872 protein-coding genes, 46 tRNA genes, 15 rRNA genes, 5 pseudogenes, 6 riboswitches and 3 other annotated features are annotated in these 922746 nt (G+C 42.0%); of the genes and pseudogenes, 685 read left to right on the plus strand and 253 right to left on the minus strand.

Features of this window, described 5'->3' with window-relative positions; all coding sequences use genetic code 11:
* The first annotated feature begins 25 nt into the window (after positions 1–25).
* The 124 genes and pseudogenes from ridA (at position 26) to MHB38_RS00925 (ending at position 103541) form a co-directional block, all read left to right on the plus strand.
* The gene (ridA, locus tag MHB38_RS00310) at positions 26–403 is read left to right on the plus strand and encodes a 2-iminobutanoate/2-iminopropanoate deaminase (protein WP_008341860.1); all 378 of its coding nucleotides are present in this window, start codon (positions 26–28) and stop codon (positions 401–403) included.
* A gap of 224 nt (positions 404–627) precedes the next feature.
* Positions 628–924 (plus strand): septation regulator SpoVG, encoded by a 297-nt coding sequence (gene spoVG / locus MHB38_RS00315; RefSeq protein ID WP_008357439.1) that lies wholly within the window; start codon positions 628–630, stop codon positions 922–924.
* A 198-nt stretch (positions 925–1122) separates the two neighbouring features.
* Positions 1123–2493 carry a bifunctional UDP-N-acetylglucosamine diphosphorylase/glucosamine-1-phosphate N-acetyltransferase GlmU gene (glmU, locus tag MHB38_RS00320; RefSeq protein ID WP_041091578.1) on the plus strand — a complete coding sequence of 457 codons (1371 nt, stop codon included), beginning with the start codon at positions 1123–1125 and terminating at the stop codon, positions 2491–2493.
* A gap of 22 nt (positions 2494–2515) precedes the next feature.
* Positions 2516–3469 carry a ribose-phosphate diphosphokinase gene (locus tag MHB38_RS00325; RefSeq protein ID WP_003217907.1) on the plus strand — a complete coding sequence of 318 codons (954 nt, stop codon included), beginning with the start codon at positions 2516–2518 and terminating at the stop codon, positions 3467–3469.
* A gap of 138 nt (positions 3470–3607) precedes the next feature.
* Positions 3608–4234, plus strand: a complete 627-nt coding sequence (locus MHB38_RS00330) for a 50S ribosomal protein L25/general stress protein Ctc (RefSeq protein ID WP_008341853.1) — start codon at positions 3608–3610, stop codon at positions 4232–4234.
* A 140-nt stretch (positions 4235–4374) separates the two neighbouring features.
* Positions 4375–4941 (plus strand): aminoacyl-tRNA hydrolase, encoded by a 567-nt coding sequence (pth, locus tag MHB38_RS00335; protein WP_008341851.1) that lies wholly within the window; start codon positions 4375–4377, stop codon positions 4939–4941.
* Between the two features lie 55 nt (positions 4942–4996).
* Positions 4997–5227: an anti-sigma-F factor Fin family protein gene (locus MHB38_RS00340; RefSeq protein WP_003217967.1), complete on the plus strand. Its 231-nt coding sequence runs from the start codon at positions 4997–4999 to the stop codon at positions 5225–5227.
* Between the two features lie 67 nt (positions 5228–5294).
* On the plus strand, positions 5295–8828 hold the full coding sequence (gene mfd, locus MHB38_RS00345) for a transcription-repair coupling factor (protein WP_008341846.1): 3534 nt from the start codon (positions 5295–5297) through the stop codon (positions 8826–8828).
* Positions 8829–8967: 139 nt separating this feature from the next.
* Positions 8968–9504 carry a stage V sporulation protein T gene (gene spoVT, locus MHB38_RS00350; RefSeq protein ID WP_007496196.1) on the plus strand — a complete coding sequence of 179 codons (537 nt, stop codon included), beginning with the start codon at positions 8968–8970 and terminating at the stop codon, positions 9502–9504.
* A gap of 204 nt (positions 9505–9708) precedes the next feature.
* The gene (locus MHB38_RS00355) at positions 9709–11313 is read left to right on the plus strand and encodes a putative polysaccharide biosynthesis protein (protein WP_135227188.1); all 1605 of its coding nucleotides are present in this window, start codon (positions 9709–9711) and stop codon (positions 11311–11313) included.
* Positions 11303–12787 (plus strand): nucleoside triphosphate pyrophosphohydrolase, encoded by a 1485-nt coding sequence (gene mazG / locus MHB38_RS00360; protein ID WP_135227189.1) that lies wholly within the window; start codon positions 11303–11305, stop codon positions 12785–12787. Before MHB38_RS00355 ends, mazG begins: the two co-directional genes overlap by 11 nt.
* Positions 12784–13044 carry an RNA-binding S4 domain-containing protein gene (locus tag MHB38_RS00365; protein WP_008341839.1) on the plus strand — a complete coding sequence of 87 codons (261 nt, stop codon included), beginning with the start codon at positions 12784–12786 and terminating at the stop codon, positions 13042–13044. Before mazG ends, MHB38_RS00365 begins: the two co-directional genes overlap by 4 nt.
* A 74-nt stretch (positions 13045–13118) precedes the next feature.
* On the plus strand, positions 13119–13427 hold the full coding sequence (gene yabP / locus MHB38_RS00370) for a sporulation protein YabP (protein WP_007496190.1): 309 nt from the start codon (positions 13119–13121) through the stop codon (positions 13425–13427).
* The gene (gene yabQ, locus MHB38_RS00375) at positions 13424–14062 is read left to right on the plus strand and encodes a spore cortex biosynthesis protein YabQ (protein WP_060780672.1); all 639 of its coding nucleotides are present in this window, start codon (positions 13424–13426) and stop codon (positions 14060–14062) included. The genes yabP and yabQ overlap by 4 nt, the downstream gene beginning before the upstream one ends.
* A gap of 18 nt (positions 14063–14080) precedes the next feature.
* Positions 14081–14455 (plus strand): FtsB family cell division protein, encoded by a 375-nt coding sequence (locus MHB38_RS00380; RefSeq protein WP_007496186.1) that lies wholly within the window; start codon positions 14081–14083, stop codon positions 14453–14455.
* Positions 14456–14537: 82 nt separating this feature from the next.
* Positions 14538–14936, plus strand: coding sequence for a S1 domain-containing RNA-binding protein (locus MHB38_RS00385; RefSeq protein WP_003217901.1), 399 nt, complete (start codon positions 14538–14540; stop codon positions 14934–14936).
* A 179-nt stretch (positions 14937–15115) separates the two neighbouring features.
* Positions 15116–15189: transfer RNA gene (locus tag MHB38_RS00390), tRNA-Met, on the plus strand.
* 25 nt (positions 15190–15214) lie between these two features.
* Positions 15215–15286: transfer RNA gene (locus MHB38_RS00395), tRNA-Glu, on the plus strand.
* A 202-nt stretch (positions 15287–15488) separates the two neighbouring features.
* Positions 15489–17972 carry a stage II sporulation protein E gene (gene spoIIE / locus MHB38_RS00400; protein ID WP_099496231.1) on the plus strand — a complete coding sequence of 828 codons (2484 nt, stop codon included), beginning with the start codon at positions 15489–15491 and terminating at the stop codon, positions 17970–17972.
* Positions 17973–18048: 76 nt separating this feature from the next.
* On the plus strand, positions 18049–18783 hold the full coding sequence (locus MHB38_RS00405; RefSeq protein WP_008341829.1) for a vWA domain-containing protein: 735 nt from the start codon (positions 18049–18051) through the stop codon (positions 18781–18783).
* Entirely contained in the window at positions 18767–19777 is a 1011-nt protein-coding gene (locus MHB38_RS00410; protein WP_056703768.1) for a protein kinase domain-containing protein, read from the plus strand. Before MHB38_RS00405 ends, MHB38_RS00410 begins: the two co-directional genes overlap by 17 nt.
* Positions 19778–19873: 96 nt before the next feature.
* Positions 19874–21296, plus strand: a pseudogene (gene tilS / locus MHB38_RS00415) (tRNA lysidine(34) synthetase TilS).
* Positions 21293–21832, plus strand: coding sequence for a hypoxanthine phosphoribosyltransferase (gene hpt / locus MHB38_RS00420; protein ID WP_007496175.1), 540 nt, complete (start codon positions 21293–21295; stop codon positions 21830–21832). The pseudogene tilS and the gene hpt overlap by 4 nt, the downstream one beginning before the upstream one ends.
* A gap of 95 nt (positions 21833–21927) precedes the next feature.
* The gene (ftsH, locus tag MHB38_RS00425; protein WP_007496173.1) at positions 21928–23832 is read left to right on the plus strand and encodes an ATP-dependent zinc metalloprotease FtsH; all 1905 of its coding nucleotides are present in this window, start codon (positions 21928–21930) and stop codon (positions 23830–23832) included.
* 163 nt (positions 23833–23995) lie between these two features.
* Positions 23996–24772: a type III pantothenate kinase gene (locus MHB38_RS00430; RefSeq protein WP_008341820.1), complete on the plus strand. Its 777-nt coding sequence runs from the start codon at positions 23996–23998 to the stop codon at positions 24770–24772.
* 15 nt (positions 24773–24787) lie between these two features.
* Positions 24788–25663, plus strand: a complete 876-nt coding sequence (hslO, locus tag MHB38_RS00435; RefSeq protein ID WP_007496169.1) for an Hsp33 family molecular chaperone HslO — start codon at positions 24788–24790, stop codon at positions 25661–25663.
* A 46-nt stretch (positions 25664–25709) separates the two neighbouring features.
* Positions 25710–26618, plus strand: coding sequence for a peptidyl-prolyl cis-trans isomerase (locus tag MHB38_RS00440; protein ID WP_202734067.1), 909 nt, complete (start codon positions 25710–25712; stop codon positions 26616–26618).
* A gap of 77 nt (positions 26619–26695) precedes the next feature.
* Entirely contained in the window at positions 26696–27619 is a 924-nt protein-coding gene (cysK, locus tag MHB38_RS00445) for a cysteine synthase A (RefSeq protein WP_008341814.1), read from the plus strand.
* A gap of 124 nt (positions 27620–27743) precedes the next feature.
* A complete protein-coding gene (locus MHB38_RS00450; RefSeq protein ID WP_341002032.1) occupies positions 27744–29162 on the plus strand; it encodes an anthranilate synthase component I family protein in 1419 nt (472 codons plus the stop codon).
* A gap of 13 nt (positions 29163–29175) precedes the next feature.
* The gene (gene pabA / locus MHB38_RS00455) at positions 29176–29769 is read left to right on the plus strand and encodes an aminodeoxychorismate/anthranilate synthase component II (RefSeq protein WP_202734063.1); all 594 of its coding nucleotides are present in this window, start codon (positions 29176–29178) and stop codon (positions 29767–29769) included.
* Positions 29766–30614: an aminodeoxychorismate lyase gene (gene pabC / locus MHB38_RS00460; RefSeq protein WP_202734061.1), complete on the plus strand. Its 849-nt coding sequence runs from the start codon at positions 29766–29768 to the stop codon at positions 30612–30614. The genes pabA and pabC overlap by 4 nt, the downstream gene beginning before the upstream one ends.
* A 9-nt stretch (positions 30615–30623) precedes the next feature.
* Positions 30624–31481: a dihydropteroate synthase gene (folP, locus tag MHB38_RS00465; RefSeq protein ID WP_008341807.1), complete on the plus strand. Its 858-nt coding sequence runs from the start codon at positions 30624–30626 to the stop codon at positions 31479–31481.
* Entirely contained in the window at positions 31474–31836 is a 363-nt protein-coding gene (gene folB / locus MHB38_RS00470) for a dihydroneopterin aldolase (protein ID WP_024719372.1), read from the plus strand. The genes folP and folB overlap by 8 nt, the downstream gene beginning before the upstream one ends.
* A complete protein-coding gene (gene folK, locus MHB38_RS00475; RefSeq protein ID WP_007496156.1) occupies positions 31833–32336 on the plus strand; it encodes a 2-amino-4-hydroxy-6-hydroxymethyldihydropteridine diphosphokinase in 504 nt (167 codons plus the stop codon). Before folB ends, folK begins: the two co-directional genes overlap by 4 nt.
* Positions 32288–32521, plus strand: a complete 234-nt coding sequence (locus MHB38_RS00480; protein WP_017366448.1) for a helix-turn-helix domain-containing protein — start codon at positions 32288–32290, stop codon at positions 32519–32521. The genes folK and MHB38_RS00480 overlap by 49 nt, the downstream gene beginning before the upstream one ends.
* The gene (dusB, locus tag MHB38_RS00485; RefSeq protein ID WP_035391540.1) at positions 32514–33515 is read left to right on the plus strand and encodes a tRNA dihydrouridine synthase DusB; all 1002 of its coding nucleotides are present in this window, start codon (positions 32514–32516) and stop codon (positions 33513–33515) included. Before MHB38_RS00480 ends, dusB begins: the two co-directional genes overlap by 8 nt.
* 90 nt (positions 33516–33605) lie before the next feature.
* The gene (gene lysS, locus MHB38_RS00490; protein ID WP_025206611.1) at positions 33606–35105 is read left to right on the plus strand and encodes a lysine--tRNA ligase; all 1500 of its coding nucleotides are present in this window, start codon (positions 33606–33608) and stop codon (positions 35103–35105) included.
* A 342-nt stretch (positions 35106–35447) separates the two neighbouring features.
* Positions 35448–36996 (plus strand): 16S ribosomal RNA (locus tag MHB38_RS00495).
* Positions 36997–37177: 181 nt separating this feature from the next.
* Positions 37178–40108, plus strand: a 23S ribosomal RNA gene (locus tag MHB38_RS00500).
* A 61-nt stretch (positions 40109–40169) separates the two neighbouring features.
* Positions 40170–40285 (plus strand): 5S ribosomal RNA (rrf, locus tag MHB38_RS00505).
* 782 nt (positions 40286–41067) lie between these two features.
* Positions 41068–41143, plus strand: a tRNA-Val gene (locus tag MHB38_RS00510).
* Between the two features lie 33 nt (positions 41144–41176).
* Positions 41177–41252 (plus strand) — tRNA-Thr (locus MHB38_RS00515).
* Positions 41253–41289: 37 nt separating this feature from the next.
* Positions 41290–41365, plus strand: a tRNA-Lys gene (locus tag MHB38_RS00520).
* 7 nt (positions 41366–41372) lie between these two features.
* Positions 41373–41455, plus strand: a tRNA-Leu gene (locus MHB38_RS00525).
* Between the two features lie 30 nt (positions 41456–41485).
* Positions 41486–41557, plus strand: a tRNA-Gly gene (locus MHB38_RS00530).
* A gap of 12 nt (positions 41558–41569) precedes the next feature.
* A tRNA-Leu gene (locus MHB38_RS00535) sits at positions 41570–41655 on the plus strand.
* 11 nt (positions 41656–41666) lie between these two features.
* Positions 41667–41743 (plus strand) — tRNA-Arg (locus MHB38_RS00540).
* Positions 41744–41750: 7 nt separating this feature from the next.
* Positions 41751–41827, plus strand: a tRNA-Pro gene (locus tag MHB38_RS00545).
* A gap of 8 nt (positions 41828–41835) precedes the next feature.
* A tRNA-Ala gene (locus tag MHB38_RS00550) sits at positions 41836–41911 on the plus strand.
* Between the two features lie 127 nt (positions 41912–42038).
* Positions 42039–43587: ribosomal RNA gene (locus tag MHB38_RS00555) — 16S ribosomal RNA — on the plus strand.
* A 181-nt stretch (positions 43588–43768) separates the two neighbouring features.
* Positions 43769–46699, plus strand: a 23S ribosomal RNA gene (locus tag MHB38_RS00560).
* Between the two features lie 61 nt (positions 46700–46760).
* Positions 46761–46876, plus strand: a 5S ribosomal RNA gene (rrf, locus tag MHB38_RS00565).
* Together the 16S, 23S and 5S rRNA genes with 9 tRNA genes alongside form the textbook arrangement of a ribosomal RNA operon.
* Before the next feature lie 177 nt (positions 46877–47053).
* The gene (locus tag MHB38_RS00570; protein ID WP_003217184.1) at positions 47054–47518 is read left to right on the plus strand and encodes a CtsR family transcriptional regulator; all 465 of its coding nucleotides are present in this window, start codon (positions 47054–47056) and stop codon (positions 47516–47518) included.
* Between the two features lie 14 nt (positions 47519–47532).
* Entirely contained in the window at positions 47533–48090 is a 558-nt protein-coding gene (locus MHB38_RS00575) for a UvrB/UvrC motif-containing protein (protein WP_007496258.1), read from the plus strand.
* A 4-nt stretch (positions 48091–48094) separates the two neighbouring features.
* On the plus strand, positions 48095–49186 hold the full coding sequence (locus MHB38_RS00580) for a protein arginine kinase (RefSeq protein WP_024718295.1): 1092 nt from the start codon (positions 48095–48097) through the stop codon (positions 49184–49186).
* Positions 49183–51618 (plus strand): ATP-dependent protease ATP-binding subunit ClpC, encoded by a 2436-nt coding sequence (gene clpC, locus MHB38_RS00585; protein WP_007496263.1) that lies wholly within the window; start codon positions 49183–49185, stop codon positions 51616–51618. Before MHB38_RS00580 ends, clpC begins: the two co-directional genes overlap by 4 nt.
* Before the next feature lie 93 nt (positions 51619–51711).
* A complete protein-coding gene (gene radA / locus MHB38_RS00590; RefSeq protein ID WP_017359160.1) occupies positions 51712–53091 on the plus strand; it encodes a DNA repair protein RadA in 1380 nt (459 codons plus the stop codon).
* A 2-nt stretch (positions 53092–53093) separates the two neighbouring features.
* The gene (gene disA, locus MHB38_RS00595) at positions 53094–54173 is read left to right on the plus strand and encodes a DNA integrity scanning diadenylate cyclase DisA (protein ID WP_007496267.1); all 1080 of its coding nucleotides are present in this window, start codon (positions 53094–53096) and stop codon (positions 54171–54173) included.
* A 153-nt stretch (positions 54174–54326) separates the two neighbouring features.
* The gene (locus MHB38_RS00600; RefSeq protein ID WP_003217214.1) at positions 54327–55427 is read left to right on the plus strand and encodes a PIN/TRAM domain-containing protein; all 1101 of its coding nucleotides are present in this window, start codon (positions 54327–54329) and stop codon (positions 55425–55427) included.
* A 13-nt stretch (positions 55428–55440) separates the two neighbouring features.
* A complete protein-coding gene (ispD, locus tag MHB38_RS00605) occupies positions 55441–56130 on the plus strand; it encodes a 2-C-methyl-D-erythritol 4-phosphate cytidylyltransferase (RefSeq protein WP_341002037.1) in 690 nt (229 codons plus the stop codon).
* A 3-nt stretch (positions 56131–56133) separates the two neighbouring features.
* Positions 56134–56610: a 2-C-methyl-D-erythritol 2,4-cyclodiphosphate synthase gene (gene ispF / locus MHB38_RS00610; protein WP_007496273.1), complete on the plus strand. Its 477-nt coding sequence runs from the start codon at positions 56134–56136 to the stop codon at positions 56608–56610.
* Between the two features lie 94 nt (positions 56611–56704).
* Positions 56705–58156, plus strand: coding sequence for a glutamate--tRNA ligase (gene gltX / locus MHB38_RS00615; protein WP_007496275.1), 1452 nt, complete (start codon positions 56705–56707; stop codon positions 58154–58156).
* Positions 58157–58386: a binding site (T-box leader), on the plus strand.
* Positions 58387–58467: 81 nt separating this feature from the next.
* Positions 58468–59121: a serine O-acetyltransferase gene (gene cysE / locus MHB38_RS00620; protein WP_017366453.1), complete on the plus strand. Its 654-nt coding sequence runs from the start codon at positions 58468–58470 to the stop codon at positions 59119–59121.
* On the plus strand, positions 59118–60518 hold the full coding sequence (gene cysS / locus MHB38_RS00625) for a cysteine--tRNA ligase (RefSeq protein WP_007496278.1): 1401 nt from the start codon (positions 59118–59120) through the stop codon (positions 60516–60518). Before cysE ends, cysS begins: the two co-directional genes overlap by 4 nt.
* A gap of 3 nt (positions 60519–60521) precedes the next feature.
* A complete protein-coding gene (locus tag MHB38_RS00630) occupies positions 60522–60953 on the plus strand; it encodes a Mini-ribonuclease 3 (protein WP_008345428.1) in 432 nt (143 codons plus the stop codon).
* The gene (gene rlmB, locus MHB38_RS00635; protein WP_017359163.1) at positions 60937–61686 is read left to right on the plus strand and encodes a 23S rRNA (guanosine(2251)-2'-O)-methyltransferase RlmB; all 750 of its coding nucleotides are present in this window, start codon (positions 60937–60939) and stop codon (positions 61684–61686) included. Before MHB38_RS00630 ends, rlmB begins: the two co-directional genes overlap by 17 nt.
* 2 nt (positions 61687–61688) lie before the next feature.
* Positions 61689–62201, plus strand: a complete 513-nt coding sequence (rae1, locus tag MHB38_RS00640; protein ID WP_007496285.1) for a ribosome-dependent mRNA decay endonuclease Rae1/YacP — start codon at positions 61689–61691, stop codon at positions 62199–62201.
* Positions 62202–62264: 63 nt separating this feature from the next.
* A complete protein-coding gene (gene sigH / locus MHB38_RS00645) occupies positions 62265–62921 on the plus strand; it encodes an RNA polymerase sporulation sigma factor SigH (protein WP_008345424.1) in 657 nt (218 codons plus the stop codon).
* Positions 62922–62997: 76 nt separating this feature from the next.
* Positions 62998–63147, plus strand: a complete 150-nt coding sequence (gene rpmG / locus MHB38_RS00650; protein WP_008356502.1) for a 50S ribosomal protein L33 — start codon at positions 62998–63000, stop codon at positions 63145–63147.
* Between the two features lie 34 nt (positions 63148–63181).
* Positions 63182–63358: a preprotein translocase subunit SecE gene (gene secE / locus MHB38_RS00655; protein ID WP_008345422.1), complete on the plus strand. Its 177-nt coding sequence runs from the start codon at positions 63182–63184 to the stop codon at positions 63356–63358.
* Positions 63359–63529: 171 nt separating this feature from the next.
* Positions 63530–64063 (plus strand): transcription termination/antitermination protein NusG, encoded by a 534-nt coding sequence (nusG, locus tag MHB38_RS00660; protein WP_003217197.1) that lies wholly within the window; start codon positions 63530–63532, stop codon positions 64061–64063.
* A 171-nt stretch (positions 64064–64234) separates the two neighbouring features.
* Entirely contained in the window at positions 64235–64660 is a 426-nt protein-coding gene (rplK, locus tag MHB38_RS00665) for a 50S ribosomal protein L11 (RefSeq protein ID WP_003216956.1), read from the plus strand.
* Between the two features lie 99 nt (positions 64661–64759).
* Entirely contained in the window at positions 64760–65458 is a 699-nt protein-coding gene (gene rplA, locus MHB38_RS00670) for a 50S ribosomal protein L1 (RefSeq protein WP_007496292.1), read from the plus strand.
* Positions 65459–65504: 46 nt separating this feature from the next.
* Positions 65505–65645, plus strand: a sequence feature (ribosomal protein L10 leader region).
* Between the two features lie 69 nt (positions 65646–65714).
* On the plus strand, positions 65715–66215 hold the full coding sequence (gene rplJ / locus MHB38_RS00675) for a 50S ribosomal protein L10 (protein WP_007496293.1): 501 nt from the start codon (positions 65715–65717) through the stop codon (positions 66213–66215).
* Between the two features lie 42 nt (positions 66216–66257).
* Positions 66258–66623, plus strand: coding sequence for a 50S ribosomal protein L7/L12 (rplL, locus tag MHB38_RS00680; protein WP_008345418.1), 366 nt, complete (start codon positions 66258–66260; stop codon positions 66621–66623).
* Positions 66624–66719: 96 nt separating this feature from the next.
* The gene (locus MHB38_RS00685; RefSeq protein WP_007496296.1) at positions 66720–67325 is read left to right on the plus strand and encodes a class I SAM-dependent methyltransferase; all 606 of its coding nucleotides are present in this window, start codon (positions 66720–66722) and stop codon (positions 67323–67325) included.
* A 255-nt stretch (positions 67326–67580) separates the two neighbouring features.
* Entirely contained in the window at positions 67581–71162 is a 3582-nt protein-coding gene (rpoB, locus tag MHB38_RS00690) for a DNA-directed RNA polymerase subunit beta (RefSeq protein WP_007496297.1), read from the plus strand.
* Between the two features lie 61 nt (positions 71163–71223).
* Complete coding sequence (gene rpoC / locus MHB38_RS00695) at positions 71224–74823, plus strand: DNA-directed RNA polymerase subunit beta' (protein ID WP_007496298.1); 3600 nt, start codon at positions 71224–71226, stop codon at positions 74821–74823.
* Between the two features lie 146 nt (positions 74824–74969).
* Positions 74970–75218 (plus strand): 50S ribosomal protein L7ae-like protein, encoded by a 249-nt coding sequence (locus tag MHB38_RS00700; protein ID WP_008345416.1) that lies wholly within the window; start codon positions 74970–74972, stop codon positions 75216–75218.
* A 113-nt stretch (positions 75219–75331) separates the two neighbouring features.
* Positions 75332–75751, plus strand: a complete 420-nt coding sequence (gene rpsL, locus MHB38_RS00705; protein ID WP_003216962.1) for a 30S ribosomal protein S12 — start codon at positions 75332–75334, stop codon at positions 75749–75751.
* A 121-nt stretch (positions 75752–75872) separates the two neighbouring features.
* Positions 75873–76343 (plus strand): 30S ribosomal protein S7, encoded by a 471-nt coding sequence (gene rpsG / locus MHB38_RS00710; RefSeq protein WP_003216884.1) that lies wholly within the window; start codon positions 75873–75875, stop codon positions 76341–76343.
* 54 nt (positions 76344–76397) lie between these two features.
* Positions 76398–78476: an elongation factor G gene (gene fusA / locus MHB38_RS00715; protein ID WP_007496301.1), complete on the plus strand. Its 2079-nt coding sequence runs from the start codon at positions 76398–76400 to the stop codon at positions 78474–78476.
* 117 nt (positions 78477–78593) lie between these two features.
* Positions 78594–79784, plus strand: coding sequence for an elongation factor Tu (tuf, locus tag MHB38_RS00720; protein WP_007496302.1), 1191 nt, complete (start codon positions 78594–78596; stop codon positions 79782–79784).
* Positions 79785–79892: 108 nt separating this feature from the next.
* Positions 79893–80852: an alpha/beta fold hydrolase gene (locus MHB38_RS00725; RefSeq protein ID WP_202734059.1), complete on the plus strand. Its 960-nt coding sequence runs from the start codon at positions 79893–79895 to the stop codon at positions 80850–80852.
* A 218-nt stretch (positions 80853–81070) separates the two neighbouring features.
* Positions 81071–81379: a 30S ribosomal protein S10 gene (gene rpsJ, locus MHB38_RS00730; protein WP_003156464.1), complete on the plus strand. Its 309-nt coding sequence runs from the start codon at positions 81071–81073 to the stop codon at positions 81377–81379.
* A 37-nt stretch (positions 81380–81416) separates the two neighbouring features.
* A complete protein-coding gene (rplC, locus tag MHB38_RS00735) occupies positions 81417–82046 on the plus strand; it encodes a 50S ribosomal protein L3 (RefSeq protein ID WP_007496311.1) in 630 nt (209 codons plus the stop codon).
* Between the two features lie 27 nt (positions 82047–82073).
* Positions 82074–82697, plus strand: a complete 624-nt coding sequence (gene rplD, locus MHB38_RS00740; protein ID WP_007496312.1) for a 50S ribosomal protein L4 — start codon at positions 82074–82076, stop codon at positions 82695–82697.
* Positions 82697–82984 carry a 50S ribosomal protein L23 gene (rplW, locus tag MHB38_RS00745; RefSeq protein ID WP_003217016.1) on the plus strand — a complete coding sequence of 96 codons (288 nt, stop codon included), beginning with the start codon at positions 82697–82699 and terminating at the stop codon, positions 82982–82984. Before rplD ends, rplW begins: the two co-directional genes overlap by 1 nt.
* A 28-nt stretch (positions 82985–83012) precedes the next feature.
* Positions 83013–83846 carry a 50S ribosomal protein L2 gene (gene rplB, locus MHB38_RS00750; protein ID WP_007496314.1) on the plus strand — a complete coding sequence of 278 codons (834 nt, stop codon included), beginning with the start codon at positions 83013–83015 and terminating at the stop codon, positions 83844–83846.
* Positions 83847–83903: 57 nt separating this feature from the next.
* Positions 83904–84182: a 30S ribosomal protein S19 gene (rpsS, locus tag MHB38_RS00755; protein ID WP_003216920.1), complete on the plus strand. Its 279-nt coding sequence runs from the start codon at positions 83904–83906 to the stop codon at positions 84180–84182.
* A gap of 17 nt (positions 84183–84199) precedes the next feature.
* Entirely contained in the window at positions 84200–84541 is a 342-nt protein-coding gene (rplV, locus tag MHB38_RS00760; RefSeq protein WP_007496316.1) for a 50S ribosomal protein L22, read from the plus strand.
* Positions 84542–84544: 3 nt separating this feature from the next.
* A complete protein-coding gene (gene rpsC / locus MHB38_RS00765; protein WP_003217241.1) occupies positions 84545–85201 on the plus strand; it encodes a 30S ribosomal protein S3 in 657 nt (218 codons plus the stop codon).
* 1 nt (position 85202) lies between these two features.
* Positions 85203–85637: a 50S ribosomal protein L16 gene (gene rplP, locus MHB38_RS00770; RefSeq protein WP_003225801.1), complete on the plus strand. Its 435-nt coding sequence runs from the start codon at positions 85203–85205 to the stop codon at positions 85635–85637.
* Positions 85627–85827, plus strand: a complete 201-nt coding sequence (rpmC, locus tag MHB38_RS00775; protein WP_003217155.1) for a 50S ribosomal protein L29 — start codon at positions 85627–85629, stop codon at positions 85825–85827. The genes rplP and rpmC overlap by 11 nt, the downstream gene beginning before the upstream one ends.
* Positions 85828–85852: 25 nt before the next feature.
* Complete coding sequence (gene rpsQ, locus MHB38_RS00780; RefSeq protein WP_003216906.1) at positions 85853–86116, plus strand: 30S ribosomal protein S17; 264 nt, start codon at positions 85853–85855, stop codon at positions 86114–86116.
* A 39-nt stretch (positions 86117–86155) separates the two neighbouring features.
* A complete protein-coding gene (gene rplN / locus MHB38_RS00785; RefSeq protein WP_003216882.1) occupies positions 86156–86524 on the plus strand; it encodes a 50S ribosomal protein L14 in 369 nt (122 codons plus the stop codon).
* Between the two features lie 35 nt (positions 86525–86559).
* Entirely contained in the window at positions 86560–86871 is a 312-nt protein-coding gene (gene rplX / locus MHB38_RS00790) for a 50S ribosomal protein L24 (RefSeq protein ID WP_007496325.1), read from the plus strand.
* 25 nt (positions 86872–86896) lie between these two features.
* Positions 86897–87436 carry a 50S ribosomal protein L5 gene (rplE, locus tag MHB38_RS00795; RefSeq protein ID WP_003217159.1) on the plus strand — a complete coding sequence of 180 codons (540 nt, stop codon included), beginning with the start codon at positions 86897–86899 and terminating at the stop codon, positions 87434–87436.
* A gap of 22 nt (positions 87437–87458) precedes the next feature.
* Complete coding sequence (rpsN, locus tag MHB38_RS00800; protein WP_008356542.1) at positions 87459–87644, plus strand: 30S ribosomal protein S14; 186 nt, start codon at positions 87459–87461, stop codon at positions 87642–87644.
* Between the two features lie 31 nt (positions 87645–87675).
* Positions 87676–88074, plus strand: coding sequence for a 30S ribosomal protein S8 (gene rpsH / locus MHB38_RS00805; protein ID WP_007496327.1), 399 nt, complete (start codon positions 87676–87678; stop codon positions 88072–88074).
* A gap of 31 nt (positions 88075–88105) precedes the next feature.
* Positions 88106–88642 carry a 50S ribosomal protein L6 gene (gene rplF / locus MHB38_RS00810; RefSeq protein ID WP_008345395.1) on the plus strand — a complete coding sequence of 179 codons (537 nt, stop codon included), beginning with the start codon at positions 88106–88108 and terminating at the stop codon, positions 88640–88642.
* 32 nt (positions 88643–88674) lie between these two features.
* Positions 88675–89037, plus strand: a complete 363-nt coding sequence (gene rplR / locus MHB38_RS00815) for a 50S ribosomal protein L18 (protein ID WP_003216951.1) — start codon at positions 88675–88677, stop codon at positions 89035–89037.
* 24 nt (positions 89038–89061) lie between these two features.
* Complete coding sequence (gene rpsE / locus MHB38_RS00820; RefSeq protein ID WP_007496332.1) at positions 89062–89562, plus strand: 30S ribosomal protein S5; 501 nt, start codon at positions 89062–89064, stop codon at positions 89560–89562.
* Between the two features lie 13 nt (positions 89563–89575).
* The gene (gene rpmD, locus MHB38_RS00825; protein ID WP_003217067.1) at positions 89576–89758 is read left to right on the plus strand and encodes a 50S ribosomal protein L30; all 183 of its coding nucleotides are present in this window, start codon (positions 89576–89578) and stop codon (positions 89756–89758) included.
* A 30-nt stretch (positions 89759–89788) separates the two neighbouring features.
* Complete coding sequence (gene rplO / locus MHB38_RS00830; RefSeq protein WP_003216888.1) at positions 89789–90229, plus strand: 50S ribosomal protein L15; 441 nt, start codon at positions 89789–89791, stop codon at positions 90227–90229.
* A gap of 1 nt (position 90230) precedes the next feature.
* On the plus strand, positions 90231–91523 hold the full coding sequence (secY, locus tag MHB38_RS00835; RefSeq protein WP_007496334.1) for a preprotein translocase subunit SecY: 1293 nt from the start codon (positions 90231–90233) through the stop codon (positions 91521–91523).
* 55 nt (positions 91524–91578) lie between these two features.
* Positions 91579–92232, plus strand: a complete 654-nt coding sequence (locus MHB38_RS00840) for an adenylate kinase (protein WP_007496336.1) — start codon at positions 91579–91581, stop codon at positions 92230–92232.
* Positions 92229–92975 carry a type I methionyl aminopeptidase gene (map, locus tag MHB38_RS00845; RefSeq protein ID WP_007496338.1) on the plus strand — a complete coding sequence of 249 codons (747 nt, stop codon included), beginning with the start codon at positions 92229–92231 and terminating at the stop codon, positions 92973–92975. Before MHB38_RS00840 ends, map (MHB38_RS00845) begins: the two co-directional genes overlap by 4 nt.
* A 310-nt stretch (positions 92976–93285) precedes the next feature.
* Positions 93286–93504, plus strand: coding sequence for a translation initiation factor IF-1 (gene infA / locus MHB38_RS00850; RefSeq protein ID WP_003217190.1), 219 nt, complete (start codon positions 93286–93288; stop codon positions 93502–93504).
* Positions 93505–93535: 31 nt separating this feature from the next.
* A complete protein-coding gene (rpmJ, locus tag MHB38_RS00855; RefSeq protein WP_003156543.1) occupies positions 93536–93649 on the plus strand; it encodes a 50S ribosomal protein L36 in 114 nt (37 codons plus the stop codon).
* Positions 93650–93670: 21 nt separating this feature from the next.
* Positions 93671–94036, plus strand: a complete 366-nt coding sequence (rpsM, locus tag MHB38_RS00860; RefSeq protein ID WP_003217023.1) for a 30S ribosomal protein S13 — start codon at positions 93671–93673, stop codon at positions 94034–94036.
* 20 nt (positions 94037–94056) lie between these two features.
* A complete protein-coding gene (gene rpsK, locus MHB38_RS00865; RefSeq protein WP_003217231.1) occupies positions 94057–94452 on the plus strand; it encodes a 30S ribosomal protein S11 in 396 nt (131 codons plus the stop codon).
* Positions 94453–94627: 175 nt separating this feature from the next.
* Entirely contained in the window at positions 94628–95572 is a 945-nt protein-coding gene (locus MHB38_RS00870) for a DNA-directed RNA polymerase subunit alpha (RefSeq protein WP_003217009.1), read from the plus strand.
* Between the two features lie 75 nt (positions 95573–95647).
* Entirely contained in the window at positions 95648–96010 is a 363-nt protein-coding gene (rplQ, locus tag MHB38_RS00875; protein ID WP_003216944.1) for a 50S ribosomal protein L17, read from the plus strand.
* A 124-nt stretch (positions 96011–96134) separates the two neighbouring features.
* Positions 96135–96977: an energy-coupling factor ABC transporter ATP-binding protein gene (locus MHB38_RS00880; RefSeq protein ID WP_008345218.1), complete on the plus strand. Its 843-nt coding sequence runs from the start codon at positions 96135–96137 to the stop codon at positions 96975–96977.
* Positions 96953–97822, plus strand: a complete 870-nt coding sequence (locus tag MHB38_RS00885) for an energy-coupling factor ABC transporter ATP-binding protein (RefSeq protein ID WP_052320839.1) — start codon at positions 96953–96955, stop codon at positions 97820–97822. The genes MHB38_RS00880 and MHB38_RS00885 overlap by 25 nt, the downstream gene beginning before the upstream one ends.
* Positions 97819–98616 carry an energy-coupling factor transporter transmembrane component T family protein gene (locus MHB38_RS00890; RefSeq protein WP_008345215.1) on the plus strand — a complete coding sequence of 266 codons (798 nt, stop codon included), beginning with the start codon at positions 97819–97821 and terminating at the stop codon, positions 98614–98616. The genes MHB38_RS00885 and MHB38_RS00890 overlap by 4 nt, the downstream gene beginning before the upstream one ends.
* 11 nt (positions 98617–98627) lie before the next feature.
* On the plus strand, positions 98628–99371 hold the full coding sequence (gene truA, locus MHB38_RS00895) for a tRNA pseudouridine(38-40) synthase TruA (RefSeq protein WP_046526523.1): 744 nt from the start codon (positions 98628–98630) through the stop codon (positions 99369–99371).
* A gap of 164 nt (positions 99372–99535) precedes the next feature.
* The gene (rplM, locus tag MHB38_RS00900; protein WP_003217042.1) at positions 99536–99973 is read left to right on the plus strand and encodes a 50S ribosomal protein L13; all 438 of its coding nucleotides are present in this window, start codon (positions 99536–99538) and stop codon (positions 99971–99973) included.
* Between the two features lie 20 nt (positions 99974–99993).
* Positions 99994–100386, plus strand: a complete 393-nt coding sequence (gene rpsI, locus MHB38_RS00905) for a 30S ribosomal protein S9 (protein ID WP_007496354.1) — start codon at positions 99994–99996, stop codon at positions 100384–100386.
* A gap of 176 nt (positions 100387–100562) precedes the next feature.
* A complete protein-coding gene (locus MHB38_RS00910; RefSeq protein WP_144716679.1) occupies positions 100563–101078 on the plus strand; it encodes a GNAT family N-acetyltransferase in 516 nt (171 codons plus the stop codon).
* Between the two features lie 97 nt (positions 101079–101175).
* Positions 101176–101922, plus strand: a complete 747-nt coding sequence (locus MHB38_RS00915) for an amidohydrolase family protein (protein ID WP_144716680.1) — start codon at positions 101176–101178, stop codon at positions 101920–101922.
* A 36-nt stretch (positions 101923–101958) separates the two neighbouring features.
* Positions 101959–102432: a GNAT family N-acetyltransferase gene (locus MHB38_RS00920; RefSeq protein WP_144716681.1), complete on the plus strand. Its 474-nt coding sequence runs from the start codon at positions 101959–101961 to the stop codon at positions 102430–102432.
* A gap of 110 nt (positions 102433–102542) precedes the next feature.
* Positions 102543–103541, plus strand: a complete 999-nt coding sequence (locus tag MHB38_RS00925) for a serine hydrolase (RefSeq protein ID WP_080995743.1) — start codon at positions 102543–102545, stop codon at positions 103539–103541.
* A 37-nt stretch (positions 103542–103578) separates the two neighbouring features.
* On the opposite strand, the gene MHB38_RS00930 is transcribed toward MHB38_RS00925, so the two are convergent.
* Positions 103579–104148: a DUF4825 domain-containing protein gene (locus MHB38_RS00930; protein ID WP_052320836.1), complete on the minus strand. Its 570-nt coding sequence runs from the start codon at positions 104146–104148 to the stop codon at positions 103579–103581.
* Between the two features lie 147 nt (positions 104149–104295).
* On the opposite strand from MHB38_RS00930, the gene MHB38_RS00935 reads away from it, so the two are divergent.
* From MHB38_RS00935 to MHB38_RS00945, 3 genes are all read left to right on the plus strand, one after another.
* Entirely contained in the window at positions 104296–104739 is a 444-nt protein-coding gene (locus tag MHB38_RS00935) for a YbaK family protein (protein ID WP_052320835.1), read from the plus strand.
* A gap of 58 nt (positions 104740–104797) precedes the next feature.
* Positions 104798–105511: an N-acetylmuramoyl-L-alanine amidase CwlD gene (gene cwlD / locus MHB38_RS00940; protein WP_046526520.1), complete on the plus strand. Its 714-nt coding sequence runs from the start codon at positions 104798–104800 to the stop codon at positions 105509–105511.
* 103 nt (positions 105512–105614) lie between these two features.
* Complete coding sequence (locus MHB38_RS00945; RefSeq protein WP_007496365.1) at positions 105615–106673, plus strand: Mrp/NBP35 family ATP-binding protein; 1059 nt, start codon at positions 105615–105617, stop codon at positions 106671–106673.
* A 38-nt stretch (positions 106674–106711) separates the two neighbouring features.
* Here MHB38_RS00945 and gerD read toward each other — a convergent pair whose 3' ends face one another.
* A complete protein-coding gene (gene gerD / locus MHB38_RS00950) occupies positions 106712–107290 on the minus strand; it encodes a spore germination lipoprotein GerD (protein WP_007496366.1) in 579 nt (192 codons plus the stop codon).
* Between the two features lie 90 nt (positions 107291–107380).
* On the opposite strand from gerD, the gene MHB38_RS00955 reads away from it, so the two are divergent.
* Positions 107381–107983: a KinB-signaling pathway activation protein gene (locus tag MHB38_RS00955; RefSeq protein WP_008345196.1), complete on the plus strand. Its 603-nt coding sequence runs from the start codon at positions 107381–107383 to the stop codon at positions 107981–107983.
* Here the strand turns inward: MHB38_RS00955 and pdaB are convergent.
* Positions 107976–108740, minus strand: a complete 765-nt coding sequence (gene pdaB, locus MHB38_RS00960; protein WP_017366469.1) for a polysaccharide deacetylase family sporulation protein PdaB — start codon at positions 108738–108740, stop codon at positions 107976–107978. The two genes, MHB38_RS00955 and pdaB, sit on opposite strands and share 8 nt — an antisense overlap.
* Positions 108741–109114: 374 nt before the next feature.
* On the opposite strand from pdaB, the gene MHB38_RS00965 reads away from it, so the two are divergent.
* From MHB38_RS00965 to MHB38_RS01005, 9 genes are all read left to right on the plus strand, one after another.
* A 16S ribosomal RNA gene (locus MHB38_RS00965) occupies positions 109115–110663 on the plus strand.
* A 181-nt stretch (positions 110664–110844) separates the two neighbouring features.
* Positions 110845–113775 (plus strand): 23S ribosomal RNA (locus MHB38_RS00970).
* A 61-nt stretch (positions 113776–113836) separates the two neighbouring features.
* Positions 113837–113952 (plus strand): 5S ribosomal RNA (rrf, locus tag MHB38_RS00975).
* Between the two features lie 43 nt (positions 113953–113995).
* Positions 113996–114070, plus strand: a tRNA-Asn gene (locus tag MHB38_RS00980).
* Position 114071: 1 nt separating this feature from the next.
* A tRNA-Thr gene (locus MHB38_RS00985) sits at positions 114072–114144 on the plus strand.
* A gap of 772 nt (positions 114145–114916) precedes the next feature.
* Positions 114917–115039: a hypothetical protein gene (locus MHB38_RS00990; RefSeq protein ID WP_265153615.1), complete on the plus strand. Its 123-nt coding sequence runs from the start codon at positions 114917–114919 to the stop codon at positions 115037–115039.
* 49 nt (positions 115040–115088) lie between these two features.
* Positions 115089–116054 carry a flagellin Hag gene (gene hag, locus MHB38_RS00995; protein ID WP_017358869.1) on the plus strand — a complete coding sequence of 322 codons (966 nt, stop codon included), beginning with the start codon at positions 115089–115091 and terminating at the stop codon, positions 116052–116054.
* Between the two features lie 330 nt (positions 116055–116384).
* Positions 116385–117824 carry a SulP family inorganic anion transporter gene (locus MHB38_RS01000; protein ID WP_060831999.1) on the plus strand — a complete coding sequence of 480 codons (1440 nt, stop codon included), beginning with the start codon at positions 116385–116387 and terminating at the stop codon, positions 117822–117824.
* A gap of 61 nt (positions 117825–117885) precedes the next feature.
* Complete coding sequence (locus MHB38_RS01005; RefSeq protein ID WP_025206624.1) at positions 117886–118851, plus strand: bile acid:sodium symporter family protein; 966 nt, start codon at positions 117886–117888, stop codon at positions 118849–118851.
* A 38-nt stretch (positions 118852–118889) separates the two neighbouring features.
* On the opposite strand, the gene MHB38_RS01010 is transcribed toward MHB38_RS01005, so the two are convergent.
* Genes MHB38_RS01010 through murQ form a run of 6 tightly spaced genes read right to left on the minus strand, consistent with a single transcriptional unit; the run spans position 118890 to position 126619 of the window.
* A complete protein-coding gene (locus MHB38_RS01010; RefSeq protein ID WP_445661579.1) occupies positions 118890–120098 on the minus strand; it encodes an exo-beta-N-acetylmuramidase NamZ family protein in 1209 nt (402 codons plus the stop codon).
* 50 nt (positions 120099–120148) lie between these two features.
* The gene (locus MHB38_RS01015; RefSeq protein WP_341002056.1) at positions 120149–122068 is read right to left on the minus strand and encodes a glycoside hydrolase family 3 protein; all 1920 of its coding nucleotides are present in this window, start codon (positions 122066–122068) and stop codon (positions 120149–120151) included.
* A gap of 13 nt (positions 122069–122081) precedes the next feature.
* Positions 122082–123437, minus strand: coding sequence for a penicillin binding protein PBP4B (gene pbp4b, locus MHB38_RS01020; RefSeq protein WP_135226942.1), 1356 nt, complete (start codon positions 123435–123437; stop codon positions 122082–122084).
* An 18-nt stretch (positions 123438–123455) separates the two neighbouring features.
* Positions 123456–124829: a PTS transporter subunit EIIC gene (locus MHB38_RS01025; RefSeq protein WP_116307329.1), complete on the minus strand. Its 1374-nt coding sequence runs from the start codon at positions 124827–124829 to the stop codon at positions 123456–123458.
* Positions 124826–125695, minus strand: coding sequence for a MurR/RpiR family transcriptional regulator (locus tag MHB38_RS01030; protein WP_007498558.1), 870 nt, complete (start codon positions 125693–125695; stop codon positions 124826–124828). The genes MHB38_RS01025 and MHB38_RS01030 overlap by 4 nt, the downstream gene beginning before the upstream one ends.
* Before the next feature lie 12 nt (positions 125696–125707).
* On the minus strand, positions 125708–126619 hold the full coding sequence (gene murQ / locus MHB38_RS01035; protein ID WP_007498556.1) for an N-acetylmuramic acid 6-phosphate etherase: 912 nt from the start codon (positions 126617–126619) through the stop codon (positions 125708–125710).
* A 220-nt stretch (positions 126620–126839) separates the two neighbouring features.
* On the opposite strand from murQ, the gene MHB38_RS01040 reads away from it, so the two are divergent.
* From MHB38_RS01040 to MHB38_RS01225, 38 genes are all read left to right on the plus strand, one after another.
* Positions 126840–126914 (plus strand) — tRNA-Glu (locus MHB38_RS01040).
* 6 nt (positions 126915–126920) lie between these two features.
* Positions 126921–126996, plus strand: a tRNA-Val gene (locus tag MHB38_RS01045).
* A 3-nt stretch (positions 126997–126999) separates the two neighbouring features.
* A tRNA-Thr gene (locus tag MHB38_RS01050) sits at positions 127000–127072 on the plus strand.
* Positions 127073–127100: 28 nt separating this feature from the next.
* A tRNA-Tyr gene (locus tag MHB38_RS01055) sits at positions 127101–127185 on the plus strand.
* A gap of 4 nt (positions 127186–127189) precedes the next feature.
* Positions 127190–127261: transfer RNA gene (locus tag MHB38_RS01060), tRNA-Gln, on the plus strand.
* 136 nt (positions 127262–127397) lie between these two features.
* The gene (gene rocF / locus MHB38_RS01065; RefSeq protein ID WP_048001374.1) at positions 127398–128309 is read left to right on the plus strand and encodes an arginase; all 912 of its coding nucleotides are present in this window, start codon (positions 127398–127400) and stop codon (positions 128307–128309) included.
* Between the two features lie 185 nt (positions 128310–128494).
* Positions 128495–129058, plus strand: coding sequence for an RNA polymerase sigma factor SigW (sigW, locus tag MHB38_RS01070; protein ID WP_007498553.1), 564 nt, complete (start codon positions 128495–128497; stop codon positions 129056–129058).
* A 14-nt stretch (positions 129059–129072) separates the two neighbouring features.
* Complete coding sequence (gene rsiW / locus MHB38_RS01075; protein WP_008344028.1) at positions 129073–129699, plus strand: anti-sigma-W factor RsiW; 627 nt, start codon at positions 129073–129075, stop codon at positions 129697–129699.
* A 204-nt stretch (positions 129700–129903) separates the two neighbouring features.
* On the plus strand, positions 129904–130725 hold the full coding sequence (gene cdaA / locus MHB38_RS01080; protein WP_008344027.1) for a diadenylate cyclase CdaA: 822 nt from the start codon (positions 129904–129906) through the stop codon (positions 130723–130725).
* Positions 130718–132124 carry a CdaR family protein gene (locus MHB38_RS01085; RefSeq protein WP_041091732.1) on the plus strand — a complete coding sequence of 469 codons (1407 nt, stop codon included), beginning with the start codon at positions 130718–130720 and terminating at the stop codon, positions 132122–132124. The genes cdaA and MHB38_RS01085 overlap by 8 nt, the downstream gene beginning before the upstream one ends.
* 25 nt (positions 132125–132149) lie before the next feature.
* Positions 132150–133496 (plus strand): phosphoglucosamine mutase, encoded by a 1347-nt coding sequence (glmM, locus tag MHB38_RS01090; protein ID WP_007498543.1) that lies wholly within the window; start codon positions 132150–132152, stop codon positions 133494–133496.
* A gap of 578 nt (positions 133497–134074) precedes the next feature.
* Complete coding sequence (glmS, locus tag MHB38_RS01095; RefSeq protein ID WP_008360582.1) at positions 134075–135877, plus strand: glutamine--fructose-6-phosphate transaminase (isomerizing); 1803 nt, start codon at positions 134075–134077, stop codon at positions 135875–135877.
* Positions 135878–135993: 116 nt separating this feature from the next.
* Positions 135994–136794, plus strand: a complete 801-nt coding sequence (locus MHB38_RS01100) for a hypothetical protein (protein WP_017366477.1) — start codon at positions 135994–135996, stop codon at positions 136792–136794.
* 530 nt (positions 136795–137324) lie between these two features.
* Positions 137325–137681, plus strand: a complete 357-nt coding sequence (locus MHB38_RS01105) for a DUF2200 domain-containing protein (protein WP_026050037.1) — start codon at positions 137325–137327, stop codon at positions 137679–137681.
* Positions 137682–137841: 160 nt separating this feature from the next.
* A complete protein-coding gene (locus tag MHB38_RS01110) occupies positions 137842–138033 on the plus strand; it encodes a PLD nuclease N-terminal domain-containing protein (RefSeq protein ID WP_003217265.1) in 192 nt (63 codons plus the stop codon).
* A 14-nt stretch (positions 138034–138047) separates the two neighbouring features.
* Positions 138048–138965, plus strand: a complete 918-nt coding sequence (locus MHB38_RS01115; protein ID WP_017366479.1) for an ABC transporter ATP-binding protein — start codon at positions 138048–138050, stop codon at positions 138963–138965.
* Entirely contained in the window at positions 138962–139726 is a 765-nt protein-coding gene (locus MHB38_RS01120; RefSeq protein WP_129548047.1) for an ABC transporter permease, read from the plus strand. The genes MHB38_RS01115 and MHB38_RS01120 overlap by 4 nt, the downstream gene beginning before the upstream one ends.
* A gap of 155 nt (positions 139727–139881) precedes the next feature.
* Positions 139882–140601 carry an ABC transporter ATP-binding protein gene (locus tag MHB38_RS01125; RefSeq protein WP_024719122.1) on the plus strand — a complete coding sequence of 240 codons (720 nt, stop codon included), beginning with the start codon at positions 139882–139884 and terminating at the stop codon, positions 140599–140601.
* Positions 140570–143035, plus strand: coding sequence for an FtsX-like permease family protein (locus tag MHB38_RS01130; RefSeq protein ID WP_202734057.1), 2466 nt, complete (start codon positions 140570–140572; stop codon positions 143033–143035). The genes MHB38_RS01125 and MHB38_RS01130 overlap by 32 nt, the downstream gene beginning before the upstream one ends.
* Positions 143036–143040: 5 nt before the next feature.
* Entirely contained in the window at positions 143041–143553 is a 513-nt protein-coding gene (locus MHB38_RS01135; RefSeq protein WP_007498534.1) for a PadR family transcriptional regulator, read from the plus strand.
* A gap of 126 nt (positions 143554–143679) precedes the next feature.
* A complete protein-coding gene (locus tag MHB38_RS01140) occupies positions 143680–144078 on the plus strand; it encodes a RidA family protein (RefSeq protein ID WP_202734056.1) in 399 nt (132 codons plus the stop codon).
* Between the two features lie 217 nt (positions 144079–144295).
* A complete protein-coding gene (locus MHB38_RS01145) occupies positions 144296–145018 on the plus strand; it encodes an ABC transporter ATP-binding protein (protein ID WP_008343917.1) in 723 nt (240 codons plus the stop codon).
* On the plus strand, positions 145011–146432 hold the full coding sequence (gene skfF, locus MHB38_RS01150) for a sporulation killing factor system integral membrane protein (RefSeq protein WP_019744075.1): 1422 nt from the start codon (positions 145011–145013) through the stop codon (positions 146430–146432). The genes MHB38_RS01145 and skfF overlap by 8 nt, the downstream gene beginning before the upstream one ends.
* 18 nt (positions 146433–146450) lie before the next feature.
* Entirely contained in the window at positions 146451–146966 is a 516-nt protein-coding gene (locus tag MHB38_RS01155; protein WP_008343915.1) for a HEAT repeat domain-containing protein, read from the plus strand.
* On the plus strand, positions 146966–147385 hold the full coding sequence (locus MHB38_RS01160) for a TlpA family protein disulfide reductase (protein WP_017366487.1): 420 nt from the start codon (positions 146966–146968) through the stop codon (positions 147383–147385). The genes MHB38_RS01155 and MHB38_RS01160 overlap by 1 nt, the downstream gene beginning before the upstream one ends.
* A 23-nt stretch (positions 147386–147408) precedes the next feature.
* Positions 147409–147600 (plus strand): hypothetical protein, encoded by a 192-nt coding sequence (locus MHB38_RS01165; RefSeq protein WP_017366488.1) that lies wholly within the window; start codon positions 147409–147411, stop codon positions 147598–147600.
* Between the two features lie 152 nt (positions 147601–147752).
* On the plus strand, positions 147753–148880 hold the full coding sequence (locus MHB38_RS01170) for a DUF418 domain-containing protein (RefSeq protein WP_202734055.1): 1128 nt from the start codon (positions 147753–147755) through the stop codon (positions 148878–148880).
* Between the two features lie 173 nt (positions 148881–149053).
* Positions 149054–149425, plus strand: a complete 372-nt coding sequence (locus tag MHB38_RS01175) for a GntR family transcriptional regulator (protein ID WP_017366490.1) — start codon at positions 149054–149056, stop codon at positions 149423–149425.
* 5 nt (positions 149426–149430) lie between these two features.
* Entirely contained in the window at positions 149431–150306 is an 876-nt protein-coding gene (locus MHB38_RS01180; RefSeq protein ID WP_065459709.1) for an ABC transporter ATP-binding protein, read from the plus strand.
* Positions 150290–150895 (plus strand): ABC-2 transporter permease, encoded by a 606-nt coding sequence (locus MHB38_RS01185; RefSeq protein ID WP_017358702.1) that lies wholly within the window; start codon positions 150290–150292, stop codon positions 150893–150895. The genes MHB38_RS01180 and MHB38_RS01185 overlap by 17 nt, the downstream gene beginning before the upstream one ends.
* A gap of 184 nt (positions 150896–151079) precedes the next feature.
* Positions 151080–151298: a helix-turn-helix transcriptional regulator gene (locus MHB38_RS01190; RefSeq protein ID WP_017358703.1), complete on the plus strand. Its 219-nt coding sequence runs from the start codon at positions 151080–151082 to the stop codon at positions 151296–151298.
* Complete coding sequence (locus MHB38_RS01195) at positions 151295–151594, plus strand: hypothetical protein (protein WP_017366494.1); 300 nt, start codon at positions 151295–151297, stop codon at positions 151592–151594. Before MHB38_RS01190 ends, MHB38_RS01195 begins: the two co-directional genes overlap by 4 nt.
* A 55-nt stretch (positions 151595–151649) precedes the next feature.
* Positions 151650–152594 (plus strand): alpha/beta fold hydrolase, encoded by a 945-nt coding sequence (locus MHB38_RS01200; RefSeq protein WP_202734054.1) that lies wholly within the window; start codon positions 151650–151652, stop codon positions 152592–152594.
* 93 nt (positions 152595–152687) lie between these two features.
* On the plus strand, positions 152688–153578 hold the full coding sequence (locus MHB38_RS01205; protein ID WP_202734053.1) for a helix-turn-helix domain-containing protein: 891 nt from the start codon (positions 152688–152690) through the stop codon (positions 153576–153578).
* 127 nt (positions 153579–153705) lie between these two features.
* A complete protein-coding gene (locus MHB38_RS01210; protein ID WP_046342507.1) occupies positions 153706–154338 on the plus strand; it encodes a TetR/AcrR family transcriptional regulator in 633 nt (210 codons plus the stop codon).
* A gap of 28 nt (positions 154339–154366) precedes the next feature.
* A complete protein-coding gene (locus MHB38_RS01215) occupies positions 154367–155038 on the plus strand; it encodes a bacitracin ABC transporter permease (protein ID WP_202734052.1) in 672 nt (223 codons plus the stop codon).
* 6 nt (positions 155039–155044) lie between these two features.
* Positions 155045–155824, plus strand: coding sequence for a DUF4097 family beta strand repeat-containing protein (locus tag MHB38_RS01220; RefSeq protein ID WP_231493302.1), 780 nt, complete (start codon positions 155045–155047; stop codon positions 155822–155824).
* A 219-nt stretch (positions 155825–156043) separates the two neighbouring features.
* Positions 156044–157432, plus strand: coding sequence for an amino acid permease (locus MHB38_RS01225; RefSeq protein WP_048002321.1), 1389 nt, complete (start codon positions 156044–156046; stop codon positions 157430–157432).
* Positions 157433–157472: 40 nt separating this feature from the next.
* Here MHB38_RS01225 and MHB38_RS01230 read toward each other — a convergent pair whose 3' ends face one another.
* The 5 genes from MHB38_RS01230 to fabF form a co-directional block, all read right to left on the minus strand.
* Positions 157473–158354 (minus strand): glycerophosphodiester phosphodiesterase, encoded by an 882-nt coding sequence (locus MHB38_RS01230; RefSeq protein WP_017366505.1) that lies wholly within the window; start codon positions 158352–158354, stop codon positions 157473–157475.
* Between the two features lie 92 nt (positions 158355–158446).
* Positions 158447–159781: a glycerol-3-phosphate transporter gene (gene glpT, locus MHB38_RS01235; RefSeq protein ID WP_202734051.1), complete on the minus strand. Its 1335-nt coding sequence runs from the start codon at positions 159779–159781 to the stop codon at positions 158447–158449.
* Between the two features lie 218 nt (positions 159782–159999).
* Positions 160000–160770, minus strand: coding sequence for a SurA N-terminal domain-containing protein (locus tag MHB38_RS01240; protein WP_017358711.1), 771 nt, complete (start codon positions 160768–160770; stop codon positions 160000–160002).
* Positions 160771–160922: 152 nt separating this feature from the next.
* Positions 160923–162986: a thioredoxin domain-containing protein gene (locus MHB38_RS01245; RefSeq protein WP_202734049.1), complete on the minus strand. Its 2064-nt coding sequence runs from the start codon at positions 162984–162986 to the stop codon at positions 160923–160925.
* Positions 162987–163143: 157 nt separating this feature from the next.
* A complete protein-coding gene (fabF, locus tag MHB38_RS01250; RefSeq protein ID WP_202734047.1) occupies positions 163144–164376 on the minus strand; it encodes a beta-ketoacyl-ACP synthase II in 1233 nt (410 codons plus the stop codon).
* 103 nt (positions 164377–164479) lie between these two features.
* On the opposite strand from fabF, the gene MHB38_RS01255 reads away from it, so the two are divergent.
* Positions 164480–165316: a helix-turn-helix transcriptional regulator gene (locus tag MHB38_RS01255; protein ID WP_025206654.1), complete on the plus strand. Its 837-nt coding sequence runs from the start codon at positions 164480–164482 to the stop codon at positions 165314–165316.
* A gap of 177 nt (positions 165317–165493) precedes the next feature.
* The gene (locus MHB38_RS01260) at positions 165494–165706 is read left to right on the plus strand and encodes a hypothetical protein (protein ID WP_234922817.1); all 213 of its coding nucleotides are present in this window, start codon (positions 165494–165496) and stop codon (positions 165704–165706) included.
* Positions 165707–165851: 145 nt separating this feature from the next.
* On the opposite strand, the gene MHB38_RS01265 is transcribed toward MHB38_RS01260, so the two are convergent.
* Positions 165852–166358, minus strand: coding sequence for a hypothetical protein (locus tag MHB38_RS01265; RefSeq protein ID WP_202734045.1), 507 nt, complete (start codon positions 166356–166358; stop codon positions 165852–165854).
* A 118-nt stretch (positions 166359–166476) separates the two neighbouring features.
* On the opposite strand from MHB38_RS01265, the gene MHB38_RS01270 reads away from it, so the two are divergent.
* The 10 genes from MHB38_RS01270 to MHB38_RS01315 all read left to right on the plus strand — a co-directional run bounded on the left by MHB38_RS01270 (position 166477) and on the right by MHB38_RS01315 (position 171997).
* Positions 166477–166791 (plus strand): ArsR/SmtB family transcription factor, encoded by a 315-nt coding sequence (locus MHB38_RS01270; protein ID WP_008343888.1) that lies wholly within the window; start codon positions 166477–166479, stop codon positions 166789–166791.
* Positions 166792–166874: 83 nt separating this feature from the next.
* Positions 166875–167303 (plus strand): DMT family transporter, encoded by a 429-nt coding sequence (locus MHB38_RS01275; protein WP_008343887.1) that lies wholly within the window; start codon positions 166875–166877, stop codon positions 167301–167303.
* Positions 167304–167316: 13 nt separating this feature from the next.
* Positions 167317–167781, plus strand: a complete 465-nt coding sequence (locus tag MHB38_RS01280) for a DMT family transporter (RefSeq protein ID WP_202734044.1) — start codon at positions 167317–167319, stop codon at positions 167779–167781.
* A 122-nt stretch (positions 167782–167903) separates the two neighbouring features.
* Positions 167904–168164, plus strand: a complete 261-nt coding sequence (locus MHB38_RS01285; protein ID WP_003217059.1) for a metal-sensitive transcriptional regulator — start codon at positions 167904–167906, stop codon at positions 168162–168164.
* Between the two features lie 125 nt (positions 168165–168289).
* A complete protein-coding gene (locus tag MHB38_RS01290; protein WP_148780777.1) occupies positions 168290–168772 on the plus strand; it encodes a DsrE/DsrF/DrsH-like family protein in 483 nt (160 codons plus the stop codon).
* A gap of 14 nt (positions 168773–168786) precedes the next feature.
* Positions 168787–169143: a rhodanese-like domain-containing protein gene (locus MHB38_RS01295; RefSeq protein ID WP_142153704.1), complete on the plus strand. Its 357-nt coding sequence runs from the start codon at positions 168787–168789 to the stop codon at positions 169141–169143.
* Positions 169144–169196: 53 nt separating this feature from the next.
* A complete protein-coding gene (locus MHB38_RS01300; protein WP_008343883.1) occupies positions 169197–169754 on the plus strand; it encodes a sulfurtransferase TusA family protein in 558 nt (185 codons plus the stop codon).
* Between the two features lie 15 nt (positions 169755–169769).
* Entirely contained in the window at positions 169770–170897 is a 1128-nt protein-coding gene (locus MHB38_RS01305) for an MBL fold metallo-hydrolase (RefSeq protein ID WP_202734042.1), read from the plus strand.
* Positions 170898–170931: 34 nt separating this feature from the next.
* On the plus strand, positions 170932–171162 hold the full coding sequence (locus MHB38_RS01310; RefSeq protein WP_341002091.1) for a sulfurtransferase TusA family protein: 231 nt from the start codon (positions 170932–170934) through the stop codon (positions 171160–171162).
* A 58-nt stretch (positions 171163–171220) separates the two neighbouring features.
* Positions 171221–171997 carry a sulfite exporter TauE/SafE family protein gene (locus MHB38_RS01315; RefSeq protein WP_017366514.1) on the plus strand — a complete coding sequence of 259 codons (777 nt, stop codon included), beginning with the start codon at positions 171221–171223 and terminating at the stop codon, positions 171995–171997.
* Positions 171998–172049: 52 nt separating this feature from the next.
* On the opposite strand, the gene MHB38_RS01320 is transcribed toward MHB38_RS01315, so the two are convergent.
* On the minus strand, positions 172050–172226 hold the full coding sequence (locus tag MHB38_RS01320; RefSeq protein WP_017358723.1) for a hypothetical protein: 177 nt from the start codon (positions 172224–172226) through the stop codon (positions 172050–172052).
* A gap of 175 nt (positions 172227–172401) precedes the next feature.
* Complete coding sequence (proS, locus tag MHB38_RS01325; protein WP_035703007.1) at positions 172402–173835, minus strand: proline--tRNA ligase; 1434 nt, start codon at positions 173833–173835, stop codon at positions 172402–172404.
* A gap of 400 nt (positions 173836–174235) precedes the next feature.
* Positions 174236–174335: riboswitch (purine riboswitch) on the plus strand.
* Positions 174336–174412: 77 nt separating this feature from the next.
* Between proS and MHB38_RS01330 the strand changes: the two genes are divergently transcribed.
* Positions 174413–175585: an MFS transporter gene (locus tag MHB38_RS01330; protein WP_017358727.1), complete on the plus strand. Its 1173-nt coding sequence runs from the start codon at positions 174413–174415 to the stop codon at positions 175583–175585.
* Between the two features lie 42 nt (positions 175586–175627).
* Here the strand turns inward: MHB38_RS01330 and MHB38_RS01335 are convergent, their stop codons facing one another.
* Together MHB38_RS01335 and MHB38_RS01340 are read right to left on the minus strand one after the other, a co-directional pair.
* Positions 175628–176005, minus strand: coding sequence for a hotdog domain-containing protein (locus MHB38_RS01335; protein ID WP_048002330.1), 378 nt, complete (start codon positions 176003–176005; stop codon positions 175628–175630).
* A gap of 137 nt (positions 176006–176142) precedes the next feature.
* Complete coding sequence (locus tag MHB38_RS01340; protein ID WP_050826876.1) at positions 176143–176910, minus strand: GNAT family N-acetyltransferase; 768 nt, start codon at positions 176908–176910, stop codon at positions 176143–176145.
* A gap of 207 nt (positions 176911–177117) precedes the next feature.
* On the opposite strand from MHB38_RS01340, the gene MHB38_RS01345 reads away from it, so the two are divergent.
* The 4 genes from MHB38_RS01345 (at position 177118) to MHB38_RS01360 (ending at position 179756) form a co-directional block, all read left to right on the plus strand.
* Entirely contained in the window at positions 177118–177576 is a 459-nt protein-coding gene (locus MHB38_RS01345) for a MarR family transcriptional regulator (protein ID WP_202734040.1), read from the plus strand.
* A 348-nt stretch (positions 177577–177924) separates the two neighbouring features.
* Positions 177925–178386: a DUF523 domain-containing protein gene (locus tag MHB38_RS01350; RefSeq protein WP_017358732.1), complete on the plus strand. Its 462-nt coding sequence runs from the start codon at positions 177925–177927 to the stop codon at positions 178384–178386.
* 29 nt (positions 178387–178415) lie between these two features.
* The gene (locus tag MHB38_RS01355) at positions 178416–178832 is read left to right on the plus strand and encodes a hypothetical protein (protein ID WP_017358733.1); all 417 of its coding nucleotides are present in this window, start codon (positions 178416–178418) and stop codon (positions 178830–178832) included.
* A 96-nt stretch (positions 178833–178928) separates the two neighbouring features.
* On the plus strand, positions 178929–179756 hold the full coding sequence (locus tag MHB38_RS01360; RefSeq protein WP_017358734.1) for an aldo/keto reductase: 828 nt from the start codon (positions 178929–178931) through the stop codon (positions 179754–179756).
* Positions 179757–179807: 51 nt separating this feature from the next.
* Here MHB38_RS01360 and MHB38_RS01365 read toward each other — a convergent pair whose 3' ends face one another.
* Positions 179808–180890, minus strand: a complete 1083-nt coding sequence (locus MHB38_RS01365; protein ID WP_341002102.1) for an iron-containing alcohol dehydrogenase family protein — start codon at positions 180888–180890, stop codon at positions 179808–179810.
* A 199-nt stretch (positions 180891–181089) separates the two neighbouring features.
* On the opposite strand from MHB38_RS01365, the gene trhO reads away from it, so the two are divergent.
* Together trhO and MHB38_RS01375 are read left to right on the plus strand one after the other, a co-directional pair.
* Positions 181090–182058, plus strand: coding sequence for an oxygen-dependent tRNA uridine(34) hydroxylase TrhO (gene trhO / locus MHB38_RS01370; RefSeq protein ID WP_202734037.1), 969 nt, complete (start codon positions 181090–181092; stop codon positions 182056–182058).
* A gap of 343 nt (positions 182059–182401) precedes the next feature.
* Positions 182402–184021, plus strand: coding sequence for an APC family permease (locus tag MHB38_RS01375; RefSeq protein ID WP_024719047.1), 1620 nt, complete (start codon positions 182402–182404; stop codon positions 184019–184021).
* Between the two features lie 34 nt (positions 184022–184055).
* On the opposite strand, the gene MHB38_RS01380 is transcribed toward MHB38_RS01375, so the two are convergent.
* A complete protein-coding gene (locus MHB38_RS01380) occupies positions 184056–184256 on the minus strand; it encodes a hypothetical protein (protein ID WP_008343859.1) in 201 nt (66 codons plus the stop codon).
* A 185-nt stretch (positions 184257–184441) separates the two neighbouring features.
* Between MHB38_RS01380 and licT the strand changes: the two genes are divergently transcribed.
* From licT to MHB38_RS01400, 4 genes are all read left to right on the plus strand, one after another.
* The gene (gene licT / locus MHB38_RS01385; protein WP_017358738.1) at positions 184442–185278 is read left to right on the plus strand and encodes a BglG family transcription antiterminator LicT; all 837 of its coding nucleotides are present in this window, start codon (positions 184442–184444) and stop codon (positions 185276–185278) included.
* Between the two features lie 236 nt (positions 185279–185514).
* Positions 185515–187374 (plus strand): beta-glucoside-specific PTS transporter subunit IIABC, encoded by a 1860-nt coding sequence (locus tag MHB38_RS01390; RefSeq protein ID WP_008343857.1) that lies wholly within the window; start codon positions 185515–185517, stop codon positions 187372–187374.
* 19 nt (positions 187375–187393) lie between these two features.
* On the plus strand, positions 187394–188815 hold the full coding sequence (locus MHB38_RS01395; RefSeq protein WP_099496273.1) for a glycoside hydrolase family 1 protein: 1422 nt from the start codon (positions 187394–187396) through the stop codon (positions 188813–188815).
* A gap of 182 nt (positions 188816–188997) precedes the next feature.
* Positions 188998–189735 (plus strand): hypothetical protein, encoded by a 738-nt coding sequence (locus tag MHB38_RS01400; RefSeq protein WP_035703028.1) that lies wholly within the window; start codon positions 188998–189000, stop codon positions 189733–189735.
* A gap of 7 nt (positions 189736–189742) precedes the next feature.
* Here MHB38_RS01400 and MHB38_RS01405 read toward each other — a convergent pair whose 3' ends face one another.
* Complete coding sequence (locus MHB38_RS01405) at positions 189743–190060, minus strand: hypothetical protein (RefSeq protein ID WP_035390595.1); 318 nt, start codon at positions 190058–190060, stop codon at positions 189743–189745.
* Between the two features lie 113 nt (positions 190061–190173).
* On the minus strand, positions 190174–190320 hold the full coding sequence (locus tag MHB38_RS01410) for a hypothetical protein (RefSeq protein WP_202734034.1): 147 nt from the start codon (positions 190318–190320) through the stop codon (positions 190174–190176).
* 139 nt (positions 190321–190459) lie between these two features.
* On the opposite strand from MHB38_RS01410, the gene arr reads away from it, so the two are divergent.
* The gene (arr, locus tag MHB38_RS01415; protein ID WP_017366526.1) at positions 190460–190876 is read left to right on the plus strand and encodes an NAD(+)--rifampin ADP-ribosyltransferase; all 417 of its coding nucleotides are present in this window, start codon (positions 190460–190462) and stop codon (positions 190874–190876) included.
* A gap of 61 nt (positions 190877–190937) precedes the next feature.
* On the opposite strand, the gene MHB38_RS01420 is transcribed toward arr, so the two are convergent.
* Genes MHB38_RS01420 through MHB38_RS01445 form a run of 6 tightly spaced genes read right to left on the minus strand, consistent with a single transcriptional unit; the run spans position 190938 to position 198427 of the window.
* A complete protein-coding gene (locus MHB38_RS01420) occupies positions 190938–192857 on the minus strand; it encodes a BglG family transcription antiterminator (protein WP_098681015.1) in 1920 nt (639 codons plus the stop codon).
* Positions 192854–193738, minus strand: a complete 885-nt coding sequence (locus MHB38_RS01425; RefSeq protein WP_341002111.1) for an ROK family protein — start codon at positions 193736–193738, stop codon at positions 192854–192856. Before MHB38_RS01425 ends, MHB38_RS01420 begins: the two co-directional genes overlap by 4 nt.
* A gap of 57 nt (positions 193739–193795) precedes the next feature.
* Complete coding sequence (gene mngB, locus MHB38_RS01430) at positions 193796–196459, minus strand: mannosylglycerate hydrolase (protein ID WP_341002113.1); 2664 nt, start codon at positions 196457–196459, stop codon at positions 193796–193798.
* Positions 196460–196487: 28 nt separating this feature from the next.
* Positions 196488–197606 (minus strand): PTS fructose transporter subunit IIC, encoded by a 1119-nt coding sequence (locus MHB38_RS01435; RefSeq protein ID WP_017358746.1) that lies wholly within the window; start codon positions 197604–197606, stop codon positions 196488–196490.
* Positions 197607–197642: 36 nt separating this feature from the next.
* Positions 197643–197972: a PTS fructose transporter subunit IIB gene (locus MHB38_RS01440; RefSeq protein ID WP_007498438.1), complete on the minus strand. Its 330-nt coding sequence runs from the start codon at positions 197970–197972 to the stop codon at positions 197643–197645.
* A complete protein-coding gene (locus MHB38_RS01445) occupies positions 197969–198427 on the minus strand; it encodes a PTS sugar transporter subunit IIA (RefSeq protein ID WP_255836196.1) in 459 nt (152 codons plus the stop codon). Before MHB38_RS01445 ends, MHB38_RS01440 begins: the two co-directional genes overlap by 4 nt.
* Before the next feature lie 242 nt (positions 198428–198669).
* Between MHB38_RS01445 and MHB38_RS01450 the strand changes: the two genes are divergently transcribed.
* Both MHB38_RS01450 and MHB38_RS01455 read left to right on the plus strand, forming a co-directional pair.
* Entirely contained in the window at positions 198670–201336 is a 2667-nt protein-coding gene (locus MHB38_RS01450; RefSeq protein WP_341002116.1) for a S8 family peptidase, read from the plus strand.
* 107 nt (positions 201337–201443) lie between these two features.
* The gene (locus MHB38_RS01455) at positions 201444–201926 is read left to right on the plus strand and encodes a hypothetical protein (RefSeq protein WP_341002118.1); all 483 of its coding nucleotides are present in this window, start codon (positions 201444–201446) and stop codon (positions 201924–201926) included.
* Between the two features lie 346 nt (positions 201927–202272).
* On the opposite strand, the gene MHB38_RS01460 is transcribed toward MHB38_RS01455, so the two are convergent.
* The 3 genes from MHB38_RS01460 to mmuM all read right to left on the minus strand — a co-directional run bounded on the left by MHB38_RS01460 (position 202273) and on the right by mmuM (position 205394).
* Positions 202273–202893 carry a hypothetical protein gene (locus MHB38_RS01460; RefSeq protein WP_041091191.1) on the minus strand — a complete coding sequence of 207 codons (621 nt, stop codon included), beginning with the start codon at positions 202891–202893 and terminating at the stop codon, positions 202273–202275.
* A 112-nt stretch (positions 202894–203005) separates the two neighbouring features.
* The gene (gene mmuP / locus MHB38_RS01465; protein WP_008342173.1) at positions 203006–204409 is read right to left on the minus strand and encodes an S-methylmethionine permease; all 1404 of its coding nucleotides are present in this window, start codon (positions 204407–204409) and stop codon (positions 203006–203008) included.
* Positions 204410–204455: 46 nt separating this feature from the next.
* A complete protein-coding gene (gene mmuM, locus MHB38_RS01470) occupies positions 204456–205394 on the minus strand; it encodes a homocysteine S-methyltransferase (protein ID WP_052320716.1) in 939 nt (312 codons plus the stop codon).
* A gap of 336 nt (positions 205395–205730) precedes the next feature.
* Between mmuM and MHB38_RS01475 the strand changes: the two genes are divergently transcribed.
* The 4 genes from MHB38_RS01475 to MHB38_RS01490 all read left to right on the plus strand — a co-directional run bounded on the left by MHB38_RS01475 (position 205731) and on the right by MHB38_RS01490 (position 208315).
* Positions 205731–206561 (plus strand): YitT family protein, encoded by an 831-nt coding sequence (locus MHB38_RS01475; RefSeq protein ID WP_025206673.1) that lies wholly within the window; start codon positions 205731–205733, stop codon positions 206559–206561.
* Between the two features lie 689 nt (positions 206562–207250).
* The gene (locus MHB38_RS01480; RefSeq protein WP_136944898.1) at positions 207251–207568 is read left to right on the plus strand and encodes a PadR family transcriptional regulator; all 318 of its coding nucleotides are present in this window, start codon (positions 207251–207253) and stop codon (positions 207566–207568) included.
* Positions 207561–208148 (plus strand): DUF1700 domain-containing protein, encoded by a 588-nt coding sequence (locus MHB38_RS01485; protein ID WP_283931208.1) that lies wholly within the window; start codon positions 207561–207563, stop codon positions 208146–208148. The genes MHB38_RS01480 and MHB38_RS01485 overlap by 8 nt, the downstream gene beginning before the upstream one ends.
* Entirely contained in the window at positions 208145–208315 is a 171-nt protein-coding gene (locus MHB38_RS01490) for a hypothetical protein (RefSeq protein WP_341002126.1), read from the plus strand. Before MHB38_RS01485 ends, MHB38_RS01490 begins: the two co-directional genes overlap by 4 nt.
* Positions 208316–208328: 13 nt before the next feature.
* Here the strand turns inward: MHB38_RS01490 and MHB38_RS01495 are convergent, their stop codons facing one another.
* Positions 208329–209546, minus strand: coding sequence for a multidrug effflux MFS transporter (locus MHB38_RS01495; protein ID WP_048001339.1), 1218 nt, complete (start codon positions 209544–209546; stop codon positions 208329–208331).
* A 211-nt stretch (positions 209547–209757) separates the two neighbouring features.
* On the opposite strand from MHB38_RS01495, the gene MHB38_RS01500 reads away from it, so the two are divergent.
* On the plus strand, positions 209758–210294 hold the full coding sequence (locus MHB38_RS01500) for a GNAT family N-acetyltransferase (protein WP_008342165.1): 537 nt from the start codon (positions 209758–209760) through the stop codon (positions 210292–210294).
* Positions 210295–210353: 59 nt separating this feature from the next.
* Here MHB38_RS01500 and MHB38_RS01505 read toward each other — a convergent pair whose 3' ends face one another.
* Positions 210354–210560 (minus strand): hypothetical protein, encoded by a 207-nt coding sequence (locus MHB38_RS01505; protein ID WP_008342164.1) that lies wholly within the window; start codon positions 210558–210560, stop codon positions 210354–210356.
* Positions 210561–210674: 114 nt separating this feature from the next.
* Here MHB38_RS01505 and MHB38_RS01510 point away from each other — a divergent pair, with 114 nt between their 5' ends.
* Entirely contained in the window at positions 210675–211211 is a 537-nt protein-coding gene (locus MHB38_RS01510; RefSeq protein ID WP_341002128.1) for a DUF402 domain-containing protein, read from the plus strand.
* Between the two features lie 37 nt (positions 211212–211248).
* Here MHB38_RS01510 and MHB38_RS01515 read toward each other — a convergent pair whose 3' ends face one another.
* Positions 211249–212862: a S8 family peptidase gene (locus MHB38_RS01515; protein WP_341002130.1), complete on the minus strand. Its 1614-nt coding sequence runs from the start codon at positions 212860–212862 to the stop codon at positions 211249–211251.
* A gap of 188 nt (positions 212863–213050) precedes the next feature.
* Between MHB38_RS01515 and MHB38_RS01520 the strand changes: the two genes are divergently transcribed.
* The 3 genes from MHB38_RS01520 (at position 213051) to MHB38_RS01530 (ending at position 216247) form a co-directional block, all read left to right on the plus strand.
* A complete protein-coding gene (locus tag MHB38_RS01520) occupies positions 213051–214535 on the plus strand; it encodes an amidase (RefSeq protein ID WP_341002133.1) in 1485 nt (494 codons plus the stop codon).
* Between the two features lie 45 nt (positions 214536–214580).
* On the plus strand, positions 214581–215144 hold the full coding sequence (locus tag MHB38_RS01525; protein ID WP_039963234.1) for a TetR/AcrR family transcriptional regulator: 564 nt from the start codon (positions 214581–214583) through the stop codon (positions 215142–215144).
* An 80-nt stretch (positions 215145–215224) separates the two neighbouring features.
* A complete protein-coding gene (locus MHB38_RS01530; RefSeq protein WP_098680970.1) occupies positions 215225–216247 on the plus strand; it encodes a quercetin 2,3-dioxygenase in 1023 nt (340 codons plus the stop codon).
* 276 nt (positions 216248–216523) lie between these two features.
* On the opposite strand, the gene MHB38_RS01535 is transcribed toward MHB38_RS01530, so the two are convergent.
* Positions 216524–216961 (minus strand): MarR family winged helix-turn-helix transcriptional regulator, encoded by a 438-nt coding sequence (locus tag MHB38_RS01535; protein WP_007498406.1) that lies wholly within the window; start codon positions 216959–216961, stop codon positions 216524–216526.
* A 262-nt stretch (positions 216962–217223) separates the two neighbouring features.
* Between MHB38_RS01535 and MHB38_RS01540 the strand changes: the two genes are divergently transcribed.
* From MHB38_RS01540 to MHB38_RS01555, 4 genes are all read left to right on the plus strand, one after another.
* Positions 217224–218732 (plus strand): class I adenylate-forming enzyme family protein, encoded by a 1509-nt coding sequence (locus MHB38_RS01540; protein ID WP_341002137.1) that lies wholly within the window; start codon positions 217224–217226, stop codon positions 218730–218732.
* A gap of 67 nt (positions 218733–218799) precedes the next feature.
* Positions 218800–220182 carry an amino acid permease gene (locus MHB38_RS01545; protein ID WP_019743569.1) on the plus strand — a complete coding sequence of 461 codons (1383 nt, stop codon included), beginning with the start codon at positions 218800–218802 and terminating at the stop codon, positions 220180–220182.
* 100 nt (positions 220183–220282) lie between these two features.
* Positions 220283–220648 carry a VOC family protein gene (locus MHB38_RS01550; RefSeq protein WP_008342155.1) on the plus strand — a complete coding sequence of 122 codons (366 nt, stop codon included), beginning with the start codon at positions 220283–220285 and terminating at the stop codon, positions 220646–220648.
* A 312-nt stretch (positions 220649–220960) separates the two neighbouring features.
* Entirely contained in the window at positions 220961–221821 is an 861-nt protein-coding gene (locus MHB38_RS01555; protein WP_206114171.1) for an alpha/beta fold hydrolase, read from the plus strand.
* A gap of 39 nt (positions 221822–221860) precedes the next feature.
* Here MHB38_RS01555 and MHB38_RS01560 read toward each other — a convergent pair whose 3' ends face one another.
* A complete protein-coding gene (locus MHB38_RS01560; protein WP_017358609.1) occupies positions 221861–223288 on the minus strand; it encodes an alanine/glycine:cation symporter family protein in 1428 nt (475 codons plus the stop codon).
* A 33-nt stretch (positions 223289–223321) separates the two neighbouring features.
* The gene (locus tag MHB38_RS01565) at positions 223322–224302 is read right to left on the minus strand and encodes a glutaminase (protein WP_017358608.1); all 981 of its coding nucleotides are present in this window, start codon (positions 224300–224302) and stop codon (positions 223322–223324) included.
* 516 nt (positions 224303–224818) lie between these two features.
* Between MHB38_RS01565 and MHB38_RS01570 the strand changes: the two genes are divergently transcribed.
* From MHB38_RS01570 to MHB38_RS01580, 3 genes are all read left to right on the plus strand, one after another.
* Positions 224819–226105 carry an ATP-binding protein gene (locus tag MHB38_RS01570; protein ID WP_017358607.1) on the plus strand — a complete coding sequence of 429 codons (1287 nt, stop codon included), beginning with the start codon at positions 224819–224821 and terminating at the stop codon, positions 226103–226105.
* A 4-nt stretch (positions 226106–226109) separates the two neighbouring features.
* Positions 226110–227048, plus strand: a complete 939-nt coding sequence (locus MHB38_RS01575) for a response regulator (RefSeq protein ID WP_060832041.1) — start codon at positions 226110–226112, stop codon at positions 227046–227048.
* Between the two features lie 193 nt (positions 227049–227241).
* Positions 227242–228333, plus strand: coding sequence for an SEC-C metal-binding domain-containing protein (locus tag MHB38_RS01580; protein ID WP_046342543.1), 1092 nt, complete (start codon positions 227242–227244; stop codon positions 228331–228333).
* A gap of 48 nt (positions 228334–228381) precedes the next feature.
* Here the strand turns inward: MHB38_RS01580 and MHB38_RS01585 are convergent, their stop codons facing one another.
* On the minus strand, positions 228382–229422 hold the full coding sequence (locus MHB38_RS01585) for a DUF4352 domain-containing protein (RefSeq protein ID WP_008342147.1): 1041 nt from the start codon (positions 229420–229422) through the stop codon (positions 228382–228384).
* A 466-nt stretch (positions 229423–229888) separates the two neighbouring features.
* Between MHB38_RS01585 and MHB38_RS01590 the strand changes: the two genes are divergently transcribed.
* The gene (locus tag MHB38_RS01590) at positions 229889–230818 is read left to right on the plus strand and encodes an aldo/keto reductase (RefSeq protein ID WP_050826894.1); all 930 of its coding nucleotides are present in this window, start codon (positions 229889–229891) and stop codon (positions 230816–230818) included.
* Positions 230819–230853: 35 nt separating this feature from the next.
* On the opposite strand, the gene MHB38_RS01595 is transcribed toward MHB38_RS01590, so the two are convergent.
* A complete protein-coding gene (locus tag MHB38_RS01595; RefSeq protein ID WP_235701417.1) occupies positions 230854–231648 on the minus strand; it encodes a sensor histidine kinase in 795 nt (264 codons plus the stop codon).
* Between the two features lie 182 nt (positions 231649–231830).
* A complete protein-coding gene (locus MHB38_RS01600) occupies positions 231831–232532 on the minus strand; it encodes a LytR/AlgR family response regulator transcription factor (protein ID WP_007498366.1) in 702 nt (233 codons plus the stop codon).
* Between the two features lie 160 nt (positions 232533–232692).
* Here MHB38_RS01600 and MHB38_RS01605 point away from each other — a divergent pair, with 160 nt between their 5' ends.
* Both MHB38_RS01605 and MHB38_RS01610 read left to right on the plus strand, forming a co-directional pair.
* Positions 232693–233433, plus strand: a complete 741-nt coding sequence (locus tag MHB38_RS01605) for an ATP-binding cassette domain-containing protein (protein ID WP_007498365.1) — start codon at positions 232693–232695, stop codon at positions 233431–233433.
* Positions 233433–234614: an ABC transporter permease gene (locus tag MHB38_RS01610; RefSeq protein WP_050826896.1), complete on the plus strand. Its 1182-nt coding sequence runs from the start codon at positions 233433–233435 to the stop codon at positions 234612–234614. Before MHB38_RS01605 ends, MHB38_RS01610 begins: the two co-directional genes overlap by 1 nt.
* A 319-nt stretch (positions 234615–234933) precedes the next feature.
* Here the strand turns inward: MHB38_RS01610 and MHB38_RS01615 are convergent, their stop codons facing one another.
* Both MHB38_RS01615 and MHB38_RS01620 read right to left on the minus strand, forming a co-directional pair.
* On the minus strand, positions 234934–235755 hold the full coding sequence (locus tag MHB38_RS01615; RefSeq protein ID WP_008359091.1) for a hypothetical protein: 822 nt from the start codon (positions 235753–235755) through the stop codon (positions 234934–234936).
* Positions 235756–236160: 405 nt separating this feature from the next.
* Positions 236161–237222 (minus strand): DUF4352 domain-containing protein, encoded by a 1062-nt coding sequence (locus MHB38_RS01620; protein ID WP_035390550.1) that lies wholly within the window; start codon positions 237220–237222, stop codon positions 236161–236163.
* A gap of 539 nt (positions 237223–237761) precedes the next feature.
* On the opposite strand from MHB38_RS01620, the gene MHB38_RS01625 reads away from it, so the two are divergent.
* Both MHB38_RS01625 and MHB38_RS01630 read left to right on the plus strand, forming a co-directional pair.
* Entirely contained in the window at positions 237762–238190 is a 429-nt protein-coding gene (locus MHB38_RS01625) for a cell wall hydrolase (protein WP_008342138.1), read from the plus strand.
* A 112-nt stretch (positions 238191–238302) separates the two neighbouring features.
* A complete protein-coding gene (locus MHB38_RS01630; protein WP_017366553.1) occupies positions 238303–239085 on the plus strand; it encodes a glucose 1-dehydrogenase in 783 nt (260 codons plus the stop codon).
* Between the two features lie 19 nt (positions 239086–239104).
* Here the strand turns inward: MHB38_RS01630 and MHB38_RS01635 are convergent, their stop codons facing one another.
* Positions 239105–240145 carry an acyltransferase family protein gene (locus MHB38_RS01635; RefSeq protein WP_017358596.1) on the minus strand — a complete coding sequence of 347 codons (1041 nt, stop codon included), beginning with the start codon at positions 240143–240145 and terminating at the stop codon, positions 239105–239107.
* A 213-nt stretch (positions 240146–240358) separates the two neighbouring features.
* Positions 240359–241351 carry an LLM class flavin-dependent oxidoreductase gene (locus MHB38_RS01640; RefSeq protein WP_202734015.1) on the minus strand — a complete coding sequence of 331 codons (993 nt, stop codon included), beginning with the start codon at positions 241349–241351 and terminating at the stop codon, positions 240359–240361.
* 417 nt (positions 241352–241768) lie between these two features.
* Here MHB38_RS01640 and MHB38_RS01645 point away from each other — a divergent pair, with 417 nt between their 5' ends.
* The 15 genes from MHB38_RS01645 (at position 241769) to MHB38_RS01715 (ending at position 256941) form a co-directional block, all read left to right on the plus strand.
* Complete coding sequence (locus MHB38_RS01645; RefSeq protein WP_008342134.1) at positions 241769–242371, plus strand: TerD family protein; 603 nt, start codon at positions 241769–241771, stop codon at positions 242369–242371.
* Between the two features lie 20 nt (positions 242372–242391).
* On the plus strand, positions 242392–242973 hold the full coding sequence (locus MHB38_RS01650; protein ID WP_008342133.1) for a TerD family protein: 582 nt from the start codon (positions 242392–242394) through the stop codon (positions 242971–242973).
* Between the two features lie 41 nt (positions 242974–243014).
* Entirely contained in the window at positions 243015–243593 is a 579-nt protein-coding gene (locus tag MHB38_RS01655) for a TerD family protein (RefSeq protein ID WP_007498343.1), read from the plus strand.
* Positions 243594–243733: 140 nt separating this feature from the next.
* Complete coding sequence (locus tag MHB38_RS01660; RefSeq protein WP_008342130.1) at positions 243734–244513, plus strand: TerC family protein; 780 nt, start codon at positions 243734–243736, stop codon at positions 244511–244513.
* A gap of 82 nt (positions 244514–244595) precedes the next feature.
* Positions 244596–245789 carry an HpcH/HpaI aldolase/citrate lyase family protein gene (locus MHB38_RS01665; RefSeq protein WP_341002155.1) on the plus strand — a complete coding sequence of 398 codons (1194 nt, stop codon included), beginning with the start codon at positions 244596–244598 and terminating at the stop codon, positions 245787–245789.
* Positions 245773–247104, plus strand: coding sequence for a phosphoribosyltransferase family protein (locus tag MHB38_RS01670; protein WP_098680981.1), 1332 nt, complete (start codon positions 245773–245775; stop codon positions 247102–247104). Before MHB38_RS01665 ends, MHB38_RS01670 begins: the two co-directional genes overlap by 17 nt.
* Entirely contained in the window at positions 247097–248206 is a 1110-nt protein-coding gene (locus MHB38_RS01675) for a cysteine protease StiP family protein (protein WP_024719003.1), read from the plus strand. Before MHB38_RS01670 ends, MHB38_RS01675 begins: the two co-directional genes overlap by 8 nt.
* Positions 248203–249018: an HAD family hydrolase gene (locus tag MHB38_RS01680; protein ID WP_050826903.1), complete on the plus strand. Its 816-nt coding sequence runs from the start codon at positions 248203–248205 to the stop codon at positions 249016–249018. The genes MHB38_RS01675 and MHB38_RS01680 overlap by 4 nt, the downstream gene beginning before the upstream one ends.
* Positions 249019–249088: 70 nt before the next feature.
* Positions 249089–250705 carry a YceG family protein gene (locus MHB38_RS01685; protein ID WP_035703101.1) on the plus strand — a complete coding sequence of 539 codons (1617 nt, stop codon included), beginning with the start codon at positions 249089–249091 and terminating at the stop codon, positions 250703–250705.
* Between the two features lie 14 nt (positions 250706–250719).
* A complete protein-coding gene (locus tag MHB38_RS01690; protein WP_025206695.1) occupies positions 250720–251814 on the plus strand; it encodes a toxic anion resistance protein in 1095 nt (364 codons plus the stop codon).
* A gap of 401 nt (positions 251815–252215) precedes the next feature.
* A complete protein-coding gene (gene opuAA, locus MHB38_RS01695) occupies positions 252216–253481 on the plus strand; it encodes a glycine/proline betaine ABC transporter ATP-binding protein OpuAA (protein WP_041091219.1) in 1266 nt (421 codons plus the stop codon).
* Between the two features lie 10 nt (positions 253482–253491).
* On the plus strand, positions 253492–254337 hold the full coding sequence (opuAB, locus tag MHB38_RS01700) for a glycine/proline betaine ABC transporter permease subunit OpuAB (protein WP_024718999.1): 846 nt from the start codon (positions 253492–253494) through the stop codon (positions 254335–254337).
* Positions 254337–255218 carry a glycine betaine ABC transporter substrate-binding protein gene (locus MHB38_RS01705; RefSeq protein WP_008342122.1) on the plus strand — a complete coding sequence of 294 codons (882 nt, stop codon included), beginning with the start codon at positions 254337–254339 and terminating at the stop codon, positions 255216–255218. Before opuAB ends, MHB38_RS01705 begins: the two co-directional genes overlap by 1 nt.
* Before the next feature lie 108 nt (positions 255219–255326).
* Entirely contained in the window at positions 255327–256133 is an 807-nt protein-coding gene (locus tag MHB38_RS01710) for an alpha/beta fold hydrolase (RefSeq protein ID WP_445661566.1), read from the plus strand.
* An 85-nt stretch (positions 256134–256218) separates the two neighbouring features.
* Positions 256219–256941: an SDR family NAD(P)-dependent oxidoreductase gene (locus tag MHB38_RS01715; RefSeq protein WP_007498314.1), complete on the plus strand. Its 723-nt coding sequence runs from the start codon at positions 256219–256221 to the stop codon at positions 256939–256941.
* Between the two features lie 47 nt (positions 256942–256988).
* On the opposite strand, the gene MHB38_RS01720 is transcribed toward MHB38_RS01715, so the two are convergent.
* Positions 256989–258116, minus strand: a complete 1128-nt coding sequence (locus tag MHB38_RS01720; RefSeq protein WP_025206698.1) for a M20 peptidase aminoacylase family protein — start codon at positions 258114–258116, stop codon at positions 256989–256991.
* Positions 258117–258269: 153 nt separating this feature from the next.
* Between MHB38_RS01720 and MHB38_RS01725 the strand changes: the two genes are divergently transcribed.
* From MHB38_RS01725 to MHB38_RS01735, 3 genes are all read left to right on the plus strand, one after another.
* Positions 258270–259700: a YfcC family protein gene (locus MHB38_RS01725; protein ID WP_007498311.1), complete on the plus strand. Its 1431-nt coding sequence runs from the start codon at positions 258270–258272 to the stop codon at positions 259698–259700.
* A 217-nt stretch (positions 259701–259917) separates the two neighbouring features.
* The gene (locus MHB38_RS01730; RefSeq protein WP_007498309.1) at positions 259918–260865 is read left to right on the plus strand and encodes an L-lactate dehydrogenase; all 948 of its coding nucleotides are present in this window, start codon (positions 259918–259920) and stop codon (positions 260863–260865) included.
* A 43-nt stretch (positions 260866–260908) separates the two neighbouring features.
* The gene (locus MHB38_RS01735; RefSeq protein WP_072367519.1) at positions 260909–262531 is read left to right on the plus strand and encodes an L-lactate permease; all 1623 of its coding nucleotides are present in this window, start codon (positions 260909–260911) and stop codon (positions 262529–262531) included.
* Between the two features lie 249 nt (positions 262532–262780).
* Here the strand turns inward: MHB38_RS01735 and MHB38_RS01740 are convergent, their stop codons facing one another.
* Entirely contained in the window at positions 262781–263770 is a 990-nt protein-coding gene (locus MHB38_RS01740; RefSeq protein ID WP_046342561.1) for a LacI family DNA-binding transcriptional regulator, read from the minus strand.
* A gap of 109 nt (positions 263771–263879) precedes the next feature.
* On the opposite strand from MHB38_RS01740, the gene MHB38_RS01745 reads away from it, so the two are divergent.
* The 7 genes from MHB38_RS01745 to MHB38_RS01780 all read left to right on the plus strand — a co-directional run bounded on the left by MHB38_RS01745 (position 263880) and on the right by MHB38_RS01780 (position 270859).
* On the plus strand, positions 263880–265205 hold the full coding sequence (locus MHB38_RS01745; protein WP_072367518.1) for a DegT/DnrJ/EryC1/StrS family aminotransferase: 1326 nt from the start codon (positions 263880–263882) through the stop codon (positions 265203–265205).
* Positions 265180–266046, plus strand: a complete 867-nt coding sequence (locus MHB38_RS01750) for an HAD-IIB family hydrolase (RefSeq protein WP_024718989.1) — start codon at positions 265180–265182, stop codon at positions 266044–266046. The genes MHB38_RS01745 and MHB38_RS01750 overlap by 26 nt, the downstream gene beginning before the upstream one ends.
* Positions 266043–267089 (plus strand): Gfo/Idh/MocA family protein, encoded by a 1047-nt coding sequence (locus tag MHB38_RS01755; RefSeq protein ID WP_007498302.1) that lies wholly within the window; start codon positions 266043–266045, stop codon positions 267087–267089. The genes MHB38_RS01750 and MHB38_RS01755 overlap by 4 nt, the downstream gene beginning before the upstream one ends.
* Positions 267090–267146: 57 nt before the next feature.
* On the plus strand, positions 267147–268334 hold the full coding sequence (locus tag MHB38_RS01760; protein WP_182489544.1) for an MFS transporter: 1188 nt from the start codon (positions 267147–267149) through the stop codon (positions 268332–268334).
* Positions 268335–268459: 125 nt separating this feature from the next.
* Complete coding sequence (locus tag MHB38_RS01765; protein WP_017366567.1) at positions 268460–269089, plus strand: LysE family translocator; 630 nt, start codon at positions 268460–268462, stop codon at positions 269087–269089.
* Between the two features lie 119 nt (positions 269090–269208).
* Complete coding sequence (locus tag MHB38_RS19535; RefSeq protein ID WP_412784024.1) at positions 269209–269415, plus strand: hypothetical protein; 207 nt, start codon at positions 269209–269211, stop codon at positions 269413–269415.
* Between the two features lie 685 nt (positions 269416–270100).
* Positions 270101–270859: a YqcI/YcgG family protein gene (locus MHB38_RS01780; protein WP_017358572.1), complete on the plus strand. Its 759-nt coding sequence runs from the start codon at positions 270101–270103 to the stop codon at positions 270857–270859.
* On the opposite strand, the gene MHB38_RS01785 is transcribed toward MHB38_RS01780, so the two are convergent.
* The gene (locus MHB38_RS01785; RefSeq protein ID WP_007498290.1) at positions 270854–272203 is read right to left on the minus strand and encodes an amino acid permease; all 1350 of its coding nucleotides are present in this window, start codon (positions 272201–272203) and stop codon (positions 270854–270856) included. The genes MHB38_RS01780 and MHB38_RS01785 overlap by 6 nt on opposite strands.
* Positions 272204–272285: 82 nt before the next feature.
* On the opposite strand from MHB38_RS01785, the gene MHB38_RS01790 reads away from it, so the two are divergent.
* The 9 genes from MHB38_RS01790 (at position 272286) to MHB38_RS01830 (ending at position 282143) form a co-directional block, all read left to right on the plus strand.
* On the plus strand, positions 272286–272882 hold the full coding sequence (locus MHB38_RS01790; RefSeq protein ID WP_024718981.1) for a DUF1989 domain-containing protein: 597 nt from the start codon (positions 272286–272288) through the stop codon (positions 272880–272882).
* A gap of 195 nt (positions 272883–273077) precedes the next feature.
* Positions 273078–273899: an ammonia-dependent NAD(+) synthetase gene (nadE, locus tag MHB38_RS01795; RefSeq protein WP_202734007.1), complete on the plus strand. Its 822-nt coding sequence runs from the start codon at positions 273078–273080 to the stop codon at positions 273897–273899.
* A gap of 325 nt (positions 273900–274224) precedes the next feature.
* Positions 274225–275082 carry a citryl-CoA lyase gene (locus MHB38_RS01800; RefSeq protein WP_081832182.1) on the plus strand — a complete coding sequence of 286 codons (858 nt, stop codon included), beginning with the start codon at positions 274225–274227 and terminating at the stop codon, positions 275080–275082.
* Entirely contained in the window at positions 275079–276512 is a 1434-nt protein-coding gene (locus tag MHB38_RS01805) for an aldehyde dehydrogenase family protein (RefSeq protein WP_341002172.1), read from the plus strand. The genes MHB38_RS01800 and MHB38_RS01805 overlap by 4 nt, the downstream gene beginning before the upstream one ends.
* A gap of 9 nt (positions 276513–276521) precedes the next feature.
* A complete protein-coding gene (aroD, locus tag MHB38_RS01810; RefSeq protein ID WP_341002174.1) occupies positions 276522–277295 on the plus strand; it encodes a type I 3-dehydroquinate dehydratase in 774 nt (257 codons plus the stop codon).
* A gap of 38 nt (positions 277296–277333) precedes the next feature.
* Positions 277334–279094, plus strand: coding sequence for a thiamine pyrophosphate-binding protein (locus MHB38_RS01815; RefSeq protein WP_060780740.1), 1761 nt, complete (start codon positions 277334–277336; stop codon positions 279092–279094).
* A gap of 23 nt (positions 279095–279117) precedes the next feature.
* On the plus strand, positions 279118–279498 hold the full coding sequence (locus tag MHB38_RS01820; RefSeq protein WP_008342095.1) for a cupin domain-containing protein: 381 nt from the start codon (positions 279118–279120) through the stop codon (positions 279496–279498).
* Between the two features lie 86 nt (positions 279499–279584).
* Complete coding sequence (locus tag MHB38_RS01825; RefSeq protein WP_035390514.1) at positions 279585–280787, plus strand: CaiB/BaiF CoA transferase family protein; 1203 nt, start codon at positions 279585–279587, stop codon at positions 280785–280787.
* A gap of 45 nt (positions 280788–280832) precedes the next feature.
* Positions 280833–282143 carry an MFS transporter gene (locus tag MHB38_RS01830; protein WP_025206713.1) on the plus strand — a complete coding sequence of 437 codons (1311 nt, stop codon included), beginning with the start codon at positions 280833–280835 and terminating at the stop codon, positions 282141–282143.
* A gap of 40 nt (positions 282144–282183) precedes the next feature.
* Here MHB38_RS01830 and MHB38_RS01835 read toward each other — a convergent pair whose 3' ends face one another.
* Positions 282184–283545, minus strand: a complete 1362-nt coding sequence (locus tag MHB38_RS01835; protein WP_048001311.1) for a hypothetical protein — start codon at positions 283543–283545, stop codon at positions 282184–282186.
* Between the two features lie 143 nt (positions 283546–283688).
* Here MHB38_RS01835 and MHB38_RS01840 point away from each other — a divergent pair, with 143 nt between their 5' ends.
* A complete protein-coding gene (locus tag MHB38_RS01840) occupies positions 283689–284462 on the plus strand; it encodes an IclR family transcriptional regulator (RefSeq protein ID WP_113747516.1) in 774 nt (257 codons plus the stop codon).
* A gap of 85 nt (positions 284463–284547) precedes the next feature.
* Complete coding sequence (locus MHB38_RS01845) at positions 284548–285105, plus strand: shikimate kinase (protein ID WP_007498270.1); 558 nt, start codon at positions 284548–284550, stop codon at positions 285103–285105.
* A gap of 38 nt (positions 285106–285143) precedes the next feature.
* Here the strand turns inward: MHB38_RS01845 and MHB38_RS01850 are convergent, their stop codons facing one another.
* Entirely contained in the window at positions 285144–285917 is a 774-nt protein-coding gene (locus tag MHB38_RS01850) for a class I SAM-dependent methyltransferase (protein ID WP_341002178.1), read from the minus strand.
* 117 nt (positions 285918–286034) lie between these two features.
* Here MHB38_RS01850 and MHB38_RS01855 point away from each other — a divergent pair, with 117 nt between their 5' ends.
* A complete protein-coding gene (locus MHB38_RS01855) occupies positions 286035–286940 on the plus strand; it encodes a LysR family transcriptional regulator (RefSeq protein WP_249670464.1) in 906 nt (301 codons plus the stop codon).
* Between the two features lie 195 nt (positions 286941–287135).
* Here MHB38_RS01855 and MHB38_RS01860 read toward each other — a convergent pair whose 3' ends face one another.
* A complete protein-coding gene (locus MHB38_RS01860; protein ID WP_182489526.1) occupies positions 287136–287921 on the minus strand; it encodes a carbon-nitrogen family hydrolase in 786 nt (261 codons plus the stop codon).
* A gap of 210 nt (positions 287922–288131) precedes the next feature.
* Between MHB38_RS01860 and MHB38_RS01865 the strand changes: the two genes are divergently transcribed.
* Complete coding sequence (locus tag MHB38_RS01865) at positions 288132–289094, plus strand: acetylxylan esterase (protein WP_182489524.1); 963 nt, start codon at positions 288132–288134, stop codon at positions 289092–289094.
* Positions 289095–289164: 70 nt separating this feature from the next.
* On the opposite strand, the gene MHB38_RS01870 is transcribed toward MHB38_RS01865, so the two are convergent.
* The gene (locus MHB38_RS01870) at positions 289165–289479 is read right to left on the minus strand and encodes a hypothetical protein (RefSeq protein ID WP_008342068.1); all 315 of its coding nucleotides are present in this window, start codon (positions 289477–289479) and stop codon (positions 289165–289167) included.
* 60 nt (positions 289480–289539) lie between these two features.
* Between MHB38_RS01870 and MHB38_RS01875 the strand changes: the two genes are divergently transcribed.
* The 5 genes from MHB38_RS01875 to MHB38_RS01895 all read left to right on the plus strand — a co-directional run bounded on the left by MHB38_RS01875 (position 289540) and on the right by MHB38_RS01895 (position 295779).
* Positions 289540–290343, plus strand: a complete 804-nt coding sequence (locus MHB38_RS01875) for a nucleotidyltransferase domain-containing protein (RefSeq protein ID WP_129548076.1) — start codon at positions 289540–289542, stop codon at positions 290341–290343.
* A gap of 161 nt (positions 290344–290504) precedes the next feature.
* Positions 290505–291422, plus strand: a complete 918-nt coding sequence (locus MHB38_RS01880) for a proline dehydrogenase family protein (protein WP_007498256.1) — start codon at positions 290505–290507, stop codon at positions 291420–291422.
* Positions 291423–291445: 23 nt separating this feature from the next.
* The gene (gene pruA / locus MHB38_RS01885) at positions 291446–292993 is read left to right on the plus strand and encodes an L-glutamate gamma-semialdehyde dehydrogenase (RefSeq protein WP_007498254.1); all 1548 of its coding nucleotides are present in this window, start codon (positions 291446–291448) and stop codon (positions 292991–292993) included.
* Positions 292994–293118: 125 nt separating this feature from the next.
* Positions 293119–294351 carry a PucR family transcriptional regulator gene (locus MHB38_RS01890; RefSeq protein ID WP_341002182.1) on the plus strand — a complete coding sequence of 411 codons (1233 nt, stop codon included), beginning with the start codon at positions 293119–293121 and terminating at the stop codon, positions 294349–294351.
* Between the two features lie 129 nt (positions 294352–294480).
* Positions 294481–295779: an arsenic transporter gene (locus tag MHB38_RS01895; RefSeq protein ID WP_008342056.1), complete on the plus strand. Its 1299-nt coding sequence runs from the start codon at positions 294481–294483 to the stop codon at positions 295777–295779.
* Between the two features lie 224 nt (positions 295780–296003).
* On the opposite strand, the gene MHB38_RS01900 is transcribed toward MHB38_RS01895, so the two are convergent.
* Both MHB38_RS01900 and MHB38_RS01905 read right to left on the minus strand, forming a co-directional pair.
* Complete coding sequence (locus MHB38_RS01900) at positions 296004–296681, minus strand: amino acid ABC transporter permease (protein WP_008347854.1); 678 nt, start codon at positions 296679–296681, stop codon at positions 296004–296006.
* Positions 296682–296693: 12 nt separating this feature from the next.
* On the minus strand, positions 296694–297509 hold the full coding sequence (locus tag MHB38_RS01905; RefSeq protein ID WP_370529221.1) for a transporter substrate-binding domain-containing protein: 816 nt from the start codon (positions 297507–297509) through the stop codon (positions 296694–296696).
* Positions 297510–297747: 238 nt separating this feature from the next.
* On the opposite strand from MHB38_RS01905, the gene MHB38_RS01910 reads away from it, so the two are divergent.
* Positions 297748–298077, plus strand: a complete 330-nt coding sequence (locus MHB38_RS01910) for a YckD family protein (protein ID WP_017366586.1) — start codon at positions 297748–297750, stop codon at positions 298075–298077.
* 46 nt (positions 298078–298123) lie between these two features.
* On the opposite strand, the gene MHB38_RS01915 is transcribed toward MHB38_RS01910, so the two are convergent.
* The gene (locus tag MHB38_RS01915) at positions 298124–298888 is read right to left on the minus strand and encodes an MBL fold metallo-hydrolase (protein ID WP_017366587.1); all 765 of its coding nucleotides are present in this window, start codon (positions 298886–298888) and stop codon (positions 298124–298126) included.
* 116 nt (positions 298889–299004) lie between these two features.
* Between MHB38_RS01915 and MHB38_RS01920 the strand changes: the two genes are divergently transcribed.
* Complete coding sequence (locus tag MHB38_RS01920) at positions 299005–299424, plus strand: Lrp/AsnC family transcriptional regulator (RefSeq protein WP_026050043.1); 420 nt, start codon at positions 299005–299007, stop codon at positions 299422–299424.
* A gap of 24 nt (positions 299425–299448) precedes the next feature.
* The gene (locus tag MHB38_RS01925) at positions 299449–300255 is read left to right on the plus strand and encodes an aminoglycoside N(3)-acetyltransferase (protein ID WP_202734000.1); all 807 of its coding nucleotides are present in this window, start codon (positions 299449–299451) and stop codon (positions 300253–300255) included.
* 1 nt (position 300256) lies between these two features.
* On the opposite strand, the gene MHB38_RS01930 is transcribed toward MHB38_RS01925, so the two are convergent.
* The 3 genes from MHB38_RS01930 to MHB38_RS01940 all read right to left on the minus strand — a co-directional run bounded on the left by MHB38_RS01930 (position 300257) and on the right by MHB38_RS01940 (position 303032).
* On the minus strand, positions 300257–300643 hold the full coding sequence (locus tag MHB38_RS01930) for a competence protein ComJ (protein WP_041091056.1): 387 nt from the start codon (positions 300641–300643) through the stop codon (positions 300257–300259).
* 136 nt (positions 300644–300779) lie between these two features.
* A complete protein-coding gene (locus tag MHB38_RS01935; RefSeq protein WP_035390503.1) occupies positions 300780–302477 on the minus strand; it encodes a methyl-accepting chemotaxis protein in 1698 nt (565 codons plus the stop codon).
* 126 nt (positions 302478–302603) lie between these two features.
* Positions 302604–303032 carry a NucA/NucB deoxyribonuclease domain-containing protein gene (locus MHB38_RS01940; protein WP_007498233.1) on the minus strand — a complete coding sequence of 143 codons (429 nt, stop codon included), beginning with the start codon at positions 303030–303032 and terminating at the stop codon, positions 302604–302606.
* 368 nt (positions 303033–303400) lie between these two features.
* Between MHB38_RS01940 and MHB38_RS01945 the strand changes: the two genes are divergently transcribed.
* The 12 genes from MHB38_RS01945 to MHB38_RS02000 all read left to right on the plus strand — a co-directional run bounded on the left by MHB38_RS01945 (position 303401) and on the right by MHB38_RS02000 (position 356370).
* Complete coding sequence (locus MHB38_RS01945; RefSeq protein WP_050826929.1) at positions 303401–305470, plus strand: hydantoinase/oxoprolinase family protein; 2070 nt, start codon at positions 303401–303403, stop codon at positions 305468–305470.
* Entirely contained in the window at positions 305460–307445 is a 1986-nt protein-coding gene (locus MHB38_RS01950; protein ID WP_035390499.1) for a hydantoinase B/oxoprolinase family protein, read from the plus strand. The genes MHB38_RS01945 and MHB38_RS01950 overlap by 11 nt, the downstream gene beginning before the upstream one ends.
* Positions 307442–308527: an ABC transporter substrate-binding protein gene (locus MHB38_RS01955; protein WP_008347834.1), complete on the plus strand. Its 1086-nt coding sequence runs from the start codon at positions 307442–307444 to the stop codon at positions 308525–308527. Before MHB38_RS01950 ends, MHB38_RS01955 begins: the two co-directional genes overlap by 4 nt.
* A gap of 8 nt (positions 308528–308535) precedes the next feature.
* Entirely contained in the window at positions 308536–309624 is a 1089-nt protein-coding gene (locus tag MHB38_RS01960) for an ABC transporter ATP-binding protein (RefSeq protein ID WP_202733999.1), read from the plus strand.
* Positions 309624–310493, plus strand: coding sequence for an ABC transporter permease (locus MHB38_RS01965; protein ID WP_008347830.1), 870 nt, complete (start codon positions 309624–309626; stop codon positions 310491–310493). Before MHB38_RS01960 ends, MHB38_RS01965 begins: the two co-directional genes overlap by 1 nt.
* Positions 310486–311289 carry an ABC transporter permease gene (locus tag MHB38_RS01970; protein WP_008347828.1) on the plus strand — a complete coding sequence of 268 codons (804 nt, stop codon included), beginning with the start codon at positions 310486–310488 and terminating at the stop codon, positions 311287–311289. The genes MHB38_RS01965 and MHB38_RS01970 overlap by 8 nt, the downstream gene beginning before the upstream one ends.
* A 368-nt stretch (positions 311290–311657) precedes the next feature.
* Positions 311658–311750, plus strand: a riboswitch (cyclic di-GMP riboswitch).
* A gap of 147 nt (positions 311751–311897) precedes the next feature.
* Positions 311898–322613, plus strand: a complete 10716-nt coding sequence (locus MHB38_RS01975) for a non-ribosomal peptide synthetase (protein WP_341002192.1) — start codon at positions 311898–311900, stop codon at positions 322611–322613.
* A gap of 19 nt (positions 322614–322632) precedes the next feature.
* Positions 322633–333327: a non-ribosomal peptide synthetase gene (locus MHB38_RS01980; protein WP_341002194.1), complete on the plus strand. Its 10695-nt coding sequence runs from the start codon at positions 322633–322635 to the stop codon at positions 333325–333327.
* 45 nt (positions 333328–333372) lie between these two features.
* Positions 333373–337206 (plus strand): non-ribosomal peptide synthetase, encoded by a 3834-nt coding sequence (locus MHB38_RS01985; RefSeq protein WP_341002196.1) that lies wholly within the window; start codon positions 333373–333375, stop codon positions 337204–337206.
* 62 nt (positions 337207–337268) lie between these two features.
* Entirely contained in the window at positions 337269–347411 is a 10143-nt protein-coding gene (locus MHB38_RS01990) for a non-ribosomal peptide synthetase (RefSeq protein WP_341002197.1), read from the plus strand.
* A 13-nt stretch (positions 347412–347424) separates the two neighbouring features.
* Positions 347425–355623: an amino acid adenylation domain-containing protein gene (locus tag MHB38_RS01995; RefSeq protein WP_341002198.1), complete on the plus strand. Its 8199-nt coding sequence runs from the start codon at positions 347425–347427 to the stop codon at positions 355621–355623.
* A gap of 6 nt (positions 355624–355629) precedes the next feature.
* Positions 355630–356370, plus strand: a complete 741-nt coding sequence (locus MHB38_RS02000) for a thioesterase II family protein (RefSeq protein ID WP_341002200.1) — start codon at positions 355630–355632, stop codon at positions 356368–356370.
* 79 nt (positions 356371–356449) lie between these two features.
* Here MHB38_RS02000 and MHB38_RS02005 read toward each other — a convergent pair whose 3' ends face one another.
* The 3 genes from MHB38_RS02005 to MHB38_RS02015 form a co-directional block, all read right to left on the minus strand.
* Positions 356450–357142 carry an ABC transporter ATP-binding protein gene (locus MHB38_RS02005; protein ID WP_017358539.1) on the minus strand — a complete coding sequence of 231 codons (693 nt, stop codon included), beginning with the start codon at positions 357140–357142 and terminating at the stop codon, positions 356450–356452.
* An 8-nt stretch (positions 357143–357150) separates the two neighbouring features.
* On the minus strand, positions 357151–358485 hold the full coding sequence (locus tag MHB38_RS02010) for a hypothetical protein (RefSeq protein WP_224559202.1): 1335 nt from the start codon (positions 358483–358485) through the stop codon (positions 357151–357153).
* A gap of 193 nt (positions 358486–358678) precedes the next feature.
* Positions 358679–359605 (minus strand): DMT family transporter, encoded by a 927-nt coding sequence (locus MHB38_RS02015; protein ID WP_341002205.1) that lies wholly within the window; start codon positions 359603–359605, stop codon positions 358679–358681.
* 131 nt (positions 359606–359736) lie between these two features.
* Here MHB38_RS02015 and MHB38_RS02020 point away from each other — a divergent pair, with 131 nt between their 5' ends.
* Positions 359737–361074, plus strand: a complete 1338-nt coding sequence (locus MHB38_RS02020) for an aminotransferase-like domain-containing protein (protein WP_025206733.1) — start codon at positions 359737–359739, stop codon at positions 361072–361074.
* Here MHB38_RS02020 and MHB38_RS02025 read toward each other — a convergent pair.
* Complete coding sequence (locus MHB38_RS02025; RefSeq protein WP_025206734.1) at positions 361061–361762, minus strand: 4'-phosphopantetheinyl transferase family protein; 702 nt, start codon at positions 361760–361762, stop codon at positions 361061–361063. The genes MHB38_RS02020 and MHB38_RS02025 overlap by 14 nt on opposite strands.
* A 143-nt stretch (positions 361763–361905) precedes the next feature.
* Here MHB38_RS02025 and MHB38_RS02030 point away from each other — a divergent pair, with 143 nt between their 5' ends.
* Positions 361906–362766 (plus strand): effector binding domain-containing protein, encoded by an 861-nt coding sequence (locus tag MHB38_RS02030; protein WP_048001287.1) that lies wholly within the window; start codon positions 361906–361908, stop codon positions 362764–362766.
* A gap of 25 nt (positions 362767–362791) precedes the next feature.
* Here MHB38_RS02030 and MHB38_RS02035 read toward each other — a convergent pair whose 3' ends face one another.
* From MHB38_RS02035 to tcyA, 5 genes are all read right to left on the minus strand, one after another.
* Positions 362792–363382: a hypothetical protein gene (locus MHB38_RS02035; protein WP_017358533.1), complete on the minus strand. Its 591-nt coding sequence runs from the start codon at positions 363380–363382 to the stop codon at positions 362792–362794.
* An 85-nt stretch (positions 363383–363467) separates the two neighbouring features.
* Complete coding sequence (locus tag MHB38_RS02040) at positions 363468–364112, minus strand: YczE/YyaS/YitT family protein (RefSeq protein ID WP_048001285.1); 645 nt, start codon at positions 364110–364112, stop codon at positions 363468–363470.
* Positions 364113–364254: 142 nt separating this feature from the next.
* The gene (locus tag MHB38_RS02045; RefSeq protein WP_007498183.1) at positions 364255–364998 is read right to left on the minus strand and encodes an amino acid ABC transporter ATP-binding protein; all 744 of its coding nucleotides are present in this window, start codon (positions 364996–364998) and stop codon (positions 364255–364257) included.
* Positions 364999–365011: 13 nt separating this feature from the next.
* Positions 365012–365704, minus strand: coding sequence for an amino acid ABC transporter permease (locus MHB38_RS02050; protein ID WP_035390475.1), 693 nt, complete (start codon positions 365702–365704; stop codon positions 365012–365014).
* A complete protein-coding gene (tcyA, locus tag MHB38_RS02055; RefSeq protein WP_007498178.1) occupies positions 365691–366506 on the minus strand; it encodes a cystine ABC transporter substrate-binding lipoprotein TcyA in 816 nt (271 codons plus the stop codon). The genes MHB38_RS02050 and tcyA overlap by 14 nt, the downstream gene beginning before the upstream one ends.
* Before the next feature lie 313 nt (positions 366507–366819).
* Here tcyA and MHB38_RS02060 point away from each other — a divergent pair, with 313 nt between their 5' ends.
* Complete coding sequence (locus tag MHB38_RS02060) at positions 366820–368253, plus strand: amino acid permease (protein WP_008347282.1); 1434 nt, start codon at positions 366820–366822, stop codon at positions 368251–368253.
* Positions 368254–368297: 44 nt separating this feature from the next.
* Here the strand turns inward: MHB38_RS02060 and MHB38_RS02065 are convergent, their stop codons facing one another.
* A complete protein-coding gene (locus MHB38_RS02065) occupies positions 368298–369791 on the minus strand; it encodes a peptide MFS transporter (RefSeq protein WP_156060968.1) in 1494 nt (497 codons plus the stop codon).
* Positions 369792–370054: 263 nt separating this feature from the next.
* Here MHB38_RS02065 and MHB38_RS02070 point away from each other — a divergent pair, with 263 nt between their 5' ends.
* The 10 genes from MHB38_RS02070 to MHB38_RS02115 all read left to right on the plus strand — a co-directional run bounded on the left by MHB38_RS02070 (position 370055) and on the right by MHB38_RS02115 (position 381196).
* Positions 370055–371839: a right-handed parallel beta-helix repeat-containing protein gene (locus MHB38_RS02070; RefSeq protein WP_341002211.1), complete on the plus strand. Its 1785-nt coding sequence runs from the start codon at positions 370055–370057 to the stop codon at positions 371837–371839.
* Between the two features lie 198 nt (positions 371840–372037).
* On the plus strand, positions 372038–373363 hold the full coding sequence (locus MHB38_RS02075) for an LLM class flavin-dependent oxidoreductase (protein ID WP_060832081.1): 1326 nt from the start codon (positions 372038–372040) through the stop codon (positions 373361–373363).
* 17 nt (positions 373364–373380) lie between these two features.
* Complete coding sequence (locus tag MHB38_RS02080) at positions 373381–373884, plus strand: GNAT family N-acetyltransferase (RefSeq protein ID WP_007498165.1); 504 nt, start codon at positions 373381–373383, stop codon at positions 373882–373884.
* Positions 373885–373906: 22 nt separating this feature from the next.
* Positions 373907–374701: an amino acid ABC transporter substrate-binding protein gene (locus MHB38_RS02085; protein ID WP_008347268.1), complete on the plus strand. Its 795-nt coding sequence runs from the start codon at positions 373907–373909 to the stop codon at positions 374699–374701.
* Between the two features lie 24 nt (positions 374702–374725).
* Positions 374726–375400: an amino acid ABC transporter permease gene (locus MHB38_RS02090; protein ID WP_007498163.1), complete on the plus strand. Its 675-nt coding sequence runs from the start codon at positions 374726–374728 to the stop codon at positions 375398–375400.
* A gap of 12 nt (positions 375401–375412) precedes the next feature.
* Positions 375413–376159 (plus strand): amino acid ABC transporter ATP-binding protein, encoded by a 747-nt coding sequence (locus tag MHB38_RS02095; RefSeq protein ID WP_008347264.1) that lies wholly within the window; start codon positions 375413–375415, stop codon positions 376157–376159.
* Positions 376160–376192: 33 nt separating this feature from the next.
* Positions 376193–377350, plus strand: coding sequence for an amidohydrolase (locus tag MHB38_RS02100; RefSeq protein WP_050826945.1), 1158 nt, complete (start codon positions 376193–376195; stop codon positions 377348–377350).
* Positions 377341–378675, plus strand: a complete 1335-nt coding sequence (locus MHB38_RS02105) for an MmgE/PrpD family protein (RefSeq protein WP_341002215.1) — start codon at positions 377341–377343, stop codon at positions 378673–378675. Before MHB38_RS02100 ends, MHB38_RS02105 begins: the two co-directional genes overlap by 10 nt.
* A gap of 408 nt (positions 378676–379083) precedes the next feature.
* The gene (locus tag MHB38_RS02110) at positions 379084–379779 is read left to right on the plus strand and encodes a response regulator transcription factor (protein ID WP_017358523.1); all 696 of its coding nucleotides are present in this window, start codon (positions 379084–379086) and stop codon (positions 379777–379779) included.
* Positions 379769–381196, plus strand: a complete 1428-nt coding sequence (locus MHB38_RS02115; RefSeq protein ID WP_007498154.1) for a sensor histidine kinase — start codon at positions 379769–379771, stop codon at positions 381194–381196. The genes MHB38_RS02110 and MHB38_RS02115 overlap by 11 nt, the downstream gene beginning before the upstream one ends.
* Positions 381197–381382: 186 nt before the next feature.
* Here the strand turns inward: MHB38_RS02115 and MHB38_RS02120 are convergent, their stop codons facing one another.
* The 5 genes from MHB38_RS02120 to MHB38_RS02140 all read right to left on the minus strand — a co-directional run bounded on the left by MHB38_RS02120 (position 381383) and on the right by MHB38_RS02140 (position 386761).
* A complete protein-coding gene (locus tag MHB38_RS02120) occupies positions 381383–382228 on the minus strand; it encodes a GAF domain-containing protein (RefSeq protein ID WP_025206746.1) in 846 nt (281 codons plus the stop codon).
* Between the two features lie 152 nt (positions 382229–382380).
* Positions 382381–383757 (minus strand): aspartate kinase, encoded by a 1377-nt coding sequence (locus MHB38_RS02125; RefSeq protein ID WP_341002218.1) that lies wholly within the window; start codon positions 383755–383757, stop codon positions 382381–382383.
* Positions 383758–383931: 174 nt separating this feature from the next.
* Positions 383932–385365: an MDR family MFS transporter gene (locus MHB38_RS02130; protein WP_017358520.1), complete on the minus strand. Its 1434-nt coding sequence runs from the start codon at positions 385363–385365 to the stop codon at positions 383932–383934.
* Between the two features lie 16 nt (positions 385366–385381).
* Positions 385382–386248, minus strand: coding sequence for a TetR/AcrR family transcriptional regulator (locus MHB38_RS02135; RefSeq protein ID WP_235701432.1), 867 nt, complete (start codon positions 386246–386248; stop codon positions 385382–385384).
* A 138-nt stretch (positions 386249–386386) separates the two neighbouring features.
* Positions 386387–386761 (minus strand): hypothetical protein, encoded by a 375-nt coding sequence (locus MHB38_RS02140; RefSeq protein ID WP_019743157.1) that lies wholly within the window; start codon positions 386759–386761, stop codon positions 386387–386389.
* 123 nt (positions 386762–386884) lie between these two features.
* Here MHB38_RS02140 and MHB38_RS02145 point away from each other — a divergent pair, with 123 nt between their 5' ends.
* On the plus strand, positions 386885–387196 hold the full coding sequence (locus MHB38_RS02145) for an ArsR/SmtB family transcription factor (RefSeq protein WP_338335177.1): 312 nt from the start codon (positions 386885–386887) through the stop codon (positions 387194–387196).
* An 81-nt stretch (positions 387197–387277) separates the two neighbouring features.
* On the opposite strand, the gene MHB38_RS02150 is transcribed toward MHB38_RS02145, so the two are convergent.
* Entirely contained in the window at positions 387278–387829 is a 552-nt protein-coding gene (locus MHB38_RS02150; RefSeq protein WP_341002220.1) for a DUF4865 family protein, read from the minus strand.
* Positions 387830–387928: 99 nt separating this feature from the next.
* Between MHB38_RS02150 and MHB38_RS02155 the strand changes: the two genes are divergently transcribed.
* Positions 387929–388660, plus strand: a complete 732-nt coding sequence (locus MHB38_RS02155) for a LysR family transcriptional regulator (protein ID WP_341002222.1) — start codon at positions 387929–387931, stop codon at positions 388658–388660.
* Positions 388661–388726: 66 nt separating this feature from the next.
* Here MHB38_RS02155 and gabR read toward each other — a convergent pair whose 3' ends face one another.
* Positions 388727–390151 (minus strand): MocR-like transcriptional regulator GabR, encoded by a 1425-nt coding sequence (gene gabR / locus MHB38_RS02160; protein WP_060780767.1) that lies wholly within the window; start codon positions 390149–390151, stop codon positions 388727–388729.
* 108 nt (positions 390152–390259) lie between these two features.
* On the opposite strand from gabR, the gene gabT reads away from it, so the two are divergent.
* The 3 genes from gabT to MHB38_RS02175 are packed head-to-tail and all read left to right on the plus strand — an operon-like array spanning position 390260 to position 394355.
* A complete protein-coding gene (gabT, locus tag MHB38_RS02165; RefSeq protein ID WP_212339300.1) occupies positions 390260–391576 on the plus strand; it encodes a 4-aminobutyrate--2-oxoglutarate transaminase in 1317 nt (438 codons plus the stop codon).
* Positions 391577–391597: 21 nt separating this feature from the next.
* Complete coding sequence (locus tag MHB38_RS02170; RefSeq protein WP_007498135.1) at positions 391598–392986, plus strand: APC family permease; 1389 nt, start codon at positions 391598–391600, stop codon at positions 392984–392986.
* Entirely contained in the window at positions 392961–394355 is a 1395-nt protein-coding gene (locus MHB38_RS02175; RefSeq protein ID WP_007498133.1) for an NAD-dependent succinate-semialdehyde dehydrogenase, read from the plus strand. Before MHB38_RS02170 ends, MHB38_RS02175 begins: the two co-directional genes overlap by 26 nt.
* Positions 394356–394603: 248 nt before the next feature.
* On the opposite strand, the gene MHB38_RS02180 is transcribed toward MHB38_RS02175, so the two are convergent.
* From MHB38_RS02180 to MHB38_RS02190, 3 genes are all read right to left on the minus strand, one after another.
* Positions 394604–395200: an NAD(P)H-dependent oxidoreductase gene (locus MHB38_RS02180; protein ID WP_341002224.1), complete on the minus strand. Its 597-nt coding sequence runs from the start codon at positions 395198–395200 to the stop codon at positions 394604–394606.
* Between the two features lie 130 nt (positions 395201–395330).
* Positions 395331–395945 carry a YcnI family copper-binding membrane protein gene (locus tag MHB38_RS02185; protein ID WP_341002225.1) on the minus strand — a complete coding sequence of 205 codons (615 nt, stop codon included), beginning with the start codon at positions 395943–395945 and terminating at the stop codon, positions 395331–395333.
* 16 nt (positions 395946–395961) lie between these two features.
* Positions 395962–397596, minus strand: a complete 1635-nt coding sequence (locus tag MHB38_RS02190) for a copper resistance CopC/CopD family protein (protein WP_046527415.1) — start codon at positions 397594–397596, stop codon at positions 395962–395964.
* Positions 397597–398101: 505 nt separating this feature from the next.
* Between MHB38_RS02190 and MHB38_RS02195 the strand changes: the two genes are divergently transcribed.
* The 4 genes from MHB38_RS02195 to MHB38_RS02210 all read left to right on the plus strand — a co-directional run bounded on the left by MHB38_RS02195 (position 398102) and on the right by MHB38_RS02210 (position 403242).
* A complete protein-coding gene (locus tag MHB38_RS02195; protein ID WP_046342665.1) occupies positions 398102–399544 on the plus strand; it encodes a PTS mannitol transporter subunit IICB in 1443 nt (480 codons plus the stop codon).
* A gap of 95 nt (positions 399545–399639) precedes the next feature.
* Entirely contained in the window at positions 399640–400074 is a 435-nt protein-coding gene (locus tag MHB38_RS02200; RefSeq protein ID WP_019743148.1) for a PTS sugar transporter subunit IIA, read from the plus strand.
* 1 nt (position 400075) lies between these two features.
* Positions 400076–401197, plus strand: coding sequence for a mannitol-1-phosphate 5-dehydrogenase (locus MHB38_RS02205; protein ID WP_144610453.1), 1122 nt, complete (start codon positions 400076–400078; stop codon positions 401195–401197).
* 296 nt (positions 401198–401493) lie between these two features.
* Entirely contained in the window at positions 401494–403242 is a 1749-nt protein-coding gene (locus tag MHB38_RS02210; protein ID WP_341002229.1) for a methyl-accepting chemotaxis protein, read from the plus strand.
* A gap of 45 nt (positions 403243–403287) precedes the next feature.
* On the opposite strand, the gene MHB38_RS02215 is transcribed toward MHB38_RS02210, so the two are convergent.
* Genes MHB38_RS02215 through MHB38_RS02225 form a run of 3 tightly spaced genes read right to left on the minus strand, consistent with a single transcriptional unit; the run spans position 403288 to position 405569 of the window.
* Entirely contained in the window at positions 403288–404154 is an 867-nt protein-coding gene (locus MHB38_RS02215; RefSeq protein ID WP_341002231.1) for an RnfABCDGE type electron transport complex subunit D, read from the minus strand.
* On the minus strand, positions 404112–405089 hold the full coding sequence (locus MHB38_RS02220) for an FAD:protein FMN transferase (protein WP_053070142.1): 978 nt from the start codon (positions 405087–405089) through the stop codon (positions 404112–404114). Before MHB38_RS02220 ends, MHB38_RS02215 begins: the two co-directional genes overlap by 43 nt.
* A gap of 15 nt (positions 405090–405104) precedes the next feature.
* Positions 405105–405569, minus strand: coding sequence for an FMN-binding protein (locus MHB38_RS02225; protein WP_007498114.1), 465 nt, complete (start codon positions 405567–405569; stop codon positions 405105–405107).
* 350 nt (positions 405570–405919) lie between these two features.
* Between MHB38_RS02225 and MHB38_RS02230 the strand changes: the two genes are divergently transcribed.
* Complete coding sequence (locus MHB38_RS02230; RefSeq protein WP_007498112.1) at positions 405920–406312, plus strand: RidA family protein; 393 nt, start codon at positions 405920–405922, stop codon at positions 406310–406312.
* Between the two features lie 243 nt (positions 406313–406555).
* Here the strand turns inward: MHB38_RS02230 and MHB38_RS02235 are convergent, their stop codons facing one another.
* The 3 genes from MHB38_RS02235 to MHB38_RS02245 are packed head-to-tail and all read right to left on the minus strand — an operon-like array spanning position 406556 to position 407526.
* On the minus strand, positions 406556–406798 hold the full coding sequence (locus tag MHB38_RS02235; RefSeq protein ID WP_017366627.1) for a DUF2651 family protein: 243 nt from the start codon (positions 406796–406798) through the stop codon (positions 406556–406558).
* A 31-nt stretch (positions 406799–406829) separates the two neighbouring features.
* Positions 406830–407123, minus strand: coding sequence for a DUF5316 family protein (locus tag MHB38_RS02240; protein WP_035703839.1), 294 nt, complete (start codon positions 407121–407123; stop codon positions 406830–406832).
* Positions 407124–407148: 25 nt separating this feature from the next.
* The gene (locus MHB38_RS02245; protein WP_341002234.1) at positions 407149–407526 is read right to left on the minus strand and encodes a VOC family protein; all 378 of its coding nucleotides are present in this window, start codon (positions 407524–407526) and stop codon (positions 407149–407151) included.
* 200 nt (positions 407527–407726) lie between these two features.
* Between MHB38_RS02245 and MHB38_RS02250 the strand changes: the two genes are divergently transcribed.
* The 8 genes from MHB38_RS02250 (at position 407727) to MHB38_RS02285 (ending at position 414386) form a co-directional block, all read left to right on the plus strand.
* Positions 407727–407978 carry an excalibur calcium-binding domain-containing protein gene (locus MHB38_RS02250; RefSeq protein ID WP_370539175.1) on the plus strand — a complete coding sequence of 84 codons (252 nt, stop codon included), beginning with the start codon at positions 407727–407729 and terminating at the stop codon, positions 407976–407978.
* A 103-nt stretch (positions 407979–408081) separates the two neighbouring features.
* Entirely contained in the window at positions 408082–408861 is a 780-nt protein-coding gene (locus MHB38_RS02255) for a Cof-type HAD-IIB family hydrolase (RefSeq protein WP_370539173.1), read from the plus strand.
* Between the two features lie 173 nt (positions 408862–409034).
* The gene (locus MHB38_RS02260; RefSeq protein ID WP_008347192.1) at positions 409035–409793 is read left to right on the plus strand and encodes a LamB/YcsF family protein; all 759 of its coding nucleotides are present in this window, start codon (positions 409035–409037) and stop codon (positions 409791–409793) included.
* Positions 409794–409817: 24 nt separating this feature from the next.
* The gene (locus tag MHB38_RS02265; RefSeq protein ID WP_008347191.1) at positions 409818–411035 is read left to right on the plus strand and encodes an NRAMP family divalent metal transporter; all 1218 of its coding nucleotides are present in this window, start codon (positions 409818–409820) and stop codon (positions 411033–411035) included.
* Positions 411036–411039: 4 nt separating this feature from the next.
* Positions 411040–411831 (plus strand): putative hydro-lyase, encoded by a 792-nt coding sequence (locus MHB38_RS02270; RefSeq protein WP_046527410.1) that lies wholly within the window; start codon positions 411040–411042, stop codon positions 411829–411831.
* Between the two features lie 19 nt (positions 411832–411850).
* Positions 411851–412597 carry a 5-oxoprolinase subunit PxpB gene (gene pxpB, locus MHB38_RS02275; RefSeq protein ID WP_048002386.1) on the plus strand — a complete coding sequence of 249 codons (747 nt, stop codon included), beginning with the start codon at positions 411851–411853 and terminating at the stop codon, positions 412595–412597.
* Complete coding sequence (locus MHB38_RS02280; RefSeq protein WP_182489482.1) at positions 412594–413598, plus strand: 5-oxoprolinase/urea amidolyase family protein; 1005 nt, start codon at positions 412594–412596, stop codon at positions 413596–413598. Before pxpB ends, MHB38_RS02280 begins: the two co-directional genes overlap by 4 nt.
* A gap of 14 nt (positions 413599–413612) precedes the next feature.
* Positions 413613–414386: an IclR family transcriptional regulator gene (locus MHB38_RS02285; RefSeq protein WP_007498093.1), complete on the plus strand. Its 774-nt coding sequence runs from the start codon at positions 413613–413615 to the stop codon at positions 414384–414386.
* Between the two features lie 34 nt (positions 414387–414420).
* On the opposite strand, the gene MHB38_RS02290 is transcribed toward MHB38_RS02285, so the two are convergent.
* Positions 414421–415056, minus strand: a complete 636-nt coding sequence (locus tag MHB38_RS02290) for an FMN-dependent NADH-azoreductase (protein ID WP_024720223.1) — start codon at positions 415054–415056, stop codon at positions 414421–414423.
* Between the two features lie 414 nt (positions 415057–415470).
* On the opposite strand from MHB38_RS02290, the gene MHB38_RS02295 reads away from it, so the two are divergent.
* The 3 genes from MHB38_RS02295 to MHB38_RS02305 all read left to right on the plus strand — a co-directional run bounded on the left by MHB38_RS02295 (position 415471) and on the right by MHB38_RS02305 (position 419482).
* Positions 415471–416103, plus strand: coding sequence for a GDSL-type esterase/lipase family protein (locus tag MHB38_RS02295; RefSeq protein WP_017358492.1), 633 nt, complete (start codon positions 415471–415473; stop codon positions 416101–416103).
* Between the two features lie 87 nt (positions 416104–416190).
* A complete protein-coding gene (locus MHB38_RS02300; protein WP_076822712.1) occupies positions 416191–417273 on the plus strand; it encodes a C45 family autoproteolytic acyltransferase/hydolase in 1083 nt (360 codons plus the stop codon).
* 121 nt (positions 417274–417394) lie between these two features.
* Positions 417395–419482, plus strand: coding sequence for a BglG family transcription antiterminator (locus MHB38_RS02305; RefSeq protein ID WP_341002242.1), 2088 nt, complete (start codon positions 417395–417397; stop codon positions 419480–419482).
* A gap of 15 nt (positions 419483–419497) precedes the next feature.
* On the opposite strand, the gene MHB38_RS02310 is transcribed toward MHB38_RS02305, so the two are convergent.
* Entirely contained in the window at positions 419498–420109 is a 612-nt protein-coding gene (locus MHB38_RS02310) for a class I SAM-dependent methyltransferase (protein WP_041091156.1), read from the minus strand.
* A 155-nt stretch (positions 420110–420264) separates the two neighbouring features.
* Here MHB38_RS02310 and MHB38_RS02315 point away from each other — a divergent pair, with 155 nt between their 5' ends.
* Both MHB38_RS02315 and MHB38_RS02320 read left to right on the plus strand, forming a co-directional pair.
* On the plus strand, positions 420265–421134 hold the full coding sequence (locus MHB38_RS02315) for an SDR family oxidoreductase (protein ID WP_146271696.1): 870 nt from the start codon (positions 420265–420267) through the stop codon (positions 421132–421134).
* A gap of 294 nt (positions 421135–421428) precedes the next feature.
* Positions 421429–421851, plus strand: coding sequence for a pyridoxamine 5'-phosphate oxidase family protein (locus tag MHB38_RS02320; protein ID WP_008347166.1), 423 nt, complete (start codon positions 421429–421431; stop codon positions 421849–421851).
* A 564-nt stretch (positions 421852–422415) separates the two neighbouring features.
* Here the strand turns inward: MHB38_RS02320 and MHB38_RS02325 are convergent.
* Both MHB38_RS02325 and MHB38_RS02330 read right to left on the minus strand, forming a co-directional pair.
* A complete protein-coding gene (locus MHB38_RS02325; RefSeq protein ID WP_041091160.1) occupies positions 422416–422598 on the minus strand; it encodes a hypothetical protein in 183 nt (60 codons plus the stop codon).
* 13 nt (positions 422599–422611) lie between these two features.
* Positions 422612–422830, minus strand: a complete 219-nt coding sequence (locus MHB38_RS02330) for a hypothetical protein (RefSeq protein ID WP_035703812.1) — start codon at positions 422828–422830, stop codon at positions 422612–422614.
* Between the two features lie 160 nt (positions 422831–422990).
* On the opposite strand from MHB38_RS02330, the gene MHB38_RS02335 reads away from it, so the two are divergent.
* Positions 422991–425240, plus strand: a complete 2250-nt coding sequence (locus tag MHB38_RS02335) for a hypothetical protein (RefSeq protein ID WP_230680571.1) — start codon at positions 422991–422993, stop codon at positions 425238–425240.
* A gap of 58 nt (positions 425241–425298) precedes the next feature.
* Here MHB38_RS02335 and MHB38_RS02340 read toward each other — a convergent pair whose 3' ends face one another.
* On the minus strand, positions 425299–425595 hold the full coding sequence (locus MHB38_RS02340; RefSeq protein WP_008347156.1) for a DUF3817 domain-containing protein: 297 nt from the start codon (positions 425593–425595) through the stop codon (positions 425299–425301).
* Between the two features lie 132 nt (positions 425596–425727).
* Positions 425728–426402, minus strand: coding sequence for a GntR family transcriptional regulator (locus MHB38_RS02345; RefSeq protein ID WP_341002247.1), 675 nt, complete (start codon positions 426400–426402; stop codon positions 425728–425730).
* Positions 426403–426556: 154 nt separating this feature from the next.
* Here MHB38_RS02345 and MHB38_RS02350 point away from each other — a divergent pair, with 154 nt between their 5' ends.
* From MHB38_RS02350 to MHB38_RS02425, 16 genes are all read left to right on the plus strand, one after another.
* Complete coding sequence (locus tag MHB38_RS02350) at positions 426557–427378, plus strand: AraC family ligand binding domain-containing protein (protein WP_046342692.1); 822 nt, start codon at positions 426557–426559, stop codon at positions 427376–427378.
* Complete coding sequence (locus tag MHB38_RS02355) at positions 427375–428307, plus strand: DMT family transporter (protein WP_341002249.1); 933 nt, start codon at positions 427375–427377, stop codon at positions 428305–428307. The genes MHB38_RS02350 and MHB38_RS02355 overlap by 4 nt, the downstream gene beginning before the upstream one ends.
* A 97-nt stretch (positions 428308–428404) precedes the next feature.
* A complete protein-coding gene (locus tag MHB38_RS02360; RefSeq protein WP_048002377.1) occupies positions 428405–429460 on the plus strand; it encodes a tartrate dehydrogenase in 1056 nt (351 codons plus the stop codon).
* A gap of 72 nt (positions 429461–429532) precedes the next feature.
* A complete protein-coding gene (locus MHB38_RS02365) occupies positions 429533–431719 on the plus strand; it encodes a DNA topoisomerase III (RefSeq protein WP_341002251.1) in 2187 nt (728 codons plus the stop codon).
* Positions 431720–431916: 197 nt separating this feature from the next.
* Positions 431917–432999 carry a glycosyl hydrolase family 8 gene (locus MHB38_RS02370; protein ID WP_144740422.1) on the plus strand — a complete coding sequence of 361 codons (1083 nt, stop codon included), beginning with the start codon at positions 431917–431919 and terminating at the stop codon, positions 432997–432999.
* Complete coding sequence (locus MHB38_RS02375; RefSeq protein WP_017358417.1) at positions 432980–433831, plus strand: GGDEF domain-containing protein; 852 nt, start codon at positions 432980–432982, stop codon at positions 433829–433831. The genes MHB38_RS02370 and MHB38_RS02375 overlap by 20 nt, the downstream gene beginning before the upstream one ends.
* Entirely contained in the window at positions 433821–435539 is a 1719-nt protein-coding gene (locus MHB38_RS02380) for a DUF2334 domain-containing protein (RefSeq protein WP_341002256.1), read from the plus strand. Before MHB38_RS02375 ends, MHB38_RS02380 begins: the two co-directional genes overlap by 11 nt.
* 37 nt (positions 435540–435576) lie before the next feature.
* The gene (locus tag MHB38_RS02385; RefSeq protein ID WP_220482513.1) at positions 435577–436800 is read left to right on the plus strand and encodes a glycosyltransferase family 2 protein; all 1224 of its coding nucleotides are present in this window, start codon (positions 435577–435579) and stop codon (positions 436798–436800) included.
* A 4-nt stretch (positions 436801–436804) separates the two neighbouring features.
* Complete coding sequence (locus tag MHB38_RS02390; protein WP_335357699.1) at positions 436805–438886, plus strand: cellulose biosynthesis cyclic di-GMP-binding regulatory protein BcsB; 2082 nt, start codon at positions 436805–436807, stop codon at positions 438884–438886.
* Positions 438887–438952: 66 nt separating this feature from the next.
* A riboswitch (cyclic di-AMP (ydaO/yuaA leader) is annotated at positions 438953–439100 on the plus strand.
* Between the two features lie 112 nt (positions 439101–439212).
* Positions 439213–441039 (plus strand): APC family permease, encoded by a 1827-nt coding sequence (locus tag MHB38_RS02395; RefSeq protein ID WP_035703793.1) that lies wholly within the window; start codon positions 439213–439215, stop codon positions 441037–441039.
* Between the two features lie 70 nt (positions 441040–441109).
* The gene (locus MHB38_RS02400) at positions 441110–442831 is read left to right on the plus strand and encodes a pyruvate oxidase (RefSeq protein ID WP_048001264.1); all 1722 of its coding nucleotides are present in this window, start codon (positions 441110–441112) and stop codon (positions 442829–442831) included.
* Between the two features lie 233 nt (positions 442832–443064).
* Positions 443065–444639 (plus strand): T7SS effector LXG polymorphic toxin, encoded by a 1575-nt coding sequence (locus MHB38_RS02405; RefSeq protein WP_445661568.1) that lies wholly within the window; start codon positions 443065–443067, stop codon positions 444637–444639.
* 20 nt (positions 444640–444659) lie between these two features.
* Entirely contained in the window at positions 444660–444995 is a 336-nt protein-coding gene (locus MHB38_RS02410; protein WP_017366649.1) for a hypothetical protein, read from the plus strand.
* A 176-nt stretch (positions 444996–445171) separates the two neighbouring features.
* Positions 445172–445354 carry a hypothetical protein gene (locus MHB38_RS02415; RefSeq protein WP_249670502.1) on the plus strand — a complete coding sequence of 61 codons (183 nt, stop codon included), beginning with the start codon at positions 445172–445174 and terminating at the stop codon, positions 445352–445354.
* A gap of 71 nt (positions 445355–445425) precedes the next feature.
* Positions 445426–445872, plus strand: coding sequence for a toxin-antitoxin system YwqK family antitoxin (locus MHB38_RS02420; protein WP_249670503.1), 447 nt, complete (start codon positions 445426–445428; stop codon positions 445870–445872).
* Between the two features lie 190 nt (positions 445873–446062).
* Positions 446063–446287 (plus strand): hypothetical protein, encoded by a 225-nt coding sequence (locus tag MHB38_RS02425; protein ID WP_046342716.1) that lies wholly within the window; start codon positions 446063–446065, stop codon positions 446285–446287.
* 39 nt (positions 446288–446326) lie between these two features.
* Here MHB38_RS02425 and MHB38_RS02430 read toward each other — a convergent pair whose 3' ends face one another.
* The 4 genes from MHB38_RS02430 to MHB38_RS02445 form a co-directional block, all read right to left on the minus strand.
* The gene (locus MHB38_RS02430; RefSeq protein ID WP_008346966.1) at positions 446327–446590 is read right to left on the minus strand and encodes a hypothetical protein; all 264 of its coding nucleotides are present in this window, start codon (positions 446588–446590) and stop codon (positions 446327–446329) included.
* Positions 446591–446689: 99 nt separating this feature from the next.
* Positions 446690–447259, minus strand: a complete 570-nt coding sequence (locus tag MHB38_RS02435; protein WP_008346964.1) for a GNAT family N-acetyltransferase — start codon at positions 447257–447259, stop codon at positions 446690–446692.
* 67 nt (positions 447260–447326) lie between these two features.
* Positions 447327–448604: an Nramp family divalent metal transporter gene (locus MHB38_RS02440; protein WP_341002266.1), complete on the minus strand. Its 1278-nt coding sequence runs from the start codon at positions 448602–448604 to the stop codon at positions 447327–447329.
* A 229-nt stretch (positions 448605–448833) separates the two neighbouring features.
* A complete protein-coding gene (locus tag MHB38_RS02445) occupies positions 448834–449094 on the minus strand; it encodes a GlsB/YeaQ/YmgE family stress response membrane protein (protein ID WP_003214275.1) in 261 nt (86 codons plus the stop codon).
* Between the two features lie 156 nt (positions 449095–449250).
* Here MHB38_RS02445 and MHB38_RS02450 point away from each other — a divergent pair, with 156 nt between their 5' ends.
* Complete coding sequence (locus MHB38_RS02450; protein ID WP_007496524.1) at positions 449251–450081, plus strand: EcsC family protein; 831 nt, start codon at positions 449251–449253, stop codon at positions 450079–450081.
* A gap of 25 nt (positions 450082–450106) precedes the next feature.
* Here the strand turns inward: MHB38_RS02450 and MHB38_RS02455 are convergent, their stop codons facing one another.
* Complete coding sequence (locus tag MHB38_RS02455) at positions 450107–451204, minus strand: TRAP transporter substrate-binding protein (protein ID WP_007496523.1); 1098 nt, start codon at positions 451202–451204, stop codon at positions 450107–450109.
* A gap of 67 nt (positions 451205–451271) precedes the next feature.
* Here MHB38_RS02455 and MHB38_RS02460 point away from each other — a divergent pair, with 67 nt between their 5' ends.
* The 8 genes from MHB38_RS02460 to MHB38_RS02495 all read left to right on the plus strand — a co-directional run bounded on the left by MHB38_RS02460 (position 451272) and on the right by MHB38_RS02495 (position 459964).
* Positions 451272–452891: an ATP-binding protein gene (locus MHB38_RS02460; protein WP_008346953.1), complete on the plus strand. Its 1620-nt coding sequence runs from the start codon at positions 451272–451274 to the stop codon at positions 452889–452891.
* On the plus strand, positions 452888–453571 hold the full coding sequence (locus MHB38_RS02465) for a response regulator (RefSeq protein ID WP_008346951.1): 684 nt from the start codon (positions 452888–452890) through the stop codon (positions 453569–453571). The genes MHB38_RS02460 and MHB38_RS02465 overlap by 4 nt, the downstream gene beginning before the upstream one ends.
* Before the next feature lie 124 nt (positions 453572–453695).
* Positions 453696–454964, plus strand: a complete 1269-nt coding sequence (gene dctP, locus MHB38_RS02470) for a C4-dicarboxylate transporter DctP (RefSeq protein ID WP_008346948.1) — start codon at positions 453696–453698, stop codon at positions 454962–454964.
* Positions 454965–455173: 209 nt separating this feature from the next.
* A complete protein-coding gene (locus MHB38_RS02475) occupies positions 455174–456196 on the plus strand; it encodes an AI-2E family transporter (protein WP_007496515.1) in 1023 nt (340 codons plus the stop codon).
* A gap of 63 nt (positions 456197–456259) precedes the next feature.
* Positions 456260–456394, plus strand: a riboswitch (cyclic di-AMP (ydaO/yuaA leader).
* Positions 456395–456471: 77 nt separating this feature from the next.
* Positions 456472–457713, plus strand: coding sequence for a dicarboxylate/amino acid:cation symporter (locus MHB38_RS02480; RefSeq protein ID WP_025206789.1), 1242 nt, complete (start codon positions 456472–456474; stop codon positions 457711–457713).
* A gap of 126 nt (positions 457714–457839) precedes the next feature.
* Positions 457840–458766, plus strand: coding sequence for an ABC transporter ATP-binding protein (locus tag MHB38_RS02485; protein ID WP_341002272.1), 927 nt, complete (start codon positions 457840–457842; stop codon positions 458764–458766).
* Positions 458744–459511, plus strand: a complete 768-nt coding sequence (locus MHB38_RS02490) for an ABC transporter permease (protein ID WP_341002274.1) — start codon at positions 458744–458746, stop codon at positions 459509–459511. Before MHB38_RS02485 ends, MHB38_RS02490 begins: the two co-directional genes overlap by 23 nt.
* Positions 459512–459628: 117 nt before the next feature.
* Entirely contained in the window at positions 459629–459964 is a 336-nt protein-coding gene (locus MHB38_RS02495) for a hypothetical protein (RefSeq protein WP_017366657.1), read from the plus strand.
* Between the two features lie 98 nt (positions 459965–460062).
* On the opposite strand, the gene fbpB is transcribed toward MHB38_RS02495, so the two are convergent.
* Both fbpB and MHB38_RS02505 read right to left on the minus strand, forming a co-directional pair.
* On the minus strand, positions 460063–460212 hold the full coding sequence (fbpB, locus tag MHB38_RS02500) for a Fur-regulated basic protein FbpB (protein WP_017366658.1): 150 nt from the start codon (positions 460210–460212) through the stop codon (positions 460063–460065).
* Positions 460213–460550: 338 nt separating this feature from the next.
* Complete coding sequence (locus tag MHB38_RS02505) at positions 460551–460871, minus strand: thioredoxin family protein (RefSeq protein WP_008346934.1); 321 nt, start codon at positions 460869–460871, stop codon at positions 460551–460553.
* Between the two features lie 184 nt (positions 460872–461055).
* On the opposite strand from MHB38_RS02505, the gene MHB38_RS02510 reads away from it, so the two are divergent.
* From MHB38_RS02510 to MHB38_RS02540, 7 genes are all read left to right on the plus strand, one after another.
* Entirely contained in the window at positions 461056–462138 is a 1083-nt protein-coding gene (locus MHB38_RS02510) for a D-alanine--D-alanine ligase (protein ID WP_142154081.1), read from the plus strand.
* 81 nt (positions 462139–462219) lie between these two features.
* Positions 462220–463584, plus strand: a complete 1365-nt coding sequence (locus tag MHB38_RS02515; RefSeq protein WP_341002275.1) for a UDP-N-acetylmuramoyl-tripeptide--D-alanyl-D-alanine ligase — start codon at positions 462220–462222, stop codon at positions 463582–463584.
* A 26-nt stretch (positions 463585–463610) separates the two neighbouring features.
* Complete coding sequence (locus MHB38_RS02520; protein WP_017366660.1) at positions 463611–464309, plus strand: alpha/beta hydrolase; 699 nt, start codon at positions 463611–463613, stop codon at positions 464307–464309.
* Between the two features lie 120 nt (positions 464310–464429).
* Complete coding sequence (locus tag MHB38_RS02525; RefSeq protein WP_017366661.1) at positions 464430–464768, plus strand: hypothetical protein; 339 nt, start codon at positions 464430–464432, stop codon at positions 464766–464768.
* Positions 464769–464934: 166 nt separating this feature from the next.
* Entirely contained in the window at positions 464935–466425 is a 1491-nt protein-coding gene (gene cshA / locus MHB38_RS02530; protein WP_017358400.1) for a degradosome RNA helicase CshA, read from the plus strand.
* 110 nt (positions 466426–466535) lie between these two features.
* A complete protein-coding gene (locus MHB38_RS02535; RefSeq protein WP_341002277.1) occupies positions 466536–467015 on the plus strand; it encodes a PH domain-containing protein in 480 nt (159 codons plus the stop codon).
* Positions 467005–468501: a PH domain-containing protein gene (locus MHB38_RS02540; RefSeq protein WP_341002280.1), complete on the plus strand. Its 1497-nt coding sequence runs from the start codon at positions 467005–467007 to the stop codon at positions 468499–468501. Before MHB38_RS02535 ends, MHB38_RS02540 begins: the two co-directional genes overlap by 11 nt.
* 55 nt (positions 468502–468556) lie before the next feature.
* Here the strand turns inward: MHB38_RS02540 and MHB38_RS02545 are convergent, their stop codons facing one another.
* Positions 468557–469162, minus strand: coding sequence for a rhomboid family intramembrane serine protease (locus tag MHB38_RS02545; protein WP_007496491.1), 606 nt, complete (start codon positions 469160–469162; stop codon positions 468557–468559).
* A gap of 94 nt (positions 469163–469256) precedes the next feature.
* Between MHB38_RS02545 and acpS the strand changes: the two genes are divergently transcribed.
* The 14 genes from acpS to MHB38_RS02615 all read left to right on the plus strand — a co-directional run bounded on the left by acpS (position 469257) and on the right by MHB38_RS02615 (position 480243).
* Complete coding sequence (gene acpS / locus MHB38_RS02550; RefSeq protein ID WP_017366663.1) at positions 469257–469622, plus strand: holo-ACP synthase; 366 nt, start codon at positions 469257–469259, stop codon at positions 469620–469622.
* Between the two features lie 160 nt (positions 469623–469782).
* The gene (locus MHB38_RS02555) at positions 469783–470799 is read left to right on the plus strand and encodes an outer membrane lipoprotein-sorting protein (RefSeq protein WP_007496489.1); all 1017 of its coding nucleotides are present in this window, start codon (positions 469783–469785) and stop codon (positions 470797–470799) included.
* 128 nt (positions 470800–470927) lie between these two features.
* The gene (gene alr, locus MHB38_RS02560) at positions 470928–472109 is read left to right on the plus strand and encodes an alanine racemase (RefSeq protein WP_046527091.1); all 1182 of its coding nucleotides are present in this window, start codon (positions 470928–470930) and stop codon (positions 472107–472109) included.
* Positions 472110–472402: 293 nt separating this feature from the next.
* Positions 472403–472684 (plus strand): hypothetical protein, encoded by a 282-nt coding sequence (locus MHB38_RS02565; protein ID WP_003214273.1) that lies wholly within the window; start codon positions 472403–472405, stop codon positions 472682–472684.
* A 4-nt stretch (positions 472685–472688) separates the two neighbouring features.
* Positions 472689–473039 (plus strand): type II toxin-antitoxin system endoribonuclease NdoA, encoded by a 351-nt coding sequence (ndoA, locus tag MHB38_RS02570; RefSeq protein WP_003214169.1) that lies wholly within the window; start codon positions 472689–472691, stop codon positions 473037–473039.
* A 115-nt stretch (positions 473040–473154) separates the two neighbouring features.
* Complete coding sequence (locus MHB38_RS02575) at positions 473155–473985, plus strand: RsbT co-antagonist protein RsbRA (protein ID WP_008346908.1); 831 nt, start codon at positions 473155–473157, stop codon at positions 473983–473985.
* 4 nt (positions 473986–473989) lie between these two features.
* Entirely contained in the window at positions 473990–474358 is a 369-nt protein-coding gene (rsbS, locus tag MHB38_RS02580; RefSeq protein WP_003214235.1) for an RsbT antagonist protein RsbS, read from the plus strand.
* A 2-nt stretch (positions 474359–474360) separates the two neighbouring features.
* Entirely contained in the window at positions 474361–474762 is a 402-nt protein-coding gene (locus tag MHB38_RS02585) for an anti-sigma regulatory factor (protein ID WP_019744214.1), read from the plus strand.
* A gap of 10 nt (positions 474763–474772) precedes the next feature.
* A complete protein-coding gene (locus MHB38_RS02590) occupies positions 474773–475780 on the plus strand; it encodes a PP2C family protein-serine/threonine phosphatase (protein WP_008346904.1) in 1008 nt (335 codons plus the stop codon).
* 59 nt (positions 475781–475839) lie between these two features.
* A complete protein-coding gene (locus MHB38_RS02595) occupies positions 475840–476169 on the plus strand; it encodes an anti-sigma factor antagonist (protein ID WP_008346902.1) in 330 nt (109 codons plus the stop codon).
* The gene (gene rsbW / locus MHB38_RS02600; protein WP_007496471.1) at positions 476166–476654 is read left to right on the plus strand and encodes an anti-sigma B factor RsbW; all 489 of its coding nucleotides are present in this window, start codon (positions 476166–476168) and stop codon (positions 476652–476654) included. Before MHB38_RS02595 ends, rsbW begins: the two co-directional genes overlap by 4 nt.
* A complete protein-coding gene (gene sigB / locus MHB38_RS02605) occupies positions 476620–477408 on the plus strand; it encodes an RNA polymerase sigma factor SigB (protein ID WP_025206796.1) in 789 nt (262 codons plus the stop codon). Before rsbW ends, sigB begins: the two co-directional genes overlap by 35 nt.
* A complete protein-coding gene (locus MHB38_RS02610; protein ID WP_008346897.1) occupies positions 477408–478007 on the plus strand; it encodes a PP2C family serine/threonine-protein phosphatase in 600 nt (199 codons plus the stop codon). The genes sigB and MHB38_RS02610 overlap by 1 nt, the downstream gene beginning before the upstream one ends.
* A gap of 76 nt (positions 478008–478083) precedes the next feature.
* The gene (locus MHB38_RS02615) at positions 478084–480243 is read left to right on the plus strand and encodes a Tex family protein (RefSeq protein ID WP_048001250.1); all 2160 of its coding nucleotides are present in this window, start codon (positions 478084–478086) and stop codon (positions 480241–480243) included.
* 19 nt (positions 480244–480262) lie between these two features.
* Here the strand turns inward: MHB38_RS02615 and cmpA are convergent, their stop codons facing one another.
* Positions 480263–480397, minus strand: coding sequence for a cortex morphogenetic protein CmpA (gene cmpA / locus MHB38_RS02620; protein WP_008346893.1), 135 nt, complete (start codon positions 480395–480397; stop codon positions 480263–480265).
* Positions 480398–480496: 99 nt separating this feature from the next.
* On the opposite strand from cmpA, the gene MHB38_RS02625 reads away from it, so the two are divergent.
* From MHB38_RS02625 to MHB38_RS02660, 8 genes are all read left to right on the plus strand, one after another.
* The gene (locus tag MHB38_RS02625) at positions 480497–480964 is read left to right on the plus strand and encodes a SprT family protein (protein WP_202734692.1); all 468 of its coding nucleotides are present in this window, start codon (positions 480497–480499) and stop codon (positions 480962–480964) included.
* Positions 480965–481081: 117 nt separating this feature from the next.
* A tRNA-Asn gene (locus tag MHB38_RS02630) sits at positions 481082–481156 on the plus strand.
* A gap of 4 nt (positions 481157–481160) precedes the next feature.
* Positions 481161–481251: transfer RNA gene (locus MHB38_RS02635), tRNA-Ser, on the plus strand.
* A 9-nt stretch (positions 481252–481260) separates the two neighbouring features.
* Positions 481261–481332, plus strand: a tRNA-Glu gene (locus MHB38_RS02640).
* A 25-nt stretch (positions 481333–481357) separates the two neighbouring features.
* A tRNA-Gln gene (locus MHB38_RS02645) sits at positions 481358–481432 on the plus strand.
* Between the two features lie 32 nt (positions 481433–481464).
* Positions 481465–481540: transfer RNA gene (locus MHB38_RS02650), tRNA-Lys, on the plus strand.
* Positions 481541–481547: 7 nt separating this feature from the next.
* Positions 481548–481630, plus strand: a tRNA-Leu gene (locus tag MHB38_RS02655).
* 48 nt (positions 481631–481678) lie between these two features.
* A tRNA-Leu gene (locus MHB38_RS02660) sits at positions 481679–481762 on the plus strand.
* Positions 481763–481885: 123 nt separating this feature from the next.
* On the opposite strand, the pseudogene MHB38_RS02665 reads toward MHB38_RS02660, so the two are convergent.
* A pseudogene (locus tag MHB38_RS02665) lies at positions 481886–482028 on the minus strand (tyrosine-type recombinase/integrase); the annotation flags it as partial.
* Positions 482029–482263: 235 nt separating this feature from the next.
* Here MHB38_RS02665 and MHB38_RS02670 point away from each other — a divergent pair.
* On the plus strand, positions 482264–482605 hold the full coding sequence (locus MHB38_RS02670) for a hypothetical protein (RefSeq protein WP_202734691.1): 342 nt from the start codon (positions 482264–482266) through the stop codon (positions 482603–482605).
* A gap of 59 nt (positions 482606–482664) precedes the next feature.
* On the opposite strand, the gene MHB38_RS02675 is transcribed toward MHB38_RS02670, so the two are convergent.
* The gene (locus tag MHB38_RS02675; protein WP_234922849.1) at positions 482665–483183 is read right to left on the minus strand and encodes an alcohol dehydrogenase catalytic domain-containing protein; all 519 of its coding nucleotides are present in this window, start codon (positions 483181–483183) and stop codon (positions 482665–482667) included.
* Positions 483184–483360: 177 nt separating this feature from the next.
* On the opposite strand from MHB38_RS02675, the gene MHB38_RS02680 reads away from it, so the two are divergent.
* The 4 genes from MHB38_RS02680 to MHB38_RS02695 all read left to right on the plus strand — a co-directional run bounded on the left by MHB38_RS02680 (position 483361) and on the right by MHB38_RS02695 (position 485760).
* Entirely contained in the window at positions 483361–483519 is a 159-nt protein-coding gene (locus MHB38_RS02680) for a winged helix-turn-helix transcriptional regulator (protein WP_234922848.1), read from the plus strand.
* Between the two features lie 105 nt (positions 483520–483624).
* A complete protein-coding gene (locus MHB38_RS02685) occupies positions 483625–484425 on the plus strand; it encodes an alpha/beta fold hydrolase (protein WP_202734690.1) in 801 nt (266 codons plus the stop codon).
* 393 nt (positions 484426–484818) lie between these two features.
* Positions 484819–485196 (plus strand): hypothetical protein, encoded by a 378-nt coding sequence (locus MHB38_RS02690; RefSeq protein ID WP_202734689.1) that lies wholly within the window; start codon positions 484819–484821, stop codon positions 485194–485196.
* A 360-nt stretch (positions 485197–485556) separates the two neighbouring features.
* Positions 485557–485760, plus strand: a complete 204-nt coding sequence (locus MHB38_RS02695; RefSeq protein ID WP_003214229.1) for a cold-shock protein — start codon at positions 485557–485559, stop codon at positions 485758–485760.
* A 277-nt stretch (positions 485761–486037) separates the two neighbouring features.
* On the opposite strand, the gene MHB38_RS02700 is transcribed toward MHB38_RS02695, so the two are convergent.
* The gene (locus MHB38_RS02700; RefSeq protein ID WP_202734688.1) at positions 486038–486499 is read right to left on the minus strand and encodes a CarD family transcriptional regulator; all 462 of its coding nucleotides are present in this window, start codon (positions 486497–486499) and stop codon (positions 486038–486040) included.
* Between the two features lie 250 nt (positions 486500–486749).
* Positions 486750–487799, minus strand: a complete 1050-nt coding sequence (locus MHB38_RS02705) for an NAD(P)-dependent alcohol dehydrogenase (protein WP_202734687.1) — start codon at positions 487797–487799, stop codon at positions 486750–486752.
* 223 nt (positions 487800–488022) lie between these two features.
* Between MHB38_RS02705 and MHB38_RS02710 the strand changes: the two genes are divergently transcribed.
* On the plus strand, positions 488023–488394 hold the full coding sequence (locus MHB38_RS02710; protein WP_202734686.1) for a MerR family transcriptional regulator: 372 nt from the start codon (positions 488023–488025) through the stop codon (positions 488392–488394).
* A 71-nt stretch (positions 488395–488465) separates the two neighbouring features.
* On the opposite strand, the gene bglS is transcribed toward MHB38_RS02710, so the two are convergent.
* Together bglS and MHB38_RS02720 are read right to left on the minus strand one after the other, a co-directional pair.
* Positions 488466–489197, minus strand: a complete 732-nt coding sequence (gene bglS / locus MHB38_RS02715; RefSeq protein ID WP_007496444.1) for a beta-glucanase — start codon at positions 489195–489197, stop codon at positions 488466–488468.
* A 244-nt stretch (positions 489198–489441) separates the two neighbouring features.
* On the minus strand, positions 489442–490152 hold the full coding sequence (locus MHB38_RS02720) for an alpha/beta fold hydrolase (protein WP_202734685.1): 711 nt from the start codon (positions 490150–490152) through the stop codon (positions 489442–489444).
* A gap of 214 nt (positions 490153–490366) precedes the next feature.
* On the opposite strand from MHB38_RS02720, the gene MHB38_RS02725 reads away from it, so the two are divergent.
* The 6 genes from MHB38_RS02725 to MHB38_RS02755 all read left to right on the plus strand — a co-directional run bounded on the left by MHB38_RS02725 (position 490367) and on the right by MHB38_RS02755 (position 496806).
* Entirely contained in the window at positions 490367–490939 is a 573-nt protein-coding gene (locus MHB38_RS02725; protein ID WP_202734684.1) for a TetR/AcrR family transcriptional regulator, read from the plus strand.
* 79 nt (positions 490940–491018) lie between these two features.
* Positions 491019–492458: a DHA2 family efflux MFS transporter permease subunit gene (locus tag MHB38_RS02730; protein ID WP_202734683.1), complete on the plus strand. Its 1440-nt coding sequence runs from the start codon at positions 491019–491021 to the stop codon at positions 492456–492458.
* Positions 492459–492648: 190 nt separating this feature from the next.
* Entirely contained in the window at positions 492649–493542 is an 894-nt protein-coding gene (locus MHB38_RS02735) for an alpha/beta hydrolase (RefSeq protein WP_007496440.1), read from the plus strand.
* Between the two features lie 147 nt (positions 493543–493689).
* Positions 493690–494067: an MmcQ/YjbR family DNA-binding protein gene (locus tag MHB38_RS02740; RefSeq protein WP_007496439.1), complete on the plus strand. Its 378-nt coding sequence runs from the start codon at positions 493690–493692 to the stop codon at positions 494065–494067.
* A 111-nt stretch (positions 494068–494178) separates the two neighbouring features.
* A complete protein-coding gene (locus MHB38_RS02745) occupies positions 494179–494940 on the plus strand; it encodes an SDR family NAD(P)-dependent oxidoreductase (protein WP_017366677.1) in 762 nt (253 codons plus the stop codon).
* Between the two features lie 717 nt (positions 494941–495657).
* Positions 495658–496806: a type II asparaginase gene (locus MHB38_RS02755; RefSeq protein ID WP_007496435.1), complete on the plus strand. Its 1149-nt coding sequence runs from the start codon at positions 495658–495660 to the stop codon at positions 496804–496806.
* Between the two features lie 35 nt (positions 496807–496841).
* On the opposite strand, the gene MHB38_RS02760 is transcribed toward MHB38_RS02755, so the two are convergent.
* From MHB38_RS02760 to MHB38_RS02770, 3 genes are all read right to left on the minus strand, one after another.
* On the minus strand, positions 496842–497735 hold the full coding sequence (locus MHB38_RS02760) for an alpha/beta fold hydrolase (protein ID WP_017366679.1): 894 nt from the start codon (positions 497733–497735) through the stop codon (positions 496842–496844).
* Positions 497736–497791: 56 nt separating this feature from the next.
* Entirely contained in the window at positions 497792–498244 is a 453-nt protein-coding gene (locus tag MHB38_RS02765) for a MarR family winged helix-turn-helix transcriptional regulator (RefSeq protein ID WP_007496431.1), read from the minus strand.
* A 102-nt stretch (positions 498245–498346) separates the two neighbouring features.
* Positions 498347–498532 carry a hypothetical protein gene (locus MHB38_RS02770; protein ID WP_024719177.1) on the minus strand — a complete coding sequence of 62 codons (186 nt, stop codon included), beginning with the start codon at positions 498530–498532 and terminating at the stop codon, positions 498347–498349.
* A 137-nt stretch (positions 498533–498669) separates the two neighbouring features.
* Here MHB38_RS02770 and MHB38_RS02775 point away from each other — a divergent pair, with 137 nt between their 5' ends.
* Complete coding sequence (locus tag MHB38_RS02775; RefSeq protein ID WP_017366681.1) at positions 498670–499275, plus strand: TetR/AcrR family transcriptional regulator; 606 nt, start codon at positions 498670–498672, stop codon at positions 499273–499275.
* Between the two features lie 31 nt (positions 499276–499306).
* Positions 499307–500509, plus strand: coding sequence for an MFS transporter (locus tag MHB38_RS02780; protein ID WP_025206810.1), 1203 nt, complete (start codon positions 499307–499309; stop codon positions 500507–500509).
* A 236-nt stretch (positions 500510–500745) separates the two neighbouring features.
* Here the strand turns inward: MHB38_RS02780 and MHB38_RS02785 are convergent, their stop codons facing one another.
* A complete protein-coding gene (locus MHB38_RS02785; RefSeq protein WP_007496425.1) occupies positions 500746–501162 on the minus strand; it encodes a hypothetical protein in 417 nt (138 codons plus the stop codon).
* Entirely contained in the window at positions 501159–501599 is a 441-nt protein-coding gene (locus tag MHB38_RS02790) for a LytTR family DNA-binding domain-containing protein (protein WP_046342767.1), read from the minus strand. The genes MHB38_RS02785 and MHB38_RS02790 overlap by 4 nt, the downstream gene beginning before the upstream one ends.
* Positions 501600–501760: 161 nt before the next feature.
* Here MHB38_RS02790 and MHB38_RS02795 point away from each other — a divergent pair, with 161 nt between their 5' ends.
* Entirely contained in the window at positions 501761–502549 is a 789-nt protein-coding gene (locus MHB38_RS02795; protein WP_202734709.1) for a GNAT family N-acetyltransferase, read from the plus strand.
* Here MHB38_RS02795 and MHB38_RS02800 read toward each other — a convergent pair.
* Entirely contained in the window at positions 502541–503014 is a 474-nt protein-coding gene (locus MHB38_RS02800) for a GNAT family N-acetyltransferase (protein WP_099496344.1), read from the minus strand. The genes MHB38_RS02795 and MHB38_RS02800 overlap by 9 nt on opposite strands.
* Positions 503015–503065: 51 nt before the next feature.
* Between MHB38_RS02800 and MHB38_RS02805 the strand changes: the two genes are divergently transcribed.
* Positions 503066–503335, plus strand: a complete 270-nt coding sequence (locus tag MHB38_RS02805) for a YesK-like family protein (protein ID WP_017366688.1) — start codon at positions 503066–503068, stop codon at positions 503333–503335.
* A gap of 12 nt (positions 503336–503347) precedes the next feature.
* Here the strand turns inward: MHB38_RS02805 and MHB38_RS02810 are convergent, their stop codons facing one another.
* The 3 genes from MHB38_RS02810 to MHB38_RS02820 form a co-directional block, all read right to left on the minus strand.
* Positions 503348–503872 carry a GNAT family N-acetyltransferase gene (locus tag MHB38_RS02810; RefSeq protein ID WP_017366689.1) on the minus strand — a complete coding sequence of 175 codons (525 nt, stop codon included), beginning with the start codon at positions 503870–503872 and terminating at the stop codon, positions 503348–503350.
* The gene (locus MHB38_RS02815) at positions 503869–504264 is read right to left on the minus strand and encodes a VOC family protein (RefSeq protein ID WP_008346708.1); all 396 of its coding nucleotides are present in this window, start codon (positions 504262–504264) and stop codon (positions 503869–503871) included. Before MHB38_RS02815 ends, MHB38_RS02810 begins: the two co-directional genes overlap by 4 nt.
* A gap of 68 nt (positions 504265–504332) precedes the next feature.
* Positions 504333–504956 carry a GNAT family N-acetyltransferase gene (locus MHB38_RS02820; RefSeq protein WP_019743583.1) on the minus strand — a complete coding sequence of 208 codons (624 nt, stop codon included), beginning with the start codon at positions 504954–504956 and terminating at the stop codon, positions 504333–504335.
* 149 nt (positions 504957–505105) lie between these two features.
* On the opposite strand from MHB38_RS02820, the gene MHB38_RS02825 reads away from it, so the two are divergent.
* From MHB38_RS02825 to MHB38_RS02850, 6 genes are all read left to right on the plus strand, one after another.
* Positions 505106–505669 (plus strand): TetR/AcrR family transcriptional regulator, encoded by a 564-nt coding sequence (locus tag MHB38_RS02825; protein WP_017366691.1) that lies wholly within the window; start codon positions 505106–505108, stop codon positions 505667–505669.
* A gap of 103 nt (positions 505670–505772) precedes the next feature.
* The gene (locus tag MHB38_RS02830; RefSeq protein WP_046344935.1) at positions 505773–506276 is read left to right on the plus strand and encodes a dihydrofolate reductase family protein; all 504 of its coding nucleotides are present in this window, start codon (positions 505773–505775) and stop codon (positions 506274–506276) included.
* 108 nt (positions 506277–506384) lie between these two features.
* Positions 506385–506858 carry a MarR family winged helix-turn-helix transcriptional regulator gene (locus MHB38_RS02835; protein ID WP_048002344.1) on the plus strand — a complete coding sequence of 158 codons (474 nt, stop codon included), beginning with the start codon at positions 506385–506387 and terminating at the stop codon, positions 506856–506858.
* Positions 506842–507465: a nitroreductase family protein gene (locus MHB38_RS02840; protein WP_008346699.1), complete on the plus strand. Its 624-nt coding sequence runs from the start codon at positions 506842–506844 to the stop codon at positions 507463–507465. The genes MHB38_RS02835 and MHB38_RS02840 overlap by 17 nt, the downstream gene beginning before the upstream one ends.
* Positions 507466–507482: 17 nt before the next feature.
* Positions 507483–508535 (plus strand): LLM class flavin-dependent oxidoreductase, encoded by a 1053-nt coding sequence (locus MHB38_RS02845; RefSeq protein WP_024719164.1) that lies wholly within the window; start codon positions 507483–507485, stop codon positions 508533–508535.
* A 349-nt stretch (positions 508536–508884) separates the two neighbouring features.
* Positions 508885–509178, plus strand: coding sequence for a hypothetical protein (locus MHB38_RS02850; protein WP_008346693.1), 294 nt, complete (start codon positions 508885–508887; stop codon positions 509176–509178).
* 43 nt (positions 509179–509221) lie between these two features.
* Here the strand turns inward: MHB38_RS02850 and MHB38_RS02855 are convergent, their stop codons facing one another.
* Positions 509222–509776 (minus strand): helix-turn-helix domain-containing protein, encoded by a 555-nt coding sequence (locus tag MHB38_RS02855; RefSeq protein WP_025206820.1) that lies wholly within the window; start codon positions 509774–509776, stop codon positions 509222–509224.
* Positions 509777–509890: 114 nt separating this feature from the next.
* Between MHB38_RS02855 and MHB38_RS02860 the strand changes: the two genes are divergently transcribed.
* Positions 509891–510478 carry a LysE family transporter gene (locus tag MHB38_RS02860; RefSeq protein ID WP_007496397.1) on the plus strand — a complete coding sequence of 196 codons (588 nt, stop codon included), beginning with the start codon at positions 509891–509893 and terminating at the stop codon, positions 510476–510478.
* A gap of 4 nt (positions 510479–510482) precedes the next feature.
* Here MHB38_RS02860 and MHB38_RS02865 read toward each other — a convergent pair whose 3' ends face one another.
* A complete protein-coding gene (locus tag MHB38_RS02865; protein ID WP_017358427.1) occupies positions 510483–511034 on the minus strand; it encodes a GNAT family N-acetyltransferase in 552 nt (183 codons plus the stop codon).
* A 126-nt stretch (positions 511035–511160) separates the two neighbouring features.
* Here MHB38_RS02865 and MHB38_RS02870 point away from each other — a divergent pair, with 126 nt between their 5' ends.
* Complete coding sequence (locus MHB38_RS02870; RefSeq protein WP_202734681.1) at positions 511161–511346, plus strand: CsbD family protein; 186 nt, start codon at positions 511161–511163, stop codon at positions 511344–511346.
* A 153-nt stretch (positions 511347–511499) separates the two neighbouring features.
* Positions 511500–512162 carry an O-methyltransferase gene (locus tag MHB38_RS02875; RefSeq protein ID WP_202734680.1) on the plus strand — a complete coding sequence of 221 codons (663 nt, stop codon included), beginning with the start codon at positions 511500–511502 and terminating at the stop codon, positions 512160–512162.
* Positions 512163–512197: 35 nt separating this feature from the next.
* Here MHB38_RS02875 and MHB38_RS02880 read toward each other — a convergent pair whose 3' ends face one another.
* Entirely contained in the window at positions 512198–512518 is a 321-nt protein-coding gene (locus tag MHB38_RS02880) for an AzlD domain-containing protein (protein ID WP_202734679.1), read from the minus strand.
* The gene (locus MHB38_RS02885) at positions 512515–513240 is read right to left on the minus strand and encodes an AzlC family ABC transporter permease (protein ID WP_007496390.1); all 726 of its coding nucleotides are present in this window, start codon (positions 513238–513240) and stop codon (positions 512515–512517) included. Before MHB38_RS02885 ends, MHB38_RS02880 begins: the two co-directional genes overlap by 4 nt.
* A 295-nt stretch (positions 513241–513535) precedes the next feature.
* Between MHB38_RS02885 and MHB38_RS02890 the strand changes: the two genes are divergently transcribed.
* Both MHB38_RS02890 and MHB38_RS02895 read left to right on the plus strand, forming a co-directional pair.
* Complete coding sequence (locus MHB38_RS02890) at positions 513536–514411, plus strand: DMT family transporter (RefSeq protein ID WP_017358425.1); 876 nt, start codon at positions 513536–513538, stop codon at positions 514409–514411.
* A 79-nt stretch (positions 514412–514490) separates the two neighbouring features.
* Positions 514491–515510 (plus strand): S66 family peptidase, encoded by a 1020-nt coding sequence (locus MHB38_RS02895; protein ID WP_025206826.1) that lies wholly within the window; start codon positions 514491–514493, stop codon positions 515508–515510.
* Between the two features lie 38 nt (positions 515511–515548).
* Here MHB38_RS02895 and gltP read toward each other — a convergent pair whose 3' ends face one another.
* The gene (gltP, locus tag MHB38_RS02900) at positions 515549–516799 is read right to left on the minus strand and encodes a glutamate-aspartate/proton symporter GltP (RefSeq protein ID WP_024719154.1); all 1251 of its coding nucleotides are present in this window, start codon (positions 516797–516799) and stop codon (positions 515549–515551) included.
* A 369-nt stretch (positions 516800–517168) separates the two neighbouring features.
* On the opposite strand from gltP, the gene MHB38_RS02905 reads away from it, so the two are divergent.
* The 12 genes from MHB38_RS02905 (at position 517169) to tsaD (ending at position 526463) form a co-directional block, all read left to right on the plus strand.
* Positions 517169–517245 (plus strand) — tRNA-Arg (locus MHB38_RS02905).
* 15 nt (positions 517246–517260) lie between these two features.
* Positions 517261–517334: transfer RNA gene (locus MHB38_RS02910), tRNA-Gly, on the plus strand.
* A 179-nt stretch (positions 517335–517513) separates the two neighbouring features.
* Positions 517514–519062 (plus strand): 16S ribosomal RNA (locus MHB38_RS02915).
* Positions 519063–519245: 183 nt separating this feature from the next.
* A 23S ribosomal RNA gene (locus MHB38_RS02920) occupies positions 519246–522176 on the plus strand.
* A 61-nt stretch (positions 522177–522237) separates the two neighbouring features.
* Positions 522238–522353 (plus strand): 5S ribosomal RNA (gene rrf / locus MHB38_RS02925).
* A 17-nt stretch (positions 522354–522370) separates the two neighbouring features.
* Positions 522371–522447: transfer RNA gene (locus MHB38_RS02930), tRNA-Met, on the plus strand.
* Between the two features lie 49 nt (positions 522448–522496).
* Positions 522497–522573 (plus strand) — tRNA-Asp (locus MHB38_RS02935).
* A 278-nt stretch (positions 522574–522851) separates the two neighbouring features.
* Positions 522852–523829, plus strand: a complete 978-nt coding sequence (thiL, locus tag MHB38_RS02940; protein WP_035703481.1) for a thiamine-phosphate kinase — start codon at positions 522852–522854, stop codon at positions 523827–523829.
* A 12-nt stretch (positions 523830–523841) separates the two neighbouring features.
* Entirely contained in the window at positions 523842–524318 is a 477-nt protein-coding gene (tsaE, locus tag MHB38_RS02945) for a tRNA (adenosine(37)-N6)-threonylcarbamoyltransferase complex ATPase subunit type 1 TsaE (RefSeq protein ID WP_007496038.1), read from the plus strand.
* A complete protein-coding gene (gene tsaB / locus MHB38_RS02950; protein WP_007496036.1) occupies positions 524299–524988 on the plus strand; it encodes a tRNA (adenosine(37)-N6)-threonylcarbamoyltransferase complex dimerization subunit type 1 TsaB in 690 nt (229 codons plus the stop codon). The genes tsaE and tsaB overlap by 20 nt, the downstream gene beginning before the upstream one ends.
* A gap of 25 nt (positions 524989–525013) precedes the next feature.
* The gene (rimI, locus tag MHB38_RS02955; protein ID WP_008344382.1) at positions 525014–525442 is read left to right on the plus strand and encodes a ribosomal protein S18-alanine N-acetyltransferase; all 429 of its coding nucleotides are present in this window, start codon (positions 525014–525016) and stop codon (positions 525440–525442) included.
* Positions 525435–526463 carry a tRNA (adenosine(37)-N6)-threonylcarbamoyltransferase complex transferase subunit TsaD gene (tsaD, locus tag MHB38_RS02960; RefSeq protein ID WP_144610721.1) on the plus strand — a complete coding sequence of 343 codons (1029 nt, stop codon included), beginning with the start codon at positions 525435–525437 and terminating at the stop codon, positions 526461–526463. The genes rimI and tsaD overlap by 8 nt, the downstream gene beginning before the upstream one ends.
* A gap of 456 nt (positions 526464–526919) precedes the next feature.
* Here the strand turns inward: tsaD and MHB38_RS02965 are convergent, their stop codons facing one another.
* Positions 526920–528842 carry an ABC-F family ATP-binding cassette domain-containing protein gene (locus MHB38_RS02965; protein WP_045034401.1) on the minus strand — a complete coding sequence of 641 codons (1923 nt, stop codon included), beginning with the start codon at positions 528840–528842 and terminating at the stop codon, positions 526920–526922.
* Between the two features lie 138 nt (positions 528843–528980).
* Between MHB38_RS02965 and moaC the strand changes: the two genes are divergently transcribed.
* Genes moaC through tatC form a run of 4 tightly spaced genes read left to right on the plus strand, consistent with a single transcriptional unit; the run spans position 528981 to position 531119 of the window.
* Complete coding sequence (gene moaC / locus MHB38_RS02970; protein WP_026050052.1) at positions 528981–529472, plus strand: cyclic pyranopterin monophosphate synthase MoaC; 492 nt, start codon at positions 528981–528983, stop codon at positions 529470–529472.
* A 15-nt stretch (positions 529473–529487) separates the two neighbouring features.
* A complete protein-coding gene (locus MHB38_RS02975) occupies positions 529488–530141 on the plus strand; it encodes a redox-sensing transcriptional repressor Rex (protein ID WP_008355687.1) in 654 nt (217 codons plus the stop codon).
* A gap of 27 nt (positions 530142–530168) precedes the next feature.
* On the plus strand, positions 530169–530348 hold the full coding sequence (locus MHB38_RS02980) for a twin-arginine translocase TatA/TatE family subunit (protein ID WP_008344374.1): 180 nt from the start codon (positions 530169–530171) through the stop codon (positions 530346–530348).
* A 6-nt stretch (positions 530349–530354) separates the two neighbouring features.
* Positions 530355–531119 carry a twin-arginine translocase subunit TatC gene (gene tatC / locus MHB38_RS02985; protein ID WP_090756407.1) on the plus strand — a complete coding sequence of 255 codons (765 nt, stop codon included), beginning with the start codon at positions 530355–530357 and terminating at the stop codon, positions 531117–531119.
* 39 nt (positions 531120–531158) lie between these two features.
* On the opposite strand, the gene MHB38_RS02990 is transcribed toward tatC, so the two are convergent.
* The 3 genes from MHB38_RS02990 to MHB38_RS03000 are packed head-to-tail and all read right to left on the minus strand — an operon-like array spanning position 531159 to position 532768.
* Positions 531159–531785: an NUDIX hydrolase gene (locus MHB38_RS02990; RefSeq protein ID WP_008344370.1), complete on the minus strand. Its 627-nt coding sequence runs from the start codon at positions 531783–531785 to the stop codon at positions 531159–531161.
* 57 nt (positions 531786–531842) lie between these two features.
* Positions 531843–532037 (minus strand): YdiK family protein, encoded by a 195-nt coding sequence (locus MHB38_RS02995; protein ID WP_017366710.1) that lies wholly within the window; start codon positions 532035–532037, stop codon positions 531843–531845.
* Positions 532034–532768, minus strand: coding sequence for a CPBP family intramembrane glutamic endopeptidase (locus MHB38_RS03000; RefSeq protein ID WP_008344365.1), 735 nt, complete (start codon positions 532766–532768; stop codon positions 532034–532036). Before MHB38_RS03000 ends, MHB38_RS02995 begins: the two co-directional genes overlap by 4 nt.
* A gap of 229 nt (positions 532769–532997) precedes the next feature.
* Between MHB38_RS03000 and groES the strand changes: the two genes are divergently transcribed.
* The 4 genes from groES to MHB38_RS03020 all read left to right on the plus strand — a co-directional run bounded on the left by groES (position 532998) and on the right by MHB38_RS03020 (position 536439).
* Positions 532998–533282 (plus strand): co-chaperone GroES, encoded by a 285-nt coding sequence (gene groES / locus MHB38_RS03005; RefSeq protein ID WP_003214120.1) that lies wholly within the window; start codon positions 532998–533000, stop codon positions 533280–533282.
* 56 nt (positions 533283–533338) lie between these two features.
* Positions 533339–534973, plus strand: a complete 1635-nt coding sequence (gene groL, locus MHB38_RS03010) for a chaperonin GroEL (RefSeq protein WP_007496015.1) — start codon at positions 533339–533341, stop codon at positions 534971–534973.
* Positions 534974–535352: 379 nt separating this feature from the next.
* Positions 535353–535805 carry a MarR family winged helix-turn-helix transcriptional regulator gene (locus MHB38_RS03015; protein ID WP_341002329.1) on the plus strand — a complete coding sequence of 151 codons (453 nt, stop codon included), beginning with the start codon at positions 535353–535355 and terminating at the stop codon, positions 535803–535805.
* Positions 535806–535827: 22 nt separating this feature from the next.
* On the plus strand, positions 535828–536439 hold the full coding sequence (locus tag MHB38_RS03020) for an FMN-binding negative transcriptional regulator (RefSeq protein WP_254506418.1): 612 nt from the start codon (positions 535828–535830) through the stop codon (positions 536437–536439).
* A 35-nt stretch (positions 536440–536474) separates the two neighbouring features.
* Here the strand turns inward: MHB38_RS03020 and MHB38_RS03025 are convergent, their stop codons facing one another.
* Positions 536475–537353, minus strand: coding sequence for a D-alanyl-D-alanine carboxypeptidase family protein (locus tag MHB38_RS03025; protein WP_216099561.1), 879 nt, complete (start codon positions 537351–537353; stop codon positions 536475–536477).
* A 205-nt stretch (positions 537354–537558) separates the two neighbouring features.
* On the opposite strand from MHB38_RS03025, the gene MHB38_RS03030 reads away from it, so the two are divergent.
* On the plus strand, positions 537559–537984 hold the full coding sequence (locus tag MHB38_RS03030; protein ID WP_341002334.1) for a hypothetical protein: 426 nt from the start codon (positions 537559–537561) through the stop codon (positions 537982–537984).
* A gap of 45 nt (positions 537985–538029) precedes the next feature.
* On the opposite strand, the gene MHB38_RS03035 is transcribed toward MHB38_RS03030, so the two are convergent.
* The 3 genes from MHB38_RS03035 to MHB38_RS03045 form a co-directional block, all read right to left on the minus strand.
* The gene (locus MHB38_RS03035) at positions 538030–538380 is read right to left on the minus strand and encodes a DUF4064 domain-containing protein (protein WP_008344359.1); all 351 of its coding nucleotides are present in this window, start codon (positions 538378–538380) and stop codon (positions 538030–538032) included.
* A 138-nt stretch (positions 538381–538518) separates the two neighbouring features.
* Entirely contained in the window at positions 538519–538986 is a 468-nt protein-coding gene (locus tag MHB38_RS03040) for a hypothetical protein (protein ID WP_048002791.1), read from the minus strand.
* Between the two features lie 124 nt (positions 538987–539110).
* Positions 539111–539785: a hypothetical protein gene (locus tag MHB38_RS03045; RefSeq protein WP_116307530.1), complete on the minus strand. Its 675-nt coding sequence runs from the start codon at positions 539783–539785 to the stop codon at positions 539111–539113.
* Positions 539786–539995: 210 nt separating this feature from the next.
* Here MHB38_RS03045 and MHB38_RS03050 point away from each other — a divergent pair, with 210 nt between their 5' ends.
* Both MHB38_RS03050 and MHB38_RS03055 read left to right on the plus strand, forming a co-directional pair.
* The gene (locus MHB38_RS03050; protein ID WP_003213878.1) at positions 539996–540364 is read left to right on the plus strand and encodes an RlpA-like double-psi beta-barrel domain-containing protein; all 369 of its coding nucleotides are present in this window, start codon (positions 539996–539998) and stop codon (positions 540362–540364) included.
* Positions 540365–540437: 73 nt separating this feature from the next.
* Positions 540438–541487, plus strand: a complete 1050-nt coding sequence (locus MHB38_RS03055) for a TolB family protein (protein WP_326115339.1) — start codon at positions 540438–540440, stop codon at positions 541485–541487.
* 217 nt (positions 541488–541704) lie between these two features.
* Here the strand turns inward: MHB38_RS03055 and MHB38_RS03060 are convergent, their stop codons facing one another.
* From MHB38_RS03060 to gabP, 3 genes are all read right to left on the minus strand, one after another.
* Positions 541705–542079 carry a carboxymuconolactone decarboxylase family protein gene (locus tag MHB38_RS03060; RefSeq protein ID WP_045034410.1) on the minus strand — a complete coding sequence of 125 codons (375 nt, stop codon included), beginning with the start codon at positions 542077–542079 and terminating at the stop codon, positions 541705–541707.
* Positions 542080–542345: 266 nt separating this feature from the next.
* Positions 542346–543875 carry a multicopper oxidase domain-containing protein gene (locus tag MHB38_RS03065; RefSeq protein WP_182489573.1) on the minus strand — a complete coding sequence of 510 codons (1530 nt, stop codon included), beginning with the start codon at positions 543873–543875 and terminating at the stop codon, positions 542346–542348.
* Positions 543876–543971: 96 nt separating this feature from the next.
* Positions 543972–545360, minus strand: a complete 1389-nt coding sequence (gene gabP, locus MHB38_RS03070; protein WP_341002355.1) for a GABA permease — start codon at positions 545358–545360, stop codon at positions 543972–543974.
* Positions 545361–545842: 482 nt separating this feature from the next.
* Between gabP and MHB38_RS03075 the strand changes: the two genes are divergently transcribed.
* From MHB38_RS03075 to MHB38_RS03140, 14 genes are all read left to right on the plus strand, one after another.
* Entirely contained in the window at positions 545843–546742 is a 900-nt protein-coding gene (locus MHB38_RS03075) for a cation diffusion facilitator family transporter (RefSeq protein WP_008344349.1), read from the plus strand.
* A 102-nt stretch (positions 546743–546844) separates the two neighbouring features.
* Positions 546845–547807, plus strand: a complete 963-nt coding sequence (locus MHB38_RS03080) for an AAA family ATPase (protein ID WP_341002358.1) — start codon at positions 546845–546847, stop codon at positions 547805–547807.
* The gene (locus MHB38_RS03085) at positions 547804–548994 is read left to right on the plus strand and encodes a DUF58 domain-containing protein (protein WP_341002364.1); all 1191 of its coding nucleotides are present in this window, start codon (positions 547804–547806) and stop codon (positions 548992–548994) included. The genes MHB38_RS03080 and MHB38_RS03085 overlap by 4 nt, the downstream gene beginning before the upstream one ends.
* A 9-nt stretch (positions 548995–549003) precedes the next feature.
* The gene (locus MHB38_RS03090) at positions 549004–551211 is read left to right on the plus strand and encodes a transglutaminase TgpA family protein (protein ID WP_341002367.1); all 2208 of its coding nucleotides are present in this window, start codon (positions 549004–549006) and stop codon (positions 551209–551211) included.
* Positions 551212–551395: 184 nt separating this feature from the next.
* Positions 551396–552937 (plus strand): glutamine-hydrolyzing GMP synthase, encoded by a 1542-nt coding sequence (gene guaA, locus MHB38_RS03095; protein WP_017359841.1) that lies wholly within the window; start codon positions 551396–551398, stop codon positions 552935–552937.
* Positions 552938–553144: 207 nt separating this feature from the next.
* Positions 553145–553330 (plus strand): hypothetical protein, encoded by a 186-nt coding sequence (locus MHB38_RS03100; protein ID WP_056705768.1) that lies wholly within the window; start codon positions 553145–553147, stop codon positions 553328–553330.
* A gap of 144 nt (positions 553331–553474) precedes the next feature.
* A complete protein-coding gene (locus tag MHB38_RS03105; RefSeq protein WP_056705764.1) occupies positions 553475–553678 on the plus strand; it encodes a hypothetical protein in 204 nt (67 codons plus the stop codon).
* Between the two features lie 195 nt (positions 553679–553873).
* The gene (locus MHB38_RS03110; protein WP_341002371.1) at positions 553874–554236 is read left to right on the plus strand and encodes a hypothetical protein; all 363 of its coding nucleotides are present in this window, start codon (positions 553874–553876) and stop codon (positions 554234–554236) included.
* A 17-nt stretch (positions 554237–554253) separates the two neighbouring features.
* The gene (locus tag MHB38_RS03115) at positions 554254–555642 is read left to right on the plus strand and encodes an FtsK/SpoIIIE domain-containing protein (protein ID WP_235562258.1); all 1389 of its coding nucleotides are present in this window, start codon (positions 554254–554256) and stop codon (positions 555640–555642) included.
* Positions 555643–555941: 299 nt separating this feature from the next.
* The gene (locus tag MHB38_RS03120) at positions 555942–556448 is read left to right on the plus strand and encodes a hypothetical protein (RefSeq protein WP_034320420.1); all 507 of its coding nucleotides are present in this window, start codon (positions 555942–555944) and stop codon (positions 556446–556448) included.
* Positions 556426–557457 (plus strand): replication initiation factor domain-containing protein, encoded by a 1032-nt coding sequence (locus tag MHB38_RS03125; RefSeq protein ID WP_135226958.1) that lies wholly within the window; start codon positions 556426–556428, stop codon positions 557455–557457. Before MHB38_RS03120 ends, MHB38_RS03125 begins: the two co-directional genes overlap by 23 nt.
* 20 nt (positions 557458–557477) lie before the next feature.
* Positions 557478–557681: a DUF3173 domain-containing protein gene (locus MHB38_RS03130; RefSeq protein WP_056705756.1), complete on the plus strand. Its 204-nt coding sequence runs from the start codon at positions 557478–557480 to the stop codon at positions 557679–557681.
* Positions 557681–558931 carry a tyrosine-type recombinase/integrase gene (locus tag MHB38_RS03135; RefSeq protein WP_341002379.1) on the plus strand — a complete coding sequence of 417 codons (1251 nt, stop codon included), beginning with the start codon at positions 557681–557683 and terminating at the stop codon, positions 558929–558931. The genes MHB38_RS03130 and MHB38_RS03135 overlap by 1 nt, the downstream gene beginning before the upstream one ends.
* 58 nt (positions 558932–558989) lie before the next feature.
* Complete coding sequence (locus MHB38_RS03140; RefSeq protein WP_341002381.1) at positions 558990–559580, plus strand: hypothetical protein; 591 nt, start codon at positions 558990–558992, stop codon at positions 559578–559580.
* Between the two features lie 300 nt (positions 559581–559880).
* Here the strand turns inward: MHB38_RS03140 and MHB38_RS03145 are convergent, their stop codons facing one another.
* From MHB38_RS03145 to MHB38_RS03165, 5 genes are all read right to left on the minus strand, one after another.
* Entirely contained in the window at positions 559881–560918 is a 1038-nt protein-coding gene (locus MHB38_RS03145) for a PIN domain-containing protein (RefSeq protein ID WP_341002383.1), read from the minus strand.
* A 425-nt stretch (positions 560919–561343) separates the two neighbouring features.
* Complete coding sequence (locus tag MHB38_RS03150) at positions 561344–561829, minus strand: YbaK/EbsC family protein (RefSeq protein WP_052320940.1); 486 nt, start codon at positions 561827–561829, stop codon at positions 561344–561346.
* Positions 561811–562920 carry a helix-turn-helix domain-containing protein gene (locus tag MHB38_RS03155; RefSeq protein ID WP_135226961.1) on the minus strand — a complete coding sequence of 370 codons (1110 nt, stop codon included), beginning with the start codon at positions 562918–562920 and terminating at the stop codon, positions 561811–561813. Before MHB38_RS03155 ends, MHB38_RS03150 begins: the two co-directional genes overlap by 19 nt.
* Entirely contained in the window at positions 562921–564582 is a 1662-nt protein-coding gene (locus MHB38_RS03160; RefSeq protein WP_135226962.1) for a 2-isopropylmalate synthase, read from the minus strand. It lies immediately after the preceding gene.
* A gap of 55 nt (positions 564583–564637) precedes the next feature.
* Positions 564638–564902: a binding site (T-box leader), on the minus strand.
* A 347-nt stretch (positions 564903–565249) separates the two neighbouring features.
* Positions 565250–566017: a helix-turn-helix domain-containing protein gene (locus MHB38_RS03165; RefSeq protein WP_225310541.1), complete on the minus strand. Its 768-nt coding sequence runs from the start codon at positions 566015–566017 to the stop codon at positions 565250–565252.
* Positions 566018–566118: 101 nt separating this feature from the next.
* Here MHB38_RS03165 and MHB38_RS03170 point away from each other — a divergent pair.
* The 4 genes and pseudogenes from MHB38_RS03170 to MHB38_RS03185 all read left to right on the plus strand — a co-directional run.
* Positions 566119–566391: pseudogene (locus tag MHB38_RS03170) on the plus strand (GMP synthase (glutamine-hydrolyzing)); the annotation flags it as partial.
* Between the two features lie 235 nt (positions 566392–566626).
* Positions 566627–567643, plus strand: a complete 1017-nt coding sequence (locus MHB38_RS03175) for an SIR2 family protein (protein WP_205687773.1) — start codon at positions 566627–566629, stop codon at positions 567641–567643.
* Positions 567630–569513, plus strand: coding sequence for an ATP-binding protein (locus MHB38_RS03180; RefSeq protein WP_135226963.1), 1884 nt, complete (start codon positions 567630–567632; stop codon positions 569511–569513). The genes MHB38_RS03175 and MHB38_RS03180 overlap by 14 nt, the downstream gene beginning before the upstream one ends.
* 285 nt (positions 569514–569798) lie before the next feature.
* On the plus strand, positions 569799–570389 hold the full coding sequence (locus MHB38_RS03185) for a DUF6037 family protein (RefSeq protein WP_135226964.1): 591 nt from the start codon (positions 569799–569801) through the stop codon (positions 570387–570389).
* A 563-nt stretch (positions 570390–570952) separates the two neighbouring features.
* On the opposite strand, the gene MHB38_RS03190 is transcribed toward MHB38_RS03185, so the two are convergent.
* From MHB38_RS03190 to MHB38_RS03205, 4 genes are all read right to left on the minus strand, one after another.
* Entirely contained in the window at positions 570953–571708 is a 756-nt protein-coding gene (locus MHB38_RS03190; RefSeq protein ID WP_052321114.1) for a CPBP family intramembrane glutamic endopeptidase, read from the minus strand.
* Between the two features lie 94 nt (positions 571709–571802).
* A complete protein-coding gene (locus tag MHB38_RS03195; protein ID WP_008344327.1) occupies positions 571803–572213 on the minus strand; it encodes a hypothetical protein in 411 nt (136 codons plus the stop codon).
* Positions 572214–572218: 5 nt separating this feature from the next.
* Positions 572219–572671, minus strand: a complete 453-nt coding sequence (locus MHB38_RS03200) for a LytTR family DNA-binding domain-containing protein (RefSeq protein ID WP_035391468.1) — start codon at positions 572669–572671, stop codon at positions 572219–572221.
* A gap of 15 nt (positions 572672–572686) precedes the next feature.
* Positions 572687–573262 (minus strand): GNAT family N-acetyltransferase, encoded by a 576-nt coding sequence (locus MHB38_RS03205; RefSeq protein ID WP_079919688.1) that lies wholly within the window; start codon positions 573260–573262, stop codon positions 572687–572689.
* A 134-nt stretch (positions 573263–573396) separates the two neighbouring features.
* Between MHB38_RS03205 and MHB38_RS03210 the strand changes: the two genes are divergently transcribed.
* Positions 573397–573966 carry a hypothetical protein gene (locus MHB38_RS03210; protein ID WP_052320602.1) on the plus strand — a complete coding sequence of 190 codons (570 nt, stop codon included), beginning with the start codon at positions 573397–573399 and terminating at the stop codon, positions 573964–573966.
* Between the two features lie 44 nt (positions 573967–574010).
* Here the strand turns inward: MHB38_RS03210 and MHB38_RS03215 are convergent, their stop codons facing one another.
* Entirely contained in the window at positions 574011–574184 is a 174-nt protein-coding gene (locus tag MHB38_RS03215) for a hypothetical protein (RefSeq protein ID WP_025206852.1), read from the minus strand.
* 179 nt (positions 574185–574363) lie between these two features.
* Here MHB38_RS03215 and MHB38_RS03220 point away from each other — a divergent pair, with 179 nt between their 5' ends.
* Positions 574364–574909: a sigma-70 family RNA polymerase sigma factor gene (locus MHB38_RS03220; protein ID WP_025206853.1), complete on the plus strand. Its 546-nt coding sequence runs from the start codon at positions 574364–574366 to the stop codon at positions 574907–574909.
* Positions 574878–576308, plus strand: a complete 1431-nt coding sequence (locus MHB38_RS03225; protein WP_341002400.1) for a DUF4179 domain-containing protein — start codon at positions 574878–574880, stop codon at positions 576306–576308. The genes MHB38_RS03220 and MHB38_RS03225 overlap by 32 nt, the downstream gene beginning before the upstream one ends.
* 18 nt (positions 576309–576326) lie before the next feature.
* On the opposite strand, the gene MHB38_RS03230 is transcribed toward MHB38_RS03225, so the two are convergent.
* Complete coding sequence (locus MHB38_RS03230; protein WP_341002402.1) at positions 576327–577514, minus strand: MFS transporter; 1188 nt, start codon at positions 577512–577514, stop codon at positions 576327–576329.
* 100 nt (positions 577515–577614) lie between these two features.
* Between MHB38_RS03230 and MHB38_RS03235 the strand changes: the two genes are divergently transcribed.
* From MHB38_RS03235 to ablB, 21 genes are all read left to right on the plus strand, one after another.
* Entirely contained in the window at positions 577615–578493 is an 879-nt protein-coding gene (locus MHB38_RS03235) for a LysR family transcriptional regulator (RefSeq protein WP_017359827.1), read from the plus strand.
* A gap of 126 nt (positions 578494–578619) precedes the next feature.
* Positions 578620–578721: riboswitch (purine riboswitch) on the plus strand.
* Between the two features lie 145 nt (positions 578722–578866).
* Positions 578867–580192 carry an NCS2 family permease gene (locus MHB38_RS03240; protein ID WP_024719393.1) on the plus strand — a complete coding sequence of 442 codons (1326 nt, stop codon included), beginning with the start codon at positions 578867–578869 and terminating at the stop codon, positions 580190–580192.
* Positions 580193–580398: 206 nt separating this feature from the next.
* On the plus strand, positions 580399–580560 hold the full coding sequence (locus MHB38_RS03245) for a hypothetical protein (RefSeq protein WP_008344307.1): 162 nt from the start codon (positions 580399–580401) through the stop codon (positions 580558–580560).
* A gap of 18 nt (positions 580561–580578) precedes the next feature.
* Positions 580579–580761 carry a YezD family protein gene (locus MHB38_RS03250; RefSeq protein ID WP_008344304.1) on the plus strand — a complete coding sequence of 61 codons (183 nt, stop codon included), beginning with the start codon at positions 580579–580581 and terminating at the stop codon, positions 580759–580761.
* A gap of 217 nt (positions 580762–580978) precedes the next feature.
* Positions 580979–581776 (plus strand): hypothetical protein, encoded by a 798-nt coding sequence (locus MHB38_RS03255; RefSeq protein WP_341002403.1) that lies wholly within the window; start codon positions 580979–580981, stop codon positions 581774–581776.
* Positions 581777–582081: 305 nt separating this feature from the next.
* Positions 582082–582636, plus strand: coding sequence for a DUF2179 domain-containing protein (locus MHB38_RS03260; RefSeq protein ID WP_008344300.1), 555 nt, complete (start codon positions 582082–582084; stop codon positions 582634–582636).
* Positions 582633–582833: an NETI motif-containing protein gene (locus MHB38_RS03265; RefSeq protein WP_341002404.1), complete on the plus strand. Its 201-nt coding sequence runs from the start codon at positions 582633–582635 to the stop codon at positions 582831–582833. The genes MHB38_RS03260 and MHB38_RS03265 overlap by 4 nt, the downstream gene beginning before the upstream one ends.
* A 79-nt stretch (positions 582834–582912) precedes the next feature.
* Positions 582913–583014: riboswitch (purine riboswitch) on the plus strand.
* Between the two features lie 169 nt (positions 583015–583183).
* Positions 583184–583672: a 5-(carboxyamino)imidazole ribonucleotide mutase gene (purE, locus tag MHB38_RS03270; RefSeq protein WP_017359824.1), complete on the plus strand. Its 489-nt coding sequence runs from the start codon at positions 583184–583186 to the stop codon at positions 583670–583672.
* Entirely contained in the window at positions 583665–584807 is a 1143-nt protein-coding gene (purK, locus tag MHB38_RS03275; protein WP_335372847.1) for a 5-(carboxyamino)imidazole ribonucleotide synthase, read from the plus strand. Before purE ends, purK begins: the two co-directional genes overlap by 8 nt.
* Complete coding sequence (gene purB / locus MHB38_RS03280) at positions 584804–586099, plus strand: adenylosuccinate lyase (protein WP_008344295.1); 1296 nt, start codon at positions 584804–584806, stop codon at positions 586097–586099. The genes purK and purB overlap by 4 nt, the downstream gene beginning before the upstream one ends.
* 72 nt (positions 586100–586171) lie before the next feature.
* Positions 586172–586894, plus strand: a complete 723-nt coding sequence (gene purC, locus MHB38_RS03285) for a phosphoribosylaminoimidazolesuccinocarboxamide synthase (protein ID WP_007496901.1) — start codon at positions 586172–586174, stop codon at positions 586892–586894.
* Positions 586887–587141, plus strand: coding sequence for a phosphoribosylformylglycinamidine synthase subunit PurS (gene purS / locus MHB38_RS03290; RefSeq protein ID WP_003214349.1), 255 nt, complete (start codon positions 586887–586889; stop codon positions 587139–587141). The genes purC and purS overlap by 8 nt, the downstream gene beginning before the upstream one ends.
* Complete coding sequence (gene purQ / locus MHB38_RS03295; RefSeq protein WP_008344292.1) at positions 587138–587821, plus strand: phosphoribosylformylglycinamidine synthase subunit PurQ; 684 nt, start codon at positions 587138–587140, stop codon at positions 587819–587821. The genes purS and purQ overlap by 4 nt, the downstream gene beginning before the upstream one ends.
* Positions 587805–590036 carry a phosphoribosylformylglycinamidine synthase subunit PurL gene (purL, locus tag MHB38_RS03300; protein ID WP_202734671.1) on the plus strand — a complete coding sequence of 744 codons (2232 nt, stop codon included), beginning with the start codon at positions 587805–587807 and terminating at the stop codon, positions 590034–590036. The genes purQ and purL overlap by 17 nt, the downstream gene beginning before the upstream one ends.
* Complete coding sequence (gene purF, locus MHB38_RS03305; RefSeq protein ID WP_008344290.1) at positions 590012–591442, plus strand: amidophosphoribosyltransferase; 1431 nt, start codon at positions 590012–590014, stop codon at positions 591440–591442. The genes purL and purF overlap by 25 nt, the downstream gene beginning before the upstream one ends.
* 96 nt (positions 591443–591538) lie before the next feature.
* Positions 591539–592579, plus strand: coding sequence for a phosphoribosylformylglycinamidine cyclo-ligase (purM, locus tag MHB38_RS03310; RefSeq protein WP_113747737.1), 1041 nt, complete (start codon positions 591539–591541; stop codon positions 592577–592579).
* On the plus strand, positions 592576–593145 hold the full coding sequence (gene purN / locus MHB38_RS03315) for a phosphoribosylglycinamide formyltransferase (RefSeq protein WP_008344288.1): 570 nt from the start codon (positions 592576–592578) through the stop codon (positions 593143–593145). Before purM ends, purN begins: the two co-directional genes overlap by 4 nt.
* A 15-nt stretch (positions 593146–593160) precedes the next feature.
* On the plus strand, positions 593161–594699 hold the full coding sequence (gene purH, locus MHB38_RS03320) for a bifunctional phosphoribosylaminoimidazolecarboxamide formyltransferase/IMP cyclohydrolase (protein ID WP_008344287.1): 1539 nt from the start codon (positions 593161–593163) through the stop codon (positions 594697–594699).
* A gap of 12 nt (positions 594700–594711) precedes the next feature.
* Positions 594712–595986, plus strand: a complete 1275-nt coding sequence (purD, locus tag MHB38_RS03325; RefSeq protein ID WP_019743755.1) for a phosphoribosylamine--glycine ligase — start codon at positions 594712–594714, stop codon at positions 595984–595986.
* 120 nt (positions 595987–596106) lie between these two features.
* Positions 596107–596298, plus strand: a complete 192-nt coding sequence (locus MHB38_RS03330) for a hypothetical protein (RefSeq protein WP_017359816.1) — start codon at positions 596107–596109, stop codon at positions 596296–596298.
* Positions 596299–596317: 19 nt separating this feature from the next.
* Entirely contained in the window at positions 596318–597163 is an 846-nt protein-coding gene (gene ablB, locus MHB38_RS03335; RefSeq protein WP_071167947.1) for a putative beta-lysine N-acetyltransferase, read from the plus strand.
* Here ablB and MHB38_RS03340 read toward each other — a convergent pair.
* Entirely contained in the window at positions 597158–598816 is a 1659-nt protein-coding gene (locus MHB38_RS03340) for a PucR family transcriptional regulator (protein ID WP_035703544.1), read from the minus strand. The two genes, ablB and MHB38_RS03340, sit on opposite strands and share 6 nt — an antisense overlap.
* Before the next feature lie 191 nt (positions 598817–599007).
* Between MHB38_RS03340 and MHB38_RS03345 the strand changes: the two genes are divergently transcribed.
* The 4 genes from MHB38_RS03345 to MHB38_RS03360 are packed head-to-tail and all read left to right on the plus strand — an operon-like array spanning position 599008 to position 602992.
* Positions 599008–600372 carry an aspartate aminotransferase family protein gene (locus MHB38_RS03345; RefSeq protein WP_079920042.1) on the plus strand — a complete coding sequence of 455 codons (1365 nt, stop codon included), beginning with the start codon at positions 599008–599010 and terminating at the stop codon, positions 600370–600372.
* Between the two features lie 12 nt (positions 600373–600384).
* Positions 600385–601071: a CoA transferase subunit A gene (locus tag MHB38_RS03350; protein WP_079920040.1), complete on the plus strand. Its 687-nt coding sequence runs from the start codon at positions 600385–600387 to the stop codon at positions 601069–601071.
* On the plus strand, positions 601047–601712 hold the full coding sequence (locus tag MHB38_RS03355) for a 3-oxoacid CoA-transferase subunit B (protein WP_008344276.1): 666 nt from the start codon (positions 601047–601049) through the stop codon (positions 601710–601712). The genes MHB38_RS03350 and MHB38_RS03355 overlap by 25 nt, the downstream gene beginning before the upstream one ends.
* Positions 601713–601726: 14 nt before the next feature.
* Entirely contained in the window at positions 601727–602992 is a 1266-nt protein-coding gene (locus MHB38_RS03360; protein WP_146271551.1) for a peptidase, read from the plus strand.
* A 25-nt stretch (positions 602993–603017) separates the two neighbouring features.
* On the opposite strand, the gene MHB38_RS03365 is transcribed toward MHB38_RS03360, so the two are convergent.
* On the minus strand, positions 603018–603239 hold the full coding sequence (locus MHB38_RS03365) for a YgaP family membrane protein (RefSeq protein ID WP_008344274.1): 222 nt from the start codon (positions 603237–603239) through the stop codon (positions 603018–603020).
* A 125-nt stretch (positions 603240–603364) separates the two neighbouring features.
* On the opposite strand from MHB38_RS03365, the gene MHB38_RS03370 reads away from it, so the two are divergent.
* Together MHB38_RS03370 and MHB38_RS03375 are read left to right on the plus strand one after the other, a co-directional pair.
* Entirely contained in the window at positions 603365–605107 is a 1743-nt protein-coding gene (locus MHB38_RS03370) for an adenine deaminase C-terminal domain-containing protein (protein WP_202734668.1), read from the plus strand.
* Positions 605108–605638: 531 nt separating this feature from the next.
* Complete coding sequence (locus tag MHB38_RS03375; protein WP_007496879.1) at positions 605639–605953, plus strand: YerC/YecD family TrpR-related protein; 315 nt, start codon at positions 605639–605641, stop codon at positions 605951–605953.
* Between the two features lie 80 nt (positions 605954–606033).
* Here the strand turns inward: MHB38_RS03375 and MHB38_RS03380 are convergent, their stop codons facing one another.
* Complete coding sequence (locus tag MHB38_RS03380; protein WP_035391438.1) at positions 606034–606549, minus strand: DUF3916 domain-containing protein; 516 nt, start codon at positions 606547–606549, stop codon at positions 606034–606036.
* A 93-nt stretch (positions 606550–606642) separates the two neighbouring features.
* Positions 606643–608223, minus strand: coding sequence for an FMN-binding glutamate synthase family protein (locus MHB38_RS03385; protein ID WP_144716641.1), 1581 nt, complete (start codon positions 608221–608223; stop codon positions 606643–606645).
* A gap of 139 nt (positions 608224–608362) precedes the next feature.
* Between MHB38_RS03385 and MHB38_RS03390 the strand changes: the two genes are divergently transcribed.
* Positions 608363–608593: a hypothetical protein gene (locus MHB38_RS03390; RefSeq protein ID WP_019743748.1), complete on the plus strand. Its 231-nt coding sequence runs from the start codon at positions 608363–608365 to the stop codon at positions 608591–608593.
* Between the two features lie 19 nt (positions 608594–608612).
* On the opposite strand, the gene MHB38_RS03395 is transcribed toward MHB38_RS03390, so the two are convergent.
* Positions 608613–608996, minus strand: a complete 384-nt coding sequence (locus tag MHB38_RS03395) for a DUF2283 domain-containing protein (protein WP_234922845.1) — start codon at positions 608994–608996, stop codon at positions 608613–608615.
* A gap of 252 nt (positions 608997–609248) precedes the next feature.
* Here MHB38_RS03395 and MHB38_RS03400 point away from each other — a divergent pair, with 252 nt between their 5' ends.
* The 5 genes from MHB38_RS03400 to MHB38_RS03420 all read left to right on the plus strand — a co-directional run bounded on the left by MHB38_RS03400 (position 609249) and on the right by MHB38_RS03420 (position 616843).
* Positions 609249–609941 (plus strand): heptaprenylglyceryl phosphate synthase, encoded by a 693-nt coding sequence (locus MHB38_RS03400; RefSeq protein WP_331833274.1) that lies wholly within the window; start codon positions 609249–609251, stop codon positions 609939–609941.
* Between the two features lie 57 nt (positions 609942–609998).
* Positions 609999–612221 carry a DNA helicase PcrA gene (gene pcrA / locus MHB38_RS03405; protein ID WP_017366764.1) on the plus strand — a complete coding sequence of 741 codons (2223 nt, stop codon included), beginning with the start codon at positions 609999–610001 and terminating at the stop codon, positions 612219–612221.
* 44 nt (positions 612222–612265) lie between these two features.
* Entirely contained in the window at positions 612266–614272 is a 2007-nt protein-coding gene (ligA, locus tag MHB38_RS03410; RefSeq protein WP_007496867.1) for an NAD-dependent DNA ligase LigA, read from the plus strand.
* A 15-nt stretch (positions 614273–614287) separates the two neighbouring features.
* Positions 614288–615475, plus strand: a complete 1188-nt coding sequence (locus MHB38_RS03415; RefSeq protein ID WP_008344253.1) for a CamS family sex pheromone protein — start codon at positions 614288–614290, stop codon at positions 615473–615475.
* A gap of 360 nt (positions 615476–615835) precedes the next feature.
* On the plus strand, positions 615836–616843 hold the full coding sequence (locus tag MHB38_RS03420; protein WP_281215919.1) for a phosphotransferase enzyme family protein: 1008 nt from the start codon (positions 615836–615838) through the stop codon (positions 616841–616843).
* Positions 616844–616887: 44 nt separating this feature from the next.
* On the opposite strand, the gene MHB38_RS03425 is transcribed toward MHB38_RS03420, so the two are convergent.
* Both MHB38_RS03425 and putP read right to left on the minus strand, forming a co-directional pair.
* Positions 616888–617580, minus strand: a complete 693-nt coding sequence (locus tag MHB38_RS03425) for an MgtC/SapB family protein (protein ID WP_008344247.1) — start codon at positions 617578–617580, stop codon at positions 616888–616890.
* Between the two features lie 168 nt (positions 617581–617748).
* Positions 617749–619230, minus strand: a complete 1482-nt coding sequence (gene putP / locus MHB38_RS03430) for a sodium/proline symporter PutP (RefSeq protein ID WP_017359800.1) — start codon at positions 619228–619230, stop codon at positions 617749–617751.
* A gap of 423 nt (positions 619231–619653) precedes the next feature.
* Between putP and gatC the strand changes: the two genes are divergently transcribed.
* From gatC to gatB, 3 genes are read left to right on the plus strand one after another with little or no spacing between them, the layout of a single operon-like run.
* Positions 619654–619944, plus strand: a complete 291-nt coding sequence (gene gatC / locus MHB38_RS03435; protein WP_003213898.1) for an Asp-tRNA(Asn)/Glu-tRNA(Gln) amidotransferase subunit GatC — start codon at positions 619654–619656, stop codon at positions 619942–619944.
* Positions 619945–619958: 14 nt separating this feature from the next.
* Positions 619959–621416 carry an Asp-tRNA(Asn)/Glu-tRNA(Gln) amidotransferase subunit GatA gene (gene gatA, locus MHB38_RS03440; protein WP_341002420.1) on the plus strand — a complete coding sequence of 486 codons (1458 nt, stop codon included), beginning with the start codon at positions 619959–619961 and terminating at the stop codon, positions 621414–621416.
* Between the two features lie 13 nt (positions 621417–621429).
* Positions 621430–622860: an Asp-tRNA(Asn)/Glu-tRNA(Gln) amidotransferase subunit GatB gene (gene gatB / locus MHB38_RS03445; protein WP_007496855.1), complete on the plus strand. Its 1431-nt coding sequence runs from the start codon at positions 621430–621432 to the stop codon at positions 622858–622860.
* A gap of 182 nt (positions 622861–623042) precedes the next feature.
* Here gatB and MHB38_RS03450 read toward each other — a convergent pair whose 3' ends face one another.
* Positions 623043–623888 carry a TetR/AcrR family transcriptional regulator gene (locus MHB38_RS03450; protein ID WP_241511788.1) on the minus strand — a complete coding sequence of 282 codons (846 nt, stop codon included), beginning with the start codon at positions 623886–623888 and terminating at the stop codon, positions 623043–623045.
* A 131-nt stretch (positions 623889–624019) separates the two neighbouring features.
* Here MHB38_RS03450 and MHB38_RS03455 point away from each other — a divergent pair, with 131 nt between their 5' ends.
* Complete coding sequence (locus tag MHB38_RS03455) at positions 624020–627247, plus strand: efflux RND transporter permease subunit (RefSeq protein ID WP_341002425.1); 3228 nt, start codon at positions 624020–624022, stop codon at positions 627245–627247.
* 228 nt (positions 627248–627475) lie between these two features.
* Here the strand turns inward: MHB38_RS03455 and MHB38_RS03460 are convergent, their stop codons facing one another.
* On the minus strand, positions 627476–628429 hold the full coding sequence (locus tag MHB38_RS03460) for a nucleoside hydrolase (protein ID WP_046342880.1): 954 nt from the start codon (positions 628427–628429) through the stop codon (positions 627476–627478).
* Between the two features lie 181 nt (positions 628430–628610).
* Between MHB38_RS03460 and MHB38_RS03465 the strand changes: the two genes are divergently transcribed.
* Together MHB38_RS03465 and rlmD (MHB38_RS03470) are read left to right on the plus strand one after the other, a co-directional pair.
* Positions 628611–629519 carry a diacylglycerol kinase gene (locus MHB38_RS03465; protein WP_007496845.1) on the plus strand — a complete coding sequence of 303 codons (909 nt, stop codon included), beginning with the start codon at positions 628611–628613 and terminating at the stop codon, positions 629517–629519.
* Between the two features lie 61 nt (positions 629520–629580).
* On the plus strand, positions 629581–630954 hold the full coding sequence (gene rlmD, locus MHB38_RS03470) for a 23S rRNA (uracil(1939)-C(5))-methyltransferase RlmD (protein WP_048002048.1): 1374 nt from the start codon (positions 629581–629583) through the stop codon (positions 630952–630954).
* Positions 630955–631252: 298 nt separating this feature from the next.
* On the opposite strand, the gene MHB38_RS03475 is transcribed toward rlmD (MHB38_RS03470), so the two are convergent.
* Both MHB38_RS03475 and MHB38_RS03480 read right to left on the minus strand, forming a co-directional pair.
* Positions 631253–631588, minus strand: coding sequence for a hypothetical protein (locus MHB38_RS03475; RefSeq protein ID WP_035703576.1), 336 nt, complete (start codon positions 631586–631588; stop codon positions 631253–631255).
* 25 nt (positions 631589–631613) lie between these two features.
* Positions 631614–633155, minus strand: a complete 1542-nt coding sequence (locus MHB38_RS03480; protein ID WP_035703579.1) for a T7SS effector LXG polymorphic toxin — start codon at positions 633153–633155, stop codon at positions 631614–631616.
* A gap of 542 nt (positions 633156–633697) precedes the next feature.
* Between MHB38_RS03480 and MHB38_RS03485 the strand changes: the two genes are divergently transcribed.
* Positions 633698–634672 (plus strand): tRNA dihydrouridine synthase, encoded by a 975-nt coding sequence (locus MHB38_RS03485; protein ID WP_035703581.1) that lies wholly within the window; start codon positions 633698–633700, stop codon positions 634670–634672.
* 106 nt (positions 634673–634778) lie between these two features.
* Positions 634779–635633: an SMI1/KNR4 family protein gene (locus MHB38_RS03490; RefSeq protein ID WP_202734666.1), complete on the plus strand. Its 855-nt coding sequence runs from the start codon at positions 634779–634781 to the stop codon at positions 635631–635633.
* A 55-nt stretch (positions 635634–635688) separates the two neighbouring features.
* Here MHB38_RS03490 and MHB38_RS03495 read toward each other — a convergent pair whose 3' ends face one another.
* Complete coding sequence (locus MHB38_RS03495; RefSeq protein WP_007496834.1) at positions 635689–636060, minus strand: hypothetical protein; 372 nt, start codon at positions 636058–636060, stop codon at positions 635689–635691.
* Between the two features lie 181 nt (positions 636061–636241).
* Between MHB38_RS03495 and MHB38_RS03500 the strand changes: the two genes are divergently transcribed.
* Both MHB38_RS03500 and MHB38_RS03505 read left to right on the plus strand, forming a co-directional pair.
* Complete coding sequence (locus MHB38_RS03500) at positions 636242–636679, plus strand: Rrf2 family transcriptional regulator (RefSeq protein ID WP_017366776.1); 438 nt, start codon at positions 636242–636244, stop codon at positions 636677–636679.
* 65 nt (positions 636680–636744) lie between these two features.
* Positions 636745–637659 carry an NAD(P)/FAD-dependent oxidoreductase gene (locus MHB38_RS03505; RefSeq protein ID WP_341002433.1) on the plus strand — a complete coding sequence of 305 codons (915 nt, stop codon included), beginning with the start codon at positions 636745–636747 and terminating at the stop codon, positions 637657–637659.
* Positions 637660–637669: 10 nt separating this feature from the next.
* On the opposite strand, the gene MHB38_RS03510 is transcribed toward MHB38_RS03505, so the two are convergent.
* Positions 637670–637870 carry a hypothetical protein gene (locus MHB38_RS03510; protein WP_025206887.1) on the minus strand — a complete coding sequence of 67 codons (201 nt, stop codon included), beginning with the start codon at positions 637868–637870 and terminating at the stop codon, positions 637670–637672.
* 113 nt (positions 637871–637983) lie between these two features.
* Between MHB38_RS03510 and MHB38_RS03515 the strand changes: the two genes are divergently transcribed.
* Positions 637984–638631, plus strand: coding sequence for a DUF3885 domain-containing protein (locus tag MHB38_RS03515; protein ID WP_234922844.1), 648 nt, complete (start codon positions 637984–637986; stop codon positions 638629–638631).
* 34 nt (positions 638632–638665) lie between these two features.
* Here MHB38_RS03515 and MHB38_RS03520 read toward each other — a convergent pair whose 3' ends face one another.
* Complete coding sequence (locus tag MHB38_RS03520) at positions 638666–639994, minus strand: 6-phospho-beta-glucosidase (protein ID WP_341002435.1); 1329 nt, start codon at positions 639992–639994, stop codon at positions 638666–638668.
* Between the two features lie 204 nt (positions 639995–640198).
* Here MHB38_RS03520 and MHB38_RS03525 point away from each other — a divergent pair, with 204 nt between their 5' ends.
* Complete coding sequence (locus MHB38_RS03525) at positions 640199–640930, plus strand: MurR/RpiR family transcriptional regulator (RefSeq protein WP_138825325.1); 732 nt, start codon at positions 640199–640201, stop codon at positions 640928–640930.
* 13 nt (positions 640931–640943) lie between these two features.
* Here MHB38_RS03525 and MHB38_RS03530 read toward each other — a convergent pair whose 3' ends face one another.
* The gene (locus tag MHB38_RS03530; protein WP_341002440.1) at positions 640944–642146 is read right to left on the minus strand and encodes an MFS transporter; all 1203 of its coding nucleotides are present in this window, start codon (positions 642144–642146) and stop codon (positions 640944–640946) included.
* Positions 642147–642292: 146 nt separating this feature from the next.
* Here MHB38_RS03530 and MHB38_RS03535 point away from each other — a divergent pair, with 146 nt between their 5' ends.
* Positions 642293–642772, plus strand: a complete 480-nt coding sequence (locus MHB38_RS03535; protein ID WP_135226984.1) for an aminoacyl-tRNA deacylase — start codon at positions 642293–642295, stop codon at positions 642770–642772.
* A 32-nt stretch (positions 642773–642804) separates the two neighbouring features.
* On the opposite strand, the gene MHB38_RS03540 is transcribed toward MHB38_RS03535, so the two are convergent.
* Positions 642805–643713 carry a LysR family transcriptional regulator gene (locus tag MHB38_RS03540; RefSeq protein ID WP_019743938.1) on the minus strand — a complete coding sequence of 303 codons (909 nt, stop codon included), beginning with the start codon at positions 643711–643713 and terminating at the stop codon, positions 642805–642807.
* A gap of 102 nt (positions 643714–643815) precedes the next feature.
* Here MHB38_RS03540 and MHB38_RS03545 point away from each other — a divergent pair, with 102 nt between their 5' ends.
* Positions 643816–645015, plus strand: coding sequence for an MFS transporter (locus MHB38_RS03545; RefSeq protein ID WP_135226985.1), 1200 nt, complete (start codon positions 643816–643818; stop codon positions 645013–645015).
* 63 nt (positions 645016–645078) lie between these two features.
* Here MHB38_RS03545 and MHB38_RS03550 read toward each other — a convergent pair whose 3' ends face one another.
* Positions 645079–646158, minus strand: coding sequence for a DUF3900 domain-containing protein (locus MHB38_RS03550; RefSeq protein WP_019743936.1), 1080 nt, complete (start codon positions 646156–646158; stop codon positions 645079–645081).
* A 200-nt stretch (positions 646159–646358) separates the two neighbouring features.
* Positions 646359–646508 (minus strand): DUF1540 domain-containing protein, encoded by a 150-nt coding sequence (locus MHB38_RS03555; protein WP_008344201.1) that lies wholly within the window; start codon positions 646506–646508, stop codon positions 646359–646361.
* Positions 646509–646862: 354 nt separating this feature from the next.
* On the opposite strand from MHB38_RS03555, the gene rfbF reads away from it, so the two are divergent.
* The 5 genes from rfbF to MHB38_RS03580 are packed head-to-tail and all read left to right on the plus strand — an operon-like array spanning position 646863 to position 651644.
* A complete protein-coding gene (gene rfbF, locus MHB38_RS03560; RefSeq protein ID WP_017360424.1) occupies positions 646863–647627 on the plus strand; it encodes a glucose-1-phosphate cytidylyltransferase in 765 nt (254 codons plus the stop codon).
* Positions 647628–647631: 4 nt separating this feature from the next.
* Entirely contained in the window at positions 647632–648603 is a 972-nt protein-coding gene (locus tag MHB38_RS03565; protein WP_025092661.1) for a GDP-mannose 4,6-dehydratase, read from the plus strand.
* A 12-nt stretch (positions 648604–648615) separates the two neighbouring features.
* Positions 648616–649527, plus strand: coding sequence for a putative nucleotide-diphospho-sugar transferase (locus MHB38_RS03570; protein ID WP_076822813.1), 912 nt, complete (start codon positions 648616–648618; stop codon positions 649525–649527).
* The gene (locus MHB38_RS03575) at positions 649524–650714 is read left to right on the plus strand and encodes a glycosyltransferase family 2 protein (RefSeq protein ID WP_076822815.1); all 1191 of its coding nucleotides are present in this window, start codon (positions 649524–649526) and stop codon (positions 650712–650714) included. Before MHB38_RS03570 ends, MHB38_RS03575 begins: the two co-directional genes overlap by 4 nt.
* Positions 650715–651644 carry a putative nucleotide-diphospho-sugar transferase gene (locus tag MHB38_RS03580; RefSeq protein WP_019743932.1) on the plus strand — a complete coding sequence of 310 codons (930 nt, stop codon included), beginning with the start codon at positions 650715–650717 and terminating at the stop codon, positions 651642–651644.
* Between the two features lie 35 nt (positions 651645–651679).
* On the opposite strand, the gene MHB38_RS03585 is transcribed toward MHB38_RS03580, so the two are convergent.
* Together MHB38_RS03585 and pbp4 are read right to left on the minus strand one after the other, a co-directional pair.
* Complete coding sequence (locus MHB38_RS03585) at positions 651680–652918, minus strand: MFS transporter (RefSeq protein WP_144610649.1); 1239 nt, start codon at positions 652916–652918, stop codon at positions 651680–651682.
* Between the two features lie 144 nt (positions 652919–653062).
* The gene (gene pbp4 / locus MHB38_RS03590; RefSeq protein WP_135226987.1) at positions 653063–655102 is read right to left on the minus strand and encodes a penicillin-binding protein PBP4(5); all 2040 of its coding nucleotides are present in this window, start codon (positions 655100–655102) and stop codon (positions 653063–653065) included.
* Between the two features lie 232 nt (positions 655103–655334).
* Between pbp4 and MHB38_RS03595 the strand changes: the two genes are divergently transcribed.
* The gene (locus MHB38_RS03595; RefSeq protein ID WP_202734661.1) at positions 655335–656765 is read left to right on the plus strand and encodes an SLC13 family permease; all 1431 of its coding nucleotides are present in this window, start codon (positions 655335–655337) and stop codon (positions 656763–656765) included.
* On the opposite strand, the gene MHB38_RS03600 is transcribed toward MHB38_RS03595, so the two are convergent.
* Positions 656697–657101, minus strand: coding sequence for a hypothetical protein (locus MHB38_RS03600; RefSeq protein WP_056705609.1), 405 nt, complete (start codon positions 657099–657101; stop codon positions 656697–656699). The genes MHB38_RS03595 and MHB38_RS03600 overlap by 69 nt on opposite strands.
* 91 nt (positions 657102–657192) lie before the next feature.
* Between MHB38_RS03600 and MHB38_RS03605 the strand changes: the two genes are divergently transcribed.
* Positions 657193–657420 (plus strand): hypothetical protein, encoded by a 228-nt coding sequence (locus MHB38_RS03605; protein WP_017360415.1) that lies wholly within the window; start codon positions 657193–657195, stop codon positions 657418–657420.
* Here the strand turns inward: MHB38_RS03605 and MHB38_RS03610 are convergent.
* A complete protein-coding gene (locus tag MHB38_RS03610; RefSeq protein ID WP_008344182.1) occupies positions 657401–657880 on the minus strand; it encodes an Hsp20/alpha crystallin family protein in 480 nt (159 codons plus the stop codon). The genes MHB38_RS03605 and MHB38_RS03610 overlap by 20 nt on opposite strands.
* A gap of 65 nt (positions 657881–657945) precedes the next feature.
* On the opposite strand from MHB38_RS03610, the gene MHB38_RS03615 reads away from it, so the two are divergent.
* Both MHB38_RS03615 and MHB38_RS03620 read left to right on the plus strand, forming a co-directional pair.
* Positions 657946–658203 carry a hypothetical protein gene (locus tag MHB38_RS03615; protein ID WP_008344180.1) on the plus strand — a complete coding sequence of 86 codons (258 nt, stop codon included), beginning with the start codon at positions 657946–657948 and terminating at the stop codon, positions 658201–658203.
* A gap of 6 nt (positions 658204–658209) precedes the next feature.
* Positions 658210–658443, plus strand: coding sequence for a hypothetical protein (locus MHB38_RS03620; RefSeq protein WP_008344178.1), 234 nt, complete (start codon positions 658210–658212; stop codon positions 658441–658443).
* Between the two features lie 36 nt (positions 658444–658479).
* Here the strand turns inward: MHB38_RS03620 and MHB38_RS03625 are convergent, their stop codons facing one another.
* Complete coding sequence (locus tag MHB38_RS03625) at positions 658480–659871, minus strand: amino acid permease (protein ID WP_008344176.1); 1392 nt, start codon at positions 659869–659871, stop codon at positions 658480–658482.
* A gap of 178 nt (positions 659872–660049) precedes the next feature.
* The gene (locus MHB38_RS03630) at positions 660050–661123 is read right to left on the minus strand and encodes a tetratricopeptide repeat-containing glycosyltransferase family 2 protein (RefSeq protein ID WP_191219208.1); all 1074 of its coding nucleotides are present in this window, start codon (positions 661121–661123) and stop codon (positions 660050–660052) included.
* Between the two features lie 133 nt (positions 661124–661256).
* On the opposite strand from MHB38_RS03630, the gene MHB38_RS03635 reads away from it, so the two are divergent.
* Complete coding sequence (locus tag MHB38_RS03635; RefSeq protein ID WP_025206900.1) at positions 661257–663149, plus strand: ABC-F family ATP-binding cassette domain-containing protein; 1893 nt, start codon at positions 661257–661259, stop codon at positions 663147–663149.
* 28 nt (positions 663150–663177) lie between these two features.
* On the opposite strand, the gene folE2 is transcribed toward MHB38_RS03635, so the two are convergent.
* Positions 663178–664074 (minus strand): GTP cyclohydrolase FolE2, encoded by an 897-nt coding sequence (gene folE2, locus MHB38_RS03640; protein WP_191219209.1) that lies wholly within the window; start codon positions 664072–664074, stop codon positions 663178–663180.
* A 143-nt stretch (positions 664075–664217) separates the two neighbouring features.
* Here folE2 and MHB38_RS03645 point away from each other — a divergent pair, with 143 nt between their 5' ends.
* Together MHB38_RS03645 and MHB38_RS03650 are read left to right on the plus strand one after the other, a co-directional pair.
* Entirely contained in the window at positions 664218–664643 is a 426-nt protein-coding gene (locus tag MHB38_RS03645) for a MerR family transcriptional regulator (RefSeq protein WP_017366797.1), read from the plus strand.
* Positions 664644–664902: 259 nt separating this feature from the next.
* On the plus strand, positions 664903–666093 hold the full coding sequence (locus MHB38_RS03650; protein ID WP_341002449.1) for an MFS transporter: 1191 nt from the start codon (positions 664903–664905) through the stop codon (positions 666091–666093).
* Positions 666094–666139: 46 nt separating this feature from the next.
* Here MHB38_RS03650 and MHB38_RS03655 read toward each other — a convergent pair whose 3' ends face one another.
* Positions 666140–667693, minus strand: coding sequence for an ABC-F family ATP-binding cassette domain-containing protein (locus MHB38_RS03655; RefSeq protein WP_007496783.1), 1554 nt, complete (start codon positions 667691–667693; stop codon positions 666140–666142).
* 152 nt (positions 667694–667845) lie between these two features.
* Here MHB38_RS03655 and MHB38_RS03660 point away from each other — a divergent pair, with 152 nt between their 5' ends.
* Positions 667846–668988, plus strand: coding sequence for a DEAD/DEAH box helicase (locus tag MHB38_RS03660; RefSeq protein WP_017360408.1), 1143 nt, complete (start codon positions 667846–667848; stop codon positions 668986–668988).
* Between the two features lie 37 nt (positions 668989–669025).
* On the opposite strand, the gene MHB38_RS03665 is transcribed toward MHB38_RS03660, so the two are convergent.
* The gene (locus MHB38_RS03665) at positions 669026–670030 is read right to left on the minus strand and encodes an NADP-dependent oxidoreductase (protein WP_017360407.1); all 1005 of its coding nucleotides are present in this window, start codon (positions 670028–670030) and stop codon (positions 669026–669028) included.
* Between the two features lie 121 nt (positions 670031–670151).
* On the minus strand, positions 670152–670529 hold the full coding sequence (locus MHB38_RS03670; RefSeq protein WP_017366799.1) for a YfmB family protein: 378 nt from the start codon (positions 670527–670529) through the stop codon (positions 670152–670154).
* A gap of 222 nt (positions 670530–670751) precedes the next feature.
* Here MHB38_RS03670 and MHB38_RS03675 point away from each other — a divergent pair, with 222 nt between their 5' ends.
* From MHB38_RS03675 to MHB38_RS03730, 12 genes are all read left to right on the plus strand, one after another.
* Complete coding sequence (locus MHB38_RS03675; RefSeq protein WP_017360406.1) at positions 670752–671099, plus strand: general stress protein; 348 nt, start codon at positions 670752–670754, stop codon at positions 671097–671099.
* Between the two features lie 1132 nt (positions 671100–672231).
* Positions 672232–672888, plus strand: coding sequence for a class I SAM-dependent methyltransferase (locus tag MHB38_RS03680; RefSeq protein WP_007496773.1), 657 nt, complete (start codon positions 672232–672234; stop codon positions 672886–672888).
* A 516-nt stretch (positions 672889–673404) separates the two neighbouring features.
* The gene (locus MHB38_RS03685; protein WP_017360404.1) at positions 673405–674130 is read left to right on the plus strand and encodes a GTP cyclohydrolase II; all 726 of its coding nucleotides are present in this window, start codon (positions 673405–673407) and stop codon (positions 674128–674130) included.
* A gap of 32 nt (positions 674131–674162) precedes the next feature.
* Positions 674163–674966: a formylglycine-generating enzyme family protein gene (locus MHB38_RS03690; protein WP_017360403.1), complete on the plus strand. Its 804-nt coding sequence runs from the start codon at positions 674163–674165 to the stop codon at positions 674964–674966.
* A 4-nt stretch (positions 674967–674970) separates the two neighbouring features.
* On the plus strand, positions 674971–676728 hold the full coding sequence (locus MHB38_RS03695; RefSeq protein ID WP_202734657.1) for a WD40 repeat domain-containing protein: 1758 nt from the start codon (positions 674971–674973) through the stop codon (positions 676726–676728).
* Between the two features lie 281 nt (positions 676729–677009).
* Positions 677010–678092, plus strand: coding sequence for a bifunctional diaminohydroxyphosphoribosylaminopyrimidine deaminase/5-amino-6-(5-phosphoribosylamino)uracil reductase RibD (ribD, locus tag MHB38_RS03700; protein ID WP_052321097.1), 1083 nt, complete (start codon positions 677010–677012; stop codon positions 678090–678092).
* Positions 678093–678208: 116 nt separating this feature from the next.
* Positions 678209–680893 carry an exosporium glycoprotein BclB-related protein gene (locus MHB38_RS03705; RefSeq protein WP_341002455.1) on the plus strand — a complete coding sequence of 895 codons (2685 nt, stop codon included), beginning with the start codon at positions 678209–678211 and terminating at the stop codon, positions 680891–680893.
* A 141-nt stretch (positions 680894–681034) separates the two neighbouring features.
* Positions 681035–682630: a sensor histidine kinase gene (locus MHB38_RS03710; protein ID WP_052321027.1), complete on the plus strand. Its 1596-nt coding sequence runs from the start codon at positions 681035–681037 to the stop codon at positions 682628–682630.
* A 3-nt stretch (positions 682631–682633) separates the two neighbouring features.
* Positions 682634–683332 (plus strand): response regulator, encoded by a 699-nt coding sequence (locus MHB38_RS03715; RefSeq protein ID WP_017366803.1) that lies wholly within the window; start codon positions 682634–682636, stop codon positions 683330–683332.
* A gap of 2 nt (positions 683333–683334) precedes the next feature.
* Entirely contained in the window at positions 683335–684312 is a 978-nt protein-coding gene (locus tag MHB38_RS03720; protein ID WP_144716678.1) for a tripartite tricarboxylate transporter substrate-binding protein, read from the plus strand.
* A 191-nt stretch (positions 684313–684503) separates the two neighbouring features.
* Positions 684504–685802 (plus strand): citrate:proton symporter, encoded by a 1299-nt coding sequence (locus MHB38_RS03725; protein ID WP_017366804.1) that lies wholly within the window; start codon positions 684504–684506, stop codon positions 685800–685802.
* Positions 685803–685983: 181 nt separating this feature from the next.
* The gene (locus tag MHB38_RS03730) at positions 685984–687615 is read left to right on the plus strand and encodes a M14 family metallopeptidase (RefSeq protein WP_341002460.1); all 1632 of its coding nucleotides are present in this window, start codon (positions 685984–685986) and stop codon (positions 687613–687615) included.
* Positions 687616–687687: 72 nt separating this feature from the next.
* On the opposite strand, the gene MHB38_RS03735 is transcribed toward MHB38_RS03730, so the two are convergent.
* On the minus strand, positions 687688–688173 hold the full coding sequence (locus MHB38_RS03735) for a phenolic acid decarboxylase (protein WP_008341777.1): 486 nt from the start codon (positions 688171–688173) through the stop codon (positions 687688–687690).
* Between the two features lie 113 nt (positions 688174–688286).
* On the opposite strand from MHB38_RS03735, the gene MHB38_RS03740 reads away from it, so the two are divergent.
* From MHB38_RS03740 to MHB38_RS03750, 3 genes are all read left to right on the plus strand, one after another.
* Positions 688287–688844: a PadR family transcriptional regulator gene (locus MHB38_RS03740; protein WP_041506617.1), complete on the plus strand. Its 558-nt coding sequence runs from the start codon at positions 688287–688289 to the stop codon at positions 688842–688844.
* A gap of 104 nt (positions 688845–688948) precedes the next feature.
* The gene (locus MHB38_RS03745) at positions 688949–690055 is read left to right on the plus strand and encodes a nitric oxide synthase oxygenase (RefSeq protein WP_202734654.1); all 1107 of its coding nucleotides are present in this window, start codon (positions 688949–688951) and stop codon (positions 690053–690055) included.
* Positions 690056–690155: 100 nt separating this feature from the next.
* Positions 690156–690581, plus strand: a complete 426-nt coding sequence (locus MHB38_RS03750; protein WP_144716676.1) for a hypothetical protein — start codon at positions 690156–690158, stop codon at positions 690579–690581.
* 14 nt (positions 690582–690595) lie between these two features.
* Here the strand turns inward: MHB38_RS03750 and MHB38_RS03755 are convergent, their stop codons facing one another.
* Complete coding sequence (locus MHB38_RS03755) at positions 690596–690868, minus strand: acylphosphatase (RefSeq protein ID WP_035391366.1); 273 nt, start codon at positions 690866–690868, stop codon at positions 690596–690598.
* A gap of 122 nt (positions 690869–690990) precedes the next feature.
* Here MHB38_RS03755 and MHB38_RS03760 point away from each other — a divergent pair, with 122 nt between their 5' ends.
* Positions 690991–691641, plus strand: coding sequence for an MOSC domain-containing protein (locus MHB38_RS03760; protein WP_046342941.1), 651 nt, complete (start codon positions 690991–690993; stop codon positions 691639–691641).
* A 41-nt stretch (positions 691642–691682) separates the two neighbouring features.
* Here the strand turns inward: MHB38_RS03760 and MHB38_RS03765 are convergent, their stop codons facing one another.
* The 3 genes from MHB38_RS03765 to map (MHB38_RS03775) form a co-directional block, all read right to left on the minus strand.
* A complete protein-coding gene (locus MHB38_RS03765; protein ID WP_008341771.1) occupies positions 691683–691820 on the minus strand; it encodes a YflJ family protein in 138 nt (45 codons plus the stop codon).
* A 134-nt stretch (positions 691821–691954) separates the two neighbouring features.
* Positions 691955–692116 (minus strand): hypothetical protein, encoded by a 162-nt coding sequence (locus MHB38_RS03770; RefSeq protein ID WP_008341770.1) that lies wholly within the window; start codon positions 692114–692116, stop codon positions 691955–691957.
* A gap of 262 nt (positions 692117–692378) precedes the next feature.
* Complete coding sequence (gene map, locus MHB38_RS03775) at positions 692379–693128, minus strand: type I methionyl aminopeptidase (RefSeq protein ID WP_008341769.1); 750 nt, start codon at positions 693126–693128, stop codon at positions 692379–692381.
* A gap of 190 nt (positions 693129–693318) precedes the next feature.
* Between map (MHB38_RS03775) and nagE the strand changes: the two genes are divergently transcribed.
* Positions 693319–694683, plus strand: a complete 1365-nt coding sequence (gene nagE / locus MHB38_RS03780; RefSeq protein WP_202734653.1) for an N-acetylglucosamine-specific PTS transporter subunit IIBC — start codon at positions 693319–693321, stop codon at positions 694681–694683.
* 18 nt (positions 694684–694701) lie between these two features.
* On the opposite strand, the gene MHB38_RS03785 is transcribed toward nagE, so the two are convergent.
* Positions 694702–695460, minus strand: coding sequence for a DUF817 domain-containing protein (locus MHB38_RS03785; protein WP_017366813.1), 759 nt, complete (start codon positions 695458–695460; stop codon positions 694702–694704).
* 194 nt (positions 695461–695654) lie between these two features.
* Between MHB38_RS03785 and MHB38_RS03790 the strand changes: the two genes are divergently transcribed.
* Positions 695655–696158, plus strand: a complete 504-nt coding sequence (locus MHB38_RS03790) for a DoxX family protein (protein WP_017366814.1) — start codon at positions 695655–695657, stop codon at positions 696156–696158.
* 42 nt (positions 696159–696200) lie between these two features.
* Here the strand turns inward: MHB38_RS03790 and MHB38_RS03795 are convergent, their stop codons facing one another.
* Entirely contained in the window at positions 696201–696788 is a 588-nt protein-coding gene (locus tag MHB38_RS03795; RefSeq protein ID WP_017366815.1) for a YjgB family protein, read from the minus strand.
* Positions 696789–696890: 102 nt separating this feature from the next.
* Entirely contained in the window at positions 696891–698870 is a 1980-nt protein-coding gene (locus MHB38_RS03800; RefSeq protein ID WP_202734652.1) for an LTA synthase family protein, read from the minus strand.
* Positions 698871–699448: 578 nt separating this feature from the next.
* Between MHB38_RS03800 and MHB38_RS03805 the strand changes: the two genes are divergently transcribed.
* The 7 genes from MHB38_RS03805 (at position 699449) to MHB38_RS03835 (ending at position 707878) form a co-directional block, all read left to right on the plus strand.
* On the plus strand, positions 699449–701107 hold the full coding sequence (locus MHB38_RS03805) for a pyridoxal phosphate-dependent decarboxylase family protein (protein ID WP_041090684.1): 1659 nt from the start codon (positions 699449–699451) through the stop codon (positions 701105–701107).
* Positions 701108–701138: 31 nt separating this feature from the next.
* On the plus strand, positions 701139–702863 hold the full coding sequence (locus MHB38_RS03810; protein ID WP_341002467.1) for a methyl-accepting chemotaxis protein: 1725 nt from the start codon (positions 701139–701141) through the stop codon (positions 702861–702863).
* Between the two features lie 81 nt (positions 702864–702944).
* Positions 702945–703331 carry a DnaJ family domain-containing protein gene (locus MHB38_RS03815; RefSeq protein WP_057078330.1) on the plus strand — a complete coding sequence of 129 codons (387 nt, stop codon included), beginning with the start codon at positions 702945–702947 and terminating at the stop codon, positions 703329–703331.
* A gap of 162 nt (positions 703332–703493) precedes the next feature.
* Positions 703494–704927: a PTS system trehalose-specific EIIBC component gene (gene treP, locus MHB38_RS03820; RefSeq protein WP_341002469.1), complete on the plus strand. Its 1434-nt coding sequence runs from the start codon at positions 703494–703496 to the stop codon at positions 704925–704927.
* Positions 704928–704942: 15 nt separating this feature from the next.
* Complete coding sequence (gene treC, locus MHB38_RS03825) at positions 704943–706643, plus strand: alpha,alpha-phosphotrehalase (protein WP_341002471.1); 1701 nt, start codon at positions 704943–704945, stop codon at positions 706641–706643.
* A gap of 19 nt (positions 706644–706662) precedes the next feature.
* Positions 706663–707379, plus strand: a complete 717-nt coding sequence (gene treR, locus MHB38_RS03830; RefSeq protein WP_007496585.1) for a trehalose operon repressor — start codon at positions 706663–706665, stop codon at positions 707377–707379.
* A 64-nt stretch (positions 707380–707443) separates the two neighbouring features.
* Entirely contained in the window at positions 707444–707878 is a 435-nt protein-coding gene (locus tag MHB38_RS03835) for a hypothetical protein (RefSeq protein ID WP_058214344.1), read from the plus strand.
* Between the two features lie 248 nt (positions 707879–708126).
* On the opposite strand, the gene MHB38_RS03840 is transcribed toward MHB38_RS03835, so the two are convergent.
* Positions 708127–712407 (minus strand): multifunctional 2',3'-cyclic-nucleotide 2'-phosphodiesterase/3'-nucleotidase/5'-nucleotidase, encoded by a 4281-nt coding sequence (locus MHB38_RS03840; RefSeq protein WP_341002473.1) that lies wholly within the window; start codon positions 712405–712407, stop codon positions 708127–708129.
* 254 nt (positions 712408–712661) lie between these two features.
* Between MHB38_RS03840 and MHB38_RS03845 the strand changes: the two genes are divergently transcribed.
* A complete protein-coding gene (locus tag MHB38_RS03845; protein WP_007496591.1) occupies positions 712662–713180 on the plus strand; it encodes a type 1 glutamine amidotransferase domain-containing protein in 519 nt (172 codons plus the stop codon).
* 107 nt (positions 713181–713287) lie between these two features.
* Here MHB38_RS03845 and MHB38_RS03850 read toward each other — a convergent pair whose 3' ends face one another.
* Positions 713288–713503, minus strand: a complete 216-nt coding sequence (locus MHB38_RS03850) for a DUF1128 domain-containing protein (RefSeq protein WP_008341757.1) — start codon at positions 713501–713503, stop codon at positions 713288–713290.
* A gap of 75 nt (positions 713504–713578) precedes the next feature.
* Positions 713579–714934, minus strand: coding sequence for an alanine/glycine:cation symporter family protein (locus MHB38_RS03855; protein ID WP_007496593.1), 1356 nt, complete (start codon positions 714932–714934; stop codon positions 713579–713581).
* A 174-nt stretch (positions 714935–715108) separates the two neighbouring features.
* Between MHB38_RS03855 and MHB38_RS03860 the strand changes: the two genes are divergently transcribed.
* Genes MHB38_RS03860 through MHB38_RS03870 form a run of 3 tightly spaced genes read left to right on the plus strand, consistent with a single transcriptional unit; the run spans position 715109 to position 716769 of the window.
* Positions 715109–715579: a low molecular weight protein-tyrosine-phosphatase gene (locus MHB38_RS03860; RefSeq protein ID WP_202734648.1), complete on the plus strand. Its 471-nt coding sequence runs from the start codon at positions 715109–715111 to the stop codon at positions 715577–715579.
* Between the two features lie 20 nt (positions 715580–715599).
* On the plus strand, positions 715600–715932 hold the full coding sequence (locus MHB38_RS03865) for a hypothetical protein (protein WP_046527356.1): 333 nt from the start codon (positions 715600–715602) through the stop codon (positions 715930–715932).
* 18 nt (positions 715933–715950) lie between these two features.
* Positions 715951–716769: a YihY/virulence factor BrkB family protein gene (locus tag MHB38_RS03870; RefSeq protein ID WP_046527357.1), complete on the plus strand. Its 819-nt coding sequence runs from the start codon at positions 715951–715953 to the stop codon at positions 716767–716769.
* Between the two features lie 207 nt (positions 716770–716976).
* On the opposite strand, the gene MHB38_RS03875 is transcribed toward MHB38_RS03870, so the two are convergent.
* Positions 716977–718158, minus strand: coding sequence for an MFS transporter (locus tag MHB38_RS03875; protein ID WP_025206930.1), 1182 nt, complete (start codon positions 718156–718158; stop codon positions 716977–716979).
* 75 nt (positions 718159–718233) lie between these two features.
* On the opposite strand from MHB38_RS03875, the gene MHB38_RS03880 reads away from it, so the two are divergent.
* The 3 genes from MHB38_RS03880 (at position 718234) to MHB38_RS03890 (ending at position 720594) form a co-directional block, all read left to right on the plus strand.
* Entirely contained in the window at positions 718234–718611 is a 378-nt protein-coding gene (locus tag MHB38_RS03880; protein WP_025206931.1) for an OsmC family protein, read from the plus strand.
* 65 nt (positions 718612–718676) lie between these two features.
* Entirely contained in the window at positions 718677–719744 is a 1068-nt protein-coding gene (gene cax / locus MHB38_RS03885) for a calcium/proton exchanger (protein ID WP_008341748.1), read from the plus strand.
* A 67-nt stretch (positions 719745–719811) separates the two neighbouring features.
* Positions 719812–720594: a YfkD famly protein gene (locus MHB38_RS03890; protein WP_017358796.1), complete on the plus strand. Its 783-nt coding sequence runs from the start codon at positions 719812–719814 to the stop codon at positions 720592–720594.
* 374 nt (positions 720595–720968) lie between these two features.
* Here the strand turns inward: MHB38_RS03890 and MHB38_RS03895 are convergent, their stop codons facing one another.
* From MHB38_RS03895 to yfkAB, 4 genes are all read right to left on the minus strand, one after another.
* Positions 720969–721688, minus strand: coding sequence for a YebC/PmpR family DNA-binding transcriptional regulator (locus MHB38_RS03895; RefSeq protein ID WP_007496614.1), 720 nt, complete (start codon positions 721686–721688; stop codon positions 720969–720971).
* A 132-nt stretch (positions 721689–721820) separates the two neighbouring features.
* Positions 721821–722222 (minus strand): nuclear transport factor 2 family protein, encoded by a 402-nt coding sequence (locus MHB38_RS03900; protein WP_017358797.1) that lies wholly within the window; start codon positions 722220–722222, stop codon positions 721821–721823.
* 100 nt (positions 722223–722322) lie between these two features.
* Entirely contained in the window at positions 722323–723159 is an 837-nt protein-coding gene (locus tag MHB38_RS03905; protein ID WP_046527360.1) for a mechanosensitive ion channel family protein, read from the minus strand.
* 7 nt (positions 723160–723166) lie between these two features.
* Complete coding sequence (gene yfkAB, locus MHB38_RS03910; RefSeq protein ID WP_017358799.1) at positions 723167–724288, minus strand: radical SAM/CxCxxxxC motif protein YfkAB; 1122 nt, start codon at positions 724286–724288, stop codon at positions 723167–723169.
* Positions 724289–724435: 147 nt separating this feature from the next.
* Here yfkAB and MHB38_RS03915 point away from each other — a divergent pair, with 147 nt between their 5' ends.
* On the plus strand, positions 724436–724627 hold the full coding sequence (locus MHB38_RS03915; protein ID WP_003218031.1) for an SE1561 family protein: 192 nt from the start codon (positions 724436–724438) through the stop codon (positions 724625–724627).
* Between the two features lie 102 nt (positions 724628–724729).
* Positions 724730–725521 (plus strand): delta-lactam-biosynthetic de-N-acetylase, encoded by a 792-nt coding sequence (gene pdaA / locus MHB38_RS03920; RefSeq protein ID WP_024720249.1) that lies wholly within the window; start codon positions 724730–724732, stop codon positions 725519–725521.
* A 233-nt stretch (positions 725522–725754) separates the two neighbouring features.
* Here the strand turns inward: pdaA and MHB38_RS03925 are convergent, their stop codons facing one another.
* From MHB38_RS03925 to MHB38_RS03935, 3 genes are all read right to left on the minus strand, one after another.
* Positions 725755–726249 carry a DUF2716 domain-containing protein gene (locus MHB38_RS03925; protein ID WP_144626188.1) on the minus strand — a complete coding sequence of 165 codons (495 nt, stop codon included), beginning with the start codon at positions 726247–726249 and terminating at the stop codon, positions 725755–725757.
* Positions 726250–726282: 33 nt separating this feature from the next.
* A complete protein-coding gene (gene corA / locus MHB38_RS03930; RefSeq protein WP_007496624.1) occupies positions 726283–727242 on the minus strand; it encodes a magnesium/cobalt transporter CorA in 960 nt (319 codons plus the stop codon).
* A gap of 131 nt (positions 727243–727373) precedes the next feature.
* Positions 727374–727886: a hypothetical protein gene (locus tag MHB38_RS03935; RefSeq protein WP_008341732.1), complete on the minus strand. Its 513-nt coding sequence runs from the start codon at positions 727884–727886 to the stop codon at positions 727374–727376.
* Positions 727887–728319: 433 nt separating this feature from the next.
* Between MHB38_RS03935 and MHB38_RS03940 the strand changes: the two genes are divergently transcribed.
* The 11 genes from MHB38_RS03940 to MHB38_RS03990 all read left to right on the plus strand — a co-directional run bounded on the left by MHB38_RS03940 (position 728320) and on the right by MHB38_RS03990 (position 738963).
* On the plus strand, positions 728320–729189 hold the full coding sequence (locus MHB38_RS03940; RefSeq protein WP_113747776.1) for a DNA-3-methyladenine glycosylase family protein: 870 nt from the start codon (positions 728320–728322) through the stop codon (positions 729187–729189).
* A gap of 102 nt (positions 729190–729291) precedes the next feature.
* The gene (gene rlmD / locus MHB38_RS03945; RefSeq protein WP_420481323.1) at positions 729292–730677 is read left to right on the plus strand and encodes a 23S rRNA (uracil(1939)-C(5))-methyltransferase RlmD; all 1386 of its coding nucleotides are present in this window, start codon (positions 729292–729294) and stop codon (positions 730675–730677) included.
* Positions 730678–731118: 441 nt separating this feature from the next.
* Complete coding sequence (locus tag MHB38_RS03950; RefSeq protein ID WP_026050056.1) at positions 731119–731880, plus strand: methyltransferase domain-containing protein; 762 nt, start codon at positions 731119–731121, stop codon at positions 731878–731880.
* 146 nt (positions 731881–732026) lie between these two features.
* A complete protein-coding gene (locus MHB38_RS03955) occupies positions 732027–732437 on the plus strand; it encodes a DUF6508 domain-containing protein (protein WP_017366840.1) in 411 nt (136 codons plus the stop codon).
* Positions 732438–732469: 32 nt separating this feature from the next.
* A complete protein-coding gene (locus tag MHB38_RS03960) occupies positions 732470–732802 on the plus strand; it encodes a hypothetical protein (RefSeq protein WP_341002485.1) in 333 nt (110 codons plus the stop codon).
* 330 nt (positions 732803–733132) lie between these two features.
* Positions 733133–733960: a MerR family transcriptional regulator gene (locus tag MHB38_RS03965; RefSeq protein WP_046342959.1), complete on the plus strand. Its 828-nt coding sequence runs from the start codon at positions 733133–733135 to the stop codon at positions 733958–733960.
* Between the two features lie 26 nt (positions 733961–733986).
* Positions 733987–735174: an MFS transporter gene (locus MHB38_RS03970; RefSeq protein ID WP_046342960.1), complete on the plus strand. Its 1188-nt coding sequence runs from the start codon at positions 733987–733989 to the stop codon at positions 735172–735174.
* Between the two features lie 190 nt (positions 735175–735364).
* Positions 735365–736195, plus strand: coding sequence for a DNA alkylation repair protein (locus MHB38_RS03975; protein ID WP_202734646.1), 831 nt, complete (start codon positions 735365–735367; stop codon positions 736193–736195).
* Positions 736196–736434: 239 nt separating this feature from the next.
* On the plus strand, positions 736435–737004 hold the full coding sequence (locus MHB38_RS03980; RefSeq protein WP_017366845.1) for a hypothetical protein: 570 nt from the start codon (positions 736435–736437) through the stop codon (positions 737002–737004).
* Between the two features lie 31 nt (positions 737005–737035).
* On the plus strand, positions 737036–738310 hold the full coding sequence (locus MHB38_RS03985; protein ID WP_017366846.1) for a hypothetical protein: 1275 nt from the start codon (positions 737036–737038) through the stop codon (positions 738308–738310).
* A gap of 371 nt (positions 738311–738681) precedes the next feature.
* On the plus strand, positions 738682–738963 hold the full coding sequence (locus tag MHB38_RS03990; RefSeq protein WP_017366847.1) for a hypothetical protein: 282 nt from the start codon (positions 738682–738684) through the stop codon (positions 738961–738963).
* A 55-nt stretch (positions 738964–739018) separates the two neighbouring features.
* On the opposite strand, the gene MHB38_RS03995 is transcribed toward MHB38_RS03990, so the two are convergent.
* A complete protein-coding gene (locus MHB38_RS03995; protein ID WP_202734645.1) occupies positions 739019–740527 on the minus strand; it encodes a helix-turn-helix domain-containing protein in 1509 nt (502 codons plus the stop codon).
* Between the two features lie 700 nt (positions 740528–741227).
* On the opposite strand from MHB38_RS03995, the gene MHB38_RS04000 reads away from it, so the two are divergent.
* The 4 genes from MHB38_RS04000 to MHB38_RS04015 all read left to right on the plus strand — a co-directional run bounded on the left by MHB38_RS04000 (position 741228) and on the right by MHB38_RS04015 (position 749525).
* Positions 741228–747386, plus strand: coding sequence for a SpaA isopeptide-forming pilin-related protein (locus MHB38_RS04000; protein WP_341002491.1), 6159 nt, complete (start codon positions 741228–741230; stop codon positions 747384–747386).
* 126 nt (positions 747387–747512) lie between these two features.
* On the plus strand, positions 747513–748010 hold the full coding sequence (locus MHB38_RS04005; RefSeq protein ID WP_234922842.1) for a class D sortase: 498 nt from the start codon (positions 747513–747515) through the stop codon (positions 748008–748010).
* On the plus strand, positions 748003–748329 hold the full coding sequence (locus MHB38_RS04010) for a hypothetical protein (RefSeq protein ID WP_202734643.1): 327 nt from the start codon (positions 748003–748005) through the stop codon (positions 748327–748329). Before MHB38_RS04005 ends, MHB38_RS04010 begins: the two co-directional genes overlap by 8 nt.
* A 383-nt stretch (positions 748330–748712) precedes the next feature.
* Complete coding sequence (locus MHB38_RS04015; RefSeq protein ID WP_336738248.1) at positions 748713–749525, plus strand: leucine-rich repeat domain-containing protein; 813 nt, start codon at positions 748713–748715, stop codon at positions 749523–749525.
* Positions 749526–749565: 40 nt separating this feature from the next.
* Here MHB38_RS04015 and MHB38_RS04020 read toward each other — a convergent pair whose 3' ends face one another.
* The 3 genes from MHB38_RS04020 to MHB38_RS04030 all read right to left on the minus strand — a co-directional run bounded on the left by MHB38_RS04020 (position 749566) and on the right by MHB38_RS04030 (position 750884).
* Positions 749566–749880 (minus strand): DMT family transporter, encoded by a 315-nt coding sequence (locus tag MHB38_RS04020; protein WP_007496650.1) that lies wholly within the window; start codon positions 749878–749880, stop codon positions 749566–749568.
* Positions 749881–750225: a DMT family transporter gene (locus MHB38_RS04025; protein ID WP_003217798.1), complete on the minus strand. Its 345-nt coding sequence runs from the start codon at positions 750223–750225 to the stop codon at positions 749881–749883.
* Between the two features lie 80 nt (positions 750226–750305).
* Positions 750306–750884: a TetR family transcriptional regulator gene (locus MHB38_RS04030; protein ID WP_129548443.1), complete on the minus strand. Its 579-nt coding sequence runs from the start codon at positions 750882–750884 to the stop codon at positions 750306–750308.
* A 174-nt stretch (positions 750885–751058) separates the two neighbouring features.
* On the opposite strand from MHB38_RS04030, the gene MHB38_RS04035 reads away from it, so the two are divergent.
* The 7 genes from MHB38_RS04035 (at position 751059) to MHB38_RS04065 (ending at position 758651) form a co-directional block, all read left to right on the plus strand.
* A complete protein-coding gene (locus MHB38_RS04035; protein WP_202734641.1) occupies positions 751059–751607 on the plus strand; it encodes a VanZ family protein in 549 nt (182 codons plus the stop codon).
* The gene (locus tag MHB38_RS04040; protein ID WP_202734640.1) at positions 751604–752068 is read left to right on the plus strand and encodes a DUF6884 domain-containing protein; all 465 of its coding nucleotides are present in this window, start codon (positions 751604–751606) and stop codon (positions 752066–752068) included. The genes MHB38_RS04035 and MHB38_RS04040 overlap by 4 nt, the downstream gene beginning before the upstream one ends.
* Before the next feature lie 150 nt (positions 752069–752218).
* Complete coding sequence (locus MHB38_RS04045; protein ID WP_008341695.1) at positions 752219–752848, plus strand: rhamnogalacturonan acetylesterase; 630 nt, start codon at positions 752219–752221, stop codon at positions 752846–752848.
* Positions 752849–753164: 316 nt separating this feature from the next.
* Positions 753165–754205, plus strand: coding sequence for an NAD(P)/FAD-dependent oxidoreductase (locus MHB38_RS04050; RefSeq protein ID WP_202734639.1), 1041 nt, complete (start codon positions 753165–753167; stop codon positions 754203–754205).
* A gap of 75 nt (positions 754206–754280) precedes the next feature.
* A complete protein-coding gene (locus MHB38_RS04055; protein WP_202734638.1) occupies positions 754281–755885 on the plus strand; it encodes a helix-turn-helix domain-containing protein in 1605 nt (534 codons plus the stop codon).
* Positions 755886–755996: 111 nt separating this feature from the next.
* Positions 755997–756923, plus strand: coding sequence for an ABC transporter substrate-binding protein (locus MHB38_RS04060; RefSeq protein ID WP_202734637.1), 927 nt, complete (start codon positions 755997–755999; stop codon positions 756921–756923).
* A gap of 12 nt (positions 756924–756935) precedes the next feature.
* Positions 756936–758651, plus strand: coding sequence for an ABC transporter ATP-binding protein (locus MHB38_RS04065; protein WP_202734636.1), 1716 nt, complete (start codon positions 756936–756938; stop codon positions 758649–758651).
* Between the two features lie 251 nt (positions 758652–758902).
* Here the strand turns inward: MHB38_RS04065 and MHB38_RS04070 are convergent, their stop codons facing one another.
* On the minus strand, positions 758903–759229 hold the full coding sequence (locus MHB38_RS04070; protein ID WP_008341684.1) for a YnfA family protein: 327 nt from the start codon (positions 759227–759229) through the stop codon (positions 758903–758905).
* Positions 759230–759583: 354 nt separating this feature from the next.
* Between MHB38_RS04070 and MHB38_RS04075 the strand changes: the two genes are divergently transcribed.
* The 6 genes and pseudogenes from MHB38_RS04075 (at position 759584) to MHB38_RS04100 (ending at position 763416) form a co-directional block, all read left to right on the plus strand.
* Positions 759584–760150, plus strand: coding sequence for an RNA polymerase sigma factor (locus tag MHB38_RS04075; RefSeq protein WP_008341682.1), 567 nt, complete (start codon positions 759584–759586; stop codon positions 760148–760150).
* Positions 760147–760905, plus strand: coding sequence for an anti-sigma factor (locus tag MHB38_RS04080; protein WP_202734635.1), 759 nt, complete (start codon positions 760147–760149; stop codon positions 760903–760905). The genes MHB38_RS04075 and MHB38_RS04080 overlap by 4 nt, the downstream gene beginning before the upstream one ends.
* Positions 760906–761004: 99 nt before the next feature.
* On the plus strand, positions 761005–761502 hold the full coding sequence (locus tag MHB38_RS04085) for a hypothetical protein (RefSeq protein ID WP_202734634.1): 498 nt from the start codon (positions 761005–761007) through the stop codon (positions 761500–761502).
* A gap of 89 nt (positions 761503–761591) precedes the next feature.
* Positions 761592–762599, plus strand: coding sequence for a zinc-binding alcohol dehydrogenase family protein (locus tag MHB38_RS04090; RefSeq protein WP_341002505.1), 1008 nt, complete (start codon positions 761592–761594; stop codon positions 762597–762599).
* A 13-nt stretch (positions 762600–762612) separates the two neighbouring features.
* Positions 762613–763140: pseudogene (locus tag MHB38_RS04095) on the plus strand (YfiT family bacillithiol transferase).
* A 12-nt stretch (positions 763141–763152) separates the two neighbouring features.
* Positions 763153–763416 carry a hypothetical protein gene (locus MHB38_RS04100; RefSeq protein ID WP_035391285.1) on the plus strand — a complete coding sequence of 88 codons (264 nt, stop codon included), beginning with the start codon at positions 763153–763155 and terminating at the stop codon, positions 763414–763416.
* A 38-nt stretch (positions 763417–763454) separates the two neighbouring features.
* On the opposite strand, the gene MHB38_RS04105 is transcribed toward MHB38_RS04100, so the two are convergent.
* Complete coding sequence (locus MHB38_RS04105) at positions 763455–763934, minus strand: MarR family transcriptional regulator (RefSeq protein WP_008341672.1); 480 nt, start codon at positions 763932–763934, stop codon at positions 763455–763457.
* Between the two features lie 168 nt (positions 763935–764102).
* Here MHB38_RS04105 and mprF point away from each other — a divergent pair, with 168 nt between their 5' ends.
* From mprF to MHB38_RS04120, 3 genes are all read left to right on the plus strand, one after another.
* Positions 764103–766673 carry a bifunctional lysylphosphatidylglycerol flippase/synthetase MprF gene (gene mprF / locus MHB38_RS04110; protein ID WP_041090743.1) on the plus strand — a complete coding sequence of 857 codons (2571 nt, stop codon included), beginning with the start codon at positions 764103–764105 and terminating at the stop codon, positions 766671–766673.
* 93 nt (positions 766674–766766) lie between these two features.
* Entirely contained in the window at positions 766767–767315 is a 549-nt protein-coding gene (locus tag MHB38_RS04115; RefSeq protein ID WP_008341670.1) for a thioredoxin family protein, read from the plus strand.
* Positions 767316–767653: 338 nt separating this feature from the next.
* The gene (locus tag MHB38_RS04120; protein WP_007496690.1) at positions 767654–768121 is read left to right on the plus strand and encodes a thiol-disulfide oxidoreductase DCC family protein; all 468 of its coding nucleotides are present in this window, start codon (positions 767654–767656) and stop codon (positions 768119–768121) included.
* A gap of 35 nt (positions 768122–768156) precedes the next feature.
* Here the strand turns inward: MHB38_RS04120 and MHB38_RS04125 are convergent, their stop codons facing one another.
* Positions 768157–769413: a transcriptional regulator gene (locus MHB38_RS04125; RefSeq protein ID WP_008341668.1), complete on the minus strand. Its 1257-nt coding sequence runs from the start codon at positions 769411–769413 to the stop codon at positions 768157–768159.
* A gap of 270 nt (positions 769414–769683) precedes the next feature.
* Here MHB38_RS04125 and MHB38_RS04130 point away from each other — a divergent pair, with 270 nt between their 5' ends.
* Positions 769684–770271, plus strand: a complete 588-nt coding sequence (locus MHB38_RS04130) for a nitroreductase family protein (RefSeq protein ID WP_234891336.1) — start codon at positions 769684–769686, stop codon at positions 770269–770271.
* Between the two features lie 34 nt (positions 770272–770305).
* Here the strand turns inward: MHB38_RS04130 and MHB38_RS04135 are convergent, their stop codons facing one another.
* The 3 genes from MHB38_RS04135 to MHB38_RS04145 form a co-directional block, all read right to left on the minus strand.
* Positions 770306–770461, minus strand: coding sequence for a YfhD family protein (locus MHB38_RS04135; RefSeq protein WP_048002109.1), 156 nt, complete (start codon positions 770459–770461; stop codon positions 770306–770308).
* 61 nt (positions 770462–770522) lie between these two features.
* Positions 770523–770633: a YfhE family protein gene (locus MHB38_RS04140; protein ID WP_017358836.1), complete on the minus strand. Its 111-nt coding sequence runs from the start codon at positions 770631–770633 to the stop codon at positions 770523–770525.
* Positions 770634–770685: 52 nt separating this feature from the next.
* Positions 770686–771585, minus strand: a complete 900-nt coding sequence (locus tag MHB38_RS04145; RefSeq protein WP_202734630.1) for a TIGR01777 family oxidoreductase — start codon at positions 771583–771585, stop codon at positions 770686–770688.
* Positions 771586–771680: 95 nt separating this feature from the next.
* Here MHB38_RS04145 and recX point away from each other — a divergent pair, with 95 nt between their 5' ends.
* Positions 771681–772472, plus strand: coding sequence for a recombination regulator RecX (recX, locus tag MHB38_RS04150; protein ID WP_017358838.1), 792 nt, complete (start codon positions 771681–771683; stop codon positions 772470–772472).
* Positions 772473–772475: 3 nt separating this feature from the next.
* Positions 772476–772790, plus strand: coding sequence for a YfhH family protein (locus MHB38_RS04155; RefSeq protein WP_008341991.1), 315 nt, complete (start codon positions 772476–772478; stop codon positions 772788–772790).
* 226 nt (positions 772791–773016) lie between these two features.
* Here the strand turns inward: MHB38_RS04155 and MHB38_RS04160 are convergent, their stop codons facing one another.
* A complete protein-coding gene (locus MHB38_RS04160) occupies positions 773017–773190 on the minus strand; it encodes a YpzG family protein (protein ID WP_003217811.1) in 174 nt (57 codons plus the stop codon).
* A gap of 25 nt (positions 773191–773215) precedes the next feature.
* A complete protein-coding gene (locus MHB38_RS04165; RefSeq protein ID WP_003217849.1) occupies positions 773216–773365 on the minus strand; it encodes a small, acid-soluble spore protein K in 150 nt (49 codons plus the stop codon).
* A 116-nt stretch (positions 773366–773481) separates the two neighbouring features.
* Between MHB38_RS04165 and MHB38_RS04170 the strand changes: the two genes are divergently transcribed.
* The 3 genes from MHB38_RS04170 to MHB38_RS04180 all read left to right on the plus strand — a co-directional run bounded on the left by MHB38_RS04170 (position 773482) and on the right by MHB38_RS04180 (position 777721).
* On the plus strand, positions 773482–773754 hold the full coding sequence (locus MHB38_RS04170) for a YfhJ family protein (protein WP_017366871.1): 273 nt from the start codon (positions 773482–773484) through the stop codon (positions 773752–773754).
* Positions 773755–774055: 301 nt separating this feature from the next.
* Positions 774056–775039 (plus strand): glycosyltransferase family 2 protein, encoded by a 984-nt coding sequence (locus tag MHB38_RS04175; RefSeq protein ID WP_017366872.1) that lies wholly within the window; start codon positions 774056–774058, stop codon positions 775037–775039.
* 87 nt (positions 775040–775126) lie between these two features.
* A complete protein-coding gene (locus MHB38_RS04180; RefSeq protein WP_202734629.1) occupies positions 775127–777721 on the plus strand; it encodes a YfhO family protein in 2595 nt (864 codons plus the stop codon).
* 22 nt (positions 777722–777743) lie between these two features.
* On the opposite strand, the gene MHB38_RS04185 is transcribed toward MHB38_RS04180, so the two are convergent.
* Complete coding sequence (locus tag MHB38_RS04185; RefSeq protein WP_202734628.1) at positions 777744–778877, minus strand: FAD-dependent oxidoreductase; 1134 nt, start codon at positions 778875–778877, stop codon at positions 777744–777746.
* Between the two features lie 206 nt (positions 778878–779083).
* Here MHB38_RS04185 and MHB38_RS04190 point away from each other — a divergent pair, with 206 nt between their 5' ends.
* Positions 779084–779551 (plus strand): DinB family protein, encoded by a 468-nt coding sequence (locus MHB38_RS04190; protein ID WP_202734627.1) that lies wholly within the window; start codon positions 779084–779086, stop codon positions 779549–779551.
* Positions 779552–779555: 4 nt separating this feature from the next.
* Here MHB38_RS04190 and MHB38_RS04195 read toward each other — a convergent pair whose 3' ends face one another.
* The 3 genes from MHB38_RS04195 to MHB38_RS04205 all read right to left on the minus strand — a co-directional run bounded on the left by MHB38_RS04195 (position 779556) and on the right by MHB38_RS04205 (position 781468).
* Positions 779556–779978 (minus strand): regulatory YrvL family protein, encoded by a 423-nt coding sequence (locus MHB38_RS04195; protein ID WP_202734626.1) that lies wholly within the window; start codon positions 779976–779978, stop codon positions 779556–779558.
* 67 nt (positions 779979–780045) lie between these two features.
* Positions 780046–781209 carry an oxalate decarboxylase family bicupin gene (locus MHB38_RS04200; RefSeq protein WP_035391265.1) on the minus strand — a complete coding sequence of 388 codons (1164 nt, stop codon included), beginning with the start codon at positions 781207–781209 and terminating at the stop codon, positions 780046–780048.
* Positions 781210–781303: 94 nt separating this feature from the next.
* Positions 781304–781468 carry a YvrJ family protein gene (locus MHB38_RS04205; protein ID WP_073204399.1) on the minus strand — a complete coding sequence of 55 codons (165 nt, stop codon included), beginning with the start codon at positions 781466–781468 and terminating at the stop codon, positions 781304–781306.
* A gap of 166 nt (positions 781469–781634) precedes the next feature.
* Between MHB38_RS04205 and MHB38_RS04210 the strand changes: the two genes are divergently transcribed.
* Both MHB38_RS04210 and rsoA read left to right on the plus strand, forming a co-directional pair.
* A complete protein-coding gene (locus MHB38_RS04210) occupies positions 781635–782237 on the plus strand; it encodes a sigma-70 family RNA polymerase sigma factor (RefSeq protein WP_057078299.1) in 603 nt (200 codons plus the stop codon).
* Positions 782185–782406 (plus strand): sigma-O factor regulator RsoA, encoded by a 222-nt coding sequence (gene rsoA / locus MHB38_RS04215; RefSeq protein WP_202734625.1) that lies wholly within the window; start codon positions 782185–782187, stop codon positions 782404–782406. Before MHB38_RS04210 ends, rsoA begins: the two co-directional genes overlap by 53 nt.
* A gap of 27 nt (positions 782407–782433) precedes the next feature.
* Here rsoA and MHB38_RS04220 read toward each other — a convergent pair whose 3' ends face one another.
* On the minus strand, positions 782434–783414 hold the full coding sequence (locus MHB38_RS04220; RefSeq protein ID WP_008341965.1) for a metal-dependent hydrolase: 981 nt from the start codon (positions 783412–783414) through the stop codon (positions 782434–782436).
* A gap of 191 nt (positions 783415–783605) precedes the next feature.
* On the opposite strand from MHB38_RS04220, the gene mutY reads away from it, so the two are divergent.
* Complete coding sequence (mutY, locus tag MHB38_RS04225; RefSeq protein WP_202734624.1) at positions 783606–784706, plus strand: A/G-specific adenine glycosylase; 1101 nt, start codon at positions 783606–783608, stop codon at positions 784704–784706.
* Here mutY and MHB38_RS04230 read toward each other — a convergent pair.
* Positions 784693–784917, minus strand: coding sequence for a hypothetical protein (locus MHB38_RS04230; protein WP_008341962.1), 225 nt, complete (start codon positions 784915–784917; stop codon positions 784693–784695). The two genes, mutY and MHB38_RS04230, sit on opposite strands and share 14 nt — an antisense overlap.
* Before the next feature lie 81 nt (positions 784918–784998).
* On the opposite strand from MHB38_RS04230, the gene fabL reads away from it, so the two are divergent.
* The 10 genes and pseudogenes from fabL to MHB38_RS04280 all read left to right on the plus strand — a co-directional run bounded on the left by fabL (position 784999) and on the right by MHB38_RS04280 (position 794547).
* Positions 784999–785751 (plus strand): enoyl-[acyl-carrier-protein] reductase FabL, encoded by a 753-nt coding sequence (fabL, locus tag MHB38_RS04235; RefSeq protein WP_007496726.1) that lies wholly within the window; start codon positions 784999–785001, stop codon positions 785749–785751.
* A gap of 75 nt (positions 785752–785826) precedes the next feature.
* A pseudogene (locus MHB38_RS04240) lies at positions 785827–785976 on the plus strand (gamma-type small acid-soluble spore protein); the annotation flags it as partial.
* A 174-nt stretch (positions 785977–786150) separates the two neighbouring features.
* Positions 786151–786411 carry a YgaB family protein gene (locus tag MHB38_RS04245; RefSeq protein WP_039167929.1) on the plus strand — a complete coding sequence of 87 codons (261 nt, stop codon included), beginning with the start codon at positions 786151–786153 and terminating at the stop codon, positions 786409–786411.
* 147 nt (positions 786412–786558) lie between these two features.
* The gene (gene ntdP, locus MHB38_RS04250; protein ID WP_008341956.1) at positions 786559–787089 is read left to right on the plus strand and encodes a nucleoside tri-diphosphate phosphatase; all 531 of its coding nucleotides are present in this window, start codon (positions 786559–786561) and stop codon (positions 787087–787089) included.
* A gap of 95 nt (positions 787090–787184) precedes the next feature.
* Positions 787185–788927: an ABC transporter ATP-binding protein gene (locus MHB38_RS04255; RefSeq protein ID WP_008341950.1), complete on the plus strand. Its 1743-nt coding sequence runs from the start codon at positions 787185–787187 to the stop codon at positions 788925–788927.
* A 112-nt stretch (positions 788928–789039) separates the two neighbouring features.
* The gene (locus MHB38_RS04260; protein ID WP_060832194.1) at positions 789040–790062 is read left to right on the plus strand and encodes an ABC transporter ATP-binding protein; all 1023 of its coding nucleotides are present in this window, start codon (positions 789040–789042) and stop codon (positions 790060–790062) included.
* The gene (locus MHB38_RS04265; protein ID WP_202734623.1) at positions 790031–791008 is read left to right on the plus strand and encodes an ABC transporter ATP-binding protein; all 978 of its coding nucleotides are present in this window, start codon (positions 790031–790033) and stop codon (positions 791006–791008) included. Before MHB38_RS04260 ends, MHB38_RS04265 begins: the two co-directional genes overlap by 32 nt.
* Positions 790983–792569 (plus strand): ABC transporter substrate-binding protein, encoded by a 1587-nt coding sequence (locus tag MHB38_RS04270; protein WP_202734622.1) that lies wholly within the window; start codon positions 790983–790985, stop codon positions 792567–792569. The genes MHB38_RS04265 and MHB38_RS04270 overlap by 26 nt, the downstream gene beginning before the upstream one ends.
* Before the next feature lie 61 nt (positions 792570–792630).
* On the plus strand, positions 792631–793632 hold the full coding sequence (locus tag MHB38_RS04275) for an ABC transporter permease (protein ID WP_146271680.1): 1002 nt from the start codon (positions 792631–792633) through the stop codon (positions 793630–793632).
* Between the two features lie 18 nt (positions 793633–793650).
* Positions 793651–794547, plus strand: a complete 897-nt coding sequence (locus MHB38_RS04280; RefSeq protein WP_007496739.1) for an ABC transporter permease — start codon at positions 793651–793653, stop codon at positions 794545–794547.
* Positions 794548–794774: 227 nt separating this feature from the next.
* Here the strand turns inward: MHB38_RS04280 and MHB38_RS04285 are convergent, their stop codons facing one another.
* Together MHB38_RS04285 and MHB38_RS04290 are read right to left on the minus strand one after the other, a co-directional pair.
* Positions 794775–795848, minus strand: coding sequence for an FUSC family protein (locus MHB38_RS04285; protein ID WP_025206980.1), 1074 nt, complete (start codon positions 795846–795848; stop codon positions 794775–794777).
* A gap of 247 nt (positions 795849–796095) precedes the next feature.
* Positions 796096–797391: a glutamate-1-semialdehyde 2,1-aminomutase gene (locus MHB38_RS04290; protein ID WP_212339188.1), complete on the minus strand. Its 1296-nt coding sequence runs from the start codon at positions 797389–797391 to the stop codon at positions 796096–796098.
* Between the two features lie 129 nt (positions 797392–797520).
* Between MHB38_RS04290 and bcp the strand changes: the two genes are divergently transcribed.
* Both bcp and perR read left to right on the plus strand, forming a co-directional pair.
* Complete coding sequence (gene bcp / locus MHB38_RS04295; RefSeq protein ID WP_144626208.1) at positions 797521–797988, plus strand: thioredoxin-dependent thiol peroxidase; 468 nt, start codon at positions 797521–797523, stop codon at positions 797986–797988.
* A 159-nt stretch (positions 797989–798147) separates the two neighbouring features.
* Entirely contained in the window at positions 798148–798585 is a 438-nt protein-coding gene (perR, locus tag MHB38_RS04300; RefSeq protein WP_003217782.1) for a peroxide-responsive transcriptional repressor PerR, read from the plus strand.
* 35 nt (positions 798586–798620) lie between these two features.
* Here the strand turns inward: perR and MHB38_RS04305 are convergent, their stop codons facing one another.
* Positions 798621–798968 (minus strand): YgzB family protein, encoded by a 348-nt coding sequence (locus MHB38_RS04305; RefSeq protein ID WP_007496750.1) that lies wholly within the window; start codon positions 798966–798968, stop codon positions 798621–798623.
* A 189-nt stretch (positions 798969–799157) separates the two neighbouring features.
* On the opposite strand from MHB38_RS04305, the gene MHB38_RS04310 reads away from it, so the two are divergent.
* From MHB38_RS04310 to MHB38_RS04430, 25 genes are all read left to right on the plus strand, one after another.
* Positions 799158–800036, plus strand: coding sequence for a nucleotidyltransferase-like protein (locus tag MHB38_RS04310; protein WP_079919190.1), 879 nt, complete (start codon positions 799158–799160; stop codon positions 800034–800036).
* A gap of 318 nt (positions 800037–800354) precedes the next feature.
* Positions 800355–801903, plus strand: a 16S ribosomal RNA gene (locus MHB38_RS04315).
* Between the two features lie 183 nt (positions 801904–802086).
* A 23S ribosomal RNA gene (locus MHB38_RS04320) occupies positions 802087–805017 on the plus strand.
* 110 nt (positions 805018–805127) lie between these two features.
* A 5S ribosomal RNA gene (rrf, locus tag MHB38_RS04325) occupies positions 805128–805243 on the plus strand.
* A gap of 9 nt (positions 805244–805252) precedes the next feature.
* Positions 805253–805327 (plus strand) — tRNA-Asn (locus MHB38_RS04330).
* 4 nt (positions 805328–805331) lie between these two features.
* Positions 805332–805422, plus strand: a tRNA-Ser gene (locus MHB38_RS04335).
* A 17-nt stretch (positions 805423–805439) separates the two neighbouring features.
* Positions 805440–805514: transfer RNA gene (locus MHB38_RS04340), tRNA-Glu, on the plus strand.
* A 32-nt stretch (positions 805515–805546) separates the two neighbouring features.
* Positions 805547–805622, plus strand: a tRNA-Val gene (locus tag MHB38_RS04345).
* Between the two features lie 15 nt (positions 805623–805637).
* Positions 805638–805714: transfer RNA gene (locus MHB38_RS04350), tRNA-Met, on the plus strand.
* A 14-nt stretch (positions 805715–805728) separates the two neighbouring features.
* Positions 805729–805805, plus strand: a tRNA-Asp gene (locus tag MHB38_RS04355).
* A gap of 19 nt (positions 805806–805824) precedes the next feature.
* A tRNA-Phe gene (locus MHB38_RS04360) sits at positions 805825–805900 on the plus strand.
* 6 nt (positions 805901–805906) lie between these two features.
* Positions 805907–805979: transfer RNA gene (locus MHB38_RS04365), tRNA-Thr, on the plus strand.
* Between the two features lie 15 nt (positions 805980–805994).
* A tRNA-Tyr gene (locus tag MHB38_RS04370) sits at positions 805995–806079 on the plus strand.
* 13 nt (positions 806080–806092) lie between these two features.
* Positions 806093–806166: transfer RNA gene (locus MHB38_RS04375), tRNA-Trp, on the plus strand.
* A 24-nt stretch (positions 806167–806190) separates the two neighbouring features.
* A tRNA-His gene (locus MHB38_RS04380) sits at positions 806191–806266 on the plus strand.
* A gap of 9 nt (positions 806267–806275) precedes the next feature.
* A tRNA-Gln gene (locus MHB38_RS04385) sits at positions 806276–806347 on the plus strand.
* A gap of 7 nt (positions 806348–806354) precedes the next feature.
* Positions 806355–806429 (plus strand) — tRNA-Gly (locus tag MHB38_RS04390).
* Between the two features lie 5 nt (positions 806430–806434).
* Positions 806435–806505, plus strand: a tRNA-Cys gene (locus MHB38_RS04395).
* Positions 806506–806519: 14 nt separating this feature from the next.
* A tRNA-Leu gene (locus tag MHB38_RS04400) sits at positions 806520–806608 on the plus strand.
* A gap of 38 nt (positions 806609–806646) precedes the next feature.
* Positions 806647–806728: transfer RNA gene (locus MHB38_RS04405), tRNA-Leu, on the plus strand.
* A 158-nt stretch (positions 806729–806886) separates the two neighbouring features.
* Positions 806887–807357, plus strand: coding sequence for a GNAT family N-acetyltransferase (locus MHB38_RS04410; protein WP_039962725.1), 471 nt, complete (start codon positions 806887–806889; stop codon positions 807355–807357).
* A 27-nt stretch (positions 807358–807384) separates the two neighbouring features.
* The gene (locus tag MHB38_RS04415; protein WP_019743954.1) at positions 807385–807666 is read left to right on the plus strand and encodes a transglutaminase-like domain-containing protein; all 282 of its coding nucleotides are present in this window, start codon (positions 807385–807387) and stop codon (positions 807664–807666) included.
* 362 nt (positions 807667–808028) lie between these two features.
* Positions 808029–808454, plus strand: a complete 426-nt coding sequence (locus tag MHB38_RS04420) for a hypothetical protein (protein WP_017360396.1) — start codon at positions 808029–808031, stop codon at positions 808452–808454.
* Positions 808455–808870: 416 nt separating this feature from the next.
* Complete coding sequence (locus tag MHB38_RS04425; RefSeq protein WP_138825426.1) at positions 808871–809665, plus strand: phosphotransferase; 795 nt, start codon at positions 808871–808873, stop codon at positions 809663–809665.
* Between the two features lie 119 nt (positions 809666–809784).
* Entirely contained in the window at positions 809785–810489 is a 705-nt protein-coding gene (locus MHB38_RS04430; RefSeq protein WP_138825428.1) for a hypothetical protein, read from the plus strand.
* Positions 810490–810531: 42 nt separating this feature from the next.
* On the opposite strand, the gene MHB38_RS04435 is transcribed toward MHB38_RS04430, so the two are convergent.
* The 5 genes from MHB38_RS04435 to MHB38_RS04455 form a co-directional block, all read right to left on the minus strand.
* The gene (locus MHB38_RS04435; RefSeq protein ID WP_202734619.1) at positions 810532–811077 is read right to left on the minus strand and encodes a histidine phosphatase family protein; all 546 of its coding nucleotides are present in this window, start codon (positions 811075–811077) and stop codon (positions 810532–810534) included.
* 71 nt (positions 811078–811148) lie between these two features.
* A complete protein-coding gene (locus tag MHB38_RS04440) occupies positions 811149–811340 on the minus strand; it encodes a hypothetical protein (RefSeq protein WP_017360392.1) in 192 nt (63 codons plus the stop codon).
* A 220-nt stretch (positions 811341–811560) separates the two neighbouring features.
* On the minus strand, positions 811561–811713 hold the full coding sequence (locus MHB38_RS04445; RefSeq protein WP_017366892.1) for a hypothetical protein: 153 nt from the start codon (positions 811711–811713) through the stop codon (positions 811561–811563).
* A gap of 64 nt (positions 811714–811777) precedes the next feature.
* Complete coding sequence (locus tag MHB38_RS04450) at positions 811778–812467, minus strand: DUF1963 domain-containing protein (RefSeq protein ID WP_138825432.1); 690 nt, start codon at positions 812465–812467, stop codon at positions 811778–811780.
* Positions 812468–812485: 18 nt separating this feature from the next.
* Positions 812486–813289, minus strand: a complete 804-nt coding sequence (locus tag MHB38_RS04455) for a DUF2262 domain-containing protein (RefSeq protein ID WP_017366894.1) — start codon at positions 813287–813289, stop codon at positions 812486–812488.
* A gap of 534 nt (positions 813290–813823) precedes the next feature.
* Here MHB38_RS04455 and MHB38_RS04460 point away from each other — a divergent pair.
* Together MHB38_RS04460 and lepB are read left to right on the plus strand one after the other, a co-directional pair.
* The gene (locus MHB38_RS04460; protein WP_007497007.1) at positions 813824–815767 is read left to right on the plus strand and encodes an LTA synthase family protein; all 1944 of its coding nucleotides are present in this window, start codon (positions 813824–813826) and stop codon (positions 815765–815767) included.
* A 156-nt stretch (positions 815768–815923) separates the two neighbouring features.
* On the plus strand, positions 815924–816490 hold the full coding sequence (lepB, locus tag MHB38_RS04465) for a signal peptidase I (RefSeq protein WP_017360387.1): 567 nt from the start codon (positions 815924–815926) through the stop codon (positions 816488–816490).
* A gap of 42 nt (positions 816491–816532) precedes the next feature.
* Here lepB and MHB38_RS04470 read toward each other — a convergent pair whose 3' ends face one another.
* Positions 816533–817825, minus strand: coding sequence for a homocysteine synthase (locus tag MHB38_RS04470; protein ID WP_008349114.1), 1293 nt, complete (start codon positions 817823–817825; stop codon positions 816533–816535).
* A gap of 265 nt (positions 817826–818090) precedes the next feature.
* Between MHB38_RS04470 and MHB38_RS04475 the strand changes: the two genes are divergently transcribed.
* The 12 genes from MHB38_RS04475 (at position 818091) to MHB38_RS04530 (ending at position 827333) form a co-directional block, all read left to right on the plus strand.
* Positions 818091–818246: an FbpB family small basic protein gene (locus MHB38_RS04475; RefSeq protein ID WP_008349111.1), complete on the plus strand. Its 156-nt coding sequence runs from the start codon at positions 818091–818093 to the stop codon at positions 818244–818246.
* 162 nt (positions 818247–818408) lie between these two features.
* Positions 818409–819176, plus strand: coding sequence for an ABC transporter ATP-binding protein (locus MHB38_RS04480; RefSeq protein WP_202734618.1), 768 nt, complete (start codon positions 818409–818411; stop codon positions 819174–819176).
* Between the two features lie 14 nt (positions 819177–819190).
* On the plus strand, positions 819191–820180 hold the full coding sequence (locus MHB38_RS04485; protein ID WP_017366896.1) for an aliphatic sulfonate ABC transporter substrate-binding protein: 990 nt from the start codon (positions 819191–819193) through the stop codon (positions 820178–820180).
* A gap of 44 nt (positions 820181–820224) precedes the next feature.
* A complete protein-coding gene (locus MHB38_RS04490) occupies positions 820225–821013 on the plus strand; it encodes an ABC transporter permease (RefSeq protein WP_234922857.1) in 789 nt (262 codons plus the stop codon).
* Between the two features lie 14 nt (positions 821014–821027).
* The gene (gene ssuD, locus MHB38_RS04495; protein ID WP_202734616.1) at positions 821028–822170 is read left to right on the plus strand and encodes an FMNH2-dependent alkanesulfonate monooxygenase; all 1143 of its coding nucleotides are present in this window, start codon (positions 821028–821030) and stop codon (positions 822168–822170) included.
* Between the two features lie 541 nt (positions 822171–822711).
* Entirely contained in the window at positions 822712–822924 is a 213-nt protein-coding gene (locus MHB38_RS04500; protein ID WP_003211695.1) for a hypothetical protein, read from the plus strand.
* Between the two features lie 115 nt (positions 822925–823039).
* A complete protein-coding gene (locus MHB38_RS04505; protein ID WP_008349096.1) occupies positions 823040–823786 on the plus strand; it encodes an ABC transporter ATP-binding protein in 747 nt (248 codons plus the stop codon).
* Positions 823764–825230, plus strand: a complete 1467-nt coding sequence (locus MHB38_RS04510) for a hypothetical protein (RefSeq protein WP_202734615.1) — start codon at positions 823764–823766, stop codon at positions 825228–825230. Before MHB38_RS04505 ends, MHB38_RS04510 begins: the two co-directional genes overlap by 23 nt.
* Positions 825214–826119, plus strand: coding sequence for a PqqD family protein (locus MHB38_RS04515; RefSeq protein WP_008349091.1), 906 nt, complete (start codon positions 825214–825216; stop codon positions 826117–826119). Before MHB38_RS04510 ends, MHB38_RS04515 begins: the two co-directional genes overlap by 17 nt.
* Positions 826116–826397: a hypothetical protein gene (locus tag MHB38_RS04520; RefSeq protein WP_035392600.1), complete on the plus strand. Its 282-nt coding sequence runs from the start codon at positions 826116–826118 to the stop codon at positions 826395–826397. Before MHB38_RS04515 ends, MHB38_RS04520 begins: the two co-directional genes overlap by 4 nt.
* A 78-nt stretch (positions 826398–826475) precedes the next feature.
* Complete coding sequence (locus tag MHB38_RS04525; protein WP_081114732.1) at positions 826476–827132, plus strand: hypothetical protein; 657 nt, start codon at positions 826476–826478, stop codon at positions 827130–827132.
* 127 nt (positions 827133–827259) lie between these two features.
* Positions 827260–827333 (plus strand) — tRNA-Gly (locus MHB38_RS04530).
* A 96-nt stretch (positions 827334–827429) separates the two neighbouring features.
* Here the strand turns inward: MHB38_RS04530 and MHB38_RS04535 are convergent.
* A complete protein-coding gene (locus MHB38_RS04535; protein ID WP_017366901.1) occupies positions 827430–828026 on the minus strand; it encodes a hypothetical protein in 597 nt (198 codons plus the stop codon).
* An 83-nt stretch (positions 828027–828109) separates the two neighbouring features.
* Between MHB38_RS04535 and queG the strand changes: the two genes are divergently transcribed.
* The 9 genes from queG to MHB38_RS04580 all read left to right on the plus strand — a co-directional run bounded on the left by queG (position 828110) and on the right by MHB38_RS04580 (position 837951).
* A complete protein-coding gene (gene queG / locus MHB38_RS04540) occupies positions 828110–829258 on the plus strand; it encodes a tRNA epoxyqueuosine(34) reductase QueG (protein ID WP_026050065.1) in 1149 nt (382 codons plus the stop codon).
* 61 nt (positions 829259–829319) lie between these two features.
* Entirely contained in the window at positions 829320–830222 is a 903-nt protein-coding gene (locus MHB38_RS04545) for an amidase domain-containing protein (protein WP_008349082.1), read from the plus strand.
* A gap of 43 nt (positions 830223–830265) precedes the next feature.
* Positions 830266–830739, plus strand: a complete 474-nt coding sequence (gene trmL, locus MHB38_RS04550) for a tRNA (uridine(34)/cytosine(34)/5-carboxymethylaminomethyluridine(34)-2'-O)-methyltransferase TrmL (RefSeq protein ID WP_003211950.1) — start codon at positions 830266–830268, stop codon at positions 830737–830739.
* A 442-nt stretch (positions 830740–831181) separates the two neighbouring features.
* Complete coding sequence (locus MHB38_RS04555) at positions 831182–833077, plus strand: PrkA family serine protein kinase (protein WP_017360374.1); 1896 nt, start codon at positions 831182–831184, stop codon at positions 833075–833077.
* Positions 833078–833217: 140 nt separating this feature from the next.
* Complete coding sequence (gene yhbH / locus MHB38_RS04560; RefSeq protein ID WP_007497035.1) at positions 833218–834381, plus strand: sporulation protein YhbH; 1164 nt, start codon at positions 833218–833220, stop codon at positions 834379–834381.
* A gap of 363 nt (positions 834382–834744) precedes the next feature.
* Positions 834745–835377, plus strand: a complete 633-nt coding sequence (locus MHB38_RS04565; protein WP_007497037.1) for an HlyD family efflux transporter periplasmic adaptor subunit — start codon at positions 834745–834747, stop codon at positions 835375–835377.
* Between the two features lie 39 nt (positions 835378–835416).
* Entirely contained in the window at positions 835417–837036 is a 1620-nt protein-coding gene (locus tag MHB38_RS04570) for a DHA2 family efflux MFS transporter permease subunit (RefSeq protein ID WP_048003249.1), read from the plus strand.
* Positions 837037–837053: 17 nt separating this feature from the next.
* Positions 837054–837578 carry an NAD(P)H-dependent oxidoreductase gene (locus tag MHB38_RS04575; protein ID WP_008358701.1) on the plus strand — a complete coding sequence of 175 codons (525 nt, stop codon included), beginning with the start codon at positions 837054–837056 and terminating at the stop codon, positions 837576–837578.
* 13 nt (positions 837579–837591) lie between these two features.
* Positions 837592–837951, plus strand: a complete 360-nt coding sequence (locus MHB38_RS04580; protein WP_017360371.1) for a hypothetical protein — start codon at positions 837592–837594, stop codon at positions 837949–837951.
* Between the two features lie 111 nt (positions 837952–838062).
* On the opposite strand, the gene cspB is transcribed toward MHB38_RS04580, so the two are convergent.
* Together cspB and MHB38_RS04590 are read right to left on the minus strand one after the other, a co-directional pair.
* Entirely contained in the window at positions 838063–838263 is a 201-nt protein-coding gene (gene cspB / locus MHB38_RS04585) for a cold shock-like protein CspB (protein WP_008349061.1), read from the minus strand.
* Positions 838264–838474: 211 nt separating this feature from the next.
* Positions 838475–839566, minus strand: coding sequence for a GGDEF domain-containing protein (locus tag MHB38_RS04590; protein WP_008349059.1), 1092 nt, complete (start codon positions 839564–839566; stop codon positions 838475–838477).
* Between the two features lie 94 nt (positions 839567–839660).
* Here MHB38_RS04590 and MHB38_RS04595 point away from each other — a divergent pair, with 94 nt between their 5' ends.
* Entirely contained in the window at positions 839661–840041 is a 381-nt protein-coding gene (locus MHB38_RS04595) for a hypothetical protein (protein ID WP_008349057.1), read from the plus strand.
* A 34-nt stretch (positions 840042–840075) separates the two neighbouring features.
* Here the strand turns inward: MHB38_RS04595 and MHB38_RS04600 are convergent, their stop codons facing one another.
* Positions 840076–840492, minus strand: coding sequence for a hypothetical protein (locus tag MHB38_RS04600; RefSeq protein WP_025206997.1), 417 nt, complete (start codon positions 840490–840492; stop codon positions 840076–840078).
* A gap of 153 nt (positions 840493–840645) precedes the next feature.
* Between MHB38_RS04600 and MHB38_RS04605 the strand changes: the two genes are divergently transcribed.
* Positions 840646–841152 (plus strand): YhcN/YlaJ family sporulation lipoprotein, encoded by a 507-nt coding sequence (locus MHB38_RS04605; RefSeq protein WP_008349054.1) that lies wholly within the window; start codon positions 840646–840648, stop codon positions 841150–841152.
* A gap of 156 nt (positions 841153–841308) precedes the next feature.
* Positions 841309–842184 (plus strand): hypothetical protein, encoded by an 876-nt coding sequence (locus tag MHB38_RS04610; RefSeq protein WP_025206998.1) that lies wholly within the window; start codon positions 841309–841311, stop codon positions 842182–842184.
* 29 nt (positions 842185–842213) lie between these two features.
* Here the strand turns inward: MHB38_RS04610 and MHB38_RS04615 are convergent, their stop codons facing one another.
* The gene (locus MHB38_RS04615) at positions 842214–842858 is read right to left on the minus strand and encodes a spore coat protein (RefSeq protein ID WP_057079769.1); all 645 of its coding nucleotides are present in this window, start codon (positions 842856–842858) and stop codon (positions 842214–842216) included.
* 145 nt (positions 842859–843003) lie between these two features.
* On the opposite strand from MHB38_RS04615, the gene MHB38_RS04620 reads away from it, so the two are divergent.
* The 3 genes from MHB38_RS04620 (at position 843004) to MHB38_RS04630 (ending at position 849954) form a co-directional block, all read left to right on the plus strand.
* Positions 843004–846366 (plus strand): CheR family methyltransferase, encoded by a 3363-nt coding sequence (locus MHB38_RS04620; protein WP_341002569.1) that lies wholly within the window; start codon positions 843004–843006, stop codon positions 846364–846366.
* A gap of 82 nt (positions 846367–846448) precedes the next feature.
* Positions 846449–849355: a 5'-nucleotidase C-terminal domain-containing protein gene (locus MHB38_RS04625; RefSeq protein WP_341002571.1), complete on the plus strand. Its 2907-nt coding sequence runs from the start codon at positions 846449–846451 to the stop codon at positions 849353–849355.
* A gap of 32 nt (positions 849356–849387) precedes the next feature.
* The gene (locus tag MHB38_RS04630; protein WP_341002572.1) at positions 849388–849954 is read left to right on the plus strand and encodes a class D sortase; all 567 of its coding nucleotides are present in this window, start codon (positions 849388–849390) and stop codon (positions 849952–849954) included.
* Positions 849955–849988: 34 nt separating this feature from the next.
* Here the strand turns inward: MHB38_RS04630 and MHB38_RS04635 are convergent, their stop codons facing one another.
* Complete coding sequence (locus MHB38_RS04635) at positions 849989–850891, minus strand: RluA family pseudouridine synthase (protein ID WP_108611627.1); 903 nt, start codon at positions 850889–850891, stop codon at positions 849989–849991.
* Positions 850892–850999: 108 nt separating this feature from the next.
* Here MHB38_RS04635 and MHB38_RS04640 point away from each other — a divergent pair, with 108 nt between their 5' ends.
* The 3 genes from MHB38_RS04640 (at position 851000) to MHB38_RS04650 (ending at position 853867) form a co-directional block, all read left to right on the plus strand.
* The gene (locus MHB38_RS04640; RefSeq protein ID WP_108611628.1) at positions 851000–851341 is read left to right on the plus strand and encodes a DUF5365 family protein; all 342 of its coding nucleotides are present in this window, start codon (positions 851000–851002) and stop codon (positions 851339–851341) included.
* 307 nt (positions 851342–851648) lie between these two features.
* Entirely contained in the window at positions 851649–852314 is a 666-nt protein-coding gene (locus MHB38_RS04645) for an HAD family hydrolase (protein WP_341002577.1), read from the plus strand.
* Positions 852315–852328: 14 nt separating this feature from the next.
* Positions 852329–853867, plus strand: a complete 1539-nt coding sequence (locus tag MHB38_RS04650; RefSeq protein WP_025207005.1) for a bifunctional GNAT family N-acetyltransferase/carbon-nitrogen hydrolase family protein — start codon at positions 852329–852331, stop codon at positions 853865–853867.
* 45 nt (positions 853868–853912) lie between these two features.
* On the opposite strand, the gene MHB38_RS04655 is transcribed toward MHB38_RS04650, so the two are convergent.
* A complete protein-coding gene (locus tag MHB38_RS04655) occupies positions 853913–854329 on the minus strand; it encodes a hypothetical protein (RefSeq protein ID WP_007497062.1) in 417 nt (138 codons plus the stop codon).
* Between the two features lie 166 nt (positions 854330–854495).
* Here MHB38_RS04655 and MHB38_RS04660 point away from each other — a divergent pair, with 166 nt between their 5' ends.
* From MHB38_RS04660 to MHB38_RS04710, 11 genes are all read left to right on the plus strand, one after another.
* A complete protein-coding gene (locus tag MHB38_RS04660; RefSeq protein WP_008349030.1) occupies positions 854496–854912 on the plus strand; it encodes a VOC family protein in 417 nt (138 codons plus the stop codon).
* Between the two features lie 82 nt (positions 854913–854994).
* Positions 854995–855912 (plus strand): AEC family transporter, encoded by a 918-nt coding sequence (locus MHB38_RS04665; RefSeq protein WP_007497064.1) that lies wholly within the window; start codon positions 854995–854997, stop codon positions 855910–855912.
* A gap of 28 nt (positions 855913–855940) precedes the next feature.
* Positions 855941–857533, plus strand: a complete 1593-nt coding sequence (locus tag MHB38_RS04670) for a PucR family transcriptional regulator (RefSeq protein ID WP_341002580.1) — start codon at positions 855941–855943, stop codon at positions 857531–857533.
* Between the two features lie 241 nt (positions 857534–857774).
* Positions 857775–859112 (plus strand): aspartate aminotransferase family protein, encoded by a 1338-nt coding sequence (locus tag MHB38_RS04675; RefSeq protein WP_341002582.1) that lies wholly within the window; start codon positions 857775–857777, stop codon positions 859110–859112.
* A 326-nt stretch (positions 859113–859438) separates the two neighbouring features.
* Entirely contained in the window at positions 859439–859996 is a 558-nt protein-coding gene (locus tag MHB38_RS04680) for a glycerol-3-phosphate responsive antiterminator (RefSeq protein ID WP_017360356.1), read from the plus strand.
* 215 nt (positions 859997–860211) lie between these two features.
* Positions 860212–861027, plus strand: coding sequence for an MIP/aquaporin family protein (locus MHB38_RS04685; protein WP_008349011.1), 816 nt, complete (start codon positions 860212–860214; stop codon positions 861025–861027).
* 15 nt (positions 861028–861042) lie between these two features.
* The gene (glpK, locus tag MHB38_RS04690; protein WP_007497075.1) at positions 861043–862539 is read left to right on the plus strand and encodes a glycerol kinase GlpK; all 1497 of its coding nucleotides are present in this window, start codon (positions 861043–861045) and stop codon (positions 862537–862539) included.
* Positions 862540–862678: 139 nt separating this feature from the next.
* Complete coding sequence (gene glpD / locus MHB38_RS04695; protein ID WP_017360355.1) at positions 862679–864340, plus strand: glycerol-3-phosphate dehydrogenase; 1662 nt, start codon at positions 862679–862681, stop codon at positions 864338–864340.
* Between the two features lie 144 nt (positions 864341–864484).
* Positions 864485–866230 carry a phospho-sugar mutase gene (locus MHB38_RS04700; protein ID WP_041091804.1) on the plus strand — a complete coding sequence of 582 codons (1746 nt, stop codon included), beginning with the start codon at positions 864485–864487 and terminating at the stop codon, positions 866228–866230.
* A gap of 151 nt (positions 866231–866381) precedes the next feature.
* Positions 866382–867527, plus strand: a complete 1146-nt coding sequence (locus MHB38_RS04705) for a GAF domain-containing sensor histidine kinase (protein ID WP_048001775.1) — start codon at positions 866382–866384, stop codon at positions 867525–867527.
* Complete coding sequence (locus MHB38_RS04710) at positions 867524–868174, plus strand: response regulator (protein WP_048001774.1); 651 nt, start codon at positions 867524–867526, stop codon at positions 868172–868174. Before MHB38_RS04705 ends, MHB38_RS04710 begins: the two co-directional genes overlap by 4 nt.
* Before the next feature lie 157 nt (positions 868175–868331).
* Here the strand turns inward: MHB38_RS04710 and MHB38_RS04715 are convergent, their stop codons facing one another.
* The gene (locus MHB38_RS04715) at positions 868332–868580 is read right to left on the minus strand and encodes a YhdB family protein (RefSeq protein ID WP_008349000.1); all 249 of its coding nucleotides are present in this window, start codon (positions 868578–868580) and stop codon (positions 868332–868334) included.
* 191 nt (positions 868581–868771) lie between these two features.
* Here MHB38_RS04715 and MHB38_RS04720 point away from each other — a divergent pair, with 191 nt between their 5' ends.
* Positions 868772–869092, plus strand: a complete 321-nt coding sequence (locus MHB38_RS04720; RefSeq protein ID WP_375803965.1) for a YqzG/YhdC family protein — start codon at positions 868772–868774, stop codon at positions 869090–869092.
* Between the two features lie 45 nt (positions 869093–869137).
* Here the strand turns inward: MHB38_RS04720 and MHB38_RS04725 are convergent, their stop codons facing one another.
* Both MHB38_RS04725 and MHB38_RS04730 read right to left on the minus strand, forming a co-directional pair.
* Positions 869138–870613 (minus strand): catalase, encoded by a 1476-nt coding sequence (locus MHB38_RS04725; RefSeq protein ID WP_035703421.1) that lies wholly within the window; start codon positions 870611–870613, stop codon positions 869138–869140.
* Positions 870614–870773: 160 nt separating this feature from the next.
* Positions 870774–871205, minus strand: coding sequence for an Rrf2 family transcriptional regulator (locus MHB38_RS04730; protein ID WP_035392563.1), 432 nt, complete (start codon positions 871203–871205; stop codon positions 870774–870776).
* Positions 871206–871388: 183 nt separating this feature from the next.
* On the opposite strand from MHB38_RS04730, the gene MHB38_RS04735 reads away from it, so the two are divergent.
* Positions 871389–872588, plus strand: a complete 1200-nt coding sequence (locus MHB38_RS04735; RefSeq protein ID WP_035392561.1) for a globin domain-containing protein — start codon at positions 871389–871391, stop codon at positions 872586–872588.
* Positions 872589–872655: 67 nt separating this feature from the next.
* Positions 872656–874080 (plus strand): SpoVR family protein, encoded by a 1425-nt coding sequence (locus MHB38_RS04740; protein WP_374998525.1) that lies wholly within the window; start codon positions 872656–872658, stop codon positions 874078–874080.
* A 52-nt stretch (positions 874081–874132) separates the two neighbouring features.
* Here MHB38_RS04740 and MHB38_RS04745 read toward each other — a convergent pair whose 3' ends face one another.
* The gene (locus MHB38_RS04745) at positions 874133–875497 is read right to left on the minus strand and encodes an alkaline phosphatase (protein ID WP_017366922.1); all 1365 of its coding nucleotides are present in this window, start codon (positions 875495–875497) and stop codon (positions 874133–874135) included.
* A 354-nt stretch (positions 875498–875851) separates the two neighbouring features.
* Between MHB38_RS04745 and MHB38_RS04750 the strand changes: the two genes are divergently transcribed.
* Both MHB38_RS04750 and MHB38_RS04755 read left to right on the plus strand, forming a co-directional pair.
* Complete coding sequence (locus MHB38_RS04750; protein WP_008348987.1) at positions 875852–876682, plus strand: C40 family peptidase; 831 nt, start codon at positions 875852–875854, stop codon at positions 876680–876682.
* Between the two features lie 456 nt (positions 876683–877138).
* A complete protein-coding gene (locus MHB38_RS04755) occupies positions 877139–878539 on the plus strand; it encodes an amino acid permease (protein WP_017360346.1) in 1401 nt (466 codons plus the stop codon).
* 44 nt (positions 878540–878583) lie between these two features.
* On the opposite strand, the gene MHB38_RS04760 is transcribed toward MHB38_RS04755, so the two are convergent.
* Genes MHB38_RS04760 through MHB38_RS04770 form a run of 3 tightly spaced genes read right to left on the minus strand, consistent with a single transcriptional unit; the run spans position 878584 to position 880404 of the window.
* Positions 878584–878874, minus strand: coding sequence for a hypothetical protein (locus MHB38_RS04760; protein ID WP_008348984.1), 291 nt, complete (start codon positions 878872–878874; stop codon positions 878584–878586).
* Positions 878862–879920 (minus strand): anti-sigma factor, encoded by a 1059-nt coding sequence (locus tag MHB38_RS04765; protein WP_024719964.1) that lies wholly within the window; start codon positions 879918–879920, stop codon positions 878862–878864. Before MHB38_RS04765 ends, MHB38_RS04760 begins: the two co-directional genes overlap by 13 nt.
* A complete protein-coding gene (locus MHB38_RS04770) occupies positions 879913–880404 on the minus strand; it encodes a sigma-70 family RNA polymerase sigma factor (protein ID WP_008348979.1) in 492 nt (163 codons plus the stop codon). The genes MHB38_RS04765 and MHB38_RS04770 overlap by 8 nt, the downstream gene beginning before the upstream one ends.
* 385 nt (positions 880405–880789) lie before the next feature.
* Between MHB38_RS04770 and MHB38_RS04775 the strand changes: the two genes are divergently transcribed.
* The gene (locus tag MHB38_RS04775; RefSeq protein ID WP_017360344.1) at positions 880790–881392 is read left to right on the plus strand and encodes a lysophospholipid acyltransferase family protein; all 603 of its coding nucleotides are present in this window, start codon (positions 880790–880792) and stop codon (positions 881390–881392) included.
* Between the two features lie 39 nt (positions 881393–881431).
* On the opposite strand, the gene MHB38_RS04780 is transcribed toward MHB38_RS04775, so the two are convergent.
* Both MHB38_RS04780 and MHB38_RS04785 read right to left on the minus strand, forming a co-directional pair.
* A complete protein-coding gene (locus MHB38_RS04780) occupies positions 881432–882763 on the minus strand; it encodes a hemolysin family protein (RefSeq protein WP_007497105.1) in 1332 nt (443 codons plus the stop codon).
* Between the two features lie 58 nt (positions 882764–882821).
* Positions 882822–883262, minus strand: coding sequence for a MerR family transcriptional regulator (locus MHB38_RS04785; protein ID WP_076821966.1), 441 nt, complete (start codon positions 883260–883262; stop codon positions 882822–882824).
* Positions 883263–883597: 335 nt separating this feature from the next.
* Between MHB38_RS04785 and MHB38_RS04790 the strand changes: the two genes are divergently transcribed.
* Both MHB38_RS04790 and MHB38_RS04795 read left to right on the plus strand, forming a co-directional pair.
* The gene (locus MHB38_RS04790; protein WP_025207018.1) at positions 883598–884980 is read left to right on the plus strand and encodes a hemolysin family protein; all 1383 of its coding nucleotides are present in this window, start codon (positions 883598–883600) and stop codon (positions 884978–884980) included.
* Positions 884981–885069: 89 nt separating this feature from the next.
* Positions 885070–885462, plus strand: coding sequence for a hypothetical protein (locus MHB38_RS04795; RefSeq protein ID WP_017360342.1), 393 nt, complete (start codon positions 885070–885072; stop codon positions 885460–885462).
* Here MHB38_RS04795 and MHB38_RS04800 read toward each other — a convergent pair.
* The 3 genes from MHB38_RS04800 to MHB38_RS04810 are packed head-to-tail and all read right to left on the minus strand — an operon-like array spanning position 885459 to position 886942.
* Positions 885459–885824 carry a CrcB family protein gene (locus tag MHB38_RS04800; protein WP_046527367.1) on the minus strand — a complete coding sequence of 122 codons (366 nt, stop codon included), beginning with the start codon at positions 885822–885824 and terminating at the stop codon, positions 885459–885461. The genes MHB38_RS04795 and MHB38_RS04800 overlap by 4 nt on opposite strands.
* On the minus strand, positions 885825–886226 hold the full coding sequence (gene crcB / locus MHB38_RS04805; RefSeq protein WP_017366925.1) for a fluoride efflux transporter CrcB: 402 nt from the start codon (positions 886224–886226) through the stop codon (positions 885825–885827).
* Entirely contained in the window at positions 886226–886942 is a 717-nt protein-coding gene (locus MHB38_RS04810) for a glycerophosphodiester phosphodiesterase (protein WP_025207021.1), read from the minus strand. The genes crcB and MHB38_RS04810 overlap by 1 nt, the downstream gene beginning before the upstream one ends.
* Positions 886943–887247: 305 nt before the next feature.
* Between MHB38_RS04810 and MHB38_RS04815 the strand changes: the two genes are divergently transcribed.
* The 3 genes from MHB38_RS04815 (at position 887248) to MHB38_RS04825 (ending at position 889363) form a co-directional block, all read left to right on the plus strand.
* A complete protein-coding gene (locus MHB38_RS04815; protein ID WP_017360338.1) occupies positions 887248–887349 on the plus strand; it encodes a YhdX family protein in 102 nt (33 codons plus the stop codon).
* Between the two features lie 164 nt (positions 887350–887513).
* Positions 887514–888602 carry a mechanosensitive ion channel family protein gene (locus MHB38_RS04820; RefSeq protein WP_007497114.1) on the plus strand — a complete coding sequence of 363 codons (1089 nt, stop codon included), beginning with the start codon at positions 887514–887516 and terminating at the stop codon, positions 888600–888602.
* Between the two features lie 29 nt (positions 888603–888631).
* Complete coding sequence (locus MHB38_RS04825; protein ID WP_026050067.1) at positions 888632–889363, plus strand: NAD-dependent protein deacylase; 732 nt, start codon at positions 888632–888634, stop codon at positions 889361–889363.
* A 38-nt stretch (positions 889364–889401) separates the two neighbouring features.
* Here the strand turns inward: MHB38_RS04825 and MHB38_RS04830 are convergent, their stop codons facing one another.
* Complete coding sequence (locus MHB38_RS04830) at positions 889402–890256, minus strand: polysaccharide deacetylase family protein (protein ID WP_008348955.1); 855 nt, start codon at positions 890254–890256, stop codon at positions 889402–889404.
* Positions 890257–890551: 295 nt separating this feature from the next.
* Between MHB38_RS04830 and dat the strand changes: the two genes are divergently transcribed.
* Entirely contained in the window at positions 890552–891406 is an 855-nt protein-coding gene (gene dat / locus MHB38_RS04835; protein WP_008348952.1) for a D-amino-acid transaminase, read from the plus strand.
* A gap of 210 nt (positions 891407–891616) precedes the next feature.
* On the opposite strand, the gene MHB38_RS04840 is transcribed toward dat, so the two are convergent.
* Positions 891617–892123, minus strand: coding sequence for a universal stress protein (locus tag MHB38_RS04840; RefSeq protein ID WP_017366927.1), 507 nt, complete (start codon positions 892121–892123; stop codon positions 891617–891619).
* 559 nt (positions 892124–892682) lie between these two features.
* Here MHB38_RS04840 and MHB38_RS04845 point away from each other — a divergent pair.
* The gene (locus MHB38_RS04845) at positions 892683–894440 is read left to right on the plus strand and encodes an ABC transporter ATP-binding protein (RefSeq protein WP_017366928.1); all 1758 of its coding nucleotides are present in this window, start codon (positions 892683–892685) and stop codon (positions 894438–894440) included.
* On the plus strand, positions 894437–896452 hold the full coding sequence (locus MHB38_RS04850) for an ABC transporter ATP-binding protein (RefSeq protein ID WP_202734600.1): 2016 nt from the start codon (positions 894437–894439) through the stop codon (positions 896450–896452). The genes MHB38_RS04845 and MHB38_RS04850 overlap by 4 nt, the downstream gene beginning before the upstream one ends.
* Positions 896453–896578: 126 nt before the next feature.
* On the opposite strand, the gene MHB38_RS04855 is transcribed toward MHB38_RS04850, so the two are convergent.
* The 7 genes from MHB38_RS04855 to MHB38_RS04885 form a co-directional block, all read right to left on the minus strand.
* Entirely contained in the window at positions 896579–897196 is a 618-nt protein-coding gene (locus MHB38_RS04855; RefSeq protein WP_008348943.1) for an NAD(P)-dependent oxidoreductase, read from the minus strand.
* Positions 897197–897480: 284 nt separating this feature from the next.
* The gene (locus tag MHB38_RS04860) at positions 897481–897684 is read right to left on the minus strand and encodes an alpha/beta-type small acid-soluble spore protein (protein ID WP_008348940.1); all 204 of its coding nucleotides are present in this window, start codon (positions 897682–897684) and stop codon (positions 897481–897483) included.
* A 226-nt stretch (positions 897685–897910) separates the two neighbouring features.
* Complete coding sequence (locus MHB38_RS04865; protein ID WP_024719977.1) at positions 897911–899017, minus strand: ABC transporter ATP-binding protein; 1107 nt, start codon at positions 899015–899017, stop codon at positions 897911–897913.
* 138 nt (positions 899018–899155) lie between these two features.
* Entirely contained in the window at positions 899156–900031 is an 876-nt protein-coding gene (locus MHB38_RS04870; RefSeq protein ID WP_098681048.1) for a helix-turn-helix domain-containing protein, read from the minus strand.
* 20 nt (positions 900032–900051) lie between these two features.
* Positions 900052–900261, minus strand: coding sequence for a YheE family protein (locus MHB38_RS04875; RefSeq protein ID WP_008348933.1), 210 nt, complete (start codon positions 900259–900261; stop codon positions 900052–900054).
* Positions 900262–900406: 145 nt separating this feature from the next.
* Positions 900407–901765 (minus strand): YheC/YheD family endospore coat-associated protein, encoded by a 1359-nt coding sequence (locus tag MHB38_RS04880; RefSeq protein ID WP_058213969.1) that lies wholly within the window; start codon positions 901763–901765, stop codon positions 900407–900409.
* Complete coding sequence (locus tag MHB38_RS04885; protein WP_058213970.1) at positions 901722–902828, minus strand: YheC/YheD family protein; 1107 nt, start codon at positions 902826–902828, stop codon at positions 901722–901724. The genes MHB38_RS04880 and MHB38_RS04885 overlap by 44 nt, the downstream gene beginning before the upstream one ends.
* Before the next feature lie 214 nt (positions 902829–903042).
* Here MHB38_RS04885 and MHB38_RS04890 point away from each other — a divergent pair, with 214 nt between their 5' ends.
* The 5 genes from MHB38_RS04890 to MHB38_RS04910 all read left to right on the plus strand — a co-directional run bounded on the left by MHB38_RS04890 (position 903043) and on the right by MHB38_RS04910 (position 908930).
* Positions 903043–904176, plus strand: a complete 1134-nt coding sequence (locus tag MHB38_RS04890; protein WP_017366934.1) for a DUF445 domain-containing protein — start codon at positions 903043–903045, stop codon at positions 904174–904176.
* Between the two features lie 122 nt (positions 904177–904298).
* Positions 904299–904655 (plus strand): YlbF family regulator, encoded by a 357-nt coding sequence (locus MHB38_RS04895; RefSeq protein WP_007497132.1) that lies wholly within the window; start codon positions 904299–904301, stop codon positions 904653–904655.
* A 445-nt stretch (positions 904656–905100) separates the two neighbouring features.
* Positions 905101–905967 carry a Cof-type HAD-IIB family hydrolase gene (locus MHB38_RS04900; protein WP_008348923.1) on the plus strand — a complete coding sequence of 289 codons (867 nt, stop codon included), beginning with the start codon at positions 905101–905103 and terminating at the stop codon, positions 905965–905967.
* A 113-nt stretch (positions 905968–906080) separates the two neighbouring features.
* A complete protein-coding gene (locus MHB38_RS04905; RefSeq protein ID WP_035392528.1) occupies positions 906081–907580 on the plus strand; it encodes a coproporphyrinogen III oxidase in 1500 nt (499 codons plus the stop codon).
* Positions 907581–907655: 75 nt separating this feature from the next.
* Complete coding sequence (locus MHB38_RS04910; RefSeq protein WP_202734599.1) at positions 907656–908930, plus strand: lysine N(6)-hydroxylase/L-ornithine N(5)-oxygenase family protein; 1275 nt, start codon at positions 907656–907658, stop codon at positions 908928–908930.
* Between the two features lie 36 nt (positions 908931–908966).
* Here MHB38_RS04910 and MHB38_RS04915 read toward each other — a convergent pair whose 3' ends face one another.
* The 3 genes from MHB38_RS04915 to MHB38_RS04925 all read right to left on the minus strand — a co-directional run bounded on the left by MHB38_RS04915 (position 908967) and on the right by MHB38_RS04925 (position 911082).
* The gene (locus MHB38_RS04915; protein WP_048001733.1) at positions 908967–910190 is read right to left on the minus strand and encodes a cation:proton antiporter; all 1224 of its coding nucleotides are present in this window, start codon (positions 910188–910190) and stop codon (positions 908967–908969) included.
* 3 nt (positions 910191–910193) lie between these two features.
* Positions 910194–910691 carry a cation:proton antiporter regulatory subunit gene (locus MHB38_RS04920; protein ID WP_017366937.1) on the minus strand — a complete coding sequence of 166 codons (498 nt, stop codon included), beginning with the start codon at positions 910689–910691 and terminating at the stop codon, positions 910194–910196.
* A gap of 64 nt (positions 910692–910755) precedes the next feature.
* Positions 910756–911082 carry a hypothetical protein gene (locus MHB38_RS04925; protein ID WP_025207030.1) on the minus strand — a complete coding sequence of 109 codons (327 nt, stop codon included), beginning with the start codon at positions 911080–911082 and terminating at the stop codon, positions 910756–910758.
* Positions 911083–911267: 185 nt separating this feature from the next.
* Here MHB38_RS04925 and MHB38_RS04930 point away from each other — a divergent pair, with 185 nt between their 5' ends.
* Positions 911268–912032, plus strand: coding sequence for an enoyl-CoA hydratase (locus MHB38_RS04930; RefSeq protein ID WP_231493322.1), 765 nt, complete (start codon positions 911268–911270; stop codon positions 912030–912032).
* Between the two features lie 35 nt (positions 912033–912067).
* On the opposite strand, the gene MHB38_RS04935 is transcribed toward MHB38_RS04930, so the two are convergent.
* Positions 912068–912256, minus strand: a complete 189-nt coding sequence (locus MHB38_RS04935) for a YhzD family protein (RefSeq protein WP_008348907.1) — start codon at positions 912254–912256, stop codon at positions 912068–912070.
* Positions 912257–912429: 173 nt separating this feature from the next.
* Between MHB38_RS04935 and MHB38_RS04940 the strand changes: the two genes are divergently transcribed.
* From MHB38_RS04940 to MHB38_RS04955, 4 genes are all read left to right on the plus strand, one after another.
* Positions 912430–913644 (plus strand): metallophosphoesterase family protein, encoded by a 1215-nt coding sequence (locus MHB38_RS04940; RefSeq protein WP_076821956.1) that lies wholly within the window; start codon positions 912430–912432, stop codon positions 913642–913644.
* Positions 913645–913660: 16 nt separating this feature from the next.
* Entirely contained in the window at positions 913661–916447 is a 2787-nt protein-coding gene (locus MHB38_RS04945) for an ATP-binding protein (protein WP_341002624.1), read from the plus strand.
* Between the two features lie 62 nt (positions 916448–916509).
* A complete protein-coding gene (yhaM, locus tag MHB38_RS04950) occupies positions 916510–917463 on the plus strand; it encodes a 3'-5' exoribonuclease YhaM (RefSeq protein ID WP_007497151.1) in 954 nt (317 codons plus the stop codon).
* A 108-nt stretch (positions 917464–917571) separates the two neighbouring features.
* Complete coding sequence (locus tag MHB38_RS04955; RefSeq protein ID WP_017360318.1) at positions 917572–917802, plus strand: sporulation YhaL family protein; 231 nt, start codon at positions 917572–917574, stop codon at positions 917800–917802.
* A gap of 55 nt (positions 917803–917857) precedes the next feature.
* Here the strand turns inward: MHB38_RS04955 and MHB38_RS04960 are convergent, their stop codons facing one another.
* Positions 917858–918733 (minus strand): peptidylprolyl isomerase, encoded by an 876-nt coding sequence (locus MHB38_RS04960; RefSeq protein ID WP_007497153.1) that lies wholly within the window; start codon positions 918731–918733, stop codon positions 917858–917860.
* A 161-nt stretch (positions 918734–918894) separates the two neighbouring features.
* Between MHB38_RS04960 and MHB38_RS04965 the strand changes: the two genes are divergently transcribed.
* Together MHB38_RS04965 and MHB38_RS04970 are read left to right on the plus strand one after the other, a co-directional pair.
* Positions 918895–918981, plus strand: coding sequence for a YjcZ family sporulation protein (locus tag MHB38_RS04965; RefSeq protein WP_008361129.1), 87 nt, complete (start codon positions 918895–918897; stop codon positions 918979–918981).
* Between the two features lie 145 nt (positions 918982–919126).
* Positions 919127–919216, plus strand: coding sequence for a YjcZ family sporulation protein (locus MHB38_RS04970; protein ID WP_017360317.1), 90 nt, complete (start codon positions 919127–919129; stop codon positions 919214–919216).
* Positions 919217–919269: 53 nt separating this feature from the next.
* On the opposite strand, the gene MHB38_RS04975 is transcribed toward MHB38_RS04970, so the two are convergent.
* Entirely contained in the window at positions 919270–919455 is a 186-nt protein-coding gene (locus tag MHB38_RS04975) for a hypothetical protein (RefSeq protein WP_072368131.1), read from the minus strand.
* A gap of 82 nt (positions 919456–919537) precedes the next feature.
* On the minus strand, positions 919538–920056 hold the full coding sequence (locus MHB38_RS04980; RefSeq protein WP_007497155.1) for a DUF3267 domain-containing protein: 519 nt from the start codon (positions 920054–920056) through the stop codon (positions 919538–919540).
* A 234-nt stretch (positions 920057–920290) separates the two neighbouring features.
* Here MHB38_RS04980 and MHB38_RS04985 point away from each other — a divergent pair, with 234 nt between their 5' ends.
* On the plus strand, positions 920291–920635 hold the full coding sequence (locus MHB38_RS04985) for a YhaI family protein (protein WP_202734597.1): 345 nt from the start codon (positions 920291–920293) through the stop codon (positions 920633–920635).
* On the opposite strand, the gene MHB38_RS04990 is transcribed toward MHB38_RS04985, so the two are convergent.
* Positions 920613–921227: an HTH-type transcriptional regulator Hpr gene (locus MHB38_RS04990; protein ID WP_008348891.1), complete on the minus strand. Its 615-nt coding sequence runs from the start codon at positions 921225–921227 to the stop codon at positions 920613–920615. The two genes, MHB38_RS04985 and MHB38_RS04990, sit on opposite strands and share 23 nt — an antisense overlap.
* 187 nt (positions 921228–921414) lie before the next feature.
* A complete protein-coding gene (locus tag MHB38_RS04995; RefSeq protein ID WP_202734596.1) occupies positions 921415–921771 on the minus strand; it encodes a YtxH domain-containing protein in 357 nt (118 codons plus the stop codon).
* Between the two features lie 128 nt (positions 921772–921899).
* Between MHB38_RS04995 and MHB38_RS05000 the strand changes: the two genes are divergently transcribed.
* Complete coding sequence (locus tag MHB38_RS05000; protein ID WP_202734595.1) at positions 921900–922091, plus strand: hypothetical protein; 192 nt, start codon at positions 921900–921902, stop codon at positions 922089–922091.
* Between the two features lie 47 nt (positions 922092–922138).
* Here MHB38_RS05000 and MHB38_RS05005 read toward each other — a convergent pair whose 3' ends face one another.
* Positions 922139–922657, minus strand: coding sequence for a tryptophan transporter (locus MHB38_RS05005; RefSeq protein ID WP_202734594.1), 519 nt, complete (start codon positions 922655–922657; stop codon positions 922139–922141).
* Positions 922658–922746 lie beyond the last annotated feature (89 nt).

Below are 922746 nucleotides of genomic sequence, written 5' to 3' on the forward strand. Positions count from 1 at the left end.
ATGTATTTGAATGGGAGAGATTGATATGACAAAAGTTGTTCAAACCAAAAACGCGCCAGCAGCCATTGGACCTTACTCTCAAGGGATTATCGTCAATAACATGTTTTACAGCTCAGGGCAGATTCCGTTAACGCCAGCTGGAGATTTTGTGAATGGAGATATTAAAGAACAAACACATCAAGTGTTTCATAATCTTAAAGCCGTCCTTGAAGCAGCGGGTGCTTCCTTTGAAACAGTCGTGAAAGCAACGGTTTTCATTAAAGATATGGAACAATTCGCTGAAGTGAATGAAGTGTATGGTGAATACTTCCATACACATAAGCCAGCTCGTTCATGTGTAGAAGTAGCCAGACTTCCAAAAGATGCACTTGTAGAAATTGAAGTTGTGGCATTAGTGAAATAAACAGGCCATCTCTTTGGAGACCGTTTGGTTTCATTATATGTATGAAAAGGCATCGTCATGATGTCTTTTTTCACGCAACCGATGTAAGCGTCGTCATTAAAATGACAAAAAATGTATAAATATCCCGATATTTCAAAAAAAGTTTAAAAAAAGAGCAGGAGAATCACCACAATCGTTGAATACCTAATTAATGCTTTTATATTGGGAAAAGGTGGTGAACTACTGTGGAAGTTACTGACGTAAGATTACGCCGCGTGAATACCGATGGTCGCATGAGGGCGATTGCATCCATCACGCTGGACCACGAATTTGTTGTTCATGATATTCGTGTGATTGATGGAAACAATGGCTTGTTTGTTGCAATGCCTAGCAAACGTACGCCTGATGGAGAGTTTCGCGACATTGCACATCCAATTAATTCAAGCACTCGGGGTAAAATCCAAGATGCTGTTTTAAATGAGTATCATCGCTTAGGCGAAGAGGAAGAGACAATTGAATATGAAGAAGCTGGAGCTTCTTAAAGATATGTGAACCTAAAAAGACAGCTTTAAGAGAAAATGAATGTTTTCTTTTAAATGCTGTCTTTTTTGCGTTTTTTCTCTTGTTCCTTATGTCTCCCGTTCATTAGAAAATTAATGCACTTCCTCTTGTATCCTTGAAATCAGTCCTTATTTAGGATATATTTTTCTATGGATAATAGGGATATTGGAGGCCAATCAATGGATAAGCGGTTCGCAGTGATTTTAGCAGCGGGAAAAGGAACAAGAATGAAGTCAAAGTTATACAAAGTACTTCATCCAGTTTGCGGAAAGCCAATGGTCGAGCATGTGGCAGATCAAGCGTTAAAGCTATCTTTAGCCAAGCTTGTGACGATTGTCGGTCATGGAGCAGAGGACGTCAAGAAGCAGCTTGGGGACAGAAGTGAATATGCACTTCAAGAAGAACAGCTGGGAACAGCACATGCCGTCAAACAAGCCAAATCGTTCCTCGCGCAGGAAAAGGGAACAACCATTGTCATTTGTGGAGATACACCATTATTGACAGCGGAAACAATGGAAGCCATGTTAAGCGAGCATCAAAAACAACAAGCGAAAGTGACGATTTTGACAGCACACGCGGATGATCCAACAGGTTATGGACGTATTATTCGTGATGAAACAGGTGCTGTAGTAAAAATCGTCGAGCATAAAGATGCAAATGATGCTGAACGTCAAGTAAATGAAATTAATACTGGAACCTATTGCTTTTCAAATGAAGATCTCTTCCGTGTGATTGAGCAAGTGTCAAATGAAAATGCACAAGGTGAATACTATTTGCCAGATGTCATTGAAATTCTAAAGAATGAAGGACAGACGGTTGCAGCGTATCAAACACCGCATTTTGAAGAAACACTTGGAGTCAATGATCGTATCGCTCTATCACAAGCAGAGCAATTCATGAAGCGACGTATTAATCATCAGCATATGAAGAATGGTGTAACCTTGATTGATCCTGAGAACACGTATATCTCGCCAGATGCAGTCATCGGTGAAGATACAATGATTTATCCTGGGACGGTCATCAAAGGGAATGTAAAGATTGGTGCAGATGCCACAATCGGTCCGAACACTGAAATTGTTGATAGCGTAATTGGAGATCGGACAGTCATTAAGCAGTCTGTTGTCTGCGATAGTGAAGTTGGGGTAGATGTGACAATTGGACCGTTTGCTCATATTCGCCCGTTGTCGAAAATTGGCGATGAAGTGAAGATCGGGAATTTTGTCGAAATCAAGAAAACAGTTTTCGGTGACCGAAGCAAAGCGTCGCATCTAAGTTATATTGGAGATGCAGAGGTCGGAACGGATGTAAACCTTGGTTGTGGATCCATTACAGTTAATTATGATGGGAAGAATAAATTCTTAACGAAGATTGAAGATGGCGCATTTATTGGCTGCAATTCAAATCTCGTTGCACCAGTCACTGTCGGAAAAGGGGCATATGTTGCAGCCGGTTCAACGGTTACAGAAGATGTACCGCAGGATGCATTGTCTATTGCTAGAGCAAGACAAGTCAATAAAGAAGATTATGTGAAAAATATTCATAAAAAATAATCCAAATACCCGGAGGTTTACCATGTCTAATCGTTATGCTGATGCGAATTTAAAGATATTCTCTTTGAATTCAAACCCTGAACTTGCCAAAGAAATTGCCGATCGTATCGGAGTTGATGTAGGAAAGAGCTCTGTTAAACGTTTTAGTGACGGTGAAGTCCAAATCAATATTGAAGAAAGTATCCGCGGCTGTGATTGTTATGTTATTCAATCTACTAGTGCGCCAGTCAATGAGCACATTATGGAGCTACTCATTATGGTAGATGCACTAAAACGCGCTTCTGCGAAAACGGTCAATATTGTCATCCCTTATTACGGATATGCACGTCAAGATCGTAAGGCGAAACCTCGTGAGCCAATCACAGCGAAGCTTTTTGCGAACTTACTTGAAACAGCAGGTGCTACACGTGTCATTGCACTTGATCTTCATGCGCCGCAAATCCAAGGTTTCTTTGATATTCCAATCGATAACTTAATGGCTGTGCCAATTTTAACAAACTATTTCGAACAGAAAAACTTGAATGATATCGTTGTTGTGTCTCCTGACCACGGTGGTGTTACGCGTGCGCGCAAAATGGCGGACCGCCTGAAAGCACCAATCGCCATTATCGACAAACGTCGTCCGAAGCCGAACGTGGCTGAAGTGATGAACATCATTGGGAACATTGAAGGCAAAACGGCGATTCTCATCGATGATATCATTGATACAGCTGGTACGATTACACTTGCTGCAAATGCACTTGTGGAAAATGGAGCGGCTGAAGTCTATGCTTGTTGTACTCACCCAGTATTGTCTGGACCAGCAGTAGAACGTATTACAAACTCTAAAATTAAAGAATTAGTTGTGACAAACAGTATTCACTTAACAGATGACAAGAAAGTTGGAAAATTCATTCCGCTTTCAGTTGGGCCTTTGCTTGCAGAAGCCATCATTCGTGTACATGAAGAAGAATCTGTGAGCTACCTTTTCAGCTAATTTTCTGATTGAAAAAGGCCCTAGGCATCAGCTTGGGGTCTTTTTGCTGTGATAAATGAAAGCCAAACATGTTTAAAATGATTCAGTTATGGGTATTTATGAAAGTAGTGACAAAAAAGAAATAGGATGGTGCTGAATATGGCAACTTTAAAAGCAAATAAAAGAACTGATTTCAAACGTTCCACACTGCAAAAAATCCGTCATTCAGGACACGTTCCTGGTGTCATATACGGAAAAAATACAGACAATCTGGCTGTTTCATTAGACAGCATTGATTTATTAAAGACATTACGTGATGAAGGAAAAAATACAATCATCACATTAGACGTTGGCGGTGAAACAAAATCTGTGATGGTGACAGAACTGCAAACAGATCCGTTGAAAAATGAGCTTGTCCACGCTGATTTCCAAGTGGTCGACTTACAGCGAGAAATTGACGCAGATGTACCTGTACAACTCATTGGCGAATCCAAAGGGGTAAAGGATGGCGGTGTGCTTCAGCAGCCACTATTTGAGCTATCCATTACAGCGAAACCAAAGGATATCCCGCAAAATATTGAAGCTGATATTACAAACTTAGAAGTAAATGACGTACTAACAGTTGGTGATCTGTCTGTTCAGTCTACGTATCAAATTAATAATGATCCAGAAGAAGTTGTTGCTTCGATCTTACCGCCTCAGCAATCAGAGGTTCCAGAGCCAGATAGTGAAGAGGAAACGCAAGAGCCTGAGGCCATTAAAGAAAAAGATGATAGCGAAGAATAACTGGTCAATTAGAGACGTAACCCTCCCGCGGTTACGTCTTTTGTGCTAGAATGAAAAGAATTCATATGTTTTGCATGAGGCAATCACATTGGCTCATTTTTTAGGCGTGTGCATGTGCGACAAAGGAGGTTATTGGTTTCATGATTGCGTTCGTTGGATTGGGTAATCCAGGAAAAGAATATGAAAAAACAAGACATAACGTCGGGTTTATGACAATAGATGAACTATCAAAAAAATGGGACATCCCATTAAATCAATCAAAATTCCATGGACAATATGGAACTGGGTTTGTTTCGGGGCAAAAGGTTCTACTTGTGAAGCCTCTTACATATATGAACTTATCAGGGGAATGTGTGCGTCCGCTGATGGATTACTATGAAATTCCCCTTGAACATTTGAAGGTCATCTATGATGATCTTGATTTGCCAACGGGCCGGATTCGTTTGCGTACAAAAGGAAGTGCAGGCGGACATAACGGAATCAAATCGTTGATTCAGCATTTAGGTTCACCTGAGTTTGACCGATTCCGTATCGGTATTGGCCGTCCACAAAACGGCATGAAGGTCGTCGATTACGTACTAGGACGCTTCTCAGAGGAAGAACAGCCTGATATCTCATCTGCTATTCAAGCATCCGTTGAAGCTTGTGAAGCGGCTTTAACAAAGCCTTTTTTAGAAGTGATGAATGATTTTAACAAGAAGGTATAAGAATGATAAGCAAAGCACATACTGATCATAAAATCTCAGCATGGGAGGATCACGTATGGCTTTGCACTATTACTGCCGGCACTGTGGTGTAAAGGTTGGCAGTCTAGATGAATCCGCTGTCCAAAGTGAAGCACTTGGATTTCATCACTTAACAAATGAGGAAAGAAACGATATGATTTCTTATAGGGAAAATGGTGATTTACATGTACAAACCATTTGTGAGGATTGCCAAGAGGCGCTCGAAAGAAATCCTGATTACCATCAGTATCATACCTTTATTCAATAAAAAGCTTTGGTGTAGATAATAGACCAAAGCGTTTTTCTGTTTTAAACAAGCAGGGAGGAGGAGCCAAATGAAAAATATACAATCATTTATCAAACAAAGTGATGATTTTCAGTCCATTTTCAATGGGCTAAAGGAAGGTTTAAAAGAACAACTGCTCGCCGGACTATCAGGCTCCGTCAGATCTTTATTTACAGCCGCCATATCAGACGAATTAAAGCGGCCGATGTTTATTGTGACACACAACTTATATCAAGCGCAGAAGGTCACAGATGATCTAGCAAGTGTGATGCCAGATCGCTCGGTCCTTCTTTATCCTGTCAATGAACTCATTGCATCTGAAATTGCTGTGGCAAGCCCTGAGCTTAGAGCGCAGCGTCTTGATGTATTGAATCGTCTCGCGAATGGAGAAAATCCGATTGTCGTGACCCCAGCAGCTGCAGTGCGTAGAATGCTTCCTCCTGTTGAGCTCTGGAAGGAGAGTCAGATCCATTTAAAGGTTGGTGAAGAAATTGATTTGGAGGCGTTTTCAAAACAACTCGTGCAAATCGGTTATGACCGGACGTCCATGGTCGCTGCGCCCGGAGACTTTAGTGTGCGCGGAGGAATCATTGACATTTATGCGTTAACGGAAGACCACCCGATCCGTATTGAGCTGTTTGATACAGAAGTGGATTCTATTCGGTCCTTCCACTCTGACACGCAGCGTTCATTGGAAACACTTCAAGAAATCAAGATTGGCCCGGCGAAAGAGCTGATTGTAAGAGGGCCTGAACGAGTGAGAGCGATTGAACAGCTTGACGAAGGTCTTGCCAGCAGCTTAAAGAAATTCAACTCGGATAAACAAAAAGAACTGCTCCATCAGAATATTTCTGCTGATCGTGAGAAGCTGCTAGAAGGTATTGTGACACAAGAAATGACGAAGTATCTGTCCTATTTCTATGAAAAGCCTGCTAGTTTGCTAGATTATACATCGCAGGATACGATTATCATTCTAGATGAAATCAGCAGAATTCAGGAGATGGAAGAACAGCTTGAACAGGAAGAAGCAGATTGGACAATTAGTCTGCTGGAAGAAGGGAATATCCTGCATGATCTAGCCCTTTCCTTCCCATTTCAAGAGCTGTTCAATCAGCAATCGAGATCGATTCTGTACTATTCCTTATTTTTGAGACATGTTCAGCAGACCAATCCGCAAAATATCGTCAATGTATCTAGTAAGCAAATGCAGAATTTCCACGGGCAGATGAATGTGCTTGCAAGTGAAATTGAACGCTACAAAAAGCAGAATTATACGGTTGTCTTTTTAGGTGCGGATGAAGAGCGGACAGAGAAGTTGTCATCTGTCTTGCATGATTATGACATTGAAGCAGCTCTTGCTAAACCTGATGCTGAGCTTGTCAGCGGGCAAGTATATATTTTACAAGGTGAGCTTCAAACCGGTTTTGAACTACCTTTATCCAAAATTGCTGTCATTACAGAGGGTGAACTTTTCAAGAAACGTGTGAAGAAGCAGGCACGTAAGCAAAAGCTGACAAACGCAGAGCGAATCAAAAGCTATTCAGAGCTGCAGGTGGGCGATTATGTGGTGCACATTAACCACGGGATCGGTAAGTATTTAGGAATTGAAACGCTTGAAATTGGCGGCATTCATAAAGATTATTTAAATATTCATTATCAAGGAAGCGATAAGCTTTATGTCCCTGTTGAACAAATTGATCAGGTGCAGAAGTATGTAGGGTCAGAAGGAAAAGAACCAAAGCTATACAAACTAGGCGGTAGCGACTGGAAGCGCGTGAAGAAAAAAGTAGAATCATCTGTGCAGGACATTGCAGATGATCTGATTAAGCTGTACGCAGAACGTGAAGCAAGCAAAGGGTATGCCTTCTCGCCTGACCATGAGATGCAGCGCCAGTTTGAATCTGCATTCCCTTACCAAGAAACAGATGATCAAATTCGCTCGATTCATGAAATCAAGCAAGACATGGAGCGGGAGCGCCCGATGGATCGTCTGCTTTGTGGAGATGTGGGCTATGGAAAAACAGAGGTGGCGATTCGAGCGGCCTTCAAAGCCATTGCTGACGGGAAACAGGTGGCACTGCTTGTACCAACAACGATCTTAGCGCAGCAGCATTTTGACACGATTATGGACAGATTCCAAGACTATCCTGTTAAAATCGCTCAGCTTAGCCGCTTCCGTACACGAAAAGAAACAACAGAAACCTTAAAAGGGCTGAAAAACGGAACCATTGATATGGTCATTGGGACGCATCGTCTTCTTTCAAAAGACATTGTGTACAAGGATTTAGGACTGTTAATTATCGATGAAGAGCAGCGCTTTGGTGTGACGCATAAAGAGAAAATTAAGCAAATGAAAGCCAATATTGATGTGCTGACGTTAACGGCAACGCCAATTCCTCGTACGCTTCATATGTCGATGCTTGGCGTACGTGACTTATCTGTTATTGAAACGCCACCTGAGAACCGTTTCCCAGTTCAAACCTATGTTGTCGAGTACAATGGTGCGTTAGTTAGAGAAGCTATTGAGCGAGAATTGGCAAGAGGCGGTCAAGTGTACTTCCTTTATAACCGAGTGGAGGATATTGAACGAAAAGCAGATGAAATCTCGATGCTTGTTCCAGACGCAAAAGTAAGCTACGCACACGGGAAAATGAGTGAGAACGAGCTGGAATCCGTGATGATTAATTTCCTAGAAGGTGAATCGGATGTACTCGTCAGTACAACCATTATCGAAACGGGCGTAGACATACCAAATGTGAACACGCTCATTGTTCATGATGCTGATAAAATGGGGCTTTCGCAGCTGTACCAGTTAAGAGGACGAGTTGGGCGCTCGAATCGTGTGGCCTATGCTTATTTCACTTATCGAAAAGATAAAGTGCTTTCTGAAGTAGCTGAGAAAAGACTTCAAGCCATTAAAGAATTCACTGAGCTTGGGTCAGGCTTTAAAATTGCGATGCGTGATTTAACAATTCGAGGAGCAGGGAACTTACTTGGTGCACAGCAGCATGGATTTATTGATTCTGTTGGATTCGACCTTTACTCTCAAATGCTGAAAGAAGCCATTGAAGAAAGAAGAGGCGATACGACTGCTCAAGAAAAATTTGAGCCGGAAATTGATCTCCAAATTGATGCCTACATTCCAGATAGCTATATTTCTGATGGCAAACAAAAGATCGAGATGTATAAACAGTTTAGAGCGATTGGATCAATAGAAGAGCGGAAAGAGCTTCAAGATGAAATGATTGACCGATTCGGAGAATATCCGCAAGAAGTGGCTGATTTGTTCACGATTGCGACGATGAAGGTGTACGCTGTGCAGGAACGTGTCGAGTTGATCAAGATGGAGAAAGGCATTGTTAGACTCACTCTCGATGAAAAAGCAAGCAGCGACATCGATGGTCAAAAATTATTTGAGCTTGGCAGTCAATATGGACGTGATATCGGTCTTGGCATGGAAGGCAGCAAGCTGATTATTTCTGTCCAAACAAAAGGCAAGAAAACGGAGGAGTGGCTTGAAGTCATTCTTCGTATGCTTCGAGGTCTTCAAGATGTGAAAAAAGAAACCATTCCATCTTCATAAAATTTTGTTGGTCTCTCGTGTATATTACGTTTGATGTGACGGATACTAATCTCAGGGTCAAGTGGTGAATGTTGCATAAAGTGGACGCTTTTGTTCCATTCACCCAACACATCATCAAACGAAAGAGAGGCAGCAGTGAATGAAAGCAACTGGAATTGTACGCCGCATCGATGATCTAGGTAGAGTGGTTATACCGAAGGAGATTCGCAGAACATTGCGCATCCGGGAAGGAGATCCACTTGAGATTTTTGTCGACCGCGATGGAGAAGTCATTTTGAAGAAGTATTCACCGATTAGTGAGCTAGGAGACTTTGCGAAGGAATATGCTGATGCATTATTCGACAGTTTGGGTCATTCTATCCTCATCTGTGATCGTGATACGTATATTGCTGTATCCGGTAGTTCAAAAAAAGAGTATTTAAACAAATCCATTAGTGATTTACTTGAACGAACAATGGATCAGCGTAATTCTGTATTAGAGGACAGCAAGAAAGAAATTCAGCTTGTGGATGGTATTGATGATGATGTATCAGCTTATACCATTGCACCTATTGTTGCAAACGGAGATCCAATTGGCGCCGTCGTCTTATTTTCTAAAGAGCGTTCAATGGGAGAAGTGGAGCATAAAGCGGCAGAAACGGCAGCTGGCTTCTTAGCCCGTCAAATGGAACATTAGGTCTAATAAATCTATATCATTTTGATAAAACGAAAGAATGCCGATGAAATCATCTGATTTTGTCGGCGTTTTTTATATGGGATGAAACAAAACAATGAATGTATCGTCTACTCCTTAGAAAGAAACGGCTTGCCAGTCACGTATGATATAATGAGTGCGTTTAAATGCAGGTATATTTTTTGATTGAACATAAAGGAGTCATCCATGAAAAATGCTGTAAATCAGCCGCATTGGCTTTTCCAAGGTGCGGTGATTTTAACCATCGCAGGCTTGTTATCAAAGGTACTGAGTGCCGTATATCGTGTCCCTTTTCAAAATATCGTAGGAGACACAGGTTTTTATATTTATCAGCAGGTCTATCCCTTTCTTGGCATTGCGATCATGCTCGGCACCACTGGTTTTCCTGTGATGGTGTCCAAGCTCCTGAGCGAGCATGGTGAGGAGAATCGCCGAATCATTACAAAGGTATCCTTGGTGTATATCACTTTGCTGAGCTTGGCCTTATTTCTTTGTTTATACATAGGAGCAGGCACAATTGCGAATCTCATGGCGGACAGTCAATTAATGCTGCTCATCCAGATGAGTTCGTTTGTGTTTTTGTTTCTGCCGCTTACCGTGATGCTGAGGGGTGTTTTTCAGAGTGATGGGCTGATGCTCCCCACTGCGGTCTCTCAATTGGCTGAGCAGCTCATCAGAGTAGGCGTCCTGCTTGTTTTATCTTTCTATTTTGTGAGACATGGCTATTCGCTTTATGAAACAGGAGCGGGTGCGGTGTTCTCTTCTATAGCTGGAAGTGCGGCTTCACTCATTTTGCTTCTTTTCCTTTGGCTGACCTATCGGAAGCGGTCGTCAGCGAGCAAGACATTAAAACAGGCTACACTGCGGAAAAAAGATGTGCTGAAGAGTTTGGTGCTGTATACATTGACAATTTGTGTGAGTGGATTGCTGATCCTATGGATGCAAATGATCGATGCTTTTCACCTGTATGCGCTGCTGCGCAGTGAGGGACTGAGTGAAGCAGATGCAAAGGCGGCAAAAGGCGTGTATGACCGAGGTCAGCCGTTCTTGCAGCTCGGGACGGTGTTTGCAATTAGTATCGGGACGTCTCTTGTTCCGTTTTTGTCGTCGGCCTTAAGAAAAGGGCAGCATAAAGCAATTCGTGAAAAAGTACGTACATCGTTTAAGGCAACATCGGTGCTGGGGATTGGTTCAGCTGTCGGTCTTATATGTATTTTATCGTCTGTGAACATCATGCTTTTTCGTAATGACTTAGGGACAGATGCGCTGCAAATATTTTGCATATCCATTGCCTTTACATCAATGGCGATTACGCAAACCGCTTTACTTCAGGGTCTGGGACATACCGTGTACCCGGCTATTGTGGTCCTGATCAGTGTACTGGTGAAATGGGGTCTGACGCTGGCTCTTGTCCCGTTATTCGGCATTTATGGAGCCGCATGGTCGACTGTTTGTGGGTTTCTCGCCGCCGCTGCGCTCAATGCGGTGTATTTGAAGCATAAAGGGTGGATTTCAATAAGAGAGCTATTCCCAGTGAAAATTCTTTTATCAGCAGCATTCATGGCTGTCGTTTTAATTGGATATCAGGCATTGTTTTCTTGGGTCATTCCCTTTGAGAAACGTCCGTTTTCTGTTTTAGAGAGCCTGACTTCAGTTTTTATTGGTGGTTTCGCCTTTTTATATAGTATTCTTAAGCTAGACGTATTTACGGAAGAGGAATGGAGACTCATTCCATTAGGAGAAAAGATTTTATATTTTAAACAGATGAGAGGGAATCGAAATGGCAGGTAAGATTACAGTCGTTGGTCTTGGGGCAGGCGACATGGATCAGCTAACGCTCGGTGTATATAAGCAGCTGAAGCAGGCGAAAGAAGTATACATGAGAACGCAGGATCATCCACTCACCGCAGAATTGATGCAGGAGGTCCCGTCTCTGACCTTTTTTGATGAGATTTATGAAAAGCATGATCAGTTTGATGCAGTGTATGAGGAAATCACAGACATTCTCTTCCGAGAGGCTGAGGAGAAAGATATTGTGTATGCAGTACCAGGTCACCCGTTTGTGGCGGAAAAGACAGTGCAGCTTCTTGTTTCACAACAGAAGAAGCGCGGGGTTGAGGTGTACGTGGCTGGTGGACAAAGCTTTTTGGATGCGACGTTTAATTCCTTACAGATTGACCCAATCGAAGGGCTTCAATTCGTTGACGCAGCGGATATGAGAGCGGATGATCTGAAGTTGACCCAGCATGTGCTGATCTGTCAGGTATATGATCAGATGACAGCCTCGAATGTGAAGCTGACCCTCATGGAAAAGCTACCTGACGATTATGAAGTCTTTATCGTAACGGCAGCTGGAAGCAGTCAGGAGCAGATTACAGGTGTTCCTTTATTTGAACTTGATCGAGATGTGTCGATAAATAACTTAACGAGTGTTTATGTACCTCCCATTCAAGATGAAAAGCTGCTCTATCAGCAATTTGACACTTTCCGCGAAGTCATTCGTACATTAAGAGGTCCTGGCGGCTGTCCTTGGGATCAAAAACAAACGAATGAGTCGCTCAAACCATATTTAATTGAAGAATGTTATGAGCTGCTGGAAGCCATAGATGAAGACGATCCAGATCATATGGTTGAAGAACTCGGAGATGTACTGCTGCAAGTTTTACTCCATGCCCAAATTGGTGAAGATGATGGTTATTTCTCAATGGATGACGTCATCCAGCATGTCACAGAAAAAATGATTCGACGACATCCGCATGTGTTTGGTGATACGGATGTGTCTGAAGCATCAGATGTCGTCGCCAACTGGGAAAAAATCAAGCAGCAGGAAAAACCGGAGCGTGCAGCTTCTATTTTGCAATCCATTCCAACGACTCTTCCAGCTTTAACAAAAGCCTATAAGCTCCAAAAGAAAGCAGCAAAAGTGGGCTTCGACTGGACAGAAGTAGAGGATATTTGGAACAAATACGAAGAAGAAAAGCAGGAATTCCTTGTGGAAGTGGCAGATAAGACGGATGAAGGTGCAACAAAGCAGATGAAGGATGAATTTGGGGATCTTTTGTTTGTTCTCGTCAACATTGGTAGATTTTATCATCTAGAGCCTGAAACCGCCCTCTCTTCTGCAAACACAAAATTCATGCGGCGCTTTCAGCATATTGAACAAAAAGCAAAGGACATAGGGCGTTCACTAGAGGACTTGACCCTAGAAGAAATGGACGATCTGTGGAACGATGCCAAACGCATAGAAAGAGGTGAACTTACATGAGACTAGATAAATTCTTAAAAGTGTCTCGTTTAATAAAAAGAAGAACATTGGCAAAAGAAGTAGCTGATCAAGGAAGAATTTCCATTAATGGCACGCAGGCGAAAGCCAGCTCTGACGTGAAAGAAGGGGACGAGCTTCAAATTCGCTTTGGCCAAAAGCTTGTGACTGTTCAAGTCAACGAGTTAAAAGACACAACGAAAAAAGAAGAAGCTGCTGGCATGTATACCGTGCTAAAAGAAGAAAAAACAGCAGAATAGGGCTTGTTCTAAATGTCCCGCCTGTCACATACAATGCAGTAACAATGCAAGTATGAGATATGGGGGATGTATAAATGAATCAATATTATAATCAACCTCAAGGCACGAAGTTGTCATCAGAAGCCGAGCATCATGTCACAATGCGCAACAGAAAGCATTTAGATATTACTGGGGTCAAACAAGTCGAGAGCTTTGATAATGAAGAATTTCTGCTTGAGACTGTCATGGGAGTCCTTGCCATTCGCGGAGAAAATTTGCAAATGAAAAACTTAGATGTAGAAAAGGGCGTTGTGTCCATTAAAGGGCGTGTCTTTGACTTAATCTATGTAGATGAGCAGCACGGGGAGAAAGCTAAAGGATTTTTTAGCAAGCTGTTTAAATGACACTGACGGTCCAGTTTTATACGATGCTTTCGATGGCGGCGATGGGCATCTGGCTGGGCGCATCGCTGGATACGTACAAGCTGTTTGTGAACCGGGAAAAAACAGCAAAATGGCTGCTGGTCATTCACGACCTCCTTTTTTGGGTGGTGCAGGGTCTGTTGTTCTTTTATGTCCTGCTGCTAACCAATGAGGGAGAATTCAGACTTTATATTTTTCTAGCTGTTGCTTTAGGTTTCTCGATGTACCAGGCATTGATGAAACAGCTGTATATGAACATCCTCAAGTTTGTGATGAGGTGTATTTATCAGACTGTTCTCTTCCTGAAAAGGCTGATCATGTCGATGGTTTTCCAGCCCATTCGCTGGATCGTCGGTTTGATCATAAGTGTTCTTCTGTTCTTGTTCCACTCGCTCTTACGCCTTGTTCGTTTTGCGTTTCGACTCGTGTGGAAGGTGCTGTATATTGTTTGTTATCCGCTTATTTGGTTACTCAATGTGACCATTATTCATCGAATTCCCGAAAAATGGCGAACATCAATGAGGTTGTTTTTCTCAAAAGGAGCAGGAATTTTACAAGGGATCAAGAAATTATCTCGTACCATGAAAACGAAATGGAAACAATTCTGGACAAAGTAAGAGAGGAGGCCTTCATCCTTGAACGAGAGAAAAAGAAATATCGCACAAATTCAAAATGATTATCAAAAACAAATGGAACAGCAAGCGCAGCGCCTAAAACGCAAACGCCGGGGACTCCTTAGAAGGCTTACCGTGTTTGGAGTCATTGTGCTCATGTTTGCTGTTTTGGTAACAAGTGCCCTCTGGTCGCAATCGTCTGCATTGAAAGAAAAAGAAGAGAAGAAGGTTGCGCTTGAAAAAGAATTGAAGCAATTACAAACAAAGCAGGAAGATATTTCTGATGAAATCAAAAAGCTGAAAAGCAAAGAATACGTACTCGAACTGGCACGACGGGACTATTATATGTCTAAAAAAGGCGAAAAAATCTTTGATGTGGGCAATAAGAGCGATTAGCCTTGTTGACACTTAAAATTCAGTTTATGTATAATTGAACAAATGAGATTTTTTTATAAGTCTAAGGAGGAGCACTTTTTTTATGTCGATTGAAGTTGGCAGCAAGTTACAAGGGAAAGTTACGGGCATTACAAATTTTGGAGCTTTTGTGGAGTTGCCAGGCGGTTCAACTGGTCTCGTTCATATCAGTGAGGTAGCCGATAACTATGTAAAAGATATTAATGAGCATTTAAAAGTCGGTGAACAAGTTGAAGTGAAAGTGATTAACGTTGAAAAAGACGGTAAAATCGGCTTGTCCATTAAAAAAGCAAAAGATCGTCCTCAACAACAACAATCAAGACCGAGCAGAAATGATTTCCGTCCGAAGGAATCGTTTGAGCAAAAAATGAACAAATTCTTAAAAGATAGCGAAGATCGCTTAACATCTTTAAAACGTAACACGGAATCAAAACGTGGGGGGCGCGGAGCAAGAAGAGGTTAACTTGTTGCTGCTTTCTATATATTTTTCACAACAAAGCATCTGCTGTTTAGCGGGTGCTTTTTTTTAATACAAATTCAACGTTTTTTGTGCATTTGCCATTTAATTTAAAACTTTCTATTGACGGACAAGCGAATCCTTTGTATTATAGTTCTTGTGCTTCTTAGCGCATTTTACATTATGGCGGTGTAGCTCAGCTGGCTAGAGCGTACGGTTCATACCCGTGAGGTCGGGGGTTCGATCCCCTCCGCCGCTATCCTTTTAAAAAGAACGATAAGCAAGGCCCGTTGGTCAAGCGGTTAAGACACCGCCCTTTCACGGCGGTAACACGGGTTCGAATCCCGTACGGGTCATCTTCAAAACAGCTTTCTATAGGAAAGCTGTTTTTTGTGCTTTCGTAAAATTCTGATGAAAGACATCGACTTTCAAGAAAGTATGCATCTTTGGCAAATAAAGCGTCGAACGTTTTATGGAAACGACAACTTCTTTTGACAAAATTTCTTTTTCACCTTCGCTATAATGACAAGCAACGAATATCAGGTGGGGGATGAAAAGATGGAAAAACTAGAAAGAAGAACTGATTTAACGGGAGCCGGGTTTGAAAGAATCAGTGCAGGGTTAAAAAAGATGAAAAACCTGTTTCTTCATCATACGCATTCTCTTTTTTTCTATAAAGGGTTTATTTATGTTGTTCTGGGCTTTTTATTGGGACGAGCCTTTATCTTATCTGAAATTATGCCGTTTGCATTGCCTTTCTTTGGGTCCATGCTGCTCATTAAAAGGGATAAAGCGATGCTTGCTTGTCTTGCTTTACTCGCTGGAGCGATGACGATATCACCTCAAAATGCATTATTCGTGTTTGCGTCATTGATCGTGTTCCTCCTCATGTCAAAGGTCGTTTCATTTATCATCAAAGACCCGGTGAAAACATTACCGGTTGTGATTGTGCTCTCAATGCTGATAACCAGGGGAGCTTTTGTATACCTCGAGCAGGGTGCGGTTCAAAGCTATGACTATGTGATGGCAGGGGTTGAAGCTGGACTTGCCTTCATTTTGACACTGATTTTTCTTCAAAGTTTGCCGATTTTTACAGTCAGGAAAATCAAACACTCCTTAAAGGTTGAAGAAATTATTTGCTTTATGATATTAATCGCTTCAGTTTTAACAGGTCTGGCTGGGATCACATTTCAAGGAATGCAGGCAGAGCATATTTTGTCACGATATGTAGTGCTGAGCTTTGCCTTTATTGGAGGAGCGAGTATTGGTTGTACCGTGGGTGTTGTAACTGGATTAATTCTTGGTCTCGCCAACATTGGCAACCTTTATCAGATGAGTCTGCTTGCCTTTTCGGGCTTATTAGGCGGATTACTAAAAGAGGGGAAAAAAGCAGGAGCCGCCATCGGCTTGATTGTGGGTTCTTTACTAATCTCCCTCTACGGTGAAGGGTCAGCAGGGCTAATGACAACGCTATATGAATCACTCATCGCAGTTGCACTGTTTTTGCTCACACCACAGTCAGTAACGTCCAAGGTGGCAAAATATATTCCTGGTACGGTAGAGCATGTACAGGAACAGCAGCAATATGCCAGAAAAGTACGAGACGTGACAGCAAAAAAGGTAGATCAATTCTCTAATGTATTTCATGCGCTGTCTGAGAGTTTTGCGACATTTTACGAATCCATTCCTGAGGAAAAGAAGCAGGAAGAGGATGTAGATCTTTTTTTAAGTACGATCACAGAACGTTCCTGTCAAACGTGCTATAAGAAAAATAAATGCTGGGTGCAGAACTTTGATACAACCTATGAACTCATGAAACAAGTTATGCATGAATCTGATGAAAAAACGTACGAGCATAACCGGAAGTTGAAAAAGAAATTCAGTCAGCACTGCTCAAAATCAAAGCATGTAGAAGAATTGATTGAAGAGGAGATAGCTTACTATAAAGCAAATCAGACCTTAAAGAAAAAGGTCCAAGACAGCAGGCGCCTTGTGGCCGAACAACTGATGGGTGTCTCACAAGTCATGGAGGATTTTTCCCGGGAAATAAAACGAGAAAGAGAGCAGCATTTTATTCAGGAAGAGCAGATGATAGAAGCACTTCAGAACTTTGGAATTGAAATTCAGCAAGTTGAAATTTATAGCTTAGAACAGGGAAATGTTGATATAGAGATGAGAATTCCCTATTGCCAAGGTCATGGGGAATGCGAAAAAATCATCGCTCCAATGCTCTCGGATATTTTAGAAGAACAAGTTTTAGTCAAAGCAGAGCAGTGTGCGGAGCATCCAACAGGTTATTGTCATGTTGTATTCGGTTCTGCAAAATCGTATCGAGTGTCTACAGGTGTAGCACATGCAGCGAAAGGCGGAGGATTAGTATCTGGAGACAGCTACAGCATGATGGAGCTGGGTGCAGGTAAATATGCCGCAGCTATTAGTGATGGGATGGGAAATGGAGCAAGAGCCCATTTTGAAAGCAATGAAACGATCAAGCTGTTAGAAAAAATTTTGGCGTCTGGTATTGATGAAAAAGTAGCGATTAAAACAATTAATAGCATTTTATCTTTACGGACAACAGATGAAATCTATTCCACATTAGACTTATCCATCATTGATTTACAGGATGCGAGCTGTAAGTTCCTCAAGATTGGCTCCACCCCAAGTTTTATTAAACGTGGTGATCAAGTGATGAAGGTACAGGCCAGCAACTTGCCTATTGGCATTATTGATGAATTTGAAGTAGAAGTGGTGAGTGAACAGATGAAGGCAGGAGATCTCCTTATCATGATGAGCGACGGTATCTTTGAAGGACCAAAGCATATCGAAAATCATGATTTGTGGGTCAAACGAAAAATGAAGAGCTTTAAAACAGAAGATCCGCAAGAGATTGCTGATTTATTAATGGAGGAGGTCATTCGCACAAGAGCAGGTCAAATCGATGACGATATGACGGTTGTCGTCATTAGGCTCGACCACAATACACCAAAATGGGCATCCATTCCGACCGGTACATTCTATCTCCAGAAACAAGAGATTTCTTGAAATATCGTATAATATGAATTTCTTCTGGCGATGATGGGGATATAAGCATTCAGTTACAATCCCAGGAGGAATGAAGATGCGAAAAGGTCACGTAAACCAAATCTTACTGATTACAGATGGCTGCTCAAATCATGGGGAAGACCCACTTGCGATTGCCGCATTGGCAAAGGAGCAAGGGATCACAGTCAATGTCATTGGCATTATGGAAGAGAACAGACACGATCATGAAGCGATGAAAGAAGTAGAGGGGATTGCTCTAGCAGGCGGAGGCATTCATCAGGTTGTCTACGTTCAGCAATTGTCTCAAACCGTACAAATGGTGACAAAAAAGGCGATGACGCAAACGTTACAAGGTGTTGTGAATAAAGAATTGCAGCAAATTCTTGGCAAAGATACTGAAATTGAAGAACTTCCCCCAGATAAGCGTGGAGAAGTGATGGAAGTTGTGGACGAGCTCGGTGAGACGGTTCATCTTCAAGTGCTTGTGCTTGTGGATACAAGTGCAAGTATGAAACCGAAGTTGCCAACGGTCAAAGAAGCGCTCATCGATCTCTCTATTAGTCTAAATTCGAGAATTGGTGAAAATCAGTTTGGGATGTGTGTATTTCCCGGGAAAAACTCAGATGCAGAAATTGTGTTGAACTGGACGCCACGGTTCGATTCGTTATCATCGATTTTCCCGAAGCTGACAACAGGAGGAATTACACCGACAGGACCAGCAATTCGAGAAGCACTCCAGCATTTCAAATCAGTTCGTTCACGAAAAGGGCTGCTTGAAGCGAAGGAAGAACATGATGAATTCGGCTTCTAACATCCCATTAGGTACAATGATAAAGGGAAAGTGGCATCACCAACATTACCGCATTGTAAAAGAGCTGGGAAAAGGGGCGAACGGTGTGGTTTATCTGGCCGAATCGCCAAAGGGACAAGTGGCCCTTAAAGTGAGTGATGACAGTATGCTCATTGCATCTGAAGTCAATGTATTAAAATCCTTTTCAAAGGCTCCTGTGAAAACCATGGGGCCTTCTTTTTATGATATGGATGATGCTCTTTATCCTGGAATGTCAGAGAAACGGTCGTTTTATGTCATGGAGTATGTCAGAGGACCATTGCTGCTTGAATTTGTGAAACAAAAAGGCGATGAATGGATCGTCGTTCTCATGATTCAACTGTTGTCTAACCTTGCTCACTTACATAAGGAAGGCTGGATCTTCGGTGACTTGAAGCCTGATAATCTCATCGTTTCAGGCCCCCCAGCTACGATTCGATGTATTGATGTTGGAGGAACAACGAAGGCAGGAAGGGCGATTAAGGAATACACCGAGTTTTTTGACCGCGGCTACTGGGGCTTCGGTACAAGAAAAGCAGAACCTTCTTATGATCTATTTGCCTTAAGTATGGTCATGGTGAACTGTGCCTATAAAAAAGAATTTAAAAAAGGGGCAGAACCAGAAAAGCAGCTTTATCGGGCGATTGAAGGACATCCTTTATTAAAGCGATATGAGAGGGTGTTAAAAGCGGCTCTCCAAGGCAAATATCAATCAGCGGCAGACATGAAAAGCGCGATGCTGAAAGAAGGACAATTGCTTGCTTCAAGAAAATCACGACAAAAGAAGCCATCACAGCAAAATAGGCAAAAGTCAGCTGTTCCTCAACATCAACAGACCGTACCTTCACGATCAAGAGTTGCTGCTGCGAAAAGAACATCAGTACGCAAAAAATCAGGCGGGCTTTTTGAAACCATTCTCATCTTATGCAGTGTGCTCGCTCTTTACTGTGCTTATGTGGTTTTATTCCTATTATAGAGCTGTAAAAAAGCAGGCTTCTTCTTTGCTTGGAGCTAATGAAAGTGATAGGATATGTATATCTTTAAATTACCTGCTCTTTGTGAGGAGGAAGTTGTGAATAGAATTGAATCTTTTTTGAAAAAACATGATGTTTTCCTTGAAAATACGACAGTCATTGTCGGGGTTTCTGGCGGACCAGATTCTATGCTCTTGCTGCATGAACTAAACAAACGTCGAAAAGGTTCCTTTCAGCTGATTGCAGCCCATGTAGATCACATGTTCAGAGGAGAAGAATCCTTTGCTGATTTGGCATTTGTTGAAGCGTACTGTAAAGAGCGTGAGATCCTTTTTGAATCGGCTCGTATACAGGTCACCCAATATGCAAAAGAAAACCGCTTAAACAAACAGGCAGCTGCAAGAGAGTGCAGATATGCTTTCTTTCGTCAATTGATGGAACAATACAACGCTCAATTTATAGCGCTTGCACATCATGGAGACGATCAAGTAGAAACAATGGTGATGAGGCTGACAAGAGGGACTGTTGGAATAGGACTCGCAGGTATGCAAGCAAAGCGCCCTTTTCAAGAAGGGTGGCTGATTCGTCCGCTGATTGGATATTCTAAGGATGATGTACTCACTGCTTGCGAAAAAGAACAAGTTCCTTATGTCATTGATCAAAGCAATCACACCGATGACTACTTGAGAAACCGGATCAGAAGACACGTTCTTCCCGTGTTAAAAGAAGAGGCACCTCATGTGCATGAAAGCTTTCAGTTTGTAAGTGACATGCTGACTGAGGATGAGCAGTACTTGCAGGCATTAACAAAGGATCAAATGCATCAAGTCATTACGAATCAAACGCCTAAGCAAATTGAGATCAAAACGAAGCCTTTGCTTGACCTGCCTTTGCCTTTACAAAGAAGAGGCATTCAACTAATATTAAACTATCTTTATGAAAACACTCAATCAGCGTTTTCAAACCAGCAAATTCTAGGGACTTTGGACTGGTTATCTCATACTGATCAACCGTCTGGATCATTAGATTTGCCAAAAGGTTTACAAGCTGTCAAATCTTATGATCACTGTATGTTTACCTTTGAACGATCGCTTGTCATAGATCAGTCATATACTCATCATTTAAAAGGTGAGCTTGGCGAGGAACTTTTTCTCCCGAATGGACAGTCTATCTTGGTATCAAATCATGTTCCGAAGGATGCACGGAACGGAAACCATTTTTTCTTGCTTCAAAAAGATCATGTTCGTCTTCCTTTGATCATTCGCTCACGAAAAAACGGTGATCGAATCAAACTTAAAGGGATGAATGGATCAAAAAAGGTGAAAGATATATTTATTGATAAAAAAGTGCCTCTTGCAGAAAGAGACAGCTGGCCGATCGTCACTGACTCGGATCATCAAATCATCTGGATCCCAGGTCTGAAAAAATCCATTTTTGAAGAAATTGATATGACAAACAGCGATCTCATTGTATTACAATATAGACAGCACGAAAATTTGTAGGGGGCAAGCAAAAGCATGAAACAAGATATTGAAAAGATTTTGATCTCAGAAGAAGAGATCCAGCTAAAAGTGAAGGAACTGGGTGCAACATTAACCAGCGATTATGATGGTAAATTTCCCCTGGCTATTGGTGTTTTGAAAGGGGCTCTTCCATTCATGGCAGACCTGATCAAACACATTGATACATATTTAGAGCTTGATTTTATGGATGTATCTAGCTACGGAAAGTCTACCGTATCTTCTGGAGAAGTGAAGATCATCAAAGATCTAGATACTTCTGTTGAAGGAAGAGATATTCTAATTATGGAAGATATCATCGACAGTGGGTTAACTTTGAGTTATCTGGTAGAGCTTTTCCGATACCGTAAAGCAAACTCCATTAAAATTGTGACATTGCTTGATAAACCAAGCGGCCGCAAAGCAGACATCAAAGCAGATTATGTTGGGTTTGAAGTACCAGATGCATTTGTTGTTGGCTATGGATTGGATTTTGCCGAACGTTACCGAAACCTCCCGTATATTGGAGTGTTAAAACCATCTGTTTACGAAGGCTAATGAGCACACGTTTACATGAGGTTATTGGTTGTGTTGGAATGATTTTCTATGATACTATTGAACATAGTTGTGCTTACTGTGGGAGGAGGTAAGGAATGAATCGGGTTTTTCGTAATACGATTTTTTATATACTTATTTTATTACTTGTGATAGGGGTTGTCAGTTGGTTAGGATCCCCTAATCAAAAGCCTGAGAACATGTCTTACAGCAAATTTTCGCAAAATTTAAGTGCGGGAAAAGTGGAGAGTATCTCCATCCAGCCTGTAAGAGGGGTTTATGAAATTCGTGGTCAATTAGATGGCGCGAAGAAAGATGAATACTTCATTACCCACGTTCCAGACGGTCAAGGAGTTGACCAAATTTACAGTGCACTGAAGAATACAGATGTAAAAGTAGAACCAGCACCTGAAACAAATGGATGGCTGCAAGTTCTGACAACCATCATTCCATTCATCATCATCTTTATCCTGTTCTTCTTCTTATTGAACCAAGCTCAAGGCGGTGGAAGCCGTGTCATGAACTTTGGTAAGAGTAAGGCGAAGCTTTACACAGAAGAGAAGAAACGTGTGAAATTTAAAGATGTTGCCGGTGCGGATGAAGAAAAACAAGAGCTCGTAGAAGTGGTTGAATTCTTAAAAGATCCACGTAAATTTGCGGAGCTTGGCGCAAGAATCCCTAAAGGGGTTTTACTAGTAGGACCTCCAGGTACAGGTAAAACATTGCTTGCGAGAGCATCTGCAGGAGAAGCAGGCGTTCCTTTCTTCAGCATCAGTGGTTCTGACTTCGTCGAGATGTTCGTCGGTGTCGGTGCATCACGTGTACGTGATTTGTTTGAAAATGCGAAAAAGAATGCACCTTGCTTAATCTTTATTGATGAGATTGATGCAGTGGGTCGTCAGCGTGGAGCAGGTCTTGGCGGTGGTCATGATGAGCGTGAACAAACGCTTAACCAGCTTCTTGTTGAAATGGATGGTTTTAGTGCCAACGAAGGGATTATCATCATTGCTGCAACGAACCGTGCAGATATCCTAGATCCTGCATTGCTGCGTCCGGGACGTTTTGACCGTCAAATTACGGTTGACCGCCCAGATGTCATTGGCCGTGAAGAAGTACTGAAGGTTCATGCGAAAAACAAACCGCTTGATGATACAGTCAACCTGAAAGCCATTGCAAGCAGAACACCAGGGTTCTCTGGAGCAGATCTTGAGAACTTACTAAACGAAGCAGCACTTGTTGCTGCCCGTCAAAACAAAAAGAAAATTGATATGCGTGATATCGACGAAGCAACTGACCGTGTCATTGCTGGACCGGCTAAGAAAAGCCGTGTCATTTCTAAGAAAGAACGCAATATCGTGGCGTACCACGAAGCAGGTCATACCGTCATTGGACTTGTCCTTGACGAAGCTGACATGGTGCATAAAGTAACGATCGTTCCTCGTGGTCAGGCAGGCGGATATGCGGTCATGCTTCCAAGAGAAGACCGTTATTTCCAAACGAAGCCAGAGCTTCTTGATAAAATCGTCGGCTTGCTCGGCGGTCGTGTTGCAGAGGAAATTACGTTTGGTGAAGTAAGTACAGGCGCTCACAACGACTTCCAGCGTGCAACAGGCATTGCAAGAAGAATGGTCACAGAGTTCGGTATGTCTGATAAACTTGGTCCTCTACAATTCGGTCAAGCACAAGGAGGTCAAGTATTCCTTGGCCGTGATTTCAACAACGAGCCGAATTATAGTGAAGCGATCGCTTACGAAATTGACCAAGAAGTTCAGCGCTTCATCAAAGAAAGCTACGAACGTGCGAAACAAATTCTCACTGAGAATAAAGATAAGCTAGAAATCATCGCACAAGCTCTTCTAGAAGTGGAAACATTAGATGCTGAACAAATTAAATCTCTTTACGATACTGGAAAGCTTCCAGAGCGTGTATACGCAGATGACGAAGAGAAAAACGATGATGTGAAAGTGAACATCAAGAAAAAAGAAGAAGACGAGGAGATTTAATCTCCTTCTATAAAAAGCTGTCGGGCTCACCGGCAGCTTTTTTTATTTCGATTCATGAATGGATCGGTTTCGAATTGTTTACAAATGGAACTCAATTCGTGTATGGTATGATAGAAAGTCGAAAAATGCTCTTTTTGAGACACTATTCAAAGTGGTGATGAAGTTGTTACTGGTGATAGATGTAGGAAACACAAATACCGTTTTAGGTGTTTATCATAATGGCGATTTGAACTACCATTGGAGGATTGAAACAAGCCGTCATAAAACAGAAGATGAATTTGGTATGGCAATCCGATCCTTATTTGACTATGTAGGGCTGATGTTTGACCAGATAGAAGGGATTATTATTTCTTCTGTTGTCCCGCCAATGATGTTTGCTCTGGAAAGAATGTGCGAAAAGTATTTTCACATTACTCCTCAAATCGTTGGGCCTGGCATGAAGACTGGATTAAACATTATGTGTGACAATCCAAAGGAAGTCGGCGCTGATCGAATTGTGAACGCAGTGGCGGCCATTCACCTGTATGGGGCACCTCTCATTGTGGTAGACTTTGGAACAGCCACAACCTACTGCTATATCAATGAACAAAAACAATACATGGGTGGCGCAATTGCACCGGGTATTACCATCTCAACAGAGGCTTTATATACAAGAGCGGCTAAGCTGCCAAGGATTGAAATTGTTCGTCCAGATCATATCGTAGGGAAAAACACGATCAGTGCGATGCAATCAGGTATCCTGTATGGATATGTTGGTCAAGTCGAGGGAATAGTGAAACGGATGAAGCAGCAAGCCAAACAAACACCGAAAGTCATTGCAACAGGCGGTTTGTCTACATTGATTGGAAATGAATCAGACTGTATTGATATTGTCGATCCGTTCCTCACATTAAAAGGACTCCAATTAATTTATGAACGCAATCGTGTCGGTGTATTATAGGAGGGTTTAATCAAAATGGATTATTTAGTTAAAGCGTTAGCATATGACGGGAAAGTCCGTGCGTATGCTGCGAACACAACAGATACAATCAACGAAGCGCAGAGAAGACACCATACGTGGCCAACTGCTTCAGCTGCAATCGGTAGAACCATGACAGCGACTGTCATGATGGGAGCCATGCTGAAAGGCGAGAATAAATTAACTGTCAAAATTGAAGGCGGCGGGCCGATCGGAGCCATCATTGCGGATGGAAACGCAAAAGGTCAGGTGCGCGGATATGTCTCAAACCCACAAGTTCACTTTGATTTAAATGAACATGGGAAGCTGGACGTTAGACGTGCTGTTGGAACATCTGGAACGTTAAGTGTTGTCAAAGATATCGGACTGAAAGACCATTTTACAGGGCAAACGGAAATTGTCTCAGGTGAAATTGGAGATGACTTTACTTATTACCTGGTCTCCTCTGAACAAGTGCCATCCTCTGTAGGTGTGGGTGTTCTTGTCAATCCAGACAACTCGATCCTTGCAGCAGGCGGTTTCATCATTCAATTGCTGCCTGGAACAGAAGATGCAGTCATCGAAAGACTCGAAAAGAGATTATCAACCATTGAACCGATCTCTAAACTGATTGAAAAAGGGATGACTCCTGAAGAAATTTTAGAAGAAGTGCTCGGTGAAAAACCTCAAATTTTAGAAACTGTACCTGTCGAATTTTCTTGTAACTGCTCAAAAGAACGGTTTGCCAACGGTATTATCAGCCTAGGGAAAGCCGAAATTGAGGATATGATTGAACAAGACGGACAAGCAGAAGCTCAATGCCATTTTTGTAACGAAACGTATGTATTTACAAAAGAAGAGCTAGAAGAGCTACGTGAAGAAATAACCCGCTAAGCTCTAAGCAGCGGGTTTTCTTTTTAGAATGGAAAGGAGACGAAAGATGAGACTGAAAGCAAGAGTGGTATGGACATTTATCCTCGTTCTGCTCATGATTAATGCCATTGTCATTGCATATGTATTAACAAAGTCACAAATGTCGCAGGCTTCTTCAAATGGGAAGAGCGGTGAAGAAATTGCTTCTATTGGGAAAGAGAAAGTCACACGTCAAGAATGGTTGAAGAAAATGGAAGACCGCTACGGAAAGGCAACACTTGAACAAATGATCAATCAGAAGGTAGTCAATCAGCTTGCGAAAGAAAACAAGCTGGAGGTATCTTCAAAAGAGATCAATCGTGAGCTGCTGATGCTGAAAGCGGTATCTAATAATTTCTACGAAGACGGTCATACAAGTGAAAAGGAATGGAAAGAGCAGATTCGTTATCAAATTTTATTGGAACAGCTTCTAACGAGAGATGCGGTCGTTTCTGAAAAAGAAGCCAAATCCTTTTATGAAAAAAACAAAGACTTGTATCAATATGATGACTCATACCGAATTCGCCACATTGTTGTGAAAACAAAAGACGAGGCACAAAGTGTATTAAAAGATTTAAAGGGCGGATCTAGTTTCGAAGCTGTAGCAGCGGAACGATCCATCGACCGATATACCTCTCCTTACGGCGGAGATCTTGGATTTGTCACAGAAGAACAAGAAAGCATCCCAGCCCTATACATACAAGAAGCCCAAAAGCTTCAGCCAGATGAATGGACGAAAGAGCCGATCGAGATCAAAAACGGTTATGCCATCATACAATTAAAAGAAAAATTAAATGGCCGCTCCTTCTCTTATGAAGAAGTCAAAGATCAGATCAAAAGGCAGATCGCCATGGAAGATCTGGGTGAAAAGGCGAATGTCAAAACCCTGTGGAAAGAAGCAAAAGTCACATGGTTTTACGATGGAGAGCAGGACTAAAAGCATTGACAAAATTTTTCGAAATTGATAATTTAATATTAATACAATAAAATTACTCGGAGATAGAGGTGTTAGTGATGGCTCGTATTGCAAATTCAGTTTTTGAACTAATAGGAAATACACCAGTCGTTAAATTAAACCGTTTAGTAGATGAAGACAGTGCGGATGTCTACTTGAAACTTGAATATATGAACCCAGGCAGCAGTGTAAAAGATCGTATTGCGTTAGCGATGATCGAAGATGCTGAAGCAAAAGGTACATTAAAAGCTGGTGACACACTCATTGAGCCAACAAGTGGAAACACAGGAATCGGTCTTGCGATGGTCGCGGCTGCAAAAGGAATCAATGCGATTTTAGTTATGCCGGATACAATGAGTCAGGAGCGCCGCAACCTTTTACGCGCTTACGGTGCAGAACTTGTATTAACACCGGGTGCAGAAGGAATGAAAGGTGCCATCAAAAAAGCAGAAGAATTAGCAGAAGAGCACGGATACTTCATGCCTCAGCAGTTCAGCAATGAAGCCAATGCTGAGATTCACCGCCGCACGACAGGGAAAGAGATTCTTGAACAATTCGACGGCGACCTTGATGCATTTATTGCAGGAGTTGGTACTGGCGGTACGATTACAGGTGCTGGTGAAGTCCTGAAAGAAGCCATTCCATCTATTCAGCTCTATGCGGTAGAACCAACAGATTCTCCTGTACTATCAGGCGGGAAACCAGGTCCGCATAAAATTCAAGGCATCGGAGCAGGGTTTGTTCCATCTATCTTGAACACAGAAGTATATGACGGCATTATCCAAGTGAAAAACGAAGATGCATTTGAGCTTGCAAGAAAGGCAGCGAAAGAAGAAGGAATCCTTGGTGGTATATCTTCAGGAGCAGCCATTTATGCAGCGCTTCAAACAGCGAAGAAGCTTGGTAAAGGGAAAAAGGTTCTAGCGATTATTCCAAGTAACGGTGAGCGTTACCTTAGTACGCCGCTTTATCAATTTGATTAAACAATACACCCCAGCATTTGCTGGGGTTTTTTCATGAATTCTGAAGATGGAAAGCAAATACTATTTTCTAATTAAAATGGATTGCATTACAATAAGATTAATGAAAATAAAAAAGGATGATTACATGACACAACGTAGGCCGATGGGCATCAAAATTCCTTTTACGAAAGATGCATTCTTGAAACGCTACGAACAATTAACGGCTCATGAATCACATCACGTCCTTCTTGAAAGTGCACGTGGCGGAGATTACAGTATTGCCGGCATTCATCCGATCGCTAAAGCGAAAGGGAAGGACGGGATGATCACCATCCATTATCAGAATGAGGTGTTGTTCAAAGAGGGAGATCCTTTCAGGGCATTTGCTGATTGGTTTCAAACCCTGCAAACCGAAACGAACGATGAATATCCTGACTTCCAAGGTGGAGCGATTGGATTTTTAAGCTATGATTACGCAAGATATATCGAGCATTTTAAAATGCTGTCCATCGATGATTTGAAGACGCCCGACTTGTATTTCCTCGTATTCAATGATGTCGCTGTCTTTGATCATAAAGAAGACGTCCTCTGGCTGATGACTCATACAGAAGGAGACGAACCTGTCAGTGAAGTTCATCAAAGACTCGAAGAATTAAAGCAAAGCTGGACAAGCACATCAGAAGAATCAGCACATTCACCTGTCAACGTGTCTTCTTCGGAATGTGTACCTGCTGCACCTTTTACTGAAGAAGCTTTCGGGGTAGCTGTAGAAACGATTAAACAATATATCGCCAGCGGTGACGTGTTCCAAGTGAACCTATCCATTAGACAAGATGAACAGCTTCATACCCACCCATATCATTTATACAAAACATTACGTCACGTGAATCCATCTCCATATATGTCATATCTGCACACGCCAGATTTCCAAATTGTCTGTGGATCTCCAGAGCTGCTTATTAAGAAAAAAGGCATTCAGCTCGAAACAAGACCGATCGCTGGCACAAGATCAAGAGGCAAGGATGATGCGGAAGATCAAGCGCTGGCAAAAGAACTCATTGAAGATGAAAAAGAACGCGCAGAACATGTGATGCTCGTTGATCTTGAGCGGAATGATCTTGGACGAGTGTCTACTTATGGCTCAGTCAAGGTGAACGAATTTATGGCCATTGAGAAATATTCACACGTGATGCACATTGTATCAAATGTCCAAGGGGAGCTGCGTGATGATTGTGATGCAGTAGATGTCATGAGAGCTGTATTCCCAGGTGGAACGATTACAGGTGCGCCAAAAGTGAGAACAATGGAAATCATAGAAGAACTTGAGCCGACAAGGCGTGGGCTTTATACTGGATCTATAGGCTGGTTTGGATTCAATCAAGATATGCACTTTAATATCGTCATTCGTACGGCTTATTGTACAGGGGGCAGAGCCTTCATGCAGTCAGGTGCAGGCATTGTCATCGATTCTGTACCAAAGCACGAATACAAAGAATCGATTAAAAAAGCCTATGCAGTGAAAAAAGCATTACAGTTGAGCAAAGAAGAGACTATTTTGAGTTAGAGGTGAGCAGAGTATGATATTAATGATTGATAATTACGATTCATTTACGTACAACCTGGTCCAGTATTTAGGTGAGCTTGGGGAAGAACTGATTGTAAAACGAAACGATCAAGTCACTATTCAAGAAATCGAAGAGCTCAAGCCAGACTTTCTGATGATTTCTCCAGGACCTTGCAGTCCGGATGAAGCAGGAATTAGTATGGAAGCGATCAAACATTTTGCTGGGAAGATTCCGATCTTCGGTGTCTGTTTAGGTCATCAATCCATTGCACAAGTATTTGGTGGAGATGTCATTCGTGCGGAGCGGTTAATGCATGGGAAAACATCAGAGATTGAACATGACGGCAAAGGTGTCTTCATGGGACTACAAAATCCGCTCGTCGCCACGAGATATCATTCATTAATTGTTAAAGACGAGACGCTGCCGGAGTGCTTTGTCAGAACAGCGAGAACAAAGGAAGGCGAACTCATGGCCATTCGCCATAAAGAACTTCCGATTGAAAGTGTTCAATTCCATCCAGAATCGATTATGACGTCCTTCGGTAAAGAAATGCTCAGAAATTTCATTGAAACCTATCGTAAAAAGGGGAATGAAGTAAACGCATGATCATTTACCTGAACGGTCAGTATATAGAGGAGAAAGACGCGACTCTTTCTCCTTTTGATCATGGTTTTCTATATGGCATCGGTGTATTCGAAACATTTACCTCTCTGGCAGGACAAGTCTTCTTGTTAGACTGGCATCTTGAAAGGCTCAATCAATCATTGCGTGACCTTTGCATCGAATCCACAATAGAGAAACCATTTGTACTCGACATCATTCATACATTAATAAATCAAAACCTAATAACGGGCGGTCATGCGAGGATCCGCTTCAATGTTTCTGCGGGCAGAGGCAATGGATTTTCTGCAGACCCTTATGAGGAGCCTGTTGTTTTTGTGATGATCTCCCCATTCCGGCCCGAATCAATAGTAGATGAAAAACAGGGAATCATTCTTGATACAAGAAGAAACACACCGGAAGGTCCAAGACGGCTCAAGTCGCATCATTACATGAACAACCTGCTGGCGAAAAGAGAAATAGGGAACGATCCGTCGGTAGAAGGGATCTTTTTAACGAAAGAAGACGATGTGGCAGAAGGAATTACGTCAAATCTATTTTGGCGAAAAAAAGATGTGATCTATACACCTTCACTTGATACCGGCATTTTAAACGGGGTTACCCGTCGATATTGTATCGAAACGCTGCAAGCTTTGGGAATCCCACTAATAGAAGGAAGATATCCACTCTCGCACTTGCTCTCAGCTGATGAGGCGTGGATGACCAATTCGGTTCAGGGAATTGTGCCTTTTAAAAATATCGGAGACACCGTCCTGCAAAACCACAACCGAACGATTTCGACCAAGCTGAGAACAGAATATACAAAAGCACGTCTAGAACATAAAGAGTAGGTGGACACAATGACACAACAATTGATAAAACAGCCTAAAATCATACAAGCCAAGCACCATACCCTTAGTTATGAAGAAAAGACATTGGTCATGGGCATTTTAAATGTCACACCGGACTCTTTTTCAGATGGAGGAAAATTCAATCAAATGGATAAAGCGCTGGCTCATGCAGCGCAGCTCATAGAAGATGGGGCGCATATTATTGATATTGGCGGTGAATCGACTCGGCCGGGGGCGGCACTTGTCTCAGAGCAAGAGGAGCTTTCAAGGGTCATTCCTGTCATTGAGAAGATCACAAAAGAATTGGACATACCTATTTCTATTGATACGTATAAAGCCCCTGTCGCAGATGAGGCAGTGAAAGCAGGAGCCTCAATCATTAATGATGTATGGGGGGCGAAAGCTGATCCTCAAATGGCGCATGTGGCAGCGAAGCACAACGTGCCAATCATCTTAATGCACAATCGACCAGAGCGGAATTACACCCATCTGATTTCAGATATGATTGCAGATCTGAAAGAAAGTGTTCAAATTGTAAAACAAGCGGGTGTCCGTGATGACATGATTATATTAGACCCTGGTGTAGGATTTGCGAAAAATAAAACTGACAACCTCATGGTCATGAATGAACTTGAACATTTTTGCCACCTTGGGTATCCGCTGCTGCTAGCAACATCCCGCAAACGATTCATCGGTGCAGTTTTAGATCTGCCGCCTGAAGAACGTACTGAAGGAACGGGTGCGACGGTCTGTCTTGGGATTCAAAAGGGCAGCGCAATGGTCCGAGTGCACGATGTAAAAGAAATCGCAAGAATGGCAAAAATGATGGATGCCATGCTGAATAAAGGAGGCGCTTATCATCGATAAAGTATATGTAAACGGAATGGAATTTTACGGCTATCACGGTGTATTTGCAGAAGAGAATAAACTAGGCCAGCGCTTTCGTGTGGACCTAACAGCTTCACTTGATTTAAGTAAGGCAGGACAAACGGATGACCTAAATGAGACCATCAACTATGCTGAGCTCTACAACATCTGCAAAAATATTGTAGAAGGGGACCCAGTGAACCTCGTTGAAACGCTGACAGAAAGAATTGCAAACCAAGTGTTAAAGGACTTTCCGACAGTTCAAGAATGTACAGTAAAAGTAATCAAACCAGATCCGCCAATTCCAGGACACTATCAGTCCGTTGCTATTGAAATGACGAGATCACGCGCATGAACAATACAGCATATATCGCTTTAGGTTCAAACATAGGAAAAAAGGAAACCTACTTAAAAGAAGCTGTCAAAAAACTTCACGAACATCCAGGTGTTCAAGTTGAATCCATTTCATCTATATATGAGACAACACCTGTAGGCTACGAGAATCAGGATGACTTCTTGAACATGGCTGTGAAGATTTCCACCTCGCTTCGTCCTGAAGAACTTCTATCACTGACTCAGAACATTGAGCAGGAGTTGGGCAGAACAAGAGAAGTGAGGTGGGGTCCACGGACAGCTGACCTTGACATTTTACTTTATAATCGTGAAAATATTGAAACAGAACAACTTGTAGTGCCGCATCCTAGAATGTACGAACGTTTATTCGTTCTTGTTCCGATGAGTGAGATTTGCCCAGAAATCGGCGAAGCCCAGATAAACGCCGTAACAGACCAAGAAGGTGTAAGCATATGGAAAAAGACATGTGGGGTAGAAGAATTCGTGCATACCGAAAGCTAAAAGGGTATACTCAGGAAGGGTTCGCCAAAAGACTGGGCATCTCTGTCTCTGTCTTAGGGGAAATTGAGCGAGGCAATCGATTACCAACAAACCAAATGGTTGGTCAAATAGCAGATGCTTTAAATATAACGGTGGAAGAACTTTCACCAATACTTGAAGAGGAAAGGAGGGGACTAGATGTTTAAAATCGGAGATATTGAAATTAAAAACAAAGTAGTGCTCGCACCAATGGCTGGTGTGTGTAACTCTGCTTTCAGACTCACTGTGAAAGAGTTTGGAGCGGGCTTAGTCTGCGCTGAAATGGTCAGTGACAAAGCGATCTTGATTAATAATGCCAGAACGATGGGCATGCTGTACATTGATGAACGTGAAAAACCGTTGAGCCTTCAGATATTTGGGGGAGAAAAGGACACGCTCGTGGAAGCGGCCAAGTTTGTAGACCAGAATACAACGGCGGACATTATTGATATTAATATGGGATGTCCTGTACCAAAGATCACGAAATGTGACGCAGGAGCGAAATGGCTGCTGGATCCAAACAAGATTTACGAAATGGTATCCGCAGTCGTAGATGCTGTAGATAAACCTGTTACGGTGAAAATGAGAATGGGCTGGGACGAAGACCATATCTTCGCTATCGACAATGCCCGTGCTGTTGAACGAGCAGGTGGACAAGCGGTTGCGCTTCACGGACGGACACGTGTGCAGATGTACGAAGGAACAGCGAATTGGGATATTATAAAAGAGGTCAAACAATCTGTTTCCATTCCAGTCATCGGCAATGGAGATGTCAAAACCCCTCAGGATGCAAAACGTATGCTTGATGAAACGGGTGCAGATGCTGTCATGATCGGAAGAGCCGCACTAGGAAACCCGTGGATGATTTACCGGACGGTTCATTATTTAGAAACGGGTGAACTAAAAGAAGAGCCTAATGTGCGTGAGAAAATGTCTGTGTGCAAACTTCACTTAGACAGACTCATAGACCTGAAAGGCGAGCATGTGGCTGTCAGAGAAATGAGAAAACATGCAGCATGGTACTTAAAAGGTGTCCGAGGCAATGCAGATGTAAGAAACCAAATCAATCAAAGTGAAACGAGAGCGGAGCTTGTAAAAGTTCTAGATGACTTTACGATCGAAGCCGAGGCAAAAGAGCTTCAAAGAATAAAAGTAGGATAAGACTATCTTTCTTTTTGTAGCTCACTGCTAGTGCACGTACTGGCAGTTTTTCTGCTTTTCTCTGCAAAATACATTATTGGAGTGATATAAATGAGTAATGAAGGGCTTAATAACGAAGAATTAAATGATCAATTCCAAGTAAGACGTGACAAAATGAATAAAATGAGAGAAGAGGGTATCGATCCATTCGGTGAACGATATGACCGTTCTCATCAATCTGCACAAATTATTGCTGAATATGACGAGTTTTCAAAAGAAGACTTAGAAGAAAAAGCAGCTCAAGTAACAATTGCTGGCCGTATGATGACAAAGCGTGGAAAAGGGAAAGCTGGCTTTGCACACATTCAAGACTTAGAAGGACAAATTCAAATCTATGTACGTAAAGATAGTGTAGGAGAAGAAGCTTACGAATTATTCAAAAGCTCAGACCTAGGCGATATTATTGGTGTGACGGGAACCGTATTTAAAACGAATGTAGGAGAACTTTCAATTAAAGCGACTAGCTTTGAGGTTCTTACAAAAGCACTTCGCCCGCTCCCTGATAAATATCACGGACTAAAAGATGTAGAACAACGCTATCGTCAGCGTTACCTTGACTTGATTGTCAATCCAGAAAGTAAGCAGACGTTCATCATGCGAAGCAAAATCATTCAATCAATGAGAAGATACTTAGATTCAAAAGGATACCTAGAAGTTGAAACACCAACAATGCATAGCATCCCTGGTGGTGCATCAGCTCGTCCTTTCATTACTCATCACAATGCACTTGATATGCCGCTTTATATGCGTATTGCGATCGAGCTGCATTTAAAACGTCTAATTGTCGGTGGTCTAGAGAAAGTATACGAGATTGGTCGCGTATTCCGTAATGAAGGAGTCTCAACTCGTCATAACCCGGAATTTACTATGATTGAGCTGTATGAAGCATATGCAGACTATAAAGACATCATGAACCTAACGGAAAACTTGATTGCTCATATTGCTCAAGAGGTACTAGGAACAACAACGATTCAATATGGAGAAGATGAAATTGATCTAAAACCTGAATGGAAGAGACTCCATATGGTTGAAGCAGTCAAAGAAGCGACAGGTGTAGACTTCTGGCAAGAGATGTCTGTAGAAGAAGCAAAACAGCATGCTGCTGATCACGGTGTTGAAATCACAAAAAACATGACAGTAGGTCATATTATCAATGAGTTCTTCGAGCAAAAAGTAGAAGAAACACTGGTTCAGCCTACTTTTATTTACGGGCACCCAGTCGAGATTTCTCCATTAGCTAAGAAAAATCCTGAAGACCCGCGCTTCACGGACCGCTTTGAGCTATTCATCGTGCGCCGCGAGCATGCAAATGCATTCACCGAGCTGAATGATCCAATCGACCAAAGAGAACGCTTTGAAGCTCAATTAAAAGAACGTGAAGAAGGAAATGACGAAGCGCATCTCATGGATGACGATTTTGTTGAAGCATTAGAATATGGCATGCCGCCAACAGGCGGACTAGGAATCGGTATCGACCGATTAATCATGCTGCTAACAAATTCTCCATCAATCAGAGATGTACTGCTTTTCCCGCAAATGAGAAACCGTTAATACATCAACAAAAGCGCCATTTGATCTGTGGCGCTTTTTATTTTTCATAAAATGAAACTTTTTTTTAAAAAACTATTGCAAGAAAAGAATCCAGATGGTATATTATTATTCGTTGCCGCAAAACAGCAACGAGGTTGAAAAAAGAAAATGAAAAAAGTTCTTGACTTCAACCGAAGAAAAATGTTAAGATATTAAAGTCGCTTACGAGCGATAACGAAGATGATCTTTGAAAACTAAACAAGACAAAACGTACCTGTTAATTCGAGTTTTTATAAAAAAATCCTATGATACATCATAGGTAGTCAGTCAAACTGGCGAAAAGCAAAACTTTGGTTTTGTACTTTTTCGGAGAGTTTGATCCTGGCTCAGGACGAACGCTGGCGGCGTGCCTAATACATGCAAGTCGAGCGGACAGAAGGGAGCTTGCTCCCGGATGTTAGCGGCGGACGGGTGAGTAACACGTGGGTAACCTGCCTGTAAGACTGGGATAACTCCGGGAAACCGGAGCTAATACCGGATAGTTCCTTGAACCGCATGGTTCAAGGATGAAAGACGGTTTCGGCTGTCACTTACAGATGGACCCGCGGCGCATTAGCTAGTTGGTGAGGTAACGGCTCACCAAGGCGACGATGCGTAGCCGACCTGAGAGGGTGATCGGCCACACTGGGACTGAGACACGGCCCAGACTCCTACGGGAGGCAGCAGTAGGGAATCTTCCGCAATGGACGAAAGTCTGACGGAGCAACGCCGCGTGAGTGATGAAGGTTTTCGGATCGTAAAGCTCTGTTGTTAGGGAAGAACAAGTGCAAGAGTAACTGCTTGCACCTTGACGGTACCTAACCAGAAAGCCACGGCTAACTACGTGCCAGCAGCCGCGGTAATACGTAGGTGGCAAGCGTTGTCCGGAATTATTGGGCGTAAAGGGCTCGCAGGCGGTTTCTTAAGTCTGATGTGAAAGCCCCCGGCTCAACCGGGGAGGGTCATTGGAAACTGGGAAACTTGAGTGCAGAAGAGGAGAGTGGAATTCCACGTGTAGCGGTGAAATGCGTAGAGATGTGGAGGAACACCAGTGGCGAAGGCGACTCTCTGGTCTGTAACTGACGCTGAGGAGCGAAAGCGTGGGGAGCGAACAGGATTAGATACCCTGGTAGTCCACGCCGTAAACGATGAGTGCTAAGTGTTAGGGGGTTTCCGCCCCTTAGTGCTGCAGCTAACGCATTAAGCACTCCGCCTGGGGAGTACGGTCGCAAGACTGAAACTCAAAGGAATTGACGGGGGCCCGCACAAGCGGTGGAGCATGTGGTTTAATTCGAAGCAACGCGAAGAACCTTACCAGGTCTTGACATCCTCTGACAACCCTAGAGATAGGGCTTTCCCTTCGGGGACAGAGTGACAGGTGGTGCATGGTTGTCGTCAGCTCGTGTCGTGAGATGTTGGGTTAAGTCCCGCAACGAGCGCAACCCTTGATCTTAGTTGCCAGCATTCAGTTGGGCACTCTAAGGTGACTGCCGGTGACAAACCGGAGGAAGGTGGGGATGACGTCAAATCATCATGCCCCTTATGACCTGGGCTACACACGTGCTACAATGGACAGAACAAAGGGCTGCGAGACCGCAAGGTTTAGCCAATCCCACAAATCTGTTCTCAGTTCGGATCGCAGTCTGCAACTCGACTGCGTGAAGCTGGAATCGCTAGTAATCGCGGATCAGCATGCCGCGGTGAATACGTTCCCGGGCCTTGTACACACCGCCCGTCACACCACGAGAGTTTGCAACACCCGAAGTCGGTGAGGTAACCTTTATGGAGCCAGCCGCCGAAGGTGGGGCAGATGATTGGGGTGAAGTCGTAACAAGGTAGCCGTATCGGAAGGTGCGGCTGGATCACCTCCTTTCTAAGGATATATGGAGCAGCGTGCGTTTTCGTCTTGTTTAGTTTTGAAGGATCATTCCTTCAAACATGTCTCTAGCGAGACAGGATTGTTCTTTGAAAACTAGATAACAATAAGTAATACATTCACATTGAATGCAATGCAAAGTTCATCACACATAGTGATTCTTTCTAAAGTAAGAAATGGTTAAGTTAGAAAGGGCGCACGGTGGATGCCTTGGCACTAGGAGCCGATGAAGGACGGGACGAACACCGATATGCTTCGGGGAGCTGTAAGCAAGCTTTGATCCGGAGATTTCCGAATGGGGAAACCCACTGCTCGTAATGGAGTAGTATCCATACTTGAATACATAGAGTATGAGAAGGCATACCCGGGGAACTGAAACATCTAAGTACCCGGAGGAAGAGAAAGCAAATGCGATTCCCTGAGTAGCGGCGAGCGAAACGGGAACAGCCCAAACCAAGAGGCTTGCCTCTTGGGGTTGTAGGACACTCTATACGGAGTTACAAAGGAACGATATAAGCGAAGAGGTCTGGAAAGGCCCGCCAAAGAAGGTAACAGCCCTGTAACTGAAATGTTGTTCTCTCCAGAGTGGATCCTGAGTACGGCGGAACACGTGAAATTCCGTCGGAATCCGGGAGGACCATCTCCCAAGGCTAAATACTCCCTAGTGACCGATAGTGAACCAGTACCGTGAGGGAAAGGTGAAAAGCACCCCGGAAGGGGAGTGAAATAGATCCTGAAACCGTGTGCCTACAAGTAGTCAGAGCCCGTTAACGGGTGATGGCGTGCCTTTTGTAGAATGAACCGGCGAGTTACGATCCCGTGCAAGGTTAAGCAGAAGATGCGGAGCCGCAGCGAAAGCGAGTCTGAATAGGGCGCATGAGTACGTGGTCGTAGACCCGAAACCAGGTGATCTACCCATGTCCAGGGTGAAGTTCAGGTAACACTGAATGGAGGCCCGAACCCACGCACGTTGAAAAGTGCGGGGATGAGGTGTGGGTAGGGGTGAAATGCCAATCGAACCTGGAGATAGCTGGTTCTCTCCGAAATAGCTTTAGGGCTAGCCTCAAGGTAAGAGTCTCGGAGGTAGAGCACTGATTGGACTAGGGGCCCCTACCGGGTTACCGAATTCAGTCAAACTCCGAATGCCGATGACTTATCCTTGGGAGTCAGACTGCGAGTGATAAGATCCGTAGTCGAAAGGGAAACAGCCCAGACCGCCAGCTAAGGTCCCAAAGTATACGTTAAGTGGAAAAGGATGTGGAGTTGCTTAGACAACCAGGATGTTGGCTTAGAAGCAGCCACCATTTAAAGAGTGCGTAATAGCTCACTGGTCGAGTGACTCTGCGCCGAAAATGTACCGGGGCTAAACGTATCACCGAAGCTGCGGACTGTTCTTACGAACAGTGGTAGGAGAGCGTTCTAAGTGCAGTGAAGTCAGACCGGAAGGACTGGTGGAGCGCTTAGAAGTGAGAATGCCGGTATGAGTAGCGAAAGACGGGTGAGAATCCCGTCCACCGAATGCCTAAGGTTTCCTGAGGAAGGCTCGTCCGCTCAGGGTTAGTCGGGACCTAAGCCGAGGCCGAAAGGCGTAGGCGATGGACAACAGGTTGATATTCCTGTACCACCTCCTCACCATTTGAGCAATGGGGGGACGCAGGAGGATAGGGTAAGCGCGGTATTGGATATCCGCGTCCAAGCAGTTAGGCTGGGAAATAGGCAAATCCGTTTCCCGTGAAGGCTGAGCTGTGATGGCGAGCGAAATTTAGTAGCGAAGTTCCTGATTCCACACTGCCAAGAAAAGCCTCTAGCGAGGTGAGAGGTGCCCGTACCGCAAACCGACACAGGTAGGCGAGGAGAGAATCCTAAGGTGATCGAGAGAACTCTCGTTAAGGAACTCGGCAAAATGACCCCGTAACTTCGGGAGAAGGGGTGCTTCTTAGGGTGTTAAAGCCCCGAGAAGCCGCAGTGAATAGGCCCAGGCGACTGTTTAGCAAAAACACAGGTCTCTGCGAAGCCGTAAGGCGAAGTATAGGGGCTGACGCCTGCCCGGTGCTGGAAGGTTAAGAGGAGCGCTTAGCGTAAGCGAAGGTGCGAATTGAAGCCCCAGTAAACGGCGGCCGTAACTATAACGGTCCTAAGGTAGCGAAATTCCTTGTCGGGTAAGTTCCGACCCGCACGAAAGGCGCAACGATCTGGGCACTGTCTCAACGAGAGACTCGGTGAAATTATAGTACCTGTGAAGATGCAGGTTACCCGCGACAGGACGGAAAGACCCCGTGGAGCTTTACTGCAGCCTGATATTGAATGTTGGTACAGCTTGTACAGGATAGGTAGGAGCCTTGGAAACCGGAGCGCTAGCTTCGGTGGAGGCATCGGTGGGATACTACCCTGGCTGTATTGACCTTCTAACCCGCTGCCCTTATCGGGCAGGGAGACAGTGTCAGGTGGGCAGTTTGACTGGGGCGGTCGCCTCCTAAAATGTAACGGAGGCGCCCAAAGGTTCCCTCAGAATGGTTGGAAATCATTCGCAGAGTGTAAAGGCACAAGGGAGCTTGACTGCGAGACCTACAAGTCGAGCAGGGACGAAAGTCGGGCTTAGTGATCCGGTGGTTCCGCATGGAAGGGCCATCGCTCAACGGATAAAAGCTACCCCGGGGATAACAGGCTTATCTCCCCCAAGAGTCCACATCGACGGGGAGGTTTGGCACCTCGATGTCGGCTCATCGCATCCTGGGGCTGTAGTCGGTCCCAAGGGTTGGGCTGTTCGCCCATTAAAGCGGTACGCGAGCTGGGTTCAGAACGTCGTGAGACAGTTCGGTCCCTATCCGTCGCGGGCGCAGGAAATTTGAGAGGAGCTGTCCTTAGTACGAGAGGACCGGGATGGACGCACCGCTGGTGTACCAGTTGTTCTGCCAAGGGCATCGCTGGGTAGCTATGTGCGGACGGGATAAGTGCTGAAAGCATCTAAGCATGAAGCCCCCCTCAAGATGAGATTTCCCATTCCGCAAGGAAGTAAGATCCCTGAAAGATGATCAGGTTGATAGGTCTGAGGTGGAAGCGTGGTGACACGTGGAGCTGACAGATACTAATAGATCGAGGACTTAACCTATATTCTAATGTGAAAAATGAACATTGTTATCTAGTTTTGAGAGAACATTCTCTCCATCAGGTTTGGTGGCGATAGCGAAGAGGTCACACCCGTTCCCATACCGAACACGGAAGTTAAGCTCTTCAGCGCCGATGGTAGTTGGGGGTTTCCCCCTGTGAGAGTAGGACGCCGCCAAGCTTTTCAAAGGATCAGTTCCAATCGGAACTGGTCTTTTTTGTGTTTTAATAAATGATATATCTATCTATATTGAAAATAGTGGTCTTTCACTACATTCTCAATAACTCATTCATTTCATCCCCTTCACTGGAATTCTAGACATTCTATAAAATTCTTATCATCCAATCTCGTCGCTCGCTCATCTTGCTAAGAGTCAACATCGAAAGAGTAAACATGTCTAAAAAGGATCTTCTCCTCTGGCAACCATATGTAGCGAACTGCGCTTGCTGCTAGATCATTGAAACCTACATAAGAGAGCAAAGGGCATCTTGGTTTGCTAATGAGAGAGGGGAGGAAGATTTGAGTTAAGCACCACAATGTTTGATGAGGTAAGGGAACACTGAGACGAATTTTTGGAAAATGACCAGGATCAATTTAATATAAAGCAAATATACAAAATGGTTTCTCGGAAAAATAAAATAATAAAAAAATTCGTTTCTATATGCACGTTATCTGAGGATTTAAGGAATAAAACAAACATTTTTCAGCTTTAAAAGAGCTGTTTTTACATTGAAAAAGCGCTATTAATGCCCTTTTTAACAAAAAAACATAAAAAAATGAAAAAAAGACTTTTAAAATGAAGAGACAAGTGGTAAACTTCTTTAGGTGCCTTAACGAAAAGATGTGAAAAAATAGCTTTAAAATAAATTCAAAAATTATTTTAAAAAAGTCTTTACAAACAATATCTTATCGTTATATAATACTATTTGTCAGATCGAGAGACATTCGAAACGACATAATATGGAGGATTAGCTCAGCTGGGAGAGCATCTGCCTTACAAGCAGAGGGTCGGCGGTTCGAGCCCGTCATCCTCCACCATATTTATTCTTACATAATGTTAGGATAGATAAAGCCGGTGTAGCTCAACTGGTAGAGCAACTGACTTGTAATCAGTAGGTTGGGGGTTCAAGTCCTCTTGCCGGCACCACTTTCATATGGTAAGATAGACAAGTCGCTTTAAAAGCGAGCCATTAGCTCAGTTGGTAGAGCATCTGACTTTTAATCAGAGGGTCGAAGGTTCGAGTCCTTCATGGCTCACCATTTTTATGCGGGTGTGGCGGAATTGGCAGACGCGCTAGACTTAGGATCTAGTGTCTTTATGACGTGGGGGTTCAAGTCCCTTCACCCGCATTGCCAAACAACATAAAGAAATCCTGTAATGCGGAAGTAGTTCAGTGGTAGAACACCACCTTGCCAAGGTGGGGGTCGCGGGTTCGAATCCCGTCTTCCGCTTATACCATCCACGCCGGGGTGGTGGAATTGGCAGACACACAGGACTTAAAATCCTGCGGTAGGTGACTACCGTGCCGGTTCAAGTCCGGCCCTCGGCATTATAAAATAAGCGCCCGTAGCTCAATTGGATAGAGCGTTTGACTACGGATCAAAAGGTTAGGGGTTCGACTCCTCTCGGGCGCGCCATTAAGATCGGGAAGTAGCTCAGCTTGGTAGAGCACTTGGTTTGGGACCAAGGGGTCGCAGGTTCGAATCCTGTCTTCCCGACCATCTTTTATGGGGCCTTAGCTCAGCTGGGAGAGCGCCTGCCTTGCACGCAGGAGGTCAGCGGTTCGATCCCGCTAGGCTCCACCAATATGATCTTTGAAAACTAAACAAGACAAAACGTACCTGTTAATTCGAGTTTTTATAAAAAAATCCTATGATACTTCATAGGTAGTCAGTCAAACGCTGACGAAAAACAAAACTTCGGTTTTGTAATTTTTCGGAGAGTTTGATCCTGGCTCAGGACGAACGCTGGCGGCGTGCCTAATACATGCAAGTCGAGCGGACAGAAGGGAGCTTGCTCCCGGATGTTAGCGGCGGACGGGTGAGTAACACGTGGGTAACCTGCCTGTAAGACTGGGATAACTCCGGGAAACCGGAGCTAATACCGGATAGTTCCTTGAACCGCATGGTTCAAGGATGAAAGACGGTTTCGGCTGTCACTTACAGATGGACCCGCGGCGCATTAGCTAGTTGGTGAGGTAACGGCTCACCAAGGCGACGATGCGTAGCCGACCTGAGAGGGTGATCGGCCACACTGGGACTGAGACACGGCCCAGACTCCTACGGGAGGCAGCAGTAGGGAATCTTCCGCAATGGACGAAAGTCTGACGGAGCAACGCCGCGTGAGTGATGAAGGTTTTCGGATCGTAAAGCTCTGTTGTTAGGGAAGAACAAGTGCAAGAGTAACTGCTTGCACCTTGACGGTACCTAACCAGAAAGCCACGGCTAACTACGTGCCAGCAGCCGCGGTAATACGTAGGTGGCAAGCGTTGTCCGGAATTATTGGGCGTAAAGGGCTCGCAGGCGGTTTCTTAAGTCTGATGTGAAAGCCCCCGGCTCAACCGGGGAGGGTCATTGGAAACTGGGAAACTTGAGTGCAGAAGAGGAGAGTGGAATTCCACGTGTAGCGGTGAAATGCGTAGAGATGTGGAGGAACACCAGTGGCGAAGGCGACTCTCTGGTCTGTAACTGACGCTGAGGAGCGAAAGCGTGGGGAGCGAACAGGATTAGATACCCTGGTAGTCCACGCCGTAAACGATGAGTGCTAAGTGTTAGGGGGTTTCCGCCCCTTAGTGCTGCAGCTAACGCATTAAGCACTCCGCCTGGGGAGTACGGTCGCAAGACTGAAACTCAAAGGAATTGACGGGGGCCCGCACAAGCGGTGGAGCATGTGGTTTAATTCGAAGCAACGCGAAGAACCTTACCAGGTCTTGACATCCTCTGACAACCCTAGAGATAGGGCTTTCCCTTCGGGGACAGAGTGACAGGTGGTGCATGGTTGTCGTCAGCTCGTGTCGTGAGATGTTGGGTTAAGTCCCGCAACGAGCGCAACCCTTGATCTTAGTTGCCAGCATTCAGTTGGGCACTCTAAGGTGACTGCCGGTGACAAACCGGAGGAAGGTGGGGATGACGTCAAATCATCATGCCCCTTATGACCTGGGCTACACACGTGCTACAATGGACAGAACAAAGGGCTGCGAGACCGCAAGGTTTAGCCAATCCCACAAATCTGTTCTCAGTTCGGATCGCAGTCTGCAACTCGACTGCGTGAAGCTGGAATCGCTAGTAATCGCGGATCAGCATGCCGCGGTGAATACGTTCCCGGGCCTTGTACACACCGCCCGTCACACCACGAGAGTTTGCAACACCCGAAGTCGGTGAGGTAACCTTTATGGAGCCAGCCGCCGAAGGTGGGGCAGATGATTGGGGTGAAGTCGTAACAAGGTAGCCGTATCGGAAGGTGCGGCTGGATCACCTCCTTTCTAAGGATATATGGAGCAGCGTGCGTTTTCGTCTTGTTTAGTTTTGAAGGATCATTCCTTCAAACATGTCTCTAGCGAGACAGGATTGTTCTTTGAAAACTAGATAACAATAAGTAATACATTCACATTGAATGCAATGCAAAGTTCATCACACATAGTGATTCTTTCTAAAGTAAGAAATGGTTAAGTTAGAAAGGGCGCACGGTGGATGCCTTGGCACTAGGAGCCGATGAAGGACGGGACGAACACCGATATGCTTCGGGGAGCTGTAAGCAAGCTTTGATCCGGAGATTTCCGAATGGGGAAACCCACTGCTCGTAATGGAGTAGTATCCATACTTGAATACATAGAGTATGAGAAGGCATACCCGGGGAACTGAAACATCTAAGTACCCGGAGGAAGAGAAAGCAAATGCGATTCCCTGAGTAGCGGCGAGCGAAACGGGAACAGCCCAAACCAAGAGGCTTGCCTCTTGGGGTTGTAGGACACTCTATACGGAGTTACAAAGGAACGATATAAGCGAAGAGGTCTGGAAAGGCCCGCCAAAGAAGGTAACAGCCCTGTAACTGAAATGTTGTTCTCTCCAGAGTGGATCCTGAGTACGGCGGAACACGTGAAATTCCGTCGGAATCCGGGAGGACCATCTCCCAAGGCTAAATACTCCCTAGTGACCGATAGTGAACCAGTACCGTGAGGGAAAGGTGAAAAGCACCCCGGAAGGGGAGTGAAATAGATCCTGAAACCGTGTGCCTACAAGTAGTCAGAGCCCGTTAACGGGTGATGGCGTGCCTTTTGTAGAATGAACCGGCGAGTTACGATCCCGTGCAAGGTTAAGCAGAAGATGCGGAGCCGCAGCGAAAGCGAGTCTGAATAGGGCGCATGAGTACGTGGTCGTAGACCCGAAACCAGGTGATCTACCCATGTCCAGGGTGAAGTTCAGGTAACACTGAATGGAGGCCCGAACCCACGCACGTTGAAAAGTGCGGGGATGAGGTGTGGGTAGGGGTGAAATGCCAATCGAACCTGGAGATAGCTGGTTCTCTCCGAAATAGCTTTAGGGCTAGCCTCAAGGTAAGAGTCTCGGAGGTAGAGCACTGATTGGACTAGGGGCCCCTACCGGGTTACCGAATTCAGTCAAACTCCGAATGCCGATGACTTATCCTTGGGAGTCAGACTGCGAGTGATAAGATCCGTAGTCGAAAGGGAAACAGCCCAGACCGCCAGCTAAGGTCCCAAAGTATACGTTAAGTGGAAAAGGATGTGGAGTTGCTTAGACAACCAGGATGTTGGCTTAGAAGCAGCCACCATTTAAAGAGTGCGTAATAGCTCACTGGTCGAGTGACTCTGCGCCGAAAATGTACCGGGGCTAAACGTATCACCGAAGCTGCGGACTGTTCTTACGAACAGTGGTAGGAGAGCGTTCTAAGTGCAGTGAAGTCAGACCGGAAGGACTGGTGGAGCGCTTAGAAGTGAGAATGCCGGTATGAGTAGCGAAAGACGGGTGAGAATCCCGTCCACCGAATGCCTAAGGTTTCCTGAGGAAGGCTCGTCCGCTCAGGGTTAGTCGGGACCTAAGCCGAGGCCGAAAGGCGTAGGCGATGGACAACAGGTTGATATTCCTGTACCACCTCCTCACCATTTGAGCAATGGGGGGACGCAGGAGGATAGGGTAAGCGCGGTATTGGATATCCGCGTCCAAGCAGTTAGGCTGGGAAATAGGCAAATCCGTTTCCCGTGAAGGCTGAGCTGTGATGGCGAGCGAAATTTAGTAGCGAAGTTCCTGATTCCACACTGCCAAGAAAAGCCTCTAGCGAGGTGAGAGGTGCCCGTACCGCAAACCGACACAGGTAGGCGAGGAGAGAATCCTAAGGTGATCGAGAGAACTCTCGTTAAGGAACTCGGCAAAATGACCCCGTAACTTCGGGAGAAGGGGTGCTTCTTAGGGTGTTAAAGCCCCGAGAAGCCGCAGTGAATAGGCCCAGGCGACTGTTTAGCAAAAACACAGGTCTCTGCGAAGCCGTAAGGCGAAGTATAGGGGCTGACGCCTGCCCGGTGCTGGAAGGTTAAGAGGAGCGCTTAGCGTAAGCGAAGGTGCGAATTGAAGCCCCAGTAAACGGCGGCCGTAACTATAACGGTCCTAAGGTAGCGAAATTCCTTGTCGGGTAAGTTCCGACCCGCACGAAAGGCGCAACGATCTGGGCACTGTCTCAACGAGAGACTCGGTGAAATTATAGTACCTGTGAAGATGCAGGTTACCCGCGACAGGACGGAAAGACCCCGTGGAGCTTTACTGCAGCCTGATATTGAATGTTGGTACAGCTTGTACAGGATAGGTAGGAGCCTTGGAAACCGGAGCGCTAGCTTCGGTGGAGGCATCGGTGGGATACTACCCTGGCTGTATTGACCTTCTAACCCGCTGCCCTTATCGGGCAGGGAGACAGTGTCAGGTGGGCAGTTTGACTGGGGCGGTCGCCTCCTAAAATGTAACGGAGGCGCCCAAAGGTTCCCTCAGAATGGTTGGAAATCATTCGCAGAGTGTAAAGGCACAAGGGAGCTTGACTGCGAGACCTACAAGTCGAGCAGGGACGAAAGTCGGGCTTAGTGATCCGGTGGTTCCGCATGGAAGGGCCATCGCTCAACGGATAAAAGCTACCCCGGGGATAACAGGCTTATCTCCCCCAAGAGTCCACATCGACGGGGAGGTTTGGCACCTCGATGTCGGCTCATCGCATCCTGGGGCTGTAGTCGGTCCCAAGGGTTGGGCTGTTCGCCCATTAAAGCGGTACGCGAGCTGGGTTCAGAACGTCGTGAGACAGTTCGGTCCCTATCCGTCGCGGGCGCAGGAAATTTGAGAGGAGCTGTCCTTAGTACGAGAGGACCGGGATGGACGCACCGCTGGTGTACCAGTTGTTCTGCCAAGGGCATCGCTGGGTAGCTATGTGCGGACGGGATAAGTGCTGAAAGCATCTAAGCATGAAGCCCCCCTCAAGATGAGATTTCCCATTCCGCAAGGAAGTAAGATCCCTGAAAGATGATCAGGTTGATAGGTCTGAGGTGGAAGCGTGGTGACACGTGGAGCTGACAGATACTAATAGATCGAGGACTTAACCTATATTCTAATGTGAAAAATGAACATTGTTATCTAGTTTTGAGAGAACATTCTCTCCATCAGGTTTGGTGGCGATAGCGAAGAGGTCACACCCGTTCCCATACCGAACACGGAAGTTAAGCTCTTCAGCGCCGATGGTAGTTGGGGGTTTCCCCCTGTGAGAGTAGGACGCCGCCAAGCTTTTCAAAGGATCAGTTCCAATCGGAACTGGTCTTTTTTGTGTTTTTGGGACGTTTGGCACCAGATAAATGTGGAAATAATATTGTTAGTTGAGCGATTATCTTGAAAAATCGATCGAAAAAATTTATAGTAAGATTAAAGTCAAATATAGTCAAAGTCAATGGAGGAGGAGGCGGAGTGGCACAAAATATTTCTGATATCATCGAGCAGTATTTGAAGGAAGTCTTGGATCAGAATGGTCGAGAAATATTAGAAATTAAACGCAATGAAATTGCAGATAAGTTTCAATGCGTACCTTCACAAATTAACTATGTTATCAATACACGCTTTACGAGCGAAAGAGGTTATATCGTCGAAAGTAAGCGTGGCGGCGGTGGCTATATCCGTATCATTAAAGTCAAAATGAATGATGAAGTCGATTTATTGAACAACATTATTTCCCAAATATATCATCGTTTATCACAGGCTGCATCTGATCATATCATCATGCGTCTTGTTGAGAACAACATTTTATCCGAAAGAGAAGCAAAGATGATGATTAGTGTCATGGACCGTTCTGTTTTACACATTGATTTACCTGAACGAGATGAACTGAGAGCTCGGATGATGAAAGCGATGTTAAATGCTTTGAAATTAAAGTAAAGCGGGTGAAAAGATTGATTTGTCAAGAATGCAATGAGAGACCAGCCACTTTTCACTTTACGAAAGTAATAAATGGAGAAAAACAAGAAATGCACATATGTGAACAATGTGCAAAAGAAAACAGTGATTCATATGCTATGAGTGGAAACCAAGGTTTCTCGATTCACAACTTATTATCAGGCTTATTGAATATTGATCCTAGCTTTACCACAAGTGCGAATAAAGGATCATCTATTTTTCAAGAGGCAAGAGAAGTGGATCAATGTCCTAAGTGTGGCTTAACTTTTCAGCAATTCAGGAAAACAGGCCGTTTTGGCTGTGCAGAATGTTATCGAACCTTTGATCAGTATTTAAATCCTGTTTTAAGGAAAGTCCATAGTGGAAATACAGTCCATAATGGAAAAGTCCCTAAACGGATTGCTGGCAGTCTGCATGTTCGCCGGAAACTTGAGTTAATGCAGCAAGAACTGAAGCAGCTGATTGAACAGGAAGAGTTTGAAAAAGCAGCGGAAGTTCGAGATCAAATTCGTGCGTTAGAGCATGAGCAATCTCAGCAGAGGGAGGGAGATTAACGACATGTCGCTCCAGCATTTTATTCAAGACGCATTAAGTCAATGGATGAAACAGAAAGGACCAGAAAGTGACATTGTTCTAAGCAGTCGTATTCGACTGGCACGCAATCTAGAGCATGTTCGTTTCCCAACTCAGTTTTCTCAAGAGGAGGCTGAAGCTGTTCTTCAGCAATTCGAGCAAAAGTTTGCGAGCCAGGAAGTGAAGGACATTGGAAACTTTGTTCTGATTCGAATGAATGAAACGCAGCCTTTGGCTAAAAGGGTACTTGTTGAAAAGCATTTGATTAGCCCCAATTTAGCAGAATCAAGATTTGGCGGCTGTTTGCTTTCAGAAAATGAAGAAATCAGTGTCATGCTGAATGAGGAAGACCATATTCGTATTCAATGCTTGTTCCCAGGATTTCAGCTGGCTAATGCACTAAAAGCAGCTAACCAAATAGATGACTGGATTGAAGAGCAAGTGGATTATGCGTTTTCTGAAAAGCGAGGATACTTAACGAGCTGTCCGACCAATGTAGGTACAGGTATTAGGGCTTCAGTCATGATGCACTTACCAGCATTAGCCCTGACAAGACAAATGAATCGCATTATTCCTGCAATTAATCAATTAGGTCTTGTGGTCAGAGGAATTTATGGTGAGGGTAGCGAAGCAATAGGAAACATCTTTCAAATTTCAAATCAAATGACACTGGGTCAATCAGAAGAAGATATTGTAGATGACTTGAATAGTGTGACGGCGCAGCTCATTGAACAAGAGCGATCTGCACGTAAGGCATTATATCAGACGTCTAAAATTGAACTTGAAGACAGAGTGTACCGTTCCTTGGGGATTTTGGCTAATTGTCGCATGATTGAATCTAAGGAAACGGCTAAGTGTTTGTCAGATGTGCGACTTGGAATTGATTTAGGTATCATTAAGGGGCTTTCAAGTAATATACTGAATGAACTCATGATTTTGACACAGCCTGGCTTCCTTCAGCAATATTCAGGAGGAGCCTTGGAACCAAATGAAAGAGATATAAAACGAGCAGCAATTATTAGAGAAAGGCTGCGCTTAGAAATGCATAGGAATGGACAGGAGGATGAAACGATATGATGTTTGGAAGATTCACTGAAAGAGCTCAAAAGGTATTAGCACTTGCACAAGAAGAAGCCATTCGCCTAGGCCATAAGAACATCGGAACAGAGCATATTTTACTTGGTCTTGTACGTGAAGGTGAGGGCATCGCCGCAAAAGCATTAGAAGCACTGGGCCTTGTTTCAGATAAAATCCAAAAAGAAGTCGAGAGCTTGATTGGAAGAGGGCAAGAGGTGTCTCAAGCTATTCCTCATTACACACCTAGAGCGAAGAAGGTTACGGAGCTTTCTATGGATGAAGCGAGAAAGCTTGGTCATTCCTATGTAGGGACAGAACATATTCTTTTAGGTCTTATTCGTGAGGGAGAGGGGGTAGCTGCCCGTGTCTTAAATAACCTCGGAGTAAGCTTAAATAAAGCACGCCAGCAAGTATTGCAGCTTCTAGGCAGCAATGAAACGGGTGCATCTGCGGCAGGATCTAATAGCAATGCCAATACACCAACTTTAGATAGCTTGGCAAGAGACTTAACGGCTATTGCGAAAGAGGACAGCTTGGACCCTGTGATTGGCCGTAGCAAAGAAATTCAGCGTGTCATTGAGGTCCTAAGTAGAAGAACAAAGAATAACCCTGTCTTGATTGGAGAGCCTGGTGTTGGTAAAACAGCGATCGCAGAAGGCCTCGCACAGCAAATTATTCACAACGAAGTGCCTGAAATTTTGCGTGATAAACGAGTCATGACACTTGATATGGGAACCGTTGTAGCGGGAACGAAATATCGTGGTGAATTCGAGGATCGTTTGAAAAAAGTCATGGACGAAATCCGTCAGGCTGGAAATATCATTCTCTTCATTGATGAGCTTCATACACTGATTGGTGCAGGAGGAGCAGAGGGTGCGATTGATGCCTCTAATATTCTAAAACCATCTTTAGCACGTGGTGAGCTTCAATGTATCGGGGCAACAACGTTAGATGAGTACCGTAAATATATTGAAAAAGATGCTGCACTTGAACGTCGATTCCAGCCAATTCAAGTGGACCAGCCATCTGTTGATGAAAGTATTCAAATTTTAAGAGGGCTTAGAGACCGTTATGAAGCACATCACCGTGTGTCTATTACAGATGAAGCCATTGAGGCGGCCGTAAAACTTTCTGATCGTTATATCTCCGATCGTTTCCTTCCAGATAAGGCGATCGACTTAATTGATGAGGCGGGTTCAAAAGTTCGCTTACGTTCTTTCACAACACCGCCTAATCTAAAGGAACTTGAGCAAAAGCTGGATGAAGTACGCAAGGAAAAGGATGCAGCTGTTCAAAGTCAAGAATTTGAAAAAGCCGCTTCTCTTCGTGATACGGAGCAACGTTTGCGTGAAAAGGTAGAAGTGACGAAGAAATCTTGGAAAGAAAAGCAGGGACAAGAGAATTCAGAGGTTTCTGTTGATGATATCGCAATGGTTGTTTCTAGCTGGACGGGAGTACCTGTTTCAAAAATTGCTCAAACAGAAACAGATAAGCTCCTGAACATGGAACAATTGCTCCACTCTCGCGTCATTGGACAGGATGAAGCAGTTGTTGCTGTTGCAAAAGCTGTAAGACGTGCCCGTGCTGGACTAAAAGATCCGAAACGTCCGATTGGCTCCTTTATTTTCTTAGGGCCAACAGGTGTTGGTAAGACTGAGCTTGCAAGAGCACTCGCCGAGTCTATCTTCGGTGATGAAGAAGCGATGATTCGTATTGATATGTCTGAGTACATGGAAAAACACTCGACTTCAAGACTTGTTGGATCACCTCCAGGCTATGTGGGTTATGATGAGGGCGGTCAGCTGACTGAAAAGGTGAGAAGAAAGCCGTATTCTGTTGTGCTTCTAGATGAGATTGAAAAGGCGCACCCTGATGTGTTTAACATCTTACTTCAAGTGTTAGAAGATGGTCGTCTCACTGATTCTAAAGGTCGTACTGTTGACTTTAGAAATACGATTTTGATTATGACTTCAAACGTTGGAGCTAGTGAGCTGAAGCGCAATAAATATGTTGGCTTTAACGTGCAGGATGAAAGTCAAAATTACAAAGATATGAAAGGCAAAGTAATGGGTGAGCTGAAACGTGCGTTTAGACCGGAGTTCATCAACCGTATTGATGAAATCATTGTCTTCCACTCACTCGAAAAGAAACATCTAAAAGAGATTGTGTCTCTCATGTCTGATCAATTGACAAAACGACTAAAAGAGCAGGACCTTTCAATTGAATTGACGGAAGCAGCAAAAGCCAAGATTGCCGACGAAGGTGTAGATCTTGAGTATGGTGCTCGTCCGTTAAGAAGAGCGATTCAAAAGCACGTCGAGGATCGACTTTCTGAGGAATTGCTGAAAGGCAATATTGAAAAGGGCCAACATATCGTATTAGATGTAGAAGATGGAGAAATTGTCGTAAAAGCAACGGCTGCTACGAACTAATATAGTAAGAAAAAAGTGTGAGGCATACCAGTAAGTTGGATGCCTCCCTTTACTTATTTTCTGACCAGTATAAGGAGTTGTATTCTTCAATCTATGGCTAAGTCAAAATCAAAATTTATATGCCAATCATGCGGTTATGAGTCAGCCAAATGGATGGGGAAATGTCCCGGCTGCGGCACTTGGAACAGTATGACAGAAGAGGTCGTTCGTAAAGAGCCGGCAAATCGTCGAAGTGCGTTTAATCATTCTGTTCAAACCATTCAAAAACCTTCACCTATATCTGCAATTGAAACATCCGAAGAACCCCGAATTAAAACGAATTTAGAAGAATTTAACCGAGTATTAGGAAGTGGAATTGTCAAAGGTTCACTCGTTCTTATTGGCGGTGATCCAGGGATTGGGAAGTCCACACTATTATTACAAGTTTCAGCACAGCTATCAGATCAAAATCAGAATGTGTTGTACATATCTGGTGAGGAATCAATCAAACAAACGAAGCTTAGGGCAGACCGTCTCGGTATTGAAAGTGCCTCTTTACATGTTTTGGCTGAAACCGATATGGAGTATATAACGTCTGCTATACAAGAGATGAAACCCGCTTTTGTTGTGGTCGATTCAATTCAAACCGTTTATCAAAGCGATATCACGTCAGCTCCTGGATCTGTTTCTCAGGTGAGGGAATGCACTGCCCAGCTGATGAAAATTGCCAAGACGAATGGTATTCCTATTTTTATCGTTGGTCACGTGACGAAGGAGGGCTCGATTGCTGGGCCGCGCCTTTTAGAGCATATGGTAGATACAGTTCTTTATTTTGAAGGGGAGCGCCATCATACGTTTCGTATTTTACGGGCAGTGAAAAACCGTTTTGGTTCAACGAATGAATTAGGAATTTTTGAAATGAGAGAGGAAGGGCTCACAGAGGTATTAAACCCATCAGAAATCTTCTTAGAAGAGCGGTCAGCAGGTGTATCTGGATCGTGTGTTGTTGCCTCAATGGAAGGAACAAGACCTGTTCTAGTGGAGATACAAGCACTTATTTCACCGACGAGCTTTGGGAATCCACGGAGAATGGCTACTGGCCTTGATCATAACCGAGTGTCATTGCTTATGGCCGTTTTAGAAAAACGGGTAGGGCTGCTACTGCAAAACCAAGATGCCTACTTAAAGGTCGCAGGTGGTGTGAAACTTGATGAACCAGCGATAGACTTGGCTATTGCCGTTAGTATTGCATCAAGTTTTAAAGATGCAGCGCCGCATCAAGCAGATTGCTTTATAGGAGAAGTGGGTCTGACGGGAGAAGTCAGAAGAGTATCAAGAATTGAACAGCGTGTGCAGGAAGCTGCTAAACTAGGATTTAAGCGAATGTTTATTCCTCAGGCGAATATAGATGGATGGAAAAAACCGAGAGGGATTGAGTTAGTCGGTGTAGAAAATGTAGCAGAGGCACTTCGTATTTCACTAGGGGGATCATAGAAATGGAAAAAGAGAAAAAAGGAGCGAGAGAAGTCGATCTCTTAGATATTGTCCAGTTTGTGGCACCGGGGACACCCCTGCGGGCAGGGATTGAAAACGTCCTAAGAGCCAATACTGGAGGGCTCATTGTTGTTGGTTATAACGATAAAGTGAAAAGTGTGGTAGATGGAGGATTTCATATTAATTCTGCTTTCTCCCCAGCACATTTATATGAATTGGCGAAGATGGATGGGGCGATTATTTTAAGTGACTCTGGTCAAAAAATCTTGTATGCGAATACACAGCTCATGCCGGATGCAACCATTCATTCATCAGAAACAGGCATGAGACACCGAACAGCTGAACGTGTAGCAAAGCAGACAGGTTGCTTAATCATTGCCATTTCTGAACGTCGGAACGTCATTACCTTATACCAAGGGAATCGACGATATACGCTGAAAGATATTGGTTTTATTTTGACGAAGGCCAACCAAGCGATACAAACACTTGAGAAATATAAAACCATTTTAGATCACGCCATTTCTGCGTTGAGCGCCTTAGAATTTGAAGAGCTTGTGACCTTTGGTGATGTATTATCCGTGCTACATCGTTATGAAATGGTACTTAGAATCAAAAATGAAATCAATATGTATATCAAAGAGCTTGGGACAGAAGGACACTTGATCCGTCTGCAAGTCAATGAGCTGATTACAGATATGGAGCAGGAAGCGGCGTTATTTATTAAAGATTACGTGAAAGAAAAGATCAAAGATCCATATGTGCTACTGAAACAGCTCCAAGATATGTCGAGTTTTGAGCTTTTAGATGACTCCATTTTGTACAAGTTACTTGGCTATCCAGCATCTACAAATATTGACGAATATGTGTACACTAGAGGATACAGATTACTTCATAAAATCCCTAGACTGCCTATGCCAATCGTTGAAAACGTGGTCGAAGCATTTGGTGTGCTAGATCGAATTATGGAAGCAGATGTACAAGATTTGGATGAAGTAGAAGGAATTGGAGAAGTAAGAGCGAAAAAGATAAAAAAAGGATTAAAAAGACTGCAAGAAAAACATTATATCGACCGTCAGCTATAAAAAGAGAAATTTTTCTTAAATACGGTTAAAAATGGATGGATATGGGTATATTAATGATGGTTTTGTTTTCTGTTCATGATGATAGGAAACTTAAGCATATATCAATGTCAGATGAAGGTGGATTGACAGATGAAAAATAAAGGAGGTGAAGGTATGTTAAAAAGAATCGTTCAGGCGTTTTTTATCATTTTCGGTGCAGTTGTAGGGATTTTTATCATTCCAGAGTTATTTCTGCTGTTAAATGTGAAGGACATACCTTTCATAACAAATGCTTACTCTTCAGCACTAATAGGAGCCGCTGTGTTCTTTATCATTGGTAAATGGTGCACAGGCTATGTGGTTAATTGGGTGAAATGGATCGAGGATTCTCTATTGAAGGCGCCTCTTCCTGATCTTATATCTGGAAGTTTCGGTTTAGTATTTGGACTTATTCTAGCATATCTTATTGTAAACGTGATCCCGCTAAACAATATCCCATATCATATTTTTGGTACCATTATTCCGATTTTCCTGGCTTTCTTTTTAGGATACCTTGGATTTCAGGTAGGGTTTAAGAAGAAGGATGAAATGATGGGGCTGTTCTCTCGATCTGCAAAGGTCACAAAGAAAAAAGGAGCAGCTGATGATGAACCTGAAATAGAAGATAAAAAGCTGAAAATTTTAGACACAAGTGTTATCATTGATGGAAGAATCGCAGATATTTGTCAAACTGGATTCCTAGAAGGTGTGATGGTCATTCCTCAATTTGTACTTGAGGAATTACAGCATATTGCCGACTCTTCTGATGTATTAAAGAGAAATAGAGGCCGAAGAGGTCTTGATATTTTAAATCGTATCCAAAAAGAACTGGATATTAAAGTTGAAATTTACGAAGGTGACTTTGAAGATATTCAAGAGGTTGACAGCAAGCTTGTGAAACTCGCTAAGTTAACTTCAGGTGTTGTTGTGACAAATGATTTTAATTTAAATAAAGTATGCGAACTTCAAAAAGTAGCAGTGTTAAACATCAATGATCTAGCCAATGCAGTCAAACCGGTTGTACTGCCTGGGGAAGAAATGAAGGTACAGGTCATCAAAGATGGGAAAGAGCATAACCAAGGTGTTGCTTACTTAGATGACGGTACGATGATTGTGGTCGAAGAAGGACGCAATTATATTGGAAAAGACATTGATGTGCTCGTCACGAGTGTGCTGCAAACTGCTGCTGGAAGAATGATTTTTGCGAAGCCAAAACTTCTGGAGAAGGCGCTCTAAAGGGAGAACGAACATGTATTATGAAGTAGTTATTCCGGCTGCGGGGCAGGGGAAGCGAATGAAGGCCGGCCGCAATAAACTTTTTATTGAATTGAAAAGAATGCCGGTCATCATCCACACACTGAAGGTGTTTGACGCTCATTCACAATGCAGACGCATGATCTTAGCGATCAATGAAGAAGAGCGTCGTGACTTTGAAAGGCTACTGAAGGTACACGCTTTTCAAACGCCTGTTTCACTTGTCACTGGCGGTGAAGAACGGCAGCAAAGTGTATACGAAGGATTGAAGGCTGTGCAAGATGCGGACATCGTGCTTGTTCATGATGGCGCAAGGCCTTTTATTAAGCATACACAGATTGACTTGCTCGTTAAAGCAGCGATTGAAAAAGGCTCCGCAGTCGTAGCGGTACCAGTGAAAGACACAATCAAACGCGTTCAAGAAGGCAAAGTGGAACAAACCATTGAACGTCAGAGCTTGTGGGCAGTCCAGACCCCACAAGCTTTTCGTCATTCTATTTTAAAAGAAGCGCATGAACATGCGGAGCGGACAGGCTTTCTTGGAACAGATGACGCCAGTCTTGTGGAACAATTACACGGTGAGAGTGTGTATATTGTCCAAGGAGAATATACCAATATTAAACTGACAACACCGGATGATTTATTGGTTGCCAAGGCAATTATGGATGCGGAAAGAGGGTACTAGAACATGTTTAGAATAGGACAAGGTTTTGATGTACATCAATTAACAGAGGGAAGACCTCTTATTATTGGCGGTGTGACGATCCCTTATGAAAAGGGTCTACTTGGGCATTCAGATGCGGATGTACTGCTTCATACTGTGGCGGATGCCTGCCTAGGTGCGATTGCAGAAGGAGATATCGGCAGACATTTCCCAGACACGGATCCGGAGTTTAAAGATGCAGACTCTTTTAAATTACTTCAGCACGTGTGGGCGCTTGTAAAAGAAAAAGGCTATACACTGGTGAATATCGATTGCACGATCATGGCGCAAAAACCAAAGATGGCACCATACATTCAGCCAATGTGTGAGAAAATCGCAGAAGCCCTTGAGGCAGATGTCACACAGGTGAATGTCAAAGCAACAACGACAGAGAAACTTGGATTTACAGGAAGAGGCGAAGGAATTGCCTCTCAAGCAACCGTACTTCTTCAGAAAAAGTAAAATCCGTTTTGATGAGAATGGGTTTTGATGATAAAATACGTTTATAAAAAATTGGTGTCAGACAACATGATGCAGATGAAAGGAAGTTAAACTCATGGGAAATGAAGTGCGTGTTCGTTATGCACCGAGTCCAACTGGTCATTTACATATTGGGAATGCTAGAACGGCTCTTTTCAACTATTTGTTCGCACGCAGCCAAGGCGGCAAATTTATTATTCGAATCGAGGATACGGATCAAAAGCGTAATGTAGAAGGCGGAGAAGAAAGCCAGCTTCGCCATTTGCAGTGGCTCGGGATTGATTGGGACGAGAGCATTGATAAAGATGGGGGCTACGGTCCTTACAGACAATCAGAGCGTAATGATATTTACAAAAAATATTATGACGAGCTGCTAGAGAAAGACTTGGCGTATAAGTGCTATTGTACGGCTGAAGAACTAGAAGAAGAGCGTGAAGCACAAATTGCCCGCAGTGAAATGCCTCGATACTCTGGTAAATGCAGTCATTTATCAAAAGAAGAAGAGGACAAGCTGATTGCTGAAGGAAGAGAGCCAAGCATCCGCTTCCGAGTGCCTAAAGGAGAAATCATCAAATTTGACGATATGGTCAAAGGCGAGATTTCATTTGAAACAGACGGCATCGGTGACTTTGTTATTGTGAAGAAAGATGGTACACCAACGTATAACTTCGCTGTAGCGGTGGATGATCATTTGATGAAAATGACTCACATTCTTCGTGGTGAGGATCACATCTCGAATACACCTAAACAAATTATGGTCTTCAATGCATTTGGCTGGGATGTTCCGCTGTTCGGACATATGACGCTGATTGTAAACGAGAACCGCAAGAAATTAAGCAAACGTGATGAATCAATTATCCAGTTCATCGAACAGTATAAGAACTTGGGCTATTTACCAGAAGCTTTGTTTAACTTCATTGCACTACTTGGGTGGTCTCCAGTTGGCGAAGAGGAACTATTTACAAAAGAGCAGTTCATCGATATTTTCGATGTCAATCGACTTTCTAAGTCACCAGCTCTCTTCGATATGCATAAACTAAAATGGGTGAATAACCAATACGTAAAAGCACTTGATCTTGATCAAGTTGTGGCACTTACACTTCCACATCTTCAAAAGGCAGGCAAGGTAAGCGAGCAGCTGACAGAAGAAGAAAACACGTGGGTGCGCAAACTCATTTCTCTATACCACGAGCAATTGAGCTACGGAGCAGAAATTGTTGAGTTAACAGAGTTGTTCTTTAAGGAACAAATTGAGTATAATCAAGAGGCAAAGGAAGTTCTTGCAGAAGAGCAAGTACCAGAAGTGATGGCTTCGTTTGCAGGTCAGCTTGAACGTCTTGAGTCTTTCACACCTGATGAAATCAAAGCTGCCATTAAAGCGGTACAAAAAGAAACAGGGCATAAAGGTAAGAAACTATTCATGCCAATTCGTGTGGCTGTCACTGGACAAACGCATGGCCCAGAGCTTCCGCAAAGTATTGAACTACTAGGTAAAGAGACGGTATTAAACCGCATTAAACAAATATAAGGAAAATCGTTGCGAGGGAGAAGTACAATGTTATCGTCCATCACAGAAAGAGTCTTCACCGGCTGAAAGAGACTTATGGGCAGACGTTGGAAATGCACCCTCAAGACCCTTGAGGAACACGTATGTTAGTATGCAAGGGCGGTACCCTCCGTTATGGGATGAAGTTGAGAAGGCTGCGAAATGAGGGCTTTCTAAACAGAGTGGAACCGCGTTTTCAAAACGTCTCTGTCATATGGCAGAGGCGTTTTTTATTTGTCCAAAAAAGAGAGCAAGTCCTAAGAGAGATTGATGGGGAAGAACGGGGGGAGCATGTGTTTTTCAAAATGCTGAAAGAAGATATTGATACTGTGTTTGATCAAGATCCTGCTGCTAGAAGCTATCTTGAAGTAGTGCTAACCTATTCAGGGCTTCATGCGATTTGGGCTCATCGTGTTGCGCATGCATTTTACAAGCGTAAGCTGTATTTTCTTGCGCGGATCATTTCTCAGGTCAGCCGGTTTTTCACAGGGGTTGAGATTCACCCAGCAGCAACCATCGGCCGGCGGTTCTTTATTGATCACGGCATGGGCGTCGTGATTGGGGAAACATGTGAAATTGGCGATAACGTCACTGTTTTCCAAGGCGTGACATTAGGGGGAACAGGGAAAGAAAAGGGAAAGCGGCATCCAACTATTTTGGACGATGCGCTGATTGCGACTGGTGCTAAGGTGCTCGGTTCTATTACCGTAGGAAAAGGGTCCAAGATTGGTGCGGGGTCTGTTGTGTTAAAAGACGTACCAGACCATTCTACTGTTGTAGGTATACCTGGGCGAGTGGTCGTTCAAAATGGAAAGAAAATCAATCGTGATCTCAATCATCAAGATTTGCCAGATCCAGTTTCTGATCGTTTCAAAGAATTGGAGCGAGAAATGGAAAAGCTAAAACGTGAGCTGGCTTCATTGAGCAGAAAGGAAGAACAATCATGACAATCAATATTTATAATACATTGACACGTAAGAAGGAAGAGTTTGTCCCACTTGAACCAGGAAAGGTCAAGATGTATGTGTGCGGACCAACCGTGTATAACTACATTCACATCGGGAATGCAAGACCTGCCATTGTATATGACACGGTACGTAAGTATTTAGAATATAGCGGCTATGATGTGAATTTCGTATCCAACTTTACTGATGTGGATGATAAACTCATCAAAGCAGCAAATGAATTAGGCGAAGATGTCCCAACGATTGCTGATCGATTTATCCAAGCATACTTTGAGGACGTCAGTGCATTAGGCTGCAAAAAAGCAGACCTTCACCCGCGAGTGACAGAAAATATGGATGATATCATTGCGTTTATCGCCACATTGATTGAAAAAGGCTACGCCTATGAAGCAGATGGTGACGTGTATTACAGCACACGCTCATTTGAAGGCTACGGAAAACTGTCTCACCAATCGATTGATGAATTAAAGACAGGTGCCCGTATTCGTGTAGGTGAAAAGAAAAGGGATGCACTCGACTTTGCATTATGGAAGGCCGCAAAGGATCAGGAGATTTCTTGGGATAGCCCGTGGGGCGAAGGGCGTCCAGGCTGGCACATCGAGTGCTCTGCGATGGTCAAAAAATATTTAGGCGATACGATTGACATTCATGCTGGCGGACAGGATTTAACGTTCCCTCACCACGAGAATGAGATTGCTCAATCTGAGGCTTTGACAGGAAAACCTTTTGCGAAGTATTGGATGCATAACGGGTATATTAATATTGAGAATGAAAAAATGTCAAAATCACTTGGGAACTTTGTGCTCGTACATGACATTATTAAAGAACAAGATCCAGATGTGCTTCGTTTCTTTATGCTGTCGGTTCACTATCGTCATCCAATCAATTACTCCATTGACTTATTGGAAAGTACAAAGAGTGCATTTAACAGACTCAAAACATCTTATTCAAATCTACATCATCGCCTTGAGAGCAGTACCAATTTAACAGAGGATAACACGGAATGGCTGACAAAGATTGAAGAGCAGCGAGCGACATTTATTTCTGAAATGAATGATGACTTCAATACGGCAAATGCCATTTCTGTTTTATTTGAACTAGCGAAACAAGCGAATTACTATATGGAAAATGATCATACTTCCGAGGAAGTGATCAAGGCATTTATTGGCTTGTTCCAAGAAATCACATCCGTCCTCGGCTTCTCACTAGCAGAAAAGCACACGCTTGACGAAGAGGTAGAAGCATTAATTGAGAAGCGGAATGAAGCTAGAAGGAATCGTGACTTCGCATTGTCTGATCAAATTCGTGACCAGTTAAAGAGCATGAATATTGTATTGGAGGACACTCCTCAAGGTACGCGCTGGAAAAGAGGAGAATAGGTCATGTTGAATTTTGAAAAGCTGAAAGACGGAAAACAGTTGAACGGACTTGCGCTTGCTTATATGGGTGATGCCATTTTTGAAGTATACGTGAGGCATCACCTCCTCCAAACGGGGGCGACCAAACCAAATGAGCTTCATAAACGTGCAAGTAAGATCGTTTCAGCTAAATCTCAGGCCGCTATTTTATTTGAGCTTCAGCAGAAGGGCTTTTTCACAGAAGCGGAAGAAGCGGTGCTGAAAAGAGGAAGAAATGCAAAATCAGGCACAGTGCCTAAAAACACAGACGTTCAAACGTATCGTTATAGTACAGCGTTTGAAGCGCTCATGGGTTATTTATTTATCGAGAAGCAGGACGAACGCTTAGAAGAGTTGATTAGTCAGGCGATTGAAATCGGAACGTCAGGGAGGAAGACAAATGAGTCAGCAACATGATTATGTGATTGGGAAAAATGCAGTGATTGAAACACTGAAGTCAGATCGGGAGTTATACAAGCTCTGGATGGCAGAAAACACTGTAAAAGGACAAGCCCAGCAGGTCATTGAACTCGCGAAAAAGCAAAATATCACCATTCAGTATGTTCCGAGGAAAAAGCTTGATCAGATGGTAACAGGTCAGCACCAGGGAATCGTTGCACAAGTAGCAGCATATGAATATGCAGAATTGGACGATCTGTATCAAATTGCTGAAAAGCGGAATGAACAACCATTTTTCATCATCTTAGATGAAATTGAAGATCCGCACAATTTAGGGTCGATCATGCGTACGGCCGATGCTGTTGGTGCACATGGAATCGTCATTCCAAAACGACGAGCGGTAGGCTTGACGACAACTGTTGCGAAAGCATCTACTGGAGCCATTGAACATATCCCGGTCGCAAAAGTAACCAATCTTTCCAGAGCTCTTGATGAAATGAAAGAAAGAGGAATCTGGGTCGCAGGAACAGATGCATCTGCGAAGCAGGACTACAGACAATTTGACGGCACGATGCCTCTCGCTCTTGTCATCGGCAGTGAAGGAAAAGGAATTGGCCGATTGATTAAGGAAAAATGTGATTTCTTGATTAAATTGCCAATGGCCGGGAAGGTCACTTCATTAAATGCATCAGTTGCCGCTAGTCTATTGATGTATGAAGTGTATCGAAAACGTTATCCGTTAGGAGAATAGAGATGGACATCCTCTTAGTCGATGGATACAACATGATAGGTGCATGGCCTCGTTTGCAGCACTTAAAAGAAAACAGCTTTGAAGAAGCCAGAGACGTGCTGATTCAACATTTAGCAGAATATCAAGCATATACAGGGTATCGAGTCATTGTCGTATTCGATGCCCATATGGTCAAAGGAATCGAAAAGAAGCGGACAAACCACCGAGTAGAGGTCATCTTTACAAGAGAAAATGAAACGGCTGATGAGCGGATTGAAAAACTGGCACAAGACTTGAATAACATTCGGACGCAAATTCATGTGGCGACCTCTGATTATACAGAACAATGGGCAATTTTTGGACAGGGTGCACTTCGTAAGTCAGCACGAGAGCTCTTAAGAGAGATAGAAGTGATTGAACGAAAGATTGAAACACGTGTCAAAAAGATTACTTCTGATAAACCAGCATCCAAAATTGAATTGTCAGAAGATGTATTGAAAACGTTTGAAAAATGGCGGCGGGGAAACTTGGAATAGCTTGACGATATTTCAACCATTATTGTATAATATTTCTATCTAGGTGCGGTCGGGGGGATCGAAGTGAATCTAAACAACAGCAAGGGTAAGTCCATCAGAGAGCAATTTTGCCAGTTGGAAGATGAACAAGTCATTGAAAGGGTTCATGTCGGAGATAGTGATGCGCTAGATTATTTAATAACGAAATACCGCAATTTTGTACGTGCGAAAGCAAGATCTTATTTCTTGATTGGAGCGGATCGAGAGGACATTGTCCAAGAGGGGATGATCGGACTTTATAAGTCTATCCGCGATTTCAGAGAGGACAAGCTTACTTCATTTAAGGCTTTTGCAGAATTATGTATTACCCGCCAAATTATCACCGCAATTAAAACAGCTACTCGCCAAAAACATATCCCGTTAAATTCCTATGTATCATTAGACAAGCCGATATACGATGAAGAATCGGACAGAACATTATTGGACGTCATTTCCGGTGCTAAAGCGCTTAACCCAGAAGATTTAATCATTAGCAAAGAAGAATTTGATGATATTGAAATGAAAATGGGTGAATTACTAAGCGAGCTGGAAAGAAAGGTACTTGTGCTTTATCTTGATGGTAGGTCCTATCAGGAGATTTCTGAAGATTTAAACCGTCATGTGAAATCAATTGATAACGCACTCCAAAGAGTAAAGAGAAAATTAGAGAAATATTTAGAGCTGCGCGAGATCAGTCTCTAATCAAACCTATATTGACAGCTTTTTCGACACTGTGATAAGGTACTAAGGAAATGATGTCGAGAAAATAGGTGTAAATATGAGGAAAAAGATTACTCTAGCCTGTAAAGACTGCGGAAGCCGCAATTATACGACAATGAAAAGTGTTGCTTCAGCAGCTGAAAGATTAGAAGTTAAGAAATATTGCAAGACTTGTAATTCACATAAAACACATTTAGAAACGAAGTAGGATTTGCGTTCTTTAATCTGTGGAGGTCTTTTACATGCGTATTATCAGTTTCTTAAAAAGTGTCGGGAAAGAAATGAAAAAGGTCAGCTGGCCAAAGAAAAACGAAATGGTCCGCTACACGATCACTGTTATTTTAACAGTCGTATTTTTTGCCATCTTTTTCTCTTTTCTTGATATAGGAATCTCACAATTAATCGAATTAATTCATTAATACTTGAATAATGGTCTGCTGAACGTGCTATAATAGATCATAATATGACTTGCCAAAAAACCCGTTTTACGGGTTTTTTCAATTGCTTGAAAATATTTACCGGTACTCGAGATTCGTCAAATAGACATTACGAAATGTGGGGAGGGAAGGACTAAATAGTCCTGAACGAAAATGGAAAAGAATTGGTATGTTGTGCATACGTACTCTGGCTATGAAAACAAAGTGAAAGCAAACTTGGAAAAGCGTGTTGAATCAATGGGCATGCAGGATAAAATTTTCCGCGTTGTTGTACCAGAAGAAGAAGAAACGGACATTAAAAACGGTAAGAAAAAAGTAGTGAAAAAGAAAGTATTCCCTGGATATGTGCTAGTAGAAATCGTCATGACTGACGATTCTTGGTATGTCGTTCGTAATACACCAGGTGTGACAGGATTCGTTGGATCAGCTGGATCAGGCTCTAAGCCGACAGCGTTATTACCTGGCGAAGCAGAAACCATTCTGAAGAGAATGGGACTTGAAGAGCGCAAGACAGAAATCGACTTTGAACTAAAAGAAACAGTCAAGGTCATCGATGGACCATTTGCTAACTTCACAGGCTCTATCGAAGAGATTGATTATGATAAAAGCAAAGTCAAAGTATTCGTTAATATGTTTGGTAGAGAAACTCCTGTGGAACTTGAGTTCACACAGATCGATAAATTGTAATTTAAAAGAGCTTGAAATGAGTGTATAGAAGTGGTAATATAGCAAAGGTACGTCTTGAGTTCGCTCAAGATCGCTAGCTAGTTATTTCGTCATTCATATAAAGAATGAAGTTGTTGAGTGGGAGGGGGATTCCCCTATTACCACATCACGGACTTTAAGGAGGTGTGTCTCGTGGCTAAAAAAGTAGTTAAAGTTGTTAAATTGCAAATTCCTGCTGGAAAAGCTAACCCAGCTCCACCAGTTGGACCTGCACTAGGTCAAGCCGGTGTTAATATCATGGGATTCTGTAAGGAGTTTAACGCTCGTACAGCTGACCAAGCTGGTCTTATCATTCCTGTTGAAATTTCGGTTTTTGAAGACCGTTCATTTACATTTATTACTAAAACTCCACCTGCTGCAGTTTTACTTAAAAAAGCAGCTGGTATTGAGTCTGGTTCTGGTGAACCTAACCGTAATAAAGTGGCAACTGTTAAGCGTGATAAAGTACGCGAAATCGCGGAAACAAAAATGCCTGACTTAAACGCTGCTAGCGTTGAATCAGCTATGCGCATGGTTGAAGGTACTGCACGCAGTATGGGTATTGTCATCGAAGATTAATTTTTTGTCTTGTTGGGTTGCGAGTTTGGTTTTGACAAGTTCGCAACCCTTATTCGTGGGAGGTTATTCCGCTAAAACCACATAAGGAGGATTTTTATAATGGCTAAAAAAGGTAAAAAGTATGTAGAAGCTGCTAAGCTAATCGAACGTACTAAAGCGTATGATGTAGCTGAAGCTGTTTCTCTTACAAAAAAAGCAAATACAGCGAAATTTGATGCGACTGTAGAAGTTGCTTTTCGTTTGGGCGTAGACCCTCGTAAAAACGATCAACAAATCCGCGGTGCAGTTGTACTTCCTAACGGAACTGGTAAAACTCAACGCGTTCTTGTGTTCGCTAAAGGCGAAAAAGCAAAAGAAGCAGAAGCTGCTGGAGCAGACTACGTTGGAGATTCTGATTACATCACTAAAATCCAACAAGGCTGGTTCGAATTCGATGTAATCGTTGCGACACCTGACATGATGGGTGAAGTTGGTAAGATCGGTCGTGTACTTGGACCAAAAGGTCTTATGCCAAACCCTAAAACAGGAACTGTAACTTTCGAAGTAGAAAAAGCAATCAATGAAATCAAAGCTGGTAAAGTAGAATACCGCGTTGATAAAGCTGGTAACATCCACGCGCCAATCGGAAAGGTTTCTTTCGAGGACGAAAAGCTTGTTGAGAACTTTGCAACAATCTATGACACAATCCTTAAAGCAAAACCTGCAGCGGCTAAAGGTGTATACGTGAAAAACGTTTCTGTTACATCTACTATGGGCCCTGGCGTGAAAGTGGATCCATCTTCTTTCTCTGCAAAATAATTCTTGACTTGTCACAACCGTTTTGATAATATCAAAATGTTGTAAAATAGAATAATCATTTATACCGTAGACAGCAGGGGCCTTATGGCTTAATTAACCCGCCGAGGTGTATATGTCACAGTCTTACGTTAACGTATGCTTGTATATACAGCCTCCATGTCTTAATGGAGGCTTTTTATATGGAGAACCGTTCGTTAGGAACGTGATGGCCTGATCGGTATAAGTGTTACACAAAGAATGTACAGGAGGTGTAACCATGAGCAATGCAATCGATACTAAAAAAGTTGTCGTTGATGAAATTACTTCTAAATTTAAAGACAGTTTGTCTACTGTAATCGTAGATTACCGCGGTCTTTCAGTTTCTGAAGTGACTGAACTTCGTAAACAACTTCGTGATGCTGGCGTAGAATTCAAAGTTTACAAAAACACTTTGACTCGCCGTGCAGTTGAACAAGTTGAACTAACGGGTTTAAACGATTTCTTAACAGGTCCAAACGCTATCGCATTCAGTAACGAAGATGTTATCGCACCTGCGAAAATCATCAACGAATTTGCGAAAAGCCACGAAGCTTTAGAAATCAAAGCTGGTGTTATCGAAGGAAACGTAGCGACTGTAGAAGAAGTGAAGGCTCTTGCGGAACTTCCGTCTCGCGAAGGCTTACTATCTATGTTGCTTAGCGTTCTTCAAGCTCCAGTTCGTAACCTTGCTCTTGCTACTAAAGCAGTTGCAGATCAAAAAGAAGAACAAGGCGCTTAATGCGTACTTGACGTAAATAACTTAAAAATGGAGGAATTACAAATGGCTTTAAATATCGAAGAAATCATTGCTTCAGTTAAAGAAGCAACTGTACTTGAGTTAAACGACTTAGTAAAAGCAATCGAAGAAGAATTTGGCGTAACTGCTGCTGCTCCTGTAGCTGTAGCTGCTGGTGGCGGTGCTGCTGCTGAAGAAAAAACTGATTTTGATCTAGTACTTGCTGGTGCTGGAGACCAAAAAATCAAAGTTATCAAAGTGGTTCGTGAAATCACTGGTCTTGGCTTGAAAGAAGCTAAAGAACTTGTTGACAACACTCCAAAACCACTTAAAGAAGGTATTGCTAAAGAAGAAGCTGAAGAACTTAAAGCTAAGCTTGAAGAAGTTGGCGCTTCTGTAGAAGTTAAGTAATCTTCGCCTAATCTTTTGGGAAAGCTCGCTTTTACTGGCGGGCTTTTTCTTTTCTTATCTCCTGAAACGATTGAATCCAGAGGAGGTCCATTCACCATGAGTGACCACTATTATACGGAAAAGCCATCAGTGAAAAGCAATAAACAGACATGGGACTTCACCTTGAGAAACCGTAGCTTTACTTTTACAAGTGACAGTGGAGTGTTTTCTAAGAAAGAAGTCGACTATGGTTCGAGGCTTTTAATTGAAGCTTTTGAAGAACCTGACTTGGATGGCGACGTCTTAGATGTCGGTTGCGGTTATGGACCGATCGGCTTATCGTTAGCAAACGAAATGACAGGCCGCACCATTCATATGATTGATGTGAACGAAAGAGCAGTCGAACTTTCAAAGGAAAACGCTAAGCATAATCGCATTGATAATGTCCGCATCTATCAAAGTGATTTGTTCTCGAATGTTCATTCATCAGCTGCTTTTGCCTCTATACTGACCAATCCCCCAATACGGGCAGGGAAGAAAGTAGTACATGCGATCTTTGAAAAAAGTGCTGATCATTTATTGCCGGAAGGTGAGTTGTGGGTGGTTATTCAGAAAAAACAAGGTGGACCATCTGCGATTGAGAAATTAGAACAGCTTTTTGGAGAAGTGACGGTCGTTATGAAAAAAAAGGGCTACTATATTATCAAAGCTAAAAAAGTTTGACGCAGTTTCCTAGCTGTGTTAACATTATAAAATGCCAATGTGTATATTTTGCTTGATAGGCTTAAAAAACAACTATTTTGTATAAATTATGCATACTTGGGAAAACTAATAAAATCGGTATTTGTTTTTGGATGTGGTTTTCTTATTTTAGAAACCCTTTTTTCTTTTGTCTTGTAAAAGTATTTCTTTACTGACATTTGAAAGACAGAAATACTTTTTACACATATAATACGCATGATTTGAGGGGTGAATCAGTTGACAGGTCAACTAGTTCAGTATGGACGACACCGCCAGCGCAGAAGCTACGCACGCATAAGCGAAGTGTTAGAATTACCAAATCTCATTGAAATTCAAACCTCTTCTTATCAGTGGTTTCTTGATGAGGGTCTTAGAGAGATGTTTCAAGATATATCCCCAATTGAGGATTTTACTGGTAACCTTTCTCTTGAATTCATTGATTACAGCCTAGGGGATCCTAAGTATCCTGTAGCAGAATCAAAAGAACGTGATGTAACTTACTCTGCTCCACTAAGAGTAAAAGTTCGTTTAATTAACAAAGAAACTGGAGAAGTAAAAGACCAAGATGTGTTTATGGGTGATTTCCCAATCATGACAGACACAGGTACTTTTATCATTAATGGTGCGGAACGTGTAATCGTTTCTCAGTTAGTACGTTCTCCGAGTGTATATTTCAGTGGTAAAGTAGACAAAAACGGTAAAAAAGGTTTTACTGCGACTGTCATTCCAAACCGTGGCGCATGGTTAGAATACGAAACTGATGCGAAGGATGTAGTCTATGTACGCATCGATCGCACACGTAAGTTGCCGGTTACGGTTCTTTTGCGTGCTCTCGGCTTCAGCTCTGATCAAGAGATTCTTGACCTCATTGGCGAGAATGAATACTTACGCAACACGTTGGAAAAAGACAATACAGAGAATGCTGATAAAGCACTTCTCGAAATCTACGAGCGTCTTCGTCCCGGAGAGCCGCCAACTGTTGAAAATGCGAAAAGCTTGCTAGACTCTCGCTTCTTTGATCCGAAGAGATATGACTTAGCAAATGTTGGACGCTACAAGATTAATAAGAAGCTTCATATTAAAAATAGACTATTCAATCAAAAATTGGCTGAAACGCTAGTTGATCCTGAAACAGGTGAAATCCTAGCAGAAAAAGGTCAAATTTTAGATAGAAGAGTGCTTGATAAAGTTCTTCCATACTTAGAAAACGGCATCGGATTTAGAAAGCTTTATCCAAACGGTGGCGTAGTAGAGGATGAAGTAGAACTTCAATCTATCAAGATTTATGCACCAACTGATCAAGAAGGCGAGCAAGTGATCAACGTGATTGGTAATGCATATGTAGAGGAAGCTGTGAAGAACATCACGCCTTCTGACATCATTGCTTCAATCAGTTACTTCTTTAACCTACTTCATGGAGTAGGTGACACAGATGATATCGATCACCTTGGTAACCGTCGTCTGCGTTCTGTAGGTGAACTTCTGCAAAACCAATTCCGTATTGGTTTAAGCAGAATGGAGCGTGTTGTTCGTGAAAGAATGTCGATTCAAGACACGAACACGATCACACCTCAGCAGCTGATCAACATCCGTCCTGTGATCGCTTCTATCAAAGAGTTCTTTGGTAGCTCTCAGCTTTCTCAGTTCATGGATCAAACAAACCCGCTTGCTGAATTGACACACAAACGTCGTCTATCAGCGCTTGGACCGGGTGGTTTGACACGTGAGCGTGCAGGAATGGAAGTTCGTGACGTTCACTATTCTCACTATGGTCGTATGTGTCCGATTGAAACACCAGAGGGTCCAAACATTGGTTTGATCAACTCTCTATCTTCATTTGCGAAAGTGAATCGCTTCGGATTTATCGAAACACCTTACCGTCGGGTTGATCCTGAAACAGGTAAAGTGACGCCGAGAATCGATTACCTAACAGCTGATGAAGAGGATAACTACGTAGTAGCACAAGCGAACGCTATATTAGGTGAAGATGGTTCGTTTATTGATGATAATATCATTGCTCGTTTCAGAGGGGAAAACACCGTTGTTCCTCGAAACCGCGTTGACTACATGGACGTTTCGCCGAAGCAGGTTGTTTCTGCAGCGACAGCATGTATCCCATTCTTAGAAAACGATGACTCTAACCGTGCTCTAATGGGAGCAAACATGCAACGTCAGGCTGTGCCTTTGATGCAGCCGGAATCACCGATTGTTGGTACAGGTATGGAGTATGTATCAGGTAAAGACTCTGGTGCTGCTGTGATCTGCCGTTACCCAGGTGTTGTAGAACGTGTTGAAGCGAAGAATATTTGGGTTCGCCGTTATGAAGACGTTGACGGACAACAAGTCAAAGGAAACCTAGACAAATACAGCTTGCTGAAATTTGTCCGTTCTAACCAAGGGACTTGCTACAACCAGCGTCCTATCGTAAGTGTTGGAGATGAAGTCGTCAAAGGAGAAATCCTTGCAGACGGTCCTTCTATGGAAAAAGGTGAATTGGCTCTAGGACGTAACGTCATGGTCGGCTTCATGACTTGGGACGGTTACAACTATGAGGATGCGATCATTATGAGTGAGCGCCTTGTAAAAGATGACGTCTACACTTCTATTCATATTGAAGAATATGAATCAGAAGCTCGTGATACAAAGCTTGGACCAGAAGAAATTACGCGTGATATTCCAAACGTTGGGGAAGATGCTTTACGCAACCTTGACGAGCGTGGAATCATCCGTATTGGTGCAGAAGTAAAAGACGGAGACCTTCTTGTCGGGAAAGTAACGCCTAAAGGTGTAACAGAACTAACAGCTGAAGAACGTCTATTACATGCAATCTTCGGTGAAAAGGCTCGTGAAGTACGTGATACGTCTCTACGTGTACCACACGGCGGCGGCGGAATCATCCACGATGTCAAAGTCTTTAACCGTGAAGATGGAGATGAATTACCACCAGGTGTTAACCAGTTAGTCCGTGTATACATCGTTCAGAAGCGTAAAATTTCTGAAGGTGACAAAATGGCCGGACGACATGGTAACAAAGGGGTTATCTCCAAAATCCTTCCAGAAGAAGATATGCCGTATCTTCCAGATGGAACACCGATTGATATCATGTTAAACCCTCTAGGGGTGCCATCTCGTATGAATATCGGTCAGGTACTTGAGCTTCATATGGGTATGGCTGCACGTTACCTAGGCATCCACATTGCGTCACCAGTATTTGATGGTGCTCGTGAGGAAGATGTTTGGGAAACGCTTGAAGAAGCAGGTATGTCCCGTGATGCGAAAACAGTCCTTTATGATGGTCGAACTGGTGAACCATTCGACAACCGTGTATCTGTTGGAATCATGTATATGATCAAACTGGCTCACATGGTTGACGATAAACTTCACGCACGTTCAACTGGACCATACTCACTTGTTACGCAGCAGCCACTGGGCGGTAAAGCACAGTTTGGTGGACAGCGTTTCGGAGAGATGGAAGTATGGGCACTTGAAGCTTACGGTGCAGCATATACACTTCAAGAAATCTTAACTGTAAAATCGGATGACGTTGTGGGTCGTGTGAAAACATACGAAGCGATCGTCAAAGGGGATAACGTACCTGAACCAGGTGTCCCTGAATCATTCAAAGTATTAATTAAAGAACTTCAAAGTTTAGGTATGGATGTGAAAATCCTATCTGGCGATGAAGAAGAGATAGAAATGAGAGATTTAGAAGACGATGAGGAAACGAAGAAAGCAGACGGATTAGCGTTATCTAATGACGAGGATGCTGCAGACCTCGCACCTGTCGATCTTGAACGTGACGCAGTCACAAAAGAATAGCAGAAACGATTAGAGCAAGTGACTAGGGTATAACCCGAAGATTAAAAGGGAGGTAGGCCCCTTGCTAGATGTGAACAATTTTGAGTATATGAACATCGGTCTCGCATCACCTGATAAAATCCGTTCTTGGTCTTTTGGTGAAGTGAAAAAGCCTGAAACGATTAACTATCGTACACTGAAACCGGAAAAAGATGGTCTCTTTTGTGAACGTATCTTCGGACCGCAAAAAGACTGGGAATGTCATTGTGGAAAGTATAAACGCGTTCGTTATAAGGGTGTTGTATGTGACCGTTGTGGTGTAGAAGTAACACGGGCAAAAGTCCGTCGTGAGAGAATGGGGCATATCGAACTGGCTGCCCCAGTTTCCCACATTTGGTATTTCAAAGGTATCCCAAGCCGTATGGGTCTTGTTCTAGATATGTCACCACGTGCGTTAGAAGAAGTGATTTACTTCGCTTCTTACGTCGTGACTGATCCGGGCAACACACCGCTTGAGAAGAAACAACTTCTTTCTGAGAAAGAATTCCGTGCTTATTTAGATAAATACGGTAACACCTTCCAAGCAGCTATGGGTGCAGAAGCAATTAACAAACTTCTTCAAGATATCGATCTTGTGAAAGAAGTAGATACACTCAAAGAAGAGCTAAAAACAGCTCAAGGACAGCGTCGTACACGTGCGATCAAACGCCTTGAAGTGTTGGAAGCTTTCCGTAACTCAGGAAACAAACCGTCTTGGATGATCCTTGATGTACTTCCGGTGATTCCACCAGAATTACGTCCAATGGTTCAGCTTGATGGCGGACGTTTTGCTACTTCTGACTTGAACGACCTTTATCGTCGTGTCATCAACCGTAACAACCGTCTGAAACGTTTATTAGATCTTGGCGCGCCAAGCATCATCGTTCAGAACGAGAAGCGTATGCTTCAAGAAGCTGTCGATGCCTTGATTGATAATGGACGTAGAGGCCGACCAGTAACAGGACCAGGAAATAGACCATTGAAATCTCTTTCTCACATGCTGAAAGGGAAACAAGGGCGTTTCCGTCAAAACTTGCTTGGTAAACGTGTTGACTATTCTGGACGTTCCGTTATCGTCGTTGGACCACATTTGAAAATGTATCAGTGTGGACTTCCGAAAGAAATGGCTCTTGAACTATTCAAACCATTCGTGATGAAGGAGCTTGTTGAAAAAGGATTAGCTCACAACATTAAGAGCGCGAAACGTAAGATTGAGCGCGTGCAGCCGGAAGTTTGGGATGTTTTAGAATCAGTGATTCGTGAGCATCCAGTCTTACTAAACCGTGCACCAACTCTTCACAGACTTGGTATTCAAGCGTTTGAACCTACACTTGTGGAAGGACGCGCAATTCGTCTGCATCCACTTGTATGTACTGCCTACAACGCTGACTTTGATGGTGACCAAATGGCGGTTCACGTACCATTATCTGCTGAAGCTCAAGCTGAAGCTCGTATCTTAATGCTTGCTGCTCAAAACATTTTGAACCCGAAAGATGGAAAACCTGTTGTTACGCCATCTCAGGATATGGTGCTAGGTAACTACTACCTTACACTTGAGCGTAAAGGTGCTATCGGAGAAGGTATGGTATTCAAAGATACGAACGAAGCCCTTCTAGCTTATCAAAATGGGTATGTGCATCTTCATACACGTGTAGCTGTTGCAGCTAACTCGTTGAAGAATGTGACATTCACTGATGAACAGCGTTCTAAATTGTTGATTACAACAGTTGGAAAACTAATCTTTAACGAAATCTTACCGGAATCATTCCCTTACATGAATGAGCCGACAAAGAGCAATATTGAAGAAAAAACGCCTGACCGCTTCTTCCTTGAAAAAGGTGAAGATGTCAAAGCTGCGATCGAGAAACAAGAAATCAATGCGCCGTTCAAAAAAGGTATTTTAGGTAAAATCATTGCGGAAATCTTTAAGAGATTCCATATCACTGAGACATCTAAAATGCTTGACCGCATGAAAAATCTTGGTTTCAAATACTCTACTAAAGCGGGTATTACGGTTGGGGTGTCTGATATCGTCGTATTGGATGATAAACAGAAGATCCTCGAAGAAGCGCAAGCAAAAGTAGATAACGTCATGAAGCAATTCAGACGTGGTTTGATTACTGAAGAAGAGCGTTATGAGAGAGTCATTTCGATCTGGAGTTCTTCTAAAGATGTCATCCAAGGTAAACTGATGAAGTCCCTTGATGAAGTCAACCCTATCTACATGATGAGTGACTCTGGAGCGCGTGGTAACGCATCTAACTTCACTCAGCTGGCTGGTATGCGTGGTCTGATGGCCAACCCGGCTGGACGTATCATTGAACTTCCGATTAAATCTAGTTTCCGTGAAGGTTTAACAGTATTGGAATACTTTATTTCCACTCACGGAGCGCGTAAAGGTCTTGCCGATACAGCTCTTAAAACAGCTGACTCAGGTTACCTCACGCGTCGTCTCGTTGACGTTGCGCAGGATGTTATCATCCGTGAAACAGATTGCGGTACAGACCGTGGAATCTTGGCGAAGTCCATTAAAGAAGGAAATGAAATTATTGAGAAACTTGAAGAACGTCTGATTGGACGTTTTGCAAGAAAACCAATTGTTCATCCTGAAACGGGCGAAGTCATTGTTGGCGAAAACGAACTAATTGATGAAGATAAAGCACTTGAAGTAGTTGAAGCAGGAATCGAGGAAGTATGGATCCGTTCTGCATTTACATGTAACACGCCTCATGGTGTATGTAAACGATGCTACGGCCGTAACCTTGCAACTGGTACTGACGTTGAAGTCGGTGAAGCAGTTGGAATCATCGCTGCACAATCGATCGGTGAGCCAGGAACACAGCTTACAATGCGTACGTTCCACACCGGTGGGGTAGCAGGAGACGATATCACTCAAGGTTTACCTCGTATCCAAGAGTTATTTGAAGCGCGTAATCCGAAAGGGCAGGCAACCATTTCTGAAATTGATGGTGTCGTTGCTGAAATTAACGATGTTCGTGACAAGCAACAGGAAATTGTGGTTCAAGGCGAAGTTGAAACTCGCTCTTACACAGCTCCTTACAATGCACGTCTGAAAGTTGTTGAAGGTGACAAAGTCACTCGTGGTCAAGTACTGACAGAAGGTTCAATCGATCCGAAAGAACTTCTTAAAGTGACTGATATGACAGCTGTTCAAGAATATCTGCTTCATGAAGTACAAAAAGTATACCGTATGCAAGGGGTAGAAATCGGAGATAAGCACGTAGAAGTAATGGTTCGCCAAATGCTTCGTAAAGTGCGTGTCGCTGATGCAGGGGATACAGATGTATTACCAGGCACACTTCTTGATGTACACCAATTCACAGAAGCGAACAAAAAAGTACTATTCGAAGGCAAACGTCCTGCAACAGGCCGTCCAGTTCTTCTTGGTATTACAAAAGCATCGCTTGAAACAGACTCATTCTTGTCTGCAGCATCCTTCCAAGAAACGACTCGTGTCCTAACAGATGCGGCGATCAAAGGAAAACGTGATGAACTGCTTGGCTTGAAAGAGAATGTCATCATCGGTAAACTTGTTCCTGCTGGAACTGGAATGCCAAACTACCGTAAAGTTAAGCCGGTTTCACAAGTGCAGCCGTCTGACGATATGGTTCCTGTAGAGTAATCTTTCTCTTAAGATTTCTATAAAAATCATCAAAAAATGGTGAAGGATGTCAAGATAATCTGTCAAACGATATTGACATCCTTCTGCCATGATGATAATATAACCAAGGTGCTCAAAATAAAACCTGTTACTTTGGAGGATATTCGATGTCTTATGATAAAGTATCACAGGCTCAATCCATTATTATTGGTACGAAGCAAACAGTAAAAGCTCTGAAACGAGATTCAGTGAAGGAAATCGTCGTAGCGAAAGATGCTGATCCTGCTTTAACCGCTAGTGTAATGAAACTAGCGCAAGAGAAGGGTGTAGACATTTTAGTGGTAGATTCCATGAAAAAGCTCGGCAAGGCCTGCGGAATTGAAGTTGGGGCAGCAGCTGTTGCCATTATGTTATAGCGTACTTGTTTTGTTTTTGCATGCTTAAAATGCAAAAGCATTGTTTTTTGCCTTTTGATGAACCACCTGGGTATGTGGGTTATAAAAAAAGTAATGAAGGGAGGAATAACAACATGCCTACAATTAATCAGCTAATACGCAAAGGACGCGTGAGTAAAGTTGAAAACTCAAAGTCTCCTGCACTTAACAAAGGATACAACAGTTTCAAAAAAGAGCACACTAACGTAACATCTCCACAGAAGCGCGGGGTTTGTACTCGTGTCGGTACAATGACACCGAAAAAACCAAACTCAGCACTACGTAAATATGCTCGTGTACGTTTGTCTAACCTGATTGAGGTAACAGCTTACATTCCTGGTATCGGACATAACCTACAAGAGCACAGTGTAGTACTTATCCGTGGCGGACGTGTAAAAGACTTACCGGGTGTACGTTACCACATCGTTCGTGGTGCGCTTGATACTGCCGGAGTTGACGGTCGTATGCAAGGACGTTCTAAATACGGAACAAAACGCCCTAAACAAAGCAAATAATATAAACAAACATAAGGGTTTTTAGAAGTTGAGTTCAGTTCAGTGGAGTCAGGCAGCTGACAATGAAATTGAGATGAAAGACAGATAGAAATCCTTTTAAAAGAGAAGGGAGGCTATTCAGATGCCACGTAAAGGTCCTGTAGCAAAAAGAGACGTTTTGCCAGATCCAATTTACAATTCTAAACTTGTATCTCGTTTGATCAACAAAATGATGATCGACGGTAAAAGAGGAAAGTCACAAACTATTCTCTACAAGTCATTTGATATCATCAAAGAACGTACTGGTAATGAAGCGATGGAGGTTTTCGAACAAGCCTTGAAAAACATCATGCCAGTTCTTGAAGTTAAAGCACGTCGTGTAGGTGGAGCTAACTACCAAGTTCCTGTAGAAGTTCGCCCAGACCGTCGTACGACTTTAGGTCTTCGCTGGTTAGTAAACTACGCTCGTCTTCGTGGAGAAAAAACGATGGAAGAGCGTCTTGCTAACGAAATCCTTGACGCAGCTAACAACACTGGTGCTGCTGTTAAGAAACGTGAAGATACACACAAAATGGCAGAAGCGAACAAAGCATTCGCTCACTACCGCTGGTAGGATTTATACCAAACTAAAAAAACTATTCCCTAATAAGGAAGGAGAAATTACCCAATGGCAAGAGAGTTCTCCTTAGACAAAACTCGTAATATTGGTATCATGGCTCACATCGATGCCGGTAAAACGACAACGACTGAGCGTATCTTGTACTACACTGGTCGTATCCATAAAATTGGTGAAACTCACGAAGGAGCTTCACAAATGGACTGGATGGAGCAGGAGCAAGAACGTGGTATTACAATCACTTCTGCTGCTACTACAGCACAATGGAAAGGTTACCGTGTAAACATCATTGATACACCAGGACACGTAGACTTCACTGTTGAAGTTGAACGTTCTTTGCGTGTACTTGATGGTGCGGTTGCTGTTCTTGATGCACAATCAGGTGTAGAGCCTCAAACTGAAACAGTTTGGCGCCAAGCAACAACTTACGGAGTACCTCGTATCGTATTCGTTAACAAAATGGATAAAACCGGTGCGGACTTCCTTTACTCTGTAAGCACATTAAGAGATCGTCTTCAAGCGAACGCTCATGCAATTCAATTGCCGATCGGCGCTGAAGATCAATTCGAAGGAATCATCGACCTTGTAGAAAACGTAGCATACTTCTACGAAGATGACCTTGGAACTCGCTCTGATGCACAAGAAATCCCTGCTGAGTATAAAGACAAAGCTGAAGAGCTTCGCAGCAGCTTAATTGAAGCTGTCGCTGAGCTTGATGAAGAGCTTATGGAAAAATACCTTGAGGGTGAAGAAATCACAATTCCTGAATTGAAAGCTGCAATCCGTAAAGGAACTTTGAATGTTGAATTCTACCCAGTTCTTGTTGGATCTGCTTTCAAAAACAAAGGTGTTCAGCTTGTACTTGACGCTGTGCTTGACTACCTTCCTGCACCAACTGATGTTGCTGCAATCAAAGGTACATTGCCAGATACAAATGAAGAGGTTGTACGTGAGTCTACTGATGACGCACCATTCGCAGCTCTTGCATTTAAAGTTATGACTGACCCTTATGTTGGGAAACTAACTTTCTTCCGCGTATACTCTGGAACACTTGATTCTGGTTCTTACGTGAAGAACTCTTCTAAGAACAAGCGTGAGCGTGTTGGACGTATCCTTCAAATGCACGCAAACAGCCGTGAAGAAATCTCTACTGTATATGCAGGGGATATCGCAGCAGCTGTTGGTCTTAAAGATACATCTACTGGTGATACTCTTTGTGACGAGAAAAATCTTGTTATCCTTGAGTCTATGGAATTCCCAGAGCCAGTTATCGATGTAGCAATCGAGCCTAAATCTAAGGCTGACCAAGATAAAATGGGTATCGCTTTAGCTAAACTAGCTGAAGAGGATCCAACATTCCGTACACAAACAAACACTGAAACTGGTCAAACGATCATCTCTGGTATGGGTGAGCTTCACCTTGATATCATTGTTGACCGTATGAAGCGTGAGTTCAAGGTTGAAGCTAACGTAGGAGCTCCTCAAGTTGCGTACCGTGAAACATTCCGTTCTAGTGCAAAAGTTGAAGGTAAATTCGTACGTCAGTCTGGTGGACGCGGTCAGTTCGGACACGTTTGGATCGAATTCGAACCAAACGAAGAAGGCGCAGGCTTCGAATTCACAAATGCAATCGTCGGTGGGGTTGTTCCACGTGAATACATTCCAGCAATTCAAGCAGGTCTTGAAGATTCACTAGAAAATGGTGTATTAGCTGGATTCCCATTAATCGACATCAAAGCAAAATTATTCGATGGATCTTACCACGATGTTGACTCTAACGAAATGGCGTTTAAAATTGCTGCATCTATGGCATTGAAAAATGCTGTCAGCAAATGTAACCCAGTTCTACTTGAGCCAATGATGAAAGTAGAAGTCGTTATCCCAGAAGAATACATGGGAGACATCATGGGTGATATCACATCTCGTCGTGGACGTGTAGAAGGTATGGAAGCTCGCGGTAACGCTCAAGTTGTTCGCGCTATGGTTCCACTTTCTGAAATGTTCGGATATGCAACTGCACTCCGTTCTAACACACAAGGACGCGGTACTTTCACTATGCACATGGATCACTACGAAGAAGTGCCTAAGAGCATCAGTGAAGAAATCATCAAAAAAAATAAAGGTGAATAATTGATTTTGCCTTTAAACTAAAGTATAACTACTATTGAAGATCAGAAAGTGGGAGGTAACTCTTCACTTTCTATCACTCATACCAAATACAATGAACCTTTAAGGAGGATTTTTAGAATGGCTAAAGAAAAATTCGACCGTTCCAAATCGCATGCTAACATTGGTACAATTGGACACGTTGACCATGGTAAAACAACTCTAACTGCTGCTATCTCAACAGTTCTTCATAAGAAATCTGGTAAAGGTACAGCTATGGCTTATGACCAAATCGATGGTGCTCCAGAAGAGCGCGAGCGTGGAATCACAATCTCAACTGCACACGTTGAGTATGAAACTGAAACTCGTCACTATGCACACGTAGACTGCCCAGGACACGCTGACTATGTTAAAAACATGATCACTGGTGCTGCTCAAATGGACGGCGCGATCTTAGTAGTATCTGCTGCTGATGGTCCAATGCCACAAACACGTGAGCACATCCTACTTTCTCGTAACGTAGGTGTTCCTTACATCGTAGTATTCCTTAACAAATGTGACATGGTTGACGATGAAGAGTTACTTGAACTTGTTGAAATGGAAGTTCGTGACCTTCTTTCTGACTATGACTTCCCTGGTGACGATGTACCAGTTATCAAAGGTTCTGCTCTTAAAGCTCTTGAAGGTGATGCTGATTACGAAGCAAAAATCTTCGAACTTATGGATGCGGTTGATGAGTACATCCCAACTCCAGAGCGTGACACTGAGAAGCCATTCATGATGCCAGTTGAGGACGTATTCTCAATCACTGGTCGTGGAACAGTTGCTACTGGTCGTGTTGAGCGTGGACAAGTTAAAGTCGGTGACGAAGTTGAAATCATCGGTCTTCAAGAAGAAAACGGTAAAACAACTGTTACAGGTGTTGAAATGTTCCGTAAACTTCTTGACTATGCTGAAGCTGGTGACAACATCGGTGCACTACTTCGTGGTGTATCTCGTGAAGATATCCAACGTGGTCAAGTACTTGCTAAACCAGGTACAATCACTCCACATAGCCGTTTCAAAGCTGAAGTTTATGTACTTTCTAAAGAAGAGGGTGGACGTCATACTCCATTCTTCACTAACTACCGTCCGCAGTTCTACTTCCGTACAACTGACGTAACTGGTATCGTACATCTTCCAGAAGGTACTGAAATGGTAATGCCTGGCGATAACACTGAGATGGAAGTTGAACTTATCTCTACTATCGCTATCGAAGAAGGAACTCGTTTCTCTATCCGTGAGGGTGGACGTACTGTAGGTTCTGGCGTCGTTTCTACTATCATTAAGTAATAACAGTTAAAAGAGACTCCTTGCAAAAGGGTCTCTTTTTTTGCTTTTCCAGTGCATAACGGCTACTATAAGCTATAGAATCTAAATGGAACCGAGAGGATCACTGGAATGGCGAAGACAATGTTGAAAAAGTGGCTGATTGGCGGGCTTGATCAATGGATTATGATAAAAGAAGATCAAGCGAAAAAAATAAAACCTGTTTTATTATTTTTACACGGTGGCCCAGGCTCAGCTCAAATGAGTTATATCGATTCCTTTCATAAGGAACTTGATCAAGACTTCACTGTTGTTCATTGGGACCAGCGTGGTGCAGGACTGTCTTATCAAAAAAACATTCCTGAGTCTTCTATGACCATTGGGCAATTCATAGAGGATACGATTGAGCTTACAGAAAAACTACTTTCCTATACTGATCAAGCGAAAATATACATTGCAGGTTATTCATGGGGATCATTAATCGCCATACAAGCTGTACATAAACGCCCAGATTTGTATCATGCCTATTATGGAATTAGTCAGGTGGTTGATGTATTAAAAGAGGATATTGTATCGTACGAACTTCTTCTAAAAAAATATCAAGGCAAGCATTTCTTCACTAGATGTCTAAGATTGCTGACACCACCCCCTTGGAAACGCACCTCTGCTCATGCTTTATTCTCACTATATAAAGAGTTCGCAAAAGTAGGGCTCACGCATAGGTGGAAGCCCATTTTTCAAATGCTGTATGCATTTCTCGTTAGTAAGCATTATCAGCTAAAAGATAAGTGGAAATTCCTTATGGGACAGAAGTATAGCCAGGATTTGCTGTGGGACGAGCTGATGAACGAAAGCATTCAATACCGAGTTTCTTCTATATTAATACCCTGCTACTTTATCATCGGGGAACATGACATGATTACACCAGCTGCTGTATCAAAACCATATGTTGATCAACTTACAGCACCAATAAAAGAGTGGTTTACTTTTAAAAAATCTGCGCATTCTCCGCATATTGAAGAGCCAGAAGAATTTATTCGTATCGTCAGGAAGACAGCTACACATCATCTTCAGGGAAAGCTTGATTTATAGGCTGAACCCCTGTATAATATGAAAAGTGTGCAAATCATAAATTTATCCGATTTATTATTGCAACACGCAGGCCAATTTGGTACAATAGTGCATGTTGGTCTTTGACTGCGATGAAGTGAGAGGTTGCTGACACACCCGGCCGCTTTGCCATGGCAAGGTGATCAGGTTTTTCTCACGGAGAACTGTCTAACGTAAGTAGGCGAAAAGGAGGGAAAATAATGGCAAAACAAAAAATTCGTATTCGTTTAAAAGCATATGATCATAGAATTCTTGATCAATCTGCTGAGAAGATTGTTGAAACGGCTAAGCGTTCTGGTGCTAGTGTATCTGGTCCAATTCCGCTTCCAACTGAAAAATCAGTTTACACAATCCTTCGTGCGGTGCATAAGTACAAAGATTCTCGTGAGCAATTCGAGATGCGTACTCACAAACGTCTAATCGACATCGTGAATCCAACTCCGCAAACAGTTGATGCACTTATGCGTTTAGATTTACCATCCGGTGTAGATATCGAAATCAAACTTTAATTCAAATAGAAAACACATATTATAGGAGGTGTGACGAATGACCAAAGGAATCTTAGGTAGAAAAATTGGTATGACGCAAGTATTCGCAGAAAACGGTGATCTTATCCCTGTAACTGTTGTTGAGGCTGCTGCTAACGTTGTTCTTCAGAAGAAGACTACTGACACGGATGGCTATGAAGCAATCCAAATCGGTTTTGACGACAAACGTGAGAAGCTTTCTAACAAACCAGAGAAAGGCCACGTTGCTAAAGCGGAAACTGCTCCTAAGCGCTTCGTAAAAGAATTACGCGGTGTGGAGTTAGATGCGTATGAAGTTGGTCAGGAAGTCAAAGTTGATATTTTCGCAAATGGAGATATCGTAGATGTAACAGGAACATCAAAAGGTAAAGGATTCCAAGGGGCTATCAAACGCCACGGACAATCACGCGGACCAATGACTCACGGTTCACGTTACCACCGTCGTCCTGGTTCAATGGGACCTGTTGATCCAAACCGAGTATTCAAAGGTAAACTTCTTCCAGGACGTATGGGCGGAGAGCAAATCACTGTCCAAAATCTTGAGATCGTTAAAGTTGATGCAGAACGCAATCTTCTTTTGATCAAAGGTAACGTACCAGGAGCTAAAAAATCTCTAGTAACTGTAAAGAGTGCAGTTAAAACTAAATAACTCTCTTAGGAAAGGAGGAAACAAGTCATGCCAAAAGTAGCATTATTTAACCAAAACGGTTCTACTAACGGTGAAATCGAATTAAACGCTTCTGTGTTTGGAATTGAGCCAAACGAAAGCGTAGTATTCGATGCTATTCTTATGCAAAGAGCTTCCTTACGTCAAGGAACTCACAAAGTAAAAACTCGTTCTGAAGTACGTGGCGGAGGTCGTAAACCTTGGAGACAGAAGGGTACAGGTCGTGCTCGTCAAGGTTCTATCCGTTCACCACAATGGCGCGGAGGCGGTATCGTATTCGGTCCAACACCACGCAGCTATTCTTATAAATTACCTAAAAAAGTTCGCCGCTTGGCTATCAAGTCAGTATTGTCTTCTAAAGTAATCGACAACAACATCATCGTTCTTGAAGATCTTACTCTTGATGCAGTGAAAACGAAAGAATTCGCAGGCATCCTTAAAGGGTTATCTGTTGAGAAGAAAGCGTTGATCGTCACTGCGGATGCAAACGAAACAGTTGCTTTATCTGCTCGTAACATCCCTGGAGTAACAGTTGTTGAAGCTAACGGTATCAACGTTCTTGACGTTGTCAACCACGACAAACTTCTGATCACTAAAGCAGCGGTTGAAAAAGTAGAGGAGGGACTTGCATAATGAAAGATCCTCGTGATGTTCTAAAGCGCCCTATCATTACTGAACGTTCTGCTGATCTAATGACAGAGAAGAAGTACACGTTCGAAGTTGATGTCAGAGCTAACAAGACAGAAGTGAAAGACGCTGTTGAAGAAATCTTTGGAGTGAAAGTTGAGAAAGTCAACGTTCAAAACTACAAAGGTAAATCAAAACGCGTTGGACGCTACACTGGTATGACTAGCCGTCGCAGAAAAGCGATCGTGAAATTAACTGCTGACAGCAAAGAAATCGAAATTTTTGAAGCGTAAATCTTAAAAAGAAGGAGGGAAATTCAAAATGGCGATTAAAAAGTATAAACCAACCAGTAATGGTCGTCGTGGCATGACTACTTCAGATTTTGCTGAAATCACGACTGACAAACCAGAAAAATCGTTGCTTGCACCGCTTCATAGAAAAGGCGGACGTAACAACCAAGGTAGATTGACTGTTCGTCATCAAGGTGGCGGTCATAAACGTCAATACCGTATCATCGACTTTAAGCGTGATAAAGACGGTATACCTGGACGCGTTGCTACAATCGAGTATGATCCAAACCGTTCAGCGAACATCGCTCTTGTAAACTATGCAGATGGTGAGAAACGTTACATTCTTGCTCCGAAAGGAATCCAAGTTGGTACTGAAGTTACTTCTGGACCAGAAGCTGACATCAAACCAGGTAATGCTCTTCCACTTATCAACATCCCAGTTGGTACAGTTGTGCATAACATTGAATTAAAACCAGGTAAAGGTGGACAATTAGTTCGTTCTGCTGGTACTTCTGCTCAAGTTCTAGGTAAAGAAGGTAAATACGTTCTTGTACGATTGAACTCTGGTGAAGTACGCATGATCCTTTCTGCTTGCCGTGCGACTATCGGTCAAGTTGGAAACGAACAACACGAACTAATCAACATCGGTAAAGCTGGACGTTCTCGCTGGAAAGGCGTACGCCCAACAGTTCGTGGTTCTGTAATGAACCCTAACGATCACCCACACGGCGGTGGTGAAGGACGCGCTCCAATCGGACGTAAATCACCAATGTCTCCATGGGGTAAACCGACTCTTGGATTCAAGACTCGTAAGAAAACCAACAAGTCTGATAAATTCATTGTACGTCGTCGTAAAAACAAGTAACGGGGTTGTCTACGGTTCATTTAGGACCGTAGTTCAATCACGAAGGGAGGTTCCACAATGGCTCGCAGCTTAAAAAAAGGACCATTTGTTGATGATCATTTGATGGCTAAAGTCGAGAAATTGAATGAAACTGACAAAAAGCAAGTCGTAAAAACTTGGTCTCGTCGTTCTACAATTTTCCCACAATTCATCGGTCACACAATCGCTGTCTATGACGGACGCAAACATGTACCTGTTTTCATTTCTGAAGATATGGTAGGTCACAAATTGGGCGAATTCGCACCAAGCCGTACTTACAAAGGTCATGCTAGTGACGATAAAAAAACAAGACGCTAATGAGAGGAGGCTTTTAAATGCAAGCTAAAGCTGTCGCAAGAACAGTCCGTATTGCTCCTCGTAAAGCACGTCTAGTAATGGACCTGATCCGAGGTAAGCAAGTAGGAGAAGCAGTTTCTATCTTAAACCTTACACCTAAGGCTGCTTCACCAATTATTGAAAAAGTATTAAAATCTGCTATCGCAAATGCTGAGCACAACTACGAGTTGGACGCTAACAGCCTAGTGATTACTCAAGCATTCGTTGACGAAGGTCCAACACTTAAGAGATTCCGTCCACGTGCTATGGGTCGTGCGAGCGCAATTAACAAACGTACTAGCCACATTACAATCGTTGTATCAGAAAAGAAGGAGGGATAATCCGTGGGTCAAAAGGTAAATCCAGTAGGTCTTCGTATTGGCGTCATTCGTGATTGGGAATCTAAATGGTTCGCAGGAAAAGATTACGCTGACTTCTTACATGAAGACTTGAAAATCCGTGAATTCATCAGCAAGCGTTTGTCTGACGCGTCTGTTTCTAAAGTAGAAATCGAACGTGCTGCAAACCGCGTAAATATCACAATCCACACGGCTAAACCAGGTATGGTAATTGGTAAAGGCGGATCTGAAGTTGAAGCACTTCGTAAAGCTCTTAACAGCCTAACTGGCAAACGTGTACACATCAACATTCTTGAAATCAAGAGAGCAGATCTTGATGCTCAGCTAGTTGCTGAAAACATCGCTCGTCAACTTGAAAATCGTATTTCATTCCGTCGTGCACAAAAACAAACAATCCAACGCACAATGCGTGCTGGAGCACAAGGAATCAAAACAATGGTTTCTGGTCGTCTTGGCGGTGCAGATATTGCTCGTTCTGAATATTACAGTGAAGGTACTGTTCCATTGCACACACTTCGTGCTGACATCGACTATGCTACTGCTGAAGCTGATACTACTTATGGTAAGCTTGGCGTAAAAGTATGGATCTATCGTGGAGAAGTCCTTCCAACTAAGAAGAATACTGCGGAAGGAGGAAAATAATATGTTATTGCCAAAACGCGTGAAGTATCGCAGAGAACATCGTGGAAAAATGCGTGGTCGTGCAAAAGGCGGTACTGAAGTACATTTCGGTGAGTTCGGTATCCAAGCTCTTGAAGCTTCTTGGATCACTAACCGTCAAATCGAAGCTGCTCGTATTGCTATGACTCGTTACATGAAACGTGGCGGTAAAGTTTGGATCAAAATTTTCCCTTCTAAGCCATACACAGCTAAACCTCTAGAGGTCCGCATGGGTTCCGGTAAAGGTGCTCCAGAAGGCTGGGTAGCTGTAGTAAAACCGGGCAAAGTTTTATTTGAAATTTCTGGTGTGTCTGAAGAAGTTGCTCGTGAAGCTCTTCGTCTTGCATCTCACAAATTGCCAATTAAAACGAAGTTCGTAAAACGTGAAGAAATTGGTGGTGAATCAAATGAAAGCTAATGAAATTCGTGACCTTACCACTGCTGAAATTGAACAAAAAGTAAAGTCTCTTAAAGAAGAACTTTTCAATCTTCGTTTCCAATTAGCGACTGGGCAGCTTGAAAACACTGCTCGCATTCGTGAAGTGCGTAAATCAATCGCACGCATGAAAACTGTGATTCGTCAAAGAGAAATCGCTGCTAATAAATAATAATTAGAGGGGAGGCCCCGCAAACATGAGCGAACGTAACCAACGTAAAGTGTATCAAGGTCGTGTTGTTTCTGACAAAATGGATAAAACCATCACTGTTGTAGTTGAAACATACAAAAAGCATTCACTTTATGGCAAACGTGTAAGATACTCTAAAAAGTTCAAAGCACATGATGAAAACAACCAAGCAAAAATCGGAGACATCGTAAAGGTCATGGAAACTCGTCCATTATCTGCGACTAAACGCTTTCGTCTAGTTGAAGTTGTCGAAGAAGCTGTTATTATCTAATAAAGTTCGGATTTCTTTTTCCGAAGGGAGGTAACATTAATGATTCAACAGGAGACTCGTTTAAAAGTAGCTGACAACTCTGGCGCACGCGAAGTACTAACGATTAAAGTTCTTGGTGGCTCTGGACGTAAAACGGCTAACATCGGTGATGTCATTGTTTGTACGGTTAAACAAGCAACACCAGGAGGCGTTGTCAAAAAAGGTGAAGTTGTGAAAGCAGTTATCGTTCGTACTAAGAGCGGAGCTCGCAGAAACGATGGATCTTACATCAGTTTTGATGAAAATGCATGTGTCATCATCCGTGACGACAAGAGCCCACGTGGAACTCGTATCTTCGGACCAGTAGCACGTGAACTTCGTGAAAATAACTATATGAAAATTGTTTCTTTAGCACCAGAAGTACTTTAATGAATACAATCCGCGACTCAAGGAGGTGCGATTAAATGCATGTTAAAAAGGGCGATAAAGTAGTGGTTATCTCTGGTAAAGATAAAGGTAAACAAGGTGTCATCCTTGCTGCTTTCCCTAAAAAGGACCGTGTTTTAGTAGAAGGTATTAACCTTGTGAAAAAACACTCTAAACCAACCCAAGCTAACCCTCAAGGCGGAATTTCTGAACAAGAAGCGCCGATCCACGTATCAAACGTAATGCCGCTTGATCCTAAAACGGGTGAAGTGACACGTATTGGATATAAAGTTGAGGACGGAAAGAAAGTCCGTGTAGCGAAAAAATCTGGGCAAGTTCTAGATAAATAGTAAATAAGGAAGGGAGGTCTTTCTCATGAACCGCCTTAAAGAAAAGTATGTAAAAGAAATTACACCTGCATTAGTTTCTAAGTTTGAATACAAATCAGTAATGCAAGTGCCAAAAATCGAAAAAATCGTGATCAACATGGGTGTTGGTGACGCCGTTCAAAACGCTAAAGCAATCGATACTGCTGTTGAAGAATTAACGTTTATCGCTGGTCAAAAACCTGTCGTTACTCGTGCGAAGAAGTCTATTGCTGGATTCCGTCTACGTGAAGGAATGCCAATCGGTGCGAAAGTAACACTTCGCGGAGAGCGCATGTACGATTTCCTTGATAAACTTATTTCTGTATCTTTACCACGTGTACGTGACTTCCGCGGGATTTCTAAGAAATCTTTCGACGGTCGTGGAAACTACACGCTTGGTATTAAAGAACAGTTAATCTTCCCAGAAATTGATTACGATAAAGTAACAAAAGTCCGCGGTATGGATATCGTTATCGTTACGACTGCCAACACGGACGAAGAAGCACGTGAGTTATTAACTCAAGTAGGTATGCCGTTCCAGAAATAATCAATGAAAGGGAGGCGAAATCGTGGCTAAAAAGTCTATGATTGCGAAACAACAACGCAAACAAAAGTTTAAAGTTCAAGAGTATACGCGCTGCGAACGTTGTGGACGTCCACATTCAGTAATTCGCAAGTTTAAACTTTGCCGTATTTGTTTCCGCGAACTTGCATATAAAGGACAAATTCCTGGCGTTAAAAAAGCCAGCTGGTAATCCCCATAAATGGGAAGGAGGTTATTAAATAATGGTTATGACAGATCCGATTGCAGATTTGCTGACTCGTATTCGCAATGCGAACATGGTACGTCATGAGAAGCTAGAAGTACCGGCTTCAAAAATCAAAAGAGAAATTGCTGAAATCTTAAAGCGTGAAGGTTTTATCCGTGACGTTGAGTACGTCGAAGACAGCAAACAAGGAATTATCCGTTTGTTCCTTAAATACGGCCAAAACAACGAACGTGTTATCACTGGTCTTAAAAGAATCAGTAAACCTGGTTTACGCGTATATGCGAAATCAAATGAAGTACCACGTGTACTTAACGGACTTGGAATCGCAATTATTTCTACATCACAAGGTGTTTTATCGGACAAAGAAGCCCGTGCTAAACAAGCTGGTGGAGAAGTACTTGCTTACGTATGGTAAAAAAAGTTTAAGATGAATGGAGGTGCTTGGTATGTCTCGTATAGGTAAAAAGCTAATCGAGATCCCTTCAGGAGTAACTGTGACAAACAACGATAACACAGTGACAGTAAAGGGACCAAAAGGTGAACTAACTCGTGCATTTCACCCTGATATGGAAATTAAAATTGAGGACAACGTCTTAACTGTAAGCCGTCCGTCTGAAAATAAAGAACACCGTGCATTACATGGTACAACACGTAGCTTAATTGCAAACATGGTTGAAGGTGTATCTAAAGGTTTCGAAAGAGGTTTAGAACTAATCGGTGTCGGTTACCGTGCAGCTAAATCTGGAAACAAACTTGTTCTTAACGTTGGATACTCTCACCCAGTTGAAATCGTTCCTGAGGCTGGAGTTGAAGTAGAAGTTCCATCTCAAACGAAAGTAATCGTTAAAGGTATCGATAAAGAGCGTGTAGGAGCTCTAGCTTCTAACATCCGCGCTGTCCGTGCTCCAGAGCCTTACAAAGGTAAAGGAATTCGTTACGAAGGTGAATTCGTTCGCCGTAAAGAAGGAAAAACTGGTAAGTAAGATCGCTTAATGTGAAGAAAGGAGTGACTCGGATGATTACGAAAACTAGCAAAAACGCTACTCGTCTTAAAAGACACGCTCGTGTTCGTGCGAAACTTTCAGGTACTGCTGAAAGACCTCGCCTTAACGTTTTCCGTTCTAACAAGAACATCTACGCTCAAGTAATTGATGATGTTAACGGTGTAACACTTGTAAGTGCTTCTACTCTTGATAAAGAGTTAAAGATCGAGAATAGTTCTGACGCTGCAGCTGCTACTAAAGTTGGCGAACTTGTTGCAAAACGTGCTGTTGAAAAAGGCATCTCTAACGTGGTATTTGACCGCGGAGGATACTTATATCATGGACGTGTAAAAGCTCTAGCTGAAGCTGCTCGTGAGGCTGGACTTAAATTTTAATAAAAGAAGGAGGGACACATCCGAATGAGTCGTATTGACCCAAGCAAATTAGAGTTAGAAGAACGCTTAGTTACGGTTAACCGGGTAGCGAAAGTTGTTAAAGGTGGACGTCGTTTCCGTTTTGCAGCTTTAGTTGTTGTCGGTGACAAAAACGGTCATGTAGGATTCGGTACTGGTAAAGCGCAAGAAGTACCAGAAGCGATCCGCAAAGCTGTTGAAGACGCGAAAAAGAATTTAATTGAAGTACCAATGGTTGGAACTACAATTCCACATGAAATCATCGGTCGATTCGGTGCAGGAAACGTTCTATTGAAGCCTGCTTCAGAAGGTACAGGAGTTATCGCTGGAGGCCCAGTGCGTGCGGTACTTGAGCTTGCTGGTCTAGCTGATATCCTTTCTAAATCTCTAGGTTCTAATACACCGATCAACATGATCCGCGCAACACTTCAAGGTTTAAGTGAACTTAAACGTGCTGAAGATGTAGCGAAGCTTCGTGGAAAATCTGTAGAAGACCTGTTAGGATAAGGAGGGAACAATAATGGCAAATAAATTAGAAATTACCCTCAAACGCAGTGTAATCGGTCGCCCAGAAGATCAGCGTGTCACTGTTCGTACTCTTGGTCTAAAGAAAACAAACCAAACAGTCGTACATGAAGACAATGCAGCGATCCGCGGCATGATTAACAAGGTGTCTCATTTAGTTTCTGTTAAAGAACAATAAAACATTTTTAATCGATAAGGAGGTGCCCAAATGAAACTTCATGAATTGAAGCCTTCAGAAGGTTCACGTAAAGTACGCAACCGTGTTGGTCGTGGTATTGGATCAGGTAACGGTAAAACTTCTGGTAAAGGTCATAAAGGTCAAAACGCTCGTTCTGGCGGCGGTGTACGCCCTGGATTCGAAGGTGGTCAAATGCCTTTATTCCAACGCCTTCCAAAACGTGGTTTTACAAACATCAACCGTAAAGATTACGCGGTAATCAACTTAGACAGATTAAACAGTTTTGACGAAGGAACGGAAGTCACTCCTGAACTTCTTCTAGAGACTGGTGCAATAAGCAAGTTAAAAGCAGGAGTAAAAATTCTTGGCAACGGTAAATTAGAAAAAAAATTAACTGTAAAAGCCAATAAATTCTCTGCTTCTGCTAAAGAAGCGATTGAAGCTGCTGGCGGTACAGCCGAGGTGATCTAACTTGTTTAAGACAATCTCCAATTTTATGCGTGTGAAAGATATACGGAATAAGATTATATTTACACTTTTAATGTTAGTCGTCTTTCGTATAGGTGCTTTCATCCCTGTGCCTAATGTGAACGCCGAAGTTCTCCAGGCACAGGATCAAATGAGTGTTTTCGGAATCCTCAACACGTTTGGGGGCGGGGCACTTTTCCAATTCTCCATTCTTGCAATGGGGATTATGCCGTATATCACTGCTTCGATCATCATCCAGCTCTTGCAGATGGATGTTGTACCGAAGTTTACTGAGTGGTCAAAGCAAGGAGAGGTTGGCCGCCGAAAATTAGCACAATTCACAAGGTATTTTACAATTGTTCTAGGATTTATCCAGGCGTTAGGAATGTCATATGGATTTAACAATATGGCAGGAGGCATGCTGATTGAAAACCCAGGTGTTTCAACGTATCTCTTAATTGCGGTCGTACTCACTGCGGGAACAGCATTTTTAATGTGGCTGGGAGAGCAGATTACTGCTCACGGTGTTGGTAACGGTATTTCGATTATTATCTTTGCCGGTATCATCGCAGGTATCCCTCAAACATTAAAGCAAGTGTACGCTCAGCAATTTGTAGGTGGAGATGGACAGCTGTTCATGCAAATCCTGAAAATTGCCCTTATTGTGATTGCTATTCTTGTCATTGTTATCGGTGTTATTTACATTCAAATGGCAGTGAGAAAGATTGCGATTCAATATTCAAAAGGAACTGGCCGTGCACAAATGTCTGCTAGTCAAGCAACGCACCTTCCATTGAAAGTGAATCCAGCAGGGGTGATTCCAGTCATCTTTGCCGTTTCGTTCATTATTACTCCGCAGACGATCGCATCGTTCTTCGGAACAAATAATGTGACAACCTGGATAACTAACAACTTTGACTATACTAAGCCAATCGGTATGACGATTTATGTAGCACTGATTGTTGCTTTCACATATTTTTATGCCTTTGTCCAAGTAAACCCTGAACAAATGGCTGAAAATCTGCAAAAGCAGGGTGGCTATATCCCGGGAGTTCGTCCAGGGAAAATGACTCAAGATAGAATTACGAGCATTTTGTACCGACTCACGTTTGTGGGCGCCATTTTCTTAGCCGTGATTTCAATACTTCCTATCTTTTTCATTCAATTCGCTGGATTACCTTCCGCTGCACAAATTGGCGGCACAAGTCTTCTCATTGTTGTAGGTGTTGCACTTGAAACAATGAAACAGCTTGAAAGCCAATTAGTGAAACGAAACTACCGTGGATTTATGAAATAAAACAGAGGGCTGGGCTCCTGCCCAACCTCTCTAAGTAAGGAAGGGGAAATCCGAAATGAACTTAGTCTTAATGGGGCTTCCGGGTGCTGGTAAAGGCACTCAGGCAGAACGAATTGTTGATGATTATGGGATCCCTCATATCTCAACAGGAGATATGTTCCGTGCTGCTATGAAAGAGGAGACACAACTTGGACTCGAAGCAAAATCCTTTATCGATAAAGGAGAGCTTGTTCCTGATGAGGTCACAATCGGTATTGTTAGAGAAAGACTTGGCAAGAATGATTGTGAACAAGGTTTTCTTCTGGACGGATTTCCGCGAACTGTCGCTCAGGCTGAAGCTTTAGAAGACATTCTAAAGGACCTTGGCAGAACGATTGATTATGTCATTAATATTAAAGTCGATAAAGATGCTTTGATGGAGCGTCTGACTGGCCGAAGAATTTGCAAAGATTGCGGAGCAACATATCATTTAGTATTTAATCCACCTGCGAAAGAAAATGTTTGTGACAAGTGTGGAGGCGAGCTTTATCAACGTGCAGATGATAATGCAGAAACCGTTTCGACAAGACTTGAAGTGAACTTAAAGCAGACTGAACCTTTACTGAATTTCTATTCAGAAAAAGGATATCTTGCAAACATTGATGGTGCGAAGCACATTAACGATGTTTACGCTGATATCAAGGACCTGCTTGGGGGATTAAATAAATGATTATCTGTAAAACTCCTCGCGAGCTTGAGATTATGAGAGAAGCTGGACGCATTGTCGCACTGACTCATGAAGAGCTGAAGAAACACATAAAACCAGGTATTTCGACAAAAGAATTGGATCAAATTGCCGAACGTTTTATTACAAAGCAGGGTGCAATCCCATCTTTTAAAGGGTATAATGGTTTTCGCGGGAGCATTTGCGTTTCGGTGAATGAAGAACTCGTTCACGGTATTCCTGGTAAACGGGTTTTACGTGATGGAGACATCATTAGTATCGATATCGGCGCAAAGTTAAATGGCTATCATGGTGACTCTGCTTGGACTTATCCAGTTGGGGTAATCAGTGATGAGGACCGCAAACTACTGGAAGTCACAGAGGAATCTCTATATAAGGGCTTACAGGAAGCAAAGCCAGGTGAACGTCTGTCAAACATTTCCCATGCCATACAAACGTATGTTGAAGGTGAGAATTTCTCAGTTGTTAGAGAATATGTTGGACATGGGGTCGGACAGGATCTTCATGAGGACCCTCAAATTCCTCATTATGGTCCGCCGAACAAAGGCCCACGGCTCAAACCTGGAATGGTGTTGGCCATCGAACCGATGGTGAACGCAGGCAGCCGATATGTGAAAACACTGGCTGATAACTGGACGGTTGTAACGGTTGATGGGAAAAAGTGTGCTCACTTTGAGCATACGATTGCGATTACAGATACAGGTTTTGATATACTGACTAAGATTTAGGTCTTCACTGAAGCCTTTCAGGCCCAAATCGGGCAGGTTGTCTGTATAGTCCAAGGAAAGAACAAGATCAGTATACAGTTGTCATCGGCGTGTTCGATGGCTGCCATGTACTAATCGCAGACGGAGAAAAGCGTAAATTCATTCTCCTAAGAAAAAATATCAATCATTTAACCTTTTATGATTGCGTATCTCCGGAAGTTCAGAACAGTATATTCAAAACAGGTCGGGTGATAGATGGACAATTGAGAACATCTCATTTGGACATTTATCAGAGAGCAAGTTACTGATTTGAAGAAGGGAGAACACTTGAATGGCGAAAGACGATGTAATTGAAGTGGAAGGTACTGTAGCAGAAACTTTGCCAAATGCAATGTTCAAAGTTGAACTAGAGAATGGTCATACAGTTTTGGCTCATGTATCAGGAAAAATCCGTATGCACTTCATTCGCATTTTACCTGGAGACAAAGTTACGGTAGAATTATCTCCATATGACTTAACTCGTGGTAGAATTACGTACCGTTACAAATAAAGCAACTCCGGAAGAAGGAGGTTGGAAACACATGAAAGTGAGACCATCTGTTAAACCTATCTGTGAAAAATGTAAAGTGATTCGCAGAAAAGGAAAAGTAATGGTGATCTGTGAAAACCCAAAACATAAACAAAAACAAGGCTAATAACAAGGAGGTGCCCAAATCATGGCTCGTATTGCTGGTGTAGATATTCCACGTGATAAGCGTGTTGTCATTTCTTTAACATATGTTTTTGGAATTGGTCGTACGACGGCTCAACAAGTCCTTAAAGAAGCAGGTGTTTCTGAAGACACTCGCGTTCGCGATCTAACTGAAGACGAACTAGGTAAAATCCGTGATATCATTGACAAACTTAAAGTAGAAGGTGACCTTCGTCGTGAAGTTTCACTTAACATTAAGCGTCTAATTGAAATCGGAAGCTACCGCGGAATCCGTCATCGTAGAGGACTTCCTGTTCGTGGACAAAACACAAAAAACAACGCGCGCACTCGTAAAGGTCCGCGTCGTACTGTAGCTAACAAGAAAAAATAAGTAAAGGAGGTAGTTAAAGAATGGCTGCTGCTCGTAAACAAAATACGCGTAAACGTCGCGTGAAAAAGAATATTGAAGCTGGAATCGCTCATATCCGTTCCACTTTCAACAACACGATTGTAACGATTACTGATGTTCATGGAAACGCAATTTCTTGGTCAAGTGCTGGTGCATTAGGATTCAGAGGTTCTCGTAAATCTACTCCTTTCGCTGCACAAATGGCTGCTGAAACTGCTGCTAAAGGTTCTATCGAACATGGTCTTAAAACACTTGAAGTAACTGTTAAAGGTCCTGGTTCTGGTCGTGAAGCTGCAATTCGTGCGCTTCAAGCTGCAGGTCTTGAAGTTACTGCAATCAGAGACGTAACTCCAGTTCCTCATAACGGATGCCGTCCACCAAAACGTCGCCGCGTGTAATTTGTTTGTATAGATTTTGTGTCCCTGTCAATAATGGGTTATGATACAGTTATTTATGAGACGAATACACGACTCGTTGCCTGAGCACATACGGGACTAAACAATGAGGAATTTCGGATGGAATCTCATATGATTCTATTCGAGGTTTCGACGTTTTGAAGGAGGGTTTTATTAGATGATCGAAATTGAAAAACCAAAAATCGAAACGGTTGAAATCAGCGACGATGCCAAGTATGGCAAGTTTGTCGTAGAGCCACTTGAGCGTGGATATGGTACCACTTTAGGGAACTCCCTTCGTCGTATCCTTTTATCCTCACTTCCTGGTGCAGCTGTAACATCGATCCAGATAGATGGTGTCTTACACGAATTCTCAACGATCGAAGGCGTGGTTGAAGATGTTACAACGATTATCTTAAACATTAAAAAGCTTGCACTCAAAATCTACTCTGAAGAAGAGAAGACGCTTGAAATTGATGTACAAGATGAAGGAACTGTAACAGCTGCTGATATTACACACGACAGCGATATTGAAATCTTAAATCCAGATCTTCACATCGCAACTCTTGGCAAAAATGCGAGCTTCCGTGTTCGTTTGACTGCACAAAGAGGTCGCGGGTATAATCCTGCTGATGCAAACAAAAGAGACGATCAGCCTATCGGCGTGATTCCGATCGACTCAATCTATACACCTGTATCTCGTGTAACTTATCAAGTGGAGAACACCCGTGTTGGGCAAATCACAAACTATGATAAATTAACACTAGATGTATGGACTGATGGAAGCACAGGACCGAAAGAAGCGATCGCTCTAGGTTCTAAGATTTTAACTGAACACCTAAATATTTTCGTTGGGTTAACTGACGAAGCTCAGCATGCAGAAATCATGGTTGAAAAAGAAGAAGACCAAAAAGAAAAAGTGCTTGAAATGACAATTGAAGAGCTTGATCTTTCTGTTCGTTCTTACAACTGTTTGAAGCGTGCGGGTATTAACACTGTTCAAGAGCTTGCTAACAAGACAGAAGAGGATATGATGAAAGTTCGTAACCTTGGACGTAAATCTCTTGAAGAAGTGAAAGCGAAACTAGAAGAACTTGGACTGGGTCTTCGTAAAGACGATTGACTAGTTTCATTGTGAACTAGGATTTTCGTGTGTTTTTTATTCATACAGCATCTCTAATTAAGGAGGGGACATCACATGGCATACAGAAAGCTAGGACGCACTAGTGCACAACGTAAAGCAATGCTTCGTGACCTAACGACTGATTTGATCATCAACGAACGCATCGAAACAACTGAAACACGTGCGAAAGAACTTCGCTCTGTAGTTGAAAAAATGATCACTCTTGGCAAACGCGGAGATCTTCATGCTCGCCGTCAAGCTGCAGCTTACATTCGTAACGAAGTAGCTAACGCTGAAACAAACCAAGATGCACTTCAAAAATTATTCGCTGACGTTGCAACTCGCTACGAAGATCGCCAAGGTGGATACACTCGTATCATGAAGCTTGGACCTCGTCGCGGCGATGGCGCACCAATGGCTGTCATTGAATTAGTTTAATCACATATCGTGTATCTAAGAAAGGGCGGGACAGTTCATAACTGGATCTATGCCCTTTTTTAGATACTACGGCTTTTTAGCAACAGGCAAAGTAGAGGTTGAGCTGAGAGGAGGTCCGGTAGAGATGGAGAAGACATTAATTGACGTAAAAGACATTGTATTTCGTTATCACAAAGATGCGGACAAGCCCGCTTTAGACCAAGTGTCATTGCATGTGAATCAAAATGAATGGCTTGCCATTGTTGGCCACAACGGTTCAGGTAAATCCACACTTGCCCGTGTACTGAATGGGCTCATTTTACCGGATGCAGGAACGGTCAAGGTTGGTGAGATTGAGCTGAAAGAAGAAAGTGTTTGGGATATTCGCAAAAAGGTCGGCATGGTCTTTCAAAACCCAGACAACCAATTTGTTGGCTCAACGGTTCGTGATGATGTGGCTTTTGGTTTAGAAAATAACGGGGTTGAGCGGGAATTGATGATAGAGCGTGTAGATTGGGCTGTCAAACAGGTCAATATGCAGGAGTTTCTTGATCAAGAGCCGCACCATCTATCAGGCGGGCAAAAGCAGAGAGTAGCGATCGCTGGTGTACTTGCCGCAAGCCCTGACATCATGATCTTGGATGAAGCAACATCAATGCTTGATCCGATTGGCCGTGAAGAAGTGTTAGAAACCGTCAGACTGCTGAAGGAACAAGGAACGGTCACGGTCATTTCCATCACACATGATTTAGACGAGGCTGCGAAGGCAGACCGCGTTATTGTGATGAATGGCGGGAAGAAATTTGCCGAGGGAACACCAGAGGAAGTATTTGAACTAGATGAACAGCTGGTTCAGATTGGACTTGATCTGCCATTTTCCTACCGGTTGAGTAAGCAATTGAAGCAGCAAGGTGTGCCGCTTGCAAATGCCCATTTGACACAAGAAGGATTGGTGAAAGAGCTATGGACATTACGATCAAAGAATTAGAGCATCGTTATCAAATGAAAACGCCGTTTGAGCGTCTCGCTTTGTATGATGTCAATGCTTCCATCAAAGAAGGCAGCTATGTTGCTGTCATTGGTCATACGGGTTCTGGCAAGTCGACATTGCTGCAACATTTAAATGGACTGCTCAAACCAACAAAAGGGAGCATTGCGCTTGGAGATACGGTCTTACAAGCCAATAAGAAGCAGAAGGAACTGAAATCTCTTCGCAAAAAGGTAGGTATCGTGTTTCAGTTTCCTGAACATCAGCTCTTTGAGGAGACGATTCTGAAGGATATCTGTTTTGGTCCGATGAACTTCGGCGTTCCAAAAGAAAAGGCAGAAGCCAAGGCTAAAGAGATGCTGAAGCTTGTAGGCCTTCCTGAATCCTTGTTATCTCGATCACCCTTTGAATTAAGCGGTGGTCAAATGAGACGTGTGGCGATTGCAGGTGTACTAGCGATGGAGCCAGAAGTGCTTGTGCTTGACGAGCCGACTGCGGGATTAGATCCACGCGGACGTAAAGAAATCATGGACATGTTCTATGAGCTTCATCAAAAAGCCAACCTGACGACGATCCTTGTGACACACAGTATGGAAGATGCCGCTCATTATGCGGATCAAATGATTGTGATGCACAAAGGAACAGTGAAGGCGACAGGTACGCCGAGGGAGCTATTTGCCAATCGTACCGACATGTCTTCTTTCGGACTGGACCTCCCGGAAACGATAAAATTCCAGCAGGCTGTCGAAGAAAAGCTTGGGATGACGTTTCCGAGACCGCTTCTGACCATGGATGAAATGGCAGAAGCCTTAACAGCTTTATATCAGGGGGACACGACATCATGATGGATAGTATGATTATCGGCAAATATGTGCCGGGTACATCTTTTGTCCATCGTCTTGATCCAAGGACAAAGCTGTTATCAATTTTCTTTTTTGTCTTTATTGTCTTTTTTGCGAATAACTACATCACTTACGGGCTTTTAGGTGTCTTCACTATTCTTGTGGTGATGGTGTCTCAGGTGCCGCTGTACTTTATTCTCAAAGGAATGAAACCCATCCTTTGGATTGTTCTGTTTACCTTTATTCTGCATATCTTCATGACAAAGGATGGCGCTTTGCTCTTTCACTTTGGTTTTCTGAATATTTATGAAGAAGGTCTAAAACAGGGGATTTTCATTTCACTCCGTTTTGTCTATCTCATCATGATGACAACACTTCTTACGTTGACCACAACACCTATTGAAGTGACAGACGGTATGGAGAAGTTGCTGCATCCTTTCCGTAAAATCAAGCTGCCTGTTCATGAGCTTGCTCTTATGATGTCTATCTCTCTTCGATTTATTCCGACTTTACTCGAAGAAACAGACAAAATCATGAAAGCCCAAATGGCAAGAGGTGTTGATTTTACAAGCGGACCCGTGAAAGATCGTTTAAAAGCGATTGTTCCATTGCTTGTCCCGCTTTTCGTCAGTGCGTTTAAGCGTGCGGAGGAATTGGCGACCGCTATGGAAGCGAGAGGCTACCGCGGGGGAGAAGGGCGTACGAAATACCGTCAGCTTGTCTGGGGCATGAAAGACACGTTCACGTTGCTTTTATTCATCCTGTTAACAGCACTCCTTGTGCTGCTTAGAAATTAGGTGATGCCTAGATGAAAGTAAAATGTACCGTATCATACGATGGGACACATTTTAAAGGGTATCAAGTGCAACCAGGACAGCGAACCATTCAGACGGAGATTGAATCTGCCCTTGCTAGAATGCATAAACAAGACGAACTGATTCCGATTGTGGCTTCTGGCCGGACAGACAGTGGTGTTCATGCAAAGGGGCAGGTCATCCATTTCGACACCCCGCTTGCCATCCCGATGGAAAGATGGCCTTTTGCCCTTAATAGTCTCCTGCCTGATGACATCAGGGTTCTAAAGGCTGAGAAAGTGAATGAATCGTTTCATGCACGTTTTAGTGTCGTTTCGAAGGAGTACCGTTATAGGGTCTCAACGGAAACGCACCAAAATGTGTTTACGAGACAGTATGCCTGTCACTATCCTTACCCGTTGGATGTCGACAAAATGAGAGAAGCTGCTGGGCACCTCATTGGCACACACGATTTCACAAGCTTTTGTGCGGCCAATACAGAGGTTCAAGACAAGGTGAGGGAGATTTACGCCCTTGAGTGGAAAAACGTCTCAGACGGGCTTGAAATGCGTGTGAGAGGGAATGGCTTTTTATACAACATGGTGCGAATTATAGCAGGCACGTTACTTGAAATTGGTTCTGGTAAATTTCACCCTGAGGAGATAAAAGCCATGCTTGCCGCCCGAAATCGCGAAGCGGCAGGCAAGACTGCGCCCAGTCACGGACTGTATTTATGGGAAGTTTTCTATGACAACTAAACCAGGTGTAACATGTTCTTGACACAGGAAGCAGAAAGTTATAAGATATCATATGGTATGTATTTCAACCCCACAAATAAGCCCCGGAAGACTTATCTGTGTTTTGAAATAGAACGTAGCATTTGATTCAGGAAAATTCATTGATTTATTTAGGAGGGAAACTCATGCGTACAACACCAATGGCGAACGCAAGCACAATTGAGCGCAAATGGCTAGTGGTTGATGCGGCAGGTAAGACTCTAGGTCGTCTTTCTACTGAAGTAGCATCACTTTTGCGCGGTAAGCACAAACCAACTTATACACCACACGTTGACACAGGTGATCACGTGATCATCATCAATGCTGAGAAAATTGAATTAACAGGTAAGAAATTGACGGACAAAATTTACTACCGTCATACGATGCACCCAGGTGGTTTGAAACAAAGAACTGCTCTTGAGATGCGTACAAACTACCCTGAAAAAATGTTGGAGCTTGCTATCAAAGGTATGCTTCCAAAGGGTCCACTAGGTCGTCAAATGTTCAAAAAATTAAATGTGTACCGTGGTTCTGAGCATCCACATCAAGCACAACAACCTGAAGTTTACGAACTTCGCGGTTAATTATAAGGGAGGTTAACAATTTGGCACAGGTTCAATATTACGGTACAGGTCGTCGTAAAAGTTCTGTAGCGCGCGTTCGCTTAGTTCCAGGTGAAGGCCGTATCGTCGTTAATAATCGTGAAATTACTGAATACATTCCATTCGCTGCTTTAATCGAAGACGTGAAACAGCCTTTGAACATCACAGAAACAGCTAACAGCTACGATGTTCTTGTAAATGTTCACGGTGGTGGATTCTCTGGTCAAGCTGGAGCAATTCGTCACGGTATCTCTCGTGCTCTTCTAGAAGTAGATCCTGAGTACCGTACACCACTTAAACGTGCTGGACTTCTTACTCGTGACTCTCGTATGAAAGAGCGTAAGAAATACGGTCTTAAAGGCGCACGTCGCGCACCTCAGTTCTCAAAACGTTAATCAATTTTATATTGTATGGACGTTTTACAAAGGTTTGTACAGACAAACCCTATATGAAAAGCATCAGCATCTTGCTGGTGCTTTTTTATTTGTGTTTTTTTCTGTCTGGAAACATATAAAATAGGGTCATAGTTAGGTTTCTGTTTAAAAAATGATGTTAAAGGGGGATGGCATTTATGAATCTAACAACAGAAAGATGTCTCATTCGACCATTTACTGAGGATGATTGGCAGAATGTCTATGCATATACATCTGATCCGGTGGTGATGAAGTATATGCCAGAAGGTGTTTTTTCTAAAGAAGAGGCGCAGGAATTTGTCAAAAATAATCGTCTTAAGACGGGCAAGAATTTTGCTGTGCTATTAAAAGAAGATCATACATGCATCGGGCATATCGTGTTTCATCCTTACTTTGGTGAGCACACATATGAAATTGGCTGGGTCTTCAATTCTGCATATCAAAACAAAGGCTATGCATCAGAAGCTGCATTTGCTGTCCTACATCATGGTTTTCACACAATGAATTTACATCGAATCATTGCCACTTGTCAGCCTGAAAATGTGCCATCGTGGAGAGTGATGGAGAAAATGGGGATGAGGAGAGAGGGATATTTTAAAAAATGTATACCACAAGGAAATGAGTGGTGGGATGAGTTTTATTATGCCATCTTACGAGAGGAATGGAAAACTTGATAAGTTTTCATGATATGAAGTAATTCGTCATTCCAAATATCCCTTGGCTTTCTCTATTGATATAATCAGGTCAAATAAGCAGAAGAGGGGCGCGGGCATGAGGATCTTTGATGCACATTTTCATATCATTGATTTTGATTTTCCCATTCAAGAAAACCAAGGATATACACCGCCGAGTTATGTGGTGAATGATTATAGGAGAGAGACGGCTGATTTGGGGATTGTAGGTGGAGCAATTGTATCAGGGTCATTTCAGGGCTTTGATCAAGGCTATTTGTTGAAAGCACTAGATGAAATGGGACCGGCTTTTTGCGGTGTGACTCAATTACCTTTTACCGCAGCCGATGATGAGATTGTTCAACTGAATCAACAAGGGGTAAAGGCTTTACGTTTTAATGTGAAGCGGGGTGGTTCGGAAGATATTTCAAAGCTCGACTATTTTGCGAGAAGGGTGTATGAGCTGGCTGGGTGGCATAGTGAGATTTACATAGACGCTAAGCATCTCCCTGACATCTCATCAACGCTTGAACAGCTGCCGGCCGTTTCGATTGATCATTTAGGTTTATCGGAAGAAGGCTTGCCGCATTTGCTCAAGCTGGTTGAAAAAGGGGTTCGTGTGAAAGCAACAGGCTTTGGACGTGTAGATTTAAAGGTTGAACAGGCATTGACGTCTATTTATCAAGCGAATCCTGATGCACTGATGTTTGGTACAGACCTGCCCTCTACAAGGGCAAAACGGCCATTTGAATACGGTGATATTGAATTGATTCAACGGATGTTTGATGAGGAAGCGGTGGATAGAATTTTATATGAGAACGCTATTAATTGGTATTTTGGCAAATGAATAAAGGTTTCCATTCCGTGATAGGAGGTGTGTTCATTGAATCTGAATCAATTGACATTTAGAGAAGCCGTCCAAGGAGACCTCGACAACATCGTTTTTATGCTTTCAGGTGACAAATTAGGCCAAAAGAGAGAACGCTACACTCGTCCATTATTAGAAAGCTACCTCAATGCCTTTCATTCGATCGAAGCGGATCCCAATAATGAATTAATCGTCGCTTGTGATCGGGAAGAGGTAGTCGGTGTTCTCCAATTAACAATGATTCCATTTCTAACGTATCAAGGTGGATGGAGAGCTTCAATAGAAGGAGTTCGTACAGCCATGACTCATAGAGGAAGAGGAATTGGCACATTGTTGATAAAATGGGCTATTCAACGCGCAAATGACCGTGGGTGTCATATGATTCAGTTGACAACTGACAAACAGAGGCCAGAAGCACGCTGTTTTTATGAAAAGTTGGGATTTGAAGCTACGCATGATGGGATGAAACTGCATCTTCTTCGTAAATAAACACACCAAGAAGCAAAGGTATTCACAACCCTTTGCTTTTTTGTGCCTTTGTTTCAAATATTTGTTATATTGGAGACGAGAATCTATAGTGGTTTGGAAAGGAGAAACATTTGAAGAAAACAAAAGAGGATCTTTTGACATTTGTCAGGAAAAACAAAAAGAACGTATCAGTAACAATTATTGAAAATGAAGATGTGGTATTAGAATGGAATGGTAATCAAAAAACACCACTTGCAAGTACGATGAAATTAATGGTTTTGTTTCATTTTGTTAAAGCTGTATCCAGCGGTGACATCAAGCTAAATGAAAAAGTGGCATTGTCTGATATAGAGCGGTTTTATATTGATAGAACCGATGGCGGTGCTCACACATACTGGCTAGAGGTCAACGATTTTTCTGAGCATGCAACTTTATTAGATGTTGCCAAAGGGATGATGCAATTCAGTTCGAATGCTTGTACTGATTATTTGATTGACCTGCTGGGCTTAGAGAAGATCAATAATCAGATGAAACAAGCAGGTCTTACAGAACATGATGAACTCATGCCGCTGACACCCAAGGTGTTGTGGCCAGCCTATGTATCTGATCATGAGCAGGATGCATTAAAGCAAATAAGCGATGTAACTGATGAACAATACAAATCTCTGATGATTGAGATTTTGAATATCATGAAAAATGACCCAGAGCATAAAAAGGCGTTAGAAGAAAAATTGATGAAAAAGAACTTGTTAAGCTTGCGTATTCAATCATTACTGACGCAAAAGATGACAAGGTCTACAACGAATCAATATGCACATTTTATGAAACGTCTACAGGATGAGCTGTTAACAACAGAAGAAAAGGGTCTTTTTAGCCAAATTGTGCTGGGAGAAACATTGAAGACGGAAACAGATCAATATATTTGGTATAAAGGCGGAGCGACGTTGTTTGTTTTCACAGCTGCTTTATATCGAAAAACGGATACATCAACTATATCAATTTCTCTATTCATCAATGACCTGAAAGCGGAGAATTCTCACTGGATGGGGGAAGTGTTCGATGAATTTATACTTACCGTAGTAGCAGATCAAAACTTTCGACAACGATTGATTCAAGCTTTTACTACATAATTATCAAAAAACAGAGGGTGACGCCCCTCTGTTCTTATTATTTCTTGATGGGAAACGCTTTGTATACATCTTGACGTTTCTCTTTTGACTTCACAACTCCATCAACCAGTTCCTTTTGCCAAAGCGCTGTATCGTCTTTGTACACTTTAAAAGAGTGAGGCAGCTTTTTTTCTAGCTGTTTTCTTTTAAACGTGACGGATGGCTCGTCTTTAGCGTTCATCTTGAGTGTCACTTGCTCCACGTTATCGATAAGAATAAAAAGTGCCAATGCATTATATAAGTAGTTTTTTTCAATGGTATCCTTCTTATCAAACCAAAATGCATCAAATTGTTCTTCTGTATCATTGGTATTTTCTTTCACGCCGTATGTCACTTTTAGCGCTTTTTCATCTACGATTTCATACTCGCGAATCACGTTACCTGGAAGATCTGATAAAATAGCGCCGACTGCTCCATTGTCTCCAATATAAGAATTTTTGTGTTTGGAAAGCTGTTTTAATGATATGTCTTCTATTTCTTTTATGTCGCTCTTTTGCTCGGTTGCTTGACTGCCGCATCCAGATAAGACGACTGTTAGTAGCAACAGGATATACATCCACTTCTTCATGAATTTTGCCCCTTTTCTATTCTTTCTATATATAAATGTTCATTTTATCACAATTTTCCAATCCGTTAGCGCATTGATTTCCATTTACTGAACTGCATGTTTTGTTCAAACCAACGAACAATACAAAGAAAAAAAGGAGTTCAGTCCATGGCAGAAGTTCTTTCATTTTATCAATTGAAAACAAAACGAGATGTCACGCTTGAAAAGAAGCTGTTGCGTACATTGTCTCTTCAACAGGTGACGGTCGCTTCCGAGAAATTCACGAGGAAGCTGTTCCCATTTGCAGATGATCCAGCTGGGATTATGAGTGATGGCTGTATTGATTTCGCCATTGAGGCTTTTTTAGCAGGTGGGAGATACGGTGAGTCGAGTAAGTATGGTGAATCATTCGATGATATAAAAAAGCGGTCAGTTCATGAAGAAGATGAGCTGGTTGAGGAGCTAGCAGGGTGTTTGCAATCGTGGGGGAATATGTTCCGAATGGAGCGTAAGATGTCGTGTCTGTATCCATTTGCGAAGGAATTTTTAAGCATATGGTGGCAGGAAGGCTTTCGGGAATCAGAAAAAAGGCATAAGCTTCGACTGCACTAAGCATATTTCCAGCCCTTGTCCCATATCTATAAAATAATGGTGTATGGGAGGGACAGGGATGAAAAGAAAGCTGAAATGGACAGGGTTTTTAATCGGGTTTATTGTCCTCTTATTCTTATTCAGATTTCAGTTTCTAAATGATGATTCGTGGAAATCGTGGAACTTGCCTTTGAGCGGCAAGATCATCTATTTAGATCCGGGTCACGGCGGTCCAGATGGCGGTGCTGTTGGCGGCGAGTTGCTCGAAAAAGAGATTGCACTGGATGTGTCCATGAAGATAAGAGACTATTTGCAGGAGCAGGGAGCGCTTGTTCTCATGACCCGGGAAGATGACTCTGATTTATCATCAAAGAATACAAAGAGTTATGCCCGAAAGAAAGCGGAGGATTTGAGAAACCGTGTGAAAGTCATCAATGAGTCTGAAGCAGATCTCTATTTAAGTATTCATTTAAATGCGATCCCATCGAACAAATGGAGCGGGGCACAGACGTTCTTTTACGGAAAGTATGAAGAGAATGAAAAAGCAGCGAAGTTCATTCAAGATGAATTGCGCAACAACCTTGAAAACACAGATCGCAAGGCGAAGCGAATCAATGGGATTTATTTAATGCAAAATGTCACGAAGCCAGGAGCGCTTGTCGAAATCGGATTTTTATCGAATCCAAAAGAGGCTGGTCAGCTGGCGACTCCTAAATATCAGGATCAAATTGCTGCTTCGATTTATAAAGGCATTCTCAGATATTTAACAGAGCAAAAAGAGCCGCCTGAATAAGGGGCTTTTTCCTGTTTATCGCAGGCAAAGAGGACAGACATTGTAAGGATATGTATGATATACTTGGATTGTAAACGAATTCAATAAAGGGTGAGGTTCTGCTATGATCGGACAAGATGATGTGAGAAAACTAGTTGGGAAGATGGACGAACCTTTCCTTCATATACCGCTTGGTGAGCTGGATGCCATCAAGGAAATCAGCCTAAAGCCTGAAAAAGAACATGTGAGCTTAAAAGTGGCGATTGCCAAGACAGGCACTGCTGAGCAGATGAAGCTGCAGCAAGACATCGTACAAGCTTTAAAAGCAGCGGGCGCGAACACTGTAGGACTTCGTTTTGAAGAACTGCCTCAAGAAACGCTTGAAAAGTTTATGCCGTCCCAGGATGAGGAAGAAAATTTGCTCAACTCTAAAAATCCGCCTGTGTTCTTAGCGATTGCGAGTGGAAAAGGCGGCGTTGGGAAATCAACTGTTTCCGTTAACCTGGCTGTGGCACTGGCTCGTCTAGGGAAAAAAGTGGGACTGATCGATGCTGATATTTACGGCTTTAGCGTACCGGATATGATGGGAATCACCGTCAGACCGACAGTTAAAGGGGAAAAGATTATTCCTGTGGAACGCTTTGGCGTCAAAGTGATTTCAATGGGCTTTTTTGTTGAAGAAAACGCACCGGTCATTTGGAGAGGACCGATGCTTGGTAAAATGCTAAATAACTTCTTCCACGAAGTAGAGTGGGGAGAATTAGATTACTTACTATTAGACCTTCCGCCTGGAACAGGTGATGTAGCACTTGATATTCATACGATGCTTCCGAGCTGTAAAGAAATCATTGTGACGACACCGCATCCAACAGCGGCTTTCGTTGCTGCTAGAGCAGGCGCAATGGCACTGCAAACAGATCACGAGGTGCTAGGGGTCGTTGAGAATATGAGTTACTATGAAAGCAAAAAAACAGGTGAGAAGGAATATGTCTTTGGAAAAGGCGGCGGGGACAAGCTGGCGGAGGAGCTGCGTGTATCAGTTCTTGGTCAAATCCCTTTAAGACAGCCTGATTGGAATGAGGACGATTTTGCACCTTCTGTCTATGATGCGAGTCATCCGACAGGGGAAGTGTATCAACACATTGCCAATAAAGTCATTGAACAATTAGCAGTAAAAGCATAATGAAATCCCGAGTGGACCTTGTGCCACTCGGGTGATGTTTAACTGCCGCTTCCTTGTGAACCGGAATCATTGCTGCTTTCAGAGACTGCTTTTTTTAGCTCATCTTCGAATTTCTTCTTATAGAGAGGGCTGCTTAATGTTTCTGTGATGACTTTCTCTAAGTGCTTTCTGAACTCTTTGCTTTTGACCAGTTCACCGTATTTCTTTTCCATTTCAGGATCCTTGAGAATATCCATCATCATCTGTTGATAGTCAGGGTCCTTCATCAATTGTTTTAACATCTTTTCATGCTGTTGCTGCATGGATTTTGCGAAAGTCTCGGCAAATTTAGAATCCTCAAAGACCTTCTTCCAGAACTCTTTGCCTTTATCAGAAGTTAGTGTTTTCTCTATTGTTTTTTTCACAGTTTGTTCATCCATTACCAAAGCTTCATTCATTGCCTCGTCATTTAATAACTGTTGAATGGCCTTTTTACCGTCATCTGTTTTCAAAATATCGACGACCATTTTTTTCGTTTCGTCATAGTCCATATTAGATGAGGATTGGGTTTTGGGAGCACAAGCTGTTAGAGATAAAAGAAGAAAACAGCTCATTATACGCAAGATGCCTTTTGACATACTGTGGCTCCTTTCGTTACATGTCTTACTTTTAATATGAATGTTTCACGTGAATTTATACATAACAAAAATAGGGGTTGGGTCAATTCAATGAAAAGTCGGGATTTAGTTCGTTTTTTCTTCTCTGTGCTGGCTGTTGGAGCGGTCATTACAAGCGTGGTAGGTTTTGCGCTGGAGTGGGGGAAATATCAGAAGCTGTTTGTATCGTTTGAGATTTTAGAGATTGCGTCTGTGTTATTTTGGTTTATTGGTGTGGGGATGATCTTTAGTGTAATCAGTCAGATGGGGTTTGTTGTCTTTTTGACAGTGCACCGGTTTGCGCTGGAGATTTTCAGGTCGCATTCTTTATGGAATACCATTCAGTTATTCCTTGTGATTTTCGTGCTGTTTGATTTAGCTTATTTGCGGTTTTTGTTTTTCGGGGAGAATGAATCATTTCTTCCATACTTGTGGCTGCCTGTTTTTATCGGTGTGTTTGCATTGATCGTGTCTTATTTTAAACAGCAGCAGTCCTCTAAGAAAACATTTATTTCTGCAATGTTTCTCATGGTCGTCATCACGTCGTTAGAATGGTTTCCGGCGCTTAGAGTCAATGAAGAGGACTGGCTATATTTAATGCTATTTCCGCTATTAGGTTGTAATGCGTTTCAGTTATTAGCTATGCCGCGGTTTTCAAAAGCAAAAGCTACTTAACCTCAGTTGACTTTGTTTTTGTATTAGAGATAAGCTCGCCAACCGTGACGTTTCTTAAATTTTTGTCTTTTAAGTGTTTTAAAATGGCTGGTAAGGCTTGAGCGGTTTGGGTGGCTGAATCTGAGGCGTGAAGGAGAATAATGTCTCCGCTTTTCATTCGATCATTTACATTATGAACAATCTGGTCGACGCCCGGGTTCAGCCAATCTTGAGAATTGATGCTGTAATGGACAACGGTATAGCCATACTGTGTTGCAATTTTCAATACCGTTTCATTAAATTGCCCAGTTGGCGGTCTTAATAATTGAATGTCTTCCAGTCCAAGCTTTTGAAATGTATTTTGTGCACGGACAAGATCACGCTTAATTTCGTTTTCTTCAAGCTGGCTATAATTTTTATATGCATAGCCAAGGCTGCCAATTTGATGGCCGTCCTCTTTAATCCTTTTCACAATATCTGGGTGACGCTCAGCCCAAGAAGCAGACAGAAAGAAAGTGGCGTTCTTTATATCGTACTCTCGGAGGACATTTAAAATAGGAACAGCCTTCTCATCTCCCCAGCCAATATTAAACGTAAGGGATGCGTGTTTTGATGAGGTCTCTCCTTTATAAATTGCTCGGGGTCCTTGTTCTGTCTTAAATACCGACAGCGGCGGTGCCTTTTGTACATAAAAAAAGGTTGCAGCTGCAAGGGCTGCTACAAGAATAATGACTACTTGCTTCAGCCGTTTAATAGGCAACACATATAATCGACTCAATTCAAACACTCCTGCCTTGTCCAAGATTGTTACTTGATTGTATGCAGGACAAGGGTTTAACATGCACAATAAAACTATTTTAAAAAAAGTTCTGAAAAGGCGTTGACCAACAGAATGTTTTCGTGATATATTATTAATCGTCGCTGACACACAGTGACAAACACAAACGCTTCGGGAAATAAACTTGAAAAAAGTTATTGACATAAGATGAAGCGAAATGTTATATTATTAAAGTCGCTAAGAACGGCGAAGATGATCTTTGAAAACTAAACAAGACAAAATGTACCTGTTAATTCGAGTTTTTATAAAAAAATCCTATGATACATCATAGGTAGTCAGTCAAACTGGCGAAAAACAAAACTTCGGTTTTGTACTTTTCGGAGAGTTTGATCCTGGCTCAGGACGAACGCTGGCGGCGTGCCTAATACATGCAAGTCGAGCGGACAGAAGGGAGCTTGCTCCCGGATGTTAGCGGCGGACGGGTGAGTAACACGTGGGTAACCTGCCTGTAAGACTGGGATAACTCCGGGAAACCGGAGCTAATACCGGATAGTTCCTTGAACCGCATGGTTCAAGGATGAAAGACGGTTTCGGCTGTCACTTACAGATGGACCCGCGGCGCATTAGCTAGTTGGTGAGGTAACGGCTCACCAAGGCGACGATGCGTAGCCGACCTGAGAGGGTGATCGGCCACACTGGGACTGAGACACGGCCCAGACTCCTACGGGAGGCAGCAGTAGGGAATCTTCCGCAATGGACGAAAGTCTGACGGAGCAACGCCGCGTGAGTGATGAAGGTTTTCGGATCGTAAAGCTCTGTTGTTAGGGAAGAACAAGTGCAAGAGTAACTGCTTGCACCTTGACGGTACCTAACCAGAAAGCCACGGCTAACTACGTGCCAGCAGCCGCGGTAATACGTAGGTGGCAAGCGTTGTCCGGAATTATTGGGCGTAAAGGGCTCGCAGGCGGTTTCTTAAGTCTGATGTGAAAGCCCCCGGCTCAACCGGGGAGGGTCATTGGAAACTGGGAAACTTGAGTGCAGAAGAGGAGAGTGGAATTCCACGTGTAGCGGTGAAATGCGTAGAGATGTGGAGGAACACCAGTGGCGAAGGCGACTCTCTGGTCTGTAACTGACGCTGAGGAGCGAAAGCGTGGGGAGCGAACAGGATTAGATACCCTGGTAGTCCACGCCGTAAACGATGAGTGCTAAGTGTTAGGGGGTTTCCGCCCCTTAGTGCTGCAGCTAACGCATTAAGCACTCCGCCTGGGGAGTACGGTCGCAAGACTGAAACTCAAAGGAATTGACGGGGGCCCGCACAAGCGGTGGAGCATGTGGTTTAATTCGAAGCAACGCGAAGAACCTTACCAGGTCTTGACATCCTCTGACAACCCTAGAGATAGGGCTTTCCCTTCGGGGACAGAGTGACAGGTGGTGCATGGTTGTCGTCAGCTCGTGTCGTGAGATGTTGGGTTAAGTCCCGCAACGAGCGCAACCCTTGATCTTAGTTGCCAGCATTCAGTTGGGCACTCTAAGGTGACTGCCGGTGACAAACCGGAGGAAGGTGGGGATGACGTCAAATCATCATGCCCCTTATGACCTGGGCTACACACGTGCTACAATGGACAGAACAAAGGGCTGCGAGACCGCAAGGTTTAGCCAATCCCACAAATCTGTTCTCAGTTCGGATCGCAGTCTGCAACTCGACTGCGTGAAGCTGGAATCGCTAGTAATCGCGGATCAGCATGCCGCGGTGAATACGTTCCCGGGCCTTGTACACACCGCCCGTCACACCACGAGAGTTTGCAACACCCGAAGTCGGTGAGGTAACCTTTATGGAGCCAGCCGCCGAAGGTGGGGCAGATGATTGGGGTGAAGTCGTAACAAGGTAGCCGTATCGGAAGGTGCGGCTGGATCACCTCCTTTCTAAGGATATATGGAGCAGCGTGCGTTTTCGTCTTGTTTAGTTTTGAAGGATCATTCCTTCAAACATGTCTCTAGCGAGACAGGATTGTTCTTTGAAAACTAGATAACAATAAGTAATACATTCACATTGAATGCAATGCAAAGTTCATCACACATAGTGATTCTTTCTAAAGTAAGAAATGGTTAAGTTAGAAAGGGCGCACGGTGGATGCCTTGGCACTAGGAGCCGATGAAGGACGGGACGAACACCGATATGCTTCGGGGAGCTGTAAGCAAGCTTTGATCCGGAGATTTCCGAATGGGGAAACCCACTGCTCGTAATGGAGTAGTATCCATACTTGAATACATAGAGTATGAGAAGGCATACCCGGGGAACTGAAACATCTAAGTACCCGGAGGAAGAGAAAGCAAATGCGATTCCCTGAGTAGCGGCGAGCGAAACGGGAACAGCCCAAACCAAGAGGCTTGCCTCTTGGGGTTGTAGGACACTCTATACGGAGTTACAAAGGAACGATATAAGCGAAGAGGTCTGGAAAGGCCCGCCAAAGAAGGTAACAGCCCTGTAACTGAAATGTTGTTCTCTCCAGAGTGGATCCTGAGTACGGCGGAACACGTGAAATTCCGTCGGAATCCGGGAGGACCATCTCCCAAGGCTAAATACTCCCTAGTGACCGATAGTGAACCAGTACCGTGAGGGAAAGGTGAAAAGCACCCCGGAAGGGGAGTGAAATAGATCCTGAAACCGTGTGCCTACAAGTAGTCAGAGCCCGTTAACGGGTGATGGCGTGCCTTTTGTAGAATGAACCGGCGAGTTACGATCCCGTGCAAGGTTAAGCAGAAGATGCGGAGCCGCAGCGAAAGCGAGTCTGAATAGGGCGCATGAGTACGTGGTCGTAGACCCGAAACCAGGTGATCTACCCATGTCCAGGGTGAAGTTCAGGTAACACTGAATGGAGGCCCGAACCCACGCACGTTGAAAAGTGCGGGGATGAGGTGTGGGTAGGGGTGAAATGCCAATCGAACCTGGAGATAGCTGGTTCTCTCCGAAATAGCTTTAGGGCTAGCCTCAAGGTAAGAGTCTCGGAGGTAGAGCACTGATTGGACTAGGGGCCCCTACCGGGTTACCGAATTCAGTCAAACTCCGAATGCCGATGACTTATCCTTGGGAGTCAGACTGCGAGTGATAAGATCCGTAGTCGAAAGGGAAACAGCCCAGACCGCCAGCTAAGGTCCCAAAGTATACGTTAAGTGGAAAAGGATGTGGAGTTGCTTAGACAACCAGGATGTTGGCTTAGAAGCAGCCACCATTTAAAGAGTGCGTAATAGCTCACTGGTCGAGTGACTCTGCGCCGAAAATGTACCGGGGCTAAACGTATCACCGAAGCTGCGGACTGTTCTTACGAACAGTGGTAGGAGAGCGTTCTAAGTGCAGTGAAGTCAGACCGGAAGGACTGGTGGAGCGCTTAGAAGTGAGAATGCCGGTATGAGTAGCGAAAGACGGGTGAGAATCCCGTCCACCGAATGCCTAAGGTTTCCTGAGGAAGGCTCGTCCGCTCAGGGTTAGTCGGGACCTAAGCCGAGGCCGAAAGGCGTAGGCGATGGACAACAGGTTGATATTCCTGTACCACCTCCTCACCATTTGAGCAATGGGGGGACGCAGGAGGATAGGGTAAGCGCGGTATTGGATATCCGCGTCCAAGCAGTTAGGCTGGGAAATAGGCAAATCCGTTTCCCGTGAAGGCTGAGCTGTGATGGCGAGCGAAATTTAGTAGCGAAGTTCCTGATTCCACACTGCCAAGAAAAGCCTCTAGCGAGGTGAGAGGTGCCCGTACCGCAAACCGACACAGGTAGGCGAGGAGAGAATCCTAAGGTGATCGAGAGAACTCTCGTTAAGGAACTCGGCAAAATGACCCCGTAACTTCGGGAGAAGGGGTGCTTCTTAGGGTGTTAAAGCCCCGAGAAGCCGCAGTGAATAGGCCCAGGCGACTGTTTAGCAAAAACACAGGTCTCTGCGAAGCCGTAAGGCGAAGTATAGGGGCTGACGCCTGCCCGGTGCTGGAAGGTTAAGAGGAGCGCTTAGCGTAAGCGAAGGTGCGAATTGAAGCCCCAGTAAACGGCGGCCGTAACTATAACGGTCCTAAGGTAGCGAAATTCCTTGTCGGGTAAGTTCCGACCCGCACGAAAGGCGCAACGATCTGGGCACTGTCTCAACGAGAGACTCGGTGAAATTATAGTACCTGTGAAGATGCAGGTTACCCGCGACAGGACGGAAAGACCCCGTGGAGCTTTACTGCAGCCTGATATTGAATGTTGGTACAGCTTGTACAGGATAGGTAGGAGCCTTGGAAACCGGAGCGCTAGCTTCGGTGGAGGCATCGGTGGGATACTACCCTGGCTGTATTGACCTTCTAACCCGCTGCCCTTATCGGGCAGGGAGACAGTGTCAGGTGGGCAGTTTGACTGGGGCGGTCGCCTCCTAAAATGTAACGGAGGCGCCCAAAGGTTCCCTCAGAATGGTTGGAAATCATTCGCAGAGTGTAAAGGCACAAGGGAGCTTGACTGCGAGACCTACAAGTCGAGCAGGGACGAAAGTCGGGCTTAGTGATCCGGTGGTTCCGCATGGAAGGGCCATCGCTCAACGGATAAAAGCTACCCCGGGGATAACAGGCTTATCTCCCCCAAGAGTCCACATCGACGGGGAGGTTTGGCACCTCGATGTCGGCTCATCGCATCCTGGGGCTGTAGTCGGTCCCAAGGGTTGGGCTGTTCGCCCATTAAAGCGGTACGCGAGCTGGGTTCAGAACGTCGTGAGACAGTTCGGTCCCTATCCGTCGCGGGCGCAGGAAATTTGAGAGGAGCTGTCCTTAGTACGAGAGGACCGGGATGGACGCACCGCTGGTGTACCAGTTGTTCTGCCAAGGGCATCGCTGGGTAGCTATGTGCGGACGGGATAAGTGCTGAAAGCATCTAAGCATGAAGCCCCCCTCAAGATGAGATTTCCCATTCCGCAAGGAAGTAAGATCCCTGAAAGATGATCAGGTTGATAGGTCTGAGGTGGAAGCGTGGTGACACGTGGAGCTGACAGATACTAATAGATCGAGGACTTAACCTATATTCTAATGTGAAAAATGAACATTGTTATCTAGTTTTGAGAGAACATTCTCTCCATCAGGTTTGGTGGCGATAGCGAAGAGGTCACACCCGTTCCCATACCGAACACGGAAGTTAAGCTCTTCAGCGCCGATGGTAGTTGGGGGTTTCCCCCTGTGAGAGTAGGACGCCGCCAAGCTTTTTGTTTATATCCTTCCAATGGAAGAAGTTACTTTATCCATTCCGCAGTAGCTCAGTGGTAGAGCTATCGGCTGTTAACCGATCGGTCGTAGGTTCGAGTCCTACCTGCGGAGCCATGCTTCCATAGCTCAGTAGGTAGAGCACTTCCATGGTAAGGAAGAGGTCAGCGGTTCGAGCCCGCTTGGAAGCTTTCCTCTAAATATTGTTCTGACAAGGTTTCTCGATGATGAGAAGGCTTTTTTTTATGTCTTTTTTAATTGCTGGGGGACGCAATGGGGACGCATTATCGAATTTGCAATAAGTTTGATATAGCTTCTGCATAACCTAAACGATGATAGACAGATTTGATATTAAACCCAGATATTTTGCCGATTTGATTTATTAGCATAGTAGCATGAGTGTGACGCATATCATGCAAATGAATTTTCTTATATCGTGCTTTTTTGCGAATCGCTCCCACTATTTATTTAAATATAAAAAGGTAGTTGAGAACGTACAATGCTAATTCGTCTAGTTGATGACAGAGCAAGGCATTCCATTGGTCAACGTTGTGCCACATAAAAGATGGAACGGTTCGAAGATAAAAGCAGCTCTTCAAAAAGCATTGAAAAAGTGAAAAAGGTAAAGCCTCTGATCATAGAGAACAGGGGCTTTTTTGATGTTATTTTTCAACGTTCTTTTTTTGAAGTGAATCCTTATCTCAAAATCCTTTTTCTTTTCTCTGTTACTTTATCGAGTGATTCTAGGTATATGAAAAAGTATTGTTTCCACACAATTTTACACTAATTATGTTTCTCCTCCTGAAAACGTAGTTGATAGAATTTCATTTTCCTTTTATGCATTTTAAATGTGTCGAATTTGTGAAATAAACAATTTCCACAAACTAAAATATGTGGTAGGTCTGTCTATAGTAGGTAACACAATACTCTTTGTTATGGTGAGCATTAATAGAAGGAGATTTCATGATTATTGCCATAACTGGTGTTGCAGATAGTAGTAAAGTTAGAGAGCCAAAAGGTGATCTGTATGACTACTATACACATGCCTTAGAAATCGGAAATTCTAAGGAAGAGCTTCTCATCTAAATGGACTTTGTAGACAAGCTCGAAAAAAATTACATGGAGGTAATAGGAAATGAGAATTAACCACAATATCGCGGCACTTAACACATTAAACCGTTTGTCTGCAAACAACGGTGCGAGCCAAAAGAACATGGAGAAACTTTCTTCTGGTCTTAAAATCAACCGTGCAGGAGATGACGCAGCAGGTCTTGCAATCTCTGAAAAAATGCGTGGACAAATTCGCGGATTAGAAATGGCTTCAAAAAACGCACAGGACGGTATCTCTCTTATCCAAACAGCTGAGGGGGCATTGACTGAAACTCACTCAATCCTTCAACGTGTTCGTGAATTAGTCGTTCAAGCTGGAAATACTGGTACACAGGATAAAGAGTCTGACCTTCAATCTATCCAAGATGAAATTAAAGCTTTACAAGAAGAAGTAGATGGAATTTCAAATCGTACAGAGTTTAACGGTAAAAAATTATTAGATGGTTCGTTTAAAGGAACCCCAGGAACACCAGCAATTCCGCCGACAGATCCAGATGATCCAGATACAGGTACACCTGCAGTTCCAGCAAGTGGTAATGCTTTAGTGTTCCAAATCGGTGCTAATGCAACTCAACAAATCTCAGTTCATATTGATAAAATGAGTACAGATGCATTGGGAGTGAAAGGTGCTAATGGAATTGTAGCGAATCAAGCGATTAAAGACATCGATGTAAGAAAGTTTGCTGATAATGCAGCAGATGCTACTGATGTTGGTTTTGATACTCAACTAAGTATTGTTGATGCAGCTATTAACCAAGTATCTGCTCAACGTGGAAAACTTGGTGCAGTACAAAACCGTCTAGAGCACACGATTAACAACTTGGGTGCATCTGCTGAAAACTTAACTGCTGCTGAGTCTCGTATTCGTGACGTTGACATGGCGAAAGAAATGAGTGAGTTCACAAAGAACAACATTCTTTCTCAAGCGTCTCAAGCTATGCTTGCACAAGCGAATCAACAGCCGCAAAACGTACTTCAATTATTACGTTAATCAACCAAAAGCCCCTTTTATATAGGGGCTTTTGTTGTTTGTTTTAAATGTTGGACATGCTCAGTGACAAATAGACTCATGAATGGAATAAATCGATTGGTAAGTAAGCTTTGTATCAATTTTCTACACATTCCTTCTTTTTGTGCTTGATTCCTTAGTTCCTTTCTTATATTCTTACTAAAGTGATGATTATCCTCTCTAACAAAAGACTCTGTACGTTCCTCTTTTTCCCCGAAATTGAATGGTTATTGTTTGTTCCTTTCTGTATCTCCGGGTTTTATTCGCCTTCTTTTTCCTTGTACGGTATGTATATAAAAAGGAGTAGATGGTTTGAAAGATTTATTTGTAAAGCAAGAATGGTTTGGATATGTGCGTCAGGATGTGCTGGCGGGTATTTTAGTGGCCTTGGCTTTGATTCCTGAAGCGATTGCGTTTTCGATTATTGCGGGCGTTGATCCTAAGGTCGGTTTGTATGCTTCGTTTTGTATCGCGATTGTGATTTCGTTTGTTGGTGGACGGCCAGGTATGATCTCTGCCGCTACTGGTGCTATGGCGCTGGTCATGGTCAATTTAATTGCAGATCATGGATTGCAGTATTTGTTCGCAGCTACGATTTTAACAGGCTTGATTCAAATTGTGTTTGGAGTGTGCCGAGTGTCTCGTCTGATGAAATTTATTCCGAGGTCTGTGATGGTTGGTTTTGTCAATGCGTTGGCAATTATGATCTTCATGGCACAGCTGCCGCATTTCGTTGGGGAATCCATGGCTATGTATATCATGACAGGTGGCGCTTTGTTCATCATTTATGTATTACCGATGGTCATCAAAGTTGTTCCCTCTCCACTTATTGCAATTATTGTGATGACGATGATCGCTGTATTTGGGCATATTGATGTCAGAACGGTTGGGGACATGGGAGAGCTTCCTAGCTCTTTGCCAACTTTTCTTATTCCCAATGTACCGTTTAGCTGGGAAACACTTGCTATCATTTTTCCTTATTCCTTAGCACTTGCGATGGTTGGTTTACTTGAATCTTTATTAACAGCACAAATTGTAGATGATATGACGGAAACGTCTAGTCGTAAAAATAAGGAAGCGAGAGGCCAAGGAATTGCCAATGTGGTGGCAGGATTTTTTGGCGGTATGGCTGGCTGTGCGATGATTGGTCAATCTGTGATTAATACAAAGGCAGGGGGACGAGGCAGGCTTTCTACCTTTGTTGCTGGTGCATTTTTAATGGTATTGATTTTTGTTTTGGGTGATGTAGTCGTTCAAATTCCAATGGCTGCTCTTGTGGCTGTCATGATCATGGTTTCTATTGGTACCTTTGATTGGAGTTCATTCCAGCAGCTGAAAAAGAACCCAAAAACAGATTCTCTTGTGATGCTTGTCACGGTCGTGACGGTGGTGTTCACTCATGATTTATCCAAGGGTGTTTTTGCAGGGGTGCTGCTTAGTGCCGTATTCTTTGTGGCTAAAATATCAAAACTCCATATTACCTCTACAGAAAGCCAAGCTGGTACATGGGTTTATCGAATTAAGGGTCAAATTTTCTTTGCTTCCGTGACTGAATTGATTCAAGCCTTCCATCATGGAAACGACCTGAACACGGTTGTGATTGATTTGTCTGAAGCGCGTATATGGGACGAATCAGGTGTGGCCGCAATTGAACGTGTGAAGGAAAAATATCGTACAGCTGGTGTAGAGGTGGACGTAGTTGGAATGGATACGTCGAGTCAAAAACTTATGAAACAAGTGATCGGATCTTAAAAAGACTTTTCTGTTTGTTACAATAGAACAAGGAAGAAAGTGAAGGATGGAGGTGGCCGGCATGCTTGTCCGTTTGAATCAGGTGCTCGGCCGGATGATGCCGCTCATTACGCCTGTCAGTGTGCTACTTGGTGTATTATTGGCGGCGTATTTAAAAGATTTCACCTTTTTGGTGCCTTGGGTGTTTGCTGTGATGACATTTTCAGGGAGCTTGTCATCTACTTTTTCAGCTTTAAAACATACGGTGATGCATCCATTGCCTTTGATTTTATCGTTTATGATTTTGCATGTGCTGATGCCCCTTTATGCATGGTCGGCGGGGCATTTGATATTTGCGGGTGATTCTATGACGATCACCGGTTTGACGCTTGCGATGGTGATTCCGACAGGTGTGTCTAGTTTAATATGGGCAGCAATGTATAAAGGAAATGTGGGGTTAACGTTATCTATCATATTAATTGATACATTGCTTTCGCCATTGATTGTGCCAGTAAGCTTGTCAATCTTCGTTGGTACACAGGTCCATATGGACATGGTGGCGATCATGAAAGGACTATTCGGTATGGTGGTGTTGCCCTCTATTTTAGGGATGCTCGTTCGTCAGTATGCAAAGCCATCGGTGACAAAAGCAATAAGTCAGACCTTGGCTCCTTTTTCAAAATTAGGCTTGTTTGTTGTCGTATCGATTAACAGTTCTGTTGTCGCCCCATATTTGCGTGAACTGGATGCTGCATTTTTTAGCAAAGCAGCGACTGTCTTTTTCATTGCGATGAGTGGGTATGCGTTTGCGTGGTTGATTGGAAAGGCGATGAAATGTACCCAAGGAGAAATTGTGGCGATTGTGTATACGGGCGGTATGCGGAACATTAGCGCGGGTGCTGTGCTTGCCATTAGCTTTTTCCCGCCTGCTGTTGCTGTTCCTGTTGTGATTGGCATGCTGTTTCAGCAAGTGCTTGCAGCCTTGTTTGGCTTTTTACTTCATCGTTTCGAGCTGAAAGTACCTGCTGTGACTAAGTCTTTATCATGAAAAAACCTCCAACCTTTAAGGTGGAGGCTTTTTTGCGATTAATAGATGAGGTATTTTTTTCGTTTCTTTTCGAACGTTTTCAGGTCATGGTGGTATTGTTTCATGATGTGTTTGATGGAAGTGCCTTTATTGATTTCTTCTTTGATCCAGCTATTCCCGATGAGTTTATCAAAGCTACCTGTTTGTAGGAATTGAAAGTCATTAGGATACAAGTCATGTATTGCTTTGATGATAGATAGACCTGTTTTGACTGCTTCGAATGATTTTCGGTCTGTGACATAAAGCTGTACCCCGTGAGACAAAGTCCCGGCATGTTTTGAAAAGGTAGGGGTAAATGAGACAGGTCTAAATTGAACGCCTTTTAGTTTTAACCCATTTAAATGATCTGCTAGCTCATTGCTATTGATATATGGAGCGCCAATGAGTTCGAACGGTTTTGTTGTTCCTCTGCCTTCAGAAACGTTTGTGCCTTCGATTAATCCTGTTGCTGGGTAAACAAAGGTACTATCAACGGTCGGCATGTTAGGTGAAGGGAGGACGAAAGGCAGCTTCGTGTCATCGAACGTCATGGATCGTTTCCAATGTTTCATTTTGATCACTTTTACATCAGCGTTGATATGAAACTCTTTGTTAAACATGTATGCAAGTTCTCCAGTTGTCATCCCATGTCTTAATGGGATGGGATAGAGACCTACAAATGAGGCGTGTTCTGGCTCTAATACGGGTCCTTCTACTTTTAGTCCGCCTATTGGGTTTGGACGATCTAAGACAACAAATGGAATGTTGTTTTCCTTAGCCGCTTCCATTGCATACGCCATCGTGTAAATATAGGTGTAATAACGAGCACCAACGTCTTGAATATCAAATAGCAGGACATCTACATTTTTGAGCATTTCAGGAGTTGGCTTTCTTGTTTTTCCATAAAGAGAGTAAACAGGCAGGCCTGTTTTTTCGTCAGTATACGATTCGACGCCTTCTCCTGCTTGTGCATCACCACGGACGCCATGTTCAGGTCCATACAAGGCAGTCAGTTTAATATCGGGGTGTTCAAATAGCAGATCGACACTGCTTTTCATGTTTGCATCAATGCCTGTAGGATTCGTAATAAGCCCTACTTTTTTCCCTTTAAGCCAAGAGAGGTTACTTGAGAGTAATGTTTCGATACCTGTTTTGACTGTTGCTTTTTTTCCTTTTGTATCTGTTCGTTCTGAATTTGCGGGGGAGGCGGCGGTCAATGTGCTGATCATGAGAATGCTAGCGAGTATCAAGCTTGCTGTCTTTTTCAAGAGAATCCCTCCTATTTGATCTGTTTGCCTTTTAAATTGAGTCCATAGCCAAATGGATAAAGGGTTTGATTAGGATGAGTGACTGAAGGGATAGCGACGGGTAATTTTCCTTTAGGTGAGGCCGCTCCAAAAATCACTTCTAGTCCCGCAGGAATATTCGGTTGATTGAATTGTCCATTTGAGTAGCCTTTAAAACCGTACACAGCTAGTAAGGCGTCGGCTTCCTCGAAATTTGCAGCATCATATGGGTTTCTAAGACTCATGATGACCAATTTTTTGTTTTGTGCTGCTGCTTCTTTCATGACAGCACGAGGGAAGGCCGTTGCCCATTTTTTCGGATCCTGTACACCGTCATCAATGACGCCATCATTCACAGCCGGGTCATTTTGGACAACGTAAGAGCCGGTAATGACATAGTCAGCATCTTGAATGAGTTTGGCTGTTTCTTTTGAGAAACTCTTATCTGCAAATGCGTACGATTGGACACGCACAGGTTTGATCTTTTTTTGTTTGTTTAGTGATTCAATTGTGACGGACATTGCTTTTGTTTGATCTTCGTACGGTGCCATGAGCAAGATTTTGTCATTCTTTTTAGGCTTAAAAGGCAAGGTTTTGTCGTTGTTTTTAAGTAGAGTGATTCCTTCACGTGCCATTTTTTGTTCTGCTTTTCGGTGCGACTTTTGACCAACGAGCTGAGTGGCTTTTTTGATTTTCTTCTCAAGGCTTACTGATTTGTTGGCGGAAATGATGCCGCGTTTAATCTTTAATTGAAGGATTTTTTCGACAGATTGATTGATCTGAGATATCGGAATTTCTTTTGCGAGAACTGCTCTTTTTAAAGCATTGAACACATTCTCTAGGTTTTTTTCTGTCTTTAAGGATGTGACAGGTGCTGGCATGAGGGCAATGTCGACGCCTGCTTTAATAGCCATTACCACAGCTTCTTCCTGTCCGAAGTTATCTGCAATCGCTTTCATATTGAGGGCGTCTGTTACAACCACTCCTTGAAAGCCCATGTCTTCTTTTAATAAGTTTGTGATGACTTTTTTTGATAAGGTTGCTGGAACCATAATGTCCTCGCCATCTTTTTTACTTTTATACGTTGTGTCATCAATGGCTGGGAATTGAACATGAGCGGTCATGACCATATCTGCCCCTGCGTTGATTGCTTGTTGAAATGGATACAGCTCCACCTTTTTAAGACGATCTAGATCATGTTCTACAAGCGGAAGACCGTAGTGACTATCAACAGCTGTATCACCATGTCCCGGGAAATGCTTTAATGTGGAAATGGTCTTTTCCTTTTGAAGTCCTTTCATGGTTTGAAGACCAAGTCGCGTGACTAGTGCAGGGTCAGAGCTAAAGGAACGGACACCAATGACGGGGTTATTCGGGTTATTATTCACATCAAGAACAGGAGAGAAGTTTGTATTGATACCTAGAGCGTTTAATTCTTTGCCGATGATTTTTCCTGTGTCATATGCATTTTTCTTACTTCTAGAGGCACCAATCGACATATTTCCTGGGAAATGTGTTCCCTTTTGTAGTCTTGTGACGATTCCGCCTTCTTGATCAATGGAAATGAGTAAAGGAATGTTGGATGATGCTTGTTGAAATTCATGTGTGAGTTTGACGGTTTGTTTCGTATCAACGACATTTTCTGCAAATAAGATGACACCGCCTAAATGATATTTCTCTACAAGGTGAGAGACTTCTTTATTCATTTTTGTGAAGCCTGTAGGAGCGGATTCACCTTCTGCTTGCCAATTGCGAAAGTCTGGCATGAGCATTTGGCCAATTTTTTCATCCAAGGACATGTCCTGAACCATTTGTTTGGCAGTTGGGAGAGGGGCGGAGCTCACCTTTTCCGTTGGAATGGAAGAGGTGAGCAGGGCCAAAACGAGTGCAGCGGGGAACAGAGCTTTTAACATCGAATTCCTCCTTTTACTTAAAAGATTCGTAGATTGCAGTCATGATGCTTCCATAAGTACCAGTTGGGAAAAGGTCACCTTCAAATTGATTTGGGTTGACTTCAGGTGAAACGACGGGTGAATGCTTTTTATTTGTCAGCAAGACGACGCCTAGATTGTGTTTTGGATCAATCAATGTCATCGTTCCGGTCCAGCCTGTGTGTCCATAGGCTTCTTTACTTGCGTATTTTCCAAACATCCATTCCATGTCAGTATTGCCGTTTTTCCGCCAGCCTAGCCCGTAAGTTGGGTTCGTGTCTGATGATTCCGTAAAGAGATCGATAGAAGCTTGGTCAAAGATGGTTGTTTTCCCATAGCCTCCTTTATTGAGCATCAGCTGAAGCAGTACGGCCATATCTGATGTATTAGAGAAAAGTCCAGCATGTCCGGAGACACCTGCCATTGAGTAATAGGCTTTCTCATCGTGGACTTCACCTAGCAAGGTATACCTGCGAATGTTTTCAAAATCAATGACGCCGTCGCGTGTATTGCCTAGACGCTCGGTTGCTGCAAAATGCTTTGGCTTGAATCCCTTTTTCAGCGGATTGAACATGGTATGTTTTAGACCAAGCGGTCGATAAATCGTCGACTCTACATATTGATCAAGTGGCATACCGGTTTTTTTCTCAATGATCATGCCTAACAGCATGTAATCAATATCACTATAAATATGCTGAGTGCCTGGCTTGTATTGCAGAGGCACCTTTGGCAGCCATTTCATGGTTGTTTGTCTATCTTGAGAGAAAAAAGAGCCCGCTTGCTCTTTGCTATAAAATAAAACACTTGAAGGCAGTCCGGCAGAATGGGTGAGAAGATCCTTGACTCGAAGCTGATCTTTGCCGGTTACCTTTGCATCTGGTTCATCTTGAAAGTCAGGCAGGATGGTTTGTATTTTTTCATTTACATCTAGTTTTTGTTCATATACTAGCTTTTGCAGGGCATAGTTGGTGGCATACATTTTTGTATTGGATGCCAAATCGAACAGTGTGTTCTTTTTCATTTTCTTATAGAATTTGAGTTCGGTTGTCCCTTTATATTTTTGTCTGTAGCCATAGGCTTTTTGATGGACGATCTGACCATCCTTGATAATGATGAGTGCTGCCCCTGGAAATCCTGCTTTGATATCGTTTTGAATCATGTGACCAACCTTCCTAAGCTGCCTAGAAGAAAAACCTACTTGTTCCGGTCGTTTTGCTTTTTTTAAGACGGGATATTCTTCAGGTGCTGTTTTAGACAAAGACGATACAGGATGGGAGCTAGTTGCAAATGTTTGTACTGGTAACCCAAGGAGCATGAACAGACTTGTGATGATGAGAAAATATTTCTTCAAGAGCTAGACCTCCTATTGCTAATTTTCCTCGAATTCAACAGCCATATCATCATGAAATCCAAATAAGTATGTGAAGATAAATCCAGCGACATATGCAATAAAGAGTCCTATTAAGTAAAGTAGCATTTGATGTGTGTGAACGATAAAGGTTAATGGGAGACCTGATACCCCGATTGCTTTAGTGGCGATTTGGAAATAGGCTTGAAATGCTCCGCCGATTCCAGCGCCGAGACAAGCAGTGAGGAAGGGTCTTCCGAGCGGGAGTGTGACACCGAAAATGAGCGGTTCTCCAATTCCAAGCATTCCTGAAGGAAGTCCGCCTGCAATGGCTCTTTTCAGCTTTTTCTTTTTTGTTTTCATATAAATGGCAAAGGCAGCACCGACCTGTCCTGCGCCTCCCATAGCGAGGATTGGCAGAAGCGGGTCATCTCCAATTGAATTAATCAGTTCCATATGAATAGGTGTTAGGCCTTGGTGAAGTCCAGTGACAACAAGAGGAAGGAAGGTCGCACCAAGAACAAATCCGGCAAAAATACCGCCAATGTTTAATAGATAAGTAAGTCCAGAGGTGATGGCATCAGATATAAATCCGCCGACTGGCATGAAGATAACGTACGTGAAAATGCCTGTAATGAGTAGTGTGATGGTTGGTGTGACGATGATATCGAGTGATTGCGGGACGAAGCGTCTGATCCGGGTTTCAACAAGTGCCATAAAAATAGCTGCAAGAAGAACACCGATAAGTCCGCCTCTGCCTGGTAGAATATTAGTGCCAAATAACATAATATCAGCGGCAGCTGGGTTAATGATGAGAATACCTGCTAATGCGCCTAATGCAGGAGAGCCACCAAATTCTTTTGCGGCGTTTGTTCCGACTAATATACCGAGATAAGCAAACAAGCCTGAGCCTATAACGGTTAGGATAATCGCAGCTTGAGATTTTTCATCGAGCCAGCCTGCTTGCACGATCGCTTTTGTAATACCCGTAATAAGACCCGATGCAACGAGTGCTGGAATAATGGGAATGAAAATGCTGGCGATCCGCCGTAAGAACAGCTTGAATGGTGTGCGGTTCTTTTGTGAAATGGCTTGTTTGTTTTTCTGTGCTTCGTTGTTTAAGTCATATGAACCTGAGGCATTGAGCAGCTGTTCAAACGCACTTGATACTTGGTTGACAACACCTGTGCCTAAAATGATTTGCAGTGTTTCCGCTTCGACGACGCCAATGACGCCATCGAGTTCTTTGATCGCGGTGGTTTGCACTTTTTCACGATCAATGGGTGTAATTCGGAGACGTGTCATACAATGTGTGTGGGAAGAGATGTTTTCAGAACCACCACAGAGTGAAAGGATTTCTTTCGCCAACTGCTGATATTTTTTTTGATGACTCATGTTGAATCCCCCTTTGTTTTTCGTTTCATGGAGCGGATGGCATGCCTTGTTTTGTCAATATATTGTGCTGTCTGTTCATATTGACGGGAGGCTAAACTGAGGAACAAGACATCGATTAAATAGAGCTGTGCCATTCTAGAGGAAGTGGCAGCACTGCGAAAAGGTGCTTCATTGGAACCGGACGTTGATAGATGGACATCACACAATGCAGAAACGCTTGTATGCCCTGGATGCGTTAAAGCAATGGTTTTTACTTCATTTTCTTTGGCGAGCTGAAGGGCTTGGATGATGTCTAACGTTTCTCCAGAAAAGGATATACCGAACACAATGTCATTCTTTCCAGCATTTGCGATGACCGTAGATGCGATGTGCATGTCAGTAAAGGCTGTAGCTGCATAATTGATTCTGAGAAATTTCTGCTGGGCATCAGCTGCGACGATGCCAGATGCACCCACACCGATAAAATGGATTTGGTTTGCATTCAGTAGCAGTTGAACAGCTTTTTCTAAAGCTTCTACATTTAAAATAGAGGCTGTATCTTTGATCGATTGAATGGTGTTTCCTGCTGTCTTTTGAATAATGGATTGAAGTGGTTCATCTTGTTCGATATCCCGGTAGCCTTGTTTATCAGTGTGCATTAAGTCTCCAGCGATCCGCATTTTCAAATCGTGATAGCCATCCAGCCCGAGAGACTTACAGAGGCGGATGACGGCAGAGCTGCTTGCACCGGCAGCCTGACTGATTTCATGCACTGTGCTTTTAATGACTTTGTCAGGATGGGCAAGGATATAGTCTGCAATGATTTTTTCAGATTGGGGAAGCTTTGATTTCATTGTGTGTAGTAGGGTGAGTCCGCCTGCTGACATGAGTTTCCTCCTTTAAGATTGATGACGTAAGATGGCTTTGTCGATGTGACCATCTGCTTTGTTGAGCAGGTCTTTGGCTGTCTTTTTATCTGTTTTGGTTTGGAGCATGACGATGGCTGTTTTAACTTCTAAATCGGCTGCTTCAAGTGCTTTTACGGCTTGTTCGTAGGAAGCATTGGTCACATGCTGAATGATGGTGATGGCGCGTTCTTTTAGTTTATGATTGCTAACTTTTACATCTACCATCAGGTTTTCATATACTTTGCCTTGTCTGATCATGACAGAGGTGGAAAGCATATTTAAAATCATTTTATGAGCGGATGCGGCTTTCATTCGTGTTGACCCAGTGATGGCTTCTGGTCCTACGACGACTTCAATGGCGCAGTCTGCTAGTTCGCTAATCTCTGCTTGTTCATTGCAGCTGAGGGCTACTGTTTTTGCTCCAATGGTTCTAGCATAGTTTAAAGCGCCAATGATATAGGGGGTTCTGCCGCTCGCCGCGATGCCGACAACCGTATCTTTTGATGTCAGGTGGATGTGTTCTAAATCTTTTTGACCAGCTTCTTCACTGTCTTCCACATCTTCTGCTGCATGTGAAAAGGCAGAGTCGCCACCGGCCATGATGCCTACGATGACATCAGGTGAAATGCTATAGGTAGGTGGACATTCGACCGCATCCATTACCCCAATTCTGCCGCTTGTTCCAGCGCCTAGATAAATGAGTCTGCCTCCATTCGAGATGGATTCAAAGGCAAAGTCACTTGCTGTCTTTACGTCTGGAAGGACACGGTTGACGGCTTGAGCGACCTTCATATCTTCCTCATTTATCATTTGGAGCATTTCTAGCGGGCTTGCTTGTGAAATTCCCATGGTGTTAGGGTTTCTTGATTCTGTTGTCAAAGAACGCAGTTGAGATGGCTGCATGTGACATACCTCCTTATTTCTTCATTTTCAGTATATTGAGTATGATATGAAATTTCAATATTATATTTAAATACTGAAATTATATTTCAGTCGAAATGTTGTGCTGATGAGGGTTGAATAGTTAGAAAATAAAAAAAATAAAAATCCCCTTTACAAAAGGGGGACAACCTGTATATAATAACTTTTGTCAGCTTCACGGAAACAGTAAACTTGACAAACTGGCCCGTTGGTCAAGCGGTTAAGACACCGCCCTTTCACGGCGGTAACACGGGTTCGAATCCCGTACGGGTCACCATCATGTGGAGGATTAGCTCAGCTGGGAGAGCATCTGCCTTACAAGCAGAGGGTCGGCGGTTCGAGCCCGTCATCCTCCACCATATGCCGGTGTAGCTCAACTGGTAGAGCAACTGACTTGTAATCAGTAGGTTGGGGGTTCAAGTCCTCTTGCCGGCACTGTTTTTCTTTTATCAATTCCATATGTGGAGGGGTAGCGAAGTGGCTAAACGCGGCGGACTGTAAATCCGCTCCCTCCGGGTTCGGCGGTTCGAATCCGCCCCCCTCCACCATTTTTGGGCTATAGCCAAGCGGTAAGGCAACGGACTTTGACTCCGTCATGCGTTGGTTCGAATCCAGCTAGCCCAGTTAAGACACCTTTTTCAAAAAGGTGTCTTTTTTTATTTTGACGATTGGAATGTATAACTATTCAAAATATTGTTGAGTTGAGTCAAAAGGTACCGAGAAAGTAAAATATAAGCATGAACGGAAAGGGGATGTACATATGGGAGATCAAAAGAAGGTCACGATTGTCGGGGTGCCAATGGATCTCGGTCAAATGAGAAGGGGCGTCGATATGGGGCCGAGTGCCATTCGCTGTGCTGGTGTAAAAGAAAAATTGGAATCGCTTTCATTTGATGTCGAGGATTTAGGGGATATTCCTGTTGAGCAAAGGGATGATGAGAAAGGTCTCTATACAAGTGAAAAACTGAAAAACTTAACGGAGAATGCTGGCGCAAACCAGCTTCTTGCTGAAAAGGTTAGCAGTATTGTGCAGTCCGGTTCGTTTCCGCTGATTTTAGGCGGGGATCATAGCATTGCAATTGGTACACTAGCCGGTGTAGCTAAGCATTATGAAAATTTGGGTGTCATTTGGTATGATGCACACGGTGATTTAAATACAGAGGAAACCTCTCCTTCTGGGAATATTCATGGGATGCCACTTGCTGTCAGTCTCGGTCTTGGGCATGCTGATCTAACGAATATTGGCGGTTATGCGCCAAAAGTAAAGCCTGAGAATGTGATCTTGATTGGTGCTCGTTCTTTAGATGAAGGAGAGCGGGCATTGATTAGAGAAAAAGGCATTAAAGTGTATACGATGCATGAAATTGATCGATTAGGGATGACGAGAGTAATGGAGGAAGCCATTGCGTATTTAAAAGAAAGAACAGATGGTGTTCATTTGTCGCTTGATTTAGACGGCCTTGATCCAGCGGAGTGCCCTGGCGTGGGAACGCCGGTTGCTGGCGGCATCAGTTATAGAGAGAGTCATCTAGCAATGGAGCTTTTAGAGGAAGCAGGGATTTTGACTTCTGCTGAGTTTGTTGAGGTGAATCCGGTATTAGATGAGAAAAATAAAACAGCAGAAGCGGCAGTTGCATTAATTGGTTCTTTAATGGGTGAAAAGCTATTATAGAGCGGGACTTGTTCCCGTTCTTTTTTTAATTTTGGGGAAATTTAAGGATATGTTAAGGTTTTTACCGGCTGATAAGCGTAACATGCTGTCAAAAATTTGTTACACTATTTTTTAGAGGAGAATGAAACCTTTTGGAACGAGGTTCGTATACATAAAGACCGGTGAAGGCAGAGGTTGAATATACTATGGAAACAATGATTAAAAAGAGAATTAAACAAGTGAAAAAAGGCGACCAGAACGCATTTGCAGACATCGTAGACCTGTATAAAGACAAAATTTATCAGCTGTGCTATCGTATGCTTGGGAATGCACATGAAGCAGAAGATATTGCGCAGGAGGCGTTTATTCGTGCCTATGTGAATATTGAGAGCTTTGATGTGAATCGTAAGTTTTCCACGTGGCTGTACCGCATTGCAACCAACCTGACCATCGACCGTATTCGTAAAAAAAAGCCGGATTATTATTTAGATGCAGAGGTGGCAGGGACAGAAGGACTGAATATGTATTCTCAAATTGCGGCTGACGGCATTTTGCCAGAGGACGAGGTGGTGTCGCTTGAATTATCGAGCACCATTCAGCAAAAAATTTTAAGATTACCCGATAAATATCGCTCGGTCATCGTATTAAAGTATATTGATGAACTCTCGTTAAAAGAAATTAGTGAGATTCTGAATATACCAGTTGGTACGGTGAAAACGAGAATACACAGGGGTAGAGAGGCTCTCCGGAAACAGTTGAGAGACCTTTGAGTGAGGTGATTTTGATGAGCTGTCAGGAAAAAATCGTCCTGCTTATGCATCAGTATTTAGACGGGGACATTGAGCCCGAAGATGAAAAAGAATTAAAGAGCCATCTGCAATCGTGTGAGGAATGCCGTACTCATTTTCAACAAATTGAGAAATCCATCGCGCTCGTGCAGAGTACATCTCATATAGAAGCACCATCTGATTTCACTGCAAAGGTGATGGCAGGTCTTCCAAAGGAGAAAAAGCGTGTGTCGATTCAAAGATGGATCAAAGCTCATCCGCTAATGGTCGCCGCTGCCCTCTTTGTCATATTGATGGGAGGCAGTCTGTTTACTAGCTGGAATACGGATCATAATTTCAGTGTGTCAAAGCAGCCGAATCTCGTGGTTGAAAATGATACAGTGACGGTACCTAAAGGGGAAACCGTCAAAGGTGACGTCACTGTGAAAAATGGCAAGCTGATTGTAGAAGGCAAGGTTGATGGAAACGTAACAGTCGTCAATGGAGAACAGCTGACTGCTTCTGCCGGACAAGTCACTGGTCAAATCAATGAAATTAATGAAGTGTTTGATTGGGTTTGGTACAAAATGAAGTCTACAGCACAAGACGTGATGCGGGTCATTGGACCAGAGGAGCAAAAGTAAATCAAACAGTTTGAGAGCAGTCTCTAAGGGGACTGCTCTTTTTCTATTGATGGACAAACTTGAATGCCAGCCAGATATGGCAACTATTTTCCTTGCTGAAACAAAATGTGGTATAATAGCCACGCTATGTACTTACACATAGGCTCTTTTTTTATAAAAAATGAATCGAACGAAGAATAACTGAAAATTCTGGAGGACGAGGAAATGGCTTTAGGGGATATTCCTTTTTTGCAGTACCTCGGTAATGCTGTTGATATTCTCGTTGTTTGGTATGTGATATATAAATTAATGATGGTCATCCGCGGAACAAAAGCGGTTCAGCTTTTAAAGGGAATTGTCGTCATTGTTCTCGTCAGGATGGGGAGTGCGTATCTCGGTCTTAACACACTTCAATGGCTGATGGATCAAGCGATTACGTGGGGGTTCCTTGCGATCATTATTATTTTTCAGCCAGAGCTAAGGAGAGCGCTTGAGCAGCTTGGGCGCGGCCGTTTCTTCTCTAGAAGCGGAACACCTGTAGAGGAACAGCAGCAGAAAACGATCGAGGCAATTACAAAAGCAATTAACTATATGGCAAAACGAAGAATAGGCGCGCTGTTAACGATTGAGCGCGATACTGGGATGAATGATTACATAGAGACCGGAATTCCTTTAAATGCAAAGGTCAGTTCTGAGCTGCTGATTAATATCTTCATTCCGAATACACCGCTTCATGACGGCGCTGTGATTATGAAGCGTGATGAGATTGCAGCTGCAGCGTGTTATTTACCGCTGTCTGAAAGTCCTTTTATCTCTAAGGAGCTCGGTACACGTCACCGCGCGGCAGTTGGTATTAGTGAAGTAACGGACAGTTTAACCGTCATTGTCTCCGAGGAGACAGGCGGCATTAGTGTCGCAAGAAATGGTGATCTCCATCGAGAATTGACAGAAGAAGCGCTTGAAGAAATGCTGATTGCTGAGTTTAGTAAGAACAGCAAAGATGCTTCCTCGACCAAATGGTATTGGAGGGGCAAGAAAAATGGATAAGATTTTGAATAATCGCTGGGCCGTTAAGTTTCTTGCATTGGTCTTCGCTTTATTGCTGTATGGTGCAGTTAATTCAGCGCAAGCGCCCACGCCGAAAAAAATCGGTGAATCCTTTTTCCCAACATCGACAACAGACGAAGCAACCTTAACGGACATTCCTGTTAAAGCATATTATGACGACGAAAAGTATGTTGTCACCGGTGTGCCGCAGACAGTCAATGTCACGATTAAAGGATCAACTAGTGCTGTGAAAACAGCAAGACAAACGAAAAATTTTGAAATTTACGCAGATATGCAAAACCTGACGACAGGTACACATAAAGTCGAATTGAAGGCAAGAGATGTATCGAAAGGAATCACGTTAACGATTAATCCGTCTGTGACGACTGTGACGATACAAGAAAAAACGACAGCTGAATTCCCTGTTGAAACTGAATTTTATAATCAAAATAAAATCAAAGACGGCTATTCACCAGAGCAGCCTATTGTGAATCCGAAAAATGTCACGGTTACTGGCTCAAAAGACGTGATCGACAAAATTTCTGTCATTAAAGCATTTGTGAACTTAGAGGATGTCGATCAGCAAATTGAGAAAGAAGCGAAGCTCACTGTGTATGATAGCAGTGGGAATGAGCTACCAGTCGAAGTGAGTCCGTCTGTGGTAGATATTACGGTCCCGATTACGAGTCCAAGCAAGAAAGTTCCGTTTAAGATTGAGCGGACGGGCAGCTTGCCAGATGGGATCAGTATCTCAAGCATCGAGACAAGCCCAAGTGAGGTGACAGTCTACGGTTCTCAAAAGGTGCTGGATGCACTTGATTTTATTGACGGCGTTAAGCTCGACCTAAGCAAGATTAAAGATGATACAGAGATTGATGCCGACATTCCACTGCCAGATGGTGTGAAAAAGGTATCGCCTGAAACTGTTAAGATCAAAGTGAAGGTTGCAACAGCTGAAGAAAAAAAGATCGATAATGTCCCAATTTCTGTCGTGGGTCTGAGCAAGGATCTTAGCTCTGAATTTCTGAGTCCGTCTTCTGGGCGTCTCACACTAACAGCAAAAGGTTCAAAGAGTGCAATCGATAAACTAAAGGCTTCAGATATTGAAGCCTATATCAATGTCGGGGACTTAAACGAAGGAACACATGAGGTCAAAGTACAAGTGAATGGCCCTCAAAATGTGACGTGGACATTATCTAGATCGAAGGTCAAAGTGAAACTGACTTCTACTGATACAGAAGATCAGCCGGCTTCTACGAATGATCGGAAAGATCAATCATCCGATGATGATCAGGAAGAGAAGAGTCAAAAGGAATCAACACAAGATAAAGCAAAAAAAGAATCAAGTCAAAGACAGCGGGTCAAAGAAGATAACAAAGAGGACGCAGCGTCCTCTTGAATGGTAAAAAAGGAGCGATTGAAACATGGGCAAGTACTTTGGAACTGATGGTGTAAGGGGTGTGGCTAATAGCGAATTAACGCCAGAGCTCGCATTTAAAATTGGGAGATTTGGCGGCTATGTGCTCACGAAGGATAAAGAACGTCCAAAGGTACTCGTTGGACGAGACACGCGTGTATCTGGTCATATGTTAGAAGGAGCACTCGTAGCAGGCTTACTTTCAATTGGGGCTGAAGTCATGCGTTTAGGTGTGATCTCAACACCTGGTGTGTCTTATTTAACAAAGGCAATGGATGCAGAAGCAGGTGTCATGATTTCAGCTTCGCATAACCCAGTTCAAGACAACGGAATTAAATTTTTCGGCGGTGATGGTTTTAAACTGTCAGATGAACAGGAAAATGAAATTGAGCAGCTAATGGATCAGCCAGTTGATGAATTGCCACGTCCAGTGGGAGCCGATCTTGGAACTGTGAATGACTACTTTGAAGGCGGTCAGAAGTACTTGCAATTCTTGAAGCAGACAGCGGACGAGGATTTCACAGGCATTCACGTAGCGCTTGATTGTGCACATGGTGCAACATCTTCTCTTGCAACACATTTATTTGCAGATTTAGATGCAGATGTGTCAACAATGGGAACATCACCAAACGGATTGAATATCAACGATGGCGTAGGTTCTACTCATCCAGAGGCACTTTCTGCTTTTGTGAAAGAAAAAGGAGCCGATATTGGTCTTGCGTTTGATGGCGACGGCGACCGCTTAATTGCAGTCGATGAAAAAGGTGATATTGTAGACGGCGATCAAATTATGTACATATGCGCACGTTATCTAAAGGGTGAAGGCCGATTGAAGGATGACACGGTCGTGTCAACGGTCATGAGTAACCTTGGTTTCTATAAAGCGCTTGAGAAGCAAGGCATTAAGAGCATTCAAACCGCTGTTGGTGACCGCTATGTGGTCGAGGCGATGAAAAAGGATGGCTATAATGTCGGAGGCGAGCAGTCAGGCCACTTGATTTTCCTTGATTACAATACGACAGGTGATGGTATGCTTTCTGCGATCATGCTGGTGAATACACTAAAAGCAACAGGGAAAACATTATCAGAGCTTGCAGCTGAAATGGAGAAATTTCCGCAGCTTCTAGTGAATGTGAAGGTATCTGATAAATATAAAGTGGAAGAAAATGAAAAAGTAAAAGCTGTGATCCAAGAGGTTGAAAAAGAGATGAACGGTGACGGACGCATCCTTGTTCGTCCATCAGGAACAGAACCGCTTGTACGTGTCATGGCAGAGGCGAAAACAAAAGAGCTATGTGATGAATACGTGGCTCGTATTACGGCTGTTGTCAAAGAAGAAATGGGTATTGAGTAATTGATCAAAGCAAATCGCAAAGTAGCGGTTTGCTTTTTTTTTCGAATAAACGTCATAAGAGGAAAGTTCTATACGAATCATATAAGCGAGGGCAATTTGCTGCTTGCTTTCATACATAAGAGAGCACATCAAAGGTAGAACGTGACAAGCCTCATCGCATATAGTGTAGGGAGGTCTCACTTTCTCACATGAAAGGGATCACCCGCTAAATTGTGATTGACGGAGGTCAGACCTTATAGTACAATCATCCTTGTGTTACTGGATTTTTATTCTAGCAGGAAAGGCAGGGTAGATGTTCAGCCACTCTTATAATTATAGCGCCCGAACTAAGCGATCGAACGACAGATGCTTAGTTGACGAGGATGGAGGTTATCGAATTTTTCGGCGGATGCCTCCCGGCTGATCAAATATAGAGATCACAGCCGTAAGTGTTTCTTTAAAGCAAAGAGGTGACTCTTTGTACAAAGGGAATACACATGATCTCCCAAATTAAACATGTAGAGAGGGACGAAGAAATGTCCCTTCTATTTTAGTAGGCTTTCTTTGTCCCTTTCACATGATCGGGAGGAAGAATATTTATGTGTGGAATCGTAGGTTATATTGGTCAGAATGATGCGAAGGAAATCTTATTAAAAGGTTTAGAGAAGCTTGAGTACCGTGGGTATGACTCAGCAGGTATCGCTGTGGCAAACGAAGAAGGCGTGCATGTGTTCAAAGAAAAAGGACGTATCGCTGAGCTTCGTGAAGTCGTTGATGCAAACGTGGCATCTTCAGCAGGAATTGGACATACACGCTGGGCAACACACGGTGTACCAAGCCATCTAAATGCGCATCCGCATCAAAGTGCTTCTGGCCGTTTTACGCTTGTTCATAACGGTGTCATCGAGAACTATGTACAATTGACACGCGAATATTTACAAGACGTCACACTAAAAAGCGACACAGATACAGAGGTTGTTGTTCAAGTCATCGAACAATTTGTGAATAGAGGTCTTGATACAGAGGAAGCTTTCCGTCAAACGCTTCTTCAACTAAAAGGCTCTTACGCAATTGCCCTTTTCGATAACGAAAATAAAGAAACAATCTATGTGGCGAAAAACAAAAGCCCATTATTGGTTGGTTTCGGCGAAGATTTCAACGTTGTGGCTTCTGACGCAATGGCGATGCTTCAAGTAACAAACGAATATGCGGAATTAATGGATAAAGAAATGGTCATTGTCACAAAAGACGAGGTTATCATCAAAAACCTTGACGGTGATATCATGACACGTCCTTCTTATATCGCTGAGCTGGATGCAAGCGACATTGAGAAAGGCACATATCCTCACTACATGTTAAAAGAAACGGATGAGCAGCCGCTTGTTATGCGCAAAATCATCCAAGAATATCAAGACGAAAACGGCAAGTTGTCAGTCGCTGGCGATATCGCAAGCGCAGTAGCAGAAGCAGACCGCATTTACATCGTGGCTTGTGGAACGAGCTACCATGCTGGACTTGTTGGTAAACAATACATTGAAGACTGGGCGAAAGTACCTGTAGAAGTCCATGTAGCAAGTGAATTCTCTTACAACATGCCGCTTCTATCGAAAAAGCCATTGTTCATCTTCCTTTCTCAATCTGGAGAGACTGCGGACAGCCGTGCTGTACTTGTTCAAGTCAAAGAGCTTGGTCATAAAGCATTAACGATCACAAACGTACCAGGATCTACGCTTTCTCGTGAAGCAGACTTCACATTGCTTCTTCATGCAGGACCAGAAATCGCAGTGGCTTCAACAAAGGCTTACACAGCGCAAATCGCTGTTCTTGCGATCCTTGCATCCGTTGCAGCTGAATTAAATGGTCAATCTCTTGACTTCGACCTTGTGAAAGAGCTTGGAATTGTAGCAAACGCAATGGAAGCCCTTGTCGATCAAAAGGATGAAATGGAACAAATCGCTCGTGATTTCTTCACAGTGACACGTAACGCATTCTTTATCGGAAGAGGACTTGATTACTATGTGTGCCTTGAAGGTTCACTCAAACTAAAAGAGATCTCTTACATCCAAGCAGAAGGATTTGCTGGCGGAGAACTGAAACACGGCACCATTGCTTTAATTGAAGAAGGCACACCGGTCATTGCCCTTGCAACGCAAGAGCACGTAAACCTCAGCATTCGCGGTAACGTCAAAGAAGTCGTTGCACGCGGCGCAAACCCATGTGTCATCTCACTAAAAGGCCTAGAAGACGAAGGCGACCGTTTCGTCCTTCCAGCTGTACACCCAGCACTTGCACCACTTGCATCTGTTGTCCCATTACAGCTAATCGCTTACTACGCAGCCCTTCACCGCGGGTGTGATGTGGATAAACCACGTAACCTTGCGAAGAGTGTGACGGTGGAGTAGGTTTCAATAAAATCGGAGTTCGAATAGTAAAGTTGTTTAAATATGGAATTTTGGCACCCGTTCGCTTATAATTAAAATAAGAGAGCGGGTGTTTTTTTTATTTTAGGAGGAAAATAATGGTTAATACTAGACAAAGATTGAATAAGAGAAGAAAAACTTTAAATGAAATTCAAAATCTAGTTAATAATGCTGCTAACTTACTAATAATACATTATTCTTGCGAAAGTTTTTATCATATTAAAGACGGACGCACTCCTAGAATAACGTCAATTGCAGTTCGTTATTTTCATACAGGTCAAACAGAAACTTTTTCTATTCATAAAGTAGCTGAAAAAAAAGGATTTTTAGCAGAAATTGAAGCGAGGTATGACGAGTTAGAAAAGGTAATGTTAACTGAATTTTATAAGTTCATAAAAACTCATCTGAATTACAATTGGGTTCATTGGAACATGAGAGATATTAATTATGGCTTTCAAGCTATAGATCATAGATTTAGTGTATTGGGTGGTAAGCCAATTTCAATACCAGATTCTCAAAAGTTTGATTTAGCAAGAAAACTAGTTGATATTTATGCAGATTATGCCGATCATCCGAGGTTAGAAAAATTAATAGATTTAAACAATATAACTAAAAAAGATTTTTTAACGGGCGCAGAAGAAGCGAAAGCTTTTGAAGAATTAAAGTATGTTGAGTTACATCGTTCAACGCTTAGGAAAGTAGATATTTTTCATGCCATACTTGAAAGAGTTATTGATAAGAGTTTGAAAACTAAAAGTAAATGGCATCATATTTATGGATTTACACCACAAGGAATATTCGAGTCTATAAAAGATCATTGGATATTTGCGCTAATTTCTATAGGAGTAGGTGCAGCGTTATCAGCAGTATTTGGTATTGTGTTTCTAGAATTTTTGTAAAGGTAGGTAATCTACATGAAAAACGTCAAACAGTGGAACTAAAAACAAAAATCTCTAGTTGTATTAAAAAAGTTGAGGGCAAGGTGAACTTGCTCTTTACAAGTCCTTGTTAACAATTCAAGATGCACTTTCTCGAGGACGTGTGCATCGTTTCGGTGTTTGAAAGCATCGAGTGAACACATTTATTTTCGTATTTAATAAGAAATTTTCAACTAGTATTTCAGTAGAAAGTATTAATAAACGACATTAAGCTTTCAAAAAAGATGAAGGAAATAAAAAGGTATATATGATTGTTTATAGATAGAGCATAAAAGGACTTGTAAATTTTATGACTGTGAACAGCGTAGGTTAAGAAATTTAGGTAGAACGTCTATTTTAGAGCTTTAAAAAGAGCTAATCATGCTATCTCCTTCAAATGTTTAATACTGAGACTGCACCAAAATAAAAGGAATAGACATTTTATATAGTGGGAGTAGAAACTTTTGAAGACCTGGCAATATCAATATGTAACGAAAGAAGAGAGCAGATACATGACCAAACCTAAAATCTACACAATGAGCTTCGCAAAAGTCTATCCTCTCTATATCGCAAAGGCAGAGAGAAAGGGTCGAACGAAGGCTGAGGTTGATACGATTATTTGTTGGTTAACGGGGTACAGTCCAGAAGAGCTACAGGAACAGATAGATAAACAGATAGACATTGAAACCTTCTTTGCTGAGGCTCCTGAGCTTCATCCTTCCCGCAGTTTAATTAAAGGAGTCATCTGTGGTGTAAGGGTAGAGGACATTGAGGAAGAAACCATGAAAAATATTCGGTATCTAGATAAGCTGATTGATGAGTTAGCCAAGGGAAAGAAAATGGAAAAGATTTTGCGAGATTCGTCATGAACATCACAATCAAGCCCAGTGAATAACCTTCACTGGGCTTTTTTATATTTATAGACCATTCGACCAATAAAAATAAAATCCATTTGAACGAATTCTCTCTTCATGTCGTCAAAAGAAGTAATACCAAAACAAATTGACGTTTGAAAAGGGAGTGCCGTGTATGGATATGAAGATGATTTTACCTCTTATTTTGCTACAAGCGATTTTAATGGTGATTGGTTTGTTTGATTTGTTGAAAAGAGATCCGTCGAGAATCAGGGGAGAAGTGAAGTGGGTTTGGGCTTTGGTGATTGTGTTTGTGGCGAGTGCCGGTCCTATTGCGTATTTCATTTTTGGTCGTAAACAATCTTAGTAGGGGGGATTCGCTTGAATATGTTGGAGTGTCAAGGCCTGACGAAATCGTATGGACGGCATGAAGTGTTAAAAGATGTCTCGTTTTCTGTTGGGGAGGTTGGATGTGTTGGCTTTTTAGGAGCCAATGGAGCGGGGAAGACAACGACGATCCGGATTTTGACGGGGCTTGCTCGTCCTACGTCTGGCGTTGTGAAGGTGGCAGGTTTTGATGTCACAAAGGACATGGATCAAATCAGTCAGGTGATTGGGTACTGTCCGCAGCATCCTGCATTTTATCAGGATATGACGGGGCAGGAATGGATGCATTGGGTTGGCGGATTATTTCATTTAGAGAAACACACCATTCGTTCCAAAACAGAGGAGCTGTTGAAGCTTTGCCGTGTGTATGAGGCGAAGGATCGCGTTATTGGCAGCTATAGTGGAGGCATGAAGCAGAGGCTTGCCATTGCACAGGCGCTGATCAATAGCCCACAGGTTCTGATCCTAGATGAACCTGTGTCGGCACTTGATCCTATGGGGAGAAAAGACATCCTGACTTTGATTGAGCGTCTAAAGCATGAGATGCTGATCTTTATGTCGACCCATATTTTAGATGACATTGAACGTGTGGCTGATCATATTATCATGATCAACAGCGGCAAAATTGAGATGTCCTCTTCAATGAAACAGATCAAAGAAGACTATATCCAGCCCGTGATTGAATTTCAATTAGAACAACAGAATACGAAACTAGTGGCTTTGTTAAAAGAACGGGATTGGGTGGAGGAATGTATTGAGACAGGAGGCACTTATCAGGTGCGAGTCAACAATCAACATACGGCATTGAAGGAGCTGCCGGGTCTCATCACTGAAACTGGCGGTGTTCTTATCCAATATCGATTATCTAAGCTGACGCTTGAAGATATTTTCATGAAGGTTGTGACGGCATGATGATGTTGAAAAAGGAATTTAGGGAGTTATTCACTAGTTATAAAATCTTATTTGTGCCGATCATTTTTACGATTTTAATGATTACACAGCCTATTACGCTCAAAATGCTGCCGGATCTTTTATCGAATTCGGCTAATTTACCTGAAGGGTCTACATTTTATATACCAGAGCCTAGTGCTGGAGAGGCTTTAGCCAGTGCTTTGAGTAAATTTGATTCGCTTGGCGTGTTTATCCTCATTATGATCGTGATGGGGACAATTGCTGGAGAGCGTGCCTCTGGGGTGACGGCGATGATTATGGTGAAACCGATCAGTCGAATGAGTTATTATGCCTCAAAAATATGTGCCTATGCCTGTTTAACTTTGTTTAGTTTGGTAGTGGCGGTGCTTGCTTCCGTTTATTATGTGGACATCCAATTTGGGCATGTAGATTGGGGCAATGTGTTAAAAGGAACGCTTTTGTATTATCCAAACCTACTGCTCATTGTGGTGTCGACCATTTGTGCATCGGCGTTCTTTAAGCGCTCAGTGACTGCGGGCGGCGTTTCCCTTTTGCTCAACCTCATCCTGTTTACCGTTCCTTCGTTTTATGAGGATATATTAGGGAAGTTTGCACCTAAAGGCGTCACAAGTGCGGCTGAGGAGATGATTCATAGAGGGACTTATTCGGATCAGGCACTTACAAGCTTTCTAGGTGTATCGGTATTGATTGGTTTCTTTTTTCTCATCGGATGGTTTCTTTTTAGAAAACAAGAATTATAGCATGGTGTACCCTTTGGATATGAAAATCCAGAGGGTTTTTTATGTATTTAGTAAGTAATAAATAAGATATAAATACATATTATCATGATTTAAATGTTGAAATAATATATACTTAGTATATAATTACCCCGTAAAGGGATGGGAGGAGTTTGCAGATGATTCAGATCAAGCATGTGAAGAAGGAGTTCATTCAAGGCCAGGAGCGGACTGAGGTGCTGAGGGGCGTTGATTTGACGGTAGAAGAAGGGGAGTTTGTAGCGGTGATGGGACCGAGTGGTTCTGGAAAAAGTACATTACTTCAGTTGTTAGGCGGGCTTGATCTGCCTACTGATGGAGAGATTTTGATAGATGAGCATCAGTTGAGTGAGATGAATGAGAAAGAGAGAACGATTTTTCGCAGAAAACAGATTGGGTTTGTGTTTCAAAATTATCAGCTGCTGCCTACATTAACTGTCGAAGAAAATGTGGCGTTTCCGCTGCATGCAGATGGACGTTTAACAAAGGAGAATCAACAGACGGTTGTAGAGCTGTTAGAGGCTGTGGGCTTGAATGGGCTTGGGCGGAAACGGGCTAGTTTGCTGAGCGGCGGGCAGCAGCAGCGTGTAGCGATTGCAAGAGCTTTAGTCAATCAGCCGTCAGTGCTGTTAGCAGATGAGCCAACGGGGAACTTGGACCGACATAGAGCGGAGGATATTTTGGCGTTAATGTGCAAGTTCAATCGAGAAAGCAAGCAGACGATTATTATGGTGACGCATGATATTTTCGCAGCGGGGTTTGCGGATCGAATCATCCTTTTTAAAGACGGTGTTATTGATCAAGTGATTTCTAGAAAGGATGATGATTATGCTCAGTATGTGGCGAATTTCATGGCGTAACATGATTCAGCATAAAAAGCGGTTCGCCATTTCTGTCTTAGGCATCATGGTGGGAATTGCTTTTGTCACGTCGATGCTCATTGCCGATCGAACGACAAATGATGTGTTTCATTACTATGAGCAAATGTATGTCGCTGATGCAGATTATTGGGTGTTGAGTGATGATCATACGTATGATGAGGAACAGATCTCCTCCATTTTAAAACATCCTGATGTGACAGGATCATTATTAGCGCTGGATAAACAGACGTTTTTTGAGGTAGAAGGTGATCACTCTCTTAACCAACGGGCGGTGCGCATTACCGGGGTGCAAGATCAAACGAGCTCTTTACTGAAGCTGCCTGTGATTGAAGGGCGTTTGGATAATCAGGGGTTGGTCATACCAGATGTTGTGGCGAAGCTGCTGAATAAAAAAGTGGGAGATACCATTCGTTTTTCTGATTTGGGCGAAGCGAAGGTATCTGCCATTGTGGAATATACACAGCTGCTTTCAAGTCCGAGTGACTGGAAGAGTGCAGAATCATCGAGCTTTCGTGTGATGGCGCCGCTTGATTTATTGAGAGACTGGACGGGACTCGATCATCAGCTTTCCTATATGAGATTTCAGACGAATGATGGCGGAGAGCAGCTCTTTCAATCTTTACAGAAAGAGTTCAAGGATGCCGATGTTTTTGTCCAGCCTGTGGTGGCGGATGACCGGCAAAGTAATGACATTGGCGGGTTGTACACGTTCTTTTACCTCATCGCAGGGCTGTCGATGTTTATGAGCGGTTTTATCGTGTTTAATATGATTTATACGAGTGTGATGGAACGGAAAAAGGAATTTGCGATTATGAAGAGCTTTGGTTATACGCAGGGCTCTGTTTTTAAGCTGATGTTGATTGAGGTTTTGATCTTGGCTTGTATTGGAACCGTCATTGGGGTGCCGATTGGCGTTTGGCTTGGGGATGTGTTCATGCAAACACTGCTTGGTGTGTTTGCTTTTGATATGGTGTATTCGTTAGATTGGCAAGTGCCTGTTGTAATAGCAGTGATCGTTGGTATTGTGTTCCCTGTGCTGTTTTCGTTATTTCCGATCTATCATGCAGGGAAAACGTCTGTGCTGCTGACTTTAAAATCCACCACCCAAACTTCTGCACCGAAGAAACAATCGGTCATTAGAGCGGCGATAGGGATAGGCTTGCTTTCATTTGTATGGGTGGATCATCCGGCTGCTTATCTTGCCATTTTAGCCAGCATGGTTCTGTTATTCCCATTTTTCCTGCTCTTTTTGAACCGGTTGTTGGCGCCTCTTTTGAAGTTTGTCTTTGGTTACCCGGGTCATCTATCCTCGCAGCATGTCACGCAGCAACTGAATCGAAATGCTAATACGGCGGCGATTCTAGCTGTTGGGATTGCTGTGATCTTGCTTTTAAGTGCGGTCATTGAATCGGCTCCAGATGGCTACGAAAAAGAGATTCGTCAAACGTATGGAGGCGATCTCAGGGTTACTTCTGAAGCGCCATGGACGAAAGCGGATCAAGAAAAGCTGTCATCCTATAAGGCTGTTGAGCGGGTGGAACCGATGATGGAAGCGGCTCCTTTGACATGGGAAACGGCCCATGGAGAGAAAAGACAATTTTCTATCATCGGTGTGGATGAGAAAGGACCTTCTTTTATAGAAGGTGACAATAAAGGCGATTTGTATCAACGATTATCAGAAACGCCTTCTATCGTGTTAGGAGAGCGTGCGTTTGATGAATGGGGTGGGCGTATTGGAGAGAGTGTGTATCTCAATGCACCTTCTGGCCGGCAACAGTTACAAGTCATTGATGTGGTCAAAACTTCTCATCATTCTGGTTATGTGGCATTTGTCGATCAGACATTTTTACAAGAGGATTTAGGGTGGGCGCAGCCCCTTGATATCCTGCTTACGTTAAAAGACAAAGGTGCCGGTGAGTCTTTACGAGATCAGCTATGGGAAGACTTTGGACAGCGGCTTTCAAAGGTGAAAACAGTAGAGGATGAGATTGAATCAACGACATCGGCTTTCACTGGTATGAACGAGTTAATTTCTATGATGCTCATTTTCATTATGGGGCTCGCGAGCATTGGAACAGCCAATACACTGCTGATGAACACGCTTGAACGAACATCTGAGATTGGCACCATGCGGGCGCTGGGGCTGACAAAGCAGCAGGTGAGAAAAATGATCGTCGGAGAAGGTGTGCTCATTGGGTTAACAGGTGTGATTGGCGGCATTTTATTTGGTGTGATTCTTCTATATATTTCAAGCCAATCTGATTGGCTGGGTGGATTTGTTTCATTCCAATTGCCGTTTGTGCATCTAATGCTGGCAGTGATCGCAGGAATTGCACTCAGTTTAGCGGCTTCATGGATTTCTAGTGCGACAGCGAGTAAAATAGAGATGATATCATCTCTCAAAGAAGGTTAAATCATATGTCAGTGAAATACGGAATTTTAACATCGCTCTGTCAGCAGCAACATCATGGATATGAATTAAAGCTAGAGCTGGAATCATTGCTCGGAATAAAAGGAAAAATCAACCCTGGTCAAATCTACACGACGCTTGATCGGTTAATTCGTGATCAATTGGTGACAGCAGTGGGAATAGATGACCAAGATCGAAAGCTGTACGACGTGACGGAAGAAGGCAGACAAGAGCTGGAATCATGGCTGTTGGCACCTGTTCCATATCATGCTGCAAAGGATGATTTTCACTTTAAATGGGGCTGTGCACGGAAAATCAGATTTCATCAAGAAAAAGAAATGCTTCAGCAGCAGAAAGCCGTCATCATGAAAGATGTGATGGAACTCACGAAGCTGAAAACGGAATGTCTTGTGCAAGGTGATGAGAGTCGGTACTTATTGATTTCTGGCACGCTGCTTCATTTAGAGGCGGATTTGAATTGGATTCATCAAATTGAGCATCGGAGCGGGTCATCATTTTAGAGAGGTCTTTCTTTTGAAGAAAGGTCTTTTTTTTGGCTTCGTTCGGAGCATATGCAGATAGGATGGGAAGAAAGTTTGGTATGATAGGTGGAAATTGATTGTATTTTCAGAAAAGGGGTTTGATCAATGAAAACATCACGTAATCCTGAGACCATTCATGCGCCAGTTGCACCGTACATCCATCAAATAGAGACAACAGGGCCGCAGCGGTGGTTAACCTTATCAGGGCAAGTGGGGATGGAAGTCGATGGAACCATCCCAGCGAGCCCGATGGAGCAGCTCGAACTAGCGTTAGAGAATGTGAAACGCAATGTAGAAGCGGCAGATATGAAAGTAGAAGATATAACGAAGCTTGTGTTTTATTTGGTAGGTGAGTTTGATGCTGAGAATAGAAAACGAATCATGGGTCAGTTTTTAGGAGATCACCTGCCTTGTATGACGATGATTTATGTGGTGGCTTTGGCTTCACCTGCTTTAAAGGTCGAGGTGGATGCATGGGCTTGTCGGGATATGGATTCGGTTTGAATTGGTTTATTTAATAGATAAAAGTTTGGGATGATTGATGCCCAATCTTTTTTGTTTTGTTATCTTTTAGTATTTTAAATGATTATAATTCTCTTACCCTTTTATACCTAATATGTTAATATTGTGGTAAATGATAAGTGGGTCTAATTACATTTACATTCCATCGTAAAAACACCATAGATCAGCATACATCACTCTAATAAAAGGGAGAGATTTGATGCCATTCATGGAGGTTCAGAATGTAAGCAAACGATATAGCAATGGTGATGGGATAGAGGGTCTTTCATTTTCCGTTGAAGCAGGGGAGGTTGTGGCGCTGCTTGGGCCTAATGGTGCGGGGAAGACGACAACCATTCGATGTTTAACAGGTCTCTATCAACCTGATCAAGGGGAAATACTCATAGAGGGATTTCCTCCTGGTCATTCCCATGTCCAAAAACAAGTAGCTCTTATTCCAGATCAGCCATATTTGTACCCAGATTTAACGGTTGCTGAACATGTTCAATTCCGTGCAAGAGGCTATCATAAAGGTTTAAAACAGATCAAAGAAAAGGTATTTGAGGCGTTGAAAGAAGTACATATCGAAATGAAGATGAACGAATTGTGCGGAAGGCTTTCAAGAGGTCAAAAACAGCGTGTCGTCTTAGCAGGGGCCATTGTGCAAGATGCCTCCCTTTTTATTTTAGATGAGCCGACTGTTGGGTTAGACATCCCTTCTAAACAATGGCTGTCAGATTGGCTGATACAGAAGAGCCTTCAAGGTGGTTCGGTTCTTGTGTCCACTCATAGTCTAGAGTTTGTTCTTGATACGGCTAGTAGGGTGATATTAATTCGAGACGGTGCCATCATGAAAAGTATCGCTGTTCCTAAGCGGCAGGAAGAACAAATGAAGTGGCGGGCAGAAGTCATTCAACTTCTAGGGGAGTGGTCTAGTGAATAACACGCTTTCCCTTTTATGGATGAAATCCCAAAGGCGCTTGATCAGTAAAAATCAAGAAAAGAAAATGCCCTTTTTGATCTTGCTGCTTATGATTGCTGCCATTGGTTTTCAGCTGAGCGCAGTCTCAAGTATGGGCGATTGGAATGCGAGTACAGCTGGATGGTTCATTGTCGTTTTATTTGTTCTTTATACTGGCTTTGGTTTGTTTTCGAATCGATTGCCTAGTCAGATGAACGATATCATGTGGTTGTATGGAAGTGGTGCTTCCTTATGGACGGTTGTGATGAGTGTATGGGTATATCACATTTTTTGGCGATGTGCTCTTCTCATTGTTTCTGCTGTGATGGCTGATATCCTCCTTCTTTGTTTAACGAAGCAGTACTTTTTTCTACTTGGTAAATCACTCCTGTTAACAGCGCTGTTATGTATGATCGAAACATGGATGATTGCGGTATCTTGTGCAAGAACCATTCAAGTATATAAGCGAGTGCTCTTCATTGGTTTTATACTGATGTTTGGTTGTCTTTCATTGCTTATTATGAATCAATTGATATTGAAACAGTCGTCAATGATGGAGATATCTGCTTCTTTTATGTATCAAGTCGGACGCATGATAGTGGAGTTTTCATTCATTTCTGTATTGATATTACTTGGAATGATGATTTTATCTTTCATGATGATGTACAGGTCGAGTCATCGTATAGAGATGATGGAGTCGTTAGTCAAAGAGGCGGCATTTTGGGAGGAATTTGAGGGGAAACAGGTTCATGTAAATCCAATAAGTCCAAAGAAAAGCAAGACGTGGTGGGGGCTTTCATCATTAACGGGCATCTGGGCTTTCCTTTGGCTAGAAATATTGATGATCAAAAAGTATGCTACCTTCCATCTGTTATCTACCATGCTGTTGATCGGTACTTATTATGTCGTCAGTTCTTATTTTTCAAATTGGTTGACTCTATTCTTTCTGGTCATTGGTGCATCTGTCCTTCTCAGTTCATATTACGCGGGGATTGTAAGACACGGGCAAACGGGATTGCTGTATCTTTTTCCGGGTGCTTTATATCAAAAAATTCTTCTATTGGAAGTGTTTCAAACCTTTTGGTTGTATGGTGTCTACTTGATTTCTCTTATCTTGTTAGAGATTCATGATGTATTGTATTGGGCCATTTATGGGGTAGGGGTTTATATTTGGTTTTTGACCATACGGCTCTTTGCCTTTACGCAGCCTTTGAGACGAGAAGCGAGTCTTTCTTTGGGCATCTATTATCGATCATTGCTCATCGGATCTGTCATAAGTGCTGCGGTCATCATTGGGATTCATCTGTTCACTGAGGGCTGGTTTACAACGATGACATGTGTATTTGCTGGATGTGTATGTTATGTGATTTGTTATCGATGCCGTGGGACTCATTAAAAAGAGGAGTTGATTGTCATGAAACCAGAAGATAAGCTATCCCAATCGGTTCAACGTTTAGTCAATACGAATGAAGTAACAATCGTTCAAGCCATGGGGGAATTAAGGAAATCAGGAAAAGAGGCAGTGCCAGTGCTTGTTGAAGCCTTAAAAGAAGAGGGTTCTTTGCGGAATATTGCAGCAGCGGTTCTTGGTGAATTTGGAGCAGATGCAGGGGATGCAGCAGAAGCTCTTGCTAAACTGTTAGAAAGTGAAGAAGAGGAGACAAGAATGGCGGCTGCGATCTCACTCATGAGAATTGGTCAGCCTAGTTTGCCATTTCTTCTGTCTTTGGCAAAGCGTTATGAGGGTCCTACTTGTTTTTGGGCATCGTGGTGTATCTCTTGGATTGACCCATCAAAAATCGAAAAAAATATGTACGAGTGCCTAAAACAGGAACAAGAGAATCCATCAGGAAATGTGGCCCCTTTTGCCGCAGAAGAGGCACTAGGAAAAATCATCGCTTTTCAATTAAAAGAAAAGGGGGATGAGTAGTGGAAACGCAAATACTTAAATGGCCTGAGCACCTTCCTTGGATTCATTCTTCACATCAGCGGTGTTTACCTGAAGGGCATACTCAGCTTCTTTATTTTTGGTCAGTTAACTGTCCGCATTGTGAAGAATTAACCGACCACATTCTACATAGTGTGGATCAGTTGAGTATCCATTTAACCTGTGTCCATGTTCCATATACGGAAGAAGAAAAATCGATAGAGGTTGTTTCGAAATATGCGGAGGAAAAGAATCTCATTGCTCCCATTGTGTTGGATCAAGATTATGAGATTGTCACAAAATATAAAATTCAAGGATTACCAAGTTTTTGCCTCATAGATAAAGAGGGACAATTAATTGATCGGAAAATGGGAGATACCGGCTGGGAAAAAATATTAAAAAAACTAGAAAAACGATCATAATTAGAGTTATGGAGGAGAGCGTTTTGTTTCAATCAAACCAAGAATTAAAAAAAACGGTGGTCTTTTATGCAGGTGTGGGAGCTGTTTTGCTGATTCTCATGATGTTGACATGGCTGCCGGTTTCTGCAGACTGGGAGTTGCCGTTGATTTTGTTTGGATTGGGGATTTTGTTTTATGTGAAGCGTGTGCTTTGGAAGGATGAAAAGAGTCATTAATCATAAGTAGGTTACCTAGAATATAAATTCTAGGTTTTTTTATTAAATTTACCTTAAAACATGATTTTTCACATGGGGATGAGATCCAATTTTTTAAAAGTGTGGTAGGATAAATATGCTTTATTTTTATATTTTCCGAAGGAGCTGTCGTGTTGAAGGGATCTAGGGTTGAGTTTATTGATAGTTTACGTGGTTTTAGTTTATTAGGTATTTTGATTGTGAATATGCTTAATTTTCAATATGATTATGATTTTGAGAAGATGTTTGATCCGAGCATATGGGGACAGGAGTTTGGGGTATATGTGACGGAGATCTTGTTCCAGGGGTCATTTTATCCGATTTTCTCCTTTTTGTTTGGGTATTCTTTTATCAAACTGATTGAATCTACAAAGGCCAAGGGGCTGAATACGAATGCCATCGTCGTTCGCCGCGGCTTTAGTCTTATTGTGCTTGGGATGCTGCATTACATATTCATTTGGAATGGTGATATTCTCTTATATTATGGAGCATGTACGTTTTTCTTGATGATGTTTTTGAGCAGCCGGATCAAAACAATGCTGATTTGGTCAGGTGTGTTAGGTGCTTTGTCATTAGTGGTTTTACCATATCTGATGACCTTTGTTTATGGAAATGATGATTTGTTAACGGATGTGTATGCGAAGGGTGCATACGGTGATATTTTATTGAGCCGGGTGACGATTGAAGACGATATGATGATTGTGACCATTATTATGGCGATCGTGACCATTACGTTGATGCCGATCTTAGGTTTTCTATTCGGTACGATCATGGTGGGGCCATTTGCACTGCTTGGCATGGCCATTGGGAAAAAAGGTCATCTGACAGAAGAAGATCGAGGAATGGCGTATCGTAAAGGCTGGATCTGGATGATTTTGATCGGGCTCGCTTTAAAATGTGCGACGTTTATTGATGCCCCTTGGAGTGAAATGGTGATGACGTTAGGAGCCTATGTCCTGACGATCGGTTATATTCAAGCTTTTATTGTCTTTTACTATTCAAAGGTTGCACAAGGATTGAAACGTCTGCTTGCAGGACTGGGCCGATTGTCTTTATCAAACTATTTGGCTCAATCTATTATTTGTACAACGATTTTCTATTCTTACGGACTTGGTTTATTTGGACAAATGGGCTCAATGTTTGGATTGCTGCTTGCTGTCGGACTTTACACAGCACAGCTCTTCATCAGCTATCTCTATTTGAAAAAATGGAGAAGAGGGCCTGTAGAATGGCTTATGGGAAAATGGGTATATTGGAGATAAATTGATTTGTTGAGGAACCGCATGGCTGAAGAGCTGTGCGGTTTTTTAGTTGGATCGCATTCAAAAAAGTTCATAAAAGGAGTTGAATATTTTTTCAGTGTGTATATAATGTATATATAGTGTATATACAATGTTTCATTGCGAATACCAGTACAGAAAAAAGAGGTTTTTATATGCAAATTACGATTTCTAACCATTCTAAGGAGCCTATCTATGAGCAAATTACGACGCAAATCAAATCGTTGATCTTAACGGGTGAGCTGGCAGAAGGTGCAGCCCTGCCGTCTATCCGAAAGCTGGCGAAGGATTTACAAATCAGCGTCATCACAACAAAACGTGCATATGAAGAGTTAGAGAAGGCAGGATTTATTTATTCGATTGTCGGTAAGGGATCATTTGTTGCCGAGCAAAACCTAGAGGTCATGAGAGAGAAAAAATTGAAGGTGATTGAGGAACAGCTTGGAGCGGTTGTTACAAACGGCAAGGAATTAGGCTTATCTTTTGATGAATTGCAGCAGTTATTAAAGTTCTTGTATGAGGAGTGAGATGAGTGGAGCATGTGATTGAATTCAAAGGAGTATCAAAACGGTTCAAAGACTTTTCTGTGCAGAATCTTGATTTACAGGTCAAAAAGGGCTTTGTTACTGGGTTTATTGGAGAAAATGGAGCCGGTAAGTCGACCACGATTAAAATGATCATGAATTTGTTAAAACCAGATTCTGGTGAGGTTAAAATTTTTGGATTAGATTATCGCACCCATGAAAAAGAGATTAAGGAACGAATTGGCTTTGTTTACGATGCTAACGTTTTTTTCCCAGGATTGAATTTAAAAGACATCAAACGAATTGTGGCACCTGCCTATAAACGCTGGGATGATAGACTATTTTATCAATATATTGAACAGTTTGGTCTGCCGCTGAATAAAGCGATTAAAACATTTTCAAAAGGGATGCAGATGAAGGCATCGCTTGCGATTGCGCTGTCGCATCATGCAGAGCTGATTATCATGGATGAACCAACTGCTGGTTTAGATCCGGTATTTAGAAGAGAGCTGCTCAGTACGTTACAAGAATTGATGATTGATGGGAATCGAACGATTTTTTTCTCAACACATATGACGACTGATTTAGATCGCATCGCGGATTATATTGCGTTTATACAAAATGGAAGATTGGTCTTTCAACAGTCGATTCATGAGGTGGCGGAGAATTATGCGCTGGTGAAGGGGAGCCTGGATTTGCTGGATCGAGACACAGAAAAGGCGTTTATCCATATTCAGCGTACGGCAGCCGGATTTGAAGCATTAACAGATCGGATTGATGAGGTGAAACTTATTTTTGGGGATGCTGTTGTGATTGAACCGGCGTCGCTTGAGGATATCATGTTTTATTTGAAAGGCGGGGTTGCGCATGTTTCATTTAATTAAGCGTGATGTGATTTTGCAAAAGAAGCAGTTACTTATTTTTATTCCGTTTATCTTATTTTTCATTTTCATGGATGTCCATCCAGTATTAACGTTTCTAGTCGCTAGTGTCTTCATTCCATTTAACACATATGCTTATGATGAGAAGGCAGAAACGAATATTCTATTAAATTCCTTGCCCTATACACGTAAAGAAATTATCGCATCACGTTATCTTGGCGCCATTTTTTATATGAGTATTGCAATCGTGCTGACAAGTGCTGCATTATTTGTGTTTGGGAAGCTGTTTTCGCTATCTGATATTGCGATTGGCAGCGGGCTATTTTTATTGTTTGCGGCGTGCACATTTCCATTGTTTTATATCTTAAAGCCTGGCTATATCACAACGGCAGTGATTATTGGCTTTATCATTTTATCTGCTATGGGGCCACCTGTTGTGATCTATTTAGCAGAGCAATTCAGTGGGATCACTGATTTTATCATGAATTTATCGATCCCTATTGTATATACGGGGTCAACTGTACTGATTATGCTCATCTACTTGCTATCTTGGGGACTTTCTACTGCGATTTACCAGAGGAAAGTGTTTTAAATCAGATGATCACATCATTTATAGAGAATCATTCATTTTGAGGTAGGCCTTTCAAAATGGATGATTCTTTTTTGCATCCGGTGAAATTGACATCCAGTAGAAAACAGGTTATTGTTATTTAACATAATGTTAATTATTTTTAACATTATGTTAAATAAAACATCCTTTAAGAAAGGAATCTGAAATGGAAATTAAAAATAGAATGAAAGTATTACGGGCAGAAAAAGACTGGACACAAAAGGATTTGGCAGAGAAGTTAGGTGTGACTCGTCAAACTGTGGCAGCGATTGAAAATGGTAAATATTCTTTGTCTTTAAAACTAGCATTTCAAATTGCGAGAACATTTGAAGTTGATTTATATGACGTTTTTCAAGAGGTCGACAAGGAGGAACAACAGCGATGATGACAACGATCATACTTTATTCTCTGATTATCCTTTCTATCTTAAGTACGGTCTTTCAATTTAAGAAAAGCCGTGAATATAAACAGGATGAACGGGGTCAATTTATTTTAGCGAAAGCTGGAAGTTTTTCAATTGTAGGTGTGGCATTAGCCTATATATTGGTGGCTGTCATTCAAGCTTTTGTTCATGAATTATCATCTCCAACGGAATGGTTTTATATAGCGATTACGTTTATGTATGTATCAAGTGTTTGCGCAAATACCATTGGCATTATCTATTGTGAAAGAAAATACTAATCTTTCATCTGCGGATGCAAGCTAGGGTACTTCATCATGAAGGGAAGAAAAAATATTGAAAAAATTACTGAAAATAATGCTGATTGCTCTATGTACCATTCTGACTGTCTTGGTTGTATTTGTGGCCAGTGTTTATGTTGTGAATCTAATTAGTAAGGAAAGAGAACAGGGGAAAATAGAAGCTTATGGGCAAAAGGTCTTGGTGGATGGGAAGCAGATGAATGTGCTCATTCAAGGCGATGGGAAAGAAACGATTGTCCTTCTCCCAGGCTATGGAACTGCTTCACCCGTGCTTGATTTTAAACCGTTAGTCAAGGAGTTATCGCCATATTATAGAGTCGTTGTGATTGAACCGTTTGGTTATGGTTTAAGTGACGACACAGATAAAGTAAGGACAAGTCAAAACATTGTGGATGAGATTCATGAATGTTTGCAAAAACTCAACATTAAAAAATATACGCTGATGGGTCATTCGATTGCTGGCATTTATGGATTAGAATATGTGAATCAATATGAAAAAGAAGTCCAAGCCTTTGTTGGCATTGATACGAGTGTTCCTAAACAGGAAACGGATGAATTGCCAGTCTCCAGCTTACAGTTGCTTCATCAATCCGGCTTTTACAGATTGATAGTGAAAGTGAATCCAGATCAACTGGTGATGCCTAAAGTAGATGATCAAACGAAAGCTCAGATTAAAATGCTGACTTTCCGAAATTTTTTGGATGAAAGCCAAGCTAGTGAGGCAGAAAACTTTAGAAACAATTTTAAAAACGCTCAACGTCTACATTTCCCTAAGAAGCTCCCTGTTGCTTTCTATCTAGCGGATCAAACGGAGAAAGAAACACCAAACTGGAAACCAATGCATGAAGAGCTGCTGAAACATGTAGACCACGGAAAAATCGTTACTTTCAAAGGCGGCCATTATTTGCATCATACGAAATCAAAAGAAATCGCAGATGATGTGAGGGAGTTTCTATCGAACAACGAGCGCTCACGTTAGCGTTTTTCCTCCTCAGCTGGACAGATGAAACATCGCAATTTTGATCAAAACGAGTGAACTGATTTGTTTTATGATCAAGAAGAGGTGAGGGAGATGATGTATAGTCGGGTGACGCAAGAGGTGATTTCTTATTTGGAGTCGCATTTGATGGATGAACTGTCGCTGAGACAGGTGCCTGAGAGAGTAGGATATTCACATTTTCATTTGCTGCGTGTGTTTAAACGAGAAACCGGGCTGTCGATGGGGGAATATGTGCGGAAACGAAGATTAGCTACGGCTGCACAGCTTCTTTTGTATACGGATCAGGGGATTTTAGACATCGCTTTTTCGTTACAATTCCAATCGCAGGAAGCCTTTACGCGTGCTTTTAAGCATCTGTATTCCTTACCTCCCGGAATGTACAGGTCCATGATGAGAGACATGCAAATGAAAAAGGAGGAAGATTCGATGACATTACATGAAGCAGTACCTGGCTGGGGTTTGAGTGGTTCACATCCGCATATGTATGAGATGGGTGTTGATACAGCAGAATTTCATACGGGTAAGCAATCAGGTGTTTTATCATCTAAAGAAGGCGTACAAGATGGACAGTTTGCGACAATGATGCAGGGGTTTCAAGCAAAAGAGTATGCAGGCAAGCGATTGAAGCTTTCTGCTTTCTTGAAAACAGAGAATGTATCTTCAGCAGGAATTTGGATGCGGGTAGATGACGGAAAGGGTGATACGGTGCAGTTTGATAATATGCAGAATCGACCTGTGACAGATTCTACGGAATGGAATCAATATGCGATCGTATTAGATGTTCCTACGCGCAGTGAATCCATTCATTTTGGAGTGCTACTCAGCGGACATGGAACAGTCTGGGCTGACGGTTTTCGATTTGAGGAAGTGGATGAGAAAACACCTACAACGAATATGGAGGAGGCCTCGGCTTTGCCAGATGTGCCGATGAATTTGCATTTTGAGCTTGAGGAGACCGTGTGAGCGGTCTTTTTTTTGTATACAAATCTGCATGAACCGTTTATAATGAAAAATATAAATAAACATACCGACGGTCGGTATGTAAAAGGAGGCGTTTGAACTGGCGCGAAATAAGTATCCAGAAAAGACGATGCAGCAAATTTTGGACGTGTCGACAAAGTTGTTTCAGGAAAAGGGATTTGAAAAGACAAGTTTGCAAGATATTATCCATGAATTGAATATGTCTAAAGGGGCTATTTATCATCATTTTAAATCGAAGGATGAAATATTACGCGGCGTGATGGATCGGCAGTTTCGTTACGCAACCGAGAAGCTTGAGGAGTTAATTGAGCATACGGAAGCAGCTCATGCGAAAGAGAAGCTCCAGCTGATCCTAGAGCAGCTTGTGGCAGACCCGCAGTCTCATTCGATTGATGGGATCTTGGTTGATCAGATGAAAAATCCGCAATTTGTGATTGAAGGCATGAAGACAGGTGTCAATCAGGATGCTTTGAGAATCAAACAGTTAATCATTGAAGGGATTGAGGATGGTTCGATGGAAACTAAGTTTCCTGGTGAAGTGGCAGAAGTATTTTTGCTTCTTGTGAATATATGGTTGAATCCCACATTGTTTGTACGCAATCATGAAGAAACGGTCCAGCGTTTGTGTTTTTTAAAGCAGATGATGAAGGGGCTTGGCGTGGATATTGTGAGTGATCTATTTATTCAAAAGGTGACAGCGCACTATGCTGAAATTGGCGGGTATGATCTGCCCGAAAGATAAAGAATGCCAACTGATAGGAGGATGACGTATGATTCATTTTATGAAGGTTGAGCTAAGAAAAGGCCACATGAAGCAGTATATTCAAGCTAGTTTCATCGCGAGTATTGTGCTGCTAGTATTCATCTATTTTATTGCGTTTGCTGCAAAAATTGAACGCGAACCGGGTTTTCAGCAATATACGAATATTTATTTGTTAACGAGTACAGTATGGATGATCTTTTTTTCTATCATCACAGCTATGCTGTATTGGCGTGTAGGCAAGATGGTTTATCAGGAACGCACATCCAATTCAGTGAGATTCCTTTCTCATATGATATGGATGGTGTGCCTTTCAACGTTTGCGATGATGTGTAGTATCATTCCTTCGTTTGTTGTGTTTAGTGTGACTGAATTGTTTTTCCCTATTGTTCACGATACGCTGACGGCAGGTTCTCTGTTTCAATTGATGAAAACATTCTTTATGTTGATTGTTTGTGTTCAAGCGATTGGCATGATGGCGATGAGAATAGGGTTGAGCAAGAAATCTGTTTTGATGACCGTCCTGACTGCCATTGTTTTATGTGCTGTTTTAGGAAATGTATCGCTCGCCATTTATGGCAATGATCAAATGAACCTCATCCTGTCAGGAGTGATGATTGCAGCAATCCTCATTGTGATCTTGGAATTGTGGAGCCGCATCGGCCGGCTGCAAACGAGGTAATTCATGATGGGAAAAGGGTGGAGACATGTGAAGCATACGGTTCAAATTGAAGAAGCAATAACGGAACTTTCGTTAAACTGGCTGGTGGGAGATGTTCGCCTTTATCACCATGATCATCCTTATTTATTGATGAAGCAGACCACCAATCATGTATTCCCCCATCGGTATTTACTGCATCATCAAGTGCAGGAAGGCAGGCTAGTCATTCAAGATAAAAGAAAACGAGCGATCAGCTTGGGGCTTCATCTTCATCAAACGAATTTGGAGATTTACCTCCCTCAGGCACAGTTACAGTCCTTGTCTATTCATTGTAAAGGAGCAAATCTATTCTTGGATGGACTGAAGGTGAAGGAGGCTGACTGCCAATTGATTTCTGGAAAGTCCATGTTCACGGGAGAAATCAAGCATCTGCGCTTGCAGACAGTGGGTGGACTTATCTCTAGTCAACAGCTCAACACGCAGACATTGAGCCTGCGTACTACTTCGTCAAAAGTGGAGATGGTAGGTGCTTTTTCAGATATTGATCTGAATTTAATAGGCAGAAGGGTACAGATACATTCAAAGGCCATGTTGCATTCGCTCAAATCGACGTCAACTGGATCATCTGTCAAAGTGGCAATTCCGGAAAATGATGGATTTATTTGTTATGTGAAGAAAAGATCAGGTACTTTTCACAATGACTTTCCTTGTGTTGATGATCAGGATAGAATGGTTTATAAAAATGGAGGGAAAAGCTTTGAGGTCGATATAAGGGGAGGTTCTTTTCTATTAAGTGATGGTCATTGAAGCGATGATGATCCTCTGATTCGATATATCAATATAAAATAATTTGAATATCTTTTTATGTCAGAATATTTTGTTAATAGTGTTTTCCTCAAAAAAACAATTGTTTTTTAAGGGTAGATTTATTATGATAATATACATCGAAAGATTGAAGATTTTGAATCAGAATGAAAATTCTGATTTTTTATTTTTTATGTTGTTTGTTGATGAGGGGGAATAGAAGTGGCTCAAAAGGAATTAAAGAGAGGGTTAAGTGCTCGTCATATTCAAATGATCGCGCTTGGCGGCACAATTGGTGTTGGCTTATTTATGGGGTCAGCTAAAGCCATTCAATGGACAGGTCCATCGGTTCTTCTAGCGTACGCAGTGTGTGGTATTTTTATCTTTTTTATTATGCGTGCGATGGGAGAAATGTTGTATCTTGAACCGAGTACGGGATCGTTTGCTACATTTGGGCATCAATATATTCATCCGCTTGCGGGGTATATGACAGCTTGGAGTAACTGGTTCCAGTGGGTCATTGTTGGAATGTCTGAGATTATCGCCGTAGGCGCTTATATGAAATATTGGTTCCCTGATTTACCAGCGTGGATTCCGGGATTAATCGCCATGATCATTTTAGGTGCGGCCAACTTAATTTCGGTTAAGTCATTCGGTGAGTTTGAATTCTGGTTTGCGATGATCAAGATTGTGACGATTATTTTAATGATCATTGCAGGTTTAGGCATTATTTTCTTTGGGTTTGGCAATGGTGGAACAGCGATTGGTTTGTCTAACCTTTGGGCGCATGGCGGATTCTTTACAGGTGGATTTAGCGGTTTCTTGTTTGCATTGTCCCTAGTGATTGCTGCCTATCAAGGGGTAGAGCTTATTGGGATTACTGCAGGTGAGGCGCAAAATCCGCAAAAGACGCTGACAAATGCCATCAAAAGCATCATCTGGCGTATTTTGATTTTCTATATCGGTGCGATCTTTGTCATCGTGACGGTGTATCCGTGGGATCAGCTGAATACGCTCGGCAGTCCATTTGTGGCGACGTTTGCGAAAATTGGAATTACGGCAGCAGCAGGTATTATTAACTTTGTTGTTATTACAGCAGCGATGTCCGGCTGTAATAGTGGAATCTTCAGTGCGGGACGTATGCTTTATACATTAGGTGTGAATGGACAGGCACCTGCTTTCTTCACAAAAATTTCGAAGAATGGTGTACCGTATTTTGGGACATTTGCTGTGCTGATTGGTTTAGCGGTTGGGGTGGTCTTAAATTATGTTTCGCCGCCAAACATTTTCGTTTATGTGTATAGTGCCAGTGTCCTTCCTGGTATGGTGCCTTGGTTTGTCATTTTGATTAGTCATATTGGCTTCAGAAAAGCGAAGGGGGCAGCGCTTGATCAGCATCCATTCAAGATGCCGCTAGCACCAGTTTCTAATTATCTTACGATTGGCTTTTTATTGATGGTTCTTGTGTTTATGCTCATTAATCAGGATACGCGTATTTCTCTTATTGTGGGGATTGTTTTCTTGATTGTTGTAGCGCTTAGCTTCTTCATCTTTGGAATTGGTAAACGAAAACCGATTGAAACAGCTTCTTCTGATCAAACGGTGAAATAATCAAAAGCCTTGCGGAGTGGACCGGCAAGGCTTTTGTCGTTTACAGAGAAGCTTTGACACGCTGAAAGACATCTGGAAAGTTGGTGAAAAGACCGGTGACGCCGTATTGCAGAAGACGTGTCATGTCTGCTTCGCTGTTTACCGTATATGGGTGAAGGAGGAGTCCATGGCTTCTGACCTGCTGGACATTTTCAAGTGTCAACGCTCTAAAATTCGGTCCGATCCCCACTGCATACGATTTGATGAAGTCGAGCTGATCATCTGTAATAGACGTCATTTGCGCTCTATCTAATAGCTGTACTTTTGGAAGCCGAGGGGCGAGTTTCTGCAATTTTAATAGACTTTCTTGGCTGAAAGATTGGATGATGACCTGCCCTTTTCTCGTATGTTTTCCAAGAAGATGATGTTTCTTTAAGACGGCCAATAGTTTTTCTTCCATTTGCGGATAGATGTCTGGTTTTTTGGTTTCAATATAATAATTTTCTCGTTTACCGAAGTAGCGTAATACCTCATCTAATGTGAGGACTTGTTGTCCAATAAAGTGGGCATTTTGTTTGTCGGGGTTGGCTTCGTTAAACCATGCACCGGCATCGAGCTGTTTGATTTCGGCAAGTGTGAGGTCTTTGACCCAGCCTGTTCCGTTTGTCGTCCGGTCAACTGTTTCATCGTGCATGACGATAAGGTGTCCATCCTTTGTCATTTGAAGGTCAAGTTCGAGGTAATCTGCATTCATCTTTGTGGCGAGCTTGTAGGAAGCCAGGGTATGCTCTGGGGCATACCCTGATGCTCCGCGGTGTGCAACGGTTAAAATGCGATCTGGAGATAAAAGATGTTCATGTGCCGATATGGTGGTCGGCACCCAACCAAAAGACAGTAAAGCAAAAGAGAGTAACACGAAAGCAAGTAATCTACTTTTCTTCATATTTTATCCTCCTTTTACGGTAACTGCCTCTATCATAAGAAATAGATGTAAAGGGCATGTTGGGCGGAGATGAATCTTTTATGTGATTTTCATTAAGCTTGCTCTACGCGTTTTCCTGTATTCCATGTCATGGCGAGGAACACAATCGCAAGGATACAAGAACCAACTAGTAAAATGAAACCTCCTGTCCAGTCATAGTGATCGACGACGACACCCATCATGGCATTAGCAAAAGCAGAGCCACCAATATACCCAAAGAATCCTGTCAGCCCGGCAGCAGTGCCAGCGGCTTTTTTCGGAGCGAGATCAATGGCTTGCAGTCCAATGAGCATGACGGGTCCGTAAATTAAAAACCCGATGCTGATGAGGGCAATATTATCAACCATTGGATTGCCGGCAGGGTTTAACCAGTACACGAGAACCGCAATTAACACGCCAATCATAAAGAGGACGCCTGCTGGTGCGCGGCGGCTTCTAAAGAAGCGGTCACTAATCCACCCGCACAATAATGTACCAGGGATGCCTGCATATTCATAAAGGAAATAAGACCAGCGTGAATGCTCTGGTGAGAATCCTTTTGCTTCTGTTAAATAGGTAGGTGCCCAGTCTACGACCCCGTAACGGACAAAGTACACAAAGACGTTGGCAATGGCAATATACCAAAGGAATTTATTGTTGAGTACATATTTAAATAAAATCTCTTTTACGGTTAATTCTTTTTCTTGATCTTCATATTGTAGTGCCGGATAGTCATTTCGGTATTCTTCAATTGGCGGAAGACCAGCGGATTGCGGGGTGTCCCGTACGAGAAGAATGATGACGAAGGAGACGATAATGGCGATGATGGCAGGGAAGAAAAAGATACTTTTCCACGTCGCAAACAAAACAATTCCTAATGTAATAAGCGGTGCAAGAATTCCTCCACCGATATTGTGAGCGACGTTCCAAATCGACATTTTTGTTCCACGTTCACTCACCGAAAACCAATGTGCCATCGTTCGTCCGCATGGCGGCCACCCCATTCCTTGAAACCAGCCGTTTAAGAACATGAATAAAAACATGATCCATACACTGGATGTCACCCATGGAAATGAGACAAATAGAATATTGATAAGAGCTGATAGAAAGAGTCCAGCGGCTAAAAAGTATCTTGGGTTACACCGGTCTGAGATCATCCCCATAATGAATTTACTAAAGCCATAAGCGATTGAAACAGCCGCCAGTACAAAGCCTAATTCACTTTTTGTGAACCCCTCTTCCTGTAAATAAGGGATGGCAAATGCGAAATTTTTGCGCAGCAAATAGTAGCCCGCATATCCGATGAAGATCCCCAAAAAGACTTGCAGACGCAGCCGTTTATAGGTTTCGTCTGTTTTGGCATCATCGAGCCTGTCGATATGCGGAGCGGGTTTAAACCATTTGAACATAAACATCCTCCTCTTGTAGATATGACTGAAACAAAAGTACGAGGTCTGTCTTTGATCTTGTACTTTTTCAGAGACAAAAGAATTGATAACGCTTTCTTTTGTACTCCCATCATATCGGATGGAGTAGATGTTTATGATGAGGCTTTTGTCATTATTTTGGAAAAACAGTTCATGAAGTGATGAAAAAAATCCGCACAATGGCGGATTTTTAATAGTGGTTAAATCGATACATCAATTTTTGCAGATTTCTTTAGTTGATCAATTTCTTTTTGTACTTCTTTTTGCTTTTCTTGAGATTCTAACTGCTTCTTGATTTGTGATTTGACGTCTTTGAAATCAGGTGCTTTTTGTTTTTGTTTTTTCATTTGTTCGGCGTATTGGTCATAGTACGCTTTGACGTCTTTTTCAGACACAGAGGCTGATTTAATTTCTTTGTCGACATATTGGCTGTATTTGATGCTGTCGGCAATATCACTTTTCAGCTGATCCATTGTCAGTCCGCTCTTTTTGAGTGCTTCTTCAAATTGAGCATTGTCTTTAAATTGTTTCTTTTCTTCTTTTAGCTGTTTATCGACTTGTTTGTCAGAGGCTTTATAGCCCTTCTTCTCAGCATCTTGCAGGATGAGCTCTTGACCTACTAGCGCATCAATGGTTTGCTTTTTGACAGCTTTTGCGCCTTCTTTAGATGTTGGGTCTTGTCCTGACTGCTGAAGCTGACCTTGAATGGTCGATAAGGCGCTATTGTATTCACTTCCTGTGATTTTATCTTTGTTGACGGTCGCAACGACCTTTTGATCATCAATTTTTTGTGCGTCTAATTTCTTTTGCATCTCTTCCATTTGCTTTTGCTGCTCTTTTTGGTCAGCCTGTGTTGTTTCCTTGCTGTTGGCTGAATCGTTTTGCTTATCCTGTTTCGCATCGTTTGATGAGCAGGCTGCAAGCCCCACTGATAACAGACAAGCAATGAGTGTATATGATACTTTTTTCAATTATTTTCTCTCCCTTCGGTATGAGAACATCTAGTGCGCATTCTAACCGTTTTAGAGGAAAAATAAAACCGTACAGACGAATTGTTAGCGGATTGACATTTTTTTTATCTGTTTGTCCTCATTTTGTCTTCTCATAGTCATCATATGACAGCTCAAATTTGAAATAATTGTTCCATCGCTTCGTCGAGATTGGTGATCGGCTGGCGGCAACTGTAGTTCTCACAAATATAGACTGTCGTACTGTCGTTGATCGTTTTGTAATCTTTTGCAAAAGGTGCGAGCCTTGCTAATTCTTGCCCTGTTTCGGCAGTTAAAATGAGATCAAATGGCATGAATCGTTTTTGCAATGCTTGTAGAAGCTGTTCTTTTTGCGGGTCGCCCTTTTTCCCAAGAATAATGATTTCTCGTTTTGCGGCATATTGGCTCAATAGTCCTTGTAAAAAGGCGGTATGTCCGCTTGGATAGGAAGAGACATCTACGTAAAAGGCGCTGAACATCTTCTCTAGTGTTTCGATCCAGTCTTGACGTCCGATCATTCTGCTTAGTTTCAGAAGCTGTTGGAGTGCAGTGCTGTTACCAGACGGCATGGCCCCGTCGTATACTTCTTTTTCACGAACGATAAGCGTTTCTGCATCTGAGCCTGAGAAGAAAAAGCCCCCGATTTGCTCATCCCAAAATAGTTCAAACATATTTTCACCAACGGCTCTGGCTTTTGTCAGCCAATCTAGGTCAAAGGTCGCTTCGTATAAAGACATATACGCTGTGAGCATGTGCGCATAATCCTCGATAAAGCCTAGATGCTTTACGTCCCCTTCCCTGTAGCGGACCATGAGCCGTTCCTGCTGGACGAGGTGTGTTTCTAGAAAAGATATTGCCTGTTTTGCCATGCGTATGGCTTCTTCTTCATGAAAGACACTCCCTGCTTTGGCAAGTGCGGAGATCATCAGCGCATTCCACGATGTGAGTACCTTGTCATCGATCAGCGGTGCAGGTCGCTGCTGTCTTACAGTGAGTAAGATGTTTCGAGCGAATTGCAGTTTAGAATAAAGGGTTTGGTCGTCGATTGAATATGCTGCCTTGATGTCATCAAATGAGGTGGAAATGGTATGAGGGATGTTCTGTCCTTCAAAATTTCCTTCCTCTGTGATGTGGTAGACCGCACAAAATAAAGTGCCGAGGTCATCGCCTAAATGGGTCATGATCTCCTTTTTTGTCCAAACGTAATATTGCCCTTCCTTTCCTTCTGAATCGGCATCGATTGCCGAATAAAAAGAGCCGTCACGATTCATCATGTCTCGTTTGATAAATTGAATGAGGCCTTGGACAAGCTTTTCGTACTCAGGGTGTTGAGTGATTTGATAGGCTTCGGTGTAGGCATCTATCAGCAAGGCGTTATCATACAGCATCTTTTCGAAATGCGGCACAAGCCATTTTTCATCGGTTGAATATCGAGTAAATCCAGAACCAATATGATCATAAATACCGCCGTTTGCCATGCCGTTTAACGTTTTTGTGACAGCATATAACGCATTTTCTTGCCCTGTCCATTCAAAATAGCGCATGAGAAACGTGAGCATATGAGGCGCAGGAAATTTAGGCGCAGAACCGAAGCCGCCATACAGTGTATCAAAGCTGCTCATGAGCTGATAATAGGCTTTGTGAATCGACTCCTGAGTGAGCGTATTTTCTGTCTGCCCTGCTGCCTTGATCCGTAAATTATTTGTTGCCTTTTCTGCCAATGATTCAATATGATCACGATCGTTGTGATACGCATCCAGCAATTGCGTCAGTGCTTCAATGAAGCCGGGACGGCCGTAAGCACTTCTTTTTGGAAAGTATGTCCCCGCATAAAAAGGCTTTTGATCAGGCGTGACAAACACGTTGAGCGGCCAGCCTCCTTGCCCCGTCATCATCTGACAAACGGACATATACATCGAGTCAATGTCTGGACGCTCCTCACGATCGACCTTGATTGAAATGAAATGCTCGTTTAGGATGTCAGCGACTTGTTGATCTTCAAAGCTTTCGTGTGCCATGACGTGGCACCAGTGGCAAGTGGCATAGCCGATGCTGACAAGCACCGGTTTATTTTCACGTTTCGCTTTGTCGAATGCTTCTTGCCCCCACGGGTACCAGTGAACTGGGTTGTGGGCGTGTTGAAGGAGGTAGGGTGATTTTTCCGTGATGAGTGGGTTGGGTGTTTGGTTGTTTGGCATGGGTCACCTGCTCTTTCAATTTTTTAAGTATTTTCTTTTCTCCATTTAATATATCAGATTGCTGAGGCTCGTCATCATTTATCTGTGAGGTATTCCCATCATAAAAAAACAAGGGTCATAAACCCTTGTCATTTCAGTATTTCACCTTTTTCCTACTTCAATCGTAATGTTTTAACAAGATGGCTGAATTATGTCCTCCAAAACCAAAAGAATTGGATAGCCCATATTTCAATGGAAGCTGTCTCGCTTCCAATACAACATCTAAGTTACAATCTGGATCTTGCTTCTCTACATTAATAGTTGGCGGAATCAATCCTCGTCTCAAACTTTCCACTAAAGCAATCGCTTCTACTCCGCCAGCAGCACCAAACATGTGCCCAGTCATTGATTTGTTTGCCGTTGTTGGAATTTCACCTGAACGATCACCAAATAATTTCTTAATCGCTAGAACTTCTGAACGATCACCTACTTGTGTACTTGTTGCATGAGCACTAATAACATCGATTTCACTTGTTGATATATCTGCACTTCTCAATGCTTTCTTCATGGCTAAGTAGGCACCCCTACCTTCTGGGTGTGAAGCGACCATATGATGTGCATCTGAACTAGCCCCGTATCCCACTACTTCACATAATATCGGCGCATCTCTAAGAATTGCGTTGTCTAATGATTCTAATACTAAGATACCTGCGCCTTCACTCATCACAAAGCCATCTCTATCTGTATCGAATGGGCGGCTGGCTCGACTTGGGTCCTGGTTTCTAGTAGATAGTGCATGTGCGTTTCCAAAGCTAGCCAAAGATATCTGATTGACGGCAGCTTCTGCTCCACCGGCAAATATAATATCTGCTTCATCATTTCGGATCGCATTGAAAGCTTCACCAATAGAGGTGTTCCCGATAGAGCAAGCTGTGACCGGTGACAATGATGGCCCTTGTGCGCCTAATTTGATGCTGACTTGGGCCGCAGCTGCATTTGAAATCATCATGGGGACAAGGCTAGGGCTTACTCTCGATGGACCTCGTTTATCTAATACATTCACCTGATCAACAAGCGATTGTATGCCCCCAATTCCTGATCCAACATATACGCCTAAACGTTCAAGATCTACTTGATCTAACTGTAATTGTGAATGTTCTAATGCTTGTTCGGCCGCTGCTAAGGCAAACTGACTAAAACGATCTAATCGTTTTGCTTCTTTTCTCCCTAATATTTCATCTGCATCGAAATCACGAACGATTCCAGCTATTTTTGTTTTATAATCAGTCGTATCAAAAGAATCAATGAGAGATATTCCCGATTGTCCTTGAACTAGTTGATTCCAAAAGCTATCTATATCATTTCCTAGTGGAGAAATAACTCCCATTCCAGTAATGACAACTCTTTTCATGATCATTCCCTCCTTGTTTTTATTAACTTTAGCCATTGTGTTATCCTATTACAAGTTGTTGTTTATCCTAGTATAATGAATAATATTTTAAAAGGAGACCTTAATGAAACCTGAAACAAGACTTCAAGCATTATCAGAATTTCTAAAGAACCAACGTTCAAAAATCACGCCTCAAATGGTTGGTTTACCTGTAGGAACCCGCCGAAGAACACCAGGACTCAGAAGAGAAGAAGTGGCTCAACTAGCCGGTGTGAGTCTTACTTGGTATACTTGGTTAGAGCAAGGCAGAGATATAAAAGTATCTACTTCGGTATTAGATGCGATTTCTAGTGCATTACAATTAAACAACGATGAAAGGAGATATTTGTACGCTTTAGCGTTAGAGGAAGGTGTGAAACAATCCTATATCATTGAGAATGAGAAGGAAATCAGTCCGGCTTTAGTGAAAATTCTGCAGGAACTTCGTTATTGTCCAACGATTATATCTGATAGAAGAAGTCAGATTGTTGGGTGGAATCAAGCAGCAGCTAATGTATTTTTGGACTTTGAACAAATCATCCCGGCAGAAAGAAATATCATCCGCTTACTATTCGCAAGAAAGGAATTTAAAAGTTTAGCCGTGAATTGGGAGCATTTTGTAAGAGGATATATCGCCATATTTAGAACGTATTATGGACAGTATGTGGCGGATGACTGGTATGAGCAATTTATAGAAGAAATGGAGCAGGCATATCCTGAGTTTCGTAAAATATGGAATGAAAATGAGATCAGCTATGCACCTGAAGTATTAATTGAATTTCGTCATGCTAAGGCAGGTAAAATGTTGTTTAATCTCACTTCATTACAAGTGTATGGGGATACTGATTTAAGATGCAGTGTCTATACACCCGTTGAGGATACTGAAACGGAGCTTAAGTTAAAACGTTTAATTGAAGGCTAGCTATTGTTTGGAGAGATGAGGTATCCTTCCATGTTCAGAAAGTAAATAAATTAGGTATTTATGATAGAAATTATTTTTTTACTTCTTAAAACTTAATTATGACATTTAGCTTCTTTGGGTATCGATGCCGTCTATTCGCTTATCTAATACAAAATAATGAGAACGGACAGAGATAAAATGGATTATGTTTATCAGAAAAAGGAAAAGAAAAACGGTAATTGTGTCATTTCCGTTAGAGATAGATGGGAGAACTCAATTATTGAATTTGAAAAAAAGCAACATCATAATATAGATATAGTGGTTAATTACCGTAATGATAAGACTACGAAGTATTCAATACCAATAGACATTTTTGAAAAAGTTTACGACGATCTGCAAAGAGGTAATTGAGGGGATTTTGGTTCCTTCAACTACCTCCGTGTTACATTTATATTCGCTTTTCTATTCATAACTTCAATTGATCTTTGCTTAACCAAGGTTACGCTTCTACAATCTCTAATAACACAGCATTTTGATGTAACTTGTCAATTCTCCTCTACCTCTTCACTAGTACATATTGTAAGTTTTCTAATTCAAACATATCAATCAGTTCATCGATCCCTTTAAAATCGATATGTTTTCCAAACCGTTTTTTGCTTAGGTCAATTTCTACATCCAATTGATCGTCCTTTTCTTTCATTTCGAGTTCATTTAGACAAGAATAGATTTCGATGGTTTCTCCTTTTGACAGCTCTTTTTCAATGAATTTAAAAAGTGCACGAAGAGAATGAATGATGTCTAATTCATAAACAAAAGGGTGCGTGAATTTGTCTCTTACCTCTTCATAGACGGGATCTAGATAATCAATGTGAATGCCTTCGAAATCCTCTTCTGTTTCAAATACTTCTATCAAAAGATCTTCTTTTTGATAGATTTTGGGCTTTTTTTGTTTTTTATCAAACATGCTGATATTGAGTTCAGAGAATGGTTTATAGGTAGGATTTTGACCAATGGTACCAAGCGGCAGTTCTTTGTTTGATCCAATATAATGCTGTAAAGTCATGGGTTACCCTCTTTCCTTGAAATATTCCTTATAGCGTTGATTATTTCCTTTTTACCAATTTAGAGGTGAATATGCAATGGCTTGACATATCGGTATTTCTAGATATACAATGTCTGCCATGGAACCTATTGATGTGTTTAAGGCATTATCGAATGAAACAAGGTTGAATATTTTAAAGTGGCTTAAGGAACCAGAGAAGCATTTTCCTAAGCAAGGCGCTCATTTACCGAAGGAGGTTAGTTATAAGGGGGGCGTTTGTGTTGGGGATATTCAAGAAAAGGCGCAAATTTCTCAATCAACGGTCTCTAGCTACTTACATTTGATGCAAAAGGCTGGTCTGCTCGAATCGGTACGGCATGGGCAATGGACATACTATAGACGAAATGAAGAATTTATCCAACAGATCGGACAATATATGAAAACAGAGATCTAAAGGATGTGTGATTTCTGTTTTTTTCTATTCTATATATCTGTTTATCTAGATATATAAATATATGAATTGAAGGAGATTTGATGATGCGTTTGATTTTTTATGTACTTGCGCTATTAGCGGGTGCGGCACTTAGTTTTGAAGGAGCCATCTATGCGGAACTTGGGAAGTCGATCGGACAGTTAGAAACGAGTTTTTATAACTTTTTTGTCGGTTCAATTATTATGGGTTTATTGTGGCTCTTTTTTGGCAAAGGTGACCTTTCCTATACGTTGAAGGCACCGAAATGGTCACTGCTTGGCGGAGCGATGGGGGTTGTGTATTTAACGTCTATTGTGGTGAGTGTTCCATTTGTTGGTGTGGGGGTAACGATGGTTGCTGTCATTATTGGTCAGCTGCTGATGAGTATGGTGATTGAGCATTTTGGCTGGCTTGGGAGTCAGAGAACGAGAGTAAACAAAGAGAAGGTATTTGCGGTCATTTCGATGATCATTGCCCTTATTCTTATTCATTAGGAGGAATGTCGATATGGCATTATTGTTAATTTTATTTACTTTCATCGGAGGCATTACGTTAAGTGCGCAATCTTCCATAAACGGTACGTTTAGCAGGAGAGCGGGTACGATTGAAACGACCTTTTTGACCTTTTTAACGGGTACGATGTTTTTGACCATTCTGATTTTATTCTTTGGGAGCGGCCATCTGTTGAATCTCTTGCATGCACCAAAGTGGCAGTTGAGTGCGGCTTTTCTTGGAACGGCTTATTTAATCCTGACAGTGATCGCTGTTCCGAAAATCGGTGTCATTGCTGCGAATATTGCGGGGATTGCTGGTCAGCTTGTCATTGGAATGGTCATTGATCATTTTGGCTGGTTCCATAGCCTAATGATTTCACTTGATCTCAAACGCATATTGGCATTGTTCTTTATGCTGATCGCTCTTTATTTTATTTACAAAGGAAATAAGCGCTCTAGAGAGGAAGCGAGTGCTTAAAGAGAACAGGCTGCTGTGACATTTGCTCTCAGCAGCTCTTTTATACTGATTCATCATGTTTGACTAAATACCTATCAGGGTATACTATCTGATCATAGGGAAAAGAGAAAGGAGTGTTAAACGTGGAGTATAATCAGCAGATGAAGAATCGTCTTCGCCGGATTGAAGGGCAGATTAAAGGGGTTCTTGCGATGATGGAGCAGGGAAAGGATTGCCGCGAGGTGGTGACGCAGCTGTCTGCATCTCGTAATGCGATTGATCGGGCAATGGGTGTGATTGTGAGTACAAACCTTGAACAATGTGTCCGTGAAAGTCTTGAGCAGGGCAAGGATACAGAGGGGCTTGTCAAAGAAGCGGTTGAGCTCTTGGTGAAAAGCCGGTAAGAAATTCCTCAGCCTTTGGAGGTTGACGAATTTTTTTACTTGTTATAATATACCCTTACCGGTATGTGTATATATTTTTTGTTTTCAATATACCCCCACGGGTAATTTATATAAGGAGGATCATGATGGAGGAACAGAAAAAACGAACAACAATTGTTTTATTTAGTGGAGATTATGATAAAGCGATGGCCGCTTATATTATTGCAAATGGCGCAGCAGCTTATGATCACGAGGTGACTATTTTTCATACTTTTTGGGGGCTGAATGCCTTGCGTAAGGAAGAGATGGTGCCACTGAAGAAGGGATTTTTAGAAAAAATGTTTGGTAAAATGATGCCGCGTGGCGCTGATCGAATGGGGCTGTCAAAGATGAATTTTGCAGGAATGGGACCGAAGATGATTAAGCATGTGATCAACAAACACAATGCCATGACCCTGCCGCAGCTCATTGATATGGCGAAGGAACAAGACATCAACCTCGTGGCATGTACGATGACGATGGATCTTTTAGGGCTACAGGAGAACGAGTTACTAGCAGACATTCAATATGCAGGTGTGGCAGCGTATTTAGCAGAGGCAGAAATCGGGAATGTGAACTTATTTATCTAGGGAGGTGTTCATACATGATTCAAACGCTTTTGCTCATCATTGTGATCGCTTTGCTTGTGAGCCGTTTTCTTCCTGTACGGGGTGTGAAACAAATGGACGCAGCTCATCTGAAACCTAAATTGCATAGTCGGCATCAACAGCTGATAGACGTGCGATCACCTTTAGAGTTTCAAACAAATCATATAAAAGGATTTCAAAATATCCCCTTACCACAGTTAAGGAATCGAGCGCATGAGCTTGAGAAAGACAAAGAAATTTATGTGATCTGCCAAAGCGGGATGAGAAGTATGCAGGCGGCTAAATTATTAAAAAAACAGGGATTTACCCACATTACGAATATCAAGGGTGGCATGAATGCTTGGCGATTATAGGTATAAATAGGTTTTAAAATATACCCCCACCCCTATAAAAAGGAGGAAAAACAATGCAGCAACCAACAGCAATTCTAGATGCAAAAGGATTGGCATGCCCAATGCCCATTGTCAAAACGAAAAAACAAATGAATGAGCTCTTGCCAGGAGATGTGCTTGAAGTGCAAGCAACTGACAAAGGGTCTACAGCGGATTTAGCAGCTTGGTCAAAAAGCGCCGGTCATGAATTTTTAGGAACAAAAGTAGAAGGACAGGTGCTTCATCATTTGATTCGTAAAGGCGGAGCGAAACAGGAAGAGCAGTCAATGATTTCGGAAATGTCGTTGAACATGTTTCAACAGAAGGTAAAAGAAGATCAGTCATTGTTTATTTTAGATGTACGAGAGCCAGATGAATATGAAGCGGGCCATATTCCAGGAGCTGTTCACATTCCTCTTGGCGAGGTGGAACAACGTGCTGAAGAATTGAACCGAGAGACGCTCATTTACCTCATCTGTCATTCAGGCAGAAGAAGTGAATTAGCCGCTCAAAAGTTAAAAGAAAAAGGATTTCATCAATTGATCAATGTAGTGCCAGGCATGAACAGCTGGACAGGAGAGATTGAAAAATAGGAGCTGAATGAACCAATGACTGTAAAAGCAATGACAGCAGAACAGTTAACAAAAAAGATCATCAACAAAGAGCCGATCTTTTTGTTGGATGTACGAAACGAATCAGATGTGCAGGACTGGAAAATTGAAGGGAAAGCCGTTGAATATTTAAATGTGCCTTACTTTGAGCTTCTTGATGGCGTAGAGGATATGGTGGAGAACATACCGGATGACCTAGATGTACTGGTCGTTTGTGCGAAAGAGGGCTCTTCTATTATGGTGGCAGAGATGCTGTCAGAGGCAGGCAGAACGGTCCATTATTTGCAAGGCGGCATGAAGGCATGGAGTGAGCATTTAGAGCCAGTGAAGATCGGTGATTTAACTGGCGGAGGAGAGTTGTACCAATTTGTGCGAATGGGCAAGGGATGCTTGTCGTATATGATCATGTCGAATGGAGAAGCTGCGATTATTGATGCAGCTAGAATGACGGAGGTCTATACGCAATTTGCTAAAAAGCATCATGTCACAGTGACGCATGTGTTTGATACGCACCTTCATGCGGACCATATATCTGGCGGGAAAAAGCTGGCTGAACAGACTGGGGCCACCTACTGGCTACCGCCAAAAGACGCCGAAGAGGTGACATTTGCGTACAATCACCTTGAAGAAGGTCAGCGTGTGACGATTGGAGCGGCGGATATTGATATTCACGCCCTTTATTCACCAGGCCATACGATTGGTTCAACCTCTTTTATCGTAGACGACCGTTATCTCCTTTCAGGTGATATTTTGTTCATTGATTCGATCGGACGACCTGATCTAGCCGGTATGGCGGAGGACTGGGTAGGTGATTTGAGGGAAACCCTTTATACGCGATATACGGCGCTTTCGGCAGAATTGATTGTGCTACCTGCACATTTTATGATCGTGGAGGAGCTTAATGAAGACGGGAGCGTTTGGAAGGAGCTGGGCGCTTTGTTCGAAGAAAATCACGGGCTGAACATTGAAGATGAAGACGTATTTAGACAAATGGTCACGCAGGATCTTCCTGCACAGCCAAACGCTTATCAAGACATTCGGTCTACCAATATGGGGAAGCTGCATCCAGACGAGGAAGCGCAGCGAGACATGGAAATTGGTCCAAACCGTTGTGCGATTCGATAATGTTCAATAAAATAAAGAAGCGAGGGATGATCAGATGACATCAGATCACATTTTAGACGTAACCGGGCTTGCATGCCCAATGCCGATTATTCGGACGAAGAAAAAAATGAACGACTTGGCTGAAGGCCAAGTATTAGAAATACATGCAACAGATAAAGGGGCCAAAGCTGATTTGACTGCATGGGCTAAGTCAAGCGGACATGAATTGATCATGCAGACGGATGAAGGGCATGTGCTGAAGTTCTGGGTGAGAAAAGGGTCCTAAAGGGGAGAGGGGTATCTATGAGGGAACCCCTTTTCCTTTTGCAAAGGAGGAGACCAGCGTGGATTTTGCATTTTTCATTACTTTATTTATCATCGGATTTATTGGTTCCTTCTTATCAGGAATGGTCGGAATAGGAGGATCGGTGATCAACTATCCCATGCTGCTTTATATCCCACCTCTTGTCGGAGTGATGGCATTATCGGCTCACGAGGTTTCAGGGATTGGTGCCATTCAAGTACTGTTTTCGACACTCGGCGGTGTGCTGGCGTATCGAAAAAGCGGATTTTTACATCGTCCATTGATTTTATATATGGGGAGCAGTATATTGGCAGGGAGTTTATTAGGCAGCTATTTATCACATTTCCTTCCAGAGAAAGGCATCAATGTAGTCTATGGTCTGCTTGCCATTGTCGCTGTCATTTTAATGCTTGTTCCGAAAAAAGGTCAGCGGGCAGAAGCAGATGGAGAGGTGACCTTTCATAAAGGATTGGCGGCTGGTATTGCCTTTGTGATCGGAAGTGTATCCGGTGTATTAGGTGCAGGCGGTGCCTTTATTTTAGTGCCGGTGATGCTATCGATTCTCAAAATCCCTGTGCGGATGACGATTGCCTCGTCTCTGGCCATTACGTTTCTCTCTGCGATCGGCGCATCGGCTGGGAAAGTGCTGACTGGTCAAGTCATGTTCATGCCTGCGCTTGTCTTAATGGCAGCCAGTTTGATTGCTGCGCCGATTGGGGCGAAGATTGGTCAGAAGATCAATGCCGTTTATTTGCAATGGGCACTTGCCGTGATGATTACAGCTACAGCAATTAAAATCTGGCTGGATTTATTATAAAAAAAAGACCAACAACTGAGAGCAAGGGCTCTTTTCCATGTGTTGGTCCTTTTTATTTCATATCATCGTGCTCGATATACGTTTCAAGTGCAGGGTGGTACTCTTTTTGATAATGAAGATTGGGGCATGTTTTCACGACTTTGCCTTGCAAGGCATTGGACTTCGAGACATCTAATGCTGTTTTACATTTTGGACAACGTTCGTTAAATATTGAGAGCCAGCGCTTCATAGATCACCACTCCAGTTAAAGTCTTAAAAACCGATTATATTAATATGAATTATAGGGGATTGTGTGAAGGAGGTCAATGGATATTTGGCTCTTTTTAACAAAAAAGAAGCATCGTATAAGATGCTTCAGTGTATAGACAAACCCCTGCATTATTTGTAAAAAATTTGAAATATGATTAGTAGGCTTTTGCCCAGAACACCATATCAGAAGCTGGTTTCCCGCAGCAGACACATGTGTCAGAAACGGATTCTTGTTCAAACGGGATACAGCGTGATGTCGCCCCTGTTCTCTCTTTGATGTCGTTTTCACAGTCTTCATCGCCGCACCACATGGCTTTGATCAACCTGTTTTCTTCGGCAAGAAGCTGCTCGATGTCTTCGATTGTGTGGGCGTTTGATGTTTTTTCATGTAATCGTTCTTTTGCTTTTTCGTACATCGTCTGCTGAATGTCTTCAAGCGTGGACGTGATGGTTTGTTCAAGTGCATCTAATGTGACGGCTTGCTTTTCACCAGTGTCTCGTCTTGCGAGCATCACCTGACCTTTTTCCATATCCTTTGGTCCTACTTCTACGCGTAATGGGATGCCCTGCATTTCGCATTCGTTGAATTTCCAGCCAGGCTGTTTATCACTTGCATCGATGTCAGCGCGTGCGATGCGGGCGAGTCTATCCTTTAATTCATAGGCATGATCGAGGACACCTTCTTTATGGGAAGCAATTGGCACAACACGTACTTGGGTTGGCGCAATGTTTGGCGGCAGGACAAGTCCTCTGTCATCGCCATGCACCATGATCATAGCGCCAATAATTCTTGTGGTGAAGCCCCATGATGTTTGCTGGACATGCTCTAATTTTCCTTCTCGATTTAAAAATTCAATGCCAAACGCCTTGGCAAATCCGTTGCCGAAGAAGTGAGAAGTGGCGGTTTGCAGGGCTTTTCCATCATGCATCAAGCTTTCAACCGTATAGGTGAAGCGGGCGCCAGCGAATTTTTCTTTCTCTGTTTTCCTGCCTTTAATGACAGGGATCGCTAGAAGCTCTTCACAAATAGACGCATAGATATGAAGCATTCTTTCTGTTTCTTCAATCGCTTCTTGCTCAGTCTCGTGACAAGTGTGCCCTTCCTGCCAGAGGAATTCAAGGGTTCTAAGGAATGGACGTGTTGTCTTTTCCCAGCGGACGACATTGGCCCATTGGTTATATAGCTTCGGTAAATCACGATAGGAATGAATGATGTTTTTATAATGCTCGGCGAACAGCACCTCGGATGTTGGTCTGACGCAGAGTCTTTCCTGTAATTCCGAATCACCGCCATGTGTCACCCATGCCACTTCAGGAGCAAAGCCTTCGATATGATCTTTTTCCTGCTGGAGAAGGCTTTCTGGGATAAAGAGCGGCATATAGACATTCTCGTGACCCGTTTCTTTGATTTGACGATCAAGTTCGTCGCGAATATTCTCCCAAATTTTAAAACCGTATGGCTGAATGATCATACTGCCTCTAACGCTTGAATAATCGACGAGACGCGCCTTTGTGACAACATCTGTATACCACTGGGCAAAGTCGTCTTCCATGCTTGTAATTTTCTCAACAAATTGTTTCTTTGACATCGTCTTTTTCCTCCTTTTAAAAAAACAAAAAAGCTGTGCTTTAAGTTAGGGACCATTCCTGGTGGTACCACCCTAATTTAAAGCACAGCTTTACACTCGATCATGATAACGGTATGAACCGCTGTATGAAACAGAACTAAATCGGCAGGTTCACTTGAAGATGTCAGTAGGAACTTCTCAGCACCGTTCCCTCTCTGGTAAAGATCGATTCAAGCTACTATTCCAGATCTACGTTGATTCTTGTTCGTTGATTTTTCATCAGTTTACCTGTAAATGGGGGAGAAAGCAAGTTGGTCCGCAAGTTCATTTCATGCCCTTCTGAGGTCGTTTATGTTGCTGAGCCATTGGCAGACACTTTCTGTTTTTGCAGCTTGCACGTTATGGAAGGCTATGCTAATATATTTGAAGAAAAAAATAGACTTGTATAACCTCAATAATATGGTTTGAGGGTTTCTACCAGGATCCGATAAATCCTGATTACAAAAGCGCGCTTTCCTTTTTTGTAATCAGGGTTTTTTTGTTTGTCTGCACCCTGTATCAAAAGTGAAAGCCATGATATAGAGAAGGGATGTTAGACATGAACTGGAGAGTTTATTTATTAGCTGTTTCTACTTTTGCGGTTGGATTAGTTGAGCTTGTGGTCGGGGGCATTCTGCCAAGTTTAGCAGAGGATCTCAATGTGTCTCTTGCGACAGCTGGGCAGCTGATCACGGTATTTGCGATTGTGTATGCTATTTCAGCACCGGTGCTACTGACCGTCACAGCCAAAATCGAACGAAAGCGTCTTTATTTAATCGCATTATTGGTCTTTACATTAGGCAATGTATTCACATATTTTAGTTCCACCTTTGCCCTTGTCATGATCTCTAGGGTCTTGATTGCCATGAGTACAGCGCTTGTTGTGGTACTATCATTGACGATTACCGCCAAGCTGGTGGAACCAGCGCATCGAGCGAAAGCATTAGGTCTGATTTTTATTGGGATTAGCTCATCACTTGTTCTCGGTGTACCGATCGGTATTTTTATTACAGAGAGCTTTGGCTGGAGAGTGATGTTTTTAGGAATCAGTATTCTGTCAGCCATATCTATGGTACTCATTTATTTTCTATTGGAGAAAATGCCTGTTGAAAAAGTCACGCCGCTTAAAGAACAAATTCGTTCTTTAGGGCATCCGAAAATTTTCAGTGCACATTTGATTAGTTTGTTCATGCTTGCTGGTCATTATATGCTGTATTCTTATTTCACGCCATTTTTGATGGAAGTTCTGCATATGACTCCGTTTTGGATTAGTATTTGTTATTTGGTCTTCGGACTTGCGTCGATTGGCGGGAATGGGTTTGGCGGCTGGCTGAGTGACAAACTAGGATCAGGAAAAGCCATTTTGCTTGTGACCATGGCGTTTGCCATTGTGATGTTTATCCTTCCTTATACAGCGGGAGTGTTTATGCTCTTTATGGTGATGGTTGTCCTATGGGGTGCTCTTAGCTGGGCACTGACACCTGCTTTGCAGAGCTATTTGATTCAAACAGACCCTGTGACGTCTGATATTCAGCAGAGTTTGAATACATCCGCTTTGCAAATTGGGATTTCCATTGGATCAGCCGTGGGCGGTGTCATGTTTACAATGACCGGTTCATCTGTTGATTTGGCTAAATTCGGCGCTGTTTTTGTGCTGATTGCCTTTAGCTGTGCAGTGATTTCATTAAAGAGGCCGCCGCTTTATATGGATCGTCAGCATCACGCTGAATAGAAGAGAATAAGATCGTTTAGCTGCCTCATCATAGGCAGCTTTTTATTTTTTGAAAACCACACCTTCGCTTTTACCAGTAATGACTTCTTCTCCATGCTGATTGATATAACGGGAAAAAAGGTAGACTCGATGGTATTTTTCAAGGGGTTCTACCTTGGTGACGGCCATCTGACAGGTAATGGTGTCACCTGTATAAACAGGGCGTATGAAGGTACATGTCATCTCTTGACCGATAAAATGAAACTGCCCGCCAAGTTTCGTGGCTAGACTTGCTGTGAGAAAGCCGTGTACCATGAGCCTGCCTTGATCATCTAGCTCGGTATGATGTTTGCCAAGATCACCTGTCATCTCGCCAAATTGGATTACATCTTCATGCGTATAGGTTTTGCTTGTTTGAAATTGATCGCCTGGTCGAACCATCTGTTCTTCAGCTCCTTTTTTTAAATGTACCAAAGGAGTGAATGAATGTACATTCATTTTTGTGATGAGATGTTAGAGGCAAAGAAGAGACAGGATGCCTTTCTTTGCCCTTGATAGGTCAGGAAAAATGTCATCTTCTATTCAAAAATAACCATTTCTCCAATTGGATGAAATCCGGCACGCTGATAGATATGTTTGCCGTCATTTGAGGCTTGTAACATCACACACTTTTGTTTGTTATCTGTCTGGGTCAGAAGGTAATGAAACATGTCACTGCCAAGTCCTCTTCCGCGGTGTTCTGCCTTTGTGATGACATCATAAATACCGTAGCTGTCTGTTGTTTCAATCAATAAGCCCGTTGTGACCGGTTTGTTGTGTTCATATCCAACGAACATGCGTGTACTCGGGTGTAATCGTTCAATCGAAAAGCGCTGGAAATAGCTGTTTAAAGAGATTGCCTCAGGTGATCCTTCGAAAAGTTCGATAAATAAATGTTGATAATCGAGAAAAGTTTGATCGTCAGTCACTTCCTTGATCGTAAGCGATTGAGAGGTCCTTTGATCGATGTCGTTTGTATGTTCAAACATCATGATTGTATTGCGTTCCACTTCTTGAAGCCCATATTTCTGCATGATATTCGACCAATCGGGATGGAGCAGGCTTTGAGTGATCCATGTGCTGAATGTTAGCTGCTGTTGCTGCATTTGTTCGATGGCAGCTTCCACTTTTTGTTGATCTTGTATGTGCGCTGAAATGGGTAATAACAAATTGAACGTGTCAGTTGATATATGCGTGTTTGATAGAACGAAATCCTCCGTTGATAGGAACGATCCGTTGACAACAGAAGAAAACAAATTTATTTTTTCTTCTAACTGGCGAATGGCCATTTGCTGCTCTGTTTTCATTCTCTCACCTTCTTTTTTTGATTGAGGGTTACCTATCATAAATGATAGCAAAGAAAAGGAAATTGTGCCGTCTCTTGTAATCTAGTAAAAAAGTTCTTTTATTTATCAGGTCTGATGACCCATTCTTTTCCTCATCCCCACATTTCTTTTGACTCCTTTATTGATTATTAGTACCATTTTATTAACCAGTTAAGAGTGGAGGTTCAGATGGAAACAAAAGAGCAGATTGTCTTAAAAGCGATTCAAGATTTGATTATGCATAGGGAAAAGAAACGGAACGATCCAACAGATCCACTGATTACCACGACTGATACACTCAAGCAAGATTGGACACTTACACAGCTTCATATTTTATCTATGATTCAAGCAAACCCTAACGAATCCAATAATACATTTCTTTCACAACAACTAAAACTATCAAAACCAGCTATTACAAAAGCTGTGAAAAAGCTCATCGAAAAAGGCATGGTCGACTATCGCCACCGGCAAGGTGACAAGAAATCCGTCTATTATTCACTCACAGAGGAAGGCACACAGCTTGCGGCACTGCATGATGAGCTTCATGAACAGGCAGTCTCCTCCTATTTAGAATTCCTCCATGAATTTAATGAAGACGAACTACAGGTTATTGAGCGCTTCTTAAAGGCTTGGAAGGAAAAGATATAAAAAACGAACCGAAAGCTTTCTATAAACTAGATGCTTTCGGTTTTTTTATGGTAAAATTAACATATATTGACGTTGTTCGTGATGATGATTGAGGGAGGGTGCCGTGTTGGTGAAAGAGATGATGGAAAATTTTAAGAAGTATGTTTTTATCATGCCGTTCGTCGGATTGTTTGTCAGCTTGCTATTATTTGTTTATTTTTTTGGGATGACAGGAGTTGAAGGGTCCATGTGGGCGGCTGTTTTGTATTGTGCTCTGCCCTTTCTGATGTACACGATACTCTGTTTGCCTTTATGGATTTATTTTAAAGTCAGCAAAAAACGTTCAATACAAAGAAATGAGGAACATACATGATCGTTGTCAGTGCTTGTCTTGCGGGATTAAAGGTCCGTTATAATGGCAGCCATCGATTAGATCAACTTATCGAGGAGCTTGTGCAGGAAGGAAAGGCGGTAACAGTTTGCCCTGAGCTGCTTGGTGGTTTCTCTACACCAAGACCTCCCGCAGAAATTATTGGTGGAGATGGTCATGATGTCTTACGAGGGCAGGCTTCTGTTGTTGATGTTCATGGAACAGATGTGACAGAGATGTATGTAAAAGGTGCACAAGACACGCTTAAGCAGGTTCAGACTCTTGGCGCAACATCCGTCGTGTTAAAAGAGTACAGCCCTTCTTGCGGAAGCCGGATGATCTATCGGGGAGAGTTTAACGGGAAGACAAAGGCTGGGGACGGTGTGACGTCTGCCTTGCTGAAACAGCATGGGATTCAAGTATTCTCTGAGGAGGATGATTGGACCTCGCTGTTTGTATAGGGATGGCGTGAATTGAAGGAGGAGTTAGGTTGAAGAAGTGGATCATTGGTTTAGTAGTCGTTATTTTCATCGGAATAGGTCTTTATTTTATGATCAATGCCAAAACATATGCTTTTGATGATGTGGTCTCGATTGATAAAGATAAAGTGACTTCCATTCAAATTGAGCATGATGATGAGCGCGTTGTGGTGGATAAGAAAGAGGATATTCAAAAGCTGCTGAAGAAATTTTCGGGTATTCAATTAAAGAAGTTAACTGGATCTAAAAAAGAAACAAAAGAATCTTATTGGATCAGAGTGTACGAGAACCAAAAGCAAATGTATGGTCTGATTTTTTATGACCAAAGCTTTTTAGATACGTATGATGGTTCTAAAACAAAAAATCGAATCAGTGAATACCAAATTGTTGATGCAAATCAAGTCGATATGGGACAATACATCAAATAAGATCATTCAGTCTATGAATGGTCTATTTTCATGCATGATCTTTCGCACATTCGGGTATAGTGCATGGTAAGCAAAAATGAAGCGGAGGTTTGTTTGATGAGTGGATTAACAGATACAGTCACATTAGCAAACGGAGTGAAAATGCCGAAGCTTGGCTTTGGTGTATGGCAAGTAAAAGATGGGGATGAGGCTGTAAATGCAGTCAAAGACGCACTTGAAGCGGGCTATCGCAGTATAGATACAGCAGCGGCCTATCAAAATGAAGAAGGTGTTGGCAAAGCCATTCAGCAATCAGGCATCTCTCGCGATGAGCTGTTCATTACGACAAAAGTCTGGAATAGTGATCAAGGGTATGAGTCAACGCTTGAAGCCTTTGAAACGAGTATGAACAAACTAGGTCTGGATGTATTGGATCTTTATTTAATCCATTGGCCGGTTGAAGGCAAATATAAAGAAACGTGGAAGGCGCTAGAAAAGCTTTATAAGGATGGCCGTGTGAAAGCCATTGGCGTGTGTAACTTCCATCAGCACCATTTAGAAGATTTATTAGAAGAGGCAGAAGTGGTGCCAATGGTCAATCAAATTGAGCTGCATCCGAAGCTGACGCAAGAGCCTTTACGTGACTACTGCAAGGCAAAAGGCATTCATGTAGAAGCATGGTCGCCATTAGGCAGCGGGAAACTTCTTAATCATCCGGTGCTTCAAGATATTGCGAAAAAGCATGAGAAGTCAGTGGCGCAAGTCATTCTTCGCTGGGACTTGCAGCATGGCATTATCACCATTCCGAAATCGGTGACGAAGAGCCGAATCATCGAAAACACAAACGTATTTGATTTCGAGTTGTCCGCCCATGAAATGAGTGTCATTGATCAGCTCAATGAAGATGAGCGCACGGGTCCAGACCCAGATAACTTCGATTTTTAATAGAAAGAAAGCACGGGCGGGATGCCTGTGCTTTTTTATTTGCCCCTATGTTCAGACCGTCTTTTGGGGCTGATAGGTCTCAATGATTTGAATGGCGTCGACAATTTGCTCTTTCGTATAGTCTCCAATCAAACAAAAGGTTTCATCTTTACGTGCAGCATGGTTTGCCACTGTATGTGCTGCTTCCTCTAGCTGAGCTGTGATGCCAAGATCACGCATCGTTCTAGGTAATCCGAGTGTTTGATAGAGCTCAAGTAATTCTTCTACTTCCGTCATACGGTTTTCTGCGGCAAGCTGGACGAGAATGCCATAGGCCACTTTTTGTCCATGTAACACATGATGTGTTTCATCAATAAATGTTAATCCATTATGAACAGCATGGGCTCCTGCCATTCTGCCATAACGTCCTCCATAGCCGCCGACTGTTCCGGCTAACGTAATGATCGTATCTGTTACATCTGCAAAGGCTTGAGAAAGCTGACCTGTTTTTAAGCTGCTAACGGCTTCTTCACTATGAGTCAGAAGAATGTCACGAACGTACACTGCCTGCTTTAATGCAGCATGTACCATGAGCGGCAAGGTGCCTTTTGTGTTACGAATAATGGCTTCCGCTTCATACCATTTTGCCAGTGTATCCCCAATTCCGCTTTGTAGATAGGAAAGAGGAGATGAAAGCAAAAAAGTATGATCAATTAACGTGAGATAGCTGGACCGCTTATGATAGTCGACCCTCATGAAATTTCCCCTGTCATCATAAATGACGCTGAGCGGTGTAGAAGCCGCACATGTCCCAGGAATCGTCGGCACCATGATCACTTCAATTTGGAGAGCGTCGGCAACAGACTTTGCTGTATCTAAAATCGTGCCACCACCGATCCCGATGATCACGTCTGAACTCTTGAGTTCTTCCGCAATTCGTATGATCGCATTTGGTGAACTGTAACCTTTATGCTGAACAATAGGCCACTCGGATGGAAGCTTTGTGTACTGTGAAAAGGCTTGATATGAGTCATATCCTGTCACTATAGCAGGTGAGTGAAAAGGAGATGCAAGTGACTCGAGTTCGTGATAAATTCCTTTTTGAGAAATAAACTGGTTAGGACCGCTTCTGACGATCTCTTCTGGCTGGATCAATGATTTATGCTCCTTTACGAAATCATATAGTTCTTAAATCATCTCATTTTACAGAAAGTTCTGTCAAATAATCAGGCAATATGAGACCATAGACCCTTCCGTTTTATGGAATTGAACTGCTGACATTGCCTTAAGGTATGTATTTCCTGTATGATATAAAATGGTATGTTTTGATTAAATTTAAGAGGTGTTTATATATATGGAAAAACAATATCGTGTATTACTTTACTATCAATATGTCCCCATTGAGGATCCAGAAACATTTACAGCAGAGCATCTAGCATTCTGTAAGGAACTTGGTTTGTTAGGTCGTATTCTTGTTTCATCTGAAGGCATAAACGGAACCATTTCTGGTACCATTGAGCAAACGGACAAGTACATGCAAGCATTGAAAGAAGATCCACGCTTTGCGTCCATGCCAATTAAAATTGACGAAGCAGATGGTCATGCGTTTAAGAAAATGCACGTCCGTCATCGAAATGAATTGGTGAATTTAAGTCTTGAAGATGATGTGAATCCGCTAGAATTAACGGGGAAACATCTCAGCCCAGTTGAATTTTACGAGCAAATGCAATCACCTGATACGGTCGTGATTGATGCACGTAATGATTATGAGTTTGATGTCGGTCACTTCAGAGGTGCTGTGCGCCCTGACATTGAGACATTCCGTGAATTGCCTGAGTGGATTCGTGACAACAAAGAGATTCTTGAAGGGAAAAAAATTCTGACGTATTGCACAGGCGGCGTACGCTGTGAGAAATTCTCAGGATGGTTAAAGCGTGAAGGCTTTGAAGATGTATCCCAGCTTGACGGTGGAATTGTCACGTACGGAAAAGACCCGGAAGTTCAAGGAAAGCTATGGGACGGTCAATGTTATGTGTTTGATAACCGCCTAACGGTTCCAGTCAATCAAACAGAGCACGTCGTGGTAGGAAAAGATTTCTTCACTGGCGAACCTTGCGAGCGTTATGTGAACTGCGCGAACCCTGCATGTAACCGCAAAATGATTGCAACAGAAGAAAGCGAGCATAAATATATGCGCAGCTGCAGCCATGAATGCCGCACAAGCGAACGTAACCTTTATGTGAAACAGCACAATTTATCTGAAGAAGAAGTTCAAGAAAGACTAGCTGTCATTGAAAAAGAACAAGCAATCTCACAAGGATAAGAGGGTTTCCCTTTTATCCTTTTTTCTTTGAATGATACGAGTTCAGAGGGAAGAGGAAGTCATTTCCTCTTTCTTTTTTGTTTTGTTTTTTTCAAAATAAGGGTAAAGGTAGTTAATCAGTCTAATAGATTGAACAGTTGAAAAAGCGCTTTCTTTTGAAATAAGCATGTTCGACTATTTCAGAAAATGGAGAATTGAGAGATAATATAACAGGCAAAAAAATGAACAAAGATAAAAGTTCAGATCAGAAAGTATTTGCCAATGGAATGAAAGGTGAGCTGCTATAAAAGAAAGGCGCTTGCTCGACACATGCTCTGTATTTTAATCGAAAGGTGTTATGAACATGAATCATTTGCATCGTAGGATGGGAACTTTCGCTTTAATGATGGTAGGTCTTGGCTCAATCATTGGTTCAGGATGGCTCTTTGGTGCGTGGCGGGCTGCTCAAATCGCCGGCCCTGCTGCTATCTTGTCATGGTTGATCGGGATGGTTGTTATTTTATTTATCGCATTGTCTTATAGTGAACTCGGGTCGATGTTTCCAGAGGCAGGCGGAATGGTCAAATATACGCAATATTCACACGGCTCTTTTATTGGATTTATCGCCGCTTGGGCAAACTGGATTGCGATTGTCTCAGTGATTCCTGTTGAGGCAGTGGCTTCCGTTCAATACATGAGCTCATGGCCTTGGGAGTGGGCAAAGTGGACAAGCCATTTGGTCACAAAAGGGGTTTTGACGACCGAGGGGCTCATGGTGGCAAGTGTGCTGCTGGTGATTTATTTTCTGCTCAATTATTGGACAGTTGGGTTGTTTTCAAAGGCGAATACATTCATTACGGTTTTTAAAATCGTCATTCCAGGATTAACAATTGGTGCGCTCTTATTCGTAGGTTTTCATAGTGAGAATTTTACTTCTGGAACAAGTATTGCGCCGAACGGCTGGGCGAGTGTGCTGACAGCTGTCGCAACATCAGGGATTGTGTTTGCTTTTAATGGCTTTCAAAGCCCGATTAATATGGCAGGAGAAGCGAAAAATCCAGGGCGTTCGATTCCAATCGCCATTGTTGGATCGATTTTGATTGCAACGGTCATTTATGTGCTGCTGCAAATCGCTTTTATTGGCGCTGTCGATCCATCAATGATTGTGAATGGCTGGGGGCATTTGAATTTCAACTCGCCATTTGCTGACCTTGCCATTGCGCTAGGAATCAACTGGCTTGTCCTTATTTTATATGCAGATGCGTTCGTTTCTCCTTCTGGAACAGGGATTACGTATACGGCGACGACGTCTCGTATGATTTATGGGATGGAAAAAAACAAGTACATGCCGAGTGTACTTGGTCGTCTGCACCCAATTTATGGTGTGCCTCGTCCAGCGATGTTTTTTAACTTAGGCGTATCGTTTATCTTTCTGTTTTTGTTTAGAGGATGGGGGGTTCTCGCTGAAATTATTTCTGTGGCGACCCTGATTTCCTATTTGACAGGACCTGTGACAGTGATGACGCTGAGAAAGACGGGAACAGATTTATATCGTCCATTGCGGATTAAAGGGCTCAGCATCATTGCCCCGCTTGGTTTTGTCTTTGCATCATTGACACTGTACTGGGCGAGATGGCCGCTGACGGGTCAGGTGCTGTTCATTATTCTCATCGGTCTGCCAATCTATTTTTACTATCAAGCAAAAGCGAAGTGGAAGGGCTTTGGCCGTCACTTTAAAGCAGGTGCTTGGATGGTTGTGTATCTTCTTGTGATGATGACGATTTCCTGTCTCGGCAGTGATAAATTTGGCGGTTATAACGTCATTCATTATGGCTGGGATATGGCGCTCATTGCAGTTGTGGCGTTGTTATTTTATATGTGGGCACTCAAAAGTGGATTTGAAACAGAGTTTTTAGAAGATGCGAAAAAAATTAATGATGAACTGCGTGCTTCTCAGAAAGAAGCCGCCTCATCTAAGGAATAACGGAAGGGCTGCCTGAATACTGAGGGCAGCCTTTTTATTTGGATGGATGATCCATGACATGCTGCTTTAGCCAAGTGGTAACGCCGTGTAGAACGGTGGCTGTCACAAGACAGATAAGCGCATATCTCCATAGCTGATCTAAGCCTTGTCCACTAAGCCAAAAAACAATACCTAGAATAAAGAGAGTCAGAATGAACATGAATAAAAAAGATGCTGACCAGAAAAAAGCCTTCATCGAAGGTCACCTCCTCGGGGTATTGTATGCAGGCCGAGGGAGGATCAGACCAGCAAGAAAGAAGGGAAAATATCGTGAAATCTATTTCAAAAGTCAGATAAAAACGCCAAGTGATTTGACAGTTGTGTTAAGATGAGAGCATATTTTGAGTGTAGATGGCTGGTTATAGACGGAGGTGTTTGGAGATGCAGATTCAAAAGGTTCTAAACAATAATGTCATTAGTGTGATAGATGAACAAGGAAAAGAAATCGTCGTCATGGGCAGAGGCATCGCTTTTCAAAGACGTCCCGGAGACCCGGTGGACGAGGCGTTAATTGATAAAGTGTTCCGCCTAGAGGATCATTCCGTACATGAGCGAATGAAAATGCTGCTTCAAGAGGTTCCGTATGATGTCGTCAAGGTGACCGAGGAAATGATCCAATACGCACATACAAAGCTGAACCGAAGATTAAACGAAAGTCTGCATGTATCGCTGGCAGACCATATTCATTACGCCATCGAACGATTAAAGAAAAACCACTTGATTGAGAATTCACTGATTTGGGAGATTAAACGTTTATACAAAGATGAGTTTCTCGTGGCGAAGGAATGCCTTGAGATGATTGAAGATCGTCTTCATATTGAACTGCCTGAAGATGAAGCGGGCTTTATTGCCATGCATATTATTAATGCAGAGCTCAATGAAGACATGAATACAACAGTCAATATCACGAAAGAAGTGAATGCCATACTGACCATTGTGAAATATCATCTGAACATGGAATTTGATGAAGACTCGCTCAACTTTTATCGTTTTCTCACACATTTACGCTTTTTCGTACAGCGTCTCATCAACGAAACGTTACTCGTCAGTGAAGATCAAGATTTATATCAGCTGATTAAAGTAAAATATCCGAAGGCGTACGATTGCGCAAAGAAAATCGCGGAATATGTGTATCAAACGTATCATCGCGACCTGACATCAGAGGAGATGCTCTATCTATCGATTCATTTGAATCGACTCATCAAACGAGAAAAATAAAGATAGAATTTTAAAAGAAAGCGTTGACATCATAAAAAGTGAGTGGTACTATTTGCTCATAAACATAAAAGAATACGGTTTCACAATGATCGTCTTAGAGGATTGTGACTGTTCGGCAGGCAAAACCTAAACGTTCACTGAAAAAGCGCAATAGCAAGTTGCGACTATTTTTGGTGCCCGTTTAGGTTTTTATTTTGCCTAAAAACGTATTTTTTTGAAAAAAAGGGGGTTTTTGTATGAGTCATCGTCAATTAGCAGAAGACATTATCAAACATATCGGGACAGAGAAAAATGTTCATTCATTGGTTCACTGTGCCACAAGACTTCGCTTCACATTAAATGACAGATCAAAAGCAGATAAAGCGGCCATTGAAAAATTAAATGGTGTGGTGACTGTCATGGAAAGCGGCGGCCAGTTTCAGGTGGTCATTGGCAACACCGTACCAGAGGTATATCGAGAGATTGGGGAGTTTACGAATCTATTAGAGGATTCCACTTCTTCATCTGCTAGATCAAGTGAAGAAAGTACAAGTCTTTTTGGAAAATTCGTCGACATTGTTTCTGGAATTTTCACACCGCTTCTAGGTGTCATGGCGGGTGCCGGTATTTTAAAAGGACTTCTAGGCATCTGTATCAATGCAAAATGGTTATCTCCTGAAGATACGTCGTATCAAATTTTATTTGCCGCATCAGACAGCTTGTTCTACTTCCTGCCGCTGCTGCTCGCATTCACTTCTGCTAGGAAGTTTAAAGCGAATCCATTTGTCGCTGTGACGATTGCAGGTGCACTGATCTACCCGACTATTCAAGAGCTCACAAAAGGCGGCGGAGATGTGTCGTTCTTCGGCATTCCGGTTGTCTTAATGTCTTATACATCAACGGTTATCCCGATTATTTTGGCAGTGTTTGTGATGGGATATATCGAACGTTTCTTTAACAAAGTCATTCATGAAAGTGTGAAAAACTTTATTACACCACTGATTTTACTGGTCACGGTCGTTCCACTGACACTGATCGTATTTGGACCATTTGGTGTGTATGCAGGGAACGGAATTGCAGCCGTCCTGCTGAAAGTATTCTCCTTTAGCCCTACACTTGCCGGTGCTTTAATTGCGATGGCATGGCAGGTTCTTGTCATCTTCGGTATCCATTGGGGGCTTGTGCCAGTCATTTTAAATAATATTGCGGTTCATGGAAAAGATCATATTAAGCCGGCTACTGCGCCAGCTGTATTTTCACAAGCCGGTGCTTCAATAGGTGTTATGCTGAAAACAAAGAACAAAAAGCTGAAATCATTAGCTGGATCGACAGCGGTTTCTGCTGTATTTGGAATTACAGAGCCTGCTGTATACGGAGTCACACTTCGTTTGAAAAAACCATTTATTGCAGCGGTTATCTCTGCCGGTGTCGGTGGTGCCATTATCGGTTATTCACAAAGTATTGCGATCGCGTCAGGTCTTCCGAGTTTACTGACACTTCCGATCTTCTATGGTCAAGGATTTACAGGGTTCTTAATCGGAATTTCCGTTTCATTTGTCCTTTCAATCGTCTTAACCTATTTGATTGGATTCAAAGATCCTGTGGATGAAGAAGATGCTCCTGCAGCTAGTTCTGCACCAGCATCTGAAAATGAACATGGTGTCAAAGCAGCTCATGTGAAAAGTCCTTTATCTGGCGAAGTCATCAAGCTAGAAGAGGTGCAGGATAAAGCCTTCTCATCTGGCGCATTAGGTAAGGGTGCAGCCATTATTCCATCAGAAGGCAAGCTGTTTGCACCAGTAACTGGAGTCGTGACAACGGTATTTCCAACAGGACATGCATACGGTCTCACCTCTGAAAGTGGAGCAGAAGTACTCATTCATATTGGACTGGATACTGTACAACTTGGGGGCCGACATTTTACGCCGAAGGTTGAGCAGGGCCAAACGATTACAGAAGGTGAACTGCTTGCGGAGTTTGATATTGAGGCCATTCAAGCAGCAGGACTGTCTGTCACAACACCTGTGATTATTACCAATTCCGGTGAATTTAGCGATATCATTGAGACAGAAGAAAAACAAGTGACACCAGGACAATCATTTTTACACTTAGTTTAAGAAAAGGGAGGACATAATCATGAGATATTCAACACTAGCACCATTTCCAAAAGACTTTTTCTGGGGCGGATCGACTTCCGCCTATCAAGTAGAAGGTGCGTGGAACGAGGATGGCAAGGGACCTTCAGTCATTGATATGAGAGAAAGCTATCCTGAGGGAACAACTGATTTTAAGGTAGCCAGCGATCACTATCATCGATATAAAGAAGACGTGAAGATGTTTGCAGAAATGGGCTTGAAGGCTTATCGTTTCTCTATTGCATGGACACGTATCATTCCAGATGGAGATGGGGAGATCAATCAAAAGGGAATTGACTTCTACCATTCTCTCATTGATGAATTGCGACGCTATGACATTGAACCAATTGTGACGATGTATCACTTTGATTTACCTCATGCGCTTCAAGTGAAAGGCGGCTGGTCAAATCGTTCAACAGTCGATGCGTTTGAACGTTATGCGGAGGTTTTGTTCCAAGAGTATGGTGAGAAGGTAAAATATTGGCTGACCATTAATGAACAAAACATGATGATCTTACATGGATCAGCTCTAGGTACACTGGATCCAAATTTAGAAAATCCGAAAAAAGAACTATATCAGCAGAACCACCATATGCTTGTGGCACAGGCGAAAGCCATGACGCTTTGTCATCGTTTGCTGCCTGAGGCGAAAATCGGACCAGCGCCAAACATCGCCCTTATTTACCCGGCATCTCCAAAACCTGAGGATGTCATTGCTGCGGCCAATTACAATGCGATCCGCAACTGGCTGTATCTTGATATGGCGGTATTCGGTCGTTATAACAACCTTGCATGGGCATACATGAAGGAAAAAGACATTCTTCCTGTGATTGAAGAGGGAGATATGGATATTTTGAAAAGTGCAAAACCAGACTTCATTGCCTTTAACTACTACACATCTCAAACGGTTGAAGCGAGTAAAGGAGATGGCAATGATGAATTTGCCCGCGGTGGAGATCAGCATTTAAAATCTGGTGAAGATGGCGTCTACAAAGGCGGGAACAACCCGTTCTTAAGTAAAAATGCATTTGGCTGGGAGATTGACCCTACCGGTTTCCGATCAACGATGCGTGAGATTTACGATCGCTATCAGCTGCCTCTTATTATTACGGAAAACGGGCTAGGCGCTTTTGACAAGTTAGAAACGGATGGATCGATTCAGGATGATTATCGAATTGATTATTTAGAAAAACATATTGAACAAATCAAATGGGCGATCACTGACGGTGTAGAGGTATTCGGGTACTGCCCGTGGTCAGCCATCGACTTAATCAGTACACACCAAGGCTGCTCAAAACGCTACGGTTTTATCTACGTCAATCGTGACGAATTTGATCTGAAAGACCTGAAGAGAATTCGGAAAAAGAGCTCTTATTGGTATGAAACATTGATCGAGCAAAATGGAGAGAACATCGGGAAGTAACAGAAAAAAGCCAGTCACCTTATTAGCGGGTGACTGGCTTTTTTGTTCGTTCACTTTATCTACTTGTGTCATTTGTCTACCATAGAAGTTTCCTTAAATCTATCTTAAATCCATTGATACACTCATTTTGATTTGATAACCTTGATTTTGGAATTTAATACAAAAGGAGGAATATAATCAAAATGTTCAAAAAAACACTTTTAACCCTAATTACCCTAGCTCTTGTCATATCAATATGGACTCCATTTTCATCAGAAGCATCAGCAGAAACACACTCTATCAATTCACAAGAGTTAAAAGCATTAGTAACACCGACGGTTCTACAAAATGAACAAGCTAACAAAGAATTAGACGAACTTGAAAAGAAAATGGGGGAATACATAGAAAACCTTCCATTTACAGAAAAAGAATTTGAAAACATGACAGAGTCAGAACAAAATAAAGTGATCGATCAATATTTCAACAATGAAGAATTTTTAGCTTTAGAAAACCGAATGAAACAACTTGACTCCAAAAGTAATCAGAGTGAAATAACAACACAAGCACTACCAGTATTCTTCATACCTATCGCAATGACCGTAGGAAGAGTTGCTTTAATGGCTATCAGATCAAAAGGCGCAAGAACTGCACTTAAATATCTAAAAAATCGGATAAAAGGATTTGGTAAAAATTACAAAATTAAATGGGATGTAAGAAATGATAAAGGACAACTTAGAAGTTTAGTTGTCGTCCTACACAAAGGAAAGAAAAGAACAACAAGAGTATTTGCTGTAGACAATGGAAAAATCCCTTTAATACCAAAAACCTCAACTTGGTATTGGCATTTTCATGTAGCTCCAAAAGATAAAATACACCATGCTCTCAGAGCATCAGTACCAAAGAAATACAAAGCAAGTCCAGGAGAAACAATATTACACTAAAAAACCCCTAATTTTTAGGGGTTTTTTTCTCTTCATGACTTGTAACTATATCAACTGGATGTATCAAGTTTTCATCATCATTATCCTCATCAGTGTAAGGCATAATAAGTGAATCCAATTCTTCTTTATCATCAACTAAAGCAACGTAAGTTGTATAATCCTCTAAATCTGATGGAAACAATTCAGCTTGACCAACATTACTTTTTAATGCTTGGTCAATAGCACTCTTTAATTCTATTAAACCCTCACGATTACCAATAATATAAGAATCCATATGCCAACTTTTTTGAGCATATATATGACAAATCTTATCTCTATCTTTCATTATCTCATTACACCCTTCCTGAAGAATTTAATTGATTATGTGCCAACACGCCAACCAGATAAAACATCAAAACGTCTCTTTGGCTACTTTATCCTCATCTTCTTCAATCCTGATCAGATATCCTTCAATACGCTATTTCCAAAACTGCCACCAAAATTTCTTCCTTCCTTTTCCTCCTGCTCCGTTGCTGCAATTAATTTTTTAGTTTCTTTATCTCTTTCAAGAAGACTGCTTTGTATGTATTCTTGCTGTTTTTTCAACTTGCTGGATTTTACAAATCACACCTTACTCTCTACTATCATTATACCCCGAATTTAATCTCATTTATAGACTGTTTTCCGCCCGCATCAGCCCGTATACTGTTATACGCAAGTCAAAAACGATAAGGGATGTGGCTGTATGAATGACAAGAAAGATGTTTTAGATCCTGGGCCGTTTTTTCATGGGACGAAAGCAGAATTGAAGATTGGGGACCTGCTTGAACCGTTGCATTTATCCAATTATCAGGATAAACAATCGAACCACATCTATTTTACTGGAACATTAAACGCAGCCAAATGGGGAGCTGAATTAGCTCGATCTGATTCCAAAGAGAGAATTTATGTTGTAGAACCGACAGGCGAGTTTGAAGATGATCCGAATTTGACGGATCAAAGGTTTCCGGGGAACCCGACCCGTTCTTACCGGTCGACATCTCCCTTGAAAATAGTCGCAGAATTAGGTGCGTGGGAAAGACATTCCGATGAAGAAATCAATCATATGCTGACGTCGTTAAAAAAGTTAAGGGAAGAAGGAAAAAATGTCATATACGATTGATTCGTATGTAAGGAATAGATGAATAAAAGGCCGTCCGATTTCACTTGGGCGGCCTTTAGTGCTATTGAAACAGGACATGCATCAGCTCATCAAATGTCTTTGCATGTGTCAAGGAGTGAAGGCGGTCAGGGCTGTCTAACAAATCGACAGCTTGTTCAAAAAATTGATTCATGCAGGCAGCGTCATCTTTCTGAATGGCTAACAAGAAAATCAGAGATACTTGATCTCCCTGCCAATCAATTGGCTGTTTCAATCGTGCAATTGCCACGCAGGAGGTGCCTTCATTTGTGATGAGCGGGTGAGGCATCGCAATCCCCTTGCCAAGATAAGTTGATGACATTTGCTCCCGCTCCAGCACGGAGGAACGAAAAGAAGATGAAACAAGCTGATGCGCCTCCAGCCGGCTGCAAAGCGTATCTAATACCTCTTCTTTGCTTGAAAGGTTCACATCCAACAAGGTCAATCGTTCTTGGAAAAAAGCCATCAGCTCCTGCGAAGGGGAACCGTGTCCGTTTAACAGGTGAATGACCTCACTCACACGCTGGACATCATGATGTTCAAAAAAAGCATTCACTTGAATGATTGGTTTCCCTTTTGGTGCGAGAGGTACGGTTGTAATAATCACATCACATGGCAAAGTCGTGCTAAAAGCGTAATCCTGATAAGAATAAAGCTCAACAATCTCAAGCTCATGTTGAAAGGCCGCCTTCAATTTAATTTCAAGCAGCCGTGCTGTTCCTAGTCCAGACCCGCATACAATAATGGCCCTCTTTTTTTGCGAGGTGTCAAGATGACTTCTTTCAAATGAAGCAGCAATATGTAAGGCAACATATGCCGCTTCATCTTCATTTGGCGTCCGCACCAGCTGTAAGGCATTGAGTCCGCTGACGGCCAAATCAAACGGATAAGGGTAAGATGTTTTGATCTCATGCAAAAGCGGATTTTGTAAAGACACGCCGTATTGAATTCGATTTAATAATGGCTTCATATGCAGCATCAAATCTTGACGCAGGATATCGTCATCTACAAAACGATGACCGCTTGTTTTTTCAATGTGCTGGAGAAATCGTGTCACCGCCTGACGTACTTCTTCTGTCGTTTGGTGCTCATCGATTTCTTTCCACGTTTGATTCGCTAAGAGATGCATCACCAAGTAATCTGTTTCATCCTCTGATAAGGTGACGTGAAACGTGTCGCTTATTTGATGAGTGATCTTTTGAGCGATTCTTGTTAACACTGGCGGTCTTTGTGTGTGAGTGGTACTGGCGGGTATCCGCTGTTTTTTTTGCGTTTGCTGAATGGCAATCGCTAAGTGAATCACTAAATTCTTTAGGGCAATATCTTTAATGAGCAGTGATTCTTGATATAGATTTGTCAGCACAATGGATCGAATGGTTTCAAGTGAAATGTCAGGAAAATGAAGCTGTTCCCGCTCAGTTATATGAGATAGGGCGGGTTCTTCTTCAAGCAGTAAGTCTGCGTAGCACGTCCTTTTTTGCAATTCGTCTCCGTCTACTTTTAAGCCAAATCCAGGCTTTGAGACAAGGGTCATACCGTAACGGGCTAACAGCTCCCGTCCTTTTTTTAAATCACTGCTGACCGTCATACGGCTGATGAACAATTCTTCTGCTAATTGATCAATTTTTAAGTAGTCTGATTGAAGCAATAGTTTTCTCATCATAAATCGTATGCGCTCTTCTGGCATGACGGGTACGAGAGAGCGGGCAGGAAGCTTTTGCTGATGAAGCCAAAGCAGGAAAGCGTCTTGGTCACTTGTTAAGAGTGTATACCCTTTCCCGCGTATGGTCTTGATCATGGCTCCAGCTTGCGTTAACAGCTCGTTTGCTTCTTTGATTAAATTGCGGATGGAGCGGTCAGATAAGCGAAAAGAGGCAGTGAGCTCCTCCAGCTTCACGAACCCTTTCGTTTCAAATAGCCGCTGAATGAGCTGGTAGGTTCGAGTATCTGCCGTCATCATCATTGCGCCGCTCCTTGTTCCTTTAAGGCATCAGCTCCAAGGGCGAGGGCTCCCATTAAACCAGATAATCCGTCAAAGGAAGGCTTTGTGACGATTTCATTTAATGGCTTTGGTAATTGTAAATAATCATGAAGCCGCTTGTCTGTTTCTTCAAGGATGAGCGGCAGCAAAGCCGGTTGTTTCATGACACCTCCACCCAAAATAATGCGTTCTGGTGAAAGGGTGAGTAATAAATTTGCGGTCATTTGCCCGAGATAATAAGCTTGAAGTGACCAGGCAGGATGCTCCTCTGGCAGCATTTGTGCCAATGTATGATAGCGGCCTTCTATGGCAGGTCCAGATGCTAGTCCCTCTAAACAATCATGGTGGATCGGGCAGCAGCCCCCATAGGTGTCATGAGGGTGGCGCTGAACGGTGATATGTCCCATTTCTGGATGAAGCAGTCCGTGAATGAGGCGGTTTTCAATATAGGCACCGCCGCCGATTCCCGTCCCAACCGTGATGTAGACCAAGGAATTTGGTCTGTCTGTGTCAGTTGAAAAACGAGCTTCACCGAGCGCCGCACAGTTCACATCCGTATCAAGCTTCATAGGGAGACCGAGTGCTTGTTTTAAGGTTGAGAGTAATGGAAATTGGCGCCAAGCTGTTTTGGGTGTTTCGAGAATCGTTCCATAGCTGGGGCTGTGCTCTTTTACATCGACAGGTCCGAATGCGCCTATGCCAATCGCATCGACTGGATGCTCTGTAAAGTATTCGATCACTTGCCGGCATGTTTCTTCTGGGTTCCCTGTTGCAAAGGAAGTCATATGTTCAATCGTTCCATCTATTGTTCCGTAGCCGCAGACAAATTTTGTACCGCCTGCTTCGATGCCTCCAATTCGCATGATCAATGCCCTCCATTAAAGAGAGGCGGAATCCAAATGGATCCCGCCCCTACATGTTCATTTTTTCTTTACAATGTAGGTTTGTACCTGACAAGGTGTGAGCGGTTCAATGTGTAATGATCCATGTTGTGCTTTCAGTATATGTCCTTCAGGTGTTTCGCCTAAATTCGCTGTTTCTCCATGTTGTAGAGATGAACTATTGATTGAAGCGGCTGTTTGACGTGTTAAATATGGATTGAAGAGACGAATGACAATGCCTGTTCCATGCTCTTCCTTTTTCAAAGCGCTTAGAACGGCCCCGTCTGTTTCAATGTCAAGCAGGCTATAAGTAGATTGTAAGTCTTCTTTTTCATCTCGGAAAGAGAAAATTAAACGACCGTTTAAAAAGTCTGCCCGCTCGTAGCACTGAACCGGGGTTGTGTAACGTTTAGCAAGCAGAGCCAAGTGTCCTTCACTCACCGCTTCTTGGCTATAGTGCATGCCAAAGGAGAATGATAGCGATCCTTGAAGCTGGGCATCAGGTGTTTCCACGATTTTTTCTCCAGAAGCCCGGCCGGGACGGTAAAGAAGGTTTTCTTTCCCCATTTTTCCGAAACAGCGGAAGAGTGTGTAAGCAATGGTTGTGTAGCCCGCACCTGTGATTTGGTATTCTCTGACGCAGTCCGTCAAAAGAGAGACACCATATGCTTCATCGCGAAGTGCAACAAATGATTGCATGGGTTCAATGGTAATCGGTTTTTCTTCCCAATGTTCATTGTTCCACCATTCTAGTTCTTGCGTCAGCTCCGTTGGACGTTCGATGGTGCCAAACTGTTGATCGCTGAGTGATACGTTTGATGCAATACCTGTATCAAAGAGTACCCGAAGACGGTGGTCTAGCGCATGGTTGTCCACATTCACATGAAAACGGATGACCGCTTCATCTTTATTTAAAGCCACCTTCGCTGTGATCGGGAGGGAAGTCGTCCCCTTTTGCTCCGAGCGTTCCTCTAAATCATATGGGACAGTCAATTGAAGCTTGATGGTGAGCTCTTCCTGTAAACTGCTTTTAGATACGGTAATGTCTGCTGATGAGATATCTTTAGATGATACATAAAGATCCTCACGCGGTGGTGAATAGTTATAAGAATCCCCATCATCTCCGTTGTCTTCAAAGATCATTTGCTCAGAGAACGTTCGTCCAGTCTGTTTATCCGTAATTTCTAATGACCCATTGTCATTTGCTGCAATGCGGTAAAACGTATTTTCAATGACACGACCTTCTGTTTTTTCCAAAATGGATTCACTAGATTCATCGAAAACTATGCTAACTTGTGTATAACCAACGGATGGCAAGTCGACTGCTTCAATGAGTAAAACAGCTTTCCATACTTGCTTTGGCATGTAAACCTCTTTGCTTGGGTTAAGTGAAATCTGCTGTGCTAAGACATAATCTGTCACATCGGTTTTGCTTTTGACTGTGTAGTGAAGAGTTCGTCCATCAACGTCTTTTAGCGTAAATGGACGTTCTGTGATAAAGGTTTCGACTTCAATGACTTCAGAGCGTTTTGAAGGCAGTGTATTAAATAAAGTGAACGTGATTTCTTGCTCAGTTTGCAGCCGGATGGCGATGAGACGCATGTGTAAGTCCACAAGATTCTCGGCGATTTCCTTTGCCTGTTTATAGCGGAAGAAGACATCTTGATTCGTCGTATCACTGTTACAGCCGCCAATGCTATCATGCGCTGCATTTTCAAACATGAGGTACCAAATATCACGCACCGTGTCATGCGGATAGTCATGTCCGAGTGAATAGCTGATTGTAAGGATCGGCTCCATCACATTGACAAGATAGTTTTCAATTCGGTTGTTTAAGATTTTCAAATCTGCTCTTGTTGAAAAAATAGACTTATGAATTCGCATATGCTTGGCATGAATGAGCTCTCCTTCTAATGTCTCAAAAGAAGTCCGCTCTTTTTTCACTGCTGCAATGTAGTCTTCTAAACTGCTGATTTGATAGTGGTGCTCGTCTATTTCATTGGCTTTTTCTAATAAGTCAGGCAGGTTTTTACGAATAGGCGCTTGGTCAAAGCCATTTGGGAAATAGACATTCTTTGTCGTGGCTTTTGCTTGCAGCGCCCCGATTTTTTCAGAAAGAAAGGCTTGCAGGTCTTCATCCTTCTCAGGAATATTTCCTCCGTAGTAGTAGCCAAATGGCAGATTCACTGCAAACACTTCACTGCCATCAGCCCCGCGCCAATTAAATTCTGTGTGATTCGTCATATGATCAGAAACGCCGCGCCAAAAGGCTGTGTCGACAATACCAAAGCCTTGATAAATTTGAGGCATTTGTGCAGATTGACCGAAGGAATCAGGGACATAACCGACCTTCATGACATGTCCGAACTGCTGACAGCGCTCAATCCCATATTGCAGGTTTCGTACAATCGATTCCGCAGAAATCACGAGCTGATCCGTTTGTGTATACCACGGACCGATGATGAGGCGTTTTGCTGTGACGAGCTGTTTAATTCGATCCTCATCCTCTGGTCGCCATTTCAAGTAATCATCTAGCAAGGATGCTTGTGCATCGAGCATGAAGTAATGGAATCGTTCATCTGTTTCGAGGGTGTCCAATATGTCCATTACGCTTTTCATTAAATAGATACGGGAACGGGAGGTGGTAAAATACCATTCCCGGTCCCAGTGAGTATGTGGAATCACATGTACATTGACAGTCATTGTGTAACGACACCTTTCTTTGTTCAAATTATCCTTCTAGCACAAGGTCAAAATCATCTTCTTCTTTCTGCTTCTGATCATGTTCTGGCTTTTGGGGTTCTTTTTTCTCAGAGAAGTTCACAAGCAGGTTGGCGCCAATTCCAATAACAAGTGCGCCAGTTAGCGCGCCGATTAAATACGCCCACCAGTTTCCTACTGAGAAGAATCCGTATAGTCCGCCAATTGGCGGCATGATGTCATGGACACCTAATAAGGCAGCGACCCCGCTTCCAGCAGCACAAGCGACGACATTCAGCGGAATCAATTTCAAAGGATTGACGAGTGTAAAGGGAATGGCTCCTTCTGTAATCCCGATAATCCCCATCACAAGACCGCCTCGTCCGGCTTCTCTAAACGTAGGAGAGAAGTTGCGTTTTCGAATCAATGTCGCAAGCCCGTATCCAAGCGGAGGAATGACAATCGCGATATTGACGAGAATGGCAGGAAGATAGACACCTGATAGGAAGAGCGCGTTACCAGCCATCCAAGCTGATTTATTCACTGGGCCGCCAAGATCGAAGCCAATCATGGCACCTAGAATGAGAGCAAGTGCGAGTGTACTTGTTCCATCTGCGACCATGCCTTTGATCCATTCAATTAATGCGGTGTTCAAAGCCCCTAATGGACCGCCTAGCAGAACGGACATGAGAAGTCCGGTTAAGCCAACAGTAATGAGCGGTAAGATGAGCAGAGGGACGAGTCCAGCTGCGGAGCCTTGAATTTGAATTTTTCTTTTCACAAAGAGAGCGACATATCCGGCAAAGAAACCTGCAATGACGGCACCGATAAAACCAGCATTTGTTGAGCTGGCAAGAGCTCCACCGATAAAGCCGGCCGCAAGACCAGATTTATCCGCAATCGAATAGGCAATAAAGCCAGCGAGCAGTACGTTCATTAAGCCAATGCCTGTCCAGCCAACCTGTTCCATCAAATAGGCACCATGTAAAATGCCGCCTGCATCTTTATAGGCGTTTAAATCTGATACACCAAAACCTAACCCGACTAGTTTGGCTAAACCAACGATAAGTGAAGCTCCGATGATCACCGGAAGAATATAAGAAATACCGGTCATGAGGTGGCCTTCAATGACTTTTAATTTTGCTTTCATTCTGCTTTGCTCCTTTCTATATGGCATTGCTCCTGTTTATTGGGATTCAGATTTTTTCTTTTCAACCAGCGCAACGGCTTTTGTGATGATTTGCTCGGCATTTTTTAAGGCGCGCCCGATTTCGACACGTACAGTAGGAATACCTGAGAAGCGTTCAGCGTCGTTAATATGCTGATTGGAGGCGATGATGCAAAGGTCTGCCTGCTTGGCTTCCTCTGCTGTAATGCCATTCACCTGTCCCATAATTCCTTGTTGTTCGATTTTAATCTCGTGTCCAAGCTGTTTACCCGCATTCTCTAATGCCTTTGCTGCCATTGGTGTATGAGCTAACCCTGCTGGGCATGAAGTGACACCGACAATTTTCATTGTGTAATCCCCTCTTTCAATTGTTGTTCAATGACTTCGTAATAATAGTCTGCTGTTTGACCGGGTTGAATCTTTTCGATGAAAGCAGGCTCCATTAAACTTGTGGCAATGCCAGACAGTAATTTGAGGTGTGTGACATTGGCCTCTTCAAGTGGAACGAGCAGTGTAAATAAATAGCTTGTTGGCAAATCGTCGAAGCTTCCCCATTCAATGGGTTGTTCAAGTTCTAAAAAGAGAAGTGAAGCCGTTTGAACAGCAGAGCTTTTTGTATGAGGAATCGCAAAACCTTGCTGAAGTCCTGTTGAGACTTCGTCTTCGCGTTTCAACAAATCTGTTAATAACCCTGACTGATTGTTTGTAATGTGAAGGTCTTCAGCTTTCTCGGAAATGTATTGTAAAATCTCATTCTTTGATCGACCGTTTACTTGTGTAAAAACATGATCTTTTTGGAACAAGCTGATCCCTTCTCTCTTGTTTGTTAAGCGCTTACAATTTGATTGTAATGTACTTTTCGACATGGTTAAATAGCATCATTTTCCGTTTGAAATGGCAAAAAGTTTATGAAGCGAACAGACTAGTCATCTGAATATCTCAAATCCTAGCTTAAAACGAGTTTAATTATGTCAAAAATAGATTCTACTAAAAAGGATTCTGTGATATTCTTCCAAGGTATTGTAAAAGATAAGGGGGTCTTTTCATGTTTAAAAAGCAGGTCAAATCCTGTGTGGTTGTACTCATGGCCATCATTCTATGTATGGCTGCATTACCTGGGTACGAGGCATCAGCAGTTAGTAAAGGCACAAGTGTCAATGAAGCCATTGGGTTGAAAGATGGTGAAGTCATCTCAGGTACATTACAGAATGAAAAAGAAGAGTCATGGTACCAAATCACGCCATCTGCAGATGATGTGGCAAAACATACACATATGCAAATTGCTGTCAAAAGCAAACAAGTGTTATCTGTATCGGTCTACCCAAGTAAGGATAGAGCGATAAAGGATGACACTTATTCGAGATATCGTGTGGACACAGCAAGTGGAGAGACAGAAATCAACTTCCCGCATGCATGGTCAGGTCCTTACTATGTCAAAGTTCTGTATTTAGGTTCAGAGGAAGATAGCCGTGATGAGGAAGAGGATGCAGCATATACAATCGGGTATAAAGGTGCGAATCTTCCGCCATCTGAACCGATTTTCCCTGAAGAAGAAGAGCCAACGATCATCATTATTGAGAAAAAGCATGGACGTGAAATTCTTCAATCCATTCGTACGATCGAAGACAAACGATTCAATGAAACAGCCGATGGTCAGAAGCTGACACGTCTGCTACAAAAAACAAAGCCGTTTCTCAAATCTAAACTCATCAACAATCAAAAAAAGCAGCAAACGGTGTACAATCATTTGCTGACATTAAAATCATTGCTGAATGACGTAGAGAAAAATGGTGCATTCAGCGGTCATATCGTCACAGAGAAAGAGCAACAGGCGATCCGTTCCCTTTTTGATATGCTCAAAGAGGCAAGTCCAGCCTATTTAAAAAAGGAATTAGAAGCAGTGGGGCAAAAAGTAGGAATCGATCAGCTTGAAGGAAAATCGATCGGTTATGTGTTAGAGAAACAAAAGCTTGTTCCAGAAGAAAAGGTCAACACAAACAAAATCATCTTTAAATTAAAGGATGGACAAACGCTTCAATCCGCAAAAAAGAAAATGAAAAGCTACGGAATTCAAGAAAACCGTGTGACATCTCAATCAGTAAATCCTTTATTTAAAGGAATGTATGTTTATGATGTACCGGCAGGGAAAGAATCAGCAGGCAAAACGCTTAAAGCAGGCAAAGCTGTGATCAAAAGCACGGCGAGAAAGCTTTCTAGTATGCCGAATGTTGAATTTGCAGAGCCTGTACAAACGTATCGTGCGCTTAGCAATGACGCGCAGTATGGTTACCAGTGGCCGCTGAAAAACAGTGCGCAGAACAGTGGGAAAAAAGGCGCTGATGTGAAGTTTGAACAAATGAATACATTGATTGGTACAAGCAAAATGAAGCAAACGTTAATCGCTGTTGTGGATACAGGTGTCGACAGCCGTTTGTCCGATTTAAGCGGAACGGTTCGCACAGACTTAGGTGCTAATCTGATTGGCCGTAATAAAGATGCAATTGATGACAATGGCCACGGTACCCATGTGGCAGGTATCATTGCAGCAAAAGCCGACAATCATTACTCCATGGCAGGGCTGAATCAACATACAGGTATCATCCCAGTCAAAGTACTGGATGCGTATGGAAATGGAGATACAGAGCATATTGCTCTTGGCATTAAACATGCAGTGGACAAAGGTGCAAAGGTCATCAACATGAGCCTTGGCGGCTACTACAGCAAGGTCATTGAATATGCGATGAACTATGCTGCACAAAAAAATGTATTAGTGGTAGTGGCGAGCGGAAACGATGGCATTCCAGAAATGGGTTATCCTGCGACTTCCAAGTACGCCATGGCAGTTGGTGCAAGCAATCGCATGGATATTGCCGCTGAATTCTCAAGCTATGGGAAAGGATTAAGCATGTCTGCACCAGGGTCTGATATTCCAAGCTTAATGCCTGATGGGAATGTTTCATACCTAAGCGGGACATCAATGGCTACACCGTATGTTGCAGCAGCAGCAGGATTACTGTTTTCTAAAAATCCAACCCTGAAACCAAATCAAGTGAGAAATATTTTACAAAATACAGCGGATGATATTTCATTTAAAGCTGTTGATGGAACAGATGACATTTTCTATGATGAAAATGACGAGCCTGTTGTTGATCCGAAAATTCCGGGTATCGATTGGATGACAGGACATGGCAGACTCAATGCTTTTGCCGCATTAAGTGCTGTTGAATTAAACGCATCAGTTAACAAAGTAGAAGATCAGCATCAAAAGGTGACAGGAAAGGCGAAAGCCGGCGCTGCCATTTCTGTGTATAGAGGCAAAACCCTGCTTGGAAAAGGCACGGCAAGCAAAAAGGGAACCTTTAGTGTGAAGATCAAGCATCAAAACAAAAATAAAGTGCTTCACATCAAGATATCAAAAGGAAAGGCTGCGACTTCGCTCAAAACGGTCGTGAAAAAGGGCAAAGCACCAGCTAAGCCAAAGGTGAATCGAGTAACAGTGAAAAGTAAAACGGTCAAAGGAACTGCGGGTGCAGGCTTGACAATCAAGGTGAAGAACAAATCAAAGAAAGTCATTCAAACGGTCAAAACCAATAGCAAAGGCGCATTTACGGCTAAAATCAAGCCGCAAAAAGCCAAAACCGTCTTGTATGTGACGGCTTCAGATGTGAGAAAAAGAGAAAGTAAAGCAGTGAAAGTTGTTGTGAAAAAATAGTTTTGCAGCTTCCCTTTTGAATAAAAAGGGAAGTTTTTGTTTTTTACTGGAAAAATGACAATAACTGTCGATAGTAATATAGTAGGAAAAAAAAGGAGGATTTATCGATGAAAAAAATCATGTTTGCTTTCTTTCTATCATTGCTTCTCGTTTTCCCAAGCTTTGCATATGCAGAGGAAACAGGAGCAGTACCAGCATCCGTACAAGTAACAGGCGTCACAGCAGCAGACGGTGGTATGGTTAATTACGGTTCTGGCAGTAAATATCGTGTAGGTTCATATTATCCAGCTACTTTTAAAGGAACATTAAAGGACACAAGTGGTCAACTCATGGCGAATCAGCCAATTCAGCTTTATTTTGAAGCAGCAATCAAATCATATGCTCAAACAGCGACAGGTACAACAGACGAGAATGGACAATTTTCACTAACGATTCAAGTTCCTGCAGGTGCAGGCTACCGTACATACAATAATGCAGGCTGGTCTACACATTACTACGATATCGTTCCAGTGACTTTTACTTCAAACGACATCACGCTATCTTCAAATGTGACAAGTGTGTACCATTTGGCATATACATCACGTTACTAATCTGCTAGAAGAGGCGACTTGGCGAAATTCCTGTCGTTTTCATAGAAAAAAAGGATGTCAGCTAGTGACATCCTTTTCTTTTTGTTAGCAAACCTGCTGGGCGGCAACCGAAAGAGTCGATAAACAAACACTCATGAGCCGTTTCTCCCAGATTCGATCGAGCATTGAGCTTTACATCTTGAGCTTTGATGGATAAGACCTTTGAATACTTGAGCTTTCAGCTTTGAACGTTCAGCTTTGAGCTTTTATCATGGATCATCCTAAGATGATCATCAAATGAGGAGGGAATGACCTTTCCCTCGGAGGTGTTTAGTCCTATCGATTTTCGGCTCACTAACAAAATCGACTAGTCGATCTGTATTTTTGTCAAGGTATTGCTTTCTGACAAGGAGAAATCCACTTCCATTTGGAAATCTTCAATCTCTTTCGAAAGCTGTTCAATCTTCACTCGAAGACGAAGAGGGTCAATGATCGCCGCCTCATTTTCAGCTAGGAATGACTTGACGATCTCTTGGTTGGCAGCGGCTTGTGTTTTCCCGTCTTTCCCAAATAGTGTTTCTAAATGCTGATCCAGTCTCTTTTTCACATCTTCATTGATTTGTTCTGACCGGTCAACGAGCTCTGTGTAGACCTTTTTTAATTTTCGTAAATAACGAATATCGTAATCTATGGATGTCTTGCGTTCAATGGCTTCTGCTACGGTCATGCTAACACCCGCCACCTCAATCGTTGTCGTAGCATTCGACACAACGATGGCTGATTTAATGGCATTTCGGCGTTTGATTAATGCTTGAATCGATTGGTCATCTGCTTTTGCCTTTTTTTCTACTTCTTCTTGATTTTGAAATCCGTTCTGTATATGTTTCCCGATGATCAAACCACCGAGTACGGCTTCATCAATCGTTCGGTTGATTCTTTTATCTAACATTTTCAGTTCACTTAATGCTCTTGTAATGGTCATTTCCATATTAACGACAGCTCCCTTGATTCATCCTGAAAATCATAGATTCCTATCATATACCAAAATGTCTTTGTTTTGCTAGTGATATCCTTTTTTGGGACAAACAAAAACCCTGGTGCTATACACCAGGGTTTTCTCGTTTTTTCTGAATCCATGTTGTCACGTAATAGGCAGCGTAGCAAAGTGCGATAAAAGGGATACCGCAGATGAGAGCGATGCGCTGATTTGGATCAAAAGCAATGCCGATCACAGATGCAAGGCATAGGAGGAAGGCAGCAATCGGAACCACCGGATAGAGCGGGGTTCGGAAAGATAAATCATGAAGCTGTCCGCCATCCTGTAAGAATTTTTTGCGAAACATGAACTGTGAAGCTGCAATTCCCATCCATACAACAACAACGGCGAGTCCAGAGATTGAAACAAGAACCAGATACACTGTTTCAGGTGCGATGACACTCGATAGCAAAGAGAGAATGCCCCCAATCATACTCAAAATGAGTGCATTCAAAGGAATTCCCTTTGACGTCAATTTTGCCAGCTTTTTAGGTAATGTTCGTTCTTCAGAAAGGGACCATAGCATGCGAGATGAGGCGTATAGCCCTGAGTTTGCCGCAGATAAAATCGCTGTCAGAATGACAAAATTCATGAAATCTGCCGCATAAGGAATACCGATGCGGTCAAATACCACAACGAAAGGACTTTTGATCACCCCGGCTTCTTCTACTGGAATTAAGCCGGCTAAGACCACGATCGTTCCGACAAAAAACAGGACAAGGCGCAGCACAGTCGTGCGAATCGCCCGTGGAATGGTCTCATCTGGATTGACACTTTCGCCCGCAGCAATCCCAATCAGCTCAGTACCCGAAAAAGCAAAATTAACAGCCAGCATGGTCATTAATATCGGTAAAAAGCCGTTTGGGAAGAGACCCCCATCTCCAGTGAAGTTAGAGAAGAACGGAGCGGCCTCACCACCTTTTAGTGGAATCAATCCAAACATCGCGGCTCCGCCAAGGATAATAAAGAGAATAATAGCCATGACTTTAATGCTAGAAAACCAAAATTCCGATTCTGCAAAAAACTTGACTGTAAAAGCATTGAGTAAAAAGATGAGAAGCGCAAAAACACCGCTCCACATCCAAACCGATGTGTCCGGGAACCAGCGCTGCATTAAAAGACCTGCCGCTGTAAATTCTGAACCAAGTGCCACGGTCCATGTCAACCAATAAAGCCAAGCCACTGTATAGCCAGTGCCGGGCCCAATGTATTTTGTTGCATATGTGTGAAAAGCGCCTGTAACCGGCATTGCGACAGACAGTTCACCTAAACAGAGCATCACGAGGTACACAATTAATGCCCCAACCAGATAAGCCAAAATCGTTCCCGCAGGTCCGGCCTGATTGATCGTATATCCTGAGCTTAAAAAGAGTCCTGTGCCAATCACGCCACCTAAAGAAAGCATGAACAGGTGACGGCTTGTCATTTTTCGTTGATATTGTTGTGACTGATCTTTTGCTTGTTCCATGTCTTCCCGCCCTTTTGCTTAGAAGTATGTGTGTTGAGTCATGATGCTACGATGTTGCCTGTTTTAAGATATCGGTAATATCCTCTGGTGTCGTCCGGCAGCAGCCGCCGATGATTTGTGCGCCGTCTTTATACCATTGCTGCGCACATTCACCAAATGTATGGTGAGACGTATCGCCGCTCCAAACCTTTTCTTCAGGGTCATATAATTCCCCTGAGTTCGGATACACGACAATCGGTTTGCTTGTCCCTTTTTTCATCTCCTGAATGAGAGAAGACATATATTGCGGCGGTGTACAGTTTACGCCAACAGCAGCGATCTGCTCATATGGTTCGAGTGCTTGTACACAGTCTCTCAGCAGATCCCCTTCACTAATATGCTTACCATCCTTTGCGCTAAACGTGATCCACGCATACACACCGCTGAACTCATCCTGCAGCAGTTTAGCGATAGCGATTGCTTCAATGAGACAAGGGATGGTTTCACAAGCGAGAATATCAGCACCAGCCTCTACCAATGCTTGAATTCTTGGTCTGTGAAAATCAATGAGCGCCTGCTCTGTGAGTCCGTAATTTCCCTTATATTCTGAACCGTCAGACAAATAAGCGCCGAAGGGCCCCACAGATCCAGCGACAAATGGTTTTGCCCGCTCTTTATGTTGTGTCTCATCCTGCCAAAACTGCTCGCATGCTTCTTTTGCTAACGTGACAGATCGTTTCATTAATTCGATGGCTTCTTCTTTTGTATAGCCTTTTTCAGCAAAGCCATCAATTGTCGTTTGGTAGCTGGCTGTTGTTGCACAGTCAGCACCTGCTTGGAAGTAGTCCAAGTGTACTTGCTGAATCAATTCTGGCTGTTCAATGAGGATTTTGGCTGACCATAAACTGTCGTTTAAATCACAGCCCTTTCGTTCAAGCTCTGTTGCAAGTGCACCATCTAAAATCAAAGGTGTGTGAGCCTGTAAACGGCTTTGAATAGGATTCATATAAATCAAACAGCCTCCTTTGTCGATCGGAAATAATGGATATGATATGAGGCAGTAGTTTAAATGACTAAAGTGTTTTTGTCAAGGAGAGGAATAAGCATCACATGACGGGAAAACCCTGATAACATGCGGGTTTGAGTGCATAAACATACAGTTGAAATAATAGAAAACCAAGTCATTGACAGCCTCTAAAAAGAGATATATATTATGGAAAGGTTCATTTCAGAAAGCTTCATCAAAAGGCGCCGTCTTTTGATTTTTATTTTGTCCAACGACTGTCTTCTTTCGTGCAGAAAGAGGGTTTTTTATATGCTTAAAAAAGGAGGAAAGAAGAAATTGAAAAAATGTGTAAAAGATATTGCAATGATTCTCGTTGGTTCTTTTTTATTTGCTGCAGCTGTGAACATGTTTGTCATTCCACTTGAGTTTGGTGAAGGTGGCGTAACGGGGCTGTCCATCATTTTCTACTATATGTTTGAGATTGCGCCATGGCTGACAAACCTTGTGTTGAATGCGATTTTATTACTTGTGGGGTATAAATACTTGGACAAGAAGACCACGATCTACACAGTGGTAGCTGTCGCAAGTAACTCTCTATTTTTACATTTGACCACTACATGGGTGGTGAATGTCCATGAATTGATCATTGGTTCTATTTTCGCAGGGATCATCATTGGTATTGGCATTGGTCTTGTTTTAAGAGCGGGCGGTACAACAGCGGGATCTGCCATTCTTGGCCGAATTGCGAATAAGTATCTAGACTGGAACGTGAGCTACGCCATCTTGTTCTTTGATCTGATCGTTGTTTTTGCTTCTTACTTTATTATTGGTGCGGAAAAATTAATGTTTACGATTGTGATGCTGTATGTGGCGACTAAGGTGATGGATTTCGTCATAGAAGGGCTTAACACGAAAAAAGCAGTGACGATTATTTCTTCATGCAAAGATGATATTGCCGAAGAAATCAATCATACCTTGGATCGAGGCGTGACCATTTTAAACGGTCGCGGTCATTATTCGAAGGAATCGAAGGAAATTCTCTATGCGGTCATTCAAAAACAGGAGCTTATGCGTTTAAAGAAAATCATTAAGAAAATTGATCGAGACGCATTCGTTGTTGTCCATGACGTGCGTGATGTGTTTGGAGAAGGATTTGTGAATATATAAAAAGTAAAAAAAGACACCTCCACTATAAAGTGGCGGTGTCTTTTCATATGTTGAGTGATCTTATGTTTAAGGGACTATTTTTTCAAGGTATCATCTTTCTTCTCGTTACTTTTCAGAACGAAAAAACGTATACACTCAGCAATGGCGGCTCCCACCACAAACAGGATGATGGGTGTAATGGTAAAAGGTTGTTTGAAGATGAACAAATACACGATATAACATAAAGTTAATGTAATAACTAACGTGAGGTAATTACTCCACATTTTTTTCAAGGTCATCAGCTCCTCGTTTTTTAAGGTTTACCATTATTCGGTATTGGTTGGGTTGAAAAGAACTAGCCACTTTCAGCCGTTCTCATCACTTTAATTCGAGTTGAGTGTTCGTAAAACTTAGTATGAAGTTCATAAGGATAAGCCATTGTGAATAAACTTCTTAATTCCATAAAATTCAGCTTATCCCTTTAAAATAAAGAGATTAAATGAGTTGTTTCCTATGATATTCGTTCCTGTGTATGTTTGTTGTCTACAATAGACACACGCTAGATTTATCTTGATCAGGTGAAGCCTTGAAGAAAGAGAAACTTCCTGTATGAATATTTATAGGGACGTTGAGAGTGAAAAGTTGCAAAAGATACCTCTTGTCACATTATACTATGTATTGTATAGTATAAATAGTTAGGAGTTGTAAACATGAATGCACAACTAAAAAAAGGATTACTGGAATTCTGTGTACTGGCGGTATTAAAGAAAGGCGATTCCTATGGTTATCAAATGATTAAAGATATGTCCCATTGTATTGAGATTTCAGAATCGACATTATATCCGATATTAAAGCGGTTAGAGCAAAACAATTATGTGGAGACCTATTCACAGGAACATAACAGTCGATTAAGAAAATACTACCGGATGACAAAAAGCGGCCGGGAGCATATGGCGCAGTTCTTAGCGGAATGGGATCAAGTGATGGCGATTTACGACTTTATTTCTGGAGGACAGAGCAATGAATAAAAAAGAATTTTTAGCCAGCTTGGAGAAGCACCTGCATCGTTTGGGCGAAAAAGAAAGTGGTCGGTTCATCGAGTATTACGATGAAATGATCGAGGATTATCAGGAAGATGGCTACAGTGAACAGGAAGCAGTTCATCAAGTCGGTCAGCCTGCCATTATTGCTGAAGGGATTCTGAAGGAACAAGGAATCAAAACCATTCAGGTGCCGACGTTTGGAGAAAAAGCCACAAGACTCTCCATCCTCATTTTAGGCTTTCCGTTATGGGGCAGTATTCTAGCAACAGTCTTCCTGCTGTTTCTTTCTGTGTATATGGTGATTTGGTGCATTCCACTCGTGACAGGTACAATGACGCTAGTTGGTCTGCTCGGCGGTTTTTGGAGCATCATTGGTTCACCGTTTATTTTTCAAGACGGTTTGCATGTGGTGGTGACGCAGATCGGAGTTGGTATTCTTCTATTAGGTGTCGGATTATTAAGTGGCATAGCCACGGCGTATTTGACTAAGCTATTTGTGCAAGGGACTGTTCAAACCACTAAGGCATTCATGGGAATGTTTAAAAAGAAGGTTGTGAGAGTATGAACGTGAATGATTTAAAAAAGCAATGCATCAAATGGGGGATCATCTTCACCGTTGCCGGAGGAATTGTCATGGCAATTGGTTTTGGACTTTCAGGCTTTGACCTAGATACATATCAAAATAATGACCAGTACAATGTGTTTCGCACGATCAATTGGAGCAAGCCATAAATGAAAGACCCGTTTATGCGGGTCTTTTTTTCGCTCTGGCAACAAAGAAAAAATAACAGCAGAGTGCGCCAAGGTCACAGAGCATAATAATCAGCCCCATTGGAAAGGCTGTTTGGCTTCCAGCTAAGCCGACAAGGGGTGTCATGCATGCGCCAAGAAGCATTTGTGCCACACCGATGAGGGCAGCGGCACTTCCAGCATGTGCACCGTGATGCTGCATCGCAAGAGAAGGAGCAGACGTGCCGACAATCCCAACGCTTGAGACCACAAAAAAGAGCGGGATGAGGATGCCATAAAGCCCTGCATCAATAGAGATCATCACACACAAGGTGACTCCCCCTAAAGCAGCTGTCAGCAGCCCGATGCGAAGGACTTTCTCCTCACCAATTTTCGCAGCAACGCGGGCAAATACTTGTCCGGCTGTGATGATGCCAAGACTATTCACCGCAAAGGCAGCACTGAAGCCTTGCGGAGAAAGGTTGAAAATCTCCTGCAATACAAACGGTGATCCAGAGATATACGCAAACATGGCGGCGAAGACAAGTCCTTGTGAGAGAGCATATCCGACAAAGAGTCGATCGCTCGCTAGAATTTTCATCGCACCTAGGATCTGTTTGAAGCCCCCAGTCTGTCTGCGTTCCACAGGTAAGCTTTCTTTCAATGAAAACATCGATCTTAGGAGCATGAGCGCCCCGAGGATTCCTAGCAGAACAAACACACCCTGCCACGTCGTGAACCGTAACATTTGTCCGCCCACGATCGGTGCCGCTGCTGGAGCCACTCCGTTGACTAGCATGAGCAAAGCAAAGAATTTCGTCATTTCTGAGCCTTCATAATGATCTCTCACGATGGCTCGTGCAATAACAATGCCTGCTGAACCAGCAAGTCCTTGAATCAGCCTTAAAAGAATGAATGTCCAAATTGATGTGACCACTGTACATAAAAGAGAGGCCGCAATAAAAATGATCAATCCAATCATGAGCGGCTTTCTTCTGCCGACTGTATCACTGATTGGACCTGCAATGAGCTGTCCAAGCGCAAGTCCAATCAAACAAGCCATGAGACTTAACTGAGACAGCGCCGTGCTTGCTTCAAAGTCACGGGCGATATTAGGTAAAGCAGGTAAATACATATCCATTGCCAGTGGTGCAAGGGCTGTTAAAGAGCCAAGAAGCGCGGCAAGGAGGAATCGATTTTTTTTCGATTCTTGGGGATAAGATAAAGAATTCATATGATGCCACTCCTCGTATATGTCCTCAAATCAGCATAATGAATCAAGCTTTCCATTTCAATCAAAATTTTCAAAGAAGTTTTCGTGCAAAATCATTGATCTTTCGAAGGAGACTCTTTACATTGAATGAGTAGAGAAAAGAATCAGATCATCGGCATGCAGTGATTGCATGATACGTATATCCATTCATAGACAAACAGGAGGTGCTGGCATGGAGCAGCAAGAGTTGATCATTCGTCAAGCGGTGAGTGAAGATCATGAGGCGATCACACATGTGCTGATCAAATCATACGCACAGTATGAGCCTCAATTTACAGAGGAAGGCTGGCAAAATTATTCTGCAGCACTGCGGGCGGCTGTAGATAACCCAAACATGGAGTTGATGCTTGTGGCCGAGCTTGAGGGCAAGGTCGTGGGGACCCTTCAAATGTTCCGATCATCAGAACAAGCATATGACAAGCCGGAGATGGGCATTACTTCAGCGATTGTCCGGTTTTTAGGGGTAGATCCTGATGTGAGAGGAAAAGGCATTGCAGAGTCATTGTTGCGTAAAAGTATAGAACTGACGCAATCGTGGGGCGAGAACGTCCTGTATCTTCATACATCGGATAAAATGCAGGCCGCCATTCGTTTATATGAAAGAATGGGCTTTGAACGGGCACTTGATAAAGAATTTGTGAATCAAAATGGGACGCATGTGAAGAGCTATCAGTATGTGATCAAAAAAGAACAGCCGGCTGGCTCATAATATACACCGAATAAGAAGAGGAAGAGTATGTCCTGCATGGACGGGACTCTTCCTTTTTCTCATGACACCCATACGTTCAGTGCCATATATGAAAAGCACCAAGAGATTAACCCGAACATGACAAAGAATTTCAACACATGTTCATAAGGGGTTAGCTTTCGATCTCTTTTCGTTTTCACAAGCCGCCAGTAAAGGGCATAACCACAAAAAACCAAGATGATTTGTCCGAGTTCTGCTACGGTTTCGATGATTGTGATTCCGTTCATTTGTTTTCATCTCACCATATGTCTTCCATAGGCAGCAGCAGTGAACCTTTATTTCTTCAAAAGAAAGCAGTGTATACTAGAATAAGAAGTAGATGTAGAAGGGGTTGTGACCGATTGTTTCCGCTATATGCAAATTCTTGGGATGACGTAATCGAGAGAAAAATCAAATACGATGATCAGGTTGTGGAACATACGTGTCAGCTGTTAGACGCACAGGAGCAGCAAGTCGTGTTGTTTCATAAAATTCAAGAACCATTTACAATGGTTGCTGGTGATGGCACTGTCACGATTCCAAAAGGGAGTTATACGACCGCCTATTATTGGACGGACCGGCCTTACAATGTCTATTTTTGGCGAGATGATCAAGGCAATGAACTTGGCTCTTATGTGAATATCGTCAGACATACATGGTTTGAAGAACGGGCGGTTGTTTTTGAAGATTTATTGATTGATCTACTCGTTCTTCCGAATGGTGATTTCTTTGTTTTGGATGAAGATGAACTGCCGGAGAGTTTAGCTTCCTTTGAGCAGGGCTCGGTTCATCGAACACTCCGTGATGTCATCCATTCGATAGCGCACATCCTCGATCAAGTGAGGCTGGATGCGAAAGGGAAATATCATCACACCCTGTTTCAGAAGATGTTGAAATAGAAAAAACGATTCCTTGCTGAAAGGAATCGTTTTTTTATCAAACCTTGATCCGGTTTAGTCGTTTTTGTAAATCAGTTTTTGTTTTAGATGCTTTTAGTTGTTTGACCGCACTTTGAGCGGTTGCTTTTGTTTTCTTTGTTCGTTTGGCTTCGGCTTTTTTGACTTTTTGTTTGGCATCTGTCACTTTCTTTTGATAGTCGACTTGTTTTTTGACTTTGTCGAGCCGGTTTTGCAGGCTTGTTTTTTCTTTGCCTTTGGATAGCTTTTTAATGGCCGTTTGGGCACTTTTAATCGAGCCTTGGGTTTTACTTTTTTCAGCTGATTTGACCTTCGCTCGTGCGTCACGAATATCAATGGCTGTTTGGACTTTTTTGACTCGGTCAGTGAGTGCGGTTTTTTGCTTGCTGGCAGTGAGTCTGCCAATTTTCGTTTTGGCTTGATCAACATCTGTCTGTTTTTTAGATGTTTCGGCTGTCTTGACTGCGCTTGTCGCAGCCTTTAAAAAGGTTGACTGCGGCACATATTGCACGCGGCCATAGCCGAATTGTGAATCTTTTCCTTTTGCGCCGAGATCGACTGTATAGCTGCGCAATAAAGTGCGGAGCTGAACATTTGTTTTCTTAGGATGTAGCTGTTTTAACAGCGCCAGCATCCCTGTGACATGCGGTGCCGCTTGTGATGTACCCGTGGCATACCAATATTCATTTTTCAAATAGGTACTGATGACGTTCTCGCCGGGAGCGGAAAATTCAATTCCTTTCCCCGTATTAGAGATGGAGGCGAGTTTGTCTTTGTCAGTCGTTGCGGAAACAGCAATGACGCTATTGTATGCGGCAGGATAGCTAATCCCATTCTTCTTTCCATCATTTCCACTTGCAGCAACGACCAGCAGTCCTTTTTTGTATGCTTCATCAACTGCTGAACGTAAAATCGGAATGTTATCTTCAAAAGCTAGACTTAGGTTGATGATGTCCATCTTATTGCTAATCGCCCAATCAATGCCTCGGAGCAGACTGTATAAGTCGCCCTCTCCTTTTTTATCTAATACTTTTACAGCATACAGCTTCACACCAGAAGCGACGCCGACCGTACCGTAATCATTATTGAGCGCCCCAATTGTACCGGCGACATGTGTTCCATGTCCTTCATCATCTTTGTAAGAAGACGTGTAATCGACGAATGATTTACCGCCGGCTACCTTTAAATCTTCATGTGGGAAAATACCAGTATCGAGAACGGCTACTTTCACATTTTTCCCTGTCACGCCTTCTTTGATTGCTTGCTTTACATTGAGCTTCTGCAAGTTATAAGATTTTTGTACCAAAGCATCCTGACCAGTAGCAGCAGCCGTTTTTTTTACGGTAGTAGCAGCGAGTTTGACCCTAACGTTTTTTGAAACATAAGCGATGTTCGGGTCTTTTTTAAGTGAGGTGACAGCTTGCTCATCTGCTGTCACTGCTACAGCTGGAAGATGTATGTATTGAGCGTTCACTTTTTCACTTTCTTGAATAGCCGTCTGTTTTCCTTTTTGATTTTTATAGACGATGATGACATCTGTTTCTTTTGGTGGTGCAGCTGCCTGCGAATGGAAGGGCAAAGCAGTTGTCAAAGCAAGAAGAAACGCGATGACCACGACGATTTTCTTTTTCAAGGCAATGGCTCCTTGCATATGAGGTGACCTCCGTCTTTTTTTCTTTATTATATCGGAGAAATAAGATGGATGGTTAGAAGAATCATAGTCTGGAAAGAAAGTTTTTTTCACACGTATCCCGAAATTGAATTTCATAGAATTCTAGTAGACAATAGAGAGATCATAATATGAGAAAGAAGGACATGCCGATGAATGTAAAAGAGTATATGACGTATGATGCGACGGGACTGGCGTCACTTGTGCAGAAAAAGCAGGTCACGCCCAAAGAGCTTGTACAAGCTGCATTTACTAGATTGGAAGAAGTGAATCCAGTACTAAATGCGGTGATTCAGACAAGGCGAGATCAAGTGTTCAAAGACATGAAGTCACTAGATGCGGATCAGCCGTTTGCTGGTGTTCCGTTTGTGTTGAAAAATATATCGCAGGGGCTGGAACATGAACCTTTGACGGCGGGTGCTTTGCTGTTAAAGGATGTAAAGGCGCAAACAGATTCCCACTTTGTCCGTCGATTGAAGCAGGCTGGGCTCCTCATGATCGGTCATACGAACACACCTGAATTCGGATTGCGAAATGTGACAGAACCCTTTTTATATGGTCCGACGAGAAACCCTTGGAATGCTGACTATTCTCCGGGCGGTTCAAGCGGCGGGACGGCAGCAGCTGTGGCAAGCGGCATCGTACCGGCGGGTGGAGCGAGTGATGGCGGAGGGTCTATTCGGATTCCGGCATCCTTTACTGGTTTATTTGGACTCAAGCCAACAAGGGGGAGAACACCGGTCGGCCCGGGTGCAGGAAGGCAGTGGCAAGGAGCTTCCATTGACTTTACGCTCACAAAAACAGTTCGAGACAGTGCAGCCCTGCTTGATTTGCTTCAAGTCATTCAGCCAGAGGCTGCGTTCCAAACGCCATTATATGACGGTAGCTATCAGGAGGATTTAGTGAAACGAACCTCTTCGATGCGAATTGCTTACAGTGTAGACTCTCCAGTAGGCACGAAGGTGAGTGAGGAAGCAAAGCAGGCAGTCTTGAACACAGTGAAATGGCTGAGTGAACAAGGGCATCAAATAGAGGAAGCGAAGCCGGACATTGATGGTGTCCATCTGATGCAGCAATATTATGTCATGAACAGCGGTGAAATGTCTGCCTTATTTACCTCTCTGGCTCGTTCATTCGGGCGTCCGGTGAAGCCTGAGGAGACAGATATTGTGGCATGGGTACTGGCGGAAGCAGGAAAAAATGTGACAGCTGCTGCTTATACAGAAAGTCTTGATGCATGGGATATGGCCGCTGCAAAAATGGTCGCATTTCATCAAACCTACGATCTATATGTGACCCCAGCTACTGCCTATTCGGCTCCAAAGGTTGGCGAGCTGATGCATAACGATCAAGAAATGGCTGCATTGTTACGTGTGTCATCCCTTTCAATGCAAGCACAGCAGGATCTGATTTATGAAATGTTCCTCAAGAGTTTGACCTACACACCATTTACACAGTTGGCTAACCTAACCGGCCAGCCATCTATGAGTGTGCCAGTTCATCTCACAGAAGCAGGCATGCCTTTAGGCGTACAGGTGACAGCACCGAAAGGAAAAGAGGACTGGCTGCTCAGACTGGCGTCAGAAATAGAATCATCCTCATTATGGAAAGGAACGCATCCATTACTGAATCAATAATACAATGGCATCGACGTTGGTCTATGGAGGAAAGGAGTGTCACACGTGAGTACGAAGGACAAAATCATTCAAACGGCCGCACTTCTTTTACGTAAACAGGGGTATCATGCGACAGGGTTGAATCAAATCATTCGAGAGAGCGGCACGCCGAAAGGATCTCTTTATTATTACTTTCCAAATGGAAAAGAAGAGCTAGCCATAGCAGCCGTTGAATATATTAGTCAAAGGGTCATCGATCAAATTGAAGCAAGCTTTGCCTATTCTGATGACCCATATGTCGCCGTCGATCATTTTATGACAAATATTATTCGGGGTTTTATGGAGCAAGAAAGTGAAAGAGGGATACCGATTGTCTTACTGGCGGCTGAGTCAAAACCTGAACATACAAAACTTCATGCTGCATGCAAACAAGAAATGATCCGCTGGCAAGAGCTTGTCAAAGAAAAGCTGATGAATAGCGGATATGATGAAATAAAAGCGGATGAGCGGGCATCTCTCCTTCATTCAATGGTCATCGGCGGATTATCAATGACTACTGCATTAAAGCAAACGACACCTTTAGAGCACGTAAAATGTTACCTTAGACACTTATTTATGCGAGAAGAGTAAAATCTCTCGCATATTGCCTATCTATTATATCAATTGGTCTATATAATAAAGATAGTCAATTAGTCATGAGGAGTGATGGGATGTCGGAGCAACCACAATCGATCAAGCAATCCGAAGATACCTCTTTTTATACCGTGTCCGGTTCGGGGGAGCTGTATGGTTTGGAAAATCAGCTTGTACATGTGTTGGCAGAAGCAAATCAAACAAATCAACTGTTTGAGCTTGTCTTAATCACAGGTGGGAAAGGTGCTTACTTTCCGCTGCATTGTCATGAGACGCTATTTGAAACCATCTTTGTGCTGGAAGGGAAGCTGGAAGTGATACTGGACGGTAAAAAGTATATGGTGACGGCCTGCGATTATATTCATATTCCGCCCAAAACAATTCATGGCTATAGAATGCATAGTCACAAAACAAGGTTTATTTCTTATACACTGGGCGGGCAAATGACAGATGTCTATCAGCAAATCGGAAAGAGGCTGTTGCAGAATGAATGGCCGATGACTGATCACCCATTTGATGCAGACAGCTTTCATCAGGCTGAAAAAGAAAGCGATATCATGTTGATGCACGGCATTAGGGAGCTATCCAATACAACCAAGCCAGCTGTTTTGTTTCATAGTCAGCTCCCGCGCGCAGTGCAGCCATATGTGCTGGAGGCTGGTGAAGGAAAGCAATACATGGTCGAAGGTCAGCTTCATGAGCTGATTGCGACAACGGAAACAACAGGAGATGGATTTAGTTATTTTGTGATTGAAGGGACAAAGGGAAAAGGGTTACGTTCGCATTATCATGAAATGCATACAGAAGCACTTTATTGTGTTGAAGGCAGAATAAATCTTCAGTTAAACGGAGAAAATATTTGCTTGATGCCGGGGGATTTTGCCTATATTCCTCCGAATACCGTTCACTCGTATGAATTCGTGTCTCATTCAAATAAAATGTTGGTTTTGCTGCTACCTGGCTATATTGAGCAAGTGTTTGAACAATTTGAAGAAGCACAAAGTCCAGGAATGTGCCCTTATTTTATACAGGAAGGGAACATGATGGAGGGTGGGGAGACCTCTACTCAGTATGATTTGGTGTTTGTCGAAGATAAATAGCTGTGTAACGCGTTACACAGATTTGAATAAACAGCCTGTCGAATCAATCGGCGGGTTATTTTATTTCCCTTATGGAACAGCATCCCTATTTACATGCATGAACCCTCGCATTCGGTTCAGTCCTGCGTGCTGGTGCTCATTAATGTCACATTCACTCCGCGCCAGTACGCGTCCTTCCTAGACTGCAAAGGTTTTCTATCACGCTAAAAGAAAACAAAGGGCTAAAATAAAGTTCATTTTAGCCCTTTGTCAAAAATCTGAGGCTTAGGATAATTCCTAAGCCTTTAATGTGCGCTCGTCCATCATTTTTTCGATTAATTCAAAAAATGTTTTTTTATCTTCTTCTGATAGGTGATTGAACAGTTGATTGACAAGCAGCTGACGATTGTCGATCATTTGTCTGGCGATTTGTTCACCTGATTCAGAGAGTGTAATCCATACCGTACGGCGGTCATTGTTATTTCTAGAGCGGATAATCAGCCCTTCATCTTCTAAGTGATTGAGAGCGGTTGTTGTTGCGGAGGGAGATAATGAAACTTCCTGCAGAATATTTTTCACAGTACATGATTGATGGCGGTAGATGATGCGTAAAATAAACCCTTTTACATTCGTGACGTTTTTCGGGATATTCTCTTCATCTATTCGTTTCGTCGCCTTTAAATACTTTGTCAGTGCATGGTCTAACAAACTTGCCTCTAGCTCGAAATGTTGCATTCTCCATACCTCTTTTCCTATTGCATTCGCATTTTCCGATCAATTACTAGGTCTATCTTATCATAATAAGCATCATCATTTAAACCAAAATGGAAGACGGCTATAAAATTACCTATATTATCAATTAATAAAAGGAACAATTCCAAAATGAAATGATTTTACTTTCACCTCTTTTTATTTTAGAATGTGAATGAGATAAAATCTGCCAATCCAATTCACTGGAAATTGGCTATTGGACATCAAACGTTTGGAGATGAAGATATTGAATACTTTACAGGCATTACTAAACGACAGAATGGAACGCTCTTCACAAATTGAAGCGGTAACTGGCGGAGGTGTGTCTTATACATTTGAAGAATATGCAAAACGCATTGATCAGCTGGCACATTACTTACACCGTAAAGGAATTCGAAAAGGTGACCGGGTGTGCTTTATTTGTCAAAACCATCATCACTTTTCTACGATTATGCTGGCAGCCATTAAAGCAGGTGCAGTCGCCGTACCGCTTAGCTGGCAGCTTACCTCTTTTGAGCTAGAAGGTATCTTGAAAAAAGCAGAGCCAAAGGCTTTATTTTTTGACCGTGAATTCCGTGACATCATTGCGGCAGTGAATGTGTCTTTAGAAGATTGTCTCATGGTGGAATCTGGTGTCAATGCGAAAACAACACAGCTGTTTGAAGACATATTGGCGTCTAATGATGGAAGTGATCTTGCTGAAGAGGTATCAGAAGAGGATTTGGCCATGATTTTATTCACTTCAGGTACAACAGGCAATCCAAAAGGTTGTATGGTCGGACATGGGCGAATCTATCAATTTTTAACAAGACAAGGGAACCGAGGATTTGATCTGAAAGGAAAACGATACTTGGCAAGTCATCCGCTGTATCATATGAGTTCAATTAATCACCTGATTGCAGCTGCAATTGAAGGGTATACGTTAGTCTTCTTACATGATGCAACGCCGAAACGCATTTTAGAAACAATTGAGAAAGAAAGAATTACGTTTATGATGGCTTTCCCATCAGCTTACACGTACATGCTAGAAGAAATGAAGCGCGGTTCTTACGATCTCTCATCTTTTGAAATTGCAATTTCTGGCGGTACGAAGGTACCGGTACGCTTAATTAAAGATTACAAAGAAGTAGGCATTCAGATGATGCATGGCTATGGAAGTACGGAAGCGTGGGTTGTGAGTGCGTGGCATCCAGCGATGGGCGAGGATAAAATGGGCTCTGCTGGTAAAGTGGATCCGGATGTAGAAGTCAAAATCGTGCATCCTGAGACAGAGGAGGCGGTGCCAGCTGGAGAAATTGGCGAGGTCGTCATGAGAAGCCCATTTTATTTCTTAGGCTACTATCATCAACCTGAAGCGACAGAGAAAGTGCTCAAAGATGGCTGGTTCCATATGGGGGATGCAGGCTATCTGGATGAAGACGGTTTTCTTTACATCACAGGGAGATACAAAGATGTGATTCTATACGGTGGGGATAATATTTATCCTGACCAAGTGGAAGAGGTCATTGATCAAATTCCAGGTGTAATTGAATCTGCTGTCATTGGGGTACCAGATGACTTATATGGTGAAGTACCAAGTGCGTATATCGTAAAAGACGAATCTGTCGATTTCTGCGAAGAAGATGTGTTGAATTACTGCAAGGAACGTTTAGCAGATTACAAAGTGCCTTCCATTCATTTCACGCAGGATCTGCCAAAAAATAAACTTGGTAAAATCATGAAGAAAGATTTACGTGAATTGGTTGTGAATGCGTAGGACCTATTCTGCTATAATGAAATTTGAATGATTTTTTTGTTTTTCTAACGTTTTGGAGGGAAAGGGTTTGCGACATATACTTCGTAAGAAACACATTCACGATTTGTTAGAACAGAGCAGACAGCAAAAGGTAAAGAAAACACTGGGCGGGCTCGATCTCACGCTCCTTGGCATAGGGGCTGTGATTGGGACGGGGGTCATGGTGTTAACCGGAATTACAGCAGCTAAGGATGCAGGACCGGCTGTTATTTTCTCCTTTGCGATCGCAGCGATTGTGTGCAGTTTAGCAGCACTTTGTTATGCAGAAATGGCTTCCGCGCTGCCTGTGTTCGGCAGTGCGTACATTTATTCATATACCACAATGGGTGAACTCGTAGGTCATCTCATGGGATGGACGTTATTATCTGTTTATATGCTGACTGCTTCAGCTGTAGCGAGTGGCTGGTCGAGTTATTTTAACAGCCTGCTGGAGGGGTTTGGAATCTCAATTCCACATCAATTTTTAGCTGGTCCAGAACAAGGCGGATATATGAATTTGCCAGCAATTATCATTGCTTTACTCATTGCGTGGATCCTATCTAGAGGAACGAAAGAAAGTAAAAAATTCAATAATATCATGGTGTTTGTGAAACTTGGCATTATTGTTCTTTTCATTGTAGTAGGTGGTTTTTATGTAGAGCCAGCCAATTGGCAGCCGTTCATGCCGTTTGGTACGGAAGGGATTATTGCTGGAGCCGCTGCTGTGTTTTTTGCCTTTTTAGGATTCGATGCCATTTCGGCTTCTGCAGAAGAGGTGAAAAATCCACAGCGGAACCTGCCAATTGGCATTATTGGTTCATTGCTCATTTGTACGATCATTTATATTGTCGTTTGTTTGGTCATGACAGGCATGGTGCACTATACGAAGTTGAATGTGACAGAGGCAATGTCTTATGTACTGCAAAGTGTCCATCAACATAGCGTGGCTGGTATTATTTCTGTCGGTGCTGTGATTGGATTGATGGCTGTGATTTTCGCCAATAATTATGCGGCAACTCGAATTGCTTTTGCGATGGGGCGGGACGGGCTTTTGCCTAAAGTGTTTTCAAAAACAAACAAAAGTGATACACCTGTTGCAAGTATATGGGTGATTGGCGGAATGACAGCTGTTATTTCAGGGTTTATTGATTTGAAGGATCTGTCCAACCTAGCCAATATCGGTGCATTATTAACGTTTGCGATGGTGAGTTTATCCGTACTCATTTTGAGAAAGACACATAAACAGCTGGAAAGGGGATTCCGGGTTCCGTTTGTACCGGTTTTGCCAATTATCTCGATGGGCTGTTGTGTGTTTCTGATGCTCAATTTACCAGGCCGGACATGGCTGTACTTCGGGGTTTGGCTGATTATCGGTGTCGTCATGTACGCAGCGTATTCTAACAAACACAGTGAATTAGCGAAATCTGCTTAAGAAAAAGGTGCAAATCCGTTGACGATTTGTGCCTTTTTTCATACGATTTGGGATAAGCTATATAAGAGATAATGAACGGAACAAGAGGAGGATGAGGGAAATGATCAGCGTTAGTCCTTATATTGTCGTAGAAGATGTCAAAGAATCTCTTCAATATTATCAAGGAATTTTTGGCGGAGATATTCGTATCTTAAATGAACATCAAGACCGTGTATTGCATGCTGAGCTGCACCTTGGAGAATCACTGCTCCACTTTTCAGATACATTTGGTCGCACACCAAAACCGGAGAATCTTCGATTGATCATGCAGTTTGACAATGAGGAAGAGTTAAAGGCTGTATACGAGGCGCTTGAAGCTGATGGAGATGTCCTTGTAGAATTACAGGATACGTTCTTTGGCGCACTTCATGGACAAGTACAAGATCGGAAGAATGGTCTGATATGGGTGCTGAATTATATGAAATAAATAAAGACCTTCACTCTTGTGAAGGTTTCAGCGTGTAGACAAACCCTCGCATTCGGTGTCAGTCCTGCGTGCTGGTGCTCACGAATGTGAAATTCGCTCCGCGCCAGTACTCGTCCTTCCTAGACTTCAAAGGTTTTCTATCACGCTGAAAAGAAGACAAAGGGCTAAAATCAAGTTCATTTTAGCCCTTTGTCAACAATCTGAGACCTTCACCCTTGTGAAGGTTTTTTTGTGAGTGTTTTTATTTTCTGAAAAATGGAAAATATGCTATGTTGGAAGAATGATAAGACATGGGGAAAGGGTGGAAAAGGAATGGATCAAATTGAGTTTCAATATATTCAAACAAACGGCATAAAGCTCCATACAGCAATGGCTGGTCCTGAAGATGGCCCACTGCTGGTTCTGCTGCATGGATTTCCTGAGTTTTGGTATGGTTGGAAAAATCAAATCCGCCCCCTGGCTGAGGCAGGGTATCGTGTCGTTGTTCCTGATCAAAGGGGATACCATCTGAGTGACAAACCAGAAGGAGTCGAATCATACGTCTTAGACAAATTAAGAGATGATATCGTGGGATTAATTAAGGCGCTGAGCCCAAATCAAAAGGCTATTGTCGGCGGACATGATTGGGGCGGAGCTGTTGCTTGGCATCTTGCTTCAACCCGTTCTCAATATGTAGAAAAATTAATCATCGTCAACATGCCGCATCCTCGTGTGATGATGAAGGTCCTTCCGTTTTATCCGCCGCAGTGGAAGAAGAGCTCTTATATCGCATTCTTTCAGCTTCCAAATGTACCAGAGGCAGCCCTTCAAGAAAATCACTTTCAAAGACTGGATGAAGCCATTGGACTATCTGCTAGACCTCATTTGTTTACAAAAGAAGATGTCTCAAGCTATAAGTTGGCATGGACGCAGCCTGGAGCCATTACGTCCATGTTGAATTGGTATAGAGCGATTAAAAAAGGCGGCTTTGAAAAACCGATTTCCAAACGAATTCTCGTGCCTGTCCGAATGATTTGGGGAATGGAGGACAAGTTTCTAAGCAGAAAGCTCGCAAAAGAAACGATCAAAATTTGCCCAAATGGACAGCTGATTTTTGTCGATGATGCCACCCATTGGATCAATCATGAAAAGCCAGATGTCGTGAATAAGCTCATACTCGAATTTTTAACATAAAGAAATAAGCTCTGATCATATGACCAGAGCTTATTTGTTTTATCCGATTTGATTCTTTTTCAAGGAAACAGGTTCGTCGTCCCAGCATTCAATCTCTTCATTGTTTGGAACAGCGTTTTTATAGAAAACAGGATCTTTGCCTTCTTTTTTCTGTCTCATGTAATCCTTCAGTGCTGCAAAGGCGACTTTGGACAACATGGTAATGGCAATGAGGTTGACGATGACCATGAGACCCATGAATAAGTCGGCTAGACCCCAAACGAGAGGAACAGTCGCAACAGCTCCGAAAAGAACCATGCCAATGACAGCCACACGATAGATGTTGAGCCAAATTTTATTCGCTCCCAAGAACTCAATGTTCGTTTCACCATAGTAATAGTTACCAATTAACGTACTAAAAGCGAATAAGAAAATCATGATCGCCAGGAATCCAGAAGCCCAAGGCCCAATGTGCTGGCTTAATGAAGCCTGAGTTAGCTCAATTCCTTCCAGATTGGTTGTTTTATACGCATCAGAGAACAGAACAAGAAAGGCTGTGCTTGTACAAATAATTAACGTATCTGTTAACACACCAAATGCTTGGATTAATCCTTGTTTGACGGGGTGGCTCGTGACAGCAGTTGCTGCTGCGTTAGGGGCACTACCCATACCGGCTTCGTTTGAGAAGAGACCGCGTTTAATCCCTTGTAACAATGCTCCACCTAATGTACCGCCGGCAAACTGTTCAAATCCGAAAGCGTGCTTCACAATCGTACTGATGACACCTGGTAGTTCAGTGATATTTGTGATAATCACAAAGAAAGCAATCCCGATGTAAGCAACGGCAAGAAAAACGACAATATATTCAGATGCTTTTGCAATCGCTTTGATCCCTTTGAAAATAATGAACGCAAAAATAACAGCCATAACGATTCCGACAGTTAAACGATCTAGGCCAAAAGAGTTTTTAAAAGCGACGGTGATTGTATTTGATTGCACGGCGTTAAAGACAATCCCAAAAGAGATCGTGATCAGGATGGCAAATAAAATCCCCATCCAGCGCTTATTTAATCCTTTTTCCATGTAATAAGCAGGTCCACCGCGGAATCCTGTTTTATCTTTTACTTTATACACCTGAGCTAGTGTACTTTCAACAAAGCTTGAAGCAGAACCGATAATCGCTACGATCCACATCCAGAAGATTGCGCCAGGTCCACCGATCGCAATAGCGATGGCAATCCCTGTGATATTCCCTGTTCCGACACGTGCTGCCATACTGATGGCAAATGCTTGGAACGGTGAGATTCCCTCTTTTTCTTTTCTTCCTTCTTTTAGAACACGCAGCATTTCTTTCAGCATTCTGACTTGCAGGAAGCGTGATCTATATGTGAAGTAGACCCCTACTCCAAGTAACAGAGCAATGATTAGATAAGTCCAAATAAAATCATTTGTAGTTGTTAAATAAGATAGCAAAGCTTTTTCGTTCATAACATCACCTCTTCGATTTCATCACTGTTCTCTTTAAAAAATACTGAGATCCCACTCTTTGGCGAGTTTCTTCAGCATCATGACACCGGTAATACTATTTCCACAATCGTCAATGGCAGGACCATAAATGCCGATACCGCAGCCTGTCTGAAATGGGAATTCTCTTCTTGCGCTTGGCGGAACGCAAGCCATGATTCCTCCAGACACACCACTTTTGGCTGGAACGCCTACGAAAGCAGCAAAATTACCAGACGCATTGTACATGCCGCATGTCAGCATCAATGCCTTTGTTAGTCTTGCGATATCTTTTGGGATGACTTGGACTTGTTTAAAGGGATGGTAGCCATCACTTGAAATAATCAGTCCAATCAAGGCGATGTCCTCTGTTGTAACCTCAATGGAACATTGCTTTAAATACACTTCTAACGTGTCCTCGACATCTGATTCTAAGTAATTGGTTTCTTTTAAATAATAAGCAAGTGCCCGGTTGCGGTGTGCAGTTGCCCATTCTGATTGATAAACTTCTTCATTAACAGAAGGACGCTTACCTATTAAGTTTTCGATTAAATCGAAAATATATGCTAGCTTTTCTGTAGAAGTCTTTCCAGGAAGGATGGAGGATACGGTAATAGCTCCAGCATTAATCATTGGATTAAAGGGCTTCCCTGGTTTATGCATCTCAAGGCGGTAGATGGAATTAAATGCATCACCAGTTGGCTCTACATCTACCCGATCCAAGACGTACGGAACGCCTCTTCCTAAACAGGCAGCTATAAAGCTGATGACTTTTGAGATACTTTGCAGGGTAAAGGGAACGTCCCAATCACCAAAACGTACAGATGATCCATCTGGGCCTATCACGCTGATACCAAGTTGAGAGGAATTTACTTTTCCGAGTGCTGGAATGTAGCCAGCGTTCTGCCCGTTTTTGTAATACGGACGTATTTCTTCTGCCCATTGATCAACAGAAGACTGGCATGCGTGTTGTGTATTATTAGAAATTGCTGTTTTCATACGATTCCTCCAATCAAAAATCAAAAAGTACCCTATTGAATTGGCGGATGACAAAAAATGCGATCAAATAGGCACGAAAACATGTTACACATCTTCAAAGAACTTGTCATGCGCTGCTTGTACCACTCCTTTACACCTAAATATATGTTCAAATGAAGGCTTTGGCGGCGAAACAACAAAAAGGGTTTTTAGTGAAAATTCAGAAAACGCTTACATATAGTTTCACTAAAATTGTTCATTCAATTTATCTTGGAAACTACACAATCTGACGAAAATCTACAGAAAAACTTACAAATAAAAATCAGTCCGTATGCAATTGTCTAAACAATTCCCATTATTGTAGACAATCTCCAAATGTAGAATAGCTGAAAGGTCACCATGCCTTCTCGGAGAATAGTCATAAAAAATGATTTTGAAGAGAGAAGAAGCCGTGAAAATAATTTTTTTGCTCATTGTGAAGCAAAGAGTCTCCTTGTATACTGTGGCTATGTAAACAGGGGAAGGGATGTCAGTCATTTGAGTTTAAACCAGCTTGTCAAAAAAGACGCATTTATTTTGATTTTTATGATCGTCATTGTGCCGCTTGCGGGAGAGCTGAAGTTTTATCCTGTGAATGAAACATTTCGTATTAGTTTTGGGGCACCTGCGTTTTTCTTTTGCTTATTACTTTTAAGAAAATCAAGACCATTGCTGCCAGGTTTTTTAACAGGCGCAGCCATTGTCCTATTTCGGGTAGGTTTAGATCTTATTCAGCAAAAAGCTGATCTGGCTCTGTCATTTTATCAGCAGTTTCCGAGCTTCTTTTTTTACTTTACTTATGCTTTTCTTTTCTTTGTTGTCCGTACAGGACGTTTTAAGCAGCGTTCCATTTTTATTGGGCTGATCGGACTGATGATTGAACTGCTTGCTGATTTTGTTGAGCTGTTTGTACAATTTTTAGTGTTTGATACAACCATGACTTTCTCAAAGCTGAGTGATATGATCCTCATTGCATTTGCTCACAGCTTCGTGGTCATCAGCTTTTTTAATATGATGAGGCTGTATGAGGCACAATCAAGAGAGAAACAAATCATGAAGCAAAATGAGCATATGATGATGGTCATTTCAAATTTATATGAGGAAACAGTTCATTTAAAGAAAACGTTAAATCATACAGAGCACATAACGCAAGAATCCTATCGGCTCTATCGTCTGCTGAATGAACATGAGGCAGGAAAGAAAGTGAGTCAGGAGCTGCTCAAGCTTGCAGGGGAAATACATGAAGTCAAAAAGGACAATCAGCGTATTTACGCTGGGCTTTCAAAGCTAATTTCCAAGGAGAATATGCAAGATTATATGAGGGCAGAGGATCTTGTTCAAATCGTGATTCGCATTCAAGAGAAATATGCGCTATCTCTCGGGAAGAACATTTCCTTTACATCTGATATAAAAGGCATTCACTTGCATGAGTATCATGTGTTCATTTTCTTATCGCTGATTAATAATTTAATGGCAAATGCAGTTGAAGCAATCAAGGATGATGGAGCCATCTCACTCGTATTAAAAGGGAGTCATGATAAAATAGAGATTCGGGTTGAGGATGATGGACCGGGTATTCCTGAGAAATTGAGAGAGATTGTATTTGATCCTGGATATACCTCAAAATTTGATGCATATGGAACACCGTCAACTGGGATTGGCTTATCCTATGTGAGAGAGCTGGTTCAAGAGCTGGACGGTCAAATCCAGATTGAGCAAAAAGAAACGAAAGGAACAGCTTTTCAGCTTGTCCTTCCGATAAAAAATTTAATACAGAGAGGGTGAGTGTATGCGATTTTTCATTGCAGATGATGATCGTGCAATACGCTCGATTTTAGGTCAGATCATTGAGGATGAGGATCTAGGAGAGGTCGTGGATGAAGCTGATGACGGCATAGGATTAGAAGCGCATTCATTGAACCTGAAAAAAGTAGACATCCTTCTGATTGATCTTTTAATGCCAGCTAGAGACGGCATTCAAACCATACGTCATATTCACCCTGAATTCAAAGGAAAGGTCATCATGATATCTCAAGTAGAAGCAAAAGAGATGATGGCAGAAGCCTATGAACTTGGAATTGAATATTATATTCATAAACCCGTCAATCGAATTGAGATTGTCAGTGTCATTCGAAAGGTCATGGAGCGGATCAAGCTCGAAAAATCAATTTACGATATTCAAGCTTCTCTTCGGCATGTGCTGCCATTAGAGCCAGTGCTTTCTCATGAGACAGGTACTGGATCAAAGCGAAGAACGATGAAAGAGGCAGGGGAATTCCTCCTATCTGAATTAGGAATTGTCGGAGAGAGTGGCTCTAAGGATTTACTAGAGATCTTGATCTACTTACATGAAACGCAGACAGCCAATTCTCATGAGGTGAATTTTCCGCCATTAAAGCAGCTATTTATCAAAACGGCGGAACGAAAGCTTGGTCGTGGTGCGTCGGATGTGGAAGTAATGCGGGAAGTGAAAGCAGCAGAGCAGCGAATTAGACGAGCCATCCATCATTCCTTAAATCATTTCGCATCACTTGGGCTCACAGATTTTTCAAATCCTAAATTTGAGCACTATGCGTCGAAGTTTTTTGATTTCACTGATGTCAGCCAAAGAATGAAAGAAATGCAGAAGACTTCTTCATCTGCAGGGTCAACAGGCAGAGTCAATACGAAAAAGTTCGTGCAAATCTTTTATTTTGAAGCAAAGCAGCTATTCGAAGGGATGAGCTGAGGGAAATCTATTGGAATGATTGGAGAAAATAAACAGAGACAGAGTGCTTTTGACTATGAGCCGCCTTGCTCTTTTAGACGTCTTTGTTATTTATCTGATCATTCTGATTTTTCTTTTTTCTTGAAAATAAAACTCTCCTGTGCAATCGTTTGTTAAAATAGTGAGGTTAGACTAGAATGTCGGAGGTTTTATTTTGGGAAAAATTAAACGAAATGCGCTCTGCCCATGCGGAAGCGGAAAAAAATATAAACATTGCTGTGGTCAAAAGTCAGGCGGAGAACAAACGTCTGAGCTTGTGTTTAAGGAAGCTGTACAAGTTCAAAAGGATTTAATGAATTATGCGTTCTCTAAGCATCAGAGAGCGATCAATCAATTCATTAATGAGTTTTCTTTCCTAGCAGATATGGATAAAGAAACGCAACAAATCTCAGTCTTTCATTTGAGTGTATGGGGCATTTTCTTCCGCCCATTAACAGATAAGAAAGAGACCATCTTCCAAGAATTCCTGACAAAAAAAGCAGAAGATATTACCCGTCCTAAAACAAGACAAGTGGTTGAATCTTGGACAGACATGGAGCCATCTTTGCTTTTATTAAATGAAAAAACGGACGAGTCTCTTTACTTTGAGAATATGGTGACAGCTGAGAAGGTTGAAGTTGATGTGAAGCCGGATCAAACTGTGCTGCCAGAGAAAGGTAGTCTTGTTCTAGGTTTCCCTGTTCAGTTTGAAGAAAAAGCAGAGTTTTTCATTCAATATACGATGTTTGCGAAAGAGTTTACTGATACGCTTCTTCTTCAAGTTCGCCAGCTCGTTGAAGCACATGAGGCAAACGGAGGAGCACATAGTACATTTATGAGAGAAGTCTTCCCTGAAGTGCTGAAGTGTATGTTTGCGAAGCAAGAAGTTGAAGAAACAGAAGCGCCTGCTCAAACAGAAGGAAGTACAGTAGGACTATCAGCAGATCGGATGGACTGGGCTAGTGATGTTCAGCTGGAAACAGCCAAGCTGATTGAAGACGGGATGAAAGAGCACGGTGACCAAAGCCTGACAGATGGCGCTTTAACGGTTTGGAAAGCTTACTGTGATCAGAAAGCACCTGTGATCCGTAAAGCGGCGTCATTTGCTGCGGGAATCGAATATTATATTCATTCACTTGCAAGTGATGCCCCGCTTTCTCAAGCACAAGTTGCTAAAAAGTATGGCATTAGTGCGTCCACTGTATCGAGCCGATTTAAAGACATTGAAAAAGCGGTCAAAGAAGAGCAAGAGACGACTGTATCATAGCATGAAAAAAGACGCGGCACCTTTCAAGGAGTCAGCGTCTTTTTTTCATCATCTTGTTTTAATAAAACCACTCATGTATTGCTCTGTATTATAATCATTGAGGTCAATTTTCCACTGACCATCTCCGTTACGTTTCATTTTCACTTCATACTCAGCAGGGCTTGAGACTGGAGGAAGCTTTTCAAACTCAGATGCGTACATATTCAAGCTTTTCTTATACAATTCTTCTTTCGAACGGATTTTGCCGTTGTAAAACTCATCTCTTTGTTTGTCTAGTTTGTCTTTTAAGTTAGAAGCATCAATACCGGTTACTTGAGCGACAACCTTCGCTTCGTCATCTGAGATGGTTTTCACACTTGTTTCCACTTTCGCTTTATCCTTCATTGTATTTTGCATGCGTTTGTACATGGATAAAATATCGCGGTCACTGACTTCGTTTCCATATATGCCCGCACTTCTCTTAAAGTCTTTCACGAACATTTCGTGATATTTATTAACGACATCTGATTGATTGTCACCTGTTAATTCTGAGAATTGATCATTCTTTTTGTCAAAAACAATGAGATCTGTATAAGCAGATAGCGCTTTTGCTGGGTTATCTAGCTTTTTCGCTGTATCTAGTATCTTTTCGCCGTCTAGTTCAATTTCGATCGAATCGCTGTTTTTCTTGATGCTATCTTGGTACACGAACTGATATTTTTTACCTTTATCTACTAGGAAATAAAGCGCTCCTGATAGTGATTTCCCTTTGTTCAATGACCCAAGATCAAGGCGGTCTTTACTGCCGTAGAATTTTAAATCAGAGACTTTGGCATCGTCCTGATAAAGGGTGAAATCAGAGTTATATAGTGAAAGGGCTTTATCACCTTTGTTGGTGATCGTCAGGTTGACTTTTAACACCAATTCATTGTCTCGCAAGGTAGTTGTTGAGTCTTCTGGTAACGTATATTCGTAGCTATTCACTTTTACCTCTGCTGTTTTTGTTGATTTTTGGTCAGCCTTTGTTGATTTTGCTGAGCTCTGGCAGGCTGCAGAGATGATCATCACGAATGAAATCATGAGGAGTGCACTTATTTTTTTAAGATTCACAGTTGATGCTCCTTTGCTTTTCTTTCGTCATTTTCTTCCCGTTATCTGACTGAGAAAAAAGAAACAGATAGAATGGTATATTCGGGTGTTAAAGGGGAAAATATCCTAATGACGATTTGCACTATTCATTCTATCGAATTTCATTCGTGATGAGGAATAGGTTTTAGTCCCTATCTTTGATAGATTTTTACACAAATACCTATAAAAAACGGAATTTAATAAGTAGAATATACTAGTTAATAAGAATTAATTTATCTATTTATCATGGGTTTTAAATGTTTTTTGTATAAAATTCTTGAAGTGGAGGTAGTTTTCATTTCAAAAGATGTGTTAGAATTCACATCGCAAAACTTTTTTCTTTCAAAGCGTCCACCTCCAGATTGATTTTCAGAGAGCAGAATACTTGAATGTTGAAAATGATTCATGGGAAAATAAGGATGATTAAGCAGATAAGGGAGATGAGCTTTTGAAAAAAGTAACGCTTGGACGAACTGATTTACAGGTGAATCCGATAGGGCTTGGAACAAATGCAGTAGGTGGCCATAATTTATTCCCGAATCTGAGTGAAGATGCAGGGCGGGAGCTAGTAGAAACAGCTCTTGATCATGGTGTCAATTTCTTAGATTCTGCTTTTATTTATGGGCTGGGCCGTTCAGAAGAATTGATTGGTGAGATCATTGCCAAAAGAGGCGGCAGAGACGAACTTGTTCTTGCGACAAAAGGGGCTCATAAAGAGGTAAACGGGCAAATTGAACTGGATAATAGCCGAGATTTCTTAAGACAGCAGGTCGAAGACAGCCTGAAGAGGCTCCAAACCGATTATATTGATTTGTACTATATGCATTTCCCAGATGGCCGCACGCCGCTGGATGAAGTGGCAGGTACTTTAAAGGAATTGAAGGATGAGGGGAAAATCCGGGCAATTGGGGCATCAAACCTTGATTTTGAACAGCTTCAAACCTTTAATCGAGATGGATACTTAGACGTGCTTCAATCAGAGTATTCTCTGCTAAAACGTCAGGCAGAACAAGACCTTCTCCCATACTGCGTGGAGCATGGGATTTCCTTTATCCCTTATTTTCCATTGGCGTCAGGCCTGTTGACCGGGAAGTTTACAAAGGATGCGACATTTGATGATATTCGAGCAAAGGACCCGCTTTTCCAAGGCGATGCTTTCCTTCAAAACCTCGAAAAAGTAGACAAGCTGAAGGCCATTGCGCAATCAAAACATGCCGAAACAGCTCATGTAGCGCTGGCGTGGCTATTGGCGCAGGAGGGCATTGATGCCATAATTCCTGGTGCAAAACGAGCCGAGCAAGTCTTACAAAACTTGAAAACAAACGATGTTCAGTTAACAAAAGAAGAAATCAACGAAATCGATCAGATCTTTTCATAATATAAAAAATAAGGTGCCAAGCAGCACCTTATTTTTTATGCCATTGTGAGAGGAATCTTGATCACGAGCCTCAGGTTTGGAGAACGATACGTAAAATCAAGCGTGCCGTCTGCCTTTTCAACAAGCTGATGAATGATATAAGTACCCATACCTTGATGATCACCGCCTTTTGTCGAGCGGCCAAACGTTTTGAACAGATGATCTAATACGTGTTTTTCCATTCCCTTCGTACTGTTTTCACAATGAATCAAAAAGAGCCCGCTCCGTATGGAAGTCATGACCGAGATGCTTCCTTCGTTCCCAGCTTGCTTCGCTTCAATGGCGGCATCTAATGCGTTATCAAGCAGGTTGCCAGTAAAACTCACCTGATCCGCTTTAGAAAAAGGAAGAGAAGAAAAGGGTGCTTGAAGATCTAGTGAAAGGGCAATCTCCTCTTTTTCAGCCCGCTGGAAAAAGGAATGAAGGGTGGAGGCCAAATAAGCATTTTCCCCTTTGATCCAAGGGAAATGTTTCACGTATTGCTGAATCAAATCTTTGATCTCATGCTCGTCATTCGATGCGGAAAAGGCATTTAAATGTCTAGCTGTTTCATGGTGTTTACTTCGCAGCTCAAGCAGCAAGTCATTGGTTCTCGACTCAGCATGAATCAGCTCTTGAAGCCGTCCATTTAATCGTTGCTCCGTTTGCATCATCTTGATGGAAAGGAGATCGGCTGTCAAAATGATGATGACAGTTAAAAGATGGCTTAGTCCATTTCCGTGCGTGAGAAAAAGTGAAATGCCTGAGCAGGTAATGAGCACAAAAGCGCCTAATATCATGTAACCACTCATAACTAGCCAAAACCTTTTGTAAATGAAAAAGGTGTAAAGGCACAAGATGCAAAAGGTCAGAAGCCACACCATGCTTGATGACAAAGGCAGAACAGCGTTAGCAGCAGCATGAACTGCAAGACCCAGCCAGATGAGCGTATATATGCGAAATCCAAGATAGAAAGCGTTCACGTTCGTTCTCCTTAAAAGTAGTATTTCTTAAAATATTCTAATTGCTGCTTCGTCATCATGGCTTTTTTATCAGTCCCTTCAAAAGACACGATAAATGAATTTTTGGCATACGCCGAAAAGTTCTTGATGTAATGAATATTGATGATAAACGAGCGGTGGGAGCGGATAAAGTCTTTCTCAGCTAAATCACCTTTTAACTCGTTGAGAGTTTGGTATGTTTGAATATCTCCTGTTGTTGTGACAATGGTCGTCGACCTGCCAGTACGTTCAACAAAGATGACATCCTTTTTTTGCAGTACATGGATATCTGATTGCTGCTTGATGAGAAGCCGTCCGTGAATGCTTTTCTCCTGCTTGGTGGACATGTAGCGCTCTAAGGATTTGGCGATTCGATCAGCTTGATAAGGCTTCATAATATAATCATGGACATTCAAATCAAAGGCATGGACAGCATACCCACTGTTTCCTGTCACAAATACAACATCTACATTCAGTGCATGAGAGTGAATAAGGTCTGCTAATTCATAGCCTGACATGCCAGGCATCTCAATGTCTGCAAACAATAGATCAATGTCGCCCTGTTTGACCTTCTCATATGCATCCTCCGCTGACTGCGTCACAAAAACGATGTCAACGGCATCCATTCTGCCGACAATGGCATGCAGCTTTTCTAAATCCACTCGGTAATCATCGACAAGACCTACTTTTATCATAAAAATCACCTATGACTCTTCTTATTATTTGTCTATTTTACCATTTGTTTTTTAAAATGGATCATTTCAAGACAGAAAAAGGACGTTTCGCGACATTTTTATGTCAGACAGGCGGTATTTTTTCTATCATAGACGTAGATAGTCGAAAGGGGCGAATCAAATGATTACTCTCAGCGATTGTAGTTGCTGGTTTACAGATAAGAAAAAAGTCGTAAAGGCGATGAAACATATGACGTTCTCCGTGAAGGAAGGAGAAGTCGTCGGCATTTTAGGAGAAAATGGTGCGGGGAAAACCACATTATTACGCGCCGTTGCGACATTATTGGAGCCTACTCATGGAACAGTCAATGTTGCAGGCTTTGATACAGTCAAAGAAGCAACTGAAGTGAAGAAGCGAATTGGGGTCTTATTTGGCGGCGAGACGGGACTTTATGACCGTTTGACGGCTCGTGAAAACCTTGAATACTTTGGGAAATTATATGGCTTAGATCAGCATGAAATCAAAGCAAGAATTGAGGATTTGGCAAAGCGATTCGGGATGAGGCAGTACATGGATCGCAAGGTAAAAGGATTTTCAAGAGGGATGAAGCAAAAGGTGGCGATTGCCAGAACATTGATTCATGACCCTGACATTATTTTGTTTGACGAACCGACAACAGGTTTAGATATCACATCGAGTAATATTTTTAGAGAGTTTATTCATCAGTTGAAACAGCAAAATAAAACGATTCTATTTTCAAGCCACATCATGGAAGAAGTCAGCCTGCTTTGTGACAGTGTCATGATGATACATCAAGGGGAGCTCGTGTACAAAGGAACGCTTCCAGAATTATATGCACAGGAACAAAGTGAAGACTTGAATTACATCTTTATGTCGAAGCTCGCAAGGGGGAATGCATAATGTGGAAAACCGTCTTTTTAAAAGAAATGACAGATTCGCTCAGAGACAGAAAAACGCTGCTCTTAACAGTGTTGATCCCTCTTTTGACGATGCTCGGACTCGTGTTTTTCTACGAAAGCATGATCGCTGATCCAGGCGATAAAACGTATACAGTCGCAATCAATGAAAAGCTTCCGTCCGATATGAATGACATGATCAAAGAAGTGAAAAACCTGAAACTTGAAACATTTGATGACCCGCAACAAGCCGTTAAAGACGGTGAGGCAAATGCTTATCTAGAAATGCCAAAAGATGCAGGCGATATGCTTCAGCATCAAACATCGTTTGCCATTAAAGTCCATGGGTATCCAACAGATGATGATTCCGTGATTGCGGTTCAAATGCTGCAATCATTGCTTGAACAATATCAAAACCAAGTCGTAGAAAAGCGTTTGGCACAGGATCAGATCAAATCGTCAGTGATCCATCCATTTGAGGTACAATCGGTTGATGTGCAAGAAGGAGAGGACGGGGATGGAGAAAACGGGGTGACCACCATGCTGCTGTCGATTCTCCTTCCAATGATTTTAGTGACGTCCGTGATCTCAGGTGCTTTGCCAGCTGCGCTTGATATCGTAGCAGGTGAAAAGGATAGAAAGTCAATTGAAGCTTTATTCCTGACACCGGCCAGCAGACTTCAGCTTTTAATTGGAAAATGGCTAGCTGTTTCTATGTTTGGTATATTAAGTGGCATTGTGGCGATTGGCATGCTGCTGCTCTCTACATTGCTCTTTACAGAAAAGCTGAAACAAGCGCTGAACTTCGGAGATCAAGTGTGGAGCATCATCGGTGTTATGTTTGCGGCATTAATTATTTTCTCATTCATGGTATCCATGATTGAACTGCTGCTCAGTGTCGTTTCAAGCTCAGTGAAAGAAGCACAATCGTACATGTCCATGATCATTACACTAGGTGTGATTCCGATGTTTTTCACCATGAGAGCAGGCGCTATGCAGCTAGATACGTATTACTTTGCGATCCCATTCCTTAATATTCACGCACTATGCAAGCAATTGATGTTTGGCATCGTTGACCCAATGTCGATTGGCCTGACGCTCGGCTCCTCGGCGCTGACAGTGATGATCTTGTTTGTCATCGTGAGAAGTTTGTTTATGAAAGAGAAATGGATGCTGGCGAAATAAATAAACGCCCTCTTTTAGAAGAGGGCGTTTATTAAATTGTTTATGGAGAAAAGATATTAAATTTGTAAACCAACAACTGAAAGTAAGTAAATATCATACAATCTTTTCTACTAAAAATGGTTTAAAACTCAGTTATCAGACCTTTGTTTTTTATCAAATATTTTGGAAATAAACCAATAAATAATAAAGGTAATAGGCAAAGCAAGAAAATAAAAAATATTTTTGGGTACATACATATTATAGAAATAATAAAATATTGTAATTACACATGCAAAGACAATGTATTTCACTATATTTTTCATATAATAATAGACTCCTCTTAATATATATCAACCCAACCATTATTAGGCCGTTTATCTCGTTTATCTAACTGTTTAGCAATTTGAGTACCAATGTCTAAATAATTTAAAGCGAAAGCTACAGAAACGCCAACTGCTGTTGCTAGGTGTTTTGCACCCCATGCTTTTAGTTTACTTGTAACTGTTCGGGTAAATATTTTCTGAGCTTCTTTCTTTCCTTTACTGATAATAAATGATTGAATAGCTCCTACTCCCCCTCCCACTGCTATTCCAATAGCAGTGTTTATTATAGCACCTGTTACCCTTACAGATAAACCAATCTTCCAAGCTGCCTGAGTCTCTTTAATTCCAATCATATCACTAAAAGTATTTTTTATTGTAGCAAATTGATTATCACTAAAGTCATTTTGATTATTATCTAAAGACTCCATTTCTTTTTCTAATTCAGATTGTACACCAGTCAAATCTTGATATGTTTCAGAATTTTCATCAAAGAAATCTACTATTGCTTCTTTAAATAATTCTTTTTCGTCAACACCGGATAATTCTGTTTGTTCGTCTACTATTTGATAAAATAATTTTTTTTCTTTATTTGTCATTTCATTTATAGAAGGTAGATTCATAACTTCTTCTTCGAGATCAAAACTTTTGGATAGAACGCTATCATCTAATTTTACAGTAGTGTCTATCCCTTCTACAGTCTCAGAAGCTAAGACCCCTTCTAAAACAGGATCTTTAACTTGATTAGGTTCTGCGAAACTAGTCAAAGGTGATAAAGCGCTAAGAGTAAAAACGAATACAGTTAAAATTGTGGCTCTCTTCAACATAAATTTAATTTTCATATTTTTAATATCACTCCTTTAATTGGTAATTAATTTTAACATATTGATAAAATAAAAAAGTTTAAATTTACCTTAAATATGATTCATAAGGTCATATAATAGCTGTTTTTATATTGAAAACATGTTAAATTTAATAATTTACCATTAAAGAATAATTTAAATTTAAATGTAATTAATTTAATAATATTTTTTGGTGATGTGAAATACATATATAGTGTTTTTATAAAATTAGTGAAGTCCAAAATAAGAATGTATACTATCAAACGAAACGCTTCCTACGTAAAGATATATAAAGCTAAGGAAACCTTGTCTACCATACGAGAATATTTTACATATAGAGAGTTCAGCATACTGTCGTGACAGATAAATATTCATAAAAAACCCCCGGGAACCGGGGGTTTTTCTTTAGTTCTTGATGAACTTTTCAACCAATGAGCTTGTTTTGTAGTCGTTCAAATCAAGTTTCCATTGGTCGATATCGTTTTTCTTCATGTTCACTTCTACTGTTTCTTCAGAAGATGATGGTCCTAATTTTTTAAATTCATCTGGATAGATAGAAAGTAGATATTTCTGTGCATCATCATAAGATGCTGTACGGTTTTTGCTGTAGAATTCAGTTGCTTTTTCTTTTAAACGATCGACAAGCGGGCTTGCATCAATTGGTGTAAGTGTCACAGTCACGACAGCTTTATCACCGCTGATTGATTTTGTTTTCGTTGATACTTTTGATTTTTCAGCTAATGTTTCTTTCACAGCTTTTAGAAGCTTATCAAGGTTTTCGTCTTTTGCTGAGCTAGATGAAATACCAGAAGAAGAAATATAGCCTTGTTTGAATGATTTATCAAATTCGTTTACGACAGTTGATTTGTTATCACCTGTTAGTTTTTCGAAATCGTCATTTTTCTTACCAAAAATCATGACATCAATATAAGAAGAAAGGGCTTTTGCAGACGCTTGAAGTGTATCTGCCTTTTTCATCAAGTCTTTTCCTTTAATATCGAATTCTAGTGTTTTGTCATCTTTTTTCGATCCAGAACCAGGCTCTGTGTAGACAAGTTGATAGTCTTTTTCTTTATCAACTACATAGAAAAGACCACCTTTTGATACTTTACCTGCATTTAGAGAGCTTGAAGATAATACTTCGTTGTAGTCATCAGGAGAGATGGTAGACACCTGAGCGTCATCTTGGTAAAGCGTAAAGTTGCTTTTATCCACATTCAATGGTTCTTTGCTGATGTTTTTTACAGATACATTCACTTTTAGGACATATTGATCATCCTGAACAGATGTATCGTATTGAGGTGGTAAAGTGTACTCAGCACTTTCTACTTTTACTTCAGCTGCATCAAGGGATTTTTTTGTATCGCTTTCTTTCGCAGCAGTTTTGTCTTTTCCACCACTACAAGCAGCAGCGACAACAGTTACACACAAAATCAGAAGAAACAGGGATAATTTCTTTTTAAACATGAGATGTTTTCCTCCTCGGGTTTTATGGTGAATTTCATTGGAAAGCTTTAGTTCATATCGTTCTTTTTGCACAAAAAGAAAAATACTGTATGTTTTTTACTGTAGAATGAAGCGAAAGTACTGTCAATACCTCAGTGCGTTCGAAAGGTTCATCCACTTCAAGTAGTAAAAATGACACTATGTTGAGAGGAGAAATGTGTATTTTATTGTTTGAAATCTCCTGTAAAAACTCAACATTTTATATTTTAAGGTTTTGAGTCGGATTATTGAATAGGTTCAAATGACTGTTTTTGAAGAAGATGTAGCAAATAGAAGGATTTTTATGACTTGTAAATGAGTCGTTAGTAATGAATATTTTTTCCTGTGATGTGTATGATCACTAGGTTTGTGTGTTGTTGACATAGAGACACTTGTCCAGCGAAATGTTGAGGTATTTAGACAGGCTCTCGACACGGAATGTGTCTTTTCCCTTCAAAATGGCAGTCATCTACACAGAAACCCTACATAAAATAAAAGAGAAATGAATGGGAGGTGGATGTATGGCAGTGGTAAGAGCGACAAGCTCTGATATTGATTTAATGGCCAGACTGCTGAGAGCCGAAGCGGAAGGTGAAGGGAAACAAGGGATGCTGCTTGTAGGAAATGTAGGCATCAATCGTTTGCGTGCCAACTGTTCTGACTTTAAAGGGCTGCGTACGATTCCACAAATGATTTATCAGGAGCATGCGTTTGAGGCGGTCACGCATGGCTATTTTTATCAGCGAGCACGAGAAAGTGAAAAGACACTTGCACGGAGGAACATTAATGGTGAACGATTTTGGCCTGCGAAATTCAGTCTTTGGTATTTTAAACCGCCTGGAAATTGTCCATCCACTTGGTACAATCAGCCGTTTGTGGCAAGGTATAAGTCACATTGCTTTTACCAGCCCACAGCTGAAACATGTGAGAATGTTTATAACACCTTTTAGTTTGATGAACAGCACAATCCTTTGTATTCAAGAGGATTGTGTTTTTCTTTTTTTCAAAATGGGTAACCATTGTGTATCAACAAGATGAAGCACGTGATTGGAGGAAATGAGAATGTATCAAGACTTAAAAGGGAAAACAGCCATTGTGACAGGTTCTTCTAAAGGCATAGGACAAGCCATCGCATTGAGGTTTGGACAAGAACAAATGAACGTGGTTGTGAATTATAAAGGTGATGAAGAGGGTGCTGAAGAAACAGTACAAGCCATCCAGCAGCATGGAGGTAGGGCGGTGAAAGTACACGCAGATGTCTCCAAAGAGGAAGGAATTCAGGCGTTAATGGATGCCGCGCTGGAGAATTTTAACGCACTAGACGTGTTCGTCAATAATTCGGGATTTAATGGTGAAGAAGCAATGCCGCATGAAATGACGCTGGAACAATGGCAAAAGGTCATTGATGTGAATATCACAGGCTCATTTTTAGGAGCAAAGGCAGCGATTGCCTATATGATGGAACATGATGTGAAAGGATCCATCTTGAATATATCCAGTGTCCATCAAGAGATCCCGCGTCCGTTTAATGTTCATTACTCTACTTCTAAAGGAGGAATGAATATGATGACGAAGACGCTGGCTCTTGATTATGCCGAAGCGGGTATTCGGGTCAATGCGATTGCACCAGGTACAATGGCAACGGAATCAAATGACGACCTTCAAGATGAACAAAAAAAACAAAAGCAGCTTGAGAAAATTCCAATGAGAACGTTTGGCGATCCGAAAGAGATTGGGTCCGCCGCTGCATTTCTCGTATCGAAAGAAGCGGCCTATATTACAGGTACTACATTATTTGTTGATGGAGGAATGACGCTTTATCCTTCTCAATTAAATGATGAATAATAGAAAAACATCCGCCCCATTAGCCGGCGGATGTTTTTTCTTTGTAGCGGTGTGCTGACTTTGCTGGTTTGCCGAGCAGCATAGGATACTTGCTCAAGAAAGAGATACATGGCACCATGAGCAGCAATGTACCGATCGTATAAAAGAGCGTCCAAGAAAGCTGCGCTGTATCAGAGATATTGATGCCTAGTCCGTAATAAACAAATGCCTTCATGATATCGATACCGGCAAATTGCAGGACGAGAATCACAATGGAATGACGTCCGAGATACGTCAATATCGTGGACGTTTTCAATTTGAAGCTTAAATAAATAACAGCAGCTGAACCGAGCAGTGCACAAGCATAAAAAATGAATAGATCCCCATAGTCATTGACCCGCATATCAATTCGTGAATTAAAGCTTTGCATATATGCAGTCAGTACAAGCAGACCTGTACATAACAGAAGGGTAGGATCTGTTTTTAATTCCACAAACCATTGTTTTGCTAAAAATCCGATTGAATAAAACACAACAGCCGTTAACGCAACGTTGGCATTCCAAGGGAGACTCTGGTTTAACAATAGCGTGGAAGCATATCCGGCTCCGCCACAAAGGACGGTCAGTAAAATCAATACAGCTGGTTTTCCTTTTGTCAGACGATGCATCAAGAAAAACAACATTTCCACTAAAAAGAGCGTCGTTAAAAACCAGATGGCTGGGTTATGCGTCAGTCTTGCTTCATCGGCATTTGAAATGAAAATCCCTGTAAAAGGAACGAATGGATCAATATCTGTTTGCCCCTTAAAGGCGAAAAATCGGGTCACCGTGAACCAGAAAACGTACGTAATAATGGAGAAATAGAGATAAGGTAAGAGCAAGCTTTTTGCTTTTTTCTGTATAAATGACATAGCAGGTTGTGAGGATGATCGAAACATCATACCTGATAGTAAAAAGAAGAGTGGCATATGAAAAGAATATATAAATTGCTTGAATGAATCAGGAATGGGTACATGTGCCATAACGACGAGCAGAATGCCGATTCCTTTAGCCGCATCCACCCAGTCGAGTCGCTTATTCAAGGCCAGTCATCTCCTTCCTTCTCAGCATTGTAAACCGTTACTTCATATGTACCTCTACTATATAAAAGGTACACCTACCATGCGTTTACAGTTCGCTAACGATTAGAAGACACATTTGCGATCAGATGACAGAAGGCAGCTTTTTGACATCTCGATGTTACATTTCCCATTTTTTATAACAATGTAAAAAAAGAAGCCAATGAAAGATTGGCTTCAAAATAGTTCTGCGATTCGTTCAAAGGAACGCTGTTTTTCCATTGGATTAAATGAATTGTTTAATATCATGATCTCGTCCGTTTGATAGCGGTCCATTAAGATTTGCAGCTGTTCTTTCACTGTTTGCTTTGAGCCAACAATCATTCGCTGGCGGTTTTGTAACACTTTTTTCTTTTCTTGCTCAGTGTAATGATAGTTCTCTGCTTCTTCTATAGAAGGAACGCGACTGTCCAGCCCTTTTTCAACCCGAAGTAGCCATAAATCTGTACTGGTGGCAATGCGGCTTGCTTCCTCGTCTGTGTCTGCGCAGATCACAAAGACAGCAAACATAGACTGAGGCTGACGTGAGAAAACGGATGGAGAAAAGTGTGACCGATACGCTTCAAAAGCTTGCCGGCCTCGTGCAGGATGAATAAAATGTCCGAAAATATAGTTGATTCCAAGTGATGCCGCCTGGATGGCACTGTTTTCCCCGAGTCCAAGCAACCAGACTGGCGGATAAGAATCAACGAGCGGAGCCGCTTTCACTCCTGCATGCCGATGACCAGAAGGCAGGCTGTCAGATAAGTAAAAAAGAAGGTCCTCCAGCTGGCGGTCAAATTGAGATAGTTCTTTCTTCACGCCGTCTGTCAATGCGAGTCTCGTCCGTTCAATTCCGCCTGGGGATTTACCAACCCCGATCTCAATCCGCCCAGGGTAAAGGGCTTCAAGCTGGCGGGTGACTTCTGCTACTTTAAAAGGGCTGTACTGCGGGAGTAAAATCCCCCCAGAGCCTGTGCGCAATGTCGATGTGTGTGAAGCAATATGTGCCATTAATATTTCAGGCGCTGTACTCGCGAGTCCTCTCGTGCTGTGGTGTTCAGCAAACCAATACCGCTCATACCCCAGTGTTTCCGCAAGCTTGGCCAGCTCTGTCGTATGAACCAATGTTTCTTGTGCGGTCTGACCTTTAGGGATGGAGACTTGATCTAATATATGAAGTGATGGCATCATCAACACCCTTTCATCAATACGTTGAATTCTATTCATAAGTATAAAGAAAGACATGAACGGAAGGAAATGAAAGGGTTTATCACAGCTATGTATGTGAATTTTCTATATCAACATATGAAGTGGAGGCGAGCTCTGTTTTTAAGCGAGAGGCTGTGTAACGGGAACATTCGACAATGTTTCACATGAAACACTTCTTTTACGACATGAATCATTTTTGTCATGGATCTTTCTTTAAAAAAATATCATCATATTGAAACCTCTTTTATACATAGATCGTATATACTAGTAAATAGAAAAAAGAGTAAGAGGCTCCAATGTCATTTCATGAATTTTGTCGAATTTTCATGTATGATGATTTTAAAAGGGTCCATCGCTTAATAAATAGATTTTTATTATGCTGGAGGAGTGATTGATTTGGCGATTACATTAGAAAAAGGTCAACGTATTGATTTAACAAAAGGAAAAGCAGGACTAACCAATATTCTAGTTGGACTTGGCTGGGACCCTGTATCACAAGGCGGCGGTTTTTTAGGTAAGCTGTTTGGCGGAGGCGGCGGTGCTGATATTGATTGTGACGCTTCAGTGCTGATGCTGAAAAATGATAAGTTTGTTGAAAATAAAGATCTGATTTACTTTGGTAACTTGAAAAGCAAATGCGGCAGTGTTGAACATACAGGTGACAACCTGACAGGTGAAGGAGACGGAGATGATGAACAAGTCCTCGTCAACTTAAGCAAGGTACCAGGCAATGTGAATAAATTGGTGTTCGTTGTGAACATTTATGATGCACTTAGAAGAAACCAACACTTTGGTATGATTCAAAATGCTTACATCCGAATTGTTGACCGTTCAAACAATCAAGAATTAGTGAAATATAATTTGAAAGATGAATATGCAGGTAAAACATCATTAATCGTTGGAGAGCTTTATCGCCACGAGAATGAGTGGAAGTTTGTAGCTGTAGGAAATGGTACAAACGATGCGAAGCTTGCCGATATTACGAGAAACTACATTTAATTAGAAGGGAGAGGTTCCTAGTGGGAATTTCTTTAGCGAAAGGTCAAAAAATTGATTTAACAAAAACGAATCCAGGTTTAACAAAAGTAGTCGTAGGTCTTGGCTGGGATGTAAACAAGTATGATGGCGGACATGACTTTGATCTAGACGCAAGCGTATTCCTGTTAGATGCAGCAGGGAAAGCAAACTCTCCATCTGACTTTGTCTTCTACAATCAAACAACTGGCGGTGGCGGAAGTATCGTACATACAGGCGATAACCGTACAGGTGAAGGAGACGGAGATGACGAGCAGGTCAATGTTGATCTTTCAACTGTACCAGCAAGTATTGAGAAAATCTCCTTCGTCATTACAATCCATGATGCAGAAGCACGCAGCCAAAACTTTGGACAGGTGTCTAACGCTTACGTCCGTATTTTAAATGCGGCATCAAATGAAGAGCTCATTCGCTATGATTTGGCAGAAGACTTTTCAATTGAAACAGCGATTATTGTAGGTGAATTATACCGTCATGGCGGAGAGTGGAAATTCTCAGCTGTTGGATCAGGCTATCAAGGCGGACTTGCCCGCATTGCAACAGACTTCGGCTTAGATATCGGGTAACGCCCGTTTTCATATTTTCAGGAGATAGGAGAGATACGAATATGGCGATTCAGCTTTCAAAAGGACAACGTGTCGATTTAACGAAAACCAATCCAGGGCTGACAAAAGTGATGATCGGACTTGGCTGGGATACGAATAAATATTCAGGCGGAGCCGAATTTGATTTGGACGCTTCGGCTTTCTTAGTAGATGCAAACAATCGTTGTCAACAAGACACAGACTTCGTGTTCTATAATAATCTGCAGCATCCAAGCGGTAGTGTTACTCATACCGGTGATAACCGTACGGGTGAAGGAGATGGAGATGACGAGCAAATTCTCGTTGATTTCTCGAAAATTCCTGCTAACATTGATCGTATCGGAATTACAGTGACGATTCATGATGCAGAGGCACGTAGCCAGAATTTTGGACAAGTCTCTAATGCATTTGTTCGTGTTGTAAATGAAGAGGGCGGGGAAGAATTGATTCGTTTTGATTTAGGGGAGGACTTCTCAATTGAAACAGCTGTCGTCGTATGCGAACTATACAGACACGGCAGCGATTGGAAGTTTAACGCAATCGGAAGCGGATTCTCTGGCGGACTTGCTGCTCTTTGTCAAAATTATGGGTTAGAAGTGTAAAGAGAAGAAACAACTTCATTCAAGAGGCGCTGCCAATGACTCATATGAGGGTATTTTCCAAAGTGAGAAAGAAACAGCGATCAAGAATAACAGCAGGCGAAAGCCTGCTGATGCTTCTACACTTATAGGAGGAAAACCAGTTGGACATTTTGAAACATATGTTGGACACGTATGCCTCGTTTTTTGATTGGCATATGTGGGCAGAGGTATTAACAGACCCTGTCTCTTGGGGGCTTATTGGGACCCTTGTCGTGCTTGAAGGTTTGTTGTCAGCGGATAACGCACTTGTATTAGCTGTTATGGTGAAACATTTACCTGAAAAGCAGCGTAAAAAGGCATTAACCTACGGATTAATTGGCGCTTATTTCTTCCGTTTTCTATTCATTGGCGTAGGGATGCTGCTTATTAAGTTTTGGTGGATTAAGGTTCTAGGCGCTGCATACTTGGCTTGGCTGGTCATTAAGCACTTCTGGTTAGGTGACGGAGATGACGAAGCGAAGGAATTGAAAAAAGAAGGCTGGATGATTCGTGTATTTGGCGTCTTCTGGGCAACTGTTATTTCTGTAGAAATTATGGACCTTGCCTTCTCGGTAGATAGTATTCTTGCTGCATTCGCTGTATCTGAGGAAGTATGGATTCTTCTTTTAGGTGGAATGCTTGGAATTCTCATGATGCGTACAGTGGCACAATTATTCCTTGTGCTCATCGACCGTATACCAGAGCTTGAGAATACGGCATTTATTCTCATTGGAATTATTGCCATCAAAATGGGCTTAAGTGCTGCTCATATTGAAATCCCGCATCTCGCATTCTTTGCGATTATTATCCTAGCGTTTATCGGAACGTTTATTGTTCATAAAATCAATAAGAAGAAGCATCAAGGTGTAACAAACGAAGCTGCGGCTTCAAAAGAAGAATAGGACGATCAAAAAGGAATGGAGTTGACTAGCGGCTCCATCCTTTTTTGAATCATCAAGTCATTACAACAGGAGGTGGCACTGCATGCGATATTTTCGTTTTTTATCAGAGACGAGGCAGCACGATATTTTTTTTAAGCGGCCGGCGGCAGTTCATTCATTGACGCCAAGGCATGTACTTGCGCATGCATTAGGTGCTACTTTGTATATGCCTGCGACAAGACAGGATGTAGCAGACATGCTGCTTTCGCAGAAATATGAAGCGCTTTGCTCTGTTGTGTTTTGCTTGGAGGACGCCATTGGTGATCAGGAAGTGGACATGGCTGAACAGAATATAGTGGCACAATTGACCTGCCTTTCTGAGACAATTCATCAATCTCCAGAAATGGCTGAGCATTTGCCGCTTTTATTTATTCGGGTTCGTTCGCCCAAACAGCTGCTCAAAATGGCAGATTTGCTCGGTTCCTCTCTTCATTTACTGACTGGTTTTGTGTTTCCAAAGTGCTCCGTTCACAATGCAAAGGAATATGTAGACAGTTTGAAACGAGCTTCAGCACAAACTCAGAAAACACTATACGGAATGCCCATTTTAGAAACACCAGATTTATTAGAAAAAGAAACGAGATATCAGGTGTTGTCTGAGTTAAAGCAGATCATGCTGAATGATGAGGAATATATTTTGAATATTCGCATTGGGGCAACGGATCTGTGTGGATTGTACGGCATTCGCCGTGATCGCGAGACCACCATTTATGAGATCAGAGTCATTGCTGAGTTGATCACAGATATCATCAATTATTTTGGTCGTTCATTTGTGATATCAGGAGCTGTATGGGAGCATTTTGGACCGGCACGAAAAGAACAAAATCCATTCATCCGTGCAATTTCTAAGAGTGGTGAGTCTTTATCATCTGAGCTCGATCATATGCAAGGTCTGCTCAAAGAGACAAGGCTGGATGTGGTAAACGGTATTCATGGCAAGACAGTCATCCATCCAACGCATCTCAAGCCAGTTCAAAGCATGTACGTTGTCACAAAGGAAGAGTACATGGATGCATTAAGTATTTTAGAGCATGCAGATGGTACAGTCGGCGTGTTGAAGAGTAACTTCTCTAATAAAATGAACGAAACGAAGCCGCACTATCGCTGGGCGGAAAACATTTTAATGAAGTCAGACATTTACGGGGTGTTTCATGAAAATAGAAGCTATATCGACATACTCACAGAATCAGAAGCCGCATACGCTGAACATCTTGGAACATATGGAGGTGGAGCTTAACCTCAAAGAGGGTACGCTTCAGCTTGAAAAAGAACATCTTTTTGACATGGCGGCACGGGTGAACAAAAAGAGAGCCTTTTTATTTGTTAGCAAGGTGCTCGGGAAACATATGCCTGTTCACCCGTTGAAACCACTCCTCGTCTCAGGTCTTTTAGCAATGGCTTATGCAAAAGAACAAACAGGCAAGACGCCCCCGCATCAAGACGATGTAGTAGAAGCACTAAAAACGAATGATCATGTTAAGTTAACTGAAGCCTATGCTGCGCTCAAAAAAGAGAAGCTTTCGGCGGTAAACGAGCCGATTGTGATCGGCTTTGCTGAAACGGCAACTGCGCTTGGTCATGGTGTGTATGACGTCATAGAAGGAGCATCTTACATTCATACGACACGTGAACAGCTGTTGGATCTTGATCCTTCACTCGTATTTGAAGAGGAACATTCTCATGCGACAGATCAGCTTTGCTACGCAGACGACGCCTTACTTCGTACGGATCGCCCGATTGTGCTAGTAGATGATGAGGTCACGACAGGCCGGACAAATATGAATATTATTCGGGATCTGCACGCAAAGCACCCTAGATCCTCTTATACGATTCTATCCATTTTGGATTGGAGAACAGAGGAGCACGAGGAAGCGATGCTTCAGCTTCAAGAGGAGCTAGGGGTAAATATCACATCATTATCTTTATTAAAAGGGCAGATGATGTTTCGGGGGACAACACTGGATGAGCCTGCTTATTCGTATGAAATTGCTGCGCAAGAGAAAAGACCTGAACTCTCTTTTCATTCTCTTCAATCCTTCTTTAAGCAAGTGCCATATTCACTTTCCCATGCAGTCAATCCGGCGGGGCATTCGCCGTATATCCATGAAACAGGTCGTTTCGGTTTAAGCGCAGCGGACACGGACGCCATTGATCAAGCAGCTGCTGAGGCTGGGCTGAAGCTTCAGCGAGAACGAAAAGGAAAACAGACACTCTGCTTAGGGACAGGAGAATTGATGTATGTGCCGATGAGACTTGCAGCTCATATGGGCGAAGGTGTCCTTTTTCATTCGACGACAAGAAGTCCGATTCATCCGGTTGAAAAGGAAGGGTACGCCGTTCAAAACGGATTCGCATTTTTGAGTCCAGAGGATGCCCGCATTCAGCACTATGTGTACAATATCCCTAAAGATCAGTACGATGATGTCTTTTTGTTTTTTGAGAAAAAGGTGTCTCAAGAAGCTTTGATGCCGCTGATCCACTTATTTGCTGAGCGGCATGTGAAGCATGTGCATATTGTGACTTTATCAGATGAGGTGAAGGTGAATGGCTAACGTGTATACAAAGATGGGAAGCTATCCAGAGCAGGACGTAACCTTCTTACTCAAGGATTTATCGTCGATTGAGATGGAGAAAAGTACAGAAGAGCGGGAGCGCTCTATTCAGAGCGGTGCCCATTACTCAGAAATGCTGCCAATTGAATATAAGCCGACGGCATCTTATATGGACTTATTCTATCAATCTCTTGAAGAAAGTAAGCAAAAGGTAGCGGAAGCCGTAGCGGTTGTCGCAGAACAAATTGTGAAAAAGCGAGGTTTTCAAACCGTTCTGTGCAGCTTGGCACGGGCTGGGACACCAATCGGGGTGCTCATTAAACGGTATATCAGAAAGACGTATGGTCTCGATTTGCCGCATTATAGCATCTCTATTATTCGTGACCGTGGAATAGATGAAAATGCGCTACATTATATCCTCAAAGAACATCCAGGTTTTGAGATTGCCTTTATTGACGGCTGGACCGGAAAGGGTGCTATTTCCAAAGAGCTTCAAAAAGCGGTGCTTGATTTTGAACAGAAATATGGAATTCGTCTTTCGAGTGAGCTAGCTGTGCTTGCTGATCCTGGTTATTGTACGAGTGTTTACGGAACGAGAGAGGATTTCCTCATTCCAAGTGCCTGCTTGAATTCAACGGTCTCTGGTCTAGTTAGTCGAACGGTGCTAAACAACCGCTGGATCCATGCCGATGATTTCCATGGGGCCAAGTATTATGAAGAGCTCATTGATGAGGATGTCTCTAATCTGTACGTGAATACAATTGAAGAAGCATTTTCTGAACTTAATGCAAATGTACAAGAGAAAGCAGAGACCCTGCTCGCACAAGGAACGCCTCCTGACTGGCGGGGGATGACATCCATTGAAGCAATTGGTCAGGAGTTCAAAATAGACAATACACATTTGATTAAGCCGGGCGTCGGTGAGACGACCCGTGTGCTGCTCAGAAGAGTCCCTTGGAAAATACTCATTCAGCCTGGATCTCGGGAAAAGCTCAAGCACATTTTACTACTCGCAGAGGACAGAGGCGTGCCCGTCATTGAATATGCCAACATGTCCTACACATGCTGCGGGCTCATCCGCCCGTTGGAGCAATCGTCATGAAGAACATCGCATTTGCCAGTGATTTAGACCGGACACTGATATACTCACATCGAATGCTTGAGCAGTATGCATACAAGGGAGCATACGAATTAATTGAGGTGCTGGACGACCGGCCGCTTTCCTATATGTCTATTGAAACGAAAGCCTCCTTACAGGCAATTCATCAAGCAGGCTGGTTTATCCCAGTGACGACAAGAACGACAGCACAATTTGAACGAATCACTCTCTTTCAGCAAGAGATCAAACCAGAGTATGCCGTCACGACAAACGGCGGCTGTATCCTTCATCACGGTAAGCCGCTTGAGGAGTGGCAGGCGATTGTAGATGAGAGACTGCAAGAGTGTATGCCGGTGAGAGATATGCTGCGGGCGATCTCTGAACTTCCGGTTGCCGCTTGGGTGAAACGTACTCGAACAGCTGAGGGAAGATTTCTTTATTTAATTATGAAAGACGAGTTTCTTTCTCATATTCCGCTCGCTGAATTAAGGCTGTGGGGTGAGGAGAGAGGCTGGCAAGTTTCCCTTCAGGGTCGAAAGCTGTATTTTATTCCAAAGCCGCTCAATAAGTGGGCTGCTGTTGCTTTTCTAAAAGAAAGGCTACAACTTGAATATGTATATGGTGCGGGCGACTCCTTGTTAGATGCTGATCTCATACGTCAAGCGGATAAAGGCTTCGCTCCGAGTCATGGTGAAGTCTTAGATGTTGATCTATCGCTTGAACCGACGACAGCCTCTGGCATGGCGGCGGCAGACGAAATCGCCGCTTCTGTCGCAAAGAAGATGAACACAGCAAAAAAGCCTTCGATTCGATAGCAGAAGTAGAAGGCTGAATGATATGATAGTAGTAGCTTTCGAGAAAATATAGGAGAAAGGAAGGAGCGGCGTGAGTTATAAAGAAATCAATGTAACCCAGACACGGGCGAAACAGGAAGCTTGGAAAAACCTGCTGAAAAAGCCGCTCCCTGAACGAGACGGCTACGTCAAGGACGAGCACACCTTATCCTTGCCGCGTCTCGCCGCCCGTGTCCTTGGAACTCCGCATGATGCAACCGATTATTTTATTTATTTACATGAATTATACGAAACTGACGGCATGCATATTTTAAGTGAAACCCTCAACCGGCATATTGAGCCGGAGCACTTTCAAGCGCTCCAGCGGATTCATATGATCAATCAGGAAGAAAAGGGATTGTCCGTGAATCGATTTGTGGCTTTCTTAGACGGTGAACAGCTCATTGTCCGTCATCCAAACCCAGTGATGAACCGGCATATCCGCCTTTCGCTAATCCAGGTGTTTGAACATTTCAAGCAGCTGCATGAAGGGGGATTCCAGCATCCTGATTTCCGCCGCGTGCTGCTAGATGTGGTGAAGTTTTCAAATAATCATCTAGGACCATGGCTGAAGGAAGGCAATTTGGAAGAAAAAATGCCAGCTGTCATTTGGTATGGAGAGGCGAATAAAAGTCAGCTTTATTTTCTTTACTATGTCATGCTGATTGGCTGTGATGTGGTGCTGTTTCATCCAGAAGGCAAGGATCAATTTCGTGAATTAGATCCAGAAGAAAAGCTGACTTTTATTGATCAGTATCCAGGGACGTCAAAGCTTGAACCGTTCCCTACTGAAAAGCCTGAGAGGAAATCAACGGTGGCGTACCGTTCGACAAGAGAGCTTGAAGAGGTACTTCACACAGAAGATTCCATGCTGTATAAGCCATGGCAATTCAGAGATCATACCCCTCATTCTATTACGCTAAAGACAACGTATGATGAGCTATTTTTAATTGCGAAGGAACGGTCGTTTATCCGCCCGAATTTCAAAGCAGACCGTGACACCATACAGATTCCGAATCTTTTTGCGAAGATGATGGGGGTGACGAGAGACAAGCGAGAATATTGGGACCGTATCCACACGCTAATGGAGGGGAAAGAAACGAAAACGATTCGTCATTTCCCTTTCACACAAGAAGTGTCTTCGAATTATCAATTTCATTATCAGCATGCACTCTCTAAAGCAGGAGAGGTTGACCCTGATTTGTTAATGAAAAGCAATGTGTGGCAGTTCTCGCATTTATATGAGGGCACGCAGCGTGCGATCGCAGAGGCCATTTCTCGCATTTGTCAGCATCCGAAGCTGTTAAAAGAAGGCCATGAGACTGAATTAGATGTGCGTATTTATTTATTCAAGCAGCTTCTGCATATGAACCAAGATGTAATTGAACTCATTCAAACCTTTGATTATGCCCAGACTGTACCGAAAGTGATTTTATACCATACGGAATATAATGGTGAGCTGACTCGTTCTGATGCGGCTGCCCTGATTTTCCTAAATGAAATGGGTGTGGATCTCTTCGTGTATCATCCCGCCGGCTATCAGTGTATAGAGCGGTATATAGACGATCAATTATTTGATACACATTGGCTTGATGAAATGGTCATGAACCAAGAGTTTAAAGAGCCGTCTATTGTGAGAAAGTTATTTCAATCCATTAAAAACCGATAAGGAGATCAAAGCTTATGACAAATACAAACGGAAATGACATCATTTCAATTGATAAAGAGGAAATCACGATTGAAAAGGCAGACGATATTCGCGTTCAGCTGCGCAATGAACCAGAAGTCCAAAACATTGCGAGACAGATTGATGCCAAAAATCAGCTTGAACTGCTTGAATACGGAAAACAGCCGGCTGTCGAAATCTCTAAGTTTTCTGACCGTATTCTCTCTATGATGCGTTCAACAAGTGTCACAGACTCAGGAACGATGCTTACACAGCTTGGAAAAATTATGGATCGTTTTGATAAAAATGATTTTGACGAGCCTAAGGGTGGTTTGTTATCAAAAATCTTTAAACGCGGCGGCAGCATGATCGAAAAGATTTTCAGCAAATATCAAACGCTCGGTGCAGAAATTGAAAAAATCAATGTGGAAATCAGTAAATACAAAGATGAAATGACCAAATCGACGGTTACGCTTGAAGAAATGTATGAGCATAACATTCAATACTATATGGAGCTTGAAAAGTATGTCGTCGCAGGGCAAATGAAGATCGAAGAATTAAAACAATTGGTTCCTTCTTATGAAGAAAAAGCGGCGGGGGGAAACCAGCTGGCACAAATGGAGTTGGATACGCTTCGTAATGGGATTCAAGCGCTTGAAGAGCGTGTATATGATCTTGATATGGCACGGATGGTGGCACTTCAAACGGCACCGCAAATCCGTTTGCTACAGCGTGGTAATACGAAATTAATCGGGAAAATTAACTCTGCCTTCATCATTACGATTCCAATTTTCAAAAATGGAATTATTCAAGCGGTGACAGTGAAGAGACAAAAGCTTGTGGCTGATTCCATGAGTGAACTGGACAGAAGAACGAATGAAATGCTGAAACGAAATGCTGAAAATATCTCAAGTCAAAGTGTTGAGATTGCTAAATTATCAGGTCGTCCAAGCATCGACATTGAAACGATCGAATCATCCTTTAATACGATTGTACAAGGGATGAAAGAGACGAAGCAGATTGAAGAAGAAAACAAACGATTACGTGAGGACGGAACAAAACGTATGCTTGAGCTTCAAGATAATATTAAGAAAGCTGCCCTAGAGTCCTAAAAAAACAGGCTGTCTGTAACGAAAGTTGCAGGCAGTTTTTTTCATGAATTTGATTAAAATTTGAGGAAAAAGGTTTTTATGTGACCTTTTTCGGGTAAATCCTGTTCAGGGGCATGGTTCACCCATGAAAGAAAAAGTCCGCTATCACAAGGATTCGACTTATTTTTTAGCACAATAAGGAATTTCCAGTAAAATATTGTCTGATGAGAGAAAATACCCCGTAAAATATGTAGTTTATGAAGCATTCTATAGGATTTACGAGTAATACGGCGTATAAACTGTAATCACCAGACCTCTATATGGAATTCATACATATTGTACGGAAATAAGCGAATTCTAAAGATTGTTCGCATCATAACGCTTATGTTACGGTTATAAAGATGCTAATTTGGAGGGAAAAAATGAATTCTGAAGAGAGAAAGATCAAAATCAAGATAAATAATGTATCTAAAATTTTCGGTAAAAATGCTAAAAAAGCATCTCAAATGCTTGAAAAAGGGAAGACAAAAAGAGAAATCCTAAAAGAGACCGGCGCAACAGTTGGTGTCAATCGAGCAAATTTTGATGTGTATGACGGCGAGATATTTGTCATCATGGGGCTATCAGGGAGCGGAAAGTCCACACTTGTGCGGCTGCTAAATAGGTTAATCGAACCAACCTCCGGCGAAATTTATATTGATGGGGATATGATAACAAATATGTCAAAGGATCAATTGCGTGAAGTTAGACGGAAAAAGATCAGCATGGTCTTCCAAAACTTCGCATTGTTCCCGCATCGTACCATTCTGGAGAATACAGAATATGGGCTTGAATTGCAAGGTGTAGAGAAAGAACAGCGCCGCTCTAAAGCGCTTGAATCTTTAAAGCTTGTTGGACTTGAAGGTTTTGAAGAGCAGTACCCAAATCAATTAAGTGGCGGTATGCAGCAGCGTGTTGGATTGGCACGTGCACTAGCTAATGACCCTGATATTTTGTTAATGGATGAAGCATTCAGCGCACTAGATCCATTAATTCGTAAAGACATGCAGGATGAATTGCTTGAGCTTCATACGTCTGTAGGAAAAACAATTATTTTCATCACGCATGATTTAGATGAAGCGCTTCGTATTGGCGACCGCATTGTCCTCATGAAAGACGGGAATATCGTTCAAATCGGAACACCAGAAGAAATTCTGATGAACCCATCGAACGAGTATGTTGAACGTTTCGTTGAAGATGTAGACCTTTCTAAAGTATTAACCGCTGGTCATATTATGAAACGTGCAGAAACAGTTCAGATTGATAAAGGGGCACGTGTTGCGCTCACGCTCATGAAGAACCTTGGTATTTCGTCTATCTATGCAGTAGATAAGAAAAAGCATTTATTAGGTGTTATTTCTGCACAAGCAGCGAAAAAAGCGGCAGAAACGGGTGCGTCGCTAGAAACTGTTCTTGATAAAGAATTTACGACAGTATTGGAATCAACGTATTTAACAGAGATCTTTGACGCGGTGTCTGATGCGAACATTCCAATTGCCGTTGTAGATGAGAAAAACAGAATGAAGGGTATTGTGGTCAGAGGTGCATTGATTGGTGCATTATCAGGTAATGATGAATATATCAACATGTCTTCTAACGAGCTAGAGGAAATTAAAGCACAAGAGCCTTCTGCACAGGAGGTAGAATAAGATGTTTAGTATGAGTGATTTACCTAGAATTCCGTTCGCGGATTATATCGATCAATTTGTTGACTGGTTAACATTAACCTTTGGTGGTTTTTTTGATGGCATCACAAATGGATTAGCTGGAACAGTAAATGGTATTGTAGCTGCACTTGGCGTCATTCCATCCATTATTTTAACGCTTATCTTTGCCGGCATTGCTTGGTGGATCAGTACAAGAGGAGTTGCTCTTTTCACACTTATTGGATTCTTACTGATCGACTATTTAGGCTACTGGCAGCCAATGCTGCAAACACTTGCGCTCGTTCTGACAGCTGTGGTCATTTCTATCGTGATCGGGGTTCCGATCGGTATTTGGGCATCACAGAAGGAAACGGTGCGTAAAATTGTCACACCTATTTTAGACTTAATGCAGACAATGCCTGCATTCGTATACCTTTTACCAGCGATCTTCTTCTTTAATATTGGAGTTGTTCCTGGGGTTGTGGCATCGGTTATTTTCTCTATGCCGCCAACGATTCGTATGACCATTCTTGGGATTAAACAAGTACCATCTGATTTAATTGAAGCAACAGAAGCTTTTGGTTCAACGACATTCCAGCGTTTGTTCAAAGTTCAGCTTCCACTTGCTACAAAAACCATCTTAGCTGGGATTAACCAAAGTATCATGCTTGCTCTATCCATGGTCGTCATTGCGGCAATGGTTGGTGCACCAGGACTTGGTTCGGAAGTATATAGTGCAGTAACGCAGCTGAAAACAGGGATTGGTTTTGAAGCTGGTATTGCCATTGTTATCGTAGCGATCACACTAGATCGTATTACACAAAACATTAAAACGAAAAAAACCAGGGGGAATGCTTAATGTGGAAAAAGTCTCTCTACATTGGGATGACCGCCCTGCTCGTCTTTTTACTAGCGGCTTGTGGTGCACAATCAGATTCAAATGCAAGTGCAGCGCAGCAGGTCAATAAAACGATTATCGGGATTGATCCGGGTTCAGGTATTATGGCCTTAACCGATCAAGCGAAAAAGGATTACGGTTTAGAGGATTGGACGGTTGTATCTGCCTCAAGTGCAGCGATGACAGCGACATTGAAGAAATCGTATGACCGTAAAAAACCGATTATCATCACTGGCTGGAATCCTCACTGGATGTTTTCCCGCTACGATTTGAAATATTTAGATGATCCGAAAAAATCATATGGTGACGAAGAAGAAATTCACACCATTTCTCGTAAAGGATTTGCGAAGGATCAGCCGGAAGCAGCCAAAATGCTCAGTCAGTTTAAATGGTCTCAAGATGACATGGGTGAAGTGATGCTTGATATTCAGGATGGCGTCAAACCAAAGGATGCTGCTGTTAAATATGTGAAAAAGCATAAAGATCAAGTAGCGAAATGGACAAAAGGCGTGAAAAAGTCAAACGGTGACAAAATCAATCTTGCCTACGTTGCGTGGGATAGTGAGATTGCAAGTACCAATGTGGCCGCAGAGGTATTGCGTGAACTTGGCTTTAAAGTGACCTTGACTCAGGTTGAAGCGGGTCCAATGTGGACAGCAATTGCAACCGGAAGTGCTGATGCATCATTATCTGCATGGCTTCCAAATACGCATAAAACGTATGCAGCGAAGTTTAAAGGAAAATATGATGATCTCGGTACAAGTATGAAGGGTCTTCGCATGGGTCTCGTTGTTCCGACTTATATGAAAAACGTCAACTCGATCGAAGATTTGAAAAAATAGCCAATTGTATAACAGTTCCCTTATAATAGAAGGGAGCATATGGAAAAAGCAGTCTGCTCAAAAAGCGACTGCTTTTTCTTATATATAAGGATGGTGGATGAGTTGTCGATGGTGGAAAAACCAATGATGATTTTCCTGCACGGTGGAGGCGTAAGCAGCTGGATGTGGCAGGAGCATATGGAAATATTCAAGGAAACGTATGAATGCTATACCCCTGATTTTATCGGTCACGGGACAAGAGCAAATGAAAAGTCGTTTTCCATGCGAGAAAGTGCTCTTGAAATCATTTCATGGATAAAGGAGCATGCACATGGTCGTACAGTCATTCTAATTGGCTTCTCTCTAGGTGCACAGGTAGCCGTTGATGTGTTATCGAGAGAGCCAGACATCGCAGACATCGCCATCATCAATAGCGCCCTTGTGTTGCCATTACCATGGCTCTATTTGATGGTAAGGCCCATTTTACCTCTTACATATCCGTTATTAAAGAAAGATTGGTTCATCCAGCTGCAAGCAGAAAAGATGGGACTTCCAAACGATGTACTGGATCATTATGCAGCGGATTCCAAACAATTGCAGAAGAAGACGCTGCTTACGATGTTTCAAGAAAATCTTCATTACAAGCTCCCTGAGACGTTTCAACAAGCGAAGGCACGGATTCTTGTGACAGTGGGAGAAAAGGAAAAGGGCATTATGACTAGGTCAGCAGAGAAAATCACGAATGCACACCCGAATGCAGCCGGGTTCATCGTTCCTGACATTGGACATACGTTTACTTTTGAAAAGAAAGAACTTTTTGTCGACATGATCAAAAGCTTTATAGAAGCGCGTGCGTTACCAGCGGAATTAAAGGAAATAAGGAAGCTAGGCCATTTAGAAAGTGAAGATGAGCATAAAAGGGGCGGGCATGTATAAGACATTGTATGATATAGGTATAAAACGCTTACAGATGAATGGGTGTATGGATGGAAGCTCGTAAGTGAGCCATGAAGGAGGAAGCATGAGTAAAAACTATATCATATTTGGTGCGAGTCAAGGATTAGGGGATGCCTTTGTAAAAGGTCTTCCTTCAAGTGGAGATACAGTATGGATTGTGTCACGAAGTGAACCAAGCAGTTTGAACATAGACGATGGGGTGCGTAGAATCTGGCTGAAGATCGATTTATCAAGCCAAACCCATATCCCTTTTATGCTCGAAGCATTGAAGGATCAGACAATTGATGTACTCATTTATAACGTAGGTTTATGGGAGAAACGCGGCTTTGAAGATGATTATTCTTTCGATCATGATCAACCGGAGGATATCGCTCATTTAATCAATGTGAACGTTACCTCAACGATTACCTACATTCAAGCTCTGCTTCCGCACGTAAGGACATCTGAGAATGGAAAGATCATCGTCATTGGTTCTACTGCGGGACTTGACCATACGAATTTGCCTCAGGTTTCTTTTGTTGCTTCTAAATTTGGGCTTCGTGGTATTGTGAACGCACTAAGAGAGCACGTAAGGAAAGATAAAATATCCGTTACCTGTATCAATCCGGGAGAGCTGGCGGCAGAAGTTCCATACGAAGATGGCGCTGAAAAAGCCATTGCTCTGTATGATGAAACGAGAATACCTGTACAAGATATTGTCGAGCTGGCGAGATGTGTCATTCATCTATCCAGGGTGTCCTGTGTGAAAGAGATCAATGTACCGGCAATGACAGATGTGAATGCGTAAAATAAAGGAGACCACCCGCTTCAGGAAAGACGGGTGGTTTTTTTATTTTACGATGAATGCTGCTGAAGCGTTTTGTATACAGCTTTCGTCAAAATCTCAATGCCGGTAAAAATCGCAGAGCGATCGAATGTCATATAAGGGTGATGAAGCCCAGGTTTTAAATCACAGCCTAAACCGAGCATCGTCGATTTAATATGAGGAAGCTTTGCTGCATAAAAATGAAAGTCCTCTCCGCCTGTCGTCACGATCGGTGGATCGAGCTGTTCTTTGCCTAGCACTTGCTCTATGGCATGTGACATGATCTCCACAGCTTCTTCATTTAATGTCGCAGCTGGAAGACGATGATCAGTTGAAAGTGTGATAGAGGCGCCAAAAGCATCCGCTACAGAATGGCATGCTCTTTCAATTTCCTTTTCTAATTCATCCATCACTTCGTTTGTCTGTGCCCGAACGTCGAGTGTAAAAGAGGCCTTGCCAGGTATGATGTTTGAGCTGCCGCCGCCTGCATTTAAATTGGTCATTTTCACAGAATGGGCGACTCGTGGATCGACATGGATATGCGCCAGTCTCTGCACAAGCGTAGATGCAACTTCGATGACGTTGACCCCAAGGTGCGGGCGTGCACCGTGAGCTTCCTCCCCTAGAATGGTCCCGACGTAATGATTACTTGATCCGTGCAAAATGGCAGGAGCGCAGCGTCCGTTTAAGGTTTCTTGAATTGGGCGCACATGCACCCCGTATAAATAATCGACGTCAGCTAACACACCTTTTTCGATCATCTTTAAAGCGCCGCCGCCTCTTTCTTCGGCAGGCTGAAAAATGAATCGGATCGTGCCACTCGGAAGTTCTTTTTCTTTCAATGCCATGAATGTCCCAAGTGCCATCGTCATATGAGCATCGTGTCCGCATGAATGGTTGGCTTGAAATACGCCATCTACTTCCTGCCACAATGCGTCAATATCGGCTCTCACAGCAACCACTGGTGCGCCTTCCCCAATTTCACCGATTACCCCTGTACAGTCTTCAAATGTTCTCGTTTTACAGCCTAATTTCTTTAATAGAGCTTCAATATAAGCTGTCGTATTTGTCTCTTCCCAGCTGATTTCTGGATGGGCGTGCAGATGTTCAAAGATGTCTGTTACGGTTTGTTTCATCTCGTTTGTCAAAGTTGTCATGAGAAGCCTCCTTGCTGACAGATAATCTGCCAAAACATTCTTTTAGTGAAATAATATTGATCTTAAATATCATCAGTGTTTATAATATAACACATCATTTGATTATTCAGAAAATTAAGTGAAATTCCGATCGGGACAAAGGGGTTTTGACAGATGAAAACAGCGACAGTATCAGCACCTGAGAAACAAAAAAGAAAACTTCAGATGCCGGATGCATATGTACTCTTATTTATGATTGCTTTAATTTGTACGATCGCAACGTATTTTGTACCAGCCGGTGAATTTGATCGGAAAACGTCAGGAGAGATCACAACAGCTGTTCCTGGCAGTTATCACCGTATTGATCAATCACCAGTTAGTCCGGTTGGTTTTTTTACAGCGATTCAAGAAGGGATGGTTGGTTCATCCTCTATTATTTTTCTGATTCTTTTTACTGGTGGAACCATTGCAATTTTGGAAAAGACAGGTGCCATTAACGGGATGATTCACAATGTCATCAGCCGGTTCCAAACGAAACAGCTATTGTTTATTTGTATTGTTGGCGGATTGTTTTCTGTACTTGGGACGACCGGAATTGTGGTGAACTCAGTCATTGGCTTTATTCCTATTGGGATCATTGTGGCACGTTCTTTAAAGTGGGATGCAGTGGCGGGAGCGGCGGTTATTTACATCGGCTGTTATGCAGGTTTTAACGCAACCATTTTGTCTCCATCTCCATTAGGTTTATCACAAACGATTGCAGAATTGCCGATTTTTTCTGGTATTGGGCTGCGTGTCATCATTTATCTTTGTTTTCTCCTATCTAGTATTGTGTACATCTATTTATATACAAAACGCTTGAAAAATAAAGAAAAGGGAAGCTTGCTTGGTGACGAGTGGTTTCCAGCTAAAGGGCTAGGAGGAGCTGATGCGGAATCTGTGGACAAGCCTGAATTCACCGGCAGACATAAGCTGATTTTAGCGGTGTGTGGTTTGTCGCTTGGGGGTTTTTTGTATGGTGCGCTTCAGCTTGGCTGGACCGATAAGGAAATGGCTGGTGTGTTTATTTTCATGGCAATTGCTGCTGGCCTGCTTGGCGGATTAGCTGCCAATGATATTGCAAAAACGTTTATTGTCGGCTGTCAAAGCCTTGTATACGGCGCACTCATTGTCGGCATGGCACGCTGCATTTCAGTCATTTTGGAAAATGGCAAGCTGCTTGATACTGTGGTGAATGGGCTTGCGAGTATGCTGACAGGGTTTAGTCCAATCGCTGGTGCGATCGGCATGTATATCGCCAGTGCGCTCCTTCACTTTTTGATTTCATCAGGATCAGGAGAAGCGGTTGTCTTTATACCGATTCTTGCGCCGCTTGCTGATTTAATGGGTATCACGAGACAAGTAGCGGTAGAAGCAGTGATGCTCGGTGAAGGGGTGGTCAACTGCGTGAATCCGACTTCAGGTGTGTTGATGGCTGTCTTGGCTGCAAGTGGGATTCCATACGTGAAATGGCTGCGTTTTATGGTGCCGCTTGCGCTCATTTGGTTCGTCATCGGCCTTGTCTTTATTTGTATCGGTGTCATGATCAATTGGGGACCTTATTAAATAAGAGAGAAGCCACCAAAGAGTGTTTGGTGGCTTTTTTCTTATGAGAACATGTATGGGGACAGCGGTTTAAAACCACAATATGAGTGTTCACAAAATGGCTACATTATTTTTTTGAGCAATCCCCTTGCAAAAGTTTGTGAAGTGTTGCACAATAAGAATGTGAAATACTTCACATAAGAAAAACAACCTAGTTTTACTCAGGAGGATGAGATAAATGACAAACGAAAAAGTAAACAAAGTAGCACTTATTGGAGCAGGTTTTGTCGGCAGCAGTTATGCCTTTACATTAATAAATCAAGCAATCACAGATGAATTGGTAGTCATCGATTTGAATCAAGATAAAGCAATGGGTGACGTCATGGATTTAAACCACGGGAAAGCATTCGCCCCGCATCCTGTGAATACTTGGTATGGAGATTATGAGGATTGTCAGGATGCTGACATTGTATGTATCTGCGCTGGCGCAAACCAAAAGCCAGGTGAAACGAGACTTGATCTTGTTGAGAAAAATTTAAATATATTTAAAGGCATTGTAGACAATGTGATGAAAAGCGGATTCGATGGTATTTTCTTAGTTGCTACGAACCCAGTTGATATTTTGACATATGCGACTTGGAAATTCAGCGGACTACCAAAAGAACGAGTGATTGGCAGTGGAACAACGCTTGATACGGCAAGATTCAGATACATGCTTAGTGAGTACTTTGAAGCAGCGGCGCACAATGTGCATGCGTACATCATTGGAGAGCATGGAGATACAGAGCTTGCTGTTTGGAGCCATGCGAATATCGGAAGTGTACCGATCACAGAATTAATGAAGAGAAATGACCAATACAAACAAGAAGATTTAGACGACATCATGGAGAATGTCCGTCATGCTGCTTACCAAATCATTGAGAAAAAAGGAGCGACTTATTACGGCGTAGCGATGAGTTTAGCCCGTATTACTAGAGCCATTTTACACAATGAAAACAGCATTTTGACTGTCAGCACTTATTTAGATGGGGAATACGGAGCAGAAGATGTCTACATTGGTGTACCTGCCCTCGTGAACCGAAATGGTGCAACAGAAGTGATGGAGCTCGCACTGAACGACACAGAAAAAGAAAAATTCGCACATAGTGTGAATGTGTTAAAAGAAATTTTAGCTCCTCATTTTTAATCAATCAAAGGCAACCTATCTGAGCAGAAAAGGATGAATCACTATGTGGCAGCAAATATATGATCCGTTTGGTAATGAGTTCGTCAGTGCATTGGTGGCCATGCTTCCAATCTTGTTTTTCCTACTTGCATTGACTGTATTTAAGTTAAAAGGGGTATTAGCCGCTTGTTTTACCTTGATCGTCAGTTTTGTAACAGCTGTTTTCTTCTTTCATATGCCAATTGAAAAAGCATTATCTGCTGTGGTGCTCGGTGTATCTAATGGGCTGTGGCCGATTGGATATATCGTCATCATGGCCGTATGGCTCTATAAAATTGCTGTGAAGTCTGGAAAGTTTGATGTCATTCGTTCTAGTATTGCAGGAATTTCTCAAGATCAACGGTTACAGCTCTTATTAATTGGTTTTAGTTTTAACGCATTTTTAGAGGGAGCCGCTGGATTCGGTGTACCGATTGCGATTAGTGCCGCTCTTTTAACAGAGCTTGGGTTTAAACCACTAAAAGCCGCCATGCTCTGCTTGATTGCAAATGCTGCGTCTGGCGCTTTTGGTGCAGTAGGTATCCCGGTTATTACAGGGGCGCAAATGGGAAATATGACGCCGCTTGAGCTGTCTCAAACCCTTGTGTACACCATTCCGTTTATTTCTTTCTGTATCCCGTTTCTGCTGATTCTCATTGTAGACGGCTTTAAAGGGATCAAAGAAACGCTTCCAGCCTTGCTTGTTGTGAGTGGAAGCTACGCGATTCTGCAGGCTGTTACAATGGTCACCATGGGTCCTGAGCTTGCCAATATTATTTCAGCTTTAGCGAGTATGGGAATTCTGGCACTATTTCTTCGAAAATGGCAGCCAAAACACATTTACCGTGAAGAAGGCGCGCCGGCCATTGAACAAAAACAAACGTTTAGCGGAGTTGAGGTGCTGAAGGCTTGGTCTCCGTTTTATATCTTAACGGCTGTCATTACAGTATGGAGTCTGCCTGCATTTAAAGCATTGTTTGCCGAGGGAGGCCCGCTTAATTGGACAACCATTTTAGTGAAAATGCCGTTTCTGCATCAGCAAATTGTGAAATTACCGCCAATTGCTCAAACAGAAACACCGATTGATGCGATCTTTAAAATTGATGTTATTAGTGCAACAGGTACCGCCATTCTAATTGCGGTGATGCTGACAGGGTTGTTCAGCAGACATATTACATTAAAAGAAGGGGCTGCCTGCTTAAATGCAGCGGTCAAAGAGCTTTGGGTCCCTGTTCTTACGATTTGTTTTGTCATGGGCTTTGCCAACTTGGCGAACTTTGCAGGCCTAAGTTCTGCTATCGGACTAGCACTTGCTAAAACAGGCGATTTATTCCCGCTTGTCAGCCCAGTGCTTGGCTGGATCGGCGTGTTTATTACGGGATCTGTTGTGAGTAACAATGCCTTATTTGGTAACCTTCAAGCAGTCACCGCTTCTCAAATCGGCTCTCAGGCAGGTTTGTTAATCGGGGCAAATACGACCGGTGGTGTAATGGCGAAATTAATTTCTCCACAATCTATCGCTATTGCAACAGCAGCTGTTGGAGAAACAGGTAAAGAATCTGAGCTCTTCCAAAAAACAGTGAAGTACAGCTTCATTTTGCTCGGCATCGTATGTATATGGACATTCATTCTTGCTCAATTTATATAGGTTGATCGATTGATTGAAAAATGAAAGACTGAGAGATTTCTCAGTCTTCAGATTGTTAACAAAGGGCTAAAATGTACTTTTTTTAGCCCTTTGTCTTCTTTTCAGCGTGAAAGAAAACCTTTTCAGTCTAGGAAGGACGAGCACTGGAGCGGAGCGAATTCGGCATTCGTGAGCACCAGAGCGCAGGACTGACAAAGAATGCGAGGGTTTGTCTACACGCTGAGACTGAGAGATTTCTCAGTCTTTTTTTTATGTAGATTCTCGTGTGACAAGCCGAGTAGGTAGCTGAATATGTTCACGTTGTAATGGTTTTTGATCTTGCAACAGCTGAATCATTTGTTTGACAGACTGCTGGCCAAGCTCGACGATAGGGATGTCGATGGTCGTGATCGTTGGAGCTGTCACCTCGCAAATGTCTTGATTGTCATAACCGATCACCGCTAAATCTTTAGGAATGTCATATCCATATGAAATGGCTTGTTTAATGAGGCCTGCTGCCACTTGATCATTGCCGGTGAAAATCGCATCCGGCGCATCCGGCATCCTGTGGATTAAGTCCATTAAACGAAAGCCGTCCTCAATGGTAAAAGCCTCGCCGAACAGCCAATCTTCTTTAAGCGGCAAACCGTGATCAGAAAGCGCATCAAGATAGCCTTGCTTTCTTTGTTTTTGCGCTTCACTGCTTTCTGTATCAAAGCAAAATCCAATGGATGTACGCCCTGATTGAATCAAGTAGTCAACCGCTTTATAAGCAGCTTCCCGCTCATCATATCCGATAATCGGAATGTCTGCTGTTTGATGATACTCATTTGCCATGACGATCGGGCCGTTTGATAAAAATGGCTCGATTGTTTCCCACTTATTTTCTAACGCCCCCAATATGACACCATCTACTTCTTTTCTTTTTAATAATTGAAGCCCTTCAAGTTCTACTGATTCTTGATAAAACGTTTGGAGCACGATGGCTTTATACCCTTGATCCAGTGCTTCCTTTGAAATGCCTTTAATCAATTGTGCAAAAAAAGGATGGTCCACAGCTGGAACAGACACAGCAATGGTTTTTGTCTGATGTGACCGAAGGGTGCGGGCTGCTGAGCTTGGTGTATACTCCATTTCCTTCATCACCTGTAAAATGTGCTGGCGCTTTTCTTCTGATACATATGGATGGTTGTTCAGCACCCGAGAAACAGTGGTCGTTGAAACCCCGCAGCGTTTGGCAATTTCATAAATTGTACACATATTAACAAATCCTTTACACAAAGTTATTGTTCTGAAATCGATAACATCATTTACAATGTGAAACAAGTTAAATATTAACAAATGGAATTGATTAATTGGAGGGAATGGAATGCAAATATTGACGAAGATATCAGGTAAAAGCAAGGATTATCTACCGTTGCTGGATATGATCAATCAAGGTGTTCAAGTAAAGGCTGATTCAGTTGAAAAGAATCTAGCGAATGATAAGCTTGCTGCGTTCCTTGAGCAAGATATTGCGCGTACGGGTTTGGAAAAAATTCTCTTCCATTATAAACAAAATAAGGAAAAAAAGATACCGTTCCTGCCGGTCGATAAACTGATTTCGGAGGATGAGATCGATGATATTATGCAGGTGCTGAAAGAAGTATTAAGTTCAGGCCGTTTTACATCAGGCCCTTATATTCCAAAGTTTGAAAAGACGCTCGCAGCGTACTTAGGGAAAAAATATGTCATTGCCACATCAAGTGGAACAGATGCCTTGATGATCAGTTTAATATCAGCAGGCGTCCATCCTGGAGATGAGGTCATCCTACCTGCTAACAGCTTTGCTGCAACAGAAAATGCAGTGCTTGCGATTGGTGCGGTTCCAGTCTATGCCGATATTGATCCAGACACCTACTGCCTAGCGGCGAATGAAATAGAAAAGCATATCACAGATAAGACAGTATGTATTCTCCCGGTTCATTTGTATGGAAAGCAAGCGGATATGAAGGCCATTTCGACGATTGCGAAACGGCATGGTCTATCGATCATTGAGGATGGCTGTCAGGCGATTGGCAGCAGCGGGCTTGGGGCATTTGGGGATGGACTTGTTCTCAGCTTTAATCCTTACAAAAACCTTGGAGTTTGCGGGAAGGCAGGAGCCATCGCAACAAATGATGAAGCCCTAGCAGAAAAATGCATGGAAATCAGCTATCACGGTTTTGAACCAGGAAAGAAAAACGTGAAGCGCAGTGACTATGGCTTTAATTCTAAGATTGATAACTTACAGGCCGCAATCGGGCTAGAACGAATGAAATATTTAGGTTTACAAAACTTTAAACGTTTTTACTTGGCAAAGAGATACATAGATCAGCTGAAAACGCTGGAAGATGAAGGCTATATAAAGCTTCCGAAGCTGACAGACGATCATGTATGGCATCTATTCCCGATCAGAGTGGTGAAGGGAAGCCGAGATGAGCTGGCAGAGAAATTACTGGAAATGGGCATAGAAACAGACGTCTATTACCCAATCTTATCGCATCAGCATCAAACGAATCTTGTTTCTCAAAAGTATAGACAAACGGAACTACCACATACGGAAAAAGCCGTACAGCAATTACTCCACTTGCCGCTTTACCCAGGAATGCCGCTGCAAGATCAGGAGAAAGTCATCGAGGGGGTCCATCATGTTATCAAATCTTCCATTCAATAAAAAGCTTGTGCATCAACCGCAACATCCGCAGTGGATCGTCTTCTGTGATTTCGATGAGACCTATTATTCTCACGGAATGACCGAGGAGCAGAGAGAGGATGTAAAACGGCTGGAAGCTTTTGTGGCAGAAAAGAGCGAAGCCGGACAGCTCATGCTGGGCTGGGTGACGGGAAGCAGCCTCGATTCTGTTACGAGCAAAATGGAGAAAGGTGGTTTCTATCAATTCCCGCATTTTATTGCGTCGAATTTAGGAACTGAAATCGTGTATACATCAGATGGGAAATTTGGACAGCCGGATGCAGAATGGATGAAACGGCTTGATGCACAGGGCTTTTCGGACGAAAAAATTGAAGATATTCTGCAAGCCGTACGTGAAAAGGGGATCACCCTTAGGCCGCAAACGCAGCTAGGCAGCTCTGGGTATAAAAAGAATTTCTATTATCAGGAGCAGGATGAACGAACAGATCTCCATCATCTATCGTTCATCCAAACACTTGCGAAGGAGCGGGGTGTGGCGGTGAACATCAACAAATGCAACCCACTTGCGGGTGACCCTGCGGATTGCTATGACGTTGATTTTTTACCAGTGGGAACAGGTAAGGATGAAATCGTTCGGTTTATGCTGAATCAATATAACCTGTCAAAAGATAAGGGTTTTGCTTTTGGTGATAGTGGGAATGATCTGCGGATGCTTCAATCCGTCACGCACGGCTTTCTTGTCCAAAATGCAACAGCCGAAGCCAAACGGCACCATCATCAAATTTGTCATCATGGGTATGCAAAAGGAATCTATGAAACATTGAAAACAGTGATGTATAAACATGAGGAGGCACATTCATGAAGAAAATTGGAATTGTTGGAGCAGGGAATATTGCAAAAGCACATGCTAGAGCATTATCAACGATCAAAGGTGCAGAATTATCTGGGGTCTATGACTTGCACGAATCCGTCGCACAAGGATTTATTAAACAGTACGGCGGACGGGTGTATGCCAGTATCGAAACACTAGCGGATGCATCAGATGGATTGATCATTGCTTCCCCTAACTTCTGTCACAAGGACCATGCCCTTCAGGCACTTAGAGCGGGACAGCCGATTTTATGCGAAAAACCGATGGCTGTATCGTTAAAAGAAGCGAAGGAAATGGTGGAGACAGCCAAACAGTTCCAGGTTCAAGCCAGTATGGGCTTTAACTATCGCTATTTATCCTTTGTGAATATTTTGAAGAACTTGATCGCCAATGGTGAATTAGGACGCGTTTTGACAGTACGGACACATTTTAAGAAAAATAGTGCCCTTAGAAGAAAGACATTTTCGTGGAGAGACAGCGGCGAAAGTCTGCGTACAAGTGGTGCATTAGGAGATTTAGGGATTCATTTGATTGATATGCTGTGGTACTTATTTGGCAGTGAAATGAAAAAAGAATCCCTTAATACGAAGATGCTGACACATGTAAAGGAAAAAGAAGAGAAAAAGGTACAGGTTGATGACCATACCGAAATTTTTGGACAAATGGAGAATCAAGTGTTCTTTCATTTGGTGACGTCCAAAAGTACGCAGCCCGAGGAATGTGGATTTAGTGTAGAAGTGGTGGGGCATGACAAGGTTTTTAAATACCATACAAACATGAAAAACGAATATGAGATCAGTGATGGTTTGTGTGTAGAGCGTCATCAAATGCCGCAAACATTGCTGACAGATCCGCCGAATGAATTTTATGGATGGTCTGATACATTCCGTGATCAGCTGATGCATTGGGTAAATACAAACTCATATCCATCTCATATGAAGGTAGCTGATTTTGAAGATGGTTATCGCGCGCAGGCTGCGCTGAATACATGCTTCGAGAGGGAAGAGGCTGTCGTCTCTGCCCGTGCATATTAATGAAGAGGTGGAGCGGAGGATATCATAACTCCGCTCCTTTTTAGAGGAAGTGAAAAGATGAAAAAGGTGTTTTATTTTGGCTGTATCTTTTATTTTTTTATTGGGACCATTCATGTGTTTTTTGGCAGTTTAACGCCTTATTTGCTGTCTAGTTATGATAAGGGTCCTGGGGAATTATCTTCTTTAATCTTCTTTCAGTTTATTGGCTTTTTGACAGGCGTTCTTTTGTCGCCCATTCTTGTGAGGAAAAAAGGCTATGGCACTGTTCTGACGATGGGATTGCTGCTGATGATCGGAGCGCTTCTTCTTGGCCTTTTAGTGCCGGGCTGGACGATTCTTGTGGTGGCAGGTTTTTTCCTTGGGAGCGGTGCAGGCAGTCTTGAGACGACGGCCGGGGCGTATGTCATTTCAATGGCAAACAGTGCAAAGCGAATCAGCATCATGGAGGTCTTTTTTGGATTAGGTGCATTATTATTTCCTCTATTGATTCTGTTGACTGTGACAGAGGAAACGTGGCATTATGTGTTTTTATTTCAAGTCGGTGCACTGACTTTTTTCCTTATGCTGTGGCTTACTTTTATGAATAAACTCCCTCAAGGACAGATGGCAGCTCCTTCTCAAGACATGAAGAAACCATCTTTGCTGTTTGATCGAGGGAATCGAATGATTGTGGTGCTTATGATCTGTTTTGCGTTTTTCTACGCAGGAATTGAAACGAACTTTGCGAACTTTTTACCGTCGATCATGCTGGAAAAAGGGGGAGACAACTGGGGTCTTTTTGCGGTCTCTACTTTTTGGACAGCGATCGTCATTGGCAGAACTGTCATTGCGAGAAAAGCCGATCAGCTGCATCCGCTACGTTTTTTAAAACTAAGTGCAGCACTTATGATTGTGCTGCTCGCCGTATTTGCTCTAGCCACCCACATCGCTGCGCAGCTGATTCTTATCTTTTTCATCGGTCTGTGCGCAGCTGGCATGTTCCCCATTGCCTTGACGGCTTCTGCATTAATGATTGAAAATGCCATCGACGAGGCAACGAGTTATTTTATTGCCGCAGCTAGTTTAGGTGGAGCCTGTTTGTCCTTTTTGATTGGGTTTAGCCTTGAGTGGGCAGGTGCGGCAAGCGCCGTCTTTGTTTTCGCCTTTTTAGCTGTTCTCCTTTTTTCGGCTGCCATTCAAATGAATCGATCTCGGAAAAAAGAGACCGTACCCGCACAGCCACCGGCGATGAAAGCCGATCGATAAGCAGCTGATCTGGTGGCTCCTCCTTTTGTATAGCTTATCTTCAGAAAAGGTGACGAAGGACTTGTACTAAAACAACGAAAGCGTGAATAACATGTACAAGTCAGCATCAAAAGGAGGACGTCTATGTGGCGGTGTTTTTTGGTTATATCTTTTTAGGGTTGTCACTTTCAGCGCCTGTTGGGCCAGTCAATGCAGCCCAAATCGACAGAGGGATTAAAAGTGGATTTTGGCACGCTTGGATTTTTGGTGTGGGGGCTATGGCTGCGGATATTGTCTATATGATCCTCATCTATTTTGGTGTCGCCCAGCTTTTGACTGCACCTCTTGTAAAAACCTTTTTGTGGCTGTTCGGCTTTTTCGTTCTGACCTATACCGGTATTGAAAGCCTTCGTAAAATCAATTTGCAGGAAAGCCCAAAGAAGGACGGAGGAAACACGTCGATCGGGCATTCGTTCATGACGGGATTTTTCATTTCCCTTTCCAATCCGCTTAGTATATTATTTTGGCTTGGGATCTATGGCAGTATTTTAGCCAATACGATTGAAAAGTACGGGGCATCTCAAATGCTGATGTACAGCATCGCTATTTTCATCGGCATGCTCTTATGGGATTTCTGTATGGCGTTGCTCGCCAGTACGTTTAGACGATATTTAAATGAACGGATTTTGCACGGCTTATCCGTTCTGGCAGGTCTCTCTTTACTCGGCTTCGGTGCTTACTTTGGATATCAAGGGATCATGGCGCTCATTGGATAGAATGGTTGATAAGAAAAAGGGCTAAAATCTAAATCATTTTAGCCCTTTTTCATATTTTACAATAATAGGACACTCTTCAATAATGATGGAAGATACATAAAATTGAAGGAGTTTTTGCCATGCGTATGTTCCTGCCAGTATTCAACTATGTGTGTATGCTGATGTTGTCTGTGATCACAGCGACATTCGTTTATACCATGTTGTTTGCCCCACCTGAATCCAGATTCAGTTATGTAGAGGTCACCAGTCTTTTTATTTTGATCGCTTATGTCCTATTTGCTGCACCTATCCAAATGGTTTTACACCGTCATCCTGAGAAGTTTTGACGCCGTGATTTATTGGTTTATTTTATCGGGGCGTGGGTGGTTTGTTCGGCGCTTGCTTTATGGATTGATTATGGTGTTGTCGTCTTTATTAGCTACAAAGTTTATCTATTTAGCTTTTGCGCGGCCTTTATTTATTGGCTGCTTGATTCAGTCTTTTTAAAGAAGAAGAATCAATCATAAAGGTTTTTCCCGTTTTTTCTCCTGAACATGAACGTGTATGACCTTCGAGAATCCGCTTGATACAAAAGCAAGAGCCGTCATTAGAAGGACCCAGTATAGATTGCTAAGGTCAAATCCAGTATAAACGAAGATGAAAATCATCGAGATCACAGACGTTAATATGAGGACAGGCCATATCCGTTTAAATAGCAGATAACCAACAAATCCCCAAAGGAAAGCCATCACTGGTAGTGTAAATAAGATCAGATACATCGGATGGAGAAAAAGAAGACGCATGTCATTCACCCATTTCTTTTATGATGACCGACTCTATTAGATAGAGGCGGCTAAATGATGATATGCAGAAGCATACTCATACATGATTAGATAAATGGAAGTGAATTCCTGCTTCATCCGGCAAATCAACCACCCTGTGAATGTCCAGTGAAAGTCGTTGAAGGACAGTCACCACAGCTTTTTCCTCCTCATAGGCTATGGAGAAGACGCTAAAACGAGGTGGAAGAAAATGGCCCAGCTGTATGCAAAAAGTTGCCTTGATCAAAATCTACGATCACTAGATGAATGGAAGCAGGATGCTTTCACACAGTTTGGAAAAATGGTCGGGGATGAGGCAGATACATTTCCGTGTGTACCAGGCAGACAAGGATTTTTTCTCGATCATTTGCGTTATGGATTTGTCGGTGATCCGCGGGGAGAAGAGGCCGTGAATGAATTAGCAGAGCTTTTAAGGGAATACCAAAGCTGCTCTAGGGAAACCGGTCAATATGCTTCTTTCATTTGCTTTTTTGAAACACCGCAGGATATGAAGGAGTATTCGCTCGAAGAGTATGAGGAGCAGTTTTGGTCGATGGTTCAGCAATTACATCAAAAGGATGAAATGAAATGGCCAGAGGAAATTCCATCAGATCCTGAAAATCATGAATGGGAATTTTGTTTTCATGGAGAGCCTTATTTTATTTTATGCGCGACACCAGCGCATAAGCTAAGAAAAAGCCGTCATTTTCCTTATGTGATGTGGGCCTTTCAACCAAGGTGGGTGTTTGAAAAGATGAACGGTTCCACCACATTTGGTCAAAAAATGAGTAAACTCGTTCGGAAGAGGCTGAAGGCGTATGATCAAGTTGATGTACATCCAGCATTAAAATGGTATGGGGATCAGAAAAATTTAGAATGGAAACAATATTTTCTCTCAGATGATGAGGCGGAGAAACCAGCCTCCGCCAAATGTCCATTTACTGCTTTAAAAAACATGATGAAATTATGATGCGGCCTGATCCTGTTTCCACTTTTTTCTCATAAAGAGTACCATGATGCCAATTACAGCAATGATTCCAAGGCTAATAAAAAAGCCAGGTCGTCCGCTTGCCTCTGTCAGAGTACCTGAAACAGCTGCACCAATTAAGATCAGGGCAAGAACCATTTCGCACGTTTGGCGAGTGGATGGCTTTGACAGTTTTTTGCTTGAAAGCAGAATAAACACCCATGTGTACAAAAGAGTTAAACCGGCTGCCGTTGTGAGATGCTCGTAAATGTGTTTGGACAAAAAGAGTGCCAGCAAAATCGAGACAATCAACCCTGCAGCAGTTAAAAGAATTGAAGACCATCTGACATGAGATGGTTCTTTTTGTTTAAAACAAGCAGGTGCATCCTGATGCTCCGACATCGTGCCAAGCAGTGTCGTGACTGCATAGAGGGAGGCAACCAATGTGGAAAACCCGGCAATAATGAAAATGCCATTAAAGATATGAAGGAAAATCGATAAATGAAATGGTTCTAGTGATGTAATAAATGGACTGCTATTCTCGTTAAAGGCTGTCACCGGCACAAGCAAAAGCGCAAGTCCGATGGAGACGATATAAATGACAGCAAGAATGATCAGCATCACACGTCCAGATTTTGCGGCGTCTTTCGGGTCTTTTAAATGAACCGCCATCAGCCCCATGACTTCAATTCCCCCGAAAGCATAAAACGCATAAATCAGCCCATTCCATAGACCGAGTGGGCCGAGCGGCATCCATTCATGGTCTTTATTTGGCAGGTGGAGGGTGGGCCTATGCTCTGTGAGAATGCCGCATAAAACAAGAACGGCAAGGACGACAAACAATAGGATCGCCCCGGTCTTCAGCACGGCAAGGACATTTTCCGTCTTTTGAAAAGAAGAAAGCCCAATGATAATCACAAGCAGGGCAAGAGCGGAATAAATCGCTGAAAATACCCAAAGTGGAATGGATGGAAACCAGTGACGAGTAAAAAGAGAAATCGCCGTCAGCTGACTCCCTGTGATGAGCATTTCTGAAAACCAATACACCCAGCCATTACTAAATCCCGCCCAGCGCCCATAGGCTTTTCGGGCATAGGAACAAAATGATCCCTTATCTGGGTTTTCGGCTGTCATCGCAGCCAGGTGTTTAAAGACGAGATATGTGCCGACTGCCGCAAGTAAAAATGAAATGCAGACGGAGTAACCGGACTTTGTAATGGCGATGCTGGAACCAAGGAAGAAACCAGTGCCGATTGTACAGCCGACTCCGATAAGAGAAAGCTGCCACCAAGATAAAGATTGTTCTTCTTTCAATGCATGTGCAACACCTTTCTGATTCAATAGCATTAGCTTGTGACCGTCTCTTTTTTTTATACATGATCAAGAGGACGTTTTGGGCATACTGTCAACATGGAAAGGAGTGCATGTGATGAACGGAGAATACGTGATTTTACCAAAGGATGGATTTGGCTTTCGGTTAGGAAAAGGACAATGTATGCGAGTGGTTGATGTCGAAGGGCAGCAAGTAGCAGACGTGATGGCCTATCATGAAAAGGATTTTTATGAAAAATTTGATCAAGGCGCTACAATGGATAGCCTGTTCTCTTCCAAGGTGAAAAAGGGAGATCAGCTTTATTCTAATTTATATAAACCAATGTTTACGGTCATCGAAGATACAGTCGAATGTCATGATTTATATATGCCTGCGTGCCGGCAAGAAATGTATCAGCTCTTATACGGCAGGACGCACCTAGAGGTCATGCATACATGCTACGATAATCTCAGAACGGCTTTTGAGCCATTCGGGATTCCAAAGGAGGATATGTATTATCCTTTTAATGCGTTTATGAATACAGTCATTGATGAGAAAGGAAAACTGTCTGTCGAGCTACCAAAATCGCTCCCTGGTGATTACATTCGTCTGCGTGCAGAAATGGATCTCATCGTCGCGGTGTCTGCATGTCCTGCCGACATTGGAAAATGCAATGGCTCAAGCTGTACATCCATTCGGGTGGAGATTGATTGAAAAGGAAAGACCAGTCAAAGAGACTTGGTCTATTTCGTTTGTGAATGTTTGATCATTTATGAAAAAGGGGAACGTCTAAAAAATATCTTTTTTCAAAACATGATATAATAAAGTGGCTAAAATCGTAGGTAAATCAATTGAAATGGAAGTAAAACCTGTTCTCTTCATGTAGAGGATGCTTAGGAGGAAAAGTGTATGAGTTTGCAGAAAAAAATCAGCCAAGAGTTGCATGTGCAGCCCTCAATTGACCCAAAGCAGGAGATCGAAAAACGGGTTGGATTTTTAAAGGCTTACTTGAAAAAGACCGGTGCAAAAGGATTCGTTCTCGGTATTAGCGGCGGACAGGATTCAACGCTTGCCGGCCGTCTCGCTCAGCTCGCTGTAAGTGAGCTTCGTCAAGAAGGAAAAGAGGATGCTGTCTTTTTTGCAGTCCGTCTTCCGCATGGCACGCAGCAAGATGAAGACGATGCGCAGCTGGCTCTATCATTTATTCAGCCGGACAAGTCTTGGAAATATGATATCGCGCCTGCCGTGAGGGCATTCAGTGAACAATATCAAAAGGAAACAGGCGGTGCGCTGTCTGATTTTAATAAAGGGAACGTCAAAGCACGTATGAGAATGATCGCACAGTATGCCGTCGGTGGACAGGAAGGCTTACTTGTCATTGGAACGGATCATGCAGCTGAAGCTGTGACTGGGTTCTTCACGAAGTATGGTGATGGCGGTGCAGATGTTCTTCCGCTTACAGGTCTGACGAAACGCCAAGGACGGTTGCTGCTTGAGACCCTTCAGGCGCCGGAGCGATTATACTTAAAGAAACCGACAGCCGATCTGCTGGATGACAAGCCTCAGCAAACGGATGAAACAGAACTTGGTATTACGTACAATGAAATTGATGATTACTTAGAAGGAAAACCAGTTTCAGATCAAGCAGCAGAAGCGATTGAAAAACGCTATGTTCAATCAGAACATAAACGTCAAGTACCAGCTTCTATGTTTGATGACTGGTGGAAATAAAATAAGTGACCTCTCCAGAAGATGGAGGGGTCTTTTTATGTCAAATTTTCAGCTGAATTTGACAGAATGAATCGAAAATGGTTCATTAATTAGTAGAACGATATACATAAGTCTGTTTGACTAAATAAAGGATGAATTGAAGAATAAGTGGTGAAATAATTAGTTCGATTCACTTAATTTCTCATCAAAAGACAGTATTTTCAGAAAAAATGATTGACGATAAAAACGAATGCGCTTACAATGAAAACACATTCCAAAAAGTGAAATTGAATTCCACTAGACGGAATAAAAGGAGTCGTTCATCTCCAAATAAGTGGCTAAAGGAATGATTCACACAATGAAAAATCGAAGTGCACTGGAAATATACAAAGAAGGAGGCGCTTGGTGGGAGACTGAGATTAGTCATATTCAAAAAAATTCAATTGAACTTCGGGGCTATCCAATTGAAGAGCTTATTGGTCAATTATCGTATCCACAAATGCTTTATCTACTGCTTGTTGGTGAATTACTAGATGATTCGAAGGCAGCTCTTTTTGAAAGTGTTCTTGTCGCAGGTGCGGATCATGGGCCAAGAGCACCGTCTATTGCAGCGGCAAGAATGGCGGTTACGTGCGGCATTTCGTTTAATTCTTCTGTTGCAACAGGGGTGAATCTATTAGGTGATATTCATGGCGGAGCCGGAGAAAAGGCGATGCGTATGTTATACGAAGCCAAAGCAGCCTACGATGAACACAAGGATATCAAGTCTGCTGCAAAGCAAGTATGTCAGACATGGTTAGCTCGCAAGGAAAAAATTCCGGGAATCGGTCATCAGCTGCATGATGATGATCCTAGAGTGAGACGGCTGTATGAGCTGAGTCAAACATATGTGCAGCAAGGTGATATCAGCGGAACGTACTTACGGTTAGCTGAGGCGATTAGACATGAACTAGAACAATTAAAAGGGAAAAAAATCACGATGAACATAGATGGTGTATCTGCTGCGATCCAATGTGAATTAAACATTCCAGCTGAAGCGGCAAAAGGCATCTTTTCCTTATCCAGAGGAATGGGCATCGTGGCGCATGCATATGAAGAGCTGACAAAAGGTGCCCTAGTGAAAGGTCCTTGTCCGAATGAAGAAAGACTTGTTCGTTATGCGGGGGTCGGGACGCGTCACTTGAAGGAGGGTGAGAAAATTTGAGTGAATTGAAAGCGTTGTCATATATAAATGGCGAATGGCTGGATGCAAACCATGGCAAAGAAGATATCATCAATCCATACTCTGGGGAAAGCATCGGTACATCCTATCTTGCATCCTCAGAAGATATTGAACAAGCGCTTTCTATTGCGCAGCAAGCTAAAAAACAAATAGCGGCAATATCAGCATTAGAACGCTCAACGCTTCTAACAAAGGCAGCCGCCTTATTGGAAGAACAAAAAGAGCATTTTGCAAAACTCATTTCTTTAGAATTAGGCAAACCGCTTAAAAATACAAGAGATGAAGTCTCACGATCAATTGAAACGCTGGCGCAGTCAGCCGAAGAAGCCAATCGATTAATCGGTGAGACCATTCCTGGCAATGTATCTTCCCGTGGACAGAGAGCAATGGCGATGACATTTAAAGTGCCGGTTGGGGTTGTGCTGGCAATTACGCCTTTTAATGCGCCTCTCAACTTAATTTGTCACAAAATCGGTCCAGCTTTTGCGGCAGGGAATGCCATTATTTTAAAACCAGCACCGCAAACATCAGCTGTTGCCACAGCGTTTGTTAAGCTCCTGCTTGAAGCAGGGTTTCCAGAAAAGAGCCTGCAGCTTGTGATTGGAGGAGTAGACGCCGGCAGACAGTTAGTCACTGATGAAAGAACCAATCTTGTTTCTTTTACTGGCGGTGCGGTGGGCGGAGAACATATTTCAAACTCTGCTGGATTAAAAAAGGTACTGCTGGAACTCGGAGGAAATGGAGCGACGATTGTTCATCATGATGCAGATATCGAGCAAGCCGCATCTCTTTGTGCCAAAACGGGCTTTAGCAACTCTGGTCAAAGCTGTATTTCTGTTCAAAGAATTTATGTCCACAAGCAAATTTTGTCGACATTTACTGAGACACTTAAACAAAAAGTAGAACAGCTCGTCGTTAGAGATCCGCTGTCTAGTGAAAGTGATATCGGCTGTATGGTTGATGTACAAGCAGCAAAACGTGTGGAGGCATGGATACAAGAGGCAGAGAAAATGGGTGCCGAGCTTCTATCTGGAGGACAACGAAATGGCGCAAGCATCACACCGGCTATTTTGCTAAACCCGCCAAAACAAGCCAAGGTCGTCTGTGAAGAAGTGTTCGGTCCAGTTGTCAGCATTCTCCCATATGAGGAGCTGGATGAGGCAATCAAAGAAGCAAACGATAGTCGATATGGTTTGCAGGCAGGCGTCTTTACGAATCAGCTGGATGTTGCGTTACACGCAGCAAAAGAGCTTGAAACTGGCGGCGTAGTCATCAATGGGACATCGAATTTCAGACTAGATCACTGGCCATATGGCGGGATTAAACGAAGCGGTATTGGAAGGGAAGGCCCGCGTTTCGCCATCGAGGAGATGACCGAAACCAAAATGGTTGTGCTGCCAAATGGGCTATAAAGGGGGCAGATGGATGTGAATGTCTTTCAGCAAAAGGTAAAGAGTGCGCAGACAGGCGGTCAGCCGATGATTTGTACGCCGCTCATTGGACAAACAAAGGAAGAATTGTTTCTTGAAGTTGAGGTGTTAGCTGATAAAAAGCCTGATGTGATAGAGTGGCGAGCAGATTTTTTCAATCACCTCAATGACAAGGAACAAGTCATCACCACCCTGAAAGGGATGATTGAAAAGGCAGGTAGCATCCCATTTCTATTCACCATTCGTTCTGAAAAAGAGGGCGGCGAACGCATCTCACTCTCAGAGGATGAAAAAGTTTCCCTGCTTGTCGAGCTTTGTGCCACTCAGCTTGTGGCTGCCGTTGATTTTGAATTAATGCATGATGTCTCGCATATCCAGCAAGTCAGTCAGGCGGCTAAGAGAAACGGGGTCATCTTGATTGTGTCGTACCACGATTTCCAGCGTACCCCTGCGGCGGATCGGCTCGTGGAGCTATTCACCCATGCAGAATCGGTTGGCGCCGATATCGCAAAGATCGCCGTCATGCCGCATTCCTATGAGGATGCATTGACACTGCTTTCTGCGACGGGCAAGGCGAACAAGCATCTGTCCATCCCCGTTATTTCGATGGCGATGGGGGAATATGGCGCCTTCACAAGAATGGTAGGTGGACTCTTTGGGTCTATCATGACCTTTGCTGTAGGGAAAGAAAGCTCGGCACCTGGACAAGTTGCGATACAGGATTTGAATACCGTTCTATCGATTGTGTTTTCAAAGAATCAGTGAGTAGCAGATTCATAGCTGCACCGTGAGAGGAGAGAAACATGAAGAAGAATATATCTACACAGGTCATTCAGTATTTAGAAAATCGAGGAGTTGAGCATATCTTCGGTCTGTGCGGTCATACGAATATTGCTTTTTTATCAGCGCTAGAAAAAAGCCGTATTCAATTTGTGAATGTCAGACATGAACAGATAGCTGCGCATGCAGCAGACGGTTATGCACGAGCGAAAAAACAGACGGCTGTTGTGCTCAGTCATTTAGGTCCTGGACTCACCAATGCGGCAACAGGCGTAGCGAATGCCGCACTCGATTCCATTCCAATGGTTGTCATTGCAGGAGATGTTCCAAGTCATTACTACGGAAAGCACCCACACCAAGAAATCAATCTTCATTCCGATGCTTCTCAATACGAAATTTATCGCCCGTTTGTGAAAAGAGCATGGCGAGTCGACATTCCAGAATTATTTCCAGAAATTCTATCAAAAGCGTTTCAGTTAGCTGAAAGCGGCCGCCCTGGGCCAGTCCTGATTTCAGTTCCGATGGATGTGTTCTCAAAAGACTTAGATGTGTCGTTATTTGAACAAATCGCTCATCATACACACACCGTCGAAAAACCATCTATTGATGATCAAACAGCGAATCGGATAATAGATCGATTGCTGCAGGCAGACAAACCGCTTTTATATGTAGGGGGAGGCATTTTACTAGCCGATGCCGCAGAAGAGTTAAAGGCATTTTCTGACCATTTGAGTATCCCTGTTGCCCATTCTTTGATGGGGAAAGGGGCGATGCCAGATGATCATCCAATGACCCTTGGCATGACAGGGTTTTGGGGGACGAAATTTATTAATGATCAGTGTAAAGCAGCGGACTATATATTGGCTTTAGGCACCCGTTTTGCTGAAGCGGATGCGAGTTCGTGGGAATCGGAGTATACGTTCAATTTCCAATCAACCAAGCTCATCCATATTGACATTGATCCGAATGAAATTGGCCGAAATTATCCTGTGGAAATTGGAGCAGTAGCAGATCTCAAACAGGCACTGACCGTACTCAATCGTGTGGCGAAAGAGAGGCTGCCAGAAGGTCTGGATCGCCCTGAATTGAAAAAGGACATTGCGGCATATCGTGAGGAATTTCAGAAGAGCAATTTGACGAATATTCAAGACGAGTCTTTCCCAATGAAACCACAACGTATTTTGCAGGAAGTGCGCGAAGTATTGCCGCCAGATGCCTTCATTACAACCGATGTTGGCTGGAATAAAAATGGGGTCGGACAGCAATTTCCTGTATACACGCCAGGCACTATTTTAACCCCAGGTGGTTTTGCGACGATGGGATTTGGCGCTCCTGCTGCACTTGGAGCAAAGATTGCCCAACCTGACCGTGTCGTTGTATCACTTGTTGGGGACGGCGGTTTCGGTCAAAATCCATCTGTTCTCGCAACAGCCATGGAAGAAAACATTCCTGTCGTGTGGATTGTGATGAACAATAGTGCGTTTGGGACGATCGCCGGCTTGCAAATGGCACACTATGAAACGACTTACGGCACTGTTTTTAGAAAAGATGGAGAAAGCTATTCGCCTGATTTTGCAGCCATTGCAAGAGGTTATGGGATGAAGGGGATCAAAATTACGGCTGCTTCTGAATTCAAAGAAGCTTTGGCTGAAGCAATCGCTTCTCAGGAGCCATGTGTCATTGATGTAGCGATGAAAAATGATCCTGTGCCTACTGATGGACATTGGAACATTAATGATATTTATTCACCAAATACAAAACGTTCACATGTCAGTGTGAACTAAACATGACTAGGGAGGAATCAACAATGAAAATTAAAGTATTAAATCCATTTCAAGACGGTCATCCATTATGGTTAGGTTTAGATCATCCAGAAGAGAAAATGATTCGGAAAGTGTTTCAAACGATCACACCAGATACCGTAGGGTCAGAGCATATGATGGCAGGTCTCACTATTTTTGAGCCGGGCGAAGCAAGCTCGGTACACAATCACCCGGGTTCAGAGGAATTTGATTATGTGATTAAAGGGTCTGGCGAAGTCATTTGCGATGGAGAAAGACAATCATTTAAACAAAATGACTTTATGTTTATTCCAGATGGTGTCTCACATCAGCATGTGAACACAGGGGACGAACCTTTATGGCTGATTTGGCTCTATACACCGCAAGGGCAGCTTCCGAAGGACTAAAAAACCTTGCACGAGAGAAAGAAGAAAAGGGGCTAAAATAGAAAGCATTTTAGCCCTTTATCAATTGAACGAAAGGGAGTCAAGCAATGAATAAGAATACACCGCTTGAAGGAATCAAAATATTAGATGTTTCTACAATGATTGCTGCACCATACGGCGCGGTGCTTCTAGGGGATTTCGGTGCAGAGGTCATTAAAGTCGAGATTCCCGGAAAAGGGGATACACTGCGGCATGTTGGCCCTTTTGCAGATGGTGAACCTTTGAGATGGTCAGGGCTTTCAAGGAATAAGAAATCTCTTACACTCGATTTGCACAAAGAAGAAGCAAAAGACATTTTTAAAAAGCTTGCAGCGCAGGTTGATGTGATCATTGAAAATTTTCGTCCAGGAACACTTGAAAAATGGGACGTTGGGTACGATGTATTAAAAGAAATCAACCCTCGTTTAATTATGATTCGTGTTTCGGGTTATGGGCAAACCGGTCCGTTTAAGGACAAGGCGGGATTTGGTACACCTGCGACGGCGTTTAGCGGCTTTACATATATTCAAGGGTTTCCAGATCGGCATCCAGTCAGCCCTTCCTTTTCCCTTACGGATTATATCGCAGGAATCTATGTGGCGTTTGCCACTGTGACAGCGATGTATTACCGTGACACACATTCAGAAGGAACTGGGCAAATGGTGGATTTGGCTCTCTATGAATCTGTGTTCCGCATGTTAGAATTTTTGGTTGCTGAATATGACAAGCTAGGAAAGGTGCGTGAGCGTTCACCAGGGTTAAGCGGTCATTCAAGCCCTGCCGGCACCTATGAGACAAAGGACGGGCATTATTTGGTTCTTGTGACGAGTACAGATTCGACCTTTAATCGATTGGCAGAGGCGATGAATCGCTTAGATTTACTTGAGAACGAGAAATTCTCTGTGAATGCAGCCAGGCTGAAGCATAACGATGAAATGGATGCGATCGTCTCGCAGTGGATTGCGTCCAAAACAAGAGATGACGTCCTAGACATTCTAGATACACATGGTGTGCCTGTGAGTCCGATTCTAAGCATTCGGGATATCTTTGAGCATCCGCAATTTAAAGCACGAGAAAATATTGTCGAGGTGCATCACCCGCGACTTGGAAAAGTGAAGGTGCCTGGGATCATTCCGAAGTTTGAAAAAACCCCCGGTAGTATCCGCCATATTGCGCCTGATTTAGGTGAACATAATTATGAAATTTTAACGAAAATGCTTGGCTTCACAGAAGAAGAGTGTAAACAGTTAGAAGAAAAAGGGGTCATTTAAGACACTCAACCGATCCGCACGCTGCGGAAACAAAGGAGGATGGTTATGAAAGTGCATTCAGAACTGAAGGGGAACGACTTGCGGCCTGCTTATGCGAAACCAACAAAAGCTCGTTTCGGCATCTTGATTCTGTTGTTTTTTATTACCGCTATTAACTATATTGATCGAGCCAGTGTATCCATTGTTGCACCTGCGATTCAGTCTTCATTGCAATTAAACCCTGCCTTATTAGGCCTCATCTTTTCAGCATTTAGCTGGACCTATACAGCCATGCAGATCCCTGGCGGCTTTATTCTTGATAAGTTTGGATCAAAGGTAACGTATGGAATATCACTTGTGACTTGGTCTATTTTCACCGGTTTACAGGCGTTTGCGAACAGCTTTGCCTTCTTATTTGGCTGCCGTTTGTTTATCGGAATTACAGAATCTCCCGCATTTCCTGCGAATAACCGCATTGTGACCACATGGTTTCCAAGGCGGGAACGCGCATTTGCAACAGGGGTTTATACCGCTGGAGAGTATGTGGGGCTTGCATTTGCGACACCTCTTCTTTTTTGGATCATGACAACTTTCGATTGGAGAACCGTCTTTATCACTGCTGGTGCGCTCGGTATTATATTTGCTTTCTTTTGGTACAAGTATTATCACGAACCGAAAGAGCATCCGAAGATCAATGAAGATGAGTTAGAATTGATCCGTCAAGGCGAAGGGCTGACAGTGGCATCACAGGAGAAACTGAAATGGGCAGACTTTGCCGCACTTTTAAAATATCGTAAATTGATTGGACTCTATATTGGTCAATTTTCTGTTGCGTCTACCCTCTTTTTCTTTTTAACATGGTTTCCGACCTATTTAGCAGAGGCGAAAAATATGGCCTTTCTCAAAGTGGGTTTTGCGGCATCCCTGCCATACATCGCTGCATTCTTTGGGGTGCTGTTTGGAGGCTATGTGTCTGACTGGTTGCTTAAAAAGGGTGTATCGGTCAATGTAGCGAGAAAGCTGCCGGTTGTGGTCGGTCTGCTTCTGACAAGTACCATTGTTTTAGCGAATTTTACAACGAATATCCCGCTTGTGCTGACCATTTTATCCATCGCTTCCTTTGCACAAGGACTGTCTAATATCTCCTGGACCATGCTGTCTGAGGTGGCACCACGAGAAATGGTCGGTCTGGCTGGCGGAGTATTTAACTTTTTTGCTAACTTATCCGGCATCATCACCCCGCTGATTATCGGATTCATCGTATCGGCGACAGGCTCTTACAACGGCGGTATTTTATTCGTCAGCCTAGTGGCATTAGGCGGAGCGTTGTCGTATATCTTTATTGTAGGTAAGATTGAACGGATTCAATTAAAATAATAGAGAGCAAGAAAAAGAGAACTCATAGGGTTCTCTTTTTCTATGAATAAAAGATGACGGTGATGATCGTTGCACATGCGATCCCCATGCTGATATAAAAACCAGCAAACCAGATATTCCATCGAGTGATTCGGTAAGGATTGACCTTCATCAAATCGGCTAATAGGGAGACAGATACATTATATGGGCTAAACATGACCGTTGAGGTTCCAGCGATAATGAGCATGATTGCGATGGGAAGGGCAGGCAATTCATGAATGACAGGTGCCATCAAGCTCACTAAGAGAGCAAGCGAAACAAGCGGATGAAAACCGCAAAGAGCGGTGATGAGAAAATACAGCCCGATGACCCCATAAACCCAAATGGCATGATCTGATATACTGACGATAAATGCTTGAATCGGCTGCAGGCTGTTTGTGACAAGCAGCATATCGACAAAGAAGCCCGCGCTTAAAAATAGACACATATAATTGGAGAGCTGACGGGTTCGTTCTTTCCAATGGGGAATAGAGACGGCTACATATTGTTTTCGTTTTTTGATGATAGACGAGAATAATAGAGCGAAAGGAATAATCGTCAGCACAACAGCGAACAGATAACCTTTTCCAATCCAGGCGTCAACAAGCGAAACGACAGTCATAAAACTGAGCAGCATGAAAGCAAGCTGAAGGGTTTTTCTCTTGATGCGATGAGGGTTGGAGTGAGCTTCTGCCGGCTGGATGATATGCGGCAATCGTTTGCTTTGACGAGAAAACAGCAACCAATCCGCCAACAGCACAAGCACCATTAAACAAAACGTAACGGGTGCAATCTGATAATATTTCAATTTGGTTGCATCAATGGTGACACTCACCAGTACTTCGACAGGACTCCAGCTAAGACATAGCGCATATGACCTTAAAAGATTGCGCGTATAAAGGTGCTGTTTGACTTGTTCCTGAAGGGCGTTCAGCGACGGTTTCAAGGATGTATATAATAAGGGAATCGTTGCGATATTTAAAAACATGCCAAGAACATGAGTGACAAATGAACTCTTGCGATAAAGCTGATTTGTACTCGTTGTATGTAAAGTAAGCAGTTTATTTAATTGAGTATCGAAATGTCCAACATGTATGAGAGAATGAATAAATGGCAACATGAAAAATAAAGAGAGCAAGCCTAGCATGGAATGAAAATGAAGAAAAAGCGTATGCAAAGGCTGTTCTGACCAGAAAAATAACACCAATCCAATCAATAGAAACATAGCACCCGTTTTCAAATAAAGCCCACTTGCCTTCTTAAAGGAAATGGTGAGCGAAGCAGCCGCCAGCAGACCAACCAAATAGGAGAGAATGGGAGCAGGGAATAGTTGATGAACGATGTATAAGCTAATAAGAAGTGTGAAAATGAGCAGGTAGATCATGATATCTCCTCCATCAAAACATCTATTGGTTTTATTCCGTACAGTGGAATTTGTTTTCTTTTAGTGGAACATTTAAAATGGATTATAGCAAAATTGGTCAATCATGTCGATAAGAAATCAAAGGGGAAAAGGAGAAAGTGAACATGGCTGATAAGAAGTCAAAAGAAGAATCAGGATTGCGTACCGTTCAGCGCGCTTTGGATATTCTTTCTTGCTTTAGCGAAGAACGTCAAGAGTTGACGCTAACGGACATTTCAAAAGAGATGAACTTAGCAATGTCTACCACAACGAGACTGCTCAAGGCACTTGAAATGAATCATTTTGTGGAAAAGAACCAAGAGACAATGAAGTACCGGCTCGGTCAAAGACTTTATCTTCTCGGTTATATTGCTGGGAAGTCCATCAAATTGAGGGAACTGGCAAAACCGCTCATGTACACACTTCGTGATGAAACAAAGGAAACCGTCAACCTGTATGTGCTCGATCACAAAAGCAGGGTATGTATTGAACAAGCCGAAGGGCTGCAATCGATTCGGCATCTTGTGAAAATCGGTGAGAAGTTGCCGTTATACGCTGGTGCTGGTGGAAAGGTGCTGCTTGCTTTCCAAACCGAAGAGTTTCAACAGCAAGTTTTCGCATCTGAGGCTGATCACATGACGATGGAGGAATGGCAAAAAGAATGTCGTCATATTCTTGAAACGCATACCGCTTGCAGTATTGATGAACGGGAAGTCGGATCGGCGGCAGTGGCGGCACCGATCTTTAACATTCATGGGGAAGTGCAGGCATGTTTATCCATATCTGGACCGACCCAACGATTTACTGAAGATGTCATCCCTCAGCTGCAGCAAAAAGTGAAAGAGCATGCCGAGAAGCTCTCCGAACAGCTCGGTTACGTCGTCAAACACAATTTTTAAGAATGCCTATCTTTTCTCAGTCCATTTATCATATAATAGAAACATTATGTAGCATTCCTTGTCGTAAGGAGGACGTGTCACGAACATGAAAAACAATAGAGAGATTCCTGTGAGACAGCGAAATATTGTCCTCATTGGCTTTATGGGCGTTGGGAAAACAACCATTGGGCAGCTGGTTGCCAAAAAGTTATATAGAGATTTTATTGATGTTGATCAGGAGATTGAGAAAAAGTACAACATGACGATTCCAGAAATGTTTCAGCAAAAAGGAGAAGCGTTCTTCAGACAGGCTGAAAAGGACTATATCGTCGATTTATGTGAACATACTCAGCTAAAGATCGTGTCTCTTGGAGGCGGTGCGTTTAAACAGGAAGAAATCAAACGATCTTGCTTAAAGCATTGTACGGTTCTTTTCCTTGACCTATCTTGGGAGAATTGGAAGCAGCGGCTGGATATTTTAATTGAAAACCGTCCTGTTCTTCATAACCGCACGCTTGACGAGATGAAAGAGCTGTTTGAAGAGCGCCGGGAAATTTATTCCCTCCATAACTCAAGAGTGGAAACAGATCATCTAGAAGCTGAAGAAGTCGCCAATTATATTGTCGACACACTCAAGCTCGGCTGGGATTTATATTCTAAATAAAAAGTCTACCGCTTTAGGGTAGACTTTTTTCTATAGAATCAGTGTTTGATCCCTTGAAGCAGTGCGGCTTTTAGGCAAAAGGATGTTGGCTGACGATGTTCGTCGAATTGTTGTTGAAACAGCTGTTTCGTTTCATCGTCTGCAGCATGAAGGTGGGCAACGATTTCCTTTTGAACATTTTCTGGTGTACGTCCACGTATGATCCAGTCCTGATAATCAATATGCAGATCCCAGTAACGGATATCTTCTTTCGTCAGATGGTTGTCAGCGAAAAGCTCTTTCCATTCTGATAACGAGCTTTCTCGCACATGGGAGGGATCTCTCAGTCTATTTAAATGATTAATAAAGTCATCCTGTGCTTGGTTTTCAGGTGCATAATGATCCACAAGTAGAAATTTGCCGCCTTTCTTTAAGACTCGGCTGATTTCAGACATGGCTGCCGGGAGATGTGGGAAGTGATGAGCAGCAAATCGGCATGTGACGAGATCAAATGATGCATCAGAAAAGGGCAATGCGTCTGCGGATGCCTGCTCAAACGTAATGTGGTTCAGCTGGCGCTCATCCGCAAGTGCTGTAGCAACCTCGATCATTTTGTGTGTGACATCAATCCCGATTCCTTTAGAGATGACGTCTGAAAAGGAAAAAATGGTATGACCTGCCGCGCAGCCGATATCAAGTAGATGCTCATCGCCCTTTGGCTTCGCCGCCGTTTTCATCCATTCAAGCTCTTTTCCAGCTGCAAAGATGGGTGAATCTCGGTAGTTCTCTGCATTTTGTGAGAATTGTTTCTCGGCTTTCGAATATGGATTCATTTCTTTACCCCCTTTTGTTGTTTCTTTATCGTAGGGTTCTTCCCGTGATTTGTCTAAGACATAAAAGATATGATATGAATAGTTAAAACCTATGAGGTGAGAGAAGTGGATATACGAATGATGGAATATGTCATGGAAGTGTACCGGCAGCAAAGCTTTACAAAAGCAGCGGAAAAACTTCACATTGCACAGCCCTCATTAAGTCAGCAAATTAAAAAACTTGAGGAAGAATTAGATACTCCCCTGTTTATTCGGAAGTATGGACAAGTCACTCCTACACCTCAGGGAAACCGATTGATCAAAAGAGCAGAAACCATTTTGAAGGAACGAGATGATTTATTGCGTGAGATGGGGGAAGCTGCTTATGAGGTGGGGAAAGAACTGATGATCGGTGCGCCAGCTGTTACAGGGGGATATGTCCTGCCAAGTTTATTAAAAACCTATTGTCAAACGTATCCGCATGTTCACGTTCATTTGATAGAAGAATCGCCTCGTGAGCTAGAAAGACGTTTACTCACTGGGAAACTGGATCTGGCGATTCTTTCTTTGCCTGTCGAGCATGAATCATTGAAAACAAAACAAATGCTGACCGAGCCGCTTCTTCTCGCCATTCCGCAAACGGCTCAACCGTGGTTGACAGATGAACTGAATGAAATCATCAATCAAGCGGATCAAGAAGGGTCTGTCCCGTTTCGTCTTCTGGAAGATGCCCCATTTATTATGCTGAAAGAGGGATATGGCTTTCGGCAAGTGGTCACGGAACTGTGCCGTCATCATGGTTTTCGGCCGAGGATTGCATTTGAAACGAGTCATATTCAAACAGCTCAGGCATTGGTTGAAAATGAGCTAGGGGTGACAGTGGTGCCGAAAATGGTGGCACAAGAGGAAAGGAAAGCAGTCACTTATTTACACATTGATTCATGCCCAACCCGCACACTTGTGTTTGCATATGTGGAAGAAAGATATTTAACGAAAGCCGCTCAAGCCTTCATGGACCTTCAACAGAATCAAGGAAAAGCTTAAACAAACGTTTAATCAAACGTAAAAAGCAGGGGGCCCCTGCTTTTACCTTTTTTCAGCGTGATAGAAAACCTTTGCAGTTTAGGAAGGACGAGTACCGACGCGGAGCGAATTTGACATTCGTGAGCACCGGCACGCAGGACTGACACCGAATGCGAGGGTTTGTCTACACGCTGAAAGCAGGGAGCCCCCTGCTTTCTAATATAAATCCAGCCGCTGATCTGTCATGACGGGGATTTGTTGTCTCACTTCATCTACGAGCTGAAGATCAATGTTTGCATAATAAATGTCTTCTTCATCATTTGTCTCAAGCAGAATGCGTCCGAGCGGGTCAATCACCATGGAGTGACCAGGGAATTCAGTGTCTCTGCTTGTGCCCGTCCGGTTCACCGCAATCACAAATGACTGATTCTCAATGGCTCTTGCGATGAGCAGACTGCGCCAATGGTCCACTCTTGCTGACGGCCATTGAGCGGTATTGATAAGCACCTTCGCCCCTTTGTTCACGAGCGTCCTAGAAAGCTGAGGGAAGCGGAGGTCATAGCAGATCATGGTGCCAATCTTGACATCTTCATCATAGTTAAATAAACCAAGCTGATGACCGGCGGTTAAATAGTTGTGTTCATCCATTAAGCGGAATAAATGAATTTTATCATAATCTAACAAAAGCTCACCTTGACGGTCAAACACATACATTGTGTTGGTGATATCTTCATTTGTTGTCCGTTTATTCAAGACACTTCCAGCGATGAGATACACTTGGTGCTGACGAGCAAAGGAAGAGAAGAGTTGTTTTGTCCGCTCACCATCTGCATCGGCAAGCTCATCCGCTTGTTCCAGTGCATAGCCGGTATTCCACATTTCAGGTAGAATAATCAAATCAGGCTGTTGACGGATGGCTTCTTCTAAAAACGCTTCTGCTTTCTGAAAGTTTACATCAGGTTCTCCTATTTGTACGTCCATTTGAATCAGGGCGATGTTCATGTCTGTCTTCCTCCTTTATTCGTTTCATGCAATGGATGGTTCGGGTGATATTGCCTGAAGTATCTAGTCTTCAAGCCAGTTTCTTTATCATAAAGCTTTCCGTCATCTTTGCCAATAGAAATGTCAGAAGGTTTTGTTAAATGACTTTCTCAATCAAGAAATGAGTGGTATGATACTCATAACTAATAAAACAAAGGGGAATAGTATGATATGCAATTGTTCGATTTATCACTAGAAGAGCTAAAAAAATATAAACCAAAGAAAACAGCACGTCCTGATTTCTCAGACTTTTGGAAGAAATCGCTCGAAGAACTGCACCAAGTGGAGGCAGAGCCAACACTTGAATCTTATGACTATCCAGTGAAAGGCGTCAAGGTGTACCGCCTGACGTATCAAAGCTTTGGACATTCTAAAATTGAAGGCTTTTATGCTGTGCCTGATCAAACTGGTCCGCATCCAGCGCTCGTTCGTTTTCATGGCTATAATGCCAGCTATGACGGCGGCATTCACGACATCGTCAACTGGGCGCTGCATGGCTATGCGACGTTTGGAATGCTTGTCCGTGGTCAAGGTGGCAGTGAAGACACATTAGTGACGCCAGGCGGGCATGCATTAGGGTGGATGACAAAAGGCATTTTATCGAAGGATACGTACTATTATCGAGGCGTTTATCTAGATGCTGTTCGTGCACTCGAAGTCATTCAGTCTTTCCCCGAAGTAGATGAACACCGTATCGGCGTGATCGGTGGAAGTCAGGGGGGTGCGTTAGCGATTGCGGCCGCAGCCCTTTCAGATATTCCAAAAGTCGTTGTGGCAGACTATCCTTACTTATCAAATTTTGAGCGTGCGGTTGATGTAGCCTTGGAGCAGCCTTATTTAGAAATCAATTCATACTTTCGAAGAAACAGTGATCCGAAAGTGGAGGAAAAGGCATTTGAGACATTAAGCTATTTTGATTTAATCAATTTAGCCGGCTGGGTGAAACAGCCAACATTGATGGCGATCGGTCTGATTGATCAAGTGACACCGCCATCCACCGTGTTTGCGGCATACAATCATTTAGAAACAGATAAAGAGCTGAAAGTGTACCGATATTTTGGGCACGAGTTTATTCCTGCTTTTCAAACAGAGAAGCTGTCCTTTTTACAAAAGCATTTGCTTCTATCAACATAAGAGCATGACAAAGAGCTAAAATGACATTCATTTTAGCTCTTTGTCTTTTTCAGCTATTGGAGCGATCAGCTTAATAACTGGTGTTCTGTCTTGTTTTTTCATCAGGTACTAATGCTGTAACGATCAGGGCAAGGGCTGTGATGATGTGAAGGATGAATCCGAGAATCGGAATCCATGCCAGGCAGGATGTGACAATGCCAATGATACTTCCGATCATTGGTCCCTGGTCTCGCTTCGATAAGACGAGTGTGATAATATGCAGAATAAGCATGACCATGAGCGGTGAATAGCCATTGCTGATAACGAATAGACCTCCGATCACAGGGATAGCAAGGCAAGCTTCAAAAATCCCAGTGATCCATTTCATAATGCGAGATATAGACATCAGATCCAACTCCTTTTTCATATATGTCTTATTCGTATTTTCCCAAAAGGTGAAGAAGTCATGCAGAATTCTATAGAAAGAGTTGATGGACACTTGAGAGAAAGAATTAAGGAAGAGCTGAAAATCATCGAAGAAACGTATGACGTCAAGATTTGTCTCGCCGTTGAATCGGGCAGCAGGGCATGGGGATTTCCCTCGACCGATAGTGATTATGATGTTCGCTTTTTATACGTTCCCCAGAAAGAATGGTATTGGGCGATGGAAGAGCATCGTGATGTCATTGAACGGCCAATTGAAGACATGCTTGATATCAGCGGCTGGGAGCTGCGAAAGGCGTTGCGTTTATTCAATAAATCGAATCCATCCATTATGGAATGGCTGTCTTCTGACATCGTTTATGCTGAATCCTTCTCTCTAGCCAAGAGGCTGAGAGAATTAAAGGATCGAGCGTTTTACCCTGCGGCTTTGATGTATCATTACCTCAATATGGCGAAGCGGAATGAAAGCCGGCATTTACGAGGAGAGCAGGTGCGAATCAAGAAGTATTTCTATGTGCTTCGTCCGCTGCTTGCCTGCCAGTGGATTGAACGTTACCGGACGGTTCCACCCATGGACTTTCATGAATTACTCAAGGAGCTAGTGGAGGAAGGCCCGCTGTTAGCAGAAATTCACGAACTGCTCAAACGTAAAATGGACGGAGAAGAAATGGATTTAGAGGACCGCCTTGTACATGTCCATCCATTTATCGACAAAGAGCTGGCTCGTTTTGATGAATTGGTGAAAAGCTACAATCAGCCGAAGGACAATCTCACTGAAGAATTAAATAAGCTTTTGCAGTCTACCCTTGATGAGGTGTGGGCGTAAGCGTGAAAGAGCCAGCCGGTTAGCGGCAGGCTCTTTTTTATCTCTTATTGTGATAAAACCACAAAAAAAGTCAGAATTTTTGTCATCTTCAAATATTGTAGCGGACAGCTCATGAGCCTTACAATAAAGACATAGCTTACAAAGAGTGGGAGGTGCCCTTTATGGAGTCGGTCACAAGAAATTTCTTCTTGTTTTTGTCAAAAAGCAGTCTCTTGAACCATATTGCTCGTAATTGGGGAAGTGCTGTTGCATCAAAGAAAATCATCGGTGGGAAGGATTTTGAGAGCGCTATCCCTGTCATCAAACGATTAAACGATCAAGGTATGGCCGTAACGGTTGATCACCTTGGTGAGTTTGTCACAAAGGCAGAGATTGCAAATGAGCGGACGAATGAGTGTATTCAAACCATTCAGCGAATTGCAGAGGCGGGACTCAATTCCCACGTCTCACTTAAAATGACATCGCTTGGCTTAGATATTGACGATGATCTCGTGTATCGCAATATGAAAAGCATTTTAGATACGGCAGAGAAACACCGTATTATGGTGACAATTGATATGGAGGATGAACAGCGCTGTCAAAAAACGCTGGACATTTTTAAAGAAATGAAATCTCAATATGAGTATGTCAGTACGGTTTTGCAGGCGTATTTGTACAGAACAGAACAAGATCTTGATGACCTAAATGAGTTGCAGCCATTTTTAAGACTTGTAAAGGGTGCCTATAAGGAATCTGCCGAAGTGGCGTATCCAAACAAAAAAGACGTCGATCAGAATTACAAGAAGCTGATCGAAAAGCAGTTACTCTCAGGGAATTATACAGCCATTGCGACACATGACGATCAAATGATCGAATTTACGAAACATATTGTGAAAAAACACAATATACAGACAGATCAGTTCGAATTTCAAATGCTGTATGGCATGAGATCAGAAACGCAGCAAGCACTCGTGAAGGAAGGCTATCAAATGAGGGTCTACACCCCGTATGGACGAGAGTGGTATGGCTACTACATGAGACGTCTTGCAGAACGACCGGCAAACATTGCATTTGCTTTAAAAGGGATGACGAGAAAATAATTTGAAACGGGAGCGTGACAAAGATGACAACACCTTACAAGCATGAACCATTCACGGATTTTAGCCAGGAAGAAAATCGCCAAGCGTTTGAACAAGCATTAGCCAAAGTAACAGAATCACTTGGGCAAACCTATCCGCTTGTGATTAATGGAGAAAGAATCGAAACAACAGACAAGATTGTCTCGATCAATCCAGCGAAGAAGGAAGAAGTCGTGGGTACCGTATCAAAAGCTGGGAAAGAAGAGGCAGAGCAAGCGATTCAAGCTGCGGCAAAAGCGTTTGAAACATGGCGCTACACGTCTCCAGAAGAAAGAGCCGGCGTCTTATTCCGCGCTGCGGCAAGCATTCGCCGTAAAAAGCATGAGTATTCAGCCCTTCTCGTAAAAGAAGCAGGGAAGCCTTGGAATGAAGCGGATGCAGATACAGCAGAAGCCATTGACTTCCTAGAGTATTATGCCCGTCAAATGCTAGAGCTTGCGAAAGGCAAACCGGTGAACAGCCGCGAAGGGGAACGCAATCAATATGTGTACACACCAACTGGCGTGACGCTTGTCATTCCACCATGGAACTTCTTGTTTGCGATCATGGCAGGAACAACCGTTGCACCAATCGTCACAGGGAATACAGTCGTATTAAAGCCAGCAAGTGCGACGCCTGTCATTGCTGCCCGCTTTGTAGAAGAACTGGAGCAAGCAGGTCTTCCGAAAGGTGTTGTCAACTTCGTGCCAGGTAGCGGAGCAGAAGTAGGAGATTACTTAGTAGATCATCCGAAAACAAGCCTTATTACATTCACTGGATCAAGAGAAGTGGGCACACGTATTTTTGAACGTGCGGCAAAAGTACAGCCAGGACAACAGCATTTAAAGCGTGTCATTGCTGAAATGGGCGGTAAAGATACAGTCGTTGTAGATGAAGATGCAGATGTCGAATTAGCCGCTAACGCCATTTTCACATCAGCCTTCGGATTCTCAGGTCAAAAATGTTCGGCTGGATCTCGGGCAGTCGTCCACGAGAAACTGTATGACCAAGTCGTTGAGCGAGTGAAAGAAATCACAGAAACGAAAACAACAGCGAATCCGTTATCAGCTGATGTGTACATGGGACCTGTCATTGATCAAGCTTCCTTTGACAAGATCACGGAATATATCGAAATTGGCAAGCAAGAAGGCCGTCTAGTCACTGGCGGAACAAGTGATGATTCAGAAGGGTACTTCATTCATCCAACCGTGTTTGCAGATCTAGAGCCAACATCTCGTTTAATGCAAGAAGAAATCTTTGGACCTGTCCTAGCTTTCTCAAAAGTCTCAAGCTTTGATGAGGCGCTTGAAGTAGCCAACAACACAGAATACGGGTTAACCGGTGCGGTCATTACTAATAATCGTGATCACATCAACCGTGCGAAGCAGGAGTTCCATGTCGGGAACCTTTACTTTAACCGTAACTGTACGGGAGCGATTGTGGGATACCACCCATTTGGCGGCTTTAAAATGTCAGGAACTGATTCAAAAGCAGGCGGACCAGATTATCTTGCTCTGCACATGCAGGCCAAAACGATCAGCGAAATGTTTTAATATGGAAAAGCATGAACTCGTGCAGGCGAGTTCATGCTTTTTTTACCTGTCTACGACTTGTTTCTATACAAATATGACTGGAAAGAAGTATGATAAATGTATCACTTATTCAGGGAGCAATCGGGATGGAAGAGATATTAGAAAAGCTTCATACATTTTTTGATGTCGATAAATTAATTGCATTTATTAGTGGGTATTTAAAAAAACCAGTCATTTTAGAAAGTACTGAATGTCAGCTGCTTGCTTATAATTCTTACAGCATCCAGCAGTTCGACCCAGTCAATCAGCAAACCATTTTCTCAAAGGAATGTCCGGGAGCTGTGGTGGATTGGTTAAAAAAAACAGGGGTCATTGAGCAGCTATATACAGATTCAAATCCTTTTTATGTGAATGGTCATGAGGAGCTCGGGTTTAATCGACGAGTGGCTGTGAGCGCCAAGCACAAACAAGAGGTTGTCGGCTTTATTTGGGTGCAGGACATTGAAGATTCTCTCTCTCAAGAGGAGCTGCAATTTTTACACGAGGCATCGTTTCAGGTTGGAAAAGTTATTTATAAAAATAAGAAACAGTTGGAGAAAAAGGAAGGCAAAATTGAAGAGTTCTTCAAAAAGGTCATGGATGATCATTTTTATACAGAAGAAGAGCTGAAATGGGAAGCTGAGAATTTAAGCATTCCACTGCCAGCTGTCTTTACTGTGATGGTTGTTCATGCCGCCGATAACAAAAGTGAGACGGCAGAAGATGTGAAGGATATGATCAGAACCTATTTACAGCTAGAAGACAAGGTCAATCACGTCTACTCTGTGCAAGCAGACATCGTTGTTATATTAGGCAGTTTGTCAGATCGCCACTCACCAAAAGCGACCGCAGCGGATGTCATCGCCCATCTTCAATCGAAAACGCATACACACCCATCTCCTTTATATATTGGGATGGGAAGAGAATATCGAGATGTCATGAAAATGAGCACAAGTCGATTTGAAGCGATAGAAGTCGTGAAAGCAGTGAAGATTGTCGGCGGACAGGAATTGATTCCATACGATTACGAGCATTTGGGGGTCTTCCGGTTCTTAGACTCGATTTACAGTCACCAAAAAAAGAAAAACGACTTCAATCCAGATTTGTTGCGCCTAAAGGAAAAAGACCGTGACAGCCAAACATCATTTTTAAAAACCTTAGAGGTCTACTTATTGAATAATTGCAAGCTAAAACCAGCTGCAGAGCAGTTGTTTATTCATCAAAATACACTAAACTATCGAATGAAACAAATTTTTGAAATGACGTCTATTGATTTAAGTCATTTTAGCCAGCGATGTCAGTTATTTATTGAATTGATGCTGATGAAAAAAGATCAATAGACGTGGACTCCGCAGGTGCAAAGGCTGACCTGCGGATTTTTATGCGAGATGATAAAATGGCATACAATTGCCTTATTTCGTTGTATGATAGATAAAGATTTTATAAGGAAAGTGAAAGGAGGGCCACCTTTGGGATCAGTCACCTTGGCCATTTTGATTTTCATCATGACCCTCGTCCTTGTCATTTGGCAGCCAGGACGTTTAACCATTGGATGGTCAGCATGCGGGGGAGCGATTCTTGCGCTTGCTTTTGGGGTCGTTCATTTGGGCGATGTATGGGAAGTTACCCAAATTGTTTGGAACGCCACCTTTGCATTTATTGGAATTATCATCATTTCATTGATTTTAGATGAGATTGGTTTTTTTGAATGGGCGGCACTTCATATGGCAAAAGCCGCAAGAGGGAACGGGGTCCGCATGTTTATTTATTTAACATTGCTCGGCGCTGTGGTAGCAGCTTTTTTTGCCAACGATGGAGCGGCACTTATCTTAACCCCGATCGTTTTATCTGTGGTCAGAGCGCTGAAGCTGGATGAGCGTATGATCCTGCCATTTGTCATGGCAAGCGGCTTTATTGCAGATACGACGTCTTTGCCATTTGTCATTAGTAACTTGGTCAATATCGTTTCAGCTGATTATTTTCATATTGGCTTTCTTGAATATACAGCAAACATGTTCGTCCCAAACCTTGTATCGCTTGGCGCTAGTATGCTTGTGTTGTATGTGTTTTATCGGAAACTCATACCGAAAACGTACGATGTTTCGCAGGCGAAGGAACCAGCTTCGGCCATTCGTGATCTGCGCATGTTCCGGTTATCTTGGTATGTGTTAGGATGCTTGCTTGTTGGATATTTTGCTGGGGAATTGGCAGGCATTCCGGTGTCAATCATTGTAGGAGGCATTGCCATTGCTTTCTTATGGCTGGCGAAACGGAGTCCACAAGTGGCGACAAAACGAGTCGTCAAAGAAGCACCGTGGTCGATTGTGTTTTTCTCTATCGGCATGTATGTCGTGGTGTATGGGCTGAAAAATGTCGGCCTGACAGAAATTTTAGCGGCATGGATTGAACAGGGGGCGTCACACGGTTTACTTGCGGGAACGATGTTTATGGGGGTTCTGGCAGCCGTGTTATCCTCTGTCATGAACAACCTCCCAACCGTTTTAATTGATGCGATTGCCATCGGTCACACAGATACAGCAGGTGTGATGAGAGATGCACTGATTTATGCCAACGTCATCGGCTCAAACCTTGGTCCGAAAATGACCCCAATCGGTTCATTGGCGACATTGCTGTGGCTTCATGTCTTGAAGAAAAAAGGTGTGCATATTTCTTGGGGGGCATACATGAAAGCTGGAATCATTCTAACCATACCGACGCTGATCATCACGTTATTGGGGTTGTATGTGTGGTTATGGTTGATACATTAAAAAGCAGATCCAATGGATCTCAGCGCATAGACAAACCCTCGCATTCTTTGTCAGTCCTGCGTGCTGGTGCTCACGAATGTCAAATTCGCTCCGTGCCAGTACTCGTCCTTCCTAGACTGCAAAGGTTTTCTATCACGCTGAAAAGAAAACAAAGGGCTAAAATCAAGTTCATTTTAGCCCTTTGTTAACAATCTGAGCAGATCCCATGGATCTGTTTTTTGTTGTTATAGATATTTTGCATAGCGTTTTTCCAAAAAGTCTTGGAGCAATGAGACCACACTGCATATGCCCCAGTAAATCAAGGCAACCAATATATACATGGTCATATAATCGAATTCTCTTCCGCCCACAATTTTTGCTTGCTGGAAGAGTTCTGGCACAGTAATCATTGCCGCTAGTGAGGAAGCTTTGATTAAATCAAGCATGACGTTGGTCAGGGGCGGCAGTGCAATGCGAACGGATTGAGGCAAAATGACTCCGCGCATCGTTTGCCAATAGCTGAGACCAAGTGATTTGGCGGCTTCCACTTGACCACTTGGAACAGAGGAGAGAGCCGCCCGGTTAATTTCGGCAATGTATGCAGCACTATTGAAGCTGAATCCAATAATAGCAGCAGTGACAGCTGTAAATTCAATGCCGATGTAAGGGAATCCGAAATAAAGGATAAACAAAATGACCAGAATGGGAACCCCTCGCATGAATGAAATATACAGCCGTGCAGGCAGCCGAAGGAACCACGTATTTGCCATTCGAGCAAGGGCAATAAAAAAGCCAAGAATCGTACCAAAAAACATGCTCACAAAAGAAATGAGCAGCGTCAGCCAGATGCCTTTCATCACAAACGGAAATGACGCTTTTGCCAGTGCAGGATTAAAGATATATTCTAAATGAATATCTCCCACGGCTGCGGCTCCTTATTTAGAAATGTCGACATCTTCGACATCAACATCAATTTTCTTTGAGACGTCAGCATGATTAAAGAATTTCTCCGAAATCTTTTTCATGGTTCCGTCTTTTTTCATCTCTTTTAATACACGATTTAATTCTTTTTGAAGCTCTGTATTGTCTTTTTTCATCACAAACCCTTGTTCATTCGGCATGTATTTTAAGTCTGGATGGATCGTAATATTTAGCTTAGGGAATGCAGCAAGCGCCAGTGTTTGCAAGTAGTAGTCATTTAAAATGACATCTGTACGGCCGTTTGCAACATCCTTTAAATATTGCTCGTTTGTGGCATTATCATAGATGACTTCTTTTGCACCATACTTACGGGCAACATCCATATAAATGGTCGTTGCAGCACCTGCTGCTTTCTTTCCTTTTAAATCCTTTAGCGTTTTAATACCTGACAGATCATCTTTTCTGACGATAGCGGTTCCATATGAGTATTTATAAGGTGTTGAAAAGGCGAACTTATCTTTCCTGTCATCTGTGATGTCGATATCGTTTGCAGCGGCATCCACCTGACCTGAATTAATGGCACTGAGCATACCGTCATAACCCATTTCTTTAAATTCTACTTTTACGTCAAGGCGCTTAAATGCTTCTTTGACGACTTCCACTTCATAGCCAGTCAATTGATCCTTGCCGTTCGATGTATCATGGTAAGACGTAGGATACAAGGTGCCTGAAGTAGCGACCACGATTTTCCCTTTCTTTTGAATCTGATCCCACTTTGATTCTCCAGACTGAGATGAGCCTGATTGATTGCAAGCAGACATGACAAGCATGAGAGCAGACACAACAAGCAGCACCCATATAGGTTTTCTATGATAAAAACGACTCATTTAAGAATCCTCCTCTATTTTTTATACAAAACAAAACATAGCACGCTTTTTCAGTTAGGACAACGTTTTCAGATGAAAAGCGAAAAAGTAAGAATATTATGTGCAATTTGATGGGGTGAATAATGTATAAAAAAGGAAAGAGTGCGCAAATTAAAATCGAATAAAGGAGGGAACGACAGAGATGAAAAAAACAAGTGGTTTGATCATACTAACGATGGTGCTATTATTTGGTTTTCAGGTGAATACGGCTCATGGAGAAACACCCCAAATGGAAAAGCGCCCCGTCACGCATCAAGTAAAATTAACGACAGAGCAACAAAAACAAATTGAAGTACTTGAACAGCAAATTTTGTCTAAACGAAAAGAAGTGATCGAAAAATACGTTCAGTATGGTGTGTTAACGAAGGAACAAGGCACGCACATCACAAAACGAATGGATGAACATTACAATCACTTAAAAAATAACGGGTTTGTTCCATTACTAAAAAAACCACAGCACCATCGACCATAAGTTTAAGAAAACCGGCAGCAAGGTGCCGGTTTTTATTGTTTATGTGTTAAAAGGTCAGCGTCTCACCATCTTGAGGGACAAAAATGGCCTGATCTGCATGATTCTCTTGAATGTAAGATTTTAATGCGGCTCTTGTTAATAAACAATGATTCACGGCTTCAAGGTGACAGGCGATGATTTGAGCTTGTGGTTGAGTATGGTGAATGTCTACAATCTCTTCCTTTGTCATCGTAATTGGATCTCCCTCTAAAAATTGGGCAGCCCCACTATTGACCACAATAATATCTGGCTGACATGTATTCACAACCTCTTTCGGCTCATCACACCAAATGGTATCTCCTGCAATATAAAGAGTAGGCTCATCAGGATGAGAGAAAACAAAACCGCTCACTTGTCCCATCCGTTTAGCGGTTTCTCCTGTCCCGTGCTGCCCGCCAGTTCGTTTGATATGAACACCGCAAACATCCATTTCATCTTCAATGCATGTAACATGCTGAAATCCAGCTTCTTTTACTTCCGTGCGATCTTTCTCTGATTGAGTATAGATCGGCAAAGTTTGAGCTAATCTCTTTTTTGCCTCGTCGTCAAAGTGATCTACATGTAAATGAGTGAGCAGGACAGCATCCGGCTGTAATATCTTGTCCAAATCAATGTTTGCAGGCAGCTCAACAATTGGATTGTTTGCATGTTGATTGGCAGTATGCGGGAACGGTGGATAGGTTCCTTTTGCTGCTAAAAAGGGATCGATTAAAAATGTTGACGGACCATATTGAAGGTATAAAGTAGCATTACGAATGAGTGTTATTTTCATTAGAAAGGCCTCCTTTTTTTCTCATTAAGTTTACAGTATATTAAAAGAGCCTCATGTGACAGAGGATCATGAAAGTCTTTCAGCGGAACGACTTGATTTTTGAAAGAGGTGAGCCAATGCTAGACAAAACAGATATGGATATATTAAAAGAACTCTCAAAGAATAGTCGATTGACGATGAAAGCACTTGGTGAAAAAGTCCATTTAACCGGTCAAGCTGCTAAAAATAGAGTTTTAAAGCTTGAAGAAGAGGGGATTATTGAAGCCTATACCATTTCAATTAACTGGCGGACACAGCAGAACATCCAAACATTTTTGCAGCTCTTTACCCGAAGTCATGATCATGAACCGCTTTTATCGTTTCTCCATCAAAAGGAAGAAATCAAAAACCTGTTTAAAATTAGTGGAGAGGGCTGTTATATGGCTGAAGGACATTTCTCCAGTCATGATGAGCTTGATCAATTTTTAACGGAGCTAACAAAGCATGCAAATTATAAATTGTCTATCGCTGTGAAACGTCTCACTCATCAAGAATAGATGAGGCGCAGGAGGAAATAAACGATGAAAAAATTAATCGAACATCAGGTTGAGCCGATCACAAAGGAAAGAATCAAAGCGGATTTGGTTCAACTCGGTGTGAGGAAGGGCATGACCTTATGTGTCCACTCATCCTTGTCATCTATTGGCTGGGTGAATGGAGGAGCTATAGCCGTTATACAAGCTATGATGGATATTTTAACAGATGAAGGAACACTGATTATGCCGGCACAAACATTAGAGCTGTCTGATCCTGCTGATTGGATCAATCCGCCTGTTCCTTATTCTTGGTGGAAACCGATCAAAGACACGATGCCTGCATTTGATCCGGCTTACACAGCTCCAACAGCAATGGGAAAGGTAGCGGAGACCTTTTGGAAATACCCAGGCGTAGAAAGAAGCAATCATCCTCATTTCTCATTCACCGCCTGGGGGAAAAGGAAACATGAAGTGTTGAACCACCATGCGCTTCCTTATGGTTTAGGAGAAAATTCACCTCTTGGACGTATGTACGATCTTGATGCAAAAGTGCTGCTAATTGGCACGTCATTCGAGAGTGTTACAGCTTTTCACTTAGCTGAATATCGAATCTCACAGCAAGACCTCATGACACGAGGGGCCCCCATTTTAGAGGATGGTTGGAGGGTGTGGAAAGAGTATCAAGATATCATCACAAGAGAAGAACTATTTGAACAGATTGGTCGTGACTTTTTACAATCAGAATGTAGTTATAACCACAGTCAAATCGGGCTAGCCAATTCGTATTTATTGCCGATGAGAGAATCAGTCGATTTTGCAGAAAAATGGCTTGAGCAGTACGACCAGGCGTGATCTAAGCAGTCTGAAAATCAAAATAATAGAGATCTTGATCAGGGTGCTCAGATATATAGCAGGTGAGCTGATAGTCTCCTTTTGGAATGGAGAAAGACAGTACCTGTGCCATGACACTTGTCAGATAAACCTGATCACTTGAATGAGTAAATGGCACTGTGATGACTCTATCAACGGATGATGGAGGCTCATGGCTGTTTAATGTCACGATAATAGAAGCCTTTCCGTTATTGATACCTTCAAAAGAAATACCTCGATCCCCAGTTGCGAATCCTTGAAGAATATCGTCATCTGTCCAATCAATCACAGGTGGCGTCGTGCTTCCAGTGTATACGGTGATTTGGTGATAGGAGATAGATAGGGGATACGTTTGATTTAAATCATTCATATAGATAACTCCTTTATTCATAAAATTTGTCCAGCTCGCGATCATGTTGAAAAGTGAATGTTTGAAAGTAAGATAATTGAAGAGAATGTTAGGCAGCAAGACGATTGTCGCCGTCTTGCGCTACTGTTTGAGGGATCTAGATGTGAAATTGTGAAACCATTTCTTTTAGGTCTCCTGCTAAATGGGCAAGAGCCTCTGATGAAGCTGTTACTTCTTCCATTGCTGCAAATTGTTCTTCTGTTAAACCTGCTACTTGTTGTGAATGTTCACTCGTCAGTTTAACGCCTTCTGTGATAGAGGCAAAGGTTTGCTTCGCATCATTTGTATAAGCTGCGATTTTTTGGGATGCATCTGATAAATGTTTAATGCCATCTGCCATTTCCTTCATTGACTGCTGAATGTCAATAAATGATTCCTCTGTATGAGAAATAAGAACAGCCCCTTGAGTCGCTTCCTCTCGTACTCGTTTAATGGCACTCGTCGAATGATTCATCTCTTTTTGTATTTCGGAAATGAGATGTGAAATCATGTTGGATGATGTTTGCGATTCTTCTGCGAGCTTCCTCACTTCGTCTGCCACAACGGCAAAACCTTTTCCATGTTCACCTGCGCGTGCTGCCTCAATGGCCGCATTAAGAGCAAGTAGATTTGTTTGGTTAGCGATATCTGTAATCACTTTGGAAATCTGATCAATCTCGGCTGAACGTGTTTCTAGCGCTTGAATTGCTGTACCGTTCTCTTCAATTGATTTTGCAATAGATGTCATTTGTGAATTGACTTCACCGATATTTTGTACACCTTTTTGGGCCATTTCTTGTGCGGATTGGCTTCTTGTTGCCATTTGTCCCGCATTTTCAGTGATGTTTACTAGCTCGTTAGATACTTGTCTCATCGTGTGCTCACTAGCTGTCATTTGGGCTGATTGCTGTTCAGACGATTGAGCGACTTCTTGAATGGTATGGGTAATTTTTTCTGATGCTGCACTCGTTTCTTCTGCGCTAGCTGACAGCTCCTCAGAAGAGGTGGCTACTAATTCAGATGTTTTGATCACATTTAAGATGGTTTGATTTAATTTCTCACGCATCTTATTAAAGTGACCTGCCAGCTCAGAAAGTTCATCGCCTGTGTGATCTGTCACGTTGATGGTTAAATTTCCTTCGCCCGCACTCTTAATAGCAGATGCCATATGTTTGAGACGTGTCTGAATCCGCTTTGTGAAAATAGAAATAATGATAACAGAAACAATTAAACTTAACAGTAGGACCGTGACAAATTGAATAAAGAAAGACTGAAGCATTTGTGAAATCATGCTTTGATTTGCACCGGTATAGAAAATACCAATCGTTTCCCCTGTATCATTTTTGATGGGCATATAAGCCGTTTGGTAGTCTTTCCCGGCAACATTGGCTGTTCCGTAATAATTCTCGCCTTTATCCAAAACAGCGGCCTTTACTTCAGGTGAGACTTCGGTTCCTACAGCTCGTTTCCCGTTTAACATGACATTTGTGGCAACACGGGTATTTCCTTGGAAAATCGTGATTGTATCACCAGTATATTCGGCTAATTGATCAACCAATGTGTCATGGTTATTGATTTGAGTATTTCCTTTGTAAAGCTTGCCATCTTTTATCTGCCACGAGCCAGCAACCTTTTCAGTTAGATAAGCGTATCCTAGCTTTAGATCGCCTTTTGCTTTTTCGGTGGCCATTTGCTTAATGTTCTCTGTCATTTCGCGGTTCACTACATAACCAACCACTGCTGAAAATACGATGAGGACACTTAAAAAGATCAGCATTATTTTGGCGCCAAGCCTCAGTTTTCCTTTTTTCTTCATGCTTTTTACTCCTTTAGGTATAAGGTAGGGTATCCCTCCTTAAAGATTATCGGCATGAAAAAAATGTTTGATATACGTGAATGCACTTACACAGAAATTTTTGTTATGAAAAAAGGAAAGATCGTGCTACTCGATAATAAATTGGATTCTTGTGCCATCAGGATCATCTGATAATTGATGACTTACCCAAGAGCCTGCCCCCCTATTATCCGAAGGACGTACATATTTGACAGAAGCCCCTGCTCCACCTTCTTTACACATCGCCATTGGCCATTCATCACGATCATAACCACGCTTTGTTGGAATGCCATGAAGTGATTTGTCTCTTTGCTCATCACTATTTTTTCGATCAATGGTGCAAATGGAAGAATGACCTTCGTCAATAGCTTCTTCTATGTGCTTCGCGGTTTCTGGATATCGATCTGATGGAAAGTGAATGGTTTTGTCATAAGAAGAGTTTGTCGTCTCTTGTTTATGTTGCCCTAGTTGGACATAGCCTGTCGCTATACCAATGACAATCAATAAAAGCAAGAGAATGGTTTTAAGAAGTTTCATAGATGCTAGCTCTCTTTCTCTTTAGCGTATTTTGTAAACAGAAGTATAGCAGAATTACTTACCAATTTCTCCTCGTTTTGAAAAAACGTCTTTTAAAGTTCGAAAAACGTTTTTTACCTGTTTATGCTCTTTTCCTATTTGAACAAAAATCACAAAAATTTTAATTTTGCTGCTCATATTACAATTCTGCTTATGTAAAATGGCTTTATCACAGGTTTTTAGGCTAATTTCAAGATTTTAACACACAGAAATTTCAAAAAAATAAAATTGACTAGACCGATATGCTTTAATAATATGGAGTCAAATATCAAAAAATGTCGTAATTTATCAAAATATGATTCCATTTACATTGCAGGAGGGAAGTACAAATGGCGGATGTCTCTTATCGGCTCGGAATAGACATAGGTGGAACATTTACTGATTTATCGCTGATGAATGAAGCAACAGGGGAGCTAACTGAACTCAAGACACCTACAGTGACAGATGACCCAGCTCAAGGAATAATCAATGGGCTAAAACTTCTAAAAGAAAGAGGTGTCGATTTATCCAAAATCCAATATCTCGTACACGGCATGACAATCGGTCTTAATACATTATTGCAGAGAAAGGGAGCAGATTTAGCCCTTTTTGTAACGGAAGGTTTTCAAGACATTTTGTCATTACAGCGTTTACGTCTACCCATTCCTTATGACTTCAATTCTCAATTGCCAGAACCATTGATACCACGAAAACATGTATATCCAATCTCTGAAAGGCTCATACACGATGGTTCGATCAAAAAACCTCTCCAACTGCAGCAATTAGATGATGCTGTCCAGCAGGTCATGTCTAAAAAACTAGCAGGCATTGTCATTTCTTTTTTACATAGTTATCAGAATCCAGTTCATGAATTACAAGCTAAAGCCTATATTCATCACCATTACCCACAATTAGAAGTCCTGACGTCTTCTGAATTATGGCCACAAATGAGGGAATATGAGCGGACAGTGATGTCTGTTGTCAATTTGTACATTCAACCAAAGGTCAAACAATATTTACAAACATTGAAAAGCCGCTTGAAAGAAGAAGGTGTACCAATTTCTCCATACATTACCCAATCAAATGGTGGTTTAATGGATGCAGAAAGTGCAGCCACTTCACCCGTTAAAACACTTTTTTCTGGCCCGGCAGCTGGTGTAATTGGTGCGGCGAGAATTGCAACTTCTGCAAATGAACCCAATTTAATTACGTTTGATGTTGGTGGCACAAGTGCAGATATCTCGATCATTCAAAATGGGCAGCCTACAATGGCTCAATCAAATCAGCTTTCAGGATTTCCGATCATTCTTCCATCTGTTGCAATGTATTCGATAGGGGCTGGCGGAGGTTCTGTTGCATGGCTTGATCAAGGCGGGCTTCTTAAAGCAGGACCGGAATCAGTTGGCTCGCAGCCTGGACCTGCTTCGTATGGAAGGGGAAAAAAAGCTGCTTTAACCGATGCATTTCTCATATGCGGTTACCTCAATCAAGAACGGTTTGCCGGAGGACATTTACAATTGCAGCGGTCTGCAGCGGAAATAGCCTTTCAGCCAATTGCTGATCAGCTTCATAAAACGGTCGAACAGGCGGCTGACCAGTTGATTCAAGTGGCTGTTGCCAATATGTACACAGAACTAAGCAATGTCATGGAGCAGCAAGGGTTTGATCCTAGAGATTTTAGTTTGCTAGCATTTGGCGGGGCAGGACCTGTTGTCGCGAATTTCCTTGCGAGAGAAATTCATGCGAAAAATGTGGTCGTCCCTCCAAGTCCAGGAACATTATGTGCGCTAGGTGCACTTACAGCCGATTTTATCCATGATGCTGTGTTGTCTAAGAAAATCTGCTTACAAGACTATACGATGGACGAATTAAAACAAGATTATGAAATGCTTTCACGCAAAGCAACGGATTGGTTCAGCCAGCAAAACATTCAACATATCAAACAAACGTCCATTTTGTTATTAGCAGATGCCCGCTATCAAGGGCAGGCATTTGAGATTGAATTGCCATTATCGGTGGATTGGCTAAAGCAGGAACAAGACGTCTATCACCTGATTGAAGCTTTCCACAACCTGCATGAGCGTCAATATGGCCATAGAGATGATCAGGCGAACATTGAATTTACTCATTTGCGAGTTCGGGTTATAGGTGAAACACCTCCACTGCCTTTCTCTCCTGTTGATGAAAGCAGCGGACAGCCTTTAATACCACAATCATACAGACGAATCTTTATAGAAGAAAAAGAGTACGAAGCATCTGTTTACAATCGGAGTAATTTGTCATTAGGTGCTGTTGTGAAAGGACCTGCCATCATTGAGCAAGATGATACGACAACATTGATTTTGCCAAAATGGGCAGGCAGCATAGACCATTCAGGAAACTTGGTGATTTCAAGGGAGGCGGCTTTACATGGGAACTGATCCAGCAAAGCTTGAGATGATGAGGAGTTATTTTAATGCGATTGCATCAGGCATGGGACATGTCATTGAGCGGACATCCTTTACAACATTCGTAAAAGAATCGGCGGATTTTGCTACAGCATTAGCCACGCCTTCTGGAGATTTCTTTGTTTACCCAAAAACAGTCGGTGTCACGATCTTTTTAGGGCTGAGTCTCAAAAAAGCGATTGAAGAAAGCGGACCGATGCAGCCGGGTGACATTATCATCACAAATGATCCTTATACGACAAACGGTTTAGCGACTCATTTGCCAGATGTCCATATCATCAAACCCATTTTTATAGAAGATGAAATTGTCAGCTATGCCTGGTCTTTTGTTCATGTAAGTGATGTGGGAGGTCTTGTCCCTTCAAGCATTTCTCCAACTGCAACAGATGTTCATCAGGAAGGATTAAGAATTCCACCAGTGAAAATCTATGAAGGTGGAAAAGAGAATCAGGTTGTTCGTACCTTTTTAAGAGCTAATAGCCGGGCGAGTCATTTAAATGATGGCGATATTAATGCGATGATTGCCGCTGTTAATACAGCAGAAATCAGACTAAAAGAAATGATCGAGAAATTCGGAAAAAACGAAGTGAAGCAAGGAATGATTGATCTGCTGAAGCAAGCAGAGGATCGCGCAGGAAAAGTCATTGAAGCCATCCCTGATGGAACGAGTGAATTCGCTGATTACTTGGATGATGATATGATTTCGGACGTGCCGATCCGATTAAAGATCAAGCTGACGGTCAAAGGGAAACAGCTGACACTGGACTTCTCTGAGTGTGACCCGCAAGTTAAGACAGCTTTTAATCTTGTCACCAATGGTCAAAAGCACTCCTTTTTATATCAAGGGTTGATCAATTACATTATTAGTAAAGATCCTTTTATTCCGATTAATGGTGGGATTACGTATCCGATAGACGTGATTTCACCTAAAGGAACGCTTGTCCATCCAGAATATCCGGCTTCTGTCGGTATTCGGCATTCCATTACAATGAGACTGTATAATGTCGTGCTAGGTGCTATTGGTAAGCTGTTGCCTGAAGCAGTGCCGGCGGCAGGTGCAGGTCAATCCGCTATCGTCGTTCTCTCTGTTCCTGATGATCAAACAGGAGGCAGAAAAATGTCTGTGGTCGAACCGTTAGGCGGAGGCGGCGGTGCTCAAAAAGGGACTGATGGAGTCGATGGAATTGATCATTCGTCAGGATTTTTAAAAAATACACCCATTGAGAGCTTGGAACAGCATATTGATATTCATGTACACCGATATGAACTGCTACCGAACACAGGTGGAGCAGGGGAACATAGAGGGGGACATGCGATTGGTTTAGAATTTGAAATGATCAAGCCAGAATCGATGGTGACGGCACGAGGAATGGAACGAATGAAGTTTCAACCTTGGGGGTTAATGGGCGGACGTGCAGGAGCAATTGGTGAGGTGAAATTGACCAAACCAAATGGGGAGACACAAAACCAGCCGAAAATTGATGTCATGCGTCTTGAAAAAGGCGATATTGTTCAATTGGTTTCACCAAGTGGAGGAGGATGGGGGAATCCATTTGCTAGAACGAAAGAAAAAGTCCTTCATGAAGTGGAAGCAGGGCTATTAAGTGAAGAAAGAGCACTTCAGCAATATGGCGTCAAAGTCTATCGAGATCATAATGAATGGAAAATTGATGACGAACAGACGAGCAGGCTTCGTGAAAAGATGAATGATGCTGATGCTGTCGCTTGGGATTTTGGAAAACAAAGAGCAGCTTATGAGAAAGTGTGGACAGACGAAGCCAGCAGTGAGCTTGCTGTGCAGCTTCGTTCATACCCAGCAAATGAGCGTACGCACTATAAACATGCGGTTCATTCTCATTTTAGTCATAGACAAGAACCGTTAACAAAGATGGATATTATTCAAGCACTTCATCAGTTGAATCAACAAAAAGGGGGAAACGAATTATGAAAAGAAGATTAATGACCATATTTGCAGGTGTCCTATCCATCATGATACTGCTGTCTGCATGCGGTGGAAATGGGCAGGACCAAAGTAAACAGCAGCAGACTGTGATCGTTGGTGTCTACGGAGGGGATTGGGAAAAGAATATTAAGCCAATCCTCGAAAAGTTTGAAAAGGATACAGGCATTAAAGTACAAACGGTCTCTGGGGCAGATTCTGAATGGTTTACAAAATTAAAAGCATCTAATGGTAAAAATCCACCGTATGATTTGCTTATTTTACAGCCTGATACGATTCAAAGAGGTATTGCGGCAAACGTTCTTGCGCCTATTGATGAAGATCAAGCACCGAATGTGAAAAAGCTTTATCGTTCTGTTCAAAAGAAACTCACTGTTGATGGAAAACAATATGCAGCAGGCTTTAGTATGGGACAGCTTGGAATTGCTTATAGAAAAGATCTTGTCAAACAGGAGCCAAACAGCTGGACAGATTTATGGAGCGATCAGCTGAAAGGGAAAGTGGCGATTTCTTCCCCAACTTATTCAGCGGGCTTACAATTTTTCTCTGCACTTGTCCATGCTCAAGGAGGGACAGAATCAAATCCTAAGGATATTGATAAAGCATTTAAAAGCCTAGCACAATTAAAAGGGCGTGTAGCTGCTTTTCCTGATAACCCAGGGTCTATTCAAACGCTGTTAGAACGTGGTGACGTGACGGCAGTTCCATATTGGGATGGCCGAGCATTTGCACTTGAAGAAGAAGGGATGGATATTGGATTCTCATATCCGAAAGAAGGCGCTGTGGCAGCAGTTGCGAGCTGGGCGTTAACAAAGGGAAGTCAGCATGAGGAAGCGGCTTATAAGCTATTAAACTACCTTAGCGGGAAAGAAGCTCAAGAAGCCTTCTCAGAAAAATCTTACTATGGCATGTCGAATTCTGATGTGAAATACGGAGACAAAATTAAGGGGAAAGTGAAGGTTGGCGAAAATTATTATAGCAAGCTGACTTGGGTAGATTACGAAACAGCGACCTCGGAGCTCGGTCAATGGACAAATCGATGGAATGAAGTATTAGGCGGAGGAAAATAGGTGATCGCATGAGTGGAATCAATTTAGAACATATCAGCCAGCATTTTGGCGAGCAGATTGCTCTTGATGATGTCAGTCTTACGGTAAAAGAGGGAGAGTTTTTCTCCCTTCTTGGCCCTAGTGGCTGCGGAAAATCAACTTTACTCAATATCATTGGCGGTTTTTTAGAACCGACAAAAGGAGTCGTCTATATTGGTGATCATGATGTGACGACTTTACCTCCTTATCAAAGGAAAACGGGGATGGTCTTTCAAAGCTATGCACTTTTCCCACATCTCACCGTATTTGATAATGTTGCATATGGGTTGAAGGTTCAAAAGAAAAAGAAGGCGGAAATCAAGCAAAAGGTGATGGAGAGTTTGTCTCTTGTTCAATTAGAGTCATTTGCCAAACGTATGCCGCACCAATTAAGTGGTGGTCAGCAGCAACGGGTCGCAATTGCACGTGCACTTGCTATCCAGCCTGCCGTTCTCCTTCTGGATGAACCACTTAGTAACCTAGATGCAAAGCTAAGAAAAAATATGCAGACGGAGCTGCGAAATATTCAACGGAATGTCGGAATTACGACTATTCTTGTGACGCATGATCAGGAGGAAGCCTTAAGTCTTTCCGACCGAATTGGGATATTAGGTGAGGGGAAAATTCAGCAGATTGGGACACCTTTAGAAGTATATCGTCAGCCAAATAATCGTTTTGTTGCTGAATTTATCGGACAGGTCAATCTATTTGAAGCGAAGTATGATGAAGTTACTTCCACATACACTGTTCCACATTTCATTCAATCAAACGGGAAGCAAGTTCAGCTAAAAGCCGCATTTAAAGAGAAGAGCGAGAAGCATTTACTCATGCTGCGTCCTGAGAGAATCAAGTTATCTTCTGGCGGGGAGGAAGTTCAGCCAAATCATGTCACAGGCGTGTTGGCAGATGTCAGTTATATTGGGCACTCTTTACGTTTGGTCGTTGGGCTTAATCAAGGTGAAATCATTGTCCATGCATCAGACGCAGCGTTTCCCGAGCTGCCTCAAGTTGGAGAAACTGTGCATATTCATTGGCAACCTGAAGATATTGTGTTCTTAGATTCGAAGGTGCATACGTGATGAGAATCAAAAAAAAGAATCAGCGCTTTCATTGGTTTATGCTGCTGCCAGCTTGTTTGTTTCTAGTTGTATTCCTTCTTGCTCCGCTTGTGATGATGTTTGTCCTCAGTTTTCGTGATGTGGATTCGATGATGAATACGTTACAATCCTATAGTTTGTCTCAATATTTACATGTATTTACGACAGATGCATATGTGAAAGCAATTGGAAGTACTGTGTGGGTGGCCTTACAGACAACGGTGATTTGTTTATTGATGGCATATCCAGCAGCTTATGTGCTAGTGAAAGCACCTCACCCAAGATTGCGGGCTTTTTTCTATATCTTACTTGTATCGCCGCTTTTGACGAGTGTCGTCATTCGGACATTTGCATGGATCGTTCTTCTTTCGCAAAATGGCTTGATCAATGGCATGCTGATCGATTTACATCTGATTGAGAAACCGTTATCGATGCTGTGGAATATGAATGCGGTCATTATTGCTTATGTTCAAGTGATGCTGCCTTTTGCAGTGCTGCCTATTGCAACGAGCTTAACTGATATGGACCGTCACTTAAGACCGGCTTCTATGAGTCTTGGTGCTGGTCGTATTCGGACATTTTTTCATGTGACCTTGCCGCTTACGATTCCAGGCATGATCACCGGAGCAATTATTGTCTTCTCACTTGCAGCAGGAAGTTATATTACTCCTCTATTAGTCGGCGGACGGATGCAGCCGCTCTTGCCACTGTCCATTTATCAGCAGGTCATGCAGGTGTATAATTTGCCTCTTGCCGCTGCGATGTCCTTTACTTTATTGATTTGTGTGCTAGCGGTCGTCAGTCTATTAAGCTATCTATTGAAGCGTTGGGAGGCGAGGATGCATGCGTAAAAAATCAATAAGTGACCGTTTGCTTTCGGTTCTGATATGGACCGCAGGCTCACTCGTTTATCTCTTTTTAACCGTACCTGTTCTTGTCATTGTTCTTTCTGCTTTTAGTCCGAATGCTTTTCCTGAATTCCCGCCGACTTCGTTTTCCGTTCGCTGGTTTCATGAGGTCGTGTCGAATCCAGAATGGATGGAATCTTTGCGTATCAGCGTGATTCTGTTATTGATTGTGACGCCGCTTACTGTTCTTTTAGGAACGATGGCTTCTTATGCTTTAGCAAGGCTTTCCTTTAAGGGAAAGGAAGCTGTTCAAGCCTTTATTTTGTCACCTCTTATGATTCCTCAGGTGGTATTAGGGATTGCGATGCTGTATTTGTTTACGGCTATGGGCTTTACAGGGTCTTTGTGGGCATTAGTCATTGGGCATGTCATCATTGGTTTTCCTTATGTGGTACGAACCGTGGGTGTCAGTGTTTCAAATCTTGATCCACGTCTTGAGCTAGCTTCCATGAATCTTGGTGCAGGGCCCATACGTACTTTCTTTCGTGTGACACTGCCCTTGATCAAGCCTGGCATTATCGCAGGTGGGGTGTTTTCTGCTGTGACATCATTTGGTGAAATCTCGATTAGTTTGTTCGTTTCTTCACCTCAAACCATTACGATTCCCGTGAGGACGTTTAATTACATTGAGCAAACTTTTGATCCGAGTGTCAATGCGATATCTGTCATATTTATTATCATTTCTATCATTGCGTTGCTCATTATTGAGAAAACGATTGGTCTGTCTAAGGTGATGTAAATATAATGAAGAAACAAGGAGCTGTCATTTGAAATGACAGCTCTTTTTGTATTGTTTTTTATGGTAAAAATATTCAAAGTTTTATGGAATGTAGTTCTTAAGGTTTAAGAAAATGCGAGGCGTGATAGGAGACCTCTCTCCTACATTTTCGGTCATATTTGAAAAATTTAAGGAAAAACATGAAATTTTTGCGGTAATTGGTCATTTATTTTCGGTGGAACGCAACTATTATTAGTTATTTTCGGTAAATATCGTAAATTATGATGTGATCCCTTCGGCATAACGCATGAATCTTTACACCCATTTTTCGGTGAAAAAAACAATAATTTCATATAAAGTGGACGTAAATAGAAAATATCTAAAAGAAAAGAAGAAAAAGGCAAATCTATGGAAACATAGAGACGCAAAGCCATGTCCTAAGGTAAAAGTTGCTTTTTTACTATGGTCGGCAGGTTACCGAATCAAAATGGGAGTCCCTCCGTTTTATTCGGGGTGGGCTCCTTTTTTGTTATTCCGTCTATTTTAATGAAATAGACTTGGTTCTTTTGATATAGAGGGTGCAGGGTATCACAGTTGGTGGAGAAAACATAGAAGAGCGGAGGATGAGAATGAGTACAGTTTATTACCCCTTAACACATGCGCAAAAGCGAGTATTCTACACGGAAAGATTTTATCCAGGCACAAGTATTTCTAATTTGGGTGGGTTTGCCAAGTTAAGATCGGTATCAGGTCTAAATCCTTCTTTGATCGTGGATGTGCTTCAAGCGTACATTCGTGAAACTGATTCTCTTCGTTTAAGGCTAGTGTATCAACATGAGCAGGAGGAGCCCGTTCAATATATCAAGCCATATGAAAAACAGCCGATTCGTTTGGTGAAAGGCTGGAGTGAAAAGGAAGTCAGGGCGTGGGCGAACGAGGAGATTCGTGAGCCGATGGAACTGATTGATCGTTCCTTAATTGAATTTACGGTCTTTCAAATCAGTGATCAAGAGTGCTGGCTGTTCTGTAAAGCACATCATATTGTGGCTGATGGTATTTCAATTATCTTGATGGGAAACCGAATCATTGATCTATACCATGACATGCTGCAGGGGACAGACATCTCCCCAATTGAAGACATTTCCTTCGTTGATCACATCATGAGTGAGCAAACGTATGAATCTTCTAAACGTTTTCAGAAAGACCAAGCTTTTTGGAACGAGCAATTTGCCAATATTCCAGATTTCGCTTCTTTAACACCGCATAAAGGTTACGAGATGAGCTTACATGCGGAGAGATTTTCAGGGGATATTTCTGATTCTTTAAAGGAGAAGCTTCGAGTTTTTTGTGAAGAAGAGAAAGTCAGTATGCTTTCTATGTTTATGTCCGCTGTCTATATTTACTTGCACCGATTTAGCGGCATGGAGGATGTGGTCCTTGGAACTTTTATGGGCAATCGGACAAATGCAAAGGAAAAAAAGATGATTGGGATGTTTGTGTCGACCATTCCGATGCGCGCATCTGTGCAAGGATCCCTCACATTTCTTGATTTCGTGAAGCAAGTCATGGCGGATCAGATGAAGATCTTGCGTCATCAAAAATATCCTTACAATGTGCTCATGAATGATTTAAGGGAAAGAGATGGATTTACAGGACGCCTGTTTGATATTTCTTTAGAGTATCAGGTCATGCAGTGGCAGAGAAAAGAGAATCTTTCGTTCATTACGGAGCCGATTTTTAGTGGAAGCGGGATGAATGATATATCGATTCATGTGAAGGACCGCTGGGATACAGATACATTGACCATTGATTTGGATTACCGTACAGATCTATTTAGTGAAGACGATATGAGTAAGCTGTTTGATCGATTGATCATTTTGCTGGAGGAGGCAGTCTCTCAGCCAGATCAGCTGATTGGGGCTCTCTCTTTACTGCCAGCAGATGAACAAAAGCAGTTGCTTCAATTATCTAAGGGAGAAGCATTTGATTTACCAGGAGCGAAATCAGTTCACCACTTATTTGATGAGGTAGCTAAAACGTATTCAGAACGGGCAGCTGTGGTAGCGGAAAATGGAACGTTCACTTATGGAGAGCTGTATCAAAAAGCGGACAAACTGGCACGATTTTTACAGATGAAAGGTGTCTCGCGTGATGTACCAGTTGCCGTTTTAATGGAACGGACGGCAGATGCGATGGCTGCCATTTTTGGGATATTAAAAGCTGGCGGTGCATATGTACCGATCGATCCGGCATTACCTGAGGAACGCATTCAATTTATTGTAGAAGATTCTGGTGCTTCTATCGTTTTAACAGAAGAATCGTTTGTTCAGCGATATTCATCCATTGCGGAAAAAATGATTGTCCAGCAGCATATGGAATTAGAAGATCGTCCGCTGCCTGAGCTGATCGATCAGACGACATCACAGGATTTGGCTTATCTCATTTATACATCGGGTACGACTGGAAAGCCGAAGGGAGTGATGATCGAGCATCTTCAGCTGCATCATTTGGTTCATGCCCTGCATCACGAAGTGTATGAGGGGGCAAATCAGCTTCAAGTGGCGCTTCTTGCACCGTTCCATTTCGATGCATCTGTTAAACAAATTTTTGCTGCTCTTTTATTTGGACATACGCTTCATATTGTGCCAAGAGAAACGACACGAAACGGTGTACAGCTAGCGGCTTATTACAAAGAACATCAAATTAAGGCAACAGATGGAACGCCAGCACATGTGCAGCTTTTACTTGCAGCTGATTTGGATGGGCTTGCACTGACTCATATGCTGATTGGGGGAGAAGCACTCCCTGCGAAAGCAGCGCAGGCGCTGATTGAAGCTGTGCGTGTCAGCCAGCCCGATTTTGCCTTGTGGAATGTGTATGGTCCGACAGAAACGTGTGTGGATGCGGCGGTTCACCGTCTAGATCTCAGTGAGCTGCAGAAGTCACCAGAACAGCGCTATGTGTCAATTGGAAAGCCACTGGGCCATCACCGGATTTATATTTTAAATGAACATGAACAACTACAGGTGCAGGGAGCTGTGGGAGAACTATGCATTGCGGGAATAGGAGTTGGACGGGGCTATGTGAATCAGCCTGAATTAACGGAGAAGGCATTCAGACCAGATCCATTTTTCCCTGAAGACCGGATGTATCGCACAGGTGATGTAGTGAGATGGCTTCCAGACGGCACAATTGATTACCTTGGAAGAATAGATGACCAAGTAAAAATAAGAGGTTACCGCATCGAAACAGGTGAAATTGAGGCGGTCATGGAGCAGGTAGACGGAGTCGATCAGGCTGTTGTCCTTGTCGTGGATGAACCGGACGGTGGAAAGGCTTTAAGTGCTTACTATCAAGCACGACAAGAATTTCTTTCCGTGGACACCCTGCAAGCCGCTATCAAACATCAGTTGCCAGCTTATATGATGCCGCTTTATTTCAAGCAGCTTGAGGCATTTCCACTGACAGTGAGTGGGAAAGTCGACCGGCGTGCGCTTGCTGTATTAAAAGGAGACAAGGCTGTCAGTGCTGTTTATGTAGCGCCTAGAAACGATGTAGAAACGAAGCTTGTTCGTTTGTGGGAAGACGTTCTTCATCAAGAGAACATAGGTGTGTACGACTCATTCTTTGACCTAGGCGGGCATTCACTCAAAGCGATGAAAGTTCTTACACTCGTTCAGCGGGCTTTTCAAGTGGAGGTCCCTTTATCTGTTTTATTTGAACAGCAAACGATTTCAGCACTTGCTGTTTATATTGAACAAGCGGAAAAGTCTTCACAAGTGGTCATACCGAAAGCACCGACTGCCGCCGATTATCCACTGTCACCAGCGCAGCAGCGTGTTTATATGGTGACTCAGCTGGAGCAGAGCATCGCCTATCATATGCCTGCCGTTGTGAAATTAAGAGGAACGCTGCAACGAGAGAAGTTGGAGGGAGCTTTTGAAAAACTGATCGCACGTCATGATATGCTGCGAACTTCTTTTCATACAGTCAAAGGAGTCCCTCGTCAGCGGGTAGCTTCATCCGTCCCATTTCAAATAGAACAGCTGACAGGCAGCACGATGGAAGAGAACATGCGTCAATTTGTCAGACCTTTTCATCTTGAGCAGGCTCCGCTTTTGCGTGTTGGGCTACAGTCTTTACATGATCAGGAGCATCTTCTCTATTTCGATATGCATCATCTGATTTCAGATGGTCTTTCAATTGATTTGATGCTGCGTGAGCTGTCTGACGCATATGAGGGATTAGTGAAAGCGCCATTGAAGCTTCAATATCAAGATTATGCTGTTTGGCAAGAACAACAGGCAGAGCAAGGCGATCAAATAGATGAAGCATTCTGGCTGAAAGAATTTTCAGGAGATATCCCTGCTTTGCAGCTTCTAACTGATTATCAGCGTCCGGCTGTCCAGTCTTTCACTGGAGACCGCGTTCTCAGAAACATAGATGAGACGTTAACAGGCCGTTTGCAGGAGCTTGCAGCGAATCATCATACGACGCTGTATACCGTGTTGCTTTCTGCTTACTATACATTGCTTGCGAAATACACAGGTCAAAAGGAGTTTGTTGTGGGGACACCGACAGCAGGACGGGTGCATGCAGATTTGAATGACATGATCGGCATGTTTGTCCAAACACTTGCTTTACGTTCAGAGGTAGATCCGAACGGTTCAATGACGCAGTTGATTGAGCAAGTAAAGGAAAAGACGATGAGGGCGTTTGAGCATCAGCAATATCCATTCGAGCGGCTGCTTGAAAAGCTAAATGTGCAAAGAGATTTTAGCCGCCATCCATTATTTGATACGGCCTTTACTCTAACGCCAGATCATTCAACAGCCCAGCATATTGGAGAGATGAAAGTCGAAGTTGAGGAAACCAATTTCCATATTGCAAAGTTTGATCTCACACTTCAAGCGATGGAGTCAAGTCATGGTCTTTCCTTCGTCCTCGATTATAGTACGGCGTTATTTAAACGAAGTACAGCCGAGCAGCTGCTCAAGCATTATGTTTATCTTCTGGAGCAGATGGTCGAAGTGCCGGAGCAAGCGATTCAATCATACCGCTTACTGTCTGAACAAGAGGCAGAGGCTCAATTGAAGATGTGGAACCCGTTACCTACGCCTTATCCTGTGGAAGAAACCATTGTGACGCAATTTGAATCGCAAGTAGAGCAGCACGGTCATCAGCCTGCTTTGCAATATAAAGACGTGGTTCTTTCTTATCAAGAGCTGAATCACAGAGCGAACCAGCTGGCTCATTATTTACGTGAACATGGTTTTGAAAAAGGGATGACAGCGGCTTTATTCTTTGAACGTTCCAATGAGATGGTGTTGTCGGTTTTAGCTGTGCTAAAGGCTGGCGGTGTCTATGTGCCAATCGATCCTGACTTCCCTGATGAGCGCATCAAGCACTTTTTGACAGATAGTGGTGCACAGTTTGTCCTGACCCATCAGGTGCTGCGTCATCGTTCTGTGCTTACTGCGTTTGAAGGGAAAATCATAGAAACAGAAGATCAAGCCGTTGATCAGCAGTCAGAGAGCAATCCAGTTGTATGTGTTTCGCCTTTGGACTTGGCGAATTTAACCTATACATCTGGTACGACAGGCAAACCTAAAGGGAACATGGTGACGCATCGGAACATTTTGAGAACAGTGAAGCAGTCGAATTATCTTACCATTCATCATGAAGACACGGTGATGAGCCTTTCAAACTATGTATTTGATGCATTTATGTTTGATGTGTTTGGCGCTTTATTGAACGGAGCGAAACTCATTGTTTTGCCAAAGGATCACATTTTAAATATGAATGAGCTTTCTGGCGCGATTGAGAAGGAAAAAGTCAGTATTTTAATGATCACGACCGCTCTATTTCACTTGCTGATTGATATGAAAAAAGGCAGCCTGAAAAACGTCAGAAAAGTGCTGTTTGGCGGGGAACGTGCTTCTGTGCCGCATGTTGTGGCAGCGCTTGAAACGGTTGGAGAAGACAAACTCATTCATATGTATGGACCTTCTGAAAGCACGATTTTCACAACGTATTATCCGGTGAATCACATTGAAGAACAAGCACTGTCAATTCCGATCGGAAAGCCGGTGAGTCAAACGGCTGTTTATATTGTCGATGAGTTTGGACATGTGCAGCCGCCGGGAGTAGCTGGAGAGCTTTGTGTCGCAGGTGACGGACTGGTCAAGGGGTATTATCGCCAGCCAGAATTAACGAGCGAAAAGTTTGTTGAAAATCCTTTCCGACCTGGTGAAGTCATGTACAAAACGGGCGATCTCGCACGATGGCTGTCAAATGGAGATATTGAATTCATTGGGCGAATAGATCATCAAGTCAAGATTCGAGGTCAGCGTATCGAGCTTGGCGAAATTGAACACCAGCTATTGCAGCATCCGCAAGTGAAGGAAGCTGTTGTCATTGCGATATCAAATGATACATTGTGTGCATATTTCACAGCAGAAGGTGCTGTTTCACTGTCGGATTTACGTGAGCAAGCAGGACGAGAACTCCCTGTTTATATGATGCCAGCTTTCTTCATGCAATTAGACGAGCTGCCACTAACGGGGAATGGCAAGGTAGACAGACGGGCATTACCGGTACCTGATGTAAGTGAGCAGGCGGCAAATGAATACGTCCCACCTCAATCAGATACAGAGCGTATATTGGCACATATTTGGCAGGAAGTTCTTGAAGTTCCGAAAATCGGCAGACATGATCATTTCTTTGAATGCGGAGGTCATTCACTGCGCGGCATGAAAATGTTGAACAGGCTCTATGAAGAGATGCATGTGGAATGTACGTTGAAAACATTATTTGAATCACCCACTTTAGAGGCGTTTGCCCATGCGGTGGATCAAACAGATCGAACTGAAATCAGACGAGTGGAAAAAGCGGAAGAAGCGGCTGTTTTTCCTGTGACATCTGCTCAGAAAAGATTATTTGTTCTGCAAAAAATGACAGATGCCGAGCAGAGCTATCATATGCCAGCTGCTTTAAAGCTTGAAGGTGTATTTGATGAAAAACGATTTAAAAAAGCCATTGACCAGCTTGTTCATCGCCATGAAGCATTCCGTACGAGTTTTGACTTCGTTCAGGGTGAACCTGTTCAACGAATTGAAACGAATGTTTCTGTGAACATTGAAAACATCGAAGGGGAAGGCCGAGACATTCAGCAATTAATGAATGATTTTATTCGTCCATTTGATGTAGAAAAAGCGCCGCTGCTCAGAGTGGGGCTTGTGTCTGAATCGGAGAGTGTTCATTATCTGTTGATTGATATGCACCACATCATTTCAGATGGTGCGTCTGTCGGTATTTTAATTGATGAGCTATCGATCTTGTATCGAGGAGACGAACTTGATGAATTGCCTATTCAATATAAGGATTATGCGGTCTGGTCAAACAGTGAAGAATCTCTTGTACAAAAAGAGGCTGAAGCGGCGTTTTGGTTGGAACAATTACAAGGAGAACTGCCTGTTTTGGCGTTGCCTGAGGATCTTCCGAGACCAAAGGTTCAGACGTTTGAAGGGGGCCGCGTCGAATTTTCTATAGACGGTGCGCTTAAATCGCAATTGGATGAGCTGGTTAGATCACTCAACAGTACAACGTATACAGTACTGCTTGCTTGCTACAGTACGCTTTTAAGCAAACTTTCGAGACAAGAAGACATCATGATCGGTTCTCCAGTGGTGGGCAGAACCCATCCTGATATTCAATCAGTCATCGGCATGTTTGTGAATACGCTGGCACTCAGAACAAAACCAGAAGGACACCAGACATTTTCTCAATTTGCGTCAACAGTTCATGAGCTTGTGTTAGCGGCAAATGAACATCAACTTTACCCATTTGAAGAATTGGTGGACCAAGTGCAAACGGTTCGCGACACAAGCCGCCATCCAATCTTTGATGTGGTGTTCTCGATGGAAAATGCAGATATTCGTGACCTGTCGATGGATGGACTTGATATCATTCCCCAGCCGTTCAATGAGAACATAGCGAAATTTGACTTAACCTTAACTGGAAACGAATCTGACGATCAAATCGAGCTTGTGTTTGATTATAATTCTTCTATCTTTGAACGGTCGTCGATTGAGAAGTGGAAGGAGTATTTCCTTTACTTGATCGAACAAATGGTGTCAGCACCAGATCAATTATTAGATCAGATGCAATTATTATCACCAGCGCAGCAGCAAAAACTGCTTGATGAATGGTCAGGCCCTATCCTAAATGTCCCGACAGATCAAACGGTTCATGCATTGATTGAGGCGAAGTCACAGGAAGTACCTCATCAAAAAGCCGCATCCTTCTGCGGCACAAGCTGGACGTATGAAGAACTGAACAACCGGGCGAATACAGTCGCCGCAAGACTCATTTCCAGCGGCACAAAACCGGGAGACCGCATCGGCATTCTCACGCGTCCATCGCTCGAGATGACAGCCGCTGTTCTCGGTGTGCTCAAGGCAGGTGCGGCATTCGTGCCAATTGATGCCGATTATCCAGCGCAGCGCATTGCCTACATGTTGGAAGATGGCAGGGCAGAGGTCCTTCTGATTCAGAAAGGGCTCACTGCACCACCTTCTTTCACAGGTCATACCCTCTCAATAGAAGAGGCGGTAGAAGGAGAAGCGCACGAGATTCAGGTTCCTATCAAACCAACGGATCTCGCCTATATGATTTACACATCTGGAACGACTGGACAGCCGAAGGGTGTCATGGTCGAGCACCAGTCCCTTGTCAATCTCGCCTACTGGCACAATGATGCCTTCCAGGTGACGAAACAAGACCGAACCGCCAAATATGCCGGCTTTGGCTTTGATGCCTCCATTTGGGAGATGTTCCCGACGTGGATGGCCGGCGCAGAGCTCCATATCATCGACGAAGCGATTCGCCTCGATATGATCAAGCTCAATTCGTATTTTAATCACGAAGGCATCACCATTGCATTCCTGCCAACACAGCTATGTGAGCAGTTTATGTCGATGGACAATCATTCTCTCCGTTACTTACTGACAGGCGGGGACAAGCTAAAACAGGTGAAGCCCGTTCCATACAAACTCGTCAATAACTACGGCCCAACAGAAAATACGGTCGTGGCGACAAGCGGGATCATTGATCCAGATCAAGGCACGCTTCCTATCGGAACAGCGATTGCCAATACTCGTTTTTACATTATGGGTTCGTTATATGACCTCTCGCCGCAAGGCGTACCGGGTGAGCTCGTGATTGCGGGGAAAGGACTGGCAAGAGGCTACTGGAATCTCCCAGAGGAAACGGACAAACGGTTTGTCCCAGATCCGTTTTATCCAGGAGAGCGTATGTACCGTACAGGCGACTTGGTGAAATGGACCGAGGATGGCGAGCTGATTTATCTCGGTAGAAAAGACCATCAAGTGAACATCCGCGGCTTCCGGATTGAGCTGTCAGAAATTGAAGCACAGCTCCTTACGCTAAATGAAGTGAAAGAAGCCGTCGTGACAACGGCCAAAGACGCAAGTGATCAAGACGCTCTTGTCGCTTACGTCATCACAGATAAAGAAACGGGCACTTTGGAAGAAAGCTTAAAGCGCACCTTGCCAGAATATATGGTGCCATCATGGATCATCGTGCTAGACCAACTGCCGATGACGGCAAATGGAAAAGTGGATCTCAAAGCACTGCCAGCACCTGATATGGAAGCGAATCAAACAGCATACGAAGCGCCAAGAGATGAAGTGGAGGCACTGCTTTGCGGCATTTGGGAAGATGTGCTTGGCGTCAGCCAAGTCGGTATTCACGATCATTTCTTCTTCCTTGGCGGAGATTCGATTAAAGGCATCCAAATGGCCAGCAGACTCACGCAAGAAGGCTGGAAGCTCGATATGAAACTACTTTTCCAATACCCAACGATTGCGGAGCTTCGCCCATATATCGAAGAAGCGGACCTTCTCACAGCCGATCAATCACCTGTGGAAGGAGAGGTCATTTTAACACCAATTCAGCGCTGGTTCTTTGAACGGAACTTCAGCAGCCAGCATCATTGGAATCAGTCCGTTATGCTCCATGCGGCAAATGGTTTGGATGAAGCGCTTGTCAAGCAAGTGCTCGAGCAGATGATGACCCATCATGATGCTTTGCGATTGGTTTATCCGATAGAAGAAGGACGCATCATCCAGCGTCATCGTGGAGTAGACGAAAACGATGTAGCGGTGGACGTGATAGAAGTACAAGGAGAACGATCACAGCAAATCGAGCACGTAGAAAAGCTGGCAAATGAAGTGCAGGCGAGTATTTCTTTAACAGAGGGACCGTTAGTCAAACCTGCGATTTTCCGTACGGATCATGGAGATCACTTATTGCTCGTTGTACATCACCTTGTCATTGATGGTGTGTCATGGCGTATTTTCCTTGAAGACTTCATGGCTCTTTATGAGCAGGCGAAGCGTGGGGAAGAGCTGACACTTCCTGAAAAAACACATTCATTCCAAGCATATGCCCAGAAGTTGACGGAATATGCAGTGTCAGATGAGCTGCTGGCAGAAAGGGACTATTGGAAAAAGGTACTTGGGCATTTAACTGCACCTCTGCAAAAGGATCATGTTACAGAGGATCAAAGAATGCTGCATACAAAAACCATTCGCTTTACGCTGTCTGAGGAAGAAACACGCAGTCTACTGACAGAAGTACATGAGGCGTACCATACGGAAATCAATGACATTTTGCTAACCGCTTTAGGATTGACCCTGAAAGAGTGGACAGGAGAAGACAGACACTTTATTCACCTTGAAGGACATGGAAGGGAAGACATCCTTCCGGCGGTCAATGTGTCGCGGACCATCGGCTGGTTTACGAGCATGTATCCTGTGCTACTTGATTTGTCGCATGCGGAGGATCTTTCGTATCAAATCAAGCTTTTGAAAGAAGAGCTCAGACACATTCCGAACAAGGGAATCGGCTATGGCGTTTTAAAATACTTAACGCCTGACAAAATGAAGGACGGTCTCGCATTTGATGTCACGCCAGATATCAGCTTTAACTATCTTGGTCAGTTTGATGAACAGATTGGCGGGGGTGAACTAAGTCGATCCACTTGGCAGGCAGGTCAATCATTAAGTCCAGAATCAGAGAAACCTCATGCATTAGATATTGTTGGTTTCGTAGAACAGGGCATGTTCCATATGACGATGTCATATCACCAGCTTGAATTCGAAGAGCAAACGATGGAACAGTTTAAGGACCTTTTAAAAAAGAACGTGAAGGCAATCATCTCACATTGTGTATCACAAGATGAAGCGCAAATTACACCTAGTGATGTAGGAGACGATGACCTGACCATGGATGAACTTGAAAAGCTAATGGATATATTTTAAGCAAACGAAGAGGTGGACTATGAGCAAACAGAAGATTCAAAAGGTATATCCTTTAACACCAATGCAAGAAGGCATGTTATATCATGCCATGCTAGACCCTAATTCGTCCTCTTATTTCACACAGCTAGAGCTTGGAATAAGAGGGGAGTTTGATCTCGATCTTTTTGAAAAAAGTCTCAATGAGCTCATCGGCACATATGACATTCTCCGTACAGCCTTTGTCTATCAGCAATTACAGAAGCCTCGTCAGGTTGTACTGGCAGAGCGCAATCTAGATGTGTATAGAAAGAATCTATCTCACCTGAATCATCAGGAACAGCAAAAGGTACTAGATCAATATAAAAAGCAAGTGAGAAAGCAAGGCTTCCATTTAACGAATGATTTGTTATTGAAGGTCGCTGTTTTTCAACTGAATGAAACAAACTGGCATCTCATTTGGAGCAACCATCACATCATCATGGATGGTTGGTCCATGGGAGTTTTGATGAAAAAATTGTTTCATTACTACGAATCTTATCGGAACGGCAAAACGCCGGATCGCTCACAAGGAAAACCTTATGCAGATTATATCCAGTGGCTTGGCAAGCAAAATCAACAAGCAGCGGAAGGCTATTGGAAGGATCGCTTAGACGGTGCGGTTCAGCATCAAGGGCTTTTGCAGCAAAAAGAAGCGAACGGGCAATATGACCATCAGGAATGGACGTTCACATGGGATGCTGAAATGGTCAGCAGCATTCAAGAGATCGCAAGGAATTGCCAAGTGACAGCACCAAATCTATTCCAGGCTGTTTGGTCGGTTCTTTTAGGGACTTACCATGCGGCACATGATGTCACTTTCGGAACAGTCGTATCTGGAAGGCCGCCAAGTGTGGCTGGGATAGAACAGATGGCAGGGCTTTTTATCAATACAATACCGGTCAGGGTAGAAATGAATCAGGAAGACACCTTCAAACAGCTGTTTCAAAAAGTTCAGCAGCATGCGCTGGAAGCGGAAAACTATGATTTTATGCCGCTTTATGACATTCAGCAACAGGCAGCTGCAGGAGGACAACTCTTCGATCACTTGGTCGGGTTTGAGAACTATCCTTTAGATCAAGAGCTATCTGGTGACACCATGTCGGAACGTCTAGGGTTTTCCATTGATGTAAAAGACGGATTTGAACAAACGAATTTCGATCTAAATGTCCTTGTATATCCAGGTGAAACATGGACATTGAAAATCAAATACAATGCGGTGGCTTTTGAAGAAGAGGTCATTGAAAAAATATCGAAACACCTGACCAACCTCATGAAGCAGATCATCGAAAATCCGGAAGTTCGCCTTCATGACGTGATGTGTATCACCGAAGAAGAAAAACAGCAGATTGAAACATGGAACAAGACAGAACGAGATTATCCAAAGCATCTGTCTATTCCTGAGCTTCTGAAAGAACGCATTCAAACGCAGCCAGACCAGCTGGCGTTAGTCGAAGGAGAGCGGGCATTCACCTATGAAGAACTCGGCCAAGAAATCTATCGTGTGGCGGGTCATTTGGTTGACAGCGGAGTGAAACAAGAAGATGCCGTCGCAGTGTATATGAATCGATCTGCTGAAGCAGTGATCGCCATTTTAGCGGTTCTTCAAGCAGGGGCTGCTTATGTACCAATTGATCCAGCCCAGCCAGAGGATAGAATCCGCTTTATGCTTGAAGACAGCGGTGCATCCGTTTTGCTCTATGCGGACAGCCAGCCGCCAGTTCATGAAAGCATCCAAGCCGTTCATGTGTCGGACATATCGAATCAGTCAAACGGACCTTTCGAAGTCGAGACCTCTCCTTCGCAATTGGCGTATATCATGTACACGTCGGGGTCAACCGGTCAGCCAAAAGGTGTTCAAATTGAGCATCAACATATTGTCAGATTGGCATGTTCACAGGAGACACTGGGCTTGAACAAGTCGGATCGTATGGCACATACAGGAGCAGTCAGCTTTGATGCCATTACTTTTGAAATTTTCACCACACTGCTGAACGGTGCAACGCTTTATCCTGTTGACCGTGACACGTTATTGGACATCAACCGGTTTGAACGCTTTATCCAAACGAATCAAATCTCGTCGCTCTTTTTAACGACAGGTTTGTTTAATCAACTCGCTCAGCAGCGACCGCATATGTTTAAAGGATTGTCCAAATTGATCACAGGCGGTGATGTGATCAATGTGAAAAGTGCAGAGCTTGTGAAGAAACATCATCCATCACTTGTTTTACTGAATGCGTATGGCCCCACAGAAAACACCACCATCTCGACCATTTATGAGGTGAGAGGGGATGAAACGGGCACGATTCCAATTGGTCAGCCGATCAATCATTCGTCCGCTTACATTTTAGATGACAATCAAAGACTTCAGCCAATTGGTGCGCCAGGAGAGCTGTATGTCGGCGGTGACGGTGTCTCAAGAGGATATCTCCATCGTCCAGAATTAACAAAGCAAGTATTTATCGCTGATCCTTTCAAGGCAGAAGGGCGTTTATATCGAACAGGAGATTTGGCTAGGTACGGTTCAAATGGTCAAATCGAATTCCTCGGACGGACAGATGATCAAGTGAAAATCCGTGGTTTCCGTATTGAGCTCGGTGAAATTGAAACGATTCTTCAACAAGAGCAGGGGATCGATGATGCGGTTGTGCTCATCCATGCGTCTCCTTCAGAGGAAAAAGAAATGACCGCTTACTATACGGGAACGATCACGGAAGAAGAAGTGCGGGCTTTATTTCATCAAGCACTGCCAGCATATATGGTACCTCATCACGTCATGAAGCTAGATGCTTTTCCGCTTACCGCAAACGGAAAGGTCGATCGAAAAGCTTTACCAACGCCTGACGAAGCTGATCGTGAAGAAATCAGGATCATTCCACCTGAAACTGAGACGGAAAAGGCGCTTGCTCAAATTTGGGAGGAACTGCTTGGGAAAGCGGTGGGAATAGATGAGCATTTCTTCATGACTGGCGGACATTCACTCAAAGCAATGATGATGTCAGCCAAAATCCAAGAAGTGTTCCAAAAGGAAGTTCCGATTCAAGTGATATTCGAAAAGCCAACGGTTCGATCGCTTGCGTCATACATTGACCAGGACGGTCAAGAAGAACAAGGACATCCGATCTTACCCGCAGCGAAGGCGGAGGACTATCCAGTGTCACCAGCTCAGCGGCGCTTATACATTTTACAAACACTTGAACCTAAGAGTACAAACTATCATATTCCGATCGTCTTAACGCTTGAAGGTACGCTCGATCATCAGCGGCTCACCTCAGCATTTGATGAATTGATTCAAACGCATGAAATTTTAAGAACGAGTTTTCATATGAAAGGCGAGCACATCGTCCAAAGGGTACATGAACGAGCGGCATTTGACCTCCCTGTCCATGATGTAAAGGAAGAAGAGGCTGAGGCATTTCTTGCTGAACGTCAGGCGCCGTTTGATTTGACAGCCGCTCCCCTCCTGCGGGCACAGCTGCTCAAAGTGAGTGACGACCGTCATCTTTTAGTTCTGGAAGCACATCACCTGATTACAGATGGCAGTTCCATGAAGACGTTCATTCAGGATTTGGCGAAAGCCTATGATGGAGAGGCACTTGCAGAAAGAGCCATTCATTATAAAGATTACGCTGTCTGGCAGTTAAGTGAAGAAGAAACAGAGAAACAGCGTGTGCATGAAGCGTATTGGCTGAAGCAATTCGAAGGAGATGTACCGGTTTTAGATTTGCCGACAGACTACCCGCGTCCAGTGGAACGTGATTTTTCTGGAGAACGAGTGATGTTTGGCTGTGATCAAGCGACAACTCAGCGTATTCATGAGCTGCTCAAGAAAACAGATACGACGCTGTACATGTTCTTGTTATCTGCATTTCAAGTGCTGCTCGCATCCTACAGCGGACAGGAAGATATCATTGTCGGATCTCCTGTTGCGGGACGAACACATCCAGATATTCAGGACATGCCGGGGATGTTCATCAATACCATTGCGATGCTCGGGAAACCGGAACAAACAAAGTCATTTTTACAGCTGCTTGAAGAAATAAAAGAAACGAGTGTAGATGCTTTTGCACATCAAAGCTATCCGCTCGAAGAGTTAATCGCGCGTCTACCGCTTGATCGTGATACAACCCGAAGCCCGCTCTTTAGTGTTTCGTTTAATATGCAGAACATGGATGTTCCTGCACTAAAGCTCGGCGATCTGAACATTTCGCCTTATGCAATGCAGCACCGATCCGTCAAATTTGATCTGTCTCTAGAAGCATTTGAACGTGAGGGAGAAATAAAACTAAGCCTAGACTATGCAACGGCATTATTTAAAGAGGAAACCATCCGCCGGTTCGGAACACATCTTCTTGCGATTATTCGTGAGGCGGTCCAGCATCCGAATGAACAAATTGGCTTGTTCAACCTCTTGGATCAGCATGAGCAAATGGAGCGGCTGGAGAAAAGGGATGGAGAACAAACAGGTCAACATGAGCCGTACCATGTGCAATTTTCACGTCAAGCCATGGAAACGCCTGATGCCATTGCGGTGATGGATGGTGAAAGGAAGCTGACCTACCGTGAACTAGATCACATGTCCAATGCTCTTTGCAGTGAGCTGAAGATGCAAGGCGTAGAGAAAGAAAGCACAGTCGCACTTATTCTTGATCGATCTGTCTATGTCGTTGTCTCGATGCTAGGTGTAATGAAAGCAGGCGGTGCATTTGTCCCAATTGATCCAGCTTTTCCTGCGGAACGTATTCGTTACACATTAAAAGATTCAGGGGCAAAAGTCATCGTGGCAAATGAGTCTCTTGGCGATTCGTATCAGCATCTCAAGTCGATTCAGGTCGTACATGTGGAGAAAGCCGTCCAACGAAACGATTCTCTAGACCTGCCAGACGTATCGGTTGATCAACTGGCTTATGTGATTTACACATCTGGAACAACAGGGAAGCCAAAAGGTGTACAGCTCACGCATCGTAATCTATCACACTACGTCAATTGGTTGACACATGAAGTGACTTTACAAGAATGCGATCGAACGGCACTCCTGTCTTCTTATGCATACGATCTTGGTTACACAAGCATTTTCCCGGTTCTAAAAGCAGGCGGGACACTCTATATTCCTCGTGAAGACGTGTATACAGACCCTGTACGTCTCATGCGTTTTATTGATGAACAAGAGCTGACTTATATCAAAATGACACCATCCTTATTTCATATGATGGCAGATTCAAAGGGATATACATTTGACGCTTTACGGCTTGTGGTATTGGGAGGAGAACCGATTGTCTCTGAAGATGTTGAGACATTTATGAAGCAGCATCCATGCGTGGCAGTGATGAACCATTACGGTCCGACAGAAACAACGATTGGTACAGTGAGCAAGCTAATGACACCGCATGAACTGGACGCTTTAAAGGAGCGTTCTATCATCGGAAAGCCTATTGCTCATACAAGAGCGCTCGTATGCAATCGCGAGCAGCGCCTTGTTCCTTATGGCGCACCGGGTGAGCTCTACATTTCAGGTGATGGTGTTTCAAAAGGTTATTTGAATCAGCCTGAATTAACAGCAGAGCGTTTTCTTGAAAATCCTTATTTCCCTCAAGAGCGGATGTATCGAACGGGAGATTTGGTCAGACAGCATGCAAATGGGGAGATTGAATTCCTTGGAAGAGTAGACGATCAAGTGAAAATTCGCGGTTATCGAATTGAGAAACAAGAAATTGAGCATGCCGCACGTGCCCTTTCAACCATTCAAAAAGTGTATGTCAAAGTGATCAACACATCTCGTTTACCGGAGCTGGCGTTATATTATACAGCACCTGATCACATTGGAACGTTGACATTTAGAGAAAAGCTTTCAGAGACACTGCCGGATTACATGATTCCTACTTATTTTGTCAAAGTGGATCATATGCCGCTGACGCAAAACGGAAAAGTAGATGCAAAATCTCTGCCGCTTCCTCATGAGGCACATATGAACCGCACGGCACATGCAGCACCAGAAACGGCGCTTGAGCAGACGCTTTGTGATATGTGGTCAGATGTTCTTGGAATTGAGGAAGTTGGCATTGATGACCATTTCTTTGAAGTAGGCGGGCATTCTCTGAAAGGCATGGTGCTCATTTCGAAAATCCAAGCCAAACTGAATCAGCATGTACCACTCAAGGTTCTTTTTGAAAAGCCAACGATACGGGCGATAGCTGCCTATTTGGAAGAAGCTGATGCTTCGCTCGTCACATCCATTCAGCCAGCGGAAAAGCAAGATTTCTATCCAGTCTCTTCCGCACAAAAGCGAATGTACGTATTACAGCAGTTGCATCCAGAATCCGTCACCTACCATATGCCAGCCGTTTTCATGATGGAAGGAAACCTTGATCTGAAGCAGCTAGAAGGAGCGATTCAAGCTTTAATTGATAGACATGAGTCATTGCGGACAGCCTTTGTTGAAATTGACGGCAGTCCCGTCCAAAAAATTTATCGCCGTGTGCCGTTTACGTTACAGATGGTTGAAGTAGAAAGCGATCAGGTACAATCCGTCGTAGACAACTTCATGACACCATTCTCATTACATCAAGCACCTCTAATGAGAGCGAAAGTGGCAAAGCTGTCTGATGACAAATATGTATTCATGATGGATATGCACCATATCATCGCAGACGGAGTGACACGCAGTCTACTTATTCAAGAATTAGCGGAATTGTATGAGCATAAGACGTTACCGCCAGTTCAGTTGCACTACAAGGATTATGCGGTATGGCAGCAAGAGGAAGAGCAGCAAGCAGCACTTGAAAAACAGCGGCAGTATTGGCTGGAGCAATATGCACAGCCGCCAGAAGACTTAGCACTTCCGCTTGATTTCCCGCGGCCTAGTGTGCAGTCATTTGCAGGAGACCGGGTGGATAGATGGCTGTCTGCTGAAAAGGCGCAGCATGTCAAAGCGCTCATGGCTGAAAAAAATGTGAGTTTGAACATGGTGATGCAAACGGCCTTTGCCATTCTCCTTCATAAATTGACTGGGCAGCATGACATCGTCATAGGGGCTGTAACGGCTGGACGTACACATGCGTCAATCGAACGGATTCCGGGCATGTTTGTGAATACACTGGCCCTTCGACATGACGTTCAGATAGAAGAAACTGCAGAGCATCTGCTAGAAAAAATAAAAGATCACAATCTATCAGCTTATGAACATCAAGGATTCCCGTTTGAGGATTTGGTCGCGCAGTTAGACCTTCCGAAAGACACGAGCCGCAACCCGTTGTTTAGTGTCATGATGACAACGGATGAGCGTGATCTGACGTTACCGAATTTGAATGGACTTACGCTTTCACACAGACAGCAAGAAGCCGTTCAGGCAAAGTTTGATTTAACGCTCGGCATCTTTGAGGAACAAGATCAAGTGGGCTTGCGCTTTGAATATGCAGCGGCACTATTTAAAAAGAGTACCATTCAGCGATGGAGTCAATATGTTGAGCGAATCATAGACGAAATGCTTGCGAAATTGAATCAGCCGATCTCAACCATCTCCATCTTAACCAAAGAAGAAGAGCGACATCTGCTTGATGTATGGTCAGGCCCTATCCTAAATGTCCCGACAGATCAAACGGTTCATGCATTGATTGAGACGAAGTCGCAAGAAGTATCTCATCAAAAAGCCGCTGCCTTCTGCGGCACAAGCTGGACGTATGAAGAACTGAACAACCGGGCGAATACAGTCGCCGCAAGACTCATTTCCAGCGGCACAAAACCGGGAGACCGCATCGGCATTCTCACGCGTCCATCGCTCGAGATGACAGCCGCTGTTCTTGGGGTTCTCAAGGCAGGTGCGGCATTTGTGCCGATTGATGCCGATTATCCAGCGCAGCGCATTGCCTACATGTTGGAAGATTGCGGGGCAGAGGTCCTTCTGATTCAGAAAGGGCTCACTGCACCACCTTCATTCACAGGTCATCCCCTCTTCATAGAAGAGGCAGTAGAAGGAGAAGCACACGAGATTCAGGTTCCTGTCAAACCAACGGATCTCGCCTATATGATTTACACATCTGGAACGACTGGACAGCCGAAGGGTGTCATGGTCGAGCACCAGTCTCTTGTCAATCTTGCTTTTTGGCACAATGATGCTTTCCAGGTGACGAAACAAGACCGAACCGCCAAATATGCCGGCTTTGGCTTTGATGCCTCCATTTGGGAGATGTTCCCGACGTGGATCGCCGGCGCAGAGCTCCATATCATCGACGAAGCGATTCGCCTCGATATGATCAAGCTCAATTCGTATTTTAATCACGAAGGCATCACCATTGCATTCCTGCCAACACAGCTATGTGAGCAGTTTATGTCGATGGACAATCATTCTCTCCGTTACTTACTGACAGGCGGGGACAAGCTGAAACAGGTGAAGCCCGTTCCATACAAACTCGTCAATAACTACGGCCCAACAGAAAATACGGTCGTGGCGACAAGCGGGATCATTGATCCAGATCAAGGCACGCTTCCTATCGGAACAGCGATTGCCAATACTCGTTTTTACATTATGGGTTCGTTATATGACCTCTCGCCGCAAGGCGTACCGGGTGAGCTCGTGATTGCAGGGAAAGGACTGGCAAGAGGCTACTGGAATCTACCAGAGGAAACGGACAAACGGTTTGTCCCAGATCCATTTTATCCAGGAGAGCGCATGTACCGTACAGGTGACTTGGTGAAGTGGACAGAGAATGGCGAACTGATCTATCTCGGCAGAAAAGACCATCAAGTGAGCATCCGCGGATTCCGGATTGAGCTGTCAGAAATTGAAGCGCAGCTCCTTGCGCTGGATTTAGTCCAAGAAGCCGTCGTGACAACGGTCAAAGACGCAAGTGATCAAGACGCTCTTGTCGCTTACGTCATCACAGATAAAGAAACGGATACGTTGAAAGAAAACTTAAAGCGCATCTTGCCAGAATATATGGTGCCATCATGGATCATCAAGCTAGACCAACTGCCGATGACGGTAAATGGCAAAGTGGATCTCAAAGCACTGCCAGCACCTGATATGGAAGCGAATCAAACAGCATACGAAGCGCCAAGAGATGAAGTGGAAGCACTGCTTTGCGGCATTTGGGAAGATGTGCTTGGCGTCAGCCAAGTTGGTATTCACGACCAATTCTTCTTCCTTGGCGGAGATTCGATTAAAGGCATCCAAATGGCCAGCAGACTCACGCAAGAGGGCTGGAAGCTCGATATGAAACTGCTTTTCCAATATCCAACGATTGCGGAGCTCCGCCCATATATCGAAGAAGCGGACCTTCTCACAGCTGATCAGTCAGTTGTGGAAGGAGAGGTCATTTTAACACCGATTCAGCGCTGGTTCTTTGAACGGAACTTTGATCACCAGCACCACTGGAATCTCTCAATGATGCTTCATGCACCAAAAGGGTTTGACTTGGCTGTCACAGAACAAGTTCTGCAAAAACTGCTCTCACATCATGATGCACTGCGCATGGTGTTCAGACAGGAGCATGATGACATGCTGCAATACAATCAGCGGGAGTTGACAGAACCATTTTCAATTATTTCTTGTGATGTTTCAAAAGCGCAAGATGTGAAACAGGCGATTTCCACATACGCCAATGAGTATCAGCGTCAACTGAATCTTGAAAAGGGTCCATTGATGAAAGTGATTTGTTTCCATACAGAAAACGGTGATCACTTACTCATCATCACACATCATCTTGTGATTGACGGCGTTTCTTGCCGGATTTTACTAGAAGACTTTATGTCTCTTTATCATCAGGCAGAAAAAGGAGAAACGATGGTTCTGCCGCCAAAAACGCACTCTTTCAAAGAATGGGCAGAAGCGATTGAACGATATGCGCAGTCACAGCTGCTAAAAAACCAGAAGGAGTATTGGGCAGCGATTGAAAATAGACCGTTTACGACTTTACCTGTTGACCATGAAGTAAAAGAAAGAAAAGTTGCGGATACGAAAGCTGTCAAAATGCAGCTGACAGAAGCAGAAACTGAGCATCTGTTAACGAATATCCATCTTCCGTACACAACAGAAATGAATGACATTCTTCTATGTGCGCTCGGGCTGGCCGTTCAGGAATGGACAGGACAATCTCATGTACATGTACAGCTTGAAGGTCATGGAAGAGAGGACATTTTATCAGGATTAGATATATCCCGTACAGTTGGCTGGTTTACGAGCATGTATCCAGTCGTTCTTGAAGCGAAACCGAATCAGACCATTGCAGATGCTATCAAAGGAACGAAAGAGATGCTGCGGCGTGTACCGAATAAAGGGATTGGTTACGGTATTTTAAGATACATGACACCATCCGAACCGTCAGTCAAACACGTGCAGCCTGAAATCAGCTTGAACTATCTGGGGCAGATTGATCAGGAAGTGACGACAGAACTCTTTGGGCCCTCAACCTATGATATGGGCCGTCAAGCAAGCCCTGAATCAGAAGCTGTTTATAAGCTGAACCTCAGCGGTCTTGTTCAGCACAATCAATTCATTCTGTCGTGCTCATATTGTGCAAGTGAGTATGAAGAACAAACGATACAGCAGTTCATCGCATTGTTGAAGGAGAAAATCAGATCCATCATCACCCATTGCTTAGCGCATCAAGAGCGAGAATTTACACCAAGTGACTTCTCGGCTGCAGACCTTGAAATGGATGAAATGGACGATATCTTTGACATGCTTGAGGAGAAATTGACCTAACACCACTAGATCAGTCATGAAAAAGGGGAAGGAGGAATGAAATAGATGAGTCAATTTAAAAGGGATCAAGTTCAAGATATGTACTATCTGTCACCGATGCAAGAAGGAATGCTGTTTCATACCCTCCATCATCAAGAAAAAGGCTTTTATGTAGAACAAATGGATATGAACGTGAAGGGCACACTTCGGCATGATTTGCTTGAGAAAAGCATGAATATCATTGTGGAACGGTACGATATTTTTCGTACCGTGTTCCTCCACGAAAAAGTGAAGCGTCCTGTCCAAGTTGTATTAAAAAATCGACCTTTCCAGCTTGATGTTGTGGACATACAGGATCTTTCTGAAAGTGAACAGCTTGAACGTATTGATCGTTTTAAACAAAAGGATCAGCTGAGAGGATTTGATCTCTCGAAGGATCTGCTCATGCGGGCCTCTGTTTTTCAAACGGGTCCTTCAAGCTATCGCTGGATATGGAGCTATCACCATATCCTTCTAGATGGCTGGTGTTTTGGCCTAGTTGTGCAGGAATTGTTTGCGATTTATCATGCACTTTTGCATGACATCCCTTATAGGCTGGAGCCAGTCAAGCCATATAAAGAATATATTCAATGGCTGGAAAAACAAGATAAACAAGCCTCACTTGAATATTGGACGCAATCTTTGGCTGGTTTTGAGGGGCAGTCGACTTTTAAAGAACAGCGAAAGCAAACAAATGAGCATGAATTAGGCGAAATCGAATGGGCCATGAGTAAAGAAGAAACTGCTGCTTTATCAGAGTTAGCCTTGCAGCAGAATGCCACGTTAAGCAGTGCGCTTCAATCGGCTTGGTCCATTTTACTAAGCAGGTATCAGCGCTCAAACGATGTGTTGTTTGGAACGGTTGTGTCAGGACGTCCGGCAGATTTAGCTGGTGTGGACCGGATGGTGGGGTTGTTCATCAATGTCATTCCAAGACGAATTCAGCTGACAGACCAAATGACGTTCCGTTCTCTATTATCAGAGACGCAGCAGCAGTCTTTAGCGGCTGAACCGCACCAATATATCCCGATTTATGATATTCAGGCTAAGGCAGGTCAGCAGCAGCTCATTGATCATATTGTGGTGTTTGAGAATGTCCCTGCTGCAAAGAAAGACGAGCAGGAGTCACTGCTTGGCTTTACAGTAGAAGACATGAATGTCTATGAGAAATCGAACTATGATCTCAATTTACTGGCGTCGCCCGGGGAACAATTGCAGCTGAAGCTGGCCTTTAATCAGCGTGCATTTGATCCTGCATTTGTCCATAAATTAAAGGATCAGCTGACCCTTTTGATCAAAGGGGCCATCAAACATCCAGATCAGTTAGTTCATATACTGACACTTGTGACAAAGCAGGAAAAACAGCGAATGTTAGAGGAATGGAATGCACCTGAGCTGGAGCATGATCAGCTTTATTTGACAAAGTGGTTTGAGCATAATGTTCGAAAACAGCCGAATGCAGTGGCATTATCAGCAGGTGATCACACGATGACATATGCGGAGCTGAACGAACAAGCCAATCGACTGGCAAGGCATTTGCAAAAAAATGGGGTGGGTCATCAAACGGTGACCGCCATTTTAGCAGAGCGGACACCTGAACTCATTGTCAGCTTACTCGCTGTCTTAAAAGCAGGTGCCACCTATGTGCCGATTGATCCAGATTATCCAGAAAGCCGTATCCAATATATGCTGAAAGACAGCGGAGCGACGCATCTTCTGACTCATTCATCCTTTATCAGTCAGACGAGGTCATTCGCATTTGATGGCACGTATCTTTTTGCAGATGATCAAGAAATTTTACTGATGAGCTCAGAGAATCTGCCACTTGAAGCTGGTTTAGATGATACGGCATACATCATGTATACATCTGGAACAACCGGACAGCCAAAAGGCATCATGACGACCCATTCCAATATTGCCCGGGTGGTCAAAAATACGAATTATTTAACCATTTTAGAAACAGATACATTGCTGTCGTTATCAAATAGCGTATTTGATGGCTTTACATTTGATGTATATGGTGCGCTTTTAAACGGAGCAAAGCTTGTCCTGCCGCAAAAAGAAACCATTTTAGATATGGGGAAGCTCACTGAGCTGATAAAAGGAGAGCATATTTCTGTCATGTTTGTTCCAACCGCTTTATTCCATCTTCTCGTCGATGAAGGAACAGACTGGATGCGCGGTGTGCGTAAGGTGCTGTTTGGGGGAGAGAGGGCATCGGTTCAGCATGTGAGAAAAGCCTTTGATGTGATGGGAAAAGGCAGATTGTTGAATGTATACGGACCAACCGAATCAACGGTTTTTGCCACATATTATCCTATAGATGAAGCGATCCCTTTAGAGGCACGTTCTATTCCAATTGGGAAGCCGCTCAACCAGACGGGCGCTTATATATTGAGTGAGCACAGACAGCTTCAGCCGATTGGAATGGTTGGAGAGCTTTGTCTGAGCGGCAAAGGACTGGCAAAAGGGTATTTGAATCGTCCTGATCTGACAAAACAAGTCTTTATCGCCCATCCATTCGCTGCGGGTGAGCGCCTGTATCGCACTGGGGATTTAGCTTACTTTCGAGAAGACGGTCTGATTGAGTATGCAGGCAGAGTTGATGATCAGGTGAAAATTCGAGGACACCGAATTGAACTGACAGAAATTGAAGCCAACCTTCTCATGCATCAAGGTGTAAAACAAGCTGTACTCCTAGCGGATCATGATGAAACCAATCATACAAGGCTGCTTGCCTATATCACGTGTGATGATGCATGGAAAGGGAAACTCGATGACATCAAATCAAGGCTGAAAGAGCGTCTTCCAGCTTATATGCTGCCTCATGAGCTGATTGAACTGGAGAACCTCCCACTTACGCCAAACGGGAAGGTTGATAAACGCCAGCTACCAAAACCAGAGGCACCGCAAGGAAACCGCCGTGTGAAACTGCCCGCAAATGAAGTGGAACAAAAGCTGCTGGTAATGTGGCGGGAAGTACTTGAACGAGAGGATATTAGCACAGATGACCATTTCTTTGAGCTTGGCGGACATTCTTTAAAAGCGATGTCTCTTTTGTCCAAAGTATCAAAAGAGTTTGAGGTTCAGGTGCCGATCCATTTGTTGTTTGAGACCCCGACGATTGAAGCACTTAGTCATTATATTCAGCATCAGGACGGGGAAACCGCTGGCTATCTTGTATTCAATGAATCTCAAACATCAACAGTCTTTGCTCTTCCGCCATTACCAGGCTACGGCTTTATCTATCAGGAAGCAGCAAAAACGCTTGATGATGTTCGGCTAGTCGCTTTTGATTTTATTGAAACGAATAACCGAATGGCGCAGTACGTTCAGCATATTCAGCACCTTCAGCCAAAAGGGCAGCTGACGTTGATGGGGTACTCAGGCGGATGTTACCTCGCCTTTGAGCTTGTTCAAGCGCTTGAACAAGGAGGGCGGACAGTCGAGAAGGTCATCATGATCGATTCCTATAAGAAAATTGGAGAAAGTGATTTAGAAGGACGATCCATTGATGATGATATTGAAGCGATTGTTCATCAAACGAAACAAAGCGAACTTGCTCAAGGGGAGATCGTTCAAGAAGCGCTTGCCCAAAAGACGCGCGCCTACTATGAAACGTTTGTTAAGGGGGTGAATCAAGGCAAAATACAGGCAGATATTACGTTCATCCAATCTGAAGAACAAATAGCGATCCCGGACTGGATGGAAGAGTGGACACAGGCAACAGCCGGATCTTTTACCCAATACCAAGGCTATGGCCAGCATGCTGATATGTTCAAACAGAAAGAATGTGCAGCTCAAAATGCAAAGCTGATCAAACATATTGTCAATCAAACAAATAGAGAACGAGTCTTGTAAACTTTAGATTAGGCAGGATGCAGCCTTGCAGTCCTGCCTAACAAAAAAGGAAAGGAACTCATATGAAACCATCAACCATTAACCAAACGAGTAGACATGAATCAATGGATGCGATTTTACAAGATGTAAAGACAACCATTTTACAAACCAACGAAATCGAACGCTTCGCTGTTTTTTCACGTGAAAAAACCATTCGACCGCGGCCGTATCACCTCTCTCATTTATTTCTCGACAAGCACATTGAGCAGGAGGCCGCAGCGGAAGCGATACAGACGCAAACGGCTGTACCTGCTTTGGCCGATATGCCGCCCGCTCTTTCCTATGGAGGGGATCTCGACGTCACACAAGGCGCACAGACCTTACAGGACGTCTTAACAGAGGCTGCAAAAACGACAAATGGGCTTACGTATATCGTGAATAGCAAGAACGAACTCACACAATCTTATGCGCAGTTACAAGGAGACGCCGAGAGGGTTCTGACTGGTTTAAGGGCACTGGGGCTTAAGGCAGGCGATCCTGTTTTCTTTCAATTCTCATCGAATCATGCCATGGTCACTGCCTTTTGGGCATGTGTATTAGGCGGATTTGTTCCAACGCTTGTGTCGGCTGCCCCAACCTATCGGGAGATGAATGCTGCAGTGAAGAAGCTTCATCATGCTTGGAAGCTGCTCGAGCATCCGCTCATCCTAACAGATGACTCACTGATCGAGGAGGTGCAAGGGTTAGCCTTACTGTGGCATACAGACCAAATACGTGTCGCAGCAGTTGAGCCGATGCTGACATTAGAAAGAGATACAGCCGCTCACCCTGTCGCGCCGGATGATTCCGTCTTCTTTATCTTAACGTCTGGAAGTACAGGGATGCCAAAGTGTGTAGAGCATTCCCATAGAAGTGTGCTGGCGAACGTCAAAGGAACAGTGGCAGCAAATCAATTTACACAAGAGGATGTCTCGTTAGACTGGATGCCTTTAGATCATATTGGTGGCATCGTGATGTTCCACCTTGTCAATGTGTACACAGGCTGCGAGCAGATTCGGGCAAGAACAGATGACTTTATCGCTCAGCCGCTGCGGTGGCTTGACTGGATGGACCGCTACCGTGCAACGAAGACGTGGGCACCTAACTTTGCATTTGCGATGATCAATGATTATGAGAAAGAGATTTCATCAGGATCTTGGGATCTGTCGGCGATGACCTGCATGATCAATGGGGCAGAGGCGGTCGTGCCAAAAACCATCCACCGATTTCTACACCTGCTTGCTCCGCACGGCTTAAAGGGAGATGTGATCAGACCGGCTTTTGGCATGTCTGAAATCTCATCAGCGGTTGTGTTTTCCTTTGCGATTGAGCGTGGAGATGAAAACAGCGGGGTTCTGACTTTTGAGGAAACGTCGCTGACAGAGCAGCTAAGACCAGCAGAAGCACGTGAGACAGGAACCGTCAGCTTTACAGAGTTGGGCAAACCGATTCCAGGTATCACGATACGCATCGTCAATCATCAGCATGAGCTTCTTCCAGAAGATCATATTGGCCGTGTGCAAATAAAAGGTCCAACCACCATGAAGGGCTATTACCGGAATGACGAAGCGAATCAAGAAGTATTTCAAGCGGATGGCTGGTTTCACACGGGTGATTTAGGTTTCCTGCACGAAGGAAGGCTGACACTAACCGGTAGAGAAAAAGACATGATTATCATCAACGGGAAAAACTATCACAACTATGAAATTGAAGCCATAGCAGAGGAAGTACCGGGAGTAGAAACGAGCTTTGTGGCTGCTTGTTCCGTCCGAATGGAGGCTTCTGCATCCGATGAACTGATTCTCTTTTTTACACCGAAGCTGTATGAGCCAGCTTATATTATGAGGGCAAGTCAGCACATTAAATCCCATATTGCAACAAAAATGGGCTTGTCTGCATCTCGAATCATTCCTGTCCAGAAGCATGCATTTCCCAAAACAAGCTCTGGAAAAATAGAAAGGGCACAGCTCAAGACAAGATGGCAAGAAGGCGAATTTGATGAAATGATCATGGAAATGGACATGAGACTTGAAAATGAACATACCTTGCCTGATTGGAGTTATCAAAAGAAGTGGATACCTGCTCCACTTGATGTAGCTGACAAGCAGATCATAGGGGACGTTGTGATCTTTGCAGATCCATTAGGACTGGCAGATCAATTGAAATCTTTTGCAAACAGTGAACAAACATACATTACGGTTGAACCGGGTCAAGCGTTCAAACAACTCACACACACTCACTTCATCATCCACCCGAATCGGCCGTCTGACTACGAACAACTCTTTGAGACGCTCCGTTCGTATGGCGTTTCGGTGAAACACATCATTCACCTTTGGAACTATACAAACCAAGAAGACAAGCTTTATGTGGACAAGGCAAAACAAGCGCAGAAAACGGGCAGCATGAGTGCATTATTTTTAACAAAAGCCATTTCCGTCTATGAGGAGCAGGTGGCTATCACTTTTGTCTCAGCCCATGCGATGAATGTGCCGGAGGATCACATCCACGATGTAGAAAAAGCAACGACAGCCGGACTGATGACAGCAGTTCAGCATGAATGGCCGTTTATCAAGGTGCAATGTCTTGATTTTTCTCTAGCAGAATCGGTATCTAGTCATTCCCATGCAATGGCGATGATGGCAGAACTCACACATGACCAAGACTGTCATGTCGCTGCTTATCGTCAAGGTGTTCGTTATATTCCCTTTTTAGCACCTCTTCATTTGGAAAAGGAACAGAAAAGGAAAGAGCCGCCATTTGAATCATCTGGGCTTTATGTCATAACAGGCGGGCTAGGCGGAATTGGACGTTTAGTCAGTGAACACCTACTGACATCTTATCAAGCACATCTCGTGCTGCTTGGAAGAAAAGAGAGAGAGGCACTTTCTAGTGACCAGCAAGAGACATTGTCTTTGCTAGAAAAGCAGGCAAAATTGCATGGCGGCAAGGTTCTTTATGAGAAAGCAGACATCACGGCTGAAAAAGAGGTAGAAGCGATCATCTCTAGACATGAGGTCGCTGGAAATCGAAGGCTGGATGGCATCATTCATTTCGCAGGTATTATTCAAGAAGAACTGCTTGCTGATATGACATCTGTGTCTCTGAATGACATGTACGAAGCGAAGGTATATGGAACGATTGCGCTTCATGAAGCTGCCTCCAAACGCAGGAATGTTTTATTTCTTTCCAGCTCGTCAGCCCGAACGCTAAAGGGCGGTATGACTGTCGGCGCCTATTGCGCTGCCAATGAGTTCGTGGAACAGTTTGCTCATTATCAGAAGCTGACATCTACAGTGAAGCCATATTGCTTTAGTTTCAGCATGTGGGACGAGATTGGCATGAGTGAAGGCTCCATGATAAAAGGCATGTTAAAAGAAAGAGGTTATCTTCCAATTTCAAAGCAGGCAGGCTTCCAAACGATGCTCGCATGTCTGATGACAGATGCTCCGCTCATTTATACGGGATTGGATCGATCGAAGAAAGAGATTCACGAGATGGTCCATGCGGATGCGGAGATGCAAACAGAGCAGACCTTTTACGTCTTTTTCAAAACTGATCAAACAAAGGCGGTTGAAGAGCGGCTGTATCAATCGATTCATACATGTTTACAGTCCCGTCTATCTGGTGAATATGCCGTGCATTTGTTTCCTGAGGAATATTGGAAAGAAACAGAAGATGGATCGCCAGACGAGGCATATTTTCATGAATTAATAGAGGAAAGCGGAATGGATTCAGACAACAGAGCACCTCACACAGAAACGGAGAAACTGCTCGCACACATTTGGTCAGAGCTGCTCAATGTCTCGGATGTCAGCTGCGGCGATCATTTCTTTCTGCTAGGAGGTCATTCGCTGAAGGCGACGCAAATGCTGTCTGCGGTTAGGCAAAAAACAGGGTTTGACGTGCCGCTTGCTGTGTTGTTTGAACATACGAGACTCGGAGAATTAGCAGACTGGATCGATTCAAATGCCAAAGCAGATGAAGTGATTCCGATGAGAAAAATGGAGAAGGGTCAGGAAATTCCGATGTCTTATGCCCAGCAAAGACAGTGGTTCCTCTATCAATTAGAGCCGGATCTGCCATTTTACAATAATACGATTTCGTTTCGGATGAATGGGCCTTTAGATATCAAGGTGCTTCAGGAAAGTCTGCATCATATGGTGGAAAGACATGAATCGCTCAGAACGTCCTTTACGATGAGCGGGGATGAACCGGTACAGGTCATTCATGAACAGATTGCCCTTCCAGAGCTTGAGGTGATGGACCTTTCAGGCATAGCGTCACAGGAAGAGAAAGAACAAAAAGCGGCTGAATGGGCGAAAGAAGAGGCATCCACACCTTTTCAATTAGAACACGAAGCGCTCTTTCGAGTGAAGCTGATTCGACTTTCACCCGCAGAGCATATCTTGCTGATGTCCATTCACCACATCGTGTCAGATGGCTGGTCGATCGGCATTGTTGCAAGAGAATTATCCGAGTGGTATACAGCGGCGATCGAAGGGCGGGAGCCTCACTTGCCGGCACTGCCAATTCAATATGCGGATTACGCACTGTGGCAGAAGGAGTATTTGACAGGAGAACCACTAGGTAAGCAGCTTGCCTATTGGAAGGAGCAATTTGCGGCACCTGTTGAAGATTTGGTATTGCCGTATGATCATCCGCGGCCGGCTGTTCAATCCTACAAAGGGAAGACGAAAACATATCAGCTGTCGAAGTCACTGTCTAAAAAGATTGCGGCGCTATCCAAGAAAACAGACAGCACACTGTATATGACCTTGCTGTCGGCTTTCTCTACTCTATTACATCGATTGTCTTCACAGGACGAGTTTGTCATTGGCTCGGTCATTGCTGGGAGAAATCGAACGGAAATGGAGCATTTAATCGGATTTTTCGTGAATACATTGGCGCTTCGGATCGACCATAGCGGGAATCCAGCCTTTACGGAATTATTAGAGCGAGTGAAGGAGACAACCGTCGGTGCTTTTGCACATCAGGATGTGCCGTTTGAGATGGTGGTCGATGAATTGAATATTGTGCGTGATGCCAGTAAGCAGCCGCTGTTTCAGGTCATGTTTGTTCTGCAAAACTTACCGCTTGAAGCTTCTCCAATGGGAGAGGCGACGTCGGTTTTGGCCATTGAAGATAATGATACAGCGAAATTTGATCTCTCCCTGTTTGTGTTTGAAGGAGCTGAAGGTCTTCAGTTAAAACTTGAGTATCATGCGGATTTGTTTTCTGATGACACGATGGAGCGATTCCTCGCATACTACGAGCACCTGCTTGAAGGAATTTGTGAAAATCCAGCGCAGCCGATCAGACAAGTGAATTTCCTGCCAGAGAAAGAAAAGCATCAATTGCTCTATGAATGGAGCGGAAAGACTGATCAACCAAAAGGTCCGCTACTCATGACGGAACGATTTGAAGCGCAAGTGAAAAAGACACCTCATGCAGTGGCGCTTGAGTTTCAAGGAGATGAGTGGACGTACCGGGAGTTACACGAGAAAGTCGATCGTCTAGCAGCCTATTTGCAGCAGCGAGGCGTGACGCCGCATGAACCAGTTGGACTGCTCATCGACAGATCGCCTGAAATGATTCTTGGGGTGCTGGCCATTGTGAAAGCAGGCGGGGCTTATGTGCCAATTGATCCTGAATATCCAGATGCCCGCATTGATTATATGCTGAGAGATACAGGTATTCAGCTTTTACTGACAAAAAATGAATGGCTGAAAAAAGTATCCATCAATCAAACGGAACTCATTTGTCTTGATCAAGGGTATGAAGAATTTTTACCAGAAGCAGAAGTCATGCCCGCTGCACTAAGACCTGATGGACTTGCTTATATCAATTACACATCGGGGTCAACTGGACAGCCAAAAGGAGTACTGATCCCGCATCAAGCGGTCGTCCGGCTTGTGTGTGAAACAGACTATGTCACCCTTAATGAACAAACGCGCATTTTACAAATCGCCAGCTTCTCTTTTGATGCTTTTACGTATGAAATATGGGGAGCCCTTTTAAACGGGGGAAGGCTCATACTGACGGATCGAAATACCATTTTATCAATGGATACATTAGCGGAAGCACTAAAAACTTATCAGATTACAACAGGGTTCCTGACTGTGCCGCTGTTCAACCGTTTAACAGAAGAACATCCAGAAGCTTTATCTGGACTTCATGCATTATTGATCGGCGGAGATGCCTTATCAGCCGCTCATATCCGAAAAGCACTACCGTATTTGCCTGAAGGGCTTTTAAATGGATATGGACCAACAGAGAATACGACGTTCTCCTGCGTGCATCACATTCGAGCACTAGAAGAAGATCAGGCGACGGTCCCGATTGGACAGCCTATTGCTTATTCACAAGCTTATGTATTAGATGACCAAATGCAGCCAGTTCCGCAAGGCGTCATCGGCGAAATTTACGTTGGCGGCACAGGGCTGGCACTTGGTTACCTTGGAGATGAAGAAAAAACAGCATCATCATTTATCCCGCATCCTTTCCAAGAAGGAGCGCGTTTATATAAAACAGGCGATATGGGCCGTTGGCTGTCAAATGGCATCATTGACTGCCTTGGAAGAATCGATCATCAAGTGAAAATTCGTGGACACCGCGTGGAATGTGGAGAAATTGAAGCCGCTATGCTGACATTTGATGATATCACAGAATGTGCCGTTATCCCGCATCAGCATGAGAGTGGTCATAAGCGATTGATCGGTTATTTTGTCCAAAAAGGCGGCATGACTTCGCAAGACATTCGCCAAAACTTAAAAGACATCCTGCCAGATTATATGGTGCCAAGCCTATTAATAGAGCTGGATGAATTACCGCTCACGCCAAATGGAAAGGTAGACCAAAAGCGTCTTCCGCCGCCAGAGTGGAGACAAGAAGAAGTAGAAACAGCCATTGATAGAGCAGCTACTGAGGAAGAACGTGTGTTAGAAAAAGTGTGGTCTCAGCTGCTAGGCGCTCCTTCTATTGGCGTCCATGATAACTACTTTGAGCTTGGCGGAGATTCCATTATTGTCATACAAATGGTGGCACGCTTAGCACAGGAAGGCTACGTCATCCAGCCGAGAGATGTATTTGAAAAACAGACCATCTCACAACTCGCACAAGCGATGAGAAAGGCAGAGGTCTCTACGGTCTATGATCAATCACCTGTGACAGGAGAGGTTCGTCTTCTCCCGATTCAATCATGGTTCTTTGAGCAATCGATGACCAATCAAGATTATTGGAATCTATCGGCGCATATTGAAATGAAGCGATCTGTTCCACATGAACAGTTAACACAGGTTCTTTCAAAACTGGTCGATCATCACGATATGCTGAGAGCTATATATACAAAAGAGGCAGATGGCACATGGATTCAAACCATTCGTGAGCCTGGTGTCACACCTTGTGTCACATTCTTTGATGTGACGGATGTGTCTCAAGAGGAAGCACGGGAACAAATCCGCTTGGAGACAAGTGCCTGTCAAGGAACATTGTCATTACAGCGCGGAGAAGTGATCAAAGCGATTCTTTTCCATACAGGTGAAGACACGTCTGAGCTCTTTATTGCTGCACACCATCTCGTCATGGATGGCATATCATGGCGCATGATACAAGAAGATGTACTAAATGGATTGAAACAGCTTGCTACGGGGCAGGACATCATATTTGCGAAAAAAACCGCCTCCTATAAGCAGTGGGCAGATGCCTTATATGAATATGCACAAACAGATCAATTACAAGCGCAGGCCTCTTTTTGGCAAAAAATCAAGGATCAAGAGGAAGAAGGTTCTCCTTTCCAACTGCCTGCGCTTTCTAATATAGAAGAACATGCAGAGATCCTGTCGGTTCAGCTCACAAAGGAACAAACAGATATGTTACTTAGACAGGCCTCACAAGCATACCGAACAGAGATTAACGATTTACTGTTATCAGGCCTCACGCAAGCCATTGGAAAGCCAATGCTCATCACGTTAGAAGGGCATGGACGCGAGGATTTATTTGAACAGATGGATTTGTCACGGACAGTCGGCTGGTTTACAAGCTCTTATCCTATTTTTATTCCTTTTATTCAAACCGATGTTGCAAGACAAATCAAAGACGTCAAAGAAACCTTACGAGCTGTGCCGCAAAAGGGAATCGGCTACGGTTTGCTTCAATATATGACAGAATCTCGTTTACTCAAAACGGTAACGCCGCAGATGAGCTTTAATTACCTTGGTCAGTTAGATCAGGCAGATGGCGAAGCCAAGCTTTATATAGCAGACGAACGAAATGGACATGTTCACGATCCGAAAGCAGAAAGACAGCATTTGATCGATGTGTATGGATATGTGACAGATGGTCAGTTGCAGATGAACTTTATGATCAATCGTGAACTGCTGCAAGATCAAGAGGTGCGGTTGTTACCTGAGCGTTTTAAAGAAAAAATGGAGATCATCTTGACGCATTGTGTTGAAACGAGCGGCGGCTTTACACCATCTGATTTTCCGATGGTTCAGCTCACGCAAAAGCAATTAGATGAACTTCCAGACAATGTAGTCGATGTGTATCCACTGTCTCCAATGCAGCAAGGAATGCTGTTTCATGCACTGCTAGATCAAGATTCACAAGCTTATTTTGGTCAGGTGCATATGACGCTCCAAGGCTTAACAAACGGCGATGCCTATGAACAAGCTTGGAATCTTCTTGTAGAACGACATTCGATTTTGAGAACAAAATTCGCTTGGGAAGGGCTGAAGGAGCCTGTTCAGTTCATTCAATCAGAAGGAAGCATCCATCTCACTCAGCACGATGTGCGCCACCTGAGTGACGAGGAGCAAGAAGAGACAATCGAACACTTTTTAATATCTGATCGTTCAAAGGATTTCCATTTAGACCATATAGATGAACCGCTAATTCGGATTGCTTTATTCCGTTGTGATGAGGAAAGATGCACGTTTGTCTTTAGTTTTCATCACATTTTAATCGATGGCTGGAGTTTGTTCAGCTTTATTCAGGAATCCTTTGCGCTGTATCGCTCTCTTGTGGACGAACGAGAGATCAGTCTTTCTACAGTCCGTCCATATAAAGATTTTATCGAATGGCTGCAAAAGCAGGATCAAGAGAAGGCGCAAGAATTCTGGCAGCGTTATATGTCAGGCGTAGAGGAAGCGACACCGCTTCCAGGAGACGGCGAAGAACATGCTTTAGACCAAGAAGTAAGCATGGCGCAGTCCAGCGTCAAATTGACGCCAGAGATGCAGCAGAAGCTGGAGAAGATGACTGGCAAGCAGAAGATCACGATGAGCACACTGATTCAATCAGCGTGGGGACTGCTCTTGCACCTTCATTCGGGCGCAGAGGATGTCATATTTGGGGTGACCGTATCTGGCCGGCCAGCCGACTTACCAGAAGTGGAAAGCATGACAGGGCTCTTTATTAACACATTGCCGCTTCGTCTTTCGATCCATTCGGACTGGACGATTGCGCGATTGCTCGCCTATACACAGGAAACCGTTTTTCAGATGAGAGAATACGAGTATACCGTACTACCTGATATTCAGCAGATGACGGAAATTCCAAATGGAGAGGCATTGTTTCACAGCATTGTCGTGTTTGAAAACTATCCGATTGAGTCCATTGAGCCGTATGGCGTACGCATTTTAGACATCGCCAGTCATGAAGAAACAAATTATGACTTAACCCTTGTCGCAGTGCCGGGAGATACACTGGAGCTTCGGATCACATACAACTTACATCAATATACAGAAAAGCAAATACAAACGCTGATGCAGCAGCTGATTCACACACTTGAAGCCATGACAGAACAAGTGGATACGCCGCTATCTTCCTTCACCATTGTGACAAATGAGGAAAAAGAGCGGATGATCAGTGATTGGGCGAAAAACGCACATGTCAGCGTGCTATACCCAGACCAAGAAGAAGTCTATGCAGGCGTACATGATCCTGCCTATGAAACGGAAATATATGTCCTGAATGAAGAACATCAGCTCATGCCGGTTGGATTTCCTGGAGATATTTTTATCGGCGCAAAAGAGATCAAAGCACTTTTTGGAGAGCTAGCCGATTGGATGGAGGCGCATAAAATTCCGCATCCATTCAAACATCAAACAGGCGAATACCTTTATCCGACAGGGGATGTCGGCGTTTGGACGGAAGAAAGCAAGATTCAGATTTTGGATTGGATGTAGGAGGAGAAGAAGAATGCTAGTTAGTAGACGAAAAGGAAATGCAGCAAATCATATTGTCAGGATCAATGGAAAACGAATCGATCTCAAAGCATTAGAGAAAGTCTTCATGCTTCACTTTCCACTAAAGGAATGTGCGCTCATCCCGAAGAAAAATCAAGAAGGAGGCCTATCGCTTGTGCTTTTTGCACAGGCGAAGGACCCTTCGCTGACAAGAGAGGATTTGATGAAAGGCCCGCTTCATCCTGATGAAGTGCCAGCCGCACTCGTCCTCGTCCCTTCCTTGCCGCGAAAAGAAAGTGGAGCGGTCGATACCGAGGCGCTGCTTGCCATTGATGTACTAGATGAAGAGGAACGAAGAAAGATAGAAGAGCGCACGAAAGCCATAGATGGAGTAGAGGAAGCAGCTGTTTTGATAGAGAGTCAGACAGAAAAACAAACACCTTATCATTTAGATGACCTCTTCCCGGATAGACAGCGTACAAATGGAAACGAATCGTTTTCAAAAGATGAAGTCAGCCAAACCATACAATCCTCCGTACAAGAAAAACCACCAGCTCTTGTTTATGGAGGTGATGTGATCAGAAAACCAGGTACACCAGTCACATTGACAGAGGTACTGATCCGAGCCGCCTTTATGTCACCAAATCGCGGAGTCACGTATCTCAAAGAAGGCGGTCATGAGGTGATCCAGACTTACCCGGAATTGCTCACAGGAGCGGAACGTGTCCTATCTGGATTAAGGGCAGCCGGACTTTCAAACGGCGATCAAGTGCTGCTTCAATTGAAAGACCATCAAGATTTTATCACGGTATTCTGGGGCTGTATTCTCGGTGGAATCATTCCAACCCCAGTCTCTGTACCGCCTGTGTATGATGAAATGAATCAAGGCGTGAACAAGCTCAAGGGCGTGTTTCAGCTGCAAAATGAGCCATTCATTATTACAAACGAAGCGAGTGCTGAGGACATTGCAGGGCTACGTAAAACGTTTGAATCAAAAGCGATTCCGATTTTAACAATCGAAACATTACTTGCCTGTGATCCAGATGAACAGCATTATGAACCAGAGCCGGATGAGCCTGTGCTTCAGCTGCTGTCCTCAGGAAGTACGGGTGTGCCAAAGTGTATCCGGCACAACCATCAAAGCATTTTATCTAGAATCATTTCCTTTGAGCAGGCAAATGGTTTCACGCATGAGGATGTATCAATGAACTGGATGCCGCTTGATCATGTAGGGGGCATTGTCATGTTTCATGTCCATGATGTGTACCTCGGCTGCCAGCAAATTAGTCCATCCATTGACCAATTTATCGAACGTCCGATGGTGTGGCTGGATTGGGTAGAAAGATACGGTGTCACAAGGACGTGGGCGCCAAACTTTGCCTTTGCGATGATGAATGAATATGAAGACGACATTCGCAAAGGGAGCTGGGATCTCTCCACCTTGACTTATATCATGAACGCCGCCGAAGCAGTTGTTCCTAAAGTGACGCAGCGTTTCATGCACATCATGGGTGAGCATGGGTTAAGCCGCCATGCGATGGTGCCGGCTTATGGCATGTCAGAAACATCATCAGCCATTGTCCAGTCAAAAGAATTCATGCGTCATGATGATCAGGGTGGACAATTGACCATTGATCAGACCTCATTAACAAGTGAGATTCAATATGTGACGCACGATCATCCGCACAAGATGACTTTTACAGAAGTCGGTGCACCAATCCCTTCTGTATGGATTCGGATTGTAGACGAGCATCACCAAGTGCTGCCAGAAGATCAAGTCGGCCGCTTGCAGGTGAAGAGTCCAACGATTATGATGGGCTACTATCAAAATGAGGAAGCGAATGAAGAAGTATTTGCAGAAAACGGCTGGTTTCATACAGGAGATTTAGGATTTATTCATGAAGGGCGCCTAGTCCTCACAGGGCGGGAAAAGGACATCATCGTCATCAACGGAGCGAACTATTTGAATTACGAAATTGAAGCCGTTGTGGAAGAGGTTGAGGGGGTTGAAGTCACCTTTGCCGCTGCGTATGGCATTTACAATCCCGAATCAAGTAATGACACACTCGCCGTCTTTTTTGTCACGCAGAAGGATTCGATAGAGGATCAAATCACAATGATTCAGCAGATTAGAGAGAGCATCATTCGCAAAATGGGAATCGAACCTGACCATATCATTCCGGTGAAAAAAGACCAATTTCCGAAAACAGAAAGCGGAAAAATCCAACGTGCTCAACTAGGTGCGGCACTGAAAGATGGGGTGTTTCATGACATTGAACGTGCACTTGATCTTGCTTCGGAAAATGAACAAACCCTCCCAGATTGGTTCTTTAAACGTATTTGGGTAAAAGAGAATATCGGTCCATCTCAGCCGGTATCCACTGATCATGTACTCGTATTTGAGGATGAAAAAGGGCTTTATCCATCGCTTTATGCCCAATTTGAACAAATGAACCTGCCTTATGTTTCTGTGAAAAAGGGTTATGAATTTTTACGCCTGTCAAAAGGGATGTATCAGATGAACCCTCGAATCAAAGGGGATTACGTCAGGCTTGTGGCGGCGCTTGAAGCCGATGAATTAAAAATTGACCGTATGCTCCACTTGTGGAATGTGTCAGACAAGGAGATGATTGCGAGCCCTGCGCAGTTCAAAGAACTGAATGCAAGCACTAGCCAATCCATTTTGTATTTGTATCAAGCATTGAGACAAGAAAATAAAGAGCCGATGCGTCTCGTTGTTGTCACAAAAGGTGGTCAATTGGTAAAACCGCAAGATGAGCTTCATGTGGAGAAAACGTCTCTTGCCGGATTATTAAAAACCATCCCGCAAGAATGGGAAGGGGCAGAAGTGTCTCACCTTGATATTGAAGCGGAGAATGTGGAACAGGATGCCAAGCATATTGCGGACGAACTAGGTGCGATTCATTTGAAAGCAGAAGTGTCTTACCGGCATGGCCAGCGCCTCGTACCAAAGCTGGAAAAAGTGAATATGATGACGGCACCTCAGACAGAAGGGTTTTTAGAATATGAAGGCTTGTACTTGCTGACTGGCGGGCTTGGCGGTATTGGATTTGAACTGTCTAAGCAAATGCTCCAATTTGGCTTGAAGCTCGTGTTAATTGGACGGACATCCCTTGAAGAAGACAGAGAAAAAGAGGCGTCATTCTCACAGCTTAAAGGTCTGGGAGACGTCCTTTATGTACAAGCCGATGTGACGAATTTATGTGACGTCGAGCAGGCGATTTATGAAGCAGAAAAGCATTTCGGACAGTCGATCCGAGGAGCGCTTCATTTAGCCGGTGCTGGCAATGTATCTGAGCACTTTCAGCATGTGGATACGTACACATTGGCTCATACAACAGAAGAAGATTTCGTCAAAGAACTTTCAGGGAAGGCAGATGGCGCTTGGGTGCTGCAAGAAGCCTTCAAGCATGACCCGTCAGTTCCACTCGTCTTTTTTGGATCAGTGAATGGCTATTTTGGCGGCACAACATTTGGTGCATATTCTGCTGCAAACAGCTTTTTAGATGGACTCGCACATGCCCTTACCTATCATGAGGGAAGAAGAGCGATTTCCTTGAATTTCAGCATGTGGGATAATCTTGGTTTGTCTCAGGGACATACTGGGGCCGCGCTAACCGTTCGCAAGGGCTTTCAATTGATTGGAAAAAAACAAGGACTCCATTCATTATGTCTAGGTGTTCGGCTGAATGAAGCGCATCTATTTATCGGCCTAGATGGGGCGAATCAAGAAATCGCTGAACATCTTCAACCAGCACCAATACCATTTTTTGAAAAGAAACTGTACTATACGGTGCAATCAGGCAAAGAAGTGGATGCTGACAAGATCACAGACATCATAGAGGGGAACTGGGACATCAGGCAAGTGGAAGATATACCGAAAAAACAAGATGGCTCTATTGATCACGAAGCCCTCAAACAGTTCCATCACAAACACGCACAGCCGTTTGAAAAGCAATTGCCAGAAACGAAGACAGAGCAGGTGCTTGCGGCCATATGGGAGGATATTTTAGAAGTCGATCGTGTGTACAAAGAGGATCAATTCTTTGACCTTGGTGGACATTCATTAAAGGCCACTCAAACGATTTCTCGTATTAATCATGAGTTTTCAATAAAGGCACCGCTAAAAATCTTATTTGAAAGCAAGAATCTGGCACACTTGGCACAAATGGTCGATGACATCAATGGAGCACCAGCCATTCAGGAAGCCAGCATTCCAAAGCTGGAAAAACGAACAAGCTATGAGCTGTCACATGCTCAAAAGCGAATTTGGTTCTTATCTACATTAGAAAAGAGCCATCATTACAATATATTAGGTGCTTGGAAACTGATGGGCCAAGTACACATCCAAACGTTAACAAAGGCGATCGGTCTCTTAACAAAACGTCATGAAGCACTTCGCGCAACATTTCAAACCATTGGCGGCAAGCCGGTTCAAGTCATCCGTGAAGATCTTCCGCCATCAGTAACCGTTGCGAATTTCTCATTATTTAATGAAAAAACAAGAGCGAGAAGATTGGAACAGCTGATTCAGCAAGAGGCGAACCGCATCTATGACTTAGAACGGGGACCGCTTGCACAGTGGACAATTGTTGATATGGGGAAAGAGGAATATTACTTGCTTTGTGCGCAGCATCATATCATTTCCGATGCATGGTCGCTCAGCCTGCTTATTCAAGAATTAGAAGTCGTGTATGGTGCGCTATTATCAGAGAAAACGCCTGAGCTACCTGTACTTGAGATTGAATGGACCGATTATGTTCATTGGGAGAATGAGCAATTAAAGAACCACCATGAGGCTCAGAGCTATTGGCTAGAAACGTTACAAGGAGAGTTGCCGGTATTAGAGCTCCCGTTTGACCGTCCTCGTCCGCCGGTTCAAACATTTAATGGGGCTACAGAGCAAATCGTGATAGATGAACCGCTTGTTCGTCGTTTAAATGCCTTGTCGAGGCAGCAAGGGACAACACTATTTATGACGATGTTGTCAGCCTATTATGTCCTGCTTCACAAGTTGTCTGGACAAACAGATGTCATTGTTGGATCGCCGATCGCTGGGCGTGATGTCGAACAATCAGAGAAGCTCGTCGGCATGTTTGTCAATACATTGGCGCTGAGACAGGACGTTTCAAAAGCCGATACCTTTACCGATTTACTGGCAAAGGTGAAAGAAATGACGTTAAAAGCCTTTGAGCATCAGCATTATCCATTCGACAAGCTTGTGGATGACCTTTCAATGGATAGAGACCTAAGTCGTTCACCGATCTTCCAAGTCGCCATGGGGTATGTCACTGATTCGCTGGATATCAACCTAAAAGGACTGACATCGGAACAAGTGATGGTCCATCATACCGTCTCTAAATTTGATCTCACCTTGCATGTATTTGAGCAGGAGGACAAGCTGTCTATCCATGTGGAATATAATACGGATTTATTTGAGCAAGAAACGATCCACCGTATGATGAATTATTATCTCAATTTGTTAGATGGCATGACGGCTCAGCCTGAACGGACATTCGCTGACTTTTGCGTCATGGACAAAACAGAACAGAATGCCATGATCATAGGGAAAAATCAAACTGACACGCCTTATCCAAAGCGTACGCTGCAAGAATTATTTGAAGAACAAGTGCAGCGTGATCCGTACCGGATTGCTGTATCTTATATGGAAGAGCATATGACGTATCAAGATTTAGACGAGAAGGCGACAAATCTGGCTGCCTATTTACAGTCAAAGGGCGTTGGACCCGGTTCACTTGTCCCGATGCTGTTTGATCGTTCGTTTGACATGATGGTCTCAGTTCTAGGGATCGTCAAGTCGGGTGCTGCTTATGTACCGATGTCACCTGAGTATCCAGATGCCCGCATCGGTCTGATCGTTCGCGATACACAAAGCGATATCATTTTAACCCAGTCGCATCTGATCAATCGTTTAGACGATCTGAGCGGCACAAAGATTGAAATGGACAAGCCGTTACCAGAAACAGGCGCAGTGTATCAAAGGGAAAAATCGATTGTAGGAGAAGACCAGCTTGCCTATGTGAACTACACTTCAGGTTCAACAGGCACACCAAAAGGCGTGATGCTTCCTCATGCAGGAGTGGTCCGCTTAGTGAAAGAAACAAACTATATTGAGCTTGGTTCAGAAGATAAAATGCTTCAGCTGTCTAACTATGCATTTGATGCCTTTACCTTTGAATTATGGGGAATGTTGCTAAGTGGCGGTCAGCTGGTTCTGATCCCGAAATATGCTGCGCTGAATATGGACGAATTAACTCGTTTAATCAAAACGCATCAAGTCACAGCCAACTGTTTGCCAACTGCATTATTCAACCGGCTGATTGAGCATGATCCAAAAAGTGTGGCTGGATACCGTACATTACTCGTTGGCGGAGAAGCCATGTCTAGTGAGCATGCACGAAAGGCATTGCCACATATGAAGGGTGTGCTGATCAATGCTTACGGTCCAACAGAAAACACAACATTAGCGACCACTTATCAAGTCACACACGTACCGGAGGATGCAAGATCAGTGCCAATCGGTGTGCCAGTCGCCAACTCAACGGTTGTCATACTAGATGATCATCTCAATCCAGTACCAACAGGCGTCAAAGGAGAAATCTATATCGGCGGAACAGGGCTGGCAAAAGGATATTTGCATGACCCAGAGCGCACGAAGGAGAGGTTTATTGACAATCCATTCCCGGCATTAAAAGGGGACAAACTGTATCGTTCCGGTGACCTAGGGAAATGGCGGTCTGATGGCAGTATTGAATACCTTGGCCGAAAAGACAACTTGGTCAAAATTAGAGGCTACCGAATTGAATGTGGAGAAATTGAGACAGCCCTGCTCAAACATCCACAAGTAAAAGAATGTACCGTCATTGCTAAAACGTACGGCAGCTCAAAACGGCTGGCAGCCTACCTTGTCACAGATGGGGGAGAGCCTGTTCCCGGATGGAAAGCATTTTTACAGGAAAGCCTGCCAGGCTATATGATTCCAAGTTACTTTATCGTACTTGACGCAATTCCCGTCACAACGAATGGGAAGGTCGATCAAAAAGCTTTGCCGGAGCCGACAGACGCAGTCTCATCCTCACATGAAGACGATCAACCGGCAACAGAAACACAGCAGCTGATTGTGACAGCTTTCAGTGAAGTGCTTGGTGTCAAACGAGTAGGAATTCATGATTCATTCTTTGATTTAGGTGGAGATTCCATTATGAGTATTCAAGCCGTTGCCAAATTAAAAGAAAAAGGTGTCCGTGTTGATCCGAAATGGATTTTTATGCACCCAGCGCCAGCACAGTTAGCGGCATATTTGGACACAGTACCAGAAATAGGCGAGCCTGTCGAAAGAGCGCCGAAAGACTATGTAATCGAGTTGAAAAAAGGGGATCCGGCTGAACCGAGAATTTTCTTTGCACCGCCTGCTGGTGGAACGGTGATGGGGTATATCGATGTGGCCAAGCTCATGACACATGAAGGAGCTGTTTACGCCTTGCAGTCTCCAGGCTTATATGAGGATGAAGAACCACAATTCCTTCATTATACAGAGCTTGTCACCATTTTTATTGAAGCCATTGAGACATTCTATCGACCAGGCATTGATTATTTGGCAGGGCATTCTATGGGCGGACATCTTGCTTACGGAATGAATCAGAGACTCTGTCATGCAGGAAAAGCGCCAAAAGGATTGATCATTTTAGATACGGTTCCGGTATTAAGAGATGAGGCAGATCAAGCGCTTCATGCCGATATGAACGAAGAAGAAGTGAAAATGCTCGCCCTCGTCCTAGGTATGGGGAACCTCGTCGGCATCAAACCAGAAGCATTACAAGGGCTCAGTTTCCAAGAAGTGAAGCAGAAAATCCTCAAAGAAGCAGAAAAGGATGAAGTCGTTCATCAATTTATGAATGATCACTATTTAGATAAATACTTGCAAATGCAGACTCATAATACCATCATGTCACAAGCCATTGAATTAGAAAAAGACCCATTCTCTGTGCCGTTTTATATTATACAAAGCAGCGATCACGCCACAGATTTCCAGAAGAAATTTGCCGATTGGGAAGCTTACACGAGAGAAACGTGCTCGTATTATCAAATAAAAGGCGACCATGTGACCATGATGAAAAGACCGCAGGCAGATCAACTTGCGCAGATTCTTGAAACGATCGTAAAGGGGTAAGGACGTATGAACCAATTATTTAAAACCTTTGAAAAAAAATCAGATCTCATTCAGCTTATTTGTTTTCCTTTTGCAGGCGGATATTCCGCCTCTTACCGTCCGCTCTTTGAACAGCTGAAGGACACGGCCGAAGTGACAGCAGCAGAGCCTCCGGGTCATGGAACGAACCTCATGCCGCTTGAAACAAGCATTGACCGGCTGGCTGAATTGTATAAAGAAGGACTGACAGGCAAATTAAACCGTCCATTTATTTTGTTCGGACATTCCATGGGCGGACTTGTGGTGTACAGGCTGACTCAGCTGCTAGAAAAGGAAGGCATCGATCCGGTAGCAGTTGTCATTTCTGCCATTCAGCCGCCGCAAACAAAAAGACAAAGATTGACCCATTTATCGAATGAAGCATTTGTTCAGCATATCGCTGAAATGGGCGGGATTCCAAAAGAATTGTTAGAGAACAAGCCAATGATGGATTACTTTACACCATCCTTACGTGCCGACTATCAAGCATTAGAATCCTTCCAGCACACAGACAAAACAATCATTAAATCACCCGTTTATTTATTGAACGGAAAGCAAGATAAGAAATGCATGGAAGACGCAGACGGCTGGCTAACATGGGCAAACGCCATCGAACGTACTGATTTCGAAGGAGGGCACATGTATATCAACACACACCTCGAGCAGTTCGCAGAACATATGAGGCATGTCATTGAGCAGACAACAAAAAGGCAATTCATCAGCCAATAAAAGAAAACAACGGCCCCGTCAAACGAGGGCCGTTGTTTTCTATAGCTGAATACCATTTTAAACGTAGAGAAACTGCTATTTAGGATAACATTTCAAAGAATCTTTTTTCAAGCTGACCTTCATCAAATGTTTCTTCGGAAGGTTTTTTTTCTGAATGAACGATTTGTCCTTCATTTATAAAAAGGATCTCGTCACATAAGTTAGCGGCAAATTGAAGGATGTGCGTAGAAAGAATGATCGTTTTATTTTGAGCCTTAAATTCTCTTAGATGTCTTTTCATAAGAGTCATATTTGCTGGGTCTAGACCGGTAAATGGTTCATCTAATAAGATTATAGCTGGATTGTGTAAGGTGGTTAATATAAAAGAAATCCTCTGCCTCATCCCTCGGGATAGAGAAGAAGAGCGAATATGGGCTTGTTTTTCAAGCCCATATTTCTCTAATAAATGTTGAATCTGTTTTGTATTTAACGGTTGCTCAACTAACATGGATTGATATTTAATCAATTCGAAGCATGTTAAGTTTTCAAAAAGTGTTGGATCATCTTCCATGTAACCGACAGTTGAAAAACCATTTTCTATATCTTTTTGTATGATTAATTCACCTTTATCTGGTGAGATCAATCCCGCGATTATTTCAAGAATGGTTGTTTTTCCAGCGCCATTTTTGCCTAATAATCCAACAATTGAGCCTTGATGAAAATGTAATTCATGAATTGATATTTTGAAGTTTGACTCTGTATATTCCTTGATTAGATCATGAATTGAAAGCATACAATCCCTCACTCGAATAATGTTTTAACTGATTTGCAGTTTTTGTTAATCGTTTTATCCCAAAATAAAAACATGATGACGATGATGATCACTGTACAAACAATCATGATCGTATTTGCCGCAATAAAAGAGGCTAGGTTATATGAGGACATAACGGATAAGCCTAAAATGAAACTGAAGCAAAGGTTTAATGTTAATTTGCTCAGTGTGCTAGGAACTTGATACACATACTCCCATTTAAAATAAGGAAATAGAACAGTAGAACCAACTGTGCATACGCCTATTAAAACGCTACTAACTAACAAAGTAAATATCACATAAAAGGGGTGATCTACATTTATTGTAAAAGTAGAAAAGATAGTATATACAGTACAAAAAAACATATGTAATAAAACGGATAATATCAACTTAGAGTTTATTTTGTTCTTTATAAAGTGAGGTAACCTATGTTTTAAAGGAATAATGGGACCATCAACATCAAAAGAGACATAAGATTGAAGGGCGTTAGAAATAAAAATCATAGGGAACATAACACTAAAAATAAACAAAAAATCATTTTCTATATTCATTGTTTCGATTTGGTTTGTATGAACACCATACAGAATGAGAGTAAATAGACCACCAGATATTGAGAATATAAATAGTAAAACCGACCATTGTATTGGAGGGTTTCTCAAAAGAAGGGTGATTTCAAAAAATAAAATATGATCGAAAGATCTTGATGTTGTGTTTTGATGATGTCTATCCTTCTCATCTGAATGGAAGATAGGCGTATATCTAAGGTTCTTTTTCCAATTGATTAACAAAATAAGACTAGTAAGAAAGATCAAAGCAACAAGCGTAAGCACCAATTGGTTAGAAAAAGGAATAGAAAATAATTCGAATTTAAAAACAAAAAACATCCAAGAAGCAATGATCCCAGTGGTGATGTATTGAATCATGGGTGTGATTGAAAAGAATCTAGGTCTAGTAAGAAGTAATAATAAGTTCAATCTAAGTAAATATCCGAATAATAACGAGCTAATGCCTAAGGCTCCAAGAATAAAAGAATGATACAAAGCATGTGTGTTTAAAATCATGCAGAAAGAACCTAAAAAAAAGCATATAAAACCAATCATGACACCGAAAAATTTACTCATATCTTTCCCAAAAATATATTGATCCATATTCAATTTCAAGATGGCCATTTGTTTTTTATCTGAAGAAAATAAGATTCGCATAAGACTTTTATCAAGGTGAATCGTTGTTAAAAAAATGAAAAATGAGATGTAGATGATTGATACGTTTTTGACAAAAAACGCAAGCAGTCCACCTAGGAAGAGTGGTGCTAGTATGTAGTTCATCGCAAATAACACATATAAATAAGGTCTGTTACGTTGATAGTCTCTTAACTCGTTGAGGATCAATATCTTTGTAAATACTATAAATATATGCACTCATAACACGTCCATTTTAGTTTGTATAATAAGGAAAGGTTCTCTCTCCTTATTATACAAAAAAATACAAGACAATAAATGGTTTTGTTGTTAGTTTTGTCTAGTTCTTCTGTGTTGAATTCCCCTTCCTCACCACATTCCCGCCAATCACTCCGCCAATGACGAGCACAGCTCCGATGAGGTGAACCATATCAATCGTTTCATGTAAAATAAGCACGCCAGCGGCAATGGTAATGAAAGCAGAAAGATTGTTAAAGATACTCACCTTTGCTGCTTCAAGGTTGGAAAGAGCATAGTTTGATAAATACGCTGTGAGCAGTGATGAGAGAATGCCTAAAAACAGCATAGACCATACAAAGGATGGCTGCGTAAACGGACTGAAAAACTGCGGTAGTGTAGCATGTACCGAGTGCCGAATGAGAGCAGCAGCATTAAAGAAGACAAATCCAAAGAATGTCATCACGAAAGTCAGTTCAATGACATGGAATCGCCGTGTCATCACTCTGGCAAATACGCTATAGGCACTGGATGATAAGGCTGAAAGTAAGATCAGCACATAACCAATGAGATGAGAATGTTTCACATCAATTCCCTTCACCACAAAGAGGAGCATCACCCCGGACACAGAAAGAATGGTAAACAGCACCTGAATCGAGGTAGGACGTTCCTTTAAACACCATGCTGCAAGCACCATTGTCAAAATAGGGATGGTCGCCTGAATAATGCCGGCCTCTGATGAAGAGGTAAACATCAGCCCCCACACTTGAAATGCAAAAAACAACACAGGATAAAGCAAGGAAAATGGCACAATGTAAATGAGATCACGCCATTGAATGGAAAAACGGTACTTTTTTCGTAAAAATGGAAATAACAAAAGAGCCGCTGCAAAAGAAACAGTAAATCGGTGTGCCAATACATCAATTGGATTCGCTGATGCTAAAGCCACTTTGACAAACAAGAATGAAAAACCAATTATACAGGCGTATGCGATCGAAGCAGCATACGCTTTTTGTTTTGACATATCCATCAGATTTCTCCTTACACGAGCATGCATGCTTCAGTTGAATTGACCGGTTCTGTCTTTTTATCGTAAACGGATCAAGTAAAGTGTACAATAAGAGTTATTGATATCTGTACCGGTACAAGGAGGGTAGTGCTGTGAGGAAATATGATCACCTTGTGTTGAATATAAAAAACAAAATCGAGAGCGGTGAATACAATGCTGGAATGAAAATCCCATCCATTCGTCACTTAGCGGCTCAATATGCTGTGAGCAAAAGCACTGTCATAAAAGCACTAGATACATTAGAGCGTGAACACTTGCTGTACTCTGTAGAAAGAAGTGGCTATTTTGTCGTGAAAACCAATCAGTCAGCCGTTAAGAAGGGCAGCACATGGATTGATTTTGCTTCCTCTGCGCCTGATCCCATTGTGTTTCCGTATGTCGATTTTCAGCACTGCATCAATCAAGCGATTGATCTGTATCAAAATGATTTATTTATCTATGGCACCACCAATGGATTACCATCTTTACTGCCAATCATTTCAAAGCGTTTAACGGATTATCAAGTGTTTGCCTCTCCAGAACAGATCGTCATGACTTCTGGTATTCAGCTGGCTTTATCGATTTTAAGCACCATCCCGTTTCCAAATGGAAAACAGACCATATTGGTCGAACAGCCAGGCTATCACCTATTCCTCCAATACTTAGAGAAAAACCAGCTGCCTGTCCGGGGGATTCAGCGGACGAAAAAAGGACTCGATCTTCAGGAATTGGAGCGTATCTTCCGGGAGGAGGATATTCGCTTTTTCTATACGATGCCAAGATTTCAAAACCCGCTTGGAACGAGTCTGTCGAAACAAGAAAAAATAGCGATTGCAGCCCTTGCCGAAGCATATGATGTCTACATCGTTGAAGACGATTATTTGGCTGATTTAGAATTCGATACAAAAAGAGACCCGATCTATTCATATGATCAGGCGGGGAAGGTCATTTATTTAAAAAGCTTCTCAAAAATCATTTTTCCAGGGCTTAGAACAGGTGCTGTCGTCTTACCAAACGAGCTGATTGGCCCCTTCAGTGAACATAAACGGCTGATTGATATCGACAGCTCGATGCTGTCGCAGGCTGCTTTAGAAATATATTTGAAAAGCGGGATGTTTGAGCGTCATAGAGAAAGGATGCAGGCGACCTATAGAGCTCGATCCAAACAACTTGTGGCCTGTTTGAAAAATGATCAAGGCGCTTATGCGCTGGGAGAAGAGGAGCCAGCTACCCATACTCACGTTCGTGTCGACCGGTCCATTCCGATGAATCAGCTTATTCAGCAGCTAAAAAAGGCTTCTGTGATGGTTCAGCCGATTGACCGCCATTTTATTTCTACTTATCAAAAGGAGCCTATACTTCAGCTGAACATTTGGCATGTAAAAGAAGAGGAAATCGCACGAGGCGTCGATTTGCTAAAGTCATCACTTCAACAAATCACACGTTATTAAGGCGAGACAGCATATTCTCACAAGTGAGTATCTCGACGTGCTCAGCCGCAGCGGGTTTTCTTGTACAAACTGCCATTTGGTAGGCAGGATTAAGTGAATATGTTTGGACAACGCAAGGGGCTTCGTGATCAGGTAATCTCAAAGTAGCCTGTCCATCCTCTGACAAGCGAGCGGTAAAGGATGAAAGACCATAGGATATTCCCTTCCCTGTCAGCTTGATAAAAGCCTCCTTCATGGACCATAAATGAAAGAAATAGGCTTCCTGCCGTTCTGCCGGCTGTGAGAGTAAATCTTGATATTCGTCAGCTGAAAAAAATCGTTTGGCAATGGCTAAATCAATCGGTTTAATCTCTTCAATATCAATGCCAACAGGCGCATCATCTACTGCGCCCACGACCCAATCACCAGAGTGAGAAAGATTAAAATGAAAAGAAGGAATTTGCCGGACAACAGGCTTTCCATTCCCTTCTGTTTCAAAAATGATCTGTTCCATAGGCAGTGCGTACATCTCATGAATGATGTGACGAATCAGTACCTCACCTAAAAGCGTTCTTCTTGCATCGATCAAAAAACGAAAGCGCTCAGCGGCGGCGCGTTTTTCAAGTGACACAAAAGGCTTCAGCTGTTCTATTTGTTTTCGTGCATTTTTATCATCTAAAGGTTGTAATTGAATAGCGAAAATCTTCATAACGGACCTCAATTTTTTACATTTATTGTACCATTGGATGAACACATGCAAAAGAGAAACAGACATCCTGTTCAATGAAAGCACAAAATGACAGGAAGGTGCGGGCGGTTCTCGATATAGTGGAAAAGGAAGGAGAGGGAAAAATGATTCACTTGATCATGGATAGTATCAATTATATGGAAGAGAGGCTGGATCAGCCTTTGCAGATCGAAGAAGTGGCAGAGGCCGCCTGTATGTCTAAATTTCATTATCAGCGGCTATTCCATATGCTGACGGGAATTGCAGTAGCAGAATATATTCGCAAAAGACGATTAACCCTTGCGGCAGAAGAATTCATGACCAAGCAAGTGAAAGTCATTGATGCGGCGGTGAAGTATGGCTATGAAACCCCAGAGTCGTTTGCGAAAGCCTTCAAGCGGCATCACGGATATACACCGGCAGCAGTGAAAACAGGCGAGTATACAGTGAAAGCCTACCCCCGTCTCTCCTTCGAACTTCAAATAAAAGGAGTCGAACCGATGCATTATCGAATTGTGGAAAAGGATTCATTTTTAATCATGGGCAGAAGACTAAAGACAACAACAAAGAATAGCCAAAACAAACAGGATATTCCCGCCTTTTGGAAGCGTGTCAATCAAGAAGGATGGACGGATTCACTGGCTCATGCAGCTGGAGAACTCGGATATATCGGTGTATGTGCGCATTTTGATGAAACGCTTGAAACATTTGACTATATCATTGGAATTGAGCAAGGTGAGGAAGAACCAGATTCGACCATGACAGTCGAACAGATTCCGGCCAGTACGTGGGCTGTATTTCAGGCAAAAGGGCCTGTCGAAACCGCTGTGCATTCAACATGGACACGTATTTTCACAGAATGGTTTCCTGCCTCAGGATATGAGCATGCTGGGGGAATGGAGATGGAAACGTATCCTTTAGATGGAGAGATAAATTCTCCAGATCATGTGACATTGATTTGGATTCCAATCCGTAAACAATCATAAAAAAGGCAGCGTATCTCGCTGCTTTTTATCCTTGTGTGAGGACGTGAACACCGTTTGGATCGGTCGTATTCATCCCATGAGAATCTATCATCTTCACTTCAAGTAAAGAGAGACGTTCTCCCTTTTTCCAATGAATAGGTTGTGTCAAACCGTCCAGCAACTGATCGACCGTAGGTGTATGAGTCAAATCAGGTACTGCGATCGTCATCTCGGCAATTGCTTCTTCACCAGTTTCAATCACATCTGTCCGCCGCTGCAATTCAAGCCTTAAGCGCATCGGTGTAGAAAGAAACGTTCTTCGCTCCCCAGTCTGGATTGCCCAGTTTCTCTTTTGCGCTTGTACCAGCAGCTGATCATATTCATCATCAGTCACTAGAAAGCCGATGTGATCAAAAAGGACTTTTTTACTATAACCAAATGTGATATTGATCTGTCCCTTTCTCATCTCAATGATTCGGAAAGAGGGCTTCTTCTCTCTAAAATCATCCCATGTCTGCGGAGGGGGAAAGGAACCTTCCTTTGCGAAACGTCCCTTTACTTCAAAGCCTAATGAGGTGTACGCCTTCTCTGTCTCCTCAACAAATGGTGTCCAGTAATGATAATGGAAAAGCTGCATCAGAGGATCATCTCCTGTTTTAAGAATATTGCGTCTATTTAGTTTAGCACAAAACAAGCCATTCATTTAGTAGAATGGCTTGTTCTTATCGGGTAAGGGTCTGAACAGGTTTCTCCGCTGTTTTTGTAATGAGCAGTTGCAAGAGCCGTGTCGATTGTGGCAATGAAAAGCGAAGGACGAGTCCGGTAAAGATGGCCGTCAGAATCGTTCCAATGCCAATCGGGCCGCCGAGCATCCATGCAAATAGGAGCACGGTTAACTCAATACCATTTCGAACCCACTGCACGTTCAGCCCCGTTTTTGCTGAGATGAGCAACATTAATGAATCCCTTGGCCCAGCGCCAAGGTTGGCTGAGACATAAATGCCAACGCCATACCCAGACACAATCACGCCCGTAATAAACACATATAAAGCAGGTAAATACCCATGTGGTGCAGGTAATACTGCATTAAAGAAATCAATAAACACGCCGATCAGCACCATATTGAGCAGGGCGCCGATCTTTGGAAAAGATTTCGTGAAAACAGATGTCAGTGTCACAATCAGTGCACCAATAATGATCGACCATTGTCCAATGGTTAAACCAAAATGCTGAAACAGTCCATAATGAAAAGCGTCCCACGGACCAATGCCAAGGATCTTTCCCTTCACTGTCAGCGATAGTCCAAAAGCAAGTACAACCAATCCAACAAAATAAAAAAACCAACGTAAAAGATGTTCCCGCTTCAAAAGCTTTCCCTTCTTTCTTAAACACTCGATTTCAATCGTAACATACTCGCACGCCCCTTTAAATGGCTTTGCTTAATGTAATCGCTTACTTTGAAAGAGGTAAAAAAAGGCTGTTCTCACATGATGAGAACAGCCTTTTTGATCACACTGGATTCAAAATCCGGTTTAAGAATTGTTTTGTTCGTTCTTCCTTTGGTCGTTTGAAGATTTCTTCCGGAGGACCTTGTTCGACGATGACGCCGCCATCAATAAAAATCACTTCGTCCGCCACTTCTTGGGCAAACTTGATTTCATGTGTGACAACCGCCATCGTCCAGCCTTCTTTCGCTAAATCCTTCATGACCTTTAAGACTTCCCCGACAAGCTCAGGATCAAGCGCAGAGGTTGGTTCATCAAAAAGCATAAGCTCTGGCTGAATGGCAAGTGCACGGGCAATGCCGACACGCTGCTTTTGACCGCCTGACAGCTGGAAGGGATACAAATCTTTTTTATCCTCAAGTCCTACCTTTTGCAGAAGCTGAATCGCTTCTTTTCGCACCGCTTCTTTCGGACGGCGCTGGACTTGGACTGGACCTTCCATCACATTCTCAAGAACAGTGCGATGTGGGAACAGATGATAATCTTGAAACACCATGCCTGACTTCCGGCGAAGCTTGAGCAAATCAGCTTGTTTATTTTTTTTAGAAAAATCAATCGAGAAATCATCGAAGGTAAAGGAGCCGGCATTTGGAATTTCAAGTGCATTTAAACAGCGAAGCATCGTTGTTTTTCCTGAACCTGATGGACCAAGAATCGCCACAACCTGTCCTTTGTTGATCGTAAAATCAATCGACTTTAAAATCTCATTTTCACCAAAGGATTTGTTTAAGCCTTTGACTGTTAGCATGTCCGTTCCCTCCTTACCTTGCGACATATCGATCAAGTCGTTTTTCAATTTGGTGTTGAACGAGCGATAGAATGAAGCAGAATACCCAATAGATCAGGGCTGCTTCCATATAAATAAATAAAATTTGATCCAAGTTCGCCGCAGCAATTTCCTGTGATTTACGGAACATCTCTGCCACGAGGATTTGGGAGGCAAGCGATGTATCTTTCACCAAACTAATGAATGAATTAGACAGCGGCGGAATCGATACACGCACTGCCTGCGGTAAAATCACGCGGATGAGCGTTTTGCGATGGGTCATCCCAATTGAATAACCAGCTTCCCATTGTCCTTTAGGAACAGACAGGACGGATGCACGGATAATCTCTGACGCATACGCACCTACGTTTAATGAAAAAGCAATAATGGCACTTGGATATGGATCCAGTGTGATATTAAATGTCGGAAAGAAATAGAAAATAATAAACAATTGCACAAAAAGCGGCGTTCCGCGAACGGCCGACACATAGATGGAGAAAATCCATCTGAGGGCTTTGATTTTAGACATTCTAGCAAGAGCTGTCACAAGCGCGATAAAAAGACCAATAATGAAGGCAATGATGGCAAGGGGGATTGTATAATAAATCCCCTGCATCACCATTGGCCAAAAAGATTGCTGAAGAAGATCCCAAGGAATGACGACTCCTAGGGTATTACTTTGTAACATCTTCACCAAACCATTTCTTAGAAATCTTAGCGAGTGTACCGTCTTTCTTCATTTCTTTTAATGCGCCATTCACTTTGTCAACGACTTCGCCGCTGCCTTTTCTGAAGGCAAAATACGTTTCTTGTGGATCTCCTGTTTCAAATGCAACTTTTAGGTTTTTGTTACCGCTTGTTTTCAAGTAATTCAAGACAGCTAATTTATCATTGAACGTCAAATCAGCACGCCCTTGCTGAATCAATTGAATGGATTGTGCAAGACCTTCAACCCCTTCAATTTTAGCGCCAGCATCTGTAGCTAATTTGTTATAGTTACTTGTTAATGATTGTGCTGCTTTTTTGCCTTTCACATCAGAAAGTTTCTTGATGTCATTGTTATCTGATTTTGTCACAACAATGGCTTGAGACGTTGTGTACTTATCAGAGAAATCATATTGATTTTCACGTCCAGTTTTACCAACTTGGTTCGCTACCACATCAAAACGTTTAGAATTCAGACCAGCAAACATGCTGTCCCATTGTGTTTCTTTGAATTCTGGTTTTAAGTCAAGACGTTTTGCGACTTCTGTGATGACCTCGACATCATAGCCAGTTAATTTATCTGTTTTTTTGTCATGGAAGGTGAAAGGAGCATATGTACCTTCTGTACCGATGGTTAATACGCCTTTATCCTGAATGGATTTCCAAAGATCACCTGATTCCTTAGACCCAGATTGTTTATTTGCGCTGTCGTTTGCAGCTGATCCGCATGCCGTGATCAATGCAACACAAGCGCCTAAAATAATGGCAAAGAACATTTTTTTCATTTTATTCCCCACTTTTCTTGTTGGTATTTACAACATATGATCTTACAGAGAAGCAACCTAAAAGTAAAGCATTTGAAACTAGCTTGAGCGAATCTCACCAACTTTATGCCCGCAACCCATTTCTTTCAAACCTAAAAAGTCATTCATCTTATTTGTGCGAACATTACTAAAATAAAGACTTTGAGACAGTGACCATAGAAGGAAGCATATTTATTATAAAAGATGTATAATTAGTAGGTTGTTTTGAAAATGGAATAATCACATGGAGACATGTTTTGATAACAGAACATCTTAGAAGAAGGAGGGCATCATTGTGGATGTTGGACAAAATCAGCCCGAACAATTGAAAAGGGCGATGACCTCCCGCCATTTATTTATGATTTCTCTTGGCGGTGTCATTGGGACAGGCTTTTTCCTTGGAACGGGCTATACGATTGGACAAGCAGGGCCAGTTGGAGCTGTTCTTTCCTATATTGTGGGCGGATTGATTATGTATTTAACCATGCTGTGTTTGGGAGAGCTGTCAGTCGCGCTTCCTGTGTCGGGTTCGTTTCATACGTATGCGACGAAATTTGTGAGTCCTGCAGCAGGATTTGCTGTTGGCTGGATTTATTGGCTTGGCTGGGCAGCCACCGTGGCGCTGGAATTTTTATCAGCAGGGCAGCTGATGAGACGCTGGCTTCCACAAGTGGATGTGTGGATTTGGTGTCTCATATTTGGGCTGTGTTTGTTCTTATTAAATGCCAGGTCAGCGAAAGCGTTCGGGGAGTCGGAGTTTTTCTTTTCAACCATTAAGATTGTTGCCATCTTACTATTTATTGGCGTAGGCGGAGCGGCGATGTTTGGTTTTATTCAAACGACGAGCGGGGAACCAGCTCCTTACTTTAGTCATTTTGTGAGTGACGGTCTGTTTCCGAATGGCTTGCTCGCAGTAGTCGTCACGATGATCACGGTGAATTTTTCGTTTCAAGGAACGGAGCTGATCGGGATTGCGGCAGGAGAAAGTGAAAATCCAGAGAAAACCGTGCCTCGATCGATTCATCAGACGGTTTGGCGCACACTTGTCTTTTTCGTTTTATCTATTTTTGTCTTAGCGGGTATGGTGCCTTGGAAAGAAGCGAGTGTGCTGCAAAGCCCATTTGTCACTGTGTTTGAGAGAACGGGCATTCCTTATGCGGCAGATATCATGAACTTTGTCATTATCATTGCTTTATTATCTGTGGCGAACTCTGGCCTATATGCCTCTACGAGAATGCTGTACTCTTTGTCGAAGGAAGGAATGGCAGGCAAGGCGTTTAGACGAGTCAATCAGCGGGGCATCCCGATGAATGCCTTACTGCTCACTTTCCTGTTTACAGGTATTTCGTTATTATCAGGATTCTTTGCAGAGAAAACCGTTTTTGCTTGGATCGTGTCTATTGCAGGCATGAGTGCCCAAACCGGCTGGATTACGATTACATTATCACAGCTGCTTTTCCGCAGAAGATATTTGAAAGCAGGCGGAAAGCTGGAAAACCTAAAATTTAAAACCCCTCTTTATCCGGTACTGCCGATCATTGCGATCACGCTGAACTCGATTGTGCTAATCAGTCTTGCCTTTGATGCCGAGCAGCGGATTGGGCTGTATGTCGGCGTACCGCTCATGATCATTGGATATGTTGTCTATCACCGCTATGTGAAAAAACATCAGGTGAAAAGTGAACCGCTCCAGTTGCAAATTCACGGAGATGATGAGATTCGGTTTTAATTCAAAAAAAGAAGCCTTCCCATTGAGGAGGCTTCTTTTTCAATTTAATGCACGCCTTTCATCGCTTTCTTAATCACCGGTGTAAGCAGAAGCATAGCGCCACATAAAACAATAGCGAGCATGCCGATGATCCCGAAATAGACGGTTTCTGGTACTTTATCAAACAGTTTGACCACTTGTGCATTGATCGCCTGTGCCATTGCATTTGAAAGGAACCAAAGGCTCATCGTTTGCGCTGAGAAGGCAGCAGGTGCCAGTTTTGTTGTCGCTGACAGCCCAACTGGTGATAAGCAAAGTTCTCCGATGACGACAAGGAAGAAGCTGAGAACGAGCCATAATGGACTAACAAGTGTATTCGGTCCAGACATGTAAGCAGGAATGATCATGATGATAAAGGATAATCCTGCGAACAGAAGCCCAAGTGAAAATTTAATCGGGGTAGACGGCTGTTTCTTACCGAGTCTGACCCATAACCAAGCAAATACTGGTGACAGGAGCACAATAAAGATTGGGTTCAATGATTGGAACCAAGAAGAGGCTAATGTCATGCCAAGGAAATTCAAGTTTGTTCGCTGATCTGCATATGTGGCTAAAATATTTGAGCCTTGTTCTTGAATGGCCCAGAACATCACCGCAGCTAGAAACAATGGAATATAAGCGAGTACCCTCGACTGCTCCACTGCACTCGTTTTTTGACTAAAATACATCACAATAAAATAAACAATTGGAATCAGCACACCAAGGACACTGACAAACCAAGTGAATAGATTAATCGTGAGCGCTCCTGTTTGAATGCCGATGACAGCAAAAACAGCAAGTACAATCACGATCAATGTACCGAAAATTTTGAAGTTCTTGCGTTCAGTAGCTGATAGTGGATTTGTGACATAAGTGCCGGCAAGTCCAAGATTCGGCTTTTTCGTGATGACAAACGTAATCAGTCCAACAAGCATACCAACGGCAGCGAGTGAGAAACCAAGGTGGAAATTCACTTTTTGACCGAGTGTTCCGACAATTAATGGGGCAATAAAACCACCCATATTGATCCCCATATAGAAAATACTGAATCCAGAATCCCTGCGAGGGTCTGTTTTTGTATACAGGTCACCGACTATGTTTGATACGTTCGGCTTTAGGAGACCTGTCCCAATAATAATCAGCCCCATACTAATAAAGAGCGCTGTTGCACCGCTAGGTAGTGCCAAAATGACATGACCAAGCATAATGAATACCCCGCCATAAAAGACCGTACTGGACGAACCAAATACTCGGTCGGCAAGCCATCCGCCAATAATGCCTGACATATAGACAAGCGCACCATAGACAGACATGATCGAATTAGCGGTTGTCTGGTCGAAGCCAAGACCGCCTTTTGTCACCTCTGTGTACATATAATAAATAAGCAGTGCACGCATGCCATAATAAGAAAAACGCTCCCAAAATTCAGTGAAAAACAGTGTGTAAAGTCCTTTAGGATGTCCAAAAAACCCTTTTTGAGGAACACTTTTAACAATTTTATCGTGGTCAATTGTAGACATGGCATAGATCCTTTCTTAAAAAAAGAGATATGAGAAAAATGATATTCTTGTATAGTTCTTGTGTCAATATAAAACTATTCTAAAACAGGAAAATGTTAGTTCAATAGGCGTAAAGACTCAAAAAAATGAAAAATTCGCTCAAGTGAAAATCATCGGAAAGTTATTCCAGAAGAATTTATATAAAATTTGAAATATCGTACAAGCAAACCTTTTCCACATGCATAGGATGACAAGAGGACATGTGTAAAAAGGAGGGGTTTTCATTGGGGGATGTAAATGAATCTGATCTGAAGAAACCCATTGTCAATGTATTAGACTTTGGCGTGATTGCTGACGGGAAAACGGACTGTACAGCGAAACTGAACGAATGCCTGGAATGGACAAAAGCACAGGGCTACTCCCACGTCTGGCTGCCGAGTGGAACGTATCTAATAGATGCGGTGTACAGGGGGGATCAATTTTTTCCTTTTCGTCATGCCGGCATACGAGTGCCAAGTCATATTTGTATTGAGATGGCATCAGATGCCGTTATCAAAGTGAAACCAAATGATTCGTGGGGATATGCAGCCTTTTATATAGGAGAGGTAGAGCATGTGACCATTCGGGGCGGGCGGATTGAAGGCGACCGTGATGAGCATGTGTACAAGGCACTCCCGCCAGAAAGAAAAACACATGAATGGGGCTTCGGGGTGTGTATTGAAGGTGCTTCCCATGTGAATATCGATCGTGTTCAAATCAACAATTGTACGGGAGACGGCATCATTGTCAGTCCGCACGGTTTATTGACCCATATCGAATCGTACTCGCCTGCTTCGTCTATTCATATTTCTGGCTGCACCATCACTGATTCAAGGCGAAACAATATGTCTATTACAGGCTGTGATGGTGTCATTGTGGAAGACTGTTTGCTTGAAAGGGCAGGGGTAAACGGGGTCGAGCCAAAAATGGGCATTGATATTGAAGGATACGGAGAAAATGCGACCAACTTGGAGGAACCGCTGAATATTCAAATTCGAAACAACATAGTCAGAGGCGGCGCAGCCAGCTCTATCTATAATTTCAACGGCTATGGTGTGATCATTGAAGGCAATCAAACGGACAGCAGTATCTCCTATGGCTTCGCCACTGAAATGATCATTGCGAATAATTTGATTCGTGCAGTGGGAGGGGGCGTGACAAAAGCAGGGATTACGAGCTTAGGCGTGCCGCTTGATCAATCGGAAAACAATGTGATCATTATTGGCAATATGATTGAAGGATTTGAAAAGGGTATTGATGTGAGGGGAGACAGCGTGCACATCACAGGTAATAAAATCAGTCTTTTTGAAGATGCGGCTGTGTCTGTCTATATGGCCAATCGTATTTTAATAGAAGGAAACCATATTGAGTCAGGGACAAACACACGGCTTAGAAGTACATCGCTGCGTATTTATCAATCAGACAGCATTGTCTTTTCAAACAATACCGTCTACTCTGTCATCGATGCGGCGATGGTCAGAGGAACGAATATCTTAATTCAGTATAATCAATTCAAGGAATTCAGCCGAGGGATATGGGTGCAGGAGGGAGAAGCGGGGATCAACGGCAATCACTTTATTCAAGAAGGACATTCACAGCTCGCATCTTCGTATACAATCAGCGTGACAGGAAATGCAAAGGCTTTCATATGGCAGAATCGTTTTAAGCACTATCAAAACTATGCCGTCTACAGCAATACGACCGCTCCTTTAGAGATTAAAGACAATTCCTTTGAAGAAACGTCCTTATATGTGGTGATGTACATTAAAAATGGCTCACCCCAAATTGGTGATAACCGCTTTTATTTAAATCGTTCAATCGGACAGCCGACTGCCGTTTTTCTTGATGAGGTTGTCTCAGCACGTGTGCTGCGGAATAACATCATTAATCTCTCTCCTCAAAAAGCGATTGCCGTCCGCACCATATCTTCCACTCATTCGGTGATTGCCCATAATGTACTAGAGCGCAGTCAATTGATGACACACTCCACGGACCGGCTCATCGGAAATATTGAAATTGATCCACCGTAAACGCCTGTAAATCCCTTTTTTTGGAGGTTCAGAAGGCGGTTGACAATCATGTAAAAAGGGCATATAGTAATAATTATTTTTCATTTTTCGCAACATTTGCCCTTTTTTTATGGATAAAACCGATTAATTCAATCAGAAAAATGTATCTTGTAAAATAATCACTTGATACAAGGAAGATATAGAAAGGATGAAGAACAAGTGTCACAGCCGAAACGGAAGCTCAAGCTAGGCGTATTCATCGCGGGAACTGGACATCATGTCGCCTCTTGGAGACATCCGAAAGCAGTACCAGACGCAGCCATGAATCTTGATTACTTTAAACAATTAGCGAAAAAGGCCGAGGAAGGGAAGCTGGATTTGCTCTTTTTAGCCGACAGCTTATCAATTAATCATACATCTCATCCGAATGTATTAACGAGATTTGAACCGCTCACCCTGCTTTCTTCGATTGCAGAGTCTACCTCAACAATTGGTTTAGCAGCAACAGCATCAACTACATACAGTGAGCCATTCCATATTGCGAGACAGTTTGCCTCACTCGATCATTTATCAGGCGGACGAGCAGCATGGAATGTGGTCACATCTTCTATTGAAGAAACAGCGAAAAATTTTAGCGGAGAAGAGCATTTAGCACACCACAAACGATACGAACGAGCTGAAGAATTCGTCGATGTCGTCAAAGGTCTGTGGGATTCTTGGGAAGAGGACGCACTTGTAAGAAACCAAGAAACGGGAGAATTCTTTGAGTCTAGTAAGCTTCATGAGCTGCAGCACAAAGGTGAATTCTTCTCCGTACGGGGTCCGCTTAATGTATCACGCACCCCTCAAGGACAGCCAGTGATCATTCAAGCAGGGTCTTCTGAAGATGGTCAAAAGCTTGCGGCTAAAACGGCTGAGCTTATTTTTACGGCACAAAACGATCTCGACAAAGCGAAGGAATTTTACCAAAGCTTGAAGGGAAAAGTAGAGGCTGCTGGGCGAGCTAGAGAGGATGTCAGCATCATGCCGGGCATCTTCCCAATCATTGCCGATACTGTCGAAGAAGCAAAAGCGAAGTATGAAGAATTACAAGAGCTGATTGTTCCAGAGATCGGCCTTAGCATTTTACAAAACTACTTAGGGGGTATTGATCTTTCGCAGTATCCACTAGACGGACCGCTTCCAGAGATTGATCCAAGCGCGTCAAATGCCGTGAAAAGCCGTTTTGACCTTGTGATGAATATGGCGAGAAAGGACAACCTGACCATTCGCCAGCTCTACCAATCTGTTGCAGGGTCCCGTGGGCACCATATCTTCATTGGAACACCAGAGCAGCTAGCAGATGTGATGGAGACATGGCTCGTTGAGGAAGCAGCCGATGGTTTTAACGTGATGCCGCCATTATTGCCAGAAGGACTTGATGCCTTCGTAGACCGCGTCGTTCCGATCCTTCAGGAAAGAGGCCTGTTCAAAACAGAATACACAGGACAAACTTTACGAGAAAATCTCGGATTAAAACAGCCAAAAAATCGCTACACGACATAAAGGTGAGGTGACTAACGTTGGGATATACGTTTCGTCTGGCAACTGAGGATGATATAGAAGCGTTGCTTGAACTGACAACAAGAGCCTATGAGCCGATTCGTGAGCTCGGCATCCAGTTCCAAGCAGCACATGCAGATATCGCCCTCGTTCAGAAAAATGTACAAAAGAATCTTTGCTATGTAATGGAAGAAAACGGAGAGCTTCTCTCCACCTTATCACTCCGTATGCCTTGGGGAGAACAGCCAGGACCATTCGGCGTTCCGCATATATGGTGGTTTGCTTCAGAACCAGCGGCAAAAAAAGGCACAGGCTCAGCCTTGCTTGAGTGGGTTGAAACGGAAGTGCTAAGGGACACACTAAAGGTACCATATGTCTCTCTTGGGACAGCTGATAAGCATCCGTGGCTCATGGACATGTATGAGCGTAAAGGCTATGTCAGAGCAGGTGAAAAGGATCTAGGCAAAGGCCATATCACCATTTATTTTAAAAAACAATTACGATCAGATATTACACAACCATAAGAGGAAAGAAGGGTGTACGAACATGAAAAACAAAAAGTGGCTAGTTGTTTTATTTGCGGCAATGCTTGCGGTGTTAGCGGCATGCGGCGGGGGCAATCAGAGTGAAGGAAAAGATGAGAAAGTGCTTAAAGTGGGCGCTACAGGCCAAAGCTATCCATTTGCTTATAAAGAAAACGGCAAACTAGTAGGATTTGATGTCGAGGTCACAGAAGCCATTGCGAAAAAGCTAGGCTACAAACTAGACTGGCAGCTGAGTGAATTCAGCGGACTCATGGGCCAGCTGACATCTGGTAAGCTGGATACTGTATCAAACCAAGTTGCGATTACAGATGAGCGTAAACAAACGTTCAATTTTACAGATACGTATGCATACGCAGGAACACAAATCATTGTGAAGAAGGACAACAAGGACATTAAAGGACTTGACGACTTAAAAGGAAAAACGGTGGCGGCTGTTCTTGGCTCAAACCATGCCAAAAACCTAGAGAGCAAAGACCCAGACAAGAAAATCAACATCAAAACATATGAAACACAAGACGGTGTCTTAAATGAAGTTGCAAATGGCCGTGTAGATGCTTACGTCAACGGACGCAGTGTCTTGTTAGCTCAAATTGAAAAAACAGGACTTCCACTCAAAATCGTCGGCAACCCAATCGTATATGAAGAAGTCGGCTACCCATTTGCCAAAGATGAAAAGCACGACAAGTTAAGAGAAGAATTCAATAAAGCGATCAAAGAATTAAGAGAAGACGGAACACTGAAGAAATTGTCTGAGAAATATTTCAAAGACGATGTCACAGTGCCGATTAAAAAATAACAACAGCGGCGGTGAAAAGCAGACATGAATCACATTGATTGGCAGTATATGGTGACGGTTTTTCCAACCTTGATTCAATACTTGCCGATAACGATCTTCATGGCGATTGTCTCCATGGTATTTGCCATTATCATTGGTGTGGTATTCGCGCTTATAACGAAAAACCGGATACCTGTCTTATACCAATTTGCCAAGCTGTATATTTCTTTTTTCAGAGCGGTTCCAACTTTGGTTCAGCTCTTTCTCATTTATTTTGGTCTTCCGCAGCTATTCCCTGCGATGACCTCAATGGATGCCTTAACAGCGGTCATTATCGGTTTAAGTATTAAAAACTCAGCGTACTTAGCAGAAATTTTTAGAGCGGCTCTTAATTCAGTGGATGAAGGGCAGCTTGAGGCCTGTTTATCTGTCGGCATGACAAGATGGCAGTCTTACGTCAGAATTATTTTCCCGCAGGCCGTCAGAAATGCCATTCCAGCGACGGGGAATACCTTTATTGGTCTTTTAAAAGAAACATCGCTTGCCTTTACCATTGGGGTGGCAGAAATGTTTGCGCAAGGGAAAATGATTGCATCGGCCAACTATAAGTACTTTGAAACGTATTTAGCGGTTGGCATTGTGTATTGGGTGCTCACCATCATTTATAGTTTCCTGCAAGACCTATTTGAACGAAAAATCAGCAAACCTTACCGGAATTAAGGAGGTGTGGACATGATCAAGCTCACCAATTTGAAAAAATCATTCGGCGACCTTGTCGTCTTAGACGGAATTAATCTTGACGTGCAAAAAGGGCAGGTTGTGGCCATTATCGGACCTTCTGGCTCCGGTAAATCAACATTGCTGCGCTGTCTAAATCTATTAGAAACGCCAGATGAAGGTACGATTGAAATTGGCGATGCGAAGCTGAATGCGTCTAAATATACACGTAAAGAAGCCCATCACCTGCGTCAGCAAACGGCCATGGTGTTTCAAAACTATAATTTATTCAAAAACAAAACAGCCCTGCAAAACATTACAGAGTCACTGCTTGTGACGAAAAAAATGACAAAACAGCAGGCAAATGAGATCGGCATGGAGCTATTGAAACAAGTAGGGCTAGAACAAAAAGCTGACAGCTACCCGGTCACACTATCCGGTGGTCAGCAGCAGCGAATCGGGATTGCCCGAGCCTTAGCGGTTGATCCACATGCGATTCTGCTAGATGAACCAACATCAGCACTAGATCCAGAGCTTGTCTCAGGTGTGCTTCAAGTGATTAAATCCATTGCCATTCAAGAAACGACGATGATCATCGTGACACATGAAATGGCGTTTGCAAGAGAAGTAGCAGATCATGTGATTTTTATGGCAGATGGTCATATCATTGAGCAGGGAACGCCAACCGAACTATTTGACGAAACGAAGAATGAACGAACAAAACGATTTATCCAAAAAGAAGCAGCGGCTGAAGAAGCATAAGCTGCTTTTTACTCTTTAGAGGGGTGAGTATCAGTGAAATCATTAGGAAATCAAGCTTTAAACAAACGTTTAATTAACATACGCCGAGCGCTTCATGAGCATCCAGAGCTGGCATTTGAAGAATATGAAACGACCAAAAAACTACGAGGCTGGTTACAAGAGGAAGGGATCACAGTACTCAATTTCCCAGATCTTCAAACAGGAGTCGTTTGTGAAATCAAAGGAGAACAAGAGGGACCAACGATTGCTCTGAGAGCCGATATTGACGCACTTCCGATTGAAGAAGCATCTGGCGAACCATTTTCTTCAAAGATACAAGGGAAAATGCACGCATGCGGCCATGATTTCCATACCGCTTCGATTTTTGGTGCGGCCGTCCTATTAAACGAACGGAAACATGAGCTCAAGGGAACAGTCCGCATTTTGTTCCAGCCGGCTGAGGAAGTGGCGCAAGGAGCGAAACACGTCATAGAGGCAGGCGTCTTAAATGGAGTGGATGCGATATTTGGTATGCACAATAAACCTAACCTGCCAGTTGGCACCATCGGGATAAGAGAAAAAGCATTAATGGCGAGCGTCGATCGCTTTGAAATTGACATTCAAGGAACGGGTGGTCATGCTGGAATTCCAAATCACACAATTGATCCGATTGCCATCAGCGGTCAGATCACAAGCGCCCTACAGCAAATTGTCAGCCGCCGCATTAGTTCTTTGCATCATGCGGTTGTCAGCATCACACGTATTCAAGGCGGCACATCATGGAATGTGATACCTGATCGCGTCGAGATGGAAGGGACCGTTCGGACGTTTGAATCTGAAGTGAGAGCGATGATTCCAGATCTCATGAAACAAATCGTGAGCGGTATCGCAGAAGGGTTTGGCGCAAAGGCAGATGTGAAATGGCATCCGTATTTGCCTTCTGTGATGAATGACGAGCGTTTGACAAAGGTTGTGGAAGAAACGGCAGGAGCACTTGATCTCGCAGTAGTAGAGGCAGAGCAGTCACCAGGCGGAGAAGACTTTGCCCTTTACCAAGAACGCATTCCAGGCTTTTTTGTCTGGATGGGGACAAGCGGTACCGAGGAATGGCATCACCCTGCCTTTACGTTAAATGAAGAGGCACTCCCTGTTGCCGCTGCTTTCTTCTCCGAGCTTGCGGTTCGGGCGTTGGAGTCAAGAACATGGAACTAACGAAACAGCTCGCAGAGGAAGTGCTCTCTGCTGATCCGTTGCAAGATCAACAGGCCATTCAAATGGCTCGAAACGGTCTATTAGACGCTGCGGCAGCAGCGCTTGCTGCAAAAGAGGATGAAGGGATTCAGAAGCTCATGGCGCTGGTGGAACAAGAAGGCGGCGCGGCTCAAATTCCCGTCATTGGACAAGGGAAGAAGGTCAGCCGCCAAGCAGCAGCCATGCTAAATGGCTACCTGATTCACGCCCTTGATTATGATGATGTGCATTCTGATGTGAGAGGACACCCAAGTGCGGTGATCATTCCGGCCTTGCTTTCCCAGCTGACCAACGGGGAGGCATACGGTGATCGATTTCTAGCAGCCTACATTACTGGTGTCGAAGTGATGGCAAGGCTAGGTGAATCCATCGGCAAGTCGCATTATGAGCGGGGCTGGCATAATACCGGAACTCTCGGAGCCATTGCAGCGGTCTGTGCGATTGGTTATTTGAAACAAGTTTCACAGAAAGAGCTGGCGAAAGCGATCGGCTTTGCTGGTGCGCAATCAGCTGGAATGCGAAAGCAGTTTGGGACTGATATGAAACCATTGCAAGCTGGCCTCGCCGCTCAAACCGCCGTATGGTCCATGGATTTAGCTTGTTCAGGTTTTGGCGGGAGTGAATCGCTTCTAGATGGGGAGCTGGGCTTCTTTTCTCTCTATGGGGATCAGAAACTAGCGGAAAGACGTTTGCTAGAGGACTATGGCACTGCGTGGCGTATCGTGTCGCCAGGTCTATGGTTTAAAGTGTATCCGTTCTGTTCAGCGGCGCATCATGCAGCCGATGCGATCGAGTCATTAGTACAAGAACACTCTTCCTTACAGGGGAAGATCGAACAGGTCGACGTCATGTTTCCGCCTGGCGGAGATGCCGCACTCACGGAGCGGACACCTTTGACGGGAGAAGAGGGACGATTTAGTGTCGAGTATGTCATCGCACTAGCAGTGTTTGGACAACCTTTATCACTGGATGCTTTTACGAAAAAAACCATTTCACCAGAGCTGCGGGCATGGATGAAGCGGGTAAATAGAGTGTATGATCAAACGACACAACCCCATCCAGACGCAGTGCCAAAAGGACGATTTACGATTGTAAAGCTCAACTTATCTGACGGTACCACCATCAGCAAACGGGTCGATATCCCTCGGGGAGCACCAGGCTGTGCGTTATCGACAGAAGACATCATACAAAAATTAAGCAGCGTCACCAGCACATCACAGGCAAAGCAGCTTTTACAGGCGGTTGAAGAGGGGAATGACACTGCTTACTTGCAACTGCTGGCATGACAAGGAAAAGGGCTCATCAATCAGATGAGCTCAGCGTGTAGACAAACCCTCGCATTCGCCCGCAGTCCTGCGTGCTGGTGCTCACGAATGTCAAATTCGCTCCGCGCCAGTACTCGTCCTTCCTAGACTGCAAAGGTTTTCTATCACGCTGAAAAGAAGACAAAGGGCTAAAATCAAGTTCATTTTAGCCCTTTGTCAACAATTTGGGCTCATCAATCAGATGAGCTTTTTTTCATAACAAAAATCAATGCGGCTCACCTCGACACCCAGCTCCATCAAAAAGTATGAATAAAAGATGACCAAAGCATGATAAGTTCATGAAATCGTATCAATCCAATTGAGATTTGAGAAGGAACATGTAAAATAAAGCTACATAAAGAAAAACAAAGGCAACAGCGGAGGCTGATGATGAAAATATTAATGATTGAAGATAACCAGAGTGTTTGTACAATGACGGATATGTTTTTTCAACGAGAAGGATTTCAAGCGGAATTCGTCCATGATGGATTAGAAGGATTGAATCGATTTAAGCAAGAGGAGGATTGGGATCTGCTCATCTTAGATGTCATGCTTCCTTCAATGGATGGTCTGACCATTTGTCAAAAAGTACGCCAGATCAGTGATGTTCCGATTATTATGCTGACAGCAAAGGAAACGGAATCTGATCAGGTGCTGGGATTCGATCTTGGGGCAGATGATTATGTGACAAAACCCTTTAGTCCGCTCACCTTAATGGCAAGAATCAAAGCAGTGAAACGACGTTTTGCTCAAACAACATCTACTCAAGAAGGAGCGAAAGAGGGTGAACGGCTAGAGACCGAACATTTTCAGTTAGATAAAAAAACGAGAGAAGTGTTTCTAGAGGGGAAACGGATCGAAAATTTAACACCAAAGGAATACGATTTGCTGTGCTTTTTTATACAGCATCCTCGGCAAGTATTTTCACGAGAACAATTGCTTGAGCAAATTTGGGGATACCAATTTTATGGTGATGAACGAACGGTTGATGTTCATATTAAACGATTGCGCCAAAAAATCGGAGACGGGCCTAAGCCCTTTCTGTATACGGTATGGGGCGTAGGGTATAAGTTCGATGAAGATTAAATATTTTTACCAGTTGCTGATTAGTCACCTTGGGTTATTGCTCATTGCCATCATTATTATCAGCACCTTGATGTCTCATTTTGTGAAAGATATTGCTTATCAAAATAGGGTAGACGAAATGAGTTCGTATGGGAATGAAATTTTGGAGAATTTTAAACAATTGTCGAAAGCCGAGATGAACTTCCGTTTGCGTCCATTTGAAGACATTCTCTCGACGAGACAAATCCGTTTTTTCGTCTTTGATGAAAAAGGGACTGTGCTATCTCAGCAGCAAGAGATGCCGCCGCATGAAGCGTTACTCACAAAAGATTTGTGGGCCAAGCTCGCAAAAGGAGAAGAAATTATTGTCAAGCGAAGTGATTCACGCCGGCTTGATCAAGAAGCATCACTTGTGGCACTTCCTGTCATGGAAGACGGAAAGCTGAAGGGCGGGGTGGTGCTCATAGCTCCTATTCAAGGAGCAGAAGAGCTGATTGCTCAAATGAATCGGTATTTATATATCATCGTGTTTGTGGCATTGACGATTACCTTTATTCTCAGTCTGTTTCTGTCGAAGTTCCATGTGAATCGTATCAAAAAACTGAGAGAGGCAACTGAGAAAATTGCGCATGGTGACTACAACATTCATCTTGAAAACAAACACCTTGATGAAATTGGCACACTAGGTGAGGATTTTAATATGATGGCGAATCGTCTTCAACGGTCAAGAGAGGAAATTGACCGGCTCGAAAAGCGTAGGCGACAATTCATTGCGGATGTGTCTCACGAATTGAAAACACCGCTGACGACCATTCGAGGATTGGTCGAATGGCTGAATACTGCGGATGTGCCGGCAGAAGAGAAAGAGAAATGCTATGCGCTCATCACTGATGAAACAAAACGAATGCTTCGTCTCGTCAATGAAAATATGGATTATGAGAAAATCAGGTCGAATCAAATCACCCTTCAAAAATTTCACTATCCACTCATTGATACGTTTGAAGTGATTAAGGAGCAGCTGAGCCGAATGGCTGAAGAGAAAAACAATCAGCTCATGGTAGAGGTTCACCCTGAACAAAAGGTATACGCAGATTATGACCGGCTCATTCAAATCCTCGTCAACATCACAAAGAACGCCATTCAATTTACAGAAGGCGGCCGTATTTCTTTGAGAGGGAAAGAAGAGAATGGGGAAACGATCATTGAAGTAGAAGACACGGGAATCGGCATTGCACCTGAAGAAGTCAAACACATTTGGGAACGTTTTTATAAAGCGGATATTTCGAGAACGAATACACCATATGGAGAATACGGACTTGGCCTGTCGATTGTCAAGCAGCTTGTGGACTTGCACGACGGACAGATTGATTTAAAAAGCGAAAAACATAAGGGAACAACATTTATCATTCGTTTACCGCTACCACAGGAAAAGGGCTAAGCTCCGTTTAGCCTCAGCGTGTAGACAAACCCTCGCATTCGGTGTCAGTCCTGCGTGCCGGTGCTCACGAATGTGAAATTCGCTCCGCGCCGGTACTCGTCTTTCCTAGGGCTGCAAAGGTTTTCTATCACGCTGAAAAGAAGAAAAGGGCTAAACTCGGTTTAGCCCTTTTTGGTGTATCATCACTTATTCTGTTTTGGAGAACGTTAGGCCGATATGAGCAAGTGCCTGCGGTAAATCCTTACGAATGGTGATGTCTTTAAATGAAATATTCGATTGAATCGCATTTAGCGCAAGGTCTTGCTTTATTCCTGTTAAAACAGCTGAAATGCCTAAAAGTCTTAACGTTTGCGCATAGCTGACCAAGTATTGAATGCTTTGTTCATTGAGTCGTTTTGTCCCTGAAACATCAATGACCAAATGAGAGAGCGACAGCCTGTAGCTTTCCTGTAAAATGGTTTCTAAAATATGCTGCGCACGTGTCTCTTCGATATCACCAAGAAGAGGGAGCACGGCGACACCGTCAACAACAGGTACGATCGGTACAGATAATTGCTGAATCTGCCGATTGGCCTGGTCGAGTTCTAAGACGTAACTCAACAAAGATGCCATCGTTTCAAACATATGAACATGCTCTTCTGTAAATTGCTGCGGCCTTAGATCAAGTCCACAAATGGTTCCATAGTTCGTACCATCAGTAAAATCGATGGGAACCCCAATAAATGATCCGCCTTGCAGCTGTTTCGTGACGTCTAAGTTTTTCGAACGCTCGTCCAAGCGGATATCAGGGATCAACAGCGTATCGCGATGATCGACCGCCAGCTTGCAAAATGTCTTCTCGTAAGGATTTTCTTCCCCTTCTTCAAGAAGCTGCTCGTCTTGATTTAGCACTTTCACAATCTGATTGGTGTTTTGATCATTTTTAGCAATAAACAGTGTATTCACATGAATGAATTGACTCATCATGTTTAAAATACTTGTAGAAGCATCATGAAAATTGCGAAACTGTTTTAATAGTTGTTGACGAGGCATGGATTAGGACTCCTTGTAGCTCCGATCAATGGCCGGAACAATAGTTGATTTGTCTCTATCATACAAAATCAAACGAGAAATAGATATACTTTAATGCGCAAATCGTGCGAGATCAAAAAGACTGCCGATCCGGAGATCTGACAGTCTGCTGATTAAATGGAGACAGGCACCGTGGACATAGAGAAAAATTCCTCATATAAGGCTTGAACGGCTTCTTTTTCTTGAGCCGCTTTGACGCCAAACATCATGCTCACCTCTGAAGAGCCTTGGTTGATCATTTCAATATTCACTTTGGCTTTTGACAGCGCTTTTGCCGCTCTTGCTGTTGTACCAACATTATGACGCATCGCTTCTCCTACAACCATAATAAGCGAGAGGTTCCGCTCTAAAACCACTTCATCTGCATCAAGTACAAGCTTTAATCGGTCTAAAAGCTCTTGTTCAATCTGCTGCTCCTCCAGCTGATCCTGTCTTAAAATAATGTTCATATCATCAATGCCAGAAGGCACGTGTTCATACGTAAGTCCATATTCCTCTAACGTTTGCAACACCTTACGTCCAAAGCCCACTTCTCGGTTCATCAAATACTTGGAGATATAAATACTGCAAAATCCATTGTCTGACGCGATTCCCACAACAGGGCCATTCGTATGATCCCGTTGATTTACAATTTTCGTGCCTTTGGCCGTTGGATTATTGGTGTTCTTAATCTGAACAGGAATGCCTGCCCGAAAGGCTGGAATAAGTGCTTCATCATGAAATACAGAAAAACCCGCATAGGACAATTCACGCATTTCACGGTACGTCAGCTCTGTGATTTCCTTTGGTTCATGAACGATTGTTGGATTGACGGCATAGACTGCATCCACATCCGTAAAGTTTTCATACACATCTGCCTTCAGTCCGTTTGCCAAAATGGAACCGGTAATGTCTGATCCACTGCGGGAAAAAGTGACGATATCACCCGCTAGACTAAAACCGAAAAAGCCAGGGAACACAATGATGCCAGAGCGTTCTCTTAATTTGTACAAATGATCATACGATTCTGGAAGGACTTGCGCTTGACCAGGCTCGTCGCTGACAAATAGACCGGCTTCTTTTGGATTCACATAGTGGGCTTCGACGCCTTGATGCTGAAAGTAGGCTGCAATCAGCTTTGCGTTATTATCTTCACCGCTTGCTTTAATCGCATCAAGATAACGCTCAGGGTGAGAAGAATCAGCCTGTAATAACGTGTTTACATCTTGCCGGATGGTGTCAATAATGTCATGACCTAACCCCAGCTCATCCGCAATCGAGGCATATCGCTCGATGACAGCTTCTTGTAAATCGTGTGCTTCACCTAAACGTAAATATTGTTCACCGCAGCTAATTAATAGATCGGTGACCTTCGTATCCGTTGAATGCCGTTTTCCTGGTGCGGAAACAACGACTGCTTTTCGAGCTGGATCTGCTGTGACAATGTCAAATACCTTTTGCAGCTGCTTGCCAGAAGCAAGAGAACTGCCACCAAATTTAACGACCTTCAATGCATACATCTCCTATAGTAAAAATTTTCTCACAAATTGAATAGTTTCTATTATCAACTCTTTTCTTCAAATTATCAAGGTTTTTCTTCTCTGAATGAACAAATGTATTTTTGAGAAGGACGTTATGTGTGGATAGATGAAAAAAGAGCCGGCGATATGCCGAGCTCTTTGTCTTTATGAAGAAGAGGACGAAGAAGATAACTCCTGCTTCATCACTTTGTTTTTACGTTTTTCTTTTAAGAAGAACGAGAGCACGAGTCCAATGACCGCAATAGCACCAGACACGATAAATGACGTATTCATGCCATGAACGGCTGACTTCATTGGATCGGATAATGCTGCATTGGCAGCAGAGCTGCTCATAATGGAGACAAGCACAGCCGTCCCGATAGAGCCGCCCATTTGTCTCATCGTATTATTCATTGCTGTCCCGTGCGGAATCAAATGCGGTGGTAACGAGTTAATACCGGCTGTTGTCAGCGGCATCATGATCATCCCAACCCCGATTAAGCGAAGTGTGTAGGCCACTGTAATGAGGGCAATCGATGAATCAAGGTTCAGCATCATAAATGGCAGGGAAGTGACAGCTAGTATCGTAAACCCGCCTAGAGCCAGCCCTTTACCGCCTACTTTGTCAAAAATTCGTCCGATAATCGGTGATAGGAATCCCATAAAGAGAGCCCCTGGCAATAAGATCAGCCCTGTATCAAGGGCAGATAACCCTCTGACATTCTGCGTATAGAGCGGCAGAATCGTCTCTGTTCCAATCAGTAAAGCAAAGACGAGCATACCGAGGAAGGTCGTTAAGCTAAAGATCGCAAACTTAAAGACGCCAAACTCAAGCATCGGTCTTTTCAAATTCGACTGACGCAGGATAAAGAAGAACAAGCTCACAGCACCGACAATGAGTGAAATCAGAACGGTAGCACTCGTCCAGCCATACGTTCCGACACTTGAAAATCCGTACAGCAGTCCGCCAAATCCGAAGGAAGACAGGATCACCGATAAGACATCGATACGAGTGTCTCTTTGCTGTGTGACATTTTTCATTAAGAAGAAAGCAAGAATGAGATCAATAATACCGATTGGAAGAACAATATAGAATAAGAACTTCCAGCTAAAGGAATCGACAATCCAGCCGCCAAGTGTTGGTCCAAGCGCCGGTGCGAATGAAATCACTAGTCCGACCATACCCATGGCTTGCCCGCGTTTTTCTTTTGGGAAAATGGTTAAAAAGATCGTTTGCATGAGCGGCATCAAAATCCCTGCGCCAGCTGCCTGCACGATACGTGCTGCAAGTAGCACTGGGAAATTCGTGGCGAACGAAGCAAGAATGGTACCTGCTGTAAAAATGCTAAGAGCCGTTAAGACTAAGGAACGGCTTGAAAATTTCTCAATTAAAAAGGCCGTAATTGGGATGAGAATCCCGTTTGTCAGCATAAAGGCTGTGGTCAGCCATTGACCTTTACTGACATCAATATTGAACTCTTCCATGATATGTGGGATCGCTGGGATGAGAAGCGTTTGGTTTAAGATCGCAACGAACGCCCCAACGAGGAAAATCCCAACAATCACAGACCGGTTATACGATGTTGTTGATTGGTTCATATTATCCCTTCTTTATCTATAAAATAATGCTTTTCAGCTGTGACACGTTTTGTGATAAAACGCTGTGTTTGCCTAAATAATCAAGCAATGAGCTGATTAAAAAGGTTCTCGGTTGGTCCTTTGACAGTTCTTGACTCAGCAGTTCAAACGCAGAGAGGAGATCGTCCTTTTCTTCTCCATTTGAGAGTGTGTGAAGCTCTTGTTTCATCTTTGTTAAGTACGAGATGACAAGCTTTTCTTCATCATATTCTTCCTGTGTGGAAAGCAAATAAGAGTCCATCAGCTGATCTGTTAGCACAGGCTTAATGGAGCAAGGCTTTATTGATACACGGTCCATTACACCGATGATCATTTCGGCGGCATTTTCTAATTGGATGTTCTTGTGCTCAATCGCCAACATCAAGATGAATTCTCTCATTAATCCGTTGAGGACAATCACAAGATCCCACACATAAGGCGCAACAGATTCACCATATGTGCTTAAAATGATGTCTCTGTGCCGCTGCATGATAATGGAGCGTGTCTCACGTAAATGCTTAATGACGATGGGCGAATGCTGTGAAAAAGCTTCAAAGGACAGCATATTCAAAAATTTATGATTCTCTTTAAACTCTTCAAGCTCAAGCTTAATTTTTTTTGTGAATTTTTCCTTTTTGGACAGCGTCGTTTCGGAATGAATGATCTGAGAAATCTCTCTCATTTTGCGCTGATTGTATTTAATCAGTTCCAATAGAAGAGCTTCCTTTGAATCAAACAGTTTATAAATAGACGCTTTTGATATTTTACAGGCATCAGCAATTGACTGCATGGAGACACTCATATAGCCTTTTTGAGAAAATAATTTCTTCGATACCCGCAAAATCTCTTCTTGCTTTTCGTTCATCTTCATAAGTCCTTTCCGAATCGGCAAAACCATATGGTCACAATGGAAACCGAGTGGTCACTTTTGCTATGATAACAAAACCAATGGCACATGACAAGAAAATGAACTTAAAAAAATACCTGCCCCAATGACAGGTATTTATCCTTCCGCATGTGCGGCATATATGTGGATTTGTCCGTTACGTTCGATGATCAAAAGGTCTTTCCGCTCCTTGACAGAGTAAATAGGTGTTCCTTTTTTCAACCGAGAAGCTGTTCCATGTTCAAAATGTTTGGCAGCTGTTTTCTGAATGACACCTACTTGCTGGTGTTTTGTTACATTTAATGATTTTGTCCAATCTATGTTTGTTTCATAGATCGTTTCTTCCCATTGAAATAAATCTGCCTGTGGATCGAGAGTTAATAACTCTTCTGCACTAGGTGGTTTTGACTCAAATTGCTGAACAGATTGGCAGGCGCATAAGCTCGTTGCCAATAAGAGCATGAATAAGCAAGTCCATATTGTCCGTGTCAAATAATGTTCTTCCCTTCAAAATAGTGTCTATGAGTCATAGTCGTTTCCATAGGTTGTCGCGTTACAATGTCATAGGCGAGTAACGAGATTGTATGTTAGAACAAAATACGATACATTTATCGTATGAATAATCCAAACCATCCAACCCAAGAAAACATGAGACTCATTTCTGTGCTGCAAGCATTGGCTGACCCTGTTCGGCTGGAGATTGTCCGCTGCTTAGCAGAAGCGGGTGAGAGAACATGCGGTACGTATCATATGAACATTGCCAAATCCACGCTGTCGCATCACTTTAAAGTACTAAGAGAAGCAGGCATCGTGAAAGTGAGAATTGACGGGAAGCACCGTTACTACTCTCTCAGAAAGGACGACATTGATACCGCTTTTCCAAGCCTCTTGTCATCCGTATTAGCTGTAGACAAGGAGCGGTGGTAAGAGAATCTTGCATCAACAAATGACAAATCCCCAAGGCATTGTAACCTTGGGGATTTGTGATGCGTCTCGTGTAAAACGGAATTAGGCCATTGAATGATCCATAGACAGATGGACAATGTCATAAATGTGAATCTGCTGCTCTATATTCTCTGGTAATGAGTCCATAAAAGAATATTTGACGCATTTCCATTTATCGGGGTTATATACGATGACTTCACCCTTATTGTCGTTAAAATGGGAAAAGTGATGGGCGATATCTAGGTTTTCAAGGCAATCAGTAGGGTGAATCGTCACATACTCTTCAAGAACGAATTTGCTAAGATGAAAGTCATTTGTTAAATGAACGGAATACGTGATGCCAATATTGATTTGTTTCCAGCCAAAAGAACGTAAAATATGATCAAATGACCCCTTAAATACAAAATCCGTCATGCCCTCAGATTGTTTCCAAATATACAATGGGCAATAGCCATTGTGTAAACTTCTATGTTTGTCTTTTTCAGTGATCAAATAAGCTTTAAATAATAAATCCTGATATCCATCTGTTTTCCATCCATTGTTTCGTACTCTTTTTCTAACGATATTCATATCATAATCCGCAGGCAGATCCACATGATATTGCATGGCATGCATTGAAACACTCCCTTTCAATAGCCATCATAATCGACTTCAAACCAGTTGAATAATACATATTTGTGTTATTGTTATCACAAAAAGTGATAGGTGATCATGATGAATATAAATGATTTGATTATTTTTATAGAGGTGTATCAAAAAGAATCGATTAATCAAGCGGCTAAAGCTTTAGGGTATGCGCAATCCAATATTTCTCAAAGAATCAAAGCGCTTGAAACTTTATATGATGCAACATTTTTTATCCGGCATCATCATGGAATCAGTTCAACAGGACAGGGGGATTTATTTTATCAATACGCTCAAAAAATCGTAAAAGAAACGAAGTCCATTCAACAAAAATTGACTTCAAAGAAAAAGAACGTTTTATGCTCTGAACTTCTATTTAACGTTTTATACGAGCAACGAGTTTTAGAGGATATTCAAGCAACTGATTTTATCATTGCTTCATCAAGTACGATCAACAAAAAGTTAACAGAGGATGTGTATGATCAAATTATTTCTTTTAATCAAATGGAAAAAGCGGAATATCAATTAAAAGAGGTAAAGAGCTTGGCATTGAACGTGTATGGAAAATCTAAAGAAATATACGATGATGATATTTCATTGGTCGTGAATCGTGATCAGATTTGCCCATTAAGACATGAGGCAAGACGTATGCTGGGTGATCGAACCCTATTTGAGTTAGATTCGTTTGAAGGAATGATCAAAATCGTTGAACAGGGAGATGGTATTGCGTTACTTCCAACCAACTTAAAAAGCATTCAAACACTCGTGAAATTGCTAGAAAAAAATATTCACATCAACTATTACGTTTATGAAAGAATGTGATCGTAACACTCCTCTGTCGGTTTAGTCTCGTCAAAGGAGCGCCACGATTCATCTACATGAGCTGTTTCATTTCCCATAAATCGAGTCATACAGGCGTTTCACCGCTGGCTTAATATCCTCTGGCCGCATGTGCGAAAAGCCGAGGACGAGCGGGACAAAGCCTTCTTTGTGACCAGGCACATGCTCATCAAGGGTAAAACGGTCCATCCCGTACATTTTCAGCTTTCGGTCTTTGGCGCGTTGTAAAATCTCATGCTGCGTCCGATCTGAGCGGAATTCTGCGATAAAATGCAGCCCTGCATTTTCCCCGATAATCCGTACATTGTCACGAAAGACAGTGTCGAGTTCTCCAATGAGCTGTTTTCGTTTTTCCTCATATAGCCCATTCATTCTTTTAATATGCCGCTGATAGGCGCCATCTTTTATAAAATAAAGAAGGGTGTATTGTGTAAAAAGATTGGCTGTTTGGATGAAAAAGTGCTGTTCTTCCTTATAGCGTCTTAATAAATGTTGCGGTAGCACCATGTAGCTGATCCTCAAGCCGGGCAGCAATGATTTCGAAAAGGTCCCCATATAAATGACTTTGTCATAGCGGTCAAGGCTCTGCAGCGCCGGTATGCTGTCTGTGCCGTACTTAAATTCACTGTCATAATCGTCCTCAATGATATAGCGATCTGGCTGATCAGCTGCCCAGTTTAATAGCTGTATCCGCCTAGAAATCGGCATGATCACCCCTGTTGGGAACTGATGAGAAGGCGTAATGATCAAGACATTTGGCTCTTTCTTCTGAATATCGCTCATCCGCACCCCTTTTTGATCAATGCCAATCGTTTCAATCCGGTGATGATTGTTTTTCAGCATTTGATACAGTCTGCGGTAGCCGGGGTTTTCTAATCCATATATTTGATCAGCTGGAAGGATGCTAGATAACGAATGAATGAGCGACTGTGTACCTGCACTTAAAATGAGCTGTTCAGGGTAGCATTTGACCCCTCGTGCAAGTCCAATCAGCCGGGCAATTGTTTCCCGCAGCTCATAGACGCCTTGTGGGTGCGGCAGCTCACCAAAGGCTTCTTGGTGGAGATGAATCGCTTTTTGCTCACTTTTCAGCCAACTTTTAAAAGGAAAATTGGCTGTATCAACAGAAATATGAGAAAAGGAATACCAGTCATCTCGCTCAATCGGATTCTCTTTTAAATCTGCTGGAAGGGAAGAGGGTTTCAGTTGACCTGATTCATGAAATGTTTCCAGTGATTCCACAAAAAAGCCTTTCCGTTCAACTGAATATAAATATCCCTCGGCAAGCAGCTGCTGATAGGCGCCATTCACTGAATTGACGCTGACGTTTAAAGTATCTGCTAACTCTCGTTTAGACGGTAATTGATCGTGTGGCTGCAGGTTGCGGTTTAAAATTTCCTCTTTAATTTTTGTATAAATTTGATGATAAATAAATCCGTTTTCCCCTGTTTGATCTAGTTGAATTGTCAGCATCTCGTCATTCCATCCTCTCTGGTACCATGAAAAAAATGATATTGGTACTTTCTATCATACCAAAAAATATTCAGAATAATAAAAAAGACATAAAGGGGATGGGTGACAATGAGTCAAACGACAACAAACCGTTTTTCAACAGAGGAATGGCAAGGGAAAAGAGATCAATACGTCGCAAGAGGCGTAAGTAATGGCAACCGTCATCTTGCAGCGAAAGGGAAGGGAGCCGAGCTTTTCGATATTGATGGCAATCGTTTTATCGATTTTGCAGGCGCCATCGGTACATTAAATGTAGGACACTCCCATCCAAAGGTTGTGGAAGCAGTCAAAGCACAGGCAGATAGCCTGATTCATCCAGGATTTAATGTCATGATGTACGCATCCTATATCGAATTGGCAGAAAAACTATGCCACCTCACACCAGGCGACCACGACAAAAAAGCCATTTTCTTAAATTCAGGTGCCGAAGCGGTTGAAAACGCAGTGAAAATTGCCCGTAAATATACGAAAAGACAAGCGGTTGTCTCATTTACAAGAGGCTTCCACGGAAGAACGAATATGACGATGAGCATGACAAGCAAGGTCAAGCCTTATAAATTTGGATTCGGACCATTTGCGTCAGAGGTTTATCAAGCGCCGTATCCTTATTACTATCAAAAACCTGAAGGATTAAGCGATGCAGCCTACGACGAATACATCATCGATCAGTTCAATCAATTCTTTGTCGCAACCGTTGCACCAGAAACAGTCGCTTGTGTGGTGATGGAGCCAGTCCAAGGGGAGGGCGGATTCATTGTACCATCGAAGCGTTTTGTCCAGCATGTCGCTTCATTCTGTCAGCAACATGGAATCGTATTCGTGGCAGATGAGATCCAAACAGGATTCGCAAGAACAGGGAAATACTTTGCGATTGAACACTACGATGTGGTGCCAGACTTAATCACTGTGTCAAAATCACTTGCAGCTGGCCTGCCGCTGAGCGGTGTTGTTGGCAGAAAAGAATTACTTGATGCAGCGGACCCAGGGGAGCTAGGAGGAACGTATGCTGGCAGTCCATTAGGCTGTGTGGCGGCTTTGGCTGTACTTGATATTATTGAAACAGAACAACTGAATGAACGATCTGAACACATTGGACAAGTCATTGAGGACAAAGCGAATGAGTGGAGAAGTCAGTATTCATTCATCGGGGAAGTCCGGCGATTAGGGGCAATGGCGGCCATTGAAATTGTGGAAGATCAAAAAACGCGTACACCAGATAAGAAGACAGCCGCAGCGATTGCAGCCTATGCAAACAAGCACGGACTACTCTTATTAACGGCAGGGATCAATGGGAATATTATTCGCTTTTTAACACCACTTGTCATCACAGATGAGCTGCTGCAAGAAGGACTAGGGATTATCGAAGACGCCTTCACAGCACGCTAAACAACAAAGGGGGATGGTTGTATGCAAAAACAACAAATGGCTAAAACCATGTCGCAGTCAGACGTACTGTTTTTATCCATTGGTGCAATGCTTGGCTGGGGCTGGGTTGTACTTTCGGGAGATTGGATTTTAACAGCTGGATTTTTAGGAAGTGTGATTGCCTTTGTCATAGGGGGCATTCTCGTCATCTTTATTGGACTAACGTATGCAGAGCTTTCCTCTGCAATTCCAGAAACAGGCGGAGGACTCGTCTTTGTCCAGCGGGCATTTGGGATCAAATCAGCGTTTGTCTCCGCATGGGGCGTATTGTTCGGTTATGTGTCGGTGATTACGTTTGAAGCGGTCGCACTTCCGACAGTCATTGACTATGTCATTCCAACACAGCATGTTGGTTTCCTATGGAATATAGGAGGATGGGATGTTTACTTTACATGGGTATTGATTGGATCTGGCGGTGCGCTGTTTTTAACAGCTCTCAACTACATTGGCGCAAAACCTGCTGCCATTTTTCAATCGGTGTTCACAGTGGCCATTATCCTGACAGGTTTTCTTCTATTAGGCGGAGCTACATTTAATGGAGATTTTGCAAACCTTGAGCCGATGTTTCAAGGCGGGGTTGGCGGTCTGATGGCTGTGTTAGTGATGATTCCCTTTTTATTTGTTGGGTTTGATGTCATCCCGCAGGTAGCGGCGGAGATTAACGCACCGAAGAAGATCATCGGGAGAATTTTGATTATCTCCATTGTGAGTGCGGTTGTATTTTATCTACTCATTGTCTTTGGAGTAGCGGCAGGATTGTCAAAAGGTCAGCTTGAGGCTTCATCACTGGCAACAGCAGATGCCATGGTACAGCTTCTTGGTCATCAGGCGTTTGGGACTGTGCTTGTCATTGGTGGTGTAGCAGGCATTGTGACGAGCTGGAATGCATTTATCATTGGTGCAAGCCGTATCCTCTATGCAATGGCGGAAAGAGGCATGATTTCCAAATGGTTTGCGTATATTCATCCGAAGTATAAAACACCGACAAATGCCATTTTGTTCTTAGGTGCATTGGCCTTTTTTGCACCATTACTAGGCCGACCTGCCCTCGTGTGGATTGTCAATGCAGGCGGTGTGGGCATCATCGTTGGGTATTTGATTGTGTCCATTGCCTTTATGAAACTTCGCAAGACAGAACCTGAACTTGAGCGTCCATACCGCATTAAATATTGGCGGACGACCGGCGTTTTTGCCATTGGACTCAGTCTCCTTTTTCTATCATTTTATTTTCCTGGGATGCCGGCTTCCTTATCATGGCCAGCTGAATGGATTTTACTTTTAGGTTGGGCACTCATTGGGTATATACTATATGTAATGAATCCAAGAACGAAGGAGAAGGTAGAGCATGACAAACGAACTCAAAGTGTATAATCCTGCAACCGGAGAAGAAATTGCCTCAGTTGCTCAGCATACAAAAGAACAGATTGAAGATGCGATCACTCGCTCACACAAAGCATTCAAAACATGGGCAAAAACGTCGGCCCATGAACGTGCAAATATCATTCGCAAATGGTTTGATCTCATGATCGAGCATAAAGAAAGGCTCGCAAAAATCATCACAGAAGAAAACGGGAAGCCGTATCAAGAAGCATTAGGGGAAATCGTCTATGCCGCTGGATATATTGAGTGGTACGCAGAGGAAGCAAAGCGGATTTACGGCAGAACGATCCCGTCTCATACGACAAACAAACGCCTATTTGTCACAAAACAGCCAGTCGGTCCTGTTGCGGCGATTACACCATGGAATTTCCCTGCGGCGATGATTACAAGGAAGGCTGCACCAGCGCTTGCGGCGGGCTGTACGTTTATCGTGAAACCTGCTGAAGACACGCCGCTTACGGCCATTGAGCTTGTGAAATTAGGCCATGAAGCCGGAATTCCAGAGGATGCCTTGCAATGGGTGATTGGAGATGGAAAAGAAGTGGGGGAAATCTTCACAGATAGTCCATTGATCCGCAAGATCACGTTTACTGGCTCAACACCAGTTGGAAAACATCTCATCAAAAACAGTGCGAGCACAGTGAAACACGTTTCTATGGAACTTGGCGGTCATGCCCCGCTGATCGTAGATAAGGACGCCAACCTTGAATTGGCTGTGAAACAAGCAGTGGCATCTAAATTCCGTAATGCAGGTCAGACGTGTGTTTGTGCCAATCGATTAATTGTCCATGAAGAAATTCATGAAGCATTTGCGCAAAGTTTCAGCAAAGAAGTGGAAAAGCTGAAAGTAGGAAATGGGTTTGAGGAAGGCACGTCCATCGGACCGATTATCAATAAGCGAGGCTTCGATAAAATTGTCGACCAAATTCAAGATGCCGTGGATAAAGGGGCGAAAGTTCTTGTCGGCGGCGATACACATTTTGACGATGAGAAGTCATATTATTTTGTTCAGCCGACGGTGCTAACTCATGTCGATCCTTCAATGAACATTATGCATGAAGAGACGTTTGGTCCAGTTGCACCCATTACGACATTTAGCACATTAGATGAAGCCATTGAATTAGCGAACGATACACCTTTTGGACTTGCGGCTTATTTCTTTACAGAGAATTACCGCAATGGTCTCTATATATCTGAGAATCTAGATTACGGGATTATTGGCTGGAATGACGGCGGACCATCCGCTGTGCAGGCACCTTTCGGCGGTATGAAAGAGAGCGGTATTGGCCGTGAAGGTGGCATCGAAGGCATCGAGCCTTATTTAGAAACGAAGTATGTGTCAATTGGTTTAGACGAATAACATGTGAAAAAGACTGTCCGAGAAGCCTCGGTAGTCTCAGCGTGTAGACAAACCCTCGCATTCTTTGTCAGTCCTGCGTGCTGGTGCTCACGAATGTCAAATTCGCTCCGCGCCAGTACTCGTCCTTCCTAGACTGCAAAGGTTTTCTATCACGCTGAAAAGGAAGACAAAGGGCTAAAATCAAGTTCATTTTAGCCCTTTATCAACAATCTGTGACTGTCCGAGAAGCTTCGGCAGTCTTTTTTATGTTAAACAGCCGGTGGGAAAAGTTGATCCACCGTTTCTTTTGTTTCTCTGAGAATCTCGTGGATGTCGTCTGCAGATGCTTGTTCCATGCTGCTGAACAAGAGCCGTTCGACTGGCTGAACGCCGATCAGATCGAAGGCGGCTGTATCTGTCGTCATGTGATGGCTGGGGGTGATGATCATATTTGAATTAAGAAAGGTCCTCGGTGCATCATGCGTATTAATAATGACCCCTTTTTTGTCTCGAAGCAGATTTTTCACCACTCCGTTTTCATTGATCTCATACGCAAACCCCTCTGAAAAAACGCGCTCTACATAACCCTTTAGCATCGCCGGCAAGCCTGTCCACCATATTGGAAAGATAAACGTGAGGACATCAGCTTGTTGAATCAGCTTCTGCTCTCTTTGAACCGGTGCCGGCACATGTCCGTTTCTCATGGCAACCTTTTCTGCTGTTGTCAGCTCTGGCGGAAAGCCAATGCTATACACATCACGAACCGTCACATCATGACCATTGTTCAAAAGAGTGCTTACAACAAGATCTAATAGGGTTTGATTTAAGCTTTGCTGGGGATGAGCAAATATGATTAGATGGTTCATCTCATAGCCTCCTAGGTGGTCATGTGTCTCATTATGGCATGCACGAGTATCCTATTCAATCCTATATTGGAAATGATAGGTTGGGAAAATAAAAAGCGACCGCTTGAAAAAACGATCGCTCATGTAAGGCTTATTTCTTTCTAAAAGCAAGTCCAAGTGCAATTAATGCCACAACTAAGGCTGCAATGGACAGACCAAGAACAAGTGGTGAAGAAGAAGAAGAGGCTGTTTCAGATGCCTTTTCTTCTTTTGGTTTTTCTTGACCATGTGAATCCGTTACGGTATTAGACGCAACAATATTTGTGATCGAATGAGGCTTGTCAGCGTCCTTGTCGCCAGTCCATTCAACTACTGTTCCATTCTTGTAATATTGATACGCATCCCATGCCGCTTCGCCGGCTTTTTCAGGGTTTTTTGCGACAAACACGAATTGCTGGAACTGGCCAGCAAGGACACCATCGCCAGTTGCTTCCCAAGTGACTCTTGTGACTTTTCCGTTTTTCTCTTCAGTTGTTGTTTTCCAGCCAGGCACTGGCTCGTATTGCTGGAATTCTACGCCTTTAGGCATCGTGATGACAACCTTTGTTGTCGGACTGTCGCTTTCAGAAGGTACTTTTAACGTATAGGTTTCCCAAGCATTCGTTGCAGATGTATCAGGTTTGACTGTCACGTGTGCACTCACAGGAATCGCCAGTAAAAATGAAGCGAGAAGCATTGGTAATAAAGCTTTAACGTATTTTTTCATATGATATGAACTCCTTTTAGTTTCTTCTAATGAATGTCGTATCGATGTTGTCAAAAGAACCAGTTAATGCATGAATCTCAATTTTCCAAGTGCCTTTTTCATTTAGTAAGAGGTTTTCAGCCGAGAAGTGTCCATTCTTTAATCGTTTCAGCTGAAATTCGTTTGGCGTTTCATCACCGAACAAGGAGACTTTGTGGATCTTAGCTGTCACTGATTGAATGTCTGTGATCGTTTGTCCATCCTTCTTCGTAAATGCCACCTCGAACGTGTTTTTACCTGGAGCATTCGGGGTAATGCTCAAAGACACAAGGTCACGATGCTCCACCTGATTGGCTCCAAAGAATGGCTCTGGTGCAGGCGGCGGAGGACTTGGGATATTGGTGAATACGGCTGTTAATAGTAAAATAGCGATCCCAATGATCCACTCTGCTCGTAAAGATACGTTTCGTTTCTGCTTCTTTTCCCATCTCAGCATCAAATAATGGACGAGCCCAAGAAGACCCATGATGATAAATAAACCAAGTTTGATTAAGAAGGTGCGTCCATAAGCTGATTGGAAAAGGGCATCAAATGATTGCAGAATAAAAATCGCATTCACAAACCCAGAAAACACAATCAGTCCAACTGAGAGCAGTGCCCACGGATGAAAAGCTGTCAGGGTGCTGCGTATGAGCGGCTGATCTTCATTCGGCAGTTTCTTCATCAAAAGAAGGACAATGGCTGTTAAGCCGCCGACCCAAATAGATGCAGAAATGAGATGAATGAAGTCAAGTGACGTTGTCAGTATTTTATTATCTGTTGCGGCTGGATGACCGATTTGTGCTTTTAGCCATAGGAGCACAGTGAAAATGAGCAGTGGAAACAGCCATACCCGGAAGGAAGTGAAGTTTCCTTTTTTCATCGCCACAATCGTCCAGATCGACAGTAGAACAAATGACGCCATTAGCATCATCCACAGACTCCCGCCCGAAGTCGACGCAATGGTTTCTTGTAAAAGTGATGGTTGAAATGCCCCTAAAAAGGACACGTCTGCCGCTGACTTAGTTTGAATCGGCAGCTGGAACAAGAGTGCTCCGCCCATCATGATCAATGAAACAGTTAAGAGTCGCTTCATTCGCCGAGCTAAAACGTCGGTTATGGCCGCTTTAAACCATAGAAGCCCAAATAAAATGGTTCCAAGAAATAAGCTAAATGACGTATACAGAAAGGCTTTGTCAATGGTTGAAGCCATATCGATGGATTCACTTGATTGTCCTTGATCTAATTGATCAAATCCTCCATCCGCTTTTCCGATACTAAACGGAATCATGCCAGACACAGAGTGCCCATCGGCTGATACCGCATTCCACTGAATGGTGTAAATGCCTTTTGGTAAATTCTTTTTTAAAGCTGCTTCCATGATCTTTTGCTCTTTGATGACCGTATCTCCTTGATCCACACGATCCCCTTTTGCATTGAACACCTTAATGGCATGAAATCCACTTTCGATCCCTTCACTAAAGGTGATCGAGACTGCAGGAGGCTGCTGATCCAGCTCTTCATTTGCTACTGGATTTGAGCTCACCACATATGCATGAGCAAATGCTTCTTTTGGAATGAAAAATGAGAACATGAAGAGAAGTAGCAGAAGCCACTTACGATATTTCAACAATGTGAATAACCGCCTTTCTACCTATGAAAATGTCTCATGTATCAGAAAGAAAGCGGCAGTAAACTGTGAGTCACAGAAAAACCGCTCTTTCTATTGTATCGCCCACTCTAAAAGGTAAACGAAACAAATAGCAAGATGGTTCACTTTTTCTGTGTCATGTCTTGTCTGCGCAGACGTTTCTTGAATGTTTGATCAATATAAGCCTATTCGATTTAAGTAGAGGAAACAAGAAGTGACCATTTGAAAGTTGTGAAATTCCAATGAATTTTGCGCCAAAACAACAGTAGATTCAACTTTTACCCCGCTATCATCTATGGTATGCCGAGAGGTGTCACATCATTTTTCAATTTTGTCACACACTAAGTGACAAAGTGACATTTAGTTTCAATTGAAGGGAAAGTGAAAGCGTTTTACGATAGGTATAAGGGCTTCACTGACTCTTGTTCTTATATCTTTTGACCTATAAAGCCCGAAATAAAGGGAGAGAAGAAAGGGGTTTTCACAGATGCAGGAAAAAAGCGGATTCCGCGTGAAAGTACAGCGCTTTGGAAGCTATTTAAGCGGCATGATTATGCCGAATATTGGTGCATTTATTGCATGGGGACTGATTACAGCTTTGTTCATTCCAAGTGGTTATCTTCCGAATGAGCAATTAGCTACACTCGTTGGACCGATGATTAACTACTTACTGCCGCTCTTAATTGGTTACACAGGCGGTAAACTCGTCTATGACCATCGAGGCGGAGTGCTCGGTGCTACAGCTACGATTGGGGTCATTGTTGGCTCAGACATTCCAATGTTTTTAGGTGCCATGATCATGGGGCCGCTGGGCGGTTATCTTATTAAGAAAATCGACCAGCTGTTCAAAGACCGAATCAAATCTGGCTTTGAAATGCTTGTGAATAACTTTACGGCAGGTATCCTCGGTGCCATTCTTGTTGCCATTGCATTCTATGCTATCGGCCCAGTGGTACTAGGTCTGAATAAAGCCCTTGCGGCAGGTGTAGATATCATTGTCAATGCTCATTTACTACCGCTGGCAAGTATCTTCATTGAACCTGCAAAAGTATTATTCTTAAACAACGCGATTAACCAAGGTATTTTAGGGCCGTTAGGGGTCGAGCAAGCAGCGAAGACAGGGCAGTCTGTTCTGTTCTTGCTTGAAACAAACCCAGGGCCAGGTTTAGGTGTTCTTCTTGCGTATATGTTCTTTGGAAGAGGAAATGCGAAACAGTCTGCACCAGGTGCCATTGTCATTCAGTTCTTAGGAGGAATCCATGAAATTTACTTCCCGTACATCTTAATGAAACCAAAACTTATTTTGGCTGTCATTGCAGGGGGAGCAAGTGGTGTCCTGACGTTCACATTATTAAATGCAGGATTAAAAGCTGTGCCGTCACCAGGAAGTATTATTGCGCTTATGCTGATGTCTCCAAAAGGCGGTCACCTTGCCGTTTTAGCAGGTGTTGTCGTAGCAGCTATCGTATCGTTCCTTGTCGCATCGGTCATTTTGAAAGCATCTAAAGAAGTTGACGAAGATTTAACAGCAGCAACAGAAAAGATGCAGGACATGAAAGGCAAGAAAAGTGCAGCAGCCGCTGCTCTTACAGCACAAAATGAAAATGCTGAAGCTAATGAGCAAGCAGCATCTCCAAGTGATGTCAATCCAGATGAAGTGAATAAAATCATCTTTGCCTGCGATGCAGGGATGGGTTCAAGTGCAATGGGTGCGTCCATTCTGAAAAACAAAGTGAAAAAGGCAGAGCTTGATATCGATGTGACAAACACATCGATCAGCAACATCCCAGATGATGCTGATGTGGTCTTTACTCATAAAGATTTAACAGACAGAGCCAAGGCAAAGCTGCCAGGCGCTGTGCATATCTCAGTGGATAATTTCTTAAACAGCCCGAAATATGATGAGCTAATTGAGAAATTGAAAAAATAACATGACGAAACGGGTTGAGTCCAATTTTTCCTAATTGAACTCCCCGTTTTGGTTGTTTTCCTGATTTTTATTCTAAAAAAGGTGTGTGATCATGTATGAAACAAGTACTTTCTAAAGACAATATTTTTCTAAACGAACAAGCAGGTTCTAAAGAAGAAGCCATCAAAAAAGCAGGCGAAGTCCTCGTAGCAAACGGCTACGTCACAAGTGATTATGTCGACAAAATGTTTGAAAGAGAAGAGATCTCTTCTACATTTATGGGGAACGGCATTGCAATCCCTCATGGAACAGAGGATGCGAAAGCGGCTGTCCTTCATTCAGGGATTTCGATTATCCAAATTCCAGATGGTGTTGAATATGGTGAAGGAAATGTGGCGAAAGTCGTCTTTGGGATTGCTGGAAAAAACAACGAGCATCTTGATATTCTGTCTCAAATTGCGATTGTCTGTTCAGAAGAAGAAAATGTAGAACGGATCATTCATGCAAAGGATCAGGATGAACTGATCGCCATCTTTAATGAGGTGAACTAATATGAAGGCACTTCATTTTGGAGCAGGGAATATCGGCAGAGGGTTTATCGGATCTTTGTTAAAGGCATCAGGCTTTGAGCTTGTCTTTACCGATGTGAATGAAGCGGTCATCCATGAGCTGAATGAAAGAGGAGAATACACGGTTGAACTCGCAGCACCAGGGCAGAAGCAAGAAGTAGTCGGGCCAGTATCAGCGATCAATTCTTCGCAAAACCCAGCGGCATTAACAGAGGCCGTTGCCACAGCCAATTTGATTACAACAGCTGTTGGACCAGCCGTATTGAAGATCATTGCCTCATCGATTGCTGAAGGATTAAAACAAAAAAAGCCGGACCATATCATCAACATCGTGGCATGTGAAAATATGATTGGGGGAAGTGCTCATTTAAAAGAAGCGGTGTTCTCTCATTTAACAGCAGATGAGCAAGCAGCGATATCACAAACCGTTGGCTTTCCGAACGCTGCGGTTGATCGCATTGTTCCGATTCAGCACCATGAGGACATTCTCAAAGTGTCGGTTGAACCATTTTTCGAGTGGGTCATTGATGAGACGGGCTTTATTGGAGATGTTCCGCAAATTGACGGAGCGACCTTTGTCCAAGATTTGACGCCGTATATTGAACGGAAGCTCTTCACCGTCAATACAGGACATGCACTAGCGGCTTATGTCGGGTATCAGCAAGGCGTAAAAACCATTAAAGAAGCTGTTGATACACCAGACATTCGTCAGGTTGTCGAAGGTGCCCTTCATGAAACGGGCAGTTATTTAATTGACGCGTATGGCTTCCGAAAAGAAGAACATGATGCGTATATTCAAAAAATCATCAAGCGATTTGAAAATGCTTTTATTTCCGATGAAGTGACTCGTGTCGCACGCTCTCCTCTTAGAAAGCTGGGAGCAGATGACCGTTTAATCGGTCCAGCGAAAAAGATCAAGCAGCCAGTGTACTTAATCAAAGGGATCGCTGCCGCTTTGGCTTACGACTTTGCAGAAGACGAAGAAGCGGTTCGCTTGCAGGCATTAAGGAAAGAAAAAGGCATTGAAGGTGTGCTTCAAGAGGTATGTGGACTCAAACCTGAAGACGATCTCTATCAAGACATCCTCAAAGAAACCGAGCGATAATCAAAAAACCCCTTTCTAACGTGAAAGGGATTTTCAGCGTATAGACAAACCCTCGCATTCGGTGTCAGTCCTGTGTGCCGGTGCTCACGAATCTCTCATTCGCTCCGCTCCCATACTCGTCCTTCCTAGTCTGCAAAGGTTTTCTATCACGCTGAAAAGAAGACAAAGGGCTAAAATCAATTTTAGCCCTTTGTCAACAATCTGAGATCCCTTTCTAACGTGAAAGGGATTTTTTCTATGACTTTTTTAATACTTTCCCCTGCATGACGATATATGTAGTAAGGGGGAATTAGAACATGAAAAAGAAAGCGTTTGCTTCAAGGAGTGTCTTTTTTCAATTGATGTCAGCCATTATCGTTATTACAATTTTAACAGGCGGACTTGTAGGAACAACGGGGTATTTTTTAGCGAAAAATGTCTTAATTGATGCAGGGAAAGCAGATTTAAAACACATCGTAAATGGAGCGATGGCCACTCTTGAACAATTGAACGACCGTGTGGAGAACAAAGAACTGACGCTTGAACAGGCGCAGGAACAAGCTCGTATTTACTTGAGCGGGCCGAAGAATGACAACGGGAAAGGGTATCAATTTCAAAAATCAGATTTCATCTATAAAAATAAAGGCTACCTTGTCGCATATGGAGCCGATTATTCATCACAGGTTCATCCGGTTAACGACATCGGCGTCATCCCAGATAACACGACAAATCGTCAAAAAATGGTCGCTGGCGCCACAGCAAAAGGCGAGGATGCACACTATATCACCTATATGGATAAAGACGATGCCACGGGGGAAGAAAAGCAAAAACTCGCTTATATGAACCAGTTTACACCGTGGAATTGGAGTATAGGAATCGCTGTATTTCAGGATGAATTTTATAAAGAACTAGAGCAGATGAAGCTCTATATTATTCTCATTACAGCAGGTGTCGCTCTTTTAAGTATGGGTGTCTTTTATTTGGCAGCCCGAGGAAAAGTAAGACTGCTCAAGCAAGTCACGGCTGCTTCAAAAGAAATTGCGGCGGGCAATCTTGAACGCACCAGCTTAAAAGAAACCTCGGATGAAATTGGGCAGTTGGCAAAAGGTTTTAATCATATGTCAGGAGAGCTTAGAGCACTTGTGAGCGGTTTGCAGGAAACGAGCAGCCAGCTCGTCGAATCTGCGACAGATCTATCCGCCATCTCTGAAGAAACATCCGCTAGCAGTGAAGAAATTGGCCGAGCGATTGGAGACATCTCAACAGGGACCCTTCATCAGGCATCAGACCTTGAGGTAGCCAATCAACAAATGACTCAGTTCAATCAATCCATTGAAAACGTCAAAGAACAAAGCGACCAGATCAAACGAATTTCAGACCAGTCGAACCAATCTTCCGAGCAGGGTCAGCAAATTGTCCAGCAATTAAAACAATCAAATGAGCAATCCATTCAGGCATCTCAAGGCATTCGATCAGGGATTGAGCAGTTAAGTACAAAAGTACAAGATATTTCTCAAATCACAGATACCATTGAAAGCATTTCAAATGAAACGAACTTACTGGCCCTGAATGCGAGCATTGAAGCAGCTCGTGCAGGAGAGCATGGCAAAGGATTCTCGGTTGTGGCGAGTGAAGTGCGGAATTTAGCTGAACAGACAAAGCAATCAGCCGTTCAAATCCAGCAGATGATTCAAGGCATTAAAGAAGAAACGACGGCTACAGCTGGCATGATGTCCAAAACAATGGATCGTTTTGCCGAGCTTGATGAAGCGGTTCATGCAACAGAACAAGAATTCAATTCCATCTCTACATTGATTTCACAAACCATCGTTGAAACGAATGCGATGGCAAAAGAGCTGAACACATTACTGGAACAAAACGACCTCATCACAAAAGCGATGCATGGTGCAGCCCATATTTCTCAAGAAAATGCCGCAGCGATTGAAGAAATCACTGCATCTACAGACGAACAAGTCACCGCCATCTCCAATGTGGCGAAGGCAGCAGAAAGGCTCAATGAGCTAAGCATGCGATTGAATCAAGATATTGCACGTTATCGTTTATAAGGTATGGTCAAACGGACGTCGAAAAGTCGATGTCCGTTTTTTTATTTAGACGACTTTCGTCCTTTTTGCCCGTCGCTTTTGATTTGTTTGGTACGTTCGATAGGCTTTCCAAGCATTGGCACATAAAAGCCCTGTGAGTAAGTAAGATAAGCTATTAAATAAATAGAAGTCCACACATGAAACGACAGCACAGAGGATACCAAAGATGATTTGATCACGATTCTTTGCTGGTGAAGTAGGTGGATCAGTCAACATAAAGAATGCAAGGAACAAGACAGCATTTAAGTAGGGCGTCATAAAAGCAGATGAAGCATCCGTTAAGCCAATGAATCCCAATATGAGGTGAATGAGTCCGTATGCGGCTAGAAAGGCGAAAACTTGCGGGAACTTTTGTACGCGGCTTGTCACCAAATAACCGCCGACCACCACTAGGATTATAGTCCACCAAGGTAGAAGAGACATACCGCCCCACCAGCTTTGATTGGAAGAAAATAAAATGACTGAGAGCCATAAACCAAACGCAGCTGGATTCAAAATCGGCTTCTTTTGATAAGTGATGACATGCTTAGATAAAATGGCCGCTGCAGCTGTGAAAGCAGATACAGCAAAAGAAGTGGCTGGACTGAGAACAATGCCAATAATCAGCCCTGTGAGCAGAGCTCCATCAGGGAATGTGTGTTTATGACGTTTCCGAATCACTCTTGTAATAAAAGTGTCAAGAATCAGTGCTGTCCCGATGCTGGTGGCAACTGTAGTGAGACCACTAAGAAATCCAGTGTGCAGACTGCCGGCGGCTAGAAGAACCAAAAGAATGGCGATGACATACCGTTTCGGCGTCCGAATGTAGGTTTTTAGTGAAGGCGATGATTTCAAAAATGTTTGGTCTGTGGTTGGTGCTGGCTGTAATTCCATGATGGAACCTCCTTCATCTCCGGTGTTAGGGTCATATCAGCATCTTGATCCACCATCACGGCAGGTATTTCATGTTCGGCTAAAAAAGAATAACCTCCTTCTCTACCTAATAAAAAAGCAGCTGTAGAGAGACTATCTGCGAGCATACCGAGTGGTGCAATGACGGTACAGCTTAACAAACTTTGTTCAGACTGTTTCGTTTGAGGGAGAATCAAATGGTGCGTATGAGGATCATTACGGCTGATCCGTTCATAGCTTCCAGATGTACAAATCGCACAATTAGTCGTTTGAATGATCGAGATGTTGGTCTGTTTGTGAATGGGATGCCGAATCCCAATTGTCCACTCTTCTTGTTGTTCGTTAAATCCAGATACCAACACATCCCCACCAGCATTCATCATAAAGCCTTCCCATGCTTCAAGCTCTTTTGCGGCAAGATCGCACGCAAATCCCTTTGCAATAGAACCAAAATCCAAAATCAGCGGTTTGTTCAAATAAATCGTCCGATTCGTCTCGTTTAACTGGACGTCACGGTAATGAACAGCTGTATGTGGTACGTCATCTGATGAAAAAGTTTGTCCTGTCGTATATAAACGATCGAATCCTTTTTGTTCCATGACTTTCCCGATGGTTGGATCATACTTTCCATTTGTTAATTCAGCTAACTCTAACGCATAGGCTGTTAAATCGAAAAGCATTTCACTGACTAATACCTCTTGCTTGGAGCGATTGGCTAACTTCATGACTTCCGAATCAGAGCGGAAACGGCTAAACCGATGTTCGATATCGTAAAAAATGGAAAAAGCGCGATTGATGTCTTCTAAAACAGCTCGTCGATCTTCTTCATAGGCAACCACTTGAATATTGATAACAGTTCCCATAGCCAGCATGGATTTTTGATAAGTTATCAGTTTTTGTTGTCCTAACCATTTCATCATAGTGTCTCCTCTCTATGCCTTTGCCTGCTCTAAAGCCTGAGCAACGGCTGTTTCAAAATCCTGAGTACTTAATGTTGCACCGCTCACCGTATCTACATCAGCACTTTGTCTGATAACCACTTCATTAGGTAATGATGAAATGGAGCTTTGCCCGTATCTAGTGTTATCACTCGTAATCTCGACAGAAGTGATATTTCCTTGTTTGATGGTAACAGATACACTGATAGAGCCAATCTCATTTGATCCAGTACCAGAAAAAGTACCATCCTTGAGTTCAGTTTCTGAAGTGGTATCTTCTGTTTGAGTGGCGGTAGTATCTGATGTGAGAGATGTATCGTTTGAAGAAGCGTCTGCTTGTGTATTTGATTGTGCTGTTTGAACGGCTTGAGCGTGATGGGTAGTTGCATAACCAGTGATGTATAAGCTGCTGATGGCTGCGGTGCAAAGACTAATCATTTTCTTATTTATTTTTGCCATGATGTATCCTACCTCCTATTACGATCTACTATATAGAAGAAATTTGAACAAACCATGAACAAGAAAAGAACGATTTTAGATAATGGGTATGAAGAATCAAAATATTGCACGTTATCGTTTATCATTTATTTTTGACTGTGGTTCATTTATCAGGTAGGATGAAATAAATCTAAACCTTGCTCACGCAATCAAAAAGGGGTGTTTCGGCCATGAAAAAGAAAATATTGATGTTCTTACCTTGTGGCTACGGATACTCCACTGCTGTTTTCTTTTAGGATAGACAAAAATTGGTGAAGTCTGTCTACAGGAGGAAAAACACGCAGAAAAATCATAGTGAGTCAGGGATTTACATGGAAAAAATCACGAGAAAAAACCCAGAAAGTATGCCGAAACCCGTTGGCAACTACAGTCATATCACAAGGGTGCCAAAGGGTGCGGGGTTATTTGTGACATCAGGTCAAGTAGGGACAGGAGCGGATGGACAGATCCCATCAAGCTTAAACGACCAAGTCACCAATACGTTTGAAAATATAAAGAGAATCCTTGCATCAGAAGGATTGAATGAAGAACACGTCATCAAAGTCAATATTTGGGCAACAGAAGAAATTGATTGGGATCATCTATATCCACAGTGGGATGCAATCTTCAAAACGGCATATCCATCAATGACCGTTGCCTATGTGACTGCATTAGGGTGGCCAGAGCTGAAAATCGAAATAGAGCTATGGTGTGCGGATATTTAATCAAAAAAAGAACAGTGCAAACTGTTCTTTCAGCGAGTAGCCAAACCCTCGCATTCTTTGTCAGTCCTGCGTGCTGGTGCTCACGAATGTCAAATTCGCTCCGCTCCAGTACTCGTCCTTCCTAGACTGCAAAGGTTTTCTATCACGCTGAAAAGAAGACAAAGGGCTAAAATAAAGAATCATTTTAGCCCTTTGTCAACAATCTGAAAGAACAGTGCAAACTGTTCTTTTTTTGATGAGTATTTATGAAACAGCTTTGAATCGCTTTGTAATGAATGCACCGAGAAATGCACAGACTGTGTAGACGATGACCCAAATGAGAAAGGTTTTATTTCCACCAATAGAGGTGAACATCAGAATCACACTCGCTACCAGCACAATCAAGGTGGGAAACCAAATGTTCTTTAAAAACAATGTGCCGAAAATACCAATCAGCACAGAGATCACGGGTAAACCAAATACAACGAATAAGACAAAAACAGCCATATTAATTACTCCTTTGAACCAAATCAACTATTTACATAAAAACATATAACAGTGCTGCACCCATATGCGGAAGAGCAAAGATGATGAAAAGAAACGCCGTATCAAGACGAAACATCCGGTGTTCTTTTGTTTCAGAGTGATAGGCCGCTCGTGCCTCTTCCCCGTTGGTCCATGCACCCATAAGAAATCCAGATGCAACGAACGCAATAATAGAGATTCCACCACTGACGAATCCAATCCATTCATGGTGCTGTAATATGAGCGCCGCACTGCAAATCACCAGCATGGAGCAAACACCAGCAAAAAAAGCATGTTTCTTTCTCATTACGCTTCACTCCTTCGGACAGCTATTAGGAGACCGCATCACATATTTCAATGAAATGTCCATCAGGATCAGACACATAACTGACCGTTTGTCCCCACGGCTTCTTGGCAGGTTCCTTGATGACAGGTACTCCTTTTTCCTTCAAGGACGCAATGGTTTCATTCACATCATCCACAACAAAGCCAATCTCAAACGTTTGTGATGAGCTGACTGCCTCTGAAACAGGCAGCCCAAGTGACTCTTTCACATCTTGGCGTGAATTAATCGATAAGGTCACTTCTCCTGTATCAAACTCAACATAGGATTCAACTCTCAATTTAATCGGGAAACCGAGGATATGATGGTAGAACTGAATACTTGCTTCAACATCGTTTACATATAGAATGGTATATTTCATTTTCATATGGAAAGCTCCTCTCTTCATATACGTGTCAAAACCGGAAAGGTTTCCCACTCATTTTAACATATAGGTCATAAGAATTATTAAATTCCAAAAAAACCAATATTTTCACCTCAATCGTCTTGAAAAACAAAATGTGGTGACATATGATAAAAATGTAAAATGAGAAAAAATAGGGGGGAACTTACATGTTGAAAAAAATCATGGTGGCTGTCATATCATTCGGTCTTTTACTTAGCTTTACACAAGTTGACACTCACACAGCGGATGCAAAGACAGTCAAGTACAAAAACTGCAAAGCACTCAACAAAGTGTATAAAGGCGGCGTGGCAAAAAGCAAAAATACGAAAAACAAAGGTGGAAAAACGAAGTACAAGCCTTATGTATCAAAAGCACTTTACTTAAAAAATAAACACCTTGACCGTGATAAAGACGGCATCGCATGTGAACGTTAAGAAGAAGAAAAAAGACCTGTCACAAGGTCTTTTTTCTTTGGGATCAAACTCGTCCCTTTGTGCCATCTTCATCTTTATATTAAAATAAAGATAGATTCAAAAAATGATACAAAGTGGGGTACTCAATTTGTCAACACAAGCTGATAAGAAAGACATCCGATTGATTGCCATTGATATGGATGGCACGCTGCTAAACAGTGAGCACGTCATTCCTGAGGAAAATAAACAAGCCATTAAAGAAGCAGAAGCCAAAGGGGTCCATGTGGTGATTAGCACAGGACGTACGCTGATGACATGCCGAGAGCTGGTCGAGCCGCTAAAACTCTCTTCCTATCTTGTCACAGCGAATGGAAGTGAAATTTGGGATTCAAACTTCCAGTTGATTGAACGGGAACTGCTGCATCCCGATCACGTTCAGATGATGTGGGATCTAAAAAACAGATACGAAACCGATTACTGGGCATCTACTGTGGATAAAGTGTGGAGAGGAGAATTCCCAGAACGCATTCATGACCACGAATGGTTGAAATTCGGTTTTGATATTCATGACGATGCTGTTCGTGAGGAAGTCCTCCATACATTGAAAACAAATGGACAGCTAGAAATCACGAATTCCAGCCCAACCAATATCGAAGTCAATGCAGCAGGCATTAACAAAGCGGCAGCTCTTGCAAAAGTTGCAGAACGCATTGGCTGTACAATGGACAACGTCATGTCACTTGGCGACAGTCTGAATGATATGGCGATGATTCAAGAAGCCGGATTAGGCATCGCAATGGGCAATGCACAAGAAGTTGTGAAAGAAGCGGCTGATTGGATTACGGCTCCTAATACAGAACACGGGGTAGCAAAAGCCATCCAGCATTGGGTGCTGTCTAAATAAACGAGTAGAAAAAGTGAGAGGACATGACCTCTCACTTTTTTTGTTTTCTACTAGTTCTATTGTTATATTTTCTGACAATTTCATGTGCAGTCTATCCAAAGTTGGTATAATCAATATAAATTCGAATATTCGGACTTTATATTCCGTAATTCGGAACGACAAGGAGGGGTTCTATGTATCAAGTGGATATTAACTGTGATTTGGGAGAAAGTTTTGGTCAATACACCATCGGTTCAGATGAACAAATTCTTGAATATGTTACCTCAGCCAATATTGCATGCGGTTTTCATGCGGGAGATCCAACTGTGATGAGAAAGACGGTTAAAATGGCACTGGATAAAGGGGTTCAAATTGGTGCACATCCAGGTCTGCAAGATTTAGTCGGTTTTGGCAGACGTCCAATCGCGATCTCAGCAGAGGAAGCCTATGATCTTGTGATCTATCAAATTGGTGCACTATCAGCCTTTCTGAAAGCAGAAGGCGGTACGATGCAGCACGTCAAACCACACGGCGCCCTTTACAACATGGCGGCTAAAAATACTGAATTATCTGAATCAATTGCGAAGGCTGTGTATGATATTGATCCTAACCTTGTGTTATTTGCGCTGTCAGGCAGTGAACTTGCGTCAGCAGGGGAAAGAATCGGTCTTCAAGTGGCACATGAAGTTTTTTCTGATCGCACGTATCAACCAGACGGGACACTGACATCCCGCCGTGAACCTCATGCACTTATTGAAGAGGATGAAAGGGCAGTTCAGCAGGTCATCCGTATGGTAAGAGAGGGGAAAGTGCGGACAGTGCAAGGGGAAGATGTTCAGCTCAAAGCAGATACGGTGTGCATCCACGGGGATGGCAGTCACGCGCTTCAATTTGCAAAAACCATTACAGCGAAGCTAAAAGAAGCCACTATTCAACTCAAGGCCTTTCGATAAATCGTCATCAAAGGGGGAAACAGCATGAAAAGAGAGAAAGCCAAACAGATGAAAGCTCCAAAAGGGAACCGTTCTATGCTGATGGGCGCAGCCTTTTTAATGGCAACGTCCGCCATTGGACCGGGATTTTTAACACAAACAACGGTGTTCACACAGCAGCTCGCAGCTAGCTTTGGGTTTGTCATCTTGATTTCTATTTTGCTAGACATTTTTGCGCAAACAAATGTATGGCGTATCATTGCCGTCTCGGAAAAAAGAGGACAGGACATTGCCAATATGGTTCTGCCGGGGCTCGGATATGTGTTAGCCTGTTTGATTGTCATTGGGGGTCTTGCCTTTAATATTGGAAATATCGCTGGTGCGGGTCTCGGTTTTCAGGTCATATTCGGCGTCGATCCCCGCATAGGGGCTGGGGTCAGTGCAGTCATTGCGATTCTCATTTTTGTCATCAAAGAGGCAGGAAAAGCGATGGACCGATTCACACAAATCGCTGGTTTTGTCATGATTGGTCTGATGCTGTATGTGGCTATTTCCACAGCACCGCCAGTTGGAGAAGCGGTCATGAGAACTTTCGTGCCAGAGAAAATTGACATGTTATCGATTGTCACACTTGTCGGCGGAACGGTTGGCGGCTATATCGTTTTTGCTGGTGGTCATCGTCTGCTGGATGCTGGCATTAAGGGGAAGGATGCATTGCCGCAAGTGACGAAAAGTTCCATTTTCGGTATTTTGATCACATCCGTGATGCGTGTGGCTTTATTTTTAGCCGTTCTAGGAGTTGTCTCAAAAGGCTTACAGATTGATCCGTCGAACCCGCCTGCGTCTGTTTTTCAATTAGCATCTGGAAATGTTGGATATAAAATGTTCGGGATTATTATGTGGGCTGCCGCCATTACCTCAGTCATTGGAGCAGCATACACCTCCGTTTCCTTCTTTAAAACCTTCTCACCAAAAATCGAGAAAAATCAACGAGGCATTATCGTTGGATTCATTGCGCTCTCGACCATTTGTTTTATCACGATTGGAAGACCTGTGAACATATTGATTCTGGTTGGGGCCATCAATGCATTGATCTTGCCGCTTGCACTCGGAACATTGCTGATTGCTGCCTATAAAAAAGAAATTGTCGGTGATTATCGCCATCCATTCTTTTTGACAGCAACAGGTGCGTTTGTTGTTGTCATCATGGCAATCATGGGCGGATATACCATCATGAATGAAATTCCAAAACTGTGGAGCTGATCACATGAAAGCATATCAAACCTATAAGCCGTCACAAATAAGGGAATTGATTCGTAAGCAGAAGATCACAGAACCAACGGCTGGCTTTGCTGAGGGATTTGCGCAAGCCAACTTAATGATCGTCAAAAAAGAGCTGGCCTTCGATTTTCTTTTATTTTGTCAGCGGAATCCGGCTTCGTGCCCTTTGCTTGATGTGCTCGACCCAGGTGATCCAGTGCCAAGGCGTTCAGCACCTGATGCGGATATTCGAACGGATTTCCCTAAATATCGTGTTTACAAAAAAGGGGTTCTTCAAGAAGAGGTAACAGATATTTCTTCCTATTGGGAGGATGATATGGTGGGCTTTCTCATCGGATGCAGCTTTACGTTTGAGCATGCACTGATGCTGAATGACATTCCTGTCCGCCATATTGAAGACGGTCATAATGTCCCAATGTATCAAACGAACATTCCATGTGAAAGGGCAGGTGTATTCCATGGTCCGATGGTTGTCAGTATGAGGCCGATCCCAGCGCATCAAGTCACAAGAAGTGTTCAGGTGACATCTAGATTCCCATCGGTACATGGCGGTCCTATCCATATAGGTGATCCAGCTGTGATTGGCATTGAACATGTAGATCAACCAGACTTTGGAGAACCATCTGTGATCAAAGAAGGGGAAGTCCCGGTGTTTTGGGCATGTGGTGTGACGCCGCAAGCCATTGTCATGCACACTAAGCCAGACATTGCGATCACCCATGCACCCGGTCATATGTTTATCACAGATGTAAGAGATCAAAAGCTCGGTGTCCTGTAGAAAGAGAGGTGTCATAAGAGTGGCATTTTCAACGATAAAAGATACGATCAAGTTCCACCCGCTAGGAGACGCAGCCATTGTCATTCAAGCCGGGACTGACATAAGTGAAGACATTCATGAGCGTGTGAAGCAGCTGTTTTCATGTATTGAACAGCATCCATTTGACGGATATGTGGAAGCTGTTCAAGCCTTTACAAACGTGACCGTCTTTTATGAGCCCTATAAGGTGTATCAATCTGCTCAGCTTAAGCAACGTGCAATCTCTCCGTATGAATGGGTCAAAGACTATATTGAAAACCTCCTTGAAGACAACTGGCAGGAGGGGAATCAGGCAAAGCGCCGGATCGTCGACATTCCTGTATGTTATGGAGGAGAGCTCGGTCCTGACTTAGAAGAAGTCGCCCGTATCAATGGTTTGACGCCTGAAGAAGTTGTACGTATTCACACATCCGGGACGTATCTTGTCTATATGATTGGGTTTGCTCCTGGGTTCCCGTTTTTAGGCGGACTTTCTGAAAAAATTGCAGCTCCGCGTAGAGAAACACCAAGAATGTCGATTCCGAAAGGGTCTGTGGGTATTGCGGGGAAGCAGACAGGGGTTTATCCGATATCTACACCCGGAGGCTGGCAGCTCATTGGACAAACCCCTTTGTCCTTATTTCGGCCGAATGCTGAGAGACCTAGTCTACTAAAGGCAGGGGACGAGGTTCGATTTGTTCAACTGTCTGAAAAGGAATTTTTCAGCATGAAGGAGGAAGATCGTTGAGTATGCATGTCATCAAGCCAGGAATGTTCACCACCATTCAAGATAAAGGCAGAATAGGCTATCAGAAGTACGGTGTGTTAACGAGCGGTGGCATGGACCCGCTCTCGCTCCGAATCGCCAACATCCTCACCGGGAATCAAGAAAACGAAGCGGTGCTGGAAATCACATTAATGGGGCCCGGTCCAGTGTTGACATGTCAGAAGGATCAGCTGATCGCCGTGACCGGTGCTGATGTGGAGGTTGAGATTGACGGGGAACAAGTGCCTCTATGGAAACCGCTCTTCATTCGAGCAGGAAGCACGATCACCTTTGGCCCTTGTAAGAGGGGATGCCGCTCCTACCTCGCTGTAGCCGGTGGATTTGATGTTGAGCCGGTGATGAAAAGTAAAAGTACGTACGTCAGAGCGAAGATAGGCGGGGTTGAAGGGCGTCCGCTAGAAAAAGGAGACGTCCTGCCGATTGGAGAACCGTCATCATTGGCGAAGAGCCTCGTTCACATGTTAAAAAGCAAAGGGGAACGTGCGCCAGACTGGACAGTCAATCATGCGCATTTTTTGCCTCTCGGGAAATCACCAGTCATTCGAGTGCTGGCAGGCAGACATCTATCTCATTTTCAGGAAGAATCGCAGCAAGCTTTTTTCGAACGGTCTTATCAGGTCACTCCCCAATCTGATCGTATGGGATGCAGATTGAAAGGGGAACCGATACGTTTAAAGCAAAAGCTTGAATTGATTTCAGAAGCGGTTGCTTTTGGCTCTATTCAAATTCCTCCTGACGGCCAGCCGATTATTCTGCTCGCAGATCGCCAAACGACAGGTGGATATCCCCGTATTGGTGAGGTGGCAACAGTCGATTTGCCGTTCATTGCGCAGGCGATGCCTGGAGCGAATCTCACGTTTCAACAAATTGACCGCCAAGAAGCAGAGCAAGCCTTATTCACACAAGAAGCAGAAATGAAGGACCTGACGGCAAGATTAAAACTCGAAGCATTTTCGTTTTAGAAAAGGTGAGAAACATGCAGAACACAAATAAAACCGTTGTGAAATCAATGGAGATATTACGGCTTTTTATCACTCACGAACAATTAACGTTAAATGACATGATTGAGCTCTCGAGCATGCCCAAAACATCTGTACACCGAATGGCCAACTCGTTAGCCGATATGGGGTTATTAGAAAAGCATCCTTCAGGTGTTTACCGATTAGGATTGATGTTCCTTGAATACGGTCAGCTTGTCGCCGACCGCCTCGATATCCGTAGAATTGCAAGGCCCTTTATGGAAAACTTGCGTGATGAGGTAGGTGAGGCTGTTCAGCTCATTATTCGTGAAGGAGATGAAGCCATTTATGTGGAGAAAATGGAAGGAACGCAGCCTGTCCGGCTCTATACCGCTGTCGGAAGAAGATCCCCATTATATGCGGGAGCTTGTGCGAGAAGTATTCTTTCCTTTTTGCCAGAGGAAGAGAGACTTGCCTATATTGATTCGGTAGAGCTCGGGAAAATCGGGATCGGAACCATTACTGATAAAGATGTCCTGCGAAACATGATCGAAGAATCAAACAGGCGCGGATATACGTTAAGCTATTCAGAGCTTGAAAACTATACTGCGGCTATTGGAGCGCCCATTTTCAATCATCACGGAGAAGTGGCAGCAGGCATTAGTATTGCGGGGTTTGAGGCAGGCTATCAAAAGGAACGGCTTCCTTATCTAATTGAGCAGGTCAAAAAAGCGGCCAGCGGCATTTCAAAAGAATTAGGTTTTGCATCTGAACAAATAAAAAGCCAATGACCGTTAAGATCATTGGCTTTTTGCGTGTTCATGATTAGAAAGTTTTACCTAAAGCTTTTGCACGTTCGATCGCATCTGCTTTAATTTGTTCTGCTTTTGCAGGCTCAGCATTGTGACCTTCAACAATAAGACCTTCGAAAGAAGGAATACCGAAGAAGTTTGCAATTGTTCCAAGGTAACGGTGACCTGCTTCTAGTTCAGCAGCAGGACCTTCAGTGTAATATCCGCCACGTGCTTGAATGTGTAGCGCTTTTTTGTCTGTTAGTAATCCAACAGGACCTTGCTCAGTGTATTTGAATGTCTTACCAGCTACAGCAACAGAGTCGATGTATGCTTTAAGAACTGGTGGGAATGAGAAGTTCCAAAGTGGTGAAACAAATACGTATTTGTCAGCAGAAACGAATTGATCGCTTAATTCGTTTAGGCGAGCAACTTTCGCTTGCTCTTCAGCTGAAAGTGTATCGAAGCCAGCACCAGATTGAAGCTTGCCCCATCCAGCGAATACATCTGCATCAATGTGAGGAATGTTTTCTTTGTACAAATCGATATGTACAACCTCGTCACTTGGATTTGCTTCCTTATAAGATTCGATAAATGCTTTAGCAGTAGCCATACTGTAAGAAACTGTTTCATCATGCGGATGTGCAGTGATGTATAAAACTTTTGCCATGTTTATTCAATCCTTCCTGTTTCAATGATTTTTTTAGCGTACCCCAAAGATACACTGAATATGTGGCATCTTTAATCATATTGGAATGCTATGAAAAAGATGTAACAAGCACAGTTACATAAAAACTGATATTTTCATTGTAATCACTATATAGTTTGAAGTCAAGGTATAAAGTCTTGAAATCAAGATAAAAAGTTTGTAAATTTTTCTGAAACGCTTCAAAGCTGCGATTTAAGCAAAAAAACCCTACTCCCATTGAACAAAAAATGGATCGATATCGCAAGTAAAGTGTTTGTAAATGCGCCCATCCTGCGCTTTTGAAAAAAAGGTGGATGCCTTTAAGCCATCTGCTACAAGCATTTGCTCTTCTTTTTCGTATATATAAGAGAAGGCAGGAGAGAGTGAGGGATAAGAGTGGGACGATCCTATGTTGCGATTGGAGATTCCTTAACGGTTGGGGTGGGGGCACGTTTATTTGGCGGCGGTTTTACGGAGCGATATGCGGCGAAGCTTGAAAAGAAGCTGCATATACCGGTGAAACTGTCCGTATTTGCGAAATCAGGGTTAACAACGGAAGAGATCTTGCAGCTTTTTCAGCGGTCTGATGTAAGACGGGCGATTGCTCATGCTGACATCATCACCATCACAGGCTGCGGGAATGATCTTGTTCAAGCTGTTCTGCAGTATGAAAAAGGGGAAGATGAAAAGACACTGCTGCAAGCGTCTATGCATTGTCAGGCGAATTTTAGCAAAATGGTTCAAGAAATCGCTCTGATAAAAAGAGGGCAGCATCATCCATACTGCGTATATTTATTGAATTTATATAATCCTTTTCCTGAGATTCCGATCGCCGAGAGATGGCTGAAGCAATACAACCATCACCTTCGCCAGCTTGCTGCGAATCCACATGTAGAAGTGGTGGATATTTACGGTGTATTTGAAGGTCATCAAAGCGCATACTTATCGATTGATCAATTTCATCCGAACCACAAAGGATATGAAGCAATGGCAGAAGCGCTGTTTCAACAATCCGCTAAGCAACTGTGATCCCGCGGGATTGCAGTTTTTTTCATTCTTTTAAATGAAGGGCTGTTTCGATATGATAAAAGAAACAAAGACAAAAGAGGTGTATGCATGCAGGAGATGAGCGCGTATTTTCATGAATTGAAAGGAACAGCTTATGAGATAGGAAAGCAGCAGGCTGTCTGGCTGAAGGAGCACCCTTTGCTTAAAAAACAATACATTCAATCAGAACCGTTATTAAAAGAGGCTGTGAAGGAAACGAAGCAGCTGATTCGACCGTTTCTTCCTCAGTTAGAGGAAGAACTCACGGGATTTTGTGATGAAATGCAAATGGATGAAAGCAATTTGACCTTTTTCTATTCTTCGCATCTTCAGCCAGGTTGTTCCCATTGTGTGATGCAGGGAAATGAGGCTGCCAATCAACAAACGGTGATGCTTCGCAACTATGATTTTTCTCCGCTGTTTGATGATATGCGTCTTGTATCTACACATGTGAAGGGCTCAGCAGTCCATACAGGCTCATCATTAATCTTATTTGGTCGATCGGATGGGATGAATGAACATGGTCTATCGGTGACATTTTCTGCATGCGGTCCGCCTATTGGCAACGAACCAGGCTTAAAGCCGCCGGCTGTTGCTGGCTTGCAAGTATATCATGTTATTCGTGCTGTGCTAGAGTCCTGTAAAACGGTGGAGGATGCCGTCCGTTTGGTACAGGAAATGCCCGTCGCGTCTAATGTTCATCTAATGCTTGCTGACCGGCAGGGAGAGGCGGCTGTGATTGAAATGATTGATGGGCAAAAAAAGGTGAGAAGGCCGGAGCGTGGATTTATTGCGGCTACGAACCATCCGCTCGCTGATCACACGGCAAAAGGGTTGACGAAACATCATTCTGTTGTCAGGTACGACATGTTAATTCAAGCTTTAGAAGAACAGCCGTCAAGCGAGTCTCTTACGGAACTATTTCAGGCAGAATACCCTGCTGGTCTGACTGTGCACAATTATGAAGAGCTGTTTGGGACGATGCGAACCGTCATGTTTCGGCCGGAGGAAGGGACGATGGAGTATTGCTTTGGCTCTCCCGTCTATAATCCTACCTATTCATTAAAGGTCGGGGGCGCACTGCCATTTCATGAACAAACGATTCAATTTCATCAAAAGGATTATGGACCTTCCTTTTGGAGAAACGTGTGAGTCTTTCATTTTGTCACAACCTGTGTGCCAAATTTAGATCAACTTCAGGTTGCATCGATCAGTGAAAGCGTTTTATATTAAAGTGTGACAATAGACCTATTTAAGCAGAAGGAGGCATTTCATGTACATAACGGCACGAGAACAGAAAGTGATCAAATATATGATTCAGCAAAATCGTTATGTCACCATTCGTGAGATCGCCGATTCTGTTCAAGTAAGTACAAGAACCATTCATAGAGAACTTAAATCCATTAAACCTATTTTAAAGAATTACAACCTATCACTTGATAAACAGCCGGGGAAGGGCTTGAAGGCGGTCGGTGAACAGGAAGACAAACAGCGGCTTCTGTCTCATATTTCAAATGAAGACCAAATTGAATATAGTTCTGATGAACGGAAGCTCTTAATCCTGTGTGCCCTACTTGAAGCAAAAGAACCGGTGAAATTATATACACTTGCAGCCGACTTGCAGGTCACAAATGCGACCATCAGTTACGACTTAGATGAACTGACGGACTGGATCGCTCCTTACGGTTTACTGCTTATCCGCAAGCGTGGGTACGGTATTGAATTAAAAGGACCGGAGGAAGCCAAACGAAAAATTGTCGGGAACCTGATCGTTGACCGTCTCGACATTCAATTATTTCTCGAAACGATTGAGATGAATATTAAACATCGAACGAAAGCGACTGAAAAGGTATTTGGGGTAGTCAGTCGAGGACAGTTGCTCAAGGTAGAAAGGCTTCTCTTTCATTTGAAAAACAGACTCTCTCTCTCGTTGTCAGATAGTGCCTATATTGCACTTGTCGTTCACTTAACCTATGCCATTGAACGCATTCAAATCGGTGAAACCATTCGGATGGAAGAGGATGAATTGCTTGAATTAAAGCGGACGAAGGAATTTGAATCTTCACTTAGAATCGCACGAGCATTAGAACGCATGTTTAATGTAGAGATTCCTGAAGCTGAAGTTGGATACATGACCATCCATTTGCGCAGTGCAAATCGAAGCTTTACGGCAGAATACCGCATTGATGAGATTGAGTTAGATATCGCGCTGAGAACGAAAAAACTCATTGACTTTATTTCTCATAAAACAGGCTATCATTTAAATGAAAACGATTCATTGTATGAGGGACTCGTGTCTCATCTTGAACCAGCTATGAACCGATTAAAAGAAAAGATGCGGATTTACAATCCGCTCACACAACAAATAAAAAAAGACTACTTCTTGCTGTTCATGGCGATTGAAGAAGGTGTGGAGCGCTTCTTTCCTGAGATCGAATTTCCAGAGGATGAAATTGCCTTTATCGTGCTTCATTTTGGTTCGGTGCTTGAAATTAAAAAAGAAGAAACCAAGATTCATGCATTGGTCGTTTGCTCAAGCGGCATCGGTTCGTCCAAAATGCTCGCATCACGATTGAAAAAAGAATTGCCTGAGATCGCCAAATTCGATCTATCTTCCTTAATGGAGTTAAAGGAAATCGACGCTGCGAGCTATGACATGATCGTATCAACCGTTCCGATCCCATATGAGCATATTGATTACATTATGGTCAGCCCGCTCTTAAACGAGGATGACGCAGTGCGGGTCAAGTCACATATTAAACGAAAAATTCCTTATCTGATTGAGAAAAAAAGAGCACAGGAATCTGCAAAAGAATCGGTGGAGGAAACGGTTGATATGATAGGGATGGCAGAGCAAATCACGAATTATATGTCAGTGATTCGCAGCATCTTGTCCCATTTTACAATCGAAAAAAAGAAGACGACGGAGCAGCATGAGTCAACAATGAGAGCGCTGATGCGTCAGGTTGAAAGTCAAGGCTATTTAGAACGTGCAGACGAAGTGACAGCCGGTTTACTTGAGCGTGAGCAGCAAGGTGGTTTAGGCATTCCAGGAACCGAGTTTGCTCTTTTTCACTTAAAGCATGATCTCATTAAGAAACCGGTCTTTCATATCTATGATCTTGATGAGGCATACGAGATCAAAAGCATGGATGGCGGGCAGCAGCTCATGTCCAGAATGCTCCTCATGCTGGCGCCGCTAGAGCTTGGCAAAGAAGGGTCTGAAATGTTTAGCCTGATCAGTTCATCCATCATTGAAAGTGAAGAAAGCATGGCGCTTTATGGACAAGGAACAAAGGAAGAGATTGAACAGAAATTACATCAACTTTTTTATCAATTTGTCAAAGAGGCAAAATGGTAAGAAAAAGCCGAGAGCTTATTCGCTTCTCGGCTTTTTTGCTGTGACACAGACAGCGAGGGTGGGACGAATCTCCTCATATTCAACAGAAAACTGATCAAATCCAGCAAATTCTAAGTCATTGAGGATGCTTTCGCCCATTTCTTTTGTTCGATTGGCGTCCGCTCCTTTTTCTCTTGGTTGCATCACAATGACGAGTGTTCCGCCCGGTTTCAAGGTGTGATAAAGGTTGAGTGCGCCAGCCTTTGGGTCATCCCAAATCGTATAATTGTTAACAGAAAGTACTTTGTCATACTGATCTGCCGGGAGGCGCGTTTTTTCAATTTTCCCGACATACAGCCGGACCTGCTTCTCTTTGGATCGTTTCTTTATACGCGAATGCGCCTGTTCCTTCATAGTTGAAGAAGCATCTAGTCCATCAATGTGAAGATCGTCATAATGCTTGAGCATATGTTTGATGCTATAGCCGGGGCCGTAGCCTATTTCCAAAATGTTTTCACCATCTGATAAATCTAAATGCTGGATCGCCCATTGATTCAGTGCCTTATTTTCATTTGCCATAATAAAACCTGCGATGCTTCCGAGCCAGCCTTTTGGTCTGCTAAAGGTTTTAGAAATGGTTGATAGCATGTGATAACGCTCCTTTTTTATGTGTATGTAACCGATTTTTCCCATCCTGAAACCTGTCAGTTTTCAAAACGCATTGATGACGCATAGGGATGTTTGAGTAAAAAAATGAAGTGGTAATGAAAGGATACATCAACAAATCAAGGAGGAGCTTACACATGGATTTACGTGAATACTTAACAAATGGCATTCCGCGCCAAACGCAGGATCAGCAGCCGGGCAGTGAAAGAGAAATGAATCCTGCGCCGATCTATGAGAATGAATCGTATAAAGGGTCTGGTAAGCTAAAAGGAAAAGTAGCGCTGATTACAGGTGGAGACAGCGGAATTGGACGTGCCGTTTCTGTTGCGTATGCCAAAGAAGGAGCTCATGTCGCGATCGTATACTTAAATGAACATGAGGATGCAGAAGATACGCAAAAACGTGTAGAACAGGAGGGCGTTAAATGTTTAACGATTGCAGGGGATGTCGGGGACGAAGCCTTTTGCGAGAAAGCGGTAGAAAAGACAGTTGAAGCCTTTGGGAAGCTGGACATATTAGTCAATAATGCGGCCGAACAGCATCCGAAAGAACGTATTCAAGATATTTCTAGTGAACAGCTTCACCAAACCTTTAGAACCAATTTCTATTCTTATTTTTATTTTACGAAGAAGGCACTCGATTACTTAAAACCGGGAAGTTCCATTATTAATACAACATCTATTAACCCGTATCGAGGCAACAAAGTGCTCATTGATTATACGGCGACAAAAGGGGCCATCAACGGCTTTACTCGTTCTATGGCACAGTCGCTTGTGAAAGATGGTATTCGGGTAAACGGTGTAGCGCCCGGCCCAATTTGGACGCCGCTCATTCCATCTACATTTGATGAAGACAGTGTCGAAAGCTTCGGGGCCGAGACGCCAATGGGAAGACCAGGACAGCCTGTGGAGCATGTAGGCTGCTATGTACTGCTTGCTTCGGACGAATCGTCTTATATGACGGGACAGACACTTCACGTCAACGGCGGTTCCTTTATGAATACATGATCAATAAACACGCCGCCCAGCTTTGATTGGGCGGTGTATTTAGTATTTCTTCCGATTCTTCTGTACAGATGAGACAGACCATATGATAATGCCCACAACAACCGCTGCAATAACAAGTGAACTCAAATGGAACATCGTTTCATGATGCATGTTCAACTTCCCCTTTCAATGTGTCCGTTTTTTATAGCATCAGCTAGAAGATGTCTTTTTATGAAAAACACATTTCTTTGTTTAATGAATGGATTGTCGTGGAAACCTAAGAGTACGGATGACATTTTGAAGGAGTGAAGATACATGTCACAAGAAGAGTTAAAGCAAAAGGTAATGAACTTATTAGACGAACAAAAAGTTGGAACATTGGCGACTGTTGAACAAGATAAGCCGCATACCCGCTATATGACTTTTTTTCATGAAGGGCTGACATTATATACACCAACAAGCAAAGAAACACATAAAGCTGATGAGATTGAAAAAAATCCGAATGTTCATATTCTCATTGGTTATTCAGGTGAAGGATTTGGGGACACATATGCAGAAATTGCAGGTAAAGCCACATTAACTGATGATCCAGAACTGATCGACCGCCTTTGGTCTGATGAGATGGAGAAATGGTTTAAAGGAAAAGATGATCCAAACCTAGTGATCCTTAAGATTGACCCAACCTCCATTCGTTATATGAACGAAGGAAACCGGACACCAGCAGAATTATCACTTTAACACTTGCGTAAGTTGGGGGAACGTGTTATAGTTTTATATTAAGTGTTGAAATAGCAAATAAATAAAGAAAGTAAACTTTCTTTTTTCTATGACATAATGAGAAGCAATAGAGCTTCTACTTGATAAGAACGAGACGCTGTCAAAGCGAACAAACTTATTCTTTTCCTTCTGCAACCGCCCCCTATAAAAGCGGAAGAATGGAAAAAAGACGTTTTGATTTACAATTCACACTGGCACGGCTTCGGAGCCGTAAGGACGAATGAGAGGTAGGGCTTTCGTTGTCTTGTTATCCAGAACTTCCATGGCGTTTACTTTCAAACGTAGGTTCACTCGGAACACATATGACACACTGATATGATCGAATCTTAATTCATACACTCCGTGACGGAGATTAAACATTGATTATTTATTTGCATGAAAAGAGTAAGAAACGGGCTGCCATCTATTTGGCAGCCTTTTTAGGTTAAAAGCGGATACCATCCGCATGACATCCCCTTCAAAAAGATTCGCCGTCAACAATAGAACAACGAACACTCATCGACAGAAAGAGGAAATGCTTCATCATCACTCCCTTCGCCCTTTCTTCTGATACCTCCAAATCCGGCCAATAAAAAAGAACATCACCGTAAACAAAATAGAGAAGATCAACATGTCCAGCAGTGTCACGCCTCTATCTGGATGCACAACCCCAAACCAAACCCATTGAAGAACAAAAGAGATAGCAAAATAAAAGATGGATTCTTTCATGAAATTCTCCTTTTCACTTGTTTTTTTGACTGTTTAGCCACACCATCCAGATGAAAAAGGAACAAATGGCGCATGCGAGCAAAGTGACAGGCGGCAAGGTGTACCAGCTAGTCAGCCCCTTTACAAAGCACATATAAAAAAAGAAAATGGTCATAGATACGAGCACCCCTTGCTTGAACCAACGGGGAACACGCAGCCAAGCCGCTAGAATGATCGATGATAGCTTATCCATTGAGATAACATCCTTTTTTTGAATCTGATTGGATTTTATCGTAAACAATCAAATATGTAAAATATGGATTTAGAAAGTTGGAATGGTATTCTTCTAGCATGAAACATTCTCGCTGCACTGACGTATAAGAAAAAGGAACTCCATGAAAGGAAGCGATCAAGTGAAAAGAATACCAGTGATTTTCCTCAGGTATATTGTCTTCTTTATTCCAGCAATCATTCTTAGTATTTTGGTGTGGAACCATTACCAAGATGATTTATCCGCAGGGAAAGCGACGCAATATGACGTCAAACAAATATTTACATTCGATGAAGGGAAACGAGTGGTGAGTGCTGTATCAAAAAACCAGCAGCTCCATTTTGCAATGTATGATCCTCAATCAGGAAAAAGAATCAGTGAATGGATAACGGAAAGCGATACGTTTAATGAAATGCTGCCATCTATTCAAGGGAACCATCTCTTACTTGCTTTAAAAAATAAAGACGATCAGCTGTTGATCGAAAAACTGTCTCCAAGCGGAGCAAAGAAAGAACTCGTCAAGCAAAACTTACAGATTCCCTCATTTTTAAAAACGAATACATATCAATGGAATGGACGTCTCGTGTTTACAGGAGAAATGGAAGGCGCTGCTGCGGTCCTCGGTGAGCTAAAGAATGGTCAGTTTCATGTCCACAATCTCAGCGAGCTGAAGCTGCCAGCAAGACCTGTTTCCATCGATGTCGTCATGAATTCTTTTAGAGGGCAGACCCCATTCCCTATGTTTGAATTGACTTTGAAAAATGACCAGAAGGCGTATGTCAGCGGAATCTCAAACGAGAAGCATCAGCTTGGGGTCTATGTCTCCAAAAGTGCAGAACCGTTTAGCCTCATTGAAGATAAAGTCGTGCAGCAACTGAAAAAAACGATCGGATCATCACAAAACGTTGCTGTCGCTGTCGAATCCAACTATCCAAAAAGACCAAGGAAAGTGGATGCAGAGGGAAGGCTTGGGGAAGTCGTCCCAACACCAAAACCGATGTACCAAACCTTTATCTACCAGCTGAATGAAGAAGAAGTTCTTCTTTTAGGCTCTACAGCAAAGGACGAAGCACAAGGCAAGCTAACTGGTTATATTTATAATCATCGCACGAATAAGGCGACGTCTGCCAGCAAGCTGTCTCAGTCGTTGTCATATGAAACTTTACAAAAAGAAGATCTCTCTTTTCATAAAAATGTGAAGAGCAATTGGCTCTATTATTCACTTGGCAACCAATTAACGGGGGCATTTGAGGCGAAAAGCAAACAGCTAAAGGAATTTCCTTTGCAAAAGGTCATCTCAATCGAAAATGCCAGTCCAGCCCACCAAACGTCTGTTGACACCTTTATGCAATATGTCATGAAGGGCGGACCACTTATTCTCAACTGGGCGATATGGCTCTTTATCCCACTGTTGTTATTTGTGCTAGCGATCTTCCTGCCACCGATTTTGAGGCTTGTGAGAAAGAACAAGATAAAAGACAGTGTCACATTAGAAGCCAATATTGTATCAGTCAAAGAAACGGGTACCTACATCAACGAAAAGCCGCTGGTCAACATGCAACTTCAATTTCAATATGATGGGAAAAATATCGAAAAGGCGGTTAAAACGGTTGTATCCTATACTCAGATACCGCAACCGGGTCAGCGTATCGCCATTCTCTACAATCCGAAAAAGAAAAAAGCGATGCTCTTAAAAGAAGGTGACTTCTCGCAGCCAAGCGAGCCAAAGTTCATCAAAGGCGCTATTTTAAGAAACATAGAATCATATGGAACCGTAGGACGAGGCACCGTCTTATCACTTACATTTGAAGCAGATCAGAAAAGGTATACCATTCCGATGATTCAAGCCGCTGGTTTTGAATTTAGAACAGGAGAAAAAGCCGATCTCGTCGACATCAGTGGTCAGCTGAAAATGGCAGCCTATGGGCATGAAGTGCGGAATCGTTCGGGGAAAGACGTGACATTGACAGGAACGATCCAACGGGTGAAGCAATATCCAGTCACAATTCATGATCAGAAGCCTATTATGCTGGATGTGACGGTTTCTAGCGGAGATCAATCCATCACAAAAACGGTCAGCCAATTCATCCCTGATCATATGGAGGTCGCGCCAGGAACTCAAATCACGATGCAGACAAAACAAGAAGAGCTGGATAAAGAAATCAGTCTTATGCAAGAGAAACAAGGAAGTGCAAAAGTGACCCATGTCACATTTTCCGGTGTCATCGGCAACCAGCCGTTAGCGATCATTCAGATTGAGAGAGAAGGCGTGATGTATGAAGTGAAACAGCCAATCGATCCGATCACTAGCGTCTTGCCAGGTGATGAATTATGGGTGGCATATCACGAAATGACACGTCAAGCAGCCATTGTGAAATATGCATCGATTTAAAAAATACGTCAGCGTGTAGAAAAAGGGCTAAAACGAATGTCGTTTTAGCCCTTTTTGATTAAGCTTTTGTATCATACTGGCGAAGCACCTTGTCATAGGCGAAGTTGCCGAAAGGAATGAATGCCGCAAAGAATCCGGCGATGGACCATTTCAAATGCCAGCGAACTTTAAAGGTCACATATGCCAAAATGAGCATATAGATCACAAACAATGCGCCATGAAGAGAGCCCACAATGGTGACCGCCATCGGAATATCCGCAAAATATTTTAGAGGCATGGCAATTAAAAGAAGGGTTAAAAGAGACATACCCTCAATAAAACCCGCCTGTCTCAGACGGCTGATACTTGTATGCATATACAAATCCTCCTGTATAAAAGCTAGTTTCTCATCTTCTAATATAAACGAAAGATCGCCTGAACATGCGATAATCTACGAAAAATTCAAAATATGTTCAACGAATGCTTAAAAAATGGGAAATGACACGCGTTACTTTTCGGTTGTTTCAGAGAGTACTTGCTTTAAATGCGCCACATCATGTATGAGGTGGTCTGTCATCGCCTGAACGGCTGCCGCAGCCCGGCGTTCTTTTATTTGAGTGAAAATGGCCGTATGCTCTTTTTGAATCGTCTCGGCCCGAGGCCCGCCGCTAAAATGAAAGATGCGGCAATAATGAATGAGCGCATTCACGTGATTTAATTGTTTAGATAAACGGTGATTGTGACTGGCTTGTATGATTGTTTGATGAAACGCTTCGTGTAACTGAACGATATCCTGAGATGGCAGCTGCTGTTTGATCGCTTCGTCTGCCTTCGTGAGCACCTGTTCAATGTCATCTATTTCTCTATCTGTGGCTTCTTTGCAGGCAAGCTTAACGGCAAGCGTTTCTAAAGCCATTCGGACTTGATAGAGTTCCTCGACATCCCGCTCTGTTAACGTATAGACGGAATAGCCTGATCGATGATCCGCGATTAAAAGCTCGTCTTTTTCTAACAGCCTCATCGCCTCTCTGACCGGTGATCGGCTTACGCCAAATTGTTTGGCAAGCTGTGTTTCATTGATGCGCTCTCCTGGCTGAAACTGGCCATCAAAAATCATTTGCTTCAGCTGTTCATAAAATTGCATGTGATACGGTGCTGGTCTTTCCATCTCGAATGAATTCATCCCATCATTCCCTCTTTTGTACATCATCTTTTGTCTCATGTTATCCAAGTTCTTCCCTCTAGGCAAGCCTGCATCGAAAAGTCAATATCGTACAATCCAAGAGAAAAAGGGTGTGCTACACTAATGATCAGCTCAGTGAAAAGAGGGGATCGACATGAGAATACTAGAGGAACGAACAGTCCATTTTGACCAGGACTTGCAAATAGAGGCGTATCGCTTTCATGCCATCATCAAAAAGTTCCCAAAACATTTTCATCCATACTATGTGATTGGATTTATTGAAGGCGGTCAAAGACGAATGTTCTGCCAAAATCAAGAATACATCATTGAAAAAGGAGATATCCTTCTTTTCAATCCGTACGATAACCACGCATGTGAACAATTTGATCACATGCCGCTAGATTATCGCAGCTTAAATATTGAACCAGAGGTGCTGGAGAAGGTCTTTCAGCACAAGCCGCATTTTAAAGCCCCTGTGGTTTCACAAAGTGAACTAGCAAAGCAATTATATGATCTTCATCAAATGATCACAGAAGAAGCTCCTGCTTTGAATAAACAGGAAGCCTTTTACTTTTTGATGAAGCAGTTGATCGAAACCTATTCTGATACACCAGAGGAAAAAGCATCAGCAGCCAATGCCAATGAACAAAAAGTCCAAGACGTACAGCAATATATTGAAACACATCTCACGGAAAATATATCGTTAGATGACTTAGGTGAGCTTGTGTCCATGAACAAATATTCATTGCTGCGTGCTTTTACAAAGTTCAGAGGAATTACGCCGTATCGTTATTTACAGACAATCAGGGTGAACTATGCGAAGGAACTTCTCGCCCAAGGAATGAAGCCAATAGATGTAGCTGCTGCCGCTGGATTTTCTGATCAAAGTCATTTGACTCATTTCTTTTCGGAATTTATTGGGCTTACGCCAGGGCAGTATCAGCAAATTTTTGCAAAGCAGGTAACAGCAAAATGAAAAATAAACAGCTTCTTGGTCATCTAGCAGCCATGCTCACCATTTTTTTATGGGGATCTACCTTTATATCAACCAAAATATTATTAACGGCTTTTTCTCCAACAGAGATTTTATTTTTTCGTTTTTTCCTTGGGTACCTTGCCCTGATGATCATTTATCCAGTCACCATGAAGGTGCAGTATAGAAAGCATGAAGGGATGTTTGCGCTCGCAGGGTTATGCGGTGTGGTCTTATACTATTTTTTAGAAAATGTTGCACTTACCTATACGTTCGCTTCGAATGCAGGTGTTATCAGCTCCGTTGTCCCATTCTTCTCTTTTCTATTGTCTTATTTTTTATTAAAAGATGAGCCGCTACATAGCCGGTTTTTTATCGGTTTTTTCATTGCGATGACGGGAATTGTGCTGATTAGCTTGAACGGGATGACGACATTCCAATTGAATCCACTCGGCGATGCTTTAGCATTTATGGCTACCATTGTCTGGGCATTTTATTCCATTTTATCGAAAATGATCAATCAATATGGCTACCATATTATTCAGGTGACAAGACGTGTCTTCTTTTACGGGCTTTTATGGATGATTCCACTGATCTGGCATTTTAAGATTCGTTTAGACTTGGAGCGGTTGACGAATCCATCGTTTGCCTTCCACTTGCTGTTTTTAGGCGTCTTTGCATCTGCTATTTGTTTTCTGACATGGAGCTTTTCCGTGAAGACGATCGGTGTGGTGAAATCGAGTATCTACATTTATGGCGTTCCAATCATCACGATGGTCATTTCAATGATCGTTCTCCATGAGAGATTGACCTTCATGTCACTGCTCGGAACAGCTCTGACTTTAGGAGGATTGCTTCTTTCAGATAAAAAAGGAGCAGGTAGAAAAAAACAGCCAGTCCCATTACAGTTGCAGAACAAAAAGGCGCTTTGATCAAAAAGCGTCTTTTTGTTTATTGAAAGAACATGAACTCTTTAGTAAACTCAACTTAATCGGTCGACGGTCGACCATTCATAAGGGGGAGAATACAATGAAACACTTTTCGATTGCGACGATACCTGGTGATGGGGTAGGAAAAGAAGTTGTACCAGAAGCAGTACGTGTTTTGAAAGCGATATCAGAGGTGCATGGCGGTCTGACTTTTTCTTTTCAGGATTTTCCGTGGAGCTGCGAATACTATTTAGAGCATGGCGAGATGATGCCAAAGGATGGATTGGAACAATTGAAAGCCTTTGACAGTATTTTCTTAGGGGCTGTCGGTGATGCCAACTTAGTGCCTGATCATATCTCGCTTTGGGGACTGCTCATAAAAATTAGACGGGAATTTGAACAGGTGATTAACGTTAGACCTGCAAAACAGCTGAGCGGCATCCGTTCTCCGCTTGCTCAGCCAAAAGATTTCGATCTACTAGTTGTAAGAGAAAATGGAGAAGGCGAATATAGTGAAATTGGGGGCCGGATTTATCAAGGGGAGGATCAGCTTGCGATTCAAAATGCCGTCTTCTCTAGAAAAGGGACAGAACGTGCGATTCGTTTTGCTTTTCAATTAGCAGAAAAGAGACGAAACCATGTAACAAGTGCAACAAAGTCAAACGGCATCGTGCATACCATGCCATTTTGGGATGAAGTGTTTCAAGACGTCTCAAAGGACTACCCTAATGTGGCGGCAGATTCTCAGCACATTGATGCGCTCTCAGCCTTCTTTGTCACAAGACCAGAGAAATTCGATGTGATTGTTGCCAGCAATTTATTTGGTGACATTTTGACGGATCTTGGTGCCGCTATCATGGGTAGTATTGGTGTCGCACCAGCAGCCAATATCAATGTAAATGGCAAATATCCATCCATGTTTGAGCCAGTACATGGATCAGCACCAGATATCGCTGGAAAAGGGATCGCAAACCCTATCGGACAAATCTGGACCGCTAAACTCATGCTTGATCATTTCGGAGAGGAAGAATTAGGCACACACCTTCTCGATACGATTGAATCTGTCACAGCAGACGGCTTTTTAACGGCAGACATCGGCGGAGCTTATCAAACACAAGAGGTCACAAACGAAATCATTAAACGCTTGAAGAAATAATCCGTCATTAGAACCACATCTCCACGTCTGCTATAATAAAAGGATGGATAGAAGAAAGAGATGTGAAATCTAGTGTCAAAAACAGTTGTATTAGCAGAGAAACCTTCGGTAGGACGTGACCTTGCACGTGTGCTGAAGTGTCATAAAAAAGGAAATGGTTTCTTAGAAGGAGATCAATACATTGTCACGTGGGCGCTTGGCCACTTGGTGACACTGGCTGATCCAGAAGGCTACGGGAAAGAATTTCAATCCTGGCGCCTAGAGGATTTACCAATTATTCCAGAACCACTCAAGCTTGTCGTGATGAAAAAGACAGGGAAACAGTACCAAGCGGTCAAAGCGCAGCTGGCGAGAAAAGATGTAAAAGACATTGTCATCGCAACAGATGCTGGACGTGAAGGGGAGCTTGTTGCAAGGTGGATTCTTGAAAAAGCCCATGTGAAAAAGCCTCTAAAACGTCTATGGATTTCGTCTGTTACAGACAAAGCCATTCAAGAAGGGTTCAAACGATTAAAAGACGGCAGAGAGTATGATAACCTGTATCGCTCGGCGGTTGCGCGTGCAGAGGCCGACTGGATTGTAGGGATCAACGCAACAAGAGCGCTGACAACGAAGTTCAATGCGCAGTTATCCTGTGGACGTGTGCAAACGCCAACGATTGCTATGATCGCCAAGCGAGAGGAAGACATTCAGCAATTCCAGCCGAAGCTGTTCTTTGGGCTGACTGCACAAGTAGATGGACTGACGCTGACTTGGCAGGATGCAAAGACAAAACAAAACCGTACATTCCAAGAGGATGTAGTGAAGGAGCGCTTGGCAGCCTGTAAAGGAAAACCTGCAGTGATTGATGCACTGAAAAAAACAGCGAAAAAATCCTTTGCTCCAGGATTGTATGACCTGACAGAATTGCAGCGTGATGCCCATAAACGCTACGGTTTTTCAGCAAAAGAAACACTGTCTACACTTCAGCGCCTGTATGAGCAGCATAAGCTCGTCACATATCCTCGTACAGATTCACGTTTTATTTCGGCAGATATCGTTCCCACATTAAAAGATCGACTCAAAGGAATGAACGTTAGACCTTACGCGCAGCATGTGAATCGTATTTTACAATCAGGCATTAAAGCACATAAAGGTTTTGTCAACGATGCCAAAGTGTCAGATCACCATGCGATCATTCCAACCGAGGAAGAGCTGTATCCAGGTGCATTAAGTGATAAAGAGCGTAAATTATATGACCTGATTGCCAAGCGATTCCTCGCTGTACTGATGACCCCTTTTGAATATGAGGAAACAACAGTGATCGCCAAGATCGGCAGTGAGACATTCACAGCGAAAGGAAAAATTGTGCAATCAGCCGGTTGGAAAGCCGTGTACGATGATTCCTATGAAGACGAGGAATCAGCCGAAGCAGATCAGCACTTGCCGGCATTAACAGAGAGGCAGTCACTTGACGTACGCCAATTAAAAGAGACAAAAGGCGAAACGAAACCTCCTGCTCGTTTTAACGAAGCGACCCTTTTATCTGCCATGGAGAACCCGTCTGCATTTATGGAGAACAAGGAAAAAGACTTAGTGAAAACCCTTGGTGAAACGGGTGGATTGGGGACAGTGGCAACTCGAGCTGATATCATTGAGAAACTGTTTAACAGCTTCTTAATTGAGAAAAAAGGCAAAGACATCTTCATCACATCGAAAGGGAAGCAGCTGCTTTCTTTAGTACCTGAAGATTTAAAGTCACCTGCGTTAACAGCGGAATGGGAACAAAAGCTTTCTAAAATTGCGAAAGGCCAATTGAAAGCTTCTCAATTCATGAGTGAAATGAAGTCATATGCAAAACAAGCCGTATCTGAAATCAAACAAACGAACCAAACCTTTAAGCATGACAACATGACAGGCACACATTGCCCTGACTGCGGAAAACTCATGTTAAAAGTGAACGGGAAAAACGGCACCATGCTTGTTTGTCAGGATAGAGAATGCGGACATCGAAAAAATGTGGCAAAGAAAACAAATGCACGCTGCCCGAACTGTCATAAAAAGCTTGAGCTGCGCGGGGAAGGCGATGGCAAAATATTTGCCTGTGTTTGTGGTCATAGAGAGAAACTGTCTGTTTTCGAAAAACGCAAATCACAATCCAATCAAAAACGAGCCAGTAAGCACGATGTGTCTAAATATATGAAGAAACAAAAGAAAGTGGAAGAACCAATCAATAACGCACTTGCAGAACAATTGAAGAAACTAAAATTAGATCAATAGTTGTGTAAAAACCCATGTGAATTCGCATGGGTTTTTTGTTTGTTCGAGTATTTTGGCATGTTGTTTTTCTGTAAATGGGAATATGTAAGCGAAAAGACTCGTAATTTGGTATAAAATATTTATTTTCATTTAAACAGAAACGCTCTATAATAAATCGTTAGATGCTTAGAGAGAACAAGGATTGAAAGGGGACACGAATGGATACACCCATACATCGTACAGCTATCGCTATACTCATTGTCATTCTACTAGGCGGATGTACCTGGAAACAGCAGCAACATACAGCTCAACCAGAACCTGCAAAGCCAGTATTGTCAGGAGAGTACTTTATGACTCACCACTTAATGACAGACCAAGGCATGATTCGGACCTCGCTTGCGGAGCAGCCTACTTACTTATCAGAATCGCTCGGACTTTGGATGGATTATCTTGTTAGAAAAAAAGATCAAACATCTTTTGATCAACAGGTAGACGTCCTGCGCACTCAATTCTTACTGGAACATGATCTTCTTAGCTGGCAAATCGAATCTCATCAAAAAAGCAAAGTCAATGCTTTAGTTGATGACTTACGTGTAGTAACAGCACTTCAAAAAGCAGATCAATTGTGGCAGAAGTCAGTGTATCAAACCACAGCCAAAAAAATCGCAAAAGCGTTAAAAGACAAAAACATGTTCAAGGGTATGTTGACCGACTACTATGATGCATCGACAAAGCAAACTTCACACACAATCACACTTTCATATCTTGACCCAAAAGCAATCAAAGAACTAGTATCCCTCCACCTATTCACAGAACAAATGATGAACAACCAATTGGCCATTCTAAAAAATGCACCGAGACAAAAAGGATTTTTTCCAAAATCCTATGACATAGCGAAGAAAGTCTACTCATTTGATCAGGAAATCAACTTGATCGACCAGCTTTATACGGCTCTTTATGCCGAACGTGCACAGGTTGATACAAAAGTCATCATGAAATGGCTGAAAACCAACTTCCAAAAGGAAGGAAAACTGTATGGACGATATAAACTGAGCACATTACAGCCAGCAGTGACGTATGAATCGCCTTCAGTCTATGCACTGGTGATCTTCTATGCACTCAAACAAGGAGAAGATGATTTTGCAAAAGACATCTATCACCGAATGAAAGAGCTGCAAATCCAAGATCCTCTCAAGCCTTATTACGGAGGCTATATGAACGAAAAAGATACACACTCATTTGATAATTTATTGCCTCTAATTGCAGAAAGGGAGCTTCTAAATGAAAAGGTTATTCAGTAACACCTATCGCACGTATTATACGGTGCTCCTCACGTTTGCGGGACTCATTTTATTTATGGGCTACTTGAATGGACGTGATGCGGAGAGTGTCATGATCATCACACTCACATTTGTCGTGATAGGATGCGGCATTTTATTTGGTATTTTGCCAGCATTGGTTTTTACTTTGTTGATTTTGTTCTTTATAGGAAGCGGGATGTTCTTTACAGAGCTTGGTCACACAAATTCCCTCTTTTCTCATCAAACCTTGCAAGATGTCGTGATATGGGGCGTGGCGCTTCTCTTTTTTGCTATTTCTGCTGGAAACGTACATGAGCGAATAAAAACGATGCGTCACACCATTGACCAACAAAAGAGGGCCATCAAACAATTTGTAGCGATTGACTCAACCACAGGATTTGACAATGCAGAGCGGATGAGACTCGAGTTGTCTGAGGAAATGAAACGAGCAGAACGATACAAACAGCCATTCGTCTTTATCCTTCTTCATATGCACTACTCAGCTGAATTCAAAACATTATATGGAGAAAAAGAAATGCAGCATCTTTTCCAGCAACTCAGTATGAAGATACGCGAAAGTGTGAGAGAAACGGATAAGAAATTTCGATTATCCGAAGAACGAATCGGGCTGCTGCTCACTCACACACCTGCAGAAAACGTCTCGATCGTTCTTGAAAAGCTAAAGGATAAACTGCAAACGCATGTCCTGCTAAATGGTCGTGAAGTGACCTTAACCTTTCATGTCTGTCATTTAACAAGCAGCTCGGACTATCGGACACCAGAGCAATTTTTAGAAGAACTAGAAAACGAGATGATGATGAATGAACTTTAATGTTTTGACGAAATGTTGTTTGTTAATCGTTCTTTTCTCTATGCTTTCGATCAAAGACAATTCATCAGCCGGTGCACTTGAGAAAGAGTCCAGGACCCTCATCGTCTATTCCACACAATCGGGTGAGGCAACGCCAACTGTTCATATGCTTGATGTACTTGTGGGGCATTTTTCCACACGAACAACCATTTTATCTGATGAACAAATCACTGAAAAGAACCTCAATAACTTTCAGCAAGTTATCTATATAGGTGAAGAAAAGAAAACGTTGAAAGCACAAACCGTACGTCTCATAAACGAATCAAAACGCTTAATTGCAATAGGACACAATGCGGAACAGCTTCGCCCATTCTCCAAGCTTACTTTTCACAAACAAGATCACATCAGTCAAATCAAAGATACTGATGATCAAGAATACCGTCAGCTAGAGAGAGGAATCACAGCTCAGACGGTTCAAGGGACAGATCTGCAACGTACATTCTTATTGAAGAAAAATCAAGCTGAGCAGCCATTTGTGATTCAAACAAAAGAAGGTGCGGCATATATCGGAATGCTAAATATCCTTCAGCACGACAAGCTGCTTGCAGAGGTGCTTGAAAGTCTTCTCCTGCCGGCTTCTAGTCAGACGAAGACAAAGTACTTACAAATTGGGGAGATTAACCCCGTCACGGATGAGAAGAAGTTACTTGAACTTGGACGATACGTAACAGCTCGCCATATCCCTTTTCTGCTGGCGGTGACCCCTATATGGATTGATCCAGCAACAGGGGATGAAGTGACGCTCAGTGACCGGCCTAAACTTGTCCACGTGTTAACACAATTGCAAAGCAATGGAGCTAGTGTCGTTCTTCATGGGTTTAGCCGTACGTATCGAACGGAGGAGTCGGGGAAAGGCTTTGAATTCTGGGATGTAAAGTACGATCAGCCCGTTACGTCAAATGAACCAGAGAAAGCTGATCAACAGCTGAACAAAAGCTTTTTTCCAAATGAAAAAGATTTTAATGCGTATATCAAATCCAATCAACATCAAGAAGCCATCTATACAGAAGAAAAGCTGACAAAAGGCATTGAACTGCTCGCGCAGCAGGGGTTATATCCGCTTGCATTTGAAGTGCCAAATGACGCCATTTCCCTGCAAGGCTATGAAGTGATTTCCCGCCATATGTCCAGTCTATTTGGACAGGTGCAGCTCTCAGACCGTACATGGAAATCAAGTAGTGAATCACCATTTTTGTCGACACCCGCCATGCTTCATGGCATGACTTTATATCCTGAACAGTCTATAGATACAGCGTCTGACCAAGAAGGTGCAAACATACTGACAGAGCAAACAATTCAATCCATGCAGCATATCCAATCCGCCGCCATTGGGCTGTCCTATGATGTGGAAGCGGGGATAGATGGGCTGCAAGATGTAATCACACAAATGGATGCGATCCCTTCTAGTGAATGGCTAGATTTAAAGAAAACAAAACAGACTGTTGAAACCCCGCATGTCCAGATCAAAACAACAGGAAATGGACATATTCAAATAGAGCAATCCAATATAGCTGAACCAAAAACACACAAACGAAGCGGGATGGAAAATATGCTTCGAATACTCACAATGGTGGTTCTGCTCTTTATTGTGGCATTTGCTTTTTACACATTGTATTTAAGGCTGACGATGAAAAAACGGATCTTTAAGGAGAGAAAATCAGGTGGCTGATATCTTATTTTACCTATCATTAATACTGATTTGGATCATGCTCCTATATCATATGTTTCTGATGCAGGGAGGCTTTCAGCACTATTTAACTTACGAAAAAGTGCTGCCTAAATGGACGAAACAAGGGAAAGATCTGCCGACCGTCAGCATTCTCATTCCAGCACATAATGAAGAAGTAGTCATTCGGCAGACGCTAAAAGCTATGGTCCAGTTATCCTATCCCAAACACCTTCTTGAAATCATTGTGATTAATGACAATTCCTCTGATCGTACAGGGGAGATTGTGCAATCATTTAGTGAGCAATACGATCATGTTCATATGATTGAAACAAAACCACCATTTGCAGGGAAGGGGAAATCTACTGCACTGAATGAAGGCTTGAAGGCTTCGACAGGAGACGTTATTTGTGTATACGATGCAGATAATATGCCTGAAAAGAAAGCCGTCTACCATTTGGTTCTTGGATTATTGAATGATCCTAAAGCAGGTGCTGTTGTCGGGAAATTCAGGGTCATCAATGCAGCCAAAAACCTCCTGACAAAATTCATTAACATAGAAACGATCTGCTTCCAGTGGATGGCGCAAGGCGGGAGATGGAAATGGTTTGGCATTGCGACGATACCAGGCACCAACTTTGCGATCCGCCGGCACATTTTAGAAGAGCTTGGCGGCTGGGATGTCCATGCACTAGCTGAAGACACTGAATTAACAATTCGTGTGTATAATCTGGGCTATGTGATTCGGTTCTTTCCTGCTGCGATTACATGGGAACAAGAGCCTGAAACATGGAAAGTCTGGTGGCGGCAGAGAACACGCTGGGCTAGAGGCAACCAATATGTTGTGCTCAAATTTTTAAGACAGTTTATGAAATTAAAACGAAAACGAATGATTTTCGATTTATTTTATTTTTTCTTTACGTATTTCCTATTTTTCTTTGGTGTACTGCTCTCCAATGGCATTTTTATTGTAAACTTATTCGTTGATCTTCACTTATCTGTGGGAGCTGTGGCACTCATCCTATGGGGGTTAGCCTTCTTCCTCTTTTTAACAGAAGTGATGATTACGTTAAGCATAGAGAAAACAGAGCTGACCAAACAAAACATTCTCATTGTCGTTCTCATGTACTTTACCTATTCCCAAGTATGGATTGCGCTTGTTGTGTACTCCTTATGTGTAGAGGCGAAAAGCCGATTATTGAAACAAGAAGTGAAATGGTACAAAACCGAGCGTTACAATCAACAACAAAAGAAAAGCGGGTGACATATTGAAATCGTTAAAATGGTTGATTTATATATTAGGATTATCCTTAGCGATCCAGCCTTTTTTCATGGCAGGTCAAGCAATGGCGCAATCCAACCGAGTTCAAGTCAAAGATGAGTGGATTCATTCTTCAAAAGAAAATAAAACAAAAACGCAGCATCTATCAGAAGACGTAGTGACCTTATATGGACAAGAAGACCGCACTGAATTTACCTATCAAGTGGATCAGGAAAAAACAGAGTCAAGCACATTGACGTTCAATATAGAGGCTTCACCATTATTGATTTCACCTTCCTCATTCACTGTTATGATTGATGGAGAGATCGAAAAGACCATCCCTGTATCAGGGAAAAACCAGAAGAAGTCGATTCAAGTCAAGTTGAACAAAGCACAATTGAAAAAAGGTACTCATCGCATTCAGGTCACATTTTATGGTGTTTTAAAAGAAGGCGTGTGTATCAACCAAGAGACACCTGCCAATTGGCTAAAAGTGTATCCTGAAAGTGAACTTACATTCAAAGGAATCAAGACGAAAGATTTCACATTAGATAGCTTTCCATCACCTTTTATTCAAACAGGTGATCAGAAAGAACAGACAGACATTGTCATTCCTAATTCACCGGATGCAGCTGAATTAGAAGCAGCTATCAAAGTATACCGTACGTTGAAAAACAAAGATCGCCAAAAAGAGATCAAACTTATCCAAGAAAAGGACATCAAGCAAGTGGCTCACCCAACGATTGCTGTGGGAGCTATAGGAAGCTGGGATGGACGGATGAAAACGATTGAACAAGCTGCAGGAATTAAAACGAAAAGCAGTCATCTTACGTTAGCGATGAGAACTTTGACAGCAAAGAAAACAGAACAGCCCATTCTATTTGTGACAGCGGAAAAGCCTGTGACAATCGCTGGAAAAATCAATGTTCTAACTCAGTCAGAATTAACGGATCAACTGACTGGAACAGACCTAGTGCTTCAAAAGGCTGCAGCTCAAACGTCTAAACCATCTCACAAGATTCGTTTGAAAGATTTTGGCGGAGATGATGTCACGGTTGGGACCAACAAGACGGCATCCGACCACTACTATTATCCGAAAGCGCTACTGGCTAACCAAAAATCAGGTGCAAAGCTCAATCTTTCATTCAAAAAATCTGATACAGCAGCAAGCAAAACAGAACGGTTAACTGTTATGATCAATGACGAACCGCACGACGTACCATTAACAAAACTAGGCAGCAAAGATGCGAATGGATTCTATCATGTCTCGATTCCAGTAGATTCAAAGATACTTCAAAAAAATGAATATATTGATTTGCAATTTGTCACAAGTGGTTTTAAAAACATGGAATCTTGCAGACATACGGATGAAGAAGGCTGGATATTCATTGACAAAAATAGCTCTTTACAAATACCAGAAGGAACAACGAGTGAAAAGCCAGATTTAGCCGCATGGCCGCTCCCGTTCACTTCGAAAAATACATTGATCATCATACCAGATCAAATCAAACGTGAAACAATCAATCAAATGGCCATGTTGACGGAATCCTTTAGTCAGCCAGAAGTAGCTCAATATCATTTAATAAAAGCTTCTCAAGTGACAAATGAACAATTGAAAAATCACCCTCTCATTTTCATCGGAGGCATTCAGACGTTCTCTCTTCTGAAAGAAAAAGCAGCCGATCTCATTGTTCCGGTGAAAAAGGATCAGTATGATGTATCTTCTTTCGGCATGATCAATGAAACAACGGCTCGAATTGTGTGGACGCAGCCATCTGTTTGGAATAAAGAACAGACAATGACAGTCTTTTCAGGAATGACTGCAGCTGAAGCTAACGTGTCAAATGAAGTAATGCAATTTCTTCAAACAAATACAGAAAAAGCAACAGTTGCAATAGAGAGTAAAAACAAAGGCGTGTTTACTAATCATCAATCCGTCAGCAGCACATCGAACAGTCTGAAAACAAGTGAAAAACAAAGCAGCAGCGAGTCTTGGATTTACTTTGTGTGTATCGCTGCACTCATCCTTTTTGTGCTTGTGATGATTGTCTATTTCGTACGAAAAAACCGTAAAAAGACTGAGTTCTAAACGATCAAAAGACCTTGAAAAAATCTCTTTACTTTGGTGTCAAACGGGAGTATGATCTCTTTTATAAAAGACCAATCGCTGAATCATTTCGATGAGCGGGGGAACCAATTGTGGTGGTATAAAACACCACGTGGGGTGAATCCTTTTAAGGTAGGGCAAAATCTCATGCGCCCGAATCCGTCAGCTAACCTCGTAAGCGTTAAAGAGAGCAAAGACCAACCTGTGATCTAAACAATAGGCACAGGGGCATTCTATTGCCTCTGTGTCTTTTTGGCGATCCAAATTTTGTAACTCAAATCGTTTGACACTAAAGGAGCGGGCAACACATGTACAGTTTGATGAAGCGTATTTTAATTGGTAAACCATTAAAATCACAGGCAGCAGGAGAACAAAAACTATCAAAAATCAAAGCTTTGGCATTATTGTCATCAGATGCATTGTCGTCAGTCGCATACGGTACAGAACAAATCTTGATTGTACTATCAGTTGTTAGTGCGGCAGCGTTTTGGTACTCACTCCCGATTGCAGGTTGTGTATTAATTCTTTTAATGGCGTTAATTCTATCTTACCGCCAGATTATTTATGCTTATCCAGAAGGCGGCGGGGCGTATGTCGTCTCCAGCAGAAACTTAGGTGAAAAACCAGGGTTGGTTGCTGGTGGATCATTACTCGTCGATTACATTTTAACCGTAGCAGTGAGCATTTCTGCTGGGACCGACGCGATCACATCGGCTTTTCCAGCTCTATATCCATATCATGTCATGATCTCAATTGTATTAGTCCTAGTGATTATGGTGTTAAACCTTCGTGGACTGACAGAGTCGGCATCTATTTTGGCTTATCCTGTGTACCTATTTGTCTTTTCGTTGCTCATTTTAATTGGGGTGGGCGGGTTTAAACTATTAACTGGGCAAGTGCCGCCAGCACCTGAACATACAGCATTTGGCACACATGTATCAGGCATCACGTTATTTCTTTTATTAAAGGCATTTTCGTCTGGCTGTTCTGCTTTAACTGGTGTTGAAGCGATTTCTAATACAATTCCATCCTTTAAAAAACCAGCTGCACAAAATGCAGCGAGAACTTTATTGATGATGGGGGGATTACTGGCCGTTCTATTTGTAGGAGTGACATTGCTTGCGTTTGGTTTTGGCATCTCGCCAAAGCCAGAAGAAACGGTTGTGTCACAGATTGCATCAGACACATTTGGACGGACGTTTTTCTACTATGTCATTCAGGCTGTCACAGCTTTAATTTTAATATTAGCGGCAAACACAGGCTTTTCAGCTTTTCCATTATTGGCTGTTAACTTAGCAAAAGATAAATATATGCCGCGTATGTTTACAGTGAGAGGAGATCGGCTCGGTTATTCCAATGGTATTATCTTTTTAGGTGTAGCTTCTATGCTGCTTATTTGGTTATTTGATGGGAAAACGGAACACCTCATTCCACTTTATGCTGTCGGTGTGTTTATTCCATTTACCTTGTCTCAGACAGGTATGTGTGTAAAGTGGATTCGTGAAAAACCACAGGGGTGGAAAGTGAAAATGCCTATCAATATCGTAGGAGCACTTATTTCATTTACGGTTTTCATGATTCTCATTTTGACCAAGTTCCATCTTGTATGGCCAGTATTTGTTTTCATGCCAATTGTTCTATTTATTTTTTATTCTATTAAGAAACATTATCTGTCTGTTGGAGAACAATTACGTTTATTGAATGAAACCGAGCCTGTCGAAATCAAAGGAAATGTGGTCATCGTCCCAATAGCAGGTGTCACACGTGTCGTCGAACAATCTGTGCAATATGCAAAATCCTTATCAGACCAGGTCATAGCGGTTCATGTATCGTTTGATAAAGAGAAAGACAAGAAAATTGAAGCTGATTGGGAAAAGCTGAATAGTGATGTGCGTCTGGTGATTTTACATTCGTCTTATCGAAGTCTCATTCACCCGCTTGATAAATTTCTTGAAACGATTGAAGCGAAAGCAAATGCACATCAATATAGAGTGATGGTGCTCGTCCCTCAATTTATTCCGAAAAAAAGATGGCACACCATTTTGCATAATCAATCTGCTTTCTTATTAAGATTCCGTTTATTATGGAAACGGGATATTGTTGTCGCCACTCTTCCATATCACTTTAAAAAGTAACAAGAGCAAGTTGAAACGTTTGATCAAAAGGGTGCGGTGGTATGGAGTAAGAAAAAAGGAGTTTTCTCACATGCCGCAAAGAACCGCAGGAAAAGAAGTAACAGCGCTACTGGAAGAGTGGGGCGTGAAACATATTTATGGAATGCCCGGCGACAGTATTAACGAATTAATCGAAGAACTAAGGCATGAATCAAGCAAAATTCAATTTATACAAACAAGACATGAAGAAGTGGCAGCACTTTCAGCAGCAGCTGATGCGAAACTAACAGGCAAACTTGGAGTTTGTTTATCAATTGCTGGGCCAGGTGCTGTCCACTTATTAAATGGACTATACGATGCAAAAGCGGACGGTGCACCTGTATTAGCGATAGCAGGGCAGGTTGCCTCAACTGAAGTAGGTAGAGATGCATTTCAAGAAATCAAATTAGAGCGGATGTTTGACGATGTTGCTGTCTTTAATCAGCAAGTACAGACAGCAGAAGCTCTGCCTGACTTATTGAATCAAGCCATCAAAGCTGCTTATACCCATAAAGGGGTGGCGGTTCTCACTGTCTCAGATGATTTATTTTCTCAGAAAATTAAGCGGAGTCCCGTTTATACATCACCTCTTTATGTAGAGGGAGATGTGCGGCCGAAGAAAGATCAACTGCTAAAGGCTGCTCAACTCATTAACAATGCGAAGAAGCCAGTCATCTTAGCAGGAAAAGGATTAAGAAATGCAAAAGAAGAACTTCTTTCGTTTGCAGAAAAGGCAGCTGCACCGATCGTCATTACACTTCCTGCAAAAGGTGTTGTTCCAGACAGGCATCCATACTTTTTAGGGAACCTAGGTCAGATCGGGACGAAGCCTGCATATGAAGCGATGGAAGAGTGCGATTTATTAATCATGCTTGGAACCTCCTTCCCATATAGGGATTACTTACCGGAAGACACACCTGCCATTCAATTGGATATCAAACCGGATCAGATCGGTAAAAGATATCCGGTAGAAGTGGGGATTGTAAGTGACAGTAAGACTGGTCTTCATGAACTAACCTCTTATATTGAATATAAAGAGCAGCGCGGTTTCCTTGAAGCTTGCACAGAGCATATGATGAAGTGGCGAGAAGAAATGGATAAGGAAAAATCTATTGCCACATCACCGCTTAAACCGCAGCAAGTCATCGCTAGATTAGAAGAAGCGGTCGATGATGATGCTATTCTTTCAGTTGATGTCGGTAATGTGACGGTATGGATGGCACGTCATTTCCAAATGAAGCAGCAGGATTTCATTATTTCCAGCTGGCTTGCCACAATGGGCTGTGGTTTACCTGGCGCAATATCAGCTAAATTAAACGAACCAAACCGCCAAGCCATTGCTGTCTGTGGTGACGGAGGCTTCACAATGGTGATGCAAGATTTTGTAACGGCGGTAAAATATAAACTGCCAATTGTCGTTGTGATCTTAAACAACAACAACCTTGGTATGATTGAATATGAACAACAGGTAAAAGGCAACATCAACTATGGTATAGAGCTGGAAGATATTGATTTTGCAAAATTTGCAGAAGCATGCGGTGGTAAAGGAATCTCGGTGTCATCACATGAAGAACTAGCACCAGCCTTTGATCAAGCACTTCAAGCTGAGAAACCTGTGATCATTGATGTTGCGGTGACCAATGAACCACCGTTACCTGGTAAAATCACTTACACACAAGCAGCGGGCTTTAGTAAATATTTATTGAAAAAATTTTTTGAAAAAGGTGAGCTGGATATCCCTCCACTCAAGAAAAGCCTTAAACGCTTTTTCTAAACAGCAGGTAGTCGGTCTTCTAATTAGAAGACTGACTTTTTTTGTTGAATAGGTAAAATCATTTCAATTATCACTTGTTTTCTGCTGTATAAAAATATACAGACTGGATTTTTTGCAACTTAAAGCCTATTTTTCCAATTCAGTGAGAAAGGTAAAATAGACTTTATGATCAATAATGGAGGGAGTGGCTTAATCTGGGCAAGATACTTGATGCAAAAGCACTAACCAGTGCCATGGATACAAGGGCAAAACACTATCAGGAACTCCGTGAAGAAATGGTTGATTTAAAAAAAGCGCTACAGGGCGTGGCGAATCTAGGTGATGACTTTACTGGAAAAGGTGCCGATAACATTAAAAGCTTCTACAAAGAACTCGCTGGAAATGTGGACATGTTTATTAGCTTCATTGATAAACAAAAAGCCTTTCATGAAGGTGTTTCTGGGACACTTGATGATACAAATTTTGGCGGCGACACCTTTGTAGAAGAACACTTTTTAGACAACGCTGTACATATGGGAATCAAAAATGCCAAAAGCATCGTGAAGGATCAAAAAAAGGCACTCAAAACGATTTTTCAAGATATTGATGACCTCATTTCTCTGGAGGTATTTGATAGTAAAACCTTTGACGAAAAGATTGCAGATGCGGAAGATGAACGCAAGAAAACGGTTAAAGATTTAATAGAACTTGATCAAAATCTAAAAGATGAATATGCTTTGTCAGAGACTGAGGAGAAGGCTACAATGGCATTGTACGCAGAAATGATCAATGCCACAAATGACGGAAAATCCATTTCGCCTATGAATTTTGACAAGAAAGCGTATCAAAATAGCGAAATCTACAAGGCAAAAAGCGATATTGAGAAGCAAACTTCTGAATATCTGAAAATCAAAAAAGATCAAGAAGAAGCCCGCGAGATCGCAAAGGAACAAGAAGCGCTCGCCAACCGTCCTTGGTATGAAAAAGCCCTTGATTACGGTGGGAATATCGTTAATGAACTGACAGGCGTGAACGATGCAAAACGTGCCGCAACAGGTGTCGATCCGATCACAGGTGAAGAACTCACCGCAGGACAGCGAGTCGCCGCAGGTGGCATGGCAGCAGCAGGCTACATCCCGATTGTCGGCTGGGCGGGCCGTATTTTCAAAGGCGGAAAAGCCGTCTATAAAACGACTCAAGCCACGTCCGCCGCAGTCAGAGCAGTCGACATTTACAAGACATCACAAATATCCTTTGACGCCCTGAAAACATCACAAAAAGGCTTATATGGCCTCACCGCAACAAACGGCTTCAGCGAAGCGATTACGGGTCGAGACATGTTTGGAAATAAAGTCTCGAAAGAACAGCAAGAAGCCAGTATGAATGCGGCTCTGGGGATGCTTTTGCCGTTTGGGGCGAAAGGGTTTCATGGGAAGATGGGGATTAAGGGTGCTGAAAAATATAATACCCATACGATGAAACACATTTATCATGGTGAAATTAATAAAAGAGGAAAAGCAGTTGGTTATCATCATGAAAGTATGCAAGGTGGTAAGATTATTCCAGGAAGTGAAAGTTTACCTGATAAAAACGGTATTTATAGAGCTAAAGTTGAAATTGAAGGAGTTGAAAAAGTAGCTAAATCAAGTTTCTTTCCTAAGGAATGGAACCGCATTGATGTGTTAAAAGCTATCGATGAAGCTTACCAAAATAAACAACAGATAGGTCCTAATAAATTTAAAGGTATAACATCATCAGGAATTAAAATAGAAATGTATTTGAAAAAAGATGGATCAATAGCTACAGCATATCCATTATATAAAAAATAATATGAAGGTGATTAACTTATATGAGATATCCATATGAATTTAAGGAAGACCAATTTGGTGATTTAGCAATCATACTACCCGAAGAAATAAGTATTTTCTCAGATTTTATACAAGATATTTCATCGATAGAAGAAGTGGATGAATATATAGGATATATTCAAAATGTTATAGATGGAGTATATGAGAAATTTGAAATTACATTGAATGCTACCAGTGTAAATATTAAAAAAGATGAGACAGTAGTTGAACATCATTATAGGATTGAAGAACCTCTTGAAAATAAAATTGAAACGAAGGAATTCATAGAATTGTTGTTAATTTGGAGAGAGAAAATACCGGAAATATTCGAAGATTAAACATCATTGTCGAGACTGAAAAATAAAAAGCACTTTATTGTTATTCAAGGCAAAAAGTGCTTTTTGTTATGAAAAAGCACTCGATTTATGGGAAATAATTTTAGATGACTCCGTGGAGACAGCTTACTACCATTAATAAAGAATGCTGTGTATATGCCTTGAAAGGAGACATGATGATGTTAAGAGTAACAGAATATAAAGACATTCAGCATATAAATATTGAAAATGATCTTTATACACCGATTAATATAGAGTTCGGTAGTTGGAATATATCAAAAGAGCCAACGATATATTGGAAAACTGAAGATTTTAAGAAATTCCTAATTAAAATAGGCATAATGAAGGGTCTCTGTGCTTAAAGCAAACAGTATATTTTATCAGAACGCTCTAAAATAATAAATATGAAAGTTATAAAATGAAAGGAGTTTACATGATGGATGATATTCTGACAAAAAAAATAATTACAGAAAGTGGTACGGAGTTTGAAAAATCTCTAGAATATGGAGGACCCTACGAGCTAGCAATTGTAGAATTTACTAAAGAAGGAGAAGAAAAACTTTTTACAGGACTAGCCTATGATTTATATGAAAATGGAAATATTGAAAGTTATTTCTATGCAGAGCAAGGTGTTAAGCAGGGAAAGTATGTTGAATTTTACTCAAATGGAAATGTGAAAAAAATAGGTAATATGAATAAAAGTGCTGCAGACGGATATCAAGTCGAGTTTTTTGAAAATGGAAATAAAAAGTATGAATCTGAATATATAGCTGGTCGGAAAATGACTTATATAAAGTACGATGAAAACGGAAGTATTGTAGAGCAAAAAACAGAGCCTGATGAATCTGATTTAAAATACGTCGAAAAATTCAATGGTTAATAAGGAAAAATAAATTCGAATAATGATTGAAATAATTGGAGTAATATTAATCTGTCTCAAAATAAAGAGAAGGCTTATATATAAAATGTGATAAAATTTATTAATCTTGACTACTGATCCCTGTAAGATATGCAGATATCGAGACACGCATTATTCGAAATGAGCTATTAACAAAAAAGGGGAATAAACCATGCTATGGATTTTCACACAAAACGAACAAAGTTTCGTTAATGTTCACGAAGTCACAGTAACCGGTAAAAAGATTGAAGGGTCTATTGCTGGCAGTGATTCTTGGGTCAAGACGCTCGGCAAGTATGACTCAAATGATCGAGCGTCAGAGATCCTTCAAGACATTGTGAAAGTAATTGAAAAAAACCCAAATGGTACGATGACCTATCGAATGCCTCAGCAGTAAAAAAGAAACCACCTTTCCATCGCGAAAAGGTGGTTTTGTTTATGAAGGTGTTTTGGTAAAGGCTAAAAATAACGGGATGCCTGTGCCGACAAGTGTAGTGGCGAATAGGAACATACCGCAAATGAATAGAAAATGACTGGCTGAAAAGACGAGTGCCAGAATGAGAAATACGATGCTGAGTCCTGCCATGCTATAGGATGGGACAAAGCGGCGTTTGTATGTGGCTTTCTTTGTTAGGAATGAGAAGAAAATGCCAAATAATAAAGGGACAATCCATAAGTAAAATAAAATAATAAGAGACATACATCATACCTCGATTTTTTCCTTCTATTTTATCAGATGCCAATCACAACGGATACTACAAAGCTTCACTTTGTAAAATAGTTCATGCAATCGACACAATTAAGTGGGCTGATTGATCGAATTCGTTTTTTGTTTCATATACTCAGGCTGTAAAAGTGCGTACACACAGTGATCGGCAAAGTGGTCGCCCAGCCATTCACATTGTCTTAAAATGCCTTCAAGTGAAAAAGATAAACGCTCTGCGATGCGTCTGCTTTTTTGATTATCAACAGCGGCTCTTATTTCAATGCGATGCAGACCGCACTCTTCAAATAAATAGTGAATGACCGCTTTGCATGCTTTTGTCATGATGCCTTTTCCTTGATAGCCTTCCCCGAGCCAATAGCCAATGGAAACCGTCCGATTAATCCAATGAATTTGGTGGGTGCCAATGATGCCAACGAGTTCTCCATGTGACCAGATTCCAGCCTGAAAACCATTGTTTTGCAAAGCTTGCTGCATGGCACCTTGAATAAACGCCATGCTGTCTTCTTCTGTCTGCGTCGAATCGACCCATAGCATCCATTCACGTAAGTGCTCTCTTGAGCGTTGGATGAGCAGATACAGACTTCTCGCGTCTCTTGGTTCAAGCAGCCGCATGGATAGATCTTGATCCTGATAAAAAAACATGTGATCACATCCTCTCAAGGGAAATTCTACCACAACCCGATATAAAAGACAGCATGATCACTGTCTTTTACATAAACGTATCCATAATTAAAAACAGATTAAGTGCGACAACAAGAGCTGCTATCACCCAAGATATTCCTGTCACCCAGCGAGCATTCGTCAAATTGCCCATAATTCGTTTTTTACTTGTAAACAAAATGAGCGGAATTAAAGCAAACGCAATGCCAAATGATAAGACCACTTGACTCATCACAAGCGCAGAAGTCGGATTGACCCCAGATGCAATGATCGCAATAGGGGGAATGATGGTAATTAGCCGGCGAACATACAGCGGGATTCGGTACTGAATAAAACCTTGCATAATAATATCGCCTGACAGTGTACCGACAGAAGAACTGGAAAGTCCGGCTACAAGCAGACCTACACCAAATAAGATCGCTGATACAGGACCTGCGAGAGTTCCAAAATGCTGAAATGCTACATCTAAATCCTCAACAAAAAGACCATTTTTAAAAAATAAAGCCGCTGCTACAATCAACATGCTGGCATTGATAGCGCCAGCAACTACCATCGCAATGAGGATGTCTAAAAACTCAAAACGAAAAATCAGCTTTTTCTCTTTTTCCGTTCTGCCGACAACTCTTCTTTGCGTTAAGGCTGAATGGAGATAGATCGCATGCGGCATCACCGTAGCGCCTAAAATACCAGCGGCAAGCAGTACGCTGTCTGTCCCTTCAAACCTTGGAATGAACAGTCCACCGGCGACACTTGCAAGATCAGGTTTGGCGACAAAGGTTTGTACAGCGAAAGCAATCACGACAACAAACAGCATGCCGGTAATTCCTGCTTCTAACGCTCGATAACCTCGTCTTTGGAGCTCTAAAATGGCAAAAGAACCGATCGCTGCAATAATCGATGCTTTAAGCAGCGGGATACGAAAGAGTAAGTATAAACCAAGGGCAGCCCCGATAAATTCGGCTAAATCTGTGGCGATAATGACGAGTTCGCCCTGAATCCATAAACCAATCGAGACTGGTTTTGGAAACTCTTCTCGAGCAATTTCAGGTAAATTTTTCCCTGTTGCGATTCCAAGCTTTGCAGACAAAGACTGGATGAGTAAGGCCATGAGATTGGATATGAGAATGACCCATAACAGAAGGTAGCCATATTTCGAACCAGCCGCAATGTTGGTCGCAAAGTTTCCTGGATCAATATAGGCAATGGCTGCGATAAAAGCAGGCCCGAGAAAAGGAAGGAGCCTTCTAAATCCTTTCACCTTTCCTTCAAGTGCACGCTCCGCTGCCACTGACATGTGGGCTTGTGCCTCGATGTATTTGTTTGTCATATGTCATCACCTAGATTCTACAAAGTTTTGCTTTGGCACAAAAAGTTTCCTCGATGCAATTTTTAATCATCATATGCCCATCTTCATGAAAAGTCAACTATCTGAACTAATAGGTTTGTTTATCATATGTAAGTGAAAAAAATAGATACCTTGTCAATCAACACATAAAAAACACCGCCTCTAATCTTAGGCGGTGCATCCTCTGCTTCCTCTTCTTTTGTATCGTTTTTTAAGAAACCCTTGATCCAACGCTGCGGAAGATCAGGCTTAAAATAATGACAAAAATGGCTGCTCCTAAGATCGCTGGAATGATCGCAAATCCTGCCAGACTAGGACCCCACGTTCCAAGTAATCCATGACCAATCCAAGCACCTGCAAGCCCGGCAATCATTGAACCGATCCAGCCTCCTGGTACACTGCCTCCAGCGAGTGCACTCCCAATGAGACCAATGACAATCGCCACAACTAATGAAATTAGAAATCCTAACATGTTGATCACTCCTCTTTTGTTTGTTTACTAAGCAATAACCGTTTTAAAAGAGATTAAAACCTTTCGGAACCGCTTCAATGTTCGATACGTATGATGGACAAGGATTGTGTATAATAACAGACATATACTTGAACGGCATCTAAGGAGGCAAATCGCATGGAGGAAAGAGAGTGGTTAAAAGCACAATTAAAAGAGATTGAAAAGTGGGAGAAAGACCAGCAAAAGGTATGGTTTTGGGAGAAACTTAGCCGGCTTCCATTTCAAATGCTGGACAAGCTGACCCCTGCCTTTATTCAAAAGAAAATCGGTGTGTTATTAGATGAGATGGGGCACTATATTCAATCAGGCGGTGTCTATTTGACGTCAGAGAAAGGCATTATTCATCAATTTCAAAAGAAATGTGCCGATGAATCGATTCAGCGTATTGAAGATATTGAGGCGGCTCCGATCGAGGTCATGGATGCCATTAGTGATCAGATGGGGAAAAACCGAACAAACCTCGCCACTGTGCAAGGTGCGACAACAGGTGTCGGAGGTATGTTTACATTAGCGGCAGATATTCCAGCTGTCCTCGGTCTCTCTTTAAAAACATTACAGGATATCGCCGTCACCTATGGCTATGATCCGAAAAATAAAGAAGAACGAGTCTTTATCATTAAATGTTTACAGTTGAATTCTGCTGACGTTGTTGGGAAAAAATCAATATTAAAAGAGCTGAAGAGCTATCATGCATCAGAAGGGAAGCACGAAAACATGATCTCTCAAATTCAAGGATGGCGTGAGGTCGTATATAACTACCGTGATTCGTTTGGCTGGAAGAAGCTGTTTCAACTTGTCCCAATTGCGGGGATTTTGTTTGGTGCAGCGTCCAACCGCTCACAGTTAAAAGGAATTGCCGAAACAGGCATCATGCAATATCGAAAGCGCAGAATATTATCAAGATTAGAGGAGCTCGCTCAGCAAGAACAGCGTGACTCCGGCGCATAAAAAAATCCCTCTCTCAAGGGATTTTTTATTTGGTCTCAGCATCTTCTTCAAACGCTTGAATCGGAGAATATTCATAGCGTGCCCGGAGCTCGCGGATTTGTTTGATCAAGGTGGAACCTATGATCCTTTCTGCTTCATCATATAAAGGATCGAGCGCCTTCATCCATTTTTGCCGCTCTGCTGGTGTTAATTCGTGTATCGCAATTGGAGATTCGCGTTTAATATCCTCCAGCTGATCCTTGTTCATCTGTTCGGCATGTTTTTCGTTCCATGCCGTTGTTTCTTCCATCGCTTCGAGTAAAATTCGTTTCGTCTCAGGTGTCTGACGATCAAAAAAGGATTGATCCGTTAAGACGACATACCCTAAATACCCGTGATTACTGATCGTCATATAGTCTTGTATATGATAGAATTTTTTTGAATAAATATTTGAAATTGTATTTTCTTCACCGTCTACTTTTTTTGTTTCTAGCAGCTGAAACGTTGAATTAAACGATTCCTGATAGGGTTTTGCGCCAAGAAGCTTGAATTGCTTTTCAATCATGTCACTCTGCATAATACGGAGAGATTGGTTTTTTAAATCGCCTGGCTGCTTGATAGGGCCTTTATTTGAAGTGATTTGCTTAAAGCCATTTGTCCAATAGGCCATTCCCTTTAGTCCGTCTTTTTGCAGTGTGCCGAACAGTCTCTGTCCAATCGCACCATGTAACCCTTCTTGGACAGCATCGTAGTTAGAAAAGGCAAAGGGCAGATCAAGTGCCAGCCATTCAGGGGACAGCATGCCGAGCTTTGACGTAGACGGAGCAATAAATTGAACTTGATTCTCTTTTAGTGCATTAATTTCTTCGATATCAGAATAAAGACTCCCGTTTGAAAAGATTTGAATGCTGATCCTGCCATCGGATTTTTCGTGAACAAGCTCAGCAAATTTCTTTGCAGCCAGCCCTTTTGGGGTATTATCTGCGACAACATGGCTGAATTTGAACACAAGCTGATCCTTCAGCCCTGTCTGTTCATCGTCGAAGGTCGTCGCTGATTTAGGCATCATATGATAAAAGCCAAAGTATAAAGCGGTTACAAAACCGATGATGAGTAATAGCGTATAGGCGAGTAAATTCTTCATGCGTCAGATCCCCCTTATGTCAAGGATACTTGACAGAGGAAGAATTCGTAAAGATACAGGTGAAAAAATGATGAGAAATCGACTGAAATTACAACAATTATCTATTAGATGGAAGCTCACCATCCTCACATATTTCGTTGTCATTTTTGCCCTTTTAATTGGAGGAATTGTTCTGGTCGGGGGAATTCAGCAAACAGAGGAACGAGAACTTCGAAAAAGGCTCATGAACACGGCAAGAACAGTGGCTGAGATGAATGAGGTAAAGCAGGCATTGGATGATCAGACAAAGGAGCGTGCGCGGTTACAGCATGCCATTGAAGAGATTCGGATTATCCAAGATGCTGACTACATTGTTGTCATGGATATGGATCACGTGCGATTGACACATCCAGTGAAAACAAGGATTGGCCAGCGCTCTGAGGGGACAGATGAAGAACCTGCCTTTGCAGAGCATATCTATTTCTCAGAAGCACAGGGAGAGCTTGGCACAGCCATTAGAGCCTTTTATCCAGTAAAGGATGAAAAATTTAACCAAACAGGGGTTGTACTAGTCGGAAGAACATTGCCGAGTATGGCAGATATATTAGGAGAAATGAAGCAGGATATCCTCATGATCCTTCTGCTCACGCTCAGCTTCGGGCTTGTCGGTTCATTTTTGCTCGCCCGTCATATTAAACAGCAAATGTTTAAGCTGGAGCCGCATGAGATTGTCAGAATGCTAGAGGAACGCACCGCTACTTTTCATTCAATTAATGAAGGGGTCATTGCCATTGATAACCAGCACATGATCACCATTTTTAATGAAAAAGCAAAGCAAATTTTCAGCGTGACAGGTGATGTAGTGGGCCGAAATATTTGGGATGTGCTGTCAGATACAAGGCTTCCAGAAATCATTGACCGCGCAGAACCCGTCTACAATGAAGAAATTCATATGAGCGGAAAGCGGATCATGAGCAGCCGAATTCCAATTGTGATGAAAAAGAAAATCATCGGAGCGGTTGCGATTTTTCAGGACCGGACAGAGGCGGCCAAATTGGCGGAGGAATTAACCGGGGTGAAGAACTTCGTTGATGGCCTGCGGGTGCAAAATCATGAACATATGAATAAGCTTCATACAATTGCGGGATTAATTCAGCTGGGGAAAGCCGATCAAGCGCTCGATTTAGCGTTTCAAACGACCGAAGAGCAGGAGCATGTGACGGACTTTCTCCACCGTGTGATACAGCATGATGCAGTTGCAGGTTTATTGATGAGCAAGATAAGAAGGGGCAAGGAGTTAGGCATAAAGGTTGAAGTAGATGAAAATAGCAGTCTGCGCGATTTCCCAGAGCTGCTGGATCAGCATGATATGACGAAGCTACTTGGCAACCTGATCGAGAACGCCTTTGCCGCGTATGATACTGTAGAAAGAGACACAAAACTTATTTCCATTAGTATTGATCAAACAGAGGATGTCCTCGCGATCTTAATTGAAGATTATGGATCTGGAATAGAAGAGGACATGATTCCTCATATTTTCGACAAAGGCTTTACTCACGGTAAAGAAGGCGGAACAGGCTACGGGCTGTATATTGTAAAAACGATTATCGACAAAGGAATGGGAAATGTAGAAGTCACATCAAGCATCGGCATTGGTACCACCTTCTCAATCGAATTCCCAATGACAATAGAGGAGAGAGACAGATGACTCAGATTAAGGTGCTATTAATTGAAGATGACCCGATGGTGCAAGAAGTCAATAAAGAGTTCATTAAGAGTGTCCCTGGCTTTCAAGTTGCGGCTGTAGCAGGAAATGGCGAGCAGGGCATCCAGCTGATCAAAGACATTCGCCCAGATCTTGTGGTGCTCGATGTGTATATGCCTAAAAAAGATGGCGTCAAAACACTGCAAGACATCAGAAAGCAAAAGATGCAGGTGGATGTGATTGTGATTTCGGCAGCAAAGGACAAAGAGACGATCGGCACCATGCTTCAAAATGGTGCCCGAGATTATATCATTAAGCCATTTAAGTTTGAACGGATGAAAGAATCTCTTGAAAGCTATAAAGCGTTCAAATCAAAAATTCGTACCGCAGCAGAATTTTCTCAAGAGATGCTCGATGATATCATACGAAAGCCTGCTGTTAAGCTTGAAGAGACGTGGCTTCCTAAGGGGCTGAATGTGCATACGATGAATGAAATTAAAGCCTATATGCGTCTGCAAGAAGGAGCGCAGTCTGCAGAGGAAGTTGCCAATGCACTTGGGATTGCACGTGTCACAGCACGCCGTTATTTAGACTTCCTTGTAAAAGAAGGCGAGCTGAAATTAGATATGCAATATGGCGGGGTCGGACGCCCTGTGAATAAATATATCGTACATTCTGACTAAGAGACCAAAAAGACCAAAATGTACGATATGTCCATAAGCTTCACAGCCTTTGATGAAATCGCTATCATTTATCTACAGATAACAGTTAAGCGTTTACATCAAAGGGTGAGGGAGTTGATTTTTTATGAAGAGGCTATTGAAGAACCTGACATTTCAGGTCGTTGCAGCTGTCATTATCGGGATCATTGTTGGGATGGTTTGGCCAAACGTCGGGAAAGAAATGAAGCCGCTTGGTGACACATTTATTAATGCAGTGAAAATGGTCATTGCACCCATTATTTTCTTAACCATTGTTCTTGGAATTGCCAAGATGGGGGATATGAAAAAGGTTGGAAAAGTTGGGGGAAAAGCTTTTATCTATTTTGAAGTTGTGACGACGCTTGCGCTTGTCATCGGACTGTTTGTGGTCAATATCATGAAGCCAGGAGCGGGTCTTGACTATAGTAAGCTTGAAAAAGGGGATGTCTCGCAATATACCCAAAATGGGGGACAGGGTATCGACTGGATGGAGTTTGTCACACACATTGTGCCATCTAACATGGTAGATGCCTTTGCAAAGGGAGATATTTTACAGGTCTTATTCTTCTCTATTTTATTCGGTGTTGCGCTCGCTGCACTTGGCGAGAAGGGGAAAGGCATCATCGAATGGCTTGATAAGCTGTCGCTTGTCTTCTTTAAAATCATTGGTTACATTATGCGTGCCGCGCCATTAGGGGCATTTGGAGCAATGGCTTATACAATCGGACACTTCGGTTTAGCTTCAATTAAACCACTGGCTAGTCTGATGCTTTCCGTTTATATGACGATGTTCCTGTTTATTTTCGTCGTGCTGAACATCATTTGTAAAATGTATGGCTTCAGCCTGTTCGGTTACCTCCGTTTTATCAAAGATGAAATTTTAATTGTTCTTGGCACAAGTTCTTCGGAATCTGTCTTGCCAAGAATGATGGATAAAATGGAACGCTACGGGTGCTCTAAGTCGGTTGTTGGGCTTGTCATTCCGACAGGCTATTCCTTTAACTTAGATGGTACTTCAATCTACTTGTCCATGGCCGTGGTCTTCTTAGCGCAAGTGTTTGGGGTGGACCTATCCATCGGACAGCAAATCACGATTATCCTTGTTCTGATGCTCACATCAAAAGGAGCAGCTGGAGTCACAGGAAGCGGATTTATCGTGCTGGCTTCTACACTTGCTGCACTTCAGGTTATCCCGCTAGAAGGTCTTGCACTGCTATTAGGGGTCGACCGTTTCATGAGTGAAGGAAGAGCGATTACGAACCTGATTGGAAATGGAATTGCTACAATTGTTGTAGCGAAAAGTGAAGGGGAATTTGACGAAGCGAAGAGTAAAACAGCGCTACAGGAAATGCGAAATATCAAGCAGGCTGTTTAGTATAAAAACAACCAAAAACCGAAACCTTATGTTCTACATGGGGTTCGGTTTTTTCTTGTGTAAAAAAGAAAAAACATAAAAGCTTGATTAATTTAGGACGAATCGTAAGACCTCATTGACCTTTTGTTATATAATTTACAGAAAGATCCGATATAATGAATATGAGATCCAACGAAAAATAGACTTTAGTCCTGGCAGGTGTGTAACGTATGGCGGCATTTTTTAAATTGTTCGAAAAACCTGGTGTCAAGAGGTTTTCAGTATTTGTAGTATTAGCCACAGCATTATATCTATTAAGAGGAATGATGAATTTAATCCTCCTGACCTTCATTTTCACTTTTTTAATGAACCGGTTAGAAGAGGTCATAAGAGGCTTTTTAAATCGCTTCCTGAAAATAGGACAGAAATCAGTCATCACCATTTTGTACATCCTTCTGGCTGGTGGATTGACGTTTGGCGGCTTTGTGTTTGTGCCCATCATTGCTAAACAGGTGGAACAGTTATTTCATTTAGGGAAAAAGATTGCAGATCATCCACAAGATTTACCCTTCTTTGACGTCGTCACCAATGTGTTCGGAGATTTCAAAATATCTTCTTTCTTCGAGAAAGGGTTTAATTTCCTCTATACATACTTAACAGATTTCAGCACGTTCAGTATCCAGGTCATTATGTCCTTAATATTAAGCATGTTCTTCCTGTTCGAAAAGGAACGCCTCATTCAATTCATGAATAAGTTCAAAACGAGTAAAATCTCCGTGTTCTATCATGAAATTGCCTTCTTTGGACGCAAGTTTTCCAGAACATTTGGTAAGGTACTTGAAGCACAGTTCATCATTGCAACAGTTAACTGTGTCTTAACGACAATTGCGCTTGGCATTATGGGCTTCCCGCAATTATTTGGATTAGCGGTCATGGTCTTCTTGTTAGGTTTAATTCCGGTAGCGGGTGTGGTCATCTCCCTCGTTCCACTCAGCATCATTGCGTATACACTTGGAGGCGGAATGTACGTCCTATATATTGTGCTGGTGATCGTGATCATCCATGCCATTGAAGCCTACTTCTTAAATCCGAAGCTCATGTCAGCTAAAACAGAGCTCCCTATTTTCTTCACGTTTATTGTCCTGATTTTCTCTGAACACTATATTGGCATTTGGGGACTGATTATCGGCATCCCAATCTTTGTGTTTATCTTAGATATCTTGGAGGTCACGAATAAGGAAGAAAGTAATTAAAAAGTTCATATGAACCTGTTTACAATTTTCTAAAAATAAGGTATAAATAGTATGAAAATATCATATTACCACACGCTTAATCCTTCTAAAGGAATGGGGGACCCAAGTTTTTGGGGTGAATTTTTCTTATTTTAAGAAAAAAGGACATCTCTTCGTCCTAACCCGTCAGCTAACCTCATCAGCGTGAAGAGAGTAGACAGTGGTACACGTATGGACACGCAGGCCCACGAGAAGACTCTCTCGTGGGCCTTTTTGACGAGGAAGGGGAGATTTTATTGAAGCTTGCGACGAAAATTATTATTGCTTTAATTGTAGGTGCAATCACAGGACTACTGCTCAACATTTTTGCTCCAAACGTATTCAAAGTGTTAGACCCTTATTTATTTACACCTCTAGGTCAAATCTTCTTAAACCTGATTAAAATGTTAGTTGTACCGATTGTCTTCTTTTCGATCACACTTGGTGTAGCAGGCCTTGGCGATCCGAAAAAACTTGGCAGAATCGGCGTAAAAACCATTACTTACTTTCTACTCACTACGACTTTTGCCATCATTATTGGCATTTCATTGGCCTTACTTATTAAGCCAGGCGCATTTGGCAATTTTGATACGAAAGCGGCAGAATACTCCGCTGAGGAAGCCCCATCAATGGCAGACACACTACTCAATATTATTCCAACCAATCCAGTCCAATCTCTAGTTGAAGGAAATATGCTTCAAATTATCGTCTTCTGTGTATTTTTAGGTCTTGGCATTGCCTTGCTCGGTAAAAAAACAGAAGGTTTGCTGAAGCTGTTTGAACAAGGAAATGAATTAATGATGTATCTTGTCGGTGTTGTGATGAAATTCGCACCGTACGGGACATTCGGTTTGATCGCAACGGCGATTGGCAGTCAGGGGCTCGATGCCATGAAAGCCATGGGACTTTACTTCTCAGTCGTCTTAATTGCGCTGATCTTGCATTTCTTCCTGACCTATGGGTCAACCGTTGCCCTATTAGCTAAACGAAACCCAATGGCATTCTTCAAAGGATTTTCTCCAGCGATGGTTGTGGCATTTAGTACATCAAGCAGTAACGCAGTACTGCCAGTATCAATGGAAACAGCTCAAAAGCGTTTGAAGGTGCCAGAACCTATTTCAAGCTTTGTGCAGCCGCTAGGTGCGACCATTAATATGGATGGTACAGCGATCATGCAAGGGGTTGCGACTATTTTTATCGCACAAGTGTATGGAGTTGAATTAACCCTTGTTCAAATGCTGACAGTTGTCTTAACAGCAGTACTAGCAAGTATTGGCACAGCAGGTGTCCCAGGGGTAGGGCTCATCATGCTAGCCATGGTTTTAAATTCCGTGAATCTTCCTGTTGAGGGCATTGCGCTGATCCTTGGCATAGACCGCTTATTAGACATGGCAAGAACCGTGGTCAATATTACAGGTGACGCAGCATGTGCGGTGATTGTTTCTGAAACCGAGAAGAAGCATGAGAAGGAAGCACCAACACCTAATTTATCACTGTAACAACAAGAAGGGCTGACTGGATCAGCCCTTTTTTTCGTGGAACGGCTTGTCTAGCGTGATATACTTTTTACAGGATGAGCGGCCGTAACTGCCGCCATAGGTTTTACATCAGAAGGAGGAACCACTTTGCAGTCTGCTGTTTTACACATAGAGAACGTCGATAAACAAATTGGTCGGCATCAAATTTTGCAACATATTTCGATAGACATTAGGCAAGGGGAAATTGTCGGTTTACTTGGACCAAATGGGTCTGGAAAAACGACCTTGATTCGATTGATCGTTGGCTTGATGAAAAAAAACAACGGCCGGATCATCATAAATGGATATTCTCAAGATGATGATCATCAAAAGGCGATGTCATCTGTTGGGGCGATCATAGAAAATCCGGAATTTTATTCATATTTAACAGGTTTTGAAAACCTTGAGCTGTATGCGTCTATGCATGATGGAGTTTCAGAAGAGCGCATTCTTGAAGTGGTAAAAAGAGTTCGTCTGGAGCACGCCATTCATCAGAAGGTCAAAACGTATTCACTAGGGATGAAACAAAGGCTTGGGATTGCACAAGCCATTTTGCATAAGCCCAATTTGCTCATTTTAGATGAACCAACAAATGGGCTTGATCCCGCAGGAATGAAGGAGTTTCGAGAGCACTTGCAACTGCTTGTACAAGAAGAAGGTGTCTCTGTGTTATTTGCTACACATCTTTTGCATGAAGTAGAAGAGCTTTGTGACCGTATGATCATCATCCAAAAAGGACAGATCAAAGCCAATACAAACCTTCGCGACATGGAAGGGAAAGAGCAGGTACTGATGAATATTCAGCCAGTAGAAAAGGCAATTTCATGGCTAGATACGCAAGGATATACATATGAACAAAGGGATCAACATGTGCTGGTTCAACTGAATAAAGACCGTGTGCCGGAGCTGAATAAACAGCTTGTCTTAGCAGAATTTGATGTACTTGAAATGACGCCTCAAAAACAATCAATTGAAGAGGCCTTTATGAAATGGACGGAAGGCGGGACGACAGATGTTTCAACTCATCAAGAATGAACATAAAAAAATCACGAGACAAAAGATCACATTCATTGCACTTGGACTGATTGTTGTCTTTCAATTGACGATGGCTCTAGCATTGAAACGAGTCATTTCCGGGCTTGGCGGGCAAGATACAGTCGCGAACTATTTTGCTTATTCCACGAATGTTGTATTTATTTTACAAGTGTTCGCTGTCGTGATTGGCGCCACATTGATCTCAACAGAGTTTCAAAAAAGAACCATCAAGTTCTTGTTGATCCGGCCGAAGACAAGGCTTCATATTTTCTTGGCAAAATACATCACTCTTGTGCTGATGGTCCTTTACCTGTTTGTTTTTTATTATGTGTTCGCTTTTCTTTTTGGCCTTATTTTCTTTGGTACTGATTTTGATGAAAGCACTGGGCGGTTATTTCTGCACACATTTGCTGTGATTGGATCACAGTGGGTGGAAGTGGTCATGATGGCAAGCTTTGCTTTTCTGTGCTCAAGTTTGTTTAGAAACAGTCTGATTGCACTTGTGACTTCATTTTTCGTCTTATACGCGGCGAAATCACTAGTGTCGATCATGTCTCTGTTAGAAAATCAGTGGGGGAAGATTCTACTTTTCGCTAATACGGACTTCACACAATACAGTTTTCAAGGTCCGCCGCTCTTTCAGGGCATGAGCCCTCTGTTTTCGCTATTCATTGTAGGGGCGCATTTTGTTTTCTTTGTTGGTGCTGCTTGGCTCCTTTTTTGGAAGCGTGATGTAAATGTGTAAAAATTGTGTCAAATAACAAGAAAAATTCGTGACATCTTTGTGAAAACGAATCTGTATTTCACGATATCCGGCTGATTTTGTCTTATAATAAGACAGAGTCATGGAGGTGGCACTATCGTGAAAAATTTTATTACGGCTTTACCCATTTTGTTGCTGTTGTCGTTTTCGTTTGTGTCTTTTGCCTTCCAGTTTGATCATCTTGTTTATTTCAGACTAGCGCTAGGGATCTTTTCATTAGCGGGTCTTTTCTTTCTGTATACACTTAAAAGAAACATGAAATGGTTCATGGTCTATTTATATGCGAGCTGGATCGTTCTTGCTGCCGTTACGACATTTGAAGAACCCGTGTTTTCACAATTCTTCTTCGGTGGTTTAACGATGACAATGGGTTATCTAACATATATGCTCATCTATTTAGGAATGAAGCAAGACCGTGTAGCGAAATCACATTAAAACAAAAGCCGATAAAATCGAAGAATAGATTTTATCGGCTTTTTCTTTTCTTCAGGCAAATAAAAAAGCAGCCACCTGTTTGACTGCTCTTCTTGTGTTTATGATTCACGTCCAGCAGCGGCAAGCTGCTTCTGGTGCTTTTTGTCGATGGTTGCGTATATACTTTCCATCATCTTAGGGTCTCGCATGATCGCTTCCTTGTTTTCTTCAATCAATTGCTGATACGTTTTGATTTTCTTCTTAGACATGTAACTCAACGCTCCTTTGGTAGAATGGACTCTATAAGATTTCACATAGATGAAATTGATAATCATTTTCAATTAGCAACTCCATTATACAAAGCAGAATGTCATAAGTAAAGATTCAATTCAGAAAATTCACGTAACCGACATATTCCCATCCATATCGACGATGAATTCTTTCCCAGGAAATAATCCGCTGTCAAACCTTGTCATGAAATCAGATCAAACATTCCTGCCGATGTTGAAACGTTTTAGCCGCACATCTCGTCTTATGAAGAGATTTGATTTAAAAGGATATAAAAAAGACACCAGCATGAGTTGGCTGATGTCTCCATTTAAATGAGTTATGAAACGTGTTCTTGAAGAAACTCTGTTACTTCTTCAGGTGATTTAGCGTTGGCACTGTGTAAATGACCTGTTTTTTCGCCATTTTTGAAAATTAACAGGCTAGGAATTCCCATGACCTGATACGTTTCTGCTAACTCAGGAAAGTCGTCTTTGTTTATTTCAAACCATTCATTCTGAGCATAAGCCTCTAAAATGTCTGGAATGAACATGTCCATTCTAGTGCAATCAGGGCACCATGTCGCAAAGAATTTAACGATGACCTCTTTGTCTGATTGAATGATTTCGTTGAATTGTTCAGTGCTTGTAATTTTTTTCAATTTGTCACAACTCCTTTTCAATGTCATTTTAATATAAAATAAAGGCGAATGACATACAAATGCTCGGGGGGCGCTTACAACCTTTACAAATCATTTCAATTCCGTAACAACAAAAATTAATTAGAGCATTTTTGCTTGAAAGTGATAAGATAGTAAAGATGAATTTTAGTGGGGGGAGTATCCATTGAAAATAAGTTTAGGATTGGTTTACGGCGGAAAGTCAGCCGAACATAATGTATCACTGCAAACAGCCCTTGCAGTTACGAAAGCACTTAACACTGAGAAGTTCGATATACATCCGATTTATATTACAGAAGAGGGCGAATGGCTAAGAGGAGAAAAACTCACTGAACCAGTATCAAACGTCAAAATGCTTCAATTTGAACAAAATGCAAAGACGTTTTTACCAACTTCTTTAAATGAAAGCATGTTTCCACAGCCTGCATCAGCTGATGAAAAGATTGATGTTGTCTTTCCATTGCTGCATGGGCCAAATGGTGAAGATGGGACCATGCAAGGGTTACTTGAACTATTGAATATCCCATATGTCGGTAACGGCGTTCTCGCGTCTGCTGCGGGTATGGATAAAGTCATGATGAAAGATGTGTTTGCTCAAGCTGGGCTTGCGCAGGCAAAGCATCTTTCCTTCAATAAAAAGGATTATGAGAAAGCCATATCAGACAGCCTAGAACAGGTAGAAGCAGTACTCGGGTATCCTTGTTTTGTGAAACCTGCCAACATGGGATCAAGTGTCGGAATTAGTAAATGCCGCAGCAAAGAAGAGCTTCAAACAGCATTTGAATTGGCTTTCCAATATGATCGTCGTGTTGTTGTGGAAGAAGGCGTTGTAGGACGAGAAATCGAAATTGGTGTATTAGGAAATGACGAGCCGAAATGCTCAGTCGTTGGTGAGATTGCACCTAAAACAGATTTTTATGACTATAAAGCAAAATATGAAGATGGCGATACAGATTTGATCATTCCTGCGAGTGTGTCAGAGGAAGAGTACAAGACGATTCACGATATGGCGATCAAGGCATTTAAAGCCATTGATGGATCTGGCCTCGTACGTGCAGATTTCTTCCTAACAGAAGAAGGCGAAGTGCTGATCAATGAAGTGAATACTATGCCAGGATTCACACCTTTTAGTATGTTCCCGCTTCTTTGGAAACATACTGGTGTAGAGTATCCTGAGCTGATTGAGAAGCTGGTGTCACTTGCAATTGAACGCCATCAAGAAAAACAAACCATTAAAACCACTTTTTAATGTAAGAAGCAAGCAGACACTATCCTACAGGTAGTGTCTCTTTTCCTTCAAACGTGAAATGAGAAAGAGAGGCGAAAAAACATGATCAAACGTACAGTGAAACAAGTCGCCCAAATGGCTGGTGGCACATTATCGAATGAAGCTTTTGGCGAAGAACAGATACACGGAGTGACAACAGATACACGAAAAGTATCAAAAGGCGCACTATTTATCCCGCTTATCGGGGAACATTTTAACGGTCACACTTTTGCTTCAAAAGCAGTGGAGCTTGGAGCGGCAGCGGTTCTTTGGAATGAAACAGAAGCGAACCCACCATCTGGTGTACCTGTCATTCTTGTAGAGGATACTTTGACAGCACTCCAACAGCTTGCGAAATCATACTTAAAAGAGGAAAACCCTCAAGTTGTCGGTATTACTGGAAGTAATGGCAAAACAACGACGAAAGACATGATCCATTCTGTCCTACAAACGACATACAGAGTCCATAAAACAGATGGCAACTTTAATAATCATATTGGACTTCCACTGACCATCCTTGCAATGCCAGAAGGAACAGAGATTGCTGTATTAGAGATGGGCATGAGTGCAAAAGGAGAAATCGAATTTTTATCTAATCTCGCTGAACCTGATGCAGCTGTCATCACCAATATTGGAGAATCTCATATGCAGGATCTAGGATCAAGAGAAGCCATTGCAGATGCAAAATGTGAGATCACAAAAGGGTTAAAAGAGGATGGGACTTTTTATTATTTAGGAGACGAGCCTTTACTCCGCCAAAGAGCAAATGCCCTTGCACGTAGCGTAAAAACATTTGGGGAATCAGAGGACTGTGATATCAAGGTGATTCACATCCACCAACTCGCTGAAGGCACTGAATTTCAAGTGGAGGGATATGCTCAAGGGTTTCTCATTCCTGTATTAGGGAAACACAATGTAAAGAATGCTCTTGCAGCTATTGCAATCGGCCAGCATTTCGGTCTGAATGAAAGGCAAATTGCCCAAGGGCTAATGCAAACGAAATTGACAGGCATGCGTTTAGAACTGTTTAAAACAGATAAGGGCATCACGGTTATCAACGATGCGTATAATGCGAGTCCTACGTCGATGAAGGCAGCGATTGATCTTGTAGGAGATATGGATGGCTTTGCTAACCGCATACTCGTTCTCGGAGATATGCTGGAGATGGGCAGTGAAGAAGAAACCTATCATTTTGAAGTAGGGGAGTACATCAAGCCTGAGTTTATTGATCATGTTTTAACGTTTGGCCGTCTTGGCGCATTCATTGCTGAAGGAGCAAAGAAAGCATTTGGAGACGACCGTGTATCTTCTTATATGGACAAAGAAGAACTGAAGAAAAAACTAGCGGATGTGGCAGGACCTGACGATGTCGTTCTTGTCAAAGCTTCCCGTGGCATGAGATTGGAAGACGTGATTACTGCACTATAAATCAGATCGGCAAAGAAGGTGACAGGGTGATTGGCTGTCTATGTATACACGGTTTTACTGGTGCCCCGTATGAAGTAGAGCCGCTTGCGGAATATTTAAAGCAGACGACAGATTGGACGGTACAATCTGTCACGCTTCCGGGGCATGGGGAGGAACTTCAGCTCAAAGGCATTCTCTATCAGGAGTGGATTGCCACCGCTGAATTAGAACTCTTATCCCTTTACCGAACATGTGACACCATTTATTTGGTCGGCTTTTCTATGGGCGGGATGATTGCCTCATATTTAGCAGCGAAGTATCCAGTGGCCCGTCTTGTTCTGTTAAGTGCTGCTGCTAAATATGTTAACCCAAAACAAATGATTCAAGACACAAGGCAGATGGTGAAGGAATCCTTGTCTGGTTTGATTGATACGAACCCATTGTATGATCGATATCGTCATAAGCTGAAGAGTACACCGCTATCAGCTGCTGTAGAATTTATGAAATTGGTGAAGCAAACGAAAGGTTCTCTTGAAAAGCTTCATCTACCTGTCTTGATCGTTCAAGGTGAAAGCGATGGGATCGTCCCCGCTTCTAGTGCAGAATTCATTTATCATAAAATCCCGTCCCGTCAGAAAGAAATGTTCTATTTACCGGATTGTAAACATCACGTTTGTCATGAGCCTTGTGCACAGCAATTGTTTGAGAAAGTCGAACAATTTCTAAAAAAACAATTTAATCTATAGAAAAGCTGAAATGTGGCTAAACTAATATAAATTGAATCCCACTTGTTAAAATTTGCATCATTTTTGTCGAATGAGTGACAGGCCTATGTTACAATAGGTAAGAAAAGGTGGTCGATTCGGTTGTTTCAATATGACGGAAAAACCTTTGTCCCGCAGTCTAATTCGAGCAATGGGGAAGTATCGGAAGGAACCATATTTCAATATCGTCAGGACGGGAATATTTTAACGGGCACATATCAAGGCGGCAGTATTCAATCTGGCGTACTTGTAGGAACTGTGAATAAAGACGGAGCACTTCATTTTAGATATCATCATGTAAGTAAGGATGGCAGCATGAGAAGCGGTTCATGTCATTCCACCCCTAAGCAGCTGGATAACGGGAAAATCCAACTGTTTGAAAAGTGGAAATGGATGGACGGAGATCAAAGTGAAGGTGAATCAGTCATTGTCGAGCAGTAGATATATCCATTTCTGTCTTGTTGAAAAACAAATAGTGTAATGGTAAGATATAATGTAGGGTAATTCGGGCTTTGTATATAATGGACCTGTCCTTTCATACAAAGGGCAGTTTTTAATGATCATTCACGAGATTACTGAAACAGCAATTAGAAGGAGTTTGAATAAATTGACTATAACGTTTCAAGATTTTCAATTAAGCGAAAGTCTCATGAAAGCTATTAACCGCATGGGATTTGAAGAAGCAACACCGATTCAAGCAGAAACGATTCCTCTCGGTCTTCAGAATAAAGATGTCATCGGACAAGCACAAACAGGAACAGGAAAAACTGCAGCATTTGGTATTCCTCTTGTAGAAAAAATCGATCCAGCGTCTCCTAACATCCAAGCGATCATCATTGCGCCAACAAGAGAATTAGCGATTCAAGTATCTGAAGAGCTATACAAAATCGGCCAAGACAAGCGTGCACGTGTACTTCCAATTTACGGTGGACAAGATATCGGCCGTCAAATCCGTTCGCTCAAGAAAAATCCTCATATCATTGTAGGAACTCCAGGACGTTTACTTGATCACATTAATCGTCGCACAATGCGTCTTCAAAATGTTGAAACAGTCGTGCTTGATGAAGCAGACGAAATGCTCAACATGGGTTTCATCGAAGACATTGAAGCGATCCTTTCAAATGTACCAAGTGAACACCAAACACTTTTATTCTCTGCGACAATGCCTGCACCAATTAAGCGTATTGCAGAGCGTTTCATGACAAACCCAGAACATGTAAAAGTAAAAGCGAAAGAAATGACTGTATCTAACATCCAGCAGTTCTACTTGGATATTCACGAGCGTAAGAAGTTCGATACATTGACTCGTCTTCTTGACATTCAATCACCAGAGCTTTCAATTGTTTTCGGCCGTACAAAGCGCCGCGTTGACGAATTGACTGAAGCATTAAACCTTAGAGGTTATACAGCTGAAGGAATTCATGGTGACTTGACTCAGGCGAAACGTATGGTTGCGCTTCGTAAATTTAAAGAAGGTTCAATCGATGTGCTTGTCGCAACAGACGTTGCAGCACGTGGACTTGATATCTCAGGTGTTACACATGTGTATAACTTCGACGTACCACAAGATCCAGAAAGCTATGTACACCGTATTGGACGTACAGGCCGTGCTGGACGTACAGGTATGGCGATGACATTCATCACACCACGTGAAAAAGATATGCTTCGTGCGATTGAGCAAACGACTAAGCGTAAAATGGATCGTATGAAAGAACCAACTCTAGACGAGGCAATTGAAGGACAACAACAAGTCACAGTTGACCGTCTACGCACAATCATTAGTGAAAACAACTTGAACTTCTACATGACAGCAGCTGCTGAATTGTTAGAAGATCATGATTCTGTTACAGTGGTTGCGGCTGCCATCAAAATGATGACAAAAGAGCCGGATGCAACGCCTGTTCGTTTGACAGATGAAGCACCAATGATTTCAAAACGCAATCGTAACAACCGCAGCTCTTCTAAACGCAGAGACGGCGGCGGTGGTGGCGGCTATCGCGGAAAAAGCCGTTCATCTTACGGTGATAAAAAGCGTTCTTCAAATGACCGCAATCGTTCTTCTAACGATCGTCGTCAAAAGAAATCTTATAACAACTAATTCAAAAGCGAATCCTTTGCAGGGTTCGCTTTTTTTAACAGGCCTAATGAAACTTTTTAGGCTTTCTTTCGTAATATATTGATAGAAAAGTAAGAGAATGGGGGAAGAATGTGAGAAAACAGCCGCAACGTCAAATCAGCTTAAATGGATTAAAAGTATGGCGTCTTCAAAATGGAATTATCTCATTGATTTTCTTATTCATCATCATTGGGGTATTAGTTGCTAGTTATTATTTTCAATGGCCATATTGGATTGGAGCCATCCTCATCGGTTTGTGGATTTTACAGGTCATTTTCGGAATCTGGCTCATACCGAAAATCCGCCATCACATCTGGCGCTACGAAGTATTTGAGAACGAAATCGAAATACAGCACGGACTGATTCGTGTCACACGTGTCATTGTGCCAATGGTACGTGTTCAGCATGTGGATACATCTCAAGGACCGCTTTTAAGGCGCTACCGGTTGGCATCTGTTCAAATTTCTACTGCTGCGACAGTGCATGATATTCCGGCACTGGAATTAGAAGAGGCAGATGAGCTTCGCGATTACATATCTCGATTAGCAAGGGTGACGGAAGATGATGTCTGAACCAAAACGTGTACATCCAATCTCGATGTTCATTGATTTTATATCAGATGCTGTATCCATGATCAAAAACTTCATTATCCCTTTTTTCGTGCTTATTTTTGTGAACTCGAATTCAAGTATTCGTTTTTATGCGTTCATCATTCTTGGTGTGCTTCTTTTATGGAAAGCTGTTTCAACCGTTTTAGCATGGAGACGATTCACCTACCGAATGGAAGACGATGAATTTCGAGTAGAATCAGGTGTCATCACCAAAAAGAAAAAATATATTTCGTTAGAACGAATTCAAACAGTGAATACAAGTGAAGGTATCTTCCAGCGGATCTTTGGTTTAGTTCGGGTTCAAATCGAAACAGCTGGCGGAACAGACGGCCCGGAAGTGAGTCTGACGGCGATTACAAAAGCAGAAGCGGAACAATTAAAGCAATCGATTTTCAACCGGAAGAAAAGCTTGCAACAAGAAGAAATGAATGATGAAAATTTAGATCTCCCTGATCCTCTGACAGCGCAACAGCCTGTAGAAAAAGAAATCAGTGTTTCCTACCGAATGGGTATACCAGAGCTGCTTTTGGCTGCGACCACTTCAAGCGGAATCGGCGTCATTATTTCTGGGTGTCTCGCCATTTACACACAAATAGATGAAATTCTGCCTTTGGACGGCTTCGTCAAGCAATTCTCTTTTTTAAGTCATGCGAGTGTTGAGATTTATGCGATTCTCATATTTATTGCCGTATTGATTGCGTGGATTCTTAGTGTTGGGGTAACAGCCCTTCAATATGCGAATTTTACCGCAAAACGAAAAGGGAAAGACATCATCATCACAAGAGGACTCATCGAAAGGCATCAAATGACCATTCCGCTTGCGAGAATTCAAGCAGTGAAAATCAAAGAAAATATTCTGCGTGAACCATTTGGTTTTGCGACGGTCATGCTTGTCAGCGCAGGAGGTTCCATTACAGAAAAAGAGACCTCTTCTGTCTTATTTCCACTCATACGGAAGAAAAAGATCAATGAATTGTTAACGCAATTTACAGATCAATATCAGCTGGCATCAGAAAGTGAATTGAAAAAAGTGCCGAAGCGTTCACTAAAACGTTATCTGATATCTTACGGATTTGTTCCATTACTTGTAGGTATAATCCTTTCTGTACGTTTTCCACCATGGGGGTATTTGGCGCTGATTCCATTACCATTTGCCTTGTTTTTTGGGTATTTAGCCTATAAACAATCAGGATATGTGATCAAAGATCAACTGATTCAATTAACGACAAGAGGTATCGGCAAGACCACCGGAATTGTTTTAAGAAAACGAATGCAAAACTATACGATGACCCAATCCTATTTTCAAAAGAAAGGGCGGGTGGCAAGTATTCACACCTTTGTGAAGTCCTCTGCCTTGCTTGATTCCTTTGGTGTGCATCACCTTGAAGAGGAAGATGCTGAACGTGTATGCGATTGGTATTCCTATGAAACGAATCAATCAACTTAAACAAAAAATGTCGATCAGCTCCCGTTAAACGGAGTGATCGACATTTTTTATGAGCTTAATAGCGTCGTTTTTTTGAATGGAAGAATAGAGTGATCGGTGCTAGGATCATGCCGCCTATCAATCCAAATAAGTGGGCCATGATGTTGATGTTCGAGTTGACGAACGTCATAATAACAGAGACGCCGAGAATCGTTAAGATCACCTGAGAATTACCACGGTCCATCATATGCGGTTTAAATAGGACAAGATAAAGATAGACGCCAAATAAACCAAATATCGCACCAGAAGCCCCGACATGTACGTACTCTAAAGGCTCCACCCAATAGGTTCCGAGATTGCCAATGAATCCAGCACCCAGATAAATCACAAGAAATCGAACCTTTCCAAGCAAATACTCAAGTGCTGGAGCGAATAGGAAGAGCGACATGGAATTGAACAGAATATGTGTCAGACTTCCGTGAAGAAAAATAGGCGTTAAAAGCCGCCACCATTCTCCTGCTGCAACACCATAATTAAAACCAACGAGATGGTCCTGCCCAAGCTGGATCATTGGAATAGGGATCGCAAATAAAAGCCATAGGCCGATTTGCAAAGCAAGGATCGCTGTTACGATTGGATACGATCTAATAAATTGTTGAAAGCTCTCCGTTCGAATAAACATAACAAACCCCTTTTGACTAGATAATGGTAAGTTTATAGTAACACGTTTATGAAGCGAACATCCAAATTAGTACGAGTATCATAGGAGGTACCTCATGATTAAAGGAATCGGTATGGATATTGTAGAGATCGGCCGGCTGTCACGAGTTCTTAGCAGGCAGCCCCGTTTACCAGAAAGAATTTTGACTTTACGTGAACAAGAAGTCTTTCGCACACTAAGTGAAAAGAGACAGCTGGAGTTTCTGGCAGGGCGTTTTGCGGCGAAGGAAGCATTCGCAAAAGCATACGGTACGGGAATTGGTCAGTATGTAAGCTTTCACGACATCGAGATACAAAAAGATGCAAACGGAAAACCTCTCATCAAAAGTGAGAAAACAAAAGAAGACTACGTTCATGTATCCATTACACACACAAAAGAATATGCTGCAGCACAAGTTTTAATTGAAAGGTTGTCAAGCTAGTCTGCATATTGTTTGTCCCCCCTTCATATATTGGGTAGTGCGATAAGGAAGGGCGAGTTGCTAACAGGCTTTGATGGTTCGCGGTACGCAGTTAACTCTTGAGGCGTACTGTTAAAGTCAAACAAGCGGTTTCTTCCTTTTAACACAATTAACGAAGGGGTTGAAAAGGGTGAGAAAAAGCTTTGTTTTGCTTGTAACGGGGATCCTTTTTGTATTGATTCTCTCCGCATGCGGTCAAAAATCTCAACAAGATATCGTTGGAGATTTAAACAAAAAGGCAGAGGAAATGACATCATACAAAGCCAAAGCAAAAATGACCATTGAGACAGGAAATGATCCGCAGGAATACCATGTGGAAATTTGGTACAAGAAGCCGGAGCTTTACCGTGTCTATTTAGAAAATCCGAAGAAGGATCAGAGTCAAGTCATTTTAAGAAATGGCAATGGTGTATTTGTGCTGACACCTTCATTAAACAAAAGCTTCCGCTTCCATAGTGATTGGCCGAACAACAGCAGTCAGGTGTATTTATTTGAATCACTTGTGAAAGACATTAAAAATGACAGTGCAGCTCAGTTCAAAGCAAAAGAGTCGAAGTACGTTTTTGAAACAAAAACCAACTATCAGCACAACCAAATGCTGCCGACCCAAGAGATTACCTTTCATAAAAAAACAATGGCGCCTGCTAGTGTGAAAGTACTGGATAGCGATAAAAAGCCAATGGTGAAAGTAGAATTCTCTCACTTTGAATTCAACAAATCCTTTGACAAAGACGCCTTTGATGAGAAGAAAAATATGACACTTTCTCAAATGGATGTTGCCACAAGCGCAGATCCATCTGACAGCTTTGCTGTGAAAACGCCTGTGGATATGCCAGAGGGCGTGAAGAAAATGGAAGAGAAAGAAATGACAACAGATGCTGGAAAGCGGTATGTGATGACGTATGGCGGAAAGAAATCCTTCACGCTCATTCAGGAAAAAGCGCGGGTAGCAGAAGCGTCTACGCCTGTGACGATGAATGGCGAGCCAGTCGATCTTGGCATGACAGTGGGTGTTCTGACAGACAAATCTCTTTCTTGGACATCTGATGGAGTTGACTACTTGATTTCTTCAAGTGATCTATCGAAAGAAGAGCTCTTGATGGTTGCAAAGAGTGTAGAAGGCCAGTCAGCGAAATAGGCGAGATGTTTAACATAACAACAAATCAGCCCTGTGCAGGGGCTGATTTTCTTTGAGTTGTTTCACATTATTCTGGATTTTTAGTATCATAATGAAGTATTGAATCATTCAATAGGGAAGTGTGATGAATGGACACAAATGCCTTTTATAGAGACACATGGGCAGAAATTGATTTAACAGCAATCAAGCATAATGTTTCACATATGAAAGACCATATTGGTCAAAGCGTCCAACTAATGGCTGTTGTGAAAGCCAATGCATATGGACATGGAGATATAGAAGTGGCAAGAGCTGCCCTCGAAGCAGGAGCAGACCTGTTAGCCGTCGCTTTTTTAGATGAAGCCATTTCTTTAAGAAATAAAGGTGTAAAAGCACCTATTCTTGTGCTCGGCGCAGTACCGTCAGAGTATGTCAAAGTCGCCGTTAGATACAACGTTATCATGACTGCTTACTCGATCGATTGGCTAAGAGAAGTCGTCAAAGTGATGAAAGGGCAGATGGGACAACCCATTCGTTTCCACTTGAAAATCGACAGCGGCATGAATCGGTTAGGTGTGAAAACAATCGAGCAGGTGAGCGAAGTAAAAGAGCTTGTCCACGATCATTCTTTTTTACAGCTGGAAGGAGTATTTACTCACTTTGCCACAGCGGATGAAAAAGATGAAAACTACTTCGGTATGCAGGTTGATACGTTTAAAACATTGCTTCAACCGCTTCATACGGACAAACTGCTCATTCATTGTGCCAACAGTGCAGCCGGTCTAAGGTTTAAAGACACTTTATTTAATATGGTTCGTTTTGGCATCAGTATGTACGGGCTGTCACCGTCGGAAGAAATCAAAGATGAATTGCCGTTTCAACTGGAAGAAGCATTATCTCTTCATACAAAACTTGCACATGTAAAGCCCATTCAAAAGGGTGAGAGCGTGAGCTATGGTGCCACTTATACAGCGAATCAAGATACATGGATTGGTACGATTCCAATCGGGTATGCAGACGGCTGGATCAGGAAGCTTGCCGGAACAGAAGTGCTCGTTGGCGGAAAACGCCGAAAGATTGCTGGAAGGGTATGTATGGATCAATTCATGATTGATTTGAAAAAGGATATTCCGGCAGGTGAGCCAGTCGTGCTCATCGGGACACAAGGCGAAGACAAGATATCTGTCGATGAAATAGCCAAGCGGCTTGAAACCATTAACTACGAAGTCACTTGTTCTGTTGGCTACCGCGTTCCAAGAGTCTATATAGAGGACGGCAAAAGGGTTCATGTACGTAATCCGCTGCTTCAAGGCGGGCCAAGCTTTTTATAAACAGCATCCACGGGAACGATGTTCAAACTGACATCGTTCTCTTTTATTCAACAAAGGCAGAATAAACATTCTCCCTTTTTTAGAGATTTTGGAAATACCGTATGATTTTCGGAAAAAAGCGTATAATGGGAAAGAGGAACTCCATTATCATCTTGATTTACGGGTGGCGAGCCGCTTCATGTTCTAATAAGAAATCATGAAAAAACAGCTTTGCTTGTGCATTGAATAATGGTATGATTAGTCTTGGAATGGATCGAAACGGTATCCGTAAGTTTTGTGGAGGTGTATGTTTTTTGTCTGAATCCAGCGCAACAAACGAAATGAAGATTCGACTGCCGGAGGCTTTAATGTCTGAAATCGAACGAGTAGCAGAGCAGGATAAGGTAACAAGAAATGAATTGATCTACCGAGCGACAAAAACGTATATTCGTGAACGTAATATTCGACAAAATCGTGAATCGATGAGACGCGGCTACATGGAGATGGCGAAAATTAATCTGAATATCTCTTCAGAGGCACAATACGCAGAATTTGAGGCTGAGAATACAGTTGAGCGATTAGTCAGCGGGGGTTAAACATTTGATTGTTAAACGCGGTGATGTTTACTTTGCTGATTTATCTCCTGTTGTTGGCTCCGAGCAGGGCGGGGTTCGCCCGGTATTGGTGATTCAAAATGACATTGGAAATCGCTTCAGCCCGACTGCTATCGTTGCAGCCATAACAGCCCAAATACAAAAAGCGAAATTACCGACTCACGTCGAAATTAATGCAAAGCGCTACGGCTTTGAACGAGATTCTGTCATTCTTTTGGAACAGATTCGTACGATCGATAAACAAAGATTGACAGATAAAATCACACATCTTGATGATGAGATGATGGAGAAGGTTGATGAAGCCTTACAAGTTAGTTTGGCTCTTATTGATTTTTAATATGGTGGTACTTGGTTGCTCTATTGGGAGCAACTTTTTTTGTGTTCAATTTTTTTTAACGTTATAATGAAGAAAGACTAAAAGAAGTGCTTTTTATGTACGCAGGGGGTAAAACATGTCGAATCATATCGTGTTAGCATTCGCAAGAGAGCATCAAAAGGAATTAGAAAAAGAGTGGACGGACATTTTTAAACGACTCGGTGAAGAAGAAACGGACATGATGCTGAACGACAAAATGTATGAAACCATCTGTTCGGAATATGTTCAGCTCATTATTGCCTCTCTTTCTGAGGGATATGCCGAAGATTTTGAAGAAAAAATGCAAACTTTTGCTTTAAAAATTGTTCAAATGGGTATATCACTTAAGTTACTGGCAAATGGTCTAACAGAAATCCGTACTCATTTATATCAAAAAATGAACAACGACAAAGATACAGCAGAAGAGAGCAATGACCTCATCTGGCAAATTGATCGATTCATCACACCGATTCATAATGAAATTTTGAATCAATATTCCATCTCATGGGAAAAAACCGTGAACCTTCAAAAAATCGCGCTGCAGGAACTGTCTGCCCCGCTGATCCCAGTATTTGAGCATATCACCGTCATGCCGCTTGTTGGAACAATTGATACAGAACGTGCGAAAAAAATTATGGAGAATTTACTGAATGGTGTCGTAAAGCATCGTTCACAGGTTGTCTTGATCGATATCACGGGTGTTCCTGTTGTTGATACGATGGTTGCGCACCACATCATTCAAGCGTCCGAGGCTGTGAGATTAGTAGGTGCGAAATGTTTGCTGGTCGGTATTCGCCCCGAAATTGCTCAAACGATCGTTAACCTCGGAATTGATTTATCTCAGGTTACAACAAAGAATACCCTTCAAAAAGGAATTCAAACTGCTTTGGAAATGACAAATCGAAAAATTGTTTCATTGGAGGGATAACCTAGTGAGAAATCACCCGAAGATTCCAATCTTAAAACTATATAACTGTCTTCTGATTTCGATTCAGTGGGAGCTTGATGACCAAACAGCTCTTCATTTTCAAGAAGACTTGCTGAATAAAATTCATGAAACAGGAGCAAACGGTGTTGTCATCGATCTAACGTCTGTCGATATGATTGATTCATTTATCGCCAAGGTATTAGGTGATGTCATTACCATGTCTAAGCTCATGGGGGCAAAAGTTGTATTAACAGGAATACAGCCGGCAGTTGCTGTGACGCTCATTGAACTTGGCATTTCGCTGGAAGAAATTCAGACAGCACTAGATCTTGAACAAGGGCTTGAGACACTGAAGCGGGAATTGGGGGAATAGATATGAAAGACCAATCCTGTGTAAAAATATTGACGGAATGGGACATAGTCGCAGCAAGACAATTGGGGCGCAATGTTGCAAAAGAACTTGGTTTTGGAACAGTTGACCAAGCAAGAATTACGACGGCCATTTCAGAATTAGCTCGTAACATCTATTTATACGCTGGTAAAGGTCAGATTTGTATAGAAGAAGTAATGGAGCGCGGAAAGCGTGGACTCAAAGTCATCGCAGCCGATGAGGGGCCTGGTATTACGGATATACGCAAAGTGATGGAAGATGGATTCTCAACATCAGGCGGACTCGGAGCAGGTCTTCCGGGAGTCAGAAGGCTGATGGATGATTTCACATTAGATTCTGCACCAGAACAAGGAACTGAGATACAAGCTGTCAAGTGGCTTCGCTAGGAGGGAAACCATGGATTTTAAGGAGGTAATGGAGCAGCGGTATCATCAGCTGCTCAGTCGTTATATCAGTGATTTAACTGAAACATCGCTTTATCAAGCTCAAAAATTTAGCCGAAAAACCATTGAGCATCAAATACCTCCTGAAGAAATAGTGAGTGTTCACCGAAAAGTGATTCAGGAGCTTTACCCTGATTTGCCGGAAGATGTCTTTCATTCACTAGACTTCTTAATTGAAGTGATGATTGGATATGGCCTTGCCTACCAGGAGCATTTAACACTAAGAGGCATCCAGCAAGAAATTAAGTCGGAAATTGAAATTGCTGCAAATGTTCAGCAAACCCTTCTGGAAACGAAAATTCCAGAAGGAGACACATTTGATATCGGAGCCATCAGTGTGCCGGCAAAACAGATGAGTGGGGATTATTACCATTTCGTAACAGATCACGATACAATCAATATCGCGATTGCAGACGTCATTGGGAAAGGAATTCCAGCTGCGCTCTGTATGTCGATGATTAAGTATGCGATGGATTCCTTGCCAGAGTCAGGCAGCGGCCCAACGAAAGTGCTCAAAACCCTTAATCGTGTGGTCGAGCAAAACGTAGACCCAAGCATGTTTATCACCATGTTTTATGGCAGCTATAATAAAGAAACACATGAATTTAAGTACGCATCGGCTGGACATGAGCCGGGCTTTTTCTATTGCAAAAAAGAGAATCAATTTTACGATTTAGATGCAAAGGGTCTTGTTCTTGGAATCGCACCAGACTTTGATTACAGGGAATATGAGCAACATTTGGACGTAGGAGATATGGTGATCTTATTTTCAGATGGGGTCACCGAATCCAAGTCAGAGGACGGCTTCTTAGAGCGCGAAGATATCAAAGCGCTCATAGCAGAGCATCTTTCCTATTCAGCGCAGGAAATGGTCGACGCTATCTATGCAAGCTTACTCAAATTACAAGATTTTCAGCTTCACGATGACTTTACTTTACTTGTCCTTAAAAGAAAGGTTTAGAAAGTGAATATGCGGGTATATAAAACTTTAGGAAACAAGAATTTCGAGGTGAATGCATAATGAATATGTCTGTAAAAGAGCATCAAATAGATCATAAGACGAAAATTAGTGTCAGCGGAGAAATCGATGTGTACTCTGCTCCTGAGCTGAGAGAAACCCTTATGCCCAAAGCAGAGAAAGGAGAGCATCTTGACATTTGTCTGAAAGATGTTACTTACATGGATAGTACAGGTTTAGGTGTGTTTGTTGGGCTGTTCAAAGCGGCTCAAAAAGCAGGAGGATCATTAAAGCTTGAGAACTTGTCGGATCGGCTTGTCAGATTGTTTGAAATCACTGGACTAAAGGACATCATTGACATTTCTGCAAAGTCAGAGGGTGGGGTACAATGAACGAATCAGTAGATCTAATCGAGATGAAAATACCGGCGAAACCAGAATACGTAGGCATCATTCGTCTGACTCTTTCAGGCGTTGCAAGCCGAATGGGCTATGCCTACGAAGAGATTGAGGACTTGAAAATTGCCGTCAGTGAGGCATGTACTAATGCAGTTCAGCATGCCTATAAAGGTGCAGATGGCGAAGATGGAGAGGTAGCGGTTCGCTTTCTTGTCTATGAAGATCGTCTAGAAATCATTGTCGCTGATAAAGGCGGTAGCTTTGACTTTAAGCAAAAGCAGGAAGACCTAGGGCCGTACACATCTGCTCATACGGTGGATCAATTGGCAGAAGGAGGTCTTGGTTTATACTTAATGCAAACATTGATGGATGAAGTCGAGGTGCAAGCAAACTCCGGAGTTACCGTGGCGATGACAAAGTTTTTAAACAGGGAGCGAGTTGACCATGACACAACCATCCAAAACTATGAAACTAACTAAAGATGAAGTGGATCGCCTCATTCAAAGCTATCAATCCAACCATGACGAGCAGGCGCAGCTAACACTAGTTGAGTGTTATACAAATCTTGTGGATATGCTCGCGAAGAAATACTCCAAAGGAAAAAGCTTTCATGAGGATTTAAGACAAGTTGGAATGATTGGTCTACTCGGCGCAATTAAGCGTTATGATCCACTTGTCGGTAAATCATTTGAGGCATTTGCCATTCCAACCATTATCGGGGAAATCAAACGCTTTTTACGTGATAAAACATGGAGTGTCCATGTACCAAGACGAATTAAAGAGCTTGGACCAAGAATCAAGATGGCAGTTGATCACCTGACAACGGAAACGCAAAAGTCACCTAAAGTACAAGAAATCGCAGAATATCTAGATGTAACAGAAGAAGAAGTTCTTGAAACAATGGAGATGGGCAAAAGCTATCAAGCGCTGTCTGTTGACCAAGGCGTAGAGGCTGATTCTGAAGGAAGCACTGTGACGATTTTAGACGTCGTCGGCTCACAAGAAGAAGGGTACGAACGTGTAAACCAAAAAATGATGCTTGAAAGTGTGCTTCACGTTCTGACAGATAGAGAAAAAGAAATTATCAATCTCACGTATTTGCAAAATAAAAGCCAGAAAGAAACAGGCGATTTACTCGGCATATCTCAAATGCATGTATCAAGGCTGCAGCGGAAGGCAGTTAAAAAGCTACGAGATGCATTGTCAGAAGATGCGTCTATGGAGCTAGGGTAATGAAGCAGATCGAACAGCATGAGCATGTAAACGCCATTATCTATCAATCGAACAAAGAAGGAAAATCATGCTGCGGGGACAGTTTTTTTATTAAAGCAGATGATGAAGAACTAATTTGTGCTGTAGCAGACGGATTAGGCAGCGGCCAGTTCGCCAATGAATCATCTTCTTTAGTCAGCGAAATTGTCGAAGAATATGGACATGAGGATGTAACAACCCTCATTGATAGATGCAATCAGGCCATGAAAAATAAACGTGGGGCCACTGTAGCCATATTAAAGGTGAATTTTTCCCAGCAGCAGTTTACCTATTGTTCGGTTGGCAATATTCGATTTATCTTGAATGCACCTTCTGGCGACTATATTTATCCACTTCCGACATCAGGATATCTATCAGGTAAACCTAGAAAATACAAAACATACACCTATTCCTACGAAAAAGGATCGACATTCATTATGTATTCCGACGGACTGAATGTGCCAAACATGCGAATGTGTTTAAAGCATAGCCATTCAGTTGCAGACATCGCCAAACAACTTGAAACATACACACAAGACAAGAAAGACGATCTCACCTATGTACTTGGTCAGCTTACATGAAATAGCTGACCTTTTTTCTGTTTTGCCGGTTTTTTTGATACACTAAAAGAGAAGACACAGTGAGAGGATGCAAAGTATGAAGACATCTGACTTTTTATTGAAACAAATTGCGACAGAATTAAAGCTTTCAACAAAACAAATTGGAAGTGTGATCCAGCTATTAGAGGATGGCAATACCGTCCCGTTTATTGCACGTTACCGGAAAGAACAGACAGGCTCGCTAGACGAGGTGCAAATTCAAACCATTTCGGAACGCTATACATATATCCAAAATGTGACGAATCGAAAAGAAGAAGTGATTCGCTTAATCGCTGAACAAGACAAATTAACAGATGAATTAAAACAGAAGATCGAACAGGCGCATAAGCTGCAAGAGGTCGAAGATTTATATCGACCATTTAAACAAAAGCGTAAAACAAAGGCAAATGTAGCCAAAGCAAAAGGACTTGAGCCGCTGGCGGAGTATTTACTGCAGCTGCCAAACGATGAGATCAAAAAGAAAGCATCGGCTTTTATTAATGAAGAAAAAGAAGTCACAACCGCAGAAGAAGCACTAGAGGGCGCCCAGCACATCATTGCTGAACAGCTTGCGGATGATCCTGATATGCGGAAATGGATTCGCAGTGAGACGTACCAAAAGGGAAGTCTTGTCACATCAGGAAAAGACGTTGAAAACGACGAGAAAAACGTCTATGAAATGTATTACGACTATCAAGAGCCGATTAAAAAAATTGTGCCTCATCGTGTACTTGCGGTCAACCGAGGCGAGAAAGAAGGGATTTTGAAAGCAGCCATCGAACCACCTGCTGAAAATATTCGTTTCTACCTCGATAAACAAGTCTTAAAAGGCAAGCAAACGACGGCGAGACCTTACATTGAAGCGGCCATTGATGATGCATATAAGCGCTTGATTCAGCCATCAATTGAACGAGAAATACGAAAAGAGCTGACAGAAAAAGCAGAGGAACAAGCCATTCATATTTTCGCTGAAAACTTAAGAAAGCTCCTACTTCAACCGCCGATGAAAGGGAAACGTGTACTTGGGGTAGACCCTGCGTTTCGGACAGGCTGTAAATTAGCCGTTGTTGACGATACAGGAAAAGTCCATCATATTGGCGTCATTTATCCGCATCCGCCTGTACAAAAAAAAGCGGAAGCCAAACAAAAAGTGAAAGAAATCGTTCAATCATCGAACATTGAAGTCATTGCGATCGGAAACGGAACAGCCTCAAGAGAGACCGAACAATTCATCGCAGACTTGATCCAAGAGCTGGACCAGCCAGTTTCATATTTGATCGTGAATGAAGCAGGGGCAAGTGTATACTCTGCATCTGCGCTGGCAAGAGAAGAGTTTCCAGACTTGCAAGTGGAAGAAAGAAGTGCCATTTCCATCGCCAGAAGGTTGCAGGACCCATTAGCAGAGCTTGTCAAAATAGATCCAAAATCTGTCGGTGTAGGACAATACCAGCACGATGTGAGTCAAAAGCAATTAAACAGCTCGTTAACCTTTGTGGTAGAAACGGTTGTTAACCAAGTCGGTGTGAACGTTAATACAGCCTCACAGGCGCTGCTGCAATATGTGTCAGGTCTTTCAAAAGCCGTCGCAGGAAACATCGTCAAGCGCCGTGAAGAGATTGGGAGATTCACAAGCAGAAAAGAGCTGAAGGATATCCCGAGGCTTGGTGCAAAGACTTATGAGCAGTGTATCGGCTTCCTGCGCATCACAGATGGACAAGATCCGCTTGACCGCACGGGTATTCACCCTGAAAGCTATAAAGAAACAAAACAGTTCTTACGCATGATCAACATGACGCCAGACGATCTTGGAACAGAACAGTTAAAAGAGAAAATTGCAGAGGTGAAGCTGGACGAAGCAGCAGAACAGCTTGAAATTGGTTCAATCACCCTTCAAGATATCATTGATCAGCTCACAAGACCTGAGCGTGATCCGCGCGATGAAGTACCAAAGCCGCTTTTAAAAACAGATGTATTGAAATTAGAAGACTTGAAGCAAGGGATGGAGCTACAAGGAACGGTGAGAAACGTCGTAGACTTCGGCGCATTCGTTGATATTGGCGTCAAGCAGGATGGACTTGTCCACATTTCCAAGCTAAGCAATCGCTTTGTGAAACATCCGCTCGACGTGGTATCAGTTGGTGACATTGTGACCGTATGGGTAGACTCCGTTGACCAGGCAAAAGGCCGGGTCGCTCTATCGATGCTAAAACCAGAGTAAACAAAAAACGAGGCGCACCTTAGGATGGGGTGTGCCTTGATGTGACTGAATGTTTTTTTCTATAGAAGTACCAGCATTGATTGAGCAATTTGATTTGATAATGATTTTTCTCATAAAATGCTTTCTGCATCTGATTTTTCAGCCAGTTGGGCATCGCCCATTCCTCCTTTGATCAAAACAGTGGGTGTACCTTCAATGTATGCAAAGGGGAAATTGTCCCGTTCGAGGTTTTTATAGAAAGGAACGATCTTGATTGAACGAAAGAGAGTTACAGCAGTTAACAGAAGACATTTCAGAGCAGTTCTTTGGTAAGGCGTTTCGTCATCAAGCGGTTTTCAACCCCCGTTTAAAAACGACAGGCGGGAGATATTTACTTACAACACACCATATTGAGCTAAATCGCCGATATCTTGAGGAGCATGGCAGAAACGAATTGATCGGTATCATTAAGCATGAACTATGTCATTATCACCTGCACCTTGAAGGGAAGGGCTATCAGCATCGGGACAGGGATTTTCGTGAACTCTTGCAGCAAGTAGGAGCCCCGCGCTTTTGTACCCCGCTGAAGACCGTTCAAAAGAAAAAAAGAGTGGTGACGCTTCATTATTATGTGTGCACAGGATGCGGAAGACGTTATACGAGGAAGCGCCGATTTGACACCACGCGATATGTCTGCGGGATTTGTCATGGGAAGTTAAAAAAGGAAGGGGAAAAGGCTTGACTGTTATATTAGTATATGTTAAATTATAAAAGCCGTCGCAAATGGAGCAGGAATGAAACGTTTAAAAATTCTTGACACATTTTTCTGGCATAGATATAATGAAACATGTCTTATTATTCCGCAGTAGCTCAGTGGTAGAGCTATCGGCTGTTAACCGATCGGTCGTAGGTTCGAGTCCTACCTGCGGAGCCATAATGGAGAAGTACTCAAGTGGCTGAAGAGGCGCCCCTGCTAAGGGTGTAGGTCGCGCAAGCGGCGCGAGGGTTCAAATCCCTCCTTCTCCGCCATTATGATATGGCCCGTTGGTCAAGCGGTTAAGACACCGCCCTTTCACGGCGGTAACACGGGTTCGAATCCCGTACGGGTCATGTTTTATTTTTTATGTTGATTCGTTGGGCTATAGCCAAGCGGTAAGGCAACGGACTTTGACTCCGTCATGCGTTGGTTCGAATCCAGCTAGCCCAGCCATTTTTTTATATATGTTTTTCTGCATAGCAGATGAGCCATTAGCTCAGTTGGTAGAGCATCTGACTTTTAATCAGAGGGTCGAAGGTTCGAGTCCTTCATGGCTCACCATTGTCACGCGGGTGTGGCGGAATTGGCAGACGCGCTAGACTTAGGATCTAGTGTCTTTATGACGTGGGGGTTCAAGTCCCTTCACCCGCATTGTTTTTTCAAACAGTGCACTTATGAATATATGAGCACATCATACACGCGGTCGTGGCGGAATGGCAGACGCGCTAGGTTGAGGGCCTAGTGGGTGAATAACCCGTGGAGGTTCAAGTCCTCTCGGCCGCATCAATGATACCAAGGGTTGTAGACCTTTGGTATTTTTATTTTATATAACTTCTAAATAAATCTGTCCAAAATCTGTCCACTCACCTTAAGTAAGTGGACTTTTTTTGTTAGAGATCAATATTTTTATATAATGTCGTCCAATTTTTCAGCCATAGCCTTTTGTTTGTTAGGAAATAAGTGACCATATACATCTATTGTTGTCCGAATAGATGCGTGTCCTAGTCTTCTTTGTTTGTATGATATTCTTTTCCTTGATCAATTAATATTTCAAAACTTCGCTTTTAATGTTCCGTTAATCAGTACAAGTTTTTTAGTATGGTAGTTTATTTTTCATCATGCTTACCGAAAGATTTTTCATAGGAAAATACGCACGCATGATATTTTCTAACAAGTTTATAAGTTGAAAAGCCTTGATATTTTTAGTAAAAATAACCTTTTATACAAATTATATTCATGTTATAATATATTTTGATCAAAAACCAAATTTTAGGTGGGATTATTATGAATAAACTTAACAAGGGTTTAATTGTTTCAGTATTATCTATCTCTTCATTAGCTTTTCCAACTTTAACAAACCAAGCATCTGCCCAAGAACCTACAAATGTACAGTATAATGTACAACCTGCTAATAAACTCGCTATGGATTACCACATGCGAACGAATCGAAATATTACATTGCTAAACGGCTTCTCAAGATGGGAAATCATCCATGGCAACGATATTATTAGCATTAATTCTAGTGGAGTTGTATCTTCTCATTCTAAAACTGGCGTAGCATTGGTTTATGCCTATGATAAAAACGATAAGCGTCTCATTTATAAGATTACGGTACACAGTTCATAATTTTGTTTAGAAGGAGTGTTTATTCAACTCCTTTTAACCTTTTTTAATTACATAGATTTTTAGAAGTTGATCTCAATGCTGCCGAATCCTCCACTTGCACCACGTACAAGTAACTTTTCGCCTTTTCTAAGGTTCGCTTTGTATTTTAAGGCAATAATTGCAGTAGCACCTACGCCAGGCAATGCCGCGGCTTGTATGAGATCAATCTTTATAGGAGTTTTAGATATTTTCTCAGGTGATATAGCTACATATTCAGCAGCACTACCAATTTGGTTCCTTAAATTAATAGGGGGAACCCCCCATACATTATCACCTAATTGATAACTTTTTACGTTTGACCCTACTTCAACAACCTCTCCAGAAAAATCTGCTCCTGTCCCTTTAGGGAATTGATTACCCGTTAATCGTTTTAACTTACCTGATCGAAACAGTGTATCCATAGAGTTTACACTCGACCCATGTACACGAATGAGTACTTCTCCAGATTCTATAACTGGTCTTGATATAAAATCTTCAAAAAGAACATTCGGTGATCCATAATTAGTGTATTGTGCAGCGCGCATCTTTTCATTTTTCATTTACTCACTCCATCTCCTTAAAAAGTAATGACTTGAAGGGTTTTTATAATCAATTTGGCTCTCTAATACATGGATGACACGGTTTACATATTTGATTATAATAAATGGAATTGATTTAACAAGTACGCAATATAAACTGCTTAAGGAAGGAAAAACTGACTAAGGGGTGGATAAAATATGACTGAAAGTGAGCTGAATAAAGCGATAGCTCCAGCGAGTTATGCATTAAATATATTAGCGGGAAAATGGAATTTAAAAATCTTAGCTGTACTATGTAGTTACAATGAGATTCGATATAATGAGTTAAAGCGTAAAGTGTATGGAATTACAGCATAGCATAGCTTCCTAACAAAGATTTTATTCACTTTAAGCTATGATGAAGAAAAACAACAAAAAATCTTGAGATGACTAGGGAAGCGCTAGAAAAGGGGATGCAAATACATGTCAATTTACCATAAAGTCATTGGAGAAGGATTTCCGATCGTGATATTGCATGGTTGGACACTTGACCATCAAGTGATGTTACATGCATTGGAACCGGTATTTGAAAAACAAAGCGGTTGGAAGAGAATATACATAGACTTACCGGGGATGGGACGTTCCGAGGCGCATCCATCTATTCAGAACTCTGATGATATGTTAGAAGCGGTATTGCGTCTTTTGGATGAGATGATCCCTGATGAACAGTTTATTGTTTGCGGTTATTCATATGGAGGATATATAGCTAGAGGTATCGTTCATTCACGCCGGGAAAACATTCGTGGGTTGCTGCTGATAGCGCCAATGACTATACCCGAATTTGATAAAAGAGTTGTTCCAGAGAAGACCGTTCTGAAAAGTGACAGTCACTTGATTTCACAACTGTCTTCAGAAGAGGCGGATGAATTTTGCTCCATGGCCGTTGTGCAAGGAAAGATGGAATGGGAAAGATTCCGCGATGAAATTTACCTTCCTTCTAAACAAACAAATCATGAATTCATCAATAACATTCTTCAAAATGGATATGGCTTTACCTTCGATATTTCTTCTGAATTTCAGTATCCTACGCTCATTATGACAGGGCGTCGGGACAATGTCGTCGGATATCAAGATGCGTGGCGGTTGATCGAAGACTATCCAAGGGCCACTTTTGCAGTGCTTGATATGGCTGGCCACAACCTGCAGATTGAACAACCCGATGTGTTTCATTCATTAGTCCATAACTGGTTAAATAGACTTGAGCCGGAAAATGCAAAAAAATAGATTAGATCTTGTGCAAAATTTGTGTAAATCGGAGTCGGTGCTGAATAACCCATGGAGGTATAAGTCCTCTCGATCACCTCTAAAAGTACCAAGGGTAGTGTACCTTTGGTATTTTTTGTGCCCTTTTATTAGAAAAAGATCACAAGACACATCGATTGTATGCTGGGTGGAAACGTGCCCGGTCGATTTTAATATTAAGTTTCTCTTTTGAATGAAAGACTCACTTCGAATTATCTTAGCTGTGAAATTTTAATTACTATCCTCTAGAGAATAGTTGTCAGTCATAATGGGGTTGTTTTTCAATCATCTTTTATATTATTAAATAAAGGTTATAATGAGATAATTTGATAAAAAGTAATTTAGTCTCATAAGATCAACCAAAGGAGTTATAACATGATAAAAAGGTTTTCTCTAGTTTTACTTACTCTCATGATGTCTATAGTTGTTTTGCTAGTGGCAGCCAAAAATTCCCCTGGGGGTAATGTCATTTCATTTGATCAGCCTCACATCTTAATAATATCAATTGGAATAATGGTATGCTTATTCATTCCTCCGTTAGTGATGTCCTTTTTCAGTCACTTGATTGTGAGAACTATATCTAGTGTATATCAATGTTTTATTGTTCTATCTTTTCTGGGGCTCATTCCAATAGGATTTCTTATTCCAGATTTTTTAACAATTGTTGTTTCTGTTGCAGGAACTTTAGCCAGCGTAGCTAGTCTTATAGTTACTTTAAGAATTGATAGGAATAGAGATTCTAACCTTAACTAAAATAAAAATGACATCAATTTTCTAATAGTAAAGTAATGTTTCTTAATCTTTATTTTTAAATAAAACTGACAGATGTCTGAAAAAAGGTTTGCGTTATGAACTTATTTATTCCATTCATGATTGAACGCCCATTTTGAAGAAAAAATATTTTAAAGTCAGAGAAGAACAAAATTGAACATGGTCGTTGATTTTACTCTTTTAAATCCTAAATTGCAATAATTTCCGATTCATGTTACAATAAGAATAATTATTTTTGTTCGGCGTAAAGGATAGCATGAAGAAAGACTTTTCGTCTTGAGGGTACTTTGGGCAAGGATAGTATAATACATTGTGTGGTAAACGCACGAGGAGGCAACAATCATGGAACAAGGTACAGTAAAATGGTTTAACGCAGAAAAAGGTTTTGGATTTATCGAACGTGAAGAAGGCGACGATGTATTCGTACATTTCTCAGCTATCCAAGGTGACGGATTTAAATCTTTAGACGAAGGTCAAAAAGTAACTTTTGACGTAGAGCAAGGTTCTCGTGGAGCTCAAGCTGCTAACGTTCAAAAAACTGCTTAATCTTCATTTTTAAAACAGGTTCTCTGTAGAGAGCCTGTTTTTTTGTGTTTTCATTTATTTCTGCAATAAAAAACCCTACTCAACGTACAAGTAGGGAGATGTTACAAGGTAATCGTAAAAAAATTCATGCTTCAAAGGTTTATCAACAGTATAGCATATTGGATTTACAATATGCGGAATTTGCCTAAATAAATTCTTTTTTCTTTACTGGTCGAAGATAGAGGGATTTGTTCGTAGAGAAAATGTATTCAAAAAATGGGGAAGCAGGTAGACAATATTAGCAGAAACTCTTGATTTGTTTTTCAGTGATTCCTTTGATGACTTCTAGCTCACTAAGCAAATAACCATGAGCATCGTCAAGCATTTTCTTTTCGCTTGCATTCAGTTTTTTTTCTTTCTTCATCCGCATGAGATCACGTACCACTTCAGCGCCTTCTAGTATGTGGCCCGTTTTTATTTTGTCTGTGTTGATTTTATATCTCTCTTTCCATGGCAATAACTTATCTGATGTTCCATTTTGGAAAGTGTGTATGATGTTCTTTAAGGCAAGTATATCTGTAACTGGTCTTATCTTTGACCTTGACATCTTCCTTGTAGGAATCATCACTTTCATACGGCTAACGGCCATCTTAATGACATAATACGATTGTTTTTCATCAGAGAATTCTTTTTCTTCTATGGCTTCAATTATACCTGCTCCGTGCATTGGATAAACAATATTATCACCAATTTGAAACATATCATCCGCCTCCATATCATGTATCTACTTTAAGGGTACCACATTTAGAGGTAAAATAATCAAATTTTTAATAATAACATGTTTATTTATTTTCTGTCAATAAATTTGGTTCTAAAAAAGTGAGATTTTTTCATGAAAATTTCGGGTGGTTTTTGATCATATCCTCAAGAATCCTTGCTACAAGAAAAACAGAATATCCATCATTAAAAAAAGACCAGACATTGAGCTGGTCTTTCCAAATAGAATCCGATCATAATGTTGAAATATCAATCACAAATCGATAACGCACATCACTATTTAGCACACGTTCATATGCTTCATCGACTTGGTTTGCGTTGATCACTTCAATTTGTGGTGCGATCTTGTGAGCAGCTGCGAAATCGAGCATTTCTTGTGTTTCTTGGATGCCACCAACGAGTGAGCCGGCGATGCTGCGACGCCCCGTAATTAATGAAAACACATGGAAGTTGTCTGGCTTTGGTGGTGCACCGACGTTCACTAATGTTCCGTCAACACGAAGTAAGGACAAATAGGCATCCACGTTGATATTGGCAGAGACGGTATTGAGAATGAGATCATATTGACCGGCTAGTGTCTTAAACGTATCAGGGTCACTTGTAGCAAAATAGTCACTTGCACCAAATGATAGTGCCACTTCTTTTTTATTCAAAGAGCGGCTTAATACTGTCACTTCAGCGCCAAGTGCGCGTGCAAATTGAATGGCGACATGACCTAGACCGCCCATTCCGACAATCGCCACTTTTTTGCCAGGCCCAGCCTTCCAGTGTTTTAACGGAGAATACGTTGTGATGCCGGCACAGAGAAGAGGGCTGGCGACATCGAGGGAGAGCTGGTCAGGAATATTGACAACAAATCGTTCTGTCACAACAATTTTCTGACTGTAGCCGCCGTAAGTTGGTTCTCCATCATAATCGAGGTTATTATAAGTTTGAACGACTCCTTTCTTGCAATATTGCTCATCTCCATTTTGGCAATATTCACATGTACCGCAAGAATCGACAAAACAACCGACGCCTACACGATCACCAATGTTGAATTTCGTGACAGCATCCCCTACAGCTGAAACAACTCCAGTAATCTCATGACCCGGAACCATTGGGAAAATACCGCCGCCCCATTCATCAAAGGCACTGTGGATATCTGAATGACAGATCCCGCTAAACTGAATATCAATTAAAATATCATGTGGACGAAGTGCTCTTCGTTCAATGGTTGTCCGTTCAAAGTTTGCTTTTGCATGGGAAACACTTAAAACGTTTGATTGGTGCGTCTGACACATTCTTGATCATCCTTTCAAAAGTAAGATTCGGTCCTTCCTCTATACTGTACGTCTTAAAGTGAACTTTAAGTCAACATAGAACCTTCAGATCGCTTGAATTCAGGCTATAGTATCAGGCTTGAATCAAGATTTGAGCCAAAAGTATCTTGTCTTCTCGATTAAAATGGAGATGATGGGAAAAGGGAGATCGTCAAGTAAGAGAAAGAAGAGAAGGGTGAAAACAATGAAAATAGCACAAGCCGCCAAGCAGCTCGATTTATCTACTGCTACGCTCAGGTATTATGAGAATATAGGTTTAATTAGACCGATCAGGCGTGATGAAAATGGTGTTCGTGATTATACAGAAGAAGATATTCAATGGATAGAATTTATTAAATGTATGAGAAATGCGGGTCTGTCAATTGATGCTCTTAGAGAATATACGGCTTTATTTATCGAGGGAGAGGATCGTACATTGTCCTCAAGGAAGCGTATTTTGGTCAATGAGAGAGAAAGACTCGTAGACAAACAAAAGGAAATCGAAGAAACGATTAAACGGTTAGATTACAAGATTGAAAGTATTAAGATATTATCCACAGTTACGAACAAAAACTAGTTCATCAATTAAAAACGAGCTCTATTTAAATGAAGAAAAACCTGTGACTTGTCACAGGTTTTGTGATGTGGTTATCTTTTTGTGTAACGTACCCAATTGTAATGAGCGTAAAGTGGAGTAACACCGTTGTAGGAGCCGAGCCATTCATCGACACCTGCACCATTCCATAAGTTCATCATAATCTTTCCTGGTGTTTGAGGGATTTGAGTAGTAGCCGTATGTTTTAATTGACCGTCCACATACCATTTAATCGAGTTAGGCTGCCAGTCGAACGCATATGTGTGATAAGAGTTTGCTGCATCAAAACCAAGGTTGACGATTTTTTCATGATTTCCGACACCATTGGTATAATAGTTGAATTGTACCTTCGTGGTATCTTTTCCGAGAAACTCAATGTCAATCTCATCCCAAGGTGTACCATCCGTCGGTCCAGTATAAGTAAAGAACGAAGATACGATCCCAACATTTTTGGCTGGTTTCATGCTGACTTCATAAAGTCCATAGCCATATGTTTGAACGGAGCGGTTTTCCCCACAGTCAAACTTATTATACGAAGGACTAGTGAGCGATAATCGCATTTCCCCTAACGACGTCATGGAGACATTGTTTGCGCGCCACGTACAGTTAAACATATTTCCGTTCGAGTACCCATCAGCTTTTTGCCATAACCCGGTATTGTAATTGTTAAAGGGTTCATAGAATGATCCACCAGTTTGTGCCGAGGCACCAGCTGTAAATGTGGACAAGCTCAAGCATAACCCAGCGACAAGCAGCATCAGCATCCGTTTTACACGATAAGACATATAAGCATTCTCCTCTCCTTTTTGGAAGCGCTTTCTTAATTGATCATACATGATTCTTGTAAAATGGAAAATCGGTCTAATTTCTGATATTAAGCAGTTGAGTTTGATAGAATCTTCTCTTATTTCATGGGAATTGAGGTATCAATAGAAAAGGATCAAAAACGCCAGTAGTGATGATTGGGTTTTTCATCCTTTACATATGTTTTCTCTTTTTCATCCCAAAATATTTATCTTATGCTGTTTACTATCTTTCTGTAACTGCGATATCTAATAAACAGTCCACAAGCTCTTTTTTTCTAGAATAGAAAGGGAAATGATCGGCATCAAGGGTATAGATGCGCTCAAAAGGTTTAGTGGCATACATTTGTCTTTGCAAGTCAATCGGAATGGAGCGATCATTTGTTGTTTCAATATAGACACTGGGCACTCTTCCAAATCTTTCATTGGTTAATGAAACTTGATCTTCAAAAGGCTGAACAGGCTGTGGACGTATTTTCTTTTTAAACAATTGCAGATCTTCCTCCGAACTTTCGTTGAGCATATCCTTCGCAATGAATTCTTCCATTAATGTGATGGTCTGATTCTTTTCGTCAAACGTTGCTTTAGGACCGCCTGATGCGATATCACTAATAGCTTGTCCGTTTTCAGGAACAAATGCACAGACATATACTAGTTTTTTGATCTTGTCTGGAATGTTCTCAGCTACTTGTGAGATCACCATCCCGCTCATACTGTGTCCAACTAAAATGACGGGTTCGTCTATTTTTTCAATCGTTGTGACGACTTTGTTTACATAGCTCTCTAATGATACGTCCTGTGGAGGCGTGGCGTCTTCGCCACTGCCAGGTAAATCAATTGCTATCACTGTATGACCTTTCTGTTGAAGAGAAGGTTTTATTTGGTCCCAGCACCAGCTTCCTTGGAATGCACCATGAACGAATAGGAATGTATTCAATCCAATCACCTCTATCACTTTTTGTAACCATTATAGTTACAACAGGTGTATCAGTCAAATGATAGTAAAAATCGCCAGAAAAGAATGATTGACAAAGCGGACAGTTGTCCGTAAGATAATACCGGGACAATTGTCCTAAATGAAACCTAAAGAGCCTTGAATCAAAACATACAAATAGATGTGATGTGGATGAAGCTAGAGAAGGTGAGGTAGCATGGAAAAGGATATTGGAAAGGAAATTGAAGAGGTCGCTTTCTCTTTGTTTCAAGAGTTTGGTGTAGAGAATGTCAGCATGCATAAAATCGCAAAAACAGCTGGTGTTGGTCAAGGGACCCTTTACCGCCGCTATGCAAATAAAAGTGATTTGTGTCTCTCTATTCTTGGTGAGAGATTTGAACAGCTGATCCCTGCTTTGCATCTTTACTTAAATAAAATAAGTGATCAGCCGGTTCAAGATCGTTTGCAATATGTTCTCGAGGAGATCCATCTCATCGTTGGTCATCACTTAGACTGGATTCGGATGCTGACGATCTCTGGAAATTTAGAGCAGACAAGTAAGGTGTATGATTCTCATTACAGTCAATCACTCAAACAAATCATTCGTGATTTGCTCGAGGAAGCGAAAGTAAAAGGAGAAGCGAACATACAAGACATTGAGTTGACGACATTATGTATGTCCTCTCCAATGACGCCTGAACTCATGTTTTATATTCATGAATCCGGCTACTCAATTGAAAAAATTGCACAATTCGCTGCGGAAAGACAGGTTTTGTCTGTCTTTTCCTAGACATTGAAGTGGCTCATTTCTGTCCAGCCTAACTACTTATGGTTTATCAAAATTGAAAAAGAAAAGGAGCCAACTTAATATGAACAAACAGCAAACAGCAGCTTCCGACATTCGAACGCTGCCCATTATTATTTCATTTATCACAGCTGGATTTATTGGACTGTTTAGTGAAACGGCACTCAACATGGCGCTGAGAAGTTTAACATTAGATTTTGGTATTGAAGCAACGACTGCTCAGTGGCTTACAACCGGCTATTTATTAACACTAGGGATTCTTGTTCCAATTTCAGGCCTCATTCTTCAATGGTTTACAACAAGACAGCTTTTCATCACCTCACTGGTCTTTTCGATCATCGGTACATTTATTGCGGCCGTTGCACCTGTCTTCAGTATTTTAATGGTGGCACGTGTGGTGCAGGCAGTAGGAACAGCCTTGCTTCTTCCATTGATGTTTAATACGATTTTGGTCATCATTCCACCTCATAAAAGAGGTAGATCAATGGGGATTATCGGTCTTGTCATTATGTTTGCCCCAGCAGTGGGTCCAACGGTCTCTGGTCTCATTCTTAAATCGTTAACGTGGCATTGGATTTTTTGGATTTCGCTTCCGTTATTGGTTGCTGCACTCGTATTTGGGTATATTTTTATGCAAAATATTACGGAACCCACAAGACCGAAAATCGATATTTTATCGATTGTGCTATCAACCATCGGTTTCGGTGGAATTGTGTATGGCTTTAGCAGTGCTGGTGAAGGCGGCGGCTGGAGCAGTATGCATGTGATTGTGGCGATTGTTGTAGGTGTCATTGGCATTCTTGTGTTCTCCCTAAGACAGTTAAACATGAAAGAACCGATGTTGAATTTAAGCCCATTTAAATATCCAATGTTTGTGATCGGGTTACTTCTGATTTTAGTGTGTATGATGGTGATGCTGTCTGCTATGATGATTTTGCCATTATATCTGCAAACGTCCTTGGCACTGTCTACATTTACAGCCGGTTTAATGCTATTGCCAGGTGGAATTATCAATGGACTGCTATCGCCAATCATGGGTGGGCTTTTTGATAAATTTGGGCCGAAATGGCTTGTCATCCCAGGTCTTGTCATCGTTGCAGCGACCATGTTTGGCTTCACGAACTTAAGTATGAATACGTCAATCGGTTATATCGTGACGCTTCATATTACGTTAATGGTTGGGATTGCGATGATCATGATGCCTGCCCAAACAAACGGTTTGAATCAGCTGCCGCCAGAGCTATATCCGCACGGTACAGCGATTATGAATACATTGCAGCAAGTGTCAGGAGCGATTGGGACTGCGGTTGGTATCTCGATCCTTTCATCAGGAGCGCGCAGCTTTATGGAAAATGTGGCTGAACCCGCAAATCCAGTCAATAAGCTACTCGCCTTTACAAATGGCGTCCAGCATGCCTTTATCTTTGCTGTCATTATGACAGTGATTGGCTTGGTGATTGCTTTCTTTATTAAACGAGTGAAAGTCGAACAACAAGTATCATAATATATGAAAAGCACTGAGGACTTAGCGCCACAGTGCTTTTTTTATTTATTCATAGGGGTGAATGTTTGTTTCAAAGGAGCTAAAAATGGGGAGATAGATAAAAAGCAACGACTCTCTGACGACATTGAAGGAAAAGACGAAATTCGTAACGAATGGATAGAGATAAAAGAATAAGATAGGAGCTGAGATCATGAACTTAGACGAACAAATCAAAATGGCTGAGTCATTACGTCAACCAGCTGAAGATTCATTAGCTGGTCAATCAGAATTAAAGCCAGTCCACCCTCCTGAAGTGAACAAAATGGAATATGATATCCCAACTGGTGCTGGTGAAACAAAGGTGTGGGTATTTAAACCTGTGAAAACATTGAAACAACCCCTTCCTGTTTTCGTGAATTTGCATGGGGGCGGTTTTATACTTGGAAGTGCTGAAATGGATAATCACTGGTGTCCGGTCATAGCAGATCGTGCGGAGTGTATCGTCGTCAATGTGGAGTATCAGCTGGCACCGGAGCACCCTTTCCCGGCCGCTCTTCATGAATGCTACGATGTGATGAAATGGTTATATGAACATCCTGAAGAACTACAAATAGACCCAAATCGATTAGCCATTGGTGGACATAGTGCAGGTGGGAATTTGGCAACAGCGGTTTGTTTGCTTGATATCCAAAAAGGGAACAAACTTCCGATTGTCTATCAAGTGCTTGACTATCCGCCGCTTGATTTAGCTACTGATCCAGCACAAAAGCCAGCGTTTGAAGAAGCAATTCCAGTTGAATTGGCGAGACTGTTTAATGCCTTCTACCTGCAAGGTCAAGACCCGCACAATCCGCTCGTTTCTCCGGTCTTTGCAGAGAGAGAAGTGTTAGCACAAATGCCCCCAGCTCTTGTTATCACAGCTGAGAAGGATTCACTAGCTGAAGAAGCTGAGCATTATGCGGACAAGTTAAAAGAAGCAGGGGTAGATGTCACATACAAACAATTTAAAGGAGTCCCTCATGCGTTCACTCATGCCGGAGACTTAGAGATAGCTGAAGAGGCTTGGCATCTGATGAGCGATCAGCTTAAGAAGGCGTTTGAATAAGAAATATTCGGATATCAGTAAAAAGCACAGACTTTTTTTCTGTGCTTTTTTTGTTCTTGCTGACGTCTTGAAAAGAAGTGTAGATACAACAATCACAGCAGTCGATATAATAGAAAGATAGAAGACATCTAAAAAGGAGCTAATAGAATGAAAAAAGAGACACTACAGGCATTTTGTCTTTCTTTACAAGGAGCAACCCACGACTATCAACCTGAGTGGCAGGCAGATCGTTATCATATAGGTGGAAAGATGTTCGCCATGATGGGGGGAGACGTCGATCGCAAGCCAGTCATCACTTTAAAATGTGATCCGCAACGCGCTGAAGAATTAAGAGAAATGCATGAAGGAATTATTCCCGGCTATTACATGAATAAGACGCATTGGAATTCTATTTATCTTGATGCAGATATTCCATCTTCATTTGTCGAAGAGCTAATTGAACATTCCTATCAACTGGTTTTTCACAAATTAACAAAAAAAGCTCAGCAGGCTATTCTCCAACATGATTCAAAAGAAACCAATTAAAAGCTGAACGTTCAGTTGTTCATGTCTCTTTGAATCTCTTCAAAATTGACTAGAGTCACATGCTCTCGCTATACTTTAAACAGCTAGAAGATACGAATAGGGGGATATACAATGGGCTATACAGTCATTACAGGAGCAAGTTCAGGTATTGGATATGAAACGGCTTTGGCCTTTGCAGCAAGAGGAAAAAATCTGATCTTAGCTGCACGCCGGCTTGATAAACTCCAAGAACTGAAAGAAAAGATTCTAGAAACATATCCCGATATTCAAGTGAAAATCCAGTCTGTTGATTTAACAGACAGAGAGCAAGTGTATTCTTTCTATGAGTCATTAGCTGGTGATGAGCTGGATACGTTCATTAATAATGCTGGGTTTGGCCATTTTGGTTCAATAGGAGAGCAGGATGTGAAAAAAATCGGGGACATGCTTCATCTCAATATTGAAGCGTTAACAATTTTATCCACTCTGTTTGTCCGTGATTATGAGCAAAAAGAGGGGACACAGCTAATCAATATCTCTTCAAGAGCGGGTTATACCGTCGTCGGAAATGCTGTCACTTATTCAGCCACGAAATTTTATGTGAGCGCCTTTACTGAAGGACTGGCCCTAGAATTGAAAGAAAAAGGAGCCAAATTACAGGCAAAAGTATTAGCGCCTGCTGCGACAGAATCGGAATTTGCAAAGCGTTCATTAGATGTCGATCAATTCGAATATGAAGGCACTATCAAGAAATATCACACATCAAAAGAAATGGCAGCGTGCTTGCTTGAGCTTTACGACAGTTCAAAAACAGTTGGTATCGTTGATGGGAAGACATTTGATTTTGAATTGAAGGACCCCATCTTTTCACACGCTGGCACAAGCATGAAATAAAAAGTTCCAATCAATGAGGATAGATTCTCTTAGTGATCAGCAGGTCACCGAGCCGAAAGATGTCTTGGATAATGTGGAGCACTGTCAACACATACTAGAATAGATAAAAACACCTACACATTAGGTGTTTTTTTTATGCTTCTTTGATGAATGAAAGAATCGCAGGTCCAGTAAATGAGACTGCTGACAATCATGATCGGAAGGGATGTGGAGCTCTCAATTCCATCCATAACAAAAAGCATGACAATCATTGCTATCAGTAAGTAAGCCGCTAAATAAAGAGGATGAAAAGCCTTGGGCTGTAAAGAAAACAACAACTGTAAAGGTACCGCAAAGATGAAATAATAAACAAAAAAGATGGGAGTGTAAAGCATCATAAACGCAGGCTCGCCCTGAATCGGTGGATACAAACATACGAACAAGCTGAGTAAAATGGAACTGAAGAATAGTGTGAGTAGAATTTTGTAAAATGGTTGAACGGAACGCACTGTATGTACTCCTTTTTTGTAAGATTTCCTATATTTTATCATAAATGGGTTGAGAACGATTTCTGAAGTCAATTTAGGTATTATGGTATAAATAAATTTTGATAATAGTGTCCTTTTTCCTTTATTTGGTTCTGTGACTTTCACCTCATGCTGATGAATGAAGGAATGGTATAAAGTAAACCCTATAGACAGATAATTATTCATCACATTTAAGAAAAGAGATGATCTTATGAACGTAACAAAATGGTTTGGTGCTGCCCTTCTTTCTGTTTCACTATTGGTGACCGCAGCTTGTGCGAACGATAGCACTCAAGAGAATAATCAAAGTAATCAAGAAAGCACTACCAGTGAAACAAAAGAAAAAAACACGGCTGTTGAGACAGGGAATAAATCTTTATCCAATATTAAGGTGCTGGCAACAGGCGGAACGATTGCCGGTAGTTCAGACAGCAATACAGATACGACTGGATATAAATCTGGTGCACTTGGAATCGATAAAGTCATTGCTTCCGTACCACAGCTGAAGGATATTGCAAATGTCACGGGTGAGCAAGTAGCGAACGTCGGCAGTGAAAATGTGGATAACGCTCTGCTTTTAAAATTAGCGAAACGAGTCAATCAGCTTTTAAATGATGATCAAGTGGATGGCATTGTGGTGACACATGGTACAGATACATTAGAAGAAACGGCCTATTTTTTACATTTGGTTGTAAAAAGTGATAAGCCAGTGGTGGTTGTGGGTTCCATGAGGCCGGCATCTGCCATTAGTGCGGATGGCCCGCTTAACCTGTATCATGCAGTGAAAATTGCTTCGACAAAAGAAGCCAAAGGCAAAGGTGTAATGGTGACATTAAATGACCGAATTGCCTCTGCTCGTTTTATTACGAAGACAAATACCACCACAACCGATTCGTTCAAGTCTCTTGAGCAAGGGTACATTGGAGAAGTGGCGGGTGAAGTTGTCTCTTTTTATAACGAACCGACAAGAAAACATACAGCTGACAGTGAATTCGATATTTCAAAGCTAAAAGAACTGCCGCAAGTGGATATCTTATACGGCTATCAAAATGATCAAAAGTATGTGTATGATGCTGCGGTTAAAGCAGGAGCGAAAGGCATTGTCGTTGCCGCCGCAGGAAATGGAACGATGTCAACAGAAGCGATCAATGGGGCAACAGATGCTGTGAAAAAAGACGTGGTGATTGTGAGGTCAAGCCGTGCAGGAAATGGCATTGTCACACATGAAAAAATGGATGATGAACATCATTTTGTCTCATCGGATTCATTAAATCCACAAAAAGCACGCATTCTACTCATGCTGGCTCTGACGAAAACAAAAGATCCAGATAAAATTCAATCCTATTACGAGCAGTATTAAAAAGAAAAAGACCCGACGTATCATTGGGTCTTTTTTTATATGTGTACCTGATGTTCAGCCCGTTTTTTTAAAGAGAGTAAAATGTCTCTCCAAACATCATCTATATCAGTAAGAAAATGTCCTGCTTGCTCGATATAGTGCGTTTTGGCGTTTGGAATGTTGGGAGCAATGCTTTCTATCTCTGCAAAAGGGGCCATCTGATCCTCTTTTCCATGCCAGACATCCACAGGGATTTGTATATCTTTCATATCGAATGCCCATGACCGTGAGAGTAAATCTGGTTCATGAATACATTCATCAACCGATTGACGAGTAGCTTCGTATAAATGCCGCATCATCAGCTCCAGTTGCTCATCGGTTTGAAGAAATTGCCGATCCGATGGATGTAAATGTTTGTTCCCTTTTTTCGTTAGTTTCTTGAATTTCTCTGGTTTCTTTTCAATGAGTTTTTTCTGAGCGCGATAACTTGCCTTTAAGAGCCAAGGCATTCTTTTACTGAGGAAAAAGGCAATCTTGTTCTCCTTTAGCATACTTTTAGGCGGTTTACCATCCTGAAATGGGGTGGTACTTGAGACGAGAGCAGCTGAAAGAATGCGGTCTGGCAATTGATAGGCACAACCAGCAGCGAATGCCCCGCCTCCAGAGACACCAATCACTGAAAAATGGGAGATGTCAAGATGATCGGCCACTTCCTGTACGTCTTTTGCCCAGTCTAAAATAGTGCGGTTCGGTTGCGGATCAGATAAACCAAAACCAGGTCTGTCTAAAGAAATAAGACGAATGCCAAGCTCTTTTGAGATTGGATCATCATCTAAAAACATCACTCTCGATCCAGGTGTCCCATGAAAAAAGAATACTGGGAATCCTTCAAGATCACCGTATTGAGACAAACCAATATGACGTCCATCTTGCAAATGAATCCTGTCCATTTGATCATCCCTTTCATCGTTTATCTAACTTACATATTCATGCATGAAACGCCAGGTTAAGGCGTTTCTTTCGCAATTTGATAGATTTTTTCGTAAAGCGATAATAATGTTTTTAGATCTTCTTTTGAAAGCTGGGCATAGTATTTTTGAATAAGATGCAGCTGAATTTTTTCAATATCTTTATGATAGTCATGGCCCTTTTGAGCAAAATCAACAATGATTTCTCTACGGTTATGTGGATTAATCTCTCTTTTCACATATCCAAGCTGCTCAAGCTTTGATATGAGCTGGCTAGCGGCACTAGATGAAATGGAGAAATAATCAGCCAGTTCATTGATTGTTCTCGTCTTCGACCGCAGCAATTCAAGGGTCAGTTCTTGTTTGCTTGTTAAATCTGCATACTCATTTTTTAAGAATCGTTGATACTCTTCTACATAGATAGAACCTAGTGCATTTGAGTACTCAATGATTTTTTTGCTGTAATGAATGATATCCTCATCCAATGACATCACCTCTTTTCTCCTATATTATATGCGATCTTAATATTTAAGTGAAGTTAAATGTTAAGAAAAATTAAATAAAAGGAGGATAGACTACTGAGAAAATGACCTCTACCTCCACTTTCTCATCAACAACGGACAAAGAATACTTCCTGTTATCCCTAAGCATTCATAAAACATAGTTGGTTTGATTTTGAACATGTAGTAGGCTAAGGTGGCAATGAATAGATCATAAAAGAAAAACAAGTATACGTCCTTTTTGGTGATGGCATAAATGATCGTTTTGTTTGTTTTCACTGAGATTCACTCCTTAAGAAGTCGATGACTTTTTCATTGTATTATGGGCGATCTCCATTTATAATAAAAAAATAAACCAACTGGTCGGTTTTATTTGTCCATGTGAAGAAAAGCAAGGTAGAAGGGATTGTTCATAGATGACAAGTGCACAGAGCGGGGCTGGAAAAAGTGAAAAGACGAAGCAGAAAATTGTCACCGCTTCACGTGATTTATTTGCGAAAAAAGGATATTCGGAAACTTCCGTGCGAGATATTCTAGAGGCAGCTGAGATAAGTAAAGGCAACCTTTATCATCATTTTAAAGGAAAAGAGTTTTTGTTCCTTCATATTATGGAAGAGGATCATCGATTCATGATGGAGACGTGGCATGAAGAGAAACAAACGCTGCACCGGGCCATTGATAAGCTCGCAGGGTTTGCAGAGCTACTTAGTCAAATGGGGATTAACTATCCTTTAATGAGAGCAAGTGAAGAATTCTGTGCCAGTGCATTTACATCAGATGAAGTCATGGAGCGGCTGAACAAGATTGATGTAGACTTTGATGATGTGATGAGAGACATCCTGCTTGAAGGAAACGAAGATGGCAGCTGGTCGATTCAGCATGTTGAATCAAAAGTGAAAATATTACTTTCTGTATTTTATGGATTAGACGTGTTATATAAAAATGACACGATGCAGCAGAAAAAGGAATTACAAAAAGAGGCGATCTCATTGTTTATTCACGGAACCAACCATCATGAGTAACAAGTGAGTCAGTAAAGGGGAAACAAACATCATGCAAAAACCGATTCGTGAGCAAAAAGCCGTACTTGTTATTTTATTAAGTAATATATTTATTGCGTTTTTAGGTATCGGTCTGATTATACCTGTCATGCCGCTCTTTATGAATGTCATGCATTTAACGGGCAGTACGATGGGATATCTTGTGGCGGCGTTTGCCGTTGCACAGCTTATCGCATCACCTATTGCGGGAAGATGGGTAGACCGATACGGAAGAAAGATCATGATTGTGTCAGGCCTTTTTCTATTTGCGTTATCAGAACTCGTTTTTGGCTTAGGAACACACGTATATGTTCTGTATTTTGCAAGGGTTCTTGGCGGTATTAGTGCAGCATTTATCATGCCGGCTGTCACTGCCTATGTCGCTGATATCACAACCGTTCAAGAAAGATCAAAGGCAATGGGGTATGTATCCGCTGCTATTAGTACCGGCTTTATCATCGGCCCGGGAATTGGTGGATTTATTGCAGAATATGGCGTTCGCCTGCCGTTTTTCTTTGCAGCAGGGATTGCATTTATTGCTGTGATTTCGTCTATGTTTATGCTGAAGGAACCATTAACAAAAGAAGAGCGAGAGAAACAAATGGATCAAGTGAAGGAATCGACCTTCTTTAAAGACTTGAAAAAATCGATTCATCCAAGCTATCTCATCGCCTTCATCATTGTGTTTGTGCTGGCGTTTGGACTATCTGCATATGAAACGGTCTTTAGCTTGTTTACAAATCACAAGTTTGGATTTGGTCCGAAGGATATTGCGATTATCATTACCGTCAGTTCAATTGTAGCCGTCATCATCCAAGTCCTTGTGTTTGGTAAAATGGTGAATGCGCTTGGGGAGAAACGAGTTATTCAACTATGCTTGATTGTTGGAGCAGTTCTCGCTTTTGTTTCCACAGTCGTGTCAGGTTTTATGGTTGTGCTGATCGTGACGTGTGTGATTTTCCTTGCGTTCGATTTATTGCGCCCTGCACTCACGACCTTCTTATCAAAAATCGCTGGCAATCAGCAAGGATTTGTCGCAGGGATGAACTCTACCTACACAAGCCTTGGTACGATTTTTGGCCCGGCACTTGGCGGCATATTATTCGATCAAAATATTCATTTCCCATTCCTGTTTGCAGGTGTTGTCTTATTTCTTGGATTGGGCTTAACCCTTATTTGGAAGGGGAAGGCGACAGAAGAGGCATCAGGAGAATAATAGAAAAGAGACCTTTCAAATAAGGTCTCTTCAGCGTGTAGACAAACCCTCGCATTCGTTGTCAGTCCTGCGTGCTGGTGCTCACGAATGTCAAATTCGCTCCGCGCCAGTACTCGTCCTTCCTAGGGCTGCAAAGGTTTTCTATCACGCTGAAAAGAAGACAAAGGGCTAAAATCAAGTTCATTTTAGCCCTTTGTCAACAATCTGAAGAGACCTTTCAAATAAGGTCTCTTTTTTTAAGGCTGCGGCTTCAGGTGATTCAGTGCCTGCGCCAGTTTTTGATTTTGTTGCTTTTTGTAAAATAGAAAGGCGATGATATGGCCTACTAATGTGAGAAAGGCAATACCGATAAAATAAGGCATGATCCATTCGAGCAGTGTAGTCGAATATAAAGCGACCGCTCCTACTTGAAACCCTAAATTGACGACAGTGGAGATGAGAATGTTGATGGGTGCTGGGAAGGTAAAGTAATTCCATAGTAAAGGATACATGACCCCAAAGACGATGCCTGCCAAAGTCCCGATGGCAATGATGTGCCACACGTAATGAAAAGAGATAGAGGATGACCATTGAGTGATGGACAGGATGAGTGTCAGCCATACGATAGAGACAAAAGCTGTTTGCATAAATTGATGTTTTAGTTCCTTGATCATTTGAATCGCTCCTTTATATATTTGGCGTAATGACGACTGACGGTGTAGCTGTTTTTCGAGATGGTTTCGACCTCTAAGCGAGCGTACGTACCAGCGACAAAGCTGTCGACTTGCGCTAAATTGAGAATGACTGCATTGTTGATACGATAGAAATGTTCACGCTCTAACGACTTCAGATCCTTCAGCCGTTTACTGAGAAAATACGTCGTACCTTGAGTCGTGATCACCTTTGACAGATGTCCAAGCGCAGAGATCGCTTCAATTTGTTCTAATGGTAAAAGAGACTGCCGATCATTTTTTGGATCTTTGACCGTTAGAGATGTACTAGTCTCCAGCATTGATGCCATCTTTTGTAAACGTTCTTGATTATGTGGATGGCTGATGACGTCTACTTCCGTAACATCCTTTTCTTGATTCCAGAAAAAACGAAATTTCATTCATAAACCTCCTCTCACAATGAGCATAGCAATAGATGAAAGCGAATGCGATTGAATGTTGCCTTGATGCAGAAGAGTTTTTTTTGTTGCAAAGATTCACCGCGTGTATGCGGCTTTCCTTTATAATGAAAAGATACTCGTTCGTGAATGGAGGAATGATGTTGTATCTTGTAGATCAACAAAGGACAGGAGCGGTAAAAGAGGAAATTCGGCGGATTGATCCTGCCTATCCAGTGTTCGTAGATGCGATACTCGATGGGGTGATACAAGGAGATTTATATGTGGATCACCGAGATCACCCGTGTGTCTATTTTGTAGGGACAACAACCGGCATTTATTATGTCGCAGGCAGGACAGAAGCAGCACTCTCATTATGTTCAACGTTCATTGTGGATGTTTATAAAAAGCAGAAAAGAGAGAACGGACGTTTCACTTTGTTTTCAGCAAATCCAGCATCAGATGAGATGATGAAAAAATGCTTCGGTTCCCAACTGAATGAAATGAAAAGACATGCGTATTCTTATGACTTGACCTCTCCTGATCTGATTGTGCCTGATCAAGATGAAATGATTAAACGCACGAATGAACAAGTCATTGCCGCTAGCAAAGTATTCCCATCCAGCTATTATGAAGCATATTGGGGAGGAGTAGATCACTTTTTATCTAATGGCGTCGGAGTTGCCATCTTAAATGGTGAAGAAGTGGTCAGTGAATGTATCTCTATTTTTTCAAGTGAAAAACGTGTGGAAATCGATATTTGGACAGATGAAGCCTGCCGTGGAAAAGGGTTGGCTTTGTTAGCAGCTCAGCAAATGATCAGCATCTGTGTTGAAAAAGGGAAGACACCGCATTGGGATTGCGATGTCCATCACGCAACCTCGGCCAAATTGGCAGAGAAGCTAGGTTTTCAGTGGACAAAGACGTATCGCTTATTTTATGCCTCACGCTGAAAAGGTTTTGAGATACCAAGCATCCATGGCAGAATGCTCTGAGCCTTCAATTGGTGCAGGAAGAAGAGAGAAGTCATACTGTTGATAAAGACCAGTAGCAGCTGTTAATTCACTGCGGGTTTCTAAATAACAAGCATCGTAGTATGTAGCAGCATATTGCAGGGCCGTATCCATCAGTTTCTTGCCCGCACCTTTGCCTTGTGCTTTTGGGCTTAAATAAAGCTTTTGCAGCTCACAAATGCCATCTGTGAAAGGGGCAATGCCAACGCCACCAACAATTTCACCATGTTCTTCGGCAATCCAATAGGCTGCATGAGTCAATGATTGATAGTATTCGAAAAGCTGATCAAGGTGCGGGTCTGTGTAGGCTGTACCTTCAATCGCAAGATTCGCTGATTCTAATGACTGGCGGATAATGGCCGCGATAAAAGGATTGTCCTGCTTTTGAATCGGTCTAATATTCATTGGAAAAACCTCCGTTGTCATAGGATAAAAAAGAAAAGGAGTTGATGCGATATGTTCTGGCTGCAAACCGCTATTTTTACTGTCATTGTGCTCTGTCTCTCGTGGTGGGCGGGAAAAAGACGTAGGCATCGCCATGCCAGGCTGATTGTCCCGATATGTATCACTATGTTTGGATTGCTCTTATTGATCGGCAGTTTCTTCATTGGCAGATGGGAAGGGATGGCGCTCAGCATATCAAGCGTCTCTATCGTTCTCTCTTCTATCATTTGTTTGATCATCGTTACAGGGCTTCATTTGTTAAAAAAAGATGACCCTTCGTAGGCTGGGACATCTTTATGATTTGATTCTATCGTATTCCTCACGAAGGATGCCCATCATGATGACATCCGAATAAGCACCGTTGAAATAGAGCGCTTGACGTCTTTTTCCTTCATATTGAAATCCGGCTTTCTCATAGCTTCGAAAGGCTCGTGGGTTATGGGAAAAAACTTCAAGCTCAAGCCGATTGAGTTCTAACGTCTCAAAGGCAAATGTTTGAACCATCCGAACAGCCTCAGTGCCATACCCTTTGTGAAAATGCTCTGGACCATGCAGCGCAATGCGGAAACTTGCCGTATGGTTCATCGGATCAATATCCACAATCGCCGCATCCCCGATCATTTCTTTCGTGTCTAGCAGACAAATAGCAAAGTCTCGTCTACTGTCATCCTGCAGAAAACGGGTATAGGCTGAACGAATTTCTTCTAGTGTGAACGTTTTTCGTGTGCCAGTCATATAAAGTGTTTCTGCATGCTGGCATCCTCTATGAATACCAGGATAATCTTGCTCTTCAATCGGTCTCAAAAATAATCGAGTCATGATGGATCAGCCTCCTCTATATATCGGGAGATTTCAATTAAGTTCATATCAGGATCACGGATATAAATGGATTCAATCGGACCTAATGCACCAGAACGTCTGACCGGACCTTCTTCAATTGGAACAACCTGCTTTCGAAGATGAAGCAATAAACTGTCTATATCTAAATCGGTGATAAAACACAAGTCAGCAGATCCAGGCTGGGGATGAGCAGCTTTTGGTTCAAATTCATGACCCGCTTCATGAAGGTTGATCTTTTGTAAGCCAAAACGAAGGGCTTTACGGCCTTCTCCAAAAGTTTCTTCCTTCATTCCTAATACGTTTGTATAAAAGCGAATGGTTTCCTCCATATGTTGAACAGTCAACACGATATGATCAAGTCGTCGTATCATCAGTCTCTCCTCCAAGTATGATCATTGTTTGAACTGCTTCTATTATATCATCCCTTGAAGAAGATACCTTATTTGATCACGGTTTTATAACTCCAGCTTTCTAGGGACATGTCATCTCCGTGCAGTACTCTCTCATCAAACTCCGTCCACCCATTTTTTCGATAGAAATGACGATTGGCCTCGTTGTGTGTAATCAGTGTGAACAGTCCGCCGCCTTGCCGGGCGATAAAGGGGAAAAGACATTGCTTTAACATACGGCTTCCAAGTTTTTTTCCTTGTTGGTCTTTTGCAACGACAAGAGCTTCTAAATACCAGTAAGGTTTCTTTAAGGAAGAACACGCTTTTTTTGCCTCCTTTAACATACGGAACACATGCTGAATCGCCGATAAGCCACCAGTAAAGAGCAGCTTTAACCCACCTGACAACACATAATCCATGAGTCCTGGCTCAGGAAGACGCGGATGCTTTAACAAGGCGGCAGACACAATTTTCTCGTTCTCAACCCCGACCAAACAGATTTGATGCTGAAAATATACCTTTGTGTTGACCAAATGCAGCTGACGAGCGAAAGCAGAACGCTTGGTCACCTTTTCGCATAATAAATCAAAAAATGAATAGTTCTGAAACGAATCATCTAACAACGCTGCCACTTGAGGCAGTTCATCCTCTCTGGCAAGTCTGAAATGAAGCATATGATGGTCCTCCTTTTTTGAACAGATATAGATTATTGGACATGTGTCTATTATAATAAGAGGAAAACAAACCGAACATCGGCAATGAATGATCTCGTGTTCATAAATAGACAGGTAAAGCCATATTGTTCAAAAACGGAGGGTGTTTCATGAAGGACAGACGAACAATCAAAACCAAAAAGGCGATACGGGAAAGCTTTCTTGAGCTTTTAATGGAAAAAGATGTTCAACAAATTACAGTATCAGAGCTATCTAGAAGAGCGGATTTAGGAAGAGGGACCTTTTATTTGCACTATCAAGATGTGTTTGATTTGCATGAACAGCTTGAGAAGGAACTATTCGATCAGCTTGGCGGACTATACGATGAATCGTTTCCTAGTCAGGACCCGCTTGATATGCTGTCCTTTTTAAACAAAACAACTGAGTATTTAAAAGAAAAACAATTCATGATGACGTTATTTGTCAAACCGAATAGCCCAACGACGAATCAATTTAAAGCGTTTTTTAAAGAAAAAATCATGAAAGAGTGGCAGCTTGATCAGCGTCAGATTACGGAGCGTGAACAGATTGAGGCCTCTTTTGTCGTATCTGGTGCTGTTGGTGTACTGGAAGAATGGATTCATGAAGGCATGACAATCGAAGCGGCGAAGCTTGCGCACATATTGTACGAGCTTCTCATGAAGGTAGAACAAGAATCGCAAGAAACGAATTGATCATATATCATTTTTCTATTCATTCTGTTAAAATGGGAATATACGTTCTTATTTGAGGCGGGGAGTGGTGAGATTGAAAAGGAAATTACTATTTTATGGGGCAATGAGCATTGATGGATATTTAGCAAGGGATGATCACCGTTTAGATTGGCTCATAGGCACAGAGGGCGAAGAGGATACGAGATATGAGGAATTTTATGCAACAGTCGATACGCTGATCATGGGACGGAACACATACGAACAGGTTCTCAAACTTTCACCTGATGAGTTTCCTTATGAAGACAAGACGTGTTATATCGTTTCTCGCACTTTACAAGACAGTCATACAGGAACCCACATCGTTCGTGAAGATGTTCTCTCGTTTATCAAAAATTTAAAAAATGAAAAAGGCCAGCATATCTGGATAGTAGGAGGCGGGGAACTGCTTCAAGCATTATTAAAAGAAAAATTAGTCGATGAGCTGTATCTCCAAATCGCACCTGTCATGATTGGAAAAGGAATCCCTCTTTTCCCTCCAACTGAACAGGAATCTAGATTTTCATTACAACAAGTGAATCAATACAAACAAATTGCTGAAATGCATTTTGTGTTAAAAGAAGACCACTAAGTCACAGGGGTCTTTTTTTAATCAAACAAACACGTTGACAAGAAAATATCCTAGTGTTAGGATAAATTTATCCTAGTTTTAGGATTTATTGAAAAAGGAGTAGTTGCCATGGTGCAGCAAGATCAAGAATTAGACTTAAGGCTTTTCCGAGTGTGGATGAAAGCCTATCATGCCCTTTTTGCAAATATCCAAAAAGACATTGAACGTTATGATATCGGATTTGAAAACTTTCAAATTCTTGAATTACTGTATAGTAAGGGACCACATCCCGTTCAAAAAATTAGTGAGATTTTATCCATTCCAAGTGGGAGCATCACCTATGTGGTCAACAAATTAGAAAAACAAGAATTAGTCAAAAGACAATGTGCACCTTCTGATAAACGTGTATTCCATGTATTACTGACAGATAAAGGGAAGCAGCTATTTGACGATATTTTTCCAAAACATACAGATGTCATATCACAAAATCTGTCCTTTATCGAAACAGAGGAAAAAGAGCAGCTCATTGAATGGTTGAAAAAAATCGGTTTAGGTGCAAAACAACTTCACGAAAAGGGGAAACAAGATGACACGCAGTTTTGATACATTGGTACGTGAAAGACGATCAGCATCAAATTTTTTGCCGAATATCTCGATTTCGAGAGAAGAGCTTAATAGTATCTTTGAAGAAGTGAAGCTGGCACCTTCAGCCTTTAATTTACAGCATACGCAATATGTCGTCGTCCAATCAGAAGCGCTTAAAGAGCAAGTAAGAGATGCTGCATTTGGACAATATAAGGTGCATTCCGCTTCAGCAGCGATCATTGTGCTCGGCGATCCGAAAGCTTATGAGCAAGCAGGAAACATTTATGAAGGCCTAAAAATGCTCGGCATCTTAAATGCGCAACAATATGAGGAAATGGTCAGAGAGACGATGAGTTTTTATGTGCAGAGAGGATCAGACTTTCAGAAAGAAGAGGCGATTCGAAATGCTTCATTATCTGCCATGCTATTTATGCTTGCCGCCAAAAACAAGGGATGGGATACTTGCCCAATGATCGGCTTTGACCCCGAAGCAATGAAAAAGGTGTTAAACATCGAATCAGATTTGGTTCCTGTATTAATGATCACGCTCGGAAAAGAAAAAGTAGAGAGCAGACAAGCGAGAGGCTACCGCAAGCCGGTCTCTGAATTTGTGACATATTTATAAGATAGGGGGTTCCATTCATGGAACTAGGAATTAGTACATTTGTAGAAACAACACCTGATTTTCAAACAGGAAAAACAGTCAGCCACGCACAGCGCATTCGTGAAGTAGTAGAAGAAATTATTTTAGCAGATCAAGTGGGTCTCGACGTTTTTGGTGTAGGAGAGCATCATCGTGAAGATTTCGCCGCATCAAATCCAGCAGTCGTATTAGCAGCTGCGGCAACGCAAACAAAGAATATTCGTCTGACAAGTGCCGTAACTGTTCTTTCATCGGCAGATCCTGTTCGTGTGTTTCAAGATTTTGCGACATTAGATGGCCTTTCTAACGGGCGTGCAGAGATCATGGCTGGCCGTGGATCATTTATTGAATCGTTCCCGCTTTTTGGCTATGACTTAGATGATTATGAAGAATTATTTGAAGAAAAACTAGATTTACTGTTGAAATTACAACAGTCAGAGCGTGTGACGTGGAGCGGTAAGCATCGTCCTTCCATTCAGGATGTCGGCGTATACCCAAGACCTGTTCAAGATCCGCTTCCGATCTGGATTGGCAGTGGAGGAAACAGAGAATCTGTCGTACGTGCTGGATTATTAGGATTACCACTTGTCCTTGCCATTATTGGCGGCAGCCCTAGACAGTTCGCACCGCTCGTGCAGCTCTACAAGCAAGCTGCGATTCACGCTGGACATGACCCTGAGAAATTAACGGTGGCATCCCATTCACATGGATTTGTTGCGGAGGAAACAGAATTGGCAGCAGATCAATTCTTCCCTTCTACACAGCATGTCATGAATACATTAGCAAGAGAACGAGGCTGGGGACCTTATACCCGTTCTACATTCGATGCAGCAAGAACATTAGAAGGTGCATTGTATGTAGGAGATCCAGATGCCGTGGCAGAGAAAGTGATACATCTGCGAAAAAATGTAGGCATTACGCGCTTCATGCTGCACGTACCGGTCGGTTCGATGCCGCATGATCAAGTGCTGAAAGCTATTGAGTTATTTGGAAAAGAAGTGGCTCCTAAAGTAAGAGAAGAGGTTGCCCGCTGGGAAGCCGAACAAGCATAACAAAAAAGTCGATCAAGTGAATAGGCTTGATCGACTTTTTCTTATGCTTAAGGATCAATAACACATGGTTTCACTGTAGGGCATGAAGCAGCAGAAGCAAATGGTGTGGCCGTCAAGGTGAAGAGGAAAACAAGTTGAAAACAGATAAGCCATTTTTTCATGAAATCACCTCCGTTATCAATTGTTTCACTAGAACGAGGTGAGGATAAAAGCATAGAAGTATGTAACACCCTCTATCCAGCATAAGACAATCATATCATAATTTTCAAAAAAATGAAAAAATAACTTACGAAAGTTCTAAATTATGGTATGGTTAATATGTTCAACAAAAAAAGGGAGGGATTTTTGTATGAAAAAGGTCATAACTTCTGTTTTGGTTGGAGCAATTGTTTTAACGGGTGCGGGTGTCACCGCTGTCCCGGTAGAAGCGAAGGGGAAAGTAAACAGTGAAGTTACGGTACAAGCAAGTCGAACCGTCTCGGAAACGAGAACATATACGACGTCAAACATCCCATCAAGTATTACATATGCAAAGGATGGATGGGTCGGTATTCTCTATCAATCGTCAATTGAAGAGTTAGGTTTAGGAAAATATAGAGTTACCTTTACTGGAACGGTTGTACGCGATCCAGGATTTAATTAAATAAAATGTAAAGCTGACAGGTGGACAAGCCTGTCAGCTTTTTTTAATGGGGATAATAAAGAATCATTTGCATCCGTACCATCTGTTCTCCTGATTGTTTATACTCATGGGCACGGTCAGCTTTAAACCGAATCGAGTCGCCAGCTTGTAATGTGTATTGCTCATCACCGATTGATAAATCAAGTGCTCCCTCAAATACGGTAATCAATTCCTCTGTACCGCCGATATGTTCTTCCGCACTTAACGACCCATGAGGATCAATTTCTACCTGATAGACTTCAAATTTTCTCAGGTCATCAAATGGGAACGTCGTATATACCCGATACCTTCCCTCGTCCTCTGTTAAAACTTGTCCTTCTTCTTTTCGCACAAACTTAATCTCAGGCTGCGGTGCGTATATGAGTTCACTAAAAGACACCTTCAACCCATTGGCGATTTTCCACAGAGTGGTGATGGTTGGTGTGGATTCTCCTCTTTCGATTTGCCCAATCATCGTTTTACTCACACTTGTTACCTCAGCCATCTTTTCTAGGCTTAATTTCTTTTGCTCTCTTAACAGTTTGACATTTCTAGCAATAATCGATTGTACATCCTCCATCAAAAAAACTCCTTTCTGGATTTACTTTATAACGACTGAATAGTACAATAAAACGTAATATATACACAATAAAGACTTTTAAGTCTAAATAACGTATGAGAAGGAGGTAACAGTTTGATTGTTTCCATGTTGATTTATGCTTTTGTTACCAGCTTTACCCCTGGACCGAATAATATCATGGCGATGGTCTTTACGAATAAATATGGGGTCAAGCAAACATTTCGATTTTGTTTAGGGGTTGGGATCGGATTTTTGGTCATTTTATGTTTGAGCGGTTTTTTCAATATGATTCTTTATCAAGTCATGCCGAAAATCGGCTGGGTCATGGCTTTCATCGGAGCCGGTTACATGATCTATTTAGCTGTCAAAATCATGAGAAGTAAAGGCGGAGATGACGAAACACTAGACCGCTATAATCATTTTATCCCGGGGATGCTGCTGCAATTTATTAATCCGAAAGCCATCTTGTATGGGTTAACCGTCATTTCCACTTTTGTTCTGCCGTATGGACAGTCCAATATGCAATACATGTTGTTGACGTTGATTCTCGCCATCATTGGTTTTTTAGGCACATTTAGCTGGAGTTTATTTGGCTCTGTATTCAAGCGTTTTTTGACTCTTTATCAGCGGCCGTTCCAGTTCGTCATGGGGCTGCTGCTTATGTATAGTGCGATTTCGATGATCTGGAGTTATGTCATGTAAGCGGTCAGGAGACTGGCCGCTGCCTGCCCATCACAACCGTATCATAATACATGCCGTCCGCCAGCCGTTTATCTTTTTTTAACAAGCCTTCAATCTCAAAGCCATAGTGTTCATATAAACGAATGGCTTTTTGATTGGTTTCCATTACTTGAAGTGACATCTTTTGAATGCCTTGCTGATCTGCCCAGTCGATCGATGCAGCTAAAAGTTCTTTCCCGATGTGATAGCCCCAAGCGGCCTTCTGTACGGCGACGCCAAACGTTACTTTGTGAGCAGAGCGCTTAAGAGAATGCCCTTCGCATCTTGAAAAACCGACAATGTCTCCTTCAATATCTGCAACTAAAAAGAGATGACGGCATTCCTTGGAATCCTCTTGAATCAACGCCTCGAACCCTTTCTCATCAATAAAAGCTTCACCCGGTTCACGATCTAAATATTCGGTTTCACCATCGATTTTCAGTCTGAGAGCTGATAACTGTTTGGCATCTGCTAATGCAGCAGAGCGAATACGATAAGTCACACCACGTACAGTGAACATACTTTCAGAAATGATCATTGAACAAACCACCAACCTTTCATTCCATTATGTCTATCATACCTGAAACGCGCACACAGCACACTCAGATGTTTTGTCATGTGCAAAAAGGCTAAATAAACAGTATCAAACGTGGAGGTGGAACAAATGAGTGAACAAAATGGACATATGGATAAAGCGAAAGGAAAAACAAATCAAGTCAAAGGTCAAGTGAAAGAAAAACTTGGCGAAGCGACAAATCATGAAAACCTGAAAGCAGAAGGAAAGAAAGATCAAGTAAAAGGAAAGCTTCAAGATAAAAAAGGTGACGTGAAAAATAAGCTGAATCAGTAGTTTGCACATACTTACAGGTACTTGCCCCATGTATCCATCATCCCATTCCTTTCATCAATAAAATGAATAGGTGTGTGAAAAGAATTGATTATAAATTCTCGCTTCCGTCATGTAGACTTTAAATAGAAGACATGAACAAGGGAGATGGATGACTTGGAGCAAGTATGGGGGAAAGTTGACGAGTATATCAAAGACAAATTGATGGCTAAAGATGACGTATTGGAGCAAACTCTTATCAAGAATAAGCAAGCCGGATTACCAGAAATAGATGTGTCGCCGGCCCAAGGAAAACTGCTTTATTTGTTAGCAAAAACCAAGGGTGCAAAGCGCATTTTAGAAATCGGTACACTTGGCGGTTATAGTACCATTTGGCTTGCCCGTGCACTTGAAGAAGATGGAGAACTTTTGACATTAGAGGCTGTCAGTCATCATGCAGAAACAGCACAGCAAAACATAGACAGAGCAGGCTTAGCAGAACGTGTCACCATTTTACAAGGAAAAGCGTTAGATACTTTATCTCAGTTAAAAGAGCAGGATACGCTCCCGTTCGATTTGATTTTCATTGATGCAGACAAACCAAACAACCCGCAATATTTGAAGTGGGCGTTACATTTCTCAAAAAAGGGAACACTCATTATTGCAGACAATGTGGTCAGAAATGGAGCAGTTCTTCATGCCTCTGATCAAGATGAGCGAGTGAAGGGAACGCGTGAATTTTTCGATTTACTCAAACAAGAGTCGAGAATTGAAGCAACCGCTATTCAAACTGTTGGCGAAAAAGGCTATGACGGCTTTATATACGGTATCGTAAAATGAAAAAAGCTTAACCGCATCCGGTTAAGCTTTTTCTATTAGAAAAACCATCTAGCTGTGCCCATCAGCATGACGCCTACTAGAACGGTGAGGGACAAGCTTTTTGTCCAAACAGCGATTAACACAGTTGGAACCAAGACAGCAAGGTACATCCAGTGAATGGTGACGCCTGCTGTAGTATGTATGAATAGATGCTCTGCAATCAAAGCAGTAAATATACAAATGGGGATAAATGATAACCATTTGAGCACCACTTCGGGCATCTGGATACTCCTTACAAATAAAAATGGAACGACTCTTGGGATGATGGTCACAATCATACAGCCAATAATGAGCCATAACATAAAACTACTAATCATTTATCTGTCACCACCCCAATAGTGGCAACAAGCACAGTTGCCAACAAAACAGCCACGTGTGAAGGAACAAAATGAAGCAGCACAAACATCGCAACAAACATATATAAAACAAGTGATAAGCGATGGGTGAGCTTATTTTTTGGCACCGTCTGTAAAGAAAGAATGAGCAGCGCAGCAAACATCGCGGATAGGGCAAAATCAAGACCAAGCGCCTCTGGATTTGAAATCCAGTGTCCGAATATTCCGCCAAGTGTACACGCAGCAATCCAGCATAAATAAGCTGTAATGTTCAGTCCATGCATCCATCTGTTATTCAATTTTCCTTGCTGTGCTAATTTATTCATCGCTACGCCAAAGGATTCATCAGTAAGCAGAAGACCAAACCCGATGTTCTGCTTTACAGAGTAGCGTGTAAAATGGGGGGCAAGCGTAAGGCTGAGTAACAAATGCCGTAAATTGACAATGAACGTGGTGAAAATAATAGCGGAAAGAGGGCTTCCTGTCACAAGTAATGCACAGATGATAAACTGTGAAGCGCCAGCATAAATAAAGATAGATAACAGCGCGATTTCCCATATACTTAACTGCGAACTAATGCCAACAATTCCAAAGGCAAACCCAATGCTCATATAACCAAGCAAGGTTGGCACACAATCTTTTATTCCCTCAAGAAACGGTTCGTTTCCGGCAGTGGGAATGTGTTTCCTAGCTTCAACATCCAAATACCTCTACTCCTTTTCTGTGTAAACATCAATTGTTTTACTTACTATAAGAAAACGAATTCATCATGTCAATCCTATTGAACTTCTATTATATGAAGAAACATGGCGATAAAAAGGATTGAAGTGAACCAGATTTTGTTATAAAGTAATCAGAAAATAAACACAATTGGGGTGACTGATATGCAATGGAAGCCTTTATTTGAACATGATGTACCAAATCACCTCCGTCCATAACGGAGAGTGATCTCCGTTTGTGGATATCGCAGTGAATATATCCAGTAACGGAGGGGAAAAAATGAATGGAAAATATATAGGAGCCCTCTACTTAGCGTTAGCTGCTAGTATTTGGGGCGGTATGTATGTAGTGGTCAAAGTAACAGTTGCGGTTGTCCCGCCACTTGAGCTCGTCTGGATGAGATATGCAGTAGCTGGAGTCGTTCTTGTGTTCACGATTTGGCGTTTGGGCTACTCTTTTCGGTTAGACAAAAAGGATATCCCGCTGATTGTGTCGATTGGATTGATTGGCAACTTTCTCTCGATCGTGACCCAAGAAATTGGCACAATGTATACGTCTGCACAAATGGGTGCCGTCATCACATCTGCCACACCTGCTTTTATGGTGCTTTTCGCTTTCTTTCTATTAAAAGAATCTTTCACAATGAGAAAGTGTGTCTCCATTCTGCTTGCTACAGTAGGTGTGCTGACGATGATTGGGCCTGTCGCTGTTCAAACGGATGAGTTTGTTGGCGGTCTTTCACTGGTTATTGCTGCATTAACATGGGCGCTCATGTCTGTTCTTTTGAAACGAGTTCCAGGAAAGTATCCTCAAGTAGTGACGACAACATATGCGATCATTGTGGCTTTTATCGTATTAACACCACCTGTCTTGTTTCGTTTGCCTCATCTTGATGTGCATCAAATGGCAAGACCGGAAATATGGGGTGGCATTCTGTATCTAGGTATCATCTCAACGGCCCTTGCTTTCTTTTTGTGGAATAGAGGGCTTCAACTGATGGACGCTTCAAGCGGTGGTCTGTTTTTCTTCTTTCAACCAATCGTTGGTACGGTCCTTGGATGGCTGCTTCTAGGTGAAGAGATGGGCTTACGTTCGTTTGTTGGGATTTTGTGTATTTTCGCAGGTGTATATACTGTCCTGCGTCAGAGAGAGTAAGACGAGATTCCCCTTGGAGAAGGGGAATTTTCTTTACAATGAATAGATGAGAGATTCATAGAAGGTGGAGGTGAGCAGGATGATCCAGTATCCATTTTTGCAAAAAGGACAAACGATTGGGGTGACAGCACCGTCCTCAGGTGTGCAACCCTCTTTGCATGAGATGTTTCAACTGTCTTGCGATCGGATGAAAAAAAGAGGCTATGAAGTCATATGTGGAGAGACAGTATGGCAGCAGGAAAAAGCGAAATCAGCCCCTGCAATCAAGCGAGCAAATGAGTTACAGCGGATGATGACTTGTCATGAGATTGACCACATCATCCCGCCATGGGGCGGACAGCTGCTTATTGAAGTGTTAGAGCATCTTGATTTCTCAGTGATGCAAAAAAAGTGGATTCTTGGTTATTCAGATACAAGTCTCCTTCTATTAGCTTTGACATTAAACACAGGCATTGCGACAGCGCATGGACCGAACCTTGTGGATCTTCAGGGGGAAGAGCTTGATCAGGTGACTTCTATGTGGGAACAAATACTTTCCACTCCAGAGAAAAAGGACGTTACTCAATTTTCTTCTGATATGTATCAAAAGGAATGGCAGTATGACCATCCAAGCATTCATGTCTTTCATTTAACCGAACCAACCGCATGGCGTACTGTTGATCACTTAGAGACGACGATGAAGGGAAGACTGATGGGTGGCTGTATTGATGTGATCCGGCACTTAGCTGGCACGCCTTTTGGAGATGTCAAAGCTTTTCAAGAAACATACCTGAAAGGTGAACCCATTCTATGGTATTTTGAAAACTGTGAATTAAATGCTGCGAGCATGAAGAGGTCTCTTGTTCAATTAAAACTAGCAGGCTGGTTTGATCATTGCTCTGGCATCATGTTTGGCAGGAGTGCAGTGGACACTCCTGTGGAAGGATATGAATATACGGATCTATATGAAGAATTGCATAAGGAATTACAAATACCGATTGTTTACGATATTGATTGTGGACACGTACCGCCTCAAATGACCCTCATTAACGGAGCATATGCGGAGGTGCAGTTGCAACAAGAAGGTAAAGCCGTGCTGAAGCAGACATTTTTGCCATGAAAAAAGGAAAGGGCGCCCCCTTTCCTTCATAAAAAACATTACATTCCTTTTGTTTCTTCACCTGCTTTTGGAACTTCCCATGCAGACTCTCGGAATACTTTTTCCCATTTAGAGACGACAATACAGGCAACCGCATGTCCAGGAACATTCACGCCTGTTCGAGCCATATCCATAATCCGATCAACCCCGGCGATAATAGCGACACCTTCTGCTGGCAGACCTACTGCATGAGCTGTTGCCAAAAGAACGACAAGCGAGCCAGACGGGACAGCCGCAATGCCTTTACTTGTTAAAACAAGGACAAGCATCATGAGGAGCTGCTGTGATAAACTCATATCGACACCAAACGCTTGTGCAAGAAACACACAGGAAACCGATAAATATAAACTTGAACCATCGCAATTAAGAGAAAGACCTGACGGGATGACGAAGGAAACGATTCTTTTTGGACAGCCGTATTTCTCCATCCGTGACATGAGCTGTGGAAGAACAGTTTCTGTACTTGTAGTAGAAAAGGCCACTAAAAACAAATCCCAAATCATTTTCAACACTTCGAAGTAGTTAAAACGGAAGATCAGTGCGACAAGAGGGAACAAAACAAATAGAATAATAAACAATCCTAAGAAGACAGTGCCAACAAGTTTCATCATAGGAATGAGTAAAACAATGCCGTATTGTCCGACAGAAGCTGCCATTAATGCTAAAACTCCAATAGGAGCTGTCACCATGACCATTTGTGTGAGCTTAAACATAATTTGTGCTACTGATTCAAAGAAGGTAAGGACAGGAGCGGAAGCTTTCCCAATGCCGCTTGCGGCTACACCGAATAAAATAGCGAAGAAAATCACTGCTAGTAAATCATTTTGAGCCATGACATCGATAATATTGGTTGGAATGATGTCTAAAACCATCTGTTTAAAATCGACGACCTTTTGAGTATAACCATCGAGTTCCCCAATATCTTTCTTAGCTAATTGAGAGAAATCGAGTCCAACGCCTGGCTTTAACACGTTGGCCAATAAAAGTCCGATTCCAAGAACGATGGTCGTAATGACTTCAAACCAAATGATTGTCTTTAATCCGAGACTGCCCATTTTCTTCATTCCACCGCTGCCAGCTGCGCCGATGACAATCGTAGAGAAAACAATAGGGACTACAATCATTTTAATCAATCGGATAAAGCCATCCCCAATGGGCCGCAGTGCCATTCCGAAATCAGGGAAGAAGTGGCCGATAAGAGCTCCTATCACCAAAGCGATCATGATTTGAAAAGCGACAAACTTTTTCATCATCTCCTACCTCCTTTAAATGCATGGAAAATATTAAGAATTTTCCAATAAATAAAAATTCTAGGTGACCATGTTTTGTCCTCCTTTGGATTTAGAAAGATTTTATTTAAGAATCATTAGAATTATGAAGAAAGAAATGAAAATAGGGCGATTGAAACTCTATTTATCTAACAAAAGAGCACTTCTTAAAAAACATGAAACTTTTTTAGAAAAATGTATTGACCCTTTTGCGTGATTCATGGTATATTTTTATTCGTCGCTGATGACGCATCTGAAACACTGATGCTCAGACAGATACGATAAACAAACTTCAAAAAGATGTTGACTTAATAAAAACGATATGTTAAGATAATTAAGTCGCCTGATTAAGCGCCCGTAGCTCAATTGGATAGAGCGTTTGACTACGGATCAAAAGGTTAGGGGTTCGACTCCTCTCGGGCGCGCCAATAACATTCAACCACGCGGGTGTAGTTTAGTGGTAAAACCTCAGCCTTCCAAGCTGATGTCGTGAGTTCGATTCTCATCACCCGCTCCATTTTAAAAGATGATCTTTGAAAACTAAACAAGACAAAACGTACCTGTTAATTCGAGTTTTTATAAAAAAATCCTATGATACATCATAGGTAGTCAGTCAAACGCTGACGAGGCAGGAAATGATCACATGCTAAGTTCGCTACATCGTGTAGCAACGCATGTGTGATATGCATCCTGCATACCTCGGAGAGTTTGATCCTGGCTCAGGACGAACGCTGGCGGCGTGCCTAATACATGCAAGTCGAGCGGACAGAAGGGAGCTTGCTCCCGGATGTTAGCGGCGGACGGGTGAGTAACACGTGGGTAACCTGCCTGTAAGACTGGGATAACTCCGGGAAACCGGAGCTAATACCGGATAGTTCCTTGAACCGCATGGTTCAAGGATGAAAGACGGTTTCGGCTGTCACTTACAGATGGACCCGCGGCGCATTAGCTAGTTGGTGAGGTAACGGCTCACCAAGGCGACGATGCGTAGCCGACCTGAGAGGGTGATCGGCCACACTGGGACTGAGACACGGCCCAGACTCCTACGGGAGGCAGCAGTAGGGAATCTTCCGCAATGGACGAAAGTCTGACGGAGCAACGCCGCGTGAGTGATGAAGGTTTTCGGATCGTAAAGCTCTGTTGTTAGGGAAGAACAAGTGCAAGAGTAACTGCTTGCACCTTGACGGTACCTAACCAGAAAGCCACGGCTAACTACGTGCCAGCAGCCGCGGTAATACGTAGGTGGCAAGCGTTGTCCGGAATTATTGGGCGTAAAGGGCTCGCAGGCGGTTTCTTAAGTCTGATGTGAAAGCCCCCGGCTCAACCGGGGAGGGTCATTGGAAACTGGGAAACTTGAGTGCAGAAGAGGAGAGTGGAATTCCACGTGTAGCGGTGAAATGCGTAGAGATGTGGAGGAACACCAGTGGCGAAGGCGACTCTCTGGTCTGTAACTGACGCTGAGGAGCGAAAGCGTGGGGAGCGAACAGGATTAGATACCCTGGTAGTCCACGCCGTAAACGATGAGTGCTAAGTGTTAGGGGGTTTCCGCCCCTTAGTGCTGCAGCTAACGCATTAAGCACTCCGCCTGGGGAGTACGGTCGCAAGACTGAAACTCAAAGGAATTGACGGGGGCCCGCACAAGCGGTGGAGCATGTGGTTTAATTCGAAGCAACGCGAAGAACCTTACCAGGTCTTGACATCCTCTGACAACCCTAGAGATAGGGCTTTCCCTTCGGGGACAGAGTGACAGGTGGTGCATGGTTGTCGTCAGCTCGTGTCGTGAGATGTTGGGTTAAGTCCCGCAACGAGCGCAACCCTTGATCTTAGTTGCCAGCATTCAGTTGGGCACTCTAAGGTGACTGCCGGTGACAAACCGGAGGAAGGTGGGGATGACGTCAAATCATCATGCCCCTTATGACCTGGGCTACACACGTGCTACAATGGACAGAACAAAGGGCTGCGAGACCGCAAGGTTTAGCCAATCCCACAAATCTGTTCTCAGTTCGGATCGCAGTCTGCAACTCGACTGCGTGAAGCTGGAATCGCTAGTAATCGCGGATCAGCATGCCGCGGTGAATACGTTCCCGGGCCTTGTACACACCGCCCGTCACACCACGAGAGTTTGCAACACCCGAAGTCGGTGAGGTAACCTTTATGGAGCCAGCCGCCGAAGGTGGGGCAGATGATTGGGGTGAAGTCGTAACAAGGTAGCCGTATCGGAAGGTGCGGCTGGATCACCTCCTTTCTAAGGATATATGGAGCAGCGTACGTTTTTCGTCTTGTTTAGTTTTGAAGGATCATTCCTTCAAAACATGTCTCTAGCGAGACAGGATTGTTCTTTGAAAACTAGATAACAATAAGTAATACATTCACATTGAATGCAATGCAAAGTTCATCACACATAGTGATTCTTTCTAAAGTAAGAAATGGTTAAGTTAGAAAGGGCGCACGGTGGATGCCTTGGCACTAGGAGCCGATGAAGGACGGGACGAACACCGATATGCTTCGGGGAGCTGTAAGCAAGCTTTGATCCGGAGATTTCCGAATGGGGAAACCCACTGCTCGTAATGGAGTAGTATCCATACTTGAATACATAGAGTATGAGAAGGCATACCCGGGGAACTGAAACATCTAAGTACCCGGAGGAAGAGAAAGCAAATGCGATTCCCTGAGTAGCGGCGAGCGAAACGGGAACAGCCCAAACCAAGAGGCTTGCCTCTTGGGGTTGTAGGACACTCTATACGGAGTTACAAAGGAACGATATAAGCGAAGAGGTCTGGAAAGGCCCGCCAAAGAAGGTAACAGCCCTGTAACTGAAATGTTGTTCTCTCCAGAGTGGATCCTGAGTACGGCGGAACACGTGAAATTCCGTCGGAATCCGGGAGGACCATCTCCCAAGGCTAAATACTCCCTAGTGACCGATAGTGAACCAGTACCGTGAGGGAAAGGTGAAAAGCACCCCGGAAGGGGAGTGAAATAGATCCTGAAACCGTGTGCCTACAAGTAGTCAGAGCCCGTTAACGGGTGATGGCGTGCCTTTTGTAGAATGAACCGGCGAGTTACGATCCCGTGCAAGGTTAAGCAGAAGATGCGGAGCCGCAGCGAAAGCGAGTCTGAATAGGGCGCATGAGTACGTGGTCGTAGACCCGAAACCAGGTGATCTACCCATGTCCAGGGTGAAGTTCAGGTAACACTGAATGGAGGCCCGAACCCACGCACGTTGAAAAGTGCGGGGATGAGGTGTGGGTAGGGGTGAAATGCCAATCGAACCTGGAGATAGCTGGTTCTCTCCGAAATAGCTTTAGGGCTAGCCTCAAGGTAAGAGTCTCGGAGGTAGAGCACTGATTGGACTAGGGGCCCCTACCGGGTTACCGAATTCAGTCAAACTCCGAATGCCGATGACTTATCCTTGGGAGTCAGACTGCGAGTGATAAGATCCGTAGTCGAAAGGGAAACAGCCCAGACCGCCAGCTAAGGTCCCAAAGTATACGTTAAGTGGAAAAGGATGTGGAGTTGCTTAGACAACCAGGATGTTGGCTTAGAAGCAGCCACCATTTAAAGAGTGCGTAATAGCTCACTGGTCGAGTGACTCTGCGCCGAAAATGTACCGGGGCTAAACGTATCACCGAAGCTGCGGACTGTTCTTACGAACAGTGGTAGGAGAGCGTTCTAAGTGCAGTGAAGTCAGACCGGAAGGACTGGTGGAGCGCTTAGAAGTGAGAATGCCGGTATGAGTAGCGAAAGACGGGTGAGAATCCCGTCCACCGAATGCCTAAGGTTTCCTGAGGAAGGCTCGTCCGCTCAGGGTTAGTCGGGACCTAAGCCGAGGCCGAAAGGCGTAGGCGATGGACAACAGGTTGATATTCCTGTACCACCTCCTCACCATTTGAGCAATGGGGGGACGCAGGAGGATAGGGTAAGCGCGGTATTGGATATCCGCGTCCAAGCAGTTAGGCTGGGAAATAGGCAAATCCGTTTCCCGTGAAGGCTGAGCTGTGATGGCGAGCGAAATTTAGTAGCGAAGTTCCTGATTCCACACTGCCAAGAAAAGCCTCTAGCGAGGTGAGAGGTGCCCGTACCGCAAACCGACACAGGTAGGCGAGGAGAGAATCCTAAGGTGATCGAGAGAACTCTCGTTAAGGAACTCGGCAAAATGACCCCGTAACTTCGGGAGAAGGGGTGCTTCTTAGGGTGTTAAAGCCCCGAGAAGCCGCAGTGAATAGGCCCAGGCGACTGTTTAGCAAAAACACAGGTCTCTGCGAAGCCGTAAGGCGAAGTATAGGGGCTGACGCCTGCCCGGTGCTGGAAGGTTAAGAGGAGCGCTTAGCGTAAGCGAAGGTGCGAATTGAAGCCCCAGTAAACGGCGGCCGTAACTATAACGGTCCTAAGGTAGCGAAATTCCTTGTCGGGTAAGTTCCGACCCGCACGAAAGGCGCAACGATCTGGGCACTGTCTCAACGAGAGACTCGGTGAAATTATAGTACCTGTGAAGATGCAGGTTACCCGCGACAGGACGGAAAGACCCCGTGGAGCTTTACTGCAGCCTGATATTGAATGTTGGTACAGCTTGTACAGGATAGGTAGGAGCCTTGGAAACCGGAGCGCTAGCTTCGGTGGAGGCATCGGTGGGATACTACCCTGGCTGTATTGACCTTCTAACCCGCTGCCCTTATCGGGCAGGGAGACAGTGTCAGGTGGGCAGTTTGACTGGGGCGGTCGCCTCCTAAAATGTAACGGAGGCGCCCAAAGGTTCCCTCAGAATGGTTGGAAATCATTCGCAGAGTGTAAAGGCACAAGGGAGCTTGACTGCGAGACCTACAAGTCGAGCAGGGACGAAAGTCGGGCTTAGTGATCCGGTGGTTCCGCATGGAAGGGCCATCGCTCAACGGATAAAAGCTACCCCGGGGATAACAGGCTTATCTCCCCCAAGAGTCCACATCGACGGGGAGGTTTGGCACCTCGATGTCGGCTCATCGCATCCTGGGGCTGTAGTCGGTCCCAAGGGTTGGGCTGTTCGCCCATTAAAGCGGTACGCGAGCTGGGTTCAGAACGTCGTGAGACAGTTCGGTCCCTATCCGTCGCGGGCGCAGGAAATTTGAGAGGAGCTGTCCTTAGTACGAGAGGACCGGGATGGACGCACCGCTGGTGTACCAGTTGTTCTGCCAAGGGCATCGCTGGGTAGCTATGTGCGGACGGGATAAGTGCTGAAAGCATCTAAGCATGAAGCCCCCCTCAAGATGAGATTTCCCATTCCGCAAGGAAGTAAGATCCCTGAAAGATGATCAGGTTGATAGGTCTGAGGTGGAAGCGTGGTGACACGTGGAGCTGACAGATACTAATAGATCGAGGACTTAACCTATATTCTAATGTGAAAAATGAACATTGTTATCTAGTTTTGAGAGAACATTCTCTCCATCAGGTTTGGTGGCGATAGCGAAGAGGTCACACCCGTTCCCATACCGAACACGGAAGTTAAGCTCTTCAGCGCCGATGGTAGTTGGGGGTTTCCCCCTGTGAGAGTAGGACGCCGCCAAGCTTGTTATTTTATATCGTCGCGGGGTGGAGCAGTTCGGTAGCTCGTCGGGCTCATAACCCGAAGGTCGCAGGTTCAAATCCTGCCCCCGCAACCAAATTATTTTACCTATTAAGTAGCGAGTGCTCATTGAGTACAGCCAAAATGGTCCGGTAGTTCAGTTGGTTAGAATGCCTGCCTGTCACGCAGGAGGTCGCGGGTTCGAGTCCCGTCCGGACCGCCATTTTTATGACTTGTAAACGAAAACGTATAGTTTCGTTTTTTTTTATGTCTTTTTCTTTCAATAAGTATCCTAGATGCAATGAAACTCCTTGTGTTTGGCTACACTAAATGTGATAAGAAAAGATCATGACTTCAATAAACAACGCCTGGTTTTTTTATACCAGGCTTTCTTTATATCGTTTTTAGTTGGAACCGAGGCTCATATTCGCTACACTAATACTAACTGTGTCTGACATCATGTTTGCTCAATCAGTTGATTGTATGAAGGGGCTGTCTTTTATGGATGAATTTGATCTTATTCGCCGAATTACACCAAAAGAAACGCATCAGCGTTCTTTGGTCATGGGCATCGGTGATGATGCTAGTGTTTATCAACCTCATTCACATTGTGAAGAGGTCGTTTGTGTTGATACAATGGTAGAGCATGTCCATTTTCGATTTGATTTTTCCACACCCTTTGAGGTTGGATTTAAAGCGCTGGCAGTGAATATCAGTGATATTGCAGCCATGGGAGGAACCCCTAAGTATTATCTTGTATCAATTGCGATCCCGCCTCATGGGGATGAAGCAATTGTTGCAGCTTTTTACGAGGGAATGAAAGCATTGGCTGACAGATATCATATGGATTTAATCGGTGGAGATACAGTAGCCACCCGCAGTGACTTTGTCATCACAGTAACGGTCATTGGTGAGATTCCAAAGGGAACAGCCTGTTACCGTCATAGTGCTCAGACAGGAGACGTTGTCTTTGTCACAGGTGAACTAGGTTCATCAGCTGCTGGGCTATCCCTTTTAATGAATGAAGTAAATGCTGCACATTCGATTGACACTGCTTTTTTTCTAGAGCGACACAAAATGCCGCAGCCGCATATTGCTGCTGGCCTTATTTGTTCAAGCTTCCCCCGGGTGACCTTGAATGATGTAAGTGACGGATTAGCGAGTGAGTTAAACGAAATAGCGGAAGCGAGTCGTGTGACTATTGAAATTGAAGCTGATCAGCTCCCAAAACATCCACATCTACCGTTGTTACATAAAGAATGGCTTGAATGGGTCTTGTTCGGTGGAGAGGATTTTGTCTTAACTGGTACGATCCCTGAAACGGATTGGAAGCGATTTGAGACGCAATGTAAAAAAGAACACATTCAGGTCACGCGTATTGGACAAGTCAAAGATGATCGAGCGTCCAGCGTTATTTTAAAAGACCATGATCAACAAACAATTTTAATGAAAAAAGGATATAATCATTTTAAGAAATGAGGTGACTCCACCATGAAGTTAACGTGGACAACAAAAGGTGCGGATGAGACGAAACGAATTGCTGCTGCCTTGGCTACACTTGTGATGCCCGGCGATGTCTTAACATTAGAAGGAGACTTAGGCGCAGGTAAAACGACTTTTTCAAAAGGTTTTGCAGAAGGCTTAGGTATTACCCGTATCGTCAACAGCCCTACTTTTACAATTATTAAAGAATATACGGATGGCAGACTGCCACTTTATCATATGGATGTGTATCGTATGGAAGATGCGGAAGAAGATATTGGACTGGGCGAATATTTTGAGGGGGAAGGTGTATGTTTGGTTGAATGGGCACATCTCATTGAACCTCAATTGCCTTCATCGTATTTAAAAATTGAAATGCTGAGAACAGAACGTGAAGAAGAACGTCATCTTACGTTTTATGCAAAAGGGGAGCGCTATGAGGCCCTTTGTAAGGAGATGAAAGACATTGACCATACTGGCAATTGATACGTCAAACCATACACTCGGAATAGCTCTTGTCCGTGATGACACTGTGGTTGGGGAAAGTATTACGTACTTAAAGAAGAATCATTCAGTCCGTGCAATGCCGACAGTTGAAGCACTGATGAAAGAATGCGGCGTAGCACCGAACGAATTAAGCAAAATTGTTGTAGCCAAAGGACCCGGCTCTTACACTGGCGTTAGAATCGGTGTGACCATTGCAAAAACACTTGCTTGGACGCTGTCTATTCCGATAGCTGCTGTTTCAAGTTTAGAAACGCTGGCGGCAAATGCTCGATATTTTGATGGAATGATTTCTCCTATATTTGATGCAAGAAGAGGACAAGTTTATACAGGGTTATATACATTTGAAGGTGGAAAGATAAAAGAAGTGAAACCAGATCAAAATATCCTGCTCACTGATTGGCTTCAAGAGCTGAAAAAGGAAGGGAACCCTGTTTTATTTCTTGGACATGATGTGCATCTTCATCAAGAGAATGTTCTCTCCATACTTGGAGAAACTGCTGTGATCGCAGACGAGGCATTTCACAACCCAAGACCTTCAGTGCTCGCATTTTTAGGGGCAGACCGCCCTGCTGAAGATGTCCATCAGCTTGTTCCTAATTATATTCGTTTGGCAGAAGCGGAAGTGAAATGGCTTGAAGGACAAAAATAATCTCAACACAGTAGAGATGCGAAGAATGACAGTAGAGGACATCCCAGAGGTATATACGATTGAAGTGCATTCGTTTACAGCGCCTTGGAAGAAAGAGTCGTTTGTCTATGAAATTCTCCATAACCAATACAGCCATTATTTCCTCATTGAAGAAGATGGTCAGCCTGTTGGATATTGCGGCGTTTGGATTGTCATGGATGATGCACAAATTACGAATATTGCGATTCTCCCTGAGCACCGGGGAAAAGGATACGGGGAAGCGCTGCTTCGATATGTCATGGAATTTTGCAAAGAAAAAAAGACAGATCATCTTTCACTAGAAGTGCGGGTATCAAATACGCCAGCACAATCCCTTTATGAAAAGCTAGGTTTTAAACCAGCTTCTATTCGAAAGAATTATTATACGGATAACGGGGAAGATGCATTAGTCATGTGGGTGAAGATAAATGAGTGAAAAAAAAGATCGATTCATATTAGGTATAGAAACAAGCTGTGACGAAACAGCTGCGTCCATTGTGAAAAATGGGAAAGAGATCGTAGCGAATGTTGTCGCCTCACAAATAGAAAGCCATAAACGATTTGGCGGCGTGGTACCAGAAATCGCTTCAAGGCATCATGTGGAACAAATGACGATCGTATTAGAAGAAGTCATGACGCAGGCCAATATGACCTTTCAGGATTTAGACGCCATTGCTGTGACAGAAGGACCGGGCTTAGTTGGTGCACTTTTGATAGGTGTTAATGCAGCCAAAGCATTGAGTTTTGCACATCAGATTCCGCTTGTTGGTGTTCATCATATTGCTGGACACATTTATGCGAACCAGCTTGTTGATGAACTTGTGTTTCCTTGTTTAGCTCTAGTCGTCTCTGGCGGGCATACTGAGCTTGTCTTGATGAAAGAGCATGGGTCTTTTGAGGTCATTGGTGAAACGTTGGATGATGCGGCTGGAGAAGCGTATGACAAAGTAGCTCGGACGATGGGTCTGCCATATCCAGGGGGGCCTCATATTGATCGATTGGCACATGAAGGGGAGCCAACGATTAAGCTTCCTCGAGCGTGGCTTGAAGAAGGATCCTATCATTTTAGCTTCAGCGGTTTAAAATCAGCGGTTATCAACACACTACACAATGCGTCTCAAAAGGGTGAAACCATTGCGCCAGAGGATTTGGCTGCAAGTTTCCAAGAAAGCGTGATTGAGGTGCTGGTTGGAAAGACCTTAAAAGCGGCTGAAGCGTATGGCGTGAAACAAGTCGTTCTAGCTGGCGGGGTTGCTGCCAATAAAGGTCTTAGAGAAGCCCTTACTTCAGCATTTGCGAAGCTACCTGAAGTGAATGTCATGATTCCGCCATTGTCTCTTTGTACAGACAATGCAGCCATGATTGCTGCTGCGGGAACCATTGCATTTGAAAAGGGAATAAGAGGCGACATGGCAATGAACGGTCAACCTGGACTGCCGCTTGTCTCCTATGAATAAGAACTCCTGTGGATACAGGAGTTTCAGCGTGTAGACAAACCCTCGCATTCTTTGTCAGTCCTGCGTGCTGGTGCTCACGAATCTGAAATTCGCTCCGCGCCACTACTCGTCCTTCCTAGACTGCAATCACGCTGAAAAGAAGACAAAGGGCTAAAATAAAGTTCATTTTAGCCCTTTGTCAACAATTTGGAACTCCTGTGGATATACAGGAGTTTTTTCTATTGAAATGAAAGCGATTTATTCACATGTAAACGTTATATATCCACAATTGTTAGAAAATTCGTTTTAAAATGAAGAGAATGTGTATAAATGTGATCTTTTATGTGGATATGTGATTAAAATGCTGTGGATAAAGTGGATAACTTTAAAATATTTAAGAATAATCAAGAGATTATTGTGGGTATCATTGTGGATAAAGATTCTCGCCTTAAAAAAGAGCACCCGTTAGGGCACTCTTTATGCATCTGATAGATCTTCCCATTCCGCAAAAAGTGATTCCATCTCTTGATTGAGCGCATCATTTTCTGTTTGAATGGCTTGTACTTTCTCGTGATCTTGGAAAATAGCAGGATCACATAGAAGCTCTTCGTTTTCACCGAGCTTGTCTTCTATGACAGCAATACGCTCTTCAATTTCTTCAATTCGGCGCTGCTTTTGTCTTTCTTTCTTTTTAAGTTCTTTCTCTTCTGCATAGGAAAGTTTTGCTGTTTCTACTGGTTTTTCTGCTTGTTTTTTATGCGTCTCCTGAGTTTGGAGTGCTTCAAGCTCTAATTGTTCGTTTTTCTTTTCAAGATAATAGTCGTAGTCACCGAGGTATTCTTTTGTTTCATTTGGTGAAAGCTCAAGTACTTTTGTTGCCAAGCGATTGATAAAGTAACGGTCATGCGAAACAAACAAGATGGTGCCTGGATAATCAATTAGTGCATTCTCTAATATTTCCTTACTGTCTAAATCAAGATGGTTCGTCGGTTCATCGAGAATGAGGAAATTGGCTTTTTGGAGCATCAGCTTTGCCAGTGCAAGTCGTGCTTTTTCTCCACCACTTAAAGCATGTACAGGCTTTAAGACGTCATCACCTGAAAAAAGGAAGTTTCCTAAACAAGTCCGAATGTCTTTTTCAGTCATATGGGGATAATCATCCCAAAGTTCATTTAACACTTTCTTGGAGGATGTCAGCTTGGCTTGTTCCTGATCATAGTAGCCAATCGTCACATGAGAACCAAAGCTGATCTCGCCTTTTACTGGTTTTAACGTATCCGTTAAGGTTTTTAAAAGAGTTGATTTCCCGATACCGTTAGGACCGATGAGTGCCACGCTATCTTCACGTTTAATATGAAAAGAGAGTGAGGAGAGGAGCGGCGTTTTTTTATCGTAACTAATATCGAGATCATGCACCTTCAGCACGTCATTTCCGCTTTGCCTCATAATATCGAAATGGAAGTTTGCGGATTTTTCATCTCCTAACGGTTTATCTAAACGATCCATCCGTTCCAGCTGTTTCCGCCTGCTTTGAGCACGCTTTGTGGTGGAGGCTCTTGCTAAGTTGCGATCCACGAAATCTTGAAGCTTCGAAATTTCTTCTTGCTGTTTTTCATACAGCTTCATATCACGCTCTAGCTGCTCAGCTTTTTGGTCAAGATACTTACTATAGTTCCCTGCGAACTTTTTCATCGCTGTTCTTGACACTTCATATACATGGTTCACGACTTTGTCTAAGAAGTATCGATCATGGGAAACGATGAGGATGGCTCCTGTATAATTTTGCAAATACTGCTCAAGCCATGATAAGGTATCAATATCTAGATGGTTGGTTGGCTCATCCAAAATCAAGAGTTCTGGTTTCATCAATAATAGCTTTCCAAGCGCTAGACGGGTTTTCTGACCGCCGCTTAAGGATTGGACGGTTGTATGATCTTCAAAATGACTAAAGCCGAGTCCGTGTAAAATGGAGCGGACATCCGCTTCATATTGGTAGCCGCCTTGATCTTTAAATGCTTGCTGCAGCCTGTCATAGGTTTTCATTAGAGAATCTAATTCTGTTCCTGTGGAAGAAGCCATTTTCTCTTCTATGGTTCTCATCTCTTGTTCCATTTCTTTTAAATGATCGAAAACGGATAGGAGTTCGTCTTTTAGCGTACGTGTAGACGTCACATCTGTATGCTGTGCGAGATATCCAATGGATAGGTCTTTCGGTTTGATGATCTCACCTTGTTCGTAAGACATTTGACCGGCAATGATTTTTAAAAGCGTGGATTTTCCTGCACCGTTACGACCGACAATGGCAATACGATCCCTCGCTTTGACTTCCAATTTTATATTCGTTAAAACGGTATCAGCGCCAAACGATTTGGACAGCTGATTCACTTGTAGAATCATCATGTAACTTCACCTCTGCTATAATATGTTAAGTGTAGCGTATCAGCAGTAAACCGGCAAATCTTACATACGGCTGCGATGGTCAAATGAAAGACAGATAGGAAAAAATAGTGTATGATTTGAGTGAGGGAGCGTTGAAAGATGAGTCAATTTAGCCACTTTAACGAACAAGGAAGAGCAAAGATGGTCGACATTAGTGACAAATCGTCTACAGTGAGAACTGCCGTTGCTGTTTCAAGCGTTCGTATGATAAAAGAAGTATTTCATCAAATACAAAAGCATGACATTGGAAAAGGGGATGTACTATCTGTCGCACAGGTAGCTGGCATTATGGCAGCAAAGCAAACGTCCAGCATCATTCCAATGTGTCATCCGCTTGCATTAAAAGGTGTCGATATCTCCTTTGATTGGGAGGAAGACGGAAATGCGTACATTCTGAACATACAAGTACAGGTGAAAACAAAAGGAAGTACGGGTGTGGAGATGGAAGCGCTCACTTCTGCCTCAGTATGTGCACTGACCGTTTATGACATGTGCAAAGCAATAGACAAAGGGATGATCATCGGCCCGACCTATCTAGTAGAAAAAACAGGCGGGAAAAACGGTGATTTTCACAGAGCATCTGATATTTAAGTTGGAGGATCTTATATGAATATAGACCAGTCAAAAATTCCACAAGCGACAGCCAAACGTTTGCCGCTTTACTACCGTTTTTTAAAAAATCTGCATGCATCAGGAAAACAAAGGGTGTCATCGGCAGAGCTTAGTGATGCAGTCAAAGTGGATTCTGCCACCATTCGCCGAGATTTTTCTTACTTTGGTGCACTTGGGAAGAAAGGGTATGGCTATAACGTCGATTACCTCTTGACCTTCTTTAGAAAGACCCTTGACCAAGATGAAATGACGAATGTTATGCTCATCGGTGTCGGGAACTTAGGGACTGCTTTTTTACATTATAATTTCATTAAAAATAATAATACAAAAATTTCAATGGCTTTTGACGTCAATGAGAGTAAAATAGGAAGTGAGATAGGCGGCGTGCCTGTCTATGATTTGGATAAGCTTGAAGAGCATGTGCAAGAGGTAGGAGATATTCCTGTTGCGATTTTGACAGTGCCTGCCGTAGCAGCTCAATCCATTACAGATCGTTTGATTGCCCTTGGCATCAAAGGAATCCTTAACTTTACGCCGGCTCGATTGAATGTGCCGGAACACATTCGAATTCATCATATAGATTTGGCGGTTGAACTTCAGTCTCTTGTGTATTTCTTAAAGCATTATTCTGTTACACAGGAGGACTGACGAAAAGGGGTAAAGGGGGTGGAGCAAATGGGTCCGATCGGTCCTGGAAGTTTGGTTCTGATTGCGGTTGTTGCGCTCATTATTTTTGGGCCGAAAAAGCTTCCTGAATTAGGAAGAGCAGCAGGAGATACATTACGTGAATTCAAAAATGCCACAAAAGGTTTAGCTGATGATCAGGAAGAAAAAAAGAAAAAAGAAGATCAGTAGAATAGGATGAGCTTCATGAATGTCAAAGATATGCCGCTTATGGAGCATATTGTGGAACTGCGAAAACGTTTAGTGATCATTGCGATGTTTTTTGTCACCTTTATGGTGGCAGGTTTTTTTCTCGCTAAGCCGGTCATTGTGTATTTACAAAATACCGATGAAGCGGCTACACTGACATTGAACGCATTTAAGCTCACAGATCCACTGTACGTGTTTATGCAGTTCGCTTTTGTCATTGCTCTTGTTTTGACGTGTCCCGTAATTTTATATCAGCTTTGGGCGTTTGTGAGTCCTGGCTTATATGAAAAAGAAAGAAAGGTGACACTTGCTTATATTCCGATTGCACTGCTTTTATTTTTGAGCGGTGTGGCTTTCTCTTATTTTATTTTGTTTCCGTTTGTCGTCGACTTTATGATGCGGATGTCAAATGATTTACATGTGGAGCAAGTGATTGGGATTCATGAGTATTTTACATTTCTGATGCAGTTAACACTTCCATTTGGCTTTTTGTTTCAGATGCCTGTCGTGTTGATGTTTCTCACTAGACTTGGCATCATTACACCGATGTTTTTATCGAAAATACGGAAGTATGCCTATTTTGTCCTCCTTGTCATTGCCGCACTTATTACACCGCCAGAGCTCGTTTCTCACCTCATGGTTACCTTGCCAATGCTCGTTTTGTATGAAGTGAGTATTGTCATTTCAAGAGTGACCTATCGCAAAATGCAGCAAACAGAGACAGAGGAGAAAGAAAATGATGTTGTCTCATAAAAAAGCATCGTGATCCAAATAGGGATCACGATGCTTTTTCTATTGCGAAAGAAATTGATTGATTGCTTGAAAGAGATGCTCATAATACGCAGGTTCATGCGGGACAAAATCATGTACACGGACCTCTCTCTTTTCCTCACATCGCTTGCCGTCTGCATCCACTTCAAAGCCCTCGATGTTCATTTTTTCGCATTCTCTACTTAAAAGCTGCTGTGCATCCATCAGCCTTGCTCTATAAAGTCCAGCAACTTCTTCTTTCTGTAGATGGACATCCATGTGCTCTTTTTGATCCATATAAAGATACACATGGCAAAACTCACGATCGGTAAACGATGGCATATGGATTTCATCTTTAATGACACCAGCAAAGGTAAGGTTCTCAAACGAGATGGAGAGACCAAGCTCTTCTTCGACTTCTCTGATGCCATCAGAAGGCTGTTCATCTGCGAGAAGGTGGCCTGCTGCTGTGATATCAAATAGAGAAGGGAAATCCTTTTTGGAGGGACTCCTCAGCTGAAAATAGAGAAACACTGTGTCATCTTCCTTTTTTAAAAGCCAGAAATGAAAGGTTTCATGCCAAAGGCCCTCAGCATGGATATCAGATCGAGCGGCTGTACCAATCGTTTCATGCTGATTGTTCATGATGTTCAGTTTTTCGTGTTCCATGAAAACATGACCTCCATAAAAAAACCATTTTCCAAACGGCGGAAAATGGTTTCTGCTTTATTTTTGCTGTTGTTTTTTCATTTTGACAGAAAAAGCAAACATTTTTAACGCGATATTAATATTATAGGCCGCAAACACCATCAGCAAAATGCTGTAAAATGACCACATGTCACCTGGATTTTGAATGGCCATATAGGTGAACGCCACACCTACGGCAAAATAAATAATGCCCCATACGACAGGGTTTCTCATGAGAAAAAGCCTCCAATAATCATTTGCATTGTTTGAGATTGTTCTTCAATCATTTTTCTTACTGGCTCAATCTGCACAAGGATAACGAGCGAATTCATCAGCATATGAGCACCGATTGGCACAATGATTCGTTTTGTTTTCGCATATAAAAAGGCAAAGGTAAAGCCCATTGCGGTATAGAGCAAGATATGTGGGAAATCATTGTGTACAGCAGCAAAAACCACTGAACTGACAAGTGCGCCAATGAAAAAATTCGTTTTTTCATAAACCACACCAAAAATGATTTTTCGAAAAATGATTTCTTCTAATATCGGTCCAATCAGAGCGATGACGATTACAAGCCATGGAACTGCATCCATAATGGCTAAAATATTTTGAGTATTTTCGGATTCTCGGCTAATGCCAAATGCATATTGTTCAATCGCCCCCGCAATGGATTGTGCAAAGAGGGAAAGAAAGAAACCGCCAATGATCCAAGCGATTGCCGCGCCGACTGAAGCCGGTGCTTCATTTCGAAGTGAAGCTTTTGGCACAGTCCGAAGAATGAGCAGAATAATGATTAATCCGATACAGAAGCTAATGATTGTCCATGTTCCTGACAATTTAGAGAGCTCTGCTTGTGTCATCGGTGTCTGAATGTAACCTAACCACTTCATGATGAACACATACGGAAACGCAGAAACCTGCACCAATATATACGTTAAGATGATGTACCAATATTGTTTTTTCAAGTAACGAAAACCCCTTTACTAAAAGAACTAGATTTATTGTAACACAAGTCTTCTTTTTCGTTGAAAAGGAAAGAATCGGTGATAAAAAAAGATCATGAAAGCGTAAAAATTTTTAAAGGTTTTTACTTGAAATTACAGAAGACATTCTTTATTATAATAAATGTGTTAGCACTCGCTAGTGATGAGTGCTAAAAAAGACTACATATAAAAATTGAGGAGGTTGTTTCTTATGTTAAAGCCATTAGGCGATCGCGTAATCATTGAACTCGTTGAATCTGAGGAAAAAACCGCTAGCGGTATTGTCTTACCGGATTCTGCAAAAGAAAAACCGCAAGAAGGTAAAATTGTTGCAGCAGGTTCAGGTCGTGTACTTGAAAGTGGTGAGCGCGTTGCGTTAGAAGTAAACACAGGCGACCGCATTATCTTCTCAAAATATGCAGGCACTGAAGTGAAATATGAAGGAAAAGAATATTTAATCCTTCGTGAAAGCGACATTTTAGCTGTTATTGGTTAATCAAATAAACAAAGATTGAGATATATTTCTAAAAAGACTGAGGAGGTTTCGTTATTATGGCAAAAGATATTAAGTTCAGTGAAGAAGCACGTCGTGCGATGTTACGTGGTGTAGATGCACTTGCAGATGCTGTAAAAGTAACTTTAGGACCTAAAGGACGTAACGTGGTTCTTGAGAAAAAATTCGGTTCTCCACTTATCACAAATGATGGTGTAACGATTGCAAAAGAAATCGAATTAGAAGATGCATTTGAAAACATGGGTGCAAAACTTGTGGCTGAAGTTGCAAGTAAAACAAACGATGTAGCTGGTGACGGTACTACTACTGCAACGGTTCTAGCTCAAGCGATGATCCGTGAAGGTCTTAAAAACGTAACAGCTGGTGCAAACCCTGTTGGTGTTCGTAAAGGAATCGAAGAAGCAGTAAAAGTAGCACTTGAAGGCTTGCATGAGATTTCTAAACCAATCGAAGGTAAAGAATCAATTGCTCAAGTTGCGTCTATTTCTGCAGCAGATGAAGAAGTCGGTAGCCTCATTGCTGAAGCGATGGAGCGTGTAGGAAACGACGGCGTCATCACAATTGAAGAATCTAAAGGTTTCACAACTGAGCTTGAAGTGGTTGAAGGAATGCAGTTTGACCGTGGTTATGCTTCACCATACATGGTAACTGATTCTGATAAGATGGAAGCGGTTCTTGAAAATCCTTACATCTTAATCACTGATAAAAAGATCACAAACATTCAAGAAATCCTTCCTGTACTTGAGCAAGTCGTACAACAAGGAAAACCATTATTGATCATTGCTGAAGATGTAGAAGGCGAAGCACTTGCAACACTTGTTGTGAACAAACTTCGTGGAACATTCAACGCAGTGGCAGTAAAAGCACCTGGATTCGGTGACCGTCGTAAAGCAATGCTTGAAGACATCTCTGTTCTAACAGGCGGGGAACTCATCACTGAAGACCTAGGACTTGACCTGAAATCAACTGAAATTGGTCAGCTTGGCCGTGCGTCTAAAGTGGTTGTCACAAAAGAAAACACAACGATCGTAGAAGGATCAGGAGATTCTGCTCAAATCGCAGCACGCGTGAACCAAATTCGTGCGCAAGTAGAAGAAACAACTTCTGAATTCGATAAAGAAAAATTACAAGAACGTCTTGCAAAACTAGCTGGCGGCGTTGCTGTCATCAAAGTTGGTGCTGCAACTGAAACAGAACTAAAAGAACGTAAACTACGCATCGAGGATGCACTGAACTCAACTCGTGCAGCAGTTGAAGAAGGTATCGTATCCGGTGGTGGTACAGCACTTGTGAATGTATACAACAAAGTCGCTTCCATCGAAGCTGATGGTGACGTTCAAACAGGTGTGAACATCGTTCTACGTTCTCTTGAAGAGCCAATTCGTCAAATTGCTCACAACGCAGGTCTTGAAGGATCAGTCATCGTTGAGCGCTTGAAAAACGAAGAAATTGGCGTAGGCTTCAACGCAGCAACAAACGAATGGGTAAACATGATTGAAAAAGGAATCGTTGACCCAACAAAAGTCACTCGCTCTGCACTTCAAAACGCAGCTTCTGTAGCAGCTATGCTTCTTACAACTGAAGCAGTCGTAGCTGACAAACCAGAAGAAGGCGGCTCAGGCGGCGGAATGCCGGATATGGGCGGCATGGGCGGAATGGGTGGAATGATGTAACACCCCCGATAACCCCTTGAAATATAGGGGTTTTTGTTTTGTCTATTTTTTGGTTAAGAGCGTTAAATGAATTGAAACTTTCACCGCTTTACATCCGTTAACTAAAGAGACAGTGATTTTTTGGTTTTATCTAACATAAAGAGATGAGATGATTTTAAAAAGAAAAGCGGTGATCATATGGGCTTTACGACTTGGGTGGCGATTATTGTTGCACTGGCTGTCGTGTTTGGATTGTTTGGATCGAAGAGGCGTGATAAATAGAGAAAGAGTTGAAAACCCACTTTCAATTAAGAAGTGGTTTTTTGTTGCAAATACAACATTAATCAATTATACTAACTTTAGTTATTTGTTGTAAATGCAATAAAAGGAGTCGAGGTACATGAAAGAAATTTTGCGGGAGATCGGCGTGATTGCTCGCGCGCTTGATTCGATTAGTAACATTGAATTTAAAGAGTACGATTTAACGAAGGGGCAGTATTTGTATCTTGTGCGTATTTGTGAGGAGCCGGGCATCATTCAGGAAAAGTTGGCGGAAATGATTAAGGTGGATCGAACAACGGCTGCCCGGGCTATTAAAAAATTAGAGCTGCATGAATTTATTGAGAAGAAAGATGACTCAGCGAATAAAAAAATTAAAAAGCTGTTTCCAACTGAGAAAGGGAAAGTCGTCTATCCAATGATCAAACGAGAACATGATCATTCAAATCGGGTAGCGCTGGAAGGGTTTTCTGAAGAGGAAGCGGAACAGATTTATCAGTATCTTTTGAGGGTGCGAAAGAATATCGAAAAAGATTGGGAAGATGTGAAAAAAGGCAAAAAGAGAAGCTACTAATTAAATAAGGGGGGAAGGGAACATGCATATACCATCATTTTTTCAAGTGAAAGATATGGAGAAAATCAAATCATTGATTCAATCACATTCATTTGCTACAGTTGTGACGACAACGAATGAAAAGCCCATTGCGACCCATATTCCAGTGAGTTTTCATCAAATTGGCGATTCGTATGTGGTCTCAGGGCATATGGCGATTGGGAATCCTCAGTGGAAAACGTTTGAAGAAAATGAGAAGGTGCTCGTCATTTTTCAAGGGCCGCATGCTTACATATCCTCTTCATGGTATGAGAAAGAAGCCGTACCGACGTGGAATTATCAAGCTGTACATGTATATGGAAAGGCTGCACTGCTCGAAAAATCAGAACTGGTCAAGGAATTAACAGCGATGCTGGAGACATATGAAAGTCATAGAGATCAGCCAGTGCTGTGGGATACGTTGTCTGAGGAACTGCTAGAGAAACAAATGAAAGGGATTGTGGGCTTCAAAATCATCATTGATGAAGTTCAAGCTGCTTTTAAGTTAAGCCAAAATCGCCATGAAAGAGATTATGCTCGTATTATTGAACAGCTTGAAGCAGAGGGTGAAGTGGAAATGGCGGCTGCGATGAAAAAGAGAGAAGAGAATATATGAAAAGAGCACTCTGAAGAAAAAGAGTGCTTTTGTTGTTATCCTTTTATGTTCAAATATTCTTCAAGGGTTTTGCCGCTCTTTTTCACTTTTTTCGCATTTTTTGATCCGAGGTATCTGAGGTGCCATGGTTCATATTGATAGCCTGTCACTTTTTCTTTACCTTTCGGATAGCGGGTGATAAAGCCAAATTCATGGGCGTGTTTGGCCAGCCATTTCGCTTCTTTCGTATTGGCAAAAGAATCTTCAGCCCAATGTTTTGAATTGGCACCGCCGATATCAAAAGCAAGGCCGGTTTGATGTTCGGAATAGCCTGGTCTTGCGCTAAATCGATCTGCTTGTTTTGTGCCATGAGAGGCGACGTAATTGTTGTACAAGACACGCTGGCGGTCGTATGAACGGAAGGTGCTAAAAGCGGTGAGTCGGATGTTTGCTTTTTTGGCTTTCGCGATCATAGCGTTTACTGCTTTTCTCGCTTGTTTGTTTTCTCCGGGATTGTATGAAGACGGGAGTCTATGTTTCTTATTCACAACCAATATCCCTTTTACATACGTACCTGGCGTTTTAGTGGAAGGAGCAGCATATGAAGCTGGTGAGCTTTTGCCTGCTTTTTTGATATATTGAGAGCTGACGTAACCCGTTTTTCCTTTATACTTTGTTTGAATCCATGAACCATTCTTTTTAAGATAAGGAATCCTTTTCCCTTTTGGAATGGTCAATATCACTGAATATTTTGTTCCAGGTCCCTTGCGAAGATGAACATTCGCTGTTGTCACGTATTTCGGTGTAGCTGCTTTTGCGACTGGTGTCGCATAAGTCATGTGTAAAAAGGGCAGCTGGACAGGAAAGATTCCAAGCCCAAGTACGAGAACCACACTGACAATAATTCCTTTGATCCACGGGTGTTTCATCTTCATTTCTCTCATCCCTTTCAATCTACTAACATACATATATTGAGATAGATTGAAATAAAGTGCAATGGTTTTTTTATGCCAATTGAGATTGAATCATATCATTAGGTTCTTTTTTTTGTTTAAAATTACATAAAAAATCCACTATTTCCATAAAAAATTAGCTGAATTCCTTATAATAAAAGTATCTGAGAACGGGGAGTGAGTCGAGATGGACCAATACGTACTGCAAATGGATCAAGACAGATCAGAGAATGAATTCGCGGTTCTTAATATATCTTCTAAAGAGATTGGTGCTCTATCAAAGGGAGCAGCGGAGCAGATTTTACAAACGGGAGATACGGACCGTATTCATCAGCTGATGTACGTTTCGATTGAAAAGAAAGAAGATTTGAATTGGCTGATCCAATGTGTTGGGGAGGCGCTAAAGAATGAAGTTGGTGATGACGTTGCACTAGAAGTAGCTGATTTGCTCTATTTCTTTGTCATTCCGTATTATGGGAAGTATATGTTGAAAGATCGTCATTTGTATGAGTATATCGATCATTTGCTGGTACGATTAGCATCTAGAACTCACTCGGATATTGACACACTGATTGATATCATAAGAGAAGATTTAAATGAAAATATACAATGAAAAAAGCTTGTAGAGCGACCCTCTACAAGCTTTTTTATATCAACTTTATTCAGCTGGAACTGTTTTTACAGGCTCTTTTCTAAACACACCCATGCATCCTGCGATGAGGATTAATACAGCTGGAAGGATAAAGAACATAGAAATAGAAATAATACCACCAACAGCAGATACTAATAATAAAATCCCGCCAAGCTTTGCTTTTTTCTTCACGATAACAGATGCCACAATCGCAAGAATAGAGAAAAGCATTGCTGCCCAGCCTAATCCTGTGATTTGACTCGTACCTGATTCACTAAATGCGGCATCGAGTCCTCCAAAGGCAATGGCAAACATTGCACCAAAAAACCCAAAAATACCTCCAATTAAGCCTAAAACAAATTCCGTTGTTCTTTTCATAATACTTTCCTCCGATATGTAAATAAGAATTATTGGTACTTAAGAACCAACACAATCTTACTCATCGGCATTCTTTTCACAATGTTAATAGTTTTGTTAAAAAAAACAAGAAAATCCATAAAGGATTTTCTTGTCCAATTACTGGGCTCTCTCCCAGGTAATCTTTGTTTCATTTGTTGTTTTCTTTCCTTTTGCCAGTACTTTTCCGTTTTCCTGTTTCACGGTAATGTTTAGGTCATAAAAGGAGTAGAGGGCACCGAGGCTGTCATTTTCCGGTTTATGCAGGTTGTTTTCCTTTTCAGTGGATGCACCAATAGCTAGTGTTTTGGCAAAGTTCAAACCAATGACTTCAGCGTAATCACTATTGGTCTCAGATGAAGATGTCACGTTTAAGGAAATGACTTTTTTCTTTTGATCAACGGTGATCGCTGTGTCTTTTACGAGCTTAGACTGCTCCATGACCTCTTTCGTTTCATTTTGAATGCGTTGATTAATCGTTGGAAGTGCCGTAGATTCTGTTTTTTCTTCTTTTGCCGTATTTGAGCAAGCTGCTAGGATAGAGAAGGTTGCAACAAGACTCATGAAAACAAGTAGACTTTTTCTCACGTTCTTTCTCCTTTGTTCTTCAAAGTATGTATGCTTATGTTACCACGAATCGATGTTTTGATTAAAAGAGAAGTGTTGATAAGCTGTGAACAATCAAAAGCACCCAAAGTTGGGTGCTCGTGTTTTATTGTGCTGAAAGGGTTGTACTAAGTGGGATAGACGAAATGACCGTGAATTTTGGAGCCGGAGCACCAGATTCTAGATTTTTGCGTAAAAGAGATGATTTGACGGTGCCGTCCCATTTTTTATAGACACTTCCAGATGTATTTGCACGGAGCTGTACATTAGAGAAACTTGCTTGCGAGTAGCTGTTTGTTCCATTATCTTGTACGCCGTGTACCATTTTGACGACATCGAGGTCTTTCAGACGACTAGGGTTGAAAACAGGCTGTTTATAACGCAGTTTCCCGTTGACGTATAGTGACACTGTGCCATCACCATTGTTGATGAGCTTTAAGTTGACACGATCGCCATCCTTTATGCTCTTATCATATTCACTGTTCCAATATTGACTGCCGCCTTGCGAGCCGCTGCCAAGAAAGACCTTATAGCCGGAAGACGTTTTTGAAATACCGCTCTCTACAACGGCAGAACCGAGACCAAGATACCAGTCGGCATAGCCATTTTTAATGGTGGCTGTTTTTGGCAGCACAATATCAGCCGAGATACCTGACCATTTGGCTTCATCCGTTTGTGTCACGATGGCGCCGTGACGAGGACCAGCCGCAGAGGCAGGAATACTTGAAAGCATCAAAACGAAGATCAAACTTACACTCAAAACGATGAACCACTTTTTCATGAAAATTCCTCCTTATATTTGATTCATTTCTATTATATAAAACGAAAGGGAGGGATCTACTGACAATGTTCTGGCTGTTTTTGGTGAAATTTATGAACAAAATCGGTCATTAAGTGGTCAACTTGTATTCGAATTGTAATGTGACTGTAAAATAACTGGGTGCATCTTCATGTATAATAGGGTCAGAAACCAAATACGGAGGATTTTTTAATGAATAAAAAGCTTATCGCGACAATCGTAACAGTAGCTAGTTTATTTTTAGCGTTTAGTTTCTCACATGGAGCAAGTGCAAAAAAAGTAAGCGGCAATATTACATGGTATAATGGTGTCGGTAAAAAAGGCGCAGATGGAAAAAAACTCGGTCATTGGGATGCAGCAACGAAAATGGGATTTGACGTACCGAAAAAAGGTACAAAACTAAGAGTGACAACAAAAGCGAAACCACATAAAGTGATTACAGTATATAAATATGATGTAGGTAGAATGCCAAACGCAGTATTAGACGTAAGTCCGAAAGCATTCAAAGCACTTGGGTATAAAACAAGTAAAGGTGTCGTCAAAGGGCATTACACTTATTAATACATAGGCATGCAAAGAAGCGGGAAAAGTTCATTTTCTGGCTTCTTTTCTTGTGGAGAGGGTCTGAAAGTCAATGAAAAAATCAACATGGTGGATCATCACAGTAATTGGAGTCGTAGTGATTGCGGCCGTCATCTTCTTCATGATGAAGCCGGGGCAAGAGGCAAAACATGCAGGAAAAGTGAAAACAAATCAAGATGCAAAAGACGAATTGCTTGTTTCATTTACGGATCAAAAGTTAAACAATACTTATTACTTGCATGACAAGGCGCTTCATACAGAGAAACTGACAGCATATCCTTCAATTGCTTATGATCAGGCGAAGCAGCTTTTATATTACACGTATACAGATGAAGACACACAAAAAGTAAGTATACGGGAATTGAATGTGAAAACGGATAAAGAAAAAACGCTCTTTACGAGTGACGATTCAATCGACAGTATGAGACTTTCTGGTGACGGAAAACAGTTATATCTAAGGTATAACAAGGATTCAGGTGAGCAATTTTATGTAGCGTCTTTTGATTTGAAAACACAGAAAGTGAAAGTGTTATATCCAAAAAAAAGTGATGATGATACGGTGAGTTCTTTTGCTTATGATCCAGCATCAAATCTGTTGGCCATTCAGCATTATTCGTTAAAAGAGGATTATAAAAAGACGGATGAGGCAAATGAAAAAGGAATGGATCCTGAACCAACGACCATGAAGATTACCCTTCAAACAGGTGAGAAGGGAAAGCGAATTGCACGTATTTCTCAAACCATCAATGATATTTCTTTTTCACCAGATCATAAAAAACTCATTTATACAGAAGTGAAGGTTCGAAATGAAAAAGAAGTATCATCTATTAAGGTGATGGATGTAGATACAGGAAAAACAAAGACACTCGTTAAAAACAGCCAAGATGTGCGTATTTTAAGTGCTGCCCAGCCGCAATTTTCTGCGGATGGTACATCTGTTTATTTCTTAGGTGTTGCAAAGAACGCAAAGGAATTAAAGGATGACACAGGACGAAAGGCGAAGGTCAGAACCATTTTTGAATATGATATTAAGAAGAAAACAGTAGAAACCGCTTGGGAGAAAGAAGGCGGGATTGTTAACAATTTCACTGTCAATCGGTAAAAGGTGCGCGTTCAGTTATTTTATATAACTGGACGTTTTTTTATTTTGTCATGGGATGTGTCGGTGAAAAATGCGGTTTGTGAAATGAACATCACTTTTTAAGCAAGGAAATGAGTGGTATTTTGATATTTTGCTACTGTGACAGAATCAGCGTAAGAGAGTAAAGTAAGTGGAAATAAAAAAACGAGAGGACAGAAGACTTCTCGTTTTCTCTTATTTATTTATTGTTTTCATCTAGTAAGTTTTGAAAAATAAACAAGGCATTAATGGAATGAGGGAATCCTGCAACCTTTGTACAGTGCTTAATGATCTCCATAATCTCTATAACAGAGAGCCCGATATGTAATGCTTGTACAAAATGAGCTTTTAACTCTTCATCACAATCACCTTTTGCAATGAGAGCCGATAATGTGCTGATGGTCTTCTGTTTTTCATCTAATATGAAGTGATTGAATTCTTTTTGTTCACCGAGTTCAATTGTTAGTTGTTCAATGTTTGATCGAATGCTCTCGTTTTCATGAATTGAAAGCTTCTCCCTGTTACCTGCCACTGTTTCTTGCTTGACCTGGCAAGTCTCTTTTTCTTCATTCAAATTGAACTCCTCCGTTTTTTATGACGATTTTCTATTTGTTCGTGCTTGGTTTCTTAAGTGCCTTTTGATAGAGGTAATGGGTATATAGTAGTATTATCGGTTTACTTCGTCAACTTTTTAAGTGTGGAATGTTCAAAAAAATGCCATTCATGCGATACATTGTTCGTTTTTCTCATGGAGATTGAAAAGAAAATAGAGGGCTAATATATAGAAGCTGTTAGCCCTTTTTATATTACGCAATTAAGAGAGAGGAGGTTTCATATTTACTAAATGATATCCATCGGCCGCATCATGTCATAATCTTCGTGTTCTAAAATGTGACAATGCCACACATATCGTCCGCTATATGGGACAAACCGAGCGATGATGCGAATGACTTCACCAGCATGCGCCTGAATTGTATCCTTGTAGCCTTGTTCATGCAAAGGAGGCGCTTCATTTGGTCCCGTGTACACGATTTCACCTGTTGATTGATAGATGTCTGTATCGAATGGTCTTCTATCAATCACCCGAAATTGAACAAGATGTAAATGAATAGGGTGTGTACCCCTTGTTGGGTTGACAATGTTCCATACCTCTACACTACCAAGTCGAGGATTTTCCGTGACAGGATCATTCCAAAACCGGTTATCTAGTAATAAAATCGGGCGCCCATATTTATCTTGTGTGCCAGTAAGCGTTAGCGTCCGCTCGTTATCAGCTCGGCTCGGCCGGAGCGGTGGCAGTGGTTTGAAGATCGGACGTAATGTTTTAGCTGCTCTTCCTTTGAGCGGACGAGTGACTTTAAATTGCATAATGTTCGCATCTGTTTCTGGATTGACATCCTGACCGCAGCCTGCCGAATTTTTTAAAACAATCGTTTTGTTTTCGTAAGCTGAGAAGTCGATGATGACATCAAAACGTTCAGCAGGTGCAATGCTAAAAGATTGGTGATGAACAGGTCTTGGCAAAAAGCCGCCATCAGATCCAATTTGTAAGATTGTGGCGTCGTTATCTAGATGAAGCTCGTAAGTTCTTGTATTGGACGCGTTTAAGATACGAAAACGATATTTTCGAGGCTCTACTTCTAAATACGGCCATACTTTTCCATTGACTAAAATCGTTTCCCCGCAAAAAAATGGCACGATGGAGGGATCTGGAAGGTCACTATCTTCTGGTGTGTTATTTGGTCTACTTGGGTAAAACAGTGCGCCATCCTCCTGGAATGTCCGGTCCATGATCATTAAAGGGATATCATATTCATCTTTCGGTAATTCGAGTGATTTTTCAAACGCATCTGAGATCAAATAAAAGCCAGCCAATCCGGCGTATACATTTAATCGTGTCAATGCCATGGCATGATCGTGATACCACAATGTGCATGCTTGCTGGTGATTAGGGTATTCGTAAACCTCTCGTTCAAAGAAGGGGCCGGTCGCTTCAAAGTCTCGCGAAAACCAAGCCTCCGGATAACCGTCACTGCTTGCAGGTGTCACGCCCCCATGCAGGTGAACGACTGTTTTGACTTCGGGTTCATCATGATGTCCAGCGTGAATGGTATGATCGACAGGCAGGAAGTGTTTCAGCGGCAATTTGTTCATCCATTTCACTTTGACCTTTTCATTTCGATTCGCTTTAATGGTTGGACCCGGCAAACTGCCATTATAGGTCCATAGCTTGGTTGGGGGCAGATCTCTATGAACTTTTAGGAACACCTCCTCCATAGCGATTTCATAATACGTTTGTCTTGGGTTTTTTTTGACGGGCTCTGCGACTTCTGGAATTGGCAGCTCGTCAACAAACTTTTCTAGGTTCATGTTGACTAATCCTCACTTAAAATCAATTTGATACATTATAAGTGCGGACATCTAAATAGGTGAATAAAATAAAAAACCCGCTTTTCAGCGGGAGAATTAAGGGTGTTTATTTTCAAGCGCTGCACTTGCAGGCACTTTTTTATTCGGTTTAAAGATGAAGTAGGCGGCTAGTACACCGATGGTAATGATGCTTGTCAGTATGAGCTGAGGTCTCATCGATTCGATAAACAGCATAGAGGCCAAGATGGCGCAGATGACCAAAATGGTAAAGTACGTAAGGTATGGGAACAGCCACATTTTGATTTTGAGTTGTTCTGGATTTTCTTTTTCAATTTTACGACGCATTCTTAATTGTGAAACGGCAATGACCAAGTAGACAAGAAGTGCAATGGCACCAGAGGCATTGACTAGAAATAGAAAGATGGTTTCAGGGTAAAAGTAGTTCATCATGACGGCAATATAGGAAAAGAAGGTACCTGCGACTGTCGCTGCTACAGGGACACCGCGTTTGCTGGTTTTCATAAAACGTTTTGGTGCTTCGCCTCTTTCAGCTAATGAATAAAGCATTCTGGACGTTGTGTATAGGCCGGAGTTTAAACAAGAAAGAACGGCTGTTAAAACAATGACGTTCATGACTTGAGCGGCTGATGGGACACCGATGTATTCTAATACTGCAACGAACGGGCTTGTTAAAATATTCGCTGAATTCCATGGGAGTAACGTGACAACGACGGCGATCGACCCAACGTAGAACACAATAATACGCCATACAACTGAACGGGTAGCTGTTGTCACAGATTTGACAGGGTCTGCTGATTCACCTGCGGCAATTGCCACAATCTCGGTTCCCATGAAGGAAAAGATGACAACGACAATCCCGAGGAGCACAGAGCCGAACCCGTTTGGAAGGAAACCGCCATTCCCCGTTAAATTGGCAAGACCTGCAGTATGATGACCGCCAAAACCAAAGATAAATGCAAAACCAATGAGTAGGAATAGAATAATGCTGACGACTTTAATCAATGAAAACCAATATTCAAATTCGCCAAAAGATTTAACAGAAAAGATATTTGTCAAAGTTAAGAGGATTGTGAGGATAAGACTTGTGAGCCAAACAGGTGCATCTCCATACCAATATTGAATAATGGCAGCACCGGCAATGGCTTCGATGGCGATGACGATGACCCAGAAGAACCAGTAAAGCCAGCCGATTGTAAACCCGGCCCACGGGCCGATGGCGTCGCTCGCATATTGTGAGAAAGAGCCGCTTGTCGGATAGGCACATGCCATTTCTCCAAGCATTCTCATAATAAAGATGACCAGAAGTCCGGCAAATGAATAGGAAAGAATCGATCCAGGCCCTGCAGAATGAATGACAGCACCACTACCAACAAATAGCCCTGCCCCAATGACCCCGGCAATGGAGATCATTGAAATATGTCTTGTCTTAAGGTTTTTTTGAAGACCGTTTGTCATGTTGGACATTTCTTTACCTCCAAACATTTCTCTTTTATTCAAGAGTTTGTTTTTAGAATATTTTAAATTTTATCATACTGAATTGTCATTCAGCATTGGACAGGTTATCAAACTGACATTTCAAACCTCTTAACATGATGTTAAAAAGTATAAAGGATTTGAGAGATTATGTTCCCTCATTTTCCTCTGCCCATTCTTAAAAATAGCATAAGAAGGAAGAAAGAAAAGTTGTGTTTTAAAATAAAACTATTCTGACAATTATATAGTAGAGTGATTTTGTTCTTTTTCATTTTTCGGGGTGGTTTTGAAAAACGTTGATGGGAGTAGGTCTTGAGGTCAATTGACCTTATAAAAATAAGTTTGCTTAGGTCAACACATTTCTATGTATCCTATTTTGCTGATTCAAGCGAATCATGTTGCTGTAGACCCACACGGGCTTGGCTTTGTAAGATAAATATAGAAAAGTAATGTGTGAGGAGGCGCTGTTCGGTATGGAGCGCTACAACGAATTAAGACAAGGTGAAACAGGTGCTTGGGTCAGCATTATAGCCTATGTGATCTTATCTGCTGTCAAACTGATCATTGGGTATGTGTTTCATTCAGAAGCCCTTTCCGCAGATGGCTTGAATAATACGACAGATATCATTGCTTCGCTTGCCGTATTAATTGGGTTGCGTATTTCTCAGAAGCCACCTGATGAGGATCATCCATACGGTCATTTTAGAGCTGAAAATATTGCGTCACTTGTGGCTTCCTTTATTATGATGCTTGTCGGGCTTCAGGTTTTGCTGAGCGCAGGCCAGTCGCTTTTCTCATCAGAGCATCAAACGCCTGATATGATTGCAGCTTGGACGGCAGCAGGAAGTGCTGTTGTGATGTATGGCGTGTATATGTATAACCGTAAACTGTCTAAACGAATTAATAGCCAGGCGCTATATGCCGCAGCGGCTGATAATAAATCAGATGCTTATGTGAGTATCGGGACGTTTGTCGGAATTATCGCCTCTCAATTTCAGCTGGCGTGGGTTGATACGCTTGCTGCGTTTGTGATTGGCTTAATTATCTGTAAAACGGCGTGGGAGATTTTCCGAGATGCGTCTCATTCGTTAACGGACGGTTTTCATATAAAAGATATGTCTAAATATAAAGAGACGATTGAAGCGACACCAGGAGTGGGCGATTTGAAAGACATTAAAGCTCGTTATCTTGGAAGCACCGTCCATGTGGATGTGGTCGTTGAAGTAGAACCGCATTTAAACATCGCAGAAAGCCATGATATTGCAGATGAAATTGAACGCAGAATGAAGCAGGAACATGATATTCTACACTCTCATGTTCATATGGAACCAGCAAGTGAGCCTAAAGAGGAGCAGAAGTCTTTTCCGTCGTGAGAAGGCTTCTTTTTTCTACGTGTTGATGTTTCATGCAAATGCGTGTTGTATGGTAAAGTTAGACTATATGAAAATTGACGGAAACGTGATAGGAGGATCAGGATGGCATTTGATGAACCGATGCATTCAGATTTACAAAAAATCGTAGATAACATCAATAAAGTGATGGTAGGGAAAAAAGATATTGCGATATTAAGCCTTGTTGCGATTTTGGCGAAGGGGCATGTGCTATTAGAGGATGTGCCTGGCGTTGGGAAGACCATGATGGTTCGTGCTCTGGCAAAATCCATTGGGTGTGAGTTTAAGCGAATCCAATTTACGCCTGACCTTTTGCCTTCAGATGTAACAGGTGTGTCGATTTATAATAAAAAGACAAACGAGTTTGAATTTAGACAAGGACCGATTATGGGGCAGATTATTTTGGCTGATGAAATCAACCGAACCTCTCCTAAAACACAATCAGCCCTTCTTGAAGCGATGGAAGAAGGCAGTGTGACAGTGGACGGAGAAACGATGCCGCTGGCAGATCCTTTCTTTGTGATGGCAACGCAAAATCCAGTGGAGTATGAGGGAACCTATCCACTTCCAGAAGCGCAAATGGATCGCTTCTTATTTAAGCTGCAGATGGGGTATCCAACCATGCTGGAGGAGCTTGAGGTGCTGAATTTGCAGGAGAAGCAAACGCCAATTGACACGCTTCAGGCAGTCATGACAAAAGATCATATCCATGCTTTGCAGCAAGCGGTTCAGACCGTACATGTGGATGCATCGATTAAAGAATATATTGTCGAAATCGTCCAAGCGACGCGAAATCATTCGTCTGTCTATTTAGGCGTGAGCCCAAGGGGTTCAATTGCATTGATGAAAGCGGCTCAGGCGTATGCGCTGTTGAACAGGCGGGATTATGTGATTCCTGATGATGTACAGTATTTGGCGCCTTACACATTGCCGCATCGCATGATTTTGACATCAGAAGCAACGTATGAAGGGAAGAAGGCGGAGACACTGTTGCGACAGATGATTGAGCATATTGGCGTACCAGTTCAAAAGTCGATGACTCAATGAAGTCACGTGACCGTTTCGCTTTTTCACTATGGTTACGGGTGTTTATGCTCCTTCTTCTCACGGCAACAGCCTTTTGCTATGCCATGTTTCAGGGCGGCTTTGTGAGCTGGTTCCTTTTCTATGCATTTTTACCATATGCTTTGTATGCTTTGTTGTTTGCCCTTGTTCCACTTCGTGCAACAGCCAAAAGGACATTACAGTATACCCGCTTAAAGGCAGGGGATGTGCTGTCTGTTGACCTTGAAATCAAGCGGACGAATTTATTTCCGTACGTGTACGCCATACTTGAGGATGACCCGCCGGATACCTTCCATTTACAGGAACAGATTGAAATGAAGCGAATGATCTTTCCATGGTTTCGGAAAACGTGGCGATTTTCGTATCAATTCAATGACATTGTGCGGGGAGAGCATCAATTGACGGCAATTAGAATCAAAACGGGTGATATGTTTGGGTTTGTTGAAAAAGAAGTGATTCTTCCACTAGAGAAAAAATTGCTTGTGTATCCGAAAATGTTGGATATTCCTGTTGAATCTGCTGCATCGGTGAATGAAAATGGAGGCAAAGCGGTGCACTCTTGGTTAAATGAACCGACAAATGTGACGACAGGTGTGCGTGAATACCAGCAAGGAGACCGTTTCGCTTGGGTGGACTGGAAGACAACAGCTAGAAGAGGTCAGCTCATGACGAAGGAATTTGAACAGAATCAGACAAAGGATCTGGTGGTGTTTGCTGATTTTACAGATGAAGCCGCTTTTGAAACGATTGTGTCTATGGCCGCATCGGTTCTGCAAACGGCTGTGAAAAAAGGGGTGCCAGTAGGTCTTGTCCCGCTTGGGGATCAGCACTTATTTCGAGTGGATCAAGGAGAGTGGCATTTACAGGACATGCTCTACTATTTAACAAAGGTGCAGTATCAGCCGTCTCGTTTACCTGATTATCAATCATTAACAGCGAGTGAGCACCAGCAGACAGGAAAGTATGTGGTGACAGGTCATCTGCAAGAAGAGCTTGTTGCCATTTTACTTGGGAATCGAAACAGAAAGAACATCACCGTTCTTTTAGTGAAGAGAGCCGTTGATCGATTGACGGCAAAAGAAAAACAGCTTGTGGACCGGCTTAAAGCTTCTGGGATACACACGACCCTTTTATTTGAGGACCGGCTGCACGAAAGAACTGTGAGGTGACAAACATTTATGCTGCATATGCATCAGCGGCAAAGCCGTTTTGAGTTGTTCATCTATTATGCTGTCGCATTTCTGCTGCTTTGGGAGTGGCTTCGTCCGCTTCAAGATTTTACAGAGACGAGTCATACGTCTTATTTCATCATTTTTATAGGGCTTACGTGTTTGTTTACGTTCTTTCGATTGAAGTGGTATGTGACGTTTCCTATTTGTGCTGGATTGATCTTGCTCGCATTATACTTGATTTTTTATCAATCAGAGCCAAGTTATCTGCCTGCGCTGTTTGCTGATATTCAAGATAATATTTCTTTGATGAGCATGGGCATGTGGAGTGACATGTATCCGTCTTTCCGCACATTGTTGTTTTATATTTTGCTTTGGCTACTTGTTTATTTGCTTCATTATTGGGTTGTGTATCAGCAGCGTATCTTTTTCTTTTTACTGATGACGATTGTATATGTCACGATTCTTGATACGTTTACGCCTTATGATGCGACTTTTGCGATCATTCGAATTATGGTATTTGGCTTTTGTTTACTTGGCCTGCTCTATTTCGACCGGCTTCGTTCGGCTGAAGGTGTGCGGGTGTCACAGAAAGCGCGTCTCAATTGGTTCTTACCCATGCTGGCGCTTGTCCTTGTATCAGCATCACTCGGTGCTTCTTTGCCAAAATCTGATCCAAAATGGCCTGACCCTGTTCCGTTTTTTAAAGCGGTCACGAATCAAGATGGTTCTGCCGGGCAGAATAAGGTGGGATATAGTGCGGATGATTCGTCGCTTGGGGGACCGTTTAGTGAGGATCGTACACCGGTATTTAAATGGAGCGGAAAAGAGCCGTCTTATTTTCGTGTAGAAACAAAAAGTATTTACACGGGGAAAGGCTGGGAGGATGCTTCAAATGATACGAAACCTACTCGGTTAAAAGGGAATGAAGTGCCGAATCGGTGGTTTACCAATCGCGTGAAAACAGAGGAGCATGAAACGAGAGTCGATATGGAATCAAATTATCGATTTAATCATGCTGTTTATCCGATTGGTACGGTTATGCTGACGCCAATGGAAAACATTCCACTGCAAATGATGGGCAAAACGGAGAAAATTGTCCCGTCTACTCAAAACCCGCCCAAAAATTTAGGGAACTATCGAGTCAGCTTCTTATCACCTACATTTATCCTAGAGGACTTACAGCGAATCAAAGTGCCAACCAAGAAGCAAGTGAATCAGCAGGTCGGACGTGAATACTTGCAGCTCCCATCCTCGCTGCCAGAGCGTGTGAAAACATTGGCGAACAGCTTAACGGAAACGAAGGATAATATGTATGATAAAGCAAAAGCGATCGAGGATTATTTAGGATCTGCGAAGTTTTCATATGAAACCCAAAATGTCGCTGTGCCTGGGCGTAACGAAGACTATGTGGATCAGTTCTTATTTGACACAATGATTGGCTATTGTGATAACTTTTCAACCTCGATGATTGTCATGCTTCGCTCGATTGGAATTCCGGCGAGATGGGTGAAAGGGTACACGTCAGGTCAATTATATGAAACACAGATGGATGGAAACAATGTGTATGAAGTGACCAATAACAATGCCCATTCATGGGTAGAGGTGTATTTTCCAAACCGTGGTTGGGTGACTTTTGAACCGACAAAAGGGTTCACGAACCCAGAGACATTTACGAATGAAACCACGGCTAACAACGACCAAGCAGATGATCAAGAGGATGAAAAAGATCAGCCCGCATCTGATCAACAAGAAAACGAGCAGACACAGCAGCCGCAGCAACAAGAACCAGAACAGGCGGCAAAACAAGAGGAACAAGCTGCTAAAGCAAAGCCAAGTATGGTTCATGTTGGTTCAATCTTGGGTTACGCAGCAGGTGTGCTTGTCCTTCTTGGCTTCATAGGCTGGATGCTTTACCGGTTCAGAGCAAGATGGCTGCCAATCTTTATTGTGAGAAAGGTAAAACGTCTGCCAGATGAGGAAGCTTTTTTCTACGCATATGCTGCTCTATTAAAGCAGCTAAGGCGCAGAGGGATCGAGAAAAAGCCAGGCATGACGCTAAGAGAATTTGCTTCTTTGATCGATGACAAGGAAAGGAATCATCACATGTCTGAACTAACGCAGTTCTATGAGCGGGCGCTCTACAGGCGAGAAGATGCGTCGGCGCTTTGGCAGCAGTCGGTGAAGTTATGGGAAAATTTAATAAACAGGAGATAGTCTTGACCACGTACCTTCCTGTTGTTAGAATAGGTGAATATTAAAACCTTCTAAAATACATGAAATTGAAGCGTTCGGATGTGAGTCTGGGCGCTTCAAAAGCGTGATTTACACTGAGAGAGGTTTTCTCCTCTCATTTTTTCTGTGCGTTTATAAAAACTATATTGGACATAGAGGTGACACCATGACAAATTTAGTAAATGAAATGATTTTGGTTCTCGATTTCGGTAGTCAGTACAATCAGCTGATCACTCGCCGTATTCGTGAATTTGGTGTGTACAGTGAGCTTCATCCGCACACTTTAACTGCTGAAGAAATTAAAGAAATGGCGCCGAAAGGAATCATCCTTTCTGGTGGACCAAACAGTGTATATGATGAAGGATCTTTCCGCTGTGACGAAAAGATTTTTGATCTAGGCATTCCGGTTCTAGGCATTTGCTACGGCATGCAGCTGATGACTCACTATTTAGGTGGGAAAGTAGAAGCGGCAAGCCAGCGTGAATATGGAAAAGCAGACATTCATATTAACGGAACACCTGCTCTATTCAAAGACCTTCCAACGGATCAAGTCGTTTGGATGAGCCATGGTGACCTTGTCGTTGAAGTACCAGAAGGCTTTACAGTTGATGCAACAAGTGCACATTGTCCAAACTCAGCGATGAGCTTAGCTGAGAAGAATTTCTATGGCGTTCAGTTCCACCCAGAGGTACGTCACTCTGAGTACGGAAATGATCTATTGAAGAACTTTGTCTTCGGCGTATGTGAGTGCGATGGCAAATGGTCAATGGAGAACTTCATTGAAATCGAAATGCAGAAAATCCGTGAAACAGTAGGCGACAAACAAGTACTGTGCGCACTAAGCGGCGGTGTAGATTCATCTGTTGTAGCGGTATTGATTCACAAAGCAATTGGCGATCAGCTGACATGTATTTTCGTTGACCACGGCCTTCTTCGCAAAGGCGAAGCAGAAGGGGTTATGAAAACATTTAGCGAAGGTTTCAACATGAACGTGATTAAAGTAGATGCAAAAGATCGTTTCTTAAACAAGCTAAAAGGTGTGTCTGATCCTGAGCAAAAACGTAAAATCATCGGTAACGAATTTATTTATGTATTCGATGACGAAGCGGACAAGCTAAAAGGAATCGACTACTTAGCGCAAGGAACACTTTACACAGACATTATTGAGAGCGGAACAGCAACGGCACAAACAATCAAATCTCACCACAACGTAGGCGGTCTTCCAGAAGACATGCAGTTCGAATTGATTGAGCCACTCAATACGCTATTCAAGGATGAAGTCCGTGCCTTAGGTTCAGAGCTCGGCATTCCTGATGACATCGTCTGGAGACAGCCATTCCCAGGTCCGGGACTAGGTATCCGTGTATTAGGTGAAATTTCTGAAGAAAAACTAGAAATCGTTCGTGAATCTGATGCGATTCTACGCGAAGAAATTGCCAACTTCGGGCTTGAGCGCGACATCTGGCAGTACTTCACGGTTCTCCCAGACATCCGCAGCGTAGGTGTCATGGGTGACGCAAGAACATACGACTACACAATCGGTATCCGTGCTGTTACATCTATTGACGGTATGACAAGTGACTGGGCAAGAATCCCTTGGGATGTACTTGAAAAGATCTCGACTCGTATCGTGAATGAAGTGAAGCATATTAACCGTGTGGTGTATGATATTACGAGTAAGCCTCCTGCTACGATTGAGTGGGAGTAATAATTAAGAATGATATAAATTGATTAAGCCTATTTTACAGTGTTTATCGTGGATCAAATGCTGTGAAATAGGCTTGTTTTTATATGATTCCCCACCGAATAACCCCCCAAAAGCTCTTTTTTAGAAATCTGTTTTTATGATATTGTAAGTGTTTGACGTCATGACAGTATCATGCTATTGTAAACGTAAAAATGGGAGGTCTTTTAAATGGCAAGTACAAAGTTTTCTTTCTACCTTAATCAAAAAGGAGAAGATAGCTTAAATAAAGTCCAAAAATTAATTACAGAAAAGGAAAATAGAGTAACGAAAGCGTGGATTATTAATACTGCGATTATAAAGTACTATGAAGAAATAAAAAAACAATATCATAACAAAGATGATGCTACAGAATAGTAAGCAGAAGAATTTTAAAAGGAAAAAGATTATGGATAACATAGTCTTTTTTATTTTTCTCTTGACGTCATGACGTTGTCCATATATTATCTACATATATACAATGTCATGACGTTTTGATTTGATTGTGAGGGGGGTGAAGTGATGGAGAAAAGAGAAAAATCTATACGTCTGATGAATAAGAGAATAGAAAAATTAAATTATCTGATGAAGCAACTTGCCAATTTATCGACATCTCATTATTCATATACAGAAGATGAATTAGATTATATGATTTCAACAATCAAGCAAAAGAATTCATATGCTGTAGGGTGCTTAGAACGTAGGAAAGAACTAATTAAAGAATAAAGTAAGAAATGTTGTGCAATAAACTGAGGTAAATAATTTAAATGTTATTACTTATAGTGAAACGCAAACAGAGAGAGTTATTGATTTTTGAAGTATCCTTCTTCATAGATAATTATGAGGAAAAGGAAATAACATACTTGCAATGGAGAGCACTAATTAAAGCTTCTCCATTGCAAAATTTGGAGAAGAAAATAAATGAAAAATATAATCAAAGTGGTAAACAAATTTATCTTTGAGACAGCTATAATTCTCCTACCCTTTACGATTGTGTATTTGTTATTGGGGAATTGGCTGTCAGGTATTACGGATTTTGGTAGAACTTATGTGTTTTCATCTGATGTAACTAACCTTCGTGAAGTTTATGGGACAGGAGTAAAATATGGCTGGATAGAGTTTGATACCTTTGGTCAAGATTTTAAAAATTACAGTTTTAATGTTTCCTATGTATTTTGGGGCGGATTAGTATCTGCAATTCTTCTAGTTTTGATTGGCAAGTTAATTCATGTGGTCCTTGTAAAATTATTAGTGAACCGAGTAAATATAAAAAATAGAACTTGAAAGGGCGTTAGTAATCTGTGAAGCTAGAGGCACTAAAGAATATCCTTAGTAGAAGGCAGAGTGAATGGCATCATGTTGTTTTTCCGCGCAGGAAAATGAATTTATTTAAATATCTCCTTGGAGTATTCATATTTGTGCTGACAGCTTTTTGTGGAATGGTGTCTAATGCTATTCCTCCACTAATAATTAATATTCCTGTGGTGTATCGTTCTGTCAGTTTTAATGGTTTCGTTAATCTAATCATCATCACTTTTTGGACGGTATCCATTTATAAAAGTATAAGGCTCTACTTTAACTTTGTTAAGAATCCTAAATCATGGATTGCGAACAATTTAGCTTATATGATTGATACTTTGAAATTATATGACGAGGAATACTTTGAATCTATTAAAAACGATAAAGTTGTTAGGGAAAAGCGAATTGTCAGAGTAATTCGCATTCAATATAGGGAAACAAGTAGGCATGTGGTCGTAAGGATTTTACGTGATGGTGACAGGTTTACTAAAGAAGCCACGAAACTAGGGGAGAATTTAGAAGCTGCTTTAGGCTTGGAACTAGACTCTACCAATAAGTCGGTAGATTATGCTGAATATGTATTTTTAAAGCATAAAGATGAACGTATAGATTTAAATTCTACTGTAACTAACGTAAATGATTCAGATGAAATCAAAATAACGGGCAACATATCTTATGAGCTTCATAAGGTCCCCCATTCTCTTATTGTAGGAGGTACTGGATCGGGCAAGTCATTCTTTATATTAGGTAAGATTGTTAATTATTTGAAGTTGACTCCGCAAGCTGATTTACGAATTATAGACCCTAAAAAAGCTGATTTGAGTCTGTTTAGATTTATTACTGGATTTGAAAATAAAGTTGCAACAGATGCCAACCAAATATGTCGAATTCTTAGAGAAACTGTCGAATTGATGGAACGAAGATATACGGAGTATTTTAATGACATATCAGCTTTCGGAAAAACGTATCGAGACTTTAATTTGCCTGTCGTTATTGTGATATTTGATGAATTTTCAGCTTTTATGCATTCAGTGGATAAGAAAATTGCTAAAGAAGCATTAGATTATGTATTTACTCTAGTAATGAAAGGTAGACAAGCTGGAGTAATGATCGAGATCCTTATGCAACGTCCATCCGCAGATGATCTACCTACAAATATAAGGGCACAAATGGGGTTTAAAGCTGGGTTAGGTGCTATGGATTCCATTGGCTATAATATGATATTTGATACGAAAGACGTTGAATATAAGACTGTCACAGAAAAAGGTGGAGGTTACATACAACTAGATGGCAAACACACTTCTCCAGTTTATTTCGAAACGCCGTATATAGACAAAGATTTTGATTTTATAGCAGAAATAGAAAAACTAATGATTCAGAGAGCAAATTAAGTGTTTAATGCTATTCTTGTCAAACAGCTACAGCCAACATTGACCGTCAATTTTTGTGAAGGTTTGAGGCGGTGGCAGAGCCATCCGAACGGAGTGGTCGAAAACGTTCAGAAAAAGTGATGGCCAGTTGAGCGATTTTTGCTCAACATGAATCGAAAAATAGGGTCGCACCAGTTGGGTAACACTGGTGAATCTCCCTCAACGAAAATGCTCGAAACCCTTGGTGCTCATGGGTTAGAGGGCTGTGTGAAATCCCGAGAGTTGGGGATTTAAAAAATGATAAAGAGGTGTCTGTAAAAATGGGAAAACTAATATTAAAATCGTCTAAATTACATTCGTTAAATGACTCGGAAAATGTGGATTTAGCTGATTTCCACTTTGATATTAAACAATTTAAGATTCCTACAGCCATGCTGATTCAGAAAGACGGCTTTACTACTCGAATTGAGAAAGAAAAAAATCTAAATGGAGAGTTAGTTGAAACTGGAAAGTATTCTGTCACATTTAAAGTATATGATCGTCCATTTATCGAACTCGTCTTACAAAATGGCGGTACTGAAATTGGCTCCCCTATTACTGTAATAGTTGAAAAACAGGATAGCCTACCTATTTTAGATGATTATGAAGATGGTGAGTTCATTCCAATTTCCTTTTCGGGACTAAAAGTAAAGCCTAAAAAGGTTCAAAAGAAAGCATTTGTTGGGCAAGGTAAACCAATGATTGATACATGGCAGTATTCAGAGCTTAAAGTTGAAGCTGATAGTTATATCATTGGTGAAGCACATGAGTCGTCTAAATCGAAGTAATCAGTGTCTCATTGATTACTTTCGTTGTTCAATTCCGAATAGTGAATTTTCAATCGTTGCTAATGAAATTTTAGGAATCCCTATCTCTGAATTTTCTTCAGAGATTAAGGGATCGCCTTATCCAACATACGATAGATGTATTAGCTTTGCGAATATAAAACTCCACTCTTCAGGAAATCATGGAAGCATTCTTGTAGATATGTCAGGACAAGCTTGTCGGCAGTATGAGGAATACATGTCAAGAATTGATGGATGGCATTGGTACAAATTTGTATCATTTATTTTAGGAATACAAGGGAAGGTATCAAGGATAGATTTGGCATTAGATATATTCGATAATGCTTCTCCATCTGTAAAAACGCTACAGGATTATGTGAAACGAGGGCAGTTGAGTACGAAAAGTCATAAATATGTTGAAATAAATAGTGGAAGGATTCTTGATGGAAAACTAACAGGGTTTACGTTGTACGTAGGATCATCTCCTCAAATTTTACGAATTTATGATAAGAAACAAGAAAGACGAGATAATGCAGATGAAGTTGTGAACATTGGAAAATGGGTTAGATGGGAACTTGAGTTGACAGGAAACAAAGCAATGTTAGTTGCTCTTCAAATCTCAAATGGGAAACCATTGAACGCTATAGTTAAAGGTGTTCTATCAGCACATTATTGTTTCAAGAGACAACCTAAGAATGTTAGTGAGTTACATAACAAAAATAGGCTTCCTACAATGAAATGGTGGGGAAAGTTTATAGAAGGTATTGAAGAAATACCTTTGAAAGTACAGCGTGAAAAGTTGACTTTAAAGAAAAAGAAAAAATGGGTTGAGCATTCAACTGTAAAGTCAATAAGTATGGTCTATGAATCATTTAGGCGAGTATACGGCGAAAAATATGCTGAGGAATATTTGAAAGAGTTAGTACATATAGGGAAAGAAAAAATCACTGAGTCTGATCAATCATTAATCGAGCAACGTGTTTTAGAACTTGTAAGCGAAGATGAGTATTAGTGTGGAAAGGGATATGTGTGATGGGTACAACAATTTGTAAAGATGATTTAATAAAACTAGGCTATAAGAAATATCAAGCTATTTCGCTAATTAGGCAGGCAAAAGCAATCATGGTACAAAAAGGTTGTCCGTATTATAACAACAAAAGGCTGGGGAGAGTACCGAGGGATGTGGTTGAATCAATTTTAGGAGTTTCCCTTTTGGCAGAAATGAGTAACTCCTAATGAAAAATAAAACGCAACAAACAACGAAATACCCTGGTGTATATGTTGATGATAAAGGAAATTTCTTTTATCAATCGGAATTTGGTATTGATCGAATTACGGGAAAACGAATACGTAAAAAGGGAAGAAAAGATGTTAATGGTAAGCCTTTTGCTTCTGCATTTGAAGCAAACAAAGAGTTAACTAGATTAAAAAGAGAATATCATAAGGTTAACAGTTATTCTAACTATAAAATGACTTACGAACAATTTATGAATAGCGTGTACATACCTTATTATCAAACGAATGTTGAAGAAAGTACATTCTCTGTGCGAAAAAGAATATTGGAGAAGATCAGGGATAGATTTGCTTCTATCCCTCTTCGTTCAATTTCAGTTGAAGACGTACAGCATTTTCGTACATGGTTATTAACAAGTAAAGAAAATGGTGGTGCGGGGTATTCACAATCTTATGCAAGTCTAGTATTTGGAACGTTTCGTAAAAGTTTAGATCAAGCTGTTGAAATGCAATACCTAGAAATGAACATATCTAAGAAGGTTAGAGCTATTCCTAAAGGTAAGGCAGTTGTGTCGTATTGGACAAAAGAGGACTTTGAAAAAGTGATAAACCAAATTTATATAGAGGATTTTTATGAGCATCTGAATTTTGTAATGCTTTGGGTTTACTATATGACTGGAATACGAGTGAATGAAGGCACTGCTTTACGTTGGAATGATGTCGATTTGAAAAATAAACGTTTACGTGTCCATCATATGTTAATTTTGAAAACGCGAAGTGAATGGAAAAGAAATTCTTATACAAAAACGGAAGATGGAAAGAGAATTATCGCTCTTGATGATGATACAATAAATATATTAACAATATGGAAAAATAGACAATTGGAGATAGGGTTAGGTAATTCAAATGACTTTATTTTTAGTTATGATGGATTGCCAATGATTAAATCCACAATAGGCAGAATCATTAAACGTTATTCTCAATTTGCAGGAGTAACAAGGATTCAAGCAAAAGGATTGCGTCACTCCCATGCTTCATATTTAATCAACGAATTTAATGTTTCTGTTCTTGTGTTATCACAACGTATGGGGCATTCAAGTCCAGAGATTACTTTAAAACACTATGCCCATATGTGGAGTGGGGCAGATACTGCGATAGCTGAAATAATGAAGGGGAACGTTAAAATCAAGACAGCATCACAAACAAACATTAATTTTAATGGCAATCAAGTATTAAAAAATAGTAGCACTTGATCAAGTTTTATAATGTGCTAATCATCAGAGACAGAATAAATTAAGAGAGGAAAATTTTATGTTAGATAAAATAAGGGATATTGAAATTGCTCTAAAAAATAAAAGTTATTTGTCTGCTCTTGCATTAGCCTTAACTTTACCTGATATTTGTGGAGAAATTGAATACCCGAATATTGTATTTGATGATGGGAAGCGAAATGTTGGGAAACAGTATGCGATGTGGTTTGATAATTGGGTAAATCAGTATTATGCAGACTGTAAAGGGTGGACTAGGGATTATGCTAAAGCAAAAAACCCCTACTTTACAGGAAGAATGTGTTATTTTTTACGCTGTTCTTTTTTGCATGCTGGAAATTCTGAAATAAAAGAATGGGGAAAGAAAGAAGATAAAAAGTATTATTATTCCTATGAGTTTACATTAGGAGTAAATGGTGCAGATTCATTTGGTGAATCTGTTAGTTCAAATTATACAAACCAAAGTCATGGTGACTTAAAAAAAGATAAAATCAAGACAGTCACTATAAATATAGATGAACTATGTAAGAATATCTGTTTATCTGCTGAAAAGTATTATCATAATAAAGGCTCTAATCATTTTGAAAAGTACAATACTTATTTAATTGACTTTGATAGAGGATTTCCACAATAAAGAATTGGTTAACCATCAGCGTGATCTAAAAAAGAGATCTTTGACAAGGTGAATTTTAAAATGAATCTTCTTTAAAAAATTGCAATTATTATCAAGGTGATTTTAGAATAACAATTATCGAGAATTTAATTTATCTTCTCTCTTTGGATATTTCCAAAAGAAGTTAGAGACCGTAAATATGCATCAATGAGTGGTATTGCTTTTACAAAAAGTATGGTTAAACATACCTTTTCAATTAGTATTCTACGGTAGATAAAAAGAATCCATTTTGAAAAAGTTAATCAAAATGGATTCGGAATATTAACAAAATTCTCTGTGTAATTCAACATAATCTATTAGTTCTTCACTTTCTAATAAGTAAGTTATATTACTACAAATCAAAATTTGTGTACTACTACTTTCTGACATCATTCCATCGCCAGGATCTCCGCGTTCATATGTTGGGTCTAATGTTTCAATACTAAAACTTACATCTACTTCGATATCAAAATGTACCAACAAAGTATCATCTTCAATATCCCTAGAAACTTCGTTTATAGAAATTTCGTAATTTTCGATATATCCATCAGTACCCCAACCACTAAAATATTCACCTTCAAATTGATCATTTAATAGCATGTCATCAATTGTATCTTGCATAAACGAATTTTCTTCACAGAATGATTTTAAGTTAGTTAATAATGATTCTTCATCGTATTCATAGTTATCAATAAAGTAGTCTCTTAAATTGTTTTCTTCATTCTTTAAAAATTCCGATAACGACTCATAATATGATAAATCTTCAATATCCTCTGCTAAATCCTTATGAATAACCTTTTTATCTTTATTAGCAAAATCTTTATGATTAGTTGAGATAAATGCAATTTGATCTGGTTGGTTATCCCAATAATATTCTACTAAGCTTTCCCAAATAATTGCATCCTGGAAAGAAATTTTATTTTCATCAAATGGTTTCTTGTTATTAAAGTATTTAAGTGAGATTGTTTCAGTTACATCTTTTGATGTAGGGAAACCAATAATTTTTATGTTATTCTTATTAATTATCTCATCAAGTGTATTCTTATATGTTTCAACAAATGTATCAGCTTTCAAATTATCAAAATCAATTATATGGGATACTTCTAATTTATTTAAATCAGCTCTAGTCCTCTTTATTTTTTTAATCTGAGGTCTAATTTGATCTCTGAATTTTTTTAGGATTTCATAATAATTAAACTTCGTAATACAGAGTTCTATTTTATCATGTTGTGTTAATTTTAGTAATTTTTTCATATTTGCAGATTTGAAGAAAAAATCATTAAATACAATATTTGTATCCAAAATAATTATATAGGACATTAAATTCTCTCCTTTTTTTGATTAAAGCCTTTAATATTTAATTATACATACTAAATGAATTTTGGGCAAAATATTCAACTAATATTGTTATGAGAAAAGGTGCTCTTTAACATTTCAATTTTATAAATTCGGACGATTTAGGAGAGAAAAAGGTATGAAAAGCAAGTACATTTAAAAAATGAAGATTTAATGTTTATATGGGATTAAATTGTACATTGGCACTGAGTGAATTTGTTTTAATATTGGTAGACAGACCACCAATCCCCCCACCAAATTAATGTCTACAGTTAAAAAACTTAATGTTCTAAAGGTTTTTAAAGTACCATATATAATCGAGTGGGAGTAGTTATAATAGAGCTAGAAACCTTTGTGTATCAAGGGTTTCTAGCTCTTTTTTATGTTAAATTGCACTTTTTCCTTCCGTTTTATTGTGTGAATTCATCATTCCATCCCTTACACACATCAATCCATTGTGTATAACCGGAGTGTTTTTCTAGTTGTTTGATTGTTAGTTCAATAGCACTGTTACTGCTCCCGCAGGCTGGATAGACTGTCTCAAAACGTTTGAGTGACATATCTAAATAAACAGAAACGCCATTCTTTATAGCAAAAGGACATACTCCGCCAATTTCATGACCGACCAAGTCAACGACCTCATGAGGAGGCAGCATTTTCGCTTTTGTTTTAAAATATTCTTTGAATTTTTTGTTATCAACTTTTGCATCACCAGAGGTCACAACTAAAATAGCTTGTCCATTTACTAGAAAGGAGAGTGTTTTTGCGATTCTTTCAGGTTCGCAGCCCAATGCAGAAGCAGCCAAGTCTACGGTTGCACTAGATACTGAAAATTCCTGAATTCGAGTATCCATTTCATATTGTTTAAAATAATCTTTTACTTGCTTGATTGACATGATGATTTCTCCTTTTTATTCGTATTGATTTGACATGATCTATTATTTAAACGATATTGATGTGGTGTTAGATGATACTTTTTCTTAAATAAACGAATGAAATGCTCTACATTTTGATAACCAACGGCTCCCGAAATATGATCCACTTGTAAATTACTACCGGTTAGCATTTCGCAGGCTTTTTCCAATCTTATTTCTTGTCGAATCTCACGAAATGATTTGCCGAGTTTACGAGCTATATATTTAGACAGGTAAGATTGTGAAAGGTTAAATTTCTCTGCCATCTTCTGGAGTGTTATATGCTCACAACATTGCTGAATATATTGAAGCATTTGAATCATACGTATATCACTATATGGTTTGACCTGAATGAAGTTCATATGACTTGGCTTGAATCTTAATAAGAGACATAATAATATCTCAAACAAATTATTCATAATCAACTGGTAACTAGGAAATCGATTGTGATTTTCTGTGAAAAGTTGAAGAGAGCAGTCTAGCAAGTTTTTATCCAAGTGACTATGGAAAATAAGAATATGTTTATTTTCTTTTATATACAATGCATTCAAAAAGAACTCTGAAATGACATGATTTCCTTTTAACATTTTAAAAAACACTTTTTGAAAAGTACTTTTGCGGATCATGATTTGGATTGCGATTGTATTCTCCATTACAAGTGGCTTGTGTATTGTGTCAGGTGGAATAAAGGCAATATCTCCTGATTTTAAAACGATTTTTTTATCTTCCACTTCTACATACATCTCATTTTCTAGAACATAAATCATCTCAAAGAAATCATGGATAGCCGACAATTGAGGCATAAAACGGCTATACTTTCTCACTTCGATATCTTTCTCCTGACCTAACCACATAGTATCCTCTTTTTCAAATTCGTTTTGGCCTCTTAGCAAAAATTCTTCTATATATATTTGCTTTTGCATGAAATTGTTTTGATCATAATCCTTCAAAAATAATTGCAATGATTGATTGTCATGCTTTTTCTGTTGGTATTGTTGATAAAAGATTTCTTGTTCGTTGTACTCTCTTAAATATTGCATCGCTTCATGTTTTTCAAGTGTATCTGTTTCCATCTACATCCAAACCTCTAGTTTATTTACTGCAACCACCAGGGCCTTTACTGTTGCTTCTATAATATCTTTATCGATTCCAGCACCCCAATGCATTTTTCCTTGATATGAAATACCAATCTGTGCACAGGCTTTTGCTTGAGAATCGTTGCCCAAAGAATTCTGTTCATAGACTTCCAAATCATACTCGAGATGAAAATGTGCTTTTAACGCGTTACTGATTGCATCTAAACTTCCAGTGCCAGTTCCTTGTATGTCAATTTGTTGATGATCTCTCAGCAAAGTTAAGGTGACTTCTTGCTTCTCTCCTTTATGAAATTGATAATCGATCAGCTGGAAATGAGGGTGAAAATCAACATACTGCTCTTTAAAAACATGATATATTTCTTCGACAGACAATTCCCTATTTGTCTGATCAGATACTTTCTTCGCTGCATATCCCATGGCTTCATTCATTTGATAAGGAAGTTGAATGCCATAATTTGTTTCTAATATATAGCCTATGCCGCCTTTTCCAGACTGGCTATTGATTCGAATCACATCCGTTTGATAATTCCTCCCCAAGTCAACTGGATCTACTGGGATATACGGAACGTCCCATTTATCAACATGATGTTCCTTTCTATATTTCATACCTTTAGATATCGCATCTTGATGTGACCCTGAGAATGCGGTGAAAACCATCTCACCAGAATATGGCTGTCTCTCATGAACAGTGATTTTTGTTAGTTTTTCATATTTTTTACGAATCGCTTCTAGGTTATTGAAATTCAATTGTGGATCATAACCTTGTGAGTACATATTCATTGCCAAGGTAATCAAGTCTACGTTCCCTGTACGTTCACCGATACCAAATAATGTCCCTTCGACTCTTTCTGCGCCAGCTAGCACACCAAATTCTGCATCACTCACCCCAGACCCGCGGTCATTATGAGGGTGAACAGATAATGTCACACTGTCTCGGTAAGACAGATTTTTGTGTATATACTCAATCTGACTTGCAAAGATATGAGGCATTGAATATTCAACTGTTGTCGGAATATTGATGATCGCTTTGTGATGTGGTGTCGGTTTCCAAATATCTAAAACACTATTACAAATATCTAACGCGTAATCCACTTCTGTTCCTGGAAAGCTTTCAGGACTATATTGAAAATAAATATCACTTTCTGTTTTTTCGGCCAGTTCTTTTACTAAAATAGCGCCATCAATGGCAATTTGTTTAATTTCATCTTTTGTTTTCTTAAATACTTGTCTGCGCTGCGCTTCTGAAGTCGAATTATATAAATGAACAATCGCTTTCGGTACCCCCTTAATGGCTTCGAAGGTTCGGCGGATAATATGCTCTCTCGCTTGCGTGATCACCATAATCGTGACATCGTCTGGAATCATATGACGATCAATCAGTGTCCGTAATAGCTTAAACTCCGTATCATTAGCAGCTGGAAATGCGATTTCAATTTCTTTAAAACCGATCTCTACTAGTAACTGAAACATGTCCAATTTTTCTTCTAAGTTCATAGGAATAGGTAATGCTTGATTTCCATCCCGTAAGTCCACACTGCACCATATCGGAGCACGTTCTAATGTTTCTTTCTTCACCCAATCATAAGTAAGGTTCGGTGGCAGAAAGTATTTCTTTTCGTATTTTTTGTGGTTAAACATCATCGATTCCTCCTGTAAATGGAAATAAAAAAAGCCTATCATCTCCAAGATTGAACTTGGAGACGAAAGACTTCTTCTTACGCGGTACCACCCCTGTTTCATGATAACTTTACATTATCATGCCCTTATTCGGATACAGATTGTTATATCTTATATCCTTCCCGTATAACGGTGGGGTGCCGACCTTAACTACATCAATCCTTTTCATTTCACTAAGGCTACTCTAAGGTGAGTTCCCTGCCTTTATGTTATTGCTTCTCATCAACCAGCAACTTTCTGACAACATTTCGGCAAGTAATATTCCTTATCATCGCATTCTCATTTTTCTGATTTTTTCTATTATATCAAGATGACAAAAAAGTGATAGTGGTAGGGATATCTTTTTTAATTGATTTTTTTTGTCCTGTGGGTGTCTGATCTTTATTTTACTTCTGTTTTAAAGTGGTATCCTCTTCCTTAAATAAAAATCCAAGGCCACAAATAAAGGTGAGTGAATTCAAAGCGAACAATAAAATCACACCAATTTTTTTCATGGCAATTAACCTCCTCTTCACTTCAGCCTGTTAGCCTTCAAAATTTAAATTCACTGGTTCATCCTCTAAATGATCCACAGTATTTTGTTCTGTCACTGGCACACTTTCATCTACCGTTTTAAAACTAAGTTCGTCTATCCAAATGTGACTGTGCCTTGTAGCAATATGCCAAACGCAATGACTTCACTTTTTACTACACTAAAATGATTCCATCCATTTGTTCCTGTAATGGTTCGGTTCATCATATTGTCTAACGCAAGAATTTTACCTGAAGAATGGCCGATTCTTATCCATAAACCAGCTGAGCTTTTCACATCATCGCTTTTAACAAAAGCCGAAAATTGAAGCCGTTCTCCTTGATAACGATCAGACTTAATTTGCTGCATCAATGTTGCGAAACCTCCAGTTTTTTCATCTTTTGATTTCAAATAAGCGGAGTTAGTCCCACTGTGTACAATTCTGTCAACCAAACCTGTTTCATAATCAGTTGGTGTTTCTCCCGTCATAATCCAGCCAGTAGGTGTGTTCTTATTTGCAACCATATTCGTTACCTCCTTATCAATGACATTCCTTAGTAATCTCCGATAACGTGCGGATGACATGTCATATATCTTCTTAAAGGCTCTAGTGAAGGATTCCTGTGAACTAAATCGAAACTGCAACGCGATTTCAATCGCCCGTTGGTCATTATGAATTAAATCCTTCGCCGCTTGGGTTATTCGACGTTCCCGTATATAATCCACAACTGACTTCTCAATCACTTTCTTGAAAATACGGTGAAAATGAAATCTAGAATAACTAGCGTGTTTCGCTAGAGTTTGAAGATGTAAATCCTCTTTCAGGTGCTGTTCAATATAATTTAATGTGTCTTGAATCGTTTTCTCATGTTCTTGATAGGACAATCGAGCACCTACTTGCCTTACGAGTTTAGTATAGCGGAAATGCTTTTTAGGAAACTTCACTTTTTGTGCTATGTTGCGATTGTAGAATGTATCTTTTAGTCCTAGGTATCCGTGTACTGGTTGAAATTTCTGTAGAAAAGTTAGAAATCGTCCGGGAATTGGATGCAATTCTACGTAAAGGAATTTCCTTAGATTCGGTCTTGGATGACGCAAGAACATACTAACTACACAATTGGCCTCCGCGCTGTATGACGAGTGACTGGGCAAGAGTATCCTTGAAGAAGTGCTTGAGAGATACCAAATTCGTATCGTCAAGGAAGCATGATAACCGCGGGGTATATGATATAACGAGTAAGACCTGCGCGATAGAGTAGAAGTAAGATGGTAACTTAAATGATATTTAATGGAGATTTGTGAGTTTAAAGGTGATTTTCCAAATATAAATTTGTTATCTATGAATTTCCAACCAAATTTCAATATTATGTGAAGATCATCTGTGTAAGTTTTGTAATTTTTATCATAAAAATATTCTGCAACGTAAGTTCATTTTTTGTGAAGTGTTGTATAATTGTAGTAATCTGGTAATCAGTAGTCGAGTAGGAGGGCAATATGGTTGACGAACGGATGAGTAATAACAATGATGAATTAGTAAAAACACTTAGAAAAATGGCTATTACAAAGCAGTTAAATTTTTTAATTGGTTCAGGTAACTCCTTACCTGCTATACCTTTAATGGGAATGATTGATGAGAAAGATTATGAAAAAAGAAATGAAAAATTAAAACAAAAAGTTAAAGCAGTAAGTAAAGATTTATTAAATAATGTTGAAGAATGTAGCGAAATATCTATTACATTGAATAATTATATAAATTTTCTTTCAACCATAATAGATATACTTAACATGTCAAATTCAAGGCAAACTTCTCGTACAGCAAATCTTTTTACGACAAACTATGATTTATTCATTGAGAAAGCTTTTGACAAAGTACTAAAAAATTATAGATTTGTGGTTAATGATGGTGCTAGTGGTTACTTTGAAAGAGAACTTGATGGCTCTAATTATAATCGAACTGTATCGTATAAGGGATTAAACGATAATTATACAAATGAAATACCATCACTTACACTAATAAAACCTCATGGTTCTATGAATTGGGAAATAAATAATGATTCAGTGTATATTAGAAATAGTGTTGTTGATAATCCACTTATTGTAAAACCCACAGGTTATGAAGAACAAGAGACGTTTTATAATAATCATTTTCATGAGATGCTTAGGGTTTTTCAGTTAGAGCTAGATAAGCCACAAGCAGTTTTATTTGTAATTGGATTTTCTTTTCAAGATAAGCATATTGCAAAGATGGTTAAAAGAGCTATTCAAAACCCAGAATTAATGGTGTATGTTTTTGGGTTCAGTGATAATGATAGAGCAACCTTTTTATCAAATTTAGGATGGCAGGGTGAACGAAGTAATTTTACTATTTTAACTCCTGAAAATTTCTGTGATGAATATAAAACAAAAAACATAATTAATGATGAAGAGATCTGGCACAGTTTTAACTTAATAAATTTAACTGATCTATTTTCTGGTATAAGGTTGGAGGACTTAAAAGATGGAAAGTCCTAAGAAAAAATTAGGAGTAATTACTTCTGTTGATAGTGATGTATCACAAGTTGGAATGTACAGCATGTCAAATGACGCAGAATTCATTTGGTATGGTGAAATATTGGCAGGACCAAAAATTGGAGCTTATCTTACTATTAATCAAAATGAGATTAAAATAATAGTAACTGTTTCAAATGAGAAAGTAATTGATCAACAAAACTCAATAAAAAGTACTGAATTTGATAACAGATATTCTAAAAATTCAATAAATAGAATTGTTTCTGTGAAAACTAAAGGAGTCATTGAAGATGGGAAATTTCAAGTAACAAGTCAATACGTACCCATGATTGGTAATGAGGTCTCTCTCACTAGTATAGAAGAGTTGAAAATTATTTATGGAATTGAAAATAATGAATCAACAATTAAAATTGGAAAATCAATTTTAGAAAATCAACCAATTCAATTATCAATTAATAAGTTTTTTGCTTCTCACATAGGTATATTTGGGAACACAGGAAGTGGAAAGTCTAATAGTTTGCATAAATTATATTTGGAGCTGTTTAGATCGAAATTTTATAATCAAATGATAAATAAATCTCAATTCTTTGTAATTGATTTTAATGGAGAATATTCATCATCAAAAATTGATGGAGCTACTCAAAAAGGGGTTTTTGGTGTTGATGAAGAAGACAAAGAAATCTTTGAAATTAATACTCGGAATCTGTGCGAAGGGAGAAAATTACCAGTTAAAAAGAAGTACCTTTTTGATGCAGACATTCTATCAATCCTTTTTGATGCAAGACCGGCTACACAAGTACCTTTTCTAAGAAGTTCGATAACCAGATTTAATGAAGTTTCTCATGAGACCAATTTTTGTTTTGGTGTATATGCAACAGGAACTCTTAAGAAGATATTAACATCTGGCAAGTCTGCTAATCAGGATAGTTTGCAAGACTGGATAGACACAGCAAAAAACTATTTGCAAGACTCCTCGCTGTTTTCAGAATTAGACCAAATTGTACAATATAATACTGGGGATTATAGTATTCCCTCATTAAAAATCTGGTTCAATAGTGGTTCCGAAGAGGGAATTTCGCAAGATTCTCTTAATAGATCAAAAATTCATGCAATATCTGAAAGTCTTACTATGTGTTTTAGGCGTATGGAAATTACACCACTAAACCAATTGAAAATATTTTTAGAATTTCAGCGGGTCCATCGAACTGCTTGGGGTAAAGTAAATCGTGAACATTTAAATCCGTTGTTTAGCCGAATCAATTCATCTTTTCAGAGTCTTGAGAAAGTTATTGAAGTAAAAGATGAGGCTATCGACGATTATAAAATGATAAATATTATTTCACTTGTCCATGCAAATCAAGAAATCACTCGTTTAATCCCTATGCTATTATCTAAAATGATATATGATGAGCAAAAAAAAATAGTTTCGGGAAACAGTGTTAATCAAACTAAACACTTAATTATTGATGAAGCTCATAACATTTTAAATTCTGAGTATAAGAATAATGGAGATGACTGGCAAGATTATAGATTAACTATTTTTGAAGAAATTATTAAAGAAGGGAGAAAGTTTGGTTTTTACTTAACTTTATCCAGTCAGAGGCCCGCAGATATTTCACCCACGATTCTTTCACAAACACATAATTATTTGATTCATCGTTTAGTGAATGAGAAAGATTTAAGAATGCTTGAGAACACTATGCCTACACTTGATAAAAGTTCGTATCAGATGATTCCTAGTCTAGGACAAGGTGAAGCGATTATAACAGGTAATGCTATGCAAGTTCCTGTATTCGTAAAAGTTGATAAAGAGAAATCACTCCGGCCAGCTAGTGATGATATCAAGCTTACTAATTTGTGGATTGAAACGTAAAATAGTATAAAGTTGTAGTAAAGATGAAATATAGCAGATAAAAGAATATACTAAAAATTTATCTACAGAGTATAATTTAATTTTAGACATTATAATTCAATTTATGCCCTATGTGACAAAAAATATAAAATTGTGGTGCTTTGGCCAAGTCAATTCCTTCAATATAAGGAATTGGCTTTTTCGGTTTTTGGTGCTCAGTCCAAATATATGCAAATGAAACCTTTCAAGGAATTAAAACGTAAAAATATAAACGTAATGATTTTAATAAAATAGGAGGTAGACTGTTTGGAATTAAATAACTTGAAATTACTTTATAAGGATATGAAAATTAAAAATATTGATCGATCTAAATTTGAATTCTTTTTTAAGGGAGTACTATTCAAATGCCTTTTTCTTGTTGATAAATCCCCATTTAAATTAATATTAGCAGCTAGAGGAAAGAATTTTTATTTAGAATTTGAAGTTAAACATGGTTTTAAAGTTAACTCTTACATAGAAAAAGATAAGTATTATCGATTATGTGAGATATTAGGTTTAAAGAGAGATGATAATAATAAATTTAGCACTAATGCTTTTCTAAATCATATTAATGACAGAGTTCCTCATAATATATCAGAAAATGATCGTCTTGTTCCCGCAGATATTGCTCCCTATCGAAAAATTGCTGAAGAAGAAAATAAAATTTATTTTTTAAAATGGATTCCTCATGATGGTATTAAATCTAACGCCAAACCTGAAAATTTAGAGAAAACAAGATTGTTAATTGGAGAAGAAGCTTATCGAACGTGTAAAGAAAGGAACATAAGTAGTGGCTGGACAGACAATCCTAAGTACGCAGGTAAATCAATGAGAGACTTCCCTAAAAATAAATCGTAAATTAAAAAAAGGCGATGATACTACGCCTTTTTTAATGATTTTTAACTTAGATGCAAAATAAAATATAAACATCTAGTTTGAGTTAAACTAAGGTTTTGACGAGAATAGATCAATTACAGAGATAATGTGTTATTTGAAATCGAGTGCTTTGGAATAAGTTTATCACATAAAGCAAAATCTAACCCTGAGATTAATATATTTCAGACTATTTTTATCTCTCCATAGTAGCTTTTTTGTTCTTTTAACCTTATAGAGTTCCTTGAAACACTTGCGACTATTCAGATTTTTTCCAACGTATCTCTACCTATATCATCTAAATTAGATGTGAATTAAGTGGTTTATTTATGGCCTGTTTAACTCATAAAGAATAGATAAAAGCGATACATAGGAAAAGGCGTTATATATCATTTCTGTCACTAGTTTCAAGTAACATCTAATAATTTATTCTATTATATTTACTAATAATCAAATACAGAATTACTAGAAGGTCATCATATCTATTATATAAATCTTTGAGTGAAATAATTTTGTGAAAGTAAGCCGTATCAATTCTTTTCTCCTGCTTACTGCATTCGATCATTGTAGAAAATAAATTTATTGACGATGGTTCGCATTTTTAATCTTCTCCACAACACCACCGCAAGAACAAGCAAAATGACACATTGAACCGAAAGTAAAAGCATTTGCATTCCGACAGGCGTTTGCCCATTTGTCATTTGATCCACGATATTATGAACGGCATGCCATAAGATCACCCATTGCAGGCTGTTTGTGAGTGCCACGATTTCAGCTGCAACGAATCCAAATAAAAAGGCGAATAAGATTTGTGCCACTGTTAATGTGATGCTTTTTCCGCTTAGTAGATTCGCAGCATGACCAAGGCCGAATAGTACGGCGGAGCCCCATATGGCAGTGCGCAAGTTGATTTGTTTTAAATATTGAAACAGAATGCCTCGAAAGATTCCTTCTTCAAAAAGACCGACACACACCATGAAGAAACAAAGTGCTAGAAAGGAAGAAAGGGTTAGATCCTTATTTAATCCAGCAATAAACGGAATGGCCTCGATGATCAGGATCGGAAATATCCACATACCGAGAGAGCCTTTTCGAAAACCTATTTCTTTCAAGTGAAAACGACTTTTTTGAATAATGAATAGAAGTAAAAGACACCCAGCTAGCATGGCGCAGCCATTGATGAGATAGATGGTCATCGGGTCGGTGACTTCTTTGATGGATAAATAGACACCTGCACTTGTTGGGATGATTAAAGAAAAGAGCAGTAGAAGTACTGATTTTCGAATGATTGTGATTGGTTTCATTGTTGATTCCCCCTCTAATGTCAGAGTAGTGGAATCATGCAGAAGTCACAATGAAATCTTCCTAACATGTCAATATTTAGCCCTAAGATGCATATTAAGATGTTGTTCGTTTCTTTCGCTGCTGTAAAAGATCGTTGATTTCCTCAGCGGTTGCTTGATCTTTTTTATACAATAGGTACTTGATCACAAAGAATAAAGCCATGACCACAAGGAAATTCACGATAAACGAAAGGGGGCTGATTTGACCGCTCACAATAATGATGGTGGTCATAATCATACACATCACAAGGACGATATATAGAATTTGTTGAAAAAGAATCCGTTGATGGCTGTACGTTTGTTTTGGGTATAGCAAGAAGGTCAGGGCGCTTGAAAAAAAGGAATTGAACATGATGGCTTGTAAAATATAGATGGGCATCGTTCCAAACGTGAAACAGTAAATCAATACGAGTGCAGTAAAGATTATACAAAATGTGATCAAAAGATTTGTGATATAACGTTTCATCCTGTTCACTTCCTTCGTAACCCAAGTTTCTCTTTTAATGATTGGATATAAAAACGTGAAATCATCACCTTTTCCTCATTTGTAAGCTTTGCTTCAAAACGACCGCTTGTTTTAGGAGAAATAGCGGCAATAGAATCTATATTTAGAATCATCGATTTTGAAATCCTGACATAATCGTGCGCTTCAAGCTGTTTTTCAAGTTCAAATAACTTTTCCTTTAAGAGAAACACTCCATCTGACGTATACAAGAACGATCTTTTATCAACGCTTTCTATATATAAAATGTCGTGATAATAGACCTTTTTCACTCTTTCTTTCGTGGGTTCTTGTGCTAAGAAATAGGGAGCTGACTGCTCCACTTGCTGGACAAGTTTTTCAATCGCTGGATTGAGTTCATAAATGTGAAAAGAAACATACTCTGGTTGCGGCTTTTGGATGAAATGAATATCCGTTTTCATTTGTTTCTCCTCTGTTTAATAGGATTTTTCGTAATCTCTCTTCAAAATCGAATACATATACACATCATCGAATCCCTTCTGACCTAATTCATACTCTCTTAATAAACCCTCTTGTACAAAATGTATCTTCTCCAATAATTGAACAGAGGACGTATTAGCTGGATCAATGATCGCTTCAATCCGATTCAAGTTCATCTCCTGAAATCCATACCGCAACACCGCAGTAATCGCTTCATTCATGATGCCTTTTCTCCAATGATCATGGTGTAATTCATAGCCAATTTCCGTACGGCGGTGCTGTTTTTCTAGATTGAGAAAGCCGCAGCTGCCGATGATGGTAGGGTTATCTTTTAAAGAAATTCCCCAGCGGATGCCTGTTTGTTTTTTGTAGATATTGTCATACCACTTGATTTCTCCTTTTGTGTCTTCGATGGTTTCATGTGCATCAATGCCCATATAGCGGCACACGGTTTCATTGGATAAGTAGAAGTGCATATCCTCGGCATCTGCGATCGTTGCTTGTTTTAAGATCAGTCTTTCGGTCTGTATCGTTGGAAATGATTGTGGAAATATCAGTTTATGTCTAGTCATATGTATCTCCTATAGTTTATTTTATTTAAATTATACCTGTATTGGCACAATTTGTGGACTGCTCTGATATAATATGAATTTATCATTGGGGTAATCATGTACATTCGAATTTTACAAAAAAGAGGATAAAAAAAATGGGCATTTTTCTGATCATGATTTGTATCATGATGATCACCGTATCTTTAATGATTTATTTATTTAAAAAAGGTGCCATTCGTTCTAAGGTGTTAGTGATAATAGGTTCTGTTTTAGGTGGAGCCATACTAGTTGTCTGGATAGCAATGTTTTTTAATTTTCACTCTATCACTTTAACAGATGAATCGATAGGTCATTTTAAGATCGGTCAAACATTTAAGGGAGATCATCAGTTTGTTGAGAATTCTCAATTCTCTCATCAAAAACAGACGGTCTACATGGAAAAAGAAAATGAAGATTTTGTCGTATCAGTTGATCAGCATCATCGAGTAACATCTATTTACAATCAGTCAAAACAGAAAAATCTTCAAACATCTAAGGGAGTTAAAATAGGAGAAGATTATTCATCTGTGATACAAACATATGGAGAGCAATTCAAGAAGCTCTGGTTTGTCGAAGGGTATAGCAAAGGTATACAATACCAAGATCAATCAAATGGCATCATTTTGGAGTTCTTTTTCAATGACGAGACACTAGCACTCATTGAACTTCGCAGTAAGCGGGAGTGAAATAGTAGAAAGTAAAAACGAGCATTCTATTGAAGTGCTCGTCTTTATGTTGTTTTTTCATAACATGCCTTACAATAAAAAACCCCTTCACTCCTCAGCCAAGCCTTTACCTCTGTCATTCCTTTTCTCTTTGGATAGACCAGCTTGACGTACACTTCTTCGTTTCCTTCTATTTTTTTCTGACAGCTAGCACACGTGGGTTCTTCGAATCGAAACAATCGACATATTCCTTTTTGTAGATATTTCTTCAATTATATCAAATATCCAACTTGTTCTTTCGACTCCATTCTTCACTTTCTCTATTTTTATCCGACATATGCTAAGTAAAAGAAATTTCCGAGGGTTGAAACCGTTTGAGAGAAACCTTGCTCTAACAGGTGTAGGAGGTGTGGATGAGATGAAGCAAGTGCGTCTAATTAAAAAAGCACAAAAAGGGAATGTCCCGGCATTTGAGACATTAATGCTGATGTATCAAGAGCGTTTATATAAAACGGCTTTTCTCTACACAAGAAATAAAGAGGATTCGTTAGATGCTGTTCAAGAGACGGTCATTAAAGCGTTTAAGCATCTATCTGGATTAAAAGAACCGGCTTATTTTTCTAGCTGGCTGACGAGAATTTTGATTCATACAATTTTTGCGATGAAGAAAAAACAGCAAGATGTTGTTCCGTTTGAACAGCATCATGAGAGCGTTGAGCGGCATGATTTTTTGGAAGACAAGCTGGATTTAAAAAATGCACTAGATGTATTAGATGAGCAATATCAGCTCGTGATTCAGCTATTTTATTTTCAAGATTATTCGATTTCAATGATTTCTGAACAGATGGGTGTGCCCGAAGGAACGGTCAAAACTCATTTGTATCGAGCAAGAAAGTTATTAAAGCAAACATTGGAGAAGGAGGAGAGTGTCGATGGAACGAAAAGAAATGAAAAAGCTCTATGATGAGATTGATGTACCAAAGGTTGAATTGACCTCTGCGGTTCGCCAAGCAATGGGAGATGTGAAAGCGGAAAAGAAAAGACGTTGGTTCACATGGAATTGGAGAACGCCAATATATTCTGCCATCGTACTAATCGTTCTTTATTTTTCATCCGGCTTCCTTTTTCCTTCTCTTAATACAGCGATGGCTCGAGTGCCGTTTGTTGGACAGTTATATATGATGTTTCACGATAAAGTAGGAATGTCTCTTTTTCAGAGTGAGTTGGTGAAGCATGTCAATGAGGGGGCTGAATCAAGAGGGGTTACTGTGAAAGTGAACAGTGTGTATTATGATACAGGGCGGCTTGTTTATACGTTTACTGTGGAGAATTTGAATACAAAGGAAGATGTTGTCCCTTTCATAGTCAACTTAGATCCAGTAAATCAAGCTTCCCAATCGAGTTCCTACAATCATGAATTGAAAAAATTAAAAGATGGCCATTATGTTGGGCAGGTGACAGTCTATACAAATGGTCAAACGATCAAACAAGGTCAACAAGTGCCACTTGTCATTTCTAAAATTGGGGATATTGTAGGGAATTGGCGCTTCAAGGTACCAGCGGTCAAGCAAAAAACCACTGTATTAGCTGGACAAAAAGACGTGTCTATTTTAAATGGACGTTATCACTTAAGAAATATAAAGGTAGAAAATGGAGTGAAAAGCTCTGTTATTCAATATACCATTGATTACAATGGTTTTGCTAAAGACGATATAATTAGTATAGAAAGAATGAAGGATAATCTAGGGAATGATTATCAGCTCGAAATTGGAACAGTTTTAGGAGAAAAACAACTGACTTCTGACAAAACTAGAAAAAATCATTTGACCATTTTAGATCAGTCGATTGATCCAGAGGCAACTGAATTAACATTTTACACGGGTGTGACAGACGAACAAGAAGAAAGCAAAATCATTCCTCTTCAGACAAAGCTGCCTGTTCAGTTCAAAACAAAGCATCATGGAATAGGGATCAAAATCAATAAAATAGAGCAAAAGGGGCATTCTGTGACAGTTTATTATCAATTTACTGGACTAGATCAGAAAGAATTAGATGAGGATGTTATGGAGAATATCGGTGAATGGATAGGATTAGGTGATGTTAAAAAATTGAAATCGTGGTCAGATCCTGAAGCAAATGATGAAAACGGATATTACTTGGAGAGAAACGATGCGAAGGTGACCAATTTCAAGATAGCCTCTATGCAATCCACCTTTGAATTTGATGTGAAGAAGTTAGACACATTTTCTTTTAAGGATTATGGACTTTACCTTGATTTGTCAGATCTGAACCGATTGGCACCACAGAAAGATATACCTGTAACCATTCCAGTCAAAAAAGAAACATCAAAAGCTAATCGATAAATCAGAAAGCGAACATGATTACACATGTTCGCTTTTTATCTGTTGATGTGCCAGTCGATTGCGATGGAACGAGTACCGAATCAACATCAACGCAACAAAACTGGCTAGCCCGCCGATCCAACTTAAATTCGTTACATTTGTATATTGAATAATCAGACCACCCATTGATGATCCGAGCATCATGCCGATATTCATAATCGCTGTATTAAAGCTCAGCACGGTTTCAGATGTTTCGGGTTTTAGGGAGATGAGATAAAATTGCTTCGCTGGTGTTGTTGTCCATGTGGCGGTGCCCCAAATGGCGAGCGTGATGAAGACGCCAACTACCGAAAATTGTGTAAAGGATAATGCAAAGAGCATGAGCATCTGAACCGTGATGCTGATTGAAATGGTTCGGTTTGGTCCCCATTGATCGACAGCGTATCCACCAAAGCGTGAGCCAATAAAAGCAGAGATGCCTAAGACAAGCAAGGCAATGCTTGTCAGTTCAAGCGTAAATCCGGATGTTTGACGCAATAATGGCGAAATGTAAGCAAATACCATCGTGTAACCTAAGATCCAAAAGGCTGTCGTGGCTAATCCGCTTAACACCCTGCGGTCTTGAAGAATTTGCATTTGCTGCTTAAATGGCACATAGGAATGTCCCTCCATAGGCGGTAATAATCGATACAGAAGAAACAAGAGACATGTGGTCCCTATTGCAATGATGAGAAAAATGGCATGCCAATCTACATATCCTGCTAAAAATGTTCCAATCGGTACACCGAGTACTAGTGAAACAGTAAATCCAGTGATTACTGTTGCCATCGCACTCCCCTTTTTTTCTGGCGGGGCGAGCTGCGCTGCGTAATTTGTTGCGAGCACAATATATAAGCCGCCACTCATGGCCATGATGACTCGCGAGAGCATGAGCAGCATAAAGTGATGGCTAAAAAAGGCAAGCACATTACCTGCTATAAACATGGAAATCGCCGATAAAAGAACCTTTTTTCGATTCAATTTCGATGTGGCCATGACTAAAAAGAGGGCACCCACCGCATAAAAAAGAGAATAGATGGTGATGAGCTGTCCTGCAACCGGGATGGAGATGTGCAGATCGTCAGAAATGATGTCCAGTATGCCTGATACGACGAATTCTGAAGTACCTGTGACGAAAGAACCGACGGCTAAAAGAAATATGAGCAATGGATAAGATGTACTTTTCATTTTGAACCCTTCCTTTATGTTGAAACGTTGTATTCATTTTAAATTCCGTGCTAACATAAGTAAAATTGATGTTTTTCATGAAAGGGATGAGTGAATACTCATGAGCTTTGTTCGATTCGAGACGATGGCTAAGGTGGTCGAGCTAGGCAGTTTTACAGCTGCAGCTGAAGCATTAAATATGACACAGTCTGCCGTGAGTCATGCGGTGGCAAGTTTAGAGACGGAGTGGGGTGTGTCTTTATTCGTGCGTGACCGAAAAAAGGGCATTACGCTGACAGACACCGGTGAAACCCTTCTTCCGCATATAAGAGAAGTGCTAAATCGAGTAGAGAAAATTCAGCAGGAAATTGCGCTCACCAAAAATATTGAATCTGGCTTGATTCGGATTGGAACATTTGCCAGTGCATCCGCTTGTTTATTGCCAAAACTGCTTGTGAGCTATCAGAAAAAGCATCCAAATATTGAATTTAAGTTCTATGAGGGGACATATGAAGAGATCTTGGAGTGGCTCGATTCTGGCATTATTGATGTTGGTTTTGTTGTAAAAGGTAAAGCGGATGAATCGTTTGATCTATTGCCACTTATGAAAGATAAAATGGTGGTCGCCTATCACGAAAATCATCGTTTTGAGCAGCAGCCAATTGTAGACATGGAAGAATTAGCAGATGAACCATTTATTATGCCAACTGGCATGTATCAATCCCATGTAGAGGATATTTTTTCAGAGGCGCAAATCAAGCCGTCTATTTTATTTGAAGTGCATGATTGTACGACCATTGCCCGCATGGTTGGGGAAGGACTTGGTGTGACGATAGGTCCTGAGTTATTCCTGAAAACGCAGCAACTTGTGCAGATCAGTCACCTGAATGTATCGCATCATCGTGAGGTGGCGCTTGCCTGTCCATCGCTCACGCAAGCTTCTCCTGCTGTGAAGGCATTTTTCGATGTAGCAGAAACGGTTTTTGCCAGAATTCAGTGATGGGTGTATAAAGAACTAGATGTGATTTTCCAAATTCGTGTAATAAGACGAATGAAGCGGACATTTCTTTGAAAAATGTTCGCTTTTTGTATTGTGTTTTAAAAATGAAGTTGGTACAATAGACACAGAAATCAAATAGATAGAAGTCGTATAATGGCGGGGATATGGCCCGCAAGTTTCTACCAAGCTACCGTAAATGGCTTGACTACGTCAATTCACACTCGTTTGATATAAATCATGCATTGTTCTTGTTTGATGTCACGGTCTGAATTCACATTGTAGTCAAGCGTCCCAAAAACTGTTGGGGCGTTTTTTATTTGACTTGTGAATGGGACAGACTAAAGCAAAAGGACATGAAGGGAGTCAGTTGGCTTTGAAACAGTTTTTTCAGTTTGATGAGTTAGGTACGAATTATCGCAGAGAGATCATCGGCGGTTTAACGACATTTTTGTCGATGGCTTACATCTTGTTTGTTAATCCGATCACACTTGCTTTAGTAGCAGTACCGGATTTTCCAGATAAATTACGAATTGATCAGGGGGCTGTCTTTACAGCTACGGCGTTAGCTTCTGCGGCAGGTTGTTTCCTGATGGGATTGATCGCCAGGTACCCGATTGCGATTGCACCAGGTATGGGACTGAATGCGTTCTTCGCTTTCTCAGTGGTTCTTGGTATGGGAATCTCATGGCAGGCAGCACTTTCCGGTGTGTTTGTTTCAGGATTGATTTTCGTTGCCCTTTCTTTAACAGGTTTCCGTGAAAAAATCATCAATGCTATTCCGAGTGAGCTGAAGCTGGCTGTTGGTGCAGGGATTGGTTTGTTCATTACATTTGTGGGTCTTCAAGGCTCTGGCATTATTGCAAATAACGATAATACGCTCGTTTCGATTGGAAACATTCATAGTGGTCCTGTCCTGTTGACGGTATTTGGAATCGTTGTGACTGTCATTTTAATGGTTCTTCGAGTGAATGCAGGTGTCTTCATTGGGATGCTTGTGACAGCCATTGCTGGAATGATCTTTGGTCTTGTGCCAGTTCCATCTCAAATTATCGGAAGCATTCCAAGTTTGTCTCCAACCTTTGGTCAAGCTTTGATTCACTTGCCAGACATCTTCTCCATTCAAATGCTTGTGGTCATTTTAACGTTCCTATTCGTTGGGTTCTTTGATACAGCTGGTACACTTGTGGCTGTGGCGACACAAGCTGGTTTAATGAAAAATAATGAGCTGCCTCGCGCAGGAAGAGCGCTTCTGGCGGATTCTTCTTCTATCGTAGTCGGTTCTGTTCTTGGTACATCAACGACGACGTCTTATGTTGAATCTAGTTCAGGTGTTGCTGCGGGTGCTCGCTCTGGTTTTGCAGCCGTCGTGACAGGTATTTTCTTCTTACTTGCGATGTTCTTCTCGCCGCTATTATCTGTCGTGACATCAAATGTAACGGCACCTGCTTTAATCATTGTCGGTGCACTGATGGTAGCACCTCTTGCAAAGATCGCATGGGATCGTTTTGAAATTGCGGTACCGGCCTTCTTAACCATGATTATGATGCCACTCACATATAGTATTGCAACAGGGATTGCGATTGGTTTCATTTTCTACCCGATCACCATGATCTTTAAAGGAAAAGCAAAAGAAGTGCATCCAATTATGTACGGCCTGTTTGTCATCTTTATTCTATATTTTGCTTTTTTAAATCATTAATCATTTGTCTGAAACAGCAGCTCATGAAGGCTGCTGTTTTTTGTAGGGAAATTTTAAAAACATAGTTGACTTATAGGAATTATGTGTTTATGATAAAAAGACATAATTCGCTGATTGGATCACCAAAGGCGCTTTGATTTCCTTTTTTCTATAGAAGGGTTCAGAGTGCCTTTTTTCTTGCATTCATCATAACGGGAGGGGATGACTTGTCACGCTGGCTTAGGCAGGTGATTGAGCGGAAAAAGCAGGTATTGATTGAGCAGCTCCTTTTATGGGGGCATGAAGAAAAACATGAAGCGCTCATGCACTATACGATTCATGAGCTGGAAAATGAGGTTCTCTATTTAAAAGAGCGCAAGCAAAATTAGTGGGATGGGGGATGAGCGATGGATGAACAAAAGCTGAATTTTATTTTATCTGCCTTAAAAGGGATTGAATACGGGTCGGTGGTGATCACCATTCATAATGGACAAATTACACAAGTCGATACGACAGAAAAGACTCGTTTCCCCGCACACCAGGAGAATCTTCGGATTCAGAAAGCAAAGCAGGGGCGCTATCGTTCATGAAAAGTGATGAAAGATGATGAAAAGCTGATCCACTCATCAGCTTTTTTGTTTTGTCTTATTTTCTCTCCATTTAAAACCTCTTCATTCTTTTATCCGTCTATTCGTATGAACGTCAAGGAATCTTGACTGAATAGAGAGACTCCGCTACTTTAATAGGAGTCATTCGGACAGGTCACTTGAGCCTGTGCGGATTGTCTGAGATAGGAGTTGATATGGGATGTTAGAGAAAGATCAAGAGCAGGTCACATCTGAAACGAAAAACGAAAACGAAGAGCCATCAATAGATCAAGAAACGAGGCAGTCCCGCCTCAGCCGCAGTGCTGCAAAACGAGGAAGAACGGCTAAGCCAGCTGATGAAGAGCGTTCAGCCATTCAGCGCATTGCAAGAGGTGTAGGAGGTGCGTTTAAGCGCTATGGCTCATATGGGTTTGCGATGTTAAAATCACCGAGTCGTGCGATCCATCAAGCGGACACTTTTCGCATGAAGTACGCCTGGATTTCAATTGTGTTGTTCAGTGTGTTTTTTGCTTTAGGCAACTACGTTCAATTAAAGGCGTCAAAGACCCGTTTATTAGGTTTTGGTATTCATTATTCTTTTGGTGACGCCTTTTTGAAGGTAGCGGTCTTTACACTCATTCTGTTGACACTGATGATGCTGACGGTTTGGGTGCTCGGTAAGTACATGCTGAAAGGGAACATATCGCTGAAAGAAGTGATCATGAAGTTCGGTGCTGTGCTTGTGCCGGTTTTGGTTTTATCTATCCTTTGGCTTGTATTTGCCATGCTGAATATTCCATATGTAACGGTGATTTTATCCGTCATGATGTTTTTCGGTCTTCAGCTGATTGCCATTGTGCTCTTCCGCTCCATTCAATCAGATCAAGAAGCTGTGCGGGGAGACTTGATGTATGCCGGCTGGGTCTTTTTGTTGATTGAGCTCGTCATCATTGCCCTTTTATGGGGCATTGTCGGAGAGTATTTGATCCCATCACTTGTTCCAGTTCGGTTTGGATAAAACACGTTTCAGCGTGTACTCGGTCTTTTTAAAATTCAAAGGTTTTCTATCACGCTGAAAAGAAGACAAAGGGTTAAAATAAAGTATATTTTAGCCCTTTATCAACCATCTAAAGCCTCCTTTTGAAAAAGGAGGTTTTTCATGTTGAGAAGAGGAAAAAACGGGTAAACTCTTGGTAACAAAGACCACCCCTTGTTGTCGAAAGATATATGTGTTTTTCTCGCGCAAATTTGATTGTATCAAGGTTTGTTCTCTAGTAGAATATGGGGTGCTTTATTTGATTTTTAGTGCAGGGGGTTCGAATCGTGCTTCAACAACTTTTATCCAATGCGTTCACCATGGTTTTGATTATTTTAGTGATTAACATTGTTTATGTCTCTTTTTCCACTATGCGTTTAATTTTAACAATGAAAGGCAGAAGGTATGCAGCCGCTTTTGCTGGTACTGTCGAGATGCTGATTTATGTCATTGGTTTGAGTATCGTATTAGATAACTTAGATCAAGTACAAAATGTCATTGCGTATGCGCTAGGTTATGGGATTGGAATCATTGTCGGGATGAAAATTGAAGAGAAGCTGGCACTAGGCTACATTACTGTGAACGTGATTACAAAAGAAATCGATCTAGATCTCCCAAAACAATTGAGAGAAAAAGGATATGGCGTCACCAACTGGGTAGTAGGAGGTCTTGAAGGAGACCGGTCAGCGATGCAAATTTTAACACCGAGAAAATATGAACTGCAATTATATGAAACGATTAAAACGCTTGATTCAAAGGCGTTTATCATTTCGTATGAGCCCAAAACGATTCATGGCGGCTTCTGGGTGAAGGCTGTGAAGAAAAGGAGAATTAAAGAATGACCGCAAAACCAAAGAAAAAGAAATTCTACGTGGAAGACAACATGACGATTGATCAAGTGTTGTCCCAGATGGCGGAGGAAGGCTACTCACCTGTCCGACGAATAGAGGAACCGATCTTTCAGGAAAAGAAGGAAAATGGGTCGATTCAGATCATTCCGATTGGGAAAAAAATCGTATTTGAGGGAAAAATACTCTAAATCCGAACATTAAAACGACGACTTCATAGATTGTTCGATAAATCCGTTGACATCATGAACATCCGTTGTTAAGATAAACATGAAATCAAAACACGAGCCTCATATAATCTTGGGAATATGGCCCATAAGTTTCTACCCAGTTACCGTAAATGACTGGACTATGCAGGATAGTGAACAAAACTGACATGGCGTTTTAAAAGCGAACAGCGCTTACCATGGCCCGGTTTGTGTTGCTTCCTAACAATGCAATACAAACCGGGTCTTTTTGTTCGGCGTTTGACAAGCTGCTTAGGTTTGGGAAGCGTGTCAAACGATACAAAATCGAATAATAGCTTAAAGGTGGGGACAAAATGAAGCCGCTTGTAGGTGTCATCATGGGAAGTACATCTGATTGGGAAACAATGAAACATGCGTGCGATATCTTAGAGGAATTAAACATTCCGTATGAAAAACAGGTTGTATCCGCACATCGGACACCTGATTTGATGTTTGAATATGCGACTGAAGCAAGAGGTAAAGGACTCAAGGTCATTATTGCCGGTGCTGGAGGCGCAGCACATTTACCGGGGATGGTCGCAGCAAAAACGACACTGCCGGTCATTGGTGTGCCCGTACAATCAAAAGCATTAAACGGGCTAGATTCCTTATTATCCATCGTTCAAATGCCAGGCGGTGTACCTGTTGCCACAGTGGCAATCGGCAAAGCTGGTGCAACAAATGCAGGCCTTTTAGCTGCACAAATGATTTCAGCATTTGATGAAGCCGTTGCAGCACGCCTTGAAGAAAGAAGAGAGCAAACAAAACAAACTGTATTAGAAAGCAGTGATCAGCTTGGCTAAGCAGACCATTTTTCCAAACGCAACCATCGGTATCATTGGCGGCGGACAGCTTGGTAGATACATGGCCGTCAGTGCAAAGCAAATGGGCTACCGGGCAGCAGTCCTTGACCCTGTCACACTTTCTCCTTGTGGACAGGTTGCTGATACAGAAATCACAGCCGCATACAGTGACCTTAAAGCGATCAGGCAGCTGGCGGACATCAGTGATGTGGTCACATATGAATTTGAAAACATTGATTATGATGCACTCAATCAACTGAAGGAAGAGGCGTATTTACCGCAAGGAAGCGAACTCCTTCTTTTAACCCAAAACCGTGAAACGGAGAAAAAAGGGATTGTAGATGCAGGCTGTGAAGTCGCCCCTTATCGCATCGTTCATGATGAGAAGGAGCTGGAAGACGCAGTAAATGCGCTTGGTTTGCCAGCTGTGCTGAAAACATGCAGAGGTGGTTACGACGGTAAAGGGCAGTACGTCATTAAAGAGAAGGATCAGCTTCATGAAGCTGTTGCACTTCTCACTCATGGGACATGTATTTTAGAAAGCTGGGTTCCTTTCCAAATGGAACTGTCCGTGATTGTGACGCGGTCTGTTCATGGAGAAATTGCGACATTCCCAGTCGCTGAGAACATTCATAAGCACAATATTTTATTCCAAAGCATCGTGCCTGCACGGGTAGATGGCAACATTCAGGAGAAAGCAAAAGAGCTGGCAACAACGCTTGCTGAAAAGCTAGGGCTAGTCGGTACGCTTGCTGTTGAACTGTTCCTGACAAATGAAGGGAAGCTGCTCGTCAATGAACTGGCACCGCGCCCGCATAACTCTGGACATTACACATTGGATTTATGTGAGACGAGTCAGTTTGAACAGCACATTCGCGCCATATGCGGTTTGCCGCTTGGCGGAACAGCTCTTTTATCAGAGGGTATGATGGTGAATTTGCTGGGCGATGAAGTGGACATCCCAAAAGAACATCCTGAGCTTTTAAAGGAAGCGAAGCTTTATCTATATGGCAAACATGAAGTAAAAGCCGGCCGCAAAATGGGGCATATGACATTTATGAAACAGCTTGATGATGAATGGATGGCAAACATCACAAAGATATGGACTGAAAGAGATGGAGGAAACGGGAAATGATCGAACGTTACGCACGACCAGAAATGTCAGCAATCTGGACAGAGGAAAACAAATTTAATGCATGGCTTGAAGTAGAAATTCTCGCTTGTGAAGCTTGGGCAGAACTTGGCATCATTCCGAAAGAAGACGTTGTGACAATGCGCAAGAATGCAAGCTTTGATATTGGACGTATTTTGGAGATTGAACAAGACACGCGCCACGACGTGGTTGCCTTTACGCGTGCTGTATCTGAATCTCTAGGAGAAGAAAGAAAGTGGGTTCATTACGGGTTAACATCTACAGACGTAGTGGATACGGCGCTTTCATATCTATTAAAACAGGCGAACGATATTTTGCTCAAGGACATTGAGAGATTTGTTGACATACTAAAAGAAAAAGCAAAAGAGCACAAATATACAGTCATGATGGGTCGTACGCACGGTGTACACGCTGAACCGACAACATTTGGCTTGAAGCTTGCTCTTTGGTACGAGGAAATGAAGCGTAACTTAGAACGTTTTAAACAAGCAAAAGCCGGCATCGAATACGGCAAAATCTCTGGTGCTGTTGGCACATATGCGAACATCGACCCGTTTGTTGAGCAATATGTATGTGAGAAACTTGGCATCAAAGCTGCACCAATTTCAACCCAAACCTTGCAGCGTGACCGTCATGCAGATTATATGGCAACCCTTGCTTTAGTTGCAACAAGCATTGAGAAATTTGCTGTTGAAATTCGTGGTCTTCAAAAGAGTGAAACACGTGAAGTAGAAGAATTCTTTGCAAAAGGACAAAAGGGATCATCAGCGATGCCGCATAAACGAAACCCAATCGGTTCTGAAAATATGACGGGAATTGCCCGCGTCATCCGTGGTTATATGCTGACTGCTTATGAAAATGTACCGCTTTGGCATGAGCGTGATATTTCTCATTCATCTGCTGAACGCATCATTTTACCAGATGCAACGATTGCACTGAACTATATGCTGAACCGTTTCTCTAACATTGTGAAGAATTTGACGGTGTTCCCTGAGAATATGAAACGCAACATGGACCGCACACTTGGCTTGATCTACTCTCAGCGTGTTCTTCTTGCACTTATTGATACAGGTATGGCACGTGAAGAAGCATATGACACGGTTCAGCCAAAAGCGATGGAAGCTTGGGAAAAACAAGTACCATTCCGTTCATTAGTAGAAGCAGAAGAGAAAATCACCTCACGCTTAACACCTGAACAAATCGCTGACTGCTTCGATTACAACTATCACTTGAAAAATGTCGATATGATTTTCGAACGTCTAGGTCTTGCGTAAGAAATGGGCCGCCTGCTAGTCAGGCGCCTAATCCTGAAAATTGCCAACATTCAAATTAGGAGGCCAATCTGAATGACTGTGAAACAAGAACTTCTCTACGAAGGCAAAGCGAAAAGAATCTATCAGACCGATGACGAGCATATTTTATATGTTGAATATAAAGACTCAGCTACAGCATTTAACGGTGAAAAGAAAGCGGAAATTGAAGGCAAAGGCAGACTGAATAACGAAATTTCCAGCTTGATTTTTCAAATGCTACATGAGAAAGGGATCAACAATCACTTTGTTAAACGCCTATCTGAAACAGAACAGCTCATTCAAAAGGTAGACATCGTACCGCTTGAAGTCGTTGTGCGAAACGTGGTGGCAGGCAGTATGTCAAAACGTCTTGGGATTCCAGAGGGAACGAAACTGGACACACCCTTGATCGAGTTTTACTACAAAGATGATGCACTTGGCGATCCGCTCATTACAGAAGATCATATTCGCATTTTACATGCAGCGACACCTGAGCAGGTCGAGGAAATGAAACAAATCACAAGACAAGTGAATGAAGAATTGAAGCAAATCTTCTCAGATTGCCATGTGAATTTAATTGATTTCAAGCTTGAATTCGGAATAGATCACGAGAATCGTATTTTGCTAGCTGATGAGATTTCACCTGATACGTGCAGGCTTTGGGATAAAGACACAAACGAAAAGCTTGATAAAGACGTGTTCAGACGAAACCTGGGCGGCTTAACAAATGCATACGAAGAAATTTTCAAAAGACTTGGAGGCCATAAACATGTATAAAGTGAAAATTTTTGTCAGCTTAAAAGAGAGCGTTCTTGATCCACAAGGAAGTGCCGTGCAGCACGCTTTGCACAGCATGTCTTATCAGGAAGTAAAGGATGTCCGTATCGGGAAATATATGGAGTTAGTCATTGAGAAATCAGATCGTGACTTAGACACAGTGGTCAAAGAAATGTGTGAAAAATTGCTTGCCAACACGGTGATTGAAGATTACCGCTATGAGGTGGAGGAGGTTGTCGCACAGTGAAGTTTGCAGTGATCGTCTTGCCTGGCTCTAACTGTGATATCGATATGTACCATGCGATTCAAGATGAGTTAGGTGAACAAGTTGAATATGTATGGCACGACGAAACGAGTCTTGATGGTTTTGACGGTGTACTCGTACCAGGCGGTTTTTCTTATGGGGATTACTTAAGATGCGGTGCGATTGCTCGTTTTTCTAACATCATGCCGGCTGTGAAAAAAGCAGCTGCGGAAGGAAAACCTGTTCTTGGTGTTTGTAACGGGTTCCAAATTCTTCAAGAGCTTGGCATTCTGCCAGGCGCAATGAGACGGAATAAAGATCTAAAATTTATCTGTCGTCCAGTTGAACTCATTGTAGAGAACAACGAAACGCAATTTACAAGCGGTTATCAAAAAGGTGAATCGATTACGATTCCTGTAGCACACGGTGAAGGCAACTTCTACTGTGACGAAGACACGTTAGCGAAGCTGATTGAACGAGGCCAAATCGCTTTCACTTACGGTGACGATATTAATGGCAGTGTGAATCGAATTGCAGGTGTAACGAATGAACAGGGCAATGTACTCGGCATGATGCCGCACCCTGAGCGCGCGGTTGATTCATTACTAGGCAGCGCAGACGGACTTAAATTGTTTCAATCTATCGTGAAAAATTGGAGGGACACTCATGTCACTACTGCTTGAACCAAGTCACAAGCAAATTAAAGAAGAGAAATTGTATCAGCAAATGGGATTGAGTGATGAAGAATTCGCTTTAATCGAATCCATTATTGGCAGGCTGCCAAACTACACAGAAACGGGTATCTTTTCTGTCATGTGGTCAGAGCATTGTAGTTATAAAAACTCAAAGCCTGTTTTAAGCAAATTCCCGACAAAAGGAGAGCATGTTCTGCAAGGTCCTGGGGAAGGCGCTGGAATCGTTGATATTGGAGACAACCAAGCGGTTGTATTTAAAATCGAATCACATAACCATCCATCTGCAATTGAACCGTATCAAGGAGCGGCAACAGGTGTCGGCGGAATCATCCGTGATGTATTCTCCATGGGTGCTCGTCCAATTGCGGTATTAAACTCTCTTCGTTTTGGTGAACTGACTTCACCGCGCGTGAAGTACTTGTTTGAAGAAGTAGTGGCAGGGATTGCAGGCTATGGAAACTGTATCGGTATTCCAACAGTCGGCGGAGAAGTTCATTTTGATCAAAGTTATGAAGGCAATCCGCTCGTTAACGCGATGTGTGTAGGGTTAATCAACCATGAAGACATCAAGAAAGGGCAGGCAAAAGGTGTTGGCAATACGGTCATGTACGTTGGTGCTAAAACGGGACGTGACGGGATTCACGGTGCAACATTTGCGTCTGAAGAATTTTCTGATGAATCAGAAGAAAAACGTTCAGCGGTTCAAGTCGGCGATCCGTTCATGGAAAAGCTTTTGCTTGAAGCATGTCTTGAAGTCATCAAAAATGATGCGCTTGTGGGCATTCAAGATATGGGAGCGGCTGGCTTAACTAGCTCAAGTGCAGAGATGGCAAGTAAAGCCGGTTCAGGTATCGAAATGAACCTAGACCTGATCCCTCAGCGTGAAACAGGCATGTCAGCGTATGAAATGATGCTGTCTGAATCCCAAGAGAGAATGCTGTTGGTCATTGAAAAAGGCCGTGAGCAAGAAATCATTGATATTTTTGAAAAATATGATCTTGAAGCAGTCTCAGTCGGTCATGTGACAGACGATAAAATGCTTCGTTTACTCCATCAAGGAGAAGTAGTGTGTGAGCTTCCAGTTGATGCACTTGCAGAAGAAGCACCGGTTTATCACAAGCCGTCAAGTGAGCCTGCATACTATCGCGAGTTTTTAGAAACAAAAGTGGAAGCTCCAGCGATTACAGATGCAGCAGATACATTGAAACAGCTGTTAAAGCAGCCAACGATTGCGAGTAAAGAATGGGTTTACGATCAATACGACTATATGGTTCGTACAAACACAGTCGTTGCACCTGGCTCTGATGCGGGCGTGCTCAGAATCCGTGGGACGAAAAAAGCTCTTGCGATGACAACAGATTGTAACGCACGTTATCTCTACCTTGATCCAGAGGTTGGCGGTAAGATTGCCGTTGCAGAAGCCGCACGTAACATTGTCTGCTCAGGCGCTCGTCCGCTTGCAGTAACAGATAACTTGAACTTCGGTAACCCGGAGAAACCAGAAATCTTCTGGCAGATTGAAAAATCTGCTGACGGCATCAGCGAAGCTTGCCGTACATTAAGTACACCGGTCATCGGCGGTAACGTCTCTTTATATAACGAGTCAAATGGAACAGCCATTTACCCAACGCCAGTCATTGGTATGGTTGGTTTGATTGAAGATACAGCTCATATTACGACTCAATCGTTCCAACAGGCAGGCGATGTGATTTTCGTCATTGGTGAAACGAAGGAAGAATTTGCAGGCAGTGAGCTTCAAAAAATGACTGAAGGCCGTATCTACGGAAAAGCACCAGAAATTGATTTGGATGTAGAGCTGGCGCGTCAAGAAGCCCTATTAGCAGCGATTCAAAACGGACTTGTTCAGTCAGCACATGATGTGTCTGAAGGCGGTCTTGGTGTAGCACTAGCTGAAAGTACATTTGGAACAGATGGTCTTGGCGCTGATATCCAGATCGATCTAAACAGCGCAGCATCACTATTCAGTGAATCACAGTCACGTTTTGTCGTCACAGTGAAACTAGAAAATCGCGAAGCGTTTGCTGCGACTGTGCAAGATGCAAAAGAAGTCGGAACGGTCACAAATGATGGTGTATTCACTGTCAAAAATCAAGAAGGACAACAATGGATTCATGCGGCAGTCAACGAGCTTGAACGCGCATGGAAAGGAGCGATCCCATGCTTGCTGAAATCAGAGGCTTAAACGAAGAATGTGGCGTCTTTGGGGTTTGGGGACACGAAGAAGCCCCGCAAATCACATATTACGGATTGCATAGCCTTCAGCACCGAGGACAAGAAGGTGCGGGAATTATTGCAACAGACGGTGAAAACCTGACGTCACACAAAGGCCTTGGACTGATTACGGAAGTGTTCCAAAACGGTGAGCTTAAGGATTTAAAGGGAAAAGGTGCGATCGGACACGTTCGGTATGCGACAGCAGGCGGAGGCGGCTTTGAGAATGTGCAGCCCCTCTTCTTCCGCTCGCAAAACAATGGCAGTCTTGCCCTTGCTCATAATGGAAACTTGGTCAATGCAACGCAATTAAAGCAACAGCTAGAGAACCAAGGAAGTATTTTTCAAACGTCTTCTGATACCGAAGTGCTTGCTCACTTAATTAAGCGCAGCGGATATATGGATTTGAAGGATCAAATCAAAAATGCTCTGTCTATGTTAAAAGGAGCTTATGCTTTCCTAATCATGACGGAAACAGAAATGATCGTAGCGCTTGATCCGAACGGATTACGCCCACTTTCACTTGGTATGCTTGGGGATGCTTATGTTGTCGCTTCTGAAACATGTGCATTTGATGTCGTCGGTGCTACCTATTTACGAGATGTAGAGCCTGGCGAAATGCTGATCATTAATGATGAAGGCTTAAAATCTGAGCGCTTTTCGATGAACATTAACCGCAGCATGTGCAGCATGGAATACATTTATTTCTCAAGACCGGACAGCAATATCAATGGCATCAACGTGCATAGTGCGAGAAAGAATCTTGGCAAGAAGCTTGCAGAAGAAGCACATGTCGAAGCAGATGTCGTGACAGGTGTGCCAGACTCCAGTATTTCTGCAGCGATTGGTTATGCCGAAGCAACAGGTATTCCATATGAGCTAGGTTTAATTAAAAACCGTTATGTCGGCCGGACATTTATTCAGCCGTCTCAAGCATTGCGTGAGCAGGGCGTGCGAATGAAGCTGTCTGCCGTGCGCGGGGTGGTCGAAGGCAAACGTGTCGTCATGGTGGATGATTCCATCGTACGAGGAACAACAAGCCGCCGAATTGTAACGATGCTAAGAGAAGCGGGTGCGACGGAAGTGCATGTACGCATCAGTTCACCGCCAATTGCTCATCCGTGTTTTTATGGAATTGATACGTCTACACACGAAGAGCTGATTGCGTCATCTCATTCAGTGGAAGAAATTAGACAGGAAATCGGTGCAGACTCCATTGCATTTTTATCTGTAGACGGTTTAATGGACGGGATTGGCAGAAAGTATGATGATCCGCAGCGCGGTCAGTGTTTAGCATGCTTTACTGGAAAATACCCGACCGAAATTTATGAAGATACTGTCCTTCCTCATGTGAAGGAAACAGTCCTGACGAAATAATCGAATAATGGAGCAGCAGTCAACGTGATTTGATATGCTGCTCTTTCATTCTGCCGAAAATACATGAAAGACAAGCAGATAAAAGGAGTGAATGGGATGTCAGAAGCATATAAAAACGCCGGTGTCGACATCGAAGCAGGATACGAAGCCGTTAAACGAATGAAAACACACGTAGAACGTACAAAAAGAGCAGGTGTCATGGGGGCTCTAGGCGGATTTGGCGGTATGTTTGATTTATCTGAACTGCCATACAAAAAGCCCGTTCTTGTCTCAGGAACAGATGGTGTTGGTACGAAATTAAAGCTCGCTTTTTTAATGGATCAACACGATACGATCGGTGTAGATGCTGTTGCTATGTGTGTGAACGATGTACTTGCACAAGGGGCAGAGCCGCTCTTTTTCTTAGATTACTTAGCAGTTGGAAAAGCAGATCCTTTGAAAATTGAATCCATCGTCAAAGGTGTAGCTGACGGATGCGAGCAGTCTGGTTCAGCGCTTGTCGGCGGAGAGACAGCAGAAATGCCGGGTCTTTACACAGAAGAAGAATATGATATTGCCGGATTTTCTGTAGGTGTCGTTGAAAAGGATGAAATCGTCACAGGAGAGAACATCCAGGAAGGGCATTTGCTGATTGGACTCAGCTCTAGCGGCATTCATAGCAATGGCTATTCTCTTGTACGAAAAGTATTGCTTGAAGATGCGGGCCTAGATCTTCACCAAACGTATGAACCTTTTACAAGACCACTTGGAGAAGAGCTGCTTGAACCGACGAAGATTTATGTCAAGCCTGTTCTTAAACAAGTGAAAGCTGGCAAAGTTGATGGTATGGCACATGTGACAGGCGGCGGCTTTATTGAGAATTTACCACGTATGCTGCCTGAAGGACTTGGTGTGGAGATTGATAACGGCTCATGGCCGGTCCCGCCTATTTTCTCCTTTATTCAAGAAAAAGGGCAATTGAAAGCAGAAGAGATGTTCAATGTATTTAATATGGGCATTGGCTTTGTCCTAGCCGTCAAAGAGGATGATCTCGTCGATGTGATCAGCGGACTTGAACAAGACGGAGAGAAAGCCTTTCTTATCGGACGAGTTCAAAAAGGAGAAGGCGTCACTTTCGGTGGTGGAAGCCTCTCATGAAAAAGTTTGCGATCTTCGCCTCTGGAAGCGGGACAAATTTTCAAGCCATTATTGATACGTTAAAAGAAGAACAGTGGCCGGCAAAAGCCGCCATTGTGATCTGTGATAAACCGGGTGCGAAGGTGCTGGAGCGGGCAGAGAAAGAGGGCATTCCGTCCTTTTCTTTTACGCCGAAGGCTTTCCCGAGTAAAGCCGCTTTTGAGCAAACCATCATTGAACAGCTGAAGCTGCATGAAGTGGAATGGATTTTCCTCGCTGGGTATATGCGACTGATCGGTCCGACATTGCTTGATGCATTTAGAGGGAAAATCGTGAATATCCACCCTTCTTTATTGCCAGCATTTCCTGGACTCGATGCGATTGGACAAGCCTATCAAGCAGGAGTCAAAGTGGCTGGCATCACGGTTCATTATGTCGACGAAGGCATGGATACCGGCCCGATTATTGACCAAGCAGCCATTCATATTGAACAAGGGGAAGACCTTGAATCCATTGAAAAAAGAATGCATGAATTAGAACATACACTATATCCAAAAGTGATCAAATCACTTTTAGAATTATCTTAATGAGGTGACAAAGGCATGACGATCAAACGCGCATTAATCAGTGTTTCCGATAAAACAAATCTTGTACCTTTTGTGAAAGAACTAACAGAACTTGGCGTTGAAGTGATTTCAACTGGTGGTACACACAAACTTCTTCAAGAGAACGGCATTGATGTCATTGGTATTTCTGAAGTGACTGGCTTCCCAGAAATCATGGACGGACGACTCAAAACGCTTCACCCGAACATTCATGGTGGACTGTTAGCAGTGAGAGAAAACGATGAGCATATGGCACAGATCGAAAAGCACGGCATTCAGCCGATTGATCTTGTCGTTGTGAATCTATATCCATTCAAAGAGACCATTTCAAAAGACGATGTCACGTATGAAGAAGCGATTGAAAACATTGATATTGGCGGTCCGGGTATGCTTCGTGCTGCTTCTAAAAATCATCAGGACGTCACTGTGATTGTAGACCCGCGTGATTATGATTCTGTCGTTCAACAAATCAAAGAAGGCGGCGTCTCACTAGAGAAAAAACGTGAGCTTGCAGCAAAAGTATTCCGTCATACGGCTGCTTACGATGCCCTGATTGCGGATTATTTAACGAACTTTGTTGGCGAAACAGAGCCAGAACAGTTCACAGTCACATTTGAGAAAAAGCAATCTCTTCGTTATGGAGAAAACCCGCACCAAGCGGCGACGTTCTATGAAAATGCGCTTCCAAGCAAAGGCTCTTTAGCTACTGCAACGCAATTACATGGAAAAGAACTTTCCTACAACAACATCAAAGATGCAGATGCAGCACTTCAAATTGTACGTGAATTTACGGAGCCAGCGGCTGTGGCTGTAAAGCATATGAATCCATGTGGTGTTGGGACAGGAGAAACGATTGCAGAAGCATTTGATCGTGCATTTAAAGCAGATGAAACATCTATTTTCGGCGGCATTGTGGCGCTTAATCGTGAAGTAGACAAGCAAACGGCTGAGGTGCTCCATACGATTTTCTTAGAAATCGTCATCGCACCATCGTTTAGCCAAGAAGCACTTGACGTGTTAACAGCGAAAAAGAATCTTCGTCTACTAACATTAGATGTAGAAGCAGATCTTGGGAAAAAAGAAAAGCAGCTCACAAGTGTTCATGGTGGATTGCTCGTTCAGGATATCGACACATACGGCTTAGAGGAAGCAACGATCTCTATCCCAACGAAGAGAGAGCCAACTGAAGACGAATGGAAAGACTTAAAGCTCGCTTGGAAAGTCGTCAAACATGTGAAATCAAATGCCATCGTTCTAGCGAAGGATCAAATGACAGCAGGTATTGGTGCTGGTCAAATGAACCGTGTTGGCTCGGCTAACATTGCGATTGAGCAAGCAGGTGAAAAGGCAAAAGGGAGTGCACTAGGTTCTGATGCATTTTTCCCAATGGGCGATACAGTAGAAGCTGCTGCAAAGGCAGGCGTCACAGCGATCATTCAGCCAGGCGGATCTATTCGTGATGAAGAATCGATTCAAAAGGCAGATGAATACGGCATCGCCATGGTCTTCACTGGCGTTAGACATTTCAAACATTAAGGGGATGACAGTGTGAACGTATTAATTATCGGCAGAGGCGGAAGAGAGCATACCATCGCATGGAAAGTGAATCAAAGCGAACTTGTCAGCCAAGTATTTGTCGCACCCGGCAATGATGGAATGACAGACGCAGCAAAGCTTGTACCGATCGACGAAGGTGATCATGAGGCGTTAATTCGTTTTGCAAAAGACAATAACATCGGCTTAACAATTGTCGGTCCAGAGGTTCCTTTAATTGCAGGTGTCGTCGATGCATTTGAAGAAGCAGGTCTAAAGGTATTTGGACCGAATGCAAAAGCCGCAGTCATTGAAGGCTCAAAAGAATTTGCAAAAGATTTAATGAAAAATTATGATATCCCGACAGCCGCTTATGCCACCTTTACATCGTTTGAAGAAGCGAAGGCATATGTGGAAGAAAAGGGTGCCCCAATTGTCATTAAAGCAGATGGGCTTGCCGCAGGAAAAGGCGTGACTGTGGCAATGACGCTTGAAGAGGCGATCAACTGCCTGCATGACTTTTTAGAGGATGAAAAGTTTGGTGATGCGAGTGCATCGGTTGTCATTGAAGAATTTTTAACAGGTGAAGAGTTTTCTCTGATGGCCTTTGTCAATGGAGAAAAGGTGTATCCGATGGTGATCGCACAGGATCATAAACGGGCATTTGAAGATGACAAAGGACCAAACACCGGCGGGATGGGTGCTTATTCACCGGTTCCACAAATTTCAGATGAAGTCGTACAAAAAGCGGTGGAAGACGTCGTCAAACCAGCAGCTCGCGCGATGGTGCAGGAAGAGCGTTCGTTTACAGGCATTTTATATGCAGGCTTAATGCTAACACCAGAAGGCTCTAAGGTCATTGAGTTCAATGCACGCTTTGGCGATCCTGAAACGCAAGTAGTACTCCCTCGTCTTGAATCAGATCTAGTCCAAGTCTTCCTCGACATTCTAGATGGAAAAGATGTGGACTTGCAGTGGAAAGACACAGCCGCTGTCAGTGTGGTTCTTGCTTCAGAAGGATACCCGGAAGACTACGCAAAAGGCACACCAATCGGTGCTTTGCAAACAACGGTCTCTGATGTTGTGACCTTCCACGCAGGAACAAAAAAAGAAAACGATCAATTTGTCACAAATGGCGGCCGAGTAGCAAATGTGACCGCATTTGACGACACATTTGAAGCAGCAAGATCAAGAGTGTATGAAGCGGTTGAAGAAATCATTCAGCCAGGTTTATTTTATCGCCGTGACATTGGCGCCCGTGCGCTGAAGGCGGCGGGAAAAAACGTTTAATCAAAACACCTTTCTATCTGACGAGATGGAAAGGTGTTTTTTCTTCTTCTGTTCATAGGAGGGATGCGGGCAGATGATGAAGAAGTAGTATGGGATTACGAATAGATTTAGGGAGGAAACATGGAAATCAAAGCATTTATCATCTTTGCAAACGTCATGCTTGTTTTATATCTCATAACTATAAATAACATCATGGTGACTGCCATTAAGCAGAATAAATTGAAAAAAGGCTTTGCCATTAGTTATATGATCCTATCCATTTTTTCTGGTATTGCTATTTCTTCATTTTTAATTTGGAAGTTTTTTTATTAGCTAAGAGGGGAATGAGTGTATGGTGCAATTGAAGAAACTTGCAAACGAGCGTTTTTCTGCTTTGATCTGTATGGATCCATTTAATGAGCGAATTCGTTTGGATGACTATAGCGGCAGGGTGCAGGATGTGATTCAGTCCGTGCTTCAGGAAGCGGCGGACTGCAAGGCGTCTAAGGTTATTGTAAAAGTAAGGCGCGAGCATATGCTTCTTTTTTTAGCAAAAGGCTTTCGGCTTGAAGGGGTGTTTTCTCATTATTTTCTCGGAAGTGATGCATACGGCATGTCGCTCTTTCTGACCGAAGATCGAATGAACAGCCCATTTTGGTTGAAGGAAGATGAAATCGTTGCGTCTATTCAAGAAAAGCCGATTAAAAAAGACCAAGGCGTGTGGCAGGATGAGTATGTGATGAGGAAAGCCGGTCCAGAGGATGTGCACAAGCTGGCAGCGCTCTATGATACGGTCTTTGAAACGTACCCCACGCCAATGAATGAGCCAGATTACATCCGAAAGGTAATGGAGGAAGGGACGGTTTTTTATGCCGTTGAACATGACGGTCAACTTGTAAGTGCCGCATCCGCTGAAATCAATGTACCGTATGGTCATGCAGAACTAACAGATTGTGCAACCCTTCCCACATACAGAAAACTAGGATTCATGCATCATTTGATTCTAGCCCTCGAACAAGAGCTTCAATCCATGCACATTTATGTCTTTTATTCTCTTGCCCGTGCACTGTCCTATGGAATGAATCAAGTATTTTATCAGCTCGGGTATACATACACTGGGCGCTTTCAAAACAACTGCTATATTTTTGACAAAATTGAAGATATGAATCTATGGGTCAAAACGCCAAATGAATCATGAAATGGTTCTCATCTGATCAAGAAGACCAGATAGGCGGTACGCCATGATACTTAGCTGCAGCTTCATCCGATCATCAGTGGATTTGAGGCTGCAGCCTGTTCTCGTTTCAATTTGTTTCAACCGGTAGCTTAACGTATGCCGGTGAATAAACAATTCCCCCGCTGACTTTTGAATATTTTCATTGTGTGCCAAATACACTTCGAGTGTATGAATGAGGTCAGCTCCTTGTTTTTTTGTATAAAGCAGCGGGCTTAACAGCTCCACGTAAAAGTCATGCAAATTCATTCCGGCTTCGTTCATTTCAAGCAGCATACCATATAGACCGAGCTTCTGATAATGAATGATACTGTCATCTGTTTTCAAAAGAGGAAGAAGCCTTGCTGCATATTGGGCTTCTTTTGCACTTTTGGAAAAGAGACTGATCTGGTCGTAGGCTCTTCCAATGCCAATCACAATGGGATGGACGGGGAAAAAATAAGACCAAGTACTGCGGCATTCTTCTGATGCGCGATACCAATTTGTTTCTTGATACGTGCTTTTCCCTGCGGGTGTCAAGACAAAAATGGAATCAAGCCTTGCCTTTAATAAAAAAGGAATTTGTCTGCGTTCAAAAATGGATGTGAGCAATTGGGATAGGCGCTGCACCATTTGATGGTCGAGCTGTGTGTGCTGATGCTGAAATTGAAAGTAGATGACGACTTGTTCCTCACTCATATCATATTGCAGCTTTCTTGCTTGTTCGATGACATAACTTTCTTCTGTGTATTGCTGTTGCAGCATATCATCCAATAAATGCCCCTGCATTTGGTTTTCTGTATCTTGAATGGCTTTTTGTTTTAACCATTCAATCGCATACACCGCACCGGCATGCTCAATGGCGATGGCATCGAGATGGTGCCACGTCTCTTTTTTCTTTAACGCCACAATGAACCCGAAAATATCCCCCATTGCAATCACAGGGCATGCCGCTAGAACAAACGCACCATATGTGTCATAGACGAGCCGCCCTTTTTCCTCTGCCTGCTTGAGCAGAGAAGAGGTTTCAATCGGTTCGTCATCTGTTAGAAAGCCAAAAGCAGGAGAATAGGTCACTTCGTCTGTTTCGAGATGAGCTGCTGTTTGGTGCAAAAACACATCCAGTACGACGATATTTGCTGCTGTGAGATGTGCCAGTTCATCTGTAATTTGCGTGACATTTTTATTGCTCACATTTAAATGGGTCAGTCTTTGATGAATCGCAGAAGAATATTTGAGCTGATGGAGCTGACTGCTGACGATTTGTTCTAGAACGGCTTTTGTGATGTCTGAAAAATTGACATGGGGCGGAATCTCAATGAGTGGAATACCGCTATTTTCGGCGGCTTCAATGAGTGATGCGGGAATTTCCGTTAAGTACACGCCTTTATAAATGGCAATGGCTGAAAGACGATGAGATTGAATTAATTTTTCAAGCCGGATGCGTCTTTCTTTATTTTCTGTCAGTCCAAACCCAGTTGTAACAAGTAACTCTCCTTCGGAAAGTCTAGACGTGTCCTCAATAATTTCCACAATGGTCACCCACTGGATAAGACGATCCAGTCCATTTTCTCCAGCAAGCAGTTTGGTTTCTTTCATCATATCGAGCGAGAGTGCATCTTTGACGAGAATCGCCATAGACTCATGACCTCCTTTTGAACACTCTTATACACCATGTATAAAAAACACATGTGAAATTCGGGCATATGGCGAATGGAGGATGACTGCCCTCTTGATTAAGCTAATCTTATACCAAGTATACAAAATTTTCTTGCGATTCATGTAAAAAGAAAAGTGCAGCTGCTGACAAGAGAGGGAGGAATGACAAAGTGGAGACCCGGGATTACTTAATCAAACCGATGTTAAATCAGCAATATCCTGTGGCTGTGAGAGGAGAGGGGATTTATTTATATGATCGGGACGGAAAAAAATATATAGATGGCTCATCAGGGGCAGTCACGGCAAGTATTGGACATGGCATACAAGAGATTATTGATGCGATGACGGAGCAAGCGAAAAAGGTGAGCTTTACGTACAGATCACAATTTACGAATGAACCAGCGGAAGAACTAGCGTATGAATTGAGTACACTTTGCCCAGGTGATCTGAACTGGTCTTTTTTTGTAGGGAGCGGTTCAGAGGCAACGGAGACTGCTATGAAAATGGCGATTCAGCATTGGCAGGAGCAGGGGAAGACGGAAAAAAATCATATCATCTCAAGATGGATGAGTTACCACGGCATTACATTAGGGGCGCTGTCAATGTCAGGTCATATTGCAAGAAGGGAGCGCTTTGAACCACTGCTTGAAAAGCACCCAGTGCTGTCACCGCCCTATAGCTACCGGTCATGGCTGCCAAAGGAAGACAGCAAGCAGGTCGAGTGGTATGTTCAGGAATTTAAGACCGTCATCCAGCGTATAGGAAAAGAGAGGATCGCCGCATTGATTGCTGAACCGATTGTTGGCGCAGCGGGAGCGGCGCTCCTGCCGCCAGACGGATATTTCGAAGCGATGAAGCGTGTCTGTGAAGAAAACGACATTTTAATGATCGCAGATGAAGTCATGACGGGCTTTGGACGAACTGGGAAAATGTTTGCGATGGAACACTGGGGCACGGTACCAGATATCATGGTTCTTGGAAAGGGCATGAGCGCAGGTTATTCTCCAATCGCAGCAGTTGTCTCAACGGATCGTGTGATGGCACCGATTATCAGCGGCTCCGGCTCTGTCATGGCAGGGCACACATATAGTGCCAATCCGCTTTCAGCAGCCGTTTCATTAGCGGTCATTCGATATATGAAAAAGCATCAGCTTCCCGAACGGGCTGAACTTTCCGGGCGATATCTGATGAATGCTTTAAAAGATCTGCAAGTCAATCATTCCATCATAGGAGATGTGAGAGGGAAGGGATTGCTCATTGGCATTGAGTTTGTCGCAGATCGTTTATCCAAAACGCCATTTCCTGCACATGCTCAGATAACCAATCTCGTTGTTGAAACGGCAAAACAAAAGGGACTGCTTGTGTATCCAGCAAGCGCTGGAGAGGATGGAGTCGGAGGCGCAGCGGTTATGATCGCACCGCCGCTTTCCATCACACAGCAGGAAATGGATGAACTGATTGATAAATTCGGCCAGACCATCACACAAGTCGAACAAGAAGTGATCAATCGAGGGTTTTTCCCATCTGCTATGTAAGGAGGAACGAACATGAACAAAACTGTGGGTTTGGATGAAGTGATGACGCGATTAAAAGATGGCATGACCATCATGTTTGGCGGATTTGGCGGCGTGGGTTCACCACCATCGTTGATTGATGCCATTTTGGAAGCAAATATTCAAGATCTGACATTGATCGGAAATGATGCAGGTTTCCCGCAAATTGGTGTGGGCCGGCTCATCACAGAAGGAAGAGTGAAAAAAATCATCGCCTCTCATATCGGCTCAAATCCCATTGCCGGACAGAAAATGCAGGCTGGTACATTAGACGTTCATTTTTATCCGCAGGGCATTCTTGCAGAAAAAATCAGAGCAGGCGGAATGGGGCTGGCGGGCATTGTGACAGATGTTGGGATGGATAGCCTGAGTCTCGATGAGAAACAATTGGTTGAGCTGAATGGGAAGAATTATATGTTAGAGCCTGCGCTCACAGCGGATATTGCCATCGTCAATGCCTACAAAGCAGATGAATTGGGAAACCTCATTTTTGATAAAAGCGCACGGAATACAAACCCGATTGTGGCGATGGCAGGAGACTGGACCATTGCGGAGGCAGAAGAAATTGTGGCAGCGGGGCAGCTCGATCCAGAAGAAATCGTGACGCCAGGCGTATTTGTGAATCAAATCGTGCAATCAAAAGGAGTGAACTGGACATGGGCATGGGAGACATCGATTTAAGACACCGCATTGCCAAAAGAGCAGCACAAGAAATTGAAGATGGCATGATTGTGAATCTTGGGATCGGCATTCCGACCCTAGCAGCAGATTACATTCCATCACATTACGAGGTGTGGCTGCATGCAGAAAACGGCATTATGGGGGCAGGAGCCTCGCCTCTGCAAGGGGAAGAAGATCCGAATTTGTGCAATGCCGGTGGTTTTCCTATTACGTTGACAAAGGGCGGCTCGTACATGGACAGTACGACTGCTTTTGGCATCATCCGAAAAGGCATGCTGGATATGACGATTTTGGGTGCACTTGAAGTAAGCAGCCAAGGGGATCTTGCCAATTGGATTGTACCGGGGAAAAGAGTACCGGGTATGGGCGGAGCGATTGAGCTGGCGCAAAAAGCGAAAAAAGTGGTCGTGGTGATGAGCCATCTTGATAAACACGGTCGATCTAAAGTGAAATCGGCTTGTACATTGCCGTTAACCGCTAAAGCGTGTGTCGATTTGATTATTACGGATATGGCGGTCATTGAGGTCAAGTCTCAGCTGCTCATTTTACGTGAAGTCATGCCGCCATTTCAGCCGGAAGATGTCATAAGGGCGACTGAAGCGCCATTAATTTTAGCGCCTGATGTCAAATCTGTTGTGTAGAAAGGATGAACGACTTGCAGCCAATGACACGTATTAGAAACTGGATGAAAGAGCATCAGGATGAAGCCATTACGCTTCTTCAGAAAATGGTGCAATGTGACAGCACCCAAGGAAATGAAGAAGAGGTTCAGCAGATCGTGGCCAATAAACTGTCCGCCATTGGCTTTGATGTAGACGTTTGGGAAATTGGCGGTGATGAATTACTAGAGCATCCTTATTTTTATTCCCCGCGCCGATCTTTTCAAGGGAGTCCCAACGTTGCTGGGCGATTGAAAGGAAAAGGTGGCGGCAAATCGATTTTATTAAACGGGCACGTAGATGTGGTTCCGGCAGGAGATACGAATCAATGGACATATCCACCTTACAGCGGGCATATCATAAACGGGAGACTTTATGGACGCGGGGCAACAGATATGAAAGGTGGAAACGTTTCTTTACTCTTTGCGCTTGAGGCACTGCATGCGCTTCAGATTCCCCTGAAAGGAGATGTGGTGTTTCATAGTGTCGTCGAAGAGGAAAGCGGCGGAGCAGGCACACTTGCTGCGATATTGAAAGGGTACACAGCGGATGCTGCCATCATTCCAGAGCCAAGTCATATGAACATTTTTCCGATTCAGCAAGGATCAAAGTGGTTCAGGCTGCATATTAAAGGAAGGGCAGCTCATGGCGGAACAAGGTATCACGGTGTTTCTGCTATTGAAAAGAGCACGGTGGTCCTTTCTCATATAGCGGCACTAGAAAAAGAAAGAAATCAGCGAGTGACGGAGCCGCTGTTTCAGCATATCCCGATTCCAATTCCAATCAACATTGGGAAAATTCAAGGCGGTGATTGGCCGTCCTCTGTCGCAGATCTTGTCACAATGGAAGGCAGGCTTGGTGTGATGCCAGGTGAGACAGTTGAGCAGGCAGAGAAGGAATTAGAAAATTGGATGACTGGACTCGCTGAAAAAGATGATTGGTTTCAAGAACATCCTGTGGAAGTGGAGTGGTTTGGTGCTAGGTGGCTTCCAGGGTCAATCGACTCTGATCACCCGCTTTTAGGTCTATTGAAGGAACAATATGAAGAGGTCATGCAGCACCCGCCAAAGGTAGAAGCCGCCCCTTGGGGGACAGACGGCGGATTACTGTCACAAGCAGCGGATATCCCAATCATTGTGTTTGGACCTGGAACGACAGAGCTTGCCCATTTCCCGAATGAATCTATTGAGATCAAACATGTGATCGAAGCAGCAGAAATCATTGCTGGTACGTTGGTCAAATGGTGCGAAGCAGCGGAATGATTCACACACAAAAAAAGAAGGCTGTCTACTCAGCCTTCTCTTTATGTGTATTCTGCTGTTCACACATATAGGTCACTGGACAAAAACGAAGAATACCAGAGCCCAATTTTAATCCGCCGAGCATGATGCCAAAAAGCAGCATTTTACTCCATGGTTTTCGAGCATATAAGGATCCAGCTACAGTACATATCGTCATTCCGCAGGCAATTCTCATGAGCGCTTCCATTAAGCCAAGATTAGGTTTCATTGCAAGTGATTCTCCTTTTTTAAATTATTTTAAGTGTGATTTCAAGAAATTGTAACGTTTCATTAATGCGTAACGTGGTTCGTTATGTTACGATAGGGCTAATACAAATGAAGGAGAGTATGTGAATGTCCGAACGTACTTTTAATTGGAGAAACAATGACATCCGCACACAAATCGATGTAGTCGACTCAAAAATAGTTCCAACACTCCTTTTAACGAATGGACTCGTGCTAAACCCGTTTTTGAAGCAATGGGTGAAGGCAAATATTTGGATACATGATGATCGAATTGTTTATGTCGGAGCAGAGCTTCCTCAAAATAAATCAGCTAAACGTGTGATTGATTGTGAAGGTAAATACATTGTGCCGGGGTATATTGAACCTCACGCGCATCCGTTCCATATTTATAATCCCCAATCACTTGCAGAATATGTGTCTCAATTTGGCACAACAACGATGGTCAGCGATAACTTATTTCTTCTTTTGCAAAGCAATGAAAAGAAAGCGCTTTCCACTCTATGCGAATTAAAAAAGCAGCCATTTCAGTATTTCTGGTGGTCCAGATACGATCTTCAAACCGAGGTCAGGTATGAAGATGAGATGCTTCCTATTAACTATCGGAAAGAATGGATTGATCATCCCGACGTCCTACAAGGCGGCGAATTAACGAGCTGGCCAAGATTAATGGACGGTGATGATCTCATTTTATATTGCATGCAAGAAACGAAGAAGCAGAGAAAACGAATTGAAGGGCATTTCCCTGGGGCTTCTGAGAAAACGCTAACAAAAATGAAGCTGTTTGGAGCGGACAGTGATCATGAAGCAATGAATGCAGACGATGTGCTCAAACGCTTGTCTCTTGGCTATCATGTGTCGTTGCGTCATTCTTCCATCCGCCCAGATTTAGTGAACATTTTAAGAGAGTTGCATGAGCGTGACTTTAGGCACTACGATCACTTTTTCTATACAACAGATGGATCAGCGCCTCACTTTTATGAAGAAGGCATGATCAATCGTCTCATTTGCATTGCCCTTGAAGAAGGCGTGCCTACTATTGATGCGTACAATATGGCGACCTTTAACATTGCGAAATACTATCAAATTGATGACTTATTAGGCGTGGTCGGTCCTGGTCGATTGGCTTCTTTGAATATTTTAGATGATCCGATGAATCCAAATCCAGAAACGGTGATTTCTAAAGGGGTGATCCTTAAATTAGAGGGGGAGAACCAGCATCAATTCCAAGAGACAAAATGGGAAAATGGCGGGCTTGAACCATTAGATTTAAGCTATGACCTGACAATGAGTGACTTGCAATTCTCAATGCCGCTTGGTGTCAAAATGCGAAATGCTGTCATTATGGAGCCTTATACAGTGGAGATTGATAACTCTGTCAATCAGCTGTCCTGTGACCATGATCAAAGCTTCTTCAGTCTGATTGATCGAAAAGGCGAGTGGCGCGTGAACACAATGTTAAAAGGATTTGCAAACAAGGTGCAAGGGTTTGTCAGCTCATTTTCAACCACTGGTGACATTTTAGTGATTGGGAAAAATAAAGATGATATGATGCTTGCTCATAAGCGAATGAAAGAAATTGGCGGGGGAATTGTGCTCGCAGAAAACGGAAAGATTTTGCATGAAATCCCGTTGCAATTATCAGGCTGTGCATCAGCTGAATCGTTTGAAACGGTTCTTCAGCAGGAGCAAACGTTACGCGAGCTACTCATTGAGCGCGGGTATCCATTTGACTGCCCGATTGATACACTTGTCTTTTTCCAAAGCACACACTTGCCGTATATTCGGGTGACACCAAGAGGAATATTTGATGTCATGAAAAAAACTGTACTCTTTCCGTCTATAATGCGTTAAAATATAACAGAGTGGAGCTGTATCATATTTGCTAGATTTCTGACCGCTGTTATAGGGCAGGAGTGAGCAAAAGATCTCTTCGCTGCTAGATATGGTGACAAAGCATAGGGCTTTGACATGACGAATGAAGTGCCCAATTGTAAAATGAATCTGTCGGTTACGCTGGCCGACCAACATATTTTGAATAATCAAGCAAGGCGGGGCGCAGGTTTGTCGTCTCGCCAAGCTTTCTACACATACTGTTTTTTAGGGAAAGACCTAACAGAGCAGAAGTGTTCTAGATATCGGAGGCAAACAAGTTTGTCAGATTGTCGCACAAGGAATATGACAAAACTTGTCGAATTTGTTTACGATAAAGAAGCTTCGGCTTACGAAAGAACCTGATGGCATTTTCAGCGTAGAACCAAACCTGTCATGATTCGTTCAAAGCTCATTGCTGAGGTTGAAAAAAATGAGTCAGGAAAGATACCGCTTTCTCGGAAAAGTCAGTGCGGAGCGGTGTGCCAATAGTAAAGGAGAAGATGTATAAAGATGCAAATTGATAAATTAAGGGGCAAAAGCTTAGATCAGCTATTCAACTCCATCTTATCCCTTAAAGACCTGGAAGAATGTTATCGATTTTTTGATGATTTGTGCACCATCAATGAAATCCAATCTTTATCACAGCGTCTTGAAGTAGCGCGTATGCTTCGCGAGGGAAATACGTATCATAAAATTGAGACGGAAACAGGTGCAAGTACAGCCACTATCTCACGTGTCAAACGCTGCTTGAACTACGGAAATGATGCCTATACGATGGCACTTGACCGCGTAGCAGAGCAACAAGCAACGGACGAAACAAAATAAAGCAGCTTTCACTGCAAACATTCTTTATGATTTGTCGTTTTGAAGTTGAACAAGTAAGAGCCATTTCATTTGAAATGGCTCTATTTGATGTCATCAAGTTCCCCCATAAACCATCGTTCACCTTCATAGGACACTTCATCGTCATCAGTGATTACTTCCTTAAAACCGATAGTTCGCATATTTTGCGGAACAGATAAATCCCAATCTTTTTGAATATTTCTCTGATCAGAAAGGGGAAGCCATGTCTGATACTCATCTTGTCTGTTGAAGAAATCTTTCACATAAGAATCCCCTTTAAACACAATGATTTGTGAATGCCATAATCCAGGCAGATCGACTGCGACCACGACACGATATATGTCCCCGTCGTTTGGTTTCAAATCAATGAGATGCTCAGCTCTATTCAATAGAGTTTGAATGCATAGACGTTTGATCTTTTTCGGTGTTCTGTTGGAAGTCATAAAATCATAAGCCGCTGGTAGAGGCAGGTGCCAGTAGTCAGAAACATTCTCCGGAAACGACTGCGTATTTGCGTTCATTTCTTTTATGATCTGTTGAGTCTTTCGTTTCATACCGCGGACCTTTTTTTCACGCATACTCTTTCTCCTTATCAAAGATCTATTAAGTTCTTTATACGTGATTGAGCAAGAATGTCAACGAAAAAAGGTGCGGAAACGCACCTTTTTAAGCTAGACAGACTGCTCTGTGCCTGAGAACATAGGGACTTCACTTGTCTGACCGTTTTCTTGTCTAAAAATAATATGTTTTTCGTTAAAATGAATAGGTGATTCAATTCCAGCTGCTGCGCATAAATTAAACAAACCTTCTCTAAGGGACAGGATATAATTGCAGACGCGGTATTTCTTTTCTTCAATGGATAAACCTTTTTGCAGCTTTGGATCTGTCGTGGCAACCCCAACTGGGCATTTATTCGTGTGGCATACTTGCGCCCGAATACAGCCAACCGAGAACATCAAGCCCCGTGCGATATTCACAAAATCTGCTCCCATGGAAAGGGCAATCGCAATTTTATCAGGGGAGAGAAGTTTGCCAGAAGCAAAGAGTTTTACCTGATCTCTGACACCGTATTCTTTCAATATTTGATGAACCATTGGGAGTGCCGTAAAAATCGGCAGCCCTGCGGAATCTGCCAATTCATGAAAGGAAGCACCAGTGCCGCCTTCTCCGCCATCTACTGTAATGAAATCAGGATGCTTTCCGCTTTTTTTCATGTACGCTGCAAGTTCCTCAATGTTTTCTTTATGTCCGACCACAAGCTTGATGCCGACAGGCTTTCCGCCTATACTTCGCAACTGTTCAATGAAATCAAACATATCAGGAATGGAGTGGAACATCTCAAATCGATTTGGACTGTCAATGGATTGGTGGGGCGGCAATTTACGGATGCTTGCAATTTCTTCGGTGACCTTTTCACCGTCAATATGTCCGCCGCGTGTTTTAGCTCCTTGAGCCAGCTTCAGCTCAAAGGCTTTGACTTCCTCGTGCTCGCTTTTTTTCTTAAACTCTTCAAAGGAAAAAGCGCCATCCTCTGTTCTCACGCCAAATAGACCAGGCCCAATCTGGCATATAATATCAGCTCCGCCTTTGAGGTGATAGGGAGAAAGCCCGCCTTCACCTGTGTTCATCCACGTACCGCCAGCCATCTTTAATCCTGAGGATAATGCTGTAATGGCCCTGTCGCCTAAAGATCCGTAGCTCATGGCTGACTGACCAATCAGGCCTTTTACACGGAAAGGCTTTTGACATGTGTGCTCGCCTATCACTTGTACATCGTCTTGATGGAGATAGTAAGGTTTTGCTTCGACTTCTTTCGTGTGTTCACTTCTTCTAAGTAAATTATCTTGATCGATCTGATACACTTTTGTTTGGATTTTTTCAGATTGATCGATGCGTAACTCATCTCGCTGCTTTGGAAATAGGACGTTGCGAATATAGTAACCAGGCTTGTCAAAATCACGTTTTGATCCAAAGCCCATTGTCCGGCTTTTGTACTTCCCAGACATGACAGCTTGCTCGTATTCTCTTCTTGAGAAAGGAAGCTCCTCTCGATCATTGAGAAACAAATATTGACGAAGCTCAGGTCCTATTTTTTCAAAAATGAACCGCAATTTTCCAATGACCGGATAATTTCGTAGGACAGAATGCTCTTCCTGTTTTTCATCTCGCATCCAAATCCAGATGAATAAAATGATTGGTATGATGAAAAAAATCACTAATAATGCGCCAATGACGATGAAAGTTGTTGTCACGAAAATCCCCTCTTTTCTCTATCATTACTGATGTTATTCCACTTTTCATTGAAAGAGAAACCACTTCAACAGATTGTGACGTTTAGAAATGAAAAGGCGGGGTAACTTACAAATAAGATCAAAAGGGGAGGGAACAAACATGAATAAGCGTCCAAATACGTATGTACTTGCTGGATTAGGAGTTGGAGGTGCTGTGTTATTAGCGGTTAAAAATAAACAGCATCTGAAGAAATGGATCAGCATGTTCCGATCAGATGAAAAGGTTCCTGAAAAAGCTGGTCACCCTGATCCGTTAGATATTCAAGACAACAAGATGGTCGATGAAGGGGCCATGACATCTGTTCATTATTTTAATGAAGTGAGACAATAGCTTTAAAAACCGTTTTGAATCAATCAAAACGGTTTTTTCTTGTCTTTCTTTTCACATTATATTTAAGAGGATCGACAATGGTAAAACCAATCAGTCCATTGTGATCAGGCGTTGAGAATTGAAATTCAATGCCCGATAAATGATAGGTTGAGAGAACTTCCTGATCCGTAAAACGTAACGAAAGCTCGTCCTCATAAACGGGTGTGTGCTTCAACACCTTGGCTTCTTCTGCAAATAACTCCAGCCCAGCCACTCGGTCCTCTTTGTCGATGTCTACGTTCACACATTCATTCACGTCTAATTCAATGGTTTCTTTGATTGTTCCGATTCGAGGCGGGATGAGATAGATATATCCAATGTCGATCGTTTGATCATATGTGATGGTTCTTTTCAAATCATTCACCTGCTTGGTCGATAGTAAAATGTTCCTTTCATGTATAATATCATGTGATGAGATGAAGTAGCTCTCATTTCAGTTCAGCATCGATCTATTTATCTCCCTCAGCGCCTCTTGAATCATTCACCTCGCCTAAAATGAAAATCGACTATTTTCAAAAGAATGAAACTTTTAGCTGAAGGAGGTTACCCATTTTTTGCGGTGTCTGATTTTGTTATAATATTTAAATGGAATGAAACGAATGGAGGAACGTTTTTCATGTATGATGTTACCGAGTGGAAGCATGTCTTTAAACTCGATCCAAATAAAGAGATTTCCGATGAACAACTTGAAGCGATTTGTGAATCTGGTACGGATGCCATTTTAATTGGCGGCAGTGACAACGTGACAGAAGACAACGTGCTGCAACTGATGTCAAAGGTGCGCCGCTTTCTTGTGCCATGTGTCCTTGAAATCTCGACACATGAGATGATTGTACCTGGCTTTGACCTGTATTTTATCCCCACTGTGTTAAACAGCGCTCATCCAGATTGGATTGTTGGTCTGCATAAGGATGCGATGAAGGAATACGGTGATTTGATGTCAATGGAAGAGATTGTGCCGGAAGGATATGTCATCTTAAACGAAGAGTGTAAAGCGGCTAAGCTGACAGAGGCAAATACGGCACTGGATATAGATGACGTAAGGGCATATGCGAGAGTGGCAGAGCACTTGATGAAACTGCCCATCTTTTACTTAGAATACAGCGGGACGCTTGGAGACATAGAGCTTGTGAAAGAAACCAAAGCAGTGCTACATGAAACGGTTCTATTTTATGGCGGCGGTATTGAAAGCGAAGAGAAGGCGAAAGACTTTGCACAGCATGCAGACGTTGTCGTCGTGGGGAACGTCATTTATGACAATTTTAAAGAAGCGCTAAAGACAGTCGACGCAGTGAAAAAGTCATCATAGTCAAACAAGACGAAACGGGTTAAAATAGAACATAAGTTCGAATTGGCGGTGAATGAAATGAATGAAATATCGAATCATCTATTAGAAGGGCTGAATGACGCGCAGAAAGAAGCGGTCAAAGCAACAGACGGACCGCTGCTACTGATGGCAGGAGCAGGTAGTGGAAAAACACGAGTGCTCACGCATCGAATTGCGTATTTAATGGCAGAAAAGCATGTGGCACCGTGGAATATTTTAGCGATTACCTTTACAAATAAAGCAGCAAGAGAAATGCGTGAGCGTGTACAAGCCATTTTAGGGCCTGGTGCGGATGACATTTGGATCTCTACGTTCCACAGCATGTGTGTACGCATTTTACGACGCGATATTGACCGTATTGGTGTGAATCGCAACTTTTCTATATTAGACACATCTGATCAGCTTTCAGTCATTAAGAACATTTTAAAAGAACGAAATATCGATCCTAAAAAGTTTGATCCACGTAGCATTTTAGGGTCAATCAGTAGTGCAAAAAACGAACTCATTGACGCAGAGGAATACGCAAAAACAGCCGGTGACTTTTACGATCAAGTCGTCAGCGACGTCTACACAGATTATCAAAAACGATTACTCAAAAACCAATCACTCGATTTTGATGATCTTATTATGATGACGATTCGTCTGTTTGAGCGGATCCCTGAAGTATTAGAACACTATCAGCGAAAATTCCAATACATTCATGTCGATGAATATCAGGATACAAACAGAGCGCAGTACATGCTTGTGAAACTGCTCGCGCAGCGTTTTCAAAATATATGTGTGGTCGGTGACTCGGATCAGTCTATCTATCGCTGGCGTGGAGCGGATATTACAAACATTCTTTCCTTTGAAAAAGATTATCCGTCCAGTGAAGTGATCTTGCTTGAGCAAAATTACAGATCGACCAAACGTATTCTGAATGCCGCAAACACGGTGATTCAAAACAATTCAAACCGTAAGCCGAAAAATCTTTGGACAGAAAATGATGAAGGAGCGAAGATTGCCTATTACCGTGCGGATAATGAATTCGGTGAAGGTCAATTTGTCGCTGGAAAGATTCGTCAGCTTCATCAGAGCGGCAAGCGTAAATTATCTGATTTTGCGATCCTCTATCGAACGAACGCCCAGTCACGTGTCATAGAGGAAACGTTAATGAAGGCGAACATTCAATACAACATCGTCGGCGGCACGAAGTTCTATGACAGAAAAGAGATTAAGGACATTTTGGCATACTTACGCCTTGTGGCAAATCCAGATGACGATATTAGTTTTGCGCGCATTGTCAACGTACCAAAGCGTGGAATTGGGGCGACCTCTGTTGATAAAATTGCCGCATACGCAGAAATGAATGATCTCTCTATGTTTGAAGCACTTGGTCAGGTGGATTTCATTGGACTCAGTGCAAGAGCTGCCAATGCACTTGATGAGTTCAAACAGCTCATTGATCAAATGACAAATATGCAGGATTATTTATCTGTCACAGAATTAACGGAAGAGATCCTAGAGAAAACAGGCTATCGTGAAGCACTGAAGATCGAAAAAACGATTGAAGCACAAAGCCGTTTAGAAAATATTGACGAGTTTCTATCGGTCACTAAAAACTTTGAAGAACAAAATGAAGATAAATCACTTGTCACCTTCCTGACAGACCTCGCCCTCGTCGCAGACATTGATAAGCTGGATGAGGCTGAGGAAGAAGATCAGGATGCGGTCATTTTAATGACGCTTCACGCAGCAAAAGGACTTGAATTCCCTGTTGTGTTCTTAATGGGAATGGAGGAAGGCGTCTTCCCGCACAGCCGTTCATTAATGGAAGATGCAGAGATGGAAGAAGAGCGCCGTCTTGCTTATGTAGGGATCACACGGGCCGAAGAAGAGCTTTATTTATCAAGTGCGAAGATGAGAACGTTATTCGGCCGGACGAACATGAATCTGGAATCACGATTTATCAGAGAAATACCAGCTGATTTATTGGACAACCTAAATGAGAAAAAAGAAACGAAAACACCGTTTGGCCAAACGAGAGAAAGACCGCAAAGACGAGGGCCTGTCTCACGTCCACAAACGCAAACCATTCAAAACACAGGCGGCGGCAGCATTGGCTGGGCTGTCGGTGATAAAGCCGCTCATAAAAAATGGGGCGTTGGCACGGTTGTGAGTGTAAAAGGTAGTGGGGATAGTACAGAGCTTGATATTGCCTTCCCAAGCCCTACAGGCATTAAGCGTCTCCTTGCCGCATTTGCGCCAATCGAAAAGCAATAAACTGATAGGACTGACAAAACGGATGAAGTGAAAGGAAGAAGCAGATGGATAAAGAAGCAGCGAAACGCCGGATCGAGGAACTACACCAGATTTTGAATCAATACAACTACGAATATCACACACTGGATCGTCCAAGTGTTCCTGACGCTGAATATGATGCGCGGATGCGTGAGCTGATCTCTCTGGAGGAAGAATACCCTGATTTAAAAGCAGCGGATTCACCTTCGCAAAGAGTAGGAGGTGCTGTTTTAGACGCCTTCCAAAAAGTACGTCACGGTACACCGATGCTTAGTCTCGGCAATGCGTTTCATGAACAGGACCTTCTTGATTTTGACCGCCGGGTTCGTCAAGCAGTCGGTGACGACGTCGCTTACAATGTCGAGCTGAAAATTGACGGACTCGCTGTTTCTCTCCGTTATGAAAATGGCGTGTTTGTCCGGGGTGCCACGCGGGGTGATGGGACAACAGGTGAGGATATTACCGAGAACCTCAAAACCATTCGTTCCATCCCGCTCAAAATCAATCGGCCTCTGTCGATTGAAGTGAGAGGCGAGGCATTTATGCCAAAACCTTCTTTTGAAGCCCTTAACGAAAAAAGATTACAAAACGAAGAAGAGCCGTTTGCGAACCCGCGTAATGCGGCTGCTGGCTCACTTCGTCAGCTCGATACGAAAATTGCAGCGAAACGAAACCTTGATATCTTCGTCTACAGTATAGCGGAGCTTGATGAAATTGGTGTTGAAACGCAAAGCGCAGGACTTGATCTTCTCGATGAGCTTGGCTTTAAAACGAACAAAGAAAGACGGATGTGCCAAACCATTGAAGAAGTGATCGACCTCATCGAAACACTGAAAACAAAGCGTGCTGATTTCTCATACGAAATCGATGGCATTGTCATTAAAGTCAATTCATTGGCTCAGCAAGAAGAACTAGGCTTCACAGCAAAAAGTCCACGCTGGGCTGTTGCGTACAAATTTCCGGCCGAAGAAGTCGTGACGAAGCTGATTGATATTGAACTAAGTGTGGGGCGTACTGGCGTCATCACCCCAACAGCGATTCTTGAGCCTGTAAAAGTGGCAGGGACGACAGTGCAACGTGCATCTCTTCATAATGAAGATTTAATCAAAGAGAAGGATATCCGCCTTTTTGATCAAGTGATTGTCAAAAAAGCGGGCGATATTATCCCAGAGGTTGCAGGGGTCCTTGTTGATCAGCGAACAGGAGAAGAAAAGCCGTTTCACATGCCGACTGAATGTCCAGAGTGTCATAGTGAGCTGGTCAGAATTGAAGGAGAAGTGGCGCTGCGGTGCATCAATCCACAATGCCCCGCTCAAATACGTGAAGGACTCATTCACTTTGTGTCTCGTAATGCGATGAATATTGATGGGCTAGGCGAGCGAGTCATTACACAACTTTTCAAAGAACAGCTTGTCTCTCGTGTATCAGACCTTTACCGTTTAACAAAAGAAGAGTTGATTCAGCTAGAACGAATGGGCGAAAAATCTGTCGATAATTTACTGCGTTCGATCGAGCAATCGAAAGAAAACTCTCTTGAACGTTTATTATTTGGACTTGGTATTCGGTTTATTGGTTCTAAAGCAGCGAAGACGTTGGCCATGCACTTTGAGGATATCGATCAGTTAAAACAAGCAACGAAAGAACAATTACTTGAAGTAGATGAAATTGGTGAAAAAATGGCCGATGCAGTCGTCACGTACTTTGAGAAAGAAGAAATACTAGATCTGCTAAATGAACTAAAAGAACTTGGGGTCAATATGACCTATACTGGGCCAAAACCGGTGAAAGTAGAAGAAAGTGATTCCTACTTTGCAGGAAAAACGATTGTGCTGACGGGGAAATTAGAAGAAATGTCGCGAAATGATGCAAAGGCAGCGATCGAAGCATTAGGCGGCAAGTTAGCAGGTAGCGTAAGTAAAAAAACAGACTTAGTCATTGCCGGCGAAGCAGCTGGAAGTAAGCTGACAAAGGCAGAAGAACTCAATATTGAAATTTGGGACGAAGCCAAAATGCTCGAGGAGCTAAAGAAATAAGAGGAGTGTTTTCTATTGAAAAAGTTGCTATTGCTGCTGACAATGCTCACACTGGTATTGTCAGCGTGTGCACCTTTTGGGGGAAAGGATGAGGAAGAGGTCACACAAAAAACGGATGAAACGAAAGAAACAGCGATCATCCCAATGTACAACATCTCTGATTCCTATTACAAAATGGTGCTGCCGTTTAAACAAGGAGCGGCAAGAGGACTAACAGCAGAGCGTCTCAATACACGCTTAGACATTGATGAATTTGAAACAGGACTCATGCGCCTGGCAACAGAATCATTCAATACAAACGATTATCTATTCCAAGAAGGACAGCATTTAGATGAAGATACTGTTCTCAGCTGGCTTGCCCGCAAAAAAACAGGCAGTGATCTGAAAAAAGCTGAAAAAGAAGACAAAGACTTTAAGAACTTAGGTTTAAACCCTGCTCTTCCAAACTCAGGTTCAACAAAGTCAAAAAATGAAAATAGTCCAATCTACTTAGCTTCCATGCTAGAACATAATTACTTAATCAGAAAAGATAAAAATAGCTTACAGCTTGGCGGGGTTGTCATCGGTCTTGCGCTTAACTCTGTCTATTATTATCGCGAAAATATCGGAGATCCTCAGCAAGAGGTGACCATCGATTCATCGAAGAATTCAAAGAAACTTTTAGCAGAGGGCGAAAAAATTGCGGAACAAGTCATTAAACGACTTCGTCAAATGGACGGACTGCAAAAAGTCCCAGTCATGATTGCTCTTTATAAACAAGCACCAAAATCATCTATTGTTCCAGGAAACTTTATCGCTAAAACTGATGTAAAAGCAGGATCAGCTGATATTGGCAGTTGGGATACGATTAAAGAAGAGAATGTCTTCTTCCCTTCAGATAATGCCAAGAGCAGCTACAAAGATGATTCAGAGCGATTTGACCGCTTCAAGACAAAGGTAGAAGACTACTTCCCGAATTACACAGGTGTGGTAGGCAAAGGTTTCTATAAAAACGGGAACTTGCAAAAAATGAAAGTAGAAATTCCAATGCAATTCTACGGAAAAACAGAAGTCGTGGCATTCACGCAATACTTAACAGGTGAAGTCATGGATTACTATAAGAGCACCAATATAGAAATCAACATCACCTCTTCTGATCAGCAAGAAGCCCTCATCACAAAAAATGCTGAAGATAAAGAACCAACTGTCCATATATATGACTAAATAAAAACCGCCTTTTGGCGGTTTTTAGCGTGTAGACAAATCTCACATTCTTTGTCAGTCCTGCGTGCTGGTGCTCACGAATGTGACATTCGCTCCGCGCCAGTACTCGTCCTTCCTAGGACTGCAAAGGTTTTCTATCACGCTGAAAAGAAGACAAAGGGCTAAAATAAAGTTCATTTTAGCCCTTTGTCAACAATCTGAAAACCGCCTTTTGGCGGTTTTTTATTTCTAATTAGAGGAATCTTTCAACTTTTGTCAAAGTATGTGAGGAAATCAAAAGGAAAGGCAGGTATGTTGATGCTCGTATAAATGCTGATTACCGTCATGTATAAGTAAAAAGACGATAAAAGGAGAATCAGCATGCATAAAGAAGTAAAAGCACGATACGATGAACAAATGGTCTTAAAGAAAGCGGCTCTACTCTATCATTTTCAGCCAGAACAGGTCACATTTCTAGCCGATGCAGAAAATTATGTGTATGAATATACGGATGAAAAAGGGTCGAGTTATATATTGAAAATTACCCATACCATACGCCGCTCTCGCACATATATTTTAGGAGAAATGGACTGGATTCGGTATTTATCTCAACATGGAATCTCAGTAGCTAAACCGGTTTTATCCGCAAGAGGAAAAGATGTTGAAGCGATTCCCGATCAAGCAGGAGGCGCTTTTTTGCTGAGAGTGTACGAAAAGGCGCCCGGCAGAAAAGTGACCGAAGCAGATTGGAATGGACAGTTGTTTCAAGCGTTAGGAGCCTATACAGGGCGTATGCATCAAACGACTAAACAATATCAAGTGAAAGATCCTCGCTATAAGCGTCAAGAGTGGTATGAGGAGGAGCAATTAAAGCTTGAAACGTATATTCCTTCTGATCAAACGGTTGTGTTGCAGCGAAAAGATGAACTGATGCAAAAGCTTCACCAGCTCCGAATATCCAAGGATGTCTATGGACTGGTGCATGCGGATTTACATCACGGGAACTTCCACTATCATCATGGAGAAATCATTGCATTTGATTTTGATGATTGTGGGTATCACTGGTTTATCAACGATATGAGCATTTTGCTATACAACGTTCTTTGGTATCCGGTGATTCCGTATGAGGATAAAGCTGAATTTACGGGTGAATTTATGAGCCATTTTCTCAAAGGCTATCGACAGGAGAATGAGCTTGATGACGCATGGCTGGCGACAATACCAGATTTCCTTATGCTGCGTCATATGCTTATTTATGGGCTTTTACATCAAGCATTTGATCTCCGAACACTAAGCGCTGACGAAAGTGCCATGCTGGCGCGTTTTCGAAAGGAGATTGAGGACAAAACCCCAATTACGCCTTTTGACTTTCATCAGCTAACAACATAAATCGAAAGCCCCTTGCTGTTTCACATAGCAAGGGGCTTTTTATCCTACACCGTATCACACTTCACACCAACAACGCCTTCTAAATCTTTAATATCAAAGTACACATCGGTTGTATAGCGGTCTTTATGTACGCGAACACGTACTTCCATGATCGGATAGTCTTTTTCCTTTAAATCATCAATACGTACAGAATGAATCCGAATATTGAGTGCTTTCATTTCTTTTAAAATCTCTGTCATGCGGTTTCGATCAGAAAGTGACATTCTGATGCGGATTTCTTTTTCCTGTAAGCGAATGGGGCCAATCCGCTGGAAGAGCCAAGGTAAAAATTCCACACTGACAAGAATAAAGAAAAGACTGAGGAAGGCTTCTTTATAAAAACCTGCACCTGTTGCAACCCCAAGTCCTGCTGCTCCCCAAATCATCGCAGATGTCGTAAGACCTGAGATGACGTCATTGCTTTTGCGAAGAATCACACCTGCTCCAATAAAACCAACACCAGATATAATTTGCGCCGGTAACCTGAGTGGGTCCATTTGAAGCTTAGAGACTCGAGGGAAATTGTAGGCTGCATCAATGCTGATGATGGTTAATACGCAGGAGCTGACAGCAATGACAATACACGTTTTCAGCCCAAGCGGCTTTTTCTTAAGTTCGCGTTCAAGACCGATGATCAAACCGATTAAGGTGGCAACGGCTAATTTCAAGACCGTATCCCATTCAATTGTCCAAAACATGCGTATCGCTCCTTTCACTTCATGTACGTTTCACATCATGTATATGATCTTCTCACAGCCCATATGGCTGCACAACTTCTATTTTATTCAGAAACGGGAGAAAGAAAAGCATTTTATTGAAAAATAAAGAGAGTCATCCGCATAATGCAGATGACTCCTCATGTCTGGTTATTTTGTTTCTTCTTCGAGATGGTCTTCCATTTTGTTAAATAGCTGCTTTGATGCTTTTGTCGGTTTACTTGTCATTAAGCTCACAACAATTGCGGCTAAGCCACTTAACGTAAAGCCAGGAATCATTTCATAGATACCTGTTGAATGGTTGAGACCTGTCGTGATCCATGTAAGAACCACAACGGCACCCACAATCATTCCGACAAGTGCACCGTGATGATTCATTCGTTTCCAGTATAGGCAAAGCAAGATGACTGGACCGAATGAAGAACCAAATCCTGCCCAAGCATAACCGACGAGGTCAAGAATGGTGTCGCTTGGGTTTAGAGATAGACAAAGAGCAATAATCGCAACAACGAGTACAGACATACGACCAATCATCACAAGCTCTTTATCTGAGGCTTTCTTTCTAAAAAACGTTCTGTATAAATCCTCTGTCATGGCACTTGCTGTCACAAGCAGCTGAGAAGAAATTGAACTCATAATGGCTGCTAAAATGGCAGAAAGTAAGAATCCAGTAATGTAAGGATGGAACAATACTTTAGAAAAGACGATAAAGATCGTTTCAGGATCAGCAAGGTTCATACCCGTTTCATGTACGTATGCGACACCAACTAAACCAACAGATAGTGAACCAATGACAGAGATAATCATCCAGCTCATTCCGATTCGGCGTGCTGGTTTTAAATCTTTTACGGACGTAATCGCCATAAAACGTACGATAATATGAGGCTGTCCAAAGTAACCTAATCCCCAAGCGAGGAAGGAAATAATGCCAATGACGCTCGTTCCTCTAAAAATATCAAGCAATTTAGGGTCAATCTGTTGAATATCATTGAATGTGGCAACAGGTCCACCTAATTGAGTAAAGGCAACGATCGGCACGAGCACTAATGCTAAAAACATAATAGCTCCTTGGACAAAGTCCGTTAAGCTCACTGCTAGAAATCCACCGAACAGTGTATACAAAATCACGATACTTGATGTCAATATCAGACCAAACATGTAGTGAGCACCGAATGCTGACTCAAATAAACGTCCGCCTGATACCATCCCAGATGATGTATACAACGTAAAGAAGATTAAAATGATGACGGCTGAAACTGCTTTTAATAAAGCAGATGATCCTTTGAATCGTTTGTCAAAGAAATCAGGAATCGTAATGGCATCATCAGCAATTTCTGTATAAGAACGTAAACGAGGTGCAAGAATTAAATAGTTCAAATAAGCACCGACAATTAAACCAATTGCAAGCCAGGTTGTCGATAAACCTGTTTTATACATTTCACCTGGTACACCCATCAGCATCCAACCACTCATATCCGCAGCACCTGCTGATAGAGCTGTAACGAATGGACCAAGACCTCGTCCACCAAGCATATAATCATTTAAATCATGTGTTTTCCTAAACGCATACCAACCAATGGCAAGCATCCCGATAAAATAGATAGATAAGGAAATCGTAACTTCAATACTCATTTTGTTTTCTCACCTTTTTCGTATTAATTTGACATCACCTCAATCAAAATATACAGAAGTGCTAGACAGAAATGACATTTCACTGCCCTGCTCACTGCTATGGTTACTTAACCTATCAGAGTATTCCCAAGTGATCAACCTTCTTAAACATCCCCATCAGACAAAAAAAATACGTGTATGCGTGATAAGCGTCTATATGTAAGCGCTTACTAAATTAAATAAAAGTAAAAATTTTCTGATAAATAAAAAGTCAACTTGATGAATATTTTAGACACTGGCTGCACCACAATGACATATTAGTGGACAAAGCCTTTCTAGGCGTCCTCGTAAAGTTGCTTTAGAACAGTAAAATTTGATATGATAAAGTGTATATGACTTATGATCATGACCACGAACACGTATCATTTTTGGAGGTGAACCTGCATGTCAAGAATTTCAATAGAAGAAGTAAAGCATGTTGCGCATTTGGCACGGCTTGCGATTACAGAAGAAGAAGCTGAGATGTTTACAGAACAGCTTGATAGCATCATTTCATTTGCAGAGCAGTTAAACGAGGTAGATACGGAAAACGTTGAACCAACAACACACGTATTAAAAATGAAAAACGTCATGAGAGAAGATGTTCCGAATAAAGGTCTTTCCATTGAGGCAGTCATCAAAAACGCGCCTGATCATAAAGACGGCTATATTCGTGTGCCATCAATTTTGGACTAAAGGAGGCCTGAGGCATGTCACTGTTTGACCACAAAATTTCTGAATTAAAAGAGCTTTTACATAAAAAGGAACTGTCTGTTTCTGATTTAGTGGACGAGTCTTATAAACGAATCCATGAAGTAGACGGGAAAGTACAAGCATTCCTAGCGCTGGACGAAGAGAAAGCACGTGCGTACGCAAAGGAATTGGACGAGGCCGTTGGTGAAAAGGACGAGCTTGGTCTATTGTTCGGTATGCCGATCGGTGTCAAAGATAACATCGTGACGAAAGATTTACGTACAACGGCATCAAGTAAAATCTTGCAAAACTTTGATCCTATTTACGATGCAACCGTTGTGAACCGCTTAAGAGAAGCGGAAGCTGTCACAATCGGTAAATTAAACATGGACGAATTTGCGATGGGATCTTCTACGGAGAACTCAGGCTTCAAAGCAACGAAAAACCCGTGGAATTTAAACACCGTTCCAGGTGGGTCAAGTGGTGGCTCAGCAGCATCTGTTGCAGCTGGAGAAGTACCATTCTCTCTTGGATCAGATACAGGCGGCTCCATTCGCCAGCCGGCATCATTCTGTGGTGTTGTTGGTCTTAAACCAACATATGGCCGTGTATCTAGATACGGTTTAATCGCATTTGCTTCTTCATTAGATCAAATTGGGCCGATTACGCGTAATGTTGAGGACAATGCATATGTTCTTCAAGCGATTTCTGGTGTTGATCAAATGGACGCAACGAGTGCAAATGTCGATGTCCCAGATTTTCTTTCTTCATTAACTGGCGACATCAAAGGCTTGAAAATCGCTTTGCCAAAAGAATATCTTGGTGAAGGTGTTGGCGAAGAAGCAAAAGAGTCTGTTCTTAAAGCGTTGAAAGTATTAGAAGGACTTGGTGCCACATGGGAAGAAGTATCTCTTCCGCATTCTAAATATGCGCTTGCGACTTACTACTTGCTTTCATCTTCAGAAGCATCTGCAAACCTTGCTCGTTTTGACGGTATTCGCTATGGCTACCGTACAGACAATGCAGACAACCTGATTGATTTATATAAAAATACCCGTTCTGAAGGCTTTGGAGACGAAGTGAAACGCCGCATCATGCTTGGCACATTCGCTCTAAGCTCAGGATATTACGATGCATACTATAAAAAGGCACAAAAAGTCCGTACACTGATCAAAAAAGACTTTGAAGATGTTTTCGAAAAGTATGATGTCATTGTAGGACCAACAACACCAACTCCGGCATTTAACATTGGTGAAAAGACAAGCGATCCACTCACAATGTATGCAAACGATATTTTAACGATCCCTGTTAACCTTGCAGGCGTTCCAGGAATCAGTGTGCCTTGTGGATTTGCAAATGGTCTTCCGTTAGGACTGCAAATCATCGGTAAACACTTTGATGAAGGAACCGTTTACCGCGTGGCTCACGCTTTCGAACAAGCAACAGATCATCATAAAGCAAAACCTGAACTGTAAGGGGTGAATCAGAATGAACTTTGAAACGGTAATTGGACTTGAAGTCCACGTAGAGCTCAAAACACAATCAAAAATTTTCTCAAGCTCACCGACGCCTTTTGGTGCGGCTGCCAATACGCAAACAAGTGTCATCGATCTTGGTTATCCTGGCGTACTGCCTGTGCTGAACAAAGAAGCGGTGAACTTTGCGATGAAAGCAGCAATGGCACTGAACTGTGAGATTGCAACTGATACAAAATTTGACCGTAAAAACTATTTCTATCCTGATAACCCAAAGGCGTATCAAATTTCTCAATTTGATAAACCGATCGGTGAAAACGGCTGGATTGAAATTGAAGTAGACGGCAAAACAAAACGAATTGGTATTACACGTCTTCATTTGGAAGAGGATGCAGGAAAACTGACGCACACAGGCGACGGTTATTCACTCGTCGATTTCAACCGTCAAGGAACACCACTTGTTGAAATCGTATCTGAGCCTGACATTCGTACGCCAGAAGAAGCGTATGCTTACTTAGAAAAATTAAAATCCATTATTCAATATACAGGCGTCTCTGACTGTAAGATGGAAGAAGGCTCACTTCGTTGTGATGCCAACATTTCTCTTCGTCCGATCGGCCGTGAAGAGTTTGGAACGAAAACAGAGCTGAAGAACTTAAACTCATTTGCTTTCGTCCAAAAAGGTCTTGAGTTCGAAGAAAAACGTCAAGAGCAAGTATTGCTTTCTGGCGGCTTGATCGAACAAGAAACTCGCCGCTATGACGAAGCGTCTAAAAAGACGATCCTCATGCGTGTCAAAGAAGGCTCTGATGATTACCGCTACTTCCCAGAACCCGATTTGGTGGAGTTGTATATTGATGACGAGTGGAAAGAACGCGTAAGAGCATCCATTCCAGAGCTTCCAGACGAGCGCCGCAAACGCTACATTGATGAACTTGGACTTCCTGCATATGACGCAATGGTACTGACGCTGACAAAAGAAATGTCTGATTTCTTTGAAGCGACCATTTCAGAAGGTGCAGAAGCGAAGCAAGCATCAAACTGGCTCATGGGTGAAGTATCTGCGTACTTAAACTCGGCCCAAAAAGAGCTGGAAGATACGAAGCTAACGCCGCAAGGACTGGCTGGCATGATCAAGCTTATCGAAAAAGGAACGATTTCTTCTAAGATTGCCAAAAAGGTATTCAAAGAGCTTATCGAAAATGGGGGCGACGCAGAAACAATCGTCAAAGAAAAAGGACTTGTCCAAATTTCTGACGAAGGTGCACTGCTCAAACTTGTCACAGAAGCTCTTGATAACAACCCGCAATCCATTGAAGACTTCAAAAATGGAAAAGACCGCGCAATTGGTTTCTTAGTCGGACAAATTATGAAAGCATCGAAGGGACAAGCAAACCCACCGATGGTCAACAAGATTCTTCTTGAAGAAATTAAAAAACGATAAATCGCAAAAACCGCCTCTTCATTGAGGCGGTTTTTTTGTTGATGGATATGACAGGGTCTTATCACAGATTCAGACCACCGCCGTATATCAATTCATTGGTTCTTTTTTTATAATGAAGCATAAGCTTTAGCACATATTCGAAGGGGATAAAGGTGAACTAAAGTGAACATCGCCACGTATTGTTATTGGAGGAATAGCTTCAATTGTTCCACAGCTCTTTGGACAGCGGAGTCCTCACACGTTTCTAAATTTGTCAGCATCCCTTGAATGACCGGCTTGCGAGGCTCATCTTTGGCCAATTCTTCTTCAATAACTTCAATGGATACAAGGGTATCATCCGAAAGCAGATGCTCAGATTTTAACAATCGAAGCTCTTCTTGAAGAGTAGCGGCATTTGGCGTTTCATCATCCCAAATGTTTTGCTTTAGAATCGGCTTCGCATGAGAACGGAGAAGCCCATGCACCAAATCATCAAATCGGTCGAGAATAAAGGATGAGAGCTCATCACATGATAATTGCATCTGATCTTGTAAAAGCAGTACCTGCACATAAGATTGGATGATTCCTTGAATCATGACTGACAGGTCAGTTATGTATGGTTCGATCTCCTGTCCATACGTGGTCAAAATAGAAATTTGGATTTCATCATTCATCTGCTTTTTAACCGTTTTGGAATACTTTTTAATTTGCTGGTTTTCCGGAATAATGTTCTCGCTGAGGATCAAAATGATAAAATCCTTGTTCTCAGCAAAGTGCTGGAACTGTTCAGCGATTTGTTTCTGAAAGATATCTCTAGGCGCAAGATGCTGATTTTCTTTTCGAATCTTTTCAATACTTTGCATAGACGTGTCGATATAATATTCAAACGCTCTGTTGAAAAGCTGTTCTTTTGATTTGAAATGCAAATAAAATGCACCTTTAGAAATTCCGCATTCATCTGCAATTTCCTGAATGGTCGTAGAAGAAAAACCTTTTTTCGCAAACAACTGAATGCTTGCTTTAATGATTTTTTCTTTTTTTTCGTTCATGAAATAAGGCCCCTTCAGCTTTAGAATGTTACGTCAAACGCAAGTGAAATGGTTGACGGCATTGTATATCACCGTTTATTATGATATAGAATGACCAGTCAGTCAATACATAAAGGAAAATGGAGGACATAATGAATTCGATCATCAATTTTGTATTAAAGAACAAGTTCGCTGTATGGCTCATGACGATTATCGTAACAGTTGCTGGTCTATATGCCGGATTGAATATGAAACAAGAATCAATCCCGAATATCAACACTCCAGTCATTACGGTTTCTACAACGTATCCTGGCGCAACGCCGGACGAAGTATCAGATAAGGTGACAGACCCAATTGAGAAGTCGATACAAAATCTCAATGGGGTGAATGTGGTCACTTCTAATTCTTTTGAAAATGCCTCATCGATTCAAATCGAGTACGATTACAATAAAGACATGGATGAAGCAAAGAAGGAAATTGAAGATGCCATTAGCAATATCAATTTTCCAGAAAATGCAGAAAAACCAAAAATCACACGTTTTAGCATCAATGCGATTCCAATCTTAGCTCTAAGTGTCTCCGGTGATAAAGAATCATTACAAGACCTGACACAAAAAGTGGAAAATGATCTTATTCCTTCTCTTCAAAGCTTAGAGGGTGTCTCGTCTGTCGAAGCTTCTGGACAACAAATCAAAGAAGTAGAATTTTCTTTTAAACAAAAGAAATTGAAGGAATATGGTTTAGATGAAGAAACTGTCCAAAACATGATCAAAGGCTCTGATGTCAATGTACCTTTAGGGTTATACACATTTGGCAACAAGCAAAAATCAGTCGTAGTGGATGGCAATATTTTAAGTGTTAAAGATTTGAAAAACATGCGAATTCCTGTCACACCAAGTGCAAGCGGCGGTGCGGGAAGCGCAGGAGCTGGAGCGCCTTCTAGCGGCTCAGGAAATGCAGGAGCTCAAGGTGCTGATCAACAGGCTGGAAGTGCAAGTCAGCAGCAAGCAGCAGCAGCTCAGCAACAAACAGGTGCAGGTGCAGCAAGCGGTCAATCGGTAGAACTGCCGACGATCAAACTTTCTGAGATAGCAGATATTAAAGTCGTGAAAGATGCAGAATCAATTTCTAGAACGAACGGAAAAGACAGTATCGGTTTGCAAATTGTCAAAGGCTCTGATGCCAACACAGTGAGTGTAGCAGAAGCAGTCACAAAAGAACTTGAAACATTCAAAAAAGACAATAAAGGAATCAAAGTCAGCACGACATATGATCAAGCAGAGCCGATTAAAGAATCTGTCAGCACAATGCTGAACAAGGCGATCATCGGAGCAATCTTTGCGATCATTATCATCATGTTGTTCCTTCGAGATATCAAATCAACATTAATTTCGGTCATCTCCATTCCGTTATCCCTGTTGATTGCTGTTTTATTATTAAATCAGCTCGATATCACATTAAATATCATGACACTTGGTGCCATGACAGTCGCCATTGGGCGTGTTGTCGATGACTCGATTGTCGTCATAGAAAACATCTATCGACGAATGGCGTTAAAAGATGAACCGTTAAAAGGCAAAGCACTCGTTAGAGAAGCAACAAAAGAAATGTTTATTCCGATTATGTCTTCGACGATTGTCACAATTGCGGTATTCTTGCCATTAGCGCTAGTGGGTGGAATGATTGGTGAACTATTCATCCCATTTGCATTAACCATTGTGTTTGCTCTAATGGCTTCACTACTTGTCGCCATTACAATCGTTCCAATGATGGCTCACAGCCTATTTAGAAAGAACCTGTATGGCAAAGCGAAAAAGGTAAAAGAACACAAACCAAGCAAACTTGCTGGTGGTTATAGACGTGTACTCAATTGGACATTGAACCATAAATGGATCACGTCAGGAATTGCGATTCTGATGCTGGTCGGAAGCTTATTCCTCGCACCACTTGTCGGTGTCAGCTTCTTACCACAGGAAGCAGAAAAAACGGCAATGGTGACATACACGCCAGAGCCTGGACAAACGAGAGAACAAGCCATTGCTGAAACGAAAAAGGCAGAAGATTACTTAATGAAACGTGATCATGTCAATACGGTTCAATATTCATTAGGCTCTTCAAATGCAATGACAGCAAGTGTTGGCGGAAACTCTAACGGTGCATTATTCTTCGTACAATACGACGAGGACACACCGAACTTTGATAAAGAAAAAGATCGTGTGGTTAAAGCCCTTCAAGACAAAACGTCTAAAGGGGAATGGAAATCACAAGACTTCTCATCTGCTGGCGCAAGCAATACAGTGACGTACTATGTGTACGGTGACAAAGCAAGTGATATTGAAGGCACAGTCAAAGATGTCGAGAACATTTTAAAAGATGAAAAGAACTTGAAAAACGTCAGCACAAGCTTATCTGAGAAGTATGACGAATATACGTTTAATGCAGATCAAGAAAAACTGGCGAAACTAGGCTTGACCGCTTCACAAATCGCACAGGCGATCGCTCCTCAAAGTAATGAAACAACGTTGACGAAAGTAACAGAGGACGGCAAAGAACTAGATGTGAAGCTTCAAACGGAAAAAGATGAATACAAGAGTAAAAAAGATCTAGAGAATAAAAAGATCACAACACCAACAGGACAACAAGTCCGAATTGGCGATGTGGTGAAAGTGAAAGATGGCACAACAGCAAACACTGTAACAAAGCGTGATGGGAAGATTTACGCTGAAGTATCTGGTGACATGACAACAGACGACGTATCAAGTGTGACACAAGATGTCCAGAAGAAAGTTGACAAGCTTGATTTAAAATCTGGCGTTACGATTGATACAGGCGGTGTAAGTGCGGATATTGAGGAATCCTTTACACAGCTAGGACTCGCAATGCTTGCAGCGATTGCGATTGTATACCTCGTTCTCGTCATTACATTTGGCGGAGGTCTCGCACCATTTGCGATTCTGTTCTCACTTCCATTTACGGTTATTGGGGCACTCGTTGGATTGTTTGTAGCGAAAGAAACCATCAGCTTAAATGCCATGATTGGATTGCTGATGCTAATCGGAATCGTTGTAACAAATGCCATTGTCTTGATTGACCGAGTGATTCATAAAGAAAAAGAAGGTCTTTCAACAAGAGAAGCTTTACTTGAAGCAGGTACAACAAGATTACGCCCAATCTTAATGACGGCACTTGCGACAATTGGTGCATTGCTGCCACTCGCATTAGGTTTTGAAGGCGGAAGTCAGATCGTATCAAAAGGACTTGGCGTCACCGTTATTGGCGGTTTAACAAGTTCTACACTTCTCACATTGGTCATCGTGCCAATCGTGTATGAAATCTTAAGCAAGTTTAGACGTAAGAAAAAGTACGCTGAAGAAGAGTAAGAGGAAGCCCCGCTAATAAGCGGGGCTTCAGCGTGTAGACAAACCCTCGCATTCTTTGTCAGTCCTGCGTGCCGGTGCTCACGAATGTCAAATTCGCTCCGCGCCGGTACTCGTAATTCCTAGACTGCAAAGGTTTTCTATCACGCTGAAAAGAAGACACAGGGCTAAAATCAAGTTCATTTTAGCCCTGTGTCAACAATTTGAGCCCCGCTAATAAGCGGGGCTTTTTTATGATGAAATCTGACAAACCGCTTTTCTCATAAGCTCTTCAAAGGCCTCGAAAAAGGCATCCCGATCAACGTGGTCAATGACTTGAATCGATTTTCCATCTGGATGTTCTTCGGTACGTCCTTGTCTTGGTGTTTCGGTATAAACAATTGCATTCATTTCTTTTGAACGGGTAAATGAGGTGGATGCAAGAGTGATCGTTGTCAGCACATCCCATAAGTAGTAAGTCGAGTTCGTTTCGTGATGAATGAGAGGCGGACAAAAGGCATAACATTGTCCAATAAAGTCAATCCCGATGTGAGAGCGAAGGGAAGCCCATCGTTGACGGACATCGAGTGTGAGCGGAACCTGATTTGTACTTTCCAGTGCGACCATTTCAATTGGAAAACGCTCTTGAAATACGGTGCTCACAGCATAAGGGTCCCAAAAAGCATTCCATTCTGCTGTTCCATCATGCTCTGGTTCTTCGACATTGCCTTTTTCAAGGAATGTGCCGCCCATCCACACCAGTTTCTCAATTTTATTTGAGATGGAAGGATCTTCTTCTAACGCGCGTGCAAGGTCTGTAAGCGGTCCTGTAAAGAGCAGCGTAACAGGTTCGGTTGACTTTTTCACCGTTTCAATCAGGTGAAGATGTGCAGGAAGCTTAGATACTTTTGTATCAACAGCGCCTTTTTCATTTAAAATCGGCAAAGCATCTACATAAAAAGCATGCATACGCCATTCCTTTGGAAATGGATTGACACCTCTAGAATTGGAAGCGGCTACTTCAATCTCATATGGGCTAAAACGATCAATAATTTTCTGAGAAGCGCTCAGCGCAGGCTCTAAATAACAATCAGCAGGAATCACAGACATCCCGATCACTTTCAGGTGTTCCATTTGAAGAAGTAGAAATAAGGACACAAGATCATCAACACCGCCGTCATGGTTGAAATAGACAGGCTTTTTCATGGCATACCATCCTTTTCATCGTTTTCTTTTATCTTATCAGAATGCTGATCTGCTGAGGGAAACGTACCGTGAGATTTCAAATATTAGGGGGGTGTTCTGTTGCCATTTTCAAATCTCATAGTATAATTAAAGGTTGTTAGTGGTGAAAATAGATTGCATAATGATAATAGGATGATGATGAATGAAACGTGCTCGAATTATATACAATCCGACATCTGGACGTGAACTCTTTAAGAAGAATTTACCGCAGGTTTTGCAAAAATTTGAACAGGCTGGCTATGAAACATCTTGTCATGCGACGACATGTGCAGGAGATGCAACACAAGCAGCCGAAAAAGCCGCACAGAGAGATTTTGATTTAATTGTAGCAGCTGGTGGAGACGGCACGATTAATGAAGTCGTCAACGGATTAGCGCCGCTTGAAAAAAGACCAAAATTAGGAATCATTCCAGTTGGAACGACCAATGACTTCGCAAGAGCACTTGGCATTCCAAGAGAAGATATTTTAAAAGCGACAGATGCCATCATTGATGGTGTAGCAAAGCCGCTTGATATTGGTAAAGTGAATGGACAGTATTTCATTAATATTGCGGGAGGCGGCCGATTAACAGAGCTGACCTATGAAGTGCCTAGTAAGCTGAAAACCATGCTAGGACAACTTGCGTATTATTTGAAAGGCATGGAGATGCTTCCTTCCATTCGCCCGACAGAAGTCGAAATTGAATATGACGGCAAATTGTTTCATGGAGAAATCATGCTGTTTCTTGTTTCACTAACAAACTCAGTAGGCGGCTTTGAAAAGCTGGCACCAGATTCCATTCTAGATGATGGGATGTTTGACCTGATCATTCTAAAGAAGGTCAATCTAGCAGAAGCCATTCGAGTGGTCAGCCTTGCACTCAGAGGCGAGCATATTCATGATAACAATGTCATCTACGCAAAAGCGAATCGCGTGAAGGTAGATGTAAAAGATAAAATGCAATTGAATTTAGATGGTGAATACGGCGGCATGCTGCCAGGTGAATTTGAAAATCTGTATCGCCATATTGAATTTATTGTGCCAAAAGCAACAGCTGAAAAAATAGGGTGAAGACTAAACTTGGTTCCTTATGGCGACCAAGTTTTTCTTTGCAAATGAGGTGATAAAATTGGTGAAAATGAAACCGCCTGTTGAAAAGAATGAATACTACAATGTAACCTTCGAAGATTTAACGCACGAAGGTGCAGGTGTAGCGAAAATTGAGGGTTTCCCTGTGTTTGTACCGAATGCCCTTCCTGACGAACAAGGGAAAATCAAAGTCACACGTGTCAAAAAAGGATTTGCTTTTGGACGACTCATGGAGCTGACAAAGGAAAGTCAGCACAGGCAAGATGCGCCATGTCCCATTTACAAGCAGTGCGGTGGCTGTCAAATCCAGCACATGAGCTATGAAGGTCAGCTGCAATTTAAACAGAAACAAGTAAAGGACGTATTGGAGCGGATCGGCAAGCTTGATATGAGCCGTGTAAAAGTTCATCCTGTACTCGGCATGGAAGACCCTTGGAATTACAGAAACAAAGCACAAGTACCAGTTGGCGAACGGGAAGGCGGACTTGTTGCTGGATTTTATCAGCAGCGTACCCATGAAATTATTGATATGGAAAAATGTTTGATCCAGCAATCAGAAAACGATGAAGTCGTTCAAGCTGTCAAAGAAATATGCCAAGCGTTCGGTATCAAAGCATATAACGAAGAACGTCATAAAGGCTGGTTGCGTCATGTCATGGTTCGCTACGGTATTGCAACAGGTGAAATGATGGTTGTGTTTGTTACTAGAACGGCTGATTTTCCGCAAAAGCAGCAGGTGATTGAGCAGATTATAGCACGCTTCCCACACGTTCGGTCAATTGTACAAAACGTGAATTCAAAGAAAACAAATGTCATTTTCGGAGACGAAACAACCGTTTTATGGGGCGAAGAATACATTTATGATACGATTGGCGACATCAAATTTGCCATTTCAGCCCGCTCATTTTATCAAGTGAACCCAGCTCAAACAAAGGTGCTTTATGACAAAGCCCTTGAATATGCCGAGCTGCAAGGAGAAGAAACCGTCATCGATGCCTACTGCGGAATCGGTACGATTTCCTTATTTCTCGCACAAAAAGCAGGCAGAGTATATGGGGTTGAAATTGTCCCAGAAGCAATTGAAGATGCAAAACGCAACGCTGCCTTAAACGGAATCAATAATGTTGAATTCGCAGTCGGCGAAGCAGAAACCGTCATCCCAAACTGGTACAAAGAAGGCATCATAGCAGATACGCTAGTTGTTGATCCGCCAAGAAAAGGCTGTGATGAAGCACTGCTTGATACGATTTTAAAGATGAAACCGAACCGTGTTGTGTATGTGTCCTGTAATCCAGGGACGCTAGCTCGTGATTTGCGTATTCTTGAAGATGGTGGGTATGTGACGGAGGAAGTGCAGCCGGTGGATATGTTTCCGCATACGAGTCATGTGGAGTGCGTGGCGTCTTTATATAAATAAGGGTTTAAGAGTGTACAAGTTACGATTTATAACAAAATTAAAGAAAAAACAGCAGACCGCGGGAAATGCAAGAAATTTTGACAGAAAACCTTTTTATTGATCGAAAAGAGATGATGCGGTGATCAAATAAGAATATTTCCTTGATTTGTTGGCCGAGGGGCATGCGAAAGGAATTACGATAAATAGCCGTTGGATTTAAAAAGGTATCTTCAAATAAAACAAAGTTTACGAAATATGTTCAGTTAAAACAAAAGAAAGCTCTTCTTTATTAGAGGGGCTTTCTTTTGTTATCCGTCTGTTATTTATCATTGTCCAAATCCCATATTTTTTGACCATCCGGTAAATATACTGCTGTTGGTGGATCGTTATAAAGGGAAATTTCAGTAAAAGCATTACCTTCTTTCAGCCATTCATAAACAATACCACAATTATTGGTAGGATTAGCTAATATTTTATTCGCTTTAAATCCAGCAGCATGGTATTCCGTGTAATTTACATCGTCATCTTCTAATCCATTGTCTGTTTCATAAACAGTATCTAGTTTACCGATAATTCTAAAACCATTTTCCCATTCTAGTATCATATCACTTTTTTCAAAATCTATTAATGTTCTAATTAATGAATCGTATCCCATGTATATCCCCTTCTGATAATGATTTTTATGGTCTCGCTGGTACTATGTGAGCTCCATCTTTTCCGTAATGTATCAATCCGTTAGTAGTTTCTAGATACGTTTTGGATTTGTGATCATAGTATTTTCCTATTACTTGACCAAAATTTATTCTTTCTCTATTTTTAGTGAACATATCACCTTTTCCTGCAAATTTATCTAGTAATTCTTGTGCCTTTTTATTGTCTCCATAGAATATACTCTTGGTTTTACCATTCGCAACTTCTTGCTTATAGTTAGGTGCATCAGGAATATGTTTCTCTTGAGCGCCTGGTTTTACTTTTGCCGGGAACCCATTTACTTCACGATACGGACCTTTTGGTACGGAGTGTTTGCCGAAGGAAGGTGTTTTGACAATCTTCTTGGCTACTTTCTCTCCTTTCATGATTTTAAATACGTATTTTCCAACTTTAGCGATTTTAGCTACGGGTATCATGTACAAGCTTGATACTAGACGGTCCATGTCAGCGACTTTGTCACCTGATACAGGGTCTCTCCCTGTTATGATTCGAATTGCATCATTTATTCCTGTAAATTCAACCGCTGTATTTAAGATTTTTGGGGTTTGTTTTAAGTCGGAAATCTTTGTGATGCTCTCAATATTCACTTTGTTTTGGTCCGTTATTCGTAACCGATAGAGCATTCCATCTCGAATAACGTCAACTATTTTGGCATTTGCGAAGTCAATCTTTTCATCTGTATTATATACTTTTCCATTTACGAACACGGCGTCTTGATTAATTTTATTAGAGGGTTTCCTATTTACAACCGTATCCACATTCGATCGCTCTTTATCATTCAGCTTATTCAGCATGATCGCCATTGGATTTCCATCGGGATTGTCTATTTTTTTATTCAATTCGTTTAGGTTACTGCTGATCTTTTTGTCTTCCTTATCTTTGAGAATGGACCCTTTTTGATAGGTGGTGATCCCGATTTTTGCACCAGTGAACATTGTGCCTAGAGTGTCTATGTATTCTTTCATTGTTTGTATGGAGTTCTTGGTTTCATTCAAAGCACTGGCTTGTTCTCTGTCAAAGGCATGGAGCGTACCGATGGTTTTTGAGATGTTCATCCAGGCTTTTTGGTAACTGACTTGAAAAGCAGACTCGTCCACAATTGGTAAATGAATAATATGGCTGACTTTGCCGATGGCACTGCTCACATCTGACATGATATCAGATACAGCTGTTTCGGCATTTTTTAAACCTTGATCAAGCTCATGCTCGAGAAATGCTTGTGAGATAAAGCCATTTTCATTTGATTCAAATGCATGAAGTGCATTCTGTACCTTTTGGAGTACGGAGGTGTATTCTCCAATCGTGACTTGAAAGAATTGCAAGAAAGGGATATGGCACTCTGAGTAAAACGCTCGAATCGCTTCTCCAGCTTCCCCCTTTAGTGCGCCATCCAATGAAATGATTCGATTGATTTGGCTTTCAAGGGATTTGATATGTAGTGATTGTTGTTTTAACTGTGTCAGTGTTTGATCAATTGCATGGTGCAAAGTTTTAACATCTAACGTTTTCATGGTATTCTCCTTTAATGCTTGGTCGCAATCAATAGAGATTTTACCATTATACGGAGAATGATTGGGGAATAAATACTTAATTTCATGAAGTTGAACCGATTTGCTTAGGTGATAAAGACTAGTTGTTCAAATAACAAGTGGAACAGTTTGAAAAGGTGTACGTTCTCACAAGCTTGCCATGTGCTTTATTGACAGCACGTTGTATAACACGATTCCCGAAAGTTTCCTTTTTGAACAACGTTTACGCCTTCTGAAATTTTTGATATTTTATATAGTGCTGATCGTATTTTGTTAACGTTTGTTTTACGCTTCTTTTGCATTGTCGCTTATAAAAAAAACATAATATTACCCAAAAGAATACTTTTAACTGCAAAATGATTTGCAATTATTGGTCATAGTTGATTATGATCAAGGCCTGTTATAATAAGGTTTTTAACACCAAGAATGAACGTTTGCGTTGGCTTCTTACTAAAGTATATAATGATATTTTATAGAAGGACATGCCCTTTAGGTGCTATGTCATGAGAGGAATTGGATGAAAGATGAGTAAAAATTTCTGGCGTGATTTACCACGGCCATTCTTTATATTAGCACCAATGGAAGAAGTGACAGATGTTGTGTTTCGTCATGTTGTGAGTGAGGCGGCGAGACCGGATGTGTTTTTCACAGAGTTTACGAACAGTGAGAGCTACTGCCACCCTGATGGCATTCAAAGTGTGAAAGGCCGTTTAACATTTACAGAGGATGAGCAGCCGATTGTTGCTCATATTTGGGGAGATAAGCCTGAGAACTTCAGACAAATGAGTATTGGAATGGCGGAGTTAGGATTTCAGGGGCTTGATATTAATATGGGCTGTCCTGTCCCAAATGTCACGCAAAACGGGAAGGGTAGTGGATTGATTCTTCGCCCAGACGTTGCGGCAGAGCTGATTCAAGCGGCAAAAGCAGGGGGATTACCTGTTAGTGTGAAAACAAGACTAGGGTTTACAGAGGTCGATGAATGGCGTAGTTGGCTCAGACACATTTTGGAGCAAGACATTGTGAATTTATCGATTCATCTTCGTACAAGAAAGGAAATGAGCCAAGTAGATGCGCATTGGGAGCTCATTCCTGAAATTAAAAAACTACGTGATGAAATAGCACCTGATACGCTTTTGACGATCAATGGTGATATTCCTGATCGTCAAACGGGCTTAAAGCTCGCTGAGCAGTATGGAGTGGACGGAGTGATGATTGGACGTGGGATTTTTCATAACCCATTTGCTTTTGAAAAAGAGCCGAAGGAGCATACGAGTGATGAATTGCTTGGTCTTTTAAGATTGCATCTTGATCTTCATGATCAATATTCCTCATTAGGCTTGCGTCCATTTAAGGCGTTGCATCGTTTCTTTAAGATTTATGTGAAAGGGTTCAGAGGAGCGAGTTTCTTAAGAAATCAATTAATGAATACATCGTCAACAGATGAAGTGCGTGAGATGTTGGATGAATTTGAGGCGAGAAATCAGGAACAATCATAATCAAAAAGAGGAGGGGTAACCCTTCTCTTTTTTTATGAATAGGACTATTAAACTAGTTCTCTCGAATGGTAAAATGAGATAGAAATAACAATTGGAGGTATTTTATTTGAAACCATTTTGGGATACAGACAGAGAAAGTGAAGAGACATTTAAGAAAATCAATGAAAAAGGCATTGCAAAAGCAGAAAAGAAACTAGGCGTCATCTTGCCTGATACATATAAGAAGCTTATCCTCGAACAAAATGGCGGTTATACCCTGCATAATGCTTTTCCAACGGACCAGCCGAATGGATGGGCAGAAGGTCATGTGTCATTTGATCATTTAAGAGGAATTGCCAAAGGCGAAGGTATTATGGATAGTGATTATTTAATAGAAGAATGGGAATTGCCTGAGGGAATTGTGCCTATTTGTGGGGATGGTCATACATGGATTGCATTGGATTATAGAGAAACAAAGGAACATCCGCCGGTTCATTACTTTGATCTAGAATATGAAACGGATTTTAAATTAACGGATTCGTTTGATGAATTGATTGCGGGGCATTATACCGCAGAGGATAGTGAAGAAGATGAAATGTCAGATGAAGAATGGCTGGCTGAATATGAAAAACAGAATAAACCATTATCAAAAGAAGAAGTGAAAGATATCTTTTTAACCAAAGACCCTGAGCAACTTTCAAAAATCGCGAATTTCCAAGTGGAACAAATTGATGATATCAAGTGGATTTTTTCTGAGGTAGAAACGTATATGGATAGCCTTCAGAACGAAGAAATGTTAACGACTGCTGGTTGGACAATCAATACGATCTTTATAATGAATGACGAAATGATTAAGCAGCATGCTGATGTTGTCGAGCATGCACGTCGTTTTGCGAAGCATTTGAATCAATCAGAAATAGATGAAATGCCCCACATTGCCTTTAATATATCAATCGCATTGGAATTTGATTTAGAGGAATAAGTATCTATCATTTTAAAAATAGACCCCCTTCCTAAAAAGGGGGTCACCAATTCCTTTACTCCGCACTCTCCTCAACATCACGGCTATCTTCTGTTTCACCAATATAAATAGGACCGTTTGCATGGTCGATTCGGATTGGCCATTCGTATGGGACTTGCAGGCGTCGTGCGATGGCTCTCCAAAACTTTGCAGAATCAAATTCTAGTTCTTGAAAGTCTTTAAGCAATTCTTTATAAGAAGATCCATCAAATTGAATGTACGAGTCTTGCAGACGCATAAAGGCGTAATGTCTCACTTCTAATGCTGCCGCAGCCTCCATTTCTTCTTCTGTTGCTTCGCCAATGATTGTTCCTGCGGGTGGAAGCATGTCGTATACGTTAAATTCCTCTTCTTCTTCGTGTGCTGCATTGTGCTGTTGATCTGACATTTTTTTCACTCCTTCTAGTCTTCATCAAGCTTTTATTCGTGCTTACTTCTATTATCGGAAGGAAATGCGAAATGTGGAATGAAAAAAGAAGCAGATCCACAATACTTGCTTTTTCTTCTCGAATCTTTTATGATCAATTACAGATATAAAAGGTCTACAATAGATAGAAAGGAATGTTTCGATGAAATATTCTAAAGCGACCAACTATGCCCTGCATACGATGGTATTTTTAACCCTTGCACCAAAGGGGAAAGCAATAGGCGTTGAACCTCTCGCCAAGATGCAAGATCTTTCACCCACTTATTTATCCAAAATTTTAACAAAGCTTGTGAAGGCGGGATTGATTGAATCAACACCTGGCGCAAAAGGTGGTTACACCATTCTGAAAAAGAAGGAGGACATTTCGTTTCTAGACGTCATTCAGGCGGTAGAAGGACAAACCCATTTATTTCGTTGTTCTTTAGAACATGATTCTTTCATGCCTCACGATGGCTGTTTAATTGAACAAGTCATGCAGGATGTTGAAATGAAAATGCAGGAGACGTTAAGTCAAAAGCGGTTAGTTGATATTGCAAGTCAAATAGAGCAGACAGAAAAAAATCCATTTTTCAAGATGTGATTTTTTTTGAGTGAATTATAGATATTAAAAGTCTTTAAAGTCTTGGATAAAAAGGAGAGATTTATATGTTATTAGATTGTGCCATTATTGGAGGCGGGCCAGCCGGATTAAATGCAGCTCTTGTTGTGGGGCGGGGCAGAAAACAGGTCATGGTATTCGATGATGAGATGCCAAGAAATCGAGTGACTCAGGAATCACATGGATTTATTACAAACGATGGAATGACACCGTTTGAGATCAGACAAGCGGGAGAAGCGGATCTTCAAAACTACCCCAATATCCAAATCAAACGAAGCAGAATGGTGGAGATACAAAATCATGAGGACAACTTCGCGTTACTGACACAGGAGGGAGAAAGATTCGAAGCGAAGAAAATCATATTGGCAACAGGACTTCAGGATATACTGCCAGAAATGAAGGGGATTCATGAAGTGTACGGAAAGACCTTGTTTAGCTGTCCTTTCTGTGATGGCTGGGAGCTGAAGGACAAGCCACTTGCCCTGATTGCAGAGAACCAGCGTGCTTTGCATATGGCGAAACTTCTTTCCAATTGGACAAAGGATTTGATTGTGTTTACAAATGGACAGCAAGTGTTAGCTGAAGAGGAGAAAGCACTGTTATCAGCACATTCTATTCAAGTTATTGATGTGCCAATTGTAGCGATCCATCATGACAATGGTCAGCTACGCTCTCTTCAGCTTGCAAATGGAGAGATAGTGATAAGAGAAGGCGGATTTGTCGCAAGTGATTTCAAGCAGTCAACCCCTTTTGCTGAAAAACTAGGCTGTCAAATGACGAAAAATGGGGGCATTGAAACAGATATTCTTGGGCGTACAACCGTCAGCGGTATTTTTGCATGTGGTGATAATTTAGGCGAACCTGCTCAGCTTGTGCTTGCAGCAGCAGCTGGAAGTCAGGCAGGAATGGGCGTCATTCATGAACTTGTGCAGGAAGAGTTTCAACAAAGAACACCTCTATAAAAAGAGATGTTCAGCGATGAGCGATTTTCCGTTTTGCTAAGACGTGAGCAGTCCATTCAAAAAGTGCGTAGATGACAAAGAAGATTAGAATCCAGCTGCTGACATCGACCCATACATTGGTGATATGAATGATGTTCGCCTGATCAAGTCCAGTCTGTATCCACATCGTGATCAATGCGGTGAGGAACACCTGTAAAAACCATTTTTTCAATTGGTCACACCTCCATATCTTTCTATCATATAAGAAATGACAGTTTATTTCCAATTGAATTTCCATCAGTTTCAACGGTAAAATAAGAAATAAAACCAATGGAAGGACATGAGATGAGCGATCAAACCAATTGTTTTTTAAAAAGTCATTTTCCTGATCTTGTCCTCGCGCCGCCTCTTTTTTATAGGTGGCCTTTTGGTCTTCGCTTTGAAGTGGCAGATTGGTCATTAGGAGAAGAATCGGTTGTATTAGAAAAAGCAGGCGATCGGGCTTTAAAAATTGTCAGATATACTTTTGATCCAGAAGACGATATTCTACTTGTCACGGATGTTTACACGCAGCATGAACATGAACTAACGAGGCAAAAGCTCCTTGTTTATCAAAAATATGCCGACCGACAAGTGCGTCACCGATTGCTTCACGAGCGTTTGACTTATGTACAATCAAAACTAGAAGAAACAATGAAAATAGAGAGATTTACACTCAAGTGTCAGCTGCAAGATATTCGATTGCGCCCGCTTCTACAAGCCATATGCCAAGAGGATTTTTGCAAACCGAATCAAATCTTGAAAGGAAAGCTAGGTTATGACAATTATCTCATCAATCTTTCAAAACAGATGATTTTCCACTTATATGATGATCGAGGCTGTGATCTTATTGCGGCAGATCCAGAACATCTGCGTCCAGTTTATGAAGGTTTAAAGCACTGGCTATTAGACTATGACCGTGCTCAGATGGATCAGTTGTTTGCCGGGAAATAAGAAAAACCGCACTTTTGACAAGTGCGGCTTCTTTTTATGCTTCAACTTTATTGAAAAACTGTGGTAAGTAGTCTTTGTGTGCTTCTAGCATTTCATCTAGGATGCTTTTTGCAATGGCATCTGATGGGACGAGCGGATTGATGGTCATGGCAACAAGGGCTGTGTTGTAGTCACCTGTTACAGCTGCTTCAGCGGCTACACGTTCAAAGGATTTAATTTGAGAAATAAGTCCTTTGACAGCAACCGGCATTTCACCAACAGCGATTGGTTTTGGGCCGTCTTTTGTGATGACACAGTTCAGTTCAACGGCAGAATCATTTGGAATGTCACTGATGGCGCCATTGTTGATTGTGTTTACAGGCTGAATGTCGTGCTTGTCGTTATAAATGGATGCGATTAAGTTACATGCTGCATCACTGTAATAAGCACCGCCTCGTTTTTCAAGCTGTGGCGGCTTAATATCAAGATCAGGATCTTTGTAAAGCTCGAACAGGTCATTTTCTAGTGCACGAACGACTTCTGCACGAGTTCCCTCATTTTCTGCTGCTTTCTTCTCTTCAGCCAACATATCACTTGTTTTGTAGTAGTAGCGGTGGTACGGACAAGGAATCACACCAAGCCCTTTTAAGAAATCTGCATCCCACGGAATGGCGTGAATGTTGTTCATCGACATCGTAGAGTTTGGATCTGCCATGTCTTCGATCACTTGATCCATGATGCTTTTGCCATCTAAGAACACGTTCAGTCCAAAGACCATATGGTTTAATCCAGCAAAGCTGACTTCGACTCTGCTTGCGTCGACATCAAGTCCTTTGGCGATGCCCATGCGAATGCCGATTGGTACGTTACATAAGCCAACGACTTTGCGGTGGTTTGAATAGCGAAGTACGGCTTCTGTGACCATACCAGCTGGATTTGTGAAATTCACAAGCCAAGCATCCGGGCATAATTCTTCAATATCTTTCACAATCTCAAGAATGACAGGGATGGTGCGCAGACCCTTGAATAGACCGCCTGGACCGTTTGTTTCTTGACCAATGACATCATATTTTAAAGGAATACGTTCATCCTTCATACGTGCTTCCAGTAATCCGACGCGGAATTGTGTTGTGACGAAATCAGCGTCTACCAGCGCTTTCCGGCGATCTAAAGTTAAATGAACCTCGATTGGAAGTCCCGCTTTTTTTACCATGCGTTTTGCAAGATTTCCGACGATCTCAAGCTTTTCTTTACCTGCTTCGATATCGACGAGCCAAAGTTCGCTAATTGGAAATTCATCGTACCGTTTAATGAATCCTTCGACAAGTTCTGGTGTATAGCTTGATCCTCCGCCGATTGTGACAACCTTTAATCCTTTTGTCATGTTCTGCACCTCCGAATAATGTAACGCACAATGTTATAATAGAGTGAATCAATCTTTTATCATTTGTTTGTACATTTATAGCTTATCGTGAGAGTACCTTGTGCGTAAACGGTTTCAGCGTCTTTAGGCAAGGGTGCCCTATTTAGAGATTTGTTACATAAAAGAAACGTCTTGTGTCATGTTGTTGGAGAAAGGGGAAGTCAGATGTTTTCAAGTGAGGTCATTTCCAGCTTTAATGAACTAGAAAGCGCTTTATACCGATACATTATGGAAAACAGTGAAAAAGTCGTCTATATGAGAATTCGTGATTTGGCAGATGCCGCACATATATCGACCTCATCTGTCCTTCGCTTTTGTCGAAAAGTGAATTGTGAAGGCTTTTCAGAATTTAAGGTGAAGCTCAAAATGTATTTAGAAGCAGAACAAACACCTTCTTTGAAAAGCACGCAGCATTTCTTGTATGAATTTATCGAACGGACACTTAAAGGAGATTTTGAGGAGAAGATTAAAGAGGCAGCGAAGCTCATTGCGGGTGCAAAGAATGTGCTGTTTATTGGGACGGGCAGTTCTGGTATTTTGGCGCAGTATGGGGCAAGGTACTTTTCGAGTCTTGAGAAATTTTCATTCTACATCAACGATCCGTTTTTCCCGATGAATATGCAGTATTTAGACAATAGTGTCACCATTGTGCTGTCGGTATCAGGAGAGAACCGCATAACGATTGATCATATTTCGAAACTAAAAAGAGAAGGCAGCACGATCATTAGTATTACTAACAATCAGCACTGTACGATTTCTCGTATTTCTGACTTGAATATTGCTTATTATGTCACAGACGAACGAGTCCATAGAGCCAACATCACTACACAGACACCCGTTGTGTATATCCTAGAAGCAATGGCGCGTGACATGTTTGTGATGTTAAAAGAAAAGTAAAAGAGCCGCTGCCTTAAACAGCCGCTCTTTTTTTCTGCATCATGAAAGTGGTGATGGCAATCCCGGAACAGATGAGAACAAACAGTCCGCCTAACAAATACACAAATCTCGCTCCGAATGTATCCGCAATTAATCCAACAAAGAAAATAGATAAACTGACAGACATAGAAGAGAGAACGTATTGAGCCGAATACACCTTTGATAACTCATGGACTGGTGTTTCCGTTTGGAGGATGGTTTGCTGCGAAACATCCCGAATTTGATAGGCAGGCCCCATTAAAATACAAAGCAGCAATGCAAGCCATGGCAGGCTGTTTAGCGAAAATAGGATCGTCAGCACTGCATAAATAAAAGAGCCCGCTGCCATAAAGAGGAGAAGTTGTTTTTGAATAAACTGACTTAGCCATGCAGCCATAAGTCCGCCTATAATGGCACCTATATAATATGCGGCATTGATATATCCCCACCATTCCGCACCTTCCTTTAAAACAAGTGTGACAAAGGCAAGCGTAACCGGTCCGACCCACAAAGCACCTGCAATATTTTCACTAACATCCATGAAAGTCAGGATGCGAACCGTTTTGTTTGTCCAAATGATCTTCCAGCCATCTTTGAACCCGTTCATCTTATTTTCTTTTTGAACCGTGTCTTCTTGCTTGAGTAGAGAAAAAACAGGGATGATCAATAGATAGGACAACACAATCATGAAACAAGAGGCCCACATTAAATAAGATGGACCAATCAACAGGACGAGCATTCCAGTAAACGAATAGCCGGCGATTTGAACAGATTGATAAAAAACGGAGGCTGTACTGTTCGCTTTCACAAGCTGATTTTCTGGCACAATCATCGGCATGATGGCTTGCAATAAAGGACTAATGAACCCGCCTGTGATGGAAATCAAAACGAACGCACTAAACAGCCAGATCAGGTGCTGCTGAAAGAAATCAAATTGGGTCGTGAATACGACGAGCATCCCAATACGTAAAAGAGGGACCCATTTCAATAGACGCTTGGCTTGAAAGAGTTCTGTCAAAACAGGAGAGAGGAGCCCAGCCAATAGCTGACATAGTGTTCTTATGAGCGGAAATACAGCCGCATAGGCGACAGATTGTGTATCTTGATAAATAACCAATGTGACTGTCATCAAAAATAGAATATCACTTAGCATGAGAAGGCTTTTACTGCCTGTATAACACCAAAACTTATTTCCCATATCCAACCGACTCCTTTTCAAAAACAAGTTCAGTATAGCATGTTGGCGAAGTGTGCAGAGGTTTTCCATTGAAAAATACATCTTAAGGATGAGAGGATTGTGATAAGCTAAATGAAAGAACAACGTAAGGAAAGGGGTTCAATCAATTGAGAACATTACCAGCACATGACTTTTTGGACAAGCATGGCATCCCGTATGACATCAAAACATTTTCTGCCGACACAGAGAAGGGCGCAGCGAATGTAGCTGCAGCACTTGGTTTTAGAGAAAGACAAATGATCAAAACATTGATCTTTGAAACAGGGGAAGGGGAGCAGCTGCTTGTAATGGTTGGTGCTGACCAGCACATCAAATCAGGGAAACTAAAGAAAGCCGCAGGCTCTCGTAATATCAAAATGGCTTCACCTGACACGGTACTTGAAGTGACGGGCTATCGGATTGGCTCGATTCCGCCATTTTGTTGGCAGCCTGAAGGGTTCCGCACGATTATCGAAGCATCGCTATTAGAAGAAGAGATATTAGGCGTTGGAGCGGGAGAATGGGGAAATGAAATACTCATCACCCCAGAACAACTAGTAAAAGCATCAAAAGCGGTCCCATTTGATCTTGTTCAGCCATCCGAATAGAAAAAGTGCCTGTTGCTGAAGCAGGCACTTTTTTAATTGGAGTCAGGTGCTATAAAGGGTCCGATGTCTTTCATTTGCAGAAAAGCATTCACCGTCCTATTTTCCTCAAGGTCATTCGCCCGTTTGCAGACCACAACAGGTCTGATAATGTCTATTCCTTCGATATACACGCGCCCAATCTCTCCACGTTCTAAGCTTCGCTGAACAGCGTCACGAGGAACAAGGGTGATGCCATAGCCAGCTTTGATCATTTGAATGGCTTCGTGGACACCACTGAATTGTAAATCAACGGTCGGTTTTTTAATTCCTTTAGCGGTAAAAAGGGAAAAAAGCTTGTCTCTCGTTGAACTGCCTTCTTCTCGCATTAAAAAGGGTTCATGGCTTAGGCGTTCTAGGGGGACGGTTTGTCCATTTAACGGGTGATCCACAGGCACGATAAAGTCATAACTTAAATCAGTTAAGTGAGAGGTGTGAAGATCTTCGTGGTGCAGATCTTCAATTACAGCAATCGCCACATCTGATTGATATTGAAGCAAGCTTTCGATCACTTGAGCGGAGTTTCCGCTTTTTAATTCAATGTCTGTCTGTGGCGATGATGTTTTAAAAGAGGCAAGCCAATCAGGCAGCAAAAAGTTAAGTGGTACGTAGGTAGAAGCAATTCTGAGTCTTCCTTTTTTTCCGTTTTGCAGAAGGGTAATCTGATATTCCACTTCTTTTTCCGCCTCGAATACTTGCCGGGCATATGGATACAGGATCTTTCCCATCTCCGTCAATGTAATCCCCCGGCCGTTTCGTTTGAAAAGACGAAAGCCGATCTCTCGTTCAATGCTTCGTAATTGTGCCGTCACAGCCGGCTGCGTCAAAGACAGCACGTCTGCCGTTTGAGTGACACTTTTTGTTTCGGCTACCTTTGCAAAAATACGGAGGGCATGTAAATTCATCTTTGCACCGCCTATCAATTATTTTGATGATTCAATCAAAAACATTCATTAGATTTATTATAAGGTATCCCTTATCGTAAAGGTAGCGAAGGGGGAAGAAAAATGGATCATCGTCAAAAGCAGGTCGTGTTTATATCACTCATCACGGCGTTTGCACTCATTGGGGATTCCATGCTGTATATTGTTCTTCCAATCTACTGGCGAGAGATTGGTTTATCGTCCATTTGGGAGGTAGGTTTACTGCTCTCGATCAACCGATTCATTCGCATCCCTTTAGCACCAGTTGTTTGGTGGCTATACCGGTATGTGCCGATGAAGACAGGTGTATTGATTGCTATTTTGCTAGCGTCAGTGACCACGATGCTCTATGGTGTCAGTGGCTTTTGGCTGCTGCTCATATGCCGATGTGCTTGGGGATTGGCGTGGACTTTACTTCGGATGAGTGGAATGAGACTGATTGCTGAAATGGATGAAGGCGCACAAGGTCATTTGACTGGTCTTTATAATGGACTTTACCGCCTAGGCAGTTTATTCGGAATGTTATTTGGCGGGATATTTGCCAGCTTGATCGGTTTTCAGTCCATGACGCTTGTCTTTGGCTTACTCACATTGATGGGCTGCATTTTTTATGTATCGTTGGATGAAATTGAAAAGAGAGAAGGCACGCAGGTGTATCATGGCATCAAACAGAAGTGGTTTACACGAGATGTGGTAAAAGTACTGATAACAGGCATGCTGATCGCACTGATCATCCAAGGTTTATTCGCATCCACGCTGAGTCATGTCATTGAAGCAAAGATTGAGCAAGATGAATTGACTCTGTTTGGCTTTGTCATCGGAGCTTCGGCTTTAAGCGGTGTTATTCAAGCACTCAGGTGGGGATGGGAACCATTTCTCGCACCGAGAACGGGCAAATGGTTTGATCGTCTTGTGATAAAGGAACGAATGTTATGCTGGATGTTTCTTTCTTTTGGAGGGCTCAGTTTTCTTGGGATCATGCTGAAGGTAAGCGGCTGGTTCCTATTGATGCTGCTTTTGATGCAGCTGATGGCAACAATTGTCACAACATTCACCGATACACTTGCCTTTCAAAAAGCTTCTGCTCAAACAGATAAGAACCGCTTTCTCGCCAGCTATTCTTTTGTTCAAGATATGGGGGCTGCTTTAGGACCTTTGTGTGGGTATACGTTGATCCAGTTTTTCGGAACAAACAGCGTCTTTTGGCTGATGCTTATCATAAGCTTAATGCTCGTCAGCATGTGGATAAGAAGCGGGCAGCATGTTTCTTCTAGTGCAGTGTAAAAAATAAAACGTTATATAAAAAACTGCCTCATGCAGCTGATCGCAGGAGGCAGTCATATTCTCTTATTCTAAGTCTGAATCATAGGCTTTTTGCGTCAGCTGGCTGACGACCTCTTTCAAGCCATTGGGTTTATGGAATTCAACAGGTGTGCTTCCTTTTTCAAATACAATTTGATCTGCTTCAACGAGCACGACATATCGATTGTTGACCTTTGCAATATGAATCGAGTGGCCGAAGTCGGCTAAAAGCCCTTTGATTTCTGTTTCGCCTAGACGCATCTTCATCGTGATATCAGGGGTTTGTTCCACAATATGTGAAGCCGCTAATGTGACCTGTTCTGTATCTAGTGTTTCCCGAATCTCCCGCTTTTCACTTGCTTCCCATATTTCAAGGTCCTCTTCAAATTGTTTTAATTCTTCACTTTCATCCTGTAATGTTTCAAATACGTGTTCCTGCACCATATTCATGACCTGTGATTTCATGATTTCAGGCATCGATTCTCCGTATTCGACGAATTTCAGAAAGTCTTCAAAATAACGAGCGTGTGAGGATTGGTGAATTTTCACTTCGGCTTCCTCTGTCATGCCCTCTTCTGGCATAAACGGGTATTGAATCGATTTCATGTTTTTTGTTGTAATCGCCATTTCTACTTTTTTGATCAAGGTAGATGTATCAGCAATAGAAGCGACTTTCTGTTCAAAATCGCATTTCATGATAAAGACAAAAGAGTCATCGAAATACTTTTTAGGAACCGCAGATGCAACCAAAAACACGCCGCCTCTGACAGCACTTGTATCTAAATAGGTGCGAACAAATTGTTCACTGCATTCGTTAAATACTTCTTTTGTATCTGCAAATCTCGTCTGATGAAATAAATTGTAGTTTGGATTTGAATCGAGTTCATGGCCGGGTTCGACAATGAAACGTCCGATTTTAGTCGGTACTTGCTCAGACTTAGGGTGTCTGTCCACTTTTCGTTTGACGATTTTTTTAAGCTCACCGTCTAGAAAGTCCTTCAGCTCACTTTGTTCAAATTCTTCTTGGTCTAATGTTTGGTAATGTTTAAACCGTTTATTTGCTTGTTCCTCTTTGCCTTCTACTTCAACCACATAGAATGATAGGAAACGTATCGTAAAATCCACTGATTGGTCACCACTTTTTCTTCTTCGGATATGTTGAGTATAGAAAAAGGAGTGAAAATCGTCAATGAATGGAGAAATTTCGTGTCATTATTTCCCGAGAAATGTTTAGTGAAAAACGCTTGATAATAATTATCATTCTTGATAGAATGATAAAAGAAAAGAAGGAACCTGCCAGTTCCTTCATCTCAGAAAATCATGTATTATTTTGTTTCAAATGTTTCGCAATCCGTTTCAGCATTGCGAGTCACGTCAGTCATAGTGCTTTTACCAATTTTAATGGTAGAAGCTGTACAGCTGTTGTCAGCCCAAAAACGGCAAGAGTTCACTTCACAAAGTACATTTTGTGCCATGGGAATTCACCTCCGTGATTCATATTCAGAATGAAGCAAGCTGCCACTTGAGTTCATTCAATCTAGTAGTCTCTTTATCGAAAGAGGCTGTTTGTGCTGTATATGCACATGTTTATCATACCATCTACCCTGAAAATATACAATTTAAACTTTGAAAGAGCGAGAATGCAAATCTCGCTCTTTTTTGTTTGTAAAAATAGTTAAATGCTAGGTGGCACCCTCTCTTATTCCGACATATGAATAGAGTAGATTCAAAACCTGATGTCGGACAAAGTATAAGGGTACATGTACTGATTTTCCGCATGAAGATAGGGTTTTCAATCAAAAATTTTCATAGAGAGATGAGGGGAGAAGATGAAAGCAGTCATTCTCTGCGGAGGAAAGGGAACGAGAATGAGTGAGGTCACACAAGCGCTTCCTAAACCACTTGCTATGATCGGAGATCGGCCTATTCTATGGCATATTATGAAAATCTATCAGTATTACGGTGTAGACGAGTTTATCTTATTGCTTGGATATAAAGGAGAGAAAATCAAAGAGTATTTTCTCAACTACGACTGGCGGCATCACAGCATGCAGCTGGATATGTCGACAGGAGAAATGAAGCTTTTAGGGAATTCGGAGAATTGGAAAATCACCTTTTTAGATACGGGTGAGAATACGATGACAGGCGGGCGGTTAAAGCAGGTACAGGATTATATTGGTGATGAGACATTTATGATGACGTACGGTGACGGACTTGCCAATATCAATATGTTTCATTTGCTCAAGCGCCATCAAGAACTTGGAGCAGCTGCCACTGTCACAGGAATTGAAAAGACATCACAGTACGGCACGCTGAAGGTGTATAACGGGATGGCACAATCCTTCTCTGAGAAGACAGACAGTATCGGGATGATCAATGGAGGATTTTTTGTGTTGTCTCCAAAGGTTTTTGATTATTTAACAGATGATGATCAGTGCGTCTTTGAAGCAGAGCCTCTTCAGAACTTGGCGAATGATGGAGAGCTAGCAGTTTATGAGCACCACGGATTTTGGACAGCAATTGATACGTATAAAAACTTGAAAGAAATCAACGGCATGTGGACTGAAGGAAAACAACCATGGAAGGTTTGGTGACAGCATGAGCGGATTTTGGAATGGGAAAAACGTATTTGTGACTGGGTGTACGGGATTGTTAGGGAGTTACCTCGTCAAGGAATTGATAGATCAAGGAGCAAACGTAACAGGGCTTGTACGTGATCAGGTGCCAAGATCGAACTTATATCAAGGCAGTCAATTTGAAAAGATGAATGTCGTCCAAGGCGCACTTGAGGACATGCAAACGATAGAACGTGCGTTAGGAGAATATGAGATTGATACGGTCTTTCATTTGGCCGCCCAAGCGATTGTTGGGGTCGCAAATCGTCACCCGGTCTCTACATTTGAAGCCAATATTTTAGGAACATGGAATGTGCTGGAGGCATGCAGAAGGCAGCCGCTTATCAAACGAGTGATTGTGGCATCGAGTGATAAAGCATACGGGGATCAAGAGCAGCTTCCTTATGATGAAGACATGCCGCTTAACGGCAAGCATCCATATGATGTGTCAAAAAGCTGTGCAGATTTAATTTCTCACACGTACTACAACACATATGGTCTTCCGGTTTGTATTACGCGCTGCGGTAATTTATATGGAGGCGGGGATTTGAATTTTAACCGAATCATTCCGCAAACCATCCAGCTTGTGTTAGAGGGAAAGGCGCCAGAAATTAGAAGTGACGGAACCTTTATCCGTGATTATTTCTATATTGAAGATGCGGTCAAGGCTTATTTACTGCTAGCTGAAAAAATGGAGGAAAAAGGGCTTGCAGGAGAAGCATTTAACTTTAGTAATGAAATTCAGCTGACCGTGCTTGAGCTCGTTGATAAAATCTTAAAGGCGATGGGCAGTGAACTAAAACCTCGTATTTTGAATCAAGGAACGCATGAGATTAAGCATCAATATTTATCAGCAGAAAAGGCGAGAAAGCTGCTTGATTGGAAGCCTGATTACTCCATTGATGAAGGGTTAGAAAAGACAATTGAATGGTATCGCGAATTCTTTCAAAAATAGAGGTGTATACAGATGAACAGCATATATTGTACGGTTCTATCAAGTGGAAGACTTTATCAAGCCATTGCGTTTTTCTTATCGTTGAAGCAAGTAGAAGATGATGCTGTCATCAAGACGTTATGTATGGATGATGCTGCATTTGATTTGCTTCATCAAATGAATTTCCCACATGTCGATCTTGTTCATGTGCGTGAGCTTGAAACGCCTGAGCTTCTAGAGATCAAAAAGGAACGAAATGATTCGGAATATTGCTGGACATTAAAACCGATTTGGATTGAGTGGCTATTTAAGCAGGACCAGGCGGAGGAAGTGACGTATCTAGATGCGGATTTGTTCTTTTATGAGCGTCCACAAGTGATTTTTCAAAACCAGCCTGATGCCTCTGTGCTTCTATCAAGAGGGGATATTGTCATTCCAAGCTTTGATCCAGAGGAAGTGAAGATGCTTCAGAAACTTTTAGGGCGCTATAATTCAGGATTCCTGCATTTTAAAGGAGATGAAGCCGGCCGGAAGTGCCTGAGCTGGTGGAAAGAAGAATGTCTAAAAGAATGCAAAAATGCGCCTGGAGAAGGGAAATTTGGGGATCAAGGGTATTTGGATCATATGCCGGTGCTGTTTGAAAAAGTAGAAGATATTCAAACAAAGGGTGTGAATATTGGTCACTGGAATTATGGCCAGCATTCTTATCAGGAAGAGAATGGACGTATTTTGCTTGAGGATGGAAGCCCACTCATTTGCTATCATTTCAGTGGTTTTCGGATCTTAAGCAAAGATGACATGCAGCAAATCCATGAAAAAGGAAGAGATGATTTGCCATTTTTCCAAGAGGCCTATCGGGAAGTGCTGCGTCATGTGATTGAATCGGTAGAACAAGTCAATCCGATGTTTAACGGCTATGCCAAACTGGAGGAGGATGGCGCATGAATGAAAAGCCGAAGGTCAGCGTCATTATTCCGAGTTATAATGCGAAAGAGCGTTTAGAAGGGAGCCTCTTTTCCTTAACGCTTCAGGAAACCGATATTCCATTTGAGGTCATTGTTGCTGATAATGGGTCAACGGACGGCACGATGGAAATGCTCGAAAACATTGAGGTGAACTTTCCATTCAAAAAGGTGCGTATTCCTGTCAATCAAGGAATTGCCAAGGGGCGCAATCATGCCATTCGTGAGGCAGAGGGAGACCTCTTAATATTCCATGACAGCGATATGCTGGCAGAGCCCCAATTTATTCAAAAGCACGCAGAGGCACATGCTGATCATGAGGACCGTGTCATTTGCGGTGTATGCTGGAAGCGAATCTACCGTTATTTTTACACCGGTTTTGATAAAGATCATGTGAAGCGATTAAAAAAACAAGGGCTATATCAGCGGAAAATGAAAGACAAAACGTCTCTTGTGTCGATGGAGGAAGTGAAAAGCGGCGCATTTCTAGAGAGAAGCTTCGACTTGCAGTCCGAATTTATTGATATTCTGAAAGACATTTTAAACACGTACGACTATGATTTAAGTGCTTATCAATTGCCGTGGCGATTTTTTATCACAAACAACTCTTCCGTCAAGCGAAAGCATGTCATGGAACTAGGGATGTTTGATGAAAAAATCGTTCGATACGGGTTTGAGGATTATGATTTAGGCATTCGTCTGCATCAGCTTGGCCTCTCATTTGAGCTGCGTGAGGATATTTTAAGTGTGCATCAGGAACATCCAAGTAATTTAACGTCATTCGATGACATCAAATATAACATTTTGTATATGTGCGAGAAGTACAACAATATTGATTCGATTGATGTTCATCTGGCTTTCTCTGGACCATTTTCTCATACCGTGACAAATGATATCGTGAAAGACATTCGCCAGCTGCGTAAGAATGAAGCATATGATGATCTGCTCGCTTATTTTTTGGAGCTGCTTCATATGATCACAGAGCGGAATGTGGGCATTAAACGTGATCAAAAGGACGTGCTGACGGCAAAGCATTTCCCTTTGAAAAAGCTGTCAGAGGCGGCCCAGCTTGCCAAGCAGGAACATGGATGCACGGTGCTGGTAGAAGCCATTCAAGGGCTCACAAAAGAGCTGCTGCATGTTGACTTGTTCCAAGTGGATGTGTTGTAGATGGCATCCTATCATTTCACAACCATTGTGTCCAATACCCATGTATTTAAGCTGCTGGCGCTGATTCATTCACTTGAGCAGACGGCTCAATCATACAAACTTTCTGTCTTATGTGCTGATCCTTTGGCTTACAAGGTGTTAAGTCAGTTTCCTCATCCACATGTCCAATATGAACAGCTTGAAGATGTGGAAGATGATTCGCTGCGAAAAGCAAAGGCGGATCGTACGTTCCACGAGTATTGCTGGACGCTTAAGCCTGCGTTTCTACTCAAAATTCTTGAGTCCTCTGATGCAGATTATCTCGCTCATTTGGATACGGATTTGTATTTTTATCATGATCCAGAGGCGATATTTGCAGAAAATCCACTCGCTCATGTATTTTTGACAGATCATATGAATTCCAAGCGATTCTATCACTTTTATGAATTATCCGGCCGTTTTAATACTGGCTTTGTAGGCTGTCGAAACACAGATGTGGCCAAACGGGCTGTGACGCAGTGGAAAGAGAACTGCATTGCGCACTGTACAGTAGAAATGGATACGGAAAAAAAGACATATGGTGATCAGCGGTATGTTGAAAGATGGGTCGATGATTTTGAGGGTGTCCATGTGGTGGCATCTAAAGGTGCCAATGCAGCGATTTGGAATATTGAAAACTATAAGCTCTCCGTTGTGAAAGGAGATATGTATCTCGACGAATGTCCACTGCTGTTCTATCATTTTTCTGCCTTTACGATCATTGATGAAAAGAACTTTAATCTGAATTGGTATTACTATATGACAGAACAAAAGCTGGTGAATCACTTGTATATTCCGTATGCGGATTTGGTTCACAAAAAAATCAAACAGGTGCAGGAAATCTTTCCTGATTTTCAGCAAGGATTTATTGCGAAGAAACATGTTCCCGACACACATTTTTATGAGATATGAAAAAAACCGCTCAGTAAATGAGCGGTTTTTACCTTTTATGATTCATTCCATTTCGCTATGGTCTGATCGCTTGGCAGTAAAAAGGCTAGGATGCCTAATATCGGTAAAAAGGCGACACCGATCATGGTAGGCGTTAAACCGACTGCATCAATTAATGAGCCGAGGGCAACGGATCCAATCGCTCCCATACCAAACGCAAGTCCAACAGTTAAACCAGACATTGTGCCAATTTTCCCGGGAAATAGTTCTTGGGCATAGACTACGGTGACAGAGAAGCTTGAGGTCAGAATGATCCCAATGAGTCCAAGTAAAACATAAGCAACAACCGGTCCGGCAAATGGGAGAAGTAGGGCAAGCGGAAAGGATGCCAATAAGGAAATTAAAATCACGGTTTTCTTGCCAAAGCGGTCTGCAAGCGGTCCGCCTAAAAATGTCCCAATTGCACCTAATATAAGAAATAAGAAAATATAAGTTTGTGATTCTTTAATCGTCAGACCATATTGTTCAATCGCATAAAACGCATAGAAATTCGAGATCGCATTTCCATACCAAGAACGTGCGAAAATAAGAAAGACGATAATGCCAAGTGCTGTGAGCGCTGACTTGCGGTGAAGTTCAGGTCTTGCTGCTTTTGCAGGCGCTTTTTTCGCTTGTGCTCGTATGGTTTGAAGTCTTCCTGCGTACCATCTTGAAATATAAAGAAGGAAACCGACAGCAATCATTCCAACAATCGTAAACCAAGCCACACCTGGCTGACCGAGAGGGACGAGCATGAATGCAGCGATTAGCGGAGCAAAGGCTTGACCTGTATTTCCACCGACTTGATAGATGGATTGAGCAAGACCCCGTCTAGGACCAGCTGCCATGTTGGCAACCCGTGAGCCTTCTGGATGGAAAATCGCAGAGCCGAGTCCAATAAAGACGACGCACAGTAGGATGGTCGCAAATGATGGCGCAAACGCAAGGCCGAAAATGCCGACAGCACTTGAAAATAATGCGATAGGCAGTGCATAGGGCATCGGCCGTTTATCTGTGTACCACCCGATCGCAGGCTGCATGACAGAGGAGACCATATTTAATGTAAAGGCGATTAGCCCTAATTGAGTAAAGGTCAGCCCCATTGAGCGTTCTAAAATAGGGAACATGGCAGGAATCACGGCTTGCAATGTGTCGTTGAGCATATGGCAAATACCAATAATCAATAAAATAGGATAAACCGTTGAACCGGTGACCGCTTTTTGAGGTTTATCCTTTGTTTGAGCAGCAATAGCCAATGAGACTTCCTCCTTTCATTCAACTTGTTTCTTTTTTCATTCTCCTCATTTTATTCATAAGGTGAACTATAAAACAATAGCAAATTGTCATGATTTAGAAAAAAAGAGACACATGCGCTTGATGGAGCGTGTGTCTCTAAAGGTTTATTTATAGAAAGAAGCGATGACAGGCTTCATTTTTTGAATGACAAGTCCACTGCCTCCACGGTTTTTCACACTTTCAATCATGCCGACGAGGACGTAATCTTCTTTTTTAGGATTAAACGCAAGTAAAAATCCATTTTCAGTACCGTCTGTCGCACCTTGTTTGCTCTTTAGTTCCGCTGTTCCCGTTTTAGCGGCTATATCAGCCCCTTTTATTTGCAACGAGTGAGCGGTTCCGTTTGAATTGGTGACGACTTGAGTGAGTGCGTCCTTCACCGTATTTGCTGTATCTTCTTTGATGATCTGTTTTGGTGATGCGGTTTTTTCATCCTGAATGACTCGAGGGTACACAAGCTTTCCTCCTGTTGCAAATGGTGAATAGGCATGTACTTGTTCAATTGGTGACATGAGTAATTCTCCTTGGCCATATGCTGAGTCGGCAAGTAAGATGTCTGATTTGATTCCGTCGTTAGACACTTGTGCCGGTTTCATTGTAAACGGCATGTTTAAATCATCACCAAATCCAAATGTTTTCACTTTTTTCTCGTAAGTATCTTTGCCGATTTCAAGGGCTTCCTGTCCAAAATAAATATTATCTGAGTACACGAGGGCATCGACCATATTGACTTGTTCTTTGTCATGTACCCGTGTAATGCGATAATTTCCCCAAGATTGATCCTTCTGCCATTTCAGTCCATGAATGGTGCGTACTTTATTAGGTTTTGTGACACCTGTTTCCAGTCCAATCGCTGCTGTAATGGTTTTGAATGTGGATCCTGGTGCATATCTGCTCGCATACCGAGCTTGGAATGGGAGATCAGGATTTTCACTGTATGCTTGATATTGTTTAGGCGTGATCCCGTTGGTCATTAAATTGACATCGTAAGAAGGGGTGCTAACAAGCGCTAATAAATCACCTGATGATGGGTTCATAATGGTGACAGCCCCTTTTTCACCTTTCAGCTGTTGATAGGCTTTTTTCTGTAAAGATGCATCAATGGTCAGCTTGACTGTTTTTCCGTCTTTTCGGTCTGTTTTTTGTAATGTTTCTTCAATACCTGTTTCATCATGGATAATGAGGATGCTTCCGCCATCTTGTCCTCTTAAGTTCTTATCAAATGTGAATTCAAGGCCGGTTTTGCCGATGATTTGATCCGCCTTTAAAGCTGGATTTCTTTTGATATCATCCGCATTTGCTTTTCCCACATAGCCTGTCAGATGGGCAGCGGCTTCGTTATATGGATAGTAGCGCATTTCCTTCGTTTGATAGGTGACGCCATTTATGTCTTTTGGAATCGGCTTTTGCTCTAACATAGACTTTAGCGGGACAAATGTGTCATCTGTGACCCATGCTTGTTTCAGGTGATTTTGAATCAGCTCTTCATCTATATCAAAAGCGTTGCTGATTTTTTTGATGTTGCTTTCTTTTTCCGTACCTGTCCCGAGCTTTCCAGGGATGATGCCAAGTGCGTGTCCACCAGTTGTTTCGGCTAACGTGCGCCCTTTTCGATCTACAATATTTCCGCGTACCGCAGGATCCGTTGTCACTTTGATGGTGTCACCCGTTTCCATTTGCGGGAAGATGAGATTTGGTTTCCAGTCTACTTTCCACTCGTTATCCTCTTCGGAGAGAACGCCCTTGTAAGAGAGTTTGTTCAGCTTTCCAAGTGACGTTTTCATCGTGACTTCATAGGTGAATTGATACCCATTTCCTTTGTCCTGTTTTTCTACGTTGACGTTTGAGACGTTTAGATCACTTGCACCAATGCCGCTAAAGATCTTATCGTATTTTTCGGCAAGTTGTTTTTTAGAAAAGTCACTGGCTTTCAGAGAGCCACTTGTGACCTCATCTGCCAGTTTCGTGAATTCTTTTTTCTCCAGATGTTTCGTAAAGGATTCAGCGGCTTTCAGCGCCTCTTTTTCTTTTGAGAAAAGCGAATCTTTTAAGAAAAAGAGAGCAGCAGCAATCACGATGATGCTAAGAAGGGGAATGATGACTTTTTTCTGTTTCCAAAATGATTTTCGTTGATCTGTATACAATGAAAACACCTCAATTTTTGATTAGATCCTCTATAGTTTACAGTTACTGTGTAGGATTTGTATAGTTTCTCCTATGAAAATAGACTAAGACATGAAGTGGAAATATGAAGCAAGACACAGTTGCTGCTGAAAAATCTCTTCATTTTTTCTTATGATTTAAAGGATTTTTTATGTGATCATCGAATGTGAAAAATTAGAAAAATTTTAAAAGCGTTTTCATGAAGGGGGAATTGTGATCGTTTATAAAAAAGTGAATCTAACTGGATTTGTTCTTGGACCGATCTTCTTTTTGCTTATTTTTTTGCTCATTCCAAAAAGTGAATTGACCTATGCACCAAGAGTGGTACTGGGCGTTACTGCTTGGACTGCGACATGGTGGGTCACAGAAGCTTTGCCTATACCGGCTACCTCTTTATTGCCCATCATCCTTTTGCCAACACTTGGCGGGCTATCGATGGAGCAAACATCAAGAGCTTATGGAGACCCGATTGTTTTTATGTACATGGGCGGATTTATGATTGCCATTGCTATTGAAAAATGGAATTTACATAGAAGAATGGCCTTACATATTTTAAACATCATTGGCACAAGAAGTGACCGCATTGTATTAGGGGTTATGATGGCAACGGCTTTTCTATCTATGTGGATTTCAAATGCAGCCACAGCACTGATGATGCTGCCGGTGGCACTGGCTGTGATTAAAGAGGTGAAGGCGAACGATATTTTGTCTGGTGCATCTCTTGACCGATTCAGTAAAAGCATCCTATTATCAGTCGCTTATTCAGCCTCTATTGGCGGACTGGCGACACTCGTTGGGTCTGTGCCAAATGCTGTTTTTGCAGCGATGTCAAAAAAGTTGTTAGATCGAGAAATTATGTTTTTTGAATGGTTTTTGTTTGGTTTTCCGGTGGCGGCTGTTCTGCTTATTCTCTTATTTCTGTATTTGACCAAGATACAGTTCAAGGTAGAGCACACAGGTGAAATGGGAGCGGCGTTTATACGGAAGGGTTTAGAGGATTTAGGCAAAATGAAACAAGAAGAAAAATGGGTTTTTGCTATTTTTCTTATGACGGCTTTTTTATGGATTTTTAAAATCTTTTTGTTTGGCGGGCTTCCTGTCTCGGATACGTCGATCGCAATCTTTGGGGCGATGCTGTTATTTCTCATTCCAGCGACAAATGGAGAGAGAATACTAGAATGGCAGGATATGAAGCAGTTGCCGTGGGGGCTTTTGCTTTTGTTTGGAGGCGGGCTTTCGCTCGCTACAGGATTTGCGGAAACGAATCTAACAGGATGGATCGGGGAAAATTTACAGCATTTAAATGGGCTGTCGTATCTCATGCTGCTGATTATTTTAACGGCTTCTATTTTATTTATGACCGAAATTATGTCCAATACAGCAGTTGCGAACATGATCATTCCGATTACAGTAGGGCTTGGACTTGCAATTGGCATGGAGCCGTACGGCTTAATGGCTGCGGCTGCGTTAGCTTCCTCATGTGCGTTTATGTTGCCAATTTCCACACCGCCAAATGCGGCTGTCTTTAGTGCGGACGTGCTGAAAATATCTGATATGGTCAAGGCTGGCTTTTGGCTAAATGTGATCAGTATTGTAGCGATTGTGCTTGCGGTTTATTTCTGGCTTCCGGTCGTGCTGAGATGAAGACTTTGATCGAATGGAGACTTTTGGTGTTTTTGTTTCTTTTGGCTTCGGTACTGAAGCTGCCTTTTTGAGGTGCGGGTCCTTTGGCGTGTAATAGGTGGCTCCAATGTTGAGTCTGCCTTTAAGCTGATCAATGGAAAGCTCACCAAACTCTAAATGGTAGTCAATTTTGTCCACATGCAGTGATTCAATGTGAATGTGCGTATCCTCCGAGACAGGCGGAGCAGGTGCAGACATTTTCTGCTCAAGAGCGGTGAGTCTTTTTTCCAGCTCGACGACAGATGGGGATGGACTTGCTTCGGTTTTTTTAAAGAGTGATTGAATGAAATGTTTCAAGTGGACCACAACCTTTTCTTTCGCCTTGCTCTAGTCTATGGAAAAGCTGCCCGGTATATACTTATAGAGATACATGAAAGGGGAGAAGTGCATGCTGCCTACACGCATTCAGATTACCCATATGAAGACGAATACGATTGGTACAGGGTCCTCGATGACATTCGGTTCGACGATCGTACGAAATCACTGCTCGACGATCAAAAGAAACAATGGTTTTGGTGAACAAAATGCCGATGGCGTGATCACGATCTTGCCGATTGAAACGATTGATGATCGTGATCTAATAGACGCAGTCAGTATCAATATTCGTCATCTATGATAATCGCAGTTGCTTTTCCTTCATCTTTTTGCAACCGAATATATAGCACGCCGTCTTTAAAAGCCGCATTCATTTGACCAAGAATCATATCTGGGAGCCGAATTTTTCTTTCAAACGGACCATACTTTCCTTGTTTTTGGCGAAAATCCTGTTCGTTAAAAAAGGAAAAACGCTGTCCTTTTACAACTAAATATTCACCATATGACAGCACCTGAACATCTTCCTTCCGGTAGCCAGGCAAATAAATTAAGTACTGAAATTCAGTAGGGGTTTCCACAATGTCGACTGGTGGAAACGATGCATCTGTTCCTCGCTGATCTTGCTGCGAGAATGTAAAGGGAGACGGACCATTTGCCATAAAGGGAGATCTTTGCTCATCATCGAATATCATTTTCCAAAAATCATCTCCATGCATTTGCTGGGCAATGTCCATCCACTGCTTCATTTTTTCGAAGTCCATGTGAAGACCTCCTGTTAACATACTTGATGGGTGCTCGCATATACCTATAAAAAGGAGGTTTATCTGTGGTTCAACCAACTCCGTATATCAATATTAATATTTTCATGTTAAAAATTAATTCCTTTGAAAATGCGTCGGCGGTGAATGTCGGACAAAATTTGTTAGCAGAGTGGCAAAACTCAGATAAAAAAAATCAGGGGTACGGACAGAATTTTGGAGATGCCAGCGGTTTTGTCGGAACAAAGAGCCATGTAGATGATCGAGATCAAGTGGACTCACCTGCCTCTTTTTCGCCAGCAGCTAAACCTATTCCAAGGAAGTGATGTGTGATGTTATTCTCACCCTCAGTCGTCAATGTCGGTGCTTTTAAAATCAATGCAATGGATCGGGGGGCATCACTGACGCTAGGACCTTATCAGCAGATCGATTATTTTCTCTCGATGAAATTGAACCAGGGTTTTGGTGAGGACAATGGAGATTGTTCACCGCTTGTCATTCCAATTTCAAGCGTACTCGATCCAGATATGGTGGATTCGAATTCAGTGAAAAACAGTGTGATTTAAACAAAAAAAGAGACCGGGATTCCCCGTGTCTCTTTTCTATTGTGTTTGATTCAGGTGGCTTTTGCGTCTTGCATAGGTAAAATACACAACGACACCAATGGCTACCCAGATGAGGAAGGCTCGCCATGTCTCCCATTTCAGTGTAGCAGCCAAGATCATACAAATGACCGCACTAATGATGGGAAGAACAGGAACAAAGGGTACTTTAAACGCTGTTTTCATATTCGGATGTTTTTTCCGGAGTATAATCACAGCGATCGAGATCACCGTAAAGGCCGCAAGTGTACCGATGCTGACTAAATTAGCAAGTGTTGATAAGTTGACGAATCCAACGATACATGCCGCAACAGCGCCTGTCAGCCAAGTGTTGGCAACCGGTGTCTTCGATTTTGGATGAACGTTTGAAAAGATTTTCGGCATGAGCCCATCTCGGCTCATCGCAAAGGTTAAGCGAACTTGTGCATAGACCAAGGCAATTAACACTGTTGTAATCCCGATAATGGCACCTGCTGATATAATACCTGCCACACTATTCAGGCCAACCACTTGAAGCGCAAAAGCGACAGGGTCACTGACATTCAGCTTCGTATAGTGAACCATGCCTGTTAAGACAAATGAAACCCCGATGTATAAAATCGTACAAACGCCGAGCGCACCAATGATTCCGATCGGCATCGCTTTTTGCGGGTTTTTGACTTCTTCAGATGCATTAGCGATTGCATCAAATCCAAGGTAAGCAAAAAAGACAGTGGCCGCTCCAGCAATCACGCCATGGAAGCCCATTGGCATAAAAGGTGTCCAATTTTCAGGTTTAACGTAAGCAAAGCCTGAAATGATAAAGAGGAGGACAATGGCAATTTTGATGAGCACAATGATGTTATTCAGCTTTGTGCTCTCTTTTACGCCTCTTGAGACAATAAAGGTAATGAGTAAAATAATGAGTGCGCCTGGCAGGTTAAAGATGGCCCCATCAGCGGCTCCGGGTGCAGCCGATAAAGCCTTCGGTATGTGCAGACCAAATCCACTGAGCAGTGATTGAAAATAGGATGACCATCCGCTTGCCACAGCAGAGAGCGCAACAACATATTCAAGCATTAAATCCCAGCCCATTAAAAAGGCGAGGAATTCTCCAAGTGTTGCGTAAGAATACGTATAGACACTTCCTGACACTGGAATGGACGAGGAAAATTCAGCATAGCAAAAAGCAGCAAGTGCGCATGCGATCGCAGCCAAAATAAAAGATATAATAATCGCAGGTCCCGCATCTTTCGCAGCCGCAACCCCCGTTATCACAAAAATTCCAGTCCCGACCACACAGCCAATGCCAAGCAAGATTAAATCAAATGTATTCAAAGAACGGCTCAGCCGCTTCGTTTGACTTTCAAGCATGAGCTGATCGAGAGACTTTTTTCTAAATAAAGAACTCATGTTGACCTCCTAATGGATAAATCTTTTCGTAAGACGAATGTTAGTATATGCGTAAATGACAATTTAGTCAATTGGTTGAAAAACGCTTTAAATCACTAAAGTGTTAAATGTCACAAAAGTCTAATGTGTATCAAAAGACATCCGCCGTCATTGACAGGCGGATGTGATAACAGGAGATTTACGTTTCTTCAGCAAATATCTTTTCATTGTACAGCACACTCGGATGGGTTGGGTAATGGGCTGAGGATGCAAGATGATGGGTTTTGGCTTGAGCCAAATCACCGAGCTGATAATAACAATAGCAAAGCTGAAGGTGAGGATACCATGTTTTATATTGTGTCAGTGTAAAGGCTGTTTCGATTTCAGGTGCCTTCAGTGCCTGCTCATACCAATAGATCGCTGCTTTGTGTTTATTTTGTGCTTTGAAATGATCCCCAATCCGGCAGCAAAATTCTGGACGGGGCTGATCATATAAGAAGGATCGCAATAAGGAGGATAAGGCGGCTTCCTCAAAACCGACTGCATAATAGCAGTCAGCTAAATTTTGGCATGTGCGAATTTCATCCTCAATCCAGCATTGTTTTGTGGCTAAAAATTTGTGATAAAAGCGAATCGCCTTCACATGCTGCTTGTTATCTCGTAATTCATTGGCGAAGTAAAAGAGATCACGAGGTGTCATCTCTTCGCCTTTTGCAAGCATGTTTTCATAAATGCGCAGATTGCGTCCAGGCTCTCCGGCGGTTGTTTTCTTACGCTTTTGATGGGTGACGGCGATATCAGCGGGAAAAATGTTGCCATACACTTGAAGGAATTCATGAACGGCCCCATACCACTGAAAGTTCAAGGCACGCTTGACGAGCCGATTTCTTCTATATTTAAAATTCACCTGACCGTCCTCACTAAATCCAACGTGGTAAAACATCGAGACGGCATCTACTGCGGGATCAAGCGTCTGTTTGAGCTGAAGCAGTTTTTGCTGATCCTCTTCAAGCAGGACATCGTCGGCATCCAGCCATAAGATATACTCTTTTGTCGCATGGGAAAAAGCGAAATTGCGTGCTTTTGCAAAATGCTGGATCCATTCAAAGTCGAGTACCTTTGCTGAAAAGGAGTGAGCAATGTCCTTTGTTTGATCCGTTGATCCTGTATCAACAATGATCATCTCATCTACAATGTCTTGAACAGAAGACAGGCAGTCAGCCAAAACCTCTTCTTCATTTTTCACAATCATACATAAACTAATGGTTATCATCTTTAGATCACCTCTTCATAGTGTATCGAGCATCAAAAGGAAACATTCTTTTCAGCAGCGGGTTTTTTTAAAACTAGTTTTCTGCTACTGGCTGATTTAAAATAAAGGAAGAATCTATGTAAGGGCTGATAAAATGAGTTTATTGAATGTAGAAGGATTATATAAAACCTATGGCGAAAAAACGCTGTTTGATCATATCTCTTTTCATATAGAACCAAAGGAACGCATCGGGTTAATTGGACCTAATGGAACAGGGAAGTCAACGCTTTTAAAGGTCATTGCAGGACTTGAATCATTTGAGGAAGGCGACATTACAAAGGCAGGGACACTTGATATCGAATTTCTTGAGCAAGATCCTGAAATGAGCGGAGATGAAACGATTCTCGACTATATTTTTTCAGGAACAGCACCAATGATTCAAACGATGAAAGCCTATGAACAGGCGCTGGCTGATTTAGAGCATGATCCACAAAACGAGGCAAAACAAGAAGCGCTTATGCGTATGCAAAATAAAATGGATCAGGACGACGCATGGGATGCGAACCTTTCGGCGAAAACGATTTTGACAAAGCTTGGCGTCAAAGATGTGAGCCGATCTGTTCATGCGTTATCAGGCGGACAGAAAAAGCGTGTGGCGATCGCCAAAAACTTAATCCAGCCTGCGGGTTTGCTGATTTTAGATGAGCCGACAAACCATCTAGACAACGCAACCATTGAATGGCTTGAGGGATATTTGAGTCAATACAGCGGGGCTGTCATTCTTGTAACCCATGATCGTTATTTCTTAAACCGTGTCGCCAATCGGATTTATGAATTAAATCAGGGGCAGCTTTACACATATAAAGGAAATTATGAAGTCTTTTTAGAAAAAAGAGCAGAACGAGAAGCAGAAGCTCAAGTAAAAGAAACGAAACGTCAAAACCTGCTTAGACGTGAGCTAGCATGGTTGAGAAGAGGGGCAAAGGCTCGAACAACAAAGCAAAAAGCACGTATCGGCAGAGTGGAAGAGCTGAAGGATCAAAAGGGACCTGATGCAAAGGGAGAGCTTGATTTTGCGATCGGTTCTCACCGGCTTGGAAAACAAGTGATTGAGGCAGAAGAGATCAGCATCACATTTGCTGGACAAACCCTTGTGGACCAGTTCAGCGATTTAGTCGTGCCAGGTGATCGTATCGGATTTATCGGACCGAATGGAGTGGGCAAAACGACTTTACTCAATTGCCTGGCGGGTAAAATCGAACCGACGAATGGACAATTGACCATTGGACAAACAGTCCGCATTGGCTATTACACGCAGGACCATAACGAAATGAATGAAGAGCTGAATATCATTGATTACATCAAAGAAACAGCTGAAATTGTCAAAACGGCAGATGGCGTCATTGTGACAGCAGAGCAGATGCTGGAGAGATTTTTATTCCCTAGATCCATGCAGCGCACGTTTATCCGCAAGCTGTCAGGGGGAGAGCGCCGCAGATTGTATTTATTGAAGGTATTGATGGAAGAGCCGAATGTTCTCTTTTTAGATGAGCCGACGAATGATCTTGATACAGAGACGCTCAGCATTTTAGAGGATTATTTGGAGCAGTTCCCAGGCGTAGTCATCACCGTGTCGCATGATCGTTATTTCTTAGACCGAGTCGTCCATCGTCTGCTTGTGTTTGAAGGGAATGGACGTATTTCACACTTCCAAGGTGCTTACAGCGATTACATGGAGCAAGAAAAAGAACAGAAGCGAACAGAGACAAAACCTGCTGAAAAACAAGTAGAAGCTGCACCGAAAAAGAGGAAAAAACTATCCTATAAGGACCAGCTTGAATGGGATGGGATTGAAGATCGGATACAAGCACTAGAGGACAAACACCAGCAGCTCGAAGCCAGCATTGCTGAGGCTGGCAGTGATTTTGGGAAAATTCAAGAGCTGATGGACAAGCAAAAAGCCGTCGCTGAAGAACTAGAACAAGCAATGGACCGCTGGACAGAACTGTCGATGATGATTGAGGAATTAGAAAGTAATGAAAAATAAAGATTGGCAAAAAAACTGTAGAGACATTCTACAGTTTTTTTTGATAAGAACATTTGGCATAAGCATCGTGCTGGTGAATGGATTCTTCATTTCGGCACTCAATTTGAAACCCTTTGATCCAGTTTTGTTCATATAGCTCTGCTGCAATTAACCTCGCAACATCCTCTACAAAACGTGGATTTTCATAGGCCTCTTCTGTCACGTGTTTTTCATCTGGTCTTTTGAGTACAGGGTAAAGGGGCGCACTCGCATTAGACTCGATGATCTGCAGTAGATCTGCTTTCATGTCATCAGGGAGTTGACCTTGTTCAAACAGCTCTACCTGAATCGATACAGTGCCGCGCTGATTATGTGCGCCGTATTCACTGATTTCTTTTGAACAAGGACATAACGTTGTCACTTGAGCAGTGCAGCCAATATAACAAATCCATCCGTTTTCTTCATGAAAGTGGATGTCATATTGCACGTCTGCATGCATCAAACCGGACTTTCCGCTGATGGGACTCTTTTTTTCCATGTACCACGGAAAGGAAACTTGAATCGAGGCAGATGGCTGATTCATATGCTTGGCAAGCTGTGCTGTCAATTCTTTTAAGGAATCCACATCAACCGGTTTTCCGCTCTCATAAAATGAGTGAAGCTGCTCGGTGAGACGGCTCATATGAATGCCTTTTTGATGAGCTGGCAAATATGTACTCAGCGTAAAATCAGCGGAAGAGGTTTGGTGCTGTGGAGCCGTTTTAGACAAAATATGTACAGGGTACGACACACGGCAAATTCCGACCTGTTCCAGATCAAAATAAAAGTCCTGTTCGGTTTGTTGGATGTCTATCATATCCTCTTTTTGACAAGGTTTTGTTCTAGCGCTTGGCGGGACAGAACCGAATTGTGCGTGTCGTTCTTTTTTGGATGGAAATGAACGCATAGGGTACCTCCTTTAAAACGTAATGATTCCTATTTATTCTGCATCAAACCACAATAGAAATCAAGTGATCAAACATTAACGTTTACGTTAAGGTCATAAAGGTGTATAATAAAACATGAATTGATGAGCAGGAGGCACTGGTGATGGAATGGATGAAAATTGATCAAGTGGCGAAAAGAAGCGGTCTGACGAAACGGACCATTCGTTTCTATGAAGAGATTGGTTTATTATCAGCACCAAAGCGGACAGAGGGCGGTGTCAGACTTTACTCAGAGGATGACATGGAAGAACTGGAGAAAGTGATGCAGGCCAAAGAAGTACTTGGCTTTTCTTTACAAGAGCTTCAATCGTTTATGGAAATCGGAAAACAGCTTGAGCTGAATAAAGAAGGCTACTTGCTGTCACTTGACCCGAAGGAACGATTAGAGAAACTGTTAGATATTGATGCGCAGCTGACTGTACAGCATCAATTGATTACAAAAAAGCTAGAAACGATTCAATCCTTTAAAAAGGATCTTGAAATGATGAAAGAAAGAGCGGCTCATGCCATTGAGCAATTACAAAAATAAACACCTCAGCGTGTTTATTTCAGCGTGTAGACAAACCCTCGCATTCTTTGTCAGTCCTGCGTGCTGGTGCTCACGAATGTCAAATTCGCTCCGCTCCAGTACTCGTCCTTCCTAGACTGCAAAGGTTTTCTATCACGCTGAAAAAGAAGACAAAGAGCTAAAATAAAGTTCATTTTAGCTCTTTGTCAACAAAATAAAATAAACACCTCAGCGTGTTTATTTTATTTTGTTAAACAACTGTAGGAAAGGTTCTGATGGAATGAAGGAAGAAGAAGTTTTGAAACAGCGTACGAGTCTGCTTAGACAGCCGAAGGCCGTCTGGGCGGTGGCCTTTGCTTGTGTGATTTCATTTATGGGCATAGGGCTTGTAGACCCGATTTTGCCAGCCATTGCATCACAATTACATGCATCTCCAAGTCAGGTGTCTCTTTTATTTACGAGCTATTTGCTTGTCACCGGCTTTGTGATGTTTTTTACCGGTTTTATTTCTAGTCGTATTGGTGCCAAATGGACGTTATTATTAGGACTCATCTTTATTATTGTCTTTTCTGCTTTAGGCGGTACTTCTTCAACCATTAATGAATTAATTGGTTTTAGAGGCGGATGGGGCATTGGGAATGCCTTATTCATTTCAACGGCTCTCTCTGTCATTGTCGGCGTGTCTGTTGGAGGAAGTGCGAAGGCCATTATTTTATACGAGGCTGCACTAGGTCTTGGGATTTCGGTTGGACCGCTGCTTGGCGGAGAGCTTGGGACGATCTCTTGGCGCGGGCCATTCTTTGGTGTGGCAGTGTTAATGCTCGTTGCTCTTTTAGCCATTACGTTTATGCTTCCACCGATGCAAAAGCCGCAGAAAAAGGTGAAGTTATTTGAAGCTGTTGGAGCCTTGAAATATAAGGGGCTTTTAACGATGGCATCTGCTGCTTTCTTATATAACTTTGGATTCTTTGTTCTTCTAGCTTATTCGCCATTTGTGCTTCATCTTGATGAGCATGGTCTTGGCTATGTCTTTTTTGGATGGGGATTATTTTTGGCTGTGACATCTGTCTTCTCAGCGCCGGTCATTCATCGCAAATTGGGTACATTAACAGCTCTTGTTGTTCTCTTCGCTTCGTTTGCTGTGATTTTATTCGGCATTGGAATATGGACATCACATGTGGTCGTGGTCATTTGCGGTATTGTCATTGCTGGGGGAATTCTCGGCATGATCAATACGGTGCTGACGACGGCTGTGATGGGATCAGCTCCTGTTGAGCGTTCAATTGCATCATCCTCATACAGTGCTGTACGATTTATTGGTGGTGCGATTGCGCCTTGGATTGCAGGAGTACTCGCTGAAACTTACACAGCAAGCACCCCTTATTATGTAGGGGCGGCTGTTGTTCTCTTAGGATTGGTCATCCTGCTTCTTGGCCGTAAGCATTTGGTGAATATCCAGGCAGGTCATTAATAGAAAAAAGCCTTATATCTGCAAACGATATAAGGCTTTTTTGTCTTTATAATACTTTGGTTGTCCAGGATTCGCAATTCCAAGTTTCAGTAGCCACATCTTGATAAAATTCAGGTTCGTGGGAAATCAATAGGACGCTGCCTTTATATTCTTTTAACGCGCGCTTTAATTCTTCTTTTGCATCGACATCCAAGTGGTTTGTCGGCTCATCGAGAACAAGCAAATTGGTTTCTTCGTTAATGAGCTTGCAAAGGCGGACCTTCGCTTTTTCACCACCACTTAAAACAGACACACGGCTTTCAATATGTTTTGTCGTTAAACCGCATTTGGCAAGGGCAGCTCTGACTTCATATTGTGTGTACGATGGGAAGGTGCTCCACACCTCTTCGATACAAGTGTTGCTGTTTTGCTCTTTTACTTCTTGCTCAAAGTAGCCAATATGCAGGAATTCTCCGCGTTCCACCTCACCAGAAATGGGGGAAATTTCTCCAAGCAGGCTTCGGAGCAGTGTCGTTTTTCCGATACCGTTGGCACCGTATAACGCAATTTTCTGCCCGCGTTCCATTTTTAAATTCAATGGACGAGAAAGTGGTTCGTCATACCCAATGACTAAATCCTTCGTTTCAAAAATCAATTTCCCTGATGTACGTGCAGGTTTAAAGTGGAATTCTGGTTTTGGTTTTTCCGCTGCTAATTCAATCATGTCCATCTTATCGAGTTTCTTTTGACGAGACATCGCCATATTTCGAGTACTGACACGTGCTTTATTTCTCGCGACAAAATCCTTTAATTCAGCCACTTCTTGCTGCTGCCTTTTATACGCTGCCTCTAGTTGCTGCTTTTTCACTTCGTACACTTGTTTAAATTGATCATAATCACCAACGTAGCGCGTGAGTTCTTGATTTTCGACATGATAAATCAAGTTAATGACACTGTTTAGGAACGGAATATCATGTGAAATGAGGATAAACGCATTTTCATATTCCTGCAAATAGCGCTTCAGCCACTCAATATGCTGTTCATCTAAATAGTTGGTCGGCTCGTCAAGAAGAAGAATTTCAGGCTTCTCTAACAGCAATTTCGCAAGCAGTACTTTTGTACGCTGTCCGCCGCTCAGCTCTGTCACATCACGATCGAGCCCGAGATCTGTCAACCCAAGACCTCTTGCAATTTCCTCTACCTTGGAATCAATGATATAAAAATCATTGTTCGTCAGGGCATCCTGAATGACGCCTACTTCTTCTAAAAGCTTTTCTAGCTCATCAGGATCTGCTTCACCCATTTTTTCGTAAATGTCATTCATTGAGGCTTCCATCGAGAATAAATAATGGAATGCATCTTGAAGGACTTCACGAATGGTTCTTCCTTTTTCAAGCACGGTATGCTGATCGAGGTAGCCGACACGGACATTTTTTGCCCATTCGACCTTTCCTGCATCTGGCTCAAGCTTGCCAGTAATAATATTCATAAACGTTGACTTTCCTTCACCGTTGGCGCCGATCAAGCCGACATGCTCGCCTTTTAATAACCGGAAGGAGACTTCGTGGAAAATGGCTCTGTCGCCAAAGCCATGACTTAAATCTTTAACAGATAATATCATTTTTTACACCTCAAATAGATTCAAAACGGCTAGTGCCTCTCATGATTATATCGAACTGTCCGGCTCGATAAAAGCATCAAAAGAAAAATTGCGTTTCAAAGCTGATTTTGAGATACTAAAGGATAGATTGAATGAGGATAAAGGAGATCAACATGACGGAAAATTGGGCATTTTTGAAAGAAGCAAAGCCATTTATTCAAAAGAACTTTGAAGCGGCTGGCTTTGAGAAGCCAACAGCGATACAAGAACAAACAGCAGAGTGGATTACGGAAAAACGCGATGTGATCGCAGAATCACCGACTGGAACAGGGAAGACCCTTGCGTATGTTCTGCCGCTTTTAAATAAAATTGATGTGAGTATCAAACACCCGCAAGTCTTAATCTTGGCACCTTCAAGAGAGCTTGTGATGCAAATTTTTGATGTCGTGCAAGAGTTCAAACAAGGTTCAGACATCAAAGCTATTTCCTTAATAGGCGGGGCAAATATCAAGAAGCAGCAGGAAAAGCTAAAAAAACACCCGAATATCGTGGTGGCGACACCGGGTCGCGTACAAGAGTTAATCAAAATCAAGAAACTGAAAATGCACGAAGTCAAAACGATTGTATTAGACGAAGCAGATCAGCTTCTTGTGCCAGAGCATATGAAAACGATCCAAGGGATCATTAAGTCCACATTAAAAGAAAGACAAATCCTTTGTTTTTCTGCAACATTGAAAGAAGAAACCGTTCAGCTGATCAAAGAAATGACATCTGAACCAGAAGTATTGAAAATTGCTAGAAGCGAGGAAGAAGCGCAGAAAGTGGGTCACTATTATCTGTTATGTGATCAGCGTGACAAAGTGAAACTGCTGCAAAAGCTATCACGGCTTGAGGACATGCAGGCGCTTGTGTTTGTGCGAGATATTACGAATTTGAGCATTTATGCAGAAAAATTAGCGTATCACCATGTCGACCTTGGTGTGCTTCACAGTGAAGCGAAAAAAGCAGAGCGTGCTGTCATCTTAAAGGCGTTTGAACAGCGTGAATTCCCGCTCCTCCTTGCAACAGATATTGCAGCAAGAGGAATCGATATTGATGATCTGCCATATGTGATTCATGCAGATATGCCAAATGAAGAGGGCTACATCCACCGTTCAGGCAGAACCGGACGCGCAGGAAAAGAAGGCGCAGTCATCAGTCTTGTCACACCTCAAGAGCAATCAATGCTGAAAAAAATGGCGAAAAAGTTGAATCTTACGCTCGAAGAAATCGTGTATAAGCAAGGCCAGCTGCACCTTGCGCCCAAGCAGGCATAAGAAAAGGACCCTCCATAATTGGCAGGGTCCTTTTTTGTTATGAAATTTTGACAAGTTGTTTTCCGACATTTTCCCCTTTGAATAGTCCAAGGAATGCATCTGGAATGTTGTCAAAGCCTTCAATGATTGTTTCTTTATATGTGAGTTTTTCTTCTTTTACCCATTGTGCGAGATCTTTTGCCGCCTCTTCAAAACGATCAGAGTAGTTGGCAACAATGAAGCCCTGCATCAATGCACTTGTTTTTATGAGTTTTGTTTGCACACGAGGGCCAATGTCTTCGCTTGCACTAATGTTATAAGAAGAAATGGCGCCGCAGACTGGAATACGTGCAAAACGGTTCAAATGATTCATTACAGCATCAGAGATGTCGCCGCCCACATTGTCAAAATACACATCGACACCGTTTGGACAGGCTTTTGCAATGGCGTCATCTAAATCATTTGTTGTTTTATAATTAATGGTTTCATCAAAGCCCAGTTCTTTTAAATAAGCCAGTTTATCATCAGATCCGGCAATTCCAACGACGTGGGCACCTTTGATTTTAGCAATCTGTCCGACAACAGAACCAACGGCACCTGCGGCTCCAGAAATGACAACCGTTTCGCCTTCTTTTGGCTGACCAATCGCAAGAAGTCCAAAATAGGCGGTTTGTCCTGGCATGCCCAAAATCCCTAAGTAATAAGATAACGGCGCAATGGATGGATCAATTTTTGTCAGAGACTCTGCTTTGGCAGTAGAATATTCTTGCCAGCCAAGGAATCCAAGTACAAAATCACCTTTCTCAAATTGAGGAGATTTGGACTCGATGACTTCTCCGACCACACCACCCTGGATCACTTCATTGAGTTTAAACGGAGGTGTATAGGATTTTGTATCTTGCATTCGTCCTCTCATGTAAGGATCTACAGACACATATTTCGTTTGAATCAAGACTTCGCCATCTTGCGGCGTTGGTATATCAACTGTTTCAAAATGAAAAACATCTTTAGTAGGTAACCCTTTTGGACGTTTTGCTAATTGAATTTGTTTTTGTTGACTCATGTCAAATCCTCCCTTTCACTTGCAACCTAGATTTACATTAACATGATGCTTCTTTTCGTTCAAAACATACGGTCTTTTCCAAGCACATACAAAAAAGTAGCCACCATCTAAAAGAAGGGGACTACTTTTTTTGAAGAGAGACAGAAAGGAGCGGCGGGAGACAACCAAACAGTTGATACTCATCCGCATCACGTTCTTTTAACAAATATTCATTTGCATTTTGCATGGAGGCTTTCATCATATCGTGCGTCACAAAAGGAAAAAGGATATTTAAATATGAGGACAACAGGTCTTGTGGATCTTGTTCGATTGACTCGATATCTCCAATGTTAATAATAATAGAAAAGAGATAATCGATGCAGATGTGAAAGTGCTGTTCAGCAAACAAAGTAAGCGGCTTTGCTTTTGATTCTTCAGGATTCCATTTTTGAAAAAGCTGTTTCACCAAATCACTGACAACCCATGCATTAAACTGCTGCTCAGCTGAAAAATAATACATCAGCTCCACCCCATTTCTAGCCTCCAGTATAAGAATTGTACAACAAATGACAAGGAATGAATACAATTTTTCAGAAAATTTAGTCATATTCACAGTCTTTTTGTCAAAAATAAGTCCATAGACGCACTAAGTTCACAGAGTAAAAATGGATGTGCTGGAGGAAGGTTTAATGACAAAAGTGACGGGTAAAAGATTCGTAAGACGTTAAAGGAGGAATAATAAATGAAACCTGTTGTAAGAGAGTATTCAAATGATGAAACACTTCAAAGAGATGTGGAGCAATTAAAACAACTCGGTGTTGCAAGAGAGGACATTTATGTTCTGTCCCATGACGATGATCGAACTGAGCGTATTGCAAGTAACACAGATGCCAATACGATAGGTCCAAAAGAAGTTGGACTCAAGCATGCGGTTGGAAACATCTTTAGCAAAAAGGGAGATGAACTCCGCAATAAGATTCACGAAATTGGTTTCTCAAAAGAAGAAGCTGAGACATTTGAAGAACATTTAGACGAAGGAAAAGTTCTTCTCTTTGTGACTGACCATGAAAAAGTGAAAAATTGGGCATAAACGCCATCGTAAAAAGCCTCTTACTTTTGTAAGGGGCTTTTTTTCAGATTGTTGACAAAGGGCTAAAATGAACTTGATTTTAGCCCTTTGTCTTCTTTTCAGCGTGATAGAAAACCTTTGCAGTCTAGGAAGGACGAGCACTGGCGCGGAGCGAATTTGTCATTCGTGAGTACCAGCGCGCAGGACTGACAAAGAATGCGAGGGTTTGTCTACACGCTGAAAGCCTCTTACTTTTGTAAGGGGCTTTTTTTCATGCTGCGATAATTAAAATCTACCATCTGTCTTTTTCACTATATTAAGGAAGGTTAAAAAATTGGGATAAACAGTAAAATGTCTAATTGAAAATATAGAAATATCAAAGGATACCATCAAAAAAATGAAAAAAGTAGTGAAAATATCACAAAAAACCACTCGGGAAATAATTATGATATCTTTATTTTTATCTCAAAATGAAATAAAAATCTTGTGTAATTTAGTAGATAAATTTCTTAGTTCTATTGGTTTAAGTTATATTTTTGTGTAGAAATAAGTGTTTTAAGGTCAAAAAACCACGAAATATACCTGTATTTTCAATTAGAAAATCATTCTAATGTTTAGGAAATAATTTGTTGACAAAATAATCTAAAAACAATATATTTGGCTTAATCAAGTCATTATGGAATTAGTTGTTAAATTTTTGATAGGTGGATTTCAGGATCAATTCTGTAAAGGATGATGCATTAAGACCTAAGGAAGAGCACTTCTGGGGCAAAGCGATACTGAAGAAATATCTATTAGACAAAAAGAAATGAATGATAGATAGCTTAGAATGGTAGATTCGTTTTTCTACTATGCCTATTTCTCAATGGTAATATTCAGAGGATCATCATAAAGAAAACGCTTTCTAAACGCTGTTAAGGAGGTGAACCCATATGAAGAAAATGTATAACAAACTAAGGCGCTGTAACAGTTGAATGGCTGGGGTTGTATGTGAAGATGAGTGCTGAAAAAGAAGAGTGACATGTGGGATGCTTCTCTCCTTTTTCAGAAAACAGATTTCCTAAAAAATCCATCTTTCATTTTATCATAAGGCTTTTTGCTTGAAAACCACCTTTGTTAGGAAAGGTGATTGTGAATTGAAGGAGGTCACGTGATGAAAAAGGCTTTGTATCATGAAGACAGCGGGTTGTATTTAGAGAAAATGCGCATGGCTTTTCAAGAACACTATGAGCAAAGAACAGATATGTGGTCCACTGATCCATCATTAACAGACGCTGCTGTGATGTCTCTCAAGGCATGGCGTTCCAGGGAAAAGGATGCACTTGCTTCTGTGCTGGATATCGGATGCGGGAATGGACGGGCTCTTGAACATTTACAAGGACTGTCGGCATATACCGGCATTGACCTTTATGAGCATGAGGAATGGCAAGGATTAAAGAAGAGAAAAGAGGTTCCTGTCCATTTTTATCATCAAGATTTTATGTCCTGGTCAATGGATCAAGGGCGCGAGCTGACGTTTGATTTGATTTTAGATCATGGCTGCTTTCACCATCAGCACCCTGATGACCACGAACGATACTTAAAGCAGATTTCCTCGCTGCTTCATGAAGGTGGTGTCTTTTCCCTTGTTGTATGGGGAGAAGAGTGGAAAACAGGCTTAATCGGAGAAGATGGACGCTTCCATTTTTCATTCTCAGATACTCAGCTTGGAGAAAAGATTTGTACATCAGGACTTGAGCTCGTTTCGATTACACCATTACAAGCGAAGGCTGGGATCAGCCAGCATCATGTCATTGCTGTCAAAATCTAGTGCAAAGGAGGATAAACGCGATGTTTGATGTGATGGTTCTTGGTGCATACCTAGGCGGGTGTCATGCTTCAATCAATGTAGCTGAATTGAAGTACGGACTATTCATCCAATCAAATGGTACAACCGGATGACGTGCATTTGAAGGACCAGAGCTTCTAGTAAAGGAGAAAGCAGCTCGAAGCTAGCAGAGATATTCTTTTAGAGAAAGAGCATGTCAGTTTCCATTCAAGAATCATCAAATGGTGTTGCTCTCTTACAGAGAATACAGCGTATGAAGCTCGATTTCTGCTCCTTTGTACTGGACAAGTGACAGTCTAAAAGAGTCTTTATAAAAGGTACTGATGGATGATTGGCATCGCACATCTATTCAGCCAGTATGACAGGAAATTTCTCCTGAGCCATGATTCTAGCTGGAACCGGTGCTCAGGATGCAAAGGGAGTGCATACACATATTCATCACGCCATCACTGCGCTGAGAGAGTTCAATGGGGTGCAGTGATGAATAGGGGGAGACAAATGAACAAGTTTGTAGCTGAACTACAATCAATGATTCATCATTTTACATTTCAAGAAAAACACTATTTGCTCGTGGGGCCAGTGAACCTGCCGATCTCTATTGAACATGAAGAAGTGCAGTTTACATGGTATGCCTTTGCGTCTGTAGAAGCTGATACAACGCCAACGGTTGAGTCTATTGTACAAATGAGTACCGAGCAGCAAACATTTTCCTCTTGTCTCCTTTTTGGCGACTTTGAAAATGAAGTGCCGCCGCTTGTGCGAATTCATAGTGTCTGCCAAACAGGGGATGTGTTTGGGTCACTGAAATGTGATTGCGGTCCACAGCTTGCATCATCGCTAAAAAAAATCACCGATTACGGAAAAGGCATGCTTGTGTATATGGCCAATCAAGAAGGGCGCTCTATTGGGCTAATGGCCAAAGCCTTCACGTATAAATTACAGGAAATGAAACTGGATACATTTGAGGCGAACAGGTTGATCGGCTGCGGAGATGATGATCGGCATTACGAGGAAGCAGCGGCTGTCTTGCACTATTTAAACAAAGGGAAACCATTGCATCTCTTAACCAATAATCCAGATAAAGTCGATTCCATTGCTGCTTACGGTCTTCCGGTTTTACGGTTTGATCATACGGTAGAAGCCTCTCTCTATAATGAGGCGTATTTAAAGGCAAAAGCAGCATCAGGGCATATGGTCGATGAGAAGAAATTAATTAATCAGTAGATGAGTTTATTTAAAGAAGGCGGGAGAAAAGCGTGAAACCTGATATCAATTGGATTCAAATCCCAAGCGGCTATGCGACGATTGGAAGTAATGAAGAAGATATGAAAAAGGCATCAGAATTTTGGAAGGACAAACTTCTGAATCCAGCCTATGGCCGTGAGAAAAAATTTCAAAAATGGCTGTACAAAGAATTTCCATCTTATCAGCCGTATATGAGTGAATTTTTCATCTCAGATACGGTCGTCACCAATGAATGGTATCAAAGCTATTGTGACGAGACAGGAAAGCCTTATCCAGAGAGCTTGACGAACCTAGAGCTTGGCGGGGGAAAAGACCATCCAGCTTGGGGCATGGACATCGAGGAAGCTTTCTCATTTTGTCAGTGGCTGAGCGGGAAGCTTGGATATGAGGTATCGATCCCTACTGAGGAAGAATGGGAATATGCTGCCCGGGGCAATACGAGACATCAATATCCTTGGGGAGATGAGTTTAACCCCTCTTACTGTAATACACACGAATCAAATATTGAAAAAACGACACCTGTCCGTCATTACGAAAAAGGAAGATCTCTATTTGGACTATATGATATGGGTGGCAATGTCGAAGAATGGGTCAACACCAAGTATCACATATATGAAGGCGGAATTGAGGTTGTAGATGATTTAACCGAGACACTCGGCAGTGATTACTACATTTTAAAAGGTGGCTCCTTCGCAAGAGGCGGAGATTTATGCAGAGTCGCAAGAAGACACGGGAAACACCCAGACCCTGTTTTTCGATTTACTGGTTTTCGTGTAGTTACTCGTCAAAAACAACATATAAAGGTGGGAGTGTAAAACCATGCATAGAGGACCGATTACATCCGTTTTATCAACTCAGCATGACCAAATTGTCTACACAGGTGGCTATGATCGCTGTATTTATAAATGGGACCGTGCCACGGGAGAAGGAACATTCATTGGCAGTCACGAGCATATCATCAACTCTTTATCCCTTTCGGAAAATGGAACGTATTTAGCGAGTGCATCGTCAGACTATACCATTCAATTATATGATACTGGCACACATACAAGAATTCGTACGCTATATGGTCATGCGGATGATGTGGAAGCTGTCGCATTTGCAAAGCAGGATACGCTTCTTGTATCAGTGTCCAGAGACAGAAGATGCTTAGTTTGGGATATTGAAACGGGAGCCATTTTAAGAGAATTTCATGGACATAGCAAGGATGTATTAGCTGTATGGATTCATGAGGATAAAGCTTATACAACTGGTGACGATGGCTATGTCCTTGTATGGATCTATGAAACAGGAGAAATTGTAGGTGAAATTGGCCCGTTTGATTATGAGCTGGATACCATCAGCGGCAGCAATCAAAAAGAAGTATTCGCCCTTGGCAGAGATGATGGCACAGTTATCATTTATGATGCCGCTACATTACAGGAGAAAAAAATCATTAAAGCTCATTTACAGGGTGTGAAACGTGTGAATTTTTCACCGAGCGGTAACTACTTGCTTACAGCGGGTTATGACCATCTAATTAAGCTGTGGAATTATGAAACCGGTGATTTAATTGATACGTTGCTGCCTCATAAATATCAATGGGAGCGCTCGCTTGTTTGGACAGAAGACGAGCAAGCCATTTTAGGAGCCAGCTTTGGGAAAACGTATTGTGAATGGTCCATTCAAGAAGGAAAAGTGATCTCTGATGAGCAGGAATTGGCGACACCTTCTATTAATGATATTGCGTTGACTGAAGCGGGTGATATTATCACTGCATCAGATGACGGAAAATTCAGAAAAAATGGAATCGAAATCGCAAAATCAACAGGTGTTCTCACAAATGGAGTGGCTGTTGCTCGGGATGGAAGCTATTATGCATGGGGCGATCATGCGAGTCAGGTGCATATTGTACACGAGTCATTGCAGCAAATGGTCTCTTTTGATCTCAACACAGGTCCTGTCAATAGTGTGTATTTCCATGAGGAGGATCGTCAATTTTATATCGGCACTTATGGCGGTTATGTGCATGTCATTTCGACTGAACACTTAAAGGAAATCGGCCGTTCTAAAGCACATGATTGCGCGGTCAAAGCATTAAAGGTAGAAGGAGATCATATCATCACAGCGGCAGTTGAAGGAACCATCTGTCTTCTCGATAAAAAGAGTTTGTCCTTAACAGCAGAATATATCGGGGCGACAGAGCTGTTAAATGATGTATTTATTGATAGCAAAAGAGATCGTATTGCCATTGTCAGCCGGGATAAAAACGTCCGATTGTTTGATTTGCATACAGGCAGAATTTTAAATCAGCACAACGAGCATCAATATTCCATTAAATCCATCACTGTGACAGACTCTGGCTATATTGTGAGCGGAGACTATTGGGGGTATATTGTGGTCTGGAATCCAGAGCTAGATGTCAATACAGGTCCGATTCGAATTGCTAAGAATGGTATTAGTGCCATTAGACAACTAGGAAATGATGTGTATGCAAGCTCATATGACGGTGGTATTTATCATATTCGAGAAGATGGCACACATACGGAAGTACTGCGCTTATTTGAACAATTTCCGAAAGAAGTAATCTCTCATTAAGAAAAAGAATGTAAGCGGGGGATTCTCATGATAAGTGTTTGCAAGGAACATATGAAAAAAGGTCTGACTGTACTCAATTGTCCGCATGTGCTCCTCATTAATAAATATGAATGTCGCAAATGCTGTTTTTGTAAACAACGAGCATCATATAAACTGTTTTATTCCTTGCCTTACTATGATCGATCTGAAAAGAAACGGCTTGAGAAAGTATAGCACATGAGAATAGAACTCCTTCATTTTCTGAAGGAGTTCTTTCCCTTGAGAGAAGAAAGGAGCCCGAGATGAAAGACGATGTTTTTTATATGAAGCTGGCGATTGCCAACGCGAAGGCGATGAAAGGACAAACCTCACCCAATCCGCTTGTTGGTGCAGTGATTGTTCAGAGCGGTGAGATCGTTGGGATTGGTGCGCACATGAAGGCTGGCGAGCCTCATGCTGAAATTCATGCGCTACAAATGGCAGGAGAAAAGGCGAAGGGAGCTGACATGTATGTGACACTCGAACCTTGTACACATCACGGAAAAACAGGCCCTTGCACCGAAGCGATCATCAAAAGTGGAGTGAAGAAAGTGCTGATTGCCACCCAAGATCCGAATCCGGTTGTTGCAGGTAAAGGAATTGCCTTTTTGAAAAAGGCTGGAATTGAAGTGGAGCAAGGGATATGTAAACAGGAAGCAGATCGTTTAAATGCTCCTTTTTTTCATTTGATGCAAACAAACCTTCCATATGTTGTCTTAAAATCAGCTATTTCGATAGATGGGAAAATTGCCACGGCTGAGCAAGAAAGCAAATGGATCACTGGAATAGAAGCGAGAACAGAAGTGCAGCGCTTACGTCAAGAAGCAGATGCGGTGCTGACAGGAGTGGAAACGATTATTCAAGATGATGCCGGCTTAATTGTAAAGGATTCATTCAACCATCAGCCCATTCGTGTCATTTTAGATTCAACATTAAGGATACCGCTTCATGCCAAATGCTTAACAGATCATAGGGCAGAAACCATAATTTGTACATCACAAGATTATGATCATCAAAAGTATCAACAGTTGATACAAAAAGGTCATCAAGTATTTGTCACAAGCGGAGAACACCGGACAGATCTTCAGGCTGTGTTACACATGTTGAAGAAGCGCTCTGTGATGTCAGTGCTTGTAGAGGCAGGGGGCAGTGTGAGTGCGTCATTTTTAGAAGCATCACTTGTGAACGAAGCTGTTATCTATATGGCACCTTTATTAATCGGAGGGAAAGATGCACCTACTTTTTTTGAAGGAGAAGGTGTGAAAAAACTAAAAAAGGCGATCCGTCCAGCGGATATTGAATATAGTATGGTAGGAAAAGATTTAAAAATGACGATGACATTTTAACGATGGAGAGAGGTCCTTGTACGTAGAGTGCAAGGCCTTTCAAATTTTTTGATAAAAATAAAATTGTACATACACCTTTATCGATCATGATGAATACGATGGATGGGGGTGATTCTATGAGAAAATGTAGACAATGCGGAAAGATATACCCAACTCATTCGACCGACCACTACCAAAAAGGAAGCTGGTATGATGCGTATAAGGATGATGGCTGGGAATGTGATAGTTGTAAGAAAGGTAAATCAGACAAACCAAGGAAACCAGTAAAAAATCCATGCTGTGGAAAAGATCCTTGTGTGTGTGTCATTCAAGGACCGCCAGGGGGAAGAGGAAGGAGAGGCCCAGCAGGTCCGGCAGGTCCAGTGGGTCCAGTTGGCCCAGCGGGTCCAGCAGGAGCAACGGGCGCAACAGGCGCCACCGGTGTAGGTTTAACCGGTATCGTGGCATTTGATCCAGCGGATGCCCCAACCTATCCAGAAGGTCAAGTGGTGACATTTGATGGAAGTACGTATGTGGCGAATACAGCTTCACCAACAGGTACGCCAGGTACGTCTCCAGATTATACATTGTTAGCAGCTGCGGGAGATACGGGCGCCACGGGTGCCACAGGAGCCACAGGAACAGGAGCGACCGGTGCTACAGGAGATACAGGCGCAACCGGAGCGACAGGAGCCATAGGAGCAACGGGCGCAACAGGAGCCACAGGAACAGGAGCGACCGGTGCTACAGGAGATACAGGCGCAACCGGAGCGACAGGAGCCACAGGAGCAACGGGCGCAACAGGAGCCACAGGAACAGGAGCGACCGGTGCTACAGGAGATACAGGCGCAACCGGAGCGACAGGAGCCACCGGAGCTACGGGTGCCACAGGAGCAACAGGAACGGGAGCGACCGGCGCTACTGGAGATACAGGCGCAACCGGAGCGACAGGAGCCACCGGAGCTACGGGTGCCACAGGAGCAACAGGAACGGGAGCGACAGGAGCCACCGGAGATACCGGCGCAACTGGAGCGACAGGAGCCACAGGAGCAACGGGTGCCACAGGAGCAACAGGAACGGGAGCGACAGGAGCCACCGGAGATACCGGCGCAACCGGAGCGACAGGAGCCACAGGAGCAACGGGTGCCACAGGAGCCACAGGAACCGGAGCGACAGGAGCCACCGGAGATACAGGCGCAACCGGAGCGACAGGAGCAATTGGAGCGACCGGTGCAACGGGAGATACGGGAGCGACTGGAGTAACTGGAGCCACGGGTGCAACGGGAGATACGGGAGCGACTGGAGTAACCGGAGCCACTGGCGCAACGGGAGATACGGGAGCGACTGGAGTAACCGGAGCCACAGGTGTAACGGGAGATACGGGAGCGACTGGAGTAACCGGAGCTACAGGTGCAACAGGAGATACGGGAGCGACTGGAGTAACCGGAGCCACTGGCGCTACGGGAGCTACAGGTGCAACAGGAGATACGGGAGCGACTGGAGTAACCGGAGCCACTGGCGCAACGGGAGATACGGGAGCGACTGGAGTAACCGGAGCCACAGGTGTAACGGGAGATACAGGAGCGACTGGAGTAACCGGAGCTACAGGTGCAACAGGAGATACGGGAGCGACTGGAGTAACCGGAGCCACTGGCGCAACGGGAGATACAGGAGCGACTGGAGTAACCGGAGCCACAGGTGCAACGGGAGATACGGGGGCAACCGGAGTAGGGTTAGCTGGTATTTTGGCATTTGACCCAGCAACAGCTCCAACCTATCCAGTAGGTCAAGTGGTGACATATGAAGGTGGAACTTATATCGTAAATACAGCACCACCAACTGGCACACCAGATACGTCTCCAGATTATACGTTATTGGCAGCCGCAGGTGTGACAGGCGCAACGGGAGATACGGGAGCGACCGGAGTAACTGGAGCCACGGGTGCAACGGGAGATACGGGAGCGACTGGAGTAACCGGAGCCACAGGTGTAACGGGAGATACAGGAGCGACCGGAGTAACCGGAGCTACAGGTGCAACAGGAGATACGGGAGCGACTGGAGTAACCGGAGCCACAGGTGTAACGGGAGATACGGGAGCGACCGGAGTAACCGGAGCAACTGGCGCTACCGGAGCCACGGGAGCAACCGGAGTAACCGGAGCCACAGGAGCCACGGGAGATACGGGAGCGACCGGAGTAACCGGAGCCACGGGAGCAACCGGAGTAACCGGAGCCACGGGAGCGACCGGTGCAACAGGGGCTACAGGAACCGGAGCCACGGGCGCAACCGGTGCAACAGGTGTGACAGGATCAAGTGCGATTATTCCATTTGCATCTGGTACGCCAGCTGTTTTAACCACAATCGCAGGCGGTCTAGTTGGAACATCTAGCTTGGTCGGATTCGGTAACTCGGCGACAGGTGTCAGTATTGTAGGAGGAATCATTGATTTAACCGGAGCAGCAGGAACATTGTTAAACATGGCATTCTCCGTTCCAAGAGCTGGAACCATTACGTCATTTGCTGGCTATTTTAGCACGACTGCAGCCCTTTCTTTAGTTGGCACGAGTATTACTGTAACTGCTAGTCTGTTTGCTTCACCAACACCAGATAACAGCTTCACTCAAGTAGCGAGCGTTACATTGGCACCGGCGTTAACCGGTATTTTAACGATAGGGGCTATTTCAAACGGTATCGCTACTGGTTTAAGTGTACCAGTCACACCGCAAACAAGATTGCTTGTCGTATTCTCGGCAACAGCTACTGGTCTTTCCTTAGTGAATACTGTAGCAGGCTATGCAAGTGCTGGTTTATCCATCACGTAATAGGCACACAGGGATGACTCAATACTGAGTCATCCTTTTTTGTCTGTGTGAATTTTCTCTTAACTTCATGAGAAAAAATGATATGATTTTCTTAGAGTCTATTCGGGTGAATCTACTGAATTAGGGGTTGTGGCGGTGAGGATGGGCAAAAGGAAAGTCACTTTACAAACAAAAATTTTGGGGTTAATTATTGGTCTTTTACTTGTTGTTATTGCCTTATTGACCATTTGTTTTGGTTTTTTGCAGACATCAGAAAGGCAGAGTCAAGCTGAACAGCTGGCGGTGCAAACTGCTAGAACGATATCTTATATGCCGCCCATTAAAACATCGGTGGCCACGGGAGATTCGCAAAATGAAGAACAGGCTGTGCTTGAGCAAATGAAGGAGCAAGTAAGAGCGCATGCCATTTTTATCACCAATCAAAAAGGAAAGGTTCTTTTTCATACGAATCATGAGGATGTAGGGAAAACCATCAGTGTGTCGGAAGGAAGAAGTACACTGCTATTTGGAGGAACTTCCATATCAACGGGTGATTCTGATGGTGAAACCGTTGTCAGAGGCAGTGCCCCGATTATGAAAGAAACAGGCAGTCATGAAGAAATTATTGGGACCGTCAGCGTCGAATTTTTAAAAAGAGATATCGACCAAGCGACAGCCCATCAACTCTTCAAATTAAGTTATATTGCCCTTCTTGTGCTCTTGCCTGGGGTATTTGGAGCCATTTTTTTAACAAGGAGTATTCGAAAAGATATATTAGGGCTTGAACCGCATGAAATTGCTTCATTATATCGAGAAAGAGAAGCGATGCTGCATGCGATTAAAGAGGGAATCATTGCATTTGACCGTAAAGGTGCCATTACGATGATGAATACGTCAGCTGAACAGATGCTACGCGTCTCTTCAACGCTGCCTCTTCATATTGATCAAGTGTTGCCAAATGCCAATCTTCTATCCTATCTAAAAGAAGAGATGATAGAACCTAACATAGAATCAGTCGTCAATGATAAAACCTTCGTGTTAAATGTCAAAAAAGTGGTGCAGGACAATCGAGTATTTGGAGGAATTGTGAGCTTTAGGGAGAAAACCGAGCTGACAAAGCTGCTGGATACATTGACAGAGGTCAGTCAATATTCAGAAGACTTGAGAGCACAAACACACGAATTTTCGAATAAGCTGTACGCTATTTTAGGCTTGCTTGAGTTGAAACAAGTGGGTGAAGCCATTGAGTTAATTAAAGAAGAGTATACACTTCAAAATCGCCAGCATGATTTACTCATGAAGCAAATTCGCTCTCCGAAGATACAAGCCATTTTACTTGGGAAGTTAGGAAAGGCATCTGAGAAAAAGGTTCATTTTCACATTGATGAAAATAGTTCATTGGAGCCGCTCCCAGCCCATTTGAGTTTATCTCACTTTATCACCATCATTGGCAATCTCGTAGACAATGCGTTTGAGGCTGTATTGAATAAGGAGAAAAGAGAAGTCAGCTTGTTCATCACAGATATTGGATTTGATATTATCATAGAGGTATCTGATTCAGGGGACGGTGTAGATGAAGGAGCCATTTCACAACTTTTCACAAGAGGACATTCATCAAAGGGAGAAGGGCGAGGTTATGGACTTGCCAATGTCAAAGAAGTGCTAGATGAACTTGGGGGCTGGATTGAAGTTGCGAACCAAAAAGAAGGCGGTGCCATCTTCACTGTTTACATACCGAAAGGCACAAAGGGGGAATAGGTTGTGATCAAGGTACTCATTGCGGAGGACGATTTTCGAATCGCTGCGATTCATGAATCTTATATACAAAAGGTACAAGGCTTTCAAGTTGCCGGCAAGGCAAAGAGTGCAAAGGATCTGTGGGAGGCACTTCAAAAAGAACAAGTGGATCTCATTTTACTTGATGTCTACATGCCTGATGAGCTCGGCACGAACCTTTTGCCGCTGTTAAGAGAGCGCCATCCTGAAGTGGATGTGATCATTATCACAGCTGCAACGGAAACGATGCTGTTAAGAGACGCACTGCATTATGGAGTGGTTCATTATTTAATCAAACCAGTGACCGCCCAAAAATTCACGCAGGTTTTAACCGAATATAAAGAGAAGAGAGAGTTAATCAATTCAAAAGATGAAGTCAATCAAACGATGATTGATCTGTTTTTTGGTCAAATACAGGAAGAATCGCAGCAAAAGGATGAGCGAGACTTGCCAACAGGCATTAATTCACTGACTTTGGACAAAGTGAAAACATTCATGACAGCAGAGATGAACGGAATTACAGCGGAAGAACTCGGAGAAAAAATGGGCGCATCACGTACAACAGCAAGACGATACGTAGAGTATCTTGTGACAACGGGAGAATGCCGGGCAGAGCTGGCGTATGGAATCATTGGTAGACCAGAACGAAAATATTATCCCGCCAAAAAACAAACGGAGTCATAAAAATGAAAAAAGGAATACTCCTACTCATTTTGGTCTGCCTTTGTACAACGCTCACCTTTAATGAAAAAAAAGCAAAAGATTCTTTCCTGGAGCACAGCCCATTATACATTGTGGTATCAGGTGTACCTGACGGCGGATTTGACCAAACGGCTCAAGTGATGAAAACCGTGCTAGAACAAGAAAAGCTAGTGGAAGAGCCTGTGCATATTCTTTATCAAAGAGGCGGAACGGTTGATAAAGGCTGGACCTATATGATGGAGCGAGATGCCAATTATATCAGTTTAAATTCAAGCTTATTATTAAGCCGTAATTTGCTGGGCAGCAGTAACGTGACCATGAATGATGTCACCCCGCTTGCTATTCTTGCGGAAGAGTGGCAGGTAGTCGCAGTGCCAGTTGATTCTCCTTTCTCAAATGGAAAAGAGCTATTACACGCACTAAAAAAGAAACCGGATTCCTTAAAAATTGGGTTTGCCCCGGACTTTGGAAATGATGATCAAATCTCATTCGCACGGGCTGCCGAAATGGCAGGGATAGATCCGTACCGCATTCAGTTTTTAAAATTTGACAGTGCAGATGATTTATTTCAAGCACTCATTGACCATGAGGTAGATGCGGCGACTACGACCATTACAGAGGTTCGCCATGATTATGAAAAGAAAAGATTGAAGCTCGTCGCAACCACAACGAATCAGCGTTTAGAAGGATTCAAAGACGTGCCCACTTGGAAAGAACAAGGGATTCCGCTTATCTTCTCTCATTGGCGTGGTGTGATGGGACCAAAGCAAATGAATCAGCACGACATTCGAGCATGGGATCAGCTTCTTCAAAAAATGACGCAAACGAAGTCATGGAAAAAGCAGTTAAAACAAAAAGGCTGGACAGGCCGTTATATGAATAGTAAAGAAGCAAAGGTCTTTATGGAAGAGCAATTAAGGCGATATGAGCAATTTATACAAGGAGAACAAGCGGTCAAATGAGACCGCTTTTTTTCATGCAATTAAGGAACATCAGCGAATGCACAAAATGAACAAAAAGCATTTATCGACCAAAAAAGAATTAAAATTCATAATATTTACTTCAATTCAGGCGTCAGATATCATGACAGAAAGGGTTGGAAATGGGATACCAACATTTAATGAAAGCGTATACAAAATAAGGGGTGAACGAAATGTTAGCGATCTTAGGATTTCTTATGATGATTGTATTTATGGTTTTAATTATGACGAAACGTATGTCTGTTTTAACGGCATTGGTATTAACACCGATTGCATTTGCTCTTATTGCAGGTTTTCATTTTACAGAAATTTCAGACATGATTGTCAAAGGTGTACAGCAAGTTGCACCAACGGCGGTCATGATCATGTTTGCCATTTTGTACTTCGGGATTATGATTGATGCAGGTTTATTCGATCCAATGGTGGCGAAAATTTTAAAGATCGTCAAAGGCGATCCATTAAAAATTGTTGTCGGAACAGCCGTCCTGACGATGCTTGTCGCACTTGACGGTGATGGAACCACAACGTACATGATTACAACAACAGCCATGCTTCCACTATTTACACTGCTTGGCATTCGTCCGATTATTTTAGCGGGTATTGCCGGAGTCGGCATGGGGATTATGAATACGATTCCATGGGGAGGGGCAACACCTAGAGCGGCAAGTGCACTTGGCGTTGATCCATCACTTTTATTTGGCCCGATGATTCCAGTCATTGGCGCAGGGGTTCTCAGTATGATTGTAGTCTCCTATTTTCTTGGAAAATCCGAAAGAAAACGTCTTGGTGTTATTGAGCTCGAACAGCCGATTCATGCAAATGAAATGGCAGCAGCGCTGCAAGATGATATTAAGCGACCGAAACTTTGGTGGTTTAACCTGACACTGACTTTGCTTTTGGTTCTCTTGCTTGTGTCTGGAAAAGTAAGCTTAACGGTTCTGTTTGTTCTTGCCTTCTGTGTTGCCATTATCGTGAACTATCCGAACCTTGAACAGCAGCGTGAGCGGATTGCGGCTCACTCAACCAACGTCTTAGCGATTGCTTCGATGATTTTTGCGGCAGGTGTTTTTACAGGCATCTTAACTGGGACGAAAATGGTTGATGAAATGGCGATTTCGATTGTTTCGGCTATTCCAGAGCAGCTTGGCGGGTTTATTCCAGTCATTGTCGCGCTAACAAGCGGGATCTTCACTTTCTTTATGCCGAATGATGCATACTTTTATGGGGTACTGCCGATCCTATCAGAAACAGCGGCAGCATACGGTGTCGATAAAATTGAGATTGCGAGAGCATCTATCATTGGTCAGCCGATTCATATGTTAAGCCCACTTGTTCCATCGACTCATTTACTTGTGGGACTCGTTGGGGTATCACTAGATCAGCATCAGAAATTTGGCATGAAATGGGCGGTTCTTGCAGTCGTCGCCATGACAGTGATGGCGGTTCTCATTGGGGCCATTTCGATCTGGTAATGAGAAGAGTGTCTGCTGCTCATGCAGGCACTCTTTTTTAGGTCCTATTGCAGGGCAACATCCATTCATTTGCCCTATATAAAGACATGCATGATTCCTCCAAAAGATATATTTTTGAAAAATGCTGACACTTTTGCTGTTTTTTTCTTTATAATGCAAATCAACGAAGGGAGAGGATAGCATGTCCAAACAGAAAAGTACCATTCTTTTTGCTGCTGTATGCCTCATGGCAGGAAGTTTGTCGATGGTGACCCCAGCTTCAGCGAATGCAGAGACCCCTTATTATGGAAAAAGCTATGAGCAGCCAGCCTCGGTTCAAAAACTGTATCCTGAGCCTGACGAAACGTTTGATACCCCTGCTTTTCAGAAAAAAGGAAAAGCATTTACCACACAAGAAGAGCTTCAAGATTTTTTACGTGACATTGTCAGTAAAAGTCCTTACGCCACGCAGAAACAGATTGGAACATCCATTGAAGGCAGGTCCATTCCAGCCCTCTATTTTACAAAGGATCGCCACATCTCTCCACTGTCAAAAAAGCCAACGATCTGGCTTCAAGCACAAATACACGGAAATGAACCAGCCTCCGGTGAATCTGCCCTTGTCATCGCCAAACGACTAGCAGGTGATGAAGGAGAGCGTATACTGAGCCATGTCAACGTCATCATTGTCCCAAGAATCAACCCAGATGGTTCTTATGCATTTGACCGCAGACTTGCAAACGGAATGGATGGCAACCGTGACCACATGACATTAGAATCTCCAGAGCTGACAGCCCTTCATCAAGAATTTAATCGCTATGCGCCCGAGGTCGTCATTGATGCCCATGAATATGATGTCGGTCAAAAGCAGTTTGAAGATATCGGTGCAATAGGTGCTCTCAAGTATCACGATTTGCTGATATTATCCGGTAAGAATTTGAACATTCCTGAAAGCATTCGTTTCACGTCAAATGAATTGTACGTCAACGGAGTACGTGAAACATTGACGAATAAAGGATTTTCCAACGATTTATATTATACAAACACAAGAGGGAAGGACGGAAAGATCGACCTTTATGAAGGCGGAACCGATGCACGAATTGGCCGAAATGCCCTGGCGCTTTCACCAGCTTTATCATTTCTTGTAGAAAGTAGGGGGATTGGAATTGGCAGAGAGGACTTTACTCGGCGTGTGGCAGCACAAGTCACCACTCATGAAAAAATCATTGAGACAACAGTGAAGCATGCTAAGCAGGTGAAGCAGCAAATGGTGACGGAGTGGCTGAAACTTGTGAAAAAAGGTCTTCAACCAAATGATGATGATCAAGTAGTCATTCAAGATGCTTTCAAGGCGCCTGTGAACGATTCACTTGAAATGGTGGATATTGAGAAAGGACAAACCACCAATGTCCCGGTACGTTTTCATAGTGCAAGTGATGCGGTTCCTATATTGACAAGAGAACGGCCGACAGCTTATCTTATTCTCCCAGGACATGAAGGAGTAGATAGAAAGCTCAGGACTTTAGGGTTAAAAAGTGTGACACTTCCTGTTGGCATGAAAGTGCCAGTTCAAGCCTATGAGGTGACAAAACGAGTGGAAACAAGCAAAACAGATATTCAGCTTGAAACGAGACTCGTTGAAAAGAAACGTCAACTGCCAAAAGGAACAAAGGTATATGTGACTGCACAGCCAGAGACCAATTTGTTGTCACTTGCCCTTGAACCAGAATCAAAAGACAGCTATATGTCATCTGGTTTTATTGCATCGAAAGTAGGCGATGAACTACCAGTTTACCGATTCTTGTTATCTCAAAAGACGTTAGGTATGAAATAAAAAGGACTAAAATCAAGTTCATTTTAGTCCTTTGTCAACCATCTAGAAGCGGCACAGTGCGTGCCGCTTTTTCTATTTTCGTCCAGCTCTGATCTCATCGGTCATGCCTTCATACGGTGCTTCTGCGATAATCGTTTCATCGTTTACCCCAGCATGGTGGATGTACGTAATGTCTGCGAATTCTGGTACGACATACTTCGGATAGGTTTCATATTTTTCACGGGATTCTTTCATGAGGTCGATATAGTCATTTTGATAGCAAACGGTGATATCTGGACGTTCATGCACCCATTTTGGGAAGAAAATGACCCCATGCATGCGTTTCTCCTCAGGCATAAAGTTCAAAGACACGTCTGTCCCAGTCGGTTCCGTCCAGGAAACTTTGTATACCCCTTTTGTCAGTTTCACAATATTCACTTCTTGATCACGAACCCAGCGGCCTCCAACCATTCCGCTATGAATGCGGTAATCAATGGTGTGATCATTTTTAATGTAAATCTCATATTCCCAGCCATTTTCATACGTATAAATCATATGAAGTCCAACGAATTGATCCATGTTTATTCCTTCTTTCAATTAAAATGATGTTGTTTCAAACATGTCATGATTTACATGTTTATTTTAAGGTGTATGGTATACTATTGTCAAAGAATATGCGTTGGAGGCATGTCATGAGAGTACTGAAATATGCCATTCTTGGCTTACTAGATCAGCGTGAGCTGACGGGATACGATATGAAGAAACACTTTGAAGATTCCCTTGGACAGTTTTGGAGTGCGAAGCATAGTCAAATATACCCTGAATTAAAGCGGCTAACAGAAGAGGGTTTTATTGAATTTGATATTCACATACAAGGAAAGAAGCTAGAGAAGAAGGTTTATCAAATCACTGATGCAGGAAAAAGAGAACTGCATGAGTGGTTAAGGAAAAAAGGCCCGATTCCAGACACAACAAAAGATGAATTTATGTTAAAAACGTTCTTTATCTCATCTATGGATCAAAAAGAAGCGGCCGGTCTCTTCTCACATCAGCTGCAGGAGCGAACAAAGAAAGTAGAGATGCTTGAACAGAAACTGAACATTTTAACAGAAGAAGATCCATCTGCCCAATCACTGCATTCAACACAATTCGGGCATTATTTAGTACTGACAAGAGCAATTGAAAGAGAAAAAGGGTATGTTCGCTGGCTCCAAAAGACCCTTGAAGTCATTGATTCATCCATTGTCTAAGGACAATCGTCGCACGATATGATAAAAAATGGTTTGAAACAAGTGAATTTATCAATAGAAACCGCTACAATGGATATATTCGTATTAAAGTGAGGCGAGTATGTTTGAGTAACCAAGAAGCGTTGTGGAATGAAGCAAAAGCTTTTATTTCTGTATGCTATGAAGAATTAGGCAAATTAAATGAAGAAAAAGCAGCACGTCTGCATGAAATAAAAAAAGAAATTGAGTCTGACGGCATGTATACTCATACGCAGGAAGAATTAGCTCACGGGGCAAAAATGGCATGGCGCAACAGCAACCGGTGCATTGGGCGCTTGTTTTGGTCAACACTGCATGTGCATGACTGCCGGCACGTGAGAACAGAAGATGAGGTGAAAGAGGCACTCTTTCATCATATTGAGTATGCGACAAATGGGGGTAAAATCAAACCGTCCATTACCATCTTCCCACCAGAGAATAAGGGACGGAAGGAAGTCGTTATTTATAATCATCAGCTTGTTCGTTATGCGGGATATGAGTCGGAATATGGCATCATTGGGGACGAGGCATCACTTGAATTAACCAAGTTGTGTGAAGCGCATGGCTGGAAAGGCGAAGGCACGCATTTTGACCTTCTGCCACTTATGTTTCAGCTAAAAGATCAGCCGCCGGTTTTGTATGATCTTCCGAAAGAGATCGTTCAAGAGGTAGAGATCACTCATCCTGAATATGATGGATTCGGTGATTTAGGACTGAAATGGTATGCTGTTCCGATTATTGCTGATATGAAATTAGAAATTGGCGGCATTCATTACAATGCGGCACCGTTTAATGGATGGTATATGGGAACAGAAATTGGCGCACGAAATCTAGCTGACGAAAACCGCTACAATATGCTGAAAAAAGTCGCTTCTATTTTAGGGCTCGATACAACAAAAAATTCGTCACTTTGGAAAGACAAAGCCATTGTCGAATTGAATGTCGCGGTTCTGCACTCTTATCGCGAGGCAGGGGTAACCATTGTAGATCACCATACAGCAGCCCATCAATTCAAGCAGTTTGAAAAACAGGAAGAAAAAGCTGATCGTAAGCTGACTGGTGATTGGACATGGCTGATTCCGCCAGTATCACCAGCTGCTACGCATATCTTCCATCGTCACTATGACAATACGATCGTGAAACCGAATTATTTTTATCAGGAAAAACCCTACCACGGGACGGAAAGAGCCTAGCGAAAAGCTAGGTTTTTTTGTATGAAATGAGTCTTTGGAATGTTGTTTGATTTGGAAAATGATGGTTTAATGGCGGTGAAATCAAAAAGGGGGAATATAGATGAAAAAAATGACGTTGCTCATATTTTTGGCTGTATTCAGTTTCAACGGATTTCTACCACTAGGTGATGAAAGAGCTAAAGCAACGACTGGAGCAATGGTTCAGAATGACATCGATTTAAAGGTGACAACCGATCGTTCAACTTATACTTCGCTTCATCCTCAGGTCAACGTCAACATGACAGCAATAACAAATGAAACACTTTATTATACAGCTGCTATTCGAAAACTTACTTTCCCAGTGACACCAGTCTTTACACACGAAGGGTCTATCTCTGGACAAAACGCTTTCGCAGCACCTACTCGTTTATTACTTCCTAACAGTGGATCAGCCAACTATGATGTTCATGTGAGTCTCTACAAAGATGCTTCACGTACAACCTTGATTGGTTATGATGTTGCAAACCCATTTACTGTTGTGAAATAAAGGATACACATCAACTATCCTTTAATCCGAAAGTCTTGATAATGGGCGAACTTGGTGAGCGGCTCCATGTCCAAATGTGTGACTTTTGAAAAAGGACTACCTTTACGGACGGTCTCTAAAAAGTCAAACACCTCCTGCTGCTCTCCTTCTACTTTTAACTCCACGTGACCCTCATCTGTGTTGCGTACCCAGCCTTTTATCCCTCGATTGACGGCTTCTCCTTGAACAAAATAACGAAAACCGACTCCTTGAACTCGTCCTTTTACAATAGCGTGATAATGAACCAATGTCATCTCTCCTTTTTTCTCATCGTACCATAACCTGTCTCGTTCCTTCACGTACCGACTATGATTTGACTGTCAAACCATGTAAAATAAAAGCAATCAGACAATCAAAGGAGATGGCGAGAGTGGGGCAGACAAGGTACGACATCGAAGGAATTCAAGTAGGACAACCTATCACCACCTATGTGAATGGAAAAGAAATCAAAACAGCCATCAACAAAAAGCGTATTCACGAGCCTGTTTATTTGAGTAAGCTCAATTTTGATGGAGATGGACAAGGTGATTTGGTCCATCACGGAGGTGATGATAAAGCCGTTTGCGTCTTTCCATATGATCACTATACTTATTTTGAGCAATTTTTAGGGGTGCCGTTACAGGAGGCAGCCTTCGGTGAAAACGTGACCGTGCATCAGCTTGTAGAGACAGAAGTTCGTATTGGAGATGTATTTCAGCTTGGGGATGCGCTAGTTGAGGTCAGCCAGCCAAGACAGCCATGTGTGAAGCTCTCTCTTAAGCATGGAAACATGAAGCTTGTAAAGGAAGTGCAGCAAACGGGATATACCGGTTTTTATTTGCGTGTGCTGAAAGAAGGAATGGTCTCTCCTGATGAAGCTCTTGTGTTAGTCGAAAAAGCGCCCCATCCCATCACAGTCCACGAAGTCAATGAAGTCAAATACCGTCAAGTAGATCAAAACAGGCTGAAAGCAGTTCTTGAAGTAGATGCCTTAGCAGATGTGGTCAGAAAATCTTTAGAAAAACGTGTTCAGCCCATATAAAAAAGCCGTACATCTGCTATGGATGTACGGCTTTTCAACATTTAAGAGCTCGTTTTCTTTTGCTCAAGAAGATTTGCAAGGAAATAAGTTTTAAAGCTTTGAAGCTTTCTTCCTTCATGCTTGGTCACACCAAGCTTCTTTAATTCTTCGACATACCAGCCTTTGCTACCATAATGCATGATAGAAAACTCCTTTCAATGGAAACTGCCTGCATTGTAACATCTCAAAAAAGGACGTGAAAAGTGTGCAGGTGTTTAGAAATGAAAACTGATTCTATCTGCCTATGATCCATGTATATGCTGGAAATAATTATTTATGAATTTGGCGGGTTGAGGGTAACGATGATCATGCCCACTGTCATAATCATGATGACAATACCGAGGTAGGTCATCATGGATTGTTTTTTCTTAATACCTACAACCGTTAAAATAATACTTTCAATAAAGAAGATAACACCGATGATGATGAACCACATATCAAATAAGACCCCTTTCGCATATCTTTGCCTATTTTACCACAGGCATTTTTGTTTAGTCGTGACAGATTCGTGAAAGGGATTGCAGATTGTTGAGAAAGGGCTAAAATGAACTTGATTTTAGCCCTTTGTCTTCTCTTCAGCGTGATAGAAAACCTTTGAAGTCTAGGAAGGACGAGTACTGGCGCGCAGGACTGACACCGAATGCGAGGGTTTGTCTACACGCTAAAATCCCCTCCAGTGAAGGAGGGGACCCGCTTGCTTACAGCTTTGTTAAAATAATCGGTTCGTCTTTTGTGATCACAATCGTATGTTCAATCTGTGCGACCAGACTCTTATCAGGTGTTTTAAATGTCCAGCCGTCATCCGCTTGATAAATCGACTCAGCATTTGTTGAAATGAAAGGTTCAAAGGCGATGACTGTCCCATTCTTAAACAAAGCATTATCGAATGGATCATAGTAGTTCAAAATATGGTTAGGTGCTTCATGCAGGCTTTTCCCAATGCCGTGTCCTGTCAAGTTCTTAATGACGGTAAATCCTTGTTCTTTCGCCGTATTGTAGACCGCACGGCCAATTTGATTTTGTCTTTTTCCGGCTTTCGCATGCTTTAATCCTTCAAGGAATGCATCCTCTGCACACTGGCATAATGCTTCAAGACGAGCATCTCCTGTACCTAAAACGAATGAAATCCCAGTATCGGAATAATATCCATCAAGCTCTGCTGAGATATCAATATTAATGAGGTCGCCCTCTTGTAAAATGGTTTTTTCACTTGGAATGCCATGTGCGACTTCATCATTGACACTGATACAAGTCGTACCGGGGAAATCATATTCTTTTTCAGGAGCTGAATTGGCTCCATGTTCTTCTAATATTTTTTTCCCTATCAAATCTAATTCTTTTGTAGACATGCCTGGTTTCGCTTGGCTTTTCATTTCTTCTCTTGCCAAAGCGACAATTCGGCCGACTTTTTTTAAGGCTTCTAACTCATGATCATGTTTGACAATCACTGTTCATTCCCGCTTTCTATAACTTCATTCTATTCAATAGCTTACCACATTTTACGCCAAAAGAGTAAAGGCTGAGATTTGGGTGAGATGTGGACAAATTGGTATAGATAACTAGATGTGCATATGATATATTTTTTATGAACATCATGAGAGATTTGTTCATGATGATGACGAAGGGGGGAGAAATAAGATGGTGTTTCAGTTTTTTCAAAAGTTAGGAAAATCATTTATGCTTCCAATCGCTGTGCTTCCTGCAGCGGGTATCATTTTGGCTATTGGGCGAGAAGATGTATTCAACATCCCGTTTATTCATGCGGCAGGAAATGCAATTTTTGCAAATTTGGCTTTAATTTTTGCTATGGGTGTAGCGATTGGTATTTCAAAGGACGGTAACGGGGCAGCGGCGTTATCTGGAGCGATCTCTTATTTTATTTTGTCAGCTGGTACCACGTCGATCAATTCGACCAACAATATGGGGGTATTGGGTGGTATTTTGTGCGGACTTTTGGCAGGTTACGTTTACAATAAATTTAAGGACACGAAACTGCCGGAATACTTAGGTTTCTTTAGTGGAAGACGGCTTGTGCCAATTATGACAGCACTTTTTACCATTCTATTAGCAGCCGTTTTTGGATATGTATGGCCTCCAATTCAAAGTGTGATCAATGATTTAGGGGAGTGGATTTTAAGTCTTGGAGCAACGGGTGCCGGGCTGTTTGGCTTCTTTAACCGCCTGCTCATTCCATTAGGACTTCATCATGTGTTGAATAATCTATTTTGGTTTCAATTCGGTGAATTCAGCGGAGCGACAGGTGATTTAGCGCGGTTCTTCAAAGGCGATCCAAGTGCAGGTGTCTTTATGACTGGTTTCTTCCCAGTGATGATGTTCGGGCTGCCGGCGGCATGTCTCGCGATGGTTGTGACCGCAAAGCCTGAAAAACGAAAAGCAACAGCCGGTCTTATGATTGGAATGGCACTGACGTCATTTATTACAGGAATCACAGAACCAATTGAATTCTCATTTATGTTTTTATCTCCACTTTTATATGGTGTTCATGCGATATTAACTGGTCTTTCGCTCTTTATTGTCAACACCTTAGTCATTCATAGCGGTTTCGCTTTTTCAGCCGGTGCGATTGATTACGTTTTAAGTTTTGGAATTGCGCAAAAACCCATTCTGTTACTTGTGGTTGGGGTCATCTATGGCGTGATTTACTTTGTTGTTTTCTATTTCCTGATTAAATTGTTAAAGCTAAAAACACCGGGCAGGGAAGATGATGACATCGAAGATATTTCAGGGGATGATACACATACTGCCGGAGCAAGTATGCTCGTAGAGGGACTAGGCGGCAAAGGCAATATCACCACAATTGACCATTGTGCGACCCGTCTTCGTTTAACAGTAGAAGATACCAATTTATTAAATGAAGGTACATTGAAAAAAGCAGGTGCCAAAGGGGTACTGACGTCAGGAAAAACTTCCGTACAAATCATCATTGGAACAAATGTTGAATTTGTCGCCGATGATCTTCGTAAGGAAGTCGCTCAGGACTAAAAAAAGCGTTCAGCCAGATCAAATGGGCTGAACGTTTTTTTGTTTTCGCTGTTCGATCACCAGTACAATGCTGATGACAACAAGTAAAAACCATGAACTGATTTTACCAAGATGGACGAGAGACCAAGCATGCTGCTGATTTGGATATTGCCATGCTCCTAAAAAGGTCGTGACATTTTCGGCCACCCAAATAAAAAAGCCAATCAGTAAAAACGAGATAACAAGCGGCATACGAAAGATCGATGAACCGACCTGAAAGGAAACGGTTGTTTTTCGAAACACAACCACTAGGAGTAATGTCAGCCACCAGCGTAGATCATAAATCCAGTGATGAGTAAAGAAATTGAGATAAATACATAAACTGATCCCCACTGAAAGAAACGGGTGAGGCCACGCATTCACCTTCACGCGAAGCCGAGTCAGTGCCTGATAAATATAGCTTGCCACACTCGCATACATAAAGCCGCTATAGAGCGGAACCCCAAAAATTTTCGTATAAGCTTCTTCAGGATAGGACCATGAACCCATATGTACTTTGTAGATTTCTAAGCCTATTCCAATCACATGAAAGAGACAAATAACCTTCAACTCTGTCAGTGTCTCAAGCCGCAGCATCAGCATGAGAAGCTGTGCCATGAGGCAAAGCAGAAGAATAAAATCATATCGATGAAGAAAAGGAATAGACACGACCTTTGATAGGGCAAGCGCCGTAAAGATCATGACAGGAAATAGACAAGAGATGGCCTGTAAATAAGCAAAATGAAATAATGTTTTCATACAAAATGTAACCCCTTTTCACTGTCTGAAATAACTTAGACGGTGATAACAAGAGAAAAGTTTACCTCAACTAGATATTCATGAACAATTTGTGAATATATATGTGAAAAGGATCACAAATGTATATTAAGTAGTATAATAAGATCATAAAGAAAATGTGAAATATTTCACATAATTTAAAAGGAGGCATCATCATGTTTACAAAATTCTTACAAACGAATGTATGGGCAGCGGTTATCCTTTTGGCAGCAAGACTTTATATCGGATGGACTTGGCTGACATCTGGTATTGGAAAACTAACAGGCGGATTCGATGCATCAGGATATTTGCAATTTGCCATAGCTGAACCTGTTGTGAAAGATGGACATCTTGTTTATCCGTTCTATGTCTGGTTTTTAGAAAATGTCGCGTTGCCAAATGCCGGACTCTTCAGTGTCATGGTCATGTGGGGAGAAATCTTAGTTGGTCTAGGACTAATTGTTGGATTGTTCACAACAACAGCAGCCTTTTTTGGAAGCGTGATGAATGTCTCTTTCTTACTAGCTGGAACCGTCTCTGTTAACCCGCTTCTTCTTCTGATCGCCGTCTTTATCATAGCAGCGAAAGGAAATGCCGGAAAATTTGGTCTTGATTATGTAGCAGGTCCAGTCCTTAAGCGAAAACTGAAAAGAAAGCCGCATTTAGAAGTGGCATCATAATAAAGAAAAGCATCCTGAGCAAAAATTCAGGATGCTTTTTATTTAGGAACCGGCTTTGATGAGGTTAATATGCACCACAGTCAGCTCGTGCTGACTGATATCTGGATCATGTCCGACGATAAATTCGAGCTCATAATCACCGGTCTGATAAACGTATTTCTTCTCTTTTGTTTGCGGGATGGTGCTGACTGAATCTGCTGGTCCAAGCTGTTTCTTTAATAGGGAAGGAGTCATTCCTCCGATATTCGTTTCTTTTTCTACATTTGTTCCAAAATAACGGATTTCGTTAATCTTGCCTTTTTTGTCATAGTGAAAAGCAAATCCAGGGTTGCCCATCTCAGCATGATACAAATCAAAGCCGCTTTGACCCGTTTCTGGATAAGGCTGTCCTAGTTTATGCCGAACGTCTTTTTTTGTTTGAACCCCTATTTTGAGTCCTTCTGCATAGTATGGCATTTGTCCTTTATGCGCCAGCTGATAGATGCTGTTTAGCGCTGCATTCGGCCCTTGAGGAATGGACTGTTCTGCCTGCGTTTGGGTCATGGCGTGCGCTGAAATCGATGGGCTGAAAGCAAATAAGGTGGAAGAAGCGAGTGAAGCGGTCACGACAAAAGCTGCTGTTTTTTTCATGATTAATCAATCCCTCCTTCTTCAACTATACCCGGTGTCATGCGGATCAAACGTAAAAAGCCCCAGCTGATCTTGGATCGGCTGGGGCCTTAAATGAGAAAGTTATTTGGAAGACGAGCTGGATTCATCTTTGGCGGAAGAGGAATCTTTTTCATCCTGTACTTTCTTTGTGTAGTCATAATCATTTCGCTCAATTGGTGTAAAGCCTTTAGGTTTGTAGAAACGGAGTAAATCTTCCGTGACAATCTTATCAGATGTCTCTAGCATCTTTTTCACCGTTTCGTTTTCTTGTGATGCCTTTTCAGTCGGCTCGATTTTTTCACCTGTTTTGTTGCTGTAATAATTGTTGCCTACTTTCGTGTAGTCCTTAGACACGAAGTCTCCATTTCTAAATGGCACAAGCTCTTTAAAGTTTTTCGATAAGATATCAGAACCAGACATTAAATAGTTCTTCGTATCATCTCCGAGCAGGTGGAGAAGGGTAGGCGCAACATCGACTTCACCAGAGTATTTATGAATCTGTCCGCCTTTTACGCCTGGCACATGGATAAAGAGCGGCACACGCATAAGCTGGGCATTTTCATAATCTCCAATTTTTTCGCCAGTCACTTTTTCCATCGCTTCATTATGGTTTTCTGAAATGCCGTAGTGGTCACCGTACATAATGACGACGGTATTGTCATAGAGACCAGATTTCTTCAAGTCATTAAAGAACTGTTCAATGGCTTCATCTAAATAATGAGCAGATTGGAAGTAGTTATCAACGACGGAGTCTTCGAAGTCGCCAGGTTCAAAATCAGTATCACCTTCATCCATACCAAATGGGAAGTGGTTTGACAGCGTAATGAATTTTGAATAAAACGGCTGTTTCAGATTTTCAAGCATTGGCATGGATTCTTTGAAGAACGGTTTGTCTTTCAATCCATAGTTCTTCGTATCTTGTTCATTCATATCGTAGTATTCAGAATCGTAAAATCTGTCATATCCAAAGGACTTAAACATTTCATTTCGGTTCCAGAACGTTTTCGTATTCCCGTGGAATTCTGCGGACGTGTATTGGTCCTTTTTCAAAATGCCAGGAAGCGCCTGATATGTGTTTTGAGCTTTGTTAATAAACACAGAGCCTTGTGATAATGGGAAAAGCCCCGTATCCATCATAAATTCCGCATCAGATGTCTTTCCTTGCCCTGTTTGATGGAAGAAATTGTCAAAATAAAACGTTTTGTTGTCATGGGCTAATGAATTTAGGAAAGGAGTGACCTCTTTTCCATTCACCTTGTAATCAATGACAAAGTTTTGCAGTGATTCAAGAGAAATCGTAATGACGTTCATGCCTTTCGCTTTCCCGTAATAAGCTGGGTTAGGATCAGCGCTGTTCGCCTTTAGATAATTCTCTACATCTGTTACGTCACTTGAATTTGCCAGGGCACGCTGGCTGTTTGATTTCACATTTTGAATGGCATCAAACACCGTAAAATTATAAGCACCCAAGTATTTGACTAAATAATTGCGGTCGAACGATCTTGATAAAAGCTCTGGGCGATCAATTTCTGCTGCGATTAAGTTGACAACAAAGATCAGAACAGAGGACACAAGAACGAGTCTAAACGATTTTGTTTTTTGAACAGGTACAGTCGTACTTGTTTGCTGCTGTCTTTTCATGCGGACTGCGAGTACGATCAAGATGATGGTATCGAGAAAGTAAAACATATCAGTCCAACGCATGAGTGAAAATGCACTATCACCTAATTGTCCGCCATTCGTTCCTGCCTGCATCACTGTAGGCAGCGTGATAAAGTCATTGAAGAATCGATAGTACACGATGTTTGCGTAAAGTAAAAAAGACATGAAAAAGTGAATCACAATGATAGCGGCAGGCTGCCATTTTTTCTTGAACAATAAAGCAAAGCCAAGAAAGAACAAGCTGGAGCTAATAGGATTCACAAAAAGCAAAATATGCTGAAGCACATTTGATATACCAAGTTTAAATTCGATTAAATAAGCTGTATACGTCTTGAGCCATAACAAGATGGCTGCAATTACAAAGAAGCCGAGGCCTCTTTTTTGAATAAATGTTTTCATTTAAACACTCCTTTTCTCCGTTAAACGGAAGAGGCGGAACGAAAGAAAACGAACCATTAGAATATACCATGAAATGCACAAATAGAAAAGTCATAACCGGTGAGCACCTAAGGCAGCCTGTCCGAGCTAGAGTTGGGAAGACATCGAAAATATTCGATCTCCGAAAAACTTTTTGTGAAATTCATCCTAATAATGACAGAAAATTCTGTATTTTTCCTGTTGCTATATCAATAAAACAGGTAAAAAGACACAAGTCTAAAGAATTAATTTGATTTCTACAATGGTGTATTTAGGCGGATTTCCAGTGTTTATTAATGTTTATGCAGGTTAAGTAAAAAAAATGAATGAATAAACCGCTGAATTGTCTGGATAATAATTCCTTCATGAAAGTATATTGATATATTTTGTTGTTTCACAAACATAATGGTTTTGATGTGTATTGTAAGGGTTTTATTCTTTTTGTTGGGTGAACAAATTATCTAAATATACTTAAGTGAACAGTTCGACACTATAAACTTTTGAAACGGGGTCGATATAGACAGTGACAGGAAATCTTCCATTGAAAGGATTGATAGTATATGACTGTACGAGCACAGAACCTCGTTCAGAACTGGTTTCCGAGTGAGGACGGAAATGCAGAAGAGCGGAAAGAACTCATTAAATTAATGGAACAGATCATTTCAGGGGTCGATGACCTGAAGGATCCGAACCGTGCTCACCTAAAAGGTGAAAAGAATCGTGAGGAGGACTTTTACAAAAAGCTCACTGAAACAAGTCAAATTCCGATGAACGGACAACAAGCGGAACTTGTGAATGAAGAATTACTGAAGCTTTTACATAATCATCCATACCACACGAAGTATTTCTTCACGAACATTTTGCCAATGGCAAGTACACCAGGAATTCTAGGCATGCTGACGGCTATGCTGGTTAACGGAAACAACCTTTGGGATGTGTATGGACCAGCAGGTGCGGAAGCTGAGGTCAGAGTGGTCTCAATGATGTCTAAGCTCATCGGATATGATCCAAATGTGAGCGGGGGCTACACAACATGGGGAGGTCAAGGGGCTATTTTCTCGGGGCTTCGTTTAGCGATTGCGAAAGTTGCACCGGAGTCATTACGAAAAGGCGTCCCGCAAAATCTTTATGCGTTTTGTTCTGATGCAGCACATTACAGCTTATTTAAGTCAATGGAAGCAACAGGGATTGGCACAGACAACTTAATCAGAATTAAGACGAATAAAGATCATTCGATGGATATGGAAGATTTGCGTTGTCAAATGGAACGTGTTGCCCAAAATGGCGGAATTCCCGTTTATATTGTGGCAACAACCGGAACAACAGATGCCATTGCAATTGATGATGTAAAAGGGGTACGTGAAACGGCAGAAGCCATTGCTGAGGAGTATGGTCTCAAGGTGCCGCATATTCATGCGGATTCGGCGCTTGGTGGATTCTTTGCTTTCTTTAATGAGTATGATGTATCTGAAAACCCGCTGCAATTCTCAGACGGTGTTCTTCGTATGCTAAAAGAAATCAAAGCGAAATTCCAGCATCTTTCTCTTGCTGACACGATGTGCTTTGACTTTCAAAAGCTCGGACAAACACCGTACACATCTAGTTTATTCTTGGTGAAAAACGCTGCTGACTTAAAGCGCTTGGACCTAGAAGAACAAGAAACACCATACGTTGGACATAGAGGATACGGGGAATACCATACCGGTTATACACTGGAATGCTCAAGAATGGGAAGCTCCATCAGCATGCTAAGTGTGCTGCTAACGTTTGGAATTGAAGGATACCAGCGCTTGCTCGGTCAATTTTTAGAGGTGAACCTTGCATTTAGAGAAGCACTTCGTCAGGAAATTCCACAAGCAGAAGTCGTCAATGATGACAATGTCGGAATGGCTACATTGTTTAGAATTTACCTAGACGGCTCTCCTCGTTTTAAGGAAGAAGTGTCTGGAGAAGCAACTGCTATGGAAATTGAGCGCAACAATGATTTGAACAAAATCCTCTTTGAAAAGCTTGGAGAGAAAAGAGACGAAATGTTCTTTGGCGATACAACGAAGTTTTTACAAGTCAATGCCAAAGAAGGTCAAGAATTCTATCTAAGTGTGAGTAAATTTTTTGTGATTTCACCTTATACGTTACCGGAGCATATCCCTCATATCGTATCTTATTTAAAAGATGTCATTGCATCTGTTTGTGGACAATTTGAAAGTGTAGAGGCTTAAATTAAAATTGAGAGTGGAGATGTAGAAAAAAATGGCGAAACAAAGGAAGTTTGGAGGACTTACGATATCCTCCAAAATCATGTCAGTCGTTGTCGTAACATTACTCGCAACCGTTGCATTATTCGTTCTAACATTTTATTTAGTTAGCCAGGATTTATCTTCCCAATTATTAAAGCAATTTGATTATCGATTAACAACAGATATTGATACAGCGAAAAAAGAAATCGATAATATTGATGGAAATGTCCTTAGCATTAGCGGGAAGGATGATCCCATTTATGTGGAGATCAAAAAGAAATTCACAGAACTACAAAAAGATCATACGCTTGAGAACTTATACGTGTTATCAAATAAGGGCGGCAAAGAAAGAATCATCGTACTAACAGGGCAAGACAATGATTTTGATCAAGATTATGTCTTTTCAGATGAAATGAAACAAGCTCTTTCTGAAGATAAAATGGTCAAAAGTGATATTTACGTTGATTCGTATGGGACTCATAAATCCGTCTTTTTACCAATTAAAGATTCAGGCGGTGAACTCACGGGGATTTTAGGAATTGACTTAGATGCGTCTGTTGTTCCAGCAACAACGAAAAAGCTGACAATTTATATTACAGTAGCATCTGCGATTGTGCTCATCGGCGGATTACTCTTCTCATTCTTCATGGGAAGAAGAATTGCAAAACCAGCACGCTCATTAATGGAATCAGCGGATCGAATTGCAGATGGTGATTTAACTGGCATGGTAGAAGTTCAAAGTAAAGATGAGATCGGTCAATTAGCGGCTTCCTTCCAGAAAATGCAGGGACGGATCAAAGAGCTTATTGGACAGATCTCAAACTCATCAAGTGAAGTGTCGAAAATGTCTTCACAGCTTCGCACAGTGACAACGGAATCTAGTCAAAGTGCACAACAAGTGTCAGAAGCGATGACGAATATGAGTGAAGGAATCAATGATTCAGTCGCAAACATTACAGACTGCACAACATCTGTTGCGGAAATCGATACTCAAATCGAAGGCGTGACAAAAGAAGTGGATGAAATGAAATCTGTTTCATCAAAAGTACAAGAGCAGTCAGAATCTGGTCAAAAATTGGTGCAGCATGTGCTTGAACATCTCAACATGTTACACGACATGATGACAAGCTCCAAGCAAGCGGCAGAAGAATTGCAATCACATTCAACAGAAATTGAAAGTGTCATCTCCATTATTACGGACATTTCAGCGCAAACGAATCTGCTTGCACTGAATGCTTCTATTGAAGCCGCACGTGTAGGAGAAGAAGGAAAAGGATTTGCTGTTGTGGCTGATGAAGTCCGTAAGTTAGCTGAACAGTCAGCTGATGCAGCTAAAACGGTCTCAGACTTAGTCATTGGCACACAGGAAAATAGTCAGCGTGTCCTTGAAAGCGTGGAGGAAAGCAGTAAAGCAGTGGAAGAAGGCCGGGAGCAAATGAAAGGCACCTCGCAGAACTTCGCTGGTATTTATGATGGAGTGTCTCAATTTGCAAGCAGAACGAACAATTTGCTTCAATCTATTCAGCAGGTAGAACGAGCATATCAAACAATTTCTACATCGATTGAACAAATTTCGGTCGTGTCAGAAGAACATGCGGCAAGCTCTCAAGAAGTAGCGGCAGCAACAGAACAACAAAGTGCTGGCATGCAGCAAATTTCAAGTGCGATTGAACAGCTCTCTGACATGTCAGAGGACTTGGCACAAATGGTATCTACTTTTAAAATCGACAAAAAATAACGAGAAAGCTGGCTCTTGTGAGAGAGTCAGCTTTTTTGCTATGCTTAACCAAATATCAGACGATCTGAAAGGAGACGTGTCATGGATTTTGCGCAGAGATTGTCAGAAGAACGGATCAAAAAGGCGATGGACCATGGAGCTTTTGAAGGACTATCAGGCTTTGGGAAACCTCTGCCAAAGGATGATGCTGCTCATGTACCTGAAGAGCTGAGGATGGGCTATCGAATCATGAAAAATGCAGGCTTTGCCGGGGAAGAAACCGCTTTGAAAAAAGAACTAATGACGGTCAAAGAATTACTGAAAACGAGTATAGATGGAGAAGAAAGAAAAAAACTCTCTCTCATATGTGAGGAAAAACAGAAACGTCTCGATGAACTCACATCCAAGCGCCAAACGTTTGCTCGTCCAGCCTCCTCCTTTTATAAGAATAGGGTCTACGAAAAACTAACGGAGCATAAAAAAAGATGATGACACGCTGCCTCTCTGAGCACATTGAGGGAGCTTTTTTTATGAAAGCGCTACATTTTCTTATTGACTACATGTATATACAAATATAAAATATGAAGTGAACATGTATATACAAGTTTTGATTCTTTTTTCTTATAAAAAAACGATCTCGGAGGGGATATCATGGCTGATTATCAGGCAGCGGCAGATCAGATTGTGAAAGCCATTGGCGGCAAAGAAAACATTGATCAAGCCACACATTGTGTGACAAGACTTCGTTTTGTGCTAAAAGATGAAGCTGAGGTGGATGAGAAAGCACTAGAACAAATTGATGAAGTGAAGGGATCTTTCTCAGCGAATGGCCAATACCAAGTGGTCATTGGTCAAGGAGTGGTGAATCGGGTTTATGCCGAAATGGTCAAACAGACGGGAATCGGCGAAGCGACAAAAGAGGACGTCAAGCGTGCCTCTGATCAGAAATTAAATCCTTTACAGCGTGCGGTGAAAACGCTTGCAGATATCTTCATTCCAATCCTTCCAGCTATCGTGACAGCCGGTTTATTGATGGGGATTAATAATATTTTAACAGCTCCTGATATTTTCTTTGATCAAAAATCCATTGTGGATGTGTATCCGGCATGGGCGGATTTAGCAAATATGATCAACTTGATTGCAGGCACTGCCTTTACCTTTTTGCCAGCATTAATTGGCTGGTCGGCTGTCAAGCGGTTTGGAGGTAATCCACTTTTAGGGATGGTCCTCGGACTGATGCTTGTACATCCAGATCTGTTGAATGCGTGGGGATATGGAGCGGCGGAAAAGACAGGTGACATTCCTGTTTGGAATTTGTTTGGACTTGAAGTACAAAAGGTAGGTTACCAAGGGCAGGTTCTTCCGATACTCGTCGCCTCCTATTTACTCGCAAAGCTCGAATTATTTATAACAAAGCGGACACCTGAAAGTATTCAGCTGTTAGTTGTTGCACCAATTACATTACTACTCATTGGATTTTTATCATTTATCGTCATTGGTCCCGTTACATTTGCGATCGGAAACGTATTAACATCTGGACTCGTCACTGTATTCCAGCAATTCGCAGCACTTGGCGGCCTTTTATATGGTGGATTATATGCAGCGTTAGTCATTACAGGCATGCACCATACGTTCCTAGCTGTCGATATTCAGCTGATTAACTCAAAACTGCACGGCACGTTCCTATGGCCAATGCTCGCCCTGTCTAATATTGCTCAAGGATCAGCTGCACTTGCGATGATGTTTGTCTTAAAAGATGAAAAGCAAAAAGGGCTCTCGCTGACATCAAGTATTTCTGCTTACTTGGGCATTACTGAACCGGCGATGTTTGGGGTGAACTTGCGCTATAGATTCCCGTTTATTTTTGCCCTGATCAGTTCAGGGATAGCTGGTATGTTTATTGCCTCACAAGGGGTACTGGCAAGTTCAGTCGGCGTTGGAGGCATTCCAGGAATCTTCTCGATCATTCCGAAATATTGGGGGGCATTTGCCATCGGAATGGTGATTGTGCTGATCGTCCCATTCATTGGTACCCTTTTATATGCAAAACTTAAAAAGAAGGATGTATCACAAGAACTTAACTAGTGGTGGTGAAGGAAATTGAATCAACAAACAAACGAACCGTGGTGGAAAAAATCCGTGGTCTATCAAATCTATCCGAAGAGCTTTTTAGACACAACAGGCTCTGGTACAGGTGATATCAATGGCGTGACGAAAAAGCTCGACTATATCAAAGAGCTAGGGGCGGATTGTATTTGGCTGACCCCTATGTATGAGTCACCACAGCATGACAACGGTTATGATATTAGTGATTATACAAAAATACATGACATGTACGGCACAATGGCTGATTTTGAACACATGCTGAAAGAAGCACATGAACGAGGGATCCGTGTCATCATGGATCTAGCCGTGAACCATACGTCGATTTTCCATGAGTGGTTTCAAGCCTCCCGAGAGTCGAAGGAGAACCCGTATCGAGACTATTATATTTGGAAGGAGCCGAAAGCGGACGGCTCTCCTCCGAATGACTGGCAGTCAAAGTTTGGCGGGCCAGCGTGGGAATTAGATAAAGAGACAGGTGACTATTATCTTCATTTATATGATGTTACCCAGGCAGACCTCAACTGGGAACATGATGAAGTGCGCAGGAAAGTATATGACATCATGCACTTTTGGTTTGAAAAAGGGATCGATGGATTCAGACTGGATGTCATCAATAACATTTCAAAGGATCAACGCTTTTTAGATGATGCCGGGCAATCAGTGCAAGGTGATGGACGTATGTACTATACAGATGGGCCGAGAATTCATGAATTTTTGCATGAAATGAACCAGGAAGTGTTTTCGAAATACGATAGCATGACCGTGGGGGAAATGTCTTCAACGAATATTGCAGACTGCATTCGGTATACAAGACCTGATCGACAGGAGCTGGATATGACGTTTAATTTTCATCATTTAAAAGTTGACTATCCTAACGGTGAAAAGTGGGCCATTGCGCCATTTGATTTTCTAGAGTTGAAATCAATTCTGTCAGAATGGCAGACGAAAATGCATGAGGGCGGCGGCTGGAACGCACTCTTTTGGTGCAACCATGATCAGCCACGCATCGTGTCTAGATACGGTGATGATGGCACGTACCATCAGCAATCAGCGAAGATGCTGGCGACCACCATTCATTTGATGCAAGGCACTCCTTATATTTATCAAGGTGAAGAAATTGGGATGAAGAATCCTCGCTTTGAGGACATTTCGTCATACCGCGATATCGAATCACTCAATATGTACGAAGTCATGCTTGAAAAAGGGAAAACAAAGGAAGAAGCTTTGGCGATTTTACAGGTCAAATCAAGAGATAACGCAAGGACACCTATGCAATGGACGGCGGAAAAAAATGTGGGGTTCTCAAAAGGTACGCCTTGGATTGAACCAGCTCAAAACGGCATTTCAGTAGAAGCTGCCTTAAAAGATGAGACGTCGATTTTTTATCATTATCAAGCTCTTTGCAGACTTCGAAAAGAACTTGATGTAATCACCTATGGAAGCTTTACTTTATTGCTGGCAGATGATCCAAAGGTGTTTGCGTATGTCCGAGAAGGCAAAGATGAGAAGATTCTCGTGATCAACCATTTTTATGCAGGCGAGACGGACTTTACACTTCCAGATGAGCTTGCAAAGGATGTCAATGAAATGGAAGGGCAAGTCCTGCTGTCCAATTATGAGGATGTGCCGGCAGATATCAAGGGATTTACGTTGCGCCCATATGAGTCAATCGTTTATCATTTAACCAAACGCTAGTAAATGGGGCGGAAGGAAAATGAAAGAGAATAAGTTTCGAGTGATCTATGATCAGCTCGCAAGACGAATTGAACAAGGTGAATGGCAGGATAAAGGCATCCTCCCATCAGAACATGAGCTGTCTGTCATGTATGACACATCCCGTGAGACGGTGAGAAAGGCATTAAACATCCTTGTGCAAAATGGCTATATCCAAAAAATTCGCGGGAAAGGCTCAGTATTGCTGAACCGAGAGAAAATGCAGTTCCCAGTTTCGGGTCTTGTCAGCTTTAAAGAGCTTTCCCAAACGCTTGGGCGCAAGACGGTAACAACGGTTCATGAGTTCGGTTTAATCAAGCCAGATCAGTATATTCAGTCTCAGCTGAAAATCAGTGGGCAGGAGGACGTTTGGGAAGTCATTCGCTCTCGCAATATTAGCGGAGAAGAAGTCATTTTAGACAAAGATTACTTTTTGCAAAAACATGTGCAGGTCTTGTCTAAGGACATTTGTGAAGGATCGATTTACGAGTATATTGAAGGAGAACTTGGGGTCTCGATTAGTTATGCTCAAAAGGAATTTGTGGTCGAGCCATGTACTGAAGAAGATGAAAGGTATCTCGATTTGAACGGGTTTGATCATGTGGTAGTGGTGAAGAATTATGTGTTCTTGGAGGATACGAGTCTATTCCAATACACAGAAAGCCGCCACCGCCTAGATCGTTTCAGATTCGTGGATTTTGCTAGAAGAGAGAAGTAGACAGGGCCGAGGCTCTGTCTATTTCAGGTTGTAGGGAAACAAGAGCAACATTCTAGGAGGACAAATGATCAGACTGAATAGACCATTAAAATTACGAGATTTAGAAATTTTTAGCGTGATGAAAGATCACAGGATTTTATGTTATGTCATCATTGAAGACACACGAAAACCGTTTACGGAAGAAGATAGAAAATTAGAGCCATTATGTGATATGGATGAAGAAGACATTCAAGCGATTTTGAATGTGTTTCATATTTCAATTATCAGTGATGAAACATTAAATGAAGAAGATTTAACCCTAGTGAAATCGTACTTTGCTGAATTTGTGAATAACACGAACTTAACGAATTTCATTACGAGAGAATATGTTCTAGAGGATTTATATGCCGTTGATGATGAAGATGACATCACGTTCTTTAATAGAATGCTGCGTCATATAGGGTCAGATGATGTGAAAGAATTTGATGACCGTCATTGGATGTATTTATCCCAAGATTAATAGTGAGATGCAAAAAAGGACAGAGCCGAAGCTCTGTCCCCAGCGTGTAGACAAACCCTCGCATTCGTTGTCAAATCTGTGCTCCGGTGCTCACGAATGTCAAATTCGCTCCGCTCCGGTGCTCGACTTTCCTAGACTGCAAAGGTTTTCTATCACGCTGAAAAAAAAGACAAAGGGCTAAAATCAAGTCCATTTTAGCCCTTTGTCCTCAATCTGAAAGGACAGAGCCAATGCTCTGTCCTTTTCGATTAAGATGATACTTTGTTTCGTGTGCGCTTGCGCTGGTAGTAATAAAGGATACCGCCTGAGGCGAGCATGAGTAAGCCAATCAATACCGCTGTATACATCATCGTTGCCGTATTCGGCAGAGTGCCGCCTGGCATGCCGCTTCCATCTTGATTTGGATCCGATCCGCCTGGAGCAGAAGTTCCACCGTCTCCGCCATTTTGGTCTGGAGCTGTTCCAGCAGCTTCACTTTGATTGAGTACGGTGTATTCACTAAAGTGCTCCGTTTTACCTGAGACAATCCCGTTTTCGAATGAACCGTTACTTGTTTTGGCATAGCGGTTTTTCTCACGATCGACATAATAGACACCTGGTTTTTTCGCTTTTTCAGGCGCATCTAATGTAAAAAACAGTGTGACGGGATCTTTAAAGGTAGACACATTTTTCTGATCTTGTTTGATTTGGAAATCGTAAGTGTCGGTTAATGCGTTTTTCACCTTATTTGTTTTTGCCATTGATATATCTGCATGTTGCTCTGACAAATTGGAGAGCGGTAATGCTAGACCGACTTTGTCATGATAGATGGTGACGTTTGGATCTTGCTCTCGTTTCTTCAGTTCAGCTACTTGCCCTTTTGATAGAGACAATTGAACCTTTTTCGCTTCGGTTGCTTTGTCTAAATAGAGCAATGCTTTGTTCGTATGCTGCACATACGTTTGGAATTTCTCATCATCTTGAATGTCATAGGCGCCTTTTCCTTTCAAGCGAGGAAGGAATACTTCTTTCACTCGATGGTCGATGACTGGAGAAATATGACCGTCTGCCTGTTCAATTTGCTCTTTGAAAATTTCATAGTCAACATAGCCTAAGTCTTCACCATGAGACGCTTCTGTAAAGACGCTGTAGCCATCACCGCCTGTGCCGACAAATGCATTAGTCGCCACGCGGTATGTTTTCTGATCATCAATGTCAGTCAGATTGCCATTTTGATCTTTCAACTTGACATCAATCAGTCTGCTGCCAGCCGGTTTACTCAGTGTAAACGTATATTCAATGCCAGCTACATGAGGGAATGCGCCTCCGCCTTCTTCAATGCCTGAAAGACCTTGTTCAAGCGCTTTTTTAATTTGACTGCCTTTTAAATCTGCGACATATAGTGTGTTTCCAAAAGGCATCACGGTTAAAATATCCCCTAATGTGATATCTCCTTTTTCAATGCTGCCTCGAATACCACCGCCGTTTGTAATGGCAAGGTCAGCCCCAGCAGATTCTTGTGCTTTCTTTAACATGCCATCTGCAATAAAGTTTCCAAGGTTCGTTTCCTTTGCACGGACGTGTTCACGTTGTCCATCTAAAAAGACATCTGACGTCCCGACTTTTTCGGTTTTTAAATCTTGGATATCTGCCTTGTACTGATCAAGAATCGCTTTTGCGTCCGCATCTTCTTTCACAGAGTCGTCGATCGTGATGAGGTCAAAAGTAGATTCTTTTGGCTGTACGACGCCTTTTTTGTCAAAGGCCACGTCTACTTTTCCTAAAAATTGTCCGTAGTCTTTTACTTGCGCAACAATCGTTGGTTCTTTTTTATTGATGACCTTTAATTTTTCAACAAGGGTGTGGGTGTGACCGCCAACGATGAGATCAATGCCATCTACTTTTTGAGCCAGTTCTAGATCACGGTTATAGCCAATATGTGTGAGCGCAATGATTTTATTGATTTTTTCTTCAGTTTGAATGGTATTGACTGTTTCTTTTGCTTTTTTGTATGCATCTTGAAATTGAATGTTTGGACCACTGCTGGATGTAATGGCTGTGTCTTCAGTGGTTAGACCGAATACAGCGACCTTTTCACCATTTACATCAAGCAGAATGTAAGGGTAAATGCCAGCTTCTTTTTTCTCACCAGCTTTAAATGTTGCTGGTTTTTTCACTAAGTCGCTTAACTGTTTTTCCTTAGAGACATTCACGTTTGATGACACGATCGGGAAGTTCGGTTTTTCAAACTGGTGACGGTTTTTAGCATCTACACTGGATGCGTCACCTGTCAGGAATTGACGTAGGACAGATGGACCTTTGTCAAATTCATGATTCCCAAACGTCATGGCATCGTATTTCATTAAGTTCATCAGTTTCAGATCGGCAAGTCCTTGCCATTTTGTGAAATAGAGATCACCAGAGAAGACATCTCCAGCGTCTAATAAAATATTGTTTTCGCTTTGGGCGCGAACTTCTTTGATCTTAGTTGCGCGTCTTGCTGCATCATCCAGATGGGCATGTGTATCGTTTGTATGCATCACCGTTAAATGCCAATTGTCTGTTGCAGGTGGTTCTGTTGTACCATCATCTTTAAACGCTAGCTTGTACACGCCAAGTCCGTCTGTGCTGGCATTCCGAATAAAGTCGACGCTGCTTGATTTCTCTGCGAACGGTTTTGCAAGTAGAGAAGATTCAAAGGTGACTGTTGCGCCTTTTACTGGTGCAATGGACCAGTTTTGATCTGCGCTTGGGTTAATGGTTTTTTGTTCAATAATATAATCCATCAGCACTTGGCGGTTCTCATCTGCTGAGGCGAGCACGACTTTATCTTGTGTGAGGTGCGGGAAGCCTCCGCCGCCAGATGCACGGTAATTGTTTGTCACGACTAAAAATTCTTGATTGTCAGAAACGGGTTTTCCGTTGTAAGACAAGTTTTTGATGCGGTTCGCACTAGCGTTAACAAGTGTGCCTGTTGTGCTGTATTTAGCAGGCTGTGTGACATCTACTTGGTACGTCACACCATCGATCACATCAAAATTATATGAGCGGTATTCTTCGTTTAAAATAGGCTGTTCATTTGAAGTATTTGGTTTGATTTGGTTAAACTGACCTGCAGACATTTCAAGCCAGTCTTTTACTTCACTGCCCTTTAGTTTTACAATCTGTACGGTGTTATCGTAAAGATAGAGATCGCCGATGTTTTTAATCGCTAAATCACCTTTTGCGATATTTGTATAATAGTTCACACCGTTGCGTCCACCGGCTTTAAATGGCGCACCCGCAGAGAGAATCGGCAAGTTTTTGTACGAAGTATCTTTCATTTTTTCTTGTGCATACCATTTCTGGGCATCTGTCACGATTTGAATAGAAGGGTCATCCATCACTTGAGCGAAAAAGCTGTTAATGTCTGCTTCTGTTTTTCCAACTGGCTTTCTGACGTAATCTAGGGTGTTTTGGTGAGTTGTTTGAATGGCATCTTTCACTGTACTGTTTTGAGATGTCACCCCGGCAACGGATTCGATTTTGCCTGTTCCGTCTGTGACTTTCCAGTTGCTTCCGTCTGGTTCTAGCGTTAGATCAATGACTCCGAGGTAGCTTCCCCAGTTTTTTGACATGACGACAGGAATGCCATTAATGGTTCCCTTTGCGACATCAAATTTGTCAACGTCGCTATATTCAGCGCTTGGGAATGTGCCATGCTGGTGGCCAGACACAATCGCATCAATGCCTTTTGTTTTCGTGGCAAGGTCAAAGATCATATTTTCTGATCCTTTAGGTGAAGCTGTTTTTTCAATTCCTGTATGAGCAAGAGCGACGATGACATCTGCGCCTTTTGCTTTCATTTCTGGAATGGTTTCATTGGCAGACTCCACAATATCCTGCACTTGAACTTGTCCATCTAAATGTTTCTTATCCCACGTCATAATTTGTGGTGGTACGAATCCTATGTAACCGACTTTCACAGTTTGGGAGGCTCCGTTTGCATCTTTAAAGGTTTTATCCTGAATGACATAAGGAGTAAATCGGTGTTCTCCGTTTAACTTTTTGACGTTTGCATTGACAATCGGGAAGTTGGCGCCCGCAATGGTACCATCAAGAAAAGATAAACCGTAGTTAAATTCATGATTGCCGAGTGTACCTGCATCATATTTTAATTTGTTGAGTGTATGAATAATGGGGTGAACCTTTGTTTGATTGATGATGCTGTCTTTTTCATTTTTATAAACGTATTCTCCAAGAGGGGTTCCTTGAATCAGGTCTCCGTTATCAACAAGGAGTGTATTGGGATTTTGTGAACGGTGCTTGTCAATCAGCTCGGCTGTTTTTGCCAAACCGAATTCATTTGTTTCTTTGTCACTGTAGTAATCGTAATTCATCATGTTCGCATGAACATCCGTTGTGGCTAAGATACTGACCTTTACGGTGCTGCCGCTTTCTGTTTCTGCATAAGTAGGTACTGCTGGGAGAATGAGACTAATCAACATCATGGAAGTGAGCAGAATAGACAGGTTTTTCCTTCGTTTAGACCTATGTGCTTGATTCTTCACCTGATCTCCGCCTTTCTAATTTTTTTGACCACAATACCTATTGTAGAAATGTTTCGTTAACTTTTGTAGTTATTTTTTGCAGATTATTGTAAAGATAACATAAATCATACGAATTACCTTGTTAAGGGAATGTGAATGAGTCTAAATGCTTATTTTTCTGAAAGGGGGTTTTCTCATAGGGATAGGATGTTTGATTTCAATTGGTGGGGGTATAGTGTGTAGTGTAAACGATAATCAAGCAGGAGGGTTTCTACATGGGTAAGAAAATTGCAGTTGTCTTAACAGATTACTTTGAGGATGTTGAATTCACCGAGCCTGCAAAAGCTTTTAAAGACGCAGGCCATGAGATCACAGTCATTGAAAACGAAAAAGGAAAAACAGTGAAAGGAAAGCAAGGAGAGGCAGAAGTAAGAGTCGATGCGTCTATCGATAACGTGAAACCAGAAGACTTCGATGCACTTCTGATTCCTGGCGGCTTCTCACCAGACATTCTGCGTGCGGATGATCGCTACGTGCAATTCACAAAAGCCTTTATGGACGAGAAAAAACCAGTATTTGCGATCTGTCATGGACCGCAATTGCTTATTACAGCGAAGACGCTGGAAGGAAGAGGCGCAACCGGCTATACATCCATTCAAGTAGATATGGAAAACGCAGGCGCCAAATTCAAAGATGAAGAAGTCGTCGTTTGTCAGGATCAGCTTGTCACAAGCCGTACACCTGATGACATTCCAGCATTTAACCGTGAATCATTAAAACTGCTCGCAAAATAAGTAGTTTTGACAGGATAAACAAAGCCAGCACCTTGCGAGGTGCTGGCTTTTTCTGTGCATGGATGTAAGAAAGCGGCGTCAACCGCAATTCAGTATCAGGTGCACGATTATTTTCTTAAGCTTTTCAGCTCGCTTGCAATGGCTTGCATTTCACTTGGGCTGAATGAAGATTTTTTCATCACCATTTGGTGAAGAAATTCAATATCTTCATACTTATCTGGACTGAAGTCTTCGGCTTTGATGACTCCAATATTCAGCATATTGAGCTTTTGTGAAATGTCTTCAATCAGCTGATTGACTTCAGCCGCTTTTTGCTGTGACAAGGGCGGCACGTCCTTTCCTGCATGTGTCGAATAATATGTCTATTTTAACAGAAAAGCAAAAGAATAAAAGGGCTATTATGACGACACTGAAATGTTTTTTTCCTTTTTCTCCTCTTTGATCTTATCAATGATTCGTTTGGATTCAAACACCACAACACCTGATAAACCGATGAGTCCAATTAAGTTTGGAATGGCCATCAGTCCATTGAGCATATCTGCTACGCCCCAGACGAAGTCATTCTTAAACACGGCACCGAAAAAGACAGCTATCACAAACACGATGCGGTAATACATGACGTACGAATCCTTCGCCAAATATGTAAAGCATTTCTCCCCATAATAGGACCAGCCAATGATGGTTGAATAGGCAAACAGGAGCAGCCCGATTGCCACGATGGTTGAGCCAGCTGGACCGAGGAAGTGAGCAAAGGATAACGAAGTCAGCGCATCACTTTTTTCTGTTAAATACATATCTGCCATGACAATCGTAATGCCAGTGATAGAACAAACAATGATGGTATCAATAAACACTTGCGTCATAGAGACGAGAGCTTGACGGGCAGGCATATCCGTTTTCGCAGCTGCAGCAGCAATTGGTGCTGATCCAAGACCAGCTTCATTGGAAAAGACTCCTCGTGCGACACCCCAGCGAATAACGGTTCCAATCGCACCACCTGCCACGGCTTGACCTGTAAAGGCATCTGAGAAAATAAGACTGACTGCGCCAGGAACAAGATCAGCATTCATGACAAGAATGATGAGCCCGCAAATGACGTAAAATAAAGCCATGACTGGTACAAAAATAGATGTCACTCGGCCGATACTTTTGATTCCGCCTAAAATCACGAGTGCCGTAAAGGCGGTAATGATGATACCTGTTACCCATGTTGGAATTTGAAAAGTAGAATTCATGACGCCTGAGATGGAATTAGACTGTACCAGGTTGCCGATCCCAAAGGCAGCACTGGCACCGAAAACAGCAAATAGCACCCCTAGCCATTTCTGTTTTAAGCCATGCTCTAAATAATACATAGGTCCGCCAGACATTTCGCCTTTTTCGTTTTTGACCCTGTATTTTACAGCAAGAACAGCTTCTGCAAACTTGGTGGCCATCCCGAAAAATGCAGCAAACCACATCCAAAATACTGCACCAGGACCACCTGCAATGACAGCTGAGGCAACACCGACGATATTCCCTGTACCGACAGTTGCAGCAAGAGCCGTCATTAATGCTTGGAAATGGGAGATATCTCCCTCTGATGTTTTGTCTTGTTTTGAAAAAGCGAGCTTTAAAGAATAAGGAAGTAATCTAATTTGAATGAAGAGAACGCGAAAGGTGAGGTAGATTCCAGTACCAACAATTAAAATCAACAGGGGAGGCCCCCACAAAAAATTGTTCATCGTCGTGACAAATTGCTCAATGATTCCCATCTAATGTCCCCCTTTGTTTGTGTAATTCTCCTAAAGTTTCTCCTTTTTTTGTGTAATTTGTCAATGCCGATGGGAGTTTTTCTTGCAAAGTTTCCAAAAGAAAAAAGGCTTGATATGATAGAGAAAAGGTTTTCCAATGGGACTCTTAGGGAAAAGATAGGAGGAGAATGAAGGATGATTCATGTATTATTTGTGTGCCTCGGCAATATTTGCAGGTCACCGATGGCAGAGGCGATGTTTAGAAAACGAGTTGAAGACGAAGGGCTGAGTGAACACTTTGTGATTGATTCAGCAGGCATTGGCGGCTGGCATCAAGGCAGTCCTCCGCATGAAGGAACACGAAAGCTGCTTGATGAAAAGGGTATCAGCTATGAAGGAATGAAGGCAAGACAAATCATGGATAAGGATATCACCACATACGACTATATCATTGCGATGGATGCTGAAAATGTAGGCGCCCTCCACAGTTTAGCCGGCTATGGAAAACATCACTTTATTGGCCGTCTTCTTGACTTTGTAGAAGACGACGATCGAGACGATGTGCCAGATCCTTATTACACTGGGAACTTTGAGGAAGTACATGATTTAATTGAAACAGGAATTGATCGTTTTTTGACGTATGTAAAAAAAGAGAAACACCTTTAACTGAAAGGAGATCAGATGAGATGGAAGAGAACAAACAAATCGTGCTTCGGGGAGCTGTTATAGGCGCAGCCTGCGGCATATTGCTGACATTATTTCATCGTCCAACAAGAACTGCACTGAAAGAAAAATGGAATGACTGCCAGCAAAAGCTGGATGAATACCGCCTAGAGCCTGGCAAGATGTCTGCTTGCGTGAAGGAAAAAATGGAAGAAACGAAGCAATTGATGAGAACGGTCTCAGATGATTTGTCTTTTCTGAATGAACAGGTGAATCAGTTAAAGGAAACAACACCAAAGGTATTAGAGATTTTTGAAGAAACAAAGGATCACTTTCAAAAGAAACAGAAAGATTGATCATTGGAGATGAGGCGTATGGGTTTTGTTAAAGCGTTAATTGAACGCTTTTTGCTGCATGAAGGACCGGCAAAATCAGCTGAACTTGCGTATTTCTTTTTGCTTTCATTATTTCCGTTTCTCATCTTCGTGCTGACGCTTGTTGGTTATTTGCCGCTGACATCAAAGGATGTTCTAAGCGTCATTTCTGGTTATGCGCCAGAGGGAGCGCTTTCGATGATTGAATCCATTGCCGAAGAGACGCTGAATAACCGTAACGGCGGATTGTTGTCATTCGGGATTATTGCGGCACTCTGGTCTGCATCCAACGGCATTAATGCGGTGGTCAGAGCATTTAACCACGCTTACGAAGTTGAGGAAAATCGTTCCTTCATTCTCGTACGTTTAACATCGATTATCTTAACCATTGCGATGGTGCTTACGATTATTTTTGCCTTGATGCTGCCAGTCTTTGGAAAAGAACTTGGCTTATTTGTTGCCAAATTAGTAGGGCAGTCAGATGCGTTTCTCACCATCTGGACAGCCATGAGATGGATTATTAGTCCACTGATTTTACTGATTGTTTTTACATCCCTATATTATTTTGCCCCTAATATCAGGCTGAAATTGAAATTTGTGCTGCCTGGCGCCATATTTGCCTCTGTTGGCTGGATTCTCGTTAGCATGCTGTTCTCATTTTATGTAGGCGAATTTGCCAACTATAGTGCGATGTACGGAAGCATTGGGGGAATTATTATATTAATGATCTGGTTTTATTTAACCGGCATTATGATCATCCTCGGCGGCGAGCTCAATGCGCTTTTACATAAGCGTAAAATCGTACCAGGCAAGGTGTGAAGAAATCCGGGCATCCTAAAGAAGAACGAACATGTTCAATCTTGACGGATGGGGGAATACCGAATGTCTAAACAATCGAAAAAAGGCGGAAGCAACACAAAACAAAACAAAGGCCATCAACCAAAGCACAAAACAAGTGGAAGTGCGAATGGGCAAAATGGGTATCACTAGATGAAAAAACTCCTCTGCATAGGTGCAGGGGAGTTTTTAATGAGAAATGGATTCGTTTGGAGTGTCAACCACTGCCAGCGTCTTCCCAAATCGAACACAACAAAACACAAATAAAATAACGATACTGACAAGGTAAAGTAAATTCATGCCCTCGAACGTCTGCACAAAGAATCCCCCAAGAACCGGACCGAGAATACTTCCTGCACTAAACGCCATCCCGCACATCAAATTCCCAGCAGGCAGCAGATGCTTTGGCAATAAGTCCGTCATATAACTGATGCCAAGTGAGAAGGTCGAACCTACAGCCATACCTGCGATAAAGAAACAGATCGCAACAGCCAAAACGGACTGAATGAAAATCCCTGCTAAAAGGAAAAAGAATGAACCGACGAGTGTCACAACTAAAATCATGCGTCGTCTGCCGAAACGGTCACTCAGCATCCCGAGAGGAAGCTGAAAAACAATACTCCCAATCGCAAACGCAGGTAAAATAAACGCAACAGCATCTATCGTCACCCCGCTTCTCAGCGCATACACAGGGAAGTTACTATTGAGCGTTGTTTCTAAAAAGCCATAGCAAAACGGCATCATAAACGCTACCCAGCCAAATTGAAACGCCTTCTTGAAGCGCTTCAAACTATTTGTCTGCTCTGACGTCTGCATTTCACCTGTATCAGGATATGTATTTTTCAAAACAAACACAAGCAGCCAAATACACAAACTAACTGCACCAGACACAATAAACGGCAAGGATGGATTGATTTCAATGAGTGGTGTTAAAAAAGGGCCAGCGGCAAAACCGAGTCCAAAGGATAACCCATACAATGAAATATTTCGCCCGCGATTTCTAGATGATGAGGCATAGGTTACCCACGTCTGTGTGGAGAAATGAAGCATATGATCACCGATGCCGATCATCAGCCGCAAGAAGAACCAGACGACATAAGATTCAATAAAGACAAAGCTAAACAAACTTAAAAAGACAGCAGCGCCCCCAATGACGATCAATGGTTTAAATCCGAAGCGGCGAAGCGGCGCTTCCATAAAAGGAGACGCAAGCAGCACGCCGAGATATAAGCCGGTGGCATGCAGTCCGTTTAACGTCGGGGAAGTGCCGGCATGTTCGAAAATAATCGAAATCACTGGCAGTAAAGCTCCCTGCGAAAAACCAGATACGGATACAAGTAAAATTAAAATCATAAAATGAATTCTCGACATAAGAAGCTCCTTACAAGTTCATGCTTTCATCGTACAATGGAACCATAGGGGTTTCAATAGAAAGGTGGAAAAGGAATGAAGCTGATATACGAAAATGATCGGTGGGTCGCAAATGCTGATCAAAGGCAGCTACATATTTCAGGAAATGAAGAAACGGGATACAAACCATCTCAATTGTTCACCTCAGCCATTGCGGGCTGTTTTGGAGAAATGGTCATTCATGTATGCCGGAAAAAACGAATATCCTATCAAGGGCTGACCATTACGCCTGAAACGACAAGAGAAGGAACTGTAAACAAAATCACTCATATTCATTTACATATGATCTTTGAAAGCATCAGCACCTCTGATGAACAGCTGGAAAAAGTAATGAAACTTGCGTTGAAGCATTGCTCCATGGTGCAATCCGTGAAAGGAACGATTGATATCACCCTTTCACACGAACGAATCTAAATGTATATGATGCCGGCACTCACGAAAGAATAACAGTCAGATATGATGTAAAGGAGATTGGCTGTATGAATCGTTTGTTTCTTGTGATTGTCGCAATCGGTGTTCCATTATCTGTAATTGGCAGTTTTCTTCATTTCCCGCAGGCTGTCATGTTCGCCGTCTATTGTATCGCCATCATCGGTCTTGCAAGTTATATGGGAAGAGCGACAGAGAGTCTTGCCATTATAGCGGGACCAAGAATTGGCGGTTTGTTAAACGCTACTTTTGGAAATGCAGTAGAATTAATCATTTCATTTTTTGCATTAAAACAAGGACTCACCGCCATTGTCCTTGCTTCACTCACTGGCTCAGTGATCGGCAATTTACTGCTCGTGGCTGGACTGTCTTTTTTCGTTGGCGGATTGAAATTTAAACGACAAGAGTTCAATGTCCACGATGCAAGGCATAACTCTGGGCTGCTTATGTTTGCGATTATTGTGGCATTTGTCATTCCAGAAGTCTTTTCCATGGGGATGGCAGAAGATCGTCAATTTGTTTTAAGTATCGGCATTAGCATTGTGATGATTTTGCTTTATGTCGCAGCACTCTATTTCAAACTGGTCAGCCACAGGGGTGTTTATGTTGCCAAGCAAGAAATTGCGAAAGGGGAAGCCGCGACGGAAGAAGAGACACCAGAATGGTCTGGGAAGTTTGCCACGGCGATTTTACTCCTTGCGACAATTGCTGTGGCGTATATTTCAGAGCGGCTCGTCCATACATTTGACACAGTCGGAGAACAGTTTGGCTGGAGTGAACTGTTTATCGGGGTCATCATTGTTGCGATTGTCGGTAATGCAGCAGAACACGCATCTGCTGTCATTATGGCGTATAAAAACAAAATGGATGTCGCGGTCGAAATTGCTTTCGGTTCTACGCTTCAAGTCGCCATGATGGTCGCACCGATCCTTGTGATCAGCTCTCTGTTTTTTGAAAAGCAAATGCCACTGATCTTCTCATTACCAGAACTCATTGCCATGGCATCCTCTGTTTTACTAACCGTGATCCTTTCAAATGATGGGGATACGAACTGGTTTGAAGGTGCTACATTGCTCGCTGCCTATTTCATTATGGCGATTGGATTTTTCCTTTTATAATCTTTTGTGGATAAGGGACGTCTTTCGGGAAAATACTATGGAAAAATGAATGAGAAAGAGTGATGATATGAAAAAGATGCCCCGCATCATGTTTGTTGTTCTCTTATCCTTAAGTTTCCTATACAGTTTTCCAGCCGAGGCAGCAAAGCCGTTTAAGGTGCCATCGTCTGTCGCCAGTATCTCAAAGGAAAATACGTATCCAAATGCGTCACAAGATCAACCGCTGCTACAGCCGAGCGAGCTGACGGCCGAATTATTTAAAACAACAAGTGTACCAATTGAAAATACACATTTAATTAAAATGCTGAATGAATCCAGTATATCAGGTACACCGCTAGCAGTTGGCTACAGGGCAACGATTTTTCTTGGAAGATGGGCACTCAGCTATGATTCAAACGAAACCGTCGCCAATTGGGAATACAAAAAAGTGAACACGAATCACATTGATAATAGAGGCGGAAACAAAACAGCCATCGGCAAATATGTGCAAAAGCAACAAGTAAAAGTAAGTGGAGGGCTCACAGCAAAAGTACCAAACCCAGAAGATGTGAAAACATTGATGATGCAAAAAGCCATCCAAAAAACAAAACTTCCGCTCGCCTTCGACACAGTGATTGGTGCAGGAACAAAGCGAGATCAGTCCTACCACGTATCTCCGAAAAAAGCAGCATCCCTGCATGCATACGCTCCAGCCATTAACGAAAAAGGAAAGGTTACTTACGGAGAAGTGTATCTTGTGCTCAAGGGAAATAAACGCAAACTTGTCGTAAAAAATGTGACCTCACAAGGAATCGGCGCTTGGATTCCTGTTCAGGATCACCTGACGTTTGGGTTTCAAGGGATGAATTAAAAACAGTCATCTCCTCTTACCAAGGGGAGATGACTGTTTTTTGATTAAGATGTCCTATCTTTTTTCTTTTTCATTTCATGAATGTAAAAATCAAAGGCGTTATATAAAAACCATACAAAGAAAAGAAAGAGAAAGACTTTAGTGAATATCGTCAAATTGTTGAAAATTAAGCATAGGCCAATAAAAGGGAGGATCATAAAGCCATAATACGAAAACCACCATGTTTTAAAAATGAAACTCAGCTCCTTGGTTATTTGTGGAAACGACTCTTTCTTCATATTACATGGTCTTGAGTAGAACGTAAACCTTACCTAGACAATAAAAAAGCCAACGCGGAAGTTGAATGAATCCAACAACTACGATGGCTTAGCTGATTATTCTCCTAAATCCACATTATGATAAACTTGCTGCACGTCTTCAAGCTCTTCTAATACATCGATTAGTTTCTCGAATTGTGCTTTCGATTCATCATCTAATGTCACTTCGTTTTGAGGCAGCATTGTGATTTCAGCGACAGTAAATTCTTCTACGCCTGCCTGTTTGAACGCTTCTTGAACTTGATGGAATTGATCTGGTTCAGCGTAGACGATCACCGTATCATCTTCTTCCATAATGTCACGTACATCAATGTCTGCTTCCATTAAAAGTTCAAGCGTTTCTTCTTCACTTTTCCCCTCGACACCGATCACCGCTGTTTGGTCAAACATGTAAGCAACAGATCCACTGACGCCCATATTTCCGCCGTTTTTCCCAAATGCTGCACGAACATCAGACGCTGTGCGGTTGACGTTATTGGTCAGGGCATCAACGATCACCATAGATCCGTTTGGACCAAATCCTTCGTAACGCAGCTCATCGAAGTTCTCTTCTGCACCGCCTTTTGCTTTTTCAATCGCACGGTCCACAATGTGTTTTGGGACACTATATGTTTTTGCACGTTCTAGGACAAAGCGAAGTGCTTGGTTTGATTCTGGATTTGGCTCACCTTGCTTGGCAGCCACATAGATTTCACGCCCGAATTTTGCGTAAATACGACTTGTATTGGCATCCTTTGATGCTTTCTTTTCTTTAATGTTGTTCCATTTACGACCCATCTTATTCACTCTCTTTCAATTAGTAAATACACAGTATGAGGGTCCCCATGCTGCATGAAATCAATCTGCTTTCTATTATACATGAATCAGTCAAGAGGATAGAAGTAAGACGGCTGAAAAGAAAAGAATTCCTTAGCTGATATGTCCAAGTTGTTCAAGCGTCTTATTTTTCTCATGCGGTCTAGTCAGCTCATCACACCGAATGATTCTACCATCTAATAAAGTAAATAACGCCATCACATCTATTAGACCATGGTCTCCTGTGGACAGCTCAACATGTACAGTGTAACGAAAACACCCTTGCTGAGTCTCTTCATCAAACAACATATCATGAAAGGCGGGGATGTCGAGCTGTTTGGTCATGACTTTTAATGTGGAGAGATGCTTTTTAAATTCATCAAGGGAAGAGACCTTTCCATCAGTGACTTGCTGATAATCTGAAGAAAAATAAGTCTCCACCTTTTCTATATCTAATTGGATTAACACCTCTTGATACATTTGCTTAATAAAAAAAATCGCTTCAGTTTTTCTCAATGTAAACATCCTTTCTTTTAGTTAACCGGTGAACTATATAATATTATAATTAACTGGTTAACTAAAAACAATCAAAAAAATAACCTCATCACAAATGAGGTTATTTTGTAGGCTGTGGATAGACGAGATCCTCAAGCAATTTCACATCATGCTGATGAAGTTGTGTGATCATTTCTTTTCGCACAGCGAGGGCGGCTTCAAAGTATTTTTCATCCTCGACCATTCCTTTTACGGTGATCTCAATCCCGCGATTCAATTTATTGAGCCCCATAATGCCATGAACCTGAAAAGGTTCAATGGCGTTTTGGAATTCATCTTTTTTCAGTAAATCATGATGCATTTGATTTAAGTGATCACATGCTGTTTCTAGCGCCTTGAAAGCAATGTCAGGATTTTGGTTTGCGCTGATCAAGACTGACTCTGTGATACGCATGTAGTGCATATTGTAGTTTTGGATTTGACGAATGTCTCCGTTTGAAATGGTTAACAGCTTGCCGCTCCATTCTCTAATTTGCAGAGACCGGAGACCAATTTCTTCAATGGTTCCGTTAAAAAGATTATTGACCGTCACATAGTCACCTTTATGAATTTGCCTTTCATAAATGAGGAAGATGCCAGCTAAAATATCACGAATCAAGGTCTGAGCGCCAAAACCAATGACAATTCCAGCAACACCAGCCCCCGCAAGGATTTTCCCAAAGTCATGAAAAAATAGAGAAATCACATATAAGACAAAACATATGGAAGCTGTATACTTTGAAACCGATTTGACCAAGCTCTCAATCGTTTTTTTCTTTTTATCTTCAATGAATTCAGTTCGTTTAAAGAAAATCTGAAGCGCTTTGTTGATCATAAAGACGGCAAGCCAAAGAATGAGTCCAACAAGGAGAATTTCAATGTATTTGTTCTTGACCACTGTCAGAAATGTTTCGTCCATCTATCGGTTACCCCCTGGCTGTACGAGAAGTAAAATCAACATCTTGATAATAACTGTTTTTCACAAGAACATTCGGACCAAGGCATTGCACACTTGGGCAATGACAATTCAGTTCTTTTGCCAATTTTGTGTTCATCCAGCGTGTATAAGCTGATTGCAACGTATCGGTTTCAATATTTCCTAATGGCGGTGTATCGCCAAAGTCTGTCACAATAATATTCCCATCAAAAATATTCACATTCAACCGTGAACGGCCATCAGGGTCATTTCGTACTGTCACATTTTTCGCTTGACGCAATCGAGTCAAGAGGCGCTGGTCTTCTTCATCTGTGCTGCATGAATAAAATGGCAATGTGCCAAACAGCATCCATGTGTTCTCATCACGAACATCGAGCAACTGATGAATCGCATCCCGCATTTGTGGAAGCGACAATGATTCAAGGGCGCTCGCAAAATCACTTGGATACATCGGATGAACTTCGTGGCGCTGGCATTTCATCTCGTCCACGATTTGACGATGAATGTGTTCAATATAAGGAAGCGTACGCTTATTCAGCATCGTTTCAGCAGATACGGTTACACCCGCTTTCACAAGGGCCTGACTATTCTCAATCATGCGGTTAAACAATTTCTCACGCTGCTCAAAGGTTGGCTTTCGGTCCATCATTGCAAAACCAACCGTAGCAAACTCTTCGACCGTCCCCCAGTTATGTGAAATGTGTAGGACATCCAAGTATGGAATAATCTCTTCATATCGAGCCAAATCAAGTGTTAAATTCGAATTAATTTGGGTACGGACGCCGCGTTCATGGGCATACTTTAATAAAGGAACGACATATTCCCGTACAGATTTCAGAGACAGCATCGGCTCTCCGCCTGTAATGCTAAGGGAACGCAAGAGCGGTACTTCATCTAAACGGCGAAGCAGTAAATCGAGTGGCAGTGCATTCGGATCTTTTGGCTGCAAAGTATAGCCAACCGCACAGTGCTCACATCTCATGTTACACAACGTCGTTGTCGTCAATTCAATATTTGTCAGCTTCATTTCTCCGTAATCCTGCACATCGAGATAGGCTTCCCAAGGGTCGAATGCAGGTGTAATCGGACGAAGTGCTGTTTTTTGGTTCATGGTATCTATCTCCTTTTCATTCGGGCAAACATAGACCCGCCAACAGTTAATTTTAAGCCCCATCACCGTTATACGCAAGAGGGGACACAATTGATTTACAAAGGAAAAAAAGATAAGCTATAAACAAATGCTAAAGGGAGTGTATCTATGGGCAAGGCAGCAGACAGCAAAGAGCAGCAGGTTGATTATTTAAAGAACCGATTAGATATGTTTATGAATGTGATTGATTCATTAGATCCTGAATCCACAGACGTTGAGGATATAGACAGACTCATCCAGATGATTGACGACCTGGAAGCGAAATATGAACGGTTTAAAACCGATTGGAAGGAAGAATAGCTCGCGCTGATGCGGGCTTTTTTCTTTAAATTGGCAGGTCAAAAAGTGTATGAGTACCCGGTATATTCTGCACAATAGAAGAAAAACCGGGAAGTGACGTAAATGAAAAAATGCATACTGATCTGTTTATGTGCGCTTTTTGTATCGATGCCTTTTTCCAACCTAGAAGCCGTGTCTAATCAGCCGATTCATTGGGGATTTGCTAAAAGCAAAGAGCACAAGCCAGCAGATGCCGGCAAGGAACTGACGACACTCTTAAAGAAATATGATGCTTTCTATTTAGGAAATACGAAAAAGAAAGAGATTTATTTTACATTCGACAATGGCTATGAGAATGGATACACACCCAAAATCTTGGACGTGCTGAAAAAACATCAAGTACCGGGCACCTTTTTTGTGACTGGGCACTTCGTAAAGGACCAGCCTAAGCTCATCAAACGTATGGCAGAGGAAGGTCATATTATTGGCAACCATTCCTATCACCATCCAGATTTAACAACAAAGAGCACGAAAGAAATCAAAGAAGAGCTGGATCGTGTCAATGAAGCGGTATACAAAATCACAGGAAAACAAGATAACCTCTACCTTCGTCCACCGCGCGGAGTGTTCAGTGAAAGGGTACTAAAGGAAACGAAACAGCTTGGCTACCAAACCGTTTTCTGGTCAGTAGCGTTTGTAGATTGGCACATCCACCATCAAAAAGGAAAACAGTATGCGTACAATCAAATGATGAAACAGGCGCATCCAGGTGCCATTTACTTACTTCATACCGTCTCAAGGGACAATGCCGAGGCACTTGATGATGCCATCACTGCTTTAAAAAAACAAGGATATACCTTTAAAAGCTTAGACGATCTCATGCTTGAAAAAGTATGGCATCTCCCTCAGCTATAGAAAAAAGCTTGCAGACATCTGCAAGCTTCAGCGTGTAGCCAAACCCTCGCATTCGTTGTCAGTCCTGCGTGCTGGTGCTCACGAATGTGAAATTCGCTCCGCGCCAGTACTCGTCCTTCCTAGACTGCAAAGGTTTTCTATCACGCTGAAACGAAGACAAAGGGCTAAAATTAAGTTCATTTTAGCCCTCTGTCAACAATCCGAAGCTTGCAGACATCTGCAAGCTTTTTGAATTATCCTTCTCTTATTATACGCTGGAACAAAAGGGGACGATGACGAGTAAAGGAGTCAATCAGGCCCTCACCGAAAATCGTGATGCTTTGCTCCCAAGGGTGTCCTAGTAAACCCCAGGTCATCTCTTTTGATAAAAAGAAATAGTCATCTCCATTTGGGAGCACAGGAACTCTCCATTCTCCAAATTCATCTTTTTCAAATGAGCCGTATGGTGTGATCCAATAGCATTCATGCTGCCAATCAAGTACCAGCATATATTCGCCAGTTCCAGTGATATTCTCCTGAAAAGACAGCAGTGCCTTCTTTTCAAAATCTTCATCCGCACTTAGAAGAGAAGGGTCCTCGAAATAAGCAGAGATATCATATGTGATGTAAGGAGATGGTGCTTGAAAACCGGGAAAGCGAGAGATGCTTGGGTTAAATTTAAACTTTTGATCAAATGTCTTCCATGCGGATTTTAGTTCTTTGTCTGTCAGTGGAATCCAGTTCTCCATAGTATCTCCCTTTCAAGCACTTCTCTCAAAAAACTATTTGAAAATCCTAAACCATCCTTTATGTTTAAACCACAAAAGCATCCCTGAGACAAGCAAACCCATGAAAATCAGTACGCCAAAATAGCCATATTTCCAGTGTAATTCAGGCATGTTATCAAAGTTCATCCCATACACCCCAACAATAAAGGTCAGTGGAATAAAAATCGTCGAGACAATGGTCAGTGTCATCATGATGGCATTCATTCGGTTGGAATTTAGTGTTTGATAGCTGTCTCGTAAATCGGCGGTCATATCACGGTTTGACTCAACGATTTCTGTTAGTTTCAATAAATGATCATAAATATCATTAAAATATGCTTGCCGGTTTGCATCGCTTTTCATCATATTCGTGTTCACAATTCGATATAAGAGGTCCCTCATCGGGATAATGGTTCTGCGCAGTTTGAGCAAATCGGATCGAATCCCGAATACTTCGTTCATTAATGTACCATACGTTTTATGCCCTTCTTCATCCTCGATTTCATTGAGCCTGTCCTCAATTTGATAAATAATAGGAAAATAATCATCGACGAGCTGGTCAATCAGCATATAAGCCATATGCTCTGGACCGCTCTCTCGTGCTTTATCAGACCCTTTGAGCTTTCGAATGACGCGATCAATGTAGGGTGCTTCCTTCAAATGAAAAGTAACGATATAGTTTTCTCCAACAAACAGGTCGACTTCCTCAGATCGAAGTGTTTTTTGATTGAGGGCATGAAGAACGAAAAATAAATACCCTTCATAAAAATCAAGCTTCGGCCGCTGTAAATAATGGAAGCAATCTTCAATCGCAAGCGGATGGAACTGAAAAAATTCCTTTAACAGTGCTGCTTCCTTTTCCGTTGGCGCATAAAAATCAATCCAATACCAGGCAATATCGGGGCTTGAAAGCTGCTGCAATGTTGCATGTTCAATCAAGTCGCCGTTTTTTGTCACTGCAAGTTTTTTCAGCATGTGTACCCCTCCAGACTTGCATTATATCATGAAGCAGCAGCGGTGAACTTATACGTTTTCACCATAAAAAAGCCGATCTCATCGCTGAGATCGGTCCAATGTGCGTGTATGATTGATGGATAAAGCGAGAATTAAGGACGATGGAACGTAACGAATTTATTTTGACGGTCAAACCAGCCTCTAAATGCCCAGTTATCCCAGCCACCATCGCCGTTGTTTTTAAATGTACCGCTTTCAAAAACCCAAATACCGTAAACAACATTACCAAGGTTAGCAGTAGCGAAAGTTTTCACGCCATTAAAGCGGTCTTCATAGTTCTGGCTTAGGTTAAAGACCATGACGTTATATCTGCCGCCAGCAGCATAGAATGTGCTTTCCATTACACCTTTAACGAATCCAGAACGGTTGGCATTTGCATTTACTGCGTTAATGATTGCATTGGCAATTCCAAGGACATCGAAATTGACGTTAACATTAGGACTAGCTTTAGTTCCAGCTTTACCTTCAGCAGCTTTGTTTAAAACAGTTTGCTGTAGTGTAGTAGAGACGGGTGCTGATGATGTTTTTTCAGCAGCGTCAGCGAATACTGGTAGTGTCGAAGAAACAGCAGTGGCAAGGGCAACAGAAAGAATTGTTTTTTTCATTGGTCGGATCTCCTTTGTTTTTAAATTTTGGGTCTTCTTTTAGTAAAACGTGAAACTAGGTGAAGCCGGTTATCAATGAGGTAAATATGTTCCTGCAAGATGAAACAAATGATTGCCTAATCCGCTAATTCCTTTGTTCACCTCCTTGATATGTCATAATTATACAAATATTTTTGGAATAGAAGATATCACCCATAGGTTCTATTTCTAATTTAAGGAAAATGATCCTAAAATGTTGAAGATTGCTGTCGAATTTTAGCTGAATTCGACTAAAAATTTTCATCTATCCAAAAGGAGAATGACCATAAATAAGGAAGATATAACTGATAAATTCTTGTACTCTTTATATTTAAAAGTATTCAATATAGAGAATCATTCATGCAAAGTGAAACAATCACATCTGCGTGTGTTGACAGAAAGGAAGAGGAAAAACATGTGGGAAAAACACCTATTGGTTGAACCGCCCTATCACTTCGATCAAGTGCTGAGACGTTTGTCGAGCGATCCATTAAAGGCGGTCGATCTGGATAAAAGAGAAATCAAAGTACCGATGAGGCTGAATCATAAACCGTACGTTGCAGTCGTTCAAGCGACAGGAACAAAAGAAGCGCCTTCGTTCCGGGTACAGGCTAACGGACCGGAGGAAGCCATTCTTTCTGAGGTGAAGCGGATATTTGGCATGGAGCATCAATTACATGCCGTGCATGACCATTTTGCTCAAACAAATCTTGCGCCCATTTTTGAACGTCATATCGGAACGCCGCTTATGCTGGATTTCCATCTATATCATTGCTTGATGAAATGCATCATTCATCAACAGCTCAATCTTGCATTTGCTTATGAGCTGACAAAACGGTTTGTTCAAACGTATGGTGAACAAATCGACGGCGTCTGGTTTGACCCTTTACCGGAAACCATTGCATCACTTGAAACCGATGATTTGAGAAAACTGCAATTCAGTCAGCGAAAAGCGGAATATGTGATTGATGTCTCAAAGCGAATAGTGAGCGGCTCTCTGAATTTAGAAGAATTACACGACTTAACGGATATTGAAATTGAAGAACGTCTGCTTCCGATTAGAGGGATTGGACCTTGGACGGTTCAAAATGTCCTCATGAATGGACTTGGAAGACCAAATCTCTTTCCAATGGCAGATATCGGGATTCAAAATGCGATCAAACGTCACTTTGACCTGCCAGAAAAGCCAACAAAAGAAGAGATGGCAGTTTTAAGCAAGGAGTGGGCACCGTATTTAAGCTACGCCTCCCTTTATTTATGGAGAAGTATAGAGACAGATAAATAATTGAAAGGCATTTTCTCTCTTCGTCCAAGTCGTGATATACTATTCAGATGGAATAAAATGAGGACAACCGATAAAGGTTTAAATAGAACGGAGAGAATAAACGTGAAAGAAAAACAGCAAGGAGCCCTTCTGCAAAAGGGGCAGCAGTTCCCGCTTACCATTAAACGCCTTGGCATTAATGGGGAAGGGGTCGGTTATTTTAAAAAGCAAGTGGTCTTTGTCCCAGGTGCACTTCCAGGTGAGGAAGTAGTAGTTGAAGCAACGAATGTTCAAGCGAAATATGCAGAAGGTACGGTGAGGAAAGTCCGCAAGCGCTCAGAACATCGAGTGAAACCGCCGTGCCCAGTATACGAAGAGTGCGGGGGCTGTCAGCTTCAGCATTTGGCATACGAGCAGCAATTAAAGGAAAAACGCGATATTGTCATTCAATCAATGGAGCGTCATACAAAGCTGTCGGTTGAAAAGCTTGATATCAGGCCAACGATCGGCATGGAAGACCCGTGGCATTACCGAAACAAAAGTCAGTTCCAAGTAGGACGTTCTCACAGCGGAGACATCATTGCAGGACTTTACGGACTGAATTCTCATAAGCTTGTACCGATCAAGGAATGTATCGTGCAGCATCCAAAAACGAACAAAACAACGGGCGTTGTCCGCAAAATTTTAGAGAAATTCGGCGTATCTGTCTACAACGAGCGGACAAGAAAAGGTGACGTGCGCTCGATTGTTGTGCGTGTCGGCTTTGAAACAGGTGAAGTACAAGTCGTCCTTGTCACATCAAAGCCTGAGTTTCCAAAGAAAAAAGAAATCGCCGAAGCCATTCAAAAACGTCTGCCAGAAGTGACGTCTATTATGCACAATATCAATGGCGAAAAAACGTCAGTCATCTTTGGGCATAAAACATCGCACCTAGCTGGCAACATGGTCATCCAAGAATTTTTAGGAGACGTCTCCTTTGAATTGAGTGCACGTGCGTTTTTCCAATTGAATCCGAAGCAGACATTAAAGCTTTACGACGAAGCGAAAAAAGCGGCCAAACTGACAGGAAAAGAAAAGCTCGTCGATGCGTATTGCGGTGTCGGTACGATTGGTATGTGGCTCTCAGATGGCGCAAAAGAAGTAAGAGGTATGGATGTCATCAAAGAATCAATTGATGACGCCAAGAAAAATGCTAAAAAACACGGCATGAAAAACGCGACCTATGTGACAGGCACAGCAGAACACTGGCTGCCAAAATGGGTCAAAGAAGGCTTCCGTCCCGACGTTATCGTCGTTGACCCGCCAAGAACAGGCTGCGAACGCACTTTCTTAGACACCGTTAAACAAGTCAAACCAAAACGCTTTGTCTACGTCTCTTGCAACCCATCTACACTAGCAAAAGACCTCGAATACATGTCAAAAGACTACAAGATCGAATACATGCAGCCAGTGGATATGTTTCCGCATACAAGCCATGTGGAGTGTGTAGTGTCTTTATCTCTTAAATAAAAAGGGAATGACAGCTATGATAGACCAAAATGCATTCAAACGATTCCAACTATATATGGACCCACAGCAGACGAAATTGGTGGACCGAAAACAGCAATAGAAAAGGCAGTAACTAAATGAAAAAACCCTTCCAACAGGAGGGGTTTTACTTTAACTAACAATCTATTTTTTCCTAAGCTCTTTTTTCGTATTCTCTTCTATCATTGTACTTAGACCTCTATAATGAGACATCCATCATGAACTCTCGATTCTCAAACAAAATCATGTCTTACTCAAATATCAGTTGAATGAATTTTGGAATGAATGTCAAAAATCAAGATTCTTACAGGGAGTTATTGAATATGAGACTAAAAGAACATGAAATATAACAACTTTATATATTCGTAAGAGGCCCACCTATTATTTAATCATTAAAACTGCAAAATGATAATTGGAGGGATTATGATGAATGACAAACAGTTTTCTTCATTTATAAAACAAGCAGATGAACCTTTTGTTGGGTGGGATTTCTCATTCATATCTGAAACTGGAAGAATGAAAAGTGAGTTGCTTTCATGGTCATATGGTAGTATAGCTACTTCTCTTGTTCAAAGTGCAAAATCAATGCTGGACATGGGAACAGGTGGTGGAGAGTTTTTATCAAAATTAAGACCTTTTCCAACATCAGTTTATGCTACAGAAGGTTACTTGCCTAATGTACCTGTCGCAAAAGAACGATTAACCCCTTTAGGAGTGAAGGTAGTTCAAATTTCTAATGATGAAAATTTGCCGTTTGAGACTGGAAAATTTAATCTTATCATCAATCAACATGAGTCATTTTCATCTCAAGAGGTGAGAAGAATTATCTCGAATGAAGGTATTTTTCTAACTCAACAAGTCGGTGGACTCGATTGCATAGAGATTAATGAGAATCTAAGGGTACCAATAAATGAAGAATTTATTGATTGGAACTTAAAGCTAGCTTTAAAAGAGATACAGGAGAATCATTTTGAGGTGTTGAAAAGTGCTGAAGAGTTCCCCATTCTAAGATTTTATGATATCGGAGCATTGGTGTATTATCTAAAAGCAATTCCTTGGCAAGTGCCAGGTTTTGAAATAAGTAATTTCAAGGATGAATTATACACCATTCATAAAACCATTGAACAAAAGGGTTATTTTGACGCAAAACAACACCGATTTATGATTTTAGCTAAAGCAATTTAGTTGGAAATGGAGCCTTCGATCTATTTGAAGGCTCCAGCTTAATTCTGAACTAATGTCACTCCTGAATGCACGATACATGGCCTGAAAATGTTTCCTTTTATTATTGTCGGGCTTGAAAGCATTCTAAAAAATAGAGGAGGATAACGATGAGTCAATTTGAGATTTTGACAAAATACATACCGATGCTTCAGGAGGATCATATCGGAGAATGGGTGATCGATCAGGAAAATGATGGAACAGCTGAACGCCCAATCCAGATGCCCTTTGTGAATTATTCCGAAACGGTCCAACGCTTTATTGAAGATGTCTATACCTTTGCAGAACAGCATCAAGAAATGGAACTTACCCACTATAGAGAAATCCTCAAAGAAAATGGCATTGAATGGGGAACGAACGATATGGAGCATGTGGACATTTCAAATTTAAATGCGCAGTGTGTACTTGCTCTCATCATGGGGGTTTTGAGAGCTGAGCGATTTAGTGAGGGAGCCATATTCAATTTCTTTAAAAGTGGAAACATGTTGAAGTGTCTCGAAAGATTGGATTGTTTGGAGTAAGAGCGGTTTATTTCAATTATTGGAGTGATCATATGAAAAATAAAACAGGTGCAGTAGATACTTTTCCTCCTATGAAAATAGAAGAAATTGATCAAATTTTATTATATGATCTTGATGCAATAAAAATTGAAAAAGAAGATGAACGTATAAAATTCATTTTACAAGATCCCTATTGTCCTGATAAAAGTCATATTCACAGTGTGTATGTCATTTATAAGAAATCTATACTCAATTTACTTGAAGGTAGGATTCGTTCTATTCATAGTCATGAATTCAAGAATGCTAATAAAAAGGATCGAACGATTTCTAAAGAAGACATTGAGTATGTATTAGAGATGGCTACAGTAGTGAAAATAATGGAGTAGTGACGAATTATTTTTATAGTGGAGACGGAGAAAGGTTAGATCGTATTTTTAATATATGCTTAGGTTATTCAACAGACTTACAAAAAGAGAATAAAGTAAGTTTGGAACGATTTATGAATGATATGAAGATTGTTGAGCAGATGGGATTGTTAGAAAAAATGTTAGGATAATGGGCAAAGCCTAGATTTTAGAGAAATCTAGGCTTTTTGCGCTTTTGAAAAATTTATTCAACTTCATCAAATGATTATGCAAATGAAAATCTTCTATTGACCTTCCCCTTAACTGAAAGGTTTATACTGTGATCAGATCAACAAATCGGAGGAGATCAGGATGTTCAAGATTGGCGATTTTTCTATGTTAAGTAAAGTCCCTGTCAAAACCTTAAGGTACTATGACCAAATTGATTTATTAAAGCCTAAGCAGATCGATCAAGATTCGGGATACCGTTATTACTCAGCTGAGCAGCTGCTTGAGGTCAATCGAATTTTTCTCTATAAGGAATTAGGCTTTACGTTAAAACAAATGGGGCAGCTTCTTCGTGAAGATATTTCGGTAGAGCAAATTCAGGGCATGTTTCTCTTGAAAGAGAGTGAGATTCAGCAATTGATCGAAAGAGAACAACAGAAATTAGCGCGTATTAAGGAGCGGATGCACCTCATCAAACGAGAGGGTTGTGTGGAAAAAGAACAGGAGGTCATCATCAAATCGGTTGAAAGCAAACGCATCATGTCTTTTCAATCCAACGGAACTGTTGACGATATCCCATCATTCTTTGAAACGTTTCATCATTTGTTACAAAAACATCCGCAAGAATTGAACTCTGAGCCACAAATCGTGCTGTGGAGGGAATCACTTGCTAAAGAAAGTGAGTTCGAATTTGAGGTGGGGTATTCCGTCAAATCGTTAAGGTGCTCGCTTCCTCAGGGAATGACAATTCGCACGTTACCTGCAGAAGACACCATGGCGACACTCTTATTTCATTCCCATTCTCCATCCGCACAAACTGCTTGTGTTGACCTGGCGACATGGATCGAACATAACGGATACCGCGTGAAAGATGATCAGCCGGGCCGAGAAATCTATTACCCATTGTCAGAAAATGAAGAAGGCAGACTCATTGAAATTCAAATTCCTATTAAAAATGAAATCAAATCGTAAACATGGCCCAAAGGAGAAACGTCACGATGCAAAATAAAACCGTTGTCTATTTACTTGCTTTAGCAGCTTTTTTAATCGGAACGATCGAATACATCATTACTGGCATTATTCAAATGGTCGCACATGATTTACATGTCACAACGTCTACTGCTGGCTTATTGGTCACATCTTTAGCACTTTCGGCCGCAATCGGTGCACCGATTGTTATCGCACTAACCATCAATATGGACCGCAGAAAAATATTAACATGGATGCTGATCATTTTTATTTTAAGTAACTTCATCACAAGTATCAGCCATTCGTTTGAAATGGTCATGATCACAAGAATTTTACAAGGAATCAGTGGGGGAACGGCGATTGTAGTGGCGATGGCGGTTGCAACTCGTCTTGTAGAACGGGAAAAAAGAGGAACAGCCATTGGCATCATTTTAATGGGATTAAGCAGCTCATTGGTTCTAGGAGTGCCGGTCGGTACATTTCTCAGCAGCATGATTGGATGGAAAGCATTATTCGTATGCATTGGATTGATCACAATGATTCCTCTTATAGTGGTGTACAGGCGAATCCCCTCTATGAAAGAACAAGAATCGGTGACGCTTCGTATGCAATTATCGATTTTAAAAGACAAGCGAATATTGCTTGCAGTGGCAGTCACGTTATTCTATGTAGGGGGATATTCCACGTTATTTACCTATTTAACGCCCTTCCTCCAAAAATCAGCCAACCTAAGCATCACAGAAATCAGTGGCATTTTATTACTAGCGGGAATATGCAGCTTTTTAGGATCAAGCCTTGGAGGGATGGCAGCAGATAAAAAAGGACCCATCTTCACGATTTTTTCTGGCATCATCTTGCAAATCATGATGCTCATGCTACTAGCATTTGTCACAGGGAATCTCGTGGTCATGGTGGCTGTTATCATGATATGGATGATCGCAACATGGAGTACATCACCAGCTCAGCAGCTATATCTAGTAACCCTTGTTCCAAAATCTCCTGATATCGCATTAAGTGTTAATACATCATTTATTCAATTCGGATTTGCTTTAGGCTCGGGGTTAGGGGGGATTGTATTGAGCAGAACATCTATATTGCACCTGAGCTGGATCAGTGCTGGAACGGTTCTTCTCGCTTTACTCATGACCATCTTGATGGTGGCGTTTGACAGAATCTCTCAGCAGAAGAGTTTGAAGGTGATGGAGCAAGGAAGGTAACTTAAATTCAATTTTGTATGGAAGGGACTACTTATTTTGGGTAGTTCCTTTTTGGTTTGAAGAATGCACCAGTAAAGTTGTTTATTTGATACAATAGGGGGCAATATCCAAAGATTGAAGGCATTCATATATTTCTTTTAAAAACGATGAATATCAAACAAAAGAACCACTAGATGAGGAGAGAAAATAAATGCAAATCAGCGAAGAGATCATCAATCGAAAAGGTGCTCGAAAGGGGACTGATATCCCTCATGACGTCTTGTTCCTTTTGAATCAGGGAAAAATAGAGAGTGTGAATTTAACTGAATGGCTGGCTGTCAATCATCTGACGTTATTACATCATGTGTTGCCATCAGTTGGTTTAGACCATCATTTAGACGGTTTAACATCTAAGATCACTCAACAAAAGGCTGAGTCTGGAATGAAAGCAATTCGTCTCATCGGTCAATTGTTAGATGAAGTGTTGCAGAAAGAGAATGGGGAAAAACAAACGGAAGTGCTACAGGCGTTTACTCACCACGTATCTGATAGCGTTCGCTGTTGGGCTGCTTATATGAACAAACAACGTTTATCAACTTTGGAAGAGAAATTGGCGTACATTCAGCCATTTGCAGCTGATCATCATTTTGGAGTTCGAGAAATTGCGTGGATGTCAGTGAGAGAAAGTCTAACGGATCAGCTCGATCAAAGTATAGAACATTTAACAGCATGGGCTAAAAGTAAAGATGAAAATATTCGCCGATTCTCAGTAGAAGCTATTCGCCCAAGAGGTGTTTGGACAAAGCATATTGAGTCATTAAAACAAGAGCCAATGAGGGCACAGCCTATTCTAGACTTGCTCAAATCTGATCCATCAACATATGTTCAAGATTCTGTAGGAAACTGGCTCAATGACGCTAGTAAAACACAACCAAATTGGGTCATAACCCTGTGTGAACAGTGGTTAAAAGATTCTGATACAAAAGCAACTAGCAGAATTGTCAAGAAAGCCAAAAGAACGATTGTGAAGGGGAATTTTTAAACACTAATATCAACTGATTAGACAGTCCATGAAAATGAGTAAGCAGTCAATTCAGCGGTTTGAGAATAGGACTAAACCCATAGAGGCAAGCGAAAAAGTAAAGGGGATTACTCTTTACTTTTTTCGTGTGAAAAACCAAATTCACAATAGAAAGGAAAAATATTGAAACATTTTTTCGATAAAAACGTAGTACAGATAGAGCTTTTATTAGAACCAATAGAGACGGAGAGGAGTATTGTATGGAACAAGTAGCACTGAAAAAGATGAGAACAAAACAATTGATCACATGTAATTTAATAGCTGGCATCATGATCGTGACGTTTTCAATCTTTTTTCAAATCTTACATATTCAATTAACTCATTTGTTTTTTTGTCTAGGAATTGTCATGCTCTTTCAAAGTATTTTAGGATTTTTTAAAAGGAAATCAACAAAATCTTTCATTCCCATTTTTGAGCAGGTAGCTATTTATGAAAAAGAGAAGTTAGGAAAAGAGTGGGAGAAAGAACAGAGAACAGAAAATATTTCGAGAGTAGTGTTGAGTGGTCTGATGTTTTTTCAGTCATTTAGCTTCCGAGATGTAACGAACCCATTCTTTGAAATACAACCTGCATTTCTATTTTTCTTAGTGGCTATGTTTCTAGTTATTATGAATGTAAGCATGCTTTTTCGCTTTAGAAAAATTGATCGATCTACTGAGGAACACGAATTAAAAGGGTATACAAAGGAATCAAATATGATGGGTTTGGTTTTAGGCCTTTTATCAGCTATCATCCTATTCGGCTTTATCATTATTTTCGTCCTTCCATAAGATAATCACTTAACAGATTGAGGTGAAACAAATGAATGAAACTCTACAGCATCTAATAGATGATACAAAAAAGAAGTTCGGGTTAGATGATTATCGTTTAAAAAACTACGAGTATTACCGAAATGTGGATATGTTTAATGAAACAATTTATAAATTGTGTATGGAATGGTTTCCTCCACATGAAACGGAACCTGTGGACGAAGATTTAAACCCGGATGGCACAGCCGTGATAGAAGTGAATTTGAATACAGGAAAGGTTGAGAGTGCTGTTTTTGTCATGGGTAAGACATATGCAAAGGAGGGTGTGTGCTTTGATAGCGCCCAGAATGACGCCATCAAATGGATTGAACAAGAAACAGGGTTGATATATGGAGAGCACTTTCACTTGCATAAAGAGGAGAAAGGGGAGCTTATTTTTGAAGAAAAAATTGCTGGTGTACCAGTGACCCCTTCGGGCATGATTGATGTGAAATGGGATGAACATGGACAACTCATTTACTTTGTTCTTCACGGCCCATTTGTTTCTATAAAAAAGCACAGGGCTGAAAAATATACGCTGCTCATTGAGAAGATTGAAAGCTTAGCCCTTCAGCAAGTGCAACGAATCGAATGGCCTTCCTTTGATCAGAATAAAATTCGTCCAATTTATGCGTTAGAAGAAGTGTATGTAAAGAATGATGGAACCGGAATCCTCCCGTTTGAAGGTACGATACAGGAACACCAATGTCTCAATATCAACCAAATCATCAAATGGGATGAACCAATAACGGAACCTTTTGTAAGAAAGGAATTAAATATTCAAGAAGACATCTCAGATGATCAAGCCTTTTCAATTGAACCCTCACCAGATACAATGCCCATAACAGAGGAAGAAAAAGATAAGTGTTTGAAAGCAGTTCAAAACTTGTTGAGTCAGGAATATCCTAACGACACCGGAAAATGGGTTTGCATTTCTCTTCATCGTGATCATTACATTCATGCAACAGTAAAAGCAAATAGACAAGAGAGAAGCTTGCTTACAGATAAAATCTTGATATTCATTGATGCCCTTACATTTGAAGCCGTTAATTACATAGATAGAAAAGAAATGTTTAAGGAGTGTGGCATGTTGGATGAACTCCAACCTCCTGGTAAAATCACCATGACAAAACAAGAAGCCTTCAAAAAATTAAAAGATCGGTTAGAGCTGACCCCCATCTATGTATATGATTTTACAGAAAAGCAGTATGTCTTATGTGGAAAACTAGATTGTCATGATGGAGTGGATGCAGTGAGCGGGGAAGTCATTCCTTTACAGGATATTTGAATTGGCACTTTACGCTATTGAAAGAACAGTCAGGTGCTGTTCTTTTTTTTGTCTCATCCACCTATTTTTTGAAGTAAAATGGAATATTGTAGCAGGAAGTTGTCGTTTCATCACGAAAGAAAACAGGTAAGAATATGATCATAGGTCCATTGTTTGGATTCGTGGTGGAGTCAATGAGATGACATAGGAAACGTTATACATATTAAACATTCGTGACAGTACAGTTGATCTACAGTATCAAGTCTAAAAAGTGAGTGATCATGTCTCAAGCCGTATGCGAAAATACGTGTACCGAGATCATATGATGAGTTGGTTCCGTTTGTTTTTAGGTGAGTTTGAAGCCAAGTTAGAAGAAAGTGAGGATATCTACCTTGAGTACATTGGAAGTGTTTCGTCAGTTTTTGGTTGACCATTATCCTGCGTTACAAGATGAGCTTTGGCTGAAAGATGTTGATACCCTTCGAATCTCTCCTATTCTTCATCCTTTTCTGAAAAGCAAGCTGCCAGATGGGATTGAAAAATTCACTTGTGTCCTATTCACGCAGCAAACAGATCAAACCACTGCCCCGCTCAAAGTATACCTTCTATTAGATGAATATGGGCAATCGCTTTACGCCATTGATTTGATGAATGAACAAATCGTGCTTCATTAATACAGAACCAAAAAGCTGCTTGAGCTTGTCTCAGCAGCTTTTTTTATGATGAACATCAGTTTGTCATATCAACCAATCTGCGGTGCAAGTTGTCCAATTCTTTTTTTGTTGGAAAAGAGCTGATCAGCAGCGTAGATCGCCCGTACTGAAGAGGAAGCTCAGTATCGGTCACAATCATATCAATCCCAAGTTGATCCATCGTGACATCATTTAACGTATTTTCTGGACTTGTGAAAATGTGAATGAGAGGAGGCACACTTAATTTAATTAAATCAGCAATAAACAAACTATGATAATAGCCTAATGTTGAAGTAACAAAAATGTTCAGCGCGTTTCTCCGTTCCATCTCCAAATGAACAAGTCCTCTCCAGGAAGATGTAATCATACGAATCAATTCCCGTTCATTTTTCACAAAAGAAGCGAGGATATCGTCTGTTTTTAACTCTTGGATGATATGAGTAATCCTCGAATAGAAGTAAGGAAACTGTTTTTTCACCTCTGATAAATAGCTCGATTTCTTTTTGAAAAGGAATCCATCTCTCACGGTAATTTCATTGGAATACACATAATATTGGAGAAGAACGAGTGTCATCACCTTGCGATTCGCTATTTCTTGATGAAAAATCGACTCCAACTGGGTGATAAATGAATGAATGGCATCATAGAGGCGTGGTGTATGCGACTGAAAGAACGTCAATTTTTCTTCGACAGACTCAATTGATTTAAAGTGTCCAATAGCTGGTTCGATCAATAGCAAAAAGACAAATTCATGATGATCCAGCGTCACATCAAATACGTCTTTGGCCATTCGGCAGATGTGCTCTTCCCATCTTCTAATTTGATCATAGATTCCTTTAGCTGTAGAGGTTTGTTTTTCCTCATTCATTGAGTATGTATATTTACGGCTGATTGTAAAACCTTTTCGCATTCGGTGAATAGAAACGCCGAACCACAGGCAGTATTTATCTATCGCGACATCTGGTACATTGACTTCGAGCACCTGAAATAGTTCTTGTAATAAATTCACTGCGTCTTGTTTTTGAATATCATCAAATGGCCAAAGGCGGCTTCCATACACTTCAAATAAAAATTCAACAAAGAATTGACGAATCTCCTTCTCATTCCCATGAAACTGCATACTATCTGGGCGTAACTCGATGTCATAGGATGTAAGGATCGAGTTGATTTTATGAATCGTGTTATACAATGTGGATCTACTGATATTCAGCGTTTCCATCCATTCATAGAAAGATCTGTTTTCTTCAAAAAAAATGCCGTCAATCAATCGAATTTCAATCGTATCCTTTAGAATTTCTTTGATATAGTAATCCACTCGTATCGTCTGCGTATTACAAATGGATATGCCTTGTCTTGGCTTTATGTGGATTAACGGTTCTCCGTTCTCGGTTTGGAACGATTTCATTTGTTCTAAATCGCTTTGAATGGCTCGAACAGAACCGATATGTTCATTCGATATCTCTTGAAGGCTCCACCACTTATTTTTGGATACAAGCAATTTTAAAATGTTTATCCATCTCTTTGATTTATTATCAATGAGTTCCATCAAACAACTAACTCCTTCCTTTGACTTGCCTCTATATATTATGAAGTTCAGATGAAGAACATTTGAGCTCAAAATAGGCATGAAATGATTGTAATGTTTTGCCTAAATCGTTTTGTCTTCAATTTTGACGATAAAAGAGAAAAAAATTAGACGAAAACAAATGTTATTCGCTGATTCTCCATATTTTTCTTTTAAAAGGTGATAAGTATGCCATGAATCCTATAAAAATGGATCATTTTGTTTATTTTTTTGCTGCTTAAACGGTAAATGTAAGAATAAAAAGCATCGGCTTTTTGATTACCATATGGAAGGGAGTAGAAGGAATGCGATCTATATGATGCTGAACTATCTCACCATACATACCATATGATACATGCTTATTTTATATGAACGTTCTATATGTGAATACATGCTTATATATGCATGTACTAATCATTTGTTGTTCATTCCAGTATAAATAGAAAAATTCACATCTATTCTTTTCATGTTCCCTCTCACTATTCCCCATTGCTATAGACCCCTATCCAGCTACTATATCTACTACTCATGATGACCTTTCAAACTCATGATTGATCAACTCATTTTATTCATAGGGTCTTAAGGTGCAATTTTTAGAAAAATTTGATCAGAAGCGGAGTGATTGATCAGACAGTATACAAATGATTTTTTAATCGTTGTTGAAAAATAATTGTAGAAAAGGGTGGATGTATTGAAAAGAATATTGTCGGTGGCACTGATGACCATGTTAGTCATACAGTCTAGTATATTAGGAATCTTGCCTTTAGCAGGGGCACAAGCTAAAGACATTCAAGAGAATATTTATGGGAATATTGAGTTTGCTGATAGCGAAGGCAACAAGTTATCAAACATAGAAGATCAGCAAGTTAGAAAGGCCATTGTGCATTGGTCTATTAAAGGAATTGATCTCAAAAAGCAATATCCGTATATTCTCTCTCTTCCTTCAGTCATGCAGGTAGAGAAGGAGCAGAAAGAACTCATTACTGTCGATGACATCCCTGTTGGTGAGTATACCGTTTCACAACAAAATGAAGTGACTGTCACATTCAATGAGGATATTGAGCTTGATCCGAATTTAGAAGGATCTATAGATATTGACGTCACCAGTATAGCTGAGAAAAAAGAGAAAACAAAGCAAAATGAGCATAAAGAAAATCTTTCAAAAGATGATTCAACCTCATCGGCGAAAGACAAAGCTGCTAACAATCAAGAAACTGTTCAAAAGACACAAAGCGATGAAGATGAGTTACTAAAAAACAAAGTGAATGTGTCTAATCGTGTAGGGCTGCAAAGTGTTTCAAAACAAATGCAGATACAAGAAAATCTCCTTACTGATGCGAAATTAATTTTTGAAGATCAGGAAGGTAATTCAGTTGATAAGCCTGACGTCAACTCACTGATTTCCATTAACTATAAGTGGGCCATCCCGAATGGTCATAACTATAATGGCGGGGATGAATTCCATTTCAAGGTTCCAGAGGAATTAGTCATTTACGAAAAAATCGATCGACTCGAGATGAAATTTAATCAATCGATCATCGGTTATTTTTCTGTAGATGAAAGCGGAAATGCCTCCATCGAGTTCACAGATTTTATTAAACAATATTCAAATATCCAAGGAACACTTCAAGTATGGACACAATTAGATAAACAAACAGTGATCACTGAAGAAAAAGAAGTGGTGATTACCCCGATTGAAGGCAAAGATACGATATCAATTCCGATTCAATACATTCCAAATGGTCCAAATGTCTCTAAAAAGGGAGAACCCAATCGTTCTTACAATGCTGAAACCATTCAATGGACAGTCGATTTTAATATGGACTTAGATGATGTGAAACAAGCGAAACTGTTAGATCCGATTCAAGAAGGTCAAGCGTTAAAAAAAGATTCAATCAAGCTTTATCGTGTAGATACAAAACTAAATGGTGAAACATCGCTTGGACAGCTGCTTGACGAAAACCACTACACCATCGGCCAAACAGCAGATGGTCAAGATTTCACGATCGAATTTAAAGATGACGTGCATCTCGCTTACCGTTTAATGTATGAAACGGACATTACGAATCAAGATCAGTCTGCGTTTCGTAATAAAGCGTCCCTTGTCTCTGCTGATAAAGAGATTAGTTCAGCAGAAGGAACAGTGAATGTGACAAGAGGCAGTCCTTTAAATAAAAAAGCCGCCCACTACGATCCAGTCACTCAAACGATTACTTGGGAAATTCGGTATAACTATAACGAAAAAAAGTTGGCTAAAAAGGATGCTTTAATAGAAGACTTCTTTAACGGTACACAGGCGCTAATATCTGATTCAATTCAAGTCAAAGAAGTCACAATTGATGAGAATGGCAAAGAATCAGGAACAAAAGCGTTTGAAGATTATGTGGTTCAACCTCAAAAAAAGGATGAACAAAACGGGTTTACCTTGCAATTCAATCAAGATATCCAATCGGCTTACCTGATCACATATCAAACAAAAGCAACCGAGCGAATTTTCGAAGCTGAAGACATTATCAATACTGTAACAGCTGGCAAAGAGAGCGAACAAGGGAAGCAAAGAATTGACCAGCAAATCCTAACGAAAAATCATGGAACACCGAATTACAAGAACAAGACCATTCCATGGCGTATCATCTTCAACAAAGATCAACAAACCATGAACAACGTGATATTAAAAGATACGTTTACAAACGAAGGATTGACGCTGCAAAAAGATAGTTTAAAAGTGACGACAGGTAATACAGTGCTTGAAGAAGGCACAGATTATCAAATCGTTGAACATGCAAATGGATTTGATATTCAATTTACGAAAGAAATCAAGACAGAACATACCATCACATATACAACGTCTTTTGATTATGAAAAAAGAGCAGATAAAGATCAAAAGAACCTGCGTAACCATGTAAAACTTGAATGGGTAAATGAAGATGGCAAGGATTTGACGAAGGAAAACCAATCTGTCTTTACGCCTGACACATACACGCAGTCAAATGGGTTCAAGAATGGAACATATGATGCAAAGAAAAAAGAGATCACATGGAATATCGGTGTGAACTATAATTTGAAACATCTAGAAGAGGCGAAAATCGAGGATTTCATTCAAGGAAATCAGCGTTTGCTTAAAGATTCAATCATTGTCTACTCGCTTGATTTACAAGGCGGGGAAAATGGTGCGGAAGAAAAAGAGGTATTAGCGAAAGAACATTATGACATCAAATTCCTCGAAAATGAAAAGGGAGAATCAGGCTTCGAAGTCATTTTCAAACATGCCATTGATTCCCCATACAAAATCACGTATCAAACAAGTGTTGAAGGAATGGATTTAGTACAGAAAACCTACGAAAATAAAGCGACCCTTTATGATGGAAAGACGAAAGAATCAGACGTGAATGCTGTGGTGTCCATTCCAAATGGAGGGAAATACACGAGCAAATCAGGAAATCAACAAGGGAAAGTCATTGATTGGAAACTGAATATCAACTTTGGTCAATCAACAGTCCAAGATGCGACGATTATCGACCATCCGAGCAGTAACCAAGCCATAATAGAAAACTCATTTCATCTGTATTCGACAACAATAGATGAAAAGGGGCAAGTGACCAAAAAGGATGAGCTGGAAAAAGGGAAGGATTATGAACTAGACCTTGAATTTGATCCAGATTCTTTTCAAATCAAATTTAAAGAAGAAATCACGAGACCCTATATTTTAGAATACCAATCTCTCATTTTAGATAAGGTGGGAAGTACACTTCAAAACGAAGTAACGTTTAGAGGTGAAAATGTAAAAGAAATCAAAAAGGAATCCGAAGCCTCAATTGTGGTCAAACGTACCGCTGGCATGGGAGATGGCACAGGAGCGATTGGCGCTTTAACCATTAAAAAGGTAGATGCGAGTAGTGGAAAAGCGCTAAAAGGAGCAACCTTTTCTCTGACAGATGCTGCGAGCGGTATCGTCATTGGAACAAAGACAACAGATGAAGAAGGAGCTCTTCGATTTGATCGTCTTCTGTATGGTGACTACATCGTGACAGAAGAGAAAGCACCTGATGGTTATTTGAAAACGAAGGAACCGACCAATGTCACGATTGATCAGCCTTACGAATCAGGAGATCAAACGAAAACAGGAAATAGCATGACGGTGCAAAACCAAGAAATCCGCCAGCATGTGAAGCTCACGAAAAAAGATAAAGAAACGGGTGCGGCATTAGAAAATGCAGAATTTGAACTGAAAAATGAATCTGGAGATACCGTCCAAACCCACTTGAAAACGGACGAAAAAGGAGAAATCCTATTCAAACATCTTGAGCCAGGTTCCTATTATTTTGTTGAAACAAACGCACCGAAAGGCTATCAATTAAATCAGCAAAAATGGCCGTTCACCATTAAAGAAAATCAAACAGAAACAACGGTTGTCACGGCTGTAAATGACATCATCAAAGGCTCTGCTGAATTGAGCAAAATAGGTGAAGGCGGAGAGAGACTAGAAGGTGCAGAGTTCAAGCTCTTAGATCAAGATGGGCATGAGCTAAATGGTGCGCTTGTCACAGGAGAAGATGGCAAGATCACGATTAACGAACTAAGACCGGGTACGTATCAGCTCATCGAAACAAAAGCACCCGATGGTTATGTATTAGATGAAACACCCATCACATTTGAAGTACCACTCGATCCAAAAGAACCAGTCATCATTTCACAAAAGAACCTCTATGAAACAAGTGGATTAGAAGTGATGAAAGAAGGGGAAGATGGCAAGAAGCTTCAAGGTGTTCGATTTGAAGTCTTGGATCAAAATGACAAAGTCGTGCGTAAAGATTTGACAACAGATGAAGATGGGAAGATTTTGGTCGACAACCTCAAACCGGGCAAATATCAGCTTGTAGAGACAGAGAGTATTGATGGTTACCAAAAGAAAAATAAACCTTATCCGTTTACCATCGAAATCGCACAAAAAAAACCGACAGAGATCAAAGTGATCAATGATCTCAAAACTGGAGCTGTCGAGCTCACGAAACTCGGTGAAAAGAATGATGTGCTTGAAGGAGCAGAATTCAAGCTAGTAGATGCAAATGGAAAAGAGATAAAAACAGGTCTCGTCACAGATGAGAACGGGGAAATCATCGTCAACGATCTGAAACCTGGAACCTATCAGTTTGTTGAAACGAAGGCGCCATTCGGTCATGAGCTTGACGAAACACCTGTCACTTTTGCTATGCCATTTAACCCTGAGAAGCTGGTCAGTGTGACAAAAGAAAATAGCCGCACAACTGGCGGAGTGCTGTTACACAAAAAAGGTGAAGATGGGAAATCATTAGAAGGGGTTGTCTTTGATCTATCTGATGCCAAAGGAAAGATAGTGGCAGGAGGAGAAGGGATTACAACCAATCAGGATGGAAAGATTACCTTCACAGGTTTAAAACCTGGAACCTATCAATTTGTTGAAAGAAAGAGTCTTGAAGGCTATGAATTGAGTGCGAAACCACTTGTCTTTAAAGTTGAATTAGGTCAAAAAGAATTGATTCAAGTGGAGGCGATCAATCAGCTCAAGAAAGGTTCTGTAGAACTAACAAAAATAGGGGAAGAAAAAGAAAGATTGAAAGGCGCAGAATTTACACTTTTCAATGACAATGGTAAAGAATTGCTGTCAGGTTTAACAACCGACGAAAAAGGCATCATCACTGTCAACGATTTGAAACCAGGCGCTTACCAATTGGTTGAAACGAAGGCTCCTTTTGGACATCAACTTGATGCAGAACCAGTAGACTTCAAGATTGATTTCAATCCAAATCAACTGGTCAAAGTGACAAAAGAAAATATTCGCACGACAAGTGCTGTGAAGCTTCAGAAAAAAGGAGAAGATGGTCAGTTGCTCGCTGGGGTGACCTTCGATCTGATGGATGAGCATGATCAGCGTATTCAGAAAGACTTAAAGACAGACAAAAACGGTCAACTGACAGTCGATCAACTGAAGCCAGGAACCTATCGATTTGTCGAAACAGCAAGCATTGCCGGCTATGAATTGGATCAGACACCTGTCTCATTTACGATTCGATTAGGTCAAGACAAACCAGCAAAAGTAGAAATGATCAACAAACTGACGCCTGGAGCAGTGGAACTGACCAAAGTGGATGCTGAAGGACACACGCTGGAAAACGCAGAGTTTGCTCTTCAAAGTAAAGACGGGAAAACGTTGAAGAAATCACTTGTAACGGATCAAAAAGGAAAGCTTCACATCAACGATCTAAAACCGGGAGAATATCAATTCGTTGAAACGAAAGCGCCTCACGGCTATGAATTAGATGATCAGCCGATCCGGTTTACGATTGAGAAAAATCAGCAGAAGCCTCTTCAATTAACAGCGAAGAATCACTTGATTTTAGGAAGTCTGCGTATCATAAAGGTAGACCAGCAGACAGATAGAACCTTAAAAGGTGCAGCCTTTGACATTCGTACAAAAGCCGGGAAAATCATCAAATCTGTGACAACAGGAAAAGACGGAGAAGCCATTGTCAAAGGGCTTAAACCTGGTGAATATACACTCACAGAGACGAAAGCTCCAAATGGTTATGTAGCGTTAAAGAAACCACTCGCTTTTACAATTCAAATGGGCGAAGTGGAGATCAAGACATTGATTGTAAAAAATGCTCCAATGAAGAATGAAGAGGACCACACGAATCCTCCAGCTTCAGATCAAGGGGATCAACATCCACCTCATGGCTCAAACTCAAACGGGGAGCTGCCAAAGACTGGGGAAGAATGGCTTCGTTATTTGATGTATGCAGGGATTTTACTAGTAGTGTCTGGAACTGTTCTTCTTGTTGTCAGAAGAAGAACCATTCAGTAAAAGGAAGGAACGAGTGTATTGATGAAAAAAAGAACCTTATTAGGCAGCTTTTTGGTGGTCGCGGGACTAATGCTAATCTCCGTTCCTTTTCTATATGAGTGGCGAACTTCTCAGGAGACAGCAGCCATGGAACAGGCATTGAAAATGATTGAAGAAAATGACAGTGATGCCCTTTCTTCTATTCCACATTTAACTGTGTCAGAAGAAGACCTGCGAGATACGATGGAGCTTGAGATCCCGTCAATTGATTTAAACGAAAAAGTGCTTCCTGTTACATCAAAAGAAAATTTAGGTATTGCACTGACTCAAATCAAATCTCATCAAATGCCAGGTGAAGGAAATTTCACGATTGCAGGCCATAGAGGGTATAGAGGCGACCGGCTTTTTCGGCAGCTACCAGAGGTGCCGAAAGGAGAAAAAGTCGTCTTACGTCATCAAGCTGAAACATACGAATATAAAATTGTCAGCTCAGCTACGATCGAACCGACGGATGTTGATGTACTAAAGGATCGCGGGATAAAAGAACTGACATTGATCACTTGTACACTTGATGGCCAGAAACGCTTTGTCTTAAAAGGAATACGAATCAATGCTTCAAAGGATAAGCAACCGTCGGATGTATAACACCAACATAATAGATGATGGGTTCGATGGAAAAGCAGCGTTCACGACCGACATGTTACACCAATTGTTATCAGAGCATTATCCCACTTTAAAAAACGAACGTTGGGATGTGGATATAGATACAATTCGGACTTCGCCTATTCTTCATCCTTTATTAAGAAGAAAGCTTCCGACAGGTATTGAAAAATTCACATGTGTTTTGTTCACGCAGCAGACAGGGTCCTTTGGAGAGCCTTTGATTGTGTACTTTTTATTGGATGAAAAAGGCGAATCGATTTACGCAATGGATCTCTTGCTTGAGCAGCATGATCCACATTAAACGAGAAATAAAAAAGGAAGGGCTTTGATTAACGGGTTCGGTTTTAAGGTGGGAAAATTGTATTAGTTATATAATGAGAACTCTAATTCGTATATGAATTGGAGTTCTTTTATTTGTTTATATGAAAGAGTACGAGCTATCGTCAAGACCTGTGCAGAATATATGGAGTATAGTGAAAGCGAAGTCGTTGATATATTGTTGCTCCATATTTTAGATGAAAAAGATTTTATAAAATGGATTGAAAACAGACGTAATCATCGGTGGATTGTGGTTAAACGGACCAAAGAAGACCATCTCGATTTTATCCCTTTCCCTGTTTCTTCGGAAAAACTCTGATAAAATTCATTTAGATATCCATCATTAGTAGGTGTGGAGGTAAAAGAATGCTCAAAGAAGACCCTGATTATATTTTTCGTCATGATGCCCAACCAGAAGTTGTTCATGATTTAGCCGATGTAGATGAAAATGCCACCGAGTTGTTAATCACAGGAAAAACAAAAAATATTGAAAGGTTGAACTCTTTTTCTAACCTCACGAAATTGTGGATTTACAAAGTGAGCCAAAAGGAATTCAATACGATCTTGAGCTTAGTTAATCCCAAAATGCTCTATATGCGTGAACTGAGAGTAGAAGATTTATCAATCATCAGTTCTCTTCAAGATGTTGAGGTATTGGCACTTGAATGGAATACAAAGACACAAAGTTTATGGGATCTATCAAAAAACACTTTTTTAAAATCTTTATCCTTAACAGATTTTTCAAAGTTGAATGACATAGCTCCTTTGCAAAAAAACACTGGTTTAGAATGGTTGCAATTGTCAGGCGGGATTTGGAATACATTAAATTTAAATACTCTACAACCTTTAAGATACCTTAAGAATTTAAAATATCTGTGCTTATCAAATATAAAAGTGAAGGATGAGTCTTTAGAACCAATATCGGCATTAGAGGGGCTCAAGGAGCTTGACATTTCAAACCAATTCCCGACAGAAGAATATGCTAGATTATCCGTAACCCTTCCAAATACGAAGTGTGATCGTTTTGCGCCATACATCTTTTTATCAAGTCCTATTGTAGATAAAGATGTAATGGTGATTGGAAAGCGGAAACCGAAATTAAATTCAAAAGTCGATGGGGAAAAGTTGCAAAAATACGAAGAACAATTTAAAGCGTACCAAGAAAAGTATAAAAATTAACTTAAAAAGCAATGGTTAATCTATTCCATTGCTTTTTCTATTACGCAAACAACTTCAGCCCAACCACACCAATCACAATCAGCAGCAAGCTGAGGATACGAATCATGTTTTTTGGCTCTTTAAATAGAATCATATTAAACAAGACAGAACCCGCTGTTCCAAGTCCAATCCAAACCGTATAGGCAACGGAGACTTGAACGGAAGAGAACGAGGCGTACAAAAACAAAAAGGATAAGGCAAATCCGCCGACAAATAAAATGCCTGTCGTGAGTTGCTTTTTCTTACTGAACATATTGAGACCAATGGTTCCGCCAATTTCGCAGGCAGAGGCTAACAGTACAAAAAACCAGCCCATTTATACCGCTTCTCCTTTCTGCTCATGTGCATCTCCATCAGACACTTTCAGTCCAATAATTCCGAGAATTAAAATGCCCATAAATAAAAGCTTTTCTAATGAAAACGAACCGCCGAACAGCGCATAATCCATCAAAGACGTACCAATCGTTCCAACTCCGGCAAACACGGCGTACACAGTCCCAGTCGGCAGCTTCTCGCAAGCTTTCATTAAAAAATAAAAATCAACCGGGATCAGGCAGATAATGATCGCCCACTCCCACACAGCATCAGCTCTATTTAAACCAAACACCCAAAGTAATTCAAATAAACATGTGAGTGCAACATACATCCAGCTTTTTTTCATCGTATTTCCTCCTAAAACTGAAAACTGACGATTCGTCATTTTGAAGCCAAAAAAGAGCGTACAGCAAGTGCTGTACTAAGTTAAGGTGTCTCTATGCCGAGTGCGTAAAGAAGGAATTGCTTGACCTCTTGCTTTTGAATCAGAACCTCTTCTGTATCTGTTTCTGTAAATAAGTACATTTGCTCAGCTGATGATTCAAGTAAACCGATAATGAATTTCGCAGCATATTGACAATTCAAGTTCGCACGGACTCTTTTGTCCTGCTTTGCCTTTTCTAAAAAAGAAGCGACCCATTTGTAAATCGGCTCATAAATATCTTCCCATTCCTTTAAATGCTCGGTGGCAGCTAAACCTGAGTAGGTGAGGGCAAGGACATCACGGTATTGCCTTGTAAAAGCGAAAATGAATTCAACAAGCGCATCTGCTTGATCGAGGACATCTGCATGCTGAGTTAATTCCTTTTCGATCGCAGGCACCATCTGTGCGATCAGATGTTCAGCGATGGCAGGCATGACAGACAGCTTTGAAGGAAAATATAAATAAAACGTTCCTTGCGCTACTCCTGCTGTTTTCACAATATCCGATATGGTCGTCTTTTCAATTCCCTTCTCTTTAAAGGCATCAATAGCAGCAAGCATAATTTTTTCTCGTTTTGACACAGGATCACCGACCTTAAAATGACTGAATGTCAGTCAGTTTAGCGGAAAACTGACGATTTGTCAATATGGGTTTCTCGTCATTGAATAGGAGAATAAGTGATGAATAGATGCGGGCAGGCCTGAATAAGCTGTAAATATGGTCAAGCATGATGTGAGAAAGGGGCAGCTCTCCGTATGACATTCAGTGCGATGTTTTCCATGACTTATTTTCTCTTGCTCGTCCCGCTTTATTTACATATGAGATACAGACAGGCGAAAAAACAAAAACGGTTTATCTATTTACGAACTGAAATCGTTCTTGCCTGTCTGTTTATGTATACAAATGTTTTATTATATTTGACGGTCTTTCCTAATCGTTTTTCCGCACCAAGGGATCAGGTGAGTGTCAACCTCATGCCTTTGCAGTCCATTTATCAAAATCTCCATGCCTATCATCATGGCTATCCCAATCTTGTTTTTTTAAATTTGGCAGGGAACATTTTGTTATTTGTGCCACTTGGTTTTTTTCTTTATCAAGCATTCCGAACCTTGCGCTGGCAAAAGGCAATTCTTGCTGGCTTTTTCTTGTCAACAATAATTGAAGTGCTTCAATGGATATTCTCACAATCTGGTATGATTACAAGAAGCAGCGATATAGATGATATTCTCTTAAATACATTTGGCACAGCGCTAGGTTGTATGTTGTATCGGATGTATAAACGAAGGAAGGAGAAAATCAAGTGAAGCGAGTTTGTATCATTCCATGTGGGGCGAAGAAAATATGGGACGTGAATCCAGAGGCAGGAAGCCAGCCAGCGGGTCTCGTCTACTTGAGTCCGCTGCATCGGCGAACAAAAATCTATGCTCAAACATTCTTTTCAGACTACCTAATCATTTCAGCGAAGCATGGATTCTTAAAGGCAGATGATATTATTCATGAAAATTATGATGTGGCTTTTGGTACACCGCATACTGATCAGATAACAAGAGAAGCACTAAATCAGCAATTTCATGAAAAACATCTCACTGCATATGATGAATTAGTGATACTAGGTGGAAAAAAATATCGAAAGGTGATCGATCCGTTATTACTTCCTCATCAGACAGCGATTTATCCGCTGGCTCCATATAAAGGAATTGGCTATATGCTTCAGGCGTTAAAGCAAGCTGTTGAGACAAAAGTAGAACTTCCGCCGCATATTTAACGTATTCACATCTACCGGTAAGCAGGGTTTTGATCATTAAAAAGAGAATGAATGAAGTAGCGATGCTGATTGTTTCATATCTTTTCAGCAGCCACTTGGATGTCCGCATCGCTTATTAGAGTGGCTAGATGAAAAAGGAGGCGTATGAACATGACAACCATCTATTTAGCTGGTGATTCAACCGTTTCATCTTATCCGGATCGTCCTGTTCAAGGAGGATGGGGAGAGTTTTTACACCGTTATACAGCGCATGATGTCAAAGTCGAGAATCGGGCGATCGGTGGAAGAAGTTCAAAGACATTCATTGAAGAAGGACGCCTTGATCAGATATTGTCCGTCATTCAGCCGGGAGACTGGCTTTTCACACAAATGGGACACAATGATGCTTCTAAGGAGAAGCCAGAGCGTCATACAGAGCCTTTTACAACGTATAAAAGTTACTTGTCACAATATATTCATGGAGCAAGGGCAAAAGGGGCAACACCGCTTTTGTTAACCCCTGTCGGACGTTTTCATGAGAAAGACGGAGAATATATCAACGATTTTCCTGATTACTGTGCCGCGATGAAAGAACTAGCCGATGAAGAAGAAGTTCTTCTCGTTGATTTAAATACAGTTAGTCTCCAGTTTTATCAAATTTCCGGCATAGAGAAAACGACGTCTTTCTTCATGTTGTCGACAGGCATTGAGGATCGCACACATTTTACGAAAGAAGGGGCAGATGCGATTGCAAGGCTTGTCTCTCTTGAACTAAAGGACCTCGGTTTAACGATTGTGTAACGAAGACAAAGGGCTAAAATGAACTTTATTTTAGCCCTTTGTCTTCGTTTCAGCGTGATAGAAAACCTTTGCAATCTAGGAAGGACGAGTACTGGAGCGGAGCGAATTTGACATTCGTGAGCACCGGAACGCAGGACTGACAAAGGATGCGAGGGTTTGTCTACACGCTGACAGGACGAGTAAATGCTCGTCCTGTTCTTTTTTTATAGAAAGCTATTGATTCCCTTCGCTACAGTAGACTACAATAGATACATATGATAATGAGAATCAATATCAACGATAAATAGATCATTCAATGAAAAACGGAGGGACTCAAATGACAGATCAGCTTGAATTGTTTGACGTCACCATTATTGGTGGCGGTCCAGCAGGAATGTACACCGCCTTTTATAGTGGGATGCGGGATTTAAAGACGAAGGTACTGGAGTATAACGAAAGTCTTGGCGGAAAAATCCTTCTATATCCTGAAAAAGTCATTTGGGATGTGGGCGGTTTGCCGCCAACAAGAGGTGAACAGCTGATTCAGCAGCTAGAAACACAGGCGAAAACATTTGAACCAGAGATTGCGTTGAATCAAAAAATCACGCAATTCGAGCGGGATGAGCATGGTCATATCCTGCTGATGGCTGAAAATGGCGATCGTCATTTGACAAAGACCCTCATCTTAGCCATGGGTCACGGAATTCCAGTTCAGCGAAAACTTGAAATCGAGCATGCAGACCGTTATGAGGTAACAAACCTTTATTACACCGTGCAGGAGCTAAAGACGTTTGCAGGAAAGCGGGTAGTCATCTCTGGAGGCGGAGATTCAGCTGTTGATTGGGCAAATGCCCTCGTTCCAATTGCTGAAAGTGTGACCGTTGTGCATCGTCGTGATATGTTTGGCGGACATGAAAAAAACGTCGCCAACATGAAAGCATCTAGTGCTCGCATTCTCACACCGCATGAACTCACAGAGCTTCATGGTCAAGGTGACAAAATTGAAGCCGTCACCATTCAGCACTTAGAAACAGGCGGCATCGAACGAATCGAAACCGATGCTGTCATCGTCAATCATGGCATGAAAGGTGATTTAAGCGTTCTATCAGAATGGGGACTGAAGCAAGGTGAGTGGGGACTCATCGAGGTCAATGAAAAGATGGAAACCAATTTACCTGGCGTCTATGCAGTTGGCGACTTATGCACACATAAAAGTAAAGTGCGTTTAATTGCCGGTACGTTTGTTGATGGAGTTAATGCACTCAATAGCGCAAAGCTATACATCGAACCAGAAGCAGAAAAAGTAGCGTACGTGTCTTCACATAATGAACGCTTTAAAGAGAAAAACAAAGAATTACAAACGGCTGGAGCGCGATAATCACCATTCAGTCAGACATTGAAGTGCTAAAATGGTTTATTTTAGCACTTTTTTATATGGAAGGAGAAAGAGAAAATGACCGCCTATACTCATACAATTCTTCGCATGAAAGAAAGCAGTAAACGATCTCTTTCTGTGAAACAAACGGACTCATGGCAAACATCTTCACTGATGTTCTTGACAACGGACGGTGCGGTGAGACTTGATATGGAAGGAATTCGATATGAGCTAAACGCCAAAGACAGTGTATTGATCCGCTCAGGTATAGATGTCATGATTCAATCTTTGTCCAGCGAGCAAGTGGTGATCTATACTGTCACATTTGATCAATTCACTCTGGCACATGATGCACAAAATGAATTGGTCTATAAGGTGAATCACGATGACCTCCCTGATAACGGTGAAGTGGTGAAAGGCTCTGCCGTCCTTTTTTCTTACATCAAACAAATACAGACGAGCCAAATCATACAAGAACAGGCGAAATGGCTGGAAGAAATCATGTTCATTTTCCGCAAACAATCCAAGCCATACAACGAAAAAGTGCATTATTCAATTAACATGATCTTGCAGTATATGGCTGAGCATTATGATCAAAAACTAACAAGAAAAGACTTAGCTCATAAGATGGGGTTTCATGAGAGTTACTTTTCTACCTTTTTCAAACAAAGTATGGGGATGAGTGTGACAGAATACATTGCACAAATTCGAATAGACGAAGCCAAAAAACGTCTTTTACAAACAGACGATCAAATTCAAATCATAGCACGGCAAGTCGGGTATGCAGACAGTTTATATTTCAGCAGGAAGTTCCGTCAAAAAACAGGAAGAACGCCCAGTCAGTTTCGAATGAACCGAAGACCAGAGCGGATTGCTGCTTTTCAATTTGTCGGGTCATTGGTTGCAATAGGCATTGAGCCTGTTTGTATTGACGAAGAAACCGATCTCCATTCAGATATACTCAAAGAACATCTGGCTAGTTCGCTCGTCATAAATGAACACACGCCTGATGACGTCTTTAAATCACTTCAATTAGATGTCATCATCGTCCCTAACTATTATTATTCAAAACCTGCATTGATCAAGCGATTGGAGCAAATCGCACCTGTTCTTGTTCTGCCATACGCCGGTCATCATGCTGTACAAGATGTACTGTCTATAGGACGCCTTTTAGGAAGAGAAGATGAGGCAAACGATTGGGTGAAACGATTTGAACAGCATAGTCAACAGGCAAGAAACACCCTGTCTTCCTTTAGAGAAAAAGGCGAGACCGTTGCAATCTATGAAATGAGAGGACATGACAAAGTGTATATGTGGTCCTATGAGGCAAGAGGTGCCTTCTATCTTTACGAAACGCTTGGCTTAAAACCTCCAAAAGCCATTTTAGAAGAAGTTCTTCTTCCTAATCAACATACAGTCATTCCTTTAGAGAGACTTGGAGAATACGAGGCGGATCATATGTTTTTTATTGTCTCTGACCAATATGGGTGGTATAGGCAAATGGACAAGCGAATGGAAGAAAGTGATGTTCTTCGTCAATTATCGGCTGTGAAAAATGGTACCTTTTATCCAGTAAAACTGGAGGAGTTTCGATTTGATGAAGGAGAGCGTGCACTTCTTTTAATGGACCGGTTTGTCTCTCAATTGACACAGCCAGCCTATCCAACAATTGTCCATATGTAAGTTGCGAGAATCCTCCATAGACCACGACAGATGAGGTTGATAGAATACATGAGACTAGTAATTGATAACTATTCTCATTTGTAGTGGCGAAAATGAAGGAGGAATATGGAGATGAAAAAGACGTATTGGATATGTGCTGTCATTCTTCTAATGATATTGACGGCTTGTGGCAATAAAGAACAGACCAAAACAGCAGAATCAAAGCAAGAAACGAAAACGGTTGAAACAGTGAAAGGAAAGATAGAGATTCCAGCTGAACCTAAACGAATTCTCGTAGATGGATATTTAGGGAGTGTGATTGCACTTGACGTTCAGCCTGTTGGATCGACAACGCAGGATTTAAAGAACGTACACTTAAAGGGCAAGATAAAAGGAATAGAGGACATCAGTGACGAGCGTTCAGCTGAAAAAGCACTTAGCTTAAAGCCTGATCTGATTATCACAGCGGTACAGGATGAAAAAGTCTATGATGTGTACAAAAAAATAGCCCCTACCATCGTGTATCCTTACGGTTCTTTCAAAGATGTACATGAAGAATTAACGACGCTGGCAAAAATTTTAAATAAAGAAGAGGAAGGAAAAGCATTCCTCACCGCCTTCGATCAACGAATTGAGGCTGCTAGGAAAAAAGTGAAGTCTGCTTTAAAAGAGAATGAAACGGTCTCGATCATGGGTGCTTTTAAAAATGATGTCTATGTATATGGTAACGGAATTTATCGAGGCGGGCAGGCATTATATCAGCAATTACAGGTAAACCCGCCAAAACAGGTCAGAGATACAATTTTAAAAAGTAAGACAGGGTATGAAGTCATTTCGTATGAAACCCTTCCTGAATATGCAGGAGATTACATTTTCATTGATGAAAGCAACGGCGGAACATTTGATAAAAACAATTCTATTTGGAAGAGTCTAGAATCTGTCAAAAAAGAGCAGACCTATCAAATGGATACAGAGTTCTTCTGGCCTTACGATCCGATTGCAGTAGCCAATCAAGCGGAAGAGTTTGCTGACATATTGACAGAAATGTCTGATCGGTAGGAGGTCTGTCAATTGTTAAAGCGTTTCTTCTCATACTACAAACCATATATGGGGCTGTTTATATTAGATTTTTCCTGTGCGGTACTGGCAGCCTTACTCGAATTATCCTTTCCCCTTGCCATCAGTAAAGTGATGGACGATTTGCTGCCAAATGGTGATTGGGATGCCATTTGGTTTTGGGGCATTCTGCTCCTCAGTTTATACGTGATCAGCTCTACGATGCATTATGTCGTCACCTATTTTGGGCACAAATTAGGCATTAATATTGAAACGGATATGAGGAATCAGCTATTTTCTCATGTACAAAGAATGTCCTTTCGCTTCTTTGACAAAAAGAAAACGGGAAAACTCGTGTCCCGTATGACAAATGATTTAATGGATATTGGAGAAATCGCGCATCATGGCCCGGAGGATTTATTTATCGCTGTGATGACACTCACAGGTGCCTTTGGTTTGATGCTGTCGATTAATTGGCAGCTGGCGGTTCTCACATTTATTGTCGTTCCATTCTTGATCGGATTATCCGTCTACTTTACGAAAAAAATGTCTGCTGCTTTTGATAAAATGTTCTCGAGTATTGGTCAATTCCATTCACGTGTGGAAAACAATATTAGTGGCATACGGGTTGTGAAAGCATTCGGAAATGAATCACATGAAATGGACCGATTTATTGAACATAACGAGCAATTTAGAAAGACAAAGCTAACCACATATCAAATGATGGCTGTGCATACCGCTGTTAGTCATTTTCTTATTAAGAGTGTGACAGTGTTTGGCCTTGTATGCGGCGCATGGTTTGTGCTGCAAAAAAATATGACGTATGGGGAATTTGTGTCATTTGTGCTATTAACAGGCATCTTCTTAGGACCCATTCAACAAATCAATGCAGTCATTGAAATGTATCCAAAAGGTGCAGCGGGCTTTAAACGATTTGCATCACTCATCGATCAATCGCCAGATGAAAAGGACGCGGATGATGCCATTGAAGTTGATCAGTTGAAAGGGGATATCGTTTTTGAGCACGTGTCTTTTCAATATGAATTAGACAAACCGGTTCTTCATGACATCAATCTTGAGGTGAAACAAGGAGAGACCATTGCGGTCGTAGGTCCCTCTGGTGCTGGAAAATCGACGCTTTGCAGTTTACTGCCACGCTTTTACGAATGGCAGGAGGGAACCATTACAATTGATGGCATAGAGACAAGAAAGATGACACTGCCTTCGCTGCGTAGACAAATTGGTGTCGTGCAGCAAGATATTTATTTATTCCATGGGACCATCCGAGAAAACATTTTATACGGAAAACTCGATGCATCTGATGAAGAAGTGTGGCAGGCAGTGGAGAAAGCCCAACTGAAGGATCTTGTAAATAGCTTGCCAAATGGGCTTGATACGATCATCGGTGAACGCGGAATGATGTTATCTGGTGGACAAAAACAGCGTATCTCCATTGCACGTATTTTCCTTAAAAATCCACCAATTTTTATTTTAGATGAAGCCACATCTTCACTGGATACGGAGACAGAATCCTTTATTCAGGGCTCACTTGAAGAACTATCTGAAGGACGAACCACGTTTATTATTGCGCATCGCCTAGCGACCATCCAGCATGCTGACCGGATTGTAGTTTTAACAAAAGAGGGCATCAAGGAGCAAGGCGGGCATGAAGACCTGCTGGAAATGGACGGGATGTACCGGCGTTTGTATGAAACACAGTTTAGAATGTAAAAGAGGAAAAGCCGGCATATTGCCGGCTCAGCGTGTAGACAAACCCTCGCATTCGGTGTCAGTCCTGCGCTTCGGTGCTCACGAATGTCAAATTCGCTCCGCGCCGATGCTCGTCCTTCCTAGGGCTGCAAAGGTTTTCTATCACGCTGAAAAGAAGACAAAGGGCTAAAATAAAGTTCATTTTAGCCCTTTGTCAACAATCTGAAGCCGGCATATTGCCGGCTTTTTAGCGTGTGATCATCATCCGACCATTAACTGCGGGGGGCAAATAACATCACACTGACACCAGCTAAACAGATCAAAGCACCCACCCAGTCGTACAGATCAGGGGTTTTGCGATCGACCCACCAGCCCCAAAACACAGCGAGAACGACAAAAACACCGCCATAGGCCGCATAAACCCGCCCAAAGGTCGGGAACTGCTGGAATGTAGGAATGACGCCGTAAGCGACCAAGATGAGGCTACCTGCGATTCCGTAGCTGACGGGTTTTGCTTCACGCAGCCACAGCCAGACAAGATAACCGCCGCCTATTTCAGCCAGACCAGCTAATAAAAAAAGAACAATCGTTACAATCATTTTCGGACACTCCAGTTCTCCTGTTTCGTTCTATTATGACATGATGAAAGGATGCGTTCTACCTGATGTAAATTGAGAGCCTGACGAGAGTTTGCTAAAATCAACTGAACAGTGAATGAAACACATGCATTCTTGACTTTCCTTGAGGTGGGTGATCCAAATGGTCAATCCATCCGTTTAGTAAGTACATTCTCATGAGGAACACATTTCCTTTTTCAGCGCTCTTTTTTTCTCCTTGAAAAAAGAGTAAAGTACAAAGGAGGCTTATCTCAGCAATTTGAGTGATGAGCCATACGTGAAGATTTCATGATGAATGCATAATGCTCTTTCTCATGAAAAAGGAAGGAGATGACCATGGACACACTGAAGGATTTTGAGCTGTATCACAAGATCAAACATGATCGACACAAGCCCTCGCTTGAAATATTGTATGATCGCTATGAACGTGTGTTATATTCGTTTATTTATAAAATGACTGGAAACCGTGAGCTAGCGGAGGAAGTGCTTCAAGAAGTCTTTATCAAGCTCTGGCGCGGCATAGGAGAATACAATACAGATAAAGGGAAATTTTCCTCATGGTTATTTATGATGTCACGAAACACGGCAATTGATCTATTAAGGAAACACCGAAATGAAACAGCTCTTGAAGATGAGCATATTGAATACTTGGCAGATCATCAAGAAGATGTGTCAAAAGAAGTAGAATGGAACGAAGAAAAACAAATCATACGTGAAGCAGTATCAACATTGTCGAAAGAACAGCAAACCATCATCGAAGATGTCTATTTTAAAGGAATGACACAAAAGAGCATTGCGGAAAAACTTGGCATTCCTATTGGAACGGTGAAGGGAAGAGTTCGATTGTCATTGAAGCATTTACGAACGAAACTGTCTCGCGGAGGAAAGGAGGAAGAGGCATGACTCAGTGTAAACATCAAGTCATTGATTACTTTAACGGGCATTTACAAGGAGAAGAAAAGGCGCAGTTTGAAGAACACATCAAACATTGCTCGGATTGCAAAGAAGAGCTTGAAGAACTGACATCGCTCATGTCTGATATTCCGTTTCTAGCAGAGGACGAAACGCCTCCGGCAGGGATGAAAGACCGCATTTTATCAAGAGTATTTGCAGAAGAGATACGAGAGACAACAATCGCTGCAACATCGAACCCGCCTCAAGATCTCAAAATGGTTCGTGATGCAAATGAGATGAAACCGCCAATGAAGAAGAAAAATCAATGGCTTTTGCCTCTCGTTGCCGCACTACTTCTCATTTCTGCAGCTGGGAACGTGTATTTCTTAACAAATGGAACAGATCAAGCAGAACAACCTGTCAAAGTTGTTGCGACAAAATCACTGGCATCTGCCGAATCGGCAAAAACAACGGGTGCTTTTTCAGTGATTGAGCATCACGGCAAAAAAGAGCTTGTCGTGAGTGCCGACGGATTAAAAGGCCAGCTTGATTCATCAGCTGTTTATCAAGTATGGCTCATTAAAGGAGATCAGCCCGTTCCGGCCGGTGCCTTTAAAACAGATAGCAAAGGGGAGGGCACCGTCACCTATGCGTTATCTGAGAAAGAAGCAAACGAATCATGGGATACGGTGGCTGTCACCCTTGAACCAAAAAAGGATAACAAGCTTCCGCAAGGTCCTGTCGTACTGAGTGCTGCATTTTAAGCTTGATTCATGAAGGATGCCTTTTTCAGGGCATCCTTTTTTGATAGGCAGAAGGAACCTTATGACAAATGAGACGTACTACATATAGAGGTGAGACACATGCAGCGATACATAGAAAAACAACTATTTCTCTTATCAGCTAGACACGCATTTACCGCATTTTATTTTTTGGTGATCCCATTCATTATAAAAGACCTTTTTGAATCAACTCCTTTATTTATGGTCATGATCGCTCTTTTTATCATTCATCATCTAGTGACAAGTATCGTATGGTTTTATAAATCGAAAAATTTTCGAAAGCGTCAATCAGGTGACCTAACCAAATGGGGACATCTCGTTGTCCAGATCGTGCAGAGGCTCGAACAGCTCATGATGCTCGGTTTTGTGATGTTATTGATCAGTGGATGGATGCAGGGAGACATTTTGACGCTATCATTCACAATTTTTCTGTTCATCGTCGTTTTCTTGCAGCACATTCAGTTTTATTATGTTCAGTACTTTTTTAAATCGAACGGCTGGTTCACCTATGTCCTCTCTTTACAAAAGGCTCGTCCTTCTTACATAGTGAGGGAACGAAAGGCTTTGAAGAAATCCTAAATGTGCAATCGCTTGCTGACTGATCCATCAGCATCAGAAATGTATGATAAAATGTGGAAAAGAAGCATGGAGAAAGGGAGTGCGAGCGAGTGAAAGCAGTTGGATTATTTGAGTATTTGCCAATTGAGCATAAACAAAGCCTGATCGATCAGGAGGTGGCAAAGCCCAAAGCAGCTGGCAGGGATATTTTGGTGAAAGTAGAGGCTGTGTCGGTGAATCCAGTGGATACAAAGGTGAGGTCACCGAAGAATCAGAAGGAAGAAGAACTGAAAATTCTTGGCTACGATGCAAGCGGTACGGTGGTGGAAGTAGGTGAAGCGTGTACGTTGTTTCAGCCGGGTGACCACGTCTATTACGCAGGAGATATCACGCGACAAGGCTCAAATAGTGAATACCAGCTTGTGGATGAGAGAATTGTGGCGAAAAAGCCTGCAAATCTCTCTTTTGCCGAAGCAGCTGCCATGCCTCTTACAACAATTACGGCATATGAAGCGCTATTCGACCGAATGCATATGAAGCGGAATGCAGAAGGCTCGACCCTGCTGATCATCGGTGGTGCAGGCGGAGTGGGCTCCATTGCCATTCAACTCGCCAAATTAGCGAAAGCAACTGTGATCGCCACTGCTTCAAGACCTGAAACAAATGAATGGTGTCTCTCATTAGGGGCTGATCATATCATTGACCATCACCAGCCGCTCTTAGCGCAGCTTCGGGAAAAAGGGATTGGCGAAGTGGATTACATTTTATGCTTAAATGATACAGATGGCCATTTCAAAGGGATGGCAGAAGCGATTAAACCTCAAGGGACGATCTGTACCATTGTTGAAAATCAGCAGCATTTAGACATTCAATTACTCAAAAATAAAAGTGCTGCATTTGTATGGGAATTCATGTTCACACGGCCGATGTACAAAACATCGGATATGATGAAGCAGCACGAGCTTTTAAAGGAAGCGAGTACATTATTTGAAGAGAAGAAGTTAAAACATACATTAACAAAGGTGCTCAGCCCCATCAATGCCGCCAATTTGAAGCAGGCACATCAAACACTTGAGCAAGGGAAGATGATAGGTAAATTTGTTCTAGAAGGATTTTAAGGAGGGGCAGCAGATGACATCATTACAATATCCGATTGGCTTATATGAACCGGTGGACCAACACACGAAAAAGCAGCTGGAGGCATGGATTGATGAGCTGGCACTCATTCCTCAAAAGTATGAAGAGGCAGTTGTCCCATTGACAGATGATCAGCTGGATACCCCATATCGGCCAGGAGGATGGACCGTTCGTCAGCTCATTCACCATGTAGCGGACAGCCATCTGAATGCCTACTTGCGATTTAAACTTGCGCTGACATAAGAAACACCGCACATACGTCCATATGATCAGGAGGCATTTGCTTCACTTCCTGACAGCAAGGCGTCTATCAGTCTATCACTGCCGTTAATCAGCAGTCTGCATCGCCGATGGGTCACATTACTTCGCGAGATGACAGAGGAAGATTTCAACGCTGCATATTACCATCCAGCTGATCAACAAACGGTGTCCTTGTATGATGCAACAGGAATGTACGTCTGGCATTCACAGCATCATCTTGCCCATATCACGGAATTAATCAAAAGAAATCAGTGGAAGTAAAGGAGTCAACACATGTCTAGTAGAAGAATTGTCGGCGCTATGTTTATCTGCATGGCGGCATTGTTTTATATAGCAAAATTCGTTTTGTTTGAGATTCGTTATGGTGGAAATGTAAGCACAGTAAGAACGATCGAGGAACTGGAAGATATACTCCCAGGCGGTACGTGGATCAGCATCATTTTTCTCATTATCGGTTTAGGTTATCTCCTGTGGGATGATCGGGAAGTCATTCGTCAATATCTTTTCACCCCAGATAAACAAGGAAAAGAAGAATGAAAAAAGACGGACCTCAAGTGACCGTCTTTTTTCCTTTTTTAGCCACGTTCAGGACGAAGTGCTTTTTCTAAAATGGCTAGACCTTCATTGACTTTTTCTTTTTCTTCGTCATTGAGCCGTTGCAGGGAATTTTTAATTTTTTCATGCCCTTTTTGATAAATACTTCTGAAAATATTTTTCGCTTCCTCTGTCAATTCTACGACAATGATTCGACGATCACGCTCAGAATGCTTTCGTTCCACAAAGTTCGATTGTTCTAACCGATCAAGCAGCCCTGTCATATTGGACAAAGAAGCCCCCATTTTTTCAGCAATTTCGGACACTTTAAGAGAGCCATGGTTATTGAGCAGCATGAGCACTTTCATTTGAGGCATACTCATATCAAGCTTCATCCATTCAGAAACATCTCCAAGTCCTGCAGCAGTGAGCACTTTCATATACAGCACCCATGTCTTTTTTTCCTCAGGAGATAGGATTTCCTCTTTTAGTACGGTGGTGTCATGAATATTATATTCCACGCTTGTTCACTTCCTTTAAGCGGCTCTTTTCTTTATATTACTGATTTTTACTTCTAATTGAAAGTATCATGAAGCTTTTGAATGTTAAACTGCATGAATTAAGTGGTATTTGTTGTATAATAATGGTCAGTTGAAATTAATGAAGCAACTTAGAAAGTTGGGAAAAACATGTGGAACAAAAAAACGGGTATGACGATCTTAAAAATGCTCTTTCCGATCGTGATCATCCTTGTCTTAATTTTTGTCGCCAAGCAGGAGCTGAGCGGCCTTTCCATTAAAAAGACGTTTTATATTATTGACAGCTTGAATCGAATGGACTTGTTTATTCTAGTCTTTCTTGGACTTGTCGCTGTTTTATCCATGTCCTTATATGATTTTATTTTAAGAAAAAGCCTTGATATGCCCATCAGCGGCTGGAAAACGATCCGAATTTCTTGGATCGCCAACTCCTTTAACAGTGTACTTGGATTCGGTGGTTTATCAGGAGCAGGGCTTAGAACGCTTCTATACAAGGAATACATAACAGATACGAAAAAACTGCTGAAAGGGATTGCCCTTTTGACATCCTCCGTTCTACTGGGCTTATCTATTTTCAGTGATTTGATTTTAGTTAGGGTCCTGCCAGTTGAAAGTATTATTAGTCAGGAGCCGTGGTTATGGGCATTTGTCATTATTTTTGCTTGTATTGTACCCATTTACATCATCATGGCGTCCATTCGAAAAAGCTCGATTGAGAGCGGTGAAAACGGACTGAAGCACCCGATCTATGCTTATATTGGTGCATCGTTTTTAGAGTGGCTGGCAGCTGGTCTTGTCATGTACATGGCTGTTGTCTCTATGGGGATGAACGTTGATGTCCGAATTGTATTAGGCGTCTTTGCGATTGCGTCAATCGGCGGTTTAATTAGTATGGTTCCGGGCGGATTTGGTTCGTTTGATCTGATCTTTTTACTCAGTATGCAATACATTGGGTTTGATAAAGAGATGGTGCTGACAGCGCTTGTCTTGTACCGCTTCGTTTACTCCATTTTCCCGTTTATTCTTGGACTTTGTCTAGCGGCATACGATTTAACTGGAACAACACTCAGGCGTCTTGAAGGCAATCCGAGAATGGCGCCTGCTATTGAAACAACAAACGTCTTAATTGTGTTGCACCGTGCTCTGCTTATCCGTTTATTGTACGGATCTTTGTCCATTTTAACGTTTGGAAGCGGTTTGCTCATTATGGCTTCCGTTGTGCTTCCTGTTGATCGTTTAGGTGTGATTACAACCATTCCACGCTTTTTGTTATCAGGATTTAATGGTCTTTCTTTAATGTTCGGGATCATTTTAATGATTTTGTCCATTGAAGTGTATAAAAGAACAAAACGGTCTTATCTATTGACAATGATTGCCCTAGCAGGCGGCTTTGTGTTTACTTTACTAAAAGGGTTTAACCTGAGTTTGATCTTTATATTGCCGGTCATCATGGTGGTATTTTTCTCGCTTCGAAATCAATTTGTGAAGCAGCAGGCGCCTTATTCTTTGAATCAGTTTGTGGCCGCCGCCGCCGGATATTTACTCGTGTTGTTTAACTATAATGTCATTGGGAACTTCATTTGGATGAAAATTGGTCATTTCTTAAGCAAGGACTATTTGGTTCATAATGAACGGCATATCACGATGACCAGTATGATTGCTTTAATTGGCGTCCCTCTTTTCTTTTTCATTAGCAAATTGATTTTTAATAAAAAAGCAGTTCCAATCGGCGAAGAAGCCGATGAAGAAAAATTAAAAACTTTTCTCGAAGAAAAGGGAGGAAATGCTCTTAGTCATCTAGGTTTTTTGGGAGACAAAAAACTGTTTTTCTCAAGTGATGGAGAGGCGATGCTTCAGTTTGGCCGGATTGGCCGCTGCGTTATTGTGCTTGGAGATCCTTCTGGCCGTAAAGCCTCTTATCCGCTTGTACTAGAAGAATTTTTGGAGCAGACAGAAAAAGCAGGCTATCGTGTCGCTTTTTATCAAGTAGAACGTGAAGGAATGGCGCTTTATCATGACCTAGGTTTTCACTTCTTTAAGCTTGGGGAAGAAGCCATGGTCGATTTAGAAACGTTCTCTTTGTCAGGAAAGAAAAAATCAAACTTACGGGCTGTCGCAAATAAATTTGAACGAGAAGGCTATACGTTTGAAATGCTGGAGCCGCCCTTTTCAGAGGAATTGATTTCAACCTTAAAACAAATCTCTGACAGCTGGCTGGGCAAGAAAAAAGAAAAAGGATTTTCATTAGGCTATTTCCATGAAGACTACCTTCAAAAAGCACCGATTGCGATTTTAAAGGATGAACAAGGGCAGATCATATCTTTTGTGTCCTTAATGCCGATGTACCAAAAAGGAGAGATATCCATCGACCTCATGCGTCATATGCATGATGCACCGAATGGGATGATGGATGCACTCTTTATCCACCTTTTTCAATGGGCGAAAGAAAAAGGCTACACATCCTTTAACATGGGAATGGCGCCATTATCGAATGTAGGCACGTTCCACCAGTCCTTTCTGACAGAACGTTTGGCGAGTGTCATCTTCAATAACGTCAGATATATGTATAGTTTCAGCGGCTTACGGTCGTTTAAACAGAAATATAAACCAGAATGGCGCGGAAAATATTTAGCGTATAAAAAGAATACATCACTGCCTGTCACAATGGTGCTCGTCACTAAGCTGATAGGAATGGACCCAAATCGAAAACGGCGTCCATAAGTCCAAAGAACCTTTACCTTTCACTAGGTGAAGGTTTTTTTAGACAAAAGAATAGCAAAAGTGGTAAAGTTGAAGGGTAAGGGGGATGTTCACATGACACTAAATGAATGGTTTACAAAGGGATTAGCTGAACGTACATATGTACACAACATGGAGAAAAACCGTGAAAACTTACTCACGGTGTACAACCAGTACGCAATTCATCAAAAGGAAAAAGAGCTGCTTCAAAAACTTCAAAAGAAAAAACTGAGAGCGCTTGTGATCACGGCAGATTGGTGCGGTGATGCGATGGTCAATGTACCTATTTTCATGCGTATTGCAAATGAAGCACTGATTGATGCGCGCTATTTCATTCGGGACGAGCATCTAGACCTGATGGATCAGTATTTAACGAACGGGACCGCAAGATCAATTCCGATTATCGTCATCATTGATCAGGACGGGAAAGAAGTGGGGAAATGGGGACCTCGCTCAGCAGAAGCTCAGCGCTTTGTCGACGAGAAAAAGCCGGATAAAGATGCACCTGATTTTGAGGAAGCATTTAAAGTGTTTGCGAAAGAAGCCGCACATCACTATACGACAGATCGTTACTTATGGAAAGATATTGAGAAAGAAATAGTAGAAGTTTTGGCAAAAATATAAACCAAAAGACTACTTCGCCGCAATGGGAAGTAGTCTTTTTTTATCTTGTTTTTGCGTTTCACCTACAAAACACCGCATAAAGATGTAGAAAAACCGCAGAATTCTATCAAATACCGCAGAAAACCGCAAAGCATCACGATTTTCCCAACCACTTTTAGTTGAAAAACCTCATATATGCCATGAAAACAGCTATTTTGCCCTTATCTAAAGGCTCATATAACGCACGTCGGATGGCTTTTTCCCAATACAAGAGGCCCAGCAACTATAGTAATCTAGTTGTAATCTCCTTTGAACGAACTAAAAAAAATAAATGAAGGAAAAGGGCTGGCGATCAATTTATGAAAAAAATCATCTATCTCGATCAAGAAAAAAAGAAGCTCGCTGAATCAAAGAAAAGAGAACAGCGTTCCATCAAATCACTCAGACTGCTTGTGTTTTATGACGGACAAAGTCCTTCATGTGCAAAAGCGATTGACCTGTTGAAATCACTCGATTGGAAAAACCGAATTCACTTTGAATCATTTAGACACTCACAGCTGCTGAGACTGAATAAAATTAGTGAAGAGAAGGCAGAGAAACGAATCGTGTCTATTTCCTTAGCGAAAAATCAAAAAAACTCAGGGATTTATACTTGGCTGAGAATGGCTTGTCACATCCCTGCATTATGGGGAACGGTCCCATTCATTGTACTCAGCATTTGGCTTGGCTTTGGGCAGCATGCTTACGATTATTTTGCGAGAAAACGGTACATTCATTCAGTCGAACAAGTCACCCGTCCCGATACAGATCAACAAAAAACCATCTAATCATAGAAAAAGCATGACCTTCGATCGGCAGAAGGTCATGCTTTTTTGTAATATGGGATATATGATGCTAAGTGATCAAGTAGCTTCGTTGTGTAAGACATATAAGCACGCTTATCAAGCTCAGAAGCCGCATAGGAAAGTAAGGTTCTAAGAGCAAACAAGTACTCATTGTGGAGCTGATTGTGTTCAAAGTAAGGAATCGCTGCTTCTACTAAATAAGTTTTCAAATCATGAGGATTCTCTTCAATCATCAATTTATAGATTTTAATCATATATAAACAGTTTGGTTGAATACGAGGCTGTTTGAGCAGCTCGTGTATGTATGGAAGCGCCTTTTTGCGATCATATTCCGCATACAATGTCGCGATTTCATAAAGCGTTTCACAGTAACGATCTTCTATCTGTTCTTGATTAAAATAATTGAGTGAATCTAGTAAATAAGGCACAGCGGATGAGAAATCTCCTTGGCGTTTTAAGAGAACCCCGTAATAAAAATAAGCTGTCATCTTAATATAAGCATCAGGGTGAAGCGACGTGTGTAAAATCACTTCTTTTAAATATCTTTTAGCTGTTTGAAAGGCCTTTAATTCCAGTGAGATGACCCCATGAATGAGTGTACAATGGATGACCCGCTTGAAATTATTTTTTTGTCTATACAAATCCATTGCTTGATGTGTGGCCTCAAGCGCATCACCGAGATGCCCCATAGCTCCAAGTGCTTTTGCATAGTGATAATACAGGTCACTCTGTTCAACAGAAGCGTAAGAAAAGCAGCTTTCAAGTCTTTTCAATCCTTCTTCGAGCTGACCGATTTTAATCTGGTGGATGCCATCTAGATATTCAAACGTTTCTTTTTCTGTGTCAATAAAGGTTTTTTCAAACTTTTTAAGCACGCGGTGTGTTTTTAAGGCAAGCTGTTGTTTTTCTGTTAATAAATAAAATTGAAATAAGGACAAATGATACTGAATCCCTAAATCTAGCGAAAAGAACTGTTCCTCGTGATGAATGATCATTTCTGCATTTTGCTCTGCTTGATCGAGCGCATAGAAATACATGTTCATTTGAAACTCATCGAGCAATGACAGCAGGTGACGCGCCTTTTGCGACAGCGTTTCTTGACTAATTCCAAGCCGTTCAAGCAAAAGATTGATCGTATCTTGATTGGCCTCTTTTGAGCCATTTTCAATTTTACTTAAATGAGAGACAGAACAAATTCCTTCTGCCAACTCCGATTGGGTCATATTTTGTTTATAACGATAGAGTTTGATGATTTGCCCAATATTGATTTTCATTCCATCCAGAAGCCTCCCTTCCAATCATGGGTTGAAAGCTTTTTGAAAAAATAGCCGCATGAGACAAAGTGGAAATACCTGAAATCATTTCATCATCTTGGCTTTTTTCTCAAAATTTGTTTAAAACGTAATATGATTGTAACATTACTTGAAAAAGTCAAACAACTTTTTAGCAGAGAGGTGAGGTCCTATTTGCAAACAACACATGATCATGTTTATAATGTGAATGAGAATCAATTTCAATTAAGGTTGATTGAAAGGATGACATATATGCCAGAAACAAAACAACAAACAGAAGCGTTAACGGTTCGAGACGCTGTCAGATATAGACGATCGATTCGAAAATTCAAAGAAACGCCGGTGAGCATTGAACAGCTTCAGCCATTATTAGAGGACGCAGTCTATGCACCCAATCATAAAATCACGGAACCTTGGCGTTTTTTATATGCAGTGACGGATGAAGCAAAAGAGGTATTTGTGGAGCGGTTTATTGCTTTCTTTAAACGCAACAATCCAGACGCAAAAGAAGAAAAGATCAATCAGTACAGAGATTATTTTTCTAAAGTACCAGCACTTTTACTTGTTGTTCTAAAAGAAGACGAAAATCCAGTTGTGAGAAATGATGATTTTGCCGCTGTGAGTGCGCTCATTCAAAACTTCCAGCTGCTGGCTTGGGATCAAAGAATCGGTATGGTATGGAAGAGCGGCCGTATTTTATACGACAAAGGGTTTCAACAGGATATGGGATTAAAGGAAAACGAACGCTTTGCTGCGATTCTTCACATCGGTTATCCAGAAGAGGTGCCTGAGGAAAAGTCACGTCAGAAGGCATCAACCCTGCTAACTGAAATCAAATAAAAACAGACCTTGTGATAGGGTCTGTTTTTTTTACTTATTGTTTTTTGGCACGCTGATCGGCTGCTTTCATACGTGCCATCGCTTTTACGTCATTCGGATCTGCAAGTTCTTTGGAAAATTCAACATATTCGCCATCCGTCTCTTGTGCCGCAAGCTGCTGGTTGGATTTTTTGAGTTGGTCTTTTTTCAAAGCTTTTCCCTCCTTTACAAGATCACTTTAGTTATGTGCTTGTAAAAGAGGAATATCCGCTTTATTTGTTTCTTTTTTCTGCTGCTCTTTCCGCTTTTTTGAATTCCTGCTGATACAGAACTTCCTGGGTTTTCTTCAGTTTTGAAGTCGGCTGGTGTTCTTTTTTCTTCATCAAAATCGCCCCCTCATCTCATTTTTAATAGGATGGGTGTTTTTGACAACATTTATTCCTCTGAATGCAAAATCGCTTCTTTTAGCTCAGGGTGTAAAAATTCATAAGAAGACAGCAGTGCCTTTTTCGGCAGAGCACGTTGGCCTTCTAATACAAGCAATGACATGTCGCCAAGTGCGGTTTTGATGACAAAGGACGGCACCTTCAGCCAGTGAGGGCGATGAAGGACAGATGCAATGGTTTGCCCCAGCTGCTTCATTTGAACAGGATTTGGAGACGTGACATTGAGTGGACCTGATATGTGTTCATGGTGAATGGCATACGCAATGAGATGTGCTACATCTTCCACGTGAACCCATGATACCCATTGCGAGCCAGAGCCAATTGTTCCACCGGCAAACAGCTTGTATGGCAAGGTCATAAGAGGAAGTGTGCCTTTCTCTCCTAGCACTACCCCAAAGCGTGTATAAACCGTGCGAATACCGAGCAGCGCCTCAATTTTTTGCCCTTCAGCTTCCCAAAGCTTTGACGTATGACTTAAAAAGTCTGTATCGGCTGGAGGGGCCTCCTCCGTAAAATCCTCTGTCTTAGAAGTGCCATAGATACCGACAGCACTTGCTTGAATGAGCACAGATGGTTTCGATTCCTGCGCTTCTATAATGCGTCTCACTTCTTGTGTGGATTGAAGACGACTGGAGAGAATGCCTTTTTTTGCTTTGTCCGTCCAGCGTGTGAAAATGGATTTTCCAGCAAGGTTAATCCATACATCAATCGCAGGCAATTCATGTTCAGGCTTAGCACCTTCTGTCAGCCACTGCACATAGTGTAAATGATTTTGTTCGGATTCCTTTGGATTTCTTGTTAAAATATATAGATGATGTCCTTCAGCTGCGAGCACCTTTGTGACATGCTGGCCGATAAACCCGGTTCCTCCGGTAATGGCGATATTCAATTGACATCTTCTCCTCTCATATACATACCTATATCTTTCACGATTTTGAATCAGAAGAAACATCCTGACTGTTTGAAAAAAGGAGTGATCACAGGATGCCCTATATTACGAAAATCTCTGCTCAGAAAAACAATACAGAACGCGTGAACATCTTTCTTGATGAAAAATACGCTTTTAGCGTTGATCTAGATGTGCTCGTCCAGCATGATTTGAAAAAGGGAAAAGAGCTGGATGAAGCCGATATCATAGAGATTCAATTCGGTGATGCAGTAAAAAAAGGATTTCAGCAGGCCGTCGATTATTTATCGTATCGGATGAGATCAGTGAAAGAAGTCACCGATTATTTGACGAAAAAAGACATACCAGCACCTGCTATTAGTGAAATTATACACAAATTAAAACATTATAAGTATGTAAATGATCTTGAATTTGCAGAAGCATATGTAAGCACCCACCGAAAAACGAATAGCAAAGGCCCGTCAGTGCTAAAAAAAGAATTAAAGCTGAAAGGCATAGACGATGACACCATCGAACAAGCACTATCGCAATATCCGAATGATTTGCAGCTAGAGGAAGCAGTGAAACAAGTGCTGAAGCTGGTTAAGAAAGAGAAAAACCGGTCCGCAAAAGAAATTGAACAGCGTATCAAATTGCAGCTTCAGCGAAAAGGATTTTCATTTGATATCATTGATAAAGCCCTTCAAGAAGCCTATGATGGACAAGAAGAGGAAAAGGAAGAAGAAGCCCTTCACTATATGCTTGAGAAGGCAAAACGCAAGGTAGGATATGACGGATCATTTGAGAAAAAAATGAAAGTGAAGCAATTCCTTTACCGAAAAGGATTTGATCTTGATACAATTGATCACGTTTTAGACAAAGGGGAATGACAGATGGAAAAACGCTATAGTGAAATGACAGAATACGAATTAAAGCAGGAGATTGCCGCTCTTTCTGAAAAAGCAAGAAAGGCTGAGCAGCTAGGCATTGTGAATGAATATGCCGTGTTGGAGCGGAAAATTGACATGGCGAAAGCCTATTTATTAGATCCAGCTGCTATTCAGACCAAAACGACCTATCACATCAAAGATACAGACGAGCAGTTTTATGTGGAGTATTTAAATGGTGTTTTTGCTTGGGGCTACAGAGTATCAGCGCCAAATAAAGAAGATGCCCTGCCGATTTCAATGCTTACGCAAAAGGACTGATCTCTAGAGATCAGTCCTTCAGCGTGTAGACAAATCCTCGCATTCGTTGTCAGTCCTGCGTGCTGGTGCTCACGAATGTCAAATTCGCTCCGCGCCAGTACTCGTCCTTCCTAGACTGCAAAGGTTTTCTATCACGCTGAAAAGAAGACAAAGGGCTAAAATAAAGTTCATTTTAGCCCTTTGTCAACAATCTGAAGGACTGATCTCTAACGATCAGTCCTTTTCTTTACTTCGAACGTTGTTTACGGACGTTGTTCTGAAGTACGATGTCGTGCTGCGTTTGCTGCGTTTCTCCGTTGACCTGAGAGGCAGAATGTTTAGCATTCGCCCATGGTTGTGGGTAAGCGGTTGTTCTTAATTGAACAAAGTCTTCCATATACGATTTCCCATTTGAACTCATATCTCAAGCACTCCCTTTGGAAAAATTAGCGTTTCCCTGATGCCCTCATACGTTCCTGTGGACGTGTATTCGTCTCACCGTTCGGCCTTTTAGACGCATAAGCATCTGTGGCCCCTGGTTCGCCTTCAAACTTGTGATTCACTTGATTTGGAAAGCCCTTTGCTTTATTACGCATACTGATTCCCTCCAAACAATACAAATCATTTGCGTCTTTTGAAGACGTAAGGGTAGTATATGAAAAAAGAGATTTTTTTAAAAAGGCACTTTCTGCTAGATGAAGGAGGAACCAGTATGGAACAATATTTTGAGCGATTAACCGAACAACTAATGGAAAAAAACAATATGCTCACATATGAAGAAGCACGTACATGGGTAGAGCTCCTTTGGAGTGATTTTGAAACAACCTATGCAAAGGCTGGCCGCAAATATAAAGGACAGGAAACGACTGAACGGATTGTCCGAGAATGGATCGAAAGCTACGGCGCTCAGCTGCATTTATTTCAAAATAAACAATCGAAGGCAAATGAGCATCTGCAACAAAACGACAAAGGGCTACTGCATTAAAAGGGTTGCCCTTTTCACTTCGACTCATCTTTTTCAACAAACAGGAAAATATATAAATGACCAAACAATTTTATGAAACAATACCCAGTCTGTGATCAAAATTACAGGCTTTTTACAATGGATAAACTTAAAATTACATTAAATTCATGTTGGTGAAAATCACTGGAAATAAAACTCTGATATAATGTAACGATTAAGGATACATGAAATTTATGGATAATAAAAAAGGGTTTCGTTTTCTGACAAAAAAGGAATAATGAACATAACAGACTATGTGAAAAAAGTGAAGAGAAGGTGCGATATGGAACGGGAACTGCTCTCTGTTATAATTCCTTCTTACAATGAAGGTGAAAACATCAGACGAATCTTTGAGGCACTCGAGGAAGAGTTTCGCGATTTTCATTATGACTTTGAAATCATCTTTGTGAATGATGGAAGCAAAGACAATACGCTTCAATACATGAGAGAGCTCTCTCACAAAAGTGCAAAAGTCAAATACATTTCCTTTTCTCGTAACTTTGGGAAAGAAGCTGCAATTTTAGCAGGTCTTGAGCATGCAAAAGGGGAAGCTGCGATCATTATGGACGCCGACCTGCAGCACCCAACGTATTTGATTCAGGATTTTGTTAGAGGCTACGAAGAAGGTTATCATCAAGTCATTGCCAAACGAAACCGTAAAGGGGACAGCAAGCTTCGTTCTTACCTATCATCGATGTATTATAAAGTGATGAACAAGGTGGTCGAAGTGGACTTGCGTGATGGTGTAGGAGATTTCCGCTTAATTTCCCGTCAAGCGATCGACGCATTGCTTCAGCTGAAAGAGGGAAATCGTTTTTCAAAAGGCCTTTTTTGCTGGATTGGCTTTGAAGAAAAGGTCATCTATTATGAAAATGTGGAAAGACAGCATGGTGATACAAAATGGTCACTGAAGAAATTATTTAACTACGGGATTGATGGTGTCATTTCCTTTAACAACCGCCCGCTGCGTATTTGTTTTTATACGGGTATTTTGATCTTATTTCTCTCTTTGATTTACATCGTGGCGACCTTTATTCAAATCGTCAGAACGGGCATCATGGTACCGGGTTATTTCACTTTAATCTCAGCTGTGCTTTTCCTCGGTGGTGTCCAGCTCTTGAGTCTAGGTGTGATCGGAGAATACATTGGCCGAATTTACTATGAAACGAAAAAGAGGCCGCATTACTTAATTCAAGAATCAAATGTCATGGAACAAGAGACAAGCTCAAAAAAACAAGACCGAGTGTTAACGCAGTTATTTAAATAACGTGGAGTCAAATAACCGGCAAGCACGAATCGCTTGCTGGGTTGTTTTGTTTCAAAGAACAGTGGATCTTTTGGAGAAAGGATTTAGATGATGAAACGTAGATGGATACTCATTGGAATGTGCCTCATTCTTGCTTTATTAGGACACTCCTTTTTCTTATATGAATATACGCAAGGCCGATATATGACGGGAGATGGGGATGGCATTTCGCAAATGCTCCCGTTTAAAAAGCTGCTGTATGATGAATACGTCAAAGGAAACTTCTTTTATTCCTATCAATTTGGTCTAGGCGGCGGTACATATACGCAATTAGGTTATTATTTTACAACGTCGATGGTCTTTATGGTCACAGTCGCTGTCGTCTGGCTGTTGAATGCGCTTCACCTTATACAGTCAACAGATATTCACTTTTGGGCAAATGCTGTTATTTGGCTGAGTGTGATCAAGCTGACAGTCATTCTGTTCATCGCATATCGTGTGCTCCTTTCGATTGTGCAACATAGGCTGGGGGCGCTGACAGGTGCCGGTATTTACGGACTGTCTATTGTGTACTTTCGGCATCAAACGTTTTGGGAGTTTTTCACCGACAGCATGATGTGGCTTCCGCTGCTTGTGCTCGGGGTTGAACGGATTTTTAAAACAGGCAAGCCGGCTTGGTTTATTGCGGCTTGCAGTCTCATGCTGATCAATAATTTTTACTTTGCTTACATTCACTTTATCTTTTTAGCCATTTATCTCGTCTTCAGATATATGATCAAGCTTCAAAGCGAGGAGCGAGGCTGGAAGGTGTTCTGGACCCTTGCGATCTCTACGCTGTTATCGTTTGGGATCAGTGCTGCCTTTTTTATTCCGTCTGTTTACGGCTTTCTCAATAATGTAAGACCGCCGTATGAACAGGCAATTCCTTGGTTCGAGCTGCATGATCATCTGCTGTTTACAAGCAGGGTGTACTTATTGCCGGTCATCTTTCTGATTTGTCTGTTTCTCGTTCCGCTATACCGGAACAGATGGTTTTTCATGTTCACATCGATCAGTGTTCTGCTGATCATTTTTCACTACAGTCCAAAGATGGCGAGCGTGTTTAATGGTTTTTCTGCACCGCAGTACAGATTTGAATATATTCTTGCTTTTACAGTTGGAGCAGCCGTAGCCATCACCATCAAGCATTTCTCGCAAATGGAGTGGAAGTGGAAAACACGTGCGGTTTTAGGCGCTTGGATTGTATTCCTTCTCGCAGTCGCCCTTTCAGAACGAGCAAAGGGAAATATGGATGTTGTTGTATTTACCGGAATAGGACTGCTTGTGATCAGTTTGTTCTTCCTCTCAATACATGCGGGAAAACGTCTGCACCTTCGACTCTTTTCAGCTGTGCTCATCGTTGTGAGCTTACTGACAGCAGGCGTGTATCAGCAGGGCTACTTATTTGAAAGAAGCAATATTAAGAGCGTATCACATACGTATCTGAATAGTGAGGCGTATGCTGGACATGAGCAAATGAAGCTCATTCAGCAGATTCAAAGCCGCTCAAAAGAAGATCCGCTTGCCCGGATTGATTGGATGAACGGCGTGCGCAACAACACCCCGTTATTTGAAGGCTTTCAAGGCATGAGTGCGTATTCAAGTATATTGAATCAGCATCTGCTCCATTTCTACTGGAATGACCTGCAAATTGATATGGGACGGGAAAGTGTCAGCCGGTATGCAACAATGGGGGACAGGGCGAATTTATACAGTCTGACCTACGGGAAGTATTATATGAGAGACAAATCGATGTCTTTCTCACCGCCGGTTTATTTTAAGCCCATATTGGAAAGCGAACATTATGAAGTGTATGAAAATACACGCCCGCTCCCATTTGCAAGAACAACGAGTACCGTCTATTCAGAAAAGTCACTAGAGCATGTGTCAGCACTTGATAAAGAACATGCGATGTTGCAAGGTGTGATCTTAAACAAAAAAGGAAATGCTGAAATCGACCAATCGCCTGATCGAATAAAGGATACAAACATTCATACTGAACACGCGGTATACGAAAATGGCGTGCTTGATGTATACGGGGAAACGGGCGGGCTGAATATCACCCTTCCAGATGATATCGCTCGCGTGGGGGATGTGTATGTGAGCTTTTATGTGAAGCGGACCGACCGTAACGAAGGGTTTCAGTTATCTGTGGATGACTACGTCACATCACGCAAAAGCAATACGTCTATCTACAAAACAGGCGTTAATGACGTGACGATTCGAGTCCCTGCGGAAAAAATCCTTTCCATACGAGTGCCAAAAGGGACGTATGAGCTGAGTCAATTAAAGTTGTATCATGAGCCTTACCACACCCTTGCGCGGGCATATGAAAAAGAAAAACAGGATGATGGCAGCCAGCAGGTGAAGCTTAAAAATAACCGCTTTACGATTTCTTATGAGAACAAGCGCAGCGATGATTATATGATTCTGCCTGTTCCATATGAAAAAGGCTGGGAGCTCACGGTGAACGGCTATCAAACCGAGATTGAACAAGCCAATTATGCGTTTATCGGTTTTCCAATAGAAAAAGGAAAAAACGAGATCGTGCTAACCTACTATCCGCCTTATATCAGAATTCTCGCATTGATTTCACTCGTCAGTTTGATTGGTGCGATCCTTTATGCACGGAGACAACACAAGAAACACCACTTTTTAGCATAAGTGGTGTTTTTTATCTTTCATCTCATACGTAAGTTTTTTCATCCCATTCAATCGTGTATTCGTTCATTTTTTTATCAATATTGTTTTGAATACTCATGTGCTGAAATAGCGCATTCAATTCTTCTGTCCTCTTTCTTCGATCCTTTTCATAATAATAGAACGCATCTCGATAATCATGATCCCTTAGCATCTTTGCTATGAGCATGGCATCTTCTAGACTATACGATGCTCCTTGACCAACAAAAGGGTTCGCCGTATGTACCGCATCACCTACAAGAACAACACGTCCTTTTGACCACACAGGAAAATCCTTTATTTCATAGATACTTCTTGGAAAGAACATGTTTGTATGATCGATGATGTCAGAAAGATGTTTAGGAATGTTCCAATGTTCCATTTGTTTATATAATAACTGTCGGATGGTTTCTTTATTGGCTTTCTCAAAATGTTTTGTAGGTAACTTCTCAGGACACTGAGAGAAAGCTTGCCATAAAATATTCATTTTATTTGTTGGATGCGCTTTCCCAAAAATGAATTGAAAGTTTCCGTCATTGTAAAAATAACTTGTTGCCTCATCCAATACAAAATCCTTCACAAACGATACTCCTTGTAGTCCCCAAAAACCGCTATAGTCTAATTTAGCATTAAACGCAATAGCCTCTCTTGTTTTTGAAAAAGTTCCATCTGCTCCTATTACAATATCACCTGTTATCTCAGTTTCATCTTCAAAAAGAACCTGAACGGTATGAGGCTGCTGTTTGATTGAGATTAACTTTTTGTTGTATTTCACTTCTATTCCTTGACGGTGAACTTCTTTTAAAAGTGATTTGATGATTTGGTCTCTCATGACGTTCAGTAAAGGAGCATCATAATATTTTTCACTATAATTGTGAAAGATCGCTTCTACTTCATTTTCACTGTTTATTTGCTGGATCTTCTTTATCACGGTTGCATTTGCTATCACTTCATTTTTACACCCGATTTCATCCAAAATCTTTACCCCATTCGGAGACAGTAAAAAACCTGCTCCTGTTTCTAATTCTCCATCTGACCTGCTTTCATAAATCGTACTTTCCATTCCAGCCTTTTTTAAGAATAAAGAAGTAGCCAATCCTGCTACACCACTGCCGATAATGATCACATTTTGAGATTTCATTATTTTCCCTCCTATTTTATAAACAGACCGGTCGGTTTATTTTAGTGCAAAAAAATAAGCTTTTTCATATAGGACAGCGTATCACAATTCCCCCTCTTCATTTGGTAATTAAAGTATATGATAATATGTTATAAATGATTTCGCAAGAATGAAACTAACCAATTTCTGATCAACTTCTTTTAAAAACATGAAGGGGATAACAAAACATGAACAAAGACACCGTGATAAAACACTATGAACACACCCTTGAATGGGTACAGTCACTAACGAAAGTAACAGAAGAAGAATGGCGTAGCGCCATCGCTGAGGGAAAATGGAGTATTGCTGAGATCATCGCTCATTTCGTTCCATGGGATGAATTTATTTTACACGATCGCCTAAAGGAATTTTGGAACAATAAAGCGTTACCTCAGGCACCTGATGTGCATGAAATGAACCGGCAGTCAGCCGAAAGAGCAAGAAAGGAAGAGAGAAGCGAGACGATCGGGCGATTTATTGCTGTTAGAACAAAATTGCTTCAAGAAATGAAGAAAATCGAAGCACCTCGCTGGACTACACCCTTTCTGATCGGTCAAACCGAGCTGACGTTATCAAGTTATTTTCAAGGTTTGATTAAGCATGATCTTCATCATATGGAGCAGGTCAAACAAGCGCTCTCCACAAAAAGACGATAGCGCCTCACGAAGCTTCCTTATCAAACGAAAACGTCGCATAATCAAACAAAAAATGAAATAGCCAAAGACTTAGCGCAAAGAGAATTTCTTCAGAAGTAGTCAGCAAAATGCCGTCAACCAATTCGTCTGATAAATAGACAGCACCCCAAATAAACAAAAGGTGAAATAAGACGGCATAGAAAACGATGGATCGTTTTTTGGACCGACACTTACGAACAAAACACATGAGCACGTGTTCCAGATGTTCAAAAGAGATCCCGAGTACAACGTAGATGCCCATAAACAGAAGCAACGATAAAATCGATTGATAAAAAGCACCCGTCAAATGAAAGAACAGTACACAAAACAACAAAAATATGTAACAGACAGCTGATAGCGCTATCAGACATTTCACCCCTTGCCATAAAGCGTGAACAGATTGCTGCATGGGTAAACAACACTCCTTTACATGAAGATACCTGCAAAAAGGACAGCCTTTTTGCAGGAAGGTGGAATTAATCCTCTTTTTTAGGTGCAGCAATGACAGGATGTTTTTCAGTATCAAGCAATTTCAAGAATTCTTCACCTTGATCTAAATGATCCAAAACAAGCTGTTTCGGTGTAACCGCAAGCCACTGATTGAGTGAAATGTCTGCATAATGATCGCTCTTAAAGATTTCTAAGAAATAAAGCGGTTCGTCACCTGTATTTTCTACATAATGCCCCATCGCAAATGGCACATAGCCAACGTCTCCCGCCTGATAGTTGAAGGTTCTCGCATGTCCATCAGAAGCAAATACCGTCATTCGAGCTTTTCCAGAAATGAAATATTGCCATTCATCCGTATTTGGATGCCAGTGCAGCTCACGAATGGCGCCTGGATCGACTTTCACAAGAGCGGATGCAATCGTTTTAGACGCTTTGAAATTGGTAGAGTCCGCAATCCACACTTGTCCACCGCTTGACGTAATCGGCTCTTGTTTTAACAGCTCATATTTAAAGGAATTCGGAACTTCTCCTTGCTCTGTTTGCACCTTGTCACATTCAAGGGAACCAGGAATTCCTTTTTGGAAAATATACTTTTCTTTCTCTGGCAGCTTGTTAAATTGTTCTTTTGTCATTCCAAAGTTTTGGAGAACGATTTCCTCTGGCGTATGGGCAAGCCAATCAGTCACTTGGAACGTACTATTTTCAGAGAAAGACCCATCATCAAACACAAGCAAGAATTCCGCTCCCGGTTCAAGTGCTTGGATAGAGTGCGGCAAGCCAGAAGGGAAGTACCATAAATCTCCCTCAGTCACATCTTCTGTAAAATTGCGCCCCTCTGCATCAACCGATGTAATCCGGGCTTCCCCATAAATCATGTACGCCCACTCCGCTTCCTTATGCCAGTGCAGTTCGCGAATCGCACCAGGCTTTAGCCGCATGTTCACAGAGGCAAGACTTTTAGAGATTGGCAGTTCACGCACCGTTACCTCGCGGGCATAGCCGCCTTTTTCTAAACGGTTGTGCGTATCAGAAAAAGAATATTTCATGTTGGGAACCGTTCCATGATCGGTTTCTGGAGGCGTGAGCATATCTGGGTTTTGTCTGTCTCGCTCGAGATTACGTGGAATTTTGACTGTTGCTCCTTTTTCTCCTCGAATCGGCTGCGGTACCCCATTTTGCTTTTCACTCATGATAAAATCCCCTTTCAACATCGTATTGTGTGAGGTGACAAAAGGCCTTTCATTTCGCCCTCGTTTTCATAAGGTGAAACGAATCAAGAAGATGTCAATCTGATTCATCATTTTTTTGAGCAGCGACCAATCGTTGGATGAGCTTGCTTAATTCATCAAACTTTCGTTCAAAGCGTGTCAGCAAATAAACCGTCAAAATGGCAGGGAAACCAGCCTGACCAAGCTGCTTCAACCATTCCTCCGAAAAAAAGGTCTCCATTTGTCTCACCTCCCAGCGAATGCTCGTCTTCTCTATAAGTGGTATGAAAGAAGAAATAGGAAATCAAAGGGGGAGAAAATGAACCATTAGACCCGTTTCAAAAAGTTTACTTTTTTTAACTTTTGTCCACTTAATGCAAGTAGAGAGAACAAAGGGGAGGATGCACATGGATTATCGGCTGTTATTGAAAGCAAAATGGAAGGAAATCGTTGACCACCCGCTCATTCAGCAATTTTTAAGCAATCCTAAAAACCAGCAGCTGCTCCGGCAAGTCATGGAAGAGCCAAACGAAGAAAATGCGAAAAAACTAGATTCCGAGTTCAAACAGTTTTATCAAAAAATCCGCATCATCAAGTATATTTCCACAATGATCCGCATCTTTTCAGTCGACTTTGACAAACGAGTAAAAAAGAAACAGCAGCGTTTTCCGCTCATACTTGATCATCCTGATACGCAAGAAGTGAAAGACCCTGTTCAAACCGATACGTATGAAGCCGTGCTCTTCAACCAGCAAGACTTAGGAGAGCACCTGCAAGATCAAAGATTGTACAAGGCCTACCAGCAGCTCACAGACAAACAAAAAATGGTCTTAACCCATATTTATGTTGAAGGTCAAACAATGAAAGAAATAGCCGACCGGCTAGGCGAAACGAGACAAAACATCTCAAACATCCACAAAAAAGCGCTCAACAAACTAAAAGAAGAAACAGGGGGAGATGTCCGTGCACGAAGACAAAATGACCAATGGAGAAATGGAAGAACTCATTGAAACCTTCACACCCATGATCAAAAAGAAACTACAAAACACGACATATCAAGAAAGAGAAGACCTCGAACAAGAACTTTATATCAAACTCATCGAAAAAGTAGACTGGCTGATTTACCAAGAAGGACCTGGCTTTTGGGAGTTTATTGTGGAATATATGACGAAGATGTAAGAGTTGTAAGCACAAAAAAAGACTCGCTCACACAGAGCCGAGTCTTAATTTTTTTTGCAGTTTTTCTTCACTGAAAATCCAGCCGGTATAGGAATTTTTGATTTGGTGGTCCATGTCGATATGGCAGATCGCGACAAAAGGATAGTGACCTTTGCTGCGGTAGCGCAAATCAATGAACCGGACTTCATAATGATCCTTGTATTTATCCACTTCCCACCGGTAGACAGGGGAGAAGGAGAGAAAGGCTGAAATGTTTTCATCTTGCTTAGCAATTTTCATAATTTCAGTATCAGGGACCGGCACACGGTTAAAGGTGTCTAAAATGATGATCTCACCATTCATACTGCGTCCAACATGGAAAGAGGATTTACATTTCACGGCAATGCGCCATTGTCTGAACTTCATCGTAGGCGAAATAATAATGTCTTCAATTTCATCGAATCGTGCACGCAGCTGACGTTTAATCTGAAGCTGCATGATGACCCTGACGATATAATAACAGAAAATCACGGCATACAGCGTAATAAACGTATAGCCGGGATGCCCGCCAATCGCCCAAACGACAATGGCGACAAGATGGGTAAAAAAGATAAACGGATCAAACGTGTTAATGATCCCAAGCGCTACCCATTTTTTTGAAAATGGACGAATGGCCTGCGTGCCGTAAGCATTGAAAATATCGACAAACACATGAAGCACGACGGCTAATAGTGTCCATAACCAAAGGTGAAGTAAATTTGCCCCCGGCACAAATGGGAAAATCACAGCCGGAATCAGCAATGACCAGAACAGTACAGCCGGAATGGAATGAGTAAATCCTCGGTGATTTCTTATATAAACTGCATTATTTTTTAGTTTTAGCACAGTATCAATGTCTGGTGCTTGGGAGCCGGCAATAGTCGCGATCATCACGGCATGAGCCATGTGTGGATCTGCGCTGACGGCTGGATCTAAAAGCGCAAGTCCCCCAAGAGAAATGCCCATTACTACATGAGTACCAGTGTCCAATTGATTACCTCCTAGTTGTCATGCTTAGGAACAATCATACAAAGTATACGTTTCTCATCAAGACTATGTGCAAAATCACTTTTGCTTTATCCCGATTTAATGTAACATGTTAACGTATCTACAAACAGTATACAACAAATAAGGTTCTTTTCAGAACGTTAGCTCTCGGTTCGATAAGAAGGAGTATAGAGATGAAAGACATTCAAGAAAAGCTGGACCGCAAAGATATTGCGGGTTTTCAGCATGATTTAATCGATTGGTATGAAAAAGAACAACGAAGACTTCCATGGCGTGAAAATCAAGATCCATACCGCGTCTGGGTATCAGAAGTGATGCTCCAGCAAACGAGAGTCGATACGGTCATTCCGTACTTCAATCGGTTTATGGAGCAATTCCCGACGGTGAAAGATCTCGCACTAGCTGATGAAGAAAAGGTCATGAAAGCATGGGAAGGTCTTGGCTACTACTCAAGAGTGCGTAATTTACAGGCAGCTGTGAAAGAAGTCTATGAATCCTACGAGGGCGTTGTCCCTGATACGAAAGAACAATTTTCAAAACTGAAAGGTGTAGGCCCGTATACGAGCGGCGCAGTGCTGAGTATCGCCTATAACAAGCCATACCCTGCGGTAGACGGCAACGTGATGAGGGTCATTTCCCGTATTTTGTCCATATGGGATGATATTGCAAAACCAAAAACGAGAAATATTTTCGAATTTGCGGTTGATCAGCTCATTTCCCGGGAAAAGCCGTCAGAATTCAATCAAGGGCTAATGGAGCTAGGTGCGCTTATTTGCACCCCAACCTCTCCTGCCTGTCTCATTTGTCCTGTGAACATGCATTGCTCGGCACTGGAGGAAGGCGTTCAGCATGAGCTGCCGGTGAAAAGTAAAAAGAAAAAGCCGACTGCGAAATCAATGGCAGCGGTGGTGTTATTTGATGATGCAGGCCACCTCTATATTCATAAGCGTCCAAGTACAGGTCTGCTTGCGAATTTATGGGAGTTCCCAAACATGGAAACAATGAAGGGAAGAAAAACGGAAAAAGAGCAGCTGATTGATTTCTTAAAAGAGGAAGCGGGTGTACAAGCAGAACTTGGTGATTTAGAAGGCACCATTCAACATGTATTTACCCACCTCATCTGGAATATTTCTGTTTTCTTTGGACGTGTGACCTCTGTATCTGATGACACGATGCTGAAAAAAGTCACAACAGAAGAATTTGAGGCATATGCTTTGCCAGTCTCACATCAAAAAATATGGAAGATGGCACTTGAACAGCCTAGTCATATTTAACCGTTGTACCATGGGTATAATCGGCTTCATTTCGGTGCAGACCCCCGCGGTTTTCAATTTCAGAAATGATTTCTCGATACTTAGATTGCCCTTCTTCGTTTAAATAAGGTAAAATTTGTTGGAAAGCATGATGAAAAAAAGCAAGCTCAGTATCTTTCCATTGATCCTTTGACATCATGCCAAGCTGGCTTAAATCGCGTCCGACATACATGAATGTAACCTCCTAATAGGAACTTTCCTATTAGTGTGAAGCGAATGGACGAAAACTATTCAAATCAGGAGATGAACCATAATGAACAAGCGTAAATGTGCACTAATTACAGGCAGCAGTAGAGGTGTCGGGAAAGAAGTGGCCCTTCGCCTGGCTGAAAAAGGATATGACATTGTCATTAACTATGCAAGAAGCAAAAAAGCAGCACTTGAAACAGCTGAAGAAATTGAAGCGATGGGTGTTAAAACATTAGTTGTCAAAGCCAACGTTGGTCAGCCAGAGAAAATCAAAGACATGTTCCAGCAAATTGACGAAACGTTTGGCCGTTTAGACGTATTTGTGAACAATGCGGCATCTGGCGTTCAGCGTCCAATCATGGATCTTGAAGAAAATCATTGGGACTGGACCATGAATATCAATGCGAAAGCCTTGTTATTCTGCGGACAAGAAGCAGCCAAATTAATGGAGAAAAACGGCGGCGGACATATCGTCAGCATTAGCTCACTAGGCTCTATCCGCTACCTTGAAAACTACACGGTGGTCGGTGTATCTAAAGCAGCACTAGAAGCGTTGACACGCTACTTATCCGTTGAGCTGTCACAAAAAAATATCGTCGTAAATGCCGTATCAGGCGGCGCCATCGATACAGATGCACTCAAGCACTTCCCAAATCGTGAAGAGCTATTAGAAGATGCTAAGAAAAATACACCAGCAGGCCGTATGGTGGAAATTAAAGACATGGTCGACAGTGTAGAATTCCTTGTATCAGGCAAAGCAGATATGATTAGAGGACAGACGATTATCGTCGATGGCGGACGTTCTTTGCTTGTTTAAAAAAATCATGAATAAGATGTACACCTTCTGCACAAATTAATGTGCGTGGAGGTGATAATGATGGATAAACAACAAAACAAAACAAACGCACAACAAGTGAAAAAACAAAACCAAGCTGCTGCACAAGGCGGTCAATATGGCACTGAATTTGCTAGCGAGACTGACGCACAGCACGTAAAAAAATACAACCAAAAAGCTGAGCAAAACAAACAACAAAACAGCTAATCACTGAAACAAAGGGAAGCACTTCATCTACGAATGAAGTGCTTTTCTTTTTGCCTCTCCCCACCATCCGACAAAACCTGTAAAACCTCTACATAAACAGTCAAAGGACTTCTTCCTTCTTTCAAGAAATGGTATAGATACAAAAAGTCGATACGAATGAAAGGGAGGAGTTAGATGTCTGATTTCGACCAGCTAGTCAAAGAACAAATGCAGCTTATGGATCAGCTGCTCGATGTACAAGGAGAACTCGATCTGTACTTAGAGACAGAAAAACGATTGCTGCAAGGTGAAAAAAAGGAAGAGCGGCATAAGCTTCATGATCAAATCAAACAGAAACGAGAGGAACTGCAAAAAGTCCAGACACTATTTACAAAACAGACTGAACAAGTCATCAATTCGTATAAACAAATGGAGAAGAGCTCAACCGTGATGTAAAAGAGTGTGCCGTTCAATTGGGTTGAATGGCTTTTTCATTTCATTTTTTAATGATGTAACGGTATAATATAATAGAGACATGTTTAGTTGGGAAATTAGGTCTTTGGACTGTTAGGTTTGTTTGTTATAGAAAGTAGGGGAGAAAATATGGGCTATCCCAAGGAAGGAGAAACCATCCAAATTCAAAGCTATAAACATAATGGCTTGATCCACAGGATTTGGAATGAAACCACCATTCTGAAAGCAACGGAATTGTGTATCATTGGTGCAAACGATCGAACAATGGTGACTGAATCCGATGGCCGAACATGGATGACAAGAGAACCGGCTATTTGCTATTTTCATGCAAAACAATGGTTTAATGTCATTGGGATGCTTCGAGATGATGGGGTGTATTATTACTGCAACATCAGCTCTCCTTTTGCGACAGATGAAGAGGCGATTAAGTATATTGATTACGACTTAGATGTCAAAGTCTTTCCGGACATGACGTATAATATTTTGGATGAGGATGAATATGCAGATCATAAGAGGCAGATGAATTATCCAAAAGAAATCGATAGTATCTTACGAGAGCATCTAAATACATTACTGCATTGGATTCACCAGCGGAAGGGACCGTTTGCTCCAGAATTTGTGGATATGTGGTATGAACGTTTTTTGCGTTATACAAAATAAGTAACAGCAGCTAAAACCTGTTTGGCTTTTCAAAGCCAACAGGTTTTTGACTGCGTACGGATAAGAGGCACTGATAGATTGGGAAGGAGATTTACATGGGGGTCATAAAACGTTACATGGCTTTTGTAACACCGTATAAAAAACAGATTGCATTGACAATGGTGATCGGAATGATTAAGTTCTCGATCCCCTTAACATTGCCTCTGCTTTTAAAGTATGTCATTGATGATGTCATTCAAGGCTCTGGATCGGCTGAAGAAAAAACATCCACTCTCTTTATTATTATGGGAATCATGCTTGTATTATTTTTAGTGATGAGACCGCCTGTTGAGTATTACAGACAATATTATGCGCAGTGGACAGGCAGTAAAGTATTATTTGATATTCGAGAAAAGCTTTTCTCGCACATTCAAAAGCTAAGCCTTCGTTATTACGCCAACACGAGAACAGGGGAAATTATTTCAAGGGTCATCAACGATGTGGAGCAAACAAAGGAATTTGTCATCACAGGGCTTATGAACATTTGGCTTGATTTGATGACCGTCCTGATTGTGATAGCCATTATGTGTACACTGGATCTTAAACTCACCATTGTGTCTGTCATTATTTTTCCGCTGTATGCGTTAGCAGTGAAGTATTTTTACGGACGGCTACGCAAGCTGACAAAAGAGCGGTCGCAGGCACTCGCTGAGGTGCAAGGGCACCTGCATGAGCGAGTACAAGGAATGCCTGTCATTCGCAGCTTTGCGATTGAAGAATACGAACAAGAGAATTTTCACGATGAAAATAAAAATTTCTTAAACAAAGCGATCAATCATACGAATTGGAATGCCAAAACATTCGCCGTCGTCAATACGATCACAGACATTGCGCCGCTGCTCATTATTGCTTTTGCTGGCTATACCGTCATTAACGGGTCGCTTTCAATTGGGACAATGATTGCCTTTGTCGGCTACATTGACCGGATGTACAACCCGATTCGTCGTCTCATTAACTCATCGACGACTTTAACTCAGTCAGTAGCCTCAATGGATCGTATTTTTGAGTTTATTGATGAACCGTATGAAGTAACAGACAAGCCGAATGCAAAAGAAGCCAATCACTTAAAAGGAGAGGTAGAATTTAAAGATGTGTCGTTCCGTTACGAACATACACAGGAAGAGATTCTACACAATATCTCCTTGAAAGTAGAAAAAGGTCAAACTGTTGCGCTTGTAGGAATGAGCGGCGGAGGGAAGTCGACACTCGTCAGCCTAATTCCAAGATTTTATGATGTCACAAGCGGATCACTCGAAATTGACGGCATTGATATTAAAGAGTACAAGGCAAGAAGCCTGCGTAATCAAGTCGGGATGGTCCTCCAAGATACATTCTTATTCAGTGACACCATTAAAGAAAATATCGCTGTGGGAGACCCGGAAGCATCCTTTGAGAAAATTGTGTCGGCTGCCAAAGCGGCTAATGCCCATGAGTTCATCATGTCTCTTCCTGAAGGATATGACACGAAAGTAGGAGAACGTGGCGTAAAGCTATCAGGCGGTCAAAAACAACGAATTTCAATTGCGAGGGTATTTCTTAAAAATCCACCGCTGCTTATTTTAGACGAAGCGACGTCTGCACTTGATTTAGAAAGTGAACATTACATTCAAGAAGCGATGCAGAAGCTGGCAAAAGATCGCACAACTTTTATTGTTGCGCACCGTTTATCAACGATTACACATGCGGACCTCATTGTGGTCATGGAACAAGGTGAGATTGTGGAAAAAGGAACACATGAGGAATTAATGAACCGAGACAGCCACTATCGCCATCTATTTACCATTCAAACATTAAATTAGTAGAAGCCTATCCGATTCTAGCGGATAGGCTTTTTTATGCTTGTCAAAAACATGACATATTTCCCAGCTTGTCTCAATACAATTTTAAAAAGTATGACGGGGTGGTGAAGATGTGAAAGAACAAGAAGTATTGCTAGATGTCAAACAGCTGTCCATTGCTTTTCAGCAAAAAAAGCAGAGAGTCCCGATCGTCCATGACATCTCATTCTCTATTCAAAAAGGAGAAACCTTAGGTATTGTGGGCGAATCTGGCTGCGGGAAAAGCATCACATCGATGTCTTTAATGGGGCTGAATCACCAAACAGAAACAACAGGTCACATACAATTTGAAGGTCAAAACCTTCTGTCACTTTCGGAGAAACAATGGCGAGAGGTCAGAGGGAATGACATCTCAATGATTTTCCAGGAACCCATGACTTCTCTCAATCCACTCATGACCATCGGCAAGCAAATGACAGAAGCCCTTTTCACACATCAGACTATCAGCCAAAAAGAAGCAAAAGTGAAGGCTGTAGATTTGCTTCAAACGGTAGGCCTGAAACAAGCAGCGTCATTACTCAAAAAATATCCACATGAACTATCGGGTGGCATGCGTCAGCGTGTGATGATTGCGATGGCGATGCTGTGTCACCCAAAGCTCATGATTGCAGATGAACCAACGACTGCACTTGATGTCACCATCCAAGCACAAATTCTTCGTTTGCTCAAAAAGTTAAATGAAGAGATGGACACCGCTATTTTATTTATTACTCATGATTTAGGCGTCGTGCGGCAAATATGCCAGCGTGTCATGATTATGTATGCCGGTCGAATCGTAGAAGAAGGAACCGTTGACCGTATTTTCCAAAAACCTCTCCATCCCTACACGAAAGGTCTTTTCGCCTCTGTTCCATCATTTAAAGAGAAAAAAGAAAAACTCATGTCTATTGCGGGTCATGTACCTAAGCCAGGAGCTATTCGGTCCGGCTGTCAATTTGCACCACGCTGTCCATATCAAATGACGCAATGTCTTGAAAAAGACCCATCTTTACAATCCATTTCACACAATCACCGCGTCGCATGTTTTCTAATGGAAGGAGGAGAAGACACTGAATCACCCACTATTGCAAGTGAATCAACTGACGAAGCGTTATGACACATCGGCATTTTTTTCTAAACACAAACAGACGACTTTGGCTTTAAATCAAGTGTCCTTTCACGTGAAAGAAGGAGAGACGCTCGGCATTGTGGGCGAATCTGGCTGCGGGAAATCAACCCTTGGCAAAAGCTTAATGAGATTAATCGAACCGACTTCTGGCTCAATCCAAATGAAAGGAAAAGAAGTGACGCTTCTGAAAGAACGAGACATGCGTTCCTTCAGAAAAGACATTCAAATGATTTTCCAAGATCCATACGCTTCCTTAAATCCACGAATGAAAATCAAAGACATTTTAGAAGAACCGCTCATTGTTCATAAACATGGAACTAAAGCAGAAAGACAAAAGCGGGTAAAAGAGATGCTGCACATTGTTGGGTTTGACCCATCCTATGGAGATCGTTATGCGCACCAATTCAGCGGCGGCCAGAGGCAGCGTATTGGAATTGCTAGGGCACTGATTACTCATCCAAGTCTTGTGATTGCCGATGAGCCAGTTTCCGCTTTAGATGTATCGGTTCAAGCGCAAATATTGAATTTAATGCTCGAATTGCAAAAGACGCTTTCTCTGACGTATCTGTTTATTTCTCACGATCTAGGCGTTGTCAAGTATATGAGCGACCGAATTGCAGTGATGTACGCTGGCCGTATTGTAGAAATGGGTCCTGCGGAGGACGTATTTCACAAGCCCCTTCATCCTTATACATCGCTTCTTCTGACATCCATTCCACATATGGATCACGTGCTGGAAACGCAGGATGTGTCAGCGGAAGAATCCACCCTGGTGTCAGAAGATGGCTGTCCTTTCTATAAAAGATGTCCAAAAAGGTGGGCGCAATGCTTGCAAGCTGTTCCGCCTTTGTATGAGGAGGAAACAGGCCATGCAGCTGCGTGCTATTTATATCAAAAGGAGGAACACAATGAAGAAGACATGGTTATTCAGTAGTTTCATTTTTGTGCTGGCACTTGCGTTATTTTTAGGGGGCTGTTCATCTTCATCAACATCAGAAGAAAAAGCCACAAAAGACACTCTCGTATTCGGCAGAGGAGGGGACTCTACGTCACTTGATCCGATTACAACAACAGAAGGCGAAACCTTTAAGGTCACAGAGAATATGTTTGAAAAACTTTTGAATTACGGTGAAAAAGACACGACCATCCATCCGGGCCTCGCAACAGAATGGGATGTTGCGAAGGACGGAAAAGCATACACATTCTACTTAAGAGAAGGTGTGAAATTTCACGATGGCACAGACTTTAATGCAGAAGCAGTAAAATTCAACTTTGACCGCTGGATGAATGGAGATGCCGAAAAATTTCCTTACTACGGCATGTTTGGCGGCTATAAAAAAGATAAAGGGCATGTCATTAAAGACATCATCGTCAAAGGAGAGCATGAAATTGAATTTCAACTCAAACGCCCGCAAGCAACATTTCTGAAAAACATCGCCATGTCACCATTTGGTATCGCTAGTCCTGCAGCAGTTGAAAAAAGCGGTGATTCATTTAGAGAAAACCCAGTGGGCACAGGACCATTTAAGTTTAAAGAATGGAAGCAGAACGACCGTATTGTCTTAGAAAAGAACGAAGATTACTGGCAAAAAGATAAACCAAAACTGAAACAAATCATCTTCCGCTCTATTCCTGAAAACTCTGCTCGTTTAAATGCGCTTAAAACAGGCGAAATCGACTTAATGGATGGCGTCAATCCGTCCGATTTAGATGGCATTAAAACAGACAAAGCGCTCCAGTTGATTGAAAGACCATCCATGAACGTAGGTTATATCGGGCTGACAGTGACTAGAAAGCCGCTTGATAACAAGTTGGTTCGTCAGGCACTCAATTATGCAGTTGATAAAGAATCAATCATCGAGTCGTTTTATGGAGGGCTTGCTGAACCAGCAAAAAATCCACTTCCTCCGTCATTAGAAGGCTACAATGACGAGATTGAGCCATATCCATATGATCCGGAAAAAGCAAAAGAACTATTGAAAGAGGCAGGCTTCCCTGACGGTTTTCGCATCAAGCTTTGGGCAATGCCTGTGCCGCGTCCATATATGCCAGACGGGATGAAGGTAGCTGAAGTCATTCAGTCAAACTTTGAAAAAGTTGGTGTCAAAGCCGAAATCGTCACATATGATTGGGCGACTTATTTAGATAAAGCAAGTAAAGGCGAAGCAGATGTGTTCTTATTAGGATGGACAGGGGACAATGGCGATCCTGATAATTTCATCTATACATTATTAGATAAAGACAGTATTGGCGGTAACAACTATACATTCTTCCAAAACGATAAAATGCATGACATCCTCATTGAAGCGCAGACCGATACGGATCAAAAGAAGCGAAATGAATTATATCAAGAAGCTCAAGAAATCATTCATGATGAAGCGCCTTGGATTCCATTAGTCCATTCAATTCCAATGCTTGCCGCATCTAAAGATTTAAAAGGCTACCAGCCGCATCCGACTGGTTCCGAAGCATTGACTGACGTATATTTCGAATAAGCAAATAAGGGAGATCATTCGATCTCCCTTATCCAAACAATGAAAAGGCGGTGAAAGCTGTTTGTTTGCTTATTGTATGAAGCGAGCAGGAATGCTCATTCCAGTACTGATCGGAATGACCTTAGTTGTATTTTCTATTATTCGGTTTATCCCTGGAAATCCGGCGCAGGTCATCTTAGGACAGCGGGCAACGAAAGAAGCAGTAAAGCAATTGACGATTCAGCTTGGTTTAGACCAGCCGTGGTACGTACAATATGGTCACTACATGCTGGGGCTTTTAAAAGGTGATCTAGGGACTTCCATACGAACAGGAGCGGCTATTGCCCAGGAAATGAAGCCTTACTTATTCGCTACATTAGAATTGACTTTCTTCGCTATGTTGCTGGCGATTATTGTCGGTGTGAATGCCGGAATCATTAGTGCGTGGTTTAAACATTCTTTCTTTGATTATGTGGCCATGTTTATTGCTCTCATTGGGGTGTCCATGCCGATTTTCTGGTTAGGCTTAATGGGACAGTGGCTATTCTCGATTGAATTAGGTATTTTGCCGACTACAGGACGAGAAAACGTAAGAAATCCGGTAGAGTCGATCACCTATATTCATACGCTGGACACGCTTTTGCAAGGACGATTTGATCAATTCTTTGACAGCATCAAGCATTTAATTTTACCAAGTACCGCTCTCGCAACGATTCCTGCTGCGATTATTGCAAGGATTACGAGGGCAAGTATGCTGGAAGTTCTTCATTCAGATTTTATTCGAACAGCAAAAGCAAAAGGGGTACGTTCATTTTTCATCATTTATCAGCATGGGCTGAAAAATGCGCTCATTCCGATTTTAACGATTATTGGTCTTCAAACAGGTCTCTTGCTAGGCGGAGCCATTTTAACAGAAACGATCTTTGCTTGGCCGGGAATTGGGCGGTATATTTACGATGCAATTAGCTATCGTGATTATCCTGTCATTCAAACTGGCATTCTTGTTGTTGCGCTCATATTTGTGCTGATCAATTTCATTGTGGATATCTTGTATGCAGTCATTGATCCGAGGATTAAATACTAGAGAAGGGAGAGTGACGACATGGAAGCGCAAAAAGAGCTTCAAGCACCTAAACAAAAGGAAGAACGCTCTCAATCACTGATTCTTGAATCGATGAAACTGTTCTTTCAGCACAAGCTGGCGGTCATTGGCACTGTGATTGTCTTTTTATTTCTTATCCTAGCGATCTTTGCACCGCTCATTGCTCCTTATGGAATCAACGAGCAGTCACTAGGCGAACGATTTAGTGCCCCTTCGGCTGCACATTGGTTTGGTACGGATGATTTTGGGAGAGACATATTTTCTAGAGTCGTGCATGGAGCTCGGATTTCATTATGGGTGGGTTTCTTCTCCGTTCTCGGGTCGGTTATTTTAGGGACATTGCTTGGATTGATGGCAGGTTACGGCGGTAGATTACTGGATGCTGTCATCTCAAGACTATTTGACATTTTACTCGCTTTTCCTAGCATTCTATTAGCGATTGCGATCGTTTCCATCTTAGGACCTTCCTTACAAAATGCACTTATTGCCATAGCAATTATTAATGTCCCGACATTTGGCCGGCTGGTTCGTTCAAAGGTGCTGAGCATTAAGCAAGAAGAATATGTTTTAGCAGCAAAGGCAGTTGGGATGTCACACCGCCGCATCGTTCTTCGTCACATTCTACCAAATAGTATGGTGCCGGTGATCGTTCAAGCGACGCTTGCGATTGGTACAGCCATTATCGAAGCGGCGGCTTTAGGATTTTTAGGATTAGGTGCACAAGCGCCAAGTCCAGAGTGGGGGAAAATGCTTGCAGATGCGAGACCTTATCTCGTACAAGCGCCATGGACTTTATTTTTCCCGGGGATTGCGATCATGCTGACGGTTCTTGGTTTTAACTTGATGGGAGATGGATTAAGGGACACCCTTGATCCTAAAATGAAGAAAATAAAATAAGACCGATTCTAAGAATCGGTCTCAGCGTGTAGGCAAACCCTCGCATTCGTTGTTAGTCCTGCGTGCCGGTGCTCACGAATGTCAGATTCGCTCCGCTCCGGTACTCGTCCTTCCTAGACTGCAAGAGTTTTCAACTACGCTGAAATGAAGACAAATGTCTAAAATAAAGATCATTTTAGACATTTGTTAAATCGAAAAGCCCGATTCTAAGAATCGGGCTTTTCGATTTAAGCTTCTTTTTCTTCTGTCTCAATCTCACTATCTTTTGGGTGATACGTTTGGAAGCTTGTAATCAAAGTATCTAGATGCTCCAATTCATCACGGTATTCAATAATACTCGACATCACATTCAGCATATTGTAATCGAGTAAGTCGTTTTCTTGATTTTGCTGGTGCTGAATAAATGATTTCGTTAATGCTTCAAGACGAAGAGAGCATTCATTCTGAAAATCATCGTCCTGCGGTTTCATTTTTCCAACAAACTTCATCAAGGTACGTTCATGCCAATAAAGTAAATAATCAATCTCATCTGTTAAGCTCTCTCTGAAATGCTCTGGCATCAAATGAATTTCATTTTCTAACTTATGAAGCTTTTTCAGCAAGTACAGCGCTCGATTAGACGTCATGATTGCCTGTCTGAATAAAACAAGTTTTCTAGATTTGACATAAGTTGTTTTCTTTAAATAGCTTCGTTCTTCTTTGTATAACAAGTAAATGTGATCTAATTTGATCATGCGTTCTTTTATTTGATCGATGTCATCCTTTAAAGTGGAATGATCAGTAGACTGTCTGGAGCTCAGACGGATCCATTTTAAAATCTCCTCCGTATTTTCCATAATGTGATGAACAAGCTTTGTTTCATACTTTGGCGGCAGGAAAATCAAATTCACTAAAAATGAAGAAAGTACGCCTAACACCACAGTTGCTGTTCGAATTAAGGCAAAGGAAAGGAAATGATCCCCTGCACTTTCTAAAATCGCAATGACGGTTACGAGTGCAATCGGAATCGTGTGTTCAATCTTCAGCTTTAAATTAATCGCAATGACCATGACGGCAGTTAAGCCGATGATGACTGGTCCTGTGCCAAAAAGCAGACCGAACGTAATGGCAAGTGCTGCTCCAATAATATTGGCTTGCACTTGATCAACAATCGTTAAAAATGATCGATAAATAGATGGCTGGATAGCAAATACAGCTGCAATTCCCGCGAAGACGGGTGTCGGCAACCCAAGCCATGTTGCCAGGTAAAGCGCGAGTACAATGGCAATACCAGTTTTTAAAATACGGGCTCCAAGTTTCATTGGTTTTGTCCCTGCATTCCTTTCTTTTCGATAATAGATGACCACTTGTCATATATCATAAATATTTTGATGAAACAACTAAGTAATATACAGCGGTCTTCCGAAATATTCAAGTGATTTTTGAAAGTTCATGAAAACATCAAAAGAAGGTATTGAGAAAAAATGTAACAGATTCACTCGCTTTTGACAATCAAGAGCTGGTAAATAAAAAAACAGACGCATGAATTTACGTCTGTTTTTCTCTTCATTATGATTGTTTCAGCTGTTCAAACGCTTGATCTACTGCTTTGAGCGTTTCAGAAATATCATTTTCAGTATGTGCAATGGTTAAGAACCAAGCTTCATATTTAGAAGGAGCGAGGTTAATACCTTGTGCGAGCATGAATTTAAAGAAACGGGCGAACATTTCACCATCCGTATTTTCAGCCTGCTCGTAGTTCACAATCGTTTCCTTTGTAAAATAAATGGTGAGAGCACCTTTTAAGCGATTCACTGTAATATCTACTTGATGTTTTTTTGCGTGGGCTAAAATTCCCTCTTCTAACATGGCCCCGAGCTGATCCAGACGTTCGTAGACTCCGTCTTCTTTTAACACTTCCAAACATGCAATACCAGAAAGGATGGAGGCGGGATTTCCTGCCATCGTACCAGCTTGGTAGGCTGGTCCAAGCGGGGCGACTTGCTCCATAATTTCTTTTTTGCCGCCGTAAGCGCCGATTGGAAGACCGCCGCCGATAATTTTACCTAATGCAGTGAGGTCAGGTTTTACTTGAAGCAAGTCCTGTGCACCACCATACATAAAGCGGAAAGCTGTAATGACTTCATCATAAATGACTAGAGCCCCTTTTTCATGAGTCAGGTCATTAACCTGCTGCAGGAAACCGTCTTTAGGCTCTACGATGCCAAAGTTTCCGACAATGGGCTCAACAAGAACAGCTGCTACTTCATCACCCCAGCGGTCTAATGCTTCTTTGTAGTTGTCTATATCGTTGAATGGAACGGTAATGACTTCATTTGCAATACTTTTAGGCACGCCCGCTGAATCTGGTGTTCCTAAAGTGGAAGGTCCAGAGCCAGCCGCAACTAGCACAAGATCAGAATGACCGTGGTAACATCCGGCAAACTTAATGATCTTTGTTCTACCTGTATAAGCGCGAGCGACACGGATTGTCGTCATCACAGCTTCTGTACCTGAATTGACAAAACGAACTTTATCCAAAGCAGGCATCGCTTCCTTCAGCATCTTAGCAAAAGTGACTTCATGCTTCGTTGGTGTTCCGTAAAGGACACCCGTCTCGGCTGCTTTCGTGATGGCTTTTGTAATATGAGGATGAGCATGTCCCGTAATAATTGGACCATATGCTGCCAAATAGTCGATATAACGGTTTCCGTCAACATCCCAAAAATAAGCGCCTTCGCCTTTTTCCATTGCAACAGGTGACCCGCCGCCCACTGCTTTATATGAACGAGATGGGCTGTTAACCCCTCCAACAATATGCTCCAGCGCCTCTTGATGTAATTTTTCTGATTCGGTGAATTTCATAAATAGCCTCCTATCTCAACGTATCACGTCGTCTATCATTATTTTAACATGCCGATGCAAGCGTCCTTAGTTGAATATCTTCTCGAAATTGGATAGGCTAATGAAAAAATAGGTTGGAGGGATTGTATCATGACAATCGAAGTGGGGCAGCAAGTACCTGATATTGAATTACTTGGTGATAATGGAGAGAAAGTAAAGCTCTCTGATTTTAAAGGGAAACACATTGTCCTTTATTTTTATCCAAAAGATATGACGCCGGGGTGCACAACGGAAGCCTGTGATTTCCGTGACCGCCATCAAAGCTTTGCGGAATTAGATGCTGTCATCATCGGCGTAAGCACAGACGGTCAAGACAAGCACCAAAAGTTTAAAGAAAAACATGACTTACCTTTCCTGCTTCTTGTAGATGACGAACAAAAATTGTCTGAAGCTTTCGGTGTATGGAAGCTGAAAAAGAACTTTGGTAAGGAATACATGGGAATTGAACGCTCAACGTTTCTTATTAATAAAGAAGGAAAGCTTGTGAAAGAGTGGCGTAAAGTAAAGGTGAAAGATCATGTGGAAGAAGCGCTTGAGGAACTGAAAGCTCACGCTTAATATGTTGACGAGATGAGATCGGCAGTCGTGCCGGTCTTTTTTGTATAGAAGAATAGGTAAAAAAGAGGATTGTAATTGACAAAGTTTCGGCTCTGGGGGTACACTATTTATAAAGATTATAATATAAGAATATTTTTGAAAAGAGAGGTGCATGATGAAATGGCTGCTCACGAACTAAAAGACGCTTTAGATGCTCTAAAAGAAACCGGTGTTCGAATTACTCCGCAGCGCCATGCCATCTTGGAGTTTCTCGTAAATTCTATGACACACCCAACCGCGGACGATATATATAAGGCACTTGAAGGAAAATTTCCTAATATGAGTGTAGCAACGGTTTACAACAATTTACGAGTCTTCCGGGAATCTGGATTAGTAAAAGAATTAACGTATGGGGATTCCTCAAGCCGATTTGATTTTGCGACATCTGACCATTACCATGCGATTTGTGAAAACTGCGGAAAGATCGTTGACTTTCACTATCCTGGCCTTGATGAAGTAGAACAGCTTGCATCCCATGTGACAGGCTTTACAGTAAGTCATCATCGCTTGGAGATCTATGGCACTTGTCAAGAATGTGCAAAAAAAGAAAATCATTAATGAAAAAGCTGACCAGTTGAATGGTCAGCTTATTTTTATGACTTTTTTCGATTGTAGGATTCATCAAACTCTTTGCCTTCTAATGCTGGATCGAGTGTAAGTGGCTCTCTGCAATGCATGCACATGTCCACCCGCCCAAGAACTTTTGTTTCCTTCTCACAGCCTGGACATACGACCCGGACTGCCTTCGTAGAAAGCATACCGATCCAAAAGTAAACGGCTGTACTCAATCCAATCGATAACACGCCGAGTAGCATAAAGAAGGTCGACAGCCAGACCGATTCCTTGAAGAACACACCGATATACATGATCAAAAAACCAACAAAAACCAAACTAAGTGCAAATGTTCTGATTTTATTAATCTTACTGGAGTATTTCGCCATCCCTAGTCCCCCTTATCTCCAATATAGCACATTTTACCTTTCTGTTTGAATTAGTTATAGAGTTTTGTGAATAAATTGCTTATAATGATTCAACGATCTTTTTTCATGTATTGAAGGAATTTTGATTCTATGAGGAGAAATACATAGCATTAGAGAAGAACCTTACACCCGAGTATTGGAGGAATCACTATGGAAAATCTTCTCCGTCCTATTTATCAAGAGAGAGCAAGTCATCCAGATACATTAGCTGTGATTATAGTAGAAAGAAGACATAAAGTATCTTCTGAGACGGATAACTTTGATGCAGCGCTTCTAGTCATCGTAAAGGATGCGGAAGAACCGTTATTTATTAAGCACTATGAATCCGGTCATCAAACAGCTTCTTTAAATGTTGTCACAGATGATCAGTTGAAGGAATGGATTACCTTAGGCACCAACAGACGGATTATTGATTGGATTTTAAACGGAAAAGTCCTGTTCGATCGAAATGAATATATTTTCAACTTGATTGATGAACTGAGTACATTCCCGTTTTCTAACCGTAAGCTCAAAATTGGTTTAGAATATGGCAAGCTCATTCGCAGATATATAGAAGGAAAAGCATTTTTTGAATCAAATCAATTCCTCGATGCATATAATTCCATTGTGCATGCCCTGCATCATCTGGCGCGTATTGAAGTGATTGATAAAGGCTTCCACCCAGAAGTGACCGTTTGGAACCAAGTACGTCATATGGAGCCGGAAGTATATAAACTTTATTCAGAGTTGATTGAAAGCCACGAAAGTCTTCATAAGCGGTTAGAACTTTTATTCCTAGCGAATGATTTCTTGATTCATTCAAAAGCAGAAATTGGTGCGGCTCATTTGCGTCATGTCATGGAACAGCAGGATATTTGGCTGTTTGGCGAGCTTCTTGCACATCCTGATCTCAAACATTTCACACCTGATCTTAGTGTGATGATTGATTTCTTTGTGGAAAAAGGAATTGTGCTAGTAGAGCCAATTGAGACGAAGGGGCAAAAAATCTATCATCGAGGATATTTTGTTAAAAAAGATATTGACGTATGAATATTATGATGGTATATTATTAAACGTCGCTAATGAGCAACTGAGTTGCTTTGAAAGAAAAGCGGACAAAAAGAAATTCAGAAAAACACTTGACGCACACGGTGCTCAAATGTTATATTAAGAAAGTCGCCTCTGAGCGATAACGAAGATGATCTTTGAAAACTAAACAAGACAAAACGTACCTGTTAATTCGAGTTTTTATAAAAAAATCCTATGATACATCATAGGTAGTCAGTCAAACGCTGACGAGGCAGGAAATGATCACATGCTAAGTTCGCTACATCGTGTAGCAACGCATGTGTGATATGCATCCTGCATACCTCGGAGAGTTTGATCCTGGCTCAGGACGAACGCTGGCGGCGTGCCTAATACATGCAAGTCGAGCGGACAGAAGGGAGCTTGCTCCCGGATGTTAGCGGCGGACGGGTGAGTAACACGTGGGTAACCTGCCTGTAAGACTGGGATAACTCCGGGAAACCGGAGCTAATACCGGATAGTTCCTTGAACCGCATGGTTCAAGGATGAAAGACGGTTTCGGCTGTCACTTACAGATGGACCCGCGGCGCATTAGCTAGTTGGTGAGGTAACGGCTCACCAAGGCGACGATGCGTAGCCGACCTGAGAGGGTGATCGGCCACACTGGGACTGAGACACGGCCCAGACTCCTACGGGAGGCAGCAGTAGGGAATCTTCCGCAATGGACGAAAGTCTGACGGAGCAACGCCGCGTGAGTGATGAAGGTTTTCGGATCGTAAAGCTCTGTTGTTAGGGAAGAACAAGTGCAAGAGTAACTGCTTGCACCTTGACGGTACCTAACCAGAAAGCCACGGCTAACTACGTGCCAGCAGCCGCGGTAATACGTAGGTGGCAAGCGTTGTCCGGAATTATTGGGCGTAAAGGGCTCGCAGGCGGTTTCTTAAGTCTGATGTGAAAGCCCCCGGCTCAACCGGGGAGGGTCATTGGAAACTGGGAAACTTGAGTGCAGAAGAGGAGAGTGGAATTCCACGTGTAGCGGTGAAATGCGTAGAGATGTGGAGGAACACCAGTGGCGAAGGCGACTCTCTGGTCTGTAACTGACGCTGAGGAGCGAAAGCGTGGGGAGCGAACAGGATTAGATACCCTGGTAGTCCACGCCGTAAACGATGAGTGCTAAGTGTTAGGGGGTTTCCGCCCCTTAGTGCTGCAGCTAACGCATTAAGCACTCCGCCTGGGGAGTACGGTCGCAAGACTGAAACTCAAAGGAATTGACGGGGGCCCGCACAAGCGGTGGAGCATGTGGTTTAATTCGAAGCAACGCGAAGAACCTTACCAGGTCTTGACATCCTCTGACAACCCTAGAGATAGGGCTTTCCCTTCGGGGACAGAGTGACAGGTGGTGCATGGTTGTCGTCAGCTCGTGTCGTGAGATGTTGGGTTAAGTCCCGCAACGAGCGCAACCCTTGATCTTAGTTGCCAGCATTCAGTTGGGCACTCTAAGGTGACTGCCGGTGACAAACCGGAGGAAGGTGGGGATGACGTCAAATCATCATGCCCCTTATGACCTGGGCTACACACGTGCTACAATGGACAGAACAAAGGGCTGCGAGACCGCAAGGTTTAGCCAATCCCACAAATCTGTTCTCAGTTCGGATCGCAGTCTGCAACTCGACTGCGTGAAGCTGGAATCGCTAGTAATCGCGGATCAGCATGCCGCGGTGAATACGTTCCCGGGCCTTGTACACACCGCCCGTCACACCACGAGAGTTTGCAACACCCGAAGTCGGTGAGGTAACCTTTATGGAGCCAGCCGCCGAAGGTGGGGCAGATGATTGGGGTGAAGTCGTAACAAGGTAGCCGTATCGGAAGGTGCGGCTGGATCACCTCCTTTCTAAGGATATATGGAGCAGCGTACGTTTTTCGTCTTGTTTAGTTTTGAAGGATCATTCCTTCAAAACATGTCTCTAGCGAGACAGGATTGTTCTTTGAAAACTAGATAACAATAAGTAATACATTCACATTGAATGCAATGCAAAGTTCATCACACATAGTGATTCTTTCTAAAGTAAGAAATGGTTAAGTTAGAAAGGGCGCACGGTGGATGCCTTGGCACTAGGAGCCGATGAAGGACGGGACGAACACCGATATGCTTCGGGGAGCTGTAAGCAAGCTTTGATCCGGAGATTTCCGAATGGGGAAACCCACTGCTCGTAATGGAGTAGTATCCATACTTGAATACATAGAGTATGAGAAGGCATACCCGGGGAACTGAAACATCTAAGTACCCGGAGGAAGAGAAAGCAAATGCGATTCCCTGAGTAGCGGCGAGCGAAACGGGAACAGCCCAAACCAAGAGGCTTGCCTCTTGGGGTTGTAGGACACTCTATACGGAGTTACAAAGGAACGATATAAGCGAAGAGGTCTGGAAAGGCCCGCCAAAGAAGGTAACAGCCCTGTAACTGAAATGTTGTTCTCTCCAGAGTGGATCCTGAGTACGGCGGAACACGTGAAATTCCGTCGGAATCCGGGAGGACCATCTCCCAAGGCTAAATACTCCCTAGTGACCGATAGTGAACCAGTACCGTGAGGGAAAGGTGAAAAGCACCCCGGAAGGGGAGTGAAATAGATCCTGAAACCGTGTGCCTACAAGTAGTCAGAGCCCGTTAACGGGTGATGGCGTGCCTTTTGTAGAATGAACCGGCGAGTTACGATCCCGTGCAAGGTTAAGCAGAAGATGCGGAGCCGCAGCGAAAGCGAGTCTGAATAGGGCGCATGAGTACGTGGTCGTAGACCCGAAACCAGGTGATCTACCCATGTCCAGGGTGAAGTTCAGGTAACACTGAATGGAGGCCCGAACCCACGCACGTTGAAAAGTGCGGGGATGAGGTGTGGGTAGGGGTGAAATGCCAATCGAACCTGGAGATAGCTGGTTCTCTCCGAAATAGCTTTAGGGCTAGCCTCAAGGTAAGAGTCTCGGAGGTAGAGCACTGATTGGACTAGGGGCCCCTACCGGGTTACCGAATTCAGTCAAACTCCGAATGCCGATGACTTATCCTTGGGAGTCAGACTGCGAGTGATAAGATCCGTAGTCGAAAGGGAAACAGCCCAGACCGCCAGCTAAGGTCCCAAAGTATACGTTAAGTGGAAAAGGATGTGGAGTTGCTTAGACAACCAGGATGTTGGCTTAGAAGCAGCCACCATTTAAAGAGTGCGTAATAGCTCACTGGTCGAGTGACTCTGCGCCGAAAATGTACCGGGGCTAAACGTATCACCGAAGCTGCGGACTGTTCTTACGAACAGTGGTAGGAGAGCGTTCTAAGTGCAGTGAAGTCAGACCGGAAGGACTGGTGGAGCGCTTAGAAGTGAGAATGCCGGTATGAGTAGCGAAAGACGGGTGAGAATCCCGTCCACCGAATGCCTAAGGTTTCCTGAGGAAGGCTCGTCCGCTCAGGGTTAGTCGGGACCTAAGCCGAGGCCGAAAGGCGTAGGCGATGGACAACAGGTTGATATTCCTGTACCACCTCCTCACCATTTGAGCAATGGGGGGACGCAGGAGGATAGGGTAAGCGCGGTATTGGATATCCGCGTCCAAGCAGTTAGGCTGGGAAATAGGCAAATCCGTTTCCCGTGAAGGCTGAGCTGTGATGGCGAGCGAAATTTAGTAGCGAAGTTCCTGATTCCACACTGCCAAGAAAAGCCTCTAGCGAGGTGAGAGGTGCCCGTACCGCAAACCGACACAGGTAGGCGAGGAGAGAATCCTAAGGTGATCGAGAGAACTCTCGTTAAGGAACTCGGCAAAATGACCCCGTAACTTCGGGAGAAGGGGTGCTTCTTAGGGTGTTAAAGCCCCGAGAAGCCGCAGTGAATAGGCCCAGGCGACTGTTTAGCAAAAACACAGGTCTCTGCGAAGCCGTAAGGCGAAGTATAGGGGCTGACGCCTGCCCGGTGCTGGAAGGTTAAGAGGAGCGCTTAGCGTAAGCGAAGGTGCGAATTGAAGCCCCAGTAAACGGCGGCCGTAACTATAACGGTCCTAAGGTAGCGAAATTCCTTGTCGGGTAAGTTCCGACCCGCACGAAAGGCGCAACGATCTGGGCACTGTCTCAACGAGAGACTCGGTGAAATTATAGTACCTGTGAAGATGCAGGTTACCCGCGACAGGACGGAAAGACCCCGTGGAGCTTTACTGCAGCCTGATATTGAATGTTGGTACAGCTTGTACAGGATAGGTAGGAGCCTTGGAAACCGGAGCGCTAGCTTCGGTGGAGGCATCGGTGGGATACTACCCTGGCTGTATTGACCTTCTAACCCGCTGCCCTTATCGGGCAGGGAGACAGTGTCAGGTGGGCAGTTTGACTGGGGCGGTCGCCTCCTAAAATGTAACGGAGGCGCCCAAAGGTTCCCTCAGAATGGTTGGAAATCATTCGCAGAGTGTAAAGGCACAAGGGAGCTTGACTGCGAGACCTACAAGTCGAGCAGGGACGAAAGTCGGGCTTAGTGATCCGGTGGTTCCGCATGGAAGGGCCATCGCTCAACGGATAAAAGCTACCCCGGGGATAACAGGCTTATCTCCCCCAAGAGTCCACATCGACGGGGAGGTTTGGCACCTCGATGTCGGCTCATCGCATCCTGGGGCTGTAGTCGGTCCCAAGGGTTGGGCTGTTCGCCCATTAAAGCGGTACGCGAGCTGGGTTCAGAACGTCGTGAGACAGTTCGGTCCCTATCCGTCGCGGGCGCAGGAAATTTGAGAGGAGCTGTCCTTAGTACGAGAGGACCGGGATGGACGCACCGCTGGTGTACCAGTTGTTCTGCCAAGGGCATCGCTGGGTAGCTATGTGCGGACGGGATAAGTGCTGAAAGCATCTAAGCATGAAGCCCCCCTCAAGATGAGATTTCCCATTCCGCAAGGAAGTAAGATCCCTGAAAGATGATCAGGTTGATAGGTCTGAGGTGGAAGCGTGGTGACACGTGGAGCTGACAGATACTAATAGATCGAGGACTTAACCTATATTCTAATGTGAAAAATGAACATTGTTATCTAGTTTTGAGAGAACATTTTTTGAAATATCTCTTGATTTATTTGTAATACATAGTATAATATCTTTTGTCACTAAATTGTCTGGTGATGATGGCGAAGAGGTCACACCCGTTCCCATACCGAACACGGAAGTTAAGCTCTTCAGCGCCGATGGTAGTTGGGGGTTTCCCCCTGTGAGAGTAGGACATCGCCAGGCTTTCTTCATTCCGCAGTAGCTCAGTGGTAGAGCTATCGGCTGTTAACCGATCGGTCGTAGGTTCGAATCCTACCTGCGGAGCCAATTTGGAGAGCTGTCCGAGTGGCCGAAGGAGCACGATTGGAAATCGTGTAGGCGGTAACCCCGTCTCAAGGGTTCGAATCCCTTGCTCTCCGCCACAATTTACATAATAAAGGGCCCGTTGGTCAAGCGGTTAAGACACCGCCCTTTCACGGCGGTAACACGGGTTCGAATCCCGTACGGGTCACCATTTTTATAGAAATACATACCAGCATTTTATTCGGAGGATTAGCTCAGCTGGGAGAGCATCTGCCTTACAAGCAGAGGGTCGGCGGTTCGAGCCCGTCATCCTCCACCATATCTTTTATATCGTCGCGGGGTGGAGCAGTTCGGTAGCTCGTCGGGCTCATAACCCGAAGGTCGCAGGTTCAAATCCTGCCCCCGCAACCAAATTTCTCTTTATTGGTCCGGTAGTTCAGTTGGTTAGAATGCCTGCCTGTCACGCAGGAGGTCGCGGGTTCGAGTCCCGTCCGGACCGCCATTTTTTAAAAAGAATACTTGGCTCGGTAGCTCAGTTGGTAGAGCAACGGACTGAAAATCCGTGTGTCGGCGGTTCGATTCCGTCCCGAGCCACCACTATTTGCCGGTGTAGCTCAATTGGTAGAGCAACTGACTTGTAATCAGTAGGTTGGGGGTTCAAGTCCTCTTGCCGGCACTGTTTTTCAAATGTGGAGGGGTAGCGAAGTGGCTAAACGCGGCGGACTGTAAATCCGCTCCCTCCGGGTTCGGCGGTTCGAATCCGCCCCCCTCCACCATTTTTATTTTCATAGGGGCATAGTTTAACGGTAGAACAGAGGTCTCCAAAACCTCCGGTGTGGGTTCGATTCCTACTGCCCCTGCCAATTATATGATTCATAACATCTATGGCGGTTGTGGCGAAGTGGTTAACGCACCAGATTGTGGCTCTGGCACTCGTGGGTTCGATTCCCATCAATCGCCCCATTTTATTATTGGGCTATAGCCAAGCGGTAAGGCAACGGACTTTGACTCCGTCATGCGTTGGTTCGAATCCAGCTAGCCCAGTTGATATGCGGAAGTAGTTCAGTGGTAGAACACCACCTTGCCAAGGTGGGGGTCGCGGGTTCGAATCCCGTCTTCCGCTCCAATTATGGCGGCATAGCCAAGTGGTAAGGCAGAGGTCTGCAAAACCTTTATCCCCGGTTCAAATCCGGGTGTCGCCTTTTTTGAAAAGACTGCCGGGGTGGTGGAATTGGCAGACACACAGGACTTAAAATCCTGCGGTAGGTGACTACCGTGCCGGTTCAAGTCCGGCCCTCGGCACCATTTTTTATTTATTATAAGTTGCGCTCTTTAATGATCATGCCGGTGTGGCGGAATTGGCAGACGCGCACGACTCAAAATCGTGTTCCTCACGGAGTGCCGGTTCGACCCCGGCCACCGGTATCTATATCATCGGTAGTAAATACGATGAAATCAACGTTTCTTACACTTTGTAAGGAACGTTTTTTATTTATCTTCAATACGATTCTTATAAAAATATCGTGTACATATCATCGTGTGCTTACCTGTCATTAAACAAGAATGTTAAAGGAGGGATACATTTGGAGATAAGGTTTGCTAATTTATCAGATACATCGGTAATACATGATTTAATGATAAAGGCATTTTTGGAGTATAAAGACGAAGTGCCACCTTCAAGTGCTTTGGAGGAAACTGTGCAATCCGTTTTAATTGCCTTAAAAGACGGAGAGAGGAGTTTAATTTGTTATATTGATAATCAGCCAGTTGGAATGGTTCGCTTTAAAATAAAAGAAGATAGTTTATATTTTTATAGACTATCAGTAATTCCAGAAATGCAGGGTCATGGTATTGCCAAAAAATTATTAAGTTTTTTAGAAAATTTTGCAGTACAAGAAGAATTAACTAGTATATTCTGCAAAGTTCGTATGACCGTGACTAGAAACATAAAATTGTATAGTTCAATGGGGTATAGCATCTACGATGAAGAAGTTGTACATAAGCCAAATGGTTTAAGTATAAAAATTGTTTCAATGATGAAAAAACTTGGTTAAAAAATTATCGATTGGAGGGTGAATTTCATGCATTTGATATGTGAAAGTGAAAAAATAGAAGATTATTTGCTTGAATTAAACCAAGTCAATTATACTAATCCTATTATTAGGTCTAATGCAGATGAACTTTTTAATCCGGCTCAAACTGAAATTGAAAAGACAAAACTTGCTTATGAGTATGTTCGTGATGAAATATCTCATTCTTGGGATATACAAGGGAAACGGGTAACATGTAATGTATCGGATGTATTAGTGTATAAAGAAGGAATATGCTATGCAAAATCTAATTTGTTAGCATCTTTATTTTAAGATATGTTGAATAAATAGCATAATGCCAATGGTTCAAGGGTTCAGACGTTCAAGTACGACTCAAAATCGTGTTCCTCTGGAGTGCCGGTTCGAGCCCGGCCACCGGTATCTAGTTTAAGATATTCTTTATTATCGTCAATTACAGAAGAATTAAGGAATATTAACGTTTAAAACGTCTTTCTACAAATTGTAGGAGGGCTTTTTTTATTTGTTGTTTACCTGATTTTTCACACGAAAAAATTACTTCAAATTGTGTTCAAAGGAGATTAACTTTTACTTTATTGATGGTTACCTTATGATTAAACTAAAGGGGCAGGACAATTGAAGATGGATTGGATCAATTGTACATAGGAGGTGTTGTAATGATTACGGTTAAAAATGCTGAAAGTTATCTTAAAGATAGCATCGGTGAAGATACCGATGAGATAAATAAGGTTTGGGAAACATTTAAGGCTTTTTCAAAGGAGACCGTTGAGGGCGAAGAAGATAAAGAAATTTTATTTCAGTGTGGTGTCTATGATTTTACAGGAGAGGAACTATTTCATCTTGATTTTGTACGTCAGTTTACAATTTATGAAGAAGATGATTATTCTCACATGGAACAACTGCACTGTGAATTTTTATTTAAACCAACAAGCGAGTTAAAAAAGTTAAAGGTAGTAGAAGAATGGTCAATGGATTATGACGATATAGATCATTTTTTTCATCATATTGAAAGTATTCATGAGTTTAAAATTCCTTTGACTTTAAAGCCGATAAAATCAGCAATATATCAAGAAGAACTTTAATTCTTATTTCATTAACGGCTGCTTTACTTTCAGAGAGTATACCTTGCCTTTTTGGACTCATTTATCACGGAGTGTCGGTTCGACTCCGGCCACCGGTATCTATTATAATTTTGTTTTTTACCGTGAACCTAACGTTTCACCCTCGTGGTGAAACGTTTTTTTGTGGTTTAAATGAGTTATTTAGATGAAAATAGAATCCTATTAGAATAGAATGAGCATGTACTAATTTTAACAGAATAAACTTTTGATGATTTGCAACATTTGGTACGATACATTTAACCATATAAGGAAACAGAATGGATTGGCGCATTCACATAAAACAGTGAATTACCTTTGTGTAACTAAATGAATATTTGTGGGTACATGCACATCTTTAGCTGGCATCATCATTGTGACCCAAGTTTGGGGGAGAATTTATGAAAAAACAAAATGATCATGAAGAGTTATTGACAGGTGGAAATGTCTCCAACGTATATCGTTCGGGAGATACGGTTCGCAGAGAGGGAAAGTCAGACAATATGAATATACAAAAGCTGCTAAAGCATTTAGAAAAAAAGAATTTCTCCTATGCTCCAACGTTTTTAGGGGTTGATGAAAAAGGTAGAGAGATCTTGTCCTTCATTGAAGGTGAGGCCGGTCATGATCCCTTAAAAGAATACATGTGCTCTCACAATGCTTTAAAAGATATAGCGAAAATGCTTAGACTGTACCATGATGCTGTATGTGATTTTCCCATTTCAGACGATTGGGAACGAATGGACAATACGCCTAACAACATAGAGGTTGTGTGCCATAATGATTTTGCGATGTACAATATTATTTTCAACAATAAAAAGCCAGTGGGAATCATTGATTTTGATGTAGCTGCCCCTGGTCCAAGGCTTTGGGATATTGCATATACCCTTTATACATGTGTGCCTCTCAGTAGGTTTTTTCGTACTGAAACAGGGGAGGTCGTAAATTATCATACATTAGAGCATGCAGCCCATATAAAGTATAGAGTCAAACTGTTTTTTGAAGCTTATGGTGAGGAAATACCAGAAGATTATGTGGACATGGTGTTACTGCGTTTAGAAGGTCTATGTCAATACATGAAGCGAAAAGCGAATGAAGGGGATAGAGCTTTTCAAAAAATGATTCATGACGGGCACCTTGAACATTATCAAAAAGACATACAATTCATTCATGAACACAGAAAAGAATGGATTTGAGGATGCCAAGGGTTTTATAAAAGAAAAAGGACAACTCATCTTTTTACTAGTTTCATGTGGATGTTACAATTGGTTATAATAGTTCAATAAAATGAATGTAAAGAGGCGGAGTTGTTATCTTGCAAATGAAGACGATATTACAGACTATGATTGAAGATGAGCGATCACATGATTATCCGTTTTTTAGACAGTACTGTGTAAGGAAAGAACAGGGTCTGCGTAAAGATGCGTTAAAGGTTCTTCAGTCTTTTGTTGAAGAGATGAATAAGAATGAATTTGCAGCACGGCGTTCATTTGTTGCTTGGCTGTTTGATTACATTGAACGTTTTGAGGATGGTCATCATTTGCTTGTGTATCCATTGCTGAATGGGGTGATTCACCCTGTTTTTCGAGAGTGGGAAAATATTGATCCAATGGATGTGAGACCGTATCGCTGGCAAGGCTTGTTTGTGCATCAGGGGGAAGGGCTGCCCTATTTATTGAAGGCGCTAGAGATGGGTGGCAGCAAAGAGCAGCGAGTGATTGTTCAAATTTGCGAAACCTATTTCTCGGCTTTGTGGTATTCGTTTCATCATATACATGAAGATCTTTATTTAAGCACCTATGAGAAAGATCATGAGCGAATTCAAGGGATTCAAGATGTCATGAAACTGATCGTAGATAAAAAGGTTCAAAGCAATGTTGAAAAACTAGCAGTCTACTATAACCAGCTTTTATCGGACTGGAAGGAATTTCAGCAGACGGAGACAAGAGGCTTTGTGAAATGGTGTGCGGATCGTAAGAAGCCCTATGAGTGGGTACAGACATTTTACTATCACCAATAGTTGTTTTTCATAAGAAAAAGGCTGGGGTCAACCCTGCCTTTTTTATTTATGCCATATTCTTTCTATTTCTACATGGTCTGGTTTAAAATATTTCAGGATGTAGACATCTGGATTGCTTAGTTGTTCCCACTCCTTGAATCCAATTGCAGGATCGGCGTGTTTTAGAAGCAGGCTCATAATATTGCCATGAGTGGCGAATAAAGTATGATCTCTTCCTAATTTTATTTGTTCATAGAGTGCCTCTACAATACGATTCATCGCTTCTTGGCTCGATTCTCCGCCTTCACAGGTCATATGCAAGTCCGAAAAACTGAGCTTTAGTTTTTCATACCAATCTTCCATTGGTTGACTGCTTAACCTACGTTCAGAGAGACGTTTGTCAATTTGTACCTTTATCTGTTTGGCATGAGCAAGGGGCTCAGCGGTTTGAATCGCTCGTTTATAAGGACTTGAGATGATCTGGTTGAGCTGAATGCCGGAAAAAAGCTGTGCGAGTTCATGCGATTGTGTGATGCCTTGAGGCGTTAAAGACGCATCCTCGGATTGTCCATCTGCTTGACAGTGTCTGACGAAATAATATGTCTTCATAGGGGGTACACCTTCCTCTAAGTATAAAAAAATCATCCAATATTGGATGAGGGTTCACGAAAGTTGAGGTTCTATTTGTTCGTGTCTGCTTCTTTGTATGGATCTATGAGTTTGGAGGTTAGGTCTAAGTTGAACAAAAAATCATCTATGGTGTCTGTGCCAAAGGGAAGGGTGGAAAAATTAATTGGGATGCTGTCTTCTTGCGTTTCTGAAGTAATCGGCTGTTTGTGCTGCTTTTTTCTCCAGTTCTTAAACAAGCGCATGTGAGGCCCCCTTTTCTAAAAAAAGATGGATTTATACATAATATACGGGGGGAGTTGTCCGAGCGTCAATTGTTTTCTTCAAAAGGATTTATTACATTTGTACGGAAAGAGCCACAGCTAAGTGCGGATCTTTCCGTGTTTTGACGTGGCACGGTGTATGGCTTGTTGTACCTTTCGTTCGCATCTGATGTTGTATGGCTTCTTATGGAGTTTACTCGTCTTAAATTGCACGGCGGACTCCTTGATCATTTAATAACGCTTGAAACCAGCTGTATTTTTTTAGCTGTGCTGCATTCCGTGATATATCATCTTCATCTACCTGTAAAAAAGGGATATACAGAGCAAGATTGAAGATGTCTAAAATGAATCCCATATCACTGACCCCCCTCATATCGTTTATTACGTTTAGAAAGGGAAATGGTTCCTTTCAATTGGTTTTAAAAGCAATCCCAGTGCATGAACCATTCTTTATTGTCTTTGTCGTAATAGAAATACATCGTGCCGTTATCACCAATCATGAACCGAGGTTTTTCTTCTGATGCGATTTGCAGCATGAATTCTCCTGACATCTGGTGGGGAGGAGATTGGATGTAAGCTCCGTATCCACCGATTTTTGTGAATGAGTAGTTTGAGTAATGCTCGAAGAAATAATCTGACGCTTCTTCACTTTCATTAACCTCTGATAAGTCAACGTATGACCAAGCTTCCTCCCAGCATGGATAATCCGGTTGTTCCCCTTCGAGCCACTCTATCTGGAAAGGTTTCATTCCTTTCACGTCTTCAGGGGTCTCAGCGATTTCTAATCCTTCCATTGATGAATATTCAATGAGTTTCCAGCCCTCACCGTTTTTGGCGATATCGATCGGAAGGGTTTTCTTGTTGATGAAAATTTGAATCATCTTACATTCATCAAAGCCATTCATTCCCCCTGGTACTTCGGGTAAATACATTTGTAAAATGGGAATCATAGCTCCATCTTGATCTGCCGGCCACCCTTTATCACGTTGGATGAAAAAATGACCAGCAAACCAACTGTACTTAGATGGATCAGGGCGAAACCCGCCTATTTTGGCTACAATAGGTGTTTTTCCTAGTTGATTTAATTCGTCAAAAGCTTTGATCTTCATTTATCCATCCCCCATTCTTTAGCCAGCAATGTGTGCATCTTGAAACGTTCCATTCATATTGCCAGAGACAATGATGACATGTCCCCAAAATAAATCTCCGTCATGATAGTAGGCTTCGAATTCTCCATTTGGATAAGCATGGAGGCTTTCAAGAGAGATGCGGCTGATAAATTGATCCGGTGTGATCTCTTCTGAATTTTCAGCGGAGTCGTCTTGTTCCTGCCAATCTTTTGCTAGTTCAATCAGCTGATTTGCTGCATATGACTTCATGGAGGCATCCCATGTCGTCTGCTCTTCTACGAGTTGTCTAGCCGTTTTCAGAGAGTCATTCATTTCTTCCTCTTCTTCAAGATTGAAGTAAAGAAGGCACTCCTCATTGCCCCACTGGATGGTTGTTTCAAATAAGTCTAGTCCTTTCACTAATTCAAAGGTACCCAGCTTGTCATCGTGGTAAAAGATAGGTTGTTGAGCTTCTTCTAATATTTCTTGAAGTTCCTTATCTTCAGTATCTGTATCAACAAGTGAAACGAGCATGAATTCACCTTCACCTTTACGTACTTGAAGTGTGACGATAGATTCTTTATGTAATTGCACTTGTTTTTCCCGTAATCCCTTTTCATCTGTTAACCAGCACAGTCTCACTTTTTCGGTTATGATGCGGTCTTTTTCCTTCCATGCAATGAGTGGGATTGAAGCAGTCCAAAGAGTTTCTTTTCCCGCTTTTCCTGCGCCGACTCCAGAAGGTCCTGTAACAGCCATGATGTCTATCACTTCTTCTGAGAATCTTTGTTCAAATATGTTGACTTGTTTGTTTGATTTCATAGGATGTCCCCCAGCTTGATTTATTTGATGGAGCTATACCTTTATCACACCGTACATTGGCAGGGGAAATCAAGCTTTTTTTGCTTAAAACTGTTTTTTCGGTTTGTGGTAGCAGAGAGGATACATGGATTGCTGGGGGTTGAGTCACAATAAAAAAGCAAATTGGTTCGGATTTTGTATAAATTTGGCTAAGTGAGTCGAAAAGCCTAGGTGATTCTTCCTTTTCTTTATAATTACTTTGACACGATTAGATGAAAAAAGTAAAGTAGTACTGAGTGATTTACAAAACCTTCATCATTCTCTGAAACATGAAGCGGCAGTAAATTTAATGTAAATGGATATTTTTCCTTTTATTTACTCGTATTTTTTTTGAAACTTATGATGCTTCTTATTCGTTATATTAAAGGAGCACATGTAACCTGAGGAGAAAAGAGCATCGGAATGCTTGGTGCAGAAGATTTACATTTGCAAAATCAATGTAAATTTTTTATGATTTCATTTATATCAGATCGAAAATAAGAAAGAAGAGGTTTTATGAAAAAAATATTTGCGAACAAATATAGCTTTTTTGTTTTGGCTGTCCTTTTATTTTGGGCAAAATCGTACACAGCCTACAAAATGGACTTTAATTTAGGAGTGAAGGGATCTTTTCAAGAGGGTCTTCTCTTATTAAATCCATTCAGTTCAGCCATCGTGTTTTTAGGACTTGCTCTCTTTTTGAAGGGGCGTAAATCGGCCATTGTTTTAATTGTCATTGATTTTATTATGACCGCACTTTTATATGCGAATGTAGCGTACTATCGTTTCTTTGATGATTTTTTAACATTCCCGACAATGAAACAAGCCGGTAATCTTGGGGGAGGTATGACTGGCGGTGTGTTAGCAAGTATTAAGCCGCATGACCTTTTGTACTTCCTTGATATCATCATTTTAATTGCCATTGTCATTTGGAGACCAGAAGTGAAGAAGTTCCAAATGAAAAAAACTTTCGCACTGCTGATTGTGGCTGCAGGTGTTGGACTGTTCTTCGTTAACCTACACTTAGCTGAAAAAGATCGTCCAGAATTATTGACGAGAACATTTGATCATAAGTATATTGTGAAATATTTAGGTGTTTATAACTATGCGATTTATGACGGCGTGCAAACCGCACAAAATGCAACGCAGGTAGCAAATGCGAGTAGTGATGATTTAACGGATGTCGTGAACTATACGACCTCTCACTATGCGAAACCAAATGCAGAATACTTTGGTCAAGCAAAAGGGAAAAACATCATCAAAATCCATTTAGAAAGCTTCCAGTCATTTTTAATTGACTACAAGTTAAATGGAGAAGAAGTGACGCCGTTTTTAAACAAACTAGCTCATGGAAAAGAAGATTTTACGTATTTTGATAACTTCTTCCACCAGACTGGTCAAGGGAAGACTTCTGATGCTGAGCTCATGATGGATAATAGTATGTTTGGCTTGCCAGAGGGTGCAGCGTTTGTGACAAAAGGTGAAAATACTTTCCAATCACTTCCTGCCATCTTAGATCAAAAAGCAGGCTATACGAGTGCAGTGCTTCACGGGGATTATAAATCTTTCTGGAACCGTGATACGATTTATAAACATATGGGAATTGATCAATTCTTCGATGCATCTTATTACAACATGGATGAAGAAAACCTTGTAAACATGGGTCTGAAGGATAAACCGTTCTTTAAAGAATCAATCCCAATGTTAGAATCAATGAAAAAGCCATTTTATGCACACTTAATGACATTGACCAACCATTATCCATTTAATTTAGATGAGAAAGATGCGACAATCGCTAAGGCAACAACTGGCGATAAAACAGTGGATAATTATTTCCAAACAGCGAGATACTTGGATGAGTCATTAGAACAATTCTTTAAGGACTTGAAAAAATCGGGTCTGTATAAAGACTCAGTGATTCTATTATATGGTGATCATAACGGTATTTCTGAGAACCATAACCGTGCAATGAGTGAGATTCAAGGGAAAGAAATTACGCCATATCAAAATGCACAAAATCAGCGTGTACCGCTCATGATTCGTATCCCTGGGAAACAAGGCGGCGTGAATCATACGTATGGCGGTGAAGTAGACGTGATGCCAACGCTTCTTCACTTACAAGGTATTGATTCAAATGAGTACGTGAATTTTGGAACAGATTTATTCTCTAAGAAGCATGATCAAACTGTTGCATTCCGTAACGGAAATTATGTGACACCAAAATATACCCTTGTAGATAATACGGTCTACGATACAAAAACGGGTAAAGTGGTGAAACAAAACAAAAAGACAGAAGCGATTAAAGCCCGTGTTGATAATCAGTTAAGCTTGTCAGATAAAGTACTGTACAGAGATCTTCTTCGATTCCATAAGCTATCTGATTTTAAACCAGTGAATCCATCTGATTATTTCTATGGTAAAACAAACAAAGAGACAGAAGCGGATTCTTCTGCTAACTAACTGAGTTTTGGGCAAGCACAGAAAGGTGCTTGCCTTTTTCTCTCTTACAGCTTGATTTGTTGGCAAAATATGTTTATATTTAGGGAGAAACAAGCGTGGCGCTAGCGGTCAGCTGGCGATAACTCATTTTGTCCTAGGGGATTTCAGGAGGAGCTTATGACAACAAATACAAAAACACAAAAAAAGAAATCAGAATTATGGGGCTGGATCAAAGCCATCTTAATCGCATTTATTGCTGTTTTTATCATTCGTAACTTTTTATTCGCACCGTATATTGTAAAGGGGACTTCTATGGAACCGACACTGCATAATACAGAGCGGGTGTTTGTGAATAAAACAGTGGATTACTTCGGCGATTATAAACGCGGACAGATCATTGTTCTTGATGGGGAAGACCGCAGTACTCACTATGTGAAACGATTGATTGGTTTACCTGGTGATAAAATCGAAATGAAAAATGACCAGCTATATGTAAACGGTCAAAAAGTGGCGGAGCCTTATTTAGCATCAAACAAAAAGAAAGCTGCCGCAGATGGCACCTTGCTGACACCTGATTTTGGTCCTCTTACAGTCCCTAAAGGAAAGTACTTTGTCATGGGTGACAACCGCCAAAACTCAATGGACAGTCGCAACGGTTTAGGTCTTTTTACAAAGAGTGATATTCAAGGGACAACATCATTCGTGTTTTATCCCTTCCAAGATATTCGATTAATCAATCACTAATCAATAAGAAAAAGCACACAGGCGTGTGCTTTTTTTGTTTGGTTAAGACTGGCTTTTTGAAATCGCCTGTTCTAGATCTGCCAGAATATCTTCAATCGCTTCTGTTCCAACAGATAAACGAATAAGTTCTGGTGTTACCCCTGTGGCTTTTTGCTCTGCTTCACTTAATTGCTGATGCGTTGTGCTGGCAGGGTGGATGATGAGTGACTTAGAGTCGCCTACGTTTGCAAGATGTGAGAAAAGCTGAACCGAATCAATGAGTTTTTTTCCTGCGTCTTTGCCACCTTTAATGCCGAATGTGAGGATGGCACCTTGTCCTTTTGGTAAATAAGTTTGAGCCAGCTCAAAGGATTCATGGCCTTCAAGACCTGGATAGCTGACCCATTCTACAAGAGGATGATCTTGTAAAAATTGTGCTGTCTTCAATGCATTTTCACTGTGGCGTTCAAGGCGAAGATGCAATGTTTCTAAGCCTTGCAAGAGTAAAAATGAGTTAAATGGTGATAAAGCCGCCCCTAGATCACGTAAGAGCTGTACACGTGCTTTTGTGATATAAGCTGCTTCGCCAATCGCTTCCGTATACGTCAGACCATGATAGCTAGGGTCTGGTTCCGTCAGGCCTTTGAACTTATCACTATCACTCCAAGGAAACTTGCCGCTGTCGACGATGACTCCGCCAATGGATGTGCCATGGCCGCCGATAAATTTCGTCGCTGAATGGACAACAATGTCTGCGCCAAATTCAATCGGTCTTAACAAATAAGGGCTGGCAAGTGTGTTATCCACAATTAGAGGGATATGGTGCTTGTGTGCAATGGCTGATACGGCTTCAATATGTAAAATGTCGCCTTTTGGATTCCCGATGCTTTCTGCATACACTGCTTTTGTTTTATCTGTAATGGCTGCTTCAAGTTCTTCAAGGTTTGAGGAATCCACAAATTTCACTGTAATTCCGAGCTTTTTTAATGTATGAGCAAATAAATTATATGTGCCGCCATACAGACTGCTGGAGGATACGATTTCGTCACCAGCTCCTGCAATGTTTAAAATGGAGTAAGTGGTCGCTGCTTGTCCTGAGGAGACAGCAAGTGCACCAATTCCACCTTCAAGCTCAGCGATCCGTTTTTCAAACACATCATTTGTCGGGTTCATAATACGTGAATAAATATTACCGGGTTCCTGAAGTCCAAATAAATTCGCCGCATGCTCACTATCTCTAAAACCGAAAGAGCTTGTTTGGTAAATAGGTACAGCTCTTGAATAGGTGGCTGAATCCAGTTCTTGACCTGCGTGTATTGCTTTTGTTTCTAAACGAAATTGAAGTTCTTCTGACATGTGTGTATCCTCCTTTTGTTAGATAAAACCAACTACTTTAATAAGAAATATTTAATAAGACTATAAATCTTGTTTAGTGCCCGGTCAATCATTTTTTAGATAAATCTGAAAAAACAATAAATATAGTTGACATGTCGGAATAGTATGTATTAACATAAGCATACTGAAAATACCAACAAGAATCGCTGATCGGTCAACCGAAGGCTCGTTCACTCAGACATGAGTGAAGGGCCTTTTTTTATTTTAATCGGGAGGGAAGTTGAAGATGGAGAAAAAGAAAAAACGAAAAAAATACAGAAAACATATGGATATCACATTAGACATTTTGATTGAGCGGAACAAATATGAGATTTACAGCAATCAAGAACGAATAGAAGCCATTTACGATCGTATTGATGAAAAACATACAAGGTCGAAATAACCATTTTATAAAATATAGTTGATTTATAGGAATAATATGATTTAGGATGGTGCTAACAACTCAATATGAAAAGCTGATCGGACAAAACGAAGGCTCTTATCTCTCTTTTGGGATAAGGGCCTTTCTGTGTATCTATCTGATGACAAGAGGAGTGAACTTGCATTGACTATTTCCGTTGATATTGTGGATAAGTCTTTTTGGAAAGACAAACAAACCATTCAAGTGCTTGAAAACGTAAGGCTCACCATCGTTCCTGGTGAATTCGTGACGGTGATTGGTCCGAGCGGTTGCGGGAAAAGTACATTGCTGAAGATGATTGGAGGGCTTGATACAGATTATGATGGGCAGATCGTGATAGGAGAAAGGCGTGTGACAGAACCAGGAATGAAACAGGGCTTTATTTTTCAAGAGCATCGCTTATTTCCATGGTTGACGGTCGAAGAAAATATCGCTGCCAATTTCAATTTAAAACAAGCAGCTGTTCGCCGCAAAGTGGATGAATTAATTGAAATTGTTCGGTTAAAAGGTTTTGAACACGCCTATCCACATGAGCTTTCAGGCGGGATGTCACAACGTGTTGCTATTGCAAGAGGACTCCTGCGTGATCCGGAGATTTTATTGCTTGATGAACCTTTTGGTGCGCTAGATGCATTTACACGGAAACACTTACAGGATGTGCTGCTGGATATTTGGCAGGAGAAAAGAACAACGATGGTGCTTGTCACTCATGATATTGACGAATCCATTTATTTAGCCAATGAAATTGTGCTGTTACAAGCAAGACCCGGCCGAATTCATAAAATCCTTCCCGTGAACTTACCATTCCCGCGGAATAGAACGTCAACAGCTTTTCAGAGCTTAAGACAAAAGGTGCTTTCAGAATTTGAGAAAACAGATGAGCTGTTACTGACGAATGGCTCAGGAATTTAAGGAGGTCAAATCGAATGAAAAGGCAAAAAAGGATCGTTCTCTTTCTGGGTATCCTCCTTGTATTAGCTGGGTGTGGTCAAGCAGCGAATGGATCAGAAGACAAGCCGAAAGAGATTCGGATTGGGATTCAGCAAAGTCTAAGCCCACTTCTTTTAGCAAAGGAAAAAGGGTGGTTTGAGCAATCATTTGAAAAAGAAGGTGTGAAAGTCAAGTGGGTGGAGTTCCAAAGTGGTCCTCCCCAATTCGAAGGGCTTGCCGCCAATCAATTAGATTTTTCACAGGTTGGTAATTCACCTGTTATAGCTGGTCAGGCAGCAGGTATTGATTTTAAGGAAATTGGTTTATCTCAGGATGGGTTAAAGGCGAATGGGATTTTAGTGAATAAGAACAGTGAGATTCAAAAAGTAGAAGATTTAAAAGGGAAAAAAATCGCCGTTGCCAAAGGAAGCAGTGGTTTTGACTTTTTATACAAAGTATTAGATCAGGCAGGTTTATCTGCAAAGGATGTCCAGATCATTCAGCTTCAGCCGGATGAGGCAATATCTGCGTTTGAAAATGGGTCAGTTGATGCTTGGTCGATCTGGGAGCCGTTCTTATCACTTGAAACGATAGAAAAGGGAGCAAAGCTACTGGTTAATGGAGAAGCGACCGATTTATATTCACCTGGATTCACACTTGTCAGAACCAAGTTTGCCGATGAACACCCTGAACTAGTGGTGCAATTTTTAAAAGTATATGACAAAGCGGTGAAATGGCAGAAAGATCATCAACAGGAAGCCATTACACTTTATGCTCGTTTGAAACAATTAGATCAGAAGGTGGTGACACAAGTATTAAACAATACAGAGCCGCTCAATGAGCCCATTTCTAAGAAAATCATAAACGCCCAGCAGCATACAGCTGATTTTCAATATCAAACAAAGGCGATTCAGCGGAAGATTGATGTCAATCAGGTGGTAGATAATTCGTTCATTGAAAAAATGCTGAAAGAGGAGAAGAGTTGATGAAAGCTGCATCTAACCCAGCCCTTGTGACTAAAACCGAGCGAATGAAGAAAAAAAGGAGAAAAGCTTCATCCTTCATCATGTTAAAAGGACTTGTATTACCTGCTTTACTCATTGCGATTTGGCAGGGAGCTGCTGCTTCCCAAATCGTTTCTTCTACTGTACTACCTGCACCCACTGTCATTGCGGAATCTTTTCGTGAGTTGATTCGTTCCGGTGAGCTGTTTGGCCATCTTTACATCAGTCTCTACAGAGCAATATGCGGGTTTTTACTTGGGGGAGGTTTAGGACTTGTGATGGGTCTGTGTGTCGGTTTTTCTAGGAAAACCGAGCAGTATGTAGATCCGACCTTGCAAATGCTGAGAACAGTTCCTCATTTAGCGGTGACTCCTTTATTTATTCTTTGGTTTGGTTTTGATGAATCAGCGAAAATTTTATTGATTGCACTTGGGGCTTTTTTTCCAATCTATATCAATACCTTTCTAGGAATTCGCAGTGTAGATAACAAGCTGTTCGATGTGGCTCGCGCTTTAGAGTTTAATCTGTATCAAAATATCACAAAGCTCATTTTACCTGCTGCCCTTCCTCATATTCTTCTGGGCGTGAGGCTTTCATTAGGCATTGCCTGGCTTGGTTTAGTGGTGGCTGAATTGATGGGGTCGAGTAGTGGAGTTGGCTACATGATTATGGATGCAAGACAATTCTCGCAAACGGATAAAGTGTTTGTAGGGATTATCATCTTTGCGGTAGTTGGTAAGATGACTGATTCATTTGTACGGCTGTTAGAAAAGCGACTGCTCAAATGGCGCACAAGTTATCAAGGTGGAAAATAATAGGAGGAGATATGATGAATATTCTATGGTTTATTCCAACGCATGGGGATGGGCGTTATTTAGGATCATCGAAAGGGGCAAGACAGGCAGACTATCCGTATTTTAAACAAATTGCTCAAGCTGCCGATCAGCTTGGGTACACAGGGGTCTTGCTGCCTACAGGTAGATCTTGTGAAGATCCATGGCTGACAGCGGCCGCTTTAGCTGCAGAAACAACCCATTTAAAGTTTCTTGTGGCTCTTCGGCCAGGGTTGATGCAGCCGTCTGTTGCTGCTAGAATGACCTCCACATTTGATCGGCTTTCAGGCGGGAGACTGCTGATCAATGTTGTAGCGGGAGGAAGTAAAGAAGAACTTGAAGGAGACGGGCTATTCATTTCTCATGATGAACGCTATGAGGCAACAGAAGAATTTTTGACCATCTGGAAGCGGTTATTGAAAGGAGAGAATGTTCAGTTTCAAGGGAAGCATCTGCAAGCACAAAATGGACGTCTGCTATTTCCACCAGCTCAAACACCACATCCACCCGTTTTTTTTGGAGGATCATCAGAGGCAGGCATTCAAGCCGCTGCAAAACATACAGATGTTTATTTAACTTGGGGCGAGCAGCCTGCACAAGTAAAAGAGAAAATCGCACAAGTGAAAAAGCAGGCTGAAAAGGAAGGAAGAACGGTGAGGTTTGGTATTCGACTTCATGTGATCGTGAGAGAAACGGAAGATGAAGCTTGGCAGGCAGCGGAACATCTGATTCGTCATTTAGATCAAGAGACTATTGATGAGGCGCAAAAGACTTTACAAGGGATGGACTCAGTAGGGCAAAAACGAATGGTTGAATTACATCAAGGGAATAAAGAGAAGCTTGAAATTAGCCCTAATCTTTGGGCAGGCATTGGTTTAGTTAGAGGTGGGGCAGGAACAGCGCTCGTCGGGGACCCGCATACAGTAGCAGAACGTATAATAGAATATCAGTCTCTAGGTATTGATACATTTATCTTTTCTGGTTATCCGCACTTAGAAGAATCTTATTATTTTGCAGAACTTGTTTTCCCGCTTCTCCCATTTAAAAGAAATGGTGATGCAGGACCACACGTTCCTGCTGGTGAAATTATTGGGAACAATTACTTTCCTGATACAGCCTCTGCTGCAAGTTCCTCATAAATGAAAGCAAAGCAGTCATACTTGTCGGGCTGCTTTGCTTTTTTTATAGAAAGAGAAGCAAGTAAAATGATATGTGCTGCGGAAGAAGGCAAGGGCTTTTTTCCCAACAGGTTTTCTTGTATATACATATTTTAAGAGACAAGAGAAGAAGGAAAATATGCTCACTCTTTTGTCGGAATTATCAGTTAATATGTCGTATTTGATGTGTTAACGACATATAATTAGGACTTTTATATCTGATATATCGGGGGAATTCTTTCTATCTCAAAAAAATGAAAGATTAAATAGAAGAGATGATGAAAATGAACTATTTGAAAAAAGGCAGAAAAAAGATGGATTTATTGCCAATATATGGGTTTTGTGGTTCTTATGTTGTGGTGAAAAATAGTAAAAAAGGGAGAATTTATACAATTGAACATGAATAATTGAATAAAAAGTCACATTTTACACGAAAATATGTTCGGTCAAAAATGGGATCTTCTGTTGATGTTTGGAGTGTGACGCCTATGATACGATCATCATAAGCTGGGAGGTGAAAAGTATGACTTATGCAGCGCCGCAAGTTGACTATTCCACTATGGAACCTGCTATTATGGACCAAGCTTGGTTCTTAGTATTTGTTGCTGTCCTTCTTGGATTGGGAGCAACAGTTGTTCTAGGAGCAGCAGTTTGGTGTTTAGCAAACGGCAAGGGTAGCTTTACAGGAGCCGTTCAGTGGGAAAGTGGCTTAAAAGTCCAAATTGAATGTAAGTAGCTATACTTAGGATTCATCTTTTTACTTCTTAGATAAGACACCAAGGCTAAACCGTCTGTGGCGGGCGGTTTAGCCTGATCTGTTTTTAAAGAATATGCAGACACTTGGAGGTTATATGTTTACGATCGAGAATTTAACCAAGACGTATAAAAATAACGTGACTGCTGTCAATGATTTTCATTTGAAAATTGCCCCTCATCAAATCGTTGCTGTGGCTGGACCAAATGGATCCGGTAAAACAACGATGATTAACTGTGTACTCGGCATCATTAAGCATACAGAAGGAACCATTCATATCAAGGATGTCACAAATGATGATCCTTCCTTTAAAAAACAAGTCGCCTATGTTCCAGATGATCTGCTGCTCCCTGAAGCATTGACTGGTGCTGAATATTTAGATTTTGTTTCTTCTATGTATGAATGTAAAACAATTCAAAGAAGAAATCAACTAATTGAATTGTTTGATATGGAATCAGCTTTATCAAGACCGATTGAAACCTATTCCCATGGAATGAAAAAAAAGACACAGCTGATTGCTGCCTTTATGCTTGAGAGTCAATTAGTGATCATGGATGAGCCCTTTAGAGGACTTGATATTGAAGCGGTTATAAACACAAAGAAACTAATGAAACGTTATGCCGAGCACCATGGTGCAATCTTGCTTTCAACGCATGATATGCTTTCAGCGGAAGAGCTGTGCCACAAGATCGCCATTATTTCTAAAGGAAATAAAATGGATGAAGGGACGGTTTCAGCCTTAAAAGAAAAGTATCAATCAAGCACATTGGAACAGGTGTTTCTGAAAGCTTCAATGTTAAGTGATAGGGGTGCACATTTTGATGAAATCATTAATCATTTCTAAAATGATGCTTAAAATGTGGCAGCAGGAGATGTATAAGCTCTTTGATACTCAAACGAAGCGAATCATTGTGGTCTTATTCTTTTTGTTTGCAGTCACAATGGGAGCCATCATCGGATACAGTTTTACGGGTGTCTTTATGAAGGCTTTCTTAAATGGAGATGAACGTTCACTTGGGTTGTTGGTTGTGTCGATGGCAATCAATGCATCCATTTTTACAAGCTTGTTATTTGTGCTGATCAAAGTCAGAACACCTGAACAAGACCGTTTTTCTATGCAGCTCAGCTGGTTTCCGCTGTCTACCTTTCAAAAAAGTCTTGGTTACTTCATTCCGATGGTGACAGTTGTAACAGGGCTTGTTTTATTTTTCATCGGGATCTTGCTTTTACCTAATTTTATTGCACAAGGGATCGGTCTTTTCTTTATTCTTACGTTCTTTTTGATGGTGCTGTTGCAATCGCTCTTTGTCTTAACACTGCTTCAGCTCATTTACAACGTGACTTATTTACTCGTGCTAAAATTAAAATTACCGTTGCAAAAATTTGCAGCGATATTTGTTTTATTAGCGCTAGTTGTAGCGTATGGAATGACACATTTCGACATCAATCAAATACAGCAATCATATGTACAGTTTGATTATCATTTGATGTATTTTACAGCGCCGTTTTTCTTAGCGGCACAAGGGATGTCTCCTGACGGGGTGAATTATGCGATGTTGATCCTCTTCATCTTATTATCTGCGGGAGGCGCATTTATTTCTCTTGCTTTAATGCCAATTATGGCTGAGAAAAAAGCGTTAACCTTTCTGCACAAACTGCCATTTTCATCTTCGAAAAAGTGGTCACTCATTGTAAAGGAAATAAAGTCACAAGTGAGAAATGAAGAAAATATTTTAAACTTTCTCATCCTCCTTATTGTCATTTTATTTGTCCGTTATCAGTTTGCCTTCCGCTTTGAAGGAGAAGCTTTTTTTGTCTTATGTGCGCTAGCTGGGTTAACAGCTTTTAATTCATTTGGCAATGACAAACGTATGCTTGGGATGTATAAAACGTTTGGTCTAAGGCCGTGGGAAGTGGCTCTTTATAAGTTCCTCGGACTTTTGCTCGTTGGTGTGATCCAAATTGTTTTATTTATGATCACAACACTGACGCTCCCGGACCAGATCTGGATCGTGTTGATTGGCGCTGCTGTCTTGTGTAATGCAACGGCTCTCTTTTATGTGGTAGGTATTTTATTACCCCTTGATCGAAATAATCCTTACACAGGTATTTTCTCGTTTGGAGCGCTTATTTTAATCATGATTCCGATTGTATTTATTGGAAACTATGTGATAGGGGAATCGAGTCAAATGCTTCAGTGGCTACTTGTGGCAGGATTTGAATGTCTGCTCATCTTTGCCATATATAAAGGTTTTTCATGGAGGTATTCACATGATTCAACTTCTTAACAATAAGCTAAAGATTGAGCGGGTGCCGGCACTTGCGCCATATGTGACTTTACAAAAAAGGCATTTGACTGATACGCAGTACGGAAGCTCACTTCCAATTAACGAAAGTGCATATCATATGTTAACAAAAGTGGATGGTCAAAGGACAGAGGCGAGTATTACGGCAGAGCTCGCCGATTTGTTTCAGGTCGATGAGTCTGTGATTGCCCGCGATTTTTATCAATTGATGATGGGGTTGAATCAGCATCACTTGCTGTCGATTCATTATCAATCGCCATATCGGACTGTCACAGCCTTCTGTCAATTTTTTAAGCAGTATCAAGTAAAAATGAAAGAGCGGTTTGACTGCACGGGTCATTCATTTCTTCACATATTGGGTACGGCTCTGCTGATGGTGACACGCAAAATCATCTTTTTCTGGGTGCTTTTTATGATCATGGCGGGAATCGCCTTTTTATTTATTCCTGATCCATCGATTGCAGCCATTGCGATTTATTTTACGATTATTTATTTCGGATTAATTACTGGAACTGCCTTGCATGAGGCGGCGCATGGGTATGCACATCGGAAGTTCGCCGGCCGGGATGGCCCTCAAGGCTTTTTTGCGAGCGATATGATGTCTGTGAAATTTGTGAGGCCTGTTTTAGATCCGTTTCAGAAAAAACAGGTGTGGATTACACTGCTTGGTCCGCTTTTGCCGGGGCTCATTGGCGCAGCCGGAATCATTGTGACTGTTTTATTTCTAAAAGAAAATCCAATTTCGACAGGGTTTTTCATTTTTTCAATCACGTATTTTATTCAATTGCTCTACCTTCTTCCGTTTATGGGGGATGGTAAGTCTATTATGAAGCAGTTATTGCTTGGTGGAATGGGAGGACAACGATCATGAACGTTCAGGCAATGAAACAAGGTGCAATTGTTGGTAGTTTCCTAGGTTTCTTAGGTTTTCCGATGCTGACCATTGGTGTTCTGTTCTATCACTTATTTCAATCAAAAACAAATAATGAATTATTATTTAACAGTCTTGCTTTTGAGATGGAAGGTTCGTCTGCATTTACGTTCCAAATCAAACCAAACTTTTTTATTTATATGGTTGTCATTTTTGCTGTCAGTTTTTTCATTGTGGCATTCCTATCAGCCATGAAACAGAAAAAAGCGAAAGATTAGGAGAATACTCCTAATCTTTTTTGTATATTAAACCAAATTTTAGTATAATAAAAAATAAATGTATAAAAGGGGATATCAATGATTAAGAAATGGAGCATTCTTTTATTGACTGTTTTTCTATTAGCAGGATGCGGCGAGAAGGCTGCAGAAACAACAACGACAGAGAAAACGGTCTCTAAAATAGAAACAGAGTCTGACTCTAAAAACCAAGTAACTATTGAAAAAATGAAATTGACAAAGAAAGAAAAAAACTTACTAGAGGCATCAACGACGAATGAAATAGTAGCTCTTACACTTAAAGGATTAACGAAGAATGATAAGAGTATTACTTTTATCGGGAGCCACTACAAAAATGGCCGGCTAGTTAATAAAGAGGCATCTTCTTCGACTTTTACGTTACATCAGGATGGTACCGACCAAACGATGAATGTACTTTTACAATTAAGGCATGAGAAAGATACATATGAATCACAATTTAGTATGTGGTCAGATAACAAGAATGAGGGAATGACAAAAGCAACAGCAAGCTTTCCATTCAAAGTAAGTGATTATGTTTTTTCTGCACAATCTGATACTGTCAAAGTAACTTCTGGAGGAAAGGCACTGATTGCGTATACAGCGGCAATGGGGAAAGACGGAAATTCACCGATGCTTGAAGAGATTGAGAAAAATCCTAAGCAAGCGCTGAAGAATAAGTCACATGCCTACTTATTTTATATCCAGCTAGACAAATAACTATCGTAATATATATGGAGAATATGAAATTTTTTGACGGAAAATCTTCATATTCTCTTGACGAATTGTTAAGAAAGTTGTAACATAATAAAGGTCAACGCAATGACGTTGTCTTTAAAAGATTGATGCGGGTGTAGTTTAGTGGTAAAACCTCAGCCTTCCAAGCTGATGTCGTGAGTTCGATTCTCATCACCCGCTCCAATACATAATTTTGTTTATAACGCAGTATTTCGTTTCATAGATAAACGAAGTGTTGCGTTTTTTATTATGTCAGTATAATGTAAAAAGCACTGTGACCTACAGTGCTTTTTCAATGAGTTCATATTTGCTTTCTCCACCATGTATTTGTATAAACATCTTCGTCAAGGATTGTATAAGTGCCTCACTCTTTTCCCGGGAAATAGATGGTGGGAAGAGAATGATTTGAAGAATGTTTTTTGTGTCTTGAGAAATTTGAGCTTTACTTGCTTGAGAAAATAACCCTTTAAGCTCTGCGCCATCCTGCCATTCAATATGACCAGTTTCATTTTTGGATAATGAAAGAGGCCCTTTCAATTGATCGGCATCTAATGTGAGGATAGGCAAGAAATATTTTAGTGAGAAAAATATCGACAAATCCTGTACGGAATTGGTCGAGTTAATAAATTGTTCTTTTTGAATATCAGCAAGAAGCGGAAGAAAGGGGATACCTTCTAGAAGATTCGTCCATTCTTTGATCGCTGGTACTTCTTCCAAAGTTTGATCTTCATATTCAAAAAACAAAGATTCTTGAAACAGGCGCAGTCGGCCTTTTAACATTTGAGGGGATTTCCCTATCTCAATATGTGAATATTCAATCTGTCCAACATGGATAGACGGGCTTTGAGGTTGGGAGATTTCCAGTTGTATCTTCACAGTGACTCACTCCAATCGGTCATGATACACTCGTATTATACTGAAAACAACTGAAGAAACAAAGAAAGGAGGTTTGCAAGGTGATTCATGTTGGACAATTAAAAGAAGAATTAATTCAATATGCGAACGAAATTGGTGTCGATAAAATTCGATTTGCAAGTGCTGATACATTTGATTCATTAAAGGACCGCCTCATCTTACATGAATCGTTAGGGTATTTGTCCGGTTTTGAAGAACCTGATATCGAAAAACGAACAAATCCTGCTTTGCTGCTTCCAAAAGCAAAATCAATTGTCGCCATTGCGCTCGCATACCCTTCCAAAATGAAAGATGCTCCCCGAAGTACAAAGGATGCAAGAAGAGGGATTTTTTGCAGGGCTTCATGGGGAACTGATTATCATGTTGTGCTGAAAAAAAAGCTCGACATGCTTGAAGAATTTTTGCGCAGTAAACACGAAGATATACGGACAAAATCAATGGTGGACACAGGTGAATTGTCTGACCGTGCTGTAGCTGAACGTGCTGGCATTGGCTTTAGCGCAAAGAACTGTATGATTATCACACCAGAGTTCGGATCTTATGTCTATTTGGCTGAGATGATTACAAATGTTCCATTTGAACCGGATGAGAAAATAGAAGACCAGTGCGGAACTTGTAATAAATGTGTGGATTCATGCCCAACGGGTGCTCTTGTGAATCCAGGCCAGCTCAATTCTCAAAGGTGTATTTCGTTTTTAACACAGACAAAAGGGTTTTTACCTGACGAATTTCGCTCGAAAATAGGGAATCGGTTGTATGGATGTGATACGTGCCAAACGGTCTGCCCAATTAATAAAGGGAAAGACTTTCATCTACATCCTGAAATGGAGCCGGACCCTGAAATTGCAAAGCCGCTCTTAAAGCCACTGCTGACAATCAGCAATCGTGAGTTTAAAGAGAAGTATGGTCATGTTTCTGGATCATGGCGAGGGAAAAAGCCTATTCAGCGGAATGCCATTTTGGCACTTGCTCACTTTAAAGATACATCTGCTTTGCCAGATTTGGTTGACCTGATGCATAAAGATCCAAGACCGGTCATTCGAGGCACGGCTGCTTGGGCAATCGGTAAAATTGGCGATGGTCAGCAGCTTTCAGAACTCGAAAAAGCCCTTGAACGGGAAAGTGATGAAGAAGCAAAACAAGAGATCATCAAAGGGATTGAATTGTTACAAACACCTTTAAATACTAAATAACCTCCCATTGAACATAGAATGAACCAAACAGAGATGTTAAAAAAAGTTTGGTGGTGTCTGTGTGAAACAATTATTAGAACAAACGTTAGAAGACAGACTGGCATATTTATTAAATGGCAGTACGATCAAACAGCCGCAGCTGATGTCTGATGTGGATGCTGTGGAGCGAAAGAAAGAGCTGTTTGCAAGAAGACAAGTTGAGATTGTCAAGGCGAAAGCAAAAGCAAAACTTCTCGATTCAGCTATTCAAGATGATGGAGCTCAGCAAGTACAATATCTCGCTCACCTCACTTATGTCTGTAAGGATATAGACGATTCTTTTTATTTAGAGGAACAGGTTGAGAAAAGAGAAGCGTTTCTTTATAACGACATGCTTGTGAAAGATCGGATGATGTTAGAAGAACGACAAAAGGAAGATCAGGTGGATGAGCGCTTCCAAAATGAAGACCAATTTGGAAGAGCTTTTCACTATGACCGGCGTGCAGCTGTTCAATATGCTGAGACGTATTGGAATAAACGGAATCCAGCCTATAAAAATTTCGAAGATAACTGTACGAATTTTATTTCACAATGTCTAAAAGCAGGGAATGCGCCAACGAGAGGATATCCGAACCGTGGATCTGGCTGGTGGGTTCGTCCACATACATGGAGCTACAGCTGGACGGTGGCACATTCGATGAAAAATTATTTAGCGAATTCCAAAGCGGGGTTGAGAGCGAAGAAGCTCAAGGAGCCGCAAGAGCTTCAAATAGGTGATGTGATTTGCTACGATTTTGAGGGTGACGGTAGGTATAATCATACAACCATTGTCGTTGATCATGATAAAGGCGGAATGCCTCTAGTGAATGCACAAACGTATGACAGCCGTATGCGTTACTGGTCGTATGAAGATTCAACGGCTTATACACCTAGTATTCGTTATACGTTTTTTCACATTTTGGACGATGCTCCAAAGGATAGTTAATGGTATAATGTTGAGCGGAAAAGAAAATTAGAGGTGAACTTTTTTGGGACTTCATGTCGTTTTATATCAACCAGAAATTCCAGCTAATACTGGAAATATTGCGCGAACATGTGCAGCAACAAATACAACACTTCATCTGATTCGTCCGCTTGGTTTTTCGACAGATGATAAAATGCTGAAGCGTGCAGGACTCGATTATTGGAAATATGCCAATGTCGTCTATCATGATTCATTAGATGAATTGTTTGAGGCTCATCCGAAGGGGCAATTTTTCTATATCACAAAGTTTGGGCAAAAGCCGCATACAACGTTCGATTACTCGCAGCTAGATGAAGACTACTTCTTTGTATTTGGCAGAGAGACGAGTGGATTGCCAAAAGATTTGATTGAACGGAATATGGATCGCTGTCTACGTTTACCAATGACAGAGCATGTTCGTTCACTGAATCTATCGAATACGGCAGCGATTCTTGTGTATGAGGCGCTTCGCCAGCAACAATACCGAGATTTGATATAAGAACATGATAAAAGCCGAGATCCCATCTCGCTTTCAGTGAATATGTAAGTGCTGAAAATATGAACGAAATGAAAAAGGATGTTCCGCTGATGGAACATCCTTTTTTTCATTTGCCAGGCTTGCCTTCGTAGCCAGCTGTGAAAATGGATACTAAAAACGTAATGATGACGCCCATCATAATGACCGTTCTCATATAAGCTCCCCCTTATCCCTTTGTTCCTTTGCTGCCGGTTTCATATGTTGCGAAGTTCGCCTTGAAAAGCAGGAGATGAAGATCATTTTTCTCCTGTTTTTCCTTTATTATGAAGGGTCTTGCGGATGGTTGTCAATTCAGTTTGCCAATTCGTCATTTTGAAGAACGAAAGCATGTAATAGGACGCCTCCGCATAGATTGTAAAACAGTATCTGATTTCTAGCTTCAATCTTGAAAGAGGAGGTTCATATGGATATTTTAAAGAAAATTGAACAGCACAGAGAAGAAGAGCAGCGACTGAAATGGGAAGGCACCTTCAGCGAATATTTAGATATTATTAAAGAAAATCCACTTGTCGCTCAATCTGCTCATTCTCGCGTTTATCATATGATTAAGGACAGCGGGATTGAAGAGGAGAATGGGGTCAGAACCTACAAATTTTTTGATCAGGAGCTTTTTGGATTAGAGGAATCATTGGAAAGGCTAGTGGAAGAGTATTTTCACCCTGCGGCTAAACGTTTAGATGTCAGAAAGCGTATTTTATTGTTAATGGGGCCAGTCAGCGGCGGGAAATCGACGCTTGTCACAAGGCTGAAAAGAGGGCTGGAAGAGTATTCACTAACAGATCATGGCGCAGTCTATGCGATTAAAGGCTGCCCAATGCATGAAGATCCGCTTCATCTCATTCCGCAAAATCTGCGGGAGGATTTCTATAGAGAATACGGCATACGTGTGCAGGGGAATTTATCACCTTTGAACTTGATGAGGCTGGAAGAGGAATATGGTGGCCGCATTGAGGATGTGAGAGTGGAACGAATCTTTTTCTCAGAGGACAAACGGACCGGCATTGGTACTTTCAGTCCGTCGGATCCTAAATCTCAGGACATTGCTGACTTAACAGGAAGTATTGATTTTTCAACGATTGCTGAATTTGGTTCAGAGTCAGACCCGCGTGCGTACCGGTTTGATGGAGAGCTCAATAAAGCGAACCGTGGAATGATGGAATTTCAGGAGATGTTAAAGTGTGATGAGAAATTTCTATGGCATCTTCTTTCATTAACGCAGGAGGGAAATTTTAAGGCGGGGCGTTTTGCGTTGATTAGTGCGGATGAATTGATTGTTGCACATACGAATGAAACGGAGTATCGGTCATTTATTTCAAATAAAAAGAACGAGGCTTTACACTCAAGAATTATTGTGATGCCGATCCCTTATAATTTAAAGGTGACAGAGGAAGAACGCATTTATCATAAGATGATTTCAGAAAGTGATGTCTCAGATGTTCATATTGCACCGCACACGCTAAAGGTAGCTGCGATGTTCTCTATTTTGACAAGGCTGAAAGAGCCGAAGCGGTCTGATATCGATTTGGTGAAAAAAATGCGACTGTATGATGGCGAAAGTGTCGAAGGTTTCCAATCTGTTGATATTGATGAGATGAAAAAGGAATTTCATGACGAAGGAATGAGCGGAATTGACCCGAGATATGTCATTAACCGCATTTCATCCACTATTATTCGAAAGAACATGGAATCCATCAATGCACTGGATGTCCTCCGTTCCTTAAAAGAAGGACTCGATCAGCATCCATCGATCTCAAGTGAAGATCGGGAACGTTATTTGAATTTTATTTCTGTCGCACGAAAAGAGTATGACGATATGGCGAAGAAGGAAGTTCAAAAGGCATTTGTGTATTCCTATGAGGAGTCTGCGAAAACTCTCATGGATAATTACTTAGATAATGTCGAGGCGTACTGCAATAAAAACAAACTGCGTGATCCGTTAACAGGTGAAGAAATGAATCCTGATGAAAAGCTCATGCGTTCAATTGAGGAACAGATCGGCATTTCTGAAAACGCCAAAAAGGCATTCAGAGAAGAAATCCTTATTCGGATTTCAGCTTATGCGAGAAAGGGCAAACGCTTTGATTATAATTCTCATGAGAGGTTACGAGAAGCCATTCAGAAGAAGCTCTTTGCCGATTTGAAAGATGTCGTGAAAATTACGACATCGACAAAAACGCCGGATGAGCAGCAGTTGAAAAAGGTCAATGAAGTAGTGGCGCGATTGATTGATGAGCATGGCTATAATTCTACAAGTGCAAATGAACTCTTAAAATATGTAGGCAGTCTTCTGAATCGTTAATAAATGAAGGAGGCATTATTGGCGCAAACCAGCACCAGTAATGTCTTTTTTAAAAATCATCGTCATTTCGACGACGGCCAGCATACGATAATGGAATCGATGGGTACAAGAATTGTGCAAAAAGGTGAGGAGGGGGATGGATGTCCCGGCAAGAAAAAAGTCAGTTTATTGTGTCTCAGGAAGACTGGTCCCTCCATCGAAAAGGCTTTGATGACCAGCAGCGTCATCAGAAAAAAGTCAAAGAGGCGATTAAAAACAATTTGCCGGATCTTGTCACAGAGGAAAGCATTATTATGTCTAATGGCAAAGATGTGGTCAAAATTCCAATCCGTTCTTTAGATGAATATAAAATTCGGTACAACTATGATAAGAATAAGCATGTAGGTCAGGGGGATGGAGACAGCCAGGTTGGCGATGTGGTCGCTCGGGATGGATCTGACAGTAAGCAAGGGCAGGGAAAAGGTCAAGGTGCTGGAGATCAAGCCGGTGATGATTATTACGAAGCAGAAGTCTCATTAATGGATTTAGAGGAAGCGCTATTTCGTGAGCTGGAGCTACCAAATCTTAAACAAAAGGAACTTGATGATATCGTTGTCGAGGAAATTGAGTTTAATGATATTCGCAAAACGGGGTTAACCGGTAATATCCATAAAAAACGAACCATGCTGTCAGCATTTAAACGAAATGCCATGACAGGAAGCCCTTCCTTTTATCCTATTTATCCAGAGGATATTAAGTATAAGACGTGGAATGAAGTCACCAAACCAGAATCAAAAGCGGTTGTCCTAGCGATGATGGATACGAGCGGAAGTATGGGGCTTTGGGAAAAATATATGGCGAGAAGCTTTTTCTTTTGGATGACACGTTTCTTGCGGACAAAGTATGAGACAGTCGAGATCGAATTCATTGCTCACCATACAGAGGCGAAGGTCGTAGACGAGGAGCACTTCTTTTCTCGGGGAGAGAGCGGGGGAACCATTTGTTCTTCTGTCTATCGAAAGGCACTAGAGCTCATAGACGAACGATATCCTCCGTCACGATATAATATTTATCCTTTCCATTTTTCTGATGGTGACAATTTGACCTCTGATAATGCACGGTGCGTGAAGCTCGTTTCTGAAATTATGAAAAAAGCCAATTTATTTTGTTATGGTGAAGTGAATCAATATAATCGGCATTCTACGTTAATGTCAGCATATAAACATATTCAGGATGAGAAATTTAAGCATTATATTTTGAAGCAAAAATCAGACGTTTTTCTCGCATTAAAAAAATTTTTTCAGCAGGAAGAAGTTCTTTCTTAAAGAGAACATTCAAAAAAACCTTTCAGCATAAGGGCTGAAAGGTTTTTTGTGTGGAGAAGGAAGGGATCACCAGAAAAAAAGTAAAACTTTCTCTTTGACATTTCAATTTTCATTTATTAATATTTAATCTTGTTAAATATAAGTTTTTCAAAAAAAGATGCCGATCGTCTTTTCTTCTTTTTCTGCTTTTTGCTCATAAGTGAACAATAAGTATAAATGGGCTGCACACCATTTTCAGCAGAGTAGAAAAAGTGGAAACAGGCAGCTCTATGAGCTTGTTTCATAATCTGTCAGATGATGGGCATTCTAAGTTTGCTAAAGCAGATGACACTATATTTTTATACATGAAAGGAGAAACAAAACATGAACAGAGGGCGTTTATTGCTAACGAATATTATTGGCCTTATTGTGATTCTTGCCATTATTGCCGGAGGTGCTTATTACTACTACGAAAGCACAAACTTCGTAAAAACAGATGAAGCAAAAGTGACAGGTGACATGTACCAAATTACAGCGCCAGCAGCTGGACAAATCAAAGGCTGGGACATCAATGAAGGTGACGAAGTGCAAAAAGACAGCACAGTTGCAAAAGTTGAAGGAGAAGCAAAAACAAACATTAAAGCAGTGGCTGATGGCACATTAGTCAAAAAAGAAGTACAAAACAACCAACAAGTGCAGCCTGGGACAGTTCTTGGTGAAACGATTGACCTAAGCAAGCTTTACATTACAGCGAATATTAAAGAAACAGACATTAAGAACATTGAAAAAGGCGACAAAGTGGACATCGTTGTAGACGGCGATCCTGATACAACATTTGAAGGAACAGTTGAACAAATTGGTTATGCAACAAACTCAACATTCAATATGCTGCCAGCAACAAACTCAAGTGGTAACTACACGAAAGTGACACAAAAAGTAGCAGTGAAAATTTCAATTAAAAATCCATCTGACAAAGTACTTCCAGGTATGAATGCTTCTGTCAAAATTTCATCTTAATGATGACTGATATCAAAAAATGAAAGGAGGTTGTCTGAGATGGCAAATCAACCTGCAGCGACAAAACAGGGAGCAGGCTCCTTGTCTTTACTGATCATTTTAATGGCCGGTTTGTTCGTAGCGATTTTAAACCAAACGCTTTTGAACGTAGCCATGCCCCATTTAATGACTGAATTTAATGTGAGTGCGACGACAATTCAGTGGCTTACAACAGGTTACATGCTTGTCAACGGTGTGCTCATTCCGTTATCTGCGTTTTTAATCACACGTTTTGGCCAGCGCAGCTTATTCCTCGTGGCGATGATTTCATTTACACTAGGGACTTTTATTTGCGGTATTGCGCCAAACTTTTCTACGATGCTGATTGGTCGTTTGATTCAGGCAGTCGGTGGCGGTATCTTACAGCCGCTCGTCATGACAACAATCCTTTTTATTTTCCCTCCAGAAAACAGAGGGAAAGGAATGGGGATTTTTGGTCTTGCGATGATGTTTGCGCCAGCTGTCGGACCAACGTTATCTGGTTATATTATTGAACACTATTCATGGCGTATTATGTTTTATGGACTTGTACCAATCGGTGCGATTGTCATTATCGCGGCTTTCTTTATGTTTAAAAATATTGTAGAGCCTAAAAAAATCAAGCTGGACAGCCTTGGTGCGATTCTGTCGATCGTTGGTTTTGCTTCGCTTCTATACGGGGTGAGCGAAGCGGGAAGTGATGGTTGGACAGATCCAATCGTTTTATCTACGATTATCATTGGTGCGATTGCGATCATTCTCTTTATTTTCCAACAGCTAAAAGCGGATAATCCGATGCTTGATTTCCGCGTGTTTAAATACAGCATTTTCTCATTATCAAGTGTTATTAACATTATTATTACCGTTGCCTTATACACTGGGATGTTCTTACTTCCGATCTACTTGCAGAACCTCGTTGGGTTTACTGCACTGCAATCGGGGTTATTAATGCTTCCAGGGGCACTTGCGATGCTGATTATGTCTCCAATTTCAGGGATCTTGTTTGATAAATTTGGACCTCGTCCACTTGCCATTGTGGGGATGCTGATTACGGTTGTCACCACATACGAGTTTACACAGCTGACGATTGATACATCTTATAGTCACATTGTGCTTATGTATGCAGTACGTGCCTTTGGTATGTCACTCTTGATGATGCCAGTCATGACTGCTGGGATGAACCAATTACCGCAGCATTTAAACAGTCATGGTACAGCGATGTCAAACACACTGAGACAAATCAGTGGTTCGATCGGTACGAGTTTGATCACAACGATTTATACAAATCGCACGACATTCCATTATTCCAATATGGCAGATCAAACGAATACGGCTGACCCGTTCTTTATGAATTCATTCCAGGCGGCTGTCTCTAATGTGATGCACCATATGGGCATGACAGCAGAAGCTGCTCAAAAATATGTGTCGACCCAGCTCTTTACGAAAGCACAAGTTGATTCCAATGTGATGGGCATCAATGATGCTTACATGTGGGTGACATTATTCTGTGCAGCTGGTGTGATTCTCAGCTTGTTCCTGCGAGATGTACGTAAGGATAAAAAGCGAAAAGAAAAGCAGGATAAGAAACAAGAAATGACATTGCTTCCAGCACCTAAGGAAGCAAACCAAGATGCAAGATAAGTGTGGAGGGACCGTACATGAAAATTTATGTCGTATACGATAGTGAAGGTGACCATACAAAAGCACTTGCAGAAGCGATTGCAGCTGGCGCAGGTGAAACAGAGCAAGCTGAAGTGTTCATTGATCATGTGAAAGATGCGGATATCCGCAAGCTTGATCAAATGGATGCAATCATTTGGGGCTGCCCTGGTCACTTTGGTACCATTAGTTCTGGATTAAAGACATGGATTGACCGTCTTGGGTATTTATGGGCAGAAGGAAAACTCATCGATAAAGTCGGTGCCGTTTTCTGTACCACTGCAACAACACACGGCGGATTAGAAATGACGATGCATAATTTGATTACGCCAATGTTCCATCAAGGGATGCTTGTGGTCGGCCTTCCTGGAAATGTTCCAGAAAATGCGTTATACGGTTCTTATTATGGAGCAGGTGTGACGTGCCCGATTGATTCTGATGAAGTGATTTCTGCAGAAGGCATTGAGCTGGGGAAAGCATTAGGAAGACGTGTAGCATCAGTCACTGCGTCATTTAAGCGATAAGGAGAGGGTTCTTTTGGCGACGATTATTGTAGCGTTAGTAGCTGCTGTTCTAGTCATTATCGGATTAGTAGCGTTCAATGTCAGACATGCTTCGGCCGAGAAGGAAGAGATCAAAGAAGATGTATCGAATCATCCTGACGTGCCGCATAGCGAGCCAGAAGTTGCGGCGAGACCTGTAGAGCCTGAAGTGGAAGAAAAAGCGTCAGAGCCTTCTCAGACAGATGATGCTCCGTCAGGTGATGATTTCTATAGACAGGCGCTTCAAAAGTTTAAACAGCCAGAACCACCTGTCAAAGAAGAAGAACCAGAGACGAAAATGAATGATGATATGTATCGTTCTGCTTTACAGAAACTAAAGCAGAAGGACAAATAAAAAGAGAACCTCTCGTCAGGTTCTCTTTTTTTATTACACAAAAAACCGCCGGCATAAGCCGAGCGGTTTTCCTTCACTCTATAAAGTGCTAAAAGAGCAGATGCTCTTAAATTACGCTTTGTTAACGTTAGCAGCTTGTGGTCCACGGTTACCTTCAACGATTTCGAAAGAAACTGATTGACCTTCTTCTAAAGTTTTGAAGCCTTCGCCTTGGATAGCAGAGAAGTGAACGAATACATCGTCTTGACCTTCTACTTCGATGAATCCGAAACCTTTTTCAGAGTTGAACCATTTTACTTTACCTTCTAACATGAAATTTCCTCCTAAAGCGATCTTAACGCTTAAATTCACTATTCTTGCTCTTACACAAACTTCAAAGACGAAAACTCTTTCAAAACTTTCTTCTTAAAGATGATACGAACAAAAATAATTACCTTTACTTTACCAGTGTTTGCGGGAAAAAACAACTGTTATACGAAAACTTTTTTAAAAATAATTAGCGCTAACAAATTGAGGAAAAAGCCTATGTTAAGTGTTCTCTTTTACGTCCAGAAAAGCTCACTTGGTTTCTGCCTGACTGCTTCGCTTTATAGAGCTCCTGGTCTGCAATAATCGGTAATTGTTTCATGTTTTCACTTGTACCTGCATCATAAGCACATCCAATTGACACCGTAATGTGAATCGATGTTCCATTTTGTAAATAAATTGGGTGATCCGCCATTTTTTTTCGTAAACGTTCCGCAATTTGCCATGTTTTTTCAACGGAACAATTCGGTAAAAGCACAGCAAATTCTTCACCGCCGATCCGCCCAATATAATCAGAGCTTCTTGTGTTCTTAATCAGCCTTGTTCCGATTTCTTTTAAAACGATATCTCCCTCATGATGTCCATACTGATCATTGATGGTTTTGAAATAATCGATGTCTAGGTAAATCAAGGACATTTGATGGATAGGTTGCTTTAAGTTCAGAGAAAAAGCATCACTTAATATTTCATCGAATTTCCGTTTATTTAAAACACCAGTTAAAAAGTCATAATGAGCTTGGAATTTATACAAATTTAACATCTGATACGCTTTTGTTTGATGCTCAATGACATAAAAGTTAAATAAACCGGCAATATACGAGAAAATCCAATAGGCAGTATGCAGTTCAAATGATCTTTCATTGACGATGATGATAAATAAAATCGTCGCAATGACGTTGCTCATGGTAATAGATAACAGCATTTTTACGACGTGATTGATATGACGCTCAGCAATTAAAAAGGAAGCTGTGGCGATAAATATCATGGAAAAAATATTAATGAAAGAAGCGACATTGGCTTCGATTAATAATCGGCCAATAATGATCACACAGGCTGCAATGAACGTTTGTGCAATGCCTCCATAAAATGCCGTTAAAATAAGGGGGATATGTCTTAAATCGATGATGGCTGGTCCTGCTTTAATAGAGAAAAACATTAAGAGGACACCGAGTAACCCAGAAATCATTCCTTTAAAAATTTGTCTGAGCAGGGTGTCTTCCTTTTTTAAAAAATTCTCTTTAAACACAAGCATCAATAAATAATGGAAAGTGACAAGAATTGTTAAATTAATAAAGAGGTCTCTTAGCAAAATAAAATCACCTTTTTAAAATTACTAAAATTTGTTGCAAAAGAAAAGAGGAAACAAGATAATTAATAAAAATTTCACTTATGAGGGGTTTAAAATGAGGAGAAAACAATTTCCAGATCGAACGGACTGGCTTTCTTTTTTTGAGACGTGGCCTGATGAAGGATTTGAACGAGATATGCCCATTGAATATCAAGATCTAACGTTTCGGTTTGAGAATGAGGAAGAGCGATTTGTGGTGACGATGTCTCTTGGAGTACAAGAATTTTCTTTGAAGGCTGTTCGAAAAAAGGACGCATCCGTTTTAGGAGTATATGCCTTTAAAACTGTGCGACATGTAGAAATAAAAAAGGATCGGCAGCATGAAAAAGAGCTGTTGATACTATTAGATGGTGTGGAACGGTTTGTTATCACGATCGAAATCACCTTCTTGCCTTCCTTCTGCATCATGGTGAAAGAGCATTTTTCAGGAGAATAAACAGGAGCCTTCTGAAAAAAGGCTCCTGTTTTAGTTATTTGTGCTCGATGTCATTGAGTACTTGCTGAATAGATTCATCATCCATTACATTCATGACACTTTCATCAATGTGAAGAGACTGGGCGTAAGACTCTCTCGGCGGCTGATGAGTTTGGTATGTTTTTGATGATGTTTGATGCTGATTTGTTTCATTTGGCTGGACAGCGGTGAATGCCTGCTTGATCATTTGTCCGACTTCAGCTGTGCCTTTTGAGTCTTTACGTGAATGCGAATGGGACTCATGACGAGATGACTCATGCTGGTGTTGATCTTTGCCTTTCATCATTGAGGACAAATTCATTTGAGTCATGCTGCTTAGTCTTCTCCGTAATAGTGGTGAAAATAATGCAATGATGGCTGTTGATGCTGCGATCATTGCACCAGTACTCATACCTTTTCTCTTTTTAAACAAACGAATCCCTCCATTTGATCGTGATGATACTTCTTCATCATGTTTAGGATGACCAATCAAGGCTGATTTATGAATTCATTGCTGAAATAGAGGATGTGTGCATAAAAAGTCTGCTGGATGAAAAACCTATGAGCAAAAGGAGGGAATCAATTGATGAATAAGAAATGGATGCTATCTTTATTACTCGTTCCAACATTGATCACTGCTGGGTGTGGAATGAACAACCAAGGCGATGAACGAAGAGGAACAATGAAACGACAGTATGAAAATGTCACATATAAGAACGACAACATGAGACAGGATCAACCAAATGTGCAGACACCTCAGAAGGTGAAAGTGGCAGATAAGGCATCAGAGCTTGTTGCCAACATGTCTGAAGTGAAAACAGCGAACGTACTTGTCACAGGGAAAAATGCATTTGTTGCTGTCGTGCTTGAAGGCAATAAAAGCGGAGATGTAACAGACGATTTGAAAAAGAAAATTTCTGACAAAGTCAAATCGACGGATCAACAAATTGATAATGTGTATGTATCTGCTAATCCAGACTTTGTCGATCGTATGGCAGGGTACGGAAAACGTATTAGAAGTGGAGAGCCAATTTCAGGATTCTTCGACGAGTTTACTGAAACGGTTCGACGTGTCTTCCCTGAATCAAAATAGCTACGACAAAAGCCGTATGTCATATGCGGCTTTTTTGTTTGGAACCGCACCTTGCGCACCTGACTGCATAAAGTAAAAAATATATCACCTCTTGTTGATCTTTGTTTTTTCATAGAAAGAGAAAGAGGTTGCAGGATGAATTCAGGTGGGGAGTAAATGAAAGCAAAACCGTCATTAATTCATAAAAAACTTGTAAGCGGAATGATTGCAGCGGGTTTGATTTTTTATGCGTTCACTGCGTACTTGATCTATGTAGCGTTTCAGCTGGCAGGGCAATATCTAGAGGAGCATTCTTCGCCTAAAACGGTCTTAACGGAAGGACTCAATAAGCAAGTCTATGAACATATTCGAATCTACTATGCAGAGGATGAGGGCGCCTTTGTCGATCTGACCATAGAAGCGCTGGAAAAGGCAAAGAAGAGAACGATGTCAGTGTTTCAGTATGAAGCCGATAAACCGTTAGATATCATTTATTTTGATGATAAAGAAACGATTGAGCAATTTGCCGGTATCAAGCATATTACAGGTTTTTATTCTGATGTTGATCATATGATTGGATTATACCCAGATAAACGGGAAGAATTGTTGAAGAAAGAGACACTGCCTTTATACTTTTTCAACACGTTATTCATTCATGAGTATGCCCATTTCGTTTTCTATGAAAAGGTGCATGCATACAATGTATCTCCAGTCGTCTTTCCCCTTTGGTTCCATGAAGGAACAGCAGAATGGACGGCCTATGATGTGCTGAATGCCACGTCTGAACGGTTTGACGTCATTCCTTTTAAATCTCTTTATTCTGATCAAGACTGGCAAGAATCTCGCACGACGTATGAGACAGATGTTTATTTACAAAGCTACTATATGATCTATGAGCTTGTGCAGCTTTATGGACGAGATGTCATACATGAGATCATGGAGGAAACGGCGAAAACTAGTCGTTTTGATAGAGGGTTTGAACAAGCGACAGGACAACGTCTCACAGATTTTGAAGAGCAATTTAAACTGAAATATCAAAGAAAAAACGGCTGACCTGTAAATAGGTCGGCCGTTGTTTTTATTTAATGAAGCGGTTTTTGCTGGTTGGCTTTGCTCGGCGGCATCTGCACTTGTCCCTGCATAGGGGCAAATGTAGATGTCATCGCCTGCATATCTTGAGCTGTAAGCTGCGGAACTTGATAATAGCTATGTTTGTTTTGATATAAGAAAATTTCATACGCCATTTCAATAAAGTTCGGGATTTGCGCTGCAAGCACACGTCGTACCACAGGGTTTGTGACCTCTAATGCAGTCATTGAGAGTAATCCAGCATGAGATTTCACGAGACCAAGCATATGCCCTGTAATTCCCGCATCTTTTACATCCTGTAATGATTGATTTGGCTTCTTAGGCTGAGATGGTTTTATTCCGTATGTCACCTGTGTCTGTTCTTTCATCATATAAGTAGATGTTTCTTCACTAGGCTTTTGACCAGTAGAAAAACAATCTACCGTGACGTTGTACTGGGACAATACAAATTGATATTGTCGATCTAACATGTCGGATAATGCGGGATCTTGGATAAATTGCCGAAAGATCATGTATTGATCCAAAATATTAATGGTCCCTGCCAATACCTCATGTAAATCAAATAACTCATGCCCGCCATGATTGAATTGGGGCTGCTGGGCATGTCCTTGAACGTTTGTCTGCTGATCGTTTTGCATAAAGAATCCTCCTTCTGTTTTATACAGTCTGTTTTAATGTGAGGAAGTTTTCCTCCTTTCATGCAAAAAACATTATTTACAATTAGAGGGTTTTCTTCCTTTTTGTCGAAAAAATGTATCAGACGAATGAACATGGGGGTACCAGATGCAGGACAAAATCATTAATCGTTTGATAGAAGACGAACATGTGCAGGCACCAGTGATTGGCATCGGTGTTTCGCCGTTTGAACAGCATCATCTTGAGGCTTTTTTTCAATCATTTCCGCATGAATTAAATGCCTCTTTTATTGTTGTGCAAAATCATGTGACAGGCGATTGTGTAACTGATTTGGAAGCACTTGTTTTACCGATTGGCTACCGGGCAAAGCCGATTAAGCATGGTGAGAAAGTCATGAAAAATACGATTTATGTTTGTCCGCAGCATGCAGCTGTGACATTGACAGAAGACAAACGGCTACACATAACAGAGCAGCATCCTACAAACAAGGCGTGTGCTGTAAATTCGTTGTTTCAGTCACTTGCCAATGTGCAAAAGGAAGAGGCCTATGCGATCTTTTTTCAAAAAGGCTATTGTGTAGGAAGTGGTTTGCTTCAAATCGTTGAGCAAGGCGGTACAGCCATATCGTGCAGTGAGACAAATAGTGGGTTTGATCGTATGTATCATCAAACATTTCAAGACCCTTCTGCACTTGCGTCATATATAGCCAACATCATCAACGTTCCGCATACAGATGTTGCAGACCCTGTTTTGATCAGAATCATTGAACGTCTTGAAATGCATAAAGGAATTGCATTTTCAACCTATGAGAAGTGCAGACTGCTCTCTGTCATTCAAAAAAGAATGAGGAGTGCGAACCAATCGATCTCCTTATTGTCCGAGTACGATCGTTTATTAGAGAGAGAACCAGATGAGCTTGATCGCCTGCATGTACAGCTTTTAAGCGGCACGACTTCCTTTTTTAGAGATATGGAAGCCTTTCGAGTATGTGAACATCACATCATTCCGTCGATCATTGATAATACATTGAAAAATGGGAAATCTCGATGCCGCATTTGGATTGCAGGATGTTCTACAGGTGAAGAAGCCTATTCTTTTGCGATGTTATTTTTAGAAGAAATGAAACGAAGACAAGTGTCCATTGAACTTCAAGTGTTTGCAACAGACATCAACCGGAAAGCCATTCAAAGTGCAAGCAAAGGTGTTTATTCGCTTGAGTCTATGGCACGGATGCCAGAAAAATGGAGGGCGCGATATTTCGAAAAAAAAGGTGACGCTTTTATTGTGAAGCAGTCGCTTAGAAAACATATTGTCTTTGCTCCTCACAATTTATTGATCGATTCACCTTTTATCCACCTCGATTTTATCAGTTGCCGAAATGTTCTGATGTACTTCCAGCCAGAAGTACAAAAACGAGTCTTATCTCGATTCCAATATGCACTAAAGGATCAAGGGATGTTGATATTAGGACCGAATGAAAAGGTACCCAATATCCCTCGTTTATTTCATTTGTTAAATGAAAAGTGGAACATTTACACCCACTCAAACGTTCCTAAATACAATGCAGGTCATACGGAGTTAAAAAAACGAGCTGTCCAATATATGAAAGAAGTAGAGCAGGAGTATGATGCATGTTTCATCATAGACGATTGCGAGAAAATTCTCGCGATATCAAACGGTGCCTATTCTTTCTTAGCGCATGCAGAAGTCTCAGATGAATTATGTGAATATGTAACCCCTGATTATATGAAAGAGATACTAAGTCAAAGCTTTCAAAAGGTATGGACTGAAGAGACTGAGGTTGTTTTTCAACATGTCCTCATTTCGGAAAATGGCAGAAAGCAGTATGCAGATTTTACAGTGAAACATTTTGATCGCCGTTTTAAAGGAGTATACGTCATTCTCATTCGGAAGAGTGAGAGAGGAAAAAATCAAAAGAACGGCAGGGACAAAGGGATGTTAGAGCAGAATTCGGTTTATCAACAGCGAATTGTCGATTTAGAAAACGAGCTCAATGAGGTCAAACAAAAGGAGCAAGAAGCAAGGGCTCAATTAAAAGAAAAAAACAAGCAAATAGAAGTGCGCGAGAAAACAAACGAGCATTTTATTAATATCATAAACAACTTAAAGGTGACAAGAGAAGAACTGTACCGGCCGTCTGTGAAGCCAGAACTTGCCACGTTGTTTGTGGACCGGGAAATGAATATTCGCTATCACACTCCTACAGCTACCTCTTTATTCACTTCAGCTCAAACCCGGCACCAGCAAACGTTTCAGTCGATGGTGAAGAAGTTATCGAAGGAAATGCTCTATCATGATATTCAATCTGTCATTTCAGATAGGCGCGTGATCGAACGTGAAATTGAAACGAACGAAGGAGAACAATTCACGGTTCATATGACACCTTTCTATGATCAAGATCGCGAGGGAGCGGTGATGACCTGGATCAAAATGACCGAAATGACGAAATTGAAGCAGGCTCTTCATCTTGCGGTGACAGCACTTGATAACAGCCATATTCATATTGTGGTTGCAACGGGAGAAGGTGTTATTCAGTGTGTCAATCAGCGCTTTTGTCAGTTTGTACAGCAGCATGAATATGACTTGATCGGAAAAGATATTTTTTCTGTCTATTATGCGTTGTGTCAATGTGATGATCTAGTGAAACAATGGGACGTGTGTTTAAGAGAGGGCAGCTGGACAGGTGAGTTGTATTTTCAGGACTTATCAGGGCGTGAGCGATGGGAAAGAGTCTCTTTACACCGAATCGATGACCCTGACAAAATGCAGTCTACTGTCATGCGGATTTCGGAGGATATTACAAGTCAAAAACAGTCTGAGAAAATGCTGATGAAGTCTGAAATGCTGTCAGCAGTTGGACAGCTTGCAGCTGGTATTGCCCATGAGATACGTAACCCACTTACGTCGTTAAAAGGCTTTTTACAGCTAATGATTCAAAGTAAAAAGTATCAGAAGGATTATGCCGATGTGATGATGTCAGAGTTTAATCGGCTTGAGTCTATTATTAACGAATTCCTTGTGCTCTCTAGAAGCAAATCTGTTAAATTTGAACCGGTGAATGTGAACCTTCTCCTCGAAGAAGTCATTATGGTCGTTGAATCTCAGGCGGTCTTAAAAGGAGTGTCGATTCAAAAGAATTTGGCTCCCTCTTTGCCACATATTCAAGGCATTCCAAATGAACTGAAACAAGTGTTTCTTAACATTCTTAAAAATGGAATTGAAGCGATGGATGGAGTAACAGGTGTGATCCAAGTGACTTCATTATTGAAAAACGACCAAATGATGCTGATATTTGAAGACCAAGGAAAGGGCATACCAGAAGAGGAGATTGGGAAATTAGGCGAACCTTTTTACACAACGAAAGAAAAAGGAACGGGTCTTGGATTAATGATGACCATTAAGATTATTGAAAGTCATGGCGGTACCATTCGTTTTGAGAGCAAAAGCTTTGAAGGGACACGTGTGATTATTACGTTTCCAAGTAATTGAGATCAGCTTTACATGAAATCCATCCATTCTCAATAATTGCTTTGTACAATAGAAGAGATGAAGTTCAAAGGGGAGAAATCTAATGAAACGTATACAATCCATTCGAATGGTCTGTTGTTTGATTTTGGTGATATTTAGTCTGCAATCTTTACTGCCTAGTATGATGACAGCTGAGGCGTTTTCTTCTTCTGAGAAAAAGGAGACTTTATGGAAACAAACAAAGCCGATGAACATAAAAAAAGCCCGAAAACTGATAGGAGAAACGGTAACGGTGAGCGGAATCGTAACAGCAGATCAATCCGCTATAGGGAATGGGAAACTATCAACATATATTCAAGACAAAACAGCTGGTCTCAATATTTATTCTGCGCAGCCAAAGAATTTTCCAGAACTGAAAGCAGGCATGAAGGTCACGGTGACTGGCAAGGTGACGACTTATAAAGGGCTCGTTGAAATTGTGCCAGATCAAGATCGTCTGAAGATAGATGCTGTGAATCAGCCATTGCCTTCGCCAAAGAAAGTTTCCATTAAACAATTGGAATCGGATCAGGCAGGCAAATATGAAGGAAGATTAGTGAAGGTAAAAGGCTATGTAGAACAAGCGCCAGATCAGCCAGCTGGCGGTGGATACAATGTGGTCATCATCGATAAAAAATATCATAGCACAGTCCTTAGAGTCATGGTTGATACGGGTGCCATTGATCAAGTGAAGACCGGAAAATGGTATGAGTTTACTGGCGTTTTAAGCAGATACGATACGCTGCAAGTACTTCCAAGACACAAAACCGATGTCAAATTGCTGAAGCACCAGCCAAAGCCGCCAAAAATCAAAAAAGAATATGAGGCAACGGTAGATCGTGTTGTGGATGGAGATACTATTCATTTGAAGAAGCCTGTGCTCGGCACAACAAAGGTACGCTTCGTGAATATGGACACACCAGAAACCTACCACAAGCCCAAAAATGAATTAGATCAAAACCAGCTGCGCTTTGGACAAAAAGCGACGGATTATTTAAAAACGCTTCTTTCAAGTGGTGATCGAGTCACATTAAAGATTGGCCCGGAAGCAAAGGATGGATATGGACGTCTTTTAGCTCAAGTCAAAACCAAAAAAGGGCTGAATACAAACCTAGAGCTTGTGAAAAAAGGATATGCCCCTACTTATTTCATCTGGCCTGTTGGAGATGAAAAAGAGTATCAGATGTTCCAGCAAGCAGTGAAAGATGCCAAGAAAAAAGGGCTTGGTATTTGGAATAAAGAAGATCCTCTGCTAGAACATCCGTTTGAATTTAGAGCACGCGAGCAGAAAAAAGGGCTCACACGTTATGTGGGGGATTCATCTGCAAAAACCTACGTATCACCTGACAGCTGGAATGAGATCGATGTGGATAAACGTATCTTTTTTGCTTCTAAAGAAGAAGCAGAGCAGGCTGGATATCAGGCGTCAGAATCATCCAGTGAAGTTCCATTAACCATTTTAAGCATGAATGATTTGCATGGGAAAATTGATCAGCAATATGAGCTGGATGTAAAAGGTGATGGCAGTAAAGGAACATATGGACGGATGGATTATGTGGCGGCTTATATAAAACAAAAGCAAGCTGCGCAAAAAAATACACTGACAGTTCATGCAGGAGATATGATAGGCGGAAGCTCGCCAATATCTTCTCTTTTACAAGATGAACCAACCGTTGAACTAATGGAGAACATCGGCTTTGACGTTGGGACAGTTGGCAACCATGAGTTTGATGAAGGTGTGGATGAACTATTGCGCATCTTAAAAGGTGGAGATCACCCGAAAGGCACAAAAGGATACGATGGGCAGAACTTCCCGCTTGTTTGTGCAAACTGTGAATACAAGGATACTGGCAAACCACTTTTACCAGCCTATGAAATCATGGATGTCGAAGGAATTCCTGTAGCTTTTATCGGGGTTGTGACAACATCAGCGGCAGGTATGGTCATGCCAGAAGGAATTAAAGACATTCAATTTACTGATGAAGTCAAAGCTGTCAATGAAGCAGCGAAGGAATTAAAGCAAAAAGGGGTTAAAGCGATCGCAGTTCTGGCTCATATGACCGCCTCTCAAAATGGTGATACCATTACTGGAGAAAGCGCAAGGCTCGCCAAAGAAGGTGATGACGAAATTGATGTCATTTTCGCTGGCCATAATCACGAAGTGGTCAATGGAGAAGTGAATGGAAAATTAATTGTCCAAGCCTTTGAATATGGAAAGGCGATTGGAGAAGTCAATGTCACACTTGACCGGAAAACAAAGGATATTGTCAAAAAGAGTGCAAACATCCAGTATGTAGACCAGGCTGGTATTGAAAAGGATCAGGAAGCAGCGGACATTTTAGCCCATTACGGAAAAGAAGTGGAGCCGATTATTAGTGATGTTGTTGGAGAAGCTGGCGTCAAGATGGAAGGTGGCTATTCCAATGATGGTGATACACCACTTGGCAACCTCATTGCGGATGGCATGAGATATTCAATGAAAAGTGACTTTGCCATGATGAATGGCGGCGGTATCAGACAAAATCTCGAAAAAGGACCCATTACTTGGGGAGACCTCTTTAATATTCAGCCATTTGGAAATGTGTTAGTAAAGCTGGACATCAAGGGGAAAGATTTAGTTGATATCATTGAAGCTCAAATATCTCCTCAATTTGGACCAGATTATAGCATTTCAGGCTTTTCTTATTCGTACGATCCGTTAACATATAAAGTAGTCGACTTAAAACTGCCTGATGGTTCTTCCGTTGATTTCGATAAAACGTATACACTCACAGTGAACAACTTCATGGCGACTGCCACTGGAAGTAAGTATGCACCGATTGGGCGGCTAGGGAAAAATCCGGAAACAGGCCCAGAAGATTTAGAAGCAACGGTTGCTTTTGTAAAGAGCTTCGAGGGAGCTTCTATTGTGTATCAAAAAGAGGGCCGAATTCAACAAGCGAAACAAGAAGAAAAGGCAGCAGCAAGCTAAAGAATCATCAGCAAAGACAAAGGAGTTAACGCATGAAAAAATGGCTTGCAGTGATTGTCATGTCAGCGGGAATTGTGGTGCTTGGCTGGGGGATTTGGCAAATCGCTTCTACTCACTTACAAACAGCACATTCTTTAGAGGAAGCAAAGAAGGTCGTAGAAACTGATCAAGGGATGACAAAGGAAAAATTTTCACCTGAAATGGGGAAAGCCTCTGGCATCCTGACCATTCCGAAATTAAAAGCCGATTTGCCGATTGTTGAAGGGACAGATGCGGACGACCTTGCCAAAGGCGTCGGTCATTATAAAGGCAGTTATTACCCTGATCAAAATGGACAAATCGTTTTGTCGGGACACAGGGATACGGTCTTCCGCCGGACTGGTGAACTGGATATTGGGGATCAGCTGAAAATCACTGTACCGTATGGCGAGTTTGTTTATGAAATCACGCATACGAAAATTGTGGATCAGCATGATACATCCGTTATTACCTTACAAAATAAAAAAGAAGAGCTTGTGTTAACCACATGCTATCCATTTCATTTTGTCGGCAACGCACCAGAGCGGTACATTATTTATGCGAAAAGAGCATCTGTCTAACGTCAAAAGAGCCTGGATGATCAGGCTCTTTTTTCTACATATTGTCCATTAATTCAGCCATATCAGGTGGGAGCGGTGCTTCTATCGTCAGCTTTTCACCTGTGAATGGATGGTTCATGTCTACTTGTTTGGCATGAAGGGCGCATCTGTTTATCAGGTCACGCTTCCCGCCATATAATGTATCGCCAGCTAAAGGATGCCCGAGACTGCTAAGATGGACCCGAATTTGATGCGTTCTGCCTGTTTCTAATCGCAGCTTAACGGCCGTCATCTGTAAACGTTTATTGAGATGGAAGACCTCATAATGAGTCTTGGCGCTTTGACCAGTAGGAGAAACCCTCCTTCTGACAGCATGGTGTTTATCACGTCCAATGGCTGCTTGGATCGTTCCTTTCTTTTTCTTAAACAGTCCTTGTGCGATGGCAAGATACGTTCTGTTAATTGCTTTTTTTGAAAGCATTTGATCGAGTACAGCATGTGCCAACCTGTGTTTGGCAAAAATGACGGTGCCACTTGTGTCTTGATCCAGCCTATGTATATGTCTGACCCGCTTTTCTTCTCCATTTGCTTGAAAATGGAAAGCGACTAGATTCGCCAGCGTACCTGTTTGTCCTTTTTCATTTGGATGCGTCGGTCTTCCAGCAGGCTTTTGGACAACTAATAAATGCTCGTCTTCAAAGAGTACCTCTAATTCACCGTATTCTGGCGTCACATCACTTTCTTCCGTCTCAAATAAATCAATGAGAATCTGATCACCTGTACTCACTTTTGCAGCATGGTGGGCAGGTTTTTGATTGAGACGGACTTTTTGGTGCTCCATCCAAAAATGGATAATCGGTTTAGAGGCAGACACTTCCTCTTTTAAAAATTGACTTAAGGAAATGCCATTTTGCTGCTCACCTACTTTTAGGGAGAGCGTGTGTCCTTTTATGATCATGATATTCGTCCTCTCTTTGGGTATATATAGGAAACACTTACCTTAGCGAATGACTTTTTTTCTGTGCTATTCTGAATGGAGTAATAACGACAGAGAGGTAGATGCCACGTGAGATTAATGAAAGCTGCGACAGACCTTCAAGAGCAGGCAATTGAAGAAGTATCAAAGGAAATTGAAGATCTTTTATCCCATTCTGTTAATGGAGAAGAGCAGGAAAAACAATCCCCGCTTACATTCATTGATGGTGTGTATAACGGGACAATGGATGATGCTTTTCGTATCTTATCAGGTCTTCAGCTATTACATACCATTATTTTAAAGCCGAAGCGACATATGACAAAACGAGACCGTGAGTTATTTGAACTCAACAGTGAACAAGTTAATGCGTGCGGCTTTTCTTTCCCGTTTGATTTAGATGATTTTGCAGGCCGTCACCTTCAAAATGCGTAAAAGTTGGTGTGAACTTCCTTGTTAACTTACAAGGTCGTCGCACATACTATTTTTAAGGGAACGGAGAAACCTTCAAGATCTGTAATACCAATTCCGCTCTTTTTCAACAATGTCTATTCTCCACGAATCGGAGCGCTTGGATCTCTTGCAGAAAGAATCGAACATGACAGGAGCCTGACAAAACGATGCAGGCTCCTTTTATACATAATCATTTTAGCAGACATTCATCTTTGAAAGTCAATTTTATTCACGATATGATAGCAGTATGGAAGATATTTCAGACTTTCGGAAAAAAGGAGTGGCCTCTTTGGTAAAGGCGATTATATTTGATTTTGATGGATTAATTTTAGATACAGAAACACATGAATATGAGGTTCTGCAGGAAATGTTTGCGGAGCATGAATCGGAGTTGCCTCTGTCTGTATGGGGAAATGTGATTGGAACGCAGGCAGGTTTTAAGCCTTTCAAATATTTGGAAGAGCAGTTAGGGAAGACATTAGATCATGAGGCGCTTACAGCGGACCGGCGTTCACGTTTTCAAAAGAGAATGAAGGACGAAGTAGCAAGACCTGGTGTAGAAGCTTATTTAGAAGCGGCAAAGGAGCTTGGAATTAAGATTGGACTTGCTTCCAGCTCAGATTATAAATGGGTGTCTGATCACCTGAAACAAATTGGACTTTTCGATTACTTTGAATGTATTCGCACGTCAGACGATGTGGAAGAAGTGAAGCCTCACCCAGAACTTTATTTGCAAACCGCACAATGCTTAGGCGTTGAGCCAAAAGATTGCGTGGCATTTGAGGACTCTGTGAATGGGTCAATCGCTGCCAAACGAGCGGGTATGAAATGTGTCATCGTGCCAAATAAAGTGACGAGCACACTGCAGTTTGAAGAATATGACGCGAGATTAGAATCTATGGCTGAAATCGAATTGCTCCAGCTATTCCATCAGCTTGAAAAAGAGGATCAGTAAGGGGGCAATACATCATGGCAGAAAAACTAGATTTAACGCGATTTGAAAAAAGAATGGTGATTCGAAATATTAGAGAAGAAGATATCGACCGAATCATCACATTGCAAGAGGTATGCTTTCCAGGCATGGACCCTTGGAAAAAAGAGCACCTTGAAAGCCACCTTGAACATTTCCCAGAAGGCCAGTTCTGTGCGGAATTCGAGGGAGAAATCATTGGCTCATGTTCAAGTTTATTAATTAACTTTGATGAATACGATGATCGTCACACATGGCAGGACATCACAGATGATGGATATATCACAAACCATAATCCAGATGGGATGAATATGTACGGAATTGAAGTAATGGTCAGTCCTGAGTACCGCCGGATGAAAATCGGTCATCGTTTATACGAAGCAAGAAAAGATTTAGCGAGAAGATTAAATTTAAAAAGCATCATCATTGGCGGACGTATCCCGAATTATCATAAATATCAAGAAGAAATGACGCCTCGCCAATATGTAGAGCAAGTCATGCTGCACCAAATTTATGATCCTGTGCTATCTTTTCAGCTGTTAAATGAATTTAGCCTGATGCGGATCAATCCGAATTACTTGCCGGATGATAAAGCTTCCAGTACGTACGCAACGCTAATGGAATGGAACAATGTCGATTATCGCCCGCAATCGAAAAGATATTATAAATCGGCGTTCCCAGTGCGAATTTGTGTCATTCAATATGCAATGAAGCAAATTCATTCCTTCGAAGAGTTTATGAATCAAGTGGAGTATTACGTGGATGTGGCATCAGATGCGTCAGCTGACTTTGCCGTTTTCCCGGAAATCTTTACAACGCAACTTATGTCATATTTAGAAGAGAGATCACCAAGTCTAGCAGTGCAGCGGATCACAGAATATACCGAGGACTACATCAATTTGTTTACAGATCTCTCGGTCAAGTACAACATTAATATCATAGGTGGTTCTCATTTCGTTGAAGAGGAAGGGAAAATCTATAATATCGCCTATTTATTTAGACGTGATGGAACGATTGAAAAGCAATATAAGTTGCATATCACGCCGAATGAAAGAAAATGGTGGGGGATTTCAGCTGGTGACCAAGTCCGGGTATTTGATACGGACTGCGGTAAAATTGCGATCCAAATTTGCTACGATATTGAATTCCCTGAGCTTGCTCGAATTGCAGCTGACAAAGGAGCGAAAATTATATTCACTCCATTCTGTACAGAAGACCGTCAAGGCTATTTAAGAGTGCGTTACTGTGCGCAGGCGAGAGCGGTTGAAAATCAGATATATACGGTCATTTCTGGAACGGTCGGAAACCTTCCGCAAACAGAAAACATGGATGTCCAATATGCACAATCAGCCATCTTTGCACCATCTGATTTTGAATTCGCAAGAGATGGCATTGTAGGAGAATGCAACCCGAATATTGAAATGGTGGTTGTCGGTGATGTCGACTTAGAAATATTAAGAAGGCAGCGTCAAGATGGGACGGTTCGTCAGCTGAAAGACCGAAGAAGAGACGTGTACCATATTGAATATAAGAAATAACCAAAACAAGCGCCCCGCAGTTATGCGAGGCGCTTTTCTGTATGTTTACATTTTCTTTAATGCCACTGTAGCAAAATGGGCAATGCTTTTGGCAGCTAAAAATGGAACGTCTGATTTAACAAGAGATTGATAAATCGTTTTTTCTACTTGTTTCCATGTAAGATCAGACTCTTCTAAAAGATTTTTTAAATCAGGTCCTACATGCTGGTTGAAAAACTGTTCAAATTGTTCACGTTTTTCTTGTCCGGCAATCACTTCTAATTTTTGTAGCCACTTTTCTTGTTTTTGGAAAGATTGTTCGATGTTTTGTTTAATGGTGTCTGTTGTTGAAGGAAGCTGAAAATCACTTTCTGCTGTCACCTGCTTCGTTTGAATAGATGCAGCATCAGCTGTCTGTGTAATAGGTGAAGCGAATAAAAGGACAGTGGTGGAGAGCATCAAAGATTTTGCGATTGTTTTCATTAAGAAAACCTCCTAGTTCATTTAGTATTGTGCACGAGATTTATTATACATTTTTGTTAAAATAAGGTAATGAGACTTACCGCTTATTTTTTCATGCGACAAAGGGATGCCAAATGAAAAGACGAATATACTGAATGGAAATGATGTTTTACAAAGGGAGAGGGATATGGGGCGACAATCTAAACATTTGTATATCAATTTGCCGGTTAAGCATGTAAATGAGTCAAAGGCTTTCTTTGAACAGCTGGGTTTTGACTTTCAACAAGAACTGACGAATGAACATGCTGCTTGTTTTGTGATGAATGAGACGATTACCGTCATGCTGTTATCACTTAAGCATTTCCAATCCATTTCAGAGAAGGAATTGGTAGATGCCAGAAATGGCGCAGAGGTCATTATCTCTTTACAGGTCGAGACGAGGGAAGAGGTTGATGAGCTTGTCGAGCGTGCGATCGCAGCTGGTGGTTCACCGTTTAAGGAAAAACAAGACCATGATTTCATGTATGGCTGGAGCTTTCAGGATCGTGATGGTCATTTATGGGAAGTGTTTTATATGGATGAGGAGAGAAGCGACCTTTCATAAGGGTGCTTCTTTTTTATTGATGATCAGTGGTATGATAAGAGGGTAAAAAAAAGGAATTCATCTAGAGAAAAGTAGGTGCTACATGGAGTTTTTACTTGTCTTAATGCCAGTGTTCGGCATATTCCTTATAGGGTATATTGGGCAGAAGACAATTGGTTTTGATATACATACGCTCTCATCAATGTCTTTATATTTAATGTCACCATTTCTTGCGTTTGAAACCTTTTATCAAAATAAAGTATCGATGGACTATGTGTACTTATCAATATTTGTCGTAGGGCTTTGTCTTTCACTTGTTTTATGTGTCTTCATTTTATCTCGAATTTACGGGTATTCGAATGAAACGTATTGCGCCATGATTTTGTCATCAGCATTTATGAATAATGGAAATTATGGCACGCCTGTTGTCCTTCTTGTTTTTGGAGCAGCTGGTTTAGATATTGCGATTGTGCTAATGGTCCTTCAGCAGCTCGTCATGAGTACGATCGGCATGTATTATGCAGCAAAAGGTGGAGAGGACGCGGGAGACTTGAAGGTCGTTCTAAAAAAAGTGCTGCGTATGCCGGTTGCTTACGGGGCTCTTCTTGGTCTATTATTTCAGCTCATTGACCTTTCATTACCTAAAGAGCTTATGACAGGTGTTCAGCTGGTCGGGGATGCAGCGATACCAACGATTATGCTGATTTTAGGTATGCAGCTCGCAGTGATTTCTTTTAAACAAGTGGATTATCGTAATATTTCCTATGCGGTGCTGCTGAAGCTGTTTATCTCACCACTCATCGCATTCGGCTTTACGCTTATTTTACCGGTAGATGATTTGGTGAAACAAATTATGATTTTAGTTGCAGCGATGCCGACTGCGGCGAATACCACGCTGATGGCTGTGCAATTTCGAACGAAACCTGAGTTTGTCTCAAGCACGACGTTTCTCAGTACGATTTTAAGTATTGTGACTTTACCTGTTTTATTATGGATTTTATCCATGCACCCTCTGGGATAGGGGACGGCAAACAAAGGGGGACTTATGAATGAATGTAGATGTTCATTTTCAAGTAAGTGATGTGTTAAAAACGAAGCATTTTACGCATGCGAAAGTGTTAGCTGGGGAAAAGGGATTGTTTCGGCAGGTAAAATGGGTACATGTACTTGAAGTGCCTGCTGTAGAGGATTTGTTAAACGGAGGCGAGCTGATCTTAACGACGGCCGCAGGCTTCCATGATCAATTGGAAGTCTTTCAGGCGTTTTTAAGGCAGTTGATTGACTCAGGTGCGGCTGGATTATGTATTGAATTTGTACCGCTCCGGTTTGATGTGCCAGAAGAACTGATTATTTATGCAGAAGAACGTGATTTTCCGCTAATTCTGTTTACAAAAGAAGTGAAGTTCGTCAATATTACACAGCATCTCCATACGATGATGATTGAGCGTCAGTATCAGATGATGGCGGATTTAGAAACACTGTCGTCCAAGTTGAATGAGCTTTTACTAACTCCTCATCCGCAGATGGATATTTTGGATCAAGTGTATCAGCACGTGAGAGGCATACTACTGCTGATCCCTGTTCAAGGTGAGCCGATTATTTTATGTGATTCATCCAAACAAACAGAAGAGCTTGTGATGAATTATTTGCAATATGCTTCATTACCAAAAGGATATGAAGTGACGCAAAAACAAGTCCTTGCACTCAAACAAACCTTTGCAGACCTCGTCCTCATTCATCAATCGAACACGCTCTCGGAATTTGAACTGCTTGTGATGGATAAAGGAGCGAATGCCCTTGCCCAGCAAACTTTAAGAGAGCTGTATACAGAAGAGCTGAAGAAGACAAAAGAGAATGAATGGCTGCAAAAATGGTTTCATGAAGAGCATACAGAAAGAGAAATCATAGAACACCTTGAGGAGACAGAAGGGCTGAAAAAACCGACCGGCTGTGTGGTGATGCTCTTTCAAAAAAACCACCAAATAGAAGAAATCGCAGGGAATCTTTATTTTCTTGTCTCTTGCCGTTCTATTTTTCAGCGTACTGGTTTCTATTTGATTGTGTACGAGCATCAAGGACAAACCTTATTTATTTTATTGAATACAAGAAAAGTTGAGGACTGGAAAGAGCGTGCAGAAAAAGCGGCAAACGACATCACGCAATTATATGACCGTGAGAAGCCCGGCGAGGCAGTCATCAATTATGGAATCGGTTCATATTGTGAGCAATTTCAGCACATGAGAAAAAGTTTTCAAGCAGCGAAAGAAGTGCTGCATTTAAAGAAAGTGATGCCGCAGCGGGTAGAAAGCCCATTTTATCAAGATTTACATATGCTTCGATTGATGCCTGTCATGAAAGAAAGCGGGTTATTAGAATGCATGGTGAAAGAGTATTTAGAGCCGGTGATTTTATATGATAAACAAAATAGCGGCAGGCTCTATCAGACGCTGAATATCTTTTTACAGACAAACGGTTCTAAAAAAGAAACCGCAAGCCAGCTCTATATTGTGAGGCAGACGCTTTATCACAGATTGGATAAGCTTCATGCATTACTTGGTGAGGATATGATGCAAGCGCCAAAACGTCAAGCGCTTGAATTTGCGATCCTTGCTTATGAATTTTTACAGGGGAATCGCCATTAACGGTATATGTTAGATTTTCCAAGGGATCAAGTAGAGTGTCTCATGGTTCTTTTCAATCAGTTGACGATCTGTCTAATGTAATGTGGCTGGCCCCTTTTTTATAATGAGAGTAACGACACGGGCGGTCTTGTTTCAGTTTCATATGCCTCACTTTTTATCCATATAATGAATGGAGAGGTCATATGCAGGACCGGTTTAAGCTTCTTTGATGATGAAAACGGATACATGGGGGCGTGGGAAGATGAAAACACATAACGCACAAGATCTTCAGGCGAAAGATGATCAGTTCATTTGGCATCATATGAAAGGGACAAACAAAGAAAATGAAAGTATGGTGATTCATGAGGCAGAAGGTGCATGGGTGACAGATATTCATGGAAATCGCTATTTAGACGGAATGTCAGGACTATGGTGCGTAAATGCCGGATATGGACGTAAAGAGCTTGCAGAAGCGGCGTATAAGCAATTAAATACGATGCCTTACTACCCACTGACACAAAGCCATGTGCCAGCGATTCAGCTGGCTGAGAAGCTCAATGAATGGCTAGACGGGGACTATGTGATCTTCTTTTCTAACAGTGGTTCTGAAGCGAATGAAGCGGCATTTAAGATTGCCAAACAATATCATGCGCAAAAGGGAGAGAGTACACGCACAAAATTTATTTCCCGATATCGATCGTATCATGGCAACACAGCAGCAGCTCTAGCCGCAACGGGTCAAGCGCAGCGTAAGTACAAATATGAACCGTTAGGACAGGGGTTTATCCATGTCGCACCGCCTGATATGTATCGTCATCCTGAGGATCAAGAGAATCTGGCAAGTGCTGCGGCAATAGATCAGGCCATGACGTGGGAACTAAGTGAGACGATAGCTGGGGTCATCATGGAGCCGATGATTACAGGAGGCGGTATCTTAATGCCGCCAAAAGGATATTTGAAGAAGGTGAAAGAAATCTGTGAAGATCATGGGGCGCTCCTCATTGTGGATGAAGTGATATGCGGCTTTGGCCGGACAGGAAAGCGGTTTGGATTTATGCATGAAGAGGTAAAACCAGATATTATCACTATGGCAAAAGGGATCACAAGTGGATATTTACCGCTATCTGCAACGTGCGTGAAACGAGACATTTATGAAGCGTATGCAGGAGAAGATACGTATGACAGGCTACGGCATGTGAATACATTTGGCGGTCACCCTGCTTCCTGTGCGGTTGCGCTTGCTAACCTAGAGATCATGAAAAACGAGCAATTAGTGGAGCGGTCAGGCAAGCTTGGCCAAGACATGCTCGATCGTTTGCAAGAGTTAAAAGAGCATCCATTTGTCGGTGATGTGAGAGGAAAAGGCCTGCTGTTTGGGATTGAGCTTGTGCAGGATCAGGCGTCAAAAAAGCCAGCTGATCCAAGTGTAGTCGGTCAATTGATTGCAGAATGTAAAAAGCGGGGATTGATCATCGGGAAAAATAGCGATACAGTGGCTGGCTATAATAACGTGGCACAGCTCGCACCACCGCTAAATATCACTGATGAAGACGCCTCATTCATTATTCATACTTTAAAAGAAAGCATGGCGCAATTATAGCAGAGATTTCTCTGCTTCAGATTGTTGACAAAGGGCTAAAATGAACTTTATTTTAGCCCTTTGTCTTCTTTTCAGCGTGATAGAAAATCTTTGAAGTCTAGGAAGGACGAGCACCAGCACGCAGAACTGACAAAGAATGCGAGGGTTTGTCTACACGCTGTAGCAGAGAGGTTTCTCTGCTTTTTTCTATGTCCAGAAAGGATCAGGTTTTAATCGATCTGCTAGGCTGAATGGTCAATGGGCACACTAGGTGTATTGAAAAAAACATGCGATTCTATTACTGTAAGGAGAAGATAGAACCAATACACATTAGAAGGAGACGGCATATGAGTTTTCATGATCAACCCATTCTACCTGCTGTTCGCAATATGAAGCAATTTGAGGAATTTTTAAAAAGTCCATTTACATATGGGGTCTTACTAGATGTTCATTTAGGGCGGCTTAAGGGCATCATGAATGAGGCGAATGCGCATCATAAAAAAATGTTTGTCCATGTCGATCTCATTCACGGAATCAAACATGATGAGTACGGAACGGAATTTATTTGTCAGGAAATGAAACCAGCTGGCATTATTTCTACTAGGTCTTCTGTCATAGTAAAAGCCAAGCAGAAAAAGGTATATGCCATCCAGCGAATGTTTTTACTTGATACAAGTGCGATGGAAAAAAGCATGGAGTTTGTCGGAAAACATCGTCCAGATTTTATTGAAGTATTGCCGGGTGTCGTGCCAGATTTAATTACAGAAGTGCGCGAAAGAGCTGGAATACCAATATTTGCAGGAGGATTTATCCGAACAAAAGAAGATGTAGAAAGGGCGCTTGCAGCAGGGGCGACAGCTGTCACCACATCGAATACAGAGCTTTGGAAAGCGTTCCAAAAATGAAAAAGATAAAATGTGAAAATTGATTGACAACGTTTTCATCCTCTGATACTATAGCACTAAGTTAATATCATGTGATGGAGAAACGGAGATCCACAACGACGCTTTACTAGGTGACAAATGACCCTGATGTAAAGTATGTTTGTTGTGGGTCTTTTTTCTTTATCTTTTCTACACATTTATAGGGGATGGCAACTGAACCAGAGGAGGAATTTTTCATGACACCATTTTGGGGTGAAGTCGTTGGTACAATGCTTCTGATTATTTTCGGAGGCGGTGTGTGTGCGGCAGTCAGTTTAAAGAAATCGCTCGCTTATCAGTCCGGTTGGATTGTAATCGCTTTCGGATGGGGATTTGCAGTAGCGATTGCAGCTTATGCCACTGGAGGAATCAGCGGTGCACATTTAAACCCGGCGCTGACAATAGGTCTTGCATTAGAAGGAAGTTTTCCTTGGGCTGATGTTCCAATGTATATTGTCGGTCAAATGCTTGGCGCATTACTCGGAGCTATTATTGTCTTCTTACATTACTTACCACACTGGAAAGCGACAGACGATCCAGGTGCAAAACTAGGCGTATTCTCAACTGGTCCTGCGATTCCGCATACTTTTGCAAACGTGCTCAGTGAAGTCATCGGTACATTTGTATTGGTGGTAGGAATTTTAGCGATTGGTGCAAATAAATTTGCAGACGGAGTCAATCCGCTGATTGTTGGTTTCTTAATTGTCGCAATTGGTCTTTCATTAGGTGGTACAACTGGTTACGCAATTAACCCTGCACGTGATTTAGGTCCAAGAATCGCACATGCCATTCTGCCGATTCCAGGTAAAGGTCCATCAAATTGGAAATATGCTTGGGTTCCTGTTGTTGGTCCAATTTTGGGCGGTGCATTTGGCGGTGTTTTCTATAATGCAGCCTTTAAAGCGAACGTCACACCAGCCTTTTGGATTGTAAGCGTTATTTTAGTTGTGGTATTGTTAGGACTCTATGTTTCTACGAAAAACCAGACAAATGCTGTCAATGAAAGTATGTAAGGGGAGGAAAACACCATGGCAAAAGAAAAATATATTCTCGCATTAGATCAAGGGACAACAAGCTCAAGAGCGATCTTATTTGATCAAGAAGGTAAAATTGCACATACAGCTCAGAAGGAATTCAATCAATATTTTCCGAACCCAGGCTGGGTAGAACACAATGCAAATGAAATTTGGAGCTCTGTTCTATCAGTTATTTCAACTGCTTTAATCGAATCAGGAATTGAAGCAGATCAAATCGCCGGTATCGGAATTACGAACCAGCGTGAGACAGCTGTTGTTTGGGATAAACATACAGGCGCACCTGTTTACAATGCAATTGTTTGGCAGTCACGACAAACATCTGGTATATGTGATGAGCTAAAAGCGCAAGGGCACGATGAAACGTTTAGAAATAAAACGGGTCTACTCATTGATGCTTATTTCTCAGGCACTAAAGTGAAATGGATTTTAGACAATGTAGAAGGTGCTCGTGAGAAAGCAGAAAATGGTGACTTGCTGTTTGGCACAATTGATACATGGCTCATTTGGAAAATGACTGGCGGTCAATCACACGTAACAGATTATTCAAATGCATCAAGAACGTTAATGTTCAATATTTACGATCTGAAATGGGATGAAGAACTACTTGATATCTTAGGTGTTCCAGCTTCCATGCTGCCAGACGTCAAACCATCATCACACATTTATGGTGAAACAACAGACTATCACTTCTTCGGTAAAAATATTCCAATTGCAGGAGCGGCAGGAGATCAGCAGTCTGCGTTATTCGGTCAGGCTTGCTTTGAAGAAGGAATGGCGAAGAACACATATGGTACAGGATGTTTCATGTTGATGAATACAGGGGAAAAAGCAATTAAGTCGGATCATGGATTGTTAACGACGATTGCATGGGGCATTGACGGCAAAGTTGAATATGCTTTAGAAGGAAGTATTTTCGTTGCTGGCTCAGCGATCCAGTGGCTGCGTGATGGACTTAGAATGTTTAAAGACTCAAAAGACAGTGAAGCTTATGCTGAGCGCGTTGAGTCAACAGACGGCGTATATGTCGTACCAGCATTCGTTGGTTTAGGCACACCATATTGGGATAGTGATGTCCGAGGCGCTGTATTCGGTTTAACACGCGGTACTTCTAAAGAGCACTTTGTTCGTGCAACGTTAGAATCACTTGCTTATCAAACGAAAGATGTTTTAGATGCGATGGAAAAAGATTCAAACATCTCACTTAAAACATTGCGCGTCGATGGCGGGGCTGTAAAGAATGATTTCTTAATGGGCTTCCAAAGTGATTTGCTCGATGTACCAGTAGAACGTCCAGAAATTAATGAAACGACGGCACTCGGTGCGGCCTATCTTGCGGGAATAGCAGTTGGCTTCTGGAACGACCGTTCAGACATTGCAAAACAATGGAACCTTGACAAGCGCTTTGAACCTAAAATGGAAGAAGACAGCCGTGACTCGTTATACAGCGGGTGGAAAAAGGCTGTAAAAGCAGCTCAAGCTTTCAAATAAACAAAAAGTATGGTATACTTCAAGTAAGTTAATAGAACGGTTGGAGAACTGGAGAGACCGCAAGCACCGAAGTGTAGAAATACGCTTTGGGTGTTTGCGGTCTCTTTTTCTTTACCGTACAACATGGGAGGAACAAGAGATGACTTTTTCTAGCTTAGAAAGAGAACAAATGCTTCAGGACATGACAAAAAAACCATATGATGTGTTTATCATTGGTGGGGGTATTACTGGCGCTGGTACAGCACTTGATGCGGCTTCACGCGGAATGCGTGTCGGTCTTGCGGAAATGCAGGATTTCGCAGCGGGTACGTCTAGCCGCTCAACGAAACTAGTGCACGGTGGACTTCGTTATTTAAAACAATTTGAAGTGAAAATGGTCGCAGAGGTCGGTAAAGAGCGTGCCATCGTATACGAAAACGGTCCTCATGTGACAACGCCAGAATGGATGCTTCTTCCGATGCATAAAGGCGGGACATTCGGTAAGTTTTCAACTTCAATCGGACTTAGAGTATATGACTTTTTAGCTGGCGTTAAGCATAGTGAACGCAGAAGTATGCTAAGTGCAAAAGAGACACTTGCAAAAGAACCACTTGTGAAAAAGGATGGCTTAAAAGGCGGGGGCTACTATGTTGAATACCGTACAGATGATGCACGCCTGACAATTGAAGTCATGAAAGAGGCTGTGAAATTCGGGGCAGAAGCGGTCAACTATGCGAAAGTAAAAGAATTTATTTATGATAAAGGCAAAGTTGTCGGTGTTGTCATTGAAGATGTCACAACACAGAAAACATACGATGTATATGCGAAAAAAATCGTCAATGCGACAGGTCCATGGGTCGATCAGCTAAGAGACAAGGACCACTCAAAAGAGGGGAAACATTTACAGCATACAAAAGGAATTCACTTAGTATTTGATCAATCTGTTTTCCCATTAAAACAAGCAATCTACTTTGACACACCTGATAAACGAATGGTCTTTGCGATTCCAAGAGAAGGAAAAACGTACGTGGGAACAACAGATACCGTTTACAAAAAACAGCTGGAACATCCGCGTATGACAAAAGCAGATCGTGATTACGTGATCAAAGCCATTCAATATATGTTCCCAGATCTTAACATTACAGAGAAAGACGTTGAATCTAACTGGGCTGGTCTTCGTCCACTCATTCATGAAGAAGGGAAAGATCCTTCAGAAATTTCTCGTAAAGATGAGGTATGGACATCATCTTCAGGCTTAATCACGATTGCCGGCGGTAAATTAACAGGTTACCGTAAAATGGCTGAACACATTGTGAATCTTGTACGTGATGGACTGAAAGAGGAAACTGGAAAAGATTTCGGACCATGTAAAACGAAACATATGCCTATTTCAGGTGGGCATGTAGGCGGTTCGAAAAATATGGCATCCTTTGTTCAAGCGAAAACGGCAGAAGGAGCATCCGTTGGTTTGACAGAACCGATTGCACAAAAATTAGCTGAGAAATATGGCTCAAACGTCAGCAATGTCTTCAAGCGTGTAGAGCAGCTTCAAGGGGAAGCAGACAAACGAAACATTCCCGCATATGTGTTGGCTGAACTTGTCTATGCGATCGAAGAAGAATTGGCTGTAACACCTGTCGATTTCTTCTTGAGAAGAACAGGCAGCCTATTATTTAATATCAATTGGGCAAAAACGTATGCACAGCCTGTTGTTGACTATATGGCAGATCGTTTTGGCTGGGATGAAGCGACAAAACAGAAACATCAAACTGAATTAGACCGACTATTCCATGAAGCAGTCGTACCGCTTGATGCTGAATAAGTAAAAAGCCGATCGTGTATCGGCTTTTTTTATTTTGTTCATCGTTTTTTCATATGTTCATGATATAACATGACATGAAGGATAATTCCATATAAAATAACAGTAGATGTTATTTTATTGATGATAAGAGCTGGGAGGACGACCATGAGTTGGAATACGAATTATGAGCGTTGGATCAATGAGAAGCACCTGGATACTGAACTAAGGGAATGGCTGGAGGCACATCAAGATGATCATCAAGCGCTTGAAGACTGCTTCTACAAAAACCTTGAGTTTGGTACTGGAGGAATGCGCGGAGAAATTGGTGCTGGAACGAACCGAATGAATGTTTATACTGTTCGAAAAGCATCTGCTGGTCTTGCTGCGTATATTGCAGCACATGGAGAGGATGCAAAAAAAAGAGGTGTCGCCATTGCCTATGATTCACGCCATAAATCTCCTGAATTTGCGATGGAAGCGGCCAAAACACTTGCTTCACATGGCATTCAAACATACGTATTTGACGAACTGCGTCCGACACCAGAACTCTCTTTTGCAGTTCGAGAACTGAATGCCTTTGCAGGGATTGTTGTGACAGCAAGTCACAATCCGCCAGAATATAATGGCTATAAAGTTTATGGAGAAGATGGAGGCCAAATGCCCCCATTTGAAGCAGATCAAGTCATTAAAGAAGTAGATGCCATCGAAAATGAATTAGCCATTTCAGTGGAATCAGAAGAAGTATTGAAGCAAAATGGTTTGATCCGCATGATTGGTGAAGAAATCGATCAAGCGTATATGGAAAAATTAAAAACCATTCGTGTGCACCCTGAGCTTGCAAAAGAAGTCGATGTCAAAGTGGTGTTTACCCCGCTTCACGGGACGGCGAATAAACCTGTCCGAAACGGACTTCAGGCCTTTGGTTATGAGCATGTGACGGTTGTACCTGAACAGGAAAAACCAGATCCGCAATTCTCGACGGTCACGTCTCCAAATCCAGAGGAGCATGCCGCTTTTGAATACGCCATCAAGCTTGGCGAAAAGCAAAATGCTGATATGTTGATTGCGACAGATCCAGATGCAGATCGATTAGGTATCGCTGTGAAAAATCATGATGGTGAATTTACCGTTTTGACCGGCAACCAAACAGGCGCCTTACTACTTCATTATTTATTATCTGAAAAACAAAAACTAGGTCAACTGCCGCCTCGCCCCGTTGTGATGAAAACGATTGTGACAAGCGAGCTTGGGCGTGCTGTTGCCTCAGCATTTGGAGCTGACACGATTGATACGCTCACTGGCTTTAAATTTATCGGAGAAAAAATCAAGCAGTTTGAAGAAAGCGGAGAATACACGTTTCAATTCGGCTATGAAGAAAGCTACGGCTATTTGATCGGTGATTTTGCACGAGATAAAGATGCAGTTCAAGCTGCGTTATTAGCAGTTGAAGTCGCAGCCTTTTATAAGAAACAAGGCAAGTCATTATATGATGCGCTTGTTGATATTTTTAAGGAATTTGGATTTTACAGAGAAGGGTTAAAGTCATTAACCTTAAAGGGGAAAGTAGGAGCGGAGCAGATTTCTGCTATTCTTCATACCTTTAGATCAAACCCGCCAGCTTCTATCGCTGGTCAGCGCATTACGGTCATTGAGGATTATCAATCAAGTCAAAGGCACCTTGTGGCTGAAAAGAAAGAAGAAACAATTCATCTGCCGGCATCAAACGTTCTGAAATATTTCCTTGAAGATGGCTCATGGTTTTGTTTACGACCTTCTGGTACGGAGCCTAAAGTCAAATTTTATATTGCAGTCAAAGGCACATCGTTAACAGATAGCGAAGAAAAGCTGAAACACTTATCAGAAGAAGTCATGAAAGTCGTCTATGACATTGTGGAAGAAACAGCTAAATAAAATATCAAAAAGCCATCATGTCATGCATGATGGCTTTTTCTCAGTCAAAAGGATGAGAAAAAATCATCCTTTTTGAGAAAGAGCTGCACAGATGCTCATGGTATAATCAACATATTGATCAGAGAGGCAGTAAAAGCCGGGGGTACACACGATGGGAGATTACCAAGAAAAAGTCAAAACATTAAAAACGTTAAAAGAAATTGCTGAAAAGCTAAATGAAGGGATGGAAATGAAGGAAACGCTTCATGAAGTGCTTCATATGCTTATGGAAGTGACAGGTTTTCAAACAGCATGGATTTATTTTATAGAAGAAGACGGATCGTATGAACTAATGGCAGAAGTATGCTTACCTGAAGCACTGGCAAAGGATCGAAAGCAATTGATGTGTCAAAACGATTGCTATTGCATCAACCGTTACACAAAAGGCTCACTGCAATCAGCGACCAATATCATCAATTGTAAACGGATTGAAACGGCGATTGAGCAAAAGCTTGGAGATACAGAAGGAATTACCCATCATGCAACCGTTCCTCTCCAAGCATGTAAGCGTACGTTTGGCTTATTAAATGTGGCGGCAAAAGGGAAGGTCACATTTACACAGGAGGAGCTGAATCTGCTTGAAAGTATTGCACTGCAAATTGGTACGGCTATTCAGCGCATGAAGCTTGTGCAAAATGAGCAGCAGCATGCACTTTTAGAAGAACGAAACCGACTTGCGCAGGATTTACACGATTCTGTGAATCAAATGCTGTTTTCCGTGAGTTTGACTGCAAAGGCAGCGCGTCAAATGACAAGTGATCAAAAATTAGGTGAAATGATTGATTTTATTCAGCATTTATCACAAGATGCCCTCATTGAAATGCGATCACTCATCTGGCAGTTAAGACCAAAAGGACTTGAAAAAGGATTTACGACAGCGATTGAAGAGTATGCACAGCTTTTAGGTCTAAATTGTTCATTGTCTTTATCAGGCTGTATGGAAATAGATCATTCAAAGCACGAGACCTTATTTCGCGTATGCCAAGAAGCTCTAAATAATTGCCAAAAGCATGCGGGTGTTGAGAAAGTAGAGGTCAAACTGGAGCAATCAGGAGATACGTTTGGTATGAAAATCATCGATCAGGGAAAGGGATTTCAGTATGATGAACAAATGAGTCTTCCTTCACTTGGATTGAAAGGGATGGCTAAACGTATTCGTAGGGTGGGAGGTACATTATGTATCAACTCTGAGCTAGGGAAAGGAACCACGATTCATGTGAAAGTCCCATTTTCTCAAGAAAGGAAGGGATTGTCATGAGAGTAGTCATTGCAGATGATCATCATATTGTCAGAAAAGGGCTGGTCTTTTTCTTGCAAACCCAGCCAGATGTAGACATCGTTGGTGAAGCATCCAATGGAGAAGAGGCACTACAGGTAGTGAGGCAGACAAAGCCTGACATTGTCTTGATGGATCTCTCTATGCCTGTAATGAATGGGATTGAGGCAACAAAGCAAATGACACTCGACATGCCGGAAGTCCGCATTGTCATCCTGACAAGCTATGCAGATAAGGACTATGTCATCCCTGCTATCCAAGCGGGAGCGAAGGCTTATCAGCTCAAGGATGTAGCACCTGAAAAGCTTCTCACGACAATGATTGAGGTGCAAAATGGTACGTACCAGCTAGATGGTCATATTACAGCGTTTCTTGTCCAGCACCTAACAGAACCTAAAGAGCAAAAATGGACATTGATGAACGAACTGACCAATAGAGAACGTGATGTCTTATTTGAAATTGCGAAAGGGAAAAGTAACAAAGAAATTGCCTCATCGCTTTTTATTTCTGAAAAGACTGTGAAAACTCACGTGTCTCATGTGTTATCAAAGTTAGAGCTGGCAGATCGAACTCAGGCCGCTCTATATGCGGTAGATTATCAAAAAAATCAGCCGAAAGAGCTGTTGTAAACAGTCATGGTGGACATTCCAAAAGACTTCATGAGTATCTCTCGTGAAGTCTTTTCTTCTTTATGAAAGGCGGTTAGTAAAAGGCTGAAAAGAAAACAAAGAGCTAAAATAAAGTTCATTTTAGCCCTTTGTCAACATCGAAAATCAACCTTTTCCTTTATGTGTACATCGGTTCAGCATATGCTTCAGCAACGGCAGCCTCTGAAGCATGGTCGATATACTGCAGGAGCCCATATAAACATTTTTCAACATCAGCATCGTTCCGGTTAAATTGATACGCATGTAAGAAATGCTCAATACGTTTTGAGAGCAAATCATCTTGCGTACGGACCATAAGAATAAGTAAATTATCCCATTGCGAGCGATGCGTATAATAAAGTGCTTTATCATAATCCGCCACATTCATTAAACCTTCTCCTTTCCCTTGAGAAGTCCTCATTAGTTTGCTCGGATCAGGTCGACTTTTTCAGGGGAAAAGTTGGTGTCTGCATAAACAGGGTACCGGGAATTATAGGCTGAATAAATGCTTGATGTATGAAAAAGAACCAACCAGCAAAACCTAAACAAAATAGACATGAAAGTGAGAATATTGATATTATGCACCCGAAATTATGGATGCTTTTTGCAGCAGGAATTATTTTATTTGGCAGTCTGATGATTCATCCATCTTCACAAGCAGCTGTGCAGCCGGCAGAGAATTGGGAAAGACTTGCGTATACTGCCTTGCAAGATGAATATGAAGGCGCCGCTTTAAACGATTATCATTACATTGGACGTACACAAGTGAATGAAGATCAAACAAAAGATGTGTTTCGCGTGACCGTGAAGGAAGGATCCACACGATTTGCAGCACATGCAGAAATTTATTTTCATCCAGTGACGGGTCATTTGATTAGTATTAACGTATTTCGGCTATAAAAAAGCACCTCTTTTAAAAAGAGGTGCTCCAGCTGAAAAGAAGATTTATTTCATGCTTCCTTGAAGATATGAGCGAATATCCACACCGAGTGAATCCGCTAAACGCTGTCCGTAATCTTCATCTGCACGATAGAAGTTACAGATCGCAAGTAATTTCGTTTTTTCATTTACGTCTTTCAAGTCAGCTGTCAAGTTTTTGATCAATGCTTGTTTCTCTTCTTCAGAGTAGCTTCGATATTTTTCTCCAGCTTGTTTGAAATCGTTTGGTTTTTCGATTTTTTGTCTCACCATACGGTCACCGTGAAGAACCGGTTCACTTTCTTTGTAGTGAGGGTTTTCTTTTGGCTGATCGTCATAACGGTTTGGTTCATAGTTAATATGACCGCTTGGACGAGTTGTTGTCATAAAGCCATCTTGTTGGTTATTGTGAACAGGCGCATAAGGACAGTTCACTGGGATGCGCATGTAGTTTGCACCTAGGCGGTGACGCTGCGTGTCAGGATAAGAGAACAGTCGGCCTTGAAGCAGTTTGTCTTCAGATGCTTCAATTCCTGGTACTAGGGCACTTGGCGTGAAAGCAGATTGCTCTGTTTCAGCAAAGAAATTTTCTGGATTGCGGTTCAGTGTCATGCGGCCCACTTTTTGCAGCGGATAATCTTCCTCGCTCCACGTCTTCGTCGGATCACATGGATCATAATCTAGTTCATCATAATCACTGAGCGGCATAAGCTGAACGTAAAGATCCCATGCTGGATAATTTCCTTTTTCAATACGATCATACAAGTCTCTTGTCGCATGCTGGAAGTCGTTTGCTTGGATTTCTGCAGCTTCTTCCATCGATAAATTGCGAATGCCTTCTGATGGTCTCCAGTGGTATTTCACATATTTTGTTTCTCCGTATTTGTTTACCCATCTAAACGTATGAACACCAGAACCGCGCATTTCAGCGTAGTTCGCAGGAATACCTTCGTCAGAGAAGAGCCATGTGAGCATGTGAGTGGATTCAGGTGTTAACGTCATAAAATCCCAATAACGGTCAGGATCTTGAATGTTGGTTACAGGATCTGGCTTGAGAGAGTGAACCATGTCAGGGAATTTGAGTGCATCACGAATGAAGAAGATCGGCAAGTTGTTCCCAACTAGATCATAGTTGCCTTCTTCTGTATAAAATTTGACAGCGAAACCACGAGGGTCACGTAATGTTTCAGGTGAACCTTTAGGGTGAATAACCGTTGAGAAACGGACAAAAACATCTGTTTGTTTTCCTTCTTCACTTAAGAAGGCTGCTCTTGTATGTTTCTCCATGCTATTTTCTACTTCAAACACACCATAAGCGCCGGCGCCTCTTGCATGAACAACACGCTCTGGAATACGTTCACGGTCAAAGTGTGCAAGTTTTTCAATCAAATGGTAATCATCAAGGAATGAAGGCCCTCTGTGACCAGCAGTTCTTGAGTTTTGATTATCGCCAACTGGCACGCCTTGATTCGTTGTCAAATTTTTATGATTAGAATTTGTCATTCTTTTTCTCCTCCTGTAAACAAAAAATGGTTTCTAGCAATCTATATACCCTAATTATATTGAATCAAACATGATAGTCAATATTTATTTATAATAATTTTAAATAAATTATTATTACAAGGAGGTAAAGAAAAAGACGAAAGAAATAAATTCTTTCGCCTTAGAGCAGAAGCTCTCTTAGAGCATCTTTGTTTTGTGTTAAATCACTTAATGTGTATTGGTCAAGAACGTTTAAATAAGCAGTGAGTGCTTCATGAAGTACGTGCTTTAATGAACAAATCGGGGAGATAATACAGCTGTTTTTCTTCGGATCAAAGCATTCCACCATGACTAAATCATCCTCTGTATATCGGACAACCTCACCAATATTAATGCTTTCTGGGCTTTTCCCCAGCCTAATTCCACCATTTCTTCCGCGGATCGTTTCTACATAACCACGTTTTCCTAGATGGTAAATGACCTTTGTCAGGTGATTTTTCGAAATGCCATAAATATCGGCAATCTGCTGAATATTTGACAGTTCATTGTTTTCTCTCGAAGCTAAATAAATGAGTACCCTTAATGAGAAATCTGTATAATTCGTAAGTTTCATTTGGACGACCTCTAAACCTAATAGAGTTTTGTATCATCGTAACACATTTTAGACAAAAACTGTTCGAGAATGTATTAAATGTGACAACATTTAAAACATGTATTATAAATATTGCTTTTATACGTTGTCTTCCATTACGATAAAGATGTATTTAAAATACATCTTTTGAAAGAAGGAATAACGATGTTATCCACAGATCAAATGAATGCCATTAAACAATCAGCCCCTCTTCTAAAAGCTGAGGGAACAAAACTTGTGACAGTTTTTTATCAAAATATGATCAGACAGCATCCAGAGCTACTCAATCAGTTTAATAAAACAAATCTCATGAATGGAAGCCAGCCAGAGGCGCTTGCCGCAACACTCTATCAAGCTGCACTGCACATTGATCGCTTGGCAGACTTGTTACCTACTGTGAAACAAATTGCCCATAAGCATGTCAGTGTCATGGTGAAAAAAGAGCAGTACCCAATCGTCGGATATCACCTTCTTGAAGCAATGAAAGAGGTATTTGGGTTATCAGAGGAAGATGACACATTGTTGGCTTGGAAGGCTGCATATGACATCATTGCGAATATATTCATCACCATTGAGGCAGAAATGATGGCTGAAAATGTGAAACAAACGGGTGGATGGGCAGATGTCAAACCGTTTATTCTGAAGAAAAAGAAACAAGAATCTCCATCACTCATTTCCTTTTATTTCGTACCAGAGGATGAATCTGAGCTACCAATGTATGAAGCTGGTCAATACATTACGGTGCAGGTAGATATGCCGGGTGAAGCCTATGTATGCAGCAGACAATACAGTTTATCAGATCAATATCACCCATCTTACTATCGCATCACCGTGAAACGAGATGGGCATGTCTCCACATTCCTGCATGATGAAATGAGAGAAGGCGATATTCTTCACGTGAGTATGCCGCAGGGAATGTTCTGCTTGCAAGATGACACAAAAGAACCCGTTTATTTGATTAGTGCCGGTTCTGGTGTCACACCAATGATTGGTTTAGTGAAAACAGCGTCGCATAACAATCAGCCATTCACGATGATTCATGCAGACAGACTAGAGGATGTAACCGCTTTCGAACAAGAGTTTGAACACGTTCTCACTTCATCTCCAGAGGGGCGTATTATCCTTTGTAACGAACAATTTGAAAAGAGTGGAAAGAGTGATCTGGTTGAGAAGGTGGCTACGCGGATTGACCGACCTTTCCTTCAATCAGTGATTGGTGAAGGAAAAGGCCAATTTTATGTTTGCGGTTCTCCAGCATTTACTCAAGAGATGATCCTTATTCTAAAAGCGATGGACATCCCAGAAGAGAATATCCATTTTGAAGCGTTCGGCGGGCAGTCCATGAAAGAAATGGAAGTCGTCTAAACAACTGGCTGAACATCATGTTTTTTTAGGTACGCTCATATAGTAGGGATAAGTCCGATGAGGAGGGATGGTTTCCTTGAGCGTATCTGAAAAGCGTCTTTTACAACGAGCCATTGATGAAATTACAGAAATTGCAGAAGGATTTGGTCTGGATTTTTATCCGATGAGGTATGAAATCTGTCCCGCGGAGATTATTTATACATTCGGTGCATATGGCATGCCAACACGATTTAGCCACTGGAGCTTTGGAAAGCAATTTCACAAAATGAAGCTTCATTATGATTTAGGATTAAGCAAAATTTATGAGCTGGTGATTAATTCAAATCCTTGCTATGCCTTTCTCCTTGATAACAATTCGCTTGTTCAAAATAAACTAATTGTGGCTCATGTCTTGGCACACTGCGATTTCTTTAAAAACAACTGCCGTTTCCAAAACACAAAACGAGATATGGTGGAAAGTATGTCAGCGGCAGCAGAGCGAATTAAAGAATATGAACATATCCACGGTACAAAAGAAGTCGAGTCCTTTTTAGATGCTGTATTGGCATTGCAGGAGCATATTGATCCGTCGCTTGTTCGTTCAAAATTAAGCTGGAATCTCGACGATGAAGATGAATATGAAGAGGACAAACCAAAACGTCAAACGCCATATGATGATTTGTGGGGAATGGATGAACCGAAAACACGTGAGAAAAAGAAAACGATCAAGCAATTCCCCCCAAATCCAGAAAAAGATATTTTGCTCTTTATCGAGGCACACTCCCGGGAGCTAGAGCCTTGGCAGCGGGATGTGCTGACGATGCTGAGAGAGGAAATGCTCTATTTTTGGCCACAGCTAGAAACGAAAATCATGAATGAAGGCTGGGCATCGTATTGGCACCAGCGGATTATGCGTGAACTTGATTTAGATTCAAGTGAATCGATTGAATTTGCAAAATTAAATGCAGGTGTCGTGCAGCCATCTAAGACAGGAATCAATCCTTACTATTTAGGGCTGAAGATTTTTGAAGATATTGAAGAGCGCTACGATCATCCATGCGAGGAATTAAAAAAAGCAGGAGTGACGGAAGGGTCCGGTCGCAGCAAAATGTTTGAAGTGCGAGAAATTGAATCAGACATTTCTTTTATTCGAAATTACTTAACGAAAGACCTTGTGATGAGGGAAGATTTGTACTTGTTTCAAAAGCAGGGGAGAGACTATAAAGTCATTGATAAAGAATGGAAGGCAGTCCGTGATCAGCTAGTCAGCATGAGGGTCAATGGCGGCTTTCCGTATTTGACAGTCATTGATGGCGACTATTTAAAAAACAACGAACTCTATATTAAACATTGGTATGAAGGCATTGAGCTTGATCTCAAATACTTAGAAAAGGTGCTTCCATATTTGTATCAGCTATGGGGAAGAAGTGTGCACATCGAGTCAGTTCTTGAAGGAAAAGAAGTGATGTTTTCATACGATGGAAAAGGGGTTCATAGGAAGTATCTCACTTAATGATCAAAAAAAAGATGTCTACGACTAGACATCTTTTTTTGTGATTAGCACTTTATTGGTTTTTCAGCAGTTTGAAAATGTGTTTCGCTTGATCTGTATTTTCCATAAGCCCTTTTAGCTGTTCGCTTGTTGGTCCATAAGCATAAAAAGGTACTTCATCCCCTGTATGACCCGATGTGGTCCAGCCTGTATGAGACCTCGTATTGATGACCTTTTCGATGGCATCATCAATTTGAACAGGATCTTTTGTTTCAGCTGCCTTTTGAATAGAGGCGATTTCCTCTTTTGTGAAATCAAGGTCGATGTATTGTTTGAGCGCAGTCTCGACCGTCATACCCCCTACAATTTTGTTTGCAATGAAATCAGGTGTCTTTTTTGCTGCTTTGACAGGCTGATAATCCCAGCTTCCCGAGCCGTCTGCCCCGAAGGAAAGGCCGCCAGTTGAATGATCTGCTGTCGTGATGACTAATGTGTTTTTATCCTTTTTTGCGAAACGAATGGCTTCTTCAAATGCTTTTTCAAAATCCTTCATCTCACTCATCGCACTGACAATATCGTGGTCATGTCCAGCCCAGTCAATTTGACTGCCTTCAACCATGAGGAAAAATCCTTTTTTGTTTTTAGACAGCTGTTTGATGGCTGAGGATGTCATGTCTTGCAAGGAAGGGGTCATTTTATCACGATCAATTGCTTTATCGAGACCACCGTCAGCAAAAATGCCTAACAATTTTTGCTGTTTGTTTTTTTGTAAGTCAGCTTTATTGGTTACGTAACGATAGCCTGCTTTTTGAAATTCTTTCGTCAAATCACGATCTTTGCGGACAAAATCGATCAGTCCTCCGCCAAGCATGACATCGACTGTATGCTGTTTGCCAATTTTCTCATCGAAGAAATCATCAGCAATGGCTGCTGTGTTTTTTCTAGACACATCGTGGGCGGCATACGCAGCAGGTGTCGCATTGGTTAATTCAGATGTGACGACGAGACCAGTAGACTTTCCTTTGCGTTTTGCTTCTTCTAATACTGTTTTTAGTTTTTTGCCATTTTTGTTTACACCAATGGCGTTGTTGTATGTCTTTTGACCAGTTGCCATGGCTGTCCCAGCTGCTGCTGAATCAGTAATGTTACTTTTAGAATCATCAGGGTATGTTTTATGCATGCCAGTGAGGTAAGGGTCAAACGCTGTTTGCTTGGAAAGATCACCGTTGTGTTTAAATGAGCGGTAAGTTGAAAGGTAAGGTGTTCCCATGCCATCTCCAATGAGCACGATCACATTTTGTACGTCATTTTTTGGTTTCTTTTTAGCCTCAGCTTTGTCAGCCTGTCCAAATTCAATTCCTGAAAAAATACCAATTGATAACACTGATGCGGCTGCGATTGCAGCTATTTTCGTTTTCGAGCTTTTCAACACACTCATTCATTTTGCCTCCTCATTGTTTATGTATCGCTCTCACGTTTACAATGGTAGAACAGAAGTGTGGATTCCAAATGACAGCACCGTAAAGTTCACTTTAAAATTGTAAAGGTCCACTTTACATAGAATGAACCAAAAAGAGAAATGAATGTATGATTTATCTATGACAAGATGCATTTGTTTTGTCATGATTGTGTAATAAAAATGAAATAAAAAGAACCCTAAAAAAAAATATTTTTTGCCGAATTAATAAGCATAATGTCGTAGGAAGTCAAGACTATTTCTTCTGGTATTCGATCCTTATAATAGAAAGTAGATAAAAATTCGGATCACGATAGATACATACAGGAGGAACAAATGAAAAAACAATTGATCACAGCTGCAAGTGCAGTTCTACTTGGGACGACATTATTTGCCGGAGCTGCCTCAGCACAATCAGTAAAGGTTCAAAAAGGTGACTCTCTTTCTGTTCTAGCGAAAAAATACAAAACAACCGTGAGTAAGATTAAATCAGACAATAAGTTGAAATCTAACACGATTTATGTTGGACAAACTTTAAAAGTGAATGGTACTTCTTCAAAAAAGGTAACGAAAACATCAAAAACAACAACAAAAGTAAAAGCGTCTTCAGCGACAGCCACTCATAAAGTTGTCAAAGGTGATACTTTATCTAAAATCGGCAAAAAATATGGAATGACAGTGAAAGAGCTGAAATCGTTAAATAAACTCAAAACAGACCTGATTAAAATTGGACAAAAGCTGAAAGTGAAAAAGACGTCCAAAGTGAAACCAACACCTGTCAAAGAAAAAACAGTTGCTACTTCTTCTTTAAACACGTCTAAACTCGTAGCAGATGCGAAAGCACAAAACGGTACACCATATAAATGGGGTGGAACGACACCGAAAGGCTTTGATTGCAGCGGTTTTATGTGGTATATCATTAACAAACAAACAAAGATTTCAAGACAAACAACTGAAGGTTTTTGGGGATCAATGAAAAGCGTCTCAACACCTAAAGTTGGAGATTTTGTCTTCTTTACAACCTATAAATCTGGCCCATCTCACATGGGTGTCTACCTTGGGAACAACAAGTTTATCCACGCTGCTTCTGATGGTGTGACGATCAGCGATATGACTTCAAGCTATTGGAAGCCAATTTACCTTGGCGCAAAGACATTTGTAAACTAATAATGGATCTTAAGAGACTGCTTACTAGGCAGTCTCTTTTTTTGTATATCGTTTGCGCAGCTCAATCAGTCCTTTATCATAGCTCTCTATGAGTCTAAAGGCTTTTAAATAAGCAAAAGTGAAGACAAGTTATCAAAAGAATAATTTTATTTTCACTTTATAAAAATTATATCAAAAAAGTATAATTTTGTATGTTGTATAATAAATAGAAGAAGCCAAGCTATGATTTAAATAAAGATTGAAGAAAATCTACCCTGATGATTGACAAATATTTTGTTGATAAATAAGAATTTTCACTCTATTTTGAAAAAAAGTGTTTTCATTTTTTAATTTTCATATATAATAATTTTACGCCACTAATTTATTGCGTTAAATTAAATCTAAATATTCAGAAAATAAAGTGAATTACGAAGTGGTGGCGTCTTTAGACGGATACTAAGTTTTGGGAGTGATGGTATGAGCAATTCGTTGTTTAGAAAGAAGAGCATTTCAGAGCTAATTGCGGCAACACAAGGGGAAAAAGCGTTAAGAAAGGAATTAGGTTCATTTGACTTAACGATGCTTGGTATTGGAGCGATTATCGGTACAGGGATATTTGTTCTGACAGGTACAGGCGCCGTCACAGCAGGACCAGGACTTGTTTTATCATTTGTGATTGCAGGTCTTGCATGTTTATTTGCGGCATTGTCATATGCGGAATTCGCTTCCACAGTGCCAGTATCAGGATCTGTTTATACATTTACGTACGCATCTATGGGAGAATTTTTAGCGTTTATCATTGGCTGGGATTTGATATTAGAATATATGCTAGCCGCTAGTGCCGTTTCAGCAGGCTGGTCAGGCTACTTTGTGTCGTTTTTAAATGGGATAGGGATTCATATACCAGTTGAATTAACAGCAGCACCAGGTGGTTTAAAGGGTCAAGTGACATATTTTAATCTTCCTGCATTTATTATTTTAATGATCATCACCTTCTTGCTGTACTTCGGTATTAAAGAATCAAAACGAGTCAACAACATCATGGTCATTATGAAAATTGCGGTGATTCTGCTCTTTATTTTAGTCGCTGTGAAATATGTAAAACCTGAAAACTGGACACCATTCGTTCCTTTTGGAACTTCAGGCGTGTTAAGTGCAGCAGCTCTCGTATTCTTTGCATTTATCGGATTTGATGCAGTTGCTTCTGCGGCAGAGGAAACAAAAAACCCGTCCCGCAACTTGCCAAGAGGAATCATCACTTCCTTATTGATTTGTACCGTGTTGTATGTGGTAGTCAGTGCGATCATGACAGGCATTGTTCCATTTATGAACTTTGAGGGGGTATCCCATCCAGTGTCTCTTGTTTTACAAGTAGCCGGTCAAAATTGGGTGGCGGGTATTGTAGATGTTGGGGCGATTTTAGGGATGACCACGGTCATGCTTGTCATGCTGTACGGCCAAACACGTGTCATGTTTGCCATGTCTCGTGATGGCTTGGTACCAAAGGTTCTTTCAAAGGTTCATCCAAAACATAAAACACCTTATATCAATACTCTTTTCTTTGGAACATTGTCAGCATTAATGGGTGGATTCATTCCGCTTGATGAGCTGGCAAGTCTAGTGAACATCGGAACACTTTCAGCTTTCATTTTGATTTCAGTTGCTGTCATTGTCATGAGAAAAACACAGCCTGATTTACCGAGAGCATTCAGATGCCCCGCAGTGCCGCTCATTCCGATCTTGGCTATTCTATCTTGCGGACTGCTCATTTATAAGCTTGGCACCATCACATTTGTTCGTTTCTTAATCTGGCTTACCATTGGGCTTGTTGTCTATTTCTTATATTCAAGAAAGCACTCCGAATTAAACAAAAAATAAGAGTGTACAGAAAAAGCCAGTCAAGTATGACTGGCTTTTTAGTATTAAAAACCTAATTGAAGATCGACATCAATGGAGACGATCGCATAGACACAAACGATGACAAAAATATTCAGAACGACGCCTAAAAAACCTGGTCCAGTGCGGCCTTTTTTAATGAACAGTTCAATCACACCGAATGGAACTGCGGCCATTGCAAAAGGAAGCATTTGAAACGAATAAAATGTCACATTGCTAATAATGGCGAGGTTCAGCATGAGCAGCGATAAAATAGCGGTGCCGACCGAAATCCAGCCAAACACATTATGCTCTTTAAAAATTCTTACCAATTCCATAATTCCACCTCGCTCACTTTGGCCGTTTTAATGCGTTTTGTCTTCACAAATTTCTCTATTTCTTTAGAAGGACCTGTGACAACAGAACCGTAAACCGTGACACCATTTTGATTGATGTAGCGTATTCGGTTAGAGAGGTCAAGTTCAGGTCTGCCAGAGATCGTTTTTGCCCAGGATGGATGCTGGTTGACATAGGCGAGGGCATCTTTGAACTGATCAACCTCTGTTTTTGATGTGTGCTGAAGCTCTTTTAAAAATTCAGAGTCTTTCCCGGGAAAACCGATTGGACGCTGATTTCCACTTAATGAATCTTCTGTTTTGATCGCATTCCAAAGCACTTTCATATCATATTTTTTAGCAAATGAATACACGTCTTTCGGTGTGTATGCTTTGTCATAGGATACATACACTTCACTCACTGTTCCTTCAGGTAGCTTGTCTAGAGTAGTGAGTGTTTGTTTTTTAGATGTATCTGCCTGAGACGATGGGTGCGTAAAGAAATCCTCCGTATTACGTGCGCTGTCGCCATAATAAGAGATCGTAGGCTGCTTTAATTTATCGAAAAACATTTCGATTTGTTCACTACCGATGGCTTCTGTTTTATTGCCAATTTGTTTTTGCAGCTTAAGTTCTGTGTTCATACCAAACAGTTTGACCTGCCCTTTTAAATCCTTCATATCAATGGCGACATTCGGTTTTGTTAGGGCGACTGTTACAGCGGCCGTTTCCATAAAATGATTGCCTTTACTGTCTGCTCCGCCAACGCCGTAGTATAGATAACTACCTAGTGTACAAAGCGGTAAAATAATCAGCGTAGATATAACAGCAAGCACAGAAATACGTAAATAGGACTTTCTTTTTCCGTATTGTAAAATGGCTTTTTGTTTTTCAGGACTGATGGAGAAGTCTGTCCAATCTGAGTCATTCAGTTCTTGGCTTAAGCGTTTTTCATTTTCTTCGAGCTCTTCTTCAAACGCCATCATTTCTTCTTCGTTCATCTCGCCATTATTATATTGTTCCCATCGCTTATTAAACTCTTCATTCATCATTAACACCTCTGTTATATAGTGCTTTTAGGCGCTGCCTTGCACGAAATAAAACACTTTTAAAATTTGCTTCAGTAATATTCATGACCTTGGATGCTTCTTTGTAATTCAGTTCTTTTAAATAATACAATGTCAACGCTTCCTTGTAGTTATCTGGAAGCTGCTCCAAATACATGTTGAGGACTTCTTTTATTTCAATCTGTTCAGCAGGACTTTGTACAGACGTTTGTAAAAGGCCGCCAATGAGATCATCCGATATGGTCACTTCTTTTTTATGTTTCCTGACATAATCAATAAAAGCATTTCGTGCCACCTGAAATAACCAAGGTTTCACTTTGCTATGGTCGTAGGAATGAATATGTATATAAGCACGCATAAAGGTTTCCTGCAATAAGTCTTCTGCCAAATGTTTGTCTTTTGTCATGGAGAGCAGAAACCTGTAAACATCGTTCATATACATTTGATAAATTTCATCGATCGTCACTGATTTTTCTCCCCTCTATGTTATACACGCATAAGAAAGGCATAAAGTTGCACGAAACTTCTCATAGGCCGTACATTACTCATCTCTTTCACCGAATCAAAATCATTTCTCCTTATCATAGCGAAATTTGCATCATTTATAAAGTGTTTTCAATAGAACAAATCAGGAAAAAAACTCAAAAAACGACAATTTTGGACACATTTCTTCCTCTATTCTCTCCTAAAAACACATACTTGAATACAGAAGGAGCGGTCTCTTAAGTGAAAAGATGATTTTAGTGAACCGTCTCTATTTTATCAGCAGGAGAAAATTTTTAGTACCAGGTAATAAAAAATTTGTTATAATAGAAACAAATCCTTCATTCTTCAAACAAAGGAAGTGCACTATGTATAAATTTTCAGGCTATACCGTCAAAGCATTTTTTGCTCTCCGAGGCGGAATCAAAGTATATCAAAAAGAGAATCTGCCAACAGACCGGGGGTTTGTCATTGCTTGTACGCATGAGGGTTTTGTGGATGTTCTTGCATTAGGCGCAGGAATTCTTCCGTTTGAGATCCACTACATGGCGAAAAAAGAATTGTTTGCAAATAAATGGATCGGCGGATTTTTAAAGAAGATTCATGCTTTTCCAGTTGATCGAGAGAATCCTGGGCCAAGCAGTATTAAAACGCCCATTAAATTATTAAAAGAGGGGAAAATCGTTGGGATTTTTCCAAGCGGAACACGTACAACAGAAGATGTTCCTTTAAAAAGAGGGGCCGTTACGATTGCGCAGCTCGGCAAATCACCAATCGTACCAGCAGCGTACAAAGGACCTTCTAATGCAAAAAGCCTTTTTAAGAAGGGGAAAATGCGCTTAATCATTGGTGAACCGATTGAGCTGTCTGAATTTGATCATCTGCCGCCAAAAGAAAGATTAGGTGCGATGACAGAAGTATTAAACACAAGAATCAAAGAACTTGAAGCTAAGTTAATCGAAAAGGGATAAAGAAAACGACCACTTGCTAAGGCAAGGGTCGTTTTTTTCTTAAGAAGCGCCTTCTTCAGCTGCTTCTAATAGTTGTTCGTTTAGTTTTTTGACTTCGATGTATGCCACATGGTGTCCATCGACTTCATTAATGATAAATTCATAGCCTTGTTCACGAATCGCGTCATTTTTCTCGACTTCATATTTTTGTGTAAGGAACCAGCCGCCGATTGTGTCGACTTCTTCGTTATCAAGCTGAATACCTAGTAGCAGGTTAACTTGATCTACAAGGACCTTTCCATCAAAGATATAGTGGTCTTCTCCCAGTTTACGCACTTCGTTGATTTCATCAATATCGAATTCATCACGAATCTCACCGACGATTTCTTCAAGGATGTCTTCAACTGTTACAAGTCCTGCTGTACCGCCATATTCATCTGATAAAATGGCCATGTGTACACGCTCACGCTGCATTTTAAGCAGTAGATCATGAACAGGAACTGTTTCAATTACATGAATAATCGGGTTTACAAAATGTTCGATCGTATCACTTGTGGAACATTCACCACTAATACATGCAGTGAGTACTTCTTTAATATTCACAACACCGATGATGTTGTCTTTATCGCCATCTTCAATTGGATAACGTGTATATTTCTCGACCTTGGTCACTTTCAGCATTTCCTCAATGGTAATATCATGAGGGAAGCTGACAACTTCGGTACGAGGAATCATAATTTCTTTCGCCAGACGGTCATCAAATTCAAAAATTTTATTTACATATTTGAATTCAGACTGGTTAATCTCGCCGCTCTTATAGCTCTCAGATAAAATAATCCGCAATTCTTCTTCAGAGTGCGCCATGTCATGCTCAGATACTTGCTGAAGACCAAACGCTTTTGTTAATAAACGAGCAGATCCATTTAATACCCAGATAAAAGGGAACATCACTTTGTAAAAAATCATAAGCGGTCTAGCAAATAGAAGGGACACTTGCTCAGCCTTTTGAATGGCGAGTGTTTTTGGTGCAAGCTCTCCAACCACGACGTGTAAAAACGTCATAATACTAAACGCAATAATAAAAGTGACAATATGACTGGCTGATTGAGGAATCGACAGCTCTACAAATAGTGGAGCAAGCATGTGCGCAATTGTTTCTTCCCCTAACCAACCAATCCCAAGGGCGGTAATGGTAATACCGAGCTGACAGGCCGACAGATACTCATCAAGGTGAGTCGTGACGTGCTTGACAGCAACTGCTGTTTTATTACCTTCTGCAATTAATTGATCAATTCTTGAGCTTCTTAAGCGAATGATCGCAAACTCCGATGCAACGAAAAACGCGGTTAAAGCTATAAGTAAAGCAACTATGAGTAAATTCACTATGTCCAATTAAGGCCTTCGTTCTGACTTTGAGAACGAAGGTAACACCTCCTGTTTAGTAAAAATTTTAACTTAACAGCAGTAAAAATGATTGGACAGCCGTCATTTTTTCAGGAGTAAGCTGCTCTTTTAGTTTTTCACGTTGTTCTGGCTGAAGCTGCTTACAACGTGCCAAAATGCGGTCCATATGCTCATTCATCCGATCGATATCAGAGGTTAAATGGACAAGTTCGTCATGTTCTTCCTTTTGAGAAGGGAATTGTTCATCTAATCTGGATTTGATGTCAGAAAGAGCCAATCTCTGCTGTTTGCAAAGAACGATTAATTGTAATCGTTTTAAAGCATGTTCATCGTAATAACGATAATTAGAGCAAGATCTAACAGGCGCAAGCAACCCTAGATTCGTATAATAATCTACAGTTCGTTTCGTCACCTGTGCAATCTGTGCTAGTTCACCAATACGATACTTTTTCTCAGCCCCATCTGAACATCTCCTCCTAACCGTCACGTTATAGTTTATGAAAATAGTTTAATATAATTCGAGTCTGAAATACAAGATAATTGTTCAGATTTCCTGCCAATATGAAGAAACAAAGGGCATTTCCATCAATTTAGGTTGTCATCTCTAAAATACTGTAGCGATACAGGAATTTTCAGATTATTTATGGTAAGATAAAATGAATACCGTTTCATATATATGTAGAGAGACGGATTTTACGTGAACCGGAGGTGGTTAAGTGGGGCCCTCAAAGTAGTCTTATTTAATCAGTTAACCGTTTTGCAAAAGACAACATCATCAATCAGGAGGTGACTCCTTGTTCTTCTAAGAAAGAGCAAGGTTAAATGGACGATATTGTTAATCTGAGTATAGTCGGAGTTTTGATTGCTTTAACAGCTTTCTTTGTTGCATCTGAATTTGCCATTGTAAAGGTGAGAAGTTCAAGAATTAATCAGCTTGTTGCCGAAGGGTCCAAAAAGGCTATCATGGCGAAAAAGGTGACATCAAGGCTAGATGAATATTTGTCAGCCTGCCAGCTTGGTATTACAGTGACATCCCTTGGTTTAGGGTGGATCGGTAAACCGGCAGTAAAAGAACTTTTAGTTCGAGGTTTTGGTTTGACAAACATTCCTGATTCAGCAATCAGCCTGATCTCAGCAACACTTGCGTTCTCTATTATTACCTTTTTGCATGTAGTTGTTGGCGAGCTTGCACCAAAAACACTTGCCATACAAAAGGCAGAAAAAATGACGCTTTGGCTGTCAGGACCGCTGCATGCATTTTATATCCTTATGTACCCTTTCATTTATGTGTTGAACGGGTCAGCCCGTGTACTAACGAAAATGATGGGTATCGATATGGGGTCTGAAAAAGAACATTCCCATTCCGAAGAGGAATTAAAGATTTTATTATCTGAAAGCTTAAAAAATGGGGAAATCAACTCATCAGAGTATAATTATATGAACAAGATATTCGATTTTGATAATCGAATCGCAAGAGAAATTATGATACCGCGAAGAGAAATTTGTGCGATTCCAGAAGATATGCCGTTAGACGAAATACTGGCGATCATGACAAAGGAAAAGTACACACGCTTCCCCGTGTTTTCAGGGGATAAAGACCATGTCATTGGCATGCTCAACAAAAAGCAGCTCTTTGCAGATATTGTGTATCTAGGAGAAAAAGATCAACTGAAGCTTCAAGATTATATTTATCCAGTGATTGAAGTGATTGACACGATTCCAATTCAAGAGCTTCTCGTCAAGATGCAGCGCGATCGAATGCATATGGCGATTTTAACGGATGAATATGGCGGGACATCTGGACTTGTCACAACGGAGGATATTTTAGAAGAGATTGTTGGAGACATTCGAGATGAATTCGATGAAGATGAGCAGCCGGTCATTCAAAAGAGAGCGGAGCATCATTATATATTAGATGGAAAAGTGAGATTAGAGGAAGTTCAAGATTTGATCGAAATGTCATATCATGATGAAGAAATTGATACGATAGGCGGGCTAATCTTAAATGAGAACATTGATATCCGAGAAGGACAATCCATTTACCTTGATGATATTCGGATGAAGGTCTTGGAGATGGATGGACGCTATGTGAAAAAGATCGACCTGAAAAAAGGCGTCACATCATCAGAAAAAGAAAATACACGCACAGGGCTTGATATAAAAGAGCCGCTGTTAGTAAATGAAATGACCTTGAGCGAAAAATAAGCTCAAGGTTTTTTTAGGTATTTAGCCTCTTTTTTGAGAATATATGTTCGTATATAATAAGAACAAACGTTCGTAAAAGGGGGATGGACATGCTCTGGTATGAAACAGCAAGTATCACGGAGAAAAAAACCTCAATGAAACGTATTGAGTTTCATTTAAAAAATTTCAAGAACTATCAAGCAGCCATTTTAAATATTGAAAGACAGCTTGAAAAACGAAGTTCTCTCCAACATCATCATATGGCACGTCAAAAATTAGAAGAGCAGAAAAGTCAGTATGAACTGATTGTTGCTTGTATTGAAACGGCTTTAAAAGAATTGGATGAAATAGAGCAGCAGCTCATTGATTATAAGTATTTTCGAGATTGGCGCATGGCAAAATGTGCAATCGAAATCGGCTATAGTGAGAAGACACTATTTTTAATGAAGCGACAGCTGATGGATCAACTGCTCATCAGCCTAGCTGCCATCACAGATATTTAAAACAGAAGTTGTCCTATTTGATAAAACGCCGCAAAAAGGCATAAAGAGCCGATAATTGTCACAAGTAAATAGGCAGCAAGCTTTCCTATTTGACGCTGCATCAGCATCGTCGCAGATTCTACACTAAACGTAGAGAATGTGGTAAAGCCGCCAAAAAAACCGGTTCCTATGATCACTAGCAGTGGATGATTGGACGTTAAAGCTCCTGTGAGAAAACCCAAACCGGCTGCACCTAATAAATTAATGAAAATAATACTGTACGGGAAAAGGGCATGGGATGGAGTTTTCTGGATTGTTTGGCTGATGAAGAAACGACATGCACTACCGATCCCTCCAGCTACAGCTGTACAAAAAACAATCATTTATCTGCTTCCTTTCTGCTGCTTATTTTGATGAAAGAGCCGTTCAGCAAGGATCAGGCCAGCTAAAGCAGCGGCTACTCCAGCAATGACTGAGAGCAGGATGTACATCATACTTAAATTGAACTGCCCTGCCTGTAACAGAAGAACTGTCTCTTTAGAAAAGGTGGACATGGTCGTAAACCCGCCGCAAAAACCTGTTCCAATCAAAGCTGCAAGATCTTTTTTTCCTTTCTGAAATAGAAAGTATCCTGTCGCAAAACCAAGAAGCAGGCTGCCGGAAATATTTTCAATCATCGTTGCATAGGGGAATGTCTGGCTGATGACAGTTTGACTTAGTTCATATCTGCAAAGTGTACCAATCAATCCACCGATAAAAACGGCGAAATAAGTTTTCATCTGCATCATTTCTCCTTTTGAAAAAATAGCGGGTTATCGGTTACCACACCATCAATTGGATATTTTTTGATTCGATCCGCTGTTTTTTGATCTTTTACAGTCCATATAAACACATCCATCCCGAATGTGTGGATGCGGTCTATCCACCATCTATTGATCATCGTTTTCTTCATATTAAGACAATTTGCAAACGAGCTGTATGTCGTTAACTTTCGTTTCGTTAGTTTAAATGCATCAGGCTTTATAATCAAAGCTGTGCGAAGAGAAGGGGCGAATGCTTTGATTCTTTGCAGTGCATGAACATCAAAAGATTGAATCATTATATGACGAGAATAGGCAAACCGATTGATGATGCGGGCAACGGCCTTTTCGATTCCTATCTGCCGTTTTGGGTGTTTGATCTCGATCAATATCCCAATCCGCTGACTGTATCTTTCAAGAATTTCTTGTAATGTTGGAATTCGTTCATTCGTATACTGGTGGTCAAACCAGCTTCCTGCGTCCAATTTTTTCAACTGATCAAGTGTATAGCTTTTGACTAAACCGTTTCCGTTCGTCGTTCGATCAACGGTATCATCATGGATGACGACGACGTGCTGATCCATTGTCATTTGTACGTCTAATTCAATATAATCTGCTCCTTGCTCGACAGCTACATCAAACGCAGCGATTGTATTTTCTGGGGCTGCGCTTGATGACCCTCTATGTGCGATAATATACACTTGCTCCAGCTCCCTGACATAAGTTCTGGTCTTATCATATCAAATGCTTTGTTGGTTTTCCTTCTTTACTATATGGAGAAGAAGAGCGCCGTATTATCATGGAACCTCAGTACTGAAAAAGCTTGATGTATCATTTTGAAAAGTTTACAGGAATAGAGCAAGCTTTGATTGAGTAAACCTGAATTACATCAATTTTTCTTCGATCAATTTTGTCCAAATCGTCAGCGTTCGTCAAAATATTAGTGCTTTCGTCATGTTGACTGAAAATTCTGATGTTTTATAATGATGAAAAGGAGGCGAGATGATTGGGTAAAGGGAGAATTAGAGTGGAAGAACGTATTAAGGCCGAAACGGATGCTGAAATGTTTAAAGCGACTCTCCTTGATCAGGCTCAGAAGAAAAAGTAGTTTGCTGCCCGTCGATATGTCTCAAGCCAAAATTTCATAATTGAACATCATGCCTCGGGATAGGTCCCGAGGCTTTTTATATAGAGGTCAGACATTTAAGAGAGGACATAAACGAAGGTTATATTATAAACTAGAGAGGATTGTTTTAAAGGAGAGAGACAGAGATGTTTACACAAAAATGGATGGATACATATTTTACAGTCGATATTGCGATCCAAATAGGCATTAGCCTTTGTATTTTATTGCTTTTTTTATTACTTCGAAAAGTATTTACGAAATACTTGTTTCACCTGCTCTTTAAGCTGACAAATCGGTCTAAAACCGAAGTCATTAACCAAATTGTCGTGGCGTTTGAAAAACCTGCGAGACTGTTTTTTGTGGCACTAGGTTTATATTTTGCGTTAAGACAAGCCCCATACTTTGAGCACCATATGGATGTTATTGTCAAATTGTATAGATCTTCTATTATTTTGATGCTGACGTGGGGACTTTGTAATCTAACCGCAGCTTCTTCTTTCTTATTTCAAAAAGTGAATTCAAAATTTGAATTAGAGATGGATGATATTTTAGCGCCATTTTTATCAAAGGTTCTTCGTTTTATTATTATTGCACTGAGTATTAGCGTCATTGCACAAGAGTTTAATTATGATGTGAACGGACTTGTGGCAGGGCTTGGTCTAGGTGGTCTTGCTTTTGCGCTCGCTGCGCAGGATACAGTGGCAAACTTTTTTGGAGGAATTGTGATTATTACAGAGAAGCCTTTTACAATGGGCGATTTTGTAGAGACTCCAAGTGTACTTGGAACTGTAGAGGACATTACCTTCCGAAGCACAAAATTTAGAACACCTGCTGAAGCGGTGGTGACCGTGCCAAATTCGACCCTTTCAAAGGAGCCGATCACAAATTGGACGAGAATGAATAAACGTCAAATTACGTTCTCCGTTCGCGTATCTTACAATACACCGAAAGAAAACATTGATAAGTGCATCAAACGTCTGAAGCAAATGCTTTATGAGCATGATGGGGTTCATAAGGAAACGATTATGGTGAATCTCGATGTGCTGGCAGACAGCTATTTAAATTTATTCTTTAACTTTTATACAAACACAACCGCTTGGTCTGAAAACCTGGATATTAAGCAGGATATTAACTATCGCATTATTGATATTTTCCATGAAGAAGGGGTAGAATTTGCTTTCCCTGGACAGACCATTTATATGAAACAAAAAGGTGAGAAACAGCTCGGTGAATAAAGGAGGAATGGTGGTTGGATCAAACAAAAGTGGCAGCGCTAAGAGAGAGATTATCAAAGGCCTCACATATTACGGTCCTTTCAGGTGCTGGGATGAGCACAGAATCGGGAATTCCCGATTTTAGATCAACGGGTGGACTATGGACAGAAGATACCTCTCGCATGGAGGCAATGAGCCGGTCTTACTTTTTATCACATCCTCATCAATTTTGGCCGAAATTCAAAGAATTGTTTCAAATGAAGATGAGTGGAGAGTACGAGCCAAACGCTGGACATGCTTTTTTAGCCAATTTAGAAAAGCAAGGAAAACGCGTGGATATTTTCACGCAAAATATCGATGGTCTGCATAAAAAAGCGGGAAGCCAGCATGTGTATGAACTGCATGGTTCCATTCAAACAGCTACATGTCCATCATGCGGGTCAACATACGAACTGCCTTATTTATTACAAGAAGAGGTGCCGGTTTGTGAGCGGATTTCATCAGACGGCCGCACATGTGGACGAGTACTTAAAACAGATGTTGTCCTTTTTGGAGACATGGTGAAGCACTTTGATCAAGTGGAGAAATCGCTCCAGCAAACGGACATGCTGCTCGTCATGGGAACTTCCTTAGAAGTGGCACCAGCACGATATATTCCAGAAGATGCTGCTCATCATCCTTCCATCTTTAAGGTCATGATGAATTTAAGTGAAACGGAATTCGATCCGCTGTTTGATCTTGTCTTTCACGAACGAATTGGCGAGCTTGTGAATGCTTTATAAATCATAAAAAACCCGCATCCAACAGGTGCGGGTTTTCTTTATTGCTGTAGTGGCTTCATTGTTTCATCAAGGACTTCAAACGTGTAGCCCTTCGCCTTTAATTGTGTGATCAGACTGTTTAAGTATTTTGCGGTAGCTGGTTGATCATGCATTAAGATGATTTTTGGCTCTTTCGGGTACTTGGTTTCAAGCACTTGCAGCTGATTTAATACTTCTGGTACATATTTTGAGCTTTTATATTTCCAGTCAAGACTGTCAATGGTCCAGTCCCAGTATACAAAGCCTTTTTGTTTTAAACGTGTTTTTTGCTGGTCTGTTAAGTTTGGAGAACTGCCATAAGGTGTTCTCACAAGATGTGTATATTCACCAGTAACAGAAGCCAATATACGTTGATCTTCTTTCATCTCATTTACAGGAGAATCACTTTTTTGATAAAAGCGTTTCACATCATGCGTGATGCCATGAAGTCCTAATTGATGACCTTCTTGATGAAGTCTTTTCACAGCTGTTGGGTGTTCTTTGATTTGCGGCCCGAGCATAAAGAATGTGGCCTTCACTTGCTGTGATTTTAGCACATCTAACAGCTGATTTGATGTAGCAGAAGGGCCATCATCAAAGGTCAAAAAGATCGTTTGATCCGTTACATGTTTGTTTGGATTGATCTTAAAATGTGCATCTAATGTTTTTGGCGAATCATCTTTTGCTTTCAGACTTGTACTTGTGTCTCGAAATGGACTGCTCGCAGACACTTCATTCGGTTGATCTGCTGCCTGCATATTGGTTTTAGATATATCCCAAATGAAAAAAAGGATCAATGTCAGAATGACTAGACCAATTGCCTTTGAGAGCAGCATCGTGTTTGAAGGTGTCTGTTTTTTCGTAACCCGTTGCATTACAATCGCTCCAATAAATCAGTAGTTTGTGTCGAATCATGTAGTGGATTCTGTCTTTTTTCGCTGTTTTTTGTCGTGCTCATATGGAGTAAGTATACAGGAAAAAAGAGCCTATGAATATAGAAGATGCTAAAAAATTGGAATCTTTTTGGTTATGAATCTATATTTGTTACAATAGAAGGTTATCCAGTCAAATGGATATGAAATAATTCTGAATAATCATTGAAACGTTTACATTTATCCGCTAAGATAGCATCAGATTCAACCATTAAGCAAAGCGAAGGGGAGATTCCATATGAAAGTATTGTACAATGGGGATTTTATTGAAAAAAAAGATGCACATGTTGATATTGAAGACAGAGGCTATCAATTTGGCGACGGAGTCTATGAGGTCATCCGCGTATATAATGGAACTTTGTTTACATTAAAAGAGCATACTGAGCGTCTATTCAAGAGTGCAAAGGAAATCGGCATTCATCTGCAAGGTACAGTATCCGATATGGAAGAGAATTTGAAGAAGCTAGTCGCAGATAATCAAGTGATTGATGGCGGCGTGTATATTCAAGTCACGCGAGGCGTCGCACCTCGTAAACATCAATATGGTGCACTTACCCCTCAGATTACGGCATATACATTTCAAGTGAAAAAGCCTATTCAAGAGCAGACAGCTGGTGCGAAAGCTCTATTGTCTGAAGATCTTCGCTGGTTAAGATGTGATATTAAAAGCTTAAACCTTTTATATAACGTCATGGAAAAGCAGAAAGCGTCTGAAGCTGGTGCGTTTGAAGCGATTTTAATAAGAGACGGCTTTGTGACAGAGGGAACGTCCTCGAATGTGTATGCCGTCATTGACGGTGTCATTCGTACACACCCAGCAAATAACCTGATTTTAAACGGCATTACACGTAGAAAGCTGCTAGAGGTTTGTCAGGAAGAAGGATGTCGTGTGGAAGAAACCCGCATGAGTAAAGACGAACTTTTGCATGCGCAGGAAATTTTCATTAGTTCAACGACAGCTGAAGTGATTCCAATTGTAGAGATAGATGGTCAGCCAGTTGGGGAAGGTGTTCCAGGGGAGATCACGAAGCGTGTACAGGAAGGGTTCCAGAAAAAAATTAAGCATGAAAGCGAAGCATCTATTTCTTCGTAAAAGGAAAAAGGCTGTAAACCAATGTTTACAGCCTTTCAGCGTGTAGACAAACCCTCGCATTCGGTGTCAGTCCTGCGTGCTGGTGCTCACGAATGTCAAATTCGCTCCGCGCCAGTACTCGTCCTTCCTAGGGCTGCAAAGGTTTTCTATCACGCTGAAAAGAAGACAAAGGGCTAAAATAAAGTTCATTTTAGCCTTTTGTGATGACATTTATTTCACGATCAGTACAGGTATATCTGATTTGGACGATAACTTTTCACTCACACTGCCAAAGAGCATTTTTTTCAATCTGCTTTGGTCACGTGCTCCCATGACGATGAGGTCTGCTGAAATCTCTTCAGCGTATTCGATAATCGCTTCTGCAGGCTCCCCTTCAACAATTTCAATTGCAGCTTCAAACTGCTCTTCATTTAACAGCATTCTTGCTTCTGCAACGACCTCTTCTGTATGATCTTCAAAAATCAAGGGACTTTGCTGTTCATCATGAGGTACATACACAGGGGGTGTTTGAAGGTCTGCCATGCCGCCTCCGATATAAGCGCCGCCAGTCATTGGGCGAGGTGCATCAAACACCTGTCTGCTGGATTTCCCATCATGAGCGTAGGCAACGGTTAGCTTGGCATGCAACGTTTTGGCTAAAGCGATTGCCTTCTTTAATGCTTTCTTACTGTCTTCATGTCCATCAAACGCAACGACCATCCGATCAGCTTGAAACAATGTCCTCATTCCTTTCAAAAGGAGTCTATACGTTCATGGTATACCCGATATCTGAAAAAGATACACATAAAGGGTGTGAACTTTTTGTTAGAAAATTTCATTTATTGAAAAATATTTATTGACAAAATAGTGACAGCCACTATAAGATAAAAAAAGATTCAAGAGCCAAAAGGAGGAAATGTCATGTGCAACATCATTGGAAGAATGAAATCAAACTGCATGAATGGGTTGATTCACGTGACAATTACACCTTCATTGGTCATTGAAAAGGGACTCGTATGTTCCAATTGATCGGATGAATCAAGGCGTATGTTGCGTATTTGTCAACATGCGCCTTTTTATCATGTATAAAAGAGGCGTACCAGTCAGCTGGTTGCCTCTTTTTTTGTTGTATACATTTCGTATCTCGAAATAATGGAATGCATCAACAACTAAATGAAGAGGAGTGAAAGCATGTGAACATGCCAAAGGCAAGACAAATGACAAAAGCTCAAAAAACGAAACAAGGTGAAAATCAGGAAAATATAGAAAGCGGCTAGCTTTAAAAGGAGAGACAAACATGTTTTCAGTATTTGTGAAATTAGGCTGGTTCTTTAAACAAGAGTGGAGGCGCTATACAATCGCCATTACGCTGCTGCTCATTGTGAATGTGCTTGAAATGCTGCCACCGAGGTATCTAGGTCAAGCAGTTGATGACATTCGGTCTGGTCAATTTACAACATCCAGTATTCTGTTTTACGTAACCATTTTTTGCTTACTTGGTGTCAGTGTCTATGCGCTCACCTATTTTTGGATGTATCAGTTATTTGGCGGCGCAAATGTCATGGAGCGTGTGATGCGCGGAAAATTAATGCGCCACTTACTTAAGATGACACCCACCTTTTATGAAAAGAAAAAAACCGGAAATCTAATGGCACTAGGTACAAATGATTTGAATGCTGTGGCTTTAACAACAGGATTTGGCGTTTTAACATTAGTCGATTCCACTGCTTACATGCTCATGATCTTTTTTACGATGGGGCTGACGATCAGCTGGAAATTAACTTTAATGGCCATTATTCCAATGCCACTGATGGCGATTTTGATAGCGTTTTATGGCAGTAAAATTCATGAACGCTTTACAGTCGCTCAAGATGCATTTGGTGATATGAATGATCGTGTATTAGAATCAGTTGCCGGCATTCGGGTGATTCGGTCTTTTGTACAGGAAAAACAAGATGTTAATCGCTTTCGAGAAATGACAGATGATGTTTTTCAAAAAAATATGAGAGTGGCGATCATTGATTCATTGTTTGAGCCGACGGTGAAATTGCTTGTGGGGATCAGTTATTTAATCGGTATCGGTTATGGCGCATATCTTGTGTTCCAAAGTGATTTAACCATTGGTGAGCTTGTCGCATTTAACGTCTATCTGGGGATGATGATCTGGCCAATGTTTGCCATTGGTGAATTGATTAATATCATGCAAAGAGGAAATGCCTCATTAGACCGGTTGAATCATACACTCAGTTATCAACCGGATGTAACTGACGCAGCCAAGCCAAAAAGATTACAAGAGCCTGGCGATATTCAATTTGAACATGTGACATTTAGATATCCAACTTCCTCTAAAGATAATCTAACGGATGTCTCCTTTACTGTACGAAAAGGGCAAACGATTGGTATTACAGGAAAAACGGGAAGCGGAAAAACAACGATTGTCAAACAGCTTCTTCGTCAGTATCCGACAGGTGATGGAAAGATCTTGTTTTCAGGTGTTCCAATTGATGACATTGAATTGGATCAACTGTTCCAATGGATTGGCTATGTTCCGCAAGATCATGTCCTTTTCTCAAAAAGTGTAGAAGAGAATATGCGTTTCGGTCATAGAGACGCGAAAGAAGCTGAATTAGCACAAGCGATTAAAGATGCTTACTTTGAAAAGGATTTACGCCTTTTACCAGAAGGCTTGGAAACCATGGTTGGAGAAAAGGGAGTGGCGCTGTCAGGAGGACAGAAGCAGCGGATTTCCATTGCACGTGCTTTATTAATTGATCCAGACATTTTGATTTTGGATGACTCGTTATCTGCAGTTGATGCAAAAACAGAAACGGCTATTTTAGAGAATTTAAGACAAAATCGTCATGGGAAAACGACATTTATTACAACCCACCGTCTATCAGCTGTAGAGCATGCGGATCTCATTCTTGTCATGGAAGAAGGGCGTATTGTTCAAAAGGGAACCCATCAAGCGCTTATTCAGCAGGATGGATGGTATAAAGAGCAATTTCTGCGTCAACAGCTGACAAATCAGCTGGAAGGAGGGGATGAGGCATGACAACAGGGAGAAGACTTCTTGCCTATGCACTCCTGTATAAAAAAGTATTGTCTGTTGCTTTGATCTTTCTGATCATTGCAGTTGGTGCTGAGTTGACAGGACCTTTCATTGGGAAAAAAATGATTGATGATCATATTTTAGGTGTAGAAAAACCGTATGTTGAGGTAAATGAAAAAACAAATAAAACGGTTTATTACCAGGGAAATAACTATATAAGAAGTGACCGGCTACAGAATCAAAATGAAGCTGGAAAGCAAATCAATGTCGTGCAAGTCGGATTTGGGTACTATTTTGTGAATGAACCGATTCGATTTGACGGGAGCCGGACAATAAAAGGGGATCAGCTCACCATTGAAAATGGGAGCGAGCGTGAGACGTATCAGGTACAGCGTTTATCCAAAGAGGAAATCTTCGCTTTTTATCAGCCGGAAATCAGTGGTTTGGTGCAGCTTGTTCTATTTTATTTTGGGATGCTCGTCATTGCGATTTTCTTTCAATATGGGCAGCACTATTTACTCCAGCGTATTGCAAATCGCATTATTCAAAAAATGCGAGTGGACGTATTTGAACATATTCAAACGCTTCCGATTCGGTATTTTGATAATTTACCGGCTGGAAAGGTTGTCGCGCGGATTACCAATGACACAGAAACCATTCGTGATTTATATGTCACAGTACTAGCGAATTTCGTCACGAGTGCCATTTACATGATTGGCATTTATATCGCCATGTTTTTATTAAATGTGAAGCTGGCGCTCATTTGTTTAGTGGCTGTTCCGATTATTTTCCTATGGTCGATGACTTACAGAAAGTTTGCGTCGGTTTACAATCATCGCATTCGATCCATCATCAGTGAAATTAATGCCAAGCTAAATGAAGCCATTCAAGGAATGACGATTATTCAAGCATTTCGACATGAACAAGCAACAAAAGAAGAGTTTGATGAGCTGAATAACAATCACTTTCGATATCAGCGAAAGATGCTTCATTTAAATTCACTGCTCTCACATAACTTGGTGAATCTGCTTCGGAACTTAGCATATGTCGCACTCATTTGGTATTTTGGCGGTGCGTCCTTAAGTGCCACGGGCATTGTATCGATTGGGGTGCTCTATGCATTTGTCGATTATTTAAATCGTTTGTTCCAGCCGATTACAGGCATTGTGAATCAATTTTCTAGATTAGAATTAGCAAGGGTTTCATCTGAACGGGTCTTTCGATTATTAGATGAGCCTGGTACTGAAGTGGAAGAACCGGTTCAGAAGAAAATCGAGGGGCACGTTCAATTTCAGGATGTTACCTTTGCGTATAATGAAGGGAAAAATGTATTAAAGAACATCACCTTTGAGGCGAAAAAAGGTCAGACGGTGGCACTCGTTGGACATACCGGTTCTGGGAAAAGTTCGATCATGAATTTGCTGCTGCGTTTTTATGATATTCAGCATGGGGACATCCTCATTGATGGAGAAAGCATCTATGATCAGTCGCGCCAAACGCTGCGTAAGCAAATGGGCATTGTACTTCAAGATCCTTATTTGTTCTCTGGAACGATTGCATCCAATGTCAGTTTAGGAAATGAAGACATTAAAAGAGAAACGATTGAAACATCGTTAAAGCAAGTGGGCGCAGCAGAACTATTAAAGCATTTGCCTGAAGGTTTTGATGAACCAGTTGTTGAAAAGGGGAGTACTCTTTCCTCTGGGGAGCGTCAATTGATTTCATTTGCCCGTGCACTGGCATACGATCCAGCGATCTTAATTCTAGATGAAGCGACGGCTAACATTGATACAGAAACAGAAGCCATCATTCAGCGGGCACTAGATGTCGTCAAAGAAGGACGAACCACTTTTGTCATTGCACACCGATTATCTACTATTAAGAAAGCTGACATGATTTTGGTGTTAGAAAAGGGTGAGATTGTCGAACGCGGCAGCCACGAAGAGCTCATGGAGCAAAGCGGACTGTATGCGCAAATGTACGAATTACAAAAGGGAGCTGTGACGAGCAGCTGATAGGATGAGCAGCAAAAGCCTCTTTCAATTTGAAAGAGGCTTTTTTCATGGCAATGAAAAAAGTCGAGGCTTCATGAAATGATCTCGACTTTTACTGGTTGTATATCATTTACACGAACTAAATGGTCAATAAGCTATACCGACGCGTTGATGCACAAATTCCTTTGAGTTTAACTGCTGATACAAAAAGTGTGCGGTATCTTCAACTGAAATTTTCTGTCCATCTATAGGGAGAAAATTCTTTTCATAGCGATATGACCGTGTCACTTCTCCATCTGGTAAATAGGTTGGGCAAATGATTGTCCAATCTAGTTCAGTTGATTGAAGAATTTCAAATGCTTTGGCATGTTCTTTAGCAGCTCGGGAAGTGGTTCGCCTTGATTCATTTGTTTCAAAGCGGTAAAGCTCAGGCTGCTGCCTTGCTTTTAAAATCCCCGCAGTGCCAATCGTTATAATTCTTGATGTTCCTGTTTGCTTCATGGCTTGTACGATATGCTCCATTGAAACAGATAAAGTATCATCACCATCTGTTGATAGACAGCTCACGACAATATCTGATCCTTTAATCGTTTCAAGGACATCCTCTTGATTTCTGGAATTGCCGGTGACTTGAAACATACCCGCAAGCATTTCTTCCCGGTTTGTCCGAATTAACGAGCGAACCATGTAACGATCATCTTCTTTTACGAAACGAAGAAATGCTTGTCCTACACGTCCATGAGCACCGAAAAGAGCTATTTTCATCTGATCGATCCCTCCACTACATACTATAAGTGAAAAGAACTTAAAATGGTACAGTTTTATGTCATGCTTTTTTTATAAAGATGAAAGGACCGAATACTATGAGCATATTCACATAATAGAGAGAGACCGACAAATTGTAGAAGTTCAAAATTCACACCTGAAATAATGTCCATGAAGATCCGCTCCTTTCTAATACATCATATGAATTCAAAAGGAATCGGTGAGGGATAAAACCAAAAAAAGAAGACACCATAAGAGGTGCCTTCTATGATCCAGATATGAAATTAAGCTTTTGTTCCACCAAGGTTTTGCTGAGCGTAAGATACAAGACGTTTAGTGATTTCTCCACCAACTGAACCGTTAGCACGAGCTGTTGTTTCTGCTCCAAGGTTTACACCAAACTCAGAAGCGATTTCGTATTTCATTTGATCGATTGCTTGCGCTGCTCCAGGAACTAGTAATTGATTTGAACTATTAGAATTTGCCATGATGTGAATCTCCTTTTTATATATGATTTTTTTGGTTGGGTTTGCTGGAGTCGCACCAGCGAAATGACCAAGTCATTTGCCACTTGGCGAAACCCAATGCGGTAACTGCTTTGTACTAAATATTATGGTTCGCTACGAAAAAAACATACGGAAAAAGAACATGGTAAATGTTGTTTTCATATACAAAAAACCACCACCCAATGGTGATGGTTTGTGGAACGTCTTCTTATTCAGCTGAGCGGATGCGCAGCTCAGTCTCTGTATCAAAGAAGTGAGCTTTATTCATATCAATGGCAAGAGGGATCGTCTGACCTGCCTGAATATCTGTGCGAGAATCAACTCGTGCAATAAACGTTTGACCAGCGAGAGAAGAATAAAGCATCGTTTCGGCTCCCATTAATTCAGCCACTTCTACGTTTGCTTCAATTTTTGTTCCCTCAGAAGCCTCTATAAACACAGGCTCATCATGGAAATCTTCTGGTCTGATGCCTAGAATCACATCTTTTCCGATATAGCCCTGACTGCGTAATACTTTCATTTTTCCTTCTGGTACACGAATGTGCGTATTCCCAATGGCAATGGCTCCGTCAGACAGTTTTCCTGTAAAAAAGTTCATCGCTGGAGAGCCAATAAATCCTCCTACAAAGACATTCTCTGGGTTTTCATACACATCCTTTGGTGCGCCAACCTGCTGAATAAAGCCATCTTTCATGACAACAAGCCGAGTAGCCATTGTCATGGCTTCTGTTTGATCGTGTGTGACATAGATGAATGTCGTCTGCAGCCGCTGGTGAAGTTTAGAAATTTCGGCACGCATCTGAACACGAAGTTTAGCATCTAAATTAGAAAGAGGTTCATCCAAAAGAAAGACTTTTGCATCGCGCACAATGGCCCTTCCAAGTGCAACACGCTGTCTTTGACCTCCAGACAATGCCTTAGGTTTTCGATCTAAGTATTGTTCAAGCCCTAATATTTTCGCAGCGTTTCGTACCCGCTCATCAATTTCTGCTTTAGGAAATTTTCGAAGCTTTAATCCAAAAGCCATATTATCGTACACATTCATATGAGGGTATAAGGCATAGTTTTGGAAAACCATCGCAATATCCCGATCTTTTGGTGCCACATCATTCATTCGCTTACCGTCTAATAGAAAATCCCCTTGTGAAATTTCTTCAAGGCCTGCAATCATGCGGAGGGTTGTTGATTTTCCGCAGCCAGATGGACCAACAAACACAATAAATTCTTTATCCTCAATATGTAGATTAAAGTTATCTACTGCTGTTACTTTGTTATCGTACACTTTATAAATTTGATTCAGCATCATTTCAGCCATAGGTGGTAGCCTCCCAGTCCTTTTTTGAAAGCGCTTTACTTATAAATGAAGTGTATAAAAAGGAAGGGTGTCTGTAAATGGACAACGTGCACAATATCTTATTTTCATTTTTAGGCAAGGTGCTCATGATAGGATCATTTAAGAAAGATCGAGAAGATTCATCATGAAATAAGCAGCTGACGCTTCTTGAAAATGCCGTATATCTAGTCCTGTCCGTTCAATAAATTTATCAATCCGATACTGAAGGCTGTTTCGATGAACATATAAAGCTTTTGCTGCCTGCGATGCATTTAAATTACATTGCATATAGGTCATGAGAGTTCTGTAAACGTCCCGATCAAAGATTATTTCTATAAATGCATCTGATATAGCGGCAGAAACCATGTCTGTATCATGGCGAATGAAAGCAGGTACACATTGATAAAATGTTGCAACCCCTGACCTAAGTTTTCCTTGCTTCAGATGCCATAAAAAGAGCTGATGTTCATTCAATAATCTCTTTTTTAAATTTTCATTTGGCAAATGCAGCTGTCCTTGCATGAAGACAACGTCTGTTAAAAAATCACTTGTGATGGCTTGAGACAAATCATGTAGTTGTTCAAGTTGACCATTTTCTGATGTGGCGTTTGTTTGAATGAGCATAGCTGTTTCAGTGCCTGTCCATATGAAATGAATATGTTCGAGGCTGCTGTTCACAGCCTCTTTTATTTGCTGCCTTTGTTCTGCTTGGTGATCCATTTTAAAAAAATGAACACGGACGGAGTGATCGATGGTGATTGATTTGTTTTCAAAGAGATAGCTGTACCATTTCTGTTCTTCTTCCGTTTCCTGCGTATGAGGTACATCAATTGGTGTGAGGAATGAATTGAGAAGAAGCGTTTCCCTTTCTGTTAGCTCCGTTTTGTTTACTCCGAATATTTCGCCTTCGTCTGTTTGATACCAGAGAGTTTGTTTATCATTTGTTGGTGAACTGATGATATGGTGTCCGTAAACAAGTTTTAGCTTTTCTAACATGGCGAGGCTCCTTAAACAGTTTAATCATACACATGGAATAGCATTAATTCGTGGATTTCTTCTTTTAAGGTTGGTTCAACTTCATGAGGCGGAAGCTGAGAGCCCCATTCAATATCACCCGTTTTGTGATAAATGCCTTCATAATGTGAACCATTATGAAAAAAGGATATTTTCCAACCAGGTAATTGCGCTTTTTTAAAGAGAGGTTTCCATTGAAAATGAGAAATCATATCATCATTGCCTCCTTGCTTTTATTGATGAAACAATAAATACACACGACAATACGGAAACAACCTTGAACTTGGTTTTATTGTATCTCATCTGATGAAAAGAGCATAGGGAAAGCACAGATTTCAGAGACATGAAAAGAAAACATCAATAGGCGTTTGCATGGTCTATAGGAGTAAGAGCCATTTGTGTTAGGTAAGATGCGTATTCAACGATTCTTTTCCCAATCAGCCATTCTGAGTTTTTCAATGGTGCATGCAGAAAAATCTCGCGGCCTGGACGAGAATTGGCTTCAAACATCCAGATAGCACCTAAGTGATCAATACCTAAGTCAAAACCAATTTCCCCAATCAGACCGGGCATTTTTTCATCTATCACACGACTAAGTGCGAGGGCAGTATCAGAGAGCTCTTGCAAAACCTTCAAACGTTTCTCTGCATCAGGAAAGATATCATACAGTGTTTTTACTGAACCACCATGCAGTTGATGGGTTGTGACAGTGTGATCTCCTGAAACTTTTCCAGCAGCGGCTGTAACAGTCCAATGACCATACTTATTTTTATTCGTATGAATTCTAAAATCCAGTGGTTGATTGTCTATTTGAAGAAGCTCAATGCCTTGTTGTGCAATCAAGTCGTGAATTGCACAATCTTCCCGCAGTTTTTTTACGAAATGGTCTACGGAATGATATGAAGTGGATTTCCCTTTATTTGAGCAGACAGTGACCCCGTTTTCCGTCTTCTTTAACTGATAAATCCCGTCTCCGTGACTGCCGTTTGTTGGTTTTAAATAAATGACATGATGCATATGAAGGAGTGTTTCTATTTTATTTAAAGCATCAACAGGATCTAATCGTATAGAATGTGGTAAGAAAGAGCTTGTTTTTTCATCTGTTAATAGCTGTTCATGAATGTCCCATTTATTAAAAAAATAAGGGTTGAACCAAGGGATATCGTAGTCTTGAGTGAGTTTTCGTTTTGTTTCTTGAATGAATGCCGACTGAGCAGCCTTTCTATTAGGCAGCCGGTCATAAACAACGGATGGGAGGGGCATCTGCTTTTTTACCCAGCGCTCCTCTTGGTAAAGCAAACCTTCTACTATTCCTTTATCCCAATCGATAGAATGAGTACCAAAAAGATATGCAAAACCAGCATGCTGCCTGCAAGATTGCAGCAATTTCATAAAATAGGAAGATCTTGCGCCTAAAGGTGCTGTATTTTGTTCGAATCCTGCAGTGAAAATGCCGATGAGAGGTCCTATATAGAGTGTATGTTGAACTAATATGACATCAGCTTTCGTTTTGTATGGAATGAATAAAGCGCGATAAAGGTCTTCTGATAATAAAATCATTTGAGATTGATGATGATAGGAAATGGCGAAATCATCTACTAAACAAGAACCTAAAGCAATAGATAAAATTGCCTCCTGCTCTTTAAACTGAGCAGGGAGATATACTGTTTTTTCACTTGCTGAATGAGGAGCGATGATGTAGCGTTTTCTCTTCATAAGGAACCTCCTTTTCTTCAGCCATCATCGATTTGGCATGTTCAAGTATGGTCTGAATCAATTGATTCTCCCTCTCAGGGTAAGCTTTTAAAAAAGAGGATCGTCCTGGCTTTGATCTTACATTTGAGATGAAAAGTCTGCCTTCATTTGTATGAAGCAAGTCTATAGCGAATTCAATACACGGTGAGAAAGTTTTGTCTATAAACGCTGGAAGAGATGATTGAATGGAGGCAATATCATCTAACAACAGCTCCTTGATGTGTGGCTTTAATGAGTTTAAATAGTGATCAAAGGCTACCACATGAATGGAATTTTGTGTATTGCTTAAAAGGCTGTTTTCTACTGATGGTTTTGTATGAATCCCCATGCTATTCCATTGATTTTGTGAATTTTTTATAAGAAAAATCCTAATTTCATTGAATATAACGTCTTTTTGATCATTCGTGTTAAAAAATTGAAGGAAAGATCGGCCGATATACTTTTTGCACCAGCGTTCAACCTCTGCTGAATGTGAAAAGGTGATGATTTGCTTAGCGTTTAGCTGCACAGTAATGAGTGATTTGTCTTTTAAAGAAATGAAGCAAGAGGGTGCTGCGTGCTGTTGAGAAAGCGGCTGTATTTTACAATATCCGCCCTTTCTGACCAAGTTGAGCAGGTCTGAAGGCTCTGTCAATAGAGAGCAGACAGGTAAGTATGGTTGTAAAGAAGGGAGGAGACGGAGCTGCTCGAATAGCCGCATTTTATTTGAAATTCCAGTATTCAAAAAAACGGTTTTTGGATACTTTTTTAACCAATTCATGATAGGTTTTGCTTTTTTAGATTGTGCGTCATGCTGATAAAGACAACGATCATAAATCAAGTCAGGAATCTGAAATTCTGACGCTTCAAATCCTTTGCCAGTCTTAAATTTTTGACCGTGAATGACATTTGAAGCAGGCTTTAAATCTAGAGGTGAAAAACGAACAACTTCTAAATCAAAAGAAGAGGCTGCTTTGGCAAGCTGATGTGAGAATGCTTCTTCATGCTTCGGAGAAAGAGTGACAATGCCGAGCGTTGACGTCATGAAACAACACCTACTTTTCAAATTCTTTTTTTAACATCTGAAAAACACTTTTTGTTGATTTTACATAAACTTGGCGTTCCTATATCATTACGACAGATCGTTGTCTCATATGTCATATTGAATGCTTCATTTGCTTGGACTCTTGACAACAACTATAATACGTATAGATTAAAACAATAAACTTCAGGTGTTGTTTGAAAGGTAGATGACGACTTTGGATATATTCACAACGTTTATCTTTATGATTGTGATAGGTGCAGTGATAGGGGCAGCAACAAACCATCTCGCGATTAAAATGCTTTTTCGTCCGTATAAGCCATATTATTTATTTGGGAAGCAGCTCCCATTTACACCGGGTCTCATTCCTAAAAGAAGAGATGAAGTAGCCAAGCAGGTTGGCGTCATGGTGATGGAGCATTTACTAACGCCAGAGGGTATTAAAAAACGATTTGAATCATCAGAGGCAAAGCAAGAGATATTGCAGGCAGTGCACCGATATATTGATAAAGGTGCTGATATGGAAATGACGGTTTTCTCTATGTTAGAAAAATACGGTTTTTCACAGGCTGACGTTAAAGCTGACGCATGGCTTCATCAGTGGACTGATCATAAGCTCCACTCACTGCTTGAAAAGTATGATCAGCAAACGTTGTCTGAGCTGCTACCACAGGATGTAGAAAATAAGCTTGCATCCAAAATTCCAGATGCCGCAGATTATATTTTAAAGAGAGGCATTCATTACTTTGAAAGTGATGAGGGAAAAGCAAGACTCGGTCATATGATAGATGATTTCTTAAAAGAACGAGGAATGCTTGGCAGTATGGTCCAAATGTTTTTAGGGAATTCAAGCTTAATTGATCGCGTGCATCCTGAAATGATGAAGTTCTTAAAGAATGCAGAGACAAAAAGGTTTTTATCAGATCTACTTGTTCAAGAATGGGACAAGGTAAAGCAATTTTCTTTACATGAGCTTGATGAAAAATGGAATGTGAAAGAGCTTCTATTTAGTGTGAAAAAGCAATTGCTTTCACATTTTTCTACAAAGGTGCTGTTAGATAGACCAGTAGGAGTTTACATCAGTGCAGTAGCGGATGATCTTAAGACCAAATTTGCTCCATCTCTCATTGATAAAGGGATTGAAGCCGCATCTAATGCGCTTGAGGGACTGCTCGCAAAGCTCCAATTTGAAGAAATTATTCGTGAACAAATTGAACTTTTCCCGCTTGAAAAAATGGAAGAGCTTGTGATCAGCATATCTAATAAGGAGCTGAAGATGATCACATTTTTAGGCGGTCTTTTAGGTGGATTGATCGGTGCTGTCCAAGCGATTTTTGTCACCTTATTCTAAGGCAAGATCGAGAAATTTCGATGAATTTATTGTATATATGTGAAACGAAAGCCATAGTTTGTTATAGTGGAGTGGTGTCCGCCGATCCATATCGGTGATAACGGATAGAAAGGAGACATAACATGTCTGTAAATCTTTATGATGTTGCATATGACCTTGAAAAAGCACTGCGTCATAGCGAAGAATATTCAGCGTTAAGAAATCTTTATGATGAGGTAAACGGGGATGAGTCCTCTAAAAGAATGTTTGAGAACTTCCGTGACATTCAAGTAAACCTTCAACAAAAACAAATGACTGGTCAAGAGATTACACAAGAAGAAGTAGAGCAAGCGCAAAAAACGGTTGCACTTGTGCAGCAGCACGATAAAATCTCTCAGTTGATGGAAGCAGAACAACGCGTAAGTGTTCTCATCGGTGAATTAAATAAAATTATCATGAAGCCTCTTGAAGAGCTTTATGGAAATGCAGAAGAAAATTAATTGAAAGGGCGATCATATTCGCCCTTTTTTTCATTCATATCGCCGCTTGTATATCTTTAAAAAAAGGGTTGTCGAAGCTCGTAAATTCTGCGATAATACTTATTGAAAGTGCTTTCAAAAAGCGCTATCGTGATGAATTGGGTGCGTTCCACTTTGGATTTACGACGATGAGTCAAATGAGAGAGAAGCGCTTCTGGGAGAAAAGCAAAGCATAAGGGGATATGATATAAGCAATGCTTTGGTGTGTGAAAGATGAGGGGATCATGGGGAGCTTCATCACGCCATTGTTACGCATCCAAACCATACATAAAAAAAAGCCTAGGGGTAGGCTTTTTTTATTTGCGATTAGGCATAAAACAAGGGCTGCTTCAACTGCATGTTCTAAAGCGCTAAGCTAGGGCATATCCTCATCGTAAGTACAGTCATCAAGAAGGGGGATGCCTCAGTGTCAAAAAAGCTACTTGCACTCAATATAGATGGAACGTTACTTCGTTCCAATGGGAAAATCCATTCCGCTACAAAAGAAGCTGTGGAATATGTTAAGAAAAAAGGGGTTTACGTGACGATTGTCACCAACCGTCATTTTCGATCTGCACAAAAAATTGCCAAGGCGTTGAAAATACCAACTTCAACTCTTGTGACGCATAGTGGTGCATTTATCGCTGATAAGCTTGATGAGCCGCTCCATGTGAAGAAATTAACGGAAGAGAAAACATTTAATCTTGTGCAGATCCTTGAAAGCTTTGATTGTAATGTTCGCTTGTTACATGAAAAATTCTCAATCGGCAATCGGAAAAAAACACAGTCTCAACTGATGGGAAAAACGTTGATTCATCCATCTGATCCCATTTTCTATCCCGTTCAATTTGTTGAATCATTAAGTGATATGCTCATGGATGAACCGGTTAGCACACCTGTCATTGAAGTGTATTCGACGGCAGCACTTCAGCCTGAAATCCACACAACCATTCAACAAGCATTCCCATCTGTGGATCTGATTAAGATCAGTGATGAGAAAATGAACATTGTATGCAAAGGGGTATCGAAAGAAGCAGGACTTTCTCTTTTAACTTCAGCACTAGGTTTTACATTAGAAGATACGGTCGTGATCGGTCACGGGACAGACGACATCCCGATGCTTGAGTTAGCTGGCTTAGGCGTTGCGATGGGGAATGCACCTCATTCGGTCAAACGTAAAGCCGATTGGGTGACACGTTCTCATGATGAACAGGGTGTTGCTTATATGATCAAAGAATACTTTAGAATGCAGCAAAGGGAAGGTTTTTTACATCAATTTGATATTAAACGATAATATAATGAAGGCCCTGTCTATTAAGAAATGGCAGGGCCTTCGTCTGTTCTCTTCATTGCTTTTCCTAGATGAATTTTGTAAAATGAAACAAGTTTGAAGATAAAGGTGATACGATGCGAATTTTAGTTAAAGGGCTGTCTGATGAACGATTTCATCGACCGCTTGTCAATATAGCCAATTTATTTGAAGAAGATAGTGAAGTGCTGTTTGATTCCGGTGAAGCAAACGATGGCCTAGTGATGGTGTTTGATTGGAAAGAAAATGGCGGTATGGTGGAGGCTTCTGGCCATATTGCTGGATCAGATATGACGAGTCGTTTTACAAGAGAGATGCCAGAGAGCTTGAATGAAAAAGAGCGCTGGAAGCAAATCAAAAACACTGTGTTGTCTGTTTATTTACATCTGCTTCAGGAATATACAGGAATGACGCAAAAATGGGGGATTCTTACGGGGATACGCCCTACGAAATTACTTCATAAGATGCTAAGAGAAGGCATGACAAAGGAAGAAGCACATGCAGCGTTAAAGCGCGATTACTTGATTCATGATGAAAAGATCCATTTGATGCAGGAGATTGTTGATCGTCAAATCAAAGCTATTCCAGATCTGTACGATCTACAGGAGGAAGTGAGTATTTATATCGGTATTCCTTTCTGTCCAACAAAATGTGCTTATTGCACGTTCCCTGCTTATGCCATTCAAGGACAAGCTGGAAGAGTGGGAACGTTTCTTTTTGGGCTGCATTATGAGATGCAAAAAATGGGCGAATGGTTAAAGGAACATGGGATTAAAGTGACGACTGTTTATTTTGGCGGAGGTACTCCAACGAGTATTACAGCAGAAGAAATGGATTTGCTGTATGAGGAGATGTATCGCTCTTTTCCAGATGTGAAACATATTCGGGAAGTCACTGTAGAAGCGGGACGACCTGATACGATTTCACCTGATAAGCTGGAAGTGCTCAACCGTTATCATATTGACCGGATTAGTATCAATCCGCAATCATATGAGAATGAAACATTGAAAGCGATTGGCCGGCACCATAGTGTGGAAGAAACGATTGAAAAGTATCATTTATCAAGGCAGTATGGCATGAATAATATTAACATGGACTTAATCATCGGGCTGCCAGGAGAAGGGCTAAAGGAATTCCAACATTCCTTGTACAAGACAGAAGAACTGAAGCCCGAATCTTTAACGGTGCATACACTTTCCTTTAAGAGAGCGTCTGAAATGACCCGCAATAAGGAAAAGTATCAAGTGGCAGACCGAGAAGAGATCACACGTATGATGGATGAAGCGGTTGCTTGGACAAAGGCACATGACTATCATCCGTACTATTTATACAGACAAAAAAACATTTTGGGGAATCTCGAAAATGTCGGGTATTCGTTAGATGGACAGGAAAGTTTGTATAATATTATCATTATGGAAGAGGTGCAGACGATCATTGGCATTGGATGCGGCGCTGCGAGTAAATTCATTGATCCGCGAACCGGAAAAATTACGCAGTATGCCAATCCAAAAGATCCAAAGTCTTATAATGATCGTTATGAGCACTATACGGAAGAGAAGATTCAGTTTCTTGAGTCATTATTTGTTTCTCACATGTAAACACTGCGGTGACGCAGTGTTTTTTTCATTTGTAAAAGGGTATATAGGGGGTAAAAAGATAAAGCAGGTGTACATATGATGGATGTGATCGGAATTGGGATTGGGCCAGCAAATTTAGGATTGGCCGCTTTATTAGAGGAGTATGAAGATGTGGCATGCTGTTTTTTTGAACAGGAAACCGAATTTGCTTGGCATCCTGGTATGCTCATCAAAGGAACGGACTTACAAGTTTCCTTTCTAGCGGACCTTGTGACAATGGCTAATCCAAGGAGCAAGTATACATTTTTAAATTATTTACATGAATCAAACAGGCTTCACCGATTTTATACATTTGAACAATTTGATATCCCCCGGAGAGAATTCAATGAGTATTTATCATGGGTTGCAGGTGAATTAGATAGCTGTCAGTTCGGGATGAAGGTGGAAGAAGTGACCGACTGTGAAGACGGGTATCTTGTAAAAGTTCGGCGGTTGAAAGATGGGGCGCTTTCTGAATATCGTGCAAAACATGTCGTTCTTGGAACGGGAAGCAAGCCGATGATTCCTGTCGATGTGCCAGAAGCTGCGTTGCCGCATGTGACCCATAGCAGCCGTTATGTGGATCAACAAAAAGAACTTCATGAAGCTGAAACGGTGGCGGTGATTGGTTCAGGTCAGAGTGCAGCTGAAATTTTCTTAGACCTGCTTCAGCATCAGAAGAAAGGACAGCAGCTTTCATGGTTTACACGTTCAAGTGAATTTAGAGAACTAGAGACAGCGGAGCTTGGTCAGGAGCTATTTACACCTAAGTATGTTGAATATTTTCATTCCCTTCCTTATGAAGAACGGATGAACACATTGCCTAGACTGGCAGGATTAAGGAATGGCATAGATGCATCGACGCTTTCTCGTATTTATCAGGAATTGTACCATCGCTCCGTTTCAGGAGAAGAGCCTTCTGTACTCATTCAGCCAATGACGGAGCTTGAAGCGATACATATGGAGGATGAGCAGCAGGTAGAGCTGCATTTGAAACAATGGCAGCTCAAGAAAGAAAAGAAAATCACAGCCGATCATGTGGTATTGGCTACAGGATATACGCCTAATATTCCGGAATGGTTTAGCGTATATGAACCATTGATTGAATGGGAGAGCGATAAGCATTTTAAAGTGACAGATGACTTCAGGCTTGTGTTTAAAGACAAACGGTCTCATCATCTCTTTACATTCACGAACCTCGATCACTCTCATGGAACAGCGGCGACCAATTTAAAACTATCGATCTACCGCAATCAAAAAGTCATCCGAACCATTCGCGGGGATACGAAAGAACAAGTGAAGCAAGAAACAGCATTTCAGCAATTTGAATAGATATAAAAAAGGGCCCCTGCACAGGGCCCTTTTCAATTAAATGGTTGTTTCTCTTTTTACTTTTGGTTTTTCAGTTTTCCATTTGAAGATTTTGTTTAGGATTTGATAGATACGCTTTGATTCTTTCGTCACTAGCGGTCCTAAAATCGCAAGGATTAATACATATAATGCAGCAAATGGCTTCAATGTAGCGGCAAGCCCGCCTGCAATCCCAAGTTCGGCTACAATGATGGAAAACTCTCCTCTTGATACGATGGTTAATCCAATATTAGAAGAGGCTTTATGAGAGAAACCGGCTCTTCTTCCAGCAAACATCCCGGCGGTGAAGTTCCCGATCAAGGTGAGAATGACAGCACCGATCGCAAGCCAGAAGGCATCTCCTAATGTAAATGGATCAATACTTAGTCCAAAGCTGAAGAAGAACATGGCGCCAAAGAAATCTCTAAAAGGAACAACGAGATGTTCAATGCGGTCTGAGTGCTCTGTTTCTGAAAACACAAGACCGAGTAAGAGAGCGCCAATGGCCTCTGCGACATGAATCGTCTCTGAAAAACCAGCCACGAAGAACAAAGCGGCAAAAATGACAATGATAAATACTTCATTTGAACGGATATCGAATAGTTTGTTTAATAGTTTTGGCAGCTTACGCGCGATGATAAAGAAAATCATCATGTAACCAAAAGCGATTAAAATAGATAATAAGGCACCGCCAACGGACGTGGCATCTCCAAGGACAAGACCTGATACGACAGATAAATAAACGGCGAGAAAAATATCCTCAAACATAATAATCCCAAGAATTAACTCTGTTTCAGGGTTCGCTGTCCGTTTTAAATCGACAAGGACTTTGGCGACAATGGCGCTGGATGAAATGGTGATAACGCCTGCCATAATGAGAACTTCAAGGAATCCAAAGCCTGTGATAAACCCATAAAGCAATCCTAAGCTAAAGTTGATCAAAATATAAATAGATCCGCCGACTGCAATGGATTTACCCGATTTTATGAGTTTGCCGACAGAGAACTCAAGCCCGAGGTAGAATAGAAGGAACAGGACACCCATTCTACCAAAAAACGAAATAATCTCGGTGCTCTCGATAAACTTCAAATCAATGATCCCGATGGTTGGTGCATGCGGACCAACAACCATCCCGAGGACAATGAGAAAAGGAATGATAGAAAATTTAATTTTATTGGCGATTAAGCTGGCAATGGCGATGAGAATAAGCGCCGTTCCAACTTCAAAGACTAAATGATCCATTCATCACTCTCCCCCTCTAGAAAGAAAATCACGTATCAATCGCTTCAAGTGTTTTCTTTCGCCTGAAATGACCATCGTATCATTTGCTTGAATAATCGAATCGGCACCGGGGTTGAGTAATTTTTCATTTGTATGTTTAATGATCGCAATGACGGTGACTTCATAATTTTGTCTCACATCTAAATCGCCGAGTGTATGTCCAACCGCTTTTGCGTCTTTTTCTACCTTAAACCATTCAATGATCAAATCATTGAACGCCATTTCAATCGTTTCAAGTGCTTGCGGCTTATACACCATACCGCCAATAATGGCAGCAATTTGTCGGGCTTCAGCATCATCGAGAGAAATGGTGGACAGTACTTCATCTGGATCTTCATCGTCGAAACGATAAATCTCCCGTCTGCCATCATCATGAATCACAATCGTCATCTTTTCTCTATTTCTCGTTTCAATTTCAAATTTCTTTCCAATCCCAGGAAGATCATTTTCTTTAATGTTCATTTTATCCCTCCGAATATGATAGGTTTTGTTTTTCATATAGTGAGTACGGATGAAATAAAATGAATCAGTCGAGGTAATTTGATTGGTACATAATGGGGATCGCACACTTCATTTCTAAAAAACATAAATCAATAGATAACGCTGTGGTTGATGCAAGCTTTACAAGAAAAGCTTTTGAAGCGCCCATTGATAACCTCTGTTTTAACAGAAGAGATGCGGCATGTTTTTTTGAAAACGGAGGTGTCTTCACAGCATTGATTTCTTCATCATAAATCGATGGAGAAATCAGGCTGGGTGTGCTCGCTTCTGCTTGTGAAGCAAAAACGACATTTGAAAAGGGAGAAAACATGACGATGCAGCTAATCAATATACATATGGAACTTCTTATCAATCATTCTCCCCCTTTCATATGATGTTTTATTTCTTATTTTACTATATAAAAATATATTTCTCGTTTCAACAATTATGCTTATTTTAGTATCAGTTGATCTTGAAATTTTTTATGTAGAGGAAAAGGAATTACTTGATGGAAATTGAAGTAAGTGATGAGCTTGAAAAGAAAGAGGGGAATGGATGATGACATATATCAATTGTCAGGTAGATGGGGATATTTTTGAAATCGTTTTCAATAGGCCTGAAGCGTATAATTCGTTTCATGTTGACATGTTTGCTGAATTGAAGGAAGCGTGTGATAGAGCGAGTGAGAGCAGTGCGAAAATTGTTGTACTCAAGGGGATGGGCAAAGGGTTTTCAGCAGGCGGAGATATTGGAATGATGCTAAAGCAAGATCGTGAAGAAGATTTTCATCGCGTGATGGATCTGATCGAGGGAATTACACTTTCTTTAGCCAGTATGAAAAAAGTGACGATTGCACTTGTCCACGGGGCAGCGGCTGGTCTTGCTTTTAGCTTTGCTCTTAGCTGTGACTATTTGTTTATGCATCAAGATGCTAAACTTGCCATGAACTTTAATGGAATCGGGTTAATCCCAGATGGCGGAGGGCATTTTTTCCTCACCAAAAGAGTTAGTGAGCAAACCGCTAAACAATTGATTTGGAGCGGGCAAAAGCTGCCGGCTGAAGAAGCGCTCAAGCTTCGCCTTGCAGACGGCGTGTTTCAAGATGAGGTGGATACGTATCAGAAAGCGTGCGTCAAGACGTTTTTAAATATGCCGCTTCAAGCCTTTGTTGAAACAAAGATGATTTATTTTCAGCAGTCAGAATCACAGCTGTTAGCCGTTCTTCAAAAAGAGCGTGCTGCACAAGCTAGACTGAGACAAAGCCGTGATCATCAGGAGGGTGTTCAAGCGTTTTTGGAAAAAAGACGTCCTGTGTTTCATTAAATAGAAGAATGAATGGCCGGCGGATGCCGGCTTTTTTAACGTTCAAATAAAAGAAGTTTACCTGCATCATTTACGAGCCGGTGAGAATGCTTTGTGTATTGTTGTTCGATTAAACGATGACGTCCTAATTCTTTTGCTTTTTCATCACTATCTGTGGTGATTTTTTCGTTTAATAAGGTTTCACCTGACGAATCAAATACAGTCAAAAAGTAGGTTTTCTCCATCTCTGATCTTCCCTTTCTTCTTGTTTTTTAATGAATTATACAAGGAGGAAGTTAAAACCTCTTTTTTTACCCCTAAAAATGTGTTTTTTAGAATAAGAGCGATAGAACGTGCATTCGTAAAAACGGCGTGATAAAATATGGATAACTACAGTAACGTACAAGGAGATAGACGTTTGACGAAGCTCACTTTTATTCATGCCGCAGATCTTCATTTAGATAGTCCGTTTGCGGGAATGTCCAATATACCGAACCGAATTTTTAAGAGGTTGAAAGAAAGTACATTTCAAAGTGCCAAGAACATGTTTGAACTTGCAATTGATCGAGAAGTAGACTTTATGCTGCTTAGCGGAGATCTATTTGACGAATCGAATCGCAGCCTAAAAGCACAACTTTTTTTAAGAAATCAGTTTCTTCAGCTGCAATCACACGGGATTGAAGTGTTTATTATTTATGGTAATCATGATCATTTAGGTGGTGAATGGACACCAATTGAGTGGCCAGAGAATGTTCACGTTTTTTTGAGCAGTACGCCAAGTGAGCAAGCCTTTTATAGAGAAGGTCAGCTTGTGGCAAGTATTTACGGGTTCAGCTACAAAGAGCGGGCTGTCCATGAAAATATGACACCTTATTATGAAAAAAAAACAGATGCCCCCTATCATATTGCCATGCTTCACGGCACATTAGCAGGTCAAGAAGGGCATGATGCGTATGCACCATTTCAGCTTCAGCAGCTTCTAGCGCGGGATTTTGATTATTGGGCGCTTGGACATATTCATAAGCGGGCTCTTCTGCATGAAGATCCAATGGTGATCTATCCTGGAAACGTGCAAGGAAGACATATAAAAGAAACAGGAGAGAAAGGCTGTTATGTCGTTTACCTATCTGAAGATGCTCAAAGAGCGGAGTTTATGAGCTGTTCAGATGTCATCTTTGAGACATTGACAATAGATATCACACATACCGCTCATATGACCGATCTTGTGACACTTGTGGACAAAAAGATGAGTGGACTGAAAGAGAGAGGTGTTCCTCATTTTGTGAAAATCGTACTAACTGGCGATGCTCCTGCTTATATGGAGCTCACGCAGCTTGAAGTGCTTGAGGAGCTGATGGCTGTACTTCATGAACAGGAGGAAGATGAAGACTTGTTTGTTTGGGTGATGTCGATTGACTGCCGGACACATGAAGATGCCGTCTATCCAGAAGATTCTTTTTTGACAGAACTAACAGCAGAAATTGCCGAGTTTGATGCGTATGATGAGCTGCTTTTACCGATCAAGCGTCATCCAACCTATAGAAAAGCAGGAAAAGCTCTTACAAAAGAGGACGAGATCGATATTAAAGAAGAGGCACAAAGGCTGCTGGCAGAACAGCTGAAGCAATTATGAGAAAAGGAGAGGCATGATGAAAATACGTTCACTCCATATTGCGAATTTCGGGAAATTTTCCAATCAAACCTTCCACTTTTCTGATGACGGTTTTCAGTTAGTTTATGGCCTGAATGAATCGGGGAAAACGACATTGAAGGCGTTTATTGAATCGATGTTATTTGGTTTTTCCAAAAGCCATATGTATAAGCCAAAGCATGGCTCGTTTTATGGTGGTTCTCTTACGTGTTTAGATGAGGAATTAGGTGTGATTCATATTGAAAGAACATCTGATCATGGCGGCCAAGCTCAGGTGTTGCTTCCAAATGGTGAAGTGAAAGATGAAGCTTTTCTACATGCGATGTTAAAGGGAACGGATCGCAGATTATACCAATCGATCTATTCTTTTGACGTGTTTGGTCTGCAAAATGTACAAGCATTAAATCAAGATCAAATAGGGGAATTTCTACTCTTTTCAAGTTTGTTTGGCTCAGATGCGGCATCCAAAATGGACAGTAGGTTGCTAAAACAGCAGGAGCAGCTTTTTAAACCGAATGGACGTAAGCCTGAATTAAATCAGCAGCTCGATCATGTAAAAGAGCTGTCAGGTAAGTTGAAACAGGCCAAATTGGTAGAAAGTCGGTATACCGAAAAGAAAAAAGAACAAGCTGAATTAACCGAGAAGGTAGAAATGCTTCAGCATGAAATGAGACAGACTGAAAAAGAGATTCAGCATTTGACTGAACATATTCGACTTTATCCTATGATAGAAAAAAAGATAGAGTTAAAAAAAGATTTGGCTAGTTATCCAGAACGAGTCAAGCGGTTTAGACCGGAAACCGCGCATGAACTTGATAAATTAGAATCACACCTTCACCCAAAAAAGGCGCAATTGACGGCACTGAAACAAAAATTAGATCATTTGCAAACGTCGCTCACGCAAGTTCAGCCACTCTATGACAAGGATACGGTATTGGAGATGAAGCAGGTCATAGCTGAATCATCTGATGCTGAACTTGTGAAGAAACGCTTAGCAGAAGGGAAAACAGAGCAGAATTCTTTGAAACAAAAAATAGAAGAAGCATCAGCGAAGCTGAAGTGGCAGCGTCCAATCAAGCTTGACCAGCTGGATGATTCACTTGACTTTGAGTGGGAATTAAAAGAGGCTGTGAGCCAATACGTTCGTTTAATGGATAGGAAAACGCAGCTCGATGACCGGTTTGATCATGCAAGACATGAGCTAGAAGAAGCGGAAACCGCTCTAAAAGGATTAAAGGAACAGCCCGTTAAACAGCAAGATGCAGAAGATGTCAGGGGCACAAGGGCTACAGTGAAACAGAATCATTCCAGAGTGTGGTTATTCCCGCTGATGTTCGTGCTATGTGCTGTCATTCTCACGACTTTATTCGTTTTAGCAGAGAGCTGGGTGACGTTACTGTTTGCAGGATTTTCCGTATTTATCTTGATCGTTATTTATCCAGTGCTTAAACAGACTCAGATGAGGGAAGCAAACGACAGTAACGCCTATCATTCCTTTCACGTTCAAACAGCTTCAGCTGAAACGCTAGTGAAGCAAAAGGAGCTTTTATACGAAAGAATGATACAGCAATATGAAGACTGGGAGCGGGAACTGGAACCTGTACAGCAGCAAGTAGAAGATATGAGAAGGCAGCTAGGTTTGTCCTCAGAGCTCTCATTCCTTGTGGAAGCTTTCCATATCTTGAAACAATTAAAAGCGAATACAGCGGCATATGAGGCGCTTAACAAGGAAATAGAGATGCTCACACAGCAGCAATCGACCTACGAGCAAAGAGTTTCAGCGCTCATGAGTCTCCTTCAAAGAAAAGAAGGGACCATTCAAGAGAATATCTCAGCCTTTCAAGAGATATTGAAAGATGAGGAAAAAAGAGAAAAAGAACGTCAGACATTGCACGTATCCATTCAACATGTAGAGCAGCAGCTGACAACATTAGAAGGAGAAGTTCAATATTATAAAAAACAAACGGACGAGCTTTTTCAAAAAGTAGAAGCAGCGTCAAAAGAAGATTATCATGTCCTGTCTCATCTATCCAAAGAATACCGGGAGCGACTGTACAATTTGCAGCAGCTGAACCAAGAGCTGCACAGAAGCGGTTATGTAGATGAGGAAGAGGTCATTGTCCGTAAAGGTTTGCGCACCCTTGAGGAGCAGTGTGCACAAGCAAAAAGACGTCTGAATGACATGCAAGAGAATGTGACGAATATGAAAAAGCGCTTGGCAGAATTAGCAGTAGAAATACGCCAAATAGAAGCATCAGGTACGGTGTCTGATTTGACTCATCAGCTTGCTGTAGAGCAGGAGCAGGCAAAGCACCTAGCGAAAAAATGGGCGGCTATTCAGCTCGTTCGTTCCGTCATTCGAGAGAAACTCAATGAGCATAAAGAAACGAGGCTACCAGCACTCCTCCAAACAGCTTCCCGATTTATTCAGCCGTTAACGAATGATCGATATGAAGTGATTTTATTTTCTGCCGAAGATGACCGGCTGATTGTGAAACGGAGGGATGGACGCCTATTCCGCCCGGAGGAGCTTTCACAAGCAACATGTGAGCAGATTTATCTCTCGATTCGTTTTGCACTTGCTTTGTCCCACCAGCAAGATTGTCAGCTCCCATTTATGATGGATGACAGTTTCGTTCACTTTGATCATGTCCGTCTAGAAAGGGTACTGGAGCTGATGAATGAACTCACTCGTTTTGAAACACAGCTGTTTTATTACACTTGTCATCATTATATGAAACAAGTAGCGGAAAACGGGCAGATTACGAGTTTAGCAGTGGAATGATTGACAAATTATGACTTATGTTATACTTATATGAGCAGAAACATGGAAGGAGCATTTATTGAATGGCTAAAGGGATCATGACCTATGACGTCGGCGAACAAGTTGACCTGCATTTATTAATTAAATCATCTACTAAAGGGATTGCGAGTAATGGCAAACCATTTTTAACGTTAATTCTTCAAGATCAAAGTGGAGATATTGAGGCGAAGCTATGGGATGCAAAGCAGAATGATGAACTCACATATGCCGCACAAACCATTGTAAAGGTAGTAGGTGATATTCATCATTATCGCGGAAGGAATCAGCTGAAGCTTAGGAATATACGTCCTGTTGCTGAAAACGAGCAAATCCGCATTGATGATTTTCTAGAAACAGCTCCTATTCCAAAGCACGATATGATGGATACCATCATGCAATATATTTTTGATATGAAAAACCCTAATATTCAGCGTGTCACAAGACATTTGCTGAAGAAATATGGACAGGAATTCGCTGATTACCCAGCAGCTACGAAAAACCATCACGAGTTTGTTTCGGGTCTTGCCTATCACGTGGTATCGATGCTTCATTTAGCGAAATCCATTGTTGATCTATACCCATCACTTGATCGAGATCTTTTATATTCAGGGATCATTCTACATGATTTAGGGAAAGTCAAAGAGCTTTCGGGTCCTGTCTCCACCACATATACAGTAGAAGGGAACTTAATTGGCCACATTTCTATTATGGTGACAGAAATTGCGAAAGCCGCAGAGGAGCTTGGCATTGATTCTGAGGAAATTCTGATTCTGCAGCATTTAGTGCTGAGTCATCATGGAAAAGGGGAGTGGGGCAGTCCTAAACCACCAATGGTGAAGGAAGCGGAAATTCTCCACTATATAGATAATTTAGATGCAAAAATGAACATGATGGATCGTGCGCTTGAGCATGTGAAGCCAGGAGAATATACAGAGCGTATTTTTGCACTAGAGAATCGTTCGTTTTATAAACCAACCTTTCACAATGAATCATCATGATAAAACGCCCGTTTGATGCGGGCGTTTTTTTTCATAACTTGTCTTCTTTTCGCATAAGCATGTAACACAAAGGGAGAGAGGTTTGTCCTAAAAAAGGAGGCGAAGACGATGTTGTTTTTTCCATGGTGGGTATATGCATGTATCATTGGCATTATTTTTTGTGCCTATAAATTAATGACGACAGCCAAAGAGGAGCAAGAGATTGATCAATCCTTTATTGAAAAAGAGGGAGAAATCTTTATTGAACGAATGGAGCAGGAGAGAGAGCGTAGACGTCAAGGACAGCAAATGAAACGATCCCAGGAAACGGCGAAGCATGAGGACCATTCGATTGCATAATCAATAAGAATAAAAAAACCCCTCTACAAGTTCATGTAGAGGGGTTTTTCGTTCATTATTGGTTTGTTGTTTGTTGTGTGGTTTGCTCAGATTTTTCTTTGAATGTATTTTCAAGTTCTTTATCTTTTACTTTCACATCAGCATCTTTCACCAATTTGTTTAAGATCGTTTGAATTTCATTGTTATCTGCTTGTTTTTGATCAAGCAGTTCTTTTTTCAAGTCTGCTTTCATGTCATCGTATTTACCGCGTTCTTCGGTCTTTTTAATGATATGGTAACCAAATTGAGATTTTACTGGTTTGCTGATCTCATTTACTTTTAGTTTGAAGGCAGCTTTACTGAAGTTCTCATCCATTTGGCCATCTTTTGCGAACCAGCCTACATCGCCGCCTTGTGCTGCTGAAGCAGTGTCAGTTGAATATTCAGATACAAGGTCATCCCATTTTTCGCCTTTATCTAATTTCTTTTCTACTTCATCTGCTGTTTTCTTGTCAGCAACTAAAATGTGGCTTGCGCGGATTTTCCCTTTTAGGTCATCGTAATACGCTTTTACTTCTTTGTCAGTGATTTTGATGTTAGCTTTGGCAGCCTTTTGAGTCAGCAGCTCATATTTTACTTGATCTTTGATGTAATCTTTTCCGAATTCATCTTGAAGTTGTTTTAAACGATCTTCACCAAGTGTCTTTTTATATTCTTCCAATTTCTTATCAATTTCTTTATCTGATACTTTGTATTTGTCAGCAAGAACCTTTTGTTGAACAAGTAGGTTTAAAGCATCTCCACCTGCTTGTTTCTTAAGTGTTGTGTAAAGCTCTTCTTTTGTGACATCTCCTGATTTTGTTGTTGCGATCACTTCTTTGTCACCGCTACTGCATGCGCCAAGAGTTAAAACACTTACTGCTGTTACAGCTGCTAAAGCCATTTTTTTCATTCAAAAAACACTCCTAATCTTTCCAATTTATTTATCATTGCTTGTATCATAACATATTGTGACATGCTGTAAAAAGAAATGCAAATGGGAGGGCATTCGTCTAGTCAAATTTTTGCGACCAACATACACATATATTGATCACAAAAAGGAGGCTGAATTATATGGGAGCAGGATATTCTAATGGGTTTGCTTTATTGGTCGTGCTATTCATTTTGCTGATCATCGTTGGTGCAGCATATCTTTATTAATTAAATCGCTGTAACAGAAAGGAGCCGTCCTGCCATGCGTGCGGGCGGTTCTTTTTTAAAACGATGACAGGTGCCTAAACGTTTTAAAATTTTCTGCATACACTGAGCTTAGAACAGAGGAAGAACTGGCAGGAGGTGTTTTCACATGGGAGGAGAAGTCTTTGCTGGCGGTTTTGCACTAGTCGTCGTGTTATTCATCTTATTGATCATTATCGGTGCATCGTGGATTTGCTAATAGATCATCATACACAAAAAGCTGCCATCAAACAGGCAGCTTTTGCTTTGATCTTAAATAGATATGGTAATTTCAACAAATGATGAGATCAGTAAGATCAGTATCGATACATTGATAAAGCGAAACACCTTATCTTGCCGTTCTTCAGGAATCTCTCTGACAAGGCATAATGTATTAGTAAGCCTGTTTATTGAATACACAATAAACGCGGCAAAGACAATGAAGTAAAATAAAACTATCGGAGATCCCCCCTCTCTATGCTATTCCCATACTACATTACCAAATTTTTTATGAAAAAGATAGAAGTTGGCTTTAAAAACCTCATGATGAGGAAGTTGGGTCAACTAAAATATCAAACTCGTCTTGGGCTTGATCAATGATGCATGATTTTGGCGCTTTTAGCAGTTTCCAAGCAAATAAAAAGTCAGGCAAACAATAGCCTGCATGAATACTTGCGATCATGATAAAATAGTGTGCGTACATTGGAAATGCCATTCCTAAAACAAAGTAAACAGGTGAGATGACACAAAACGGGCTGAGCAGTGAGAAAAGCATCACTCTCTTAGGCACGCGCTGCCAGCAATTTCGTTTAAATAACGTCATTTTTTTCTTATGTTTCATGACTGGGATCAAGTGAACCACGCGGTGGACAAGCAATGTCGCAAGTAAAAGCACGACAAAAAGTGGTGCATTGTGACTGCTGAGTCTCGTTTCAGGATGAGTCAGTTGAAAACATAAAAATGCCATAATGAAAAAAAATACAGTAAGACATATGGCTGAAATCATCATTCTCGTATAACCATAATCCTTTTCAAGATTAATGGTCTTCCAACAATTCATTTTTCATCCTTCCAATCTCAAAAAAACTAATTGAATATCTCAAGATAATTTACTCTTCCTGAGGATAAAAATCAATGGTTTTCAAGAAAAAAAATAAATTGTTACATTCATATGGAATAAAGAGAGGAAACTTTGGGTTTTTCAAGAAAAAAAGACATAAGGGGGAGGTTCGTCTCTTTCGTCAATGAGTAATTTCGGCTAAAATAGAGTGACTAAGAGAAAGAGGGAACGTACATGAGTATTGAGGAACGAATGAGCCAGCTCGAATATTATATGGAACTGTTACTGACGGTGACAGATATGAGCCGTTATCCATATTATGCGCTATTGATCCGGCAGCGTGTATCGAAAGAAGAGGCAAAGGACATTGAGCGTATTTGTGCTGAGCTCTCAGATGAAATGGACAAGCAAAAAGCACAAGGCTACGTCATGTTCGACGATCTCCTTGCGCTGTTTGCGGGACAGTTAATTGAAAAGCTGGATGTTCATGAGACGATTTTTGCTTTGCATGATCAAGGGCTGTTTCAGCCGTTAATGAATGAATTTATAAAGATCATTAAACAATTTGATTTGCTTTAGCCGCTTTTTCCTCCGCTGAGTCTTCAAGTTCTTCAGGCTTTTTCGTGACTTTCCCACGTTCATTCAAAAAGTCCTTCTCAATGTTTGAAAACGATTTCTCAAAAATCTCCATGAAATCCTCACCATAAATGTTTCGGATAATACACATCATTTCTAAAATTTCAGGGAACTTTCCGTAAATGTCATGAAGCGGCTGTGCGCCTTTGACAATACCAGTTCGGGCCGGGTCGTAATCTTCGAGTAGTTTATGGAATGTCTCTTCGCCTTTTGGCGTTAGTTCAATATACGTATTGCGTTTATCGTTTAACTTTTTAGAAAATTTTAAAAATCCTCTTTCCTCTAATTTTTTAGAGAAGTTAAACGCCGTTGATACATGCATGACGCCAAACTTTGCAATTTCTGATATTGAAGCTCCTTTTAATTGATACGCAATCCACAAAATATGATGTTCATTGATATTTAGGTTATACGGTTTGATCCACTGCTGCCAGTCCTTTTCAATGGATTTCCAAAGAGCTTTGCTCAATTGGGCCATTCTTTGACTGAATAAAAGTGCTTCTTTTACATCGAAAGGCTGTTCCGAATGATTCATCCATTTCACCTACTTCTCTTTTTCTTGTAATTCTATTATGCCAATAAAATAAAGATTAATAAAGCTGAAAATTCAAGAATTTTTAAAAGTCATGAAAAACATTGACAAAATAACCTTTTTTCAACAAAAAAAGTGCGGGATACGCACCCCGCACACTTTTGTAAACGAATATTTTTTTGTGAGTATATTAGTTTTGTAAGGTTTTCTCCAGTTGTTTGAGCTTTTCCTCAATTTCCTGAATTTCCTTTTGTAAGTCCTGCTGATGAGGTTTGATTTCCTCGCGCCATTGCTGTATCGATGTTTGTAATTCAGTTCCGACCTCTTTAATGACTTCAGCACTTTCTTTTGCGGTTTCAACAATCTGCTCTTTTAAAGCTTGTCCATCTCTTTTTAATCTTGTCAGCGTATCTTCGATTTTGTCATAGCCGTCTTTCATCTTTCCGCGTACATCTCTGCCAGAAGAGGGAGTCGTCAGGAGCACTGCCGCACCTCCGAGGAGACCGCCTACAAATAATCCTGTTAATAAAGAACGTCCACTAGCCATTCCAATCACCTCTAGTCAAATTTTACACATTCGCATGTTCTCTCTGAGCTGACGATCAGCTTCATTGAACTTCCATACATAGCTTGCTTTATTTTAGCATACTTTTGAAGAAAAGGGAGGGGAGAAGGTTGTCTGTCTTTCTGTTCGTTTTTACGTGTATGTGTGTGATTTTCGCAGGTGGTTCTATTCATTATGTAAGGCAGCTTGGGTATGCGGGGTCTTATCCGCCAAAACATGTATTAAGACAAAAAGCAATTGTGTGTGTAGCAGGTGCAGGGATTTCGCTCTCCATTTTGCTGCTTACCCTTTTTCTTTTATAGAAGCATGAAAAAAACCTCTTCATCTAATGAAGAGGTTCAGTTATTCGTTAAGCGACTTCAATCATTCTTGCGCGCTTTAATATGGACTGAGCAATCGGGAAGACAAATACCATAGCTATCGTATTGATCACAGTTGCTGGCAGGACAACACCTACAAGAAGTGCTGGTAACGCAGCCGGCAGTCCAGTAATCAGTAAAGCGGCAGATAGGAAAATCACGCCCGATACGACGGTCCCAACAGCGGTGAGTACAGCGGTCAGAACGACTTTGTTCTTGATCTTCTGGCAAGATAAGAAAAGGGCTAAGAAGATAAAGGCTGTCACCGGTTTATCAATCATATTTGGAATTTGTCCGCCTGGAAAACCTGTTGTCAAAGCGGAAATGACCCCAGTGACTAGGGCGATCACAACGACATGCTGTACCTTCGGAAAAAGGAAGATGCTTAAAAACATCATGACCAGCATCATATCAGGTTTCATTCCGAAAAAGATGGGCGGGAAAATCGTATGCAAAACAGCTCCCATTGCTGCAAGCAATGACATAATCACTAATTCTTTTGTTTTCATTTCTATGCTCTCCTCTGCTAAGCTCTTAGAACTCTCCAATAATATGGCTGATCATTTATTGCAAGAGTCATGACTTTATATTTCTCGTT

It is taken from the genome of Bacillus sp. FSL K6-3176 (assembly GCF_038003325.1).
GTDB classification, from domain to species: Bacteria; Bacillota; Bacilli; order Bacillales; family Bacillaceae; genus Bacillus; species Bacillus altitudinis.

Bases quoted from the DNA above. Each gene is read 5' to 3' on its own strand.
- ridA (WP_008341860.1), top strand. From the start codon at position 26: ATGACAAAAGTTGTTCAAACCAAAAACGCGCCAGCAGCCATTGGACCT.
- glmU (WP_041091578.1), top strand. From the start codon at position 1,123: ATGGATAAGCGGTTCGCAGTGATTTTAGCAGCGGGAAAAGGAACAAGA.
- MHB38_RS00325 (WP_003217907.1), top strand. From the start codon at position 2,516: ATGTCTAATCGTTATGCTGATGCGAATTTAAAGATATTCTCTTTGAAT.
- MHB38_RS00330 (WP_008341853.1), top strand. From the start codon at position 3,608: ATGGCAACTTTAAAAGCAAATAAAAGAACTGATTTCAAACGTTCCACA.
- pth (WP_008341851.1), top strand. From the start codon at position 4,375: ATGATTGCGTTCGTTGGATTGGGTAATCCAGGAAAAGAATATGAAAAA.
- MHB38_RS00340 (WP_003217967.1), top strand. From the start codon at position 4,997: ATGGCTTTGCACTATTACTGCCGGCACTGTGGTGTAAAGGTTGGCAGT.
- mfd (WP_008341846.1), top strand. From the start codon at position 5,295: ATGAAAAATATACAATCATTTATCAAACAAAGTGATGATTTTCAGTCC.
- spoVT (WP_007496196.1), top strand. From the start codon at position 8,968: ATGAAAGCAACTGGAATTGTACGCCGCATCGATGATCTAGGTAGAGTG.
- MHB38_RS00355 (WP_135227188.1), top strand. From the start codon at position 9,709: ATGAAAAATGCTGTAAATCAGCCGCATTGGCTTTTCCAAGGTGCGGTG.
- mazG (WP_135227189.1), top strand. From the start codon at position 11,303: ATGGCAGGTAAGATTACAGTCGTTGGTCTTGGGGCAGGCGACATGGAT.
- MHB38_RS00365 (WP_008341839.1), top strand. From the start codon at position 12,784: ATGAGACTAGATAAATTCTTAAAAGTGTCTCGTTTAATAAAAAGAAGA.
- yabP (WP_007496190.1), top strand. From the start codon at position 13,119: ATGAATCAATATTATAATCAACCTCAAGGCACGAAGTTGTCATCAGAA.
- yabQ (WP_060780672.1), top strand. From the start codon at position 13,424: ATGACACTGACGGTCCAGTTTTATACGATGCTTTCGATGGCGGCGATG.
- MHB38_RS00385 (WP_003217901.1), top strand. From the start codon at position 14,538: ATGTCGATTGAAGTTGGCAGCAAGTTACAAGGGAAAGTTACGGGCATT.
- spoIIE (WP_099496231.1), top strand. From the start codon at position 15,489: ATGGAAAAACTAGAAAGAAGAACTGATTTAACGGGAGCCGGGTTTGAA.
- MHB38_RS00405 (WP_008341829.1), top strand. From the start codon at position 18,049: ATGCGAAAAGGTCACGTAAACCAAATCTTACTGATTACAGATGGCTGC.
- MHB38_RS00410 (WP_056703768.1), top strand. From the start codon at position 18,767: ATGAATTCGGCTTCTAACATCCCATTAGGTACAATGATAAAGGGAAAG.
- hpt (WP_007496175.1), top strand. From the start codon at position 21,293: ATGAAACAAGATATTGAAAAGATTTTGATCTCAGAAGAAGAGATCCAG.
- ftsH (WP_007496173.1), top strand. From the start codon at position 21,928: ATGAATCGGGTTTTTCGTAATACGATTTTTTATATACTTATTTTATTA.
- hslO (WP_007496169.1), top strand. From the start codon at position 24,788: ATGGATTATTTAGTTAAAGCGTTAGCATATGACGGGAAAGTCCGTGCG.
- MHB38_RS00440 (WP_202734067.1), top strand. From the start codon at position 25,710: ATGAGACTGAAAGCAAGAGTGGTATGGACATTTATCCTCGTTCTGCTC.
- cysK (WP_008341814.1), top strand. From the start codon at position 26,696: ATGGCTCGTATTGCAAATTCAGTTTTTGAACTAATAGGAAATACACCA.
- MHB38_RS00450 (WP_341002032.1), top strand. From the start codon at position 27,744: ATGACACAACGTAGGCCGATGGGCATCAAAATTCCTTTTACGAAAGAT.
- pabA (WP_202734063.1), top strand. From the start codon at position 29,176: ATGATATTAATGATTGATAATTACGATTCATTTACGTACAACCTGGTC.
- pabC (WP_202734061.1), top strand. From the start codon at position 29,766: ATGATCATTTACCTGAACGGTCAGTATATAGAGGAGAAAGACGCGACT.
- folP (WP_008341807.1), top strand. From the start codon at position 30,624: ATGACACAACAATTGATAAAACAGCCTAAAATCATACAAGCCAAGCAC.
- folK (WP_007496156.1), top strand. From the start codon at position 31,833: ATGAACAATACAGCATATATCGCTTTAGGTTCAAACATAGGAAAAAAG.
- MHB38_RS00480 (WP_017366448.1), top strand. From the start codon at position 32,288: ATGGAAAAAGACATGTGGGGTAGAAGAATTCGTGCATACCGAAAGCTA.
- dusB (WP_035391540.1), top strand. From the start codon at position 32,514: ATGTTTAAAATCGGAGATATTGAAATTAAAAACAAAGTAGTGCTCGCA.
- lysS (WP_025206611.1), top strand. From the start codon at position 33,606: ATGAGTAATGAAGGGCTTAATAACGAAGAATTAAATGATCAATTCCAA.
- MHB38_RS00580 (WP_024718295.1), top strand. From the start codon at position 48,095: ATGTCGCTCCAGCATTTTATTCAAGACGCATTAAGTCAATGGATGAAA.
- clpC (WP_007496263.1), top strand. From the start codon at position 49,183: ATGATGTTTGGAAGATTCACTGAAAGAGCTCAAAAGGTATTAGCACTT.
- radA (WP_017359160.1), top strand. From the start codon at position 51,712: ATGGCTAAGTCAAAATCAAAATTTATATGCCAATCATGCGGTTATGAG.
- disA (WP_007496267.1), top strand. From the start codon at position 53,094: ATGGAAAAAGAGAAAAAAGGAGCGAGAGAAGTCGATCTCTTAGATATT.
- MHB38_RS00600 (WP_003217214.1), top strand. From the start codon at position 54,327: ATGTTAAAAAGAATCGTTCAGGCGTTTTTTATCATTTTCGGTGCAGTT.
- ispD (WP_341002037.1), top strand. From the start codon at position 55,441: ATGTATTATGAAGTAGTTATTCCGGCTGCGGGGCAGGGGAAGCGAATG.
- ispF (WP_007496273.1), top strand. From the start codon at position 56,134: ATGTTTAGAATAGGACAAGGTTTTGATGTACATCAATTAACAGAGGGA.
- gltX (WP_007496275.1), top strand. From the start codon at position 56,705: ATGGGAAATGAAGTGCGTGTTCGTTATGCACCGAGTCCAACTGGTCAT.
- cysS (WP_007496278.1), top strand. From the start codon at position 59,118: ATGACAATCAATATTTATAATACATTGACACGTAAGAAGGAAGAGTTT.
- MHB38_RS00630 (WP_008345428.1), top strand. From the start codon at position 60,522: ATGTTGAATTTTGAAAAGCTGAAAGACGGAAAACAGTTGAACGGACTT.
- rlmB (WP_017359163.1), top strand. From the start codon at position 60,937: ATGAGTCAGCAACATGATTATGTGATTGGGAAAAATGCAGTGATTGAA.
- rae1 (WP_007496285.1), top strand. From the start codon at position 61,689: ATGGACATCCTCTTAGTCGATGGATACAACATGATAGGTGCATGGCCT.
- rpmG (WP_008356502.1), top strand. From the start codon at position 62,998: ATGAGGAAAAAGATTACTCTAGCCTGTAAAGACTGCGGAAGCCGCAAT.
- secE (WP_008345422.1), top strand. From the start codon at position 63,182: ATGCGTATTATCAGTTTCTTAAAAAGTGTCGGGAAAGAAATGAAAAAG.
- nusG (WP_003217197.1), top strand. From the start codon at position 63,530: ATGGAAAAGAATTGGTATGTTGTGCATACGTACTCTGGCTATGAAAAC.
- rplA (WP_007496292.1), top strand. From the start codon at position 64,760: ATGGCTAAAAAAGGTAAAAAGTATGTAGAAGCTGCTAAGCTAATCGAA.
- rplJ (WP_007496293.1), top strand. From the start codon at position 65,715: ATGAGCAATGCAATCGATACTAAAAAAGTTGTCGTTGATGAAATTACT.
- rplL (WP_008345418.1), top strand. From the start codon at position 66,258: ATGGCTTTAAATATCGAAGAAATCATTGCTTCAGTTAAAGAAGCAACT.
- MHB38_RS00685 (WP_007496296.1), top strand. From the start codon at position 66,720: ATGAGTGACCACTATTATACGGAAAAGCCATCAGTGAAAAGCAATAAA.
- MHB38_RS00700 (WP_008345416.1), top strand. From the start codon at position 74,970: ATGTCTTATGATAAAGTATCACAGGCTCAATCCATTATTATTGGTACG.
- rpsL (WP_003216962.1), top strand. From the start codon at position 75,332: ATGCCTACAATTAATCAGCTAATACGCAAAGGACGCGTGAGTAAAGTT.
- rpsG (WP_003216884.1), top strand. From the start codon at position 75,873: ATGCCACGTAAAGGTCCTGTAGCAAAAAGAGACGTTTTGCCAGATCCA.
- fusA (WP_007496301.1), top strand. From the start codon at position 76,398: ATGGCAAGAGAGTTCTCCTTAGACAAAACTCGTAATATTGGTATCATG.
- tuf (WP_007496302.1), top strand. From the start codon at position 78,594: ATGGCTAAAGAAAAATTCGACCGTTCCAAATCGCATGCTAACATTGGT.
- MHB38_RS00725 (WP_202734059.1), top strand. From the start codon at position 79,893: ATGGCGAAGACAATGTTGAAAAAGTGGCTGATTGGCGGGCTTGATCAA.
- rpsJ (WP_003156464.1), top strand. From the start codon at position 81,071: ATGGCAAAACAAAAAATTCGTATTCGTTTAAAAGCATATGATCATAGA.
- rplC (WP_007496311.1), top strand. From the start codon at position 81,417: ATGACCAAAGGAATCTTAGGTAGAAAAATTGGTATGACGCAAGTATTC.
- rplD (WP_007496312.1), top strand. From the start codon at position 82,074: ATGCCAAAAGTAGCATTATTTAACCAAAACGGTTCTACTAACGGTGAA.
- rplW (WP_003217016.1), top strand. From the start codon at position 82,697: ATGAAAGATCCTCGTGATGTTCTAAAGCGCCCTATCATTACTGAACGT.
- rplB (WP_007496314.1), top strand. From the start codon at position 83,013: ATGGCGATTAAAAAGTATAAACCAACCAGTAATGGTCGTCGTGGCATG.
- rpsS (WP_003216920.1), top strand. From the start codon at position 83,904: ATGGCTCGCAGCTTAAAAAAAGGACCATTTGTTGATGATCATTTGATG.
- rplV (WP_007496316.1), top strand. From the start codon at position 84,200: ATGCAAGCTAAAGCTGTCGCAAGAACAGTCCGTATTGCTCCTCGTAAA.
- rplP (WP_003225801.1), top strand. From the start codon at position 85,203: ATGTTATTGCCAAAACGCGTGAAGTATCGCAGAGAACATCGTGGAAAA.
- rpmC (WP_003217155.1), top strand. From the start codon at position 85,627: ATGAAAGCTAATGAAATTCGTGACCTTACCACTGCTGAAATTGAACAA.
- rpsQ (WP_003216906.1), top strand. From the start codon at position 85,853: ATGAGCGAACGTAACCAACGTAAAGTGTATCAAGGTCGTGTTGTTTCT.
- rplN (WP_003216882.1), top strand. From the start codon at position 86,156: ATGATTCAACAGGAGACTCGTTTAAAAGTAGCTGACAACTCTGGCGCA.
- rplX (WP_007496325.1), top strand. From the start codon at position 86,560: ATGCATGTTAAAAAGGGCGATAAAGTAGTGGTTATCTCTGGTAAAGAT.
- rplE (WP_003217159.1), top strand. From the start codon at position 86,897: ATGAACCGCCTTAAAGAAAAGTATGTAAAAGAAATTACACCTGCATTA.
- rpsH (WP_007496327.1), top strand. From the start codon at position 87,676: ATGGTTATGACAGATCCGATTGCAGATTTGCTGACTCGTATTCGCAAT.
- rplF (WP_008345395.1), top strand. From the start codon at position 88,106: ATGTCTCGTATAGGTAAAAAGCTAATCGAGATCCCTTCAGGAGTAACT.
- rplR (WP_003216951.1), top strand. From the start codon at position 88,675: ATGATTACGAAAACTAGCAAAAACGCTACTCGTCTTAAAAGACACGCT.
- rpsE (WP_007496332.1), top strand. From the start codon at position 89,062: ATGAGTCGTATTGACCCAAGCAAATTAGAGTTAGAAGAACGCTTAGTT.
- rpmD (WP_003217067.1), top strand. From the start codon at position 89,576: ATGGCAAATAAATTAGAAATTACCCTCAAACGCAGTGTAATCGGTCGC.
- rplO (WP_003216888.1), top strand. From the start codon at position 89,789: ATGAAACTTCATGAATTGAAGCCTTCAGAAGGTTCACGTAAAGTACGC.
- MHB38_RS00840 (WP_007496336.1), top strand. From the start codon at position 91,579: ATGAACTTAGTCTTAATGGGGCTTCCGGGTGCTGGTAAAGGCACTCAG.
- map (WP_007496338.1), top strand. From the start codon at position 92,229: ATGATTATCTGTAAAACTCCTCGCGAGCTTGAGATTATGAGAGAAGCT.
- infA (WP_003217190.1), top strand. From the start codon at position 93,286: ATGGCGAAAGACGATGTAATTGAAGTGGAAGGTACTGTAGCAGAAACT.
- rpmJ (WP_003156543.1), top strand. From the start codon at position 93,536: ATGAAAGTGAGACCATCTGTTAAACCTATCTGTGAAAAATGTAAAGTG.
- rpsM (WP_003217023.1), top strand. From the start codon at position 93,671: ATGGCTCGTATTGCTGGTGTAGATATTCCACGTGATAAGCGTGTTGTC.
- rpsK (WP_003217231.1), top strand. From the start codon at position 94,057: ATGGCTGCTGCTCGTAAACAAAATACGCGTAAACGTCGCGTGAAAAAG.
- MHB38_RS00870 (WP_003217009.1), top strand. From the start codon at position 94,628: ATGATCGAAATTGAAAAACCAAAAATCGAAACGGTTGAAATCAGCGAC.
- rplQ (WP_003216944.1), top strand. From the start codon at position 95,648: ATGGCATACAGAAAGCTAGGACGCACTAGTGCACAACGTAAAGCAATG.
- MHB38_RS00880 (WP_008345218.1), top strand. From the start codon at position 96,135: ATGGAGAAGACATTAATTGACGTAAAAGACATTGTATTTCGTTATCAC.
- MHB38_RS00885 (WP_052320839.1), top strand. From the start codon at position 96,953: ATGGACATTACGATCAAAGAATTAGAGCATCGTTATCAAATGAAAACG.
- MHB38_RS00890 (WP_008345215.1), top strand. From the start codon at position 97,819: ATGATGGATAGTATGATTATCGGCAAATATGTGCCGGGTACATCTTTT.
- truA (WP_046526523.1), top strand. From the start codon at position 98,628: ATGAAAGTAAAATGTACCGTATCATACGATGGGACACATTTTAAAGGG.
- rplM (WP_003217042.1), top strand. From the start codon at position 99,536: ATGCGTACAACACCAATGGCGAACGCAAGCACAATTGAGCGCAAATGG.
- MHB38_RS00910 (WP_144716679.1), top strand. From the start codon at position 100,563: ATGAATCTAACAACAGAAAGATGTCTCATTCGACCATTTACTGAGGAT.
- MHB38_RS00915 (WP_144716680.1), top strand. From the start codon at position 101,176: ATGAGGATCTTTGATGCACATTTTCATATCATTGATTTTGATTTTCCC.
- MHB38_RS00930 (WP_052320836.1), bottom strand. From the start codon at position 104,148: ATGAAGAAGTGGATGTATATCCTGTTGCTACTAACAGTCGTCTTATCT.
- MHB38_RS00935 (WP_052320835.1), top strand. From the start codon at position 104,296: ATGGCAGAAGTTCTTTCATTTTATCAATTGAAAACAAAACGAGATGTC.
- cwlD (WP_046526520.1), top strand. From the start codon at position 104,798: ATGAAAAGAAAGCTGAAATGGACAGGGTTTTTAATCGGGTTTATTGTC.
- MHB38_RS00945 (WP_007496365.1), top strand. From the start codon at position 105,615: ATGATCGGACAAGATGATGTGAGAAAACTAGTTGGGAAGATGGACGAA.
- gerD (WP_007496366.1), bottom strand. From the start codon at position 107,290: ATGTCAAAAGGCATCTTGCGTATAATGAGCTGTTTTCTTCTTTTATCT.
- MHB38_RS00955 (WP_008345196.1), top strand. From the start codon at position 107,381: ATGAAAAGTCGGGATTTAGTTCGTTTTTTCTTCTCTGTGCTGGCTGTT.
- MHB38_RS00990 (WP_265153615.1), top strand. From the start codon at position 114,917: ATGATTATTGCCATAACTGGTGTTGCAGATAGTAGTAAAGTTAGAGAG.
- hag (WP_017358869.1), top strand. From the start codon at position 115,089: ATGAGAATTAACCACAATATCGCGGCACTTAACACATTAAACCGTTTG.
- MHB38_RS01005 (WP_025206624.1), top strand. From the start codon at position 117,886: ATGCTTGTCCGTTTGAATCAGGTGCTCGGCCGGATGATGCCGCTCATT.
- MHB38_RS01010 (WP_445661579.1), bottom strand. From the start codon at position 120,098: ATGATCAGCACATTGACCGCCGCCTCCCCCGCAAATTCAGAACGAACA.
- MHB38_RS01015 (WP_341002056.1), bottom strand. From the start codon at position 122,068: ATGTTAAAAGCTCTGTTCCCCGCTGCACTCGTTTTGGCCCTGCTCACC.
- MHB38_RS01025 (WP_116307329.1), bottom strand. From the start codon at position 124,829: ATGAGTCATCAAAAAAAATATCAGCAGTTGGCGAAAGAAATCCTTTCA.
- MHB38_RS01030 (WP_007498558.1), bottom strand. From the start codon at position 125,695: ATGTCAGCAGGCGGACTCACCCTACTACACACAATGAAATCAAAGCTT.
- murQ (WP_007498556.1), bottom strand. From the start codon at position 126,619: ATGCAGCCATCTCAACTGCGTTCTTTGACAACAGAATCAAGAAACCCT.
- rocF (WP_048001374.1), top strand. From the start codon at position 127,398: ATGGGAGATCAAAAGAAGGTCACGATTGTCGGGGTGCCAATGGATCTC.
- sigW (WP_007498553.1), top strand. From the start codon at position 128,495: ATGGAAACAATGATTAAAAAGAGAATTAAACAAGTGAAAAAAGGCGAC.
- rsiW (WP_008344028.1), top strand. From the start codon at position 129,073: ATGAGCTGTCAGGAAAAAATCGTCCTGCTTATGCATCAGTATTTAGAC.
- cdaA (WP_008344027.1), top strand. From the start codon at position 129,904: ATGGCTTTAGGGGATATTCCTTTTTTGCAGTACCTCGGTAATGCTGTT.
- MHB38_RS01085 (WP_041091732.1), top strand. From the start codon at position 130,718: ATGGATAAGATTTTGAATAATCGCTGGGCCGTTAAGTTTCTTGCATTG.
- glmM (WP_007498543.1), top strand. From the start codon at position 132,150: ATGGGCAAGTACTTTGGAACTGATGGTGTAAGGGGTGTGGCTAATAGC.
- glmS (WP_008360582.1), top strand. From the start codon at position 134,075: ATGTGTGGAATCGTAGGTTATATTGGTCAGAATGATGCGAAGGAAATC.
- MHB38_RS01100 (WP_017366477.1), top strand. From the start codon at position 135,994: ATGGTTAATACTAGACAAAGATTGAATAAGAGAAGAAAAACTTTAAAT.
- MHB38_RS01105 (WP_026050037.1), top strand. From the start codon at position 137,325: ATGACCAAACCTAAAATCTACACAATGAGCTTCGCAAAAGTCTATCCT.
- MHB38_RS01110 (WP_003217265.1), top strand. From the start codon at position 137,842: ATGGATATGAAGATGATTTTACCTCTTATTTTGCTACAAGCGATTTTA.
- MHB38_RS01120 (WP_129548047.1), top strand. From the start codon at position 138,962: ATGATGATGTTGAAAAAGGAATTTAGGGAGTTATTCACTAGTTATAAA.
- MHB38_RS01125 (WP_024719122.1), top strand. From the start codon at position 139,882: ATGATTCAGATCAAGCATGTGAAGAAGGAGTTCATTCAAGGCCAGGAG.
- MHB38_RS01130 (WP_202734057.1), top strand. From the start codon at position 140,570: ATGCTCAGTATGTGGCGAATTTCATGGCGTAACATGATTCAGCATAAA.
- MHB38_RS01135 (WP_007498534.1), top strand. From the start codon at position 143,041: ATGTCAGTGAAATACGGAATTTTAACATCGCTCTGTCAGCAGCAACAT.
- MHB38_RS01140 (WP_202734056.1), top strand. From the start codon at position 143,680: ATGAAAACATCACGTAATCCTGAGACCATTCATGCGCCAGTTGCACCG.
- MHB38_RS01145 (WP_008343917.1), top strand. From the start codon at position 144,296: ATGCCATTCATGGAGGTTCAGAATGTAAGCAAACGATATAGCAATGGT.
- MHB38_RS01155 (WP_008343915.1), top strand. From the start codon at position 146,451: ATGAAACCAGAAGATAAGCTATCCCAATCGGTTCAACGTTTAGTCAAT.
- MHB38_RS01175 (WP_017366490.1), top strand. From the start codon at position 149,054: ATGCAAATTACGATTTCTAACCATTCTAAGGAGCCTATCTATGAGCAA.
- MHB38_RS01185 (WP_017358702.1), top strand. From the start codon at position 150,290: ATGTTTCATTTAATTAAGCGTGATGTGATTTTGCAAAAGAAGCAGTTA.
- MHB38_RS01190 (WP_017358703.1), top strand. From the start codon at position 151,080: ATGGAAATTAAAAATAGAATGAAAGTATTACGGGCAGAAAAAGACTGG.
- MHB38_RS01195 (WP_017366494.1), top strand. From the start codon at position 151,295: ATGATGACAACGATCATACTTTATTCTCTGATTATCCTTTCTATCTTA.
- MHB38_RS01205 (WP_202734053.1), top strand. From the start codon at position 152,688: ATGATGTATAGTCGGGTGACGCAAGAGGTGATTTCTTATTTGGAGTCG.
- MHB38_RS01210 (WP_046342507.1), top strand. From the start codon at position 153,706: ATGCAGCAAATTTTGGACGTGTCGACAAAGTTGTTTCAGGAAAAGGGA.
- MHB38_RS01215 (WP_202734052.1), top strand. From the start codon at position 154,367: ATGATTCATTTTATGAAGGTTGAGCTAAGAAAAGGCCACATGAAGCAG.
- MHB38_RS01220 (WP_231493302.1), top strand. From the start codon at position 155,045: ATGGGAAAAGGGTGGAGACATGTGAAGCATACGGTTCAAATTGAAGAA.
- MHB38_RS01230 (WP_017366505.1), bottom strand. From the start codon at position 158,354: ATGAAGAAAAGTAGATTACTTGCTTTCGTGTTACTCTCTTTTGCTTTA.
- glpT (WP_202734051.1), bottom strand. From the start codon at position 159,781: ATGTTCAAATGGTTTAAACCCGCTCCGCATATCGACAGGCTCGATGAT.
- MHB38_RS01245 (WP_202734049.1), bottom strand. From the start codon at position 162,986: ATGCCAAACAACCAAACACCCAACCCACTCATCACGGAAAAATCACCC.
- fabF (WP_202734047.1), bottom strand. From the start codon at position 164,376: ATGAAAAGAGTTGTCATTACTGGAATGGGAGTTATTTCTCCACTAGGA.
- MHB38_RS01255 (WP_025206654.1), top strand. From the start codon at position 164,480: ATGAAACCTGAAACAAGACTTCAAGCATTATCAGAATTTCTAAAGAAC.
- MHB38_RS01260 (WP_234922817.1), top strand. From the start codon at position 165,494: ATGGATTATGTTTATCAGAAAAAGGAAAAGAAAAACGGTAATTGTGTC.
- MHB38_RS01265 (WP_202734045.1), bottom strand. From the start codon at position 166,358: ATGACTTTACAGCATTATATTGGATCAAACAAAGAACTGCCGCTTGGT.
- MHB38_RS01270 (WP_008343888.1), top strand. From the start codon at position 166,477: ATGGAACCTATTGATGTGTTTAAGGCATTATCGAATGAAACAAGGTTG.
- MHB38_RS01275 (WP_008343887.1), top strand. From the start codon at position 166,875: ATGCGTTTGATTTTTTATGTACTTGCGCTATTAGCGGGTGCGGCACTT.
- MHB38_RS01280 (WP_202734044.1), top strand. From the start codon at position 167,317: ATGGCATTATTGTTAATTTTATTTACTTTCATCGGAGGCATTACGTTA.
- MHB38_RS01290 (WP_148780777.1), top strand. From the start codon at position 168,290: ATGGAGGAACAGAAAAAACGAACAACAATTGTTTTATTTAGTGGAGAT.
- MHB38_RS01295 (WP_142153704.1), top strand. From the start codon at position 168,787: ATGATTCAAACGCTTTTGCTCATCATTGTGATCGCTTTGCTTGTGAGC.
- MHB38_RS01300 (WP_008343883.1), top strand. From the start codon at position 169,197: ATGCAGCAACCAACAGCAATTCTAGATGCAAAAGGATTGGCATGCCCA.
- MHB38_RS01305 (WP_202734042.1), top strand. From the start codon at position 169,770: ATGACTGTAAAAGCAATGACAGCAGAACAGTTAACAAAAAAGATCATC.
- MHB38_RS01310 (WP_341002091.1), top strand. From the start codon at position 170,932: ATGACATCAGATCACATTTTAGACGTAACCGGGCTTGCATGCCCAATG.
- MHB38_RS01320 (WP_017358723.1), bottom strand. From the start codon at position 172,226: ATGAAGCGCTGGCTCTCAATATTTAACGAACGTTGTCCAAAATGTAAA.
- proS (WP_035703007.1), bottom strand. From the start codon at position 173,835: ATGTCAAAGAAACAATTTGTTGAGAAAATTACAAGCATGGAAGACGAC.
- MHB38_RS01330 (WP_017358727.1), top strand. From the start codon at position 174,413: ATGAACTGGAGAGTTTATTTATTAGCTGTTTCTACTTTTGCGGTTGGA.
- MHB38_RS01335 (WP_048002330.1), bottom strand. From the start codon at position 176,005: ATGGTTCGACCAGGCGATCAATTTCAAACAAGCAAAACCTATACGCAT.
- MHB38_RS01340 (WP_050826876.1), bottom strand. From the start codon at position 176,910: ATGAAAACAGAGCAGCAAATGGCCATTCGCCAGTTAGAAGAAAAAATA.
- MHB38_RS01345 (WP_202734040.1), top strand. From the start codon at position 177,118: ATGGAAACAAAAGAGCAGATTGTCTTAAAAGCGATTCAAGATTTGATT.
- MHB38_RS01350 (WP_017358732.1), top strand. From the start codon at position 177,925: ATGATCGTTGTCAGTGCTTGTCTTGCGGGATTAAAGGTCCGTTATAAT.
- MHB38_RS01360 (WP_017358734.1), top strand. From the start codon at position 178,929: ATGAGTGGATTAACAGATACAGTCACATTAGCAAACGGAGTGAAAATG.
- trhO (WP_202734037.1), top strand. From the start codon at position 181,090: ATGGAAAAACAATATCGTGTATTACTTTACTATCAATATGTCCCCATT.
- MHB38_RS01375 (WP_024719047.1), top strand. From the start codon at position 182,402: ATGAATCATTTGCATCGTAGGATGGGAACTTTCGCTTTAATGATGGTA.
- MHB38_RS01380 (WP_008343859.1), bottom strand. From the start codon at position 184,256: ATGAAGGCTTTTTTCTGGTCAGCATCTTTTTTATTCATGTTCATTCTG.
- licT (WP_017358738.1), top strand. From the start codon at position 184,442: ATGCAGATTCAAAAGGTTCTAAACAATAATGTCATTAGTGTGATAGAT.
- MHB38_RS01390 (WP_008343857.1), top strand. From the start codon at position 185,515: ATGAGTCATCGTCAATTAGCAGAAGACATTATCAAACATATCGGGACA.
- MHB38_RS01395 (WP_099496273.1), top strand. From the start codon at position 187,394: ATGAGATATTCAACACTAGCACCATTTCCAAAAGACTTTTTCTGGGGC.
- MHB38_RS01400 (WP_035703028.1), top strand. From the start codon at position 188,998: ATGTTCAAAAAAACACTTTTAACCCTAATTACCCTAGCTCTTGTCATA.
- MHB38_RS01405 (WP_035390595.1), bottom strand. From the start codon at position 190,060: ATGAAAGATAGAGATAAGATTTGTCATATATATGCTCAAAAAAGTTGG.
- arr (WP_017366526.1), top strand. From the start codon at position 190,460: ATGAATGACAAGAAAGATGTTTTAGATCCTGGGCCGTTTTTTCATGGG.
- MHB38_RS01420 (WP_098681015.1), bottom strand. From the start codon at position 192,857: ATGATGATGACGGCAGATACTCGAACCTACCAGCTCATTCAGCGGCTA.
- MHB38_RS01425 (WP_341002111.1), bottom strand. From the start codon at position 193,738: ATGCGAATTGGAGGCATCGAAGCAGGCGGTACAAAATTTGTCTGCGGC.
- mngB (WP_341002113.1), bottom strand. From the start codon at position 196,459: ATGACTGTCAATGTACATGTGATTCCACATACTCACTGGGACCGGGAA.
- MHB38_RS01435 (WP_017358746.1), bottom strand. From the start codon at position 197,606: ATGAAAGCAAAATTAAAAGTCATTGAAGGCCACCTCATGACCGGTATT.
- MHB38_RS01440 (WP_007498438.1), bottom strand. From the start codon at position 197,972: ATGAAAATTGTCGGTGTCACTTCATGCCCAGCAGGGTTAGCTCATACA.
- MHB38_RS01450 (WP_341002116.1), top strand. From the start codon at position 198,670: ATGTTTAAAAAGCAGGTCAAATCCTGTGTGGTTGTACTCATGGCCATC.
- MHB38_RS01455 (WP_341002118.1), top strand. From the start codon at position 201,444: ATGAAAAAAATCATGTTTGCTTTCTTTCTATCATTGCTTCTCGTTTTC.
- MHB38_RS01460 (WP_041091191.1), bottom strand. From the start codon at position 202,893: ATGGAAATGACCATTACAAGAGCATTAAGTGAACTGAAAATGTTAGAT.
- mmuP (WP_008342173.1), bottom strand. From the start codon at position 204,409: ATGGAACAAGCAAAAGATCAGTCACAACAATATCAACGAAAAATGACA.
- mmuM (WP_052320716.1), bottom strand. From the start codon at position 205,394: ATGAATCCTATTCAAAGCCGTTTACAGGCTCACACACCTTTGATTTTA.
- MHB38_RS01480 (WP_136944898.1), top strand. From the start codon at position 207,251: ATGAATGCACAACTAAAAAAAGGATTACTGGAATTCTGTGTACTGGCG.
- MHB38_RS01485 (WP_283931208.1), top strand. From the start codon at position 207,561: ATGAATAAAAAAGAATTTTTAGCCAGCTTGGAGAAGCACCTGCATCGT.
- MHB38_RS01490 (WP_341002126.1), top strand. From the start codon at position 208,145: ATGAACGTGAATGATTTAAAAAAGCAATGCATCAAATGGGGGATCATC.
- MHB38_RS01495 (WP_048001339.1), bottom strand. From the start codon at position 209,546: ATGAATTCTTTATCTTATCCCCAAGAATCGAAAAAAAATCGATTCCTC.
- MHB38_RS01500 (WP_008342165.1), top strand. From the start codon at position 209,758: ATGGAGCAGCAAGAGTTGATCATTCGTCAAGCGGTGAGTGAAGATCAT.
- MHB38_RS01505 (WP_008342164.1), bottom strand. From the start codon at position 210,560: ATGAACGGAATCACAATCATCGAAACCGTAGCAGAACTCGGACAAATC.
- MHB38_RS01520 (WP_341002133.1), top strand. From the start codon at position 213,051: ATGAATGTAAAAGAGTATATGACGTATGATGCGACGGGACTGGCGTCA.
- MHB38_RS01530 (WP_098680970.1), top strand. From the start codon at position 215,225: ATGTCGGAGCAACCACAATCGATCAAGCAATCCGAAGATACCTCTTTT.
- MHB38_RS01535 (WP_007498406.1), bottom strand. From the start codon at position 216,961: ATGCAACATTTCGAGCTAGAGGCAAGTTTGTTAGACCATGCACTGACA.
- MHB38_RS01550 (WP_008342155.1), top strand. From the start codon at position 220,283: ATGATCAGCGTTAGTCCTTATATTGTCGTAGAAGATGTCAAAGAATCT.
- MHB38_RS01555 (WP_206114171.1), top strand. From the start codon at position 220,961: ATGGATCAAATTGAGTTTCAATATATTCAAACAAACGGCATAAAGCTC.
- MHB38_RS01560 (WP_017358609.1), bottom strand. From the start codon at position 223,288: ATGAACGAAAAAGCTTTGCTATCTTATTTAACAACTACAAATGATTTT.
- MHB38_RS01565 (WP_017358608.1), bottom strand. From the start codon at position 224,302: ATGAAAACAGCAATTTCTAATAATACACAACACGCATGCCAGTCTTCT.
- MHB38_RS01575 (WP_060832041.1), top strand. From the start codon at position 226,110: ATGCGATTTTTCATTGCAGATGATGATCGTGCAATACGCTCGATTTTA.
- MHB38_RS01595 (WP_235701417.1), bottom strand. From the start codon at position 231,648: ATGAGTGGTTACATGATATTAGGCGCTTTTGTGCTCATTACCTGCTCA.
- MHB38_RS01600 (WP_007498366.1), bottom strand. From the start codon at position 232,532: ATGATAAAAGTAGGTCTTGTCGATGATTACCGAGTGGATTTAGAAAAG.
- MHB38_RS01605 (WP_007498365.1), top strand. From the start codon at position 232,693: ATGATTACTCTCAGCGATTGTAGTTGCTGGTTTACAGATAAGAAAAAA.
- MHB38_RS01610 (WP_050826896.1), top strand. From the start codon at position 233,433: ATGTGGAAAACCGTCTTTTTAAAAGAAATGACAGATTCGCTCAGAGAC.
- MHB38_RS01615 (WP_008359091.1), bottom strand. From the start codon at position 235,755: ATGAAAATTAAATTTATGTTGAAGAGAGCCACAATTTTAACTGTATTC.
- MHB38_RS01620 (WP_035390550.1), bottom strand. From the start codon at position 237,222: ATGTTTAAAAAGAAATTATCCCTGTTTCTTCTGATTTTGTGTGTAACT.
- MHB38_RS01625 (WP_008342138.1), top strand. From the start codon at position 237,762: ATGGCAGTGGTAAGAGCGACAAGCTCTGATATTGATTTAATGGCCAGA.
- MHB38_RS01630 (WP_017366553.1), top strand. From the start codon at position 238,303: ATGTATCAAGACTTAAAAGGGAAAACAGCCATTGTGACAGGTTCTTCT.
- MHB38_RS01640 (WP_202734015.1), bottom strand. From the start codon at position 241,351: ATGCCATCACTTCATATATTAGATCAAGTCTCCATCCCTAAAGGTCAG.
- MHB38_RS01655 (WP_007498343.1), top strand. From the start codon at position 243,015: ATGGCGATTCAGCTTTCAAAAGGACAACGTGTCGATTTAACGAAAACC.
- MHB38_RS01665 (WP_341002155.1), top strand. From the start codon at position 244,596: ATGCGATATTTTCGTTTTTTATCAGAGACGAGGCAGCACGATATTTTT.
- MHB38_RS01670 (WP_098680981.1), top strand. From the start codon at position 245,773: ATGGAGGTGGAGCTTAACCTCAAAGAGGGTACGCTTCAGCTTGAAAAA.
- MHB38_RS01675 (WP_024719003.1), top strand. From the start codon at position 247,097: ATGGCTAACGTGTATACAAAGATGGGAAGCTATCCAGAGCAGGACGTA.
- MHB38_RS01680 (WP_050826903.1), top strand. From the start codon at position 248,203: ATGAAGAACATCGCATTTGCCAGTGATTTAGACCGGACACTGATATAC.
- MHB38_RS01690 (WP_025206695.1), top strand. From the start codon at position 250,720: ATGACAAATACAAACGGAAATGACATCATTTCAATTGATAAAGAGGAA.
- opuAA (WP_041091219.1), top strand. From the start codon at position 252,216: ATGAATTCTGAAGAGAGAAAGATCAAAATCAAGATAAATAATGTATCT.
- opuAB (WP_024718999.1), top strand. From the start codon at position 253,492: ATGAGTGATTTACCTAGAATTCCGTTCGCGGATTATATCGATCAATTT.
- MHB38_RS01705 (WP_008342122.1), top strand. From the start codon at position 254,337: ATGTGGAAAAAGTCTCTCTACATTGGGATGACCGCCCTGCTCGTCTTT.
- MHB38_RS01710 (WP_445661566.1), top strand. From the start codon at position 255,327: ATGGTGGAAAAACCAATGATGATTTTCCTGCACGGTGGAGGCGTAAGC.
- MHB38_RS01715 (WP_007498314.1), top strand. From the start codon at position 256,219: ATGAGTAAAAACTATATCATATTTGGTGCGAGTCAAGGATTAGGGGAT.
- MHB38_RS01720 (WP_025206698.1), bottom strand. From the start codon at position 258,116: ATGACAACTTTGACAAACGAGATGAAACAAACCGTAACAGACATCTTT.
- MHB38_RS01725 (WP_007498311.1), top strand. From the start codon at position 258,270: ATGAAAACAGCGACAGTATCAGCACCTGAGAAACAAAAAAGAAAACTT.
- MHB38_RS01730 (WP_007498309.1), top strand. From the start codon at position 259,918: ATGACAAACGAAAAAGTAAACAAAGTAGCACTTATTGGAGCAGGTTTT.
- MHB38_RS01735 (WP_072367519.1), top strand. From the start codon at position 260,909: ATGTGGCAGCAAATATATGATCCGTTTGGTAATGAGTTCGTCAGTGCA.
- MHB38_RS01740 (WP_046342561.1), bottom strand. From the start codon at position 263,770: ATGTGTACAATTTATGAAATTGCCAAACGCTGCGGGGTTTCAACGACC.
- MHB38_RS01745 (WP_072367518.1), top strand. From the start codon at position 263,880: ATGCAAATATTGACGAAGATATCAGGTAAAAGCAAGGATTATCTACCG.
- MHB38_RS01750 (WP_024718989.1), top strand. From the start codon at position 265,180: ATGTTATCAAATCTTCCATTCAATAAAAAGCTTGTGCATCAACCGCAA.
- MHB38_RS01755 (WP_007498302.1), top strand. From the start codon at position 266,043: ATGAAGAAAATTGGAATTGTTGGAGCAGGGAATATTGCAAAAGCACAT.
- MHB38_RS01760 (WP_182489544.1), top strand. From the start codon at position 267,147: ATGAAAAAGGTGTTTTATTTTGGCTGTATCTTTTATTTTTTTATTGGG.
- MHB38_RS19535 (WP_412784024.1), top strand. From the start codon at position 269,209: ATGCGTATGTTCCTGCCAGTATTCAACTATGTGTGTATGCTGATGTTG.
- MHB38_RS01780 (WP_017358572.1), top strand. From the start codon at position 270,101: ATGGCCCAGCTGTATGCAAAAAGTTGCCTTGATCAAAATCTACGATCA.
- MHB38_RS01785 (WP_007498290.1), bottom strand. From the start codon at position 272,203: ATGCTATTGAATCAGAAAGGTGTTGCACATGCATTGAAAGAAGAACAA.
- MHB38_RS01790 (WP_024718981.1), top strand. From the start codon at position 272,286: ATGAACGGAGAATACGTGATTTTACCAAAGGATGGATTTGGCTTTCGG.
- nadE (WP_202734007.1), top strand. From the start codon at position 273,078: ATGAGTTTGCAGAAAAAAATCAGCCAAGAGTTGCATGTGCAGCCCTCA.
- MHB38_RS01800 (WP_081832182.1), top strand. From the start codon at position 274,225: ATGATTCACACAATGAAAAATCGAAGTGCACTGGAAATATACAAAGAA.
- aroD (WP_341002174.1), top strand. From the start codon at position 276,522: ATGGATGTGAATGTCTTTCAGCAAAAGGTAAAGAGTGCGCAGACAGGC.
- MHB38_RS01815 (WP_060780740.1), top strand. From the start codon at position 277,334: ATGAAGAAGAATATATCTACACAGGTCATTCAGTATTTAGAAAATCGA.
- MHB38_RS01820 (WP_008342095.1), top strand. From the start codon at position 279,118: ATGAAAATTAAAGTATTAAATCCATTTCAAGACGGTCATCCATTATGG.
- MHB38_RS01825 (WP_035390514.1), top strand. From the start codon at position 279,585: ATGAATAAGAATACACCGCTTGAAGGAATCAAAATATTAGATGTTTCT.
- MHB38_RS01830 (WP_025206713.1), top strand. From the start codon at position 280,833: ATGAAAGTGCATTCAGAACTGAAGGGGAACGACTTGCGGCCTGCTTAT.
- MHB38_RS01835 (WP_048001311.1), bottom strand. From the start codon at position 283,545: ATGATCTACCTGCTCATTTTCACACTTCTTATTAGCTTATACATCGTT.
- MHB38_RS01840 (WP_113747516.1), top strand. From the start codon at position 283,689: ATGGCTGATAAGAAGTCAAAAGAAGAATCAGGATTGCGTACCGTTCAG.
- MHB38_RS01845 (WP_007498270.1), top strand. From the start codon at position 284,548: ATGAAAAACAATAGAGAGATTCCTGTGAGACAGCGAAATATTGTCCTC.
- MHB38_RS01850 (WP_341002178.1), bottom strand. From the start codon at position 285,917: ATGAATCCATATTCGAAAGCCGAGAAACAATTCTCACAAAATGCAGAG.
- MHB38_RS01855 (WP_249670464.1), top strand. From the start codon at position 286,035: ATGATGGAATATGTCATGGAAGTGTACCGGCAGCAAAGCTTTACAAAA.
- MHB38_RS01860 (WP_182489526.1), bottom strand. From the start codon at position 287,921: ATGAACATCGCCCTGATTCAAATGGACGTACAAATAGGAGAACCTGAT.
- MHB38_RS01865 (WP_182489524.1), top strand. From the start codon at position 288,132: ATGCAATTGTTCGATTTATCACTAGAAGAGCTAAAAAAATATAAACCA.
- MHB38_RS01870 (WP_008342068.1), bottom strand. From the start codon at position 289,479: ATGTCTATATCTCGCATTATGAAATGGATCACTGGGATTTTTGAAGCT.
- MHB38_RS01875 (WP_129548076.1), top strand. From the start codon at position 289,540: ATGCAGAATTCTATAGAAAGAGTTGATGGACACTTGAGAGAAAGAATT.
- MHB38_RS01880 (WP_007498256.1), top strand. From the start codon at position 290,505: ATGGAGTCGGTCACAAGAAATTTCTTCTTGTTTTTGTCAAAAAGCAGT.
- pruA (WP_007498254.1), top strand. From the start codon at position 291,446: ATGACAACACCTTACAAGCATGAACCATTCACGGATTTTAGCCAGGAA.
- MHB38_RS01890 (WP_341002182.1), top strand. From the start codon at position 293,119: ATGGAAGAGATATTAGAAAAGCTTCATACATTTTTTGATGTCGATAAA.
- MHB38_RS01905 (WP_370529221.1), bottom strand. From the start codon at position 297,509: ATGCTTGTCATGTCTGCTTGCAATCAATCAGGCTCATCTCAGTCTGGA.
- MHB38_RS01910 (WP_017366586.1), top strand. From the start codon at position 297,748: ATGAAAAAAACAAGTGGTTTGATCATACTAACGATGGTGCTATTATTT.
- MHB38_RS01915 (WP_017366587.1), bottom strand. From the start codon at position 298,888: ATGAAAATAACACTCATTCGTAATGCTACTTTATACCTTCAATATGGT.
- MHB38_RS01920 (WP_026050043.1), top strand. From the start codon at position 299,005: ATGCTAGACAAAACAGATATGGATATATTAAAAGAACTCTCAAAGAAT.
- MHB38_RS01925 (WP_202734000.1), top strand. From the start codon at position 299,449: ATGAAAAAATTAATCGAACATCAGGTTGAGCCGATCACAAAGGAAAGA.
- MHB38_RS01930 (WP_041091056.1), bottom strand. From the start codon at position 300,643: ATGAATGATTTAAATCAAACGTATCCCCTATCTATCTCCTATCACCAA.
- MHB38_RS01935 (WP_035390503.1), bottom strand. From the start codon at position 302,477: ATGAAGAAAAAAGGAAAACTGAGGCTTGGCGCCAAAATAATGCTGATC.
- MHB38_RS01940 (WP_007498233.1), bottom strand. From the start codon at position 303,032: ATGAAACTTCTTAAAACCATTCTCTTGCTTTTATTGATTGTCATTGGT.
- MHB38_RS01945 (WP_050826929.1), top strand. From the start codon at position 303,401: ATGGCGGATGTCTCTTATCGGCTCGGAATAGACATAGGTGGAACATTT.
- MHB38_RS01950 (WP_035390499.1), top strand. From the start codon at position 305,460: ATGGGAACTGATCCAGCAAAGCTTGAGATGATGAGGAGTTATTTTAAT.
- MHB38_RS01955 (WP_008347834.1), top strand. From the start codon at position 307,442: ATGAAAAGAAGATTAATGACCATATTTGCAGGTGTCCTATCCATCATG.
- MHB38_RS01960 (WP_202733999.1), top strand. From the start codon at position 308,536: ATGAGTGGAATCAATTTAGAACATATCAGCCAGCATTTTGGCGAGCAG.
- MHB38_RS01965 (WP_008347830.1), top strand. From the start codon at position 309,624: ATGAGAATCAAAAAAAAGAATCAGCGCTTTCATTGGTTTATGCTGCTG.
- MHB38_RS01970 (WP_008347828.1), top strand. From the start codon at position 310,486: ATGCGTAAAAAATCAATAAGTGACCGTTTGCTTTCGGTTCTGATATGG.
- MHB38_RS01975 (WP_341002192.1), top strand. From the start codon at position 311,898: ATGAGTACAGTTTATTACCCCTTAACACATGCGCAAAAGCGAGTATTC.
- MHB38_RS01980 (WP_341002194.1), top strand. From the start codon at position 322,633: ATGAGCAAACAGAAGATTCAAAAGGTATATCCTTTAACACCAATGCAA.
- MHB38_RS01985 (WP_341002196.1), top strand. From the start codon at position 333,373: ATGAGTCAATTTAAAAGGGATCAAGTTCAAGATATGTACTATCTGTCA.
- MHB38_RS01990 (WP_341002197.1), top strand. From the start codon at position 337,269: ATGAAACCATCAACCATTAACCAAACGAGTAGACATGAATCAATGGAT.
- MHB38_RS01995 (WP_341002198.1), top strand. From the start codon at position 347,425: ATGCTAGTTAGTAGACGAAAAGGAAATGCAGCAAATCATATTGTCAGG.
- MHB38_RS02000 (WP_341002200.1), top strand. From the start codon at position 355,630: ATGAACCAATTATTTAAAACCTTTGAAAAAAAATCAGATCTCATTCAG.
- MHB38_RS02005 (WP_017358539.1), bottom strand. From the start codon at position 357,142: ATGCTTTCAATTCATGATCTAATCAAGGAATATACAGAGTCAAACTTC.
- MHB38_RS02010 (WP_224559202.1), bottom strand. From the start codon at position 358,485: ATGAACTACATACTAGCACCACTCTTCCTAGGTGGACTGCTTGCGTTT.
- MHB38_RS02015 (WP_341002205.1), bottom strand. From the start codon at position 359,605: ATGGATATGTCAAAACAAAAAGCGTATGCTGCTTCGATCGCATACGCC.
- MHB38_RS02025 (WP_025206734.1), bottom strand. From the start codon at position 361,762: ATGAAGATTTTCGCTATTCAATTACAACCTTTAGATGATAAAAATGCA.
- MHB38_RS02030 (WP_048001287.1), top strand. From the start codon at position 361,906: ATGATTCACTTGATCATGGATAGTATCAATTATATGGAAGAGAGGCTG.
- MHB38_RS02035 (WP_017358533.1), bottom strand. From the start codon at position 363,382: ATGCAGCTTTTCCATTATCATTACTGGACACCATTTGTTGAGGAGACA.
- MHB38_RS02045 (WP_007498183.1), bottom strand. From the start codon at position 364,998: ATGCTAACAGTCAAAGGCTTAAACAAATCCTTTGGTGAAAATGAGATT.
- MHB38_RS02050 (WP_035390475.1), bottom strand. From the start codon at position 365,704: ATGTTACAAAGTAATACCCTAGGAGTCGTCATTCCTTGGGATCTTCTT.
- tcyA (WP_007498178.1), bottom strand. From the start codon at position 366,506: ATGAAAAAAATGTTCTTTGCCATTATTTTAGGCGCTTGTGTTGCATTG.
- MHB38_RS02065 (WP_156060968.1), bottom strand. From the start codon at position 369,791: ATGTCTACAATTGACCACGATAAAATTGTTAAAAGTGTTCCTCAAAAA.
- MHB38_RS02085 (WP_008347268.1), top strand. From the start codon at position 373,907: ATGAAAAACAAAAAGTGGCTAGTTGTTTTATTTGCGGCAATGCTTGCG.
- MHB38_RS02090 (WP_007498163.1), top strand. From the start codon at position 374,726: ATGAATCACATTGATTGGCAGTATATGGTGACGGTTTTTCCAACCTTG.
- MHB38_RS02095 (WP_008347264.1), top strand. From the start codon at position 375,413: ATGATCAAGCTCACCAATTTGAAAAAATCATTCGGCGACCTTGTCGTC.
- MHB38_RS02105 (WP_341002215.1), top strand. From the start codon at position 377,341: ATGGAACTAACGAAACAGCTCGCAGAGGAAGTGCTCTCTGCTGATCCG.
- MHB38_RS02110 (WP_017358523.1), top strand. From the start codon at position 379,084: ATGAAAATATTAATGATTGAAGATAACCAGAGTGTTTGTACAATGACG.
- MHB38_RS02115 (WP_007498154.1), top strand. From the start codon at position 379,769: ATGAAGATTAAATATTTTTACCAGTTGCTGATTAGTCACCTTGGGTTA.
- MHB38_RS02120 (WP_025206746.1), bottom strand. From the start codon at position 382,228: ATGCCTCGTCAACAACTATTAAAACAGTTTCGCAATTTTCATGATGCT.
- MHB38_RS02130 (WP_017358520.1), bottom strand. From the start codon at position 385,365: ATGAACCAATCAACAACATCGTATAACCGGTCTGTGATTGTTGGGATT.
- MHB38_RS02135 (WP_235701432.1), bottom strand. From the start codon at position 386,248: ATGAACGAAAAGCAAGAAGAGATTTTGCGGGTATCGAAGAAATTATTT.
- MHB38_RS02145 (WP_338335177.1), top strand. From the start codon at position 386,885: ATGAATAATCCAAACCATCCAACCCAAGAAAACATGAGACTCATTTCT.
- MHB38_RS02150 (WP_341002220.1), bottom strand. From the start codon at position 387,829: ATGCATGCCATGCAATATCATGTGGATCTGCCTGCGGATTATGATATG.
- MHB38_RS02155 (WP_341002222.1), top strand. From the start codon at position 387,929: ATGAATATAAATGATTTGATTATTTTTATAGAGGTGTATCAAAAAGAA.
- gabR (WP_060780767.1), bottom strand. From the start codon at position 390,151: ATGCTGACAATTCAACTAGATCAAACAGGGGAAAACGGATTTATTTAT.
- gabT (WP_212339300.1), top strand. From the start codon at position 390,260: ATGAGTCAAACGACAACAAACCGTTTTTCAACAGAGGAATGGCAAGGG.
- MHB38_RS02170 (WP_007498135.1), top strand. From the start codon at position 391,598: ATGCAAAAACAACAAATGGCTAAAACCATGTCGCAGTCAGACGTACTG.
- MHB38_RS02175 (WP_007498133.1), top strand. From the start codon at position 392,961: ATGACAAACGAACTCAAAGTGTATAATCCTGCAACCGGAGAAGAAATT.
- MHB38_RS02180 (WP_341002224.1), bottom strand. From the start codon at position 395,200: ATGAACCATCTAATCATATTTGCTCATCCCCAGCAAAGCTTAAATCAA.
- MHB38_RS02185 (WP_341002225.1), bottom strand. From the start codon at position 395,945: ATGAAAAAATACGTTAAAGCTTTATTACCAATGCTTCTCGCTTCATTT.
- MHB38_RS02195 (WP_046342665.1), top strand. From the start codon at position 398,102: ATGCAGGAAAAAAGCGGATTCCGCGTGAAAGTACAGCGCTTTGGAAGC.
- MHB38_RS02200 (WP_019743148.1), top strand. From the start codon at position 399,640: ATGAAACAAGTACTTTCTAAAGACAATATTTTTCTAAACGAACAAGCA.
- MHB38_RS02205 (WP_144610453.1), top strand. From the start codon at position 400,076: ATGAAGGCACTTCATTTTGGAGCAGGGAATATCGGCAGAGGGTTTATC.
- MHB38_RS02210 (WP_341002229.1), top strand. From the start codon at position 401,494: ATGAAAAAGAAAGCGTTTGCTTCAAGGAGTGTCTTTTTTCAATTGATG.
- MHB38_RS02215 (WP_341002231.1), bottom strand. From the start codon at position 404,154: ATGGAATTACAGCCAGCACCAACCACAGACCAAACATTTTTGAAATCA.
- MHB38_RS02220 (WP_053070142.1), bottom strand. From the start codon at position 405,089: ATGAAATGGTTAGGACAACAAAAACTGATAACTTATCAAAAATCCATG.
- MHB38_RS02225 (WP_007498114.1), bottom strand. From the start codon at position 405,569: ATGGCAAAAATAAATAAGAAAATGATTAGTCTTTGCACCGCAGCCATC.
- MHB38_RS02230 (WP_007498112.1), top strand. From the start codon at position 405,920: ATGGAAAAAATCACGAGAAAAAACCCAGAAAGTATGCCGAAACCCGTT.
- MHB38_RS02235 (WP_017366627.1), bottom strand. From the start codon at position 406,798: ATGGCTGTTTTTGTCTTATTCGTTGTATTTGGTTTACCCGTGATCTCT.
- MHB38_RS02240 (WP_035703839.1), bottom strand. From the start codon at position 407,123: ATGAGAAAGAAACATGCTTTTTTTGCTGGTGTTTGCTCCATGCTGGTG.
- MHB38_RS02245 (WP_341002234.1), bottom strand. From the start codon at position 407,526: ATGAAAATGAAATATACCATTCTATATGTAAACGATGTTGAAGCAAGT.
- MHB38_RS02250 (WP_370539175.1), top strand. From the start codon at position 407,727: ATGGTGGCTGTCATATCATTCGGTCTTTTACTTAGCTTTACACAAGTT.
- MHB38_RS02255 (WP_370539173.1), top strand. From the start codon at position 408,082: ATGATACAAAGTGGGGTACTCAATTTGTCAACACAAGCTGATAAGAAA.
- MHB38_RS02260 (WP_008347192.1), top strand. From the start codon at position 409,035: ATGTATCAAGTGGATATTAACTGTGATTTGGGAGAAAGTTTTGGTCAA.
- MHB38_RS02265 (WP_008347191.1), top strand. From the start codon at position 409,818: ATGAAAAGAGAGAAAGCCAAACAGATGAAAGCTCCAAAAGGGAACCGT.
- MHB38_RS02270 (WP_046527410.1), top strand. From the start codon at position 411,040: ATGAAAGCATATCAAACCTATAAGCCGTCACAAATAAGGGAATTGATT.
- MHB38_RS02285 (WP_007498093.1), top strand. From the start codon at position 413,613: ATGCAGAACACAAATAAAACCGTTGTGAAATCAATGGAGATATTACGG.
- MHB38_RS02290 (WP_024720223.1), bottom strand. From the start codon at position 415,056: ATGGCAAAAGTTTTATACATCACTGCACATCCGCATGATGAAACAGTT.
- MHB38_RS02300 (WP_076822712.1), top strand. From the start codon at position 416,191: ATGCAGGAGATGAGCGCGTATTTTCATGAATTGAAAGGAACAGCTTAT.
- MHB38_RS02305 (WP_341002242.1), top strand. From the start codon at position 417,395: ATGTACATAACGGCACGAGAACAGAAAGTGATCAAATATATGATTCAG.
- MHB38_RS02310 (WP_041091156.1), bottom strand. From the start codon at position 420,109: ATGCTATCAACCATTTCTAAAACCTTTAGCAGACCAAAAGGCTGGCTC.
- MHB38_RS02315 (WP_146271696.1), top strand. From the start codon at position 420,265: ATGGATTTACGTGAATACTTAACAAATGGCATTCCGCGCCAAACGCAG.
- MHB38_RS02320 (WP_008347166.1), top strand. From the start codon at position 421,429: ATGTCACAAGAAGAGTTAAAGCAAAAGGTAATGAACTTATTAGACGAA.
- MHB38_RS02325 (WP_041091160.1), bottom strand. From the start codon at position 422,598: ATGAAAGAATCCATCTTTTATTTTGCTATCTCTTTTGTTCTTCAATGG.
- MHB38_RS02330 (WP_035703812.1), bottom strand. From the start codon at position 422,830: ATGGATAAGCTATCATCGATCATTCTAGCGGCTTGGCTGCGTGTTCCC.
- MHB38_RS02340 (WP_008347156.1), bottom strand. From the start codon at position 425,595: ATGCATACAAGTATCAGCCGTCTGAGACAGGCGGGTTTTATTGAGGGT.
- MHB38_RS02345 (WP_341002247.1), bottom strand. From the start codon at position 426,402: ATGAATTCATTCGAGATGGAAAGACCAGCACCGTATCACATGCAATTT.
- MHB38_RS02350 (WP_046342692.1), top strand. From the start codon at position 426,557: ATGAGAATACTAGAGGAACGAACAGTCCATTTTGACCAGGACTTGCAA.
- MHB38_RS02355 (WP_341002249.1), top strand. From the start codon at position 427,375: ATGAAAAATAAACAGCTTCTTGGTCATCTAGCAGCCATGCTCACCATT.
- MHB38_RS02360 (WP_048002377.1), top strand. From the start codon at position 428,405: ATGAAACACTTTTCGATTGCGACGATACCTGGTGATGGGGTAGGAAAA.
- MHB38_RS02370 (WP_144740422.1), top strand. From the start codon at position 431,917: ATGGATACACCCATACATCGTACAGCTATCGCTATACTCATTGTCATT.
- MHB38_RS02375 (WP_017358417.1), top strand. From the start codon at position 432,980: ATGAAAAGGTTATTCAGTAACACCTATCGCACGTATTATACGGTGCTC.
- MHB38_RS02380 (WP_341002256.1), top strand. From the start codon at position 433,821: ATGAACTTTAATGTTTTGACGAAATGTTGTTTGTTAATCGTTCTTTTC.
- MHB38_RS02385 (WP_220482513.1), top strand. From the start codon at position 435,577: ATGCTCCTATATCATATGTTTCTGATGCAGGGAGGCTTTCAGCACTAT.
- MHB38_RS02395 (WP_035703793.1), top strand. From the start codon at position 439,213: ATGTACAGTTTGATGAAGCGTATTTTAATTGGTAAACCATTAAAATCA.
- MHB38_RS02400 (WP_048001264.1), top strand. From the start codon at position 441,110: ATGCCGCAAAGAACCGCAGGAAAAGAAGTAACAGCGCTACTGGAAGAG.
- MHB38_RS02405 (WP_445661568.1), top strand. From the start codon at position 443,065: ATGGATACAAGGGCAAAACACTATCAGGAACTCCGTGAAGAAATGGTT.
- MHB38_RS02410 (WP_017366649.1), top strand. From the start codon at position 444,660: ATGAGATATCCATATGAATTTAAGGAAGACCAATTTGGTGATTTAGCA.
- MHB38_RS02415 (WP_249670502.1), top strand. From the start codon at position 445,172: ATGTTAAGAGTAACAGAATATAAAGACATTCAGCATATAAATATTGAA.
- MHB38_RS02420 (WP_249670503.1), top strand. From the start codon at position 445,426: ATGATGGATGATATTCTGACAAAAAAAATAATTACAGAAAGTGGTACG.
- MHB38_RS02425 (WP_046342716.1), top strand. From the start codon at position 446,063: ATGCTATGGATTTTCACACAAAACGAACAAAGTTTCGTTAATGTTCAC.
- MHB38_RS02430 (WP_008346966.1), bottom strand. From the start codon at position 446,590: ATGTCTCTTATTATTTTATTTTACTTATGGATTGTCCCTTTATTATTT.
- MHB38_RS02435 (WP_008346964.1), bottom strand. From the start codon at position 447,259: ATGTTTTTTTATCAGGATCAAGATCTATCCATGCGGCTGCTTGAACCA.
- MHB38_RS02440 (WP_341002266.1), bottom strand. From the start codon at position 448,604: ATGACAAACAAATACATCGAGGCACAAGCCCACATGTCAGTGGCAGCG.
- MHB38_RS02445 (WP_003214275.1), bottom strand. From the start codon at position 449,094: ATGTTAGGATTTCTAATTTCATTAGTTGTGGCGATTGTCATTGGTCTC.
- MHB38_RS02450 (WP_007496524.1), top strand. From the start codon at position 449,251: ATGGAGGAAAGAGAGTGGTTAAAAGCACAATTAAAAGAGATTGAAAAG.
- MHB38_RS02455 (WP_007496523.1), bottom strand. From the start codon at position 451,204: ATGAAGAATTTACTCGCCTATACGCTATTACTCATCATCGGTTTTGTA.
- MHB38_RS02460 (WP_008346953.1), top strand. From the start codon at position 451,272: ATGATGAGAAATCGACTGAAATTACAACAATTATCTATTAGATGGAAG.
- MHB38_RS02465 (WP_008346951.1), top strand. From the start codon at position 452,888: ATGACTCAGATTAAGGTGCTATTAATTGAAGATGACCCGATGGTGCAA.
- dctP (WP_008346948.1), top strand. From the start codon at position 453,696: ATGAAGAGGCTATTGAAGAACCTGACATTTCAGGTCGTTGCAGCTGTC.
- MHB38_RS02475 (WP_007496515.1), top strand. From the start codon at position 455,174: ATGGCGGCATTTTTTAAATTGTTCGAAAAACCTGGTGTCAAGAGGTTT.
- MHB38_RS02490 (WP_341002274.1), top strand. From the start codon at position 458,744: ATGTTTCAACTCATCAAGAATGAACATAAAAAAATCACGAGACAAAAG.
- fbpB (WP_017366658.1), bottom strand. From the start codon at position 460,212: ATGTCTAAGAAGAAAATCAAAACGTATCAGCAATTGATTGAAGAAAAC.
- MHB38_RS02515 (WP_341002275.1), top strand. From the start codon at position 462,220: ATGATCAAACGTACAGTGAAACAAGTCGCCCAAATGGCTGGTGGCACA.
- MHB38_RS02540 (WP_341002280.1), top strand. From the start codon at position 467,005: ATGATGTCTGAACCAAAACGTGTACATCCAATCTCGATGTTCATTGAT.
- MHB38_RS02545 (WP_007496491.1), bottom strand. From the start codon at position 469,162: ATGTTTATTCGAACGGAGAGCTTTCAACAATTTATTAGATCGTATCCA.
- acpS (WP_017366663.1), top strand. From the start codon at position 469,257: ATGATTAAAGGAATCGGTATGGATATTGTAGAGATCGGCCGGCTGTCA.
- alr (WP_046527091.1), top strand. From the start codon at position 470,928: ATGGACACAAATGCCTTTTATAGAGACACATGGGCAGAAATTGATTTA.
- MHB38_RS02575 (WP_008346908.1), top strand. From the start codon at position 473,155: ATGTCGAATCATATCGTGTTAGCATTCGCAAGAGAGCATCAAAAGGAA.
- MHB38_RS02585 (WP_019744214.1), top strand. From the start codon at position 474,361: ATGAAAGACCAATCCTGTGTAAAAATATTGACGGAATGGGACATAGTC.
- MHB38_RS02590 (WP_008346904.1), top strand. From the start codon at position 474,773: ATGGATTTTAAGGAGGTAATGGAGCAGCGGTATCATCAGCTGCTCAGT.
- MHB38_RS02595 (WP_008346902.1), top strand. From the start codon at position 475,840: ATGAATATGTCTGTAAAAGAGCATCAAATAGATCATAAGACGAAAATT.
- rsbW (WP_007496471.1), top strand. From the start codon at position 476,166: ATGAACGAATCAGTAGATCTAATCGAGATGAAAATACCGGCGAAACCA.
- sigB (WP_025206796.1), top strand. From the start codon at position 476,620: ATGACACAACCATCCAAAACTATGAAACTAACTAAAGATGAAGTGGAT.
- MHB38_RS02610 (WP_008346897.1), top strand. From the start codon at position 477,408: ATGAAGCAGATCGAACAGCATGAGCATGTAAACGCCATTATCTATCAA.
- MHB38_RS02615 (WP_048001250.1), top strand. From the start codon at position 478,084: ATGAAGACATCTGACTTTTTATTGAAACAAATTGCGACAGAATTAAAG.
- cmpA (WP_008346893.1), bottom strand. From the start codon at position 480,397: ATGCCCAACTGGCTGAAAAATCAGATGCAGAAAGCATTTTATGAGAAA.
- MHB38_RS02670 (WP_202734691.1), top strand. From the start codon at position 482,264: ATGAATAAACTTAACAAGGGTTTAATTGTTTCAGTATTATCTATCTCT.
- MHB38_RS02675 (WP_234922849.1), bottom strand. From the start codon at position 483,183: ATGAAAAATGAAAAGATGCGCGCTGCACAATACACTAATTATGGATCA.
- MHB38_RS02680 (WP_234922848.1), top strand. From the start codon at position 483,361: ATGACTGAAAGTGAGCTGAATAAAGCGATAGCTCCAGCGAGTTATGCA.
- MHB38_RS02685 (WP_202734690.1), top strand. From the start codon at position 483,625: ATGTCAATTTACCATAAAGTCATTGGAGAAGGATTTCCGATCGTGATA.
- MHB38_RS02690 (WP_202734689.1), top strand. From the start codon at position 484,819: ATGATAAAAAGGTTTTCTCTAGTTTTACTTACTCTCATGATGTCTATA.
- MHB38_RS02695 (WP_003214229.1), top strand. From the start codon at position 485,557: ATGGAACAAGGTACAGTAAAATGGTTTAACGCAGAAAAAGGTTTTGGA.
- MHB38_RS02700 (WP_202734688.1), bottom strand. From the start codon at position 486,499: ATGTTTCAAATTGGTGATAATATTGTTTATCCAATGCACGGAGCAGGT.
- MHB38_RS02705 (WP_202734687.1), bottom strand. From the start codon at position 487,799: ATGTGTCAGACGCACCAATCAAACGTTTTAAGTGTTTCCCATGCAAAA.
- MHB38_RS02710 (WP_202734686.1), top strand. From the start codon at position 488,023: ATGAAAATAGCACAAGCCGCCAAGCAGCTCGATTTATCTACTGCTACG.
- bglS (WP_007496444.1), bottom strand. From the start codon at position 489,197: ATGTCTTATCGTGTAAAACGGATGCTGATGCTGCTTGTCGCTGGGTTA.
- MHB38_RS02725 (WP_202734684.1), top strand. From the start codon at position 490,367: ATGGAAAAGGATATTGGAAAGGAAATTGAAGAGGTCGCTTTCTCTTTG.
- MHB38_RS02730 (WP_202734683.1), top strand. From the start codon at position 491,019: ATGAACAAACAGCAAACAGCAGCTTCCGACATTCGAACGCTGCCCATT.
- MHB38_RS02735 (WP_007496440.1), top strand. From the start codon at position 492,649: ATGAACTTAGACGAACAAATCAAAATGGCTGAGTCATTACGTCAACCA.
- MHB38_RS02740 (WP_007496439.1), top strand. From the start codon at position 493,690: ATGAAAAAAGAGACACTACAGGCATTTTGTCTTTCTTTACAAGGAGCA.
- MHB38_RS02745 (WP_017366677.1), top strand. From the start codon at position 494,179: ATGGGCTATACAGTCATTACAGGAGCAAGTTCAGGTATTGGATATGAA.
- MHB38_RS02755 (WP_007496435.1), top strand. From the start codon at position 495,658: ATGAACGTAACAAAATGGTTTGGTGCTGCCCTTCTTTCTGTTTCACTA.
- MHB38_RS02760 (WP_017366679.1), bottom strand. From the start codon at position 497,735: ATGGACAGGATTCATTTGCAAGATGGACGTCATATTGGTTTGTCTCAA.
- MHB38_RS02765 (WP_007496431.1), bottom strand. From the start codon at position 498,244: ATGTCATTGGATGAGGATATCATTCATTACAGCAAAAAAATCATTGAG.
- MHB38_RS02775 (WP_017366681.1), top strand. From the start codon at position 498,670: ATGACAAGTGCACAGAGCGGGGCTGGAAAAAGTGAAAAGACGAAGCAG.
- MHB38_RS02780 (WP_025206810.1), top strand. From the start codon at position 499,307: ATGCAAAAACCGATTCGTGAGCAAAAAGCCGTACTTGTTATTTTATTA.
- MHB38_RS02785 (WP_007496425.1), bottom strand. From the start codon at position 501,162: ATGATCAAGGAACTAAAACATCAATTTATGCAAACAGCTTTTGTCTCT.
- MHB38_RS02790 (WP_046342767.1), bottom strand. From the start codon at position 501,599: ATGAAATTTCGTTTTTTCTGGAATCAAGAAAAGGATGTTACGGAAGTA.
- MHB38_RS02800 (WP_099496344.1), bottom strand. From the start codon at position 503,014: ATGAATATTAGACCGATTCAAAAGCAGGACAATCCTTTTATCGCGGCC.
- MHB38_RS02805 (WP_017366688.1), top strand. From the start codon at position 503,066: ATGTTCTGGCTGCAAACCGCTATTTTTACTGTCATTGTGCTCTGTCTC.
- MHB38_RS02810 (WP_017366689.1), bottom strand. From the start codon at position 503,872: ATGACTCGATTATTTTTGAGACCGATTGAAGAGCAAGATTATCCTGGT.
- MHB38_RS02815 (WP_008346708.1), bottom strand. From the start codon at position 504,264: ATGATACGACGACTTGATCATATCGTGTTGACTGTTCAACATATGGAG.
- MHB38_RS02820 (WP_019743583.1), bottom strand. From the start codon at position 504,956: ATGCTTCATTTCAGACTTGCCAGAGAGGATGAACTGCCTCAAGTGGCA.
- MHB38_RS02825 (WP_017366691.1), top strand. From the start codon at position 505,106: ATGAAGGACAGACGAACAATCAAAACCAAAAAGGCGATACGGGAAAGC.
- MHB38_RS02830 (WP_046344935.1), top strand. From the start codon at position 505,773: ATGAGCATTGATGGATATTTAGCAAGGGATGATCACCGTTTAGATTGG.
- MHB38_RS02835 (WP_048002344.1), top strand. From the start codon at position 506,385: ATGGTGCAGCAAGATCAAGAATTAGACTTAAGGCTTTTCCGAGTGTGG.
- MHB38_RS02840 (WP_008346699.1), top strand. From the start codon at position 506,842: ATGACACGCAGTTTTGATACATTGGTACGTGAAAGACGATCAGCATCA.
- MHB38_RS02845 (WP_024719164.1), top strand. From the start codon at position 507,483: ATGGAACTAGGAATTAGTACATTTGTAGAAACAACACCTGATTTTCAA.
- MHB38_RS02850 (WP_008346693.1), top strand. From the start codon at position 508,885: ATGAAAAAGGTCATAACTTCTGTTTTGGTTGGAGCAATTGTTTTAACG.
- MHB38_RS02855 (WP_025206820.1), bottom strand. From the start codon at position 509,776: ATGGAGGATGTACAATCGATTATTGCTAGAAATGTCAAACTGTTAAGA.
- MHB38_RS02865 (WP_017358427.1), bottom strand. From the start codon at position 511,034: ATGATCATTTCTGAAAGTATGTTCACTGTACGTGGTGTGACTTATCGT.
- MHB38_RS02870 (WP_202734681.1), top strand. From the start codon at position 511,161: ATGAGTGAACAAAATGGACATATGGATAAAGCGAAAGGAAAAACAAAT.
- MHB38_RS02880 (WP_202734679.1), bottom strand. From the start codon at position 512,518: ATGATTAGTAGTTTTATGTTATGGCTCATTATTGGCTGTATGATTGTG.
- MHB38_RS02890 (WP_017358425.1), top strand. From the start codon at position 513,536: ATGAATGGAAAATATATAGGAGCCCTCTACTTAGCGTTAGCTGCTAGT.
- MHB38_RS02895 (WP_025206826.1), top strand. From the start codon at position 514,491: ATGATCCAGTATCCATTTTTGCAAAAAGGACAAACGATTGGGGTGACA.
- gltP (WP_024719154.1), bottom strand. From the start codon at position 516,799: ATGAAAAAGTTTGTCGCTTTTCAAATCATGATCGCTTTGGTGATAGGA.
- thiL (WP_035703481.1), top strand. From the start codon at position 522,852: ATGGATGAATTTGATCTTATTCGCCGAATTACACCAAAAGAAACGCAT.
- tsaE (WP_007496038.1), top strand. From the start codon at position 523,842: ATGAAGTTAACGTGGACAACAAAAGGTGCGGATGAGACGAAACGAATT.
- rimI (WP_008344382.1), top strand. From the start codon at position 525,014: ATGACAGTAGAGGACATCCCAGAGGTATATACGATTGAAGTGCATTCG.
- tsaD (WP_144610721.1), top strand. From the start codon at position 525,435: ATGAGTGAAAAAAAAGATCGATTCATATTAGGTATAGAAACAAGCTGT.
- MHB38_RS02965 (WP_045034401.1), bottom strand. From the start codon at position 528,842: ATGATGATTCTACAAGTGAATCAGCTGTCCAAATCGTTTGGCGCTGAT.
- moaC (WP_026050052.1), top strand. From the start codon at position 528,981: ATGAGTCAATTTAGCCACTTTAACGAACAAGGAAGAGCAAAGATGGTC.
- MHB38_RS02975 (WP_008355687.1), top strand. From the start codon at position 529,488: ATGAATATAGACCAGTCAAAAATTCCACAAGCGACAGCCAAACGTTTG.
- MHB38_RS02980 (WP_008344374.1), top strand. From the start codon at position 530,169: ATGGGTCCGATCGGTCCTGGAAGTTTGGTTCTGATTGCGGTTGTTGCG.
- tatC (WP_090756407.1), top strand. From the start codon at position 530,355: ATGAGCTTCATGAATGTCAAAGATATGCCGCTTATGGAGCATATTGTG.
- MHB38_RS02990 (WP_008344370.1), bottom strand. From the start codon at position 531,785: ATGGAACACGAAAAACTGAACATCATGAACAATCAGCATGAAACGATT.
- MHB38_RS02995 (WP_017366710.1), bottom strand. From the start codon at position 532,037: ATGAGAAACCCTGTCGTATGGGGCATTATTTATTTTGCCGTAGGTGTG.
- groES (WP_003214120.1), top strand. From the start codon at position 532,998: ATGTTAAAGCCATTAGGCGATCGCGTAATCATTGAACTCGTTGAATCT.
- groL (WP_007496015.1), top strand. From the start codon at position 533,339: ATGGCAAAAGATATTAAGTTCAGTGAAGAAGCACGTCGTGCGATGTTA.
- MHB38_RS03015 (WP_341002329.1), top strand. From the start codon at position 535,353: ATGAAAGAAATTTTGCGGGAGATCGGCGTGATTGCTCGCGCGCTTGAT.
- MHB38_RS03020 (WP_254506418.1), top strand. From the start codon at position 535,828: ATGCATATACCATCATTTTTTCAAGTGAAAGATATGGAGAAAATCAAA.
- MHB38_RS03025 (WP_216099561.1), bottom strand. From the start codon at position 537,353: ATGAAGATGAAACACCCGTGGATCAAAGGAATTATTGTCAGTGTGGTT.
- MHB38_RS03030 (WP_341002334.1), top strand. From the start codon at position 537,559: ATGGACCAATACGTACTGCAAATGGATCAAGACAGATCAGAGAATGAA.
- MHB38_RS03035 (WP_008344359.1), bottom strand. From the start codon at position 538,380: ATGAAAAGAACAACGGAATTTGTTTTAGGCTTAATTGGAGGTATTTTT.
- MHB38_RS03045 (WP_116307530.1), bottom strand. From the start codon at position 539,785: ATGAAAAAGTGGTTCATCGTTTTGAGTGTAAGTTTGATCTTCGTTTTG.
- MHB38_RS03050 (WP_003213878.1), top strand. From the start codon at position 539,996: ATGAATAAAAAGCTTATCGCGACAATCGTAACAGTAGCTAGTTTATTT.
- MHB38_RS03055 (WP_326115339.1), top strand. From the start codon at position 540,438: ATGAAAAAATCAACATGGTGGATCATCACAGTAATTGGAGTCGTAGTG.
- MHB38_RS03065 (WP_182489573.1), bottom strand. From the start codon at position 543,875: ATGAACCTAGAAAAGTTTGTTGACGAGCTGCCAATTCCAGAAGTCGCA.
- gabP (WP_341002355.1), bottom strand. From the start codon at position 545,360: ATGTCCAACATGACAAACGGTCTTCAAAAAAACCTTAAGACAAGACAT.
- MHB38_RS03075 (WP_008344349.1), top strand. From the start codon at position 545,843: ATGGAGCGCTACAACGAATTAAGACAAGGTGAAACAGGTGCTTGGGTC.
- MHB38_RS03080 (WP_341002358.1), top strand. From the start codon at position 546,845: ATGGCATTTGATGAACCGATGCATTCAGATTTACAAAAAATCGTAGAT.
- MHB38_RS03085 (WP_341002364.1), top strand. From the start codon at position 547,804: ATGAAGTCACGTGACCGTTTCGCTTTTTCACTATGGTTACGGGTGTTT.
- MHB38_RS03090 (WP_341002367.1), top strand. From the start codon at position 549,004: ATGCTGCATATGCATCAGCGGCAAAGCCGTTTTGAGTTGTTCATCTAT.
- guaA (WP_017359841.1), top strand. From the start codon at position 551,396: ATGACAAATTTAGTAAATGAAATGATTTTGGTTCTCGATTTCGGTAGT.
- MHB38_RS03100 (WP_056705768.1), top strand. From the start codon at position 553,145: ATGGCAAGTACAAAGTTTTCTTTCTACCTTAATCAAAAAGGAGAAGAT.
- MHB38_RS03105 (WP_056705764.1), top strand. From the start codon at position 553,475: ATGGAGAAAAGAGAAAAATCTATACGTCTGATGAATAAGAGAATAGAA.
- MHB38_RS03110 (WP_341002371.1), top strand. From the start codon at position 553,874: ATGAAAAATATAATCAAAGTGGTAAACAAATTTATCTTTGAGACAGCT.
- MHB38_RS03120 (WP_034320420.1), top strand. From the start codon at position 555,942: ATGGGAAAACTAATATTAAAATCGTCTAAATTACATTCGTTAAATGAC.
- MHB38_RS03125 (WP_135226958.1), top strand. From the start codon at position 556,426: ATGAGTCGTCTAAATCGAAGTAATCAGTGTCTCATTGATTACTTTCGT.
- MHB38_RS03130 (WP_056705756.1), top strand. From the start codon at position 557,478: ATGGGTACAACAATTTGTAAAGATGATTTAATAAAACTAGGCTATAAG.
- MHB38_RS03135 (WP_341002379.1), top strand. From the start codon at position 557,681: ATGAAAAATAAAACGCAACAAACAACGAAATACCCTGGTGTATATGTT.
- MHB38_RS03140 (WP_341002381.1), top strand. From the start codon at position 558,990: ATGTTAGATAAAATAAGGGATATTGAAATTGCTCTAAAAAATAAAAGT.
- MHB38_RS03145 (WP_341002383.1), bottom strand. From the start codon at position 560,918: ATGTCCTATATAATTATTTTGGATACAAATATTGTATTTAATGATTTT.
- MHB38_RS03150 (WP_052320940.1), bottom strand. From the start codon at position 561,829: ATGTCAATCAAGCAAGTAAAAGATTATTTTAAACAATATGAAATGGAT.
- MHB38_RS03155 (WP_135226961.1), bottom strand. From the start codon at position 562,920: ATGGAAACAGATACACTTGAAAAACATGAAGCGATGCAATATTTAAGA.
- MHB38_RS03160 (WP_135226962.1), bottom strand. From the start codon at position 564,582: ATGTTTAACCACAAAAAATACGAAAAGAAATACTTTCTGCCACCGAAC.
- MHB38_RS03175 (WP_205687773.1), top strand. From the start codon at position 566,627: ATGGTTGACGAACGGATGAGTAATAACAATGATGAATTAGTAAAAACA.
- MHB38_RS03180 (WP_135226963.1), top strand. From the start codon at position 567,630: ATGGAAAGTCCTAAGAAAAAATTAGGAGTAATTACTTCTGTTGATAGT.
- MHB38_RS03190 (WP_052321114.1), bottom strand. From the start codon at position 571,708: ATGAAACCAATCACAATCATTCGAAAATCAGTACTTCTACTGCTCTTT.
- MHB38_RS03195 (WP_008344327.1), bottom strand. From the start codon at position 572,213: ATGAAACGTTATATCACAAATCTTTTGATCACATTTTGTATAATCTTT.
- MHB38_RS03200 (WP_035391468.1), bottom strand. From the start codon at position 572,671: ATGAAAACGGATATTCATTTCATCCAAAAGCCGCAACCAGAGTATGTT.
- MHB38_RS03205 (WP_079919688.1), bottom strand. From the start codon at position 573,262: ATGACTAGACATAAACTGATATTTCCACAATCATTTCCAACGATACAG.
- MHB38_RS03210 (WP_052320602.1), top strand. From the start codon at position 573,397: ATGGGCATTTTTCTGATCATGATTTGTATCATGATGATCACCGTATCT.
- MHB38_RS03220 (WP_025206853.1), top strand. From the start codon at position 574,364: ATGAAGCAAGTGCGTCTAATTAAAAAAGCACAAAAAGGGAATGTCCCG.
- MHB38_RS03225 (WP_341002400.1), top strand. From the start codon at position 574,878: ATGGAACGAAAAGAAATGAAAAAGCTCTATGATGAGATTGATGTACCA.
- MHB38_RS03230 (WP_341002402.1), bottom strand. From the start codon at position 577,514: ATGAAAAGTACATCTTATCCATTGCTCATATTTCTTTTAGCCGTCGGT.
- MHB38_RS03235 (WP_017359827.1), top strand. From the start codon at position 577,615: ATGAGCTTTGTTCGATTCGAGACGATGGCTAAGGTGGTCGAGCTAGGC.
- MHB38_RS03250 (WP_008344304.1), top strand. From the start codon at position 580,579: ATGGATGAACAAAAGCTGAATTTTATTTTATCTGCCTTAAAAGGGATT.
- MHB38_RS03255 (WP_341002403.1), top strand. From the start codon at position 580,979: ATGTTAGAGAAAGATCAAGAGCAGGTCACATCTGAAACGAAAAACGAA.
- MHB38_RS03265 (WP_341002404.1), top strand. From the start codon at position 582,633: ATGACCGCAAAACCAAAGAAAAAGAAATTCTACGTGGAAGACAACATG.
- purE (WP_017359824.1), top strand. From the start codon at position 583,184: ATGAAGCCGCTTGTAGGTGTCATCATGGGAAGTACATCTGATTGGGAA.
- purB (WP_008344295.1), top strand. From the start codon at position 584,804: ATGATCGAACGTTACGCACGACCAGAAATGTCAGCAATCTGGACAGAG.
- purC (WP_007496901.1), top strand. From the start codon at position 586,172: ATGACTGTGAAACAAGAACTTCTCTACGAAGGCAAAGCGAAAAGAATC.
- purS (WP_003214349.1), top strand. From the start codon at position 586,887: ATGTATAAAGTGAAAATTTTTGTCAGCTTAAAAGAGAGCGTTCTTGAT.
- purL (WP_202734671.1), top strand. From the start codon at position 587,805: ATGTCACTACTGCTTGAACCAAGTCACAAGCAAATTAAAGAAGAGAAA.
- purF (WP_008344290.1), top strand. From the start codon at position 590,012: ATGCTTGCTGAAATCAGAGGCTTAAACGAAGAATGTGGCGTCTTTGGG.
- purM (WP_113747737.1), top strand. From the start codon at position 591,539: ATGTCAGAAGCATATAAAAACGCCGGTGTCGACATCGAAGCAGGATAC.
- purN (WP_008344288.1), top strand. From the start codon at position 592,576: ATGAAAAAGTTTGCGATCTTCGCCTCTGGAAGCGGGACAAATTTTCAA.
- purH (WP_008344287.1), top strand. From the start codon at position 593,161: ATGACGATCAAACGCGCATTAATCAGTGTTTCCGATAAAACAAATCTT.
- MHB38_RS03330 (WP_017359816.1), top strand. From the start codon at position 596,107: ATGGAAATCAAAGCATTTATCATCTTTGCAAACGTCATGCTTGTTTTA.
- ablB (WP_071167947.1), top strand. From the start codon at position 596,318: ATGGTGCAATTGAAGAAACTTGCAAACGAGCGTTTTTCTGCTTTGATC.
- MHB38_RS03340 (WP_035703544.1), bottom strand. From the start codon at position 598,816: ATGGCGATTCTCGTCAAAGATGCACTCTCGCTCGATATGATGAAAGAA.
- MHB38_RS03350 (WP_079920040.1), top strand. From the start codon at position 600,385: ATGAACAAAACTGTGGGTTTGGATGAAGTGATGACGCGATTAAAAGAT.
- MHB38_RS03355 (WP_008344276.1), top strand. From the start codon at position 601,047: ATGGGCATGGGAGACATCGATTTAAGACACCGCATTGCCAAAAGAGCA.
- MHB38_RS03365 (WP_008344274.1), bottom strand. From the start codon at position 603,239: ATGAAACCTAATCTTGGCTTAATGGAAGCGCTCATGAGAATTGCCTGC.
- MHB38_RS03370 (WP_202734668.1), top strand. From the start codon at position 603,365: ATGTCCGAACGTACTTTTAATTGGAGAAACAATGACATCCGCACACAA.
- MHB38_RS03375 (WP_007496879.1), top strand. From the start codon at position 605,639: ATGCAAATTGATAAATTAAGGGGCAAAAGCTTAGATCAGCTATTCAAC.
- MHB38_RS03380 (WP_035391438.1), bottom strand. From the start codon at position 606,549: ATGCGTGAAAAAAAGGTCCGCGGTATGAAACGAAAGACTCAACAGATC.
- MHB38_RS03390 (WP_019743748.1), top strand. From the start codon at position 608,363: ATGAATAAGCGTCCAAATACGTATGTACTTGCTGGATTAGGAGTTGGA.
- MHB38_RS03400 (WP_331833274.1), top strand. From the start codon at position 609,249: ATGTATGATGTTACCGAGTGGAAGCATGTCTTTAAACTCGATCCAAAT.
- pcrA (WP_017366764.1), top strand. From the start codon at position 609,999: ATGAATGAAATATCGAATCATCTATTAGAAGGGCTGAATGACGCGCAG.
- ligA (WP_007496867.1), top strand. From the start codon at position 612,266: ATGGATAAAGAAGCAGCGAAACGCCGGATCGAGGAACTACACCAGATT.
- MHB38_RS03420 (WP_281215919.1), top strand. From the start codon at position 615,836: ATGCATAAAGAAGTAAAAGCACGATACGATGAACAAATGGTCTTAAAG.
- MHB38_RS03425 (WP_008344247.1), bottom strand. From the start codon at position 617,580: ATGTTTTGGACAATTGAATGGGATACGGTCTTGAAATTAGCCGTTGCC.
- putP (WP_017359800.1), bottom strand. From the start codon at position 619,230: ATGAGTATTGAAGTTACGATTTCCTTATCTATCTATTTTATCGGGATG.
- gatC (WP_003213898.1), top strand. From the start codon at position 619,654: ATGTCAAGAATTTCAATAGAAGAAGTAAAGCATGTTGCGCATTTGGCA.
- gatA (WP_341002420.1), top strand. From the start codon at position 619,959: ATGTCACTGTTTGACCACAAAATTTCTGAATTAAAAGAGCTTTTACAT.
- gatB (WP_007496855.1), top strand. From the start codon at position 621,430: ATGAACTTTGAAACGGTAATTGGACTTGAAGTCCACGTAGAGCTCAAA.
- MHB38_RS03450 (WP_241511788.1), bottom strand. From the start codon at position 623,888: ATGAACGAAAAAAAAGAAAAAATCATTAAAGCAAGCATTCAGTTGTTT.
- MHB38_RS03455 (WP_341002425.1), top strand. From the start codon at position 624,020: ATGAATTCGATCATCAATTTTGTATTAAAGAACAAGTTCGCTGTATGG.
- MHB38_RS03460 (WP_046342880.1), bottom strand. From the start codon at position 628,429: ATGAAAAAGCCTGTCTATTTCAACCATGACGGCGGTGTTGATGATCTT.
- MHB38_RS03465 (WP_007496845.1), top strand. From the start codon at position 628,611: ATGAAACGTGCTCGAATTATATACAATCCGACATCTGGACGTGAACTC.
- MHB38_RS03475 (WP_035703576.1), bottom strand. From the start codon at position 631,588: ATGGGATACGATTCATTAATTAGAACATTAATAGATTTTGAAAAAAGT.
- MHB38_RS03480 (WP_035703579.1), bottom strand. From the start codon at position 633,155: ATGAAAACGTTAGATGTTAAAACTTTGCACCATGCAATTGATCAAACA.
- MHB38_RS03485 (WP_035703581.1), top strand. From the start codon at position 633,698: ATGAGTAAAAATTTCTGGCGTGATTTACCACGGCCATTCTTTATATTA.
- MHB38_RS03495 (WP_007496834.1), bottom strand. From the start codon at position 636,060: ATGTCAGATCAACAGCACAATGCAGCACACGAAGAAGAAGAGGAATTT.
- MHB38_RS03500 (WP_017366776.1), top strand. From the start codon at position 636,242: ATGAAATATTCTAAAGCGACCAACTATGCCCTGCATACGATGGTATTT.
- MHB38_RS03505 (WP_341002433.1), top strand. From the start codon at position 636,745: ATGTTATTAGATTGTGCCATTATTGGAGGCGGGCCAGCCGGATTAAAT.
- MHB38_RS03515 (WP_234922844.1), top strand. From the start codon at position 637,984: ATGAGCGATCAAACCAATTGTTTTTTAAAAAGTCATTTTCCTGATCTT.
- MHB38_RS03520 (WP_341002435.1), bottom strand. From the start codon at position 639,994: ATGACAAAAGGATTAAAGGTTGTCACAATCGGCGGAGGATCAAGCTAT.
- MHB38_RS03525 (WP_138825325.1), top strand. From the start codon at position 640,199: ATGTTTTCAAGTGAGGTCATTTCCAGCTTTAATGAACTAGAAAGCGCT.
- MHB38_RS03530 (WP_341002440.1), bottom strand. From the start codon at position 642,146: ATGGGAAATAAGTTTTGGTGTTATACAGGCAGTAAAAGCCTTCTCATG.
- MHB38_RS03540 (WP_019743938.1), bottom strand. From the start codon at position 643,713: ATGAATTTACATGCCCTCCGTATTTTTGCAAAGGTAGCCGAAACAAAA.
- MHB38_RS03545 (WP_135226985.1), top strand. From the start codon at position 643,816: ATGGATCATCGTCAAAAGCAGGTCGTGTTTATATCACTCATCACGGCG.
- MHB38_RS03555 (WP_008344201.1), bottom strand. From the start codon at position 646,508: ATGGCACAAAATGTACTTTGTGAAGTGAACTCTTGCCGTTTTTGGGCT.
- rfbF (WP_017360424.1), top strand. From the start codon at position 646,863: ATGAAAGCAGTCATTCTCTGCGGAGGAAAGGGAACGAGAATGAGTGAG.
- MHB38_RS03565 (WP_025092661.1), top strand. From the start codon at position 647,632: ATGAGCGGATTTTGGAATGGGAAAAACGTATTTGTGACTGGGTGTACG.
- MHB38_RS03570 (WP_076822813.1), top strand. From the start codon at position 648,616: ATGAACAGCATATATTGTACGGTTCTATCAAGTGGAAGACTTTATCAA.
- MHB38_RS03575 (WP_076822815.1), top strand. From the start codon at position 649,524: ATGAATGAAAAGCCGAAGGTCAGCGTCATTATTCCGAGTTATAATGCG.
- MHB38_RS03580 (WP_019743932.1), top strand. From the start codon at position 650,715: ATGGCATCCTATCATTTCACAACCATTGTGTCCAATACCCATGTATTT.
- MHB38_RS03605 (WP_017360415.1), top strand. From the start codon at position 657,193: ATGCTGCCTACACGCATTCAGATTACCCATATGAAGACGAATACGATT.
- MHB38_RS03610 (WP_008344182.1), bottom strand. From the start codon at position 657,880: ATGGACTTCGAAAAAATGAAGCAGTGGATGGACATTGCCCAGCAAATG.
- MHB38_RS03620 (WP_008344178.1), top strand. From the start codon at position 658,210: ATGTTATTCTCACCCTCAGTCGTCAATGTCGGTGCTTTTAAAATCAAT.
- MHB38_RS03625 (WP_008344176.1), bottom strand. From the start codon at position 659,871: ATGAGTTCTTTATTTAGAAAAAAGTCTCTCGATCAGCTCATGCTTGAA.
- MHB38_RS03630 (WP_191219208.1), bottom strand. From the start codon at position 661,123: ATGATAACCATTAGTTTATGTATGATTGTGAAAAATGAAGAAGAGGTT.
- MHB38_RS03635 (WP_025206900.1), top strand. From the start codon at position 661,257: ATGAGTTTATTGAATGTAGAAGGATTATATAAAACCTATGGCGAAAAA.
- folE2 (WP_191219209.1), bottom strand. From the start codon at position 664,074: ATGCGTTCATTTCCATCCAAAAAAGAACGACACGCACAATTCGGTTCT.
- MHB38_RS03645 (WP_017366797.1), top strand. From the start codon at position 664,218: ATGGAATGGATGAAAATTGATCAAGTGGCGAAAAGAAGCGGTCTGACG.
- MHB38_RS03650 (WP_341002449.1), top strand. From the start codon at position 664,903: ATGAAGGAAGAAGAAGTTTTGAAACAGCGTACGAGTCTGCTTAGACAG.
- MHB38_RS03655 (WP_007496783.1), bottom strand. From the start codon at position 667,693: ATGATATTATCTGTTAAAGATTTAAGTCATGGCTTTGGCGACAGAGCC.
- MHB38_RS03660 (WP_017360408.1), top strand. From the start codon at position 667,846: ATGACGGAAAATTGGGCATTTTTGAAAGAAGCAAAGCCATTTATTCAA.
- MHB38_RS03665 (WP_017360407.1), bottom strand. From the start codon at position 670,030: ATGAGTCAACAAAAACAAATTCAATTAGCAAAACGTCCAAAAGGGTTA.
- MHB38_RS03670 (WP_017366799.1), bottom strand. From the start codon at position 670,529: ATGTATTATTTTTCAGCTGAGCAGCAGTTTAATGCATGGGTTGTCAGT.
- MHB38_RS03675 (WP_017360406.1), top strand. From the start codon at position 670,752: ATGAAACCTGTTGTAAGAGAGTATTCAAATGATGAAACACTTCAAAGA.
- MHB38_RS03680 (WP_007496773.1), top strand. From the start codon at position 672,232: ATGAAAAAGGCTTTGTATCATGAAGACAGCGGGTTGTATTTAGAGAAA.
- MHB38_RS03685 (WP_017360404.1), top strand. From the start codon at position 673,405: ATGAACAAGTTTGTAGCTGAACTACAATCAATGATTCATCATTTTACA.
- MHB38_RS03695 (WP_202734657.1), top strand. From the start codon at position 674,971: ATGCATAGAGGACCGATTACATCCGTTTTATCAACTCAGCATGACCAA.
- ribD (WP_052321097.1), top strand. From the start codon at position 677,010: ATGAAAGACGATGTTTTTTATATGAAGCTGGCGATTGCCAACGCGAAG.
- MHB38_RS03705 (WP_341002455.1), top strand. From the start codon at position 678,209: ATGAGAAAATGTAGACAATGCGGAAAGATATACCCAACTCATTCGACC.
- MHB38_RS03710 (WP_052321027.1), top strand. From the start codon at position 681,035: ATGGGCAAAAGGAAAGTCACTTTACAAACAAAAATTTTGGGGTTAATT.
- MHB38_RS03720 (WP_144716678.1), top strand. From the start codon at position 683,335: ATGAAAAAAGGAATACTCCTACTCATTTTGGTCTGCCTTTGTACAACG.
- MHB38_RS03725 (WP_017366804.1), top strand. From the start codon at position 684,504: ATGTTAGCGATCTTAGGATTTCTTATGATGATTGTATTTATGGTTTTA.
- MHB38_RS03730 (WP_341002460.1), top strand. From the start codon at position 685,984: ATGTCCAAACAGAAAAGTACCATTCTTTTTGCTGCTGTATGCCTCATG.
- MHB38_RS03735 (WP_008341777.1), bottom strand. From the start codon at position 688,173: ATGGATCAATTCGTTGGACTTCATATGATTTATACGTATGAAAATGGC.
- MHB38_RS03740 (WP_041506617.1), top strand. From the start codon at position 688,287: ATGAGAGTACTGAAATATGCCATTCTTGGCTTACTAGATCAGCGTGAG.
- MHB38_RS03750 (WP_144716676.1), top strand. From the start codon at position 690,156: ATGAAAAAAATGACGTTGCTCATATTTTTGGCTGTATTCAGTTTCAAC.
- MHB38_RS03765 (WP_008341771.1), bottom strand. From the start codon at position 691,820: ATGCATTATGGTAGCAAAGGCTGGTATGTCGAAGAATTAAAGAAGCTT.
- MHB38_RS03770 (WP_008341770.1), bottom strand. From the start codon at position 692,116: ATGTGGTTCATCATCATCGGTGTTATCTTCTTTATTGAAAGTATTATT.
- nagE (WP_202734653.1), top strand. From the start codon at position 693,319: ATGGTGTTTCAGTTTTTTCAAAAGTTAGGAAAATCATTTATGCTTCCA.
- MHB38_RS03785 (WP_017366813.1), bottom strand. From the start codon at position 695,460: ATGAAAACATTATTTCATTTTGCTTATTTACAGGCCATCTCTTGTCTA.
- MHB38_RS03790 (WP_017366814.1), top strand. From the start codon at position 695,655: ATGTTTACAAAATTCTTACAAACGAATGTATGGGCAGCGGTTATCCTT.
- MHB38_RS03795 (WP_017366815.1), bottom strand. From the start codon at position 696,788: ATGAAAAAAACAGCAGCTTTTGTCGTGACCGCTTCACTCGCTTCTTCC.
- MHB38_RS03800 (WP_202734652.1), bottom strand. From the start codon at position 698,870: ATGAAAACATTTATTCAAAAAAGAGGCCTCGGCTTCTTTGTAATTGCA.
- MHB38_RS03805 (WP_041090684.1), top strand. From the start codon at position 699,449: ATGACTGTACGAGCACAGAACCTCGTTCAGAACTGGTTTCCGAGTGAG.
- MHB38_RS03810 (WP_341002467.1), top strand. From the start codon at position 701,139: ATGGCGAAACAAAGGAAGTTTGGAGGACTTACGATATCCTCCAAAATC.
- MHB38_RS03815 (WP_057078330.1), top strand. From the start codon at position 702,945: ATGGATTTTGCGCAGAGATTGTCAGAAGAACGGATCAAAAAGGCGATG.
- treP (WP_341002469.1), top strand. From the start codon at position 703,494: ATGGCTGATTATCAGGCAGCGGCAGATCAGATTGTGAAAGCCATTGGC.
- treR (WP_007496585.1), top strand. From the start codon at position 706,663: ATGAAAGAGAATAAGTTTCGAGTGATCTATGATCAGCTCGCAAGACGA.
- MHB38_RS03835 (WP_058214344.1), top strand. From the start codon at position 707,444: ATGATCAGACTGAATAGACCATTAAAATTACGAGATTTAGAAATTTTT.
- MHB38_RS03845 (WP_007496591.1), top strand. From the start codon at position 712,662: ATGGGTAAGAAAATTGCAGTTGTCTTAACAGATTACTTTGAGGATGTT.
- MHB38_RS03855 (WP_007496593.1), bottom strand. From the start codon at position 714,934: ATGGGAATCATTGAGCAATTTGTCACGACGATGAACAATTTTTTGTGG.
- MHB38_RS03860 (WP_202734648.1), top strand. From the start codon at position 715,109: ATGATTCATGTATTATTTGTGTGCCTCGGCAATATTTGCAGGTCACCG.
- MHB38_RS03865 (WP_046527356.1), top strand. From the start codon at position 715,600: ATGGAAGAGAACAAACAAATCGTGCTTCGGGGAGCTGTTATAGGCGCA.
- MHB38_RS03870 (WP_046527357.1), top strand. From the start codon at position 715,951: ATGGGTTTTGTTAAAGCGTTAATTGAACGCTTTTTGCTGCATGAAGGA.
- MHB38_RS03875 (WP_025206930.1), bottom strand. From the start codon at position 718,158: ATGTCGAGAATTCATTTTATGATTTTAATTTTACTTGTATCCGTATCT.
- MHB38_RS03880 (WP_025206931.1), top strand. From the start codon at position 718,234: ATGAAGCTGATATACGAAAATGATCGGTGGGTCGCAAATGCTGATCAA.
- cax (WP_008341748.1), top strand. From the start codon at position 718,677: ATGAATCGTTTGTTTCTTGTGATTGTCGCAATCGGTGTTCCATTATCT.
- MHB38_RS03890 (WP_017358796.1), top strand. From the start codon at position 719,812: ATGAAAAAGATGCCCCGCATCATGTTTGTTGTTCTCTTATCCTTAAGT.
- MHB38_RS03895 (WP_007496614.1), bottom strand. From the start codon at position 721,688: ATGGGTCGTAAATGGAACAACATTAAAGAAAAGAAAGCATCAAAGGAT.
- MHB38_RS03905 (WP_046527360.1), bottom strand. From the start codon at position 723,159: ATGGACGAAACATTTCTGACAGTGGTCAAGAACAAATACATTGAAATT.
- yfkAB (WP_017358799.1), bottom strand. From the start codon at position 724,288: ATGAACCAAAAAACAGCACTTCGTCCGATTACACCTGCATTCGACCCT.
- MHB38_RS03915 (WP_003218031.1), top strand. From the start codon at position 724,436: ATGGGCAAGGCAGCAGACAGCAAAGAGCAGCAGGTTGATTATTTAAAG.
- pdaA (WP_024720249.1), top strand. From the start codon at position 724,730: ATGAAAAAATGCATACTGATCTGTTTATGTGCGCTTTTTGTATCGATG.
- MHB38_RS03925 (WP_144626188.1), bottom strand. From the start codon at position 726,249: ATGGAGAACTGGATTCCACTGACAGACAAAGAACTAAAATCCGCATGG.
- corA (WP_007496624.1), bottom strand. From the start codon at position 727,242: ATGCTGAAAAAACTTGCAGTGACAAAAAACGGCGACTTGATTGAACAT.
- MHB38_RS03935 (WP_008341732.1), bottom strand. From the start codon at position 727,886: ATGAAAAAAACAATTCTTTCTGTTGCCCTTGCCACTGCTGTTTCTTCG.
- MHB38_RS03940 (WP_113747776.1), top strand. From the start codon at position 728,320: ATGTGGGAAAAACACCTATTGGTTGAACCGCCCTATCACTTCGATCAA.
- MHB38_RS03950 (WP_026050056.1), top strand. From the start codon at position 731,119: ATGATGAATGACAAACAGTTTTCTTCATTTATAAAACAAGCAGATGAA.
- MHB38_RS03955 (WP_017366840.1), top strand. From the start codon at position 732,027: ATGAGTCAATTTGAGATTTTGACAAAATACATACCGATGCTTCAGGAG.
- MHB38_RS03960 (WP_341002485.1), top strand. From the start codon at position 732,470: ATGAAAAATAAAACAGGTGCAGTAGATACTTTTCCTCCTATGAAAATA.
- MHB38_RS03965 (WP_046342959.1), top strand. From the start codon at position 733,133: ATGTTCAAGATTGGCGATTTTTCTATGTTAAGTAAAGTCCCTGTCAAA.
- MHB38_RS03970 (WP_046342960.1), top strand. From the start codon at position 733,987: ATGCAAAATAAAACCGTTGTCTATTTACTTGCTTTAGCAGCTTTTTTA.
- MHB38_RS03975 (WP_202734646.1), top strand. From the start codon at position 735,365: ATGCAAATCAGCGAAGAGATCATCAATCGAAAAGGTGCTCGAAAGGGG.
- MHB38_RS03980 (WP_017366845.1), top strand. From the start codon at position 736,435: ATGGAACAAGTAGCACTGAAAAAGATGAGAACAAAACAATTGATCACA.
- MHB38_RS03985 (WP_017366846.1), top strand. From the start codon at position 737,036: ATGAATGAAACTCTACAGCATCTAATAGATGATACAAAAAAGAAGTTC.
- MHB38_RS03995 (WP_202734645.1), bottom strand. From the start codon at position 740,527: ATGGAACTCATTGATAATAAATCAAAGAGATGGATAAACATTTTAAAA.
- MHB38_RS04005 (WP_234922842.1), top strand. From the start codon at position 747,513: ATGGAACAGGCATTGAAAATGATTGAAGAAAATGACAGTGATGCCCTT.
- MHB38_RS04010 (WP_202734643.1), top strand. From the start codon at position 748,003: ATGTATAACACCAACATAATAGATGATGGGTTCGATGGAAAAGCAGCG.
- MHB38_RS04015 (WP_336738248.1), top strand. From the start codon at position 748,713: ATGCTCAAAGAAGACCCTGATTATATTTTTCGTCATGATGCCCAACCA.
- MHB38_RS04020 (WP_007496650.1), bottom strand. From the start codon at position 749,880: ATGGGCTGGTTTTTTGTACTGTTAGCCTCTGCCTGCGAAATTGGCGGA.
- MHB38_RS04025 (WP_003217798.1), bottom strand. From the start codon at position 750,225: ATGAAAAAAAGCTGGATGTATGTTGCACTCACATGTTTATTTGAATTA.
- MHB38_RS04035 (WP_202734641.1), top strand. From the start codon at position 751,059: ATGACATTCAGTGCGATGTTTTCCATGACTTATTTTCTCTTGCTCGTC.
- MHB38_RS04045 (WP_008341695.1), top strand. From the start codon at position 752,219: ATGACAACCATCTATTTAGCTGGTGATTCAACCGTTTCATCTTATCCG.
- MHB38_RS04050 (WP_202734639.1), top strand. From the start codon at position 753,165: ATGACAGATCAGCTTGAATTGTTTGACGTCACCATTATTGGTGGCGGT.
- MHB38_RS04055 (WP_202734638.1), top strand. From the start codon at position 754,281: ATGACCGCCTATACTCATACAATTCTTCGCATGAAAGAAAGCAGTAAA.
- MHB38_RS04060 (WP_202734637.1), top strand. From the start codon at position 755,997: ATGAAAAAGACGTATTGGATATGTGCTGTCATTCTTCTAATGATATTG.
- MHB38_RS04070 (WP_008341684.1), bottom strand. From the start codon at position 759,229: ATGATTGTAACGATTGTTCTTTTTTTATTAGCTGGTCTGGCTGAAATA.
- MHB38_RS04075 (WP_008341682.1), top strand. From the start codon at position 759,584: ATGGACACACTGAAGGATTTTGAGCTGTATCACAAGATCAAACATGAT.
- MHB38_RS04080 (WP_202734635.1), top strand. From the start codon at position 760,147: ATGACTCAGTGTAAACATCAAGTCATTGATTACTTTAACGGGCATTTA.
- MHB38_RS04085 (WP_202734634.1), top strand. From the start codon at position 761,005: ATGCAGCGATACATAGAAAAACAACTATTTCTCTTATCAGCTAGACAC.
- MHB38_RS04100 (WP_035391285.1), top strand. From the start codon at position 763,153: ATGTCTAGTAGAAGAATTGTCGGCGCTATGTTTATCTGCATGGCGGCA.
- mprF (WP_041090743.1), top strand. From the start codon at position 764,103: ATGTGGAACAAAAAAACGGGTATGACGATCTTAAAAATGCTCTTTCCG.
- MHB38_RS04115 (WP_008341670.1), top strand. From the start codon at position 766,767: ATGACACTAAATGAATGGTTTACAAAGGGATTAGCTGAACGTACATAT.
- MHB38_RS04120 (WP_007496690.1), top strand. From the start codon at position 767,654: ATGAAAAAAATCATCTATCTCGATCAAGAAAAAAAGAAGCTCGCTGAA.
- MHB38_RS04125 (WP_008341668.1), bottom strand. From the start codon at position 769,413: ATGAAAATCAATATTGGGCAAATCATCAAACTCTATCGTTATAAACAA.
- MHB38_RS04130 (WP_234891336.1), top strand. From the start codon at position 769,684: ATGCCAGAAACAAAACAACAAACAGAAGCGTTAACGGTTCGAGACGCT.
- MHB38_RS04140 (WP_017358836.1), bottom strand. From the start codon at position 770,633: ATGAAGAAAAAAGAACACCAGCCGACTTCAAAACTGAAGAAAACCCAG.
- recX (WP_017358838.1), top strand. From the start codon at position 771,681: ATGCCCTATATTACGAAAATCTCTGCTCAGAAAAACAATACAGAACGC.
- MHB38_RS04155 (WP_008341991.1), top strand. From the start codon at position 772,476: ATGGAAAAACGCTATAGTGAAATGACAGAATACGAATTAAAGCAGGAG.
- MHB38_RS04160 (WP_003217811.1), bottom strand. From the start codon at position 773,190: ATGAGTTCAAATGGGAAATCGTATATGGAAGACTTTGTTCAATTAAGA.
- MHB38_RS04165 (WP_003217849.1), bottom strand. From the start codon at position 773,365: ATGCGTAATAAAGCAAAGGGCTTTCCAAATCAAGTGAATCACAAGTTT.
- MHB38_RS04170 (WP_017366871.1), top strand. From the start codon at position 773,482: ATGGAACAATATTTTGAGCGATTAACCGAACAACTAATGGAAAAAAAC.
- MHB38_RS04175 (WP_017366872.1), top strand. From the start codon at position 774,056: ATGGAACGGGAACTGCTCTCTGTTATAATTCCTTCTTACAATGAAGGT.
- MHB38_RS04180 (WP_202734629.1), top strand. From the start codon at position 775,127: ATGATGAAACGTAGATGGATACTCATTGGAATGTGCCTCATTCTTGCT.
- MHB38_RS04185 (WP_202734628.1), bottom strand. From the start codon at position 778,877: ATGAAATCTCAAAATGTGATCATTATCGGCAGTGGTGTAGCAGGATTG.
- MHB38_RS04190 (WP_202734627.1), top strand. From the start codon at position 779,084: ATGAACAAAGACACCGTGATAAAACACTATGAACACACCCTTGAATGG.
- MHB38_RS04195 (WP_202734626.1), bottom strand. From the start codon at position 779,978: ATGCAGCAATCTGTTCACGCTTTATGGCAAGGGGTGAAATGTCTGATA.
- MHB38_RS04200 (WP_035391265.1), bottom strand. From the start codon at position 781,209: ATGAGTGAAAAGCAAAATGGGGTACCGCAGCCGATTCGAGGAGAAAAA.
- MHB38_RS04205 (WP_073204399.1), bottom strand. From the start codon at position 781,468: ATGGAGACCTTTTTTTCGGAGGAATGGTTGAAGCAGCTTGGTCAGGCT.
- MHB38_RS04210 (WP_057078299.1), top strand. From the start codon at position 781,635: ATGGATTATCGGCTGTTATTGAAAGCAAAATGGAAGGAAATCGTTGAC.
- rsoA (WP_202734625.1), top strand. From the start codon at position 782,185: ATGTCCGTGCACGAAGACAAAATGACCAATGGAGAAATGGAAGAACTC.
- mutY (WP_202734624.1), top strand. From the start codon at position 783,606: ATGAAAGACATTCAAGAAAAGCTGGACCGCAAAGATATTGCGGGTTTT.
- MHB38_RS04230 (WP_008341962.1), bottom strand. From the start codon at position 784,917: ATGTATGTCGGACGCGATTTAAGCCAGCTTGGCATGATGTCAAAGGAT.
- fabL (WP_007496726.1), top strand. From the start codon at position 784,999: ATGAACAAGCGTAAATGTGCACTAATTACAGGCAGCAGTAGAGGTGTC.
- MHB38_RS04245 (WP_039167929.1), top strand. From the start codon at position 786,151: ATGTCTGATTTCGACCAGCTAGTCAAAGAACAAATGCAGCTTATGGAT.
- ntdP (WP_008341956.1), top strand. From the start codon at position 786,559: ATGGGCTATCCCAAGGAAGGAGAAACCATCCAAATTCAAAGCTATAAA.
- MHB38_RS04255 (WP_008341950.1), top strand. From the start codon at position 787,185: ATGGGGGTCATAAAACGTTACATGGCTTTTGTAACACCGTATAAAAAA.
- MHB38_RS04270 (WP_202734622.1), top strand. From the start codon at position 790,983: ATGAAGAAGACATGGTTATTCAGTAGTTTCATTTTTGTGCTGGCACTT.
- MHB38_RS04280 (WP_007496739.1), top strand. From the start codon at position 793,651: ATGGAAGCGCAAAAAGAGCTTCAAGCACCTAAACAAAAGGAAGAACGC.
- MHB38_RS04285 (WP_025206980.1), bottom strand. From the start codon at position 795,848: ATGAAACTTGGAGCCCGTATTTTAAAAACTGGTATTGCCATTGTACTC.
- MHB38_RS04290 (WP_212339188.1), bottom strand. From the start codon at position 797,391: ATGAAATTCACCGAATCAGAAAAATTACATCAAGAGGCGCTGGAGCAT.
- bcp (WP_144626208.1), top strand. From the start codon at position 797,521: ATGACAATCGAAGTGGGGCAGCAAGTACCTGATATTGAATTACTTGGT.
- perR (WP_003217782.1), top strand. From the start codon at position 798,148: ATGGCTGCTCACGAACTAAAAGACGCTTTAGATGCTCTAAAAGAAACC.
- MHB38_RS04305 (WP_007496750.1), bottom strand. From the start codon at position 798,968: ATGGCGAAATACTCCAGTAAGATTAATAAAATCAGAACATTTGCACTT.
- MHB38_RS04310 (WP_079919190.1), top strand. From the start codon at position 799,158: ATGGAAAATCTTCTCCGTCCTATTTATCAAGAGAGAGCAAGTCATCCA.
- MHB38_RS04415 (WP_019743954.1), top strand. From the start codon at position 807,385: ATGCATTTGATATGTGAAAGTGAAAAAATAGAAGATTATTTGCTTGAA.
- MHB38_RS04420 (WP_017360396.1), top strand. From the start codon at position 808,029: ATGATTACGGTTAAAAATGCTGAAAGTTATCTTAAAGATAGCATCGGT.
- MHB38_RS04425 (WP_138825426.1), top strand. From the start codon at position 808,871: ATGAAAAAACAAAATGATCATGAAGAGTTATTGACAGGTGGAAATGTC.
- MHB38_RS04435 (WP_202734619.1), bottom strand. From the start codon at position 811,077: ATGAAGACATATTATTTCGTCAGACACTGTCAAGCAGATGGACAATCC.
- MHB38_RS04440 (WP_017360392.1), bottom strand. From the start codon at position 811,340: ATGCGCTTGTTTAAGAACTGGAGAAAAAAGCAGCACAAACAGCCGATT.
- MHB38_RS04445 (WP_017366892.1), bottom strand. From the start codon at position 811,713: ATGGGATTCATTTTAGACATCTTCAATCTTGCTCTGTATATCCCTTTT.
- MHB38_RS04450 (WP_138825432.1), bottom strand. From the start codon at position 812,467: ATGAAGATCAAAGCTTTTGACGAATTAAATCAACTAGGAAAAACACCT.
- MHB38_RS04455 (WP_017366894.1), bottom strand. From the start codon at position 813,289: ATGAAATCAAACAAACAAGTCAACATATTTGAACAAAGATTCTCAGAA.
- MHB38_RS04460 (WP_007497007.1), top strand. From the start codon at position 813,824: ATGAAAAAAATATTTGCGAACAAATATAGCTTTTTTGTTTTGGCTGTC.
- lepB (WP_017360387.1), top strand. From the start codon at position 815,924: ATGACAACAAATACAAAAACACAAAAAAAGAAATCAGAATTATGGGGC.
- MHB38_RS04470 (WP_008349114.1), bottom strand. From the start codon at position 817,825: ATGTCAGAAGAACTTCAATTTCGTTTAGAAACAAAAGCAATACACGCA.
- MHB38_RS04475 (WP_008349111.1), top strand. From the start codon at position 818,091: ATGGAGAAAAAGAAAAAACGAAAAAAATACAGAAAACATATGGATATC.
- MHB38_RS04485 (WP_017366896.1), top strand. From the start codon at position 819,191: ATGAAAAGGCAAAAAAGGATCGTTCTCTTTCTGGGTATCCTCCTTGTA.
- MHB38_RS04490 (WP_234922857.1), top strand. From the start codon at position 820,225: ATGAAGAAAAAAAGGAGAAAAGCTTCATCCTTCATCATGTTAAAAGGA.
- ssuD (WP_202734616.1), top strand. From the start codon at position 821,028: ATGAATATTCTATGGTTTATTCCAACGCATGGGGATGGGCGTTATTTA.
- MHB38_RS04500 (WP_003211695.1), top strand. From the start codon at position 822,712: ATGACTTATGCAGCGCCGCAAGTTGACTATTCCACTATGGAACCTGCT.
- MHB38_RS04505 (WP_008349096.1), top strand. From the start codon at position 823,040: ATGTTTACGATCGAGAATTTAACCAAGACGTATAAAAATAACGTGACT.
- MHB38_RS04510 (WP_202734615.1), top strand. From the start codon at position 823,764: ATGAAATCATTAATCATTTCTAAAATGATGCTTAAAATGTGGCAGCAG.
- MHB38_RS04515 (WP_008349091.1), top strand. From the start codon at position 825,214: ATGATTCAACTTCTTAACAATAAGCTAAAGATTGAGCGGGTGCCGGCA.
- MHB38_RS04520 (WP_035392600.1), top strand. From the start codon at position 826,116: ATGAACGTTCAGGCAATGAAACAAGGTGCAATTGTTGGTAGTTTCCTA.
- MHB38_RS04525 (WP_081114732.1), top strand. From the start codon at position 826,476: ATGATTAAGAAATGGAGCATTCTTTTATTGACTGTTTTTCTATTAGCA.
- MHB38_RS04555 (WP_017360374.1), top strand. From the start codon at position 831,182: ATGGATATTTTAAAGAAAATTGAACAGCACAGAGAAGAAGAGCAGCGA.
- yhbH (WP_007497035.1), top strand. From the start codon at position 833,218: ATGTCCCGGCAAGAAAAAAGTCAGTTTATTGTGTCTCAGGAAGACTGG.
- MHB38_RS04565 (WP_007497037.1), top strand. From the start codon at position 834,745: ATGAACAGAGGGCGTTTATTGCTAACGAATATTATTGGCCTTATTGTG.
- MHB38_RS04570 (WP_048003249.1), top strand. From the start codon at position 835,417: ATGGCAAATCAACCTGCAGCGACAAAACAGGGAGCAGGCTCCTTGTCT.
- MHB38_RS04575 (WP_008358701.1), top strand. From the start codon at position 837,054: ATGAAAATTTATGTCGTATACGATAGTGAAGGTGACCATACAAAAGCA.
- cspB (WP_008349061.1), bottom strand. From the start codon at position 838,263: ATGTTAGAAGGTAAAGTAAAATGGTTCAACTCTGAAAAAGGTTTCGGA.
- MHB38_RS04595 (WP_008349057.1), top strand. From the start codon at position 839,661: ATGAGGAGAAAACAATTTCCAGATCGAACGGACTGGCTTTCTTTTTTT.
- MHB38_RS04605 (WP_008349054.1), top strand. From the start codon at position 840,646: ATGAATAAGAAATGGATGCTATCTTTATTACTCGTTCCAACATTGATC.
- MHB38_RS04610 (WP_025206998.1), top strand. From the start codon at position 841,309: ATGAAAGCAAAACCGTCATTAATTCATAAAAAACTTGTAAGCGGAATG.
- MHB38_RS04615 (WP_057079769.1), bottom strand. From the start codon at position 842,858: ATGCAAAACGATCAGCAGACAAACGTTCAAGGACATGCCCAGCAGCCC.
- MHB38_RS04620 (WP_341002569.1), top strand. From the start codon at position 843,004: ATGCAGGACAAAATCATTAATCGTTTGATAGAAGACGAACATGTGCAG.
- MHB38_RS04625 (WP_341002571.1), top strand. From the start codon at position 846,449: ATGAAACGTATACAATCCATTCGAATGGTCTGTTGTTTGATTTTGGTG.
- MHB38_RS04630 (WP_341002572.1), top strand. From the start codon at position 849,388: ATGAAAAAATGGCTTGCAGTGATTGTCATGTCAGCGGGAATTGTGGTG.
- MHB38_RS04635 (WP_108611627.1), bottom strand. From the start codon at position 850,891: ATGATCATAAAAGGACACACGCTCTCCCTAAAAGTAGGTGAGCAGCAA.
- MHB38_RS04650 (WP_025207005.1), top strand. From the start codon at position 852,329: ATGGCAGAAAAACTAGATTTAACGCGATTTGAAAAAAGAATGGTGATT.
- MHB38_RS04655 (WP_007497062.1), bottom strand. From the start codon at position 854,329: ATGAAAACAATCGCAAAATCTTTGATGCTCTCCACCACTGTCCTTTTA.
- MHB38_RS04660 (WP_008349030.1), top strand. From the start codon at position 854,496: ATGGGGCGACAATCTAAACATTTGTATATCAATTTGCCGGTTAAGCAT.
- MHB38_RS04665 (WP_007497064.1), top strand. From the start codon at position 854,995: ATGGAGTTTTTACTTGTCTTAATGCCAGTGTTCGGCATATTCCTTATA.
- MHB38_RS04670 (WP_341002580.1), top strand. From the start codon at position 855,941: ATGAATGTAGATGTTCATTTTCAAGTAAGTGATGTGTTAAAAACGAAG.
- MHB38_RS04675 (WP_341002582.1), top strand. From the start codon at position 857,775: ATGAAAACACATAACGCACAAGATCTTCAGGCGAAAGATGATCAGTTC.
- MHB38_RS04680 (WP_017360356.1), top strand. From the start codon at position 859,439: ATGAGTTTTCATGATCAACCCATTCTACCTGCTGTTCGCAATATGAAG.
- MHB38_RS04685 (WP_008349011.1), top strand. From the start codon at position 860,212: ATGACACCATTTTGGGGTGAAGTCGTTGGTACAATGCTTCTGATTATT.
- glpK (WP_007497075.1), top strand. From the start codon at position 861,043: ATGGCAAAAGAAAAATATATTCTCGCATTAGATCAAGGGACAACAAGC.
- glpD (WP_017360355.1), top strand. From the start codon at position 862,679: ATGACTTTTTCTAGCTTAGAAAGAGAACAAATGCTTCAGGACATGACA.
- MHB38_RS04700 (WP_041091804.1), top strand. From the start codon at position 864,485: ATGAGTTGGAATACGAATTATGAGCGTTGGATCAATGAGAAGCACCTG.
- MHB38_RS04705 (WP_048001775.1), top strand. From the start codon at position 866,382: ATGGGAGATTACCAAGAAAAAGTCAAAACATTAAAAACGTTAAAAGAA.
- MHB38_RS04710 (WP_048001774.1), top strand. From the start codon at position 867,524: ATGAGAGTAGTCATTGCAGATGATCATCATATTGTCAGAAAAGGGCTG.
- MHB38_RS04715 (WP_008349000.1), bottom strand. From the start codon at position 868,580: ATGAATGTGGCGGATTATGATAAAGCACTTTATTATACGCATCGCTCG.
- MHB38_RS04720 (WP_375803965.1), top strand. From the start codon at position 868,772: ATGCACCCGAAATTATGGATGCTTTTTGCAGCAGGAATTATTTTATTT.
- MHB38_RS04725 (WP_035703421.1), bottom strand. From the start codon at position 870,613: ATGACAAATTCTAATCATAAAAATTTGACAACGAATCAAGGCGTGCCA.
- MHB38_RS04730 (WP_035392563.1), bottom strand. From the start codon at position 871,205: ATGAAACTTACGAATTATACAGATTTCTCATTAAGGGTACTCATTTAT.
- MHB38_RS04735 (WP_035392561.1), top strand. From the start codon at position 871,389: ATGTTATCCACAGATCAAATGAATGCCATTAAACAATCAGCCCCTCTT.
- MHB38_RS04740 (WP_374998525.1), top strand. From the start codon at position 872,656: ATGGTTTCCTTGAGCGTATCTGAAAAGCGTCTTTTACAACGAGCCATT.
- MHB38_RS04745 (WP_017366922.1), bottom strand. From the start codon at position 875,497: ATGAGTGTGTTGAAAAGCTCGAAAACGAAAATAGCTGCAATCGCAGCC.
- MHB38_RS04750 (WP_008348987.1), top strand. From the start codon at position 875,852: ATGAAAAAACAATTGATCACAGCTGCAAGTGCAGTTCTACTTGGGACG.
- MHB38_RS04755 (WP_017360346.1), top strand. From the start codon at position 877,139: ATGAGCAATTCGTTGTTTAGAAAGAAGAGCATTTCAGAGCTAATTGCG.
- MHB38_RS04760 (WP_008348984.1), bottom strand. From the start codon at position 878,874: ATGGAATTGGTAAGAATTTTTAAAGAGCATAATGTGTTTGGCTGGATT.
- MHB38_RS04765 (WP_024719964.1), bottom strand. From the start codon at position 879,920: ATGAATGAAGAGTTTAATAAGCGATGGGAACAATATAATAATGGCGAG.
- MHB38_RS04775 (WP_017360344.1), top strand. From the start codon at position 880,790: ATGTATAAATTTTCAGGCTATACCGTCAAAGCATTTTTTGCTCTCCGA.
- MHB38_RS04790 (WP_025207018.1), top strand. From the start codon at position 883,598: ATGGACGATATTGTTAATCTGAGTATAGTCGGAGTTTTGATTGCTTTA.
- MHB38_RS04795 (WP_017360342.1), top strand. From the start codon at position 885,070: ATGCTCTGGTATGAAACAGCAAGTATCACGGAGAAAAAAACCTCAATG.
- MHB38_RS04800 (WP_046527367.1), bottom strand. From the start codon at position 885,824: ATGATTGTTTTTTGTACAGCTGTAGCTGGAGGGATCGGTAGTGCATGT.
- crcB (WP_017366925.1), bottom strand. From the start codon at position 886,226: ATGCAGATGAAAACTTATTTCGCCGTTTTTATCGGTGGATTGATTGGT.
- MHB38_RS04820 (WP_007497114.1), top strand. From the start codon at position 887,514: ATGTTTACACAAAAATGGATGGATACATATTTTACAGTCGATATTGCG.
- MHB38_RS04830 (WP_008348955.1), bottom strand. From the start codon at position 890,256: ATGCAACGGGTTACGAAAAAACAGACACCTTCAAACACGATGCTGCTC.
- dat (WP_008348952.1), top strand. From the start codon at position 890,552: ATGAAAGTATTGTACAATGGGGATTTTATTGAAAAAAAAGATGCACAT.
- MHB38_RS04845 (WP_017366928.1), top strand. From the start codon at position 892,683: ATGTTTTCAGTATTTGTGAAATTAGGCTGGTTCTTTAAACAAGAGTGG.
- MHB38_RS04850 (WP_202734600.1), top strand. From the start codon at position 894,437: ATGACAACAGGGAGAAGACTTCTTGCCTATGCACTCCTGTATAAAAAA.
- MHB38_RS04855 (WP_008348943.1), bottom strand. From the start codon at position 897,196: ATGAAAATAGCTCTTTTCGGTGCTCATGGACGTGTAGGACAAGCATTT.
- MHB38_RS04860 (WP_008348940.1), bottom strand. From the start codon at position 897,684: ATGGCAAATTCTAATAGTTCAAATCAATTACTAGTTCCTGGAGCAGCG.
- MHB38_RS04865 (WP_024719977.1), bottom strand. From the start codon at position 899,017: ATGGCTGAAATGATGCTGAATCAAATTTATAAAGTGTACGATAACAAA.
- MHB38_RS04870 (WP_098681048.1), bottom strand. From the start codon at position 900,031: ATGTTAGAAAAGCTAAAACTTGTTTACGGACACCATATCATCAGTTCA.
- MHB38_RS04875 (WP_008348933.1), bottom strand. From the start codon at position 900,261: ATGATTTCTCATTTTCAATGGAAACCTCTCTTTAAAAAAGCGCAATTA.
- MHB38_RS04880 (WP_058213969.1), bottom strand. From the start codon at position 901,765: ATGAAGAGAAAACGCTACATCATCGCTCCTCATTCAGCAAGTGAAAAA.
- MHB38_RS04885 (WP_058213970.1), bottom strand. From the start codon at position 902,828: ATGACGTCAACGCTCGGCATTGTCACTCTTTCTCCGAAGCATGAAGAA.
- MHB38_RS04895 (WP_007497132.1), top strand. From the start codon at position 904,299: ATGTCTGTAAATCTTTATGATGTTGCATATGACCTTGAAAAAGCACTG.
- MHB38_RS04905 (WP_035392528.1), top strand. From the start codon at position 906,081: ATGCGAATTTTAGTTAAAGGGCTGTCTGATGAACGATTTCATCGACCG.
- MHB38_RS04910 (WP_202734599.1), top strand. From the start codon at position 907,656: ATGATGGATGTGATCGGAATTGGGATTGGGCCAGCAAATTTAGGATTG.
- MHB38_RS04915 (WP_048001733.1), bottom strand. From the start codon at position 910,190: ATGGATCATTTAGTCTTTGAAGTTGGAACGGCGCTTATTCTCATCGCC.
- MHB38_RS04920 (WP_017366937.1), bottom strand. From the start codon at position 910,691: ATGAACATTAAAGAAAATGATCTTCCTGGGATTGGAAAGAAATTTGAA.
- MHB38_RS04930 (WP_231493322.1), top strand. From the start codon at position 911,268: ATGACATATATCAATTGTCAGGTAGATGGGGATATTTTTGAAATCGTT.
- MHB38_RS04935 (WP_008348907.1), bottom strand. From the start codon at position 912,256: ATGGAGAAAACCTACTTTTTGACTGTATTTGATTCGTCAGGTGAAACC.
- MHB38_RS04945 (WP_341002624.1), top strand. From the start codon at position 913,661: ATGAAAATACGTTCACTCCATATTGCGAATTTCGGGAAATTTTCCAAT.
- yhaM (WP_007497151.1), top strand. From the start codon at position 916,510: ATGGCTAAAGGGATCATGACCTATGACGTCGGCGAACAAGTTGACCTG.
- MHB38_RS04955 (WP_017360318.1), top strand. From the start codon at position 917,572: ATGTTGTTTTTTCCATGGTGGGTATATGCATGTATCATTGGCATTATT.
- MHB38_RS04960 (WP_007497153.1), bottom strand. From the start codon at position 918,733: ATGAAAAAAATGGCTTTAGCAGCTGTAACAGCAGTAAGTGTTTTAACT.
- MHB38_RS04965 (WP_008361129.1), top strand. From the start codon at position 918,895: ATGGGAGCAGGATATTCTAATGGGTTTGCTTTATTGGTCGTGCTATTC.
- MHB38_RS04970 (WP_017360317.1), top strand. From the start codon at position 919,127: ATGGGAGGAGAAGTCTTTGCTGGCGGTTTTGCACTAGTCGTCGTGTTA.
- MHB38_RS04980 (WP_007497155.1), bottom strand. From the start codon at position 920,056: ATGAATTGTTGGAAGACCATTAATCTTGAAAAGGATTATGGTTATACG.
- MHB38_RS04985 (WP_202734597.1), top strand. From the start codon at position 920,291: ATGAGTATTGAGGAACGAATGAGCCAGCTCGAATATTATATGGAACTG.
- MHB38_RS04990 (WP_008348891.1), bottom strand. From the start codon at position 921,227: ATGAATCATTCGGAACAGCCTTTCGATGTAAAAGAAGCACTTTTATTC.
- MHB38_RS04995 (WP_202734596.1), bottom strand. From the start codon at position 921,771: ATGGCTAGTGGACGTTCTTTATTAACAGGATTATTTGTAGGCGGTCTC.
- MHB38_RS05005 (WP_202734594.1), bottom strand. From the start codon at position 922,657: ATGAAAACAAAAGAATTAGTGATTATGTCATTGCTTGCAGCAATGGGA.